General features: G+C 72.5%; 775 protein-coding genes, 8 tRNA genes, 3 rRNA genes, 17 pseudogenes and 6 riboswitches (2 of these 809 running past the window's edge). Of the genes and pseudogenes, 326 read left to right on the plus strand and 477 right to left on the minus strand.

Features of this window, described 5'->3' with window-relative positions:
- Positions 1-300 carry the final stretch of a DUF5914 domain-containing protein gene (locus OG338_RS00240; protein WP_405935351.1) on the plus strand. Its footprint begins 708 nt before the window's first position, so 300 of the gene's 1008 nt are visible here — the last part of the coding sequence; its start codon lies beyond the left edge, outside the window; the stop codon is at positions 298-300.
- A gap of 7 nt (positions 301-307) precedes the next feature.
- Here the strand turns inward: OG338_RS00240 and OG338_RS00245 are convergent, their stop codons facing one another.
- The 4 genes and pseudogenes from OG338_RS00245 to OG338_RS00260 form a co-directional block, all read right to left on the minus strand.
- On the minus strand, positions 308-1861 hold the full coding sequence (locus OG338_RS00245; RefSeq protein WP_405935352.1) for an FAD-dependent oxidoreductase: 1554 nt from the start codon (positions 1859-1861) through the stop codon (positions 308-310).
- Complete coding sequence (locus OG338_RS00250) at positions 1858-3069, minus strand: lycopene cyclase family protein (RefSeq protein ID WP_405935353.1); 1212 nt, start codon at positions 3067-3069, stop codon at positions 1858-1860. Before OG338_RS00250 ends, OG338_RS00245 begins: the two co-directional genes overlap by 4 nt.
- Positions 3070-3212: 143 nt before the next feature.
- Positions 3213-3584: pseudogene (locus tag OG338_RS00255) on the minus strand (FAD-dependent oxidoreductase); the annotation flags it as partial.
- A 137-nt stretch (positions 3585-3721) separates the two neighbouring features.
- Positions 3722-5836: a cellulose binding domain-containing protein gene (locus OG338_RS00260; RefSeq protein WP_405935354.1), complete on the minus strand. Its 2115-nt coding sequence runs from the start codon at positions 5834-5836 to the stop codon at positions 3722-3724.
- A gap of 196 nt (positions 5837-6032) precedes the next feature.
- On the opposite strand from OG338_RS00260, the gene OG338_RS00265 reads away from it, so the two are divergent.
- The 6 genes from OG338_RS00265 to OG338_RS00290 all read left to right on the plus strand — a co-directional run bounded on the left by OG338_RS00265 (position 6033) and on the right by OG338_RS00290 (position 11093).
- Positions 6033-6242 (plus strand): hypothetical protein, encoded by a 210-nt coding sequence (locus OG338_RS00265; RefSeq protein ID WP_405935355.1) that lies wholly within the window; start codon positions 6033-6035, stop codon positions 6240-6242.
- Positions 6243-6294: 52 nt separating this feature from the next.
- The gene (locus OG338_RS00270; protein WP_405935356.1) at positions 6295-6990 is read left to right on the plus strand and encodes a type 1 glutamine amidotransferase; all 696 of its coding nucleotides are present in this window, start codon (positions 6295-6297) and stop codon (positions 6988-6990) included.
- A 121-nt stretch (positions 6991-7111) separates the two neighbouring features.
- Positions 7112-8152: an ABC transporter substrate-binding protein gene (locus tag OG338_RS00275; RefSeq protein WP_405935357.1), complete on the plus strand. Its 1041-nt coding sequence runs from the start codon at positions 7112-7114 to the stop codon at positions 8150-8152.
- A gap of 36 nt (positions 8153-8188) precedes the next feature.
- The gene (locus OG338_RS00280) at positions 8189-9199 is read left to right on the plus strand and encodes a FecCD family ABC transporter permease (RefSeq protein ID WP_405935358.1); all 1011 of its coding nucleotides are present in this window, start codon (positions 8189-8191) and stop codon (positions 9197-9199) included.
- A complete protein-coding gene (locus OG338_RS00285; protein ID WP_405935359.1) occupies positions 9196-10272 on the plus strand; it encodes a FecCD family ABC transporter permease in 1077 nt (358 codons plus the stop codon). Before OG338_RS00280 ends, OG338_RS00285 begins: the two co-directional genes overlap by 4 nt.
- On the plus strand, positions 10269-11093 hold the full coding sequence (locus OG338_RS00290; protein WP_405935360.1) for an ABC transporter ATP-binding protein: 825 nt from the start codon (positions 10269-10271) through the stop codon (positions 11091-11093). Before OG338_RS00285 ends, OG338_RS00290 begins: the two co-directional genes overlap by 4 nt.
- 19 nt (positions 11094-11112) lie before the next feature.
- Here OG338_RS00290 and OG338_RS00295 read toward each other — a convergent pair whose 3' ends face one another.
- Together OG338_RS00295 and OG338_RS00300 are read right to left on the minus strand one after the other, a co-directional pair.
- Complete coding sequence (locus tag OG338_RS00295) at positions 11113-11769, minus strand: DUF6461 domain-containing protein (protein ID WP_405935361.1); 657 nt, start codon at positions 11767-11769, stop codon at positions 11113-11115.
- 68 nt (positions 11770-11837) lie between these two features.
- A pseudogene (locus OG338_RS00300) lies at positions 11838-12302 on the minus strand (hypothetical protein); the annotation flags it as partial.
- Between the two features lie 165 nt (positions 12303-12467).
- Between OG338_RS00300 and OG338_RS00305 the strand changes: the two are divergent.
- Positions 12468-13430, plus strand: a complete 963-nt coding sequence (locus OG338_RS00305) for a LysR family transcriptional regulator (RefSeq protein WP_405935362.1) — start codon at positions 12468-12470, stop codon at positions 13428-13430.
- Here the strand turns inward: OG338_RS00305 and OG338_RS00310 are convergent.
- The 3 genes from OG338_RS00310 to OG338_RS00320 are packed head-to-tail and all read right to left on the minus strand — an operon-like array spanning position 13362 to position 16152.
- Positions 13362-14765: an MFS transporter gene (locus OG338_RS00310; protein ID WP_405935363.1), complete on the minus strand. Its 1404-nt coding sequence runs from the start codon at positions 14763-14765 to the stop codon at positions 13362-13364. The two genes, OG338_RS00305 and OG338_RS00310, sit on opposite strands and share 69 nt — an antisense overlap.
- Positions 14765-15226 carry a nuclear transport factor 2 family protein gene (locus tag OG338_RS00315; protein WP_405935364.1) on the minus strand — a complete coding sequence of 154 codons (462 nt, stop codon included), beginning with the start codon at positions 15224-15226 and terminating at the stop codon, positions 14765-14767. The genes OG338_RS00310 and OG338_RS00315 overlap by 1 nt, the downstream gene beginning before the upstream one ends.
- Positions 15227-15258: 32 nt before the next feature.
- Positions 15259-16152, minus strand: coding sequence for an alpha/beta hydrolase (locus OG338_RS00320; RefSeq protein WP_405935365.1), 894 nt, complete (start codon positions 16150-16152; stop codon positions 15259-15261).
- A 259-nt stretch (positions 16153-16411) separates the two neighbouring features.
- Between OG338_RS00320 and OG338_RS00325 the strand changes: the two genes are divergently transcribed.
- From OG338_RS00325 to OG338_RS00340, 4 genes are all read left to right on the plus strand, one after another.
- The gene (locus OG338_RS00325) at positions 16412-16900 is read left to right on the plus strand and encodes a helix-turn-helix transcriptional regulator (RefSeq protein ID WP_405935366.1); all 489 of its coding nucleotides are present in this window, start codon (positions 16412-16414) and stop codon (positions 16898-16900) included.
- A gap of 5 nt (positions 16901-16905) precedes the next feature.
- Complete coding sequence (locus OG338_RS00330; RefSeq protein ID WP_405935367.1) at positions 16906-17559, plus strand: glyoxalase; 654 nt, start codon at positions 16906-16908, stop codon at positions 17557-17559.
- A gap of 64 nt (positions 17560-17623) precedes the next feature.
- Complete coding sequence (locus OG338_RS00335) at positions 17624-18085, plus strand: iron chaperone (protein WP_405935368.1); 462 nt, start codon at positions 17624-17626, stop codon at positions 18083-18085.
- Between the two features lie 61 nt (positions 18086-18146).
- Complete coding sequence (locus tag OG338_RS00340; protein ID WP_405935369.1) at positions 18147-18401, plus strand: DUF6332 family protein; 255 nt, start codon at positions 18147-18149, stop codon at positions 18399-18401.
- 11 nt (positions 18402-18412) lie between these two features.
- Here OG338_RS00340 and OG338_RS00345 read toward each other — a convergent pair whose 3' ends face one another.
- A complete protein-coding gene (locus OG338_RS00345; RefSeq protein WP_405940274.1) occupies positions 18413-19060 on the minus strand; it encodes a TetR/AcrR family transcriptional regulator in 648 nt (215 codons plus the stop codon).
- Positions 19061-19229: 169 nt separating this feature from the next.
- On the opposite strand from OG338_RS00345, the gene OG338_RS00350 reads away from it, so the two are divergent.
- The gene (locus OG338_RS00350; RefSeq protein ID WP_405935370.1) at positions 19230-20699 is read left to right on the plus strand and encodes an MFS transporter; all 1470 of its coding nucleotides are present in this window, start codon (positions 19230-19232) and stop codon (positions 20697-20699) included.
- An 87-nt stretch (positions 20700-20786) separates the two neighbouring features.
- Here OG338_RS00350 and OG338_RS00355 read toward each other — a convergent pair whose 3' ends face one another.
- Complete coding sequence (locus tag OG338_RS00355) at positions 20787-21335, minus strand: YciI family protein (protein ID WP_405935371.1); 549 nt, start codon at positions 21333-21335, stop codon at positions 20787-20789.
- A gap of 175 nt (positions 21336-21510) precedes the next feature.
- Here OG338_RS00355 and OG338_RS00360 point away from each other — a divergent pair, with 175 nt between their 5' ends.
- The gene (locus OG338_RS00360) at positions 21511-21996 is read left to right on the plus strand and encodes a hypothetical protein (RefSeq protein ID WP_405935372.1); all 486 of its coding nucleotides are present in this window, start codon (positions 21511-21513) and stop codon (positions 21994-21996) included.
- A 197-nt stretch (positions 21997-22193) separates the two neighbouring features.
- Here OG338_RS00360 and OG338_RS00365 read toward each other — a convergent pair whose 3' ends face one another.
- Positions 22194-23048 carry a M23 family metallopeptidase gene (locus OG338_RS00365; protein ID WP_405935373.1) on the minus strand — a complete coding sequence of 285 codons (855 nt, stop codon included), beginning with the start codon at positions 23046-23048 and terminating at the stop codon, positions 22194-22196.
- Between the two features lie 38 nt (positions 23049-23086).
- Complete coding sequence (locus OG338_RS00370; protein ID WP_405935374.1) at positions 23087-23599, minus strand: ArsR/SmtB family transcription factor; 513 nt, start codon at positions 23597-23599, stop codon at positions 23087-23089.
- Positions 23600-23704: 105 nt separating this feature from the next.
- On the opposite strand from OG338_RS00370, the gene OG338_RS00375 reads away from it, so the two are divergent.
- Both OG338_RS00375 and OG338_RS00380 read left to right on the plus strand, forming a co-directional pair.
- Positions 23705-24154: a MarR family winged helix-turn-helix transcriptional regulator gene (locus tag OG338_RS00375; protein WP_405935375.1), complete on the plus strand. Its 450-nt coding sequence runs from the start codon at positions 23705-23707 to the stop codon at positions 24152-24154.
- An 8-nt stretch (positions 24155-24162) separates the two neighbouring features.
- Positions 24163-25593: an MFS transporter gene (locus tag OG338_RS00380; protein ID WP_405940275.1), complete on the plus strand. Its 1431-nt coding sequence runs from the start codon at positions 24163-24165 to the stop codon at positions 25591-25593.
- Positions 25594-25633: 40 nt separating this feature from the next.
- On the opposite strand, the gene OG338_RS00385 is transcribed toward OG338_RS00380, so the two are convergent.
- Positions 25634-25774, minus strand: a complete 141-nt coding sequence (locus OG338_RS00385; RefSeq protein WP_405935376.1) for a hypothetical protein — start codon at positions 25772-25774, stop codon at positions 25634-25636.
- A gap of 144 nt (positions 25775-25918) precedes the next feature.
- Here OG338_RS00385 and OG338_RS00390 point away from each other — a divergent pair, with 144 nt between their 5' ends.
- Both OG338_RS00390 and dhaL read left to right on the plus strand, forming a co-directional pair.
- Positions 25919-26917 carry a dihydroxyacetone kinase subunit DhaK gene (locus tag OG338_RS00390; protein ID WP_405935377.1) on the plus strand — a complete coding sequence of 333 codons (999 nt, stop codon included), beginning with the start codon at positions 25919-25921 and terminating at the stop codon, positions 26915-26917.
- A gap of 41 nt (positions 26918-26958) precedes the next feature.
- Positions 26959-27621 (plus strand): dihydroxyacetone kinase subunit DhaL, encoded by a 663-nt coding sequence (gene dhaL / locus OG338_RS00395; protein WP_405935378.1) that lies wholly within the window; start codon positions 26959-26961, stop codon positions 27619-27621.
- Between the two features lie 14 nt (positions 27622-27635).
- On the opposite strand, the gene OG338_RS00400 is transcribed toward dhaL, so the two are convergent.
- Positions 27636-28316 (minus strand): HAD family hydrolase, encoded by a 681-nt coding sequence (locus OG338_RS00400; protein WP_405935379.1) that lies wholly within the window; start codon positions 28314-28316, stop codon positions 27636-27638.
- Between the two features lie 384 nt (positions 28317-28700).
- Between OG338_RS00400 and OG338_RS00405 the strand changes: the two genes are divergently transcribed.
- The 9 genes from OG338_RS00405 to OG338_RS00445 all read left to right on the plus strand — a co-directional run bounded on the left by OG338_RS00405 (position 28701) and on the right by OG338_RS00445 (position 39031).
- Positions 28701-29423: a ScbR family autoregulator-binding transcription factor gene (locus tag OG338_RS00405; RefSeq protein ID WP_405935380.1), complete on the plus strand. Its 723-nt coding sequence runs from the start codon at positions 28701-28703 to the stop codon at positions 29421-29423.
- 123 nt (positions 29424-29546) lie between these two features.
- Positions 29547-30566, plus strand: a complete 1020-nt coding sequence (locus OG338_RS00410) for a LacI family DNA-binding transcriptional regulator (protein ID WP_405935381.1) — start codon at positions 29547-29549, stop codon at positions 30564-30566.
- 91 nt (positions 30567-30657) lie between these two features.
- Positions 30658-31950, plus strand: a complete 1293-nt coding sequence (locus tag OG338_RS00415; RefSeq protein WP_405935382.1) for an extracellular solute-binding protein — start codon at positions 30658-30660, stop codon at positions 31948-31950.
- Complete coding sequence (locus OG338_RS00420) at positions 31947-32885, plus strand: carbohydrate ABC transporter permease (RefSeq protein ID WP_405935383.1); 939 nt, start codon at positions 31947-31949, stop codon at positions 32883-32885. The genes OG338_RS00415 and OG338_RS00420 overlap by 4 nt, the downstream gene beginning before the upstream one ends.
- Position 32886: 1 nt before the next feature.
- Positions 32887-33744 (plus strand): carbohydrate ABC transporter permease, encoded by an 858-nt coding sequence (locus OG338_RS00425; protein WP_405935384.1) that lies wholly within the window; start codon positions 32887-32889, stop codon positions 33742-33744.
- Positions 33745-33749: 5 nt separating this feature from the next.
- Positions 33750-34829 carry a glycosidase gene (locus OG338_RS00430; protein WP_405935385.1) on the plus strand — a complete coding sequence of 360 codons (1080 nt, stop codon included), beginning with the start codon at positions 33750-33752 and terminating at the stop codon, positions 34827-34829.
- The gene (locus OG338_RS00435) at positions 34826-36046 is read left to right on the plus strand and encodes a Gfo/Idh/MocA family protein (protein ID WP_405935386.1); all 1221 of its coding nucleotides are present in this window, start codon (positions 34826-34828) and stop codon (positions 36044-36046) included. The genes OG338_RS00430 and OG338_RS00435 overlap by 4 nt, the downstream gene beginning before the upstream one ends.
- Complete coding sequence (locus OG338_RS00440) at positions 36043-37659, plus strand: glycoside hydrolase family 13 protein (RefSeq protein ID WP_405935387.1); 1617 nt, start codon at positions 36043-36045, stop codon at positions 37657-37659. The genes OG338_RS00435 and OG338_RS00440 overlap by 4 nt, the downstream gene beginning before the upstream one ends.
- Positions 37640-39031, plus strand: coding sequence for a phosphomannomutase/phosphoglucomutase (locus OG338_RS00445; RefSeq protein WP_405935388.1), 1392 nt, complete (start codon positions 37640-37642; stop codon positions 39029-39031). The genes OG338_RS00440 and OG338_RS00445 overlap by 20 nt, the downstream gene beginning before the upstream one ends.
- A gap of 129 nt (positions 39032-39160) precedes the next feature.
- Here OG338_RS00445 and OG338_RS00450 read toward each other — a convergent pair whose 3' ends face one another.
- The gene (locus tag OG338_RS00450; RefSeq protein ID WP_405935389.1) at positions 39161-39667 is read right to left on the minus strand and encodes a hypothetical protein; all 507 of its coding nucleotides are present in this window, start codon (positions 39665-39667) and stop codon (positions 39161-39163) included.
- Positions 39668-39802: 135 nt separating this feature from the next.
- On the minus strand, positions 39803-40456 hold the full coding sequence (locus tag OG338_RS00455) for a TetR/AcrR family transcriptional regulator (RefSeq protein ID WP_405935390.1): 654 nt from the start codon (positions 40454-40456) through the stop codon (positions 39803-39805).
- Positions 40457-40683: 227 nt separating this feature from the next.
- Between OG338_RS00455 and OG338_RS00460 the strand changes: the two genes are divergently transcribed.
- The gene (locus tag OG338_RS00460) at positions 40684-42579 is read left to right on the plus strand and encodes an RICIN domain-containing protein (protein ID WP_405935391.1); all 1896 of its coding nucleotides are present in this window, start codon (positions 40684-40686) and stop codon (positions 42577-42579) included.
- Between the two features lie 66 nt (positions 42580-42645).
- Here the strand turns inward: OG338_RS00460 and OG338_RS00465 are convergent, their stop codons facing one another.
- On the minus strand, positions 42646-42933 hold the full coding sequence (locus OG338_RS00465; protein ID WP_405935392.1) for a hypothetical protein: 288 nt from the start codon (positions 42931-42933) through the stop codon (positions 42646-42648).
- Positions 42934-43106: 173 nt separating this feature from the next.
- On the opposite strand from OG338_RS00465, the gene OG338_RS00470 reads away from it, so the two are divergent.
- From OG338_RS00470 to OG338_RS00485, 4 genes are read left to right on the plus strand one after another with little or no spacing between them, the layout of a single operon-like run.
- A complete protein-coding gene (locus OG338_RS00470) occupies positions 43107-43862 on the plus strand; it encodes a (5-formylfuran-3-yl)methyl phosphate synthase (protein ID WP_405940276.1) in 756 nt (251 codons plus the stop codon).
- 8 nt (positions 43863-43870) lie between these two features.
- Positions 43871-45256, plus strand: a complete 1386-nt coding sequence (locus OG338_RS00475) for an aldehyde dehydrogenase family protein (RefSeq protein WP_405935393.1) — start codon at positions 43871-43873, stop codon at positions 45254-45256.
- Complete coding sequence (locus OG338_RS00480; protein ID WP_405935394.1) at positions 45253-46365, plus strand: NAD(P)-dependent alcohol dehydrogenase; 1113 nt, start codon at positions 45253-45255, stop codon at positions 46363-46365. Before OG338_RS00475 ends, OG338_RS00480 begins: the two co-directional genes overlap by 4 nt.
- Positions 46362-47276 carry a class I SAM-dependent methyltransferase gene (locus OG338_RS00485; RefSeq protein ID WP_405935395.1) on the plus strand — a complete coding sequence of 305 codons (915 nt, stop codon included), beginning with the start codon at positions 46362-46364 and terminating at the stop codon, positions 47274-47276. Before OG338_RS00480 ends, OG338_RS00485 begins: the two co-directional genes overlap by 4 nt.
- A 3-nt stretch (positions 47277-47279) precedes the next feature.
- Here OG338_RS00485 and OG338_RS00490 read toward each other — a convergent pair whose 3' ends face one another.
- From OG338_RS00490 to OG338_RS00505, 4 genes and pseudogenes are all read right to left on the minus strand, one after another.
- Entirely contained in the window at positions 47280-47783 is a 504-nt protein-coding gene (locus OG338_RS00490; RefSeq protein ID WP_405935396.1) for a GNAT family N-acetyltransferase, read from the minus strand.
- Between the two features lie 38 nt (positions 47784-47821).
- Positions 47822-48061: pseudogene (locus tag OG338_RS00495) on the minus strand (glycosyl hydrolase); the annotation flags it as partial.
- 73 nt (positions 48062-48134) lie between these two features.
- Positions 48135-48245, minus strand: a pseudogene (locus tag OG338_RS00500) (flavodoxin family protein); the annotation flags it as partial.
- Positions 48246-48346: 101 nt separating this feature from the next.
- A complete protein-coding gene (locus tag OG338_RS00505) occupies positions 48347-49285 on the minus strand; it encodes an aldo/keto reductase (protein WP_405940277.1) in 939 nt (312 codons plus the stop codon).
- Positions 49286-49402: 117 nt separating this feature from the next.
- Between OG338_RS00505 and OG338_RS00510 the strand changes: the two genes are divergently transcribed.
- The 3 genes from OG338_RS00510 to OG338_RS00520 all read left to right on the plus strand — a co-directional run bounded on the left by OG338_RS00510 (position 49403) and on the right by OG338_RS00520 (position 52402).
- Positions 49403-50203 carry a GNAT family N-acetyltransferase gene (locus tag OG338_RS00510; protein ID WP_405935397.1) on the plus strand — a complete coding sequence of 267 codons (801 nt, stop codon included), beginning with the start codon at positions 49403-49405 and terminating at the stop codon, positions 50201-50203.
- Positions 50204-50360: 157 nt separating this feature from the next.
- Positions 50361-51551, plus strand: coding sequence for a hypothetical protein (locus tag OG338_RS00515; protein ID WP_405935398.1), 1191 nt, complete (start codon positions 50361-50363; stop codon positions 51549-51551).
- Positions 51552-51655: 104 nt separating this feature from the next.
- A complete protein-coding gene (locus tag OG338_RS00520) occupies positions 51656-52402 on the plus strand; it encodes a DUF1838 family protein (RefSeq protein ID WP_405935399.1) in 747 nt (248 codons plus the stop codon).
- An 88-nt stretch (positions 52403-52490) separates the two neighbouring features.
- On the opposite strand, the gene OG338_RS00525 is transcribed toward OG338_RS00520, so the two are convergent.
- From OG338_RS00525 to OG338_RS00540, 4 genes are all read right to left on the minus strand, one after another.
- The gene (locus OG338_RS00525; RefSeq protein WP_405935400.1) at positions 52491-52940 is read right to left on the minus strand and encodes a spore-associated protein; all 450 of its coding nucleotides are present in this window, start codon (positions 52938-52940) and stop codon (positions 52491-52493) included.
- Positions 52941-53047: 107 nt separating this feature from the next.
- Entirely contained in the window at positions 53048-60586 is a 7539-nt protein-coding gene (locus OG338_RS00530) for an amino acid adenylation domain-containing protein (RefSeq protein WP_405935401.1), read from the minus strand.
- On the minus strand, positions 60583-74931 hold the full coding sequence (locus tag OG338_RS00535) for an amino acid adenylation domain-containing protein (RefSeq protein WP_405935402.1): 14349 nt from the start codon (positions 74929-74931) through the stop codon (positions 60583-60585). The genes OG338_RS00530 and OG338_RS00535 overlap by 4 nt, the downstream gene beginning before the upstream one ends.
- A 399-nt stretch (positions 74932-75330) precedes the next feature.
- Positions 75331-75549 carry an MbtH family protein gene (locus OG338_RS00540; protein ID WP_405935403.1) on the minus strand — a complete coding sequence of 73 codons (219 nt, stop codon included), beginning with the start codon at positions 75547-75549 and terminating at the stop codon, positions 75331-75333.
- A 558-nt stretch (positions 75550-76107) separates the two neighbouring features.
- On the opposite strand from OG338_RS00540, the gene thpR reads away from it, so the two are divergent.
- Both thpR and OG338_RS00550 read left to right on the plus strand, forming a co-directional pair.
- Positions 76108-76737 (plus strand): RNA 2',3'-cyclic phosphodiesterase, encoded by a 630-nt coding sequence (gene thpR, locus OG338_RS00545; RefSeq protein ID WP_405935404.1) that lies wholly within the window; start codon positions 76108-76110, stop codon positions 76735-76737.
- Between the two features lie 139 nt (positions 76738-76876).
- The gene (locus tag OG338_RS00550) at positions 76877-77437 is read left to right on the plus strand and encodes a hemerythrin domain-containing protein (RefSeq protein WP_405935405.1); all 561 of its coding nucleotides are present in this window, start codon (positions 76877-76879) and stop codon (positions 77435-77437) included.
- A 39-nt stretch (positions 77438-77476) separates the two neighbouring features.
- On the opposite strand, the gene OG338_RS00555 is transcribed toward OG338_RS00550, so the two are convergent.
- The 4 genes from OG338_RS00555 to OG338_RS00570 form a co-directional block, all read right to left on the minus strand.
- Positions 77477-78004 (minus strand): hypothetical protein, encoded by a 528-nt coding sequence (locus OG338_RS00555; protein WP_405935406.1) that lies wholly within the window; start codon positions 78002-78004, stop codon positions 77477-77479.
- Positions 78005-78158: 154 nt separating this feature from the next.
- A complete protein-coding gene (locus OG338_RS00560; protein ID WP_405935407.1) occupies positions 78159-79280 on the minus strand; it encodes a lipid II:glycine glycyltransferase FemX in 1122 nt (373 codons plus the stop codon).
- 40 nt (positions 79281-79320) lie between these two features.
- On the minus strand, positions 79321-80748 hold the full coding sequence (locus OG338_RS00565; RefSeq protein ID WP_405935408.1) for an MFS transporter: 1428 nt from the start codon (positions 80746-80748) through the stop codon (positions 79321-79323).
- On the minus strand, positions 80745-81407 hold the full coding sequence (locus OG338_RS00570) for a TetR/AcrR family transcriptional regulator (protein ID WP_405935409.1): 663 nt from the start codon (positions 81405-81407) through the stop codon (positions 80745-80747). Before OG338_RS00570 ends, OG338_RS00565 begins: the two co-directional genes overlap by 4 nt.
- Before the next feature lie 192 nt (positions 81408-81599).
- Between OG338_RS00570 and OG338_RS00575 the strand changes: the two genes are divergently transcribed.
- Complete coding sequence (locus OG338_RS00575) at positions 81600-82043, plus strand: Asp23/Gls24 family envelope stress response protein (protein WP_405935410.1); 444 nt, start codon at positions 81600-81602, stop codon at positions 82041-82043.
- Between the two features lie 30 nt (positions 82044-82073).
- On the opposite strand, the pseudogene OG338_RS00580 reads toward OG338_RS00575, so the two are convergent.
- A pseudogene (locus OG338_RS00580) lies at positions 82074-82502 on the minus strand (sigma-70 family RNA polymerase sigma factor); the annotation flags it as partial.
- A gap of 241 nt (positions 82503-82743) precedes the next feature.
- On the opposite strand from OG338_RS00580, the gene sigJ reads away from it, so the two are divergent.
- Complete coding sequence (gene sigJ, locus OG338_RS00585; protein WP_405935411.1) at positions 82744-83703, plus strand: RNA polymerase sigma factor SigJ; 960 nt, start codon at positions 82744-82746, stop codon at positions 83701-83703.
- Here the strand turns inward: sigJ and OG338_RS00590 are convergent.
- Positions 83685-84209, minus strand: coding sequence for a DUF488 family protein (locus OG338_RS00590; protein WP_405935412.1), 525 nt, complete (start codon positions 84207-84209; stop codon positions 83685-83687). The genes sigJ and OG338_RS00590 overlap by 19 nt on opposite strands.
- A gap of 131 nt (positions 84210-84340) precedes the next feature.
- On the opposite strand from OG338_RS00590, the gene OG338_RS00595 reads away from it, so the two are divergent.
- Both OG338_RS00595 and OG338_RS00600 read left to right on the plus strand, forming a co-directional pair.
- On the plus strand, positions 84341-85111 hold the full coding sequence (locus tag OG338_RS00595; protein WP_405935413.1) for a uracil-DNA glycosylase: 771 nt from the start codon (positions 84341-84343) through the stop codon (positions 85109-85111).
- Positions 85112-85229: 118 nt separating this feature from the next.
- Positions 85230-85901, plus strand: a complete 672-nt coding sequence (locus tag OG338_RS00600) for a DUF4232 domain-containing protein (protein WP_405935414.1) — start codon at positions 85230-85232, stop codon at positions 85899-85901.
- Between the two features lie 21 nt (positions 85902-85922).
- Here the strand turns inward: OG338_RS00600 and OG338_RS00605 are convergent, their stop codons facing one another.
- On the minus strand, positions 85923-86546 hold the full coding sequence (locus tag OG338_RS00605; protein ID WP_405935415.1) for a cysteine hydrolase family protein: 624 nt from the start codon (positions 86544-86546) through the stop codon (positions 85923-85925).
- A 102-nt stretch (positions 86547-86648) separates the two neighbouring features.
- Positions 86649-87641 (minus strand): GlxA family transcriptional regulator, encoded by a 993-nt coding sequence (locus tag OG338_RS00610; RefSeq protein ID WP_405935416.1) that lies wholly within the window; start codon positions 87639-87641, stop codon positions 86649-86651.
- Between the two features lie 154 nt (positions 87642-87795).
- On the opposite strand from OG338_RS00610, the gene OG338_RS00615 reads away from it, so the two are divergent.
- The gene (locus tag OG338_RS00615; protein WP_405935417.1) at positions 87796-87984 is read left to right on the plus strand and encodes a DUF6381 family protein; all 189 of its coding nucleotides are present in this window, start codon (positions 87796-87798) and stop codon (positions 87982-87984) included.
- Positions 87985-88001: 17 nt separating this feature from the next.
- Here OG338_RS00615 and OG338_RS00620 read toward each other — a convergent pair whose 3' ends face one another.
- The 4 genes from OG338_RS00620 to OG338_RS00635 all read right to left on the minus strand — a co-directional run bounded on the left by OG338_RS00620 (position 88002) and on the right by OG338_RS00635 (position 90379).
- Positions 88002-88409: a DUF6221 family protein gene (locus tag OG338_RS00620; protein ID WP_405935418.1), complete on the minus strand. Its 408-nt coding sequence runs from the start codon at positions 88407-88409 to the stop codon at positions 88002-88004.
- 67 nt (positions 88410-88476) lie between these two features.
- Positions 88477-88923, minus strand: coding sequence for a nitroreductase family deazaflavin-dependent oxidoreductase (locus tag OG338_RS00625; protein ID WP_405935419.1), 447 nt, complete (start codon positions 88921-88923; stop codon positions 88477-88479).
- A gap of 115 nt (positions 88924-89038) precedes the next feature.
- Complete coding sequence (locus OG338_RS00630; protein WP_405935420.1) at positions 89039-89554, minus strand: DinB family protein; 516 nt, start codon at positions 89552-89554, stop codon at positions 89039-89041.
- Between the two features lie 42 nt (positions 89555-89596).
- Complete coding sequence (locus tag OG338_RS00635; RefSeq protein WP_405935421.1) at positions 89597-90379, minus strand: DUF4389 domain-containing protein; 783 nt, start codon at positions 90377-90379, stop codon at positions 89597-89599.
- 265 nt (positions 90380-90644) lie between these two features.
- Between OG338_RS00635 and OG338_RS00640 the strand changes: the two genes are divergently transcribed.
- The 4 genes from OG338_RS00640 (at position 90645) to OG338_RS00655 (ending at position 96044) form a co-directional block, all read left to right on the plus strand.
- Entirely contained in the window at positions 90645-92174 is a 1530-nt protein-coding gene (locus OG338_RS00640; RefSeq protein WP_405935422.1) for an SDR family oxidoreductase, read from the plus strand.
- A 66-nt stretch (positions 92175-92240) separates the two neighbouring features.
- A complete protein-coding gene (locus OG338_RS00645) occupies positions 92241-93614 on the plus strand; it encodes a cryptochrome/photolyase family protein (protein ID WP_405935423.1) in 1374 nt (457 codons plus the stop codon).
- A gap of 23 nt (positions 93615-93637) precedes the next feature.
- A complete protein-coding gene (locus tag OG338_RS00650) occupies positions 93638-94267 on the plus strand; it encodes a YoaK family protein (protein WP_405940278.1) in 630 nt (209 codons plus the stop codon).
- A gap of 349 nt (positions 94268-94616) precedes the next feature.
- Positions 94617-96044: a PP2C family protein-serine/threonine phosphatase gene (locus tag OG338_RS00655; RefSeq protein WP_405935424.1), complete on the plus strand. Its 1428-nt coding sequence runs from the start codon at positions 94617-94619 to the stop codon at positions 96042-96044.
- Between the two features lie 54 nt (positions 96045-96098).
- Here the strand turns inward: OG338_RS00655 and OG338_RS00660 are convergent, their stop codons facing one another.
- Entirely contained in the window at positions 96099-97592 is a 1494-nt protein-coding gene (locus OG338_RS00660) for a hypothetical protein (protein ID WP_405935425.1), read from the minus strand.
- 232 nt (positions 97593-97824) lie between these two features.
- Between OG338_RS00660 and OG338_RS00665 the strand changes: the two genes are divergently transcribed.
- Positions 97825-98961, plus strand: coding sequence for an aminoglycoside phosphotransferase family protein (locus OG338_RS00665; RefSeq protein WP_405935426.1), 1137 nt, complete (start codon positions 97825-97827; stop codon positions 98959-98961).
- An 89-nt stretch (positions 98962-99050) separates the two neighbouring features.
- On the opposite strand, the gene OG338_RS00670 is transcribed toward OG338_RS00665, so the two are convergent.
- A complete protein-coding gene (locus OG338_RS00670) occupies positions 99051-100382 on the minus strand; it encodes an N-acetylmuramoyl-L-alanine amidase (RefSeq protein WP_405935427.1) in 1332 nt (443 codons plus the stop codon).
- A 348-nt stretch (positions 100383-100730) separates the two neighbouring features.
- Here OG338_RS00670 and OG338_RS00675 point away from each other — a divergent pair, with 348 nt between their 5' ends.
- On the plus strand, positions 100731-102941 hold the full coding sequence (locus tag OG338_RS00675; RefSeq protein ID WP_405935428.1) for a terpene synthase family protein: 2211 nt from the start codon (positions 100731-100733) through the stop codon (positions 102939-102941).
- 55 nt (positions 102942-102996) lie between these two features.
- On the opposite strand, the gene OG338_RS00680 is transcribed toward OG338_RS00675, so the two are convergent.
- Together OG338_RS00680 and OG338_RS00685 are read right to left on the minus strand one after the other, a co-directional pair.
- A complete protein-coding gene (locus tag OG338_RS00680; RefSeq protein WP_026171499.1) occupies positions 102997-103497 on the minus strand; it encodes a hypothetical protein in 501 nt (166 codons plus the stop codon).
- 113 nt (positions 103498-103610) lie between these two features.
- Entirely contained in the window at positions 103611-104018 is a 408-nt protein-coding gene (locus tag OG338_RS00685) for an ACT domain-containing protein (RefSeq protein WP_405935429.1), read from the minus strand.
- A 108-nt stretch (positions 104019-104126) separates the two neighbouring features.
- Between OG338_RS00685 and OG338_RS00690 the strand changes: the two genes are divergently transcribed.
- A complete protein-coding gene (locus OG338_RS00690) occupies positions 104127-105200 on the plus strand; it encodes a nitrous oxide reductase family maturation protein NosD (RefSeq protein ID WP_405935430.1) in 1074 nt (357 codons plus the stop codon).
- A 35-nt stretch (positions 105201-105235) separates the two neighbouring features.
- Positions 105236-106297, plus strand: a complete 1062-nt coding sequence (locus OG338_RS00695) for a methyltransferase (RefSeq protein WP_405935431.1) — start codon at positions 105236-105238, stop codon at positions 106295-106297.
- A gap of 67 nt (positions 106298-106364) precedes the next feature.
- Here the strand turns inward: OG338_RS00695 and OG338_RS00700 are convergent, their stop codons facing one another.
- The 7 genes from OG338_RS00700 to OG338_RS00730 form a co-directional block, all read right to left on the minus strand.
- On the minus strand, positions 106365-106697 hold the full coding sequence (locus OG338_RS00700) for a TcmI family type II polyketide cyclase (RefSeq protein ID WP_018524503.1): 333 nt from the start codon (positions 106695-106697) through the stop codon (positions 106365-106367).
- A 20-nt stretch (positions 106698-106717) separates the two neighbouring features.
- A complete protein-coding gene (locus tag OG338_RS00705; RefSeq protein WP_405935432.1) occupies positions 106718-107197 on the minus strand; it encodes an SRPBCC family protein in 480 nt (159 codons plus the stop codon).
- 1 nt (position 107198) lies between these two features.
- Positions 107199-107456, minus strand: coding sequence for an acyl carrier protein (locus OG338_RS00710; protein WP_018102926.1), 258 nt, complete (start codon positions 107454-107456; stop codon positions 107199-107201).
- 49 nt (positions 107457-107505) lie between these two features.
- On the minus strand, positions 107506-108744 hold the full coding sequence (locus tag OG338_RS00715) for a beta-ketoacyl synthase N-terminal-like domain-containing protein (protein WP_405935433.1): 1239 nt from the start codon (positions 108742-108744) through the stop codon (positions 107506-107508).
- The gene (locus OG338_RS00720; RefSeq protein WP_405935434.1) at positions 108744-110003 is read right to left on the minus strand and encodes a beta-ketoacyl-[acyl-carrier-protein] synthase family protein; all 1260 of its coding nucleotides are present in this window, start codon (positions 110001-110003) and stop codon (positions 108744-108746) included. The genes OG338_RS00715 and OG338_RS00720 overlap by 1 nt, the downstream gene beginning before the upstream one ends.
- A complete protein-coding gene (locus OG338_RS00725) occupies positions 110000-110434 on the minus strand; it encodes a cupin domain-containing protein (protein WP_361030151.1) in 435 nt (144 codons plus the stop codon). Before OG338_RS00725 ends, OG338_RS00720 begins: the two co-directional genes overlap by 4 nt.
- A 73-nt stretch (positions 110435-110507) precedes the next feature.
- Positions 110508-111629, minus strand: coding sequence for a SchA/CurD-like domain-containing protein (locus OG338_RS00730; protein ID WP_405935435.1), 1122 nt, complete (start codon positions 111627-111629; stop codon positions 110508-110510).
- A 195-nt stretch (positions 111630-111824) separates the two neighbouring features.
- Here OG338_RS00730 and OG338_RS00735 point away from each other — a divergent pair, with 195 nt between their 5' ends.
- Positions 111825-113453 (plus strand): FAD-dependent oxidoreductase, encoded by a 1629-nt coding sequence (locus tag OG338_RS00735; RefSeq protein WP_405935436.1) that lies wholly within the window; start codon positions 111825-111827, stop codon positions 113451-113453.
- A 19-nt stretch (positions 113454-113472) separates the two neighbouring features.
- On the opposite strand, the gene OG338_RS00740 is transcribed toward OG338_RS00735, so the two are convergent.
- Positions 113473-114993, minus strand: coding sequence for an alpha/beta fold hydrolase (locus tag OG338_RS00740; protein WP_405935437.1), 1521 nt, complete (start codon positions 114991-114993; stop codon positions 113473-113475).
- Between the two features lie 183 nt (positions 114994-115176).
- Here OG338_RS00740 and paaK point away from each other — a divergent pair, with 183 nt between their 5' ends.
- Together paaK and OG338_RS00750 are read left to right on the plus strand one after the other, a co-directional pair.
- A complete protein-coding gene (gene paaK / locus OG338_RS00745) occupies positions 115177-116460 on the plus strand; it encodes a phenylacetate--CoA ligase PaaK (RefSeq protein ID WP_405935438.1) in 1284 nt (427 codons plus the stop codon).
- A gap of 102 nt (positions 116461-116562) precedes the next feature.
- On the plus strand, positions 116563-117351 hold the full coding sequence (locus OG338_RS00750) for an SAM-dependent methyltransferase (protein ID WP_405935439.1): 789 nt from the start codon (positions 116563-116565) through the stop codon (positions 117349-117351).
- A gap of 18 nt (positions 117352-117369) precedes the next feature.
- Here the strand turns inward: OG338_RS00750 and OG338_RS00755 are convergent, their stop codons facing one another.
- Complete coding sequence (locus OG338_RS00755; protein ID WP_405935440.1) at positions 117370-118869, minus strand: acyl-CoA synthetase; 1500 nt, start codon at positions 118867-118869, stop codon at positions 117370-117372.
- 176 nt (positions 118870-119045) lie between these two features.
- Here OG338_RS00755 and OG338_RS00760 point away from each other — a divergent pair, with 176 nt between their 5' ends.
- On the plus strand, positions 119046-120875 hold the full coding sequence (locus OG338_RS00760; protein ID WP_405935441.1) for a serine hydrolase: 1830 nt from the start codon (positions 119046-119048) through the stop codon (positions 120873-120875).
- Between the two features lie 66 nt (positions 120876-120941).
- Here OG338_RS00760 and OG338_RS00765 read toward each other — a convergent pair whose 3' ends face one another.
- From OG338_RS00765 to OG338_RS00775, 3 genes are all read right to left on the minus strand, one after another.
- Positions 120942-122993, minus strand: coding sequence for a protein kinase domain-containing protein (locus OG338_RS00765; RefSeq protein ID WP_405935442.1), 2052 nt, complete (start codon positions 122991-122993; stop codon positions 120942-120944).
- Complete coding sequence (locus OG338_RS00770; RefSeq protein ID WP_405935443.1) at positions 122975-123910, minus strand: oxygenase MpaB family protein; 936 nt, start codon at positions 123908-123910, stop codon at positions 122975-122977. Before OG338_RS00770 ends, OG338_RS00765 begins: the two co-directional genes overlap by 19 nt.
- A 313-nt stretch (positions 123911-124223) precedes the next feature.
- Positions 124224-125294 carry an Lrp/AsnC family transcriptional regulator gene (locus tag OG338_RS00775; RefSeq protein ID WP_405935444.1) on the minus strand — a complete coding sequence of 357 codons (1071 nt, stop codon included), beginning with the start codon at positions 125292-125294 and terminating at the stop codon, positions 124224-124226.
- Positions 125295-125418: 124 nt separating this feature from the next.
- Here OG338_RS00775 and OG338_RS00780 point away from each other — a divergent pair, with 124 nt between their 5' ends.
- Genes OG338_RS00780 through OG338_RS00790 form a run of 3 tightly spaced genes read left to right on the plus strand, consistent with a single transcriptional unit; the run spans position 125419 to position 129029 of the window.
- Positions 125419-126636: a M20 family metallopeptidase gene (locus OG338_RS00780; RefSeq protein ID WP_405935445.1), complete on the plus strand. Its 1218-nt coding sequence runs from the start codon at positions 125419-125421 to the stop codon at positions 126634-126636.
- On the plus strand, positions 126633-128072 hold the full coding sequence (locus OG338_RS00785; RefSeq protein ID WP_405935446.1) for an MFS transporter: 1440 nt from the start codon (positions 126633-126635) through the stop codon (positions 128070-128072). Before OG338_RS00780 ends, OG338_RS00785 begins: the two co-directional genes overlap by 4 nt.
- Before the next feature lie 39 nt (positions 128073-128111).
- Positions 128112-129029: an ADP-ribosylglycohydrolase family protein gene (locus OG338_RS00790; protein WP_405935447.1), complete on the plus strand. Its 918-nt coding sequence runs from the start codon at positions 128112-128114 to the stop codon at positions 129027-129029.
- Here OG338_RS00790 and OG338_RS00795 read toward each other — a convergent pair.
- The gene (locus OG338_RS00795; protein WP_405935448.1) at positions 129019-130161 is read right to left on the minus strand and encodes a methyltransferase; all 1143 of its coding nucleotides are present in this window, start codon (positions 130159-130161) and stop codon (positions 129019-129021) included. The genes OG338_RS00790 and OG338_RS00795 overlap by 11 nt on opposite strands.
- Before the next feature lie 83 nt (positions 130162-130244).
- Positions 130245-130445: a hypothetical protein gene (locus OG338_RS00800; protein ID WP_405935449.1), complete on the minus strand. Its 201-nt coding sequence runs from the start codon at positions 130443-130445 to the stop codon at positions 130245-130247.
- A gap of 247 nt (positions 130446-130692) precedes the next feature.
- Between OG338_RS00800 and OG338_RS00805 the strand changes: the two genes are divergently transcribed.
- Positions 130693-131511, plus strand: a complete 819-nt coding sequence (locus tag OG338_RS00805) for an endonuclease I family protein (protein WP_405935450.1) — start codon at positions 130693-130695, stop codon at positions 131509-131511.
- A gap of 36 nt (positions 131512-131547) precedes the next feature.
- Here OG338_RS00805 and OG338_RS00810 read toward each other — a convergent pair whose 3' ends face one another.
- Entirely contained in the window at positions 131548-132114 is a 567-nt protein-coding gene (locus tag OG338_RS00810; RefSeq protein WP_405935451.1) for a hypothetical protein, read from the minus strand.
- 151 nt (positions 132115-132265) lie between these two features.
- Between OG338_RS00810 and OG338_RS00815 the strand changes: the two genes are divergently transcribed.
- Positions 132266-133381, plus strand: a complete 1116-nt coding sequence (locus tag OG338_RS00815; protein WP_405935452.1) for a chemotaxis protein — start codon at positions 132266-132268, stop codon at positions 133379-133381.
- A gap of 86 nt (positions 133382-133467) precedes the next feature.
- On the opposite strand, the gene OG338_RS00820 is transcribed toward OG338_RS00815, so the two are convergent.
- From OG338_RS00820 to OG338_RS00845, 6 genes are all read right to left on the minus strand, one after another.
- Entirely contained in the window at positions 133468-134880 is a 1413-nt protein-coding gene (locus tag OG338_RS00820) for an NADP-dependent succinic semialdehyde dehydrogenase (protein ID WP_405935453.1), read from the minus strand.
- Between the two features lie 122 nt (positions 134881-135002).
- Positions 135003-135524, minus strand: coding sequence for an ATP-binding protein (locus tag OG338_RS00825; protein WP_405935454.1), 522 nt, complete (start codon positions 135522-135524; stop codon positions 135003-135005).
- A 168-nt stretch (positions 135525-135692) separates the two neighbouring features.
- Positions 135693-137792, minus strand: coding sequence for a xanthine dehydrogenase family protein molybdopterin-binding subunit (locus OG338_RS00830; RefSeq protein WP_405935455.1), 2100 nt, complete (start codon positions 137790-137792; stop codon positions 135693-135695).
- Between the two features lie 16 nt (positions 137793-137808).
- The gene (locus OG338_RS00835) at positions 137809-138795 is read right to left on the minus strand and encodes an FAD binding domain-containing protein (RefSeq protein ID WP_405935456.1); all 987 of its coding nucleotides are present in this window, start codon (positions 138793-138795) and stop codon (positions 137809-137811) included.
- Positions 138792-139364: a 2Fe-2S iron-sulfur cluster-binding protein gene (locus OG338_RS00840; RefSeq protein WP_405935457.1), complete on the minus strand. Its 573-nt coding sequence runs from the start codon at positions 139362-139364 to the stop codon at positions 138792-138794. The genes OG338_RS00835 and OG338_RS00840 overlap by 4 nt, the downstream gene beginning before the upstream one ends.
- A gap of 94 nt (positions 139365-139458) precedes the next feature.
- The gene (locus OG338_RS00845; protein WP_405935458.1) at positions 139459-139863 is read right to left on the minus strand and encodes a hypothetical protein; all 405 of its coding nucleotides are present in this window, start codon (positions 139861-139863) and stop codon (positions 139459-139461) included.
- Positions 139864-140069: 206 nt separating this feature from the next.
- Here OG338_RS00845 and OG338_RS00850 point away from each other — a divergent pair, with 206 nt between their 5' ends.
- Both OG338_RS00850 and OG338_RS00855 read left to right on the plus strand, forming a co-directional pair.
- Positions 140070-140402 carry a DUF6479 family protein gene (locus tag OG338_RS00850; RefSeq protein WP_405935459.1) on the plus strand — a complete coding sequence of 111 codons (333 nt, stop codon included), beginning with the start codon at positions 140070-140072 and terminating at the stop codon, positions 140400-140402.
- Positions 140403-140536: 134 nt separating this feature from the next.
- Positions 140537-141355, plus strand: coding sequence for a VOC family protein (locus tag OG338_RS00855; RefSeq protein WP_405935460.1), 819 nt, complete (start codon positions 140537-140539; stop codon positions 141353-141355).
- A gap of 10 nt (positions 141356-141365) precedes the next feature.
- Here OG338_RS00855 and OG338_RS00860 read toward each other — a convergent pair whose 3' ends face one another.
- The 5 genes from OG338_RS00860 to OG338_RS00880 all read right to left on the minus strand — a co-directional run bounded on the left by OG338_RS00860 (position 141366) and on the right by OG338_RS00880 (position 144127).
- Entirely contained in the window at positions 141366-141857 is a 492-nt protein-coding gene (locus OG338_RS00860) for a GNAT family N-acetyltransferase (protein ID WP_405935461.1), read from the minus strand.
- Between the two features lie 45 nt (positions 141858-141902).
- Positions 141903-142307, minus strand: coding sequence for a DUF1992 domain-containing protein (locus OG338_RS00865; protein WP_405935462.1), 405 nt, complete (start codon positions 142305-142307; stop codon positions 141903-141905).
- Positions 142308-142382: 75 nt separating this feature from the next.
- Positions 142383-143186, minus strand: a complete 804-nt coding sequence (locus tag OG338_RS00870) for a tyrosine-protein phosphatase (protein WP_405935463.1) — start codon at positions 143184-143186, stop codon at positions 142383-142385.
- Positions 143187-143366: 180 nt separating this feature from the next.
- A complete protein-coding gene (locus OG338_RS00875; protein ID WP_405935464.1) occupies positions 143367-143648 on the minus strand; it encodes an SHOCT domain-containing protein in 282 nt (93 codons plus the stop codon).
- Between the two features lie 50 nt (positions 143649-143698).
- Positions 143699-144127 (minus strand): DUF6325 family protein, encoded by a 429-nt coding sequence (locus OG338_RS00880; protein WP_405935465.1) that lies wholly within the window; start codon positions 144125-144127, stop codon positions 143699-143701.
- 195 nt (positions 144128-144322) lie between these two features.
- On the opposite strand from OG338_RS00880, the gene mutA reads away from it, so the two are divergent.
- Genes mutA through meaB form a run of 3 tightly spaced genes read left to right on the plus strand, consistent with a single transcriptional unit; the run spans position 144323 to position 149390 of the window.
- Positions 144323-146179, plus strand: coding sequence for a methylmalonyl-CoA mutase small subunit (gene mutA / locus OG338_RS00885; protein WP_405935466.1), 1857 nt, complete (start codon positions 144323-144325; stop codon positions 146177-146179).
- Positions 146179-148380 (plus strand): methylmalonyl-CoA mutase, encoded by a 2202-nt coding sequence (scpA, locus tag OG338_RS00890; protein WP_405935467.1) that lies wholly within the window; start codon positions 146179-146181, stop codon positions 148378-148380. The genes mutA and scpA overlap by 1 nt, the downstream gene beginning before the upstream one ends.
- An 11-nt stretch (positions 148381-148391) precedes the next feature.
- Positions 148392-149390 carry a methylmalonyl Co-A mutase-associated GTPase MeaB gene (meaB, locus tag OG338_RS00895; protein ID WP_405935468.1) on the plus strand — a complete coding sequence of 333 codons (999 nt, stop codon included), beginning with the start codon at positions 148392-148394 and terminating at the stop codon, positions 149388-149390.
- Between the two features lie 24 nt (positions 149391-149414).
- Here the strand turns inward: meaB and OG338_RS00900 are convergent, their stop codons facing one another.
- The 6 genes from OG338_RS00900 to OG338_RS00925 form a co-directional block, all read right to left on the minus strand.
- Positions 149415-150776, minus strand: coding sequence for an NAD(P)/FAD-dependent oxidoreductase (locus OG338_RS00900; RefSeq protein WP_405935469.1), 1362 nt, complete (start codon positions 150774-150776; stop codon positions 149415-149417).
- Positions 150777-150910: 134 nt separating this feature from the next.
- The gene (locus OG338_RS00905; RefSeq protein WP_405935470.1) at positions 150911-151279 is read right to left on the minus strand and encodes a hypothetical protein; all 369 of its coding nucleotides are present in this window, start codon (positions 151277-151279) and stop codon (positions 150911-150913) included.
- Positions 151276-153102, minus strand: coding sequence for a cytochrome c oxidase subunit I (gene ctaD / locus OG338_RS00910; RefSeq protein WP_405935471.1), 1827 nt, complete (start codon positions 153100-153102; stop codon positions 151276-151278). The genes OG338_RS00905 and ctaD overlap by 4 nt, the downstream gene beginning before the upstream one ends.
- A gap of 76 nt (positions 153103-153178) precedes the next feature.
- On the minus strand, positions 153179-155398 hold the full coding sequence (locus OG338_RS00915; RefSeq protein ID WP_405935472.1) for an NADP-dependent isocitrate dehydrogenase: 2220 nt from the start codon (positions 155396-155398) through the stop codon (positions 153179-153181).
- A 100-nt stretch (positions 155399-155498) separates the two neighbouring features.
- Entirely contained in the window at positions 155499-156524 is a 1026-nt protein-coding gene (locus OG338_RS00920; protein WP_405935473.1) for a glutathione S-transferase family protein, read from the minus strand.
- A 10-nt stretch (positions 156525-156534) separates the two neighbouring features.
- A complete protein-coding gene (locus OG338_RS00925) occupies positions 156535-157995 on the minus strand; it encodes an MFS transporter (RefSeq protein ID WP_405935474.1) in 1461 nt (486 codons plus the stop codon).
- Positions 157996-158093: 98 nt separating this feature from the next.
- On the opposite strand from OG338_RS00925, the gene OG338_RS00930 reads away from it, so the two are divergent.
- Positions 158094-158489 carry a molybdopterin-binding protein gene (locus OG338_RS00930; protein ID WP_018102867.1) on the plus strand — a complete coding sequence of 132 codons (396 nt, stop codon included), beginning with the start codon at positions 158094-158096 and terminating at the stop codon, positions 158487-158489.
- Positions 158490-158493: 4 nt separating this feature from the next.
- On the opposite strand, the gene OG338_RS00935 is transcribed toward OG338_RS00930, so the two are convergent.
- The gene (locus tag OG338_RS00935; protein ID WP_405935475.1) at positions 158494-159039 is read right to left on the minus strand and encodes a DUF1697 domain-containing protein; all 546 of its coding nucleotides are present in this window, start codon (positions 159037-159039) and stop codon (positions 158494-158496) included.
- An 81-nt stretch (positions 159040-159120) separates the two neighbouring features.
- Between OG338_RS00935 and OG338_RS00940 the strand changes: the two genes are divergently transcribed.
- Positions 159121-159609 (plus strand): NUDIX domain-containing protein, encoded by a 489-nt coding sequence (locus tag OG338_RS00940; protein WP_405935476.1) that lies wholly within the window; start codon positions 159121-159123, stop codon positions 159607-159609.
- Between the two features lie 33 nt (positions 159610-159642).
- Here the strand turns inward: OG338_RS00940 and OG338_RS00945 are convergent, their stop codons facing one another.
- The 8 genes from OG338_RS00945 to OG338_RS00980 form a co-directional block, all read right to left on the minus strand.
- Complete coding sequence (locus OG338_RS00945; RefSeq protein WP_405935477.1) at positions 159643-160683, minus strand: NAD(P)-dependent alcohol dehydrogenase; 1041 nt, start codon at positions 160681-160683, stop codon at positions 159643-159645.
- Between the two features lie 68 nt (positions 160684-160751).
- The gene (locus OG338_RS00950) at positions 160752-161522 is read right to left on the minus strand and encodes an SDR family NAD(P)-dependent oxidoreductase (protein ID WP_405935478.1); all 771 of its coding nucleotides are present in this window, start codon (positions 161520-161522) and stop codon (positions 160752-160754) included.
- On the minus strand, positions 161519-162187 hold the full coding sequence (locus tag OG338_RS00955) for a TetR family transcriptional regulator (RefSeq protein ID WP_405935479.1): 669 nt from the start codon (positions 162185-162187) through the stop codon (positions 161519-161521). The genes OG338_RS00950 and OG338_RS00955 overlap by 4 nt, the downstream gene beginning before the upstream one ends.
- A 92-nt stretch (positions 162188-162279) precedes the next feature.
- Entirely contained in the window at positions 162280-163497 is a 1218-nt protein-coding gene (locus OG338_RS00960) for a PP2C family protein-serine/threonine phosphatase (RefSeq protein WP_405935480.1), read from the minus strand.
- A gap of 127 nt (positions 163498-163624) precedes the next feature.
- Complete coding sequence (locus OG338_RS00965) at positions 163625-164362, minus strand: GNAT family N-acetyltransferase (RefSeq protein ID WP_405935481.1); 738 nt, start codon at positions 164360-164362, stop codon at positions 163625-163627.
- A complete protein-coding gene (locus OG338_RS00970) occupies positions 164359-164901 on the minus strand; it encodes a zinc-binding dehydrogenase (protein WP_405935482.1) in 543 nt (180 codons plus the stop codon). The genes OG338_RS00965 and OG338_RS00970 overlap by 4 nt, the downstream gene beginning before the upstream one ends.
- Before the next feature lie 242 nt (positions 164902-165143).
- Complete coding sequence (locus tag OG338_RS00975; RefSeq protein ID WP_405935483.1) at positions 165144-166049, minus strand: NAD(P)-dependent oxidoreductase; 906 nt, start codon at positions 166047-166049, stop codon at positions 165144-165146.
- A 56-nt stretch (positions 166050-166105) separates the two neighbouring features.
- Entirely contained in the window at positions 166106-166696 is a 591-nt protein-coding gene (locus OG338_RS00980) for an adenosylcobinamide amidohydrolase (RefSeq protein ID WP_405935484.1), read from the minus strand.
- Between the two features lie 370 nt (positions 166697-167066).
- On the opposite strand from OG338_RS00980, the gene OG338_RS00985 reads away from it, so the two are divergent.
- On the plus strand, positions 167067-168077 hold the full coding sequence (locus OG338_RS00985; RefSeq protein ID WP_405935485.1) for a PRC and DUF2382 domain-containing protein: 1011 nt from the start codon (positions 167067-167069) through the stop codon (positions 168075-168077).
- An 84-nt stretch (positions 168078-168161) separates the two neighbouring features.
- Here the strand turns inward: OG338_RS00985 and OG338_RS00990 are convergent, their stop codons facing one another.
- The 17 genes from OG338_RS00990 to OG338_RS01070 form a co-directional block, all read right to left on the minus strand.
- Positions 168162-168947, minus strand: coding sequence for an ABC transporter ATP-binding protein (locus tag OG338_RS00990; protein WP_405935486.1), 786 nt, complete (start codon positions 168945-168947; stop codon positions 168162-168164).
- On the minus strand, positions 168944-170014 hold the full coding sequence (locus OG338_RS00995; RefSeq protein WP_405940279.1) for a FecCD family ABC transporter permease: 1071 nt from the start codon (positions 170012-170014) through the stop codon (positions 168944-168946). The genes OG338_RS00990 and OG338_RS00995 overlap by 4 nt, the downstream gene beginning before the upstream one ends.
- A 38-nt stretch (positions 170015-170052) precedes the next feature.
- The gene (locus OG338_RS01000; RefSeq protein ID WP_405935487.1) at positions 170053-171120 is read right to left on the minus strand and encodes an ABC transporter substrate-binding protein; all 1068 of its coding nucleotides are present in this window, start codon (positions 171118-171120) and stop codon (positions 170053-170055) included.
- A 47-nt stretch (positions 171121-171167) separates the two neighbouring features.
- Positions 171168-171325, minus strand: a riboswitch (cobalamin riboswitch).
- Between the two features lie 53 nt (positions 171326-171378).
- Positions 171379-172602, minus strand: coding sequence for a beta-ketoacyl-[acyl-carrier-protein] synthase family protein (locus OG338_RS01005; protein WP_405935488.1), 1224 nt, complete (start codon positions 172600-172602; stop codon positions 171379-171381).
- Positions 172599-172838: an acyl carrier protein gene (locus OG338_RS01010; protein ID WP_405935489.1), complete on the minus strand. Its 240-nt coding sequence runs from the start codon at positions 172836-172838 to the stop codon at positions 172599-172601. Before OG338_RS01010 ends, OG338_RS01005 begins: the two co-directional genes overlap by 4 nt.
- 265 nt (positions 172839-173103) lie before the next feature.
- Entirely contained in the window at positions 173104-174948 is a 1845-nt protein-coding gene (locus OG338_RS01015; RefSeq protein ID WP_405935490.1) for an acyl-CoA dehydrogenase, read from the minus strand.
- 51 nt (positions 174949-174999) lie between these two features.
- Positions 175000-176247, minus strand: a complete 1248-nt coding sequence (locus tag OG338_RS01020; RefSeq protein WP_405935491.1) for a beta-ketoacyl-[acyl-carrier-protein] synthase family protein — start codon at positions 176245-176247, stop codon at positions 175000-175002.
- Between the two features lie 94 nt (positions 176248-176341).
- Positions 176342-177280, minus strand: coding sequence for a carbohydrate kinase (locus tag OG338_RS01025; protein WP_405935492.1), 939 nt, complete (start codon positions 177278-177280; stop codon positions 176342-176344).
- Between the two features lie 79 nt (positions 177281-177359).
- Positions 177360-178232, minus strand: a complete 873-nt coding sequence (locus tag OG338_RS01030; protein ID WP_405935493.1) for an ABC transporter substrate-binding protein — start codon at positions 178230-178232, stop codon at positions 177360-177362.
- A 99-nt stretch (positions 178233-178331) separates the two neighbouring features.
- On the minus strand, positions 178332-178958 hold the full coding sequence (locus OG338_RS01035) for a GNAT family N-acetyltransferase (protein WP_405935494.1): 627 nt from the start codon (positions 178956-178958) through the stop codon (positions 178332-178334).
- A gap of 42 nt (positions 178959-179000) precedes the next feature.
- Positions 179001-179327, minus strand: a complete 327-nt coding sequence (locus OG338_RS01040; RefSeq protein WP_405935495.1) for a cupin — start codon at positions 179325-179327, stop codon at positions 179001-179003.
- 108 nt (positions 179328-179435) lie between these two features.
- Positions 179436-181061, minus strand: a complete 1626-nt coding sequence (locus tag OG338_RS01045; protein ID WP_405935496.1) for a glycoside hydrolase family 13 protein — start codon at positions 181059-181061, stop codon at positions 179436-179438.
- Between the two features lie 109 nt (positions 181062-181170).
- Positions 181171-182130: a carbohydrate ABC transporter permease gene (locus tag OG338_RS01050; protein WP_405935497.1), complete on the minus strand. Its 960-nt coding sequence runs from the start codon at positions 182128-182130 to the stop codon at positions 181171-181173.
- A 16-nt stretch (positions 182131-182146) separates the two neighbouring features.
- Positions 182147-183106, minus strand: coding sequence for a carbohydrate ABC transporter permease (locus OG338_RS01055; protein ID WP_405935498.1), 960 nt, complete (start codon positions 183104-183106; stop codon positions 182147-182149).
- Positions 183107-183197: 91 nt separating this feature from the next.
- The gene (locus tag OG338_RS01060) at positions 183198-184622 is read right to left on the minus strand and encodes an extracellular solute-binding protein (RefSeq protein WP_405935499.1); all 1425 of its coding nucleotides are present in this window, start codon (positions 184620-184622) and stop codon (positions 183198-183200) included.
- 214 nt (positions 184623-184836) lie between these two features.
- Positions 184837-189111 (minus strand): discoidin domain-containing protein, encoded by a 4275-nt coding sequence (locus tag OG338_RS01065; protein WP_405935500.1) that lies wholly within the window; start codon positions 189109-189111, stop codon positions 184837-184839.
- Positions 189112-189510: 399 nt separating this feature from the next.
- Positions 189511-189990: a GNAT family N-acetyltransferase gene (locus tag OG338_RS01070; RefSeq protein ID WP_405935501.1), complete on the minus strand. Its 480-nt coding sequence runs from the start codon at positions 189988-189990 to the stop codon at positions 189511-189513.
- 159 nt (positions 189991-190149) lie between these two features.
- Here OG338_RS01070 and OG338_RS01075 point away from each other — a divergent pair, with 159 nt between their 5' ends.
- Together OG338_RS01075 and pgm are read left to right on the plus strand one after the other, a co-directional pair.
- A complete protein-coding gene (locus OG338_RS01075; RefSeq protein WP_405935502.1) occupies positions 190150-190884 on the plus strand; it encodes a 4'-phosphopantetheinyl transferase family protein in 735 nt (244 codons plus the stop codon).
- A 46-nt stretch (positions 190885-190930) separates the two neighbouring features.
- Positions 190931-192571, plus strand: coding sequence for a phosphoglucomutase (alpha-D-glucose-1,6-bisphosphate-dependent) (gene pgm / locus OG338_RS01080; RefSeq protein ID WP_405935503.1), 1641 nt, complete (start codon positions 190931-190933; stop codon positions 192569-192571).
- A 53-nt stretch (positions 192572-192624) separates the two neighbouring features.
- Here pgm and OG338_RS01085 read toward each other — a convergent pair whose 3' ends face one another.
- Positions 192625-194514 (minus strand): rhamnogalacturonan lyase, encoded by a 1890-nt coding sequence (locus tag OG338_RS01085; protein ID WP_405935504.1) that lies wholly within the window; start codon positions 194512-194514, stop codon positions 192625-192627.
- 196 nt (positions 194515-194710) lie between these two features.
- On the opposite strand from OG338_RS01085, the gene OG338_RS01090 reads away from it, so the two are divergent.
- Positions 194711-196783: a SpoIIE family protein phosphatase gene (locus tag OG338_RS01090; RefSeq protein WP_405935505.1), complete on the plus strand. Its 2073-nt coding sequence runs from the start codon at positions 194711-194713 to the stop codon at positions 196781-196783.
- Between the two features lie 86 nt (positions 196784-196869).
- Here the strand turns inward: OG338_RS01090 and OG338_RS01095 are convergent, their stop codons facing one another.
- A complete protein-coding gene (locus tag OG338_RS01095; RefSeq protein ID WP_405935506.1) occupies positions 196870-197169 on the minus strand; it encodes a DUF1876 domain-containing protein in 300 nt (99 codons plus the stop codon).
- Between the two features lie 166 nt (positions 197170-197335).
- Between OG338_RS01095 and OG338_RS01100 the strand changes: the two genes are divergently transcribed.
- The gene (locus OG338_RS01100) at positions 197336-198163 is read left to right on the plus strand and encodes a PP2C family protein-serine/threonine phosphatase (protein WP_405935507.1); all 828 of its coding nucleotides are present in this window, start codon (positions 197336-197338) and stop codon (positions 198161-198163) included.
- A gap of 96 nt (positions 198164-198259) precedes the next feature.
- Positions 198260-199255: an MASE1 domain-containing protein gene (locus OG338_RS01105; protein WP_405935508.1), complete on the plus strand. Its 996-nt coding sequence runs from the start codon at positions 198260-198262 to the stop codon at positions 199253-199255.
- Between the two features lie 9 nt (positions 199256-199264).
- Here the strand turns inward: OG338_RS01105 and OG338_RS01110 are convergent, their stop codons facing one another.
- Positions 199265-200527, minus strand: coding sequence for an FAD-binding protein (locus tag OG338_RS01110; RefSeq protein ID WP_405935509.1), 1263 nt, complete (start codon positions 200525-200527; stop codon positions 199265-199267).
- A 245-nt stretch (positions 200528-200772) separates the two neighbouring features.
- Here OG338_RS01110 and OG338_RS01115 point away from each other — a divergent pair, with 245 nt between their 5' ends.
- On the plus strand, positions 200773-202269 hold the full coding sequence (locus OG338_RS01115; protein WP_405935510.1) for a sugar transferase: 1497 nt from the start codon (positions 200773-200775) through the stop codon (positions 202267-202269).
- 36 nt (positions 202270-202305) lie between these two features.
- Here the strand turns inward: OG338_RS01115 and OG338_RS01120 are convergent, their stop codons facing one another.
- Positions 202306-203283, minus strand: a complete 978-nt coding sequence (locus OG338_RS01120; RefSeq protein ID WP_405935511.1) for a GDP-L-fucose synthase family protein — start codon at positions 203281-203283, stop codon at positions 202306-202308.
- A gap of 112 nt (positions 203284-203395) precedes the next feature.
- Here OG338_RS01120 and gmd point away from each other — a divergent pair, with 112 nt between their 5' ends.
- The 4 genes from gmd (at position 203396) to OG338_RS01140 (ending at position 208310) form a co-directional block, all read left to right on the plus strand.
- Complete coding sequence (gene gmd / locus OG338_RS01125) at positions 203396-204409, plus strand: GDP-mannose 4,6-dehydratase (protein WP_405935512.1); 1014 nt, start codon at positions 203396-203398, stop codon at positions 204407-204409.
- Positions 204410-204535: 126 nt separating this feature from the next.
- Positions 204536-206782: a LamG-like jellyroll fold domain-containing protein gene (locus tag OG338_RS01130; protein WP_405935513.1), complete on the plus strand. Its 2247-nt coding sequence runs from the start codon at positions 204536-204538 to the stop codon at positions 206780-206782.
- On the plus strand, positions 206779-207486 hold the full coding sequence (locus tag OG338_RS01135) for a hypothetical protein (protein WP_405935514.1): 708 nt from the start codon (positions 206779-206781) through the stop codon (positions 207484-207486). Before OG338_RS01130 ends, OG338_RS01135 begins: the two co-directional genes overlap by 4 nt.
- Positions 207483-208310, plus strand: coding sequence for a glycosyltransferase family 2 protein (locus OG338_RS01140; RefSeq protein WP_405935515.1), 828 nt, complete (start codon positions 207483-207485; stop codon positions 208308-208310). The genes OG338_RS01135 and OG338_RS01140 overlap by 4 nt, the downstream gene beginning before the upstream one ends.
- Here OG338_RS01140 and OG338_RS01145 read toward each other — a convergent pair.
- Positions 208282-209472 carry a glycosyltransferase gene (locus OG338_RS01145; RefSeq protein ID WP_405935516.1) on the minus strand — a complete coding sequence of 397 codons (1191 nt, stop codon included), beginning with the start codon at positions 209470-209472 and terminating at the stop codon, positions 208282-208284. The two genes, OG338_RS01140 and OG338_RS01145, sit on opposite strands and share 29 nt — an antisense overlap.
- Before the next feature lie 114 nt (positions 209473-209586).
- Here OG338_RS01145 and OG338_RS01150 point away from each other — a divergent pair, with 114 nt between their 5' ends.
- The gene (locus OG338_RS01150; RefSeq protein ID WP_405935517.1) at positions 209587-211056 is read left to right on the plus strand and encodes a hypothetical protein; all 1470 of its coding nucleotides are present in this window, start codon (positions 209587-209589) and stop codon (positions 211054-211056) included.
- On the opposite strand, the gene OG338_RS01155 is transcribed toward OG338_RS01150, so the two are convergent.
- Genes OG338_RS01155 through OG338_RS01165 form a run of 3 tightly spaced genes read right to left on the minus strand, consistent with a single transcriptional unit; the run spans position 211031 to position 215252 of the window.
- A complete protein-coding gene (locus OG338_RS01155; protein WP_405935518.1) occupies positions 211031-212269 on the minus strand; it encodes a hypothetical protein in 1239 nt (412 codons plus the stop codon). The two genes, OG338_RS01150 and OG338_RS01155, sit on opposite strands and share 26 nt — an antisense overlap.
- Positions 212266-213993: a lipopolysaccharide biosynthesis protein gene (locus OG338_RS01160; RefSeq protein WP_405935519.1), complete on the minus strand. Its 1728-nt coding sequence runs from the start codon at positions 213991-213993 to the stop codon at positions 212266-212268. Before OG338_RS01160 ends, OG338_RS01155 begins: the two co-directional genes overlap by 4 nt.
- Positions 213990-215252 (minus strand): glycosyltransferase, encoded by a 1263-nt coding sequence (locus OG338_RS01165; protein ID WP_405935520.1) that lies wholly within the window; start codon positions 215250-215252, stop codon positions 213990-213992. The genes OG338_RS01160 and OG338_RS01165 overlap by 4 nt, the downstream gene beginning before the upstream one ends.
- 178 nt (positions 215253-215430) lie before the next feature.
- Between OG338_RS01165 and OG338_RS01170 the strand changes: the two genes are divergently transcribed.
- Positions 215431-215877: an adenylyltransferase/cytidyltransferase family protein gene (locus OG338_RS01170; RefSeq protein ID WP_405935521.1), complete on the plus strand. Its 447-nt coding sequence runs from the start codon at positions 215431-215433 to the stop codon at positions 215875-215877.
- Here OG338_RS01170 and OG338_RS01175 read toward each other — a convergent pair.
- Together OG338_RS01175 and OG338_RS01180 are read right to left on the minus strand one after the other, a co-directional pair.
- Positions 215846-216568 carry a CDP-alcohol phosphatidyltransferase family protein gene (locus tag OG338_RS01175; protein ID WP_405935522.1) on the minus strand — a complete coding sequence of 241 codons (723 nt, stop codon included), beginning with the start codon at positions 216566-216568 and terminating at the stop codon, positions 215846-215848. The genes OG338_RS01170 and OG338_RS01175 overlap by 32 nt on opposite strands.
- A gap of 145 nt (positions 216569-216713) precedes the next feature.
- Positions 216714-217400: a ribonuclease H gene (locus tag OG338_RS01180; protein WP_405935523.1), complete on the minus strand. Its 687-nt coding sequence runs from the start codon at positions 217398-217400 to the stop codon at positions 216714-216716.
- Between the two features lie 151 nt (positions 217401-217551).
- Between OG338_RS01180 and OG338_RS01185 the strand changes: the two genes are divergently transcribed.
- The 6 genes from OG338_RS01185 (at position 217552) to ligD (ending at position 221444) form a co-directional block, all read left to right on the plus strand.
- A complete protein-coding gene (locus OG338_RS01185) occupies positions 217552-217719 on the plus strand; it encodes a DUF6381 family protein (RefSeq protein WP_405935524.1) in 168 nt (55 codons plus the stop codon).
- 142 nt (positions 217720-217861) lie between these two features.
- Positions 217862-218596 (plus strand): SDR family NAD(P)-dependent oxidoreductase, encoded by a 735-nt coding sequence (locus tag OG338_RS01190; protein WP_405935525.1) that lies wholly within the window; start codon positions 217862-217864, stop codon positions 218594-218596.
- 325 nt (positions 218597-218921) lie between these two features.
- Entirely contained in the window at positions 218922-219554 is a 633-nt protein-coding gene (locus OG338_RS01195; RefSeq protein ID WP_405935526.1) for a class I SAM-dependent methyltransferase, read from the plus strand.
- A 45-nt stretch (positions 219555-219599) separates the two neighbouring features.
- Positions 219600-219851 carry a hypothetical protein gene (locus OG338_RS01200; protein ID WP_405935527.1) on the plus strand — a complete coding sequence of 84 codons (252 nt, stop codon included), beginning with the start codon at positions 219600-219602 and terminating at the stop codon, positions 219849-219851.
- Between the two features lie 3 nt (positions 219852-219854).
- The gene (locus OG338_RS01205; protein ID WP_405935528.1) at positions 219855-220430 is read left to right on the plus strand and encodes a hypothetical protein; all 576 of its coding nucleotides are present in this window, start codon (positions 219855-219857) and stop codon (positions 220428-220430) included.
- 45 nt (positions 220431-220475) lie between these two features.
- Complete coding sequence (gene ligD / locus OG338_RS01210) at positions 220476-221444, plus strand: non-homologous end-joining DNA ligase (protein ID WP_405935529.1); 969 nt, start codon at positions 220476-220478, stop codon at positions 221442-221444.
- Between the two features lie 9 nt (positions 221445-221453).
- Here the strand turns inward: ligD and OG338_RS01215 are convergent, their stop codons facing one another.
- Positions 221454-222203: an IclR family transcriptional regulator gene (locus OG338_RS01215; protein ID WP_405935530.1), complete on the minus strand. Its 750-nt coding sequence runs from the start codon at positions 222201-222203 to the stop codon at positions 221454-221456.
- 199 nt (positions 222204-222402) lie between these two features.
- On the opposite strand from OG338_RS01215, the gene OG338_RS01220 reads away from it, so the two are divergent.
- Positions 222403-225777, plus strand: a complete 3375-nt coding sequence (locus OG338_RS01220) for a pyruvate carboxylase (protein ID WP_405935531.1) — start codon at positions 222403-222405, stop codon at positions 225775-225777.
- Positions 225778-225873: 96 nt separating this feature from the next.
- Positions 225874-226716, plus strand: a complete 843-nt coding sequence (gene argB / locus OG338_RS01225) for an acetylglutamate kinase (RefSeq protein WP_405935532.1) — start codon at positions 225874-225876, stop codon at positions 226714-226716.
- Positions 226717-226763: 47 nt separating this feature from the next.
- On the opposite strand, the gene OG338_RS01230 is transcribed toward argB (OG338_RS01225), so the two are convergent.
- Positions 226764-227273: a GNAT family N-acetyltransferase gene (locus tag OG338_RS01230; RefSeq protein ID WP_405935533.1), complete on the minus strand. Its 510-nt coding sequence runs from the start codon at positions 227271-227273 to the stop codon at positions 226764-226766.
- Positions 227274-227278: 5 nt separating this feature from the next.
- Positions 227279-227491: an MbtH family protein gene (locus tag OG338_RS01235; RefSeq protein ID WP_405935534.1), complete on the minus strand. Its 213-nt coding sequence runs from the start codon at positions 227489-227491 to the stop codon at positions 227279-227281.
- A 103-nt stretch (positions 227492-227594) separates the two neighbouring features.
- On the opposite strand from OG338_RS01235, the gene OG338_RS01240 reads away from it, so the two are divergent.
- Positions 227595-228716 (plus strand): alpha/beta hydrolase-fold protein, encoded by a 1122-nt coding sequence (locus OG338_RS01240; protein WP_405935535.1) that lies wholly within the window; start codon positions 227595-227597, stop codon positions 228714-228716.
- 34 nt (positions 228717-228750) lie between these two features.
- On the opposite strand, the gene OG338_RS01245 is transcribed toward OG338_RS01240, so the two are convergent.
- The 8 genes from OG338_RS01245 to OG338_RS01280 form a co-directional block, all read right to left on the minus strand.
- Positions 228751-230451: an ABC transporter ATP-binding protein gene (locus tag OG338_RS01245; protein WP_405935536.1), complete on the minus strand. Its 1701-nt coding sequence runs from the start codon at positions 230449-230451 to the stop codon at positions 228751-228753.
- Positions 230438-241315 carry an amino acid adenylation domain-containing protein gene (locus OG338_RS01250; RefSeq protein ID WP_405935537.1) on the minus strand — a complete coding sequence of 3626 codons (10878 nt, stop codon included), beginning with the start codon at positions 241313-241315 and terminating at the stop codon, positions 230438-230440. Before OG338_RS01250 ends, OG338_RS01245 begins: the two co-directional genes overlap by 14 nt.
- Positions 241316-241395: 80 nt before the next feature.
- Positions 241396-243186 carry an ABC transporter ATP-binding protein gene (locus OG338_RS01255; RefSeq protein WP_405935538.1) on the minus strand — a complete coding sequence of 597 codons (1791 nt, stop codon included), beginning with the start codon at positions 243184-243186 and terminating at the stop codon, positions 241396-241398.
- A gap of 7 nt (positions 243187-243193) precedes the next feature.
- Positions 243194-244252 (minus strand): iron-siderophore ABC transporter substrate-binding protein, encoded by a 1059-nt coding sequence (locus OG338_RS01260; protein WP_405935539.1) that lies wholly within the window; start codon positions 244250-244252, stop codon positions 243194-243196.
- 112 nt (positions 244253-244364) lie between these two features.
- Positions 244365-245207, minus strand: a complete 843-nt coding sequence (locus OG338_RS01265; protein WP_405935540.1) for an ABC transporter ATP-binding protein — start codon at positions 245205-245207, stop codon at positions 244365-244367.
- Between the two features lie 39 nt (positions 245208-245246).
- Complete coding sequence (locus tag OG338_RS01270) at positions 245247-246308, minus strand: FecCD family ABC transporter permease (RefSeq protein WP_405935541.1); 1062 nt, start codon at positions 246306-246308, stop codon at positions 245247-245249.
- Entirely contained in the window at positions 246305-247360 is a 1056-nt protein-coding gene (locus OG338_RS01275) for a FecCD family ABC transporter permease (RefSeq protein WP_405935542.1), read from the minus strand. Before OG338_RS01275 ends, OG338_RS01270 begins: the two co-directional genes overlap by 4 nt.
- A gap of 53 nt (positions 247361-247413) precedes the next feature.
- On the minus strand, positions 247414-248760 hold the full coding sequence (locus OG338_RS01280) for a lysine N(6)-hydroxylase/L-ornithine N(5)-oxygenase family protein (RefSeq protein ID WP_405935543.1): 1347 nt from the start codon (positions 248758-248760) through the stop codon (positions 247414-247416).
- Positions 248761-249010: 250 nt separating this feature from the next.
- On the opposite strand from OG338_RS01280, the gene OG338_RS01285 reads away from it, so the two are divergent.
- Positions 249011-249958 carry a methionyl-tRNA formyltransferase gene (locus OG338_RS01285; protein WP_405935544.1) on the plus strand — a complete coding sequence of 316 codons (948 nt, stop codon included), beginning with the start codon at positions 249011-249013 and terminating at the stop codon, positions 249956-249958.
- Between the two features lie 68 nt (positions 249959-250026).
- Here the strand turns inward: OG338_RS01285 and OG338_RS01290 are convergent, their stop codons facing one another.
- The 8 genes from OG338_RS01290 to OG338_RS01325 all read right to left on the minus strand — a co-directional run bounded on the left by OG338_RS01290 (position 250027) and on the right by OG338_RS01325 (position 266429).
- Positions 250027-251427 (minus strand): MDR family MFS transporter, encoded by a 1401-nt coding sequence (locus OG338_RS01290; protein WP_405935545.1) that lies wholly within the window; start codon positions 251425-251427, stop codon positions 250027-250029.
- The gene (locus OG338_RS01295) at positions 251424-261407 is read right to left on the minus strand and encodes an amino acid adenylation domain-containing protein (RefSeq protein ID WP_405935546.1); all 9984 of its coding nucleotides are present in this window, start codon (positions 261405-261407) and stop codon (positions 251424-251426) included. Before OG338_RS01295 ends, OG338_RS01290 begins: the two co-directional genes overlap by 4 nt.
- 1 nt (position 261408) lies before the next feature.
- Positions 261409-262194 carry an ABC transporter ATP-binding protein gene (locus tag OG338_RS01300; protein ID WP_405935547.1) on the minus strand — a complete coding sequence of 262 codons (786 nt, stop codon included), beginning with the start codon at positions 262192-262194 and terminating at the stop codon, positions 261409-261411.
- Entirely contained in the window at positions 262191-263186 is a 996-nt protein-coding gene (locus OG338_RS01305; protein ID WP_405935548.1) for a FecCD family ABC transporter permease, read from the minus strand. The genes OG338_RS01300 and OG338_RS01305 overlap by 4 nt, the downstream gene beginning before the upstream one ends.
- A complete protein-coding gene (locus tag OG338_RS01310; protein ID WP_405935549.1) occupies positions 263183-264208 on the minus strand; it encodes a FecCD family ABC transporter permease in 1026 nt (341 codons plus the stop codon). The genes OG338_RS01305 and OG338_RS01310 overlap by 4 nt, the downstream gene beginning before the upstream one ends.
- Complete coding sequence (locus tag OG338_RS01315) at positions 264205-265206, minus strand: ABC transporter substrate-binding protein (RefSeq protein WP_405935550.1); 1002 nt, start codon at positions 265204-265206, stop codon at positions 264205-264207. Before OG338_RS01315 ends, OG338_RS01310 begins: the two co-directional genes overlap by 4 nt.
- 96 nt (positions 265207-265302) lie before the next feature.
- On the minus strand, positions 265303-266193 hold the full coding sequence (locus tag OG338_RS01320) for a siderophore-interacting protein (RefSeq protein ID WP_405935551.1): 891 nt from the start codon (positions 266191-266193) through the stop codon (positions 265303-265305).
- Entirely contained in the window at positions 266190-266429 is a 240-nt protein-coding gene (locus tag OG338_RS01325; protein WP_405935552.1) for a phosphopantetheine-binding protein, read from the minus strand. Before OG338_RS01325 ends, OG338_RS01320 begins: the two co-directional genes overlap by 4 nt.
- A 518-nt stretch (positions 266430-266947) precedes the next feature.
- Between OG338_RS01325 and dhbC the strand changes: the two genes are divergently transcribed.
- The gene (gene dhbC, locus OG338_RS01330; protein WP_405935553.1) at positions 266948-268144 is read left to right on the plus strand and encodes an isochorismate synthase DhbC; all 1197 of its coding nucleotides are present in this window, start codon (positions 266948-266950) and stop codon (positions 268142-268144) included.
- Positions 268145-268296: 152 nt separating this feature from the next.
- On the opposite strand, the gene OG338_RS01335 is transcribed toward dhbC, so the two are convergent.
- Positions 268297-268890: a TetR/AcrR family transcriptional regulator gene (locus tag OG338_RS01335; RefSeq protein WP_405935554.1), complete on the minus strand. Its 594-nt coding sequence runs from the start codon at positions 268888-268890 to the stop codon at positions 268297-268299.
- A gap of 73 nt (positions 268891-268963) precedes the next feature.
- Between OG338_RS01335 and OG338_RS01340 the strand changes: the two genes are divergently transcribed.
- Entirely contained in the window at positions 268964-269782 is an 819-nt protein-coding gene (locus tag OG338_RS01340) for a class I SAM-dependent methyltransferase (RefSeq protein WP_405935555.1), read from the plus strand.
- A 94-nt stretch (positions 269783-269876) separates the two neighbouring features.
- On the opposite strand, the gene OG338_RS01345 is transcribed toward OG338_RS01340, so the two are convergent.
- On the minus strand, positions 269877-271364 hold the full coding sequence (locus OG338_RS01345) for a DHA2 family efflux MFS transporter permease subunit (protein WP_405935556.1): 1488 nt from the start codon (positions 271362-271364) through the stop codon (positions 269877-269879).
- A 196-nt stretch (positions 271365-271560) separates the two neighbouring features.
- On the opposite strand from OG338_RS01345, the gene OG338_RS01350 reads away from it, so the two are divergent.
- Positions 271561-272169 (plus strand): TetR/AcrR family transcriptional regulator, encoded by a 609-nt coding sequence (locus OG338_RS01350; RefSeq protein WP_405935557.1) that lies wholly within the window; start codon positions 271561-271563, stop codon positions 272167-272169.
- 125 nt (positions 272170-272294) lie between these two features.
- Entirely contained in the window at positions 272295-273686 is a 1392-nt protein-coding gene (locus OG338_RS01355; protein ID WP_405935558.1) for an MFS transporter, read from the plus strand.
- 57 nt (positions 273687-273743) lie between these two features.
- Here OG338_RS01355 and OG338_RS01360 read toward each other — a convergent pair whose 3' ends face one another.
- Together OG338_RS01360 and lnt (OG338_RS01365) are read right to left on the minus strand one after the other, a co-directional pair.
- On the minus strand, positions 273744-274226 hold the full coding sequence (locus tag OG338_RS01360) for an NUDIX hydrolase (RefSeq protein ID WP_405935559.1): 483 nt from the start codon (positions 274224-274226) through the stop codon (positions 273744-273746).
- A gap of 29 nt (positions 274227-274255) precedes the next feature.
- Positions 274256-275851 (minus strand): apolipoprotein N-acyltransferase, encoded by a 1596-nt coding sequence (gene lnt, locus OG338_RS01365; protein ID WP_405935560.1) that lies wholly within the window; start codon positions 275849-275851, stop codon positions 274256-274258.
- A 194-nt stretch (positions 275852-276045) separates the two neighbouring features.
- Here lnt (OG338_RS01365) and OG338_RS01370 point away from each other — a divergent pair, with 194 nt between their 5' ends.
- Positions 276046-277167, plus strand: coding sequence for an O-antigen ligase family protein (locus tag OG338_RS01370; RefSeq protein ID WP_405935561.1), 1122 nt, complete (start codon positions 276046-276048; stop codon positions 277165-277167).
- Here the strand turns inward: OG338_RS01370 and OG338_RS01375 are convergent.
- Together OG338_RS01375 and OG338_RS01380 are read right to left on the minus strand one after the other, a co-directional pair.
- Positions 277115-277678, minus strand: a complete 564-nt coding sequence (locus tag OG338_RS01375) for a hypothetical protein (RefSeq protein WP_405935562.1) — start codon at positions 277676-277678, stop codon at positions 277115-277117. The genes OG338_RS01370 and OG338_RS01375 overlap by 53 nt on opposite strands.
- A 69-nt stretch (positions 277679-277747) precedes the next feature.
- Complete coding sequence (locus tag OG338_RS01380; protein ID WP_405935563.1) at positions 277748-278530, minus strand: glutamate racemase; 783 nt, start codon at positions 278528-278530, stop codon at positions 277748-277750.
- 58 nt (positions 278531-278588) lie between these two features.
- Between OG338_RS01380 and OG338_RS01385 the strand changes: the two genes are divergently transcribed.
- The gene (locus OG338_RS01385) at positions 278589-279761 is read left to right on the plus strand and encodes a glycosyltransferase (RefSeq protein WP_405935564.1); all 1173 of its coding nucleotides are present in this window, start codon (positions 278589-278591) and stop codon (positions 279759-279761) included.
- Between the two features lie 21 nt (positions 279762-279782).
- On the opposite strand, the gene OG338_RS01390 is transcribed toward OG338_RS01385, so the two are convergent.
- Both OG338_RS01390 and OG338_RS01395 read right to left on the minus strand, forming a co-directional pair.
- Positions 279783-281078, minus strand: a complete 1296-nt coding sequence (locus OG338_RS01390) for a TerD family protein (protein WP_405940280.1) — start codon at positions 281076-281078, stop codon at positions 279783-279785.
- A gap of 165 nt (positions 281079-281243) precedes the next feature.
- Positions 281244-282350, minus strand: a complete 1107-nt coding sequence (locus OG338_RS01395; RefSeq protein WP_405935565.1) for a DUF5954 family protein — start codon at positions 282348-282350, stop codon at positions 281244-281246.
- Positions 282351-282715: 365 nt separating this feature from the next.
- Here OG338_RS01395 and OG338_RS01400 point away from each other — a divergent pair, with 365 nt between their 5' ends.
- The 3 genes from OG338_RS01400 to OG338_RS01410 all read left to right on the plus strand — a co-directional run bounded on the left by OG338_RS01400 (position 282716) and on the right by OG338_RS01410 (position 286598).
- Positions 282716-283195 carry a DUF6643 family protein gene (locus tag OG338_RS01400; protein WP_405935566.1) on the plus strand — a complete coding sequence of 160 codons (480 nt, stop codon included), beginning with the start codon at positions 282716-282718 and terminating at the stop codon, positions 283193-283195.
- Between the two features lie 195 nt (positions 283196-283390).
- Positions 283391-283987, plus strand: a complete 597-nt coding sequence (locus tag OG338_RS01405; protein WP_405940281.1) for a hypothetical protein — start codon at positions 283391-283393, stop codon at positions 283985-283987.
- Between the two features lie 187 nt (positions 283988-284174).
- Entirely contained in the window at positions 284175-286598 is a 2424-nt protein-coding gene (locus OG338_RS01410) for a right-handed parallel beta-helix repeat-containing protein (RefSeq protein WP_405935567.1), read from the plus strand.
- Here the strand turns inward: OG338_RS01410 and OG338_RS01415 are convergent.
- A pseudogene (locus OG338_RS01415) lies at positions 286571-288861 on the minus strand (hypothetical protein); the annotation flags it as partial. The gene OG338_RS01410 and the pseudogene OG338_RS01415 overlap by 28 nt on opposite strands.
- Before the next feature lie 241 nt (positions 288862-289102).
- Between OG338_RS01415 and OG338_RS01420 the strand changes: the two are divergent.
- Positions 289103-289936, plus strand: a complete 834-nt coding sequence (locus tag OG338_RS01420; protein WP_405935568.1) for a DeoR/GlpR family DNA-binding transcription regulator — start codon at positions 289103-289105, stop codon at positions 289934-289936.
- A gap of 225 nt (positions 289937-290161) precedes the next feature.
- Complete coding sequence (locus OG338_RS01425) at positions 290162-290614, plus strand: SRPBCC family protein (RefSeq protein ID WP_405935569.1); 453 nt, start codon at positions 290162-290164, stop codon at positions 290612-290614.
- A 4-nt stretch (positions 290615-290618) separates the two neighbouring features.
- On the opposite strand, the gene OG338_RS01430 is transcribed toward OG338_RS01425, so the two are convergent.
- Entirely contained in the window at positions 290619-291755 is a 1137-nt protein-coding gene (locus OG338_RS01430) for a PLP-dependent cysteine synthase family protein (protein ID WP_405935570.1), read from the minus strand.
- 227 nt (positions 291756-291982) lie between these two features.
- On the opposite strand from OG338_RS01430, the gene OG338_RS01435 reads away from it, so the two are divergent.
- The 6 genes from OG338_RS01435 (at position 291983) to OG338_RS01460 (ending at position 295656) form a co-directional block, all read left to right on the plus strand.
- Entirely contained in the window at positions 291983-292324 is a 342-nt protein-coding gene (locus OG338_RS01435) for a hypothetical protein (protein ID WP_405935571.1), read from the plus strand.
- Positions 292325-292510: 186 nt separating this feature from the next.
- Positions 292511-293029 (plus strand): ATP-binding protein, encoded by a 519-nt coding sequence (locus OG338_RS01440; RefSeq protein ID WP_405935572.1) that lies wholly within the window; start codon positions 292511-292513, stop codon positions 293027-293029.
- A gap of 104 nt (positions 293030-293133) precedes the next feature.
- Complete coding sequence (locus OG338_RS01445) at positions 293134-293694, plus strand: TetR/AcrR family transcriptional regulator (protein ID WP_405935573.1); 561 nt, start codon at positions 293134-293136, stop codon at positions 293692-293694.
- Positions 293695-293723: 29 nt separating this feature from the next.
- Positions 293724-294122: a cupin domain-containing protein gene (locus OG338_RS01450; RefSeq protein WP_405935574.1), complete on the plus strand. Its 399-nt coding sequence runs from the start codon at positions 293724-293726 to the stop codon at positions 294120-294122.
- Positions 294123-294133: 11 nt separating this feature from the next.
- Positions 294134-294715 (plus strand): DUF4865 family protein, encoded by a 582-nt coding sequence (locus OG338_RS01455; protein ID WP_405935575.1) that lies wholly within the window; start codon positions 294134-294136, stop codon positions 294713-294715.
- Positions 294709-295656, plus strand: a complete 948-nt coding sequence (locus tag OG338_RS01460) for a phosphotriesterase (protein ID WP_405935576.1) — start codon at positions 294709-294711, stop codon at positions 295654-295656. Before OG338_RS01455 ends, OG338_RS01460 begins: the two co-directional genes overlap by 7 nt.
- Positions 295657-295671: 15 nt before the next feature.
- Here the strand turns inward: OG338_RS01460 and OG338_RS01465 are convergent, their stop codons facing one another.
- Positions 295672-296886: an ROK family protein gene (locus OG338_RS01465; RefSeq protein ID WP_405935577.1), complete on the minus strand. Its 1215-nt coding sequence runs from the start codon at positions 296884-296886 to the stop codon at positions 295672-295674.
- A gap of 211 nt (positions 296887-297097) precedes the next feature.
- Here OG338_RS01465 and OG338_RS01470 point away from each other — a divergent pair, with 211 nt between their 5' ends.
- The 3 genes from OG338_RS01470 (at position 297098) to OG338_RS01480 (ending at position 299585) form a co-directional block, all read left to right on the plus strand.
- Positions 297098-298321, plus strand: coding sequence for an MFS transporter (locus OG338_RS01470; RefSeq protein ID WP_405935578.1), 1224 nt, complete (start codon positions 297098-297100; stop codon positions 298319-298321).
- Positions 298322-298401: 80 nt separating this feature from the next.
- Entirely contained in the window at positions 298402-298773 is a 372-nt protein-coding gene (locus tag OG338_RS01475; RefSeq protein ID WP_405935579.1) for an SCO4225 family membrane protein, read from the plus strand.
- A 56-nt stretch (positions 298774-298829) separates the two neighbouring features.
- Positions 298830-299585 carry a maleylpyruvate isomerase family mycothiol-dependent enzyme gene (locus OG338_RS01480; RefSeq protein WP_405935580.1) on the plus strand — a complete coding sequence of 252 codons (756 nt, stop codon included), beginning with the start codon at positions 298830-298832 and terminating at the stop codon, positions 299583-299585.
- A 14-nt stretch (positions 299586-299599) separates the two neighbouring features.
- Here the strand turns inward: OG338_RS01480 and OG338_RS01485 are convergent, their stop codons facing one another.
- Positions 299600-300313: a TetR/AcrR family transcriptional regulator gene (locus tag OG338_RS01485; protein ID WP_405935581.1), complete on the minus strand. Its 714-nt coding sequence runs from the start codon at positions 300311-300313 to the stop codon at positions 299600-299602.
- Between the two features lie 141 nt (positions 300314-300454).
- On the opposite strand from OG338_RS01485, the gene OG338_RS01490 reads away from it, so the two are divergent.
- The gene (locus OG338_RS01490) at positions 300455-300913 is read left to right on the plus strand and encodes a nitroreductase/quinone reductase family protein (RefSeq protein ID WP_405935582.1); all 459 of its coding nucleotides are present in this window, start codon (positions 300455-300457) and stop codon (positions 300911-300913) included.
- A 72-nt stretch (positions 300914-300985) separates the two neighbouring features.
- Here the strand turns inward: OG338_RS01490 and OG338_RS01495 are convergent, their stop codons facing one another.
- Positions 300986-302200: a geranylgeranyl reductase family protein gene (locus OG338_RS01495; RefSeq protein WP_365685515.1), complete on the minus strand. Its 1215-nt coding sequence runs from the start codon at positions 302198-302200 to the stop codon at positions 300986-300988.
- 185 nt (positions 302201-302385) lie between these two features.
- Here OG338_RS01495 and OG338_RS01500 point away from each other — a divergent pair, with 185 nt between their 5' ends.
- Positions 302386-303750 (plus strand): dipeptidase, encoded by a 1365-nt coding sequence (locus OG338_RS01500; RefSeq protein WP_405935583.1) that lies wholly within the window; start codon positions 302386-302388, stop codon positions 303748-303750.
- Positions 303751-303841: 91 nt separating this feature from the next.
- Positions 303842-304552: an MBL fold metallo-hydrolase gene (locus OG338_RS01505; RefSeq protein WP_405935584.1), complete on the plus strand. Its 711-nt coding sequence runs from the start codon at positions 303842-303844 to the stop codon at positions 304550-304552.
- On the opposite strand, the gene OG338_RS01510 is transcribed toward OG338_RS01505, so the two are convergent.
- Together OG338_RS01510 and OG338_RS01515 are read right to left on the minus strand one after the other, a co-directional pair.
- Positions 304511-305548 carry an NUDIX domain-containing protein gene (locus OG338_RS01510; protein WP_405935585.1) on the minus strand — a complete coding sequence of 346 codons (1038 nt, stop codon included), beginning with the start codon at positions 305546-305548 and terminating at the stop codon, positions 304511-304513. The two genes, OG338_RS01505 and OG338_RS01510, sit on opposite strands and share 42 nt — an antisense overlap.
- 109 nt (positions 305549-305657) lie before the next feature.
- Positions 305658-305924, minus strand: coding sequence for a hypothetical protein (locus OG338_RS01515; RefSeq protein ID WP_405935586.1), 267 nt, complete (start codon positions 305922-305924; stop codon positions 305658-305660).
- A gap of 165 nt (positions 305925-306089) precedes the next feature.
- Here OG338_RS01515 and OG338_RS01520 point away from each other — a divergent pair, with 165 nt between their 5' ends.
- Positions 306090-306644, plus strand: a complete 555-nt coding sequence (locus OG338_RS01520) for an excalibur calcium-binding domain-containing protein (protein WP_405935587.1) — start codon at positions 306090-306092, stop codon at positions 306642-306644.
- Positions 306645-306687: 43 nt separating this feature from the next.
- On the opposite strand, the gene OG338_RS01525 is transcribed toward OG338_RS01520, so the two are convergent.
- The 4 genes from OG338_RS01525 to OG338_RS01540 all read right to left on the minus strand — a co-directional run bounded on the left by OG338_RS01525 (position 306688) and on the right by OG338_RS01540 (position 311032).
- Positions 306688-307605 carry a carbohydrate ABC transporter permease gene (locus tag OG338_RS01525; protein WP_405935588.1) on the minus strand — a complete coding sequence of 306 codons (918 nt, stop codon included), beginning with the start codon at positions 307603-307605 and terminating at the stop codon, positions 306688-306690.
- Complete coding sequence (locus OG338_RS01530; RefSeq protein ID WP_405935589.1) at positions 307602-308516, minus strand: carbohydrate ABC transporter permease; 915 nt, start codon at positions 308514-308516, stop codon at positions 307602-307604. Before OG338_RS01530 ends, OG338_RS01525 begins: the two co-directional genes overlap by 4 nt.
- A 16-nt stretch (positions 308517-308532) precedes the next feature.
- On the minus strand, positions 308533-309822 hold the full coding sequence (locus OG338_RS01535) for an ABC transporter substrate-binding protein (RefSeq protein WP_405940282.1): 1290 nt from the start codon (positions 309820-309822) through the stop codon (positions 308533-308535).
- Positions 309823-310075: 253 nt separating this feature from the next.
- Entirely contained in the window at positions 310076-311032 is a 957-nt protein-coding gene (locus OG338_RS01540) for an ROK family protein (RefSeq protein WP_405935590.1), read from the minus strand.
- A 177-nt stretch (positions 311033-311209) separates the two neighbouring features.
- Between OG338_RS01540 and OG338_RS01545 the strand changes: the two genes are divergently transcribed.
- Positions 311210-312238 (plus strand): LacI family DNA-binding transcriptional regulator, encoded by a 1029-nt coding sequence (locus tag OG338_RS01545; RefSeq protein WP_405935591.1) that lies wholly within the window; start codon positions 311210-311212, stop codon positions 312236-312238.
- A gap of 7 nt (positions 312239-312245) precedes the next feature.
- On the opposite strand, the gene OG338_RS01550 is transcribed toward OG338_RS01545, so the two are convergent.
- The 6 genes and pseudogenes from OG338_RS01550 to OG338_RS01575 form a co-directional block, all read right to left on the minus strand.
- Positions 312246-313544, minus strand: a complete 1299-nt coding sequence (locus OG338_RS01550; protein ID WP_405935592.1) for a DUF6986 family protein — start codon at positions 313542-313544, stop codon at positions 312246-312248.
- A 171-nt stretch (positions 313545-313715) separates the two neighbouring features.
- On the minus strand, positions 313716-314678 hold the full coding sequence (locus tag OG338_RS01555) for an electron transfer flavoprotein subunit alpha/FixB family protein (RefSeq protein ID WP_405935593.1): 963 nt from the start codon (positions 314676-314678) through the stop codon (positions 313716-313718).
- 57 nt (positions 314679-314735) lie between these two features.
- Positions 314736-315521 carry an electron transfer flavoprotein subunit beta/FixA family protein gene (locus OG338_RS01560; RefSeq protein ID WP_405935594.1) on the minus strand — a complete coding sequence of 262 codons (786 nt, stop codon included), beginning with the start codon at positions 315519-315521 and terminating at the stop codon, positions 314736-314738.
- Positions 315522-315724: 203 nt separating this feature from the next.
- A complete protein-coding gene (locus tag OG338_RS01565; protein WP_405935595.1) occupies positions 315725-316231 on the minus strand; it encodes a flavin reductase family protein in 507 nt (168 codons plus the stop codon).
- A 43-nt stretch (positions 316232-316274) separates the two neighbouring features.
- Entirely contained in the window at positions 316275-316418 is a 144-nt protein-coding gene (locus OG338_RS01570; RefSeq protein WP_405935596.1) for a putative leader peptide, read from the minus strand.
- A gap of 9 nt (positions 316419-316427) precedes the next feature.
- A pseudogene (locus OG338_RS01575) lies at positions 316428-316753 on the minus strand (TlpA family protein disulfide reductase).
- Positions 316754-316972: 219 nt separating this feature from the next.
- On the opposite strand from OG338_RS01575, the gene OG338_RS01580 reads away from it, so the two are divergent.
- The gene (locus tag OG338_RS01580; protein WP_161208160.1) at positions 316973-317695 is read left to right on the plus strand and encodes a 1-acyl-sn-glycerol-3-phosphate acyltransferase; all 723 of its coding nucleotides are present in this window, start codon (positions 316973-316975) and stop codon (positions 317693-317695) included.
- Positions 317696-317748: 53 nt separating this feature from the next.
- Here the strand turns inward: OG338_RS01580 and OG338_RS01585 are convergent, their stop codons facing one another.
- From OG338_RS01585 to OG338_RS01595, 3 genes are read right to left on the minus strand one after another with little or no spacing between them, the layout of a single operon-like run.
- Entirely contained in the window at positions 317749-318831 is a 1083-nt protein-coding gene (locus OG338_RS01585) for a threonine aldolase family protein (RefSeq protein WP_405935597.1), read from the minus strand.
- Positions 318810-319577 (minus strand): SDR family NAD(P)-dependent oxidoreductase, encoded by a 768-nt coding sequence (locus OG338_RS01590; protein ID WP_405935598.1) that lies wholly within the window; start codon positions 319575-319577, stop codon positions 318810-318812. Before OG338_RS01590 ends, OG338_RS01585 begins: the two co-directional genes overlap by 22 nt.
- Before the next feature lie 26 nt (positions 319578-319603).
- Complete coding sequence (locus OG338_RS01595) at positions 319604-321001, minus strand: DUF6421 family protein (RefSeq protein ID WP_405935599.1); 1398 nt, start codon at positions 320999-321001, stop codon at positions 319604-319606.
- 253 nt (positions 321002-321254) lie between these two features.
- On the opposite strand from OG338_RS01595, the gene OG338_RS01600 reads away from it, so the two are divergent.
- Entirely contained in the window at positions 321255-321938 is a 684-nt protein-coding gene (locus OG338_RS01600; protein WP_405935600.1) for a glycerophosphodiester phosphodiesterase, read from the plus strand.
- Between the two features lie 3 nt (positions 321939-321941).
- Here OG338_RS01600 and OG338_RS01605 read toward each other — a convergent pair whose 3' ends face one another.
- Positions 321942-322496, minus strand: coding sequence for a GNAT family N-acetyltransferase (locus OG338_RS01605; protein ID WP_405935601.1), 555 nt, complete (start codon positions 322494-322496; stop codon positions 321942-321944).
- A gap of 233 nt (positions 322497-322729) precedes the next feature.
- On the opposite strand from OG338_RS01605, the gene OG338_RS01610 reads away from it, so the two are divergent.
- The 5 genes from OG338_RS01610 (at position 322730) to OG338_RS01630 (ending at position 326187) form a co-directional block, all read left to right on the plus strand.
- Positions 322730-323323 (plus strand): DUF5134 domain-containing protein, encoded by a 594-nt coding sequence (locus OG338_RS01610; RefSeq protein WP_405935602.1) that lies wholly within the window; start codon positions 322730-322732, stop codon positions 323321-323323.
- Positions 323324-323409: 86 nt separating this feature from the next.
- Complete coding sequence (locus tag OG338_RS01615) at positions 323410-324345, plus strand: M56 family metallopeptidase (RefSeq protein ID WP_405935603.1); 936 nt, start codon at positions 323410-323412, stop codon at positions 324343-324345.
- Between the two features lie 125 nt (positions 324346-324470).
- Entirely contained in the window at positions 324471-325163 is a 693-nt protein-coding gene (locus tag OG338_RS01620) for a phosphatase PAP2 family protein (RefSeq protein ID WP_405935604.1), read from the plus strand.
- A 72-nt stretch (positions 325164-325235) separates the two neighbouring features.
- The gene (locus tag OG338_RS01625; protein ID WP_405935605.1) at positions 325236-325937 is read left to right on the plus strand and encodes an HAD family hydrolase; all 702 of its coding nucleotides are present in this window, start codon (positions 325236-325238) and stop codon (positions 325935-325937) included.
- Positions 325938-326007: 70 nt separating this feature from the next.
- Entirely contained in the window at positions 326008-326187 is a 180-nt protein-coding gene (locus tag OG338_RS01630) for a hypothetical protein (protein ID WP_405935606.1), read from the plus strand.
- A gap of 140 nt (positions 326188-326327) precedes the next feature.
- Here the strand turns inward: OG338_RS01630 and OG338_RS01635 are convergent, their stop codons facing one another.
- The 7 genes from OG338_RS01635 to OG338_RS01665 form a co-directional block, all read right to left on the minus strand.
- Entirely contained in the window at positions 326328-326696 is a 369-nt protein-coding gene (locus tag OG338_RS01635; RefSeq protein ID WP_405935607.1) for an ArsR/SmtB family transcription factor, read from the minus strand.
- Between the two features lie 107 nt (positions 326697-326803).
- Positions 326804-327874, minus strand: a complete 1071-nt coding sequence (locus tag OG338_RS01640; protein WP_405935608.1) for an aldose epimerase family protein — start codon at positions 327872-327874, stop codon at positions 326804-326806.
- Complete coding sequence (locus OG338_RS01645) at positions 327874-328908, minus strand: LacI family DNA-binding transcriptional regulator (protein ID WP_405935609.1); 1035 nt, start codon at positions 328906-328908, stop codon at positions 327874-327876. Before OG338_RS01645 ends, OG338_RS01640 begins: the two co-directional genes overlap by 1 nt.
- Before the next feature lie 109 nt (positions 328909-329017).
- Positions 329018-330073 carry an ABC transporter permease gene (locus tag OG338_RS01650; RefSeq protein ID WP_405935610.1) on the minus strand — a complete coding sequence of 352 codons (1056 nt, stop codon included), beginning with the start codon at positions 330071-330073 and terminating at the stop codon, positions 329018-329020.
- The gene (locus tag OG338_RS01655; protein WP_405935611.1) at positions 330070-331044 is read right to left on the minus strand and encodes an ABC transporter permease; all 975 of its coding nucleotides are present in this window, start codon (positions 331042-331044) and stop codon (positions 330070-330072) included. The genes OG338_RS01650 and OG338_RS01655 overlap by 4 nt, the downstream gene beginning before the upstream one ends.
- Entirely contained in the window at positions 331041-332696 is a 1656-nt protein-coding gene (locus OG338_RS01660) for a sugar ABC transporter ATP-binding protein (protein ID WP_405935612.1), read from the minus strand. The genes OG338_RS01655 and OG338_RS01660 overlap by 4 nt, the downstream gene beginning before the upstream one ends.
- Positions 332697-332812: 116 nt before the next feature.
- On the minus strand, positions 332813-333901 hold the full coding sequence (locus OG338_RS01665; RefSeq protein WP_405935613.1) for an ABC transporter substrate-binding protein: 1089 nt from the start codon (positions 333899-333901) through the stop codon (positions 332813-332815).
- 510 nt (positions 333902-334411) lie between these two features.
- On the opposite strand from OG338_RS01665, the pseudogene OG338_RS01670 reads away from it, so the two are divergent.
- Both OG338_RS01670 and OG338_RS01675 read left to right on the plus strand, forming a co-directional pair.
- Positions 334412-336226 (plus strand): annotated as a pseudogene (locus tag OG338_RS01670) (beta-L-arabinofuranosidase domain-containing protein); the annotation flags it as partial.
- 153 nt (positions 336227-336379) lie between these two features.
- On the plus strand, positions 336380-338650 hold the full coding sequence (locus tag OG338_RS01675; protein ID WP_405940283.1) for an AbfB domain-containing protein: 2271 nt from the start codon (positions 336380-336382) through the stop codon (positions 338648-338650).
- A gap of 82 nt (positions 338651-338732) precedes the next feature.
- On the opposite strand, the gene OG338_RS01680 is transcribed toward OG338_RS01675, so the two are convergent.
- The 10 genes from OG338_RS01680 to OG338_RS01725 form a co-directional block, all read right to left on the minus strand.
- Complete coding sequence (locus OG338_RS01680) at positions 338733-342032, minus strand: LamG-like jellyroll fold domain-containing protein (protein WP_405935614.1); 3300 nt, start codon at positions 342030-342032, stop codon at positions 338733-338735.
- Between the two features lie 232 nt (positions 342033-342264).
- Positions 342265-343362 (minus strand): NADH:flavin oxidoreductase/NADH oxidase, encoded by a 1098-nt coding sequence (locus OG338_RS01685; protein ID WP_405935615.1) that lies wholly within the window; start codon positions 343360-343362, stop codon positions 342265-342267.
- A gap of 151 nt (positions 343363-343513) precedes the next feature.
- Entirely contained in the window at positions 343514-343792 is a 279-nt protein-coding gene (locus tag OG338_RS01690) for a DUF1876 domain-containing protein (RefSeq protein WP_018106227.1), read from the minus strand.
- A gap of 5 nt (positions 343793-343797) precedes the next feature.
- Complete coding sequence (locus tag OG338_RS01695; RefSeq protein ID WP_405935616.1) at positions 343798-344190, minus strand: hypothetical protein; 393 nt, start codon at positions 344188-344190, stop codon at positions 343798-343800.
- 39 nt (positions 344191-344229) lie between these two features.
- Positions 344230-347424: a glycosyl hydrolase 115 family protein gene (locus tag OG338_RS01700; protein ID WP_405935617.1), complete on the minus strand. Its 3195-nt coding sequence runs from the start codon at positions 347422-347424 to the stop codon at positions 344230-344232.
- Positions 347425-347444: 20 nt separating this feature from the next.
- Entirely contained in the window at positions 347445-348530 is a 1086-nt protein-coding gene (locus OG338_RS01705) for an endo-1,4-beta-xylanase (protein ID WP_405935618.1), read from the minus strand.
- A 136-nt stretch (positions 348531-348666) separates the two neighbouring features.
- The gene (locus OG338_RS01710; protein ID WP_405935619.1) at positions 348667-351081 is read right to left on the minus strand and encodes a glycoside hydrolase family 3 N-terminal domain-containing protein; all 2415 of its coding nucleotides are present in this window, start codon (positions 351079-351081) and stop codon (positions 348667-348669) included.
- Between the two features lie 52 nt (positions 351082-351133).
- The gene (locus tag OG338_RS01715) at positions 351134-352027 is read right to left on the minus strand and encodes a carbohydrate ABC transporter permease (RefSeq protein ID WP_405935620.1); all 894 of its coding nucleotides are present in this window, start codon (positions 352025-352027) and stop codon (positions 351134-351136) included.
- A 4-nt stretch (positions 352028-352031) separates the two neighbouring features.
- Positions 352032-352961 (minus strand): carbohydrate ABC transporter permease, encoded by a 930-nt coding sequence (locus OG338_RS01720; RefSeq protein ID WP_405935621.1) that lies wholly within the window; start codon positions 352959-352961, stop codon positions 352032-352034.
- A gap of 2 nt (positions 352962-352963) precedes the next feature.
- Positions 352964-354211, minus strand: coding sequence for an extracellular solute-binding protein (locus OG338_RS01725; protein ID WP_405940284.1), 1248 nt, complete (start codon positions 354209-354211; stop codon positions 352964-352966).
- Between the two features lie 214 nt (positions 354212-354425).
- On the opposite strand from OG338_RS01725, the gene OG338_RS01730 reads away from it, so the two are divergent.
- Both OG338_RS01730 and OG338_RS01735 read left to right on the plus strand, forming a co-directional pair.
- Positions 354426-355484: a LacI family DNA-binding transcriptional regulator gene (locus OG338_RS01730; RefSeq protein WP_405935622.1), complete on the plus strand. Its 1059-nt coding sequence runs from the start codon at positions 354426-354428 to the stop codon at positions 355482-355484.
- A gap of 105 nt (positions 355485-355589) precedes the next feature.
- A complete protein-coding gene (locus tag OG338_RS01735; RefSeq protein ID WP_405935623.1) occupies positions 355590-356678 on the plus strand; it encodes a WD40/YVTN/BNR-like repeat-containing protein in 1089 nt (362 codons plus the stop codon).
- A gap of 10 nt (positions 356679-356688) precedes the next feature.
- Here the strand turns inward: OG338_RS01735 and OG338_RS01740 are convergent, their stop codons facing one another.
- Positions 356689-357366 carry a uracil-DNA glycosylase gene (locus OG338_RS01740; protein ID WP_405935624.1) on the minus strand — a complete coding sequence of 226 codons (678 nt, stop codon included), beginning with the start codon at positions 357364-357366 and terminating at the stop codon, positions 356689-356691.
- 85 nt (positions 357367-357451) lie between these two features.
- On the opposite strand from OG338_RS01740, the gene OG338_RS01745 reads away from it, so the two are divergent.
- On the plus strand, positions 357452-358528 hold the full coding sequence (locus OG338_RS01745) for an N-acetylglucosamine kinase (RefSeq protein WP_405935625.1): 1077 nt from the start codon (positions 357452-357454) through the stop codon (positions 358526-358528).
- 72 nt (positions 358529-358600) lie between these two features.
- A complete protein-coding gene (locus OG338_RS01750; RefSeq protein WP_405935626.1) occupies positions 358601-359524 on the plus strand; it encodes a sirohydrochlorin chelatase in 924 nt (307 codons plus the stop codon).
- A gap of 273 nt (positions 359525-359797) precedes the next feature.
- Here the strand turns inward: OG338_RS01750 and OG338_RS01755 are convergent, their stop codons facing one another.
- Together OG338_RS01755 and OG338_RS01760 are read right to left on the minus strand one after the other, a co-directional pair.
- Positions 359798-360844 (minus strand): lactonase family protein, encoded by a 1047-nt coding sequence (locus tag OG338_RS01755; RefSeq protein WP_405935627.1) that lies wholly within the window; start codon positions 360842-360844, stop codon positions 359798-359800.
- A 121-nt stretch (positions 360845-360965) separates the two neighbouring features.
- Positions 360966-362459, minus strand: a complete 1494-nt coding sequence (locus tag OG338_RS01760; RefSeq protein ID WP_405935628.1) for an FUSC family protein — start codon at positions 362457-362459, stop codon at positions 360966-360968.
- Between the two features lie 374 nt (positions 362460-362833).
- Here OG338_RS01760 and OG338_RS01765 point away from each other — a divergent pair, with 374 nt between their 5' ends.
- The 3 genes from OG338_RS01765 to OG338_RS01775 all read left to right on the plus strand — a co-directional run bounded on the left by OG338_RS01765 (position 362834) and on the right by OG338_RS01775 (position 365333).
- A complete protein-coding gene (locus tag OG338_RS01765; protein WP_405935629.1) occupies positions 362834-363424 on the plus strand; it encodes a lytic polysaccharide monooxygenase in 591 nt (196 codons plus the stop codon).
- Positions 363425-363564: 140 nt separating this feature from the next.
- Entirely contained in the window at positions 363565-364038 is a 474-nt protein-coding gene (locus tag OG338_RS01770; RefSeq protein ID WP_164398671.1) for an Lrp/AsnC family transcriptional regulator, read from the plus strand.
- A 203-nt stretch (positions 364039-364241) separates the two neighbouring features.
- Positions 364242-365333, plus strand: a complete 1092-nt coding sequence (locus OG338_RS01775; RefSeq protein WP_405940285.1) for a serine/threonine-protein kinase — start codon at positions 364242-364244, stop codon at positions 365331-365333.
- Here the strand turns inward: OG338_RS01775 and OG338_RS01780 are convergent, their stop codons facing one another.
- The gene (locus OG338_RS01780; protein WP_405935630.1) at positions 365334-366326 is read right to left on the minus strand and encodes an aldo/keto reductase; all 993 of its coding nucleotides are present in this window, start codon (positions 366324-366326) and stop codon (positions 365334-365336) included.
- Positions 366327-366477: 151 nt separating this feature from the next.
- Between OG338_RS01780 and OG338_RS01785 the strand changes: the two genes are divergently transcribed.
- The gene (locus OG338_RS01785; protein WP_405940286.1) at positions 366478-369960 is read left to right on the plus strand and encodes a M28 family peptidase; all 3483 of its coding nucleotides are present in this window, start codon (positions 366478-366480) and stop codon (positions 369958-369960) included.
- A 66-nt stretch (positions 369961-370026) separates the two neighbouring features.
- On the opposite strand, the gene OG338_RS01790 is transcribed toward OG338_RS01785, so the two are convergent.
- Positions 370027-371469 carry a helix-turn-helix domain-containing protein gene (locus OG338_RS01790; RefSeq protein ID WP_405935631.1) on the minus strand — a complete coding sequence of 481 codons (1443 nt, stop codon included), beginning with the start codon at positions 371467-371469 and terminating at the stop codon, positions 370027-370029.
- A gap of 465 nt (positions 371470-371934) precedes the next feature.
- On the opposite strand from OG338_RS01790, the gene OG338_RS01795 reads away from it, so the two are divergent.
- A complete protein-coding gene (locus OG338_RS01795; protein WP_405935632.1) occupies positions 371935-374121 on the plus strand; it encodes a discoidin domain-containing protein in 2187 nt (728 codons plus the stop codon).
- A 94-nt stretch (positions 374122-374215) separates the two neighbouring features.
- Here the strand turns inward: OG338_RS01795 and OG338_RS01800 are convergent, their stop codons facing one another.
- Positions 374216-376816 (minus strand): SpoIIE family protein phosphatase, encoded by a 2601-nt coding sequence (locus OG338_RS01800; RefSeq protein ID WP_405940287.1) that lies wholly within the window; start codon positions 376814-376816, stop codon positions 374216-374218.
- A gap of 343 nt (positions 376817-377159) precedes the next feature.
- On the opposite strand from OG338_RS01800, the gene OG338_RS01805 reads away from it, so the two are divergent.
- From OG338_RS01805 to OG338_RS01815, 3 genes are all read left to right on the plus strand, one after another.
- Positions 377160-377645, plus strand: a complete 486-nt coding sequence (locus OG338_RS01805) for an ion channel (protein WP_405935633.1) — start codon at positions 377160-377162, stop codon at positions 377643-377645.
- A 143-nt stretch (positions 377646-377788) separates the two neighbouring features.
- The gene (locus tag OG338_RS01810; protein WP_405935634.1) at positions 377789-379111 is read left to right on the plus strand and encodes a geranylgeranyl reductase family protein; all 1323 of its coding nucleotides are present in this window, start codon (positions 377789-377791) and stop codon (positions 379109-379111) included.
- Positions 379112-379153: 42 nt separating this feature from the next.
- On the plus strand, positions 379154-379951 hold the full coding sequence (locus OG338_RS01815) for a thioesterase II family protein (RefSeq protein WP_405935635.1): 798 nt from the start codon (positions 379154-379156) through the stop codon (positions 379949-379951).
- Between the two features lie 21 nt (positions 379952-379972).
- On the opposite strand, the gene OG338_RS01820 is transcribed toward OG338_RS01815, so the two are convergent.
- The 3 genes from OG338_RS01820 to OG338_RS01830 form a co-directional block, all read right to left on the minus strand.
- Positions 379973-382477, minus strand: coding sequence for a SpoIIE family protein phosphatase (locus OG338_RS01820; RefSeq protein WP_405935636.1), 2505 nt, complete (start codon positions 382475-382477; stop codon positions 379973-379975).
- Between the two features lie 126 nt (positions 382478-382603).
- Positions 382604-382795, minus strand: a complete 192-nt coding sequence (locus tag OG338_RS01825) for an antitoxin (protein ID WP_405935637.1) — start codon at positions 382793-382795, stop codon at positions 382604-382606.
- Between the two features lie 168 nt (positions 382796-382963).
- Positions 382964-383836 carry a transglycosylase SLT domain-containing protein gene (locus tag OG338_RS01830; RefSeq protein WP_405935638.1) on the minus strand — a complete coding sequence of 291 codons (873 nt, stop codon included), beginning with the start codon at positions 383834-383836 and terminating at the stop codon, positions 382964-382966.
- A 3-nt stretch (positions 383837-383839) separates the two neighbouring features.
- Positions 383840-384024, minus strand: a riboswitch (cyclic di-AMP (ydaO/yuaA leader).
- Between the two features lie 423 nt (positions 384025-384447).
- On the opposite strand from OG338_RS01830, the gene OG338_RS01835 reads away from it, so the two are divergent.
- The 3 genes from OG338_RS01835 to OG338_RS01845 are packed head-to-tail and all read left to right on the plus strand — an operon-like array spanning position 384448 to position 387662.
- A complete protein-coding gene (locus OG338_RS01835; protein ID WP_405935639.1) occupies positions 384448-385284 on the plus strand; it encodes a 2,3-dihydro-2,3-dihydroxybenzoate dehydrogenase in 837 nt (278 codons plus the stop codon).
- Between the two features lie 53 nt (positions 385285-385337).
- On the plus strand, positions 385338-386996 hold the full coding sequence (locus tag OG338_RS01840; protein WP_405935640.1) for a (2,3-dihydroxybenzoyl)adenylate synthase: 1659 nt from the start codon (positions 385338-385340) through the stop codon (positions 386994-386996).
- A gap of 33 nt (positions 386997-387029) precedes the next feature.
- The gene (locus OG338_RS01845; protein WP_405935641.1) at positions 387030-387662 is read left to right on the plus strand and encodes an isochorismatase family protein; all 633 of its coding nucleotides are present in this window, start codon (positions 387030-387032) and stop codon (positions 387660-387662) included.
- A gap of 12 nt (positions 387663-387674) precedes the next feature.
- Here the strand turns inward: OG338_RS01845 and OG338_RS01850 are convergent, their stop codons facing one another.
- Positions 387675-388148 (minus strand): MarR family transcriptional regulator, encoded by a 474-nt coding sequence (locus tag OG338_RS01850; RefSeq protein WP_405935642.1) that lies wholly within the window; start codon positions 388146-388148, stop codon positions 387675-387677.
- Positions 388149-388290: 142 nt separating this feature from the next.
- Here OG338_RS01850 and OG338_RS01855 point away from each other — a divergent pair, with 142 nt between their 5' ends.
- From OG338_RS01855 to OG338_RS01865, 3 genes and pseudogenes are all read left to right on the plus strand, one after another.
- Positions 388291-389100, plus strand: a complete 810-nt coding sequence (locus OG338_RS01855; RefSeq protein WP_405935643.1) for an alpha/beta fold hydrolase — start codon at positions 388291-388293, stop codon at positions 389098-389100.
- Positions 389101-389293: 193 nt separating this feature from the next.
- Complete coding sequence (locus tag OG338_RS01860; RefSeq protein ID WP_405935644.1) at positions 389294-391504, plus strand: HelD family protein; 2211 nt, start codon at positions 389294-389296, stop codon at positions 391502-391504.
- Between the two features lie 48 nt (positions 391505-391552).
- A pseudogene (locus tag OG338_RS01865) lies at positions 391553-393016 on the plus strand (glycoside hydrolase domain-containing protein); the annotation flags it as partial.
- A gap of 66 nt (positions 393017-393082) precedes the next feature.
- Here OG338_RS01865 and katG read toward each other — a convergent pair.
- From katG to OG338_RS01885, 4 genes are all read right to left on the minus strand, one after another.
- On the minus strand, positions 393083-395314 hold the full coding sequence (gene katG, locus OG338_RS01870) for a catalase/peroxidase HPI (RefSeq protein WP_405935645.1): 2232 nt from the start codon (positions 395312-395314) through the stop codon (positions 393083-393085).
- Between the two features lie 244 nt (positions 395315-395558).
- Complete coding sequence (locus tag OG338_RS01875) at positions 395559-396164, minus strand: class I SAM-dependent methyltransferase (protein ID WP_405935646.1); 606 nt, start codon at positions 396162-396164, stop codon at positions 395559-395561.
- Between the two features lie 26 nt (positions 396165-396190).
- Positions 396191-398425, minus strand: coding sequence for a serine/threonine-protein kinase (locus OG338_RS01880; RefSeq protein WP_405935647.1), 2235 nt, complete (start codon positions 398423-398425; stop codon positions 396191-396193).
- A gap of 171 nt (positions 398426-398596) precedes the next feature.
- Positions 398597-399817 carry a chitinase gene (locus OG338_RS01885; RefSeq protein ID WP_405935648.1) on the minus strand — a complete coding sequence of 407 codons (1221 nt, stop codon included), beginning with the start codon at positions 399815-399817 and terminating at the stop codon, positions 398597-398599.
- A gap of 177 nt (positions 399818-399994) precedes the next feature.
- On the opposite strand from OG338_RS01885, the gene OG338_RS01890 reads away from it, so the two are divergent.
- From OG338_RS01890 to OG338_RS01900, 3 genes are read left to right on the plus strand one after another with little or no spacing between them, the layout of a single operon-like run.
- Positions 399995-400840 carry a hypothetical protein gene (locus OG338_RS01890; RefSeq protein ID WP_405935649.1) on the plus strand — a complete coding sequence of 282 codons (846 nt, stop codon included), beginning with the start codon at positions 399995-399997 and terminating at the stop codon, positions 400838-400840.
- Between the two features lie 36 nt (positions 400841-400876).
- A complete protein-coding gene (fahA, locus tag OG338_RS01895) occupies positions 400877-402109 on the plus strand; it encodes a fumarylacetoacetase (protein WP_405935650.1) in 1233 nt (410 codons plus the stop codon).
- On the plus strand, positions 402106-402798 hold the full coding sequence (locus tag OG338_RS01900) for an IclR family transcriptional regulator (protein ID WP_405935651.1): 693 nt from the start codon (positions 402106-402108) through the stop codon (positions 402796-402798). Before fahA ends, OG338_RS01900 begins: the two co-directional genes overlap by 4 nt.
- A gap of 39 nt (positions 402799-402837) precedes the next feature.
- On the opposite strand, the gene OG338_RS01905 is transcribed toward OG338_RS01900, so the two are convergent.
- A complete protein-coding gene (locus OG338_RS01905; RefSeq protein ID WP_405935652.1) occupies positions 402838-404025 on the minus strand; it encodes a cellulose-binding domain-containing protein in 1188 nt (395 codons plus the stop codon).
- Between the two features lie 361 nt (positions 404026-404386).
- Between OG338_RS01905 and OG338_RS01910 the strand changes: the two genes are divergently transcribed.
- The 5 genes from OG338_RS01910 to OG338_RS01930 all read left to right on the plus strand — a co-directional run bounded on the left by OG338_RS01910 (position 404387) and on the right by OG338_RS01930 (position 409431).
- Positions 404387-405379 carry a polysaccharide deacetylase family protein gene (locus tag OG338_RS01910; protein ID WP_405935653.1) on the plus strand — a complete coding sequence of 331 codons (993 nt, stop codon included), beginning with the start codon at positions 404387-404389 and terminating at the stop codon, positions 405377-405379.
- Between the two features lie 53 nt (positions 405380-405432).
- Positions 405433-405690 carry a carboxyltransferase domain-containing protein gene (locus OG338_RS01915; protein ID WP_405935654.1) on the plus strand — a complete coding sequence of 86 codons (258 nt, stop codon included), beginning with the start codon at positions 405433-405435 and terminating at the stop codon, positions 405688-405690.
- 26 nt (positions 405691-405716) lie between these two features.
- Entirely contained in the window at positions 405717-405893 is a 177-nt protein-coding gene (locus tag OG338_RS01920; protein WP_405935655.1) for a biotin/lipoyl-containing protein, read from the plus strand.
- Entirely contained in the window at positions 405890-407599 is a 1710-nt protein-coding gene (atzF, locus tag OG338_RS01925) for an allophanate hydrolase (RefSeq protein WP_405935656.1), read from the plus strand. Before OG338_RS01920 ends, atzF begins: the two co-directional genes overlap by 4 nt.
- A gap of 122 nt (positions 407600-407721) precedes the next feature.
- On the plus strand, positions 407722-409431 hold the full coding sequence (locus OG338_RS01930; protein WP_405935657.1) for a PP2C family protein-serine/threonine phosphatase: 1710 nt from the start codon (positions 407722-407724) through the stop codon (positions 409429-409431).
- 37 nt (positions 409432-409468) lie between these two features.
- On the opposite strand, the gene OG338_RS01935 is transcribed toward OG338_RS01930, so the two are convergent.
- A complete protein-coding gene (locus OG338_RS01935; RefSeq protein WP_405935658.1) occupies positions 409469-410302 on the minus strand; it encodes a PIG-L family deacetylase in 834 nt (277 codons plus the stop codon).
- A 116-nt stretch (positions 410303-410418) separates the two neighbouring features.
- On the opposite strand from OG338_RS01935, the pseudogene OG338_RS01940 reads away from it, so the two are divergent.
- Together OG338_RS01940 and OG338_RS01945 are read left to right on the plus strand one after the other, a co-directional pair.
- A pseudogene (locus tag OG338_RS01940) lies at positions 410419-410529 on the plus strand (alpha/beta hydrolase); the annotation flags it as partial.
- A 63-nt stretch (positions 410530-410592) separates the two neighbouring features.
- Positions 410593-411828: a DUF6357 family protein gene (locus OG338_RS01945; protein WP_405940288.1), complete on the plus strand. Its 1236-nt coding sequence runs from the start codon at positions 410593-410595 to the stop codon at positions 411826-411828.
- Positions 411829-411842: 14 nt separating this feature from the next.
- Here OG338_RS01945 and OG338_RS01950 read toward each other — a convergent pair whose 3' ends face one another.
- The 3 genes from OG338_RS01950 to OG338_RS01960 are packed head-to-tail and all read right to left on the minus strand — an operon-like array spanning position 411843 to position 414111.
- Positions 411843-412247, minus strand: coding sequence for an FKBP-type peptidyl-prolyl cis-trans isomerase (locus OG338_RS01950; RefSeq protein WP_405940289.1), 405 nt, complete (start codon positions 412245-412247; stop codon positions 411843-411845).
- A 26-nt stretch (positions 412248-412273) separates the two neighbouring features.
- A complete protein-coding gene (locus OG338_RS01955) occupies positions 412274-412933 on the minus strand; it encodes a transcriptional regulator (protein ID WP_405935659.1) in 660 nt (219 codons plus the stop codon).
- Complete coding sequence (locus OG338_RS01960) at positions 412930-414111, minus strand: pyridoxal-phosphate dependent enzyme (protein ID WP_405935660.1); 1182 nt, start codon at positions 414109-414111, stop codon at positions 412930-412932. Before OG338_RS01960 ends, OG338_RS01955 begins: the two co-directional genes overlap by 4 nt.
- 170 nt (positions 414112-414281) lie before the next feature.
- A riboswitch (ZMP/ZTP riboswitch) is annotated at positions 414282-414372 on the plus strand.
- A gap of 6 nt (positions 414373-414378) precedes the next feature.
- Between OG338_RS01960 and OG338_RS01965 the strand changes: the two genes are divergently transcribed.
- Positions 414379-415557, plus strand: coding sequence for a phosphoribosylaminoimidazolecarboxamide formyltransferase (locus OG338_RS01965; RefSeq protein WP_405935661.1), 1179 nt, complete (start codon positions 414379-414381; stop codon positions 415555-415557).
- Between the two features lie 6 nt (positions 415558-415563).
- Here the strand turns inward: OG338_RS01965 and OG338_RS01970 are convergent, their stop codons facing one another.
- On the minus strand, positions 415564-415986 hold the full coding sequence (locus OG338_RS01970) for a YjbQ family protein (protein WP_405935662.1): 423 nt from the start codon (positions 415984-415986) through the stop codon (positions 415564-415566).
- A 103-nt stretch (positions 415987-416089) separates the two neighbouring features.
- Between OG338_RS01970 and OG338_RS01975 the strand changes: the two genes are divergently transcribed.
- Entirely contained in the window at positions 416090-417217 is a 1128-nt protein-coding gene (locus OG338_RS01975; RefSeq protein WP_405940290.1) for an NAD(P)-binding domain-containing protein, read from the plus strand.
- Between the two features lie 15 nt (positions 417218-417232).
- Here the strand turns inward: OG338_RS01975 and mltG (OG338_RS01980) are convergent, their stop codons facing one another.
- Positions 417233-418093 (minus strand): endolytic transglycosylase MltG, encoded by an 861-nt coding sequence (mltG, locus tag OG338_RS01980; protein WP_405935663.1) that lies wholly within the window; start codon positions 418091-418093, stop codon positions 417233-417235.
- Positions 418094-418158: 65 nt separating this feature from the next.
- A complete protein-coding gene (locus OG338_RS01985) occupies positions 418159-419964 on the minus strand; it encodes an ABC transporter ATP-binding protein (protein ID WP_405935664.1) in 1806 nt (601 codons plus the stop codon).
- A 145-nt stretch (positions 419965-420109) separates the two neighbouring features.
- Between OG338_RS01985 and OG338_RS01990 the strand changes: the two genes are divergently transcribed.
- The gene (locus OG338_RS01990; protein ID WP_405935665.1) at positions 420110-420553 is read left to right on the plus strand and encodes a MarR family winged helix-turn-helix transcriptional regulator; all 444 of its coding nucleotides are present in this window, start codon (positions 420110-420112) and stop codon (positions 420551-420553) included.
- 58 nt (positions 420554-420611) lie between these two features.
- Complete coding sequence (locus OG338_RS01995; protein WP_405935666.1) at positions 420612-423545, plus strand: FAD-binding and (Fe-S)-binding domain-containing protein; 2934 nt, start codon at positions 420612-420614, stop codon at positions 423543-423545.
- 10 nt (positions 423546-423555) lie between these two features.
- Here OG338_RS01995 and OG338_RS02000 read toward each other — a convergent pair whose 3' ends face one another.
- Positions 423556-424275 (minus strand): L,D-transpeptidase family protein, encoded by a 720-nt coding sequence (locus tag OG338_RS02000; RefSeq protein ID WP_405940291.1) that lies wholly within the window; start codon positions 424273-424275, stop codon positions 423556-423558.
- Positions 424276-424532: 257 nt separating this feature from the next.
- Here OG338_RS02000 and OG338_RS02005 point away from each other — a divergent pair, with 257 nt between their 5' ends.
- Together OG338_RS02005 and OG338_RS02010 are read left to right on the plus strand one after the other, a co-directional pair.
- Positions 424533-426314 carry an ABC transporter transmembrane domain-containing protein gene (locus tag OG338_RS02005; RefSeq protein WP_405935667.1) on the plus strand — a complete coding sequence of 594 codons (1782 nt, stop codon included), beginning with the start codon at positions 424533-424535 and terminating at the stop codon, positions 426312-426314.
- 14 nt (positions 426315-426328) lie between these two features.
- Positions 426329-428125 carry an ABC transporter ATP-binding protein gene (locus OG338_RS02010; protein ID WP_405935668.1) on the plus strand — a complete coding sequence of 599 codons (1797 nt, stop codon included), beginning with the start codon at positions 426329-426331 and terminating at the stop codon, positions 428123-428125.
- Between the two features lie 82 nt (positions 428126-428207).
- Here the strand turns inward: OG338_RS02010 and OG338_RS02015 are convergent, their stop codons facing one another.
- A complete protein-coding gene (locus OG338_RS02015; protein ID WP_405935669.1) occupies positions 428208-428999 on the minus strand; it encodes a metal-dependent hydrolase in 792 nt (263 codons plus the stop codon).
- Between the two features lie 170 nt (positions 429000-429169).
- Between OG338_RS02015 and OG338_RS02020 the strand changes: the two genes are divergently transcribed.
- The 3 genes from OG338_RS02020 to OG338_RS02030 all read left to right on the plus strand — a co-directional run bounded on the left by OG338_RS02020 (position 429170) and on the right by OG338_RS02030 (position 434490).
- Positions 429170-431683 (plus strand): DEAD/DEAH box helicase, encoded by a 2514-nt coding sequence (locus OG338_RS02020; protein ID WP_405935670.1) that lies wholly within the window; start codon positions 429170-429172, stop codon positions 431681-431683.
- A gap of 17 nt (positions 431684-431700) precedes the next feature.
- The gene (locus OG338_RS02025) at positions 431701-432585 is read left to right on the plus strand and encodes an acyl-CoA thioesterase (protein ID WP_405935671.1); all 885 of its coding nucleotides are present in this window, start codon (positions 431701-431703) and stop codon (positions 432583-432585) included.
- 153 nt (positions 432586-432738) lie between these two features.
- Positions 432739-434490: a cation:proton antiporter gene (locus tag OG338_RS02030; protein WP_405935672.1), complete on the plus strand. Its 1752-nt coding sequence runs from the start codon at positions 432739-432741 to the stop codon at positions 434488-434490.
- Between the two features lie 7 nt (positions 434491-434497).
- Here the strand turns inward: OG338_RS02030 and OG338_RS02035 are convergent, their stop codons facing one another.
- Complete coding sequence (locus OG338_RS02035; RefSeq protein WP_405935673.1) at positions 434498-434932, minus strand: hypothetical protein; 435 nt, start codon at positions 434930-434932, stop codon at positions 434498-434500.
- Positions 434933-435144: 212 nt separating this feature from the next.
- Here OG338_RS02035 and OG338_RS02040 point away from each other — a divergent pair, with 212 nt between their 5' ends.
- From OG338_RS02040 to OG338_RS02065, 6 genes are all read left to right on the plus strand, one after another.
- The gene (locus OG338_RS02040; protein WP_405935674.1) at positions 435145-435687 is read left to right on the plus strand and encodes a GNAT family N-acetyltransferase; all 543 of its coding nucleotides are present in this window, start codon (positions 435145-435147) and stop codon (positions 435685-435687) included.
- 35 nt (positions 435688-435722) lie between these two features.
- Entirely contained in the window at positions 435723-436211 is a 489-nt protein-coding gene (locus tag OG338_RS02045) for a glutathione peroxidase (protein ID WP_405935675.1), read from the plus strand.
- Between the two features lie 205 nt (positions 436212-436416).
- Complete coding sequence (locus tag OG338_RS02050; protein WP_405935676.1) at positions 436417-437157, plus strand: SDR family oxidoreductase; 741 nt, start codon at positions 436417-436419, stop codon at positions 437155-437157.
- 32 nt (positions 437158-437189) lie between these two features.
- A complete protein-coding gene (locus OG338_RS02055) occupies positions 437190-438089 on the plus strand; it encodes an SDR family oxidoreductase (RefSeq protein ID WP_405935677.1) in 900 nt (299 codons plus the stop codon).
- Between the two features lie 150 nt (positions 438090-438239).
- Positions 438240-438806, plus strand: a complete 567-nt coding sequence (locus OG338_RS02060) for a TetR/AcrR family transcriptional regulator C-terminal ligand-binding domain-containing protein (RefSeq protein WP_405935678.1) — start codon at positions 438240-438242, stop codon at positions 438804-438806.
- A 189-nt stretch (positions 438807-438995) separates the two neighbouring features.
- Positions 438996-440978 (plus strand): discoidin domain-containing protein, encoded by a 1983-nt coding sequence (locus tag OG338_RS02065; RefSeq protein WP_405935679.1) that lies wholly within the window; start codon positions 438996-438998, stop codon positions 440976-440978.
- 70 nt (positions 440979-441048) lie between these two features.
- Here the strand turns inward: OG338_RS02065 and OG338_RS02070 are convergent, their stop codons facing one another.
- From OG338_RS02070 to OG338_RS02090, 5 genes are all read right to left on the minus strand, one after another.
- Entirely contained in the window at positions 441049-441930 is an 882-nt protein-coding gene (locus tag OG338_RS02070) for a geranyl diphosphate 2-C-methyltransferase (protein WP_405935680.1), read from the minus strand.
- Between the two features lie 17 nt (positions 441931-441947).
- Positions 441948-443270 (minus strand): family 2 encapsulin nanocompartment cargo protein terpene cyclase, encoded by a 1323-nt coding sequence (locus OG338_RS02075; RefSeq protein ID WP_405935681.1) that lies wholly within the window; start codon positions 443268-443270, stop codon positions 441948-441950.
- A gap of 76 nt (positions 443271-443346) precedes the next feature.
- Positions 443347-444759 (minus strand): family 2B encapsulin nanocompartment shell protein, encoded by a 1413-nt coding sequence (locus OG338_RS02080; RefSeq protein WP_405935682.1) that lies wholly within the window; start codon positions 444757-444759, stop codon positions 443347-443349.
- 657 nt (positions 444760-445416) lie between these two features.
- Positions 445417-445815, minus strand: coding sequence for a hypothetical protein (locus OG338_RS02085; RefSeq protein ID WP_405935683.1), 399 nt, complete (start codon positions 445813-445815; stop codon positions 445417-445419).
- Positions 445816-445971: 156 nt separating this feature from the next.
- Entirely contained in the window at positions 445972-447198 is a 1227-nt protein-coding gene (locus OG338_RS02090) for an acyl-CoA dehydrogenase family protein (RefSeq protein ID WP_405935684.1), read from the minus strand.
- Between the two features lie 171 nt (positions 447199-447369).
- Between OG338_RS02090 and OG338_RS02095 the strand changes: the two genes are divergently transcribed.
- A complete protein-coding gene (locus tag OG338_RS02095; protein WP_073865167.1) occupies positions 447370-448020 on the plus strand; it encodes a TetR family transcriptional regulator in 651 nt (216 codons plus the stop codon).
- A gap of 15 nt (positions 448021-448035) precedes the next feature.
- Here OG338_RS02095 and def read toward each other — a convergent pair whose 3' ends face one another.
- Positions 448036-448581: a peptide deformylase gene (gene def / locus OG338_RS02100; protein ID WP_405935685.1), complete on the minus strand. Its 546-nt coding sequence runs from the start codon at positions 448579-448581 to the stop codon at positions 448036-448038.
- A 227-nt stretch (positions 448582-448808) separates the two neighbouring features.
- Between def and OG338_RS02105 the strand changes: the two genes are divergently transcribed.
- Positions 448809-450002 (plus strand): right-handed parallel beta-helix repeat-containing protein, encoded by a 1194-nt coding sequence (locus OG338_RS02105; protein ID WP_405935686.1) that lies wholly within the window; start codon positions 448809-448811, stop codon positions 450000-450002.
- Positions 450003-450051: 49 nt separating this feature from the next.
- On the opposite strand, the gene OG338_RS02110 is transcribed toward OG338_RS02105, so the two are convergent.
- Entirely contained in the window at positions 450052-451218 is a 1167-nt protein-coding gene (locus OG338_RS02110; protein ID WP_405935687.1) for an alanine--tRNA ligase-related protein, read from the minus strand.
- Between the two features lie 398 nt (positions 451219-451616).
- Between OG338_RS02110 and OG338_RS02115 the strand changes: the two genes are divergently transcribed.
- The 11 genes and pseudogenes from OG338_RS02115 (at position 451617) to OG338_RS02165 (ending at position 466859) form a co-directional block, all read left to right on the plus strand.
- Positions 451617-452855: a MurT ligase domain-containing protein gene (locus OG338_RS02115; RefSeq protein WP_405935688.1), complete on the plus strand. Its 1239-nt coding sequence runs from the start codon at positions 451617-451619 to the stop codon at positions 452853-452855.
- A gap of 34 nt (positions 452856-452889) precedes the next feature.
- Entirely contained in the window at positions 452890-453618 is a 729-nt protein-coding gene (locus OG338_RS02120; RefSeq protein WP_405935689.1) for a type 1 glutamine amidotransferase, read from the plus strand.
- 167 nt (positions 453619-453785) lie between these two features.
- A complete protein-coding gene (locus OG338_RS02125) occupies positions 453786-454811 on the plus strand; it encodes a 6-phosphofructokinase (RefSeq protein ID WP_405935690.1) in 1026 nt (341 codons plus the stop codon).
- Positions 454812-454929: 118 nt separating this feature from the next.
- Positions 454930-455880, plus strand: coding sequence for a cytochrome c oxidase assembly protein (locus OG338_RS02130; RefSeq protein WP_405935691.1), 951 nt, complete (start codon positions 454930-454932; stop codon positions 455878-455880).
- A gap of 66 nt (positions 455881-455946) precedes the next feature.
- Positions 455947-456105 carry a hypothetical protein gene (locus OG338_RS02135; RefSeq protein WP_185992839.1) on the plus strand — a complete coding sequence of 53 codons (159 nt, stop codon included), beginning with the start codon at positions 455947-455949 and terminating at the stop codon, positions 456103-456105.
- An 839-nt stretch (positions 456106-456944) separates the two neighbouring features.
- The gene (locus OG338_RS02140; protein WP_405935692.1) at positions 456945-458507 is read left to right on the plus strand and encodes an endo-1,4-beta-xylanase; all 1563 of its coding nucleotides are present in this window, start codon (positions 456945-456947) and stop codon (positions 458505-458507) included.
- 185 nt (positions 458508-458692) lie between these two features.
- Positions 458693-461458, plus strand: a complete 2766-nt coding sequence (locus OG338_RS02145) for a glycoside hydrolase family 48 protein (RefSeq protein ID WP_405940292.1) — start codon at positions 458693-458695, stop codon at positions 461456-461458.
- 62 nt (positions 461459-461520) lie between these two features.
- A pseudogene (locus OG338_RS02150) lies at positions 461521-462165 on the plus strand (GH12 family glycosyl hydrolase domain-containing protein); the annotation flags it as partial.
- 135 nt (positions 462166-462300) lie between these two features.
- Positions 462301-462762 (plus strand): annotated as a pseudogene (locus OG338_RS02155) (cellulose binding domain-containing protein); the annotation flags it as partial.
- A 139-nt stretch (positions 462763-462901) separates the two neighbouring features.
- The gene (locus tag OG338_RS02160) at positions 462902-465040 is read left to right on the plus strand and encodes a glycoside hydrolase family 6 protein (RefSeq protein WP_405935693.1); all 2139 of its coding nucleotides are present in this window, start codon (positions 462902-462904) and stop codon (positions 465038-465040) included.
- 193 nt (positions 465041-465233) lie between these two features.
- Complete coding sequence (locus tag OG338_RS02165) at positions 465234-466859, plus strand: sigma-70 family RNA polymerase sigma factor (RefSeq protein WP_405935694.1); 1626 nt, start codon at positions 465234-465236, stop codon at positions 466857-466859.
- A gap of 40 nt (positions 466860-466899) precedes the next feature.
- Here OG338_RS02165 and OG338_RS02170 read toward each other — a convergent pair whose 3' ends face one another.
- A complete protein-coding gene (locus OG338_RS02170) occupies positions 466900-467529 on the minus strand; it encodes a TetR/AcrR family transcriptional regulator (protein WP_405935695.1) in 630 nt (209 codons plus the stop codon).
- Positions 467530-467639: 110 nt separating this feature from the next.
- Here OG338_RS02170 and OG338_RS02175 point away from each other — a divergent pair, with 110 nt between their 5' ends.
- A complete protein-coding gene (locus tag OG338_RS02175; protein WP_405935696.1) occupies positions 467640-468629 on the plus strand; it encodes an ABC transporter permease in 990 nt (329 codons plus the stop codon).
- Between the two features lie 59 nt (positions 468630-468688).
- On the opposite strand, the gene OG338_RS02180 is transcribed toward OG338_RS02175, so the two are convergent.
- Complete coding sequence (locus tag OG338_RS02180) at positions 468689-468973, minus strand: type II toxin-antitoxin system Phd/YefM family antitoxin (RefSeq protein WP_405935697.1); 285 nt, start codon at positions 468971-468973, stop codon at positions 468689-468691.
- A 96-nt stretch (positions 468974-469069) separates the two neighbouring features.
- Between OG338_RS02180 and OG338_RS02185 the strand changes: the two genes are divergently transcribed.
- The 3 genes from OG338_RS02185 (at position 469070) to OG338_RS02195 (ending at position 470998) form a co-directional block, all read left to right on the plus strand.
- Positions 469070-469702 (plus strand): ATP-dependent Clp protease proteolytic subunit, encoded by a 633-nt coding sequence (locus OG338_RS02185; RefSeq protein WP_405935698.1) that lies wholly within the window; start codon positions 469070-469072, stop codon positions 469700-469702.
- Between the two features lie 7 nt (positions 469703-469709).
- Positions 469710-470018, plus strand: a complete 309-nt coding sequence (locus OG338_RS02190) for a hypothetical protein (RefSeq protein ID WP_405935699.1) — start codon at positions 469710-469712, stop codon at positions 470016-470018.
- Between the two features lie 306 nt (positions 470019-470324).
- A riboswitch (cyclic di-AMP (ydaO/yuaA leader) is annotated at positions 470325-470521 on the plus strand.
- 3 nt (positions 470522-470524) lie between these two features.
- Positions 470525-470998 carry a C40 family peptidase gene (locus OG338_RS02195; protein WP_405935700.1) on the plus strand — a complete coding sequence of 158 codons (474 nt, stop codon included), beginning with the start codon at positions 470525-470527 and terminating at the stop codon, positions 470996-470998.
- A gap of 6 nt (positions 470999-471004) precedes the next feature.
- Here the strand turns inward: OG338_RS02195 and OG338_RS02200 are convergent, their stop codons facing one another.
- Entirely contained in the window at positions 471005-471436 is a 432-nt protein-coding gene (locus tag OG338_RS02200) for an ATP-binding protein (RefSeq protein WP_405935701.1), read from the minus strand.
- 205 nt (positions 471437-471641) lie between these two features.
- Between OG338_RS02200 and OG338_RS02205 the strand changes: the two genes are divergently transcribed.
- Positions 471642-472502: a helix-turn-helix domain-containing protein gene (locus OG338_RS02205; RefSeq protein WP_405935702.1), complete on the plus strand. Its 861-nt coding sequence runs from the start codon at positions 471642-471644 to the stop codon at positions 472500-472502.
- 25 nt (positions 472503-472527) lie between these two features.
- Complete coding sequence (locus OG338_RS02210; protein WP_405935703.1) at positions 472528-472725, plus strand: DUF397 domain-containing protein; 198 nt, start codon at positions 472528-472530, stop codon at positions 472723-472725.
- Between the two features lie 14 nt (positions 472726-472739).
- On the opposite strand, the gene OG338_RS02215 is transcribed toward OG338_RS02210, so the two are convergent.
- Positions 472740-473882, minus strand: coding sequence for an 8-amino-7-oxononanoate synthase (locus OG338_RS02215; protein ID WP_405935704.1), 1143 nt, complete (start codon positions 473880-473882; stop codon positions 472740-472742).
- A 142-nt stretch (positions 473883-474024) separates the two neighbouring features.
- Between OG338_RS02215 and bioB the strand changes: the two genes are divergently transcribed.
- The 11 genes from bioB to OG338_RS02270 all read left to right on the plus strand — a co-directional run bounded on the left by bioB (position 474025) and on the right by OG338_RS02270 (position 486256).
- Positions 474025-475281 carry a biotin synthase BioB gene (gene bioB / locus OG338_RS02220; protein ID WP_405935705.1) on the plus strand — a complete coding sequence of 419 codons (1257 nt, stop codon included), beginning with the start codon at positions 474025-474027 and terminating at the stop codon, positions 475279-475281.
- A complete protein-coding gene (locus OG338_RS02225) occupies positions 475274-476578 on the plus strand; it encodes an adenosylmethionine--8-amino-7-oxononanoate transaminase (protein WP_405935706.1) in 1305 nt (434 codons plus the stop codon). Before bioB ends, OG338_RS02225 begins: the two co-directional genes overlap by 8 nt.
- 3 nt (positions 476579-476581) lie before the next feature.
- Positions 476582-477271, plus strand: coding sequence for a dethiobiotin synthase (gene bioD / locus OG338_RS02230; RefSeq protein WP_405935707.1), 690 nt, complete (start codon positions 476582-476584; stop codon positions 477269-477271).
- Between the two features lie 222 nt (positions 477272-477493).
- On the plus strand, positions 477494-478777 hold the full coding sequence (locus OG338_RS02235; RefSeq protein ID WP_405935708.1) for a cytochrome P450: 1284 nt from the start codon (positions 477494-477496) through the stop codon (positions 478775-478777).
- 64 nt (positions 478778-478841) lie between these two features.
- On the plus strand, positions 478842-479282 hold the full coding sequence (locus tag OG338_RS02240) for a GNAT family N-acetyltransferase (RefSeq protein WP_405935709.1): 441 nt from the start codon (positions 478842-478844) through the stop codon (positions 479280-479282).
- 165 nt (positions 479283-479447) lie between these two features.
- Positions 479448-480785, plus strand: coding sequence for a hemolysin family protein (locus OG338_RS02245; protein ID WP_405935710.1), 1338 nt, complete (start codon positions 479448-479450; stop codon positions 480783-480785).
- A complete protein-coding gene (locus OG338_RS02250) occupies positions 480782-481801 on the plus strand; it encodes a hemolysin family protein (RefSeq protein WP_405935711.1) in 1020 nt (339 codons plus the stop codon). The genes OG338_RS02245 and OG338_RS02250 overlap by 4 nt, the downstream gene beginning before the upstream one ends.
- Before the next feature lie 27 nt (positions 481802-481828).
- The gene (locus tag OG338_RS02255; RefSeq protein ID WP_405935712.1) at positions 481829-482698 is read left to right on the plus strand and encodes an SGNH/GDSL hydrolase family protein; all 870 of its coding nucleotides are present in this window, start codon (positions 481829-481831) and stop codon (positions 482696-482698) included.
- 59 nt (positions 482699-482757) lie between these two features.
- Entirely contained in the window at positions 482758-484200 is a 1443-nt protein-coding gene (gene purB, locus OG338_RS02260) for an adenylosuccinate lyase (protein ID WP_405935713.1), read from the plus strand.
- A gap of 25 nt (positions 484201-484225) precedes the next feature.
- Entirely contained in the window at positions 484226-484828 is a 603-nt protein-coding gene (mug, locus tag OG338_RS02265; RefSeq protein WP_405935714.1) for a G/U mismatch-specific DNA glycosylase, read from the plus strand.
- Positions 484829-485098: 270 nt separating this feature from the next.
- Positions 485099-486256, plus strand: coding sequence for an ROK family protein (locus OG338_RS02270; protein ID WP_405935715.1), 1158 nt, complete (start codon positions 485099-485101; stop codon positions 486254-486256).
- A 50-nt stretch (positions 486257-486306) separates the two neighbouring features.
- Here the strand turns inward: OG338_RS02270 and OG338_RS02275 are convergent, their stop codons facing one another.
- On the minus strand, positions 486307-487074 hold the full coding sequence (locus OG338_RS02275; protein ID WP_265545624.1) for a GntR family transcriptional regulator: 768 nt from the start codon (positions 487072-487074) through the stop codon (positions 486307-486309).
- A gap of 152 nt (positions 487075-487226) precedes the next feature.
- The gene (locus tag OG338_RS02280; RefSeq protein WP_405935716.1) at positions 487227-488198 is read right to left on the minus strand and encodes a DMT family transporter; all 972 of its coding nucleotides are present in this window, start codon (positions 488196-488198) and stop codon (positions 487227-487229) included.
- A 47-nt stretch (positions 488199-488245) separates the two neighbouring features.
- Between OG338_RS02280 and OG338_RS02285 the strand changes: the two genes are divergently transcribed.
- The 4 genes from OG338_RS02285 to OG338_RS02300 all read left to right on the plus strand — a co-directional run bounded on the left by OG338_RS02285 (position 488246) and on the right by OG338_RS02300 (position 495329).
- Positions 488246-489694: a PLP-dependent aminotransferase family protein gene (locus OG338_RS02285; RefSeq protein ID WP_405935717.1), complete on the plus strand. Its 1449-nt coding sequence runs from the start codon at positions 488246-488248 to the stop codon at positions 489692-489694.
- A 56-nt stretch (positions 489695-489750) separates the two neighbouring features.
- Entirely contained in the window at positions 489751-491124 is a 1374-nt protein-coding gene (locus tag OG338_RS02290) for an SWIM zinc finger family protein (protein ID WP_405935718.1), read from the plus strand.
- Entirely contained in the window at positions 491121-493784 is a 2664-nt protein-coding gene (locus OG338_RS02295) for a DUF6493 family protein (RefSeq protein WP_405935719.1), read from the plus strand. Before OG338_RS02290 ends, OG338_RS02295 begins: the two co-directional genes overlap by 4 nt.
- A gap of 150 nt (positions 493785-493934) precedes the next feature.
- Positions 493935-495329 (plus strand): GNAT family N-acetyltransferase, encoded by a 1395-nt coding sequence (locus tag OG338_RS02300; protein ID WP_405940293.1) that lies wholly within the window; start codon positions 493935-493937, stop codon positions 495327-495329.
- Here the strand turns inward: OG338_RS02300 and OG338_RS02305 are convergent.
- On the minus strand, positions 495256-496503 hold the full coding sequence (locus OG338_RS02305) for a trans-sulfuration enzyme family protein (protein ID WP_405935720.1): 1248 nt from the start codon (positions 496501-496503) through the stop codon (positions 495256-495258). The two genes, OG338_RS02300 and OG338_RS02305, sit on opposite strands and share 74 nt — an antisense overlap.
- Before the next feature lie 59 nt (positions 496504-496562).
- On the opposite strand from OG338_RS02305, the gene OG338_RS02310 reads away from it, so the two are divergent.
- Together OG338_RS02310 and OG338_RS02315 are read left to right on the plus strand one after the other, a co-directional pair.
- Entirely contained in the window at positions 496563-497081 is a 519-nt protein-coding gene (locus tag OG338_RS02310) for an Lrp/AsnC family transcriptional regulator (RefSeq protein WP_018105193.1), read from the plus strand.
- A 38-nt stretch (positions 497082-497119) separates the two neighbouring features.
- Positions 497120-498805, plus strand: coding sequence for a DUF885 domain-containing protein (locus OG338_RS02315; protein ID WP_405935721.1), 1686 nt, complete (start codon positions 497120-497122; stop codon positions 498803-498805).
- A 9-nt stretch (positions 498806-498814) separates the two neighbouring features.
- Here OG338_RS02315 and OG338_RS02320 read toward each other — a convergent pair.
- A pseudogene (locus OG338_RS02320) lies at positions 498815-499309 on the minus strand (rhodanese-like domain-containing protein); the annotation flags it as partial.
- A 93-nt stretch (positions 499310-499402) separates the two neighbouring features.
- On the opposite strand from OG338_RS02320, the gene OG338_RS02325 reads away from it, so the two are divergent.
- On the plus strand, positions 499403-499849 hold the full coding sequence (locus OG338_RS02325) for an Lrp/AsnC family transcriptional regulator (protein ID WP_405935722.1): 447 nt from the start codon (positions 499403-499405) through the stop codon (positions 499847-499849).
- On the opposite strand, the gene OG338_RS02330 is transcribed toward OG338_RS02325, so the two are convergent.
- The 3 genes from OG338_RS02330 to OG338_RS02340 all read right to left on the minus strand — a co-directional run bounded on the left by OG338_RS02330 (position 499839) and on the right by OG338_RS02340 (position 504940).
- Positions 499839-503033, minus strand: coding sequence for an AAA family ATPase (locus OG338_RS02330; RefSeq protein ID WP_405935723.1), 3195 nt, complete (start codon positions 503031-503033; stop codon positions 499839-499841). The genes OG338_RS02325 and OG338_RS02330 overlap by 11 nt on opposite strands.
- A complete protein-coding gene (locus OG338_RS02335; RefSeq protein WP_405935724.1) occupies positions 503030-504196 on the minus strand; it encodes an exonuclease SbcCD subunit D in 1167 nt (388 codons plus the stop codon). Before OG338_RS02335 ends, OG338_RS02330 begins: the two co-directional genes overlap by 4 nt.
- Positions 504197-504313: 117 nt before the next feature.
- Positions 504314-504940 (minus strand): YigZ family protein, encoded by a 627-nt coding sequence (locus tag OG338_RS02340; protein ID WP_405935725.1) that lies wholly within the window; start codon positions 504938-504940, stop codon positions 504314-504316.
- A gap of 59 nt (positions 504941-504999) precedes the next feature.
- Between OG338_RS02340 and OG338_RS02345 the strand changes: the two genes are divergently transcribed.
- Positions 505000-505407 (plus strand): CoA-binding protein, encoded by a 408-nt coding sequence (locus tag OG338_RS02345; protein WP_405935726.1) that lies wholly within the window; start codon positions 505000-505002, stop codon positions 505405-505407.
- Here OG338_RS02345 and OG338_RS02350 read toward each other — a convergent pair.
- A pseudogene (locus OG338_RS02350) lies at positions 505404-505830 on the minus strand (hypothetical protein). The gene OG338_RS02345 and the pseudogene OG338_RS02350 sit on opposite strands and share 4 nt — an antisense overlap.
- A 43-nt stretch (positions 505831-505873) precedes the next feature.
- On the minus strand, positions 505874-506446 hold the full coding sequence (locus OG338_RS02355) for a helix-turn-helix domain-containing protein (protein WP_405935727.1): 573 nt from the start codon (positions 506444-506446) through the stop codon (positions 505874-505876).
- Positions 506447-506538: 92 nt separating this feature from the next.
- Between OG338_RS02355 and OG338_RS02360 the strand changes: the two genes are divergently transcribed.
- Entirely contained in the window at positions 506539-507405 is an 867-nt protein-coding gene (locus OG338_RS02360; RefSeq protein ID WP_405935728.1) for an EamA family transporter, read from the plus strand.
- Between the two features lie 5 nt (positions 507406-507410).
- Here OG338_RS02360 and OG338_RS02365 read toward each other — a convergent pair whose 3' ends face one another.
- Complete coding sequence (locus tag OG338_RS02365; RefSeq protein WP_405935729.1) at positions 507411-508148, minus strand: acyltransferase; 738 nt, start codon at positions 508146-508148, stop codon at positions 507411-507413.
- 139 nt (positions 508149-508287) lie between these two features.
- Between OG338_RS02365 and OG338_RS02370 the strand changes: the two genes are divergently transcribed.
- The gene (locus OG338_RS02370) at positions 508288-508818 is read left to right on the plus strand and encodes a gamma carbonic anhydrase family protein (RefSeq protein ID WP_405935730.1); all 531 of its coding nucleotides are present in this window, start codon (positions 508288-508290) and stop codon (positions 508816-508818) included.
- Between the two features lie 7 nt (positions 508819-508825).
- On the opposite strand, the gene OG338_RS02375 is transcribed toward OG338_RS02370, so the two are convergent.
- Together OG338_RS02375 and OG338_RS02380 are read right to left on the minus strand one after the other, a co-directional pair.
- A complete protein-coding gene (locus tag OG338_RS02375) occupies positions 508826-509488 on the minus strand; it encodes a DedA family protein (RefSeq protein WP_405935731.1) in 663 nt (220 codons plus the stop codon).
- A 171-nt stretch (positions 509489-509659) separates the two neighbouring features.
- A complete protein-coding gene (locus OG338_RS02380) occupies positions 509660-510097 on the minus strand; it encodes a DUF4442 domain-containing protein (RefSeq protein WP_405940294.1) in 438 nt (145 codons plus the stop codon).
- 156 nt (positions 510098-510253) lie between these two features.
- Here OG338_RS02380 and OG338_RS02385 point away from each other — a divergent pair, with 156 nt between their 5' ends.
- Both OG338_RS02385 and OG338_RS02390 read left to right on the plus strand, forming a co-directional pair.
- Complete coding sequence (locus tag OG338_RS02385; RefSeq protein ID WP_405935732.1) at positions 510254-511339, plus strand: hypothetical protein; 1086 nt, start codon at positions 510254-510256, stop codon at positions 511337-511339.
- 54 nt (positions 511340-511393) lie between these two features.
- On the plus strand, positions 511394-512698 hold the full coding sequence (locus OG338_RS02390; RefSeq protein WP_405935733.1) for an MFS transporter: 1305 nt from the start codon (positions 511394-511396) through the stop codon (positions 512696-512698).
- On the opposite strand, the gene OG338_RS02395 is transcribed toward OG338_RS02390, so the two are convergent.
- Together OG338_RS02395 and tuf are read right to left on the minus strand one after the other, a co-directional pair.
- The gene (locus OG338_RS02395; protein ID WP_405935734.1) at positions 512660-513505 is read right to left on the minus strand and encodes a spermidine synthase; all 846 of its coding nucleotides are present in this window, start codon (positions 513503-513505) and stop codon (positions 512660-512662) included. The genes OG338_RS02390 and OG338_RS02395 overlap by 39 nt on opposite strands.
- 100 nt (positions 513506-513605) lie before the next feature.
- The gene (gene tuf / locus OG338_RS02400; protein ID WP_405935735.1) at positions 513606-514775 is read right to left on the minus strand and encodes an elongation factor Tu; all 1170 of its coding nucleotides are present in this window, start codon (positions 514773-514775) and stop codon (positions 513606-513608) included.
- Between the two features lie 363 nt (positions 514776-515138).
- On the opposite strand from tuf, the gene OG338_RS02405 reads away from it, so the two are divergent.
- The 3 genes from OG338_RS02405 (at position 515139) to OG338_RS02415 (ending at position 517761) form a co-directional block, all read left to right on the plus strand.
- Positions 515139-515849, plus strand: a complete 711-nt coding sequence (locus OG338_RS02405; protein ID WP_405935736.1) for a TVP38/TMEM64 family protein — start codon at positions 515139-515141, stop codon at positions 515847-515849.
- Between the two features lie 210 nt (positions 515850-516059).
- Complete coding sequence (locus OG338_RS02410; protein WP_405935737.1) at positions 516060-516932, plus strand: undecaprenyl-diphosphate phosphatase; 873 nt, start codon at positions 516060-516062, stop codon at positions 516930-516932.
- Positions 516933-517350: 418 nt separating this feature from the next.
- Positions 517351-517761 (plus strand): hypothetical protein, encoded by a 411-nt coding sequence (locus OG338_RS02415; protein ID WP_405935738.1) that lies wholly within the window; start codon positions 517351-517353, stop codon positions 517759-517761.
- 151 nt (positions 517762-517912) lie between these two features.
- On the opposite strand, the gene OG338_RS02420 is transcribed toward OG338_RS02415, so the two are convergent.
- From OG338_RS02420 to OG338_RS02435, 4 genes are all read right to left on the minus strand, one after another.
- Positions 517913-518161 (minus strand): hypothetical protein, encoded by a 249-nt coding sequence (locus OG338_RS02420; RefSeq protein WP_405935739.1) that lies wholly within the window; start codon positions 518159-518161, stop codon positions 517913-517915.
- Between the two features lie 11 nt (positions 518162-518172).
- A complete protein-coding gene (locus tag OG338_RS02425) occupies positions 518173-518388 on the minus strand; it encodes a hypothetical protein (protein WP_405935740.1) in 216 nt (71 codons plus the stop codon).
- Between the two features lie 264 nt (positions 518389-518652).
- Positions 518653-519840 (minus strand): helix-turn-helix domain-containing protein, encoded by a 1188-nt coding sequence (locus tag OG338_RS02430; RefSeq protein WP_405935741.1) that lies wholly within the window; start codon positions 519838-519840, stop codon positions 518653-518655.
- Between the two features lie 9 nt (positions 519841-519849).
- Positions 519850-520497 (minus strand): HAD family hydrolase, encoded by a 648-nt coding sequence (locus tag OG338_RS02435; protein ID WP_405935742.1) that lies wholly within the window; start codon positions 520495-520497, stop codon positions 519850-519852.
- A 483-nt stretch (positions 520498-520980) separates the two neighbouring features.
- Here OG338_RS02435 and OG338_RS02440 point away from each other — a divergent pair, with 483 nt between their 5' ends.
- The 3 genes from OG338_RS02440 to OG338_RS02450 all read left to right on the plus strand — a co-directional run bounded on the left by OG338_RS02440 (position 520981) and on the right by OG338_RS02450 (position 522673).
- Entirely contained in the window at positions 520981-521289 is a 309-nt protein-coding gene (locus OG338_RS02440; RefSeq protein ID WP_405935743.1) for a hypothetical protein, read from the plus strand.
- A gap of 81 nt (positions 521290-521370) precedes the next feature.
- Positions 521371-521967 carry a hypothetical protein gene (locus OG338_RS02445; RefSeq protein WP_405935744.1) on the plus strand — a complete coding sequence of 199 codons (597 nt, stop codon included), beginning with the start codon at positions 521371-521373 and terminating at the stop codon, positions 521965-521967.
- A gap of 106 nt (positions 521968-522073) precedes the next feature.
- The gene (locus tag OG338_RS02450; RefSeq protein ID WP_405935745.1) at positions 522074-522673 is read left to right on the plus strand and encodes a DUF4352 domain-containing protein; all 600 of its coding nucleotides are present in this window, start codon (positions 522074-522076) and stop codon (positions 522671-522673) included.
- Positions 522674-522826: 153 nt separating this feature from the next.
- Here OG338_RS02450 and OG338_RS02455 read toward each other — a convergent pair whose 3' ends face one another.
- Positions 522827-523204: a hypothetical protein gene (locus OG338_RS02455; RefSeq protein ID WP_405935746.1), complete on the minus strand. Its 378-nt coding sequence runs from the start codon at positions 523202-523204 to the stop codon at positions 522827-522829.
- 152 nt (positions 523205-523356) lie between these two features.
- On the opposite strand from OG338_RS02455, the gene OG338_RS02460 reads away from it, so the two are divergent.
- Positions 523357-524226 carry a universal stress protein gene (locus tag OG338_RS02460; protein WP_405935747.1) on the plus strand — a complete coding sequence of 290 codons (870 nt, stop codon included), beginning with the start codon at positions 523357-523359 and terminating at the stop codon, positions 524224-524226.
- 91 nt (positions 524227-524317) lie between these two features.
- A complete protein-coding gene (lnt, locus tag OG338_RS02465) occupies positions 524318-525910 on the plus strand; it encodes an apolipoprotein N-acyltransferase (RefSeq protein WP_405940295.1) in 1593 nt (530 codons plus the stop codon).
- Here lnt (OG338_RS02465) and OG338_RS02470 read toward each other — a convergent pair.
- Positions 525888-526787 carry a Gfo/Idh/MocA family protein gene (locus OG338_RS02470; protein WP_405935748.1) on the minus strand — a complete coding sequence of 300 codons (900 nt, stop codon included), beginning with the start codon at positions 526785-526787 and terminating at the stop codon, positions 525888-525890. The genes lnt (OG338_RS02465) and OG338_RS02470 overlap by 23 nt on opposite strands.
- 198 nt (positions 526788-526985) lie before the next feature.
- Here OG338_RS02470 and OG338_RS02475 point away from each other — a divergent pair, with 198 nt between their 5' ends.
- Entirely contained in the window at positions 526986-527447 is a 462-nt protein-coding gene (locus OG338_RS02475; RefSeq protein WP_405935749.1) for a hypothetical protein, read from the plus strand.
- Between the two features lie 25 nt (positions 527448-527472).
- Here OG338_RS02475 and OG338_RS02480 read toward each other — a convergent pair whose 3' ends face one another.
- The 7 genes from OG338_RS02480 to OG338_RS02510 form a co-directional block, all read right to left on the minus strand.
- Positions 527473-527958 (minus strand): hypothetical protein, encoded by a 486-nt coding sequence (locus OG338_RS02480; RefSeq protein ID WP_405935750.1) that lies wholly within the window; start codon positions 527956-527958, stop codon positions 527473-527475.
- Between the two features lie 94 nt (positions 527959-528052).
- Positions 528053-528736: a uracil-DNA glycosylase gene (locus OG338_RS02485; RefSeq protein WP_405935751.1), complete on the minus strand. Its 684-nt coding sequence runs from the start codon at positions 528734-528736 to the stop codon at positions 528053-528055.
- 103 nt (positions 528737-528839) lie between these two features.
- The gene (locus tag OG338_RS02490) at positions 528840-530423 is read right to left on the minus strand and encodes an ABC transporter substrate-binding protein (protein WP_405935752.1); all 1584 of its coding nucleotides are present in this window, start codon (positions 530421-530423) and stop codon (positions 528840-528842) included.
- A gap of 116 nt (positions 530424-530539) precedes the next feature.
- Entirely contained in the window at positions 530540-531295 is a 756-nt protein-coding gene (locus OG338_RS02495; RefSeq protein ID WP_405935753.1) for an SDR family oxidoreductase, read from the minus strand.
- 20 nt (positions 531296-531315) lie between these two features.
- On the minus strand, positions 531316-532077 hold the full coding sequence (gene fabG / locus OG338_RS02500; RefSeq protein ID WP_405935754.1) for a 3-oxoacyl-ACP reductase FabG: 762 nt from the start codon (positions 532075-532077) through the stop codon (positions 531316-531318).
- A gap of 175 nt (positions 532078-532252) precedes the next feature.
- Positions 532253-532636, minus strand: a complete 384-nt coding sequence (locus tag OG338_RS02505; RefSeq protein ID WP_405935755.1) for a DUF3037 domain-containing protein — start codon at positions 532634-532636, stop codon at positions 532253-532255.
- Positions 532633-533484 carry a HipA family kinase gene (locus OG338_RS02510; RefSeq protein WP_405935756.1) on the minus strand — a complete coding sequence of 284 codons (852 nt, stop codon included), beginning with the start codon at positions 533482-533484 and terminating at the stop codon, positions 532633-532635. The genes OG338_RS02505 and OG338_RS02510 overlap by 4 nt, the downstream gene beginning before the upstream one ends.
- 172 nt (positions 533485-533656) lie before the next feature.
- On the opposite strand from OG338_RS02510, the gene OG338_RS02515 reads away from it, so the two are divergent.
- The 3 genes from OG338_RS02515 (at position 533657) to OG338_RS02525 (ending at position 537036) form a co-directional block, all read left to right on the plus strand.
- Positions 533657-534397 (plus strand): beta-phosphoglucomutase family hydrolase, encoded by a 741-nt coding sequence (locus tag OG338_RS02515; protein ID WP_405935757.1) that lies wholly within the window; start codon positions 533657-533659, stop codon positions 534395-534397.
- Positions 534394-536772 (plus strand): glycoside hydrolase family 65 protein, encoded by a 2379-nt coding sequence (locus OG338_RS02520; protein WP_405935758.1) that lies wholly within the window; start codon positions 534394-534396, stop codon positions 536770-536772. The genes OG338_RS02515 and OG338_RS02520 overlap by 4 nt, the downstream gene beginning before the upstream one ends.
- Before the next feature lie 117 nt (positions 536773-536889).
- On the plus strand, positions 536890-537036 hold the full coding sequence (locus OG338_RS02525) for a DUF6126 family protein (protein WP_393768549.1): 147 nt from the start codon (positions 536890-536892) through the stop codon (positions 537034-537036).
- 17 nt (positions 537037-537053) lie between these two features.
- On the opposite strand, the gene OG338_RS02530 is transcribed toward OG338_RS02525, so the two are convergent.
- The 7 genes from OG338_RS02530 to OG338_RS02560 all read right to left on the minus strand — a co-directional run bounded on the left by OG338_RS02530 (position 537054) and on the right by OG338_RS02560 (position 544668).
- Positions 537054-537434: a metalloregulator ArsR/SmtB family transcription factor gene (locus tag OG338_RS02530; protein ID WP_051083960.1), complete on the minus strand. Its 381-nt coding sequence runs from the start codon at positions 537432-537434 to the stop codon at positions 537054-537056.
- A 135-nt stretch (positions 537435-537569) separates the two neighbouring features.
- Complete coding sequence (locus OG338_RS02535; RefSeq protein WP_405935759.1) at positions 537570-537995, minus strand: ATP-binding protein; 426 nt, start codon at positions 537993-537995, stop codon at positions 537570-537572.
- Entirely contained in the window at positions 537992-539632 is a 1641-nt protein-coding gene (locus OG338_RS02540; protein WP_405940296.1) for a SulP family inorganic anion transporter, read from the minus strand. The genes OG338_RS02535 and OG338_RS02540 overlap by 4 nt, the downstream gene beginning before the upstream one ends.
- Before the next feature lie 486 nt (positions 539633-540118).
- Positions 540119-541102 carry a galactofuranose ABC transporter, permease protein YjfF gene (gene yjfF, locus OG338_RS02545; protein ID WP_405935760.1) on the minus strand — a complete coding sequence of 328 codons (984 nt, stop codon included), beginning with the start codon at positions 541100-541102 and terminating at the stop codon, positions 540119-540121.
- Positions 541102-542106 carry an ABC transporter permease gene (locus OG338_RS02550; protein ID WP_405935761.1) on the minus strand — a complete coding sequence of 335 codons (1005 nt, stop codon included), beginning with the start codon at positions 542104-542106 and terminating at the stop codon, positions 541102-541104. Before OG338_RS02550 ends, yjfF begins: the two co-directional genes overlap by 1 nt.
- Positions 542103-543650 (minus strand): sugar ABC transporter ATP-binding protein, encoded by a 1548-nt coding sequence (locus OG338_RS02555; protein WP_405935762.1) that lies wholly within the window; start codon positions 543648-543650, stop codon positions 542103-542105. The genes OG338_RS02550 and OG338_RS02555 overlap by 4 nt, the downstream gene beginning before the upstream one ends.
- Before the next feature lie 67 nt (positions 543651-543717).
- Positions 543718-544668 (minus strand): ABC transporter substrate-binding protein, encoded by a 951-nt coding sequence (locus OG338_RS02560; RefSeq protein WP_405940297.1) that lies wholly within the window; start codon positions 544666-544668, stop codon positions 543718-543720.
- A 392-nt stretch (positions 544669-545060) separates the two neighbouring features.
- Between OG338_RS02560 and OG338_RS02565 the strand changes: the two genes are divergently transcribed.
- Positions 545061-546050, plus strand: a complete 990-nt coding sequence (locus tag OG338_RS02565; protein ID WP_405935763.1) for a LacI family DNA-binding transcriptional regulator — start codon at positions 545061-545063, stop codon at positions 546048-546050.
- 190 nt (positions 546051-546240) lie between these two features.
- Here OG338_RS02565 and araD read toward each other — a convergent pair whose 3' ends face one another.
- From araD to araB, 3 genes are read right to left on the minus strand one after another with little or no spacing between them, the layout of a single operon-like run.
- The gene (gene araD, locus OG338_RS02570) at positions 546241-546948 is read right to left on the minus strand and encodes an L-ribulose-5-phosphate 4-epimerase AraD (RefSeq protein ID WP_405935764.1); all 708 of its coding nucleotides are present in this window, start codon (positions 546946-546948) and stop codon (positions 546241-546243) included.
- Between the two features lie 35 nt (positions 546949-546983).
- Positions 546984-548492: an L-arabinose isomerase gene (gene araA, locus OG338_RS02575; RefSeq protein ID WP_405935765.1), complete on the minus strand. Its 1509-nt coding sequence runs from the start codon at positions 548490-548492 to the stop codon at positions 546984-546986.
- Positions 548493-548538: 46 nt separating this feature from the next.
- A complete protein-coding gene (gene araB / locus OG338_RS02580; protein ID WP_405935766.1) occupies positions 548539-550245 on the minus strand; it encodes a ribulokinase in 1707 nt (568 codons plus the stop codon).
- 317 nt (positions 550246-550562) lie between these two features.
- Here araB and chvE point away from each other — a divergent pair, with 317 nt between their 5' ends.
- The 5 genes and pseudogenes from chvE (at position 550563) to OG338_RS02605 (ending at position 557659) form a co-directional block, all read left to right on the plus strand.
- On the plus strand, positions 550563-551672 hold the full coding sequence (chvE, locus tag OG338_RS02585; RefSeq protein ID WP_405935767.1) for a multiple monosaccharide ABC transporter substrate-binding protein: 1110 nt from the start codon (positions 550563-550565) through the stop codon (positions 551670-551672).
- A 35-nt stretch (positions 551673-551707) separates the two neighbouring features.
- A complete protein-coding gene (gene mmsA / locus OG338_RS02590) occupies positions 551708-553255 on the plus strand; it encodes a multiple monosaccharide ABC transporter ATP-binding protein (protein WP_405940298.1) in 1548 nt (515 codons plus the stop codon).
- Complete coding sequence (gene mmsB / locus OG338_RS02595) at positions 553252-554499, plus strand: multiple monosaccharide ABC transporter permease (RefSeq protein WP_405935768.1); 1248 nt, start codon at positions 553252-553254, stop codon at positions 554497-554499. Before mmsA ends, mmsB begins: the two co-directional genes overlap by 4 nt.
- Positions 554500-554557: 58 nt before the next feature.
- A pseudogene (locus OG338_RS02600) lies at positions 554558-555397 on the plus strand (beta-galactosidase); the annotation flags it as partial.
- A gap of 120 nt (positions 555398-555517) precedes the next feature.
- Positions 555518-557659, plus strand: coding sequence for a prolyl oligopeptidase family serine peptidase (locus tag OG338_RS02605; RefSeq protein ID WP_405935769.1), 2142 nt, complete (start codon positions 555518-555520; stop codon positions 557657-557659).
- Between the two features lie 30 nt (positions 557660-557689).
- On the opposite strand, the gene OG338_RS02610 is transcribed toward OG338_RS02605, so the two are convergent.
- Entirely contained in the window at positions 557690-558619 is a 930-nt protein-coding gene (locus OG338_RS02610; protein ID WP_405935770.1) for a LysR family transcriptional regulator, read from the minus strand.
- A gap of 74 nt (positions 558620-558693) precedes the next feature.
- Between OG338_RS02610 and OG338_RS02615 the strand changes: the two genes are divergently transcribed.
- The gene (locus OG338_RS02615) at positions 558694-559692 is read left to right on the plus strand and encodes a DMT family transporter (protein ID WP_405935771.1); all 999 of its coding nucleotides are present in this window, start codon (positions 558694-558696) and stop codon (positions 559690-559692) included.
- 50 nt (positions 559693-559742) lie between these two features.
- Here the strand turns inward: OG338_RS02615 and OG338_RS02620 are convergent, their stop codons facing one another.
- The gene (locus OG338_RS02620; RefSeq protein WP_405935772.1) at positions 559743-561074 is read right to left on the minus strand and encodes an aminotransferase class I/II-fold pyridoxal phosphate-dependent enzyme; all 1332 of its coding nucleotides are present in this window, start codon (positions 561072-561074) and stop codon (positions 559743-559745) included.
- Between the two features lie 35 nt (positions 561075-561109).
- On the opposite strand from OG338_RS02620, the gene OG338_RS02625 reads away from it, so the two are divergent.
- Positions 561110-561799 (plus strand): pyridoxamine 5'-phosphate oxidase family protein, encoded by a 690-nt coding sequence (locus OG338_RS02625; protein WP_405935773.1) that lies wholly within the window; start codon positions 561110-561112, stop codon positions 561797-561799.
- On the opposite strand, the gene OG338_RS02630 is transcribed toward OG338_RS02625, so the two are convergent.
- Positions 561796-562770, minus strand: coding sequence for an EamA family transporter (locus tag OG338_RS02630; protein WP_405935774.1), 975 nt, complete (start codon positions 562768-562770; stop codon positions 561796-561798). The genes OG338_RS02625 and OG338_RS02630 overlap by 4 nt on opposite strands.
- Positions 562771-562916: 146 nt before the next feature.
- On the opposite strand from OG338_RS02630, the gene OG338_RS02635 reads away from it, so the two are divergent.
- On the plus strand, positions 562917-563105 hold the full coding sequence (locus OG338_RS02635; RefSeq protein WP_405935775.1) for a hypothetical protein: 189 nt from the start codon (positions 562917-562919) through the stop codon (positions 563103-563105).
- Between the two features lie 63 nt (positions 563106-563168).
- Here the strand turns inward: OG338_RS02635 and OG338_RS02640 are convergent, their stop codons facing one another.
- From OG338_RS02640 to OG338_RS02650, 3 genes are all read right to left on the minus strand, one after another.
- Entirely contained in the window at positions 563169-563780 is a 612-nt protein-coding gene (locus tag OG338_RS02640) for a PadR family transcriptional regulator (protein ID WP_405935776.1), read from the minus strand.
- A gap of 109 nt (positions 563781-563889) precedes the next feature.
- Entirely contained in the window at positions 563890-564891 is a 1002-nt protein-coding gene (locus tag OG338_RS02645) for a HEAT repeat domain-containing protein (protein WP_405935777.1), read from the minus strand.
- Positions 564892-565569 (minus strand): HEAT repeat domain-containing protein, encoded by a 678-nt coding sequence (locus OG338_RS02650; RefSeq protein WP_405940299.1) that lies wholly within the window; start codon positions 565567-565569, stop codon positions 564892-564894. It lies immediately after the preceding gene.
- A gap of 129 nt (positions 565570-565698) precedes the next feature.
- Here OG338_RS02650 and OG338_RS02655 point away from each other — a divergent pair, with 129 nt between their 5' ends.
- Positions 565699-566517, plus strand: a complete 819-nt coding sequence (locus OG338_RS02655) for a PhzF family phenazine biosynthesis protein (protein WP_405935778.1) — start codon at positions 565699-565701, stop codon at positions 566515-566517.
- Between the two features lie 26 nt (positions 566518-566543).
- Here the strand turns inward: OG338_RS02655 and OG338_RS02660 are convergent, their stop codons facing one another.
- Positions 566544-567323 (minus strand): CPBP family intramembrane glutamic endopeptidase, encoded by a 780-nt coding sequence (locus OG338_RS02660; protein WP_405935779.1) that lies wholly within the window; start codon positions 567321-567323, stop codon positions 566544-566546.
- A gap of 184 nt (positions 567324-567507) precedes the next feature.
- Between OG338_RS02660 and OG338_RS02665 the strand changes: the two genes are divergently transcribed.
- Positions 567508-569292: a substrate-binding domain-containing protein gene (locus OG338_RS02665; RefSeq protein WP_405935780.1), complete on the plus strand. Its 1785-nt coding sequence runs from the start codon at positions 567508-567510 to the stop codon at positions 569290-569292.
- Between the two features lie 37 nt (positions 569293-569329).
- On the opposite strand, the gene OG338_RS02670 is transcribed toward OG338_RS02665, so the two are convergent.
- Positions 569330-570835, minus strand: coding sequence for a glutamate-cysteine ligase family protein (locus tag OG338_RS02670; RefSeq protein WP_405935781.1), 1506 nt, complete (start codon positions 570833-570835; stop codon positions 569330-569332).
- Positions 570836-571315: 480 nt separating this feature from the next.
- Between OG338_RS02670 and OG338_RS02675 the strand changes: the two genes are divergently transcribed.
- The gene (locus tag OG338_RS02675; RefSeq protein ID WP_405935782.1) at positions 571316-571909 is read left to right on the plus strand and encodes a hypothetical protein; all 594 of its coding nucleotides are present in this window, start codon (positions 571316-571318) and stop codon (positions 571907-571909) included.
- Between the two features lie 247 nt (positions 571910-572156).
- On the plus strand, positions 572157-572363 hold the full coding sequence (locus tag OG338_RS02680; RefSeq protein WP_328899152.1) for a DUF5999 family protein: 207 nt from the start codon (positions 572157-572159) through the stop codon (positions 572361-572363).
- Between the two features lie 72 nt (positions 572364-572435).
- On the opposite strand, the gene gcvP is transcribed toward OG338_RS02680, so the two are convergent.
- Entirely contained in the window at positions 572436-575321 is a 2886-nt protein-coding gene (gcvP, locus tag OG338_RS02685; RefSeq protein WP_405935783.1) for an aminomethyl-transferring glycine dehydrogenase, read from the minus strand.
- Positions 575322-575514: 193 nt separating this feature from the next.
- Positions 575515-575612: riboswitch (glycine riboswitch) on the minus strand.
- A gap of 116 nt (positions 575613-575728) precedes the next feature.
- Here gcvP and OG338_RS02690 point away from each other — a divergent pair.
- Positions 575729-576097, plus strand: coding sequence for a PRC-barrel domain-containing protein (locus OG338_RS02690; RefSeq protein WP_405935784.1), 369 nt, complete (start codon positions 575729-575731; stop codon positions 576095-576097).
- Here the strand turns inward: OG338_RS02690 and OG338_RS02695 are convergent.
- From OG338_RS02695 to OG338_RS02755, 13 genes are all read right to left on the minus strand, one after another.
- Positions 576022-577494 carry a DNA polymerase IV gene (locus OG338_RS02695; protein WP_405935785.1) on the minus strand — a complete coding sequence of 491 codons (1473 nt, stop codon included), beginning with the start codon at positions 577492-577494 and terminating at the stop codon, positions 576022-576024. The two genes, OG338_RS02690 and OG338_RS02695, sit on opposite strands and share 76 nt — an antisense overlap.
- A gap of 91 nt (positions 577495-577585) precedes the next feature.
- Complete coding sequence (locus OG338_RS02700; protein ID WP_405935786.1) at positions 577586-578203, minus strand: MerR family transcriptional regulator; 618 nt, start codon at positions 578201-578203, stop codon at positions 577586-577588.
- Between the two features lie 167 nt (positions 578204-578370).
- Positions 578371-578847, minus strand: coding sequence for a bifunctional nuclease family protein (locus OG338_RS02705; RefSeq protein WP_026171779.1), 477 nt, complete (start codon positions 578845-578847; stop codon positions 578371-578373).
- Positions 578848-578900: 53 nt separating this feature from the next.
- Positions 578901-579641 carry a MerR family transcriptional regulator gene (locus tag OG338_RS02710; RefSeq protein ID WP_405935787.1) on the minus strand — a complete coding sequence of 247 codons (741 nt, stop codon included), beginning with the start codon at positions 579639-579641 and terminating at the stop codon, positions 578901-578903.
- A gap of 42 nt (positions 579642-579683) precedes the next feature.
- On the minus strand, positions 579684-580547 hold the full coding sequence (locus OG338_RS02715; RefSeq protein WP_405940300.1) for an FHA domain-containing protein: 864 nt from the start codon (positions 580545-580547) through the stop codon (positions 579684-579686).
- Positions 580548-580629: 82 nt separating this feature from the next.
- On the minus strand, positions 580630-581418 hold the full coding sequence (locus OG338_RS02720; RefSeq protein WP_405935788.1) for a DUF881 domain-containing protein: 789 nt from the start codon (positions 581416-581418) through the stop codon (positions 580630-580632).
- Between the two features lie 5 nt (positions 581419-581423).
- A complete protein-coding gene (locus OG338_RS02725) occupies positions 581424-581756 on the minus strand; it encodes a small basic family protein (RefSeq protein ID WP_003970459.1) in 333 nt (110 codons plus the stop codon).
- The gene (locus OG338_RS02730; RefSeq protein WP_405935789.1) at positions 581753-582655 is read right to left on the minus strand and encodes a DUF881 domain-containing protein; all 903 of its coding nucleotides are present in this window, start codon (positions 582653-582655) and stop codon (positions 581753-581755) included. Before OG338_RS02730 ends, OG338_RS02725 begins: the two co-directional genes overlap by 4 nt.
- Before the next feature lie 105 nt (positions 582656-582760).
- Positions 582761-585256: a sugar phosphate nucleotidyltransferase gene (locus OG338_RS02735; protein WP_405935790.1), complete on the minus strand. Its 2496-nt coding sequence runs from the start codon at positions 585254-585256 to the stop codon at positions 582761-582763.
- A 113-nt stretch (positions 585257-585369) separates the two neighbouring features.
- Positions 585370-585978 carry a CDP-alcohol phosphatidyltransferase family protein gene (locus OG338_RS02740; protein ID WP_018105069.1) on the minus strand — a complete coding sequence of 203 codons (609 nt, stop codon included), beginning with the start codon at positions 585976-585978 and terminating at the stop codon, positions 585370-585372.
- A 147-nt stretch (positions 585979-586125) separates the two neighbouring features.
- Positions 586126-586242: ribosomal RNA gene (gene rrf / locus OG338_RS02745) — 5S ribosomal RNA — on the minus strand.
- Between the two features lie 79 nt (positions 586243-586321).
- Positions 586322-589443 (minus strand): 23S ribosomal RNA (locus OG338_RS02750).
- 307 nt (positions 589444-589750) lie between these two features.
- A 16S ribosomal RNA gene (locus tag OG338_RS02755) occupies positions 589751-591276 on the minus strand.
- Together the 16S, 23S and 5S rRNA genes form the textbook arrangement of a ribosomal RNA operon.
- Before the next feature lie 687 nt (positions 591277-591963).
- On the opposite strand from OG338_RS02755, the gene OG338_RS02760 reads away from it, so the two are divergent.
- Both OG338_RS02760 and ptsP read left to right on the plus strand, forming a co-directional pair.
- Positions 591964-592413: a PTS glucose transporter subunit IIA gene (locus OG338_RS02760; RefSeq protein WP_405935791.1), complete on the plus strand. Its 450-nt coding sequence runs from the start codon at positions 591964-591966 to the stop codon at positions 592411-592413.
- A 79-nt stretch (positions 592414-592492) separates the two neighbouring features.
- Positions 592493-594163: a phosphoenolpyruvate--protein phosphotransferase gene (gene ptsP / locus OG338_RS02765; protein WP_405935792.1), complete on the plus strand. Its 1671-nt coding sequence runs from the start codon at positions 592493-592495 to the stop codon at positions 594161-594163.
- Between the two features lie 67 nt (positions 594164-594230).
- Here the strand turns inward: ptsP and OG338_RS02770 are convergent, their stop codons facing one another.
- Positions 594231-595178: a hypothetical protein gene (locus tag OG338_RS02770; protein ID WP_405935793.1), complete on the minus strand. Its 948-nt coding sequence runs from the start codon at positions 595176-595178 to the stop codon at positions 594231-594233.
- Between the two features lie 40 nt (positions 595179-595218).
- A complete protein-coding gene (locus OG338_RS02775) occupies positions 595219-597195 on the minus strand; it encodes an acetoacetate--CoA ligase (protein WP_405935794.1) in 1977 nt (658 codons plus the stop codon).
- A gap of 231 nt (positions 597196-597426) precedes the next feature.
- Between OG338_RS02775 and OG338_RS02780 the strand changes: the two genes are divergently transcribed.
- Positions 597427-599784 carry a glycoside hydrolase family 31 protein gene (locus tag OG338_RS02780; RefSeq protein WP_405935795.1) on the plus strand — a complete coding sequence of 786 codons (2358 nt, stop codon included), beginning with the start codon at positions 597427-597429 and terminating at the stop codon, positions 599782-599784.
- On the opposite strand, the gene OG338_RS02785 is transcribed toward OG338_RS02780, so the two are convergent.
- Positions 599775-600350, minus strand: a complete 576-nt coding sequence (locus OG338_RS02785; protein WP_405935796.1) for an NUDIX domain-containing protein — start codon at positions 600348-600350, stop codon at positions 599775-599777. The genes OG338_RS02780 and OG338_RS02785 overlap by 10 nt on opposite strands.
- 57 nt (positions 600351-600407) lie before the next feature.
- Between OG338_RS02785 and OG338_RS02790 the strand changes: the two genes are divergently transcribed.
- Both OG338_RS02790 and OG338_RS02795 read left to right on the plus strand, forming a co-directional pair.
- Positions 600408-601214 (plus strand): M15 family metallopeptidase, encoded by an 807-nt coding sequence (locus OG338_RS02790; RefSeq protein WP_405935797.1) that lies wholly within the window; start codon positions 600408-600410, stop codon positions 601212-601214.
- Between the two features lie 117 nt (positions 601215-601331).
- Complete coding sequence (locus OG338_RS02795; protein ID WP_405935798.1) at positions 601332-601682, plus strand: Mpo1-like protein; 351 nt, start codon at positions 601332-601334, stop codon at positions 601680-601682.
- On the opposite strand, the gene OG338_RS02800 is transcribed toward OG338_RS02795, so the two are convergent.
- Genes OG338_RS02800 through OG338_RS02815 form a run of 4 tightly spaced genes read right to left on the minus strand, consistent with a single transcriptional unit; the run spans position 601679 to position 605893 of the window.
- Positions 601679-602284, minus strand: a complete 606-nt coding sequence (locus OG338_RS02800; protein ID WP_073864250.1) for an ATP/GTP-binding protein — start codon at positions 602282-602284, stop codon at positions 601679-601681. The two genes, OG338_RS02795 and OG338_RS02800, sit on opposite strands and share 4 nt — an antisense overlap.
- A complete protein-coding gene (locus tag OG338_RS02805) occupies positions 602265-602687 on the minus strand; it encodes a DUF742 domain-containing protein (protein ID WP_405935799.1) in 423 nt (140 codons plus the stop codon). The genes OG338_RS02800 and OG338_RS02805 overlap by 20 nt, the downstream gene beginning before the upstream one ends.
- Positions 602688-602696: 9 nt before the next feature.
- Complete coding sequence (locus OG338_RS02810; RefSeq protein WP_405935800.1) at positions 602697-603140, minus strand: roadblock/LC7 domain-containing protein; 444 nt, start codon at positions 603138-603140, stop codon at positions 602697-602699.
- A complete protein-coding gene (locus tag OG338_RS02815) occupies positions 603137-605893 on the minus strand; it encodes a nitrate- and nitrite sensing domain-containing protein (RefSeq protein WP_405935801.1) in 2757 nt (918 codons plus the stop codon). The genes OG338_RS02810 and OG338_RS02815 overlap by 4 nt, the downstream gene beginning before the upstream one ends.
- A gap of 400 nt (positions 605894-606293) precedes the next feature.
- On the opposite strand from OG338_RS02815, the gene OG338_RS02820 reads away from it, so the two are divergent.
- The gene (locus OG338_RS02820) at positions 606294-606740 is read left to right on the plus strand and encodes a hypothetical protein (protein ID WP_405935802.1); all 447 of its coding nucleotides are present in this window, start codon (positions 606294-606296) and stop codon (positions 606738-606740) included.
- 51 nt (positions 606741-606791) lie between these two features.
- Here OG338_RS02820 and OG338_RS02825 read toward each other — a convergent pair whose 3' ends face one another.
- The 6 genes from OG338_RS02825 to OG338_RS02850 form a co-directional block, all read right to left on the minus strand.
- Positions 606792-611582, minus strand: coding sequence for a hypothetical protein (locus OG338_RS02825; RefSeq protein ID WP_405935803.1), 4791 nt, complete (start codon positions 611580-611582; stop codon positions 606792-606794).
- 57 nt (positions 611583-611639) lie between these two features.
- Positions 611640-612560 (minus strand): hypothetical protein, encoded by a 921-nt coding sequence (locus OG338_RS02830; RefSeq protein WP_405935804.1) that lies wholly within the window; start codon positions 612558-612560, stop codon positions 611640-611642.
- Between the two features lie 58 nt (positions 612561-612618).
- A complete protein-coding gene (locus tag OG338_RS02835; protein WP_018103966.1) occupies positions 612619-614145 on the minus strand; it encodes a hypothetical protein in 1527 nt (508 codons plus the stop codon).
- A gap of 70 nt (positions 614146-614215) precedes the next feature.
- Positions 614216-617845 (minus strand): hydantoinase B/oxoprolinase family protein, encoded by a 3630-nt coding sequence (locus tag OG338_RS02840; protein WP_405935805.1) that lies wholly within the window; start codon positions 617843-617845, stop codon positions 614216-614218.
- 101 nt (positions 617846-617946) lie between these two features.
- On the minus strand, positions 617947-619368 hold the full coding sequence (locus OG338_RS02845) for a HEAT repeat domain-containing protein (protein ID WP_405935806.1): 1422 nt from the start codon (positions 619366-619368) through the stop codon (positions 617947-617949).
- Positions 619369-619603: 235 nt separating this feature from the next.
- The gene (locus OG338_RS02850; RefSeq protein ID WP_405935807.1) at positions 619604-619996 is read right to left on the minus strand and encodes an ankyrin repeat domain-containing protein; all 393 of its coding nucleotides are present in this window, start codon (positions 619994-619996) and stop codon (positions 619604-619606) included.
- Positions 619997-620240: 244 nt separating this feature from the next.
- Between OG338_RS02850 and OG338_RS02855 the strand changes: the two genes are divergently transcribed.
- Together OG338_RS02855 and OG338_RS02860 are read left to right on the plus strand one after the other, a co-directional pair.
- The gene (locus OG338_RS02855) at positions 620241-620435 is read left to right on the plus strand and encodes a hypothetical protein (protein ID WP_405935808.1); all 195 of its coding nucleotides are present in this window, start codon (positions 620241-620243) and stop codon (positions 620433-620435) included.
- A 37-nt stretch (positions 620436-620472) separates the two neighbouring features.
- On the plus strand, positions 620473-622062 hold the full coding sequence (locus OG338_RS02860) for a hypothetical protein (RefSeq protein ID WP_405935809.1): 1590 nt from the start codon (positions 620473-620475) through the stop codon (positions 622060-622062).
- Positions 622063-622117: 55 nt separating this feature from the next.
- Here the strand turns inward: OG338_RS02860 and OG338_RS02865 are convergent, their stop codons facing one another.
- A complete protein-coding gene (locus tag OG338_RS02865) occupies positions 622118-623617 on the minus strand; it encodes a PLP-dependent aminotransferase family protein (RefSeq protein WP_405935810.1) in 1500 nt (499 codons plus the stop codon).
- A gap of 101 nt (positions 623618-623718) precedes the next feature.
- Here OG338_RS02865 and OG338_RS02870 point away from each other — a divergent pair, with 101 nt between their 5' ends.
- The 4 genes from OG338_RS02870 to OG338_RS02885 all read left to right on the plus strand — a co-directional run bounded on the left by OG338_RS02870 (position 623719) and on the right by OG338_RS02885 (position 627218).
- Positions 623719-624381: a YitT family protein gene (locus OG338_RS02870; RefSeq protein WP_405935811.1), complete on the plus strand. Its 663-nt coding sequence runs from the start codon at positions 623719-623721 to the stop codon at positions 624379-624381.
- Positions 624378-625142 (plus strand): glycerophosphodiester phosphodiesterase family protein, encoded by a 765-nt coding sequence (locus OG338_RS02875; protein ID WP_405935812.1) that lies wholly within the window; start codon positions 624378-624380, stop codon positions 625140-625142. The genes OG338_RS02870 and OG338_RS02875 overlap by 4 nt, the downstream gene beginning before the upstream one ends.
- Positions 625143-625192: 50 nt before the next feature.
- Positions 625193-626569: an MFS transporter gene (locus OG338_RS02880; protein WP_405935813.1), complete on the plus strand. Its 1377-nt coding sequence runs from the start codon at positions 625193-625195 to the stop codon at positions 626567-626569.
- A 274-nt stretch (positions 626570-626843) separates the two neighbouring features.
- Positions 626844-627218, plus strand: coding sequence for an RNA polymerase-binding protein RbpA (locus OG338_RS02885; RefSeq protein WP_003959706.1), 375 nt, complete (start codon positions 626844-626846; stop codon positions 627216-627218).
- A 54-nt stretch (positions 627219-627272) separates the two neighbouring features.
- On the opposite strand, the gene fxsA is transcribed toward OG338_RS02885, so the two are convergent.
- From fxsA to OG338_RS02905, 4 genes are all read right to left on the minus strand, one after another.
- Positions 627273-627863, minus strand: coding sequence for an FxsA family membrane protein (fxsA, locus tag OG338_RS02890; RefSeq protein ID WP_405935814.1), 591 nt, complete (start codon positions 627861-627863; stop codon positions 627273-627275).
- Between the two features lie 55 nt (positions 627864-627918).
- Positions 627919-628686 carry a polyprenol monophosphomannose synthase gene (locus OG338_RS02895; RefSeq protein ID WP_405935815.1) on the minus strand — a complete coding sequence of 256 codons (768 nt, stop codon included), beginning with the start codon at positions 628684-628686 and terminating at the stop codon, positions 627919-627921.
- Positions 628687-629213: 527 nt separating this feature from the next.
- Complete coding sequence (locus tag OG338_RS02900) at positions 629214-630854, minus strand: amidohydrolase (RefSeq protein ID WP_405935816.1); 1641 nt, start codon at positions 630852-630854, stop codon at positions 629214-629216.
- A gap of 47 nt (positions 630855-630901) precedes the next feature.
- Positions 630902-631342 carry an Lrp/AsnC family transcriptional regulator gene (locus tag OG338_RS02905; RefSeq protein WP_383297379.1) on the minus strand — a complete coding sequence of 147 codons (441 nt, stop codon included), beginning with the start codon at positions 631340-631342 and terminating at the stop codon, positions 630902-630904.
- 202 nt (positions 631343-631544) lie between these two features.
- Here OG338_RS02905 and OG338_RS02910 point away from each other — a divergent pair, with 202 nt between their 5' ends.
- On the plus strand, positions 631545-631940 hold the full coding sequence (locus OG338_RS02910) for a hypothetical protein (RefSeq protein ID WP_405935817.1): 396 nt from the start codon (positions 631545-631547) through the stop codon (positions 631938-631940).
- A gap of 397 nt (positions 631941-632337) precedes the next feature.
- Here the strand turns inward: OG338_RS02910 and OG338_RS02915 are convergent, their stop codons facing one another.
- On the minus strand, positions 632338-633510 hold the full coding sequence (locus OG338_RS02915) for an acyl-CoA dehydrogenase family protein (RefSeq protein ID WP_405935818.1): 1173 nt from the start codon (positions 633508-633510) through the stop codon (positions 632338-632340).
- A gap of 392 nt (positions 633511-633902) precedes the next feature.
- Here OG338_RS02915 and OG338_RS02920 point away from each other — a divergent pair, with 392 nt between their 5' ends.
- On the plus strand, positions 633903-635177 hold the full coding sequence (locus OG338_RS02920) for a glycoside hydrolase family 18 protein (RefSeq protein ID WP_405935819.1): 1275 nt from the start codon (positions 633903-633905) through the stop codon (positions 635175-635177).
- A gap of 239 nt (positions 635178-635416) precedes the next feature.
- On the opposite strand, the pseudogene OG338_RS02925 reads toward OG338_RS02920, so the two are convergent.
- Positions 635417-636856, minus strand: a pseudogene (locus OG338_RS02925) (FAD-dependent oxidoreductase); the annotation flags it as partial.
- A gap of 48 nt (positions 636857-636904) precedes the next feature.
- Here OG338_RS02925 and OG338_RS02930 point away from each other — a divergent pair.
- Complete coding sequence (locus tag OG338_RS02930; protein ID WP_405935820.1) at positions 636905-637555, plus strand: TetR/AcrR family transcriptional regulator C-terminal domain-containing protein; 651 nt, start codon at positions 636905-636907, stop codon at positions 637553-637555.
- 30 nt (positions 637556-637585) lie between these two features.
- Here OG338_RS02930 and OG338_RS02935 read toward each other — a convergent pair whose 3' ends face one another.
- Positions 637586-638635: a glucose 1-dehydrogenase gene (locus OG338_RS02935; protein WP_405935821.1), complete on the minus strand. Its 1050-nt coding sequence runs from the start codon at positions 638633-638635 to the stop codon at positions 637586-637588.
- 25 nt (positions 638636-638660) lie between these two features.
- On the minus strand, positions 638661-640013 hold the full coding sequence (locus OG338_RS02940; RefSeq protein WP_405935822.1) for a peptidase C39 family protein: 1353 nt from the start codon (positions 640011-640013) through the stop codon (positions 638661-638663).
- A gap of 192 nt (positions 640014-640205) precedes the next feature.
- Here OG338_RS02940 and OG338_RS02945 point away from each other — a divergent pair, with 192 nt between their 5' ends.
- The gene (locus OG338_RS02945) at positions 640206-640790 is read left to right on the plus strand and encodes a uridine kinase (RefSeq protein WP_405935823.1); all 585 of its coding nucleotides are present in this window, start codon (positions 640206-640208) and stop codon (positions 640788-640790) included.
- 382 nt (positions 640791-641172) lie between these two features.
- Positions 641173-643065 carry an AAA family ATPase gene (locus OG338_RS02950; RefSeq protein WP_405935824.1) on the plus strand — a complete coding sequence of 631 codons (1893 nt, stop codon included), beginning with the start codon at positions 641173-641175 and terminating at the stop codon, positions 643063-643065.
- A gap of 51 nt (positions 643066-643116) precedes the next feature.
- On the opposite strand, the gene OG338_RS02955 is transcribed toward OG338_RS02950, so the two are convergent.
- The 10 genes from OG338_RS02955 to ribD form a co-directional block, all read right to left on the minus strand.
- Positions 643117-644214: a hemolysin family protein gene (locus OG338_RS02955; RefSeq protein ID WP_405935825.1), complete on the minus strand. Its 1098-nt coding sequence runs from the start codon at positions 644212-644214 to the stop codon at positions 643117-643119.
- A complete protein-coding gene (locus OG338_RS02960; RefSeq protein WP_405935826.1) occupies positions 644211-645572 on the minus strand; it encodes a hemolysin family protein in 1362 nt (453 codons plus the stop codon). Before OG338_RS02960 ends, OG338_RS02955 begins: the two co-directional genes overlap by 4 nt.
- Positions 645573-645758: 186 nt before the next feature.
- Positions 645759-646223 carry a PH domain-containing protein gene (locus tag OG338_RS02965; protein ID WP_405935827.1) on the minus strand — a complete coding sequence of 155 codons (465 nt, stop codon included), beginning with the start codon at positions 646221-646223 and terminating at the stop codon, positions 645759-645761.
- A gap of 23 nt (positions 646224-646246) precedes the next feature.
- Positions 646247-647095 (minus strand): ATP phosphoribosyltransferase, encoded by an 849-nt coding sequence (hisG, locus tag OG338_RS02970; RefSeq protein ID WP_405935828.1) that lies wholly within the window; start codon positions 647093-647095, stop codon positions 646247-646249.
- A gap of 63 nt (positions 647096-647158) precedes the next feature.
- On the minus strand, positions 647159-647431 hold the full coding sequence (locus tag OG338_RS02975; RefSeq protein WP_018103937.1) for a phosphoribosyl-ATP diphosphatase: 273 nt from the start codon (positions 647429-647431) through the stop codon (positions 647159-647161).
- A 34-nt stretch (positions 647432-647465) separates the two neighbouring features.
- Entirely contained in the window at positions 647466-647951 is a 486-nt protein-coding gene (gene ribH / locus OG338_RS02980; protein WP_073967749.1) for a 6,7-dimethyl-8-ribityllumazine synthase, read from the minus strand.
- Positions 647952-647982: 31 nt separating this feature from the next.
- Positions 647983-649296, minus strand: coding sequence for a bifunctional 3,4-dihydroxy-2-butanone-4-phosphate synthase/GTP cyclohydrolase II (locus OG338_RS02985; RefSeq protein ID WP_405935829.1), 1314 nt, complete (start codon positions 649294-649296; stop codon positions 647983-647985).
- On the minus strand, positions 649293-649937 hold the full coding sequence (locus OG338_RS02990; protein ID WP_405935830.1) for a nicotinamide riboside transporter PnuC: 645 nt from the start codon (positions 649935-649937) through the stop codon (positions 649293-649295). Before OG338_RS02990 ends, OG338_RS02985 begins: the two co-directional genes overlap by 4 nt.
- Positions 649934-650551, minus strand: coding sequence for a riboflavin synthase (locus OG338_RS02995; RefSeq protein ID WP_161212274.1), 618 nt, complete (start codon positions 650549-650551; stop codon positions 649934-649936). The genes OG338_RS02990 and OG338_RS02995 overlap by 4 nt, the downstream gene beginning before the upstream one ends.
- Positions 650552-651652 (minus strand): bifunctional diaminohydroxyphosphoribosylaminopyrimidine deaminase/5-amino-6-(5-phosphoribosylamino)uracil reductase RibD, encoded by a 1101-nt coding sequence (ribD, locus tag OG338_RS03000; RefSeq protein ID WP_405935831.1) that lies wholly within the window; start codon positions 651650-651652, stop codon positions 650552-650554.
- Positions 651653-651807: 155 nt separating this feature from the next.
- Positions 651808-651938, minus strand: a riboswitch (FMN riboswitch).
- A gap of 288 nt (positions 651939-652226) precedes the next feature.
- Here ribD and OG338_RS03005 point away from each other — a divergent pair.
- Positions 652227-654572, plus strand: a complete 2346-nt coding sequence (locus tag OG338_RS03005; RefSeq protein WP_405935832.1) for a chitinase C-terminal domain-containing protein — start codon at positions 652227-652229, stop codon at positions 654570-654572.
- Between the two features lie 72 nt (positions 654573-654644).
- Here OG338_RS03005 and OG338_RS03010 read toward each other — a convergent pair whose 3' ends face one another.
- Positions 654645-655832, minus strand: coding sequence for an ROK family transcriptional regulator (locus OG338_RS03010; protein ID WP_405935833.1), 1188 nt, complete (start codon positions 655830-655832; stop codon positions 654645-654647).
- 122 nt (positions 655833-655954) lie between these two features.
- Here OG338_RS03010 and OG338_RS03015 point away from each other — a divergent pair, with 122 nt between their 5' ends.
- Together OG338_RS03015 and OG338_RS03020 are read left to right on the plus strand one after the other, a co-directional pair.
- Entirely contained in the window at positions 655955-657181 is a 1227-nt protein-coding gene (locus tag OG338_RS03015; RefSeq protein WP_405935834.1) for an MFS transporter, read from the plus strand.
- Positions 657182-657329: 148 nt separating this feature from the next.
- Positions 657330-658721 carry a uracil-xanthine permease family protein gene (locus OG338_RS03020; protein WP_405935835.1) on the plus strand — a complete coding sequence of 464 codons (1392 nt, stop codon included), beginning with the start codon at positions 657330-657332 and terminating at the stop codon, positions 658719-658721.
- A 16-nt stretch (positions 658722-658737) separates the two neighbouring features.
- Here OG338_RS03020 and OG338_RS03025 read toward each other — a convergent pair whose 3' ends face one another.
- From OG338_RS03025 to OG338_RS03055, 7 genes are all read right to left on the minus strand, one after another.
- Complete coding sequence (locus OG338_RS03025) at positions 658738-659955, minus strand: MFS transporter (protein WP_405935836.1); 1218 nt, start codon at positions 659953-659955, stop codon at positions 658738-658740.
- A gap of 9 nt (positions 659956-659964) precedes the next feature.
- Complete coding sequence (locus OG338_RS03030; RefSeq protein ID WP_405935837.1) at positions 659965-661302, minus strand: hypothetical protein; 1338 nt, start codon at positions 661300-661302, stop codon at positions 659965-659967.
- Entirely contained in the window at positions 661292-661696 is a 405-nt protein-coding gene (locus OG338_RS03035) for a Rieske (2Fe-2S) protein (RefSeq protein ID WP_405935838.1), read from the minus strand. The genes OG338_RS03030 and OG338_RS03035 overlap by 11 nt, the downstream gene beginning before the upstream one ends.
- The gene (locus tag OG338_RS03040) at positions 661693-663000 is read right to left on the minus strand and encodes an acetyl-CoA carboxylase biotin carboxylase subunit family protein (RefSeq protein WP_405935839.1); all 1308 of its coding nucleotides are present in this window, start codon (positions 662998-663000) and stop codon (positions 661693-661695) included. The genes OG338_RS03035 and OG338_RS03040 overlap by 4 nt, the downstream gene beginning before the upstream one ends.
- A complete protein-coding gene (locus OG338_RS03045; protein WP_405935840.1) occupies positions 662997-664148 on the minus strand; it encodes a hypothetical protein in 1152 nt (383 codons plus the stop codon). Before OG338_RS03045 ends, OG338_RS03040 begins: the two co-directional genes overlap by 4 nt.
- Before the next feature lie 10 nt (positions 664149-664158).
- Complete coding sequence (locus tag OG338_RS03050) at positions 664159-665127, minus strand: iron-containing redox enzyme family protein (RefSeq protein ID WP_405935841.1); 969 nt, start codon at positions 665125-665127, stop codon at positions 664159-664161.
- Between the two features lie 69 nt (positions 665128-665196).
- Positions 665197-666531 (minus strand): hypothetical protein, encoded by a 1335-nt coding sequence (locus OG338_RS03055; RefSeq protein WP_405935842.1) that lies wholly within the window; start codon positions 666529-666531, stop codon positions 665197-665199.
- Positions 666532-667031: 500 nt separating this feature from the next.
- Between OG338_RS03055 and OG338_RS03060 the strand changes: the two genes are divergently transcribed.
- Positions 667032-668234, plus strand: a complete 1203-nt coding sequence (locus tag OG338_RS03060) for an ATP-grasp domain-containing protein (RefSeq protein WP_405935843.1) — start codon at positions 667032-667034, stop codon at positions 668232-668234.
- 31 nt (positions 668235-668265) lie between these two features.
- Here OG338_RS03060 and OG338_RS03065 read toward each other — a convergent pair whose 3' ends face one another.
- The 4 genes from OG338_RS03065 to OG338_RS03080 form a co-directional block, all read right to left on the minus strand.
- Positions 668266-669966: a flavin monoamine oxidase family protein gene (locus tag OG338_RS03065; protein WP_405935844.1), complete on the minus strand. Its 1701-nt coding sequence runs from the start codon at positions 669964-669966 to the stop codon at positions 668266-668268.
- A gap of 52 nt (positions 669967-670018) precedes the next feature.
- Positions 670019-670816 carry a carbon-nitrogen hydrolase family protein gene (locus OG338_RS03070; RefSeq protein WP_405935845.1) on the minus strand — a complete coding sequence of 266 codons (798 nt, stop codon included), beginning with the start codon at positions 670814-670816 and terminating at the stop codon, positions 670019-670021.
- 168 nt (positions 670817-670984) lie between these two features.
- Positions 670985-671440: an Lrp/AsnC family transcriptional regulator gene (locus OG338_RS03075; RefSeq protein WP_405935846.1), complete on the minus strand. Its 456-nt coding sequence runs from the start codon at positions 671438-671440 to the stop codon at positions 670985-670987.
- Between the two features lie 94 nt (positions 671441-671534).
- On the minus strand, positions 671535-673001 hold the full coding sequence (locus OG338_RS03080) for a GuaB1 family IMP dehydrogenase-related protein (protein ID WP_405935847.1): 1467 nt from the start codon (positions 672999-673001) through the stop codon (positions 671535-671537).
- A gap of 307 nt (positions 673002-673308) precedes the next feature.
- On the opposite strand from OG338_RS03080, the gene OG338_RS03085 reads away from it, so the two are divergent.
- Positions 673309-674331: a terpene synthase family protein gene (locus OG338_RS03085; protein WP_405935848.1), complete on the plus strand. Its 1023-nt coding sequence runs from the start codon at positions 673309-673311 to the stop codon at positions 674329-674331.
- Between the two features lie 85 nt (positions 674332-674416).
- On the opposite strand, the gene OG338_RS03090 is transcribed toward OG338_RS03085, so the two are convergent.
- From OG338_RS03090 to fmt, 4 genes are all read right to left on the minus strand, one after another.
- The gene (locus tag OG338_RS03090; RefSeq protein ID WP_405940301.1) at positions 674417-675433 is read right to left on the minus strand and encodes a sugar-binding transcriptional regulator; all 1017 of its coding nucleotides are present in this window, start codon (positions 675431-675433) and stop codon (positions 674417-674419) included.
- Between the two features lie 147 nt (positions 675434-675580).
- On the minus strand, positions 675581-676264 hold the full coding sequence (gene rpe / locus OG338_RS03095; protein ID WP_405935849.1) for a ribulose-phosphate 3-epimerase: 684 nt from the start codon (positions 676262-676264) through the stop codon (positions 675581-675583).
- A 114-nt stretch (positions 676265-676378) separates the two neighbouring features.
- Positions 676379-677812: an RsmB/NOP family class I SAM-dependent RNA methyltransferase gene (locus OG338_RS03100; RefSeq protein WP_405935850.1), complete on the minus strand. Its 1434-nt coding sequence runs from the start codon at positions 677810-677812 to the stop codon at positions 676379-676381.
- A 104-nt stretch (positions 677813-677916) separates the two neighbouring features.
- Positions 677917-678849 (minus strand): methionyl-tRNA formyltransferase, encoded by a 933-nt coding sequence (gene fmt / locus OG338_RS03105; RefSeq protein WP_405935851.1) that lies wholly within the window; start codon positions 678847-678849, stop codon positions 677917-677919.
- A 243-nt stretch (positions 678850-679092) separates the two neighbouring features.
- Here fmt and OG338_RS03110 point away from each other — a divergent pair, with 243 nt between their 5' ends.
- Positions 679093-679569, plus strand: a complete 477-nt coding sequence (locus tag OG338_RS03110; RefSeq protein WP_405935852.1) for a hypothetical protein — start codon at positions 679093-679095, stop codon at positions 679567-679569.
- A gap of 90 nt (positions 679570-679659) precedes the next feature.
- Here OG338_RS03110 and OG338_RS03115 read toward each other — a convergent pair whose 3' ends face one another.
- From OG338_RS03115 to pyrR, 14 genes are all read right to left on the minus strand, one after another.
- Positions 679660-681786: a primosomal protein N' gene (locus tag OG338_RS03115; RefSeq protein ID WP_405935853.1), complete on the minus strand. Its 2127-nt coding sequence runs from the start codon at positions 681784-681786 to the stop codon at positions 679660-679662.
- 138 nt (positions 681787-681924) lie between these two features.
- Positions 681925-683133 (minus strand): methionine adenosyltransferase, encoded by a 1209-nt coding sequence (metK, locus tag OG338_RS03120; RefSeq protein ID WP_018103916.1) that lies wholly within the window; start codon positions 683131-683133, stop codon positions 681925-681927.
- Positions 683134-683372: 239 nt separating this feature from the next.
- Positions 683373-684575, minus strand: a complete 1203-nt coding sequence (gene coaBC, locus OG338_RS03125) for a bifunctional phosphopantothenoylcysteine decarboxylase/phosphopantothenate--cysteine ligase CoaBC (protein WP_405935854.1) — start codon at positions 684573-684575, stop codon at positions 683373-683375.
- A 134-nt stretch (positions 684576-684709) separates the two neighbouring features.
- Complete coding sequence (gene rpoZ, locus OG338_RS03130) at positions 684710-684982, minus strand: DNA-directed RNA polymerase subunit omega (protein ID WP_003970369.1); 273 nt, start codon at positions 684980-684982, stop codon at positions 684710-684712.
- An 81-nt stretch (positions 684983-685063) separates the two neighbouring features.
- The gene (gene gmk / locus OG338_RS03135; protein WP_405935855.1) at positions 685064-685681 is read right to left on the minus strand and encodes a guanylate kinase; all 618 of its coding nucleotides are present in this window, start codon (positions 685679-685681) and stop codon (positions 685064-685066) included.
- A gap of 38 nt (positions 685682-685719) precedes the next feature.
- Positions 685720-686043 carry an integration host factor gene (locus tag OG338_RS03140; protein ID WP_018103912.1) on the minus strand — a complete coding sequence of 108 codons (324 nt, stop codon included), beginning with the start codon at positions 686041-686043 and terminating at the stop codon, positions 685720-685722.
- 246 nt (positions 686044-686289) lie between these two features.
- Positions 686290-687129, minus strand: a complete 840-nt coding sequence (gene pyrF / locus OG338_RS03145) for an orotidine-5'-phosphate decarboxylase (RefSeq protein WP_405935856.1) — start codon at positions 687127-687129, stop codon at positions 686290-686292.
- A complete protein-coding gene (locus OG338_RS03150; RefSeq protein ID WP_405940302.1) occupies positions 687126-688235 on the minus strand; it encodes a quinone-dependent dihydroorotate dehydrogenase in 1110 nt (369 codons plus the stop codon). Before OG338_RS03150 ends, pyrF begins: the two co-directional genes overlap by 4 nt.
- Before the next feature lie 54 nt (positions 688236-688289).
- On the minus strand, positions 688290-691598 hold the full coding sequence (gene carB / locus OG338_RS03155) for a carbamoyl-phosphate synthase large subunit (protein ID WP_405935857.1): 3309 nt from the start codon (positions 691596-691598) through the stop codon (positions 688290-688292).
- A complete protein-coding gene (gene carA / locus OG338_RS03160; protein WP_405935858.1) occupies positions 691591-692730 on the minus strand; it encodes a glutamine-hydrolyzing carbamoyl-phosphate synthase small subunit in 1140 nt (379 codons plus the stop codon). The genes carB and carA overlap by 8 nt, the downstream gene beginning before the upstream one ends.
- The gene (locus OG338_RS03165) at positions 692727-693302 is read right to left on the minus strand and encodes a hypothetical protein (RefSeq protein ID WP_405935859.1); all 576 of its coding nucleotides are present in this window, start codon (positions 693300-693302) and stop codon (positions 692727-692729) included. The genes carA and OG338_RS03165 overlap by 4 nt, the downstream gene beginning before the upstream one ends.
- Complete coding sequence (locus OG338_RS03170) at positions 693299-694585, minus strand: dihydroorotase (RefSeq protein ID WP_405935860.1); 1287 nt, start codon at positions 694583-694585, stop codon at positions 693299-693301. The genes OG338_RS03165 and OG338_RS03170 overlap by 4 nt, the downstream gene beginning before the upstream one ends.
- 2 nt (positions 694586-694587) lie before the next feature.
- Positions 694588-695613: an aspartate carbamoyltransferase catalytic subunit gene (locus tag OG338_RS03175; protein ID WP_405940303.1), complete on the minus strand. Its 1026-nt coding sequence runs from the start codon at positions 695611-695613 to the stop codon at positions 694588-694590.
- 85 nt (positions 695614-695698) lie between these two features.
- On the minus strand, positions 695699-696283 hold the full coding sequence (gene pyrR, locus OG338_RS03180) for a bifunctional pyr operon transcriptional regulator/uracil phosphoribosyltransferase PyrR (RefSeq protein WP_405935861.1): 585 nt from the start codon (positions 696281-696283) through the stop codon (positions 695699-695701).
- Between the two features lie 221 nt (positions 696284-696504).
- Here pyrR and bldD point away from each other — a divergent pair, with 221 nt between their 5' ends.
- On the plus strand, positions 696505-697005 hold the full coding sequence (gene bldD / locus OG338_RS03185; RefSeq protein ID WP_018103903.1) for a transcriptional regulator BldD: 501 nt from the start codon (positions 696505-696507) through the stop codon (positions 697003-697005).
- A gap of 161 nt (positions 697006-697166) precedes the next feature.
- On the opposite strand, the gene nusB is transcribed toward bldD, so the two are convergent.
- From nusB to OG338_RS03255, 14 genes are all read right to left on the minus strand, one after another.
- Positions 697167-697598 (minus strand): transcription antitermination factor NusB, encoded by a 432-nt coding sequence (gene nusB, locus OG338_RS03190; protein ID WP_073967776.1) that lies wholly within the window; start codon positions 697596-697598, stop codon positions 697167-697169.
- 2 nt (positions 697599-697600) lie between these two features.
- Positions 697601-698167: an elongation factor P gene (efp, locus tag OG338_RS03195; protein WP_018103901.1), complete on the minus strand. Its 567-nt coding sequence runs from the start codon at positions 698165-698167 to the stop codon at positions 697601-697603.
- 51 nt (positions 698168-698218) lie between these two features.
- Complete coding sequence (locus OG338_RS03200; protein WP_405935862.1) at positions 698219-699325, minus strand: aminopeptidase P family protein; 1107 nt, start codon at positions 699323-699325, stop codon at positions 698219-698221.
- A 70-nt stretch (positions 699326-699395) separates the two neighbouring features.
- Positions 699396-700250 carry a Pro-rich N-terminal domain-containing protein gene (locus tag OG338_RS03205; RefSeq protein ID WP_405935863.1) on the minus strand — a complete coding sequence of 285 codons (855 nt, stop codon included), beginning with the start codon at positions 700248-700250 and terminating at the stop codon, positions 699396-699398.
- Between the two features lie 125 nt (positions 700251-700375).
- The gene (aroQ, locus tag OG338_RS03210; RefSeq protein WP_405935864.1) at positions 700376-700816 is read right to left on the minus strand and encodes a type II 3-dehydroquinate dehydratase; all 441 of its coding nucleotides are present in this window, start codon (positions 700814-700816) and stop codon (positions 700376-700378) included.
- Positions 700813-701907, minus strand: coding sequence for a 3-dehydroquinate synthase (gene aroB / locus OG338_RS03215; protein ID WP_405935865.1), 1095 nt, complete (start codon positions 701905-701907; stop codon positions 700813-700815). Before aroB ends, aroQ begins: the two co-directional genes overlap by 4 nt.
- Positions 701904-702446 (minus strand): shikimate kinase, encoded by a 543-nt coding sequence (locus OG338_RS03220; RefSeq protein ID WP_383297225.1) that lies wholly within the window; start codon positions 702444-702446, stop codon positions 701904-701906. The genes aroB and OG338_RS03220 overlap by 4 nt, the downstream gene beginning before the upstream one ends.
- Complete coding sequence (aroC, locus tag OG338_RS03225; protein ID WP_405935866.1) at positions 702443-703627, minus strand: chorismate synthase; 1185 nt, start codon at positions 703625-703627, stop codon at positions 702443-702445. The genes OG338_RS03220 and aroC overlap by 4 nt, the downstream gene beginning before the upstream one ends.
- 145 nt (positions 703628-703772) lie before the next feature.
- Positions 703773-704600 carry a shikimate dehydrogenase gene (locus OG338_RS03230; RefSeq protein ID WP_405935867.1) on the minus strand — a complete coding sequence of 276 codons (828 nt, stop codon included), beginning with the start codon at positions 704598-704600 and terminating at the stop codon, positions 703773-703775.
- The gene (gene mltG, locus OG338_RS03235) at positions 704597-706366 is read right to left on the minus strand and encodes an endolytic transglycosylase MltG (RefSeq protein ID WP_405935868.1); all 1770 of its coding nucleotides are present in this window, start codon (positions 706364-706366) and stop codon (positions 704597-704599) included. Before mltG (OG338_RS03235) ends, OG338_RS03230 begins: the two co-directional genes overlap by 4 nt.
- Before the next feature lie 95 nt (positions 706367-706461).
- Complete coding sequence (gene ruvX, locus OG338_RS03240; protein WP_405935869.1) at positions 706462-706935, minus strand: Holliday junction resolvase RuvX; 474 nt, start codon at positions 706933-706935, stop codon at positions 706462-706464.
- A gap of 8 nt (positions 706936-706943) precedes the next feature.
- Complete coding sequence (gene alaS, locus OG338_RS03245; protein WP_405935870.1) at positions 706944-709613, minus strand: alanine--tRNA ligase; 2670 nt, start codon at positions 709611-709613, stop codon at positions 706944-706946.
- Positions 709613-709966, minus strand: coding sequence for a DUF6167 family protein (locus OG338_RS03250; RefSeq protein ID WP_405935871.1), 354 nt, complete (start codon positions 709964-709966; stop codon positions 709613-709615). The genes alaS and OG338_RS03250 overlap by 1 nt, the downstream gene beginning before the upstream one ends.
- A gap of 7 nt (positions 709967-709973) precedes the next feature.
- Positions 709974-710414: a DUF948 domain-containing protein gene (locus OG338_RS03255; protein ID WP_405935872.1), complete on the minus strand. Its 441-nt coding sequence runs from the start codon at positions 710412-710414 to the stop codon at positions 709974-709976.
- A gap of 219 nt (positions 710415-710633) precedes the next feature.
- On the opposite strand from OG338_RS03255, the gene OG338_RS03260 reads away from it, so the two are divergent.
- Positions 710634-712778, plus strand: a complete 2145-nt coding sequence (locus tag OG338_RS03260; protein ID WP_405935873.1) for an ATP-binding protein — start codon at positions 710634-710636, stop codon at positions 712776-712778.
- Here the strand turns inward: OG338_RS03260 and rpsD are convergent.
- Complete coding sequence (gene rpsD, locus OG338_RS03265) at positions 712766-713380, minus strand: 30S ribosomal protein S4 (RefSeq protein ID WP_111333917.1); 615 nt, start codon at positions 713378-713380, stop codon at positions 712766-712768. The two genes, OG338_RS03260 and rpsD, sit on opposite strands and share 13 nt — an antisense overlap.
- A gap of 188 nt (positions 713381-713568) precedes the next feature.
- Here rpsD and OG338_RS03270 point away from each other — a divergent pair, with 188 nt between their 5' ends.
- Entirely contained in the window at positions 713569-714270 is a 702-nt protein-coding gene (locus tag OG338_RS03270; RefSeq protein WP_405935874.1) for a DUF2470 domain-containing protein, read from the plus strand.
- Positions 714271-714309: 39 nt separating this feature from the next.
- Here the strand turns inward: OG338_RS03270 and OG338_RS03275 are convergent, their stop codons facing one another.
- The 4 genes from OG338_RS03275 to OG338_RS03290 all read right to left on the minus strand — a co-directional run bounded on the left by OG338_RS03275 (position 714310) and on the right by OG338_RS03290 (position 718646).
- Positions 714310-715689, minus strand: a complete 1380-nt coding sequence (locus tag OG338_RS03275; RefSeq protein WP_405935875.1) for a replication-associated recombination protein A — start codon at positions 715687-715689, stop codon at positions 714310-714312.
- 69 nt (positions 715690-715758) lie between these two features.
- A complete protein-coding gene (locus OG338_RS03280) occupies positions 715759-716394 on the minus strand; it encodes a vitamin K epoxide reductase family protein (RefSeq protein ID WP_405935876.1) in 636 nt (211 codons plus the stop codon).
- Positions 716395-716674: 280 nt separating this feature from the next.
- A complete protein-coding gene (gene hisS, locus OG338_RS03285) occupies positions 716675-717937 on the minus strand; it encodes a histidine--tRNA ligase (RefSeq protein WP_405935877.1) in 1263 nt (420 codons plus the stop codon).
- A gap of 13 nt (positions 717938-717950) precedes the next feature.
- The gene (locus OG338_RS03290) at positions 717951-718646 is read right to left on the minus strand and encodes an MBL fold metallo-hydrolase (protein ID WP_405935878.1); all 696 of its coding nucleotides are present in this window, start codon (positions 718644-718646) and stop codon (positions 717951-717953) included.
- Positions 718647-718794: 148 nt separating this feature from the next.
- Here OG338_RS03290 and OG338_RS03295 point away from each other — a divergent pair, with 148 nt between their 5' ends.
- Entirely contained in the window at positions 718795-719589 is a 795-nt protein-coding gene (locus tag OG338_RS03295; RefSeq protein WP_405935879.1) for a peptidylprolyl isomerase, read from the plus strand.
- Between the two features lie 173 nt (positions 719590-719762).
- The gene (locus OG338_RS03300) at positions 719763-720992 is read left to right on the plus strand and encodes a DUF349 domain-containing protein (protein ID WP_405935880.1); all 1230 of its coding nucleotides are present in this window, start codon (positions 719763-719765) and stop codon (positions 720990-720992) included.
- A gap of 97 nt (positions 720993-721089) precedes the next feature.
- Here the strand turns inward: OG338_RS03300 and OG338_RS03305 are convergent, their stop codons facing one another.
- From OG338_RS03305 to pgsA, 15 genes are all read right to left on the minus strand, one after another.
- Complete coding sequence (locus tag OG338_RS03305; protein WP_405935881.1) at positions 721090-723648, minus strand: RelA/SpoT family protein; 2559 nt, start codon at positions 723646-723648, stop codon at positions 721090-721092.
- A 152-nt stretch (positions 723649-723800) separates the two neighbouring features.
- On the minus strand, positions 723801-724352 hold the full coding sequence (locus OG338_RS03310) for an adenine phosphoribosyltransferase (protein WP_073864348.1): 552 nt from the start codon (positions 724350-724352) through the stop codon (positions 723801-723803).
- Entirely contained in the window at positions 724352-725446 is a 1095-nt protein-coding gene (secF, locus tag OG338_RS03315; RefSeq protein ID WP_405935882.1) for a protein translocase subunit SecF, read from the minus strand. The genes OG338_RS03310 and secF overlap by 1 nt, the downstream gene beginning before the upstream one ends.
- 1 nt (position 725447) lies before the next feature.
- The gene (gene secD / locus OG338_RS03320) at positions 725448-727202 is read right to left on the minus strand and encodes a protein translocase subunit SecD (protein ID WP_405935883.1); all 1755 of its coding nucleotides are present in this window, start codon (positions 727200-727202) and stop codon (positions 725448-725450) included.
- 147 nt (positions 727203-727349) lie between these two features.
- A complete protein-coding gene (gene yajC, locus OG338_RS03325) occupies positions 727350-727820 on the minus strand; it encodes a preprotein translocase subunit YajC (RefSeq protein WP_405935884.1) in 471 nt (156 codons plus the stop codon).
- 165 nt (positions 727821-727985) lie between these two features.
- Positions 727986-729059, minus strand: a complete 1074-nt coding sequence (gene ruvB / locus OG338_RS03330; RefSeq protein ID WP_405935885.1) for a Holliday junction branch migration DNA helicase RuvB — start codon at positions 729057-729059, stop codon at positions 727986-727988.
- Between the two features lie 75 nt (positions 729060-729134).
- Positions 729135-729761, minus strand: coding sequence for a Holliday junction branch migration protein RuvA (ruvA, locus tag OG338_RS03335; protein WP_161212540.1), 627 nt, complete (start codon positions 729759-729761; stop codon positions 729135-729137).
- Entirely contained in the window at positions 729758-730327 is a 570-nt protein-coding gene (gene ruvC, locus OG338_RS03340) for a crossover junction endodeoxyribonuclease RuvC (protein ID WP_405940304.1), read from the minus strand. Before ruvC ends, ruvA begins: the two co-directional genes overlap by 4 nt.
- A 131-nt stretch (positions 730328-730458) precedes the next feature.
- Complete coding sequence (locus OG338_RS03345; protein WP_405935886.1) at positions 730459-731211, minus strand: YebC/PmpR family DNA-binding transcriptional regulator; 753 nt, start codon at positions 731209-731211, stop codon at positions 730459-730461.
- A gap of 61 nt (positions 731212-731272) precedes the next feature.
- Complete coding sequence (gene pdxT, locus OG338_RS03350) at positions 731273-731866, minus strand: pyridoxal 5'-phosphate synthase glutaminase subunit PdxT (protein WP_405935887.1); 594 nt, start codon at positions 731864-731866, stop codon at positions 731273-731275.
- Positions 731867-731872: 6 nt separating this feature from the next.
- Positions 731873-732793, minus strand: a complete 921-nt coding sequence (pdxS, locus tag OG338_RS03355) for a pyridoxal 5'-phosphate synthase lyase subunit PdxS (protein ID WP_405935888.1) — start codon at positions 732791-732793, stop codon at positions 731873-731875.
- A 148-nt stretch (positions 732794-732941) separates the two neighbouring features.
- Positions 732942-733484, minus strand: a complete 543-nt coding sequence (locus tag OG338_RS03360) for a hypothetical protein (protein WP_405935889.1) — start codon at positions 733482-733484, stop codon at positions 732942-732944.
- Between the two features lie 27 nt (positions 733485-733511).
- A complete protein-coding gene (locus OG338_RS03365; protein WP_405935890.1) occupies positions 733512-734672 on the minus strand; it encodes a glycosyltransferase family 4 protein in 1161 nt (386 codons plus the stop codon).
- Positions 734669-735616, minus strand: coding sequence for a phosphatidylinositol mannoside acyltransferase (locus OG338_RS03370; protein ID WP_405935891.1), 948 nt, complete (start codon positions 735614-735616; stop codon positions 734669-734671). Before OG338_RS03370 ends, OG338_RS03365 begins: the two co-directional genes overlap by 4 nt.
- Positions 735613-736263 carry a phosphatidylinositol phosphate synthase gene (gene pgsA, locus OG338_RS03375; RefSeq protein WP_405935892.1) on the minus strand — a complete coding sequence of 217 codons (651 nt, stop codon included), beginning with the start codon at positions 736261-736263 and terminating at the stop codon, positions 735613-735615. Before pgsA ends, OG338_RS03370 begins: the two co-directional genes overlap by 4 nt.
- A 248-nt stretch (positions 736264-736511) precedes the next feature.
- Between pgsA and OG338_RS03380 the strand changes: the two genes are divergently transcribed.
- On the plus strand, positions 736512-738743 hold the full coding sequence (locus OG338_RS03380) for an elongation factor G-like protein EF-G2 (RefSeq protein WP_405935893.1): 2232 nt from the start codon (positions 736512-736514) through the stop codon (positions 738741-738743).
- A 154-nt stretch (positions 738744-738897) separates the two neighbouring features.
- Positions 738898-740568 (plus strand): hypothetical protein, encoded by a 1671-nt coding sequence (locus tag OG338_RS03385; protein WP_405935894.1) that lies wholly within the window; start codon positions 738898-738900, stop codon positions 740566-740568.
- A 64-nt stretch (positions 740569-740632) separates the two neighbouring features.
- Here OG338_RS03385 and OG338_RS03390 read toward each other — a convergent pair whose 3' ends face one another.
- Complete coding sequence (locus OG338_RS03390; RefSeq protein ID WP_405935895.1) at positions 740633-741193, minus strand: HIT family protein; 561 nt, start codon at positions 741191-741193, stop codon at positions 740633-740635.
- Positions 741194-741259: 66 nt separating this feature from the next.
- On the opposite strand from OG338_RS03390, the gene OG338_RS03395 reads away from it, so the two are divergent.
- Positions 741260-741943 carry a potassium channel family protein gene (locus OG338_RS03395; RefSeq protein ID WP_405935896.1) on the plus strand — a complete coding sequence of 228 codons (684 nt, stop codon included), beginning with the start codon at positions 741260-741262 and terminating at the stop codon, positions 741941-741943.
- Between the two features lie 100 nt (positions 741944-742043).
- Here the strand turns inward: OG338_RS03395 and thrS are convergent, their stop codons facing one another.
- The 3 genes from thrS to OG338_RS03410 form a co-directional block, all read right to left on the minus strand.
- Positions 742044-744020: a threonine--tRNA ligase gene (gene thrS / locus OG338_RS03400; protein ID WP_405935897.1), complete on the minus strand. Its 1977-nt coding sequence runs from the start codon at positions 744018-744020 to the stop codon at positions 742044-742046.
- A gap of 92 nt (positions 744021-744112) precedes the next feature.
- Positions 744113-745300, minus strand: coding sequence for a hypothetical protein (locus tag OG338_RS03405; protein ID WP_405935898.1), 1188 nt, complete (start codon positions 745298-745300; stop codon positions 744113-744115).
- A complete protein-coding gene (locus OG338_RS03410) occupies positions 745300-745866 on the minus strand; it encodes a DUF4365 domain-containing protein (protein ID WP_405935899.1) in 567 nt (188 codons plus the stop codon). Before OG338_RS03410 ends, OG338_RS03405 begins: the two co-directional genes overlap by 1 nt.
- A gap of 189 nt (positions 745867-746055) precedes the next feature.
- Between OG338_RS03410 and OG338_RS03415 the strand changes: the two genes are divergently transcribed.
- Positions 746056-746781: a 3'-5' exonuclease gene (locus OG338_RS03415; protein WP_405935900.1), complete on the plus strand. Its 726-nt coding sequence runs from the start codon at positions 746056-746058 to the stop codon at positions 746779-746781.
- 65 nt (positions 746782-746846) lie between these two features.
- Here OG338_RS03415 and OG338_RS03420 read toward each other — a convergent pair.
- Positions 746847-746918, minus strand: a tRNA-Val gene (locus OG338_RS03420).
- Between the two features lie 39 nt (positions 746919-746957).
- Positions 746958-747404 carry an SRPBCC family protein gene (locus tag OG338_RS03425; RefSeq protein ID WP_405935901.1) on the minus strand — a complete coding sequence of 149 codons (447 nt, stop codon included), beginning with the start codon at positions 747402-747404 and terminating at the stop codon, positions 746958-746960.
- An 84-nt stretch (positions 747405-747488) separates the two neighbouring features.
- Between OG338_RS03425 and OG338_RS03430 the strand changes: the two genes are divergently transcribed.
- A complete protein-coding gene (locus OG338_RS03430) occupies positions 747489-749960 on the plus strand; it encodes an SCO7613 C-terminal domain-containing membrane protein (protein WP_405935902.1) in 2472 nt (823 codons plus the stop codon).
- A gap of 62 nt (positions 749961-750022) precedes the next feature.
- On the opposite strand, the gene OG338_RS03435 is transcribed toward OG338_RS03430, so the two are convergent.
- A tRNA-Val gene (locus OG338_RS03435) sits at positions 750023-750094 on the minus strand.
- Positions 750095-750160: 66 nt separating this feature from the next.
- Entirely contained in the window at positions 750161-750607 is a 447-nt protein-coding gene (locus tag OG338_RS03440) for a TIGR02611 family protein (RefSeq protein ID WP_405935903.1), read from the minus strand.
- A 190-nt stretch (positions 750608-750797) separates the two neighbouring features.
- Between OG338_RS03440 and OG338_RS03445 the strand changes: the two genes are divergently transcribed.
- Together OG338_RS03445 and OG338_RS03450 are read left to right on the plus strand one after the other, a co-directional pair.
- A complete protein-coding gene (locus tag OG338_RS03445) occupies positions 750798-751211 on the plus strand; it encodes an SsgA family sporulation/cell division regulator (protein ID WP_003959770.1) in 414 nt (137 codons plus the stop codon).
- Positions 751212-751403: 192 nt separating this feature from the next.
- Positions 751404-751979 (plus strand): CGNR zinc finger domain-containing protein, encoded by a 576-nt coding sequence (locus OG338_RS03450; protein ID WP_405935904.1) that lies wholly within the window; start codon positions 751404-751406, stop codon positions 751977-751979.
- Between the two features lie 4 nt (positions 751980-751983).
- Here OG338_RS03450 and OG338_RS03455 read toward each other — a convergent pair whose 3' ends face one another.
- The 3 genes from OG338_RS03455 to OG338_RS03465 form a co-directional block, all read right to left on the minus strand.
- Positions 751984-752139 carry a hypothetical protein gene (locus OG338_RS03455; protein ID WP_405935905.1) on the minus strand — a complete coding sequence of 52 codons (156 nt, stop codon included), beginning with the start codon at positions 752137-752139 and terminating at the stop codon, positions 751984-751986.
- Between the two features lie 158 nt (positions 752140-752297).
- Complete coding sequence (locus OG338_RS03460) at positions 752298-753269, minus strand: acetylxylan esterase (protein WP_405935906.1); 972 nt, start codon at positions 753267-753269, stop codon at positions 752298-752300.
- A gap of 255 nt (positions 753270-753524) precedes the next feature.
- Entirely contained in the window at positions 753525-753986 is a 462-nt protein-coding gene (locus OG338_RS03465; RefSeq protein ID WP_405935907.1) for a hypothetical protein, read from the minus strand.
- Between the two features lie 158 nt (positions 753987-754144).
- Between OG338_RS03465 and OG338_RS03470 the strand changes: the two genes are divergently transcribed.
- Positions 754145-754660 (plus strand): DsbA family protein, encoded by a 516-nt coding sequence (locus tag OG338_RS03470; RefSeq protein WP_405935908.1) that lies wholly within the window; start codon positions 754145-754147, stop codon positions 754658-754660.
- A gap of 10 nt (positions 754661-754670) precedes the next feature.
- Here the strand turns inward: OG338_RS03470 and OG338_RS03475 are convergent, their stop codons facing one another.
- The 3 genes from OG338_RS03475 to OG338_RS03485 form a co-directional block, all read right to left on the minus strand.
- Positions 754671-755507 (minus strand): GNAT family N-acetyltransferase, encoded by an 837-nt coding sequence (locus OG338_RS03475; protein ID WP_405935909.1) that lies wholly within the window; start codon positions 755505-755507, stop codon positions 754671-754673.
- Positions 755508-755572: 65 nt separating this feature from the next.
- Positions 755573-756394, minus strand: a complete 822-nt coding sequence (locus OG338_RS03480) for an aminotransferase class IV (protein ID WP_405935910.1) — start codon at positions 756392-756394, stop codon at positions 755573-755575.
- Positions 756391-757428, minus strand: a complete 1038-nt coding sequence (locus OG338_RS03485) for a chorismate-binding protein (protein ID WP_405940305.1) — start codon at positions 757426-757428, stop codon at positions 756391-756393. The genes OG338_RS03480 and OG338_RS03485 overlap by 4 nt, the downstream gene beginning before the upstream one ends.
- Positions 757429-757591: 163 nt before the next feature.
- On the opposite strand from OG338_RS03485, the gene OG338_RS03490 reads away from it, so the two are divergent.
- From OG338_RS03490 to OG338_RS03510, 5 genes are all read left to right on the plus strand, one after another.
- Positions 757592-757664, plus strand: a tRNA-Gly gene (locus OG338_RS03490).
- Between the two features lie 37 nt (positions 757665-757701).
- Positions 757702-757775: transfer RNA gene (locus tag OG338_RS03495), tRNA-Cys, on the plus strand.
- 1 nt (position 757776) lies between these two features.
- Positions 757777-757848 (plus strand) — tRNA-Val (locus tag OG338_RS03500).
- A 37-nt stretch (positions 757849-757885) separates the two neighbouring features.
- A tRNA-Val gene (locus OG338_RS03505) sits at positions 757886-757957 on the plus strand.
- 22 nt (positions 757958-757979) lie between these two features.
- Positions 757980-758051 (plus strand) — tRNA-Val (locus OG338_RS03510).
- A 50-nt stretch (positions 758052-758101) separates the two neighbouring features.
- On the opposite strand, the gene OG338_RS03515 is transcribed toward OG338_RS03510, so the two are convergent.
- The 4 genes from OG338_RS03515 to OG338_RS03530 all read right to left on the minus strand — a co-directional run bounded on the left by OG338_RS03515 (position 758102) and on the right by OG338_RS03530 (position 760331).
- Positions 758102-758380, minus strand: coding sequence for a zf-TFIIB domain-containing protein (locus tag OG338_RS03515; protein ID WP_405935911.1), 279 nt, complete (start codon positions 758378-758380; stop codon positions 758102-758104).
- A gap of 68 nt (positions 758381-758448) precedes the next feature.
- Positions 758449-759414 (minus strand): phosphotransferase enzyme family protein, encoded by a 966-nt coding sequence (locus OG338_RS03520; protein WP_405940306.1) that lies wholly within the window; start codon positions 759412-759414, stop codon positions 758449-758451.
- A 278-nt stretch (positions 759415-759692) separates the two neighbouring features.
- Positions 759693-759884 carry a hypothetical protein gene (locus OG338_RS03525; protein ID WP_143626140.1) on the minus strand — a complete coding sequence of 64 codons (192 nt, stop codon included), beginning with the start codon at positions 759882-759884 and terminating at the stop codon, positions 759693-759695.
- A gap of 186 nt (positions 759885-760070) precedes the next feature.
- A complete protein-coding gene (locus OG338_RS03530) occupies positions 760071-760331 on the minus strand; it encodes a hypothetical protein (RefSeq protein ID WP_405935912.1) in 261 nt (86 codons plus the stop codon).
- 205 nt (positions 760332-760536) lie between these two features.
- Here OG338_RS03530 and OG338_RS03535 point away from each other — a divergent pair, with 205 nt between their 5' ends.
- A complete protein-coding gene (locus OG338_RS03535; protein ID WP_405935913.1) occupies positions 760537-761820 on the plus strand; it encodes a protein kinase domain-containing protein in 1284 nt (427 codons plus the stop codon).
- Between the two features lies 1 nt (position 761821).
- Here OG338_RS03535 and OG338_RS03540 read toward each other — a convergent pair whose 3' ends face one another.
- The 8 genes from OG338_RS03540 to OG338_RS03575 form a co-directional block, all read right to left on the minus strand.
- Complete coding sequence (locus tag OG338_RS03540; protein WP_405935914.1) at positions 761822-762640, minus strand: TrmH family RNA methyltransferase; 819 nt, start codon at positions 762638-762640, stop codon at positions 761822-761824.
- Entirely contained in the window at positions 762633-763871 is a 1239-nt protein-coding gene (cobA, locus tag OG338_RS03545; protein ID WP_405935915.1) for a uroporphyrinogen-III C-methyltransferase, read from the minus strand. Before cobA ends, OG338_RS03540 begins: the two co-directional genes overlap by 8 nt.
- 272 nt (positions 763872-764143) lie before the next feature.
- Positions 764144-767317, minus strand: a complete 3174-nt coding sequence (gene cobT, locus OG338_RS03550) for a nicotinate-nucleotide--dimethylbenzimidazole phosphoribosyltransferase (protein ID WP_405935916.1) — start codon at positions 767315-767317, stop codon at positions 764144-764146.
- Positions 767318-767648: 331 nt separating this feature from the next.
- Positions 767649-768887 carry a precorrin-6y C5,15-methyltransferase (decarboxylating) subunit CbiE gene (gene cbiE / locus OG338_RS03555; RefSeq protein ID WP_405935917.1) on the minus strand — a complete coding sequence of 413 codons (1239 nt, stop codon included), beginning with the start codon at positions 768885-768887 and terminating at the stop codon, positions 767649-767651.
- 108 nt (positions 768888-768995) lie between these two features.
- On the minus strand, positions 768996-769673 hold the full coding sequence (locus OG338_RS03560; RefSeq protein WP_405935918.1) for a GNAT family N-acetyltransferase: 678 nt from the start codon (positions 769671-769673) through the stop codon (positions 768996-768998).
- A 102-nt stretch (positions 769674-769775) separates the two neighbouring features.
- Complete coding sequence (locus OG338_RS03565) at positions 769776-770630, minus strand: MetQ/NlpA family ABC transporter substrate-binding protein (protein ID WP_405935919.1); 855 nt, start codon at positions 770628-770630, stop codon at positions 769776-769778.
- 72 nt (positions 770631-770702) lie between these two features.
- Positions 770703-771371, minus strand: a complete 669-nt coding sequence (locus OG338_RS03570) for a methionine ABC transporter permease (RefSeq protein WP_405935920.1) — start codon at positions 771369-771371, stop codon at positions 770703-770705.
- Entirely contained in the window at positions 771368-772417 is a 1050-nt protein-coding gene (locus OG338_RS03575; RefSeq protein ID WP_405935921.1) for a methionine ABC transporter ATP-binding protein, read from the minus strand. The genes OG338_RS03570 and OG338_RS03575 overlap by 4 nt, the downstream gene beginning before the upstream one ends.
- Positions 772418-772968: 551 nt before the next feature.
- Between OG338_RS03575 and OG338_RS03580 the strand changes: the two genes are divergently transcribed.
- Together OG338_RS03580 and OG338_RS03585 are read left to right on the plus strand one after the other, a co-directional pair.
- Complete coding sequence (locus OG338_RS03580; RefSeq protein WP_018103833.1) at positions 772969-773328, plus strand: hypothetical protein; 360 nt, start codon at positions 772969-772971, stop codon at positions 773326-773328.
- Between the two features lie 2 nt (positions 773329-773330).
- On the plus strand, positions 773331-773765 hold the full coding sequence (locus tag OG338_RS03585; RefSeq protein ID WP_073967839.1) for a hypothetical protein: 435 nt from the start codon (positions 773331-773333) through the stop codon (positions 773763-773765).
- A gap of 31 nt (positions 773766-773796) precedes the next feature.
- Here OG338_RS03585 and OG338_RS03590 read toward each other — a convergent pair whose 3' ends face one another.
- Both OG338_RS03590 and OG338_RS03595 read right to left on the minus strand, forming a co-directional pair.
- The gene (locus OG338_RS03590; protein ID WP_405935922.1) at positions 773797-774303 is read right to left on the minus strand and encodes a GNAT family N-acetyltransferase; all 507 of its coding nucleotides are present in this window, start codon (positions 774301-774303) and stop codon (positions 773797-773799) included.
- A gap of 204 nt (positions 774304-774507) precedes the next feature.
- On the minus strand, positions 774508-775701 hold the full coding sequence (locus tag OG338_RS03595) for a glycerophosphodiester phosphodiesterase (protein WP_405935923.1): 1194 nt from the start codon (positions 775699-775701) through the stop codon (positions 774508-774510).
- A gap of 234 nt (positions 775702-775935) precedes the next feature.
- Here OG338_RS03595 and OG338_RS03600 point away from each other — a divergent pair, with 234 nt between their 5' ends.
- Positions 775936-776607, plus strand: a complete 672-nt coding sequence (locus OG338_RS03600) for a 1-acyl-sn-glycerol-3-phosphate acyltransferase (protein ID WP_073967842.1) — start codon at positions 775936-775938, stop codon at positions 776605-776607.
- Positions 776608-776883: 276 nt separating this feature from the next.
- Here the strand turns inward: OG338_RS03600 and OG338_RS03605 are convergent, their stop codons facing one another.
- The 4 genes from OG338_RS03605 to argH form a co-directional block, all read right to left on the minus strand.
- Positions 776884-778428 (minus strand): MFS transporter, encoded by a 1545-nt coding sequence (locus tag OG338_RS03605; protein ID WP_405935924.1) that lies wholly within the window; start codon positions 778426-778428, stop codon positions 776884-776886.
- Complete coding sequence (locus OG338_RS03610; protein ID WP_405935925.1) at positions 778425-778976, minus strand: TetR/AcrR family transcriptional regulator; 552 nt, start codon at positions 778974-778976, stop codon at positions 778425-778427. The genes OG338_RS03605 and OG338_RS03610 overlap by 4 nt, the downstream gene beginning before the upstream one ends.
- 63 nt (positions 778977-779039) lie before the next feature.
- On the minus strand, positions 779040-780011 hold the full coding sequence (locus OG338_RS03615) for an aldo/keto reductase (protein ID WP_405935926.1): 972 nt from the start codon (positions 780009-780011) through the stop codon (positions 779040-779042).
- 225 nt (positions 780012-780236) lie between these two features.
- Positions 780237-781670, minus strand: coding sequence for an argininosuccinate lyase (gene argH / locus OG338_RS03620; protein WP_405935927.1), 1434 nt, complete (start codon positions 781668-781670; stop codon positions 780237-780239).
- Positions 781671-781799: 129 nt separating this feature from the next.
- Between argH and OG338_RS03625 the strand changes: the two genes are divergently transcribed.
- A complete protein-coding gene (locus OG338_RS03625) occupies positions 781800-782990 on the plus strand; it encodes a hypothetical protein (protein WP_405935928.1) in 1191 nt (396 codons plus the stop codon).
- Between the two features lie 64 nt (positions 782991-783054).
- Positions 783055-783762 (plus strand): L,D-transpeptidase family protein, encoded by a 708-nt coding sequence (locus tag OG338_RS03630; protein ID WP_405935929.1) that lies wholly within the window; start codon positions 783055-783057, stop codon positions 783760-783762.
- 4 nt (positions 783763-783766) lie between these two features.
- Here the strand turns inward: OG338_RS03630 and OG338_RS03635 are convergent, their stop codons facing one another.
- The 5 genes from OG338_RS03635 to argC are packed head-to-tail and all read right to left on the minus strand — an operon-like array spanning position 783767 to position 788600.
- Positions 783767-784303 (minus strand): arginine repressor, encoded by a 537-nt coding sequence (locus tag OG338_RS03635; RefSeq protein WP_018103822.1) that lies wholly within the window; start codon positions 784301-784303, stop codon positions 783767-783769.
- Between the two features lie 10 nt (positions 784304-784313).
- Positions 784314-785525: an acetylornithine transaminase gene (locus OG338_RS03640; RefSeq protein ID WP_405935930.1), complete on the minus strand. Its 1212-nt coding sequence runs from the start codon at positions 785523-785525 to the stop codon at positions 784314-784316.
- Positions 785522-786424, minus strand: coding sequence for an acetylglutamate kinase (gene argB, locus OG338_RS03645; RefSeq protein WP_073967851.1), 903 nt, complete (start codon positions 786422-786424; stop codon positions 785522-785524). The genes OG338_RS03640 and argB (OG338_RS03645) overlap by 4 nt, the downstream gene beginning before the upstream one ends.
- Entirely contained in the window at positions 786421-787575 is a 1155-nt protein-coding gene (argJ, locus tag OG338_RS03650; protein WP_405935931.1) for a bifunctional glutamate N-acetyltransferase/amino-acid acetyltransferase ArgJ, read from the minus strand. The genes argB (OG338_RS03645) and argJ overlap by 4 nt, the downstream gene beginning before the upstream one ends.
- Complete coding sequence (gene argC / locus OG338_RS03655; protein WP_405935932.1) at positions 787572-788600, minus strand: N-acetyl-gamma-glutamyl-phosphate reductase; 1029 nt, start codon at positions 788598-788600, stop codon at positions 787572-787574. The genes argJ and argC overlap by 4 nt, the downstream gene beginning before the upstream one ends.
- A 99-nt stretch (positions 788601-788699) precedes the next feature.
- Here argC and OG338_RS03660 point away from each other — a divergent pair, with 99 nt between their 5' ends.
- The 4 genes from OG338_RS03660 to OG338_RS03675 all read left to right on the plus strand — a co-directional run bounded on the left by OG338_RS03660 (position 788700) and on the right by OG338_RS03675 (position 792855).
- Positions 788700-789134, plus strand: a complete 435-nt coding sequence (locus tag OG338_RS03660; RefSeq protein ID WP_405935933.1) for a VOC family protein — start codon at positions 788700-788702, stop codon at positions 789132-789134.
- Positions 789134-790084: a GlxA family transcriptional regulator gene (locus tag OG338_RS03665; protein WP_405935934.1), complete on the plus strand. Its 951-nt coding sequence runs from the start codon at positions 789134-789136 to the stop codon at positions 790082-790084. The genes OG338_RS03660 and OG338_RS03665 overlap by 1 nt, the downstream gene beginning before the upstream one ends.
- A 111-nt stretch (positions 790085-790195) precedes the next feature.
- The gene (gene gap, locus OG338_RS03670) at positions 790196-791194 is read left to right on the plus strand and encodes a type I glyceraldehyde-3-phosphate dehydrogenase (protein WP_405935935.1); all 999 of its coding nucleotides are present in this window, start codon (positions 790196-790198) and stop codon (positions 791192-791194) included.
- Positions 791195-791358: 164 nt separating this feature from the next.
- Positions 791359-792855, plus strand: coding sequence for an FG-GAP repeat protein (locus OG338_RS03675; protein WP_405935936.1), 1497 nt, complete (start codon positions 791359-791361; stop codon positions 792853-792855).
- A 66-nt stretch (positions 792856-792921) separates the two neighbouring features.
- Here OG338_RS03675 and OG338_RS03680 read toward each other — a convergent pair whose 3' ends face one another.
- The gene (locus OG338_RS03680; protein WP_405935937.1) at positions 792922-793326 is read right to left on the minus strand and encodes a DUF5997 family protein; all 405 of its coding nucleotides are present in this window, start codon (positions 793324-793326) and stop codon (positions 792922-792924) included.
- 58 nt (positions 793327-793384) lie between these two features.
- Between OG338_RS03680 and OG338_RS03685 the strand changes: the two genes are divergently transcribed.
- The 4 genes from OG338_RS03685 (at position 793385) to OG338_RS03700 (ending at position 796158) form a co-directional block, all read left to right on the plus strand.
- Positions 793385-794191 (plus strand): LysR family substrate-binding domain-containing protein, encoded by an 807-nt coding sequence (locus tag OG338_RS03685; protein WP_405935938.1) that lies wholly within the window; start codon positions 793385-793387, stop codon positions 794189-794191.
- 39 nt (positions 794192-794230) lie between these two features.
- Entirely contained in the window at positions 794231-794743 is a 513-nt protein-coding gene (locus OG338_RS03690) for a DinB family protein (protein ID WP_405935939.1), read from the plus strand.
- 45 nt (positions 794744-794788) lie between these two features.
- A complete protein-coding gene (locus OG338_RS03695; protein WP_405935940.1) occupies positions 794789-795286 on the plus strand; it encodes a peptidylprolyl isomerase in 498 nt (165 codons plus the stop codon).
- A 128-nt stretch (positions 795287-795414) separates the two neighbouring features.
- Entirely contained in the window at positions 795415-796158 is a 744-nt protein-coding gene (locus tag OG338_RS03700; RefSeq protein WP_405935941.1) for a Clp protease N-terminal domain-containing protein, read from the plus strand.
- 14 nt (positions 796159-796172) lie between these two features.
- Here the strand turns inward: OG338_RS03700 and OG338_RS03705 are convergent, their stop codons facing one another.
- Together OG338_RS03705 and OG338_RS03710 are read right to left on the minus strand one after the other, a co-directional pair.
- The gene (locus OG338_RS03705; RefSeq protein WP_405935942.1) at positions 796173-796736 is read right to left on the minus strand and encodes a histidine phosphatase family protein; all 564 of its coding nucleotides are present in this window, start codon (positions 796734-796736) and stop codon (positions 796173-796175) included.
- A gap of 54 nt (positions 796737-796790) precedes the next feature.
- Complete coding sequence (locus OG338_RS03710; protein ID WP_405935943.1) at positions 796791-798260, minus strand: PLP-dependent aminotransferase family protein; 1470 nt, start codon at positions 798258-798260, stop codon at positions 796791-796793.
- On the opposite strand from OG338_RS03710, the gene OG338_RS03715 reads away from it, so the two are divergent.
- Both OG338_RS03715 and OG338_RS03720 read left to right on the plus strand, forming a co-directional pair.
- Positions 798259-799215, plus strand: coding sequence for a DMT family transporter (locus OG338_RS03715; RefSeq protein ID WP_405935944.1), 957 nt, complete (start codon positions 798259-798261; stop codon positions 799213-799215). The genes OG338_RS03710 and OG338_RS03715 overlap by 2 nt on opposite strands.
- A gap of 50 nt (positions 799216-799265) precedes the next feature.
- Positions 799266-799481 carry a DUF1918 domain-containing protein gene (locus OG338_RS03720; protein WP_018103803.1) on the plus strand — a complete coding sequence of 72 codons (216 nt, stop codon included), beginning with the start codon at positions 799266-799268 and terminating at the stop codon, positions 799479-799481.
- A 3-nt stretch (positions 799482-799484) separates the two neighbouring features.
- Here the strand turns inward: OG338_RS03720 and OG338_RS03725 are convergent, their stop codons facing one another.
- Entirely contained in the window at positions 799485-800753 is a 1269-nt protein-coding gene (locus OG338_RS03725) for a glycoside hydrolase family 10 protein (RefSeq protein WP_405935945.1), read from the minus strand.
- A 217-nt stretch (positions 800754-800970) separates the two neighbouring features.
- Here OG338_RS03725 and OG338_RS03730 point away from each other — a divergent pair, with 217 nt between their 5' ends.
- Positions 800971-801831 (plus strand): 3-hydroxybutyryl-CoA dehydrogenase, encoded by an 861-nt coding sequence (locus tag OG338_RS03730; RefSeq protein ID WP_405935946.1) that lies wholly within the window; start codon positions 800971-800973, stop codon positions 801829-801831.
- A gap of 55 nt (positions 801832-801886) precedes the next feature.
- Here OG338_RS03730 and OG338_RS03735 read toward each other — a convergent pair whose 3' ends face one another.
- From OG338_RS03735 to infC, 9 genes are all read right to left on the minus strand, one after another.
- A complete protein-coding gene (locus tag OG338_RS03735) occupies positions 801887-802417 on the minus strand; it encodes an NUDIX domain-containing protein (RefSeq protein WP_405935947.1) in 531 nt (176 codons plus the stop codon).
- A gap of 50 nt (positions 802418-802467) precedes the next feature.
- The gene (locus OG338_RS03740; RefSeq protein ID WP_405935948.1) at positions 802468-803820 is read right to left on the minus strand and encodes a transcriptional regulator; all 1353 of its coding nucleotides are present in this window, start codon (positions 803818-803820) and stop codon (positions 802468-802470) included.
- Between the two features lie 309 nt (positions 803821-804129).
- A complete protein-coding gene (pheT, locus tag OG338_RS03745; RefSeq protein WP_405935949.1) occupies positions 804130-806640 on the minus strand; it encodes a phenylalanine--tRNA ligase subunit beta in 2511 nt (836 codons plus the stop codon).
- Positions 806640-807767, minus strand: coding sequence for a phenylalanine--tRNA ligase subunit alpha (gene pheS / locus OG338_RS03750; protein ID WP_405935950.1), 1128 nt, complete (start codon positions 807765-807767; stop codon positions 806640-806642). The genes pheT and pheS overlap by 1 nt, the downstream gene beginning before the upstream one ends.
- 153 nt (positions 807768-807920) lie before the next feature.
- Positions 807921-809030, minus strand: a complete 1110-nt coding sequence (locus OG338_RS03755) for an ATP-binding protein (RefSeq protein ID WP_405935951.1) — start codon at positions 809028-809030, stop codon at positions 807921-807923.
- Positions 809031-809148: 118 nt separating this feature from the next.
- A complete protein-coding gene (locus OG338_RS03760) occupies positions 809149-809991 on the minus strand; it encodes a TrmH family RNA methyltransferase (RefSeq protein ID WP_405935952.1) in 843 nt (280 codons plus the stop codon).
- Between the two features lie 121 nt (positions 809992-810112).
- Complete coding sequence (gene rplT / locus OG338_RS03765) at positions 810113-810496, minus strand: 50S ribosomal protein L20 (RefSeq protein WP_018103794.1); 384 nt, start codon at positions 810494-810496, stop codon at positions 810113-810115.
- A 107-nt stretch (positions 810497-810603) separates the two neighbouring features.
- Positions 810604-810798: a 50S ribosomal protein L35 gene (gene rpmI / locus OG338_RS03770; protein WP_405935953.1), complete on the minus strand. Its 195-nt coding sequence runs from the start codon at positions 810796-810798 to the stop codon at positions 810604-810606.
- 120 nt (positions 810799-810918) lie between these two features.
- Positions 810919-811632 carry a translation initiation factor IF-3 gene (gene infC / locus OG338_RS03775; protein ID WP_405935954.1) on the minus strand — a complete coding sequence of 238 codons (714 nt, stop codon included), beginning with the start codon at positions 811630-811632 and terminating at the stop codon, positions 810919-810921.
- A 341-nt stretch (positions 811633-811973) separates the two neighbouring features.
- On the opposite strand from infC, the gene OG338_RS03780 reads away from it, so the two are divergent.
- Positions 811974-812336: a DUF1844 domain-containing protein gene (locus OG338_RS03780; protein WP_328899329.1), complete on the plus strand. Its 363-nt coding sequence runs from the start codon at positions 811974-811976 to the stop codon at positions 812334-812336.
- A gap of 79 nt (positions 812337-812415) precedes the next feature.
- Here OG338_RS03780 and OG338_RS03785 read toward each other — a convergent pair whose 3' ends face one another.
- From OG338_RS03785 to OG338_RS03800, 4 genes are all read right to left on the minus strand, one after another.
- On the minus strand, positions 812416-813123 hold the full coding sequence (locus tag OG338_RS03785; protein ID WP_405935955.1) for an MIP family channel protein: 708 nt from the start codon (positions 813121-813123) through the stop codon (positions 812416-812418).
- 83 nt (positions 813124-813206) lie between these two features.
- Entirely contained in the window at positions 813207-813935 is a 729-nt protein-coding gene (locus tag OG338_RS03790; protein WP_405935956.1) for an SseB family protein, read from the minus strand.
- A 34-nt stretch (positions 813936-813969) separates the two neighbouring features.
- Positions 813970-815142 (minus strand): type VII secretion-associated serine protease mycosin, encoded by a 1173-nt coding sequence (gene mycP / locus OG338_RS03795; protein WP_405935957.1) that lies wholly within the window; start codon positions 815140-815142, stop codon positions 813970-813972.
- Positions 815139-815876 (minus strand): hypothetical protein, encoded by a 738-nt coding sequence (locus OG338_RS03800; RefSeq protein ID WP_405940307.1) that lies wholly within the window; start codon positions 815874-815876, stop codon positions 815139-815141. Before OG338_RS03800 ends, mycP begins: the two co-directional genes overlap by 4 nt.
- A gap of 315 nt (positions 815877-816191) precedes the next feature.
- Between OG338_RS03800 and OG338_RS03805 the strand changes: the two genes are divergently transcribed.
- Positions 816192-817394: an amino acid deaminase/aldolase gene (locus tag OG338_RS03805; RefSeq protein ID WP_405935958.1), complete on the plus strand. Its 1203-nt coding sequence runs from the start codon at positions 816192-816194 to the stop codon at positions 817392-817394.
- Between the two features lie 28 nt (positions 817395-817422).
- Here OG338_RS03805 and OG338_RS03810 read toward each other — a convergent pair whose 3' ends face one another.
- From OG338_RS03810 to OG338_RS03825, 4 genes are read right to left on the minus strand one after another with little or no spacing between them, the layout of a single operon-like run.
- Positions 817423-818340 carry a DUF2510 domain-containing protein gene (locus OG338_RS03810; protein ID WP_405935959.1) on the minus strand — a complete coding sequence of 306 codons (918 nt, stop codon included), beginning with the start codon at positions 818338-818340 and terminating at the stop codon, positions 817423-817425.
- A gap of 43 nt (positions 818341-818383) precedes the next feature.
- The gene (locus OG338_RS03815) at positions 818384-819175 is read right to left on the minus strand and encodes a 3-oxoacyl-ACP reductase (RefSeq protein WP_405935960.1); all 792 of its coding nucleotides are present in this window, start codon (positions 819173-819175) and stop codon (positions 818384-818386) included.
- A 5-nt stretch (positions 819176-819180) separates the two neighbouring features.
- Positions 819181-820545: an aldehyde dehydrogenase family protein gene (locus OG338_RS03820; protein ID WP_405935961.1), complete on the minus strand. Its 1365-nt coding sequence runs from the start codon at positions 820543-820545 to the stop codon at positions 819181-819183.
- A 7-nt stretch (positions 820546-820552) separates the two neighbouring features.
- Positions 820553-821920: a glutamine synthetase family protein gene (locus OG338_RS03825; RefSeq protein WP_405935962.1), complete on the minus strand. Its 1368-nt coding sequence runs from the start codon at positions 821918-821920 to the stop codon at positions 820553-820555.
- Positions 821921-822031: 111 nt separating this feature from the next.
- Between OG338_RS03825 and OG338_RS03830 the strand changes: the two genes are divergently transcribed.
- Positions 822032-822715, plus strand: a complete 684-nt coding sequence (locus OG338_RS03830) for a gamma-glutamyl-gamma-aminobutyrate hydrolase family protein (protein ID WP_405935963.1) — start codon at positions 822032-822034, stop codon at positions 822713-822715.
- Here the strand turns inward: OG338_RS03830 and OG338_RS03835 are convergent.
- The 3 genes from OG338_RS03835 to OG338_RS03845 form a co-directional block, all read right to left on the minus strand.
- A complete protein-coding gene (locus tag OG338_RS03835) occupies positions 822712-823662 on the minus strand; it encodes an aminoglycoside phosphotransferase family protein (protein ID WP_405935964.1) in 951 nt (316 codons plus the stop codon). The genes OG338_RS03830 and OG338_RS03835 overlap by 4 nt on opposite strands.
- Positions 823659-824150, minus strand: coding sequence for a GNAT family N-acetyltransferase (locus OG338_RS03840; protein WP_405935965.1), 492 nt, complete (start codon positions 824148-824150; stop codon positions 823659-823661). Before OG338_RS03840 ends, OG338_RS03835 begins: the two co-directional genes overlap by 4 nt.
- Before the next feature lie 119 nt (positions 824151-824269).
- The gene (locus OG338_RS03845; RefSeq protein ID WP_405935966.1) at positions 824270-825208 is read right to left on the minus strand and encodes a LysR family transcriptional regulator; all 939 of its coding nucleotides are present in this window, start codon (positions 825206-825208) and stop codon (positions 824270-824272) included.
- A gap of 71 nt (positions 825209-825279) precedes the next feature.
- Between OG338_RS03845 and OG338_RS03850 the strand changes: the two genes are divergently transcribed.
- Positions 825280-826428, plus strand: a complete 1149-nt coding sequence (locus OG338_RS03850; RefSeq protein WP_405935967.1) for a TDT family transporter — start codon at positions 825280-825282, stop codon at positions 826426-826428.
- On the opposite strand, the gene OG338_RS03855 is transcribed toward OG338_RS03850, so the two are convergent.
- From OG338_RS03855 to OG338_RS03870, 4 genes are all read right to left on the minus strand, one after another.
- A complete protein-coding gene (locus tag OG338_RS03855) occupies positions 826367-827074 on the minus strand; it encodes a helical backbone metal receptor (RefSeq protein ID WP_405935968.1) in 708 nt (235 codons plus the stop codon). The two genes, OG338_RS03850 and OG338_RS03855, sit on opposite strands and share 62 nt — an antisense overlap.
- A gap of 5 nt (positions 827075-827079) precedes the next feature.
- Positions 827080-827625, minus strand: coding sequence for a helix-turn-helix domain-containing protein (locus OG338_RS03860; protein ID WP_018103775.1), 546 nt, complete (start codon positions 827623-827625; stop codon positions 827080-827082).
- A gap of 172 nt (positions 827626-827797) precedes the next feature.
- A complete protein-coding gene (locus tag OG338_RS03865; protein ID WP_405935969.1) occupies positions 827798-830431 on the minus strand; it encodes an ABC transporter permease/substrate binding protein in 2634 nt (877 codons plus the stop codon).
- The gene (locus tag OG338_RS03870; protein ID WP_405935970.1) at positions 830424-831488 is read right to left on the minus strand and encodes a glycine betaine/L-proline ABC transporter ATP-binding protein; all 1065 of its coding nucleotides are present in this window, start codon (positions 831486-831488) and stop codon (positions 830424-830426) included. The genes OG338_RS03865 and OG338_RS03870 overlap by 8 nt, the downstream gene beginning before the upstream one ends.
- Positions 831489-831808: 320 nt before the next feature.
- Between OG338_RS03870 and OG338_RS03875 the strand changes: the two genes are divergently transcribed.
- The 7 genes from OG338_RS03875 to OG338_RS03905 all read left to right on the plus strand — a co-directional run bounded on the left by OG338_RS03875 (position 831809) and on the right by OG338_RS03905 (position 838358).
- Entirely contained in the window at positions 831809-832717 is a 909-nt protein-coding gene (locus tag OG338_RS03875) for a 5'-3' exonuclease H3TH domain-containing protein (RefSeq protein WP_405940308.1), read from the plus strand.
- Positions 832718-832806: 89 nt separating this feature from the next.
- Positions 832807-833649 carry a siderophore-interacting protein gene (locus OG338_RS03880; protein WP_405935971.1) on the plus strand — a complete coding sequence of 281 codons (843 nt, stop codon included), beginning with the start codon at positions 832807-832809 and terminating at the stop codon, positions 833647-833649.
- Positions 833650-833824: 175 nt separating this feature from the next.
- Complete coding sequence (locus OG338_RS03885) at positions 833825-834409, plus strand: sigma-70 family RNA polymerase sigma factor (RefSeq protein WP_405935972.1); 585 nt, start codon at positions 833825-833827, stop codon at positions 834407-834409.
- Positions 834406-835167: an anti-sigma factor domain-containing protein gene (locus OG338_RS03890; RefSeq protein ID WP_405935973.1), complete on the plus strand. Its 762-nt coding sequence runs from the start codon at positions 834406-834408 to the stop codon at positions 835165-835167. The genes OG338_RS03885 and OG338_RS03890 overlap by 4 nt, the downstream gene beginning before the upstream one ends.
- A gap of 253 nt (positions 835168-835420) precedes the next feature.
- Positions 835421-836971: a molybdopterin-dependent oxidoreductase gene (locus OG338_RS03895; protein WP_405940309.1), complete on the plus strand. Its 1551-nt coding sequence runs from the start codon at positions 835421-835423 to the stop codon at positions 836969-836971.
- Positions 836972-837082: 111 nt separating this feature from the next.
- Entirely contained in the window at positions 837083-837730 is a 648-nt protein-coding gene (locus tag OG338_RS03900; RefSeq protein ID WP_405935974.1) for a fasciclin domain-containing protein, read from the plus strand.
- Between the two features lie 238 nt (positions 837731-837968).
- Positions 837969-838358, plus strand: a complete 390-nt coding sequence (locus OG338_RS03905; RefSeq protein ID WP_405935975.1) for an SPW repeat protein — start codon at positions 837969-837971, stop codon at positions 838356-838358.
- 88 nt (positions 838359-838446) lie between these two features.
- Here OG338_RS03905 and OG338_RS03910 read toward each other — a convergent pair whose 3' ends face one another.
- From OG338_RS03910 to OG338_RS03965, 12 genes are all read right to left on the minus strand, one after another.
- Positions 838447-841281, minus strand: a complete 2835-nt coding sequence (locus tag OG338_RS03910; RefSeq protein WP_405935976.1) for a DEAD/DEAH box helicase — start codon at positions 841279-841281, stop codon at positions 838447-838449.
- 44 nt (positions 841282-841325) lie between these two features.
- A complete protein-coding gene (locus OG338_RS03915; protein WP_405935977.1) occupies positions 841326-842234 on the minus strand; it encodes a diacylglycerol kinase in 909 nt (302 codons plus the stop codon).
- A 17-nt stretch (positions 842235-842251) separates the two neighbouring features.
- A complete protein-coding gene (tatC, locus tag OG338_RS03920; protein WP_405935978.1) occupies positions 842252-843202 on the minus strand; it encodes a twin-arginine translocase subunit TatC in 951 nt (316 codons plus the stop codon).
- 51 nt (positions 843203-843253) lie between these two features.
- On the minus strand, positions 843254-843538 hold the full coding sequence (gene tatA, locus OG338_RS03925; RefSeq protein WP_405935979.1) for a Sec-independent protein translocase subunit TatA: 285 nt from the start codon (positions 843536-843538) through the stop codon (positions 843254-843256).
- Between the two features lie 230 nt (positions 843539-843768).
- A complete protein-coding gene (locus OG338_RS03930) occupies positions 843769-843966 on the minus strand; it encodes a hypothetical protein (protein WP_405935980.1) in 198 nt (65 codons plus the stop codon).
- Between the two features lie 14 nt (positions 843967-843980).
- Positions 843981-844259: a hypothetical protein gene (locus OG338_RS03935; protein ID WP_018103752.1), complete on the minus strand. Its 279-nt coding sequence runs from the start codon at positions 844257-844259 to the stop codon at positions 843981-843983.
- A gap of 16 nt (positions 844260-844275) precedes the next feature.
- Positions 844276-845232 carry a helix-turn-helix transcriptional regulator gene (locus OG338_RS03940; protein WP_405935981.1) on the minus strand — a complete coding sequence of 319 codons (957 nt, stop codon included), beginning with the start codon at positions 845230-845232 and terminating at the stop codon, positions 844276-844278.
- Between the two features lie 14 nt (positions 845233-845246).
- A complete protein-coding gene (locus OG338_RS03945) occupies positions 845247-846200 on the minus strand; it encodes a helix-turn-helix transcriptional regulator (protein ID WP_405935982.1) in 954 nt (317 codons plus the stop codon).
- A 109-nt stretch (positions 846201-846309) separates the two neighbouring features.
- Positions 846310-846681, minus strand: a complete 372-nt coding sequence (locus tag OG338_RS03950) for an FKBP-type peptidyl-prolyl cis-trans isomerase (RefSeq protein WP_405935983.1) — start codon at positions 846679-846681, stop codon at positions 846310-846312.
- 43 nt (positions 846682-846724) lie between these two features.
- A complete protein-coding gene (locus OG338_RS03955) occupies positions 846725-847684 on the minus strand; it encodes an FKBP-type peptidyl-prolyl cis-trans isomerase (protein ID WP_405935984.1) in 960 nt (319 codons plus the stop codon).
- Between the two features lie 143 nt (positions 847685-847827).
- On the minus strand, positions 847828-849189 hold the full coding sequence (gene pafA / locus OG338_RS03960; RefSeq protein WP_026171599.1) for a Pup--protein ligase: 1362 nt from the start codon (positions 849187-849189) through the stop codon (positions 847828-847830).
- Positions 849190-849198: 9 nt separating this feature from the next.
- Positions 849199-850458, minus strand: coding sequence for an MFS transporter (locus OG338_RS03965; protein WP_405935985.1), 1260 nt, complete (start codon positions 850456-850458; stop codon positions 849199-849201).
- A 131-nt stretch (positions 850459-850589) separates the two neighbouring features.
- Here OG338_RS03965 and OG338_RS03970 point away from each other — a divergent pair, with 131 nt between their 5' ends.
- Positions 850590-851615 (plus strand): LacI family DNA-binding transcriptional regulator, encoded by a 1026-nt coding sequence (locus tag OG338_RS03970; RefSeq protein ID WP_405935986.1) that lies wholly within the window; start codon positions 850590-850592, stop codon positions 851613-851615.
- 49 nt (positions 851616-851664) lie between these two features.
- Here the strand turns inward: OG338_RS03970 and prcA are convergent, their stop codons facing one another.
- The 5 genes from prcA to arc form a co-directional block, all read right to left on the minus strand.
- On the minus strand, positions 851665-852501 hold the full coding sequence (prcA, locus tag OG338_RS03975) for a proteasome subunit alpha (protein WP_405935987.1): 837 nt from the start codon (positions 852499-852501) through the stop codon (positions 851665-851667).
- A gap of 63 nt (positions 852502-852564) precedes the next feature.
- A complete protein-coding gene (gene prcB, locus OG338_RS03980) occupies positions 852565-853413 on the minus strand; it encodes a proteasome subunit beta (RefSeq protein WP_405935988.1) in 849 nt (282 codons plus the stop codon).
- A gap of 201 nt (positions 853414-853614) precedes the next feature.
- Positions 853615-853833: a ubiquitin-like protein Pup gene (locus OG338_RS03985; RefSeq protein ID WP_018103742.1), complete on the minus strand. Its 219-nt coding sequence runs from the start codon at positions 853831-853833 to the stop codon at positions 853615-853617.
- 130 nt (positions 853834-853963) lie between these two features.
- The gene (dop, locus tag OG338_RS03990; protein WP_405935989.1) at positions 853964-855475 is read right to left on the minus strand and encodes a depupylase/deamidase Dop; all 1512 of its coding nucleotides are present in this window, start codon (positions 855473-855475) and stop codon (positions 853964-853966) included.
- 240 nt (positions 855476-855715) lie between these two features.
- Positions 855716-857482 carry a proteasome ATPase gene (gene arc, locus OG338_RS03995; protein ID WP_073864561.1) on the minus strand — a complete coding sequence of 589 codons (1767 nt, stop codon included), beginning with the start codon at positions 857480-857482 and terminating at the stop codon, positions 855716-855718.
- A 242-nt stretch (positions 857483-857724) separates the two neighbouring features.
- On the opposite strand from arc, the gene OG338_RS04000 reads away from it, so the two are divergent.
- Positions 857725-858036, plus strand: coding sequence for a ferredoxin (locus OG338_RS04000; RefSeq protein WP_405935990.1), 312 nt, complete (start codon positions 857725-857727; stop codon positions 858034-858036).
- 36 nt (positions 858037-858072) lie between these two features.
- Here the strand turns inward: OG338_RS04000 and OG338_RS04005 are convergent, their stop codons facing one another.
- The 3 genes from OG338_RS04005 to OG338_RS04015 all read right to left on the minus strand — a co-directional run bounded on the left by OG338_RS04005 (position 858073) and on the right by OG338_RS04015 (position 861092).
- A complete protein-coding gene (locus OG338_RS04005) occupies positions 858073-858663 on the minus strand; it encodes a hypothetical protein (protein ID WP_405940310.1) in 591 nt (196 codons plus the stop codon).
- Between the two features lie 199 nt (positions 858664-858862).
- Positions 858863-859768, minus strand: coding sequence for a tRNA (adenine-N1)-methyltransferase (locus OG338_RS04010; protein ID WP_405935991.1), 906 nt, complete (start codon positions 859766-859768; stop codon positions 858863-858865).
- Positions 859769-859841: 73 nt separating this feature from the next.
- Positions 859842-861092 (minus strand): site-2 protease family protein, encoded by a 1251-nt coding sequence (locus OG338_RS04015; RefSeq protein WP_405935992.1) that lies wholly within the window; start codon positions 861090-861092, stop codon positions 859842-859844.
- A gap of 183 nt (positions 861093-861275) precedes the next feature.
- On the opposite strand from OG338_RS04015, the gene OG338_RS04020 reads away from it, so the two are divergent.
- Entirely contained in the window at positions 861276-862121 is an 846-nt protein-coding gene (locus tag OG338_RS04020) for a RecB family exonuclease (RefSeq protein ID WP_405940311.1), read from the plus strand.
- Positions 862122-862130: 9 nt separating this feature from the next.
- The gene (locus OG338_RS04025; protein WP_018103734.1) at positions 862131-862802 is read left to right on the plus strand and encodes a response regulator transcription factor; all 672 of its coding nucleotides are present in this window, start codon (positions 862131-862133) and stop codon (positions 862800-862802) included.
- A 54-nt stretch (positions 862803-862856) separates the two neighbouring features.
- Here OG338_RS04025 and OG338_RS04030 read toward each other — a convergent pair whose 3' ends face one another.
- Together OG338_RS04030 and metH are read right to left on the minus strand one after the other, a co-directional pair.
- Complete coding sequence (locus tag OG338_RS04030) at positions 862857-863558, minus strand: HAD family hydrolase (RefSeq protein WP_405935993.1); 702 nt, start codon at positions 863556-863558, stop codon at positions 862857-862859.
- Between the two features lie 119 nt (positions 863559-863677).
- On the minus strand, positions 863678-867190 hold the full coding sequence (gene metH / locus OG338_RS04035; protein WP_405935994.1) for a methionine synthase: 3513 nt from the start codon (positions 867188-867190) through the stop codon (positions 863678-863680).
- 238 nt (positions 867191-867428) lie between these two features.
- On the opposite strand from metH, the gene OG338_RS04040 reads away from it, so the two are divergent.
- From OG338_RS04040 to OG338_RS04060, 5 genes are all read left to right on the plus strand, one after another.
- On the plus strand, positions 867429-868193 hold the full coding sequence (locus OG338_RS04040; protein ID WP_405940312.1) for an IclR family transcriptional regulator: 765 nt from the start codon (positions 867429-867431) through the stop codon (positions 868191-868193).
- Positions 868194-868433: 240 nt separating this feature from the next.
- Complete coding sequence (locus OG338_RS04045) at positions 868434-869225, plus strand: MIP/aquaporin family protein (RefSeq protein WP_405935995.1); 792 nt, start codon at positions 868434-868436, stop codon at positions 869223-869225.
- Between the two features lie 42 nt (positions 869226-869267).
- Positions 869268-870809, plus strand: a complete 1542-nt coding sequence (gene glpK / locus OG338_RS04050) for a glycerol kinase GlpK (protein WP_405935996.1) — start codon at positions 869268-869270, stop codon at positions 870807-870809.
- Positions 870810-870814: 5 nt separating this feature from the next.
- Entirely contained in the window at positions 870815-872428 is a 1614-nt protein-coding gene (locus tag OG338_RS04055) for an FAD-dependent oxidoreductase (protein WP_405935997.1), read from the plus strand.
- Positions 872429-872550: 122 nt separating this feature from the next.
- The gene (locus tag OG338_RS04060) at positions 872551-873222 is read left to right on the plus strand and encodes a FadR/GntR family transcriptional regulator (protein ID WP_405935998.1); all 672 of its coding nucleotides are present in this window, start codon (positions 872551-872553) and stop codon (positions 873220-873222) included.
- 22 nt (positions 873223-873244) lie between these two features.
- On the opposite strand, the gene OG338_RS04065 is transcribed toward OG338_RS04060, so the two are convergent.
- Positions 873245-874024, minus strand: coding sequence for an SDR family NAD(P)-dependent oxidoreductase (locus tag OG338_RS04065; RefSeq protein WP_405935999.1), 780 nt, complete (start codon positions 874022-874024; stop codon positions 873245-873247).
- Positions 874021-875358 carry an enolase C-terminal domain-like protein gene (locus tag OG338_RS04070; RefSeq protein WP_405936000.1) on the minus strand — a complete coding sequence of 446 codons (1338 nt, stop codon included), beginning with the start codon at positions 875356-875358 and terminating at the stop codon, positions 874021-874023. The genes OG338_RS04065 and OG338_RS04070 overlap by 4 nt, the downstream gene beginning before the upstream one ends.
- 232 nt (positions 875359-875590) lie before the next feature.
- Here OG338_RS04070 and OG338_RS04075 point away from each other — a divergent pair, with 232 nt between their 5' ends.
- On the plus strand, positions 875591-876718 hold the full coding sequence (locus OG338_RS04075) for a PAC2 family protein (RefSeq protein WP_405936001.1): 1128 nt from the start codon (positions 875591-875593) through the stop codon (positions 876716-876718).
- 60 nt (positions 876719-876778) lie between these two features.
- Here OG338_RS04075 and OG338_RS04080 read toward each other — a convergent pair whose 3' ends face one another.
- From OG338_RS04080 to OG338_RS04100, 5 genes are all read right to left on the minus strand, one after another.
- Positions 876779-879829 (minus strand): NPCBM/NEW2 domain-containing protein, encoded by a 3051-nt coding sequence (locus OG338_RS04080; RefSeq protein ID WP_405936002.1) that lies wholly within the window; start codon positions 879827-879829, stop codon positions 876779-876781.
- Between the two features lie 124 nt (positions 879830-879953).
- A complete protein-coding gene (gene mshC / locus OG338_RS04085) occupies positions 879954-881183 on the minus strand; it encodes a cysteine--1-D-myo-inosityl 2-amino-2-deoxy-alpha-D-glucopyranoside ligase (protein ID WP_405936003.1) in 1230 nt (409 codons plus the stop codon).
- Positions 881184-881293: 110 nt separating this feature from the next.
- Positions 881294-882133: an SCO1664 family protein gene (locus tag OG338_RS04090; protein WP_405936004.1), complete on the minus strand. Its 840-nt coding sequence runs from the start codon at positions 882131-882133 to the stop codon at positions 881294-881296.
- On the minus strand, positions 882097-882687 hold the full coding sequence (locus tag OG338_RS04095; RefSeq protein ID WP_405936005.1) for a DUF3090 domain-containing protein: 591 nt from the start codon (positions 882685-882687) through the stop codon (positions 882097-882099). Before OG338_RS04095 ends, OG338_RS04090 begins: the two co-directional genes overlap by 37 nt.
- Positions 882688-882772: 85 nt before the next feature.
- Positions 882773-883471, minus strand: coding sequence for a histidine phosphatase family protein (locus OG338_RS04100; protein ID WP_405936006.1), 699 nt, complete (start codon positions 883469-883471; stop codon positions 882773-882775).
- Positions 883472-883545: 74 nt separating this feature from the next.
- Between OG338_RS04100 and OG338_RS04105 the strand changes: the two genes are divergently transcribed.
- Positions 883546-884541 (plus strand): magnesium and cobalt transport protein CorA, encoded by a 996-nt coding sequence (locus tag OG338_RS04105; RefSeq protein ID WP_405936007.1) that lies wholly within the window; start codon positions 883546-883548, stop codon positions 884539-884541.
- Between the two features lie 15 nt (positions 884542-884556).
- Here OG338_RS04105 and OG338_RS04110 read toward each other — a convergent pair whose 3' ends face one another.
- Together OG338_RS04110 and OG338_RS04115 are read right to left on the minus strand one after the other, a co-directional pair.
- Positions 884557-885345 carry a ferritin-like domain-containing protein gene (locus OG338_RS04110; protein WP_405936008.1) on the minus strand — a complete coding sequence of 263 codons (789 nt, stop codon included), beginning with the start codon at positions 885343-885345 and terminating at the stop codon, positions 884557-884559.
- A 239-nt stretch (positions 885346-885584) separates the two neighbouring features.
- Positions 885585-886634 (minus strand): LLM class F420-dependent oxidoreductase, encoded by a 1050-nt coding sequence (locus OG338_RS04115; protein ID WP_405936009.1) that lies wholly within the window; start codon positions 886632-886634, stop codon positions 885585-885587.
- A 106-nt stretch (positions 886635-886740) separates the two neighbouring features.
- On the opposite strand from OG338_RS04115, the gene OG338_RS04120 reads away from it, so the two are divergent.
- A complete protein-coding gene (locus OG338_RS04120) occupies positions 886741-887724 on the plus strand; it encodes an aldo/keto reductase (protein WP_405936010.1) in 984 nt (327 codons plus the stop codon).
- On the plus strand, positions 887721-890204 hold the full coding sequence (locus OG338_RS04125; RefSeq protein WP_405936011.1) for a helix-hairpin-helix domain-containing protein: 2484 nt from the start codon (positions 887721-887723) through the stop codon (positions 890202-890204). Before OG338_RS04120 ends, OG338_RS04125 begins: the two co-directional genes overlap by 4 nt.
- A 66-nt stretch (positions 890205-890270) precedes the next feature.
- Here the strand turns inward: OG338_RS04125 and OG338_RS04130 are convergent, their stop codons facing one another.
- On the minus strand, positions 890271-890930 hold the full coding sequence (locus OG338_RS04130; protein ID WP_405936012.1) for a hypothetical protein: 660 nt from the start codon (positions 890928-890930) through the stop codon (positions 890271-890273).
- A gap of 47 nt (positions 890931-890977) precedes the next feature.
- Here OG338_RS04130 and OG338_RS04135 point away from each other — a divergent pair, with 47 nt between their 5' ends.
- Positions 890978-891166, plus strand: a complete 189-nt coding sequence (locus OG338_RS04135; RefSeq protein ID WP_018103708.1) for a DUF5703 family protein — start codon at positions 890978-890980, stop codon at positions 891164-891166.
- A gap of 100 nt (positions 891167-891266) precedes the next feature.
- Here the strand turns inward: OG338_RS04135 and OG338_RS04140 are convergent, their stop codons facing one another.
- The 3 genes from OG338_RS04140 to OG338_RS04150 all read right to left on the minus strand — a co-directional run bounded on the left by OG338_RS04140 (position 891267) and on the right by OG338_RS04150 (position 893878).
- Positions 891267-892031: a chaplin gene (locus OG338_RS04140; RefSeq protein WP_405936013.1), complete on the minus strand. Its 765-nt coding sequence runs from the start codon at positions 892029-892031 to the stop codon at positions 891267-891269.
- A gap of 135 nt (positions 892032-892166) precedes the next feature.
- Entirely contained in the window at positions 892167-892400 is a 234-nt protein-coding gene (gene chpH, locus OG338_RS04145; protein WP_405936014.1) for a chaplin ChpH, read from the minus strand.
- A 143-nt stretch (positions 892401-892543) separates the two neighbouring features.
- Entirely contained in the window at positions 892544-893878 is a 1335-nt protein-coding gene (locus OG338_RS04150; RefSeq protein ID WP_405936015.1) for a M20/M25/M40 family metallo-hydrolase, read from the minus strand.
- A gap of 158 nt (positions 893879-894036) precedes the next feature.
- On the opposite strand from OG338_RS04150, the gene OG338_RS04155 reads away from it, so the two are divergent.
- Positions 894037-894124: transfer RNA gene (locus OG338_RS04155), tRNA-Leu, on the plus strand.
- A gap of 561 nt (positions 894125-894685) precedes the next feature.
- On the plus strand, positions 894686-895804 hold the full coding sequence (locus OG338_RS04160; protein WP_405936016.1) for a hypothetical protein: 1119 nt from the start codon (positions 894686-894688) through the stop codon (positions 895802-895804).
- 1 nt (position 895805) lies between these two features.
- On the opposite strand, the gene OG338_RS04165 is transcribed toward OG338_RS04160, so the two are convergent.
- From OG338_RS04165 to OG338_RS04185, 5 genes are all read right to left on the minus strand, one after another.
- Positions 895806-896237, minus strand: coding sequence for a hypothetical protein (locus OG338_RS04165; protein ID WP_405936017.1), 432 nt, complete (start codon positions 896235-896237; stop codon positions 895806-895808).
- Positions 896238-896310: 73 nt separating this feature from the next.
- Positions 896311-896742, minus strand: coding sequence for a hypothetical protein (locus OG338_RS04170; protein WP_405940313.1), 432 nt, complete (start codon positions 896740-896742; stop codon positions 896311-896313).
- A 517-nt stretch (positions 896743-897259) separates the two neighbouring features.
- Complete coding sequence (locus OG338_RS04175; RefSeq protein ID WP_405936018.1) at positions 897260-898111, minus strand: helix-turn-helix domain-containing protein; 852 nt, start codon at positions 898109-898111, stop codon at positions 897260-897262.
- Positions 898112-898137: 26 nt separating this feature from the next.
- Positions 898138-898668 (minus strand): DUF6879 family protein, encoded by a 531-nt coding sequence (locus OG338_RS04180; RefSeq protein ID WP_405936019.1) that lies wholly within the window; start codon positions 898666-898668, stop codon positions 898138-898140.
- On the minus strand, positions 898643-898900 hold the full coding sequence (locus OG338_RS04185; RefSeq protein ID WP_405936020.1) for a hypothetical protein: 258 nt from the start codon (positions 898898-898900) through the stop codon (positions 898643-898645). The genes OG338_RS04180 and OG338_RS04185 overlap by 26 nt, the downstream gene beginning before the upstream one ends.
- Before the next feature lie 651 nt (positions 898901-899551).
- Here OG338_RS04185 and OG338_RS04190 point away from each other — a divergent pair.
- From OG338_RS04190 to OG338_RS04205, 4 genes and pseudogenes are all read left to right on the plus strand, one after another.
- A complete protein-coding gene (locus tag OG338_RS04190) occupies positions 899552-900625 on the plus strand; it encodes a hypothetical protein (protein ID WP_405936021.1) in 1074 nt (357 codons plus the stop codon).
- Positions 900622-901860 carry a hypothetical protein gene (locus OG338_RS04195; RefSeq protein WP_405936022.1) on the plus strand — a complete coding sequence of 413 codons (1239 nt, stop codon included), beginning with the start codon at positions 900622-900624 and terminating at the stop codon, positions 901858-901860. The genes OG338_RS04190 and OG338_RS04195 overlap by 4 nt, the downstream gene beginning before the upstream one ends.
- Before the next feature lie 137 nt (positions 901861-901997).
- Positions 901998-902093, plus strand: a pseudogene (locus OG338_RS04200) (DNA-binding protein); the annotation flags it as partial.
- A gap of 60 nt (positions 902094-902153) precedes the next feature.
- On the plus strand, positions 902154-903092 hold the full coding sequence (locus tag OG338_RS04205) for a pseudouridine synthase (RefSeq protein WP_405936023.1): 939 nt from the start codon (positions 902154-902156) through the stop codon (positions 903090-903092).
- Here OG338_RS04205 and OG338_RS04210 read toward each other — a convergent pair.
- The 3 genes from OG338_RS04210 to OG338_RS04220 all read right to left on the minus strand — a co-directional run bounded on the left by OG338_RS04210 (position 903089) and on the right by OG338_RS04220 (position 905609).
- Complete coding sequence (locus OG338_RS04210) at positions 903089-903718, minus strand: MBL fold metallo-hydrolase (protein ID WP_405936024.1); 630 nt, start codon at positions 903716-903718, stop codon at positions 903089-903091. The two genes, OG338_RS04205 and OG338_RS04210, sit on opposite strands and share 4 nt — an antisense overlap.
- On the minus strand, positions 903718-904803 hold the full coding sequence (locus tag OG338_RS04215) for an S-(hydroxymethyl)mycothiol dehydrogenase (protein WP_405936025.1): 1086 nt from the start codon (positions 904801-904803) through the stop codon (positions 903718-903720). The genes OG338_RS04210 and OG338_RS04215 overlap by 1 nt, the downstream gene beginning before the upstream one ends.
- Positions 904804-904907: 104 nt before the next feature.
- Positions 904908-905609, minus strand: coding sequence for a FadR/GntR family transcriptional regulator (locus OG338_RS04220; RefSeq protein WP_405936026.1), 702 nt, complete (start codon positions 905607-905609; stop codon positions 904908-904910).
- A gap of 143 nt (positions 905610-905752) precedes the next feature.
- Here OG338_RS04220 and OG338_RS04225 point away from each other — a divergent pair, with 143 nt between their 5' ends.
- On the plus strand, positions 905753-906262 hold the full coding sequence (locus OG338_RS04225; RefSeq protein WP_405936027.1) for a gluconokinase: 510 nt from the start codon (positions 905753-905755) through the stop codon (positions 906260-906262).
- An 11-nt stretch (positions 906263-906273) separates the two neighbouring features.
- A complete protein-coding gene (locus OG338_RS04230) occupies positions 906274-907671 on the plus strand; it encodes a GntP family permease (protein ID WP_405936028.1) in 1398 nt (465 codons plus the stop codon).
- Here the strand turns inward: OG338_RS04230 and OG338_RS04235 are convergent.
- Both OG338_RS04235 and OG338_RS04240 read right to left on the minus strand, forming a co-directional pair.
- Positions 907657-908340 carry a cytochrome b/b6 domain-containing protein gene (locus OG338_RS04235; protein WP_405936029.1) on the minus strand — a complete coding sequence of 228 codons (684 nt, stop codon included), beginning with the start codon at positions 908338-908340 and terminating at the stop codon, positions 907657-907659. The genes OG338_RS04230 and OG338_RS04235 overlap by 15 nt on opposite strands.
- Positions 908282-909049, minus strand: a complete 768-nt coding sequence (locus OG338_RS04240; RefSeq protein WP_405936030.1) for a molybdopterin-dependent oxidoreductase — start codon at positions 909047-909049, stop codon at positions 908282-908284. Before OG338_RS04240 ends, OG338_RS04235 begins: the two co-directional genes overlap by 59 nt.
- Before the next feature lie 111 nt (positions 909050-909160).
- Here OG338_RS04240 and OG338_RS04245 point away from each other — a divergent pair, with 111 nt between their 5' ends.
- Positions 909161-909598: an ASCH domain-containing protein gene (locus tag OG338_RS04245; protein ID WP_405936031.1), complete on the plus strand. Its 438-nt coding sequence runs from the start codon at positions 909161-909163 to the stop codon at positions 909596-909598.
- 15 nt (positions 909599-909613) lie between these two features.
- Here OG338_RS04245 and OG338_RS04250 read toward each other — a convergent pair whose 3' ends face one another.
- Positions 909614-910317 carry the 3' portion of an FUSC family protein gene (locus OG338_RS04250; protein ID WP_405936032.1) on the minus strand. The gene runs 538 nt beyond the window's last position, so 704 of the gene's 1242 nt are visible here — the last part of the coding sequence; its start codon lies off the right edge, out of view; the stop codon is at positions 909614-909616.

A 910317-nucleotide genomic window follows, 5' to 3' on the forward strand; every position in this document is an offset into this window, starting at 1 on the left:
GAGTTCACGGCGCCGGGGCCGCGTACCGTCGTCATGCGCATCGCGGACGGCGAGGGCGCGTCCTCCGTCGTGGAGACGCACGCGACGCCCCTGACCCTCCCCGGTCACGGGCGCCCCCGCACCGCCGTCGTCGAGGCGACGGTCGCCGCCTCGGACCGGCCGGGCTTCGCGCTGGCCCGGGCCGTCGCCCCGGTGCTGCGGCCGCTGATGCGCCGTACCGCCGGGCGGTTGTGGGTGGACGACCTGGCGTACGCGGAGCGGCGCTGGGCGTTGCGCAGCACCGGGCGCTTCCCGGGCTGACGCCGTTTCAGGCACGCCCTGCGGCGGCGAGTGCCCGGAGTGCGCGGGAGCGGCCTCTGCGGGGCACCGTCCACAGCACCTGGCCCCGGACGCCCCGGTCGGCGAGCAGGGCGTTCGCCGCGAGGAAGCCGGTGGTGGCGGCGCGTTCCATGAGGGCGACGGGCAGGTCGCAGCGGATCGCGTCCCCGGCGAGGGCCAGCCAGGGGTGCGGGGTGCGCACGGTGGGGCGCAGGGGGTGTGTGCCCATCTCGAAGAGCGGGCAGTCGGAGCGCCATTCGTGCCGGGAGTCGACCACGCGGGCGTCGCGCGTCTCCGGGTACACGCGGTGCAGCCGGTCGATGAGCCGTTCCTGGACCTCCTTGTGTTCGGCGCCGGGGTCGACGGCGTACGCGTGCAGTTCCACGACGGAGCCCCCGGTGCGCGCGGCCCAGCGGGCGGCCTCGCCCTCGTACCGTTCCAGGGTGCTGATGTTGTCGAGCCCGTCGTAGCCGCTGGTGCCGAGGAAGCCGGGCCGGTCCGCGCGGACGGGGCGGTCGAGCCAGAGCCGGGAGACGAGGAAGGGCGGTGCGGTGCGCAGGGCGGCGATGCCGTCGCGCCAGCGTGCGGTGCCGAGGCCGGGTGACGCGGCGACGGTGTGCCGCAGCCCGTCGGTGTCGAGGGCGAGCACCACGGCGTCGTGGTGGTGGATGCCGGTTCCGGTGTGTACGTGGGCCCCGCCGCCGTCACGCGGGGTGATCCGGTGCACGGGCGTGCCGGTCCGGAGGTCCGCGCCGAGGCCCTCGACGTACCCGGCGAGAGGTTCCCAGAGGGCCTGCGGGAAGGGTTCGGCCGGTACGTCGAAGAGCAGGCCCTCGGACGAGCCGAGGAAGTAGATGTGGAACATCAGCAGCAGTTCGGCGGCGGACAGCCGGCGCGGGTCGGCGAAGAAGCTCCGCGAGAACACCTCGAACGCCAGATGGTGGGCGGCCTCCGGGAAGCCCACGCTCTCCAGGAACGCGGTCGCGCCGACTCCGTCGAAGCGCTCGTACACCTCGGGCACGCGGACGTCGAGAAGCGGGAGCGCCGCCCGGGCGTCCATGGCCGCGAGGTCCCGCAGGCCGAAGGTGGGGCTGAGCGCGACGAAGCCGAGCGCGCTGAGCGGCGGCGTCCTCGGGACCCGGGCGAAGCTGTCGGTCAGGCCGCCGCTGTGCCGCAGCGGGTAGTCGGGCAGCGGGACGAGGCGGTCGAGGGCGGGGTCGGTACGCCGGAGCAGGCCGCGCAGGTTGTAGTACTGGCGGAAGAACGCGTGGAACCCGCGGGTCATCGTCACCCGTGAGCCGTCGGCCAGCACGGTCCGGTGTCCGGAGAGGCGGCCGCCGAGCGCGTCGTCCTTCTCGTACAGGGTCACCCGTGCCCCGCGCTCGGCCAGCAGGGTCGCCGCGGAGAGCCCGGCGATGCCGCCTCCGACAACGGCGACGGACGGTTCGTCACCTCGCCGGAAGCGGTCCGCACCGGGTGCGGGCAGCAGGACTTCGGCCTTGCGGTCGCGCCCTCGTCGGGCGGCGGGGGGTCGGGCGTTCACGGGGCGTGCTCCGGGGTCGTGGCCCCGTCTCCGGCGGTGGACCGGGGCCGGCGTGGGAGGAAGGGCAGTTCGGCGGCGGTGGCGAGCATCGGGCGGACGGGGGTGCGCAGGCCGATGCCCCACTCCTCCCGGAGCGAGGCCGTGCCGTCGAGGAACCTCAGCAGGCGCTCGGCCGGGACGCGGCGGAACAGGCCGGTGAAGAAGTCCGGGCCGTCGATGCGGCCGGTGTCCAGCGCGCGGAGCACGATGGCGTCCATGGCGAGCGCCCGCCGGCCGTGCGGGGCGGGGACGGCGCCCCGGCCGTCACGCACGGCGGCGGCGATGGCGCGGGCCTGACGTTGCACGGCGGCGAAGGTGTAGCCGGTGGCGGGGCGGGTGGCGCCGCCCGCGGTGCCGATCCGGAACACGGCGGGCCCGGCCCGGTGCGGGAACCGGGCGTCCGTCATCGGGATCGCCCCCTGCTCCGTGCGCTCCACCGTGAGCGGGCCGAGCCGGAGGACGTCGCGGCAGTAGTGGCCGAGCGCCGCCTCGTACGCCTGAGTGGTCAGCGGGCGGCGGGAGAACTCGGTGTACTCCACGAGCGCCCGGTCCGGGGCCAGCGGCAGCACGTAGCCGAAGGCGAGTCCGTGGGCGGGCTGGGGGACGCGGAAGTCCATCAGGTCGGCGATCCCGGGGTCGAACCGGCCGGTGGCGGTGCGGACGAACCAGCCCCGGAAGTGCTGGAGCAGCCGGGTGCGGGCGGGCGGCAGGGCGGGCAGCGGCCGGGAGTCGAACACCCGGCGGGCGCGCACGCCGGCCGTGGAGCCGTCCGGCAGCGTGCAGCGGACCTCGGCGCCGCCGGGCACCGGGCGCACCGCGTCCGCCGTGGCCCGCAGCACGTGCCCGCCGTCCGCCCGGGCCAGGCGGTCGTGGACCAGGCGTTCGAAGTCGGCGGAGCGCACCATGCGGTAGGTGAAGGGGGCCGGTTCGACGGTGACGGGGCGGCCGTCGGCGCCGTGCACGCGCAGCACGGACCAGGACGCGCTGACGGCCGCGTCGAGGCCGTCCGCCTCCACGTGCCAGTAGCACCAGGTCCGTTCCGCCGGGCGCAGCGGGCCGTCCGGCGGTTCGATGACCGTCACGGTGGCGGCGCCGGTCTCCGTCAGCCGGTGCGCGAGGCTGAGCCCGGCCGCGCCGCCCCCGACCACGGCGACATCGCAGCGGCTCATGTCCGGCGCGCCAGGTCCGCCGCCACCTCCCGGGCGGCCCGGGTGCCCGAGGCGAGGGCGCCCTGGACGGAGCCGGTGGCCCGGTGGTCGCCGCACACGTAACGGCCGGGGCCGATGCGGGTGGTGCGGCTCAGCGGCCGGGGGAGGACGCCCAGATCGCGGGTGGAGAGGACCCGGCCCGGCAGCGGGGCGCCCGCCGCGCCCTGTTCCCACGTCGGGTCGGCGAGGCGGACGGGGCCCGTCCGGGTGCGCGCGACGATGCCCGCGGTGAACGGGCGCAGCCGCAGACTCCGCAGGTCGAGGCGCCGCTTCACCTGCGGATACGAGGTGTTGAACACCTGGAAGCCGCGGTCGAGCAGGAATCCGTCCCGTCGGTCCGTGCGCATCCGGCCGCCCACCGAGTCGGACGCCTCCAGGAGGGCCACCTTCAGTCCCGGGCGGCAGAGGTCCAGCGCGCGGGCCAGCCCGGCTCCGACGACGACGGCGTCCGTGGGGCGGCGGTGCTCGTCGGTCATGCTGCTCCTCGCCCGGGCGGTCATTCGGTCCAGCGGACCACGTTCCCCGGGCCGATGCGAGGAGCCACGCGAGTGCGGACCGGGTGACACGGGGAGCCCCTGTCCGCGGGTGGACCGGGGCTCCCCGTACGCGGGTGTCAGCCGCCCGAGCAGACCGCGCCGTTCAGGCGGAAGACGGTCGGGTCGGGGTTGGGGCCGTCGTTGGCGCCGACGAACCCGAAGGAGGCGGTCGAGCCGCCGTCCGGGGCCAGCGGGCCCGCGTCGTCCGGTGCGGTGACCCGCACATGGGAGCCGGTCTGGTGGAACTCGGCGTTCCAGCCGGAGTCCACCGACTGGCCCGTGGCCGGCCAGTCCCAGTCCACCGTCCAGCCCGTGATCGGCGTGCCCGCCAGATTCCGCACGGTCACGGTGGTCACGAAGCCGTTGCCCCAGCTGGAGTCCCGGTGGTATGTCACCGAGCAGACCGCGTCCGCCGGGGTGCCGGTGGTGAAGGTCAGGGGCGAGGACGGCCCGGAGAGCCGGCCCGCCGCGTCGGCGGCCAGGACGTTGACCGTGTGGGTGCTGCCCGGGGGCAGGTTCCGCAGGGTGACGAAGGTGCCGGTGGTCTCGCCGACCAGGTGGGTGTGGGCGCCGTCGCGCTCCTGGACCAGATAGCGGGTCGCGCCCGTCGCACCGTCCCAGGTGAGGCGCGCGGTGGTGTCGGTGACCGTGCCGAGGCGCGGGGTGCCCGGGGTGCTCGCGGCCGAGGCGGCGGGCCCGGTCCCGGCCTTCGGTTCGAGGGTCACGGTGAGCAGGGCGTACGGGGGCACGGTGACCCGGTCCGCGGACGCGTCGCCGTCGGTGACCTCGGTGATGTCGCTGTCGCCGCGCGCGTAACGGCTGACCGCCGGCGCGGTGGCGGACGGGGTGAAGCCGTCGTAGTCGAGGGCGACGGTCCGTGCGGTGTCCGGGTCCTTGTTGACGAGCATGACGCTCAGCCGTCCGTCGTCGCGGAGCACGGCGTGCGCCGAGACGTCCTGCGCGGAGGACTCGGCGGCGACCATCGTGTCGCCCGCGGTGCCCAGTTCGGCGGTCATCTTCATCCCGTAGTACGGGGCGAAGGGGGTGTTCGGCGCCGGTTCGCAGATGTCGCCGGTGCAGGCGCCGCTGGACAGCATGCCCATGTCGCCGTAGTCGGTCTCCCCGTCGACGGTGGTGATCTCGCCTGCGCCGTTGTGGGTGTTCCACCAGTCGACGTTGAACACGCCGTTCTCCAGCGCCGTCATGAACGCGTCGGCGGCGAACAGGCCGTTGGGGCGGGCGGTGAGCCGGGCGCCGCCGGTGTTGGTGTTGATCTCGGTGAGCGCGATCCCGATGTCGGGTGCGTGCGCGCCCGCGACCCGGTCGATCTGGCTGCGCACCTCCCGGAGTTCGCCGGGCAGTTTGGCCAGCTTCGACAGGGCCGCGTCGGCGGTGGTGTCCGAGCCGCCCGCGTACCAGTGGACGCTGACGAAGTCGATGACGTCGGCCACCGCCGGGAGCACGGTGTGGTTCCAGTCGCCGGAGTCGCCGTCGCCGACGACTCCGTCCGGCCACTCCCCCGGGCTGGTGAGGACCGCGCCGATCCTGACCGTGGGGTCGACGGCCTTCATCGCGGCCGCGTAGGCGCGCACCTCGCGCGCGTACTCCTGCGGGCTCTTGTCCGCGTGTTCGTCGTTCTCCCAGCCGCTGCCGTAGTGGCCGTTGCCGTAGATCTCGTTGCCGATCTCCCAGTACTTCGCGCCGTACTTCTTGGTGACGTTCGCGTACCTGACCCAGCCGGCCGCCTCCTCCGGGGTGCCGGAGCCGTAGTTGGCGATGAGGACCGGCTGCGCGCCGGCGTCGCGGACGGTGCCCATGAAGGCGTCGAAGCCGGTGCCCGGGGCGACGTAGCCGCCGGGTGCCGTGTGCGTCTCCCAGTGGTAGATGTCCGCGTACGAACCTCCCGGGTAGCGCATCACCCCGACGTCGGCCGCCGTCATCAGGTCCGCCACCTCGGGGTCGTTCATGTGCGCGTCCCAGATGGCGGTGTTGACCCCGCGGGCGGCTCCGGTCAGCGTGCCCAGCGCCGCCTGGGCGTTCACCCGCACGGCGACGTCCGCCGTGTCGGCGGACTGCGGTGCGGCGGGGGCCGCGCCGGTGAGCGAGGCCAGCACGGCGAGCGAGGCGGTCAGGACGGCGGCGGCGCGTGCGAGGTGGCGGGGGCCTTGCGGGGGTCTGTGCGTTGACGCCATGGGGGATCTCCTGGGATCTCGGCGGCACGGATGGGGTGGGACAGACGCATGGGAGCGCTCCCATGATGAGGAGGGACATGACGCCCTGTCAACGGCGGCGCCGCGCAAGGGAACTGAGCCGAATGGGGGCTTCCGGAGCGGCCCCGGCCCTCTCTACTGTCGATGACCGGCTCATCCGGAACTTCTGGGAGATCACATGAAGCCTCAGACCTTGTTCTGCTATACGTGCGATTCCGACGAGATGCACCGGCCTCTCACGGACGAGGAGAAGTCCTGGCTGAGGGGTGAGACGGGGCGCGCGAAGGTGGACGAGTTCTTCATGTGCGAGGCGCCGACGTGCCGCAATGTCCGCAGCGGGTACGTCAAGCGCCCGTTCCATCCGGTCATCCGCATTCCGGTGCCCTGATCCCGCCCTGGGCGCTCCGGGCAGCCTGACCGTACAAGGAGGTGGATGCCCTGTGTCCGTGCTGGTCGTGCAGAACACCGCGCGTGGAGGTCCCGGGCGAGTTGGTGACTGGTTGAGCACGGCGGGGCTCGGACTGCGGGTGCTGCGTCCGTACGCCGGTGAGGCGCTGCCCTCCGCGCTCGGCGGCCGCCCGCTCGTCGTGCTCGGCGGCGGCTTCCTCCCGGACGACGACGAACGCGCGCCCTGGCTCGCCGCGACCCGCCGGCTGGTGGGGCAGGCGCTGACGGACGGCACACCGATGCTGGGGATCTGCCTGGGCGGGCAGCTGCTCGCCCAGGTGGCGGGCGGGACGGTGCGCGCCGCGCACGGGGAGCCGGAGTACGGCAGCACGGCCATCCGGTTGCGGCCCGAGGCGGTGGACGATCCGCTGTTCGCGGGGCTGGGTGAGACGGTGCCCGCGATCGAGCGGCACATCGACGCGATCACCCGGCTGCCGGCGGGGGCGGTCTGGCTCGCCTCCAGCGACAGCTGCCCGTACCAGGCGTTCCGGGTGGGCAACCGGGCCTGGGGCGTGCAGTTCCACCCCGAGGCGGAGGCCCGGAACATCGCCACGTGGGACCGGGACCGGCTGGCCGCCCAGGGCGTCGACCGGGACCGGCTGCACGCGCGGGCGGTGGCCGACGAGGAGGCGACCGCGGCCGCGTGGTCCGTCTTCACGGAACGGTTCGCGGCGGTGTGCGGGGCGTGACCCGCGCCTCTGCCCACCGTTGAGCGCAAACGCCGTACCCCGTGTACATCCCATGGATAACGTTGACATAAGGTGAGCCTCGCCTAATTATTTAATGGTGAACTAAATGAGGAGCACGTTCATGTCATATCGGCGCCGTGGTACAGCCGCAGTCGCCCTCGCCGTCGCTGCCGCGCTGTCCCTGGCCGCGTGCGGCGCCGACTCCTCCGGGAAGGACGGCGGCTCGTCCTCCCGGTCCAAGGACTCGAAGTCGGTCGCCAAGGGCGGCAAGGACTTCGGCGACGCGGCAGCGAAGACCGCGGCGCTCGGCACGGACGCGAAGCCCGGTGAGTGGCCCCGTACGGTCAAGCACGCCATGGGCAGCACCGAGATCAAGGCACAGCCCGAGCGTGTCGTCGTGCTCGACGTCGGTGAGCTCGACAACGTCGTGTCGCTCGGTGTGAAGCCGGTCGGTCTCGCGCCGACCGAGGGGTCGCCGGAGCTGCCCTCGTATCTCAAGAAGGACGCGGGCACGCCGAAGAACATCGGCACGATCAACAGCCTCAACCTGGAGGCGATCGCCGCGCTCAAGCCCGATCTGATCCTGGGCAGCCAGCTGCGCGCCGCCAACTCCTACGACGAGCTGTCGAAGATCGCGCCGACGGTCTTCTCCATCCGGCCCGGCTTCACCTGGAAGGAGAACTACCTCCTCAACGCCGCCGCGCTGGACAAGACTGCGCAGGCCGAGGCGAACCTCGCCGCGTACGAGAAAAAGACGAAGGCCCTCGGGGACAAACTGGGGGCGGACAAGCCGACCGTGTCGATGGTCCGCTACCTGCCCGACGGTCTGATCCGGCTCTACGCCAACGACTCCTTCATCGGCACCATCCTCAAGGACGTCGGCATCCCGCGCCCCAAGAACCAGGACATCGCGGATCTGGCGGCCGAGGTGAGCGCCGAGAACATCGACCAGGCCGACGCCGACTTCATCTTCACGGGCGTGTACGGCGATGCCAAGGCGACCGACAAGAGCAAGGCGCAGGCCAACCCGCTCTGGAAGAACCTGAAGGCGGTCAAGGACGGCCACGCCTTCGACGTGCCGGACGAGACCTGGTATCTGGGCCTCGGTGTCACCGCCGCCGACGCGGTGCTCGACGACCTTGAGAAGTACCTGACGGCCTGAGGGCCGCGGACCGAGAAGAGAGAGTGAGCCCGGCGCATGTCGCCACCCAACCTCACCCGCCGGCGAACGGGCCGGCTGCTGGCCGGGGCGGCGATGCTGCTGGTCGCCGTCCTGCTGAGCCTCATGGTCGGCAGCCGCCAGATCTCGCCGGGGGACGCGCTGTCGGCGCTGTTCCACGACGGCGGCAGCGACGACGCCCAGGTGGTACGCGCGCTGCGAGTGCCCCGGACGGTGGTCGGCGTGCTCGCGGGCGCCGCGCTCGCTCTCGCGGGAACGGTCATGCAGGGCATCACCCGCAACCCCATCGCTGAACCGGGCATCCTCGGCGTCAGCCAGGGCGCTTCGGTCGGCGTGGTGACCGCCATCGCGTTCTTCGGGGTGCACTCGCTGAACGGCTATGTGTGGTTCGCGTTCGCCGGAGCGGCGCTGGCCGGCGTGGGGGTGTACGCGGTCGCCAGCGGCGGGCGCGGCGGAGCCTCACCGGTCAAACTCGCCCTGGCGGGGGCCGCGATGAACGCGTTCCTCGCCTCGCTGGTGTCCGGGGTCGCCACCACGAACGCGCGTGCCCTGGACGAGTTCCGGTTCTGGCAGGTCGGCTCTCTCGGTGGGCGCGACGGTGAAGTGATCGGCCAGGTGTGGCCGTTCGTCCTGGCCGGGACGATCCTGGTCGCGATGATCGCCCGGGGTCTGGACGCGCTCGCGCTGGGCGACGACGCCGCACGGAATCTCGGCAACAACGTCGGACGGCTGCGGGCCCTCGGTGCGCTCGGTGCGCTCGTGCTCACCGGGGCGGCCGTGGCGTCGGTGGGTCCGATCGCCTTCACCGGTCTGGCCGTTCCGCACATCGCCCGCGCGCTGGTGGGCACGGCACACCGCTGGGTGCTGCCGCTGGCGGCCCTGCTGGGTCCGGTGATGATCCTCGGCTCCGACGTGCTCGGACGCGTGCTCTTTCCGCCTTCGGAGGTGCCGGTGGCGGTCATGACCGCCCTGATCGGTGTGCCGTTCCTGGTCGCGCTGGTCCGGCGCCGGAAGGTGGTGGCCGCGTGAGCAGCGTCGAAGCCGCCGTTCGCCGTCCGCGCCCCGGCGGGCATGCCGTGCTGCGGCGCGGGCGGGCGAGTTTCCTCGTACACCGCCGGGCGGCCGTGGTCGCCGTGGCGCTCGCGGTGCTGCTGGCGTGTGCGGTGGTGGCGTATCTGTGCGTCGGCGAGTCGTTCGTGGCGCCGTCCGAGGTCGTACGCGTCCTGCTCGGCCGGCCCAGTCCCGACGAACTCGTCGTGGGCACGCTGCGGTTGCCGCGGCTGGTCGTGGGGCTCCTCGCGGGGGTGGCGTTCGGTGTCGCGGGGGCGCTGGTGCAGACCGTCGCCCGCAACCCGCTGGCCAGCCCCGACGTCATCGGCGTCACGCACGGGGCGGGTGCGGCCACGGTGGCGGCGCTGAGTTTCAATGCTGTCGCCGCCGACGCGCTGCCCTATGTCTCCGTGGCCGGCGGCCTGGCGGCGGCCCTGCTCGTGTACGTGTTCGCGTGGCGGGGCGGGCTGCACTCCTCCCGGTTCGTGCTGGTCGGCATCGGTGTGTCGGTCGCGCTCGGCTCGCTGACCCAGCTGCTGCTGACCAAGGGCGATTATCTGGTGGCCCAGCAGGCCAAGGTCTGGCTCACCGGCTCGCTCAACAGCCGGGGTTACGAGGAGGCCGGGCCGCTCGCGCTGGTCCTGCTCATCGGGCTGCCGGCGGCCCTGTGGGCGGCGCGGGCCCAGCGCGGCGCGTCGTTCGACGACGACACCGCGACCGCGCTCGGCATACGCCTCGGCCGGGTCCGGCTCGGGCTGACCGTGCTCGGGGTCGTCCTGGCGTCGGTGGCCACCGGTGCGGTGGGGCCGGTCGACTTCGTGGCGCTGCTCGCCCCGCAGATCGCGCGCCGCCTGACCCGCACGGCGCAGACGCCGCTGCTGTCGTCGGCGTTGACCGGGGCGCTGATCGTCGTGGTCGCCGACCTGCTGGCCCGCCGCCTGTTCTCCCCGGTCGAGCTGCCGACCGGTGTCCTCACCGCCGTGGTGGGCGCGCCGTACCTGATGTGGCTCATCGTCCGTACCCGTAGCCGATCCGGAGGCATCTCGTCATGAGCCGTCCGCACGCCAGCCGCCTCTCGGCGCACGACCTGACCCTCGCCTATGAGGACCGCACCGTCGTCGAGGGCCTGGACCTGGAGATACCCGACGCCAAGGTGACCATCGTCGTCGGGCCCAACGCCTGCGGGAAGTCCACGCTCCTGCGGGCGCTCGGCCGCCTCCTCAAGCCGCGGCGCGGTGCCGTACTGCTGGACGGCGCCGAGCTGGCCGGCCTTCCCGCCAAGGAGATCGCCCGGACCGTCGGCGTGCTCCCGCAGTCCCCCACCCCGCCCGACGGCATCACCGTCGCCGACCTCGTGGCGCGGGGCCGCCAGCCGCACCAGAAGTGGTGGCAGCAGTGGTCGGAGGCCGACGAGCACGCCGTGGGCGAGGCCCTGGAACGTACGAACACGGCGGCCCTCGCCGACCGTCCGGTGGACGAACTCTCCGGCGGTCAGCGCCAGCGCGTGTGGATCGCGATGGCCCTGGCTCAGGACACCGAACTCCTGCTGCTGGACGAGCCCACGACATATCTGGATGTCGCCCATCAGGTGGAGGTCCTGGACCTGGTGCGCCGCCTCAACCTGGAGCGCGGCCGCACCGTCGTCGCCGTGCTGCACGACCTGAACCAGGCCATCCGCTACGCCGATCACCTCGTCGCGATGAAGGACGGGCGCATCGTGGCGCAGGGGGCGCCGGACGAGGTGGTCACCACGGAGATGGTCCAGGAGGTCTTCGGGCTGTCGTCCGTGATCATCCCGGATCCCCTCACGGGCGGCCGCCTCGTCGTCCCCGGGTACAGCTGGCAGCCGTCGGCGGTGGTGGAGAAGGCGTAGCCCGGGCGCCGCAGCCCTCTCAGGGCAGCCAGGCCGCTTCCGACGGCCCGAAGAGATCGGAGACCGGGGTGAGGAGCACGGTGCGGAGAGGGGTGGTCATCAAGGCGGGGTCGACGGCTGCCCCCATGGTGTGCTCCATGAGTGCCATGGACTCCGCGCACAGGGTCTCGGCGTGGAAGCCGATGCCTTCCGCCCATGCGGGGACGTCCGGTTTCGGGTCCATCCAGGCCGCGTCCTCAAGCAGGGAGGGGTCGAACATGCCGTCCACGCTGCCGTCCAGGGCGTGCATCACCTCATAGCGGGCGTTGACGTCCGCATAAACGCTGAAGAACTCTCCCCCGTCCGCCGAGGCCCGGCGGGCGATCTCCGGGATGCAGCCGTAGTAGCCCGATTCGATGGCGACGACGTGCCGCCCGGCGGTCACCACGCCGAGCAGGTGGTGGTCCTCGTACAGGTGGGACGCCTGCTCGGCCGCTGCCTCGTCGAAGGTCATCGGGCGTGACGCCCCGGGGTCGCCGCCGAAGGCTCGTACGACCTCGTCCTCCGTCTTTCCGGCTATGACGGAGAACGTGAACGCGATCGGCTCGTCGGCGTCCGCCCACGCGTGACGGCTGACGAGCTCTTGCCATCTCGCCGGGTCCGGTCGTCGCGCGGTTCGGGGTGCGTCGGGAGTCATGACGCCGCACCCTACAAGGCGACCAGTTGCGGCATCGCGGTCCGTGCCGGCGAAGGGTTGGCGGCCGCCGCCGGGTTCTCGGCGAGGTCCCCTCGTACACCGGGATTGGTGTCCACGGCGAGCCGGGCGCAGCTGTCGGGCGGCAGGCCGGGGCGGGCGGCGAGCGCCCGGCGCAGGAGCAGTGACGGGTGGTCCGCGAAGCCGGTGACGGCTTCGACGGGTGTGGCCGGGTTGCGGAGTGCGAGTTGCCGCGTCGCGTGGACGGTGGATTCGTGGGAGCCGTCGCAGGCGGCTCCCGGCGGCAGATCGCAGTCCGGCCGCGGGCAGTGGGGATCGTGGGTGAAGGGTGTCTCCTCGCGGTCGCAGACCAGGCAGCGTTGCGCGGGAGGCAGGCCCTCGCCCGTGAGCAGCGCCGCCGGTACGGCCGGTGGCGTCGCCTCGTTGGCCGCCACGGCGCGGCGGACCTCGGCATGGGGGTGTCCCGCGAGCCGGGCGGCCGTCCGCGTCGTCGTCCACAGCGCGAGCTCCGTGACGGCGGATTCATGTCGTAGCCGGCGTCGCCGTGCTCCTCGAAACGCACCGTCACCCGGGACAGCCGCAGGACATCGCCACGTGCGAGGGCGCCTCCGGCGCGAAACTACGATGACCGGGCACGGCGCATACGCGTCGCGTCGGTGCCGGACTGGTCGGGGGGCTCGGTGGAGCGGTACGAGATCGAGACGTTCCTGACGCTGGCGGACGAACTGCACTTCGCGCGGACCGCGGAACGGTTGCACGTGTCGCCCGGGCGGGTCAGCCAGACGGTCAAGGCGCTGGAACGGCGCGTCGGCGGCCCGCTGTTCGAACGGACCAGCCGCCGCGTCGCCCTCACCCCGGTCGGCCGTCGGCTCCGGGAGGACCTGCTGCCCGCCTACCGGCAGATCCAGCGTGCCTTCGCCGACGCGACGGCGGCGTACGCCGGTATACGTGGCGCGTTGCGGGTCGGCTTCACCGCACCGTGGAGCGGGGAACTCCTCGTCAAGGCCGGTGACGCCTTCACCACGCGCCACCCGGACTGCACGGTCGAGCTGCTGGACGTGACGTACAACGCCGCCATAGCCGCGCTGCGGAACGAGCAGGTCGATCTGGTGATCGCCGAGCCGCCCGTGGAGGAGGCCGACGTCGTCGTCGGCCCGGTGGTGTTCTCCGAACGCCGTGCACTGGTCGTCCCCGCGGGCCATCCGCTGGCACGGCGGGCCACGGTGTCGCTGGAGGCCCTGGCCGAGCTGCCGCTGGTGACGGCCGCGGGGGTGTCGAAGGCGTTCAGCGAGTGGTTCTTCCCCGCCCGCACACCGGGCGGCCTGCCGATCGAGCACGGTCCGGCGGCGGGCGGCTGGCAGGGCGTCCTGGCGCTGGTCGGGGCCGGGAAGGGGGCCACCGTGGCGGCCGTCGCCGCCGGCAGGTACCACGTCCGGCCCGATGTCGCCTACGTGCCGTTCGATGACGCGGAGCCCGTCGACTACGCGCTGATGTGGCGCACCGGTGACCGGCCGCCGGGCCTGTCGGCCTTCATCCGGACCGTCGTGGAGCTCGCCGCGCCGGCTGGCCGCCCCTCATGCGGCTGCGGGGGCACCGACACCTCCGGCCCTGGGCAGTGTCAGGGTTGCGGCGGCGGTCGCTAGCAGCCCGGCGGCCGCGAGCAGCACGCTCCAGCGCATCCCGGCGAGGAACGAGTCCGCGCCGGCCAGCAGCGCCCCGAAGACGGCGACCGCGATCGCCCCGCCCACCTGGCGCGCCGTGTTGAGCACGGCGCCGGCGGTGCCCGCGCGGTCGGCGGGCACCGCGTCCAGGAGCATCGCGGTCAGGGCCGGCACCGCCAGCGCACCGCCGAGGCCGACCGGCACCATCAGCGTCGCCACCACCCACACCCCGGTGTGCGGGCCGACGACGAGCAGGCTCAGCAGCCCGCCTGCGCCGACGAGCTGCCCCACCGTCATCGGGACGCGCGGCCCGTACCGGGCAGCCAGCCGGGCGGATGCCAGGTTCACCAGCGCGACCAGGGCCGTCATCGGGATGAACATCAGGCCCGCGTGCAGCGCCGTCTGCCCGCGCTCCTGCTGGAGGTAGAGGCTGAAGTCGAACACGCCTCCGTAGTAGGCGGCGTTGAGCATGAAGCCGACCACCAGGGACACCGTCATCACCCGGGTACGGAACAGCGCCATCGGCAGCATCGGGTGGGCGCCCCGCGCCTGCGCGACGAGGAAGCCGGCGGCCGCGACGGCGGCCACCGTCAGGGAGGCGAGGACCGCCGGGCGGCCGAAGCCCTCGGCGCCGCCCTCGATCACGCCGTACGTCAGTCCGCCCATCGCCAGGACCGCCGTCACCTGCCCCGGTACGTCCAGCCGCGCGGGCAGGCGGCGGGAGGCGGGGACCCGGGCCAGGAGGGCCAGCGCCGCCAGGGCCGCGGGGAGATTGACGTAGAAGATCCACCGCCAGCCGGCCGACGCGGTCAGCGCCCCGCCGACCACCGGCCCGGCCGCGACGGCGACGGCGCCGCCGACGGTCCAGACCGCGATCGCACGCGCCCGCTCGGCCTGATCGGGGAAGCCCTGCCGGACCAGTGCCAGCGAGGCCGGCATCATCACCGCGGCCGCCGCACCCTGGACCAGCCGGGCCGTGACGAGGACCGGGAGGCCGGGCGCGAGCCCGCAGGCGGCCGAGGCCGCCGCGAAGAGGACCAGGCCACCTCCGAAGGCCCGCTTCGCGCCGATGCGGTCGGAGAGGGCTCCGGCGGACAGCATCAGGGCGGCGAACATCAGTGTGTAGCCGTCGACCACCCACTGGAGTCCGGACATGCCGACGCCGAGGCCGCGGCCGATGTCGGGCAGGGCGACCGTGACGATCAGTGCGTCCAGGGAGATGAGGAAGAAGCCCAGCAGGGCGGCGCCCAGTACGGCGGGTGAGCCGCGCCGTTCGGTGGCCGGTGCTCCGGTGGCGGAGTCGAGTCCGGCGGCCATCAGCCCGCCGTTCGTAGGGGCAGCGCCTGGTTGCCGTCACCCCAGGTCGCGGTCATGACCACCGTGTCGATCAGCCACCGGCCGCCGTTGCGGGCCAGCTCCCAGCGGTAGTCGCCGCCGAGCGTCCACAGGGACGCGCCGTGGGCCGCGGCCAGGCGGTGGGTGGCCTGGAAGGAGGCGGTGCAGACGGCACGGTCGCCCTCGACGGTGACGAGCTGGTTGGCGATCAGGTGCTGGGTCGCGTCGTAGCCGGAGAGCGTGCCGCGCCAGGCGTCGGTGATCTCCCGCGGTGTCAGGTGGACCGGCTCTCCCCCGTTGAGGCTGGTGTAGTCGAGCACGACCTTGTCGGCGAAGAGCGTGCGCAGCTGCTCCCACTCCCGGCGGTCGGCGTGCACCGCCATGCGGGTGCAGGTCTCGGCAACGGCGTACCGGGAGGCGAGGGTGTGGGCGGATTCGGGCATGGCGGACGACCTGTCTGTGTGGGCGGCGGTGTTCACAGCGTGCGGGCGAAGTGCTCGGCGGCCGCATCGGCGGCCAGGCGGACCTGGGGTGGCTGGTCGTAGAAGTCGAACTGGACACCCTCCGTCCACACGAATTCCGAGGGCCCGGCCAGACCGGCGTGGAAGCGCCGGGCCCCGTCCGGGATCGCGGCGTCCTCGCTGTGCACGAGCAGCGTCGGTGCCGTGATGCGCGGGGCGAGGGCGACGGCGTCGTGGTCGAGCCATTCGGTCCAGGCCATGACGGCGTACCGATTGGGCCACTGGGGTATCCCGCCGCGTTCGGGGTTCAGGTAGAAGTCGATGTCGAAGGGCATGGCGGCGTCCGGGTCGCTGCCGCTGACCACGGGCACGTAGGTGACCTCCCCGGTCTCCGCGTACCGGCCGGCGGCCTCGGCCGCTGCCGCTTTCTTCACCTCGATGCCCTCGGGGCCTCCGTAGTTCTCCTCGCAGATCCGGCGGTCGTGCAGCCAGGGTGCGACGAGGGCGAGCGAGCGTACGCGGGGGTCCTCGGCGGCGAAGGCTCCGGCGTACATCGCGCCCGCGCACACCCCCAGCGCTCCCAGGGCCTCACCGTTCACGGCGGGATGGGCCAGGACGAAGTCGGCCGCCGCGCGCAGGTCGCGGACCTTCTGCGCGGGCGACTCGCAGTCGCGTGGCGCGCCGTCGGACTCGCCGTATCCGGTGAAGTCGAACGACAGCGCCGCGTAGCCGCGTCCGGCCAGCTCCCGTGCGTAGCGGTCGGCCATCTGTTCCTTGACGGACGTCCAGGTTCCGGCGATCAGGACGGCGGGCGGCGGCGGGGTCGTCTCATCGGCGTCGGGCAGGTGGAGGTGACCGGCGAGTTTGCCCATGTCACCGACGAAGCTCACCTGTTCACGTACGGGCATACGCCACTCCTTGCGATCGAGGGGAAGAGGGATGCCTTCACGCTGACATCCGGCGGTGTTCCGGATCAACGGCCGATGTGTAAGGCGAGGTTGAGCTGAGCTAAACGTCACGGCGGTGCGGGTGTTCCAGGTGTGCGGCAGCCGGAACAAGTCCCGCGCCCGCGCCACCCGGAAGCGGCGAGCCGTCTGTGGAGCGTCCCGTCGGGGTCGTCAGGAATCGAGAAGCGGGGGTCGCCGGGGCGTCCCTAGCCTGTTGGACATGGACATCTCACCCGTACAAAACACCCCGGGGAAGCTCCCGGCCGACGTGGTGCGGCTGCGCCGCGTCCGCGATCTGATCGACCGGACCTATGCCGCGCCGCTGGACGTGGTGGCGCTCGCGCGCGGTGCCGGCATGGCCCCCGGCTGCCTCAGCCGGCGGTTCCGGACCGTCTACGGGCATTCCCCGTACGCCTATCTGACGGCCCGTCGCGTGGACCGCGCGACGCTGCTGCTACGGGGCGAGCTCGGCGTCGACGCCGTGTGCGCGGCGGTCGGCTGCGCGACGCCGGGAATATTCGCCGCCCGCTTCACGGAGCTGGTCGGTCTGACGCCGGAGCGCTTCCGCAGCCTGACGGAGGGCGGGGCGAAGACCGCCGGCGCGGCCGTGGCACCCGGGATCGAGGGGCTGCCGGCCTGCCTCGCGCAGCGGGTCGCGAGAGCGGTCAGGAATCAAGAAGCCCCGGCACCGGCCCGGCCCCTAACGTGAAGTTCATGGACACCACCACTGACACCAAGCCCGCCGGCCGGCTCTCCTCCGTCACCCTTGAGGTGGCCGACGTCGAGGAGGCCCGCCGCTTCTACGCCGCCTTCGGTGTGGACACGCGCATCCGGCTGAGGGCCCGCGAGGCCCAGGACACCGGGTTCCGCGGCTTCACCCTGGCGCTCACCGTGTCCGGACCGGCCACCGTCGACGGCTTCGTGGCCGCCGCGGTCGGCGCCGGGGCCACCGTGCTGAAGCCGGCCGCCAAGTCGCTGTGGGGGTACAGCGGCGTCGTCCAGGCCCCGGACGGCACGATCTGGAAGATCGCGACCTCGTCCAAGAAGGACACCGGCCCCGCCACCCGCGAGATCGACGAGTTCATCCTGCTGATCGGCGTGCAGAACGTGAAGGCCACCAAGCAGTTCTACGTGGACCGGGGGCTGGCCGTGGGCAAGAGCTTCGGCGGGAAGTACGCCGAGTTCCTGCCCGGCGACTCCTCCGCCGTCAAGCTGGCGCTGTACAAGCGGCGCGCCCTCGCCAAGGACCTCGGCGTCCCGGACAGCGCGGCCGGCCCGCACCGCATCGTCCTCGGCGGCGCCTCCGGCGCCTTCACCGACCCGGACGGCTTCGCCTGGGAGCCCGCCGAGTCCGCCGGCCGTGCCTGACCCGCACACCCGCTCATCCGCGTCACTTTCCCGTAGCTTCCCCGTACGAAAGGAAACCCCTGCCATGCCGACGTCGAAGTCCTCCGAGAACTACAGCGGATTCACCGCCGAGGAGCGGGCCGCGATGAAGGAGCACGCGCGCGAGGAGAAGAAGGCGGCGTCCCGGCGCGGCGCGTCCCGGGCGGAGAAGGAGGCGGCGGCCGAGCAGGACGTCCTCGCGAAGATCGCCGAGATGCGGGACGCCGACCGGGTCCTCGCCGAGCGCATCCACAAGATCGTCCGGGAGACCGCTCCGGAGCTGGCGCCGAAGCTCTGGTACGGCATGCCGGCGTACGCCAGGGACGGCAAGGTCGTCTGCCACTTCCAGTGCGCGGAGAAGTTCAAGTCGAGGTACGCGACGCTCGGCTTCAGCGACCAGGCCGCGCTGGACGACGGCGTGATGTGGCCGGCCGCGTACGCCCTGACCGAACTGACCGCCGCCGTCGAGGAGCAGATCACCGCGCTCGTCCGGAAGGCGGCGGGCTGAGGGCCCGCACTCCCCCGCGGTCAGCCCCTGCCGGGGTTGACCGCGGTGTGAGACTTGCGCCATGGACATGGGGCGCGAGTCACGGTGGGAGAAGGACGCGATGACGGTGGAGATCGCCTTCGCCCTGGTGACGGCCGCCGCGCTGGGGGCGGCCGTCTTCGCGTTGCTCTTCGCCGCCACCCTGGTGTTCGACGTCACCGGCCCGGCACGTGACCGCACCCTGACCGGAGGTGCGTTGCTCGGAGCGGCGGCCGGGGTGTGGCGCGTGGTGCGGGTGCTGCGCCGGTTCGACGCGGAGCGCCGTAAGGGGCACTGAGCCGCCGGGGCTCACGCTCCGGCCTGGAGGCGCAGCCCTGCCAGGGTCAGGTCCAGCGCGGAGCGGAACTGGTCCACGTCGTCGTGGCCGTCGAACTCGTCCACGATCTCGTGGACGAAGGGGTAGTCCTCCGGGTCGAGCCCCCGCCAGGCGAGGGCGAACCGGCCGAGGTATTCCTCGCGGTTCACGGCGCCGTCGAGGATCTCCTCCGGCGGCTCCTGCCCCATGTCGACGGCGGAGCCGACCACGACCCCGACGACCGCGGATACGGCGTGGAACCGCTGACGCGCGTCGAGCTTCAGGCGGAGCGTCTGCCGGCCCAGCTGTTCGTACACGCGCAGGGAATTGCTCTGCACATCCGTGTTGCGCATGAAGTACGCGCCGAGCCAGGGCCGCTCCGCGACCGCGTCGAACAGCGTCACGGCCATCGCGCGGAGGTCGTCGATGGGGTCGTCGCCCTCCGGAAGCCTCTCGATCTCGGCGAGCACCGTGCCCATCACATGGTCGGTGGCGCGGTCGAGCAGTTCGTCCTTGCTCGCGACATACCAGTAGATGCTGGCGACGCCGCCGCCCAGGCGCTGCGCGAGCGCGCGGAACGTCAGCGCGGGCGCGCCGGCCTCGTCCAGCAGGGCCACCGCCTCGGTGAGCACGGACTCCATCGAGTGCGAGGCCCGGCGGCGTCCCCCGTCGGCCCGGCGCCGCTGCTGTGCCATGGCTTGGTCCTCTCGCTCTTCGCATCGCTCTTTGCATCCTATCGAACGCTGTTCTATCGTAGCTCATCGTACGGCGTTCGATAGCCGAACGATGTTCGATCGAAAGGACCGCGCCATGACTACCGCCCCACCCGGAAACGGGTCCCGCTCCTATCCCTCGCTGCGTGCGGCGTGGATACCCCTGGCCGCCCTGTGCCTGGCCTTCTTCGTCGAGATGGTCGACAACACCCTGCTGTCGATCGCCCTGCCCACGATCGGCCGCGACCTGGGCAGCGGCACGACCGCGTTGCAGTGGGTCACCGGTGCGTACTCGCTGACGTTCGGCGGTCTGCTGCTGACCGCCGGGTCGATGGCGGACCGGCTCGGCCGCCGCCGGGTGCTGCTCATCGGGCTCACCGTGTTCGGGGCGCTCAGCCTGTGCGTCGCGCTCGTGTCCACGGCGGGCGAGCTGATCGCGCTGCGCGCCGCACTCGGCGTGGCCGCCGCCGCGATGGCTCCGATCACGAACTCGCTGGTCTTCCGCCTGTTCGATGACAAGGCCCTGCGGATGCGCGCGATGACCGTCATGATCATCGTGGGCATGTCCGGCTTCGTCCTCGGCCCGCTGCTCGGCGGTACGGCGCTGGCGCACTTCCGGTGGGAGTGGCTGCTGCTCGTCAACGCCCCGATCGCGCTGATCGCGTGCGTCGGCGTCCGGCTCGGTGTCCCGGCCGACCGCCCCGAGGACCTGACCAAGGACAGGCTCGACGTGCCGGGCGCGCTGCTGAGCGTCGCCACGATCGGGCTCGCCTGCTACTCGCTGACCAGCGGGGTGGAGCACGGCTGGCTCTCCGGGGTCACCCTGGCGTCGGTCGTGGGCGCGGTCGCGGCCGCGGTCGCCTTCGTGCGGCACGAGCGGCGCAGCGCGGCGCCCATGCTGGATCTGCGGGTCTTCTCGAACGGCACGGTGCGGGGGGCCGCGCTCGCGCAGATCGGGACGTCGATCGCGATGGCCAGTGTGATGTTCGGCCTGATCCTGCACTTCCAGTACGCGTACGGGTGGAGCCCGGTCCGGGCCGGTCTGGCGAACCTGCCCATCATCGTGACGATGCTCATGGCCACTCCGCTGTCCGAGTGGCTCGCCCGCCGGTTCGGCCACCGCATCGCCTGCCTGGTGGGCGCGGCCTGTCTGGCGGGGTCGCTGGCCGGTCTCGCCTGGGGCGTCGAGCACGGGTACGCCGTCATCGCGGTGTGCATGGTGCTCATGACCGTGGGGCTGCGCACCGTGATGACGATCTGCGCGGTGGCCCTGGTGGACGCGATGCCCAGCAACCGCACGTCGATCGCCGCCGCCCTGAACGACACCGCCCAGGAGGTCGGCTCCAGCGTCGGCACCGCGGTGGTCGGCACGCTGATCGCCGCGCTGGTCACCACGTCGCTCCCCGCCGGGGTCTGGAGCGGCGACCTCGTCGCGTCCTTCTTCCACGGCGAACGGATCACCTACGCGCTGCTCGCCGTAGTCGTCGGGCTGATCGCGGCCGGCGGCGCACTGAGCCTCACCGACTCGCACAGCGTCGAGGAACACCCCGTGGAGGAACCGGCCTGATGCGCACCCCGGCAGCGGAGCCCGTCGGTCCCGGGCTCAGCTGCCGGGGGAACGCCCGGCCTCGTACGCGGCCGGGCGCTCCCGCGTTCACCGGCGTCCGCCGAACTCCCAGTCATGGACCTCGATGTCCGCGTACCGGTCCGCTGTGAGGATGGCGCGTGCCTCGTCCGGGCTCGCGGCCCTGAGCAGGCAGGCCGTGCCGAGCCATGTCCCGCCGTCGTCGGACAGCAGCGGTCCGTACGCGATGAGGTCGTCCTGGGCGGCCGGCGGGCCGGGGTCGGCTGCGGGGCCTTCGCCGAAGCCGATCACCAGGTAGCGGTTGCCGCCTTCCGAACCTCCGGGAAAGTCCCACATGGTGCGGCCCAGCATGTTGCGCCAACGCCGAATCAGCACGTCCCGATAGGCACCCGCCTGGTAGTTGGGCTCATCGAAGGCGAACGCCCGGGCGGTGGCCGCATCGGGGAGGTCGACGATGTGCACGCTTCCGGTGGGTGTCTCACCATCGGCGGCGAAGGTCGGGCCCCGGGCGATCAGCTCCTTCGCGTACCGGTCCATGTAGGACCAGTGCTCCTCCAGCAACTCTTCACGCAGAGCGAGGGAGCCCGGCCGGTCACGGTGGTAGCAGAAGTACTCCATGACCGCATACCCTTCCGCGCCGGCGGCGCACGCTCAACCGGTTTCGGGCCACCACCGGTGCGACCGGCCGTGCTACCGGGGTCTGACGGCCGGATTGGCTCCCCGGTATGACGCCGTCGGCCCGGCCGTACCCCTATCGTCCGGTCATCGCACCGAACCCGAGAAGGGGCTCCCCATGACGCTCGCACCCGACACCCTCCCCGCGCCCCGCCGTCCGCTGCCGCGGCGGGCGGTCCTGCTCCTGGTCCATGCGCTGCTGGCGCTGCCCGCCACGGTCCTCGCGCTGGTGCTGGCCCTGACCGGCAACGCGTCCGCCGCCGGCCGGCTTCAGCGGCGCCTCGCGTCCCTCGGCAGCCCGGCCGCGTCCCCGTCGGCCACGCCTCTTCCACCCGGGCCGGACCGCTTCGGGACCGTCGCCGGCCGGGCCCTGCGCGGCTTCCCGGCAAACGCCCTCGCCTTCGCGCTGGCCGCCCCCTCGGTGACCCTCCTGCTCACCCGCGGCCTGCTGTACCCCCTGGCGACGAAGGGCGAGGACACCGCCAATGCCTGGGGCGGCCCCACCCCGGCAGGCGCCTGGGCAGCCCACTTCGCCATCGCCCTGGCCATGGTCACGGTGGTAGCAGCACTCCTCACCGCCACCCGCCGCCCGCACCGGTGGTAACCGCCGGGGGCCAACCCCACGAGTCGTCGCCCGCGTGCCAGTGCCGCACCCAGTCCTCGAAGCCCCACGCCTGGTCACCGGGCGCGGGAAACGCTCCGACGTCGGCGACCATCCAGACCTCGCCGTGCCGGGCTCCCTCGGACAGGGAGCAGGGGCAACGCCGGCGAGGGCGTTGGGCCGGATGTCGGTGGTGCGGGTCAGGCGTCCTGAGGCCGTGCCCGAGTGGAGGCGTCCGCGTCCACGGTGAACTTCTCGCCGCCCGCCGGTACGCCGACTCCCTGCCAGGTGAACGGGATTCCGTGTGCCGTCTCCGGGTCCGGTCCGTCCATCAGCTGGAAGTGCACATGGGGTTCGGTCGAGTTGCCGGAGTTACCGCATTGGGCCAGCAGCCGGCCGGGCTCGACCTCGTCGCCCGGGCGGACGCGGAGGGAGCCTCGCTGGACGTGTGCGTACATGGCGTGCGTTCCGTCGCCGAGGTCGAGGACTATGTGGTTGCCCACGACGCGGCGGCTGCCGCCTATGGTCCTGCCCACCCCTTCGACCAGCCAGAAGTACAGGATCCCGGCGAGCGAGCTGCGGCTCAGGTGGTCGCGCTGGCCGTCCTCCGCGTGCACGACGGTCGCGCGGGCGACCGCGTACAAGGGCGCGCCGAAGGCGGGGTAGGCCCGGTTGGCCCGGGCGACGGGCCAGAACCAGACGGGGGTGGGGCGGGCGGGTCCGTCCGCCGGCTCGGCCACGATGTCGATGGCGTAGCTCTGCGCCAGGCTGTGCGTCCCGTGGCTCGGGACCTTGTCGGCGGGGCTGTTGACCGCGGACCAGCGACCGGTCACCGGGGGCGCCACCGCGACGGCCGCCGGGGAGCGGGTCGCGATCCGGTGGCGGGCGGAGCGGGCCGCCACCAGGCCGATTCCCATCGCTCCGAGCATCGGGAGCCAGCTCAGCCAGTAGTTGTACGGCAGTTCCGCGAAGAAGTCGTAGACGATCTGGGCGAAGAAGATCACCCACAGCGCGTACTGGGCCTTCGCGGCGATCTTCCGTCGGTCCACGGACATGTTTTCCCCCTTGAACGTAAATCTGCGTACGCGGTCGGTCAGGTCGCCGGGCGTGCGGCGGTGAGCACCACGAGGAGCGGCACGACTCGCCCGGCCGGTATCTCGTAGCGGCCGCGCTCCGGGGAGTGCAGCCAGCCGGCGCCCGTCAGCTGGCGCAGATGGTGGTAGACCTGGCCGGTCGTCCCGACCCCGTCGAGCGCGGCCAGCTCGGCCGCGGTGCGCAGGCCGCCCAGGACCTCGCGCAGCAGCGTCAGCCGTACCGGGTTGCCGAGCGCGGCGAACGACGCGGCGGCCTTTGACCAGTCGTCGTCCAGCACCGTCTCGGTCGGCAGCCCGTACTGCCATTCGTAGCGATGCCCGGTCGGTACGCGCACCGCGCCGGTGAACAGCACGGCGCCGTCCGCCTCCTCCGTCACCGGGTGCCGCGCCTTCAGCGCGTCGAGCGCCCAGAAGTCGGCCTCCGCCACGGCGGGCGCGGACGCGGCGGGGGCCGCCTGCACCAGCTCGGCCAGGCGTCGTTCGAGCTCGGTGACACGCTCCTCCAGGTCCACACATCGAGATTACGTAATTACGGAGTTACGTGCAAGGGCGAATCTGCGCCATCGGTCACGCAGACATAATTGCGCAGCTCAGACTGCGCACCTTAGGCTGTACGTATGAACGAGACCGAGCAGACCGTCTCCGAGACGGCCGCACGCGCGGCGCACGAGATCCGCGTGGTGCACAGCCGGCTGCGGCGGCGCCTGCGGGAGACGTACGACCGCGAGGAGCTCACGCCTTCCCAGACCTCCGTCCTCAGCCGGCTCGACAAGGACGGCGAGGCGTCGGTGGTCGATCTGGCCGCCGCCGAGGGCGTACGGCACCAGTCGGTGACGAGCACCGTCGGCGCCCTGGCCGAACGTGGCCTGGTCGGCCGCCGCCCGGACCCGGAGGACGGCCGCCGGCAGCTGGTGTACGTGACCGACAGCGGGCGCACCTTCCTGGAGGACCGCCGGCGCGCCGGGGAGGGCTGGCTCGCCCGGGCCCTGGAGGAGCACTGCACGGAGCAGGAGCGGCGTGGCCTTCTGGCGGCGATGGCCGTCCTGGAGCGGATCGTCAGGTCGTGAGTACGGGAATGACGCGCGCCCTGAAACGGTGGCGCCCCGCGCGGGACAAGGGTTCGGCGCACGGCTTCGACCGGCGGCTGCTCGCCCCGATGATGACGGGGGCCGCCCTCAACCCGGTCAACTCCTCCATCATCTCGGTCTCGCTGGTCCCCATCGGGGCCGCCTTCGGTGCCCCGCCCGCCCAGACGGCGTGGCTGATCTCCGCCCTGTATCTGGCGACCGCGATAGGCCAGCCGGTGATGGGCCGGCTCATCGACCTGTTCGGGCCCCGGCGGCTGTTCCTCGCCGGGGCCGCGCTGACCGGGATCGCCGGGGTCGTCGGCATGCTGGCGCCCAGCCTCGGCGTGCTCGTCGCCGCGCGGGTGCTGCTCGGATTCGGCACCTGCTCCGGATATCCGGCCGCCATGCATCTGATCCGCAGCGAGGCCCGGCGCACCGGCGAGAAGAGCCCGGCCGGGGTGCTGACCGCGCTCGCGATCACCACGCAGACCATCGCCGTCGTCGGCCCGAGCGTCGGTGGACTGCTCGTCGGCATCGGCGGCTGGCGCGCCACCCTCGCCGTCAACATCCCGCTGGCGCTTCTCGGCCTGTACCTCGGGGCGCGCCGCATCCCGGCGCTTCCCGGGACGGCCCGCGCGGACGGCCGCTCCTGGGTGCGGAGCCTGGACCTGCCGGGGATGGGACTGTTCGCCGCGGCCCTGTCGTGCCTGCTGCTGTTCCTGATGGACATCGGCGGCGGCGACTGGTATCTGCTGGTGCTCACCGTCGCGGCCGGGGCCGGATTCACCTGGCGCGAGCTGCGCGCCGGGGAACCGTTCATCGACGTACGCGTGCTCGGCGGGAATCTGCCGCTGGTTGCCACGTACGGGCGCGCCCTGCTCTGTTACGTCGTCACCTACGCGTTCCTGTACGGATTCACCCAGTGGACCGAGCAGGGGCGCGGGCTGTCCGCCTCACAGGCGGGGCTGGTCCAACTCCCGTTGTTCGCGACGGGGATCGCCGTCTCCGCCCTCACCGGCCGGCGTCAGGCGGTGCGCGGGAAGCTCCTGGTCGGCGCGGCCGGGCAGATCGCGGCGTGCGCGATGCTGCTGCTCCTGCACGGCGACAGCCCTGTGTGGATGCTGCTGGCCGTCGTGGTCGTCCTGGGTGTGCCGCAGGGGCTGAACGGCCTCGCCCTTCAGAACGCGGTCTACCACCAGGCCGACGCCGACCGCATCGGCTCGTCCGCCGGGCTGCTGCGCACCTTCGGGTACCTCGGCGCCATCACCGCGTCGGCCGCCAACGGTGCGTTCTTCGGGCAGCGCGCCGACACCCCGGGTCTGCACCAGCTGGCCTGGTTCATGCTCGCCGCCGGCGTCCTGTTCCTGGCGGCGACCGTCGCCGACCGCTCGCTGCGCCGGATCGGCGCGAGCTCCGAGAACGATGAGGAAAGCCCATGACCCGCCCCGCCCTGCTCGTGATGGACCGCGACCCGGAGGTTCACCGGGTGCTCACCGGGAAGATGTTCCCGGACCAGAGCGAGGTCATCACGGCCGACGCCTGGATCGCGGGCCTGGGCTGCCCCCGGACGGACCGGTGGGCCGGCCCACCCCGCTCCCGCAGCCGCACGGCACGCGCCACGGCGAGCCGGCTCCCGGCGCCCGCCGGACCGGGACACCCGCACGCTGTGCGAGTTGCCGCACGCGGACCGTTACCCGCACTATGGGATTATCGTCCGGGTCGGCTCGTACGGCCTAACCGACAGGGACGGGATGGGTGCGGCTCATGGTCAGGTACTTCGAGAACGGCGCCGGTGAACTGGTGTCCGACGCGTTGGCCGGCTTCGCCCGTGCGCACGCGGATCTGGTGCGGTACGACGCGGCGGACGGGTTCGTCACCGCCCGGCACCCCGCGCCCGGGCGGCGGGTGGGGCTGTTGTCGGGGGGCGGGTCCGGGCACGAGCCGCTGCACGCGGGGTTCGTCGGTGCGGGCATGCTCGATGCGGCCTGCCCGGGAAGGGTGTTCGCCTCGCCGCACAACCGGCAGATCTTCCGGGCCTCACGCGCGGTGGCGGGGCCGGACGGCGTGCTGCACCTCGTGAAGAACTACACCGGCGACCGGATCAACTTCGGCATCGCGGCCGAGCGCCTCGCCGACGCGGGGATCGCCTGTGCGCGGGTCCTCGTGGACGACGACCTGGCCACCGACTCGGCGGACATCGCCGCCGGACGGCGCGGCACGGGCGCCACGGTGCTGCTGGAGAAGGTCCTGGGCGCCGCCGCCGACACGGGGATGGGGCTCGATGAGCTGGTGGAGCTGGGTACGGGCCTCGCGGGCCGGTGCCGTACGCTCGCCGTCGCCTCGGCCGCGCACCACGCGCCGGCCACCGGTGAGCCCGCGTTCGAACTGCCGCCCGGTGAGCTGGAGTACGGCGTCGGGATTCACGGGGAGCGCGCCGCCCGTACCCGCGAACAGGGCCCCGTGAGCGCGCTGGTGGAGGAGATGACGGGGGCGCTGCTGGACGCGTTGCGGCCCGGGCCGGAGGAGTCCGTCGTCGCTCTCGTCAACGGGCTCGGGTCCGTCACCTCGCTCGAACTGTACGCGGTGTTCGGCGAGTTGGGACGGGTGCTCGACGCCCGAGGGGTGCGGCTCGCGCGCCATCTGGTGGGCGAGTACGTGACGGCGCTGGACATGCGGGGGTTCTCCCTCACGCTCATGGTCGCCGGCCCCGCCGCCCTGGAGTTCTACGACGCACCCGTGCACACCCCGGCACTGCGGTGGTGACCGGTCAAGCCCCCTGCGGGACGAACGTACGAGGAGGGCCCATGACGAACGACGCTCTGGACGGCACGCGCACCCGCGAGTGGGTGGGGCGCTTCGCGGACTCGGTGCACGCCACGGAGGCCGAGTTGACGGAGCTGGACCAGCAGGCGGGCGACGGCGACTTCGGCGCCAATCTCGCCGCCGGAATCGAAGCCGCCGCTCCGCTGCTCGACCAGTCGGCGGCGTCGGCCGGCCCCGGCGACCACCTCGGCGCCCTGGCCACCGCCTTCCTGGACGAGGTCGGCGGGACGAGCGGCCCGCTGTTCGGCCTGCTGTTCCAGGCGATGGGCCGGGCCGCCGGCTCCGGACCGGGGCTGACGACGGGCGCGCTCGCCGAGGGCGCCGCCGAGGGTCTGGCCGCGATCCGCCGCGTCGGGGACGCCGCGCCCGGCGACAAGACGCTGGTCGACGCGCTGGCCCCGGCCGCCGACGCCCTGCGGGCGGCCGGGGACGCGCCCCCCGCCGAGGCCCTGGCCGCCGCGGCGGACGAGGCGTGGCGGGGGGTGCGGGAGACGGCGTCCCGGGCGGCGCGCATGGGCCGGGCCAGCTACCTGGGCGAACGCGCCACCGGCGTCCCGGACCCGGGGGCCGTGGGCATGGCGCTGTTCTTCGCGTCCGCGGCGGGCCCGGTGCGAACGCTGGCGCCCCACCTCGCCGGTGACTGAGACCCGGCCGCCGCTCAGGGGCCGAGGCGGCTGCGGGCCCAGCTGAGCAGTCCGGGGTCGGTCAGGCTCGTCACCCACAGGTCGGCCCGCTCGCCGTCCGGGTCCGGCGGGCGCGTCCCGATGCCGATCACCCGCAGGCCCGCCCGGCGCGCCGACTCCATGCCGGTCAGCGAGTCCTCCACGGCCAGGGCCTCCTCGGGCGGTACGCCGCAGAGGCGGGCGGCCGCCCGGTAGACGTCCGGCTCGGGCTTGGGCCGTACCTCCTCGCCGGCGACCACCACATGCTGGAAGCAGCCGAGGAGCCCGGCCCGGCCGAGGCACGACTCCACCGTGGCCCGGGGGCAGTTGCTGGCCACCGCGAGAGGGCGGTGGCGGGCGGCCAGCCGGACCAGCGAGGCGGCGCCGGGCATGGTGACCGGGTCCTCCTCGACCAGCGCCGTGAAGGTGCTCAGGAGGGTGTCGGCGAAGTCGCCCGCCAGGTCCGGTTTTCCGGTCTCACGGGCCATCAGGGCACCGCACTCGGTGTAGTGCACGCCCTTCGCCCGGTCGGCGAACCCGGCGGGCGGGGTGAGCCCGAACAGCCGGAAGGTGAGGGTGCGGGCCTCCTGCCAGTGCCTCTCCGTGTCCATCAGGGTGCCGTCACAGTCGAAGACGAGGGCGGACGGGGACCAGGAAAGGATGCGATGAGCTGTCATGTAACCGCCGTTCTCGGAGGGCTGCGCCGGCCGGTGAGGTACGAGGGCGCAGACATGTGCCGGATGGCACACCTGTGGAAGGGAGGAATCGGACGCGGGTGCCGCTCCATGAGCGCGGCGGCCAGGTCGATTCCGCTGGGCGCCGCGACGGACTCGCGGCCCCGTGGGTCAGCCCGTCCGAAACATCATGACCATTACGTTATTTCGGCGGTTCCGAATTCCGCAATCACCAATTCGAGTGCACCGGAATACATGAAGAAGTATCGGCCGACCGCGCGGACCGGGCGATGAATAATAGGATCGTCGCGCGATGCGACCGGCCCCCTTACAAAGGGGCAGCCTTTCGCGTCGCGACGCTAGTACGTATGAGCGAAGGTGGAACAAGTGCAGGACAGGGCGCGCGCAACCCGCAAAGTGCTGCTGGAATCGGCGGCACATCTATTCGTAGAACGGGGATATGCGGGCACGAGTGTCAATGACATAAGTGATCACTCGGGAAAGACCAGCGGCGCGATCTACTTTCATTACTCCAGCAAGGAAAAGCTCGCGCTCGCCGTGGTCCGCGAGCAGTTCGCCAGCTGGCCGCAGCTCGCCGCCGCCTACGCCGCACCGGGTGTCCCCCCGCTGGAGAAGCTGGTCGCGCTCAGCTTCCGCGTCGCCCGGTCCCTCGGCGAGGACGTCGTGGCGCGGGCCGGCGCGCGGCTGTGGGCGGAGCGCCGCACCATCGGGGCGCCCGTGCCGACGCCGTTCGGCGCCTGGACGTTGGCCTGCGCCCGGCTCCTCGCCCAGGCCAGGACGCGGGGCGAACTCGCGGCCGGGGTCGAGCCGTCGGCGGCGGCCGTGGCGCTGGTGTGCGGGTTCTTCGGGCACTGCACCCTGACCGACGAGATGCCGGACAGGTGGGGCCGGCCGGAGCGGCTTGAGCAGTGGTGGCGGCTGGCCCTCGCCTCGCTCCAGGCGGAGCCCGATCCGGCGGGCCTGCTCGCCCGGGCCCGCGCCCGCATCCCCGCACAGGCGGACGACCCGCACGCCGGGCGGGCGGCCGGTGCCACGCAGGCGGGCACCTCACGGGCCGGGCGGCCGGCCGCCCCCACCCCTCCCCGGTGACGGGCATCACAGGCTCCGGCCTCTTGACGCCCTTCACCCAAACCGGTTTGGTTGTCCTCGTTCGAGCAGTCAAACCGGTTTGAAGGCGCCCGTCTTCGGCCGCCGGCAAGGAAGTCCAGGCCCATGGCACGCAAGCCCACCATCGCGGATGTCGCCCGGCGGGCCGGTGTCTCACGCGCCACGGTCTCCTTCGCCCTGAACGACCGGCCCGGTGTCGCCGAGGAAACGAAGCTGCGCATCCTCGCGGCGAGCCGGGAGCTCGGCTGGACCCCCAGCCGTCAGGCCCGGGCCCTCTCGCTCGGCAAGGCCGGCGCCTTCGGGCTCGTCCTAGCCCGCGAGGCGGAGCAGGTCGGGGCCGACCCCTTCTTCCCGGCGTTCATCGCCGGGGTCGAGGCGGTGATCGGGCAGCGCGGCGACGGGCTGATGATCCACATCACCGCCCCGGAGAACGAACAGGGCGTCTACCGGCGCCTCGCGTCGGAGCAGCAGGTGGACGGGGTCCTCCTCACCGACCTGCGCCGCGACGATCCGCGTCCCGCGCTGCTGCGGGAGCTGGGGCTGCCGGCCGTCGTGGTCGGCCAGCCCGAGTGGGGCGACGGCCTGACGGCGGTGAGCCTGGACGACGAGCCGGCGTACACGGCCGCCGTCCGCCATCTCGCGGAGCTGGGCCACCGGCGGATCGCCCATGTCGAGGGGCCGCAGGAGCTGCTGCACGCCCACCGGCGCCGGACCGCGTGGGAGCAGACCCTGCGCGCGCTCGGCCTGCCCGAAGGGCCCGTGCTGCCCGGCGGGTTCACGCCCGAGGGCGGCGCGCAGGCGACCCGGCGGCTGCTGGCCTCGGCCGAGCCGCCGACCGCGATCGTCTACGGCAACGACCTCGCCGCGATGGCCGGGCTCTCGGTCGCCCAGGAGCTGGGTGTCCGGGTGCCCGAACAGTTGTCGCTGGTCGGCTACGACGACGCGCCCCTGACGCGGTACAGCTTCCCGCCGCTCGCCTCCGCACGGGCGGACGCCCGGGGCTGGGGCGAGGCGGCGGCCCGTGCGCTCGACGCGGTCGTCGCCGAGGGAGCCGCCGACCATGTGCGGCTGCCTCCGGCGCGGTTCGTGCCCCGTGCGTCGATGGGACCGGCGCCCCGCCGGTGACGTAACGGGGGCAATCGACCGGTCGTGCTCGCGCCGGCCGGGAATTCCGTGCGGCGACGAGGCCGCGCGTGAACAGTTCGGAGATCAATTCATGCTGAGGAGAACGGCGTACGCGCTGCTCGTGCTCGCTCTCGCGGGCACGGCGACGGCCTGCGGCCGGTCGGCTCCCGATCCGGCGACCGCCGCCACGGCGCGCGGCCCGATCACGGTCTGGCTTTCCAACAACGCGCAGGAGGTGCAGTGGGGCAGGGCGATGGTCGCGGCGTGGAACAAGGCTCATCCCGACCAGCACGTCACCGCGCAGCAGATCCCGGCCGGCAAGACCTCCGAGGAGGCCATCAGCGCCTCGATCATCGCGGGGACGACGGCCTGTCTCGCCTTCAACACCTCGCCGGCGGCGGTGCCGACCTTCCAGAAGCAGAACGGCCTCGTCCCCCTCAGTGACTTCCCGGACGGTGAAAAGTACATCGCCGGTCGCGGCGGCTCCCTCACCGACCAGTACCGCTCCGCCGACGGCAAGTTCTACCAGCTGCCGTGGAAGAGCAACCCGGTGATGATCCTCTACAACAAGAAGCTGTTCGCGAAGGCCGGTCTCGATCCCGAGCACCCGAAGCTGGCCACGTACAAGGAATTCCTCGAAACCTCCCGGACGCTCGTGCACAGTGGTGCCGCGAAGGCCGCGATATGGCCCTCGCCGAGCAGTGACTTCTTCCAGCCCTGGTACGACTTCTATCCGGCGTTCGCCGCGCAGAGCGGCGGAAAGCAGCTGATCGAGAACGGCACACCGCAGTTCGACTCGGCGGCGGGCCGGCAGGTCGCGGCGTTCTGGCGCACGCTGTACGCGGAGAAGCTGGCGCCCCAGGAGCAGTATCCGGGCGACTCCCTCAACGACGGCAAGGCCGCCATGGCGACCGTGGGCCCGTGGGCGGTGGCCGCGTACAAGGACAGTGTGGACATCGGTGTGGCGCCGGTGCCGACCGCCGACGGCGGGAGCGGGAAGCACTCGTTCAGCGACGAGAAGTCCGTTGCGATGTTCAGCGCCTGCGAGAACCGGGCCACCGCCTGGGACGTGCTGAAGTTCGCGAGCTCCGCAGCGCAGGACGGGAAGTTCCTGGAGGCCACCGGCCAGATGCCGATGCGCGAGAACCTGACGGCGAAGTATCCCGGCTACTTCGCGGAGAACCCGATGTACAAGGCGTTCGCCGACCAGGCGGAGCGCGTGGTCGAGGTGCCGAACGTGCCGGGCTCGATCGACATCTGGCAGACCTTCCGCGACGAGTGGACGAAGTCGGTCGTGTTCGGCCGCGAGTCCACGGACGCGGGGCTGCGCAAGGCGTCGTCCGAGATCACCGGCCTGCTGAACGAGTACGGGGACCCGTCATGAGCGTGAACCTGGACGCGGCGCCCGGCGCCGTACGCACGAGTGGGGCCGTCCCGCGCGGCAGGGCACGGCGTGGCCTGTCGCGGGCCGGCGCGCTGTTCGTGTCGCCGTATGTGCTGTTCGTCGTGGTGGTCTTCGCGGTCCCGCTGGTCTACACGGTGTGGATCTCCTTCCACCGCTTCTACTTCACCGCGCCGGGCACGGACATCGACTCGCCGTGGGTGGGTCTGTCGAACTACCGGGACGTCTTCACGGACCCGGTGGTCGGGCAGGCGTTCCTCAACATCCTGATCTTCCTCGTCATCAACGTGCCGCTGACGGTGGGCCTCTCGCTGGTGCTGGCGGCGGCGCTGAACGCGAAGATCCGGGGGCGGGCGTTCTTCCGCGCCGCGTTCTACGTGCCGTATGTGACGGCGAGCGTGGCCCTGGTCGCCGTATGGCAGTTCCTGTTCGGCTCGGACGGTTTCGTCAACCATCTGCTCGGCTCGCACGCCCCGGATCCGTCGTGGCTGGTCAACTCGCATCTGGCGATGCCGATGATCGCCGTGTTCGTGACCTGGAAGCAGCTCGGCTTCTTCGTGATGCTGTATCTGGCGTCGTTGCAGAACGTCGGCAAGGAGCTGTACGAGGCGTCCGCCATGGACGGTGCGGGCAAGGTGCGGCAGTTCTTCTCGGTGACCGTGCCGGGTGTGCGGCCGGCCACGACGCTCGTCGTGATCTACGCGATCATCACCGGCGCCAACCTGTTCAGCGAGCCGTATCTGCTGACCGGCGGCGGTGGCCCCGACCACGCGTCGACCTCGCCCGTCCTGCTGATGTACCAGAAGGGCATCGAGCAGGGGCATCCCGACTTCGCGGCCGCTCTGGGCGTCGTGCTCGTCGCCTTCGTGATGGTCGTGTCGATCGCCGCCCGCAAGCTCACCGAGAGGGGCGACTGACATGAGCGCCACCGCACCGAGGCCCACCCGCCGGTTCCCCGCCGGCAGCACCGTCCGCTACGTGCTGCTGTCGCTCGGCGCCGTCGCCTTCCTGTTCCCCTTCTACTACATGATCGTCGGCTCGCTGCGCGGGCAGACGGTCGGTGACCTGTCGGCGGCGGTCCCGTCCGGGCTGACCGGTGACAACTACGCGGCGGTCAACAGCGCGATCTCGCTGGGCCGGTCCCTGCTCAACTCGGGGATCATGACCATCGGGGTGCTGATCTGCACGCTGGTGTTCGGGGTGCTCGCCGGGTACGCGCTGGCGCAGCTGCGCTTCCGGGGCAAGGGGGCGGTCTTCGCGGCCCTGCTGCTCGTGCAGATGATCCCGTTCCAGCTGCTGACGCTGCCGCTGTACGTGCTCGTCGTCCGCGACTACGGGCTCGGCGACAACTACCTGGGCATGATCCTGCCGTTCGCGATCAACTCGACGGCCGTGTTCCTGTTCCGCCAGTTCTTCGCGCAGATGCCGCAGTCGCTCTTCGAGGCGGCCCGCATCGACGGCGCGAGCGAGCTGCGCATCCTGTGGCGGATCGCGCTGCCGATGGCCCGACCGGCCGTGCTGACCGCGCTGCTGCTGACGTTCATCGGTCCGTGGAACGAGTTCCTGTGGCCGTTCCTCGTCACCAAGAACGCGGACATGCAGCCGCTGGCCGTCTCGCTCGCGAGCTTCCTCTCCAACCTCCAGGGCACGGTGGCCAACCCGGCCGGTGCCCTGCTGGCCGGCGCCTGTGTGCTGGCCCTCCCCGCGGTGGTCCTGTTCCTCCTGTTCCAGCGCCACTTCACCTCTACCGACATCGATTCCGGAGTAAAGGGCTAATCGCCATGAGCAACACCACCACCGCCACCCGCATCCCCTACCGCATGGTGCGCAAGGGTGTGGTCATGTCCCCGCTGGCCGGTGAGGCGAACGAGGTCGAGGGTGTCCTGAACCCCGCCTCCGGCCGCACCCCGGACGGCACCCTGCACCTGCTGCCGCGCCTGGTCGCCGAGGGCAACGTCTCCCGCGTCGGCCTCGCCGAGGTGACCTTCGACGGGGCGGGCGTGCCGAACGGCGTCGAGCGCCGCGGCACCGTCCTGGCCCCCGACGAGGGCTGGGAGCGCGGCAAGAACAACGCCGGGGTCGAGGACCCGCGGATCACCTGGATCCCGTCGCTCGGCAAGCACGTCATGAGCTACGTGGCCTACGGCCCGCTCGGCCCGAAGCCGGCGCTCGCCGTGTCCGGGAACCTCACCGACTGGACACGCCTCGGCCCGATCCAGTTCGGCTACCAGCCGGACCTGGACACCGATCTCAACCTCTTCCCGAACAAGGACGTCGTCCACTTCCCCGAGCCGGTCCCGGGCCCGGACGGCGAGATGGCGTACGCGATGCTGCACCGCCCGATGTGGGACCTGGGCTGGTTCCGCCCGGGTGAGGGCGTCCACCTGCCCGCCGGGGTCACCGACGAGCGGCCCGGCATCTGGATCAGCTATGTCCCGGCCGCCGAGGTCGAGGCCGACATCACCGCGCTGACCCGGCCGCGCGACCACCGCCTGCTGGCGCTGTCCGCGTTCCCGTGGGAGTCCCTGAAGATCGGCGGCGGCCCCGCCCCGATCCGGGTGCCCGAGGGCTGGCTGCTCATCCACCACGGTGTGTCGGGCTCCATCGAGGACCCGTGGGCGCAGAACCAGGACGTGTCGTACGCGGCCGGCGCGATGATCCTCGACCCGGCCGACCCGTCCCATGTCCTCGCCCGCTCGGACCAGCCGCTGATGGCGCCGGAGACCGAGGAGGAGCGCTCGGGCACCGTCCCGAACGTCGTCTTCCCCACGGCGATCGAGGAGATCGACGGCGAGCTGTACGTGTTCTACGGCATGGCCGACGCGCACATCGGCGTGGCCCTGCTGGAGCGCACGGCATGACGGACGGCGCCCTGGGTATCGGCCTGGCCGGCTGCGGCGGGTTCGCGGAGTTCGTCCTGGACGCGATCGCCGGGCTGCCCGGCCTGCGGCTCGCGGCGGTCGCCGACCCCTCGCGGGAGCGGGCCCGGCTGCTCGGTGAGCGGCACGGCGTCCCGGCGCTGGGTTCGCTGGACGAGCTCCTTCAGCGGGACGACGTGGCGGCCGTGCTGATCGCCACCCCGCCGGCCACCCATGCCGCGATGGCCACGGCCGCGCTGCGCGCGGGGCGCCACGTCTTCTGCGAGAAGCCGCTCGCCACCACGACCGAGGACGCCTCGGCGGTCGCCCACGAGGCGCGGCTCGCCGGGCGCGCCCTGGTCGTGGACCATGTGCTGCGCTACAACCCGCTGCTGCGGGCGGTGGAGCGGCTGACCGGGCGGGGGCTGCTCGCGCCGCCGCGCCGGTTCCTGTTCGAGAACGACGCGTCCGACGAGGACCTGGGCCCCGGCCACTGGTTCTGGGACCCGGCGCACAGCGGCGGCGTCTTCATCGAGCACGGCGTCCACTTCTTCGACGCCGCCCGGGCCCTCCTCGGCACCGATCCGCTGAGCGTGCGGGCCACCGCGGTCCGCCGCCCCGGCGGCCCGGTCGACATGGTCAGCGCGGATGTGGTGCACCCCGGGGGCGTGCTCGCCTCGCACCTGCACTCCTTCACGCACGCCCATCGCGCCGAGCGGCAGCTGATGCGCCTGGACCACGGGTTCGCGGAGACCCGGATCAGCGGCTGGATCCCCGTACACGCGGAGGTCACGGCCTGGGTGGACGAGGAGGGTGCCCGTGCCTGGGAGGAGCTGCCGGGGCTGCGGGACGACCTGCTGGCCGTCGAGGGGTTCCGGCCCGGCGGCGGTGAGCGGATCGCCGTGCGCGTGGCGCGGAACGCCGGGTCCGCCGCGCCGGCCCGGGGCCGGGGCGAGCAGCGGACCGTGCCGCACCGGGTGACCGCGGTCCTGGACCTCGGCGGCGAGCCGCGCAAGCCGTATGTGTACGCGCAGAGCGTGCGCGCCGCGATGGCCGACCTGGTGCGGGCGGCCCGTACGGGAGCGTCCCCGGTGGCCGGGCCGGTCAGCGGGTTCGCGGCGGTCGCGGTCGCCGAGGCGGCCACGGTCGCCGCCACGACGGGCGCCGAGCAGCATGTGCTGTCCCCCGGCCGGGCCCTGTTCGCAGGAGTCCCCGCATGAGCTGGTGGCAGGACATGGTCTGCTACGAGGTGTATCCCCGGGCCTTCGCCGACTCGGACGGGGACGGGACGGGCGACTTGGCGGGCCTGACCGCGCGCCTGGAGCACATCCGGGACCTGGGCGCGGACGCGGTGTGGTGCACCCCGTTCTACCCGTCCCCGCTGGCCGACGGCGGCTACGACATCTCCGACCACACGGGTGTCGCCCCGGACCTGGGGACGGACGCGGACGCCGGGCGGCTGACCGCCCGCGCCCATGAGCTGGGCCTCAAGCTCATCGTGGACCTCGTCCCGAACCACACGTCGGACCGCCACCCGTGGTTCCTGGACGCGCTCGCGGCGGGCCCGGGATCGGCGGAGCGGGAGAGGTACCTGTTCCGGGCGGGCCGGGGCGCGGCGGGTGAACTGCCGCCGAACGACTGGCAGTCGGCGTTCGGCGGACCCGCCTGGACGCGGGTCGCGGACGGCGCGTGGTACTGCCATCTGCACGCCCCCGAGCAGCCCGATCTGAACTGGCGCGACCCGGAGGTGCGCGACGCCTTCATGGACGTCCTGCGGTACTGGCTCGACCGGGGTGTGGACGGCTTCCGGGTGGATGTGGCGCACGCCCTGTTCAAGGCGGAGGGCCTGCCGGACGCGGGGCCCGGACAGCACACCGACCCGCTGCGCAACCATCTGATGCCGTACTACGACCAGGAGGAGCTGCACCCGCTGTACCGCGAGTGGCGGGCGCTCCTCGACACCCGTCCGGCGCCCCCGGGCGCGGTGGCGCCGCGCGACCGGGTGATGGTCGCGGAGTCGGCCGTCTTCGACCCGGTGCGGCTGGGCCGCTACATCCGGCCCGACGAGATGCACCAGGCGTTCAACTTCGCCTTCCTGGAGGCGGCGTGGGACCCGGCGGAGCTGCGCCGCGTCATCGACGGCTCGTTCGGGGTGCCGGGCGCGGCCGTCACCTGGCTGCTCTCCAGCCATGACGCGGTGCGGCCGGTCACCCGGTACGGCTCGCGCGCGCGGGCCCGCGCCGCCGCGCTGCTGATGCTGGCGCTGCCGGGCTCCGCGTACCTCTACCAGGGCGAGGAGCTGGGCCTCCCCCAGGCCGAGGTGCCCGTCGACCGCATCCTCGACCCGCTCTGGGAGCGGTCCGGCCGCACCGAGCGCGGGCGCGACGGGGCGCGGGTGCCGCTGCCGTGGTCCGGCGCGCAGGCCCCGTACGGCTTCAGCACGGCGGATGCCGGGGCCACCTGGCTGCCGCAGCCCGATGACTGGGCCGGTCACACCGTGGCCGCGCAGGAGTCGGACCCCGGCTCGACGCTCGCCCTGTACCGGGCGGCGCTGCGGCTGCGCCGCGCTCATCCGGCCCCGGATCCGGCGGCGCCGCCCGTCTGGCTCTCGGAGCCGGGCGCGCCCGTCCTGGCCTTCCGGCGCGGCGCGTTGGCGTGCGCCGTCAATCTGGGCGCCGAGCCCGTACGTACGCCCGGGCGCCCGCTGCTCAGCAGTGGACCGCTCGACGGGGACGTGCTGCCGCCCGACACCGCCGTGTGGTTCCTCACCCCGCCCTCTTCCCGTACCGCCCGTTCCGCTCATGGAGACACCGATGACGACGCCCGTGACTGACCCGACGCCCCGCACCGACCTGTCGGGGCTCGTGAAGGCGTACGACGTACGCGGTGTGGTGCCGGACCAGTGGGACGAGGCGACGGCGGAGCTGTTCGGGGCGGCGTTCGTCCGGGTCACCGGTGCGGGCGCGATCGTGACGGGGCATGACATGCGGCCCTCCTCCCCCGGGCTTGCCCGGGCGTTCGCGCGGGGCGCCACGGCGCGGGGTGCCGACGTCACGGAGATCGGGCTGTGCTCGACGGACCAGCTGTACTACGCGTCGGGCTCGCTGGGTCTCGCCGGTGCGATGTTCACCGCCTCGCACAACCCGGCCCGCTACAACGGCATCAAGCTGTGCCGGGCCGGTGCGGAGCCGGTCGGTCAGGACACCGGTCTCGCGGAGATCCGGTCGCTCGTGGAGCGGTGGACGGACGAGGGGGCGCCGGCCCCGGCCGCCCGCGCGGGTGCCGTCACCGGGCGGGACACGCTGGCCGGGTACGCCGCGTATCTGCGCTCCCTGGTGGACCTGTCCGCGATCCGCCCGCTGAAGGTGGTGGTGGACGCGGGCAACGGCATGGGCGGCCACACGGTCCCGACGGTGCTCGCGGGGCTGCCGCTGACGGTGGTGGAGATGTACTTCGAGCTGGACGGCACCTTCCCGAACCACGAGGCCAATCCGCTGGAACCGGCCAACATCGTGGACCTCCGGGCGCGGGTGCGCGCCGAGGGCGCCGATCTCGGGCTGGCCTTCGACGGTGACGCGGACCGCTGCTTCGTCGTGGACGAGCGCGGCGACCCGGTCTCCCCGTCGGCGATCACGGCCCTGGTCGCCTCGCGCGAGCTGGCGCGGCACCCGGGCGCGACCGTCATCCACAACCTCATCACCTCGCGCGCGGTGCCCGAGGTGATCCGTGCGGCGGGCGGCACCCCGGTCCGTACCCGGGTCGGCCACTCGTTCATCAAGGCCGAAATGGCCCGTACCGGGGCGGTGTTCGGCGGTGAGCACTCCGCGCACTACTACTTCCGCGACTTCTGGAACGCGGATACGGGCATGCTGGCCGCGCTCCACGTCCTCGCCGCGCTCGGCGGCCGGGCCGGCCCGCTGTCCGCGCTGACCGGCCGCTTCGAGCGGTACGCCGCGTCGGGCGAGATCAACTCCACGGTCACCGACCAGGCCGCCCGCACGGCGGCGGTCCGCGCGGGCTGGGAGTCCCGCCCCGGCGTCATGGCGGACACCCTGGACGGGCTCACCGTCAGCGCCGCGGACTGGTGGTTCAACCTCCGCCCGTCCAACACGGAACCGCTGCTGCGGCTCAACGTGGAGGCGGCCACGGAGGAGTTGATGGCCCGGGTCCGGGACGAGGTGCTGGCGACGGTACGCGAAGCCTGACGGGCACCGCCGGGCACGATGCGGTCCATGAGCCCGCACTTCACGTTCCGGGACGGCACCGGTCGTCGGCACGGCGGCCGGCCGGGTGAGGGCCTGCCCGGGTGGCAGGCCCCGGTCCCGTGCGGGCGGTTACTCGGTGCCGTCCGTCAGGGTGACGGTGAGGGTGTCCTCGTCTCGGGTGAGGTGTTCGACGGTGACCATGCCCTCCGCGCCGTCGTAGTCGCCGGTGCCCCCGGTGACAGCGAACTCGTGTGTCCAGCGGCGTGAGCCGACGGGCAGCTCGGTCACGGCGGGGAGCGGGCGCTGGAAGGCGGTGGAGGCGGTGATCATGCCGTCGGCGAGGGCCAGGACCAGCGTCGCCATGACGAAGGCGCCGTCGGTTCCCACGGTGACGGGCAGGCAGTGCGCGTTCTCGGTGCCCACGGCGCGGCCCTCGGCGTCCGTCAGGTCGTAGCGCACGTAGTACGGGACGCCGACGGTCAGGATGTCCGGAATATTCGCACCGGCGCGCCTGCCGTGCAGGGTGAGCTGCCGGCCGGCCCTCCGTGTCGCGTGGGCGGTTCCGGCCGCGCCGGCCACCAGTCCCCCGGTGATCGTCGCCGCCGAGGTCAGTTGCAGCATGCTTCTGCGGTCCATACGGGTCATCCCGTGCCTCACACCCTTGCTCGTCTCCTGCGCGGTGCGCGCTCGCACCCCGACGGCTAACGGCGCCGGGGCCCGGAACGGATCGCCCGCCGCCGGAAGATCACCGGAACGCAGGAGTGGCGCCGGTCAGCCGTCCGTGCCGAAGCGGTCCGGGGCCAGCGTGCTGAGCAGGGCGTTGACCACCAGGTCCGTAGAGGCGGCCATGTCCACGGCGCCGGGGGCCAGCAGCCACTGGACCTGGAGGCCGTCCATCACGGCGATGACGGCGTTGGCCGCGTGCTCGACCTTGTCCGTCCCGTCGTCGGGGAGGCCGCACGCCTCGCGGAGGGCGTCGGCGACGAGACCCCGCAGGCCGTCGTAGCGGTCCCGGAAGTACTCCTGCGCCGGGTGGTCGTCGGTGACGGACTCCGCCGACAGGACGGCGTACAGGCGCACGATGCCCTCGCGTTCGGCGTTGCGGATCGCCGTGTCGACCAGATGGCGCAGGAACGCCAGCCCCTGCGGGCGGTCCGGGCCCAGCTGCTGGATGTCCGACTGGTCGCGGAGTTCGAGGACGCTGGTGAGCAGGAGCGCCTTGGACCGGAAGTAGTGCAGGACACCGGCCTGGGTGAGGCCGACCCGGTCGGCGATCTCGGCGAGCGAGGCGTTGTTGTAGCCACGGGCGGCGAACGTGTCCATCGCGATGCGCAGGATGTCCCGCTGCCGCTGCTGGGCTTCCGGGCTCCTGGGCGTGCGGGGCTTGGCCGACCGGCCGGACCTGCCTGCTGACTGGTTGCTCACCGGCACAGCTTAGACCGGCCGGAACGGGGGTCAACGGGGGCGTCCGGGCCGCTGACCTGGGGGCGGCGGGCGCTCAAGAACCGCCCGCACCAATGCGCGTACGACTACTTACTAACCACTTAGTGGGTGTGCTTTCATATCGCCGTCGTCCACGGAGCCGCGCCCCGCCGCGGTGCCCGAGGGACGCGCCATGTCCTCCCCCAGGCATGACCGAAGGAGAGCCGCACATGTCCCACGACACTCCCCCGCGCCCACGGGCGCGCGCCGCAGGCGCGGCGCTGGCGATGGCCGTCGCGGCCGTCGGCCTGGCCGGCAGCGGTACGGCCGCGCAGGCCGCCGACCCGACGGCTCAGGTATGGGTCACCACCCCCGACGGCGCGAAGAGGCTGTCCGCCGAGGGCTCCGTCGCCTTCACGGGCTCGCCGCAGGGCGTCGACATCCGCGTCGACGCCAGCAGCAGGGGCCAGAAGTTCACCGGGGCGGGCGCCTCGGTCACCGGGGCCTCGGCCCACCTCATCCAGGGCCTGCCGCAGGACAAGCGGAACGCGCTGATGGCCTCGCTGTTCTCGTCGGCCGGCGACGGCATCGGGCTCAGCTATCTGCGCCAGCCGCTCGGCAGCAGCGACTTCAACGCCGACAACAGCCTCTACACGTACGAGGACACGCCCGGCTCCTTCTCCATCGACCGGGACAAGGCCGAGATCATCCCGGTCCTGAAGCGGGCCACCTCGGTCAACCCGGCCATCCGCTTCATGGGCACGCCCTGGTCGCCGCCCGCCTGGATGAAGACCAACAACGCGCTGAACGGCGGCAGCCTCAAGACGGACAGCTACCAAGCGTACGCCGACTACCTGGTCAAGGCGATCAAGGCGTACGGGCAGCAGGGCATCACGCTGACCGACCTGACCGTGCAGAACGAGCCGGAGTTCGCGGCGAGTTACCCGTCGATGACCATGACGTCGTCCCAGCAGGCGGACTTCTTCAAGGTGCTCGACCGTACGCTGACGGCTGCGGACCTGCCGACGAACCTGCTGGCCTTCGACCACAACTGGGACCACCCGAACTACCCGTTGGAGGTGTTCAACGGGACCCCGGGCATGAGCCGGGTGATCGGCGCCGCGTTCCACTGCTACGGCGGCGCCCCCTCCGCCCAGCAGCAGGTCGTCAACGCCGGGAAGCGGGTGTTCTTCACCGAGTGCTCCGGTACGGAGAGCGCCGACCGGTCCGCCACGTTCGCCGACACCCTGAAGTGGCACGCCGAGAACCTCGTCGTGCAGAACATGCGCAACGGCGGCGAGACGGTCATCGACTGGAACCTGGCCCTGGACCAGAACGGCGGCCCGCACCAGGGCGGTTGCTCGGACCGCTGCAACGGTGTCGTGGAGATCGCGAACGGCGATGTGACGCGCAACGCCGAGTACTACGTGCTGGGTCAGCTCGCCAAGTTCGTCAAGCCCGGCGCCACCCGCATCGGCTCGACCAGCCAGGGCAACGGCGGGGTGGAGAACGTCGCCTTCCAGAACCCGGACGGCACCCGTGCCGCGTACGTCGTCAACTCGGCCGGCAGCGCGCGGAAGTTCTCGCTGACCGACGACGGCAGGTCGCTGGTCTACACGCTGCCCGCGGGCGCGGTCGCCACCTTCGTGTGGAACGGCACCGACGGCGGCACCACGGAGCCGGGTTCCATCGACCAGTCCGCCTGGTACCGGGTGAAGAACGCCGGCAGCGGCGCCTGCCTGGACGCCGCCGACTGGGGCACCGCCGACGGGACCGCGCTCCAGCAGTGGAGCTGCACCACCGGCGCCAACCAGAGCTGGCAGTTCCGGTCCGCCGGTGACGGCACCTACCAGGTCGTCAACCGGCACAACAGCAAGGTGTGGGACGTCGACGGCGGCCCCGGCGCGACCGCACCGGGCACCCAGGTGCACCTGTGGTCGTACGTGGGCGGCACCAACCAGCAGTGGCGGGCGGAGCCCTCCGGCGCGTCCGGGCGCTACCGCTTCGTCGCCCGCAACAGCGGCAAGTGCCTGGCCGTGGACGGCGGGTCCACCGCCAATGGGGCGCACCTCTCGCAGCAGCCGTGCGACGGATCGGCGGCGCAGACGTTCTCCCTGGAGAACTGAGCACCCCCGTCCGTGTGCCCCCGCGAGCGGTCAGCTCGCGGGGGCACCTCGCGTACGCGGCAGGGCTCAGCCGAGGCCGCGGTGGGCGGCCCACATCGTGCCGGCGCGGCTCGCCGCTTCGGCGACCAGGGCCGCCAGTCCGGGCCGGTCGGGCACCGGGAACGAGACGTAAGCGCCCCGGCCGCCCTCCACCGGGCGCCCGTACGCCTTCGCGGCGAGGTGGCCGTCGGGGAGGAGCCGGATGTTGAGGGTGGTGAGCCGGAATTCCGTCCCGCGCCGGGTGTCGGTCCAGCGGAGCTCCGCCGGGATCGTGATGTTGACCGCCAGCGCGCTCACTTCCAGGTCTCCGCTCATCCCCTCATGATCCCATGTGCCTCCACGCGCCGGGGCATGCGGCGCTGTGCGCGGGGGCCGCCGTGCTCCCGGGGGTCCCCGCACGCCCTACCGGGGCCCTCGGGCGACAGAAATGATGAGCACACCGCAGGTCAACCTGGTGATCCGCACCCCTGCGGCGGAAGGAGCCCATGGTGTTGCTTCTCATCTCTCCGGACAGCGTCGAGGAAGCCGTCGACTGCGCGAAGGCGGCGGAGTATCTGGACATCGTCGATGTGAAGAAGCCCGACGAGGGGTCGCTCGGCGCCAACTTCCCCTGGGTCATCAGGGAGATCCGGGAGACGGTCCCGGCCGGCACGCCGGTGTCCGCGACGGTGGGAGACGTTCCGTACAAGCCCGGCACGGTGGCCCAGGCGGCGCTGGGGGCCGTCGTCTCGGGTGCCACGTACATCAAGGTCGGGCTCCACGGGTGCACCACGCCCGAGCAGGGGATCGAGGTGATGCGGGCGGTCGTGCGGGCGGTGAAGGACCACCGTCCCGAGGCGCTGGTCGTCGCCTCGGGCTATGCCGACGCCCACCGCGTCGGCTGCGTCAACCCGCTCGCGCTGCCCGACATCGCGGCCCGGTCCGGCGCCGACGCGGCCATGCTCGACACGGCGATCAAGGACGGCTCGCGGCTGTTCGACCACGTCCCGCCGGACGTCTGCGCCGAGTTCGTCGGTCTCGCCCATGCCTCCGGGCTGCTCGCGGCCCTCGCGGGCAGCGTGAAACAGACGGACCTCGCCACGCTGACCCGTATCGGCACGGACATCGTGGGGGTGCGCGGGGCGGTCTGCGAGGGCGGCGACCGCGACGCGGGAAGGATTCAGCCGCATCTGGTGGCCGCGTTCCGGGCGGAGATGGACCGGCACGCCCGGGAGTTCGCGGCCGGCGCCACCCTCAGGGGCTGACCGCCGGGATGCGGACCTTCGAAGAGGCGGGGCGCGGGATCTCCGTGACCGACCCGGCCACCGGGGAGACCTGCGGCGAGGCTCCCGACATGCGGCCGGACGAGCTGGACGCGGTGATCGGCCGGGCGCACCGGGCCTGGCCCGGCTGGCGGGCCGACGCCGCCGCCCGGACTCACGCGCTGCTCGGCGCGGCCGGTGCCGTGGAGGCGGCCGGTGACGAGCTGGCGCGGCTGCTGACCCGGGAGCAGGGCAAGCCGCTGGCCGAGTCGCACGCCGAGGTCGCCCGCACGGCGGCCCGGCTGCGGTACTTCGCGGACCTGGCCCCCAGGACGCGGCGAATCGGTGACGGGCGGCCCGTGCGCAGCGAGGTCCGCTGGCGGCCCGTCGGGCCGGTCGCGGCGATCGTGCCGTGGAACTTCCCGCTGCAACTGGCGGCGGCGAAGTTCGCGCCCGCGCTGGCGGCGGGCAACACCATGGTCCTCAAACCGTCCCCGTACACCCCGCTCGCCACCCGGCTGCTGGGGTCCGTTCTGGCGACCGCCCTGCCCGAGGACGTGCTGACCGTGGTCACCGGGCGCGAACCGCTCGGGGCCCGGCTGGCGTCGCATCCGGGCATCCGGCATGTCACGTTCACCGGTTCGGTGCCCACCGGGCGGGCGGTCGCCGAGGGGGCGGCGGCCTCCCTCACCCGGGTCACCCTGGAACTGGGCGGGAACGACGCGGCCGTCCTGCTGGACGACGTCGATGTGGAGGGGATCGCGGACCGGCTGTTCTGGGCAGCGTTCCGCAACTGCGGGCAGGTCTGCATGGCCGTGAAGCGGGTGTACGCCCCCGCCCGGCTGCACGCGGAGGTGGTCGAGGCGCTGGCCCGGCGGGCGAAGTCCGTCGCGGTGGGCGGCGGCCTCGACCCGGAGACCCGCATCGGTCCGGTCAACAACGCCCCGCAGCTGGCCCGGGTGGCGGAGCTCACCGGACGGGCCCTGGCCGAAGGCGCCCGGGCCGCGGCCGGCGGGCACCGACTGGAGGGGCCCGGCCATTTCTTCGCCCCGACGATCCTCACCGATGTGCCGCCGGACAGCGCGGTGGTGACGGAGGAGCAGTTCGGGCCGGTCCTGCCGGTGCTGCCGTACGGGAGCGTCGACGAGGCGGTCGACGCGGCCAACGGCACGGGCTTCGGTCTTGGCGGCTCCGTCTGGGGCACCGATCCCGACCGGGCGGAGGCGGTGGCGGACCGGCTGGAATGCGGGACGGCCTGGATCAACCATCACGCGGAGCTGTCGCTCGCCCAGCCGTTCGCCGGGATCAAGGACAGCGGGGTCGGCGTGGCGGGCGGGCCGTGGGGGCTGTACGGAAATCTGCGGCCGTTCGTCGTCCACCGCCCGGAGGGTCCATGACCAGGAGATTCCGGGCGGCGGTGCTGCGTGGGTACGAGGAGCCGTTCGCGGTCGAGGACGTCGTCCTGCACACCGGACCCGCCGCCGGTGAGCTGCTGGTGGAGATCGCGGGCGCCGGGATGTGCCGGACGGACCTCGCGGTGCGCCGGTCCGCCGGCCGCAGCCCGCTCCCGGCGGTCCTCGGCCACGAGGGGGCCGGGGTCGTCGTGGCGTCGGGCGGCGGGCCCGGTACGGAGACGGGCGTCGGGGACCGTGTGGTGCTGAGCTTCGACTCCTGCGGGCACTGCCGGAACTGCCGGGGTGCGGCCCCCGCGTACTGCGACTCCTTCGCCGCGCTCAACCTCTTCGGCGGACGTGCGCAGGAGCCGCCCCGGCTCGGCGACGCGGACGGGAAGGCGCTGGCGCCCCGCTGGTTCGGCCAGTCCTCGTTCGCCGATTACGCGCTCGTGTCCGCCCGCAACGCCGTCCGCGTCGACCCCGCGCTGCCCGTCGAACTGCTCGGGCCGCTCGGCTGCGGATTCCTCACCGGGGCCGGGGCGGTGCTGAACACCTTCCGCGCCGGTCCTGCCGACCCGCTGGTGGTCCTCGGTGCCGGGGCGGTGGGTCTGGCCGCGGTCATGGCCGCGGGGGCGGCCGGTGTGCCGGTCGTGGCCGTGGACCGGCTGCCGGGGCGGCTGGAGCTCGCCGAGCGTTTCGGGGCCGTCCCGCTGTCCGCCGACGCGCCCGGGCTGCCGGAGCGCGTCCGCCGGCTGACGGACGGCGGCGCCCGGTACGCGCTGGACACGACGGCGTCGCCCGCCCTGATCAACGACGCGCTCCGGGCGCTGCGCCCGACCGGGACGCTGGGCCTGGTGGCGCGGCTGCACGGCGCCCTGCCGCTGGAGCCGGGCACCCTGGACCGGGGCCGGAGCGTGCGCCACATCTGCGAGGGGGACGCGGTGCCGGGGCTGCTGATCCCCGTACTGGCGGAGCTGTGGCGGGCCGGGCGGTTCCCCTTCGACCAGCTGATCCGTACCTATCCCCTGGCCGACGTCAACGAGGCCGAACGCGACTGCGAAGCGGGCCGGGTGGTCAAACCCGTCCTGATCCCGGAGGGAAGAAGCCGATGAACGAGGCATGCGGTACGACATCCCAGGACCTGGCGGCGGAGGGCGTGGCCGGGGGTGTGGGGCTGACCGCTCTGCTGGTCGCCGCCGCCCGCGCGATCGAGACCCACCGTCCCGACAGCCTGGCCCGCGACGTCTACGCCGAGCACTTCGTGCGGGCCGCGCCGGCCTGCGCCGAGTGGCCCGTGCGCATCGAGGAGGTGCCCGACGGGGACGCGGACGCGTTGTGGGGCCGGTTCGCCCGTTACTTCGGGCTGCGGACCCGGGTCCTGGACGATTTCGTCGTACGGTCGGTGCTCACCGGCGTCCGGCAGGTGGTGCTGCTGGGCGCCGGGCTGGACACCCGGGCGTTCCGGCTGGACTGGCCGGCGGACTGTGTGTTCTTCGAGGTCGACCGGGCGGGCGTGCTGGCCTTCAAGCACCAGGTGCTGACGGAGCTGCCGGCCGCGCCGAAGGTGAACCGGGTACTCGTTCCGGTCGATCTGCGCGACGACTGGGTCGCCGCGCTGACCGCTTCGGGCTTCGATCCGGCGGCGCCGAGCATCTGGCTGGCGGAGGGGCTGCTGTTCTATCTTCCGGGGCCCGCCGAGACGTATCTCGTGGACACCGTGGACCTGCTGGCCACCGAGGGCAGCGCCCTGGCCTTCGAGGCGAAGCTGGAGGCGGACCTGCTGGTGTACCGGGACAGCGCGATCTACACGGCGACGCGGGAGCGGACCGGCATCGACCTGCTCGGCCTCTTCGACCTGGGGCCGCGCCCCGACTCGGCGGGCCGGCTGTCCGCGCGGGGCTGGTCCGCGTCGACGCACACCCCCTTCGAGTTCACCCGCCGCCACGGGCGCGGCCCGCTGCCGGTGCGGAACGACGCGCTGGAGGGGAACCGGTGGGTGTTCGCGTACCGGCGCCGGATGTAGCACTTACGGCAACTCGCGGGTGAGCCAGACGACTTCGCCGTTGTCCTCCATGGAGAGGTGGTCCCGTACGAATTCGAGCTTCGCCAGGACCCGGAGCGAGGGCGCGTTCCATGGGGCCACGGTCGACCAGAGCCGCCGCCGCCCGGTCGCGGCGGCGGCACCGAGCACGGCGCGGGCGGCCTCGGTGGCGTAACCCCGGTTGTGCGCACGCCGGCAGAGCTCGTAGGCGATCTCGGGCTCCTCCAGGGTGGAGCGGCCGGTGGTCAGGCCGCAGTATCCGATGAAGTCGCCGTCGTCGCGGCGCTGGATGGGCAGGAGCGCGATGCCGCTGTACCGCGTGCCCGCGAGCAGGCCGCCGATGGCCTGCCGGGCGCGGTCGGCCGTGTAGGTCCTCTCGCCGCGTTCGGAGAGCAGTTCGCTGAACGCGGGGGCGTCGGATTCGGCCCAGGGGCGCAGGATCAGCCGCTCGGTCTCCAGGTGGTACGGCATGGTCGCGTAGGTCGGCATGCCCCTACTCTGCCGCACGGCCACGGGCGGCCGGGTCGGCCCGTGGCGGCGTTGAGGAGGTCGAGCGCGCTCTGCCGGCAGCCGTAGTCGGTGGTTCCGCCGCCGTTCCAGTACGGGCCGTACGGGCCGAGGACGTTGCGGTCGCGGTCGTGGGCGCTGTCGGCCCAGCGGGTGAGGGGTGCGGCGTACGGGCGGTCCGCGAGCGCGCGGCCGAGGGTGCCGAGGCCGCGCACATAGGCGCCCTTGAAGCTGGGGCCGTCCCCGGTGCAGCCGTCGCCGATGTCGAACAGGTAGAACCGGCCGTCGACGCTGAGGAGCGCCTGCCGCGTCCAGACGGCCGGGCTCAGCCGCTCACCCGCGCTCCCCGGGGGCGTCAGCCCCCACATGCAGCCCGAAGCCCACCCTTCCCGCCGGTTCCAGGCTCTCCTTGAGGTGCAGGGACGGGATCTCGTAGTCGCCGAAGTACTCGGGGTGGGCGTGCTGGACGCATGGACGATCTCGCGGGATTCCTGCGGATCCGGCGCACCCGGCGGCCGGCCCCGCGTCCGTGCGGAACGCCCCGGCTAGCGTGCCGCCTCGAAGCGGGCCAGGTGGTCCTCGTCGAGCCGGACGTCCCGGGCGGCCAGGGCCTCCTCGACATGCTGTACGCGGCTGACGCCGACGATCGGGGCGATGCCCTGGTGCAGCAGCCAGGCCAGGACGACCTGGTTCTTCGTCGCGGAGACCTCACCGGCCACCTCGTGCAGGACCGCGAGCACCCTGGTGGTGCCGGGGTGGTCGTACGTGTCGGGGAACAGCTTGTCCGGGCGGGTGTAGGCGCCCCAGAGCAGGGAGCTGTACGCCCACACGTCCAGCCCTTCCGCCTGGGCGAGGTCCAGGTCCTCCGGGGTGAGGTGGCGGTGGCCGCCCTCCGCGACGGGGGTGAGCGGGCGGGGCTGGACGAGGGAGTGGCGCAGTTGCAGCGCGGTCCACGGCTCCGCGCCCCGCTCGCGGGCCAGGGACCGGGCGCGCTCGACGCGCCAGGCGGTGTGGTTGGCCGCGCCGACCCGCGACACCACGCCCTTGGTGACCAGTTCACCGAAGGCCCCGACGGTCTCCGCCAGCGGGACGGCGCGGTCCTCGGCGTGTGCCCAGAGCAGGTCGACATGGTCGACGCCGAGGCGTTCCAGGCTCTCCGCCATGCCCGCGTGGACGGCACGGGCGGAGAGACCTTCGGCGCTCTGCGGCCAGGAGTGCGGGACGAGCGGGTTCTGCCGGACCTTGGTCGCGATCCGGACCGCGTCGCGGGCACCGGGGCGGGCCGCCAGCCAGGCGCCTATGACGCGCTCGGCGGCGCCGCCGACGCCGCTGGGATCGGCCCAGAAGGAGTAGCAGTTGGCAGTGTCGAGCCAGTCGCCGCCGCCAGCGACGAAGGCGTCGAGAACGGCGAAGGACGTGTCGGGGTCGACCTGGGTGCCGAAACCCATGGTGCCCAGAACGATCCGGGGGTTCGACTCGTTCATGTGGGTGGCGCGCACGTCGGCGCGGTTCGTGTTCGCGTTCGCGTTCATGTCCGTCATGCTCGGCGTTGAAGTGCGCTCCAGGTCAAGCCGGTCGTTTCGAAACCCTCAGGAGTCGTGGTGGCGGATCTCGCGGAATCGGTCGAGTCGATGGAACAACTCACCGTCGGCTGGCGGACCATGGTGCTCGACCGGGACGCCGGCGCGGATGTACGGGATCTGCCCGGGATCGCCGTGCGCTGGGCCGACTGCGGCTTCGCGTTCTGGAACTGCGTCACCCTGACCGAGGTCGGCGCGGACGCGGCGCTCGCCGCCCGGCGCATGGGCGAGGCGGCGGACATCATGCGGGCGAAGAGCCGGCCCGGCTTCCTCTGGGTCTTCGAAGGGCTGCTCGACGCGGAGGCGCGCGCCTCGCTGGACACCGCGGCCGAGCGCGCCGGTCTCGCGTACGCCTTCCCCGGCACGGGCATGGCGGGCGACCTGTTCCCGCTGCCCGAACCGGCCCACCCCGAGCTGGAGTTCGTACGCGTGAGCGAGGACGCCCACCTGTTGGCGTACGCGGATCTGAACTCGCGCGCATACGGCTTCCCGCTGGACGCGGGCCGCGACGGCCTTGCGGGGTCCGCGCTGTGGAAGAGCGGGGTGCACGCCTATCTGGGGCTGCGGCAGGGTGTGCCGGTGACGTGTGCCGCGACGGTGGAGGCGGCGGGGCGGCTCTTCGTCGTACTGGTCGCCACCGATCCGGCGTGGGAGCGCCGGGGGTACGGGGAGGCGGTGACGCGCAAGGCACTGTACGAGGGGGCCCGCGCCACCGGGCTGACCCGCGCCACCCTGCACGCGACGGCGGCGGGTGCCCCGGTGTATCCCCGGATCGGCTTCACCCCGAATTCGGCCATGCGTTTCTACGGGTTGCAGGGGTGAGCGAGCCCGCCCGCGCTGTCACAGAACCATGACACGCGGGGTCACAACCAGGGGCCGGGGTGGCCTGTCCAACTGGGTGAGACGACGGGCTGATCCACCCGTCGCCGGCGGGAGCGGCAACCGGCCGCGCCGCCCCTACACACCACGGGGGAACACCTTGAACACCGTTGCGCGCAGCCTGCGTTCGTCCGCCGTCGCCTCGGCGGCCGGCCTGCTGCTGACCCTGACCGGAGCCGCCCTGGCCCCGGCCGCCCTGGCCGGCACCGGCCTGCCCGCGCTGACCGTGTCGACCGAGGCGCCCACGGCGATCGGCCTCGGCGGTCTGCCGGTCGCCTTCACCACCACGGCGTCCAACACCGGCACGAACGACACCTCGGCGGCGCGCCTCATCTACCGCATCGACGGCGGTGGCGGCCTGCCGCAGAACGCCTTGAGCCTGGAGTACCGGCTCGCCGGGACGGCCTGGAAGTCCGTGCCGCTGGAGGTCATCGACGACACCGTGTACGGCGGTGAGCTGCCCGAGCGGTTTCCGCTGGCCGCCGGAGAGTCCCGGACCGTCCAGCTGCGGCTCGGCCTGCCCATGGGCACCCCGCACAACGGGGACAGCAACGGCGGCACCGACCGTCTGAAGCTGACGACGATGATCTCCTACGGTGCCTCGGGCGCGGCGAACGACACCGATGTGGACAATGTGGCGGTCGACGGGCTGGGCACCCACCTGTCGGGGGTACCGGCCACCGCGGTCGCCGGCGGGCCGGGGATCACCTTCGAGGCCACGGTCGACAACCCGACGCCGTCCGCGTACGAGAACGTGAGCGATGTGCTCATGACGAACCGTCACGCCACCGTCCAGGTACTGCGCTCGGGGAAGTGGACCACGCTGGAGCCGATCATCGAATCCGCCGAACCGGATGTGTACGGCTTCAACGTCATCGGCCCGGACGTGTCCCTCAAGGCACACGGCAGCACGTCCACCCGGGTCCGGGTGACCTACCTCAAGGACGCGCCGGCCGGGAAGACCGTCTTGAACCCGTGCGCGATCGTCAACGAGGGGCCGGGCACCTTCCGGGGCACGATGAGCTGCGGCGACAGGGCCACGGTGGAAGTGAAGGCGGCGGCCGCCACCGGCACCCCGTCCCCCTCCCCCTCCGTCACCGCGAGCGCGTCGCCCTCCCCCACCGCGACGGGCACCGGCTCCGCCTCCACGTCGTCCGGCATGAACGCGCAGCTGGCCGAGACCGGGAGCGGCGGCCTCTCCGCCGCGGCGGTGGGCGCGGCGGGTCTCGTCGCGGCCGGGGCGGGCGCCCTGGGCTTCACCGCGGTGCGCCGCCGGCGCGGCCGGGCCTGAGCTGACAGGTCCCGGCCGGGGCGGGGCGGTGGTTTTCAGCCGTTCGGGTTCGGGACGCGGTGTTCCGCCCCCGGCGGACGCGGCGCTCGCGCAGAGTGCTGCGTATGACCACACCCGCTGAGCTGCTTCACCTCCTCGCCCGCACCCGGGCCTCCCTCGACGGGGAGGAGGTCACGTACTGGTGGTCGGGCGATGTGTACGCATGGGCGCCCGACCAGCCCTACGAGCGTCTTTTCGGCTTCGAGGGGGTCAATGTGGCCCGCCTCGTCCACGACACCGAGGCCGGGCCGGACGCCTTCCAGCTGCTCACCCGCGAGGCCGCGTTCTACCTCGATCCGCAGACCCGGGAGATCCTGGAGACCTGGCGGGACCTGCCGGTGGTGCATGTCTGGAACGACCCGGCCAACCAGAAGTGGCGGCCCTTCCCGGTGCCCATGACGGAGCTGGGCGGCCAGGTGTGTTTCAGCCTGGAGATCCCGCTGACCTATCCGTCGCCGCTGCCTGTCGCGGAGTATCCCGTGCACTCGTCCGGGGACACCTACCGGGCGCTGGAGCTCTTCCAGTTCTTCGCCGACCGGGCGGACCTGGCCGGTCCGGCGCCGGGGGTGCCCGCCACCATGTCGTGGACGCGGATGTCCCCGTGGCTGCCGTGGATGGCCCGGGGCCAGGCTCCGGGCGGGCTGACGTTCCACTGCCGGGGCCGGAAGCTCGGCTCGTACGCGGAGGTGCCCGGTCGCACCCGCGCCTACATCGCCGACCGGCACCCGGAGTTCGCGCACGCCCCGGAGCGGTGGAACGAGCCGAACGAGACCAGCTGGACGTACTTCCGCAAGCTCAGCCCGCCGGCGTAGAAAGACACAAGGACGCCCTGCGGGTCGGGTGAGCACGCAACGGCCCGCCCCCGGTGGGAGCCGGGGGCGGGCCGTTGCGCCGTGCGGGTCAGCGGATTTCGAGGGTCCGCTGCTCCTTGAGCGAGGCGCAGTTGGAGTTCTCCACACCGACGTACACGTTGGCGATCTGGCCGCCCCAGCTGACGCAGTGGCCCTTGCCGTAGACGTAGGCCGGACCGGCGTACGAGGTGAAGTTCCCGGAGTCCGACGCCGAGGCGTCGGTGACGGGGACGTAGATGTACGCCGTCATGTTCTTCGCGGCGCCGGGCGTGGACCGGATGGTCACGACACAGTTCTTGCCGTTCGACGCGTTGTACGTCAGGTAGACCGTGCCGAGGGAGCCCACGGCGGCGGAGTTGACGGTCTTGTACGCGCTGCCGCAGACCTTCTGCGGGGTGGTGTTGGGCGCGGCCGACGCGATCGGGCCGAAGGCGGCCGTCGCGCCCACCATGAGGGTGGTCAGGGCCCCGGCGGTGGCGAGAGTACGGATGTTTCGCATATTTCCCCCTTGTAGCTCCAGGAGTGTTTTGCTCCCACTTGATGGGACCTCCGGGGAGCACGGATGGTTGTATGCGAATTGCCGGGGACCTGACGGTTGGCGATCTTTTACGCCTCCGGGAGCGTTCCGGGGGCCGGAAGGAAGCCCGTGACCTGGAAGTACGTCAGATAGCGCGTCAGAACCTCGTCGGTGAGAGGGGCTTGGCGCACCCCCGCCTCGGCGGCCGCCCGGGCCGTGCGGCCGGAGTCGAAGCGGCGGTGGTCCGCCTCGTCCTCGCCGGTCCCGCCGTCGTCGCCCAGGAACAACTGCGCCGCGTTGTCCGGGTGTTCGGCCACGCAGTCCCGCCACTCCTCGGGGGTCACGGGGCGCAGCCCGTACCCGAGGCGGGCCGCCGCCTCGAAGACGCGGTCCAGGCCCGGCGCGTCCGGGTTGGTGTAGTGGTACGCCGGCGCCCCGGGCCGTTCGGCGGTGCTGAGGGCGACCACGGCGGCGCTGACGTAGTCCACCGGCACCCAGTCCGTCGTGCCGTGCGCCAGACCGGGCACCGCACCGGCCTGGAGGCAGCCCTTGATGAGCTGCCAGAGCAGGTCCCGGTCCTGGCAGGCCCCTGTGGCGGTGTCGCCGCTGATACGGCCCGGGCGGTGGACGGTCACCGGGAGGCCCCGCTCGCGGGCGAGGCCCACCAGTTGCTCGGCGACCCACTTGCTCTGCGCATACCCGTCGGGCAGACCGTCCGCCGGACCGGCCGGGGACGACTCGGTGAGCGGTGCGGGGTCCGTCCCGCGCGACGGGGCGTACACACCGGTGGTCGAGACATAGTGCAGGCCGGGCGAGCCGGAGTCCGCGAGGAGCCTCAGCAGTTCCTCGGTGCCGCCCACGTTGGGCGCGCGCAGATCACCGTACGGGGCGGCGAAGTTGACGCGTGCCCCGTTGTGCAGCACCGGCCCCAGGCGCCGGGCGAGGGCGGTCCGTTCGCCGGGATCGAGGCCGAGGCCGGGGGTCGCGAGGTCGCCGGGGACGGGGTGGATCAGGTCCGCGTACCGGGCCTGCCACAGGCCGTAGTGCTCCAGGTTGGCCCGGATCCGCTGGGCCGCGCTGTCCGGGCTCGCGGCCCGTACCAGGCAGTCGACCGGGGCGTCCGTGGCCTCGATCAGGTCGCGCAGCAGGAATGCGCCGAGGAAGCCGGAGGCGCCCGTGAGCAGAGGCCGCGCGGACGGGCGCGCGGGACGGCGCTCCCCGGAGCCCCGGCGCTCCCCCGGGTCCCGGCGCCCGGCCGTGATGTCGGACGCGAGCCGCACCTCGGCGGCGAAGTCCGGGGCCGCCGCCTCCTGCTCCTCCTCCCCCGGCGCCCGGCCGAGCAGCCGGTCGACGCCCTCGACGGTGGGCGTCGCGAACAGGGCGCGCAGGGAGGGCCGTACCCCGCAGCGCTCCCCGATCCGGCGGGCCAGGGTGACGGCGAGCAGGGAGTGGCCGCCGAGCGCGAAGAAGTCGTCGGTGACGCCGACCTCGGGCACGCCGAGGGTCTGCGCGAACACCTCGCACAGGGCGCGTTCACGGGCGGTGCGCGGGGCCCGCCCGCCGGCCGCCGCCGGGCTCTCCGGAGCGGGCAGCGCACGCCGGTCGGTCTTGCCGTTGGGCGTCACGGGGAGGGTGTCGAGCCGGACGTGGGCGGCGGGGACCATGTGTTCGGGCAGGGTGGCGGCGAGGTGGGCGCGCAGCTCGGCCCAGCCGGGGGCGGCCTCGCCGGTGGCGGCGACGGTGTAGGCGACGAGGCGCCGGTCGCCGGGGCGGTCCTCGCGGACGGTGACGCAGGCTGCGGAGACTCCGGGGTGCGAGGCGAGCGCGGCCTCGATCTCGCCGAGTTCGATACGGAAGCCGCGCAGCTTGACCTGGTCGTCCACCCGGGAGACGTAGAGCAGGCGGCCGTCGGGCGTCCACCGCACCAGGTCCCCGGTGCGGTACATCCGGCCGCCCGCGCGGTCGAAGGGGTCGGCGACGAAGCGGGTCGCGGTGAGCGCGGCCCGGCCGTGGTAGCCGCGTGCGACGCCCTCCCCGGCAACGTACAGCTCGCCGGTGACACCGGGCGGCACGGGCGCCAGCCGGTCGTCCAGGACATGGATGCGGGTGCCGTCGACGGGAGTGCCGATGGGGACGGTGCGGTCGGGGGCGAGGGGGCCTTCCGCGTGCTGGAAGGCGCTCATGGTGGCGCAGACGGTGGTCTCCGTCGGGCCGTAGGCGTTGACGAGGAAGCGGTCCTCGGCCCAGGCGTGGACGAGGGCGGGCGGGCACGCCTCTCCGGCGAGGGCCATGGTGAGGCCGGTGGGCAGCGAGTCCGGGGGCATCACGGCGAGGGCGGCGGGCGGGATGGTGAGGTGGCTGACGCCCCGGTCGCGGACCAGTCCGGCGAGGGCCGGTCCCGGCAGCAGGGCGTCGCGGGTGTCGATCTCCAGGCAGGCGCCGGTGAGCAGCCCCATGCACAGCTCCCAGAACGCGGCGTCGAAGCTGACGGACGCCATGTGCAGCACCCGGCTGCCCGGTCCGACGCGCAGCCGTTCGCTCTGGGTCCTGGCCATGGCGCGCACGCCCCGGTGTGTGACGACGACGCCCTTGGGGCGGCCGGTGGAGCCCGAGGTGTAGATGACGTACGCCGGGTTGGCCGGGTCGACGCGGCCGGGCGCGGGGGCCGCGCCGCTCGCGCCGAGGCCGTCGGTGTACAGGTGCGGCACCGGGTGTTCGGGCAGGCGGCGGTGGAGTTCCGGGGTGGTGAGGAGCAGGCGGGGGTGTGCGTCGTCCAGCATGTACGCCAGGCGCTGGGCCGGGTAGTCCGGGTCCAGCGGCAGATAGGCGGCGCCCGCCTTGAGGACGGCGAGCAGGGCCACGACGAGTTCGGACGTCCGGGGCAGCGCGACGGCCACCCGGTCCTCCGGGCCCACCCCGAGCGCGGTGATATGGCCGGCCAACGTGTTGGCGCGGGCGTCGAGTTCGCCGTAGGTGAGGGTGGTGTGCGCGTCGCGGACGGCCGGGGCGTCGGGGGTGCGCCGGGCCCACTCGTCGAAGAGCGCGGGGACCGTGGTCGCGGGCAGGTCGTCGGCGGGCCCGGTGCCGAGGGCGGTGAGGCGGTGGTGCTCGTCGGGGGTGAGCAGGTCGTATGCGTGCAGGGGGCGGTCCGGGTCGGCGGTGACGGCGGCCAGCAGCCGGACGAGCCGGTCGGTGAGGCCCTGGACGGTGGGCGCGTCGAAGAGTTCGGTGGCGTAGTCGACGGTGCCCCGCATCCCGTCGAGGGCGCCGGTGTCGTCGTAGGTCTCGGTGAGCGCGAACGACAGGTCGAATTTGCTGACCTCCGCCTCGGCGGGCACCCCGGTGACGGTGAGGCCGGGCAGGTCGATGGCGGCGGCCGCCTGGTTCTGGAGGACCAGCATGGTCTGGAACAACGGGTGGTGGCTCTGGGCGCGTGCGGGGTTGAGGAGTTCGACCAGCCGCTCGAAGGGGACGTCCTGGTGGGCGTAGGCGGCGAGGTCGAATTCCCGGACCCGGGCGAGGAGTTCACGGAACGTGGGGTCGCCGGAGAGGTCGGTGCGCAGGACGAGGGTGTTGACGAAGAAGCCGACGAGACCGTTGGCCGCCTCGTCGGTGCGTCCGGCGACGGCGGTGCCCAGGGGGATGTCCTCGCCGCCGCCGTGCCGGGACAGGACGGTCGCCAGGGCGGCCTGGAGGACCATGAAGGCGCTGGAACCGCAGGAGCGGGCCAGCTCCGTGACATGGCGGGTGGTGGCGCGGTCGACGGAGAAGCCGAGGGTGGCGCCGGTGTGCCGGGAGGTGGCGGGGCGCGGCCGGTCCCAGGGGAGTTCGATCGCCTCGGGCAGCCCGTCCAGCGCGTGCCGCCAGTGGGAGAGCTGCCGGCGGACGAGGCTGTCGGGGTCCTTCTCGTCGCCGAGCAGGTCGCGCTGCCAGAGGGTGTGGTCCGCGTAGTCGACGGGCAGCGGAGCCCAGTTGGGTTCCTCGCCCCGGGCGCGGGCGCGGTAGGCGAGGCCCAGGTCGTGGGCGAGGGGCGGCAGTGAGGTGCCGTCGGCGGCGATGTGGTGGACGACGAGCACCAGGACGTGGGCGTCGGGGGCCAGGCGGAGCAGGGTCGCGCGCAGCGGCAGGCTGCGTTCGATGTCGATGGCCTCGGCGGTGGCGGCGGCAACGCGGTGGCGCAGCTTGGCCTCCTCGGCGCTCTCCATGGCGAACGGGATGACGACGTCGCCGGGTGCGGTGATCTGCTGGCACGGCCCGTTCTCGCCCTCGGGGAAGACGGTGCGCAGGGCGGTGTGCCGGGCGATGACGTCGGCGACGGCGGTGCACAGGGCATCGGGGTCGAGCGGTCCGTCGATGCGTACGGCGAGCGGGATGTTGTACGTGGCGGAGGGCCCGTCGAGCCGGTGCAGGAACCACAGCCGCTGCTGGGCGTACGAGAGCGGGAGTTCGGCGGGGCGCGGCTGCGGGACCAGCGGGGGGCGGGTGCCGCCCTCCGCGCCTTCCAGGACGGTGGCGAGCGCGGCGACGGTGGGGTGCTCGAACAGGGTGCGGATGTCGGTCTCGGTGTGCAGGGCGGTGCGGATGCGGCCGACGAGGCGGGTGGCGAGCAGCGAGTGGCCGCCCAGCGCGAAGAAGCTGTCGTCGGTGCCGACCCGGTCCACGCCGAGCACATCGGCGAACAGCCCGGCCAGGATCTCCTCCATGGCGCTGCGCGGGGCCCGGCCGGCCGCCGTGCGCGGCACGGTGGGCGCGGGCAGGGCGTTGCGGTCGATCTTGCCGTTGGGGGTCAGCGGCAGGACGTCCAGGGGCTGGATGACGGCCGGGACCATGTAGGCGGGCAGCAGCCGGCCGACGTGGGCGGCGAGCAGTCCGGGGTCCGGTGTCTCGCCGGGCGCGAGGACGACGTAGGCGGTGAGGGTGCGGTCGCCGGGCAGGTCCTCGCGTACGAGGACGCAGGCGGCGCGTACCGCGGGGTGGTCGCGCAGGACCGTTTCGATCTCGGCGGGTTCGATGCGGTGGCCGCGCAGCTTGATCTGCTGGTCGGCCCGGGCGACGTAGATCACGGTGCCGTCGGCGTCCTGGCGCACCAGGTCGCCGGTGCGGTACATGCGGGTGCCGTCGGCCGTGAAGGGGTCGGCGGTGAAGCGGGTCGCGGTGAGGGCGGCCCGGCCGAGGTAGCCGCGGGCGACGCCGGGGCCCGCGAGGTACAGCTCGCCCTCGGCACCGGGTGGCACGGGGCTCAGGGCGGCGTCCAGGACGTAGGCGCGCATGCCGTCGAGCGGGTGGCCGATGGGCGGGGCGCCGCCGGGGGTGTGGTCGGGGCCGACGTGGTGGCCGGTGGCGAAGGTGGTGGTCTCGGTGGGGCCGTACACGTGCAGGACGGTCGTGCCGGGGTGGGCGGCGGCGATGCGCTGCATGACCCCGGGCGCGGCCGCCTCGCCGCCGGCGGCGACCAGGCGGAGCAGGCCGAGGGAGCCGAGGTCGGTCTCGGCCAGCACGTTGAAGAGGGCGGTCGTGAGGAAGGCGGCCGTGACACCGTGCCGGGTCACCAGGTCCCGCAGGATGTCGGGCTGGAGCGGGCCGTCCGGGGCGACGACGACACGGCCGCCGCGCAGCAGCGGGGCCCAGAGCTCGAAGGTCGCGGCGTCGAAGACGTACGCGGAGTGCAGCAGGACGGCGTCGGCGGCCTCGTCCCAGCCGTGGTGGGCGGCCAGCGCGGCGATGTCGCCGTGGCTGACGCCGACGCCCTTGGGGAGTCCGGTGGACCCGGAGGTGAACATGACGTACGCGAGCCGGTCGCCGCCCGGTGCGGCGGGGAGCGGGCCGGGGGTGGCGGGGCCGCCGGTGAGGACGCGGCCGGCCCGGTCGACGGTCAGCAGGGCGGTGTCCGGGCCGAGTTGGCGGACCCACGGCAGGTCGGCGGTCGTCTCGTCCACGACGAGGACGCGCAGGGGGACGACGTCGGTGACCCGGTTGAGGCGTTCGGTGGGCCAGCGGGGGTCGAGCGGCACATAGGCGCCGCCCGCGCGCAGGGTGGCCAGCGAGGCGGTGACGGTGGCGGCGGAGCGGGCGACGAGGATGCCGACGCCGTCCTCGGGCCCGGTGCCGAGCCCGGTCAGGGCGGCGGCGAGCCGGTCGGCGAGGCCGGTGAGCTGTGCGTACGTCAGCTGCTCGCCGGCTCCGGAGACGGCCACCGCGTCCGGGTGGCGGGCGGCGCGGGCTGCGACGGTCTCCGGGACGCTGAGGGCGGTGGTGCCGTCGGGGAGTGCGGCGCCGGTGCCCCGGGCGATCAGTTCCTCGCGTTCGCCGTCGAGGAGGAAGGGCGCGGTGTCGGCGCGCCGGCCGAGGTCCTGGGCCATGGCGGTCAGCAGCTGCCGCATGCGTGAGACGGTCTCGGCCACCTCCTGGCGGTCGAGCACGGCGGCCCGGTAGCCGAAGGTGATCCTCAGGGTGTCGCCGGGGGCGACGGTGAGGGTGAGCGGGTAGTGGGCGGCGTCGGTTCCGCTGAAGCCGGTGACGGCAAGGCCGGGCAGTCCGCGCTGGGCGGTGTGCAGGGCCTCGGCGTCCATCGGGTAGTTCTCGAACACGACGAGGGTGTCGAAGAGTTCGTCCAGGCCGGTGACGCCCCGGATGTCGCTGAGGCCCACGTGCTGGCTGTCGAGGAGCCGGCCCTGTTCGGCCTGGAGCCGGGTCAGGTACTCGGCCAGGGTCTCGCCGGGCGCCGCGCCGGTGCGTACGGGCACGGTGTTGATGAACAGGCCGACCATGGACTCGACGCCGGGCAGCTCCGGCGGGCGCCCGGACACGGTGGTGCCGAACACCACGTCGGACCGCCCGGTGAGGTGGCCGAGCAGCAGGCCCCAGGCGCCCTGGACCAGGGTGTTGAGGGTGAGGCGGTGGGCGCGGGCCGTCTCGCGCAGCCGGGACGTCACGGCCGCTTCCAGGTCGAGGACGAGCGTCTCGGGGAGTTCGGCGGCGCCGTCGGGGCCGTCCCGTTCCGCGAGGAGGGTCGGCGCCTCGATGCCGGCGAGGGCGGCGGACCAGGTGTCGAGGGCGGCGGCGCGGTCCTGCTGGGAGAGCCAGACGAGGTAGGCGCGGTAGGGGGTGACGCGCGGCAGTGCGCTGTCGTCGCCGCCCGCCGCGTACAGCTCGAAGAGCTCCCGTACGAGCAGGGGCAGGGACCAGCCGTCGAACAGGATGTGATGGCTCGTCATGACCAGGCGGTGCCGGTCCGGCCCGATCCGTACCAGGGTGAACCGGATCAGGGGCGGGGTGGCCAGGTCGAAGCGGCGGGTGCGGTCGGCGGCGAGGAAGGCGGTGAGCCGGTCGGGCACCTCGTCGGCGCCGGTCAGGTCCAGTTCCTCCAGGGGTACGGGGACCTCGGCGGCGACCGCCTGCACGGGTTCGTCCAGGTCCTCGTGGAGGAAGCCGACGCGCAGGTTGGCGTGGCGGCGGAGCAGTCCGGCGACGGCTGCGCGCAGCGTCGCGACGTCGACGGGGCCTTCGAGGTCGAAGACGAACTGCGCGGTGTAGACGTCCACGGCGTGCGAGTCGTACAGGGCGTGGAAGTACATCCCGGCCTGCAGCGGGGTCAGCGGGAGTACGTCCTCCAGTTGGAACCCGTTCACTTGCGTCCACCCCACTTGTTCTGAAGTCGGTCGATCTGGGCCTGGTTGAGCGAGACCAGGGGAAGGTCGGACGGTGTGTAGCCGCCTGCTCCGGGCTGTTCGGCGTGTTCCGCGACGGCGCGCAGGGCGCGGTGGAACGCGTCGGCGAGTGCGCCCACGTCCTCCTCCTTCAGCAGGTCGCTGGGCCAGGTCCAGCGGGCCACCAGGCGGGGGCCTTCCGGCAGGTCCTCGGTGTGCGCGTTGATGTCGATGACGTGGTGCACGGGCATGTCGGGGTCCTGGCCGCGGGGCCCGCCGGCGTCGAGCAGGACGTCCCAGTCGCCGGCCGCCGTCCGGCCTGGGGCCGCGTACCGTCCCAGGTAGTTGAAGCCGATCTGAGGTGCGGGGGCGGCCAGGCGGGGGCCGGTGACGGGGTTGAGATGGCGCAGCATGCCGTGGCCGACACCGTGGTCGGGGACGGCGCGCAGCTGTTCCTTGACGCGCTTCACTGCACGTTCAACGAGCGAGGCGCCGAAGCGTGCCGGGTCGCGGACGTCCGGCGGGCCGGGATCGACCCGGACGGGGTAGAGGCTGGTGAACCAGCCGACCGTGCGGGACAGGTCGGTGTGGTCGGTGAGCTGTTCCCGGCCGTGGCTCTCCAGGTCGAGCAGGACGGCGGTCTCCGGGCGGCCCCGCCAGGTGCCGACGGCGAGGGCGAGCGCGGTGACCAGGATGTCGTCGACTCCGGCGTGGAAGGCGCCGGGGACGGTGGTGAGGAGGGGTTTCGTCCAGGTGGCGGGCAGCTGGGTGGTGAGGGTGCGGGTGCCGTCGGCGGTGTCCAGGAAGGGGTCGAGCGGCCGGTATCCGAGCTGGGGGTCGGGGGTCCTCAGCGTTTCCTCCCACAGGGGCAGTTCGCCGGTGCGGGCCGGGGTGTGGGCCTGTTCGGTGAGGAGCCGGGACCAGCGCCGGTACGAGGTGGTGGTGGCGGGCAGCGCGGCTGCCGTGCCGGTGACCACCTGCCAGGCGTGGGCGAGGTCGTCGGCGAGGATGCGCCAGGAGACCGCGTCGACGGACAGGTGGTGCACGACGAGGAGCAGCCGGCCGCGCGCCCCGGGTCCGGCGTCGCCCCAGACGGCTTCGAAGACGGCTCCGGCGGTGGGCCGCAGGCGGCTGCGGGCCCGTTCGCCCGCTTCGGTGAGCGCGGCCCGGGTGGCGTCGGCGTCGAGTCCGGCGATGTCGATACGGGTGAAGCGGTGCCGGGCCGTGACGGCGCCGGGCGGCAGCGCTTCGAGTGCGGGGTCGCCCCCGGCGGTGCGGGTGACGCGCAGGCGGAGCATGTCGTGGTGGTCGGCGAGGAGCTGGAGCGCGGCGACGAGGGTGTCCTCGGCGGCCCCGGCGGGGGTGCTCAGCACTCCGGACTGGTTGTAGCCGTCGGTGGTGCCGGGGCGTTCGAGGAACCAGGCGGCGATGGGGGTCGGTGCCATGGTGCCGGTGCCGTGGCCGTCCGGTTCGCGGGTGGCGGCGTCCAGCGGTGCGGCGACGGCCGCGATGGCCTCGGGGGTGCGGTGGACGAAGACGTCCCGGGGGGTGACGGCCAGTCCGGCTTCCCGGACGCGGCTGACGAGCTGGATGGAGAGGATGCTGTCGCCGCCGAGCGCGAAGAAGTCGTCGTCGGTACGGACGGCGGGGGCGCGCAGTACGGCGGCGAACGCCTCGCACAGGACGCGTTCGGGCGCGGTGCGCGGCGCCCGGCCCGGCCGGGCGGTGTCCGGGCGCTCCGGTGCGGGGAGGGCCGCGCGGTCCGTCTTGCCGTTGGGCAGGAGCGGCAGCGCGTCCAGGGCCACGAAGGCGGCGGGCACCATGTACGGCGGCAGTTCGGTGGTGAGCCGGGTGCGCAGGGCGCCGTCGGTGGGGCGGGCGCCCACGGTGTACGCGACCAGGCGGCGTTCGCCGGGCCGGTCCTCGCGGACGAGGGCGCAGGCGGCGGTGATGCCGTCGACGGCGGTGAGGGCGGCCTCGATCTCGCCGGGCTCGACGCGGAAGCCGTTGAGCTTGACCTGGTCGTCGGCGCGGGAGACGTAGTGCAGGAGTCCGTCGGCGTCGCGCCGGACCAGGTCGCCGGTGCGGTACATGCGGCTGCCGGCCGGGCCGAAGGGGTCGGCGACGAAGCGGGTGGCGGTGAGCCCGGGGCGGTGGAGGTAGCCGCGGGCGAGACCGTCGCCGGCGAGGTGGAGTTCGCCGGTGACTCCGGGCGGTACGGGCTGGAGCGCGGTGTCCAGGACGTAGGCGCGGGTGTTGTCGACGGGGCGGCCGAGCGGGACGCCGCCCTCTTCTCCCCCGGCGGTGACGTGGTGGGCGGTGGCGTCGATGGTGGTCTCGGTCGGGCCGTAGAGGTTGTGTATCTCGGCCGCCCAGGCCCGGCCGGCCCGGGCCGCCAGGGCGCGGGTCAGGGGCTCGCCGCCGCAGGCGACGGCCCGCAGCGCCGGGGGTGCCGCGTCGGGCCCGGTCTCGGTGAGCAGGAGTGCGAGGTGGGAGGGCACGAACTGGGCGAGGGTGACGCCCTCGTCGCGCATCCGGGCCAGCAGCCCGGCCGGGTCATGGTTGAGCGCGGCCGGTACGGGGCAGGTGGCGCCGCCGTGCAGCAGAGGAAGCCAGGTCTCCCACACCGAGGCGTCGAAGCTGGGCGAGGTGCGGGCGAGGACGCGGTCGTCGTCGGTGAGGGCGAGGTGGCCGGCCATCCAGGCCATGTGGTTGGTGAGCGCCCCATGGGTGACGACGACGCCCTTGGGCCGGCCGGTGGAGCCGGAGGTGTAGATGACGTACGCGGCGTCGTCCGGGCCCGGTGCCGCGGCGGCCGGTGGGGCTCCGCGTCCGGCCGGCCAGGCGGACCGGTCGCCGAGCGCGAGGCGGGGCACGGCCGCGAACCGGGCGGCCCGCGCCGCGTCGTGGACCAGGAACAGGGCCGGGCGGGCGTCGTCCAGCATGTGGGTGACGCGGGCCTCGGGGTAGTCCAGGTCGACGGGCAGGCAGGCGGCCCCGGCCTTGGCGACGGCCAGCATGGCGACGACCCGGTCGGCGGTGCCTTCGGCGGCGAGCGCGACGAGGTCGCCGCGGCCGACGCCCCGGTCGTGGAGGTGGTGGGCCAGGTCGTCGGAGCGGGCGTCCAGCTCGGCGAAGGTGAGCTGCTGGGAACCGGCCCGGACCGCGATCCGGCCGGGGGTCCGGGCGGCCTGGGCGCGGAACGCCTCGGGGGCGGTCCGGGCGTGGACCGGGCGGACGGGCCCGGGGGCGGCCCGGTCCAGCGCCGCGCGCTCGGCCGGGTCCAGGAAGGCAGCGGTGCGGACGCGTCCGTCGGGGTCGGCGGCGAGCGAGGCGAGCAGCCGGGTCAGGCGGGCGGCCAGGGCGTGTGCGGTGGCGAGGTCGAAGAGGTCGGTGGCGAACTCCAGGTTGCCGTCGAGCCCGGTGGGCCGGCCCGTGGGGTCGCGGGTCTCCGTGAAGGTGAAGGTGAGGTCGAACTTGCTGATCCCGGTCCGCACGGGCTGCTCGGTGACGGTGAGACCGTCCAGGCCGAGCGTGGTGTCCGCCTGGTTCTGGAGGACGACCATGGCCTGGAAAAGCGGGTGGTGGTCCTGTGCCCGGGCCGGGGCGAGGGCGTCCACCAGCCGTTCGAACGGCAGGTCCTGGTGGGCGTAGGCGGCCAGGTCGAACGCCCGCACCCGGTCGAGCACTTCGCCGAAGGTGGGGTCGCCGGTCAGGTCGGTGCGCAGGACGAGGGTGTTGACGAAGAAGCCCACCAGATCGTCCAGGGCCTCGTCGGTGCGTCCGGCGACGGCGGTACCGAGGGGGATGTCCTCGCCGGCCCCGTGCCGGGAGAGCAGGACGGCCAGGGCCGCCTGGAGCACCATGAACAGGCTGCATCCCCGGGCGCGGGCCAGCTCGGCGAGCGCCCGGTGGGTGCCGGCGTCCACGGGGAACGCGAAGGCGTCGCCCCGGTGGGTGAGGGCGGCGGGGCGCGGCCGGTCCAGGGGCAGGGCGAGCAGTCCGGGGCTGCCGGCCAGGGCGGTGCGCCAGAAGTCCAGCTGCCGGGCGGCCCGGCTGCCGGGGTCGTTCTCGTCGCCGAGGAGGGTGCGCTGCCAGAGGGTGTAGTCGGCGTACTGGACGCGGAGTTCCGGCCGTCCGGGCGCCTCGCCGGGGCCCCGGTGGCGGCGGTAGGCGTCGCCGAGGTCGCGGGCGAGCGGGGCGAGCGACCAGCCGTCGCCCGCGATGTGGTGGACGAGCAGGACGAACACATGGGACTCGGCGCCGAGGCCGAGCAGCCTGGCCCGTACGGGCAGGTCCGCGGTGACGTCGAAGGCGTGCGCCACCTCGGCGGCCAGTGTCTCGTCCAGGTCGTCCGGGTGGATCTGCCGGGGGGTCAGGTCCAGGTCGGCGTGGCCGGTGCCCAGGACGAGCTGGCGCGGCACGCCGCCGGTCTCGGGGAAGACGGTGCGCAGGCTCTCGTGCCGGTCCACGACGTCCATCAGGGCGCGTTCCAGCGCCGGGGCGTCGAGCGGCCCGTCCAGGCGCAGCACCAGCGGCACGTTGTAGGTGGGGCCGGGGTCCTCGAACCGGTTGAGGAACCACAGCCGCTGCTGCGCGAAGGACAGCGGCAGCGGGTCCGGCCGGTGCGGTGCGCGGGTCAGCGGCGGGGCGGCGGTCCCGGCCTCGTCGAGGGCGGCGGCGAGCGCGGCGGGCGTGGGGTGCTCGAAGACCGCCTTGACCTGGAGCTCGACGGCAAGCGCGGTCCGGATGCGGGCGACGAGCCGGGTGGCGAGCAGGGAGTGGCCGCCCAGGGCGAAGAAGTCGTCGTCGGCGCCCACGGCCGGGAGGCCGAGGACGTCGGCGACGAGCCCGCAGACGATCTCCTCGCGCGCGGTGCGGGCGGCGCGCCCGCGCGGCGCGGCGTGCTGTTCGGGCGCGGGCAGGGCGCGCCGGTCCACCTTGCCGTTGACGGTCAGCGGCAGGGCGTCCACCAGGACGAACGCGGCGGGCACCATGTAGGCGGGCAGGGACCGGGCGACGGCTTCGGCCAGGTCGGCGGGGTCGGGGCGGACGGCTCCGGCGGGCACCACGTACGCGACGAGCCGCCGGTCTCCGGGGATGTCCTCGCGTACGACGGTGAAGGAGTCGGCGACCCCCTGGCAGCAGGCGAGGACGGATTCGATCTCGCCGGGTTCGATGCGGTAGCCGCGCAGCTTGACCTGGCTGTCGGCGCGGGTGACGTAGGCGATCTGCCCGTCCGGGGTCCACTTCACGAGGTCGCCGGTGCGGTACATGCGCCCGCCGTCCGGGTCGAAGGGGTCGGCGACGAACCGGGTGGCGGTGAGGGCGGGCAGCCCGGTGTAGCCCCGGGCGACGCCGCGCCCGGCGAGATACAGCTCGCCCGTGACACCGGCCGGGACGGAGCCGAGCGAGCCGTCGAGCACGTACAGCCGTATGCCGTCCAGGGGCCGGCCGATGGGCGGCGGGCCCGCCGGCAGATCGGCGGCGACGTCGTAGCGGGTGGCGAAGGTGGTGGTCTCGGTGGGGCCGTACACATGCAGGACGCGGACGCCGGACGCGGCGCCCGCGACGCGTTGCATGGCGTCGGGCGAGGCGAGTTCGCCGCCCGCGCAGACGAGCCGGAGTCCGGCGAAGGCGCCGGGGTCGGTGTCCGCGATGACGTTGAGCAGAGCGGTCGTCAGGAAGACGGCGGTGACGCCCTGTTCGCGTACGGCGTCGCGCAGCGTCCGGGCCTCCAGGACGCCTTCGGGTGCGACGACGACCGTGCCGCCGCGCAGGAGGGGCGCCCACATCTCGAAGGTGGACGCGTCGAAGACGTACGCGGAGTGCATGAGGACGGCGTCGGCCGCGCCGCCGTGCCAGGCGGAGTCCTCGGCCAGCGCCGCCACGTCGGCGTGGCTGACGCCGACGCCCTTGGGCAGCCCGGTCGAGCCGGAGGTGAACATGACGTACGCGAGCGTGTCCGGGCCCGGTACGGGGACCGGCCTGCCGGGTGCCGGGGGCGCGCCGCGCAGGACGCGGCCGGTCCGGTCCACGACGAGGACCGGGATGCGGTGGGCGGCCCCGGTCACCCAGGCGGACGCGGCGGCCGGTTCGTCCACGACGAGGACCCGCACATCCGCGACTTCGGCGACCTGGTCGAGCCGTTCCCGGGGCCAGCGCGCGTCCATCGGGACGTACGCGGCGGCGGCCCGCACCGCGCCGAGGGATGCGGAGACGACGGCCGGTGACCGGGAGAGCAGCACGCCGACGCCGGTCTCCGGGCCCGCGCCGAGTGCGGCGAGGGCGCCGGCCAGGTCCGCCGAGAGGGTGTCGAGTGCGGTGTACGTGAGGGTGGCGCCGTCCCCGGTCACGGCCACGGCGTCCGGGGTGCGGCGGGCCTGCGCGGCGAAGAGCGCGGGCAGGGTGGTGTCCGGTGCGGGGGCGGGCAGTTCGCGGCCGGTGCCCCAGTGCGCGGTGCGGGTCCGCTCGTCCGGTGTCAGCAGGTCGTAGTCCGCGAGGGGCCGGGCGGGGTCGGCCGCGACCTGTTCCAGCAGCCGCAGCAGGCGCGCCGACAGGGCTTCGGCGGTGGCGCGGTCGAAGAGGGCGGTGGCGTATTCGATCCCGGCGGTGAGTCCGCCCCCGGCCCGCTCCTCGCCGAAGGCGAAGGTGAGGTCGAATTTGCTCAGGCCGTTGTGGACGAGCCGGTCCTCGACGTCGAGCCCCGGCAGTCCGGGACGTACGGCGTCCTGGTTCTGGAGGACCAGCATGGTCTGGAACAGGGGGTGGTGGTTGCGGGCCCGCACGGGGTTGACGCTCTCGACCAGCCGCTCGAACGGCACGTCCTGGTGGGCGTACGCGGCGAGGTCGAAGTCCCGCACACGCCCGAGGAGTTCACCGAAGGTGGGGGCGCCGGACAGATCGGTGCGCAGGACGAGGGTGTTGACGAAGAACCCGACCAGGTCCTCCAGCGCCTCGTCGGTGCGGCCGGCGACGGGTGTGCCGAGCGGGATGTCGTCGCCCGCGCCGTGCCGGTGCAGCAGGGTGGCGACGGCCGCCTGGAGCACCATGAACAGCGTGGTGCCCGACTCCCTGGCCACGCGCAGGAGTTCGGCGTGCAGCGCGGGTGGTACGTCGAAGGCGTGCACGGCGCCCGAGGGGTCGGTGGTGACCGGGCGCGGGCGGTCGAGCGGCAGGTCGATGAGCCCGGGCAGGCCGGCGAGCGCGGTGTGCCAGTGGTCCAGCTGCTCGCGCAGGAGACTGCCGGGGGTGTCCGGGTCGCCGAGGACGGTGTGCTGCCACAGGGTGTAGTCCGCGTACTGGATTCCGTTTCCGGTCTCGGGCTCCCGCCCGGCGAGGCGGGCCCGGTAGGCGTCGCCCAGCTGGCGGGCGAGCGGGGCGAGGGACCAGCCGTCGCCCGCGATGTGGTGCAGGACCAGCACCAGGACGTGGTGGCCGGGCGCGGTGCGCAGCAGCCTGGCCCGCAGCGGCGGATCGGCGGCCACGTCGAACGGCTCCCCCACGGCCTCCGTGACGGCCGCCTCCAGCCAGGCCGGTGGTGTGCTCTCCACGGGCAGCCGGGGCGCGACGGCCTCGGCGGGCAGCACCAACTGGTGCGGTACGCCGTCCCGTTCGGGGAAGACCGTGCGCAGCGCCTCGTGCCGCTCCACAACGTCCAGCAGGGCGGCGCGCAGCGCGTCGGTGTCCAGCGGCCCGTCGATGTCGAGCACCAGTGGGATGTGGTACGAGGAGCTGGGCCCGTCGAGCCGGTTCAGGAACCAGAGCCGCTGCTGTGCGTACGACAGGGGCAGCGGGTCGGGCCGCTCGGCCACGGGGCGGACCGGCGGGCGGGACCGCCCCCGGGTGTCCAGGGCCCGGGCGAGCCCGGCGACGGTCGGGTGCTCGAACAGGGTGCGTACGGCGAGGTCGGCGCCGAGGACCGTGCGGACCCGGCTGACGACGCGCATCGCGAGGAGCGAGTGCCCGCCCAGGTCGAAGAAGCCGTCGTGCCGGCCGACGCCGGGGCGGCCCAGCACCTCGGCGAAGATCCCGGCGAGCAGGTCCTCGCGGGGGCCGGGCGCGCCGGGGCCCTCGGCGGTGGGCGCGGCCTGCGCGTCGGGGCGGGGCAGGGCGCGCCGGTCCGTCTTGCCGTTGGGCAGGAGCGGCAGTTCGTCCAGGACGACGACGGCGGCGGGCACCATGTAGTGCGGCAGCGCCTCCGCGAGGGCGTCGCGCAGGGCGGCCGGGCGCGGGCCCTCGTCCGTGGTGACGGCGTAGGCGACGAGCCGGCGGTCCCCCGGCGCGTCCTCCCGGATCACCGCGCAGGCGGCGGTGACCCCGGGGCGGGCGAGCAGGGCGGCCTCGATCTCGCCGGGTTCGATGCGGAAGCCGCGCAGCTTAACCTGGTCGTCGGCGCGGGACACGTAGTCGAGGAGCCCGGCCGCGTTCCACCGGGCCAGGTCGCCGGTGCGGTACATGCGGGCGCCGGTGCCGTTGAAGGGGTCGGCGACGAACCGGGCGGCGGTCAGCGCGGGCCGGTTCAGGTAGCCGCGGGCGAGGTTGGGGCCGGAGAGGTAGAGCTCCCCGGTGACACCGGGCGGGACGGGCCGCAGCCGGTGGTCCAGGACGTAGGCGCGCATGGTGTCGACGGGCCGGCCGATCGGCACCGTCTCGTACGGGGTGTCCGGGGTGGCGGGGACCCGGTGGGCGGTGGCGTCGATGGTGGCCTCGGTCGGGCCGTACAGGTTGTGCACCTCGGTACGCCACAGCGCGGCCGTCTCCTCGGCGAGGGCGCGCGGCAGGGGCTCCCCGCCGCAGAGGACGGCGCGCAGACCGGGCAGGGGTGCGGCGCCGGCCGCCTCGGACAGGACGAGCGCGAGGTGCGAGGGGACGAACTGGGCGACGGTGACACCGAATCGGCTCATCCAGGAGACCAGCGCGTCCGGCTCCGTGTTGGCTCCGGACGGCAGTACGCACACCTCGGCGCCGTACATCAGGGGAAGCCACACCTCCCACACGGAGGCGTCGAAGCTGGTGGACGTCCTCGCGAGGACCCGGTCCTTCCGGGTGACCGTCAGATGTTCCGCCATCCAGGCCATGTGGTTGGCCAGGGCGCCATGGGTGACGACCACACCCTTGGGGCGGCCGGTGGACCCGGAGGTGTGGATGACGTACGCGGGGTCCGCCGGGTGTGGTGTGTGCGGGAGCGGAGCGGCGGGCCGGCGCGGGGCGTCGAGGGCGAGTCGCGGGATGTCGCCGGTGGGTACGCCGCCGTTGGTGAGGACCAGGACGGGGCGCACGTCGTCCAGCATGTGGCGGATGCGGGCCTGCGGGTAGCCGGGGTCGACCGGCAGGTACGCGGCGCCGGACCGCAGCACGGCCAGCATGGCGACGACGGTGTGCACGGAGGGCGGCGCGGCGATGGCGACCCTGGTCTCCGGGCCCGCGCCTCGCTCGCGCAGTGTGTGGGCGAGGGCGTCGGCCCGGGCGTCGAGTTCGGCGTAGGTGAGGTGGGTGTGCGCGTCGCGGACGGCGACGGCTTCCGGCGTACGCAGGGCCTGTTCCCGGACCGCTTCGGGGGCGGTGCGCACCGGCAGGGGCCGGGGTGCGCCGTGTCCCCGGGCGAGGAGGGCGTCCCGCTCGGCCGGGGTCAGGGGGTCCAGGTCGCCGATGGGGCGGCCGGGGTCGGTGACGGCCAGGGTGAGGACGCGGGCGAAGCGGGCGCAGAGGGCGCGGGCGGTGGTGGCGTCGAAGAGGTCGGTGGCGTACTCCAGGTAGCCGCCGATGCCACCGGCGGCCTCCTCGGCCTCCGGGCCGCCGGTGGTCTCGGTGGTCTCGGTCAGCGAGAAGGTGAGGTCGAACTTGCTGCCGCCGTGGTGCCGGGAGCGGTCGCGGACGGTGATGCCGGGCAGTTCCGGTTCGGCCCGGTCCTGGTTCTGGAGGACCAGCATCGTCTGGAACAGGGGGTGGTGGTCGCCGGACCGTTCCGGGTTGACGGCCTCCACGATCCGTTCGAAGGGCAGGTCGCTGTGGCCGAAGGCGGCGATGTCGGACCGCTTGACCCGGTCGAGGAGTTCGCGGAACGCGGGGTCGCCGGAGAGGTCGGTGCGCAGGACGACGGTGTTGACGAAGAAACCGACCAGCTCGTCCAGGACCTCGTCGGTGCGCCCGGCCACCGCGGTGCCCAGCGGGATGTCGCTGCCCGCGCCGTGGGCGCCGAGCGTCACGGCGAGGGCTGCCTGGAGCACCATGAACGGCGTGCACCCGGCGGTGCGGGCGAGCCGGACGAGCGCGGCGTGCGCCGGGGCGGGCAGGTCGAAGGGGACGGAGGCGCCCCGGTGGCTGGGCACGGCGGGGCGCGGCCGGTCGAGGGGCAGGCCGAGCAGTCCGGGGGCGCCGCGCAGCGTCTCCCGCCAGAAGGCGGTCTGCCGGGCGGCGAGGCTGTCCGGATCGCCGTCGTCGCCGAGCAGCCGGTGCTGCCAGAGGGTGTAGTCGGCGTACTGCACGCGCAACGGCGCCCAGTCCGGGGTGCCCGTGCCCTCGGTCCTGGCCAGGTAGGCGGCGGAGAGGTCGCGGCAGAGCGGGGCGAGGGACCAGCCGTCGGCGACGATGTGGTGCAGGACGAGGACCAGGACGTGCCGGGCGGGCCCGTGCCGGAGCAGATGGGCGCGGACGGCGGGGTCCCGGCTCAGGTCGAAGGGTGCGGTGCTCAGACGGCGTACCGTTTCCGCCTCCCAGCCGTCCGCGTCCCCGACCGCCGGGGGTTGTTCGACGGTGAGCGGGACGAGCGTCGCGGCGGCGTCCGGGTCGGTGATCCGCTGGCAGGGGACGCCGTCGTGCTCGGCGAACACGGTGCGCAGGCTCTCGTGCCGGACGGCCACATCGGCCAGGGCGCCGCGCAGCGCCCCGGCGTCGAGGGGTCCGTCGAGTTCCAGGACGAGCGGGACGTTGTAGCTGTCACCGGGCGCCTCGGACCGGTTGAGGAACCAGAGGCGCTGCTGTGCGAAGGACAGCGGCAGCACCTCGGGCCGGGTCTGCGGTACGAGGGCGGGGCGGGTGGCGCCCGCGGTGTCCAGGGCGGCGGCCAGGGCGGCGACCGTGGGGTGGTCGAAGAGGGTGGCGAGGGCGAGTTCGACGCCGAGGGCGGCCCTGACCCGGCCGGTGAGCCGGGTGGCGAGCAGCGAGTGGCCGCCCAGCGCGAAGAAGCTGTCGTCCACCCCGACCGCGCTCACGCCCAGCACGTCCGCGAACAGCCCGGCGAGCACCTCCTCGTACGCGGTGCGCGGCGCCCGGCCGCTGCCGGTGGCGGTCCGGGGCGCGGGCAGGGCGCGGCGGTCGACCTTGCCGTTGGGGTTGAGGGGGAGGGCGTCGAGGACGACGAAGGCGGACGGCACCATGTACGCGGGGAGCGTGCGCCCGACGCGGCGGGCCAGCGCGGCGGTGTCGGCACGGGCTCCGGGGGCGGGCACGACGTAGGCGACGAGCCGGGGGTCGCCGGGGGTGTCCTCGCGGACGAGGACGCAGGCACCGCGCACGTCGGGGTCGGTGAGCAGGGCGTGTTCGGTCTCGGCCGGTTCGATGCGGTAGCCGCGCAGCTTGACCTGGCCGTCGGCGCGCCCGGCGTACTCGATGTCTCCGGCGGCGGTCCAGCGCACGAGGTCGCCGGTGCGGTACATCCGGCTGCCGGGCGGACCGTACGGGTCGGCGACGAAGCGGGCGGCGGTGAGCGCGGGGCGGCCCCGGTAGCCGCGGGCGACGCCGTGCCCGCTCACGTACAGCTCCCCCACCACACCGGGCGGCACCAGGTCCAGGCCGCCGTCGAGGACGTACAGGCCCATCCCGTCCAGCGGGCGGCCGATGGGCGGCACGCCGGGGGTGCCGGCGGTGACGGGGTGCCGGGTGGCGAAGGTGGTGGTCTCGGTGGGGCCGTACACGTGCAGGACGCGGGTGCGGGGCGAGGCGGCGGCGACGCGTTGCATGAGGCCGGGGGTCGCGGCCTCACCGCCGGCGGCGACCAGGCGCAGTCCGGCGAAGACGGCGGGGTCCGCCTCGGCCATCGCGTTGAACAGGGCGGTCGTGAGGAACAGCGCGGTGACGCCGTGCCGTTCCGCCGTCTCGCGGACGGTGCGCGCCTCCAGGACGCCGCCGGGGGCGACGACCACCCGGCCGCCGTTGAGGAGCGGCACCCAGAGCTCGAAGGTGGAGGCGTCGAAGACGTACGCGGAGTGCATGAGGACCGCGTCGGACACCCCTCCGGTCCAGGCGCTGTCGGCGGCGAGGGCCAGCACGTCGGTGTGAGTGACGCCGACGCCCTTGGGCAGCCCGGTGGAGCCGGAGGTGAACATGACGTACGCGAGCCGGTCGGGTCTGCTGATCCCGGGCAGCGGTCCGGGCCGTTCCGGCGCACCGTCGAGCACCCGGCCGCGCGCGTCCACGACGAGGAGCGGCAGTCGGGCGGCGGCCTCGCGGACCCAGGGTTCGCGGGCGGTCCGCTCGTCGGCGATCAGGGCGCGGACGCGGGCCGAATCGGCGACGCGGCCGAGCCGTTCGGCGGGCCAGGCCGCGTCCATCGGGACGTAGGCGGCGCCCGCGGCGACGGTCGCGAGGGTGGCGGCCGGCACGGCGGCCGAGCGCCCCAGGAGCACCCCGACGCCGTCCTCGGCGCCGACGCCCCGGCCGGTCAGCGCACCCGCCAGAGCATCGGCCGCCTGTTCGAGTTGCCGGTACGTGAGGGTGTGCGTCCCGTCCACGACGGCCGGGGCGTCCGGGGTGCGGCGCGCCTGGTCGCGGAACGCCTCCGGCAGGGTCCGTGCGACGGCCCGCTCGGGGAGTTCGGTGCCGAGCCCCTGGGCGCGCAGGGCGGGGGCGGTGGCCTCGTCCACGAGCGGCAGGTCGCGCAGGGGCAGGCCGGGGTCGGCGGCGGCCAGGGCGGAGACGAAGGACACGACGGCCTGCTCGTGCAGCCGGACGTCCTCGGGGCGGTAGAGGTCGGGGCGGGCGTCGAACCCGATCAACGGCCCCTTGCCCTCGGCCCGTTCGGAGACGAAGAGGGACACGTCGTCCACCGGGCCGACCGACAGCACCCGGGAGGGCGCGGGGATTCCGGCGAAGTCCCGGTCGTAGTCGTAGCCCATGATGTTGACGACGATGCCGGTGAGGCGGACCGGGTCGTCGCCCGTGTTCAGTTCGCGGGCGAGCTGTTCGCGCGAGAAGCGGCGGTGCCGCAGGGCGCCGCGCATCTCGGCCGCGGCCTCGCGGACCAGCTCGCCGACGGTCATGCTGCCGGTGGGCGTCAGGCGCAGCGGCAGGATGTTCGCGGTCATGCCGACGATGTGCCGCAGCCCGCCGTGCCGGCCGTTGGAGGCGAGGCCCACGGTGACCTCGCGGGTGCCGGTGACCCGGGCGGTGTACGCGGCGACGGCGGCGACCAGGACGGCGCTCCACGTGGTGCGGTGGGCGGCGGCGAGCCGGCGCAGGTCCGCGAAGACTTCGGCGGACAGGGACTCGCCGTTGTGCAGCCGCAGGCCGGATGGGCCGGGTCCGGTGGGTGCGGCGGCCGTCGGCGGGTTGCCTGCCGGTGCGTCGGCCGCCGGTGCGTCGGCCGCCGGTGTGTCGGCCGCTGCTGCGGGGAGGTCGGTGCGGCGGCGGATGAGCGTCCGGCCGCTGTGTGCGTCGTCGTCCCCGGTGGCTTCGGTGGCCGGGTCCGCGAACCTGGCGGTCCAGTAGGCGCGGTCGGCGTCGTGGCGGCCGGATTCCCGGTAGGCCGTCTCGTCGGCGACGAGTTCGCGCAGCGGCGCGGCGGGCGGCGTGATCTCCGCGAGGTCTTCGCCCCGTACCGCGCGTCCGTAGAGGTCGGCCACGACGCGGGTGAAGACGGCGCCGCCGAGGCCGTCGACGGCTATGTGGTGGAAGCGGACGTACCAGTAGGACAGCCGGTCGCCGGCGCGGAGCAGGGCCATGTGGTGGCGGGGGCGGCGCAGGCTGTCGGGCGTGGCCATGTCCGTCGCCAGATAGCGCTCGACCTCGGCGGCGGGGTCGGCGGCCCCGGACACGTCCACGATCCGGAGCCGGCGGGCGCCGGGTTCGCGGACGACGCGCTGGAGGAGGGTGTCGCCCTCCGTGACGAATTCGAGGTTGAGGCTGTCGCACAGCTCGCAGGCCCGGTCGACGGCGGCGGCGAATAGCGCCTCGTCCAGGTCGCCCCGGATCTCGAAGCATTCGCCGACGTTGTATTTCGGGCTGCCGGGGTCGAGGAGTTGCCCGTACCAGACGCCCTGCTGGGCTGCGGTCGTCCCGAAGAACTCTTCGGGAGCAGATTCCGGGGAGACAGAGCCGTTTTCGCGCATGCCGGGACACACCTTCGGGGAGAGCTTTCGGGGGGACGAAGAGGGCAGGACGAAGCCGGTCGTGCCGGTGCGGCGTCCATGGCCGACAACGGGCGGGTGAAAAGCGGGGAGAACGTCACCGGCCCCTGGCATCGGGCACCACGGGACCGGCTTCCCGATCCGAAAACCGGGAGCGGGCTCGGTTTTCTTCGCTTACCGAGGACAGGCCGACGCGCAGTCCATCGACGCAGTCCATCAATGAGGAAATAAAGCCGCATGACAGCGGCATGAACATTTCTCACCGAAGCATGATCGATCGCTATTCATGACTGATCGATTTTGCCCGGATGAAAACGGCGCCGATCGAATGGATCGCGTGCGGACTGCGGGCCGGGGCCGCTCACAGGCCCGCGCGCCGCGCTACCCGGCGTCGGCCTCCATCGCCCGGACCAGGCCGGCGGGCCGCATGTCCGTCCACGCGGCCTCGATGGCGTCGAGACACTCCTGTCGCGAACCCTCCGGACCGCCGACGTCCCAGCCGCTCGGAACCTCGATGTGCGCCGGCCACAGCGAATACTGCCCCTCGGCGTTCACCAGCGTCACGAACCGGCCCGACTCGTCATCGAAAGGATTGGTCACGACTGTCCCCCCACTTGTTTTCCCACATGCCACCGCATGTTCTTCAGATATATGCGGGCCCGCCGCACGGATTCACCGCTCCCCCGCCACCGGATCACCCCGCCCCCACCGCGCAAGTCCAGCCGCATGGGCCGGAGATACGTTACGCCTCGGGATACCGGCGCGACGCCGATGGCCGGCCGGTCATCCGGCTTCGCCCGTTCACGCCAATCACCATAGAGGACCACCGACAGCCCAAGAGTCGAATTCGGCCCATTACTTATCAGCCCCTACGACCGCGCCGTACGGGAAGGCCGGCCGGAGACATATGCCAAGCCCGCTCCCCCGGAAATTTTCAGCCACCCGGTGTCCCGATTGTTCGCATTTTACTAAATACGACCCGCGCACATTCGGATAAGCGCCGGCGTACACCCCCTCATCCACGGGCACGCGCCGAACACATCGCGCTCCCGTGCGCCGGGTGCGCGCCCCTTTTGAAATCAATGGCCATTCCCCTCACTCTGCGTAATATGCGGACCGTGGTGCGGGCGGCCACCCGGCGGGGGCGGCCGGCCCCGCATGCGATACGAATGCCGGGTGACCGAAGAGACCCCGCCCGCGACCGTGCGCGTGTTCATCGCCCTCGCTCCGCCCGACCCGGCGAAGGACGAGCTGGCCCGGGAGCTGCGCCCCGCCTACGCGACGCATCCGCAGGTGCGGTGGAACCGGGTGGAGGACTGGCACATCACCCTGGCGTTCCTGGGCGCGCTCCCGGTGGACACCGTCCCGCTGCTGCGTCCCCCGCTCGCCGCCCTCGCCGCGGCCCGCCCCGCGCCCCGGCTGGCGCTGCACGGCGGCGGCACGTTCGACGAGCGGGTGGCGTGGAGCGGGATCGCCGGCAACCTCGACGGACTGCACCGGCTCGCCGACAGCGTACGGGCCGTGGTCCGCGACTGCGGGATCGCCCTGGAGGACCGGCCGCTGCGCCCCCATCTGACCCTCGCCCGGGTGCGCCGGGGCGACCACACGTCGGCCGGCGAGATCGCCGCGCTACTCACGGAGTTCCGGGGCCGCCCGTGGCCCGCCGAGCGCCTGCATCTGGTCGGCAGCAACGCGGGGAACGGCCCCGGGCCGATCCGCTACCGCGACATCGAGGCGTGGCCGCTCGGCACGGCTTCCGGCGTCGCCGCGCCGCCGGCGCGTCCCTGAGGACGAGCCCGCCCGGGCCGTTACGCCAGCCTGACCGGAGTGGGGCGCGGCTCCGTGTGTTGGTGAGGTTCGGGGGTACCGCTGTGGAACGGTGAGCTGACTTCGGGCTCGCACCACACAAGCGGAGAGGGTTGCACTCATGGGACACGGCGGGAACGTGATCGCGGAGCTCACCACGGACCACCGCGAGACAGACGAACTGTTCGCGAGGATCGAGGCTCAGCCGGTCGGCGACGAGCAGCGCAGGAAGCTCGCCGACGAGCTGACGGTCGAGCTGGTCCGGCACTCCGTGGCGGAGGAGACGCACCTCTACCCGGTGGTCCGGCGGTATGTGGACGACGGCGACGACATGGCCGACGAGGAGCTGGAGGACCACGCGAGGGTGGAGCAGCACCTCAAGGAGCTGGAGGGGCTGCCCGCGGACGACCCGCGGTTCGACCACCTGGTGGCGCAGCTCAGGCTTGAGGTGACCAAGCATGTGCGCGACGAGGAGAACCGGCTCTTCCCGCTGCTGGCGGCGGCCGTCTCCCCGGAGATCCTGGACCGGCTGGGCGAGAAGGTGCGCGCGGCGAAGCAGACCGCCCCGGCACATCCGCACCCCGCCATGCCCGACACCCCGCCCGGCGACAAGATCCTGGGCCCCGGCGCCGGTCTGGTCGACCGGACCCGCGATCTGCTGAGCGGCCGCGGCAAGGGCTGAAACCCCCCGGCACCCTCAGCGCCCCGGCCTCCCCCGCTCTCAGCGGGCCCGGGCCGGGCCGAGGCGCAGCCGGTCGAGCAGGTCCGCGTGGTGGAGGCGGGCTATCGGCTCCAGCAGGTCGGGGTGGCGCAGCAGCGCGGTGGCGGCCAGGTCGTGCGCGCTGGGCGCGGTCAGGCGGCGGAACTCGGCGGGGCCGGTCACCCCGTGCTCGGTCTCGTCGAGCGCCTTCACCGCCTCCTTCGCCGCGTCGGGCGCGGTGAGCAGATGCGCGGCCCAGCTGGCGACGACCTCGTCCACCCAGCTGCGCCAGGCCAGGTCCGCCGGACCGGCCGCCGCCCGGCCGTGGCCGCCGGTGACCTCGTCCAGGCGGGCTGATCCGCCGGGGCCGGTCAGGACCACGAGGGCGGCGTCCAGGCCGGTCGGGTAGCGGAGCCAGGTGGCGACCGTGACGGCCTGGCGGGCCTGCGCCTCGGCCAGGGCGGCGGTGAGCGGGCCCCCGCCGGCCGGGAACGCGCGCGTCAGCCACTGGGTGGTGGCGGCGATGAGCGGGGCAAGGTCTGCGGGCATCGGGGCGTCCCCTCGGGTCCTGGATCGCCGTGCAGCGTACTGCGCCCCTGGCCGGCCCCCGTATGACGCAGAGCACCTTCCGGCCGTGGTGTGCGTCATGACCGCCGACACCCCGGGCACCGGCGACCCCGGCGAGCGGTTCCGGGGTGACGCGCTACCGCCGGGCCATGTACAGGCTGAACGCCTTGTGCAGGACCCTGTTGAGCGGGTAGTCCCACTCGCCGACGTATTCGGCGGCCTGCCCGCCGGTGCCGGCCTTGAAGCGGAGCAGCCCGAGCAGATGGCTGGACTCGTCCAGGGTGTCGGTGGTGCCCCGGAAGTCGTAGACGTGCGCGCCCATCGCGTGGGCGTCGCGGATCATCTGCCACTGGATGGCGTTGTTGGGCTGGACCTCGCGCCGGCGGCTGGTGGACGCACCGTACGAGTACCAGACGTGTCCGCCGACGGTGAGCATGGTGGCGGCGGCCAGCACCTCGCCGTCGTGCGCGGCGAGGTAGAGCCGCATCCGGTCGGGGTGTTCGGCGGTGAGCGCCTTCCACATGCGCTGGAAGTACGCCAGGGGGCGGGGGATGAACCGGTCGCGTTCGGCGGTCTCGGTGTAGAGCGCGTAGAAGGTGTACAGGTCGGCGTAGTCGCCCTGGACGATCTTGACGCCGGCCTTCTCCGCCTTCTTGACGTTGCGCCGCCACAGCTGGTTGAACCCGGCCAGGAGGTCGTCGGGCGAGCGGCCGGCGAGGGGGAGCTGGAAGACGTAACGCGGCTGGCCGGCGGCGAATCCGTCCTCGCCGTCACCCCCGGAGCGCTGCCAGCCCATGGCCCGCAGACGGTCCGTCAGTACGAGGGCGCGGGGGTCCTGTTCGGTGGGCGCGACCTCGCCGAGGCGGTGCACCCCGGGGTCGGCGATGGCCTCCTTCACGGTGGCCGCGTCCCAGCGGCGGGCGACGACGGGCGGGCCCATCCTCACGCTGAACGCGCCCCGCCCCTTGAGGTGGTCCAGAAGCGGGTTCAGCCACCGGCCGGGGTCGTCGTCGTACCAGTCGATGACGGGGCCCTCGGGGAGGTAGGCGAGGTGGCGATTGATCTTCGGCAGCGGCCGGTACAGGACCAGGGCGGTGCCGGTGATCCTGCCCGAGCCGTCGAACCAGCCCAGGCTCTCCGCCCGCCAGTCGGGCTTCACCTCGCCCCAGGACGGGACCTGCATGTGGCTCGCGGACGGCAGACCGCCGATGTACGCCAGGTGCTCGTCCCGGCTGATCGTCCTCAGGCGGAGGTCCATCGGTCTGCTCCTCGTCCACGGGTCGTGATCCTCCGGCAGCCTACTGGCGGTCGCCGCACCCCACGACGCGGGCGGGCGTTCGGGCGAGACGTCGGCGCCGGGGCAGCCGCGACGCCGGTATCAGGCCCAGCGCGGCGAGCACCGCCACCGCGAGCAGCGCCTGGCCCGGGGCGAAATCCGTTACGGGGAGGGCCTGGTTCCCCGGGTCGGTGACGCCCGACGGGGTGAGCGGCATCAGTCCGGCGGCCACGGCGATCCCGAGGGCGGGGCCCACGTTCATGGCGGTCTGTTTGAGGCCGCCGACCACTCCGGCGTATCCGGGCGGGGCGTCCCCGACGACGGTCCCGGTGGCGGTGACCATGACGGCGGTGAAGCCCGCGCCCAGCACCGCGAGGACGAGGCCGGTCTCCCACGCGGAGCCCGGCCGGGAGAGGCCGAGGACGGCGAGGACGACGCACAGCTGGCCGGCGATCGCGGTGCGGCGCGGCCCGAACCGGCCGAGCGCGGCCGAGGCCGCGGGCGCCCCGGCGATCATCAGCAGGGTCAGCGGCAGGCAGCGCAGCCCGGTGGTGAGCGGATCGAGGCCGAGCCCCTGCTGAAGGAGGAACGTGACGACGAACAGCGCGCCGAACAAGCCGCCGGAGGTGGTGAGGAGCAGCGCCATGGACGCCATCACGGGCACCGAGCGCGTCACCGCCGGCGGCACGACCGGCTGGGCGCTGCGGTGTTCGTACGCGACGAGCGCCGCCCCGAGGAACACGCTCAGCAGCAGCCCGAGCCCGGTCCGGGTGCCGGTCCATCCCGCGTCGGGGACGCCGGCCAGGGTGTGGACGAGGGCGGCGAGCGCGGCGGCCAGAAGGACGCCGGCGGTGAGGTCGAACCGCCGGTGCGCGGCGGGCGGCAGGTCCGGGGTCCGCACGGCGAGGGTGAGCGCGGCGATGGCCAGGGCGGCCGGGATGTTGACCAGGAAGACGGCGCGCCAGCCCCAGTGCGTGACGAGGAGTCCGCCGAGCACCGGACCGGCCGCCGCGGCCACCCCGATCGCGCTGGTCCGGAGGGCGACGGCGCGGCCGAGCCGGTCGGCGGGGTGGACGAGCCGGAGCAGGGCGAGCGTCGCCGGTTGCAGAAGCGCGCCGAACACGCCTTGTGCGGCGCGCAGGGCGATCACGGGGCCGATGCCGTCGGCGAGGGCGATGCCGGCCGACGCGGCGCCGAAGCCGAGGACACCGACGCACAGCAGCCGCCGGTGCCCGTACCGGTCCCCGAGCCGGCCGGCGATCACGAGGAGGGCGGCGACCGCGAGGAGGTAGGCGGTGCTCGTCCACTGGACCTCGGTGACGGTCGCCCCGAGGTCGCTGCGCAGGTCCGGCTGGGCGACGAGCAGCACGGTGCCGTCCAGGGCGACGATCATCGCGCCCGCCACGGAGGCGAGGAGCGCGGCGCGGGGCCGTACGGCGGTGAGGGTCACGCGGCCACCCGGCCGAGGTGGGCGTCGAGCAGCGCCGTGACGAGCGGGTCGGGTGCCTCGCCCGGGCCGGGAAAGGCGAGTTGGAGGCTGCCGCTCGCCCGGAGCACGGCGATGCCGTGCAGATTGGTCCACAGGGCGGCCGCGGTCAGGGCAGGTGGCGGGGCGGAGTCGTACAAGGGTCCGGTGCCGTTCTCCGTGTGGTGGGCGCGGTCCTGGGCGACGAGTTCGACGAGCCGCGCGAACAGCGGCAGGGTCGACTCGCGCAGGCGCGGCGGAGCGGGTGCGTCCGCTTCCGCGTCGTCCGCGTGGGCCTCGCTGTCGAGCAGGTCGTGGCGGAACATCAGCTCGAACATGCCGCCGCACTCCCCCGCGTAGTCCAGGAAGGCGTCGGCGAGGCCCCGCAGCTGCTCGCGCGGTGTCCCGGCCCCCTCGGCCGCCGCCGTGAACCGGGCGGCGAGTTCGGTGAAGCCGCGCCGGGCGATGGCGGAGAGCAGGGCGTGATGGGTCGGGAAGTAGCGGCGCGGGGCGCCGTGGGAGACGCCGGCGCGGCGGGCGATCTCGCGCAGGCCGAGCGACGCGGAGCCCTCGGTCATGACGAGGTCGACACCCGCGTCGATCAGGCGCTCCCGCAGGGAGTTCGGTTGGCTCACTTGATCCATGGACAGTGTCTACCAGGCGCGAGTAGACACTGTCTACTCCTTGGGCGCGGCACGCCGCCGGGGCTCTTCGTCACATGTGGCGATCACCCGAATGGCGGGGGCGCGGGAGCCGGAGGAGAGTGGATCGAGGGGCGGAACGGCTTCCGCCGGGCAGCCCCTCACCCCACCCAGCTCTTTCCGTGTGAGGCACTCATGGCGACCAACGAAAGCAGCGGCACCAAGCTGAACGACGGTGCGGCGGGCGGCACCCGAGGGACCACGACCATCGCGGACGGCGTGGTGTCGGCCATCGCCGGTATCGCGGTACGGGAGACCGACGGGGTCCACAACGTCGGCAAGGGCCCGTCGCGCGCGCTCGGCGCCGTCAAGGACAAGGTCTCCCGCTCCAGCGATCCGGGGCGGGGCGTCAAGGTGGAGGTCGGCGAGAAGCAGACCGCCATCGACGTCGACATCGTCGTGGAGTACGGCGTCCCCATCGCGGACACCGCGCGCAGTCTCCGTACGAACGTCACGGACGCGGTCGAGACGATGACGGGTCTCGAAGTGGTCGAGATCAACATCAACGTCGCCGACGTCCATGTGCCGGGTTCGGACGACGACGAGGACGAGGACGAGTCGTCATCGCGCGTCCGGTGACGGCCCCCGGCGGACCCGGTGGACGGGTTCTCAGTCCTCGGTGAGGATGCCTTCGCGGAGCCGGCCCAGTATGCGGGCGATCAGCCGTGAAACGTGCATCTGGGAGAGACCGAGGCGTTCACCTATCCGGGACTGCGTCATCTCCTCGCCGAAGCGCATCCGGACGATGGCGCGCTCCCGTTCATCCAGCGTCTCCAGCAGGGGCGCCAGGGCGTGCAGATTCTCGACCAGTTCGATCCCCGGGTCGCACTCGCCGGTGATGTCCGCGTGAGTGCGGCTCACCCCGCTGGGGCTGTCGGACTCCGCCCCGTCGAGGGGCACGTCCAGCGAGTGCGCGGTGTAGCCGTTGGAGGCGACCAGGCCCTCGATGACGTCCTCCTCGCCGATGCCGAGGCGTTCCGCGAGTTCGGCGACGGTGGCCTCCCGGCCGAGCGGAGTGGCCAGCTCCTCCTTGGCCTTGCCCCGGTCACGGCCCCCGGCATCTGCGCGGCTACGGATGTCGGCATGGCGGTCATTCCCTTCCGTCGGACGGCGGCTGCTTACGCGTGCGCGAAGCTGCGACTACCCGGAGCCATGCGTTCCACACACCAAGGGGGTGTTCCAGGAATAAGGTTGGCCGGCCGCCTCACATTCCGGCGGGCTGTTCCGTCGGACCGTCGGCAGCGGAAACGCACGACGACAACCAGGGGCGGTCACGTACATGAGCACACCTTCCGAGCCGGAGCTGAGCGCCGTCATCGGTGAGCGGCGGCAGCTGATGAACCTCGCCTACCGGATGCTCGGTTCGGTCGCCGAGGCGGAGGACGCCGTACAGGAGACGTACGCCCGGTGGTACGCGATGTCACCGGAGCAGCGGGGCGCCATCGCGACGCCCGGGGCGTGGCTGACGACGGTGGCCAGCCGGGTCTGCCTCGATGTGCTGGGCTCGGCGCGGGTCAGGCGGGAGCGTTACGTCGGTGAGTGGATACCGGAGCCGTTGCCCGACCGCTCCGAGTGGGCCGGCGGGCGCGCCGACGGGGGCCGCGGCGACCGGGCGGACCCGGCGGACCGGGTCACCCTGGACGAGTCCGTGAGCATGGCCTTCCTGGTGGTGCTGGAGTCCATGACCCCGGCCGAGCGAGTGACGTTCGTCCTGCACGACGTGTTCCGGTACCCCTTCGCGGAGGTGGCGGACATCGTCGGCCGGAGCGCCCCGGCCTGCCGGCAGCTCGCCGCGTCGGCCCGCCGCCGCCTCCGGGACGCCCGCGCCGAGGCGGTCCCGGCGGCCGGACAGGCGGTCCTGGTGCGGGAGTTCAAGGACGCCTGGGAGGCCAAGGACATCAAGGCGCTCATCGGCCTGCTCGACCCGGAGGCGGCGATGATCACCGATGGCGGCGGGCTGGCCGGGGCGGCCCTGCGCCCGGTCGAGGGCGCCGAGCGGGTCGCCCAGTACCTGGTCCACTTCGCGGACAAGGTGCCCGAACTCCTGCTGCTGGAACGGACGGTGAACGGACGGCCCGGCCTGGTCGCCCAGCACTCCGGGGTCATCGTCACCGTGGCCGCGTTCGGCGTCGCCGGGGACCGTGTGCACCGCATCTGGGCGGTACGCAACCCGGAGAAGCTGCGGACCTGGCCCGGGCACGGCGGGTCCGGGCCGGCGCCTCAGTCGTGGGGCGGGTAGGTCAGCCGGCCGTCGCGGACCCGCGCGTCCTCGTTCAGGACCGCGGGCCGCGTCGAGGTGGGCGACAGGATGTCCACGACCTCCGCGCCCGCGACGATCAGCGCGTCGGTGATGAGTCTGCGGTGGCAGCGCCACGGCACGGCCTCGCTGCACATGATCGCCGGCCGGGTGTCCTCGGCGAGTTCCAGGAGTTCGTCCAGCCCTTCCCGGAAGGCGTCCGTCGCCATGTAATCGGCGTAGTCACGGAATGCCTTGACCCGCCAGGCGCCGTTCGCGGTCGGGACGCCCTTCGGGGTGTGCCGGCGGCCGCCCAGCTTCGGGAGCCACCGGTAGCCGATGCCGGGCGGCAGCGAGTCGGCGATGTTCCGCCGGTTCCACTGCGGAACCTTCCGGGACGAGGGGTACGAGCGCACGTCGGCCAGCAGGGTGACGTCGTTGCGGCGCAGCAGTTCCACCAGTTCGCAGAACTCCCTGGTCGAGTGGCCGACCGTGCAGATGCGGTGCATGGCCCGGCTTCCCTTCGTTTCCCGTCGTGCGCGGGCCGTTTCCCCGGCCGTGTTCCTCTCCAGCCCTGGGTACGCTCCTTTCGGTGAGCACGCCACCGGGCGGGAATCCGGAAGACGGAAGCGGGTCGATCATGTGTACCGCCGATGACTACCCCGTACGGGCCGCCGCCCGCTCCCGTACGCTGGCGGAGCTCGACGGGCGACTGGTCATGTGCCGTGCCTGTCCCCGCCTCGTGGAGTGGCGCGAGGAGACCGCCCGTATCAAACGCCCCGCGTTCCGCGACTGGGAGTACTGGGCGCGCCCCGTACCCGGCTTCGGGCCCTCCGACGCCGCCCTGGCCGTCACGGGCCTGGCGCCCGCCGCGCACGGCGCGAACCGGACGGGCAGGATGTTCACCGGCGACCAGGCCGGCGATCTGCTGTACGCCACGCTGTACGAGCTGGGGCTGGCCTCCCGGTCCACGGTGACGGACCCGGCCGACGGGCTGGAACTGTACGGGGTCCGGGTGACGTCCCCCGTGCACTGCGCGCCGCCCGCCAACCGCCCCACGCCGGGTGAGCGGGACACCTGCCGGCCGTGGCTGGCGCGGGAGCTCCGGCTGCTGCGGCCCACGGTGCGGTCGGCCGTCGTGCTCGGCGGCTTCGGCTGGCAGGCGGCCCTGGCCGCCCTGGAACGGGCCGGGTGGCGGGTGCCCCGGCCCCGGCCGGTGTTCGGCCACGGCGCCCGTACGGTGCTGGAACCGGCCGACGGGGCGGGCGGCCCGCTGACGGTGTTCGGCTGCTACCACGTCAGCCGGCGCAATGTGTTCACCGGCCGGCTCACCCCGGCGATGCTCCGCGAGGTGCTGGCGGGGGCGGCGGAGACGGCGGGGCTGCGAGTGGTCCGGCCGGAGCCGGAGTGACCGGGGCGGTGCACGGCACTCTTCGGGGCGGCCCACCGGCCCAACCGGCCCACCGGTCCACGGGATTTTTTGCCGGCTCATCAGATTGGGATGACGGAAAATCGAGCAGGCGCCCGTTATGGGCACACTTTCTCGCACCACCAGCCGTACGCTCCGCCGCCGCCTCCTCGTGCCCGTCGCGATGATGTCGTTCGCCCTCGTCGCGGCGGGCTGCAACGACGACGGCTCCGCATCGGCCTCGCCCTCGCCCGCGGCCCACGCCGGGACGACGGGCCCCGCGCAGACCTCGCCGCAGCCGTCCGGCCCGGCCTCCTCGCCCCCGGCGACCACGCCGTCCTCCCCCGCCGCGCCCAGCGACTCCGGCGCGTCGTCCGGGTCCGACGCCGCAGGTCCCGCCCGGTGCACGGCCGAGGGGCTGGGCATGAGCGTGAAGCAGGGCGACGGGGGCGCCGGGCAGGTCTACTACGAGCTCATGTTCGTGAACAAGTCCGGGCACTCCTGCACCCTGAACGGCTTCCCCGGGGTGTCCCTGATCCAGCGTGACGGCGCCGTCATCGGCGCCCCGGCCGAGCGCGACGGCGCCTCGCACGGGGCGACGGTGCTGGCCGCCGGCGGGACGGCGCACGTCGTGCTGCACACCCTGAACCAGGGCATCGCGGACGGCGGCTGCTGGAAGCGGGGCGACTACCTGCGGGTGTACCCGCCGGGCTCCAAGGAGGCGCTGACCCTGCGGGACCCGCAGATCCGCGTCTGCGGCGACCGCTTCACGACCACGTCGGTCGAGCGCTGACGTCCCCGCCGGGGCCCGCCGTCAGGCGGGCAGGTCGTCCACCGTCGGGGCGACCGGCGCGAACAGGTCGCCGACGGCGGTGAGCGCGGCGGTCTTGAGCGTGCCGGCCGGGACCACCGTGCCGTCGGGCGCGGGCAGGCTGCGGGTCGCCGTGGCCTCGGCGACGACGGCGGGCCGGTAGCCCAGGTTGAACGCGCCCTGCGCGGTGTGCGTGACGCACATATGGGCCATGAACCCGGCGAGCACCAGGTCCTTGCCGCTGCCGGGCTCCGCGCCCAGGGCGGTGAGGGTCTTCGCCAGCTCCGTGCGGTGGAAGGAGTTCGGGAACTGCTTCACGACCACAGCCTCGCCCTCCCGGGGCGCCACCTCGTCACTGAGGGCGCCGATGTGCTCGCGGATGTCGTACGGGGAGCCCTCGCCGCCGTCGTGGATGACATGGACCACCGGCGTGCCGGCGGCCCTGGCCCGGTCCAGGAGGCGGGCGCAGGCCGCGACGGCCTCCTCGGCGCCCTCCAGGGCCATGACGCCGGTGCGGTAGGTGTTCTGGACGTCGATGAGGATCAGCACGGACTCGCTCAGCCGGGGCAGCCGGGCGTCCAGGCCGGAGACCTCACGGAGGGTCGCGGAGGGCTGGTTCGTGGTCATGGTGGTGCCTTTCTCGGGGTGGTGGGCAGGTTGTCGTGGGCAGGCTTCCGGGCACGGCGAAGCCGTACGCCGTGCCAGGTAAGAGGTGTGGGGGCGGAGCCGTCAGGCCGCGTGGGTGCGGAAGCGGCGGCGGTAGGCGGCCGGTGTGGTGGCGATCTGCCGCCGGAACACGCGGTGCAGGGTCTCCGCCGACCCGAGGCCGGCGGCGGCCGCCACCCGGTCCAGCGGGTCGTCGGTGGTCTCCAGGAGCCGGCGGGCCGCCTCGACCCGGGCGGACTCCACATAGGCGGCCGGGGAGACCCCGGTCTCCTGTTTGAAGACCCGGGCGAAATGGCGTTCGCTCAGGCACATGCGTGCCGCGAGCACCGGTGCGGACAGGTCCTGGTCCAGGTGGTCCGCGATCCACAGCCGCAGCGCGTCGATCTCACGCCGGGAGGCGGCCGGTCTGCTCAGCGGCACGGAGAACTGGCTCTGCCCGCCCTGCCGCTTGAGGTACATCACCAGCTGGCGTGCCACGGCGAGCGCGGTGTCCTCGCCCAGGTCCTCGGCCACCAGGGCGAGCGCGAGGTCCAGGCAGGCGCTGATCCCGGCGCCGGTCCACACCCGGCCCCGATCGGCGCGTACGAAGATCGGGTCCGCGTCGACCGTGACCTCCGGGTGCGCGGCGGCGAGCTGGGCGGCGGTCGACCAGTGCGTGGTCGCCGTCCTGCCGTCCAGGAGTCCGGCGGCGGCCAGCAGATGCGCGCCGACGCACACGGACGCCACCCGGCGGGCGTGCGGGGCGGTCTCCCGTACCCAGGTCACGATGTCCGTGTCGACCCGGGCGACGGGCCCGTCGTCGGTCATGTCGACCGCGCCGGGCACCAGCAGGGTGTCGACCTCCCGGCCCACCTCGCCGAAGGTGAGGTCGGTCAGCAGCCGCACCCCCGCCGAGGTCCTGACCTCGCCCGCCCCGGGCCCGGCCAGCCGGACCCGGTAGCGGTCGTGGCCCTCGGACACCCGGTTGGCCAGGGCGAAGACCTCGGCGGGGCCGGAGACGTCGAGGAGGTCGACGCCGGGGAAGACCGCGATGACGACGCGGTGTGCGGTGGGCATGACTCCATCCTGGCCAACCGCGCGGATGGCCGCAATGACGGTTCCCTGTCACATTCGGACACCGGTGCGGCCGGGTCCGGCGTCCGGGATGCGGGCACCCGGGTGCGCTGGTTCGCTGGGAGGGACGGCTCTCCACCGAGAACCTGGAGTGATCATGAGCGTTGCGGACGAGACCGGCGGCCGGGCCGAGCGCATCCGGGCGAAGGCCGAGGAGATGCGGGAGACCGCCGAGCGCACATCGGACCCGCGGGAGCGCCGGCGCCTCCAGGACAAGGCCCGCCGGCTCCAGGAGCGGAGCGACCAGGTGACCACCAAGGGCGACCACGGGACGAACGCGCTCTGAGCCGGCGGGCCGGTCCGCTACTGGGTGAACCGGGGCAGCCACTTCACCAGGTAGTCGGGGTGGCCGGCGTTCTCGGCGGCCAGCTGCCGGACCACGAAGCCCAGGCCGAAGGCCCGGCCGGAGGCGAAGTCGCGCTGCGGGCGGTCCACGTCGAGCGCGGCCACCTCGGCGTACTCGTCCAGGAGGACCCGGTGGGTCTCGATGCGCTGGAGCGTACGGGCCGGGTCCTGGCGGACGATGTGCCGGTCGTAGGCGTGGCCGTGGGTGCGCAGGGTGAAGGCGATCGCGCCGCCCCGGTCGTGGATCTCGCCGGGTGTCCCGGCCGGGCACCGCCATGCCTCGCCGCCGGCCGCCCTGGCGAGGTCTTCCTCCTCGTCCAGGCGCGCCCTGACGAAGGCGACGAGGTCGGAGTTGTCTGTCGTCATCTGGTTTCGCATCCTTCCGCTCGGCCCCACCCCCTGGGGGCCGAGCTGGACACTATCCCGAGGTGCCTCAGTGGGCCCCGTCCACCGGCTCCAGCACGAAGACGGGGATCTGCCGGTCCGTCTTCTTCTGGTAGTCGGCGTAGTCGGGGAACGCGTCGACCGCGCGCTCCCACCACTGGTCCTTCTCCGCGCCGGTGACCTCACGTGCCGTCATATCGCGGCGGACCGGGCCGTCCTGGAGCTCGGCGCGCGGGTCGGCCTTGAGGTTGTGGTACCAGACGGGGTGGGTCGGGGCGCCGCCCTGGGAGGCGACGACCGCGTACCGGCCGTCGTGCTCGACGCGCATCAGGGGCGTCTTGCGGATCTTTCCGCTCTTGGCGCCCACGGTCGTCAGGACGATGACGGGCAGGCCGCGCATCGTCGTCCCTTCCGTGCCGCCCGAGCTCTCGTACTGCTCGACCTGGTCGCGAACCCACTGGGAGGGGCTCGGCTCGTACTCGCCCTGGAGAGGCATGCGTTCTGTCCCGTCGTCGGTCTGTCCGGCCGTGGCTCCTCGCCGGCCGCGGCATCTCATCATGGCTTCAACGCCTGCCGCCACGGGCTAATCAGCCCCGGCCGTCGTGTCGCGGTCAGGCCCCGGTGACCCCGTCCAGCCGCTCGCGCACCAGGTCGGCGTGGCCGATGTGGCGCGCGTACTCCGCGATCATGTGGATGTGCACGAGGCGCAGCGAGTACACCTCGCCGTCGTGGGTGAAGGTGTCGTCCAGCGAGGCTCCGGCGACGATCTCGTCGGCGAGCCGGCACTGCTCGACCAGCCGGGCGTAGTCCTCGGCGGCCGTGGCGGGGTCCAGGTCCTCGAAGTCCGCGTCCTTGCCCCTGGCCGGGTCGTACAGGGGCTCCAGGTCCTCCCCGGCGAACCGCTGCCGGAACCAGGTGCGTTCGACCTTGGCCATATGGCGTACGAGCCCCAGCAGGGACAGGTTCGACGGTTCGACCGTCCGTTCGGCGAGCTGTTCACCGGTGAGTCCGGCGCACTTCTGGAGGAGGGTCGAGCGGAACCAGCCGAGGAAGCCGGTGAGCATCTCCCGTTCGGCGGCGACGAGCGAGCCCGGCGTACGGGTGGCTGCGGGTGCGGTCCAGGTCATCGGGCGATCATGCACCCCGAACAGCTTTTCGTACGAGCCGTTTTACGCGTGCATGCTGTAGCCGTCGCCGTCCGATGCGGAGCGGGTCACGGACGTGGTGGCACCGCCGACGAGCCCGAGGACCAGGAAGAGGACCACCAGGGCCTTGCCCGCGGTGCTCATGACCAGCGGCCGGGTGGCGGACCGGGGCTGCCCCCGCGGTACGGAGAGGTCGTCGTCGCCGAAGAGTCCCTTGGGGTAGGCGGGGCTGAGCAGGGCGAAGTAGGCGGACACCCGCGTCTCGTAGCGCAGGGTGGCCGCCGTGGCCTCGAACAGCGGGCGGGGCATGCGCCCCAGGATCAGCGTGATGAGCCACCACAGGACGGCCAGGGCGGACCAGCCGGACGTGGCGAGGCCCTGCACGATCGCGGCGGGGATGACCAGGATCAGCCGGAAGAAGACGGCGATCCGATTCAGCCGCGTCGGGCGGACGTCGATGCGGACGGGGTGCTCCGGCGGCTGGTACAGGGTGAAGGGCGGATAGCGGTCGACGAGGAGCATGGCGCTCGCGCCGACCCGGGTCCGGTAGGCCAGGACCTGGGCGAGGAAGCGGTAGACGGGCCCGGGCAGCCGGGCGAGCGCCAGGGCGGCGAACCAGCCGAAGATCACGGTGAAGAAGGCGCCGATCTCCAGGAAGAACAGCACGATGAAGTGCGGGATCAGCAGGAGCAGCCGGAAGAACACGGTGAGCCGCCGTTGGCGGACGGGTTCCACGACGTCCAGCACGGGCCGGAACTCGTCGGCGTCCCCGGCGCGTGGCCCCGGGCTCCACTGGGCGTCGCTCATGTCGCTCCTCTCCGGCGTGGCCTTCCACCGTCGGCCCGCCGGACCCGGTCCGCAATCGGCCGCGGGCCGATCGGGTAGCCGTACCGCCGCAGGTCAGCGCTTACGGGGCCGGGGTCCTGCCGCCGCTGCGTCCATGCGCGACGGATGCCCCGCGAGCGCCGGACCACACCCCGCGCGCCGTGCGGGGCGGGCCGCCCGGCGTCAGACTGGTCGCGACGGGCCGGTCCCGCACGGCCCGGCGCATCCGAACCGATGCGGAGGTCTCATGGCGGACGGCCACGCCGGCACACCCCTGAACTGCCTGGTCACCGGCGCCAGCGGCTATATCGGCGGCCGGCTGGTCCCGGAGCTGCTGGCGGCCGGCCACCGGGTGCGGTGTCTGGCCCGCACCCCGGAGAAGCTGCGCGACCACCCCTGGGCCGGCGAGGTGGAGACGGTGCGCGGCGATGTCACGGACCCGGCCACGCTCACCCCGGCGATGGACGGCATCGACGTCGCGTACTACCTGGTGCACGCGCTGACGACCGGGGCCGGTTTCGAGGAGACCGACCGGCGGGCCGCCACGGCCTTCGCGGAGCGGGCGCGGGCCGCCGGGGTCGGCCGCATCGTCTATCTGGGCGGCCTCACCCCCGAAGGCGTGTCCGAGCGGGAGCTGTCGCCGCATCTGCGCTCCCGGGCCGAGGTCGGGCGCATCCTGCTGGACTCCGGCGTGCCGACGACCGCGCTGCGCGCCGCCGTCATCATCGGCTCGGGCTCCGCGTCCTTCGAGATGCTGCGCTATCTCACCGAGCGGCTGCCGGTGATGGTGACCCCGAGCTGGGTGTCGACGCGCATCCAGCCGATCGCCGTCCGCGATGTGCTGCGCTATCTGGTGGGCAGCGCCCGCATGCCCCGGGACGTGAACCGCACCTTCGACATCGGCGGTCCCGACGTCCTCACGTACCGGGACATGATGCAGCGTTACGCGGAGGTGGCGGAGCTGCCGCACCGGCTGATCCTGCCCGTGCCGATGCTGTCCCCGGGCCTTTCCAGCCACTGGGTCGGGCTCATCACACCCGTGCCCGCGTCGATCGCCCGGCCGCTCGCCGAGTCCCTGCGGTACGAGGTGGTGTGCGGGGAGCACGACATCACGGGGTACGTCCCCGACGGCGCGGGGCAGCCGTTCGCCTTCGACACGGCGCTGCGCCTGGCGCTGCAACGCGTCCGGGAGGCCCGGGTCACCACCCGGTGGTCCTCCGCCTCGGTGCCGGGCGTGCCCAGCGACCCGCTGCCCACGGACCCCGACTGGGCGGGCGGCAGCCTGTACACGGATGTGCGGGAGCGCGAGGTGAACGCGTCGGCGGAGGCCCTGTGGCGGGTGGTGGAGGGCATCGGCGGAGAGCACGGCTGGTATTCGTTCCCGCCGGCCTGGGCGGTGCGCGGCCGGCTGGACCGGCTGGTGGGCGGCGTCGGCCTGCGGCGCGGGCGGCGCGACACGGACCGGCTGCGGGCGGGCGACTCGCTGGACTTCTGGCGGGTCGAGGAGATCGAGCCGGGGCGCCTGCTGCGGCTGCGGGCGGAGATGCGGCTGCCGGGCCCGGCCTGGCTGGAGATGTACGTGGAGCGGGCCGGGGAGGGCCGGTCGCGCTACCGGCAGCGGGCCCTGTTCCATCCGCGCGGGCTGCTCGGGCACGCGTACTGGTGGGGTGTCTCGCCGTTCCACGCCCTGGTGTTCGGCGGGATGGCGCGCAACATCGCGCGGGCGGCGGAGAACCGGACGTCACCCGGACGGGCGGTACCCGCGGTGTCGCCCTGAGCGGTGCGGTCCGGGGCGGCGGGGTGACGGCAGCATGGCTGTCCCCGCCTCATCTGGAGTTGCGCCATGTCCGTCGCGGTCGTCCTGTTCACCGCCGACCTCCGTCTGCACGACCATCCGCCGCTGCGCGCCGCGCTCGCCTCGGCCGACGAGATCGTGCCTCTGTTCGTCCGGGACGGCGCGATCGGGGCGGCGGGTTTCGACGCCCCGAACTGGCGCGCGTTCCTCGCGGACTGTCTGCGCGACCTGGACGCCGGGCTGCGCCACCGGGGCGGTCGGCTGGTCGTCCGGTCCGGGGAGGTGGCCGGGGAGGTGTGCGCGGTCGCCTCGGAGACCGGGGCCGATGAGGTGCACCTGGCGGCCGGCGTCAGCGCGTACGCCCGGCGCCGGGAAGAGCGGCTGCGCGCGGCGCTGGAGGCGGACGGGCGCCGGCTGCGCGTCCACGACGGGGTGGTCACGGCGGTGGCGCCCGGCGCGGTGACGCCCGCCTCCTCGGACCACTTCGCCGTGTTCACCCCGTACTTCCGCCGCTGGGCGCGGGAGCGGCCGCGCGAGGTGTTCGGCGCGCCGCGCACGGTCCGGGTGCCGGAGGGGGTGCGCTCCGAGCAGCTGCCTTCGCGCGGCGGCGTCCCCGGTGTGTCGGAAGGGCTCGCGGCGGGCGGCGAGGAGGCGGGGCGCAAGGCGTTCGCGGCCTGGCGGCGGCGGGGCCTCGCCTTGTACGAGGACCGGCACGACGACCTGGCGGCCGACGGCACCTCGCGGCTCTCGCCGCATCTGCACTTCGGCACCCTGTCCCCCGTCGAGCTGGTGCACCGGTGCCGGGACGCGGGCGGCGCGGGCGCCGAGGCGTTCGTACGGCAGCTGTGCTGGCGGGAGTTCCACTACCAGGTCCTCGCGGCCCGGCCCGCCTCCTCGTACGAGAACTACCGCGACAAGCACGACCGGTGGAGGTCCGAGGCGGACGCGGCCGACGAGGTCGAGGCATGGCGGCAGGGGCGCACCGGCTATCCGATGGTCGACGCCGCGATGCGCCAGCTGCGCCACGAGGGCTGGATGCACAACCGGGGCCGGCTGCTCACCGCCTCCTTCCTCACCAAGACGCTGTACGTGGACTGGCGCGTCGGGGCACGCCACTTCCTGGACCTCCTGGTGGACGGCGACATCCCCAACAACCAGATGAACTGGCAGTGGATGGCGGGCACGGGCACCGACAGCCGCCCCAACCGGGTGCTCAACCCCGTCGTGCAGGGCAAGCGCCTCGACCGGGACGGCGCGTACGTCCGCCGCTGGGTGCCGGAGCTGTCCCCGGTGTCCGGGTCCGCCGTCCACGAGCCGTGGAGACTCCCGGCCGAGGAGCGGGAGCGCCTGGACTACCCGGAGCCCGTGGTGCGGCTGGCCGAGGGCCTGACCCGGTTCCGCCGGGCGCGTGGTCTGGAGTGAGGGGCCGGGAGCGCGTCGCGCTGTTGCTGCTGTCGGCGGCGTCCGGGGCGGCGGACGCGTTCGTCTTCATCTGTGTCGGCCAGGTCTTCGCCGGCGTGATGACCGGAAACCTGGTGCTGCTGGGCGCCTCGGCCGCCGGGTCGGACGAGGAGGGCGTCGCGCTGCGGGTGGTCACCGCGCTGGTCTCGTACGGCTGCGGGGTGGCCGGTGCCGCGCTGGCCGGTGAGCGGATGTGGCGGCGGGTGCCGTTGATGCTGCTGGCCGAGGTGGTGCTGCTCGCGGCCGGGGCGGGGCTGTGGGCGGCCCGGCCGGTCACGTCGGACGCGGACCGGCTGGGCCTGCTGGTGCTCATGGGACTCGCGATGGGCGTCCAGGGCCGGGTCCGGGCGACGCCCACGAACTACTTCACCGGCACGCTGACCTCGCTCGTCGGCCGCCTCGCGGTGGGGGCGCGGCGGGGCGACGACGGCTGGGCGGCCGGGCGGCTGGCCGCCGTGGTGGCCGGCGCCGCGCTCGCGGCGCTGACCGTACGGCTGTGGCCGGCGGGCGGTGCGCTGGTGGCCGTGGCACTGGCGGTGGCGGCGCTGCTGGTGGAGGCGGTGGGAAAGGGGAAGCCCCGGCCGGATCGGGGGAATCCAGCCGGGGCGGCTTGAGTGTGGGCGCTCATCGCGTCATCCACATATAGGTGAACGATAAACCACCACGGTCCGTTCCCCGCAATCCCGAACCCGGACTGTGATCCAGCGCACGGAGCCGCGGGCGGCCCCGACGATCGGCGCTCCCGTGCGCTCGCGCCCGCCGCTCGCCTCGCGACTTGCACCAACCGCCGTAAACAGAAAGGCTGTTCGAAGAACAATGGGCTACAGTCAGCCGCTGGCATATGCCGGATGCAAGAACGCATCGAGTGTTGCCAAACCACTTACGGGCCTCTTCCGGCTGTGCGAAAGTCGTATGCGGTCCACCCTTCGTCACTGGTTGTACCGCCCTGTATCGGAGTACGACATGCCGTCCCCCCTCTCCGCGGACCGCTCCGCGCCACAACCGCCCGAGCGCGAGGCCGTCGACGCGTTGATCCACCGCACGCGCCGGCTGCGCGGCGACGTGGACGCGGTGCGGCGCGACGCCGTGCGCGTCGTGGACGAGGACGACCCGCACACCCGGTGGCAGCGGGCGCTGTGCGAGCTGGCGGTGCACCACCTGGACGACCTCGGCACCCATCTCGGACAGCTCCGGGACGGCCTGCCCGCCGAACAGCCCGCGGATACCGCCGACGAGCCCGCCGGCTCCCTGATCGGCCGGGTCGGCAGCGCCGAGTGGAATCTGCTCACCGACGAGGTCAGCTGGTCCGACGAGCTGTTCCGGATCTTCGGCCGGGCCCCGGAGGCGGGCGGGCTCTCGCTGGACGCCCTGCCCTCCCGGCTGCTCCCCGAGGACCAGCCGTTACTCACCGCGCTCGTCACGGACTGCCTGGTGGACGGCAAGCCGATAGACGGCGAGTTCCGCATCCGGCACACCGACGGGCGCGTCCGGACCCTGCACATGATGGGCGAGCCCGTGCTCGACACGGACGGCCGCACCGCCTCCATGTGGGCCGTCCTGCGCGACGTCAGCGCGCTGCGGCGCAGCCAGCAGGTGGTGCGCCGCACCCATGACTCGCTGCGCCGCGAACAGCCCCGCACCGGCCACCGGGCCCCGGCGGAACCGGCGGAACCGGCGGAACCGGTCCTGCCGCCGTGGCAGACCTCCCTCCGGCTCCCCGACCACGACCCCGGCGCCCTGGACATCGCCGCGCACTACCTGCCGTCCGAGACGAGCGCCCTGGTCGGCGGCGGCTGGTACGACGCCATGGAGCTGCCCGACGGCAGGACGATGCTCACCGTCGGCGATCTCACCGGCCACGGCGTCCGGGCCACCTCCGCCCTGGCGGTGGTGATGGGCGCGGTACGCGGCATGGCGACGGCCGGCATCGAGCCCGGCGCCCTTCTCGGGCACCTCGATCAGTTGCTGGAGACCTCCATTCAGCCGGCGCTGGGCAGCGCCGTGTGCGGCAGGTTCGACCCGGCGACCCGCACCCTGGACTGGGCGCAGGCCGGACACCCCGCGCCCCTGCTCTTCCGCGACGGCACCGGACGCCCGCTGCCGCTGCCGGACGGAGTGCTGCTCGGAGCGGCCTCCGGGGCCGCCTATGAGCAGGCCGACGCGCACCTGCTGCCCGGCGACGTGCTGGTGCTGCACACCGACGGACTGGCCCGCGACGACGCCGCCGGGCACGGTGGTGCGCGCCCGGGCACGGAGACGCTGCTGGGGCTTGCCCCGCGCTTCGCCGGGGCCGGCTCGGCGCAGGAGTGCGTACGAATCGTCGTCGAGGCGTTCGGCACGGCCGAGCGGCTGGACGACGCGTGCGTGCTGATCGCCCGCGTCGGGGCGTAAGGAAGCGAAGGACCCCTTCGGCGGAGCCCGGCGTTCATCGCGTCCCGGGGCTGCTCAGATCGCGGCGCTCCCCGGCTTCTTGCGCTGGCTCGGCGGTACCGCGAGCTGGATCTCCTCGCGCAGGTCCTCGATCTTCGCGTACCCGGCGAACTGCCCGGTCAGCCGGTACATCTCGCGCAGCCGGTCCCAGGTCCGGTGGGAGGAGGTCTCCCCCATCGTGACCAGGGCGAGCCGGGCGTAGCGGTCGGCCTGTTCCGGGTCGTCGCCGATGAAGCACGCCGAGGCGAGCGAGATGTAGTCGAAGATCTTCGACCGCTCACGGCCGTTGACCCGCAGCTCCAGGGCCTGCTTCGCGTGCCGCTGGGCGACGATCGCCGCCGAGGGGTCGTGTTCGGCGAGCGTCCGGAAGGCCAGGGCCTGCATGCCGTGCATGTCGGCCTCGTCGAACATCTGCATCCAGCTCGGCGGCGGCACATCGGTCTTGTCCGAGACGAAGAGCTCCTCGGCCAGGCCCAGGGTGCGCCGCATGGCCTGGCCCCGGCCCATGGATGCCTGCGCCCACGCCTCGATGGTGCAGAGCATCGCCCGGGTGCGCGGCAGGACTTCGTCGCCGGAGCCGGACTTGGCGAGCTTCATCAGGTCCAGCGCGTCGTCGGGACGGCCCAGGTGGACCATCTGGCGGGCCGCGCGGGACAGGGCCTCGCCGGCGCGCGGGCGGTCGCCGCCCTCGCGTGCCGCGTGCGCGGCGATGACGAAGTACTTCTGCGCGGTGGGTTCGAGGCCGACGTCGTGCGACATCCACCCCGCCAGGACGGCGAGGTTGGCCGCGACGCCCCACAACCGCTTCTGGAGGTGGGCGGGGTGGTGGTAGGCGAGCATGCCGCCCACCTCGTTGAGCTGGCCCACCACGGCCTTGCGCTGGAGGCCGCCGCCCCGCGACGCGTCCCAGGCGCGGAACACCTCGACGGAGCGCTCCAGCGCCTCGATCTCCTCGGAGCCGATGGGGGCGGCCTCGTACAGGTCGAAGCCGGCCTGATCCGCGTGCGGGGTGTGACCGGCGCGCGGGGCCTCCGCCGCCAGTGCGGGGTCGGTGTGCAGCCAGTCGTACATGGGGCCGGCGATGGCGGAGCCGGCGGTGAGCACGGCGCCCGCGCTCATCAAGCCGCGTCGGTTGAGCATGAGGTCCATTCCCGTGAATTCGGTGAGGACCGCTGCCGTCCGTTCGGGCGCCCACGGAAGTTGCTCGGGATTGTCCTGCGTCCCGGCCTCTCGCCGCTTTCCCGCACGCCCGCGCCGGCCGAACCCGAGGTCCTCGATGGTCACGACACGACCGAGCCGCTCGGTGAACAGAGCCGCCAGCACCTTCGGCACGGGATCGCGGGGGGACTCCCCCATGTCGATCCAGCGCCTCACGCGCGAGGTGTCGGTGGCCAGTTGCGGATGGCCCATGGCCGCCGCCTTCCGGTTCACCATTCTCGCGAGTTCGCCCTTGGACCAGCCGGCAAGGCCGAACAGGTCCGACAGGCGGGTGTTGGGTTCTCCGGTCACGTCAAGCCCCCAGGTTCTCGGCTGTGTTGACAGTAACCCCGCGTCAGATGCCCTGTGACTATTCGCCAGGGTTTCGCCAGGGTGCGCTATGTCGAGAGACACCCGTGCCCCGGTGTCAGGTAGGAAAGCGCAACCCCGCCCGGCAGCCCTAGGTACTCCCCAGGGTGCCGAACGGCCGCCGGCCGGGGCGGCGCACGCAACTTGTCGGCGCACGAAGGGATCTGTAACGCCCATGTACACAGCATCGTCCTCCGTGTCCGCCCCGCCCCGGCCGCTGCGTCCGCTCCAGGCGGGCGGCGGACCGTATCTCGACCCGCGCGCCACCGTCCCGGCCCCCGGCATCGGGCGGCCCCGGCGGCCGGGCGGCCCCGGCGCCCCCTCGCTCGGCGGACGGCTGGACCTGTCGGGCCCCCAGGGCGCCCAGCTGAGGATGGTCATCGCGTCCGTGCACCGGATCTGCCCGGAGTTCAATCCGGTGCAGGTGCTGCGGCGCAGCGGGCGTTCGGTGCTGCTGGTCGGCTCCACGGGGCGGGCGACGGCGGTGGCGAAGTGTTTACTGGACCACTCCCCCGCGTGGTCGGAGCGGTTCCGGCACGAAATAGCGGCATACCGGGCGTTCGTCCGGCACCGCCCGCCGGTCCGGGTGCCCCGGCTCATCGCCGCGGACCCGGAGAACTGCACGCTGGTCATCGAGCGGATGCCGGGCCGGGTGGCCGCCCTGACCCGCCACCCCGCCGAGGCGCCGCCCCGCGCCGACCTGCGCGCCGTGCTGGGGGCGGTGGCCCGGGTGAACGCCTGGCGTCCGCCGGCGGGCCTGTTCGAGGCGCCGCTGGACTACGCGGCGCGGATCGCCCGCTACCACGAGCTGGGCCTGTTCACCGACCGGGACCTGGGCGACCTTCAGAAGCTGCTGCACGGGATCGCCCACTCCGGCGGGCGCGGCGCGACGGGGCAGTTCTGCCACGGGGACGCGCTGCTGTCCAACATCCTGCTGTCGCCCACGGGTCCGGTGCTGGTGGACTGGGAACACGCGGGCTGGTATCTGCCCGGGTACGACCTGGCGACGCTGTGGACGGTGCTGGGTGACGCCCCGGTGGCGCGGCGCGAGATCAGCAAGCTGGCGCAGGTGGCCGGTCCGGCGGCGCGTGACGCGTTCCTGGTCAACCTGATGCTCGTACTCACGCGGGAGATCCGCCGGTACGAGACGGCCGTGCAGCGGGCCATGCGGGAGGCCGGGCCCGCCCGGGCCGTGCAGGACCGGGCGGGTGCGCTCGCCCCGGGCGAGGAGCAGCGGCTGCTGCTGCGCCGGCTGCACGACGACTGCGCGATGGCCCGCAACGCCGTACGGGCGGCGGTCGGCACCCGCTGACCGGCCGGCCCCATGGGGCGCGCCGCGGGTCCGGTGCCGACACACCGGGCCCGCGGCGCGCTGTCGTGTGCGGGCGCCCGCGGCAGGGCTCAGCGGGCGCGGACGATGTCCACGTCGGACGCCTTGACGAAGGCGACGCGGTGGCCGATCTGTACCGTCACATACTTCTCCCCGCCCTTGAAGTACGTGTGGTCCAGCGGGAGGGAGGCGTCGATCGTCGGTGCGTAGAAGAAGCCGGTGGGCGCCTCGCCGCCGCCGGGGTAGGACTGGCCGGCCTTGATCGTGTACTGGAGCGGTGTGCCGACCCGCTGGTCCGCGAAATCCGCCGGGTACTCCGACTTCTCCGGGTAGGCGACCCCGTACACCGGCACCTCCGCCTTGCCGGCCTTCGGACGGACGACGTAGCCGGAGGTGGGGACGGTGGTGCGGGTGTGGGCGGGGGTGCGGAACCACGCCTTCTCGCCGTACCACCAGATGGCCGTCCAGCCGGGGGCGCGGCCGGCGACGACGGCCTGCTGGGTGGCGCTGATCTTGCTGCCCCAGTCGGACGCGCAGTTGGTGCCGGGTGAGCCGTCGGTGTGGATGCCGGGGTCGGAGAAGAGGGGTGCGTCATCGGAGGGCGCGGTGTGCAGCGGGACGGCGCTGGAACCCTGGACAGGCAGGTCGACGTTCTTCTCGCAGTCCCGGAACGCCTGCTTGTTCTTCTTGAAGTCCGGGCTGACGGTGACCAGTTGGCTGCCGGGGCGGGCGGTCGGCAGGGTGGGCCTGCCGAGGAGCGTCATGAAGTGGTTCCAGTCCCAGTAGGTGCCCGGGTCCCAGTGCATGCCCTTGGTGCCGGCGGCGCTGGTGGGCGGGACGCCGTCGTGGCCGATGATGTGCTGGCGGTCGAGCGGGATGTCGTACTCGGCGGCGAGGTAGCGCACCAGCGCGGCGGTGGAGCGGTACATCTCGGGGGTGTACCACTGGGCGCCGTCGACGGCGACGCCTTCCTGTTCGATGCCGATGGAGTGGCTGTTGACGTACCAGTTGCCGGCCTGCCAGGCGACGTCCTTGTTCCTGACCATCTGGGTGACATGGCCGTCGGCGGAGCGTACGACGTAGTGGGCCGAGGTCTGCTTCAGCGGGTTCTGGAAGATCTTCAGCGTGGTGTCGAAGTCCTCCTCGGTGTCGTGCAGCACGATGAACTTGATCTTGTTGGTGTGCGGCCGGTCGGCGGTGTCGTAGTTGCCGTACGTCTCCTTGTCGGCCGGGTCGCCGGTCTGCTGGTAGGCGGCCGGGACCCAGTCGCAGGCGAGAGAGCGCGGGCACTCGGGCCGGACCCCGCCGGCGCCGGCCGGGGCGGCCGGGCCGAGCAGCGCGAGGCTCAGCGCCCCGGCGGTGGTGAAGGCGAGTGCGAGCCTGGTCCGCTGCTTGGACGTCATGACAACCCTTCGTAGAGCCGGGTGGAGCCGTGGCGGGTGTGCGCGCACACTCTGTGACCTGAGGTGAAGTGGCGTCAAGAGTGCTGGGAACGCCGCGCGTTGAGCCACTGGACCAGACCACTGACAGAGCATGTGACCTGCGAAGGGCGGGAATCGGCGGGGGTGTGGCGACGGCCCGTTACCAGGGTTTTACGCGTACGGACCGGCACGGGTGTCCCTCGAACGGGCGCTCTGCGGTGTGACTAATCGCGGCTGTGCGTGCCCCGAACGGACCAAGGGTAGTGCTGGCGCCGACAGGACCGATGCGCGTGGAACTCACGCGATGGCTCTCGGAAAGGCCGGACGCACATGGCTCAGCCGTTCACCCTGCCGGATTTCTATGTTCCGTATCCGGCGCGTCTCAACCCCCATGTGGAGGAGGCCCGGCAGCACACCAAGACGTGGGCGCGGGCCATGGGGATGCTGGAGGGGTCCGGTATCTGGGAGGAGAAGGACCTCGACGCGCACGACTACGCGCTGCTGTGCGCGTACACCCACCCCGACTGCTCGGCGGAGGCGCTGTCGCTGGTCACCGACTGGTATGTGTGGGTCTTCTTCTTCGACGACCACTTCCTGGAGCTGTTCAAGCGGACCCCGGACCGGGAGGGCGGGAAGCGGTATCTGGACCGGCTGCCCGCGTTCATGCCGATGGAGCGCGGGGCGCCGGTGCCGGAGCCGGAGAACCCGGTGGAGGCGGGGCTCGCGGATCTGTGGGCGCGTACGGTGCCCGCGATGTCGGACGCGTGGCGGGTGCGGTTCGCGGAGTCGACGCGCAACCTCCTCAACGAGTCGCTGTGGGAGCTCGCCAACATCAACGAGGGCCGCATCGCGAACCCCGTCGAGTACATCGAGATGCGCCGCAAGGTGGGCGGTGCGCCCTGGTCGGCCGGTCTCGTGGAGTACGCGGCCGGGGCCGAGGTGCCGGAGGCGGTGGCCGGTGAACGGGCGCTGCGGGTGCTGAGCGACGCGTTCTCGGACGGGGTTCATCTGCGCAACGACCTCTTCTCGTACCAGCGCGAGGTGGAGGACGAGGGCGAGAACAGCAATGGGGTGCTGGTCCTGGAGCGGTTCCTCGGCTGCTCGACGCAGGAGGCGGCCGAGGCGGTGAACGACCTGCTGACGTCCAGGCTCCAGCAGTTCGAGAACACGGCGCTGACCGAGGTGGGCCCGCTCTGCGCGGCCAAGGGCCTGGACGCGGCGCAGACGGCCGCGGTCGGGGCCTATGTGAAGGGGTTGCAGGACTGGCAGTCGGGCGGCCATGAGTGGCACATGCGCTCCAGCCGCTACATGAACGACGGCGGGGCGGGTGAGGCCGAGCCGGGCTTCGGGATGTCCGCCGCGTCGGTCCGGTTCACCCGGCGCTCCGAGTCGGCCAGGCTGCGCAGCCACAGCCATGTGCTCTTCCAGCACGTGGGCCCGTCGTTGCTGCCCGACTTCGACCTGCCCTTCGACACGACGCTGAGCCCGCATCTGGAGGGTGCCCGGGAGCGGATGGTGGTCTGGGCCGACCGGATGGGCATCCTGGGGCCGCAGCCGGGGGTGCCGGGTTCACACATCTGGGACGAGCAGCGGTTGCGGGCGATCGACCTGCCGCTCTGCGCCGCCGGTATCCACCCGGACGCGACGCCGGACGGGCTCGACCTGTCCTCGGGGTGGCTGGCGTGGGGGACGTACGGCGACGACTGGTTCCCGGTGGTGCACGGCCGGACCCGCGATCTGGCGGGCGCCCGGCTGGCCAATGAGCGGCTGTCGCTGTTCATGCCGCTGGACGGGAGTCCGGTGCCGGAGCCGGTCAACGCGCTGGAACGGGGGCTCGGCGACCTCTGGGAGCGTACGGCGGGGCCGATGGACGACGCCGGGCGGCGCGCCTTCCGCAAGTCCGTGGAGGACATGACGGCGAGCTGGCTGTGGGAGCTGGCGAACCAGGCGCAGCACCGGATTCCCGATCCGGTGGACTACGTCGAGATGCGGCGCATGACGTTCGGCTCGGATCTGACGATGAGCCTGTGCCGGATCGGGCACGGCCGGAAGGTGCCGCGCGAGATCTACGAGAGCGGCCCGCTGCGCTCCCTGGAGAACGCGGCCGCCGACTACGCGGCGCTGCTCAACGACCTGTTCTCGTACCAGAAGGAGATCGAGTACGAGGGGGAGGTGCACAACGGGGTCCTGGTGGTGCAGAACTTCTTCGGGGTGGACTACCCGACGGGGATGGCGATCCTCTACGACCTGATGAAGTCGCGGCTGCGGCAGTTCCTGCATGTCGCGGAAAACGAACTTCCGGTGCTGTACGACGACTTCGGCCTGGACGCGGAGGCGCGGGAGACCCTTGCGGGCTATGTGCGGGAGCTGAAGCACTGGCTCGCGGGCATCCTGATCTGGCACCGGGGCTGCCGGCGCTATCGCGAGGAGGATCTTCGGCGGGGCGCCGCCCCGTGGCACCTCAACGGCCCCACGGGGCTGGGTACTTCGGCGGCGCAGGTGACGGCGCTGTTCGGTCGGCTGCCGGAGGTGAAGGTGTAGCCCCGGGCGGCACACCAGGTCACCGGGCGGTGCGGCCCGGTGACCTGGTGTGTGCTCAGCCCTGCTGGAAGAGTTCGGCGGGCAGCGGCTTGAGGAGGGCGTACAGATCGTCGGTGATGGGCCGGTCCCAGCTGGCGATGGTGACGAGCACACCGTCGCTGCGGTCGAACTGCACACAGGAGATACGGCTCTCGGAGAGCTTCACCCGGCGCACGATCATGAGGTTGTCGCCCTGCATGACCGGCATGTCCTCGGTGCCGGTGACCTCGACCGGCTCGTCGTTCTCCAGCGCCAGCAGCAACTGGGCCACCTCGAACGGGACCTGCCCCTCCTCGGTCTCGCGCGCGGGCGAGCCCTCCGGCAGGTTGCCGATGATCATCGCGGGGCCGCGCCCGCCGAACAGGTCGTACCGGAGGAACACACCCTGGCAGCTGCCGTCGGGTGCGGGGAGCAGACCGGCGCCGAGGTTGCCGGGCCAGTCACCGGGGTCCATGGCCAGGACGTCGAAGTCGGGGCCCGCGGGTGTGGCGGCGCTGCGGCGGCGGAGGAAGGACATGCACATATGTTACGTGTCCCAGCTCACCCCGCCGAGCCGGGCCCGGACCGGCATATGCCCAGGCCCGGGGGCACGCCTCCGTACACCTCACACCTCCCCCGCGGGCACACCTCTCACCCGGTGCGGGACTCCGCGGCCAGCCGTTCCAGCACGTCGACGGCGTCGTCCAGCCGCTCGTACGGCACGAAGAGGTGGTCGTGGTGAAACCCCGCCACCACGTTGCAGCTGATCCCCGCGTCGGTGAGCGCGAGCGACACCGCGGCGGTCAGCCCGACCGCGTCCAGTGCCGAGTGGACCCGCAGGGTGATCCAGCCGGCGACATAGGTGTACGTCAGCCCGGCCACCGCGGCCTCGGCCTCGGGGAGGACCAGGGTGAGCCCTTCGCTCTCGCGGACCGTGACGACGGGCGCGACGCCGGCGGGCGGAGTGGCGCCGGGCACGGTGGCGTAGACGTACCGGCCGGGGCGGGGCTCGGGGCTCAGGCCGCTCAGCAGGACGCGGAGATCGCTTTCGGCTGTCACGGCGACCACGCTACCGACGGGGTGCGGGCGTGAGCCATTCGGGCACGTCCCGCGTCCAACCGGTCACCGTGCGTGGCACCGAGCCGGGATCGCCCATAGCTTCGGCTCATGAGGAAACGACACATCACACGCCTCGTGAGCATCGCAGCCGCCTCGGCCGCCGGACTGGCCGCGGCGGTGCCGTCCGTACCGGCCGCCGCGGCCGGTGCGCGCGTGGTGTCACCGGGTCAGTCCATCCAGGCGGCGGTGGACGCCGCACGGCCCGGGGACACCATCGTCGTCCGGCCCGGGACCTACCGCGAGAGCGTCCGGATCAGCACGCCGGACCTGACCCTGCGCGGCTCCGGGGACGACACGGTCATCATGCCCGGGGCCGGCCGCGCCGCCGCCGGTGACGACTGCGCGGGTGCGGGCAACGGGATCTGCGTCCTGGGGACGGCGGGCGGCACCGTGGACGGGGTGACCGTCAGGTCCCTGCGCGTCACCGGGTTCGCCCGCAGCGGCCTGTGGGCGTCCTGGACGGACCGGCTGTCCGTCCGCTCGGTGACCGCCGACGCCAACGGTGTCTGGGGCATCGCGCAGCAGCGGTCCACCCGCTCCGACCTCCGGGACAGCACTGCCCGCTCCAACGGGGACGCGGGCATCTTCGTCGCCAACAGCGTCGACGAGGAGGGTGGTGCCACCGACACCGGCGGCACCCTGGTCCGGGGCAACACCCTGACCGGCAACCGGATCGGGTTCACCGCGCGGCGGGTGCGCAACCTGTCGGTGCGCGGCAACACCTTCACCGCGAACTGCAGCGGGGTGTTCGTCGTGGGCGACGAGGGCACTCCGCAGGCCGGTGCCATGTCGGTCCGCTCCAACCGGATCACCGGTAACAACAAGTTCTGCGCCGCCACCGACCGGCTGCCCGCGATCCAGGGTTCCGGGATCGTGCTGACCGGCGCCGAGTCCACCGAGGTACGGAACAACGAGATCCGCGACAACGTGGGCGCGACCCCGCTGTCGGGCGGTGTCGTGCTGTTCAAGAGCTTCGTGGGCGCGAAGAACACCGACAACACCGTCAGCGGCAACGTCGTCCTCGGCAATCAGCCCGCGGACCTGGCGAACCGGGACACCGGCACGGGCAACCGGTTCACCGGCAATGTCTGCACGACCTCCGCACCGGCCGGGATGTGCTGACCGGTGACCCCCCGCACGAGGAGAAGCGAGACGGCATGACCACCGTGAGCACCACCCCCGGCACCACTCCCGTCCAGCCCTTTCCCACCCCGCAGCCGGCGATGCGGCTGCGCGAGCTCGTGTTCGGCGCGGCCCGCTCCGCCGCCGTGCGCGCCGTCGCCCGGCTGGGTGTCCCCGACGCGCTCGGCGACGCCCCGGAGACCCCGGAGCGGCTCGCCGAGGCGGTGGGGGCCGAGCCCGGGCCGCTGCGGCGGCTGCTGCGGGCGCTGGCCTGCTACGGCGTCTTCACGGAGAACGCCGACGGCACCTTCGCGCACACCGACATGTCCCGGCTGCTGCGGGAGGACGCCCCGGACAGTCTGCGGGCGATCTCGCTGTGGTGCACCGAGCCCTGGACCTGGGAGGTGTGGCCCCGGCTCGATGACGCGGTGCGCTCGGGCGGCCATGTCTTCGAGGACGTGTTCGGGAAGGAGTTCTTCGACTACCTCCACCAGGACGCCCACGAGTCGGCGCAGGTGTTCAACGCGGCGATGACCACCTCCAGCGTGCAGTCGGCGCTGGACGTCGCCGCCCTGCTCGACCTCACCGGTGTGTCGTCGGTGGCCGACATCGGCGGCGGCCAGGGGCATGTGCTGGCGAGCCTGCTGGAGAAGCACCCGTCGGTGAGCGGCACCCTGATGGACCTGCCGGGGGTGATCGCCCGGGCCGACGAGCGGCTGCGGGACGGCGGTGCGCTGGCCGGGCGGGCGGCCATCGTGGCCGGGGACTGCCGGGAGGGCATCCCGGTCACCGCCGACCTGTACATCATCAAGAACATCCTGGAGTGGGACGACGAGTCCACCCGCCGGGCGCTCGCCGCCGTCGTCCGGGCGGCCCGCCCCGGTGCCCGGGTCGTCGTCATCGAGAACCTGGTGGACGACACCCCGTCGATGCGGTTCACGACCGCCATGGACCTGCTGCTGCTCCTGAACGTGGGCGGCGCCAAGCACACCCGGCAGAGCCTGGTGGACCGGCTGTCCGGGGCGGGGCTGCGGATCGACGGCGTCCGGCCGGTCAATCCGTATCTGCACGCCTTCGAGTGCGTGGTGCCCGGCTGACCCCCGGGCGTACGCGAAACCGCCCCGGTCCCCGCCGAAGAGGGGGGACCGGGGCGGTCGGCGTCGCTCACGCGGTGGCGCCGCGCTCCCAGCGGTAGAACTCCTGGGCCATCGCGTCCTTGGGCCCGCGCCAGGTCTCGGGGTCGTACGGGCTGACGAAGGCGGTGAGCCGTTCGCTGATGGCCCGGAACTCCGGGTGCTCGGTCACCTTGGCGATCTCGGGGCCGGGCGGGCGCTCGGACTCGATCATGTGCAGGTAGACGTCGCCGAACTGGAAGAGCTTGCGGCGGGTGACGCCGACCAGATGCGGCAGTTCGCTGTTGTCGGACGCGGCGAACAGTTCCGCGATGTCCGGGGCGGATCCCGGCGCCATCCGGGCGACGATCAGTGCGTGGTGCATGGGTGGTGCCTCTCTGCCGGTCAGTTGGCCGGGACGGCGGCGGAGCGGCGCTCGCGGTCGCGCTGCTCGATCCTGTCCCGGATCAGCGCCATCTGGACCTTGGAGTTCCGGTTGATGTTGTCGGTCATCCAGGCGTCGTCCACCGGCGCGTCGGGGCGCATCGCGAAGTCCTGCTGCCAGCGCATGCGGGTGCCGCCGGGGACTTCCGCGTACTCCCACCGGATGTCCATGTGCTGGAACGGTCCGGGTTCGACGCGGCGGGCCCGGACGTTGCGGCCCGGCCGGTCGGTGGTGCGCTCGGAGACCCAGCTCCACACCTTGCCGTTCTCGTCGGGGTGCATGGTCAGGCGGAAGGTGGTGCGCTCGCCGTCCCGTTCCAGGACCTCGACGGCCGCGTACTCACTGAACAGCTGCGGCCAGTTCTCCAGGTCGTTCGTCATGTCCCAGACGAGGTCCAGGGGGGCGGCGATGACGATCTCGTTCTCGGTGTGTCCGGACACGTCAGGCTCCTGTCATGAGGCTGTTGTTGACGAGGTCGAGGAACTCGCGGGGCGTCTTGCACCGGTCCGCGTCGGCCGGCAGCGGCTGCCCGTGCCGGTTCTCCAGTACGCCGACGATGCCGAGCAGGCCGAGGGAGTCGAGGCCGTACTCGTCGAAGGCGGCGTCGGAGCGGTTCTCCATCTCCTTGGGGTCGACGGAGAGGCCGGCGCCCTTCTTCATGAGGGCGGCGAGTTCTGCGTACGTCAGTCGTTCGGTCATGAGGGACTGCTCCTTCTCACGAGGGGTGGACGCGCGGGGGTGGACGGGGTCAGGCGGGGCGCCGGAGCACCAGGGCCGCGTTGGAGCCCATGAGGCCGCGGCTGAGCACGAGCGCGGTGCGCAGTTCGGCGGGGCGGGCCCGCTCGGTGACGACGTCGAGGTCGTGGCAGACCTCGAAGACGTTGGGCGTGGGCGGGACGAGGCCGTTCTCCATGGCCAGGACGGCCGCCGCCGCGTCCAGCACCGGTCCCCCGCAGTAGGCCCGGCCGATGCCGGTCTTGGGGGCGGTCACCGGGACGCGCCGGCTGTGCGGGCCGAGCGCGTCGGCCAGCGCCAGCGCCTCGGCCCGGTCGGCGGCCGGCGAGCCGAGCGCGTCCGCGAAGACGACGTCGACCTCGTCGGGGGCGCAGCCGGCCTCCCGCAGCGCGCCCGCGATGGCGTGGGCGAGGCCCTCGCGGGACTCCTCCCAGTGGGCGGCCGTGGTGAAGGTGGCGGCGTGGCCCGCGATCTCCGCCCGAACCCGGGCACCGCGCTCGCGGGCCGACTCCTCCTCCTCGACCACGAACATCGCGCCGCCCTCGGCGGGCACGAAGCCGCAGGCGTCCGAGGTGAAGGGGCGGTAGGCGCGCGTCGGCTCCTCGACGGCGCTGAGGTCGCGGTAGCCGAGCTGGCAGACCACGGAGTACGGCGCCAGCGGGGCCTCCGCGGCGCCGACCACGACCGCGTCGGTGCCGCGCCGCACGGAGCGGTCGGCGTGCGCGAGCGCGTCGAGGCCGCCCGCCTCGTCGCTGGCCACCACCGCGCAGGGGCCCTTGAAGCCGCCGCGGATGGAGATCTGGCCGGTGCTGGCCGCGTAGAACCAGGCGATCGACTGGTAGGGGCCGACATAGGTGGAGCCCTGGCCCCACAGCCGCTGTAGTTCGCGCTGGCCGAACTCGCCGCCGCCGGAGCCGGCCGCGGTGACCACGCCGACGCCGAACGGCCGGTCCTGGTAGTCGGCGCGGCCGAGCCGGGCGTCGTCCAGGGCCATGTCGGCGGCGGCCATCGCGAAGTGCGTGAACCGGTCGGTCTGGACGAGATAGCGCTCCTCGACGAGCGCGACCGGGTCGAAGCCGCGGACCTCGCCGGCGACGTGCAGCGGCAGGTCCTCGCAGCCTTCGCGGGTGACCCGGTCCAGGACGCTCATGCCCTCCTGGGTGCGTTTCCAGAAGGCTTCGGTGCCGGTGCCGTTGGGGGCGACGACGCCGATGCCGGTGACAACGGTGCGCCGGGCCTTTGGGCTGCTCATCATGTCCTCCCTCGGGTCAGGGCCACCGCGGACTGGAAGCCGCCGAAGCCGCTGCCGACCGAGAGGACGCTGCGCAGCTTCAGGGGGCGGGCGGTGCGCGGCACGTAGTCGAGGTCGCACTCCGGGTCCGGGGACTCGTAGTTGGCCGTCGGCGGCACCGTCTGGTTGACCAGGGCCAGCACACAGGCGGCGATCTCTATCGCCCCGATCGCGCCGAGGGAGTGGCCCACCATCGACTTGATGGAGCTCATCGGCACCTGGCGGGCGTGGGCGCCGAGGGCCCGTTTGACGGCGGCGGTCTCGTGCCGGTCGTTCTGCTTGGTGCCCGAGCCGTGCGCGTTGACGTAGTCGATGTCCTGTGGGGAGATCCGGCCGTGGCCGAGCGCCCGGTCGATGGCCTCGGCCATTTCCAGGCCCTCGGGGGTGAGCCCGGTCATGTGGTACGCGTTGCCGAAGGTGGCGTAGCCGGCGATCTCGCAGTACACCGTCGCCCCGCGGGCCCGGGCGTGTTCCAGTTCCTCCAGGACGAGTACGGCTCCGCCCTCGCCCATGACGAAGCCGTCGCGGCGTGCGTCGAAGGGGCGGGAGGCGTGTTCCGCGTCGTCGTTGTTGGGCGAGGTCGCCTTGATCGCGTCGAAGCAGGCTACGGTGATCGGGGTGATCGGCGAGTCCGACGCCCCGGCTATGCAGACGTCGACCCGGCCCTCCTCGATGGAGTGGAAGGCGTAGCCGATGGCGTCCAGGCCGGAGGTGCAGCCGGTGGAGACGGTCTGCACGGGGCCGTGGGCGCCGACCTGTTCGGCGACGGCGGAGGCCAGCGAGCTGGGCGAGAAGGCGCGTTCCAGGTGGGCGCCGGCCCGCCGGTGGTCGACGTCCCAGCGCGCGCCCTTCTCGCTGACGGCGACGTAGTCGTGCTCCAGGCGGGTGGTGCCGCCGACCGCGGTGCCGAGGGAGACGCCCATCCGCCAGGGGTCGGTGTGCTCCGGGTCCAGACCGGCGTCGGCCAGCGCCTCGCGGGCGGCGACCATGGCGAACTGCACATAGCGGTCCGCGCGTGCGGTGTCCTCGTCGTCCAGGCCGTGGGCGGCCGGGTCGAAGTCGCACTCGGCGGCGATCCGGGAGCGGAAGCCCGCCGGGTCGAAGAGGGTGATGCCCCGGGTCGCGGTGCGGCCGTTGGAGAGCAGGTCCCAGAAGGCCGGGGCCCCGATGCCGCCCGGGGCGACGACGCCGACTCCGGTGACCGCCACGCGCCGGGTCATGAGGCCGCCTCGGTTCGTTCTGGCGGGGCACCCCGCTCGGCGGTCTCGGTCACCTCGGTGTCGACGTGGCCGAGTTCGGGGCGGGGGGCGAGCGGGCCGAGGTGGAAGACCATGCGGGCCTCGGTGTCGCCGACGTTGCGGAAGCGGTGGCGGACGTGCGGGGGGATCAGCAGGCCCTGGTCGGGGCGCATGGTGTGCGTCTCCCCGTCCAGGTCGACCTCCAGGTGCCCCTGCACGACGTACACGAACTCCTCGGAGTACGGGTGGTAGTGCTCGCCGATGCGGTCGCCGGGGTCGACGAGGGCGAGGCCCATGAAGCCGCTGGTGGCGCCCACCGCGGTGGGGGTGAGCATGGCGCGCAGGTCCCCTCCGCGCCTGGTGTTGGGCTGAGTCTCACTGAGGTCCACGATGCGTGGCCGGTGGGTGGTCATCTCTGCTTCTCCTCCTGGGCGCGGGGCGCGTGGGGTGACGGGTCGGGCGAGGGCCCGGGTGCCGGAGCGCGGGTCAGGACTCCGTGGCGCGCCGGTCGGTGATCAGCCGCATCTCGGAGCGGGCGAGGAAGCGCACGGCGTCCTCGTCGGTGGCGGGGACGGTGGTCGCCCCGCCGTCGAGGAGGCGGGCCAGGCGGGCCGCCTTGCCGGGGCCGTGGATGCCGAGGGCCTGGGCGGGCTGCGCGTCGAGCGGGCCGTGCGCTTCCAGGAGGCGTACGACGACGTCGTCGCGCTGAAAGATGGTGCTGCTGTCGACGGGGCTGCCGGTGTCGTCGGCGGCCTCCTCGTCGTGGCCGGCCAGGAGGCGGGCCAGGGCCATCCCGCAGCCCTCCTTGGCCTGGTAGAACACGGCGTGCCGGCGCAGGCTCTCGGGGGCGTGGCGGCCGGCCGAGACGTGGTGCACGGTGGGCAGGGCCGCGCGGGTGAAGAACATCCGGGCGGAGTCGGGGTCGGCGAGGTCCCGGTCCTGTTCGAGGTAGGGGTTGATGGCCTCCTCGACGGCGCGGATCTCGGGCTGGCGGGAGACGTGCCGCAGCGCGGCCATCAGGTCGCCCTCGACCTCGACGGCGCGCACGACGCGGTTGCCGTGCATGAAGAGCGAGGTGCGGCGCAGCCGGGTGTGGTCGTCGACGCGGGAGCGGGGGGACTCGTAGTCGGCGAGGTGCTTCGCGACGATGTCCTCGGTGCCGGGCTTCACGGTGAAGGTGAGCGCGTGGCGCACGACGCCGTCCCCGAGGCGCGGGGAGGTCTGGAGGCTGCCCTTGACCGGGTCGGGGACGGCCTCGAAGCCCTTGCCGGTCTCACGCAGCACGCTGAACCGCAGCGACCTGGTGTCGCGTACGCAGCTGTGCAGGGGCTGCACGGTGGCGACGTGCTCCTCGCTGTTCACCCAGGCGAGGAAGGGCGGGGCGCTCTCCCACTCGCTGGTGATCAGCCACTGCGAGGGGTTCTCGATGGACTGGCACAGCTGGTCGCTGATGTGACCGGGGATGGACGCGACCTGGTTGCGCATGTGCTCGTACGCCTCCAGGAACTGCTTCTGGGCGCCGTCGTGCAGGTCCAGCAGCAGCACGACGCGCAGCCGGGATCCGTCGAAGGCGGACTGTGAGATCCGTTCCGAGAGGGTGGTGGTCATCTGGCGAACTCCTTCGACGGTGGGGGGCGGAAACGCGGGGAGACCCGGCCGTCTCCGTGACCGATCGTGAAACGCTGGTCCGCCCGACGCGAGATTTATGAACCGTTCAGGTGAGCAGGTGTCCGAAGGGCTCCGACGCGGCTTTGGCCCGGGCATGGACAGAGCATCTGTACGGCGTCGGAGCGGGAGCAACTGATGAACGAGAACGTCGACCTGCATGTACCGGTCCTCATCGTGGGCGGTTCGCTGGTGGGTCTGTCCGCGTCCCTTTTCCTCGGCCGGCTCGGCGTCGAGCACCTGCTGGTCGAGAAGCACGCCGCCACGTCGACGCATCCGCGCGGCCGCGGCAACAACGTCCGCACGATGGAGGTGTTCCGCCGTGCGGGTGTCGAGCGGGAGATCCGGGCGGCCGCTTCGGTGCTGGCGGACAACCACGGCATCCTCCAGGCGGGCTCGCTGACCGGCGAGGACCAGGAGTGGCTGTTCAAGGAGATCGACCCGGGCGGGGCGCTGGCCCGGTTCAGCCCGACGGGCTGGTGCCTGTGCAGCCAGAACGACCTGGAGCCGGTCCTGTTGGAGCGGGCCCGGGAGCAGGGCGGTGACCTGCGCTTCTCCACGGAGATGATGTCGTTCGACCCGGATGCCTCGGGGGTGACGGCGACCCTGAAGAACCGGGAGACCGGTGAGCACACGACGGTGCGGGCGGACTATCTGATCGCGGCGGACGGGCCGCGCAGCCCGGTCCGCGAGCAGCTGCGCATCGGCCGGTCGGGGACCGGCGACCTGTTCCACAACGTGAGCGTGACCTTCCGGTCGCGCGGGCTGGCGGAGGTGCTGGGCGAGCGGCGCTTCATCGTGTGCTATCTGACGAACCCGGAGGCGGAGGGCGCGCTGCTGCCGGTGGACAACGAGAGCGAGTGGGTGTTCCACGCCCCGTGGCAGCCGGAGCGGGGCGAGACGCTGGAGGATTTCACGGACGAGCGGTGCGCCCGCCACATCCGTACCGCCGTCGGCGCGCCGGACATCGATGTGGAGATCACCGGCAAGGCGCCGTGGCACGCGGCGGAGCGGGTGGCCGAGCGGTATGCGCGGGGGCGGGTGTTCCTGGCCGGTGACTCGGCGCACGAGATGTCGCCGACCGGGGCCTTCGGCTCGAACACGGGCATCCAGGACGCGCACAACCTGGCGTGGAAGCTGGCGGCGGTGCTGCGGGGCGAGGCGGGCCGGGGGCTGCTGGAGACGTACGGGCAGGAGCGGCTGCCGGTGGCCCGGGCGACGAGTGAGCGCGCGTCGGCGCGGTCCGAGGAGCACAGCCACCCCGGCTACGCTCCCCCGCCCTCGGTGGGCGGCGGGAAGCGGGGCGGGATGCTGAACGTGGCGCTGGGCTACCGGTACACGGCGGGCGCGGTGCTGGGTGTGGCGCCGGACGCGCCGGTGGTCCCGGAGGGGATGCGGCTGACGGGCGAGCCGGGCAGCCGGGCACCCCATCTCTGGGTGCGCCGGGCCGGTGAGCGGATCTCGACCCTGGATCTGTACGAGCGCTCGTTCGTGCTGCTGACGGACGGGGCGGACCCGGTGTGGCGGCGGGCCGCGGCCCGGGTGGCCGGCCGGCTGGGGGTGCGGCTCGACGCGTTCGGTATCGGTGCGGGCGCCGAGCTGGAGCCGGAGGACGGGGCGGACTGGGCCGAGGCGCACGGGACGGGCCGGGACGGCGCGGTCCTGGTGCGCCCGGACGGCTTCGTCGCCTGGCGTACGGAGTCGGGCTCCGAGGACGCCGAGGCGACGCTGCACGATGTCCTGGTGGCGCTTCTGCACCGCGACTGAGGTGATGTCAGCCGGGTGATCAGATGCCGAACGACCGGAGGGCGGTGAGGAATTCCTCCGGTCGTTCGGTGTGTACGAGATGGCCCGCGTCGATGGTGACGAACTCGGCGCCGGGGATGGCACGGGCCGTCCGGGCCAGGTCCTCCTGGGCGATCCGGCTCCTGGGGCCGCCGCCGATGACGAGGGTGGGGGCGGTGATCTCGCCGAGGAGTTCGCGGCCGGCCGGGTCGGGGTCGTTGAGCTGGGCGTCGGTGGCGGGAACGAGCGGCCAGTCGAAGTCCAGCTTCTCCTCGGGGCGTCGGGGCACGGGGCGGGGCGGGTCGAGCGGGATGAGCGGGGGCGCCTCCTCGATGACGAGGCGGCCGATCAGCCCGGGGTGCCGCTCGGCGAGCAGAAAGGCGGCGGCCCCGCCCATGGAGTGTCCGACGACGGTGGCGCCGGCGAGGTTGCGGGCCTCAAGGAAACCGTGCAGGTCGTCGCGGAACAGCTCGAAGCTGTAGCGTCCCGGCCAGTCGCTGAGCCCGTGGCCCCGGAAGTCGAAGGCGTACACCCGGTGGGTGGCGGCCAGCCGGGCGGCGATGTGCGCCCAGTCGCCGCTGTGGCCGCAGCGGCCGTGGGCCAGGACGACCGGCGGCGCGGCCGGGTCGCCCCACACCCGGTACGCGAGCCGTGTCCCGCCGGCCCGGACGCTGTGCACCTCCGGATCGAGGAACGCCTCGACGGTACGGGCGAACGCGCCCGGGTCATCGATCCACGGGAAGTGCGCGGCGCCGCGCTGCACGGCGAACTCCGCGTGCGGGAAGAGCGCGGCCAGTCCGGCGGCCCGGTCGGGCGTCAGGATGGTGTCGTACTCGCCGGCCAGCACGAGGACCGGCGCCTCCAGTGTGCGCAGGACGGGGACCGTCGCGGCGGGGTCGAAGGCGCCTTCGCCGGCGTACCGGGCGGCGGCCTCGGCGTTGATCTGCGCGGGCGAGGCCGCGCCGTGCGCCTGGGCGGCGGCGTCCCAGCGGGCGTACGAGAACGGCCTTGCCCTGGCGCGGAGTTCGTCGGTGAACCGGCCCGCCCAGATCTCTTCCAGGGCGGCGAGCGCGTCCTCGTACCACGGTTCCGACGCGCGCAGGGCGGCCGCCTCGCGGGATTCGCGCACGGAGACGGGGAGGCCGGCGGCCCGGGTGGTGGGGGTGACCAGGACCAGGTTGCGCAGCCGGTGCGGATGGCGGGCGGCGTAGAGCGCGGCGAGTTCGCCGGCCGCGGAGTGGGCGAGGAGGTCGACGCGTTCGAGGCCGAGATGGGCGCGCAGGGCCTCGACGTCCTCGGTCTGCCGGTCGCAGCGGTAGGTGGCGGGGTCGTCGGGGACGGCGGAGTCTCCGGTGCCGCGGAGATCGAGGAGGACCAGCTGCCGGCGCTCCGCGAGCCCGCCGAGGGTGCCGAGGCAGGCGCTCGCCCGCATGGCACCGCCGGGCAGGCAGATCAGCGGTGCCCCCTCCCCCACGAGGTGATAGGCGAGCTCGGTTCCGTCGTGCGTGTGGAAGGTCGGCATGCCTCCATCCAAACAGGGCCGTCCGGGTGACGCAGCCGTGTTCGGTACGGGCGTAGCCGGGTCGGAGGGCGATGTGCGTCACGCCTCTTGCCAGGCGGTGCAAGATCCTGAATTACTGCTCCGGAGGGAAACGACCGAATGATCGGTCGTCCGCACCAGGTGTACGGAACGAGGGAGGCCCGCGTGACGGCTCTGCTGGACACGGCGGAACGGATGAGCCGCGACGAGCTGGCGGCGCTCCAGCTGGAACGGCTGCGGGCCACGTTGCGTCACGCCTACGGGAACGTGGCGCACTACCGGGCCGCGTTCGACCGGGCGGGGCTGAAACCGGAGGACTGCCGCTCGCTCGCGGACCTGGCCCGCTTCCCCTTCACCACCAAGGCGGATCTGCGGGACAACTACCCGTTCGGGATGTTCGCGGTCCCCGAGGACCAGGTGCGCCGGGTGCACGCCTCCAGCGGCACGACGGGCCGCCCGACCGTCGTCGGCTACACCGGGAAGGACCTGGAGACCTGGGCCGATGTGGTCGCCCGGTCCATCAGGGCGGCGGGCGGCCGGCCGGGGCACAAGATCCATGTGGCGTACGGCTACGGGCTGTTCACCGGTGGCCTCGGGGCGCATTACGGGGCGGAGCGGCTGGGCTGCACGGTGATTCCGGCGTCCGGCGGCATGACGGCCCGCCAGGTCCAGCTGATCCAGGACTTCCGGCCCGACCTCATCATGGTGACGCCCTCGTACATGCTGACGATCCTGGACGAGTTCGAGCGGCAGGGCGTCGATCCGCGTACGACCTCGCTGAAGGCCGGGATCTTCGGGGCGGAGCCGTGGACGGAGGAGATGCGGCGGGAGATCGAGGAGCGGTTCGCGATCGACGCGGTCGACATCTACGGCCTGTCCGAGGTGATGGGCCCGGGGGTGGCCCAGGAGTGCGTGGAGACGAAGGACGGGCTGCACATCTGGGAGGACCACTTCTATCCGGAGGTGGTCGACCCGCTCACCGGCGAGGTGCTGCCCGAAGGGGAGCGGGGCGAGCTGGTGTTCACCTCGCTGACCAAGGAGGCCATGCCGGTCGTCCGCTACCGGACGCGTGACCTGACGCGGCTGCTGCCGGGCACGGCCCGGGTGTTCCGGCGGATGGAGAAGGTCACCGGGCGCAGCGACGACCTGGTGATCCTGCGCGGGGTGAACCTCTTCCCGACGCAGATCGAGGAGATCGTGCTCCGCACCCCGGGGGTGTCGCCGCACTTCCAGCTGCGGCTGACCCGGGAGGGCCGGCTGGATGTGCTGACCGTGCGGGCGGAGGCCAGGACCGGGGCGACACCGGAACAGCGGGCGGCGGCCGCCGTGTCGGTCGCGGCGGCGGTCAAGGACGGGATCGGGGTGTCGGTGGGCGTCGAGATCGTGGACCCGGAGACGCTGGAGCGGTCGGTGGGGAAGTTCCGGCGGATCGTGGACGAGCGGCCGTAACTTCCGCGCAGGCCAGTGGGGTTGCTGTGGCAGGATGGACTGGAGTGACCGTCGTCCGCAGGGGGGCTCGTGTTCTCCCGCCGAGGGATTGGGGAGCACACCATGACGGCAGGCCCGGCCGGCACACCGGTCGACACCAGCAGGCCGCACCCGGCCCGTGTCTACGACTACCTCCTCGGCGGCAAGGACCACTACCCGGTCGACCAGGAGCTCGGCGAGCAGATGCCGGAGCTGGCGAAGGTGGGGGTCGCGCAGAACCGGGCCTTCATGCACCGGTCGGCCGGCTGGGCGGCGCGGGCGGGCATCGACCAGTTCCTGGACATCGGGACCGGCATCCCGACCCGGCCGAACCTCCACCAGATCGTCCAGGAGGTGAACCCGGCGGCCCGGATCGTCTACACGGACAACGATCCGATCGTCCTGCGGCACGCGGAGGCGCTGCTCGTCAGCGCCCCGGAGGGCGCCACCGACTATCTCGAAGCCGATGTGCGCGAGCCGGAGAAGATCCTCGCCCATGCCCGTACGGTGCTGGACTTCGACCGGCCGGTGGCGCTGTCGATGATCGCCCTGATGCACTTCATGGCCGCCGGTGACGACCCGTACGGCATCACGCGCACCCTGGTGGACGCGCTGCCCCCGGGCAGCTGCCTGGCACTCTCCCACTTCACGGTGGACTTCCTCGTCGTCGACCAGGAGGCGCTCGACCGCTACCGGTCGAGCGGCATCACGCTGCAACCCCGCGACCGTGCGGAGGTGGCCCGCTTCTTCGACGGGCTCGACATGGTCGACCCGGGCCTGGTGCCCGCGCCGCGGTGGTACAACGGAACGCCCCCGCCGGAGCCCCAGGACGCCACCGACACCATCTACACGGGGGTGGGCCGCGTCCGGTGATACCCGGCCGGGCGGCCGTCAGGCGAGGCGGTCGCGCAGGTCCCGCTTGAGGATCTTGCCGCTGGCGTTGCGCGGGAGGGCGTCGGTGAGGACGACCCGCTTGGGCGCCTTGAAGTGGGCGAGCCGTTCGCGGGCGTGCGCGATCAGCTCGTCCTCGGTGGCCTCGCCCTTCAGGACGACGACGGCGGTGACAGCCTCGATCCAGCGCTCGTCGGGCAGCCCGACGACGGCGGTCTCGGCGACGGCGGGGTGGGTGTAGAGGGCGTCCTCGACCTGCCGGGATGCGACGAGGACGCCACCGGAGTTGATGACGTCCTTCACCCGGTCGACCACCGTGAAGTAGCCGTCCGCGTCCCGGACCGCGAGGTCGCCGGAGTGGAACCAGCCGTCGCGGAACGCCTCCGCGCTCTCCTCCGGCTTGTCCCAGTAGCCGGTGCACAGCTGGGGTGAGCGGTAGACCACTTCGCCCGCGGTGCCGTCGGGGACCTCCTTGCCGTGCTCGTCCACGACGCGGGCCTCCACGAAGAGGACGGGCCGGCCGCAGGAGTCCATCCGGCCCTCGTGCTCGTCGGGGCCGAGCACGGTGGCCAGCGGGCCGATCTCGCTCTGCCCGAAGCAGTTGTAGAAGGCCAGCCCGGGCAGCCGGTCGCGGAGGCGTTCCAGCACGGGGACGGGCATGACCGACGCCCCGTAGTACGCCTTGCGCAGGCCGCCGAGGTCGCGGGTGGCGAAGTCCGGATGGTTGGCGAGGCCGATCCAGACGGTGGGCGGGGCGAAGAGGCTGTCGGCCCGCCCCGATTCGACCAGGTCGAAGATCCGGGCCGGGTCCGGTGCGTCCAGGACCGTGTTCTCGGCGCCCACCGCGAGGTAGGGCAGCAGGAACACGTGCATCTGCGCCGAGTGGTAGAGCGGCAGCGCGTGGACGGGCCGGTCACCGGCGCGCAGGTCGAGCGCGGTGATCGCGCTGACGTACTCGTGGACGAGGGCTCCGTGCGTCATCATCGCGCCCTTGGGGAGCGCGGTGGTCCCGGAGGTGTACAGCAGCTGGACCAGGTCGTCGGCGGCCGGTTCGCGTACGGGCGTGAACGGGCGCGGGGTGCCCAGCTCCGCCAGCAGCGCCCCCTCGTCGTCGCGCAGTGCCCGTACGGCGAAGCCCTCGGGGACACGGTCCGCGAGGGCCGGGTCGGTGAGGACCAGGGAGGCGGCGGACTGGCGCAGGATGTACGCCAGGTCGTCGCCGGTGAGGTTCTGGTTGACGGGCACGTGGACGAGCCCGGCCCGGGCGCAGGCGAGGAAGGCGATCAGATACGCGTCCGAGTTGTGGGCGTAGGCGGCGACCCGGTCGCCCGGGCGCAGCGCGTGGCCCTCGGTGAGGGCGGCGGCCGCGGTGGAGACGGCCTCGTCCAGCTCGCGGTAGGTCCAGGCCCGGTCGGCGTACCGCAGGGCGGTGCGTGCGGGGGTGCGCCGTGCGCTGCGGGTCAGGACGCCGTCGACTGTGCTGCTGCGTACACCGTTCATGGCGTGATCCTGTGCGGCCGGGGCGCCCCGGTCAAGAGGCTGACGCGACATCAGATTCTTTACCGTTCGCACCCCTACGGCACGGCGGGGCCTGACAGTACTCTCTGCTCGGCAGGAAGTTTCATGCTCGGAAGAGATTTAGAAAGTTACTTTCAGGCAGCGAGAAGGGGTTGTGCATGACGGAGGACAGGGCGGCCGGGGAGATCAGCCGGCGGAGGCTCGGTGGTGGGATGCTGGCCCTGGGCGGGGCACTCGCCCTGGCGCCGATCCCGTTCGCGGGCGCGGCGTCCGCCACGGAGCCGGGGACGGGGTCGTCACAGATGCACGCGGGCAGGGGCGCGAAGCCGACGCTGCGGCGCGGATCGGCCGCCCGGGCCGGGCTGTTGCGGGAACCGCTGGACCAGCTGGTCACCGAGGCGGAGCGCTATCTCGGCGCCTCGCCGAAGCACCCGTGGTACGCGGGCGCGGTGCTGCTCGCGGGCCGGGGCGGGACGGTGGCCCTGCACCACCCGATCGGCAGGGCGGTGCGCTACTCGGCGTACGACGAGACGACCGACACCGGTGTGGAGTTCCCCGAGGACCAGCAGATCGCGATGGCCGAGGACACGGTCTTCGACCTGGCGTCGGTCTCCAAGCTGTTCACCTCGATCCTGGCGGTGCAGCAGATCGAGCGCGGCACGCTGGAGCTGGAGGCGACGGTCGCCTCCTATCTGCCGGAGTTCGCGGGCGGCGGCAAGCAGGACATCACGATCCGTCAGCTGCTCACCCACACCTCGGGTTTCACCGCCTGGATCCCGCTCTACAGCGCGCCGACCCGGGAAGGGAAGCTGGAGCTGCTGTGGAAGGAGGTCCCGGCCAACCCGCCGGGCACCGTCTACCTCTACTCCGACCTGAACCTGATCTCGCTCCAGCTCGTCCTGGAGAAGCTGACCGGACGGACCCTGGACGTCCTGCTGCGCGAGCGGATCACCGCCCCGCTCGGGATGCGGCGCACCCGCTACAACCCGCCCGCCTCCTGGAAGCCGAAGATCGCCGCGACCGAGGACGCCCGGCTCCCCTGGTCCGGGCTCGACCGCGGCCTGGTCTGGGGCGAGGTGCACGACGAGAACGCGTTCAGCCTGGACGGGGTCGCCGGGCACGCCGGGGTGTTCTCCTGTGCCTGGGACCTGGCGGTCCTGGCGCGCACCCTGCTCAACGGCGGGGTCTACGGGCGGGCCCGCATCCTCTCGGCGGACTCGGTCGACCTGCTGTTCACCGACTTCAACACGGCGTTCCCCGGCGATGAACACGGTCTGGGCTTCGAGCTCTACCAGCACTGGTACATGGGCGCCATGGCCACGCCCCGGACGGCCGGGCACACCGGCTTCACCGGGACCAGCCTGGTCCTGGACCCGTCCACGGACTCGTTCCTGATCGTGCTGGGCAACTCGGTGCACCCGGTGCGCAACTGGCGGTCCGGCAGCGCGCCGCGGGTGGCCACCGCCAACCAGATGGCCCGGGCGGTCGCGGTCCGCCCGGCCCGGGGCCGTACCGCCTGGTTCTCCGGGATGGCGAGCGCGTCCACGGCCACCCTGGCGCTTCCCGCGCTGTCGCTGGCCTCCTCGCGGGCCCGGCTGAGCTGTGCGCTGTGGTGGGACACCGAGCCGGCGTCGGACTTCCTGTATCTGGAGGCTTCGACGGACGCCGGTGCCAGCTGGCAGCCGGTGCCGTTCACCACCACGCCGACCGGGCAGGGCGGGCGGCCCCGGCCCGAGGCACACCCGGACGGCGCGGTCTCCGGCTGGTCGGGCCGGGTCTGGCACCGACTGGACGCCGGGCTCGCCGGGGTGCGCGGCGCCGGGGTGCTGCTCAGGTGGCGCTACACCACGGATCAGCTGTACGTGGGCCGGGGCGTGTATGTGGACGCCATCAGGGTCGAGGACGGCGGTCGTACGGTCTTCGACGAGAGCCGGCCGTCGGACGCCCGGCGGATCGAGGCGGAGGGCTGGGCCGCCTCGGCCGACTGACCGGCCCCCGAATCGCGGGGCGGGCGGGCCCGGCCGCCCGCCCCGCTCCGGTCTGCGGGGCGTCCGTCAGGCCGGCGCGTGGCCGCGTTGCCGGAGCGCCGCCACCTCGCGGTAGAGGTCGGCGGCCTCGCGGGCGCGGCCCAGCTGTTCGAGGCAGTGCGCCTCGTCGTCACGGCCGGCGAGCGTGTCCGGGTGGGCGGGGCCGAGCAGCCGGGTCCGGGCGTCGGCGACCTGCCGGTACACGGCGAGCGCGTCCGTCCAGCGCCCGAGCCAGCCGAGGGCGACGGCGACCTCGCGGCGGCTGACGAGGGTGTCGGGGTGGTCGGGGCCCAGGACGTGTTCCCGGGTGCCGGACACCGCCTGCGCCTCGGCCAGGGCCTCGTCCCAGCGGGCCAGCCGGCCGAGGTTGACGCCCAGTCCGTGGCGGGCGCGCAGGGTCTCCGGGTCGGTGGGGCCGTTGACCCGGGTGCGGTCGGCGACGAGCGCGCGGTACAGCTCCAGGGCGTCGGCGCTGCGGCCGAGGCGGCCCAGGCTGATGCCGACCTCGTAGCGGGTGGCGAGGGTGTCCGGGTGGGCGGGGCCGAGCAGCCGGGTCCGTGCCTCGGCGACCTGGCGGTAGGTGTGCAGGGCCTCCGTCCAGCGGCCGAGCCGGCCCAGCGTGTAGCCGACCTCGTAAAGCGTGACCAGGGTGTCCGGGTGGTCGGCCCCCAGCACCCGGGCGCGGGCGGCGGCCACGTCGTGGGCCATGCGGTACGCGTCGTCCAGGCGGCCCAGCCGGCTGAGGCTGAAGGCCAGGTTGTGGCGGCAGCGCAGGGTGTCGGGGTGGTCGGGGCCCATCGTGCGCTCCCGCGACGCGAGCACCGCGGTGTGCAGTTCGTGGGCCTCGGTGTGCCGGCCGAGGCGGCCGAGCGCGTACGCCATCTGCTGCCGGGCGGCGAGCGTTTCGCCGTGCTCGGGGCCGAGGGCGCGGGCGCGGTCATCGGCGATGCGGCCGAACTCGCGCAGCGCGTTCTCCGCCCGCTCCCTGCGGGTGGGGCCGGGGTTCGGGACCTGGGGGCCCGGCGGGGCGGTTCCGGTGGTCCAGGCGAGGGTGAGGCCCGCCGAGTGGTCGGGCGGTGCCAGCGGGGTCACCGCGCCCGTCGCCTTGTGGCCGCCGGTCATCGTGTGCGCCCAGGCGGGCAGCGGCGCGGCGGGGGCGGGCGGCGGGCCGGCGAGGGTGACGGGGGCGGGCGGGGCCTCGCCGGCCGGGCCCAGGAAGGGCTGCTCGCCGGTGCGGCCGACGGCGATGCGGCGGCGCAGGTCGTGGGCGTCGGCCGGGCGTTCCTCGGGGGTCTTGGCGAGCAGGTCGAGGACGACCCGGTCGAAGAACCCGGGGAGTTCGGCGCGGTGGGAGCGCAGCGGCTCGGGCGTGGTGTCGCGGTGGCCGACGAGGATGCCCCAGGAGTCCCCCAGGTCGAAGGGCGGGGCCCCGGTGGCGATCTCGTACAGCACACAGCCCAGCGAGTAGAGGTCGCTGCGGTGGTCGACCTGGCCGCCGCTGATCTGCTCCGGCGACATGTAGTGCGGAGTGCCCATGGCGATGCCGACGCCGGTGAGCCGGGAGCTGACCGGGATGCCGTGGCCCGGCCGGGCGATCCCGAAGTCGCAGATCTTCACCGTGCCGTCGGACAGCCGCATGATGTTGGCGGGCTTGAGGTCGCGGTGGACGATGCCCTGCTGGTGGGTGTAGCCGAGGGCGTCCGCGACCTGTTCGGCGATGTCCACGATGTCGTCCACGGGCAGCGGGTGCTGTTCGTTGTCCTCCAGGAGCTGGCTGAGGTTGCGGCCGTCCAGCAGCTCCATCACGAGGTAGAGCACGCCCTCGTACTCGCCGAAGTCGTGGACGACGGTGACGCCCCGGTGCTGGAGGGCGGCGGCGACCCGGGCCTCGCGGCGGAAGCGTTCGCGGACGATGCGGGTGTAGTCCTCGTCGTGCTGGGCGCTCACCGGCTTGAGGCATTTGACGGCGACCTGACGGCCGAGCGCCTCGTCGCGGGCGCGCCACACCTCGCCCATGCCGCCGCGACCGATCAGGTCGAGCAGCCGGTACCGGCTCTGGATCAGCCTGGTTTCCGCCATCCCTGTTGCCGCCCCCGTCGTTCAGCCCGCTGTCGCCGCACCCTCCCAGGTGCGTCCAGTATGGCTGCCTGCCTCTTCAGTGTGTACGGGGTGGGGCGGCTGCCGGGTCCGAGCCGCGCCATCGCGTTCATGATGTGACCGGGCGGAAGCCGCCAGCGCAGCCGTGCGGGGACCGCTCGCAACAGCATCCCGGCGGCGCGCAGCCGGCGGTCCACGGCGGCGGGCGGCGGCGCCTTCCGCCCGTACAGCTCGTGGGCGAACGGCGGCAGCGACTGGTACGCGAGGGTGGCGACGCGCCGCCACAGCAGGGCCCGTACGGGGACGAGGAGCGGGGGCACGGGCGGGCGGCGCAGGAAGCTGTCGACGTCCAGCGCCTCCGGGGTCCGGGCGAGCCGGGGCCGTATGCGGGCGAAGTAGTCGGCCATCTGGGCGGTCGTCGGGGGCACGTCCTCGGGGTCGAGGCCGACGAGCCGGGCGCTGTGCCGGTGCTCGGCGAGGTACTGGTCGGCCTGCCGGGCGGTGAGCGGGTAGCCGGAGCGGCGCAGGACCTGGAGATAGGAGTCGGCTTCGGCGCAGTGCACCCAGAGCAGCAGCTCGGGCTCGTCCACGCCGTGGATGGTCCCGGTCGCCGGGTCGGTGACCTTCAGGCGGGCGTGGATCTTCCGGACCCGGGCGCCCGCCTTCTCGGCGGCCTCGGTGGTGCCGTAGGTGATGGTGCCGACGAAGCCGGCGGTGCGCATGAGCCGGCCCCAGGCGTCCTCGCGGAAGTCGGAGTTCTGCGTCACGCCGCGCACGGCGAGGGGGTGGAGCGCCTGGAGGTAGAGGGCCCGCACCCCGGCGATCCACATCATCGGGTCGCCGTGCAGCTGCCAGGTGACCGATGCGGGTCCGAAGAGCCCGGGGTCGGCTTCCGTCATGTGCGTGTCCCTCCCCCTCGGGGCGCTCCGGCCGGTGCGGACGTCAGCGGGCGCCGGGCGCGGCGGCGACGCGTGCCAGCACGGTATCGAGGTCGGCGCGGGACCACCAGGAGCCCTCCCGCAGCCGCGTGCGGCGTCTCGCGGGTCGTCATGCCCGCCTTGACGAAGTCGGCGCCGTCGCGGTGCTGTTCCCGCACGGCCCGCACCGCGTCGTCGGCGGTGCTCGCGTTGAACGGGGTGAGGAGGTCGCCGGCGGTCGCCTTCGGGTCCGGGACGCCGGTGAGGGCGGACGGCGCGAATGTGGCGACACGCCCTAGCGGGCGGCCGGCGGTGTCCGGAGGCGGTCCAGCAGGGCCGCCTCCGCGGTGTCGGACCGGGTGCCCTCCCAGCTGGCCAGGGGGACGGCCCGCAGATGGCGGCCCTGCGGGTCGAGGAGGTGGCCGGCGAGCTTCATCGGCCAGAGGGTGAGCGCCCGGTCGGCCACCGTCAGCTCGGGGTGGCGGGCGGTCAGCCGGGACTCGAAGGCGCCGATGTCGTCCACCGAGCGCAGCCAGGCGGCCAGGAGCAGGTTGTGCGGGCCGGTCAGCGAGGCGCAGAGCCGGATCTCGCGGATCTGGCTGATGCTCTTCGCGAGCTGGGGCGCCCGGCTCTGCGGCACCGCCGCCCAGTACGAGACGGAGACCGGCCAGCCGGAGAGCGACCGCGCCACCTCGCACCGGTAGGCGAGCGCCCGGTCGGCGTCCAGGCGATCGAGCCTGCGGCGGACGGTCGTCGGGCTGAGCCCGGTGCGTTCTGCGATGTGGGCGACGGGCCGGCGCGGGTCCTCGCCGAGGACCCGGACCAGTTCGAGATCGCGTTCCGGAACGGCGTACGCGGGCTGCCGGTGCGGGGCGGGCGGGGCGAGCTTGCGGCGCTGCTCCTCGGTGAGGCGGTCGAGCCGCCAGCGGCTGCCCTCGGTGTGCAGGGTGGTGGCGACCTGGGTGCGGGAGGCCGCGACGCCGTCGAGGGCGCCGAGGCGGAAGCCGACGTAACGGGCGAGCTGGGCGTGGTCCGTGAAGACGGCGGTGATCACGAGATCCCGGCTGCCGCTGACGTGCTCCAGATTGAACACATGCGGGTCGTCCGCGATCCGGCCGGCCACCTCGTGCAGCCGCCCGGGGACGCAGTCCACCTCGATGAACGCGACCAGCGTCCAGGTGTGCGGGCCGCTCGCCGCGACCGAGGGATGCACGCCGATCCAGGCGTGCCCGGCCTGGGTGAGCCGGGCCCAGCGCCGGGCGACCGTCGAGGCGTCGATGTCGAGCACGTCCCCGATGGTCCGCCAGTCCGCGCGCGGCGCGATCTGGAGCGCGGTGACGAGGAGCAGATCGAGTTCGTCCAGCACGGGGCCGCCCTCCGGGTGGTTGTGACGTCGGACCGGCCGGCGTATTTCGGCAAACGATCTGCGCTTTCCGGAGAATGCTGGCATCAGAAGCGCCCTGAACGGCCGGATCGGCACCATACCAGGCATGTTCGTACGCACTGACGCCCTCGCCTTCGAAGACTCCCTGGTCCAGCTGCGCCACGCCCTGCACCGGCGGCCCGAGCTCGGTCTCGACCTCCCCCGCACCCAGCGGGCCGTCCTGGACGCCCTGTCCGGGCTGCCCCTGGAGATCACGACCGGCAGCCGGCTCACCTCGGTGACCGCCGTCCTGCGCGGCGGCCGCCCCGGCCCCGCCGTGCTGCTGCGCGGTGACATGGACGCGCTGCCCGTCCAGGAGGACAGCGGTGTGCCGTACGCCTCCGAGGTGCCCGGGCGGATGCACGCCTGCGGCCACGACGTGCACACCGCCGGGCTGGTCGGGGCGGCCATGCTGCTGGCCGCGCGGCGCGAGGAGCTGGCGGGTGACGTGGTGTTCATGTTCCAGCCGGGCGAGGAAGGCATGGGCGGCGCCCCGCTGATGATCGAGGAGGGGGTGCTGGACGCGGCCGGGACCCGGGTCGTCGCCGCGTACGCGCTGCACGTCACCTCCGCGGTGCTGCCCGCCGGCACCGCGGCCGTCCGGCCGGGCCCGATGCTCGCCGCCTCCGACGAGGTCACCGTCCGGGTGGTGGGCGCCGGCGGCCACGGGTCGTCGCCGCATCTGGCGAAGGACCCGGTCCCGGCCGTCTGCGAGATGGTCACCGCGCTCCAGACCCTGGTCACGCGCACCGTCGACATCTTCGACCCGGCCGTGATCACCGTGGGCTCGCTGCACGCGGGGTCGGCCGGGAACGTCATTCCCCAGGCCGCCGAGTTCACCGCCACCATCAGGACGTTCTCCGAGGAGACCCGGGCCCGGGTCCGGGCCGCCCTGGAACGGACCGTGCGGGGGATCGCCGGCGCGCACGGCCTGACCGCCGGGACCGAGTACCGCGACGGCTATCCGGTCACCGTCAACGACGCCGCCGAGGCCGCGTTCGCGCTGCGCACCGCGCGCGAAGTGCTCGGCGCCGGGCAGGTCTTCGAGGCGCCGCGCCCGATCGCCGGCTCGGAGGACTTCTCGTATGTGCTGCACGAGGTGCCGGGCGCGTACGTGGGCCTCGGCGCGTGTCCGCCCGGCCGGGACGCCTCGGCCGCTCCCATGAACCACTCCGCGCAGGCGGTCTACGACGACCGGGCGGTGACGGACGCGGCCGCCCTCCTGGCCGGGCTCGCGGCGCGGCGTCTCCAGGCGGCCGGCGACCGCGCGGAGCAGCCGTCATGAGCACGACGGAGGCGGCCGGGGCCGCCGCCCGCACCGGCACCGCGTCCGTCGGCGCGGTCGTCGGGCTCCTCGTCCTCTTCGAGCTGACCAGCGGGTTCCTTCAGGGCGGGATCGTCCCGCTGCTACCGGACATCGGCACCGAGCTGGGGATCGCGGACGCGGATCTCAACTGGGTGGTCGCCGCACAGCTGCTCGCCGCCGCCGTGTCCGTGCCCGCGTTCGGCCGGCTCGGCGATGTGTACGGGCACCGCCGGATGCTGCGGGTCTCGCTGGTGTGCGTCGCCGTCGGGTCGCTGCTCGTGGCCTTCGCCTCTTCGCTGCCCGTGCTGCTGGCCGGCCGGGTGCTGCTGGGCCCGCTCGCCGCGCTGCTGCCGCTGGAGATCGCTCTCGTACGCGACCGGCTCTCCGTCGAACGTGCCCGCGGTGCCATCGCGCGGCTGGTCGGCGCGCTCACCCTCGGCACCCTGCTCGGCGGGGTGGTGATGGGCCTGGCGCACAAGGCGACCGGCGATGTCCGGATCACCCTGCTCCTTCCGGCCGTGCTGGCGCTGCTCTGTGTCCCGGTCTCGTTCCTGGCGATCCCGGAGTCCACCCGGACGCCGGGTGCCCGGCTGGACTGGCCGGGCGTGGGCCTGCTGAGCCTGGCGGTGCTTCTGCTGCTCGCGGGGATCTCCGCGGCGAAGACCGGCCCGCTGCTCTCCGGCGCGGTGCTGGTCCCGGTGCCGCTCGCCCTGCTGACGGGCGCGGTGTGGGCGGTGCGCGAGCTGCGGGTGCCTGATCCGCTGGTGGACCTGCGGGCACTGGCGGACCGCAGTGTCGCCCCGTACTTCCTGTGCGCGGCGGCGTTCGGCGTCGTCTACTTCGGCAGCCTGGCCCCGGACGCGACGTTCCTCGCGGCGGACCCGGAGCGCACCGGCTACGGCTTCGGGCTCTCCGCGCTCGCCATCTCACTGATCGCCCTGCCCGCCGGGGTCGCCGCGGTCGTCTGCTCCTCGCTGACCGCCCGCATCGCGGGGCGCCTGGGCTACCGCCCCGCGCTGATCGCCTCGTTCGCCCTGATCGGCGTGAGCTTCCTGGCCACCGCCGCGTTCCACACGGCGATCTGGCAGCTGGTGGCGGCCAAGGTGCTCGCCGGTGCCGGGATCGGCGTGGCGCTCGGCGCGCTGCCCACGGTGATCGCGGAGGCCGGCGCCCCCTCCCGTACGGGGATCACCACGGCCCTGTACAACAACGTCAAGACCCTGGGCGGGGCGGTCGCCGGAGCGGTCATCGCGGTCGTCCTGGCGACCCCGGCGTCCGAGACCGGGAGCACCGTCGCCGATACCCAGGAGGCGGCGAGCGAGTCCGGGTACGTCATGGTGTGGCTGCTGTGCGCACTGCTCTCCGCGGGCGCGGCCGTGGCGGCGGCCGCCGCGCGGCGCGGGGCGGCGGAATAACCGGGGCGGGCGGAGCACCCCGTTTGTCATACTGCGACGATGATCGACGCACCTCGTCCCGCACTCGACTCCCTGGCCGGGCTCGCCTTCGGTGACGCCTTCGGCGACCGCTGGTTCGGCATCCTGCGCCGCGAGGGCCCCGGGCCCCTGGAGACGCGGACGCCGCCCGAGGAGTCCGTGTGGCGGTGGAGCGACGACACCGCGCAGGCGCTGGTCCTGGTCCGTGAACTCGCCGAGGGCGAAGGCGTCGTGGACCAGGACCGGTTCGCCCGCAGCCTGGCCGAGGAGTACGCCGCCGACACGCACCGCGGCTACGGCGCCTCGATGCACGATGTGCTGCGCCGGATCGGTGCGGGCGAGCCCTGGCAGGAGCTGGTGGCCGCACAGTTCGACGGCATGGGCTCCTGGGGCAACGGGGCCGCGATGCGCGTCGCCCCGCTCGGCGCCTGGCACGCCGGCGATCTGGACACCGCCATGGAGCAGGCGGCCCGCCAGAGCGCGGTGTCGCACCACCATCCGGAGGCGGCCGCCGGGGCGGTGGCGGTCGCCGTCGCCGCGGCACTGGCCGTGCGCGGCCGGGGCGGTCCGGCGCCCGGACGGGCCGCGTTCCTCCAGGAGGTCGCCGCGCGGCTGTCCGACAGCGAGGTGCGCTCGGGCATCCGGATCGCGTCCCGGATGCCCGCCCACACCTCGGTCCGTCACGCGGCGGAGGTACTGGGCTCCGGCTACCGGATGTCCGGGCCGGACACCGTGCCCTTCGCGCTGTGGTGTGCGGCGGGCCACCTGGACGATCTGGCGGAAGGACTGTGGTGCACGGTCGCGGGGCGCGGTGACATCGACACCACCTGCGCCATCGCGGGCGGCGTGATCGCCGCCCGTACCGGCGTCGCCGCCCTCCCGCCGGCCTGGCACACGGCCCGTGAGCCGCTGCCCGGGTGGGCGGCGCTCAGCGCCTGACCGCGCGCAGTACGACGAACTTCGGGTCGCCCGCCACCGTTGCGCAGTTGCCGAAGATCCGGCGCAGGGTGGTGTGGTGGCCCAGATGCCGGTTGGCGACGACCCAGAGTTCGCCGCCCGGGCGCAGTGCGCGCCGGGCCCCGTGGAACATGGTCCGGGCGGTCGCGTCGGTGGTGGCCTGGTGGGAGTGGAACGGCGGGTTGTTGAGGACCAGGTCCGCGCTGCCGGGCTCGGCGCCGGCCAGTCCGTCCCCGACGACGAAGCGTGCCCGGGCGTCCGGCCCGGTGTTGTCGCGGAAGGTCGCCTCGGCCGATGCCACGGCCTGGTACGACTCGTCCACGAAGGTGAGGGTGGCGTCGGGGTTGGCGAGGGCCGCGGCGAGGCCGAGGACGCCGTTGCCGCAGCCGAGGTCCACGACGCGGTCCGGGCCGGCGCGGTCCGGCAGGTGCTTGAGGAAGAAGCGGGTGCCGATGTCGAGCCGGTCGGCGCAGAAGATCCCGGCGTGATTGGTGACGGTGCGCCCGGCGGCCGCCCCGGCATCCGGGGGCAGCGCGTAACGCAGCGGCCAGGGGCTGGGGGTGCGGGGCAGGGCGGGGTCCGGGGTGCAGTGGATGAGCCGGGCCTTGCGGACGGCGAGGGAGGTCCGGGTCGGGCCGATGACGCGCTCGAACAGGCTCAGCGTGGAGGTGTGGATCTCCTTGACCATTCCGGTGCCGACGACGACCGTGCCGGCGTGCACGGCGGGCGCGATCCGGTGCAGCTGGTCCTCCAGGAGCGCGAGGCTCTTCGGTACGCGTACGAGGAGGACGTCGACGCGGTCCGGCGGGGTGTCGCGCGGCGACAGCAGGCGCACCGCACCGGCGGGCAGCCCGTTGCGCTCCAGGTTCGCGGCGGTGGCCCGCTGCCCGAGATGGGAGTCGCTGATCTGTACGGGGTGGTGCGCGGCCAGGACCGTGCTCAGGGCGCCCCAGCGGTCGCCGATCACGACGACGTTCCCCGAGACGTCGACCGCCTCCGCCAGATGCTGGAGCAGATAGGCGTCGGCCGCGTCCCAGGCACGGAACGGGTCGCGGGGGTCCTCGGGGAAGCGGGCGAGGTCGTAACCGGCCTCTGACGTCGTCAAACGGTTCATTGTGCGTTCAGGCTAACCGAGCGGCGCCCCGCGCCCGTACCCGCGGCGGGTGCGACTGCCGTGGCCGCCGCACCCGCCGCCGGCTACGGCAGTCGCTTGTCCATGGCCGCCCGGCCCTCTCTGGCCAGGGTGCGCTCCGCCCACTCAAGGTTCGCCGGGGTCAGGTCCCGCCCGGACGCGAGCACCAGATCCTCGGCGGACGGGTTGTCGGTGGCGCCGGTGTGCAAGAGGTCGTCCGGAGTCGGGCCCCGGGTACTGGATACGGATTCGGACTCGTCGCTCATGCCGCCTCCTTGTCCCTCCCGTCATTCTCGCCCTCCCCCGGCACTCCCGCATCCGAGACCGGGGCGGGGTCCCGGACCGGCTCCCGGCCCTCACTTGACCTGCACATGATAGATACGCAACGTTCACACATCGTGACGGTCCGCATGGAAGGCTCCCGCGTACACATAGCGGACACGACCACCGCGGAGCCGTCCCCCACCCCGTGACGACGCCGCGGTGCGCGTATTCCCGGAGAGGACACCCCACATGTCCCGTCGTCACCTTCCCGCGCGGCACGCACTGCCCGCCGCGCTCGCCGCGCTCGTGGTGTTCAGCGGCACGGCCGCCGCCGCACCCGTCCCGACACCCCCGCCCACCGCCGCCTCCGCGCTCTCCGTGCTGGACGACACGTACTACCAGGACGCGGCCGGCAAGACCGGCACCGCGCTGAAGAGCGCCCTGCACACGATCATCAGCGACCAGAGCAAGCTCACCTACAGCCAGGTCTGGGACGCCCTGAAGGACACCGACGAGGACCCGGCCGACTCCTCGAACATCATCGAGCTGTACACCGGGCGCTCCGAGCCGAAGAGCAACAACGGCGGCAGCGTCGGCCAGTGGAACCGCGAGCACGTCTGGGCCAAGTCGCACGGCGGCTTCGGCACGGCCACCGGCCCCGGCACCGACATCCACCATCTGCGCCCGTCCGACGTCCAGGTCAACTCCACGCGCGGCAACAAGGACTTCGACGACGGCGGTACGGAACTGAACAACGCGCCGGGCAACTACACGGACTCCGACTCCTTCGAACCGCGCGACGCCGTCAAGGGCGACGTGGCGCGGATGATCCTCTACATGGCCGTGCGCTACGAGGGCGACGACGCGTTCCCCGATCTGGAACCCAACGACAGCGTGTCCAACGGCTCCTCACCGCACATCGGCCGGCTCTCCGTACTCAAGGCATGGAGCGAGCAGGACCCGCCGGACGCCTTCGAGAAGCGGCGCAACGACGTCATATACGAGGACTACCAGCACAACCGGAACCCGTTCGTGGACCACCCCGAGTGGGTGGAGGCCATCTGGTGACGGACCCGCGCTGAGCGACCGCGAGGCCGCCGGCCGTCAGCTCCGCTCCGCCTGGGCGATCCGGGGGAACGACTTGACGCCGGCGGCCTTGCGGCTGTTGGCGTGCTCGCTGACGGTCTTGTCGGTCGGCGCGTCCGGGAAGCCGAGCACCACGGAGTCCAGCACCTTGCCCGACGCGTCCACGAACTCGACGCGCACGGCGAAGAACGCCTCCTCGCCGCTGCGGTTGGTCACCCGCACCAGGGCGCTGCGGAACCGCTCCCCGGACTGGACCGCGATGCCGCTGACGGAGACGTCGTCCACCGCGTTGCCCTTGCCGTCGACACTCTTGAGGGTCGCCACGGCCTTCTGCCGGTTGCGCTCGGCGTCGGCGGAGACGGAGGCGGCGAACTCGTCCTGGGTGCGCTCGCCACGGGTCGGGCTCGGGCTCGCCGTCGGTTCGGCGGAGATCGTACGGGTGCTGCTGGCCGTGCCCGCCGAAGAGGTGTCGGAGTCGCCGCAGGCGGCCGCCCCGGCGGCGAGCAGCGCGACGAGCGCGGCGGGGGTCAGGGCGCGGATGACGCGGCCTCGGAAAGGGCGCCGCACGGGGCCGGTCCGGTTCACAAACGCTCCGTCCACTGAAGCGGGCACGGTGAAGCAGCGCTTCCCGCACCCGGGATGACCAACTCGCCCATATTAGGATCAAAAGGTATGAATTGACTCGTTGAATCACCCGCCCCGCACGCAGTGCGCGCCATTCCCCGGGAGGGAACTGATGGACACGGACGCCCTGACCGCCGGCCTGCTCCAGGAGCTCCGCCGGACCAGGCCCTATCCGGCCCTGTCCCTGACCATGCCGACCCACCGTCGCGCCCCGGACAACACCCAGGACGCCGTACGGCTGCGCAACCTGCTGTCGGAGGCCCACAACCGGCTGGAGGCCGATCCGCGGGCCGGCCGGGAGGCGTGCGCCGCGATCAAGCGGCAGCTCGACCGGGCGGCTGGTGAACTCGACCAGCGCCGGGCCCTGGACGCACTCGTGCTCCTGGCCACCGCCGACGAATACCAGATCTGGCGGCTGCCGCGTACCGCACCCGAACGGGTGGTGCTGAGCGACAGCTACCTCACCCGCAACCTGGTCGCCGCGAAGGCACAGGCCCGCCCCTTCTGGGCGCTGACCGTGGCCGCCGACCACGCCGCCCTGTTCAGCGGCACCGCCGAGTCCGCTCAGGAGGCCCACGCCGGCGGCTTCCCGCTGGCCGCCCCGCGCGAGGAGTCCAACCCGCAGCGCATGGAGCGGATCGGGGACACGGCGAGCAACTTCGCCAGCGAGGACACCCGGAACTTCCTGCGCACGGTGGACGAGAAGCTGCGCGCCGTCCTGGCCGCCGACCCCCGCCCGCTGTACCTGGTGGGCATCGCGCCGGCGCTGGCGCTGTTCGACGAGGTCAGCGAGTGCGCGAAGGACGCGGTCGGCCGGGTCACCAAGGGCGCCCCCGCCGACAACGCGCCCCGCGACCTGCTCACCGAGCTGCGCCCGGCCCTGGACGCCCGGCGCGAGCACTTCGCCAAGGAGATCGAGGGGCGGCTCGACGCGGCGCGCGGCCGCAAGGCGTTCGCCGGCGGTCTGGACGAGGTGTGGGCCGCGGTGCGCGAGGGCCGCGCCGGTCTGGTGGCCGTGGAGGAGCACTACCAGCAGACGGTACGGGTCGCCGAGGAGCACCTGAAGCCGGTGACCGACGACGTGGTGGACCCGGCCGACACGAGCGTCCGCGAGGACATCGTGGACGAGCTGGTGGAGGCGGCGCTGGACAGCGGCGCGGAGGTGTTCTTCGTCGCGGACGACTCGCTGAAGGGGCACGGCCGGATCGCGGCCGAACTGCGCTTCTGAGCCGCGCGGTACGCGCCGAGGCCCGGACGGGGGATTCCCGTCCGGGCCTTCTCCGTACGACTTGAGGGGGTGTGCCGTGTGCACGGTCACCGGGGCTCGGAGCCGTACCAGACGGTGGTGGCGTTGCAGAACTCGCGGATGCCGTGCCCGGCGAGTTCGCGCCCGTAGCCCGAGCGCTTCACCCCGCCGAAGGGCAGCGCGGGGTGGGAGGCGGTCATGCCGTTGAAGAAGACGCCGCCGGCCTGGAGGTCGCGGACGCAGCGGTCGGCCTCGTCGGCGTCGCGGGTCCAGACGTTGGAACTGAGCCCGAAGGAGGTGTCGTTGGCCAGCTCGACGGCCTGGTCGAGGCTGTCCACGCGGTAGAGCGTGGCGACCGGGCCGAAGGTCTCCTCGCGGTGGATGCGCATCTCGGGGGTGATGCCGGCGAGGACGGTGGGCGCGTAGAACCAGCCGTTCTCCAGTCCGCCGGCCAGGCCCTCGGGGCGTCCGCCGCCGCACAGCGTCTCGGCGCCCCGGTGCACCGCGTCGTCCACCAGTCCGGCGAGGTCCGTGCGGCCCTGCTCCATGGCGATCGGCCCGATGTCGGTGGACTCCTCCAGCGGGTCGCCCACGGTCAGCCGGCGCATGCCGACGGTGAAGCGCTCGGCGAACTCCTCGTACACCTGGGTGTGCACGATGAACCGCTTGGCGGCGATGCACGACTGGCCGTTGTTCTGGGTGCGGGCGGTGACGGCGGTACGGGCGGCCTTGGCGACGTCCGCCGAGGGCAGGACCAGATAGGGGTCGCTGCCGCCGAGTTCGAGGACGGTGTGCTTGACCTCGTCACCGGCGACGGCGGCGACGGAGCGGCCGGCCGGTTCGCTGCCGGTGAGGGTGGCGGCGACCACCCGGGGGTCGCGCAGGATGCCCTCGACGGCGCCGGAGCCGACCAGCAGGGTCTGGAAGCAGCCGGCCGGGAAGCCGGCGCGGTGGAAGAGGTCGCCGAGGTACAGCGCGGTCTGCGGCACGTTCGACGCGTGCTTCAGCAGGCCCGTGTTGCCGGCCATCAGGGCGGGGGCGGCGAAGCGCACGACCTGCCAGAGCGGGAAGTTCCACGGCATCACGGCGAGGACCGGGCCGAGCGGCCGGTAGCGGACGTACGCGCGCACCGCGCCGGCGTCCCGCACATCGGCGGCGGCGGGGTGCTCGTCGGCGAGCAGTTCCCCGGCGCGGGCGGCGTACCAGCGCATCGCCTTGGCGCACTTCGCGGCCTCGGCGCGGGCGGCCGTGACGGGCTTGCCCATCTCCAGGGTCATGGTGCGCGCGATGTCCTGCCGGTCCTCGTCCAGGAGGTCGGCGGCCCGGTTGAGCAGCCGGGCCCGTTCGGCGAACGTGGTGGTGCGGTAATCGCGGAAGGCGGCGTGGGCCGCGGCGATCCGCCTCTCGATCTCGTCGTCGTTCAGCGCGTCGAACGTCCTGAGCGTCTCGCCGTTCGCGGGATTGACCGTCGCGATGGGCATGGCTGTGGCCTCCTTGCCTCGGTACTCCGACCGTGCCGCGCGGCGGGCCCGCCCGCAACGCGGGCCGTGACACGACGCGGCCCCCGCCACCGCGTACCGGTGCGGGGGCGGGGCCGTATGCCTCAGACGAGCGCCGGGGCGGTGTCGGGGACGGTTTCCTCGATACCGGCCGGGACCGGCTCGGGGATCTCCGCGACCGCGGCCGGCGGACGGCGGAACTCGCGGACGCCGGGCAGCGGCGGCAGCGGCACCAGCTCGATGTGCTGCGGCTCCTGGGCGTACCGGGTGAACCAGACGACCTTGCCTTCGGCGGTCCGGCAGGTGCCCCAGCTGTCGCTGAGGGCCATGACCCGGCTCAGCCCGCCGCCCTCGTGGAGCAGCCGCGGCATCTCGGAGCCGTTGTCGGCGACGGAGACCGTGAGGTGCCGTCCGGACCACCGGAGTTCGACGACGCAGCGGCTGTCGTCACCGACATGCCGGTGGACATTGGTCAGCAGCTCCTCCACGGCACGGCACACGGGCCGTACGTGGAGTTCGAGACTCCAGTGGCGCAGGTGGGCCGCGACTATGCGTCGCAGCTGGTCCACACGCTCTGCGGAAACCTGGAGTTCGACCAGATAGTGCCGGTCGAGTGGAACGGTCATCGTCGAGGCTCCTCACATCGAGGCCCACGACTTCGCCTCGTTGAACCAACGACCCCCGAATACGAAGAGTGAGCAGATGTCTCTTCTGGGTCACTCCACAGGGTGACCCCGCTGGGCCGGTCGCGCAACATATCGGGCCGCGTACCCGGGGTGACCGGCGCTTTCGCGTCAGGCCAGATGGGTGAGCACCCGGTCGGGTGTGAGGGGCAGGGTGCGCAGCCGGACTCCGGTCGCGTGCCGGAAGGCGTTCCCCACCGCCGCGGCGGCGCCGACGATGCCGATCTCGCCGATGCCCTTGCTGCCCATGGGGTTGAGGTGGGGGTCGTCCTCCTCGATCCAGTGCGCGTCGACGGCGGTCACATCGGCGCATACCGGGACGTGGTAGGAGGCGAGGTCGCACGCGGTGAAGTCGCCGTGGACCGGGTCCATGGCGGAGCCCTCGGTGAGCGCCATCCCGATGCCCATGGTCATGCCGCCGATGAACTGGGAGCGCGCGGTGCGGGGGTTGAGGATGCGGCCGGCCGCGAAGACGCCGAGCATCCGGCGCACCCGGACCTCGCCGGTGCGGGTGTCGACGGCGACCTCGGCGAAGTGCGCCCCGAAGGCGTGCCGGGCGTACGGGGATGTCCCGGCGGTCTCCGCGGTGGTGTCGGCGGTGACGGTCACCCCTCCGGCGGGCGGCGGTCCGCCGCGTGCGGCGAGCTCCGCCGCGAGCCCGGCGGCGGCCTTGTGCACGGCCCAGCCCCAGGAGGCGGTACCGGAGGAGCCGCCGGCCACCGGGGCGTCGGGCAGGTCGCTGTCGCCGATGTCGACGGCCACGTCGTCCAGCGGTGCGCCCAGCGCCTCGGCGGCGATCTGCGCGAGGACGGTACGGGCGCCGGTGCCGATGTCCGTGGCGTCGACGGCGATCCGGTAGGTGCCGCCGGGGGCCGCGTGCGCGGTGGCGTGGGCGGCGCCGACGTAGACGGGGTACGTGGCCGAGGCGACGCCCGTGCCGAGCAGCAGGGCGCCCTCGCGGCGGACGCCGGGGGCGGGGTCGCGGTCCTGCCAGCCGAAGCGTGCGGCACCCTCGCGCAGACAGGCGGCCAGGCCCCGGCTGCTGAAGGGCTTGCCGGAGTCGGGTTCGTCGGCCGGGTCGTTGCGCAGCCGCAGTTCGACGGGGTCGACGCCGGTTTCCGCCGCGAGTTCGTCCATGGCGGATTCGAGGGCGTACATGCCGGGGGCCTCGCCCGGGGCGCGCATCCACGACGGGCTGGGCACGTCGAGGGCGGCGACCCGGTGCGTGGTGCGGCTGTGCGGTGAGCCGTACATGACGCGGGCGGGGACGGCGGCCTGCTCCACGAACTCCTTGATCCGGGAGGTGTGGGTGATGATCTCCTGGGCGACCGAGGTGAGGGTGCCGTCGGCGGACGCGCCGAGCCTGACGCGCTGCACGGTGGGCGCCCGGTGTCCGGCGAGCGCGGGCAGCTGCCGCCTGGGCAGGGCGAGTTCGACGGGGTGGCCGGTGTGCAGGGCGGCCATCGCCGCGAGCACCGACTGCGGGCGCGGGGTGCCCTTGGAGCCGAAGCCGCCGCCGACGTGCTCGGAGACGGCGGTGACCCGGCCGGTCCCGATGCCGAAGGCGGCGGCGAGGCTGTCGCGCACCTTGGTGGCGCCCTGGCTGGAGTCGTACACGGTGAGGTGCCCGTCCGGCGACCAGTGGGCGGTCGAGGCGTGCGGCTCCATGGGGTGGTTGTGCAGCGCCTCCAGGGTGTACGTGGCGTCCACGCGTACCGGCGACGCCTCGAAGGCCCGGTCGAAGTCGCCGCGTTCGCGCACGGCCGGGTAGCCGCCGTTGGCCTGTTCCGGGGTGTAGAGGCCCGCGTGGTCCTCGGTGAGCACGACGTCGTGCGGGGCCGTCTCGTAGGTGATGTGCAGGGCGGCGGCGCCGGCCCGGGCGCTCGCGAGGCTGTCGGCGACGACGAGCGCGACGGGCCAGCCGCGGTGGGGCACCCGGTCGTCCTGGAGGACGGCGAGGATCGGGTCGTCCGGTTCGGCCAGGCGCGGCGCGTTGTCGTGGGTGAGGACGCTGTGGACGCCGGGGTGGGCTAGGGCGTCGACGGTGCGGACGGCGGTGACCCGGCCGGCCGGCACGGTGGCGGGCACCGGCCAGGCGTACAGGCAGCCGGGCAGGCCGCGTTCGGCGGCGTAGCGCGCGGCGCCGGTCACCTTGGCGCGGCCCTCGCGGCGGACGGCGGGTGCGCCGAGCGGCTGGCGGGCGTGGCTCATGACGGTCCTCGGCTCTTCAGGTGCGGGCGGTGAGTTCGGCGAGGGCGTCGACGGCCAGATGCCGGGCGAGGCGGACCTTGAACGCGTTGTCGCGCAGCGGGCGGGCCCCGGCCAGCTCGGCGTCGGCGGCGCGGAGGAAGGCCGCGTCGGTGGCGGGTGCGCCGCGCAGGATCTCCTCGGCTGCGCGGGCCCGCCAGGGGCGGTGGGCGAGCCCGCCGAACGCGAGCGCCGCGTGCTCGACGCGCCCGTCGCGCACCCGCAGGACGGCGGCGACGGAAGCCAGCGCGAAGGCGTACGAGGCGCGGTCGCGGGCCTTGCGGTAGAGGCAGACCGTGCCGTCGGCCAGGGGTGGCAGCAGCACGTCGGTGACGAGTTCGCCGGGTCGGACGACCGTGTCGGCGTCGGGGTTGTCGCCGGGCAGCCGGTGGAAGCCGGTGACCGGGACGGTCCGTTCGCCCTCCGGCCCGTGCAGCACGACGTCCGCGTCGAGTGCGGCGAGGGCGACGGCCATGTCGGAGGGGTGGGTGGCGACGCACTCCTCGGAGTGCCCGATGACGGCGAGGTCGCGGTGGGCGCCCTCGCGGGCGGGGCAGCCGGTGCCGGGTTCGCGCTTGTTGCAGGGCTTGGACGTGTCCTGGAAGTAGGGGCAGCGGGTGCGCTGGAGGAGGTTGCCGCCGGTGGTGGCGATGTTGCGGAGCTGCCCGGAGGCGCCGGCCAGCAGGGCCTGTGACAGGGCGGGGTAGCGGGTGCGTACGGCGGGGTGGGCGGCCAGGTCGCTGTTGCGCACGGTGGCGCCGATGCGCAGGCCCCCGTCGGCGGTGTCCGTGATCCGGTCCAGCGGCAGCCGGCTGACGTCGACCAGCATGCCGGGGGTCTCCACACCGAGCTTCATCAGGTCGACCAGGTTGGTGCCGCCGCCGAGGAACTTGGCGCCCGGGTGGGCGGCGCAGGCGCGCACCGCGTCGGTGACGGTCTCGGCGCGCAGATAGGCGAAGGGTTTCACGACGCCACGTCCTCGACGGCCTCGACGATGCGCGGGTAGGCGCCGCACCGGCAGAGGTTGCCGCTCATCCGCTCCCGGATCTCCGCCGGGCCGAGCCGGGCGGGGGCGGCGACGGGTGCGTCGTGCGGGGTGACGTGCGAGGGGTGGCCCTGGGCGGCCTCGGCGAGGACGCCGGCGGCGGAGCAGAGCTGGCCGGGTGTGCAGTAACCGCACTGGAGGGCGTCGCGGTCCAGGAACGCCTCCTGGAGGGGGTGCAGCCGGTCGCCGTCCGCCAGGCCCTCGACCGTGGTGACGCGCGCGCCGTCGTGGGCGACGGCCAGCAGCAGGCAGCTGTTGGCGCGGCGGCCGTCCACGAGGACGGTGCAGGCGCCGCACTGGCCGTGGTCGCAGCCTTTCTTCGCCCCGGTGAGGTCCAGGTGGTGGCGCAGGGCGTCCAGCAGGGTGGTGCGGTGGTCGAGGGTGACGGTGCGCTCGGTGCCGTTGATGTGCAGGGTCAGAGTGGCGGAGGGGAGGTCGCCGGGTGCCGGCGATGCGGCGGCGCCGTCCTCCCAGGAACTGGCCGGGTCCACGCGCGGCACCTTTCCACGAAGTCACTTTGTCCGATTTCTACCAGATGTGGACGGTGACTCGGGTCGCTCACGGGCCCCGCACGGGGCGTTCGGCCTACTTGCTCCCCGGCTTGTTCTCCAGACGCAGCCGCACTTCCTCCTCCTGGTCCCCCGACACCGTGCCCACCACGTGTACGGCGAAGGCGTCGGCCAGCCCGCCCCTGAGCCGGTCCACCGCGTGGTAGCCGCCCTGCACATCGAGCGTGACGGGGACGCCGAGGGCCACGGACCCGGAGACCACCCGGGCCTCGGACACGTCGACGGTCGCGGCCCACGCCGTGGGCCGCCTGCCCGCGGTCTCGTGGGGCACGTCGACGGAGGCGCGGTCGGTGGTGAAGGCGGCCCTCAGCACGTCGAAGACGGTGCGCGCGTCCTCCTCCGGGCACTCGCTGAGGACGACCGAAACCTCCTGGTCGTGATGGTCCTCCGTGGCCTGTCGCTTGTCCTGTGCGCTGTTCACCGCGGCTCCTTCCGAAGGGGCATTGCCGTCACTACCAGGCTGACCCCGTGCGCGACCGGCGGCGACAGGAGCGGCCCGGACTCCCCCGCGTGCCCGGCGTTGCCGGGGCTCACACCCGTGAAACATTTTCGGCACCTATATCCACTTAAAACATGAATTCGATCGCCGTACCGAGTGGCGGCTGTGTCCCGGGGTATCCGGCAAGCATGGACGTTTCGGATGGAGCCCTGAATTCCCTGGCGGTCACCCTCGCGGACGGACGCGGCGCGACGGGCGTCGTGATGGGCGTGATCGGCGTGCTCCTGGTGATCATGCTGATCGGTGCTTTCCTGCTGGGCAAGCGACGGCACGACCAGGAGCTGCCCCCGCCCCGGCCGGACGAGCAGCCGGTCGGCCCCGAGCACCGCAGCCACGAGGAGAAACCGGACATCCACGGCGACGACCGCTTCCCGGCGGACGGCCGGGGCCTGTCCCCGTACGAGCTGGGTGAGCACGGCAACGAGCCGATCCGCCACGAGGACGACGACAAGCGCGACTGAGCGGCCCCGCCCAGGGGGCGCGGAGGCGGGCGGCGGCGTCGCGTTTGCGGGAGCGGCCGTCCCCGGCGAGGCTTGGTGACGGTCCCGAAGCCCGTCGGCACATCTGCCGCACCCCCCATGAAGGCAGTGGCACCATGACCCCAAGCACCTCCGGTACGGCGCCCGCGCGTGCGGCCCTGACCGGGTCCGCCGCGCCCTGCTGGGTCAATCTGATGACCCGCGATCTGGAGTCCGCCCAGAAGTTCTACGGCCCGGTGCTGGGCTGGAGCTTCCGCCCGGGCCGGCTCGGCGACGACTTCTCGGTGGCCCGCCGCGGCGATGTGCCGGTCGCCGGCATCGGGGCCGTGGCCACCGCCTTCCGGGTCGCGGTCGCCTGGACGCCCTACTTCGCCGTGCGGGACGCCGATGTGGCCGCCGCCCGCATCCGGGAGCGCAGCGGCACGGTGGCGGTGGGGCCGCTGACGCTCGGCAAGGGGCGCGGCGCGCTGGCCGCCGACCGGGACGGGGCCGGGTTCGGCATCTGGGAGCGGACCGCGCCGGCCACGTCCCCGCCCGCCCCGGACGGCCACGCGCACGCCTGGCTGCGGCTGCGCACCCGGAGCGCCTTCGACGCCGCGATCTTCTACGGCGAGGTGCTGGACTGGGCGAGCGGGCAGCCGGGGGCCTGCGAGGTGTCGTACGCGAAGGACGAGGTGATCGTCCAGTGCGGGGGCCGTCAGCTGGCCCGGATCAGCTCCGGCGCGGTCGAGGCCGCCCCCGATCCGCTGGTCCGCCCGCACTGGCAGGTCAACTTCCCGGTGGACGACGTGGCCCAAGCCGTGGAGCGGGCCCGCGGGCGCGGGGGCTCCCTGGTGGAGGAGGTGTCGCACCCCGAGGGCCGGGAGGCGACGCTGCTGGACCCGGACGGCGGGCTCTTCACCGTCACGGACGTCCACCGGGCGTCGGTCGCCTGAGCGGCCCGGCTCAGGCGACCGGCAGGAGCAGTTCGGGCCGGTCCCACAGCACCGCCGGCGGTGCGGCGCGCACGGTGCCGGTCCGTTCGGCGCCCATGGTCAGGTAGAAGCCCTCCGCCGGCGGATGCGAGACGACCCGGACGCCGGGCAGCCCCCGCGCCTCCGCCTCCGCCCGCAGGTGGCCGATGAGCAGCCGCCCGGTGCCGGTGCCCTGGGCGTCGTCCGCGACGAAGAGCAGGTCCAGCTCGGGCGGGTCCAGGACGAGCGCGTAGAAGCCGAGCACCCGGTCCGTCGCCTCCTGCACGGCCACGAAGACCTCATGGGCCTCGATGTAGTCGGGACCCACCCGGTATCCGGCGACCATCGGCGCGTAGGGGCCCTCGTAGGCGCGCGAGGACCGGACCAGCCGGGTGAGCCGCCTGGCGTCGCGCGCGGTCGCCCGCCGGACGCGGACCGGGCCGCCGGATGCCCGGCGGCCCGTCGGCGTAACGCTTGATCTCATGGGGCGAGTATTACGCATCCCCCGCGGGGGACGGCCCCGGGCCCTTCAGGAGGCGGCGCGGCCGGTGCGCCACTCCGCCACCAGGGCGTCCACGTCGAACGGGCGCAGGTTGAGCAGCGGGCCCGGCGGCGGCCTGCGGACGGCCGCGCGGATCTTGTCGTTCACCTCGTCCAGCACCCGGCGGACCTCCGCCTCGGTCCGGATCTCCGGCAGCCCGGCGACGACGTCCTCGGCCTCCTTGCGCAGCGCCAGGGCCGGCGGGAGCACCGACACGCCTTCGCGCTGCATCTTCGACTTGATCCACCACGCCTCGTCGTACGGAGCGCTCAGCGCCTCGATCGGCTTCCCGAACCCGGGCAGCCCGGAGACGTCGCCCTTCCGTTCGGACTCCCGGATCTGCTGGTCCACCCATGATTCGAAACTGACACCCGCGGGTTTGCGCTCGGTCACCGTGATCCCCTCTCGGAGTACGCCTGTTGCGGCGCCCTCCACCCTACCGACGGGGCGTTCGGGGCCGGCGGCGAGCTACTGGCCGGTGTAGACGACCAGTTCGCCGCGCAGCCGGCGCAGCGTCGGGCCGGGCACGCGCAGGCAGTCGCGTACATAGCCGTCCAGACCGCCCCAGCGCTCGTCCATCGCGGCCAGGGCCGTTTCGAGGTAGCGGGGCCGGACCTCGATGATCGCCGAGGCGATCGCCGGGTCGCCGCCGGCGTCCAGGAAGCCCTGCACGTAAGGCCGTCCGACGACCCGCAGCACCGGGTTCACGGCAAGGAACTCCTGCCGCACGGCATCGCGCGAGGCGCCGAGGATCAGGAGGAGCAGGGCGGCTCCCCAGCCGGCCCGGTCCTTGCCGGTGGCGCAGTGGAAGAGCACCGGGCGCGCGGCGGGGTCGGCGGCCGTGTCGATGAAGGCGCGGTACGCGGCCGCGGCCCCCGGTGAGAGCACCAGCTGCCGGTACGACCGCGCGACCGCCTCCTCCGCCTTGCCGTCGCCCAGCAGCCGTTCGGCCTCGACGGGGTCGGCGAGCAGCGCGCGGAACCGGGCGGGGGTCACGCCGGGGTGGTCGCCCAGCACATCGGCGACGAAGAGCCTGGCCCCGGGCGGCAGGGAGTCGGGGGCCGAGCCCCGCTCGTCGGCGGTCCGCAGGTCGACGACCGTACGGATGCCGAGCGCGGCGACGGCCGCCGCGTCCACCGGGTCGAGGCCGCCGAGCCGGCCGGAGCGCAGCACCGCGCCCGGCCGGACCTGCCGGCCCGGGCCCAGTGTGATGCCGCCGAGATCGCGCAGATTGAGGGCGGAGAAGGTCGGGACGGCCCTGACGGTTTGCACGATGGATTTCCCCTTTTCCCGGCGCGCATCCGAAATGATTTCGGCCTGGCCGGATCAAAAGTCGCATGATGTCGTCACATCGACAAAGTAAAACGCCGGAGATCATCGAACGGCCACGCGCCGCCGTCCTGCGGGCAGGCGGAAGCGGGGTTACGGGGCAGGCGCCCCGTAACCCCGCACTCACCCGGCCAGCAATCGCGCCTTCTGGGCCTCGAATTCGGCCTCGGTCAGGATGCCCTGCCGCTTCAGCGCGGCGAGCCGTTCCAGCTGCCCGATCAGGTCCTCGCCGGGCGCGGCGGCAGGCTGCGGGGCGGCCGGCGCCGGTTCCTGCCGGGCGGCCTCCTGTTCGGCGAACCTGGCCTGCTGGCGCTGCTGGACCCGCCCGCTGACGGCGGAAGCGGTGCCGGCGACGACGGCGGTGCGCGCGGCGGCCCCGATGAGGCCGGGTCCGCGGCGGTTCATTCCGGGTCCTCGGAAGATCGGCATGGCGTGTTCCCCTTCCGGTGCGGGCGTCAGCCGGTGTGGCCGGCGGCGGACGCGGCGGCTTCCGCGACCTCGGCGGGAATCCGTTCGTGGGCGATGACCTGGCCGCCCGAGGCGCGGACGGCCTCGGCCAGCGGGGCGGCCCACAGGTCCTCCCACACGATCAACGCGGCGGAGCTCCCCGGCGGCACGCGCTCGCCGAGCAGCCGGATGTCCTCGCTGCTCAGCATGCCGCTCACCTCGCCGTCGACCGGCTCGAAGGAGACCAGGTCGTCGGGGTCGAGATCGTCCAGCTCGACGGCCTGGACCGTGCCGTCCTCGGATCGCTGCACGAACGTCAGGTCCAGGATGCGCACCGCCTTCGAGGCGACCGCGTCGGCCAGCGCGGGCGCGATGGCGCCGGTGAACCGGCTGCCGGGAAACGCGACGACGAGGTATTCCACGGGTCCCACGGTCACGGGTGCGTCCTCTCCGCATGAATGGATTGGCAGCAGCATAACTTCGGGCATTACCTACCGCACCGCGACAAAACCCCACGTAACCGAGACTCACGGCTACGCGACCGTACGTAAAGGATCAAGTGCGCTGGGGGAGGGCAAGGTCACAGGCCGACGCACTGCTCCTCCCCCGGGAGCTGCCCTAGCATCTGGGCCATGACGGTCCAGCCTGCTGACGGGCTTCCGCTGGCCGCCGGATTCCCCGACCCCGCCCATGAGCAGTGGCAGAGCCTTGTCGAAGGCGTGCTGCGCAAATCGGGCAAGGACGTGTCGGGACCGGCCGCCGAGGAAGCACTGTCCACCACGGTGGAGGACGGGCTCATCACCCGGCCCCTCTACACCTCGCGCGACGACGCGCCCGATGCCGGTCTCCCGGGCTTCGCCCCGTTCACCCGCGGCAGCAAGCCCGAAGGGTGTACGGCGGGCGGCTGGGGCGTACGTCAGCGGCACGCGTTCACCGACCCCGCCCGGCTCAACGAGGCCGTGCTCGCGGACCTGGAGAACGGCGTCACCTCGCTGTGGCTGGCCGTCGGGGGCAGCGACGGCGTGCCGGTCCCCGGCCTGGACTGGGCCCTCGACGGCGTCCTGCTGGACCTGGCGCCGATCGTCCTGGACGCGGGCGCGGAACTGGACGCGGCGGCCGCCGAGTTGCTGCGGCTGCACGCGGAGCGCGGTGTCCCGGCCGCGGAGGTGCGGGGCAGTCTCGGCGCCGATCCGCTGGGGCGGGCCGCGCGCGAGGGCACCGAGCCGGACCTGACGGAGGCCGTCCGCTGGGCGCGGCGCTGCGCCGAGGAGTACCCGGGGCTGCGCGCGGTCGTCGTGGACGCGATGCCGTATCACGAGGCGGGCGGTTCGGCGGCCGAGGAGCTGGGCGCCTCGCTGGCCACCGGCGTCGCCTATCTGCGGGCGCTGACCGGGGCCGGGCTCGATGTCGAAGCGGCGTGCGGGCAGCTGGAGTTCCGGTACGCGGCGACCGCCGACCAGTTCCTGACGATCGCCAAGCTGCGGGCGGCGCGCCGGCTGTGGGCGCGGGTCGCCGAGGTCTGCGGGGCTCCCGGCGCCGGGGCGCAGCGGCAGCACGCGGTGACGTCGCCGGTCATGATGACGCGGCGCGATCCGTGGGTGAACATGCTGCGGACCACCCTGGCGAGCCTCGGCGCGGGCGTCGGCGGGGCGGACGCGGTGACCGTGCTGCCGTTCGATCACGCGCTGGGCCTGCCCGACGCGTTCGCCCGGCGCATCGCGCGTAACACCTCCACGATCCTGCTTGAGGAGTCGCACCTGGCCCGGGTCATCGACCCGGCGGGCGGTTCCTGGTACGTGGAGCGGCTGACCGGCGAACTCGCGGAGGCCGCCTGGGCGTTCTTCCAGGAGATCGAGCGGGCGGGCGGCCAGGCCGCCGCCCTGGGCTCGGGGCTGGTCGCGGAGCGGATCGCGGCGACCTGGGCGGCGCGCGGCAAGGACCTGGCGCGGCGCAAGGAGCCGGTGACCGGGGTGAGCGAATTCCCGCTGCTGGCCGAGCGCCCGGTGGAGCGCGAGCCGTTCCCGGCGGCCCCGAAGCGCGGCGGCCTTCCGGTCGTCCGGCGCGACGAGGCGTTCGAGGCGCTGCGGGCCCGCTCGGACGCCCGTCTCGCGGCGACCGGGAGCCGGCCGCGCGTGTTCATCGCCGCGCTGGGCCCGGCGGCGGTCCACACCGCGCGGGTCTCCTTCGCCGCGAACCTGTTCCAGGCGGGCGGCGTCGAGCCGGTGCACGAGCCGGTGCGGGTGGACGCGTCGTCGGTGGCGGAGGCGTTCGCCGCCTCGGGGGCGGACGTGGCGTGCCTGTGCTCCAGCGACGCGCTCTACGCCGAACAGGCGGCGGAGGTCGCCGCGGCGCTGGTCGCGGCGGGCGCGCGGCGCGTGTATCTGGCGGGGCGGCCGGGCGCGTACGACGGTGTGGACGAGTACGTCTTCGCCGGCTGCGACGCGGTGGCCGTGCTCTCTTCCCTTCTCGACCGGATGGGTGTGGCGTAATGCGTATCCCCGACTTCTCCGACATCGGGCTCGGGCCGGACGGCTCCCCCGAGGTCACCGAGGACCAGTGGCGCGCCGCGGTCAAGGAGTCCTCCGGCAGCTCGGCGGGCGATCTGCTGTGGGAGACCCCGGAGGGCATCGCGGTCAAGCCGCTGTACACCGGGCGCGACCTGGAGGGCCTGGACTTCCTCGGCACATACCCGGGGATCGCGCCGTATCTGCGCGGCCCGTACCCGACGATGTACGTCAACCAGCCCTGGACGATCCGGCAGTACGCGGGTTTCTCCACCGCCGAGGAGTCCAACGCCTTCTACCGGCGCAACCTGGCGGCCGGGCAGAAGGGTCTGTCGGTCGCCTTCGACCTGCCGACGCACCGCGGTTACGACAGCGACCACCCCCGGGTGACGGGCGACGTCGGCATGGCCGGTGTGGCGATCGACTCGATCTACGACATGCGTCAGCTCTTCGACGGCATCCCGCTGGACCGGATGTCGGTGTCGATGACGATGAACGGCGCGGTGCTGCCGGTCCTCGCGCTGTACATCGTGGCCGCCGAGGAGCAGGGCGTACCGCCGGAAAAGCTGGCCGGGACCATTCAGAACGACATTCTGAAGGAGTTCATGGTCCGCAACACGTACATCTATCCGCCGAAGCCGTCGATGCGGATCATCTCCGACATCTTCTCGTTCACCTCGCGGAAGATGCCGCGCTACAACTCGATCTCCATCTCCGGCTACCACATCCAGGAGGCCGGGGCGACGGCCGATCTGGAGCTGGCGTACACCCTGGCGGACGGGGTGGAGTACCTGCGCGCCGGGCGGGACGCGGGGCTGGACGTCGACGCGTTCGCGCCCCGGCTGTCATTCTTCTGGGCGATCGGCATGAACTTCTTCATGGAGATCGCGAAGCTGCGCGCAGCCCGGCTCCTCTGGGCCAAGCTCGTACAGCAGTTCGAGCCGAAGAACGCCAAGTCGCTGTCGCTGCGCACCCACTCGCAGACCTCCGGCTGGTCGCTGACCGCGCAGGACGTGTTCAACAACGTCACGCGCACCTGCGTGGAGGCGATGGCCGCGACCCAGGGGCACACCCAGTCGCTGCACACCAACGCCCTGGACGAGGCGCTGGCCCTGCCCACCGACTTCTCCGCGCGCATCGCCCGCAACACCCAGCTGCTCCTCCAGCAGGAGTCCGGCACCGGGCGCGTCATCGACCCGTGGGGCGGCAGCGCGTACGTGGAGAAGCTGACGTACGACCTGGCGCGGCGGGCCTGGCAGCACATCGAGGAGGTCGAGGCCGCCGGCGGCATGGCCAAGGCCATCGACGCGGGCATCCCGAAGCTCCGCATCGAGGAGGCCGCCGCCCGCACCCAGGCCCGTATCGACTCCGGCCGCCAGCCGGTGATCGGGGTCAACAAGTACCGGGTCGAGACCGACGAGCAGATCGACGTGCTCAAGGTCGACAACTCCTCCGTGCGCGCCCAGCAGATCGAGAAGCTGCGCCGGCTGCGCGAGGAGCGCGACGAGCAGGCGTGCCAGGCCGCCCTGCGCGCGCTGACCGCGGCCGCCGAACGCGACCCGGGCCCCGGCCTGGACGGCAATCTGCTGGCCCTGGCCGTGGACGCGGCCCGTGCGATGGCGACCGTGGGCGAGATCTCGGACGCCCTGGAGAAGGTCTACGGCCGGCACGCGGGCCAGATCCGTACGATCTCCGGTGTGTACCGCAACGAGGCAGGGGAGTCGCCGTCCGTGGACCGCACCCGCGCACTGGTCGACGCGTTCGAGGAGGCCGAGGGCCGGCGTCCGCGCATCCTGGTCGCCAAGATGGGCCAGGACGGGCACGACCGCGGCCAGAAGGTCATCGCGACCGCCTTCGCCGACCTGGGCTTCGACGTGGACGTCGGCCCGCTGTTCCAGACGCCGGGCGAGGTCGCCCGGCAGGCGGTCGAGGCGGACGTGCACATCGTGGGCGTCTCGTCGCTGGCCGCCGGCCACCTCACGCTCGTCCCGGCGCTCCGCGAGGAGCTGGCCGCCGAGGGGCGCAAGGACATCATGATCGTGGTGGGCGGGGTGATTCCGCCGCAGGACGTGGACGCGCTCCTGGAGGCGGGCGCCGCGGCCGTGTTCCCGCCCGGGACGGTGATCCCGGAGGCGGCCCACGACCTGGTGACGCGGCTCGGGTCCGCGCTCGGCCACGAGCTGTGAGCCGCTGAGCGATGGCCCCGAGGATCGATCTCGACAGTTATGTGAAGGGCGTGCTCGACGGGAAGCGCGCGCACATCGCGCGCGCCATCACCCTGGTCGAGTCCACCCGCCCCGACCACCGGGCACTGGCGCAGGAGCTGCTGCGCCGGCTGCTGCCGCACTCGGGCCACGCCCGGCGCGTCGGCATCAGCGGGGTGCCCGGGGTCGGCAAGTCGACGTTCATCGACGCGCTCGGCACCCTGCTCACCGGGCTCGGGCACCGGGTCGCGGTGCTGGCGGTCGACCCCTCGTCCAGCCGGACGGGCGGTTCCATCCTGGGCGACAAGACCCGGATGGAACGGCTCGCGGTGGACCCGGACGCCTTCGTGCGCCCCTCCCCCACCGCCGGCACGCTGGGCGGAGTGGCGAAGGCGACCCGCGAGTCCATCGTGGTGATGGAGGCGGCGGGCTACGACGTGGTGCTGGTGGAGACCGTCGGGGTCGGCCAGTCGGAGACCGCGGTCGCCAACATGGTCGACACGTTCCTGCTGCTGACCCTGGCGCGCACCGGTGACCAGTTGCAGGGCATCAAGAAGGGCGTCCTGGAACTCGCGGACGCCATCGCCGTCAACAAGGCGGACGGCCCGCACGAGCGCGACGCGCGGGCCGCCGCCCGTGAACTGGCGGGCGCGCTGCGGCTGATGCACCCGGCGGACGCGGCGTGGACCCCGCCGGTCCTGACGTGCAGCGCCCGCGAGTCGACCGGTCTCGACACGCTGTGGGAGCGGCTGGAACAGCACCGGGCGCTCCTGGAGTCGACCGGCCGGCTCGCCGCCAAGCGCAGCGAGCAGCAGGTGGACTGGGCCTGGACGATGGTGCGCGACGAGCTCCTGGACAGCCTGCGCGGCCACCCCGGGGTGCGGGCGGTGGCGCCGGACCTGGAGCGCCGGGTGCGGGAGGGGACGCTCCCGGCGACGCTGGCCGCCGAGGAGATCCTGGCCGCGTTCCGGGGGCCGGGGCCGGCGGTCTGAGCGGCCGCCGCCCGCCGCGCCCGGTCACATCCGGGTGTGCAGGGCGGCGGTGTGCTTCCGGACCTGTTCCGGGGTCAGATAGCTGTCGGTGTATTCAAAGTCCCGCAGCGTCGCCGGCTTGCGCATCTGGAAGCCGGTGCGCACGAAGTCGTCCCCGGCGGCGGCGTTGATCAGCCAGTCCGCCATGACGCGGGCCTTGGCCACATGGGTGCGCAGCGCCGACCAGTGGTAGCCGCGCGCCACGGCCTGGGCGCTGATGCCGTGCATCTCGATGCCGAGCGGCTTGGACACGGCGTCCTTGCCGCCGAGGTCCACGACGAGCCCGAGGTCCTTGTGGACGTACGGCTGAAGCGGCCGGCCGCGCAGTTTCGCGAGGAGGTTGTCGGCGAGCCTGCGGCCCTGGCGCTGCGCGTGCTGCGCGGTGGGCGGGCAGACCGCGCCACCGCCCTTGGCCAGGTCGGGCACGGCGGCCACGTCGCCGAGCGCGAAGATGCCGTCGTGACCGGGCAGCACCATCTCGGGCGTGACGGCGAGCCGGCCCTTCACGGTCTCCGCGTCGAAGGTGCCGACCAGCGGGCTGGCGGCGACCCCGGCGGTCCAGATCAGCGTCCGGCAGGGCAGCACCCGGCCGTCGGTGAACGTCACGGTGTCGGGCCCGGCCTCGGCGACGGACACCCCGAGCGACACCTCGATGCCCCGGTCGCGCAGCACCTTCAGGGCGCTGGCGCCCAGCTTGTCGCCCAGCTCGGGCATGAGCTTCGGGGCGATGTCGATCAGATGCCACTTGACGAGCTTCGGGTCGAGGCGGGGGTAGTGCCGCAGCGCGCTGGTGGTGAGCCGCTGGAGGCAGGCCGCGGTCTCGGTGCCGGCGTACCCGCCGCCGACCACGACGAACTGGAGCCGGGAGGCCCGCTCCTCCTCGTCGTCGCTGGCGTCCGCGAGGTCGAGCTGAGCGATGACGTGGTCGCGTACGTAGGCGGCCTCGGCCAGTGTCTTCATGCCGCGGGCGTGGTCGAGGAGCCCGGGGATGTCGAAGGTCCGGGTGACGCTGCCGGGGCTGAGGACGAGATGGTCGTACCGTTCGTCGACGATCTCGTCGGTGATCTTGCGGACCACGCACACCTTCGCCGCGGGGTCCACGCCGATGGCCCCGCCGGGAATGATCCGGGTGCGGTGGCGGCTGCTGCGGCGCAGCGAGAGCGCGACGGACTGCGGGGTCAGCACCCCGGACGCCACCTGGGGCAGCAGGGGCAGGTAGAGCTGGTACGAGAACGGGGCGACGAGCGCGATGTCCGCTTCCCCCGGCCGCAGCCCCCGCTCCAGACGGCGTACGCACTCGACCCCGGCGAAACCGGCTCCGACTACGAGAATCCTGGGTCGTGCCACAGTGATCGTCCCTTCTGGGGGGTCTGCACGGTCGTCCGTTCGCCTGCCCCGTCACACGCGCCCGTCACCTCTCATCTTCACGACCGGGAGGCGAGTGCGCCTGCTGGGAAGGCAGAACGGACGACCGGGCCGGATCACCTGGCCAGGTAGGTGACCAGCCCGCAGGCGCCGCCCGCCGCGCCCGCGCAGACCACGGCGGCGGCGACACAGCGGGCCCGCAGCCTGCGGTAGCGCTCGGTGTACTCGCCGCGCAGTTGCAGAGCGCGGGCGGAGATGCGCGCCAGCACCGCCCGGGATTCGGCGGTCCGCTCGGCGGTGTAGACCCGCTCCACGTCCTCGCGCTGGGCGGTGGTGAGCCAGGGCAGCTGGTCGGTGAAGCGCCGGGCGAGCCCGTGGGCGCGCTCGACCTCGGCGTTCCACAGCAGGTAGCCCTCCAGCTGGGCCAGTCCCCGGGCGCTCTCGGCGTCCGGATCGGCCGGCGCCCGCCTCTCCTCGCCGCTCACTCGTGCTTGTCCCCCGGCGCCACCGTCACGGAGGTGTGCGGCCGGGTGGCGGCCTCCTCCAGTTCGCGCACGGCGGGGTGGTGGAGGTCGAAGGCCGGGGATTCGGAGCGGATACGGGGCAGGGTGACGAAGTTGTGCCGGGGCGGCGGGCAGGAGGTCGCCCACTCCAGCGAACGGCCGAAGCCCCACGGGTCGTCGGCCGTGACCTGCTTGCCGTACTTGGCGGTCTTCCAGACGTTGTACATGAAGGGCAGCATCGACAGGCCGAGCAGGAACGAGGAGATGGTCGAGATGGTGTTCAGCGCGGTGAAGCCGTCCGACGCGAGGTAGTCCGCGTACCGGCGGGGCATGCCCTCCGCGCCCAGCCAGTGCTGCACCAGGAACGTGCCGTGGAAGCCGGCGAACAGCATCCAGAAGGTCATCTTGCCGAGCCGCTCGTCCAGCATCTTGCCGGTGAACTTCGGCCACCAGAAGTGGAACCCGGCGAACATCGCGAAGACCACGGTGCCGAACACGACGTAATGGAAGTGCGCGACCACGAAGTACGAGTCGGAGACGTGGAAGTCGAGCGGCGGGGACGCCAGGATCACCCCGGTCAGTCCGCCGAAGAGGAATGTGACGAGGAAGCCGACCGACCAGAGCATCGGGGTCTCGAACGACAGCGAGCCCTTCCACATCGTGCCGATCCAGTTGAAGAACTTCACCCCGGTCGGCACCGCGATGAGGAACGTCATGAACGAGAAGAACGGCAGCAGCACCCCGCCGGTGACGTACATGTGGTGCGCCCACACCGTGATCGAGAGCCCGGCGATGGCGGTCGTCGCGGCCACCAGGCCGATGTAGCCGAAGATCGGCTTGCGGCTGAAGACCGGGATGATCTCGGAGACGATGCCGAAGAACGGCAGGGCGATGATGTACACCTCGGGATGGCCGAAGAACCAGAAGAGGTGCTGCCAGAGCAGCGCGCCGCCGTTGGACGCGTCGAAGACATGGGCGCCGAACTTTCGGTCCGCCTCCAGCGCCAGGAGGGCGCCGGCGAGCACCGGGAACGCCAGCAGCACCAGCACGGCGGTCAGCAGGACGTTCCAGACGAAGATCGGCATGCGGAACATCGTCATGCCGGGCGCGCGCATGCAGATGATCGTGGTGACGAAGTTGACCGAACCGAGGATCGTGCCGAAGCCGGAGAAGGCCAGGCCCATGATCCACAGGTCGCCGCCGATCCCGGGCGAGCGGACCACATCGGTCAGCGGCGAGTAGGCGAACCAGCCGAAGTCCGCGGCGCCGTTCGGGGTGAGGAAGCCGGCCACCGCGATGAGCGAGCCGAAGAGGTACAGCCAGTACGCGAACATGTTCAGCCGCGGGAACGCCACATCGGGTGCGCCGATCTGGAGCGGCATGATCCAGTTCGTGAATCCGGCGAACAGCGGCGTCGCGAACATCAGCAGCATGATCGTGCCGTGCATCGTGAACGCCTGGTTGAACTGTTCGTTCGACATGATCTGCATGCCCGGCCGGGCCAGCTCGGCCCGCATGAACAGGGCGAGCAGCCCGCCGCCGAGGAAGAACGCGAACGAGGTGACCAGGTAGAGGCTGCCGATCGTCTTGTGATCGGTGGTGGTCGCCCACCTGACGACGACGTTGCCGGGTTCCCGGCTGCGCACCGGCAGCTCGTTGGAGTACGCCTCCTCGTCCTCGGCCGTACCTGGTGTGCCCGTCGTCGTCACGGGGCCGCTCCTTCGCTTGTGCATGCGTGTTACCGGATGCAGCAAAGCAGCGAAGCGGGCCCGTCGCGCGGCCCGGCACCCGCCGGGCCGCGACATTCACCCGTCAGGGGGGTTACGCAACGCCGACGCCCCGGCGCGGCGGGAGCCGGCCGGGGCGTCGGGTGACCTTCGGTCAGGCGAGGCTCGCGATCGCCTGGTTGAACGTCGCGGACGGGCGCATGACGGCCGCGGCCCTGGCCGGGTCGGGCTGGTAGTAGCCGCCGATGTCGGCCGGCTTGCCCTGGACCGCGATCAGCTCGTCCACGATCGTCCGCTCCTGCTCGGACAGCGTCTTGGCGAGCGGGGCGAACGCGGCGGCCAGCTCGGCGTCGGCGGTCTGCTGCGCCAGCTCCTGGGCCCAGTACAGGGACAGGTAGAAGTGGCTGCCGCGGTTGTCGATGCCGCCGAGGCGACGGGACGGCGACTTGTCCTCGTTGAGGAACGTGGCCGTGGCCCGGTCCAGCGTGTCGGCGAGGACCTGGGCGCGGGCGTTGCCCGTGGTCTGCGCGAGGTGCTCGAAGCTGACGGCGAGGGCCAGGAACTCGCCCAGGCTGTCCCAGCGCAGGTAGTCCTCCTTGACGAGCTGCTGCACGTGCTTGGGCGCGGAGCCGCCGGCGCCCGTCTCGAAGAGGCCGCCGCCGTTCATCAGCGGGACGACGGAGAGCATCTTCGCGCTGGTGCCGAGCTCCAGGATGGGGAAGAGGTCCGTCAGGTAGTCGCGGAGCACGTTGCCGGTGACGGAGATGGTGTCCTCGCCGCGGCGGATGCGCTCCAGGGAGAAGGCGGTGGCCTGCTCCGGGGTCATGATTTCGATCTGGAGGCCCTCGGTGTCGTGCTCGGCGAGGTACGCCTTGACCTTCTCGATGAGCTGCGCGTCGTGCGCGCGGTCCGCGTCGAGCCAGAAGACGGCCGGGTTGCCGGTCGCGCGGGCGCGGGTGACGGCGAGCTTGACCCAGTCCTGGATCGGCAGGTCCTTGGTCTGGCACATGCGGAAGATGTCGCCGGCGCCGACGGCCTGCTCCAGCACGGCGTTGCCGGCGGCGTCCACGACGCGGACGGTGCCGGTGGCGGGGATCTCGAAGGTCTTGTCGTGGCTGCCGTACTCCTCGGCCTTCTGCGCCATGAGGCCGACGTTGGGCACGGAGCCCATCGTGGCCGGGTCGAAGGCGCCGTGGGCGCGGCAGTCGTCGATGACGACCTGGTAGACACCGGCGTAGCTGCTGTCCGGCAGGACGGCGATGGTGTCGGCCTCGTTGCCGTCCGGGCCCCACATGTGGCCGGAGGTGCGGATCATGGCGGGCATGGAGGCGTCCACGATGACGTCGCTGGGGACGTGCAGGTTGGTGATGCCCTTGTCGGAGTCGACCATGGCGAGGGCGGGGCCCTCGGCCAGCTCGGCCTCGAAGGACTCCTTGATCTTCGCGCCCTCGGGCAGGGCCTCCAGGCCCTTGAGGATGCCGCCCAGACCGTCGTTCGGGGTCAGGCCGGCCGCGGCGAGCGCGTCACCGTACTCGGCGAAGGTCTTCGGGAAGAAGGCGCGTACGACATGGCCGAAGATGATCGGGTCGGAGACCTTCATCATCGTGGCCTTGAGGTGCACGGAGAACAGGACGCCCTCGGCCTTGGCGCGGGCGATCTGGGCGGTGATGAACTCGCGCAGGGCGGCGACGCGCATGACGGACGCGTCCACGACCTCGCCCGCGAGGACCGGGACGGACTCGCGCAGGACGGTGGTGGTGCCGTCGTCGTCGGCGAGCTCGATGCGCAGGGTGCCGGGCTCGGCGATGACCGCGGACTTCTCGGTGGACCGGAAGTCGTCCACGCCCATGGTGGCGACGTTGGTCTTCGAGTCGGCGGTCCAGGCGCCCATCCGGTGCGGGTGGGTCTTGGCGTAGTTCTTGACCGACGCGGGGGCGCGGCGGTCGGAGTTGCCCTCGCGCAGGACCGGGTTGACGGCGCTGCCCTTGACCTTGTCGTAACGGGCGCGGACGTCCTTGTCCTCGTCGGTCTTCGGGTCGTCCGGGTAGTCCGGGAGGGCGTAGCCCTGGGCCTGGAGCTCGGCGATCGCGGCCTTCAGCTGCGGGATCGAGGCCGAGATGTTCGGCAGCTTGATGATGTTGGCGCCCGGCGTGGTGGCCAGCTCGCCGAGCTCGGCGAGCGCGTCGTCGATGCGCTGGTCCTCGCGAAGGCGCTCGGGGAAGCCGGCGATGATCCGGCCCGCCAGGGAGATGTCCCGGCTCTCGACGGTGACACCGGCCTTGGAGGCGTACGCCTCGATCACGGGCAGGAACGAATACGTCGCCAGGGCCGGGGCCTCGTCGGTGTGTGTATAGATGATGGTCGAGTCAGTCACCCTGTGCTCCGCTCCACGTCTGCAACATTGCTTGACATCAAGATATCTCGTGAGCGGCGCGGGCTCGACAGGGCCCTGCCCCACACCGGCCGGAACAGCGCTACGGGCGGCCTTCGGACGGAACCTCCTCGCCGGGCGGTACGGGGCCGGGCGGGGTGCCGTCGCCGAAGGGGCGGCCGCCGAGCTGTTCGCGGTGGTGCGGGGTCAGCCAGCCGGAGAGGTCGGGGCCCGCGGGCACGATGCCGGTGGGGTTGATGCCGGTGTGCACCCGGTAGTAGTGCTGCTTGATGTGGTGGAAGTCGACCGTGTCCCCGAATCCGGGGGTCTGGTAGAGGTCCCTGGCGTACGCCCACAGCACCGGGTCCTCGGAGAGTTTCCGGCGGTTGCACTTGAAGTGGCCGTGGTAGACGGGGTCGAAGCGGACCAGGGTGGTGAAGAACCGGATGTCGGCCTCGGTGATCGTGTCGCCGACGAGGTAGCGCCGGTCCGCGAGCCGGTCCGACGTCTGCTCCAGGCGGCGGAAGAGGGCTTCGTACGCCTCCTCGTAGGTGTCCTGGCCGTCCGCGAACCCGGCGCGGTACACCCCGTTGTTGACGTCCTGGTAGATGCCGTCCATGACCTCGTCGATCTCCGGGCGCAGCGGCTCGGGGTAGAGGTCGGGGGCGCCGGGCCGGTGCAGGGCGGTCCACTCGGTGGCGAGGTCCAGGGTGATCTGCTGGTAGTCGTTGGTGACCAGCCTGCCGCTGGGCACGTCCACGATCGCCGGGACGCTGACGCCGCCCGGGTAGTCGCGCTCGCGGGCGTCGTACGCCTCGCTGAGGTAGCGGATGCCGAGCACCGGGTCGCGGCCGTCCGGGTCGAGCGTGAAGCGCCAGCTGCGGTCGTCCTGGAGCGGGTCGGTGATGCCGAGCGAGAGCGCGTCCTCCAGGCCGAGCAGCCGGCGTGAGACCAGGGCGCGGCCGGCCCAGGGGCAGGCCCGGCTGACGACGAGCCGGTAGCGGCCCGCTTCGACGGGCCACCCGTCGCGGCCGTCGGCGGTGATGCGGTCCGCGAAGTGGCTGCGGGAGCGCTTGAAGGGTTTGTGTCCGTACGAGCTGTTGCCGTCGGTGCCGGCGGAGTCGTTCATCGCGTTCTCCTCAGGAGGCGGCTGCGGGTGGGGAGTGCCGGGTGCGTCGTCTGCCCCGCCGGCCGCCGCCCACGTCGGCGACCGCGACGAGCAGAGCGCCGCCGACGAAGGCGACGGAGACGATGAGCCCGTGGTCGTACGCGTCGGACCAACCGTCCCCGGCGACCTGGGCGAAGAACACCGCGCCGACGGCGGCGATCCCGATGGCGGAGCCGACGCGCTGCCCGGTCTGGAGGGTGCCGCCTGCGCTGCCCGCGGTGGCGACCGGCACTTCGGACAGGGTCAGGGTCTGGTTGGGTGCGATGACCAGGCCGCTGCCGAGCCCCGCGAAGAGCAGCGGGGCGGCCATCGCCCAGCCGGCGCCCCTGCCGGGCACCAGGTGGACGGCGAGCGCGGTGGCGCCGAGCCCGATGGCCACGGCGGCCAGGCCGACGACGACGAGGGGGCGGCCGAAGCGGCCGACGAGCCGGCCGCCGGGACTGGCGGCGACGGCGGAGCCCAGGGCGAAGGGGGTGATCGCCAGACCGGCCTGGAGGGCGGTGTAGTGCAGACCGCTCTGGAGATAGAGGGTGGTGATGAAGAAGATCGAGGTGAATCCGGCGAAGTAGAGCAGGATGAGCAGACAGCCGAGCCAGTACGAGCGCACCTTGAAGAGCCGGAGGTCGACGACCGGCTGGGTGCCGCGCCGGCCGCACCGGGACTCCCAGCCGACGAACGCGGCGAGCAGCGCCACGGCCAGGATCAGCAGCAGCCACTTCCCGTCACCGGGCCACTGCCGGGACTGGACGAAGGGCAGCAGCAGGGCCAGCACGCCCGTGCCGAGCAGCAGCACGCCGAGCGGGTCGAGGTCGCGCAGCCGGACCGGGCCCGCGGACGGGGTGTCGGGCAGCAGGCGGTGGGCCAGCAGGAGGCAGACGAGGCCCAGCGGGAGGTTGACGTAGAACACCCAGCGCCAGCCCTCCTCCGCTCCGGCCGCCTGGATCAGCAGGCCGCCGAGCAGCGGGCCGACGGCGGTGGAGATGCCGACCACCGTGCCGAACATGCCGAAGGCGCGGCCGCGTTCCCGGCCCTGGAACATCTGCTGGATGAGGGCGGAGATCTGCGGCGAGACCATGCCGCCGGCCAGTCCCTGGACCAGCCGGGCGACCACCAGCCACAGGCTGGACTGGGCGGCGCCGCAGGCCGCGGAGGACAGGGTGAAGAGCGTGAGCCCCGCCATGAACACGGCGCGCCGGCCGCGGGCGTCGCCGAGCCGCCCGGCCGGGATGAGGAACAGGCCGAAGGCCAGGGCGTAACCGGACAGGACCCATTGCAGGTCGGACTCCGGGGTGTGCAGCCCTTCCTTGATGGCGGGGAGCGCGACGTTGACGATCGAGACGTCCAGGAGGGTCATGAACCCGGCGACCAGGCACACCGTGAGCGCCTGCCACCGTCGCGGATCGGGCGCGTCGTGCCCGTCGCTGTCTGCCATGGTTCGCACCCTAGGACGGGCGCCCGGATTCCTCATCCCGGCTGGTCCACCCGGCCGTGGCGCGTCCGCGCGGTCGCGGGGCGGTTAGGGTACGGCGCATGCAGTCGTACACGATCGGGCAGGCGGCCCGGCTTCTGGGGGTCAGCCCCGACACCGCCCGGCGCTGGGCCGACGCGGGGCGCGTCGCGACCCACCGCGACGAGGGCGGCCGCCGTCTCATCGACGGCCGCGACCTGGCGGCGTTCTCCGTCGAGGTCGCGCAGAACGGGGCGGGCGACGAGGAGGTCTCGTACACCTCCGCGCGCAACGCGTTCGCGGGCATCGTCACCGCGGTGAAGCTGGGCGATGTGGCCGCGCAGGTCGAGATCCAGGCGGGGCCGCACCGGCTGGTGTCCCTGCTGACACGGGAGGCCGTGGAGGAGCTGGGCCTGGAGGTCGGGGTGCAGGCCACCGCCCGGGTGAAGTCGACCAGCGTGCACATCGACCGGGCCTGACCGGTCAGTCCATGCCCTTCCGGGCCGCTGCCAGGATCTTGGCGACGGTGTGGAAGAAGCGAGTGGTGGCGTCATGGCCCAGGACGCCTTCCTGGAAGCCCTTGGCGGCCGGTGCCTTGCCGTTGATCAGGTGCCAGACGACGAAGGCGTCGTAGTCCGTGTGGCCGATGATCTCCATGTCCTTCTTCGGGGAGAGCATCGGCAGTTCCAGCTCCGACGGGATGCGCTCGGTCGTGAACACGACGCAGCAGCGGATGTCGTCGGTGACCGTGACGTCCTGGAACGGGTCGAGCGCGATCAGCGCCTCCAGCTCGGGGACCGTACGCAGGCACACCGCGACGTCGAAGCCGAGCGCCCCGGCGAGGTGGCCGCCGATCCGGGCGGCGAGCGCGGCCCGGTCGGTCTCGTCGGACTCGAAGAAGACGTTGCCGCTCTGGATGTAGCTGCGCACGGAGCCGAGACCCAGCTCCGTGAACAGTCCGCGCAGCCGTTCCATCTTCACGGAGCGGCCCGGCACGTTGAGCCCTCGGAGCAGCGCGATGTACAGCAAGTCCGGTCACCTGTTCCTGCGGGAGGGGCGCGGGGCGCGCCGGTCGCCGCCAGCGTAGCCCCGCCGCGCACACTGGACGGTATGACCGGGAAGACGACCCGCCGCAGCGCGGGGCTCCTGCTGTTCCGTACCGGTGCCGGGCGCGGTCTCGAAGTGCTCATCGGCCATATGGGCGGCCCGTTCTGGGCGGGGCGCGAGGAGGCCGCCTGGTCGGTGCCGAAGGGCGAGTACGGCCCCGGCGAGGAGCCGGGGGCGGCGGCGCGGCGGGAGTTCGCGGAGGAGTTCGGGCATCCGGCGCCGGACGGTGCGTGGGTCGCGCTGGGCGAGGTGCGTCAGGCCGGCGGGAAGACGGTGACCGTGTGGGCGCTGGAGGGCGATGCGGACCCGGCGACGGCGGTGCCCGGCACGTTCTCGATGGAGTGGCCCCGGAGGTCGGGGACGCTGCGGGAGTTCCCGGAGCTGGACCGGTTCGCCTGGTGCACTCCCGAGGAGGCGGCGGAGCGGCTGGTGAAGGGGCAGCGGGTCTTCGTGGACCGGCTGCGCGAGCGTCTGGCGGAGGGCGGGGCCTGAGGCCGGCGCCCGCCCTCCCCGGCACGGGGCCGGTCAGCTCTGCGGGAGGATGACCGCCCGGCCGTTGATCCTGCCGGCGTGCAGGCGCTCGTAGGCGAGCGGTGCCTCGTCCAGCGGGTACGTCTCGACGTGCACGTCCACCGCGCCGGTGCGGGCCAGGTCCAGCACCTCGGCCAGTTCGGAGCGCGATCCCCAGTACGGGGCGGTGACCGTCGTGTTGAACGGGAGGGCGCCGAAGCCCACGGGCAGCGCTCCGCCGCCGATCCCGACGATGGTCACGTCGGAGTCGATGGCGGCCGCCGCGCCGGCGGTGGCGACGGTGGGCGGGGCCCCGACGAAGTCCAGGACGACCTGGGCGCCGGTGCCGCCCGTCAGTTCGCGGATGCGGGCGGCCGCGTGCTCGTCGGACAGCACGGTCTCGTGCGCCCCGACGGTACGGGCGAGGGCGAGCTTGTCCTCGGTGACGTCCAGGGCGATGACCCGGACGGCCGTGAGGGCGCGCAGCAGCTGGATCGCCACGTGGCCGAGGCCGCCGGTGCCGATGACGACGGCGGTGGCCCCGGGCACCAGCTTCGGCAGGGAGCGCTTGATGGCGTGGTACGGGGTGAGGCCGGCGTCGGTGAGCGGCACGGTCCGGACCGGGTCGAGGCCGCCGAGGGGCACGAGGTGGCGCGGGTCGTCCACGATCATGTACTCGGCCATGGCTCCGGGCGAGCCGAGGCCGGGCGGGTTGATGCCGAGCTCGGCGGCGCGCAGGCAGTAGTTCTCCTTGCCCTCGGCGCACTTGACGCAGGTGCCGCAGCCCCAGGGGCCGTAGACGGCGACGGACTGGCCGGTCTCCAGGCCGGTGACGCCGTCGCCGAGCGCGGCGATCGTGCCGACGCCCTCGTGTCCGAGGGTGAGCGGCAGCGGATACGGGAACTGGTCCGCGGTCCAGCTCATCACGGCGATGTCGGAGTGGCAGACGCCCGCCGCCGTGACCTTCAGCAGCACCTGCCCGGGGCCCGGCTCCGGGTCGGGCACGGTGACGACCTCGGGTGCGGCGCCGATCTCGCGGTACTGAACTGCCTTCATGGGGTCCTCCTCGACCTCTGTGGCTTGTGTGCTGACCCCCGAAACCCCCCGCTCCCCCGGAGCCCCGCTCAGGAGGCGGAGTAGCCGCCGTCCACCAGGTGGTAGCTGCCGTGGATGAACGAGGCGCGGTCGGAGAGCAGGAACGCGGTGAGCTCCGCGACCTCCTCGGCCGTGCCGAGACGGCCCGCCGGGTGCAGCGAGATCAGGTGGTCGCGGGCCGGGCCCTCCGTGTTCCGCAGCAGCGGGGTGTCGATGAAGCCGGGGCCCACCGCGTTGATCCGGACGTTCTGGGCGGCGTATTCGAGGGCGGCGGTCTTGGTGAGGCCGACGACGCCGTGCTTGGCGGCGACGTAGGCCGGAGAACCGGCGAAGCCGTTGGTGCCCAGGATCGAGGACATGTTGACGATCGCGCCGCCGCCCGCGGCGACGATGGCGGGCAGTTCGTAGCGCATCGAGTAGAAGACGCCGCTGAGGTTGGTCGCGACGACCCGGTCCCAGTCCGCGACGGCGTACTCACCGGTCGGGTTGCTGGGGCCGCCGATGCCCGCGTTGTTCACGGCGAGGTGCAGGGCGCCGAAGGTGTCGACGGCGAACCGTACGCCCGCCTCGACGGACGCGGGGTCGGTGACGTCCATGGCCACGGCGGCGGCCCGGCCGCCGGCGCTCTCCAGGGCGGCGGCGGCCTCGCGGGCGCTCGCCTCGTCGTAGTCGGCGACGACGACCGCGGCGCCCGCGCCGGCGAGCCGGTGGACGAGGGCCAGGCCGATGCCGGAGGCCCCGCCGGTGACGAGGGCGGTACGGCCGGCGAACTCCTGGTCGGTGGGGGTGGTGGTGCTCATGGTGTGCCGTTTCCTTCCGTGGTGCTGGTGGTGCTGTGCGGCGCGGGGCCGGTGAGCAGTTCGCCGGCCAGGGCGGCGAAGGCCCGGTCCACGAGCCGGGGCAGCTCGTCGGGGCGGTTCCCGCGGACCCAGGCGGCCTGGGCGGCGAGCAGGGCACCGGCTCCGGCGGCGACCGTGACGGCGGGCCGCAGGTCGCTGAGGGGGTCGGTGCCGAGCCGGTCCGCGACGATGACGACCGAGTCCGCCTGGGCGTCCACCCGGATGTGGTGGAAGGCCGCGTAGAGGGTCGGTTCGCGCTCGGCGAGGACCAGCAGCTCGTAGATGCGCGGGCGGCGGTGCCAGGCCGGGACCCCGGGGTCCGCGAGCCAGTCCTGAACGGCCCGGTGGTAGGCGGTGAGCGGGGGCTCATCGGCCGGGCGGGCACGCAGGGCCTCGTTGATGCGGTCGCCGTCGCCCCGGACCGAGTCCAGGACGGCGTCCTCCTTGCTCGCGAAGTACCGGCTGAAGGTACGGCGGTCCAGGTCGGCGCGTTCCGCGATCTCCTCGACCGTGACCTCCCTGAGCCCCCGGTCGAGCACCAGCTCGAACGCGGCTCCGGCCAGCGCGTCCCGGGTCCGGCGGGCCTTGCGGCCCCGCCTCTCCGGAATCTTCTGCTCCGCTTGCATGTCTTTCACCGTACACCCGAAAATGTCCCGACGCGACAGAAGTCTCGCCGGGACATGAAGTGGGTGTGAGCAGCGCCTGTGACAGGCGGGGACTACCGCCCGCTGAGCGCCGCCGCGGGCCGCATCGCCTCGCGCACCGTCGGCTCGGACGGGGCCTGGGCGGGGACCGGCCCGGTGACCCGGCTCAGGGCCAGTACGGCGATGTCGTCGCGCCGCACCCCGCCGGAGAACTCCTCCAGGTCGTGTCCGAGCGCGTCGAGCAGTTCCCGGGGGCCCCGGCGGGCCCAGCGGCTCAGCCGGGCGTCGAGCGGATAGAAGCGGCCCTCGGCGTCACGGGCCTCGGTCACCCCGTCGGTGAACATCAGGAGCGTCGCGCCGGACGGGAAGTCGAGCCGTTCCGCGGAGCGGCCCTCGTCGCTGAGTTCCGCCAGACCCAACGGTACCGACGTCCGGCGCAGCGGCACGGTGGCGGCGACCCCGTCGTGCACCAGGCGGGGCGGCAGGTGGCCGCAGTTGACGGCCTGCGCGCGGCCGTCGCCGTCGAAGCCGAGGACGAGCGCGGTGACGAAGCGTTCCGCGTCACCGGTCTGGGCGGCGAAGGCGTTCTGCCGGGCGACGGCGTCCTCCAGCCGGTCCACGACGCCGATGAGGGAGGGTTCGCGGATGGCCGCCTCGCGGAACGCGCCGAGGACGGCGAAGCCCACGCCGATGGCGGGGAGCCCCTTGCCCTGGACGTCTCCGATGATCACCCGGGTTCCGTAGGGCGACTGCACGACCTCGTAGATGTCCCCGCCGACGAGATGGTCCTCCTCGATCGGCGTGTACGAGCCGTGGGCGGTGATCTGGTCGGTGGGAATGGGCAGCGGGCGCAGGATCTGGCGCTGGAGGGCGACGGCGGCGGAGCGGAGCCTGGCGACCTCGGTGGCGTGCCGGATGCGCAGGACGCAGGCGCCGATGCCGAGGAGACACGCCAGGGCGGTGAAGACGACACTGCTCCCGATGTCCCAGTAGCTCCCCCCGGCCGCCAGGCGCGAGGCGACGGCCACCGCCATGACGAAGGCGGCGACACCGGTGGTCTGGGCGATCGTGCCGAAGACCGAGACGAACGCCGGTACCACCACCAGCAGGGGCACCAGACGCAGATCCTGGCCCGACAGCACGTCCAGGCAGACGATCGCGGCGGTCAGCAGGGCCAGCGCGCCGAACAGCACCCCGTTACCGACCCTGCGGGCGCGCACGGCGTCCTCTCCGAGGTCGGTGCCGGGAAGCGTCACGTGGGGCGCGAGCCGGCTCAGGAGTCCGATCGTCAAGGTCCTCTCCTTCCGGGATCTGCCGGCCGGGTGCCGGCGCGTATCTCCATTCGACCCGGTCGGAGGGCGGCGCACACGAGGCTTACGGCCCCGGAGGCCCGGACGAAGGTCCCGTGCAGCGCTCCGCTCAGCGCGCCGCGGTGGCGGCGGGACGTCCCGGCCCGGGCACTCCGGCCGGGACGAGCGCGGCCAGGAATTCGACCTGCCGGCGGAGCTCGAAGCCCAGCGACTCGTAGAGCCGGACGGCTCCGGTGTTGGCGGCGGCCGCGTGCAGGAACGGGGTCTCGCCGCGCTGCCGGATCTCGTGGGCGACGGCGCGCACGAGTCCGCCGCCGAGCCCCTGGCCGCGTACCGACTCATCGGTGCAGACGGCGCTTATCTCGCTCCAGCCCGGCGGGCGCATGCGCTCCCCGGCCATGGCGACGAGCACCCCGTCCCGGCGCACCCCGAGGTAGCTGCCGAGCTCGATGGTCCGGGGCTCGAAGGGGCCCGGCCGGGTGCGGGCGACCAGGTCGAGCATGTCCGGTACGTCGGCGGGGCCCAGCCGGACCGCTCCGGGGAGGGGCGCCGCGGCCACGCCCGCGTCCACCAGCTGGACGCCGGGGGCGTGGAAGGTGATCTCCCAGCCGGCGGGCGGGGGCTCCCGGAACGCGGTGATGGTGACGGCTCCGCCCGGCCCGGTGAGCGCCGCCGCGTCGGCCCAGTCGGCGGGCCCGGGGTCCGGCGGGAGGGCGACCCAGGAGGCGACCTCGGAGGGGTAGCGCAGCACGCGGCCCCGGCGTTCGGCGAGGTGGGCGTGCGGGCCGCGCAGCGCGGTGCCCACCGGGTCGTCCAGCGGGTGGCCGGGGTCCGGGCGCGTCTTCACGCGGTCACCTCGATCACGGTCTTGCCCAGAGCGTGGCCGTCCTCCACCGCGCGCAGCCCCTCGGCCGCCCGGCCGAGGGGCACGGTCCGGGTCACGTGGGTGCGCAGGACGCCGTCGACGGTGAGCCGGGCCACCTCGTCGAGGACGGCGGCGGTACGGGCCCGCCGGACGGGTGCTCCGCCCAGGGCCTGTCCGGCCATTCGCGTCGTCCGCCCGGAGGGCGGCCCGGGCGGCGTCAGGCGGATCCCCGAGTTCTCGGCGTGCCGGCCGCAATCCCTCGTACTGGACGTACTCGGGATTTCGGCCGGTGCGGCGGGAGTGCGTGCCAGGCGTCGCGGGCCGGACGGGACTTTCCGGACACGGCCTGGGCCGGGCCGGCGCAGTCCGTCGTAGGGGGTGGCGACGCCGGTGAAGGACAGGGCGGCCGGCTTGTGGGCGGCCACGAGCAGTTCGCCGGGGCCGGGTTTCGGCCGTTCCGGATCGGTGAGGACCTCCGCCTCCGGTCCGCCGTTGCGGGTGAACACATACGCCTTCGGCATGAGCTCCTTCTCCCCTGTTCCGTGCGCCGGCGCCCCGCTGACGGGCGCCACAGCTGCGGCAAGGACGCGTGGCGCGCGGGTATTCCCGTACCGTCGATTTCAACTCAATCACGGCCCGGTACGCGCCGGTCCGCCCCTGCGGCGGCCCGTCCTGTGGCACGCTGAGTGCGGCCGTCCCACCGGGCTCCCCCGTACCGGTGGGGCGGTCGCGCGCCGTCACGGGGCCGGGCGCCCCGGTCCGGTCAGTCGCCGTCCCGCCCGGGCGCCCGGCCCGCGTAGTAGGTGGCGACCATGTCCTCCCCGCCGTGTCCGGCGGCCTCGGCGCGCTCGAAGCGGGCGGCCGACGCGGTGGTCAGGTCCAGCCGGACACCGGCCCGGGCGGCCGCGTCGAGGATGAGACGGGTGTCCTTGAGGGCGGTGGACAGGGCGAAGCTGGGCGTCAGGTCGCCGTCCAGCACGGCGGCGGACTTCGCCTGGAGGTAGCCGGAGTCGAGCGGGCCGCCCTTGACCAGGCCGAGGAACGTACGCGGGTCGACGCCGAGCCCTTCGGCGAGGTTCAGGCACTCCGCGACGCCGCCGACCGTGTTGACGACCCAGGCGTTGACCACGAGCTTCAGCCGGGACGCCGTGCCCGGCTCCGCACCGGCCCACACCGTGCGCCGGCCGATCGCGTCCAGCACCGGTGCGACCACCTCGCGGGCGGCCTCCGGGCCGGAGACGAGGACGGTCAGCGCGCCCTGCTCGGCGGGCTGCCGGGTGCCGACGACCGGGGCGTCCAGGTGGACCAGGCCGAGGTCGGCGGCGCGCCGGGCCAGCTCGACGGCGCCGTCCGGGCCGACCGTGGAGGTCTGGACGAGCACCTGGCCCCGGTGCAGCCCCTCGGATGCGGCGGTGAGCGCGGCGGTGACGGCGGTCGTGTCGGGGAGCGCGGTGAGCACGACCTGGGCGCCGCGCACGGCCTCGGCCGCCGTGCCGGTGACGGTGGCGCCGTCGGCGGCGAGCGGGGCGGCCTTGGCCTGCGTGCGGTTCCAGGCCCGGACCTCCAGACCGGCACGGAGCAGGCTGCGGGCCATGGCCGCGCCCATGATCCCGGTGCCGAGCACGGCGACGACCGGCTGCCGGGGGGTGTGGGGGGCTGCTGAAGACATGGGGGTTCCCTTCGTCGGCCGCGCTCCGGGGAGGGGTGCGCGGCGGATTCGGCTTCTCAGGGGTGCCGCAGCGCGCCTTCCAGCACGGCGGCGTGTACGGCTCGGGCGAGCCGGGCGCCCCAGCGGGAGCGCGGGCCCGCGAACGGTTCGGCGGCGCCGGTCTCCGGCCCGGGTTCGGGCGCGGCGAGGCAGACGGCGTCCGTGGGGGTGCCGGAGCAGTCGAGTCCGGCGTCCAGGAGCGCCTGGACCTTGGCCTCCGTGGCGGTGGCGACGGCGTTGACCAGGGCGGCGTCGGACAGGGGTATCGGGAAGGTCACCACGATGTTGACGGTGCCGGGGCTCGGCGGTCCGCCGGTGCCCTCGGCCGGTGCGGCGGCCCAGCCGCGTACGCCCAGACCGCAGGTGGCGGTGGCGTGCACATGCTCGTCGTCGGCGGTGGTGTACGCGGTGACGTCGGCGGCGGTCATCAGTCCGGCGCCGGGGCCGGTGAGGCGGGCGGCGGCGGCGATCTCGGCGAGGTGGCGGTCCGGGTCCATGCGGGGGTAGCCGCCGGGGACCTGCGCGTTGAGGATCCACTCGCGCGGGCCGATGCCGCCGCCCAGCACCGCGCTGCTGCACACCCGCCAGCCGGGGCCCAGCCGCCACACGAGGTGGTGCAGCTCCGCGCCGTCCTCGCGCCGGGCGTGCAGTGCGCCGCGCTGGGCGGGCAGCCGGCTGCGTACGGAACGGATGGGGTACCCCCGGGGTGGCGCGACGGGACGCGATCGGTGTGGACCCGTTGATCATATGTGCCGGTTCCGGCGCATCCCCCGGCCCGTTCACTCGGATGGCGTAACGGGTGCAAGAGCCGCACAGCCGCGTGAGACGGGGGCTGCGACGGTCCGGGGCGGATACCGCGCGCCGCGCCCGGTGGCCGGGCGGTTGCAGCGTCCATCCGGGTGAGGCGCGATGGAATCCGGACGCGCCTTCTCTGCTGGACCCACCCACAGGACGCGCCCGGGCGAGGAGGATTCGGATATGGGAGCCGCTGACGGTTTCACGGATTCCGGAGAGCTCGACGGCCTGACGGTGTACGACACCGAGGGCGAGAAGATCGGCAACGTGGGCCGCGTGTATGTCGACGACAACACCGGCCGCCCGGACTGGATCACGGTGAAGACCGGCCTGTTCGGCATGAAGGAGAGTTTCGTGCCTCTCGCCGGAGCCCGTCGAGTGGGCTCCGACCTGCACATCTCGCACGGCAAGGACCAGGTCAAGGAAGCCCCCCGGGTGGACGCGGACGCGCATCTTTCCGTGTCCGAGGAGGAGGAGCTGTACCGGCACTACGGCCTGACCAGGAACACCCGGGGCAATCTGGGCGACGGTTCCGGGACCGGCGCACCGACCACCACGGGCACCGGCACCATGGGCGCGGCCGGCACCGGCGCGGCGGCCGGGGCCGGAGCAGGGGCCGGGGCCATGGGCGCGGCCGGCACCTCCGGCACGGACCGCACGCAGACGGCCGGCACCGGCAGGCACCGGGACACCGAGGCGGCGGGCACGGGCGCGGGACGTCCGCTGGCCGGCGCCGGCGCGGGCACCCGGTCCGGGGCCGACCTGGGCGGCAAGGAGGAGATGATCCGCTCCGAGGAGCAGCTGCACATCGGCACCGAGGAGTACGAGAGCGGCAGGGCCCGCCTGCACAAGTACGTCGTCACCGAGAACGTCACGCGCAGCGTGCCGGTCTCGCACGAGGAGGTACGGGTGGTCCGTGAGCCGTTGCAGCCGGGCGACAGGACGGCGCGCGCGGGCGACCTCACGGAGCAGGACGTGGAGGTCACCCTGCACGCGGAACGCGCCACGATGCGCAAGGAGACCGTCCCGGTCGAGCGCGTCCGGATGGAAACCCAGAGGGTGACGGAGCAGAAGGAGGTCTCCGCCGAGCTGCGCAAGGAGCAGATCGACTACGCGGACGGCACCACCAAGGGCGGCAAGGAGATGGGCGGCAAGGACACCGGCGGCGACATGGGACGAGGACGCCACCGCTGACCCCCGCCGGCATGACTGCCGCACCGCACCGCAGGCGAAGGGCGGGCCCCGGCCGGGCCCGCCCTCTCGTGTGCCCGGGGCCCGTCAGGGCAGGAAGCGCACCGAGGGCCGCCCCTGCGGGCCGTCCGGGGTGACGACGGACCGCACCCGGTAGACCTCCTCGATCAGCTCCTCGGTGATGACCTGCGCGGGTGTCCCGCCCGCGACCGCCCGGCCGCCGCTCAGCACCACGATCCGGTCGCAGAACATGGCGGCCAGATTGAGGTCGTGCAGGGCGACGACGGCGGTCAGCGGGAGCGAGGCGACCAGCGAGAGCAGTTCCAGCTGGTGCTGGATGTCCAGGTGGTTGGTCGGTTCGTCCAGCAGGAGTTCGCGGGGCCGCTGGGCGAGCGCGCGGGCGATCTGGACGCGCTGGCGCTCCCCGCCGGACAGCGTGTGCCAGGACTGGTCGCGCCGGCCGGTGAGCCCGGTGCGTGCCAGCGCCTCGTCCACCGCCGCCGCGTCCTCGCCCGTGGGGGCGGCCCAGGCGCGACGGTGCGGGATGCGGCCGAGGCGTACGACGTCCAGGACACTCAGCTCGTCCTGGGTGACGGCGTGCTGGTCCACGACCGCGACCCGCCGGGCCACCGCGCGCCGGCCCACGGCGGGCAGCGCTTCGCCATCCAGGGTGACGACGCCCGTGTGCGGGGCGAGGACGCCGGCGAGGATGCGCAGCAGCGTGGACTTGCCGGAGCCGTTGGGGCCGATCAGGCCCACGGTGGTGCCGGGTTCCGGGGCGAGGGTCACGCCGTCCAGGAGGAGGCGGCCGCCGGCTTCCCGGCCGACGCGGGCGGCGCGCAGGCCCTCGGCCGCCGTACCGTTCCCGGTCATGCGGGCCGCCTGGTGCGGTAGAGGACGGCGACGAAGGCGGGCACGCCGATGAGGGCGGTGACGACGCCCACCGGGACCTCCTGGGGGTCGAGAACGGTCCGGGCGAGGGTGTCGACCCAGACGAGGAAGACGGCCCCGGCGAGCGCGGTGACCGGCAGCAGTCTGCGGTGGCCCGAGCCGGTGAGGGCGCGGGCGGCGTGCGGCAGGACCAGGCCGACGAAGCCGATGGCCCCGGCCGAGCTGACGAGCGCGGCGGTCAGCAGTGCGGTCGTGCAGAGCAGGACGGTACGGACGCGGGTGACGTTCACGCCGAGGGCGGCGGCCGCGTCCTGCCCGAAGGCGAAGGCGTCGAGCGTACGGGCATGGCCCAGGCAGACGAGCAGGCTGACGGCGAGGACGGCGGAGCAGACCCAGACATCGGTCCAGCCGACCCCGCCGAGCGAGCCGAGCAGCCAGAACAGCACGCCACGGGTCTGTTCGGCGTCGGCGGCCGTCATGACGACGAACGAGGTCAGCGCCGAGAACAGCTGCATGGCGGCGACCCCGGAGAGCACGACCCGGTCGGTGGAGCCGCCGAGGGTGTGGCTGAGCAGCATCACCAGGGCGAAGGAGCAGAGCGCCCCGATGAACGCCCCGGCCGGCAGCGTCACCGCTCCCCCGCCGACACCGAGCACGACGACCAGGACCGCGCCGGTGGACGCGCCCGAGGAGACGCCGAGGACGAACGGGTCGGCCAGCGGATTGCGCAGCAGGGACTGCATGACGGTCCCGCAGACCGCGAGCCCGGCCCCGCAGACGGCGGCGAGCAGGGTGCGCGGCATGCGCAGGTTCCAGATGATGCCGTCGCGGATCGGGCTGAGCCGGGCCTCGCCGACGCCGAGGTGGGCGGCGACGGCGGACCAGACGTCCACGACGGAGATCCGGGCCGGTCCGATGGTGACGGCGACCGCGACGGAGAGGGCGAGCAGCAGGAGGCCGCCGGTCCACAGGAGGCCGTCGCGCAGGCCGCGCGCGGTTTCGGGGGCCCTTTCGCGCGGGGCCTTGTTGTGCGGGGCCTTTTCGTGCAGGGCCTTTTCGTGCGGGGCGGTGGGCCGGTCGGTGGCCGTCACCCCGCGAGCCCGAAGTCGCGCAGCCCGGCCGCCACCAGCTCGACGCCCTCGACCGTGCGGATGGTCGGGTTCATGGCCTGGCCGCTGAGCAGGACGTAACGCTTGTGGCGTACGGCGTCCATCTTCTTCGTGACGGGGTTGGACTCCAGGAAGGCGATCTTCCCGGCGGCGCTCTCGGCGGTCTGCGACTTGCGGGTGAGGTCGCCGATGACCAGCACGTCCGGGTTGCGGTCGGCGACGGTCTCCCAGTTGATCTGGGGCCATTCGTCGTGCGTGTCGTCGAAGACGTTCTTCAGGTCCAGTTCCCGGGTGATGATGCCCGGCGCCCCGCAGCAGCCCGCCAGGTAGGGCGACTCGGAGTTGGCGAACCAGTACATGACGGAGGTGCCCGAGCCGTCGATGCCGTCGGTGGCCTCGCGGATACGGGTGCGGAGCTCGGCGACCAGCTTCTCGCCGCGCCCGGGCACGCCGAACACACGGGCCAGGTCGGTCACTTCGGCGTAGACGCTGTCCATGGTGAGGGCGCCGGTGCGGACGCCGTCGCCGTCCTTGGTGTTGTCCTTGGCGGTGCAGTCGGCGGGCGCGACATAGGTGGGGACGCCCAGCTTCTCGAACTGCTCGCGCGGGGCGACGCCGCCCTTGGCGAGGGTCGATTCGAAGTCGGCGGCGACGAAGTCGGGCTCCTGGTCGAGGACCTTCTCGGAGGAGGGCCGGTTGTCGGCGATCCGCTTCACACCCGCGTTGGCCTTCTCCAGGCCCTTCATCACCGGGTCGGTCCAGGTGGCGGTGGCCGCGATGCGGTCCTGGAGGCCGAGTGAGAGCAGGATCTCCGTGGTGCCCTGGTCGACGGAGACCGCGCGGCGGGGCGCGGCGCTCACGGTGACGGTGCGCCCGCAGTTCTTGAGCGTGACCGGATAGCCGTCCTCCTTGCCGGACGCGGCGGCCTTTTCGGAGGGCGATCCCCCGCAGGCCGTCAGCAGCAGGAGCGCGGCGGTGAGCAGGGCGGCGGAACGGGCGGGGCCGGATATCGGCGGCACGGGGTACCTCGGCGTCTCTGGGCCCATGCGCGGGGCCCGCTGTGCGGTCCGCCGCCCGGTCCCGGGCGGCGGTCGCCAGCAGGTCTTCGGACTCGGGTTCGCTCGGACGGGACGCCTTCCCGGGAGACGCCGGGTCTCCCAGTGGCCGTGGCCCCGCCCGTCCCCCTCACCGCTGCGCGTCAGTTCCGGATTCGCACCGGATTCCCTGACCCCTACATGGAGTTCGACTGGCTCCGGGGACGCTACCACGGGCATCCGCGCAGCTCAGAGCCGCCCCCCAGGGGCTCATGGGCGTTGCAGGGCCACCACCGCGTTGTGCCCGCCGAAGCCGAAGGAGTGGCTGACGGCCCGGCGGACCGGCCGTACCAGCGGCACCTTGGTGACGCAGTCGATGTCGAACCCGGGCGCGGGCGCGTCCAGGTTGGCGACCGGCGGGACGACCCCGCGCTGGAGGGTGAGGATCGTCAGCCCCGCCTCGATCGCCCCGGCCGCGCCCATGCAGTGCCCGAGCACGCCCTTGGGGGCGGTGACGGGTGGCCGGTGCGGGTACACCCGGCTGATCAGCGCGGCCTCGGCGGCGTCGTTGCGTACGGTCGCCGTGCCGTGCGCGTTGACGTGCTCCACCTCGTCGGCCCGCCAGCCCGCGTCGCGCAGGGCGGCCTCGACGGCGGCCCGGGCGATCCGCCCGTCGGGGTGCGGGCTGGTGGGGTGGTGGGCGTCCGTGGTGGCGCCGGTGCCGGCCAGCAGGGCCCTGGGTTCGGCGCCCCTGGCCTCCGCGTCGGCGGCGCGTTCCAGCACCATGACCGCGGCGCCCTCGCCCATGACGAGTCCGGCCCGGTCGGCGGCGAACGGCCGGCTGAGCCGGGACAGGTCGCCGTCCGCGAGGGCGGCGGCCCCGGACCGGGCGAAGCCGGTCATGGCGATCGGGAAGACCGTCGACTCGGTCGCCCCCGCGATGGCCACGTCGCACTGCCCGGTGGCCAGCAGGTCGCGGGCGACGGACAGCGCGGTGACGCCGGACGAACAGGCCGTGCAGGGGGCCATGCTGGGGCCGGTGGCCCGCATCTCGATGGCGATCTCGGCGGCGGGCATGTTGGGGATGGTCAGCAGGACCCCGGCCGGCGAGGTCGCCTCGGGGCCCCTGCGCTCCAGCACCAGCGCCTGGTCGGTGAGGTGGGCGGATCCCCCGCTGCTGGTGCCGACGACGACCGCGACCCGGCTGCCGTCCCAGCCGGCCGGGTCGAGCCCGGCGTCGGCCACGGCCTCCCGGGCGGCCAGGACCGCGAACTTGACGTACCGGCCCATCCGGAAGGCCGTACGGCGGCCGATCTCGGCGTCCAGGTCGATGCCGTCGACCACGCAGGCGAAGTCGATCGCGCACCCGGCGAGCGCGGGGACGGTGCGGGCCGGGCTCACCGCGGCGCACACCCCGTCCCAGGTCGACTCGGTGTCGTTGCCGACCGGGGTGATCATGCCGAGCCCGGTGACGGCGACGGCCGGTGTCCTCATCGGGCGGCGGCCGACGCGTGGAGGTGCGCCGTGAGCTCGGCGAGGGTGGTCCCCCGGGTGAGGGTGCCGGTGTCCAGCTCGGCCCCGGTGGTCTCGCGCAGGACGACGGCGAACTCGGCGGCCGCGAGGGAGTCCATGTCCAGGCTGTCCATCGTGGAGTCCGGAAGGATCTCGGCCACGGGCACCTCGAAGGTACGGCTGAGTACGTCGGTGATGTGGGGGTGGATCAGGCTCATGGTCTTCCTTTCCTCAGGTCCATCCGGTGTCCGGCCGGCGGGGTGTCCGGTGGGGTGTCCGGCGCCGGCGCGCACGGCCCCGACGCCGGAACAACTGAGCAGCGTCGATCCGGTTACGCCTTGCGGCGAACCGATTCGCCAACGCCCGTCCGGGGCGCCCCGCACCACCGCGCGAACAAGGCGACGGCCGTCCAGTAGGCGAGGAGCACGGCCCCCGCCCCGAGCCCCTGCACGGCCCGCACCGCGCGGCGCGCGCGGCCGCCCCTCACCGGCCCGCCTCCGGGTGCCAGTGGGCGTCCGGATCGTCGTACGCCTCGGCGTAGCCGGCGCCCGCGATCGGCCAGTCGGCGAGCAGCTCGTCGGGGAAGGCGAAGGAGTCGGCGAGCTGCGGGAGGTGCGGGGCCACCGCCTCGATGAGCCGTTCGGTGTGGTCCGTCAGCGCCTCCGCCTGACCGGTGCTCAGATGCCCGGCCGCCAGCAGGTCCCCGCTGTCGCGCGCGACCCGGCCCAGGGCGAACAGCCGGGCGAGCTCGCCGAGCCGGTCCCGGTCCGCCCCGGCGGGCAGCGCCTCGACCGCCTCCGCGTACGCCTCGGCCGCCTGCCGGCAGGCGTGCGCCTCGACGCCGCGCAGCGCGGGGCCCGCCGCCGCGTTCCACCGGCCCAGCGGATCGCCGGGCGCCGTCCGGGCGGCCCGGGCCCCGGCGCGCGCGAACCACAGCTCCTCGGCTCGGCCCAGGAGCCCGACCAGGAACCGGAGGTCGGTGAGGCCGCCGCCGGCCGGGACGGGCGGTTCGCACGGGGGGCGGTCGGCGAGCAGGGCGGCGGCGGCCCGGGCGTGGACGGCGAGGTTGTCGCCCTCGGCGGTGATCGCGCCCTCGACGCCGGTGACGAGCGCGGCCATCCCGTTGTTCTCCAGGAGGCCCTGGGCGCCGCAGCGTTCCCGGGACTCCACGATCACGGCCCTGGCCTGCCAGGTGATCCAGCCCTTGGCGATGTCCACCAGCCGCTCGGCCGCCTCCCGCCCGGCCTCCGGCCCCGTCCGCGCCGCCTCCCAGCGGTCCAGGACGCGGCGGTGCAGCAGGCTCATGGCGAAGACCGTGGCCATGGCTTCGGCGAGCGGCCCGTGATGGGTGCGGTACGCGAGCACCGGCAGCCGCGCCCCGCGTCCGGCGGAGACGTGGCGGTGACCGCCGTACCGCACCGCGACGGCGAGTGTGGCGCGCGCCGAGCCGACGGCGCTGGCGCTCATGGAGATCCTGCCCGTGACGACCCGGGCGATGGAGGCGAGGAAGCGGCGCCTGCGGCCCTCGATGGCACTGCGGAACTCCCCGTCGCCGTCGATCCACCCCTGCGGGCCCGTCAGCAGCGCCTCGCGTCCCACGAAGACCCGGTCGAACGAGGTCAGGCTGTGGTCGACGGGGCTGCCCATCCGGGCGGGCAGCCTGCGCACCCGTACACCGGGCAGCGGCCCGGTGGCGTCGGTGAGCGGCACAAGCAGCAGGAACACCCCCCGGTCGGCCCCGCCGGCCAGCAGCCGCGCGGCGACGAGCCCCGACTTGGGGCCGCCGGGCCGCCCGGTGTTGGGCATGAACTTCTGTGCCCCGCAGTGCGGGGTGTGCAGCACGAATCCGTCGCGTACGGGGTCGTAGGAGGCGGTCGTCTCGACGGCCGCCGCGTCGTTGCCGTGCGCCACCTCCGTACACAGGAAGGTTCCGGTACGCCGCAGGGCCAGGAAGTCCGACAGGTCGCGGGGGCTGTCGGCGATGTGGTCCAGGAGGCTGCCGAGGAACAGGTTGTAGTGGATGCCCGCGATGGTGGCGAGCGCCGGGTCGACCGGGGCCAGCCACTCGTGCAGGGCCGCCAGCGCCCGGAAGTCGGAGGCCGGGCGGGCGGCGCTGTCCAGGGAGTCGTTGAGGGCGCGCAGTCGTGCGTACGCGCGGGCGAGCCGTTCGTCCGGGGTGCCGCCGGCCGCCGGCCCCGGGGGCAGCCGGAACGGTTCGGTGGCGACGAGCCGCCGCCAGAAGCCGTGCTCTCGGCGGGCGTCGGCGCCGAGGAGTACGGAGGTGAGCGGGCGTGCGAGGGGATCGGCGCCGGTGAGCGTGGTGGTCATACAAGGCTGAACGACCGGCGTACGGTCAGGACACCGCGCTCGTGCAGATGTTCACCGGCCGGAGGGGCGAACCCGTTCGAAGCAGAGGGCGACATTGTGCCCGCCGAAGCCGAACGAGTGGCTGACGGCCCGCTCGACGCGCAGCCGGCGCGGCTCCTTGGTGACGCAGTCGATGTCCCAGCCGGCGGGCGGGGCGTCCAGATTGGCGACCGGCGGAACGAGCCCGTGTTCGAGGGTGAGCACGGTGGCGGCGGCCTCGATCGCGCCGGCGGCGGCGAGCGTGTGCCCGAGGACGCCCTTCGGAGCGGTGACCGGGGGCCGGTGCGGGAAGAGGCCGGCGATCAGCTCGGCCTCCATCGCGTCGTTCAGCGGTGTGGAGGTGCCGTGCGCGTTGATGTGGCCGACCTCGTGGGCGGCCCAGCCCGCCGCGTCCAGGGCGGCCTCGACGGCGCGCCGGGCGCCGTGGCCGCCGGGGTCGGGCGCGGTGGGGTGGTGGGCGTCCGTGGCGGCCCCGGTCCCGGCGAGCACGGCCCGGACCCGGGCGCCCCGGGCCGCCGCGTGCGCGCCCCGCTCCAGGACGAGCACGCCGGCGCCCTCGCCGAGGACGAAGCCGTCGCGGTCGGGTGCGAAGGGGCGGGAGGCGGCGGCCGGGTCGCCGGTGCGCGTGGACAGCGCGCCCAGCTGGGCGAAGGCCGCGGCCACCAGGGGCGTCAGGACGGACTCCGCGCCGCCCGCGACGACGAGGTCGCACCGGCCGGTGGCCAGCAGGTCGTGCGCGGTGGCGAGGGCGGTGGCGCCCGAGGCGCAGGCGGTGGCCGGGGCCAGGCTGGGGCCGTGGGCGCCGAGGTCGATGGCGATCTCGCCGGCCGCCGCGTTGGGCATCATCATCGGCGCGAGGAGCGGCGAGACGGCCTGTGCGCCGCCGCCGTCGAACCGGCGGACGTTGTCCACGAGGGCGGCGACCCCGCCGACGCCGACGCCGAGCACGACGCCCACCCGGCCGCCGTCCCAGCGGTCCGGGCGGAGCCCGGCGTCGGCGACGGCCCGGCGGGCGGCGACCAGGGCCATCTTCGCGAACCGCGCCATCCGCCAGCCGGCCCGGCCCCCGACGGCCCGGTCCAGATCGGTCCGGTCGGCCCGGCAGGCGAAGTCGGCGGGCAGCCCGGCCAGTTCCCCGCAGCGGCGGGCCATGGAGCGCCCCGCGCACAGCCCGGCCCAGAAGGCGCGCTCGTCGTCGCCCGCGGGGGTGACCACCCCCAGCCCCGTCACCACGGTCGCCGTCCCCGTGTCCCACGCCATGCCCCGGCCCTCCCCTGCGTCGTCGGTCTTCGGAAGTCGGTCTTCGGAAGGGAAACGCGCCGGGGGCCGTCGAGGGTGCGGGCGGGGCCGGATGTCAGCCCTGCGCCGGCCCCAGCGCCCCGCGCAGCTCCGCCTCGTCCGGCGGGTTCGCGCCGGCCCGGGCGACCGTCACCGCCGCCGAGGCCGCCGCGTGGCGCAGTACGTCGCTCACCACGTCCCGCTCCGGGGAGCGCAGCCGCTTCCGGCCGGACGCGCCGAGCAGGCCGTGGGCGGCGAGCGCGTGCAGGGTGCCGGACATGAAGGCGTCCCCCGCGCCCACCGTGTCCACGACCTCGGCGGGCAGCGCGCCGGTGTCCACCCGGCCGCCGGGCAGGACCGCCGTGGCGCCGTCGCCGCCCCGGGTGACGAGGACGAGGGCCGGGCCGGACGCCAGCCAGCGCCGGGCTGCCTCGGCCGGGTCCTGCCCGGGGTACAGCCAGCCCAGGTCCTCGTCGCTGGCCTTGACGACGTCGCTGAGGCCCACGCACCGCTCGACCCGGCGCACGGCGGTGGCGTGGTCGCCCATCAGCGCGGGCCGCACATTGGGGTCGTAGCTGACGGTGGCGGCCGTCCGCAGCGACTCGACGGCGGCGAGCACGGTGGCCGCCCCGGGTTCGGTCACCGCCGCGATCGACCCGGTGTGGACGTGCCGGGGCTGCCGGTCGAGCGCGACCCGGCCGAGCGTCCAGGCGATGTCGAACGCGTACGCGGCACGGCCCTCGCCGTCCAGGGTGACGACGGCCGACGGGGTGCGGCCGGGGGCCCCGTCCGTCAGCACCTCGACGCCCGCCCCGGTGAGATGCGCGCGGATCAGCCGTCCGTTGTCGTCCCGCCCCAGCTGGGTGAGCAGCGCCGCGTCGTGGCCGAGCCTGGCCAGGCCGTACGCCAGGTTGGCCGGGCTGCCCCCGGCGTGCACCCGGTCGGGGGCGTCCGGGACGCGGACGATGTCGGCGACGCATTCGCCGATGACCAGGAAGTCGGGGCGGTCGGGCATGAGTGCGGGGTCTCCCGGGGTGCGACGGAGGGCTGACGGAACGTCCGGCCCACCGTACGGCCCCGGTCGGGCGGGAGCGTTACGTGGTCAGCGCGTCGGCCACCAGCTCCAGGAACCGGGCGTGGGCATGGGCGCTGCACACCGGTTCCGGGTTCCAGGGGACCACACGGGCGGTATCGGCGACGACCGCCCACTCGGCGTTGTCGCGCAGCTCGGCGAGCGGGGTCGCGTTGACCCGGATGTCGGCGAGGACGACGTCGGGGCGCAGGGCGGCGGCCTCGGTCCAGCCGGCCGTGGACCAGTTGGCGCCGGGTCCTTCGGCGGGTTCGATCAGGCCGACGCCGAGGTCCGCGAGGACCCGGAGTTCGGGCCACATGCGGGGGCGGGCCAGATACGCCTGGTCCTGGTCCGCCGGGGACAGGGCGAGGACCCTCGCTCTGTCCGGGCCGGTGGTGAGGGCGCGCAGGCGGTCCCGGGCGGCGTCCAGTTCGCGGGCCGCCGACGCCGGTTCGCCGGCGCCGAGCGAGCGGGCCAGCTCCGCGAACCGGTCGCCGATCCGGCCGAGGGTGTGCGCCTGGCCGACGTCGATGACGACGACCGGGACGTGGGCCTCCAGACGTTTGGCGGTCTCCGGACCGAGGCCGTAGACCTGGCCGCCGCCGTAGCTGACGGCGACCACGAGGTCCGGGGCGCAGCGCAGTAAGGCGTCCGCATCCAGGGTGGTCCCGGCACCGGCGTACGCGAGCCCGTCGAGTGGAAGCGATCCGGTCTTCGCGGGATCGGGTGCGGCCGGGTCGTCGTGGCCGGAGCCGAAGAGCCCGGCGGGGCGTATCCCGTGGTCCCACAGGGTCGCACCGGCCTGGATGTAGGCGAGCACCCGTTGTGGGCGTTCGCCGGTTGCCGACAACTGCCCCCGGTCGTCGGTGAATTGCCACACGGTCCGCTCGTTCACGTCACACGCCTCCCAGCCGGAAGCCGCCGCCCGGCGACGGCGGTCGACCAGTACCTGCCCAGCGGGAGCGGGCCGCACCCTCCGGCGGGGCGACGGGTCCTACCGGTCCGCCCCCGTGCCGCGTACGAGGTAGCTGACGGGGCCGGGGCCGGGGACGTGGATCTCGGTGAAGCCGAGCCGGTCGTAGAAGGCCCTGGCCGGGGTGTTGGAGGTGAGCATGCACAGATGAACGCCCTCGACCCCCTTGGCGTTCAGGGCCGCGAGGAAGGTGTGCATCAGCTCCTTCCCGTACCCCTTGCGCTGCCAGTCGGGCAGCAGGTCGATGTGCAGGTGGGCGGGGTGGGCGGCGAGTTCGGGCAGGACCATGCGCTCCGGGTCGTGCAGGAGGGCGGTCATCTCGTCGGCGGGGCTCCGCGGCGGGCCCTCGGGCAACGGGTGGCGGTCCGCGACCCGGGGCAGCCAGCTCGCGCGGTACTCCTTCACGAAGCGGGGCGTGTCGGCGGTGCCCAGGATGTAGCCGACCGCGCGGCCCGTGCCGTCGTCCAGGACGAAGGCGAGGTCGGGTTCCAGCTCGGCGTAGGGCATGGCGAAGACGGCCGGGACCAGCTCGTGGTCCGGGTAGATGTCCCGGGCGTCGCGGCCGCCGTCGGCGGTGCGTATGCAGATGTCGGAGAGCGCGGCGCTGTCTTCGGGGCGGTAGGGCCGGAGGCCGGGATGCGAGGTCACCGGCCCATCCTGCCGACTGGGAGAGCGCTCCCACAAGGGGATTCAGGGGTTGACGGCGGTGAGGAGGACGACCGCGTCCTCCAGGGCGAGCAGCCCGTGCCGCTCCTGCGGGATCGGGTGCAGCCGTCCGGGGGTCAGTTCGACGTCGCCGGAGGCGGCGGTGAGCCGGACGGAGCCGCGCAGGACCAGGAGCGAGGCGGCGGGCGGGGCGTTGTGCTCGTCCAGCGCGGAGCCCGAGGTGAGCGCGATGACGGTCTGCCGCAGCGGGTCCTGGTGGAGCAGGAGGTGGGCGCTGCGGCCGTGCGGGGCGTCGCGGGCGGCGGCCAGGTGCTCGGCGGCGAGGGCATTCAGATCGTTCGGAGCGTCCATATGCCCACTGTGCCGCAGCCCCGGCCCGCCCGCGAACGTGCCGCACGGGCCTGGACGCGCTCCCACGCGTCCCGGCCCGTGCGGCCGGCCCGGCCGGTCGTGGCATCGTCAGGCGCGCAGCCACACCGCCGTGTCCTGCGGGAGGCGGCCCGCCTCGTCCAGGGGTCCGCTGGTGAGCAGCACCGCGCTGTGCGGGGGCAGCTGAGCGGCCTCGGCGGCCAGGTTGACGACGCACAGCAGTCCACCGGTCCGGGCGAAGGCGAGCACCCCGGGCGCGGCGTCGAGCCAGGTCAGCCGCTGGATGCCGGGCTCCCCCTCGGTGCCGAAGCCCGCTTCGGAGCGCCGCAGCCGCAGGGCCTCGCGGTAGAGGTTGAGCATGGAGTCCGGGTCGCCGTTCTGGATGTCGGCGGCGTAGCCGGACCAGCCCTCCGGCTGCGGGAGCCAGGGCTCCGTGGTGGCCCCGAATCCGGCGTAGGGTTCGCCCGCCGCCCAGGGCATGGGCACCCGGCAGCCGTCCCGGCCCGGGTCGGCGCCGTTCTTGCGGAAGTGCATCGGGTCCTGAATGCGGTCGAGCGGGATGTCGGCCTCGGGCAGGCCCAGTTCCTCGCCCTGGTAGAGGTAGGCGGCGCCGGGCAGGGCCAGCGAGAGGAGGGCGGCGGCGCGGGCCCGGCGGGTGCCGAGGGCGAGGTCGGTGGGGGTGCCGAAGGTCTTGACGGCGAAGTCGAACCCGGTCTCCTCGCGGCCGTAGCGGGTGACGGTCCGGGTGACGTCGTGGTTGCAGAGCACCCAGGTGGCGGGGGCGCCGACCGAGGCGTGCTCGGAGAGCGTGTCGTCGATGGCGGCCCGCAGCTTCGCCGGCTCCCACGGGCAGGCCAGGAAGTTGAAGTTGAAGGCGGTGTGCAGCTCGTCGGGGCGCAGGTAGCGGGCGAAGCGCTCGGTGTCGGGGAGCCAGACCTCGCCGACGAAGACCCCGCCGTACTCGTCGGCGATGGCACGCCAGGAGCGGTAGATGCCGTGGAGCTCGTCGCGGTCGACGAAGGGGTGCGGGTCGCTGCCGATGACGAAGTCGGGGAGCGCCGGGTCCTTGGCGAGCAGGGCGGCGGAGTCGATGCGTACGCCGGCGACGCCGCGTTCGAACCAGAAGCGCAGGACGTCCTCGTGCTCGCGGCGGACGGCCGGGTGGGCCCAGTTGAGGTCGGGCTGCTGGGTGGCGAAGAGGTGGAGATACCACTCGCCGTCGTCCAGCCTGGTCCAGGGGGTGCCGCCGAATTCGGAGACCCAGTCGTTGGGCGGGATCTCGCCGTTCGCGCCGCGGCCCTTGCGGAAGTGGAAGAGGTCGCGTTCGGGGCTGCCGGAGCCGGCTTCGAGGGCGGCGCGGAACCAGGCGTGCTGGTCGGAGACGTGGTTGGGCACGATATCCACGATGGTGCGGATGCCCAGCTCGGCGGCCTCGGCGATGAGTTTCTCGGCCTCGGCGAGGGTGCCGAACGCGGGGTCGATCGTACGGTAGTCGGCTACGTCGTAGCCGCCGTCGGCCAGCGGCGAGAGGTACCAGGGGGTGAACCAGAGGGCGTCCACGCCCAGCTCCACGAGGTAGGGCAGCCTGGCCCGTACCCCTGCCAGATCGCCGGTGCCGTCGCCGTCGCCGTCGGCGAAGCTGCGTACGTAGATCTGGTAGATGGCGGCGTCGCGCCACCACTGTGCGGTGGCCTCGGACGGACGGTTGGCTGCCACTGACGTTCCTTTCGGGCAGGGTGGGACTCCGCCGCCGGCCCGGTAAGCGGGGCAGGATGGGTGAGCCGGCGGCGGAGCGCTGAGGGGAGAGCGGTGCGGGGAGCGGGCGTCAGCCCTTGAGGCCGCCCGCGGTGAGGCCGCTCATGATGTTGCGCTGGAAGAGCAGGAAGATCAGCAGCGTCGGGATCGACGCGATGGTGAGCGCGGCGATCAGGACGTTCTCGGGGACGCCGCTGGCCAGTGAGTAGATGCCCACGTTGAGGGTCTGCTTGTTCGGGTCGGGCAGCGTGAGCATCGGCCAGAGGAAGTCCTTCCACACGCCGACGACGGCGAAGATGGAGACGACCCCGAGGATCGGCCGGGAGATGGGCAGGATGATCGAGCGCAGGGTGCGCAGGGGTGAGGCGCCGTCCATGGCCGCGGCATCCAGGAGTTCACCGGGGATGGAGTCGAAGAACCGCTTCAGCAGGAAGATGTTGAAGGCGTTGGTGACCGACGGCAGCCAGATCGCCCAGGGCGAGTTGACCAGGTTGCGCTGGAACAGGGGCACGTCCAGGACCGTGAGGTACTGCGGGACGACGAGGACGGTGGCCGGGATCATCAGGGTGGCCAGCATCATGCCGAGGATGACCTTGCCGAAGATCGGCCGCAGCTTGGACAGCGAGTAGGCGGCGGCCACGTCGAAGATCAGCTGGAAGGCGAGTGCGCCGAAGGCGTAGTACAGGGTGTTGAACAGCAGCCTGGACAGGTCCATGACCGTCCATGCCTGGCTGTAGTTCTCGGTGTGGATGGAGCTGGGGAAGGCCGTGGGCGGGCTCTGCACCACTTCCTGGGTGGTCTTCAGACCGCCGGTGACCATCCAGTACAGCGGGCCGAGGAAGACGGCCGTGAACAGGACCATCACCAGGCCGAAGACGATCCAGTAGACGGCCCGGCCGCGCGGCCTGCCGAGCTGGGCCGGCGAGATCAGGGTGCGCTGGCGGGCGCGTTCGGCGCCGCCCTCGGCCCTGCGCCGTGCGGACTTGCGTGAGGTGCTCCCGCGCCGGGAGACAAGCGTGTTCGATGCCATGGTGCCGGCTCCCGTCCTAGTCTTCGCTGTTGCGGCTCAGTCGTACGTACACCGCGGAGAATCCCGCGAGGACGACGAGCAGGACGAGGCCGAGTGCCGCCGCGCTGCCGTAGTTGTTGAAGTTGAAGGCGTACTGGTAGATGAGGTAGACGACGGTGGTGGTGGAGCCCTCGGGTCCGGCGCCGTTGGTGAGCAGGAAGGGCTCGGTGAAGACCTGCATCGTCGCGATGATCTGCATGAGCAGCAGGAGCGAGAGGATGAGGCGGGTCTGCGGGATGGTGACGTGCCAGATCTTGCGCAGCAGCCCGGCGCCGTCGAGCTCGGCCGCCTCGTACAGCTCGCCGGGGATGCCCTGGAGCGCGGCGAGGTAGATGAGGGTGGCGCCGCCCATGTTCATCCAGGTCGCCGCGATGACGACGGAGAGCATCGAGGTGCTGGTGTCCTGGAGCCACTGCTGTTCGGGCAGGTGGAAGATGGCCAGGATGCGGTTGAAGAGCCCGTAGCCGGGGTCGTAGAAGTACTTGAAGAGCAGTACGGAGGCGACCGGCGGCAGCATCACGGGGAGGTAGACGAGCAGCCGCAGATAGCCCTGGCCGTGCCGGAACTCGTTGAGCACGACGGCGACGGCGAACGGGACGACGAAGCCGAGCAGCAGGGCGAGCACCGTGAACAGCAGGGTGTTGCGCCATGCCTGCCAGAAGGCCGGGTCGTTGAAGACGTACGTGAGGTTGGACCAGCCGGCCCAGGTGGTGGTGCCGCCCTCGTTCTTCTGGAAGGCCAGGATGAATTCCCGGACCATCGGATACCAGGAGAAGAGCGAGAAGCAGAGCACCGCTCCGATCAGGAAGCCGTGCGCCGAGATGTTGCGACGCAGGGCGCGCAGGAACTCCTCGCGGGCGGAGTCCGGGCGGGCGGAGCTTCGGTGTCCTGGGCGAGGCCGGGTCGCCTTGCGGGGGGACAGGGTTGGGGCCGACATGGTGTCTCCTCGGTGCCGGTGTACGACGAGCGCGTAGCGGACGGGGTCCGGATGCGGGGCCGGGTCCGCGTGACCCGGCCCCGCACGTCCGTTACTGGTTCGCCAGAACCTGGTTGACCTGCTGCTCGGCGGTGGAGAGCAGCTTGTCGATGTCGGCGTTCTTGTTGGTCAGAACACCGGACATGGCGTTGTCGAGGATCTTGTAGATCTCCTGGGCCTTCGGCGGCTCGGCCTTGCCGGGGACGGGATTGTCCATGAACGCCTTGAAGTTCTCGACGGGCATCGTCGCGTTCTGGGCGCGTGCGGCGTCGTCCGTGGTCTTGCTCTCACCGAGGAAGAAGTTCGGCTGCGGCAGGCCCACGGGGAGCTTGTCGGCCTTGGTGCGGGCCCAGTCGAACTGCCCCTTGCCGGGGGTGAGGTTCTTGAAGTTGAGCCAGGCGATGGCGGCCTTGATCTGGTCGGGCGAACTACCCTTCTTGATCAGGTAGTTGTTGCCGCCGAAGAGCGTGCCCTTGCCGCCGGGGATGGGGCCGAGGCCGAAGGTCTCGTACTCGGCGCCGAGCTGCTGCACCATGTACGCGATGTCGTCGGGGGCGGCGAGGAACATGCCCAGCTTGTCGCTGGCGATCTGCTTCTGGAGGTCGCCCCACTTGAGCAGCTGGGTCTTGCCCATGCTGTCGTCCTCCCAGCGCATGTCGTGCAGCTGCTGGAGGACCTGCCTGCCGGTCTCGTTGTTGAAGGCGGCCTTCTTGCCGGAGGCGTCGACGACGTCCCCGCCGAGGCCGAACTGCGTCGCGGCGAAGTGCCAGCCGCCGTTGTTGCCGGCACTGTACTCGCCGTAGCCGGAGATGCCCTTGCCGAGGCCCGCGATCTTCTTGGCGGCGGCGCGCACCTCGTCCCAGGTGGCGGGCGGGGTGTTCGGGTCGAGACCGGCCTGCTTGAACAGCTTCCGGTTGATCATCAGGCCCATGGTGTAGTTGCTGGTCGGCAGGCCGTAGAGCTTGCCGTCCTTGCGGGCCACGTCGACCACCTGCGGCTGGATGTCCTTCAGCGCGGGCACGGTCTTGTCGTTGACGTACGCGGAGATGTCCTCGGCGCCGTCGTTGTCCAGGACCTGCTGGAGGTCGCTGAAGTAGGCGTAGAAGACGTCGGGCTGCGACTTGCCCTTCAGCATGGCGGTGAAGCGGGGCGGCTCGTTGCACTGGCCCGGGGTGGACTTGCCGTTGATCGTGACGTTCGGGTACTTCTCGTTGAACGTCTTGATGTCCTCCTTCCACTCCCGCAGCTCCGCGGCCTTGGCGGCCGGCGGCATGCAGTCGATGGAGATCGTCACCTTGGTGTTCGGGTCCAGTGGAGCCGAGGGGTCGGACGAACCCTTGGACGAACTGCTCGTGTCGTCGTCCTTGCTGCTGCTCGTGCCGCAGGACGCGAGCGAGGTCAGGGCAAGTGCGGTGACAAGAGCAACCGCGGAGGCACGGCTGATACGGCGTGTGCGGCGCAACCCAGCACTTCTCATCGATGGTCCCCTTCGGGCATGAGCGTGGATGGCCCTCGGCCGACTGACTGCCGGGGCGAGGCACACTCAACCAGCGTCGACATGTGAACGCAATATCTCGCGCAGTTTTCGTAAAAGTTTGACAGTCGCGAGTACGCCGCATGCGGAAAACGGCGTGAGCGCAGCACGGGGCGCCGCCCGGCGGACCGGACGGCGCCCCTGTGTGCGGTGGTTGCTACGGGTTGATGTTGATCTTCATGGTGGACGTCGTGTTCTGCACGTCCTTGGCGTTGTCGCTGAGCCTGAGCCCGTTGAAGGTGACCTCACCGACGGCGGGTCCCTGGCCGGCCTCGGGCATCTCGTTGGCCCACAGTCCGAAGCCGGACTTGGCGTCGAAGGCGTCCCCGCTCTTGTGGGCGCCGGAGATGGAGATGTCGGTCAGGATGGTGTCCTTGATGGGGAACTGCGGCTGGCCTCCCACGTAGTTCGTCTGGAACATGATGCCGCTGTACGTCGGGTCGACGATGTCGACGTGGTTGATCCGGATGCCCTGGAAGACCTTGGAGGCGGAGAACAGCCAGATGCCGGGGAAGGTCTGCGAGCCCCAGAAATGGCCGCCGGAGCGGACCACGGAGACGTTCTCGACCGTCGTCGGGCCGGTCCCGAAGCCGTTCATCGGGTAGCCGAAGTCGAGCGAGCTGACGGTGATCCCCGAGTACACCAGGGTGTCCGCGATGCGGATGTTCCGGAAGGTGTTGTCGTAGCCGCCGTAGACGGCCACACCGGCCGCGCGCCAGGTCAGGAGCGAGGTGAGGTTCTCGTAGACGTTGTTCTTCATGTCCGCGCCGCCGGAGTCGATCGCCGAGAACAGCGCGAAGCTGTCGTCACCGGTGGCCCGCGACTCGTTGTTGACGACGTGGTTGTCCGTCGAGCCGTTGGTCATGTTGATGCCGTCGGCGAAGGTGTCGCGGATACGGGAGTTCTTGATGGTGATGTTGTCGGTGTTGGCGCCCCAGTAGAGGCACACCGTGTGCTCGTTCCAGATGTTGTCGATGACGATGTCCGACACGTTGGAGAAGTCGAACACCTTGCCCGGTCCGTCGATGCGCGAGGTGTAGTTCCCGAAGTACGCGAAGTTCGCGAACGTCGAGCCGTTGGCGCTGGCCTCGGCCCGGAAGCCGATGTCGGTGTTCTCCTGCGTGGAGGGCGCGTGGAACCTGGTGTACCAGGGCCCCGCACCGATCACCTTGACGGCCTTGCCGTACACCTGGAACTTGCCGGCGGTCTGGTAGTCGCCCGCGGGCAGGTAGACGCCCACCAGCTTGCCCGTGGTGTCCATGCGCACCTTGTCCAGGGCGTTCTGGACGTCCTGATGGGTGAAGCCGGCCGGAACGGCGTAGGCGGCCGGGTCCGGGTTGGCGATCTGGGTGGCCTGCTCCAGGCCGATGAAGTCGATCGCGTAGGTGCTGGTGTTCGCCGCGTCCTTCTGGAGCCTGATCCTGCTGCCCGCCGGGACGGTCTTCCCCAGCATCACATTGGCCTCGTCGTAGATGTGCCGGGGTGATCCGGCGCCCGGGGAGTTGCCGGGGCCCGTTTCGGCGCCGTACAGCCAGGCGTACTTCGAGGTGAGGTCGATCGCCTTGAGGAAGGTGCCGTCCACGTAGATGTTGAGCTTGGAGTCGATGCCTCCGCCGCCCGCCGCGTCCGGGATGGAGTAGCGGGTCACCAGGGTGTTGGTGTCGGCGCGGGTGGTGAATTCGACGTAGTTGCCGGTGTCGTTCAGCGTGACCGCCTTACGGCCCGACGCCTCGCCCGCGACGTCGCCGACGGTCCTGTTCGGCCCGACGACCTTCGCGCCGCCGCCGGTGACGCCGTCCTCCGCCTCATAGGTGTCGTACGGCATGTTGGCGCCGCGCCCGACGAAGAAGGAGCCGCTGACGGTGTTGTTCTCGCGCTTGACCGGCAGTTCCTCGGCGTCGTCCGCGACCACGGTCTTCATGGTGTACGAGCCGTTGGCCGCCGTCCAGGAGCCCAGGTTCACCGGGGCGCCGGTGGCGCCCGCGGCGATCGAGCCGTCGTAGCTGCCGGTGAGGGTCTTCACCGTGGCGCCCTTGGAGTCCAGCAGGGTCACGCTGACGTCGTGACCGCCCGGGGCCGAGGCGATGGTGCCCTGGTTCCGGATGGCGACGGAGAAGGTGACCTTGTCGCCCTCGGCCGGGGCGGACGGCGAGGTGGTGACCGCGGGCACCAGGTCGGAGCTGTCGACCGGCTTGACGACCAGGCCGGAGGCGCTGGTGTAGGTGTTGTCGGTCTCGTTCTGCTCGATGATCTGGTTGTCCGGGTCGACGACCGCGCTCAGCGTGTACGTGCCCGCGTCGCGCGCCCCGATGCCGGCGCTGACCTCCGTGGAGGCCCCTGCGGCGAGCGCGCCCACGTTCGCGGTGGCGACCTTGGTGTCACCGAGCCGGAATTCGAGCTTGCCGGCCGGGGCGGCGACGGCGCCGGTGTTGCGCACCGTCGCGGTGAGCGTGACCGGGTCCGACTCGACGGGCGCGGCCGGGCTCGCGGTGACGCCGCTGACCTGGAGGTTCGGGTTGGGGGCCGGGGCGCCCAGCACCTGGAACTCCGCGACCTGCCCGGCGGGCGCGCCGGTGTTGGAGGTGAACTTCAGCTGGACGTCGGCGACCCGGGCGTCGACCGGGATGGTCACCGTGTTGGCGCTGCCCGGGCTGAACGCGTAGTCCTTGGCGGCGACCAGGCCGGTGAAGGACGAGGCGCTCTGCTCGCGGCCGAGGACCTGGATGTTCTGGGTCCTGGCCCCCCAGCTGCTGTCCGGGTTGAGCTTCACGACGACGCTCTGGGTGTCGGCGTTGGCGCCCAGCTTCACCGTGAGGGTGTTGGGGTAGCTGCCGCCGGCGCCCTCCCAGTAGGTGGAGAGCTGGTTGTCGTTGGCGTTCTCCGCGACGAAGGTGTGCACCGTGGAGGAGGCGGTGATGGGCTTGCCGACGGCGAGGTTGGACGCCGCGCCGGTGGAGCCGTTGCGGGTGACGGTGTTGCTGTCGCCGGAGACGTTGCCCGCCGCGTCCTTGGCCCGCACGAAGTACGAGACGGTGGTGCCGGCGGACTGGGTGTCGGTGTAGGTGGTGACATCGCCGGCCACGGTCTTGCGCAGCACGTTGTTGGCGTAGATGTCGTACCCGATGACGCCCTTGTTGTCGCTGGACGCCGTCCAGGCCAGCTTGATCCGGCCGGAGGTGGGTTCGGTGAAGCTCAGGTCCGCCGGTGCGGTGGGCGCCTGGGTGTCACCGGAGTCGCCCTTGCGGGTGACGGTGTTGCTGTTGCCCGAGACGTTGCCCGCCGCGTCCTTGGCCCGTACGTAGTACGAGACGGTGGAGCCGGCCGGCCGGGTGTCGGTGTACGTGGTGACGTCACCGGCGACGCTGGTCAGCAGGGTGTTGTCGGCGTAGACGTCGTACCCGGTGACGGCGGTGTCGTCCGTCGACGCCTTCCAGGTCAGCTTGATCTGCCCGGTGGCCGGTTCGGTGTACGCCAGCTGCGTCGGGGCGGTCGGCGCCTGGGTGTCGCCGGTCTCGGGGCCGTAGATCTCCAGCTCGGAGACCTGGGCGCCGGGCTGGACGCTGTTGGCGGTGACCAGGACCCGGACATAGCGGGTGGTGGCGGCGTCGAAGGTGATCGTCGCCGTCTCGGAGCCGGGGCTGAAGGTGTACGCCTTCGACTGGGTCAGGTCCGTGAAATCGGAGCCGTTGGCGCTGCCCTGGATCTTCAGCGTCTGGCTGCGGGTCTCCCAGCCGTCGGGCAGCCGCAGCACCACGCGGTCGACGCGCACCGAGGAGCCCAGGTCGGCCTGGAGCCACTGCGGGAACTCGTTGTTGCGGCTCTCCCAGTAGCTGGCCCGGTTGCCGTCGTTGGCGTTGGCCGCGATGTACGTCTGGGTGTTGCTGCTCGCCGTGAGCGGGCGCCCGGTGGCGAGGTTCACGGAGGACTCCGCCGCCGCCCGGACCTCAAGTTCGGCGAGCTGGCCGTTGGCGGACGCGGTGTTCGCGGTGATGTCGGCCCGGACGAAGCGGGTCCGGGTGGCCGGGAAGCTGATGGTGACCTTGTTGGAGCTGCCCGGTGCGAAGGAGTAGGAGGCCGAGGTCTTCAGCGTGGAGAAGCTGGTGCCGTCGACGCTGCCCTGGAGGGAGAGCGTCTGGCGGCGGGCCGACCAGTCGGCCGGGAGCTTCAGGGTGACCTGGTCGATGCGGGTGACCTTGCCCAGGTCGCTCTGCACCCACTGGGGCAGGGACTTGCCCGACCCCTCCCAGTAGGTGGACTGCTGTCCGTCGGCTATGTTCCCGGCGGACTTCCCGCTGCTCGCGGCGGCGCGGTGGCCGGCGGCGATGTTCGGGCCGCCGGCGGCCGAGGCGTTCAGCGCCGGCCAGGCGACCATCATCAGGCTGGTGGAGACGGTCGCGGAAAGAATCCGCCATCTCCAGCGTCGCGTTCTCATCTGTCCCCGATCTGCTGCCTCGGCGCAGGGCGGCCGAGGCGCGGCTCAGTCTGCGACCCCGCCGGTACATGAATTTCTGCACCGCCGGGATGACCTTTTGCGTTTTGCGGTCAGAGAGTTGCAGAGAATTGACGCGGAGTCCACCACTCCGGCAGAAGTCGACAGCCCTTCGACTGCCGTCCGTACGGTCCAACTGACCTGACAAGCTAGGCATTTGCTAGCAGGCCGACCCAGGCGGCCGGCCGCCGCAGAGCCCGCAAGGAATTTGCGTAAATACGCAAGCCGATGAAAGGTGCCAGCTCGGGGGGTGTTCGCCGCCGGTGCCCGGATACGACGAAGGGCGGGGTCCGCCGGCCACGGACCCCGCCCTCGTTCCTTCCGTCTCTCAGCCGGGGCGGTTCACCCGCCGGGCACCCACCGGTACCGGACGTCCGGCTCGTTCTCCTCGTTGCGGCCGCCGTCGTCGAAGGCGACCGCGGTGAACCCGTGACGCTCGTAGAAGGACCGGGCCGCGGTGTTGCGCTGGAAGGTGTACAGGGTGAGCCCTTCGGGGCCGGCCTCCTTGGCCGCCGCCAGCAGGAGCGAGCCGATGCCCCGGCGGCGCAGCCCGGGGTCGAGATAGAGCTGTTCCAGCTCGGAGCCGTCCCGCGAGGAGAAGCCGGCGATCCGCGCCTCTCCGCCCTCGCGGATCTCGGCCACCCGGACATCGGTGCCGGGCAGCACCACATGGGTCAGCCAGGCCAGCGTCGCCTCGTCGCTGTGCACCCGCGCCAGATACGGCAGGGCGGCGGCGCGGGAGGCGAGGAAGAGCCGGGTGAGGGGCCCGGCGTCGTCCGCCCGGGCCTCCCGGAGCACGGCGGGGCGGCTGTCCAACGGCATACGCGATCTCCTGTTCCGGGTGGCCGCCGCCCCGGGCGCGGGGCGCACGGTGATCGAACATACGTCGGACGCGTTCCGGATCTCCATAGGATAAGAGGGCCCCTGCTCAGCCGGTGCCCGCCCGAGGCGCCCCGTCCCCGCCGAGGAAACGACGTAACGGTGTATCAGCCCCATGTGTTCACGCTGACCGAGGACGGCTACCGGGGTCCCGCGCCCTCCTGGAGCGCCGGCGCCCCCTCCCTGTGGCTGGTGGACACGGAGCCCGCGGCCGAGGCCGCCCGGCTGCTGGCGCCGAAGATCCTCGACGCATCGGAGCTCGCCCGGGCGGAGCGGCTGGCCTTCCCCGCGGACCGGGCGTGCTACACCGCCGCCCATCTGGCCCTGCGCCTGCTGCTCGGCGCCCGCCAGGGCGTCGCCCCGGAGGCCGTACGACTGACCCGGGAGCGCTGCCCCGCCTGCGACGGCCCGCACGGCCGGCCCGCGACGGGGGGCGGCACGCACTTCTCGCTCTCCCACACCCGGGGCGTCGCGCTGCTGGCGTTCGCGGGCGCCCCGGTCGGGGTGGACGTGGAGCGGGTCCCGGCGGCGCGGGTGGTGGCGGAGATCTCCGGGCAGCTGCACCCGGCCGAGGCGGCCGAGCTGGCCGCGCTGCCGCCGGAGGACCGGCCCGCCGCCTTCGCCCGGGTGTGGACCCGCAAGGAGGCGTACCTCAAGGGTGAGGGCACCGGCCTCGCGGGCGGTCTGCACCGCGAGCACGTCGGCACCGGCCCGCGCCCGGTCGGCCCGCCGGGCTGGGCCGTCACCGATGTCGCCGCCCCCGCCGGGTACGCGGCGGCGGTGGCCGTACGAGCGGCGGGGCGGGCGCCCGGCGAGGGCGATGACCGGCGAAAATGACGGCACGGGCACATCGCACCGACCGACCGATACGGAGGAGTGGCAGATGCCGCACGCACGAGCCGGACAGCAGGCGCGCCCCGAGGATCTGACCGATGTGGCACGGCTGGTGACGGCGTACTACGCGCTGCACCCCGATCCGGCCGAGCCCGGCCAGCGGGTGGCGTTCGGCACCTCCGGGCACCGCGGTTCCTCGACGGCCACCGCGTTCAACGAGGACCACATCGCGGCGACCAGCCAGGCCATCAGCGAGTACCGGGCCCGGCAGGGCACCGACGGGCCGCTGTTCCTGGGCGCTGACACCCACGCCCTGTCGGAGCCGGCCCGGGTCACCGCCCTTGAGGTGTTCGCCGCCAACGACGTGCGCGTGCTGATCGACTCCGAGGACGGGTACACCCCGACGCCCGCGGTCTCGCACGCCATCCTCACGTACAACCGCGGCCGCGCCTCCGGCCTCGCGGACGGGGTCGTGGTCACCCCGTCGCACAATCCGCCGGGCGACGGCGGGTTCAAGTACAACCCGCCGAACGGCGGTCCGGCGGGGTCGGACGCGACCGGCTGGATCCAGGACCGGGCCAACGAGATCATCACGGGCGGCCTCAAGGAGGTCCGCCGGGTGCCGTACGCCCGGGCGCTCGCCGCCGCCACGACCGGCAGATACGACTTCCTCGGTACGTACGTGGCGGATCTGCCCTCCGTCCTGGACCTGGACGCGGTGCGCGCGGCGGGCGTCCGGATCGGCGCCGACCCGCTGGGCGGGGCTTCGGTCGCGTACTGGGGGCGGATCGCCGAGCAGCACCGGCTGGACCTGACCGTGGTCAACCCGCTGACCGATCCCACCTGGCGGTTCATGACGCTGGACTGGGACGGGAAGATCCGGATGGACTGCTCGTCGCCGCACGCGATGGCCTCGCTGATCGGCCGGCGCGACCGCTACCAGATCGCCACCGGCAACGACGCCGACGCCGACCGGCACGGCATCGTCACCCCGGACGCCGGGCTGATGAACCCGAACCACTACCTCGCCGTGGCCATCAACTACCTGTACGCGCACCGGGAGAACTGGCCGGCCGGGGTGGGCGTCGGCAAGACGCTGGTGTCGTCCGGGATGATCGACCGGGTCGCCGCCGGCCTCGGCCGGGAGCTGGTCGAGGTGCCGGTGGGCTTCAAGTGGTTCGTGGACGGGCTGTCCGACGGTTCGCTGGGCTTCGGCGGCGAGGAGTCGGCCGGGGCGTCGTTCCTGCGCCGGGACGGCTCGGTGTGGACGACCGACAAGGACGGCATCCTGCTCGCCCTGCTGGCCTCCGAGATCCAGGCGGTCACCGGCGAGTCCCCGTCCCAGCACTACGCCGCGCTGACCGCCCGCTTCGGCGAGCCCGCCTACGCGCGGATCGACGCCCCCGCCGACCGCGAGCAGAAGGCGGTGCTGGCCCGCCTCTCCCCCGATCAGGTCGCCGCGGACACCCTCGCCGGTGAGCCGGTGACCGCCGTGCTGACCACGGCACCGGGCAACGGGGCCGCGATCGGCGGGATCAAGGTGACCACGGAGAACGCCTGGTTCGCGGCCCGGCCCTCCGGCACGGAGGACGTGTACAAGATCTACGCGGAGTCGTTCCGGGGCGCCGAACACCTGACGCGGGTCCAGGAAGAGGCCAAGGCCGTGGTCTCGGCGGCGCTGGAAGCCTGACCCGGCGGGGCGCCCGTCCTCCCGGTACCGGTACCGGGAGGACGGGCCTCAGCTCACGGCGTCCACACCATGGGCCTCGGGGCGGTCGCCATGCCGTCGCCGAGGAAGAAGCCGGGGTGCGGGGGCTGGTTGTACGCGGTGTTCTGCCAGGCCAGTGCGGTGCGGTAGGTGGTGTCGTGGAGCAGGGTGGTGATCCTGGTGGTGGTCTCGTACGGCGTGGAGTAGATCCGTAGCGCGGTGTTGTTGGTGGTCGCCCAGACCACCTCCTCGCGCCAGTCGCCGAGGAGGTCGCCGGAGATGACCGGGGTGGCCTTGGTGCCGTTGTTGGAGTGGACCGAGGCGCCGGTCAGCAGGCGGGTGTCGCCGGAGGTGCCGTACTTGTCGATGTGGGTACCGTCCAGCAGTTCCCGGGTGGTGTCCCCGTCCCACCAGGCCAGGAAGTTGGTGCTGGAGGGCTTACGGCTCGCGACCACCGTGCCGTGCGGGTCGCGCAGCCCGGAGGCGGCGGACGACCAGGACTCGGCGCCCGGACTGCCCGCCCAGATGTCGTCGCTGACACCGCGTCCGTTGTCGCCGCCGGCGGGCGTCGACCAGATGATCTGCCCCGTCTTCGCGTCGGCCATCCAGGACGAGGGCTTCGAGCCGTCCTCGTCCACCTTGAACTCCTCCAGGCCCGGGCGCGCCGGGTCCAGGTCGCCGACGTGCATGGCGTCGCCGTGGCCGTTCCTCGTCGTCCACAGGGAGCGGCCGTCGTCGTCCACGGCCATGGCGCCGTAGACGATCTCGTCCCTGCCGTCGCCGTCGACATCGGCCACCGACAGCTGGTGGTTGCCCTGGCCGTCGTAGCCCCGGCCGGTGTTGGTGGAGCTGTTGGTGTCGAAGGTCCAGCGCCGGGTGAAGGCCCCGCCGCGCCAGTCCCAGGCGGCGATCACCGTACGTGTGTAGTAGCCGCGCGCCATGATCAGCGAGGGCCTGCCGCCGTCCAGGTAGGCGGTGCCGGCGAGGAAGCGGTCGACGCGGTTGCCGTAGTTGTCGCCCCAGGAGGAGACGGTGCCTCGCGCGGGGACGTAGTCGACGGTGCCCATGGCGGCGCCGGTCAGGCCGTTGAACATGGTGAGGTATTCGGGGCCCGACAGGACGTAGCCGGCGGAGTTGCGGTGGTCGGCCGACGCACTGCCGATCACGGTGCCCCGGCCGTCGGTGCTGCCGTCGGCGGTCTTCATCGCCACCTCGGCCCGGCCGTCGCCGTCGTAGTCGTACACCTGGAACTGGGTGTAGTGCGCGCCGGAGCGGATGTTGCGGCCCAGGTCGATCCGCCACAGCCGGGTGCCGTCGAGCCTGATGCCGTCCACGACGGTGTTGCCGGTGTAGCCGGACTGGGAGTTGTCCTTGGCGTTGGTGGGCTGCCACTTCAGTACGAAGTCGAGCGCGCCGTCGCCGTCGAGGTCGCCGACGGAGGCGTCGTTGGCCTCGTAGGTGTAGGCGACGCCGTCCGGGGTGGTGCCGCCCGGGGGCGGGCTGATGGGCACGTCCTTGTAGCCGGCCCGGAACTGCACCGCGTGCACGGAGTCGCCCTGTTCGACGCCGTCGACCACCGCGCGCACGGTGTAGTCGGCGGAGTTCGGGGCGCCGGTGTGGAAGTAGTTGGTGGAGCCGGTGACGGGCGAGGAGTTGACCTTCGTACCGGCGCGGTAGACGTTGAAGGCGACGGAGTCGGGGTCGGTGGCGAGCCAGCGCCAGCTGATGAGGTTGCCGGAGCCGGTGTGCACACTGACGACGCCCCGGTCCAGCGCCTCCACCTGGCGTGCGGTCGCGGCGTGCGAGGTATGGCCGGTGACGGCCAGTCCGGCGGCGGCGAGGATTCCGGCGGTGACGGCGCCGAGCAGGGTGCGGGTCCGGGTGGTACGGCGTCTGCGGAGGGTGCGGGCATGCGCGAGAGCCACGGTACGTGCCTTCCCGTGTGGGGGTGGGTGGGGTACTCCTCAGTGGCCGCCGGGCGCGGAAAGGTTGCCGCCCCGGGGAATCCCGTACGGGCTCACCCGTTCGGCTCCGCGCGGTGGCGGGTGCGGCGCGGGGGCGCGCAGGCTGTCCGGAGAGCTGCCGATCGCCAGGGGCGGCGGAGCCCGTTGGGGGTGCGACGTGTCGGACACCGGTGCCACGGCCCCTGGTGCGGACCGGGGCGACGAGATGGCGGGGGCGCTGCTCGACACACTGTTCAGCCAGTCCGCGGTCGGTCTGCACGTCCTGGACCTGGATCTCCGGGTGGTCCGCGTCAACGCCCTGACCGAGGCGGTGGACCCGGCGGAGATCCTCGGCCTGCACTTCACCGACGCCTACCGGCTGGACGACCCGGACCAGGCGGAACGCATCCTGCGCCAGGTCCTGAAGACGGGCGCGCCGGTGGCCAACCACGCGGTGCGCGGGCGCGTCGCCCGGGCCCCCGGCCCCGACCGCAGCCTGAACGTCACCCTGCACCGGCTGGACGCCCCGGGCGGCCGCCCGCTCGGGCTGCTGGCGGCCGTGGTCGACGTCGACGAGCGGGAGAAGGCGCACGTCCGGGCCGATGTGCTGGCCGCGGTGCGCCGGGGGGCGGGTCACTCCCTCGATGTGGCGGCGACCTGCGAGGGGCTGGTGTCGGCGCTGGTGCCGCCGTTCGCCGATCTGGCCGTGGTCGAGGTGGTGGACGAGGTACTGCGCGGGGCCGACCCGCCGCTGGGCCCACTGGGCCGGGACGTCCCGCTGCGGCGTGCGGCGGTACGGGGCACGGGGACGGCGCCGGACAGTCTGGTCGGCGAGCTGCGCCGGCTGCCGGAGGCGACCCCGTTCGCCCTCGCCGTCACGGATCTGCGGCCCCGGCTGGTGCAGCTGGGCCCGGACACGCCCTGGCTGGACGCCGACCCGGCGACCCGGCGGATGATCGAGGCGACCGGGGCGCACTCGATGATCGTGGCGCCGCTGAAGCTGCACGGCTCCGTCCTCGGCCTGGTCAGCCTGTTCCGGCACCGGGGCGATCCGTACAACGAACGGGATCTCGCCCTCGCGCTGAACGCCGCCGCGCACGCGGCGCTGAGCATCGAGAACGCGCTGCGCTTCGCCCGCGAACACGTCATCGCCTCGACCGTCCAGCGCCGGCTGCTCCCCCAGCACGAGGGCGACCGGATCGCGATCGAGACCGCACACGTGCTGCTGCCGGGGCGCAACAGCGGCTGCTGGTTCGACACGATCGGGCTCTCCGGCGCCCGGACGGCCCTCATCATCGGCAATGTCGCCGGGCACGGGTTGCAGACGGCCATCACGATGGGGCAGCTGCGCACCGTCATCCACGCGCTGGCCGGGCTCGACCTGGAGCCCGACGAGGTGCTGGCCCGGCTCAACGACACGGCGGACCGGCTGGTCGAGGAGCGGCGGTCGCTGCCGCCCGGGGACTCGCTGCACCGCCAGCCGCTGACCGCGAGCTGCCTGTACGCGGTCTACGACCCGTTCACACAGGTGTGCACGGTGGCCCGGGCCGGACATCCCGCGCCGGTGGCCGTCGGCCCGGACGGGCGTCCGCTGGTGCTGGACGTGCCGGAGGGGCCCGCGCTGTTCTCGGCGGACAGCGCGCCCTTCGCGACGGGTTCGGTGCGGCTGGAGGAGGGCAGCGTGCTGGCGTTCCTCACCGGTTCGCTGCTGCCGGAGGAGCGGTCGGTGGAGCGGGTGCGGGAGGCCCTGGCCTTTCCGGAGCGCCGGCTGCGGGACCTGTGCGACGCGATCGTCTACAACCTGCCGGCCGAGGCCGATCCGGACGGGGCCGCGCTGCTGCTCGCCCGGACGGGCGTGGTGCCGCCGGACCGGGTGGCGACCTGGGAGCTGGCCCACGACCGGACCACGCCGGCGGTCGCCCGCACCCTGGTCCGGGACCGGCTGGAGGGCTGGGAGCTCGACGAGGACACCATCGAGGCGACCGAGCTGATCGTCAGCGAGCTGATCACGAACGCGGTCCGCTACGGGACGCCGCCGCTGCAACTGCGGCTGCTGCTGGACCGCTCGCTGACCGTCGAGGTGCACGACACCAGCCCGGTGGCCCCGCATCTGCGGCATGCGCGGACGGTGGACGAGGGCGGACGCGGCCTGTTCATCGTGTCGCAGCTCGCCAGCCACTGGGGCACCCGCTACAGCACGAACGGCAAGGCGCTGTGGACGGAGCAGGAAATCCGGGCCGAGGACTCCTGACGGGCCGCCGACACCCCGGACTCCTGCCGCCCGGTCGCTTGCCGCCCGGTCGCTCAGGCCATGGCGTCCGACCGGGCGGCAGGTGCTCAGGCCGTGGCGTCCGACCAGGCGTACGGCGGTGGTACCGGGCCGTCCGGCCGTCCGGCGCCGGCTTCGCCGATGGCGCGGTCGGCCACGCTCATCAGCTGCCCGGCGACATCGTGCATCGCCCGGCTCGCCGCGACCTCGTCGCCGATCGTGGGGACTTCGGGGTCCTGGGGGCTCAGCCGGGCGATCCCCTGGCCGGTGAGCCTCGCGGTGCCGGTGTCCAGCACCGCTTCCGCCTTGGTCGTCCCGCCCTCCTCGGAGAGCTCGACGCGCACCGTCCATTCCAGCGTGCGGTTCATCGCATACCTCCCGGCCCGCACCGGCCGGCGGGCGCGGGCCGACGCACGGGTCCACCTCCAGCATCCACCCGACCGGCCGCCGCCGCCCGCCCGGCCTGCGCCCGGACCCCCGCCGAAATAGGATGCAGGGGCCCGGCCCGCCAACCCCCGTCCCGCGGAGCGACCCATGAACCGGCGTCGTCCTTCCCGGTCGGCCAGCTCCGACGAACTGCTCACCACCCTCCACGACCTCACCTCCCGGGCCCGCCGCGAGGTGGAGCTGCACCAGGCCCGGGTGGAGCTGGCCGAGGCGCTTCAGCGGGAGATGCTGCCGCCCGGTCTGCCCTCGCCGCCGGGTCTGCGGACCGCCGCCCGGTACGCCCCCGCGCGCAGCGGTCTGGACATCGGCGGCGACTGGTACGACGGCTTCGAGCTGCCCGACGGGGCGCTGGCGTTCGCCATCGGGGACGCCCAGGGGCACGATGTGGAGGCCGCCGCCTTCATGGGCCGGATCAGGATCGCGATGCGCGCCCTCGCGCTCACGGCGGATGACCCGGGTGAGGTCATGAGCCGTACCAACGACCTGTTGCTCGCCGCCGACACCGGGCTGCTCGCCACCTGCACCTTCGTACGTCTCGACCCGGCCACCCGGGAGCTGCGCAGTGCCCGGGCCGGTCATGTGGCCGCCGTCTGGGCCACCGCGGACGGCCGGGCCGGCACCACGGAGGACGAGGGCGGGCTGCCGCTCGGGGTGCAGTCGGGCGAGGAGTACCCGGTCACCACGCGCTCGCTCGACGGCGAGGGGGCGTTCGTGCTGCTGACCGACGGGGTGGTCGAGGGTCCTTCGTACTCCCTGGACGAGGGGCTGGACGAGGTGGTGCGGCTCGTACGCGCCCGGGTGACCGGGGACGCGGACGCGCTGGCCGACGCGGTCATGGGCTCCGCCGAGCGGACCGGGCACCGGGACGACGCGGCGGTGCTCGTCCTGCGCCACGGGTGCCCCGCCTCGGGCTGAGGGTGAAGGTGAGGCTGAGGGTGAGGGTGAGGCGGACCCGGCCGCCCGTGCGTGTCAGACCGCCGTCCGCCCCGGGGCCGGTGTCTGATGAGAGGCGTGATCCACAGCGAGCGGAACCGCCGGTACCTGCTGGCGGTGCTGCGTGTCGTGGGCGTCGCCGCCGCCTACTACGGGGCGGCCCGCCTGGGCCTGCTGCGGGAGGTGGCCGTGCACGGCGCGGTGGTGACGCCGCTGTGGCCGCCGACCGGGATCGCGCTGGGCTGCCTGCTGTATTTCGGGTTACGCGTGTGGCCCGGGATCGCCGTCGGCTCGCTGGCCGTCGTCGGCATGCTGGGCGGTACGGTGACGCCGTCCACGCTCGTGGTCGCGGCGGGCAACACGCTCGCACCGCTGTGCGCGTACGCGCTGCTGCGGCGGACCGGTTTCCGCCGGGAGCTGGACCGGCTGCGCGACGGCGTCGTCCTGGTGTTCCTCGGGGCGATGGCCGCCATGACGATCAGCGCGACCGCCGGGACGGCGATGCTCGTGGTGGACGGCAAGCTGCCCGCCGAGAACTTCTGGTCCGTCTGGGCGGCGTGGTGGGCCGGTGACGCCATGGGGGTCCTGGTGGTCACGCCGGTCGTGCTGGTGCTCGACCGGCTGCGGCCGCCCCGGCTCACGGACCGCTGGGCGGAGGCCGTGGCGCTGCTGGCGGTCGCGGTCGCCGGGACGCTGATCGCCACCCGCAGCTCGCTGTCGATGCTCTATCTGGTGTTCCCGATCGTCATCTGGGCCGCCCTGCGCTTCCGGCTCGCGGGCAGCGCGCCGTGCGCCCTGCTGGTGTCCGTCCTGGCGATCGTGGCGGGGACGGACCGGGACGGGTCGTTCGCCGGACACTCCCTGGTGGAGGTGATGATCAACCTCACGGTGCTGAACGGGGCCGTCGCCCTCACCTCGCTCCTGCTGGCCGCCATCGTCACCGAGCAGCAGAACGTCCGGCACCGCATCGAGCACGCCTGCGAGGAGCTGGCCGAGGTGGTCGACCAGCTCGCCCCGGGCCACTCGGCCGCCGCCTGGCCGTCCCGGGCCGAGCACGAACGCGGCGGCCGCTGAGCCCCCGGATCAGCGGCGGAAGTGCCGGTCCAGGAACGCGTTGCGGAAGGTGCCCGCCGGGTCGTGGCGGCGCATCAGCGCCTCGAAGTCCGGGTAGCGCGGGTACAGCGTGCGCAGCACCCCGGGGTCCGTGGAGAAGACCTTGCCCCAGTGCGGGCGGGCGCCGAACGGGGCCAGCGCCTCCTCGATCGCGGCGGCCACCGGTGCGACGGCCGCCGCGTCCGGGACCCAGGTGAAGTGGAAGGCCACCGAGTCCCGGCCGTGGGCGGGGCTCAGCCACAGGTCGTCGGCGGCGACGGTGCGCAGCTCGGAGATCTGGAGCACCGGGGCGATCCGGTCCCGCAGCCGGGCCAGGGCCTCGTAGGCGGCGACGGCGTCCGCGCGGGCCACGAAGTACTCCGACTGGAGCTCGTCGCCGTTGCTCGGGGTGAACGCCATCCGGAAGTGCGGCAGCCGCTCGTGCCAGGGGCCGGGCACGCCCTGCTGCGCGGTGCAGTTCCCGGCGGGCACCCCGGGGACCGGGTGCCGGGGGCCGTCGGCGAGCCGGGCGCCCAGCCATGCGGCGGGCATCGCGGCCCGGGTGCCCTCGTCGCCCACCCGCTGCTTCAGCCAGACCTGGCCGACCGGGCCGGGGCGCCAGTCCGTGAAGACGCTGACGCTGTAGGCGGCGGACATCACCTCGTCGAAGCGCGCGGTCAGCGTCGCCTCGGGCAGCTCCTCGTACACCCACTGGCGCACCTCGAAGGCGGGCACGAGGCCGAGTTCCAGCGAGGTCACCACGCCGAGGGCGCCGAGGGAGACGACCGCGCCCGCGAAGTCCTCGTCGCCGCGCCGCAGGGTGCGCGTCCCGCCGTCGGCGGTCACCAGGGTCAGGGCGCGCACGGCGCCCGCCAGGGAGCGGTTGTCCACGCCCGAGCCGTGGGTGCCGGTCGCGACGGCGCCGGCGACGGAGATGTGCGGGAGCGAGCCCAGGTTGGCCAGGGCGAGACCGTGCGCGTGCAGTTCGGCGGCGAACTCGCCGAAGCGGAGTCCGGCGGTCAGTGTGACGGTCCGGCCCGGGACGTCGATGTCCACGACGCGCGGGAGGCCGGCGAGCGACACCTGGTCGCCGGTGGTGTCCGCGACGGTGTTGAAGGAGTGCCGGGTGCCCAGGGGGCGGACCGCGTCGGATGCGGCGACCGTCTCGCGCAGTTCACGGACGGATCGCGGCACACACAGCCGCTGCGCGCCGAAGGTGATGTTGCCGGCCCAGTTCTTCTCCGCGGGGGTCACCGTGCGTCCCTCTTCCACTCATGGCCGGGCACGTGCTCCCGGCACCGCATTCTCCCAGACCGCCCGGTCGCCGCCGGAGCCGAGCAACCCGAATACCACCCGCGCAACCGCGCGAGCACGTACGGTAGTTGGCAGACCAACGCACATATCCGCACACCGACCGTTTGGCGCATGTCACACACCAACAGGTGACTGGGGGGTTCATGGGGCATGTCGGGCTACCCGAATCCGATATACCGAGGCCCGTGGGACCGGCGGGAACGCCACGCCCACGGACCTCTTCACGACTGCCGCACGGCCGGGACACCGGCCGGCCGCGACAGCTCCCGCACTTATCGCGCGAACGCGGCGCCCGGTCGCCCGGCGCGCACCCCGGCCCGCTGCCCCTGGTGGTGTGCGCCGAAGCCGCCGGACTGGGGTTACCGGCCTGGCTCGTGCTCCGCGCCGACGGGCAGCCCGGGGCCCTGGCCGGGGCGCTCGCGGCCACCCTGGTGTGGTGCGGGGTCCGGGCCGTTCGCGGCCGGTACGCGTTACGTGTGCCGGGCCGCCCGCCCGGGGCGCTGACCACGCCCGGGGACTGGCTGCTGCTCATCGGTGTGCTGGCGGTGCTGTGGACCCTCCTCGACGCACCGATCGACCCGGCGGCGGCCGTCGTCGCCCTGATCCCCGGCCTCCTGGCGGGGGCGGCCGTCTCCTGGGCGCGCCGGCTGGCCCGGTCCGGGAGGCTCCGGACGGCACGCCGGGTGCTGGTGGTCGGCGAGGCCGCGGGGGTGGACCGGGCGACACGGCTGCTCACCTCGCGGGAGGACCACGGCTATCGCGTGGTGGCCGCGCTGCCGGTGGGCGCGGCGGCGCTGAGCTGCGAGGTCCCGGTGCCGGGGCGGCTGGCTCCGGCGCCCGCGGGGGACGACGCGTCGACGGTGCTGGGCGCGGCCTTCGCGCACGAGGCGGACCTGGCGCTGGTGGTCCCGGGGCCGGGGCTGGCCGAGGAGCGGCTGCGGCGGCTGACCTGGGGCCTGCACGACGGCAATCTCGACGTGTCGGTGCTCTCGCACCTCTCGGAGACCGCGGCGGACCGCGTCCGGCCCTCGTCGGCGGCCGGGCTCACCCTGCTGCACATCGCGCCGCCGCTGCGCCGGGGGCTTCAGCCGGTACTGAAGGCGGTGGTGGACCGGGCGGGTGCCGCCTGCGGGCTGGTCGCCCTGGCCCCGCTGCTGCTGTTGATCGCGGTGGCGGTCCGGCTCACCTCGGCGGGCCCGGTCTTCCACCGGCAGGTCCGCCAGGGGCAGCACAACCGCCCGTTCGTCATGTGGAAGTTCCGCTCGATGGTGGTGGACGCCGAGCGGCACAAGGCGCGGCTCGCCGAGGCCAACGACCACGACGGCCCGATGTTCAAGATGCGCCGGGACCCCCGGGTGACCCGGCTCGGCCGGCTGCTGCGCCGCTCCTCGCTGGACGAACTGCCCCAGCTCATCAACGTACTCAAGGGTGACATGTCCCTGGTCGGTCCGCGGCCGCCGCTGCCGGAGGAGGTGTCCCGGTACGACGAGCGGGAGTTGCGGCGGCTCGCGGTGAAGCCGGGGCTGACGGGTCTGTGGCAGGTGAGCGGCCGGTCGGACCTCTCGTGGCAGGAGGCGGTGTCGCTGGACCTCTGGTACGTCGACAACTGGTCGGTGGCCACGGACATGGGGCTCATGGCCCGGACGCTGCGTGCCGTCACCGACGGCCGCGGGGCCTACTGAGGGCGGGGGCGGATGAGCACCGGGAAGAGGGACCGGCTACGCGGCCCGCTGCCGGAGCCACCAGGCGTACGTATCCGCGATGCCCTCCTTCAGCGGGATGCGCGGTGCGAAGCCGAGGGAGGCCAGCCGGGAGACGTCGAGGAGTTTGCGCGGGGTTCCGTCGGGTTTGCCGGTGTCCCAGCGGATTTCGCCCTGATAGCCCGTCACCTCACCGATCATCGAGGCGAGTTCGCGGATGGCGAGGTCGTCGCCGCAGCCGATGTTGACCGGGGCGTCGTCGTCGTAGCGCTCCAGCAGGAGTACGCAGGCGGCGGCGAGGTCGTCCACGTGCAGGAACTCGCGCCGGGGGTTTCCGGACCCCCAGAGCGTGAGGGCCGGTGCGCCGGACTCGCGGGCCTCGTGGAAGCGGCGGATCAGGGCGGGCAGGACGTGGGAGGTCTCCAGGTCGAAGCTGTCGCCGGGGCCGTAGAGATTGGTCGGCATGGCGCTGATGTAGGAGGCGCCGTACTGGCGTCGGTAGGACTGCGTCTGCACGATGCCGGCGATCTTCGCCAGCGCGTACGCCTCGTTGGTGGGTTCCAGTGGCCCGGTGAGCAGGGCGCTCTCGGGGATCGGCTGCGGGGCGTGCTTCGGGTAGATGCAGGACGAGCCGAGGAAGAGCAGCCGTCCGGTGCCCGCCGCGTGCGCGCCCGCGATGACGCTCAGCTGGATGCGCAGGTTGTCCTCGATGAACTGCACGGGGTACGTGCTGTTGGCCATGATCCCGCCGACCCGGGCGGCGGCCAGCACCACGGCGTCCGGGCGTATGCCGCGCAGGAAGGCGGCGGTGCGGTCGGCGTCCCGGAGATCGAGGCGGTCGCGGCCGCGGGTGATCACCTCGTGGCCGTCGGCGGTGAGGCGGCGGACCACCGCCGAGCCGACCAGGCCCCGGTGACCGGCGACGAACACCCGGGCGCCGGGGCGTAGCAGAGAGGGGGCTCGTTCCCGGGGAGGGCCGGGGAGATCAGTCGTCATGTTCTCGGATTGTGCCAGCAGCCGGGCGAAACGGGGATGTTTTGCACTGGATACCTCATATCCAGATATTCCATGACCAACTGCTTTGCGGGCGACCGCAGAAGGGGGAAACGTGGCGAAGACCGCGCTCATCACCGGGGTGACCGGACAGGACGGTTCGTATCTGTCGGAGCTGCTGCTCCGGAAGGGGTACACGGTCCACGGCCTGATCCGCCGCTCGTCCAGTTTCAACACGGAGCGGATCGACCACATCTACCAGGGGCCGGAGCAGGAGGACCGGTCCTTCGTGCTGCATCACGCGGATCTGGCCGACGGGGTCGCGCTGGTGAACCTGTTGCGGGACATCCGGCCCGACGAGGTGTACAACCTGGGCGCGCAGTCGCATGTGCGGGTTTCCTTCGACGCGCCGCTGTACACGGGTGATGTGACCGGTCTGGGCACGATCCGGCTGCTTGAGGCAGTACGGGCCAGTGGCATCGACACCCGGATCTACCAGGCGTCCTCCTCGGAGATGTTCGGCGCGAGCCCGCCGCCGCAGAACGAGCGGACGCCGTTCCACCCGCGCAGCCCGTACAGCGTCGCCAAGGTGTACTCGTACTGGGCGACGGTCAACTACCGCGAGGCGTACGGGATGTTCGCGGTGAACGGCATCCTGTTCAACCATGAGTCGCCCCGGCGCGGGGAGACCTTCGTGACCCGGAAGATCACCCGTGGGGTGGCCCGGATCAAGGCGGGGCTCCAGTCCCGGCTGCATCTGGGCAACCTGGACGCGGTGCGCGACTGGGGTTACGCCCCCGAGTACGTGGACGCGATGTGGCGCATGCTCCAGTGCGACACCCCGGACGACTATGTGGTGGCCACCGGGGAGGGGGTCAGCGTCCGGCAGTTCCTGGAGTACGCCTTCGACCACGCCGGCCTGGACTGGCGCGATTACGTCCGCCACGACGCGAAGTACGAGCGGCCCAGCGAGGTCGACGCGCTGATCGGGGACGCCTCGAAGGCCGGACAGCTGCTGGGCTGGAAACCGGCCGTACGCGCCCGGGAGCTGGCCCGGATCATGGTCGACGCCGATGTGCGCCGGCTCTCCGACGAACTCGCGGGGGCCGCCGTGCGCGTGGACAGATAGGGAACGCCCCAGAACTCCGGCGCACCCCCACCGGGGCCGTACGCGCCGGTTCGGGCGGGGCCCCGGCTCCGCCTCCTCGACCGCGGCCAGCGGGCCGCAGCCCGTTCTCACCTTCGGAGCTGAATGATGAACCGAACCACGGGGCGCCGACGCGGCCGGACGCGGGCCGCGTTCGCGGCGCTCGGCCTGTTCGCGGGCGCCCTGACCGCAGCCGCCTCGGGCACTCCCCCGGCCGCCGCCCTCACCGCGCCCGTCTCGATCACCGCGGACAACCTGTCCACCTGGCAGACCAACGGCATCGTCTGGTCGATGGCCGCGTCCGACGACGGTGTGGTCTACGCGGGCGGCACCTTCTCCACCGTACGGCCGCCGGGCGCGGCCGCCGGGACCTCGGAGCAGCCCGCGGTGAACTTCGCCGCGTTCGACACCGCGACCGGGGCGCCCACCGGCTGCTCGCTGTCGTTCACGCTCTCCTCGGGGACCGCGACGGTGCGCGCGCTGGCCCTGTCCCCGGACGGTGAAACCCTGTACGCGGGCGGCCGGTTCGGGGCGGTGAACGGGGTGGGCGTCAGCAACATCGCGGCCATCGACACCGCCACCTGCACCCCGCGCCAGAACTTCAAGGTCGCCGTGTCCGCCACCGTGCGGGCGCTCGCGGTCACCGACGACACGGTGTACCTCGGCGGCGACTTCAAGAGTGTGGCGGGGCAGGCCCGCCGCTTCTTCGCCGCTGTCACCACCGGTGCGGCGCTGAAGCCGTGGACGGCGGACGCGGACGAGGTGGGCCGGGCGGTGGAGGTCACACCGGACGGGCAGCACGTGGTGCTCGGCGGTGACTTCTTCACCGTGAACGGCACCGGCTCGCACGCGCTGGCCGTGGTGAACGCCACCACCGGGGCGCTGACCAGGAGCTACCCGGGCTTCATCCCGAACACCTCCACGGTGCAGGACCTCACCAGCGACGCCAAGCAGTTCTACACCGCCAACGAGGGCACCGGGGGCGGGGTGTTCGACGGCCGGATCGCCCTCGACCTCACCACGTTCGACCAGGTGTGGCGCGATACCTGTCTGGGTGCCACGCAGGCGCTGCTGGTACACAACGGGGTGCTCTACAGCGGGAGTCACGCGCACGACTGCGCGTCCATGGGCGAGTTCCCCGACCAGCCGCGCAAGCATCTGCTGGCCCAGTCGGTGGACGACCCGAAGCTGCTGCCGTGGTTCCCGGACACCAACGACGGGATCGGTGAGCCGGTCGGCCCGCGCGTGATGGCGCAGACCGACAAGGGCGGCCACCACTACCTGTGGGTGGGCGGCGAGTTCACCACGGTCAACAGCAAGGCTCAGCAGGGGCTCACCCGCTTCGCCGACGGCCCGGACACGGGAGCGCCCTGGGTGCCCAACGTCAGCGTCTCCACGGTCGCCCCGGACAAGGTGGACGTGAACTGGCAGACCAGTTTCGACACCGACGACGGGGTGCTCACGTACCGGATCTACAAGGACGGGGCGGCCACCCCGGTCCACACGACGACCGGGTACTCCGTGTTCTGGGACCGTCCGCAGCTGCGGTGGACGGACACCGATGTGGCGCCCGGTGAGACCCACACGTACCGGATCAGCGCGAGCGACGGCACCAACACCAGCGCGAAGTCGCCCGCGGTGAGCGCGACCGTGGCGTCCAAGGCGGCGAGCTATCCGGCGAAGGTGCTCGCCGACGGGGCGACCCTGTACTGGCGCTACGACGAGGGCACGTCGACGTTCGCCGCCGACACCGGCCCGGGGCTGGACAACGGCTTCCTGCGCAACGCGCCCTCGTACCGGCAGACCCCGGCGGCCGTGGCCGGGCCGTCGACCGCCATCGGGTTCAACGGGTCCACCCAGTACGCGTACAGCAATCGCGGCCGGCCCCAGCCGACGACGTTCTCCGTGGAGACCTGGATCAAGACCACGACGACCCGGGGAGGGAAGATCATCGGCTTCGGCAGCAACACCATGGAGCTGAGCGGCAAGTACGACAAGCATGTGTACATGCTGAACAACGGGCGGCTGACCTTCGGCACCTCCCACAACGGCGGCCAGACCGTCAGCACGACCGGGGCCTACAACGACGGTGCCTGGCACCATGTCGTCGCCACCCAGGGCTCCGGCGGTATGGCCCTGTACGTGGACGGGCAGCTGCGTGCCTCGGACGCGCGGTACACCCTGAGCCAGAACTACACCGGGTACTGGCGGGTGGGCGGGGACAACCTCGCGACCTGGCCGAACCGGCCGACGAGCAACTACTTCGCCGGCCAGATCGACGAGACCGCCGTGTATCCGAAGGTGCTGACCGCCGCCCAGGTCAGCGCCCACTACGCGCTGAGGAACAGCGCATGAGGAACGCCCTCCTGGCCGGCGCCGCCGTCGTGTTCGCGACGGCGGCGCTGGCCGCCTGCGGCGCGTCCCCGGATGCCGGGGGCGGGAGCGGCGAAGTGGCGGGCCCCGCGGTTTCGAGCAGCGCGGCGCCGTCCGTGCCCGCGGCCGGAGCGGAGGCCGGCCCCTCCGCGCCCGCCGGCCCGGAGGCCACCCGGAGCAGCGAGCCGCCCAGGATCCCCACCGACCGGCTGACGCCCGCCACCGGCACGTTCACCGAGAAGCAGAAGGAGTACCTGACCGACCGGGTGCCCGTGGGCATGGACCCGGCCGCGGTGCTCCAGACCGGGCAGGAGACCTGCGACCGGCTCGACTACCTGGTCAAGGCGGACCGGGACACCGCGGTGGGCGCCCTCGTGACGGGCGAGATCACCGGCGCGGAGCCCGCCGTCGCCCATCTGTGCCCCGGCCACAAGGACCTGGTGGAGCGGGCCTCGCACGGATACGCGGACGGGGTGCACCGGGGCGTGGGGCTGCGGCCCGGCCGCTACCGGGACGTCTCCCCCACCCCGGACTGCACCTGGGAGGTGACGGGCCCGGGCGGGAAGGTGCTGCTCTCGGGCTCCTCGCAGGGCGGGAAGCGGACCACGATCACGATTCCGGAGGCGGCGCTCGCCTTCACCTCCACAGGCTGCTGGGCCTGGCTGCCCGAAGGGGACGACGGATGACGAAGCTGCCGATAGCCGTGGCGATCCCCACGAAGAACGAGGGGCTGAACATCGCGGAGGCGGTGCGGTCGGTGATCGACCATTTCGAGGCGGTGGTCGTCGTGGACTCGCACAGCTCCGACGACACGGCGAAGATCGCCGCCGAGTGCGGTGCCGAGGTCGTCCTGTACACCTGGGACGGCGGGCATCCGCGGAAGAAGCAGTGGTGCCTGGACCGGGTGCGCACGGATCTGGACTGGATTCTGCTGCTCGACGGGGACGAGCGGCTGAGCCCCGGGCTGCTGGCCGAGCTTCGGGGGATCTTCGCCCGTCCGGACGCGCCGAAGCCCGCCGCGTACGACATCCCGCTCGGCTACTGGTTCTCCGGGAAGCGGCTGCGGCACGGCTACACCATCCGCAAACGCTCGCTGACCGACCGGACCCGCTGCCACTACCCGGAGGTCGGCGATCTGGACGCGCCCGGCATCGGCGAGGTGGAGGGGCACTACCAGCCGGTCGCGCAGAGCACGGCGGCGCTGCGCCATCCGATCGAGCACCAGGACCGGGACCCGGTGACCGCCTGGTTCGAGCGGCACAACCGCTACTCGGACTGGGAGGCGTGGCTCAACCACCATCCAGAGGTGAAGGAGCAGGTGCGCCGCGCCAAGTCACGGCAGGGGCAGCTGTTCCACAGGGCGCCGTTCAAGCCGCTGATGTCCTTCGCCTATATGTACGTCTACCGGCGGGGGTTCCTCGACGGGCGCGCCGGGTTCGACTTCGCCCTGGCGATGAGCTTCTACCGCTGGCAGATCGCCCTCAAGTCGCGGGATACGTCTGCTTCCTGACGCCTTCGCTCCTCCGGCGGACCACGTCCTGGTAGGTCCGCCGGAGGGTGCGGGTGACGGCCTCGATGGTGAAGTGCTCGTTGACCAGCTCCCAGGCGGCCTTCCCGGCAACGGCGTTGGCGTCCGGCTCAAGCAGCTCCAGGACCGCCCGCGCGACCTTGTCCGCGTTGGCCGCGTCCTCCCCGGCCCGGCTGTCGATGACCCGGCCCGCCCCGGCCCGCGCCACATCTGGCCCGAGTCCGCAGGTGCGGGTGATGACGGCCGGGGTCCCGACGGACATCGCCTCCAGGACCGAGACGCCCAGGGGCTCCTCGATGGACGGGAGGACATACACATCGGCATCCCGGCCGGCCGCCAGCACCTCCTCGTGGCCGAGTGGCCCCACGTGGTCCAGCGAGTCCGTGACGCCGAGCCGGCGCGCCAGTGCGAGGGTGCCGGGCAGGGCCCCGGTGTCCGGTCCGGCGAGGACGAAGCGGGCGTCGGGGTGCGCGGCCAGGACAGCGGGCATCGCGGCGACGAAGTCCTCGGGGCGCTTGCGCTCCTGGATGCGGGCGAGGAACAGCACGGTCGGCGGGCGGCCGGGCGGGCGGGCCGGTTTGAACGGCTGCGGGCGCACCCCGTTGACCAGGCGCACGGTCCGGGTGAGCGGGACGGGCGCGGCGACCGCGTCGACGTCGACGCGCTCGGCCTCGGTGAGGTGGAGCACCGCGTCGGCGCCGCGCAGCACCCGGCGGACGCCCAGGAGGTCGGTGAGCTGTGCGACGCGGTTCTCGGTGGGGTCGACCATGCCGTGGGTCTGGACGACCAGGGGGGTGCCGGAGGCCAGGGCGAGGAGGGCGGCGGGCAGGGTGACCAGGTCGCGCATCAGGTGGACGTGGACGAGGTCGGCGCCGCGCATCATGCGGTGGGCGGTGCGCAGCAGGGCGGCGGAGGTGATCCCGCTGACCTCGAACACCGGCAGCGGGTGGCGGGCTCGGAAGAGGTGGACGGGGACGCCCTCCACCTGGCGCGGCAGGGGCCCGTCGAAGCCGTCGCCGAGCGCCATGATCCGTGCGTCGTCGCCCTCGGCACGCTGGGCCTTGGAGAGGTTCAGGGCCACCCGGGTCGGACCGCCGAAGGCGTGGTCCGGGGTGTGCAGCGTGACGATGTGCAGGATCTTCACCCGGGTCCCCTCACCCTCGTCCGGCGCCCCGGCCAGACTAGTCGGCACATCTACTCAGGTGTGGCGATTCGTTAATGTGGAGCCTCGCAACCACGCTTCGGGGACGGGGAGTTGATGGCATCGGTGCACGAGGGAGCGTCCTCCGCGCCCGCCCGTCCGCTGTCCTGGGCGATGCTGTCGCGGGCGCTGGCCGTGCCGATCGTCCTCGGCCTGGTGTGCTTCCTGCCCGCGCTGGTCGCCGCCCAGCCCGGGACCGGGGTGCGGGACACCGCGTACTGGTTGCAGCTTGTCCTGACCTGTTACGCGGGGGCGCGGCTCGCGACGATGATCCTGTCGACGCGGCGGCGGCTCCTCCAGGGCGTGTTCTGGATGTTCGTGTACATCGCGATGGGGGTGGCGCCGTTCGCGCAGCTGGTGATCGGCCGGACGCCGACGCCCGCGGTCGGGCCGCGCGCCGATCTGGTGACCGCCGTCGCGCTGGTGCTCGTGGGGTGTGCGGCCTTCGACCTGGGGGCGCTGCTGGCGTCGCGGCGGCCGTTGCGCCGCCGCCGTACCGCGCGCGGGGACGGGCACGGCGCCACCGCGCACCCGGTGCGGCTGCGGCTGCTGGTGCTGGTGGCGTTCGCGGCGAGCGGGTATTACGTGCTGCGGCTGGGCGGGCCCGGGGTGTTCTTCTCCAGCAGGCAGGAGATCAGCGCCTCGGTCGCCGCGAGCGGGGTGGCGTCGGCCGGGTCCCATGTGGGCTCGGCCTTTCTGAAGGGCTTCGGCACGGTCCCGGCGCTGCTGGCGCTGCTGTTCTGCACGCGCGGGCTGGTGACCTCGCGCCGGGCCCGGCGCACGCCGTCGGCCGTGCTGGTCTGGTGCGGTCTGGCGGCCGTCAACCTGGTCGTGAACAACCCCGTCTCCAACGCCCGTTACTGGTTCCTGACGGTGCTGGTCTCGCTGCTGTTCACGGCGTTCCCGCGCAGTGCGGCGATGTACCGGTCGGTGCTGGCGCTCGGGGTGGTCGGGGCGCTGGTGCTGTTCCCGTACGCGGACCGGTTCCGGTACGACGACGAGGGGTACCGGCCGGTCGAGTCGTCGTCGGTGTTCGAGCCGCTGGCCACCAAGGACTACGACCAGACGGTGATGTTCGCCAACACCGTCACCTGGGCCGGCACCCAGGGGCACACCTATGGGCGGCAGTTGGCGGGGTCCGCGTTGTTCTTCGTGCCGAGGGCGGTGTGGAGCGGGAAGCCGGAGGACACCGGGGTGCGCGTCGGGGAGTGGATGGGGATGGACATGACCAACCTGTCCGCGCCGCTGTGGGCGGAGCTGTGGGTCGACTTCGGGGTGGTGGGCCTGGCCGGCGGTCTCGCGCTGACGGGGTACGGGGCCGCGCGCACCGACCGGCGTTATGCGCGGGCGGTCTCGCGGGACGGGCCGGGTCCGGGCAGTGTGCTCGCCATCGCGGCGCCGCTGATCGCCGGGTACACGTTCATCCTGTTGCGCGGCCCGTTGTTGCAGGCGGCGGGGAAGTTGGCCATCGCGGCCCTGTGTCTGGCGCTGGTCACCAGCTTCAGGTCCGGGCGGCGTCCGCGCTGACCGGTGCCGGGGCCCGCGCGCCCGCCCGGGTCAGCCGGGCCACCCGGGTCCAGGTCGCGACGGCCTTGCAGCCGGAGCCCAGGCACAGGCCCCAGGCGGCCCCGGTCACCCCGCCGAGCGCGTAACCCGTGGCGAGGAAGGCGACCGCGGCGAGCGAGAACACCACCTGGACCGGGAGCGTGCTGCGCGGGTCGAGGAGCCGGAGCGCCAGCAGTCCGCAGGTGCCGGCGGCCATCGCCGCGTACTGGCTGCCGGTGGCCGGGAGGAGCGCCGCCGCCGTGGGCCAGGTCGCGCCGAGCAGACGGCGGCCCACCGAGCCGGGCAGCAGGGCGAGGACGGTGGCCCAGGCGGCGGCCGTCAGGGCCAGGACGGCGGCCAGCGCGGCGGTCGCGCGCACCCGGAGCCGGTCGGTGGCGAGCCGTCCGAGGAGCGGGGGGCCGAAGCCGGTGGCGGAGGTGAACAGCACGTTGAGCGGGCCGAAGAGCGTGGTGGCGCCGCGCAGGGCGCCCACGACGAGGGGGTTGCCGACGGCGCCGAGCCCGAGCACGGAGAGCTGGGAGGTGGCGTTGCCCACGCCGAACTCGACCACGAACCTCCGGCCGAGGTGCCCTTTCGCGAGCATCGGCCGCAGCGCTACCGGGGCCCCCGCGGTCCTGCGGTGCAGGGCGGCCGCCGAGAACAGCAGCGCGGGGAGCGCCGAGAGGCCCCAGACGGCGATCAGCCGGGCGGCCGGCGCCCCGTGCGGCTGTACGGACAGGGCGCCGATGACGCAGACCAGCCGGAGGGTGTCGGCGGTCAGGGCCGACTGCTGGGCGTGCAGTGTGGCGAAGGCGTAACGGGCGATGTCCTGCCCCAGCACCAGCGGCAGCACCAGGCCCAGCGTCAGCAGGGCCCGTGCCGTGGAGCCGGGCAGCAGGGCGCAGACGGCGGCGAGCGGACCGCCGAGGGCGGTGGCGGCGAGCAGGGTGAAGCAGACGGCGGACCGGCAGGCGCCCCGGGTGTCCTCGCCGCCGCCCCCGCGCAGCACCAGGGGCTGCCCCGTGAAGGCGCCGGAGACGCCGAGCAGGACGGTGAAGACGAGGTAGACGGCGGAGAAGCGGGCGAAGCCGGACACGGTGGAGAGCCGGGCGGCGGCCACCAGCACCAGGATGTTGGTGAGGGCGGCCACCCCCTGGTCCGCGACCGAGCAGACGATCGCGGTCCGGGCTCTCATCGGTGTCCGGCGGCGCTGTTGTAACCGTCGCGTCCGTGACCGCCGTCCAGGGTGCGCAGGCCCAGGGTGTCGGCGGGGTCGCCGGTGCGGCCGGTCACTTCGGGGTCGCCGTACCGGCCGCCCGGGGCGGCGGGCCCCTGTCCGGTGGGGCGCTGTCCCGGCGCCCGGCCGTTGCCGCCGGACTTCCCGCGGGCCCTCCGGTCCAGCCGGCCGGAGCCGGGGTGGAGCAGGGTGCCGAGGACCGAGCCGCCCGCCGCGCCGATGATCTCGCGGATGCGTTCGAGGTCGCTGCGGTGCACCTCGCGGGGCCGGCAGACGATGACGACGCCTTCGACGCGGTCCACGAGGGCGACGGCGTCCGCGTACGCCAGGACGGGCGGGGCGAGCACGATGACGACCGCGCCGGGTCTGCCGCCCTCGGCGATGAGGCGGCTGACGGGGGCGGAGGTCAGGGCGCGCGGCACATTGTCGGTGCGGCGGCCCGCGACCAGGGTGAAGGCGCCCGACCCCGGCACGTCGACGTCGGCCCGGCCGCCGAACGGCCAGCCGCGGTCCTGGCCGCCCGTCGCCCAGCGGGAGTTGCGGCCCGGGCGGGCGGCGCCGAGGGCGCCGGCCAGCGACGGGGTCCTCAGGTCGGCCTCGACCAACAGGACGTCGCGGCCCATCTCGGCGAAGGCGGCGGCCAGGTTGGCGGCGGCGGCCCGCGCCATGTCGTTGTCGCCCCGGGGCGCGGTGACCAGGAGGCGGCGGCGTTCGGCGAAGGACGGGTCGTAGGCGAGCCGGAAGGCGACCGCCCGGTATTCCTCGGCGAGCCGGCTGCCGGGGCGGCCGATCGCGAGCAGGGGGCCGCGCTCCCCGGGCAGGGTGCCGAGCAGCGGGGCGCCCAGGGAGCGGACGAGTTCCCGGGTGGAGCGGACGGCCGGGTCGAAGACGAGGCGCACCCAGGACAGCAGCAGCCCGAGGGCGAGGCCGACGACGCCGCCGAGTCCGAGGAGGAGCGGCAGGCCCGCCCCGGTGGGGTGCCGCGGGGCGACGGGCTTCTTGTTGAGGTAGCCGGGTGTGGTATCCAGGGCGCGGAGCTCGGAGATCTTCTGGTTGAGCGCGGAGATGGCGACGATGAGGTTGGCGCGGGCGCTGGAGACGTCGTCGCCGGTGCCGGTCTCCTGCTCGGCGAGCCGGTCGCGCTGCTCGGTGAGGGGTTTGAGCTGGGCGCGGTAGCCGTCGATCATGTTGTCGATGCTGTCCTCGGTGCGCTCCCGGCGTATCTCCAGGTATGCCTCGGCGAGGGCTTCGGCCCGGGCCCTGGCCCGCTCGGGGGTGCGGCCGGTGTAGGCGAATCTGAGGACGAGGGTGTTGGGCGGGTTGGTGACCTGGAGCCCGGCGAGCAGGGCGCCGACCTCGACGGTGTCGCCCTGTTTGGCGAGGGTGCCGGCCGCGATGGTGCCCACCGCGTCGCTGACGGCGGTCTGGCGTTCGGAGCCGATGTTGATGCCCTTGTCGGCGGAGGCCCCGGCGGCGAAGGGGTCGGAGGTGGCGGACCGTACGGACACCTCGCCGGTGGCCGCGTAGGTGTCCCCGCCGCTGAGGGCGAGCCAGCCGCTGCCGAGGAGGCCGAGGAGCACCCCGGTGACGAGGAGGGTCCGGTAGCGCAGCAGCTGGCGGAACTGGTCCCGGAGCAGGGCGGGTTCGTCCTGCTCGTCCGGGGCGTGGTTCGGTTCGGTCATCGGCGTGGGCCTTCCCGGCCGTCCCGCAGGGCCTCGGTGAGCAGGGCGTCGAAGCGGGCCAGTGCCGCCTCCCGGCCCAGATGTCCGGCCACATAGCGCGGCCCGTGGGCGCCGAGCGCTTCCGCCTCGGCGGGTGACTCGACCAGTTTGCGTACGGCTCCGAGCACGGCGGCCGGGTCCTCGGGCGCGACGAGGAGCCCGGCCCCGGAGCGCCGCATCTCCTCGGCGGTGCCGCCCTCCTCGGCCACGGAGGCGACGACGGGCCGCCCGGACACGAAGTACGAGGTGAGCTTCGAGGGCACGCTCATGTCGAGCACCGAGGCGCGCTGGGTGACGGCGAGGACGTCGGCGGCGGCCAGGACGTCGGTGAACTCGGCCGCGCCGGCCGGGGGCAGGAAGTCGAGGTTGGGCAGCCCGGCGGCGCGGGCGCGCAGGGATTCGCGCTGGTTGCCGTCGCCCATCAGGACGACCCGGATCTCGGGGGCGAGCCGGGCCGCGTCGACCAGGACCTCCAGGCCCTGTTTGAGTCCCATGTTGCCGGAGTGCAGGACGACCGGGGTGCCCTCGCCCCAGCCGAGCCGGGCCCTGGTCGCGGCACGGTCGGCCGAAGGGGCCTGCACGTGGCTCCAGTTGGGCACGACGCGGATGCGGTCCGGGTCCACCCCGTAGGCGGTGACCCGGGGCACGAAGCTCTCGTGGATGACGCCGACGAGCGTCGCGGCGCGCAGGGCGAACCGTTCCGCCTTCGACGCGAGGGCCGCCGCCCCGCCGCCGCCCCGAATGCCGCTCTGGGTCGCGGCGGCGCCCATCAGGTCCTGGACGACGGGCAGGTACGGCACCCGGTGGCGGCGGGCGAGGCGGGCGCCGATGACCCCGCCGGCGAGGCTGGGGATCTGGGCGGCCACCGCGTCGGGGCGGACGCCGGGCGGGGCGAGGAGCCCGTGCGCCAGCACGCTGCCCTCGAAGGCGGCTCTGCGTAACGCGCTCTGCCGGGCCGGCACGTAGTGGCGCCTGCGGTGCACGGTGACACCGGCGCGCCGCTCCTCGGTGCGCCACACTCCCCGGTAGGCCGGGGCGGTCCGCCAGGCCGGGTAGTGCGGCATGCCGGTGAGGACGTGGGTGTCGGCGCCGGACGCGGCCCAGTGCTCGGCGAGCTGGGCGGCGTACGGGCCGATGCCGGTCAGCTCCGGCGCGTAGTTCGTGGAGACCACCAGCAGGCGGCGCTGCGCGAACGGTCTGCGGTGCTCTTCGTCCGCCATCGGGCGATCACCTTCCCCCCGGAGCCACCGGTGTCCTATCTGCCGTACCCATCGGCCGCACCCGCCGAGGAACAGCCCCAAAAGCGAGCTTATCCGTTCATGACATAAGCAAGTGGTCTTCACAGTAAGGTCGTTGGACTATCGCGGACGCCGCGTTCACCGTGGGGGGAGAGAACGGATGGTGCACAGGGTCGGTTACGCGCCGGGGGTTTACGACCTGTTCCACGTGGGACACCTCAACATCCTTCGCCATGCGCGCAGCCAGTGCGACTACCTGGTGGCGGGGGTCGTCTCCGACGAGATGGCCACGCTCGCCAAGGGACACCGGCCGGTGATCCCGCTCCCGGAACGGCTGGAAATCGTGCGGAGCGTGCGGTACGTGGACGCCGCCTTCGTGGAGACCGTGCCGGAGAAGGTGGAAACCTGGCAGCAGGTCAGGTTCGACGTCATCTTCAAGGGGGACGACTGGCGGGACACGGACAAGGGCAGAAAGCTCGAACGCGACTTCGCCGAGGTGGGCGTGGAGGTCGTCTACTTCCCGTACACCGTGCACACCTCCAGCACCCAGTTACGCCGGGCGCTGGACACACTCGTCAACGCGCCCGGAGCGCTTTCAGCTCCCTGAACCACTTGCCCAGGAACAGCACGAGGAACAGCGCGTGCACAGCGGCGAGTACGGCGTAACCCACGCGGAACGCGGTCGCGTCGCCGAGCAGCAGGAAGACCAGGCAGAACACCCCGTAGTCGGCGGGCAGCAGCGCCACGGCCCGCAGCCGGGACGGCGGCGCGGCGGGCCCGGGCGCGCCGCGCGCCGCCGCCTTGCCGAGCTGTTCGCGCAGCAGCCCCGCGCAGAAGGTCAGCACGGCGACGAACAGGAAGCCGAGCGGCAGCAGCAGCCAGCCGTCGCCGGGCAGGGCGAACCAGCGGTGGAAGGCGATCAGTACGGCAGCGTGGACCAGGATCATCTTGGCGCAGTCGACCACATGGTCCAGCCACTCGCCGTCGGGCCCGCCGCGCCCGGTCAGCCGGGCCAGCTGCCCGTCGGCCGAGTCGAGCGCGAACCCCACGGCGAGCCCCAGATACACCAGGACGGCCGGCCAGGCGCCCGGCCGCACCAGCGCCACACAGGCGAGGGCGCCGAAGGTGAACGCCGCGCTGACCAGGGTGACCTGATTGGGCGTCAGCCCGAGCCGGTATGCGGCGGCGGCCAGGACCCGGCCGGCCGGACGGTTCACGTACCGCGAGTAGAGCGAGACCCCCTTGGCGGTCTTCTGCGCCCCGCGCAGCCGGCCGAGCACCGTCGTCGTGGTGTCCATCCGTCCCCCAGCGTCCCGGTGCCGTCACCGGCGGCGCTCCCCGCGCCCCGCCGGAGCCGCATCATGGCACGGGGGTGTCCGCCGGTGCGGGCGGATCACCCCATCCGGTGGGCGTACGGGGGCAGTTGGCCGGAAACAGCGGAACTCAGGCGGAGGCGGTGCGGCACTCCGGGTGGCCCCAGCCGTGGTCGTTCTTCGCGATCATGTCCTTGGCCGCGTACGGCCGTCCGCAGTGGCAGCGGCCGGCGAACTTGGCCCGGATGGTGGCCCCGCCGCCCGTCTTCCGCGGCGCGGCCTTCTTCGCCGTGGCGCCGGTCCGGCGGCCCTCGGTGGCGCGGGAGGGCGCCGGGACGGGGGTGGCCGAGCCGTGCGCGGTGCCGGCGGCGGTCTGGGAGACGGCGGCCTCGCTGGCGGCCTGGTCGGCGAGCGCGTTGAGCGGGTCGCCGTCCACCTGGTGGGCGGGCACGTAGACGAAGCTCACGGCGCGCCCGGTCAGGAGCTCGTCGATGCGGGTGACCAGCTCGCGGTTGGCGATGGGCTTGCCGGCCGAGGTCTTCCAGCCGTTGCGCTTCCAGCCGGGCAGCCATTTGGTGACCGCGTTCATCGCGTACTGCGAGTCCATCCGGACTTCGAGCGCCACGGCGGGGTCCACGGACTCCAGCAGCTCCTGGAGGGCGGTCAGCTCGGCGACGTTGTTGGTGGCGGTGCCGAGCGGCCCCGCCTCCCACCGCTGGGGACGGCCCTCCGCGTCGGCCACCACATAGGCCCAGGCGGCCCGCCCCGGATTACCCTTCGACGCCCCGTCACACGCGGCGATCATGCGCTCGTTCATACCCTCGATCATGCCAGCGCGCGGGACCGTTTCCGTCCCCCAGCCCCTCACCTGCACCCTTCACGGTATGTGATGCTTCGGCGTGCATCGGTGACGGGGCGCTGCTTCCCTGAAGGGGCCCGCTCTCCCCTACCGTCCCCGAGGAGTGACGATGAGCGTTGCACGAGAGGTGAACCGAGCCCAGCAGATGCGTGAGAAGGCGCGGCACCTGACCGAGGCCGCGGAGCGCACCGGCGACCCGGAGCAGCGCCGCCGGCTCCAGGAGAAGGCCCGCAAGCTCCAGGAGCAGAGCGAGCGGCAGGACGGCCTGCCCGTGTGACGCGGGGCGCCCGGACCGGTGGACTGTCACTCTTCCATGAGTGGGTGACAGTCCACTGCCGCGTTCCGGCCCCCTCCGGGGTGGTTGATCACCCGCGCCTACGATGACTCCGCAAGCGTGTGCGAGGAAAGTGGGGCCTGCCATGAACAGCCGACCGGTCACGGTGGTCACCGGAGGCAGCCGGGGCATCGGTGCGGCGGTCTGCGTACGTCTGGCGGCCGAGGGCCATGACATCGCGCTGGCCTACCGCTCGGACGCCGAGGCGGCGGAGCAGGTCGCCGATGCGGTACGGGGAACGGGCCGGCGCTGTGTGACGGTCCGGGTGGACACGGCGGACGAGACGGACGTGGACCGCCTCTTCGACACCGCCGCCGCCGAGCTGGGCCCGGTCACCGGCCTGGTCAACAACGCGGGCATGAGCGGCCCGGTCGGCCCCCTGGCCGACGCGGACGCGGCGGGCATGCGGCGCGCCCTGGAGGTCAACGTCCTCGGCTATCTGCTCTGCGCGCGCCGCGCGGTGCGGGACATGACGGCCTCGGGCGGCGGGGCGATCGTCAATGTGTCCTCGGCCGCCGCCACGATCGGCAGCCCCGGCGAGTACGTGCACTACGCCGCCGCCAAGGGGGCCGTCGACACGATGACCGTCGGCCTGTCCAAGGAGGTCGGCCCGTCCGGCATCCGCGTCAACGCGGTCGCCCCCGGTGTCATCCGCACCGGCTTCCACGCGGACCCGGCCCGCCCCGACAAGCTGGGCCCCGGCACCCCGCTCGGCCGCCCCGGCGAACCGGAGGAGATCGCGGGCGCCGTCGCCTGGCTGCTCTCGCCGGACGCCTCGTACGCGACGGGGACGGTGCTGCGGGTGGCGGGCGGGCGCTAGGTCCTGTCGTCAAATTCCCGTCGTCCGCCCGGAGGGCGGGCCGGGCGGCGTCAGGTGCATCCCCAAGTTCTCGGCTCCGCTCGAACAGGGGAGACCCCACTTCTCGGTGTGCCGGCCCCAGACCCCTGTACTGGACGTACTGGGGTCTGGGGCCGGTGCGGCGAGAGTGCGTGCATGGCGCCGCCCGGCAGACGGGAATTTGACGACAGGGCCTAGGCGGCGTCCGACCACGCCCGGCACACCGGTTCCGGCGGTTTCGCGACGGGGCCGCGCCCGTTGCAGTAGAAGTGGTGGTGCACCGGAACAGGACAGGAAGGGGCCTGCCATGTCAGCGGGACGAGGTCGCACCGCCGCAGCCGTGTTCGACGCTCTCGGCACCGATTACGAGGCGGCGTTCGCCGCTTCGGCCACGCACCGCGCCTCGCTGGAGCGGCTTCTCGGGGTGCTCCCGCCGCACGCGCGGGTGCTGGACGTGGGCAGCGGGACGGGCCGGCCGACGGCGCAGACCCTGGTGGACGCCGGGCACGAGGTGCTGGGGGTCGATATCTCGCCGGTGATGGTGGACATCGCCGCCCGCCAGGTGCCGGGGGCGGAGTTCCGCTGCGCCGACATCCGCACGCTTCCGCTGGCGGACGGCTCCTTCGACGGGGTGTGCCTGTACTTCGCGCTGTTGCAGATGTCGCGGGAGGACCAGGGCGAGGTGCTGCGCCTGATCGCGCGGGCGCTGCGGCCGGGGGGCCATCTGGCAGTGGCGACGGTGCCGTTCGACGTGGAGGGGGTGAGCGGCACGTTCATGGGCCAGCCGGTCGAGGTGACCAGCTTCGGCGAGGACGCGTTCGCGGCGCTGGTGGAGGACGCCGGGTTCACCGTCCTGTCCCGGGAGAGCACGATGTTCGTGCCCGCCCTCCCGGCGGCCGTGCCCGAACCGCAGATGTTCCTGCTGGCCCGGCGGCGCTGAGCGGGCGGACATGCCGTGCGGTCCTCCCCGGCCCACAATGAGTCCATGAACGACCGCAGACCAGAGGGCCCCGTCCACGAGGGCGCGTCCCCGAGTCCCCCTCCGGTGCCCGCGGACATGCCCGACCAGCAGGTCCAGGAGGGCGAGGACCCGATGGACGTACAGGCTCCGCCGCGCGCCGGGCGGGACGCCGACGACGAACTGCCCGACCCCGACGAGTCCGGGTCGGGACGCCGCTCCGCCCGTAACGCCGGGGTGCACCCGGAGCATCCGGTGCCGGACGAGTCCCCGGGCTGAGCGGTGCGCCGTGAGCGCCGGGCCGCCCGGCGCGTCCTGGCGCTCGCGGTGGCCCCGTGCCTGGCCCTGGCGCTCGCCGCCCCGGCGGCCCGCGCGGAGCCCGGGACCGGGCGCGCGGCCGCGTGCGACCAGGACCGCGAGCGCTGCCTCGACGGCAGGCGCCTGCTGTACTGGTACGGCTACGGGCTCGGCGTACACCCGTTCACGACGCCGGAGGCCGTACGCCGGCAGCTCACCGACAACTTCCGGCTGTTCCCGGTGAGCGGGAGCTGCCCGGGCCGCGTCCGTACGGGCGACCGCTGCGATCTGCTGGGCGGCAATCCGGTGCGCGTGGAGTCCGCCGCCGGGGACCACCTCCAGATCGCCACGCTCCCCGGCCACGACCTGGGAAAGGGCCTGCACATCCGGTTCACGTTCACCCGCTCCCTCGGCTTCCACTACCTGGACGTCGCGGCGTGGCAGGACCGGGAGACGGACTGCGCCAGGCAGGTGCTGTGCGGCGCGGCGAGCCGTGCGGGCGCCTGGGCGCTGTGGCAGGTCCTGGCCCACACGCTGACGGTGTCCGCCTGGGCGGCCTAGGCCCTCGGACTGCGGGGAGCCGTCCGCCGTTCGATCATGGAGGCTATGGCCCCCATCCCCGCCGACGCCTCCGGGGCACCCCCGTGGATCGCACCGATGCTGGCCGTGCCCGGCCCGCTCCCCGTACCGGACACGGAGTGGGCCTTCGAGGCCAAGTGGGACGGTGCCCGGTGTGTCGTCGCGACACCGGGTGACGGCACCCTGCGGCTGACCTCACGGGCGCGCAACGACGTGACCCCGACCTATCCGGAGCTGCACGCGCTCGGTGACGTGCTGCGCGGCCGCGGTGTGGTCCTGGACGGCGAGATCGTGGCCCTGGACGCGGCGGGGCGGTCCGACTTCGGGCTGCTCCAGCGCCGGATGGGCATCCTGAACGCGCGCCGCGCCGCCCGACTGGCGCTGGACGTCCCCGCGCACCTGGTGGTCTTCGACGTGCTGTACCTGGACGGCCGGAGGCTGTCGGCGCTGGGTTACGAGGAGCGGCGCGCGATCCTGTCCGGGCTGCTGTCCGCGGGACCGCACTGGTCGGTGCCGTCCTATGTGCGCGGCCAGGGCGCGAAGGCGTGGGACACCGTGGTGCGCGGGGGCCTGGAGGGGGTGGTCGCCAAGCGGCTGTCCTCTCCGTACACACCGGGTCTCCGTTCACCCGACTGGCGCAAGACCAAGCGGGTCGAGACGCTGGACGTGGTCATCGGCGGCTGGACCCAGCGCAACGGCGCGCCCACCGGTGTGCCCGGGGCGGTGCTGGTCGGGCTGGACGAGCCGGCGGGACTGCGGTACGCGGGGTCCGTGGGGTCGGGGATGTCGGACCGGGAGCTGGGCGAGCTGCGGGACTGCCTGAGGGTGATCGCGCGTCCGGGGTCCCCGTTCACCGGGCCGGTCGATGTGGCCGGGGCGCACTGGGTGGAGCCGAGGCTGGTGGCGGAGGTCAGCGCGTCGCAGTGGACGGCGGCGGGGCGGCTGCGGCATCCGGTGTGGCAGCGGCTGCGGCCGGACCTGACCCGGCTCGACTAGGCCCTCCGCTCAGCCGGGCAGCGTGAGCCTGCGGGACACGCTGACGGCGGCCGAGAGGAGTTCCGCGCGGACCCGGGAGGTGCGGTACATCCGGTCGGACCGGAAGGAGATGCCGAGGGAACCGATCTGCTCGCCGCTGTAGACCGGGACGGCGACGCAGGTCGTGCCGCGTACGTACTCCTCGCGGTCCATGACCACCGGCGCGGGCGAGCCGTCGAGCTGCTGGACCAGCTCGTCGCGGTGGGTGATGGTCCGGGGGGTGAGCCCGGTCAGGTCGTGCCGGGAGAAGTAGTCGTCCCGCGCCTCGTCGTCGAGCTCCCGCAGCACGCTCTTGCCGAGCGCCGTGGCGTGTCCGGCCTCGTCCAGCCCCACCCACAGGTCCACCCGCGGGGTGCGCGCGCTGTCCACGATCTCCATGACCCGGACCTCGCCGTCCACGTAGAGCGTCAGATAGGCGGCGGCCCCCAGGTCGTTGCGCAGAGCGGTGAGGGCGGGCCGTACCCGGGCGGGCACCGGCTGGGTACGGGGGCCGCCGCCCGGGGCGTCGTCGGCGAGGACGTAGGTGTGGTCCTCCAGCTCCCTGAGGTAGCCGTCGCCGATGAGCATGGGCAGCAGTTCGTGCACGGTGGCCGGGGGAAGCCCCGCCTCCCGGGCCAGCTGCTGCGCGGTGGCCTCGCCCCCGTGGGCGCCCGCGGCCTCCAGCAGGCGGAGGGCGCGCCGGACGGTGGCGACGGGTTCGGGGCCGGCATGGTCGGCCATGCCCACCAGCATGGCCCCGCTGCCAAGAACCGGCAAAAGATCGCGGTGGCGGGGGTGCGTCCGGGGGACGTTTTGGGGCGTGACGCAAGCCATCTTTTGCGCTCGCGATCTCGGGGCAGGTCTCCGGTACGGTGACGAACGCTCCGTACCCGGCGGGTCACGGAGCACCTCGCCACCGCCGTCACGACTGGGGAGTCCGATGTTCGACAAGGTATTGGTCGCCAACCGCGGGGAGATCGCGATCCGCGCGTTCCGCGCGGCCTTCGAGCTGGGCATCTCCACGGTGGCCGTGTATCCGCACGAGGACCGCAACTCACTGCACCGGGCCAAGGCGGACGAGGCGTACCGGATCGGTGAGCCGGGGCATCCGGTGCGGGCGTATCTGTCGGTGGACGAGGTGGTGAGGGCGGCCCGGAAGGCGGGGGCGGACGCGATCTACCCCGGTTACGGCTTCCTGTCGGAGAATCCGGACCTGGCGGCGGCGTGCGCGGAGGCCGGCATCACCTTCGTCGGGCCCCCGGCGTCGGTGCTGAACCTGACGGGCAACAAGTCGCGTGCGGTGGCCGCTGCCCGGGCGGCCGGGGTGCCGGTGCTGAAGTCGTCGGAGCCGTCCGAGGACGTGGACGCCCTGGTCGCGGCCTCGGAGGAGATCGGCTTCCCGGTGTTCGTGAAGGCGGTCGCCGGGGGCGGCGGGCGCGGCATGCGGCGGGTGGCCGAGGCGGGTGAGCTGCGCGAGGCGATCGACGCGGCGATGCGCGAGGCGCGGTCCGCGTTCGGCGACGCGACGGTGTTCCTGGAGCAGGCGGTGATCAACCCCCGCCATATCGAGGTGCAGATCCTGGCCGACGCCGAGGGCAATGTGGTGCACCTCTACGAGCGGGACTGCTCGCTCCAGCGCCGCCACCAGAAGGTGGTCGAGATCGCGCCGGCCCCGAATCTGGACCCGGAGCTGCGGGCGCGGATCTGCGCCGACGCGGTCTCCTTCGCCCGGCACATCGGGTACGTGAACGCGGGCACCGTCGAATTCCTGGTGGACGAGCGCGGCAACCACGTCTTCATCGAGATGAACCCGCGCATCCAGGTCGAGCACACGGTGACGGAGCAGGTCACCGGCCGCGACCTGGTGATCGCGCAGCTGCGCATCGCGGCCGGCATGACCCTGCCCGAGCTGCGGCTTTCGCAGGACTCCATCGCGCTGACCGGCACCGCGATGCAGTGCCGGATCACGACGGAGGACCCGGTCAACGGCTTCCGTCCGGACACCGGCACCATCTCCGCGTACCGCTCCCCCGGCGGTCCGGGTGTGCGGCTCGACGGCGGGACCGTGCACACGGGTGCGGAGGTGTCGGCGCACTTCGACTCGATGCTGGTCAAGCTCACGTGCCACGGCCACGACTTCGCCAACGCGGCCCGCCGGGCACGCCGGGCGATCGCCGAGTTCCGCATCCGCGGGGTGGCGACCAACCTGCCGTTCCTGGGCGCGGTCCTCGACCACCCGGAGTTCCGGGCGGGGCGCGTCACCACCTCGTTCATCGACGAGCACCCGGAGCTGATCCGGGCCCGCCCGTCGGCCGACCGGGGCAGCCGGATGCTCAGCTATCTGGCGGAGACCACCGTCAACCGGCCTTACGGGCCCCGGCCTTCGGTGATCGACCCGGCGGACAAGCTGCCCGCGCTGCCGCCGGGCACACCGCCGCCCGGTTCGCGGCAGCGCCTGGCGAAGCTGGGTCCGGAGCGGTTCGCCGCCGAGCTGCGGGCGCGGTCGGCGGTCGCGGTCACCGACACCACGTTCCGCGACGCGCATCAGTCGCTGCTGGCGACCCGGGTGCGCACCCGGGACCTGCTGGCGGTCGCGCCGCAGGTGGCGCACACCGTGCCGCAGTTGCTGAGCCTGGAGTGCTGGGGCGGCGCGACCTACGACGTGGCGCTGCGGTTCCTGGCGGAGGACCCGTGGGAGCGGCTGGTCAAGCTGCGTGCGGCGGTGCCCAACATCTGTACGCAGATGCTGCTGCGCGGCCGCAACACGGTGGGCTACACGCCGTATCCGACGGAGGTCACCGAGGCGTTCGTCTCGGAGGCGGCCTCGGCCGGGATGGACATCTTCCGGATCTTCGACGCCCTCAACGACGTGTCGCAGATGCGTCCGGCGATCGACGCGGTACGTGCCACGGGGACCTCGCTGGCGGAGGTGGCGCTGTGCTACACCGCCGACCTGTCGGACCCGGGCGAGACGCTGTACACGCTGGACTACTACCTGCGGCTGGCCGAGGAGATCGTGACGGCGGGCGCCCATGTGCTGGCCATCAAGGACATGGCGGGGCTGCTGCGTCCGCCGGCCGCGCGCACCCTGGTCACGGCGTTGCGCGAGCGGTTCGACCTGCCGGTGCATCTGCACACCCATGACACGGCGGGCGGCCAGCTGGGCACGCTGATCGCCGCGATCGACGCCGGGGTGGACGCGGTGGACGCGGCCGTCGCCTCGATGGCCGGGACGACCAGCCAGCCGCCGCTGTCGGCGCTGGTGGCGGCCACGGACCACACCGAGCGCGCGACGGGCCTGTCGCTCCAGGCGGTCGGCGATCTGGAACCGTACTGGGAGGCGACCCGCAAGGTGTACGCCCCGTTCGAGTCGGGGCTGGCCTCGCCGACGGGCCGGATCTACCACCACGAGATCCCGGGCGGTCAGCTGTCCAACCTGCGGCAGCAGGCCATCGCGCTGGGCCTCGGCGACCGCTTCGAGCTGATCGAGGACTGCTACGCGGCGGCCGACCGGATGCTGGGCCGGCTGGTGAAGGTGACCCCGTCCTCGAAGGTGGTCGGTGACCTGGCGCTGCATCTGGTGGGCGCGGGCGTGAGTGCCGCGGACTTCGAGTCGGACCCGGGCAAGTTCGACGTACCGGACTCGGTGATCGGGTTCCTGCGCGGTGAGCTGGGCGACCCGCCCGGCGGCTGGCCCGAGCCGTTCCGCACCCGGGCGCTGAAGGGCCGGCCGGACAAGGCGCAGACCCCGCGGCTGTCGGACGAGGACCGCGAGGCGCTGCGCGATTCGCCGCGCGCGACGCTGAACCGGCTGCTGTTCCCCGGCCCGACGAAGGAGTTCACCGCGCACCGGGAGGCGTACGGCGACACCTCGGTGCTGCCGACGCCGGACTTCCTGTACGGGCTGGAGCCGGAGACGGAGCACCCGGTCGAGCTGGAGCCCGGGGTCACCCTGCTGTTCGAGCTGGAGGCCATCTCGGAGGCGGACGAGCGCGGCTTCCGGAGCGTACTGGCCACGCTCAACGGGCAGTTGCGGCCGGTGTCGGTGCGGGACAGGTCCGTGGCGACCGAGGTGAAGGCGGCGGAGAAGGCGGACCGGTCGAACGCGGGCCATGTGGCGGCGCCGTTCGCCGGGGTGGTGACGCTCCAGGTGGCGGAGGGCGCGTCGGTGTCGGCCGGTCAGACGGTCGCGACGATCGAGGCGATGAAGATGGAGGCGTCGATCACCGCCCAGTCGGCCGGTGTGGTGCGCCGTCTGGCCATCGGCCGGGTCCAGCAGGTGGAGGCGGGCGACCTCCTCATCGAGATCGGCTGACGACGCGCGGGGCCGCCCGCCGGCGGAGGGGAGCTTCCTCCGCCGGCGGGCCTCTTCTTGACCACCACCGAGCCAATTAAGGTTAGGCTAAGCTAAATGGAAGAGGATTCGGGACCGGTCGTCGTCATCAAGTTCGGCGGCAACGCCATGGTCGACGCACAGCTGCAACAGACCTTCGCCCAGGACGTCGTGGAGCTGCGGCGCACGGGGCTGCGCCCGGTCGTCGTGCACGGCGGCGGCCCGCAGATCAGCGCCATGCTCGACCGCCTCGGGCTGGAGAGCCGCTTCGAGGCGGGTCTGCGGGTGACCACGGCGGAGACCATGGAAGTGGTCCGCATGGCGCTGTCCGGCCGCGTCCAGCGCGAACTGGTGGGCCACATCAACAGCCATGGACCGTACGCCGTGGGCATGACCGGCGAGGACGCGCACACCATGACGGCCGTGCGCCGGCCCGCCTGGGTGGACGGCACACCGGTGGACATCGGCCAGGTCGGTGACGTCGTGGAGGTGAACCCGTCCATGGTGCGCGCCCTCCTGACGCAGGGTCACATACCGGTGGTCTCGCCGGTGGCCCGGGGCGCGGACGGCCAGGTGTACAACGTGAACGCGGATCTCGCCGCGTCCGCCCTGGCCGTGGCGCTCGGTGCGCGGCGACTGGTGGTCCTGACGGATGTGGCGGGGCTGTACGCGGACTGGCCGGCGAGCACCGAGGTGATCGGGCGCCTGACGGCGGACGCCCTGGACGGGCTGCTGCCGGGCCTGGCGAGCGGGATGCTGCCGAAGATGGAGGGCTGCCTGCGGGCGGTACGGGGCGGGGTCGGCCGGGCGGACGTGCTGGACGGCCGGGTGCCGCACGCGGTGCTGCGGAGCGTCCTCGGCGGGGACGGCGCGGGAACCACGGTGGTGCCGGACGAGGACCACGCGGTGAGCCCGGTCTGACGCGTAGGGGGCGCCGGGCCGGGCTCACGTGCGGCCCGGCGCCCGGTTCACAGGGTGCGGGCGAGGATCAGCGCGTTGCGCCGGGGGTCCAGGGATCCGGCCCAGGCACGCGGCGCCTGACGGGCCGCCACGGGTGCGAAGCCGTACCGGCGGAACAGCCGGCCGTCCCCGGTGGTCGCGGTGAAAAGGCCGCCGAGCCCCTGGGTGCGCCCCAGGGCCAGCGCGGTCCGCAGCAGGGCGCCCCCGGCCCCGCGCCCCTGCCGGTGCTCCGCCACGCAGAAGTTGTACAGGACGCCCGTGTGGGCCCCCTCCCCCTCGTACACCCGCAGGCCCACACAGCCCTCGATCCCGCCGTCGGGCCCGACGGCCACCAGGAATTCGGCGGCGCGGGCCGCGTAGAGGGAGTCGGGCCGTTCGCGCAGGGCGCCCGAGCGGGCGAACGGCCGGGACAGCTCCGCGAGTCCGGCGGCGTCGCCGGACCCGGCGGTCCGGACGCGCGGCGCCCGCGGGCGGGGCGGGGCAGGCAGGGGCACGGGGCGCGGCGCGGCCGTGGTCACGGACGTCAGGCGTCCATCGACGCGGCGAGCGAACGGGGCCGCAGATCGGTCCAGTTGGCCTCGACGTACTCCAGGCACGCGTCGCGCGTGTTCTCCTCGAAGGCGACCGTCCACCCGCCGGGCACCTCGGCGAACGACGGCCACAGGGAGTGCTGGCCCTCGTCGTTCACCAGGACCAGGAAACGGCCTTCGGGGTCGTCGAACGGGTTGGTGCTCATGCGGGCAGTGCCTCCTCATCAAGGAAAAACAAGCTTAGGTTAGGCTCGCCTAACAATTCGTGAGCTTAGCCTTTTCCGTTCCCCCCGCACAAGGAGACCCCTCATGCCCTCCGGTGATCGCACGGATCAGCTCCCGGCCGCCACCGGCAGCCCCTTCGCCGATTTCGGGCTGCCCGGCGAACCGGGCACCGAGGCGTTCTGGGCGGCGGCCCGGACGCCCGTGTCGCGGCCCGGTGGGGGCGGCGGCTGGACGACCCTCTTCCTCCGGCGCGGCGGCCCGGCCGACCTGGTCTTCGAGAGCTGGACGCGGGAGCCGCTGCCGCTGCGCCGGTGGGGCGGCACGGACTGCTGGTACGCGAAGGTGGATATGCCCGCGCGGCTGCGGGTCACCTACCGGTTCCTCACGGACGAGGGGGCGCACGCGGACCCGTTCAATCCGTCCGCCGCCGGTGGCGACCGCTCGATCGCGGCCACGCCGGACGCCCCGGCGCAGCCGTACTGGCCGCTCGTCGGAGCGGACGACGTCCTGCCGGTGCCCCGGACCCGGCTGCGCTGGGCGTCCGCGCGGCTCGGCGGGCGCCGCACGGTGCGCGTGCACCCGGTGGCGGGGGGCGGGCCCGTGGTGCTGCTGCTCGACGGGGACGACTGGCTGTATCTGCACCCGGCCATGACCGCGTTCGAGGCGGCCGTGGCGGACGGGGCGCTGCCGCCGGTCACCCTGGTGTTCCTGCCCGCCAAGGACCGGGTGGGCGAGTTCGCGTGCCGGCCGGAGCTGTGGGAGGCGGTCCGGGACGAACTGCTGCCGCTGGTCGCGGAGTCCGGGGTGCCCGCCGACCCGGGCACGCTGGTGGTCGCGGGGCAGAGCCTGGGCGGGCTCGGCGCGCTGTACGCCGCCGTGGAGTTCCCGGAGCTGGTGTCGCGGGTCGCCTGCCAGTCGGGGTCGTTCTGGTGGGCGCCCGACTGCGCGAGCCGCACGGATCTGCTGGACGGGCCGCCCGGCGGCGCCCTCGCGGACCTGCTCCGGAAGCGGCCGGACCTGTCCGGCCTGCGTATCGCGTTCGACGTCGGGGAGCACGAGACGCGGATGCTCGCCCACTGCACGGCGGTCGAGGCCCTGACCGAGCGGGCCGGGGCGGCCGTACGGGTGTCGCGGTCGCCCTCGGATCACGACCGCGCGGGGTGGCGGCACGCGATGCTCCGGGACGTCGCCTGGGCGCTCGGCTGAGCCGTCGCCGGGTCACCCATGCTCCGGCGCCGGGTCACCGCGCGACGGCCAGGCAGTACGCCTCGTCCGTGGAGAGCAGGTTGCGGTGGGTGTCCTCGGCGGTGATGAGGCCGTCGTCCAGGACGAGGACCCGGTCGGCGGCGTCCAGGACGGCCGGGCTGCTGGTGATGACCACGGTGGTCCGGCCCCGGCGCAGCTTCGCGATGTTGCGGGCGATGAGCTGTTCGGTCACCGCGTCGACGGCCGTGGTCGGGTTGTGGAGCACCAGGATCTCCGCGTCGGCGGCCAGCGCGCGGGCCAGCGAGAGCCGCTGGCGCTGGCCGCCTGAGAGGTTGGCGCCCCGGTCGCGGATGGCGTAGTCCAGGCCCTCGCGGTGGAGGGCGACCACATCGGTCAGCATGGACGCCTCGACGGCCTCGGGGAGCAGCGCGCTGGTGCCCGAGGGGTCGATGTTCGTCCGGAGGGTGCCCGCGAAGATCTCCCCGTCGTACGGGTTCACCAGCAGGTGTTCCCGGACCGCCTCGGCCGACAGGTCCGCGAGCGCCCGCCCGCCGACCCGTACCACTCCCCCGTACTCCTCCGGGGGCACGGACAGCGCGAGGACGGCCGCGAAGTCGGCGGCGGCGCGCGGCTGGTAGGCGGCGACGGCCACGAACTCCCCGGCGGCCACCTCGAATCCGACGCCGCGCAGCACCCCGTGGCGCAGGCCCTCGATCTCCAGCGTCCCGCCCGGCGCCGGGCTCCCGGTCCCCGGTGTGGTGACCGGGGGCGCGACGAGCACCAGCGCCATGCGCTCGGCCGAGGCGCGGGCCATCATCACGTACTTGGGCATCTCCGAGAACAGCTTGAGCGGTTCCATGATGAACTGCGCCAGGCCCACCGCCATGACGAGTTCCCCGATGTTGATGTGCCCGGCGAAGGCCAGGTATCCGGCCGTGAGGGTGACGGCGGTGGCGAGGGCCGCGTTGAGGGCCAGTGCGGTGCCCGCGTACACCCCGTTGACCCGGGCGACGGTGATCGACTGCTCCTTGGCCTCGGTGCTGACCCGGCGGTAGGAGCCGAAGGCGGCGTGGTTGCCGCCGAAGCCGTGCAGCGGGCGCAGACCGGTGATCAGGTCGGCGACCTTGGCTCCGGCGCGCGCGACCCGGGCCTGCTGCTCCTGCGTACTGGCGCCGATCCGGCGGGACATCACGCTCAGCACGGACAGGATCGCCACCGTGCCGACGATCACGAGCAGCCCGAGCCGCAGGTCGGCGAGCCCGAGGGCGGCGGCGGCGACCAGGACCGCGACCACCGAGCTGATCAGCAGCGGCACCACCTCGATGATGTCCGCGGTCTGGTCGGCGTCCTCGGTGGCGATGGTCAGCACCTCGCCGGACTTCAGGTCCATGTCCCGGGCGACCGGCTGGAGTCCGCAGGCCGCGACCCGGACCCGCCACCGGTGCGCCTCGGTCGTGTTGGCCTTCTGGAGGATGCGCATCCCGAACCGCCAGGACAGTGAGACGGTCGTGATGATCACGGCCAGCGCGCCGATCGACAGGCCGAGCGCGCCGGCGCTGCGGTGTTGCAGCGTGTGTTCGACGATCAGGCCGAGCGCGATCGGGAAGGCGGTCTCCCCGGCCTGGTAGAGGCCCATCAGGACGGTGCCCCAGGCCATGGCGCCGATGTTGCGCCGCAGAGCGGTGCGCAGGATGGCGGCGCCCTGGCGGGGCCGGGCGGTGTCAGGAGTGTTCATCGAGGTGGCCGGCAATCGCTTCGGGGGTTCGCAGGGTGAGCAGGTCGCGGATGGTGATCACTGGACCGTACTCCCGCCGGAGCAGCCCGGTCAGCCGGACCGCCAGCATGGAGTGTCCGCCGAGCGAGACGAAGTCGCTGACCGCGCTCACCTCGTCGTCGTCCAGGTCGAGTGCTTCGGCGAAGAACTCGCACACCGTGATCTCGGTGCCGGTCTCCGGGGCGCGCTCCCCCGCCCCGGCGAGGACGCCGAGCGGTTTGGGTTCGGGGAGCGCCTTGGTGTCGGCCTTGCCGTTCACGGTGAGCGGGATGCGGTCCACCTCGGCGTAGTGGGACGGGCGCAGGAAGTCCGGGAGCGCGGCGCCCACTTCGGCGGCGACGGCGGCGAGATCGCCGTGGTCGAGGACGAGGTAGGCGGCGAGCCGGTGGGCCCCGTCCACCTGGGGGTCCGGCTGGGCGACGGCCGCGGCAAAGCGTACCGCCGGGTGCGCGGCGAAGGCGGCCTCCACCTCGCCGGGTTCGACGCGGTGGCCGCGGACCTTGATCTGCTGGTCGGTGCGGCCGAGGTAGGCGAGGTTGCCGTCGGGCCGCCGGACCACCAGGTCGCCGGTGCGGTACATGCGCTCGCCGGGCGCCCCGAACGGGCAGGCGACGAAGCGGTGGGAGGTCTGGGCGGGCTGCCCGAGGTAGCCGCGCGCGATGCCGATGCCGGAGACGTACAGCTCGCCCGGGACGCCGTCGGGCAGCGGTCGCAGCCACGGGTCCAGGACGTACACCTCGGTGTTGTCGATGGCCACGCCCACCACCGGGTCCTGGCACTCGAAGGTGCCGACGCCGAGGGTGTTGATGGTGTACTCGGTGGGCCCGTAGAGGTTGTAGCCGGCCGTGCCCCCGGTGTCGGCGAGCCGCTGCCAGAGGCCCGGGGTGACGGCCTCGCCGCCGAGCAGCACCAGAGCGGGCCGCCGCTCCGGGTTGTCGAGCAGGCCCTCGGCGACCAGTTGCTGTGCGTAGGTCGGGGTCACGTTGATGACGTCGATGCCGTGGTCGAGGCAGTACGTGACGAGCCGGGGCGCGTCGCGGCGCAGTTCCTCGTCGCAGATGTGCACCTCGTGCCCGTCGGCGAGCCAGAGCAGCTCCTCCCACGACATGTCGAAGGCGAACGACACGGTGTGCGCGATCCGGAAGGTGCGATGGCCGTGCTCGGCGAGGACGGGTTCGAAGATCCGGCGCTGATGGTTGATCAGCATGTTGGTGAGCCCCGCGTACTCGGTGACCACTCCCTTGGGCCGGCCGGTGGAGCCGGAGGTGTAGATCGTGTACGCGGGGTGCCGCAGCCGGTCCGGGTCGCCGGGCGCGAAGGTGGTGTACGGCTCGGCGGCGGGCAACGGGCGGTCCAGCTCGATCAGTTCGCCGGTGAGGCGGGGTGCGACGGCGCTCACGGTGAGGGTCACTTCGGGCCGGGCGTCGGCGACGATCGCCGCGATCCGCTCGTCGGGGTGGTCGAGTTCCAGCGGGACGTACGCGGCACCGGTGCGCAGCACGGCGAACAGCGCCACGATCGAGTCCAGGGAGCGCGGCACGGCGATACCCACCGCCCGCTCCGGTCCGATGCCCCGTGCGGCGAGCGCCCCGGCCACCTCGCGGCTGCGGTCCCGGAGCTGCCCGAAGGTCATGGCCGCTCCGCCGGCGACGAGTGCGACGCGGTCCGGGTGGCGGTCGGCCGCCCGGTCGAAGCGGTCCACGACGGTGTCCGTGCCGACGTCCCTGCGCACGGCGGGTTCGGGTGCCTGCCCCGGTCCCGGCAGGGTGCCGAGCGGGCCGGTGGCCCGGGCCAGGTCCTCAAGCAGGCGTACGTAGCCGTCCAGGAGGCGGCGGGCGGCGGCGAGGTCGTCGTCGCGGTGCTCCAGCTTGACGGTGAGCCGGTCGCCGGGGGTGACGACCCAGGTGTACGGGTAGTGCGTGGAGTCGTCGGCCCGCACCGAGGTGATGCCGTGCCGGGCGTTGATCCCGGCCAGGGCGTCCAGGTCCAGGAAGTTCTGGAGGACGAAGAGGTTGTCGAACAGGGTGTCGTGGCCGCTGGCGCGCTGGATCTCGCCGAGTCCCAGGTGCTCGTGCTCCATGGCCTCGACCCGGGCGGCCTGCACACCCGCCAGGTACTCCCCGACGGTGTCGCCGGGCCGGGCCCGGGTCCACATGGGCACGGTGTTGAGCAGGACGCCGACGATGCCGGCCAGGCCCTCGCCCTCGCGCCCGGAGACGGTCACGCCGAACACCGCGTCACCGCGCCCGGTGTGCGCGCCCAGCAGCAGTCCGAAGGCGCCGGTGAGCACGGTGTTGAGGGTGACCCCGTGCGCCTTGGCCGCCCCGCGCAGCCGCTCGGAGAGTTCGGCGGACAGGGTGTGCTGGAGCGCCCGCGGCAGCTCGTTTGTGCGGGGCGGCTGCGCCCCGGCGAGCAGCGTCGGGCCGGTGAGGCCGGTCAGGTGCCCGGCCCAGAAGCGCTCCGACGCGGCGGGGTCCTTGGCGGCGAGCGCGCGGGCGTGGTCCTCGAAGCCGGGTGTACGGGGTGTGGCGTCGGTGAGGGGTTCGCCCGCGACGAGGGTGGCGTAGGCGTCGAAGAGGTCCCGCAGCAGGATCTCCCGGGACCAGCCGTCCCACAGCAGCAGGTGGTAGCTGAGCAGCAGCCCGTCGCGACCGTCCGGCAGGCGGTGCACGGTGAGCCGGATCAGCGGCGGTTCCCCGGGGTCGAACCCGGTGTCGCGGTCGCGGGCGCGCAGGGCGTCGGACTCCGCCTCGGACGCGACGTCGACCGTGCGGACGGCGACGCGGGTCCCGGCCCTCAGGATCTGGACCGGGTTGCCGTCGTCGTCGGTGGTGAAGCCGGCGCCGGCCACCGGGTGCCGGGCGATGACGTACGCCATCGCGTCGGCCAGGGCTCCGGTGTCGAGGCGCCGGTCGAAGGTGAAGTGGCTCTGGGCGACGTAGTGCCCGGTCGCGCCGGTCAGCTGGGCCTGGAAGTACAGGCCGCGCTGGAGCGGGGTGACCGGTGCGGTGCGCTCGGCGGTCGCGGCGGTGTCCGCGAGGCGTTCCAGGGCCGCGCGCCAGTGGCCGGTGAGCGCGTCGGGGACGCCTTCGGCGAGCAGGAACTCGGCGTGCAGGCTGCCGGTGGCGGCGTCGGTCCAGGCGTTGACCTCGACGGCGTACGGGCTGTCGCCCTCGCCGCCGGTGATGCGCGGGACGTCGGACTCGCCGCCCCGGCCGAGGTAGTTGAAGAGCACCTGCGGACGGGCGGTGAGCAGCGGCGCGGTCTGCGGGTTGAGGTACCGGAGCCGGCCGTAGGCGGCGTGCCCCTGCTCGTCGGGCTGGCGCGCCACGACCTCCCGGGCGGCGGCGACGGGGTCGGTGTGCGGGGTGAGGCGTACGGGTGCGATGGAGGTGAACCAGCCGACGGTACGGGTGTAGTCGTGGTGGTCCAGGGCGGGGACCCGGCCGTGGCGTTCCAGGTCGACCGCGAGGTCGGTGGGCTCGGGCTGGACGCGGGTCAGGGCGGTGCGCAGGGCGCCGCAGAGCAGTTCGGTGAGGCCGATGCCCAGGGCGGCGGGCGCGGTGCGGGTGACCCGGTCGCTGGCCTCGGGGCCGAGGACCACGGTCGTCTCGCGCAGCTCCCCGTCGCCGGGCAGCGCGGCGGGGGCGTCAAGCGCTGTGAGCCAGTCGCCCAGCTCCTCGGTGGTGTGCGCGGCCCGGGCGGTGAGCGCGTCGGCGTATTCGGCGTAGGAGGTGGTCGCGGGCGGCAGGGCCTCGCCGCGCAGGGCGGTGGCCAGGTCGTCCAGGACGATCAGCCAGGACACGGTGTCGACGGCGAGGTGGTGCGCGGTGACGACCAGGGTCCGGGTGGCGGCCAGCCAGGTGAACGCGACGACCTCGCCGGTCTCCGGGTTCAGCCGGGCGGCGGCCGCCCGGGCGGCGAGCGTGGGGTCACCGAAGTCCGCGTGGACGAGGGGGACTTCGCGGGCGGGCTCGATGCGCGGGGTCCAGACGCCGTGCCTGGTGTCCAGGCTCATCCGCAGGGCCGGGTGGGCGGCCACGACGGCGTTCGCGGCGCGCTCGACGGCGGCCGGGGTGACCCCCTCGGCCGTGACCATCGTGCGGGCCTGGGCGAATCCGTCGAGCGGGCCGTCGAGTTCGCGCCTGCGCAGCATGACGGGTGTCGGGGCGAAGGGCCCGTCGTCGCGGCGCCTGTGCTCGGGCGCGGCGGTCCGCGGGGCGCGCGAGCGCAGCTCCTCGGCGAGGGCGCGCGGGGTCTTGCGCAGGAACACGTCGCGGGGCGCGATGGCGAGGCCGTGCGCCCGGGCCCGGTTGATGACGGTGATCGCGACGATGCTGTCGCCGCCCGCCATGAAGAAATCGGTGTCCTCGTCGACGGCGGCGCCGGGCAGTACCTCCGCGAAGATCGCGGTCAGCGCGGCGAGCGCGGAGCCGTCCGCCGGGGCGGGGGCCGTGTCCGCCCGCGTGGCGGCCCGGGCGGTCAGCGCCTTGCGGTCGAGCTTGCCGTTGACCGTGAGCGGCAGCGCGTCGGCCGTCAGCACCCGGCCGGGCACCATGTGCACGGGCAGCTTCGCCGCGAGCAGGGCGCCGAGGTCGCCAGGGACCCGGCCCACGACGTGCGCGATCAGCTGGTCACCGTCGGCCGAGGGGGTGACGGCGACGTCGACCACGCCGTCCAGTTCGCGGACCGCCGCCTCGACCTCGCCCAGCTCGATCCGGAAGCCCTTGAGCTGCACCTGGTCGTCGGCGCGCCCGGCGAACTCCAGCTCGCCGTCGAGCGTGCGGCGGGCCAGGTCGCCCGTGTGGTACATCCGGGAGCCGTCGCCCGCGAACGGGTCGGCGACGAAGCGCCCGGCGGTGAGGCCGGGGCGGCCCAGGTAGCCGAGGGAGACCTGGTCGCCGGCCACGTAGATCGCACCGACCCTGCCGGGCGGCACCGGGCGGAGCCGGTCGTCCAGCAGATGGGTCGTCAGGCCGGGGACCGGGCCGCCGATCGGGCTGGCGCCGGCGTCGAAGTCCGCGTCGGTGAGGACCCGGTGGGTGACGTGGACGGTGGTCTCGGTGATGCCGTACATGTTGACCAGCTCGGGCGAGCCGGTGCCGTACCGCTCCACCCAGCCGCGCAGCCGTACGGGGTCCAGCGCCTCGCCGCCGAAGATGATCCGGCGCAGGGCGGTGGCGCGTTCCCCGGCGTACCGGTCGGCCTCGATGAACTGGTAGAAGGCCGAGGGGGTCTGGTTGAGGACGGTGACCCCGCGTTCGCGGACCAGGCGGTGGAAGTCGACCGGGGAGCGGGTCAGCCCGTAGTCCGGGACCAGCAGCTCGCCGCCGTGCGCCAGCGCGCCCCACAGCTCCCAGACGGCGAAGTCGAAGGAGTACGAGTGGAACTGCACCCACACGTCGTCGGGGCCGAATCCCATGTCGGCGCGGGTGTGGGCGAGCAGCGCGGCCACGCTGAGGTGCGGGACGACGACGCCCTTGGGGCGGCCGGTCGATCCCGAGGTGTAGATGACGTAGGCGGGGTCGTGCGGGGCGGGGCCCGTCGGGGCCGCCGGGTCCTCACCGGTCCCGGCCGGTTCGTCGCCGAGGACGAGCACCCGGGCGGGGACGCCCGCCCGCTCCAGGAGTCCGGTGAAGCGCTCGCGCTCGTCCGGGCCGGCCAGGACGGCCTGCGGGGCGGCGTCGCCGAGGATGTACTCCAGCCGCTCGTCGGGGTACGCCAGGTCGAGCGGTACGTAGGCGCCGCCCGCCGAGACGATGGCGATGAGCGCGGTGACCTGTTCCAGGGAGCGCGGTACGGCGACGGCGACGCGCAGCCCCGGCCGGACCCCGGCGGCGCGCAGGGTCGCGGCCAGCCGGTCCTTGGCGGCGGCGAGTTCGCCGTATGTCAGGGATTCGGTGGTGCCGTCGAGGCCGCACCGGGTGACGGCGGTGGCGGCCGGGTCGCGCCGGGCGGCGGCGTCGAACAGGGCGTCCAGGGTGGTGGGCGTGAGCGGCGCGAGGGGCGCGGCGTCCTCGGCCGCCGGCTCACCGACCGGGGTGCCGGGCCGGGTGAGGAGGCCGGTGAGGGTGCGGGTGAAGGTGTCCAGGATGCGCCGGGCACCCGGTTCCCGGAGGAGGGCGGTGTCGTAGATCAGGTTGAAGCGGGGGCGGCCGTCGGGGGTGCGCTCCACCACCAGGGTGAGCGGGTAGTGCGGGGCGCCCTCGTTGACGATGCCGGAGACGACCAGCTCGTCACCGGGGCTGCGCAGCGCGGTCACATCGGTGGCGACGTCGAACACCACCAGGGTGTCGAAGCGGGCGGCGGCACCCGCGAGGCGGCCGATCCGCGCCAGGGAGACGTGCTGGTGTGCCAGGACCGCGCTCTGGTGATCGCGTACGGAGGCGAGCAGGTCCCCCGCGGTGGTGGACGCGGTCCAACGGGCGCGTACCGGAATGGTGTTGATGAGGAGGCCCACCATGTCCGCGATGCCGGGCACATCGGCGTCACGCCCCGAGACGGTGGAGCCGAACACCACGTCCTCGCGGTGCAGCAGCCCGCCCAGCGTCACCGCCCAGGCACTGTGCACGGCCACGCTGAGCGGCACCCCGGCCTCGCGGGCGGCGGTGTCGATGTCGTGGGCGGGCTCCACGGCGGTGTCGGCGAATGTGCCGGACGGGGTGTGCCCCTCGGCGACCAGGGAGGGGCCCGGCAGTCCGGCCAGCCGCTCGCCCCAGGCCCGGTCGCTCTCCTCGTCGTCACGGCCGGCCAGCCGGCGTACGTAGTCGGCGAAGCCGCCCGCCCGGTAGGCCGCGCCGGGGCGGTGGTACTCGGCGAGCAGCGCGCGGAGCATCGGCGGCACGGACCAGCCGTCGGCGACGATGTGGTGCACGGTCTGCACGAGCACCGTACGGCCGGGCCCGCCCCGGACCAGCGTGTACCGCATGAGGGGTCCGGTGGCCAGGTCGAATCCGGCGCGGCGGTCCCGCTCGGCGAGGTCGCGGATCTCCTCGTCGGTGATGCCGGGCCGGTCCAGGACGGTGAAGGGGGCCTCGGTGCCGCTCTCCAGGACGGAGACGACCCGGCCGTCCGCGAGGGCCGTGAAGCGTGCGGCCAGGTTCGGGTACAGGGTGAGCAGCCGGGTGGCGGCCGCCGCGAGGCGTCCGGGGTCCACCTCGCCGTCCAGGGTGAGGAGTTGCTGTTCGACGTAGCTGCCGGCCGAGTCGTCGTCGTAGACCGAGTGGAAGTACAGGCCCTCCTGGAGCGGGGTCAGCGGCAGGATGTCGCGCAGGGCGGGTCCGTCGAGCGCGTCGACGTCGGCCTGGGTGAGCGGGACGGGCGCGAAGTCGCTGGGCGAGTGCCCGCCGCCGTCGAGCGCGGCCAGGGCGGTCAGGGCGTCCTGGAAGTAGCCGCCGAGGGTGTCGATGTCCTCGTCGGTGAACAGGCCCTCGGGCCAGGAGACGGTGGTGGCGAGGCCGTGGGCGCCGCTCGCGCCGGGTTCGGCGATGGCGTTGAACTCCAGGGCGCGCGGCAGCCGCATCCGCGGGTCGCGCTTCTCGCCCAGCTGCCCGGTGGTGCCGGCGAGCTGCCAGTCCCCGCCGGTGCCCGCGTCGAACCGGCCCAGGTAGTTGAAGAGCACCTGGGGCGCGGGCGACGGTTCGAGGGCGCCGTGCAGATGGCGCAGGGCGCCGTAGGACAGGCCGTTGTGCGGTACGAGGGCGAGGTCTTCCTTCACCGCTTTGAGGGCGGCGGCGAGGTCGTCCGCCGGGCCGGGGTCCACGGTCACGGGGAAGAGGGTGGTGAACCAGCCCACGGTCCGCGACAGGTCGGGCTCGAAGCCGGCGGTGTCCGCGACCGCCCGGCCCTCGCGGCCGTGGCCTTCGAGTTCGATGTGCGCGAAGGTCTGGTCCTGGCCGAGGTCGCGCCGCCATCGGGCGAGGGCGACGGCGAGCCCGGTGAGCAGGACGTCGTTGACACCCGCGTGGAACCTGGCGGGGATCTCGCCCAGCAGGGCGGAGGTGGTGGCGGGGCCGAGTGTGAAGGTCCGCTGCCGCTCCCGGGCGACCGTGTCGTCCTCGGACAGGGGGCGGCGGCCCAGCGGCGCGTCCGGGCCGGGCAGGGGACGGGTGCAGGGGGTGCGGTCGTCGTCGAAGCCGGTGCGGCCGAGGAGTTCGGCCCAGCGGCGGAACGAGGTGCCCTCGCGGGCCAGTTCGACCGGGGCGCCCGCGACGGACTGCTGCCAGGCGGTGGCCAGGTCCTCGGTGAGGACGCGCCAGGAGACGCCGTCGACCACCACATGGTGGGCGGCCAGGACGAGTTGGCGGGCGGTGCGGCGCCAGACGGCGCGCAGCATGACGCCGTGGTCCGGATCGAGTCCGGCGGTGGCGCGGGCGACGCAGGCGTCGAGCGGTTCGCCGCTCTCCTCCCAGCCGGCGACGGCTCCGTCCGCCCCGGGTATGTGGAAGCTCCACCGCTCACCGCGTATCAGCCGGGCGCGCAGCATGTCGTGCCGGCGGACGAGGGCGGTGAGGACGTCGTCCAGGGCTCCGGCGGTCAGGTCCGCCGGGGTGTTCACCACCACGGACTGCACGAATCCGTCGATCGCGTCGGTGGTCTCGCCGAGCCACCGCACGATGGGCGTGCCGGCGACGGGTCCGGTCGGCTCGTCGTCGTCCCGGGCGGTGGCGATGTCCTCGCGGCCCGCCACCGCCGCGAGTTCGCCGATGACGCCGTGGGTGAAGATCTGGCGCGCGGTGACATGGAGACCGGCCCTGCGCAGCGCGCTCAGCAGGGAGATCGCCAGGATGCTGTCGCCGCCGAGGCGGAAGAAGTCCTGGTCGGTGCCGACCGCGTCCAGCCGCAGCACCTCGGCCACCGCCGCGCACACGGTGCGCTCGTCGTCGGTGGCGGGCGCGGTGACCGGGCCGCTGGTGAGCACCGGTTCGGGCAGTGCGGCCCGGTCGGTCTTGCCGTTCGGGGTGAGCGGGAAGGCGTCGAGCACGACGGTGTGGGCGGGCACCATGTACTCCACGAGGTGCGCCTCGGCCCAGGCCCGTACGTCCTCCGGGGTCAGCTCCTCGTGTCCGGCGGCGGGAATCACGTACGCCACGAGATAGGTGCCGCCCACGGTGTTCTTCCGGGCGACGACGCAGGTGTGCCGGACGCGGGGGTGCTCGGCGAGACCGGCCTCCACGTCCTCGATCTCCAGCCGCATGCCGCGGATCTTGATCTGGTTGTCGGCGCGGCCGAGGAAGTCCAGCGAGCCGTCCGGGGCGAACCGGGCGAGGTCTCCGGTGCGGTAGAGCCGGGAACCGTCCCCGGCGAAGGGGTTCGCCACGAAGCGGGCGGCGGTGAGTCCGGGGGCGTTGGCGTAGCCGCGGCCCAGCAGGAGTCCGCCCGCGTAGAGTTCGCCGCCGACGCCGACGGGGACCGGGCGCAGCTCGTCGTCCAGCACATAGAGCTGGGTGTTGGGGTTGGCGGTGCCGATGGAGGTGGACAGCCGCTCGGCCTCGCCCCGGTAGACGACGAGTGAGACGCCGATCGTCGTCTCGGCGGGGCCGTAGCCGTGGTACAGCGGGATGCCGAGGCGGGCGCGGAACCGCTCGTACAGCTCGGGGGTCAGCAGCTCGCCGCCGCACCACACATGGCGCAGGGTGTCGAGCCGGCCGGAGTCGCCGGTCATCTCCAGCAGGACGTCGAGCATGGAGGAGACCAGGTAGGTGAAGGTGACCCGGTGCCCGGCGATGACGTCCAGCAGGTGGTTCGGGTCGCGTTCGCCGCCCGGCCGGAGGACCACCAGCCGGGCGCCGGTGACCAGCGGCAGGAAGATCTCGTTGACGGAGATGTCGAAGGCGAGCGGCGCCTTGAACAGCGAGGCGTCCTCGTGGCCGAAGTCCAGGATCTCGCGGGACTGCCACAGCAGGCGTTCGCTGATGGCCTCGTGGCGGATCATCGCGCCCTTGGGCCGGCCGGTCGAGCCGGAGGTGAAGATCACATAGGCGAGGGATTCGCCCGTGACGGCCACGGCGGGCGGTTCGACGGGGTGGGCGGCGAAGGCCCAGTCGTCGAGGTCGACGCCCACGGTCTCCGGTTCGCCCGGGGTCTGCTCGCCCGAGCCGTTGAGCTGGAGCGCGATGTGAGCGTCCGCCGCGACGACGGCACGCCGGGCGGCGGGCCACAGCGGGTCGAACGGGACGAAGGCGCACCCGGCCTGGAGGACCCCGAGCAGGCCGATGACCAGCTCGGCGGAGCGGCCCAGCGATATCCCGACGACCTGCTCGGCGGTGAGGCCGCGCCCGATGAGGTGGTGGGCCAGCTGGGCGCTGAGCCGCGCCGTCTGGCGGTACGTCAGGGTGCGGTGCTCGTCCACGATCGCGACGGCGTCCGGCCGCAGGCGCGCCTGCTCGCGGAACAGCTCCACGACCGTGGGGCGGTCCCGGTCCGCGCCGGTGTCGTTCCAGCGGGCCAGCTCCGCGATGCGGGTGGCGGGCCCGGCGGGGGCGATGGTGCCGAGCGGCCGGTCGGGGAATTCGGCGAGGTCGTCCAGGGCGAGCTGCGCGTCCTCGCGCGCCACACCCTCGGGGAGGCCGATGGTGCGACCGTCCGTGCCGGTCGCCCAGCCGGCCGGAGCCGTGCCGCCGTTGTCGGCCCAGGCGAGCACATCGGCGAAGAGGGTGGCGGGTGTCAGGTCGATGCCCTCCGGGCTCCGGCCGTTCGCCCAGTACGCCAGGCCGATGGCGCACGCTTCGGTCAGGGTCCGGTCGTCGCGGTCGCCGGTCCGCCGGCGCAGCTCGGCCAGTCCCCGGGGAGAAAGCCGTATGTGGTGACCGCTCGGTTCCGACATCGAGGACTCCGCTTCTCTCCGAGATAATTAGCCGAGCCTAACCTAACTAAGTGTGTCCTTACTTTCCTTCGGCGCATGGCCTAACTTCCTTCCCGCCACGCTCGCCACAGACGTGCGTAGCGGCCGCCGAGGGCGACCAGCTCCTGGTGGGAGCCCTGTTCCACCACCCGCCCGGCGTCCAGCACGGCGATGCGGTCCGCCGCCATCGCCTGGGTCAGCCGGTGCGCCACGAACAGCGTCGTGCGTCCCGCGCAGGCGGCCAGCACGGCGCGTTCCAGCTCCGCGGCGCCCTCGCTGCCCGCCTCGGCGGTGGACTCGTCCAGCACCACGACGGGCGAGCGGGCCAGCACCAGGCGGGCCAGGGCGATCTGGGCCACCTTGGTGACGTCCAGCCGCTCGCCGCCCTCGCCGACCGCGGTGCGCAGCCCTTCGGGAAGCGCCGCCACCCAGTCGGCGGCGCCCACCGTCCGCAGGGCGTCCAGCAGTCCGGCCTCGCTCGCGCCGGGCGCCGACAGCCGCAGATCGTCGGCGAGGGGGCCGGAGAACACATGGGTCTCCTGGGTCAGGATGCTCACCAGGGCCCGCGCGCCCGCCTCGTCCACGTCCGCCAGATCGGTCGTCCCGATGCGCACCGACCCCGACTCCGGGGTGCCGATGCCGGCGATCAGCGCGGCCAGGGTCGACTTGCCGGCGCCGGTCGCGCCCACCAGGGCGAGGGAGCCGCCGGCCGGAATGGTCAGGCTCACGTCGCGCAGGACCGGTTCACCGGAGCCCGGGTAGCGATAGGTCAGGCCCTCCACCGCCACCTGGTACGGCACGTCCTGAGCGGGCGTCACCCCGGGGTCGCCCACCAGTCGCTCCTCGGCGTCCTCCCCCAGGACCCCGACCAGACGGGTGAGACTGGCGCCCGACTTCTGCGCCTCGTCGAAGGTGAACATGATCGCGCCGAGCGGGGTGAACAGCCGGTGGAACATCAGCGGGGCGGCCGCGACCTCGCCGAGGGTGGCCGCGTCGCCCTCCAGCAGGGCGTACCCGACCAGCAGGATGAGGACGAGCCCGATGAACTCGGCGCGGTTCTCCCGGCCGACGAACCGGCCGAAGAACCGGAACACCTCGACGCCCAGATCGCGTACCCGCCAGGACTCGGTGGTGACCTTCTCGCGGAACGCGCCCTCCAGGCGGTACGCCCGGACCGTGCCGATCCCGTTGAGGCCGCTGATCAACGCCTGGGCACGGTCGGCCTGGGCCGCGCGCTGCTTGCGGTAGAGCGGGGCGGAGCGCGGCAGATACCAGCGCAGGGCCAGCGCGTACGCGGGCAGCGCACCGGCGCCCGCGAGCCCGAGCCGCCAGTCCAGGCCGAACATGCCGACGGTGGCGATGGCGACGAGCACCCCCGCCGAGAACACGGTGGGGATCGCGCTCCGGATGCCCCGGGAGAGCACGGCGACGTCGTCGCCGACCCGGGAGAGCACATCGCCGCGGCCGACCTGTTCCAGCCGGGCGCTCGGCATGCCGAGGACCGCGCGGACGGCACCTTCCCGCAGCGTGGCGAGCAGGTCGGCGCCGAGCCGTCCGATCAGATACGTCGATGCCGCGGTGGCCGCCGCGCCGAGCAGCGCGGCGGCCACCATGAGTGCGCCGACCCGGACCAGCACCGTGCGCGACCCGCCGTCCACGACCCCGTCGACCACCTGGCCGAGCAGCAGCACGGGGAGCACCTGGAGGGCCGCCCCCGCCACGGTCGTGAGGAGGGTCGCCGCGGTCAGCCACGGCACCGCGCGGCAGTGGGCGGCGAGCCAGCGGGTGGCCTCGCCCCCCGTCGCCGTACGCAGGGCCGACGGGGAGGCGGCACGGATGCCGGTCGTACTCACTGGGACGTCACCCGGCGGCCGCCGTCTTCACGAGTTCGTCCACCGCGTACGGCATGGACAGCAGCGTGCCCTGCGAGATGGCGGCGCCGACCGCCGGGCCCTCGCTGTCGAGGAGGTAGGACACCCGGCCCTCCTTGAACGCCTTCAGGTTGCTGAAGAGTTCGGACTTCTTCAGGGCGTCCGTGTCGGCCTTGTCGTTGATGACGAAGACGCGGTCGACGTCGACGAGGTCCATGCGTTCCGGGGAGAGCTTGGTGTAGAACTTGCCGCCGGCGATCTTGTCGATCTCGGTGTCACCCTGGTAGCCGATGCCGGTCAGCAGCCGGCCGCGCACGTCGGTGGTGGTGAACGGCGCCACCGAGTTGTCGTACCAGGACAGCGCGACGGCGGTCTGCTCGGCGAACTCGGGGTGCGCCTTCTTGGCGGCGTCCAGCTGCTCCTGGATGCCGGCCACCATCTCCTTGCCCTCCTCCTCCTTGCCGAGGGCCTTGGCGATGTGCAGCGCGTTGTCCTGCCACGGGGCGCTGAAGGGCTCCTTCTCGCCCTTGGTGCGGGCGACCGTGGGGGCGATCTTCGACAGCTTGTCGTAGGCGGCCTGGTCGATCTCGGAGTAGACGGCGACGATCAGGTCGGGGCGCAGGCCCGCGATCTTCTCGTAGTTGGGGCCGGAGTCACCGTTCTTCATGATGACCTCGGGGCGGGTGTCCCCCCACTTGTCCTTGGTCCAGGGCCACTGGGTGTTGATGTCGGGGGTCTTGCCCTCGGGGTTCGGGTACTGGTCGACCATGCCGACCGGCTTGATGCCGAACGCCAGGATGTCCTGGTCGTCCGTGTAGCCGACGGATACCACCCGCTTCGGGGCCTTGGTGATCTCCGTGGACCCGAAGGCGTGCTCCACGGTGACAGGGAAGACGCCGTCGGCCGAGGCGGCGGGGGCCTTGTCGGCCGCCTTGTCCTCGGAGTCGGAGCCGCAGCCCGCGAGGAGGCCGACGCCGAGGGCCGCCGCGGTGACGACCGCCGCGAGCCGCCGTCGCGGCCGGGTGGGCGTGGTTCTGTCGAGGAGCATCCGAATCCCTTGCTTTCACACGGTCACTTGGGCCCTTCATGAGGGCAGCCAAACCTTATCCCGGCTGGTGAGGCAAGCCTAGCCTTACTTGGGGACTTCCTTGATTCCGAAACTACTTCAGGCGTACGTGGGTACGGCCGATGGGCACGATGAGCGGCCGGTCGCCGACCGGGTCCTCGATCACCATGGCCCGCAGCCCGAACGCCTCCTCCAGCAGCCCGGCGGTGATCACATCGCGCGGGTGGCCCTGCGCCAGCACCGAACCGTCCCGCATCACCACGAGGTTGTCGCTGTAACGGGTGGCCAGATTGAGGTCGTGCAGGACCATCACCACCGTGCACCCGGACTCGTGCAGGTCGTCCACCAGGTCGAGCACGTCGATCGCGTGGGCCAGGTCCAGATAGGTGGTCGGTTCGTCCAGCAGCAGCAGATCGGTGCCCTGAGCAAGGGTCATCGATATCCACACCCGCTGGCGCTGACCGCCCGACAGCGAGTCCACGGGCCAGTCCGCGAGGTCGGCGACCCCGGTCAGCGCGAGCGCCCGCCGTACGATGTCGGCGTCGTCCGACGACCACTGCCGCAGCCAGCTCTGGTGCGGGTGGCGCCCCCGGGCGACCAGGTCCGAGACCGTCAGCCCCTCGGGCGCGACGGGCGCCTGGGGCAGCAGGCCGAGTTTCTTCGCCACGTCCCTGGTCCGGAGCGAGGCGATGTCCTCGCCGTCCAGCACGACGGCGCCGCCGGCCGGTTTCAGCAGCCGGGTCAGGGTGCGCAGCAGCGTCGACTTGCCGCAGCCGTTGGGGCCGATGATGGTGGTGACCACGCCGGTCGGGATCTCGACGTCGAGGCCGTCGATGACGGTGCGGCCGCCGTAGCCGACCCTGATGTCCCGGGCGGCGAGCCGTGCGGCGCCACCGCCCGGCGCCTCGGTTTCCGTGGTGGTGAGATGCGCGGCCACTGGCCCCCCTCTGCTCGGGTTGTCCGACTCGTCTGTCATTTACCTGAGGTTCGCCCGGACCAGCAGATACACCAGGAAGGGGCCGCCGATCGCGGCGGTGACCACACCGACCGGCAGACCGACGGGCAGGGCCGTCCGCGCGATCAGGTCGGCCCCGGTCAGCAGCAGCGCGCCGACCAGCCCCGAGGCGGCCATCGGCGGCGTCGGATGCCGCGCCAGACGCATCGCCACCTGCGGTGCGACGAGCGCGACGAAGGGCACGGGGCCCGCCGCGCTCACCGCGGCCGCGGCCAGCAGGACCGCGCACAGCAGCATGACGGCCCGCACCCGGTTGAACCGGACGCCGAGCCCCGCGGCGACCTCGTCCCCGAGGTGCAGCGGCTTGAACTGGAAGGCGAGGCAGACCACCACCGCCAGCAGGGCGAGGGTGCACCAGAGCGCCGTCCGGACCTCGCCCCACGACCGGTTGTCCAGGGACCCGACCAGCCATGCCTGGGCCCGGGCCACGTCCCGGATGTCGGCCGACGTGAGGAGCCAGGTCGTGACCGCCTCCATCGCCGCGCTCACCGAGATGCCGATGAGGATGAGCCGGAAGCCGTCGATCCCGCGCCGCCAGGCCAGGAAGTACACCAGCAGCCCCGTGCCGAGACCGCCCAGGAGCGCCGCCGCCGACAGGCCCACGGTGTGCGTGACCGCCGTGGCGGCCCCGCCGGACACCGTCACCAGGAACACCGCGACCGCGCTCGCGCCCCCGGTGATACCGAGGACGTCGGGGCTGGCCAGCGGATTGCGCGCGACGGACTGGGTGATCGCGCCGGACACCCCGAGCGCGACGCCGACGACGACGCCGGCCAGGGCGCGCGGCATCCGCAGATCCATGATGACGAAACGGTCGACCTGCTCGCCGCCCCCGAGGACCGTGGCGATCACCCGCGACAGGCCGATCGGGAAGTCGCCGACGCCGATGGACAGGCAGAACACCAGGAAGGTGGCCGCCGCCAGCAGCAGGGTGACCAGGACGAGCCAGGGCCGCCAGACGAACGAGACGCCGCCGGCGCGGACGCCCGCCGTGACCGATGCCTTCGACTCCGTGCCGTTCATGCGCTCCTGAACTTTCCACGCCACACCAGGACCGCGAAGAACGGCGCGCCGAGCAGTGAGACGACGACCCCGGCGTCCAGCTCCCCCGGCCGGACCACCAGGCGCCCGACGATGTCGCACACCAGCAGCACGACCGCGCCGAGCAGACCCGCGTACGGCACCAGCCAGCGGTAGTCGGGCCCGGTCAGATACCGGGCGACGTGGGCCACCATGAGCCCGAGGAACGCGATGGGGCCGCAGGCCGCGGTGGCGGCGCCGGCCAGCAGGGTGATCGCGGCGATGCCGATGGTCCGGCTCAGCGCGATGTTGACACCCAGTCCGCGCGCCACGTCGTCACCGAGGTTGAGCAGATTCAGGGAGGGCAGCATGACCGCGGCCAGGACCAGCCCGACCGCGACGCACGCGGTGACCGGCCGGATGACGTCGAAGCCGACGCCCGTCATCGAGCCCGCGTTCCAGAACCGCAGCACGTTCAGGGACTTCACGTCGGACAGGGCGACGGCCGTGGTCATCGCCGCGAGGAACACCGTGACGCCCTGCCCGGCCAGCGCCAGGGTCAGCGGATTGCCCGCGCCCCTGCCGATGCTGGCCAGGCCGAACACGACGACGCCGGCGACCGCCGATCCGAGGAACCCGAACCAGACGTACTGGAGCGGGTCGGTGAGCCCGAACACGGCGATCACCGACACCACGGCGAACGAGGCGCCGGCGTTGACACCCACCAGCCCGGTGTCGGCGATCGGGTTGCGCGTGTACCCCTGGATCAGCGCGCCGCCGACCCCGAGCGCCAGACCCGCCACGATGCCGAGCACCGTGCGGGGCACGCGCACGGTCTGCACGATGAGCCGGATCTCGGAGAGCCGCTGATCGGACTCCGGGGCCGCGAACAGGCCGTGCCACACCTCGGCGGGTGTCAGCGCGCGCGCCCCGACGGCCAGGGAGAGCGCGGCCACGGCCAGAACGGCCACCGCGAGGGCGGCCAGCCCGGTGACCCGTCGGCGACGGATCACCGTAACGCCCCTGATGACGGGACGTTCCACAGTTGTGCTCATGTCCGCGTACGTTATCTCTCCGGCCCACCGGGCCCGGACGGCGGTCGGGCCTTCTAGCGGGTGCCGTCCCCTGCGACCGGACGGGCGGCGTCGGGGGCGTCCTTGACGCTCCGGTCCAGCAGCGAGTCCAGGATCTCGCCGACCCTGATCGCGGTGTTGGACAGCAGGGCCGAGGTGATGCCGTGGGTGTGCTCCGTACCGCCCTGGAGGTAGATCCCGCAGTTCAGCGCGGCGTCGGTGGCGATGCGGTAGTCGCGCTCGACGCTGACCCGGCCCTCCTCGTCGCGCAGGCAGTGTTCGGCGGCCTCGCCCAGAAGGCCCAGCGGGTCGGCCGGGCTGTAGCCGGTGGCGAACACCACGACGTCGGCGTCGAGCACGGTCTCCTCGCCGGTGACGAGGGAGGTCACGGTGGCGCGCACCGTGTCCGGGGTCTCCTCGGCCGCGGTGAGCCGCGACACGTTGAGGAAGCGCAGCCGCTCGGTGCCGAGCACCTTCTCCTGGTACATCTGCCGGTACAGGTCGTCGATCAGATCGATGTCGACCACGGAGTAGTTGGTGTTGCCGTGGTAGTCCATCAGCCGGCGCTTGACGTTCTCCGGCGCCGCGTAGAACTCGTCCACCGCCTCCGGGTCGAAGATCTTGTTGGCGAAGCTGCTGTCGTCGGCCGGGCTGTAGCCGTAGCGGGAGAAGACCGCGCATATCTCGGCCTCGGGGAACCGGCGGTGCAGATAGGCGACGTTCTCGGCGGCGCTCTGCCCGGCGCCCACGACGACGAAGCGGGAGGGCGAGGTGCCGTCCAGTTCTCCGACCCGGGCGAGGAGTTCGGAGTTGTGCCAGACGCGGTCGCCGCGCTCCACACCCTCCGGGACGCGGGGGCGCAGCCCGGTGCCGATGACGAGGTTGCGGGCGCGGTGGACGGTGAGCCCCTCCCCCGACCGGACGGTGACGTCCAGATACTCCACGACCCCGTCCTCGACCACCTGGGTCACTCCGACGACCTCGTGGTCGTAGGAGACGAGGTCGTCCACCTGGGCGGCGGCCCACTCGAAGTAGTCGTGGAACTCGACCCGCAGCGGGAACAGGTTCTTGTGGTTGATGAAGTCGATCAGGCGTCCCTTGCTCTTGAGGTAGCAGAGGAAGCTGAACTCACTGGCCGGATTGCGGAGTGTCACCAGGTCCTTGAGGAACGAGACCTGCATGGTGGCGTCGTCGATGAGCATGCCCCGGTGCCAGCCGAAGGCCGGTTGCTGCTCGAAGAACTGGGCGGTCACCGCTTCCCGCGTCCCGGAGCGCGCGTTGTGCTCGCTGATCGCGATCGCCATGGCCACATTGGACGGGCCGAAGCCGATACCAATGAGGTCGTGGACCGGTGCTGCGTCGCCAGGACGAGCCTGTGACATGTCACTCCCATCGTGCGGGGAAGCCGCCTGTCGGATGTGGGGAACGGGCGTTGGACGGGCACGCCGAAACAGCGGCCCGATGAACTTAGGTGAGCCTAAGCTAATTCGTCAACGCTTGTCGACAGGCGCGATTCGGACACCCCCGGCACAGGACCCCCTCAACTGGGGCACTCCACGCCTCCGTTGCAAGATAAGGTAAGCCTTGCTTTACTAGCCAGGTTGTTCTGTTTCCACGTCAAGGAGGAACCCCATGCGGGTCGTCATGTTCGGTTACCAGACCTGGGGGCACCGCACCCTGCAAGCCCTCCTGGACTCCGAGCACGACGTGGTGCTGGTCGTCACCCACCCCAGGAGCGAGCACGCCTACGAGAAGATCTGGAGCGACTCCGTCGCCGATCTCGCCGAGGAGCACGGCGTCCCGGTCCTGATCCGCAACCGCCCGGACGACGACGAGCTGTACGAGGCCCTGAAGGCCGCCGAGCCCGATGTCATCGTGGCCAACAACTGGCGTACGTGGATCCCGCCGCGCATCTTCGCGCTCCCCCGCCGGGGCACCCTGAACGTCCACGACTCGCTGCTGCCGAAGTACGCGGGCTTCTCGCCGCTCATCTGGGCCCTCATCAACGGCGAGAGCGAGGTGGGCGTCACCGCGCACATGATGAACGACGAGCTGGACGCCGGCGACATCGTCCGGCAGGAGTCCGTCCCGGTCGGCCCGAGGGACACCACCACCGACCTCTTCCACAAGACCGTCGACCTGATCGCCCCCGTCACCACCAAGGCGCTGGCCCTGATCGCGGACGGGCAGACGGAGTTCACCCCGCAGGACCGCTCGCAGGCCACCTTCTTCCACAAGCGCGCCGAGGAGGACATCCGGATCGACTGGAACTGGCCGGCCGAGGACCTGGAGCGTCTGGTGCGCGCCCAGTCGGCCCCGTACCCCAGCGCCTTCACCTTCCACCGGGGCAAGCGGATCGAGGTCCTGGCCAGTGTGGTCTCCGAGGGGCGTTACGGCGGGACGCCCGGCCGGATCTTCTACCGCGAGGGCGAGGGCGTGGTCATCGTCGCCGGCGCCGACGCCCGCACCGGCCGCAACCACGGCCTGGCCATCACCCGGGTCCGCACCGAGGACGGCCGCGAGCTGCCCGCGACGGAGTACTTCACCGCCATGGGCGGCTATCTGACCAGCCGCCCCTGACCCCCCGGCAGGACATATGGGTGTGCCCCCGGCCGCGCGGCCGGGGGCACACCCATATGTCCTGCCGGTCAGCCCTTGCGGGGCTGGGTACGGGGCAGCCGCGTCGCCGCCGCCGCGGCGAACAGGCAGAAGCCGAGCACCCACCAGAAGGTGTCGCCGAAGGCCGCGGGGATGTCCGCGCCCGTGGCGGCGAGCCGGTTCTCCAGGATGACGGCCACCGCCGCCGTACCGACCGAACCGCCCACGGTGTTCAGGAGGTTGAGCGCTCCGGCCGCCCGGGGCAGCTGGTCCGGCTCGATCCGGCTGTAGACGATGTTCATCACGGGCGCGCCGACCATCGACATCCCGAAGCCCCGCACCACCAGCGCCGAGGCGACCACCGCGTCCGGCACCCCGTGCCCCAGCAGGGTGAACGGGGCGGTCCCGGCGACGATCAGCACGATGCCGGCCACCACCAGGGTCCTCGGCGCGACCTTGCTGATGGTCCGGTTGACGAGCACCGAACCGGCGGCCGCGCCCAGCCCCTGGGGGGCCAGCAGCAGCCCGGCCTCCCAGGCGGTCATCCCCCGCCCCGACTGGAAGTACAGCGGCAGCAGGAACGTCGTGCCGAACACCGAGGCCCCGAGCACCACCAGCGCCAGGGCGGCGGCCCCGAAGGGCGGCCGGGCGAACAGCCGGGGGTCCACCAGCGGCGTACCCCGGGTGCGCAGCCCGTGCACGGTGAACGCGGCCAGCATGGCCACCCCGGCCACCACGCCGATCGTGGCCGGGACGGCGCGGTCGTGGGCGACCTCGGTCAGCCCGTACACCAGCACCGCGAGGCCCGGTGAGAGCAGCAGCGCCCCGCGCAGGTCGAACGCGGTCCGCTGCGGGGCCGGGGGCACCACGGGCACGTAGCGGCGGGCCAGCAGGACCGCCGCCGCGCCGATCGGCAGGTTGACCAGGAACAGCCAGGGCCATGGCGCGACCGCGAGCACGGAGCCCCCGGCGAGCGGCCCGAACACCGGGGAGAGCAGCGGGACCACGGCGACCACACTGATCACCTTGCCGGTACGCCCGGGGCCCGCGATCCGGGCCAGCAGCGCCTGCCCGGTCGCGGGGAGCAGGCCGCCGCCGAGGCCCTGGATCACGCGGAACACGATGAGGCTGGTCGCCGACCAGGCCGAGGCGCAGAGCACCGAGCCGATCAGGAACACGCCGATGGCCGCGAGCCAGACCCGCCGGCCGCCGAACCGCCCGGCCAGCCAGCCGGACGCGGGGACGGCGGCGACGACGGCGAGCAGATAGGCGCTGGACACCCACTGGATCTCGGCGACGGAGGCGTCGAACTCCTCGGTGAGCCGGTCGAGTCCGACGCTGACGATGGTCGCGTCGAGCGTCGCCATGAACGTGCCGAGGACCAGGATGAACGCGATCCGCAGCAGCTCCCGGTCCACGCGTTCGGCGGGCGGGGCGGACGCCTCGGTCATCGGTCCTCCAGAAGGGTGCGCACATCCGCGTCCAGGTGCCGCTCCATGTTCCGCAGCAGGTCCGTCAGTTGGCCGGCCAGCCCGTCGGTGTCCGTGCCGGCCCGGTGGGCGAGCACTCCGGTCCAGCCGTCGCCGTCGGGCATGACGGTCAGTGTGGCGGGGTGGTGGGTGGACTCCCGGAAGCGCGTGGAGAGCACGGTGAGCCCGGGCGCGGGTTCGCGCAGCCGGTCCGGGTCGACCGGGTAGTTCTCGAAGACGACCATGCTGTCGAAGAGCCTGCGCCGGCCCGTGCGCCGTTCCAGGTCGGACAGGGCCACGTGGTGGTGCTCGACCAGGTCGCGCTGGCGGGCCTGGAGACCGGTGAGCGCGGCGGCCAGGGTGCCGGTGAGCCTGGCCCGTACCGGCACGGTGTTGGCGAGCAGGCCGATGATCTCCTCCACGCCCTCCAGGGCCGGCGGCCGGCTCGACACCATGGCGCCGAAGCAGACGTCCCGCCGCCCGGAGCGCCGGGCCAGCAGGACCGACCAGGCGCCCTGCACCAGGGTGTTCGGGGTCAGCCCGCGCCGTGCGGCGAGCCGGGTGAGCCCGGCCACGAGCGCCGCGTCGAACGTGATGACCTCGGGCTCCTGCCAGGCCGGGCCGCTCCCGTCGCCGCCCAGGTAGTCGCCCTCGGGCAGCCCGTCCAGCTCGGCCGCCCAGGCGTCCAGGTCCGGCTCGTGCTCGGCGCACCAGTCGAGGTAGTCCGCGAACGGGACGGGGTCGGGCAGTCCGTGCGCGCGGTTCTCGGTGCGCGCGGTGTACAGGGCGAACAGCTCGCCCAGGATGCGCGGCGCGGACCAGCCGTCGGACAGGGCGTGATGGCTGGTCAGGACGAGGTCGGCGCGCTCCGGTCCGAGCCGGATCACGGTGATCCGGTAGAGCGGGCCGCGCGCCAGGTCGAAGGGTTCGGCGAGGTCGGCGGCCAGCACCTCGTCGGCCGGTGCGTCGGTGACCCGGAACTCCGGCCGGGGCGCTTCCGGGATGACGGCGAGCGAGGCGGGGAACACCGCGCCCAGGTTGGGGTGCCGGGCCAGCAGGTCGTCACCGGCGCCGCGCAGCGCCCCGGTGTCGAGCGGACCCGCGAGCGAGAACACCGACTGCACGGTGTACGGATCGGGGCGCTCGGTCCGCGAGTGCCGCAGCATCACCTCCTGCAACGGGCTGAGCGGCTGTACGGCGGCGGCCGGCCGGTCCCCGAGCGCGACGGTCTCCGGCGCAGCGGCGACCCGCAGCAGCGCGGCCCTCAGGTGGTCCGCCAGCTCCTCGATCTCGGCGCCGGTGAACAGCGCCCGGGGCCAGGTGATCCGCACCCCGAGCGCGTCGTCGCGCACCAGCGCGTTGACCATCAGGCTGTACGGGAGGGGCATCGGCCCTGAGCCGTCGGAGCCGAGCGGGTCGGTGTCCGGGGCGGGCTGCCAGGGCGTCTCGGTCTCCGGGGCGCCGGGGTACTGGCCGAGGTAGTTCCAGGCCAGCTCCGGGCGGACCGGGTCGAGCAGCCCCGCCGTGGTGAGGATGCCGTGGCCGAGGCCGTCGCCCTGGGCGCGCAGCCGGTCCCGGACCGCCCGCACATCATCTTCGGCGTCGAGCCGGACGGGGTGGATCGCGGTGAACCAGCCGACGGTCTGGGAGAGGTCGACCTCGCGCGGCCGGCCGTGGCTCTCCAGCGCGACCAGCAGTTCCGGGGTGCCGCGCCAGTCGCGTACCGCCTGGGCGAGCGCGGTCAGGAGGACGGCGTCCGGGGTGGTGCGGTGGGCGGCGGGCAGGGTGGTGACCAGGGCGCGGGTGGTGTCCGCGTCGAGCCGGATCTCGTGGTGCGCGGCGGTCGCCACGGTGTCCCGGGCGGGGTCGAGCGGCCGGGTGAGGGGCGTGGTCGCCGTCATCCGCCGCCAGTGCGGGAGTTCGGCGCGCCGGTCGGCCTCGCGCAGGGTGCGGGCCCAGCCGAGGAAGGACTGCCCGTGCGGGGTCAGCTCTCCGCCGTCGTGGGCGTGCCGGAGGTCGTCCAGGAGGATGCGCCAGGAGACGCCGTCGGCCACCAGGTGGTGGGCGATCAGGACGAGCCGGCCGGGGCGGTCGGGCCCGGCGTCCACCCAGACCGCGCGCAGCATCGGTCCGGTGCGCGGGTCCATGGCCGCGCGTGCGGTGGCGGTCGCGGCGTCGGCGGCGGCGCGCGGGTCGCCATCGGCCGGGACCCGGGTCAGGACGTCGGCGCCGGTGAGTTCGCCGGCCGGCGGGATGTGCAGGACGTCGTCGCCGAGGCGGGCGCGCAGCACGTCGTGGCGGGCGAGGAGGGCGTCCAGCACGGCCTGCCAGCTCTTCTCGTCGCCGCCGGCCGGGACGCAGACCTCCACCCACTGGCAGAAGCCGTCTGCGGCCTTCCCCGCGCGGTGCAGCAGGTCGCGCATGACCGGGGTCAGCGGGGCGTCGCCCACGGCCGGGGCGGCCTCGACGTCCAGGGCGCGGGCCCGGGCGGCGATGCCGGCGACGGTCTCGCCGTCGAACACGTCCTTCGGGCTGAGTCCGAGGCCCTGGCGGCGGACCCGGGAGACCAGCTGGAGGGAGACGATGCTGTCGCCGCCGACGTCGAAGAAGTTGTCGTCGGGGCCGATGTCGTCGCGGCCGAGGACGTCCCGGAACACGGCGAGCAGCAGCGCTTCCGCCTCGGTGGCCGGTTCGCGCCGGGCGGCGGACACGGTGGCGGGGGCGGGCAGGGCCGAGGCGTCGAGCTTGCCGCTGGGGCTCAGCGGGAGGCGGTCGAGCGGCACGAGCGCGGTCGGCACCATGTGGTCGGGCAGCCGCTCGGCGAGGTACGCGCGCACCCCGGCGGTGTCCAGGTCGGCGTCGTCGGTCGGGATGACGTAGCCGACGAGCCGGCCCTCGCGCATGACGACGGCGCTGGCGCGGACGTCGGGGTGCCCGGTGAGCGCGGTCTCGATCTCGCCGAGTTCGACGCGGAAGCCGCGCACCTTGATCTGGTGGTCGGCGCGGCCGAGGAAGACCAGCTGCCCGTCGTGGCGCCAGCGCACCAGGTCGCCGGTGCGGTACATGCGGGTGCCGGGCGGCCCGTACGGGTCGGCGACGAACGCGCCGGAGGTCAGTCCCGGCCGGCCGAGGTAGCCGCGGGCCACGCTCGGGCCGCCGAGATACAGCTCGCCGGTGACGCCGACGCCGACCGGCTGGAGTCCGCCGTCGAGCACATAGGCGCGGACGTTCGGGTCGGGGCGGCCGATGGGCAGCGGTCCGGCGTCGTCCGGGTCGTAGTGCCAGGTGGTGGAGTTGATGGTGACCTCGGTGGGCCCGTAGGCGTTGAACAGCGCCCGGCGGCCCCGGCCCCAGCGGTGGGCCAGCTCCGGGTCGAGCCGTTCGGCGCCGACGACGAAGAACACCTCGGGGTCGACGGTGCGGTCGTCGGGCATCGCGGCGAGGAACGACGGCAGCAGGTTGACGCCGGTGACCCGGTGCTCCGTGATGTAGTCGAGGAGTTCGTCGCCGGGTACCCGCACCTCCTCGGGCGCGATGACGGACGTACCGCCGGACAGCAGCGGCACCATGGTCTGCCAGAAGGCCACGTCGAAGCTGGTCGACGCGAAGTGCAGATAGCGGTCGTGCTCGGTGACCCCGACGACCTCTTCCTGGAGGGCGATCAGATCGGGCACGCCCCGGTGGGTGACGCCGACGCCCTTGGGGCGGCCGGTGGTGCCCGAGGTGTAGATGACGTACGCGAGCGCGTCGTCGGTGAGTTGGGCGCGGGCCACGGCCGGATCGGTGTCCGGTACGGAGGCGAGGGTGGCCGGGTCGTCCAGGCGCAGGACGGGGATCTCGCGGTCGACGGGCAGTTCGGCGCCGGTCGTCACGACGGCCGCCGGCAGGATGTCGTCGAACATGTACGCGAGCCGTTCGCGCGGGTAGGCCGCGTCCATCGGCACGTACACCGCACCGGCCTTGGCGACGCCGAACAGGGCGACGGTCATCTCGACGTCCCGGCCGATGAGCACCGCGACGGGGTCCTGGGGCCGGACGCCGCGCGCGATGAGCGCGTGCGCGAGGCGGTTGGCCCGCCGGTCCAGTTCCTCGTACGAGAGGCTGCGGTCGCGGCAGACCAGCGCCTCGCCGGCGGGCTTGCGCCGGACCCAGCCGGCGAACTCGTCCAGCCAGTGGCCGCGTTCCTTCGCGGCGACGATCTCGGTGCCGGTGCGCAGCATGCGGGCGCGCTCGGCGGCGTCGAGGGCGGGCAGCGCGACGGCGGCCCGGTCCGGGTCCTCGGCGATCTCGTGGAGCAGGTTGCGCAGCCAGCGGCCGTAGTCGCGCACGGTGTCCCGGTCGAAGGCGCCGGGCTGGTAGCCGAGGCCGACGGTGATCTCGTCGCCCGGGATCACGATGACGGTGAGGGCGTAGTGCGTGGCGTCCGTGATGTCGACACCGGTGAGGTCGAGCCCGGGGGCGAGGGGGGTGCGGGTGCGGCTGGAGAGCGGGAAGTTCTCCATGACGAGCATGGTGTCGAAGAGTTCGCCGATGCCCACGGCCCGCTGGATGCCGGGCAGTCCGACGTGGTGGTGCTCGGCGAGGGCGACGCTCTCCGCGTGCACCTGGGTCATGAGGTCCGTCGTCGTGCGGTCCGGGGTGTAGCGGACGCGGACCGGGACGGTGGTGCCGAGCTGGCCGATCATCGATTCGACGCCGTCGACCTCGGCGGGCCGGCCGGAGACCGGGCAGCCGAACACGACGTCGCGGCGGCCGGTGAGCCTGCCGAGGAGCAGGCCCCACGCCGTCTGGAGGACGGTGGTCAGGGTGATGCCCCGCTCGCGGGCGAAGGCGCGCAGCCGGTCGCTGAACTCGCGGCCCAGCTCGACGGTCTCCCGGCCGGGCCGCTCCACCGCGTTCCCGGTGCCGGCGGGGGCCAGCCGGGTCGCGTCGTCCACGCCCGCGAGGGCTTCCCGCCAGGCGGCGACGGACGCCTCCCGGTCCCGGCCCGCCAGCCAGTGGAAGTACTCGGACAGGGGCGGGGAGACGGGCGCGGCGGGGCCGCCGCCGAGTTCCGCGTAGATCGCGAGGAGAGTGCGGCCGACGATGGGCATCGACCAGCCGTCGAGCAGGGCGTGGTGGTTGGTGATCACCAGCTTGTGCTCGGCGGGGCCCACCCGGGAGAGCAGGAAGCGGATGAGCGGCGGCCGCGCCGGGTCGAAGGGGCGCGCCAGCTCGGCGCGTGCCGCTTCGGCGAAGTCGTCGTCCTGCCGCCAGTCCAGCGCGACGTCGGCCGGGATGACCTGCACCACGTCGTCCCCGACGGTGCCCAGGTGGACGCGGAGCGCGGGGTGGCGGCGCAGCAGCTCATGGGCGGCGCGGGCCATCCGGTCCGGGTCCAGCTCCCCGGACAGGGTGGTGACGGCCTGGACGACGTAGACGTCGGTGTCCGTGGCGTCGCGGACCAGGGTGTGGAAGGACAGACCGAGCTGGAGCGGGGTGGCGGGCAGCACGTCGCTGACCCGGCCGGTGCTCTCCAGGGCGTCGATCGCCTCCTGGCCGAGGGCCACCAGCGGCAGGTCGGAGGGGGTGAGCCCGCCCGTGGTGTGCAGGGCGTGCGCGGCCAGCGCGTCGAGCGCGGCGGCCCAGCAGTCCTGGAGGGCGGCCACGGCCTCGGGGCCCACGACCGCGCTCGCGGCGGTCCACTCGACGGCGAGCCGGGGGGTGTCGCCCTCGTGCACGAAGCAGTTGAGGGCCAGCACCTGTTCGAGGGCCTTGGCCTCGGGCTCGGTCACCGAGAACGCGTCGTGCTCGGGGAGCCGCCAGCCGTCGGCGGTCAGCGGGGCGAACCGGCCGAGGTAGTTGAGCAGCACGTCCGGCGGCGGTGTCGCGCCCAGCTCCGGGCCCGCCTCCGGGTCGAGATGGCGCAGCACCCCGTAGCCGATGCCGTTGTCGGGGACGGCACGGCGGGCCTCCTTGGCGGCGCGCAGCGTGGCCCGGACGTCGTCGTGGGCGGGCACCCGGACCGGGTACTCGCTGGTGAACCAGCCCACCGTGCGGGCCAGGTCGAGGTGTTCGCGCCCGTGGCCCTCCATGGTCACGGTGACGGCGTCGTCGCGCAGGCCCCAGCCGCGCAGGGCGAGGACGAGGGCGGCGAGCAGGATCTCGTCCACGCCGGCCCGGTAGGCGGCGGGCAGTGTGGTGAGCAGGGCCTCGGTGGCCTCGGGCGAGGCGGTCGTGACGGTGCGGTGGGCGGTGGCCACGGTGTCGCGTGCGGGGTCCAGGGGGCGGGCGCCGAGCCGGGACGCGGAGCCCAGTGCCGTACGCCAGTGGGCGAGTTCACCGCGCCGGGCGCCGGTCCTGCCCTGTTCGGCGAGGACCTGGGCGTGACGGCGCCAGGAGGTGCCGGCGGGTTCGAGGGCGCCGCCGGCGCAGGCGGTGTGCAGGTCGGGCAGGAGGACGCGCCAGGACACGCCGTCCATGGCGAGGTGGTGCACGACGAGGACGAGGCGGTCCGCCGTGCCGTCCCCCGTGCGGACCAGGGCGGCGCGCACCAGGTCGCCGGTGCGCGGGTCGAGCTGTCCGGCGAGCTGTCGGGCCAGGGCGGTCACGTCGTCGCCGGTGGCCTCCTCGGCCGTGACCTCTTCGACGGCTGCGCGGACCGTGCCCCGGGGCAGGATCTCCGGCTCGCCGGCCACCCGCAGCCGCAGCGCGTCGTGGTGGTCGATGAGCGCCTGCACGCCCCGGGTCAGCCGGTCCGGGGTGAGCGCGTCGACGTGCAGGGCGGTCCACTGGGCGTATCCGGCGACCGTGTCGATGTCCGGGTGCGGGTCGAGCAGGGCGCGCACGATGGGCGGGGCGGGCACCGGGCCGACCGGCTCGTCCGCCGGGCCGGCCGCGCCGTCGAGCAGTTCGGCGGAGGCGGCGAGCGCGGCGAAGGTGCGGCGGGCCAGCAGGTCCTTGGGGCGCAGCCCGAGGCCGAGGGCGCGCAGCCTGCTGCTGACGGTGATCGCGGTGATGCTGTCGCCGCCGAGGGCGAAGAAGTCGTCGTCCACGCCGACCCGTTCGACGTCGAGCGCGTCGGCGAGGACGGTGCACAGCAGCCGTTCGCGTTCGGTGCCCGGTTCCCGGCCGCCGCCGGGCAGGGCGGGCGCGGGCAGCGCGGCGCGGTCGAGCTTGCCGTTGGGCGTGACGGGCAGGGAGCCGAGGACCACGACGGCGGCGGGCACCATGTGTTCGGGCAGCCGCTCGGCGAGCCGGGCGCGTGCCTCGTCGCCGGTGACGGACGCGGACACGATGTAGCCGACGAGCCGGGAGGAGAGGACCCGGGCGGCGGCCGCGGTGACGCCGGGCAGGGCGGCAAGGGCCTCCTCGACCTCGCCGGTCTCCACCCGGTGGCCGCGGATCTTGACCTGTCCGTCGCCCCGGCCGCCGTACTCCAGGCCGCGGCCGGGCACCCAGCGGGCCCGGTCGCCGGTGCGGTACATGCGGTCGCCGGGGGCGCCGAAGGGGTCGGCGACGAAGCGTTCGGCGGTGGCGCCGGGGCGGCCGAGGTAGCCCCGGGCCAGGTGCGGTCCGGCCAGGTAGAGTTCGCCGGCCGTGCCGGGCGGGACGGGCTGGAGGGCGTTGTCCAGGACGTAGACCCGGGTGCCGGCGAGCGGGTGGCCGATGACCGGGTCGCCGCCGTCGATGCGGGCGGTGGTGGCGTCCACGGTGGCCTCGGTCGGCCCGTACATGTTGCGCGCGGTGATCCCGGAGGCGGCGACGCGGCGCCACAGGGCGGGCGGGGTCGCCTCGCCGCCGAGGAGCAGCAGCGCCGGGGGCAGGTCGAGCAGGCCGGCGTCGATGAGCGGGGCGGCCATCGAGGGCGTGGTGTCGATGACGTCGATGACGTCGCGGGCGTACGAGGCGAGCAGGGCGTCCGCGTCGCGGGCCGTCTCGGCGTCGTACACATGGAGTTCGTGCCCGCAGAGCAGCCAGATGAGATGTTCGAAGGCGGAGTCGAAGGCGAAGGAGTAGGTGTGCGCGGCGCGCAGCCGGCGGCCGGTGGCCCGTTCGGCCTCCGCGACGACCGTGGACCGCTGGTGGTGCAGCAGTGCGGCGAGCCCGCCGGCGCGGCCGAGCACACCCTTGGGGCGGCCGGTCGATCCCGAGGTGTGGATGACGTAGGCCAGGTGCCCGGGGTGGCGGGGCCGGGAGAGTTCGGCGGGGGTCAGCGGGGCGCCGGACAGGCCGGCGGCCTCGTCCAGGAGGGTCTTCCAGGGCAGTCCTTCGACGGTGCCGTCGGTGAGGACGAGGACGGGGCCGGTGTCGGCGATGAGTTCGCGCAGCCGTTCGGCGGGGTGCGCGGCGTCCAGCGGCTGGAAGGCGGCGCCCGCGTCGAGCACGGCGAGCAGGGCGACGACGGCGTCGGCCGAGCGGGGCAGGGCGAGCGCGACGACGTCCTCGGCGCCGACGCCCCGGGCGCGCAGGGCGCGGGCCACCCGGTGCACCCGGTCGGCGAGTCCGGCGGCGGTCAGCCGTTCGCCGCCGCAGACCAGGGCGGTGTTCCCGGGTCCGGCGGCGGCCATCGCGTCGAAGGCGGCGGGCACGTCGAGGGGGGTGCCGGGCAGGGCGGGCGGGCTCCACTCGGCGAGCTGGGCGCCGGGGTCGCCAGTGAGCGCGACGCGGGCGACGGGCCGGCCCTCGATGAGGCCGGTGAGCAGGGCGCGCAGCCCGGTCATCAGGCTGTCGACGGCGGCCTGGTCCTTGGCGCGGGCGTCCACCTCGAAGCCGAGCAGGAGCCCGCCGTCACGGGTGGGCAGGACGCTGAGGCCCATGTCCTCGGGCGGTCCGCCCGCGACGTTGCGCATGATGCCGGCAGCGCCGGCGAAGTCGAGGGTGAGGTCGAACGCCTTGAGGTTGATGCCGCGTCCGTGCAGCAGCGCGCCGGCGCCGGGCACGCCGAGGTCGCGGGGCAGGTCCTCGCCCCGGTAGCGCTGGTGGTCGCGCATCTCGCGCATGGCGGTGGCGACGCGCCGGCTGAGGTCGCCGAGCCGGTCGGCGCCGCGCACGGTGACCCGCATCGGCAGCACGTTGACCGCCATGGCGGGGGTGCGCAGCGCGACGGAGCCGGTCCGGCACATCAGGGGCAGGGCGAAGACGACGTCGGTGCGGCCGAGCATGCGGTGCAGGAAGGCGGCGTAGCAGGCGATCAGGGCCTCGCCCCAGGCGACGCCCTCCGCGTCCGCGAAGGCGCGCAGGGCGGCGGTCTCACCGGCGCTCAGTTCGGCCCGTGCGGTGAGCGTGCGAGCGGGCGCGCCGTCGGTGCCGGGCCCGTCGTGGGGCTCGACGTCGGGCAGCGGCGTGAACCGCTCGACCCAGTAGGCGCGGTCCTCGGCGGCCCGGTCGCTCGCCCGGTAGGCGGTGTCATCGGCGACGAGCGCCGCGAACGCGCCGAAGGTCGAGCGGGGCGGTTCGGTGCCGCGGACCAGGGCGGTGTAGTGGGCGGCGGTGCGGCGGGCGAGCTGGGCGGCGGTGTAGCCGTCGAAGACGAGGTGGTGACCGAGCTGGGTGTACCAGACCTCGCGGTCGGAGAGCCTGATGACGGTACGGGAGTACAGCGGGCGGTCCGTCATGCCCCGGCATGCCTCGGCGAGCCGGGCGCGTTCGGCGTCGACCAGCGCCTGGGCGGCGGCGGCCGGGTCGGCCTCGGCACTGACGTCGACGAGCGGCGGCAGGGCGACGGGGCCGGCGCCGACCTCCTGGCGGGGGCCCTCGGGCGTCTCGTACACCCGGAGCCGCAGGCTCTCGGCCTCCTCGGTGGTGGCCCGGACGGCCTGCGCGAGCGCGTCCGTGTCGACGGGTCCTTCGCCGGATATCTCGATCACGTCGCCGACCACGTAGTACGGCGAGTCGGGTTCGATGCGCTGGGCGTTCCAGATGCCGAGTTGGGCGCCGGTCAGGGGAAGGAGGCCGTCCGGGGACACGCTCGCGGTGGTCAACTTACTCTCCTTGCAGTGTGGGTACGACCATCGGAGTGCCGGTCACGGGGTCCGGGACGACGACGCTGGGCAGGTCGAACACGTCCTTGATCAGCGTGGCGTCCACGATGTCCCCGGGGTCGCCCTCGGCGACCACCTCGCCGGCCTTCATGGCCACCAGGTGATCGGCGAACCGGCATGCCTGGTTGATGTCGTGCAGGACCGCGACGACGGTGCGGCCCTCGTTGCGCAGCTTGGCGAGCAGGCCGAGCAGTTGGTACTGGTGGGTGATGTCGAGGAACGAGGTGGGTTCGTCCAGCAGCATGTAGGGCGTCTCCTGGGCGAGCACCATCGCCATCCAGACGCGTTGCCGCTGCCCGCCGGAGAGTTCCTGCACGGGCCGGTCCGCCAGGTCCGCGACGCCGGCGGCGGCCATCGCCCCGTCGACGGCCGCCTGGTCGCCGTCCGACCACAGGGCCAGCATCGACTGGTGCGGGAAGCGGCCCCGGGCGACGAGCTGGCGGACCTTGATGTCCTCGGGCGCCGTGGGGTCCTGCGGCAGGAAGCCGAGCTGCTTGGCCAGCGCCTTGGTGCCGAACGCGCCGACCTCGCGGCCGTCGAACTCCACCTGTCCGGAGTGCGGTTTGAGCAGCCGTACGAGCGCGCTCAACAGGGTTGATTTGCCGCAGGCGTTGGGGCCGACGATGGCGGTGAACGCGCCGTCGGGTATGTCGAGGGTGAGCCGTGTGGACACGACGCGTTCTCCGTAGCGCAGGGTGATCTCCCGCGCCGTCAGGCGTGCGGTCACGCGCGCCTCACCTCCTTGGTCAGCAGCCAGATCAGATAGCAACCGCCGATCGCGGTGCTCACGACGCCCACGGGCAGCGCCACCGGGGCCAGCAGCACCTGTGCCAGCAGGTCCGCGCCCTGGAGCAGGACCGCCCCGGTGAGCGCGGCCGGGAGCAGCGGGATGCCGGCGGCGCCCGCGAGCCGGCGGCCGATCTGCGGCGCGGCCAGCGCGATGAAGGCGATGGGCCCGGCCACGGCGGTCACCGTGGCGGTGCAGCCGACGCCGACCAGGATCATCAGCAGCCGCAGCCGGTCGAGTCCGACTCCGGTCGTGACGGCGATCGGGTCGCCGAGCGCCGCCTGGTGCATGGCGTGGGCCCGGGTGGTCATGACGGCCAGCAGGACGCCGATCACGGTGAACGGGATGCCGAGGTCTTCCCAGCCCACGCCGTTGAGCGAGCCGGCGCTCCAGCCGACGGCGGCGATCGCCACCTCCAGGTCGGCGCGGAGCACGATCCACGAGTTGATCGCGGTGACCATCGCGTTGATGGCGATACCGATGACGACCAGCCGGAGGCCGGAGAAGCCGGTTTCGAGCGACAGCAGGTAGATGGCGGCCGCGACGACGAGTCCGCCGATCACGGAGCCGACGGCGAGCTGTGCGGAGGTGCCGGACAGCACGGTGAGGGCGACCAGGGCGCCGGTATAGGCGCCGGCGTCGAGACCGATGACGTCGGGGCTGCCCATGGGGTTGCGGGTGAGGTTCTGGAAGAGGGCGCCGGCGACGCCGAGCGCGGCGCCGAAGACCAGGCCGGCCAGCACCCGCGGCAGCCGCCAGTCCCGGATCACCACGGAGTGCTCGGAGCCGGTGAGGACGGCGAACACCTTGCCGGGCGGCGCCCATTGCGCCCCGTAGCAGAGCCCGAGCAGGCCGAGCCCCAGCATCAGGGCGGCCAGTACGGCGACGAGTATCGCCGTACGCCGTTCGAAGTGGAATTTCAGCACGTTCACAGGGACCCCGCCCCGTAGCGGCGGACCGCCCAGATCAGCATGGGGCCGCCGAGGAAGGCGGTCACGATGGCCACCGGCACCTCGCCGGTGGGCAACAGGACCCGCGCGGCCATGTCGGCGGCGAGGAGCAGGACGGGGCCGAGGACCATGGTGTAGGCGATGAGCCAGGGCACCGATCCGGCGGCCGGTTTGCGCACCAGGTGCGGCACGATCAGCCCGACGAACAGGATGGGCCCGGCCACCGCCGTCGCCGCGCCGCTGAGCACGGTGATGAGGACGAGGGTGGTGACGCGGACCCGGCCGACGTTGGCGCCCAGGGTCTGCGCCACGTTCTCGCCGAGCGTCAGGGCGTTGAGCGCCCTGCTGAGCAGCAGCGCACCGGCGAGGGAGACCGCGATGGCGGTCAACGGCCAGGACAGGGACGCCTGTTCGCGCCCGGCGAGGGTGCCCACCGACCAGAACCGGTAGAGGTCGAAGGTGTCGGGGAGCATGAGGCGCAGCCCGAGGGCGACGCCGTTGAGCACCGCGGTCACCGCCACGCCGGTGAGCACCAGGCGCAGCGGTGAGGTGCGGCCGACCGCGGCGACCAGGAGCGCCGCGGCCACCGAACCCGCGATGGCGAAGCCGAGTTCGCCGGCCTGGCCGCTGGCCAGGCCCGCCGCCGACCCGAGGGTGACGGCGAACCCGGCGCCCGCCGTGACCCCGAGGATGCCGGGCTCGGCGAGCGGGTTGCGGGCGAGCGTCTGGATGAGCGCGCCCGCCACGGCGAGCGCGGCCCCGACGGCGACGGCGAGCAGCGCACGCGGTGCCCGCACGTCGCGTACGACGACGTGGTCGTCGGTGCCCTGGTAGTCGAAGAGTGCGCGCACGACTTCGCCGGGGGCTACGTGGCGGGCCCCGACGCCCATGCTGAGTACGGCGAGAACGGCCAGCAGGATCAGTCCGCCGACGAGCAGGGCGGTCTGCGGGACGGCCCGCCGGTTCTTTTCCGCCGTCTCGGACGCGCGGCCCGCGACGGTCACCGCTTCAGCAGCGGAGCGAGCGACTCGTCGATCGCGTCCAGGGTCAACAGGGCCTCACCGTAGGTGGCGGCCTCGGTGTAGCGGTACGGGAACGCCTTGCCGGCCTTGACGGCGGGCAGGTTCTTCCAGAGCTTGGAGTCCAGGACGTACTTGACGGAGGGCGGGACGCTGCCGTCGGCGTTGACCGAGTACGTCAGAACGTCGGCCTCGTGGAAGGCGGCGGGCAGTTCCTCGATGGAGGGGTACTCGCTGACGGCCGCGGACCCCGGACCGGCCTTCTTGACCTTGCCGTAGTAGGTGGCGCCCAGGTCCTCGGCGATGTTGGTGCCCCAGGAGCCGTTGAACTCGCGCTGGAAGGTGCCCTTGGCGGCGTCGCCGTAGGCGCCGACATGACCGAGCTTCAGCTTCGGCAGGACGTCCTTGTACTTGGCGGCCAGCTCGGCGGCCTTGGCGTCGTACGTCTTCTTCCGGGCGTCGAACTGCTTGACCGCACCGGCCGCGTCGGCCTGCTTGCGGGAGAGGTCGCGCCAGGCGGACGGCAGGCTCGGGCCGATCGCGACGACGGGGGCGATCGACTTCAGCCGCTTCATGTCGATGTCGCCGAGCACGGGCGCGGGGACACCGATGACGATCAGGTCGGGCTCGGCCTCGGCGATGGCCTCGTAGTTGGTCTCGGACGCCTGCTCGCCGGCGATCTTCTTGAGCTTCTTGTACGTGGCGAGGTCGTCCTTGTTCATCATCGGCTCGCCGCGCTTCCACGACGAGATACCGACCAGCGGTGCGTCGGCCTCGATCAGCGCGGGCACGGCATAGCCGGTGGCCACCACACGCTTCGGGTTCGCCGGGATCGTGATCTTGCCGTTGTCCGCGGTGAACACCCGGGTCTTGGTCTTCTCCGAGGCGGAGTCCGACCCGCCGTCCGAGGACGACCCGCATCCGGTCAGCACGAGGGCCAGCGCGAGGGCGCCGACCAGACCGGACGATCTGCGTATGGACATTTCCGAGCTCCTTGCTACTTAGGTAAGGCTCACCTTACTTGATGGCCTTTCGGGGGGACAACTCGCGGGTTGTGCGCCACCCGTTCCTGCGATGGATCAGTGGTCGTGGTCGTGACCACGGCTGTGGTCGTGGCCGTGCTCGTGGTCCTCGTCGAAGTCCGCGACGCCGCGCTTCCAGTAGCCGGTGATGTCGTAGTCGGCCTTGTCCAGGCGCAGTTCGTCCCGGACCCAGCGGCGCAGCGGTTTGATCTGCCCGGCCTCACCGGCCACCCAAACGTACGCCCGCTCACCCTCGGGCACGGTGACGGACATCGCGGCCCGGGTCAGCGCGTCACCGGAGCCGGCGGGCGCGCCGTCGCGGTGCAGCCAGCGCACCTCGACGCCCTCGGGCGCGGCGAGCTCGATCTCCTCGGTGGCGTCGGCGACTTCGACGAACGCCCAGCCCCTGGCGGTCCTCGGCAGCTCCTCCAGCCACCGCGCGACGGCGGGCAGCGCGGTGAGGTCGCCGACGAGCAGATAGCGGTCGTAGCTGTGCGGGACGATGAGCCCGCCGGGCGGCCCGGCGATGTGGATGGTGTCGCCGGGCTGCGCCTTGCCGGCCCAGTCGGAGGCGAGCCCGCCCTCGTGGACGGCGATGTCGATGTCGAGTTCACCCGTGAGCGAGTCGTAGCGCCGCACGGTGTACTCGCGGGAGGTGGGCAGGGGCCTCGGCCAGCGCAGCATCGCGCCGTTGCGCTCCGGGAGACGCAGGGTGCCGTCAGCCTCCCGGAAGATCAGCTTGACGTGCTCGTCGGGCGAGTGGGCCTCGAACCCCTCGGTGCCGGGTCCGCCCAGCGTCACGCGCAGGAGACCCGCGCCGACGTTGACCGTACGGACGACCTCGGCCTCGCGGATGCCGATCGGGTAGCCGACCTTCTCGGCGTGCAGCCCGGCGCGCACCTCGGCGATCCGGTCCAGATGGCGTTCGCGGTGGTCGGTGCGGGTCATGCGGACTCACCCGCCAGCAGCGTCTGCCAGTGGCCGAGTTCGGGCAGCTCGAAGAGGTCGGGGAACTCCAGCGTGGTCGCCCCCGCCGCGCGCCAGCGCTCCACCAGGGTCATGATCCGCATCGAGTCCAGACCGAGGTCGACCAGGTTCTCGTCGGGCGCGATCTCACCGGGCTCGCAGCCCAGCAGTTCGGCGATGTCGGCCCTGACACGGTCGGGCGACAAGGTCTGACTCATCGGATTCTCCTCAGTGGGTGAGCGCCGACGGCGGGTCGGAGCGGGAGTGACGGTGCTTACGGGGGCGGGCGCGCCGGCGCACGCGTGAACACGCGCCCGGGGCGGGGCCGTTCACGGGGCGCGCCGGGGCCTGTCCGGCCCTGATCCACCGGACAGGCGTCAGGGCACGGCGCGGCCCGCCGGCGGGCACGGCGGCCCGCGGCGCAGATGGATGGAATCGGCCACAGTCCCCCCTCAGGCCGAGGCAAGGCTAACCTAACATCGACATCCGCGACACAAGCCCCCACCTCATCAACCGAGCTACCGAGAAACGCAGTTCAGGCGGCGGATCCATGACCCGACCCGCGCCGCCCTCCTGCGCGAACACCTAAACTTAGGTTACCCTCACCTAACCTACCGTAGGTGCTGCTCCGGGTGAAGACCCGCCGCAGGCGTGCCGCCGCGCCGAACCCGGCGCAGCTCCTCAGCGCATCCTCATCCCTGGCCCCGCCCACGGGGCCATCGAGAACGGAGTCCCCGTGTCGACGGCATCCCGAGTCGCCACGCCCATACCCACGGCCCATCCGGCCACCGGGGCGGCCACCTCTCTGCTGGACGCCTACGCGCCCGGCGCCCGCTTCCTCGCCACCCCCAGGCGCACCCTGCTGGCCCGGGGCGCCGCGCTCCAAGTGCCGCACGGCGCGCAGCCGGTGGACCGGCGCGTGGCGGACACCCTGGCGGCGGCCGCCGACGCCGGACAGCAAGCACCGGTGGTGATGGGCGCGATCCCGTTCGACCACACGGAGCCGGCCGCCCTGAGCGTGCCCACCGTGCTGCGCACCGCGCCGCCGCTCACCTCCGACCCCCTCATCGCCCTGCCGTCGCCGGGGGTGGACTCCCCCGGCTGGAAAATCCGGCCGGTCCCGGAGCCGGAGGTGTACGCGAAGGGCGTGGCCTCGGCCGTGGAGCGGATGTGGCGCGGCGAGTTCAGCAAGGTCGTCCTCGCGCGCACCCTCGAACTCACCTCGCCCGCGCCGCTGGACGTGCCCGCCATGCTCCAGCGCCTGGCCCGCCGCGACCCGTCCGGCTACACCTTCGCGCTCCCCACCGGCCCCGGCCGCACCCTGATCGGCGCCAGCCCCGAACTCCTGGTCTCCCGCCAGGGCCGCCGGCTGGTCGCCAACCCGCTCGCCGGCTCCGCCCCGCGCAGCGACGATCTCGCCGAGGACGTCCGCCGGGCGGCCGCGCTCCTGGAGTCCGCGAAGGACCTCCACGAGCACGCCGTCGTCGTGGACGCCGTGCACCAGGCGCTCGCCCCGTACTGCTCGGCGATGACCGTGCCGCCCCGGCCGACGCTGATCCGCACCGCCACCATGTGGCACCTGTCCACCACGGTCACGGGCACGCTCGGCGACCCGGACACCTCCGCGCTCACCCTGGCCTGCGCCCTGCACCCGACCCCGGCGGTGTGCGGTACGCCGACGGCGACGGCCCGCCAGGTGCTGAAGGAGACCGAGCCGTTCGACCGGGGCTACTTCACGGGCATGGTCGGCTGGGGCGACGAGAGCGGCGACGGGGAATGGGTCGTCACCATCCGCTGCGCCGAGGCGGAGGAACGCACGCTGCGCCTCTACGCCGGCGCGGGCGTCGTCGCGGCGTCCGAACCCGAGGCGGAGACCGCCGAAACGGCCGCGAAGTTCCGCACCTTCCTGAGCGCGGTGGGCGCCGAACTCTGAGCCACCGCGTTACGCGGTCGGGCCCGGCCGGTGGCCACCGAACCGGAGGCGATCCGGCGGGCCCCGGCCCGGCTTCGGCCGCGGCTTCGCGGGCCAGGGCGCGGTGATGACGCCGGCCGGAGTTCCGGCGTCCCGCACCGAACGCCCGCGCCTCAGCGCCGTACGACGTCCGCGAGCACCGAGGTCACCAGCTTGCCGACCGCCGCCGCGTCCGGCGGCCCGGGGTCGCGGTCCGCGAAGAGCAGGTGCCCGCCCCCGACCAGGGAGAGGGTGAGCGAGTCGATGTCGGCACCGGCAGACACCCGGCCCAGCGCGCGTTCCTCGGTGAGGTAGCCGGAGACGGCGGTCGTGATCTGGGCGAGCACCGCGATGCCGCCCCCGGGCGTCGCCTCGCGCAGGCGGGCCCGCAGCTCGTCCCGGAAGGTGATCAGGGGGATGATCGCCACCGGCACCGGCCCGAAGAGGCCGGTCAGCGCGTCGGTGAGATTGCCGGCCACGGTCCCGGTGCCGGCACTCCCGCCCAGCGTCCGCGCCCGCGCGTCGAGTCCGGCGGCCCGGTCGAGCACCAGCTCGGCGAGGAAGGCGTCGAAGTCGGCGAAGTGCCGGTGCAGGACGCCCTTGGCGCAGCCCGCCTCGTCGGTGACGGCCCTGCTGGTCAGCCCGCCCGCGCCGTCCCGCAGCAGAACGCGTTCGGCGGCGTCGAACAGCTGCTGCCGGGCGTCGCGAAGGTGCACTCCGGTCGGCACGTACCCACTCCTCACGTCGTCCACGTCCCTGCCACACCTTGGCGTGTGGGCGCTTGCCCACTAAAGTGAACGCATGCCCACTCTATCGCGCGAGCAGCCCGGTCCCCAGCCCCATCACGCCCGGCGGACCGCCGAGTCCTTCGGCACGGACGCACGGCGCTACGACGAGGCCCGCCCCGCCTACCCCGACGCTCTGGTGGCCCGGATCGTCGCCGGGAGCCCCGGGCCCGGCCTGCTCGACGTCGGCTGCGGTACCGGAATCGCGGCCCGCCAGTTCCGGGCGGCCGGCTGCGCGGTGCTCGGGGTCGAACCGGATGTCCGCATGGCGGACCTGGCACGCGCGCACGGCGTCGGGGTCGAGGTGGCGACCTTCGAGGCGTGGGACCCGGCGGACCGGCTGTTCGACGCGGTGACCGCCGCCCAGTCGTGGCACTGGGTGGACCCTGCGGTGGGCGCCGCGAAGGCGGCCCGGGTACTGCGGCCGGGCGGGCGCCTGGCGGTCTTCGGGCATGTCTTCGAGCCGCCCGCCGAGGTGGCGGAGCCGTTCGCGGCGGCCTTCCGCCGGGTGGCGCCGGACTCACCGTTCAGCGGCGGACCGGCCCGGCGCCCGCTGGACGCGTACCGGGCGGGGTATGCGCAGACCGCCGAACAGATCCGCGCGACCGGGCACTTCCACGAACCGGAGCAGTGGCGGTTCGACTGGGAGCGCCCCTACACCCGGGACCAGTGGCTCAACCTGCTCCCGACTACGGGCGGCCTCACCCGGCTGGGCCCCGAGCGGCTGACGGAGATCCTGACGGCGGTGGGCGAGGCCATCGACGCGCTCGGCGGCGGCTTCACCATGCAGTACGTGACGCTGGCGACGACCGCCGTACGCGACGAAGCGCCCTGAAGGGTGTTGTCCGGTGCACACGAGAACGCCGCCGGGCCGGAGGCGGCGCGAGGCCGTTCCGGCCCGGCGGCGTCCGCCGGGCAGTGCCGTGTGCTCAGTGGCCGACCATCGCGGTCGGGTCCGCCGCCTTGATCTTCCTGCGGGGCAGCAGCAGGGCGGGGACGAGGCAGACCGCGATGAGGACGGCCGCCACCAGGAAGACCGAGGCGAACGCGTCGCCCATCTGGTCCTTGATGCCGTCCGGCGTCCTCGCGGTGATGTCCTTCAGGCCGTTGGTGAGAAGCACCGAGAACAGGGCGGTGCCGATCGAGGCGGCGACCTGCTGGACGATGTTCATCAGGGTCGAGCCACGGGCGACCGTGTGCTCCCGCAGCGTGGCCAGGGCCGACGCCATGATCGGCATCATGGAGGCGCCCATGCCGAGGCCCATGATGAAGAGCGCGGTGATGATGTACGCGTAGGACGTGTCGGCGGTGAGCTGCGTGAACATGCCCATGCCGGCGGTGATGACCACGATGCCGGTGATCACGATCTTGCCGGGGCCGATGCGGTCGGCGAGCATGCCGGCGATCGGCATGGTGATCATCGCGCCGATGCCCTGCGGGGCGAGCAGCACGCCCGAGTCGAGCGCCGACTCCCCGCGCACCTGCTGGAAGTAGAGCGGGAACAGCAGGCTGGCGCCGAAGAACGCCATGGCGAACAGCGACATGGCGATCACGGAGACGCTCAGGTCACGGTTCTGGAAGAGCCGCAGATCGATGAGCGGGTGGATGTTGGCGGGCCGCAGCGCCCACGGTACGAACGCGGCGACGAGTGCCAGACCGATGATCGCGGGTATGAGCACCTTGGCGGCCCAGACGGTGCCGGTCTCCGGGATGGAGGAGACGCCGTACAGGAAGGACGCGAGGCCGGGCGAGAGCAGCAGCACGCCCACCCAGTCGAACGTCTCGGACGGCTCCACGTTGTCCTTGGGCAGCACCACCACCGCGTACACGAGCGCGATCGCACCGATCGGCAGGTTGATCAGGAAGATCCAGTGCCAGGAGGCGATGTCGATCAGCCAACCGCCCAGAATGGGGCCGAAGATGGGGCCGAGGAGCATGGGAATGCCGAGCACGGCCATCACCCGGCCGACCCGCTCGGGGCCGGCCGCACGCGTCAGGATCGTCATGCCGAGCGGCATCAGCATGCCGCCGCCCAGGCCCTGGATCACGCGGAACGCGACCAGCATCTCCAGGGAGTTGGCCGCGGCGCACAGCGCCGATCCGGCCGCGAACAACGCGACCGCGAGCAGATAGAGACGTTTTGTCCCGAACCTGTCGGCGGCCCAGCCGGTGAGCGGGATGACGCTCGCCAGGGCCAGCGTGTAGCCGGTCATCGTCCAGGCGACCTGGGCCGAGGTCGCCTGGAACTCCTTCTGGAACGTCTGCAGTCCGACGGAGACCACGGTGATGTCCAGGATCGACATGATCCCGCCGAGCACGACCACGCCGGCTACGAGGAGGACCTTGCTGTCCAGCTTGTCGCCAGAGGCGCCCCCTCCCCCGGGAGGGCTCGACTCGATTTTTTGCGACGTGGTCATGACTCACCTTTCGGAGAAACTGCGGGGCCGCCCGGGGCCCCGCTCGATCTGTCCACCCCCCGCGGCCTCCGGCTGGTGGCAACGGCGCGCTCCACCGGGGCACGGTCCACGACGGACGACTCACCGGGCGGGATTCATGCGATCCGTTGTGGAACATGAATGTACCAGCGCCGGTGGGCCAGTATCGTTTTGATTGATGACAAGAAACGTGCACCTGCGTGATCGCGCTGCGGTCGCGATCCTCGACGCCGCGGCGATGCTCCTCGCCCGGCGCGGCGAGAGCATCAGCATGGCGGAGGTCGCGGCGGCCGCAGGCGTGGGCCGCACCACTCTGTACCGCCACTTCCCCAGCCGCGAGACCCTGCTGGACGCCCTGTCCCAGGAAGCGTGCGCCGAACTCATCGGCAAACTGGCGGACGCCGGCCTGGACCACGTCGCCGTGCCCGAGGGCGTGGCGCGGGTGAGCCGGATCGCGATGGGCCAGGCCGCCAAGTACCAGGCCCTGATGCACATACACGGCAAGCCCGCTGTCCCCGACGAGACCGCCCGCCAGCTCATGGCACCCCTCACCGCCCTGTTCATCCGCGGCTCGGCCGACGGCACCTGGCGTACGGACCTCGGCCCCGACACCCTCCTCGACCTCTACAGCGCACTTCTCCAGGGCGCCCTGAGCCAGGCCCTGCACGCCAAACTGGGCGTGGAACCGGCAGCCGCCGCCGTCACCTCGGTCTTCATACACGGCGCGGGCACACCACACCCGGCCGACGAGCACCTGGTGAACAGCCCTTCGCCGGCGGGGTTCTGAGACATGGTGCCCCCGCGCACACCCCCGCCAAGAACTGTGGTGTCCCGCCACATACGCCCCTGACCTGCCCCTTCCTACGGTGTGGCGACACGTTCCCGTCCCCCGACCGTCCGGAAGTGGTACCCATGGCCGACGCAGTGTCCGCTCCTCCACCGCCCTCGCACCTGCGGCGCATCGTCGCCGCCAGTCTCATCGGCACGACCATCGAGTGGTACGACTTCTTCCTGTACGGGTCGGCGGCCGCGCTGGTCTTCAACAAGCTGTTCTTTCCGGACTCCGAACCGCTCGTCGGCACGCTGCTGTCCTTCCTGACGTACGCGGTCGGCTTCGCGGCACGGCCCATCGGGGCGATGGTGTTCGGGCATTACGGGGACCGGCTCGGGCGCAAGAAGCTGCTGGTGCTGAGCCTGTTGATGATGGGCGGGGCGACCTTCGCGATCGGGCTGCTGCCGACGCATGCGACCGTCGGCGTGGCCGCGCCCGTGCTGCTCACCCTGCTCCGGCTGGTGCAGGGGTTCGCGCTCGGCGGTGAGTGGGGCGGGGCCGTGCTGCTGGTGTCGGAGCACGGGGACGCGGAGCGGCGCGGGTTCTGGGCGTCGTGGCCGCAGACCGGGGCGCCGGCCGGTCAGTTGCTGGCGACCGGGGTGCTGTCCGCGCTCACCGCGCTGACCTCGGACGCGGCGTTCGAGTCGTGGGGGTGGCGCATTCCGTTCCTGCTGTCCGGGGTGCTCGTGATCATCGGTCTGTGGATTCGTCTCTCTGTCGATGAATCGCCTCTGTTCAAGGAGGCCCTGGCCCGCGCCGACGAGCGGAAGGCCGCTTCGGGGGCCGCCGAGAAGATGCCGGTCGTGGCGGTGCTGCGGCACCACTGGCGCGATGTGCTGGTCGCCATGGGCGCGCGGATGGCGGAGAACATCAGCTACTACGTGATCACCGCGTTCATCCTCGTCTACGCGACGACCGCGGCGGACCTGAGCAAGCAGACGGCGCTCAACGCCGTGCTCATCGCGTCGGCCTTCCACTTCGCCGTGATCCCGCTGTGGGGCGCGCTCTCCGACCGGGTGGGGCGCAAGCCCGTCTATCTGGTGGGCGCGGTCGGCGTGGGCCTGTGGATGTTCCCGTTCTTCGCGCTGATCGACACCCGGAGCTTCGGGAACCTGCTGCTGGCCGTCACGGTCGGGCTGTTCTTCCACGGGGCGATGTACGCGCCGCAGGCGGCGTTCTTCTCGGAGCTGTTCGCGACCCGGATGCGCTACTCGGGCGCGTCGATCGGCGCGCAGTTCTCGTCCGTCGCGGCGGGCGCGCCCGCACCGCTCATCGCCACGGCCCTGCTCGCCGACTACGACAGCTCGACGCCCATCGCCCTGTACGTGATAGCCGCCGCGCTCCTCACGGTGCTGGCCCTGCTCTGCGCGAAGGAGACCCGGCACCGGGACCTCGCCGAGGTCGGACCGGAGGCCGGGTCCGCGTCGGGGCCGGAGGCCGAGGCGCCCCGGGACGCCGCGCGCACCGTCTGATCCGGGGTCCGGGAAACGCGAGGGAGCCGGGCCGTCCGCCCGGCTCCCTCGTCGTGCCTACTCCTGCGGCGCGGTGGCCTCGAACCAGGTGGGCCCGTCGGTCAGCGCCTGCTTGATCCGCAGCAGCGCGAACTCGGCCAGGTCGGGCAGCGCGTCCACCGGGAACCAGCCCACGTCCAGCGACTCGTCGTCGTTGACCCGGGCGGTACCGCCGGTGGCGCGGCAGCGGAAGGTGACGTCGAGGAACTGGCAGCGGTCGCCGTTCTCGTACTGGACGGGCGGCAGCGCCTGGGTGAGGACGACCCGCTCCGCCACGCAGCGCACGGCCGTCTCCTCGTACACCTCGCGCTCCGCCGTCGTCGCGGGCTGTTCGCCCGGCTCGGAGATGCCGCCGATCACGGACCACTCGCCGGTGTCGGCGCGCCGGCCGAGGAGCACTCTGCCCTCGTCGTCGAAGACGACGGCGGTGACACCGGGCAGCAGAAGCAGCTGCTGCCCGGCGGTGGCACGGATCTCGCGGATGAAGTCAGGAATGGCCATATGCCGACCCTACGCGGCACGCCATTCGTTCAGCCGGCCCGTCGTGCGCGCACCGCCCGGGCGCCCGCCCAGCCGAGCGCGCCGAGCGCGAGCAGGACCAGAATGCCCTCGGGCAGCGGTCCCATCCGGGTCGCGGGGGTGAGCGAGGAGCGCAGCGGCACCTCGTCCACCAGGGCGTCCGGGGTGAACATCTTCGTCTTCTCGGCCACCGTGCCGTCCGGGCGGATGATGGCGCTGACCCCGCTGGTGACGGGGACGACGACGGCCCGGCTGTGCTCGACGGCGCGCACCCGGGACATCGCGAGCTGCTGGTAGGTCATCTCGCTGCGGCCGAAGGTGGCGTTGTTGCTGGGGACGGCGATCAGCTGGGCGCCGTGCTCGACCGTGTCGCGTACGGCTCCGTCGAACGCGGCCTCGTAGCAGGTGACAAGACCGGTGTAGGTGCCCGCGAGGTCGAAGACGCCGACCTTCTTGCCGGGGCTGAAGTCCTGCCTCACCCGGTCGACGTCCGAGCTGAACAGACGCGCGAAGGAGCGCATCGGGATGTACTCGCCGAACGGCTGGATGCGCCGCTTGTCGTACGTGGCCAGGGGGCCCTTGTCCGGGTCCCACTGGATGAGGGTGTTGCGCAGGGCGCCCGCATCGGTTTCGACCACCGTGCCGACGACGGTCGGGACTCCGATCGCCTTCACGGCGTCGTCGATGACGATCCGCGCGTCCGCGTTGCGGTACGGGTCGAGGTCGGAGGAGTTCTCCGGCCACAGGACGAAGTCCGGCTGCGGGACCTTGCCGGCCTTCACGTCCCGGGCCAGCTGCTCCGTACGCTTGGCGTGGTTGTCCAGGACCGCGCGGCGCTGGGCGTTGAAGTCGAGGCCGAGGCGGGGGACGTTGCCCTGGATCGCGGCGACGGTCGCGGTGCCGTCCTCGGCGGAGTCGTCCACGAGCGGCAGTGACGCGAAGGCCGCCGCCACGGGGACGAGGACGGCCGCGGCGGCCACGGCGGCCGCTCCCCGGCGGAGCTCACCGGCGGAGCGGTAGTGGGTGAAGCGGCGCACCGCCTCGAAGAGGCCGAAGCCGCAGAGCACCACGGCGAAGGAGAGCAGCGGGGTGCCGCCGAGCGCGGCGAGCGGCAGGAAGACGCTGTCCGCCTGGCCGAAGGCGATCTTGCCCCAGGGGAAGCCGCCGAACGGCACCCGGGCGCGGACCGCCTCGTCCAGTGTCCAGACCGCGGCCGCCCACAGCGGTCCGCCGGGGAGCCGGGAGACGGCGGAGATGCCGATGCAGCCGACCGCGACGAACAGCGCCTCGGCGGCGGCGAGGGCCAGCCACGGCACCGGGCCGACCTCCTCGCCGGTCCAGTGCAGCAGCGGCAGCATGAAGCCGAGCCCGGCGAGCAGCCCGAGTCCGAAGGCGGCGCGGGCCCGGCGCTCGAACAGCACCCAGCCGAGCAGGGCGAAGCCGGGCAGAACCAGCCACCACAGGGGACGGGGCGGGAAGCTGAGGTACAGCATCGCGCCGGAGAGGACGGCGGCCCCGGGCCGCACGAGGCGCTTCGGCAGCCCGCCGGTGCGAGAGGCGGGGGCGGGGCTCTGCGGTTCGCCGACCTGGGCGATGGTGGTGCTCACCCGGCGGAGTCTACGGTGACGGCCGGGCCACGCGGGAGCCCTGTCCCGATGGCGGAATCCCGGCCACCGCATCATTTCTCCGTATCTTCCGCCCATCGAGCGGATGGGGCCGTTAACCTGTGCGCCAGTCCCCCGCCGACGGGCCGGCTCCGGCCCTCGCGTACGGGACGGTCACAGGCCGGGGGACGGACGTGATGGCTGAATCAGTGGGGCGGGGGCCCGAGCGGGGGAACACCTCCGACGCCGTCGGCGCGCTGATCCTCGCCGCTTGCGCGGTCTGGTCGCTGATCAGCGCGGCGGGGCGGGAGACCCGGCCGGAAGGGGTGCTGCTCGCTCTGCTCGCCGTCGCGGCGGGCTTCGCCTGCGGGCGCATCTGCGGCACGCTGCTGCCGGTGGGGACCGCCGCGGGCGCCGCGCTGGCGGCCCTGCTCCTGGCCCTCGTCTGGCGGCACGGCATGCCCGGTGCGACGGCCACCGCGGACCAGGCGCCGGGGCAGACCGGGGGCGCCGCCGCGCTGCTGGTCCTCGCCGCCGGGGCGGCCTGCTGCGCGGCGGCCGGGACCGGGCGGCGCGGGTCGCGTACGGTATTGCGGCTGCTGGCGCTGGGCACCGCGGGCGCCTCGTTCGCGCTGGGCTCGGTGGCCGGGTTCGCGGCGGCGCTCGGGGTGCTGGTGTGTGCGCTGGCCGCCGCCCGGACGCGGCGCCGACTGCTCGGGCTCGGCGGTCTCGCACTGGTGGCCGGGCTGGTCGTCGGCACCTCGTGGGCCATGGCCGAGGAGGTGCTGCCCGAGGGGCTCACGGTCTCGCTGGAGGGTCAGCTCACCCGGAACCGGGTCGAGCTGTGGCAGGACGCGGCCCGGCTGGCGGAGGAGCATCCGGTGCTCGGGACCGGGCCCGGCCGGTTCGCCGAACTGAGCCCGACCGCACAGCAGAGCCTCGGTTCGGACGGGAAACCGCACTCGGCGCCGTGGCAGCAGGCCGCCGAGCAGGGGGTCGTGGGGGTGGTGCTGCTGGGCGCCGCGTTCGGCTGGCTGCTGTACGCGCTGTGGCGCTCTCCCCGGTCCACGGCGGTGGTCCTGGCGGCGGGGGCCACGCTCACGGCACTGGCCGTGCTGGCGAGCGTGGGCAACGCGCTGAGCTTCACCCCGGTGACGGCGGGCGCGGGGCTGCTGGCCGGGCTGGCGTCGGCCCGGCGGCCGATCGGCGCGGGCGAGCCCGGCGGGCCGGACGGGGCGGAGGCCGGCGAGGGGGACGAGGGCGGGGTCAGGCCCCGGCCGGGAAGCCCGAGGACGGCAGGTGCAGCCGGGCCCGGATGAACCGTACGCCCGCCTCGGCGTCGTCCACCGTGATGGTGAACGTGCGTCCGTCGCCGAGCCGCAGTACCAGGCCCTCGCCCCGGCGCACCACCACGGCCGTGCCCTTCTCGGGGCGCCATCGGTAGCCCCAGCCGCCCCACTGCCGGGGGTTCACCTGGGGCGCGAAGTCGGCGGCCACCACATGGGTGAGCAGGATGCGGCGGCGCGGGAGGCCCATGTGGCCGCAGCGGACCTCCAGGGCGTCGCCGTCGACGCGGACGGCGACGTTCACGAAGGCGAGGGTGCCGAACAGCATGAGCAGACCGGCGGCCACACAGCCGATCACCGACATCAGCAGCGGGGCGATGCCGGAGGCCCAGTCGGAGCTGACGGCGAGCTGGATGCCCAGGGCCAGACAGGCGGCGCCCAGGGCCGCGAGGACCCACTGGGTGCGGTTGGTGGCCCGGCCGACCCAGACCTGCGAGTGGCTGCCGGTTCCGGTGCGCTTCGGTTCTCCGGGGTGCTCCCTCATGCCGAGCAGCGTACTGAAGAACGGACGTCCGGGAAGGGCTCCGGAGGCTCCGGCCGGGCCGTCGGGAGGTCAGCGGACGGAGCCGACGGCGGCCAGTCCGCGCCCTTCCGGGTAGGCCAGGGCGGCCGGCGGCAGCTCCGAGACGCGTCCGCTGAGGATGACCGCGATGGACGAGGAGGGTTCGGCCGACGGAGCGGGTTCGGCACCGATCCGGCGCAGCGCCTGGGCGGCGACGGCCCGGGCCGACCCGTGCAGGACGATGTGACGCCCGGCCGGGCCGCCGACGGCCTCGCGGATGCGCTCGGCGACGAGCTCGTAGTGGGTGCAGCCGAGGACCACGGCCCGGACGTCGGGCGGGGTGAGCGCGGCGGCGGCGCCGATCGCCTTCCCGATGGCGTCCTCGTCCGCGTACTGCACGGCGTCGGCGAGGCCGGGGCAGGGCACCTCGGTGACGGCGGCGGTCCCGGCGAACGCGCCGATCAGTCCGCGCTGGTACGGGCTGCCGGTGGTGGCCGGGGTCGCCCAGATCGCGACGGAGCCGCCGGCCGCCGCGGCGGGCTTGACGGCGGGGACGGTGCCGATGACGGGCAGGCCCGGTTCGAGCTCGGCCCGCAGCAGTTCCAGCGCGTGCACGGAGGCTGTGTTGCAGGCGACGATCAGCGCGTCGGGCCGGTGCGCGGCGGCGGCCCGGGCCACCGCGAGCGCGCGGGCCCGCACCCCCTCGGGGGCGCGGCCCCAGGGCATGTTGTCCGGGTCGGACGAGAGGACCAGATCGGCGTCCGGCCTCAGCCGGCGTACTGCGGCGGCGGCGGCGAGCAGTCCGATTCCGGAGTCCATGAGCGCGATCTTCACCCGGTCACCATAGTCGACCGCCCTTGCGGTCCCCGCTGAGTGGTGCAGACTTCCGCCAATGAGCGCCGTTGCCTGGATCGCCGTGGGTTCGCTTGTCGCATGGGGGTGGCTGCTGCTGGGCCAGGGGTTCTTCTGGCGCACCGATCAGCGGCTGCCGAGCCGGGCGGCCCCGGAGCGCTGGCCCTCGGTCGCCGTGGTCGTGCCGGCGCGCGACGAGGCCGCGATGCTGCCGGTGAGCCTGCCGTCGCTGCTGGCGCAGGACTATCCGGGGAGCGCCGAGATCTTCCTCGTGGACGACTCCAGCAAGGACGGCACGGGCGATGTCGCCCGCGCCCTGTCCGTGCGGTACGGGGGCCCGCCGGTGACCGTGGTGTCGCCGGGCGAGCCCGAGCCGGGCTGGACGGGCAAGCTCTGGGCCGTACGCCATGGGATCGCGCTGGCCCGGGCCCGGGAGCCGGAGTATCTGCTGCTGACGGACGCCGATATCGCGCATGAGCCGGACAGCCTGCGGGAGCTGGTGGCGGCGGCGGAGACGGGCGACTTCGATCTGGTCTCGCAGATGGCGCGGCTGCGGGTGGCGAGTGTCTGGGAGCGGCTGGTCGTGCCGGCCTTCGTCTACTTCTTCTCGCAGCTCTATCCGTTCCGGTGGATCAACCGGAAGCGGGGGCGGACGGCCGCGGCGGCGGGCGGCTGTGTGCTGCTGCGGACGGACGCGGCGGTGCGGGCGGGGGTGCCGGACTCGATCCGGCAGGCGGTGATCGACGACGTGTCGCTGGCCCGGGCGGTGCGGCGCTCGGGAGGCCGGATCTGGCTGGGGCTCGCGGACCGGGTGGACAGTGTGCGGCCGTATCCGCGCCTGGCCGATCTGTGGCGGATGGTCTCGCGGAGCGCGTACGCGCAGCTGCGGCACAATCCGCTGGTGCTGCTCGGCACGGTGCTCGGGCTGGCGCTGGTCTATCTCGCGCCGCCGGTGGCGCTGGTCGCCGGGGTGCTCGGCGGGAGTGCGGTCGCGGCGTGGGCCGGGGGCGTCGCCTGGGCGGTCATGGCGGGGACGTACATGCCGATGCTGGGCTACTACCGGCAGTCGCTGTGGCTGGCCCCGCTGCTGCCGTGCACCGCGCTGCTGTATCTGCTGATGACCGTCGACTCGGCGGTGCAGCACTACCGGGGGCGCGGTGCGGCCTGGAAGGGGCGTACGTACGCCCGCCCCGAGGCCGCACCGGATCAGTGACTCAGCACCGCCCGGACCGGGTCACTTGCGGCCCGGGGTCCAGTTCATGCCCCAGCCGTAGGCGTGGTCTATGGTGCGCTGCGGGCTGACCCCGCGCTGCGGCACCAGATAGCGGGCCTCACGCTGCACGGTGAGGTCGTTCCCCGTGTTGGTGATGAGCGCGAGGGCGCAGACGGTCGACGGGACCGTGCACTCGTCCAGCGAGAAGTCGATCGGCGCGCCGTGCTGCGGCTGGAGGGTGACGGTGGCGTGCAGGTCGGCGAAGCTGCGGGCGCCCTCGTAGATGGTGACGAAGATCAGGACCCGGCGGAGCTGCGCCTTGTGGTCGAGATTGATCGTCAGGTTCTCACCGGTGGCGACGGCGCCGGTGCGGTCGTCGCCGTCGAGCTGCATGAACGGCGGCTGGTGGAGCGCGCCGAAGGCGTTCCCCAGGGCCTGGACGACTCCCTTGCGGCCGTCGGTCAGCTCGTACAGGGCGCAGAGGTCGAGGTCGAGGTCCGAGTGGTTCGCCACGGCGCGGCCCAGCTTGCTGCCCCAGCCCTTGAACTGCTTGCGCACCTCCCAGTTGAGGTTGACGCGCATGGCGCCGGAGGTACCGCCCTGCTTGGTGAGGGAGACGGACGGCGCCTCCTTGGTGAGCGTCACCTTGGTCAGCCGTACGGGCTGGGTGACGGGCGGTGCCGGCGGGGCCGGGGGGACCGGCGGGGCCATCGGGGAGGGCATCGGCGCCGCGAGCGTCGGCTGCTGCGGCTGCGGGTACCGCGGAGGCGGCGGAGTGGCGGTGACCCGGGGGGCCTGGGGCCGGGGAGCCGGCTGCTGGGGTTCGTCCACGGAGATCCCGAAGTCCGTGGCGAGCCCTTCGAGCCCGGAGCCGTAGCCCTGGCCGACCGCCCGGAACTTCCAGGCGCCCTGACGCCGGTAGAGCTCGCCGAGGATGAAGGCCGTCTCCACGGTGGCGTCGGAGCTGTCGAAGCGGGCCAGTTCGGCACCGTTCGCGGCGTCCAGGACGCGTACGTACAGTCCGCTCACCCGGCCGAACGTGCCGCCGTCGGCCGAGGCGGCCAGCACCACGCGGTCGATGGCGGGCTCCACTCGTGCGAGGTCGACCGCGAGGGTGTCGGTCGCGGCGCCGCCGGCGTTGCGCTTGCCCTCATGGCGCACCGCGCCGGAGGAGTGAGCCGGCTGGTTGTAGAAGACGAAGTCGCCGTCGTTGCGCACCTTGCCCGTGGCGAGGAGGAGAAGCGCGGAGGCGTCCACATCGGGTGTCCCCGGGGCGGTGTGCCACCCCGTTTCGACACGCACGGCCTGCGCCGCCACTGGGACATTGGTTCCCTTTTGCATGGTCATGCTCGCCCCCATCACGAGTCCGCTTCCGAGACCTTTCCGGGTCAACCTACTGCCGGTCCCGCCGCGGGACCCACCGAGGTACGGGTACGGGCGCCCGGACCCGTGGCCGCGACGCCCGCCCGCCTCTTCGCCGGATCAGGCGTCGGTGTCCTCCGGCCGGGTGCCCTCCTCGCCGTTGTGGACGACGCCGTACGCGTCCAGGCGGGGGTGCATGGCCATCGGCTCCATCATGGTGACGTCGGACGGGCGTTGGCTCTCCGGGCCGTCGGGCCCCCAGCGCAGCAGGCGCCGTGAGCGGGCGATCCGGCAGACGGTGTCACCCGCCTCGACCTCGTTGAGCCGGCCCGCGCGCAGCCGGTCGGCCGCGTCGGCCAGGATCTTCATCTCGGCGAGGTCGGGGTGGGTGCCCTCGGCGACGACGCTGCGCGCGGTCACGTCCGGCCCGGCGGTGACCTCGATGGCGCCCGCCTGCCGGGGCCTGAACCAGGTCAGCGAGAAGTCGAGAGCGCGCCGGGCGTCCTGCGGGGTGGCGTGCAGACCGCCGCCGACGCCCCACCGCTCGTGGCCGGTCCGTTCCACGACGAGGAAGCAGGTCGGCAGGAGCAGGATGTCGGGATGGGTGTCCACGGCGCGCACGGAGTCGCGCAGGACGTTGGCGGGGTAGCGGCCGCCCTTGTACGCGAAGGGGCGCATCGTCAGCATCTCCGCCGCCTGGAGGGGCGTCACGGGCGCGTCCGGGTCCAGCACCAGCCCGTTGTCGACCAGGGCGCTCTCGGTGGTGCGGTCCCACTCGGGCAGGGCGGGCTCGGGGTCGGTGGGGCGCGGCAGCTCGATGCCTCCGTCGGGGGCCAGGCCCGCGTACTCCTCGGCGCGCACCACACGGTAGCGCGTGCCGCGGACGCTGACCTCGGACGGCTTCCCGGTCTCCAGCCGGGCGACCGCGCCGAGCAGGGCCCGCCGCTCCGCCTCGGTGTCCGTCTCGTCCTTGGCCCGGAACCACAGCTTGGACTGCAACTCGTCCCGGGCCTGCTGGGGGCAGCCGTTCGTGATGGAGGTGATCACCCTCCACCGCTGTCCGTCGGCCTCGGACTGTGCGGCCACTCCGAACAGCGGACCTCGGACGGCAAGTTTGTTGCGCGACGCCGCGTCGAAGGCGTCGGCCTCGATCGCGGCCTCGACGGGCTCCACCGGAATCCTCACCAGCACCGGCCGGGCGGCGGGGCGCACACCGTGTTTCTTCATGGCGTCATCCTGGCGTCAACGGACGGCGTGTACGTGGCTTTCGCCGGATCATCCACCGTAAGTGCCTTCCCGGATCGATGTGTTGCCGTGATCGGTCGACAGCCGGTAAGGCTCGGGGCCGAGCCCCGGCCCTCTCCGCGTCCCATTGCCGCCCGGTGGGGCACTCCCCGGAATTGCGCCCGGGAAATCGGCGAGGTGCGCGAACCGTGCAAGATCGGCAGTGAAACAAGGGGGGATTCCCCCCGATACGGACCCCGGGATGACAACGATGTTTCGGCAGGTCAGGCAGGTAAGGAGAAAGTAAATCCGATGACCACAAAATTGGGACTCCCCAATCAGCACATCGTGGGCTTAACTTAGGTGTCATGACCTCCCCCCGCTCCACCTACGGTGGCGGCTACTACGCCGCGCCGTCGTTTGCCGACACCCCGATCTACGACTCTCTCGTCGCGGAGCGGGGCACCCCTCAGATCGCACCGATCCGAGTGCCCGCCGCCTACGACACCGGCAGCAGCTATCTGCCGGCGCTCCCGTCGGCCCTGCCGGCGCTTCCCGCGGCCCCGTCCCAGCCCCAGCAGTCCTACGGCTATCCCCAGCCGCCGGCGCAGCAGCAGGGCTACACACCGATGCAGCACGCGCAGCTCCAGCACGCGCCGGCGCCGTACATCCCGCAGCAGCCCGCCGGCGGCCGCGGCATGTACCAGGCGCCCCCGCCGCAGCAGCAGCGCCCGGCGCCGGCCTCGGGCTACGAGTCGATGCGCCCCGCCGCGGCCCGTCCCGCCCCGGCCCAGTCCCCGTACGAGGACCCGTACGGCCGGCCCTACCAGGGCGGCCGGGGCTACTAGACCCTTCGGATCAGGCGGCGCACGGCCCGGGGCGGGGTGCCCGGCAACACGGGTCCGTGCGCCGTTCCGCGTGACCGGCTCGGGCGGGCCGTGCGTTGAGCACGGTGGGCCGCCCGTTCCGCGCGGCCCCGGCGCGTGGACGGCACCGCACCGGGCGGGGACCGGTGCGGAAGGGGGTGCGGGGACTTGCGAGCGATGGCGGGCGTCTGGCGTTGGCGCCGCAATCCGCTGCGCCGGGCGACGGACCGGCGCGAGGCGTGGCTGGCCCTGGCCGCGTTCCTGATGCTGGTGCTGGCGGTCCCGGCGGTCGGCTGGATCTGCGGGGCCCGGACGGACGGGGCGCTCCAGGCGGCGGTTCGCGCCCAGCGGGCGGACCGTCATCTCACCACGGCCGTCGTGGTGCGGCGGGTGGCCGGCGCCCGTCATGTGTCCGATCCCGAGATATCCGGCGGCTCCATGCGGCGGACCGAGGTGGTGGCCCGGTGGCACACCCCGGCCGGCGCGGCCCGCACGGCGACGGTGACGACCGCCTCGCGCAACGCCTCGCCGGGGGCCCGGGTCCGGATCTGGACCGACCGCGAAGGGGCCCCGGCGCTCCGGCCGATGGACCTGCCGACGGCGCACACGCATGCCGCGCTCGCCGGCTTCGGAGCCGCGATGCTGTCCGCCCTGCTGATCGAGTGCGTCCGGCGCCTGATCCTCCGCCGCATGACCCGGCGGCGGTACGACCGGCTGGACCGGGCCTGGGCGGCGGTCGGCCCGGACTGGGGCAGGACGGGCACCGGCAGCTAGGGCGTGTCCGGGGGTACGGTCCGGGCAGGCGGCGGGACCTGCGCATCGGGTCAACTCCCGGCGTCCGCGCGCGCTACGGTGGACCGGCCCGCCCGTCGCTCTCCGGCAGGCGGACCCCGGCTGGTCGCTGCCGCGAGGCCGGTGACCCGGGCATCACACACGCACGAGGCGGGGGCACGACAGCGCCATGGCACAGGGCACGGTCCAGGTGACGCACACCGGCACATCGCGGTGGCGGCGCCGCACGGGCGAATACGCCTCCCTCACCGCGGCGCTCGAAGCGGCGGCGGACGGTGATGTGCTCACCGTCGCGCCCGGCACCTACCGGGAGAACCTGGTCATCGCCCGCGCGGTCACGCTGCGCGGCCCCGAGGGCTCCGTCGGCTCCGTGCGCATCGCCCCCGCCGACGGGGTGCCGCTGACGCTGCGCGCCTCCGCCGTCGTCCAGGACCTCCATGTGGAGGGGCAGGACTCGGCAGCCCCGGCGGTGCTGGTCGAGGACGGCGCACCGGAGATAGCGGACGTACGGATCGTGACCCGCTCGGCGGCCGGTGTCGAGGTGCGCGGCGCGGCCCGGCCCACCGTGCGCCGGTGCACCGTCGACAATCCGGCCGGCGTCGGCATCGCCGTGCTCGACGGCGCGGGCGGGGTGTTCGAGGAGTGCGAGATCGTCTCGGCCGGGCAGTCCGGGGTCGCCGTGCGCGACGGCGGGCATCCCCGGCTCGAACGCTGCCGGGTGCACCACGCGTCGGGCGCGGGCCTGTCGGTCACCGGCGAGGGCAGCGGCCTGGAGGCACTGGGCTGCGAGGTGTACGAGATCAAGGGCGCCGGAATCCAGGTGACCGCCCGTGCCTCCGCCCATCTCACCGACTGCACGGTGCACCGCACCTCGGCGGACGGTGTCACGCTGGACACCGACGCGGTGCTCACCCTCGCCGACTGCGACATCCACGACATCCCGGAGAACGCGGTGGATCTGCGTTCGCGGGCGGTGCTGACGCTGACCCGTTCGACGGTGCGCCGCTTCGGCCGCAACGGGCTCTCGGTGTGGGACCCGGGCACCCGGGTGGACGCCAACCAGTGCGAGATCCACGACAGCACGGGCGACTACCCGGCGGTCTGGGTCAGCGACGGGGCGACGGTGATACTGGATTCCTGCCGGGTCCACGACGTGCCGGACGCCCTGTTCGTCCTGGACCGGGGCTCCCGGGCCGATGTGGTGGACAGCGATCTCTCCCAGGTCCGCAACACCGCGGTCTCGGTCAGCGACGGGGCGACCGCGCAGCTGGACGACTGCCGCATCCGGGAGGCGTCGACCGGCGCCTGGTTCCGGGACCACGGCAGCGGGGGCACGCTGAACAACTGCACCGTCGACGCCGCGCAGACGGGCGTGATCGTCACCAAGGGCGCCGACCCGGTGATCGAGCGGTGCACGGTGACCTCGCCCGCCGAGGCCGGGTTCTATGTGTCCGCCGAGGGCCGGGGGACGTTCAACGGCTGCCGGGTCACGGGCAGCGAGGGCTACGGCTTCCATGTGATGGAGGGCTGCCGGACGACGCTCACCCGGTGCCGCACCGAGCGGTGCGCGCGCGGCGGTTACGAGTTCCCGGAGGGCACCGGCGCCGGGAGCGGTACGGGAAGCGGGCCGGTCGTGGAGGACTGCACGAGCGACGAGAGCGGGCTGCGCACCGCCACTCCCCCGCCGGCCCCGGTCCTGACGGCCACCCAGACCTCGCCCGGGCTGCTCGGTTCGGTCCCCGCGCCGCGCCCCGTGGAGCCGGAGCCGCCCGCCGAGCCCGCGCGCACCTCCGGGGAGGTGCTGGGCGAGCTCGACGCGCTGGTCGGCCTGGACAGCGTCAAGCGGGAGGTGCGGGCGCTCACGGACATGATCGAGGTGGGGCGCAGGCGCCGGGCGGCGGGCCTCAAGGCCGCTTCGGTCCGCCGCCATCTCGTCTTCACCGGCTCCCCGGGCACCGGCAAGACGACGGTGGCCCGGCTGTACGGGGAGATCCTGGCCGCGCTCGGGGTGCTGGAACGGGGTCATCTGGTCGAGGTGTCCCGGGTCGACCTGGTCGGTGAGCACATCGGCTCGACCGCGATCCGTACGCAGGAGGCGTTCGACCGGGCGCGCGGCGGGGTGCTGTTCGTGGACGAGGCGTACGCGCTGTCGCCCGAGGACTCCGGGCGGGACTTCGGCCGGGAGGCGATCGACACGCTGGTGAAGCTGATGGAGGACCACCGGGACGCGGTGGTGGTCATCGTCGCCGGGTACACGCAGGAGATGGAGCGGTTCCTGACCGTCAACCCCGGGGTCGCGTCCCGGTTCTCGCGGACCATCACCTTCAGCGACTACGAGCCGGCCGAGCTGCTGCGGATCGTGGAGCAGCAGTCGCGGGAGCACGAGTACAGCCTGGCGTCGGGCACCGGTGAGGCGCTGCTGAAATACTTCACGGAGCTGCCCAAGGGGCCCGCCTTCGGCAATGGGCGCACCGCTCGCCAGACCTTCGAGTCGATGGTCGAGCGGCACGCCGGCCGGGTCGCCCAGCTCGCCGATCCGAGCACGGACGACCTCACCCTGCTGTATCCGGAGGACCTCCCGGAACTGCCCTGACGTCCTCGCCGACGGGCTCCGCCTGCTGGGGCAGGACGGGGTCGAGCCGTTCCAGGAGGGCGGCGCGCTCCTCCGCGAAGACGGGGTCGGCCTGGTAGTCGGAGTGGCCGAGCACCGGCTCGGGCAGCGGGTGTTCGGGCGTCCGTCCGTAGAACAGCGGGTCCTTGAGCGGGCCCCGGTCGACCTCGGGACCGGATTCCTCACCGAGCCGGATCGCGCCGCCGATGGGGTCGGTGGCCCGCCACAGATTGCGCCAACAGTGCACGGAGCGGTGCAGCCCGTGCAGCTGCCCGGCCCCGAAGTAGGCCGGGAACCAGCGGGCGTAGAGCCGTTCGATCGGCGATCCATAGGTGAGCAGGGCGACCCGGGAGCGGGTGCGGGCGGGCAGCTGCCAGACCGCGGAGGCCGCGAGGACGCTGCCCTGGGAGTGGCCGGAGATGACGAGCCGGCCCCGGGTGCGGCCGGTCCAGCCGGACATCCGGGAGGTCAGGTCGGGCACGGCGCGCTCCGCGTAGCAGGGCGGGGCGAAGGGGTGGGCGGCGCGCGGCCAGAACGTACCGACGTCCCAGAGGATGCCGATCGTGCGCCGGGCGGACGCGTCCCGGTAGGCGCGCCTGCCGCAGGCGACGAAGACGAGGAAGCCGAAGCCGATCAGCCAGGAGCCGGTGGACTGCGCCGCCTCGGCCACCGATTCGAGGAACGGGCCGCTGTCGTCGAGCGCGAGTCCGGGGACCTCGCCGGTGGCCCAGGACCCGGCGACCGCCCCCGCGCCCAGGAACAGGGTGGCGCCGGAGACGATCCCCACCATGCGGGGCGCCGAGTCGGTGAGCGCGGCCGTGGCCCGGATGCGGGCGATCCGCTTGGTCCGCGACGGATCGGGGAAGCGTTCGCCGTACTCCGCGTCGACCACGGGTTCCAGCCGCCGGGCCGCCAGCCAGGTCCGCAGGCCGAGGACGGCGCCCGGGACCAGGAGCAGCGCGAGGAGGACGGGGATGACCGAAGCCTGCCAGCTGAGCAGCACCGGGGGTCCCGCTATCAGCGCGCTACGCCCCATGCCGGGGCTGCCGGGTCCGTCGAGCCAGTCGGCGACGCGCTGGGCGACGCCGCCGGTCATCACGCCGCCGAGGGCGCACGCGAGCATCGCGACGACCGGTCCGCCGAGGCCGCGCAGGACGGTGCGCGGCTCCGGGCAGCGCCGGTACAGAGAGAGGGAGATCGCCGCGAGGAGGACCACCAGGATGCCCTCGGCGACGCTGACCGCCCGGAACAGCGTGGTGTCGCCGGGGAGCCTTCCGGAGGAGGTCCAGCCGGGGCGCGACCAGGCGGCGTGGACGGCGGCGAGGACGAGGAGGGCCAGCGTGGCGCCGGGCAGCCAGGTGATGACGGCCCGGTCGAGCCGGTTGTCGAGGCGCCGTTCGCTGCGGCCCCGGCGGCAGACCACCCAGAGCACGACGAGGAGCCCGAGGGCGAGGGCCGCTTCGATGAGCCGGCCCAGGAGCGGGGCGACCGGTCCGGTGCCGGCGCGGTCGTGGCGGGCAGCGGCCTCGGTGACGGCGGCGGCGACGGTGAGGAAGCCGGCCGCGGTGTGGGCGGCGCGCAGCCGGGCGACGAGGCGGCGCCCGTACCAGAATCCGGGCCGTCCCAGGGCCTGCCCGGGCGCGGGGCGGACGGGTTCGGCGGCGGGGGCGCGGCCGTCCCCGTCGTCGTCCGGGACCGCCTCGGTCAGCGGGCGCTGGGACTCGTAGGCGCTCCAGGTGCGGTTGGACAGGAACCAGAGCAGTCCGACCAGCGCGGCCGGGACCAGTGCGGCCAGGGCCAGGCGGCGGCCGGGCTGGGACCACCAGCCGCCCTGCTCGGCGGAGAGGAAGCCGAGCCAGGTGCGCTTGTCGGAGCACGCGGCGACGCCCGCGCACTGCCAGGCGGTGAGGTCGAGGGCGACCTCGCAGGCGGCGGCGGTCAGCAGCACGGTGAGGCTGAGCGCGATCAGCCGCACGAGGACGCCGTACAGCCGGATCGCGCGGGGGCGGCGCCGGGCGGTGGGGCGCATCCAGTGGGCGAGGTTGATCACCATGAAGGGGAGCAGCAGCAGCCACAGCGCGCGGGAGCCGTTGCCGGAGGTGAGGTTGGACCAGCAGTACGCCTCGGCGATGGGTTTCTCGCGGTACCGCTCGGGGTGCTGTTCGGCGTCGACGTCGGCGGAGCGCCGGTAGATGGCGGCGGTGGCGTCGCCGGTGACCCGGACCGTGCGCGGGTCGCTCAGCATGTCCTGGGGGGTGGTCCCGCCCACCCCGTGGACCAGTAATTCCAGCGCGGGGCCGTGGCTGCGCGGGGCAGGGGTGGGAGGGGGCACGTGCGTCTCGCTCTCGCAGGGGGGAAGGCGGCTGATGGCCGGTCACCGTTACTGACGAATCTCCCCCGGGCGGGGGTCCGCGACACCGGGCGTGGCAGGATGACTCCGTCGATACGGACTCCGGTACGGCCAGAGGGAAGGGCGAGGCCCGGCGTTGAGCGAGAATCAGAACCTGCTCGCGGAGCAGCGGCGCGCGCTGATCCTTGACGAGGTGCGCCGGCGCGGCGGGGTGCGGGTCAACGAGCTGACCCGGAAGCTGAACGTCTCGGACATGACCGTCCGCCGGGATCTGGACGCGCTGGCCCGGCAGGGCGTGATCGAGAAGGTGCACGGCGGTGCCGTGCCGGTGGTCGAGGCGAGCACGCACGAGCCCGGTTTCGAGGCGAAGTCGACGCTGGAGCTGACCGCCAAGGAGGACATCGCCCGGGCCGCCGCCGCGATGGCGGTGCCCGGCAGTGCGATCGCCCTGTCCGGGGGCACCACGACGTATGCGCTGGCCCAGCATCTGCTGGAGGTGCCGGACCTGACGGTCGTGACGAATTCGGTGCGGGTCGCGGACGTGTTCCACGCGGCGCAGCGGCCCGGCGCTCCGGGCGGCCGGCCGGGTGCGGCGACGGTCGTCCTCACCGGCGGGGTGCGTACGCCCTCCGATTCGCTGGTCGGCCCGGTCGCGGACCGGGCGATCGCGGCGCTGCACTTCGATGTGCTGTTCCTCGGGGTCCACGGGATCTCGGTGGAGGCGGGGCTGTCCACGCCGAATCTGGCGGAGGCGGAGACCAACCGCCGGTTCGTGCGGTCGGCGCGCCGGGTGGTGGTGGTCGCCGACCACACCAAGTGGGGCACGGTCGGTCTCAGCTCGTTCGCCTCGCTGGACGAGGTGAGCACGTTCGTCACGGACGCGGGGCTGCCGGCGGAAGCCCGGGCTCGGATCGAGGAGCATCTGCCGGGGCTGCTGGTGGCGGGCGACGCCGGTCCGGCCGAGAGCTGAGCATTCCGCTCCTCTCGCGGCAGGGCCTCCACGCCCTAGGGCGTGTCCGCAAAGTCCCGTCTGGCCCGCGACGCCTGGCACGCACTCTCGCCGCACCGGCCGAAATCCCAAGTACATCCAGTACGAGGGATTGCGGCCGGCACGCCGAGAGCACGCACCAGACGCCGCGGGCCACGCCCTTCGGGCGTACGACGGGACTTTGCGGACACGCCCTAGGATCTCGGTGTGGCCGTGTTCCGGATCGAGCGTTTCACCTCCTTGCCCGCAGCCGAGTCCTGGCGCCGGGTGACGGACTGGGAGCGGCATGCCGCGCAGGTGCCGTTGACCGTGATCACGGTGCCGACGGGGCTGCCGACCCGGGTCGGGACGGTGTTCGTGGCGCGCACCGGGGTGGGTCCGCTGGCGTTCGACGATCCGATGGAAGTGGTCCGCTGGTCGCCGCCGGCCGGGAGCCGGGCGGGGATGTGCCGGCTGGAGAAGCGCGGCCGGGTGGTGCGGGGCCGCGCGTCGATCGATGTGTATCCGAACCGGGCGGGCTCCCATGTGGTGTGGGTCGAGGAGCTGAGCGTACGGTTGCTGCCGCGCTGGGCGGACCCGGTGCTGGCCGGGGCCGGGAAGCGGGTGTTCGGGCGGGTGCTCGACGCCATGCTGGACCTCCCGGCAGGCCGCTACGGCTGAGGTGTCACGCCTCCGGCCAGTCGCCGGTGGCCAGGAACCGGTCGATGGTCCGGGTGTACGGGGTGATGTCGAGGCCCTGCGCGGTCAGCCAGGTGTCGGAGTAGTACTTGTCGAGGTAGCGGTCGCCTGGGTCGCAGATCAGGGTGACGACGCTGCCCCGCTCGCCCCGGGCGACCATCTCGGCGATCAGTTTGAAGGCGCTCCACAGGCCGGTTCCGGTGGAGCCGCCCGCCTTGCGCCCGATGGCGCGTTCCAGGGCGCGCACGGCGGCGACGCTCGCCGCGTCCGGGACCTTCATCATGCGGTCGATGGCGCCGGGGACGAAGCTGGGCTCCATCCGGGGCCGGCCGATGCCCTCGATGCGGGAGCCGCAGTCGCTGGTGGCGTGCGGGTCGTGGTGGGTCCAGCCGTCGAAGAAGCAGGAGTTCTCCGGGTCGGGCACGCAGATCCGGGTGTCGTGCTGCATGTAGTGCACGTAGCGCGCGATGGTCGCGGAGGTGCCGCCGGTGCCGGCGGTGGCGACGATCCAGGTGGGCTCGGGATAGCGTTCGAGCCGCAGTTGCTGGTAGACCGACTCCGCGATGTTGTTGTTGCCCCGCCAGTCGGTGGCCCGCTCGGCGTAGGTGAACTGGTCCATGTAGTGGCCGCCGGTCTCGGTGGCGAGCCGCGCCGATTCCTCGTACATCCGGCGCGAGTCGTCCACGAAGTGGCAGCGCCCGCCGTGGAATTCGATGAGCCGGCACTTCTCCGGGCTGGTGGTGCGGGGCATCACGGCGATGAACGGAACACCGATCAGTTTGGCGAAGTACGCCTCCGAGACGGCGGTCGAGCCGCTGGACGCCTCGATGACCGGTTTGCCCGGCCTGATCCAGCCGTTGCAGAGCCCGTAGAGGAAGAGCGAACGCGCGAGCCGGTGTTTCAGGCTGCCGGTGGGGTGGGTCGACTCGTCCTTGAGGTAGAGGTCGATGCCCCAGCTCTCCGGCAGCGGGAAGAGCAGCAGATGGGTGTCGGCAGAGCGGTTGGCGTCGGCCTGGACCTTGCGGACGGCCTCCTTGAGCCAGGCTCGGTAGGCCGGGTCGGAGCGGTCGATATCGACGGTCGGCGCGGCTGCGCCGCCGTGCCCGTGCTCGGTGCTGTCCATCTGCGCGCGTCTCCTCGTACGACCGGTCTCGGCGGGGCCCACGATATGCCCCCCACCTGCACAAACGTTGACTTTGATGGTCCATAGCAGTGCCTTGGTGTCGCGGCCGGGCCACCGTGCCCCCGCACGGCCCGAATGCGCCGTTTACGTACCGTCCCGCTCTGGTGCACACGCCCCGGGATGGGCACACTTCGTCTCAGAGGCATGATGAAGGGGGCGAAGGGGCCATGTCGGAAACGGAGTTCGGCGCGACGGGTGTGACGGAGTTCAGTGCGACCGGTGTGCGCATCGACCGGTGGGCGCGCTCGGTCACCAGGGCGGGACAGGTGACCGTGAAGGACGGGCGGGTGGCGCTCCTGACGAGTTACGGGCGGGAGATCGACAGCGCGCCGGTGGGCACGGTGAGCGCGGGCAGACCGTGGTTCGCGGGGGCGGACGCCACGGTGGCGCGGGTCAACGGGACGCGGTACCGGCTGACGATGCGGCGGCCGGACGGCAAACCCGGTGACACGGCGCCTTCACACCGGTTCCTGGAGGCGCTGTACAGCGCGGGCGGGCGCCGCTCCTGAGGCGGGTGGGGCGCGGGACACCGCGAGTTGCGGAGCCGTATGCCCTGAGCGACATTGGAGTCACGTCACTCATGGTGTACCGGCGGTGACACTTCGATCGAGGCCGCCGGCCCGGACTCAGCAGCGAGCCATGTGCTGAATCCGTTCCTTCGTCTTCTTCCGGACCTATTTCGGGGAGTCGCAGCCGTGATCAGCGAGCCAAGCAGGCACTGCACGGTGGAGCTCCAGGCCCTGCCGTCGCGGATCGGTCAGGTCCGCAGAATCATCTCGGCGCAACTGCGCTACTGGCATCTCGATTCTCTGATCGACCAGACAGCGCTGGGCGTCACCGAGCTCCTCACCAACGTCCACCGGCACGCGCAGCCGGACAAGTCATGCACCGTCGAGATCGAGTTGCTGCTCGAACGGCTCACGGTGTCCGTCCACGACCACGATCCACGGCTGCCGACCGTGCGCGAGGCCGACGACTCCAGTACGTCGGGGCGCGGGCTCGCACTGATCGCCGCGGTCAGCGAGAGCTGGGGGGTGCGCCCCCGGGGCGGCGCGGGGAAGGTCGTGTGGTTCACGCTTCACGCTCCGGCACCGCCCGCCCCGCCGTCGCGCATGGTGTACGGAGCGACGACCGACGGGCCGTTCGACCTGAGCGTGCTGAAGCATCTGGAGGGCTCACCGCCTTCGGCGTCGCGGTCGGCCGTGGTGGGCTGACCGGGGCCGGCACGACAGGAGCGGGGCATCCCCTTGGCGGGGTGCCCCGTTCACGTATGCGCGGCGGCCCCGTTTCTGTACCTACTAGTATGTACACTGTCCGCATGAGCACTCCGGACCGTCTGATCGAAGCCACCCGGGAGCTCCTGTGGGAGCGCGGTTACGTGGGCATGAGCCCCAAGGCCATCCAGCAGCACGCCCGGGTGGGCCAGGGCAGCATGTACCACCACTTCACCGGCAAACCGGATCTGGCCCTCACCGCCATCCGCCGCACGGCCGACGAGCTGCGGGACGCCGCGGACCTGGTGCTCGGCGCGCCCGGGTCGGCGTACGAGCGGATCTCGGCCTATCTGCTGCGCGAGCGCGATGTGCTGCGCGGCTGCCCGGTGGGGCGGCTGACCATGGACCCGGACATCATCGCGAGCGACGAGCTGCGGGAGCCGGTGGACGAAACCATCGGCTGGCTGCGCGACAGGCTCGCCGGCATCGTCCGCGAGGGCGTCGACCGGGGCGAGTTCGCCCCCGGCGTGGTGCCCGACGACATCGCCGCCTCGATCGTCGCGACGGTGCAGGGCGGCTATGTGCTGGCCCGCGCCTCGGGTTCGGCGGACGCCTTCGACGCGGGCGTACGTGGACTGCTCAGCCTGCTCGCCCCGCCCGCCTGACCCGTCGACCGCTTCAGGAGCAGCCGCACATGCGCATCACCAGGAACCGCCCCGGCACCGAGCCGGGTCCCTCCGCACACTTCAACGGCACGGTGTGGCTCGATGTGATCGCCACCCCCGGACCGCCCTCCCGGCTGCGGATGTTCAGCGTGCACTTCGCGCCGGGCGGCCACACCTCGTGGCACACCCACCCGCACGGCCAGGTCCTGCACGTCACCGAGGGCGAGGGCCTGGTGCAGCGCAGGGGCGGCCCGGTCGAGACGATCCGGGCCGGCGACACCGTATGGATCGAGCCGGACGAATGGCACTGGCACGGGGCGTCACCGCGCACGTTCATGACCCACCTCGCCGTGGTCGAGGCCGCCGAGGACGGCAGCACCATCCACTGGCACACCGACGCACACGTCGCCGGCTACCCGGCGTCCTGAGGAGCCCTTCGATGCATGCCATGCAGTACGAGATCACCCTGCCCGCCGATTACGACATGGGCGTCATCCGCCACCGGGTGGCGACCCGGGGTCATCTCCTGGACGACTTCCCGGGGCTCGGGCTCAAGGCGTATCTGATGCGGGAGCGGGGCGAGGACTCCCCGGTCAACCAGTACGCGCCGTTCTATCTGTGGACCCGGCCCGAGGGCATGAACTCCTTCCTCTGGGGCCCCGGATTCCAGGGCATAGTCCAGGACTTCGGCCGCCCCGTGGTGCAGCACTGGGCCGGGCTCGCTTACGAGGAGGGGCCCGCGTCGTCCGCACTCCCCCGGACGGCGACCCGCCACCGCTCGTCCGTACCGTCGTCGGTCTCCCCCGCGGACGCGGTGGAAGCGGCGCTGGAGGAGAACCGCCGGCTCGCGAAGACACCGGGCGCCGTCGCCTCGGCGCTGGCGGCCGATCCGCGGCACTGGGAGCTCCTGCACTTCACGCTCTGGGACCACGGGACCCCGGCCGCGCCCGGCGAGCGCTACCAGGTGCTCCACCTCAGCCGCCCCGAGCAGGACCGGATCACGCGGGGTCGCCAGTGGTAGCCGCCGTCCGTACCGTCCTCGGGGACATCGCCCCCGGGGAGCTGGGGGTCTGCGACGCACACGACCACCTCTTCCTACGCAGCCCGGTGCTGCCCGGCCAGGAGCTGGACGACCCGGAACCGGCGGCCGCCCGGCTGCGCGCCTTCCACGCGCTGGGCGGCCGGGCCGTGGTGCAGTGGACCCCGCACGGCATGGGACGCGAGGCCGGTGCGCTGGCCGCGCTGTCCCGGGCGACGGGCACGCATGTGGTCGCCGCGACGGGGCTGCACCAGGCGGCGCACTACCCGCCGGAACTGCTGGACCGGATCAGGGACGACCTCGCCGCGCTGTTCGTCGCCGAGGTGACCGAGGGCATCGGCGACACCGGGGTGCGGGCGGGCCTGATCAAGGTGGCCGGCGCCTTCCACACACTCGACGCGCACGCCCGGCTCACCATGACCGCGGCGGCCGGGGCGCATCACCGCACGGGTGCGCCGATCGCCGTCCACCTGGAGCTGGGCACGGCCGCGCTCGACGTCCTGGAGCTGCTGTGCGGGGAGTTGGGCGTGCCGCCGCACCGGGTGGTCCTCGGCCACCTCGGCCGCTCCCCGGACGGGGCGGTGCAGCGGGAGGCGGCTCGGGCAGGCGCCTTCCTGGCGTTCGACGGGCCGTCGCGGGCCAACCACGCGACGGACTGGCGGCTTCCGGAGGAGCTGGCGGAGCTGGCCGGGGCGGGGTTCACCGGGCAGTTGATGCTGGGCGGTGACACGACGGTCCCGGAGACCCCCGGCATGCCGTACCTGCTGCGCCGGCTGCGGCCCCGGCTTGAGGAGGTACTGGGGGCCGAGGCGATGGAGACGGTGCTGGTGGCGAACCCGGCACGGGCGTTCGCGTTCGAGGCGCCGGTGGAGAGCGGGTCCGCGCGGGGCGGGCCCTCGCCGGACGGGCCCCCGGGCGCCTGACCGCGCCGGGAGCCCTCAGGCCAGCGCCCCCAGCGGGTCGTCCAGGACCGGCTGCCAGGCCAGTTCCGCCGCACCGACCAGGCTGTTGTGGTCGAGGGTGCACGGCAGGATCGGGACGCTTCCGCTGCGGCCCCACAGGCTGCGGTCGGTCACCACCGCCCGCAGCCGCTCGGGGTCGGCGTCGAGCAGGGCGCGGTGCAGTCCGCCGAGGACGATGCGGTCCGGATTGAGGATGTTGACGAGACCGGCGAGCCCCAGGCCGAGCCGGTCGATCAGCTCCTCGGCGGCGGTACGCACGGCCGGGTCCCCGTACTCGTTGCGCAGCAGGTCCCCGGACTGCTTGAGCAGCGACTCCTCGGGGCCCGGGGCGCGCCCGGCGGCGGTGAGGAAGGCGAGCGGGTCGGTCTCGACGTCCAGGCAGCCGCGCCCGCCGCAGTGGCAGGGGCGGCCCTCGGGGTTGACGGTGAGGTGGCCGACCTCCAGGGCGAGGCCCGAACTCCCGGTGTGCAGGCGGCCGTCGAGGACGAGCGCGCCGCCGACGCCCCGGTGTCCGGTGGCGACGCACAGCAGGTGCTGGGCCTCGCGCCCGGCGCCGTGCCGGTGTTCGGCGAGCGCGGCGAGGTTGACGTCGTTGCCGGTGAACGCCGGTCCCCCGATGCCCGCTTCGCGTACACAGGTGGCGAAGATCTCACGGACCGGGGCGCCGGCGGGCCAGGCGATGTGGAGCGGGTTGAGGGCGGTGCCCTCCGGCTCTGCGACCGCCGACGGCACGGCGAGCCCGGCGCCGACGCACCGCAGTCCGCTGTCCCGGAGCAGCCGTGCGCAGTGGTCCACGACCTCTCCGATGACCTGGGCCGGGTCGGCGGTGATGGTGACGCAGCCGGGTGCGGTCGCGACGAGCCGGCCGCCGAGCCCGACGAGCGCGGCGCGGAAGCCGTCCGCGTGCACCTGGGCGGCGACGGCGACCGGGCCGGATTCCCGTACGGCCAGCCGGTGCGAGGGCCGGCCCTGCGAGCCCGCCGCCGAACCGGGGCTGGAGTCGACCCGGATGAGGCCGAGGGCCTCCAGCTCGGCGGCGACCGCGCCGGCCGTGGCGCGGGTGACCCCCAGCTCGGAGGTGAGGACGGCGCGCGTGGGCGCGCGTCCGGTGTGGACCAGTTCCAGGGCGGGTCCGAGCGCGCTGCGGCCCCTCTCCAACTTCGTCCGGGTGGTGGTCGCCTTGCCGTTCATGGGGGCGAGTCTCCCATGATCCGGAGGTGCCCCTGACGCCGTGGTGGCCGACATCCCTCGTACTGGATGTACTTGGGATGTCGGCCGGTGCGGCGAGAGTGCGTGCCAGGCGTCGCGGGCCAGACGGGACTTTGCGGACACGCCCTAGCGCTTCGGGCCGGGCGGGACATCCGTCTTGCACCGGCCGCCGGGCCACCCCTATGCTGAGTTTGTGCCGCAACTAAACAAACTGCGGACGGCACTCCCGGGGGACATCGGCGGCAACACCGCCGCGCTCGCCTCGGCCCGTCTCCGTACCGCGCTGACCGTGTTCTTCGCCCTCGACGGCTTCCTCTTCGCCGGCTGGGTGGTCCGTATCCCGGCCATCAAGCACCAGACCGGTGCCTCGGCCGCCACCCTCGGCCTCGCGCTCCTCGGCGTCTCCGCCGGTGCCGTGATCACCATGACGCTGACCGGCCGGCTCTGCCGCCGCTTCGGCAGCCACGCGGTGACCGTGGCCTGCGGTGTTCTCCTCTCGCTCAGCATCGCGCTGCCCGCGCAGACGCACTCGGCCCTCTCGCTGGGGCTCGTGCTGCTGGTCTTCGGTGCCGCGTACGGCGGGATGAACGTGGCGATGAACAGCGCGGCGGTGGATCTGGTCGCCGCCCTGCGCCGGCCCGTGATGCCCAGCTTCCACGCCGCGTTCAGCCTCGGCGGGATGCTCGGCGCGGGGCTCGGCGGGCTCGTCGCGGCCGGCCTCTCGCCCGCCGTGCACCTCTCCCTCCTGACCGGAATCGGACTGCTCGTCACCGCGCTCGCCGGCCCGGTCCTGCTGCGGCACCCGGCGCCCGTGGTCCCGGAGCGGGCGGACACCGCGCCCGCCGGCCGGTCCGGGCAGCGGCTGTCCGGGCGGGCGCGCAAGGTGGTGCTGCTGTTCGGCCTGATCGCGCTCTGCACCGCGTACGGGGAAGGCGCGCTGGCCGACTGGGGCGCCCTGCACCTGGAACAGGACCTGCACGCCCGGCCCGGGATCGCCGCCGCCGGATACTCGCTGTTCGCCCTGGCCATGACGGCGGGCCGGCTCAGCGGCACCGCCCTCCTCGAACGCCTCGGGCAGACCCGCACTCTGGTGGCGGGCGGGGCCACGGCGGCCGCCGGGATGCTCCTGGGCTCGCTCGCCCCGACCGCCTGGCTGGCCCTGCTCGGCTTCGCGGTCACCGGGATCGGCCTCGCCAACATCTTCCCGGTGGCGGTCGGCCGGGCCGGCGAGCTGGCCGGACCCGGCGGGGTCGCGGCGGCCTCGACGCTCGGTTACGGCGGGATGCTGCTCGGGCCGCCCGCGATCGGTTTCCTGGCCGACTGGTTCTCGCTGCCGGTGGCCCTGACCACGGTGGCGGTGCTGGCGGGTGCGGCGGCGGCCCTGGGCTACGGGGCCCGCAAGGCGGCCCACACCTGACCGAATGAGTAGCGGTACTCAGGCAGGAACGATTCCCCGCACGCACGATGGAGGAACAGCCATCCAAGGGGGATCCCGCCATGAACAAGCCGGCCATCGACCAGCGGACGGTCCGCGCGCTCGCACGGCTCACCTTCGGGAACGCCGCGTCCCTGGTCTATCTGGGCGCGGTCGCCGCGGCCGCCGTGTTCGTCACCGTGGACACCCTGCTGGTCTCGCACGAGGACGCCTCGTTCGCCGGTGTCTGGCTGTTCCTGCTGGCGGCGCCGACCGTGTTCCTGTTCCTGCTCGGCGGCTCGCTGGCGGGGGCGGAGTCCTTCGGCCCGGCCTGGTTCATGTACCTGGCGCTGACGGTGTCCGTGCTGGTGCAGTCGCTGGCGCTGGGCTGGTTCGTCCGGCTGGTACGCGGCGGCGCTCCCCGGAGCCGTACGGTCCGGGCCCGGGAAGCCTGACCGGGAAGCCTGACCGGGCCGCCCTCCGGGGCCCGCCCGGCTGGCACAATCCGTCCATGAAGATCACGGAACACATTGCGGTCCTGGCCGCCGAGGGGCGCCTGCTGGCGGACGCGGCCGGCGAGGCGGGCTCCGGGACCCCCGTACCGACCTGCCCCGGCTGGCGGGTGCGTGACCTGCTCCGGCACACCGCGATGGTGCACGCCTGGGCCGCCGCCTTCGTCCGCGAGGGCCACACCTCGTACGTCCCGGACGGCGGTGAACCGGAGCTGGACGGACCGGAGTTGGTGGCACACTTCCGCGAGGGACACCGGCGCCTGGTGGAGACGCTGGAGAACGCGCCGCAGGACGTGGCGTGCTGGTCGTTCCTGCCCGCGCCCTCGCCGCTCGCCTTCTGGGCCCGCCGCCAGGCCCATGAGACGACGATCCACCGGGTGGACGCCGAGTCCGCGCGGGGCGGCGAGCTCTCCCCCGTCGCGCCCGCCCATGCGCTGGACGGCATCGACGAACTGCTGCGGGGGATGCACTCCCGCCCGAAGAGCCGGGTGCGCACCGAGGCCCCGCGCACGCTGCGGATCCGGGCGACGGACACGGACGCCGTGTGGACCGTACGACTGTCCGCCGAGCCGCCGGTGGCGGTGCGCGAGGAGGCGCCGGACCCGTCGTCCACCGTGGACTGCGAGCTGAGCGGCCCGGCCCGGGCGCTCTACCTCGCCCTGTGGAACCGCCTCCCGCTCACGGCCCTCACGGTGACGGGCGACGAGGAGCCGGCCCGGCTGTGGCGCGACAACTCCTCGATCACCTGGTCGTGACCCGGTAGCCGGGCTCAGCCGCGCCGGCCCAGGAGGCCCACGGTGCGGGCCAGTTCCGTGACGGCCTGCCGGAAGAAGATCTCGCGCGCCTCCACCACCCGGTTGAACTGGCCGAACACCTCGAAGGAGATCAGCCCGAACAGCTGGGACCAGGCCGCGACCAGCGGGGCGGCCACCGCCGGAGCCAGCCCGGGGGCCACATCGGCGGCGAGCCGTTCGGCCTCCGGGCGCAGCTCGTCCGGGAGGGGCGGAAGCGCCAGGCCCTCGTCGCGGCGGGCCTCCTCCACGATGGCGATGAGCACCATGCCGACCCGTGCGGCGGGGCCCACGGTGTCCTGCGGCGCCGAATAGCCGGGCACGGGCGAGCCGTAGATGAGCGCGTACTCGTGCGGATGGGCCAGCGCCCAGTCGCGTACGGCGCAGGCGACCGCGACCCAGCGGGCGAGACCGGTGACGGGGGCGGCGGGTGCCGCGGCGGCGGCGCGATGGGCGCGCTCGGCGGCCTCGCCGACCGCGTCGTAGGCGTCGACGATGAGCGCGGTCAGCAGGTCGTCCCGGCTGGGGAAGTAGCGGTAGAGGGCCGAGGAGACCATGCCCAGCTCGCGCGCGACGGCACGCAGCGACAGCTTCGCGGCGCCCTCGGCGGCGAGCTGTTTCCTCGCCTCGTCCTTGATGGCGGCGGTGACCTCGATACGGGCCCGTTCCCTGGCTCCCCGGATGGTGCTCATGGGGCTCAGTCTGCCATGCGTGCAGAGCAGCGACCAATAACGAGAGCAGTGCTCTTGCTTTTGAGCGCCGCTTCCGTGCACACTGATCTCAAGCGAGAGCACTGCTCTCGGAAATATTCTCTCCACCGCGGGGGTCACACCATGTCGCAGACGCAGCCGTACTACCTTCAGGGCAGCCCGCTCAACGTCCGCTTCAACAGCCTGGTCGGCTGGCTCGCACGGCACGGGATCAGCCTGCTCGGCTCGCAGGAGCTGTCGGTGCGGGGCCGCAAGAGCGGCAAGATGCAGCGCGTCCCGGTCAACCCGCACACCTACGAGGGCGTGCGCTACCTGGTCTCCGCGCGCGGGCACTCGCAGTGGGTGCGCAACATGCGGGCGGCGGGCGGTGGCGAGCTGCGGCGCGGGCGCAGGACGCGGCCCTTCTCGGCCGTGGAGATCGCCGACGACGCGTACAAGGCGGCCGTCATCCGCGCCTATCTGGAGCGGTGGGGCTGGGAGGTCAACCAGTACTTCCAGGGCGTCACGGCGAAGTCCACGGACGCCGAGATCCTGGCGGCCTGCCCGGACCACCCGGTGTTCCGGATCGGCGAGCGGGGCTGACGCACCGGACGGCGCGTCAGCCCTCGTGGAACCGGACCCCGGAAACGGGCCCGACGAACCCCGGGAACGGCCTCAGCGGTCCATCGCCGAGAGCGCCCGCTGCGCCAGCGGGTGCGAACGGACCAGCTCGGCCAGCGAGGTCGTGCCGCGCGTGATGCCCGCGAACGCGTTCCACGCCGGGCGGAAGCCCGTCAGGACGGCGTGCAGCAGGCCCGGGCGCCGCTCGAACAGCTTCAGCATGCGCCGGCCCACGCTCATCTCGACGCCGAGTCCCGCCTTGATGGCGAAGGCGTAGTTGAGCGCCTGGCGGCGGGCGTCCACCGCGTCGTGGGCCTCCGCGACGCGCACCGCCCACTCACCGGCGAGCCGGCCCGAGCGCAGCGCGAAGGAAATGCCCTCGCGGGTCCACGGCTCCAGCAGGCCGGCCGCGTCACCGCACACCAGCACCCGGCCGCGCGAGAGCGGGGAGTCCTCGCTGCGGCAGCGCGTGAGGTGGCCGGAGGAGATCTTCGGCTCGAAGCCGGCCAGGCCGAGCCGCGCGACGAAGTCCTCCAGATACCGCTTGGTGCCGGCGCCGTCGCCGCGCGCGGAGATCACGCCGACCGTCAGGGTGTCGCCCTTGGGGAACACCCAGCCGTAACTGCCGGGCATCGGGCCCCAGTCGATGAGGACCCGGCCCGCCCAGTCCTCCGCCACGGTGGGCGGCACCGGGATCTCCGCCTCCAGGCCGAGGTCGACCTGGTCGAGCTTGACCCCGACATGGGCTCCTATCCGCCCGGCACTGCCGTCCGCGCCGACCACCGCGCGGGCCAGGACGGTCTCGCCGCCGGCCAGCACGACCGCGACCGTGCGCCGGTCGGGCACCGCGGCACCGTGCTGCTCCACCCGCGAGACGGTCGCCCCGGTGCGCAGTTCGGCACCGGCCTTCTGCGCCTGCTCGACCAGCCCCGCGTCGAACTCGGGGCGGTTGATGAGGCCGAAGAGCATCCGCTTGGAGCGGCGGGTGCGCGCCAGCCTGCCGTTGAGCGAGAAGGTGACCGCGTGGATGCGGTCCTTCAGGGGCAGTTCGAATCCGGGCGGCAGCGCGTCGCGCGAAAATCCGATGATGCCGCCGCCGCACGTCTTGTAACGGGGCAGCTCCGCCTTCTCCAGGAGCAGTACCTTGCGGCCGGCGACCGCCGCCGCGTATGCCGCGGAGGCTCCCGCCGGTCCGGCGCCGACTACGACGACGTCCCACACGGACGACTCTTCGTGCTCATGTCCGGCGTCTGCGTTCTCGCTGCTCACGATGTGCTTATGCTCCCGATCCGACCAGTGGCCCAAGCTGCTCACGGCATCCTAACGGCGCGTTGTGGCCGAGATCCGCTGTGGGAGGATCGGCCGAGCCTCCGACGTACCCGCGACGCCACACTCCAGGCGGGCGAGTAGCCGGAAACGTACACATAACGTCGCACCTACCAGGAGCGTGCCCCATGACCGGCCACCCGATTCCCGAGACCATCGCCTCGCTGATGCCCCGCGCCAAGGCGGAGCTGACCGAGCTGGTGGCCTTCCAGTCGGTGGCGGACCCCGCGGTCTATCCGAAGAGCGAGTGCGAGGGCGCCGCCGAGTGGGTCGCCGCCGCGCTGCGCGCCGAGGGCCTCCAGGACGTGGCCCTGCTCGACACCCCGGACGGCAGCCGGTCCGTCTACGGCTTCCTGCCCGGGCCCGAGGGCGCCCCGACCGTGCTGCTCTACGCGCACTACGACGTGCAGCCGCCGCTGGACGAGGCCGCCTGGATCTCCCCGCCGTTCGAGCTGACGGAGCGTGACGGGCGCTGGTTCGGCCGGGGCACGGCCGACTGCAAGGGCGGCTTCATCATGCACCTGCTCGCGCTGCGCGCCCTGAAGGCGGACGGCGGGGTCCCGGTCTCGGTCAAGGTGATCGTGGAGGGTTCGGAGGAGCAGGGCACCGGCGGTCTGGAGCGGTACGCGGAGGCGCACCCCGGGCTGCTGGCGGCCGACACCATAGTCATCGGCGACACCGGCAACTTCCGGGCGGGGCTGCCGACCGTGACCTCGACGCTGCGCGGCATGACGATGCTGCGGGTCCAGCTGGACACGCTGGAGGGCAACCTCCACTCCGGCCAGTTCGGCGGGGCCGCGCCCGACGCGCTCGCCGCGATGATCCAGCTGCTCGCCTCGCTGCGCGCCGAGGACGGCTCGACCACGGTCGACGGGCTGACCGCGGACGAGAAGTGGGACGGACTTCAGTACCCGGAGGAGGAGTTCCGCGCGGACGCCAAGGTCCTCGACGGGGTCGGGCTCATCGGCACCGGCACGGTCGCCGACCGGATCTGGGGGCGGCCCGCCGTCACCGTGATCGGCATCGACTGCCCGCCCGTGGTCGGCGCGACGCCCTCCGTGCAGGCGAGCGCCCGGGCCCAGATCAGCCTGCGGGTGCCGCCGGGGCACGACGCGGACGAGGCGACGAAGCTGCTCACCGCGCACCTGCTCGGGCGCGCCCCGTGGGGTGCGCGGGTCTCGGTCGAGCAGATCGGCCAGGGCCAGCCGTTCCGCGCGGACATCGCGAGCCCCGCGTACACCGCGATGGCCGACGCGATGCGGGTCGCGTACCCGGGCCAGGAGATGCAGTCCTCCGGCATGGGCGGCTCGATCCCGCTGTGCAACACGCTGGCCGGGCTGTACCCGGAGGCGGAGATCCTGCTGATCGGGCTCAGCGAGCCGGAGGCGCAGATCCACGCGGTGAACGAGAGCGTGTCGCCCGAGGAGCTGGAGCGGATGTCGGTGGCCGAGGCGCTTTTCCTGCGCAACTACGCGGCGTCGAAGGCGGTCTGAGCCTCGTCGGGTCCGGGGCTACGCGTTGAGCGAAGCTCGCCGAGAGCGTAGATCCATGCGACGGCCGGCCGCGGCCGCCTAGGTTCGCCGCATGGATCTCGTAGAGGTGCTTCCGCGGTTGCACATGTTCCGTTTCCCGGTCGGCCAGGCGTATCTCTGGCGCGACGGGACGGAGCTGACCCTGATCGACGCGGGCGACGTGCACGCCGCGCCCGCCATCGAGGAGGCGGTGCGCGGCCTCGGTCACGACCCCGCCGGCCTCGCCCGGATCGTCGTCACCCACGGCCACCGGGACCACTACGGTGCCGCCCGGGAGCTGGCCGCCCGGCACGGTGCCGAGATTCTGGCGCACCGGCTGGACGCGCCGGTGATCCGGGGCGAGGAGGAGGTCGGGGAGCCGGACCTCCTGGACTGGGAGCGCCCGCTGTACGAGCATGCGCTGACCGTTCCGCCGGCTCCCCCGACCCGGGTCGACACCGAGCTGTCCGACGGGGTGGTGCTGCCGTTCGGGGGCGGGGCGCGGGTGGTCCACTCCCCCGGGCACACGCCCGGGTCCATCGGAGTGCATCTGCCCCGGCACGGCGTGCTGTTCACCGGCGACTGCGTGGCCGGGGTGGGGCGGGTGATGCTGGGCGTCTTCAACATCGACCGGGAGCAGGCCGCGGCCTCGTTCCGGCGGCTGGCCGCGCTGGAACCGGCCACGGTCTGCTTCGGTCACGGCGATCCCCTCACCGAGGACGCCGCCGCGGTCCTGCGGGCCTCAGCCGACGGGGACGCCGGCCTCCAGATTGAGCACGGCTGAGCGTTCCCTGGCCCGGAGCGCCCAGCACAGCCGTTCGTAGCGGGTGGGCGGGAGCAGGGTGGCCGCCTCCGCCTCGGTGACGAACCGCCAGCCGCGCAGCTCGGAGCCGGGGAGGAGGAGCCGTTCCGCGTCCGCCCGGGGCAGCAGCCCGCCGTCGAAGAGGAGGCGCAGACCGCCGTACCCGGGCGGATCGGGTGCCTCCCAGTCGATGACGAGCAGTTTGGGCACCCGGTCGAGGTGGATGCCGATCTCCTCGGCGACCTCCCGGATGCCGGCCTGTGCCGGGGCCTCGCCCGCCTCCACGACGCCGCCGGGGAACTCCCAGCCGGGTTTGTACGTGGGGTCGACGAGCAGGAACCGGTCGTGTTCGTCGAAGAGGAGCACCCCGGAGGCGACGGTCTCCGCGGTCGGGTCGGGGGTCTGGACGATCTCGCAGGCGGGGGCGGCGTCGGTGCGTACGGCCTCCGCGATGCGCTCCGCCGTCTCGCGCGGGGTGAGCGCGCCGTTGTCGATGGTGTGGGCGTCCCCGGTGATCCAGCCGAGGGCCGACCGGTACGGTTCGATGCGGTCGTACGCCCAGCGGCCGGTCGGGTCCACGTCCGCCGCGTCACCGGGGAGCTCGGCCCGGTGCGCGATGCGCTCGCGCAGGATCGTTTCCTCAGGTGAGAGCAGTACATGACGCACCGGTATGCGCCGGGCGGCGAGGCCGCCGAATATCTCGTCGCGGTACTCCTGCCGCAGGAGCGTCATCGGCACCACGAGGACCCCGCCCAGCTCGGCGAGGAGCGCGGCGGCGGTGTCCACCACCAGGCGCCGCCAGATCGGCAGGTCCTGGAAGTCGGTCACCTCGGCCAGTTTCTTCTGGGGCAGCAGGCTTCTGAGCCCCATCCCGGTGAGTTCCGGGTCGTACAAGGTGCTGTTCGGGATCAGATCGATCAGTTCACGCGCGGCGCTGGTCTTTCCGGCGCCGAACGCACCGTTGATCCAGACGATCACGGTTCCCCCTCTTCCGTAGCAGCCCCCTGTGGCTTGCCCGCAACACCCTGCCGCGAAAACCCGACCGGGGCGACGCGTTGCACGGAGGGGGCGGCGGGCCCTCCCCTTACTACGGCGTATCGCCCCGCCAGTCCCACTTGTCCGGCTCGTCCGGGCGCGGCCCGTACTCGGCGCGGCCGCCCGGGCCGTAGGCACCGATCTCGGTGACCAGGGCGGAGCCGTCCGCGAGGGCCACCGCCGTCCACCCCGTCACGTCCAGGAGCAGTCCGTCGAGCGGTCCGCCGACCAGTTCCCGGTACGCGCGGCCCGGCCGGGGGCCCGGGTCGGGGTCCTCGTGGTCGGCGCCGTACACCCGCCGTCGCATGATCTCGTCCATGCATGCAGGATCGCACCCGCCACTGACAACGGCAGGCCCGCGCGGACCGCGGCGGACCTCCCGCTCCACGTAATGGTCACAACTCCATCACTTACGGAGGATTGCCCTCCCAGGCATTCGGCGCCCTGGTTACGGTCGTCCCTCCACGCAACCTTGGGGGGTCCCATGTCGCACAATCCGTCGCCGCAGCCACCGCCTTGGGGGCCGCCGCCGCAGCCCTCCCCGTTCGGCCCGCAGGGTCCGGGCGGCGCCGGGGGCGGCGCGCCCCGCTGGGCGAGGAAACGCATCGTCATCCCGGCGGCGGGCGTGCTCTTCCTCATCGGCCTGGGCATGGGCGCCGCCGGCGGGGATTCGGGGGCGGACAGGACCGAGGCCGCGGCGAAGTCCTCGCCGGCGCCGGCCGTCACCGCCACGGTGTCGGTCACGCCCGCGCCGGAGCCCGCCGTGACCGAGACGGTCACCGCGAGCCCCACGGCGGTGCCGACGGTCACGAAGACGAAGACCGTCAAGGTCACCGTCGCGCCGGAGGCCCCCGCCGGCACCTCGGACGACTCCGGTTCGAGTGGCGGGAGCCCGGGCGGCGGGACCTCGGGCGGCGGCTCGGCGTACTACGCGAACTGCACCGCCGTCCGCGCGGCCGGTGCGGACCCGATCCGCCGGGGCGACCCGGGGTACGGCCGGCATCTCGACCGCGACGGAGACGGCGTGGCCTGCGAGTAGGACGTGGTGACGGGGTGCCCGGCCGTTCCCCACGGGCACCCCGTCACCCCTTGCCGGACCCCAGCGTGAGTCCGGCGATGAAGTGCCGTTGCAGCAGCAGGAAGACGATGAGCGTCGGCAGCGCGACGATCACCGAACCGGCGGCGAGCAGGTTGTAGTCGGTGAAGAACTGCCCGCGCAGGTTGTTCAGCGCGGAGGTGATGGGCAGTTTGTCGCCGTCGGAGATGAAGACCAGCGCCCACAGGAAGTCGTTGTACATCCAGGTGAACTGGAGCGTGCCGAGCGCGGCGAGCGCCGGGCGGCACAGCGGCAGGGTGATCCGCCAGAACCGCGTCCACACCCCGGCCCCGTCCACCACCGCCGCCTCCAGGATCTCCGGCGGGAGGGTGCGCATGAAGTTGGCCAGGACGAATACGCAGAAGCCGATCTGGAAGCCGATCTGCACCAGGACGACGGCCCAGTAGGAGTCGAACATCGTCATCGAGTCGGACATCCAGTACGGCAGCGGAATCCGGTTGAAGACGACGTACAGCGGGGTGACGATCACCTGCTGCGGGAGCAGGTTGCCCGCCGTGAAGAGCATCAGCAGGACCAGTCCGCCGCGTATTTTCAGCCGGGCGAGCGCGAAGGCGACGAACGAGGCGAGGAACAGGGTGATCAGGACGCCCGGCACCGCGATGATCAAGGTGTTGACGAAGTATTTCGTCATGCCGGAGTCGGTGAACGCCTGCCGGTAGTAGTCCAGCGAGAGATGGCGCGGCAGCGAGAAGTAGCCGTACTCGGAGGTCTCGTCGTACGGCCGCAGCGAGGCGTAGACCGCGAGCAGCAGCGGGGCGAGGAAGGCCAGCGAGACCGTCATCAGGAAGGCGTGCACCCCGAGCCGGCCGGGGCGGAGCCGGCGGCGGGCCGCGACGGGGGCTGCGGAGGCGGGGCGTACGGGGGTGGCCCGCGTGGTGGTCATCGGTCTTTCTCCCCTCGGAGCTCCTGGACCAGGTACGTCACCACGAATCCGAGGGAGACGGTCAGCAGGACGACGGCGATCGCGGAGCCGAAGCCGATCCGGCTGGCCTCGCCGATGATGTTGTCGGTGACGAGCACGGAGAGCAGTTCGAGGCCGTTGCGCCCGTGGTTGACCGCGTACACGATGTCGAAGGCGCGCAGCGACTCGATGACGGTGATGACGCCGACGATGACGTTGACCGGCCGCAGGGTCGGGAAGACGACGCGGAAGAAGGTCTGCGCCTCGCTCGCCCCGTCGATCGCCGCCGCCTCCTTGAGGGACTGGTCGACGGCCTTGAGCCCGGCGAGGTAGAGGATCATCACATAGCCGGTGTGCCGCCAGGCTGCGGCCAGCAGGATCATCCAGATGTTGAGGTCCGGATCGCCGAGCCAGTCCGTCGGGGTCTCCGTGTCGCCGATGACCGCGTTGAGCGCGCCCTGGTCGCGCGAGAACACGAGCTGGGCGATGAAGCCGACCACCGCGAGCGAGAGCACGACGGGCATGTACAGCGTGGACTGGTAGAAACGGCTGAACCGCACGCCCCGGTCGATCAGTACGGCCAGCAGCAGCCCGAACGGGGTGGCGACGAGGCCGAGGAAGGCGAGCCAGAGCAGGTTGTGCCGGGCGGCGGGCCAGAACTGCGGGTAGTTCGTGAAGAGGTTCGCGTAATTGCGGGTGCCGACCCACTCGATGTCGCCGATCCCGTCCCAGCTGGTGAACGAGAGGGCGACGGAGGCCAGGGTCGGGCCCCAGACGATGGCGAGGTCGAGCAGGACGGGCAGGCCGAGCAGCACACCGAGCACGACGAGGTCGCGGCGGGTGTACCGCCGCGTGCCCCGTCGTCCGGTGCGCCGCCCCGAGATGAACGGCACGGTGCGTACTCCCGGTTCAGTCCGAGGCGAAGATGGTCTTCTTCTGCCGTTCGATGTCGTTGACCAGGCCGTCCACGTCGTCGGGGCTGCTGATGAACTTCTGGATCGCGGGGATCATGACCGTGGACGCGAAGTCCGGCCGGGTGTCCCGGTCCAGGAACTGGGAGATCTGCTTGGCGCCCGAGACGAGTTCGACGGCCTTCTTCTGGATCGCGGAGTATCCGGAGGTGTCCGCCTCCTCGCTGACCGCGATGTTGTTGGGGTCGCTCTTGAGGTAGATGTCCTCCGCCTTGCCGGTGGCCAGCCACTTCACCAGGTCCTTGGCGCTCTCCAGCGTCTTCCCGTTCTTCAGGTTCTTGGACTTCTTGGCCAGCAGGAACCCGTCGATGGGCGCCTCCACGGCGTCCCGGCCGTGCTCGGGGCTGATCTCGGGGAACGGGAAGAAGTCCAGGTCGCCCTGCTCGTCCTTGGGGAACTGCGCGCCGGGGTGCGGCAGGCCGAGGACGGTCATGCCCGCGTCACGCTTCTGGAGGCTGGTGGCGGCCTCCTGCCAGGTACGGCCGTTGGCTCCGGGCTGGCAGTACGGAAGGAGGCGCCGCCAGGTGTCGAAGACGTCCCGGACGCGCTTGTCCGTCCAGGCTTCCTCACCGGCCATGAGGCTCTTGTGGAATTCGTATCCGTTGGTGCGCATGTTGATGTAGTCGAAGGTGCCCATGGCCGGCCAGCCGTCCTTGTCGCAGAACGCGATGGGGTCCAGCTTGTCCTTCTTCATCTGCCTGGCGAGCGCCACGTACTCGTCGAGCGTTCCGGGCACCTGATAGCCGCGCTCGGCGAACAGGCTCTTCCGGTGGAAGACGGCCCATGGATAGTAGTAGTACGGGGTGAGGTACTGCTTGCCGTCCTCGCCGCTGGACTGGTCCTTCAGGGCGTCGGAGAATCCCGTGTAGTGCTGCCAGTTGTCGCTGATGTCGTACAGCAGGCCCTTCTTCGCGAAGAACTGCATGCGGTACCCGGCGAACCACATGAAGACGTCGTCGGGCTTGCCCTGCAGATAGCGGTTGATGTTCTCCTGGAAGGTGTTGTGGTCGACGGTGTTGACCTTCACCTTCCTGCCGTCCGACTGCGCGGCGTACGCGTCGAACGCGTCGGAGAACGCCTTCTTGGGAACGGGGTCGGACGCATTCGATCCCAGGGTGATGGTCTTGCCGTCCCCGCCGGGTCCGCCGCCGCAGGCGGTGAGCAGGGCGGGCAGCGTGACCGCGCCGGCACCGAGCGCCGCGCCGCGCAGCAGGCTCCGCCGGGACATCCGGTGTCCCACGACACTGCCGGGCAGATCCGATCTGTTGTACGAGTGTGCCATGACCCCGTCCTCCGGAAGGCAACCGAACACAACCGAACGTGCGCTTGGATCTCACCCCCCAACACGGGGCACCGTCAAGGGTTTTGACGAGACGCGACCGACCGGACCGACCCTCTTCCAACAGACTTCAACACGCTCACACGCATTCGCTCGCCCGCGCGTATGCGCTCGTCCCGGCGTACGGTCGGCCGGGCGTCGGTCACCTGCTGAGCGGGTCCGCGAGCGGCCGGGCGGCGATCAGCGCGGCCGCCGCCGCACCGACCAGGCCCGCGTCGTTGCCCATGACCGCGGGCACCACCGTCAGATGCTGGACGAAGGAGAGCGTGGCGTACCGGCGCAGGGCCGAGCGCAGCGGCGCGAACAGCAGCTCGCCGGCACCGGCCACCCCGCCGCCGATCACCGCGATGTCGATCTCGACCAGGGTCGCCGTCGCGGCGATCCCCGCCGCGAGGGCCTGCCCGGCGCGTTCGAAGGAGGCCAGGGCGACCGGGTCGCCGGCCCGCGCGGCGGCCGCGACGCCGACCGCGGTGGCGTCGCCGCCCGGGCCGGGCCGCCAGCCGGCGTCCAGCGCGCGGCGCGCGATGTTGGGGCCGCTCGCGATGCGCTCGACGCAGCCGCGTGCCCCGCACGGGCAGAGGTCGCCGTCGAGGTCCACGCTGATGTGGCCGATGTGGCCGGCGTTCCCGCTGGGGCCGGGGTGCAGGGCGCCGCCGAGGACGAGCCCGCCGCCGACGCCGGTCGAGACGACCATGCACAGCGCGTTGTCATGGCCGCGCGCCGCGCCGAGCCAGTGTTCCGCGGCCGTGATCGCGACGCCGTCGCCGACCAGCGTGACCGGAAGGCCGCCGGTGGCGTCGGCGACCCGCTCGACCAGGGGGAAGCCCCGCCAGCCGGGCACGTTGACCGGGCTGACCGTCCCCGAGGCCGCGTCCACCGGGCCCGCGCTGCCGATGCCGACGGCCGTCGCGTCGCCCCAGTACGGGGACGCTGCCAGATCGGCCAGGACGCCGCCGACCGCCGCCATGACGCGTTCGCCGCTCTCCCGCGCGGGCGTCGGCCGCTGGGCGCGCGCCACGAGCCCGCCGTCCCGGTCCACCAACGCGCCGGCGATCTTGGTGCCCCCGATGTCCAGGGCGGCGACGAGGTGGGTCTGCATCGGTGTGGCTCCGGGTGGTGTGGGCGGGACCTGCGGCTCAGGTGCACAGTCTGCCCAGTCTCCATTCCCTTGACAACGTTGTCCAGGGCCTATGCTCGACGCCACACCCTCCGGGAGCTCCCACGGCGGCCGCCGTGGCCCGCCGGGACCGCCCGACCTACGACAGGACAGCGCACCGTGGCCGAGACCGCCCGTCATCCCGAGCCCCGTTACGGCAACCGGCCGACCATGAAGGATGTGGCCGCCCGGGCCGGGGTGGGCCTGAAGACGGTCTCGCGCGTGGTCAACAGCGAGCCGGGGGTCACCCCGGACACCGAGCGCCGAGTGCAGGAGGCCATCGAGGCGCTGGGCTTCCGCCGCAACGACAGCGCACGGGTGCTCCGCAAGGGCCGGACCGCCTCCATCGGCCTGGTCCTGGAGGATCTGGCGGACCCCTTCTACGGGCCGCTGAGCCGCGCGGTCGAGGAGGTGGCCCGGGCGCACGGCGCGCTGCTCATCAACGGTTCCAGCGCCGAGGACCCGGAGCGCGAGCAGGAGCTGGTCCTGGCCCTGTGCGCGCGCCGGGTCGACGGGCTGATCGTGATCCCGGCCGCCGACGACCACCGCTATCTGGAGCCGGAGATCAAGGCCGGCGTCGCGACGGTCTTCGTGGACCGCCCGGCCGGGCAGATCCAGGCGGACATGGTGCTCTCGGACAGCTTCGGCGGGGCTCGCGAGGGCGTCGCCCATCTGATCGCGCACGGTCACCGCCGTATCGGCTTCATCGGCGACCAGCCGCGTATCCACACCGCGACCGAGCGCCTGCGCGGCTACCACGCGGCGATGGCGGAGGCCGGGATAACCGTGGCGGACTCCTGGGTCTCACTGGGCTCCACGGACCCCGGCCGGGTGCGCGCCGCCGCCGAGGCGATGCTCGCGGGTCCGGAGCCGGTGACGGCGCTGTTCTCCGGCAACAACCGGGTGACGGTGACGGTGGTGCGGGTCCTCGCGGACCGGGAGCGGCCGGTCGCCCTGGTCGGCTTCGACGACATCGAGCTGGCGGACCTGCTCGGTATCACCGTCATCTCCCAGGACGCGGCGACGGTGGGCCGCACCGCCGCCGAGCACCTGTTCCGGCGCCTGGACGGGTCCGGTCACCCGCCGGCGCGCGTGGAGCTCCCGACCCGGCTGATCGCCCGCGGCTCGGGGGAGATCCCCCCGGCCTGACCGAACCCTAGGGCGCGGTGACCGTGAGGGTGCCGCGCCGGGGCGAGGCGAAGGCGTCGAGGTCGGCTCGGGTGAGCCCGGTCAGCTTCGCCACCTCGTCGGTGTCCAGGGCGCCGCAGTCGATGCCGCGCAGCAGATAGCCGCTGAGCGCCTTGGCGGTGGCCGGTTCGTCCATCACGTCGCCGCCGGCCTTGGAGACGTACGCGGCGAGCCGGGCGGCGGCCTGCTCCAGGCCCTCGCGGTAGAAGGTGTAGACGGCCGCGTAACGGGTCGGCAGGTGGCCCGGGTGCATGTCCCAGCCCTGGTAGTAGGCGCGGGCCAGGGCGCGCCGGGTGAGGCCGTAGTGCAGCCGCCACGCCTCGTGGACCTGCGGGGTGGGCCCGACGGGCAGGACGTTGGTGGAGCCGTCGGAGACGCGGACGCCGGTGCCCGCGGCGGCGACCTGCATGACGGCCTTGGCGTGGTCGGCGGCCGGGTGGTCGCTCGCCTGGTACGCGGCGCTGACGCCGACGCAGGCGCTGTAGTCGAACGTGCCGTAGTGCAGCCCGGTGGCCCGGCCCCGCGCCGCGTCGATCATGCGGGCCACGGCGGCGGTGCCGTCGGCGGCCAGGATGGACTGGCTGGTCTCGATCTGGATCTCGAAGCCGATCCGCCCCTCGGGCAGCCCGTGCGCCCGCTCGAAGGCTTCGAGGAGCTGGACGAAGGCGGTGACCTGCTCGGGGTACGTCACCTTCGGCAGGGTGAGGACGAGCCCGTCGGGGAGCCCGCCCGCCGCCATGAGCCCGGTCAGGAAGACGTCCGTGGTGCGGATGCCCCGGTCGCGGACGGCGGCTTCCATGCACTTCATCCGGATGCCCATGTAGGGGGCGGCCGTGCCGTCGGCGTAAGCCGCCGAGACGAGCCGGGCCGCGCGGGCGGCGGCCTCGTCCTCCTCGGCGTCGGACCGGGGCCCGTAGCCGTCCTCGAAGTCGATCCTGAGGTCTTCGACCGGCTCGCGCTCCAGCTTGGCGCGGACCCGGTCGTGGACGGGCCCGGCCAGCTCGTCCGGGATGCCGAGGACACCGGCGAGGGCCGATGCGTCCGGGGCATGCTCGTCCAGCGCCTTCAGCGCCTCGTCGCCCCAGGCGCGCAGGGTGCCGGCCGTGAAGGTGTCGCCCGGTACGTAGACCGTGTGCACGGGCTGGCGGGTGCCGGGGTCGCCCGGGTAGCGGCGGGCGAGTTCGGCGTCCACCGGTGCGAGGGACGCGCTGATCCCGTCGCTGACCGCACCGGCGAGGCTCGTCGCCACCTTCTCCTGCTGACCCATCGTCCGCACCCTCCACGCTCCGGCTGTTTCCGCTTCCCGGAAACAACAATCCGTATAGTGAAGTTATAAGGCGCTCGCATCCGAGTCAACGGTGACCGGGAACGCCACGGGGCCGCACGGTGCGTTCACCGTGCGGCCCCGGGCCGTTGCTCGTACCGAACCGTGCGGCGATCAGCCCTTGCGGGTGTTGATCTCCTCGGTGAGCTGGGGGACGACGTCGAAGAGGTCGCCGACGACGCCGTAGTCCACGAGGTCGAAGATCGGGGCTTCGGCGTCCTTGTTGACCGCGACGATGGTCTTCGAGGTCTGCATGCCGGCCCGGTGCTGGATCGCGCCGGAGATCCCGTTGGCGATGTACAGCTGCGGGGAGACGGACTTGCCGGTCTGGCCGACCTGGTTGGTGTGCGGGTACCAGCCCGCGTCCACCGCCGCACGCGAGGCGCCCACCGCGGCACCCAGCGAGTCCGCCAGGGCCTCGATGACCGCGAAGTTCTCCGCGCCGTTGACACCACGGCCACCGGAGACCACGATCGCGGCCTCCGTCAGCTCCGGACGGCCCGTCGACTCACGCGGCGTACGCGACAGCACCTTCGTACCCGTGGCCTGCGCCGAGAAGGAGACCGCCAGCTCCTCCACCGCACCCGCACCGGCAACCGCCTCGACCGGAGCCGAGTTCGGCTTCACCGTGATGACCGGGGTACCGTGCGTGATCCGGGACTTCGTGGTGAACGACGCGGCGAACGCCGACTGCGTCGCCACCGGACCCTGGTCACCGGCCTCCAGGTCGACCGCGTCCGTGATGATGCCCGACCCGATACGCACCGCGAGACGCGCCGCGATCTCCTTGCCCTCCGCCGACGAGGACACCAGCACCGCCGCCGGGGACACCACCGCGAAGGCGGCCTGGAGCGCATCCACCTTCGGCACGACAAGGTAATCACCGAACTCGGCGGCGTCGGCGGTCAGCACGCGCACCGCACCGTGCTCGGCGAGCACGGCGGCGGTGTCCGCGGCACCGGCACCCAACGCGACGGCAACCGGGTCACCGATACGGCGGGCGAGCGTCAGCAGCTCCAGGGTGGGCTTGCGGACGGCACCGTCCAGGTGGTCGACATAGACGAGAACTTCAGCCATGGAACTTCAATCTCCTGCGTGTACGAAGTAGGCGGGGGTGATGGGGGAACGCCGGGATCAGATGAACTTCTGGCCGGCCAGGAACTCGGCCAGCTGCCTGCCGCCCTCGCCCTCGTCCTTCACGACCGTCCCCGCGGTACGGGCCGGACGCTCCGCCGCGGAATCCACCGCACTCCACGCACCCGCCAGACCCACCTCGTCCGCGTCAACCCCCAGATCATCCAGATCCAGGGACTTCACCGGCTTCTTCTTCGCCGCCATGATCCCCTTGAACGACGGATAACGCGCCTCACCCGACTGGTCGGTCACCGACACCACCGCCGGCAACGACGCCTCCAGCTCCTCCGACGCACTGTCCCCGTCACGACGCCCCCGCACCACACCACCCTCGACCGACACCTGCGACAGCAACGTCACCTGCGGCACCCCCAGCCGCTCCGCGAGCAGCGCCGGAACCACACCCATCGCCCCGTCCGTCGACGCCATCCCCGAGACCACCAGGTCGTACCCGGTCTCCTCCACCGCCTTCGCCAGCACCAACGACGTACCCAGCACGTCCGTACCGTGCAGACCGTCGTCCTCGACGTGAACCGCCTTGTCCGCACCCATCGACAACGCCTTGCGCAACGCGTCCTTGGCATCCTCCGGACCCACCGTCAACACAGTGACCTCCGCATCACCAGCCGCCTCCGCGATCTGCAACGCCTGCTCGACCGCATACTCGTCCAGCTCCGACAACAGACCGTCGACATCCTCACGATCCAACGTCAGATCATCGGCAAAACGCCGGTCACCCGTCGCATCGGGCACATACTTCACACAGACAACGATCCTCAAGCTCACGCCGGGCTCTCCTACTGCATCGTCATTTCCGGGCTGCCTTGTTGCACGCAGCATAGGCGCCTGATGGGGCGTTTTCCGGTCGGGGCGACCGACGCTCCGACCTTCATATTACTCGCCAGTACACCCAGCGTATGCCCCATGGGCAAGCGCTCCGCACTGTGATCTGCCCTACGCGATCCGCCCGGGAACCCCCGGGCCTCCGGTCAGTCGCGCAGAGCCGTGAACCGGCCCTGGTGATAGACGAGCGGCCGGCCCTCGCCGGCCGGGTCGCCCTCGATCACCTGCGCGATCACGATGTGGTGGTCGCCCGCCGGGACCCGGGCCACGACGCGGCAGACCAGCCACGCGAGCACGTCGTCCAGCAGCGGAACACCCTCCGGGCCGCTGCGCCAAAAGGTGGAAGGACCGAACCGGTCGGCGCCGCTCCTCGCGAAGGTGGCGGCCAGTTCCCGCTGGTGTTCGCCGAGTATGTGCACGCCCACGTGCTCGGCCTCGGCCAGCACCGGCCAGCTGGAGGACGCGGTGCCGACGCCGAAGGAGACGAGGGGCGGCTCGGCGGCCACGGAGTTGAGCGAGGTGGCGGTGAAGCCGGCCGGGCGTTCCCCGGCGGCGGTGATCACGGCGACTCCGGCGGCATGCCGGCGGAACACGGAGCGCAGGAGTTCCGGGGAGGCCGTGCGCGTCTCGCCGAGCCCGGGTGATGCCGTCATGGAGATGTCCTTGTGCGCGTCGGATGTGCGGGGTCGTGGGTGCTCAGGCACCCGGACAGCACGCGCCGGCGGTGCGGGCGAGGTCGATGTACGCCCGGCCATGGAGAAGCGGATCTGACGGCATAACGTCAGACTGACGATGGGCGGCCGGTGCAGTCAAGGGCGTCCCATCAGGTGGGAGAAGCATCACGGTCCGTCATATCGCCCGGCCGAGCGCGGCGACGACGTCGACGGTGCGGGGCTGCCCCTCGGCACGGCGGACGATCCGGCCGTCGGCGTCGAGGACCAGGACGGTCGGGGTCCGGCTGATGCCGAGGTCGCTACGAGCGCGAGACGCGCCTCCGCGTCGATCTCCACATGGGCGACCCCCTCGACCATTCCGGCCACCTCCGCGAGGGTGCGCCGGGTGGCCCGGCAGGGCTGGCAGAAGGCGGTGGAGAACTGGACGCGGGTGGCCCGCTCCCCCAGTTCCGCGCCGAGTCGTGCCGCGTCCAGCCTCTCGGCGCCTGCCTGCCCGTCCACCTTCGGCCTCCTGTCAGAGCTTTACGCAAGGGATCAGCGTCCGTGACGCCGCGGGCATTCCCGGGCGCCCCACGTGACGAGAATCTCGCGCCCCGGCGCCGCCGGGACTGGCCACCACGTCGCCGTATGGGGCACGATCGCCCCAATGCCGAAAACCTACGGCTGCGTAACTTCCGCCGGGAGAACCTCCGCGGGCGCTGAAGAAAGGGTCTTCCCCAGATGGCAGAACTCGTCTATCGGCCGGTCATCGGCGCCGCTCGCACGTTTTTCAAGGCGCTCGACCTGAAGATCGACACTCAGGGTTCGGAGCACATCCCGAAGACCGGTGGCGCTGTTCTGGTCAGCAACCACATCAGTTATCTGGACTTCATCTTCAGTGGCCTCGCCGCGCTTCCGCAGAAGCGGCTGGTGCGTTTCATGGCCAAGGAATCGGTATTCCGGCACAAGGTCTCCGGGCCGCTGATGCGCGGCATGAAGCACATTCCCGTCGACCGCAAGCAGGGCGAGGACGCGTACGCGCACGCGCTGGAATCGCTGCGGTCCGGTGAGATCGTCGGGGTGTTCCCGGAGGCGACGATCTCGGAGTCGTTCACGCTCAAGAGCTTCAAGTCCGGTGCCGCGCGCCTGGCGCAGGAGGCCGGGGTGCCGCTGATCCCGATGGCGCTGTGGGGCACGCAGCGGCTGTGGACCAAGGGCCGGCCGCGCAGCTTCAAGCGCAACCACATCCCGGTCACCATCCGCGTCGGCGAGCCCGTGGAGGCCCCCACCGACCAGTACGCGGGCGCCATCACGCGGCGGCTGCGCGAGCGGGTGCAGGAGCTGCTGGAAGCGGCGCAGCGGGCCTATCCGGTCCGGCCGAAGGACGCGAGTGACACCTGGTGGGTGCCCGCGCACCTGGGCGGTACGGCTCCGACGCCGGCCGAGGTCCGCGAGCGCGGCTGAGACGTCACGCCGGGGTACGGACGCATCCGCACCCCGGCAACGGCCGGTCCGCCCTAGGCGGCGGCCATTTCCTCCTTGATCGCGAGGAGGAACGCGTCGACGTCCTCCTCCGTGGTGTCGAAGGCGCACATCCAGCGCACGTCCCCGGCCTGCTCGTCCCAGAAGTAGAAGCGGAAGCGCTTCTGGAGCCGTTCGGTCACCGCGTGCGGCAGCCGGGCGAAGACGGCGTTGGCCTGGACCGGGTAGAGAATCTGTACGCCGTCGATCCCGCGCACGCCCTCGGCGAGCCGCTGGGCCATCGCGTTGGCGTGCCGGGCGTTGCGCAGCCACAGGTCGCCCGCGAGCAGCGCCTCCAGCTGTACGGAGACGAAGCGCATCTTGGACGCGAGCTGCATGGACAGCTTGCGCAGGTGCTTCATGGCGCGGACCGCGTCGGGGTTCAGGACGACGACGGCCTCGCCGAAGATGGCCCCGTTCTTCGTGCCGCCGAAGGAGAGCACGTCGACGCCGACCGTGTTGGTGAACGTACGCATGGGCACGTCCAGGGACGCCGACGCGTTGGCTATGCGGGCGCCGTCGAGGTGCACCGTCATGCCGTGCCCGTGGGCGTGTTCGCAGATGGCGCGGATCTCGTCGGGGGTGTAGACGGTGCCCAGCTCGGTGTTCTGGGTGATCGAGACGACCTGCGGCATGGCGCGGTGCTCGTCGTCCCAGCCGTACGCCTGCCGGTCGATGAGCTCCGGGGTGAGCTTGCCGTCCTCGGTGGGGACGGTGAGCAGCTTGAGGCCGCCGACCCGCTCGGGCGCCCCGCCCTCGTCCACGTTGATGTGTGCGGACTCGGCGCAGATGACCGCGCCCCAGCGGTCGGTCATGGCCTGGAGCGCCACCACGTTGGCGCCGGTCCCGTTGAAGACCGGGAACGTCTCGGCGGTGGGGCCGAAGTGGCTGTGCATGACGCGCTGAAGATGGCCCGTGTAGTCGTCCTCGCCGTAGGAGACCTGGTGGCCGCCGTTGGCGAGGGCGAGGGCCGCGAGGATCTCGGGGTGCGTCCCCGCGTAGTTGTCACTGGCGAAACCGCGGACCTGCGGGTCGTGATGGCGACGCGCGTCGGTCCTTACGGTTGCGGGGTCAGCCACAGGCGCTTTCCGTTCACTTCAGGGGCGGGCCGGTCCCAGGCGCCGGCGATGGCATCGGCCAGTTCCCTGACGTCGGTGAAGCCCGCGAACTTCGCATTCGGGCGCTCGGCGCGCATCGCGTCGTGCACCAGTGCCTTCACGACCAGGATCGCAGCCGCGCTGCGGGGGCCGTCCTCGCCCCCCGCCTTGCGGAAGGAGTCGGCGAGGGCGAGGGTCCATGCCTCGGCGGCGGCCTTGGCGGCGGAGTAGGCGGCGTTGCCCGCGGTGGGCTTGCTCGCGCCCGCGGCGCTGGTCAGCAGGAAGCGTCCCCGGTCGCTGCGCAGCAGGCCGTCGTGGAAGGCGAGCGAGGTGTTCTGCACCGTGCGGATCAGCAGCTTCTCCAGCAGCGTCCAGTCGGCGGGGTCGGTCTCGCCGAAGGTCGCGCTGCCTCGCCAGCCGCCGACGAGGTGGACGACGCCGTCGACGCGGCCGAACTCCTTCTCGGTCTTGGCCGCCCATTCCCGGGTGGCGGCGAGGTCGAGCAGGTCGACGGTGTCGCCGGTGACGGTGGCGCCGCCGTGGGCGTAGCGCGCCGCGTCGACGGCTTCGGCGAGCCGGGCGGGGTGGGAGTCCGAGGCGACGACGACCGCGCCCGCCTCGGCGAGCCGCAGCAGCGTGGCCCGGCCGGCCGGGCCGGCGGCTCCGGCGACGGCGATCACGGCGCCTTCGAGCGCGCCGTCCGCGTCGCCCGTGCTTGTTCCGTTCATGGCCTCCGCCTCCTTGGGACCTGTGCTCACGCGGCAGCCTTCCCCGTGTCCGAGCCGGTGATGCCCTTGGCCGAGGCGATCACGCTCTTCAGCTTCTTGGAGAGGGCCTCATAGAACATGCTCAGGGGAAACTCGTCCGGAAGCACGTCGTCCACGAGTTTCCGCGGCGGCTGGGAGAGGTCCAGGGCGTCGGGGCCCTTGGCCCAGCGGGAGCCGGGGTGCGGGGCGAGGTAGCCGGAGACGAGGTCGTACGCGGCGAACCAGTGGACGAGCTTGGGGCGGTCGATGCCGTCCCGGTACAGCTTCTCGATCTCGGCGCAGAGCTGGTTGGTGACCCGCGGGGCGCGCTCCCAGTCGATCCGGAGCGTGTTGTCGGTCCAGCGGACCACGTCGTGCTTGTGGAGGTACGCGAAGAGCAGCTGGCCGCCGAGGCCGTCGTAGTTGCGGACGCGCTCGCCGGTGACCGGGAAGCGGAACATCCGGTCGAAGAGCACGGCGTACTGCACGTCGCGGCCGTGCGGGTTGCCCTCGGCCTCCAGTTTCACGGCCTCCTTGAAGGCGGTGAGGTCGCAGCGCAGCTCCTCCAGGCCGTACATCCAGAACGGCTGGCGCTGCTTGATCATGAAGGGGTCGAACGGCAGGTCGCCGTGGCTGTGGGTGCGGTCGTGGACCATGTCCCAGAGCACGAACGCCTGCTCGCAGCGCCGCTGGTCGCCGATCATCGCGCGGATGTCGTCGGGCAGCTCGACGCCGAGGAGGTCGACGGCCGCCTCGGTGACGCGGCGGAAGCGGGCGGCCTCGCGGTCGCAGAAGATGCCGCCCCAGCTGAAGCGCTCGGGGGCCTCGCGGACGGCGATGGTCTCCGGGAAGAGCACCGCGGAGTTGGTGTCGTAGCCGGAGGTGAAGTCCTCGAAGGTGATGCCGCAGAACATCGGGTTGTCGTAGCGGCGGGCCTCCAGCTCGGCGAGCCAGTCGGGCCAGACCATCCGCAGCACGACCGCTTCGAGATTGCGGTCGGGGTTGCCGTTCTGGGTGTACATGGCGAAGACGACCAGGTGCTGGAGGCCGTCGGCGCGCCCCTTGGCCGGCTGGAAGGCCAGCAGGGAGTCCAGGAAGTCGGGGACGCCGAATCCGCCGCCCGCCCAGTCGCGCAGGTCCTTCACGAGGGCGCGGTGGTACGCGGCGTCGTGCGGCAGCAGCGGGGACAGCTCCTCGACGGCGCCGATGACCCGCTCGACGGCGGCCCCGGCGAGCGCCGGGGTGGGCGCGCCCTCGGCGTCGAAGTCGATGGAACCGTCCTTGGACTGCCAGGGGCGGATCTCCTCCACGGCGCTCTTGAGCACGGGCCAGGCCGGGTGCTCGATCACCCGTGGGGCGGCAGCTATGTCGCCGGACGCGGCATCGTGCACAAGAATTTCCGTCATCACACTTCCTCCACGGGAGAACCTCGCGTCTGTCCACCGTATCCGCGTGCGAGTCCCCGGGACAAGTGGGATTGTGGAAATTATCCTGCTGACCCCCATGGTCACCGCTGTTTTTCCTGTGATACGCCGCTGCGGCGGCTTCTTCGGGGGTTTCGCGGGGGCCTCGCACAGTCGGGCCCGCCCCTTCCCCGTACGGCGTTCCGAGGCCACTAGGCTGCCGGGGGAACAGAGCGTCGACGGAAGCGAGCGGGCCTTGTCTCTTCTCACGATCGGTCATCGCGGAGCGCCGGGATTCGAGCCGGAGAACACGCTGCGCTCGTTCGTCCGCGCCGAGAAGGAGGGCGTCGACCTCATCGAGCTGGACCTGCATCTGAGCAAGGACGGCGCGCTGGCCGTCATGCACGACGCGGAAGTGGACCGTACGACCGACGGCGAAGGCCCGATCGCGGAGAAGACGCTCGCCGAGCTGCGCGCGCTCGACGCGGGCCTGGGCGAGCGGGTGCCGGTCTTCGAGGAGGTCCTGGACGCCGTGCGGTCCCCGCTCCAGGCGGAGATCAAGGACGTGGCCGCGGCCCGCACCCTGGCCCGGGTCATGCACGAGCGGGATCTGGTGGAGCGGGTCGAGGTGATCTCGTTCCACGACGAGGCGATCGCCGAGATCGCGCAGCTGGTCCCGGGCGTGCGGACGGCGCTGGTGGCCGGCCGCTGGGGCGGGGACCTGCTGGACCGCGCGAAGGCGGTGGGCGCGACCCGGCTCATCCTGAACATCCGGCGCATCACGCTGGAGCTGGTCGAGAAGGCCCACGCCGAGGGGCTGACGGTCTTCGGCTGGACGGTCAACACCCGGAAGCAGCTGCGGCTGGCCGAGGGGCTTGGGCTCGACGGTGTGACCACCGACCACCCCGACATCCAGCGCGGGGGCGGCGCCCCCGCGTAGGGGTCAGCCGGCCAGCTCCTTGACCAGCAGTTCGAAGGCCAGGTCGTCGCGCTGGGGGATGCCGAAGCGCTCGTCGCCGTACGGGAACGGGGACAGCTTGCCCGTGCGGCGGTAGCCGCGGCGCTCGTACCAGGCGATGAGCTCGTCGCGGACGGAGATCACGGTCATGTGCATCTCCCGCACGCCCCAGCTCTCCCGGACCGTGCGCTCGGCCTCGGCGATGATCACCTTGCCGAGACCGGCACCCTGGAGCGCGGGGCGGACCGCGAACATCCCGAAGTACGCGGCCTCGCCGCGGTGCTCCAGCTGACAGCAGGCGACGGGTGCGCCGTCGCGTTCCACCACGAGCAGCCGGCTGCCCGGGCTCTCGACCACCGCGCGCACGCCCTGCGGGTCGGTGCGCTGTCCCTGGAGGATGTCCGCCTCGGTGGTCCAGCCGGCCCGGCTGCTGTCGCCCCGGTACGCCGACTCGATCAGCTCGACGAGCGCGGGGACGTCCGCTTCGGTGGCGTCGCGGAACGTCAGCTCTCCCGTGTCCCGGGGCGGGGCGGTGTCCATGGCGGGGGTCTCCGGCTTCTGTGCGGGGGCGGTGCCGGAGCAGCGTAACTCCGCGGGCGGTGCCCGGGCTGCGGGCGGGGCGCCCGGGGGCGCACAGGGCGCGTGGGGGCGTGCCCCGGAAGCACTTCCAGCGTGCGGACTTCCGGCCGCACCTCCGTGCGCCGCGTACGGGTGTCCGGCCCCGGGCATCTACTGGTCGACGGTGATGTCGTTCGCCCGGGGGGAGGGCCGCTGTGCACGGACCGGCGATGTCCGGATGGCTGCTGATGGCGTTGTGCGCGGTGACGGGCTCGTACTGCCTGCTGCGCACCCGTACGGGGAGCGCCGAGGAGCGCAGAGCCGCGCGGGCCGAGGCGCTGATGGGCTTCGGCATGGCCGCGATGGCGGTCCCGGCGGCCGCCGTCGCCCCGCCCGCGTGGGGATGGAGCGTGTACGCGGTGTTCTTCGGGGGTGCGGCGGTGCGGGCGCTGTGGTTCTCGCGGCTCAGCGGACACCATCTGCACCATCTGGTCGGCTCGTCCGCGATGGTCTACATGGCGGTGGTGATGGCCCGGGCCGGGGCGGGCGGGCACGGCGGCGGCCACGCCTCGCACGCGATGGGTGCGCACAGCATGGCCGGGGCGGGCGGCATACCCGTGCTCACGGGGCTGCTCCTCGTCTACTACGCGGTGTACGTGCTGCGCTCGGGCGCCCGGCTGGTGCCGGTGGCCGCGGCGGCCACCGGCGGCGGGTCCCCGGCCGGGGGCTGGGGCGCGCGCCCCGAGCTGGCGCTGGCGTGCCGGCTGACCATGGGCATAGCCATGTTCGCGATGCTGCTCACCCTGTGAGACGGAACGGGCCGCGTTTCGTGGTGTGCGTCACTTGGCGCGCGGAGCCGTATCCGTGTGTGGCGCGGCCCTCATAGGCTGGCGCCATGTGGGTCTCCCTAGCGCTGCTGCTGCTCGGTGCGGTGGCCGCCGTCGTGACCCCGCGCCTGATGGCGCGGGCCGAGTGGCCCGAGCGCGAGCCGGTGGTGGCGCTGTGGGTCTGGCAGTGCGTGGTGGCAGCGGTGCTGCTCTCGTTCGCCCTCTCCATGACGTTCAGCGCGGCCGCCGCCTGGCAGGCGGTACGGGGCCATGTCTTCGCGCCCGCGCCGCACGCCGTCGTCGACGCCTACGCGCTCGCGGGCCACGGCGCGTGGTCGGCCGTGATGGCGGTGCTGCTGGCCCTCGGTGGGGTGTGGACGGCCGCCATGCTGGCCCGGGAGATCCACCGGGCGCATCTGCGGCGCAGGCGGCGGCGGACGGAACTCCTGGTGCGCGCCCCGCTGATGCCGGGCGAGGAGCCGGGGTCCGGGCGTCTTGTGGTGCTGGAGGGCGAGCGGCCCGATGCCTGGTGGCTGCCGGGGTCGGCGCCCCAACTCGTCATCACCACGGCCGCGCTGGGGCGCCTGAAGGGCCGGCAGCTCGATGCGGTGCTGGCCCATGAGCAGGGCCACGCGCAGGCCCGGCACGACTGGCTGCTCAACTGCTCGGAGGCGCTGGCCACCGGTTTCCCGCAGGTGCCGGTGTTCGCGGCCTTCCGCAACGAGATGCACCGGCTGGTCGAGCTGGCGGCCGACGATGTGGCGTCAAAGCGCTTCGGCCGGCTGACGATCGCCCTGGCCCTGGTCGAACTGAACGAGGACCGGGGCGTGTTCGGCCCGTCCTCGGCCGCGGACGCGGAGCTGCCGCTGCGGGTGAACCGGCTGCTGGCCCCGGCGGGCAGGCTCACGGCCGGACGGCGGCTGCGGCTGACCGCGGCGGCCGCCCTGGTGCCCGTGGTCCCGCTGCTGGTGGCGTTCGTGCCGGGGCTCAGCGCGCTGAAATAGAAGTCGTCCCGGGGCTCGGTGCCCTGAAGCACGACGTGCCGGGGCTCGTCGCCCCGAAGCAGCGGACGCGCTCTTCGGGCGCGCTGAGATGGCCGGAGGGGGCGCCCGTCGGCGAGGATCGGGCCATGCACATTCCGCTGCTCTCCCCCAACGGCCGGGTCCGCTCCGTCTCGCGGCTCTCGCGGGCGGGCACGGTCTGCGCGGTGCTCGGCGGCGCGGTGACGGCTCTGGTCGTCGCCCGGTGGCGGCCGCTCGTGGAGCTGGACGAGCGGATCGCGGAAGCGCTGCACCGGCGGGCGGTGACCGAGCCCGGCCTCGTCCACGTCAACCGGCTGCTGACGGACTGGCTGTGGGACCCCTGGACCTTCCGTGCCCTGATCGCCGTCGCGGTGGTGGGGCTGTGGTGGCGCGGGGTCCGGCCGCTCGCAGTCTGGGTGGCGGCCACGACGCTGCTCTCGGCGCTCATCCAGCAGGGTGTCAAGGCGGTCGTCGGACGGGACCGGCCGCAGTGGCCGGACCCGGTGGATTCCGCGCACTACGCGGCCTACCCCTCGGGGCACGCGATGACGGCGACCGTGAGCTGCGGGCTGCTGCTGTGGCTGCTGCACCGGGCCGGTGCGGGGCGCGGGGCGTGGCGGGCGGCGGTGGGCGCGGCGGCGGTCTCGGTGCTCGGGGTCGGGCTCACCCGGCTGTATCTGGGTGTGCACTGGCCGTCCGACGTGCTGGGCGGGTGGCTCCTCGGGGCCGCCCTGGCCGCCTTCGCGATCCGGGGCTTCGACCGCTGGAGCGCCGCTTCCCCGGCGCGCCGGGGGCGCTGACCAGGCGGGACGCCGGGGGTGCCGGACAGGCGCCCTTGCCCGGGGCCCGCCGGTTCGGCGAGGATCGGTGCCATGCCGATCAAGGGTGCCCTCTTCGACTTCTCCGGGACGCTGTTCCGGATCGAGCCGGTCCGTTCCTGGCTCGCCGCGACCCTCGCCGAGCGGGGGGTGCGCGTGGACGAGGCCGCCTTCGAGCGGTACGCGACGGAGCTGGAGGCGTTCGGCGCGCTGCCGGGCGGGGCCAACCCGAAGCGGATGCCCGAGGAGCTGGCGGCCGGCTGGGCGCACCGCGACGAGAACGCGGAGCTGCACCGCGCGGTGTACACCGGTCTGGCCCGCCAGGTCGCCCTGCCCGACCCCGGTCTGTACGACGCGCTGTACGAACGCCATCGGAGCCCGGCCGCCTGGCACCCCTACCCGGACGCGGCGGAGGTGCTGGAGGGGCTGCGCGCGGCCGGGGTCCGGATCGGGGTCGTCAGCAACATCGGCTGGGACCTGCGCCCCGTCTTCCGCGCGCACGGCCTGGACCGCTACGTGGACGCGTACGTCCTCTCGTACGAGCACGGCGTCCAGAAGCCGGACGCACACCTCTTCCACACGGCGTGCACACTTCTCGGACAGGATCCGGCGAATGTGGTGATGGTGGGCGATGACCGGCACGCCGACGGCGGGGCCGCGGTGCTGGGCTGCGAGGTGCGTTTCGTACGCCACCTGCCGGTGGACGAACGGCCCGACGGACTGCGGGAGCTCGGACTGACCGAGAAGGTTGCCTGAGACACATGTGAGAGATGTCCCTGACGCGCAATGGGTCGGATTGTCACATCGTGGCCTTAGCCTGGAGAACATGTCCCCGACTCCGTGCCCGCCCGATTCCGTACGCCCGGCAGCAGTGGTGAATGAAGACATTCGCGACCTGTGGCGGCGTTCGGGCGGTCACCTGTCCCCGGAGGACGAGGAGCAGTACCAGCGTCTGCTGGTCGAGTGGGCCGCCGCGACCGGGGGCAGCGAGCGGCCGGCGTTCTGAGACGTCCCGGCTCCGGCGATCCCCTGCGTCGCCGGAACCGGTTCGTGGCGGGGGTACAGCATGTCCCGTCACGGCTGATCGGTCAATGAAGTATCACGGCCCGCGAGAGGTCCGGGTCGTACGGTGACGGGGCGGACCGCTCAGCTCGCGCCGAGGCGCACCGCCTGGCGGGCCGCCGCTTCGAGAACGCGGTCGAGCAGCCCGGGGAACAGCGCGTCGAGGTCGTCCCGGCGCAGCCCGTTCATCTTGGCGGTGCCCCGGTAGGTCTGCCGGACGATGCCGCTCTCGCGCAGCACCCGGAAGTGGTGCGTGGTGGTGGACTTGGTGACCGGCAGGTCGAAGCAGGAGCAGCTCAGCTCGTCCTCGGCGGCGGCCAGTTCGCGTACGACACACAGCCGCACCGGGTCCGCGAGGGCGTGCAGGACCGCTTCGAGCCGGATCTCCGCGCGGGCGGGGTGGGGCAGGGTGCGCGCGCCCGCTGCCGGGGCGGTGGTGCTGGCGGGGGCCACGGCCGCTCTCCTTGTCGTCGCTCCGTCCGGGGCTCCCATACTACGAGGCTCATCGTAATTCGCCATAGAGCATGGGAGCCGTCCTCGGCCGGGGCGGCCGGGAGCCCTCACACCGCCAGGTGCGGGAAGCGGTATTCGGTGCGGCTGCGGAAGTGTTCGCCGGGGCGCAGGACGGTGTCCGGCTGGTCCGGGCGGTTGGGCGAGTCGGGGAGGTGCTGGGTCTCCAGGCAGACGGCGCTGTGGCGCTCGTGGTGGCCGCCGTCGGGGTCGGCGAGGGTGCCGTCCAGCTGGTTGGCGGTGTAGACCTGGATGCCCGGTTCGGTCGTCCACACCTCCATGACGCGGCCGCCGTCCGGGGCCGTGAGGCGGGCGGCGCGGCGGGGCGCGGCCGGTGCGGCCGTGCCGCCGAGGACCCAGCAGTGGTCGAACCCGCCCGCCCGGCGCAGCTGTTCGTGCGGCAGGGCGATCCGGTCCGCGAGGGTCCGCGGCCCGGTCAGGTCGAACGGGGTGCCGGCGACGGGCGCGGCGGGGCCCTCGGGGATGCCCTCCTCGTCCACGGGGAGGTAGTGCCCGGCGTCCACCTGGAGGGTGTGGCCGAGGATGTCGCCCCGGGCGGTGAGGTCGAAGTACGCGTGGTTGGTGAGGTTGACGACGGTGGCGCGGTCGGTGGTGGCCGCGTAGTCGAGCGCGAGGGTGCCGGCCGTGTCGAGGGTGTACGTCACGGTGACGTCCAGCGCGCCGGGGAAGCCCATGTCGCCGTCCGGGCTGTGCAGCGTGAGCCGCAGGACGGCCGCCTCGTCCGTGGTGGTGGCCTCGGCCCGCCAGATCCGGGTGTGGAAGCCGTCGGGCCCGCCGTGCAGGGCGTGGCCCCGGTCGGTGGCGGGGACTTGGTGCGCCGCGCCGTCGAGGGTGAATCTGCCGTGTGCGATGCGGTTGGCGTAACGGCCGACGAGGGCGCCGAAGAACGGGTTCTTGCCCGTGTAGTGGTCGAGGGCGGGCAGCGAGCGGACGACGGAGGCCGGGGTGCCCGCGGTGTCGGGCACGGTGAGCCGGTGCAGGATGCCGCCGTAGGTGAGGATCTCGGCCCGGACTCCGGTGCCGGGGTCGAGGGTCCAGACCTCGACGTCCGCGGGTCCGTGGGCGCCGAACGGTTTGCTGTGCGCGGTGGGGCGAGGCATCAATGGTCCTTGGGGCGGTCGGAAGGCCGGGGAACGGTGGATTCGCGGACGACGAGCCGGTAGCCGGGCCGGGGCCGCCTGGGCTCCGCCACCGGCTCGCCGGACAGGCGCTCGACCAGGCTGTCGACGGCGAGCCGGGCAATGGCCTCCTTGTCGGGCGCCACGGTGGTGAGCGTGGTCGCGCCGTAGAGGCTCTCCTCGATGTCGTCGAAGCCGACGACGGCGACGTCCTCGGGGATACGCAGACCGCGTGCGGTCAGGGTGCGCATGGCGCCGATGGCGATGAGGTCGTTGTACGCGAAGACGGCGTCGGGCCGCTCGCCGCGGTCGAGGAGCGCGGCCATGGCGGCGGCGCCGTCCTCGCGGCCGTAGCCGTCGGTGACGACGACCAGCGCCTCGTCGGGCTCGATGCCGGCGGCGGCCAGCTCCTCGCGCCAGCCGCGCAGCCGGAGGTGGGCGGGCTGGCGTTCGCGGCCGGTACGGGAGCCGAGGAAGGCGATCCGGCGGTGGCCGAGCCCGATGAGGTGGCGTACCGCCTCGCGCGCCGCGGCGACGTTGTCGATGGCGATGTGGTCGTACGGGGCCTCGTACTCGCGCTCGCCGAGCAGGACCAGGGGCGCGGTCTCGGTGCGCGCCATCAGGTCCTCGGTCTCCAGGTGGATCGGGCTGAGGATGAGCCCGTCGATGACGTGGGACCGGAATCCCTGGCTGACGAGGAGTTCCTTCTCGCGCAGTCCGCCGGTGTGGTCGACCAGCACGGTGTAGTCGTGCCGGGCGGCGGCGTCGACCACCGCACCGGCCAGCTCCGCGAAGTACGGGTTGCCGAACTCGGGGACGGCGAGCGCGATGATCCCGGTGCGGCCCTTGCGCAGATGACGGGCGGTGAGGTTCGGCCGGTAGCCGAGCTCGTCGATGGCCTGCTGCACCTTGGCGCGCATCTTCGGTGTGACGTGCTGATAGTTGTTCACCACGTTCGACACGGTCTTGATGGACACGCCCGCCCGTTGTGCAACGTCCTTGAGGCTGACGCCCACGGCACTCCCTGAATCGACTTGTCGCGCGGTGACGCGCGGTGGCCCGGCTCCCGCCGGTTCGGCTCGAACGGCTCGACCGGTGCCGGGGCTGTGGGGCCCCGGCACCGGTTCAGGTGGTTCTGCGGCTGCGCGCCAGATAGCGCTGCGCCACGACGACAACGATAAGGAAGCCGCCGCTGACGACCGACTGGTACGAGGAGTTCAGCGAGCCGATCTGGTTGATCAGGTTCTGGATGACCTGGAGGAGCAGGACGCCCCAGAGCGTGCCGCTGATGGAGCCGGCGCCGCCGATGAGGAGGGTGCCGCCGATGACGACGGCGGAGATCGCGTCGAGCTCCATGCCCACGCCGATGATGGTGACACCGGAGGAGAGCCGGGCGGCGTTGAGCGCACCGGCCAGCCCGGCCAGCAGTCCGCTGAGCGTGTAGACGAGCATCTTCGTACGGGCGACGGGCAGGCCCATCAGAGTGGCGGCGTCACTGCTGCCGCCGACGGCGAAGATCGACTGCCCGAACGAGGTGCGCTGGAGGAGGAGTCCGCCGAGGCCGAACAGCGCGAGGGCGATGAAGACCGGGTAGCCGAAGCCCCGGATCGCGCCCTGGCCGAGTTCCGCGAAGGCCGAGTCCTTGGGCACCAGATAGGTGGTGGCGCCCTCGTCCGTGATCGCGAGGAGCAGCCCGCGCGCCCCGAGAAGGGTGGCGAGCGTGACGATGAACGGGGCCATTCCGGCCCGGGCCACGAGGAAGCCGTTGAGCAGGCCGATCGCGCCGCACACCACGAGCGGGACCAGCAGGGCGGGCAGGATGCCCCATTGCGAGGCCCAGGCGGCGAGCACCCCGCCCAGGGCGAAGACGGACCCGACGGAGAGGTCGATGCCGCCGGTGATGATGACCATGGTCATCCCGAGCGCGACGACGGCCAGGAACGATGCCTGGACGGTCACTCCGCGGGCGTTGTCCAGGGTGGAGAACGTCGTCGGGTAGATGCAGGACGCGACGATCACGACGGTCAGGAGGACGACCAGGACGCCCTGGCGTTGCAGGAGTCCGGCGATCAGCCGGCCGGTCCCGCGCGATGGTCCGGCACCGGGCGCCGGTGTGGAGGCGGCGGGCGTCTTGCGCGGGGCCTGGGCGGGGGCCGCCGGGGCGGGTGAGGTTTCGTTCATCGGGACCGACGCTCCCGGGCGACGTAGACGGCGGCGATGATGATGGCCGCCTGGGCGATCTGTGCGGTGGAGTCGGGCAGGTCGTGCTTGATGAGGGTGGCCCGCAGCAGCTGCATCAGCAGGGCGCCGGCGACGGTGCCGAGGACCCGGATGGAGCCGCCGTTGAGCGGGGTGCCGCCCACCACGACCGCCGTGATGGCGGAGAGTTCCATGAGGGTGCCGAGCGAGGACGGGTCACTGGCGGTGAGCCGGGCGGTGGCCAGGACTCCGGCGAGGGCGGCGAGCACCCCGCAGAGCACGTACACCCCGATGAGCACCCGCCGCACGGGCAGTCCGGCCAGGGCGGCCGCGGAGCGGTTGCCGCCGATGGCGACGACCTGGCGGCCGAAGGTGGTCCGGGTGACGAGGAAGGCGACGGCGACGGCGAGGATTCCGGCGATCAGGACGACCAGCGGGATGCCGAGGAAGGAGCCGGTGCCCAGGGACAGCAGGTCCGGGTTGACGATCTGCTTGAGCCGGCTGTCCGCCATGACCAGGGCGAGGCCCCGGCCGCCGACAAACAGGGCGAGTGTGGCGACGATCGGCTGAAGCCCGACGAGGGAGACCAGGGTGCCGTTGACCGCTCCGACGAGGGCGCCGGCGAGCAGCGCCATGACGAGTGCGGGGACCAGTCCGTAGCCGAGGTAGAGCGGCAGCAGCGCGGCGGCCACGGCCATGGTCGAGCCTACGGAGAGGTCGACGCCCTCGGTGCCGATGACGAGCGCCATGCCGAGGGCGACGATGACGATCGGGGCGACCTGGACGAGCTGGGTGCGCAGGTTGTCCACCGTCATGAAGTGCTCGGTGAACAGGGCGTTGAAGACGAGGACGACCGCGACGGCGAGGTAGACGCCGTACTCCTGGTACCAGGCGGGGTCGCGCAGCCGGGCGAACGGCCGGGCTGCCGGGGTGGTGACTGCGGCCTGGGTCATCGGGGGTCCTCCTTGGCGGCCGGCGCCTTGTCCGCGGCAGCCGGTGAGTGGTCGGCGAGCACTTCGAGCAGATGACTCTCCGCCACCTCGTCGCCCGCCAGTTCGCCCGCGACCGCTCCGCCGCGCAGGACGACGATCCGGTCGGCGCCCTCGATCAGTTCCTCGATGTCGGAGGAGATGAGCAGGACGGCCAGGCCCTCCCGGGCGAGGTCGTCGATGAGGCTCTGGACCTCGGCCTTGGCACCGACGTCGATGCCCCGGGTGGGTTCGTCCAGGAGCAGGACCTTGGGTTCCAGGCAGAGCCAGCGGGCCAGCAGCACCTTCTGCTGGTTGCCGCCGGAGAGCTCGCCGACCTTCTGCTCGGGGCTCGCCGCCTTGATCCGCAGTCGTTTCATGAAGATGTCGACAATGCGGTCCTGCTTGGCGCGGGAGACGATGCCGGCGCGGGAGAGCCTGGGCATCGCGGCCAGCACGATGTTCTCGCGGACCGAGAGGCCGGGCACGATGCCCTCGGCCTTGCGGTCCTCGGGCAGCAGGCTGATGCCGGCCCGGATGGCACCGGCCGAGGTGAGGCGGCGCAGGGTGCGGCCGGCGATGCTCACCTCGCCGGAGTCCAGGGAGAGCGCTCCGGCGATGGCCTTCGCGGTCTCGCTGCGCCCGGAGCCGAGGAGTCCGCCGAGACCCATGACCTCACCCGCGTACAGGTCGAGGGAGATGTCGTGCAGCTGGTGGTCGCGGGAGAGGCCGGTGGCGGTGAGGACGGGGGTGCGGGCGGCCTCGTGGCCCTCGGAGCCGAAGCTGGTGAGTCCTTCGCGGCGCACCTCGGCCATGTCGCGGCCGAGCATCATCGAGACGAGCCGCATCCGGTCGAGGCCGGCGAGGTCGCCGGTGTGGATGTGCTTGCCGTCGCGCAGGACGGTGACCCGGTCGCAGATCCGGTACAGCTCGTCCATGCGGTGGCTGACGTAGAGGACGGCGATGCCGCGTCCGCGCAGGTCCTCGATGACCCGGAAGAGGGTCTCGACCTCGCGGGGCTCCAGCGAGGAGGTGGGTTCGTCCATGATGACGACCTGGGCGTTCACGGAGACCGCGCGGGCCATGGCGACCATCTGCTGGGTGCCGATGCCCAGGGTGTGCAGGGGGCGCTTCGGGTCGACGCGGACGCCGAAGCCGTCGAGCAGTTCGCTCGTCTCGCGGTACATCCGGGGGAAGTCGATCAGGCCGAAGCGGTTCTTGGGTTCGCGGCCGAGGAAGATGTTGCGCGCCACGCTCATCAGCGGGACGAGGTTCACCTCCTGGTAGATCGTGGAGATCCCGGCCTCCTGCGCCTCGAACGGCCGGGCGAAGACGACCTGCTCGCCGGCCAGCCGCAGTTCGCCCTCGTCGGGGCGGTAGACGCCGGTCAGCACCTTGATGAGGGTGGACTTGCCGGCTCCGTTCTCCCCTACCAGGGCGTGGGTCTCGCCGGCGCGCAGGGAGAAGGAGACGCCGTCGAGGGCGACGACGCCCGGGAACCGCTTGCTGACCGAGCGCGCTTCCAGGACGGCGGGGGCCGCGCCGGGCTCGTCCGCGAGGGCCGTTCCGGTCGCGCTGCTCTCCTTCGGGTCGGCGGCCGGCTCCGGCGGCTGCGGTACTGCTTCGGGTGGTGCCATGGCTGGTCTTGGCCTTCCGCTCTTCCAAGGATGGGGCCCGGTGGCCGCCGTGGCGGGGAAGCGCCACGGCGGCGGTGAACCGACGGAGCCGGTACGGGCGATGGGGCCGGCCGGGATCAGAAAGCGTTGCCGACCGTGGACTTGGCGTTGGACTCGTCGTACGAGCGGTCGCTGATGATGACGTTCTCGGGGATCTCCTCGCCGCCGTAGAACTTCTGGGCGGTCGCGAAGGCCAGCGGGCCGAAGCGCGGGTTGGACTCGATGACGGCGTTGTACTCGCCGTTGACGATGGCCTGGACGGCGTTGCGGGTGCCGTCGACGGAGACGATCTTGATGTCCTTGCCGGGCTTCTTGCCGGCGGCCTTCACTGCGGTGACGGCGCCGAGGCCCATCTCGTCGTTCTCCGCGTAGATGGCGGTGATGCCGGGCTTGGACTGGATCAGCTGCTCGGTGACCTGCTGGCCCTTGTCGCGGGCGAACTCACCGGTCTGCTGGGCGACGATCTCCATGTCGGGGGCCTCGGCCTTGAGCTGGTCCACGAAGCCCTTGGTGCGGTCGGTGGTGACGTTGTTGCCCGACGAGCCGAGGAGGATGGCGACCTTGCCCTTGCCGCCGGTCGACTTGATCATGGCGTCGGCGGCGCGCTTGCCCTGCTCCACGAAGTCGGAGCCCAGGAAGGCCACGTAGTCCTTGCAGGCGGTGGCGTTGAGCTTGCGGTCGACGGTGAGGACCGGGACCTTCTTGGCGGCGGCGGCCTTGAGGGCCGGCTCCAGGCCGTCCGAGTTCAGCGGGGCGACGATGAGGAACTGGGCGCCCTGGGCAAGCATGTCCTGGATGTCGCTGATCTGCTTGGACAGCTGCGACTGGGCGTTGGTGGTGAGCAGCTTCTTGACGCCGATCTTCTTCGCCTCGTCCTTGATGGACTGGGTCTCGGCGATACGGAAGGGGTTGGCCTCCTTCTCCGACTGGGAGAAGCCGACCACCGCGTTCTTCAGGTCGAGCTTCGGCGCGCCGTAGCTCTGCAACGAGCAGCCGGAGCCGGACGAGGACTCGGGGGTCTCGGCCGCCTGCGCTGCCTGGCTGCCGTCGCTGCTCGCGTTGTCGTCCGAGCCCTCCGACTTGGAGCAGCCGGAAACGGCCAGCGTGGCGGTGGCGGCGAGGACGCAGGCCACGGCGAGGGTACGGGATCGACGCTGGATCATCATGCGCGGGAGCTCCTTGGCGGGATGACGGCACGCCGGGGCGTGCGGTCGGTCATGGCTGGACGATGCATCGGCCGCGGCACGGCGGCTGATGTCACTGCACTCACGGCCCCGCTAGGAGACGGCCCCTAGCTGCACAAACTGCGGTCGTGAGAGCCTGCGCGGCCTCTCGGCGGCTCGGTTTACAACGTTATATAGGCGGTGCGGCACGGGCGGCAAGAGCGCTGTCGATGCGTTTCCAAAATGTGTCGCGGCCACTTCGTCCGGCTCCGGAGCCCGGACCCGGACATTGCCGCCGCCCCTCTGGACAGCCGCCCGACGGCGTGCTGTCATACCGCCGGAACGCCATTTTCCAACGTTGCAGAAAAGTGCCGCGCCCTCTGCACGGATCGCGAAGGCGCCCTTCGCCATGCGCACGGCCGGTCCGTGCGGCCGGGCCGTGGCGACACTCTCGCTTGTCATGCGCATTCCCATGCCGGAGTTGCGTGTCCGGCAGAGCAGGAGCCCTCCCCCATGCCCCTGAACCGCAGACAGCTCATGACCGCCGCGCTCGCCACCGTCGCCGCCACCACGGCGGCCGGCCGCTGGCCGGCCACCGCGACCGCAGCCGAGCACCGGGTGCGGCCCACGCGCGGCGGCCACTACTCCCCCAACGCCGCGCCCCTGCACCCCACCGCCTTCCTGCGGCTGCCGCCCGGCCGGGTCACCGCACGCGGCTGGCTCGCCGTCCAGCTGAAGCTCCAGCTGGACGGGTTGTGCGGCCGGTACGAGGAGTTCTCGCACTTCCTCGACTTCTCGGCCACCGGCTGGGTCCGCCCCGAACTCGGCGGCTGGGAGGAGGTCCCGTACTGGCTGCGCGGCCACACCGACCTGGCGATCGTCACCGGCGACGCGAAGGCGCTCGCGGCGGTGCGCCGCTGGTTCGACGCGATCCTGGCCACCCAGCAGTCCGACGGCTTCTTCGGCCCGGGGGCACTGCGCATCTCGCTGAACGGCGGCCCGGACTTCTGGCCGTTCCTGCCGCTGGTGCAGGCCCTGCGCTCCTGGCAGGAGTACACCGGGGACGCCCGGATCATCCCCTTCCTGAGCCGGTTCTTCCGGTACATGAACGCCCAGGGCCCCGGCGCCTTCAACACCAGCTGGATCGCGCTGCGCCGGGGCGACGGCCTGGACAGCGTCTTCTGGCTGTACAACCGGACCGGCGACGTCTTCCTGCTCGACCTCGCCGACAAGATCCACACGTACGGTGCCGACTGGGGCGACAACCTGGTCGACCCGCACAACGTGAACATCGCCCAGGGCTTCCGCGAGCCCGCCCAGTACGCGCTGCGCAGCGGCTCGGCGCAGGACACCCGGGACACGTACGGGACGTACGGCAAGGCCATGGACCTGTACGGGCAGTTCCCCGGCGGCGGGTTCGCCGGGGACGAGAACGCGCGGCCCGGGCACGGCGACCCGCTGTGGGCCGACCGCTGCGAGGAGCTGGCGTTCAACTCGCTGCCCGCCTCGCTCGACCCCTCGGGCAGGGCGGTCCACTACATCACGAGCGCCAACAGCGTGGACCTGGACAACGTGCCCAAGTCGGAGCGCCAGTTCCAGAACGGGTTCGCCATGCAGGCGTTCCTGCCGGGCGTCGACCAGTACCGCTGCTGCCCACACAACTACGGCATGGGCCGGCCCTACTTCACCGAGGAGACGGACTACCCCTTCACGGACGCGGTCACCCTCACCCTGAAGGCCCCGAAGCGGCTCGCCTTCCCGCTGGTGCTGCGCGTCCCGGCCTGGTGCGACGCCCCCGGGATCGCGGTGAACGGGCGGCGCGTCGACGCCCCCGCAGGCCCCGCCTTCACCCGCGTCGACCGCACCTGGTCCGACGGGGACCGGGTCACCCTGCGCTTCCCGCAGCGCATCGGCGGCAGCGACCGGTTTCCCGAGTACGCGGTCCACGCGACCGGTCCCTGGAACTACGGGCTCGTCCTGGACGCGGAGAAGCCCGCCGCGTCCCTGCGCCACCACAGCGCGCGCCGTATCCCGGAGTGGACGGCCGACGACGAGCACGTGGTGGCCCCGCTCCAGGACTCGCCGGCCCACAGCACCGAGCCGGTGGAGGAGGTGACCCTCGTCCCGATGGGGGCGGCCCGGCCGCGGATCACCTCGTTCCCGGGCGCGGAACCGGGCGCGGAACCGTGGCTCGCGGACCGCTGGTACCGCATCCGCAACCATCACTCCGGCAAGGTCCTCGGCGTCGACAGCATGTCCCTGGACGACAGCGCGCACGTCGTCCAGTTCGACGACAACGGCACCGACGACCACCTCTGGCAGCTCGTCTGACTGCCCGGCGCTCCGCGCCCTCCCCCTGTACCGCTCCCGTCCCCGGGGGCCGCACCGAATCAAGGAGACGAACCTGTGAGCCGTTTACGAGTACCCGGCCGAAGGCCGTGGTGGAGACGGGCGATCGCGACGACCGGCCTGCTGGCGCTGGTGTCCTCCGGCCTCGTCGGGGCCGGCGCCTCGCCCGCCGGCGCCGCTTCCTGGTCGCCCAAGACCCCGCCGATGACGACGCCCTGGACCGATCAGGTCCCGGTCGACAAGCCGCTGCCGGAATATCCGCGCCCGCAGCTGACCCGGCCCGACTGGGCCAACCTCAACGGCATCTGGGACTTCGCGGTCACCGGCCGGGACGCCGGGCAGCCTTCGTCGTGGCCGGACCGGATCCGGGTGCCGTTCGTCGCCGAGTCCGCGCTGTCGGGCATCCAGCGCCGGATCACCGAGAACGACAAGCTCTGGTACAAGCGCGCCTTCACCGTCCCGTCCGACTGGAACGGCCGCCGGACCGTGCTCAACTTCGGCGCGTCCGACTGGCAGACCACGGTCTGGGTCAACGGCACCCAGGTGGGTGCGCACAAGGGCGGCTACGACTCGTTCTCGTACGACATCACGCCGCAGCTGAACGGCGGTACGAACACGGTCGTGGTGTCCGTCTACGACCCGACGCAGACCGGCGGCCAGGCGGTCGGCAAGCAGCGCATCAATGATGTGCAGCCGCACAGCGGGGGCGGGATCTTCTACACCGCCGCCTCCGGCATCTGGCAGACGGTGTGGCTGGAACCGGTCGCCGCCGCGCACATCACCCGGCTGGACATGACGCCGGACCTGGGCGACGGCACCCTGCGGGTGAAGGTGCAGGCCGACTCGGCGTCCGGGCGTACCGCCAGGGTCACCGTGTCCAGCGGCGGCACCGTGGTCGGCTCGGCCACCGGTACGGTCGGCTCGACGGTCTCCGTACCGGTGCCGAACACGCATCTGTGGACCCCGGACGATCCGTTCCTGTACGACGTCAAGGCGGAGCTGCTCGACGGTTCGGCTGTGACGGACTCGGTCGGCAGCTACACCGGGATGCGCTCGATCGCGATCGCGAAGGTCGACAACGTGCTGCGGCCGGTCCTGAACGGCAGGTTCGTCTTCCAGACGGGCACCCTGGACCAGGGCTACTGGCCGGACGGCATCTACACCGCGCCGACCGACGCCGCGCTGAAGTCGGACCTCCAGGCCCACAAGGACCTCGGGTTCAACATGGTCCGCAAGCACATCAAGGTCGAACCACAGCGCTGGTTCTACTGGGCGGACAAGCTGGGGCTCCTGGTCTGGCAGGACATGCCGGCCATGGACACCGGCAAGTCCCCGAGTGCGGCGGCCCGCACCCAGTGGGAGGCCGAGTTCCACGCGATCATCGACCAGCACCGCAGCTCGCCGTCGCTGGTCATGTGGGTCGACCAGAACGAGGGCTGGGGGCAGTACGACCAGGCCAGGATCGCGAACGAGGTCAAGGCGTACGACCCGACCCGGCTGGTCGACAACATGAGCGGGGTCAACTGCTGCGGCTCGGTGGACGGCGGCAACGGTGACGTGGTCGACAACCACATCTACGTCGGCCCCGGCAACACCGCGCCGACCGCGACCCGGGCGGCCGTCCTCGGCGAGTTCGGCGGCCTCGGCTACAAGGTCCCGGGGCACGAGTGGTTCCCCGGCGGCGGCTTCAGTTACGAGGACCAGCCGGGCATCGCCGCGCTGAACGACCGGTTCGTGGGGCTCATCGACGGCATCCGGATCGGCCAGCTCCCGGCGGGGCTCTCCGCCTCGGTCTACACCGAGATCACCGATGTGGAGAACGAGGCCAACGGGCTCCTCACCTACGACCGCCAGGTCGTCAAGGTGGACACGGCGCGGGTGCGGGCGGCGAACCAGGCCCTGATCAACGCCTCGAAGAACCCGGCCCCGCCGGTGACCCTGCCCACCGGGGGCTACAAGTCCCTGCGGGTCACCACGCCCGGCTACACCGACAAGTACCTGCGACACCAGGACTCGCTGGCCTTCACCGAGGTGGTCGACGGCAACAGTGGCGCGCTGCTGAAGAACGACGCCACCTGGAAGGTCGTGCCGGGCCTGGCGAACGGCAACTGCTACTCGTTCGAGTCGCGCAACTACCCGGGCGAGTATCTGCGCCACCGGGACTTCCGGGTCCGCCGCGAGGCGAACGACGGTTCCGCGCTGTACCGGTCCGACGCCACGTGGTGCGCGGTCGCCGGCACCGGCGGTGTGCGGCTGACCAGCGCGAACCTGCCGGGCAGCTATCTGCGGCACATCAGGTCGGAGGTATGGCTGGCCACCCCGGGCGGCGGGCACGACTGGGACAACCCGGCCACCTTCACCGAGGACACCACCTGGGCGGTGGAGGCGCCCTGGGCACCCTGACCTGACCCCCGGCAGCCGGAAGCTCCCGGCGGTGCGGGCTCGTGCCGCGCACCGCCGGGAGCGGTCCTGGAGCGAGGAGGGGTTACGCCTTCCCGCCGGCGTACAGCGCGGTCACCTCCTGGTCGGTGAGCGCCTTGTCGTACACCTGGACCTGGTCCACGGAGCCGTTCCAGAAGTCGGTGTTGTCGCCCGACCACTTGGCGCGGCCCACGGACAGGGCGCCGCTGCTGACGTCGGCCGGTCCGGCCGGGGCGGTGGAGGCGAGCTCGCCGTCCACGTACAGCTTGATCTCGTCACCGCTGCGCACACCGACCAGGTGGTACCAGCGGCCGAGCTCCGGGGTCAGTTCCGCCCGGGCCCGGTGGGCGCCGGGGGTGGAGAAGGCGAACGCGCCCTGACCGTACTGGAGGTAGAACGGGTTCTCCTGGCGCCGGCCGTCCTGGCTGACGACAGTGGCGTAGTTGCCCGGGAGGGCGTCCAGGGAGGCCCAGGCGGAGACGGTGTAGTCGCCGGTGGTGTCGACCACCGGGCCGTCGGTCTCCGCGTACTGGCCCTCGCCGTCGAACTTCAGCGCCGAGCCGTGCACGCCGGTGGTCCAGGACGTGCCCTCGGAGAGGGTGAGGTCCTTGTGGTTCGGGCCGCTGTCGGCGGCCTTGGTGCCCTTGTTCTCGTCCAGCGACCAGGAGCCGCCGCCCTTGACGGGGGTGCGGGTGCCCGCGGCGGCGCCGGCGGCGATGACCTCGCGGTTGATCTCACGGACCTGGGCGGCGTCGACCTTGATCTCGCGGCGGTCGTACGTCCAGAGGCCGTTGAGCTCGTTCTCCAGGTCGGTCACCTGGGTGTAGATGGAGCCGGAGAGTTCGGCGCCGGCCGCCTCCAGGTAGTACTTGCGGGTGTTCTCGACGTACTTGGCGGTCAGCGCGGCCTTGTCGGCGACACCGCTGTAGATCACGGTCGGGGCGCCGGGCCACATGTGACCGGGCATCCGCAGGGTGAAGCCGCCGTGCTCGCCGTCCATCGCGGCGCGGTCGGCGTCCGGGAAGGCCGGGTCGGTGTTGTTGTAGTCGTGGTGGTCGATGATGTCGCCCTTGCCCGAGTCACCCTTGGAGTTGCAGCAGTTGACACCGCTGTGGGCGTTGACGATGCGGGAGGGGTCGGCGGCCTGGACCTGCTCGGTGATCCTGCCGGTCTCGGTACGGTCCCACTCGCCCCAGCCTTCGTTGAAGACGATCCAGGCACCGATCGAGGGGTAGTTGTGCAGCTGGGTCATCATCTCGGCGCCCTGGTCGACGAATGCCTGGTGGCCCTTGTCGTTGGTGAGGTTGCCGGAGACGAAGTCCTGCCACACCAGCAGACCGAGCTGGTCGGCGTGGTAGTACCAGCGGGCGGGCTCGACCTTGATGTGCTTGCGCACGGAGTTGAAGCCGAGGTCCTTCTGCGCCTTGAGGTCGAAGACCAGCGCGTCGTCGCTGGGCGCGGTGTTCAGGCCGTCCGGGTAGAAGCCCTGGTCGAGCTGGGCGAGCGAGAAGAACGGCTTCCCGTTGAGGACGATCTTCCGGTAGCCGCCGACGTCGGCGATGCCGATGGAGCGCATGCCGAAGTAGCTGTCGACGGTGTCCTTGTACCGGCCGTCCTTGAGGGTGACCTCCAGGTCGTACAGATACGGGTCGTCCGGGGTCCACAGGTGCTGCTTGGCGACGGGCAGGCTCAGGTCGCTGTTGGCGGGTCCGGTGACCCGGCCGACGACCTTGCCCCTCTTGTCGCGGGCGACGGCGGTGATCCGGGCGGACTTCGAGGCGTCCTCGGAGTTGACCTTCAGGGCGAGGCGGCCCTTGTCGATGTCCGGGGTGGTCGTCAGCGAGTCGACGGCCGCCGGGGCGACGGGCTCCATCCAGACGGTCTGCCAGATGCCGGACGAGGCGGTGTAGAAGATGCCGCCCGGGTTGGCCGACTGCTTGCCGGTGGGCTGGTCGGGGCCGGTGGTGTCGGTGACCGCGACGACGATCTCCTGCGGGCCGCTGCCCTTGATCGCGTCGGTGATGTCGGCGCTGAAGGCGGTGTAGCCGCCGGTGTGCTCGGCGACCTGCTTGCCGTTGACCCAGACGGTGGCCTGGTAGTCGACGGCGCCGAAGTTGAGCTTCAGCCGGTTGTTCCTGCCCTTGTTCTTGCCGTGGTTCTTGCCGTGCTTGTCACCCTTGACGGCCCAGTTCTTCGGGACGGTGACGAGCTTGCGGTAGAACATGTGGTCTTCGTGGCGCTCCAGGCCGGAGAGCTGCGACTCGACCGGGTACGGCACGGTGATGCGCTCACCGAGCTTCTTGCCGAAGACCGGCTTCTCGCCCGCCTCGGCCCCGGCGAACTCCCACTGGCCGTTGAGGTTCTGCCACTTGTCGCGCACCTGCTGCGGCCGGGGGTACTCGGGCAGCGGGTGGTTGCGGTCGACCTTGTCGCCCCACTTGGTGGTGAGGCGGTGCGCGGAGCCGTTGGTGGCGGTGCGGTTGATGTCGGGGACGGTCTCGCCGCCCGCCTTCAGGCCGCCCTTGCCGTCGTACGCGATCCTGACGCGCTGGTCCTTGAGGACGGCGGCGTCCAGCTTGACGACGAGTTCCTTGCCGCCGCGGGCCCGGGTGACGGACTTGACCGGCATCGGGGTGGTGTCGGCCTCGATGGTGAGGTGGTTCTTCAGGTCCGCGTAGTCGCTGACCTTGTCGTCGAAGACCGCGTGCAGCTCGGTGCCGTTGGCCGCGACGCTCAGCCCGACCGGGTAGACCTCGAAGTCGGCGGGCGGGGTGAAGGCGGACTCCGGGACGAACTGCCGGTCCAGATCGGCGCTGGACCAGCGCAGGAACATGTTGGCGCCGCCGGTGTCCTGGAACATCTCCAGCCTGAACTCGTGCGGCTCGCCGGCCTTGAGCGATACCGGCGCGCTGGTCTGCTCGTTGTCCCAGTCGGGCTCCCAGTGGTCGATGACGGCCTTGCCGTCGATGAACAGCCGGAAGCCGTTGTCGCCGCTGGCGGCGAAGGTGTAGTCGCCGTCCTCGGGAGCGGTGAGGAAGCCGGTCCAGCGGGCGGTGGTGTTCTCCGTCCGGCCGGTGGCCGACTCGAACGTGCCCGTGAGCCCGGGGAAGTTGATGTTCGGTTCGAGGGCGACCCCGCCGAGCTTGTCGAAGTCCCGCGCGCCGGGCGCGGACATGCTGAAGTACTCGCCCTTCAGCCCGTGGACGGTGGTGGCCGGGTCGCCGGCCCTGAAGGTGGTCGAGGCGGCGCTCGCGGGAGCGGCCGCGGCGGCCGGGACGAGTGTGGCACCGAGGGGTATGAGCAGCGCGGCGGCGCAGGCCGCTGTCCTGAACAGAGCGCGGGGGTGGGGCGTTTGTGGTCTCAAGGCGTCGTCCTGTCGAGAGAGCTGAAGTGCCTCGAACCTGTGAGGCACAGCACACAATCGAACATTGAGCCACAGCACCAAACGCAAAACAACACTCGTGCGCGAGGATTTTTCAACGATAGAAAATGTGGTCGGTACGAGCCGTGCGGCGGGTCCACGCAGACCGCCCCCTTCGCACACCTTGGGTGCGAAGGGGGCGGCCGGGGGCGAAAGGGGACGCCCCGGGGGTGGTTCAGATGGCGTAGCCGTACGGGGCCGGGGCGTGCACCGTGCCGTTCAGCGCGCGGGCGGCGTCCCGGGCCCAGGAGGGGTTGCGCAGCAGTTCGCGCCCGAGGAGCACGGCGTCCGCGCGGCCCTCGCCGAGGATCTTCTCGGCATGCTGCGGGTCCGTGATGAGGCCGACGGCCGCCACGGGCAGCGAGGTCTCCCGCTTCACGCGCTCGGCGAAGGGCACCTGATAGCCGGGGCCGGTGGCGATCCGGGCGCGGGGCGCGTTGCCGCCGGTGGAGACGTCGAGCAGGTCCACCCCGTGGTCCCGCAGGAGCGCCGCAAGCCGCACGGTCTCGTCGGCCGTCCAGCCCTCGCGCTCGTCCTCGGGATTCTCGGTGAGCCAGTCCGTCGCGGAGACGCGGAAGAACACCGGCAGCTCCTCGGGCCACACCTCGCGGACGGCGTCGACCACCTCAAGGGCGAGGCGGACGCGGTTCTCGAAGCTGCCGCCGTACGCGTCGGTGCGGTGGTTGGTGTGCGGGGACAGGAACTCGCCGATGAGGTAGCCGTGCGCACCGTGCACCTCGACCACCTGGAAGCCCGCGTCGACGGCGCGGCGGGCGGCCCGGCGGAAGTCGTCCACGACGCCCGCGATCTCGTCGGTGGTCAGCTCGTGCGGGACCGGGTACCCCTTGTCGAAGGGCAGCGGGCTGGGGCCGACCGGGGTCCAGCCGTGCGCCTCGGGGCCGACGGGGCCGCCGCCGGTCCAGGGCGCGGCGGTCGACGCCTTGCGCCCGGCGTGCGCGAGCTGGATGCCGATCACGGAGCCGTGCGCCTTGACGAACTCGGTGATCCGGCGGAACGCCTCGGCCTGGGTGTCGTTCCAGATGCCGAGGTCGGCCGGGCTGATGCGGCCCTCGGGGCTGACGGCGGTCGCCTCGGTGAGGATCAGGCCGGTGCCGCCGGTGGCGCGGGCGGCGAGATGGGCGAAGTGCCAGTCGTTCGGCACCCCCGTCTCCGGCCCCTCCACCGCGGCGCTGTACTGGCACATGGGCGCCATCCACACCCGGTTGGGCACCACAAGCGACCTGAGGGTGCAGGGCTCGAAGAGGGCACTCACGACGGACTCCGTTTCGCCGGGTACGGAAGGATCGCTAGTACGATACATCCCGTAGTACGACGCCCGTCAAATTACGACCACTCTCGTACAAGGACCCCGCGGCTTCGCGGGGTCCGGATCAGTGGGTTCAACGGGGTCCGGGTCAGCGGGTTCAACGGGGTTTCAGCGGGTACGAGCTGCGGCCGGCCGCGTCGTCTATCTCGTCGTGCGCCTTGGTCAGGAGCTTCATCGCCAGTTCGTTGAGCGCGCGGGCTCCGGCGATCTCCTCGCCCACCCGGGGCTGCTCGGCGTCGGAGGGGTGGCGGCTGGCGTAGCCGTGGGCGCGCACCTCCTGTCCGTCGGAGAGCCGCACCAGGGCGGCCGCGCGGGTGCGGTGGGTGTCCTCCTCGAATTCGAGCTCGATGTGCCATCCGACAGCGGTTCGGGTCATGGCGTTCACCTCCGGAAGGTCTCCCTTCCAGGATGCACCCGGCGCCGGAGCGGGATGGAGGCGTCGGCGTCGTACATCTGGTTCCAGCTGCGGCCGGCGCCGGACTTCCAGGTGACATGGGCGGTGCCGCCCTCGACGCGGACGGCGTCCACGGTCATGGGGCGGTCACCGTCACGTACATCGCCCCGGTGCAGTTCGTCCGCCCGGACGGCGATGTGGTGGGCCGGTCCGCTCTCGGCCTCGTCCGCCGCGAAGCCGAGAGCGGCCGCCAGTTCCCGGGCCCGGGCCGGGGTGCACAGGAAGGTGTGCTCGCCGGACGGGGTGGCGACGGTGATCCCGACCTCCGCCCCGGCGGGGGCGATCTCCAGGATTCCGCCGTTCCCGTGTTCGTCCGTCATCGCCGCGCACCTTCCCGTGTACGTTCCGTGCCGCCGGGCTCAGTCCAGCCGGAGGCTTTCCGGCGGGCCCAGGTAGCTGGGTTCGAGGCCGCCGGTGTCGATCACCAGGTTCTGGAGGACCACTGTCGGGTCGACCATCCAGAATTTCAGCACATGTACCCCGGGTCCGGTGATGCGGTGGACCGTGCCGGTGATGTTGACGTTGTCGGAGGTGTGCCGGGCCCACTGGGCGTTCATGGTCCCGTCGTCGGCCCCCGTCGCCTCCGTGACGTTCACCCGTTGCGGGGTGGCGCCGTCGAAGGAGACCGCGTAGGTCAGCCCGTCGGTCGGCAGCGCGTTGTTACGGGGCGAGAGGTACGCGTACACGGTGACCGGCCCGGTCGTGAACAGGCTGACCCGGTACTCCAGGCGCGGGCTCCGGCCGCCGGGAGTCTGGCGTCCGGCGGTGACCGGGAAGGGCTCCATGCCGGCCCCGGTGCGGCCGATGTCCGGGATGCGCCGCCAGGTGACGCCCCGGCCGCCGACCGCCCGGTGGTGGTGGTCCGCCGCGATGGACACGTATCCCCCGGCCTCGACGAAGCCGCCGAGCCGGGACCGGGAGAGCGCCGGGCGGTCGGTCACCGCCGTGACGGTCACCCGCGCCCCGTCGGGTCCGCTGATGGTGACCGGGACGCGGGTGACGCCCCTGGGCGCCCGGTCCCAGTCGACGCGCAGGGTGATCCGGTCCTGCGTGGTGACGCGGCCGCGCACCCGGTCGGCGGTCAGCCAGGACGCCCCGGTCCGCACCCGGTAGTCGAAGGGGGCGCGGCCCCGGTTGAACACCTCGATGTACTGGGCGGGCCGGGTCTGGTACGGGCTGAAGACCGGCAGCACGGCGGGTGCGGTCTCGTGTGGCCACCACGACGTGGAACCGTCCACGGCGACGCCCATCGCGGCCCGTGCGGGCAGGTCGATGCGCCGGACGGCCGGGAAGAGCACGTCCTTGATGGCCACGTTGTCGATCTCGGGCTGCTGCCAGGGGGCGTTGGGCCCGTAGCGTTCGACGTCGCCGTAGTCGATGTGCGGCTGGGTCTGGAAGCCCTGCCACTTGCCGCCCGCGATCTTCGTGTTGAAGCGGTCGGCCAGGGCGAAGTCGTCGGCGAGCCGCGCCTCGGCGGTGGCCGCCAGCTCGTTGGTGAGGGCCCGGCCCTGGGCCGCGTAATGGATATTGGTGAACTCCGCCTCGCGCAGCGCGTACAGGTTGGCGGTGGCCGCGACCTCGTAGCCGACGAGTTCGTACCAGGCGTCCTGCGCGGAGGCGGGCAGCCGGCGCCCGATCCGCGCGGCGCGCTCGCCGAGCAGCCGCCATTCCTCGGTGACGCGCTCCAGCTCGCGGTAGTGGACGAGGCCGAAGGGGGACGCCTGGTCGTCGTAGACCACGGCCGAGCTGTCGGTCGCGGGGTCCTTGGCGGGGTCCAGGGTGATCCGGCGGTTGAGCAGCTCGGGCTTGCGGCGGGCCTGGAGCCGGGCGTACGCGCGCAGGACGGCGGCGATCTCGGTGGCCTGCTTCTCGCCGAAGTTCTGCCGGGCGTACGTCTCCTCCCACTCGGGCAGCCGGTCCAGGGTCCAGCGGTCCGGGTTCCAGGCGTACTCCAGGAAGAACTGCGTGGGCAGTTCGTTGCCCTTGAGGTCGCCGACGTTGGTGACCCACAGTCCGTGGTTGCCGTAGGCGTCGCACTGGTGGAGCTGGTCCCACATGTTGGGCAGCGAGGCGGTGTCGACCCACTTGTAGTTGCGGCCGACGCCGACGTAGTCGAAGTGGTAGTAGAGCCCGTAGCCGCCGTCCCGGGGGGCCTCGGCGGGGTCGGGGAGCTTGCGGAGGTTGGCCCAGTTGTCGTCGGTGAGGACCACGGTGACGTCGTCGGGGACGCGCAGACCCCGGTCCCAGTAGTGCTGGACCTCCTTGTAGAGGGTCCAGACCTGCGGGATCGTGGTGACGTCCCGGCCGGAGACCTCGGCGAGGATCTGCCGCTGGGTGGCGATGATCTCGGTCATCAGCTCGATGCCGTCGCCGTCCGGGAGGCTGACGTCGCCGTTGCCGCGCATGCCGAGGGTGACGACGCCCTCGAAGTCCTCGTCCTTCATCCGGCGGATGCCGTCCGCCCAGTACGCCTTGAGCGCTTCGGCGTTGCGGCGGAAGGACCACTCGCCGGTGCCGCCGTAGGGGTCGTGGCCGGGGGTGGTGATGTTCCCGTCGCCGTCGCGTACGGCGGCGACGGCGTGCCGGTTCCACTCCTCGATACCGCGCATCATGGGTGCCTCGTGCGAGGTGCCCATGACGACGCCGTACGCCTTGGCTGTGGCGTGGTTGAGCGGGTCGTCCTCCGCGAAGGCGCGGCCCCAGACGGCCGGCCACAGGTAGTTGGCCTTGAGCCGGAGCATGACCTCGAAGACGCGGGCGTAGAAGTCGGCGTTGAAGCCGCCCTCGAAGCCGGGCGCCTTGCCGGGGCCGAAGTGGGCGGGGGCCCAGGTGCCGAGTGCCGGGTTCTCGTCGTTGATGAAGAAGCCGCGGTACTTCACGGCCGGGGTGCCCTGGGTGTGGCGTCCGGGCCGTACGTGGATCTCGTCGCGGTGTACGGGGGTGACGTCGTCCCACCAGTACCAGGGCGAGACGCCGATGCCGCGCGAGACGTCGTACGCGCCGAAGATCGTCCCGCGCTGGTCGCTGCCGGCGATGACGAAGGCCCGGTCGACGCCGGGCAGCGGATGGTCGACGACGCTCTGGAGGCTGGTCTCCCACGTGCCCCGGACCGAGGAGACGTCGAGCCGTCCGTCGGCGATCAGCCGGTCGATCAGGGGGCTGCGGCCCACGGTGCCGACGATGGTGATCTCGCGGGCGGCCTTGGGCACCGCCCCGTGCGAGAGGGCGGGGCGGACTCCGGTGACGCGTTCGATGTCGTCGCGGAGGTCGCCGGCGACCCTGACGACGCCCGGCCAGTCGCGGTCGCTGACCAGCACCGGTGTCGCCCGTCCGTGCCTGACCAGCGGGAAGCTGCCGCGCTGTGCGGTGAACGAGATGTACGCGCCGGGGTCGGTGGGCCGGGGCGCGGGGCCATGTCCGGTGGCGGACGCCTCGCCGGTCAGTCCGACGAGGGAGCCGAGCGGGGTGGCGGTGAGTGCGGTGAGCCCGAGGCCGAGGCCCAGGACCGATCTGCGGCTGGTGTGCCGGAAGGTGTCGGGGGTGTCGCTGTCCATGCTGCGCTCCTTCTCGGTGCTCAGTCGCGGCCGGCGGCGAGCAGCAGGTCGTCGCGCAGGGCGCTGTAGGCGGGCTTGGCCCGGTAGTTCTCGTCGTAGAGGTTGGCCGCGCCCTCGCCCTCGAAGGTGTCGGGCACCCAGGAGTACTTGTCGGTGAAGCCCCAGACCGTGAAGTCGGTGCACTTGCGGGTGAGCAGGCAGCCGCGCAGCAGTACGTCGTAGCCCTCGGCCTGTGCTTCCTGCTTGGTGCTGTCCGAGGGCATCGGGATGCGGACGTCGGCCTCGGTGATCGCGGTCTCCAGGCCGAGGGCGTCGAACCGCTTCATGTTCTCGGCGATGTCGTGGGGGGCGTTGTACTGGACCGACAGGTGGCCCTGGATGCCGACGCCGTCGATGGGTACGTGCTGCCGGCGCAGCTCGACGACCAGGTCGTAGAGGGCGGTGCTCTTCGCGTTGACGCCCTCGATGTTGTAGTCGTTGATGAACAGCTCGGCCTTGGGGTCGGCCGCGTGGGCCCAGCGGAAGGCGTCCGCGATGTAGCCGGGGCCCAGCTCCCGGAGCCAGAGGGAGTCGCGCAGGGTGCCGTCGTCGTTGAACGCCTCGTTGACGACGTCCCACTGCCAGATGCGGCCCTTGAAGTGGCGGGCCTCGTCGGTGATGTGCTTACGCAGGAGGGCGCGCAGCTCGTCCGCGGTGAAGTCGCCGGTGGTGAGCCAGGCGGGCAGCTGGTTGTGCCAGAGCAGGGTGTGGCCGCGCACCAGCTGGCCGTTGGCGCGGGCGAAGTCGACCAGCTTGTCGGCGGCCGCCCAGTCGTACTCACCGCGTGTGGGCTCGACGGACTCCCACTTCATGACGTTCTCCGGGGTGACCGAGCTGAACTCGCTCGCGGCCTTCGCGCGGTAGGGCGCGTCGTCCGCCAGGGCCGTCATGTCGACGGCGGTGCCGATGCGCACACCGGACCGCTTGCCGAGCGCGCCGAGCGTGGCGGCCCGGGTGTTCCCCTTTCCGCCGCCGTGGTCGGAGTGGGCGAAGGCGTTGATGGTGCAGGGGGCGAGCAGGGCCGCGGCGGCGGCGCCGATCAGCACGGCCTTGATTGGCTTGCGCATGACAGAAACCCTTCGAGAGGCGCACGGCCGGGTTCCCGGTGACCGGGGGCCTGCGCGGGTGTGGGTGTTTCGAAAGTTTCGTGGTGCTGTGGACCGGGCGGGGGCGCGCTGCCCCCGCCCGGTGGTGCGGAGCCGGTCAGCCCCGTACGGGGGCGGCCGCCGGCACGGGTTCGACCACCGCGTCGCACACCAGCCGGCGCCGGTGGTCGAGGGTGCGCTCGGGACCGGTGAGGCGCAGGTGCACCGTGTGCCGGATGTCCTCGGCACCGCTGGACGCCGCGAGCCGCAGTTCCAGCGCGCCCGGCTCCACGACGCGCCGCCCGCCGATGCCGGTGAAGGACACCAGGTCGGCGTGGAACCGGAAGCGCACCCGCGCCTCCTGGCCCGCGTCGAGCGGGACCCGGGCGTAGCCGATGAGCCGGTTGTCGGGCCGGGTCGTCTGGGCGACCGGGTCGTGGACGTAGAGCTGCACGACCTCCGCGCCCGCCCGGTCCCCGGTGTTGCGGACGGTCAGCTCGATGTCGGCGGAGCCGTCGGTGGGGATCTCCGCCGGGGCGGGGGCGCCGGGCTGCCAGGCGAAGGAGGTGTACGTGAGGCCGTGGCCGAAGGGGTACAGCGGTGTCGGGTCCAGGTTGCTGACCCCGTTGGCGAGCCCCAGGGGCGGCTGGAGGTAGGTCCAGGGCTGGCCGCCCGGGTGGCGCGGGACGGAGACCGGCAGCCGGCCGGACGGGCCGACCCGGCCGGAGAGCACCGAGGCCAGGGCCGGGCCGCCCTCCTCACCGGGGAAGAACGCCTGGACCACGGCGGCGGTGCGGTCCGCCCAGCGGCCGAGCGCGTACGGGCGGCCGGTCAGCAGGACCAGGACGACCGGGGTTCCGCTGTCCAGCAGCGCGTCGAGCAGTTCGCCCTGGACACCGGGCAGCGAGAGGTCGTCGGCGTCGCAGCCCTCGCCGGAGGTGCCGCGCCCGAAGAGCCCGGCCCGGTCGCCGAGCACGGCGACGCACACGTCCGCGTCCCGGGCCAGGTCCACCGCTTCCGCGATGCCCGAGGTGTCGGTGGTGTCGACCTCGCAGCCGGGGGCGCCGGTGACCGTGGCGGCGGGGAACTCGCCGCGCACCGCGTCGAGCACGGTGGGGATGTCGATGCCCATGGCGGTCTCGGGGTGCAGGACGCCGACATGGCTGGGGAAGGAGTAGCAGCCGAGCATGGCGAGGGCGTCGTCGGCGCGGGGGCCGATCACCGCGATCCGCCCGGTCCCGGCGAGCGGCAGCGCCCCCCGCGAGTTGGCGAGCAGGACCACGGCCTGTTCGGCGAGTTCGCGGGCGAGGGCGCGGTTGCGCGGCGGGTCCAGGTCGACGGTCTCGCGGGCCCGCTCCGGGTCGGTGTCGCGCAGCAGCGCGGGGAGCGGGGTCCAGTCGGGGTCGAGCAGCCCGAGTTCGCACTTCTGGAGGAGGACCCGGTGCAGCGCGCGGTCGACCAGGGCCTCGGGGACCGTACCGGCCAGGACGGCGGCGGCGAGTTCGTCGCCGTAGCTGCGGACGGTGGGCAGTTCCACGTCGATGCCGGCGTTGAGGGCGAGCCGGGCGGCGTCCGCGCGGCCCTCGGCGACCTTGTGCAGGGTCTCCAGGAAGCCGATGGCGAAGTAGTCGGCGACGACGGTGCCCTCGAAGCCCCAGGTGTCGCGGAGCAGCCCGGTGAGCAGGGCCGGGTCGGCCGCCGAGGGGACGCCGTCGATCTCCGCGTACGACTGCATGACGGAGCGGGCGCCGCCGTCGGTGAGGGCCATCTCGAAGGGCGGCAGGATGACGTCGGCGAGCTCCCTGGCCCCGGCCCGGACCGGTGAGAGGTTGCGGGCGCCGGCCGATGCCGCGTACCCGGCGAAGTGCTTGAGGGTGGCGACGATGCCGGCGGACTCCAGGCCCTTCACGTACGCGGTGCCGATGGTGGCGACGAGATAGGGGTCCTCGCCGATGGTCTCCTCGACGCGGCCCCAGCGCAGGTCGCGCACGACGTCCAGGACCGGGGCGAGGCCCTGGTGGATGCCCACGGACCGCATGTCGCTGCCGATCCGGTGGGCCATCTCGGTGACCAGGTCCGGATTCCAGGCGGCGCCCCAGGAGAGCGGGACGGGGTAGGCGGTGGCGCCCCAGGCGGTGAAGCCGGCCAGGCACTCCTCGTGGGCGAGGGCCGGGATGCCGAAGCGGCCGGCGCCCGCGATGGCCTGCTGGGCGCGGGCGAGCGCGATCGCGCCGACGGCCGGGTCGACGGGGGCGGTGCCGAAGGGGCGGGTCAGCTGGCCGAGGCCGCGCGGGATCAGCGCGTCCCAGTCGATGGTGTCGACCATCTCGTTCTGGTGCGGGGCGACCCCGTCCCCGTCGGCGTCGGCGCCCACCCAGATTCCGTACAGCTGGGCGGTCTTCTCCTGGAGGGTCATCCGGGAGACGAGGTCGGCCACACGCTCCTCGGGGGCGAGCGCGGGGTCCTGCCAGGGGCCGTCGACGGCGGTGGCCGCTTCGGTCCTGCGGGCATGCGGAACAGGGGGGTTTGCCATGGCGGCGGGGATTCCTCTCAAGAGTGCGGTGGTACGCGGCGGCATGGGTGCGCTACTTGCCGCCCACCCCCATCAGTCCGTTGACCAGTGCCTTCCGTGCCACGAGGTACACGGCGAAGATCGGTACGACGGAGAGCACGATCGCGGCCAGCACGGCCGGGATGTTCACCCCGAACTGGGACATGAAGTTGAAGAGACCGAGGGTCAGCACCCGGTTCTCCTCCGACTGGGTCAGGATCAGCGGGAACAGGAAGCCGTTCCACGCCTGGAGCGCGGTGTAGATCGCGACCGTGCTGATGCCCGCCTTGGACATCGGGATCGCCAGCTGCCACAGCATCCGCAGCGGCGAGGCGCCGTCGAGCGCCATGGCCTCGTACATCTCCTCGGAGACGTCGCGCATGGTGCCGCTGAGGATCAGCACCGCCACGGGCATCGCGAACGCCGCGGTCGGCAGGATGATCGCCGGCAGGCTGTCGTACAGGCCCATCTTGCTGATGAGCAGGTAGAGCGGCACGATCACGGCCTGGGCGGGGATGGCGACGCCGAGCAGGAAGGTGCGGAAGGCGAGTCCGGAGAGCCTGCTGCGGGTGCGTACCGCGACGTACGCGACGGGGATGGAGAGGAGCAGCACGATCGCCGTGGTGGCCACGGCGACGATCGCCGTGTTGGAGAGCATCGTGGAGAAGCCGCTGTCCAGCACCGTGCGGTAGTTGTCGAGCGTGGGGTGCGTCGGGACGGCCAGCGGGTCACCGTTCAGCGCCTCGTCCTGGTGCATCAGCGAGGACGAGACCAGCGTGTACAGCGGGACGATCACGAGCACGAGCCAGACCAGCGAGCCGAGGCCGGCCAGCGGGTTGCCCCAGCTGCGGCGGCGCCGCGCGGTGGCCGGGCGGGTGCGGGTCAGGGGCTGTGCGGGGCGCGTCGCGGGGCGGGTGTCGGTCGACATCGCGTCACATACCTTCCCGGGTGGAGCGCATGTTCCCGAAGCCGCTGAAGCGGACGAGGATCAGCGAGATCGCGGTGGCCACGACGACGAGGGCGGTCGCGATGGCGGCGGCGTACCCGAGGTCGTAGGTCTGGAAACCGGTGCGGTACATCAGGTACGGCAGGATGGTGGTGTCCGTGCCCGGGCCGCCCTTGGTCATGATGAGCACGGTGTCGAAGTAGGTCAGCGAGCCGACGATCATCAGGACCGAGGAGGTCGTGATGGTGTTGCGGAGCTGCGGCAGGGTGATGTGGAAGAACTGCCGGAACATGCCGGCGCCGTCGATCTCGGCGGCCTGGTAGAGGACCTGCGGGATCTGCCGGGTGCCGCCCTGGTAGATCAGGGTGTGGAAGGGCATGAACTGCCAGCCGCCGACGAACGCCACGGTGAGCAGGGCGCCGGTGGACGAGCCCATGATGTTCGGGTCGATGCCGAACCAGGGCCCGATCTCCTTGATGACGCCGAAGTTGGGGTCGAGGAGTGCGTGGAACAGCATCGCGATGGCCGTGGTGGACAGCAGCAACGGGATGAAGAAGACCGCGGAGAGCACGGCGCGGCTGCGCTGCCGGCCGGCCGCCCAGACGCCGAGGAGCAGGGCCACCGGGGTCTGGAAGGCCCAGCTGACGGTGGTCAGGAGCAGGCTGAGCCAGGCGGCCTGACGGAACTCCGGGTCCTTGAAGAGCCGGGTCCAGTTGGCCGCGCCGACGGGGGTCGGGGAGTTCAGCCCGTCCCAGTGGCAGAAGGAGAGGTACACGGCGATCGCCAGCGGGACGATCGCGAAGAGGGCGAAGAAGAGGATGCCGGGCAGCGCCCAGGCGACCGGGGGGCGGCCGACGTTTCCGGCGGCCGCCTTCCGTCCTCCGCGCACCTTCGGTGACGAGGAGACGTGGGACATCGTTACTTGACGGCCTTCATCGCGGCGACGAACTGCTCGGGCGTGGACTTGCCGGCGAACAGCTTGCTGATCTCGGTGAGCAGCGGGGTGGCGGTCTGGGATTCGAGCGCCTGGTCCCAGGACAGGGTGAAGTCGGGGGCCTTCTGGACCATCTCGTACTGGTCGGTGGCGAACTTCGGGTTCGGCGAGCCGCTGAGCATGTCGGCGGCGTTGGACGTGGTGGGCACGTCGCCGTTGTCCACGAGGGCCTGCGCGTACGACTTGGACGCCATGGTCTTCAGGAAGGCTATGGCCGCGTCCTTGTGCTTGGTGCGGGCGTTCACGGACCAGTAGTTGGTGGGGTTGCCGACCACGTCGGCCGGGTCGCCGACGCCGCCCGCGACGGTCGGGAAGTTCGTCCAGCCGAGGTCCTTCTTGGCGAAGTCGGGCGCCTTGCCGAGCTGTGTGGAGTATTCCCAGGAGCCCATCAGGTGCATGGCCGCCTTGCCCTTGTTGAGCAGGGTGGGCGCGCCGCCGTTGCCGTAGTCGACGGAGTTGAAGTTCTTGCCGAAGGCGCCGTCGTCCACCAGCTGCTTCACGGTCTGGGCGGTCTTCAGGACGGCCGGGTCGCCCCAGGCGGAGCTGTCACCGTTCTGGATCTTGCGGAAGACGTCGGGGCCGCCGATCCGGTCGAGCAGGTACTCCATCCACATCAGCTCGGGCCACTTGTCGGAGCCGCCGAGGGCGAACGGGGTGATGCCCTTGCCCTTGAAGGTCTTGATGGCCTGCTGGAGGCCCTCCCAGGTCTTGGGGACCTGGACGTTGTTCTCGGCGAAGAGGGTCTTGTTGTAGAAGAGCATCACGGGCTGCATACCGCGCATCGGGACGCCGTAGACCTTCCCGTCGAGGCTGCCGGCGGTGACGATCGACGGCAGGAAGCCGTCCTTCAGGGTGGCGTCGTCCTTGAACGTCGAGGTGAGGTCGACCAGCTGGTTCGCGTCGACGTACGGCTTGATGGAGCCGCCGCCCCAGTTGAAGAAGATGTCGGGGGCGCTCGGGGAGCCCATGGCGCTGCGGAGCTTGTTCACGTAGTCGATGCCGGGGACGGAGACGAGCTTGACCTTCACGTCGGAGGTCTTGTTGAACTCCTTGACCGCGGCCTGCTGCACCTTCACGGCGTCGTCGCCGTAGACGTACGCGGTCAGCGTGGCGCCGCCACCGCCGCTGTCGCCGTCCGATCCGCAGCCCGCCAGGACCCCCGCCATGACCATGGCCGCACCGGCCGCGGTCCATCTCGCCGCACGCTTGCCCTGAGTGAAAATTCCCGACCGCATGACCGCACCTCTGTCGAATCTTTCGGAGTTGCTTGCGAATGTTGCCGGAACCGTACGGTTGGGTTTCCGGCCAGTCAAGAGGTCGCGGGCCGCGAATTTTTCGTCCGGGCTCCCGCGTCCGTTCGGCCGCCGGGCGGTTACGATTCGCTGTATGAGCCCCGCAAACGTCCAGTCACATCAGGAGAATGCGCCTGCCGCAGTGCCGTCGGACGGCACTGCCACGCTGGCGGAAATCGCCCGAGCGGCCGGAGTCTCGGCTCCGACAGTTTCGAAGGTGCTGAACGGGCGCGCCGATGTCGCGCCCGGTACGCGCACCAAGGTCGAGGAGCTGCTGCTCCAGCACGGCTACCGCCGCAGACGCGGTTCGACCACGCAGTCGCAACTCATCGACCTGGTCTTCCACGAGCTGGACAGCGCCTGGGCGATGGAGGTCGTACGCGGGGTGGAGAACGTCGCGCGCGAGGAGGGGCTGAGCCTGGTCCTCTCGGAGAGCGCCGGCCGCCTCAGCCCCGGGCAGACCTGGGTCGACGGGGTGCTGGCCCGCCGCCCGGTCGGGGTCATCCTGGTGCTGTCCGACCTCACCGCCGCCCAGCGCGCGCAGCTCACCAGCCGCAGCATCCCGTACGCGGTGGTGGACCCGGCCGGCGACCCGGGCGACGACATCCCGTCGGTCGGCACGACGAACTGGCAGGGCGGTCTCGCCGCGACCCGCCATCTCACCGGCCTCGGCCACCGCAGGATCGGCGTGGTCGGCGGCCCGACCCGGATGATGTGCAGCCGGGCCCGGGTGGACGGCTACCGGGCCGCCCTGGAGACGGCGGGCATCCCGATCGACCCGTCACTGATCCGCGAGGCCGAGTTCTCGCACGAGGCGGGGTACGCGGCCGGGATGGAGCTGCTGCGCTCGGCGGACCGGCCGACCGCCGTCTTCGCCGGCAACGACCTCCAGGCACTCGGTGTGTACGAGGCGGCGCGCGAACTCGGTCTGCGCATCCCGGAGGACCTGAGCGTCGTGGGCTTCGACGACCTGCCGCTCACCCGGTGGATCGGGCCGCCGCTGACCACGGTGCGCCAGCCGCTGATCGAGATGGCCGAGACGGCGGCCCGGCTGGTCCTGGACCTGGGCCGGGGCCGGCAGCCCGCGACGACCCGGGTGGACCTGGCGACGAATCTGGTGGTCCGCAGCAGTACGGCCCCGCCCTGTCGCTGAGACGCGGTCCGCCCGGGACACCCCGGGGCGTGGTCCGGGCCGCTGTCAGTGCCGGGGTGCAGACTGGCCGATATCCGGCACAACGGCGTTTCGGGAGGTTCGGTCATGACCGATGTACTGCTCACCGTGGGCACCCGCAAGGGGCTCTTCATCGGCCGCAGGCGCGGCGGTGCGTGGGAGTTCGAGGGGCCGCATTTCAACGCCCAGGCGATCTATTCGACCGCCATCGACACCCGGGGCGGCCGGACCCGGCTGCTGGTCGGCGGGGACAGCGCCCACTGGGGCCCGTCCGTCTTCCACTCCGACGACCTGGGCGCGAGCTGGGTCGAGCCGAAGAGCCCGGCGGTGAAGTTCCCGGAGTTCACCGGGACCTCGCTGGAGCGGGTGTGGCAGTTGCAGCCGGCGGGGCCCGAGGCGCCGGGCGTCGTCTACGCGGGCACGGAGCCGGCCGCGCTCTTCCGGTCCGGGGACGCCGGCGAGTCGTTCGAGCTGGTGCGCCCGCTGTGGGAGCATCCGACGCGTTCGCGGTGGGTGCCCGGCGGGGGCGGTGAGGGGCTGCACACGATCCTGACCGATGAGCGGGACGCCCGCGCCGTGACGGTCGCGGTCTCCACCGCCGGGGTGTTCCGGACCGCCGACGGCGGGGCGAGCTGGGCCCCGGCCAACAAGGGGGTCTCGGCCGTCTTCCTGCCCGACCCGGACCCGGAGTTCGGCCAGTGCGTGCACAAGGTCAGCCGGGACGCGGCCGATCCGGACCGCCTCTATCTCCAGAACCACTGGGGCGTCTTCCGCAGCGACAACGCCGGGAGCACCTGGACGGACATCGGCGCGGGCCTGCCCTCGGACTTCGGCTTCGCCGTGGCCGCCCACCCGCACCGCGCGGACACGGCGTACGTCTTCCCCATCAACGCCGACGCCGACCGGGTGCCCGCCGAGCACCGCTGCCGGGTCTTCCGGACGACCGACGCGGGCGCCCACTGGGAGCCCCTGTCGGCGGGCCTGCCGGAGAGCGCCCACTACGGCACGGTGCTGCGCGACGCGCTCTGCACCGACGACGCGGACCCGGCCGGGGTCTACTTCGGCAACCGCAACGGCGAGTTGTACGCGAGCGCGGACGACGGGGACAGCTGGGAGCAGCTGGCCTCGCATCTGCCGGACGTGCTGTGCGTGCGGGCGGCGGCGGTCGAGATGTGAGACGTGCCTTCTACGGGAGCCGCCAGTCGACGGGCTGGGCGCCCTGGGCGGCGAGCAGTTCGTTGACCCGGCTGAACGGCCGGGACCCGAAGAAGCCGCGGTCCGCGGACATCGGGGACGGGTGCGCGGACTCGATGGCCGGCAGGTCGCCGAGCAGCGGCCGCAGATTGCGGGCGTCGCGGCCCCAGAGCACGGACACCAGCGGCTTGCCCCGGGCGGCCAGGGCGCGGATGGCCTGTTCGGTGACCTCTTCCCAGCCCTTGCCGCGGTGCGCGCCGGGCGAGCGGGGCGCGGTGGTCAGCGCCCTGTTCAGCAGCAGCACGCCCTGGCGGGTCCACGGGGTCAGGTCGCCGTTCGACGGCCGGGGCAGCCCGAGGTCGGCGTTGAGCTCACGGTAGATGTTCTCCAGGCTGCCGGGCAGCCTGCGCACGTCCGGGGAGACCGCGAAGCTCAGGCCGATCGCCATCCCCGGTGTGGGGTAGGGGTCCTGACCGACGATCAGGACCCGTACGTCATCGAAGGGCTGCTGGAACGCGCGCAGCACGTTCGCCCCGGAGGGGAGGTAGGTGCGGCCGGCCGCGACCTCCGCACGCAGGAAATCGCCCATCTCGGCGATGCGGCCCGCCACGGGGGCCAGGGCGTCGGCCCAGCCGGGCTCGACTACTTCTTTCAACGGTCGCGCTGTCACGGAAGATCACCCTACCGGCGCAACGCGGTGCCCCGGGGATAGGGTGCTGCCCGTCCCTCACCTCTTCGCCCCCGGGAGCCGGTCCATGACGTCAGACGGACAGCCGGGCACGTATGTACTCGGGGTGGATTCGGGCGGCTCGGGGCTCCGGGTGGCGCTCGGCACGGCCGACGCGGAAGCGCCGTTGGCGAGCGTCGCGTGCGGCGGTCCGGTGCGCACCGGACCGCGCGGCATCGACGCCGGCCACCTCCTGGACCAGGTGCTGCCCGCTGTACGCGGCCTGCTCGACGCGCACGGACCCGGCGGGCGGATCACCGCCGCGGCGGTCGGCGCCGCGGGGATGGCCACGCTGGGCGACGCGTTGCGCGCCGAACTGCCGGGCGCCCTGGCGGACGCGCTGGGGGTGCGCCGGATCGCGCTCGCGGCGGACGCGGTGACCGGGTATGCCGGGGCGGTCGGGCAGCGGCCCGGCGCGGTGGTGGCCGCCGGCACCGGGCTGATCGCGCTCGGCACGGACCTGACGACATGGCGGCGGGCGGACGGCTGGGGGCACCTGCTGGGCGACAGCGGAGGCGGCGCCTGGATCGGGCGGGCCGGGCTCGACGCCGCGATGCGCGCGTACGACGGGCGGCGCGGCGGTTCGTCCGCGCTGCTGGCCCGCCTGGAAGCGGTGTTCGGGCCGCCGCGGGAGCTGCCCGGTCTGCTCTACCCGCGCGCCGACCGGCCCGCGCTGCTGGCCTCGTTCGCGCCGGAGGTGGCCGCGTGCGCGGACGACGACCCGGTCGCGGCGGGCATCCTGCGGGGAGCGGCCGCGCATATCGCGGAGGCGGCCGCGGCGGTGTGCCCGGAGGCGAAGGCGGACGAGGACGCCTGCGAAGTCGCGCTGACGGGCGGGCTGTTCCGGATGGGCGAGCCGTTGCTCGTACCACTGCGCGAGGAGTTGGGGCGGCTGCTGCCCGGGGCACGGGCGGTCCCCGGTTCGGGTGATCCCCTGATCGGTGCGCTGCGCATCGCCCAGGCCCTGGACACCGGGGGGCTGCGGCTGCCGCACCATCCGACGCTGCTCCGTGTTCCGGCGCCCGGGCCCCGCGTGCAGGGCGACGGGCGCGCGCACGCTGACGACAGATCAGGGCAGTCGCCCGGTAAGCCGCTGATCGGATAAAAGCGGACAGAGGCCGCTCGACCGGACCCTCCCCGAGCAGGGAGCCGTCCGAAACCAGTAGCATGCGGCGCCATGAGCACCCCCACTGGGCCCGCTTCCGGCCTGCCTGTACGAATGCCGCGACCTCGCCAGTCCGGACGGCACCGCCGCCCGGAGCCCGTGGCCGCACCCGAGGGCGCTGCCGCGCTCGTTCTCGCCGTCCCCGGCACCCCCTCCGCTTCGAGCCGCGGTCTGGCCGAAGAGGTCATCAGCATCGCCCGTTCCGAGCTGCCCGGTCTGAACGCCCTGATCGGTTACGTGGACGGGGACGACGCCGAGTTCCCGGCGCTGGCCTCCGTGATCGCACATTCCGCCGCCGAGCGCACCGCGCGCTACGAGCAGGCGCTGGCCGTGGGCCGTGAGGTCGCCGAGCCCGAGGGCCCGGCCGCCGTGGTGGTCCCGCTGCTCGCGGGTCCGGACAGCGCGCTGGTGCAGCGGATACGTCAGGCGATCGCCGACAGCGAGGCCCCGGCGGAGCTGACCGATGTGCTCGGCCCGCACCCGCTGCTGGCCGAGGCGCTGCACGTCCGGCTGTCGGAGGCCGGGCTGGCCCGCGCGGACCGGGCCAGGCTCTTCACGGTGGCGACGGCCGCCGACGGCATCGTGCTCGCCACGGTGGGCGGCGAGGAGGCCGTGCAGGCGGCGGGGATCACGGGCATGCTGCTCGCGGCCCGGCTCGCGGTGCCGGTGATGGCCGCCGCGCTCGACGTGGAGGGTTCGGTCGCCGCGATCGCGGACCAGCTGAAGGGCTCCGGCTCGCTCCAGCTGGCCGTGGCCCCGTATCTGGTGGGCCCCGAGGTGGCGGAGGGGCTGCTGGACGCCGCGGCGAAGGAGGCCGGCTGCGCGAGCGCCGAGCCGCTGGGCGCGTACCCGGCGATCGGCAAGCTGGTCCTCTCGATGTACACCTCGGCCCTCGGGATCGCTCCCCAGGTGGCCCAGGGGGCGCAGGCCCGCTAGGGCCTTTCCTTTGGGTCAGGCTGGATCAGGGAGCGGGGCGTGGTGCGTGCGGCTGCAAGGCGGAGGAGGGCGTCAACGCGGAGCGTTGGCAACCGACGACAACGCGGGAGGGGGTCCCTCCCTGGTCGAGCGAAGCCGAGAGCTTGGGGGAGTGCGTGCCACGCCCCGCGAGCCCAGCCTGACCCAAAGGAAAGGCCCTGACCCTTCCGGCAGGTGTGGGCCCCGGCCCGGACGGCAGTCCGGCACCGGGGCCTCGGGCTTTCCGCCGGGGTTCTAGCCGAAGACCACGCAGGACGCCGCCGGGGCGTCCAGGGTGCCCCCGTGGGCCGGGACACCGGTCTCCGGGTCCACGGTGAACCAGGCGATGTTCCCGCTGCGCTCATTGGCCGCGTACAGCCGGCGGCCGGCCGGGTCCAGCGCGAGGTCGCGGGGCCAGTGCCCGCCGCAGTCCACGGTCGTGACCAGGGACGGGTGCTCGCCGGCCGCGTCGAGCGCGAGGACGGAGATGCTGTCGTGACCCCGGTTGGCCGCCCACAGGAACCGGCCGTCGTGGGCGACGACGACCTCGGAGGCGTAGCTCTCGACGGTCACGCCCTCGGGCAGCACGGGGACCTCGCCGACCGGTTCCAGGACGCCTGTGGCGGCGTCCCAGCGGCACACGGTGAGGGTGGGCTCCAGCTCGTTGAGCACATAGGCGTGGCGGCCGGAGGGGTGGAACGCCAGGTGGCGGGGGCCGGTGCCGGGGCGCAGGGCCGTCTCGCCGTGCGTGCGCAGCTCGCCGGTGGCCGGGTCGACCGCGCAGACCCGGACCGAGTCGGTGCCGAGGTCGACGCTGAGCACCCAGGCCCCGGAGGGGTCGGGCAGGACCTGGTGGGCGTGCGGGCCCTCCTGGCGGTCCGCGACCGGTCCGCCGCCCTCGTGCGCGAGGACCGCGGCGACCGGGCCGAGGGCGCCGTCCCCGGCGACCGGCAGCACGCTGACGCTGCCCGAGCCGTAGTTCGCGGTGACCAGGTGGCCGGCGGCGAGGGCGAGGTGGGTGGGGCCGTCGCCGTCCACCGCCCGGACCTCGCCGAGCGGACGGGGTTCGTCGGTGCGGACGTCGAGAGCCGCCGCCCCGCCCGGCTCGGTCTCGCTGACCGCGTAGAGGACCGTGCCGCCGGGGCCGAGGGCCAGGTAGGAGGGGTCGGGGACGGCGTCCGTGGCCCCCAGGACCGTGAGCGCGCCGGTCTCCGCGTCCACGGCGGCGACGGTGACGCCCCGCCCGCCCGCCGAGGTGAACGACCCGATGAATGCCCGTACCGCTCCGTTGCTGCTGTCCACCGCTGCTCCTCCCCGCCCCGGCTGTGCGCGGCGGACGTGCCGTCGTGATCTTTTGCGGCGACGGTAGCAGTGCGGCGGCGCGGTCTGGACCAAGGGTGCCGGATCGGGCCGGCCGCGGGGGTCAGGCCGCGACCAGGGGTGCGCCCGGCGGGCTGTGCAGCGGTGCGGCGAGTTCGGTGAGGGCGCGTTCCAGGCTGTGCAGGTGGGCGAGGGCGGGTTCGGTGGCGGCCGGGTGCGCCGGGACGGCGGAGGCGACGACGGTACGGCCGGTCAGGGCCTCGACCGCGTTCTCGACGCGCCAGCAGGCCGCGGCGAGCCGGGCGTCGTGGGACGCCTCCGGGTCGGCGGCCACCGAGGCGAGGCCCCGCACCTCGCGGGCGCACTCGTCGAGGAGGGCCAGCACGTGTCCGGCCCGGGCGCGGCGGGCGCGGAGCGGGCTCAGCGGGTGGACGAGCGGGGCGAGCGAGAGGCGGACGCGGCCGAGGAGCGCTTCCAGCTCGGCGATGCGCGGGGCCGGGTCGGCGGTGGCGGAGCCGGAGAGGCGGGCGGCGGCCTCCTCGGTGCAGGCGTGCACGCAGCGCAGGGCGCGCTGGATCCAGGCGTCGGTCGTGGCGTGCGTGGTGACGGGCAGGACGCACAGCACGGCGAGCATCGCGCCGAGCGCGCCGACGGCGGTCTCGCCGAGCCGCAGGGCGAGCAGCCCGGGGTCGAGCACGCCCAGCGAACCGTAGAGCGCACCGGCCATGACCGTCACCGAGAGCATCATCCAGGTGTACGACACCGAGGCGGTGTAGAAGATCCCGAACGCCCCGACGGCGACGACGAGGGCGGTCGGCACGGGCGCCCCGTGCAGCGGGACGACGACGGCGAGGCCGACCGGGATGCCGATGAGGGTGCCGAGGATCCGGCGGAAGCCGCGTACCAGGGTCTCGCCGCGCGAGGCGGTGTTCACGAAGACCCACCAGGTGGCGCCGACGGCCCAGTACCAGCGCTGGTCGGACATCAGCTGCCCGGCCATGAGCGCGACGGCTCCGCCGGTGACGGCCTGGACGGCCTGGCGGGTGGTGACCCTGGCCAGGCCGGTGCCGGCGGGCGGGGCGGGCACGGCGGGGGCGGGCAGCCGGCGTTCGTAGCACCAGAGGCCGAAGCGGACGGCCGACGCGGCGAGCAGGGAGAGGGCGACGGCGGAGTACAGCTCGGGGAGCTGCCCGGGCAGGGTGTGGAGGAACTGCGTGATGAAGAAGGCCATGAAGGCGAAGACGCCGAGGGAGTGCCCGCGCGGCCCCCACCGCCTGGCGTAAACCCCCGCCCCCATGACCGCGAGGAACGCGGTGTCGCGGGCGAGCGGGTGGTCGTGGAGCAGGGCGGCGAGCGCGAGGACCGGGAAGCCGACGGCGGGCAGCAGCGCGGTGGTGACCGCCTGGCCCCGGACCGTGGGGTCGGTCACGGTGAACAGGGCGAGCAGCGCGGCCAGGCCGCCGGTGATGGCCGCCACCAGCGAGTGGCCGACGAGCCCGCACACCACGACGGCGAGCCCGATGCCGAGCACCGCGCGGCACGCGAAACGCAGCCGCATCCGGCCGGGGTCCCGGGCGACGAACGCTTTCCTCAGCACTGCGGCTCCCCCACTCCGGTCCACCGGCTCTCCGTTTCGGTCACAGGCCCGGTCACGTCCAGGCACGAGTTCAGGCATGCAGGCACGAGTTCAGGCATGAAAAAGGCGCCGCGGAGGTCCGCAGCGCCATCGACGGATACATCAGACCACCTGAAGGGCGGTTGGCTCAAATTGAACTCGATTCACTAGGCCATTGGTCCGGTTGAAAGCATTTCCGGGCTACCAGCTGGCGACCAACGGACCAGCATCGGCGGGAAGGCCCCCAACGAGACCCCTTTCCTTGGTCTAGACATGTCAAATTGCCATCGCTACGCTCACCCTTGGTCTAGACCGCAGCACTCTCCGGACACCACCCCACATCTCCAGGAGCACGTATGCGCAGGAAGATCACTTCATTACTGGCCGGGCTGGCGATCGCCGGCGCCGGCCTGCTGGCCACCTCGGCGCCCGCCCAGAGCCACGGCTACACCGACTCGCCGATCAGCCGGCAGCAGCTCTGCGGCATCGGCACCGTCAAGCACTGCGGGCAGATCCAGTGGGAGCCGCCGAGCGTCGAGGGTCCCAAGGGCTTCCCCACCCGCGGCCCGGCCGACGGCCACATCTGCTCGGGCGGCATCGGCCGCTTCTCCGAGCTGGACGACCCGCGCGGCGGCACCTGGCCCGCCACCAACGTCACCGCGGGCCAGAACTACACGTTCAACTGGCGGATCGAGGCGCGGCACGCCACGACCGACTTCCGCTACTACATCACCAAGGACGGCTACGACCCCACCAAGCCGCTCACCCGGGCCGACCTGGAGACGCAGCCGTTCCTCACGGTGCCCTTCGGCGGACGGCTGCCCGGCTCGACGGTCAGCCACTCCGGCGTACTGCCGCAGAAGTCCGGCAAGCACCTGATTCTCGGCGTGTGGACGATCGCCGACACCGGTAACGCGTTCTACGCCTGCTCCGACGTGCAGTTCTGACCGCCCGGTCCGTGCCCCGCGCCACCCGCCCGTGCGCGGGGCACATCCGGCCGCGACGGCGACGCGCGGCCCGCCGCGCACGGAGGCCGTTGATACAGTCGCTGGCCCCCGGAGGACGCACCGAAAGAGGCCGGCGAAGCATGGCGGTGGACGCGCTCGACACCCGTATCCTGCGGCTGCTCATCGAGCAGCCGCAGACGAGCGTGCGCGAGTACGCACGCATCCTGTCCATCGCCCGGGGCACCCTCCAGGCGCGCATCGACCGGCTGGAGCGCGACGGTGTGATCACCGGCAGCGGCCCCTTCCTCTCGCCCGCCGCACTCGGCCACCCCGTCCTCGCCTTCGTGCACCTGGAGGTCACCCAGGGCCATCTGGACGAGGTCGGCGACGCGCTCGCCGCGGTGCCCGAGATCATCGAGGCGTTCTCGACCACGGGCGGCGGCGACCTGCTGACCCGGGTGGTCGCCCGGGACAACGGGCATCTGGAGGACGTCATCCAGCGGCTCATCCGGCTGCCCGGCGTGGTCAGGACCCGGACCGAGGTCGCGTTGCGCGAACGTGTGCCGCACCGGCTGCTTCCGCTGGTCGAATCGCTGGGCGGCGCCGCCCGTTGAGGAGGGCCGGTCGTACGGGCTCCGCGCGGCGGATATCCTGATCTTGCCGCGCTCCCCCACCCCGCTCTCGCCCCGGCGAGGCCGTCGCCGCGGCAGTCGAAACGGTCCTCGGCCAGGCCCTCGGCCCGAGCCATCGAGATTGGTGTGCACAGGTGCTGGTTGCTGGTCGGTACCGGCTGATATCCGCCATCGGCCGGGGCGGAATGGGTGAGGTCTGGCGGGCCACCGACGAAGTCCTCGGCCGCGCCGTCGCCGTGAAGCTGCTCCTCGGGGAACACGCCGACGAGTCGGCCACCGCCCGGTTCCGCCTGGAGGCCCAGACCGCGGCCCGCCTGAGCCACCCCCATATGGTGGCCGTCTTCGACTTCGGGGCCTGGGAGAACCGGCTCTTCCTCGTGATGGAGCTGGTCGAGGGCCGGAGCCTGGCGGATCTGCTGCTGGCCCAGGAACGGCTGGGCCCCGAACAGGCCGCCCGTATCGCGGGACAGGCCGCCGCCGGACTGGCCGCCGCGCACCGGCAGGGCATCGTCCACCGCGACATCAAGCCCGGGAACCTCATGCTGGACGGCGAAGGCACCGTCAAGATCGGGGACTTCGGCATCGCGCAGTTCGTGGACGACCCGTCCGCCGCGCTGACGACGACGGGCCACATCGTCGGGACGAGCCTCTACCTCGCCCCGGAACGGGCGCTCGGCCGCACCGCCGACGCCGCGTCCGACATGTACTCGCTCGGCTGTGTCGTCTACCAACTGCTGCTCGGTGAGCCGCCGTTCCGTTCGGACACCGCGACGGCCACCCTGTACCAGCACGTGGACACGCCGCCGGTGCCGCTGCGCCGGCGCGGCGTGGACGTCCCCGCCGCCTTCGACACGTATCTGCTCAGCCTGCTCGCCAAGCAGCCGGAGGACCGGCCCACCGCCCAGCAGGTCGCCGACTGGTTCCACGGCGACGCCTGGCGGGGCCGCCCGGAACCGCTGCCGCAGCACCACCCGGCACCCGCCCCCGCGCCCTTCCCCGCCGTACCCCCCGCTCCCGCCACGCCGCCCGGAGCGGACCCCGGTGCGCCGACCACGTACCGGCTCCCGCAGGCCCCGGCAGGGCACACGCCGGCGCCCGGCCCCGCGCAGGGGCAGCAGGGACACGGGCGGCGTGCGGCGGCCAGGACCGCGAAGGGCCGGCGGCGGACCGCCGGTGAGGCGATCCGGCGCCGGCCCCGGGTGGCCAGTGCCATCGCGGGTGCGATCGCCTTTCTGGCCGCCGTGTTCCTGGGGATGAGCCTGTTCTCCGGGCGGTGACTACCAGCGGCCGTGGACCGTCGCGCGGAACCGGCGGTCGTAGAGGTCGCGCACCGCGTCCAGCGTGCTCTGCGGGAGCGGGGCGAGCGCGGCGGCGGCCGCGTTGGCCCGGGCCTGCTCCGTCGAGCGCGCGCCGGGGATGACGCTGGTGACGCCCGGCTGCTGGATGATCCAGCGCAGCGCCGTCTGCGCCGGGGTGGCGCCCTCGGGGGCGAGCGCGGCGAACTCGGCGGCGGCCGCCACACCGGTCGCGTAGTCGACGCCCGAGAAGGTCTCGCCCTGGTCGAACGCCTCACCGTGCCGGTTGTACGTGCGGTGGTCGCCGGGCGCGAAGACGGTGTCCGCGGTGTACTTGCCGGACAGCAGCCCGGAGGCCAGCGGCACCCTGGCGATGATGCCGACCCCGGCCTCCCGCGCCGCCGGCAGCACCTCGTCCAGCGGCTTCAGGCGGAACGGGTTGAGGATGATCTGGACGCTCGCCACACCCGGCCGGGCGATGGCCGTCAGCGCCTCGGCGCACGTCTCGACGCTGACCGCGTAGGCCGCGATCCGCCGCTCGGAGACGAGCGTGTCCAGCGCGTCGTACACCTCGTCGGAGGAGTAGACGGCGGTGGGCGGACAGTGCAGCTGTACGAGGTCGAGGGTGTCGACGCCCAGGTTGGCGCGGGAACGGTCGTTCCAGGCGCGGAAGCTGTCCAGGGTGTAGTTCTCCGGCACCTGGTCGGCGCGGCGGCCCATCTTCGTCGCGACGAAGACCCCGGCGTCGGGCCGCTCCTTCAGATAGCGGCCGATGAGCTGTTCGCTGCGGCCGTCCCCGTAGACGTCCGCCGTGTCGAAGAAGGTCACCCCCGCCTCGACGGCCGCGTCGAGCACCCCGAAGGCGTCCTCCTCGCGGACCTCGCCCCAGTCCCCGCCGAGTTGCCAGGTGCCCTGCCCGACGACCGACACACTGCGTCCGGTCCTGCCCAGTTCGCGCTGTTCCATGGGAATCATGCTACGTCCGCCCCGGTGTCCTGCCCGACTTGACGAGACTTGCCAACTCCCTCGCGGGCGCCCGTAGTTCGTTGACGGGGTCATGACCACATGTGAGTGTTCGGTCGCTCGATCACGGACCCCATGAGGAGCCTCGATGAAACGCAGACCGATGACGGCCGGGACGACCCTGGCCGTCCTCGCCGGAATGCTGGTCGCCGTCAGCGGCCCGTCCGCCTCGGCGGACCCCACCCCGCCGCCCGCCCCCAAGGCACTCACCACCGCCGTCTCGGCCGCCGACAAGGCCGCGGCCAGCGGGCTCGACACCCTGGCCAAGGGGCCGGAGGAGCGCTACGAGCGCCGGATGGTCACCCCGTGGATCAACGGCCTCTACTCCGTCGCGTACGAGCGCACCTACCGCGGGCTGCCCGTGGTCGGCGGGGACGCGGTCGTGGTGACCGACTCCAAGGGCAGGGTGCGAGGTTCGCAGTCGGCGGTCTCGCGGCGCATCAACGTGCCCACCACCGCGACCGTCTCCGCGAAGGCGGCCGAGACCACCTCGCGCAAGCAGCTGCGCACGGTGGACAAGGTCGAGAGCCACCGGCTCGTCGTACGGGCCACCGACAAGCGCTCCCGGCTGGCCTGGGAGACCGTGCTCACGGGCCGGACCGCGAAGGCGCCCAGCCGGCTGCACGTGTTCGTGGACGCGGGCACCGGCGCGGTCATCGACAGCTACGACGACGTCCGGGCCGGCACCGGCAACAGCCAGTGGAACGGGCCCAATCCGCTCAGCATCGACACCACCTCGTCCGGCAGCGGCTATTCGCTCCGCGACCCGAACCGCCCCGGGCTGAGCTGCGCCGACTACAGCACCGGCGGCGTGTTCACCAAATCCACCGACTCCTGGGGCACCGGCAGCGCGTCCAGCAAGGAGACCGGCTGCGTCGACGTGATGTGGGCGGCCCAGCACGAGTGGGACATGCTCCGCGACTGGCTCGGCCGCAACGGCCACGACGGCAACGGCCGCAGCTGGCCGGTGCGGGTCGGGCTCAACGACGTCAACGCGTACTGGGACGGCTCCACGGTCTCCATCGGCCACAACCAGGCCAACCAGTGGATCGGCGCCATGGACGTCGTGGGCCACGAGTTCGGCCACGGCATCGACCAGTACACCCCGGGCGGCGCCAACCACGAGTCCGGGCTCGGCGAGGCCACCGGCGACATCATGGGCGCGCTGACCGAGGCGTACGCCAATGAGCCGGCCCCGTACGACGATCCGGACTACACCGTCGGCGAGAAGATCAACCTCGTCGGCCAGGGGCCGATCCGGATCATGTACAACCCCGGCCAGATCGGCGACCCGAGCTGCTACAGCTCCTCCATACCCAACACCGAGGAGCACGCGGCGGCCGGGCCCCTCAACCACTGGTTCTATCTGCTCGCCGAGGGCTCGAACCCCGGGGGCGGCAAGCCCTCCAGCCCCACCTGCAACAACTCCTCGGTGACCGGTGTGGGCATCCAGAGCGCCGGCAAGGTGTTCTACGGCGGCATGCTCCTGAAGACCAGCGGCATGACGTACAAGCGCTACCGCACGGCCACCCTCACCGCGGCCAAGAACCTCGACACCACCTGCACGCTCTACAACCGCGCCAAGGCGGCGTGGGACGCGGTCAGCGTGCCCGCCCAGAGCGGTGACCCGACCTGCTCGCCGAGCGGCAACAACGACTTCTCGCTGTCCCTGGACCCGGCCTCCGGCTCGGTGAAGCCCGGCAGCTCGGTGACGTCCACCGTCCGTACGACGATCTCCTCCGGCAGCGCCCAGACGGTGAACCTGTCCGCGAGCGGCCTGCCCGGCGGGGTGAGCGTCTCCTTCAGCCCGTCCTCGGTGCAGTCCGGCGCCACGTCCACGATGACCGTGTCGACCACGTCGGCCGCGGCCCCCGGCTCGTACACCTTCACCGTGAAGGGCGCGGGCACCCAGGAGCACACCGCCCAGTACACGCTGACCGTCAACGACGGCGGCGGCAACCCCGGCGGCACCGCACCCGACATCAGCGTCGCCAACGTGCAGGCCCACCTCACGCAGTTCCAGACCATCGCCTCGCAGAACGGCGGCAACCGGCGGGCCGGCAGCAGCGGCTACAACGCCTCGCTCGCCTATGTGAAGGGCAAGCTCCAGGCGGCCGGCTACACCGTCACCGAGCAGACCTGCGCCACCTGCACCTACACCGGCAAGAACCTCATCGCGGACTGGCCGGGCGGCCCGGCCGACAGCACCGTGATGTTCGGCGCCCACCTGGACAGCGTCTCCGCCGGGCCCGGCATCAACGACAACGGCTCCGGCTCGGCGACCCTGCTGGAGAACGCGCTCGCCCTCGCCCAGCAGAACCCCACCATGACCAAGCACGTCCGGTTCGCCTGGTGGAACGGCGAGGAGCAGGGCCTCCAGGGCTCCAACTACTACGTCAGCCAGCTGAGTTCGGCCCAGCGCAACGCCATCACCGCGTACTACAACTTCGACATGGTCGCCTCGGTCAACGGCGGCTACTTCATCAACAACCTCAACTCGGCGGCCTCGGCCCCGATGAAGGAGTACTGGGCCTCCCTCGGGCTCGCCCCGGAGGAGAACGTCGAGGGCCAGGGCCGCTCCGACGACTACTCCTTCCAGCGAGGCGGGATCGCCACCTCCGGCTACGCCACCGGCGCCAGTGACACCAAGACCTCGGCGCAGGCCGCCAAGTGGGGTGGCACGGCGGGCCGTTCGTACGACCCCTGCTACCACCAGTCCTGCGACACCACCTCCAACATCAACGCCACCGCGCTCGACCGCAGCGCCGACGGGGTCGCGTACACGCTGTGGAAGACGGCGGTCGGCTCCACCGCGCCCGCCGACGACTTCTCGGTCTCGGTGAACCCGGTCTCGGGCAGCGTCCAGCCCGGCGACTCGGTCACCGCGACCGTGTCCACGGCCACCACCAGCGGCTCGGCGCAGAGCGTGCGGCTGACGGCGTCCGGTGCGCCGAGCGGCGTCACCGTCTCCTTCTCGCCCACCTCCGTGCAGTCCGGTTCCTCGGCCACGATGACGGTCTCCGCGAGCGCCCAGGCCGCGACGGGTACGTACACGCTCACGGTGACCGGCACCGGCACGGCCGCCCACACCACCACGTACTCGCTGGTGATCGGGGACGGCGGGAACTGCCAGCCCCGGCAGGTGGTGGCCAACGGCGGGTTCGAGAACGGGACTTCGCCCTGGACGACGACGAGCGGCGTCATCAACAACCGGACCTCCGAGAAGCCCGCGCACAGCGGCTCGTACCAGGCGTGGCTCGGCGGCTGGGGCAGCACCCACAGCGACACCGCCACCCAGTCGCTGACGGTTCCGGCCGGCTGCTCGACGTACCGGCTGTCGTTCTATCTGCGGACCGACACCGCCGAGTCGCCGTACGGGAGCGCGTACGACACGTTCACCGTGAAGCTGGGGTCGCGGACCCTGGCGACGTACTCGAATCTCGACGCCACCAACGGCTATGTGCTGAAGACCTTCGACGTCTCGTCGGCGGCCGGGCAGACGGTGACGCTGGGCTTCACCAGTAAGGAGGACGCCTATCTCCAGACCAGCTTCGTCGTGGACGATGTGGCCCTCGATGTGAGCTGATCCCACCGGGCAGATGTACGGGGGCGGGGCGTGGTTCACACGCCCCGCCCCTGCCGTCGTCCGCCCTCAGCGGACGACGGCGGCCAGTCTGCGGACGAAGTCCTCGGTCTCCGTACGCCCTTCGGCGCGGCCGGCCAGTCGTCCGTAGAGGCCGCGCAGCTCCTGGCCGAGCAGGGTCGCGGGGTGCACCTCGGTGCTGTCCAGGACCGGGCCGGCCACCGCCGACGCGGCGGCCGGTTCGCCCGCGCAGACGTACGCGTCCGCCGTGCGGGCCAGGAACAGCCTGCGGGCCGAGTGCAGGCCCGGCGGCAGCAGCCGGATCGCGCTGCCGGCCGCGTCCAGGGCGCGCAGCGCGTAGCGGCGCTCCCCCGTCGCGACGGCCAGGTCGCGCAGCGCGCCCGCCGCGCCGGACTCCACCCGCAGGCGCACCGAGGCGACGGAGAGCCAGGGCGCCTCCGCCTCGTCCCGCTCGTCGGCCAGGTCCATCTGCGCCCAGGCCCGGGCGATGTGGTGCAGGGTGCGGCCGGCGTCGCCGCGCACCGCGTGACCGCGCGCCTGGTACAGATCGCTCATCGCCTCCGCCCAGTGACGGCCCGCCGCGGCCGGGCGGATGGCCTCGCCGTACGCGAGGGCCGAGGGGCCGTCACCCTCCAGGCGGGCCAGGGTGCTCATGTCGCTGAGCGCCGCGACCCGGACGCCGACATGGCCGGACATGGCCGCCCACACCAGGGACCGGTCGAGCCAGGCCATCGCCGTGCCGTTGCGCCCCCACAGGAGCCTGAGGCAGCCGGCCGACTGCGCGTACTCGGCGGCCAGCGGGGCGAGCTGGCGCTGGTACGGGGCGGCCGGGAGCGCCATCCAGCGGAGCATCGCGTGCAGGGTGCGTTCGACCACGGCGGTCGCCCCGGGCCAGGCGCGCTCCTCGTCGGCGCGCAGGCAGACGGCGAGCAGCGCGGTCAGGGCGTGCACCGTATCGGTGTCCAGGGCGGGGCGGCCCGCGGTGTCGGGCCCGAGGGCGCAGAACCGCGCGTGCAGGGCGACGACGTCGGCGAGCGCCGGGACCGTGCAGCCGTCGCGGCCGTGCAGCGGGCAGACCAGGCCGTACGCCGGCAGCCGCCCGGGCAGGACGGTCCCCGGCGGGAGCATCGCCGGAAGTGCGCCGCCGGCGGGCTCGCCGGGCAGCGGGCCCTGCCGGACCGGGTCGGGCAGCGGTCCCGGGGCGACGGGCCGCGCCGCCGCGCGCTCCCGCTCCTCGGCCTCCTCGCAGGCGGCGACGAGGTCCCCGCCGGCTCCCAGCAGCTGGTCCAGGCGGCGGGCCAGCGGGAGCGGGGTGCGGCGGCTGCCGTGTTCGAGTTTGCTGATGGCGGTGTGGTCGTAGCCGACCCGGGCGGCCACCTGGGCCTGAGTGAGACCGGTCCGCCTGCGCCACAGCCGCAGCCGGGCGCCGAACGCCCGCCATGCCTCGGCACTCCGGGCGTCCGCGGGTGCGGGGCCCGTCGTCTCGGTCACTCCGGGCCTCGTCGTGCCTGGTCAGCGGTGCTTCTCGCGCCTCGCTCACGGCTCATGTCCCGGAGGATAGCGAGGGGCAGGGCCCGCTGTCCCCGGGGCGGGAACAACATGTCCGGTAACAGGCACGGGCGTTCGCGGCGCGGCGGCCCGGGTGCCCTCGGTGCGCGCCCGGTGATTGCGGTGGCAACGATCAGCGGCACCTCATTCACTCCTCGTACACACCCCGTCATCAACTGAACCGACGCTGCGTCAGTTTTGTGGGACCGGGCGCTGTCAAGATGGCCGCAACACGGACACTCGTGAGCTTTCTGTCGTCAACTGTTGTTCTCAACACCACCGGAACAAGCTGTTGTTGCACACCTATTGACGCATCGCGAGCCAGGGTGAAGTATCCCCATCGGCCGGAGAGAGCGCTCTCCGGCTTCGTGTCGTGCACCCGTTCCGCGACTCAGGAGACAAGCCCCCATGTATGGACCCCCCTCGCTCCACAGACCCGCACCTTCGACCGGAAGAAGACGCACCGGCGTACTGGCCGCCGTCGCCGGTCTCGTCGTCTCGCTTCTCGCCTTCGTGCCCTCCACCTCGGCCAGCGCGGCTCCTTCCCTGCTCTCGCAGGGCAAGACGGTGACCACATCCAGCCAGGAGAGCGCCGGCACCCCGGCCACCGCCGCCGTCGACGGCGACAACGGCACCCGCTGGTCGAGCGCGTTCTCCGACCCGCAGTGGATCGAGGTCGACCTGGGCACTGCCGCCTCGGTCAGCCAGATCGCGCTGAAGTGGGAGGCCGCCTACGCCAAGAGCTACAAGATCGAGTTCTCCACGGACGACAACACGTGGAGCACCGCCTACTCGACCACCACGGGCCCCGGCGGCGACGAGACGCTGAACGTCTCGGGCACCGCCCGCTACGTGCGGCTGACCGGTACCGCCCGCGCCACCGGATACGGCTACTCGCTGTGGGAGTTCCAGGTGTTCGGCACCACCGGCGGCGACGACGGCGGCCCGCAGATCCCGGGCGGTGGCGATCTCGGGCCGAACGTCCTGGTGTTCGATCCGTCGACGCCGGGCATTCAGGCCAAGGTCGACGAGGTCTTCGAGAAGCAGGAGTCGGCGCAGTTCGGTGACGGCCGCTACGCGCTGCTGTTCAAGCCGGGCACGTACGACAACATCAACGCGCAGATCGGCTTCTACACCTCGATCGCCGGTCTCGGCCTCAAGCCCGACGACACCACGTTCAACGGTGATGTCACCGTGGACGCGGGCTGGTTCAACGGGAACGCCACGCAGAACTTCTGGCGTTCGGCGGAGAACCTGGCGCTGAACCCGGTGAGCGGCACCGACCGCTGGGCCGTGTCGCAGGCCGCGCCGTTCCGGCGGATGCACGTCAAGGGCGGGCTCAACCTCGCCCCGAACGGCTACGGCTGGGCGAGCGGCGGGTACATCGCCGACAGCAAGATCGACGGGCAGGTCGGCCCGTACTCGCAGCAGCAGTGGTACACCCGTGACAGCTCCATCGGCAGCTGGGGCAACGGCGTCTGGAACATGACGTTCTCCGGCGTCGAGGGCGCACCGGCGCAGAGCTTCCCCGAACCGCCCTACACCACACTCGAAAACACCCCCGTCTCCCGGGAGAAGCCGTTCCTCTACCTGGACGGCAACGACTACAAGGTGTTCGTCCCCGCCAAGCGCACCAACGCGCGCGGTGTCTCCTGGAACGGCACCCCGCAGGGCGACTCCATCCCGCTGAGCCAGTTCTACGTCGTCAAGCCGGGCGCGAGCGCGGAGACGATCAACGCGGCCGTCCAGCAGGGCCTGCACCTGCTGTTCACACCCGGCATCTACCACGTGAACCAGACGATCAACATCGACCGCGCCGACACCGTCGTGCTGGGCCTCGGCCTGGCGACGATCATCCCGGACAACGGAGTCACCGCCCTCAAGGTCGGCGACGTGGACGGCGTGAAGCTGGCCGGCCTCCTCATCGACGCCGGTCCGCAGAACTCCCAGGTCCTCGTGCAGGTCGGCCCCGACGGCGCCTCCGCGAACCACTCCGCCAACCCGACCAGCGTCCAGGACGTGTTCGTCCGGGTCGGCGGCGCGGGCGCCGGCAAAGCGACCACGGGCATGGTGATCAACAGCAACGACACGATCATCGACCACACCTGGCTGTGGCGCGCCGACCACGGCGAGGGCATCGGCTGGGACACCAACCGCTCCGACTACGGCCTCCAGGTCAACGGCGACAACGTCCTGGCCACCGGACTCTTCGTCGAACACTTCAACAAGTACGACGTCCGCTGGTCCGGCGAGAACGGCAAGACCATCTTCTTCCAGAACGAGAAGGCATACGACGCCCCCAACCAGGCCGCCGTGCAGAACGGCAACATCAAGGGCTACGCCGCCTACAAGGTGGACGACTCGGTCAACACCCACGAAGGCTGGGGACTCGGCAGCTACTGCTACTTCAACGTCGACCCGAGCATCCGCCAGGACCACGGCTTCGAAGCCCCGGTCAAGACGGGCGTGAAATTCCACGACCTGATCGTCGTCTCACTCGGCGGCCAGGGCCAGTACAACCACGTCATCAACGACACAGGTGCACCGACCTCCGGGACCTCGACCGTGCCGTCGCAGGTGGTGTCCTACCCCTGACGGGGACGCACAGGACATCCGGCATCTGAGGTGATACGGCGCGGGGCCCGGCAGACTGCCGGGCCCCGCGTCCGTCGGCTTCGTCCGGCTTCGTCTAGAACAGGCCGGACGGCGGCGGGCCGCCGAGTGTCTGTTCGGACCAGATGACCTTGCCCCGGTCGGTGTATCTGGCCCCCCAGCGCTCCGCGAACTGGGCGACGAGGAAGAGGCCCCGGCCGCCCTCGTCCGTCGTGGTGGCGTAGCGCAGGTGCGGGGAGGTGCTGCTGCAGTCCGACACCTCGCAGGTCAGGGCCCGGTCGTAGAGCAGCCGGACCGTGATGGGCTCGGAGCCGTAGCGGATGGCGTTGGTGACGAGTTCGCTCAGGATGAGCTCGGTGACGAACCCCTCCTCGTCCAGGCCCCGGTCGGCGAGCCAGCGCATGGCCTGTTTACGGATTCCGGCGACCGCGGCCGGGTCCGGGGGCACATCCCACTGAACGCGCCGGGACGGGTCCAGGGTGCGGGTCCGGGCGACCAACAGGGCCACGTCGTCGCCGGGGCGGCTGGGCAGCATGGCCTCCAGCACGTCGTCGCAGGTCTCCTCGGGGGTGCGGTCGCGGTCGGCGAGCGAGCGGCGCAGCAGCTCCAGGCCGTCGTCGATGTCCCGGCCGCGGCGCTCCACCAGTCCGTCCGTGTAGAGGACGAGGCGGCTGCCCTCGGGGACGTCCAGCTCGGTCATCTCGAAGGGCATCCCACCGATGCCGAGGGGCAGTCCGGCGGGGATCTCCGGGAAGCTGACCGTGCCGTCGGGCAGCACAAGGGCGGGTCCGGGGTGGCCGGCCCGGGCGATCGTGCAGCGGCCGGACACCGCGTCGTAGATCGCGTACAGGCAGGTGGCGCCGGTGATCGCACGGCCGCCCGACTCCTCGTCCTGGTCCATCCTGACCACCAGTTCGTCCAGGTGACCGAGGAGTTCGTCGGGCGCCAGGTCGAGCGTGGAGAAGTTGAGGACCGTCGTGCGCAGCCGGCCCATGGTGGCCGCCGCGTGCAGTCCGTGCCCGACGACGTCGCCGACGACGAGGGCGACCCGGGCGCCGGAGAGCGGGATGACGTCGAACCAGTCGCCGCCCACGCCCGCCTGCGCCGGGAGGTAGCGGTGGGCGACGTCCAGGGCGTTCTGCTCGGGCAGCCCGCGCGGGAGGAGGCTGCGCTGAAGGGTGACGGCCATCTCGTGCTCGCGGGTGTAGCGGCGGGCGTTGTCGACGCTGACCGCGGCGCGGGCCACCAGTTCCTCGGCGAAGGAGAGGTCGTCCAGGTCGAAGGGGTCCTCGTTCTGCGCGCGCCAGAAGTTGGCGATGCCCAGGATGACGCCGCGGGCCCGCAGCGGGACGGAGAGCAGGGAGTGGAAGCCGTGCTCCAGGACGCGGTCGGCCTGTTCCGGCTCGGACTCGCGCCACTGCCGGGAAGTGGCCAGGTCGGAGACGATCCAGGTGTGCCCGACGCCGGTGCCGAGGCCCCCGGCGGTGGTCGGGTGGTAGCCGATGACCCGGCCGGCCGGGAGGAGCGGGTGGTCCTCGGCGGCGGCCCGGACGGCGGTGCGGCGGAGGTCCAGGGTGTCGCCGGCGGGCGGTCTCGGCTCCGCGCCGCGCAGGACGGCGTCGGCCAGGTCGACGGTGACGCAGTCGGCGAATCCGGGGACGGCGACGTCGGCGAGTTCCTGGGCGGTGGTGGTGACGTCGAGGGTGGTCCCGATGACGGCGCCGGCCCGGTAGAGGAGCGTCAGCCGTTCGCGTACGGTCTCCGCGCGGCCGGTGAGGGCCCGCAGTTCGGTGGTGTCGCGGAGGGTGGCGACCATGCCGGGCTGGCCGCCGCGTTCCTCGGTGGGGCGGAGGTTGACGGCGAGCAGCCGGTCCCCGGCGGGCCGCAGCTCGTCCGTGGCGACCTGCCCGGAGGCCAGCAGCTCCGCGGTGCCGGACGTGAGTCCGAGGTCGGTCACCGCGCGGCCCTCGGCGTCCGCGGGGAGGTTGAGCAGCCGCCGGGCCTCGTCGTTGGCGAGCAGCAGCCGGTGGTCGGCGCCGATGATGAGGACGCCTTCGCGCACGGCGTGCAGGACGGCGTCGTGGTGTTCGTACATCCGGGTCATCTCGGCCGGGCCGAGGCCGCGCGTCTGGCGGCGGAGCCGGCGGCTGACCAGGGCTGCGCCGGCCGTGGTGAGGACGAGGGCGGTGATCCCGGCGCCGATGGTCAGCGGAATGCTCGGATAGGCGAGCCGGTTGACGGCCTCGACCCTGATGCCGACCGCCACCAGCCCGGCCACCGAACCGTCCCTGCGCTCGACGGGCACCGCGGAGGCGACCGATCTGCCCCGGCTCGACGTGACGGTGCGGGTGACGGCCTTGCCTTCGAGGGCCTCCTTGTAGGGGCCGGGGATCTTCTTGCCGATGAGGGAGAGGTCGCGGTGGGTGTAGCGGATGCCGTCGGCGCCGGCCACGACGACGTACTCGACGCCGGTGCTCTGCCGGATGGCCTCGGCGCGTGGCTGGAGGACGGCCGTGGGGTCCTTGCTGTCGAGCGCCGCCGCCACGCCCGGGGCGTGCGCGAAGGTCTGTGCGACGCTCAGCGACTGGGCCCGTGCCGCGCTCATGCTGTCGCGCCGGCCCTGCACGACGAGGGCGACGACGGCGGCGGCGTCGAGCAGGACGACGATGCCGAGCATGAGGACGAAGAACTGTCCGGCGACGGTACGGACGCTGAACAGCGAGAGCAGCCCGCGTCCCGGAAAGCTCCGCCGGTGCGGCGGCTCGGAGGGCGCGAATGCGTCGCCGCCCGGGCGGCCGCCCTCGTGTCGCTGCGGACGCCGGGCGGAGCGGTGAAATATCGCCCGGAATCGACCTGTGCCACCCACATATCCAGGTTTAACACGGATCGTCGCGGCGCGATCGGTGTGCGGGACCGGTCCGCGTTCCCCGGCGGGCCGGGCCGGGCGCGATCGGGTGACGCGCGGGCGGCGGGCGCGTGCCCGGACGCCGGGGCCGCCGCCCGGGCCCGATGATCCGGAAATGGTGCCTGTATTCCTGACCAAGGCGGTCGAGCTGCTGCTCGGCCGGGAGAACCGCTCGCTCCATCTGAAGGCGGCGGGCTGGGCGACGGTGCTGCTCGCCGTGACGATGCTGGCCGGCTCCGGCCTGGTGGTCCTGGCCGAGCGGCACGCGCCGGACGCCACGATCACGTCCTATCCGCGGGCACTGTGGTGGTCGGTGGAGACCGCGACGACCGTCGGTTACGGGGATCTCTTCCCGGTGACGCTGTGGGGGCGGGTCGTGGCCGCCGTCGTGATGGGCGTCGGCATCACGACGTACGGGATGGTCACGGCGGCGCTCGCGACCTGGTTCGTCGGGCACGAGCAGCGCCGCCGGCACCGGCCGGCCGCCGCGGCCGGGCATGCCGCGCGCGAGATGCGGGACGAGACGGAGCGGCTGCTGCACGAGCGCTTCGACCGCATCGAAAGGCTGCTCGCCGACGCGGGGCGCAGGCCGCCGGGCTGAGCGGCGGGGCGCTCCGGGTGTGAACGGCCCGGGGCCGGGCAGCCCTTTTTCGATCACCCGCCCCGGGGGCCCCGGAAACCGGCAGGATGTCGGTGTACAGGGCCGTCGTCCCGGCGGCGGTGCCGAGCGAGCAGAGGAGCCCCATGCGGGAGACGCGTGCAGAGCAGTCGCCGTCGGACGAGGAGACCGCTTCCGGCGCGGCCGAGGAGGCGCAGGTCATCGTGGTCGGCGCGGGCCCGGCCGGTTCGTCCGCCGCCTACCACCTCGCTCGGGCCGGGGTCGATGTGCTGCTCCTGGAGAAGTCCCGGTTCCCCCGCGAGAAGGTGTGCGGGGACGGGCTGACCCCGCGCGCGGTGCACCAGCTGATCCGCATGGGCGTCGACATCCAGGCCCCGGGCTGGACCCGGTCGCGGGGGATGCGCTGGGTGGCCGGTCCCCGGCAGGTGGAGATCGACTGGCCGGCGCTGGGCGGCTTTCCGGACTTCGGGCTCACCCGCAGCCGCCACGACTTCGACGACATCCTGGCCCGGCACGCCGTCGCGGCCGGTGCCAGGCTGCGGACCGGGGTGAAGGTCAGGGAGCCGGTGACGGACCGGGCCGGGCGGATCACCGGGGTGTCGGCGGTGTCCGGCGGGGACACGGCGGTGTACCGGGCTCCAATCGTGATCGCCGCCGACGGCGCCTCGGCCCGGATCGCGCTGGCCATGGGTCTTGAGCGGGACGCCAAACGGCAGATCGCCACCGCCGCCCGGCGCTACTACCGCAGCCCGGAGCGCTCGCGGGAGGACTTCCTGGAGCTGTGGGCGGACCTGCGCTTCCCGAGGAGCGACGCTTATCTGCCGGGGTACGGCTGGATCTTCCCGATGGGCGACGGCCGGGTCAACGTCGGGCTGGGCACGCTCCCCCACCGCCGGCACGGCAGCGCGGACCTGCGGGCCACGCTGGACCGGTGGCTCGCCCGTACGCCCGAGGAATGGGGGCTGCGGGAGGAGAACGCGGAGGGGCCCGTGCGCAGCGCCGCCCTGCCGCTGGGCTTCAACCGCCACCCGCTGTACACCCGGGGGCTCCTGCTCGTCGGGGACTCCGGGGGCATGGTGAGCCCGTGGAACGGGGAGGGCATCGGGCAGGCGATGGAGGCGGGCGAGGTCGCCGCGGAGACGACGGCGCTCGCGCTGGCGCTGCCGCCGGGGCCGAGGCGGGAACGGGCCCTGCGCCACTACCCGGCCGAGATGAACCGGCGCTGGGGCCGCTACTACCGGCTCGGCAACACGGCGGCCGGTCTGGTCTTCAGCCGGTCGGGCTTCCAGCCGGTACTGAACCGGTACGTGATGGGCTCGCCGGCGCTGCTCAACACCCTGGCCCGGCTGCTCACCAACCTCACGGAGCACCCTTCGCGCGACGCGATCGACCATGTCCTGAACACGGCGGTCCGGCTGGTGCCCACGCCGGGCGCCCGGCGACGCTGATCCCGAACGTGTCCGCCCCGATGTGAGAACCGAAGGCGATCCATGCACAAGCAAGAGACCGAAGAGGCCGGCCGGGGAGCGGGTGCGCGCCCGGAGACCTGGCTGCGCCGCTACCACCCCACGGACGCCCGGGCCGAGCTGGTGTGCTTCCCGCACGCGGGCGGCGCGGCGGGGTTCTGGCGCCCGCTGTCCGAAGCCGTGGGGCACGCGCTGGACGTCCGCGCCGTGCAGTACCCGGGCCGGCAGGACCGCTACCGCGAGGAACCCCTCGACGACCTGCACCGGCTGGCCGACCTGATCGCCGAGGCGCTTTCGACGGGCCCGGCTCCGGCGGGGCCGCGCGTCCTGCTCGGGCACAGCATGGGCGCCTCGCTCGCCCATGAGGTGGCGCTCCGGCTGTCCGGTGTGCCGGGGCGGGAGGCGGCGGCGCTGATCGTGTCCGGCCGGCGGGCGCCCTCGTGCCGGAGGTCGGGCCGGCCGGAGACGGACGAGGCGCTGCTCGCCCGGGTCCGGGAGCTCGGCGGTACGGACCCGGCCGTGCTGGCCCATCCGGAACTGCTCGACGTGATCCTGCCGGCGTTGCGCGCCGACTACGCGGCCGTCGCGGGGTATGTGCCGGGCGGCGGTCTGCTGTCGTGCCCGGTCGTCGCCCTCACCGGGGACGGTGACCCGGAGGTGCCGCCGGAGGACGTGGGCCCGTGGCGCGAGACGACCACGGGGCCGTTCGCGATGCGGGTCCTGACGGGCGGGCACTTCTTCCTGAACGACCATCTGCCGGCCGTCGCCGAGCTGGCCGTGTCCCTGTCCGCCGCGCCGGGGCAGGACCGGCCCGGCCGCTGACCCCGCCGGAAGCCCGTCGGGTCAGAGGCCGTCCCCGGCCCACCGGGCCGCGAGGAGCAGGGCGATGTCGTCGGGCCGGTCCGCGGCCTGGCGGGCCCGGCGGATGACGTGGTCGGCCGTGTCGGCGAGCGGGGCGGCGTCCAGGCCGGCGAGGGTGGAGCGCAGCCGCTCGACCCCGACGTCGATGTCGGTGCCCGCCTGCTCGACCAGGCCGTCGGTGTACAGGGCGAGTGTGGCGCCCGGGTCGAGGTGCAGTTCGGTGACGGGGTAGCCGGCCTCGGCGTCGATGCCCAGGACGATGCCGCCGGGGATGTCCATGACCTCGGCGGTGCCGTCGGGCCGGCGCAGGACGGGCTGCGGGTGCCCGGCGCGCACGGCGTGCGTCCGGCCGGTGGCCGGGTCGGTGACGACGTAGCAGCAGCTCGCGAACTGGCCGGTGTCCAGGTCGATGAGCAGCCGGTTGGTGCCGCTCATGACCTCCTGGGGGTCGTGGCCACTGAGTGCGAAGGCCCGTACGGCGCTGCGGACCTGGCCCATGGTCGCGGCGGCGGCCACGCCGTGCCCCTGTACGTCCCCGATGACGAGGGCGAGGCGGCCGTGGGTCTCGATCACGTCGTACCAGTCGCCGCCGACGTCCATGCCCTGGGTGCCGGCGAGGTAGCGGCCCTGGGTGTCGATGCCGCGGACGGCGGGCAGCCGGTGCGGCAGCAGGGCGTCCTGGAGGCCGCGGGCCAGGGCGGCCTCGGTGTCGTAGCGCTGGGCCCGCTGGAGCGCCTGCGCGATGAGGCCGGCCAGGGCGGTCAGGACCGTACGCTCCTCCGGGCTGAAGCCGCGCGGCTGGTCGAAGCCGAGGATGCAGGAGCCGACGCGCCGCCCGGAGGCGATGAGCGGGAGGAAGGCGCGGGCGCCGACGTCGGCGTCCATGGGGATGCCCGGGTAGGCGGCGGCCAGGCGCTGCATCGACTCGAAGAAGATGGGGCGCCCGGTGGTGAGCGTTTCCACGCCGGGGATGCGGGCGTCCAGGCCGACCGCGTCGAACCGGTCGAGGAAGCCCTGTGGGAAGCCGGTCTCCCACTCCAGGTAGAGGTGGCCCTCCTTGAGCAGGTAGATCGCCAGCTGCCGGCCGCCGAAGGCGGGCAGCAGCTCCTCGGTGACCACGCGGGAGACCTGCCGGGCGGTGACGGCCTCGGTGAGCGCGATGGCGAGGGCGACCGGCCGGTAGAGGGCGGCGGACCGGTCGGCGGGTGAGCCGAGCCCCAGTCCGGGCGAGACGACGGAGTCCGGGGTGTAGGCGGGTGTCTCGGAGGGCGTGAGGACCGCGGTCAGGCCGTCGTGCCCGGGGTACAGGGAGACCGAGAGCCAGGGGGGCGGGTCGCGGCGGGCGAGGAAGTGGACCGGGGCGTCGGAGATCATCGCGGCCCGGTAGTGGTCCTCGTACGCCGGGTTCGCGAACCAGGGCAGCGCCTCCCAGAACACCCGGCCGACCAGGGCGGCCCGGGGCCGGCCGAGCATGTCCTCGGCGAGCGGGTTGACGTAGGTGATCCGGCCGAAGCGGTCGAGCGAGAAGATGCCGCGCGGCAGCCGGTCCGCGGCCTCGGCGACGACCGGGCCGATGCCCAGGTCCACCAGGAAGCCGGCCAGGTGCCCGCCGGGCCCCTCGTCGTCCCTCCGGCGCCCGGACACCTCCAGCAGGTGGGAGCGCCCGTCCGGGCCGCGCAGCCGCATCCGGCGGACGACGGGGCCGCCGGAGCCCGCCGCCTGCCGGGCCAGCGCCCAGAGGCCGTAGACGTCCTCGGGGGCGAGCCGGGCGGCCAGGGCCTCGATGGTGCCGGGGAAGCGGCCGGCCCGGGTGCCGAGGATCGCGGCGAGCTCGTCGTCCGCGTCGACGGCGCCGGTGGCGAGGTTCCAGTCGAAGCGGCCGATGCGCACGGGCGGCGAGGTCCTGGCGGGCAGCTGTACGGGAAGCGGCTCGCCCTCCCACTCGGGCCGGATGCCGGCGTCCGCGAGGCCGGCCAGTTCGGTGCCCAGGCCGTCGGCGATGCGCTGGAGGCGTTCCCGGTCGGCGGCGGGCACCGGCTCGTCGCCCGTCGCGCCGCGCAGGACGACGAGGACGCCGACCGGTTCGCGGCGTCGCAGCACCGGCACGTACAGGGAGCCGAAGGGGAACGGCAGTCCGGCCATCAGCTGCGGGAAGCGCCGCATGGCGTCCTCGGCGTCGGAGAGATACACCGGGCTGCCGGTGCGGAACGCCTCGGCGACCGGGAACGGCCGGTTCACGTGCATCCGCCACCAGGGGCGGAACAGGGGGCCGGGGAGCCCGGCGAGGACGGCGAGCCGGAGCAGGCCGGGGGTGTGCGAGGGGAGGTAGACCCCGCCGGCCCGGCCGCCGACCGACTCGATCGCGTTCACGACGGACTGGGCGAGCACCAGGGACAGATCGTCCGGCGCCCGGCTGTCCTCCGGTCCTCGGGGCGGGCGGTCGCTCGGACCGAACGACAGCCGCCCGGCCGCGCCGTGCCAGGTCACACAGCCAGGATGCTCCCGGGCGGCCGGTGCGGCATGTCGGAGCCGCACCGGGCCGGGCCCGGAGGCATGGGAGCGGTGGACACCACGGCCTGTGGTGTCCACCGCTCCCACGGTCCGTGCAAGCGCCTACCGGCCGCCCTCGTCCGACTGGCGGCGGTCGCCGAGCTGGTCGTTCATCTTCTGCTGAGCCGAGTCGACCTGGCTCTCGTACTTGCCGCCGGTCTTCTTGTCGACGAAGTCGCCGCCCTTCTCGACTCCCTGGCGGGCCTGGTCCGGATGCCCCTTGATCATGTCCTTGATCTTGTCGAGCATGCCCATGACTGACCTCCTTGAGACGCTGACCGTTCCAGCATCCACGCCCGGTCCGCCCGACGCATTCCGGGGCGGACCCCTTCGCGTGCACACGCCAAAGGGGCGGAAGAAGCGCATCCGCTTCTTCCGCCCCTTCTCACGGCCCTGCCCCGAGCACGGGGCCGCCGGTCCGGATCAGTACGCGCCGAAGACGTTGTCCATCGAGCCGTACGTGGCGGCGGCGTAGTTGCACGCGGCCGTGATGTTGGCGACCGGGTCGTAGATGTCCGTCGACGTACCGGCCACGTGGTAGGCGTCGAAGGTGGGCTGGATCACCTGGAGCAGGCCCTTGGAGGGGGTGCCGTTGACGGCGTTGATGTCCCAGTTGTTGATCGCGAACGGGTTGCCGGACGACTCGCGCATGATGTTGCGGTAGATGCCGTCGTAGCTGCCGGGGATGCCGTGCTCGGCCATGACGGCCAGCGATTCCTTGATCCAGCCGTCGAGGTCGTCGGTGTACGCGACCGTCTGGGCCTCGGCGGGCGCGGCGGCGGTCTTCTCGGCGACCGGGACGGCGGTGCGCTCGGAACGGTCGGCGCGGTCGGCGCTCTCGGTCCGGGGGGCGGTGTCGCCGTTCTTCTCGGCGGACTCCGCCTTGAATGCGCTCTTCTTCGCGGGCTTCGGGGCGGCGGCCTCGGACTTGGCGCCGATGGTGAGCTTCAGGCCCGGGTGAATGAGGTCGGGGTTGCTGCCGACGGCACCGCGGTTGTCCTTGTACAGCCGCTCCCAGCCACCGCTGAGGGAATACCCCTGGGCGATCTTGTAAAGCGAATCGCCGGACACCACGGAATAGGTGGTGTGCGCGGCCTTGCGCACGGCAATTTCCTTGCCGGCGACGGAAGTCGGGGCCGCGGCCTTTTCGGCGACGACGGTCTTGGCGGGGGCGGCGGAGGCCGATCCGGCCGTGATCAGGGGGAGCGCGAGAACGGCTCCGCCCGCGCTGACGGCGATGAAACCGCGGGTCAGGGACGCAGACTTGGCACGACGGTGCTTACCCGTGATGGGCATGGGGTATTTCCTCTCCGTCGCCTGCGAGGTGAGCTGTCGGGTTCGGACTGGAGATGTCCGGTCGCACATGGCGACTTCACCCCTAGCCGCTCCGGATTCCGGACCGGCGGCAAACCTGGGTCCCCCGCTCCTGCCGTACGTGAGTGGTCGGGTTCCCGGACGGCGGCAGGATTCGGCGTTCCATCCGGATTGATGACGGGACCGTAAGCGAGAAACGACGGCCGGAACAAGCCCGGAATTGCTGATCACAATTGTTTTGCAAGATCAATCAAAGGAAATGTTCATGATCGCCCGTTCCGGGGGAAGTCAAATTTCTTGGCACGACTGGGAACCGGGAGATCGGATTACGCGTCAGAAACGGCCGACGTGACGCTGCCCACTGAGAACGGAATGGCAATATTCGTCCGTTTTGGATGTGTATGACAGCACCAAAACAGCCCCGATCACCCGTAATTGACCTTTTCCCTATATAGGCACAAAAGGGACATCGGGCGGCTTGCGAGCGGCCCGGATCGCCGGTTCCGGCCCCCTCGATCGCGTGATCACTCTATGGTTAGGCTTACCTAAGTGTTGCCGCCCTCTGTTCACCGTCCTAGGGAGACCCCAGAACCATGGCGCCGCGTTCCGCCCCTTCGTCCGCTCGTCCCGTCGCCCCCGCCGACGAGGAACTCACCGGCCGGCTGGCCCTCGTGACGGGAGCCGGACGCGGCATAGGCGAGGCGGTCGTGCGGGCCCTCGTCGCGCGCGGCTGCCGGGTCCTGGCGACCGACGCGGCCCCGGAGGGCGTCGACGCGCTCGCCCGGGAGTACGGGGAGGGCGTCGTGGCCCGGGCGCTGGACGTCACGGACGCGGCGGCCGTCGAGGCCCTGGTCGCCGAAGCGGAGGACACCCTGGGTGCCCTCGACATCGCGGTCAACGTCGCCGGGATACTGCGCTGTTCGCCCGTCACCGAGCTGACCGACGAGGACTGGCGGGCCACGTTCGCGGTCAACACCGACGGGGTGTTCCACGTCTCGCGGTCCGTCGCGCGCCGGATGGCGGACCGGGGCGCGGGCAGCATCGTCACCGTCGCGTCCAACGCCGCCGGCATCCCCCGTACGACCATGGCGGCGTACGCCGCGTCCAAGGCCGCCTCCGTCATGTTCACCAAGTGCCTCGGCCTGGAACTGGCCCCCCGGGGCGTCCGCTGCAACACCGTCTCGCCCGGCTCCACGCTCACCGACATGCAGCGCGGGATGTGGCCGGCCGGTGAGGCGCACGACGACGGGCCCGCCGCGCGGCGCGTCATAGCCGGGGACCTGGCGAGCTACCGCACGGGCATCCCGCTGGGCCGGATCGCCGAGCCGTCCGACATCGCCGAGGCGGTCGCCTTCCTGGTGTCCGACCGGGCCCGCCACATCACCCTGCACGACCTGTACGTCGACGGCGGCGCCACCCTGCGCGCCTGACCCGTCCGCCCGGCGCCCCCGAAACACGGCCCTCCCCCTGGAGACCTGGAACGATGACTGCCTCACCGTACGAAGACGCCCCCACCTGGCCCGCAGAGTTCGCCGCCCGCTACCGCGCGGCCGGGCACTGGCGCGGCGAGACCTTCACAAGCATGCTGCGCGAACGGGCCGAGGCCCACGGCGACCGCGTCGCGCTGATCGACCCCGCGCCCGAGCGCCGCGCCTGGACGTACCGGGAGCTGGACGAGCGCGCGGCCCGGCTGGCGGCCGGCTTCCGGGCGCGCGGGATAGCCAAGGGCGACCGGGTCGTCGTCCAGCTGCCCAACATCGCCGAGTTCGCCGAGGTCGTCTTCGCCCTCTTCCGGATCGGCGCACTCCCCGTGTACGCGCTGCCCGCCCACCGCGAGACGGAGATCGGCTACTTCTGCTCCTTCGCCGAGGCCGTCGCCTATGTCATCCCGGACCGGCACGCCGGATTCGACCACCGCGCGCTGGCCACCGCCGTACGGGAGCAGGCGCCCACCCTGAAGCACGTGTTCGTCGTCGGCGACCCGGGCGAGCACACCGCCCTGTCCGATGTGCCGTGTGACGCGGCCGGGGAGCCCGAGGACGGGCCCGAGCCGCACGACCTCGCCTTCCTCCAGCTGTCCGGCGGCACCACGGGGGTGCCCAAGCTCATCCCCCGTACGCACGACGACTACATCTACTCGCTGCGCGGCTCCAACGAGATCTGCGGGGTCGACGCGGACACCCGCTTCCTCGTGATCCTGCCCGCCGCGCACAACTTCCCGATGAGCTCGCCCGGCTGGCTCGGCACGCTGTACGCGGGCGGCACCGTCGTCCTGTGCCCGCGCCCCGACCCGGCCACCGCGTTCCCGGTCATCGAGCGGGAGCGCGTCACCATGACCGGCATGGTGCCGCCGCTTGCCCTGGTGTGGACGGACGCGGCCGCTTCGGCGGAGCAGGACCTGTCGAGCCTCGAACTGATCCTCGTCGGCGGCGCCAAATACAGCGAGACGGCCGCCCGGCGCCTCGAACCGGCGCTCGGCTGCCGGCTGATGCAGGTCTTCGGCATGGCCGAGGGCCTCGTCAACTACACCCGGCTGGACGACGACCACGAGACCGTCGTCTCCACCCAGGGCCGGCCGATCTCCGAGGACGACGAGATCCGCATCGTGGACGACGCCGGACAGGACGTCCCCGACGGGGAGTTCGGGCATCTGCTGACCCGGGGCCCGTACACGATCCGGGGTTACTGGCGCGCGCCCGAGCACAACAGGACCGCGTTCACCGAGGACGGGTTCTACCGCACGGGCGACATCGTGCGCCGCGTCCCGAGCGGCCATCTCGTGGTGGAGGGGCGGGCGAAGGACCAGATCAACCGGGGCGGCGAGAAGGTCGCACCGGAGGAGATCGAGAACATCATCCTCGCCCACCCCTCGGTGCACGACGTGTCGGTGGTCGGTGTGGCCGACCCGTATCTCGGTGAACGCACCCTGGCGTACGTGATTCTGCGCGAGGGCGCCGAACCGCCGGGCGCGCTCGCCGTCAAGCGGCATGTACGCGAACGCGGGATCGCCGCGTACAAGGTGCCCGATCTCGTGGAATTCGTGGACGCCTTCCCGCAGACCGGGATCGGCAAGGTCAGCAAGAAGGGCCTGCGCACCGACGCGGCCCCCGTCTCCGCGTCAACTCCCCCCGCACAGAACTGAGTCCGCCCCGCGCGGCACCGAAAGGCTTCCCTCATGGCACTTCCCGCCATCGCCCCCTATCCCCTGCCGAGCCCGGGCGAACTCCCGGCGAACCGGGTCGGCTGGACCGTCGACCCGGCGCGCGCCGTACTGCTCGTGCACGACCTCCAGAACCACTTCCTGAGCGCGTACCGCCCCGGCGAGGAGCCGCTGACCGGCATGCTCGCGAACACCGCCCGGGTGATCGGGGCCGCCCGGCGCGCCGGAATCCCGGTGGTGCACTCGGCGCAGCGCGGCGGCCAGAGCGCCGAGGAGCGCGGTCTCCAGCTGGACTTCTGGGGGCCGGGGATGGCGGACGACCCGGCGGCGCTGGCCTCGCCGGACGAGGTGGCGCCCGCGCCGGGTGACACGGTGCTCACCAAGTGGAAGTACAGCGCGTTCGTCCGCACCGAGCTGGAATCGCTCATCCGGGACGGCGGCCGCGACCAGCTGGTGATCACCGGGGTGTACGCGCACATCGGTGTGCTGATGAGCGCCGCCGACGCGTGGATGCGCGACATCCAGGCGTTCGTGGTGGCCGACGCGGTCGCGGACTTCTCGCGCGAGGAGCACGACATGGCGCTGCGCTGGGCGGCGGGCCGCTGCGCGGTCGTGACGACGACGGACGCGCTGCTGAAGGAGATCTGAGGCCCCGCACCCTCACGGCCGGAGGCGCCCCGCGGCCTCCGGCGTGAGGTGCCGGGCGAGCACGTCCAGCGCCTCGCCGACCGCGCGCAGCGTCTCCGGGTCCGCCGTGCCCAGTGCGGCGGCGAGCGCGCCGTCGATCCGGGCGGCCCGCACCTCGGTCACCCGCTCCGACGCCTCGGCGGCGGTACGGATCAACTGCCGTCTGCCGTCCGCCGGATCGGGCGCGGACACGAACGACCCGGTCTCCTTCAGCCGGGCCACGGCGCCCGACACCTGACTCTGCGGCAGACCGGTACGGGCGGCGATCTCGCTCACGGAGGTGCCCTGGTGGCCCAGGACGTCGCTCAGCACGACCAGGGCCGCCCGGGTGCCGCCGCGCTGCGTGGCTCCGGCCGGGGCCACCGGCTCCGGCAGCGCCTCCTCGCCGACCTTCATCAGGGTCCGGCCGAGCAGGAAGAGCTGAACGGGGGTGATCGATGCGCTCATGAGCCGCGACTCTACGGCAACCCATCACCACGCGATACATCTCTATCAATGCATCTCTATTGATGCATCTAAAGAGATGTACTACGGTGGGGGCACCCGCCGGCGCCCTCCGCGCCGGACACCTCACCGCCCGGGAGACCCGATGTTCCTCGCCACCGACGGCGCCACCCTGTACTACGAGGTCCGGGGCACCGGCCCCCTGCTGCTCATCGCGCAGAGCGGTGAGGGGGACGCCGGCCGGAGCACCGACCTGGTGGACCGCCTCGCCGACCGGTACACCGTGGTGACGTACGACCGCCGGGGCCTGTCCCGCAGCACCCTCGCCGGTCCGGCGCGGGGCGTAACCATGGAGCAGCACGCCGACGACGTGCACCGGCTGCTGGCCGAACTCACCGACGAGCCCGCCCTGATGCTCGGATGCAGCATGGGCGCCGCGATCGGGCTCCACCTCGCGGTGGCCCACCCCGGGCAGCTGCGGACCCTCGTGGCGCACGACCCCGTCTCCCCCTCCCTCCTGCCCGCCGGGCCGCGCGCCGGGCACGCGGCGGAGCTCGCCCATCTCCAGGAGGTGCACCGGGAAAGCGGGCTGCGGGCCGCCCTCCCGGAGATCGCCCGGGTGCTCGGCATCGACCCGGCCCGCCAGGAGACCGAGCCGGACCTGACGCCCATGCCCCTGACCCCGGGCCGGGCCGCCAACTTCGGGTTCTTCATCGCGCACGACTTCACGGCCGTCATCGCGGCCGAACTCGACCGGGAGGCGCTGCGGAGGTCCCCGGTGCGGATCGTGCCGGCCGGCGGTGCCACCACCGCACCGGACGTCTTCGTCGGGCAGTGCGCACAGCGGCTGGCCGGCCTGGTGGGACGGGAGGTCGCCGCGTTCCCCGGCGGGCACAACGGCAACACCACCCATCCCCGGGCGTACGCGGCGCGGCTGCGCGAGGTCCTGGCCTAGGCGCGGCCCAGGGGCTTCCGGGGCAAGGGGGCTTCCGGGCAAAAAGAAAACCCGGCCCAAAATTGCGGACCAGGGATTTTCCCAGGTATATTGAGTGGTTCTGTGCGCCCACAGAAAAGGCCCCTCACCGGGGGCCAACAAGAATCACCATATCCGTCAGGGAGCTGTTTTGTCAACTCGGGAAACTGCCGAATTGCAGAAGGAACAGGAATACATCGACCGGCTCCACCACCGTGTCGACGTGCTGCGCGGTGACGCCGCCGAGCAGGTCCAGGACGCCCTGACGCCGGTCGGCACCGGCCGGCAGGCCCGGCTCGAACGCGATGTCCTGGTCGCCGAGCGCTCCGGTCTGCTCGCCGCACTGAACGCGGTGGACGGCTCGCTCTGTTTCGGCCGTATCGATCTCACGGACGGTGTCGCGCACCATATCGGCCGTATCGGAATCCGCGAGGACGACACCGAACTCACGCCTTTGCTGATCGACTGGCGCGCCCCGGTCGCCCGCCCCTTCTATCTCGCGACGAATCACACCCCGATGGGTCTGCGCAGGCGCCGCCACCTCACGGCCGAGGGCCGCACGGTCACCGAGCTGCACGACGAGATCCTGGACGTCGGGGACCGGGAGCGCACCGGTTTCGAGGACCCGAGCGGCGACACGGTCCTGCTCGCCGCGGTGAACTCGGCGCGGACCGGACGCATGGCGGACATCGTGCGGACCATCCAGGCCGAGCAGGACCGCATCATCCGCGCGCCGCACCGGGGCGTCCTGGTGGTCGAGGGCGGGCCCGGCACCGGCAAGACGGCCGTCGCCCTGCACCGGGCGGCGTTCCTGCTGTACGAGCAGCGCGAGCTGCTGGCCAAGCGGGCGGTCCTCATCGTGGGCCCGAACCCGGCCTTCCTCAGCTATATCGGCGAGGTGCTGCCCTCGCTCGGTGAGACCGGCGTCCTGCTCGCCACCCAGGCCGAGCTGTTCCCCGGCGTCCACGCCCGGGGTACGGACACGCCCCGGGCGGCGGCCGTGAAGGGTGGCGCGGCCATGGCCGAGGCGCTGGAGCTCGCGGTGCGGGACCGGCAGCTGCTGCCCGAGCCGGGCGCCCCGCTGATCGTCCCGCACGACGACGGCGACCTGGTCCTGGACTGGGAGATCGCCTACGAGGCCCGGCAGGCGGCCCGGGACACCCGGCTGCCGCACAACCTCGCCCGGCCGCACTTCGCGTTCCGGATCATCGACGCGCTGACCGCCCAGCTCACCGAGCGCATCGGCGCCGACCCGTACGGCGGGCCGAACTTCCTGGGCCCGGACGACATCGCCCAGCTGGGCAAGGCGGTCGCGGTCAGCCAGGAGGTGCACGCCGCGATCGAGGAGCTGTGGCCGGAGCTCACCCCGCAAGACTTCCTCGCCGGCTATCTGGCCGAGCCGGTCCATCTGCCGGACGCGGACGCGGAGGCCATCCGGCGGGTGCCCGGCGAGGACGCGTGGACCCCGGCCGACGTGCCGCTGCTGGACGAGGCCGCGGAACTCCTCGGCATCGACGACAGCGCCGAGCGGGCGGCGGCCGAGGCGGAGCGCCAGGAGCGGATCGCGTACGCCCAGGGTGTCCTGGCGCTGTCCCGGGGCTCGGAGTCCTTCGAGTTCGAGGACGAGGAGTCGGAGTTGCTGGCCGCGCACGACATCATCGACGCGGAGCGGATGGCGGAGCGCCAGGAGGAGGCCGACCACCGCTCCGCGGCCGAGCGGGCCGCCGCCGACCGGACGTGGGCGTTCGGACACATCATCGTGGACGAGGCGCAGGAGCTGTCGCCGATGGCGTGGCGGCTGCTGATGCGGCGGTCGCCGACCCGGTCGATGACACTGGTGGGCGACCCGGCGCAGACCTCGGAGGAGGCGGGCGTCGGCTCCTGGCAGGACATCCTGAAGCCGTATGTCGGCGACCGGTACGAGCATGTGCGGCTGGCGGTCAACTACCGTACGCCCGCCGAGGTGATGGAGGTCGCGGCGAAGGTGCTGCGGGCCGAGGACCCGTCGTTCGAGCCGCCGGGCTCGGTGCGCTCCACGGGCGAGGTGCCGTGGGTGCGGGAGACCGGGGCAGATCTGGCGGGCGCGGTGGCGCGGGCGGTCGAGGAGCTGACGCCCGGCGAGGGGCGCCTCGCGGTGATCGCGCCGCGCGAGCTGCACGAGGAGATCGCGGCACCCCTGGCCGGGATCGTGCCCGGCGGCGAGCCGGATCTGACCCGCACGGTGGTGCTGCTGGGGCCCCGGCAGGCCAAGGGCCTCGAATTCGACCACGTCCTGGTGGTGGAGCCGGGCCGGTTCGGCACGAGTGACCTGTACGTGGCGCTGACCCGGGCCACGCAGCGGCTGGGCATCCTGCACCGGGAGGCGCTTCCGGCGTCCCTGCGCTGACGATCCGGGGCAACCGGGGGCGCGGGCCGGGCTGTTGTGCGAGGGCAGCCCGGCCGGACGGAGCGGCAGGCCGCCGCGAACTGGAACAAGGCGCTGAAGGCCGTCGAGATCGGCGCCGACCGCGAGCCGCACCGGCTGGCCAAGGGGCAGAAGGCCCAGTACGGGACCTTCTCCGGCTGGGACCAGTACCGGGCGCAGGTGCAGCTGATGGCGCTGCTCAACCAACGTCGAGTGCGTGGGCCGGCGACCCGCGCTCGACAAGTACCTGGAGCTGGGTTACGTACCGGCGGACAACTGCCACTGCTGGGGCGGGGCGGCCGAGACGCTGGAGGACGCGGCGGCCGACTACGGTCTGTCGGAGCTGTCCCGGCGGCTGGGCAGCAAGGGCGACGCCAAGAAGTTCCTGGACCGGTCGGGCAACTGGACGAACGTCTTCGACGCCAACGCCACCGAGCACGGCGGGTACATCCGCGACCGGAAGTCCGACGGCAGCTGGGCGGGCACCTTCACACCGGGCACCGGCGCCGGGTTCGTGGAGGGCTCCAGCGCCCGGTACACCTGGATGGTCTACGCGGACGTGGCCGGTCTCGCCGGTGCGATGGGCGGGAACGAGCGCGCCACGGAGCGGCTGGACGCGTTCTTCCGTACGCCGGGCGGAGCTGGACCAGCTGTGGACCGATGGTCCCGGCGGAATTCCGGGCAACGACGACGCGGGGACCATGTCGTCCTGGTACGTCTTCTCGGCGCGGCGCCGGCCGCCTCGGCCGACCACACGTACATCCACGGGCTGAAGGTCAACGGCCGTACATCCACGAAGCCGTGGGTCGGTGACTCGCTGGTGGAGCACGGCGGGCGGCTGGACTTCACCCTGGGCACGACGCCCGACACCACCTGGGGCAGCGCACCGGCCGACGCCCCGCCCCGGTGACGCTGACGTCGGCGGCGGGCACGGAGCTGCCGAAGACCTCAGCGGATGACGAGAATCCGCGGGCCGACTTCGACGGTGAGGGCTGGAGTTATTCGGCCGAGGCGCTGGCGGCGGCCGGTGCGGAGCCGGGCGGCACGGTCTCCTCGGGCGGCTTCGACTTCGGCTGGCCGGAGGTGGAGGCCGGTGACCCGGACAACATCGAGGTCGTCGGTGCGGGCCCCCAGATGCTGAACGCCGCCTCCGGCGAGGGTGACACGAAGCTGGCGTTCCTCGGGAGCGCCGCCGAGGGCAAGGCATCGGGCACGGTGACACTCACGTACACCGACGGCACCACGCAGCAGGCCGGGATCGGCTTCAGCGACTGGACGCTGGGCGGCGGCTCGCAGCAGCCGTCGTACGGGAACACCGTGGCGGTGCACACCGAGTACCGCGATGTGCGGGGCGGCGGAAAGGACCCGGTGGGCACCGAGGTCTTCGCCACCGCGCCGATCTCGCTCCAGGCCGGGAAGCGGCTGGCGTCCATGACGCTGCCGGCCACCACGGACGGCGGGATCATCCACGTCTTCGCGGTGGCCGCCGCCTGACGGAATCCGGGCAACGGAAAGGGCCGGTCCCCCGCGCGGGGGACCGGCCCTTTCGGTGTCGTCGGATCAGACGAGGTCGAACCGGTCCAGGTTCATGACCTTGTCCCAGGCGGCGACGAAGTCGCGGACGAACTTCTCCTTGGCGTCGTCGCTCGCGTAGACCTCGGCGACGGCGCGCAGTTCGGAGTTGGAGCCGAAGACCAGGTCGGCGCGGGTGCCGGTCCAGCGGACCGCACCGGTGACGGCGTCACGGCCCTCGAAGGCGCTCTGGTCGTCGGCCGTGGACTTCCACGTCGTGCCCATGTCGAGCAGGTTGACGAAGAAGTCGTTGGTCAGCGTGCCGGGCGCGTCGGTGAGCACACCGTGCGCGGTCTGCTGGTGGTTGGCGCCCAGGACGCGCAGACCGCCGACGAGGACCGTCATCTCGGGCGCGCTCAGGTTGAGCAGGTTCGCCCGGTCGAGCAGCAGGTATTCGGCGGGGAGCCGGCTGCCCTTGCCGAGGTAGTTGCGGAAGCCGTCGGCGACGGGCTCCAGCTCCACGAAGGACTCGACGTCGGTCTGGTCCTGCGAGGCGTCGACCCGGCCCGGGGTGAAGGGGACCTCGATGTCCGTACCGGCGTCCTTGGCCGCCTTCTCGACCGCGGCGGCGCCCGCGAGGACGATCAGGTCGGCCAGCGAGACCTGCTTGCCGCCCTGCCGCTCGGCGTTGAAGGACTCCTGGACGGACCGGAGGGTGCGCAGGACACCGGCGAGCCGGTCCGGGTCGTTGACCTCCCAGCCGTTCTGCGGTTCGAGGCGGATGCGCGCGCCGTTGGCTCCGCCGCGCTTGTCGCTGCCCCGGAAGGAGGAGGCGGAGGCCCAGGCGGTGGAGACCAGCTCGGAGACGGACAGGCCGGAGGCGAGGACCTTCTCCTTGAGCGCCGCGACGTCGGCGGCGTCGATCAGGTCGTACGTGCGCGCCGGCAGCGGGTCCTGCCAGACCAGCGTTTCCTGCGGGACCTCGGGGCCGAGGTAGCGGACGACGGGGCCCATGTCGCGGTGGGTCAGCTTGAACCAGGCGCGGGCGAAGGCGTCGGCGAACACCTGCGGGTCCTCGTGGAAGCGCCGCGAGATCTGCTCGTACGCCGGGTCGAAGCGCAGCGAGAGGTCGGTGGTGAGCATGGTCGGGGCGTGGCTCTTCGACGGGTCGTGCGCGTCGGGCACGGTGCCCGCGCCGCCGCCGTCCTTCGGCCGCCACTGGTGGGCGCCCGCGGGGCTCTTGAACAGCTCCCACTCGTAGCCGAAGAGGATGTCGAAGAAGCTGTTGTCCCAGGTGGTGGGGGTGTCCGTCCAGATGCCTTCGAGGCCGCTGGTGATGGTGTCGCCGCCCTTGCCGGTGCCGTACGAGCTCTCCCAGCCGAGGCCCTGGCGCTCCATCGGGGCCGCCTCGGGGTCGGGTCCGACGGCGTCCGCGGGACCGGCTCCGTGGGTCTTGCCGAAGGTGTGGCCGCCGGCGATCAGGGCGACGGTCTCCTCGTCGTTCATCGCCATGCGGCGGAACGTCTCGCGGATGTCGCGGGCCGCGGCGATCGGGTCCGGGTTGCCGTTGGGGCCCTCCGGGTTGACGTAGATGAGGCCCATCTGCACGGCGCCGAGCGGGTTCTCCAGCTCGCGGTCGCCGGTGTAGCGCTCGTCGCCGAGCCAGGTGGTCTCGGGGCCCCAGTACACGTCCTCGTCGGGCTCCCAGGCGTCCACCCGGCCACCGCCGAAGCCGAAGGTCGTGAAGCCCATGGTCTCCAGGGCGACGTTCCCGGTGAGGACGAGCAGGTCGGCCCAGGAGAGGTTCTTGCCGTACTTCTTCTTGACCGGCCAGAGCAGGCGCCGCGCCTTGTCGAGGCTCGCGTTGTCCGGCCAGCTGTTGAGCGGGGCGAAGCGCTGCTGGCCGGAGCCGGCGCCGCCGCGGCCGTCGCTGATGCGGTAGGTGCCGGCGCTGTGCCAGGCCATCCGGACCATGAAGGGGCCGTAGTTGCCGAAGTCGGCGGGCCACCAGTCCTGCGAGGTCGTCAGCACCTCGGCGATGTCCCGCTTGACGGCGGGCAGATCCAGGGCGCTGAAGGCCGCGGCGTAGTCGAAGTCCTCGCCGAGCGGGTTGGCCACGGCGGGGTTCTTGGTGAGAATCCGCACGTTGAGCCGCTCCGGCCACCACTGGCGGTTGCCGCCGCCCTGGGTGGGGTGCGGCGCGCGACCGTGCGCGACGGGGCAGCCGCCGGCCTCCTCCGACTTGGGGTCGGTGACGATCGCGTCGTGGTTCTCAGTCATGGAATTCCTTCCGGACGGCGGATCTCGGTGCTCTGAGAATGCGGGGACTGGCCTGACCGGTCTCGCCCGGAGGACGTCCTGCCCTGGCTTCGGCCGGAACCGATCCTACGATGGACCTAGTCCAAGTCAATACGAACACGCGATGGGATGGATCAGCTGCCGCCGCGTATTGCCCCCTGCGGAACAATGGTCCGGACCAGGGGGATGGGGTGCTCGTACGATCAGATGACAGGCTGCTGTCCGGCTAGTCCTGGCCCTCGTCCCGCCGGTGCACGCTCACCGCGTAGCCGCCGCCGTCGTACGGGGCCGCGTCCCAGGTGGCGAAGCGATCGACCGGGGTGAGCCCTGCGGCCGCGCAGTGGGCGTCGTACTCGGCGAGTGTGAGGACGGGCGGTACGGGGAGGTGGGCCGCGTCCAGGCCGAAGCCGGCGACCAGCAGGCCGCCCGGGCGCAGGGCTCCGGCGAGGCAGGCGACGACGGTGGCCTCGGTGCCGGGGGTGACCAGCGCCATCACGTTGCCCGCGGCGACGACGAGGTCGAACTCCGGTCCGGCGGTGAGCTCGGCCAGGTCCGCCCGGTGCCAGGGCAGCCCGGGCGCCTGCTCGCGCGCGACGGCCAGCATCGAGGCGTCGACGTCCACCCCGGTGCAGTCGTACCCGAGCTCCGCGAGCCGGATCGCGACCCGACCGGTGCCGCAGCCGGCGTCCAGCACCCGCGCCCCGGCGGGCACCAGGGCGGCGCAGAACCGCGCCTCGCCGTGCATGTCCTTGCCGCTGCGGGCCAGGGCCGCGAAGCGGGCGGCGTAGTCCTCGCCCGAGGAGTCTCCGGTCAGTTCGGTCCAGCGGTTCATGGGGGCCACTGTAGACGCGGCCCTGGTCAGCCGGACTTCGGCGGCCGGCCGGCGTCGAAGGCGAAAACGGTGTTCCGGGCGGCCGTCACGATCACCGCGCGCCCGGCGACGGTCACGCGCGGGCTCGCGCCCACCTCGCCGGTCAGGCCGTCGGCCCTCGGGTCCGTCGCCCACAGCACCGTGCCGTCGGACGGGGAGAGGGCGACCACCCGGCCGGTGGCGGAGCTGAAGAGCAGGGCGCCGTCGCCGGCCACGGGGCCCGACGCGCCCTCCACGCTGGTCTGCCGGGACCACTTCTTGCGGCCGGTGGCGGGGTCGAACGCGGTGACGCGGCCGGTCTGCCCGCTCAGGTAGACGGTGGAGCCCGCCATGCCGGGCGTGCCCTCGTACGTGGTGTCCAGCGGGGTGTTCGTCACCTTGCCGGAGACCGGGTCGACCCGGGTCACCGCGTCGTAGCCGGTGAGCGCCGTGCCCTCGGTGTGCTCCCGGAGCAGGACGAGCCGGCCGCCGGCGGCGCCCACGGGGACGCCGGGCCCGTCCAGCGCGATGGCCCGGCCCCAGCCGCCCTCGGCCGGGTCCAGGGTGTGGACGACCGGACGGCGCACCGTCTGGCCCTGGATCTCCGCGTCCGTCGCGCACATGGCGAGCAGCGTGTCGCCCGCCGGGACGGGGGCGCACCGGGAGCCGCCGGGGAAGGGCGCCTTCCAGATCAGCTCGCCGCTGTGCGCGTCCCGGGCCTCGAAGGCGTCGTCCGAGGCGTTGACGGTGATCACGGTGGAGCCGGTCACGACGGCGTCCCGGGTCCGGCCCGTGACGGCCGTGGACTGGGCGCCGGAGACCGTGGACCACAGCTCCTCGCCGCTGTCGGCGTCGACGGCCACCACCTCGTCGCCCCGCGCCTCGGGGTCGTCCTGGGCGGCGAACCGGTAGCCGATCACGGTGTCGTCGGTGGCGCCCACCAGGTGCAGGCCCTGGACGGGGACGCCGGGGCTCTCGACCGTCCAGGCGCGGGAGCCGTCCCGGATGTCGATCCGGGTGGCGACGACTCCGCCGCCGCCGCAGAACGCCGCCTCGCCGCGCGCGACGCACCGCAGCTCGTCGGGGATGTCCTCCTGCCCGCCGGGCACGGTCACCCGCCAGGGCGTGAAGCCGTCGGGCAGGGTGCCGGCGGGCGCGGCGACCGTGCGGCCCTTGCCGTCGTCCGGCTCGTCGCCGTGGCGGCCTGCCTGGAGGGCGGCCACTCCCCCGCCGATCGCGGCCACGGCGACCGCCGCCGCGAGCACGGGCCGCCAGCGGCCGCGCAGCCCGCGTCCGCCGGGGGCGCCGGTCTCCTCCGGGGCGGGTGCGGGGGCGGGCGCGCCCGGCGCCGCGGTGTCGCGGGTGGCCAGGTGGTGCTGGGTGGCCACGTCCCGGGTGCGGCCGGCGGCGCGCCCGGCCGCCGCCGCGCCGCCGAGGTCGGCGGGCAGGTCCCGTAGCAGCTCCAGCAGCTCGTCGGCGGAGGGCCGGCCCTCGGGCTCCTTGACGAGGCACGGTTCCACGACGGTGCGCAGCGCCTCCGGCACGGCGTCCAGTGAGGGCTCCTCGTGCACCACCTGGTAGGCCGTGAGGTAGGGGCTGTCCGCGTCGAAGGGGCCGTGGCCGGTGGCCGCGTACACCAGGAGGGTGGCCAGCGAGAAGACGTCGGAGCGGGGTCCGACGCCGCGCGGTGCCTGGAGCTGTTCCGGCGACATGAAGGGCGGGGTGCCGATGACGCGTCCGGTCATCGTCAGGGTCTGCTGGTCGGCGGCGCGCGAGATGCCGAAGTCGATGACGCGCGGTCCTTCCGGGGACAGCACGACGTTCGACGGCTTCAGGTCGCGGTGGACGACCCCGACACGGTGGATGTCGCGCAGCGCCTCGGCGAGCCCGATGGCCAGATTGCGCAGTCCGGCCCCGTTCAGCGGGCCCTCGGCGGCGATGCGCTCGGCGAGGGTGGGGCCCTCGATGTAGGTGGTCGCCATCCAGGGCTGTTCGGCCTCGGGCGCGGCGTCGACCACGGCGGCGGTGAAGGCGCCGCTGACCCGGCGGGCGGCAGCGACCTCCTGGCGGAAGCGGATGCGGAATTCGCTGTCGCCCGCGAACTGCTGGTGGATCAGCTTGACCGCGACCGGCCGGCCGGAGCTCGTACGGGCCAGGAAGACGGTGCCCATGCCCCCTGAGCCGAGCCGCGCCTCCAGCGGATAACCGCCGATCTCGGCTGGATCGCCTGCGCGCAGCGACACTCTTCCCGACCTCTCGTCCCCGTGCGCCTCTGCCGTCACGGACCCCGTCTGTGCTGGACACAAACTAGCCGCAGGGTGGTGGGTCGGAGCAACGCGGGTGACAGGTGCGCGCGGGTACGTGGTACGGGCCCGCCCCGGCCGGGACCGGGGCGGGCCTCGGGGCCGGCGGGGTCAGCAGGCGCCGAGATCCTGCCAGACGCCCCATTCACCGGTGGAGCCGGGCGTCTCGTTCTGGGTCCACCACTTGGCCTGCCAGGTGTGTCCCCCGTACGAGACGGTGTCGCCGCCGGTGTAGACGGCGCCGGCGCTCCACGCGGCGGCGGTGCAGCTGCCGGTCGGGGGCGGCGTGGTCGGCGGGGTGGTGGTGGGCGGGGTGACGCCCGCGAACTTCACCGAGAACTTCGCGAAGTCCCAGTCCGACTGCGTCACGCTGCTGCATGTGCCGGAGGTCTTGCCGTTGTTGTCGGGCGGGGTGCACTGGCGGTCGCGGTTGAGGGACCAGAAGGTGAAGCGGTCCATGTGGTGGCCGGTGGCGAAGTCCAGGACGGTCTGGAAGTCGGCCTGGGTGAAGTACTCGCCGGTGTCGCTGCGGCCGTTCATGCCGGAGAAGCCCTCGTGGGCGTACGCGGTGGCCTCGTCCCAGCCGAAGGTGGTGCGCAGGATCGAGTTGAAGTTCGTCAGGGCGCTGGTCTGGGCGGCCGCCCCGTTGAAGCCGCCGTCGAACGGCATGATGGAGAAGTTGTTCGGCGTGAAGCCCTGCGCCTTGGCCTCGTTGAGCATCTGCTTGCCGAACCAGCCGGTGCCGTCGGCGGTCCCCGCCGTGGTGACGGAGACGTAGAGGCCGGGGTTGTTCTGCTGGAGGATCTTGGCGGCGCCGATCTCGCGGGCGATGGCGGCCGTGTTCTCGTACTCCGGTTCCTCCAGGTCGAAGTCGATGGCCTTCAGCTGGTACTTGGTGATGACCTGCTGGTACGCGGCGGCGGTGGAGGCCGCGTCGGAGCAGGTCTGGCCGAGTTTCGTGCCGCCGTAGCCGCCGATGGACACCGACACGTCGCCGCCCTTGGCGCGGATCGCGCTGATGACGGAGGCGACCGCGGTGTCCGAGGAGACCGGCGACGTACCGTCCCAGGTGGGGCTGCATCCGCCGCCGTTGGGGGCCAGGATGAAGGCGAGCTGGAACGCCTTGAGGCCGGAGGCGTCCATGATGGCGCCCGCGTCCGGCGGATTGTTGTCGTGCGGCATCAGATAGGGCGCGGCGGCGTACCACCGGTCGGAGAGCGCGGTGGCGTCGGCGGACGCACCCGATGCCTGCTGTGCGGCGAAGGCCGCGAGTCCTGCGGTGGCCAGGGCGGCGGTGGCCACGCCGGAGAGCAGAGCGCGAAGACGTCTCATGGGGGCTCCTGTCGGGAGAAGGTGCCGCCAAGAATCGGAGGGTGACGCATTCACGTCAACGTGTTGGCCTAGACCATTGCCCACTTTTGAAGCTCCCGCCGGGCCTCCGTGAATCGTATGACCGATATCAGAACACGCTCCGTCCGTATTACGGGTCTCTCGGCTAGGGTGTCGCGCGTGTCCTTCCCTCTCGCCTTCCGTCATCTCGTGGACGACGCCGCGGTCTTCCCGCCGGGCCTGGCTCCGCTGCCGCGCGCCGTGACCGAGCACGCCGGGCATCTCGCGTCCGGTCACGCCGAGCTCGTCGGCCCCTTCGTGATCGGCGCCGACCGGCTCACCGAACTGGCCGGACTCGCCGAGCCCCGCCTCTTCCCCGGCGGCCTGCGGGTGAGCGTGGTGGCCGGGCCGGCCGCGCTCCCCGCGGTCCTGGCCGCCTTCGCGGCGAGCGACCGGCTCGTGCCGGCGGCCATCGAGTTCAAGCCGGACCCCGCCCGGCCGCTCGGCCCCCAGATCGGGGAGCCGGCCGCACTCGGCTTCCCCGGCACGGTGTACGTGGAGGTGCCCCGTCCCGGTACGCGGACCTGGGAGCAGGCTCTCGCCCTGGTGGTACGCCACGGCTTCCGGCTGAAGTTCCGCACCGGCGGGACCGAGGCGGCGGCGTTCCCGGCCGAGGAGGAGGTGGCGGCGTGGATCCACGGGGCCGTCGCCGCCGGAGCCGCCTTCAAGTGCACGGCCGGGCTGCACCACGCGGTCCGGCACACCGCGGCCGCCACCGGTTTCGAGCACCACGGCTATCTCAATGTGCTCCTGGCGACGGCCCGGGCCCGCGCCGGAGCACCCCTGTCCGGTGTCCGCGCGGCCCTCGCGGAGCGCGACCCGGAGGCGCTGGCCCGGGCCGTGGCCGCGCTCCCGGCCGCCGAGGCCGCCGCCGCGCGGGAGGCGTTCGTCTCGTACGGGTCGTGCAGCGTGCTCGAACCGCTGGAAGACCTGACCGCGCTCGGCCTGCTCGGCCCCGCCGCCTGACTCCACCCGACCACCCGTCACCGAAGGGCCCCACGCATGACCACCCACCCCGTCACCTGGGCCGAGGCCGCGGCCGGCAGCGCGTACGACGTCGACAACCTCCCGTACGCCGTCTTCTCGACCACGGACGGCGCCCCGCGCGTCGGCGTCCGCATCGGCGACCACGTCCTGGACCTGGGCGCCGCCGCCACCGGTCTGCGCCCCGAATGGGCGCCGCTGCTCGACGCACCCGCGCTCAACCCGCTGATGGCGGCGGGTGCGCCGGTGTGGGCGGAGGTCCGGGCCTGGGCGACCGGGCTGCTCACCGACACCGCCTACCGCGACCGCGTCCGCCTGGTGCCGCTGGCCGATGTCACGCTGCGTCTGCCGTTCGAGGTCGGGGACTACGTCGACTACTACGCGTCCGTGGACCACGCCACGAACGTCGGGCGGATCTTCCGGCCCGACGGGGACGCCCTGCTGCCCAACTGGCGCCATCTGCCGGTCGCCTACCACGGCCGGGCGGGCTCCATCATCGTTTCGGGCACCCCCGTGCACCGCCCCGCCGGACAGCGCAAGGCCCCTGCCGACCCGGCGCCCGCCTTCGGCCCGTCGCTGCGCCTGGACATCGAGGCGGAACTGGGCTTCGTCGTCGGCCGCACCGTCCCGCTCGGGCAGCGCGTCGCGACCTCCGAGTTCACCGAGACCGTGTTCGGCGTGACCGGCGTCAACGACTGGTCCTCGCGCGACATCCAGGCGTGGGAGTACGTCCCGCTGGGCCCCAACCTCGGCAAGTCCTTCGCCACCAGCATCAGCGCCTGGGTCACCCCGCTCGCCGCGCTGGAGCACGCCCGCACCGAACTGCCCGGCCAGGAACCGGCCGTGCTGCCGTATCTGCGCGAAGAGGGCCCGTCGGGCTACGACATCGATGTGGAGGTCGAGGTCAACGGCACGGTGGTGGCGCGCCCGCCGTACGCGTCCATGTACTGGTCACCCGCGCAGATGCTGGCCCACCTCACGGTCAACGGCGCCTCGCTGCGGGTCGGCGACTTCTACGCGTCGGGCACCATCTCGGGTCCGGAGAAGCACCAGCGCGGCTCGTTCCTCGAACTGTCCTGGGGCGGCCGGGAGACCTGGACGGCGGGCGGCGAGGAACGCACGTTCCTCCAGGACGGCGACGAGGTCGTGCTGCGCTACTCGGCGCCGGGCGCGCGGGGGCGCATCGGCCTGGGCGAGGTCCGTGGCAGGATCCTCCCCACCATCCGGCCGATCCCCGAAGAGGTGGAATGACCCCGCCGAACGACTCCGAGGGCGGCGGCTCGCAGACCCTGGAGCGCGGACTCGCCCTCCTGGTCGAACTGAGCCGCCACCCCGACGGCCTGACGACAAGTCAGGTGTCGGCCGCGACGGGGTTCCACCGCTCCATCGCGCACCGCCTGCTCGTCTCGCTGCACCGGACGGGCTTCGCCGCGCGCGACGACGGCGGCCGCTACACCGTGGGCCCGGCCGTGACCGGGCTGCTCGGCGGCACCGGCCCCAGCCTGCGGACCGTCGCCGAGCCCGTCCTGCACCGCCTCGCCCGCCGTCTGGACGCCACCGCGAGCCTGGTCGAGGCCGTGGGCACCGCGGCCGTCACCACGGTGGTGGCCGAACCGCCTACGGACGGGCCCCTGTTCTGGTACCGCAAGGGCAGCCGCGACCCCCTGGACCACGGCTCCGGCGGCCTGGCCGCGCTGGCCTCCGGCCCGCCGCGCACCACCGAGCCGGCCCGCGTCCAGGCGATCCGCGAGACCGGTTACGTCATCACCCACAGCGAGGTCAACATCGGCGCCCACGGCATCGCGGCCCCGCTGCCGGGCTGGCCGGTCCGGGCCGCGATCAACGTGGTCACCTCCGACCCCGAACTCGCCGACCGGGCCGTCCCGCACGTCCTGGAGGCCGCCGCCGCGATCGGCGCACTCGGCGACCACCTGGGGTGAACGGCGTACCGGCCACCGCGGCCGGTACGCCTTCGCACGTCAGCAGCCGATCGGCGCGGAGCCCACGGCCACGTCGTCGAACCACAGGGTGTCGTCGCCGACCCCGTAGCTCTCCCAGCCCAGCCGCAGGGCGGTGGGCCGGGGCGGGGTGGTCCGCGAGAGCCACTGGTCGTCCACGTCGGGCGTGGGAACGCCGTCGGCGTGCAGACCGGGCACCTGCTCGTCGCCCAGCCAGGTGTCGAGCCCCGGGGCCGAGGTGTCGACCGCGAACCGCAGGCACTGCCAGCTGTCCGTGGGCAGGGGCCTGCTCAGCCCCACCCCGGCCGGGCTCTGCGCCGGGAGCGTCGCGTCGTCGGTCTCCCGGTTCCACTGGAGCGCCCCGTTCTGCCCGCCGATCCGCAGCGCCTTGCCGCCCTGGGAGCTGTCGGGCATCGACACGAAGGCGACGTGCGCCGCCGGGAGCGCCGTGGTGTGCCGCACCCACATGCGTACGTACATCACGGGACCCACCGCCGACAGGTCCGCGGTGGAGGCCACGAAGGCGTGGTTGCAGTACCCCGCCTTCCCGTCCAGCCGCAGCGACCGGGTGCCGCTGTGCGCGGTCCCGGTGTCCACGGCGGCCGTCCCGGTGCCCTGGCAGTCGGGGGCGGTGAACCGCCAGTTCCCGGCGGGGGCCGGACCGGCCTGGTCCTCGAAGTCGTCGCAGACGACCGCGTCACCGCAGTCGGCGGAGGGCGGTGTGGTGGGCGGTGGTGTCGTGGGCGGCGGCGTGGTCGGGGGCGTGGTGACGTCGCCGCCGCAGGAGACTCCGTTGAGGGCGAAGCCGGTGGGTGCGGGGCCGCCCGACCGCGAGGTCCCCTGCACACCGAAGGAGACGGTGCCGCCCTCGGCCACCGCGCCGTTCCAGGCCGTGCTGACGGCGGTCACGGTGTGGCCGGTCTGTGTGACGGTGGCGTTCCAGCCGGAGGTGACCTGCTGGTCCCCTTCGTACGTCCAGGTCAGCCGCCAGTCGCTGAGCGCCGGGCCCTCGTTGGTGACATGCACGTCGGCGGTGAATCCGCCGGTCCACTCGTTGGCCGTGTAGTCGACCTCGCACCCGGACGCGGACTCCGCCGCGGCGGCCGGCCCCCCGGCGGGCATGGCGACGAACAGCGAGAGGGCCAGCGCCACGACGGAGCCGGCCGCCGTCCAGGGTCTGCGCGGTAAGCGGCGGGGGTGGATGGTCATGTGCGCCTCCTCGGGGCGTGGGGAAGTGTATGGGAGCGCTCCCATGTATGACAGCGAGTTGACGGCGCACTGTCAATACGATGGCGGGCGGAGAGTTACGAGGGGCCGAAAGTTTCGACGTATGATCCCCTGCGGTTCCTCAACCTCAGCCCCGACCCTCTCCGTGACATCCCGGCGCAAGACACCTCGCACCCGCTGACGTGCGTCGTTACCGTCCAGGTTCGCCACTTCACCGGTCCGACGCTTTCGAAACTCTTGCCGAAACTATTGACAGTCATCCGAGGGCACCAAAAACTCCGTGCTCAGGCCCGGCCGTGCCGCCCGTGCGGCCGGAACTCCCCCTCACCTGGAGGACCTTCCGATGCGTCTTCGATTTCACCGCCGTCCGGCCGCCCTGGCGGCGGGGCTCGTGCTCGCCGCGGCGAGTTCCGTGGGTCTGACCACCACGGCCGCCACGGCCGCCGCCCCGGCCCAGGCCGCCGCCTGCACCGGTTATGTGGGCCTGACGTTCGACGACGGCCCGTCCAACGACCACACCCCCGCCCTGCTCAACGCCCTCAGGCAGAACGGCCTGCGGGCCACCATGTTCAACGAGGGCCAGTTCGCCGCCTCGTATCCGGCGCAGGTGAAGGCCCAGGTCGACGCGGGCATGTGGGTCGGCAACCACAGCTACACCCACCCCCACCTCACCCAGCAGAGCCGGGCGCAGATCGAATCGGAGCTCTCCCGCACCCAGCAGGCCATCGCGGCCGCGGGCGGCGGCACCCCGAAGCTGTTCCGGCCGCCGTACGGGGAGACCAACGCCACGCTCAAGGCCGTCGAGGCCGAGTACGGGCTCACGGAGGTGATCTGGGACGTCGACTCGCAGGACTGGAACGGGGCGAGCACCGACGCGATCGTCCAGGCCGTGTCGCGCCTCTCCGACGGCCAGGTCATCCTGATGCACGAGTGGCCCGCCAACACCCTGGCCGCCATCCCGCGCATCGCCCAGTCGCTCGCCTCCCGGGGCCTGTGCTCCGGCATGATCTCGCCGCAGACCGGGCGCGCCGTCGCCCCCGACGGCAGCAGCGGAGGCGGCGGGAACACCGGCGGCTGCACGGCGACCCTGTCCGCGGGCCAGAGCTGGGGCGACCGCTACAACCTCAACGTCGCGGTGTCGGGCTCCAGCGACTGGACCGTGACGATGAACCTGCCGTCTCCTGCGAGGGTCCTCTCCACCTGGAACATCAGCGCCGGTTACCCCAGCGCCCAGGTGCTGACCGCGAGGCCCAACGGCAACGGCAACAACTTCGGCGTCACCATCCAGTCCAACGGCAACTGGACCTGGCCGACGGTCTCCTGCGCCACCGGCTGACCCCCTCGCCCCCAACCCGGCTCGCCGTACGCTTCCGCGTCTCGCGGACCCCGGTGCGCGGGGACGCGCCGTGGAATCCGTCCGACATCGAGTTCATCCGCCGGATCAACGGCCTGGCCGGCGTAGGCATCGGGGGCTCGTACCTGTGCGTCTACGGGATGGAGAGCCCCGGCGGCTACCAGCTCATCGGCCGGACGGTCCCGGTGCGGGGCGGTCTGCGCCCGCCCCGCGCGCCGAGCCGGAGCCGGCCGCCGGAGGCGCCGTCCCGCTCACCCTGCCGCCCGGATCGGGCCTGGCCGAGGCCCCACTGAGCTCCACCGTACGGAAGGTGGAGGCGGTGCCCGGCACCCGAGTTGAGCCGGAACAACCACTTCTGGTCCTGGAAGCGATGAAGATGGAGGTCGTGGTGCGCGCCCCCGCGCACGGCGTCGTCACCGACGTCCTCGTCACCCCCGGACAGCAGATCGACGCCGGCACCCCGCCGGCCGTCGTCGCACGAGAGGAAGCAGCGTGACCCAGAGCTGTGCCGCCCGCGTCACCGCCGCCTACCACCGCATCGCCGAGACCGACCGGCCGGAGGTGTGGATCCTCCTGCGCGAGGAGGAGGAAGTCCTGGCGGAGGCCGCCGCCCTGGACGCCCGGCTGGCCGCCGGGGAGCAACTTCCCCTGGCGGGCGTCGTGTTCGCGGTGAAGGACAACATCGACGTGGCGGACCTGCCCACGACGGGCGGCTGCCCCGACTTCACGTACTACCCGGACTCCTCCGCGACGGCCGTGCGGCGGCTGCTGGACGCGGGTGCGCTCCTGCTGGGCAAGACCAATCTGGACCAGTTCGCCACCGGCCTGGTCGGGACGCGGAGCCCGTACGGTGCCGTGCGCAACGCCCTGCGCCCCGAGAAGATCTCCGGCGGATCCAGTTCCGGTTCGGCGGTCGCCGTGGCCCTCGGCATCGTGGACATCGCGCTCGGCACCGACACGGCGGGCTCCGGCCGCGTCCCCGCCGCCCTCAACGACATCGTCGGGATCAAGCCCACGCTGGGGCTGGTGCCCACCACCGGAGTGCTGCCCGCCGTCCGCCCCTACGACGCGGTCACGGTGTTCGCCCGCACCCTGACCGAGGCCCAGACGGCCGTGGGCGTCATGGCGGGACCGGACAGGGGCGACCCGCGCGGCCGGGCCTGGCCCGACGACGTCCGGCTCGCCGCCCCGGCCCGGCCCCGGGTCGCGGTTCCCCGGGACCAGGACCTCCTCCCGCTGTCGCCCGAGGGGCGCGCCGCGTTCGCGGCGGCCGTCAAGCAGCTGGAGGCCGCCGGCGCCACGACCACCGTGGTGGACGTTTCACCGCTGCTGACGGCGGCCCGGCTGCTCTACGAAGGGGCGCTGGTCGCCGAACGCTACGCGTCCGTCGGCGAGTTCATCGTGGACCACCCGGGGGCGGCGGTGGACCGCACGGTCGCCAGGATCATCCGCGCCGCCGCCAAGGCGCCCGCCCATGCGCTGGCCGCCGACCAGGAACGGGTGGAACGCTACCGGATGTTCGTGTACAACAACCTTCTCGCGGAGTACGACGCGCTGCTGCTGCCGACGACCACCGGGCACCCGGACATCGCCCAGGTGCAGGCCGATCCGGTGGGGATCAGCTCCCGGATGGGCACGTACACCAACTTCGTGAACCTCCTGGACATGGCGGCGGTCGCGGTCCCGGCCGGGGAGGCCGACGGCAGCCCGTTCGGCGTCAGTGTCATCACCCGCGCCTTCGAGGACCAGCCGGCCATCGACATCGCCGCCCTGCTCACCGGGGAACAGGCACCGCACCCCCTGCCGGACGGGGGCGTCGCCCTCGCCGTGTTCGGCGCCCACCTGACCGGGCAGCCGCTCAACCACCAGCTCACCGATTCCGGGGCACGGTACGCCGGTGAGGTGACCACCGCCGCGGCCTACCGGCTCACGGCGCTCGCGACGACCCCGCCCGAGCCGGGCCTCGTCCGCGTGGAGCCGGAGGCCGGTGCGGCGATCCCGGGCGAGCGCTGGATTCTGGCGCCCGGCGCCCTCGGGCGCTTCCTCGCGGCGCTGCCGGCGCCCCTGTCGCTGGGCCGGGTCGAACTCGATGACGGCAGCTGGGTCCTCGGCTTCCAGTGCGACCCGCACGCGGCGGCGGGCGGCACCGACATCACGGAGCACGGCGGCTGGCGCGCCTATCTGGAGGCGACGAGCGCCTGAGACCGCGGGCCGTCGCGGACCGGGGGCGCCACCCGGCGTACACCGAGTGGCGCCCCCGGTCCCCCGCCCCGATGCTGTTCCGGCGCCGCCCGTACGCCCGCAGTGAGAGGCCCGACATGCCCATGGACGAACCCCCTCCTGCGGGCAGCACACGCGCATGGCTGGAACTCCAGGCGATCCGGGCGCTGCTGGACGCCCAGCGGCGGCGCGTCACCCGGTACGCCGAGCGGTACGGTGCCCCCGCGCCCGACACCGTGCCCCGGGCCCCGGAGGCCGTCGCCGCTCCCCCGCCCTCCGGTCAGGAGGTGCTCTACGCCCTCCCGGTGGCGGCCCTGCTGCTGACCCCGGTGTTCGGCGAGGACGGCGAGATCCGGGACGTCGTCCTCCTCGCCCGCAACGCCACGGCCCGCGCCCACGCGGCCACCCGGTTCCCCGGCGGGGCCCTGCCCCCGTGGACCGGGCCGGTGTCGCTGTTCGAACGGGTCCCCTCGCTGGCCGCCACGGCGATCCCGCGCATGCTGGCCGACGCGCACCGCAGGGGTGCGCCGCAGCAGAGCGACACGGTGGAATGGCTGCTGAACACGCGCACCGGGCCGGTGCGGGTCAGCGCGGAGGTCCGGATCGCGCCCTGCGGCGACCACTTCCTGCTCACCTGGGAACCGGGCGGCCGGCTCAGCATGGCCGCGGCGGCCCAGCAGCTGGTGCGCACATGCTGGGCGGAGTGGAATCTCGCCGACGACGGCATCCAGCCGTCCCGGGGATTCCGCCAGGTGCTGGGCCTGGCGGAGAACGTCCCGGTGCCCAGCCTGTCCGACCTGGCGGACGCCACCACACCGGACTGCCTGACCACCCTGTACCAGGCGCTGTACGACGTCCTGCTGCGCAAGCGCGTCACCCGGTGCGAGCTGCGCTTCCGTGGCAGCGAGCGCATCTTCCGCATGGTCGCCGAGCCCGTGCGCATCGCGCCCGGCGGCCTGGTGTGGGCCCTGCGGGCGGTCCTGACCGACGTCACCACGGACCGGCGCAGACGGGAGGCGGCCCGGCGGGCCGAGCACGACGCGCGCCGCGAGCACGAGCGGGCCGAGGCGGTGGCGGAGATCGCCGAGGTCCTGCGTGCCGCGGTGCTGCCGCACTTCCAGGACGAGCTGGACACCTACGGCCTGGAGGCGGCGGCCGTCTACCGCCCCGACGCGCCCGGGGCCGGGGTCGGCGGCGACTGGTACAAGGCCCGCGGGCTGCCCGACGGGCGGCTGCTGCTCGCGCTGGGCGATGCCCGGGGCCACGGCCTGGAGGCGGTCACCCTGATGGCCAAACTCCGTTACGCGCTCGCGGGGCTCGCGTACACCTCGGAGTCCGTGGAGCGGCTGACCCAATGGCTCAACGAGGTGGCCTGCGCGGACGCCCGGGAGTCCACCGCCACCGCGATCATCGCCCGCTACCACCCCGAGCGCACCCTGCTCCGCTGGACCTGCGCCGGACATCCGCGCCCGGTGCTGCTGCGGGACGGCCGCGCCGCCCAGCTGCCGGCCCCCGCCGGAGGGCCCGGGCTCACGCTGGGCGTGCTGCCGGGGGCCGCGTACAACGCCACCGAGACGAAGCTGGAGACCGGCGACATCGTCCTGATGTACTCGGACGGGCTGACCGAACGCCGCCCGGCCGACCCCGACCAGGACACCCTCCGCTTCCTCGGCGCGGCCGAGACCTGCTTCCGCGAGTCCGCCCCGGGCCCGGGCCACACCGGGCTCCAGGACTACGTCGAACGCCTCGTGGCCCGCCTGGACGGCCCGCACTGCACGGACGACGCGACGCTCCTGGCGCTGCGCCGGCCGTAACCGGTGGCCGGGCCACGACCTGGGTACGCCCCGGCGGTCAGCGCAGTCCGGCGAAGAGGTCGTTCTCCGGGACGGGGGCGTCGGTGGTGTCCCTGACGCGCACGAAGGGTTCCACGCCCATCAGCTCGCCGAACCGCTCCTTGCCCATCTTGAGGAAGAAGATGTTCTCGCCCTGGCTGGCGTGCGCGGCCAGCGAGTCGAACTTCTGCCCGCTGAACGCGGTGGTGTCGACCCAGGTGGTGATCTCGTCGTCGGGCAGGCCGATCTCCGCCATGGCGGCGGCCTCCTCCGGGTCGGGCTCCGGCAGGTCCTCGCCGAACTCGCGCATCATCTCCCCAAAGCGCTGCATCATCGAGCGCGGTGCCGTCGTCCAGTAGACCTTCGGCGTGAGCCCGGTCATCTCCAGCGCGGCCATCGTGATGCGGTTGGCCTGGATGTGGTCCGGGTGGCCGTAGAAGCCGTTCTCGTCATAGGTGACGACCACATCGGGCCGGTAGTGGAGCATCAGTTCCGCGAGCCGGGCGGCGCCCTCCTCCACGGGCGTCCCCCAGAACGCCCCGGGCGCGTCGTTGGCCGGCCACCCCATCATCCCGGAGTCGGCGTAGTCGAGCGTTTCCAGGTCACTGATCTTCAGGACCTCGCAACTGGCCTCCAGCTCCCGGCGTCGCATCACGGCGACGGCCGCCGGGTCGTGCCCGGGATCGCCCGGCTTCACGCCTCCCGGTCCGTCACCGCAACCGCCGTCGGTACAGGTCACCAGCACCGTGCGGATGCCTTCCGCCGCGTAGCGGGCGAGCACACCCCCGGTCCCGGTGGCCTCGTCGTCGGGGTGGGCGTGCACTGCCATCAGGGTCAGCGGCCGGTCCGTCATCACACAATCCTCCAGCGGAAACGAGCATGCGGTACGGGGCGCGGCCGACGCCGCCCCCGGTCATGCAACCGCCCGGACCTGACCCGGTGTTCCCGGTGGGGCCGACCGGCCTGGCCGATTTCCGCTGTGTGGTGCCGACGCTGCCGCTGGGGGGACACCGCCGGCCGATGCGCCCCGGCGCGGACCTGTCGGTCGCGGGCGTGGCCCGGCTGGTCGCCGAGTTCCTCCCTTCCTGCTGGACGGCGGGGGTGCCTTCGCCCAGGGCCCGGACCGTGGGGAAGACTGAGGGCATGAGCGAGGTCGTTTTCACGCGTGGGAGTGGCTGGATTCCGAGCGTGGTCCGCGAGGGCGGGATGCTGAAGCTGACGCTCGGGGCCGGGGCGGATGCCAATCATGAGCCCCGGACGTTCACGTTCCCGGTCGGGGAGGAGCATCTCGCGGTGCTCCGGGCGGATCTGGGCCGGCACCTGCTGCTGTGGAGTGCGGTCCTGCCGCTGTGCGATGCCGCCGGGACGCGGGGCCCGCTCGATGAGGGCGCCGCCGTCGCCCTCCTGGACCCGGTCCTGCTCGCCGCGCCCGCCGACGTCGACGCGTACTTCCGGCGCATCCCCTGGGACAAGGGCCGCCTCATCGCCCACGGGGCCGGCATCGACCTGCTCGAACGGGGCCAGGTCTGTGCGGCGGTGCGCACCGCGACGGAGGCGTCCGACACGAAACGGGCCCAGGAGTACCAGGCACAGCGCCGTCGCGCCGAGCGCGGCACCGTACTCGGTGCGCTCGACGCGGCGGTGCTGAAATACACGGGGCAGTACGTGCACGGCGCGACGATCCCGAGGCGGCTGCCCGGCGCCGTCGACGCCGCGCTGCTGCCCGGGGTCATGCGGGTGATCGCCACGGCGGAACACGCGTGCGACGGTCTGCGGATCGACCGCGATCCGCGACGGGGCAGGCGCGGCACGGAAAAGCGGGGCTGGGAGCGGATGGCGGCGACGGTCGAGGCGGCCGTACGCCGGGCACACCCGGAACTCGCCGACGAAGCGGTGCGCACCGTGAGCTTCCTGATGTGCTCGGAGGCAGTCGACCGCGCCAGGAGCACGCCCCTGGAGGCTTACGAGGAAGCCGCGGGCGGCCACGCGGTTCTGTCGTTCACCGACGACAAGGGCGCCGAGAAGACGTGGCGCCCGGGCAGCCCCCGTACCGCCGCCGTCGAGTTCTGGGAGTTCGTCGAGGAGCGTGTCGCATCGGACAACGAGGTCTTCACCATCGAGGACGAGGAGCGGGGCGAGGGGGTCCAGGTCCACTTCTACGCGGACTCCGTCGCCCGGATCACGACCGTGCGCGCGGGCGGGGGCGGGGCCGATCCGGAGTACCGGGTCGAGTACGGCCTGGTCGACGGGATCAGCGGGTACCGGAGCCTGGTGAGCGCCTTCGTCCGGGGCGGCTGCGGCGCGCTCGACGGGCTGGGTACGTGGATCGCGGACCACGCCGAGTTCGAGCGCGCACGCCGGCGGCGGGGCGGCCGGTAGCCGGCGCGCCGGGGTCAGGCCGGTCCCGTCGAGCCGCCCGGGCCCACCACCGTAAGCAGGTCCACGACGAAGACCAGGGTCGAGTGCGGCGGGATGAAGGCGGAGGGTGACTGCTTGCCGTAGCCGAGGCGCGGGGGGACGATGATCTCGCGCCGGCCGCCGGCCCTCATGCCCCGCAGGCCCCGGTCCAGGCCCTTGATGGCCTTGCCGCCGCCTACGGCGAACTTGAACGGCCGGTCCTGCCCCCAGGAGGAGTCGAACTCCCTTCCGGACGCGAACGCGACGCCGACGTAGTGGATCTGCACCACCCGGCCGGGCAGCGCCTCCGGCCCCTCCCCCACCACCAGGTCCCGGGTCGTCAGCTCGGTGGGCGCGGCGCCCGCCGGCACCTGGACCTCGGGCTTGGCCGGTTCGCTCATCGTGGACCCCTCGTCTGTCGGCACGGCTACTTCGTGTAGTTGTAGACGGTCGCCCGCGAAACGCCCAACTGGCCGGCGATGAGCCGGGCGGAGCCGCGGGTCTCGAAGAACCCGTCGCGATGCAGCCGCCGGACCAGCTCGCGCTTCTGCTCGCGGTTGAGGCCGCGCGGTGTGCTGGAGCGTTCCGCCGCGAACGCGTCGATGGCCGCCCGGAGTTCGCGGCCGCCGCGGTCGCGCGGTGTCTCCAGGGTCTCGCCCTGATGCCGGACGTCGGTGGCGACGAGGTTGGCCAGGGTGAGGGCGAGCGGCGAGAGCGTGCTGACGTCCAGGTTGAGGCAGAGGGCCGCGACATAGTGCCCCCGCGCGTTCCTGATGCCGATCGATGTGCTCTTCGCGGGGCGCCCGTCCGGGAACCGGTTGCCGTAGTTCTGGACGACACCGGGGTAGTCGGGGTCCGCGATGCGGCGCAGGCCCAGTTCGGTGGCGGGGTCGCCGGCCTGCCGTCCGGACAGGTTGTTCTCGATCACGCGGATGGCGTGGTCGGGCCTCCGCAGATCGTGCAGGACGACCTCGCACAGGCCGGGGAACATGCGCCCGACGGCGACGGCGATGCGCTCGGCTTCGCGTACGAGGTGCTCGTCGTCCGGATCGCCAGTGGGGCCGGTGGGGCTGGTGGGGTCGGTCATCGTGTGCCGCCCGTTTCCCGGGCGTCGTCGTGGCCGCCGAAGACCGCGGCCATCCTCTCGGCGGACTTGAGCCCCGCGCCGGTGAGCACGACGACGGTCGTCTCGTCCGGGGCGATCTCACCGGACGCGATGAAGTGGTCGAGGGTCGCCGCGGCGACGCTGCTGGTCGGCTCGGCGTACAGGCCGCGGGCGCTCAGGGCGCGGACGGCGGCGTGGATCTCCGCCTCGGGTACGGCGTACGCGGCTCCGCCGGAGCGCCGGACGGCCTCCACCGCCTCGGGCAGCCGGACCGGGCGGGCGATGGACGCGCCCTCGGCGATCGTCGGCACCCGCGCGCCGCGCGAGCCCGGGTCGATGCCGTTGAACGTGTCGGCGATGGTCGCCCAGTGCTCGGGCTGCCCGACGAAGAGCCGCGGTCGCCGGCCGATCTGCCCGGCGTCGAGCAGTTCGCCGAACGCGAGGTCGCACCCGATGACATTGCTGCCGGCCCCGGCCACGAGGACCACGTTGTCGGGTGCGGTGAAGCCCAGGGACTCCCACATCTCGTACGCGACGGTCTTGGTGCCCTGGATGAACATGGGGTGCCAGTTGTGGCTGGCGTACGGAATCCGCTCCGACTGCCGGACCGCCTCCTCCGCGACCTCGTCCCGGCTGCCCGCCACGAGCTCGATCTCGGCCCCGTACGCCCGGGCCTGGAGGATCTTGGCCGCCGAGGTCGCGGCGGGGACGATGATCTTCGCACGGATCCCGGCAGCGGCGGCGTAGGCGGCCACCGCGGAACCCCCGTTCCCCGAGCTGTCCTCCAGCACACGGTCGGCCCCGTGCGCCACGAGGTGCGAGACCATCACCGATACGCCCCGGTCCTTGAAACTGGACGTCGGATTGAACCACTCCAGCTTGAAGTGAACCCGCCGCCCGCCCCAGTCGACCGGGATCATCGGCGTACAGCCCTCCCCCAGACTCACCCGGCGCCCGGCCGGAACGGGAAGAGCGGCCCGATAACGCCAGAGCGACCGCTCGGCGCCATCGATCTGCTCCGGCCGCAGCCCCGGCAGCGCACTGACAGCAAGGGGACCCCCGTCATCGCCCCGCCAGCGCGGATCACCCAGGGGGTAGCGCCCGCCGGACCGGTCGACGAGGACGGGGCCCGCGCCACCTGAAGGCTGTCCATCGATCATGAGTGCTCCCGGCTTCGCGTCGTCTGGCGTACGCCTCAGGTTAGACGCACAGTCCAGATATGAACACAGCGTCCAAGACATGCTTACGTGAGCCACCGCGACGGAGACACGTCCCACCCGTCTCACCGGCTGTCGTCCCATTGATCGACTCGTGCCTCCCCGGTACCTTTGCGGACGGCCGCGACTGGCGAAGGTGGACAACCACCGGGAAACGGCCGCCGTGCAGTGCACATGTGAACGCCGTCCGCCTGGGTGTTCCCGTCAACGATGTCCTTACGAGGGAGTCATGACGTGGAGCTTCGCTATGGGATCAATCCGCAGCAGCGTCTCGCCGAGGTGGCACCGACCCGGCCCGGGCAGTGGCCCGTACGGCTCCTGAACGGCGAGCCGTCCTACATCAACCTGCTGGACGCGCTGAACTCCTGGCGGCTCGTCAGTGAGGCGAGCACGGCTCTGGGCAGGCCGGCCGCGGCCTCGTTCAAGCACGTCTCACCGGCGGGCGCCGCCGTGAGCGGTCCGCTGGACGAGGCCGTCAGAGAGCTGTACCAGCTGGGCGACGCGCCGGTCGGCGCGCTCACGGGCGCCTACCTCCGCGCCCGTGACGCCGACCCCAAGTCCTCGTACGGAGACTTCGCCGCCGTCTCCCACCCCGTCGACGACGAACTGGCCGAGCTGCTGGGCCGGGTGATCTGCGACGGCGTCATCGCGCCCGGCTACGCGCCCGGCACGGTCGGGAAGCTGCGCGGGAAGAAGAACGGCCGCTTCCTGGTCCTGGAGGCCGACGGCGCCGCCGTACCGCCACAGCGGGAGACCCGCGAGGTGTCCGGGCTCCGCCTGACCCAGGACCGCGACCTGACCCCGCTCACCCGGGACCTGTTCACGCCCCGGTACGGGGAGATCACCCCCAAGGTGGCCGACGACCTGCTCCTGGGCCTCGCGGTGCTGCGCTACACCCAGTCAAACTCGGTCTGCTATCTGCGGGACGGGATGACCCTGGGCATCGGCGCCGGCCAGCAGTCCCGGGTGGACTGCACCAGGCTGGCAGGCGCGAAGGCGGACACCTGGTGGCTGCGTCGCCACCCGGCCGTCAGGGCGCTGGACTTCGCTCCCGGCGTGCGCCGCCAGGACCGGATCAACTGGCAGGTCCGGTTCGTCGAGGGCGATCTGACACCGGACGAGGAAGGCAGGCTGGCCCAGGTGCTCCGCACACCGGCGACCCCTCTGGCCGCGGAGGAGCGCGCGCGCTGGCTGGACACCCTGTCCGGGGTGTCCTTCGTCTCCGACGGCGCCCTGCCCTTCCGCGACAACGTCGACCACGCGCGGCGGCACGGCGTCACCGCCATCGCCGAGCCGGGCGGCTCCATCCGGTCCGACGACGTCGAGACGGCATGCCGCGAGCACGGCATCGCACTCGCGCACACCGGTCTGCGGCTCTTCCACCACTGATCCCGGTCAGCCCAGGAAGCTCAACCGCACCTGCCGCTCCGCGTTGTCGACATTCGTGTCGACCAGGCACACCGACTGCCACGTGCCCAGTTCCAGGCGGCCCGCGATGACCGGCAGGGTGGCGTGCGGGGGGACCAGGGCCGGGACCACGTGGTCGCGGCCGTGGCCGGGGTGGCCGTGGCGGTGTTGCCAGCGGTCGTCGGCCGGGAGCAGGGTGTGGAGGGCGGAGAGGAGGTCGTCGTCGCTGCCGGCGCCGGTCTCCAGGACTGCGATGCCGGCGGTGGCGTGCGGGACGAAGAGGTTGAGCAGGCCGTCGCGGCCGGAGGCCGACCGGGCGAGGAACTGTTCGCAGTCCGCCGTCAGGTCGGTGACGGTCTCCGTGGAGCCGGTCGTGAGGCGCAGGACCGTGGTGGTGAAGGCAGCAGGCATGGGTCCCATCCTGCCGTGGCGCCGGGCCGGAATCGTTGAGCGACCGGCGCGCGGGAAGTTCCGTGGGGCCGTCGTAGTTGGTAGAAGCGTGAACGATTTGGTGATGCGGTCGGTGGACGTCGTGGTGATAGGCGCCGGGCAGGCGGGGCTGTCCGCCGCCTATCACTTGCGGCGGAGCGGTCTGGAGCCGGACCGCGACTTCGTGGTCCTCGACCACGCACCGGAACCGGGCGGCGCCTGGCAGTTCCGGTGGCCTTCGCTGACGTACGGCAAGGTGCACGGCATGCACGCGCTGCCGGGGATGGAGCTGACCGGTGCGGACGAGGAGCGGCCCTCGTCCGAGGTCATCGGGGACTACTTCGACCGGTACGAGCGCGCCTTCGGGCTGCGCGTGCACCGGCCGGTCGACGTCTCCGCCGTGCGCGAGGGCGACGGCGGCCGGCTGCTGGTCGAGACCTCCGAGGGTGCGTACGCGACGCGCGCGCTGATCAACGCGACCGGGACCTGGGACCGGCCCTTCTGGCCGCGCTACCCGGGGCAGGAGACGTTCCGGGGGCGGCAGCTGCACACGGCGGGCTATCCGGGCCCGGCCGAGTTCGCCGGACAGCGGGTGGTCGTCGTGGGCGGGGGTGCCTCCGGTACGCAGCATCTGATGGAGATCGCCGAGGTGGCGGCGGAGACGCACTGGGTGACGCGCCGGCCGCCGGTCTTCCGGGAAGGGCCCTTCGGGGCTGACCAGGGGCGGGCCGCCGTCGCCATGGTGGAGGAGCGGGTGCGGCGCGGGCTGCCGCCGCAGAGCGTGGTGAGCGTGACCGGGCTGCCCGTCAACGACGCCGTCCGGCGCGCCCGCGAGTCCGGGGTGCTGGACCGGCTCCCCATGTTCGACCGGATCACGCCCACCGGTGTCGCCTGGGACGACGGCCGCCGCGTCGAGGCCGACGTCATCCTCTGGGCCACCGGCTTCCGCGCGGCCATCGACCATCTCGCCCCGCTGCGGCTGCGGGAGCGCGGCGGCGGCATCCGGGTCGAGGGGACCAGGGCCGTACGCGACCCGCGCGTCCACCTCGTCGGCTACGGTCCCTCCGCCAGCACGATCGGTGCGAATCGCGCGGGGCGCGCCGCCGTGCGGGAGATCACGGCGCTGCTGCGGGACGGGGTGCGGGCGATGCCGGGGGCGTCTGCGGAGCCCGCGGGACCTGCGGAGCCCGTAGAGGTGCCGGCCTTCGCCTGAAGGGCGCCCGCCCCCTCACCCCCCGCCCCGCTTCCGGTTGAACTCCGCCACGTTCCGCTGCTGTTCCGCGTAGTCGTCCGTGAAGCGGGTGTCGCCCGGGGCCACCGTCACGAAGTACAGCCAGGGGCCCGGGGTGGGGGTGATCGCGGCGGTCGTCGCCTGTTCGCCCGGGTTGCCGATGGGCGTGGGCGGGAGGCCCTTGTGGGCGTAGCTGTTGTAGGGGCTGTCGAGCCTGGTGTCGCCCGTGGTGGTGTCCAGGGTGCTGCGGTTCAACGCGTAGTTGAGGGTGGAGTCCATCTGGAGCGGCATGCCCCGGTCCAGGCGGTTATGGATGACGCGGGCGACCTTGCCCATGTCCGTCTCGGTGTCCGCCTCGGCCTGGACGATGCTGGCGATGGTCACCGTCTGGTACACGGTCACGTCGTTGCGGCGGGCGCCCGCCGTGATGTGGTCGGCACCGAAGTGCCGGTCCGCCGTGTCGGTCATATAGCGCAGCAGGCTCTTCGGGGTGGTCGCGGAGGTGACCGGGTACGTCGCCGGGTACAGATAGCCCTCGGGGTTCCCCTTCGCCGCGGCGGGGAGCGGCAGGTCCGCCGTCGGCGCGGCCGAGGCGGTCGTGCCGGCGGGTACGCCGAGCGCCTGGTCGACGGCCTCATAGACCTGGGTGGCCCGGCGACCCTCGGGGATGACCAGTGTGCGGGCCGTCTCCTCGGTCTTCGTCTCCCGGGTGAGCAGCGGGACGAGGACCGCCGCTGCCGCGGCGAGGACGAGCAGGGCACCGGTGAACAGCGTCAGGCGGCCTCGCCTGGTCAGGCGCGGGCGGCGACGGCGGGGCGGGGTGACCGGGGGCGGAAAATCCGGGGGCTCGTGCGCCATGCGGGCACGCTAACCCGCTCCGGTCCCGGGCCCGGGGACGCCATGCCCGGCGGCACGCCTCCCGGTCAGCCCGCCACCGGGGCCATCTCCGTGTCCCGGCGGACCAGGGCCGCGTACCGTCCGTCGAGCCGGAGCAGTTCTTCGTGGGTGCCGCGCTCCGCCGTTCGGCCGCCGTCGAGGACGACGATCTGGTCGGCGTCGCGGACGGTGGAGAGCCGGTGGGCGATGGTGATCGTGGTGCGTCCGGCGGAGAGTGCGTCGATGGCCTCCTGCACGGCGAATTCGGTACGGGTATCGAGCGCGCTGGTCGCCTCGTCCAGGATCAGCACCGGCGGGTCGCGCAGGATGGTCCGCGCGATGGCGAGGCGCTGCTTCTCACCGCCGGAGAAGCGGTAGCCGCGCTCCCCCACAAGGGTGTCGTAGCCGTCGGGGAGCGAGGCGATGTGGTCGTGGATCTGCGCGGCGCGGGCGGCCGCCTCGATCTCCTCGTCGGTGGCGTCCGGCTTCGCGAAGCGCAGGTTCTCGGCGACCGAGGCGTGGAAGAGGTACGTCTCCTGCGAGACGACGCCGACCGCACGGGCGAGGGTGTCGAAGTCGAGGTCCCGCACATCGACCCCGTCGAGGGTGACGCGGCCGCCGGTCACGTCGTACAGCCGGGGCACCAGGTAGCTGAGGGTGGACTTGCCGGACCCCGTGGGGCCGACGACGGCCAGTGCGGCTCCGGCGGGCACGGTGACATCGACGCCGCTGAGGGTCGGGCCGCTCTTCTCGTCGTAGCTGAAGTCGACGTTCTCGAAGCGGACCTCGCCGCGCACCTTCTCCAGGCGCACCGGGTTCTCCGGCTCCGTGATGTCCACGGTGAGGTCGAGGTATTCGAAGATCCGCTGGAAGAGCGCGAGGGACGTCTGCATCTGCACCCCGGTGGAGAGCAGGCTCACTGCGGGGCGGAACAGGCCCTGCTGGAGCGAGACGAAGGCGACCAGGGTGCCGATCGAGACGGCGGGCCCGCCGGACTGGAGGGCCATGCCTGCGGCCCAGTAGATGACGGCCGGCATGGCGGCCATGACGATGCCGATGGTGGACATCCGCCACCGTCCGGCCATGCTGGCGCGCACTTCGAGGTCGACCAGCCGCTCGGACTCCTCGGCGAAGCCTCGGGTCAGCGAGTCGGAGCGGCCCATCGTGCGGCCGAGCAGGATGCCGCTGACGGACAGCGACTCGGTGACGGTGGCGGCCATGGCGGCCATCTGCTTCTGGCGCTGGGTGGTGATCTTCTTGCGCTCGCGGCCGACCCGGCGGCTGATCCAGACGAAGACGGGCAGCAGGAGCAGCGAGACGACGGTGAGCCGCCAGTCGAGCGCGAGCATGGCGACGACGGTGGCGATGACCGCGGTGAGGTTGGAGACGAGGGAGGTCGCCGTCGAGGTGACGGTGGCCTGCATGCCCCCGATGTCGTTGGCGATCCGGGACTGGACCTCACCCGTGCGGGTCCGGGTGAAGAAGGCGAGCGGCATCCGCTGGAGCTGGGTGTAGACGGCGGTGCGCAGATCGTGCATGACGCGCTGGCCGACGGTGGTGGAGATGAGGGTCTGAAGCACGCCGAAGACGCTGTTCATCACGGCGGTGAGGATCATGCCGAGGGCAAGCAGCGTGAGCAGCCCGGTCCGGCCCTGCGGGAGGGCGGTGTCCAGGATCTCGCGCAGCAGGAACGGCGAGGCGACCGACACCAGCGACGAGGCGCCGACGAGCAGGCCGACCACCGCGAGGCGGCCGCGGTACGGGCGGAAGAGGCGGAGGATGCGGCGCAGCTCGGCGGGCGGCTGCGCGGCGTCCTTGGGCGGGGGTGTCCACGTGGGTTCGTCGGGTTTCATGAGCTCCTTCGTCGGGCGTGCGGCAATGAGACGGGCGGGGCCGCCCGGGCGCGGGGATTCGCGACCGTGACAGTCGAGCCGAATGAGAGCATAGCTCATTGTTACCCCTACTCACAATGAACCAGGTCCTGATATCGTTCTTCCCATGGACTCCCCCGACCCCGACGGCATGCTCGCCGAACAGCTGCTGCGGCTGACGCGCAGGCTTCAGCGCATCCAGGGCCGCCAGCTGGAGCCGATCGGCATCACACCGGCGCAGTTCCGGCTGCTGCGCACCGTCGCCCATTACGACGGACCGCCCCGGATGGCGGATCTCGCGCAGCGCCTCGACGTGGTCCCCCGTGCCGTGACCACGCTGGTCGACGCCCTGGAGGCGAGCGGCAGGGTGCGCCGGGTCCCCGATCCGGACAGCCGTAGGGTGGTCCGGATCGAGATCACGGACCAGGGCGTCGCCACACTCCGCTCGCTGCGCGACGCGCGCCGGGCGGCCGCAGAGGAGATCCTGGCTCCATTGACCGCCGACCAGCGCGAGGTGCTCGGCGGCCTGCTGACCGCCCTGGTCAACGGAATGCCGGAGCGTCGCTGCTGACCGTTCACGGGGCGCGGAACCGAGCCGCCGGACCGACGAACCGCCGAGGAGAACCACCATGCCGCTGCTGGAGCCGGACCCCGACACGCTGCGCCCCACGGCGGTGCGCCCGCCCTTCCACGACCGTGTCCCCGACGCGCGGGCGCAGGGCACCCCGGAGACGCTGCGCACCGAGCTGACCGCGCTGCTCGGCGCGGAAAAGGTGCTCTGGAAGGTCTCCGACCTGGTGAAGTACGCCTCGGACGCCAGCCCGTACCGCTTCGTGCCCCAGGTGGTCGTCGTCCCGGAGGACCTGGACGACATCTCGGCGATCCTGTCGTACGCGCACGGCAAGGGCCGCAACGTGGTCTTCCGTGCCGCCGGCACCAGCCTCAACGGCCAGGCCCAGGGCGAGGACATCCTGGTCGACGTCCGGCGGAACTGGGCGGGCGTCGAGGTCCTGGACGACGGCGCCCGCGCCCGTATCCGCCCGGGCACGACGGTCGTCCGGGCCAACGCCGCCCTCGCCCGGTACGGCAGGCTGCTGGGCCCGGACCCGGCCAGCGCCATCGCGTGCACGATCGGCGGGGTCGTCGCCAACAACGCCTCGGGGATGACCGCGGGCACCACCCGCAATTCGTACCGGACCGTCTCCTCGCTCACCTTCGTGCTGCCGAGCGGCACCGTCGTGGACACCGCCGACCCGGCGGCCGACGAGGATCTGGCCCGGGCCGAGCCGCGCCTGTGCGAAGGGCTGCTGGCGCTGAAGGCGGAGATCGGGGCGGACCCGGCGCTCACCGCCCGTATCCGCGCCAAGTACGAGATCAAGAACACCAACGGCTACCGGCTGGACGCGTTCCTGGACGGCTCGACCCCGGTGCAGATCCTGCGCGGCCTCATGGTCGGCTCCGAGGGGACGTTCGGCTTCATCTCCGAGGTCGTCTTCGACACCCTGCCGCTGGACCGCCGGATCTCCACGGCGCTGCTGTTCTTCCCCTCGCTGACCGCAGCGGCCGCCGCCGTCCCGCTGTTCAACGAGGCGGGGGCCATCGCGGTCGAGCTGATGGACGGCAACACCCTGCGCGCCTCGGTCAGCGTGCGGGGGGTCCCCGCCGACTGGGCCGGGCTGCCGAAGGAGACCACCGCGCTGCTGGTGGAGTTCCGGGCCCCGGACGAGCCGGGCCAAGAGGCTTACGAGCGGGCTGCGGCCGATGTGGTGCGCGGCCTTGAGCTGGTCCGGCCCGTCACCTCGGTGACCAACGAGTTCACCCGGGACGCCCGCACCATCTCCGGCTACTGGAAGGCCCGCAAGGCGTTCGTCACCGCGGTCGGCGGCTCCCGCCCCTCGGGTACGACACTGATCACCGAGGACTTCGCGGTCCCGCCGTCGCGGCTGGCCGACGCCTGCGAGGCGCTGCTCGCGCTCCAGGCCGAGCACGGCTTCGACGCCGCCGTCGCCGGTCACGCCGCCCACGGCAACCTGCACTTCCTGCTGGCGTTCGACGCGGCCCGGCCGTCCGACGTCGACCGGTACGCCGCCTTCATGGCGGACTTCTGCAAGCTGACGGTCGAGCGGTTCGACGGATCACTCAAGGCGGAGCACGCGACGGGCCGCAACATCGCCCCCTTCCTCGAACTGGAATGGGGCCCGCGGGCCACCGAACTGATGTGGCGTACGAAGCAGGTCATCGACCCCGACGGGGTGCTGGCGCCGCGGATCGTCCTCGACCGCGACCCGAAGGCCCATCTGCGCGGGCTGAAGACCATCCCGAAGGTCGAGGCCATCGCCGACCCCTGCATCGAGTGCGGCTTCTGCGAACCGACCTGCCCCAGCCACGACCTGACGACCTCACCACGCCAGCGGATCGTGCTGCGCCGCGAGATGATGCGCCAGCCCGACGGTTCGCCCGTCGAGACGGGCCTGGTCGACGCCTACGGCTACGACGCCGTGGACACCTGCGCCGGCGACTCCACCTGCAAGCTGGCCTGCCCCGTCGGCATCGACACGGGCGCCATGATGAAGAACTTCCGCCACCAGCGGCACTCCCCGCGCGAGGAGCGAATCGCCGCGCTCGCCGCCCGCCACTTCCGTACGGCGGAGACGGCGGCGCGGCTCGCGGTCGCCGCGGCGAGCCGGATCGACGACCGGCTGCTGCAAGGCGTCACCCGGCTCGCCCGCCGGGCGGTCAGCCCCGATCTGGTCCCCGAGTGGCTTCCGGAGATCCCCGGCGCCGCATCCCGCAAGCTGCCGCGCACCTCCAGGACCGGGGCGAGCGCCGTCTACTACCCGGCCTGTGTCAACCGCATCTTCGGCAGCCCGGACAGCCATCGCGGCCCGTCGCTGCCGCAGGCCATGGTCGCCGTGTCGGCCCGGGCGGGAAAACCCGTCTGGATCCCGGACGACGTCAACGGCACCTGCTGCGCCACCATCTGGCACTCCAAGGGCTACGACTCCGGCAACGCCGTGATGGCCAACCGGATCGTGGAAGCGGCCTGGGGCTGGACGGCCGGGGGAAAGCTGCCGCTGGTGGTCGACGCCTCCTCGTGCACGCTGGGCATCGCCCATGAGGTGGTCCCGTATCTCACCGAGGACAACCGGGCGCTGCACCGCGAGCTGACCGTGGTCGACTCCCTGGTCTGGGCGGCGGACGAGCTGCTGCCGGAGCTGACGGTGCTGCGGAAGGCCCGTTCGGCCGTGCTGCACCCGACCTGTTCCATGGAGCATCTGGACGATGTGGACCGGCTCCGCGCGGTCGCCGACGCCTGCGCGGACGAGGCCGTGGTCCCCGACGACGCCGCGTGCTGCGGTTTCGCGGGCGACCGCGGGATGCTGCACCAGGAGCTGACGGCGTCCGCGACCGCCAAGGAGGCCACCGCGGTGCGGTCCCGGGATTACGAGGCGTATCTCTCGGCCAACCGGATGTGCGAGATCGGCATGGACCGGGCGACGGGCCGCTCGTACCACTCCGCCCTGATGGAGCTGGAGTGGGCGACCCGCCCGGGTCCCGCCTGAGCGGTGCGCGTCAGGCGCGGAGGCCGGCCCGGTCGCCCATGACGATGACCGGGTGCTGCTTGGGGTCCAGGGTGCGCAGCAGCTGCTCCATGGCCTCCTTGGACACGCTCACGCATGCCGAGGTGCCGCTGCCGTGGTCCATGTGCAGCCAGATGCTGCCGCCCTTGGTCTGGCCCTGCGGGCGCGTCGGGTCGTTGGGCGGGGTGCCCTTGACCCGGTTGTAGTCGATGGCGATGACGTAGTCGAAGTCGTGCCAGTGCGACTTGGCCCAGTAGTGCGGGGCCTGGATCGAGGCGGTCTGCGTGTACGGGAGGCGGGCGCCCGGGTCGGGCAGGACACCGGCCGCGTCGCTGAGGGTGTAGACGCCGACGGGGCTGCGGTTGTCGTTCTCGTGGTGGTCGGGCGTCCAGCCCTTCTTGCCGTTGTGGCCCTTCCAGGAGGCGGCCTTGTCCCAGGTGGAGCCGGACTTGGTGTAGAGCACGACGGTGGAGTCCGCCGAGTCCTTGCCCTGGCCGTAGACGGCGACGACCTGGCGGGATTCGGCCGGGATCTGCGACTGGAGCCGGTCACCCACATCGGGGATGCGCTTCAGATCCTTGACGGGCGCCTTCGTGCTGCTCTTCCCGGCGGCCGGCCGCTCGGTGGCGGCGCCCTTCTTCGAGTCCCCTCCGTCACCGCAGGACGTCAGGGTCGTGAGCAGGACACCACAGGCGGCCGCCGAGGCCACCATCCGAACCGCACCGGCTATACGCATCCGTCCATGCTCGCACCTGGCGATGTACGCCGTTGTCCACCCCGGGCGGCCCCGGCGAAAGCGTGCCGAATCTTTACCCGCACCCCATAAAACCGTTTGCCGCGATCCCGGTGACAGGCGAGGCTTGCGCGGTCCGGTTCCCCGTCTGCGCATCCCGCAGGCGACTCGGCGCTGCCCCGACGCGCTTCCGCGGCGCATCGCGGGCCCGGTTTCTTCCGATCCCTTGGGATGTCATGCACATTCGCGATCTTCCGTACTCGGACCCCGGCGATCCCGACGTCCGTTCAGGCCCCCGCCTTCTGCTGTGGCTCGGCCGCAATCAGATCCGCGGACAGCTCAAGTCCTTGTTCTGGGGGCTGGTGCACCAGTGCTCGATCGCGGGATACCCGCTGACCGTGGGGCTCGCCGTCCAGGCGGTCGTGGACCGGTCCGGCGGCAGGCTCGCGCTGGCCGGTGCGCTGACCGCGCTGCTGGGCGTGCTGACCGCGGTGGGCGACGCGATGCTCCACCGGTCCGCCGTCACCAACTGGATCACCGCCGCCGCCCGCATCCAGCAGCTGCTGTCCCGTAAGACCGCCGAGCTGGGCTCGCTGCTGACGCGCCGGGTCGCGGCGGGCGAAGTGGTGGCCGTATCAACCGGTGACGTCGAAAAGATCGGCTGGTTCGTGGAAGCGCTCTCACGCTTCCTGGCCGCCGCCACGGTCCTCGTCGTCATCAGCGTGGGACTCGCCCTCTACCTCCCGTCGCTGGGCGTGCTGGTGGCCATCGCCATGCCGTTCCTGGCCCTGTCCGTCCTGCCGTTGCTGCCGCGCGCCACCCGGCGGGCGGATGTGCAGCGCGAGAAGGGCGGCCGGGCCACCGAACTCGCCTCGGACACCGTGGCCGGGCTGCGCGTGCTGCGCGGCATCGGCGGCGAGGAGCTGTTCCTGGACCGCTACCGGCGCGCCTCGCAGGAGGTCCGCGAGGCCGCCGTGCACAGCGCCCGGATGTGGTCGCTGATCTCGGCGGTCCAGGTCCTGCTGCCCGGCCTCCTGCTGCTCGCCCTGGTGGTGTACGGGGCCTCGCTGGCCCGGGACGGCAGGATCGAGGTGGGCCAGCTGGTGACGGTGTACAGCGCGGCGACCCTGACCCTGTTCCCGCTGCGGCACTTCGAGGAGATCGCCATGGCGTACTCCTTCTCCCGCCCCTCCGCGCAGCGCGCCGTACGTGTGCTGTCGCTGAGCCGGAACACCCGCCCGGCCACCGTCGGCACCGTCCCGTCCGGCGACCTGTACGACCCGCTCACCGGGCTGCTGGCCCCGCAGGGCCGGTTCACCGCGGTCGTCTGCGGCGACCCCGACGAGGCGGGCCGGCTGGCGGAACGGCTCGGCGGCCACGCCCAGCCCGAGGCACCGGACACCGACGCCCCCGAACCGCCCTCCGTCCTGCTGGGCGGGGTGCCGCTGGACGAGCTGGAACCGGACGCGGCACGGACCGCCGTGCTCGTCCAGGACAAGGACCCGGTGCTGCTCTCGGGCACCCTGCGCGAACTGCTGGACGTGCCGTCGTCCGGGCAGGTGGCGGCCGCGGCCGCGCTGTCCGCCGCGCAGTGCGACGACGTGCTGGCCGCGCTGGCGCAGGCGTCCCCCGAGCCGGACCGCGAGCCGCTGGACACCCGGATCACCGAACGCGGCCGGTCCCTGTCCGGCGGCCAGCGCCAGCGGCTCGCCCTGGCCCGGTCGCTGCTCACCGACCCGGACACGCTCGTCCTGGACGAGCCCACATCGGCGGTCGACTCGCACACCGAGGCCCGTGTCGCGGCGGGCGTCAAGGCGCTGCGTACGGACCGTACGACCGTCGTGTTCTCCTCGTCGCCCCTGCTCCTGGACCTGGCCGACCGGGTGGCGCTGGTGCACGGCGGCACGGTGGTGGCGGTCGGCACGCACCGCGAGCTGATGCGGACCGAGGACCGCTACCGCGCCGTAGTCACCCGCGAGCCGGAAGCCGCGCACCAGGAAGTAGAGGAACGGGCATGAAAGGACAGGCAGCAATGACCGGCGTCGCCCCACCGGCCCACGTACCCCCCGCCTACGACCCGGCGGCCCCCGAGAGCGCCACCACCCTGCCGGTCGGCCGGCCCGCGACCGTACGGGCCTATGTCCTGGAGCTGATGCGGCGCCACCGCAGGCCGTTCCTCGTGGTGACCCTGCTCAACACGTTCGCGGTGATCTCCTCCATCGTGGGCCCGTATCTGCTGGGCGGGCTCGTGGAGGACCTGTCCGGCGGGGTCCGCGACCTGCATCTGGAGCGCACCGCCGCGGTGTTCGCGTGCGCGCTCGTGGTGCAGACGGTGGCCACCCGGATGATGCGGCTGCGCAGCGCCATGCTGGGCGAGGAGATGCTCGCCGACCTCCGCGAGGACTTCCTCGTCCGCTCGGTGCGGCTGCCTCCGGGGGTGCTGGAGCGGGCCGGTACGGGTGATCTGCTGTCCCGGATCACCACGGACATCGACCGGCTGGCCAACGCCATGCGCGAGGCCGTCCCGCAGCTGACGATCGGCGTGGTGTGGGTGGGCCTGCTGGTCGCCGCCCTCACCGTCACCGCTCCCCCGCTGGCCCTCGCGGTGGTCGTGGCGCTTCCCGTGCTGCTCATCGGCTGCCGCTGGTACTTCCGCCGGGCCCCGGCGGCGTACCGCTCGGAGGCCGCCGGTTACGCGGCGGTCGCCGCGGCCCTGGCGGAGACCGTGGACGCGGGGCGGACCGTGGAGGTGCACCGGCTGGGGGCGCGCCGGGTCGCGCTGTCGGACCTTCGCGTCAAGCAGTGGACGGCGTGGGAGCGGTACACGCTGTTCCTGCGGACGGTGCTGTTCCCGGTCGTCAACATGACGTACGCGACGATCCTCGGCGCGGTCCTGCTGCTGGGCGGCTGGTTCGTCATCGAGGGGTGGATGAGCGTCGGTCAGCTCACCACGGGGGCGCTGCTCGCGCAGATGATGGTGGACCCGATCGGTCTGATCCTGCGCTGGTACGACGAGTTGCAGGTGGCGCAGGTGTCGCTGGCGCGGCTGGTGGGCGTCCGGGAGATCGAGCCGGACGCCGGCGACACCGCGGTCGCCCCGGACGGCCGGGACGTGCGGGCCGACGAGGTGCGCTTCGGGTACGTGGACGGGGTCGATGTGCTGCACCGGGTGTCGCTGGACGTCGCGCCGGGTACACGGCTGGCGCTGGTCGGCCCGTCGGGGGCGGGCAAGTCGACGCTGGGGCGGCTGCTGGCTGGAATCTACGCGCCCCGGACCGGTGACATCACCCTGGGCGGGGCCGAGCTGTCGCGGATGGCGACGGAGCGGGTGCGGTCGCACGTGGCGCTGGTCAACCAGGAGCACCATGTGTTCGTCGGCTCGCTGCGGGACAACCTGCGGCTGGCCCGTACGGACGCCGAGGACGCGGAGCTGTGGGCGTCGCTCGCCGCGGTCGACGCCGACGGCTGGGCGCGGGCGCTGGACCAGGGGCTCGACGCGGAGGTCGGTTCGGGGGGTCTGGTGATCACCCCGGCGCAGGCCCAGCAGATCGCGCTCGCCCGGCTGGTGCTGGCCGATCCGCACACGCTGGTCCTGGACGAGGCGACGTCGCTGCTCGATCCCCGGGCGGCCCGCAACCTGGAGCGGTCGCTCGCCCGGGTGCTGGAGGGCCGCACGGTGGTGGCGATCGCGCACCGGCTGCACACCGCGCACGACGCGGACGTGATCGCCGTGGTCGAGGAGGGCCGGATCACGGAGCTGGGCAGCCATGACGAGCTGGTGGCGGCGGATGGGGCGTATGCGGCGCTCTGGCGCTCCTGGCACGGGTGACATGGCCCGGGGGCCGACATGGCGTCCGGGGGCCGGTGCGCCGGCCCCCGGATCCGGTGCCCGGACTCGGCCCCCGGACGGCTCAGATGACGTTCATCGCCGCCGCCGCGCCCACGCCTCCGAGGATCATGAAGACCGGCATCAGCACCTTGATCTCCACCCAGCTGCCGGCCTTGAAGCGCATGGCCTTGGGCGGGCCGATCGGGTACCAGCGCTTGCGGCCCAGCGGGATCGGCCACAGGATCGGGCAGCCCGAGACGGTCAGCGCGTCGCCGATGTCGTGGACGAGGGCGCCGAGCACGATCGGCAGGCCGAGCCAGAGGTATTCCTGACCGGGGTCCGTGAACAGCCAGTCGGCGCCATTGCCCGGCTTGTCGAGGACACCGGCCAGAATCCAGGCGCTGGTCGCGCCGAGCAGCCACACCAGGACGTCGCTGGAGACGCGGGCGGCCCGCCACAGCAGTCCTTCGACGGCGAGGACCAGGTGGACGAAGAGGATCGCGAGGACGCCCCAGCGCCCGCCGGTGTACGCGACGGCGGAGGCGCCCGCGCCGATCAGGACGGCCCAGGCCCAGGTGTGGGTGAGGGTGCGGTGGCCGCCGTTGCGGTTGGAGTCGCCGCGCAGCTTGGTGGCCTTGTAGACGGCGTGCGAGAGCTTGTCGACGATCTCGCACACCCCGCGTGAGAGGGGCCCGAAGGCGCGCGAGATGGTCGCGGACTTGTGGTCGAGGTCGGGGGCGAGCGCGGCGCCCGCGCTGATCAGCGCCCCGACGGCGAGGACGGGCCACGGCATGGTGTGGCCGGCGGCCGCCGCCGCGGCGCCCACCCCCAGCCAGGCCGCCGCCCCCGACAGAGAGTGTGCCGGTCCCATCATGACTGCCGAGCCCCCGTAGGTGTCGCCGAGTGCGCCGGGCGGTGGCCGGGCGCGGGATTCCGGCCACCGCCGTTGCGGTGTGGCCGAGTTGAGAGGGAAGCGTATCGTCCGTGATCTTCGGGCCGTCGTCCGGTTCCCTCATCGGGGTGGAAGACAGGCAAGATGGGGGCGTGACCCTTATCGATCAGCTGCCACCGACCGACGATCCCGACGCTCTCTTCGAGGCTTTCTCGTCCTGGACCGAGACGCAGGGGATCACCCTCTACCCGGCTCAGGAGGAGGCGCTGATCGAGGTGGTGTCGGGGGCCAACGTGATCCTCTCGACGCCGACCGGGTCCGGGAAGAGCCTGGTCGCGGCGGGTGCGCACTTCACGGCGCTGGCCCAGGACAAGGTCACCTTCTACACCGCGCCGATCAAGGCGCTGGTCTCGGAGAAGTTCTTCGACCTGTGCAAGCTGTTCGGCACGGAGAACGTCGGCATGCTCACCGGGGACGCCTCGGTCAACGCCGACGCCCCGGTGATCTGCTGCACCGCCGAGGTGCTGGCCTCGATCGCGCTGCGGGACGGGAAGTACGCGGACATCGGCCAGGTCGTGATGGACGAGTTCCACTTCTACGCGGAGCAGGACCGGGGCTGGGCGTGGCAGATCCCGATCCTGGAGCTGCCGCAGGCGCAGTTCGTCCTGATGTCGGCGACGCTCGGCGACGTCCGGATGTTCGAGGAGGACCTGACGCGGCGCACCGGCCGCCCGACCTCCGTGGTCCGTTCGGCGACCCGTCCGGTCCCGCTGAGTTACGAGTACCGGCTGACGCCGATCACCGAGACGCTGACGGAGCTGCTGGAGACCCGGCAGTCGCCGGTGTACATCGTGCACTTCACGCAGGCGGCGGCGGTGGAGCGGGCGCAGTCGCTGATGAGCATCAACATGTGCACCAAGGAGGAGAAGGAGAAGATCGCCGATCTCATCGGCAACTTCCGCTTCACCACCAAGTTCGGCCAGAACCTCTCGCGGTACGTGCGCCACGGGATCGGGGTGCACCACGCGGGCATGCTGCCCAAGTACCGCAGGCTGGTGGAGAAGCTGGCGCAGGCGGGTCTGCTGAAGGTGATCTGCGGTACGGACACGCTGGGCGTCGGCGTCAACGTACCGATCCGCACGGTGCTGTTCACCGCGCTCACCAAGTACGACGGCACCCGGGTGCGGACGCTGCGGGCGCGGGAGTTCCACCAGATCGCCGGCCGGGCCGGGCGGGCGGGCTTCGACACGGCGGGGTTCGTCGTGGCCCAGGCCCCGGAGCACGTCATCGAGAACGAGAAGGCGGTCAAGAAGGCGGGTGACGACCCGAAGAAGAAGCGGAAGGTCGTCCGCAAGAAGGCCCCCGAGGGCTTCGTGGCCTGGTCGGAGACCACCTTCGACAAGCTGATCCAGTCCGATCCGGAGCCGCTGACCTCGCGTTTCCGGGTGACGCACACGATGCTGCTCTCGGTGATCGCGCGGCCGGGCAACGCCTTCGAGGCGATGCGGCATCTGCTGGAGGACAACCACGAGCCGCGCCGGGCGCAGCTGCGGCACATCCGCCGGGCCATCGCGATCTACCGTTCGCTGCTGGACGGCGGTGTGGTGGAGCAGCTGGACGTGCCGGACGCGGAGGGCCGCATCGTGCGGCTGACCGTCGACCTCCAGCAGGACTTCGCGCTGAACCAGCCGCTGTCCACGTTCGCGCTGGCCGCGTTCGACCTGCTGGACCAGGAGTCGCCTTCGTACGCCCTGGACATGGTCTCGGTGGTGGAATCGACGCTGGACGATCCGCGTCAGATCCTGGCCGCGCAGCAGAACAAGGCGCGCGGTGAGGCGGTCGGGCAGATGAAGGCCGACGGCATCGAGTACGAGGAGCGGATGGAGCTGCTCCAGGAGGTGACGTACCCGAAGCCGCTGAGCGAGCTGCTGTGGCACGCGTACGACGTCTACCGGCGCAGCCACCCGTGGGTGGGCGACCATCCGGTGTCGCCGAAGTCGGTGATCCGTGACATGTACGAACGGGCCATGACGTTCACGGAGTTCACGTCGAACTACGAGCTGGCGCGGACCGAGGGCATCGTGCTGCGGTATCTGGCGAGTGCGTACAAGGCGCTGGAGCACACCATTCCGGACGATCTGAAGTCCGAGGACCTGGAGGATCTGATCGCCTGGCTGGGCGAGATGGTCCGGCAGGTCGACTCCAGTCTGCTGGACGAGTGGGAGCAGCTGGCCAACCCCGAGGTGGAGACCGCCGAGCAGGCGCAGGAGCGGGCGGACGAGGTCAAGCCGGTCACGGCGAACGCCCGCGCGTTCCGGGTGCTGGTGCGCAACGCGATGTTCCGCCGGGTGGAGCTGGCCGCGCTGGACCGGGTCCGTGATCTGGGCGAGCTGGACGCGGCCGCGGGCTGGGACGAGGACGCGTGGGGCGAGGCGATGGACGCGTACTGGGACGAGTACGAGGAGCTGGGCACCGGTCCGGACGCGCGCGGTCCGAAGCTGCTGAGGATCGAGGAGGACGCGGCGCACGGGGTGTGGCGGGTCCGTCAGACGTTCGCCGATCCGAACGGCGACCACGACTGGGGCATCAGCGCGGAGGTCGATCTCGCCGCGTCGGACGAGGAGGGCCGGGCGGTCGTGCGGGTCACGTCCGTGGGCCAGTTGTGAGAGCGGAGAAGAACGGCATGACGAACCCCGCCGAGCGCCTGGTCGACCTGCTCGACCTGGAGCGGATCGAGGTCAACATCTTCCGGGGCCGGAGCCCGGACGAGTCCCTTCAGCGGGTCTTCGGCGGCCAGGTCGCGGGGCAGGCGCTGGTGGCGGCGGGCCGCACCACGGACGGGGACCGGCCGGTGCACTCGCTGCACGCGTACTTCCTGCGGCCGGGGCGGCCCGGGGTGCCGATCGTGTACGACGTGGAGCGCGTCCGGGACGGCAGGTCGTTCACCACCCGCCGGGTGACGGCCGTCCAGCAGGGCCGGACGATCTTCAACCTGACGGCGTCGTTCCACCGCCCGGAGGAGGCCGGCTTCGAGCACCAGCTGCCGCCGGCCCGGGTGGTGCCGGACCCGGAGGAGCTGCCGACGGTCGCCGAGGAGGTGCGCGAGCACCTGGGCGCTCTGCCGGAGGCCCTGGAACGGATGGCGCGGCGCCAGCCGTTCGACATCCGTTACGTGGACCGGCTGCGCTGGACACGCGAGGAGGTCGAGGACGCGGACCCGCGCAGCGCGGTGTGGATGCGCGCGGTGGGCCCGCTGGGCGACGACCCGCTGGTGCACACCTGCGCGTTGACGTACGCGAGCGACATGACGTTGCTGGACGCGGTCCGTATCCCGGTGGAGCCGCTGTGGGGGCCGCGCGGCTTCGACATGGCGTCGCTGGACCACGCGATGTGGTTCCACCGGCCGTTCCGGGCGGACGAGTGGTTCCTGTACGACCAGGAGTCGCCGGTCGCGACGGGCGGCCGGGGCCTGGCACGCGGCCGGATCTACGACCGGGCGGGGAATCTGCTGGTGTCGGTGGTCCAGGAGGGCCTGTTCCGGCGGCTGGGCGACGCGCCGTCCGCGTAACGGCTCAGCGACAGGCGGACACGCCCTAGCCCTTCCGGGCGATACCGGCCGTTGAGTACGCCGCCCCAGCGCGAGCCCTCGTGGTCGCCGTGTGCGGGGGCGCGGAAGGTGGTCTCGCGCGCTGCCGTGCGGGGGCGCCGGAGGAGGCGGCGGATGTCGGCGGATCAGGTGTACACGGGGCTCGGGCTGATCGTGGTGCTCGCGGTCGGCGCGCAGTTGCTGGCGAGCAGGTTGCGGGTGCCGGCGCTGCTCGTGCTGCTGCCGGCCGGGTTCACCGCCGGGGCGCTCACCGACGACGTCGATCCGCAGCGGCTGCTCGGGAGCGCCTTCTCGCCGCTGGTGTCGCTGGCGGTGGCGGTGATCCTGTACGACGCCGGCCTGGGGCTGGATCTGAGGCGGCTGAAGGGGCACAACCGGCGGGTGGTGATCCGGCTGCTGTGGCTGGGGGCGCTGCTGACGATGGTGTCCGCCGCGCTGTTCGCCGTACCGGTGCTGGACATGTCGGCGCAGGCGGCGGTCATGCTGGCGGCGATCCTCGTGGTGTCCGGGCCGACGGTGGTGGGGCCGCTGCTCGCCTTCGTACGGCCCACCGAGCGGTTGCAGCGGATTCTGGTCTGGGAGGGTTCGCTGATCGATCCGGTCGGCGGGATTCTGGGGGCGCTGGTCTTCCATGGGGTCCTGGCGGGCAGCCGGCCCGGGTTCGGCGCCGGTTTCGGGCACTTCCTGGCCAGTGCGGCGCTGGGCCTGGGGGCGGGCGCGGCCGGTGCGGGGGTGCTGTGGCTGGTGCTGGGGCGGGTGCGGCTGAGCGAGGAGCTGGCGACCTCGGTGCAGCTGGCGGCCGTGATCGGGGTGGCGGCCGCCTGCGACGCACTGCGCGACGACACGGGGCTGATCTCCGCCGTGGTGATGGGGATGGCCCTGGCGAACCTGCCGGGACTGGAGCTGCCCACGCGCCGGCCGTTCTTCGAGACGCTGGTCTCCCTGATCATCGGGCTGCTGTTCGTCTCCATCTCGGCGACGGTCACCCCGGAGTCGCTGCGGCATGTGGTGCTGCCGGCGCTGGCACTGACCGCGCTCCTGGTCCTGGTGACCCGGCCGCTGATCGCGCATCTCGCGGCGGCGGGCACCGACGTACCCGGGCGGGAGCGGTGGTTCATCGGCTGGATGGCGCCCCGGGGCATCGTCGCCGCGGCCACCGCCTCCACGTTCTCGGCCGAACTCGCCGCGCACCACATCGCCGGTGCCGAGCGCATCCTGCCCGCCACCTTCGTGGTGATCGTGGCGACCGTCATGCTCTACGGCCTGACGGCGTTTCCGGTGGCCCGGCGGCTCAGGGTGCTGCGCCCGGCCCGGTCCAGGCCGCTGCTGGTGGGCGGGGCGCCCTGGGCGGTCGATCTGGCGCGCGCCCTGGGTGCGGCGGGGCTCGACGTGCTGATGTGGGCGGGCGCGGCCGAGGAGCGGGCGCGGATCGAGGCGGCCGGGCTCGAACTGGCGCCGGGCGAGCTGATGGCCTCGGCGGAGGGGTTCGGCGCGGTGCTCGAAGGGATCACCGATGTGCTGCTGCTCACCGGTGAGGACGACTTCAACGCGCTGGCCTCGCTGACGCTCCGGGAGAGCGTCGAGGGGACGGTGCACCGCCTGGCGCCGTCCGCGGCGAGCGAGGGTGTGGTGGCTCCGTACGCCGGGGGCGAGTCGCTGTTCGACGCGGGCCTCACCCAGCCCGAGATCGTCCGGCGCCACGCGGCCGGGGCGCGGGTGGTGACGCGGGCGGCGGACGGCCCGCCGGCGGCCGGGGAGCAGGTGCTCTTCGTGGTGCGTCCGGAGGGCCGGCTGGTGCCGGTCACGGACGGCGTGCGCCCGGAGCCGGTGCCGGGCGACACGCTCGTACTGCTGACGGAGGCGTGAGGCGCGCTCACGTCTTCGCGCGGCCGGTCCCGTCCGTGCAGAGTGCCCAGATGATGAAGACGTCGATGGCGATGAGCACGAGGGACCACAGCGGATAGTGCGGCAGCCAGGCGAAGTTGGCGAGTGCTCCGAGTCCGGCGAGGATCACGCCGACGACGCGGGCCCAGAGGGCTCCGGTGAACAGGGCGCAGCCCGCGAGCACGATGACGATGCCGAGGATGAGGTGGATCCAGCCCCAGCCGGTCAGGTTGAACTGGAAGACATAGTTGCGTGTGGTGACGAAGACGTCGTCCTTGGCGATGGCGGAGATCCCCTGGAAGACCGCCATGATCCCGCCGAAGATCATCAGGACCGCGGCGAACGCGGTCCAGCCCGTTCTGAAGGGGTGGTGTGATCCGCCGGTGCCTTGTGGAGCCGCCGGTGCGCTGCCGGTGCCGGCCATCTCGGGCCTCCTTTGCTCGCACGGTCGCCCGACACGGACCGGATCCGAACCGGGCGTTCCGCTTCCAGCGTGGCACGGGTGCGCGTGTCCGGCAGAACGGCGGGCGGCGGGCGCGGACCGGGCGGCCGCGGCCGGCGCACCGCCCGCTTAGGATCACGTCGCAGCCGGTCCGCGCGGGGATGCGGCCCGGCGTTCGTGGAAGGACCTGCCCCATGACCGAGATCGTCCCGGTGTCCGGCCCCGAGCTGGTCACCTATGCCGACGAGCTGGCCGCCCTGCTGGTGGAGACCGTCGAGAACGGCTCGTCCGTCGGCTTCCTCGCGCCCCTGGACCGGGGCGCCGCCGCCGAGTGGTGGCGCGCCCGGGCCGCGTCCGTGGAGGCGGCCGGGCTCCAGGTGTGGATCGCCCGGGACGGGGAACGCATCGCGGGCACCATCGGCCTGGTCCGGGCTCCGCTGCCCAACGCCCGCCACCGCGCGGAGGTGACCAAGCTGATGGTCCGCCCCTCGGCGCGCGGGCGCGGGCTCGGCCGTGAGCTGCTGGCCGCGGCCGAGGGCACGGCGGCCGAGGACGGCGTCACGCTGCTGGTCCTGGACACCGAGAGCGGCAGCCAGGCGGAGCGGCTGTACCGGGCGGCGGGCTGGACGGAGTGCGGTTCCGTTCCGGACTACGCGGCCGGGCCGGACGGGGTCCTGAAGCCGACGACCTTCTACTACAAGGCGGTCGGCCGCGTGACGGACGTACCCCTGGGGTGAGAATGGGCCGGGAAGACACGGACGAGGAGACATCCATGACGCTGTACGACATTCCGCTGCGCACCCTCACCGGCGAGCCGACGTCGCTGGGCGACTACCGCGGCCGGGCGGTGCTGCTGGTGAACGTGGCATCCAAGTGCGGGCTGACGCCGCAGTACGCGGGTCTGGAACGGCTCCAGAAGGAGTACAAGGACCGGGGCCTCACCGTGCTGGGTGTGCCGTGCAACCAGTTCGGCGGCCAGGAGCCGGGGACCGCCGAGGAGATCGAGACCTTCTGCTCGACCACGTACGGGGTGAGTTTCCCGCTGCTGGAGAAGACCGAGGTGAACGGTGCGAACCGGCACCCGCTGTACGTGGAGCTGACCCGGTTCGCGGACGCGGAGGGCGAGGCAGGGGACATCCAGTGGAACTTCGAGAAGTTCCTGATCTCGCCGGCGGGCGAGCCGGTGGCCCGCATCCGCCCCCGCACCGAGCCGGACGCGCCCGAGCTGGTCGCCGCGATCGAGGCGCAGCTGCCGGGCTGATCCTCTTCCGTTCGCAGCGGGCGACGGGCAGTCCTGCGGTGGCCCCTCCGGGTTCGCGGTCCGAGTGTGCCCTTGATGCCGGCCCGGGCATACGCCCGGGCCGGCACTCCTCATAACCGGCACTCCTCATAAATGGACGCGACGTTCATTTCATGGTTATATGGACTTGCGTTCATAAGGCGCCATCGACCGACGAGGAGATCCCATGAACACATCCACGCCCGGCCGCGTCGCTCTCGTCACCGGCGGCTCCGGCGGCATCGGCCGCGCCACGGCGGAAAGGCTGGCCAAGGACGGCGTCTCGGTCGCCGTCCACTACTCCGGCAACCGGGCCAGGGCGGAGGAGACCGTCGCAGCCATCACCGCGGCCGGCGGCCGTGCGATCTCCGTGGGCGGCGACATCGCCGACGAGAACGCGATGCGTACCGCCTTCGAGACCGTGGATTCCGCGTTCGGCGGCATCGACGTCGTGGTGAACACGGCCGGCATCATGGTCCTCGGCCCGGTCGCGACCTTCGACCTCGACGACCTGGACCGCATGCACCGCACCAACATCCGCGGCACGTTCGTCGTCAGCCGGCAGGCCGCGCGCAGCCTGCGCCCGGGCGGCGCGATCATCAACTTCTCCACGTCCGTGGTCCGCACGCAGTTCCCCCAGTACGGCGCCTACGTCGCCAGCAAGGCCGCCGTGGAGGCCATGACCCTCGTCCTCGCCAGGGAACTCCGCGGCCGCGACATCACGGTCAACGCCGTGGCCCCCGGCCCCACCGCCACCCCGCTCTTCCTCCAGGGCAAGGACGAGGAGACCATCGACAAGCTCGCCAAGGCGGCCCCGCTGGAGCGCCTCGGCAAGCCGGAGGACATCGCCGAGACCGTCGCCTTCCTCGCCGGCCCCGCCCGCTGGGTCAACGGCCAGGTCATCTACACCAACGGCGGCCTCGCCTGACCGGGCTCGGCCACACCCTCTGAAAGGTCCCCATGCCCTCCACTGGCAACATCGTCGTCATCACGGGCGCCTCCAGTGGCTTCGGCGCCCTCACCGCCCGGGCCCTGGCAGACGCCGGCCACACCGTGTACGCGGGCATGCGCAACACCACGAGCCGCAACGCGCCGCAGGTCCAGGCCGCGGCCGACTACGCCCGCGAGTACGGCGTCGATCTGCGCGCCATCGAGCTCGACGTGAACGCGCAGGACTCCGTCTACGCGGCCGTCGCCCAGGTCGAGGCCGAGTCCGGCCGGATCGACGTGCTCATCCACAACGCCGGCCACATGGCCACCGGCCCCTCCGAGGCATTCACCCCGGAACAGCTCGCGGAGCTGTACGACGTCAACGTCCTCTCCACCCAGCGCGTCAACCGCGCCGCGCTGCCCGGCATGCGCCGCCGGGGCCGGGGACTCGTGCTCTGGGTGTCCAGCAGCAGCGTCAAGGGCGGTACTCCCCCGTACCTCGCCCCCTACTTCGCGGCCAAGGCCGCCATGGACTCCCTCGCCGTGTCCTACGCGGCCGAGCTGGCCCGCTGGGGCATCGAGACCACGATCGTCGTACCCGGATCGTTCACCAGCGGCACCAACCACTTCGCCCACTCCGGCCGCCCCGCGGACACCTCCGTCGAGGCCGAGTACGCAACGAAGTACCCCGGGCTCATGGATCAGGTCGCGGAGAAGCTGGCGGCCCTCGCCCCCGAGAACGCGAACGCGTCCATGGTCTCCGACGAGATCGCGCGCATCGTCGCCCTGCCGGAGGGCGACCGGCCCTTCCGCGTACACGTCGACCCCGCGGACGACGGGTCGGAGGAGGTCTCGGACACCGCCGACCGCGTCCGTGCCACGTTCCTGGAGCGAATCGGCCTCGCTGACCTGCTGAGCGGCGGACACTGACCTTGCACGGATGGCGTACGGGCCTCGGCCCGCACGCCTCCGGCACGGACCGCAGCGCCACCAACCCCTCACCCCGATCAGGAGCATCCCGTGTCAGAGGCCGCGAAAACCCCGGCGAGCAGAGGCCGTGGACGGCGACCCGCAGAGGAGGTGCGGGCGGAGGTCCTGCACGCCGTCGGCGAACTGCTCCTGACGGAGGGGACGAGTCGCCTCACCTTCGAACGGATCGCGAAGGCGTCGGGCGCCAGCAAGACCACTCTGTACAAGTGGTGGCCGTCCATCGGCGCGCTCGCACTCGACGGCTATTTCCATGCCGTCGAGGACACTCTCGCCTTCCCCGACACAGGGGACATCCGAGCGGATCTGCTCACGCAGCTGCATGCCTTCGCCGAGGTGATGACCCGGACACCCGGCGGGCGCGTCCTCACCGAGCTCATCGGCGCCTCCCAGACCGATGCGCAACTGGCCGCCTCCTACCGGGACCTGTACTCCGCCCAACGCCGCAGGCTCGCGGGCGAGCGGCTGCGGCAGGCCCAGGCACAGGCTCAGATCCGCCCCGACGTCGACGTGCAGGTCATGGTGGACCAGCTCTGGGGAGCCGTGTACCACCGGCTCCTGATACCCGATGAACCGGTCACCGCGGCCTTCGTCACCGCCCTGGTGGACAACCTCCTCCTCGGGGTCGCCACCCGCCCGGAGCCCGGCCCGGCCGGCTGAGCCGGAGGATCATCGAGCGGCATGACCAGCCCGCACCCACGAAAGCTCTGTTTTTTCACCCTCCTGACGACCTCTTGCGGCTGTGTGTTCACGTCAATACAGTTCCCCGCGTAAAGTTGCAGCGCTGCCGGTGGTCCGTTCGCGGCCCCACGGGGCGCCGCAGTGGAGAACTGATCGAAGGAGCTCTCGGTGGGATTCACGCGGCGCACGTTCCTGCAAGCGGCGACGGCGGCGGGGCTGACAGGAGTCGTCGCGGGCGGGGAGGCCACGCTCGCCCACGCGGCGCCCGCGGCCGGCGGCCCGGGCGACGTGGTCGGCAAGGTGACCGTGGGGTATCAGGGCTGGTTCGCCTGCAAGGGCGACGGCGCCCCGATCGACGGCTGGTGGCACTGGGCGCGGAACTGGGGAGAGACCCCCTCCCCGTCCAACCACGCCATCGTCGCCTGGCCGGATGTCCGTGAGTACCCGGCCACGTACCGGACCGCCTTCGGCAACCTCGGCAACGGGCAGCCGGCCTCGCTGTTCTCGTCCTACGACCAGTCCACCGTCGACACCCACTTCCGGTGGATGAAGCAGTACGGCATCGACGCCGCGGCCCTCCAGCGGTTCAACCCCACCGGCGGCGAAGGGCCGACGCGCGACGCGATGGCGAGCAAGGTACGCGCCGCGGCGGAGGCCGAGGGCGTCAAGTTCTACATCATGTACGACGTGTCCGACTGGACATCCATGCAGACGGGCATCAAGGCCGACTGGACCGCCAAGATGCGTGCGCACACCGATTCCTCCGCCTACGCCCGGCAGAACGGCAAACCGGTGGTGTGCATATGGGGGTTCGGCTTCAACGACGCCCAGCGGCCGTTCACCCCGGAAGCCTGTCTGGACGTGCTGAACTGGTTCAAGGACCAGGGCTGCTACGTCATCGGCGGGGTTCCGACCTGGTGGCGGACGGGCGACCGGGACTCCCGGCCGGGCTTCAGCGACGTCTACCACGCCTTCGACATGCTCTCGCCGTGGCTGGTCGGCCGGATCGGCAACGCCGGTGACGCCGACAACTTCTACAACGCCGCCACCGTGCCCGACCTCGCCGAGTGCACCGCGCACGGCATCGACTACCAGCCGTGCGTCCTGCCCGGCGGGGTCACCGAACGCCAGCGTGCCCACGGCGACTTCATGTGGCGGCAGTTCTACAACATGGGCCGGGCAGGGGTGCCCAGCGTCTACATCTCCATGTTCGACGAGTACAACGAGGGCAACCAGATCGCCAAGACCGCGGAGTCCCGGGACTGGGTGCCCACCGGGTCGGGCTTCCTCGCGCTCGACGAGGACGGCACCGCCTGCTCGTCCGACTACTACCTCCGGCTGACCGGCGACGGCGGCCGCATGCTCAAGGGCCGGCTCCCCGTCACCGCCACCCGGCCCACCCCACCGCTCGTCGGCGGCAACGGCAACCAGCCGCCGACCGCCCCCGGCAATCCGCACGCCACCACCGTCACCGACACCACCGTCGCGCTGGCCTGGACCGCCTCGACGGACGACTCCGGTGTGACGGGGTACCGCGTGCGCCGGATCACCGGTGACACGGCCACCCCCGTGGGCACCGCTCCGGGGAACACCACCACGTACACGGTGAGCGGCCTCTCCCCCTCGACCTCGTACACCTTCGACGTCCAGGCGCTCGACTCCGCGGGCTCCGTGTCCGCGGCCTCGGCCCGGGTCACCGTCACCACTGCGGCCGGCGGCGTCACCCCCACCGGCGACCTGGCGCTGCGCCGGCCGGTCTCGGAGAGCAGTCACACCCAGACGTACGGCGCGAGCAACGCCGTGGACGGCGATCCGGGCACGTACTGGGAGAGCGCCAACCACGCCTTCCCGCAGTGGCTCCAGGTCGACCTGGGCGCCACCACGGGCGTCGGTCGCGTCGTTCTCGCCCTGCCGCCGTCCACCAGCTGGGGCGCGCGCACGCAGACCGTCACCGTCCAGGGCAGCACCGACGGCGTCTCCTTCTCCGTGCTGCGCGGCAGCACGGACTGCTCCTTCGACCCGCTCACCGGGAACACCGCCACTCTGGCCCTCCCCGCCTCCACGACCACCCGCCATCTGCGGCTCGTCTTCACCGCCAACACGGGCTGGCCCGCGGGCCAGATCGCGCAGCTCCAGGTGTACGGCGCCTGACCCCGGCAGCGGCTGTCGGCCCCGGGACCTTCATGGGTCCCGGGGCCGACCGGCCATGGGCAGGGCACCGTCAGACGCGGTCGGCCGCGATGAGGACGTACTGGAAGGATCCGTCCTGGTAGGAATTGATGAACGCATCCTCGATCCCCGTGACCAGTGAGGATGTGGCCCGCAGTTCCCAGTAGGGCAGGGTCTCAGGGGTAAGGTCGATCACGGCCTGCGGCACGAGGCGGTTGTCGGCCATGGCGCGCAGGTACTCTCGGCGCGAGTGGATGTTGCACTCGAAGTGCGCGTTGATCTGCGAGACCCACTTCGACGGCTGGCCATAGCGGGGGTTCCAGCAGCCGGTGATGGTCACGTAGCGGCCGCCGACCTGCAGGACGCGGGCGTGCTCGGCGAAGAGGTCGCCCAGGTCCACGTACATGCTCGACTCGTTGTTCCACGAGGCCGCGGCGGAGCCGGTCTCGAAGGGTGTGGAAAGCATGTTGCAGACGGTGGCGCGGACGTGGTTGTCGATGCCCAGCTCCGCGGCGCGTCCGTTGGCGAAGTCGGCCTGCTTGGCGGACAGGGTCACGCCTTCCACCGAACAGCCGAAGCGCTGGTGCGCCATCACCATCGTGCCGCCACGGCCGCAGCCCGCGTCCACGAGGGTGTCGTCGCGGCCGATGTTACCGAGGTGCCCCAGGAGGACATCGGCCTGTGCTGACTCCAGCCGGTGGAGTTCGGCGATCAGCTTGCTCTCGCTCTCCTTGTCCTCCGGGCCACCGAGTGCGGCGGAGTCGACCTCACCGATGCCGTAGTGGTGGTGGTAGAGGCCGTCGACATCGCCGAGGCGCAGGTTCACGGGTCGGGCCTCGCCGTCCCAGTAGCGGGCGATGTCTCCCTGGTAGGGAGTCGCCGGGCCGGGAATGCGCAGTGCGGAGGGGGCGGTGGCGAATTCGGTGCTGGTCACAGATGGTTCCTTTTCTCTTACCAGAAGTCGGGCAGGCTGTAGCGGTAGGTGTTGGACTGATGCCAGTGGTGGTTGCCGTCGACCCAGGCGGCGACGCCCCGCAGGAAGCGCCCCACGCTCGGGACGGGACAGGCGGCGGCCAGCGCCGCGGCCTCGGTCTCGAATTCGTGCATCAGCTCGTTGTGGATTTCGACCGACTTGAGGTAGGCGTCCTTGTCGGACACGCCTTCGCGTTCGGCGATCACGACGGGCAGGTTCAGATGCCGTCCCGGGGCGTCGAGTTCCTTGGTGTACGAGTAGAGGTCGTTCACGATCGTCGTGGCGTTGGAGGCCAGGGCGATGACCTTCTGCAGATCGGCCTGGGCGTGCAGGTCGGCCGGGAGTTCGTAGCCGCCGACGGTGTCGGTGATGGTGGGACAGGGCCGGAAGTTGTTGAACTGGCGCATCGCCAGGTACTCCCAGACTTCCGGAACGTGATCCTGCTGGGCCCAGGCCGCTTCGGCGAGGTACCCCAGATGCAGTCGCGCCATGTCGTGGCGGAGCCGGTCGGCCTGGGAGGGCCCGGCGGCGCGGACGAAGTAGTCCATGGCGGAGCGGTAGGCGCGCCGAGGGGCGTCCGCGTGGAGGGAGGCCGCCCATTCCGGCTGGTACTCCCGCGCGGTGTACAGGGGGTCGAGTGCGGTGTGCGCGAGCAGAAGCCGTTCGCCGAGGCCGATGGGTGATCCGCCGTGGTCCTCGCAGTAGCAGTCGTCCACGGCGTTTTCGGCGACCATGAGGCGGGTGGCGAGCATCAGGTGGTCGACGGTGGGTGCGTCCGGGTGGCACCCGACCATGTAGCGGCCCACGGAGAAGCCGTCGAACTGCTCTTCCCATTCCTCGGGATACAGGGAGACCTCGTCCAGTGCCCATGCCTTGATCCTGCGGCTGACCTCGTCGACGCGGTCCGGGTCGGGCTCGGGGATCGGGTGTTGGTAGAGGCCCGGGATGGGCCGGCCGTTCTCCGCGGCCACCCGTGCTGGAGGTTCCTCGCGGGGAGTCAGCCGCAGACCGGCCGTGCCCAGGCCATGTGGCCCGCGCAGCAGTCGCTCCAGTTGCAGGCTCGGCCCGGTTGCCCCGATTGCCCCGGTGGCCGGTGGGGCGGTCGGCGGCAGAGAGGTCGGTGACGGGCCGAAGGGGAGGTGGGCCGGCAGGGGCGGCGGTGTGTGCGCGCCGGGCGATGTGCCGACGGCGGCGCCGGTCTCCTGGGCGCGAGCCGCGACCGGGCCGATTACGGTCGCCCCGAAGCGGATGACGGCTTCCGGCGTGCTCGGCCACGGAGGCGGCAGCTCGGGCACGGGCATGCGTGACTCCTTGGTGAGGTGGGGTGTTCGACGGCGTCCGGCACACGGTCCGGTTCACGGTGTTGCGCCGCGACCATTACCTGGGCCAGTGGGCGATCTGTACGTTCTCCAGCACGCCGACCGCGTCGGGCACGAGGATGGCGGCGGAGTAGTAGGTGCTGACGAGGTAGGAGATGATTGCCTTCTCGTCGATGCCCATGAAGCGGACCGAGAGGCCCGGTTCGTACTCGTCCGGCAGGCCGGTCTGCCGCAGGCCGATGACGCCCTGGTTCTCCTCACCGGTACGCATGGCGAGGATAGAACTGGTCTTCTCCGGAGTGATGGGGATCTTGCCGCAGGGCAGGATCGGCACACCGCGCCAGGCGGGGACCTGCTGGCCGCCGAGGTCGGTGTGGTCCGGGTAGAGGCCGCGCGCGTTGAACTCCCGCCCCATCGCCGCGATGGTCCGGGGGTGCGCGAGGAAGAACTTGGTGCCCCGGCGGCGGCAGAGCAGCTCGTCCAGGTCGTCCGGGGTCGGCCGGCCGGAGTGCGGCTGGATCCGCTGCTTGAAGTCGGCGTTGTGGAGGAGACCGAACTCCCGGTTGTTGATCAGTTCGTGCTCCTGGCGCTCGCGCAGCGCCTCGATGGTGAGCCTGAGCTGTTCCTCGGTCTGGTTCATCGGACCGTTGTAGAGGTCGGCGACCCTGGTGTGGACCCGGAGAATGGTCTGGGCGACCGAGAGCTCGTACTCGCGCGGCTTCAGCTCGTAGTCGGCGAATGCTCCGGGCAGTTCTTGCTCGCCGACGTGGCCGGCCGACATCGCGATCTCGGCTTCACCTCGGTGGTTCTGCCGCTGCCGCGAGCGTGCGGTGAACTCAGCGAGGTGGGCCCGGAGCTCTGGCGAGGCCGACACGATGCCCGCGAAGTCGCCTCGGGACAGGGTGAGCACCGTCCCGGCGGTCTCGGCGGTGGCGGTCTGCGTCCACCGGGCGTCGTCGTCCTGCAGGACGTGCTCCCCGAAGTGGTCTCCGTCCGCCAGGACGTCCAGGGTGACTTCGTCGCCGTAGTTGCCGACGGAGGTCTGACCGATTCGGCCGTGCGCGACCAGGTGGAGCCGGTCCGCGGCCTCGCCCTGCTCGACCAGTGTCTCCCCTGCCCGGAAGTCACGCTGTACGCACCGGTCAGCGATGGCGGCCAGCACCTCGACGTCGTCGAAGTCCCGCAACAGGGCCAGTTCGCCAAGCTCCTGGGGGATGACCCGGACCGTGGCCCCTTCCTGGACGAACTCCACCCGTCCGTCGCCCACCGTGAAGGACAGCCGCCGGTTGACCCGGTAGGCACCGCCCTTGGTCTCGACCCAGGGAAGCATTCGCAGCAGCCACCGGGAGGTGATCTCCTGCATCTGCGGGGCGGACTTCGTCGTGCTGGCGAGGTTGCGGGCGGCGGCCGTCCCCAGACTGGACTGCCGGGGCACTTCCAGCCGTGCTTCCGAGTTCGAGTCGACAGTCATCGGGCAAGCTCCTTATCGATGTGGCGAGGACGTGCATCAGCGGACGCGACCGTTCGTATGGACAAACACGCGAGGAAGGGCGCTGATAAGGAGAAGAGATCCCCTCCAGGTCCACAGGCACGCTAAGGGCCCTTTCACTCACCGGACCAAGGGAATCCGCCGGCATTCGCTCGATACGGTGATCACACCCAAAGGGTGTTTGCCCATGCGCCGATGAATTTGAGCCGTGCTCGGGAGCGTGCCCTCCGACGGGTCTGCGGGTCGCGATGCCCGGCGCCGCGGAAGCACTACGAGATTCGGCCTGCCGGGGCAGGCCGACGGCAGCAGTTACGCGCGAGACGAAGTATGGCGTTTCACAAAGCGAAAGCTCCGCACGCCCGCGCCTCGGCCCGGCAGTAGATCCCCGCCGGTGCGGGGCGAGCTTCTAGCTCAATGCCGAGCCGGTCCGACACCGGGACGCCGGGCTGTCTCGCGCAGGCCCTCGGCGAGGGCTGTGGCCAGGCGGTCAGGGAGAAAGGGCCGCCTGGGCGGTGGCCTGGCGCTCGACTCCCTCGGGTGAGCGGGAGCGAAGGACCTCGACCTGTCCAGGGTGTGGCATCCAGACACCTCCTGAACGCCACGCCACCAGCAGCAAGCCTTGAGCCACTGGTATCGGGTCTAGGCGTGGCTGAGCAGTACGGAGCCCTTGGGGTAGGTGGCACTGCCGCCCACGTTCGCCACCTGGATGAGGACGGGGGTGCCCTCCTTGATGTTGCCGGTCTTCCACGATGTGCAGTACGGCGAGGTGTGGCCGCGGGTGGTGGCCGTGCGGTCCCAGGTGCCGTCCCGGCCGATGTCCAGCTTCACCTCGACGCTCCAGCCGTCCGCGGTGGTGTCGCAGGCGCGAATGGAGTCGCCGGGGGCGGAGCCGTACGGGTCCGCGTTCCACTCCCCGTAGCCGCCGAAGACCGCGTCGACGGTCCGTGGCGCGGCGTGTGCCGTCGTCTGCACGGTGACCACGAGCCCGAAGGCCATCGCCGCGGTCACCACGATCCGTCCCGCACCGGATCTCGCCATGCCTGCTCCCTCCATCACCCGGTCACGGTCTCCACCGGGAATCTACAGGTACATGGCAGGTGCACACCATCATGAGCGCCCCATGACCACGGCCCCCGTTCCCCGGTGTGTACCGGGTACGGGGGCCGTGGTCGTATTGCGGACGTCGCGCCGCGGTCAGCGGATGGGCATGCCCGACAGGGTGCGGGCGATGACCAGACGCTGGATCTCGCTGGTGCCCTCGAAGATCGTGTAGATCGCGGCGTCCCGGTGCATGCGCTCCACCGGGTACTCCCGCGTGAAGCCGTTGCCGCCGAGGATCTGGATGGCCTGGGCGGTGACCTTCTTGGCCGTCTCGCTCGCGTACAGCTTGGACATGGAGCCCTCGGCCGACTCGAACGGCTTGCCGGCGGTGGCCATCCAGGAGGCGCGCCAGACCAGCAGCCGGGCCGCGTCGATCTGGGTCCGCATGTCGGCGAGCTGGAAGGCGACGCCCTGGTTGTCGATGATCGGGCGGCCGAACTGGGTGCGCGTCTTCGCGTAGTCGAGCGCCACTTCGTACGCGGCCCGGGCGGTGCCGACCGCCATCGCGCCGACGGCCGGGCGGGACGCCTCGAAGGTGGCCATCGCGGCGTTCTTCACGCGCTCGCCACCGGTGGCGGCGCGCTCGCGGGCGCGGGCGAGGCGCTGGTCCAGCTTCTCCTTGCCGCCGAGCAGGCAGTGGCCCGGGACCCGCACGTCCTCCAGGACGACCTCGGCGGTGTGCGAGGCGCGGATGCCGTGCTTCTTGAACTTCTGGCCCTGGGAGAGGCCGGGGGTGTCCGGCGGCACGATGAAGGAGGCGTGCCCCTTGGAGCCGAGCTCGGGGTCGACGACCGCGACCACCACGTGGACGTTGGCGATGCCGCCGTTGGTCGCCCAGGTCTTGGTGCCGTTGAGCACCCACTCGTCCTTGGCCTGGTCGTAGACCGCGCGGGTGCGCATCGAGGCGACGTCGGAACCGGCGTCGGGCTCGGAGGAGCAGAAGGCCGCGACCTTCACGTCGTCGGCGTCCCCGTACATCTGCGGGATCCAGGTGCCGATCTGCTCCTCGGTGCCGTTGGCGAGGACACCGACGGCCGCCAGGCCCGTACCGACGATCGACAGGGCGATGCCGGCGTCGCCCCAGAACAGCTCCTCCATGGCCATCGGGATGCCGAGCCCCGTAGGATCGAAGAACTGCTGGGCGTAGAAGTCGAGGGAGTAGATCCCGACCTTGGCCGCCTCCTGGATGACGGGCCAGGGCGTCTCCTCACGCTCGTCCCACTCCGAGGCGGCCGGACGGATCACGTCCGCGGCGAAGCCGTGGAGCCAGTCACGGACCTGCTTCTGGTCATCGTTGAGCTCAAGCGTGAACTCGGCCATGTTCCCCTCCACGTGCTGCCGTCGAAACGCCTTGTTACTTGCGGTAACAACAGTCTGTTACTGGCAAGTAGCCTGTGTCAACCGCGTGAGACGCCATCCGCACCCCGCCGGACAGGGTGTTACGTTGCGCAGGCACGACGGACAGGCACGGCCAGGGGTGGGAGAGACGACATGGAGACCACACGACAGGCCGAGCGCCAGCGGACCACGGCCGAGCGCCGCCGCCGAGAGCTGCTCGACGCCGCCGACCGCGTGGTGCTCAGGGACGGCCCCGGGGCCTCGATGAACGCCATCGCGGCGGAGGCGGGCATCACGAAGCCGATCCTCTACCGGCATTTCGGCGACAAGGGCGGGCTCTACCGGGCCCTCGCCAAACGGCACACCGACGCCCTTCTGAGCGCCCTGCGTGCCGCGCTCGACGCCCCGGCCGAGCGGCGTGCCCGGGTCGAGTCGACGCTCGACACCTACCTCGCGGCGATCGAGGCCCGCCCGCAGGTGTACCGCTTCCTGATGCACCCGTCCGACGACGCGACCCCTTCCCCCGAGCAGGGCTTCGACGTGGGCCGGCACTCCGCACCGCTGCTGCGCCGGCTCGGCGAGGAGCTGGCGATGGTGATCGCGGAGCGGGTGGACCTCGGCCCGGACAGCGAGGCGATGGCCCGGATCTGGGGGCACGGCATCGTCGGCATGATGCACGCGGCCGGCGACTGGTGGCTCGGCGAACGCCCTTGCTCGCGCGAGCAGTTGGTCCGCAGCCTGGCCGATCTGCTCTGGGGCAGACTGGCCGAGGCGGGCGACCGCGCGGACGGGCCCGGCTTCTGACGGACCGCCGGCCGGTCAGCCGTTACGCGCCCACGGCGCCCGGCGGGCCGCACGCAGCACCCGGGCCCGGCGCAGCCCGGTCAGCCGGTCGGTGTAGACCCGGCCCTCCAGGTGGTCGCACTCGTGCTGGAGGCAGCGGGCGAAGAATCCGGTGCCGGCGACGCGGACCGGCTCGCCGGTCATCGTGACGCCCTCGACCACCGCATGGTCGAAGCGCGGGGTGCCGGCCTCAAGCCCGGGGAGCGAGAGGCAGCCCTCGGAGCCGCGCACCGTGATCCCGTCCGCCTCCACCAGGACCGGGTTCACCACATGGCCGAGGTGGCGCACGTCCTCGTCGTCGGGGCAGTCGAAGACGAACACCTGTGACGGCACACCGATCTGGTTGGCGGCGAGCCCGACGCCCCGCGCCTCGTACATCGTGGCGAACATGTCCTCGACCAGCCGGGCGAGCGAGGGGCCGAACTCCGTGACCGGTTCGCACGGCGCGTGCAGGACGGGATCGCCGAGCAGGCTCATGGTGCGGACGATTCCGGAGCTGCCGGGGATCGGGCGGTTGCGCATGGCGGTCATCGTACGTTCCACGGGGTGGCGCCGGGACGCCGGACGGGACACCCGGGGCCGCGTCAACCCCTTGGCGGCGCTCACATAAATGGCGTTCACATATCCGATCACGGAACATATGCCTGACCATTGACGTGCCCATGGCGTCACTCTACGGTCGACGGAAAGCGCTTGCACCACACCGGGCGGCAGTCCGTCCGGTGCACTCCCCCCACCTGGAGTCGAAGATGCAGCTCAAGCCCGTCCTCGCATGTGCCGGCCTGCTGGCCGGTTCGCTCGCCGTCCTGGGCACCGCCGCACAGGCCGCCCCTGGCCAAGAAAACGCTTCCCCCAAAGCCGCCGCGCTCTACGTGGCGCCGGGCGGTACCGCCGACGCCGCCGGTACCGCGTCGGACCCCACCACACTCGCCTCGGCGGTCAGCCGGGTGAACTCCGGCGGCACGATCTACCTGCGCGGCGGCACGTACCACTACGGGCAGACCGTCACCATCCCGCCGGGCAACGACGGCACATCGGGTGCCCGCACCACCATGGCCGCCTACCCGGGCGAGCAACCGGTGCTGAACTTCTCGGAGATGAGCGAGAACTCCGCCAACCGCGGGCTCGCGGTGAACGGCGACTACTGGCACATCGACGGTCTCACCGTCGAGTACGCCGGCGACAACGGCATCTTCGTCGGCGGCAGCGACAACGTCATCGAGCACGTCGTGACCCGCTTCAACCACGACTCGGGGCTCCAGATCTCCCGGATCTCCTCCGACACCCCCGACGACGAGTGGCCCGCGAACAACCTCGTCCTCAGCTCCGAGTCCCACGACAACGCGGACTCCGACGGCGAGGACGCGGACGGGTTCGCCGCCAAGCTCACCGCGGGCCCGGGCAACGTCTTCCGCTACACCGTCTCGCACAACAACATCGATGACGGCTGGGACCTCTACACCAAGACGGCGACCGGCCCCATCGGCCCCGTGACCATCGAGGACTCCCTGAGCTACGACAACGGCACCCTGTCCGACGGGACCGTGAACAAGAACGGCGACCGCAACGGCTTCAAGCTGGGCGGTGACAAGATCGAGGTCGACCACATCGTGCGGCGGAACATCGCCTACCACAACGGCCACCACGGCTTCACGTACAACAGCAACCCCGGCTCGATGACCGTGTCCGACAATGTGGGCATCGACAACGAGGAGCGCAACTTCTCCTTCGACAAGGGCACTTCGGTGTTCCGGGGCAACACCTCCTGCCGCAGCGGTGACGGCTCCAACGACAAGACCGTCGGCGACGCGGACGGCTCCAACCAGTTCTGGACCGGCTCGAACGGCTCGCGTTGCTCCGCGTACGACGGGGCCCTGGACTGGTCGTTCGCCTCCGACGGCCGCCTGGTCGTCTCCTTCGGCGGGACCGTGGTCACTCCGTAACCGCGGCCGGCGGTGCCGGGGGCGGGCGGCCCCCGGCACCGCTGTCGTCTCACTCCTCCCGCAAGCTCGTCACCAGGTCGCGCGGCAGCCCGTGGGTGTCGTGGAGGTAGTGCAGGTCCTCCTCCGTCAGCGTCCCCCGGAACCGGGGCCGGGCCAGCACCCGCCGGCCGCGCTCCAGGAGCCGGACGAACCGGCGCTCCTCGTCGGCCAGCACCCGCGGCACCTCGCCGGGGTCCACGTCCTGCCGGAAGTGGTCCAGGGTGTGCCGGACCAGCTCGGGCGGCAGATCGCCGAGCGTGCGCGAGGGGTCGCCCTGCCGGAGCACGGTCAGGGCGCGTCGCAGCAGGCGGCGCAGCACGTAACCGCGTCCGGTGGCGGCCGGGCGGACCCCGTCGCCGATGACGACGACGGCGGAGCGCAGATGATCGCAGACCAGCCGCAACGAAGCCTCGTCCAGCGGCCAAAGGGCCGGTACGAGCCGGCGCCAGGGGTCGAAGACATCGCACTCGAACACCGAGGGTCTGCCCTGGAGCAGCGAGGCCAGCCGCTCCAGACCGAGCCCGGTGTCGACATTGCGCTGCGGCAGCGGCACCAGCGAGCCGTCGTCCAGCCTGCGGTGGCTCATCGTGACGTGGTTCCACACCTCCACCCAGCGGTCGTCCCCGGTGGGCGTGGACACGGGCGGCCCCTCGCCGCTCCACAGGAAGACCTCCGAGTCCGGGCCGCACGGCCCGGCCGGCCCGTTGGACCACCAGTTGTCCTCGACGGTCTGCTCCACGGGCACACCGAGCTCCTGCCAGCTGCGCAGCGAGGCGGTGTCGCGCCCGGTGTGCTCGTCCCCGGCGTACACCGTGGCGTACAGCCGGCCGGGGTCGATGCCCAGGCCCTCGGTGAGCAGCCCGTATCCCCACTCCAGGCTGCGCGGGCCCTCGTAGTCGCCCAGCGACCAGCTGCCGAGCATCTCGAAGACGGTGAGATGAGTGGCGTCGCCGACCTCGTCCAGGTCAGTGGTGCGCAGACAGCGCTGCCGGTTGACCAGCCGGCTGCCCAGCGGATGCGGACGGCCCTCCAGATACGGGGTGAGGGGATGCATCCCCGAGGTGGTGAAGAGCACCGGGTCGCCGGGCGGCGGCAGCAGGGTCGAGCCGGTGATGCGGCGGTGGCCGCGCTCCTCGAAGTATTCCAGGAAGGTACGGGCGAGCTGTTCGGTGTCCATGGGGACGGCTCCTTCGCGGGTGGCGGGGAGGCGCCGGAGAACGGGCCGTTCGGTCACCCGGCCGGGGAGGAATCACCACGGCGACCACCGACGGACCGTTTCCGGTCGCCGGGGGAGGGGAAAGTCAGACGGCGGCAACCGGCGAGCTGGTCGCTCGCGCGGTCGCGGTGGTGGTGATGCCGTTGACGTCCATACGCCGAAGGTAACGCGCCCCCGGCCGCCCGTGCACCCGGATTCCGTCGCCGGCGGCCCCCGGAGAACGCGACGGCCCGCTCACGCGTCCTCCATTCCACGGGAAGTCCACGGGAAGTCCACGTGCCGGACGGTGCCGCCGTACGGTCATAGTGCCGGACATCGATAGGCTGGGCGGCGGACCGATGCAAGGAGGATCTAGGACGATGGCAGGCAACACGGAGCCGTTGTCGCCGCGGGCCAAGCTGGCCGTGACGGCGGGCAAGGCCGCTGCGGCGGTGTCGCGGGCGGCCGGGCGGGGCAGCGGATCGGTGATCGGCGGCCGGGTGGCGCTCAAGCTCGACCCCGACCTGCTCGGGCGGCTGGCGCAGCATCTGGACGTGATCCTCGTCTCGGCGACGAACGGCAAGACGACCACCACCCGGCTGATCGCCGAGGCGCTGCGCGCCGCGGGCCCGGTCGTATCGAACGCGCTCGGCGCCAACATGCCCGCGGGCATCACGTCGGCGCTGGCCGGCGGGTCCGACGCGCAGTACGGCGTGATCGAGGTCGATGAGAAGTACCTCGCCGGGGTGGCCCGGGACACGACGCCCAAGGTGATCGCGCTCCTCAACCTCTCGCGCGACCAGCTGGACCGGGCCGCGGAGACGCGGATGCTGGCCGAGAAGTGGCGCGAGGGTCTTTCCGGCTCCAAGGCCGTGATCGTCGCCAACGCCGACGACCCGCTGATCGTCTGGGCGGCCTCCTCCTCCCCCAACGTGGTGTGGGTCGCGGCCGGCCAGGCGTGGAAGGACGACGCCTGGTCCTGCCCGTCCTGCGGCGGGGTCATGCAGCGCCCCGGCGACGACTGGTTCTGCGGCGAGTGCGGTTTCCGGCGGCCGCCGCCGAGCTGGGTGCTGCACGGCGACTACGTACTCGACCCGCACGGTTCGGCGTGGCCGATCCACCTCCAGCTCCCCGGCCGCGCCAACAAGGCCAACGCCACCAGCTCGGCGGCCGTCGCCGCGGTCTTCGGGGTGCCGCCGCAGGTGGCCCTGGAGCGCATGTACCAGGTGCAGGCCATCGCCGGCCGCTACGACGTGGTGAACTTCCTCGGCCGTGAGCTGCGGCTGCTGCTGGCGAAGAACCCGGCGGGCTGGCTGGAGACGTTCTCGCTGATCGACCCGCCGCCGACCCCGGTGATCCTCTCCGTGAACGCGCGCGGCGCGGACGGCACGGACACCTCGTGGCTGTGGGACGTCGACTACACCCAGCTCGCGGGCCACCCGATCTTCGTGCTCGGCGACCGCAAGCTGGACCTCGCGGTCCGCCTCGAAGTGGCCGGGCTCGACTTCCGGGTCTGCGAGAACCTGGACGAGGCCGTCCAGCAGGCTCCGCCCGGGCGCATCGAGGTCATCGCCAACTACACCGCCTTCCAGGACCTGCGCCGCCGTGTCGGCAACTGACCCCGGCCCCGGGCCCCTCCGGAGAGGACGAAGCATGAGCAACAACAGCCTGCGGCTGGTGTGGGTGTACCCGGACCTGCTGAGCACCTACGGCGACCAGGGCAACGCCCTCGTGGTCGAGCGCCGGGCCCGGCAGCGCGGCCTGGACGTGGCGCGCGTCGACGTGCGCAGCGACCAGCCGGTGCCCACGTCGGGCGACATCTATCTGATCGGCGGCGGCGAGGACCGGCCGCAGCGGCTCGCGGCGGAGCGGCTGCGCCGCGACGGCGGGCTCAGCCGGGCGGCGGCCAACGGCGCGATCATCTTCTCGGTCTGCGCCGGCTACCAGATCCTCGGCCACGAGTTCATCAACGACCTCGGGGAGCGCGAGCAGGGTCTCGGTCTGCTGGACGTGGTGTCGACGCGCGGCGAGGGCGCGCGGTGCGTCGGCGACGTGCTGGCGGACATCGATCCGCAGCTGGGGCTTCCGCCGCTGACCGGGTTCGAGAACCACCAGGGCGTCACGCATCTCGGGCCGGCGGCGCGGCCGTTCGCCCGGGTGCGGTTCGGCCGGGGCAACGGCACGGGGGACGGCACCGAGGGCGCGTACAACGACACCGTCTTCGGCACGTACATGCACGGTCCGGTGATGGCGCGGAACCCCATGATCGCGGACCTGCTGCTGAAGCTGGCCCTCGATGTGAACGCGCTCCCGCCGACCGACGACCGGTGGTACGAGGCGCTGCGCGCGGAGCGCATCGCGGCTGCGACACAGCCCGCCTGACCAGGCGTTTTACCGGTGGTCCGATGAGTGGTGCGGGGCTCGGATGAGCAGCGTCCAGCAGGCGGACGCCCGGTTCGGTCCCGCCACTCCGCGCCGGTAGGGTGGCGGGGATCCAACCGGACGACGTGGTCCGGTCGTCGGCCCACGTTGCAAAGGTTTCCCGGGCAATGCGAATTGGTGTGCTCACCTCCGGCGGCGACTGCCCCGGCCTCAATGCCGTCATCCGGTCCGTCGTCCACCGCGCTGTGGTCGACCACGGCGACGAGGTCATCGGCTTCCACGACGGGTGGCGGGGCCTCCTGGAGTGCGACTACCGCAAGCTCGACCTGGACGCCGTGGGCGGCATCCTCGCCCGTGGCGGTACGATCCTCGGCTCCTCCCGGGTCCAGCCGGCGCATCTGCGCGGGGGCGTCGAGACGGCCCGGGGCCATGTCAAGGATCTCGGGCTCGACGCGATCATCCCGATCGGCGGCGAGGGCACCCTGAAGGCGGCGAACCTGCTCTCCGAGGCGGGGCTGCCGATCGTCGGTGTGCCGAAGACCATCGACAACGACATCGCGTCGACCGACGTCACCTTCGGCTTCGACACCGCCGTCGGTGTCGCGACCGAGGCGCTGGACCGGCTGAAGACCACCGCCGAGTCGCACCAGCGCGTCATGATCGTCGAGGTCATGGGCCGCCACACCGGCTGGATCGCCCTGCACTCCGGCATGGCGGCCGGTGCGCACGCCGTCGTCGTCCCGGAGCGCCCGTTCGACATCGACGAGCTGACCGAGGTCGTGGGCCGGCGCTTCTCGGCCGGCAAGAAGTTCGCGATCGTCGTCGTCGCGGAGGGCGCGAAGCCGCGCGAGGGCACCATGGACTTCCATGCGGGCGCCAAGGACGTCTACGGCCACGAACGCTTCACGGGCGTGGCGACCCAGCTCTCCGTCGAGCTGGAGCAGCGCCTCGGCAAGGAGGCCCGCCCGGTGATCCTGGGCCACGTCCAGCGGGGCGGCACGCCGACCGCGTACGACCGCGTCCTCGCAACCCGGTTCGGCTGGCACGCGGTGGAGGCGGCGCACCGGGGCGAGTTCGGCATGATGACGGCGCTGCGCGGCACGGACATCACGCTGGTGCCCCTCGCGCACGCGGTGGAGACCCTGAAGACGGTTCCGGCCGCCCGGTACGCCGAGGCGGAGTGCGTGCTCTGAGCCGACACCCGACACGAGACCGCCCCCGGCCGCATCCTCGGCCGGGGGCGGTTCTAGTCTAGTCGGGACAACCAGCACGAAACGGGGACGTCCCGGCGTTCCCATCGGGAGTGAACAGATGGATCACAGCGGGCACGGCATGAACATGGACCTGCCGCCGTTCACTCTGGGACGCGGGCTCCATTTCTCCGCGGACCCGTTCTTCCTGATCGGCTGCGTGCTCGCGGTGCTGCTGTACGGGTACGGGGTGCTGCGGCTGCGGCGGCGCGGGGACGAGTGGCCGGTGGGGCGCACGGTCGTGTTCGTGGCCGGTGTGCTGACGATCGCGCTGGTGATGTGCACCCGGCTCAACGACTACGGCATGGTCATGTTCAGCGTGCACATGGTGCAGCACATGGTGATCAGCATGCTGTCGCCCATCCTGCTGCTCCTCGGCGCACCGGTGACGCTCGCACTGCGCGCGCTGCCGGTCGCGCCGCGTGGCACGAAGGGGCCGCGTGAGCTGCTGCTGATGCTGTTGCACAGCCGGTACATGAAGATCGTCACGCATCCGGCGTTCACGATCCCGCTGTTCATCGCCAGCCTGTACGGCCTGTACTTCACACCGCTCTTCGACCATCTGATGGGCTCCACGACCGGGCACCTCGTGATGATGGTGCACTTCCTGGCGGTCGGCCTGTTCTTCTTCTGGCCGATCATGGGCGTCGATCCGGGACCGCACCGCCCCGGCTATGTGATGCGGATGCTGGAGCTGTTCGCCGGGATGCCGTTCCACGCGTTCTTCGGGATTGCTCTCATGATGGCCTCCACGCCGATGGTGGAGGTCTACAAGAACCCGCCGTCCTCGCTCGGCATCGAGGCGCTGTCCGACCAGAGCGCGGCGGGCGGCATCGCGTGGGCCTTCAGCGAGATCCCCTCGGTGGTGGTCCTGGTGGCGCTGGTGTTCCAGTGGTACCGCTCGGAACAGCGGACGGCGAAGCGCTCGGACCGGGCCGCGGACCGCGACGGGGACCAGGAGCTCCAGGCGTACAACGCGTATCTCGCGTCGTTGCAGGCGCGCGGACAGTAGCGGCAGACCCTCCTTTCGGGTGACGATGGTCCTGACGGCCGCGCGGCCGACGAGGAGGGTGCGCGCATGTCCGGATCCACCAAGACGATGGGAATGCTCACCGCCGGCGCCCTGGTGGCGGTGACCGCCTACACGGTCGCCCTGGGGAGCAACGGCTGGCTCTGGTTCGGCTGGGTGATCCTGGGCCTGATCACGATCGGGATGGCGGCTACGCGGGAGACATGAGTGGGCGGCCGACGGCCGCCCTTCGTCCGTTACGGGGCCGGGTCGCCGGGGCGGTCCTGCCGCCAGTCGTCCGTCATGTCCGGCAACTGCACCGGCGGCCAGGGCCGGGTGGTGGAGCGCTCCCATGCGGTGTTCCCGGTTGTCCGGGCGGGCGGTTCCGGCTTCGTTGCGCGGAGGTGAACCGGTGCATACGGTGACCGGCCGCAACCGGTTCCATCCCGCCCGCGCGGTCGGCCCGGCGACACCGGGGCACACCTGCCGTTGCGGCGTACACCTACCGGCCCGGGTGCGCGATGCGAACGCCGCAAACACTCCGGGCGGCAGTCGCCTCCCCCGTCACTCCCCGTCGGTTTCGACGCACAGGCGGCGTTGCCGCAGGGGGCGGTGCGCACCTCGTGGAGGCGCCACTCACTCACGCCGGGCACGCCGTTGCCCTGGTGGTTCACCGCCGCCCCAGGCGCCGTGGACCCTGTCACCGCAGCGGAGGCATACCTCACCCCGAGTCACCGGCCGGGCGCCGCCGCACGGAGGAATCCGGCCGCTCGCGCGGCCGCGCGCATGCGATTGCGAACGTCTCCACGAGCGCGGCGAGGCGCCCGGCCCGGACCAGTCACGGGTGGTTACCCGGGCGTCAACTCCGTTGCACGAAGGGTCCGTTCGACGTGTGTCCCCGTTCACACGCCCGTAAGGCAGTTGCGCTTTAACTCTTGACAGGTGCCTGTCGCCACGCCACCTTGGGAGCGCTCCCACAATCAAGACTTGCACACTCCACCCCCTCCCCTTCTCCCCCAACGCCGTTGAGCCGCAAGGGCATCACCCGGCAGAGGAAGGCGTTTGTCATGAGCTTGGTGAAGCGTTGTAGGCCCCGCCGCTCCCCGGGGCTGCCGGCCCTCGTGGTCGGCGCACTCGCCCTGGCCACCGGCCTGGCGGGCGGGCCGGCGTCGGCCGCGTCGCAGGACACACTGCACGACCTCGCCGCGGCCCAGGGCAAGTACTTCGGCTCCGCCACCGACAACCCCGAGCTCCCCGACGCGGCCTACGCGGCGAAACTCGGCTCCGAGTTCGGGCAGATCACGCCCGGCAACTCCATGAAGTGGGACACCACCGAGCCCGCCCGCGGCCAGTTCGACTTCACCAAGGGCGATGTGATCACCGGCTTCGCCGAGGAGCACGGCCAGACCGTGCGCGGCCACACCCTGGTCTGGCACAGCCAGCTGCCCGGCTGGGTGGGCTCGCTGCCCGCCACCGAGGTGGAGACGGCCATGACCGACCACATCACCGCGGAGGCCACCCACTACCGCGGCGAGGTGGCCGCGTGGGACGTGGTGAACGAGCCGTTCAACGAGGACGGCACCTTCCGGACCAGCCCGTTCTACAACGCGATGGGCAAGGACTACATCGCCAAGGCCCTGCGCGCGGCGCACGCCGCCGACCCGGACGCCAGGCTCTACATCAACGACTACAACGTCGAGGGCAAGGGCGCGAAGAGCGACGCGATGTACGACCTGGTGAGCGACCTGCTCGCCGAGGGCGTGCCGCTCGACGGGGTCGGGATGCAGGCCCACCTGGCCATCCAGTACGGCTTCCCGTACCAGATGCAGGCGAACATGCAGCGGTTCGCCGATCTGGGCCTGGACGTCGCCGTCACCGAGCTTGACGTGCGCATGCAGCTTCCGGCGGACGCCACCAAGCTCGCCACCCAGTCCTCGTACTACGCGCAGGTGGTCGACGCCTGCCTCGCCGTGGAGCGCTGCGTCGGCATCACGGTCTGGGACTACACGGACAAGTATTCCTGGGTGCCGAACACCTTCCCGGGCGAGGGCGCGGCCAATCTGTACGACGACGACCTGGCCCCGAAGCCCGCCTACGCCGCCGTGCGCACTGCCCTGGGCGACGAGAGCGACGGGGGCGGGGACGACGGGGGTGACGACGGCGGCGACGGTGGTACGCCCGGCACGCTGAAGGCCCAGTACCGCGCCAACGACACCTCGGCCGGCGACAACCAGATCAAGCCCGGCCTCCAACTCGTGAACACCGGCAGCGCCCCGGTCAACCTCCCCTCGGTGACCGTGCGCTACTGGTTCTCCGGCGACAACGGCGCGACCACGTACGGCAGTTGGTGCGACTGGTCCCCGATCGGCTGCTCCACCATCACGCACCGGGTGGTGGCCGCGAGCACCCCGAAGGCCGGTGCCGACCACTACCTGGAAGTCGGCTTCGCGAGCGGCACCCTCGCCGCGGGCGCGTCGACCGGCGAAATGCAGCTGCGCCTGAGCAAGACGGACTGGTCGGACTTCGACGAGTCCGACGACTACAGCCACGGCACCGGCGCCTCGTACGCGGATGCCTCGAAGGTCACCGTCTACGTCGGCGGCGAACTCGTCTGGGGCATCGAGCCCTGATCCCGGGGGCCCCGCTCAGGCCCCCGTTCCCCTCGCGTACACCTTTGCGCACCCCCGTAACCCCTCCCCCGCGTTCCGCCGCACCCCGTCCCCTTCCCCTCCTCCCCTCCCCCTCGACGACACCCGCCACTGGAGGATTTGTGTCGATATCACGTAGAACGTTCAGCAGCGCCCTCGGCGGCAGCGTGCTGGCCGTCGGTCTGGCCCAGGGCACCGCGATCGCCCGGCCCGCCTCCGCACCGGCCGCCACCGGGGCGGCCCGCGCGGCCGCCGCCGGCGACGACCCGTACACGCAGGCGTTCCTGACCCAGTACGGCAAGCTCAAGGACGCCGCGAACGGCTACTTCAGCCCGGACGGTCTCCCGTACCACTCGGTCGAGACCCTGATGGTCGAGGCTCCGGACCACGGCCACCAGACGACGTCGGAGGCCGTCAGCTTCTGGATGTGGCTGGAGGCGGCGTACGGCAGGGTGACCGGTGACTGGGCGCCGTTCAACGCGGCCTGGGCGGTGGCGGAGAAGACGATCATCCCGCAGCACGCCGACCAGTCCACCAGCGACTCGTACAACCCCTCGGCGCCCGCCACCTACGCCCCCGAGCACCCGCTGCCGAGCGGCTACCCCTCCGCGCTGGACGGCACGGTGCCGGTGGGCACCGACCCGCTGTCGGCCGAACTCGCCTCGTCCTACGGGACGATGGACGTCTACGGCATGCACTGGCTGATGGACCTGGACAACGTCTACGGCTACGGCAACAAGCCGGGCACCGGCGGCGAGTCCGGGCCGGGGGCCGGCGCCTCCTTCATCAACACCTACCAGCGCGGTGCGCAGGAATCGGTGTGGGAGACCGTCCCGCAGCCGACCACCGACCTCTTCGAGTACGGCGGTCCCAACGGGTATCTCGACCTGTTCGTCGGGGACTCCAGCTACGCCAAGCAGTGGAAGTACACCAACGCGCCGGACGCCGACGCCCGCGCGGTGCAGGCTGCCTACTGGGCGTACCGCTGGGCCTCGGAGCAGGGCAAGGAGAGCCAGGTCGCGGACTCGGTGGCGAAGGCCGCCAAGATGGGCGACTACCTCCGCTATGCCATGTTCGACAAGTACTTCAAGCGCGTCGGCGACTGCACCGACCCCAACTCCTGCCCGGCCGCCTCCGGCCGCGACTCCCAGCACTACCTGCTGTCCTGGTACTACGCCTGGGGCGGGGCCGCCGCGGGCAGCGGCGGCGGCTGGGCCTGGCGCATCGGTGACGGCGCCTCCCACCAGGGCTACCAGAACCCGCTGGCCGCCTGGGCGCTGTCCAACGTGCCCTCGCTCACCCCCAAGTCCGCGACGGCCAGGGCGGACTGGTCCAAGAGCCTGACCCGGCAGCTGGAGTTCCTGACCTGGCTCCAGTCCAGCGAGGGCGCCCTCGCCGGCGGCTGCACCAACAGCTGGGAGGGCAGTTACAGCACGCCCCCGGCCGGCACGCCCACCTTCTACGGGATGGCGTACGACTGGCAGCCGGTGTACCACGACCCGGCGAGCAACAACTGGTTCGGCTTCCAGGCGTGGGGCATGGAGCGCGTCGCCGCCTACTACTACGTGACCGGCAACGCGGCCGCCGAGGCCGTGCTGTCGAAGTGGGTCGCCTGGGCGTCGAGCGAGACGACCATCGGCTCCGACGGCAGCTTCCGCTTCCCGTCGACCCTCAACTGGACCGGGGAGCCCGACACCTGGAACGCCTCCTCGCCCGGTGACAACGCGGGCCTGCACGTGACGGTGGTGGACTACGCCAACGACGTCGGCGTGGGCGCCGCGTACGTCAAGACGCTCACCTACTACGCCGCCAAGTCGGGCGACGAGGACGCGGCGGCGCTCGCCAAGGCCCTGCTGGACGCGATGGCGCTGAACACCACGGACAAGGGCATCTCGGTGCCGGAGACCCGGCTGGACTACAACCGGTTCGACGACGAGGTGTACATCCCGTCCGGCTGGTCGGGCACCATGCCCAACGGCGACCCGGTCCAGCCCGGTTCGACCTTCATCTCCATCCGCAGCTGGTACAAGGACGACCCGGACTGGCCGAAGGTGCAGGCGTACCTGGACGGCGGGGACGCGCCCGTCTTCACGTACCACCGCTTCTGGGCGCAGGCCGCGCTCGCCCTGGCCTTCGCGATCTACGCGGAGCTGCTGGTGGAGGGCGGCGGCGGTGAGCCGGGCGGCGACACCGAGCCGCCGACCGCGCCGGGCGGCCTCACCGTGACCGGGACCACCAAGGACAGCGTCTCGCTCTCCTGGTCCGCGTCCACCGACAACACCGCGGTGACCGGCTACGACGTGTACCGCAACGGTGTGCTGGCGGGCAACGCGACCGGGCTGACGTTCACCGACTCCGGGCTCGCCGCCAACACCGAGTACACCTACGCGGTGGCGGCGCGGGACGCGGGCGGCAACACCTCGGCGCTGTCGGACGCGGTCCTCGCCAAGACGAAGACCGGCGGCTCGACCGGCACCGGCGCGGTGAAGGTGCAGTACAAGAGCACCGACTCCTCCGCGACGGACAACCAGATCCGGATGGGCCTGCAAGTGGTGAACACGGGCAGCGCGCCCGTCGACCTGTCGACGGTGAAGGTCCGGTACTGGTTCACCGCGGACGGCGGACCGAGCACCTTCGGGACCTACTGCGACTACGCGGCGCTCGGCTCGTCCACCATCACGCACACGGTGGTCGCCGTCGCCGGCCCGAAGACCGGAGCCGACCGCTACCTGGAGGTCGGGTTCACCGGCGGCGCGGGCACGCTGGCCGCGGGCGCCTCCACCGGGGAGATCCAGCTGCGGCTCAACAAGAGCGACTGGTCGAACTTCAACGAGGCGGACGACTACAGCCGGGCCACCAACACCGCCTACGCGGACTCCTCGAAGGTCGGCGCGTATGTCGCCGGCACCCTCGCCTGGGGTGTCGAGCCGTGACGGGCCGACCGCTGCCGGCACTGGCCGGGGCGGCCGCCGCCCTGGTCCTGGCCGCGGCGTCGATGCTGACCGGCGCCTCCTCGGCCTCGGCGTCGCCGGTCACCGACTGCACGCCCTGGGGCACCACCGAACTGCGCGGCGGGGAATACCTCTACCAGCAGAACGAGTGGAACTCCGACACCGAGCAGTGTGTCGGCGTCGACCCGGACACCGGCGCCTGGTCCGTCACCACGTCCTCGTTCAACCTGCCGACGAACGGCGCCCCGGCCACGTACCCCTCCAGTTACAAGGGCTGCCACTGGGGTGCGTGCACGTCGGACAGCGGGCTGCCGCTGCGCGTGGACGAGCTGGGCAGCGTACGCACCGACTGGTCGACCACACAGGTCGGCTCCGGCGCGTACAACGTCTCGATGGACGTCTGGTTCAACTCGGCGCCGGTCACCGACGACCAGCCGGACGGCACCGAGCTGATGATCTGGATGAACCACCGGGGCGGCGTCCAGCCCATCGGTTCCCGCACGGCGACGGTCCAGCTCGACGGCCGGACCTGGGACGTGTGGACCGGTCCCGGCGCGTCGGGCTGGAAGGTGATCTCGTACGTCCTCCAGGGCGGCGCGACCGAGCTGACCGGCTTCGACGTGAAGAGTCTGATCGACGACGGGGTCGGCCGGGGACAGATCGATCCGGCGCACTATCTGATCGACGCCGAGGCCGGGTTCGAGATCTGGCAGGGCGGTCAGGGGCTCGGCATGAAGGACTTCTCCTTCGAGGCGAGCGCCGGGGCCGACGGCGGCGACGACGGTGGTGACGGCGGCGGCGACGACGGCGACGGCGATCCGGGCGGGGGCGGCAAGACCGGCGCCCTCAAGGCGCAGTACAAGAACAACGACTCGTCCGCGACCGACAACCAGATCCGGCCCGGCCTCCAGCTGGTCAACACCGGCAGCACGGCGGTGGACCTGTCCACGGTGAAGCTGCGCTACTGGTTCACCCCCGAGTCCGGCGCCGCCGGCTTCGGCACCGCGTGCGACTACGCGGTCATCGGCTGCGGAAACGTGACGCACACGGTGCGGCAGGCCGGCACCGCCGTCGGTGCGAGCCACTACCTGGAGGTCGGCTTCACCGGGGGCACCCTCGCCCCCGGGGCCGCCACCGGAGAGATCCAGCTCCGGTTCAACAAGTCCGACTGGTCGGACTTCGACGAGACGGACGACTACAGCCGGGCCGCCAACACGGCCTTCACCGACACCTCGAAGGTCGGGGTGTACGTCAACGGCGCCCTGTCCTCGGGCACCGCACCCTGACCGGCCGCACCGCCGGTCACCCACCACTCCCGATGGCGGGCCGAACACTCACCCCGCTGAACCCGCCATCGGGCAGCACCCCCCATGAACCCGTCTGCGGGGAGTTTCCGCAGGCGTACGAGAGGAGCACGGAGCCGCAATGAGTACCAGAGGCACCATCAAGCAAGGTCTGCGCCGGAGGCTGGCCGCAGCCTCCGCCCTGGCCATGGGCGCGGCGCTGGCGGTGGCGATCCCCACCACCGCCGACGCGGCGGCGGCCCGGGTCGACAACCCCTACGTGGGCGCCAAGGCATATGTGAACCCGGACTGGTCCGCCAAGGCGGCGGCCGAGCCGGGCGGCGCGGCCATCGCCGACACTCCGGCCTTCGTCTGGATGGACCGCATCGCGGCCATCGGCGGCACCCCCGGGGCGATGAGCCTGCGCGAGCACCTGGACACCGCCCTCGACCAGGGCGCGAACCTCTTCCAGGTGGTCATCTACGACCTGCCGGGGCGCGACTGTGCGGCGCTGGCCTCCAACGGTGAGCTCGGCCCCACGGAGCTCGACCGGTACAAGAGCGAATACATCGACCCGATCTCCGAGATCCTCGCCGACCCGGCGTACGCGGACCTGCGGATCGTCACCATCATCGAGCCGGACTCGCTGCCCAACCTCGTCACCAACGCGGGCGGCACGGCCGGTTCGACCGACGCCTGCGCGACGATGAAGGCGAACGGCAACTACGAGAAGGGTGTCGGCTACGCCCTGCACACCCTGGGTGCCATCCCGAACGTCTACAACTACGTGGACGCGGCGCACCACGGCTGGCTGGGCTGGGACAGCAACATGGTCCCGGCGGGCGTCGAGTTCAAGAAGGCCGCGACCTCCGAGGGCGCAACCGTGGACGACGTCTCCGGCTTCATCGTGAACACGGCCAACTACTCGGCCCTCAAGGAGCCGAACTTCAAGGTCACCGACTCGGTCAACGGCACCACCGTGCGCCAGTCCAAGTGGGTCGACTGGAACTACTACGTCGATGAGCTGTCGTTCGCCCAGGCGCTCCGCACCCAGCTGGTGGGCCAGGGCTTCAACTCCGACATCGGCATGCTGATCGACACCGCCCGCAACGGCTGGGGCGGCGCCGACCGGCCCACCTCGGCGGGCCCGCTGACCAGCGTGGACGACTACGTCAACGGTGGCCGTGTGGACCGGCGCATCCACGCCGGCAACTGGTGCAACCAGAGCGGTGCCGGTATCGGTGAGCGTCCCACCACCGCTCCCGAGGCCGGGATCGACGCCTACGTGTGGGCGAAGCCCCCGGGGGAGTCGGACGGCAGCAGCCAGCCCGAGGACAACGACGAGGGCAAGGGCTTCGACCGGATGTGCGACCCGACCTATGAGGGCAACGGGCGCAACGGCAACAGCATGACGGGCGCGCTGCCGAACTCCCCGGTCGCGGGTCACTGGTTCTCCGCGCAGTTCCAGGAGCTGGTACGCAACGCCTACCCGCCGATCGACGGCAGCGGCGAGAACCCCGGCGGTGGCGACGACGGCGACGACGACACCCAGGCGCCGACCGCGCCGACGGGTCTGACGTCCACCGCGAAGACCAGCGGCAGCGTCTCGCTGTCCTGGTCGGCGTCGAGCGACGACACCGCGGTGACCGGCTACGACGTGTACCGGGACGGCACCAAGGTGGGCTCGGCCACCGGCACCTCGTACACCGACTCGGGTCTGTCGGCCTCGACGGCCTACAGCTACACCGTGAAGGCGAAGGACGCGGCCGGTAACGTCTCGGCGGCCTCCTCGGCCCTCTCCGTCACCACCTCCGCCGGGGGCGGCACCGGAACGGGCGCGCTGAAGGTCCAGTACAAGAACAACGACAGCTCCGCGACCGACAACCAGATCCGGTTCGGTCTCCAGCTGGTGAACACCGGCAGCACGGCGGTGGACCTGTCCACGGTGAAGCTGCGCTACTGGTTCACCCCCGAGTCCGGCTCCTCCACCTTCGGTACCGCGTGCGACTACGCGGTCATCGGCTGCGGGAACCTGAGCCTGTCGGTGAAGTCGGACGGTTCGGCGGCCGGGGCCAGCCACTACCTGGAGGTCTCCTTCGGCAGCGGCAGCCTCGCGGCCGGCGCCTCCACCGGTGAGATGCAGCTGCGGCTGAACAAGAGCGACTGGTCCAACTTCAACGAGGCGGACGACTACAGCCACGGCACGGGCACCTCGTTCGCCGACGCTTCGAAGGTCGGCGTGTACACGGCCGGTGCGCTCTCCTGGGGCACCGCGCCCTGATCAGTGACCGGATGACCCGGTGAATCCCGTCCGGCCCCGCCACGTGTGTGGTGGGGCCGGACTTCTCCGCGTGCGCGAGGCCGGGCATCTTTACGTACAAGTGAGCGACGGGTTTTTGTTATGGTCTCCGGCCGGGCCGCATCTCCCAGGTGTGCGTGAAGCCAGAACAGGACTCCGGAAGAGTGAGCACAGCATGGGCCAGGACCGCGAACGGGCGTTGATCAAGGCGGCACGGGCCGGTGACGCCGACGCCAAGGACCAACTCGTCGCGTCCTGTCTTCCGCTGCTCTACAACATCGTCGGACGCGCGCTGAACGGCCACGCGGACGTGGACGACGTCGTGCAGGAGACGGTCCTGCGCATGCTGCGCGCCCTGCCCGGCCTGCGGAGTCCGGAGAGCTTCCGCTCCTGGCTGGTGGCCATCGCGATGAACGAGATACGCGGGCACTGGCGCGACCGGCAGTCCGCCGCGATCCCGGTGGAGCCGCTGGCCACCGGCCAGGACCGGGTCGATCCGGCGGCGGACTTCGTGGACGTGACGATCCTGCGGCTCGGCCTGTCCGGGCAGCGCCGCCAGGTCGCCGAGGCGACCCGATGGGTGGACGAGGACGACCGGGCGCTGCTGTCGCTGTGGTGGCTGGAGGCCGCGGGTGAGCTGACCCGGGCCGAGGTGGCCGCCGCGATCAATCTGTCGCCCGAGCACACCGCCGTACGCGTACAGCGGATGAAGGCGCAGCTGGACACCGCCCGGGTGGTGGTGGGCGCGCTGGCCGCGCAGCCCCGGTGCATCCTGCTGGACGACATCCTGACCGGCTGGGGCGGGGCGCCCTCGTCGCTGTGGCGCAAGCGCATCGCACGGCACGCGCGCGGCTGCACGGTCTGCTCGGGCTTCGGCTCGGGCCTGGTGCCTGCCGAGGGCCTGCTGGTGGGCCTCGCGCTGGTCCCGCTCGCGGTGGCCGGGGCGGGCCGGGCCCCCCGGCTGACCGAGGCCGCGGCCGGCACGCCCATCGACGCGCCCATCGGCTCGCCCCTCGGCGCCCCCGCGCGGCCGGGCCGGGCGGCATTGCGGCGGACCACCCAGACGCGCCGCCGCCGGCGCAACGCCATGGTGGCGTCCGTCCTCGCGGTGGGCGTGCTGGGGGCCGGGGGCGCCGCCGTCCATCTGTCGACCGATGACGACGGCGGCGACGAGGTCTCCGTCGCGACCGCCCCCGACACCGACGGCTCCGTCACCGCGACCGCCTCGGCCGGGGAGTCCGCCTCCGCGCCCCCGTCCGCCTCACCCTCGCACTCCGCCGGGAGCCCGAGCCCGAGCGCCACGAAGAAGAAGGACCGGGCGAAGCCGAAGAAGACGACTCCCGCGACCAAGCGCCCCCCGGCCACGAAGTCCCCCTCCGCGCCCCGCCCGGCCCCGGCCGAGCCCGCGCCGAGCCCGCCCTCGGACGCGGAGCAGGTCCTCGCCCTGGTGAACACCGAGCGCGCGAAGGAGGGCTGCTCACCGGTGACCGGCAACGACGAGCTGGCGACCGCCGCGCAGCGGCACTCCGAGGACATGGCCGCGCACGACTACTTCTCCCACACCTCGCAGGACGGCTCGGGCCCCGGCGAGCGGATCACCTCGGCCGGCTACCGCTGGAGCACGTACGGGGAGAACATCGCGAAGGGCCAGCGGACGCCGGCGGACGTGATGAGCTCCTGGATGAACAGCCCGGGCCACCGGGCGAACATACTCAACTGCTCGTTCAAGGAACTGGGCGTGGGCATCCAGGACAGCCCCGGCGGCATCGTCTGGACGCAGGACTTCGGCGCGCAGATGTGAGGCCGCGGCGCCGCGCGGCGGGCACGGGGGCGCGGGCCCGTCAGCCCGTCCGCGTCACGTCCATCGACATCAGCCCGCGCAGCCCGTTCTCCAGGATCTCCGGGCCGGTGTCGCCGAACATGGCGAGCTGGGCGATGAACCCCTGGGCGGTCGCGATGAGGGCCCGGGCGACGTGTTCGTCCGGCACGTCCGCCCGGAGCACGCCCGCCTCGCGGTACAGCCCGACCAGGTCGGTCCAGGCCCCGCGCAGCCCGTCGAACGCCTCGGCGAGGGTGGCCGCCAGCCGCTCGCTGCGCAGGGTCTCCGACCACACCTGGATGATCAGCCCCGCGTATGCCCGGGGTTCGAGCCCCCGCCCCGATTCGAGGCCGTCCGCGAACAGGCTCCGCGAGACCCGGCCGATCAGGATGTCCGGGGTGGGGACGGGGGTGTCCCGGGCCGCGCCCTCGAAGGCGCGGCGCACCCCGGTCACGGCCTCGGTCGCGATGGCCGCGATCAGGTCCTCCTTGCCACTGAAGTAGCGGTAGACCGCCCCCGCCGACAGGCCGACCTCCTTCAGCACGTCCTGCATCGAGGTGCCGTGGAAGCCGTCGCGGGCGAAGCAGCGCGCGGCGCCGTCGAGAATCTGCCGACGGCGGGCGTCCAGATGCTCCTGGGATACACGGGCCATGCGCCCAACTTAAAACGAACATTCATTCTTGACAAGGAAACGAGAGCGGGGCGACAGTGTCGGAGCCATATAAAACGAACAATCATTCTCTTTGAATCGAGGCATGGCCCATGTCCCTCACCCCGAACCGCCGCCTGGGCGTGGTGGTCCTGCTGGTTCCGCTGGTGGTGACCCTCGCCCTGTGGGCCTTCGCCTGGCCCGCCGCCCGGACCGCGCCGCGCGACCTGCCGGTCGGGATCGCCGGTACCGCGCCGGCCGCCGACCAGCTCCAGCAGCGGTTCGAGGAGCGCGACGGGGCCTTCGACGTGCACCGCTACGACTCCGAGGCCGCGGCCCGGGACGCGATCGAGGACCGGACCGTCTACGGCGCGGTCGTCGTGACCGCCAAGGGTCCCGAGCTGCTGACCGCGAGCGCGGGCAGCACGGTGGTCGCCCAGCTGCTGCGCGAGGCGGTGACCGCCGGAGCACCGGCCGGCACGGCCGTACCGGTCACCGACGTGGTGGCCGCGCCCGCCGCCGACCCCCGGGGCGCCGTACTCGGCTCCAGCATCCTGCCGCTGGCCATCGCGGGGGTCGCCGCCGGTGCGGCCGTGACCGTGCTGAGGCTGCGCGGGGCGCGGGCCTCGCTCGCGCTGCTCGGCGTGGCCGTCGCGGTGGGGCTCCTGGCCACCGCGGTGACGGACAGCTGGCTCGGCGCCCTCACCGGCGACTGGTGGAGCGAGGCCGGAACCATCGCCCTGACCGTGCTCGCCATCGGCGCACCGGTCGCGGGCTTCGCCGCCCTGATCGGGACCCCGGGCATCGGCATCGGCGCCCTGCTCATGGTGCTACTGGGCAACCCCTTCTCGGGCGTGACCAGCGCCCCCGAACTGCTCCCCCGCCCGATCGCCGCGATCGGCCGGCTGCTGCCACCCGGGGCAGGCGGTTCCGCGCTGCGCTCGGTGGCGTTCTTCGACGGCGCGGCGGCGGCCGCCCCCGCCCTGACACTCGGCGTGTGGGCGGTGCTGGGGCTGGGCGCGGTGCTCGTCGGCGGGCGTCGCCGGACGGCCGCGGACACCATGGCGCCGACCTCGGCGCGGGAGCCCGCACTGGCCGGCTGACCATGCTCAGGAGTGCGCCCCCGTCCGGCCGGACGGGGGCGCTTCGCCGTGTACGGGGGTCAGTCGTCCCGGCCGTGGTGGCCGCGGTGCTCCGCCGCGATGCCGAAGCGCTGCCGTTCGCCGGGAGCGGACGGGGTGGAGCCGATCGAGGAGACCGAGCTGATCACGTGCTCCTGCTCCACCGCCTCCTCCTTCTCAAGTCGTTCGAGGTCAGCGGCCGATACGAGGGCGACAATCGGCTTGCCGTGCCGCGTGACGACGACGCGCTCGCCGCCGTAGACGACGCGGTTGATCAGTTCGGCGAGTTCAGCCCGGGCTTGCGTCACCGGAATCTCGTAGGCCATGCTCCCATCATAACCTTCTGTACATCCTGTACATTTTTTACGGAAGCGCGCGCGGGCACCCCGCTGTGCCCGCGCGACCGGAGGAGAGGCACAGCCGTGTACCGTCCCGTCGCCCGCCACGTTCTGCCCGAGTTCACCGAGCGCACCTCGCAGGGGTCCCGGACCCTCGACCCGTACTCCAAGCTGCTCGCGGAGCGCGTCGTCTTCCTCGGCACGGCTCTGGACGAGACGGCCGCCAACGATCTGGTGGCCCAGCTGATGTATCTGGAGCACGACGCGCCGGACCGGCCCGTCTCGCTGTACATCAACTCGCCGGGCGGCTCGTTCGGCGCGATGACGGCCCTGTACGACACGATGAACTTCCTCAGCTGCGAGGTGGAGACCTACTGCCTGGGCCGGGCGGGCGCCGGCGCGGCCGTGTTGCTTGCCGCGGGTGCCCCGGGCCGGCGGCACATGCTGCCCGGCGCCAAGGTGGTCGTCGGCCAGCCCGCGCTGGACGAGCCGCTTCAGGGGCAGCCGTCCGACCTGGAGATCGAGGCGCGGGAACTGGCCCGGATGCGCGAGACGATGACCGGCATGCTGGCCCGGCACACCGGGCGCTCCGTCGAACAGGTCACCGAGGACACCGAGCGCGACCTCGCCCTCGACGCGGAGGGCGCCCTGGCGTACGGGCTGGTCGACCACATCGTGCGGAACCGGGTCCCGGTGCCGCCGCGCTCCGGGTGGTGAACCGGGGATGCAGCCACCGGACTTCCCGCCGCTGCCCGCCCTGACCCGGGCCGAGTCCGCGTTCATCGACGGCTATCTGCGGGTGGTCGACCAGGTGGGCCGGATCAACCCGGCGCACGGGGACGACACCTACACAGCCCTGCGCGCCGCCCAGGCCCTCGCCTCGCACGCGGCGGCCTTACGGGACGCGCTCGCACTGATGCACCGGCGCGGCGAAACCCGTATCCACAGCAGCACGTTGACCCGCGCGCTGCGGGAGCTGGACGGCGAGCGGCGGGCGGCCCGGGTCGCCCTGCCGCCCGTCCCGCCGGACTGACACCCCGGCAGGTCACCGACACGCCCGGCGGGCGCGCGGGATTTCCTCGCTCGTTCGGCGTAGGTGTTCCCTCGCGCGAGCGACGGTCCGATTTGCCTTTTCCTGATGCGCGTGGGGCGCGTTCCTTCGCGACACCGCTGGTACGGCCGTGGCGACGGGCGGCCGGCGGACCGCCGTCCGGGTTTCCGTCCACCTGAACGGGCCATCCGTGACGGTCTTCACCGATGGCTGTTCCGGCGCGGAAATCCGGCCCGAGGTGCGTCAAGATCCCTGGGACGACAAGCCCCCGCCACCGCGGCGGGGCGGTCCGGGCGGACGCCGAGTCCTGCCGCCGCCCGGATGACTGGTCGACAGGAGTGGATCGGCAGGAGTGGAGGACCCGAGCACTACGGGACCGCCGGATCTCCGGCCGTCCCTCGGGGTGAAGCCGCCGCGCGCGGCCGGGCAACTTCGCCAGCCCGAACCCGACAGGTCATCCTTCACAGGCGGCTGACGAAGGGTTGCGCATGACTGCGCAGGTACATGTCCCGTCTCTGCTCGCCCGGGCCACCACGGCCTCGGTCATGACTCTCGCCGCCGTCGGCGGCACGCTGTGCGTCCCAGGAGCCGCGCCCGAGGCGCAGGCGGCCGGCCATGCGATGAAGGCCCTGAAGGTCGCCGCGTCGAAGAAGGGGGCGCCCTACCGCTGGGGCGCCACCGGCCCCGGCAGCTTCGACTGTTCCGGGCTGACGCTCTACTCGTTCAAGAAGGCCGGCAGGAAACTCCCCCGTACCGCCCAGCAGCAGTACAACAGGACCAGGCACGTGTCGGCGTCCAAGCGCCAACGGGGTGACCTGGTCTTCTTCCATTCGGGGCGCGGTGTCTACCACGTGGGCATCTACGCCGGCAGCGGGAAGATCTGGCACTCGCCGAAGACCGGGGCCGTGGTGCGCCTGGAGAAGATCTGGACCCGGAGCGTCTACTACGGCCGGGTCGCCTGAGGCGCCTCAGGGCTGGACGGGGACCTGCCACGGGAGGGCCACCCAGACGGTCTTGCCGCCGTCGGCGGTGGGGGTGACGGCCAGCCGGCCACCGTACTCCTTGGCCAGCGAGCGGATGATGACCATGCCGCGTCCGTTGTCCTGCTGGACGGCGGCGGGCAGCCGCTGGGGCCGGCGGGGGTGGCTGTCCGTCACGCCGAGGCGCAGTTCCTCGTCCCGCTCAAGGCGCAGCTCGACGGTGAAGGTGGGTGACTGCCCGAAGGTGTGCAGGACGGCGTTGGTGGCCAACTCCGAGAGGATGAGGCGGACGGTGTCGGCCATCTCCGCGTCCTCGGGCAGGCCCCACTCCGTCAGTACCCGGGCGACGAACCCGCGGGCCGCGGAGACCGAGACCGGCTCGCTCGGCAGGGTGACACGTGCTTCCTGATGGTCTGCCATGGCGAGCCGTCCCTTTCCCACCCGATACCGGCCCAGCGAGCGGGACCGGTTGTGCTTCGCGCCAGAGTGCCACCGATGGTGCCCTCCGGGGCGACGATCCGCCAAGATATGCATATATCTGTCGCTCAATCCGGTGAACTCTCCCCACGCGGACCCCCTCCGGCGTCACACTGTCTGCTCGTCGGACAGCGGAGGGAGCCATCGGATGCAGCACGGCCCTGCGGTACGGCGCCGCAAGCTGGGAGAGGAGCTGCGGAGCCTGCGTCACGCGTCAGGTCTCACGAGCCGGGAGGCGGCGGCGCTCCTCGGCTGGCACCAGTCGAAGGTGAGCCGGATCGAGACAGGTGTCAGCGGGGTGCGGCCGGAGGATGTGAACCGGCTCCTCGACGCGTACCGCATGGACGATCCGAAGCTCCGCGAGGTCCTGGGCGCGCTCGCCGGTTCGGCGGGCGGGGGCGGCGCCGGCTGGTGGCACGCCTACCGGGGGCTCATCCCGCCCCAGTACCGTGACTTCATCAGTCTGGAGTCGCAGGCGCGCACCGCCCGCACGCTGGAGACCACGGTGGTGCCGGGCCTGTTGCAGACGGCCGACTACGCCCGCGCGGTGACCCGGGCCTCGTTGGACGGGCTGCCGTCCGGTCAGCTGGACTCGCTGGTGGAGGTGCGGCTGACCCGGCAGGGGGTGCTGCGGAGCGATCCGCCGCTGCGGCTGAGCGCGGTCCTGGACGAGGCGGTGCTGCGCCGGGAGGTCGGCGGCCGGCGGGTGATGCGGGAGCAGCTGCGCCATCTCGCCCGGGTGGCACGACTTCCCCATGTGCGACTCCAGTTACTTCCGTTCTCGGTCGGCGGCTATGTCAGCCTGACAAGCCCTTTCGTTATCTTCTCCTTTCCGACCGCTTCCGACCTTGACGTGGTCGTTCTTGACCACTTGACGAGTAGCCTCTATCTGGAACGGAAAGAAGACCTTGCGGCGTACAGCACGGCCTTCGAGACCCTTCAGACGCACGCGCTGTCGCCGGAGCACACGCTGGACCTGATCGCCGCGATCGACCGCGGCGACCGGTGACCCCCCACCGCCCGGAGGAAGCGTCATGTCCGATCACCTCACCCGGAACGCGTCGCGCTGGCGACGCAGCAGCTACAGCACGGGAATGAACAACTGCGTGGAGACCGCGCCGTCCGGAACCGGGCGGCCGCTGGCCGTCCGCGACTCGAAGGACGTGGGCCGCACGCCCCTGGAGTTCTCCCCGACGGCCTGGACGTCCTTCGTCTCCGGCCTGAAACGCTGAGGCGGACCACCGCCTCAGCTCGACGGTGCGGTCCGCCGCACCGTCTCCACCGCCCGCGCGATCCGGTCATCCGTCAGGTCCGCGCGGGCGGTCAGCCGGAGCCGCGAGATGCCGTCGGGCACGGACGGCGGCCGGAAGCAGCCCACCGCCATCCCGGCCGTCCGGCAGTCGGCGGCCCAGCGCACGGCGGCGTCGGCCGAGGGCGCCCGGACCGAGACGACCGCCGCGTCGGGCCGTACCGCGGTCAGACCGGCCGCCGTCAGCCCCTCGTACAGCGCGGTCGCGACCGTACGCGCCCTGAGCGCGCGCCCCGGTTCGCGGCGCAGCAGCCGCAGTCCGCCGAGGGCGGCGCCGGCGGCGGCCGGGGCGAGTCCGGTGTCGAAGATGAACGTCCGGGCGGTGTTGACCAGGTGGTCGATGACCCGGGCCGGCCCGAGGACCGCCCCGCCCTGGCTGCCCAGGGACTTGGACAGGGTGAGCGTGGCGACCACGCCCGGGTCGCCCGCGAGCCCCGCCGCGTCGAGCGCGCCCCGTCCGCCCGCGCCGAGCACCCCGAGTCCGTGCGCGTCGTCCACCAGGAGCGCGGCGCCCTCCGCCCGGCAGACGGCGGCCAGTGCGGCCAGCGGCGCGGCGTCGCCGTCCACGGAGAACACCGAGTCGGTGACGGCCAGCTTCCGGCCCGCGTGCCCGCGCAGCGTCTTGCGGACGGCCTCCGGGTCGGCGTGCGGGACGACGGCGGTCTCGGCCCGGGAGAGCCGGCAGCCGTCCACGATGGAGGCGTGGTTGCCCGCGTCCGACGCGATCAGCGCGCCGCGTCCGGTGAGCGCGGTGAGGGCCGCGAGGTTGGCGGCGTAACCGGAGGAGAGGACCAGCGCGGCCTCGAAGCCGCAGAACGCGGCGAGTTCGTCTTCCAGCTCGGCGTGGAGCGCGGTCGAGCCGGTGACCAGGCGGGAGCCGGTCGCCCCGCCGCCCCAGCGGCGCGCCGCGTCCGCCGCCGCGGCGGTCACCTCCGGGTGCCGGGTGAGGCCCAGGTAGTCGTTGCTCGCGAGGTCCAGGAGCTCCGCGTCGGCCTCGCGGGGCCGCAGCCGGCGGACCAGGCCCGCGTCCGCGCGCCGGCGCGCCTCGGCTTCGATCCAGTCGAACGGGGTGGCGGGCATGGGCGGTCCCTTTTGTAGGCAGCTCACAGACCCTAACCGGGCCCGCGCCGAGACACGGTGTGGCAATACACACACCCCGTGTGAGCTCTGTTGTCCGGTTCCTCCTTGGCTCCGGGCGGTGCGGTGCGTCAGGATCATCGCCATGGACCTCCTGAACACGCTGGTGGACAAGGGGCTGCGGCGCGAGCTGCCGACCCGTGAAGAAGCGCTCGCCGTACTGGCGACCCCGGACGACGAACTGCTCGACGTGGTGGCCGCGGCCGGCAAGGTGCGCCGGCAGTGGTTCGGGCGGCGGGTGAAACTGAACTATCTGGTCAATCTGAAGTCCGGGCTCTGCCCCGAGGACTGCTCGTACTGTTCGCAGCGGCTCGGTTCCAAGGCGGAGATCCTCAAGTACACCTGGCTGAAGCCGGACGAGGCGTCGAAGGCGGCGGCGGCCGGGGTGGCCGGCGGCGCCAAGCGCGTCTGCCTGGTGGCCAGCGGCCGGGGCCCGACGGACCGGGACGTCGACCGGGTCTCGCAGACCATCGAGGCCATCAAGGACCAGAACGAGGGCGTCGAGGTGTGCGCCTGCCTCGGTCTGCTCTCCGAGGGCCAGGCCGACCGGCTGCGTTCGGCGGGCGCCGACGCGTACAACCACAACCTCAACACGTCCGAGGGGACGTACGGGGAGATCACGACCACCCACACCTACGCCGACCGTGTCGACACGGTGCACCAGGCGCAGGCCGCCGGGCTCTCCGCGTGCTCCGGGCTGATCGCGGGCATGGGCGAGAGCGACGCCGATCTGGTCGACGTGGTCTTCGCGCTGCGCGAGCTGGACCCGGACTCGGTGCCGGTCAACTTCCTGATCCCGTTCGAGGGGACCCCGCTCGCCAAGGAGTGGAACCTGACGCCGCAGCGGTGTCTGCGCATCCTGGCGATGGTGCGGTTCGTCTGCCCGGATGTGGAGGTGCGGCTCGCGGGCGGGCGCGAGGTCCATCTGCGCTCGATGCAGCCGCTCGCCCTGCATCTGGTGAACTCCATCTTCCTGGGCGACTATCTGACCAGTGAGGGCCAGGCCGGGCAGGCGGATCTGGACATGATCGCGGACGCCGGTTTCGAGGTGGAGGGCGCGGGTACGACGACGCTCCCCCGGCACCGCGCGGACGCGGCGGCGGGCGGCTGCGGCTCGCATGCGGGCAGTTGTGCCACGGAGCCGGAGGGCTGCGGCTCGCACGCGGGCGGCGGCTGCGGGCCGTGCGGCGGGGGTGCGGAGGCGGAAGCGGACGCCGGAACGGCGGCGGAGCCCGTACCCGCCGCGAAGGCGCCGGAAACGCAGGTGCCCGGGGCGGCCCGGACGGATCTGGTGGCGGTCCGCCGCCGTGGCGCGGGCACGGACCTCGCTCCCAATGCCTGAGCCGCTCTCCCCCGCCGTACTCCGGGACCTGGACCGGGCGCACGTCTGGCATCCGTACGGCCCCATGCCGGGCCGGCAGGAACCGCTGGTCGTGGAGTCCGCGTCCGGGGTCCGGCTGCGGCTCGCCGAACCCGCCCACGGACAGCACGAATTGGTCGACGGGATGTCGTCCTGGTGGTCGGCCGTGCACGGCTACAACCACCCCGTGCTGAACGAGGCGGCGCGCGGCCAGCTGGACCGGATGAGCCATGTGATGTTCGGCGGGCTCACGCACGAGCCCGCCGTCCGGCTGGCGGCCCGGCTGGTGGAGATCACCCCGGAGCCGCTGCGCCATGTCTTCCTCGCCGACTCGGGCTCCGTGTCGGTCGAGGTCGCCGTGAAGATGTGCCTCCAGTACTGGCGGTCGGCCGGGCGGCCGGCCAAGAAGCGGCTGCTGACCTGGCGCGGCGGCTACCACGGCGACACCTGGCAGCCGATGTCGGTGTGCGACCCCGAGGGCGGGATGCACGAGCTGTGGTCCGGCGCCCTGCCCCGCCAGGTCTTCGCCGACGAGCCGCCCGCCGGTTACGGCTCCGAGCCCGATCCGGCGTACGCGGCGCACCTGCGCGAGCTGATCGGGCGCCACGCGGACGAGCTGGCGGCCGTGATCGTCGAGCCGGTGGTCCAGGGGGCGAGCGGCATGCGCTTCCACTCCCCCGGCTATCTGCGCGTGCTGCGCGAGGCGTGCGACGCGTACGGCGTGCTGCTCGTGTTCGACGAGATCGCGACGGGCTTCGGGCGTACGGGGAAGCTGTTCGCGGCCGGGCACGCGGGGGTCTCCCCCGATGTGATGTGCGTGGGCAAGGCTCTGACCGGCGGCTATCTGACGATGGCGGCGACGCTGTGCACGAGCGAGGTGGCCGACGGCATCTCGCGCGGCGAGGTGCCGGTGCTCGCCCACGGCCCGACGTTCATGGGCAACCCGCTGGCCGCGTCGGTGGCCTGCGCCTCCATCGACCTGCTGCTCGGCCAGGACTGGCAGCAGGAGGTCAAGCGGATCGAGGCCGGGCTCAACGAGGGCCTGGCGGCGGCCCGGGAGCTGCCCGGGGTGCGCGAGGTGCGGGTGCTCGGCGCCATCGGGGTCGTCCAGCTGGACCACGAGGTGGACATGGCGGCGGCGACCGCGGCCGCGGTGCGCGAGGGGGTGTGGCTGCGGCCGTTCCGGGACCTCGTCTACACCATGCCGCCGTATGTGACCGGTGACGACGACGTGGCACGGATCTGCCGCGCGGTGTGCGCTGCGGCGCGGGAGGGCTGAGCCATGAGCGTGCTGGTGGTGACCGGTACCGGTACGGAGATCGGCAAGACGATCGTGACCGCGGCCGTGGCGGCGGCCGCCGCGCACCGCCGCGTCGCCGTCCTCAAGCCCGCCCAGACCGGCCTGGCGCCGGGCGAACCCGGTGATGCGGCCGAGGTGGCTCGACTGGCGGGCGCCCACGTCACGGCGGTCGAACTCGCCCGCTTCCCCGAGCCGCTGGCGCCCGCGACGGCCGCCCGCCGGGCCGGGATGGCCCCGGTGCGCCCGTACGAGGTCGCCGAGGCCGCCGAGAAGCTGGCCGCCGACCACGACCTGGTCCTGGTCGAGGGCGCCGGCGGGCTGCTCGTGCGGTTCGACGACGAGGGCGCGACGCTGGCGGACGCGGCCCGGCTGCTCGCGGCCCCGGTCCTGGTGGTCGCCCCGGCCGGGCTGGGCACGCTGAACTCCACGGCCCTGACGGCGGAGGCGCTGCGAGCACGGGGGCTGGGCTGCCCGGGGGTGGTCATCGGCAGCATGCCTGCCGCGCCCGGTCTGGCGGAGCGCTGCAATGTGGCGGACCTCCCGGTGGCCGCCGGCGCTCCGCTGCTGGGCGTCGTCCCGGCGGGCGCCGGCGCGCTCGCCCCGGCGGAGTTCCGGGCGCGGGCGGCGGGTTGGCTGGCCGCACCGCTGGGCGGCGACCGGCCGCTGGACTGAGACGCGCGGGCGGCACCGGCGGGCCGGGGGCCTTCCGGGGCCGCCCGCGCGCCCGTTCACCGTCGTATCCGGACGGATTCCGCACCCCGGCCCCTCATAGGTCGAACACCTGGTCATAATTCCTGCTCAGGGCTGAGGTAGCCGAAGTCACCGCGGTCGGCCACGTCCTGGCGCCGCAGGCGCGCCAACCGACCAGTTCTCGCGACGACTCATGGAGTGACATTGAGTACGACGACGTTCCGTTCCCGCATCACGGCCCGGCTCGGGCGCGGCTACCTGGCCAGGATCCAGAAGCACGGATTCGGCTCGACCACGATGAAACTGCTCCCGGAACAGCTCCTGATGCCGCTGCGCAGGGACGGGCTCGACCCGGTGCGGCGGCTCGCCGAGACCCGGGCGGTCGCGCCCGTCTCCAGAGTGGCGCTGCCGTTCGGGATGGACGCCTGGGTGGTCACCGGCTACGAGGAGTCGAAGGCCGTGCTCGGCTCCGCCGAGGGCTTCAGCACGGACTTCGCCCATCTGGCGGGCAACGCGGGCATAGCCGCCGAGCACAGCCCCGGCGGCCTGGGGTTCAGCGATCCGCCGGTGCACACGCGGCTGCGCCGCATCCTGACCCCGGAGTTCACGATGCGCCGGCTGCGCCGGCTGACGCCCAGGATCGACGCGATCGTCGCGGAGCGGCTGGACGCGATGGCGGCCGCGCCGGGGCCGGTCGATCTGGTGCACGCGTTCGCGCTGCCGGTGCCGTCGCTGACCATCTGCGAACTGCTCGGGGTGCCCTACGAGGACCGCGACGACTTCCAGAAGCTGGCCATGGACCGCTTCGACCTGTTCCAGGGGGCCACCGCGCCGTTCGGCGCCATGTCCGAGTCGCTCGACTACTTCCGGGGCGTCGTCCGGGACCAGCGGCGCGCGCCCGGCGACGGCCTGCTCGGGATGATCGTGCGGGAGCACGGGGACAGCGTGGACGACGAGGAACTGGCGGGCCTGGCGGACGGGGTGCTGACCGGGGGCTTCGAGACGACCGCCAGCACGATCGCGCTCGGCTCCCTCGTACTGCTGCGCAACCCCGAGGTGGCGGACCGGCTGCGTGCGGACGACGCCGTGGCGGCGCCCTTCGTGGAGGAGGTGCTGCGCTATCTGTCGGCCGTGCAGATGGCCTTCCCCCGGTTCGCCCGTGAGGACATCGAGATCGCGGGGGTGGTGATCCCGCGCGGTGACATGGTGCTCTGCTCGCTGAGCGGCGCCAACCGCGATCCGGCGTACGTCGCGGACGACGGGCGGTTCGATGTGGACCGGGTCACTCCGGCCGGCCACCTCGCCTTCGGGTACGGCATCCACCGCTGCATCGGCGCGGAGCTCGCCCGGATGGAACTGCGCTCCGCCTTCCCGGCCCTGGTCCGGCGCTTTCCCGCGATGCGGCTCGCCGTACCGCCGCAGGACCTGGCCTTCCGCAAGCTGTCGATCGTGTACGGCGTCGAGTCGCTGCCCGCGCGACTGGGCTGAGCCGTCCCCGTACCGGCGGGGAAAGCACTCGCCCTGCCGCGCGCACCTCTGATTGGCTCGCGCCATGAGTGATCTCTCGATACGCCCGGCCGCCCCTTCGGACATCGACGCCGTGCTGCGGTTCTGGCGGACGGCGGCGGAGGGCACCAGCATCAGCGACGACCACGACGGGGTGGCCCGGCTCATCGACCGCGACCCGGGGGCGCTGCTCCTCACGGAGCGGGACGGTGTGCTCGTGGGGACCGTGATCGCGGGCTTCGACGGCTGGCGGTGCTCGGCCTACCGGCTGGCCGTCCACCCGGACCACCGCCGGCAGGGCGTCGCGACCGCGCTGCTGGAGGCGGCGGAGCAGCGCTTCGCGGAGCTCGGCGGGCGGCGGGTGGACGCCATGGTCCTGGAGGAGAACGAGCGCGCCCACCACACTTGGCAGGCGGCCGGCTACCACCGCGAGAACCACTGGCGGCGGTGGGTGAAGCCGCTGGGGCCGGGCGCAGGGGGCAGGTGACCAGCCACCTCGCGACTTTGCCGATCCTTTACTATGGGGAGGCAGTCCTGCCCCTTCCGACGAAAGGTGTGAGCGTCCGCCCATGGGCGAGCCTCCCAGTATCAGAAGCCACCGACATCGCGCGGTCCGCCGGTCCCTGTCCGATCATGGGACGGAGGTGAACCGATGACCGAAGTGCTTCTGCTGCTCGTTGCGGTCCTGCTCTCGCTCGCCTGCGGCGCCTTCGTCGCGGCGGAGTTCTCCCTGACCACGGTGGAGCGCGGTCAGCTGGAGCGGGCCGTCGAGCGGGGCGAGCGCGGCGCCGCGAGCGCCATGAAGGCGGTGCGCAGCCTCACCTTCCAGCTGTCCGGGGCGCAGCTCGGCATCACGGTCACCAATCTGGTGGTCGGCATGCTCTCCGAGCCGTCGATCGCCAAGATGATCCGGGGTCCGGTGGAGGCCGTCGGGCTGCCGGCCGGAGTGGCCTCGTCCGTGGCACTCGTCATCGGCACGGCCCTGTCCACGGTGTTCCTGATGGTCGTCGGTGAACTGGTCCCGAAGAACTGGGCCATCTCCTCGCCGCTCGCGGTGGCCAAGGCGGTCGCCACCCCGCAGCGCGCCTTCACGGCCGTCTTCCGGCCCTTCATCAGCCACCTCAACAACACCGCCAACCGGATCGTGCGCCGCTTCGGGCTCGAACCGGCCGAGGAGCTGGCCACCGCGCGCAGCCCGCAGGAGCTGGTGGCGCTGGCCCGGCACTCCGCCAAGGCGGGCGCGCTGGAGGCGGACACCGCCGAGCTGTTCGTCCGCACCCTCAGCCTCCCGGAGCTCACCGCGGAGAACGTGATGACCCCGCGCGTGCAGGTCACCGCCCTGGAGGTCAGCGCGACCGCCGAGGACGTCGCCAACGCGACCCGGGCCACCGGCCTCTCCCGCTTCCCCGTCTACCGGGGCAGCCTCGACACCGTCGTCGGCGTCGCCCACATCAAGGACGTGCTGGCGGTCCCGGCCGGGGAACGGCCCCGCAAGCGGGTCTCCGAGATGCTGCGCGAGCCGGTCCTCGTCCCCGAGACGCTGACCGTGGACCGGCTGCTCGACCGGCTGTCCGGCAAGCTCGCCATGGCGGTCGTGATCGACGAGTACGGCGGCACGGCGGGCGTCGTGACGCTGGAGGACATCGTGGAGGAGGTCGTCGGCGAGGTCCGCGACGAGCACGACCCGCACGAGACGCCGGACCTGGCCCCGGCCGGTGAGGACGCCGACGGGCGCGTCCTGTGGTCGGCGGACGGCGCCGCCCGCACGGACCAGCTGGCGACGATCGGGCTGCGGGTGCCGGACGGCCCGTACGAGACCCTGGCGGGCCTGATCGCCACGGAGATCGGCCGCATCCCGGCCGTGGGCGACTCGATCGAGCTGGCCGGCTGGCGGCTCGACGTGGTGGACGCCTCCGGGCGCCGTGCCGCCCGGGCCCTGCTGCACGCACCGCTGACCGGTGCCCACCTGCCGTCGGAGGACGAGCGATGACCGCCGTACAGCTTTTCATCGGTCTGCTGACGCTGGTCGTGAACGCCTTCTTCGTCGGCGCGGAGTTCGCGCTCATCTCGGTGCGCCGCAGCCAGATCGAGCCGCAGGCCGAGCAGGGGAACCGGCGGGCGCGCAGCGTCATCTGGGGCCTCGAACACGTCTCGGCGCTGCTCGCGGCGGCGCAGCTGGGCATCACGCTGTGCACCCTGGTGCTCGGTATCGTCGCCGAGCCCGCGATCGCGCATCTGCTGGAGCCCGTCTTCGACGCGGTGGGCGTGCCGCACGGCCTGGTCCACCCGGCCTCGTTCGTGATCGCGCTGACGGTGGCGACGTATCTGCACATGCTGCTGGGCGAGATGGTCCCGAAGAACATCGCGCTGGCCGAGCCGGTGCGGTCCGCGCTGCTGCTCGGTCCGCCGCTGGTGACGCTGGCCCGGGCGCTGCGCCCGGTGATCTTCGCGATCAACGCCTTCGCCAACGCCCTGCTGAAGCTGTTGCGGGTGGAGACGAAGGACGAGGTCGCGGCGACGTTCTCGAACGACGAACTGGCGCGCCTGGTGAAGGACGCCGGTGACGCCGGGCTTGTGGACGACCGGGCGGCCGAGCGGCTGCGCCACGCGCTGGAGCTGGGCCGCCGGCCGGTACGGGACGTGGTGCTGCCGGTCGACCGGGTGATGTACATCCGGGTCGGGGCGACGCCGGAGGAGCTGGAGCGGCTGTCGTACGAGACGGGCTTCTCGCGCTTCCCGGTGATGGACGCGGAGCAGCGCATCCTCGGGTATCTCCATGTGAAGGACGCTCTGGACGTCACCCCGCGCGACATGCCGTTCCCGGTGTCCTCGATGCGGCCGATCGCCCGGGTCCGGGCGGCGACCCCGCTGGACGACGCGCTGACGGCGCTGCGGCGCAGCCGTACGCACCTGGCGGCGGTCCTGGACGAGGACGACAGACTGGCGGGCATGGTGACGATGGAGGACGTGCTCCGGGAGCTGGTGGGGCGGCCGCAGAGCCGCTGAACGGCACCGCGATACGATCGCTTCGCCATGGAGATCAATGCCTCATACACCAGTCTGGTCGCGGTCGGCGACTCGTTCACCGAGGGCATGTCGGACCTGCTGCCCGACGGTTCGTACCGGGGCTGGGCCGATGTGCTCGCCTCCCGGCTCGCCGCCCGCACGCCGGGCTTCCGGTACGCGAATCTCGCGGTACGCGGGAAGCTCATCGCGCAGATCGTGGACGAGCAGGTGGACGCGGCGGCGGCCATGCGGGCGGACGTGGTGACGCTGGTCGGCGGCCTCAACGACACCCTGCGCCCCAAGTGCGACATGGGCATGGTGCGCGGGCGCCTTGAGGAGGCGGTCGAGCGGCTCGCTCCGTCGTGCGGGCAGCTGGTGCTGATGCGCAGCCCCGGCCGCGACGGGCCCGTGCTCGACCGGTTCCGGCCGCGCATGGAGGAGCTGTTCGCGCTGGTGGACGAGCTGGCAGCGCGGCACGGCGCGCTGGTGGTCGACCTGTACGGCGCTCCGGCGCTGGGCGACCCGCGCATGTGGGACGTGGACCGGCTGCATCTGACGGCCGAGGGGCACCGCCGGGTGGCCGAGGCGGTCTGGCAGAAGCTGGGGCTGCCGCCGGAGAGCGACTGGCGGACCCCGCTGCCCGCCTCGGCCCCGGCGCGCTGGGGCGCCCGGCGGGTGGCGGACGTGCGGTTCGCCCGGCAGCACCTGCTGCCCTGGATCGGCCGGCGGCTCACGGGGCGCTCGTCGGGCGACGGGCGGGCCGGGGCGCAGTTCGACGCCGAGCTGGGGCGGGCCTTCTGGGTGACCCCGGAGGCGGACGGCCGGGCGGCCCCGGTGGCGACGTGGCGTCAGGTGGAGTCCGGTGAGCGGGGGGCGCGGGACGCCTCCGGTTCGTAGCAACGCACAAACCGGACCGCGGCGCTGAGCTGCACAAACCGCCAGTAGAATCCGTACACGTGACTGCTGTGTCTGCGAAGCCTCGCATCCCCAATGTCCTGGCCGGCCGCTACGCCTCCACGGAGCTGGCCGTCCTCTGGTCCCCCGAGCAGAAGGTGAAGCTGGAACGCCGGCTGTGGCTGGCGGTGCTGCGTGCCCAGAAGGACCTCGGGATCGAGGTGCCCGACGCCGCTCTCGCCGATTACGAGCGCGTCCTCGACCAGGTCGACCTGGCCTCGATCGCCGAGCGCGAGAAGGTCACCCGGCACGATGTGAAGGCCCGGATCGAGGAGTTCAACGCCCTCGCCGGCCATGAGCACGTCCACAAGGGCATGACCTCGCGCGACCTCACCGAGAACGTCGAGCAGCTTCAGGTCCGGCTCTCCCTGGAGCTGATGCGCGACCGCACCGTCGCCGTCCTGGCCCGCCTGGGCAAGCTGGCCGCCGAATACCGCGAGCTGGTCGTCGCCGGGCGCTCCCACAACGTGGCCGCGCAGGCCACCACCCTCGGCAAGCGCTTCGCGACCGCGGCCGACGAGCTGCTGGTGGCGTACGGCCGCCTCGACGACCTGCTCGGCCGCTACCCGCTGCGCGGCATCAAGGGCCCGGTCGGCACCGCGCAGGACATGCTGGACCTGCTCGGCGGCGACGCCGGGAAGCTCGCCGAGCTCGAAGAGCGCATCGCCGCGCACCTCGGCTTCGCGCACGCCTTCACCTCGGTCGGCCAGGTCTACCCCCGCTCGCTCGACTACGACGTGGTGACCGCGCTCGTGCAGCTGGCGGCGGCGCCCTCCTCGGTGGCGAAGACCATCCGGCTGATGGCCGGCCACGAGCTGGTCACCGAGGGCTTCAAGCCCGGCCAGGTCGGCTCGTCCGCGATGCCGCACAAGATGAACACCCGCTCCTGCGAGCGCGTCAACGGCCTGATGGTCATCCTGCGCGGCTACGCGTCGATGACCGGCGAGCTGGCGGGCGACCAGTGGAACGAGGGCGACGTCTCCTGCTCGGTGGTACGCCGGGTGGCGCTGCCGGACGCGTTCTTCGCGTTCGACGGGCTGGTCGAGACGTTCCTTACGGTGCTGGACGAGTTCGGCGCGTTCCCTGCCGTCGTGGCCCGCGAGCTGGACCGCTACCTGCCGTTCCTCGCCACCACCAAGGTCCTGATGGGTGCGGTGCGCGCGGGCGTCGGCCGCGAGGTCGCCCACGAGGCGATCAAGGAGAACGCCGTCGCCTCCGCCCTGGCCATGCGCGAGCAGGGCACCGAGCGCAACGAGCTGCTGGACAAGCTCGCCGCCGACGAGCGCATCCCGCTGGACCGTGCCCGGCTGGACGAGCTGATGGCGGACAAGCTGTCCTTCACCGGCGCGGCCGGCGACCAGGTCACCGCGCTCGTCGCACGGATCGAGGAGATCACCAAGCAGCACCCCGAGGCCGCCGGCTACACACCCGGCTCCATCCTCTGACGGCGCCGGCCACCGCCTCCCGCAGATGACGCCCGAAGAGCTCCGGGCCGCCCGCGACCGCGTCGTTCCCGACGTGGTCGCGGGCGGCCTGCGTGTCCTGTTCTGCGGGATCAACCCGAGCCTGACGACGGCGGCGACGGGGCACCACTTCGCCTTCCCCGGCAACCGCTTCTGGCCGGTGCTCCATCTGTCGGGCTTCACCCCGCGCCGGCTGGCCCCCGCCGAGCAGGCGGAACTGCTCGACCACGGGCTCGGCATCACCAACGTCGTCGCCAGGGCCACCGCCCGCGCCGACGAGCTGTCCGCCGAGGAATACCGGGAGGGCGGGCGCATCCTCACCGCCAAGGTCGAGCGGCTGCGGCCGCGCTGGCTGGCCGTCGTGGGCATCACGGCCTACCGCACGGCGTTCGGCGAGCGCCGGGCCGGGATCGGGCCGCAGGAACGGACGGTCGGCGGGGCCCGCGTCTGGGCACTGCCCAACCCCAGCGGCCTCAACGCACACTGGACGGCCGCCACGATGGCCGAGGAGTACGCCCGGCTGCGCGCGGCGGTGGAGGGCTCAGGTCAGGGCGGGTCGGGCTCCGTGACGACCACGCCCTTCTCCTCACCGGCGAGCGTCCGTCAGTAAACCTTCCCCCACTGACAATCGGGACTCCGCTCCGCACTTTGAGATGATTTCAGCCACCTCGTTCCGGGCGCCGCGCCCCCGGTCGGTACCGCCCCGGCACCAACTGGGCGGTACCCCGCAGAAGATGGCACCAGTCCTCGCACCCGGGTCCGCGGCAGCCGCGCCCGGTGTGCCGAACGCCTTCCTAACGGCTTCGCATCCCTCGGTCGCCTACCCCCTGAGCAGCGAGTACGATCCGCCTGACATGCGCACGAGCTGGGAGGACACACCGTGGGCCGGCTGACCGGCGGGGATCCCTCGCTGCTGCGGCGGATCAATTCCGCGGTGGTACTCCATGCCCTCAGGGGCGCGTCCTCCTCGACCCTGACGGACCTGACCCGGATCACGGGCCTGTCCCGTCCGACGGTCGAGGGCGTCGTGGAAGGGCTCTTCGAGGCGGGCCTGGTCGTGGAGTGCGCTCCGGAAGGGGCCGAAACCCGCCGTCAGGGCCGTCCGGCCCGCCGCTTCCGCTTCCGCGCCGAGGCCGGGCACCTGCTGGGCATCGAGATCGGCCCGCACCGCGTCTCAGCCCTGCTGTCGGGGCTGGACGGCCGGATCATCGGCGCCGGCTCCCGCGAGGTGTCGGAGACCGCCGGTGCCGACGACCGCCTGGACCGGGTACGGGCCGTGGTCGCCGAGGTCCTGCGCCGCACCGGAGTGGCCCGCAGCAGCCTGCGCGCGGTCGGCGTGGGCAGCCCGGGCATCGTGGAGGCCGACGGGACCGTGCGGCTGGGCACCGCGCTGCCGGACTGGACGGGCCTGCCCCTGGGCGAACGGCTGCGGCGCTCCTTCCGCTGCCCGGTCCTCGTGGAGAACGACGCCAACGCCGCCGCCGTGGCGGAGCACTGGAAGGGCGCGGCGACGGAGTCCGACGACATCGTGTTCGTGCTGGCGGGGCTGAGCCCGGGCGCCGGTTCGCTGATCGGCGGGCGGCTGCACCGCGGGTTCGGCGGCGCGGCCGGGGAGATCGGCGCACTGCATCTGCTCGGCCGGGACGTGACACCGGAGCATCTGCTGTCCACGACGGACACCCCGCTGGACCCGCTGGACGAGCACGCGGTGGCTGCGGTGTTCGCGAAGGCGCGGCACGGGGACGCGCAGGCGCAGGCCGCCGTGGAGCGGTTCATTCAGCGCCTGGTGCACGATGTGGCGGCGCTGGTGCTGGCGCTCGACCCCGAGCTGGTGGTGGTCGGGGGCTGGGCCGCCGGTCTGGACGGGGTGCTGGACCCGCTGCGGAGCGAGCTGGCCCGCTACTGCCTGCGCCCGCCCCGGGTGTGCCTGTCGCTCCTCGGGGAGGCGGCGGTGGCGACCGGTGCGCTGCGGCTCGCGCTCGACCATGTGGAGGAGCAGCTGTTCGCGGTCGAGGGAACGGTGACGGCCCGCCGCTGAACGCGACGGGCCGTGGGGTGCCGGATGCTCGACGCTCGACGCGCCGCGCGTCAGGACGCCTGGCGCTCCTCGGCCGGGTGGCTGATCTCCAGGTCGCCCGAATCGCCGAAGGTGAGCCGGCAGGTGTCGGCCCGGTACGTGGCGACCGAGACCGCCGCCGTACCGCCCGCGGCGAGGTAGCGGGTGGTGACGACGAGGACGGGGGCGCCGGGGAGCCGGTCCAGCTCCTTGGCGTCGTCGGCGCGGGCGGAGCCCAGCTCGACGGAGCGGTCCTGGCCGTCGAGGCCGAGCCGGTGCAGTTCGCGGACGACGTTGCGGGCGCGGGCCGCGCCGGACGGGGCGTCTATCCCGGACAGCTCCGGCACCGAGGAGGACGGCACGTAGAGCAGCTCGGCGGCGACCACCTGGCCGTGGCTCGTGCGGATACGGCGCACGATGTGCACGGGCTCCTCGGCGCCGGCGTTCAGCGTGGCGGCGACGGCGGCCGGGGCGGGGGCGCTCTCGCAGTCCACCGGCTGCCAGGCGGTGTCGGCCCCGCCGTCCGTCCAGTCGTTGCGGGCGGTGGAGACGGCCACGCCGACGCGGGGCGGGGCGACCGTGGTCCCGACGCCCCGGCGGCGGTGCAGCCTGCCTTCGAGTTCGAGCTGCTCCAGGGCCTGCCGGAGCGTGGCCCGGGCGACGCCGAACCGGGCGGCGAGCTCGCGCTCGTTGGGAAGGATCTCCCCCACCGCAAAGTCCGAGTCGAGTGCCTCACTGAGCACGGTCTTGAGGTGCCAGTACTTCGGCTCCTGCACCGTTTCCAGCTGCGTGGTCCCCACCCTGTCCTCCGCAATCGCCCAGCGGCTTATTCCGCGACGTTATTTATTAAAGGTTCCTGTCTTAACGTTGAGACCATAGGACGGCGCAACCCCTTGGTCAAGACCAATCCTGCGCCGGAGATCCTGTGAATGGACGGCGAGCCGCGCAGCGTTCACAGGACGTTCGCGGACCGGCGCCCCGCACGCGGCCCGACGGCCGCCTTCCGAGCGGGAGCTTCCACCTGCGGGACGGTCGCGCCGCGCCGCCCCAGCACCCCCGAGCCGATCGCCACGCCGAGGCCGACGAGGCAGGACCCGGCCGCCTGGGCGAGGCCGTACGAACCGGTGCCGACGAGCGGGGCGGTGAGCGCGGCCGAGACGGGGATCAGGCCGGAGAAGAGGGTGGCGCGCTCGGCGCCGATGCGCTGCATGCCCATGTACCAGCAGACGAAGCCGATGACCGTCACGACGGCCGCCTGCCAGATCAGCGCCAGCGCCTCGGCCCCGGTCGGCACCCGCAGAAAGCCGCCGCCGTCCAGCACCAGGCCCAGGACCGTCGACTCGGCCGCCGCGATCGCGCACACGGTCGCGGACAGCAGTTTCGGGCCCAGCGGGCGCAGCACCGGCACCGCGATCACGGCGAAGCCGACCTCGCCGGCCAGCGCGCCGACGGAGCACAGGATGCCGCTCAGGTCGGTGCGCCCCCAGCCCTGGACCGTGAACGCCCCGGCGACGACCAGCCCCGCCGCGTACAGCACGGGCCGTGCGGGCCTGCGCCCTTCCAGCAGCGGTACGAGGACGGCGACGAGGATCGGGGCGCAGCCGACGAAGACGCCCGGAACAGCGGGTTCCGCGGAGCGCTCGGCGGCCAGGACGGCGAGGTTGAAGCCGACCATGCCGACGGCGGCGAGCAGGGCGAGCCGCCCCCACTGGCGCCCGGTGAGCAGGCGGAGGGTGGCGGCGGGGCGGCGTTCGCCGGGGCGGTGGATCAGGGGCAGCAGGAGCAGTGCCGCGAGGCCGTAGCGAAGCGCCTGGCCGCCCGCGTAGGGGTAGTCGCCGAGGACGCTGTTGGCGGTGAAGGAGGCGCCGACGAGGACGCAGGCGACGGTGGCCGGCAGGGCCCCTCGCAGTGAGGTCGTGTTCATGGGACCGACGCTAGGGAGCGCGGTGGTCCGGTTTAAGGTCCACTTCCATGACAGCTTCGGGGACCAATCCGCCTTCCGGCAACACCGGTCCGGACCGTGCATCCGTCTCGGCGGCCTGGGAGTTGCTGCTTCCGGTGGCGTCGGCCCCGGCGCGTGGCCGCGGCCGGGCGCTCCAGTCGGCGCTGCGCGAGGCGGTCCGCTCCGGCCGTCTGGCGCCGGGGACACGACTGCCGTCCAGCCGGGAGCTGGCCGCCGATCTGGGCGTTTCACGCGGTCTGGTGACCGAGGCGTACGAGCAGCTGACGGCGGAGAGCTATCTGCGCAGCGGGCGCGGTGCGGGGACGTGGGTGAGCGGGTCGGCGCGGGCGGCGGCGGGCGGTGCGCGGGATCTGGCGCCGCGCGCCCTCGGGGTGCGGGTGGACTTCCGGCCCGGGACGCCCGATCTGTCCCTCTTCCCGCGCAGTGCCTGGGCCGCCGCCCATCGCTCGGTGCTCGGGCGGCTGCCGCACGGGGCGCTCGGCTATCCGGATCCGCGCGGTCTGCCGGAGCTGCGCGTGGCCCTGGCCGCGCTGCTGACGCGGCGGCGCGGGGTGGTGGCCGATCCGGAACGGCTGCTGGTGTGTTCCGGGGTCGCGCAGGCGACGACGCTGCTGGGGTTCGTCCTGCACGGGCGCGGGGTGCGCACGGTCGGTGTGGAGGACCCGGGGAGCCCGGAGCACACGGCGCTCTTCGCCTCGGCCGGGGTGGCGACCGCCATGGTTCCGCTGGATGCGGAGGGGCTGGCCGTGGGGTCGCTGAAACGTTCCGGGGTGCGGGCCGTCGTGACGACTCCGGCCCACCAGTTCCCGACCGGAGTGGCGTACTCCGCGGCCCGTCGCAGCCGGCTCCTGGAGTGGGCGCGGGAGACGGACGGGCTGCTGGTCGAGGACGACTACGACGGTGACTTCCGGTACGACCGCGCCCCGGTCGGTGCCCTCCAGGGCCTCGATCCGGAACGTGTCGCGTACACCGGTTCGGTCAGCAAGTCGCTGGCTCCCGGGCTGCGTCTTGGCTGGCTGATCGCGCCCGCTTCGATGACCGCCGAGCTCGTGGAGCGGAAGCGGATGATGGACCTCGGCAACCCGTCCCTGGATCAGGCGGTGCTGGCCGACTTCGTGACCGGCGGGGGCTACGACCGTCAGCTGAGGCGCTGTCAGCGGGCGTACCGGGAGCGCCGGGACGTGCTCACCCGGGCCCTGGCCGAGCACATCCCGGGCACGGAGGTGAGCGGGGTCGCGGCGGGGCTGCACGCCATCGCACGGCTTCCCGGGCTCCGGGGTCCGGAGGAGGAGTTCGCGGAGCGCGCGGCGGCTGCCGGGGTGGCTGTGCGGCTGCTGCGCGAGTACGGGACGGAGCGGCCGGAGGACGACTGCGTACGCCTCGTCCTCGGGTACGCCCATCTGGCACCGGCCGACATCGTGCGCGGGGTGCGGGCACTGGCCGGTCTGCTCCAATAGCCCTGTTGACCTGTGGTGATGACCGATTGTCAGTGGTGGGTTCTACGGTTTTTTCCATGACCCGAACGTTGCAGGCGCTGGCCTACTCACGTCCCTCCGCCCTGGCCTCCTCGCAGGCCGGGCGGTCGCTCGGCCTGGAGACGGCCGGCGGTTCCACACCGCGGGGCGCCGAGGCGCACCCCCGGTTCTTCTCGGGGTTCCTGGCCTCGCCGCAGATAGCGGCGCGGGGGCTGCTCGCCGTCGCGGACGTCGCCGCCGCGCGCTACTACCAGCGGACCCTGCTGTCGTCCCTGGACCCGGTGGTGACGGGCAACGGCGACCGGCTGCGCTTCGAGTCGTTCTCCGGCTGCTGCGGGGTGTACGCGCGGCTCGACGTGCTCAGCGAGGGCCTGGAGGGGGTGGAGACGGGTCACGGCACCACCAATGTGGACGTGAACCATCCGCTGCGGGAGGCGCTTTCGCGGCTGGGCGGTGACGAGCCGCTGCATCTGCGGGTGGGCCCGCAGGAGCTGGCGGTGACCACGACGGCCGGCGCCGTCGTGGAGAAGAAGGTGCCGCTGCCGGACCGCTGGCTGCGGGGCTTCGCGGAGGCGCAGGTGGCTTCCGCCGCCTTCGATCTGCGGGCGGAGCTCCCGGCGGCGGACGCCGTACGGTTCCTGAGGTCGCTGCCCACGTCCTCGGGGGCGGCCGCGCGCGGCGCGCGGTGGGTGGTGCCGGCCGGGCGGACGCTGCGGCCCACGACCCGGCCGGTGCCCGGTGCCGTCTGTCTTCCCGGCCCCCAGCGGCTGACCGCCCTCCAGCGGGTCCTGCGGTACGCGTCGGCGCTCCGCGTGTACGGGCCGGTGGCCGACGGCGTGGCCGCCGCGAGCGCCTGGGAGGTCGTGCTGCCCGGAATGCGGCTCACGCTGACGCTGTCGCCGGACGCCTCGCGCGGCTTCTCCGGCGAGGGCGGGGTCCTGGAGGCGCTGGCCACGGACGACGCCGCGGCCGACGCGGAGCTGGTGTCGGTGCTGCTGGCGTGGGAGCCCCGGATCGAGCCGGACCGGCTGGCGGAGCAGGCGGGCCTGCCGGTGGAGCGGGTCCGGGCGGCGCTGGTCCGGCTGGGCACGGCCGGCCGGGTGGGCTACGACCTCGCGGACGCCGCGTACTTCCACCGCGAGCTGCCGTACGACGTGGACCGGGCCGAGCGCCACAACCCCCGGCTGGTCGCGGCGCGGCAGCTGGCCCGGGAGGGGGCGGTGGTCCTGGACGGCGAGCTGGCGGCGGTGCGCTCGGGCGACCGGAGCTACCAGGTCCGTGAGCAGTCGGGGGCGCTGAGCTGCACCTGTCAGTGGTGGGCGGACTACCGGGGCCGCCGGGGCCCGTGCAAGCACGCCCTCGCGGTCCGGCTGGTCCGCCGTGGCGCGGCGGTCGCCGGGGGTGCCCGGTGACCACACTGCTGGACGCGGTCCGCGAGGGCCGCGTGGACGACATCCGGCCCCTGCTGGCCCGGCTCGACCGGGGCGGGCGCAAGGCCGCCCTCGAAGAGCTGAAGGCCCTGCGCAAGGAGGCCAGGGGCTGGCGCTGGGGCGAGCGCACCCGGGTCCGCAAGGCGATCCTGGTGGCCGGTGCGGGCTGCCACACCGGGGCGGCGGGCTGCGCGGCGTGGCTGGGCGCCCGGGATCTGCGGGACTGGGCGCACTCGCCGTACCCATGGGTCCTTGAGGTGCTGGGCGACCGCGAGCCGGACTGGCTGGCCGATCTCGCCCGCCGGCTGGCCGCCCGCGCCGTGGAGTCCGACGCGGAGTTCCGGCTGGTCGAGGAGCTGGCCCGGCGGGCGGGCTGTCCGCTGCCCGTCTCGGACGGCATGGCCCGGGCGTGGACGGATCGGGTCAACAGGTCGCGATGGCAGGACAAGCCGGAGAAGCCCCTGGCCGACGTGTTGCGGGCGGACGCCCGGCTCGACGTCCTGGTGCCGCATCTCCTGGCGATGCCGGAGCTGCCTCCGGCGGTGGCCTGGGTCGACGGCCACTCCCCCGACGCGTTCTGGCCGGCCGCGCTGACCGCCCTGGCGGCGGAGGGCCTGCTCGACCGCGCGGCCCTGCTCGACAGCTGTACCGCGCGGCTGCTGCGCGGCGGGAAGCCGATCGATCTCCGCTTCTGCCTGCTCGTCGTACGGGGACTCGATCCCACCTCCGAGGAGGAGGCGGCGCGGGTCGCCGACTGGATGGCGATGGCGGCCGACGGGCCTTCGCCCGTGGCCGGCCACGCCCAGGAGGTGCTGGCCCGGCTCGACGGGCAGGGCGCGCTGTCGGTCCGGCAGCTGGCCGAGGTGTCCGGCGCGGTGCTCTTCCGCACCGAGAAGAAGCTGGTGCGCGCCCAGTTGATCCACCTGGGGAAGGTGCTGCGCCGGGACCCTTCGGCGGCCGGGGAGCTGCTGCCGGTGATCGCGGACGCCTTCGGGCATCCGGACACCGACGCGCAGGAGCGTGCGCTCAAGCTGGCCGCCCGCGCGCTGCCCGCCGTACCGCCGGAGGCCCGCGAGGAGGCCGCCCGGGCGGCGTCGCTGCTGGCGCCGGTGCACCGGGCGGCGGCGCGCGCGGTGTTCGGGGAGCTGCTGGAGGACGCGCCGGGGATCGCCGGCTACGAGGAGATCCTGCCGCCGCCTCCGGCCCCGCGCCCGCTCGGCCCGCCGGCCGCCTCCGTGGCCGAGCTCGCCGAGGAGGTGACGGCCGCCCTGCTCCAGCGCGACCAGGAGGACGTCACCGCGTTCGAACGGGCACTGGACGGGCTGGTCCGGCATGCCCGCACCGGCCGGGAGGAGCTGATCGCGGCTCTGGAGTCCGCGCTCACCGGGCAGTGGTGGACCAGGGTCGCCCGGGACGACGCCGACCGGCGGATGCTCCTCAACCGCGACGGCCTGCACATCGTCGCGGCCGCGCTGCTCGGGCGGATCTCGCGGCGCGCCGTCCGCGCCGGACAGGTCCGTGGCACGGTCCCGGCCGCGTGCTCCCACGCCGCCCTCGACACCGTCCTGTACGCCCGCCTGTGGGAGGCGGCCCACGCGATACAGACGGGCAGGCTGCCCTATCTGCTGGCCACGCCGACCTGGCACACGGGGGCCATCGACGCGGCGGAGCTGGTCGAGCGGCTGCGCGGATACCGGGCACTGGGCGTCAGAGCCGGGGCCGTGGACTTCGCGCAGGCCCTGCTGCGGGTGCGGCGCACCGGCGAGGAGGAGGCCGCGGGGCAGGCCGCCGCGCTCGGCACCGGGGAGGGCGACCGGCTGGCGGCGTGGCTCCGGGCGGAGCAGCCGGTGGCCACCGTGCTGCCCCGGCATGTGGAGACGGATGTGCCGGTCGCCCGGGACTGGCTGCGGCAGACGGTGACGACGGTGCGCCGGGTGCTGTTGTCGACCGACGGGAACCGCCTCGTCCAGCAGAAGTTCCCCCGCTCCTTCCACTGGCTCGGCGACCCGCACACGCCGCTCAGCCACCGCTGCCACCACTGGGTCGTGGAGTCGCCGCACTGGACCGCCGTCCTCCCCGAGGACGGCGAGACCCTCGCGGCGTGGCTGCTGCCCACCGTCGCGTCGTGCGTGGAGGAGCGGCGGGGCACCGCCTGGCTGCTGCCCGCGCTCGCCGAGACCGGCGGGCCCGCCGCCGGGGCGGTCCATCTCGCCCTGGCCTACGGGCTCGGCGCCCGGGACCCGGAGGACCGGCTGGCGGCGGTGGACGCCCTGCTGGTGCTGGCGGCCCGGGGCCGGCTGGACGGGGGGCTGCTCGGCGGCGAGCTGGTCACGCTGGTCCAGCGGGAGTCGGTCAAGCCGAACCGGCTGGCGGACGCGGCACGGACGGCGGCGGACACCGGGGCGTACGGGACGGTCCTGTCCTTCCTGGCACCGGTGCTGCCCACGCTGCTGGCCCGGGAGAAGGCGCCCCGGGGGCTGAGCGATCTGCTCACCGTGGCGGCGGAGTGCGCGGAGCGCAGCGGCCCGCCGAAGAGCGGGGCGGTCCCGGGGCTCGCGGAGACTGCCGCGCGCGGCGGGACGAGCCGGCTGGTGCGGCAGGCGATACGCCTGGAGACCGCCTGCCGGGCGGCGACCGGCTGAGCCCGGCGCCCGCGCCCGGGGCGCCCTTCGAAACACACCTCCAACGCCTTCGAAACCGATGGCAGAAAGGCCGATCACCCTTTAACCCATCGGTCACAAAGCGTTCGTGATCAGGCAACACGGTACGGTCACAGTGGATTCATGACTGATATGACATCCGCGAAGAGTGCCCGCCGCCCCCACCACTGGCGGCGGGACGTGATCGAACTCGCCGCGCTGTTCACGGCGGTGGCGGTCGCCGACGCGATCGCCAACCTGATCGGGCATCAGCCGGACGGCCCGTATCTGCTCGTGGCCTCGGCCGTGGCGCTGACCGCGACGGCCGCGTTCCACACCTGGTGGGCCCGGCGCCACAGCCACGCCCCTCCTCCCGCACCGGCCACCGATACCGCCGCGCCCGCCGCCGACGACTCCGACGCCCCCGCCACCTCCGACGCCCCCGGCGAAACCGTGCTGTGGCGGATGCGGACCACCGTGCGGGATGTGCCGGGGAGCCTGGCCGCGCTGTGCACCGTGCTGGCCCGGCACCGTATCGACATCCTCACGCTCCAGACGCACCCGCTGGCGCGGGGCACCGTGGACGAGTTCCTGCTGAGGGTGCCCGCGTCGCTGCCGGCCCGGGAGCTGTCCCGTGCGGTGGCCGCCGCCGGGGGCGGTTCCACCTGGACGGAGCGGGCCGACGCCCACGATCTGGTGGACGCCCCGACCCGGGTGCTCGGCCTCGCCACCCGTACCGCGCTCGACGCGGCCGAACTCCCGCTCGCCCTGCGGCAGCTGCTCGGCCGGTGCACGATCCGCTCGCTGCCCGCCGTCCCGGTCACCGGGCGCGCCACCGGCGAGACCGCCCCGGTCGAAGGGGTGCTGGAGGAGACCGTGATGCGGCTGCGCGACCCGTCGGGCGGGGTCATCACCGTGGAGCGGCCCCATCTGCCGTTCACGCCCACGGAGTTCGCGCGGGCCCGCGCCCTGGTGGAGCTCGACGCCCGGCTCGGCCCCCGGGTCCCGCGCGGCGAGCAGGTGCTCACGCTGCCCGAGGGCAACGCGATCACCGTGCGCCGGGCGGACCGGGCCGACCTCGAAGCGGCCGTGGCGATGCACGGGCGGTGCTCCGAGCAGACCCTGCGGCGGCGCTACCACGGCCCGGTCCGGGACGCCGACCGTTATCTGGGCCACCTGCTGAGCCCGCGCTTCGGCCGGACCCTCGCCGTGCAGACGGCCTCCGGTCGGATGGTAGCCCTCGGCCATCTGCTCTGGGACGGCGACGAGACCGAGGTGGCCCTCCTGGTCGAGGACGGCTGGCAGCGGCGCGGCATCGGCTCCGAGCTGCTGGCCCGCCTGGTGGCGCTGGCCGGCGAGGCCGGCTGCGAGAACGTCTACGCCGTCACCCAGGCGTCCAACACCGGCATGGTCGCCGCCATGCGCGCGCTCTCGCTGCCGCTCGACTACCAGATCGAGGAAGGCACCCTGGTGATCACCGCGCGCCTCGCGGCGACCCCGGCGCGCCCCCTGCCGCAGCTGCCGCCGCACGAGCAGGCCGAGCGCTGACCCCTTCGCGTACGGGCTCCCCGCCGTCCAGCGCCCGGCACAGGTCGGCCCACAGGTCCTCGACGTCCTCCAGGCCCACCGACATGCGCAGCAGCCGGTCGCCGACGCCGGAGGCGTGCCGGTCCCCCTCGTCCACGATGCGGTGGCTGATGGAGGCCGGGTGCTGGATGAGGGTGTCGACGCTGCCGAGGCTGACGGCGGGGGTGATCAGCCGTACCCCCGCGATCACCCGGTGCGGGTCCCCGTACACCTCGAACGAGACCATGGCGCCGCCGATCTCCGGGTAGTGCACCCGGGCCACCCGGGGGTCGGCGGAGAGCCGGCGGGCGAGTTCGGCGGCGCTCGCGGAGGCGGCCCGGACCCGCACCGGCAGGGTGGACAGGCCGCGCAGCAGCAGATAGCCGGCCATCGGGTGCAGGACCCCGCCGGTGGCGAAGCGGACCTGTCGCAGCACGGCGGCGAACTCCTCGTCGCACGCGACGACTCCGCCCATCACATCGCCGTGCCCGCCCAGGTACTTCGTCGCGCTGTGCAGCACGATCCGGGCCCCCAGTTCGACGGGGCGCTGGAGGACGGGTGTCGCGAAGGTGTTGTCGACCAGGAGCGGCACCGAGCCGCAGGAGTGGGCGACGGCCCGGATGTCCACCTCGGCCAGGGTCGGGTTGGCCGGACTCTCCACGATCACCAGGCCCGTGTCGGGCCGGATCGCCTCCGCGATGCCCGCCGGGTCCGTCCAGGTCACCTCGGTGCCCAGCAGCCCGGCGCCCAGCAGGTGGTCGCTGCATCCGTACAGCGGCCGCACCGCCACCACATGGCGCAGGCCGACGCTCGCGCGGGCCAGCAGGACGGCGGTCAGCGCGGCCATGCCGCTGGCGAACGCCACCGCGCTCGCGGTCCCTTCGAGCCGGGCCAGCGCCGTTTCGAAGCGGCCGGTGGTGGGGTTGTCGAGCCGTGCGTAGACCGGCGGGCCGTCCGGGCGGGCCCCGGTGGTGGCGAAGGCGTCGATCCGTTCGGCCTCGGCGCGGGAGTCGTACGAGGGGTAGGTGGTCGACAGGTCGATCGGTGCGGCGTGCAGGCCGAGGGCCGCGAGGTCGTCGCGTCCGGCGTGCACGGCTTCGGTGGCGAGTGCCCGGGACGGGGTGGTCGAGGGCGGCAGCACGGATTCGTTGTCCATGCGCGCACTCTGAACGCTCCCCGGAAGGAGTGGCCTGACGGCCGTGCTACGTTCGACGGATGACTGATTCCGTCGCTCTCGACACGGTGGATCTGCACATTCTGCGGCTGTTGCAGAACGACGCCCGGACCACGTACCGGGAGCTGGCCGCCGAGGTCGGTGTGGCTCCCTCGACATGTCTGGACCGGGTGGCCCGGCTGCGCCGCACCGGGGTCATCCTCGGGCACCAGCTGCGGCTGGATCCGGCCAGACTGGGCCGGGGTCTGGAGGCGCTGCTCTCCGTACAGGTGCGGCCGCACCGGCGGGAGCTGATCGGGCCGTTCGTGGAGCGGATCAGGTCGCTGCCGGAGTCCCGGGCCCTGTTCCATCTGACCGGCCCCGACGACTATCTGGTGCATGTGGCCGTGGCGGACACGGCGGATCTGCAACGGCTGGTGCTGGACGAGTTCACCTCGCGGCGCGAAGTGGCCCGGGTGGAGACGCGGCTGATCTTCCAGCAGTGGGAGTGCGGGCCGCTGCTTCCGCCGGTGCCGGGGGCGGCGGGACCGGTCCCCGGTCAGGTCCGTCCTGCCGATTGATGGTGACGCGGGGGCCCTCTCCGTACGAGGATGTCCACATGTCAGACTCTTCCAGCAGCGCGCTGCCGCGCCAGATCGCCGACGCCTACGTCGACGCCTTCATCGAACTCGACCCGATCTCCGGCACCTATCTCGGTGTCGCGGCAAGCTCGCGCCGCCTTCCCGACTTCTCCCCCGCCGGCCAGGAGCAGCTGGCCGCGCTGGCCCGGGACACGCTCGCCCGGCTGGACCGCGCGGAGCAGCTGCCCGGGGCCGCCGATGACGCCGAGCGCCGCTGCGGCCGGCTGCTGCGGGAGCGGCTGACGGCCGAACTCGCCGTCCACGAGGCGGACGAGGCGCTGCGGGCCGTTTCCAATCTGCACTCCCCGGCGCACTCGATCCGTGAGGTGTTCACGGTGACGCCGACCGAGACCGATGAGGACTGGGCGGCCGTGGTGGAGCGGCTGCGGGCCGTCCCGGCGGCGCTCGGCGGCTACCAGGAGTCCCTGGCGCTCGGTCTGGAGCGCAAGCTGTACGGCGGTCCGCGCGCCACCGCCACGTTCATCGGCCAGCTCGACGAGTGGGTCGGGGACGGGGCGAAGGGTTTCTTCCAGGACTTCGCGGCCGCCGGCCCGGACAGCCTGCGCACGGAGCTGGACGAGGCCGCCGCGCAGGCCGCCGGCGCGCTGGACGGGCTGCGCCGCTGGATGCGCGAGGTGTACGCCCCCGGGATCGAGGGCGAGCCCGACACGGTGGGCCGTGAGCGCTACGCCCGCTGGTCGCGCTACTTCAACGGCACCGACCTGGACCTGGACGAGGCGTACGCGTACGGCTGGTCCGAATACCACCGGCTGCTCGCCGAGATGAAGACCGAGGCGGAGAAGGTGCTGCCGGGCGCGGGCCCCTGGGAGGCGCTGGCCCATCTCGATGTGCACGGCAAGCACATCGAGGGCGTGGACGAGGTCCGGACGTGGCTCCAGAGCCTGATGGACGAGGCCATCGACGCGCTGGACGGGACGCACTTCGAGCTGGCCGAGCGGGTGCGCCGGGTGGAGTCGCGGATCGCCCCGCCCGGCGGCGCCGCCGCCCCGTACTACACGGGCCCCTCCGAGGACTTCTCGCGGCCCGGCCGCACCTGGCTGCCGACCATGGGCGAGACCCGCTTCCCGGTGTACGACCTGGTGTCCACCTGGTACCACGAGGGCGTTCCCGGCCACCATCTCCAGCTCGCCCAGTGGGTGCATGTGGCGGACAGCCTGTCGCGCTACCAGGCGTCGATCGGCATCGTCAGCGCCAACGCCGAGGGCTGGGCGCTGTACGCGGAGCGGCTGATGGACGAGCTGGGCTTCCTGCCCGACGCGGAGCGCCGGCTCGGTTATCTGGACGCGCAGATGATGCGCGCCTGCCGGGTGATCGTGGACATCGGCATGCACGTGGGCCTGACGATCCCGGCCGACTCGCCGTTCCACCCGGGCGAGCGGTGGACGCCGGAGCTGGCGCAGGAGTTCTTCGGCAACCACAGCGGGCGGCCCGCCGACTTCGTGGAGAGCGAGCTGACCCGCTATCTCTCGATGCCGGGCCAGGCCATCGGCTACAAGCTGGGCGAGCGCGCCTGGCTGCTGGGCCGGGAGAACGCCCGGGCGGCGCACGGTGACGCCTTCGACCTCAAGGCGTGGCACATGGCGGCCCTGTCCCAGGGTCCGCTGGGCCTGGACGACCTGGTGGACGAGCTGTCGAAGCTCTGACCGGGTGCGGCCGCAGTCGTCCGTCCCGGCCGGTGCGGTCAGCGGGTCGGCCGCGCGCTTCCCTTCGCCCTCCCAGGTCTCGTACGGGAATCCCTCCCGCGCCCAGTACTCGAAGCCGCCGAGCATCTCCTTCACCCGGTAGCCGAGGCGGGCCAGGGCGAGGGCGGCGCGGGTGGCGCCGTTGCAGCCGGGGCCCCAGCAGTACGTGACGACCGGCACGGCCGGGTCGAGGAGCCGGGGCGCCTGCTCGGCGATGAGCGCCGTCGGCAGGTGCAGGGCGCCCGGGATGTGCCCCTGGTCCCAGGACTCGGCGGACCGGGAGTCGAGCAGCACGAAGCCGGGGTCGCCGCCGGCTGCCAGGGCGGTGGCGACGTCCGATACGTCGGCGTGGAAGGCGAGCGAGGCGCCGAAGTAGGCGACCGCGCCGGCCGGTTCGGCGGGCGGGACGCTCAGGACGGGGTGGGCGGCCCGGACAGGACCTGGGGCGACGGGCTGGGGAGTCATGCCTGAAAATCTATGAGCGGCGACCCCGGTCCGGAAGGCGGGATTCCCGGCAGCTGGTTTGATCTGCCGGGGATTCCACGGTTGTCTGTCCGGATGAGCGACTATTCCCCGGACGCCACCGACTGGCGCATTCTGGATGTGCTGCAACGCGAGGGCCGCGCCTCGTTCGCGGAGCTGGCGCGGGCGGTGGCCATGTCGCCGAGCGCCGTGACCGAGCGGGTCCGGCGCCTTGAGGAGGCCGGGATCATCAGCGGTTACGCGGCCGTGGTCGATCCGGAACGGCTCGGGCTGCCGATCCTCGCCTTCGTACGGCTGCGGTATCCGAACGGCAACTACAAGCCGTTCCACGACCTGTTGGCGACCACGCCGGAGATCGTGGAGGCGCATCACGTCACCGGTGACGACTGCTTCGTGCTCAAGGTGACGGCCCGCTCGATGAGCCATCTGGAAACCGTGTCCGGGAAGATCGGCGCGCTCGGCTCCGTCACCACCAGCGTCGTCTACTCCTCGCCGCTGCCGGGGCGCCCGATCAGTCGCTGAGCCCGTCCGCCCCGGACCGGAGCCGCACGGCCGACCCGTGCCGCTCCTTCACCACCTCCAGCTGGGCGGGGATGCGACGGCGCAGGTCCGCGACATGGCTGACGATGCCGACGCTGCGGTCCCGTTCGCGCAACGAGTCCAGTACGTCGAGCACTTCGTCCAGCGTCTGGTCGTCCAGGCTGCCGAACCCCTCGTCGATGAACAGGGTGTCGAGCCGTACGCCTCCGGCCTCGTCGGTCACGACGTCGGCGAGGCCGAGCGCCAGGGCGAGCGAGGCGAAGAACGTCTCGCCGCCGGAGAGCGTGGCGGTGTCGCGCTCGCGGCCGGTCCAGGCGTCGATGACGTGCAGGCCGAGCCCCGCCCGGCGGCCGCCGGTGCGGGCGTCGGAGTGGACGAGCTGGTAGCGGCCCGAGGACATCCGCTGCAACCGGGCGGTGGCCGCGGCCGCGACCTGTTCGAGCCGGGCCGCGAGCACATACGACTCCAGGCGCATCTTGCGCGCGTTGTCCGCCGAGGTGCCGGCGGTGAGCCCGGCGAGCCGGGCGACGCGTTCATGCTCCTCGCGCACCGGACCGAGGCCGCGCACCTCGTCCGCCACGCGGCGGGAGAGCCTGGCGAGTTCGGTACGGCGCTCCCGCGCGGCGCCGAGCCCGGCGGCTGCCTCGCGCAGCGCGCGCTCGGCCCGGTCGAAGCGCTCCCGGGCGGCTTCCGGGGCGGCGGGCGGGCGGTTCGCGGCGTCCCGGGCGGCGGTCTCGGCGAGCCGGTCGGCGACGGCCGCGGCCTCGGCCTGCCAGGCGTCGACGCGGTGCTGGAGCGTACGCTGCGCCGCTTCGTCCAGCAGCGTCGCGGCGGCGGCCTCCGGCGTGTCGAACCCGGCCCGGAACGCGGCGTCCGCGAGCCGGTCGTCGGCGTCCTTCAGCCGGGCCGCCGCGCTCTCCTCCTCGCGCACCGCCGCGCCCGCCCCGGCGAGCAGGGCGACCCGCCGCTGAAGCACGGCGGCGTGCTCGGCGACGCTCGGGTGCCCGCCGCGCGCCCGCTCCAGCACCGCGTCGATGTCCGCCTGCTCCCGGTCCAGCGACTCACGCCGCGAGGTCCGCGCGGCCCCCCGCTGCCCGGCCCCCTGCCGCTCCTCGGCCCGCCGCCGCTGCTCCCGCTCGGCCCCCGCCAACGCCTCCCGCGCGGAATGTGCCCCGGCGGCAAGCCGGTACGCCTCGTCGTGCTCGACGGCGAGCCCGTCCACGAGCGCACGGAGTGCGGCGACGGTGGGGACACCGTCGTCCACCGCGCCCACGGGCCACCCGGAGCCGCCCGGTCCGGTGCGGGCGCCCTGGCCGGGGGCCGACGCCGCGTCGGCGGCCGGAGCGGAGGCGGCGGAGGTGGCCGGGCCGCCGGCGGTTGCGGCCTCCGGGGCGCCTGCGCCCGGAGGTGTCTCCGCGTCGGTCGCGGCGGACCCCGCCGCTTCCGCGCGCGCCGTCGCGTGGCGTTCGCGCAGCAGTGCCAGGGACTGTTCTGCCGTGGCGCGGGTCCGTTCCGCCTCGCGGTGGGCGCGTTCGGCGGCTTCCTCCGCCGCGCGGTCGACGTGCCCGTCGCCCGGGCGGGCCGGGGACGGGTGGGCCGTCGCGCCGCAGACCGTGCAGGGGGTGCCGTCGGCCAGCTGGGCGGCGAGTTCGGCCGCGATGCCGCGCAGGCGGCGTTCGCGCAGGTCGAGCCAGAGTTCATGGGCGGCGAGGGCCTGATCGCGGGCGGCCGCGAGCTGCTGATCGGCGGTCCTCGCCTCGGCGGCCAGCCCGTCGCGGCGGCGGGCCGCGTCCAGGCGGCGGCGGGCCGGGTCGAGGCGGCGGGCCAGGAGTTCGGTGCGGGTGGCGGCTTCGAGGGCGGCGTCCAGGCGGGCCTGGAGGTGCTGCCGGGTGGTCTCCCAGCCGGCGAGCCAGTCGTCGGCGTCGCGGACCAGTTCCTCGTCGGCCCGGGCCTGCCGGTCCAGGGCGGCGCGCTCCTCGGCGATCCCGGCGGCCCGCTGCTCCGCGCGCCGGGCCGATTCGAGGCCGCCCAGGTCCTCGCGGAGCCGGTGCTCCAGGGCGGCCAGCTGTTCGGCGCCCGCCTCGGCCAGGGTCTCGGGCAACCGGGCCAGGGCGCGGTCCCGCTCCTCGCGCGCCCGCCGGTGGGCCCGCTCGGCCGCCTCGCGCAGTTCGAGGGCCGGGGCGACGAGGTCCGCCTTGCGGGCGCGGGCGAGGCGGTCGCGCGCCTCCTCGTGGGCGGTGCGGCCGGTCTCCACGGCGTCGGCGCGGTGCCGGGTCTCGGCGTACCGCTGCTGGAGCGCGGCGAGTTCGCGTTCGGCGTCCAGGGCGATGCGGGCGGCGGCCTGCCGGCGTTCCGCCGTGGCCAGGACGGACGCGGCGATGTCATGGCGTTCGGCGGCGCCGCTGCGGGCGGTCGCGGCCCAGCCGAGGACCGCGTCCGCGAGGCCGGGGTCGCCGGGCCGGAGGTCCGGCAGCGGGTATTCGCGGGCGGCGGGCCCGGCGGCCTGGGCGATGCGCTGGGCGAGCGCGAGGATCTGGTCGTCACCGGCCTTGACCTGCGCCTCGGCCACCCGGCGCAGCTCGGCGAGGCGGTCTTCGACGGCCGCGAAGCGGCGGGTGTCGAAGAGCCGTCCGAGGAGCCTGCCGCGCGCCTCGGCGTCGGCGCGCAGGAAGCGGGCGAAGTCGCCCTGGGGCAGCAGGACCACCTGGCAGAACTGCTCGCGGCTCATGCCGACGAGCTGGGTGATCTCCTCCCCGATCTCCTGGTGCGACCGGCTGAGCGCCCGCCAGCCGTCCTCGGGGTCGTACGCGCGCAGCCGGCTCTGCGCCTTCTCCGTGGTGTGGCCGCCGCCCCGCTTCCTGGGGCGGGGCTGGGCCGGGCGCCGGGTGATCTCCAGGCGGCGCCCGCCGACGGTGAGGTCGAGCAGGACCTCGGTCGGCAGGTCCGCCGGGGCGTGGTCGCTGCGCAGCGAGGTGCCGGGGCTCTGCCGGGCGCCGGGCACCGCCCCGTAAAGGGCGTAGCAGACGGCGTCCAGGACGGAGGTCTTGCCGGCCCCGGTCGGCCCGTGGAGCAGGAAGAGGCCGGCGGCGGAGAGCGCGTCGAAGTCGATCTCCTGGGTGGCGCCGAAGGGGCCGAACGCGGTGACGCGGAGGGTGTGGAGCCTCACCGGTTCACCTCGCGTACGCCGTCGTCCACCCGGACGTGGTCGAAGGCGCCCCGCAGCACCGCCCGCTCCTGCTCGTCGGTCCCCCAGCCGCCGCGCACATGGGCCACGAAGTCCTCCGCGATGGTCTGGTCGTCGCGGCCGCGCAGCCGGCGGGCGTAGGAGAGGTCCGGGTCGTCGGGTGCCCGGTCCGGTTCGAAGACGAGGGCGAGGGTGTGCGGGAAGCGCTCGGTGAGGCGGGCCATCGGGTCGGCGGGGCGGACCGGGTCGGTGAGCGTGGCCTCCACCCAGGCGTCCTCGTGGCGGTCGAGCGCGGGATCGTCCAGAAGGTCGTCGATGCGGCCGCGCAGCCGGGCGAGGCGGCGGGGCACCGGACAGTCGATCCGTTCGCCGGTGACCGCCCCGGCGGCGTCCAGGTCGATGAGCCACATGGTCTTGCGGTGGGTGGCCTCGGAGAACGAGTAGGCGAGCGGGGAGCCGGAGTACCGGACCCGGTCGGTGACGGCCTGGCAGCCGTGGAGGTGGCCGAGGGCCGCGTAGTCGACGCCGTCGAAGACCCCGGCCGGGACCGCGGCGACCCCGCCCACGGTGATGTCGCGCTCGCTGTCGCTGGGCTCGCCGCCGGCGACGAAGGCGTGGGCGAGGACGACGGAGCGGGTGGCGTCGGGGCGTGCGGCGAGGTCGGCGCGGACGCGGTCCATGGCGGCGGTCAGCACCGCCTCGTGCCCGGCGCGCTCGGCCTTGAAGACGTCCCTGACCAGGGCGGGTTCCAGGTACGGCAGCCCGTAGAACGCCACGTCGCCGTGCGCGTCGGGGATGACGACGGGCGTGCCGCAGTGCGCGGGGTCGGTGCGCAGGTGGATGCCGGCCCGGCCGATGAGCCCGGCGCCGACGCCGAGGCGGCGGGCGGAGTCGTGGTTGCCGGAGATCATGACCGTGGGCACCCCGGCGGCGGCGAGCCGGTGCAGGGCGTCGTCGAAGAGCTCCACCGCGCTGAGCGGGGGCACCGCCCTGTCGTACACGTCACCCGCCACCACGACGACGTCGACGTCGTGCTCGGCGACGGTGGCGACCAGGTGGTCGAGATAAGCGGCCTGGGCGTCGAGCAGGGGGACCCGGTGGAAGGACCGGCCGAGGTGCCAGTCCGATGTGTGCAAAATCCTCAAGACCCGGCTCCGGTCCGCATGCGCATCCTCCGCCCCTGTGCCCTCACGTCCCCCAGTGTCCCATCCCGCCGGGACGCCGCGGCCGCGTCCGGGAAGTCCCTCCCGGCCCCGGCCGCGTCACGCGTCGTCGTACGCCTCGCCGCCCAGTTCCACCGACGCCTCGCCCGCCGTCGCGTCGGCCAGCCAGCGGCGGAACGCCTCGACGTCGGCGTCCGGCAGCGCGATGTCGATGGTCACGTCGGCCGCGTAACGCACCTCGCGCACGGTCCGTCCGGTGGCGCGCAGTTCGTTCTCCAGCCTGCCCGCCCGCTGGTGCCCGACGGTGACGGTGGCGAGCCGGAAACGGCGGCGGGTGCGGGTGCCGACCGCGTCCAGGGCCTCGCCGACCACTCCCCCGTACGCCCTGATCAGCCCGCCGGCGCCGAGCTTCACACCGCCGTAGTAGCGGGTGACGACGGCGACGGCGTAGCAGACCTCGCGGCGGGTGAGCATCTGGAGCATGGGGACTCCGGCGGTGCCGCCGGGCTCGCCGTCGTCGCTCGCCTTCTGTACGGAGGCGTCGGCGCCGATCACGTACGCGTAGCAGTTGTGCGTGGCGGTCGGGTGCTCCCTGCGGACGCGGGCGATGAACTCCTGCGCCTCCTCCTCGGTGGCCGCGGGGGCGAGCGCGCAGATGAAGCGGGACCGGTTGATCTCGCTCTCGTGCACGCCCGCGCGGGCGACGGTCCGGTACTCCTCCTGCATCCCGCCACCCTATGCGCACCTGCGGGAATGGCCGGGGCGGGCCGCCGGTTGTGCGGTGCATGTACGCAGACACGGAGACGATCCGCAGGATTCTGGAAGACAGCGGCGACACCTGGGCGGTGGTGGGCCTGTCCAACAACCGTTCGCGGGCCGCCCACGGGGTCGCCGAGGTGCTTCAGCGCTTCGGCAAGCGTGTGGTCCCGGTGCATCCGAAGGCCGAGCGGGTGCACGGCGAGGAGGGGTACGCCTCACTGGCGGACATCCCGTTCCCGGTGGACGTGGTCGACGTCTTCGTCAACAGCGACCTGGCGGGCGCGGTGGCCGACGAGGCGGTCGCCAAGGGGGCCCGGGCCGTCTGGTTCCAGCTCGGCGTGGTGGACGAGCAAGCGTACGCACGTACCCGGGCGGCCGGCCTGGACATGGTGATGGACCGCTGCCCCGCGATCGAGATCCCGAGGCTCGGCTAGGAGGACGCTTCGGGGAAGCGCACGCCCAAGCCTTCCAGGGTCACCGCGCCCGGCAGGGCGCCCAGCGCCTTGCCGGTCACGATCAGCTTGCCCCGGCGCGAGCCGCTGCCGATGAGAACCCACTCCTCGTCCACGACGGCGGAGTCGATCAGCAGCGGCCAGGCAGGCGGCGAGGGTGACGTCGGCGCCGCGTTTGCCGGAGAGGACGACGCAGTTCGCCGAGTGGTCGAGCAGGTCGGCCCCGTGGTGGGCGACGAAGGCCGCCGTGTCGGCGATCTCCGGGTCGGTGTCGACGTGCAGGACCTGGTCGGGGTCGATGCCGCCCCAGCCGGTGCGCATCGCCTCGGCCACCGGGGCGGTGAGCAGGTCCTGACGGTCGACGGCGGGGCCGGCGTTCTCGAAGGAGCCGATGGGTGCGCGCATGCGCGTCACGCTAACAGCGCCGCAGGCGGGGGTGTGCGCCGTCTCATCCGACGGGCGGAACGCTGACGGTCATGGTGAGTTCGACCGGTTCGGTGCCCTCGTTGCGGTAGGCGTGCGGGTGGTGCGCCTCGAAGATGGCTGAGGTGCCGGCGCTCATCTCGTAGGGGGTGTCGGCGACGACGAGCGTGAGCGTTCCGGCGGTGACGTGGAGGAGTTCGACCGTGCCCTCGGGGTGCGGGTCGGAGCGGCTGCCGTCACCGGGCATCAGCCGCCAGGAACAGAGTTCGAGCGGGCCCCGGGCGTCCGTGCCGACCAGGAGCGTGGTCGAGCTGCCCGCGTCGGTGGACCAGAGGCGGACGGTCTGGTCGGCGGGGACCAGGCGCACCGGGGAGCCCTGTTCGTAGTCGAGGAGGGTGGTGATGCTGATGCCGAGCGCGTCGGCCAGTTTGACGGTGGTGCCGACGCTCGGATTGGTGCGGGCCTGCTCGATCTGGATGATCATGCCGCGGCTGACCCCGGCGCGTGCGGCCAACTGGTCCAGGGTGAAGCCGCGTTCACCCCGCCAGCGCTTGAGATTGCGCGCGAGGGACTGGGTCAGCTGATCGAGGTCAGTCACATTCCGTCCAATATTCTGTATGACATGGTCCAGCATCCTGCACTACGGTGCGGTGTACCCACTCGTTCACCGCACTGTACTGCGAGGCCCCCATGACCGCGTTGTTCGCCCTGGCCGCCAGCCTGCTGTGGGGGCTGGCCGACTTCGGGGGCGGCCTGCTGACCCGGCGTACGCCCGCGCTGACCGTGGTCGTGGTCTCGCAGATCATCACGGCAGCGGTGCTGGGCGTGATCGTGACGGCCACCGGCGGCTGGAGCGAGGCGGGGCCCAGGCTCTGGTTCGCGGTCGCGGCCGGCGTCGTCGGACCGGTGGCGATGCTCTGCTTCTACCAGGCGCTCGCGCTCGGCCCGATGGGCGTGGTCTCCCCGCTCGGCTCGCTCGGCGTGGCCGTGCCGGTGGGCGTCGGGCTGATCGCCGGGGAGCGCCCGGGCCTCCTCCAGGGCGCCGGGGTCGCGGTGGCCGTCGTGGGTGTCGTGCTGGCGGGCGGCCCGCAGCTGCGCGGGGCGCCGGTGCAGCGGCGGGCGGTCCTGCTGACCCTGGTGGCGGCCTTCGGCTTCGGAGGCGTGATGTCGCTGATCGCCCATGCGTCGACCACGGTGACCGGGCTGTTCCTCGCCCTGTTCGTGCAGCGCGTCACCAATGTGGCGGTGGGCGGCGGTGCGCTGTACGTCTCCGTGCGGCGCGGCGGCCGGGCGCTGCCCGAGGACGGGGGCGCGGCGGCGGTCCGGGCGGCGCTGCCGGCGCTGGCGTTCGTCGGCCTGGCGGACGTCGCGGCCAACGGCACCTACGCCACGGCCGCCCAGCACGGCCCGGTCACCGTCGCGGCCGTGCTGGCCTCGCTGTACCCGGTGGTGACGGCCCTGGCCGCGCGCGGGTTCCTGAAGGAGCGGCTGCGGGGCGTGCAGGCGGCGGGCGCGGGGCTGGCCCTGGTCGGCACGGTGCTGCTCGCGACGGGGTAGAGCCTTCAGCCCTCTTCGAGCCGGGCCACGGCGAGGAGTTGTTCCGGGGTGACGCCCTCGGGAATCGGGACCGGGGCCGGTGTCCGCAGGGGCGGCTGCCAGCCCTTCTCCGGGTCCCAGCCGCGTACGACACGGGCGGGCGCTCCGGCCACCACCGCCCGGTCGGGCACCTCGCCGCGGACCACCGCGCCGGCGGCCACCACGACGTTGCGGCCGAGGCGGGCGCCGGGCAGGATCACCGCGCCGGTGCCGATCCAGCAGCCCGGACCGATGGAGACGGGCTCCATCCGGGGCCACTGCTTGCCGACCGGCTGGTGCGGGTCGTCGTAGCTGTGGTTGGTCGAGGTGATGTAGACGTACGGACCGCAGTACGTGTCCGGGCCGATGGTCACCGTCGTGTCGGCGACGACATGGCTGCCCCGGCCCAGTACGACCCCGTCGCCCAGGGTGAGGATGGGGTCGGGCCCGAGGTCCAGGCCGGGCATCAGGCCCGCGGTGAGCGTGACCTGTTCGCCGATGACGCAGTGGTTACCGAGCCGGATCCACGGCTCCCCGAAGACCGTGCCCTGCGGGAACGCCAGCCGGGTGCCCTCGCCGATCCGGCCGAACCGCAGCCCGCCGGGGTGCTCGGCGGTGACCGCGCCCGCCTCGCGCGCCCAGCGCCAGCAGCGGTGGACGGCGCCGGACAGGGCGCGCCGCCGCCAGGCGGTCAGGGGGGCGAGCGGATTCCGGTTCTTCGGCACGCGCTCACCGTAAGCCGTGCCCACCAGGCGGGTGGCGGGACCGGCCTGTGATCTTCACCCCAGCAGCGGGCCGCGCCGTCGCGTCGCATACGGTTTCCCCGCCGGCGACCGACGTCACTGGAGCACGGAGGAACGGGCGATGGCCGAGCAGGCGATGATCATGGGCATCGGCGGCAAGGAGCCCGTCATCGACGCGGAGGCGTTCACCGCCCCGACGTCGGTGGCGATCGGCGACATCACCATGGCCGCGGGCTCCAGCCTCTGGTATCAGGCGGTACTGCGCGCGGACTGCGGGCCCATCGTGATCGGCGCGGACTCCAACATCCAGGACAATTGCAGCGTCCACGTCGACCCCGGCTTCACGGTGACGGTCGGCGAGCGGGTCTCGGTCGGGCACAACGCGGTCCTGCACGGCTGCACCATCGAGGACGACGTCCTCATCGGCATGGGGGCCACCGTCCTCAACGGCGCGCACATCGGCGCGGGCTCGCTGGTCGCGGCGCAGGCGCTCGTACCGCAGGGCATGCGCGTGCCGCCGGGGTCGCTGGTCGCGGGCGTCCCGGCGAAGGTGAAGCGGGAGCTGACCGAGGAGGAGCTGGCGGGCGTCCGCTTCAACGCGGTGGGTTACGTGGAGCTGGCCAAGGCCCACCGCGCGGCCTGCGAGGGCTGAGGCCCGCTCAGTCGGTGACCGGCACGTTCCCCGGCTCCGCCTCGGCGGCCGCGGCGGAGTGCGCGGCGGCGGCCTTCTTGGCGCGGTTCTTGAGGACCAGCATGGAGGCGAGGCCGATCAGGACCGCGATGGCCAGGCCCAGGTAGGAGAACCGCTTGAGCCATGCCTCGGCGACGACGCCCACCGAGTAGATGACGGCCGTGGTGCCGCCCGCCCAGGCGATCCCGCCGAGCACGTTGGCGATGAGGAACTTCCAGTACGGCATGTGCAGCACCCCGGCCAGCGGACCGGCGAAGATGCGCAGCAGGGCGACGAAGCGGCCGAAGAACACGGCCCACATGCCCCACTTCTGGAAGGAGCGCTCGGCCATGCCGATCTGGCTCTCGCCGAAGTGCTTGGGGAACTTCCCGCCGAGCCAGGCCAGCAGCGGCCGGCCGCCCTTGCGGCCGATCGCGTAACCGATGGAGTCCCCGATCACGGCTCCGGCGGTGGCGCAGGCGCCGAGAATCCAGGGGTTGATCCCGTCGTGGCTCGCGGCCAGCAGCGCGGCGCTGATCAGGACGATCTCGCCGGGCAGCGGAATGCCCAGGCTCTCCAGCCCGATGACGGCGGCCACCAGGATGTAGACGCTGATCGCGGGGACGTTCTCCAGCCACTCCTGGATGTGCAACGCCGGTTCCTCCGTAGTGATGTCCTGTCGCCCGCCGGACACTCATCGGCGCACCGCGGGAAGCCTACCCTCAGCTTCACGGAGGCGGACAGCGAGAAGGGCCGCCGGTGCGGGGCGGCCCTTCCGGTACGGATGCGGAGTTACGGCTTCCTGCGGATGCGGGGCTGCGGGTCAGGAGTTCGGGCGCAGCGTCCAGATCACGGTCATCTCACCGGTCACGGCGCCGTCGCCGCGCTTGATCTCCACGGTGACCGGGAATTCGGGACGCTCGCCCGCGTCGAGTTCGGCGACGACCTCGGCGGCGGGGCGGCCGAGGACGGCGGTCGCGGTGACCTCCCCCATGGCCAGCTTCCGGTAGCCGATCTCGGCGCTGACCGCGAGCGGCACGGCCCGGGAGAGCTGGTCACCGAAGGCGGCGATGACGATGGCGCCGCTCGCCGACTCGGCCAGCGTGAACATCGCTCCGGCGTGCGGTCCGCCGACGTGGTTGTGGTAGTCGGCCTGATCCGGCATGCGGACCACCGCGCGCTCGGCGGTGGACTCCAGGAATTCGAGGTTGAGGGTCCGGACCATGGGAACCGTCGCGGCGAGCATCTCGCCCGCGGTCATCTGTTCAGCGCTCATGGACGGGATGTTACTCATGGGTAGACACCTTTGGCCATGCCTCTCCGGACCCGCTCCGGGCGGGCCGCCGCCGCGCCTTCACCGTTCGCACACGGGGGCGGACGTAGCACGCGGGGCGGGGCCCCTCTATCGTTACTCGCCATGTGGCCAGGACAGCAGCCGCCCGGGGGCGAGCAGAACCCGCAGGACCAGAACCAGAACCCGTACCAGCAGCCGGGGTACCAGCAGCCGAATCCCTATCAGCAGCCGGGACATCAGCAGCAGGGCCAGCAGCCGGGCCAGCAGCCCGGTTACGGCTATCCGCAGCAGGGCGGGCAGGGGGGCTACGGACAGCCCAACCCGTACCAGCAGCCGACCGTTCCGCAGTACGCGGTGCCCGGCGCCCCGCAGCCGGGCAACGACAAGAAGAAGACGACGATCGTCGCCATCGTCGCCGCGACCGCGGTCGTGGTGGCCGCCGCGGTCACCGGTGTCATCGTGCTGAACAAGGACGACGACAAGGACGGCAAGAACGTCGCCGACGACAAGAAGTCGTCCGCGCCCGCCAAGCCGTCCGGCTCCCCTTCCTCTTCCTCCTCGCCGGAGGCCAACCCGCGCGGCGGCGAGGACGCCAAGCCGCAGATCGCGGGCTGGAAGGTCGTGACGAACCCCAAGTGGGGCACCCAGTTCGACGTGCCCGGCGACTGGGAGGTGTCCGCGCCCGGCGTGCTGTCCTTCTTCGAGGACGAGAAGAAGAACGACGGCATGCCGCTCATCGGGTTCACCGGGCCTGCCGACCTCAAGCAGGAGTGGTGCACCGACGACGCCGACAAGGACGGCACCAAGGACAAGTACAGCCTGGCCGGCACCGGCACCAAGGGCGCGCAGGGCGCCACGGACGCCGATGTGAACGCCCGTAACGAGGCGGGCACCTGGGTGTGGGCCGCGTTCGCGCAGCACATGCCGAAGAAGAGCATCAAGATCAGCAAGGCCAAGCAGTACACCACCAAGTCGGGGCTGTCCGGGAGCCTGGTCACCGCGAGCGCGCCCAATGTCACCAAGCGCTCCAAGTGCAGCAGCGACGGCAAGTCGTACGCCTTCACGTTCAAGAACAGCAAGGGCGAGTTCGCCTCGTGGGTGCTGTACGCCGCCGCGGGCGTGGACGACGAGCTGCCGAACACGACGATCGAGAAGATCCTCAGCACCGTGCGTCTGGTGCCGGTCGTCGACCCCGAGGGCGACTCCTGACCCCGGTCCGGGAACTTATTTGCACAACCGGGCGGCGGCCGCGATAGTCCCTGAGTGACCGACGCAGCCGCCCCCGCCCCCCGCACCACCCGGCCCGTCCCGGCGGGCCGCAACTACCGGCTGCTGACCGCCGCCTCGATCATCACCGCCCTGGGCACCCACGGCGCGCTGATCGCGGCGGCGTTCGCGGTTCTCCAGTCGGGCGGCGACGCCGGTGACGTGGGGCTCGTCGCCGCCGCCAAGACCGTGCCGCTGGTGCTGTTCCTGCTCATCGGCGGGGCGGTCGCCGACCGGATACCGCGCCACCGGGTGATGGTCGCGGCCAACACCCTCAACTGCGTCTCGCAGGCACTCTTCGCCCTGCTGGTCCTGGCCGGCGACCCGAAGCTGTGGCAGATGATGCTGCTCACCGCGCTCTGCGGCACCGGGCAGGCGTTCTTCGGGCCGGCGGCCGAGGGCATGCTGATGTCGAGCGTCAGCGGCGAGCAGGCGAGCCGCGCCTTCGCGCTGTTCCGGATGTCCACGCAGGGCGCCGCGATCGGCGGCGCGGCCCTCGGCGGCGCCATGATCGCGGCCATGGACCCCGGCTGGGTACTCGCCGTGGACGCGGCCGCCTTCGCGGTCGCCGGGGCCCTGCGCGCCTTCCTCGACGTCAGCCACATCCCGGCCCGTGAGCCCGGGGGCGGGCTGCTCGCGGACCTGCGGGACGGCTGGCGGGAGTTCATCGGCCGTCCGTGGCTGTGGGCCATCGTCGCCCAGTTCTCCGTGGTGGTCGCCGCCGTCGGAGCGGCCGAGGCGGTCTACGGTCCGCTGGTCGCCCGCGACTCGCTCGGCGGCGCCCGGCCCTGGGGCTTCGCGCTCGCCGCGTTCGGCGTCGGCAATCTGGCCGGGGCGCTGCTGATGATGCGGTGGAAGCCGCGCCGGCTGCTGCTGGCCGGAACGCTCTGCGTCTTCCCGCTGGCCCTGCCGTCCGCCGGGCTGGCGGTGCCGCTGTCGGCGTACTGGCTCTGTCTGGTGATGTTCGTCACCGGTACGGCGATCGAGGTGTTCGGCGTCTCCTGGATGACGGCCATGCACCAGGAGATCCCTGAGGAGAAGCTGTCGCGCCTCTCGGCCTACGACTGGTTCGGCTCGGTGGCCATGGTGCCGGTCGCCACCGCCCTCGCCGGACCGGTCGAGTCGCTGGTGGGGCGCTCCCAGGCACTGTGGGGGTGCGCGGGCCTGATCGTGCTCGTCACGGGTCTGGTGCTGCTGGTTCCGGACGTACGCAATCTGACCCGGCGCACCGAAACGGTCGAGGTGGCAGCCGCCCCGCCCGCCTCAGCCGATGCTGAAGGCGCCGTCGGGCGGCTCGGGTGACGCCACCGCGTCCGCGTCCCCGACCGGCCGCGCCCCGTTGACGAACGCGGCCAGCGACGCGCCGTGCTCCACCCGCGCCGCGAACGCGTCCGCCGCGCACCTGCGGGCCAGCGCCGGTACGTCGAACGGGGCGCGGGAGGCGACCAGGACGACGTTGCCGAAGCGGCGGCCGCGCAGCACGCCCGGCTCCGCGATCAGCGCCAGCTCGTCGAAGACCGCGGCGAAGGTGGCCAGCTGCGAGCGCAGGAAGCCGAACGGCGGCCCGTCGGCCAGGTTCGCGGCGTAGATCCCGTCCGGGCGCAGCGCCCGCGCCGCCGCCCTGGCGTACGGCACCGAGGTGAGGTGGGCGGGGACCCGGGAGCCGCCGAAGACGTCCGCGATCAGCAGGTCCACCGAGCCGGGAGCGGTCTCCTCAAGCCGGGCGCGGGCGTCCGCCGCGTGCACGGTGATGCCGCAGTCCGCGGGCAGCGGCAGATGCTCCGCGACGAGGCCGACGAGCCCGCGGTCGGCGTCCGCCACCTCCTGCCGGGAGCCGGGCCGGGTGGCCGCGACATAGCGGGGCAGGGTGAGGCCGCCGCCGCCCAGGTGCAGGACGTCCAATGGCTCGCCCGGGTCCGCCGCGCAGTCCACGACATGGCCGAGCCGGCGGGCGTACTCGAACTCCAGGTGCTCGGGCGCGTCGAGGTCGACGTAGGACTGCGGGGCGCCGTCGACCGTGAGCAGCCAGGCCCGTTCCCGGTCCACGTCCGGGAGGAGGCGTGCGGTGCCGTGGTCCACGTCCCGGATGACGGGTATCGACTCGTTCACTCCCCCATTGTGCGGGCTGCCGGCGGACGGGCCGGACCGGGCTTCCGGTGGACGGCCCGCCTCCCCGGGGGCGGGGAGGCGGGCCCGGGGCCCGTACGGCTCAGAGCAGCTCCGTGACGGTGCCCGCGCCGACCGTGCGGCCGCCCTCGCGGATCGCGAAGCCGAGGCCCGGCTCCAGCGGGACGTCCCGGCCCAGCTCGACGGCCATGGTGACCGTGTCGCCGGGGCGCGCGACCGCCGCCTCGCCGAGGTCCACGTCGCCGGCCACGTCGGCCGTGCGGATGTAGAACTGCGGCCGGTATCCGGTGGTGACCGGGGTGGTGCGGCCGCCCTCGCGCCCCGACAGGACGTACACCCGCGCGGTGAAGCGCCGGCTCGGGGTGACGCTGCCCGGCGCCGCGACGACATGGCCGCGGCGCACCCGGTCGCGCTCGACGCCGCGCAGGAGCAGCGCGACGTTGTCGCCGGCCTCGGCGGACTCCATCGGCTTGCCGAAGGTCTCCAGGCCGGTGACGACCGTCTCGGTGTCCGGGCCGAGCACCGACACCCGGTCGCCGACGCGGACCGTGCCGCGCTCCACGGCGCCGGTGACGACCGTGCCCCGCCCGGTGATGGTCAGGACGTTCTCCACCGGCAGCAGGAACGGCGCGTCGGTGTAGCGCACCGGCATCGGCACATAGGTGTCGACGGCGTCGAGCAGCGCCTCCACGGCCGCCGTCCAGCGCGGGTCGCCCTCCAGTGCCCGCAGCCCCGACACCCGTACGACGGGCACCGTGTCGCCGCCGTAGCCGTGCGCGGACAGCAGCTCGCGGACCTCCAGCTCCACGAGGTCGGTCAGTTCGGGGTCACCCGCGTCCGCCTTGTTGAGCGCGACCACGATGTGGTCGACGCCCACCTGACGGGCGAGCAGGACGTGCTCGGCGGTCTGCGGCATGATCCCGTCGACCGCGGAGACGACGAGGATCGCCCCGTCGAGCTGGGCGGCCCCGGTGACCATGTTCTTGATGTAGTCGGCGTGGCCGGGCATGTCGATGTGCGCGTAGTGCCGGGTGCCGGTCTCGTACTCGACGTGCGCGATGTTGATGGTGATGCCGCGCTGCGCCTCCTCGGGCGCGCGGTCGATGCGGTCGAAGGGGACGAAGGTGCCGGTGCCGCGATCGCTGAGCACCTTGGTGATGGCGGCGGTCAGGGTCGTCTTGCCGTGGTCGACGTGGCCCATGGTGCCGATGTTGAGGTGCGGCTTGGTACGCACGTATGCCGTCTTGGGCATGGGTTCATTCCTTGGGATGCGAAGCGTGACATGAGGACCCCGGGGCCGGCCGACCCTCCCCTCGCGGGGTCCGCCGGACGGCCGGGGGAGGGTCAGCTTCGGGCGCCGCCGAGGGGCGCTGCGGCAGCGGCGACCGCTGCGGCGCCACCTGCTGCGAGGGTGCACACGGCAGCCTTCGGCGCGTCCGCGACTGCGGACGGCGCTGCGGGGAAGGCGTACCGGGACATGCGCCGATCATCTCCGAGGGGCCGCCCGGCCGTCGAGCGAATTACGGCGGGCGGTACGGGGATTGGGTGCGGGCGGGCGTGGTCCGGCGGGGGCGCATTACGGCGATCACACACGTTTGTCGGTTAGTCTCCCCGAATGCTCGACGCCGTCCCCGCCACCCGGCCCTCCCCCGGCCTCGCCGTGCGCTGCACGCGGGTGCTGCTGTCGCCGTGGTCCCGGCTCTCGCTGCTCGTCGCCGTGCTGGTGGCGGCCGCGACGGCCATGCTGCTGCTCGATCCGCAGCGGCTGCTGGCCTCGGGCCGGCTCGGGGAGCTGAGCGGCGGTGCCACGGCGGTGGTGCTCTTCGGGCTCGCGTACGGCGTCTGCACTGTGGCGTTCGTGCCGCGTCCGCTGCTGAACCTCGCGGCGGGCGCCCTGTTCGGGGCGCAGGCGGGGCTCGCGGCGGCGATCGGCGGCACGGTGCTGGGCGCGGGGGTGTCGTTCATGCTCGGCCGGGTGCTGGGCCAGGACGCGCTGCGCACCCTGGTGCGGGGGCGCTGGCTGCGGGCGGCGGACGGGCAGCTGAGCCGGCACGGCTTCCGCTCGATGCTGGCGCTGCGGCTGTTCCCCGGGGTGCCGTTCGCCGCCGCCAACTACTGCGCGGCCGTCTCGCGCATGGGCTGTCCGCCGTTCCTGGTGGCGACGGGCCTGGGCTCGATCCCGAACACCGCCGCCTATGTGGTGGCGGGCAGCGAGGCGTCGTCGCCGACCTCGCCCGCGTTCCTGGCGGCGATGGGCTTCATCGTGCTGACGGGGGCGGGTGCGGCGGTGATCGCCTGGCGGCGCCGGCACCGGCTGGGCGGGTAGGGCCTTTCGTTCGGATCGCGCCCCGGGCACGACGGGGCGGGGTGCGCGGGGGGTGTCGCCGGGTGTTCACCCGGGGGCGATACGCTGCCCGCGACCGACAGACGAGACAGGGCCCGGCCGGGCCCTTTCCTCGTACGACCGCACACCGCACGACGCCTGCGCGCGACGCCGGCGGCCGGTGCACGAGTACCCCGGGATGGCCCAAGCCCCATGAGCTGGTTCGAATCGTTCGTCCTCGGCCTCGTCCAGGGACTGACCGAGTTCCTGCCGATCTCCTCCAGCGCGCACCTGCGGCTCACCGCGGCGTTCGCCGACTGGCAGGACCCGGGCGCGGCCTTCACCGCGATCACCCAGATCGGCACGGAGGCCGCGGTCCTCATCTACTTCCGCAAGGACATCGCGCGGATCGTCTCGGCGTGGTTCAGGTCGCTGACGGACCGTTCGATGCGCGGTGACCACGACGCCAAGATGGGCTGGCTGGTCATCGTCGGCTCCATCCCGATCGGTGTGCTGGGCCTGGCGTTCCAGGACCAGATCGAGGGCCCGTTCCGCGATCTGCGGCTGATCGCCACCACCCTGATCGTGATGGGCATCGTGCTCGGCGTCGCGGACCGGCTGGCCGCGCGCGACGAGTCGGGCGGCCGGCACCGGGCCGGCAAGCAGCGCAAGACCCTGCGCGAACTGGGCGTCAAGGACGGCCTGATCTACGGCGTCTGCCAGGCGATGGCCCTCGTGCCCGGTGTCTCGCGGTCCGGCGCCACGATCAGCGGCGGTCTGCTGATGGGCTACACCCGGGAGGCGGCGGCTCGTTACTCGTTCCTGCTGGCGGTCCCGGCGGTGCTCGCCTCGGGTGTCTTCGAACTGAAGGACGCGGGCGAGGGGCATGTCTCCTGGGGCCCGACGCTCTTCGCGACGGTCATCGCGTTCGGGGTGGGGTACGCGGTCATCGCGTGGTTCATGAAGTTCATCACGACGAAGAGCTTCATGCCGTTCGTGATCTACCGGATCGTCCTGGGCGTGCTGCTGTTTGCGCTGGTGGGGGCGGGCGCGTTGAATCCCCACGCCGGGGAATCGGCGGGCTGACCGGCATCGAAACAGGGGCGTTTCTCTAACTTCCTAGTGGAGATTTCTAGAGGCTTTAACGGGTGTTTCGAGGCCGCTGGAGCTGATCATCTCCCAGTCGACGCCCAGGAACGCGAAGCGCCGGGGCAGGGCCACCACCTGGAGGGGTGGAATGTGGCCTCGCACCGGCTATCTTGCACATCGAACGGGCCCTGCCTCAGCTACAAGATCGCAGTTACCCATTCGATGGAGTTTGAGCGGTTTCCCCGCGAGGGACGAACCCCTCTCCGACCGCTGAAGGGGTTCGCGGCAGGAGAGGGGCCTCCCCGGCACTCGGCGCCTTACGACTACCGCCCGCCTGGCCTATGTTCTCCTCCGAAAGGCGCGACCTCTTGACGGAGGAGAACGCAAGCACGTCACCGTGGCGCATCCTCCAGCCATGCGCACCCTGACGAACGTCGACGCCGAGTGGCCCTACGGCCTCGAGACCACAAGCACTCGCCCGCAGCTGGCCACGGAGGAAATCGCATCGCGCCTCGGCATCGAAGCCGGCGTGGCCCTGCAGCACAGCACTATCAAGTGTCTGGAACCCGGTGGGAGGTCGGCGATGCTGGTGCTGTCCTGGTGGAAGGGTCGCCGCCGGCCGCATGCTCGGCCGCATGCCTCGTTCGTTGCCGAGCTTGGGGTGGTAAGGCTCCCCGAGGAGCAGGCGCACGCCCTTGGGCTTCTCATGGACACGGTGGCCTACCGCGTGATGCGCACTCGCCTGGATGTGCATAGCACCCCCGTGGAAACTGCCGATCTGATCTTGCCGATGGATCACTGGACCATCCGTTTGCAACTTTCCTGACCCGGGAGTCAGGAGCGGCTTCGAGCTTTGCTCACTTTCAGCCAAAACGCCAGGGTTGCAACAAGGTTGCATCACGGCAATATTTGGTGACGGCAAAGACCCTCCCCCTCTGTATGAGCCCTGGCCAGAGCGGCGGATGGCACCGTTCCCCTCAATCCTCCTTCAGGTAAAGCGGGTTGCCCGGTGCCGGCTCGACGCGGACGAACGCCGTGATGATGGCGCGAAACCCACGATGGTCGGTGTTCCGCCCGGTGTGGCGGAGCGCCCAGTCCTCCGGCGGGGTGCGCTCCTCGCCCGCATCCGACGCCTCGCCGCACGTCGTGCACTTCATCTCGTAGATCGGCCCGCTCGCGCCAGGGGTTCGGTCGGGGCCGATCGTCCAGTCCGCGTGGCGGATCACTGCACGTACCGTCACTGCTCCCCCGCCTCTCGCTTGGCGCAGGCTGCGCCGTCGGCGCAGGCCCGCGGGAACCAGCTGTAAGCGGCACCACTAGCCGGCCTGGCGCGTTGCTCGCCGAGGTTGATGTCGTCGCCGAAGCGGAGCCGTTCCTGGCACCAGATGCAGTGCCATCCGCGCTGCTGCTGCTCGGTGAGTTCGGCGACCGGGGGAAGCTCTCTAGTCGTCACAGCGGCCTCCCCTCGTGGGCTGGGCAGGCGGCGACCGTCCATGCGGGACCGGCATCGATGATTACTTGCCCTGCCGGGATGAGCGACACGGTGACTGCACCGCAGTGCCAGCACACCTCACCGTGTAATCGGGCGAAGCTCAACTGGTCGACGCCGGCCGGTGCGGAGCTCGGTGCACTCATACCCTGTCCTATCTGCACGTTTCCGGCTGACAGGGGGATCATGACCTCCAACAACAGGCACAAGTACCCCAGCAAGGGGTAGCTAGTCGGCGTGGCACCACTCAGCGAAGCTCGTCAGGGACTCCGCATCGGCCCGCTTCAGACGGCGCAAGGTAGCCACGTCTCCTCGAACCCACGGGTGCTCGCGGGTGTGCTGCGGGGCAATGCGGCGAGCGACCTTCAGGGACTCGAAGGCGTCATCGACCAGGCCGCCCCACAGCTGGGCGCGGGCGAGCTCGATCCAGAACCCAGACCTTCGCTCAGCCGGCAGGTAAGCCGGGGGCGTCCACTCACGGGCCACGTCGAACGCCCGCTGGACGTGGGCGTCGCCGAGGCTGACAGCGACGGACACCTCGTGGATACGGACCGAGTCAGGTCCGAACGCCGTGCCCTGGTACACCCCTTCGCGCACCCGGTCCCCCAGCCCGCGAGCCTCGGTGAGATGCGCCTCGGCAGCCTCCCCTTGCCCGGCACGCCCAGCGATGACCGCGGCCCGCATGTGCAGGGCCCCGCAGGCCGCTACGGCCTCAGCGTCGACGGGCGACGGGCAGGCGTCGATGGCCTGCTCAAGGGCACGAAGCCCAGCCGAGTGGGCGCGGGCGGCGAAGAAGGTCTCCGTTCGGACGTAGCCGACCATGGCCGCGAGCAGCGGGTCCTGTGCGCTAGGGGCGGCCCACCGCATCAGTTCGATGAGCCTGGCGGACAGGTCGCGGGCCCCATGCTTGTATGCGACGGCGTCGGCGGCCCGGTACGCGGTGACAAGGAGCTCAGCGATCTGCGGGGCGTTCGCCGGCGGCGCCGAAGCGGAAGCGCGGGCGAGCTCAGCCAGCAGGTCGGGGATCCTGCGGGCGATCTGGAGGTACTGAGCGGACAGCCGCCACGCAGTTGCCTGCGCGACCGAGGCATGCAGCTCAGGCAGCGGGCGAATGGGGCCGTCGTCGGGCATGTCGTAGGTGGCGATTGCCGCGGACAGGGCGGGGAGGGCGTCCCGGATTCGGGTGGAGACGTGCTCACGGTCGGCGACCAGGCGGGACGGGTCGACGCCGAGCGCGGAGGCGATGGCGTCGAGGGTGCTGTCGGTGACGCCGCGTTCCCCACGTTCGATCTTGCGGATGGTTCCAAGGGCGACCCCGGCCCGGGCGGCGAGTTGCTCCTGGGTGAGGCGAGGGCGGGCGACGTTGCGGTAGTAGGCGATGCGTCTGCCTACCAGGCCCGGCGAATTGGCTGGCACACTCCGAACTTACCTGCCCGTTCGCACCAGTTCGGCTAGTTCGGTCAGTGAGTCGATCGACCAGTCCGCGGCAGCCCGCACCTTGGGGCCGTCGGCCCACCAGTACCCCCACGGACCGCGGCGAAGATGCGCGGTTCGGAGCCCAGCAGCCTTCGCCGGGTAGATGTCGTTGGCGGGGTGGTCCCCGACGTACAGCGTTGACCCCGGTGCGGCGCCGGAGACGTCGAGGACGCGGGAGAAGAACTCCGGGGCCGGTTTCGCGACGCCCCACTCAGCGGACACGACCACGAGGTCTGCGGGCAGTTCGAGGGCGCGCAGCATCTCGCCCGCCTTCTCCGTCTGGTTGCCGGCCACGATCACGCGGACGCCCTGCTCGCGCAGCGCGGCCAGGGCGGGGCGAACGTCGGGGTACAGGTCCTGCTCGTCCAAGTGCTCACCGCGGCCGGCGGCTTCCCGGGCCGCGTACTCGGCAGCGAGGTCGATGCCCGGCCGGACTAGTCGGACGGCGTCCGCATTGTCCCGGCCCTGGACGACGACGGCTCCGACGAGGGCGCTGAGCGTGTGCGTGGGTACGTTGAGCCAGTCCGCCCATGAGACCCAGTAGCGGTCGTCACGGACTAGGGTCTCGCCGACGTCGAAGACGATGGTCTCAATCACAGGGCCGACCCTACGTGGGGGGTCTGCTACAAGACAGAATGTCAGACTGGACAGTTAGCGTCCGGCCATGACCTATCTGAGATCCCTCGACGCCAGCGACTGGATCGCCGCTGGTGCGGTCCTCGTGGCCGTCATTGCGGCAGTCATCAGTGCGTGGCAGGCCCGCATCGCCCGAACCTCGGCGGACAAACAGCTGGATCTCGCGGAACGCGTACACCGAGAAGCCAATGAACCCTACGTCATCGTGGACGTGCAACCACGCGAGCCCTGGTCGTTCGTCTTTGTCGTCGTGGTTGAGAACGTGGGCCCGACTGTGGCGCGGAACGTGCGTATCAGCGTGACCCCTGAACTTGAGTCCTCGCAGGGGGCAGACGTGGGCGCGGAGCTGCGCGAGGCCCTCGCCAGAACTATCCCGGTCATCCCCCGGGCAGACGCCTCGTCTACTTCTTCGACACCAACGGCCGGTGGGGGTCAGGGCTTCCGATGGTCTTTGAGTTCGCCGTCGCCGCGACGGGGCCATACGGCCCCATGGAGACGACCCGGTACCTCGTCGACCTGAACGTTCTCGGGGCCAACGTCATTCAGGAGCGCCCATCCAAGAAGCTGGAGGACGAAATTGAGAAGGTGAGGTCCCTACTCAAAACCTTCGGAGACAACTACAAGGCCGCAAACAGCCTTGCCATCCGCCAAGCTCAGGAGCGGCGACGCGAGGAAGTGACAAGGAGGCGCGAGGAGATGGGGCGGCAACTCAGGCAGAGCGGAGCCGGGGAGAACGATCCTGCCAGCACATAGCTGAACGTGACCCTTGCTTCCGTGCGGATCGCCTGCAGTCGCTGGGCCGCCTGTCAGTGGCCACCGCTAGAGTCCCGGCGCATGAGCATCCCCTGGGGCGACATCGCCACCTTCGGCACAGCCGGCCTAAGCGCGGTTGCCGCCGCTGGCGCCTGGTTCGCCGCCCACCGCGCCAACGGAACAGCCAACACCGTCGCACGCATCGAACGCGAGCGCTGGCACGAAGACCGCACGCCTGACATCAGGCTGTCGTTCACCGGGCAGTTCGGTACTCGCGGCAGCATCACAGCTCACCTGGCCGGCCCGGACAGTCTTGGCGACCTGACCTCGGTGCAGTTGGAGATGGTGAACGACGACATGGACCACAGGGTCCTCAATCCGACGCCGGAGTACACCCAAGCGGACGCAGACGCCTACGTCTGGGGCCCGTTTCGTTTCGCTCCCGGTATCGACGGGGCTGACGAAAATGGGCGACGGACCGGGGCGGTGCCACTGGAAATGGGTCGGGGTCGCCCCTTCGCTGTCGAACGCACCCGCCCCGGTCACTGGATGACAGGTATGGCGGCCGAGCAGTGGCAGGACCGCTACACGCATCTCCCGATCCGCGTCCGGGTGACGTGCAGGCGAGGCGAGGAGACGTGGATCCTGGCGCGAGAGCTGGAGAACCCTCCCCGCTAGTTCCCCACTATTTGGTCACAACTCCGTCACCACCGGAACGTCTACCTCCCCTACCGCGTCCGGCGTCGTTACGGTCGTGCCTCCACGAACCACCTTTGGGGGGCACATGTCGAATCAGCAGCCTGGCTGGGGCCAGCAGCCAACACAGCCGGGATGGGGCTCCCAGCCGCCGGCGCCGAAGAAGAACACGGGCAAGATCATCGGGTTTGGGTGCCTGGGCATCATCGTGCTCTTCGTCCTGATCGGCATCATCGCCGCCATCGCAACGAGCGGCGACGAAGGCAAGAAGGACTCGCCGCCCGCCAAGGAGCCGGCCGCCAGCGCTCCCGCTGAGAGCAAGAAGCCTGAGGAACCGACGAAGGAAGAGCCGGCGAAGAAGGAGCCCGTGACCGTCGCGGCGAAGAAGGTCGCCTTCAAGAAGAGCGTCCTCGCTCAGAACGACAACTACACCAGCGTCCAGGTCACCATCACGAACAACGGCACGGACGAGATCGACGTCAACCCGCTGTACGTGACGATCACCGACACCGACGGCCGCAAGCACACCGCCGAACTGGGGATGGACGAAGACCAGCTCGACACGGTGAAGCTCGCCCCTGGCGAGAACGTCACGGGAACCATCACCGGCAAGGGCAAGTTCGACGCCAAATACGTGACCTACACGGACGGGCTGATCGGCGACAGCATCCGCGGGAACGTGTCCTGACACCGTAGGCAAACAGCGATGCCCCTCCCACCGAAGCGGGAGGGGCATCGCTATGCAAGTCTCCAGTACATCTCGGTCGCAGCCAGGGCGCCGAGCCCGAGCAGGCTGCGTGGCTGGGCGGACGACGGCCGTGACCGGGGGCGGCGCACCGCGTCAGATCTCCGTGTCGTCGGGGCCCTCGGCGCCGAACTGCTCGGCGCGCAGCGCGAGATCCTGGAGCACGTCCGCCGAGGTGACGTCCGTCTGCCCGGAGTCGTGGATCTGGGCCAGCATGGCGAACGCCAGGGTGAACGCCCCGACGAGCTGTTCGACCGCTCCCCCGACCTCGCGTCCGACGACCACCACCACGTCCTCGACCGTGGCGTCCTCCGGGATGGCGATCCGGGGCATGGTCTCGTTGAGTAGGGCGGTCACCACGGTCGAGTCGGTGTCGGCGTCGTCGCGGTCCGGGTTCTCCTCCAGCAGCCGGCGCATCTCCCCCGCCTCGGTGAGGATGCCGACCACACGCTTCACCACTTCGCTCTGCTCCATACCGCGAGCATAGGCGCAGCCGGACCGGCCCAGAGGGACAAACGACGAGCGGGGTGACGCCGGGCCGGGGCCCGGACGGCGGCCTCCGCCTCGGCACCGGCGCCCGTGCCGCCGTAGCGTACGAAGCAGATCCGGACGGCGGAGAGGAACCCATGAGCGGCACCGAGCTTCCCGTGATCGCGGCGGTCGACGGCTCCTCGCACGGCTTCGACGCGCTGGACTGGGCGGCCCGTGAGGCGGTCGTACGGGGCTGGCCCCTGCTCATCGTGCATGTGCGGCAGCTGGCCCGGCGCACCGACCAGGAGGCGCAGGAGCGGGAGGCGGGCGAGCTGCTGGCGTCGGCCGTGCGCCGGGTGGCGCGGGTCGCTCCGGGGCTGCGGCCCACGACGCTCGCACCGCTCGACTTCCCGTCGGCGGCGCTGGTCTCGCTGAGCCGGGACGCCTCGCTGCTGGTGCTCGGCTCGCGGGGGCTCGGCGGCTTCCGGTCCCTGATGCTGGGGTCCAACAGCCTGGCGACGGCGTCCATGGCGAAGTGTCCCGTGGTGATCGTGCACGGCGGCCGGGACGACGAGGAGCCGGCCGGTGCGGGCGCGGGCGGGGTTTTCCCGGACATCGTCGCCGGGGTGGCCGCCGACGAGAGCAGCGAAGGGGTGCTGGACTTCGCCTTCGCGACGGCGGCGGCGCACCCGGGCGCCCGGCTGCGGATCGTGCACGGCTGGACGATGTTCTCGTCGATGCTGTCGGGCGGGCCGGTCTTCGACCGGGACGCGGCGGCGGACGCGGCCGAGCGGTCGCTGGCCGAGCTGACCGCCGGCCGGCGGGCCCGGTTTCCGCAGGTCGAGGTCATGAAGGAGCCGGTCAACGGTTCCGCGACACGCACGCTGGTCACCGCGTCCGCGACGGCCTCGCTGACCGTCGTCGGGCGGCGGCGGGGCGGTGAGTCGCTGGGCCTCGGGCTTTCGCCGGTGGCGCACACGACCCTCACACACGCGATGGGCCCGGTGGCCGTCGTCCCCTGCTGAGAGCCGGGCCGCGTCCGCTGCCGCACACTGGGCGGAGGACCGGGACCGGATGGCGGACGGACCTGTCGGCGGGCGGGGCGAGGAGGCGGACATGGGGTCGTGGGCCGGGTGGCGCGAGCGGGGCGCACGGGTGCTGGGCCGGACTCCGGGGCGGGTGGCCGCGGCGCTGGTGGCCGGTGCGCTGCCGGCCCTGGCCTTCCCCGCCCCCTCGCTGTGGTGGTTCGGCTATGTCTGCCTGGTGCCGCTGCTGTTGCTGATCCGGTCCGCCGGGACGGGGCGCGGGGCGGCGCGCGACGCGTGGCTGGGCGGCACGGGTTACATGATCGCCGTGCACCACTGGCTGATGCCGAGCCTGCATGTGTTCATCGTGCTCCTCGCGGCGCTGCTCGGTCTGCTGTGGGCGCCGTGGGGGCTGCTGGCGCACCGGCTGCTGCGGGGGCCGCTGAGCGGGTGGGCGGCGGTCGCGGCGGTGGTCGTGGTGCCGTGCGGCTGGCTGATGATCGAGCTGGTGCGGTCGTGGGAGGCGCTGGGCGGCCCGTGGGGGCTGCTGGGGGCGAGCCAGTGGCAGGTGGAACCGGCGCTCCGGCTGGCCTCGGTGGGCGGGGTGTGGCTGGTGAGCCTGCTGGTGGTGGCGGTGAACACGGCGGTGACCGTGCTGCTGGTGCACTCCGCCGCCCGGGCCGTCGCCGTCGTGTCACTCCTGGTGGGGGCGCTGGTGGCCGGTGCGGCCTGGATGTGGGCGCCGCAGCCCGAGCGGACGGGTACGGCCCGGGTGGCCGTCGTGCAGCCGGGGATCGTGAAGGGTCCGGGGAGCATTCAGCGCAGGTTCGCCCTCGGCGAGGAGCTGACGCGGCCGCTCGCCGGCAAGGGCGTCGACCTGGTGGTGTGGGGCGAGAGCAGCGTCGGTGTCGATCCGGTCCGGCGGCCGGACATCGCGGCCCGGCTGGCGGCGCTGTCGCGGGCGGTGGGCGCGGACGTCCTGGTCAATGTGGACGCCCGGCAGACCGATGCGGCGGGGCGCACCGGGATCTTCAAGAGCGCCGTGCTGGTCGGGCCGGACGGGCTCACCGGGGACCGGTACGACAAGATGCGGCTGGTGCCGTTCGGCGAGTACATCCCGGCCCGGTCGGCGCTCGGCTGGGCGACCTCGATGGGCCGGGCGGCGGGCGAGGACCGGCTGCGCGGCACGGGCCCGGTCACGATGCGGGTGCCCGGCGCGGACGGACTGCGCCTAGGCCCGCTGGTCTGCTTCGAGTCCGCGTTCCCGGACATGAGTCGGCGTCTGGTCCGGGACGGGGCGGGGCTGCTGATCGCCCAGTCGTCCACCTCGTCCTTCCAGCACGGCTGGGCCCCGGCCCAGCACGCCTCGCTGGGCGCGCTGCGGGCGGCGGAGAGCGGCCGCCCGATGGTGCACGCCACCCTCACGGGCGTGAGCGCGGTGTACGGCCCCGAGGGCGAGCCGGTCGGCCCCCGCCTCGGCACGGAGACCAGCGGCACCGCGGTCTACGGGGTGCCGCTGGCCCGGGGCGCGACGCTGTACGTACGGCTCGGCGACTGGGCGTTGTACGGGGCGCTGGGGGTGCTGGCCGTGTACTGCGCGTTCGAGGGCGTACGAGCGCTGCGCGGCCGGGGCCGTACGCGACCGGTGAAGGCGGCGGGGCCTAGGCCGCGTCCAGCTCCCTGAGGACGCGTTCGCACAGGTCGTGGGTTGCCAGGGCGTCGCGGGCGCTCAGGGGGTGGCCCTCGCGGACGGCGTCCAGGAAGGCCAGGACGGCCTGCTCGATGCCGCGCTGGCGGGCCACCGGGACCCAGTCGCCGCGCCGGCGCAGGCTCGGCTGGCCCTTGTGGTCGATGACCTCCGCGAGGTTGAGGACCTCGCGCTTGGAGTCCTGGCCGGAGACCTCCAGCCGCTCCTCGGCCGAGCCGCTGAGCCGGTTCATCGCGCCGATCGCGGTGAAGCCGTCACCGGAGAGCTGGAGGACCACGTGGTGCAGCAGGCCGTCCACGAGGCGGCCGCTCACCACGGTGCGCTCGACGGGTCCCGGGGCCAGGAAGCGCAGGGTGTCCACGACGTGGATGAAGTCGTCGTAGACCATGGTGCGGGGCTCCTCGGGGAGCCCGACCCGGTTCTTCTGCAAGAGGATCAGCTCACGCGGGTGCTCCGCGCACTGGGCGTAGCCCGGGGCCAGCCGGCGGTTGAAGCCGACGGCGAGGCCGGTCCCGCGCGCCTCGGCGAGCTCGACCAGGCGGGTGGACTCCTCCAGCGTGTACGCGAGCGGCTTGTCGACGTACGTGGCGACGCCCGCGTCGAGCAGCCGGCTCACGATCTCGGGGTGGGCGGCGGTCGCGGCGTGCACGAACGCGGCGTCGAGCCCCTGGGCGAGCAGCGCGTCCAGGTCCCGGTGGCACCGGTCCGCCGGGATGCGGTGGGCGGCGGCGACCTCAGCCAGGGTGGCCGGGGTGCGGGTCTGGAGGTGGAGTTCGATGCCCGGCAGGCTGCCGAGCACCGGCAGGTACGCCTTCCGTGCGATGTCCCCGAGCCCGATGCAGCCGACCTTCACAGGGTGTTCCTCTCGCTGGTCAGCGCCGTGTGCCGGGCGCCTCCTTCGTCGTCCCGGCAGCATACGTGGCGCCCTGGGGCCGCCGGCCGGCGATCCCGGCGGCCGGCGGGGCACGGCGCGCTGACCGGTGTCACTCGTGCGGGCGGATCGGGGGCGACGGGGGCGTGGACCGGTCACCGGCCCCGCAGAGTTGATCACGTGCAACGAACGAGAACCGCCGTCGAGCTCCTGGTCTGCCTCGCGGTCGCGGCCCTGTCCGGGTGCGTGTCCGTCCAGCCGCATCCGGTCGCCCCGCCGCGCCCCGGGGTCAGCCGGCCGGCCCACGACCTGGCCCCGCAGACCGCCGGGCCGCCGGTCCACGACACGCTGGAGGCCGTACCGAAGGCGAAGCCGTCCCGCGCGGCCTCGCCGTCCGCCGCGCACGCGCCGTCGCCGGGGCGGACGGCCGCGCCCCTCGGTGCACCGCGCCTCGCGCTGCCGCGGCGGCCCGCGCCCGCCCCGGACCTGCCGCTGCCGCGCCGGATCGCCCCGCCCCCTCCCGCGCCCGTCCTGCCGGCGCCCGGCGGCGGGTCCGGGGTGTGCGATCTGGGCAGGGGGTACGGCCACTGGCCGGCGGGCAGCCCGCAGTCCCGGATCTGTGACCGCGCCTACGGGCGGTGAGGCGGCGGCGCTCCGGAGCCGCCTGTCACCACTCGCGCAGCCGCCGTTCCAGCCGGCCGATCGCCGCCCGGACGCCGCCCCCGTATCCGTCGTCCGTGGCGTCGTCGGCCAGCACGGCCGAAGCCGCCCGGGCCCGGTCCAGGTGGTCCCGGGCGGCGCCCGGGCGCTGGAGCTTCAGATAGTCCGCGGCGAGGTTGAGGTGCAGCGACGGGTAGAAGGCGCGCATCGCCGGCGCGTCCCGGTCCTCGGCCGCCGCTTCGTCGGCCAGGGCGCGGGCGGCGGTCAGTGCGCGCAGGTCCCAGGCCAGTTCGTCGGCCGGGTCGTCCTGCGTATCGGCCATGTAGTGCGCCAGGGTGCACCGGTGCAGGGCGTCGCCCTCGTCGCCGATCTCGGACCAGAGCGCGGCGAAGCGGTTGCGGGCCTCCTCCCGGTCGCCCCCGTGCAGCAGCATGACCGCCTGGCCGATCCTGGTCATGAAGACGTCCTCCGACGCCTCCCGCTGCTCCGTCACCACGGCCTCCTCGCGCCCGTCCGCCCGGACCCGGCGGTCCGGCTTCCGACGCTAGCCGCCGGGACGGGCGGACGCGTGGAGGCTCGGGGAGGGCTCAGCCCAGGTCGGGGATGCGCCAGTCGATGGGCTGGTGGCCCTGCTGGGCGATGGCCTCGTTTATCCGGGTGAACGGACGGGAGCCGAAGAACTTCTTCGCCGACAGCGGCGAGGGGTGGGCGCCCTTCACCACCACATGGCGCTCGGTGTCGATCAGGGGGAGCTTCTTCTGCGCGTAATTGCCCCAGAGGACGAAGACCGCCGGGTCGGGGCGGGCGGCGACGGCCCGGATGACGGCGTCGGTGACCTTCTCCCAGCCCTTGCCCTTGTGCGAGTTGGCCTCGCCGGCGCGGACGGTGAGCACGGCGTTGAGCAGCAGGACGCCCTGCTCGGCCCACGGCATCAGATAGCCGTTGTCCGGGACGGGCAGGCCCAGCTCCTCCTTCATCTCCTTGTAGATGTTGCGCAGCGAGGGCGGGGTCTTCACGCCGGGCCGCACCGAGAAGCACAGGCCGTGGCCCTGGCCCTCGCCGTGGTACGGGTCCTGGCCGAGGACGAGGACCTTCACCTGGTCGTACGGGGTCGCTTCCAGGGCCGCGAACACCTGATCCCGGGGCGGGTAGACCGGTCCGGCGGAGCGCTGCTCCTCGACGAACTCGGTGAGCTCCTTGTAATACGGCTTCTGCAGCTCTTCGCCGAGGACGCCGCGCCAGGACTCGGGCAGCAGGTCGGTGTCGGTCACGTGAACAACCTCCGGTAAGCAATCCGTTCTTGCTCCCAGAACCTACCGGGCGCCACTGACAACGCGGCCCGGGCGGGCCACCGGGGCCCGCCCGCGCGCGGTGCTACCAGCTGGCCTTGCGGTACAGCTCCCACATCTGCATGACGGTCTGCGGGTCCAGGGCGCGCTCGCCGCCGCCGATGTCCTCGCCTGCCGCCACGTACAGCTTGCCCTGCCACAGCGGCAGCAGCCGCACGTCCTCCACCAGGATCTTCTGGGCCCGCTCGAACTCCCTGCCGACCGCGCCGCGGTCGCTCTGCTTGCGGGACTGGGGCAGCAGCTGCTTGGTGATCTCGTCCTGCGTGTACGGCATGCCCGTGACGCTGTTCTTGCCCACGAAGGGGGCGATGAAGTTGTCCGGGTCCGGGAAGTCCGGGAACCAGCCTCGGCCGAACACCGGGTACTCGCCCTTGGTGAAGCCCTCCTGGAAGGTCTTCCACGGCCGGTGCTTCAGGGTGATGCGGAAGAGCCCGGACGACTCCAGCTGGCGCTTGAGCTCATCGAACTCGGGCGCGGTCGAGGAGCCGTAGCGGTCGGTGGTGTACCAGAAGGTCATCGGGACGGGCGTGGTGATGTGCGCGTCGGCCAGGATCTGGCGGGCCTTGTCCTTGCTGGGGTTGCCGAAGGTGTCGAAGAAGGTGGTGGTGTGCGCGGCGATGCCCTTCGGGACCATCGAGTAGAGCGGTTCGGCCGTGCCCCGGTAGACCTTGGCGACGAGCGCGTCCCGGTCGACCAGCTGGGCGATCGCCCGCCGGACGGCCGGCTTCCCGGCGGCGGGGTCGTCCGGGTTGAAGACCAGGAAGCGGATGTCGGCGCCGGTGGACTCCACGATCTGGAGGTCGCCCTCGCCGTTGACGCTGCTGTCCTGGATGCTGACGACGTCCTCGGCGGACAGGCCGCGGTAGGTGGCGTCGATCTCGTTCTTCCGGAGCGCCTTCACCATGGCGCCGGAGTCCTTGAAGTACCGGATGGTCACGGCGTCGTTCTTGCGGTCGGCGAAGCCCTTGTAGTCGGGGTTCTTCACCAGTTCCGAGCGGTCGCCCTGCTTGTAGGAGTCCAGCAGGTAGGGGCCGGAGCCGGTGACCTTGCCGTCGTCGCGGATCTTGTGCTTCGAGTACGCGCTCGGCGCGACCAGGGACATGGCGGGGGTGGCCAGCACGAACGGGAAGGTGGCGTCGGGCTTCTTCAGGTTGAAGATGACGACGTCGTCGCCCTTGGTCTCGACCCGGTCGAGGGAGCCGAGCATGCCGACCGGGCCGCCCTTGACGGCGATCTCCGAGATCCGGTCGATCGAGTACTTCACAGCCGCCGCGTCCAGCTTGTCGCCGTTGGAGAACCTCAGCCCCTTGCGGAGCGTGCAGCGGTAGGCGGTGCTGGTGCGGTCGGTGAACCTGCACTCCTCGGCCGCGTCCGGCTCGGGCTTCGTACTGCCGGTGGGGAAGCTCACCAGGGTCTGGAACACGTTCCGCATCAGCTCCCAGGAGCCGTCCCACGCCGCCGCCGGGTCCAGGGTCGAAGGCTCACTGGTCGTCCCGACGGCGAGCTTCTGGTCCACGTCCGAGCCGCCGCCGGGCAACAGCCCGCAGCCGGCCAGCAAGGACAGGGACGCAAGGGCTGCAGCGGCTTGCAGACTGGCCCGGTAGAACACGTGCACGCTCCTCGATCAGCCATGGGTCGGCAGACGATACCGCAGCGCCCCACCGGGTCAATCCGCAGGCCCGGCGGGGCACTTGAGGCAATCGGGCCATATCGGCGCAGGCCGGATCAGCCGACTCCGGCATTAAGGAAAATGCCGCCGTCGACCACCAGGGTCTGACCCGTGATCCAGGCGGACTGGTCGGAGGTGAGGAAGGCTGCCGCGCCCCCGATGTCCTCCGGCACGCCGAGCCTGCCGAGCGGGTAGGCGGCGGCCGCCTCCTCCTCGCGGCCCTCGTACAGCGCCTGGGCGAACCGGGTCTTGACGACCGCCGGGGCGATCGTGTTGACCCGGACCACCGGCGCGAACTCGTGCGCCAGCTGGAGGGTCAGGTTGACCATGGCCGCCTTGCTCATCCCGTACGCGCCGATGAAGGGCGAGGCGGAGACACCGGCGACCGAGGCGATGTTGACGATCGCCCCGCCGTTCTCCTTCTGCCATGCCTTCCAGGTCTGCTGGGCGAAGCCGAGCGCCGAGACCACGTTGGTCTCGAAGACCTTGCGGGCGACGTTCAGGTCGAGCTCAGCGATCGACCCGAAGACCGGGTTGGTGCCGGCGTTGTTGACCAGGAAGTCGACCCTGCCGAACGCCTCCATGGTGCGCGCGACGGCCACCGCCTGGTGCGCCTCGTCGTGCGCCTTGCCGGCGACGCCGATGGCCCGGTCGGCGCCGAGCGTCTCGACGGCCTCCTTCAGGGCGTCCTCGTTGCGCCCGGTGATGCACACCCGGTCGCCACGCGCCACGAGCGCCTGCGCGATGCCGTAGCCGATGCCCCGGCTCGCACCGGTGATCAGTGCGACCTTGCCGCTGTCCTGCACAGTCATGATGTCCGCAGCCCTTCGGGTCAGTTGAGCGGTCCGCCGGCCACGTACATGACCTGGCCGGAGACGAAGCCGGCGGCGTCGCCCGCGAAGAAGGCGATGGCGTTGGCGATGTCGTCGGGGACGCCGACGCGCTGGACCGGGATCTGGGTGGCGGCGGCCGCCTGGAACTCCTCGAAGCCCATGCCGACGCGGGCCGCGGTCTGCGCGGTCATCTCGGTGACGATGAAGCCGGGCGCGACGGCGTTGGCGGTGATGCCGAACTTGCCGAGCTCCTTGGCGAGGGTCTTGGTGAAGCCCTGGAGGCCCGCCTTGACCGCCGCGTAGTTGGCCTGGCCGCGGTTGCCGAGCGCCGAGGAGGAGGACAGCGACACGATACGGCCGAACTTGGCGTCCACCATGTACTTCTGGACGGCCTTGGCCATCAGGAACGCGCCCTTGAGGTGCACGTTCATCACGGTGTCCCAGTCGGACTCGCTCATCTTGAAGAGGAGGTTGTCGCGGAGCACGCCCGCGTTGTTGACGAGGATCGTGGGGGCGCCGAGCTCGGCGGCGACCCGCGCGACGGCGGCCTCCACCTGGGCGCCGTCCGACACGTCGCAGCCGACGGCGAGGGCCTTGCCCCCGGCAGCGGTGATCTTCTCGACGGTGTCCTTGCAGGCCGCCTCGTCGAGGTCGAGTACGGCGACGGCGCGCCCCTCGGCCGCCAGACGTACCGCGGTGGCGGCACCGATGCCCCGGGCCGCTCCCGTCACGATGGCTACGCGCTGCTCGCTGGTCGACATGCTTGGCTCTCCTCGCCCTTGGATAGCGGCTCAGCGGACGTCGGGGGCTCCGGAGAGAAACCGCCCGATGACTGAGCAACCGCTTAGTACCTTCAGCAGACGAGACGCTAGAAGCCCTGGCACCCGGTGTCAACGGGCCACGGGCGCAGCGGCGCATGTCACACCCCGGCGGGGATCACCGCACCAGCAGGTCGAGCAGCCGCTCCACCTCGGCCTCGGGATCGGTGGTGAGGCCGCTGTGCACGGGCCCGGGCTGTACGACGGTGGAGCGTGGCGCGATCAGCCAGCGGAAGCGCCTGCCCGCGTCGTCGCCGGCGGCCTGGCCCGCGTCCGTACCGCCCCGGCAGACGCCTTCTACGGCGTGCAGCGCGGCCCGGACCCCGGTCACATCGGCGCCGGGGTCGAGCGCCTTCAGCTTGATCTCGTCCAGCTCGGTGCGGGCGGCCACGAAGCCCTTGGCGCGGCAGTAGACGACCACCCCGGCGTTGAAGCACTCCCCGCGCTGGACGCGGGGGACGACGCGCAGCAGCGCGTACTCGAAGACATCGCGCCCGCTCATGCCCGGCCGCCCTTCTCGCCGTCCACGGCGTGGCCGCGCGGGGCGAGCCGTTCGGTAATCCAGCCCGGGGCCTGGGACGGCCTGTCGGGGGTGGGCGCGTCCAGGACGATGCGCTCGTGGATGGTGGCCGCGCGGGCGGCCAGCGTGTCCACGTACGCCTGCCGCAGCTCGTCCGTCGAGCCGAAGCCCGGCTCGTCCACCAGCCACTCGTCGGGGACGTCGGCGGCGGCCTCGGCGAGCAGCTCGGGCGTCACCAGCGGGGCGAGCTCGGCGGCGGCCGACGCGAGGTCGGGACCGAAGGGGGCGAGGGCGTGGTCGGAGGCGTTGTACGGCTTGGCGGCGGACGCCGGGGCGCCGGGCCAGTTGTGGTGCCAGATCATGGTGGCGCCGTGGTCGATGAGCCAGAGGTCGCCGTGCCAGACGAGCATGTTGGGGTTGCGCCAGGACCGGTCGACGTTGTTGATCAGCGCGTCGAACCAGACGACGCGCCCGGCCTCGCGCGGGTCGACCTCGTAGGCGAGCGCGTCGAAGCCGAGCGAGCCGGGCAGGAAGTCCATCCCGAGGTTCAGACCGCCGCTGGCCTTCAGCAGCTCCTGCACCTCCTGATCGGGCTCGGCGAGCCCGATGACCGGGTCGAGCTGGATCCGCACGAGCTCGGGCACGCGCAGCCCGAGCCGCCGCCCGAGCTGCCCGCAGATCACCTCCGCGACGAGGGTCTTGCGGCCCTGCCCGGCTCCGGTGAACTTCGTGACGTACGTGCCGAGGTCGTCGGCCTCGACGATCCCGGGGAGCGAGCCACCTTCACGCAGGGGCGTGACATAGCGGGTCGCTACAACCTCTTGCAACACTTTCCCAGGCCACCCATCTCTTCAACCTCGCAATCCACGGACGGCTCCTCCGTGGCTGAAGAGAGCATAGTAACCGAGGGTGATCGAGGGGTGGGTGTACCGAAAAGGGCGGCTCCTCCCCCCTACAGCGTGTCATCCGATCGGACCCGCCCCGGCGGGGAACTGTGGGGGCATGACGACACAGCTCGGACTTCCGGAAGACATCCAGGCATGTCTGTTCGATCTCGACGGGGTGGTCACCAGGACGGCGGTGGTGCACGCCGCCGCCTGGAAGGCGACCTTCGACGCGTTCCTGCGCGAGCGTGACGGAGCGGACTTCCGCCCCTTCTCCGATTCCGACTACGACGAGTACGTCGACGGCCGCCCCCGGGCCGACGGCGTCCGCTCCTTCCTCGCCTCCCGCGGCATCGAACTGCCCGAGGGCGCCCCCGACGATCCACCGGACACACGGAGTGTGAACGGGGTCGGCAACCGCAAGAACGAGCTCCTCCTGGAGAAGATCCGTACCGACGGGGTGGAGCCGTACGAGGGCACGCTGCGCTACATCGACGCGGTCCGTGCCGCCGGGCTCGCCACCGCGATCGTCTCCTCCAGCGCCAACACCCGCGACGTGCTGCACTCCATCGCGGCCGAGCGGCTGTTCGACGTACGGATCGACGGCGTGGTGGCCCGGGAACGGAAACTGCCGGGCAAACCGCACCCCGACACCTTCCTGGCCGCCGCCCGGGACCTCGGCGTCGAGCCGTCCCGGGCCGCCGTCTTCGAGGACGCGCTGGCCGGCATGGACGCGGGCAGGTCCGGGCACTTCGGCTTCGTCGTCGGCGTCGACCGCGTCGGGCAGACCGACGCGCTGTACGCCCACGGCGCCGACCGCGTCGTCAAGGACCTCGCCGAACTCGGAGGCTGCGCGTGATCACCAACCGTACGTACACCGTGGAGCCCTGGCGCGTACGCGAGACGGCTCTCGACCTCGGTCTCCTGGCGCAGAGCGAATCCGTCTTCGCCCTGTCCAACGGGCATGTCGGCTGGCGCGGCAACCTCGACGAGGGCGAACCGCACGGCCTGCCCGGCAGCTACCTCAACGGGGTGTACGAACTGCACCCGCTGCCCTACGCCGAGGCGGGCTACGGCTACCCCGAGTCGGGCCAGACCGTCATCAACGTCACCAACGGCAAGCTGCTGCGGCTGCTCGTCGACGACGAACCCTTCGACCTGCGTTACGGGCGGCTCCGCAAACACGAGCGCACCCTGGACTTCAAGCGCGGGGTGCTGGAGCGGAGCTGCGAGTGGACCTCCCCAGCCGGTACGACCGTCCGGGTGCGTTCCACCCGCCTCGTCTCCCTCACCCAGCGCGCCATCGCCGCCGTGCAGTACGAGGTGGAGCCCGTCGACAGCCGGACCAGGGTGGTCATCCAGTCGGAGCTGGTCACCAACGAGAGCCTGCCCTCGTCCGACGGCGACCCCCGGACGGCCAAGGCGTTGCAGTCCCCGCTGGAGCCGGAGGAGGACCAGGCCGCCGGGTCGCGGCTGCGTCTGGTCCACCGCACCCGGCGCAGCGGCCTCAGGGTCGCCGTGGCCGCCGACCATGTCGTGGAAGCGCCCGGGGAGATCACCACCAGCAGCGAGAGCAACCCGGATGTCGCCCGCCTGACCATCACCTCCGTCCTGGACCCGGGACAGCGGCTGCGGGTGCAGAAGACCGTCGCCCACGGCTGGTCGGGGGCCCGTTCCCGGCCCGCGATGAGCGATCAGGTCGAGGCCGCGCTGGCTGCCGCCGCGCATGGCGGCTGGGACGAACTGGTGGCCCAGCAGCGGGCCTACCTCGACGACTTCTGGGCCCGTGCCGACGTCGAGGTGCACGGCGACGAGGAGATCCAGCAGGCCGTCCGCTTCGCCCTCTTCCATGTGCTCCAGGCCGGTGCCCGCGCGGAACAGCGGGCGATCCCGGCGAAGGGGCTGACCGGTTCCGGGTACGACGGCCACGCCTTCTGGGACACCGAGATGTTCGTGCTGCCCCTCCTCTCCTACACCGAGCCCAAGGCGGTCGCCGAGGCGCTGCGCTGGCGCCAGGCCACCCTGCCCGCCGCCCGGGACCGGGCCACCCAGCTCGGACTGCGCGGTGCCGCGTTCCCGTGGCGGACCATCGACGGCTCGGAGGGCTCCGCGTACTGGCCGGCCGGCACCGCCGCCTTCCACGTGGCCGCCGACATCGCGCACGCCGCGGTGCGCCACGCGGCGGTGACCGGCGACACCGACTTCGAACGCGAGACCGCCCTGGAGCTCCTGGTGGAAACGGCGCGGTTGTGGCGCTCGCTGGGCCATCACGACCCGCACGGCGTGTTCCACATCGACGGCGTCACGGGACCGGACGAGTACAGCGCCGTCGTGGACGACAACACGTACACCAACCTCATGGCCCGCTCCAATCTCCTCGCCGCGGCCGACGTGTGCGAACGCCACCCGGAGGAGGCGGCCCGGCTGGGTGTGAACGAGGAGGAGAGCGCCGCCTGGAGGGACGCCGCCGAGGCGGTGCACATCCCCTACAACGAGGAGATCGGCGTCCACGAGCAGCACGCCGGCTTCACCCACCACCAGCGCTGGGACTTCGCGAACACCCGCGCCGACCAGTACCCGCTGATGCTGCACTTCCCCTACTTCGACATCTACCGCAAGCAGGTGATCAAGCAGTCCGACCTCGTGCTCGCCATGTACACCTGCGGCACCTGGTTCGACGCCCACTGCGACGACGAGCAACTGGCCGCGAACTTCGCCTACTACGAGCCGCTGACCGTACGGGACTCGTCCCTGTCGGCGTGCTGCCAGGCCGTCGTCGCCGCCCGGACCGGGCATCTGCGGCTGGCCTACGACTACACCGCCGAGGCCGCGCTGATGGACCTGGCCGACCTGGAGCACAACACCCGCGACGGACTGCACATCGCCTCGCTGGCCGGTACGTGGATGGCGCTGGTCGCCGGATTCGGCGGCACCCGCCGGGACGGCGACAGCCTGCGCTTCGCGCCCCGGCTGCCCGAGAAGTTCAGCCGCCTGGCCTTCCGGCTCCAGTTCCGCGGCCGGTGCCTCCAGGTGGAGATCGGGCCCGGCAAGGCGACGTACTCGCTGCTGATCGGCGATCCCCTGACGATCCACCACCACGGCACGGAGGCGCACGTGAACGGTGAGGAGCCCGTCACCCTCCCGATCTCCCCGCCGGAGCGGCGGCCCACGCCCGAACAGCCACTGCACCGCCGTCCGGGCGACGCCGACCGGCCGGGCCCCGAGCAGGGGTGAGACGGGGGTGGACCGGACTCGACGTCGCGGCGCCGCCGTCGGTCGCTATACTTGCAATATTATGCAATTGGCTAGATTCGCATATGTGGCAGCGGGTGGAGCGGAGACGGGCGGCCCATGACGGAGAAATCGGCGGCGGACGAGCACGAGCGCTGGCTGGAGAAGGGCGTCGCGCTGCGGGCCTTCTTCTACATCTTCGGCACCCACCTGTTCGCGGGCTTCGTGTGGGTGCTCTTCTACGTGGGTCAGCACGCCCAGAAGTAGCGGCCTCGCGGCGGTGGTCACCGGGGGCGGGTGGCGTGCAGGTCGGCCAGCAGCTGGGCCTGGCCCTGGAGGACGCCGGAGAGGATGCCCCGGGCGACACGCAGAAGTTCGGCGAGGTCGGGGCTGGCCAGCCGGTAGTACACGTTGGAGCCCTCGCGGCGGGTGAGGACGAGATTGGCCTTGCGGAGCACGGCGAGCTGCTGGGACAGGCTGGCCGCCTCGATGCCCACCTCGGCGAGCATTTCCGCGACCGCGTGCTCGCGCTCGCTCAGCAGCTCCAGAACGCGGATGCGGGTCGGGTGGCCGAGGGTTTTGAAGAACTCCGCCTTGAGCTGGTAGAGGGGTGCCTGCGTACCGCCGGGTTCGCCCGCGTTGCCCGTCGCGCCCGTACCGCGCACCTCGTCCACCCCACGCTTCTCGTGCCGGGCGGCGTCTCCGCCCCGGTTCTGCACAGTGTTCGACCTCCACAATTGCAGATTCCTGCAACTTCCGGAGATCTCGGCCGCCTGCCGGGACACCGGTCCCGGGGCCCTTCACAGCGGAAGGGTGATCCAGATGCACTTGCCTCCCGCGTCCGCGTCGCCGCGTGTGACCGCGGTGCCGCCGAGTTCCGCCGTCGTCTCGACCACCGTGGCGAGTCCGCTGCCGGGCGCGACGGCCTCACCGGCGAGCGGGGGCCGGTACGGGTGCCGGTCGTGGACGCCGAACGCGAAGACGCCGGGTCCGTGCGCGTAGGTCACCGTGATCGCGGGGGTCAGCGCGGCGGCGTGCCGGACCGCGTTGGTGACGAGCTCCGAGAGGATCAGCAGGACCCTCCCGGTGCTCGGGTGGCGCAGGCCGACCCCGCACTCGACCAGCACCTCTTCGGCCGTCTCCCGGGCCACCCGCACCGCCGAACCCATCGCGGGCAGGGTGAGGACGTGCCGGAAGGGCATCGCCTGCGGTGGTACGCCCGTCATCGCAGCGCCTTCCCGGGGTGGTCCGCGGCCGGCAGCAGCCCGGCCCGTACAAGATGGTGGCGCGCCCCGGCGATCGCCTCCGGGGTGGTCGCGTAGGCGCGGCCCTCGTGGCTGAGGAGGTCGAGGGCCCCCACGGACCGCAGGGCCTGGCGCTGGCCGGGGCGGATGCCGGAGGCCATGACGACGATGCCGCGCCGGTTCAGCTTCTCCACCGCGTCCTTCAGCACAAGGGCGCCGGTCGCGTCCATCGTCGTCACGCGCGACATGCGCAGGATGACGACCCGGACGTCCGACACCTCGGAGAGTTCGAGGAGGAAGCGGTGGGCGGCCGCGAAGAACAGCGGTCCGTCGATCCGGTACGCGACGATGTGCTCGGCGAGCAGCGCGTGCTCCTCGTCGCCGTGCTCGCCAGGCAGGTCCGCGCGGAGGTCGACCCGCTCAAGACCGGCCTGGAGCGCGACGGCGCGCAGGGCGAGGGCGCCCGCGACGAGGAGCCCGATGATCACCGCGTACACGAGGTCGAGCACCAGGGTCGCCGTCGCGGTCAGCACCAGGACGACGGCGTCGGAGCGGGTGGCCCGGGCCATGGCGCGCAGCGCGCCGACCTCGACCATGCGGACCGCGGTCGCGAGCAGGACGCCCGCGAGCGCGGCGAGGGGGATCTTCGACACCAGCGGGGACGCGGCGAACACGATGACCGCGAGGACGGCGGCATGGCTGAGGGCGGCGAGCCGCGAGGAGGCCCCGGTGCGGACGTTGACCGCGGTACGGGCGATGGCGGCCGTCGCCGGGACGCCGCCGAAGAGCGGGGCGGCCAGGTTGGCCACGCCCTGGCCGAACAGTTCCTTGTCGGGGTCGTGCCGCTGACCCACCGTCATGCCGTCGGCCACCGTCGCCGACAGCAGGGACTCCAGCGCGGCCAGTGCGGCGACCGCCACGGCCGGGGCGATCAGCGCGCCGAGGGACGACGGGTCCAGGAAGGCGAGGGAGGGCGCGGGGAGCCCGGCCGGCAGTTCGCCGATGGGGGCCGCGCCCAGGTGGCCGAGCTGTGCGACCAGGGTGGCGGCGACGACCGCGACGATCGAGAACGGGATCGCGGGCCGCCACCGGGCACCCGCCAGCATCAGCGCGGCGACGCCCAGGGAGAGCCCGGCCGCGGTCCAGTCCGGCGCCCCGGCGAACGACTCCACGGCCCGCCAGGCCACCAGGAGCACCTTCTCCCCTTCGGGGGCGGGGACGCCGAGGGCGTTGGGCACCTGTTGCAGGCCGATCACACAGGCGATCCCGAGCGTGAAACCCTCGACCACCGGGGCCGGCACATAGCGCATGTAGCGCCCGGCCCGGAGCAGCGCCAGCGCGATCAGCAGGACGCCGGCCATCAGTCCGACGGTCAGGACGCCGCCGGGCCCGTACCGCGCCACGATCGGCACCAGGACCACGGTCATCGCGCCGGTGGGCCCGGACACCTGGAGGTTGGAGCCCCCGAACACGGCGGCCATGGCTCCGGCGACCACCGCCGTGGCCAGTCCGGCTTCCGCGCCGAGTCCCGAGGACACCCCGAAGCCCAGGGCGAGCGGAAGGGCGACGATCGCCACGGTCAGCCCGGCGAGCAGATCCCTGCGCGGATTCCGGGCCATCAGCCGGAAGTCGGCGCGGGCGGGCAGGACGGCGCGCACCCGGCGGGCCGCGCCGAGGAGAGCGGGATACAGCGGAACGAGCACGTCCCCTCCTCGGGCCTGATCCCCCGGTGGCCCGCGCACGCCAGGGCTGTGCGGACGGTCGCCCGCCCGCACAGCGCCTAAGGATGTATGTAATTGCAGATTATTGCAATTCGTTGATTGCCTCTCCGGCCCGTGTGTCCCCTCCGGCCTGTGTGTCCGTGGCGCCCTCAGTGCATGTACGTGGGGCGTTCCGCGCCGTGGTCAGCGCCTTCTCGAGCGCGCTCGTAGTAGAAGGTAGCGGTCCTGGCCGGTGGCGTCGTACAGCCGGGTGCAGCCGGTGAAGAGAAGACCTGGAGCGGCCGGTTCACGTCGTAGCCGCGGGCGTGGTCGAGCATCAACCGCCGCTTCTCGGCGAAGAGTCCGGGCTCATGGTGTGCGCTCCTCGACTCGTTGTCGGGCCGGTTATCGGGGCTGTCGCACGATGAGGCGCTGGAGGACGATGAAGGCCAGCAGGAGGACACCGATGACGATCTTGGTCCACCAGGAGCTGAGGGTGCCCTCGAAGGAGATCAGCGCCTGTACGGTGCCGAGGACCAGGACGCCCGCCGTGGAACCGGCGACATAGCCGGCCCCGCCGGCCAGCAGGGTGCCGCCGATGACCACGGCGGCGATGGCGTCCAGCTCCATGCCGACCGCGTGCAGCCCGTAGCCGGAGAGCATGTACAGCGCGAACAGCAGGCCGCCCAGGGCGGAGCAGAAGCCGCTCACCGCGTAGACGCCGACCTTGGCCCGTGTGGTGGGCAGGCCCATCAGCCGCGCCGAGGTCTCGCTGCCGCCGACCGCGTACACCGTGCGGCCGAAGCGGGTGAGGTGGAGGACGTACACCGCCGCCGCGACCACGGCCAGTGCGACGAACACGCTGTAGGTGACCGTGACATCGCCGGGGAGCACGACCGTACCGGTGGCGAAGTCGCGGAAGGACGTGTCGGTGATGGACACCGACTCGACGCTGATCAGGAAGCACAGACCCCGGGCCAGGAACATCCCCGCCAGCGTGACGATGAACGGCTGCACGTCGAAGTAGTGGATGACCAGGCCCATCAGCAGGCCGAGGACGGTCCCGGAGACCAGGACGGCGAGGACGGAGAGCAGCACCGGCCAGCCCGCCCGGAGGGTGGCCGCGGCGATCATGGTGGACAGCGCGGCGACGGCACCCACGGAGAGGTCGATGCCGCCGGTGAGGATGACGAAGGTCATGCCGACGGCCAGCACGATGAGGAAGGCGTTGTCGATGAAGAGGTTCGCGACGACCTGGCCGGAGGCGAAGTCCTGGTAGCGCACCGAGCCGATGCCGAAGGTCACCGCGAACACCACGACGGTGGCGACGACGGGCAGGAAGCGCTGGGGCAGGCGCGGTCGTACGGACGCGAGGGCGGAAGTGCTCATCAGGCGGCCACCTTCCGGGATCGGGGTGCGGTGGCGGGCGGCTTGCGCCGGCCGCCGATGATCCGCGCCGTGCGCGGGGACTGGAGCAGGCATACGGTGATCACCACGACCGCCTTGAACAGCAGGGTGACGTTGGTGGGCACACCGATGGAGTAGACGGTCGTCGTCAGCGTCTGGATGACGAGCGCTCCGACGAGGGTGCCGCCCAGGGAGTAGCGGCCGCCGGCGAGCGAGGTGCCGCCGATGACGACCGCGAGGATGGCGTCCATCTCGATCCACAGACCGGCGTTGTTGGCGTCGGCGGCGCTGACGTTTGAGCTGATCATCAGCCCGGCCACACCGGCGCAGAACGCGGCGAAGACGTACACGGTCCAGGTGATCGTTCGCGAGCGGACCCCGGCGAGCTTGCTGGCCTCGGGGTTGGCGCCCACCGCTTCGATCAGCATGCCGAGCGCGGTGCGCCGGGTCAGCAGGGCGACGCCGCCGAGGACCGCGAGGCTGATCAGGATCGCGATCGGCAGGACGAGGAAGCCCGCGCCGATCTGCCGGTACGCGGAGCTTTCGACGGTGACGATCTGGCCCTCCGTGAGCAGCATCGCGCCGCCGCGGCCGGCCGTCATCAGGACGAGGGTCGCGATGATCGGCTGGATGCCGAGGACGGAGACCAGGAAGCCGTTCCACAGGCCGAGCAGCACGCACACGGCCAGGGCGAGGAGGAGGGCGGTCGGCATGTCCCCTCCGTCGGCGATCCAGGTGCAGCCGATCGCGCCGGCGATCGCGGCGACCGCGCCCACGGAGAGGTCGATGCCCCGGGTGGCGATGACCAGGGTCATGCCCACGGCGATGAGCATGGTCGGGGCGCCGTTGCGGAGGATGTCCACCAGGCTGCCGTACAAGTGGCCGTCCTGGATGCGCAGTTCGAGGAAGGAATGGGTGAAGACGACATTGAGCAGGAGCAGGCCGGCCAGGGCGGCGAGCGGCCAGAGCAGACGTCCGCGGATCACGAGGCCACCGCCGCAGCCGTGTGGGCGCCGGCCGCGATGGCCGACATGACGGCGTCCACTGAGACGTCACCGCCGGACAGCTCGGCCACCTTGTGCCGGTCCCGCAGGACCACGACCCGGTCGGACACCCGTACCACCTCCTCCAGTTCGGCGGAGATGAACAGCACCGCCATGCCCTCGGCCGCGAGTTCCGCGACCACCTTCTGAATCTGCGCCTTGGCGCCGACGTCGATGCCCCGGGTGGGCTCGTCCAGGATGAGGAGCCGGGGCCGGGTCACCAGCCACCGGGCCAGCAGCACCTTCTGCTGGTTGCCGCCCGACAGATTGCCCATCACCGCCTCGGGGTCGGCCGGCCGGATGTCCAGCCGCTCGATGTACTCGGCGACCATCGCCTCGGCGGTGCGCCGGGGCACCGGCCGCGCCCAGCCCCGGGCCGCCTGGGTGGCGAGGATCAGGTTGTCGCGCACGCTCAGATCGGCGACGACGCCCTCGGCCTTGCGGTCCTCGGAGCAGAAGGCGACCCCCTTGGCGATGAGGGAGCGCGGGCCCCGGGCCCGGACCGGCTCGCCGCCGACCGAGAGAGTGCCCTTGTCGGCGCGGTCGGCGCCGCACAGCAGCCGCGCGAGTTCGGTCCGGCCGGACCCCAGCAGCCCGGCGAGGCCGACGACCTCGCCCTCGTGGATGTCCAGGTCGAACGGCTCGACCGCACCGGCCCGGCCGAGGCCGCGGGCGGCCAGGACCGGGGCGCTGCCCGGGGCCCGTGCCTCCGAGCGGCGCTCGACCTCGGACAGCACACCGAGCTCACGGCCGAGCATCGCCGACACCAGCGCCATGCGGTCGAGGTCCTTCGGCAGGTACTCCCCCACCAGCGTGCCGTTGCGCAGCACGGTCATCCGGTCCGACAGCTCGTAGACCTGGTCCAGGAAGTGCGAGACGAACAGGATCGCGACGCCCTCGTCCCGCAGTACGCGGACGATGCGGAACAGCTCCTCGACCTCGTCGCTGTCGAGACTGGAGGTCGGCTCGTCCAGGACCAGCACCCTGGCGTCCACCACCAGCGCGCGGGCGATGGCCACCAGCTGCTGTACGGCGATGGAATGGCTGCTCAGTACGGAGCCGGGGTCGATGGTCAGACCGATCCGGGCCAGGAGTCCGGTGGCACGGGCCCGCATGGCCCGGCCGTCGATGGCGCCCAGTCTGCGCGGTTCGTGGCCGAGCAGAATGTTCTCGGCCACCGACAGATTGGGGCAGAGGTTGACCTCCTGGTAGACGGTGCTGATCCCGGCGTCCTGCGCCTGGCCGGGGGTGGTGAACTCGACCGGCTCGCCGTGCAGCCGGATGGTGCCGGCCACCGGCCGGTGGACCCCGGTGAGGGCCTTGATCAGGGTGGACTTGCCCGCCCCGTTCTCACCCATGAGTGCGTGCACCTCACCGGGGAACAGGCGGAAGTCGACGCCCGCGAGCGCCTTGACGCCGGCGAACTCGACGGTGATACCGCGCATGTCGACGACCGGGCTGGCGCCGGCCGCTGGGGAATCGGTCATGACCCGTGCTTTCGTCAAGGGGGGAGCGGCCCCGCCACCCGTGCCGGTGGCGGGGCCGCGGCGCCTGTCAGTACTTCCGGTCCTTGAGGACCTCGGCCGCCTGCTCCGAGGTGAAGGCGGTCTCCTCGGTGACCACGCGCTCCGGGACCTTCTCGCCCTTGACGACCTTCCTCGCCAGGTCCATCAGCTGGTCGCCGAGGAGTGGGTTGCACTCCACGATGTAGTTGATCTCGCCGTCCGCGAGGGCCTGCATCCCGGCCTTGACCGCGTCCACGGTGATGATCCTGATGTCGGTGCCGGGCTTCTTGCCGGCCGCCTTGATCGCCTCGATGGCGCCGAGGCCCATGTCGTCGTTGTGGGAGTACACGACGTTGATGTCCGGGTGCGACTTCAGCAGCGCCTCCATGACCTGCTTGCCGCCCGCCCGGGTGAAGTCACCGCTCTGCGAGGCCACGATCTTGATGCCGGGTTTCCCGGCGATGGCCTCCTTGAAGCCCTTCTGCCGGTCGATGGCGGGTGCGGCGCCCGTGGTGCCCTGGATCTCCGCCACGTTGACCGGGCCGTCCGCGTTCTCGGTGAGCCACTTGCCGGCCTTGCGGCCCTCCTCCACGAAGTCGGAGCCGAGGAAGGTCTTGTACAGCGAGGTGTCCTCGGAGTCGACGGCCCGGTCGGTCAGGATCACCGGGATGTTCGCGCGCTTGGCCTCCAGCAGGACCGCGTCCCAGCCCGTCTCCACAACCGGGCTGAAGGCGATCACGTCGACCTTCTGCTGGATGTAGGAGCGGATGGCCTTGATCTGGTTCTCCTGCTTCTGCTGAGCGTCGGAGAACTTCAGCTCGATGCCGGCGCTCTTCGCCGACTCCCGTACCGACTTGGTGTTGGCGGTACGCCAGCCGCTCTCGGCGCCCACCTGGGCGAAGCCCATCACCAGCTTGTCGCCGCCGGAGCCCTTGGAGCCGCCGCCGTCGCCGCTCCCGCAGGCCGTCAGTGCGGCCAGTGCCAGCACGCAGCCGGCCATGGCAATTCTCTTGAACACAGCGTCGCCCTCCATCGTGAACCGTGCGTCCCTGCCGCCGACCCGTTTCGATCGGGGGTCACGGGCGTCAACAGTGAGCGCTAACATTTACCGCGTCAACCCCTGAGGGAACCACAATTCGGCATTGCGTCGGACTCGTTGCGAACAAGACTGTTAGCGCTCACTATGAGTCCGCGGGCCCGACCGGGACCGGTCTCGGCGGGGGCGGCGGGAGCCCGCCGCGAGGGGGCCGTACCTTGGCCGGGCGTAGATTGAACGTTCAATGCGGATCACCCGCGGCCACCGGCGGACAGCCGGGGCGGGGCGGTCACCGTCAGGAGGAGATGGGTGTGGAGGACGCCACGGTGACGAGCCCAGTGGTGCGGGAACCGGCGATGACCGATGTCGCACGGCTCGCGGGCGTGTCGCATCAGACGGTGTCCCGGGTACTCAACAGCCACCCCAACGTCCGCGAGCAGACCCGGCTGAGGGTGCTCGCGGCGGTGAAGGAGCTGGGCTACCGGCCCAACCGCGCGGCGCGCGCCCTGGTGACGGGCCGCTCCCAGCTCATCGGTGTGATCGCGCAGAACTCCACGCTGTACGGACCCTCCTCGCTCCTCGCCGCGTTCGAGATCGCCGCCGCCCGCCAGGGCTTCGCGGTCAGCGTGCACCGGGTGCCCGAGCTGGGGCAGTCCTCCATCACCGCCGCCGTCGAGCGCCACCGCGACGAGCGCGTGGCCGGGATCGTGGTCATCGCGCCCACCGCCTCGGCCGACGCCGCGCTGGCCGGGGTGCCCGCCGAGGTCCCCCTGGTCACCATCGACGGCGACCCGGAGCGCGGCGCGCCGATGGTGGCCGTCGACCAGGAGCAGGGCGCCTACGAGGCCACGAAGCACCTGCTGGAGGCGGGACACGAGACGGTGTGGCACATCTCGGGCCCGCCGGACTGGTTCGACGCGGCGGGCCGCATCCGCGGGTGGCGCCGGGCGCTCCAGGAGGCCGGGGCGGAGGTGCCCCCGGTCAGCACGGGCGACTGGTCCGCCGCCTCCGGATACCGGGCGGGGCAGATGCTGGCCCGGATGCCGGAGGTCACCGCGGTGTTCGCGGCCAACGACCATCAGGCCCTGGGCGCCCTGCGCGCCATGACCGAGCGAGGGCGTTCGGTCCCGGACCAGGTGAGCATCGTCGGGTTCGACGATGTGCCCGAGTCGGCGTTCTACTCGCCGCCGCTGACCACGGTGCGCCAGGACTTCGGCGCGGTCGCGACCACGACGCTGGACCTGCTGCTCGGGCTGATCAACGGTGCCGAGACGCAGGGCGCGCAGCCCGTCATCACCCCGGAGCTCGTCCGCCGGGAGAGCGTGCGGACGCCCGCCGGGCGCTGAAGGCTCACGCGGCCCCGGGGTGGTGAGCCGTTTATCGCGATCGGGCGACGCGCCCTCGGACGCCCGATCCGGCGTCGGACGGCACCGCCCCGTGCGCACCAGAGCGATGCGCACGGGCAAGCGCATCCAAAACCGTTCGGGATGCGCCCAGAACACATCAGTGGGTCCAGGACTCACTCATGCACACTGGCTAGGAACGGTTGCCGTAGTACGCGTCCGGGCCGTGTTTGCGGGTGAAGTGGCGGTCCAGCAGGTGTTGCGGGGGTGCCACCGTGCCCAGGGCGATGGTGTGCAGGGCCATCTCCGCGACCGCCTCGCAGATGATGGCGTGCTCCAGGGACTTGGTGGCGTCGGCGCCCCAGGTGAACGGGCCGTGATGGGCGACCAGGGCGCCGGGCACCTCCCCGGCCCGGGTGTCGTCGCGCGCCAGGAGGTCCACGATGACCTGGCCGGTGTTGTACTCGTAGTCCTTGGCGCACTGTTCGGGCGTGAGCGCGGCGGTGACCGGGACGGGCCCGTTGAAGGTGTCGGCGTGGGTGGTGCCGAGCACCGGGATCGGGCGCCCGGCCTGGGCGAAGGCGACCGCGTGGGTGGAGTGGGTGTGGGTCACCCCGCCGATCGAGGGGAAGGCCAGATAGAGGCTGCGGTGCGTCTCGGTGTCGGTGGACGGGCGCAGCCGGCCCTCCACGACGCTGCCGTCGGCCAGCGAGACGACGACGAGGTCGTCGGCGCCCAGCGCCTCGTAGGAGACCCCGGACGGTTTGATGACGAAGACGCCGGCCTCCCGGTCGACGCCGCTCACATTGCCCCAGGTGAGGGTGGCGAGCCCGGCGCGGGGGATGCGGAGGTTGGCTTCGAGCACTTCTCGGCGCAGCTCGTTCGATACGGTCCCGGCCACGGTGGGCTCCGTCCTGGTGGAGGTGTCGGCGGCGGTCACAGGCTCTGTGCCAGCCGGTGGTACGCCTGGTTCCAGCGCAGTTCTCGGGTGAAGCGCCGGATGGTGGTGTCCCGGTGGATGACGGCGAGTTCGGTGCGCAGCATCTCGGCGAGGTCTTCCAGCTCCTCGCCGCCGAGCGCGGTGGTGAGGACGGTGTGGTGCGGTGCTCCGGCGGTCAGCCATGCCTCGGTGGAGGTACGCAGATCGGGGCTGGGCCGCCACACGGCGCGGGCGACCGGCAGCTTCGGCAGCGGCTCGGGCGGGGTGACGACATCGATGTGGTTGGCGACGAGCCGGAAGCGGTCGCCCATGTCCGCGAGCCCGACGACCACGGCGGGCCCGGGGGCCGCGTCGAAGACCAGCCGGACCGGGTCCTCCCGGCCGCCGATGGAGAGCGGGTGGATCTCGCAGCTGGGGGTCGCCGTGGTGAGCGAGGGGCAGACCTCCAGCATGTGGGCGCCCAGGATCAGCTCCTGGCCGGGTGTGAGGTCGTAGGTGTAGTCCTCCATGAACGACGTGCCGCCGGGCAGCCCGTGCGCCATGGCCTTGAGGGTGCGCAGCAGGACGGAGGTCTTCCAGTCGCCCTCGCCGCCGAAGCCGTAGCCGTCGGCCATCAGGCGCTGGACGGCGAGCCCGGGCAGCTGGCGCAGGCCGCCGAGGTCCTCGAAGTTGGTGGTGAAGGCGTGGAAGCCGCCCTCGGTGAGGAAGGCGCGCAGTCCGGCCTCGATGCGGGCGGCGTAGCGCAGCGAGTCGTGGCGCTCGCCGCCCGGCCGCAGCTCGGGGGCGAGGGTGTAGAGGTCCCGGTACTCCTCGACGAGCGCGGTGACGGTGTCCTCGTCGGCGGCGTCGACGGCGGTGACCAGGTCGTTGACGCCGTAGGTGTTGACCGAGACGCCGAACCTCAGCTGGGCCTCCACCTTGTCGCCCTCGGTGACGGCGACGTCGCGCATGTTGTCGCCGAACCGGGCGAGTCTGAGCCCCGCGAGTTCGGCGCGGCCGACGGCGGCGCGCGCCCAGCCGGCGATGCGGTCGACCACCTCGGGGGTGGTGACATGGCCGGCGACGGTCTTGCGGGGGACGCCGAGGCGGGTCTGCACGAAGCCGAACTCGCGGTCGCCGTGGGCGGCCTGGTTCAGATTCATGAAGTCCATGTCGATGGTGGACCAGGGCAGTTGCCGGTTGGCCTGGGTGTGCAGGTGGAGCAGTGGTTTGCTGAGCGCGTCGAGGCCGGCGATCCACATCTTGGCCGGGGAGAAGGTGTGCATCCAGGCGATGAGGCCGATGCACCGGTCGTCGGCGTTCGCGTCGAGACAGACCCGGCGGATGGCGGCCGCGTCGGTGAGGACGGGCTTCCAGACCACGCGCACCGTCATCTGCGGCTGGTCCGCGAGGGTGTCGCGGATGACCCGTGACTGGTCGGCGACCTGGGCCAGGGTCTCTTCGCCGTAGAGGGCCTGGCTGCCGGTGAGAAACCAGATCTCGCGGTCGGGCTGGGCGAGCGTCATATCGGGTGTGCTCCTCGTTGTGCTGGAAGAAAAGGGTCCTTGCCGGTCAGCCGGCGGTCGTGGTGCGCGCGGCGTTGCGGATGCGGCGCAGGCGGTGCAGGAGGAGGTCGGCGCCGGTGCCGAAGTGGTCGTGCAGGGCGCGGTATTCGCGGAACAGCGCGTCGTAGGCGTCCGCCCGGGCGGGGTCCGGGGTGTACGCGTGCCGCTGGACGCCGCCCATCGCGGCGGCGGCGGTCCGGACGTCCGGGTGGGCGCCCGCGGCGACGGCGGCGTGGATGGCGGAGCCGAGGGCGGGCCCCTGCTCGGAGGTGCCGAGGGAGACGGGGCGCCGCAGGACGTCGGCGTAGATCCGCATGAGGAGGGCGTTCTTCCTCAGGCCGCCGGTGACGATGAACTCCTCGACCGGAATCCCGCCGGCCTCGAACGCCTCCACGATCACCCGGGTGCCGTACGCGGTGGATTCGAGGAGGGCGAGATAGACGTCCTCGGGGCGGGTGTCGAGGGTGAGCCCCGCGACGACCCCGGAGAGGTGGTGGTCGACCAGGGTGGAGCGGTTGCCGTTCATCCAGTCCAGGGCGACCAGGCCGTGCGCCCCGACCGGCTGCCCGGCGGCCTTGCGGGTCAGGAGCTGGTGCAGGTCCTCGCCCGCGTCCCTGGCCTCGGTGCGGTAGTCGTCCGGTACGCCCTGCCGGAGCCACCAGGCGAAGATGTCGCCGACCGCGCTCTGCCCGGCCTCGTAGCCGTAGGCGCCGGCCACGATGCCGCCCTCGACCACTCCGCAGATGCCGGGGACGTCGGCGAGGGTGGCGCCGTTGAGCACGTGGCAGGTGGAGGTGCCCATGATGGCGAGCAGCCGCCCGTTCTCGACAGCTCCGGCGGCGGGGGCCGCCACATGCGCGTCGACGTTGCCCGCGGCGACGGCGATGCCCTCGGGCAGCCCGGTCCAGGCGGCGGCGCGGCCGCTGAGCCCGCCGACGCGGGAGCCCAGGGGTGCGAGCGGGTGGTCCAGGCGGGTGGCGGGGAAGTCCGCGAAGTCCGGGTGCAGCCCGCCGAGGAAACCGGGCGAGGGGTAGACCCCGTCCTGGTGGATGCCCTTGTAGCCGGCGGTGCAGGTGTTACGTGATTCGGCGCCGGTGAGCTGCCAGACGATCCAGTCGGCCGCCTCGATCCAGCGGGCGCAGGCGGCGTAGACCTCGGGGTCCTCCTCCAGCACCTGGAGGGCCTTGGCGAACTGCCACTCGGAGGAGATCCGGCCCCCGTACCGGCTGATCCACTTCTCGCCCCGGGCGTGTGCGAGGGCGTTGATGCGGTCGGCCTGCTCCTGCGCGGCGTGGTGCTTCCAGAGCTTCGGCCAGGCGTGCGGGCGGTCGGACCAGTCGGGGAGCAGGGCGAGCGGGATGCCCTCCGCGGTGGCGGGCAGGACCGTGCAGGCGGTGAAGTCGGTGGCGATGCCGATGACGCGGGCGGGGTCGGTCCCGGCGGCCGCGACCGCCGCCGGGACCGCGGTGCGCAGCACGTCGCGCCAGTCCTCGGGGTGCTGCAACGCCCAGTCGGGGGGCAGCGGTACGCCGGTGCGCGGGAGGCGGTCCTCGATGACGGCGTGGCGGTAGTCGTGGACCGCCGAGCCGAGTTCGGCGCCGTCGCGGACCCTGACCACCACGGCGCGCCCGGACAGGGTGCCGAAGTCCACCCCGACCGTGCAGGCGTCGGGATGGTGACGTTCGGCGGGGCCGGCGGAGGCGTGTGGCGTCACGATGCGGTCTCTCTCGTCAGGGGTGGGCGGGGCGGCAACGGCCCCCGATGATTGTTAGCGTTCACAATCCCTTGGGGCAAGAGTTGCGTGCACTTTTGTCGTTCCGGACCGGTCCGGCGACGGCACCCGGCTCCGCGCGTAGCGCGGTCAACGGGTTGAACCTGCGGGATGCGCCACGATTACTTCCCTTTCCTCCGGTTACGGCCGCGCGGCGGCGCAAGAAAAGACGTCGAGGCCCCTTGCGAGGCGCCGATGCGAGCGCTAACAATCGAGCTCCACCAAGGCCGCCGCCACGACGGGATTGTCAGGTAATGCCCATGAAGAACTTCCGAGCCGCGTCCGCCCTCGTGGCGGTGACCACCGGCTGCGCCCTGCTCCTCACCGCCTGCGGACAGAACAGTGCGGGAGGCAGCCAGGAGGAGAAGGACAAGAAGGACCTCACCATCGGCATCGCCATGCCCACCAAGTCCTCCGAGAGGTGGATCGCCGATGGCAAGAACATGACCGCGAGCCTGAAGAAGGCCGGATTCGCGACCACCCTCCAGTACGGGGAGGACGACCCGGACCAGCAGGTCGCCCAGATCGAGAACATGATCACGCAGGGCGTGGACGCGCTGGTCGTGGCCGCCATCAACGGCGAGGCCCTGTCCAACGTCCTCCAGCAGGCCGCGGACGCCGACATCCCCGTGATCTCGTACGACCGGCTCATCCTGGGCTCCCCGCACGTCGACTACTACGCCTCCTTCGACAACGAGAAGGTCGGCGAGCTCCAGGCCACGTACATCGTGGACAAGCTGGGGCTGAAGAGCGGCGCGAAGAAGGGGCCGTTCAACATCGAGCTGTTCGCCGGGTCCAACGACGACAACAACACCAAGTACTTCTTCGACGGCGCCATGAAGGTGCTGAAGCCCTACTTCGACAAGAAGCAGCTGGTCGTGCGCTCCAAGCAGACCCGGCTCAACCAGGTCACCACGCTGCGCTGGGACGGCGGCACCGCGCAGAAGCGCATGGACGACCTGCTCACCTCCGCGTACTCCACCGCACACGTCGACGCGGTGCTCTCCCCGTACGACGGCATCTCCATCGGCATCCTGTCCGCCCTGAAGTCCGACGACTACGGGAGCAAGACCAAGCCGCTCCCGGTCGTCACCGGTCAGGACGCGGAGGTCGCCTCGGTGAAGTCGATCATCGCGGGCGGGCAGACCCAGACCGTGTACAAGGACACCCGCGCCCTGGCGCAGGTCGCGGCGGACATGGTGACCGCGGTCCTCAACGGCAAGGAGCCCGAGGTCAACGACGAGACGACGTACGACAACGGCAAGAAGGTCGTGCCCGCCTTCCTGCTCGACCCGGTCAGCGTCGACAAGTCGAACTACCGGAAGGTCCTGGTCGACTCCGGCTACATCGACGCCGGGGAGCTGGGGTGACCGCCGCGCCCGAATCCCCCGCGCCGGTCCTCGAAATGCGCTCCATCGTCAAGACGTTCCCCGGAGTCCGGGCGCTCTCCGAGGTGACCCTGTCCGTGCGGCGCGGCGAGGTGCACGCCCTGTGCGGGGAGAACGGCGCCGGCAAGTCGACGCTCATGAAGGTGCTCTCCGGCGTCCACCCGCACGGCTCGTACGAGGGCGAGATCCGCTTCGACGGCGAGCCGTGCCGCTTCAAGGACATCCGGGCCAGCGAGCAGCGCGGGATCGTCATCATCCACCAGGAACTCGCGCTCGTCCCGCATCTGTCGATCGCCGAGAACGTCTTCCTGGGCAACGAGCCGGCCCGGCGCGGGATCATCGACTGGCGCGAGTCGCTGCGCCGGGCGTCCGCGCTGCTCAAACGGGTCGGTCTGGACGACCATCCGGAGACCCGGGTCGCCGACATCGGTGTCGGCAAGCAGCAGTTGGTGGAGATCGCGAAGGCGCTGGCGAAGGACGTCCGGCTGCTGATCCTGGACGAGCCCACCGCCGCACTCAACGACGAGGACAGCGCGAAGCTGCTGCGGCTGATGCGGGAGCTGAAGGACCAGGGCATCACCTCGATCATCATCTCGCACAAGCTGAACGAGATCGCCCGGATCGCCGACTCGGTCACCATCCTGCGCGACGGGCGGTCCATCGAGACCCTGGACGTCAACGACCCGGCCACCACCGAGGAACGCATCATCCGGGGCATGGTGGGCCGGGACCTCGACAGCCGCTTCCCCGACCGCACCCCGTACACCGGCGAGACCGACGCCCGCCCGGCCCTGGAGGTCCGGGACTGGACGGTGCGCCATCCGCTGGACCGCGGCCGCAAGGTGGTCGACGGGGTCTCGCTCCAGGTCCGGCGCGGCGAGATCGTGGGCATCGCCGGGCTCATGGGCGCGGGCAGGACCGAGCTGGCGATGAGCGTCTTCGGGCGCTCGTACGGGCATTACGAACGGGGCTCCGTCCTCAGGGACGGCCGCGAGGTGCGCACCCGTACGGTGCCCGAGGCGGTCGCCCACGGCATCGCGTACGTCACCGAGGACCGCAAGCACTACGGTCTCGACCTCGGGGACTCGGTGGGCCGCAACATCTCGCTCGCCTCGCTGGGCACCCTGGCCCGGCGCGGGGTGGTGGACGGCCACGAGGAGCGCAAGGTGGCCGAGCGGTTCCGGCGGAGCATGAACATCAAGACGCCGGACGTCCTCGAACCGGTGGGCCGGCTCTCCGGCGGCAACCAGCAGAAGGTCGTCCTCAGCAAGTGGATCCTCACCGGCCCGGACGTCCTCGTCCTGGACGAGCCCACGCGCGGTGTGGACGTGGGCGCCAAGTTCGAGATCTACACCGTGATCGACCGGCTCGCCGCCGAGGGCAAGGCGGTCCTCCTCATCTCCTCCGAGCTGCCCGAACTGCTCGGCATGTGCGACCGCGTGTACACCATGGCCGCCGGCCGGCTGACCGGTGAGGTCGCCCGCGCGGACGCCACCCAGGAAGTGCTGATGCGGCACATGACCCAGGACACCACCCCCGTACCACCCGAAGGACACCAGTCATGAGCACCGACATCAGCACCCCCACGAAGGCCACCCCGCCCTCGGGCCAGGGCGGTTCACCACCGGCGGGCATCCCGGTCGTCCGGCTGCTCCTGGACGGTGTACGGCGGAACATGCGCCAGTACGGCATGCTCTTCGCGCTCGGTCTGATCGTGCTCCTGTTCCAGGTGTGGACGGGCGGCGACCTGCTGCTGCCGCGCAACGTCTCCAATCTGGTGCTCCAGAACAGCTACATCCTGATCCTGGCCATCGGCATGATGATCGTCATCATCTCGGGGCACATCGATCTGTCGGTGGGCTCCCTGATGGCGCTGGTCGGCGGCGTCGGGGCGGTGCTCATGGTGGAGCACCACGTGGCCTGGCCGGTCGCGGTGGTGCTCACCCTGCTGCTGGGGGCCGTCGCGGGGGCGCTCCAGGGCTTCTTCATCGCGTACGTCGGCATCCCGTCGTTCATCGTGACGCTCGCGGGCATGCTGCTGTTCCGGGGGCTGACGGAGATCTTCCTCAAGGGCCAGACGCTCGGCCCGTTCCCGGAGGGCATGCAACGCGTCGCCAACGGCTTCCTGCCCGAGGCGGGCCCGGAGACGAACTACCACAACATCACGCTGCTGCTGGGTCTCGGTCTTGCGGCATACCTGGTGTTCCAGGAGCTGCGGGACCGGCGGCGGCAGCGCGAGTTCACGCTGGAGACCCTGCCGGCGGGCCTTTTCGTCCTGAAGGTGACGGCGCTGGTCGCCGCCGTGCTGGTCACGACCCTGCTGCTGGCGAGCTACAAGGGCGCGCCGGTGGTGCTGCTGATCCTGGCCGTGCTGCTGGTGGGCTTCGGTTACGTCATGCGGAACGCGGTGATCGGCCGCCATGTGTACGCGATCGGCGGCAACCTGCCCGCCGCGAAGCTGTCCGGGGTCAAGGACCGGAAGGTGACCTTCGCGGTCTTCCTCAACATGGGGATGCTGGCCGCGCTGGCCGGTCTGGTCTTCGCGGCGCGCTTCAACGCGGCCTCGCCGAAGGCGGGGGTGAACTTCGAACTGGAGGCCATCGCCGCCGCGTTCATCGGTGGTGCGTCGATGAGCGGCGGGGTGGGCACCGTGCTGGGGGCGATCATCGGCGGCCTGGTCCTCGGTGTGCTGAACAACGGGATGAATCTGGTGGGGGTCGGCACCGACTGGCAGCAGGTCATCAAGGGCCTGGTGCTGCTCGCGGCGGTCGGCTTCGACGTGTGGAACAAGCGGAGGGCGGGCGCCTGACGACCCGCTCCTGGCCTGGCTGTGCCCGCCGGTTCACCCGAACCGGCGGGCACAGCCGTCCTTCCGGTCAGCCGAGAAGTACCACTCCGCGATGGTCCCGCACGCCGGCGCGGACAGCGAACTGTTCCAGTCGGTGTGCGAGCTGGGCGGCACCCTGCGGAAGCTGGCCCCGGTGGCCGGCAGCGTCCGCGAACCGGCCCCGGTAGGCATCCTGTACGACTGGGAGTCGTGGTGGGCCGCCGAGCAGGACTCCCACCCCAGCGCCCTGCTGGACTACCGGCAGGAGGCGGTCGACCGGTACACCGCCCTTCTGGACGCCGGAATCCGCGCCGACCCGCACCGCCACCGGATGCTGGTCGCGCCCGTCCTCCACCTGGTCCCGGCCGACCTGGGCAAGGCGCTCGCGCACTACGCGGAACAGGGCGGGCATCTCATCACCACGTACTTCTCCGGCGTCGTGGACGAGAACGACCATGTGTGGCTCGGCGGCTACCCGGGCGCCCTGCGCGACCTGCTCGGCCTCCGCATCGAGGAATTCGGCCCGCTGCTCCCCGGCGAGACGGCGGAGCTGGACGACGGGACGACGGGCACCCTGTGGACCGACCGGATCACGGTCACCGCCCCGGAGACCGAAGTGCTGGCCGCGTACCGCACCGGCGTGCACACCGGACGCCCCGCCGTCACCCGGCGCACGACCGGCAAGGGCTCCGCCGCGTACGTCTCCACCCGGCTCGGCACCACCGGCCTGGCACGGCTGCTCCCCCGGCTGCTCGACGCGGCCGGCGTGGAGTCCGAACTCCCGCCCGCAGTACGCGGACTGGTCGAGACGACCGTACGCAGAGGACCGGACGCCACCTTCCGGTTCCTGGTCGACCGGACCGACCGGCCGGTCGCCGTACTGCGCCGGGCGGCCGGCTGATCCGGCGGGAGGCGGGGGGCCACGCGCTGATGCGCGGCCGTCCGGGCCCCCTCGGGCCCCGGACGGCCCGCGCGTCGCACCACCTGTCATGGTGTCGAGATGACAGACCCCTCCCGCTCTTCCGCCGACCCGTTCCCCGACCAGTTCGCCCGCACCCGGCGCTTCTCACTGGGTGTGCCCCGGCAGTTCACCGTCTCCCCGGACGGCGAGCGCGTCCTGTTCGTCCGGGGCACCTCCGGCACCGACCCGGTGAGCCGGCTCTGGCTGTACGAGAACGGCGCGGAGCGGCTGCTCGCCGACCCGCTCGGACCGGACTTCGCGGACGAGGACCCGGGCGAGGTCCCGCCGGCGGAGCGGGCCCGGCGCGAACGCGCCCGCGAGACCTCGTCCGGGGTCGTCTCGTACGCCACCGACGCCTCGGGGCGCCTGGCGGTCTTCGCCCTCGCGGGCGCCCTCTGGCTCGTCCCCGTCGACGGCTCCGCGCCCCGCCGCCTGCCGACGGCCGGCCCCGCCGTGGACCCCCGCCCGTCCCCGGACGGCTCGCTGATCGCGTACGTCTCCGGCGGCGCGCTGCGTACGGTACGCGCGGACGGCACCGGCGACCGCGCGCTCGCCGGACCGGACGGGGAGCACATCACGTACGGCCTGTCCGACTACGTGTCGCAGGAGTCCATCGGCCGTACGCGCGGCTACTGGTGGTCCCCGCGCGGCGACGCCCTCCTGGTCGCCCGCACCGACACCTCCGGCGTCCGCCGCCGCTTTCTCACCGACCCCGCGCACCCCGAGCGCCCGCCCCGCGAGCTGGCGTACCCGGCCGCCGGGACCCCGAACGCGAAGGTCTCGCTGCACCTCGTGCGGCTCTCCGGCGAGCGCACCGCCGTCCGGCTTCCCGGAGCGGCGGGTGACGGGCACCCCGAAGCCGTCTGGACGGACCCGGCGTTCGAGTACGTGGTGACGGCGGGCTGGGACGGCCGGGGTCCCCTGGTCTCCGTACAGACCCGGGACCAGCGCTCCGTGCACGTCCTGGCGGTGGACGAGGCGACCGGGGACACGGCGACCGTGCACCGCGCCCATGACCCGGCCTGGGTGGCGCTGCGCCCGGGCACCCCGCTGCGCCTGCCGTCCGGGGCGCTCGTCGTACCCGCGCAGCCCGGCGGCGACACCCAGGGCCTGAACATCGGCGGCGCTCCGACGCCCCCGGGCCTGGAGGTGCGCGAGGTGCTCGGGGCGGTGGACGGGCGGGTGTACTTCACGGGCGGCGACGAGCCCACGGAGGTCCATGTCTGGTCGTACGACGCGGCGGCCGGGGGCGGCCCGGTCCGGGTGTCCGGCGCGCCCGGTGTGCACACCGCCGCGGCCGGCGGCCCGGTGGTGGTCCTCGACAGCCGGACGCCGGACGGCCATACGGTGACCGTGCTGCGCGACGGCGCTGAGGCGGGCCGGATCGCGGTCCTGGCCGAGGAACCGCTCGTCATCCCGCGTCCCCTCGCCCTGAGCCCCGGCGCGCGGGAGCTGCGCAGCCGCCTCTATCTGCCGTCCTGGCACGCGCCGGGCGACGGACCGCTGCCGGTGCTGCTGAGCCCGTACGCCGGTCACGGCATGCAGGTCGTGCTGAAGGTGCGGACGTGGTGGACGGCGGTCGCCCAGTGGTTCGCGGAGCAGGGGTTCGCGGTCCTCGTCACGGACGGGCGGGGGACGCCGGGGCGCGGCGAGGCATGGGAGAAGTCGGTGCACGGCGACCGGCTGACGGCCGTCCTTGAGGACCAGATCGACGCCCTGCACGCGGTGGCCGCCGGCCGCCCCGAGCTGGACCTGACCCGGGTCGCGATGCGCGGCTGGTCGTTCAGCGGGTATCTGGCGGCAGCGGCGGTGCTCCGGCACCCGGAGGTCTTCCACGCGGCGGTGGCGGGCGCGGCCCCGGCGGACCGGCGGCTCTACGACACCCACTGGGAGGAGCGCTTCCTGGGCCACCCGGACGTGCTGCCGGACAACTACGACCGCAATTCGCTGCTGGACGAGGCCGCGTCGCTGACCCGGCCGCTGATGCTGGTGCACGGACTCGGCGACGACAACGTCACCGTGGCCCACACACTGCGCCTCTCCGCCGCCCTGCTCGCCGCGGGCCGCCCGCACACGGTGCTGCCCCTGTCCGGTGCTGGCCACCTGGTGGGCCGGGACCGCACGGCGAGCGGGCTGCTGCGGCTGGAACGGGACTTCCTGCGGAGGTCGTTGGGGGCCTGACGGCTGTACGGGGCGGGGGCGGCGGCCTGGTCAGCGCCGGGGCGTATCCCCCATGGGGTCGTCCAGCTCCCGCCCCACCGCGCGCAGTGCCGCGACCGCCGCGCGGACCGAGGGCCGCCGGTCCGCGTCCGTCCGCCACACCGCGTGGACATGGCGGCGCATCCGCTGGCGCACCGGCACCAGCCGCACCCCGTCGGGCACCGGCCCCCGCCCCAGCCGGGGCGCCACGCACACGCCCATCCCGGCGGCGATCAGCGCGAGTTGCGTGTGGTGCTCGCCCGCGAGGTGGGCGATGCGCGGTTCGATGCCCTTGGAGCGGAGCGTGAACATCAGCCAGTCGTAGCAGAATTCGCCCTCCGGCCAGGACACCCAGTCGTCGTCCGCGAAGTCCTCCAGGTCCACTTCGGACCGGCCGGCGAGCGGGTGGTCCGCCGGCATGGCGATGTCCGGGGCGTCGTCCAGCAGCTCCGCCCGGGTCAGCCCGCCGGGCACCGGGAGCCGCTTGTTGCTCCAGTCCAGGACGACCGCGAGATCGATGTCACCCCGGAGCACCGCCCGGATGCCGTCCTCCGGCTCCAGTTCCAGGGTGCGCACCCGCAGTTCGGGGTGGTCGGCGCGCAGCGCGAGCAGCGTGGCGGGGAAGAGGCCGCGCGCGGCCGTGGGAAACGCGCCGAGCCGGATCTCCCCCACGACCTCGCCGCGCTGGGCCTCGATGTCGGACTGGGCCAGCTCGACCTGCGAGAGGATGCGGGCCGCGTGGTCGGCGAGCAGCCGGCCCGCGTCGGTGAGCCGCACCCCGCGCCCGTTCCTGGCGAGGAGCTGCTGGCCGACCTCCCGCTCCAGCTTCGCCATCTGCTGCGAGACGGCGGACGTCGTGACGTGCAGCCCTTCGGCGGCGCCGCTGACCGAACCGAGCCTGGCCAGGGCGTCCAGGGTGCGCAGGCGCTCCAGATTCAACATGTAAGCGATGCTACGTGAAGCGGCATACGAAATCTCACTTGTGCTACGAGGTGGAGGCGGCGATCGTTGTCATCATGAGCGCCCCGACCGCCCCGAGAGCCACCCCCGAGCCATGCCCGACCCCGGCCGCACCGCCGCCCGTGGCACCGGCCGCCACCACCTCCGCCCCCATCCCCGCCCCCGCCCCCGCCCGGCGGCCGGCCCTGGACTGGCGGCTGCGGTTCGCGGCGCTCTCGCTGATCTGGGGCTTCAGCTTCCTCCTGATCAAGGTGGGGACCGACGCGTACGCCCCGTTCCAGGTGACCCTGGGCCGGCTGATCGCGGGCACGGCGGTCCTCGCGGTGGTCATGGCGGTGAAGCGGGAACGGCTGCCGCGCTCCGCCCGGACCTGGGGCCATCTGGCGGTGGCGGCGTTCTTCCTCAACGCCCTCCCGTTCTCCCTGTTCGCGTACGCCGAGCTGTCCATCCCGTCCACGCTGGCGGGCATCTGCAACGCGACCTCGCCGCTCTGGGGCATGGCCCTGTCGCTCGTCGCCCTTTCGGAAGACCGGCCGACCCGCCGCCGCGTCGCCGGTCTCGGCCTCGGCTTCCTCGGCGTGCTGACGGTGCTCGGCGCCTGGCAGGGCTTCTCCGGGCTGGACTTCAGCGGCACCGCCATGGCTCTCCTGGCCTCGCTGAGCTACCCGGTCGGCTGGATCTACGTGCGCCGGACGCTGGCCGGCAGCGGCGCGTCGACCCTCGCACTCACCGGCAGCCAGCTCTTCCTGGGCACCGTGCAACTCGCGGTCGTCACCCCACTGTTCACCTCCGTCCCCGGTAACTTCCCGATCGTGCCCACCCTGGCCGTCGTCGCGCTCGGGGCGCTGGGCACGGGCCTTGCGGTGCTGCTCCAGTACGGCCTGGTCAACGAGGTCGGGCCGACGACCGCGCAGATGGTCACCTACTTCATCCCGGTCATCGCCACGGCGGCCGGCGTGGCCGTGCTCGGCGAACGGCTGAGCTGGAACACCCCCGTCGGCGCACTCGTCGTCCTGGCCGGGGCCGCGCTCACCCAGAACAGACGCCGCGCCTGAGGAGACCGGGCCGCTACCCGTAACCGCACCTCACCCGCGCCCCCGCCGCCTCACCCATAACTCATCGGTCTCGCCGGTCCCGCCGCCCGCGCCACCGCGTCGGCCAGCGGCTCGATGTCGGCGTCGGCGAGCGGGGAGACGGTGATGCGGACGGCCTGGGGTGCGGCGATACGGAACCGGGCCCCGGGCGCCACCGCCCAGCCCGCCTGCAACAGCCGGGCCACCGCGCCCGTCTCGTCGCTCACCGGCACCCACACGTTCATCCCGGTGCGGCCGTGCGCCGGCACACCGCGCTCCGCCAGGGCCAGGACGAGGGCGTCCCGGCGGCGGGCGTAGGAGCGGGCCACCTCGCGCGGGTCCACGGCGCCGGTGCTCCACAGATGCACCACGGTCCGTTGCAGCAGCCGGCTGACCCAGCCGGGCCCGAGCCGCTGGCGGCCGGCCACCCGGTCGACCGTGACCGCGTCCCCGGTCAGCACCGCGACCCGCAGGTCCGGCCCGTACGCCTTGGCCACCGAGCGGACGAGCACCCACCGGCCCGTGGACCCGGCCAGCGGATACAGCGGCTCGTCCACGATGGCGTGGCCGTGGTCGTCCTCGATGAGCAGGACGTCCGGATGCCGGGCGAGGACCGCCCGCAGCCGCGCCGCCCGGCCCCCGGAGACCGTGGCCCCGGTCGGATTCTGCGCCCGGTCCGTGATCACGACGGCCCGCGCGCCCGCCTGGAGCGCCGCTTCGAGCGCGTCCGGCAACGGCCCTTCGTCGTCCAGCTCCATCGGCACGGGCCGCATGCCGAGCGCGGGCACCAGGTCCAGGAGCCCGCCCCAGCCGGGGTCCTCGACCGCGACCCGGTCACCGGGTCTGAGGTGCGCGGCGAGCACCCGTTCGATCGCGTCCAGCGAGCCGGAGGCGGCGGCCACCGGTCCGGCCGGCACCCCGTCCGCGTCCATCGCGGCGCGCGCGAGCGCGGCGAACTCCGGGTCCACGGCCGCCTGCCCGTACAGCCCGGGCGCGCGGTCATACGCCTCGGCGACCGATGCGAACGCCTCACCCAGACGCGGCAGCAGCGCCGGATCGGGGCTGCCGTCGCCCAGATCCCGCACCCCGGGCGGCGCCTCGACCCGCATCGAACCGCGCGCGGTGCTCGCGGGGCGCGGCCTGATCCGACTGCCCCGGCGCCCGGCGGTCTCGATCACCCCACGCTCACGCAGGGTGCGGTAGGCCGCCGCGACGGTGTTCGGATTCACCTCCAATTGAGCCGCCAGCTCCCGCATGGGGGGCAGCACATGTCCGGGCGGCAGCTCGCCCGAACCGACCCCTCGCTCGACGCTGGCGGCGATTTCCTGTGCGCGCCGCCCACTGATCCGATACTCTCCTAGCACAAACAACAGTATGCACTAGCGCAATGGAGAAGGCAATGCCGGAGACCGCTTCCCAGCAGACCACGTCCCCGGACAGCTCATCCGGCTACGAGCCGACGGACCGGACCGTTCCCACCCGGTCGCGGGACCGCGCCGCGTACGACCGGGAGACGGTCCACTCGATACTCGACGGCGCCTGCCTCTGCCACCTCGGCTTCATCCGCGACGGCGCGCCGGTCGTGCTGCCGACGCTGTTCGGCCGGGTCGGCGAGCGGCTGTACGTGCACGGCTCGACCGGCTCGCGGCCGCTGCGGGCGGCCGGGGGCGGTGACGAGGGGCTGCCCGTGTGCCTGACGGTGACCCATGTCGACGGCCTGGTGCTGGCCCGTTCGGCCTTCCACCACTCGCTCAACTACCGCTCGGTGGTCGTCCACGGCACCGCGTACACCGTGACCGACCCGGAGGAGCGGCGCATCGCCCTGGACGCGATCGTGGACCAGGTGGTGCCGGGGCGCTCCGAGGACTCGCGACCCGCCGACGCCAAGGAGCTGGCCGCCACCGCCGTCGTCCGGCTGGATCTTCGGGAGGTCTCCGCCAAGATCCGCACGGGCGGCCCGAACGACGACCCCCGGGACCTCGCCCTGCCGCACTGGTCCGGCGTCGTCCCCGTCGCCCCGGCCTACGGCACCCCCGTCCCGGCGAACGGCCTCGACCCGTCGATCGCCGTACCGGCGTACCTGCCCTAGAGCCGCGCGCCGGCGCGGTCCGCGACGACCGGCGCTCCCGCCCCCGAGGCCACCGGCCCGGACGGCGGCCGGGGCGTGGACGACTGCGCGATGAACGCGCCGGCCAGGACGAGCGCGCCGCCGATGAGCTGCGGCGCGGCCAGGTGTTCGCCCAGGAGGACCCAGGCGAGGACGGTCGCGATGACCGCTTCCAGGCAGGCGACGACGCCCGCGACGGCCGGTGAGAGCAGGCGTACGGAGATCACCCCGGTGACGTACGCGATGACGGTCGCCAGCAGCACGATCCAGATGAGCAGCAGCCAGGCGGGCACCGCGGTGCCGTCCATCACCGTGCCGCCGCCGAGCACCGACCAGTCCATGCCCCAGGGGCGAGCGATCACTGTGAGCACGAGGGCGCCGATCAGCAGTCCGTACGCGATGACGCCGACCGGGTGCGGAGGTTCGGCGCCGCCGCCCTGGTCGGAGAGGACGAAGTAGCCGACCTGGCAGCAGGCCGCACCCAGCGCGAGAGCCAGGCCGACCACGTCGAAGCCGAGCCCGGCCCAGACCTCGACCACACAGGCGAGTCCGCCGGCCGCGAGGACGACCCCGAGGGCCGCCGCCCGGGTGACCGGGCGCCGCTGCACGAAGCGCACCCAGCCGAGGACGAGCGCCGGGGCGAGGTATTCCACCAGGAGCGCGACGCCCACCGGGATACGGGAGATGGCTGCGAAGTAGCAGGCTTGCACGCCCGCGACGGCGAGCAGCCCGAAGCCGAGCAGGAGCACGGGCCGGCTGCGCACCAGCGCCCGGTGGCGCCAGGCCACCGGGAGCATGACGAGCGCGGCGCCCGCCACCCGTAGCCAGACGACGTGGAGCGGGTCGAGCCCCGCTTCGATCAGCGGCTTGGCCGCCACTCCGGAACCACCGAATGCGAAGGCCGAGGCGAGGGCGAGTCCCAGGCCGGCGCTTCTCCCCTGAGACGCGTGCATCGGCACATCATGACAGCTGCGGTCAGGAGCGTCACCCCGGTGACACCTGACTCGTACCGGCTCGGCGGACGGGGCAACCGAGCCCCCGTTCGTACACGTCCCACAGGGCGGAGCGGTTGTTCGCGGCGCGGCGGGAGGGGACCGGGGTGAGCTGGCTGGTGTCCCTGCCGGCGCTCGACGGGCGCGAGTACGTCTACCGGGTCCACGCACCCCTGGACGCCCTGCCTGCGGATCTGTTCTGGTGCGCGTTCCACTGCCACGACGACGGACCGCACCCCCGCGCGTCCGACCGCTTCGACGCGGCACGGATCTGGCCCATCACGACGGACACGTGAACGACGAGGAGCCCGGCGGCCCAGGCCGCCGGGCTCCTCCCGCACACCGGCCCACGGCGGGGCTCAGTGCTCGTCGGCGAGAATGAGATACAGCTTCTTGCGGGCCTCGTTGATGACGGCGACCGCCTTGTCGCGCTGGTCGGCCGAGCCGGTCTTCCAGACCTGGCCGAACGCCTCCATCAGACCGAACCCGGCCTGCCGGACCTCGTTCATGCTCTCCCAGTCAACCCCGCGCCCGGCCTCTTCCCAGGGCGCCTCGGGACCGGTCTCGGCCTCGGTGCGGCCGGTCTCGGTGAGCGTGAACAGCTTCTTGCCGCCCTCGCTCGCGCTGGTGATCAGCCCCTCGTCCTCCAGCAGCTGAAGCGTCGGGTACACCGAGCCGGGACTGGGCCGCCAGGCCCCACCGCTGCGCTCGCCGATCTCCTGGATCATCTCGTACCCGTGCATCGGCCGGTCCTTGAGCAACGCCAGGATCGAAGCGCGCACGTCACCACGCCGCGCCCTCCCCCGGCCGCCGCCCCGGCCCCGTCCGCCCCCGAACGGCCCACCGCCGAACGGCGGCCCGAACGGCCCGAACGCCGCCCGCTGCCCCTCGGCACCACGTCGCCCCTCGGGCCCGTACGGGCCACGCCCGCGACCATGTGCATGTCCATGCTCGAATCCATGTGAACGCATGACGTACTCCTCTGATTACGTTGATCTTCCACCTATCGCTGTACTGTCGCGATGCCTCAACGATATATCGGAACCGATCACCTGACAACCCTGCCGGACACCGCCGGGCTCACCCCTCCCCCCGCAGCCCCAGCAGATACACCGCCGTGACCGCCACTCCCCGGTCCCCGTCCTCCGTCAGCTCCCCGAGCGCCCGGGTCGCCGTCGGGCCCGGGATGTCCGCCAGGGCCTGGGTGAGGCGGCGGCGGGCGGGCGCGTCGAGGGCGGGGTCGGCGAGGCGGCCGACGAGCGCGGAGGCGATCCGCTCGGCGGTCTCCGGATCCGCGGCCAGCACCCCCAGCGCGTCGGCCGCGTCCACGTCCCGCACCGCATCCGCGACCATGCCGATGAGCGTCGGGACCGCCTCGGCCACCCCGCGCGCACCGAGCGCGGGCGCGGCGTGCTGGCGTACCGCGGCATCGGGATGGCCGAGGGCGTCCCGCAGCAGCGCGCTCGCGGCCTCGCCCGGAATCCCGGCGACCGCCCGCACCGCACGGGCGCGTACCGCCGCGTCGGGCGAGTCCAGGCCCTCCGCGAGAAGGGTGAGCCCGCCGCCCGCCCGCGCCAGGGCCCACCGCAGCGCACCGGCCACGCTCGGGTCCGGCTCGCTCAGCACCGCCTCGGCCAGGGCCTCCACCGGCACGGGCGCCTCGCCCGCCGAGGACAGCGCCGCCCGCTGCCGGGTGCCCGGGCTGGCCGAGCCCAGGGCCTGGAGGAGGGCGACGGTGCGCAGGACGCCCTCCCAGTCCCCGGGTTCGGCGGCGCCGATCCGGCTCAGCCGGTTCAGCAGCTCCGTCTCGCTCGCGATCCGCTCCCGGGTCCGCCGGACCAGGTCGTCCACGAGCCCGGCCGGGCTGAAGCCGGGATCGTCCAGGGCACGCCCCACCTCGCGCAGCGAGAGGCCGAGGGACCGCAGGCTCTCGATGTGGAAGATGCGCCGGACGTCCTCGCCGGAGTACTCCCGGTAGCCGACGTCGTTGCGCCCCGTGGGCCGCACCAGCCCCAGCGACTCGTAATGCCGGAGCATGCGCGCGCTGACCCCGGACCGCCGCGCCACCTCACCGATCAACACCTAGGGCCTTCCGTTCGGATCACCGTAAGCCCCGAGGGCCACCCTCCGCTTCGCCTCCTCGATCGCGAAGTCGAACCCGGCGTCCGGGTCGCGCCGCAGCTCCTCCGTGGCAAGGGTGTGCTCGCGGACCCGGGGTTCGGGGTGCGCGGCGGCGGCATACAGCGCCGGACCGGCCGCCGCGCCGAGGGCGATCAGCGCCCGGCTGAGGCTCAGCCGCGTTTCACGGCCGCCGCGCCCGAGCTGCCCGGCCAGCACCGCGGCGAGCGCCGGCGCCTCGTCCTCCGGCACCAGGACGACCGCGGTCCGCCAGGCGGCGCGCGCCACCTCGTCGTCTGGGTCGGTGAGCAGGGCCGGGGTGATCGCCGGCCAGGCCCGCCGGTCCCCGGTCTTGGACAGCGTGTGCAGGGCCTGGCTGCGGGCCCGCGGGCGCTCCGAGCGGAGCTCGCCGACGAGCCGGGGCACCGTCAGGTCCCGAGGGTGCCGGGTGAGCGCCCAGGTCAGCATTTCCCGTACGGAGAAGTCCGGCTCGGCCGCACACCGCTCCACGAGCCGGTCGACCAGCCGCGCGTCCGGCGCCGATCCGACCGCCAGCGCGGTCCGCAGCCGCACCGACGCGTCCGTGTGTGCCAGCCCGCGCAGCGCACGCGTGACGGCCGGGTCCTCGTTCGCCGTGGTCATCGGGACCACCTCCTCGCGGCCGAGTGAAGCGGTTGTCACCGTGACAAGGTCAAGCCCGGCGCGGTTCCGGGGCCACCGGTCCGCGATTGGCCTTGGTCCCGGGCCGGGACGGAGACCTACGGTCGGCGCATGAGGATTCGCACCGTGGACGCGTTCACCGACCGCCCGTTCTCCGGCAACCCGGCAGGCGTCCTGCTCTTCGGCCCCGAGGGCTTTCCCGAGGACGCCTTCCTCCAGCGGGTCGCCGCCGAGCTGAATCTCTCCGAGACCGCGTTCGCCCATCCGCTGCCGCCGGGCGGCGACGCCGACTGGGCGCTGCGGTGGTTCACGCCGGTCACCGAGGTGGACATGTGCGGCCACGCCACCCTCGCCGCGGCCCACGTCCTGCACACCACGGGCGCCGCCACGGGCACGGTCCGCTTCGCCGCCCGGTGCGGCACACTGACGTCGACCGCGCACCCGGACGGTTCGCTCACGCTCGACTTCCCGACCGCCCCGCTGACCCCCGAGCCCGCGCCGGACGGCCTCGCGGCGGCCCTGGGGGCGGAGCCGCTGTCCGTACACGACACGGGTGCGCGCGTCGGGGATCTGCTGGTGGAGCTGGAGGACGAGACGGCGGTACGGGGGCTGGCCCCGGACTTCGCGGCGCTGGCCGCCCTCTCGCGGCGCGGCGTCATCGCCACGGCCGCCGCGGCGCCGAGGCGTGCGTACGACTACGTCTCGCGCGGTTTCTTCCCGGCCGTGGGCATCGACGAGGACCCGGTGACCGGGAGCGCGCACACCGCCCTGGCCCCGTTCTGGTCGGCCCGGCTCGGCCGCGACGAGCTGACCGGGCTCCAGGCGTCCGCGCGCTCGGGTCTCGTACGGACCTCGCTGCGCGGCGCACGCACCCTGCTGACCGGCCGCGCGGTCACGGTGCTGGACGGCGACCTGCGCGTCGGCCCGTAAGGAGCGTCCGCGAAGCCCCCCGGGCCTCACGGCGTGGGCAGCCACCCCACCTTGCCGGCGAGCAGCGCGTAACCGACGAACGCGCCGATGTCCAGGAGCGCGTGTGCCGCGATGAGCGGGCCCACCCGCTGCCAGCGCCGGTAGAGCAGTACGAAGACGACGCCCATCACCATGTTGCCGATGAAGCCGCCGATGCCCTGGTAGAGGTGGTACGAGCCGCGCAGCACCGAGCTCGCCAGCAGCGCCGCCATCGGCGTCCAGCCCAGCTGCCCCAGCCGGCGCAGCAGATAGCCGACGACGATCACCTCCTCCAGTACGGCGTTCTGGAGGGCCGACAGGATGAGCACGGGGAACTTCCACCACACGTCGGGCAGCGACTCGGGCACGACGGTGAGGTTGAAGCCGGTGGCCCTGGCCGCCAGATAGAAGGCCAGTCCGGCGCTGCCGATGCCCGCCGCGACGACCGCGCCCCGTGCCGCGTCCAGGCCCTGCTGGGTGCGGTCGAAGCCGAGGGCCCACAGCCCGGTCCGTTCCCGGATGAGCAGATGCGCGACGAGCGCGACCGGCACCAGCGCGGACGTGATGCCGAAGAGCTGCCAGGCGAGATCCAGCCAAGGGCGGCCGGGGGCGGCCGAGCTGTTGAGGGTCGCCGCCTGATCCTTCAAACCCCCTGGTTTCGTCAGCGATCCGATAAAGCTGATAAGGGCGGATACGCCGCTCGCCCCCAGCGAGAGCGCCAGTACCAGCACCGTCTCGGACCGGAGAATCCGTTGTGACACGGCCTCCTGGGGATAAGAATCAGCCACGTGCCCCGCCTCCACCTGTACACCTGCCCTCAGTTGTGCATTCGCGTCCCACGTGCCTCGCCGCCCCGCTAGGGTCTCGAATGCAGGTACGAAGATCATGCGCGACTGGCCGGGGGACGAGCGCCATTGCCGATGGTGTGGTCCCCCTTTTCCTTGTACATCCTCAAGGAGGGGCACCACCGACATGGGACGTCACAGCTTGCCCGATGACCGCGCGGCGGCCGGAGGCGGGGACCGTCCACCGCGCCGCCGCCGGACCGTGGCCATCGCCACCGTGCTCGTTCTCGCCGTGGCGGGGGGAGCGGCGGTCGCGGCGCAGGGCGGCCTGCTCTCGTTCTCGAAGCCGTGCGAGGAGAGCGCCGTCCATCTGTCGATGATGGCCTCCCCGGACATCGCCCCCGCCGTACGTGCCATCGCCGACCGGGCGCGTACGGACGAGGTGCGCTCGGACGGGCGCTGCGTCGACGTGAACGTGGTGGCCCGCGACTCGTACAAGGTGGCGGACGCGCTCGCGAGCGGCACCAGCCCCGACTATCAGATGTGGCTCCCCGACTCGGACCTGTGGCTGACCCGGGCCAAGGGCGCCGGCGACGGCACCTCCATCACCCCCGGCGGCTCGGTCGCCACCTCACCGGTCGTCCTCGCCGCGGTCCCCGCGGCCGCCAAGCGCCTCGGCTGGCCGAAGAAGTCGTACACCTGGGCGGAGTTGACGGGCGCGGCCATGGAGTCCGACCGGGTACGCCTCGGCTCCGCCGACCCCGCGCGCTCGGCGACCGGCCTGCTGGCCCTCAACAGCATCGGCGCCTCCGCCGGGAAGCAGGGCGGCGACAGCGACACCCGGGTCGCGGCCACCGCGAAGCTGCTCGCGCAGCGGATGTCCGACGGGGACACCCAGGTCGTGGCGACCCTGCCGCAGGACGGCTCGGGCGCCGAGGAGGGCAACCCGGCCCGCAATCAGGCGGTGCTCCTCTCCGAACAGGCCGCCTTCGCCCACAACGCCGAGTCGGCTGCCGACGGCAAGCTGGACCTGTTCTATCCCGAGGACGGCACCCCGCTGCTCAACTACCCGCTCACGATGGTGGACGCGCGCCACCAGTCCACGGACGAGAGCCGGGCCGCGCTGCGGTTCATGATCCTGCTCTCCGAGGAGAGCTCGCTGAGCACCCTCCGGGAGCACGGCTTCCGGACCACGTACGGCACGGCGGACGAGAAGCTGGTCGCGGCGGCGGGCGGCCGGTCGCCCCAGCCGTACGACGCGACGCAGCCGCCCGCCCCGACGGACGAGGCGCTTCAGGAGACGCTCGGCATGTGGACGGTCACCGTGCAGAGCGCCCGGCTCACTACCGTGGTCGACGCCTCCGGCTCCATGGCCGCGGTGGTGCCGGGCCGCGGCCAGTCCCGGATGGACGTCACCAAGGATTCGCTGATCCAGGCGCTCGACCAGTTCACCCCGAACGACGAGATCGGGCTCTGGGAGTTCGCGACCACGCTCGACGGCGGCAAGGACTACCGCCGGCTGGTGCCGACCGCCAGGCTCGGCGACCCCGCGAAGGGCGGCGGCACTCACCGGGAGAAGCTCGCCGCCGCGTTCGCCGCGCTGCAACCGGTGCCGGACGGCGCCACCGGTCTGTACGACACCGCGCTGGCCGCGTACAAGGAGGCGCAGCGCACGTATGTGAAGGGCAAGTTCAACGCGGTGGTGATCCTCACGGACGGCTCGAACCAGGACGAGCGGTCCATCTCGCGCTCCGCCCTGGTGGACGAGCTGAAGTCCATCGCCGACCCGACGCGCCCGGTCCCGCTGCTGGCCATCGCCGTCGGGCCCGAGGCGGACCGCGCGGAGCTGGACGAGATCGCCAAGGTCACCGGGGGCGGCGGCTACCAGGTGTCCGACCCGGCCGAGATCCAGGCGGTGATCCTCCAGGCGGTGATGACGGCGGGCCAGGGCGCCCGCGCGGCCGGCGAGTAGCGGAGGGCCGGTCCGGGGCCCGGACCGGACCCGCCCGTCACGGTGCCGGGATGCCCGCCGGCCAGGTGTGCACGGGGTCGCCGCCCTGCATCAGCTCGCCGTAGCGCCGGGTCATCGCGGCGAGCGCGGCGCCCCGGCCGAGGCCCGCCTCGCGCGCCCGGTGGTAGGTGTCCGCCTGCCAGGACGCCCCGTTCGTCCGCCGCTTGCAGCGTTCCTCGATGATGCCGAGGTAGTGGTCCCGGTCCGCCGGCTCGATGTTCCAGCCGTCGAGCCCGGCGGCGGCGAGCGGCAGCAGCTCGTCGCGCACCAGCTTGGTCACCGGCACCCGGGTCAGCCCGCCGGAGCGGCCGGGCCTGGGCCACAGCAGCTCGGCCTCGATGCCGTGGCGGCACGCGGTCTCGAAGTTCTCCGCCGCGGCGGAGAACGGCATCCGGGTCCACACCGGACGCGACTCCTCCGCGAGCGCCCGGACCAGGCCGTAGTAGAGCGCGGTGTTGGCGATGACGTCGGCGACGGTCGGGCCCGCGGGCAGCACCCGGTTCTCGACGCGCAGGTGCGGGACGCCGTCGGCGATCCCGTACACCGGGCGGTTCCAGCGGTAGACCGTGCCGTTGTGCAGGACCAGTTCCTTCAGCTGGGGCACCCCGCCGTCGGCGAGGACGCGCAGGGGCTCCTCCTCGTCGCAGATGGGCAGCAGCGGCGGGAAGTACCTCAGGTTCTCCTCGAAGAGCTCCTCGACCGAGCCGATCCACTTCTCCCCGAACCAGGTCCTGGGCCGCACGCCCTGGTTGCGCAGCTCGGGCGGCCGGGTGTCCGTGGCCTGCTCGAACAGCGGCGGCCTCGACTCGCGCCACACCTCCCGGCCGAAGAGGAACGGCGAGTTGGCCCCCAGGGCGACCTGGACGGCGGCGACGGCCTGCGCCGCGTTCCACACGTCGGCGAAGCGTTCCGGAGTGACCTGGAGATGCAGTTGCAGCGAGGTGCAGGCCGCCTCCGGGGTGATCGATCCGGCGGTGGCGACCAACCGCTCGACGCCTTCGATATCGAGCGAGAAACTCTCGCCGCGCGCTGCCACCATTTGATCGTTGAGGAGGGCGTAGCGGTCGACGTCGGAGAGATTGGACCGGACCATGTCGTCATGGCCGAGCGTCGGCAGGATTCCGATCATCATGATCCCGGCATCGACTTCACCGGCCTTCCGGTCGGCATATCCGAGCCCGGTCCGCAGCTCTTCGGCCAACTGATCCAGAACGCGCCCCGACAGATGATGGGGGACTATGTTCACCTCAAGATTGAACATCCCCAGTTCCGTCTGGAAATCGTGACTCGCGATGCGCTCCAGTACCTGCCCATTCAACATCTTCGGCATGGCGTCGGCGCCCGTGAGATTCAGTTCGATCTCCATGCCCATGAGGTTGCGCGGCCGGTCGAACCGGCGCTCGGCCAGGAGCCCGGACAGTGCCGCCACGCACTGGTGCAGCTTCCTCCGGTACCTCTGCCGGTCGGACAGGTCAAAGGCGCCCGCGACGACCTTCTTCCCCATCGAATGGTCCTCCTCAAGTGGCCGGCACGCGGCCCGGGCCGCCCGCATCACGATCGATAATGCCCGCAGGACGTGATCCGTAACGCCCCGCGGACGGCGCACACACGCTAATCTGAGCGTCGGGGCCCCGGGCACATTCACTCGGCATGACGCACCGGACCGTTTCCCCGTACGGCGGGTCCGTAAAGCGCCGATGGGTTTCGGCCGACCGCGGTGCGGGAAAAACCCGAGGCGGCGGCTGCGCCGCTCGCGCCGAAACAGCATGATCTCCGCATAATAAAGTCCGGATACCGCCTTGCCGGCAATAGCCGTGGCGGCTAGTGGAATCACCGCGTGAACACGTGTCGTATAAACTCCGCGGACGAGGCAGAGAGTTGACGCACCGGCTCAGTCACCGGCCTCCTCTGGCCCCGCACGCCGACAACGCCGTCCGCACCCGCCCGCGCACCACCGTGTCTCCGAAGTGAGAGGCGACCCACTATGCCGCTGCATGTTCCCCCGGCCCCCGCGCCCGCACTGCGCAGCGTCCTCGCGGCGCTCGGTTCACCCGCGGTCCGCGAGGCCCGCACGCCCGCCCTGCGGTCCGCACCGGGACCTCTGAGCCCCGAACACCCGCTGCCCGTCCATGTGCTGGGCGTCGCCCCGGGCGGCCTCGCACCCGCCACCCGGCTCGCCGCCTGGCGCTTCCAGATCCGCAGCTCGGAGCGGGCGGTCGCGGCGGCGGACACCATGCTCACCGCGGACGGCTGGGCCTTCTCGCACTTCTTCGAGGGCCCGTACATCGCCTCGACGGAGCTGGCGCTGCGCCAGGCGGACGGGATGACCGGCCCCTACCAGCCGAGGCTGCTGTCCATCCCCGACCTGTACATGCTGGCCCTGTGGCTGCACGGCGACCCCGCGGCGGACGCCTCCTGCGGCGCACCGGACCCGGACGACATGCTCGTGCCGCTGTCCCCGGCGCCGCCCGGCTTCGCCGCCCACCGGCCGCACCGGGCCGCCGACCTGCTGCCGGTCATCACCACCCGCATCACGCGAGGCCCCGGCCCGCTGCTGGGCTCCCCCGCCCCGGCCTGAGGCCGGCGGCCGCCCATCCGGACTAGTCCCATCCGGCCACCCCGAACCACCCGAAGGGACAGTGCAGTTGAGTTGAGCCCTCCGGGCGGGTGACGCGTCATGTGAGGAGTGGAAGCGCTGCGGCGAAATCCCTGCGGATTGTCGCCCGTGGGGCAACACTGGGATGCGACCGATCGATACGGGGGCGGTCGTGAACACCTCTTCACAGCGCAGGTCACTCAACTCGACGCAGCGAAAGAACCCATCCATGTGCCAGCATCAGCCACCCTGCCCGACAGCCGACTCAGCCGACCGGGAGGCCGCCCGCCAGGTGGCCCACCACCCGGAGCAGGGCTGGAGCCTGCTGTGCAACGGCGTCCTGCTCTTCGAGGACACCGGTGAGCTGCTTCCGGACGGGCAGATCATCGCCCCGCACCGGCCCCTGGCCGCGAACCGGGTGGTCAAGGCCGCCTGAGCGGCCCGTACGGAAAGAAGAAGGGGCCGGCCCGGAGAAAAATCTCCGCACCGGCCCCGACGCATGTCCGCGTCAGTTGTCGTACTCGTCCAGCGGCGGGCACGAGCAGACGAGGTTACGGTCACCGAACGCACCGTCGATCCGGCGCACCGGCGGCCAGTACTTGTCGGCGGCCGAGACACCGGCCGGGAAGACCGCGACCTCGCGGCTGTACGCGTGCTCCCACTCCCCGCCGAGCGCGGCGGCGGTGTGCGGGGCGTTGGCGAGCGGGTTGTCGTCGCCGCTCCACTCCCCTGACGCGACCTTCTCGATCTCGGCGCGGATCGCGATCATCGTGTCGCAGAAACGGTCCAGCTCCGCGAGGTCCTCGCTCTCGGTCGGCTCGATCATCAGCGTCCCGGCGACCGGGAACGACATGGTCGGCGAGTGGAAGCCGTAGTCGATGAGCCGCTTGGCGACGTCGTCGATGCTGACACCGGTCGCCTTGGAGATCGGTCGCAGGTCCACGATGCACTCGTGCGCCACCAGCCCGGCCGGACCGTTGTACAGGATCGGGTAGTGCGGTTCCAGCCGCTTGGCGATGTAGTTGGCCGCGAGTACGGCGACCTGCGTCGCACGCTTCAGACCCTCGCCGCCCATCAGGCGTACATACGCCCACGAGATCGGCAGGATGCCGGCGGAGCCCCACGGGGCCGCCGAGATCGGACCGACGCCCGTCTCCGGGCCCGCCGCGGGCTGGAGCGGGTGGTTGGGCAGGTACGGAGCCAGGTGCGCGCGCACCCCGACCGGGCCGACGCCGGGGCCGCCGCCGCCGTGCGGGATGCAGAAGGTCTTGTGCAGGTTGAGGTGCGAGACGTCGCCGCCGAACCGGCCGGGCTTGGCGAGGCCCACCAGCGCGTTGAGGTTGGCGCCGTCGACGTAGACCTGGCCGCCGGCGTCGTGCACCTCGGCGCAGATGTCGGCGACGTGCTCCTCGAAGACGCCGTGCGTCGACGGGTAGGTGATCATGAGCACGGCCAGCTCGTCGCGGTACTGCGCGATCTTGGCGCGCAGGTCCTCGATGTCGACCTCGCCGTCGTCGGCGGTCTTGACGACGACCACCTTCATGCCGGCCATCACGGCGCTCGCGGCGTTGGTGCCGTGCGCGGAGGACGGGATCAGACACACGGTCCGGTTCTCGTCGCCGTTGGCGCGGTGGTACGCGCGGACGGCCAGCAGCCCCGCGAACTCGCCCTGCGACCCGGCGTTCGGCTGGATGGACACCGCGTCATATCCGGTGACCTCGGCCAGCCGCTCCTCCAGCTCGCGGATCAGCGTCAGGAAGCCCTGCGCCTGCTCGGCGGGCGCGAACGGGTGCAGCGCACCGAACTCGGGCCAGGTGATGGACTCCATCTCGGCGGTCGCGTTCAGCTTCATCGTGCAGGAGCCGAGCGGGATCATGCCGCGGTCCAGCGCGTAGTCGCGGTCGGCGAGCTTGCGCAGATAGCGCAGCATCGCGGTCTCGGACCGGTGCTGGTGGAAGACCGGGTGGGTGAGGATCGTGTCGGTGCGCAGCAGCGCCCCGGGCAGCGCGTCCTCGGTGGTGGCGTCCAGCGCCTCGACGTCCCCGTCGGCACCGAAGGCGGCCCAGACGGCGGCGACCTGGGTACGGGTCGTCGTCTCGTCGCAGGCCAGCGAGACGGTGTCGGCGTCGACCAGGCGCAGGTTGACCCCGCGCTCCCGGGCGTCGGCGACGACCTCGCCCGCCCGGCCGGGGACGCGGACGGTGAGCGTGTCGAAGTGGGCGCCGGTCACCACGTCGATCCCGGCGGCGCGCAGGCCCTCGGCGAGGATCGCGGCGTAGCGGTGGGTGCGCCGGGCGATCGTGCGCAGGCCCTCGGGGCCGTGGTAGACGGCGTACATGCCGGCCATGACGGCGAGCAGCACCTGGGCGGTGCAGATGTTGCTGGTGGCCTTCTCGCGGCGGATGTGCTGCTCGCGGGTCTGGAGGGCCAGGCGGTACGCCTTGTTGCCGTCGGCGTCCACGGAGACGCCGACCAGGCGGCCGGGGAGGCTGCGGGCGAACTTGTCGCGGACCGCCATGTAGCCGGCGTGCGGGCCGCCGAAGCCCATCGGGACGCCGAAGCGCTGCGTGGTGCCGACGGCGATGTCGGCGCCCAGCTCGCCGGGCGAGGTGAGCAGCGTGAGGGCCAGCAGGTCGGCGGCGACGGTGACGATCGCGCCCAGCTCGTGCGCCCGGTCGATCACGGGCTTGAGGTCCCGGACGGCCCCGGAGGCGCCGGGGTACTGGAGGAGCACGCCGAAGACGCCGCGCTCGGCGAACTCGGCCGGGATGCCGTCGGTGAGGTCGGCGACGACGACCTCGACGCCGGTCGGCTCGGCGCGGGTCTCGATGACGGCGACGGTCTGCGGCAGGGTGTCGGCATCGACCAGGAAGACGCCGTTCTTGACCTTGCCGACGCGCCGGGCGAGCGCCATGGCCTCGGCGGCGGCGGTGCCCTCGTCCAGCAGCGAGGCGCCGGAGGTGGGCAGGCCGGTGAGCTCGGCGACCATCGTCTGGAAGTTCAGGAGGGCTTCGAGCCGGCCTTGCGAGATCTCGGGCTGATAGGGCGTGTACGCCGTGTACCAGGCGGGGTTCTCCATGACGTTGCGCAGGATCACCGGCGGGGTGAACGTGCCGTAGTAGCCGAGCCCGATCATCGGGGCGAGGACCTGGTTGCGGTCGGCGAGCCGGCGGAGCTCGGCCAGCACCTCGGCCTCGGTCCGGGCCTCCGGCAGGGCCAGCGCCTCGGCGCTCTTGATCACGTCGGGCACGGCGGCCGCGGTCAGCTCGTCCAGCGAGCCGTAACCGACCTGGGCAAGCATCTTCGCCTGCGCCTCGGCGTCGGGGCCGATGTGGCGCTGCTCGAACGGAATGCCCTGTTCCAGCTGCGTGAGCGGGGTGCGACGGGGGGTCATGGTGGAGGCCTCCTGGTCTGTCACGACCTGCGAAGGGCACCGCGGCGCCGGGTGCCCTGACGGCCTCCCCCTCTGTCATCTCAACCTGAGAGCTTCACCGGCACCACACGGGCGCCGGCTTTCACCGTCGGTGAGGGAGAGGCTCCGTACGGCCCATCGGCCGCGCGCAACCCGCCCTGCTTTCCAGAGTGACCTCGTCCGTGCGGTACGGGGGCCTGAGAGATTCCGGGGAGGATTTGCTCCTTCGGCGTCCTCCGGATGGGCTCCGGACGACTCTCCCGCACGGGGTCAGCAGCCATCACCAGCCTACCAGCGGGGTACCCGACGGAAATTCTCGAGTGGCCAAGACCACGGAACTGCATTTCTGTAGTCCCTGTGGACCAGCCGCGACCCGTGTGGGAGGGACCGTGCAGACCGACATCGACCCGCGCAGCCTGATCGGCCGCAAGGCTTTCGACCGCAAGGGCACCAAGATCGGGACCGTGGACGAGGTGTATCTCGATGACGCGACCGGGGTCCCCGAATGGGCGGCCGTGCGCACAGGGCTCTTCAGCCGTGACGCCTTCGTGCCGCTGGAACCCAGCGAGTTCGTGGACGACACCCTGCGCATCCCCTTCGACCGGGCGCTGATCAAGGACGCGCCCGACTTCGGCGTGGGCCGCCATCTCTCGCCCGAGCAGGAGCTCCAGCTCTACCGGCACTACGGCCTCGACGCCGCCCCCGGCGCCCCGGCTCCGGACCGCGACTTCGGCCGGCTGGCGGGCCAGGAGGAGTAGTCCGGCGGGTCCGGGACGAGCGGCAGCGGGTCGGCGGCCCGCAGCGCGGGGTCGTCCACGCGGAACGTACGCACCCGGCCGGGTGCCGTCGCCCCCGGCTCCTCGAACCGCACGGTCACCCGCCCCACCCCGCTCCCCTGCACCCACCCGTGTCCATGGACCTCGTGGTGCACGTCGTGCCCGGCCGGCCAGCGCCGCGCCGCGAGCTGCTCGGCGGACTCCTCCGGCTCGGGCCCGTCGTCCGCCGTCCCCGCGCGGGCACCGGCGTCCTCCGGCGGCCGCGCCCCTTCGTCGTCCGCAGGCGCCCGGGCCGCCGCCCGCTCCCCGGCGGCCTGCGCGAACAGGTCCTCCTGGGTGTAGTCGGCGAGCCCCGTGACGCCGACGCCCAGCAGCCGCACCCCGCCCGTGGTGTCCACGGCCTCCAGGAGCCGGGCGGCGGCCTCCCGGACGACCGCGGGGTCGTCCGTGGGGCCGCGCAGCGTCTCGGAGCGGGTCAGCGTGGAGAAGTCGTACCGGCGCACCTTGAGCACCACCGTGCGCCCCGAGCGCCCCGCGCCCCTCAGCCGCTGCACGCACCGGTCGGCCAGCCGCTCCACCTCGGTGCGCACCCGGACCCGGTCGTGCAGGTCCACCTCGAAGGTGTCCTCGACGGAGACGGACTTCGCGTCGCGCTCCGCGACCACGGGCCGGTCGTCGTGGCCGGAGGCCATCCGGTGCAGCGCGGTGCCGTGCGCCTTGCCCAGCAGCCGCACCAGCTCCGCCTCGCCCGCCTCGGCGAGGTCGTTGACCGTCGTCATGCCGGCGCGGCGCAGATGGTCCGCCGTGGCGGGGCCGACGCCGGGCAGGGTGCGCACCGGCATGGGCGCGAGGTGCGCCCGCTCGGTGCCGGGCTCGATCAGGCGCATCCCGTCGGGCTTGGCCTCCTCGGACGCGATCTTGGCGAGCATCTTGGAGCCGGCGAGCCCGACGGAGCCACTCAGTCCGGTGACCGCCTGGATGGCCTCGCGCAGTTCCCGGCCGATCGCGAGGGCGGAGGCGGTGTCGTCGGCGGTGCCGCCCGCTTCGAGGTCCACGAACGCCTCGTCCAGGCTGAGCGGTTCCACCAGCGGCGAGAGCCGGCCCAGCAGTTCCATGACCTGGTCGCTCACCGAGCGGTACAGCGTGAACCGCGGGACCAGATAGGCGGCGTTCGGCGCGAGCCGCCTGGCCTGGGCCATCGGCATCGCCGAGTGCACCCCGAAGCGCCGTGCCTCGTACGAGGCGGTCGCAACGACCCCGCGCGGCCCGAGCCCGCCCACCACGACCGGTTTGCCGCGCAGGCTGGGCTTCGCCGCCTGCTCCGCGGAGGCGTAGAAGGCATCCATGTCCAGATGCAGGATGGTGGGCGCGGCTCTCACACCAGCCGATGCTGCCCTACGGCACTGACAATCGCCGCGTCATTGCGGCCCCGGGCCCCGCGATTCCCGTCCCGGGCACGCTCGCGGGGGCTCAGACGGCCCGGTTGCGGCGCCGCGCGAGCTCGTCGGCCGGGTTGTGCCCGATCAGTGTCTCGCCGGTGTCCACCCGCTCCCCGTGCAGCTGCGACAGGGCGGCGTCCACATCCCGCCAGACGACTCCGACGGCGATGCCGAAGACGCCCTGGCCGCCCTGGAGCAGATCGACCACCTCGGCGGGCGAGGAGCACTCGTAGACCGTGGCCCCGTCGCTCATCAGCGTCATCCGCTCCAGGTCCTGGAAGCCGCGGGCCCGCAGATGCTGGACAGTGGTGCGGATGTTCTGGAGCGCCACACCGGTGTCGAGGAAGCGCTTCACGATCTTCAGCAGGACGACGTCCCGGAAGCTGTAGAGCCGCTGGGTGCCCGATCCGTACGCCGGACGGACGCTCGGCTCCACGAGGCCGGTGCGCGCCCAGTAGTCCAGTTGCCGGTACGTGATCCCGGCCGCCGCGCAGGCCGTGGGCCCGCGGTAACCGATGTCGTCGGCCGATGTCACGCCGTCCCCCGCCACCGCGGCCGGCGCCGCCGACTGCCTGATGGTCCGGCCGGCCGTACTCCCCTGCTGCGGATACGGCGCATCCGCTGCCGTACCGTCGCCGCTGCTTCTCACGCCGACCTCCGTCCTTGACCTGCCCACTCGAAGGTAGGCAGTCACCCGGGGTGCGTCAACGATCGCCACACTCGGCACGCCGAGTGATAATCACCCTGAGGGTGGTTTCGCGTGACCGTTGACGGGGAATGGCTCACCGGTTGTGCCGGTGGCCGACGCCGAAGACGTCACTGGCTGTTGTTCGTCCCGAAGTCCTCCGGAGAGATCTGGTCGAGGAACTCGCGGAACTTCTCCACCTCGTCCTCCTGCTCGTCGGGGATCGCGATCCCCGCGTCGTCCAGCACCCCGTCACTGCCGTAGATCGGCGTGCCGGTGCGCAGGGCGAGGGCTATGGCGTCGGAGGGCCGCGCGCTCACCTCGACACCGCCGGCGAAGACCAGCTCCGCGTAGAAAACCCCTTCGCGGAGGTCCGTGATCCGGACCTCGGTGAGCTCCTGGCCGACGGCCTCAAGCACATCCTTGAAGAGATCATGGGTCAGCGGCCTGGCCGGAGCCATGCCCTGCTGGGCGAAGGCGATCGCGGTCGCCTCGCCAGGACCGATCCAAATGGGGAGGTACCGGTCGCCTCCCACTTCACGCAGGAGCACGATCGGCTGGTTGGAGGGCATTTCCACCCGGACACCCACAACGTCGAGCTCGTTCACACAGCAACCCTAGGACGTGCTCGGCAGGTTTGGGTAGTCGGGCTGGTCCGCCTTCAGCGCAGCCGTACCTGGAGAGCGGTCTGTACGAGCGCGGAGTGCAGCCGTACGGACAGCTCCGCCAGCTCCTTCGCGGTCGCTTCCGCATGCGCTCTGGTCTGCGGATTCCGGTGCCGGCGCAGCGGCGCGACCATCTGCTCGATGAGCCCGGCCTCCCGGTCCGCGGCGGCCCGTACGGCCCTGAGGTGACGAGGTTCCAGACCGAATCGCCCCAGTTCCGCCACAAGCCTGGCGACGGTCACCATGTCGGCGTCGTACCCGCCGTCCGCCGCGGGGACGACCAGGCCGTACGACTCCCAGTCGTCCAGGTCGCTCTCGGTGACCTCGGCGGCGACCAGGAGCTCGGCGCGGCCGATGCGGGCGGCCGTGGCCCGGCCCGGCAGTCCGGCCGGCTCACCGTCCGCCTGCCGGGGCTCCCCGTCGGGGGACGGCAGGGCCACCTGCTCGCCGCGGGCGAGGGCGTCCAGATGTTCGCGGATGACCTTCAGCGGCAGATAGTGGTCCCGCTGCATCCGGAGCACCTGGGCGAGCCGCTCGACGTCCGCGGCGACGAACTTCCGGTAGCCGGAAGGGGTCCGCTGCGGTTCGACCAGCCCCTCGGCCTCCAGGAAGCGGATCTTGGAGATGGTGACCTCGGGGAACTCCTCCCGCAACTGGAGGAGCACGGTGCCGATGCTCATCGGCCGGCCGTCGGCGGCGGTGCCGTGTCGGGCACCGCCGCTCGGTGTTCTCAGCATGGACCTTCCTGGGGTTCCCCCCGGACGGTGTCCGGGGGCGGGTCAGATGCCCCGCTGGCTCGCGTAGAAGACCAGCCGGTACTTGCCGATCTGCACTTCGTCCCCGTTGGACAGGGCGACGGAGTCGATCCGCTCACGGTTGACATAGGTGCCGTTGAGGCTGCCGACGTCCCCGACCGTGAAGCTGCCGTCGGCGCCCCGGCGGAACTCCACATGACGGCGGGAGACCGTCACGTCGTCCAGGAAGATGTCGCTCTGCGGGTGACGGCCGGCCGTGGTCAGCTCGCCGTCCAGCAGGAAGCGGCTGCCGCTGTTCGGGCCGCGGCGCACCACCAGGAGCGCCGAGCCGAGCGGCAGGGCGTCGACGGCGGCCTGCGCCTCGGGCGACAGCGACGGCACGGCGGTCTGGCCGGTGGCCTCCGCCTCGTACGCCTCAAGGCCCGAGATCGAGATGGTCGACGTCGTCTCCGAGGCGCGCTCCGGGACCCCGCCCCGCAGCGGCGCACCGCAGTTGGAGCAGAAACGGCTGGCCTCGGCGTTGCGGTGGCCGCACCTCGTACACACCGGCATGGACGAAGCCTCCTGGCTCGGGGCTCCGAAACCTATGCGGCCGGGACCGGCAGGGTCAACGGACGACGCGCCGGGACCGCCCGGGTGGTCACCCCCCTGGCCTGTCACCTGGTCACGGAAGAGCGGGCGCTCCGCGCCCTGCTCGTCGGGCTGACCATGGCGCGGCGCGCGATGACGTGCGTCCTCATCGCGGGCGCTCTTGCCGAACAACTTCCCAAACAACTTCACGGGCGATTCCCCTTGACCGAAACAGACCCGCCCGTGGGGCAGGACAAACCCTGAATGAACACACCTGCCGACCCGGACATCTTCACAACGTCCGTATCCACTCGACAGTTTCCACCACGCGCCACGATTACGATGCGGCGACCCCCCGCAACCGTCCGCTCGTGTTCCCCGACGCCCGGGCGCCCGGGAATCACTGGCCCGACGACCGAGCGTAGTCAGGCCGCTCCGCCGGTCGCAAGGCGTCCACGACAATGTCGTCGGCCCGCAGCACATGCACGGTGGCCTGCTCCTTCTCCAGCGTCTGCACCACACCCCCGGGGATGTTGAGCGCCGGTTCCAGATCCTGCGGCTTGCCGATGACCTTGAAGACGTACGGAGCGGTGATCTTGCGCCCGTCGACCTTGACGGCGCCCGCGTCACCGGAGAAGTACGTATTGGCCACCACACGGATGCCGTTGACCTCGACGGCCTCGGCGCCAGCCGCTCTGAGCTCCTGGAGGGCGTCGAGCAGCATGTCGGGCCGTACGGCGCCGGCGGGGTCGTTGACCGTCATGGTGATCCCGGGGCCGTGGGCCGCCACGGTCCCGGCGAGCACGCCGAGTTGCCGCTCCTTCTCGACCGTCTGCTTCCGGGCCTCCTCGGCCTGGTCGGAGCTGTTCTCCAGCTCCGTGCGCTGGGCGTCGAGGCGCTGCTTCTCGTCCTCCAGCCGCTGCGTGCGGTCGTCCACCTCGTCCAGGATGCGCACCAGGTCCTCCTGGCGCGCGCCGCGCAGGGCGTTGCCGTCACTGTTGGACCGCACCTGGATGGCGAGCCCGAGGCCGAGGCCGAACAGCAGGACGGCGACGATGAGTTGGGCGCGGGTCACCCGGGGCGGCCAGAGACCGGCGATCAGCCGGCGGCGCCCGGTGAGCTCCTGCGGGGCGTCGGCCCGGGCCTCCCCGCCGTCGTCGGGGTTCTCGTTGAAGTCGTCGTTGCTCATCGGCATCAGGCCCGGAAGACGTGCCGGCGGATCGCCGCGGCGTTGGAGAAGATCCGGATGCCGAGCACGACCACCACACCCGTGGAGAGCTGGGCGCCGACGCCCAGTTTGTCGCCCAGGAAGACGATGAGGGCCGCCACGACCACGTTCGAGAGGAACGAGACCACGAAGACCTTGTCGACGAAGATGCCGTCGAGCATGGCCCTCAGCCCGCCGAACACCGCGTCGAGCGCGGCGACGACGGCGATGGGGAGATAGGGCTCGACCACCGCCGGAACTTCGGGCCGGACCAACAGTCCGACCACGACTCCCACGACGAGGCCCAGTACGGCGATCACGATGTGCCCTTCCCTGTGTCTGCGGCCTTGTATGGCTCTGCTGTCCGTACGATCAGGCTCGGCGCGGCCGGAAGGCTCAGTTTCTGCTGGACGGAGATGCTGGTCCGGATGTCGAAAGTGTCCTTCAGCGCCTGGAGGTACTGGCCGTCGGCACTGTCCCGGAAGGCCGCACCCAGCTTCTTGCCGTCCCCCACCGCGAGCACCGAGTACGGGGGCACGAGCGGTTTGTTGTCGACCAGTATGGCGTCGCCCGCGGCCCGGATCGCCGACAGGGCCGTCAGCCGCTGTCCGTTGATGGCGATGGCCTCCGCGCCGGACTCCCACAGCCCGTTCACGACGCGCTGCATGTCCCGGTCCCTGACCCGTCCGGTGTCGGAGAAGCCACTGGTCTCGCGGGGTCCGCCGCCGCCCTGGTCGGCGTCCTCGGCGTCGTCCACGACGACCTTGAGCCCCGGCCCGTGCACGGGCGTGGCCCCGGAGAGTAGCGCCACCAGCTCGGCCTGGTCTCCCCCGTGTTCCTGGAGGGCCTTGCGCTGCCGGCTGCTGACGTCGTCGCGGACTTCCTCCACCTGGGATTCCAGGGTGTCGGCGGCCGCCGTCTCGGCGTCGATGCGGTCGATCAGCTCCTGCTTCTCCTTGGCCAGGACCGGCGCGGTCACCCGCGCCTGGGCGGCGCCGAGCGTGACCACCAGGGCGGCGAGCACCAGGCAGGCGGCGAGCCCGAGTTTGGCCTTGAGCGTACGGGGCATGCCCGCGCGTCCCTCGGCCGCCCGCCGCGCCGCCGCTTCGGCGTAGCCGTCGTCCAGGCTGTGCTCCATCACGTTGGTCAGCAGCAGCATGGACGCGTCGGGGCGCTTGGGCGGCGGGGCCGTGCTCCGACCGGGGGGCTGCTGCGACATGCCGCACATCGTCGCATGTCGCGGCGGCTTACGCCGAATGGCCCCACCGGTGGAAGGACGGCTGCGGGGACGGGCGGTGCGTCCGCCCGTCCCCGCAGCCCCGTCTCAGTCGCCCGCGCTGTCCACGACCGCCGCCCACTCGTCGAGCAGTGCCTCGGCGGAGGCGTCGTCGGGCCCCTCCGCCCACAGGTGAGTGACGGCTTCCGCCGGGTCCGGCAGCACCATGACCCAGCGCCCGTCCGCCTCCACGACCCGTACGCCGTCCGTCGTGTCGACGTCCCGGTCACCGGCCGCCTCCACGACCCGGCGCATGACGAGGCCCTTCACGGCCCACGGTGTCGCCAGGTCGCGGCGCAGGACGTGGGCGCGCGGGATGCGGGCGTCGATCTGGCTCAGCGTGAGCTGGGTCCTGGCGACGAGCCCGATGAGCCGCACGAATGCGGCCGTGCCGTCGAAGACACTGGCGAATTCGGGAACGATGAAGCCGCCGCGCCCGTCTCCTCCGAAGATGGTGCCTTCCTCACGCCCCACCCGGGTCAGGTCGTCCGGCGACGTGGTCGTCCACTCGACCTGCGTGCCGTGGTACGCGGCGACCTGCTCGGCGACCCGCGTCGTGGTGACCGGGAGCGCCACCCGCCCGCTGCGCCGCTCGGCGGCGACGAGGTCGAGCATGACGAGCAGTGCCCGGTCGTCCTCCACGATCCGGCCGCGTTCGTCGACCAGGGACAGCCGCTCGCCGACGGGGTCGAAGCGCACGCCGAAGGCCGCCCGTGCCGAGGAGACGATCTCGCCGAGGCGCACGAGACCCTTGCGCCGGGCTTCGGCCGTCTCGGTCGGCCGGGATTCGTCCAGGCCGGGGTTGATGGTGAGCGCGTCCACGCCCAGCCGCCCAAGGAGGCTCGGCAGCACGAGCCCCGCGCTGCCGTTGGAGGCGTCGACCACGACCTTCAGCTGGGCGTCGGCGATCCCGGTGGTGTCGACGTTGCGCAGCAGGGAGCCGGTGTACGAGTCGAAGACGCTGGACGGGAAGTAGATGTCGCCGATCTCGCCGGGGAAGGCCCGCCGGTACTCCTGCCTGGCGTAGACGCGGTCCAGTTTCCGCTGCCGTGCCTGGGAGAGGTCCGCTCCGCGTTCGTCGAAGAACATGATGTCGACGGAGTCGGGCACACCCTGCGACGTACGGATCATGATCCCGCCGGCACTGCCGCGCGCGGTCTGCTGACGCGCGACGGGCAGCGGTACATTTTCCAGGTCCCGTACGTCGATGGCGCTGGCCTGGAGCGCGGAGATCACGGCCCGTTTGAGCGCTCGGGCGCCTCGGGAGTGGTCCCGGGCGGTGGTGACGGTGGAGCCCTTCTTGAGCGTCGTCGCGTAGGCCCCGGCGAGCCTGACGGCCAGCTCGGGGGTGATCTCGACGTTCAGGATTCCGGAGACGCCGCGCGCCCCGAAGAGATGGGCCTGACCGCGGGACTCCCAGATCACCGAGGTGTTGACGAAGGCGCCGGCCTCGATGGTTTTGAAGGGGTAGACGCGGACGTTCCCCTGGATGATGGATTCCTCGCCGACGAGGCATTCGTCGCCGATGACGGCGCCGTCCTCGATCCGGGAGGCGCGCATGATGTCGGTGTTCTTGCCGACGACGCAGCCGCGCAGGTTGCTGTGGTCGCCGACGTACACGTTGTCGTGGACCACGGCCTTGTGCAGGAAGGCGCCGCTCTTGACGACGACGTTCGAGCCGATGACCGTGTGCTCGCGGATCTCCACGCCGGCTTCGACCTTGGCGTAGTCCCCGATGTAGAGCGGACCGCGCAGCACGGCGTCGGGGTGCACGTCGGCGCCTTCGGCCACCCAGACTCCGGGCGAGATCTCGAAGCCGTCGATCTCGACGTCGACCTTGCGCTCCAGCACATCGGCCTGGGCCTTCACATAGCTCTCGTGGGTGCCCACGTCCTCCCAGTAGCCCTCGGCGACATAGCCGTAGATGGGCTTTCCTTCCTTCATGAGCTGCGGGAAGACATCCCCGGACCAGTCCACGGAGGCATCGGCCTCGACGTAGTTGAAGACCTCGGGCTCCATGACGTAAATGCCCGTGTTCACGGTGTCCGAGAAGACCTGGCCCCAGGTCGGCTTTTCCAGGAAGCGTTCGACCTGGCCCTGCTCGTCCACGATCGTGATCCCGAATTCCAGGGGATTGGGAACACGGGTGAGGCAAACGGTGACCAGGCCGCCCTTCTCCTTGTGGAAGGCAATGAGGTCCGTGAGGTCGAAGTCGGTGAGCGCGTCACCGGAAATGACGAGGAAGGTGTCGTCCTTCAGCGCCTCTTCGGCGTTCTTCACGCTGCCGGCGGTGCCGAGCGGCTTCTCCTCGTTGGCATAGCTCAGCTCCATGCCGAGCTCTTCGCCGTCCCCGAAGTAATTCTTGACCAGGGAGGCGAGGAACTGGACGGTCACGACCGTCTCATTGAGCCCGTGCCGTTTCAGCAGCCGGAGCACATGCTCCATGATCGGCCGGTTGGCCACAGGCAGGAGCGGTTTGGGCATGCTCGAGGTCATGGGACGAAGACGAGTGCCTTCGCCGCCAGCCATCACGACGGCCTTCATGTCGGAAACGTCCTCCTTGAAGAGACGACGGTCGAGCCGACTTCACCCGTCAGGGCAGCTTCTGTGTCATCAGCTGAGGGCCGGCGACGTTGCACGGCACCACATCAGCGAGCTCAATCGGCTACTGCATCCGCCTTGACCAGGCGGCGGACCTGAACCACGTACAAGATTCCTGCCCACCAATAGAGGGTTGTACCCCACCCTGCGAACGCCCATCCGAAAACGGTGGCCACCTCTGCCAGCCAACCATGCCCGTCGCTGAGCAGCAACAAGGGGAATGCGTACATGAGGTTGAACGTGGCGGCCTTGCCCAGGAAGTTCACCTGAGGCGGCGGATAGCCGTGCCGGCGCAGGATTCCCACCATCACGAGGAGCATGAGCTCGCGGGCGAGCAGAGCGATGGTGAGCCAGAGCGGCAGGATCTCGCGCCAGGTGAGTCCGACGAGGGTGGAAAGAATGTAGAGCCGGTCGGCGGCGGGGTCGAGAAGCCGTCCGAGGCTGCTGATCTGGTTCCATCGGCGTGCGAGCTTGCCGTCGAGGTAGTCACTGACCCCGCTGAACATCAGGACCAGCAAAGCCCAGCCGTCACTCTGGGGCCCGCCGAACTCGGGGCGGAGAATCAGCCACAGGAAGACCGGTACGCCGACCAGGCGCAACATGCTGAGGATGTTGGGGATGGTGAGTACCCGGTCCGTCTGAACGCGGGTCTCCTGGACCTCCACCCGGGGGCCTCCTGTGTCAAGAACGTGCCAATGATGCCCCCTGACCCTACCCTCAGCCCGGGCCGGCGGGTGCAGAGGGGTACCGGGCACCCCCGGAAACACGAAAAAGCCCCGTGCCACAAGGGCACGGGGCTCTTCCTAAAAGGAGTTCGGCGGCGTCCTACTCTCCCACAGGGTCCCCCCTGCAGTACCATCGGCGCTGAAAGGCTTAGCTTCCGGGTTCGGAATGTAACCGGGCGTTTCCCTAACGCAATGACCACCGAAACACTATGAAATTAACCAACACCGGACAACAACACAGCCGTTCGTTATTTCAGAACAAACACAGTGGACGCGAGCAACTGAGGACAAGCCCTCGGCCTATTAGTACCAGTCAGCTCCACCCGTTACCAGGCTTCCACATCTGGCCTATCAACCCAGTCGTCTACTGGGAGCCTTAACCCCTCAAGAGGGTGGGAATACTCATCTCGAAGCAGGCTTCCCGCTTAGATGCTTTCAGCGGTTATCCTTTCCGAACGTAGCCAACCAGCCATGCCCTTGGCAGAACAACTGGCACACCAGAGGTTCGTCCGTCCCGGTCCTCTCGTACTAGGGACAGCCCTTCTCAATATTCCTACGCGCACAGCGGATAGGGACCGAACTGTCTCACGACGTTCTAAACCCAGCTCGCGTACCGCTTTAATGGGCGAACAGCCCAACCCTTGGGACCGACTCCAGCCCCAGGATGCGACGAGCCGACATCGAGGTGCCAAACCATCCCGTCGATATGGACTCTTGGGGAAGATCAGCCTGTTATCCCCGGGGTACCTTTTATCCGTTGAGCGACAGCGCTTCCACAAGCCACTGCCGGATCACTAGTCCCGACTTTCGTCCCTGCTCGACCCGTCGGTCTCACAGTCAAGCTCCCTTGTGCACTTACACTCAACACCTGATTGCCAACCAGGCTGAGGGAACCTTTGGGCGCCTCCGTTACCCTTTAGGAGGCAACCGCCCCAGTTAAACTACCCATCAGACACTGTCCCTGATCCGGATCACGGACCCAGGTTAGACATCCAGCACGACCAGAGTGGTATTTCAACGACGACTCCACAACCACTGGCGTGGCCGCTTCAAAGTCTCCCACCTATCCTACACAAGCCGAACCGAACACCAATATCAAACTATAGTAAAGGTCCCGGGGTCTTTCCGTCCTGCTGCGCGAAACGAGCATCTTTACTCGTAGTGCAATTTCACCGGGCCTATGGTTGAGACAGTCGAGAAGTCGTTACGCCATTCGTGCAGGTCGGAACTTACCCGACAAGGAATTTCGCTACCTTAGGATGGTTATAGTTACCACCGCCGTTTACTGGCGCTTAAGTTCTCAGCTTCGCCACCCCGAAGAGCAGCTAACCGGTCCCCTTAACGTTCCAGCACCGGGCAGGCGTCAGTCCGTATACATCGCCTTACGGCTTCGCACGGACCTGTGTTTTTAGTAAACAGTCGCTTCTCGCTGGTCTCTGCGGCCACCCCCAGCTCACCGAGTAAATCGGATCACCAAAGATGGCCCCCTTCTCCCGAAGTTACGGGGGCATTTTGCCGAGTTCCTTAACCATAGTTCACCCGAACGCCTCGGTATTCTCTACCTGACCACCTGAGTCGGTTTAGGGTACGGGCCGCCATGAAACTCGCTAGAGGCTTTTCTCGACAGCATAGGATCATCCACTTCACCACAATCGGCTCGGCATCAGGTCTCAGCCTTAACGTGTGACGGATTTGCCTACCACACGGCCTACACCCTTACCCCGGGACAACCACCGCCCGGGCTGGACTACCTTCCTGCGTCACCCCATCGCTTACCTACTACCACCTTGGTTCATCGGCTCCACCACTACCCTCAACTCCGAAGAGATCAGGCCGGCTTCACGGACTTAGCATTAATGGGCTCAGTACTGGGCGTTTCAAAGCGGGTACCGGAATATCAACCGGTTGTCCATCGACTACGCCTGTCGGCCTCGCCTTAGGTCCCGACTTACCCTGGGCAGATCAGCTTGACCCAGGAACCCTTAGTCAATCGGCGCACACGTTTCTCACGTGTGTATCGCTACTCATGCCTGCATTCTCACTCGTGAACCGTCCACAACTACCTTCCAGTGCTGCTTCACCCGGCACACGACGCTCCCCTACCCATCCATACAGGCGTTAACCCTATGTGTATGAATGACACGACTTCGGCGGTACGCTTGAGCCCCGCTACATTGTCGGCGCGGAATCACTTGACCAGTGAGCTATTACGCACTCTTTCAAGGGTGGCTGCTTCTAAGCCAACCTCCTGGTTGTCTCTGCGACTCCACATCCTTTCCCACTTAGCGTACGCTTAGGGGCCTTAGTCGATGCTCTGGGCTGTTTCCCTCTCGACCATGGAGCTTATCCCCCACAGTCTCACTGCCGCGCTCTCACTTACCGGCATTCGGAGTTTGGCTAAGGTCAGTAACCCGGTAGGGCCCATCGCCTATCCAGTGCTCTACCTCCGGCAAGAAACACACGACGCTGCACCTAAATGCATTTCGGGGAGAACCAGCTATCACGGAGTTTGATTGGCCTTTCACCCCTAACCACAGGTCATCCCCCAGGTTTTCAACCCTGGTGGGTTCGGTCCTCCACGAAGTCTTACCTCCGCTTCAACCTGCCCATGGCTAGATCACTCCGCTTCGGGTCTAGAGCGTGCAACTCAAACGCCCTATTCGGACTCGCTTTCGCTACGGCTTCCCCACACGGGTTAACCTCGCTACACACCGCTAACTCGCAGGCTCATTCTTCAAAAGGCACGCAGTCACGACATGCAAGCAAGCTTGCATGCGACGCTCCCACGGCTTGTAGGCACACGGTTTCAGGTACTATTTCACTCCGCTCCCGCGGTACTTTTCACCATTCCCTCACGGTACTATCCGCTATCGGTCACCAGGGAATATTTAGGCTTAACGGGTGGTCCCGCCAGATTCACACGGGATTTCTCGGGCCCCGTGCTACTTGGGTGTCTCTCAAACGAGCCGTCAATGTTTCAGCTACGGGGGTCTTACCCTCTACGCCGGACCTTTCGCATGTCCTTCGCCTACATCAACGGTTTCTGACTCGTCTCACGGCCGGCAGACCATGAAAGAGAGATCCCACAACCCCGCATACGCAACCCCTGCCGGGTATCACACGCATACGGTTTGGCCTCATCCAGTTTCGCTCGCCACTACTCCCGGAATCACGGTTGTTTTCTCTTCCTGAGGGTACTGAGATGTTTCACTTCCCCTCGTTCCCTCCACACTGCCTATGTGTTCAGCAGCGGGTGACAGCCCATGACGACTGCCGGGTTTCCCCATTCGGACACCCCCGGATCAAAGCTCGGTTGACAGCTCCCCGGGGCCTATCGTGGCCTCCCACGTCCTTCATCGGTTCCTGGTGCCAAGGCATCCACCGTGCGCCCTTAAAAACTTGGCCACAGATGCTCGCGTCCACTGTGCAGTTCTCAAACAACGACCAGCCACCCACCACCCCACCCGAAACCGGGCGAGTTCACTGGGGCCAGCAACCGAAGGACGACCATCACGGCCGTACCTTCAGATACCCAACAGCGTGCCCGACCCGACCCATTCGCCTCCACGTTCCACGCCCCGAAGAGCAGTACTGGTGAACACTCATGTGCCGTGCCGAGTAGTCAACGTTCCACCCATGAGCTACCAGCACCGGACACTCGCCGGTGTTCTGGCCTCTGACCAAGCAAAGCTTGGTAAGAAGTGCTCCTTAGAAAGGAGGTGATCCAGCCGCACCTTCCGGTACGGCTACCTTGTTACGACTTCGTCCCAATCGCCAGTCCCACCTTCGACAGCTCCCTCCCACAAGGGGTTGGGCCACCGGCTTCGGGTGTTACCGACTTTCGTGACGTGACGGGCGGTGTGTACAAGGCCCGGGAACGTATTCACCGCAGCAATGCTGATCTGCGATTACTAGCAACTCCGACTTCATGGGGTCGAGTTGCAGACCCCAATCCGAACTGAGACCGGCTTTTTGAGATTCGCTCCGCCTCACGGCATCGCAGCTCATTGTATCGGCCATTGTAGCACGTGTGCAGCCCAAGACATAAAGGGCATGATGACTTGACGTCGTCCCCACCTTCCTCCGAGTTGACCCCGGCAGTCTCCTGTGAGTCCCCATCACCCCGAAGGGCATGCTGGCAACACAGAACAAGGGTTGCGCTCGTTGCGGGACTTAACCCAACATCTCACGACACGAGCTGACGACAGCCATGCACCACCTGTACACCGACCACAAGGGGGGCACCATCTCTGATGCTTTCCGGTGTATGTCAAGCCTTGGTAAGGTTCTTCGCGTTGCGTCGAATTAAGCCACATGCTCCGCTGCTTGTGCGGGCCCCCGTCAATTCCTTTGAGTTTTAGCCTTGCGGCCGTACTCCCCAGGCGGGGAACTTAATGCGTTAGCTGCGGCACCGACGACGTGGAATGTCGCCAACACCTAGTTCCCAACGTTTACGGCGTGGACTACCAGGGTATCTAATCCTGTTCGCTCCCCACGCTTTCGCTCCTCAGCGTCAGTAATGGCCCAGAGATCCGCCTTCGCCACCGGTGTTCCTCCTGATATCTGCGCATTTCACCGCTACACCAGGAATTCCGATCTCCCCTACCACACTCTAGCCTGCCCGTATCGACTGCAGACCCGGGGTTAAGCCCCGGGCTTTCACAACCGACGTGACAAGCCGCCTACGAGCTCTTTACGCCCAATAATTCCGGACAACGCTTGCGCCCTACGTATTACCGCGGCTGCTGGCACGTAGTTAGCCGGCGCTTCTTCTGCAGGTACCGTCACTTTCGCTTCTTCCCTGCTGAAAGAGGTTTACAACCCGAAGGCCGTCATCCCTCACGCGGCGTCGCTGCATCAGGCTTTCGCCCATTGTGCAATATTCCCCACTGCTGCCTCCCGTAGGAGTCTGGGCCGTGTCTCAGTCCCAGTGTGGCCGGTCGCCCTCTCAGGCCGGCTACCCGTCGTCGCCTTGGTAGGCCATTACCCCACCAACTAGCTGATAGGCCGCGGGCTCATCCTTCACCGCCGGAGCTTTCAACCTTCTCCCAGGAGGGAGAAAGTATTATCCGGTATTAGACCCCGTTTCCAGGGCTTGTCCCAGAGTGAAGGGCAGATTGCCCACGTGTTACTCACCCGTTCGCCACTAATCCACCCCGAAGGGCTTCATCGTTCGACTTGCATGTGTTAAGCACGCCGCCAGCGTTCGTCCTGAGCCAGGATCAAACTCTCCGTGAATGTTTTCCCGTAATCGGGTAACACATCACGAGAGCGGAACAAAAAGGTCGGAATATGACCTGTTGTCCACTGCGTCCTCGCTGTGTTTTGCCTACCCGGACCCGAAGGGCCGTGTAGGGCTTTCAAAGGAACCTCCAACCTGCCGAAGCAGGCCGGGGTATCAACATATCTGGCGTTGACTTTTGGCACGCTGTTGAGTTCTCAAGGAACGGACGCTTCCTTTGTACTCACCCTCTCGGGCTTTCCTCCGGGCGCTTCCCTTCGTTCTTGCGTTTCCGACTCTATCAGACTCTTTCGTGTCCGATTCCCGGCCGAAGCGGGTCAAACGATTTTCGCTTTCCAGTTCTTCGCTTTCGCGTTTCCCTTTCCGGCGGCTCAGACACTATCAAACCTTTCCGGTCCCCCTGACCGGCCCCCCGCAGACATGCGGGTGCCCGATTTCGGGTTAGGGTTTGGGCTCAATAGCCGCTGCCGACCCCCGACTCAAAGTCGCGTTGGGGCCAGGCAGGAGTACGACAGTACAGGCAGCCGGGAGTCGAGGCAAATCGTTTCCGGTGCGCCCCTAGGTCCCCGAACCGTCAGGACTCGGGCGGAACCGGGACTTCTTATGACTTACGCTGCTGAGCAGTACGCCGTCCTCCTGTCCAGCCGCGGCGGCACCTTCGAAAGCTCCACTGGGAGGCCCCCATGACCACTGTGACGTCCCCTCTTGCCGGACGTGCCGTTGGGCTCGCTGCCGTACCCGACCCCGTCTTCGCCGGCGCGATGGTCGGTCCCGGTACCGCCATCGACCCCGTCCGTGAGCCCTCCGAGGCAGTCTCCCCCGTCGACGGAGTCATCGTCTCCCTCCACCCGCACGCCTTCGTGGTGGTCGACAGCGAGGGGCACGGTGTGCTCACGCACCTGGGTATCGACACGGTCCAGCTCAACGGCGAGGGCTTCGAGCTGCTCGTGAGCAAGGGCGACACCGTCACCCGCGGTCAGGCCGTCGTCCGGTGGGACCCCTCCGCCGTCGAGAAGGCCGGCAAGTCCCCGGTGTGCCCGATCGTCGCGCTGGAAGCGACGGCCGAGGCACTCTCCGGTCTCGTGGAGTCCGGCGATGTCGCGGCCGGCGACGCGCTGTTCGGCTGGCAGTAACGCGATCGGCGCAGTGACAGCCGACTGGATATCCACCACCGCGGAGGCAACGGCCACCGCACGACCGGAGACGGGTGAAATGGAGACAACGCTGCGAGGCGTAGGCGTGAGCCACGGTGTGGCGATCGGCGAGGTACGGCACATGGGCACCGCGGTGCTCGAACCGCCGGCCAAGCAGATCCCGGCCGAGGAGGCGGAGCGTGAGCAGGGGCGGGCCCGGCAGGCAGTGGAGGCCGTGGCCGCCGACCTCATCGCGCGCGGCAACCTGGCCGGTGGCGAGGCCCAGCATGTGCTGGAGGCCCAGGCCATGATGGCCCAGGACCCCGAGCTCATGGCCGATGTGGAACGCCGCATCGCCGTCGGGAGCACCGCCGAGCGCGGCGTGTACGACGCATTCGCCTCGTACCGGGCGCTGCTGGCGGGTGCCGGCGAATATCTGGCGGGCCGGGTCGCCGACCTCGACGACGTCCGCAACCGCATCGTGGCGCGGCTGCTCGGTGTGCCGATGCCCGGTGTGCCGGACAGCGACGAGCCCTACGTTCTGATCGCCCGGGACCTCGCCCCCGCCGACACGGCGCTGCTGGACCCCGCGCTGGTCCTCGGCTTCGTCACCGAGGAGGGCGGGCCGACCAGCCACAGCGCCATCCTGGCCCGGGCGCTCGGTGTCCCCGCCGTGGTGGCCCTGCCCGGGGCCGGTGAGCTGGCCGAGGGCACGCTCATCGCCGTGGACGGCAGCACCGGCGAGATCTTCGTGGACCCGAGCGACGCGAAGCGGGCGGAGCTGGAGAGCGCCGCCGCCGCGCGCAAGGCCGCGCTGTCCGCCGCGACGGGCCCCGGTGCCACGTCGGACGGTCACAAGGTGCCGCTGCTCGCCAATGTCGGCGGTCCCGCCGACGTGCCGGCGGCCGTGGAGGCGGGTGCGGAGGGCGTCGGGCTGTTCCGTACCGAGTTCCTGTTCCTGGACGACAGCAAGCAGGCGCCGTCCGAGGAGAAGCAGATCGCCGCCTACCGCGCGGTGCTCGAAGCCTTCCCCGAGGGCCGTGTCGTGGTGCGTGTGCTGGACGCGGGCGCGGACAAGCCGCTCGACTTCCTGACCCCGGCGGACGAGCCGAACCCGGCGCTGGGCGTGCGCGGGCTGCGGAGCCTGCTGGACCACCCGGACGTGCTGCGTACCCAGCTGACCGCGCTGTCGAAGGCTGCCGAGGGGCTGCCCGTCCACCTTGAGGTCATGGCGCCCATGGTGGCCGACCGCGCGGACGCCAAGGCTTTCGCCGACGCCTGCCGCGAGGCCGGGCTGAACGCGAAGTTCGGCGCGATGGTCGAGATCCCGTCCGCCGCGCTGCGGGCGCGCTCGGTGCTCCAGGAGGTGGAGTTCCTGTCGCTGGGCACCAACGACCTGGCGCAGTACACCTTCGCGGCCGACCGCCAGGTGGGGGCCGTCTCCCGGCTCCAGGACCCGTGGCAGCCGGCGCTGCTGGATCTGGTCGCGCTGTCCGCCGAGGCCGCGAAGACCGAGGGCAAGAGCTGTGGTGTCTGTGGTGAGGCGGCCTCCGATCCGCTGCTCGCCTGTGTGCTGACGGGTCTGGGTGTGACGTCGCTGTCGATGGGTGCGGCGTCCATTCCCTACGTCCGCGCCACGCTGGCCAAGTACACGCTGGCGCAGTGCGAGCGGGCGGCTTCGGCCGCGCGTGCGGCGGACTCCGCCGAGGATGCGCGCCGGGCGGCGCAGGCGGTGCTGTCGGGCGAGTAGTCCGGGACCGTACGACGCGAGGTGAAGGGGCTTTCCGCCGGGAACGGCGGGAAGCCCCTTCGTCGTGTCAGCGGTGCTCCTCCGGTTCGTCGGCGCCGATGTCGAAGCCCGCGCAATATTCCACACCGGACTCGGGGGCGACGGGCTCGCCCGTGTCCGCGTCGGTGCAGTAGGCACTGAAGACCTCGCCGGCGGTGAGCGGGTCCATGGTGCCCCGGCTCAGCCGCCAGCCGTGCACGCGGTCCGGGGCGCCGGGTTTGCTCGTACGCAGGACGACTCCGCCGTGACTCTCCAGGGCGATGGCGACGGCGAGGACGCTCACGAACTCGGCGCCCTCCGAGGTGTCGAGCAGGACCGACCCGGCGGTGGGGCGGTCGGTGTGCAGGGCGGCGAGCAGCTGGTCGTTCTCCGTGGGGGTGCTGCACACCAGGTGGTGGGTGCCGGGGCCGGCCGCCTCCAGGGTGCGTTCCAGGAGGTGGGAGGCGCGGTCGAAGGCGGCTTGACCGATGTCGCGGCCGCAGTCCGCGCAGTCGCCGAGGCCGGCCAGGAGCATGGTGGCGTACTCCCAGGTGGCCCGGCGGACGGCCCGGCCGACGAGGACCTGGATCAGGGCGTCCAGGGGCTGTCCCTCGTAGGTGACGGTGGCTCCGCAGGCGGCGATCTCCGCGGTGAAGCGGCTGCGGCCGGCCGGGGTGTCGGGGGCGATGCCGGCCTCCGCGCAGTAGTGCACGTACTCCAGGGGGTCGAAGAGGGCGACCGTCGTGTGCACGCCCTGTGCGGTGAGGGCCTTGAGCAGGGCCTCGACCTGTTTCAGGTAGACGCCGTGGTCGTCGAAGGTGAAGGTGCGGAAGCGGCGCATCGCCGCGAAGTCCTCCTCATCGGTCAGCAGGCCGATGGTGGTGGGTGCTTCGCGGCGCAGCGTGCGTCGCATGGTGGTGGTCGCGGTCCGTCCGTGGACGGTGGTCCGCTTGTTCCTTGTCTGCGCCATGATGTCCCCCAGTGCGCTGTCGATCATTGCTCACTCAGCGTAACCATGGGGACTGACAATGGGTCGGTCAGCGGCGTTCGCGGGCCAGCTTCTCGTAGAAGTGGAGGAGTTCCAGGTTGTCGATCGAGCCGGGGTTGACGGCCTTTTCCAGGGCCGTTCCCTGGAGCAGGCGCTTGACCGGAACCTCGATGCGTTTGCCGGTGAGGGTGTGCGGGATGCCGGGGACCTCGATGACCTCGTCGGGGACGTGGCGGGGTGAGAGGTTCTCGCGGATGGTGCGCTTGATGCTGTCGCGGAGGGTGTCGTCCAGGGTGGCGCCCTCGGCGAGGTGGACGAAGAGCGGCATCCAGTAGCCGCCGTCCGGTTCCTCCAGGCCGATGACGAGGGATTCACGGATCTCGGGGAGGCGTTCGACGGCCTCGTAGATGTCGGCGGAGCCCATGCGGACGCCCTGCCGGTTGAGGGTGGAGTCGGAGCGGCCGTGGATGACGACGGAGCCGCGGTCGGTGATCGTGATCCAGTCGCCGTGGCGCCAGACTCCGGGGTACACGTCGAAGTAGCTGTCGTGGTAGCGGCTGCCGTCCGGGTCGTTCCAGAAGCGGACCGGCATGGAGGGCATGGGCTGGGTGACGACGAGTTCGCCGACCTCGCCGGTCAGCGGTTCGCCCGCCGGGTCCCAGGACTGGAGGTCGGTGCCGAGGCAGGCGGCCTGGAGTTCGCCGATGTGGACGGGGAGGGTGGGCACCGCGCCGGCGAAGCAGCTGCACACGTCGGTGCCGCCGCTGACGGAGGCGATCCAGAGGTCGTCGGCGACCTCGTCGTGGAGCCAGCGGAAGCCGTCCGGCGGGAGCGGGGAGCCGGTGGTGGCGACGCACTGGACGCGGGAGAGGTCGAGGTCGCGTCCCGGGTGGATGCCGGCCTTGCGGCAGGCCATGACGTAGGCGGCGGAGGTGCCGAAGAGGGTGGCGCCGGTCTGTTCGGCGACGCGCCACTGGGCGCTGATGTCCGGGTGGCCCGGGCTTCCGTCGTACAGCACGAGGGTGGTGCCGGTGAGGAGGCCGGAGACGAGGAAGTTCCACATCATCCAGCCGGTGGAGGTGTACCAGAAGAAGCGGTCCTCGGGGCCGAGGTCGCAGTGCAGGCCGATCTGCTTGAAGTGTTCGAGCAGGATGCCGCCCTGGGACTGGACGATGGCCTTGGGCAGGCCGGTGGTGCCCGAGGAGTAGAGGACCCAGAGCGGGTGGTCGAAGGGGACCTGTTCGAAGACCGGTTCGGTGTCGGCGGCGGTGAGGCCGGCCCAGTCGAGGGCGCCCTCGGGGGCCTCGGTGCCCAGCAGCGGGATGTGCACGACGGCGCGCAGGGTGGGCAGTTCGCGGCGGAGTTCGGCGACGGTGTCGGTGCGGTGGTGTTCCTTGCCGCCGTAGCGGTAGCCGTCGACGGTGAACAGGACGACGGGTTCGACCTGCTGGAAGCGGTCGAGGACGCTGCGGGCGCCGAAGTCGGGGGCGCAGGAGGTCCAGACGCCGCCGACCGCGGCGGTGGCGAGGAAGGCGACGACGGCCTGCGGGATGTTCGGCAGGTAGCCGCTGACGCGGTCGCCGGGGGTGACGCCGAGTGCGCGGAGTTCGGCGGCGAGCGAGCCGACCTGGCGGCGGAGCCCGGACCAGGAGGTCGGGACCTGGGTGTGGCTCTCGTCCACATGGAGCAGGGCGGGTGCGTCGGCGCGCTGGGGGTCCTCGGCGGCGCGCAGCGCGTGTTCGGCGTAGTTGAGGGTGGCGCCGGGGAACCAGCCGGCGCCGGGCATCGAGCGGTCGCCGATGATCTGCTCGTACGGGGTGGAGAAGCGCACGTCGAACCATTCGGCGACGGCTTTCCAGAAGGTGTCGAGCTCGTCGACGGACCAGCGGTGCAGACTGGCGTAGCCGCCCTCGGCGGGGGCGCCGTGGTGTTCGGCGGCCCAGCTCTGGAACCGGGTGACGGCGGCGGCCGCGATGCGGTCGGGGCCGGGCTGCCACAGGGGGGCTTCGTCGGCTGCTGAGGTCATGGGGGCGGCTCCCTGGCTGTAGCGGGTACGCGGTGTGTGCGCAGGTCGCGCGCACGTGCGGGGTGTGCGCGTGAGGCGACGTCACGGACGATGCCATGTGATCGTCCTTCGCACCAGGGTTGCCCGTACATGGTTCCGTGTCCCGGTATGTGCTCCCGCCACGTCCGGTGCGGGGTGAACGGAAGTTGAACGGCGCTTGTTCTCGGCCGGGCGGGTGGCAGGGTGAGCGGCATGAACGGTCGTGACCTGGTGCGCTCGGTGAAGCTGGTGGGTTCGAAGCGGGGGCTGCGCACGGTGCGCTCGGCGTGGCGCCGGGCGCGTGCGGACGCGCGGGCGCTGCCGGGGCGTGGGGCGGAGCGGGCGCGGGTGCCGGGTCCGGTGACGGGGGCGGAGCCGGGGCCCGGGGGCGGTGTGGTGCGGTTCGCCCGTTCGGAGCTGCGGATTCGGGTGGCGGTGGGCGGGGCGGTGTTCTGGGGGTGGGACGGGGCGGAGCCGGGGCCGTCGTACGGGGTGGCCGGGGAGGCGCCGGCCGCTGATCCGCGGGCGGTGCTGGAGCCGGGTACGGACGGCGGCTGGCAGGTGGTGGCGGAGCGGCTGACGGTCGCGGTGTCGCGGCTGGGGGCGGTGGAGCTGCGGACGCCGGGCGGGGTGGTGCTGCGCCGGGAGCTGCCGCCGCGCTGGTGGGAGCCGGTGGCGGGCGGGGAGGCGCGGTGGGTGCAGCGTTCGGAGGTGGCGGCGGACGCGCGGTTCTTCGGTCTTGGCGGGCGGGCTGCGGGGCCCCGGCTGCGGGACGGGTCGTACGCGCTGTGGAACACGGACCCGGGCGGGCGGTTCGGGCCGGGGGACGATCCGCTGTATCTGACGATGCCGGTGCAGCTGGTGGTGGCGGACGCGGGGACGCACCTGGTGTTCTACGACAACTCCTGGTCGGGGCGGGTGTCGTTGCGGGAGGGGAGGGAGGGTGCGGGGTCCGGGCACGACCGGCCGGGTGCTTCGGAGGTGCGGGTGGACGGCGGGCCGCTGCGCTGCTGGGCGGTGGCGGGTACGCCGGCCCGGGTGCTGGCGGGGTGGTCGGCGCTGACGGGGGCGGCCGCGGTGCCGCCGTCCTGGGCGCTGGGGCCGCAGCACGCCCGGTGGGGGTTCGGGTCGGAGCGGGAGGTCCGGCGGGTGGTGGCGGGGTACCGGGGGCGGGGGCTGCCGTTGTCGGTGCTGCATCTGGACATCGACCACTACGACGCGCACCGGGTGTTCACCGTGGACCGCGGGCGGTTCCCGGATCTGCCGGGGCTCGCCGGGGAGTTGCGGGATGCCGGGGTGCGGCTGGTGTCGATCGTGGACCCGGCGGTCGCCGCGGTCGGGGGGAACGCGGTGTACGACTCCGGCCGGGCGGTGGGGGCTTCGGGGGCTTTTGTGCGGGATGCCCGGGGGCGGGAGGTGCGCGGGGAGGTGTGGCCGGGTGCGTGTGTGTATCCGGACTTCACGGATCCGGGGGTACGGGAGTGGTGGGGCGGGCTGTACGCGGAGCGGCTGGCGCAGGGGTTCTCCGGGGTGTGGCACGACATGAACGAGCCGGTGTCCTTCGCGGCGTTCGGTGATCCGTCGTTGCCGCGTTCGGCACGGCACGCGCTGGAGGGGCGCGGCGGTGACCACCGGGAGGCGCACAACGTGTACGGGCTGGCGATGGCGCGGGCCGGGTACGAGGGGCTGGCCCGGCTGCGTCCCGGGGAGCGGCCGTTCCTGTTCTCGCGTTCGGGCTGGGCGGGGATGCAGCGGTACGGGGGCACCTGGTCCGGTGATGTGGCGACGGGTTGGCCGGGGCTGCGGGCTTCGTTGGCGCTGGTTCTGGGGCTCGGGCTGTGCGGGGTGCCGTATTCGGGTCCGGATGTGGGCGGGTTCGACGGGTCGCCGTCGCCGGAGCTGTATCTGCGGTGGTTCCAGCTGGGCGCGTATCTGCCGCTGTTCCGTACGCACGCGGCGATCGACGCGGGGCGCCGGGAGCCGTGGGAGTTCGGGCCGGAGGTGCTGGCCGGGGCGCGGGAGGTGCTGGTGGAGCGGGAGCGGTTGCGGCCGTACTGGGTGACGCTGGCGCGGCTGGCGGCGCTGACGGGTGCGCCGTACGTGCGCCCGTTGTGGTGGTCGGCGCCCGGGGACCGGGGGCTGCGGGACTGCGAGGACGCGTTCCTGCTGGGTGACGCCCTGCTGGTGGCGCCGGTGCTGGAGCCGGGGGTGGTGCGCCGGTCGGTGCCGCTGCCGCCGGGGCGCTGGTACGACACGGTGAGCGGGGCGGTGTACGAGGGGCCGGGGCGGGTGGTGGTGGAGGCGCCGCTGTCCCGGGTGCCGGTGCTGGCCCGGGCGGGGGCGGTGATTCCGGTGCGGGGTGCGGACGGCGGCCTGGAGCTGGAGGTGTGGGCGCCGGTGGCGGGGCGCCCGGGTGGCGGGACGGTGGTCCGGAACGCGGGTGACGGCTGGGAGCCGGTGGAGGTCGAGCGGTACACCTCCCGGCTGGCGGGCGGGCGGGTCGTGGTGGAGCGGGAGGGCGGGTCGGTGGACCGCCCGGTGCGGGTGCGGGGCGCGGGGGCTCAGCGGTAGCGGCCGGCGAACCAGCGGCGGACGGCCTCGGTGTGGAGGGGGAAGGCGAGCGGGGCGGGGGCGGTGAGCAGGGTGTGGCCGGCTGTCTCGTCGGTGGGGGCGGACGGCGGGAGCGCGGCGGCGGGCCGTTCGGGGAGGAGTCCGAAGAGGAGCAGGTGTCCGGCGGGTGAGCTGAGGGCGTCGGCGAGGCGGACGTCCTCGGGGCGTGCCTCGATGCGGGTCTCCTCGCGCAGTTCGCGTACGACGGCGCGCTGCCAGTCCTCGGCGTGGTCGATGAAGCCGCCGGGCAGGGCGAGGCCGCCGCGTGCGGGTTCGATGGTGCGGGTGATGACGACGAGGCCGGTGGTGTCGTCGTCGGTGACGGGGAGCAGGGCGACGGCGACCGGGAGCGGGTTGCGGTAGGCGGTCTCGCCGCAGGCGGCGCAGGTGCGGGGCCAGGCGTCGGGGGCCGGGAGGCCGGTGTACGCGGCTCCGCAGGCGGGGCAGTGGGAGTACGTCACGGGCTGCTCCGTTTCCTCGTGGGGGCGGCTCTCGTGGTGACCGGGCGTGGGACCGGTGGCGGACACGCGCGGACTGTACCGGATCGCCCTTTCCGGCGGCCCCGGACCGTGGAGGATGTGCTCATGACAGCCATAGCGACCGCTTTCCGTGCCCTGGCGGCCACCGCCGCCGCCCTGCTCGCCGTGACCGTCACCGCGCCGGTGGCGCAGGCGAGGCCCGAGCCGAAGGCGCCCCGGGAGTTCGTCTCGCTGCGTTCGGTGGACCCCACGATCATCCAGGAGATGCGCTATCCGACCGCGCACGACTTCATGGGCGAGCCCGTGGACGGCTACCGGCAGCCGCTCTGCATCCTGACCCGGCCGGCCGCCGAGGCCCTGCACCGCGCGCAGCTCCGGCTGCTGCGGCAGGGCTATTCGCTGAAGGTGTACGACTGTTACCGCCCGCAGCGGGCCGTCGACCACTTCGTGCGGTGGGCGAAGGACCTGGACGACGAGACGATGAAGGGGGAGTTCTATCCCCGGGTCGACAAGTCCCGGCTCTTCGCGGACGGTTACATCGCGGAGAAGTCGGGGCGCAGCCGGGGCAGCACCGTGGACCTGACGCTCGTACGGCTTCCTGCCGCGCCGGCCAGGCCGTACCGGCCGGGCGAGAAGCTGGTGCCGTGCTACGCGCCGCGGGCGGACCGTTTCCCCGACAACTCGGTGGACATGGGCACCGGTTTCGACTGCTTCGACACGCTCTCGCACACCGATGATCCCCGGATCCAGGGGGTGCGGCGCGCCAACCGGCAGTTCCTGAAGAAGACGCTCACCGAGGCCGGTTTCGTGAATCTGGCCGAGGAATGGTGGCACTACACCTTCCAGCCCGAGACGTTCCCCGACACCTATTTCGACTTCCCGGTGGCCCGCAGCTCGGTCTCCGGGCACTGAGCCCGCCGCGCGGGAACGGGCGCCCGGGACCACCCCCGTGGGTTCCGGCCGCCCGTTCTCCCTTTCGGACGCGGCACAGCCGTTTCCGGTTGCCGGATCAGGGATTACGGTTCCCGTATGTCACCGCAGACGTTCGATTCGTACGAAGAGTTCTGGCCGTACTACGTCGCCATGCACTCGCGGGCCGCGACCCGCTGGGTGCATCTCACCGGCACGCTGACCGGGCTCGCCCTCAGCGTGTACGGGCTGGCGCGCGGCCGGAAGCGGTATCTGGCCGCGCTGCCGCTCATCGGCTACGGCACGGCCTGGCCCGCGCACTTCCTGATCGAGAAGAACAACCCGGCCACCTTCGGCCACCCGGCCTGGTCGCTGCGCGGTGACGCGCAGATGATCCGGATGATGCTGGCCGGGCGCGACCACGAGCTGGCGCAGACCGCCGGGAAGTGGCTGGCGGAGAACGGCCGCTAGGTGGTGACGGGCTCGCGCGGGCGGTCCGCGCGGGCCAGGGCGTGTTCGACCACGGCCACCAGCACGTCCCGGGCCGAGGCCCGGTCCCGCGCGTCGCACATCAGAAGCGGCACCTGCGGGTCCAGGTCGAGCGCGGCCCGTACCGTCGCCTCCGGGAACAGGTCCGCGCCCTCGAAGCAGTTGACGGCGACGGCGAACGGGATCTCGCGGCGCTCGAAGTAGTCGACGGCCGCAAAGCAGTCGGCCAGGCGCCGGGTGTCCGCGAGCACGACCGCTCCCAGTGCGCCCTGCGCCAGCTCGTCCCAGAGGAACCAGAACCGGTCCTGCCCCGGCGTGCCGAAGAGGTACAGCACCAGGTCCTCGCGGAGCGTGATCCGCCCGAAGTCCATGGCCACGGTCGTCGTGGTCTTCCCCTCGACGCCGTCCAGATCGTCCACCGGACGGCCCGCCTCGGTCAGCCGTTCCTCCGTGCGCAGCGGCCTGATCTCGCTGACCGCGCCCACCAGCGTCGTCTTGCCCACGCCGAAGCCGCCCGCCACCAGGATCTTGAGGGTGACGGGCTCCACGGGCCGCCTGCTGCGGCTAGAGCGCCCGAAGGCCATTGATCACCTCACGGAGAATGTTCACGTCCGGCAGTTCGGCCGGCGGAACGGGACGGGTCACGTGTACCAGCTCGTCGTCCACGAGATCGCCGACCAGGACCCGTACCACGCCCACGGGCAGGTCCAGGGACGAGGCGAGCTCGGCGATCGACTGGGGCAGCTCACCGCAGAGTCCGAGGATCTCGACGTGTTCCGGGGTGAGCAGCTGGTCGCTGTCCGGGTCGTCGGCCGCGGGTTCGGGCACAACGATCGCGATCAGGTCGAGGCGGTGGCGGGACGCACTGCTGGTGCGCCCGCGGGTCATCGCGTAGGGGCGGACGACGGGCCCCGCGTCGTCGTCGTACCAGCGCGGGGTCCGCGGCCTTTCCGGGGTCTCCGGGGAGCCGGGCGATGCGGCGCTCATGGCGTCCGCTCACCCCCCGGAGGGCTGACCGGCCGTCCGGGGCGCGCTGGCCAGGTGGCTGCCCACGCGCTTGACCATGAGCGTCATCTCGTACGCCACCTGCCCCACGTCCGACTCGGATTCGGCCAGTACGGCGAGGCAGCTGCCGTCGCCGGCCGCCGTGACGAAGAGGAACGCCTCGTCCAGCTCCACGACGGTCTGGCGGACCCTGCCCGCGTCGAAGTGGCGGCCGACGCCCTTGGCCAGGCTGTGGAAGCCGGAGGCGACGGCGGCCAGATGCTCGCTGTCCTCCCGCGTCAGGTCCTTCGACCCGCCGGTGGGCAGCCCGTCGCTGGAGAGCACCAGCGCCTTGCGGATGCTGGCGACGCGCGCGACGAGTTCGTCGAGGAGCCAGTTGAGTTCGCCGGACCCCTCGCGTGCGGTGTCGGCTTCGGCGGCGTTCGGTGCGGTCATGGACCGTCCCCTCCCGGTGTGGTTCCTGGTGCGGTGTCGCCGGGGCCCGTCGGGTCCTCGGCGTTCTCCTTGCGGCCGCGCTGCCAGCCACGCTGGAGCGAAGCCATACGGCTGCGTACCTCGTCGGCGTCCCGCTCGATGTCCTCGGCGCTCTCCACCGGACCGGGCCCCGCCGGGCGGGCGTCAGGCCCCTCGCGCAGCTGCGGGGCGAGGCTGGCCTGCCGGACGCGGCGGGGAAGGCCGCCGACGGTGTCGGGGGCGGGTTCGGGCGTACGGGGTGCGGGCACGGTGGGACGGCGGTCCACCGGGCGGGCGGGCTCACGGTCCTCGGAGGCGGGGTGGGCACGGCCTCCCACGCGGTCGCCCGCGCGGCCCCCCGTGCGGTCTCCCCCGTCGACGCGGCGGCCCCGGTCGGTGACCAGGGTCGGCGGGCGGCGCCGGCGGGGCAGCGGCCGGGTGCCCTCGGGGTGCAGGGCGCGTACCCCGTCGTCGGGGGCCTGCTGGTGCTGCTCGCGCTCGCCGTCGCGGCGCAGGGCGCGGGCGCGGAAGATGCCGCCGCGTTCGCTCTCGGTGTCCTCCAGGTCGGCGACCCCGTCGAGCACGGAGTCGAGCCCGGGGCCGGCCACCGCTTCGAGGACCGGGTCGCGGGTGAAGTCCAGCGGTTCGTCGCCCTCCAGCTCGACGGGGCCGTTGAGCAGGGCCGGGTCGACCAGGCCGGTGGGGACCGGCGAGAGGCCGGCCGGCCGGCCCGGCACCGGGTCGTCGGCCGCGAGGCGCCGGGGGTCGCCGTCCGGTGTGCCGCCGGCGATGGCCTTCTCGGCCCGGCGGTCGAGGCGGAAGCCGGTGCCGTGCGATTCGGGGGCGTCGGTGAGGAGGGCGGCCGGGATGAACACGACGGCGGTGGTGCCGCCGTACGGGGAGGTCTGGAGGGAGACCCGGACGTTCTGCCGCTGGGCGAGCCGGCTGACCACGAAGAGGCCGAGGCGGTCGGTGTCGGACAGCTCGAACTCGGGGGTCTCGGCGAGCCGGAGGTTGGCGTCGAGCAGGACATCGGGGGGCATGCCGAGGCCCCGGTCGTGGATCTCCAGGGTGAAACCGTTGGCGACGCGCTCGCCGTGCACCTGGACCGCGGTGTGCGGGGGCGAGAACACCGTGGCGTTCTCCAGGAGTTCGGCGATCAGGTGGGTGAGGTCGGCGACGGCCGGGCCGCCGACGCCGATCCGGGGCAGCCGGCGGACCTCGATGCGTTCGTAGTCCTCGACCTCGGCGACGGCGGCCCGGACCACGTCCATCAGCTGGATGGGCTTGCGCCACTGCCGGGAGGGGGCGGCGCCGGAGAGGATCACCAGGCCCTCGGCGTGCCGGCGCATGCGGGTGGTGAGGTGGTCGAGGCGGAAGAGATCGGCGAGTTCGTCGGTGTTCTCGGTGCGGCGCTCCATGGTGTCCAGGAGCGTGAGCTGGCGGTGCAGCAGGACCTGGTTGCGGCGGGCCAGGTTGACGAAGACCTCGGAGACGCCGCGGCGCATGTCGGCCTGTTTGACGGCGGCCTCGACGGCGGCGCGTTGCAGGGTGTTGAGTGCCTGGCCGACCTGGCCGATCTCGTCGCGTTCGTACTGGAGGTGCGGGGACTCGGTCTCCACGTCGACCTGTTCGCCGGAGGCGAGGCGGCGCATCACGCTCGGCAGCCGGACGCCGGCGACCTCATGGGCGTCCTTGCGGAGCCGGGTGAGGTCGCGGACGAGCTCGCGGCCGATGCGTACGGAGACGAAGACGGAGACGACGAGGGCGAGGAAGCCGAGGACGCCGGCGATGCCCGCCTTGATCAGGATGCCGTAGCCGGCGGGCTTGCCGCGGTCCTTGAAGCGGTTGTTCATCTCCGTCGAGTCGTTGGCCAGCCGTTGCAGGGCGGCCGGGGCGACCTCCTGCCAGCGGGCGGCGTCGGCGGTGCGCGGGCTGGTGGTGGGGCCCCGCGAGATGATCCCGTCCTCGGCGGAGCGCAGCGGTTCGCTGTCCGGGCCCTGCCAGTATTCCTGGACGCGGCGGCGTTCGGAGGCGGGGAGGAGGTCGAGGTTGGTCTCGTAGAGCAGGCCGCGCTGGGCGACGAGGTCGGATATCTGGCGGAGTTCGGGGGCGGTGAGGCGGCCGGCCAGGAGTCCGGAGGCGACCAGGGCGTCTTCCCGGGAGAGCATTTCGCGGGCGCGGGACAGTCCGGTCAGTGCGCGGACCTGCCGGTCCATGGAGACGTTCTCCATGGTGTGCAGGCCGGTCAGGAATCGGTAGCAGGGGTCGATCAGGCGGTTGTAGTAGGCCATCGCCTTGAGCCGGCCGATGGTGCGTTCGTCAACGGATTCACGCAGGGCGTCGAGTCCTTCGACGGCGCCGAGTATCGAGCCGAGCTGCGATTCCGCGGTCGCCCCGAGCGCGTCGCGGATGTCCTTCCGCCCGGCGCTCGCGCGGACCTCGGCCACGACCCGGTCGGTGGCGGCGCGTTGGCGGCGCAGTACGGGCAGGGCGTCGGATGCGCGCGGGTCGGCGAGGAACACCAGGGTCTGGCGGCGTTCGCTCTGGATGACCCGGACGGTGTCCTCCAGGGGGTGGCCGACCTTCTCCACGACGGTGCTCGCGCCGAGCAGTTTCCCGGCCTCGCGCCCGGTGAGATAGGTGGCGAATCCCCAGAGGGCGGTGAGCGATACGAGGGGCACCACGAGCAACGCCACGATCTTCCTGCGGATGGACTTTCCGCGAAAGCGCATGGCCTCCCCCAGGTCATCCCCGCGGGACCGGGGACGGGTTTCGTCAACAAACGGCGCGAGCCTACTACCGACACACAGACAACTCGAAGGCGTGTCCGGACGATTTTCGGCCGCCTTACCGGGAGTTGACCATGGCTTGTCCCGGTATTCCGGGAGATGAAATTCACGAAAGCGACAGAAGAGCCCCCGGGGCATGGCAGGTTCCGTCACGTCCCGGTTGGCTGGAATTCTTCGTTTCGTGACGCCTGGGAGGAATCTTCACCGCTGACCACTCGTCTGTCTGTACGGGGGCAGGGGGACCAACGGGGCACGCTCGGGCGGACGGGACGGACCGTCGGCGTAGAAAGGGTGTATGCCGGGCAGCAACCCTGAAGTCGGACAGTGGTGGGAGTGAACGGCCTTGGACACACAGGAGCGTGAGGGCGCGGTGGAGCCTGCGGGGGATGTGCGCGAGCCGGGGCGGCCGCCCCTGTGGGTGGAGGAGCCGGCGACGCGCAGGCGCATGCCCGATCCGGTGCGGACGGCGGCGGTGCGGGCGGTGCTCGTCCTGTCGGTGACGATGATCCTAGCGATGGTGGCGTTCCTGACCGCGCTGGCCGGGTCCTGGCTCTCCTTCCCCATGGTGCTGAGCGGGGTGGCGAGCACGGTGGTCGCGACCTGGGCGGTGCTGGACGTCTGGGTCACCCGCCAGGTGTGGAATCAGCGCAACGGCGTGGTCTCCGAGCCCAGCAGCTCGGCCCGGCGGCTGCGCCGGGAGCGGCGCAGGGCCCGGCGGGAGGCCCGCGCCGCGCGGCGGGACGCGGCGCGGACAGGCCACCGGGGCACGGACCGCCTGTCGCGGGCCTGACCGCTGTCGCGGGCCTGACCGCGCCCGGCCGCCGGTCCTTGACGACAGGGTCTACGGGGTCCGGGTCTCCTCGATCGTCTCGGAGGCGTCCGGGGTCCGGGGCGCCGGGGCGCCGCGCTTGAACATGCGGGTCGCGGTGATCTCCCCGTGCACCGTCTCGCTGCCGGGGTCCTGCTGCGGCAGCCCGGGGCGCAGGTGCTCCTCGACGCTGATGTACTTCAGCCCGGCGCGCAGGTCCGCGTCGTTGCGCAGCCGGATGACGAGCGGGAATTCCGCCAGCGCCGTCGTGTCGAACAGGCCGGTGGTGTACAGCAGCTGTACGCCGAGCGCGTCGGCCACCGCGCGCTGGAGCTCCAGCAGATAGGTGGCGTTGGCCCGGCCGATCGGGTTGTCCAGGAACAGCGTGCCCGCGTGCCGGTGCTCCGCGCGGTCGCGCCCCCGGTCGTTGCTGCGCAGGGCGGCCATCGTGCAGTACAGGGCGATGGCGGCGGTGAGCAGCTGGCCGCCGGAGAAGACGTCGCCCATCTGCCCGACCGGCACCCGCTCGGCGCGCAGCACGGCGTCCGGCTTCAGGATCTCGACGGCGACGCCCTTGGGTTCCAGGGCCGCCCGGACCCCGCGCAGGAGCAGCGACATGCCGTCGCGGCGCAGGTCGGAGTTCTTCCGGAGGGCCGCGCGCGTCGCCTCGTCCACGACCTCGCCGAGCCGTTCGGTGAGGGTGGCCTGGTCGGGCTCCTCGAAGCGGATACGGAGGAATTCCTGCCCGGACCACTCCCCCAGGCCCTCGGGGAGCCGGGAGAGCCGCTGGGCGGAGCGCAGCGTGGTGAGCGCGGACTCCACCAGGCCGCGCAGCCGGTCCACGATGGAGTCGCGGTTGCGCTCCAGCTGGGCCAGCTCGTCGGTGAGGACGCGGAGCCGGGGCGCGAAGGCGGCGGCCCACTTCTCGGCGTGCTCGGGGAGCGCGGCGGCGGGCAGTTCGCGGATCTGCTGCCGGGCCGGGGTGCGGACCTGCTCGTAGCGGGTGGAGTTGGCGTGCCGTACGAGGACGTCGCTCGCCTCCCGGACGGCCGCTTCGGCGGCGGAGAGGTCGGCGGCGCAGCCGCGCAGCGAGCGGCGGGCCTCGGCGGCGGACTGCCGGGCCTCCTCCAGGCTGCCCGGATACGGCTCGGGCTCCTCGGGGTCGTCCTCGGCGCCGTGGTCCCTGAGCAGGTCGCGGAGCAGGGCGGCGGTCTCGTCGAAGCCGCCCGCCGCGTCCTCGGCCGCGCGGTGGGCGTGCAGCAGCTCGGCGTGGGCGGCCCGGGCGGTGTCCAGCGCGGCGGTGGCGGCGGCCAGCTCGGCGGTGGCGGTCCGCAGGAGGGCCTGGGCCTGTTCGGCGTCGGCGGGCACCCGGTCGTCGGGCAGCTCGGTGTGCAGGCTCTCGCCGTCGGCGGGCGCCAGGCGTTCGGCCTCGCCGCGCAGCCGGCCCAGCTGCTCGCTGGCGGCGGAGGCCCGGGTCTCCAGGAGCTGGACGAGGGATTCGGCGCGGGCGGCGGCGGCCTGCCGGGACGGGCCGTCCGCGCCGTCGGTGCCCTCCAGAAGCTGGGCGGCCCGGGTGCGGACCTTGTTGGTGAGGCGGTCCAGCTCGGCGAGGGCGGCGCTCTCGTCGCTCTCGGCTCGGGCCTGCTCGGCGCGCAGGTCGGCGCCGACGCCCACCTTCTCGTACAGCTGCGACGCCGCCCGGTACGCCTCGCGCAGGGCGGGCAGGGCCTGGCGCGGGGCGTCCTCGCCGAGGTCGGGGAGGTGTTCGGGGGCGCCGGCGATCTCGGCGCGTTCGGCGCGCAGGGCGCGGGCGGTGCGGCGGGCGTCGTCGGCGGCGCGCTGGGCGGCGCGGCGGTCCTCGTCGGCGGCCCGGGCGCGCTCCAGGAAGACGGTGGCGCGGGCCTCGCTCTCCGCGGCCTCGTCGGTCAGCTCGCGCAGCTTGGCCTGCCAGCCGGCCCGTTCGCGCAGCCGGAAGGCGAGTCCGGCGAGCGCGTCGGCGGCCCGGCGGGCGCGCTGGGCGGCCTCCTGGCGCTCCTCGCGGACCCGGGCGGTGTCGGCGGCGGCCTCGTCGGCCTCGGCGCGGACCGTGCGGGCCTCGGCGAGGACGGCCTCGGCGGTCCCGGCGGCGGTGCGGGCGGTGCCGGCGGCTTCGGCGAGCTCGGCGAGCATGCCGGGCGGGCAGTCGGCGCGCCAGGAACCGATGCGGGCGGCGAGGGCGCGGTCGGCGCCGAGGCGGGCGGCGAGCACCCGGATGTCCTCGTCGCGGGCGGCGGCCCGGCTGCGCAGCGCCTGGCGCTCCTCGTCGGCGGCGTGCTCGTCGTGCATGGCCGGGTTCGGCGGTACGAGGAAGACGCCTTCGCCGGTGCCGGGCGCGCCGGTGCCGGGGCCGGGCACGGGGGCGAGGAGGGCGGCGGCGGTGCCGACGGCGACGGCGGACCGGGGCAGCAGGGCGGCGGCGCCGAGGACGTCGCGGGCGCGGGCGTGCGCGCCGGGGTCGGTGATGACGACGCCGTCCACGAGCTCGGGCCGGGCGGCGAGGACGGCGGCGTGGTCGGCGGGGTCGACGGCCTGGGCGAGGTAGCGCCAGCCGGGGAGGGCGGGGATGCCCTGTTCGCCGAGGTATTCCACGGTGGCCAGGACGTCGGGGCTGGGCGGGAGGAGGCCGCCGTCGCCGAGCGCGCCCAGGATGCGGGCGTCGTCGGCGGCCGCGGTGCGCAGTTCGAACAGGCGCCGTTCGGCGGTGGTGACGCTCTGGTCGAGCAGGTCGCGCAGCTCGTCGGCGGCGCGGTCGAACTCGTCGGCGGTGAGTGCCTGTCCGGCGGGCCCGGGAAGGGCTGCGGTGGCGGCGGGCGCGCTGTGCGGGGCGGGTTCGGCTCCGTCCGGGGTGGCCGGTGCGGGGGCCTGCCCCTCGTCGTGCCCGTGCTGGGCGTCAGCGGTCCGGCCGGTCCCGGCGGCGGCCTGCCGGGGGCGGGGGACGGCGCCGGGCAGGCCGAGGAGTTCGGCGAGGCGGGGTTCGGCGGCGAGGGAGTCGGCGGCCCTCAGCTCCGCCTCGTACGCCTGCTCGGCGGCGCGGGCGGCGTCGGCGGCGCGGGCGGCGGCCAGTTCGGCGCGGGACTCGTCGGCGGTGGCCCGGCGGGCCCGGTCGGCGGCGGCTCCGGCGGCCTCGCGGGCGGTGTCCCAGGCGGCCACGGCGGCCTGTTCGGCGTCGTTGGCGGCGAGGGCGGCCCTGGCCGGGTCGGCGTGCGGCGCGGTGTCGTCCAGCCAGCCGGCCCGGACGGCTTCGGCGGTCTCCTGCTCGACCTCGGCCAGGCGCTGGCGCAGATGGCCGGCCTCGCTGCGGGCGCGCTGGGCCTCGGTGGCGGCGGTGGTGGCGTCGCGGTGGGCGGCCTCGCCGGCGCTCTGGAGGGTGTCGGAGCGCTCCTCCTCCTCGTTGGCCCGGCTCTCGCCCGCCTCGGCGGCGGTGTGCAGGGCCCGTACGAGGTCGGCGGCGGCGCCCGCGCGGGCGGCGAGGGCGGGAGCGGCGTCGCGCTCGGCCTCCCGGATCGCGGCGGCGACGCGGGCGGAGCGGTCGCCGGCGGCGCGGTGGCGCAGGACGGCTTCGGCGGCCTGCCAGGCGGCGTGCAGGGTGCGTGCGTCGCCCAGTTCGCGGCGCTGGGCGGCGGCGCTCTTCTCGGCGGCGGTGAGCGCCAGCGAGGCGTGCCGGTAGGCGAGTTCGGCGGCGATCAGGGCGCTGCGCCCGCGGGTGTTCTCGGCGCCGGTGACGGTGTGGGCGGCGGCGGTGACCTGCTGGGCGAGCTCGGCGGCCCGGCCGCGCTCCTCGCCGGCGCGGGCGGAGAGGCGGCGGGCGAGGGTGCGGGTGCGGCGCTCGGATCCGGCGTGGATGTCGCGGGCGCGGGCGCGGGTGCCGGCGGCCTCGACGATGCGGCCGAGGAGGTCGGCGGAGCCTGCGGTGAAGTCGCGTTCGGCGGTGAGCTCGGCGCGGCGGCCGAGTTTGTTGCCGAAGCCGCTGACGAGGTCGGCGAGGCCGTCCGTGTCGCGGGTGTCGGTGACGGCGCGCAGCAGCAGGTCGGTGAAGTCGGAGTCCTTCTTGACCGCGAAGAGGCCGGCCGCCTCGCCCTCGTCGGCGTTCATCTCGCGCTGGTAGCGGAAGAGTTCGGGGTCGAGGCCCAGGTCGCCGAGGTGTTCGTTCCAGCGGTCGTGGATCTCCTCCCAGTGCACGTCGAGGTGCTGGTAGAACTTCCCGGCCTCGGTGAGCGCGTCGCGGAAGCCCTTCATGGTGCGGCGGCGGCCGCGGGCGCCGGAGACGCCTTCGGCGGGGCGGCCGACGGCAGTGGACTCGGCGACGGGCAGCGAGTCGAGCCCGAGTCCGGGGCCGGGCCGGAACGAGTACCACGCCTCGGCGAACTTCCGGGGGTCGTTGGAGACCTGGCGGCCGCGCCACTCGCTGACCTTGCCGACGACCACGCACTCGCCGGTCAGGGTGTGCTGCCATTCCAGGGCGACATGGCCGCAGTCGTCGGCGAGCAGGAACTTGCGGAGCACGCCGGAGCTGGCGCCGCCGAGGGTGTTGCGGTGGCCGGGGAGCATCACCGAGAAGATCAGCTTCAGCAGGACGGACTTGCCGCCGCCGTTCTCCAGGAAGAGGACGCCCGCGGGGGCGGGCCGGCGCGGCGGGCCGACCGGCTCGTCCTCGAAGAACTCCGCCTGCGCCGGGGCCGGGCGGGGCACGGGCTCGCCGACTCCGCGCAGGTCGAGCACGGTGTCGGCGTAGCGTGCGCCGGCCGGTCCGATGGAGTAGAGGCGGACCCGGGACAGCTCGTACATGGCGGCGGACTCTCGTCGTTCTGGGAGCGGGGGGAGGGCGTCGGTGACGGGCGGCGGTCAGCCGTGGAACGGCAGGCCCGCGTCGGCCACCAGTTCCAGGTCGTCGGGGTCCGGGGGCGGCAGCAGCGTGGCGCTTCCGTCGGTGACGGGGACGACGCCCAGATCGAGGAGTTCGGCCATGGCGGCGGTGCCGGCCATGTCGCGGACCTGGAGCTGGTAGCGGGCGGTGGTGCGGTACGTGCCTCCGGCGTCGTCACCGGTGCGCTGGAGGAAGCCGGAGTCGGTGAGGAAGGCGACGGCCTTGCCGATGATGCCGGTGGTGGAGCCGGCGAGCCGGCGGGCGTCCTTGGTGGCGCCGGTGGCGCTGCGCCGGGCGTAGACCCGCCAGCCGGCTTCCAGGCCCGGGGCGTCGCTGGCCGGGTCGGTGTTGTCGCCCTGTTCCTCGGCGCGCTGTTCCAGGCGGTCGCACGCCTGGCGTACGAAGGCATCCACGCCGTTGACCGTGATCCGGCCGATGTAGGCGTCGTCGGCCAGGTCCTCGGGGCGCGGGAAGGCCATCGCGGCGACGACGAGGTGGGCGAGGCCGTGCAGGAAGCGGTCGGCGCTGTCCGAGGAGGCGCGGCGCGCGTAGTCGCCCATGCGGACGGCGAAGACGGAGTCCTCGCCCGCCGTGACGGCCATGCCGGCCCGGGGCGAGACCTCCAGGACGATGAGGCCGAGGCCGGTGGCGACGGCGTCGGCGAGCCGGGCGAAGGCGGGGTCGTCCCGGTAGCGGCGCAGCAGTTCGGCGTATTCCGCGTCGCGGGCGGGGAGCAGCTTGGGCTGGAGGCCGAAGGCGACGAGCCGGGCGGCGTCGGCCGCGTCCGCCGGGGTGACGGCGGCGGGTGCGGGCGCCGGGCGGTCGGGTTCGTAGCCGGGGGCGGGCCGGTCGGCGTGCTCGTGCCACGCGTCGGCGTGCTCTGCGCGGTGGTCGCTCACGACACTGGCTCCTCGGTGCGGAATGTATTGCGGAAGGCGGTACGGGGGCCGGGGGCCGTCATGGCGCCTCCGTACGGTCGGCGGCCATGCCGGCGGCGTCGAGCAGGGCCGTGCCGACGATCAGGTCGGCGCCGCCGAACTCCTCGTCGTCCAGCGGGGTGCCGTCGTCCACGGAGAACAGCAGGCGGCGCTCGCCCTGGCGGTAGGCGGTGCCGACCGGGGGGCTCGCGGCGTGCACCGCGAGCAGGGCGACCAGGTAGGGCAGGTCCGGGTCGCGGCGGCGGGCGTCGGCCAGGAGGCCGGAGAGCCGGCGCGGCGCGTCGTGCTCCAGGTCGAGCAGCTCCATCGCGGCGGCCAGCTGCTCCTCGCTGAAGCGGCTGTCGTCCGGGGTGGCGATCAGGTCCGGCTCGGGCATCTCCGCGCCGAGGTGTTCGCGGGCCGGGGGCGGGCTGAGGAGCAGGTCGACCAGGTCTCCGACCCGGACGGAGACCGGGGTGCGCAGGCCCGTGCCGTGGGCGAAGAAGGCGTCGGTGGCGCGGCTCGCCCGCTCGACCGGGAGCGGCAGCAGCGGGGCGAGGAGCTGCCCGTAGAGGTCGAGTCCGGTGCGGGCGGCGGGGGCGGCGAACGCCTGGCGGTCCTGCTCGGCGCGGAACAGCGGTCCGGCCTCCAGCAGCCGGGACTGGAGCTGGGTGTGGCGGCGGATGCAGTCCTTGACGATGTCGACCAGCTCGGCGGCACGGCGCTTGTGCTCGGGGTCCTCGGCCTCGTCGCGGGCCTTGCGGATGTTGGTCAGGATCGCGTTCTCGTGGCGGTAGCGGTCGGCGACATGGTCCAGGGCCTCGGCGATCATGTCGGGCACGGCGTTGAGCCAGTCGACCGCGCGGACGTTGCGCCGGGTGGCGTCGAGCGTCTTGCGCAGGGTCTCCGCGTACTGCACGGTCCGGTAGCGGGCCTGTTCGGCGGCGAGCTGGGCGTCGGCGAGGCGGCCCCGGCTGATCAGGACCTCCAGCTTGACCTCGGCGGCGATCTGGGCGCTGGTGACATCGGTGTCGAGGGCGCCGACCAGGACGTTGACCGCCTCGTCGGTGGCCCTGAGGTAGACGCTGCCGCCGTGCCCGGGGACCTCTTCGATGAGCTTGAAGTCGTAGTCCCGGCGGACGTAGACGCCGTCGGGCCCGAAGGTGCCGTAGACCGCGCGGAAGCCTCGGTCGACGCTGCCGACGTTGATCAGGTTCTCCAGGACCCAGCGGGCGACCCGTTCGTGCTCGGCGGCGGGGCGGGCGGGGGCCTGGGCGGCGACACGCGGGAGGAGCCTGGTCACTATCTGGTCGTGGTCCGCGCCGGTGTCGAAGTCCATGTTGAGCGTGACGTGGTCGATCGCGGCGAGGGCGACCTCGGCCATCGCGTAGCCGCTGTACTCACCGGCGAGGTTCGCCTTGCGCACATCCAGGTCGTGCAGCGGCGCGGTGCAGGCGAGCGCGCGCAGCCGCCGGGACAGCCCCTCGTCGGCGGCCGGGCCCGGTGCGGGCCGCGGCCCCGCGCTGAGCTGGGGCGCAGCGTTGTCCGTGTAGGCAGGCGAAGTCACGGTGCACAGATTAGGTCCTCGCACCGACAACGGTCGAAACGGCGCAGAAGGGCCGCTCCCGGCGGACCGGTCAGGCCCCCGCGCGTTCCCCGTCCCGCTCCCCGTAACCCCCGCCCCCGGGGGTACGCAGCACCAGTACGTCGTCCGGGCCGGCGTCCGCGCTGTCGCAGGCGGCCAGCTCGGTGCGGCCGCCGTCGGCGCGTTCGATGTGCTGGCTGCCGAGGGCGCCGGGTCCGCCGCCCGCCATGCCGTACGGGGGCACCCGGCGGTGTCCGGTGAGCAGGGCGAGGGTGACCGGTTCGAGGAAGCGGATGCGGCGCTCGACGCCGCAGCCGCCCCGGTGGCGGCCCGCTCCCCCACTGCCCTCGCGCACCTGGAAGCTCTCCAGCAGGACCGGGTAGCGCCATTCCAGGATCTCGGGGTCGGTGAGCCGGGAGTTGGTCATATGGGTCTGGACGGCGTCGGTGCCGTCGAAGTCCTCGCCGGCGCCGGAGCCGCTGGCGACGGTCTCGTAGTACTGGACGCGGTCGTTGCCGAAGGTCAGGTTGTTCATGGTGCCGGAGCCCTCGGCCTGGACGCCGAGGGCCGCGTACAGCGCGCCGGTCACCGCCTGCGAGGTCTCGACGTTGCCGGCGACGGTGGCGGCGGGTGGGACGGGCGCCAGCATGGAGCCCTCCGGGACGCGGATCTCCAGCGGGTTCAGGCAGCCGCTGTTGAGCGGGATGTCGTCGGCGACCAGGGTGCGGAAGACGTACAGCACGGCGGCCGTGACCACGGATTTCGGGGCGTTGAGGTTGCCCGGCTGCTGCGGGGACGTACCAGTGAAGTCGATGACGGCGGCGCGGGCCTCGCGGTCGACGGTGACGGTCACCTCGATGACGGCGCCGTTGTCCGTCTCGTACCGGTAGTGGCCGTCGTCGAGCCCGGCGACGATGCGGCGCACCGACTCCTCGGCGTTGTCCTGCACATGGCCCATGTAGGCGTCCACCACCTCGGCGCCGAACTGGTCGGTCACGGCGCGCAGTTCGGCGATGCCCTTCTCGTTGGCGGCGATCTGGGCGCGCAGGTCGGCGAGGTTGGTGGCGGGATCGCGGGAGGGGTACGGGGCGGTGGTGAGGTGGTCGCGGGTGGCGTCCTCGCGGAAGGTGCCGTCGCGGACCAGGAGCCAGTTGTCGAAGAGGACGCCCTCCTCGTCCACGGTCCGGCTGAAGGCGGGCATGGAGCCGGGGGTGATGCCGCCGATCTCGGCGTGGTGGCCGCGCGAGGCCACCAGGAAGCGCAGCACGGGCCCGTCGCCGGTGGTGTCGAACACGGGCGTCACGACGGTGACGTCGGGGAGGTGGGTGCCGCCGTGGTACGGGTCGTTGATGGCGTAGACGTCGCCGGGGCGCAGGGTGTCCGCGTTGCGCCGGAGCACTTCCTTGATCGACTCGCCCATGGAGCCGAGGTGGACGGGGATGTGGGGCGCGTTGGCGATCAGGTTGCCTTCGGCGTCGAACAGGGCGCAGGAGAAGTCGAGGCGTTCCTTGATGTTGACGGAGCGGGCGGTGTTCTCCAGGGTCACGCCCATCTGCTCGGCGATGGACATGAAGAGGTTGTTGAAGACCTCCAGCATCACCGGGTCGACCTGGGTGCCGACGGCCTGCCGGGCGGGGCGCGGGCGGGCGCGGGTGAGGACGAGGTGGCCGGTGGCGGCGAGTTCGGCCTGCCAGCCGGGGTCCACGACGGTGGTGGCGTCGGCCTCCGCGATGACGGCGGGGCCGGTAACGACGTCGGTGGCCCTGAGGTCGTCCCGGCGGTGCAGCGGGGCCTCCCGCCAGTGGCCCTCCGCGAACATGCGGGCGGTGTCGTGGGGGCGGGGTGTGGTGGGGGCGCCCTCGTCGCGTGCGGCCGGCCGGAGCTCGGCGTGGCCGCCGGCGGTCCCGGTGGCCTCGACGGAGACCGTCTCCACGACGAGCCGCCGGTCGGCCGTGAAGCCGTAGCGGGCACGGTGCTCGCGGGTGAAGGCGTCGGTCATGGCGGCGGCCGTGTCCAGGGCGACGGGCAGGCTCGCGTCGGTGCCCTCGTAGCGCAGCAGGACCCGGGCGCGGGTGCTGATGGCGTCGGCGGGCACGCCGTCGGCGCGCAGGTCGGCGCTCGTACGGGCGGCGAGCTCGTCGCACAGCGCGCGCACCCGGCTCTCGGAGTCCGCGTCCAGGGCGGCCTCGAAGGACTGCTCGCGCATGGCGGTGGCGTCGGCGAGCCCGATGCCGTACGCGGACAGCACCCCGGCCAGCGGCGGGACGAGGACGGTGTCGATGCCGAGGGCGTCGGCGACGGCGCAGACGGCCTGGCCGCCGGCGCCGCCGAAGCCGGTGAGGGCGTAGCGGGTGATGTCGTGGCCGCGCTGTACGGAGATCTTCTTGACGGCGTTGGCCATGGCGAGGACCGCGATCTCCAGGAAGCCGGCCGCGGTCTCGGCCGCCGTCCGCTTGGTGCCGGTGGCCCGGGCGACCTCCTCGGCCAGCTCCTCGAAGCGTTCGCGCACGAGGTCCGCGTCCAGGGGCTGGTCGCCGTCCGGCCCGAAGACGGCGGGGAAGTGGGCGGGGCGGATGCGGCCCAGCATGACCTGGGCGTCGGTGACGGTCAGCGGCCCGCCCCGGCGGTAGCAGGCGGGGCCGGGGACCGCGCCTGCGGAGTCGGGGCCGACCCGGTAGCGCCGGCCGTCGAAGTGGAGGACGGAGCCGCCGCCGGCCGCGACGGTGTGGATGTTCATCATGGGGACGCGCATCCGGGCGCCGGCAACCTCCGTGCCCAGTTCGCGTTCGAACTCGCCCGCGTAGTGCGAGACGTCGGTGGAGGTGCCGCCCATGTCGAAGCCGATGACCCGGTCGTGGCCGGCCCGGGCGGAGGTGCGGACCATGCCGACGACGCCGCCGGCCGGTCCGGAGAGCACCGCGTCCTTGCCGCGGAAGTGGGCGGCCTCGCGCAGGCCGCCGTTGGACTGCATGAACATGAGCCGGATGCCGGGGAGTTCGGCGGCGACCGAGTCGACGTACCGGCGCAGGATCGGTGAGAGGTAGGCGTCCACGACGGTGGTGTCGCCGCGCGGGACGAGCTTGATCAGCGGGCTGACCTCGTGCGAGCAGCTGATCTGGGTGAAGCCGGCGGCCCTGGCCTCGGCGGCGACCGCCTGCTCGTGGGCGGGGTGCCGGTAGCCGTGCATCAGGACGACGGCCGCGCTGCTCAGCCCGTCGGCGCGGGCCTCGCGCAGCCGGGCGGCGACGGCCTCGCGGTCGAGCGGGGTGACGGTGCGGCCCTGGGCGTCGATGCGCTCGGGGACTTCGACGACCCGGTCGTACACGGCTTCCGGGAGCAGGATGCGGCGGTCGAAGAGGCGGGGGCGGTTCTGGTACGCGATGCGCAGGGCGTCCCGGAAGCCTTCGGTGATGACCAGGACGGTCGGTTCGCCGCGCCGTTCCAGCAGGGCGTTGGTGGCGACGGTGGTGCCCATCTTCACGGCGGCGACGCGGTCGGCGGGGACCGGCTCACCGGGTCCGAGGCCGAGCATCAGCCGGATGCCGGCGACGGCGGCGTCGCGGTAGCGGTCCGGGTCGTGGGAGAGGAGTTTGCGGGTGACGAGCTCTCCGTCGGGGCGCCTCCCCACCACGTCGGTGAAGGTGCCGCCACGGTCGATCCAGAACTCCCAGCGCCCGGTCATGCCCCCATACTGGCCCGCCGTCCGGTGATCGCGGAACAGGCAGGGAGCGGCGCGCCCCCGACGCGCTGCGCTCCTGGGGTGTTACGGGGTGTTTGCGCCGGTCAGACCGCCGGGGCGTCCGGGCCGATCCTGCTGCGTACCGCCGACTGGACCTCGGCCTCCTCAGCGGGGTCGGCGGCCAGGCGGCGCAGCCGCTCGGCGACGCGCAGGTCGCCGGTCTCGGCATGCCGGGCGGCGACCTCGCGGGTCGTCTCCTCGCAGTCCCACAGGCATTCGACGGCGAACCCGGTGGCGAAGGACGGGTCGGTGGCGGCGAGGGCCCGGGCGGTCCGGCCGCGCAGCTGCGAGGAGGACGTCTCCCGGTAGATGTGGCGCAGTACGGGTGCGGCGCAGGCGATGCCGAGGCGGCCGGCGCCGTCCACGAGCGCCCACAGCCGTGGTGCGTCGGGGCCGTCGCCGCGTACGGCGTCGCGCAGCGCGCCGAGCACCGCCGGGGCGTCCTGCGGGCCGCCGCGGCCGGCCAGCACGCCGGCGGCGGACGCTCCGAGCGCGTCGGGCCTGCGGGCCCAGCGGCGGGCGCGCTCCACGGCGTCCTCGCCGCACATGCGCTCGAAGGCGGCGACGGCGGCGTCGGCGACGGCGCCCCGGGGTTCGGCGGCGGCGGTCTCGATGAGGTCGAGCACGGCGGGGTCGCGGACCTCGGCGGCCAGGTAGTGGAGGGCGGCGCAGCGGGCGGCGTCGGGTCCACTGCGGGCGGCGGCGACGATGCCGGACCGGTCATCGGGGCCCGCGACGGCGGCGAGGCAGCGGGCGGCGGGCACGTGCAGCGGGCTGCCGCGGTCCAGACCCTGCTGGGCCCAGTCGAAGACCGCCTGGACGCTCCAGCCGGGCCGGGGGCCGCCGGGGCGCATCTGGCGCTGCCAGCGGTCGAAGGACCCCTGCTCGGACGCGGCCCGGACGCGGGCGCCGACGGCCTGGCGCGGGTCGTCGGCCCAGAGGCGCCAGGGGCGGGGCTCGTAGGCGTCCCGCACGGTCGCGGCCAGCTCGGCGCGGCCCTCGGGGTCGTCGGGGAAGCGGGCGAGCACGGGCTCGGCGAGGGAGCGGAGTCCGGCGTCGTCGTCGCGCAGGGCCAGTTCGTCCAGGGCCCAGGCCCAGTTGGAGCCGGTCGCGGCGTAGCGCCGCAGCAGGGCGAGGGCGTCGCCGCGCCCGTAGGAGGCGAGGTGGCCGAGGACGGACAGGGCGAGGCCGGTCCGCGCGTCGTCGGTGTCGAGGTGGTCCTCGGGGTCGGTCAGGTGCCGCTCGATCTCCTCGACACCGCCGTCGAGGTCGAGGTGGAGCCGCGCGTAGTACAGGGAGCGGTTCTCCACCTGCCAGTCGTGGCGCGGGTCGCTCAGGACGCAGTGGTGGAGAGCCGCCAGGGCCTCGGGGCGCGGTGCGGCGAGCGCGTGGAGCGTGCCGTCGCCGCGACCTCTCTGGAGCAGGCCGAGCAGGGTGCCGCTCGGCGCTATGAACGGATCGAACATGGGGAAAGCCTCACATCAAGCTGTCGACACAACCGGGACTGTGCAGATCCACGTGCTCCGGGACGAGCACTGGGGCAGGCTCTAGGCCCCGCAGCAACATGATTCGCCGACCGCCGTCTTCCGCCTGGTGTAGAGCATCTTCCTCTGCCTCTCGTCGGGTGGCCCGGACCGGGCCCGCGACGTCATGATGACCCATGCCATTTCGCCACCGCGACCACATTTACGGCGTACCCGGTCAGCGGGCGCCGAAGAGTTCCAGCAGGTCGTCCTTGCCGAACATGCGCGCGGTGTCGACCGCGGAGGGGGTTCCGGCGGCCGGATCGGCGCCCGCGTCGAGGAGGGCGCGGATCACCGCTTCCTCGCCCTTGAAGACGGCTCCGGCGAGGGGGGTCTGGCCCCGGTCGTTGGCCCGGCCCGGGTCGGCGCCGCGGGCGGCGAGGGCGGTGACCGCGGGGGCGTGCCCGTGGTAGGCGGCGAGCATCAGCAGCGAGTCGCCCCGGTCGTTGGTGAGGTTGGCGGGCACTCCGGCGTCCACGTAGGCGGCGAGGGCGTCGGCGTCGCCGGCGCGTGCCAGGTCGAACACCTTGGAGGCCAGCTCCACGACCTCGGGATCGGGGGCGTCGCTCATCGGGGTACCGCCTTCCTTGACCGTTCGGGCCGCCGTCGGCGGCCGGGACGTGCACGGCGGGGGCCGTGCGAGTGAACCGACAGGGTACTGCCCGGGCGGGTACATGATCAGGCCCGGGCTTCCCCTCCGCCGATCGAGTGGATAATCACCCTTTTCACCCGGTTGCGCCTTTTATCCTACTGATACTTGGGGTGAGCCTGGAAGGACTCATGGTGACCGTTCCCTCCAACCAGGAGAAACACTCATGATCCTTTCCATGTCCGGCGTCGTCATCCTCGGCATCATCGTCTTCCTGTTCTTCAGGAAGGACGGCCTCAAGGCTTCGCACGCCCTCGTCACCGCCCTGTTCGGCTTCTACCTGGCCGGGACCGCCATCGCACCGAGCATCACCGCGGGCGGAGCGAGCCTGGCCGGACTCCTGGGCGGGATCAACTTCTGACCCCCCGCTTCCGCACCGACCCCTTCAGGAGACAGACGTGGCCAGGCGACCACTCCCCCGCATTCTGAGCAGCGGCAGCGCTTCGATCACTCGCAGTCGAGAGTTCGCGCGCACGGCCGCCGACAGCGCCACCGATGTGCTCCATCCGCTGATCACGCTCACGCGCGGTCTGCGGCTGCTGGCCGGCGCAGGACGGCAGAAGTGGGCCGCGACGCCCAAGGACCGGCGTGGCCCCACGCTGTTCCTCGTCGCGGCCTGCGTACTCGTGGTCGCGCTCATCCCGTACGGGCCGGTACTGGCCCTCGTCACGGTGATGGGCGCAGCCGCATGGAAGGGGCGCGACCGCACCCCCGTCAGGACCGGCCCCGACGAGGCGGAGACCGCCCGGCTGCGCTCCCTGTACGAAGCCCTCGTGCCGTACTTCTCGACGGCCGACGACCCCGGCCCGCTGTTCAGCCACGGCGGCGACTGGGAGCAGGTCTTCAGCGGTTACGCGTTCGACGGCGACGGCCGCGTCTCGCGCCTCCAGGTCGCGTATCCCGCGTACTTCACCGACAGCGAGCCCGAGTCCCGGGCCCGGATCGAACAGCTGCTGCACGCCAAGTCGGGCCGCGGCCGGGAATACCGCTTCAGCTGGGACGAGGAGGGCAACCGGCTCGTGATGAGCGTCCTGGACGCCCTGCCGACCTCGCTCACCGCCCAGCGCTTCGTCACCGCCCCCGGCGAAACCGTCCTCGGCTTCACGGACGAGGACGCCGTGCAACGCACCCTCCCGGTGAGCGACGGCACCGGTACCCGGGACGCGCCCGGCGTCGTCTGGCGCACCGGCCCCCGCTCCACCGAACCGCACCTGCTCGTCGCCGGGCAGCCCGGCAGCGGCACCACCAGCCTGCTGCGGTCCATCGCCCTCCAGGCGCTCCAGCAGGGCGACATCCTCATCGTGGAGGGCAGCGGCACCGGCGAGTACGCCTGCTTCACCGGGCGCGAGGGCGTCCTGGCCGTCGAGTGCGGGCCCGCCGGCGCGCTCTCCACGCTGGAGTGGGCAGCCAACGAGACGGAACGCCGGCTGATCGAGGCGAACCGCGCCCGGCAGGCCGGGGACCCGGTCCCCGAGGACCTGACACGGCCGCTCTGGATTCTGCTGGACCGGCCGAGCACGCTCGCCCGGCCGGCCGGCGACGGGGCGCCCGACGTGCGGGAACTGCTCCAGATCCCGCTGCGGCACGGCCGGGCCGCCAACGTCGTCGTGGTCGTCGCCGAGGCGTTCGACCAGCTCGACGGCCTCGGCGAGACCGTCCGGACGCACACCAGGGCCCGGGTGGTGCTCGGCGAGTGCACCGCCGGACAGGTCACGTCGGTGCTCGGCACCGGACCGCACACCACCCCGCCGCCGGACGCCCCGGCCGGCCGCGGCTACGCCCGCTTCGGCACCGGTCCGGTGCTGCGCATCCAGGTCCCGGCCACGCCCGACCCGTACGACGACGCCACGAGCGAGGCGCAGCGCGCGGCGGTGCTCAGCCTGCTGCCGGAGCGGCGCACGGCGGTCGAGGCGGGGGCGCCGGAACCGGCGCCGGCCGAGGCCGTGGAGGCGCCGGCCGCGCTGGAGGCCGTCGCCGTCGGCGACTGAACGCATGACGACGACGGAGGAGGGCCCGGCGGCTTACCGGGCCCTCCTCCGTCGTTCACGCCACGAACGTACGCGGTGCCTCCACACCCGCCCCGCCGCCCGCGCCGACCAGCCGGGCCGCCTGGGCGAGGCGCTGGGCCGCCTCGTCCGCGACCGGGCCGCCGACCGTGAACGGCAGCCGTACGTAGCCCTCGAAGGCGCCGTCGACCCCGAACCGGGGCCCGGACGGCACCCGCACCCCGACCCCCTCGCCGGCCACCGCGAGCCGGGAGCCGGAGAGGCCGCCGGTGCGCACCCAGAGCGTGAGCCCGCCGTCGGGCACGGAGAACTCCCAGTCCGGCAGTTCCCGGCGCACGGCGGTGACGAGCGCGTCGCGGTTCTCCCGGGCCTGTTCCCGGCGCAGCCGCACGGCCTCCTGCCAGCCGCCGGTGCGCATCAGCCAGTTCAGCGCGAGCTGTTCGAGGACGGGGGTGCCCATGTCGGCGTAGGCGCGGGCGGCGACCAGGCTGCGGATCACATCGGGCGCGGCCCGTACCCAGCCGATCCGCATGCCCGCCCAGAACGCCTTGCTGGCCGAGCCCACGGTCAGGACCGTGCTGCCCGCCGGGTCGAACGCGCAGACCGGGCGCGGCATCTCCACGTCCTCGCCCAGACGCAGCTCCCGCATCGTCTCGTCCACGACGAGCACCGTGCCGGCCGAGCGGGCGGCGTCCACCAGCGCGCGGCGGCGCTCCTCGTCGGCCAGCGCCCCGGTCGGGTTGTGGAAGTCCGCGACGACGTAGCCGAGCCGGGGCGCGGCGTCCCGCAGGACCTGGCGCCACCGGTTCAGGTCCCAGCCGCCGAGCCCCTCCTCCATGGCCACCGGCACCAGCCGGGCGCCCGCCTCGCGCATCAGCTGGAGGATGTTGGCGTAGCTCGGGGACTCCACCGCGATGCGTTCGCCGCGGCCGGCGAAGAGGTGGCAGATGGCGTCGATGGCGCCCATCGCGCCGGTGGTGACCATGATCTGCTCGGGCATGGTCGGGATGCCGTCGGCGGTGTAGCGGTCGGCGATCATCTGACGCAGGGCGGGCAGCCCGGCGGGGTAGTCGCCGTGGGTGTGGGCGTACGGGGGCAGCTCCTCCAGGGCGCCCTGGACGGCCCGGGTCAGCCAGGGCTCGGGGGCCGGCAGCGAGGCGCAGCCCAGGTCGATCATGGCGCCCAGGGCCTCGGGCGGCAGGGGTTCCAGGCCGCGGGCGGGCAGCGGATTGCCCGCCGGGACCGCCGTCCAGCTGCCCGCGCCGCGCCGGGACTCCAGGAAGCCCTCGGCCCGCAGCGCCTCGTAGGCGGCGGCGACCGTGGTGCGGCTGACGGCGAGGGCGAGGGCGAGTTCGCGTTCGGCGGGGAGCCGGGCGGCGACCGCGACCCGGCCCTCCAGGACGAGCAGCCGGATGCCGTCGGCGAGGGCACGGTAGGTGGGCGGGCGGCGGCTGCCGGGTGCGGCCGGCCGCTGCTGCTGGGCCTGGAGCTGCCGGGCCAGCTGGGCCGCGCCGACCGCCGAAGTCCACTGAGCCATGAGAATCAGTCCACCTTCCTCGGATTGGCCATGGTTGGCGGCCAATCCCCTGCCACAGAGTGACACGGAGCGGTCCAACACCACCAACCAGGGGGCACCTCTTGTCCAACACCCTCGTCCCGCAGGGGGCGCACCTCACCCGTCGGCTGGTGCAGCTGTACGCGGGGCTCGCGCTGTACGGGGCGAGCTCGGCCCTTCTGGTCGTCGCCGGTCTCGGCCTGGAGCCGTGGGGCGTGCTGCACCAGGGCCTCGCCGAGCGCACCGGGATCAGCATCGGGGTGGTCTCGATCATCATCGGGGCGATCGTGCTGCTGCTGTGGATTCCGCTGCGGCAGCGGCCGGGCCTGGGCACGGTGTCCAATGTGTTCGCCGTGGGCCTCGCGATGGACGGCACGCTCGCCCTGGTCCCCGAGGTGCACGGCCCGGTGGCGCGGGCCGGGGTGATGGCGGCGGGGATCGTGCTGAACGGCGCGGCGACGGGGCTGTACATCAGCGCCCGCTTCGGCCCCGGCCCCCGGGACGGCCTGATGACCGGGCTGCATCAGCGGACCGGCCGGTCGATCCGGCTGGTGCGCACCGCGATCGAGATCGCCGTCGTGGTCACCGGATTCCTGCTCGGCGGCTCCCTCGGCGCCGGCACGGTGCTGTACGCCCTGGCCATCGGCCCGCTCGCCCAGCTCTTCCTGCGGGTCTTCGCGATCCCCGGGGGAAGCGCCCCCTCGGCCGGGACGCCCGCGGCCCGGCGGTCCATACTGCGGCGGTGACCTCCGAACGCCACCCCTATCTGGACCACCCCGCTCCGCTCGCCTTCGCCCACCGGGGCGGGGCGGCGGACGGTATCGAGAACACGGCCGCCGCCTTCCGCCGGGCCGCCGACGCCGGGTACCGCTACTTCGAGACCGATGTGCACGCGTCGGCGGACGGCCGGCTCGTCGCCTTCCACGACGCCACGCTGGACCGGGTGACGGACGCCCGGGGCCGCCTGGCGGAGCTGCCGTGGAGCGAGATAGGCCGGGCCCGGGTCGCCGGGCGCGAGCCGCTGCCGCTGTTCGAGGAGCTGCTGGAGACCTTCCCCGAGGCCCGGTGGAACGTGGACGTGAAGGCGGAGGCCGCCCTGCTGCCGCTCCTGGAGCTGATCCGGGCGGCGGACGCCTGGGACCGGGTGTGTGTCGGCTCGTTCTCCGAGGCCCGGGTGGCCAGGGCGCACCGGCTGGGCGGACCGCGCCTGGCCACCTCGTACGGCGTGCGCGGGGTGCTCGGCCTGCGGCTGCGCTCGTACGGCATCCCGGCCGCGCTGCGCGCCGGAGCGGTGTGCGCGCAGGTGCCGGAGCGCCAGAACGGCGTCCGGGTGGTCGACCGCCGCTTCGTGCGCGAGGCCCATGCGCGCGGGCTCCAGGTGCATGTGTGGACGGTGAACGAACCGGAGCGGATGGCCGCTCTCCTGGACCTGGGGGTGGATGGCATCATGACCGATCACATCGAGACGCTGCGCACGGTGCTGAGCGAGCGGGGGGCCTGGGCCTGACCCGCCGCCGCCCGGCCGGTGTCTTCACGGGGAGATTCCAGGGGGGCGCCATGACGGCCGAGACCGCAGACACCGCCGGGCCGGCCGACGGCGCGGCAGGCCCGGACGGCCCGGCCGCGCGGCGCAGGGAACAGCGCGGCTGGTACTTCTACGACTTCGCGTGCTCCGTCTACTCCACGAGCGTCGTCACGGTCTTCCTCGGCCCGTATCTGACCTCGGTCGCCAAGGCCGCCGCGGACCCGGACGGCTTCGTGCACCCGCTCGGCATCCCGGTGCGCGCCGGGTCGCTGTTCGCGTACGCGGTGTCGGCCTCGCTCGTCCTGGCGATCGTCCTGATGCCCGTGGTGGGCGCGGCCGCCGACCGTACGGGCCGCAAGAAGCCGCTGCTCGCGGCGACGGCGTACACCGGGGCCGCGGCGACGACCGCCATGTTCTTCCTGGCCGGGGACCGCTATCTGCTCGGCGCCTTCCTGCTCATCGTGGCGAACGCCGCGACGGCGGTGGCGATGATGGTCTACAACTCCTACCTGCCGCAGATCGCGGAGCCCGGGGAGCGCGACGACGTCTCCTCGCGGGGGTGGGCCTTCGGCTACACCTCCGGGGCGCTCGTCCTCGTACTGAATCTGATCCTGTATTCGGGTCACGACTCCTTCGGCCTCTCCGAGTCCGAGGCGGTGCGGATCTGCCTGGCGTCGGCGGGGCTCTGGTGGGGTGTCTTCACCGTCATCCCGCTGCGCCGGCTGCGCGACCGCCGGGTGGCGCCGGGCGGCCGGGGCGCGGCGGCGGGCTCGGGGTGGCGGCAGCTGAGGGCCACGCTGGCGGACATGCGGCGCCACCCGCTGACGCTGTCCTTCCTGCTCGCCTACCTGGTCTACAACGACGGCGTGCAGACCGTGATCTCGCAGGCTTCGGTGTACGGCTCCGAGGAGCTGGAGCTGGGCCAGTCGACGCTGATCACGGCGGTGCTGCTGGTGCAGGTGCTCGCGGTGGCGGGGGCGCTGGCGATGGGCCGGATGGCCCGGGTGTACGGCGCGAAGCGCACGATCCTGGGTTCGCTGGTGGTGTGGACGCTGATCCTGGTCGCCGGGTACTTCCTGCCGGCCGGGTCGCCCGTCTTCTTCTATGTGCTGGCGGCGGCGATCGGCCTGGTGCTGGGCGGCAGCCAGGCGCTGTCGCGCTCGCTGTTCTCGCATCTGGTGCCGCGCGGCAAGGAGGCCGAGTACTTCTCGGCGTACGAGATGAGCGACCGCGGTCTGAGCTGGCTGGGGCCCCTGGTCTTCGGTCTGGCCTACCAGCTGACCGGCAGCTACCGGGACGCGATCATCTCGCTGGTGGTCTTCTTCGTGGTGGGTTCGGTGCTGCTCGCGCGGGTCCCGCTGAGGGAGGCGGTGGCGGCGGCGGGAAACCCCGTACCGGAGCGGATTTAGACGTTGAAGTAAAAGGCCGGTAGTGTACGCCTTTGGCCTGCCCCGGGTGACCGTTACGGCGAGTGGAACTTCGCGAACCGTTGGGTGACAACTTCCGTCAAAGGTGACAAACCGGGTATGGGCGGGTACTTGAACCCTGGGAAACCTGAAAATCAGCGGTTCGACGGGCGACGCATGACCGGCAACGGGAATCTTTGCCACCGACCGGACGTTGACCGATTGACGACGACAGCGACACCTGTCCTGTGGGCGACCAGCCCGGGAGGCACGATTCATGAGTGAGCGAGCTCTCCGCGGCACGCGACTCGTGGTTACCAGCTACGAGACGGACCGCGGCATCGATCTGGCCCCGCGCCAGGCGGTGGAGTACGCATGCCAGAACGGACATCGATTCGAGATGCCGTTCTCGGTAGAGGCGGAAATTCCGCCGGAGTGGGAGTGCAAGGCGTGTGGCGCCCAGGCACTCCTGGTGGACGGGGATGGCCCCGAGGAGAAGAAGGGCAAGCCCGCGCGTACGCACTGGGACATGCTCATGGAGCGGCGCACGCGCGAGGAGCTGGAGGAGGTGCTGGCCGAGCGGCTGGCCGTCCTGCGCTCCGGGGCGATGAATATTGCTGTGCATCCTCGGGACAGCAGGAAGTCTGCTTGACCGAGCAAAACCGCGGGGCCCCGACACGTTCTGTGTCGGGGCCCCGCGGTTTTGTCACGGTGTGAGCGGCGGACGGGGCTCGTCGTCCGGGCCCGGGTGGTCGCGGGGCGGTTCGTCGCGGATGACCTCGCCCTGGACCACCTTGCCGTCCGGGCGGTGGATGCGGGCCTGCTGGAAGGCGTCCGAGAAGCCGCCGGGGGCGGCCGTCCGCATACGGCGGTCCAGCGAGCGCTCCGCGTAACGGCTGAGGGCCGTGCGCACCGGCGGGATCAGGAGCAGCAGCCCGGCCACGTCCGAGAGCGGGCCGGGGATCATGATCAGCAGCCCGCCGAGCATCAGGAAGCCGTTGCCCCGGCCGCTCTCGGGGTCGGCGGGCGAGGAGCCGTCCGCGCCCGGCTGCCCGGGCATCCGCTGAAGCGTCTCGGTGAGATTGCGGAAGGCCCGGCGGCCCGCGCCCTTGATCACCGCGGCGCCGAGCACGATCCCGGCGGCCAGCAGGATCACGACGGTCAGCCCGCCCGCGATGTCGGCCACCAGGATCAGCAGCCAGATCTCCAGCACCGCCCAGGCGGCGACGGCGAGAGGTACGAAGGTCCGGGCGCGCGAGCGCCTGCGGGCGGTCGGGGGCGGTGTGCCGGTCGTCATGCCCCCAGTGTGCCTGGCCACGCGTCCGTACGCCGTAAGGGGGTGACGGGCGGACTCAGGGGGTACGGCGGCCGAGGACCTTGTTCGTCCGGCTGGTGACGCCCCAGGCGGTCACCCGCCACAGCGCCTCGACCAGGATGTCCTTGCTCATCTTGGAGTCGCCGGCCTCGCGGTCCACGAAGGTGATCGGCACCTCCACCACATGGAAGCCGGCCTCGATCGCGCGGCGGGCCAGGTCGACCTGGAAGCAGTAGCCCTGCGAGGCGACCGCGTCCAGGCCGATGCCCTTCAGGGTCTCGGTGCGGAAGGCCCGGTAGCCGCCGGTGACGTCCCGGGTCCGCAGGCCCAGCATCAGCCGGGAGTACGTGCTGCCGCCGCGTGAGATGAACTCGCGGGACTTGGGCCAGTTCACCACCCGGCCGCCGGGCACCCAGCGGGAGCCGAGGACCAGGTCCGCGCCCTTGAGCGCGGTGAGCAGCCGGGGCAGCTCCTCGGGCTGGTGGGAGCCGTCGGCGTCCATCTCGACCAGGACGCCGTAGTCGTGGTCCATGCCCCAGCGGAAGCCGGCGAGGTAGGCCGCGCCGAGCCCCTCCTTGCCCTTGCGGTGCAGGACGTGGACGTGGTCGTCGTCCGCGGCCAGCTCGTCGGCCAGCTTGCCGGTCCCGTCGGGGCTGTTGTCGTCGGCGACGAGGATGTGGGCCTCCGGCACGGCGGCGCGCACCCGGCTCACGATCGGCTTGATGTTCTCGGCCTCGTTGTAGGTCGGGATGATCACCAAGACACTGCCGAGCGGGCCGAATTGCCGCTGACCGCCGTCGTTCACTTACTGCCCCTCACGTCCGTACACAGGTACACACCATATCGAGCGCGGCGGGGCCGGACGCCGACCCGGTCGGGGTGGCGCGGGAGCCGCGGCGGACAGAAGAGCGGAATCGGGGACAGAAGTGCGGATCGGGGCCCGGTGTCCTTCGGGCCGACCTGGGACCCGCTGGCTGCGGGTCGACCTAGAGCCGTTGTCTACTGAACGTCCGGGCCCCACCCGGGTCGCACCCTCCGTCCGGCTGAAACCTTCCCTCGCCCCCGAGGCGCGGGCGCTGAACCTGGCTGTCAGTGGCGGTGCGCCGGTGCGGCACACCACCCCGTGACCCAGCGGCGTTCGACGACTGCGTGGAGGTTTCACCGGTCGGACGTCCTGTGGTGGACTCGGCCGAACCTACCGGCCGATGGCCGCATTCTGTCAATACTTGCCTGACCTGCATCGATTACCGAAATTGCCTGGTCAGTCCCGAAGATCCCCAGGTCGCGGAAGAGCGAAGCCGCCTTCGATCGGCGGACCGGAATGTCCGCACGTCACTCGTTCGGCCTTACGTAGACAGTTTGTCCGAGGACCACGGTGCGCAGGCAGACCGGCAGGTCGGCGCCGGGGCCGAGGTCGGGCAGCCCCGGCGTCCCGGACCGGGGATCGGTCGACCAGCGCGCCACCCGGTCGTCCGGTGCCTGGACCACCAGCTCGTCGGTGCGCCAGACCGCGTAGTCGGCCGGGGCGCCGGGCACCAGGGTCCCCGCGTCGTCCCGCCCCAGGGCCCGCCAGCCGCCCCGGGTGTGCGCGGTGAAGGCGGCCCGGACCGAGACGCGGTGTTCCAGCGTCCGGTGGAAGGCGGCGGCCCGTACGGTCCCCCACGGGTCCAGCGGGGTCACCGGGCTGTCCGAGCCGAAGGCGAGCGGCACACCGGCCCGCAGCAGCGCCGCGTACGGGTTGAGGGCGGCGGCCCGTCCGGCGCCGAGGCGCTGGGCGTACATGCCCTCCTCGCCACCCCACGCGGCGTCGAAGGCGGGCTGGACGGAGGCGGTGAGGCCCAGCTCCGCGAAGGCGGCGACGGTCTCGGGGGTGAGCATCTCGGCGTGTTCGACGCGGTGCCGGGCGGCCCGCACCCGGGCGAGGCCGACCTTCTCGGCAGCGGCCCTGACGCCCTGGACGACCGACGAGAGCGCCGCGTCCCCGATGGCGTGGAAGCCGGCCTGGAGCCCGGCCTCGGTGCAGGCGGCGACATGGGCGGCGATCCGGCCGGCGTCCAGGTGGGCGGTGCCGGTGTGCGGGGCGTCGGCGTACGGCTCGTGCAGGCAGGCGGTGTGCGAGCCGAGGGAGCCGTCCACGAAGAGGTCGCCGGCCGCGCCGACGGCGCCGAGCTCGCGGATGCGCCGGGCGTCCTTCTCGTCGGCCACCTCCTGGGCCCAGTAGCCGAAGACCCGGGGGCCGGGCCGCTCGGCGGCCACCTTCAGCAGCCCGGTGAAGTCGTCCTCGTCGGAGATGCCGGGGCCGCCGCACTCGTGGAGCGAGCCGATGCCCAGGGAGGCGGCGTGGCGCAGTGCGGCGCGCTGGGCTTCGGCGCGCTGGGCGGGCGCGACGGCGTCGTGGGCGGCCGCGCGCACGGCATGGTGGGCGGCGGCGGTCAGCGGGCCCTCGGGGTGGTATCCGGGCATCGTGGTGACGCCGGGGACCAGGTCGAGCAGGGCGGTGCTGACGGCCGCGGAGTGCACGTCGACCCGGGGCAGGTAGACCGGCCGGCCGGCCGCCGCCTCGTCCAGCTCGGCGCGGGAGGGCGGGCGCCGCTCCGGCCAGCGGGTGGCGTCCCAGCCGTGGCCGAGGACGGCCCGGTCCGCGGGGTGGGCGGTGATGTGGGCGCGGACCCGGGCGAGGGCGTCGCCGAGGGTGCGGGTGCCGGAGAGGTCGAGTCCGGTGAGGGCCAGGCCGGTCGACGTGGTGTGGACGTGGGCGTCGGTGAACGCGGGGGTGACCAGGGCCCCGTCGAGGTCGATCACCTCGTCGACGCCGCTCGCGAAGGCGTCGGCGGCGCCTTCGGAGCCCACCCAGGCGACATGGCCCCGTTCGACCACCATGGCGGTGGCGAAGGGGTCGGCGGGGCTGTGGACGTCTCCACCGCGCAGCAGCACGGTGCGGTGGTCGCTCTGGGGGGCGGTGCTCTCGGTCATGAGCACCAGTCTCCCGCTTACCGGCACCGCACCCGTGCGCGACCCCCTCAGATCTGCGGCGGGCGCGCCTCGTACGGGGTGGACAGGACGACCGTGGTGCGGGTGGAGACGCCCGCCAGCGAGCGGATGCGGGTGAGCAGGTTCTCCAGCTCCAGCGGGGTCGCCACGCGGACCTTGAGGATGTAGTTCTCGTCGCCGGCGACGCTGTGGCACGCCTCCAGCTCCGGGATGCCGGCGAGCCGTTCGGCGATGTCGTCCGGGGCGCTCGGGTCGAAGGGCTTGACCGAGATGAACGCGGTCAGGGGCAGGCCGACCGCCTCGGGGTCGACGACCGCGGCGTAGCCCCGGATCACCCCGCGCTGCTCCAGCCTGCGGACGCGCTGATGAACCGCCGAGGTGGACAGGCCGGTGGCCTTGCCCAGGTCGGTGTAGCTCATCCGCCCGTCCTTGACGAGCAACTCCACGATGTGACGGTCCAGCTCCTCCATATGGATCAATCTATGGCCATGAGTCGTTCCCGGCACAGCTGCCCAGCCCTTGGGACGGCACCTGCGCCGGGCATGTGACCAACGCCACAGGTTTACGCGGCAGTAGTGGGACACGGAACGGTTACGGCCGATCGGTGGCGGGAAGTGCTTGCTGTGGCCGGGGCCACAGTGTCCTGCCGGCCCATCCGAGGGGGGATTTCCCATGGCACACCTGAAGCTCACCGGACGTACCGAACCGGAGCCCGTTGATCCGTTCGAGGACTCCGCTCCCGACGCGTACGACACCTTCGAGATGTACCGGGTCGTCTGCCCGGACTGCGCGCAGCCCATCGCGCTCCTGGCGGACGAGGACGTGCTGCCGGAGCACGCGCTGTGCCCGTCCCCGTGGAACCCGTTCGTGCTCACCGTGTGCCCCGGTACGGGGCGTGTAGCCGGTGACCGGCCCACCGAGGCGGACGGGGCGCAGGAGCAGGAGACGGCGCTGCTGCTGACGCTCCCGCAGGGGCTCGACTGGCGGACGCAGCCCTTCTCGCACGCCGGCGGTGCCGCTTCCCGTCCGATCCGGGTGGACCACCCGCTCCGGCGCGCGGCCGCCTGAGCCGCCCCTTCCGAACGCGCGGCCGGGGTGCGGGAGCAACCCGGCGGCCGGGGAGAACCGGGTGAACATTCGCCCGAATCGAACAGCCAGTGACCCCGCCGCGTCCCATGGCGTTGCCCCGGTATGACCCCGCTGCATTCCACGGCCGGCCCCGGGCGCCGCCGTCTCGCCGCTCCCCCTCCCGAAGAATCGGTTCCGCAGTCCGGTTCCGTACCGGCCTCCCGGTCCGAACCGCCCCGGTCGGCGCCGCGCGCGGTGCCCCAGTCGAGCGATCCGCCGATCTACCGGGCGCTGTTGCGGCACTGGGAGAGCACCGGCCGGACCCTGCCGGGCCGTCATGACCAGGACTGGAACCGGATCATGACGACGCCCGTGTGGTCCGAACGGCCGCTGCGGGTCAGCGGGACTCAGGGCCCGCGAGGTGGCGGGCGATGACCATCCGCTGAATCTGGTTGGTGCCCTCCACGATCTGGAGCACCTTGGCCTCGCGCATGAGGCGTTCGACGGGGAAGTCCTGCGTGTAGCCGTAGCCGCCGAGCACCTGGACGGCGTCGGTGGTCACCTGCATCGCGGCGTCCGTGCAGAAGAGCTTGGCCATGGCTGCCTGGCGCGAGAAGGGGCGGCCGGCGTCCCTCAGCCGGGCGGCCTCCAGATAGAGCGCGCGGCCGGCCTCGATGCGGGTCGCCATGTCGGCGAGCATGAAGCGCAGGCCCTGGAAGTCCGCGATGGGGCGGCCGAACTGCTTGCGGCCGGTGGCGTAGCCGAGGGCCTCGTTCAGTGCGGCCTGGGCGACGCCGATGGCGCAGGCGGCGATGCCGAGGCGGCCGGAGTCGAGGGCGGACAGGGCGATCGCGAAGCCCTGGCCCTCCTCGCCGATCCGGCGGGCGTCGGGGATGCGGACACCGTCGAAGTGGAGCTGAGCGGTGGGCGAGCCCTTCATGCCCATCTTCTTCTCGGGGACGGCCGCGCTCAGCCCGGCGGCGTCACCGGGGACGAGGAAGGCGGTGATGCCCCGGGCGCCCTCGGCGCCGGTGCGGGCCAGCACGGTGCAGAAGTCGGCGATGCCGCCGTGCGTGATCCATGCCTTGGTACCGGTGATCACCCAGTCGTCGCCGTCCCGCACGGCCTTGGTGCGCAGCGAGGCGGCGTCGGAGCCGGAGGCCGGTTCGGAGAGGCAGTAGGCGCCGAGCAGGCCGCCGGAGAGCATCGACGGAAGGTGTTCGGCGCGCTGCTCCTTGGTGCCGTAGCCGGCGAGTCCGTGGCAGGCGAGGGAGTGGACGCTGACGCCGAGGCCGACGGTGAGCCGGGCGGCGCTGAGCTCTTCGAGGACCTGGAGGTAGACCTCGTACGGCTGGTCGCCGCCGCCGTGTTCGGAGTCGTAGGGCAGGCCGAGCAGGCCGGACTCGGAGAGCAGGGTGAAGACCTCGCGGGGGAAGCGGCCCGCTTCCTCCTCCTCGGCCGCCCCCGGGACGATCTCCCGCTGGGCGATGTCCCGTACGAGGTCGATCAGCTGGCTGGCTTCCTCGGTGGGCAGACGGCGTTCGACCCACTGCGGGGCACGGTCGGACATGACGGCGCTCTCCTCCCTGTCGGGCGTTGCGGCGGTCGCGCGCGCGGGGTGTGTGCGGCGCCGCCGGGGGGATCTCCGGGCGATGCCCGAAATCACTGCTGCCCAGCCGATGTTGCCCTCCCGGATTACGAGAGGCGCAGGCAGGCGGCTGTGGCGGGTCGAGTATGCCCGATCGGATGGCATCCGTCACCGGTTGACCGAACATACGGATGACCGGGTGTCCGGAACCCGGCTCCGGACACCCGGAGATCATCGATATTGGTCCGAACCATTGACCAACTGGTCTAGTCCATCTACCGTTCCCGGCGAACCGGCTTTCCGCGTTCATGCCAAATTTGAGCGCCGGAAGCCGGTAGTCCACTGGCACGCCCCCTCCCCCACGAGGAGCAACCATGACCGGACCGCATCGCCCGGGAGCCCGTCTGCGGGCCCTCGCCGCTGCCGCGTGTACCGCCGCTCTGGGCGCAGCCCTGCTCGGCGTCGCCGGCACCGGCTCCGCCGGCGCGGCCCCCGCCGCGCCCCGGGCCGCCGCACCGGAAACAGCACCCGCCGCCCCCACAGCGGCCGGTGACAAGGTGGTCGGATACTTCACCGAATGGGGTGTCTACGACCGTAATTACCACGTCAAGAACATCGAGACCTCGGGCTCGGCCGACAAGCTCACGCACATCAACTACGCCTTCGGCAACGTCCAGGGCGGCAAGTGCACCATCGGCGACTCGTACGCGGACTACGAGAAGGCGTACACCGCCGACCAGTCCGTCGACGGCGTCGCGGACACCTGGGACCAGGAGCTGCGGGGCAACTTCAACCAGCTGCGCAAGCTGAAGAAGCTGCACCCGGATCTGAAGGTGCTCTGGTCGTTCGGCGGCTGGACCTGGTCCGGCGGCTTCGGTGAGGCCGCGCAGAACCCGGCCGCGTTCGCCGAGTCCTGCTACAACCTGGTCGAGGACCCCCGGTGGGCCGATGTCTTCGACGGCATCGACATCGACTGGGAGTACCCGAACGCCTGCGGTCTGAGCTGTGACACCAGCGGCCGGGAAGCCTATGGCAACCTGCTGTCGGCGCTGCGTACGAAGTTCGGCGGCGACAGCCTGGTCACTTCGGCGATCAGCGCGGACGGCTCCGACGGCGGCAAGCTGGACGCCGTCGACTACGGCGGCGCGGCGCAGTACGTCGACTGGTACAACCCGATGACGTACGACTTCTTCGGCGCCTGGGACGCGAAGGGGCCGACCGCCCCGCACTCCCCGCTGACCTCCTACGAGGGCATCCCGCAGGACGGCTTCAACAGCGAGGCGGCCATCGAGAAACTGAAGGCGCAGGGTGTCCCGGCCTCGAAGCTGCTGCTCGGCATCGGCTTCTACGGGCGTGGCTGGACCGGCGTCACGCAGGACGAGCCGGGCGGAACGGCGACCGGCGCGGCCGCGGGCACGTACGAGGCGGGCATCGAGGACTACAAGGTCCTCAAGAACACCTGCCCCGCCACGGGCACCGTCGCGGGCACGGCGTACGCGCACTGCGGCAACGACTGGTGGAGCTACGACACGCCGGCGACCATCGGCACCAAGATGGCGTACAAGAACCAGCAGGGCCTGGGCGGCACCTTCTTCTGGGAGCTGAGCGGTGACACCACCGACGGCGAACTGATCAAGGCGATCGACTGACCCGGTAGCGCGGTGGACGTCAGGGGCGGGGAGCCTTTCGGACTCCCCGCCCCTGACGTGCTCCAGCAGCTCGGGGCCGTCGTCGGGGCCGCCGGTGCGGGCGCGGCGGCGGGCGGCGGGCGGCGGTGAGGGAGGCGGCAGTCGCGGTCATGGCATCTCGTTCGGTCGGCCGGCAGGGGCGGGGGCGGGGGCGATGCCGGAGCGCACACCGTGCGGTCGGCGCGAAGCCGGGCACCCGCTCAGCCGGACGTGCCGAACCGGCGCAGGTAGGCGGCGAGGCCGTCCGGTGTGGTGCCGGTCCAGCCGATGTAGCCGTCCGGGCGTACGAGGAAGAGGCCGGTGCCGTACGCGCCGGGCGCGCTCCCGCTCACCACGCGGGCGACGGGGCCGCCCGGGGCGCCGGGTGCTTCGGTGCCGAGCGCGAGGAGCGTCCAGTGCGGTCCCCGGAAGGCGTCGAAGAGCCGTATGCCGTCCACGGTCGCGTCGGGGGCGCGGTCGCCGGCGTGGAGCGCGCCGTCCGGGACCGCGTCGCGGGTCTCCTCGGTGAGCGGCGAATCGCGGTAGCCGAGGCCCAGCTGGCGGGTGGCGTCGCCGCGGCGGACCTCGCCGCGGTGGACGCCGGTGGACAGGTCGAGCATCTGGGCGGCGACCGGGCGCCGCTCCTCCTCGTAGCTGTCCAGGAGCGCGGCCGGGGCGCCGCCCGTCAGGACCGCGCCGAGCTTCCAGCCCAGGTTGTAGGCGTCCTGGACGCTGGTGTTCAGGCCCTGGCCGCCCGCCGGGGAGTGCACATGCGCGGCGTCCCCGGCGAGGAAGACCCGGTCCTGCCGGAAGCGGTCGGCCAGGGCGGCGCGGGGGCGGAAGTCCGAGGCCCAGCGCACCTCGGTCACGGCCTCGGCGGGGAGGTGCGAGCGCGCGGCGACGAGCGCGCGGATGCCGTCCGGGGTGAGGTCGGCCTCGGTGCCCTCCGCGAACCGGGCGGTCACCTGGAAGTCCTCCGTGCCGGCCAGCGGCCAGATCGCGAGGAGGTCGTCGTCGCCTTCGCGGGGCGGGAAGATGTGCCAGTTGTCGCGGTCCAGGCCGGTGATCCGGACGTCCGCGACCAGCATCGGGTTCGGGTCGACGGTCTCTCCGGTCATCCCGATGCCCAGCGCGCGGCGCACCGCCGACCGGCCCCCGTCCGCGGCGACCAGATAGCGGCCGCGCACCGCACCGCCGTCGGAGAGCAGTGCGGTGACGCCCTCCGCGTCCTGCGTGAGGCCGACGGCCTCCCGGCCGAAGGCGACCGCGCCGCCCAGCTCCGCCAGCCGCGCGGCCAGGATCTCCTGGGTGCGCCACTGCGGCACCATCCACGGCGTGTTGTACGGCGAGTCCTCGGTCGGCTCGACCGGGTCGAACAGGTGGTGCTCGCCGACCCGCTCGCCGTCGCGCCAGACCATGCCGACCGGGTAGGTGCCGCCCGCCGCGTGGATCGCGTCGATGACCCCGAGGTCGTCGAAGACCTCCATGGTGCGGGGCTGGAGGCCCTTGCCCCGGGAGCCGGGGAACAGCTCGTCCGCGCGTTCCAGGACGAGCGCGTGCACCCCGCGCCGGGCCAGGTCCGCTCCGAGGGCGAGACCGGTGGGGCCCGCGCCGACGATCACTACATCCGCGTCCATGACTCTTCTCCTTAACGTTGTTAAGTGCTCGGTGGTTCCGAGGGTGCCCTTAACGGCGTTAAGCTGTCAAGCGTGAGTACCGAACGACGCGCCCCCCTCGACCGCCGACGGGTCGCGGACACGGCGTTGAGCCTGCTGAACGAGGTGGGCCTGGACGGGCTGACCCTGCGCGCCATCGCGAAGGAGCTGGACGTCAAGGCACCCGCCCTGTACTGGCACTTCAAGGACAAGCAGGCGCTGCTGGACGAGATGGCGACGGAGATGTACCGCCGCATGCTCGCCGGCACCCCGCTCGACCCGGCCGACACCTGGCGGGAGCGGCTGCGGAAGACCAACCACGCGCTGCGCACGTCGCTGCTCGGCTACCGGGACGGCGCCCGGGTGTTCAGCGGCTCGCGCTTCACGGGCGCGGTGCACGCCGAGCATATGGAGGAGAGCCTGCGGCTGCTCACCGCCGCCGGGTTCACCCTGGCCCAGGCGGTGCGGGCGGCGACGACGACGTACATGTTCACGCTCGGCTTCGTCATCGAGCAGCAGGGCGTCGAGCCCCTGCCGGGCCTGCGCCGGGAGGGCTTCGACGTGGCCGAGCGGGCGCGGATGCTGGCCGCCTACCCGCTGACCGCCGCGGCGGGTGCGGAGATCTTCGCGGACTACGAGCGGCATTACGGGGAAGCGCTCGACCTGGTGATCGCGGGTGTCGCGGCGGCCTACGGCGTCGGCTGACGGCGGGCACGGCGCACGGCACCCGGGGCGTCAGTCCAGGTCGATGACGACCTTGATGTCCCCGTCCCGCGCGGTGAACGCGTCGGCGGCGTCCCGCAGCGGCACCCGCCGGGTGATCATCCGCTCCAGCCAGGCCGGCTCGGCGCGGCGGAGGGCTTCGGCGCCCGCGCGGTAGTGGCGCGGATTGGCGTTGACCGAGCCCACCACGGCGACGTTGCCCCGCACCAGCTCGTTGTTGAGCGCGCCCACCGCCACCGGCAGCCGCCGGGCCTCGGGCGCCACACCGATCAGGCAGACGATCCCGTAGCTCGCGGTCCCCCGCATCGCGCCCAGGACCACGTCCCCGGCGCCCGTCGCCTCGATCACCACGTCGGGCCGGAGGGCGGCGGCCACGTCATCGATGGAGCCGCTGTGGTACGTGGCGCCCAGCCCGGCCACCAGACCGGGCTTCGGCCCCGAGGTCACCCGGTCCAGGACATGGACGTCGAGCCCGCGTTGCCGGCCCAGCAGCGCGGCGAGCAGGCCGATCGGCCCGGCGCCGGTGACCAGGACCCGCTCCGGCGCGAACCAGGAGCGCGCGCCGATCCGTTCGACCTGCTCCCACGCCTTGGCGAGCACGGTGGCCGGCTCCAGCAGGACGCCGACGCGCTCCAGGGACGGGTCGAGCCGGACCGCGTAATCGCTCTCGACGGTCCAGAACCGGCTGGCGTACCCGTGCCGTTCCCTGATCCCGCGCTCCGTGTAGCGCCCGTTGCGGCACATGTCGAACTCGCCCCGGGCGCAGGCGCCGCACGGTTCCGGATCGGGGCGCCGCACGACGCCCACGACCAGGTCCCCGGCGGCGAAACCGCTCCCCGCGGGCGCCTGCCGCACCCGGCCCAGCGACTCATGGCCGATGATCAGCCGGTCCTCGCCGCGCGGCGCCCGCCCGAGTCCGCCGGCCACGATCTCCCGGTCCGTGCCGCAGACGCCCACGGAGATCCCGTCGACCAGGAGCTCCCCCGCACCCGGCACCGGATCGGGGACCTCGCTGACCTCAAGGCTCTGGCCGGCCGAGGGCCGGACGGTCACGGCACGCATGGGTCCCCTTCCCGGAGCACCGGGCTCAGATCAGCCCGAACGACCGCAGCGCCCACCGCTGCGCCGGGGCCGGGTGCGCGGGCCAGTAGACGTAACAGACCCCGCCGGTCCCGCTCTTGACGTCGCCGTTCGCGTCGTACCGCTTGGTGCGCAGCCAGATGGTCTCCCACTCGTGGCGCTTGTAGACGTGGCGGACCGCGTCGTCGTCCGGGGACGCGGGGTCGTTGGCGATGACGTCGCCCTCGGCGGTGAAGCCGATGACCGTCATCAGGTGGCCCGAGGTGCCGTAGCCCGCGCCGGTCAGCTCCTCCTTGAGGAAGGACTGGGAGGTGATGACGGGGATGCCCGCGCGGACCAGGGTCTCCACGTCGTCGAGGGAGCCGAGCCGGGTCACGGCGGCGCTCATGTCGTGGTACGTGGCCGCGTAGGCGGCGTTGAACGGCCAGTTGCCGCAGCCCTCGTACTGGTTGTCGTACGTGAAGCGGGCGGCGTGGCAGACCGAGGGGTCCTGTATGCCGGGCTCCACCCAGGCCAGGTCGGCGGCGGAGGGCCTGCGGCCCCAGTACTCGACGATCATCTGCGAGGAAGTGGGGCTGCACCACGCCTCGCCGCCGTTGTCGTACTCCGGGTACTGGCCGACGTGGACGTTCTGCGAGTAGCGCGGCACCGGCAGCTCGCGGACCAGGCCCGGGGTGCTCGCGGGCACCGTGAAGCGGTCCGGGATGTCCGAGGCCATCGCGCCCACCCGCCACACGGTCGGGGTGCGGCGGGTGCCCGGGGTGCGGTACAGGGTCAGCCGGAGGCGGTAGGTGAGCAGGCGCAGGCCGCTCGCCGCGTCGTCCACCGAGAAGGTGTCCGTCCAGATGGAGCTCTTGCCGTCGCTCTGGCCGTCCACCGAGGTGCGGCGGATGTCCGCGTCACCGGCGGCCCAGCGGCCCATCACGTACCACGGGGTCTCGGTGCCGTCCGAGTAGCGGCCGCACAGCTCGACCTGGATCCAGGTGCCGGCCGGGGTCTTTGCGTTCCAGGAGGCGATCACCTCGGTCGCGGGGACACGGGAGCGGTGGACGGGCGAGGTCCAGGTCGCGTACTCCCAGGCGGCGGTGGTGCCGGTGTGCGGGTCGGTGTAGTCCGTACGGCCCAGCGGGTGGGCGATGACCAGACCGGCCCGGCGGCCGGCGACCGCGCGGGTCCCGGCGCGGTCGCCGCAGCGCCAGTCGGTGTACGTGGTCCAGGCGTGGTGGTCCACCGAGGGCGGCGCGGGCCGGGCGCGGCGCGGAGCGGCCGCGGCCGCGGCGGCGGACGACAGCGTTCCGGCACCGGCGGCCGCCACGACGGCGGCGGCGAGCACGGTGCGGCGTGAGGTGGGACTGGGCATGGGCGAGACCCCCGGTCGTCGTCTGAGGAATGGGGCTGCGGTGCACGACAGTGGGCCAACTATCGCGGGTCGCGTCCCGGTTCGGCCAGCGATTCGACCCGCGCCGATCGACCAATATTGGTCTCTACCACTGGCGTGACCTGCGGCTGGACCGAACGGGCTACCGCGCGCCCCGGCTCGTACGCTGGGCGCATGAACGATCTCGCGCTCCGCGCCGCGCGGCTCTCCGCCCTCCCGCCGTCCTGCGGGCCGGTGCGGCTGGTGGCCGTGGACGGGCACGCGGGGTCGGGCAAGAGCACCTTCGCCGGGCGGCTCGCGGCGGCGCTCGGCGGGGCTCCCGTGCTGCATCTGGACGATCTGGCCACGCACGAGGAGCTGTTCGCCTGGACCGGCCGGCTGCGCGAGCAGGTGACGGGGCCGCTGTCGCGCGGCGAACCCGCGCGCTACGCGCCGTACGACTGGACGGCACGGGCCTTCGGGCCGGTCAGGACCCTGGAGCCCGCGCCGGTCGTCCTGATCGAGGGTGTCGGCGCGGGCCGGCGCGCCCTGCGGCCGCTGCTCGCGCGGCTGTTGTGGATGGACCTGCCCGCCGACGCGTCCTGGGCGCGCGGCCGGCGGCGCGACGGGCCGGCGCTGCGCTCCTTCTGGGACGGCTGGACGGCGGCCGAGACCGCGCACTTCGCGGCGGACCCGTCGCGCCCCTGGGCGGATGCTCTGGTGCAGCAGTCGCCCGAGGGGTACACGTGGCTGGAGGGACCCTTGCGGCAGCGGCGCTGAACCGTTCCGTCACCCGGTGTGACCGGCTCGCGCCGCCCTCTCGGGTCGCCGGAAAACCGCTCGGAAGTACCTCAACTCCGCTTGACCCGGGGGCGGTACAGGTCTTACGTTCTCAATGTGCGGCTTTTCGGAGCCCCCACAGACGCGAAGCCCCCGGTTGTTCCCCCGTGACCGGGGGCTTCGTCCTGTGCTCCCGGCGCCGTTCCGGTGCCCTCTTTCTCACCCTGGGTCACGGCGCCTCTTCGGCCTGCGGCACCCTTCGTCGGATACGCACCGCACAGGTACGATGCCTCTCGGTGCGGTCAATTCCCGTCCACGGCACAGTGATTCGGCGCGCTTTCGAGCGGCGGGACATCCTGGGGGCACGTTTGTGGGGGACCTGATGGACTTCGGTACGCAGGGCGCGCAGGCCCCGGCCGACCTCGCCTGGCTGCGGGGCGTGGACGCCTACACGATGGGCGCGTATCCGCAGGCCGAGGAGGAGTTCCGGGCGGCCGTGGGCCAGGACCCCGGCATGGCGGACGCCTGGCTCGGGCTGCACGCGCTGCGCGTCGACACCGCGTCGGCGCTGCTGCACATGCACCGCCACCGCGACCGCTTCGGCGAACAGCGCACCCGCTACCGGCGCACGCTCAACTCCTGGTACTGGCTGGGCTGGTGGGTGCAGCCGGTCCTGGAGAGCCCGCGCGACCTGCTGCTCGCGCACGCCTCGCACTGGCTGGACGGCCGCCATGTCGCCGAGCTGGACCGGGCCCTTGCCGCGCTGCCGCCCGTGGAGACCGACGCCCAGGTCCGTTTCCTGCACGCCTGCCGCTCCTACCTGGTCAAGGACTGGGATCAGCTCGTACGCCACACCGAGCAGCTGATCGACGACCCGCTGCTCGGCATCGAGGCGGGGCTGTTCGGCGGGATGGCCCGGGTGCGCCTGGAGATGTACGGGCAGGCGGAGCCGATGCTGGCGACGGCCCTGATGCGGTGCCGCAGCGAGCAGCCGCAGCGCAAGGAGCTGCGCTACTGGCTCGCCCGCGCCCACGAGGGCACCGGCCGCAGCGCCGCCGCCCTCCCCCTCTACCGCGCCGTGCACCGCATCGACCCGGCCTTCATGGACACCTCCGCGCGCCTCGCGGCCATCGCGGACTACGACGGACTCGACGGCCCCGAGGACATGCCCGGCCTCGCGTCCGTGTCCCTGACCGGCGCGGAGGCGGACGCGTTCTACGCGGAGGGCGCCCCGGCGCCGGGCGACGGCCAGGCGGACGGGCGGGAGCTGCCGCCCGGCGGCGAACCGCAGGACATGCCCGGTGCCGGGGGCGCCCCGCTGCCCGGCGGGGCGCGCGCGAAGGCCCCGGCGCCGCAGCCGTTCCCGGCCGGGCCCAGCGACCCGGCGCTGCTGGCCGAGGCGCTGGCCGAGCTGGAGCGGATGGTCGGCCTGGAACCGGTGAAACGCCAGGTCAAGGCCCTCTCGGCGCAGCTCAACATGGCGCGCCTCCGGGCGGGCCAGGGGCTGCCCGTACAGCCGCCCAAGCGGCACTTCGTGTTCTCCGGCCCCTCCGGCACCGGCAAGACGACCGTGGCCCGCATCCTGGGCCGGGTCTTCTACGCGCTGGGCCTGCTCGGCGGGGACCACCTCGTGGAGGCGCAACGGGCGGACCTGGTCGGTGAGTTCCTGGGCCAGACCGCCGTGAAGGCGAACGAGCTGATCGATTCGGCGCTGGGCGGGGTGCTGTTCGTGGACGAGGCGTACAGCCTGTCCAACACCGGGTACAGCAAGGGCGACGCGTACGGCGACGAGGCGCTTCAGGTGCTGCTCAAGCGGGCGGAGGACAACCGGGACCATCTGGTCGTGATCCTGGCCGGCTATCCGGAGGGCATGGACCGGCTGCTGTCCACCAACCCCGGGCTGTCCTCGCGCTTCACCACCCGGGTGGACTTCCCCAGCTACCGGCCGCTCGAACTCACCGCGATCGGTGAGGTGCTGGCCGCTGAGAACGGCGACGTCTGGGACGAGGAGTCGCTGGACGAGCTGCGCTCGATCAGCGGCCATGTGGTGGACCAGGGCTGGCTGGACGAGCTGGGCAACGGCCGCTTCCTGCGGACGCTGTACGAGAAGAGCTGCGCCTACCGCGACCTGCGGCTCTCCGGCTGTACGACGCTGCCCACCCGGGACGACCTGGCCACGCTGCGGCTGCCCGACCTGATGCAGGCGTACGGCGAGGTCCTTTCGGGGCGCGGGCCGGTGGGCGGCCGGGGGCAGCAGGAGCCGCCGGGCCTGTGAGCCGTGCGGCCGGCCACCGGGGCGTTCCGGTGGCCGGCTCCCGCGTACGGCTCAGCCCACCAGGGCCGTCGCCCCGTCCGGGTCCGTCGTCCGCTCCTCCGTGCGGCGCGGCTCCGCCACCCGGTGCGCCGGGTCGCGTACCTCGCCGACCAGCGTCTCCAGGACGTCCTCCATCGCGACCAGGCCGAGCACCCGGCCGGAGGCGTCCGCGACCTGGGCGAGGTGCGTGGCGGCGCGGCGCATCACGGTGAGGGCGTCGTCCAGCGGGAGTTCGGCCCGTACGGTGGCCATCGGGCGCCACAGCTGCTGCGGCACCGCGCGCTCCCCGTCCTCCAGGTCGAGGACGTCCTTGACGTGCAGATAGCCCATGAAGGGGCCGCCGCCCTCGGCGCAGACCGGGAAGCGCGAGAAGCCCGTGCGGACGGTCAGCTCCTCGATGCGGCGCGGGGTGACCGAGGGGTCCACCGTGACCAGGGACGCCCGGCGCAGCAGGACGTCGGTGACGGGGCGGCTGCCCAGCTCCAGGGCGTCCTCCAGGCGTTCCCGCGCCTCGGGCTCGATGAGGCCGGCCTGCCCGGAGTCCTCCACCAGGCGGTTGAGCTGCTCGCTGGTGAAGACGGCCTCCACCTCGTCCTTCGGTTCGACGCCGAAGAGGCGGAGCACCAGCCGGGCGCAGGCGCCGAGCGCGGCGGTGACCGGGCGGCAGAGCCGGGCGAAGCCGACGAGGCCGGGGCTCAGCCAGAGCGCGGTCCTCTCGGGCGCGGCCATCGCCAGGTTCTTCGGGACCATCTCGCCGATGACGAGGTGGAGGAAGACGACGAGGACGAGCGCGAGGACGTAACCGAGCGGGTGGATCAGCCCCTCCGGCAGGTGCACGGCGGTGAACACCGGCTCCAGGAGGTGGGCGACGGTGGGTTCGGCGACGGCTCCGAGGGTCAGGGAGCAGACGGTGATGCCGAACTGGGCCGCCGCCATCATCTGCGGCAGGTTCTCCAGGCCGTACAACACCTGGCGGGCGCGGCCGGAACCGGCGGCGGCGAGGGGGTCGATCTGGCTGCGGCGCACGGAGACGAGCGAGAACTCCGCGCCGACGAAGAAGCCGTTCGCGAGGACCAGGAGCCCGGCGAAGACCAGCTGGACGAGGCTCATCGCGCCGCCTCCAGGACCGCCGGCTCCGAGGCGTCCGCACCGGCGGCGGCCGCCGCCCGGACGAAGCGGACCTTCTCGGCCCGGTAGTGGCCGACCTGGCGGACCGCGATCCGCCAGCCGGGGAGTTCGGCCCGGTCGCCGGGGGCGGGAATGCGGCCCAGCAGATCGGCGACGAGCCCGGCGACCGTCTCGTACGGGCCGTCCGGCACGTCGAGTCCTATGCGGCGCAGGGTGAGGACCCGGCAGCTGCCCTCGGCGTCCCAGGCGGGGCGGCCGTCCTCGGGCGGGGCGGGGGCCAGCTCGGGGCGGTCGGCGCCCTCCGCGTCGTGCTCGTCGCGGACCTCGCCGACCAGCTCCTCGATGATGTCCTCCAGGGTGACGACCCCGGCGGTGCCGCCGTACTCGTCGACCACGACGGCGATCGGCTGCTCCTTGCGGAGCCGCTGGAGGAGCTGTTCGACGGGCAGCGTCTCGGGCACCAGGAGCGGCGGCACGGCGATCCGGCCGGCCGTGGTGCGCAGCCGGTCGGGGGCCGGGACGGCCAGGGCGTCCTTGAGGTGGATCATGCCGACGACCTCGTCGATGCGTTCCCGGTAGACGGGGAAGCGGGACAGGCCGGTGGCGCGGGTGAGGTTGAGGACGTCCTCCGCGGTGGCGGAGGTCTGGAGGGCGCTGACCTTCACGCGCGGGGTCATGACGTGCTGGGCGGTGAGCCCGGCGAGCGACAGGGTCCGTACGAAGAGGTCGGCGGTGTCCTGTTCGAGGGTGCCCGCCTCGGCGGAGTGCCGGGCGAGGGAGACCAGCTCGCCCGGGGTGCGGGCGGAGGCCAGCTCCTCGGTGGGCTCGACGCCGAGGAGGCGTACGAGCCGGTTGGCCGCGGTGTTCAGGGCGCCGATGACCGGCCGGAAGAGACGGGTGAAGCGGGCCTGCGGTCCGGCGACGAACCGGGCGACGGTCAGCGGGCGGGAGACCGCCCAGTTCTTCGGGACGAGTTCGCCGATGACCATCTGGACGGCGGCGGCGAGCAGCATGCCGGTCACCACGCTGACGGTGGGCACGGCGCCGGCGGGCAGCCCGGTCAGGGCGAGGGGTCCGTCCAGCAGCTGGGCGAGCGCCGGTTCGGCGAGCATGCCGACCACCAGCGAGGTGATGGTGATGCCGAGCTGGGTGCCGGACAGCTGGAAGGACAGTTCGCGCAGGGCGTCGGTGACGGTGCGGGCCCGCCGGTCGCCCTCGGCGGCGGCGCGTTCGGCGTCCGCGCGTTCCACGGTGACGAGACCGAATTCGGCCGCCACGAAGAAGCCGTTGGCGAGGATGAGAAGGAATGCCGCGCTGAGCAGCAAGAGGGGGGTTGTCATGCCGCCGCCTCCACGGAGGGGGCGGCGCAGGTACTACCGGACGATCCGTCCATTGCTGGAGGGAGTCACTCCTCGGGTCGCAGGAAAATCCCCGCCGGCCGCGTGGGCCTTCGGGCGGGGCGGGGCGCGCACGGGGCGCCACCGCCCTCCAGAGTAATCAACGAGAGGCGGTACGGGGCAGGGGGCTCAGCTCTCGTCCGCGCCCGTGCCCCGGCTCTCGGCGAGGGCACGCAGGGCGCGGGCGTCCTGGATGGCGCGCTGTCTGGCGATGCCGGGCTGGATGCCGAGGGCGGGCATGCTGGTGCCGTCGCTGAGGTCGAGGAAGACCCACGGATCGCCCACCCGCAGGTTGACGCGGACGATCTCGGCCCAGGAGAGCCGGCGGCTGCGCGTGAGGTTGACCACCGTCACACCCTCCTCGTCCGCGACGATCTTGGGGCGGCTGAGCAGCGCCAGGACGCCGAAGAAGAGCAGCGCGGTGAAGACGAAGCTGACCCGCTCGCCCCCGCTGAGCTGTTCGAGGGTGAAGGCGACGACGGTGATGACGGCGAACATCACCGCGCCGACGGTCAGCAGGACCACCCGGGTGCGGGTCGGCCGGAAGGTGACCGGCAGGGCCGGCCGGCCGGGCGGGGGTGTGGGCGCGGACATCGTGCTCTTCTTCCGTCCCGCCGTCAGAGCCGGCAGGCGTGGATCGCGGTGGTGAGGATGGCGCGGGCGCCGAGGTCGTACAGGTCGTCCATGATCCGCTGTGCCTCGGCGGCGGCGACCATGGAGCGGACGGCGACCCAGCCCTCGTGGTGCAGCGGGGAGATGGTCGGCGACTCCAGGCCCGGGGTGAGGGCGACGGCGCGCTCCAGGTGCTCGACACGGCAGTCGTAGTCCATCATCACGTAGCTGCGGGCCACCAGGACGCCCTGGAGGCGGCGCAGGAACTGCTGGACCTTGGGCTCGTCGGCGGGGGCGCCGGTGCGCCTGATGACGACGGCCTCGGAGGTCATGATGGGTTCGCCGATGACTTCGAGGCCGGCGTTGCGCAGGCTGGTGCCGGTCTCGACGACGTCCGCGATGACCTGGGCGACGCCGAGTTCGATGGCGGTCTCGACGGCGCCGTCGAGGTGGACGACGGAGGCGTCGACACCGGACTCGGCGAGGTGCTTGGCGACGATGCCCTCGTAGGAGGTGGCGATCGTGAGGCCGCCGAAGTCCGCGGGGTCCGTGACGGTGCCCGGCTTGGTGGCGTAGCGGAAGGTGGAGCGGGCGAAGCCGAGCTGGAGGATCTCCTCGGCCTCGGCACCGGAGTCCAGCAGCAGGTCGCGGCCGGTGATGCCGATGTCGAGGCGGCCCGAGCTGACGTAGATCGCGATGTCGCGGGGGCGCAGGTAGAAGAACTCGACCTCGTTGGCGGGGTCCACCAGGACGAGTTCCTTCGACTCCTTGCGCTGCTTGTAGCCCGCCTCATGGAGCATCGCCATCGCAGGCCCGGAGATAGCACCCTTGTTGGGGACGGCGATGCGCAGCATGAGGTCGGGTTTCCTTTGCGAAAGGGGTGGCGGGATGACGTACGGGAGGGTGCGGGGCCTGGCTCAGAGGTGGGCGTAGACGTCGTCCAGGGAGATCCCGCGCGCGACCATCATCACCTGGACGTGGTACAGCAGCTGCGAGATCTCCTCGGCGGCGGCGTCCTTGCTCTCGTGCTCGGCGGCCATCCAGACTTCGGCGGCCTCCTCCACGACCTTCTTGCCGATGGCATGGACCCCCTTCTCCACCAGTTCGGCGGTGCGGGAGGTGGAGGGGTCGCCGTTGGCGGCCTTGAGCTGTAGCTCGGCGAAGAGCTCTTCGAAGGTTTTGTTCGCCATGATGTGCTCAGAATACGGGGTGCCGCGCCCGCACTCAGCGCCAGGGTTCGCTGACCGAGCGCAGTGTGGCGGCGGTGGCGACCGCGGCGGTGACCGCTTCGTGCCCCTTGTCCTCGTTGGACCCTTCGAGACCGGCCCGGTCGAGCGCCTGCTCCTCGTTGTCGCACGTGAGTACGCCGAAGCCGACCGGGACGCCGGTGTCGACGGCGACCTGGGTCAGGCCGTTGGTGACGCCGTGGGACACGTACTCGAAGTGCGGGGTGCCGCCGCGGATGATCACGCCGAGGGCGACGATCGCGTCGTACCCGCGCCCGGCCAGCACCTTCGCGACGACGGGGAGCTCGAAGCTGCCCGGGACCCGCAGCAGGGTCGGCTCGTCGATGCCCAGCTCGTGCAGGGCACGCAGGGCGCCGTCGACCAGGCCGTCCATGACCTTCTCGTGCCACTGCGCGGCGACGACCGCCACACGCAGGTCACCGCAGTTGCGTACGGACAGTTCGGGTGCGCCCTTGCCGCTCATGTCTCTCCTGGGTTCGCTGTACGGGGTTGTGCTACTGGTTGCCGCAGGCGGACGCGGGGACCGCGTCGAGCCAGGGCAGGTCGTGTCCCATGCGGTCGCGCTTGGTGCGCAGGTACCGCAGATTGTGCTCACCGGCCTGGACGGGCATCGGCTCGCGCCCGGTGACGGTCAGGCCGTGCCGGGTGAGCGCGGCGGTCTTATCCGGGTTGTTGGTCAGCAGGCGCAGGCTGCGTACGCCGAGGTCCGCGAGGATCTGCGCGCCCGCCGCGTAGTCCCGGGCGTCGGCGGGCAGGCCGAGTTCCAGGTTGGCGTCGAGCGTGTCGACGCCGCGCTCCTGGAGCTCGTACGCGCGCAGCTTGGAGAGCAGGCCGATGCCCCGGCCCTCGTGGCCCCGGAGGTAGACGACGACACCGCGTCCCTCGTCCGTGATCCGCTCCATGGAGGCGTGCAGCTGGGGGCCGCAGTCGCAGCGCTCGGAAGCGAAGATGTCGCCGGTCAGGCACTCGGAGTGGACCCGGACCAGGACGTCGTCGCCGTCCTCGATGTCGCCGTCCCCGATGTCGCCGTGCACCAGCGCGACGTGTTCCACGCCGTCCACGGTGGAGCGGTAGCCGTACGCGGTGAAGGCGCCGAAGCGGGTGGGGAGCCGGACCTCGGCCTCGCGGCGGACGGTGGGCTCGTTGCTGCGGCGGTACGCGATCAGGTCCTCGATGGAGATGATCGTGAGGCCGTGCTTGCGGGCGAACGGCACCAGCTGGGGCAGCCGCAGCATGACGCCGTCCTCGCCGGCGATCTCGACGATGGCCCCGGCGGGCCGGAGTCCGGCGAGCCGGGCGAGGTCGACGGCGGCCTCGGTGTGGCCGTTGCGCACGAGGACCCCGCCGGAGCGGGCGCGCAGCGGGAAGACATGGCCGGGGCGCACGAAGTCGCCGGGGCCGGCCACACCGTCGGCGAGCAGCCGGAGCGTGGTGGCGCGGTCGGCGGCGGAGATGCCGGTGGAGACGCCGTGGGCGGCCGTGGCGTCGACGGAGACGGTGAAGGCGGTCTGCATCGACTCGGTGTTGTGGTCCACCATCTGGGGCAGTTCGAGCCGTTCCAGCTCGTCGCTCTCCATGGGCGCGCAGATCAGTCCGCGGCACTCGCTCATCATGAACGCGACGATCTCGGGCGTGGCCTTCTCGGCGGCGATGACGAGGTCGCCCTCGTTCTCGCGGTCCTCGTCGTCCACGACCACGACGGGCCGGCCGGCCGCGATGTCGCGGATGGCCTGCTCGACGGGGTCGAGGGCCAGGTCCTCGACGGGCGCTTCGTGCTCCCGGTGCAACCAGGTGGGCTGGGCAGTCATGCCGTGGCTCCTTCCAGAGCGGGTGTCCGCGTACGCAGCCACCAGTCGCGCATGCCCCACAGGACGAGGGCGCCGTAGACGACGTAGATGAGACCGGAGAAGGCGAGCCCGCTGTGGAAGTTCAGCGGGACGCCGACGAGGTCGACCAGGAGCCAGGCGAACCAGAACTCGACCATGCCGCGCGCCTGGGCGAGCATCGCGACCAGCGTGCCCGCGAAGATGTAGGCGTCCGCCCAGGGGCTCCAGGAGAGCGAGGGGAAGGCGGTGAAGAGGCCGCCGACCGCGAGGGTGCCGAGGGCCGCCCCGCCGGCCAGGAGGCCGCGTTCGCGCCAGGTGGCGAACCGGACCGCGATCGAGCCGTCCTGCGCCTGCTGCCGGCCCCGGGTCCACTGCTGCCAGCCCCAGACGGCGACCGCGATGACGATGACCTGCTTGCCGACGCTGCCCGCCTGCTGGACGGAGACGTTGGCGGCGACCAGCACGACGCCGGACAGGAGCTGGGCGGGCCAGGTCCAGATCGAGCGCAGCCAGCCGAGCGCGAGGGCGATCAGGCCGACGGTGTTGCCGATCATGTCGGACCAGATGATGTGCTGGTCGAGGACGGTGAACGCCTCGGAGTTCAGCCAGTGCAGGGCGCTCACTTCGCGTCCTCCCCGGTCTCCGGCGCCTCGTGGCCGAGCAGCCGCTCGACGTACTTCGCGATGACGTCGACTTCGAGGTTGACCGGGTCGCCGGGCCCCTTGATGCCGAGGGTAGTCAGCGCCAGGGTGGTGGGGATGAGGCTGATGGTGAAGTAGTCGGGTGCGGCGTCCACCACGGTCAGGCTGACGCCGTCGACGGTGATCGAGCCCTTCTCGACCACGTACCGGGTGAGGGCGGCCGGGAGCGAGATCTTGACGATCTCCCAGTTCTCGGAGGGCCGGCGCTCCAGGATGCGGCCGGTGCCGTCGACGTGGCCCTGGACGATGTGGCCGCCGAGCCGGCCGCCGAGCGCCATCGGGCGTTCGAGGTTGACGCGGGAGCCGGTCGTCAGGGCGCCGAGGCTGGAGCGGTTCAGCGTCTCGGCCATCACATCGGCGGTGAACTCGTGCTCGCCGAGGTCCACGACGGTCAGGCAGACGCCGTTCACGGCGATGGAGTCCCCGTGCTTGGCGCCCTCGGTGACGACGGGTCCGCGCAGGCGGAAGCGGGAGGCGTCGTCCAGTTGCTCGACGGCGGTGACCTCGCCCAGTTCTTCGACGATTCCGGTGAACATTCAGTTCTCCTTCCGGGCAGGGCCGGGGACGGCGGTGACGCGCAGATCGGGGCCGATGCGGACGGTCTCCGTCACGTCGAGGCGCAACGCCTCGGTCAGCGTGGAGATTCCGGCGTCGGCGAGGGCGGCGGGGCCCGCGCCGATGAGGACGGGGGCGAGATAGCCGACGACCTTGTCGACCAGTCCCGCGGCGACGAAGGAGCCGGCCAGGACCGGGCCGCCTTCGAGGAGTACGGAGCGGACGCCGCGCCCGTGGAGGGCGGCGAGCAGGGCGGCCGGGTCGAGCCCGGGCCGGCCGGCCGCGCGGGGCAGGCGCAGGACCGCCTCGCCGGGCAGGTGGCCGGTGTCCGCGTCCTCGGCGACCGCGACCAGGGTGGGCGCGGTGGTGTCGAGGACCCGGGCTCCGGGCCGTACGGCGGTGGCGCGGGTGTCCATGACGACGCGCAGGGGCTGGACCGCGCCGTCGACGCCGCGCACCCCGAGCTGGGGGTCGTCGGCGCGGGCGGTGCCGGAGCCGACGAGGACCGCGTCGGCCTCGGCGCGCAGCCGGTGCACGTCGGCGCGGGACTCGGCGGAGCTGATCCAGCGGCTGCTGCCGTCGGCGGCGGCGACCCGGCCGTCCAGGCTCGCCGCGTACTTCCAGGTGACGTGCGGGCGGCCGCGGCGGACGGAGGTGAGCCAGGCGGTGTTGCCCGCCTCGGCCTCGTCGGCGAGGAGGCCCGCCTCGGCGCGGACGCCGGCGGCGCGGAGCGTTTCGGCACCGCCGGTGGCCTGCGGGGTGGGGTCGCCGACCGCGTACACGACACGGGCGATGCCGGCCTCGATGAGCGCCTGGGCGCAGGGGCCGGTGCGGCCGGTGTGGTTGCAGGGTTCGAGGGTGACGTAGGCGGTGCCGCCCCGGGCCCCGTCGCCGGCCGCGCGCAGGGCGTGGATCTCGGCGTGCGGGCCGCCGGCGCGCTGGTGGAAGCCCTCGCCCGCGGTCTGGCCCGCGGCGTCGAGGACGACGCATCCCACGACCGGGTTGGGGCTGGTGGAGCCGAGGCCGCGGGCGGCGAGCGTGACGGCTCGGCGCATGGCGGTCGTGTCGGCTGCGGTGTCCACCGGGTCCTCCTGCCTCTTCGGGCACGGACTCCGGGGCCTGTCGTTGACGACAGATGAAGCGGAACGCACGACAGGGACGCCTGATGCCGGAAACCATGGAGGAATCCGGTGATCCGGAACCTCCGCCGACGGCGGCGTACCCGCGAAACGGCCCGCCGCGCACTGCCTCCCATCCGGACTTTAACCGTCGGTCCAGGAATTTCACCTGGTCAACCGGCCGCTGGATGCGGACGGGTCGCGGACTGTAACCGCCGGTTCGGAATTACACCGACCCCGGAGTGCGCTGCTGCTGGTACCCGATCAGTGTGCCACGACCCGGCGGGGGCCAACCGGGTGAACGCTGTGGAGTGGCTCACAGACAGCACGTGACAAGAACACTTTCGGACATCCGTACAGGAATACACCCGGAATTGCCGTGAATGGTCCAGACCTATTGACGCACTGGTCTAGTCCTCTTAATCTCTGCGTCACCTCCGAGGAGCGGTTCCGCGGTGTGCGCACGCCCGGGACCAGGCACGACCCACCCCCCGCTTGTTCAGTTGTGTTCTGCCGACCTCCCCAGGAGGAACCGAACGTGCTGTCCCCCACCCGTGCGAGAGCCTCGCTCCTCGCCGCCGGCGCAGGCATCGCCGCGCTGCTGATCGGCTCGCTCGCCGCGACCCCGTCGCAAGCCGCCGACCAGGAGTCCTGTCGCCCCGACGGGCTCTACGAGACGCCGGGCGTCTCCGTCCCCTACTGCTCCGTGTACGACTCCGAGGGCCGCGAGAAGATGGGCGCCGACCATCCCCGGCGCGTCATCGGCTACTTCACCAACTGGCGGACCGGCAAGGACGGCAAGCCCGCCTACCTGGCCTCCGACATCCCCTGGGACAAGGTCACCCACCTCAACTACGCCTTCGCGCACGTCGACGGGGCCAACAAGCTCTCCGTGGGCGCGGATGGGCCGGAAAACGCCTCCACCGGGATGACCTGGCCGGGCGTCGCGGGCGCCGAGATGGACCCGGACCTCCCCTACAAGGGCCATTTCAACCTGCTCACCAAGTTCAAGAAGCAGTACCCGAACGTGAAGACGATGGTCTCCGTCGGCGGCTGGGCCGAGACCGGCGGCTACTTCGGCGACGACGGCGAGCGGGTCGACTCGGGCGGCTTCTACTCGATGGCCACCAACGCCGACGGCTCGGTCAACCAGGCCGGCATCGACACCTTCGCCGACTCGGCGGTCGACTTCATCCGGAAGTACGGCTTCAACGGCGTCGACATCGACTACGAGTACCCGACGACCATGAAGGACGCGGGCAACCCGCTGGACTGGACGCTGTCCAACGCCCGGCGCGGCGGTCTGGTCAAGGGCTACGCCGCGCTGATGAAGACCCTGCGCGAGAAGCTGGACCGGGCGTCCGCCGAGGACGGCCACCACTACCTGCTCAGCGTCGCCGCCCCCTCGTCGGGCTATCTGCTGCGCGGCATGGAGACGTTCCAGGTCCAGAAGTACCTGGACTACGTCAACATCATGTCGTACGACCTGCACGGCGCCTGGAACGAGTACGTCGGCCCCAACGCCGCGCTCTTCGACGACGGCAAGGACGCGGAGCTCGCCCAGGCGAGCGTCTACTCGACCTCGCAGTACGGCGGCACCGGCTACCTCAACACGGACTGGGCCTACCACTACTTCCGCGGTTCGATGCCGTCCGGCCGTATCAACATCGGCCTGCCGTACTACACCCGTGGCTTCAAGAACGTGCAGGGCGGCACCAACGGCCTGTGGGGCAAGGCGGCTTCGACCGACTGCCCGGCCGGTGCGGGGCTGACCAAGTGCGGTGACGGTGCCGTCGGCATCGACAACCTCTGGCACGACCTGGACGCCAACGGCGACGAGGCGCCCGCCGGGTCCAACCCGATGTGGCACGCCAAGAACCTGGAGAAGGGCATCGTCGGCGACTACGTCACGGACTACGGGTTCCCCGCGGACACCAAGCTGACCGGCACCTACGTCCGCAACTACGACTCGACGCTGGTCGCGCCGTGGCTGTGGAACGCCGAGAAGAAGGTCTTCCTCTCCACCGAGGACGAGCAGTCCGTGCAGGCCAAGGCGGACTACGTGGCCGACAAGGGCATCGGCGGCACGATGATCTGGGAGCTGGCCGGGGACTACGGCTGGAACGCGGACAAGGGGCAGTACGAGCCCGGCTCCACGCTCACCTCGACCATGTACGACACGTTCAAGACGGCCGCGCCGTACGGGGCGAAGCGCTCCACGATCGACCTGCCGACCCAGGCGCTGGACATCGACGTGTCGTTCGGCCAGTTCCCGCTGGGCGACTCCAACTACCCGATCAGCCCCAAGCTGACGATCACCAACAACACGCAGGCGACGCTGCCCGGCGGTACGGAGTTCCAGTTCGACTACTCCACCTCGGCGCCCGCCAACGCCAAGGACCAGTCGGGCTTCGGCACCACGATCGTGCGCAGTGACCACACCGCCGCGAACAACGTCGGCGGGCTGAAGGGCGACTACAACCGGGTCTCGCTGAAGCTGCCGTCCTGGCAGAGCCTGGCACCCGGCGCGTCGGTCCAGGTCGACTTCGTGTACTACCTGCCGACGTCCACCCCGTCCAACTGGACGGTGACCTTCGACGGCAAGTCCTACGCGCTGGCGGCGGACCTGGCCCGGGGCACGACGGTGGTCGAGCCGGGCACCGGCTCGACCCCGACGCCCGACCCGTCCGGCTCCACCGAACCGAGCCCCGACCCGTCGGGCGGCACCTGCACCGCCGACGCGTGGAACGCGAGCGCGGAATACGGCGCCGGTACGACGGTGAGCCAGGACGGCCACCAGTGGAAGGCGAAGTGGTGGACGAAGGGCGAGCAGCCCGGCTCCACCGGTGAGTGGGGCGTCTGGCAGGACCTGGGCACCTGCTGAGCCCTGCCTTTTAGAGCCCGTCCGGCGTTTGAGGACGGAACCCCGGCCCCGGGCGGGCCGGCCGGTTCCCCGTCAGACGCCGGACGGGCTCCCCTGTGGGGCGAACAGCACATCCTGCGCCGCGTCCCGCGCCGCGAGCAACGCCCCCCGGCGGACCGCCGTGCCGCCCAGCAGCCCCGCCCGCACCCCGGTGCGCAGCGGGGACATCGCGGCCAGCCGCTCCTCGACAAGGGCGGCCAGCGCGCCGCCCCCCGCATGGCCCACCTCCCCGGAGAGCAGGACGAGCCCCGGGTCGAGGACCGAGGCCACCGCCGCGGCGCCCAGCGCGATCCGGTCGGCCAGGGCGCCGAGGAAGCCCTCGCCGTCGCCCTCCCCCGCGAGCGCCGCCCGGACGGCCGCCGCCGCACCGGGCTCCTGGCCCTGCTGCGTGACCGCGATCCCGTACCGCGCGGCCAGCTCGCAGAGCGGCGCCGAGCCGGCCAGTGAGTGGAAGCCCCCGTCGCAGTTGACGGCCGAGGGCGTGCCGACCGTGCCGGGGACCGGCAGGAAGCCGAGTTCGCCCGCGCCGCCCGAGGCCCCCCGGCGCACCTTCCCGTCGAGCATGACCGCCGCGCCCACCCCGTGGCCGAGCCAGAGCAGGACGAACGTGTCCTGGTCGCGGGCCGCGCCGGCCCGGTGCTCGGCGACGGCCGCGAGGTTCGTCTCGTTCTCGACCAGCACCGCCGCCGGCAGCCGCTCCTGGAGCGCCCGGACCAGGCTGCGGTGCCAGGACGGCAGCCCGCTGCTGTCCCGCAGCTCGCCCGTGACCGGGTCGATGAGCCCGGGCGCGCCGATGCCGACGCTGTGCAGGGGCGCGCTCCCCGCGCTGCGGACGGTGGCCGCGAGCAGGGCGACGGCCCGCTCCACGGCGTCCTCCGCCATCTCGCCGACCGGCAGCGTCGCCTCGGCCAGCGTCGCGCCCAGCAGATCGGCGACCACGACGGCGACGCTGTCGGTGCGCACGTCGAGCCCGGCCAGCAGCGCGCGGTCCGCGACGATGCCGTAGAGCCGGGCGTTGGGCCCCCGGCGGTCGGCCCCGGTCTCGCCGACGACGTGGATCAGACCCGCGTCCTGGAGGCGGTCGACCAGGTCGGCGACGGTGGGCCGGGAGAGCCCGGTCAGGGTCTTCAACTGGGTGGCCGTCAGAGGGCCGTCCTGCTGGAGGAGCCGCAGGGCGAGCCGGTCGTTGATGGCCCGGGCGGTGCTCGGTGATGCGGGCATGCCGGAATCCTTCCAGATCACCGCCGAACCGGGGACGTACGGACGGTCTATTTATCAGGCAGGGTTCCTGATAGTTTATCGCCCGCATCGTGGCACAGGACTTCAGGGGAGGGCACGGCGGTATGACAACCACATCCACGGCTACGGTCTTCGGCATCCAGGAGGTGCGGCGGGCCAGGTATGCCATCGCCGCGGTCTTCACCGTGCACGGGGCGGTGACCGGCAGTTTCGCCACCCGGGTGCCCTGGATCCAGGACCATGCGGGCGTGAGCGCGGGACAGCTGGGGCTCGCGCTGGCCTTCCCCGCGATCGGCGCCTCGGTCGCGATGCCGCTGGCCGGCGCGGTGAGCCACCGCTTCGGCGCGCGGACCGCCCTGCGCGGGCTGCTGTCCCTGTGGACGCTGGCGCTGATCCTGCCCGCCCTGGCCCCCAACCTGCTCACCCTGTGCGCGGCGCTGTTCGTGTACGGGGCTGCGGCCGGCGTGTCCGATGTGGCGATGAACGCGCTCGGGGTCGAGGTGGAGAACCGGCTCGACAAGTCGATCATGTCCGGGCTGCACGGCATGTGGAGCGTGGGTGCCCTGCTGGGCTCGGCGGCGGGCACGGTGGCCGCCCACGCGGGCGCGGACGCCCGGCTGCACCACGTGATGGCCTCCGTGGTGCTGACCCTGCTCGGCCTGATCGCCTGTCAGTGGGTGTTCGACCTGCGCAGCGAGCCGGACGAGGAGCCGCCGCCGCGCTTCGCGCTGCCGCCCAGGTCGGCCCTGATCATCGGTGCGGTGGGCTTCTGCGCGGTCTTCGCCGAGGGGGCCAGCCTCGACTGGTCGGCGGTCTATCTGCGCGACACGCTGGACAGCTCGGCCGGTCTCGCGGCGGTGGCCACCACCGCGTTCGCGCTGACGATGGCGGTCGCCCGGATCGCCGGGGACCGGGTGGTCGACCGCTTCGGCGCGGTGCGCACCGTACGGGCCGGGGGCGTCCTGGCCACGGTCGGCGGGGTGCTGGTGGTCACCGCCCCGCATGCGGCCCTCGCCATGTGCGGGTTCGGGCTGATGGGGCTCGGCATCGCCGTGGTGGTCCCGCTCGCCTTCGCGGCGGCCGGGCGCAGCGGGCCCAAGCCGGCCCAGGCCATCGCGGGCGTCGCGACGATCACGTACACCTCGGGTCTGATCGCCCCGTCGGCGATCGGCTCACTGGCCGAGGCGACCTCGCTGGTGGTGTCGTTCGGCCTGGTGTCGGTGCTGGCGTTCGGCCTGGTCCTGGGGGCGGGGGTGCTGCGGGCCGGTGACCGCAAGCCGGGGTCCCGGGGGGCGGCGGTACGGGACGCCGCGGCGGAGTCCGGCGCCTGACCGCTCCCCGGGGCGCCGCGACACCGGCGAACCGGAAGGGGTGGGTCCGGTCGGGGCGCGCGGGCCGGGCAGCACTACCATGGCGCTGATCTTTTCCGCGACGAGCGCCGTGCACACGGGCTCATGCGCCTACACACAGGGAGCGACCATGGGCCTCGGCGTGCGCTGGACCTTGCACGGCGACGGGAAGACACCCGCACCGGGAGCGGTGGTCCGCCCCGACGAGCGGCTCTCCTGGCCCCGCACCTTCGGGCTCGGCGCGCAGCACGTGGTCGCCATGTTCGGCGCCTCGTTCGTGTCGCCGGTCCTGATGGGCCTCGACCCGAACCTGGCGATCATGATGTCGGGTGTCGCGACGGCCATCTTCCTGCTGGCCACGCGCGGCCAGGTGCCGAGCTATCTGGGCTGTTCGCTCTCGTTCGTCGGGGTGGCCGCGACGATCCGGGCGAGCGGCGGCGACAGCGCGGTGGTCACCGGCGCGGTCTTCGTGGTCGGCGTGGTGCTGTTCCTGGCCGGTCTCGCGGTGCAGCGGTTCGGGGCGCGGATCATTCACGCGGCGATGCCGCCGGTGGTGACGGGCGCGGTGGTCATGCTCATCGGGTTCAACCTGGCGCCGGTGACCGCGTCGACGTACTGGCCGCAGGACCAGTGGACGGCGCTTCTGGTGATGCTGTTCACCGGTCTGGCCGTGGTGTGCCTGCGCGGCTTCTTCTCGCGGATCGCGATCTTCCTGGGGCTGGTCTTCGGTTACGTCCTGTCCTGGCTGCTCGACCTGGTCTTCGGCAGGATCCACTCCCCCGCCGGGGGCGCCGAGCCGGTGGACCACTGGCGGCTGGACCTGTCCGGCGTCGGGAAGGCCGACTGGATCGGGCTGCCGTCCTTCCACGCGCCGAGCTTCGAGTGGTCGGCGGTCCTGGTCGCCCTGCCCGTCGTCATCGCCCTGATCGCGGAGAACGCCGGGCATGTGAAGGCGGTCGGCGAGATGACCGGCCGCTCGCTGGACGGCAAGCTGGGCACGGCCATCGCGGCGGACGGCGCCGCCTCGATGCTGTCGACGGCGGTGGGCGGCCCGCCGAACACCACGTACTCCGAGAACATCGGCGTGATGGCCGCGACCCGGGTGTACTCCACCGCCGCCTACTGGGCCGCCGCCTGCTTCGCCCTGCTCTTCGGCCTGTGCCCCAAGTTCGGCGCGGTCGTGGCGGCGATCCCGGGCGGGGTGCTCGGCGGCATCACGGTCATCCTGTACGGCATGATCGGCCTGCTCGGCGCCCAGATCTGGCTGAACGCCAAGGTGGACCTACGCAATCCGCTGAACCTGGTGCCGGCCGCCGCGGGCATCATCATCGGCGTCGGCGGGGTCAGCCTGAAGATCACGGACAACTTCGAGCTGAGCGGGATCGCGCTCGGCACCATCGTCGTGATCACCGGCTACCACGTGCTGCGCGCCTTCGCCCCGGCGCACCTGAAGACGCAGGAGCCGCTGCTCGACTCGGGCACGTCGGCGTACGACGAGGAGCCCCCGGCCGCCGCCTCCTGACCGGGGCGGCCCGCCGTCAGGCGCCCTGGGCCGCCGGCTCCGGCTCGGTGTCCAGGGTGATCGGGCGGGCGGCGGTGACGACGGCCGCGAGCGCCGGCATGGCGACGGCGGTGACGAAGACCCCGCGCATGTCGATCAGCGGACTGAGCGAGCCGGCGATCAGCGCGCCGAGCGCGGGCGCGCCCATGGAAAACCAGCGGAAGGCCGCGTTCACCCGGCCGAACTCGCCCTGTGGGATGGCCGCCTGACGGAACGACACGATCCGCACGTTCCAGATCATGATGGTGAAGCCGTACACGGCGAGGCCCACGACGAGCACCGGCAGCCGGGCCGGCAGCACGGCCGCGAAGCCGATGGCGATGAACGTGAAGCTCCACCGGGTGACACGGCCGTTGGTCAGCACCGTACGCAGCCGTGAGCCGAAGTACCCGCCGGCCAGGCTGCCGACCGCCATCCCGGCCACCACCCACCCGTAGGTGCTCGGCGACGCACCGATCGGCCCCGGATCGATCACCCAGGCGGGCAGGAAGGTGAAGATCATCGCGTAGCTGAGGTTGTTCAGGGCGGCGAGCAGCGCCAGGCCGAGCAGGGCCGGATGTGCCGCGAGATAGCGGAAGCCGTAGAGGAACCCCGGCCGGGTGGACTGTTTGCGCTCGGCGGTGCGTCCGGTCGAGGCCAGGACCAGCGAGGCGAACACCGCCGCCGCCAGTGCGAAGAACGCCGCGATGATGCCGAGGGCGACCGCCGAACTCGCCCGGCCCAGCATGACGCCGATCGCGCCAGGACCGACCATCTGGACGAGGAGGATCTGCGCGGAGTAGATCCATGAGTTCGCGGCCGGGAGCTGGTCCTTCGTGACGTACTCGGGCAGGCTCGACTGGACCGCGAGATCGTTGACGTTCGAGGCGGCGATCGCCACGAACGCCAGCGCGCACAGGGCGGGGATCGACTCCAGGCCGGCCGCCATCATGGCGCACAGCCCGGCCGTGCAGACCATCCGGATCACCGACGATCCGAGCGAGAACAGCGGCTGCCGTCCGGTGCGGTCGAGCAGATAGCCGGTCGGAACCGCGATGATCACGCCGGGCAGGCGTACCGCGAGGCTGACCAGGGTGATGGCGAGCGCGCTGCGGTCGATGGCCAGGCCGAGGATGGGTATCAGCACCCGGAACATGCCGTCGGAGAGGTCGGCGGTGCCGACGGCGAGTTGCAGCAGGCGGAACAGACGGCTCATGCGCACGGCTCAGCCCACCGTCAGGACGGTGTTCCAGCACGCGCCGCGCTGGATGTTGACGACCCCCGGCCCGGGCTCGCTGCCATGGCGCACCAGCACCCCGCCGGCGTTCTGCCCGAACACGAACGGTCCGTACACCACGGGCACCCGCAGGGTCACCGGCCGCGACGACCCGTCCGTGAACGTCATCGTCAGACCGTCGTCGGTCACCCGGCGCTGCAGGACGGCGCTCTGCCCGCCGTCCGGTACGAGGCAGGCGTCGAGGGCCCGCCGCCAGGTGCCGGGGTCGGTGTCGGCGCCGACGACCACGCCCTGGCCGCCGTAGCCGCCGGCCGGCTTGAGCACCCAGGAGTCCTGCTCGCCGCAGGCCCGGGCGAGCAGGGCGGCGGCGTCACCGGCCGCCGGATCGAGGTCGACCGACTCGGGGACATGCCGTCTGACCACCTCGCCCCAGGACGGGTCGTCCTTCCGCACGGCGTCCCACATCCAGGCCAGCAACCGCTTGTTGCTCACCAGCTCACCGATCTCGCTGGTGTGCAGCAGGACCCGGCGTCCGAGGACCGCCGTCTTCAGCGCCTCCAGGCCCGGGCCGGCCGGCTGGTCCGCCGTCGTGAACAGCCGGACCACGGCGTCCACTTCGCGGCCGCCCGCGAGGAGCCGGCCGGTGTCGCCGAGCGTGAGGCCGGACAGCGGGAAGGGGGCGCAGCTGAGGCCCAGCTCCTCGGCCTGCGGGCTCATGGCCTCGGTCCAGGACGCGAAGCCCTCCCAGGGCCGCATGTGCGGCACGATGCCCTCGGGGAAGTGCGGGAAGACGATGTGCCGGCCGGCCGCGCCGGACGCCTTGAGGCCGTCGCCGATGAGGGCGAACCGCGCCGGCACATTGCCGGGGTCCTCGCGCAGCACGACGCCCGACCGGGCGGCGGCCGCGCTGAATTCGGCGCCGAGCTGGTCGACCTGGCGTGTCCCGCCGACCGACCCGTCGACGTTCAGCTCCAGCAGCCGGGCCGTGCCCCGCTCCAGGATGACGTCGGGGCGCAGCACCTCGAACGCGGCGGCGGTGATCGGCTCGTCCGGGTCGGTGAGCGGCAGGTCGCCGACATCGGTGCCGAGGGCGGCCGCCAGCTGTCCGGCGGTGGTCCAGCGGTCCATGACGAAGGTGCGGACGGCCTCGCGGATGTCGAGCGCGACGCGGGTCAGCTCCTGCCGGCCCTGCTCCGTGAAGACGACCGGCCGGGCCGGGACTGCCGCGGCGTCCGGCATCAGGTGGCGGTAGACGTCGACGGGCTTTCGGCAGTAGGCCGCGCGCCATTCCGCGTCCGCCACGGATTCCCATTGATCAACGATCACAGCTGACTCCGGACGTCGTCGCGGGCGCGGAGGTGGGGGCGGACGCGGGGTCCGTGGGGCGGCGTACCTCGATGCGTCCGTCCCGGGTCCGCATCTCCAGGGTCATCAGGCCCCGGGGCGGGTAGGAGAGCCGGCCCAGGTCGACGTGTTCGCCGGTGGCCAGGTCGTAGCGGACCCCGTGGCGCCGGCAGGCCACCTCGCCGGCGCACACGTCCTCCGCGGCGAGCGGGGCCAGCTTGTGCGGGCACACGGCGATGATCGCGCCCTTGGGTTCGGCCGCCGTGCCCCAGACCAGGACGGGCCCGAGCGGTGAGGTCGCGGCCAGCCTGCCGTCGGCGTCCGCCCAGCCCTCCGTGGTGCCGACCTCGGTCCAGGTGTCGTCGCCCGCGGTCACCGGGCGCGCTCCTGAGCCGCGGTGCCGGGAAGCCACAGCGGAGCCCCGAGCAGGGCGGCGAGCGCGGTGACGGCCGCGTCGCAGCGGGCCTCCGCGTCCGCCACGCTCCGGTCGGCGAAACGCACCACGCCGAACGCGGCGTAGTTGCCGTCCATCGCGCCGACGTGCTGGCCGGGGACCACCGTGCAGTGGCCGGAGTGCAGGTCCGGCACGGCCTGTTCGAACCAGTCGCCGGAGAGCCCGGCGGGCGCGGTGAAGGCGGCCTCCGCCGCCAGGAACGAATGGCTCATCGCCGTCACCTCCGCATCGGCCGGCGGCTTCGCGACGGCACCGCCGAGCGCGACGTCGGCCAGCAGCGCCCACAGGTCGATGCCCGTCGCGTTCGCGACCAGGTCGGGGATGGCACCGCCGGAGACCCGCGGGTTGATCTCCACGAGGCAGGGTCCGTCCGCGCTCGCGATGATCTCGACGTGGCACAGGCAGTTGCGCAGGCCCAGGGCGTTCACCACGTCCTCGGCGTACGAGGTGAGCTGGGCGGAGAGCTGTGCGTCCTGCGTCCCGGGCACGCTCGATCCGAGCTCCAGGAGCGGGCTGCGCGCATTGGTCTTGCGGCGTACGGCCAGCAGGCCCACCACCCCGTCGCCGTCCGCCGCGCACTCGACGCTGAACAGCGGGCCCTCGATGAACTCCTCGATGACCAGGGCCGTTCCGACCAGGGACTTCATCCCGGTGTCCGCGTGCCGGCCGACCTGTTCGGCCAGGAAGGCGCCGGTGCGTTCGTCCAGCTCGGCCCGGCTGCCCACGAGGGCGGCACCGATCTTCGCGAACCCGTTCGTCGGCTTGACGACGGCGGGGTACGACAGCCGCGCCGCCTCCTCCTCGGGCAGCCTGCCTTCGGTCACCTCCAGGAACCCGACCGTGTTCAGCCCGGCGTCCGCCAGGATGCGGCGCACGCTCGCCTTGTCCAGCGCGGTGCCGATCGCTTCGGGGCGCGGTCCGGGCAGCCCGAAGTGGTCGGCCAGCTCGGCCGCGAGGAGCGCCATGATGTGCAGGGTCGGCGCGATGCCGCGCAGCTCGCCGTCGGCCGTCAGCTCGGTGACGCGGCGGGCGTAGCCGGGGGCGTCCAGGTCCTCCGTCACGACGGCGGCGCTCTTCTTCTCGATCGTCGCGTAGGTCTCCGCGTCGAGCAGGGAGCGGTTGGCCCGGTTGATCAGGGCGATGACGGTCAGACCGCGCTCGGTCAGCCGGTCGATGAACTTCAGGGCCGGTGCCGAGACTCCGGCCAGTACAAAGTACGTCGTCACAGGTTTGCATGCCTTCCGGCCTCCAGGGCGGCCAGTACGGCGGCGCCCCGGTCGGCGTATTGGACGGTTGGATCGGTGAAACGGCTCTTGTACGGGTAGGGGTCGCACCCCATGAGGTGGATGCCGGGGACGCGCAGGCCGTCCGCGTCGAGCAGCACCCCGTCGCTGTCGCACAGCGCCACCGGCCGCGTCGCGACCGGCTCCCCGGCCCGCACGATCCCGGGAAGGTCGCTGACGTAGCCGGTGGCCTGGATGACGACGTCGGCGGCGTCGGCCTCGCGCCGCGTCACCCGGCCGCCCCGGTCGATCACCAGCCGGACCGGGAGCCGGCCCCGCGCGACCTCGCCGAAGAGGGCGCGGGACCGGTTCCGCAGCCCGTGGTACCGGAAGACCTGCCCGGTCCGCGGGCAGACGTCCCGCACAGGGTCGGGGACCGCCTCGCCGGCCGGATGCTCCGCGCTGCGGTAGGCGTCGTAGCTCGGGTAGTGCAGGCGTACGGGGGAACGCCCCGTCATCGTGACGGCCCGCGCGTCCACGCCGAGGGCGGTGAGCTTGGCCAGCGCCGAGAACGCGCTGTGCGCCGTGCCGACGATGGTGAAACGGCGGGCCCCGGGGAAGACCTCCTGGGCGCGCGCCTCGTCGGGGACGGCCAGCAGCGTGGACGAGAGCACGGCTTCCCGCGCCAGCGCCTGCCGCTCCCGGACCCCGCAGGCGAGGACGGCCTTCCTGGCCCGCGCCGTCCGGCCGCCGCCGAACCGGAGGAGCGGGCCCCCGTCCGCCAGCTCGACCGCGGCCACCGCCTCGCGCACGACCGACCAGTGCGGCGGCGCCGTGGCGCGTACGAACTCCGCCGCTTCGCCCAGCGCCCGCGCGAGCAGCTGGAGGTCGAAGCAGTCGGTGCGGGCACGCAGCTCCCGTACCGGGGCCAGGGCGCGGATCGGGCCGTACGGGCCGTCGGGGTCCACCCAGTTGAAGAAGTCCGAACCGTGCGAGTTGGACTCCGACAGGATGCGGGCGAACGCGCCGGCGCCGAGTCTGGTTCCCGCGTCCGCGATGAGCACCCGGTGGGCGCGCAGCTCTGGGTTCGCCGTGATCAGCCCGAGACCGCGAATCCCGAAGCCGATCACGGCGAGGTCGAAGTTGTCCACTGTCGAGGGCTCAGGCGGCCGACGAGAGCTTCCGCAGCGCGACATCGCACACGCGCAGCGATCCGGCGAGGCGCCGCTCGACGCCCGCGACGATGTCCGGAAGGCATTCCGGGTGTGCGGCCAGGACGGGCTGGACGACCTCGTTCAGCCAGCCGGCCGCGTGCGCCACGTCGACGGTGACGTGCTCGGTGAGGTATTCCAGCTGGTCGAGGCCGTAGCCGACGCGCAGCCAGCCCTTGATCTGGCGGTCGATCCGGCCGGGTACGACATGCTCGGTCGCCAGCAGCATGCCGAGTGCCTGGGCCATGAGCGTACGGTCGGTGCTGGAGCCGAGGTACATGTTGGCCAGCTCCAGCTCCTCCACCCAGAACGTGTCGAGGCCGTCGATATGGGCGCCGGCGTCGATGCCGACCTCGCTCATCATGTTCAGCCGGAGCTGTCGGTGCGTCCGCTTGAGGTCGCCGTTGCCCATCTCGTCCCAGAAGTTGTGGGAGAGCTCAAGCTTCGCAGCCCCGTAGACGCCGGGGATCAGCGCGGCGACCAGGTCACCGAAGTGGATGTCGAACGGGGTCTCCTGGAACACGAACTCGCGCAGCTGCGCCTCGGTGGCGCGGTTCTCCAGGAAGTCGAACAGCTGGTGCTGAGGCCCGGAGGCGTGCGCGCGACATCGGTCGTCCAGCCAGTCGCCGAACTCGGGGATGCCGGGCAGCTCCATCCCGCCGAGGACCCGGTCGGTGTCGGCCCGGTGCCAGGCGCGGCTCAGGCGCAGCGCCGCCAGGACGACGTCGGTGTGGTCGGCGGCGGGGACTATCGACTCCCAGGACGGCTGCCACCGCGCGACCGAGAGGAGGTAGAGGGCGCGCTGTGCGTCGAGGTAGCCGCCGGCTCCGGGGTCACCGGTGGCGGACTCGGTGAACTCGTCGAGTCGGGCGGCCAGTTCGCCGGGGGCGAGGTCACGGAGCTGATCGAGAAAGGTCATGTCGTCCTCACGGGTGCGGGGGGGTGGGGTTCGGCGGTTGCGGTGACGGGGCGGCGGGGCGGCGGGCCGCTACGGCTTCGCGTGGACGCCGCGGACCCAGTCGATGACGGCCTCTTCGGTGAACACGGCCTTGAACAGGGCCTCGCGGTAGCCGGCGATGGCTTCGAGGAGTTCGGCGCCGGCGCGTTCGCTGCGCTCCTCCCACTCCGCGACGAGCTTGTCGTACAGCCGGGCCGCGCCCTCCTCGGTGATGTCCACCCCGGTGCCGGCCAGCGCCTCCCGGTGTTCGCGCAGGATGCGCAGCAGGCCGTCCTGTCCGCTGCGGACGCCGAACATGCGGATCTCCCGCGAGCCGACCTCGGCCGGGTCGACGTCGTCGAAGATGCGGGGGGACTTGTTCAGCAGCTCGGTGCGGATGCCGCTCTGCACCGCGTACGTGACGACGCCGGTGAGCGGGGCGGCGGGGTTCTCGACCAGACCGTAGGTGCGCTCGATGAGCCGGCTGAGCTCGTACAGACCTTCGAAGTCGAAGCCGGGCAGCTCGATGTGGTGCAGATGCCGCAGCGCCATGACGACCTCGGCCATCGCGGGGTGCCCCGCCCGGTTGGCGAACCCGCCGACCGACACGTCCGCGCCGCGCAGCCCGGCGCTCAGGCCCACCACGGCGTTGGCGGTGGCCTGGCCGAAGTCGTCGTGGAAGTGGCCGAAGAAGTCGATGCCGGGGAAGCGTCCGACGAGGTCGCCGATGAACGTCTGCGCCTGCTGCGGCAGGCAGGTGCCCGCGGTGTCCACCAGGCGTATCTGGCTGATGCCACGGCGCTTGACGACGTCCACCGCGTCGCCCACGTGCAGCGGGTCGGCGCGGAAGGCGTCCAGGAGGCCGGCGATGAAGCCGCCCAGGCCGTTCACCTTCTCCAGCGCGGCGAGCTGGTCGGCGTACCAGACGAGATTGCCGGCCCGGCGTTCGCCGTCGGTGAGGGACTGCCACTTCTCCTGGTCGAAGGCGTCGCCGTCCTTCTCCCGGATGGTCGGGTAGAGGTGCCGGATCTGCTCGTCCGACACCGAGTGGATGGCCAGCACCCAGACCCGGGACAGGTCGCGGTCCAGGCCCTCCAGGGACTTCAGGGTCTGCGTCATCCGGTTGCCCAGGTGGGAGATGACCACGAAGCGCACCGACTCCGGGATCGCGCCCTTCTCCTGCTCGTCCAGCAGCGCGCCCAGCAGGGCGACGTTGTGCGGCACGTCCGGGAACATGCCGACGACCAGGGTCCGGAGACCGGTGCGCGCGATGGCCCTCGCCATCTCGCACTTCTGTTCCAGCGACGCCGAAACCGGAGCTCGCTCCGAGCCCTCTCGCAGGGTCTCGTCGAAGAGGTCGATCGAAGGATGGAACGCGGAACTCACTGCACCTCCCAGGGGATGGCCTCGGGGCACGGGCATGGCGGATACGCCCGTGGTCCGAGATGAATTCGGGCATTGCGCGACTGCGGTGGCCGGGCGAAGAGGCGCCCGGAGGGGATCTGAATTCGGCGGTTTCTCAGTGACGGTGGTGCCGGCCGGGCTGTAGCACAGAGCTCTCCCTCGGAATGGGAACTTCCACGAAACCCCGGCCGGGTGACGGCAACGACACCCGGCAAACACTCGTAACACGCTTTGAAATCAACTGAGTTGGCCGCCCGTCCACGGACGCTACCACTCACGCGCTCCGGAGGTCGATACCTTCCCCGACACGCCCCCCGCACCCGCCCTGACCAGCCCACTCCGGCCCGCACACGTCAACTCGCCGGTAATAAAGCGGCCTTGACTGTCGCCCCGCAGTCCGGAATCTTCACCCTCGCACGGTTCATCGGGCCCGGACGCCCGATGGGCGGTCAGGACCCCGGGCGCGACAGAAGGAAGTGAACGTGTCGGAACTGCTGCTGGTGGGCGTGGGCCAGATGGGCCGTCCCTATCTCGACGCCGCACTGCGGATCGGCTGCACCGTCCGGGCGGTGGAGAGCCGGGCGGGCTTCCCCGGTCTGCCGGCCGGCACCGGGGCGGACTTCTACGAGGTCGGCAACGCACTGGACGAGACCTGGTTGCTCGGTGCCCTGGAGGCGTCCGGGAAGGGCCCGCTGGACGGCGTGGTCGCCTTCGCGGAAGCACATGTCACGGCGGCCGCCCTGGTCCAGGACCGCCTGCGCCTGCCCGGCCCCTCGCTGCACGCCGCGACCATCTCCCGGAACAAGGGGCTCCAGCGGATGAGCTGCGCGGCCCGTGGCGTGGCGCAGCCCGAATTCCGGCTGGTGCCCTCGCTCGCCGACGCCCGCGAGTGGATGGCCGAGCGGCTGCCCGTGGTGGTCAAGCCGCTCACCTTCGGCGGCAGCGTCGGCGTCGAGCAGGTGTCCACCCCCGTGGAGCTGGACTCCGCGGTCGAGCGCCGCAACGAGGGCAAACTGCTGGTCGAACGGGCGGTGTCCGGCCCCGAGTTCAGCTGGGAGGCGCTGGTCGGGGACGGCTCGGTGCTCTTCGAGAACGTCACCGCGAAGGAGACCACGGAGGCGCCCTACTTCGTGGAGCTGACCCACCGCTGCGGTCACCGTTTCGAGGACCCGGAGGCGGCGCGGCAGGTCCGGGACTTCACCCGGCTGGTGCTCGACACCATCGGCATGCGGACCGGGCTCGTCCATCTGGAGTTCCGGATGAGCGCGGACGGGCCGGTCCTGATGGAGGTGGCCGTACGGACCCCCGGCGACCACATCGCGGAGGCGATCGGCCTGACCTACGGCTTCGACCTGTACGAGGGTGTCGTACGGCTGGCGCTCGGTCTTCCCCTGGACGACCTGGTCCGCTCCGGCCCGGAGCGGTTCGCGGCCGTGCACTTCCCGGACTGCCCGCCGGGCCGGATCACCGGGATCGACGGGCTCCCGGAGGTCGCGGAGCACCCCTTCGTCCGGCGGATCGCCCTCACCCGGGGCGTCGGCGACGTGGTACCGCCGTTGCGCTCGTCCTCCGCGCGGGTGGGCCATGCCCTGATCGTCGCCCCCTCCCCCGAGGAGCGCGAGGAGACGCTGGAGTTCGTCCGCACCCGCCTGCGCATCGCCACGGTGCCGGTCACGGACTCCTGACCACGGACTCCCGTCGGGGCCCCGGCGGGGCTCAGTCCTCCGGGAGTTCGACCGGTGCCAGCTCGTCGAACCGGTCGCCGGGTCCGGGGTTGGTCGCGTCGGTCGCGCCGCCGAAGTGGGTCATCACGCCCCACACGGCGTTCAGCGCGGTCTGCACGGCCCCCTCGGCCCAGCCGGCGGTCCAGGAGATGTCGTCACCGGCGAGGAACAGGCCCCGCTTGTCGGCGGGCAGCCGGTCCTGCATGAAGTGGGTGAACAGCCGCCGCTGGTAGCGGTAGTGGCCGGGCAGGTTGGCCTTGAACGCGCCCATGAACCAGGGCTCGTTCTCCCAGGAGACGGTGACCGGGTTGCCGGTGATGTGGCTGCGGATGTCGACGTTCGGGTAGATCTCGCCGAGCGACTTCAGCATGACGTCCATGCGCTCGGTCGCCGAGAGCGGCAGCCACTTCAGGCTGTCGTCGCACCAGGTGTACGAGAGGCAGATGCTGGCCGGCCGGTCCGGCCCGTCGTCCAGCAGATACGTGCCCCGGGTCATCCGGTCGGTCAGCGTCATCGACATCGTGTCGCGCCCGGTGACCTCGTCCTTGTCCAGCCAGAACGGCCGGTCCACGGGCACGAACAGCTTGGACGACTCCATGTAGTGGGTGCGCTCCATCGCCGTCCAGTGGTCGATCGGGAACAGCGCGTCGTCGCAGGCGATCTTGGAGAGCAGCAGCCAGGACTGCCCGGTGAAGACGGCGGCCCGGAAGGTGCGGATGTCGCCGGAGGCGTCGGTGACGGTGATCCGGTTGCCGGCCGTGCGGTTGAGCCGGGTCACGGCCCCGCGCGGCTCGCCGCCGTGCAGCGAGGACAGCGAGGTGCCGAGCGGCCAGTGCGTGACCTTCCGCGGCTCGCGTTCCCACAGGCGCAGCGGGAGCTGCTGGCTGCCGCCGACGATGGAGCGGTGGTGGTCGTCCGCCTCGGTGTAGACGACGCGCAGGATCTCCAGGATGGAGTTGGGGAAGTCGGTGTCCCAGCCGCCGGTGCCGAAGCCGACCTGGCCGAAGATCTCGCGGTGCCGGAAGGACTTGAAGGCGTCGGAGTCGCAGAGGAAGCCGTAGAAGGTCTGGTTGTCCAGCTTCTCGACCAGCCGGGACCAGATCTCCCTGATCCGGGGCACATCGCGCTCGCGCATCGCCCGGTTCATGCCGGAGAAGTCGGCGCCCTCCTCCAGGCAGCGGTTCCAGGCGTCCATCACATCCCGGTAGACCTGCGGGAGTTCGTCGATGGTCGTGGCGTAGTGCGACTCGCCCTTGAGGTCGACCACGGTCGAAGGGGTGGCCGGGCAGAGCGGGTTGGGGAACGCCTTCGTCTCCAGGCCGACGAGGTCGATGTAGTGCTGGAGGGCGGTCGAGGAGGGCGGGAAGCGCATCGCGCCCATCTCGGCGGTGAGCGGTTCGCCGTCGGTGGCGCAGCCCTCGAACTCGACGGTGCGCAGCCGTCCGCCGATGCGGTCGGCCTCGTAGACGACCGGCTTGAGGCCCATCTTCATCAGTTCGTACGCGGTGATGACGCCGGAGAGCCCGCCGCCGATGACGGCCACCTCGGTGCCGTGCTCGGTCGCCGGTATCTGGCCGAGGCCCGCCGGGTGGGCGAGGAAGTCGTCGTACGCGTACGGGAAGTCCGGCCCGAACATCGTGATCGGCGGGGCCGCTTCCTCGGTGTGCTGGACGGCGGGGGGCACGGCGGTCATGGCGTACGGGCTCCTTGCGGGACGGGCGAAGACGTGAAGGGGGCGGGCGGGCTCAGACGAGGGAGCCGTACAGGCCGGGGCGGCGGTCGCGGAGATACGGGTTGGCGGCCCGGGACTCCGCGAGCAGGGCGGGGTCGACGTCGGCGGTGACCAGCTCCTCGCCGCGCCCCGCCCGGGCACGGACCGTGCCGTCCGGACCGGCCAGGCAGCTCAGCCCGGTGAAGTCGAACGCGCCTTCCGGGCCGGTGCGGTTGACGTACGCGATGTACAGCTGGCTCTCGAAGGCGCGGACCGGGACGAGGGATTCGGCGACGAACGAGAAGGGGTGCATCAGCGCGGTCGGGACCAGCAGGAGATCGGTGCCGGCCAGGGCGTGCGCCCGTACGTTCTCCGGAAACTCGACGTCGTAGCAGGTCAGCATGCCGATCCGGATGCCGTCCAGGTCGGCCTGGACCACGGGCTGCCCGCCGGGGGTGAACCAGCGCTGCTCGAAGTCCCCGAAGAGGTGGGTCTTGCGGTAGTTGGCGAGGGTGGTGCCGTCGGGGCCGATGAGCTGCGCGGAGTTGTACAGGGTGTCGCCCTCGCGCTCCGGGTAGCCGTAGTGGACGGCGATCCCGTGCCGTACGGCGATCTCGGCGACGGCGCGGGCGGCGGGCCCGTCGGCGGCCTCGGCAAGCCGGGGGACGTCGTCACCGATGGCGTACCCGGTCAGATACAGCTCGGGGCAGACCAGGAGCCGGGCGCCGGTGGCGGCGGCGCGGCGCGCGGCGTCCGCCAGCAGCTCGACGGACCCGGCGACCGAGCCGGGACGCCCGGAGCTCTGGAGCAGGGCGGTGCGCAACGGCGGCATGGCTGACCTCGGACGATGCGGGCGGGGCGGGGACGTGGAAAACGGTACGTTCCACGCTTCGGCCCGAACAAGACGCGACCGTTGCGCACCCATGGCCGATCCGTTGCGCGGTTCGCGCGGGGCGCGAAGATTCGTTGCGCGGGACCCGGCCCGCCCCACGGGCGACGGCTACCCCGGGGACCCCGGCGCATACCGCCGCAGCAGCGGTGAAAGGACCAGCACGGACTTCGTCCGTTCGACGTACGGCTCCCCCGCGATCCGTTCAAGCACCTGCTCGAAGTGCCGCATGTCCGCCGCGAAGACCTGGACCAGGGCGTCCGCGTCTCCGGTCACCGTGGACGCCGAGGCGACCTCGGGATAGCGGGCGAGCCCCTGCTTGATGGACTCCGGGGACGTGTTGCGGCTGCAATAGATCTCGATGTACCCCTCGGTCTCCCAGCCGAGCGCCGCCGGGTCCACCCGCACGGTGAACCCGGTGATCGCCCCCTCGGCGCGCAGCCGGTCGACGCGGCGTTTCACGGCGGGCGCGGACAGGCCGATGATCGAGCCGATGTCGGCGTAGGAGCGGCGGGCGTCCTCGGCCAGGGCGTGGACGATGCGTTCGTCGAGGTCGTTCAGTCGCACGTCGTACGGGTCACTTCTCTACGGGGCACGGACGGAGCCGGGCATGACTGTGCCGGGGGACGGCGCGTGCCGTCCCCCGGCAGTAGACCACGGGTCAGCTCCAGCTGGCGTGCAGCGGCTTGCCCTCCGCGTAACCGGCGGCGCTCTGCACCCCGACGACGGCCTTCTCGGCGAACTCCGCGAGGGAGGCCGCGCCCGCGTACGTGCAGGAGGAGCGGACGCCCGCGATGATCGAGTCGATCAGGTCCTCGACGCCCGGGCGCGCCGGGTCCAGGAACATCCGCGAGGTGGAGATGCCCTCCTCGAAGAGCGCCTTGCGGGCGCGGTCGTACGAGGACTCGTCGGAGGTCCGGTTCTTCACGGCGCGCGCGGACGCCATGCCGAAGGACTCCTTGTAGAAGCGGCCGTCGGCGCTCTGCTGGAGGTCGCCCGGGGACTCGTAGGTCCCGGCGAACCAGGAGCCGATCATCACGTTGGACGCACCGGCGGCGAGCGCCATGGCGACGTCGCGCGGGTGGCGGACCCCGCCGTCGGCCCAGACGTGCTTGCCGTACTTCTTCGCCTCGGCGGCGCACTCCAGCACGGCCGAGAACTGGGGGCGGCCCACGCCGGTCATCATGCGGGTGGTGCACATGGCGCCGGGTCCGACGCCGACCTTGATGATGTCCGCGCCGGCCTCGATGAGGTCGCGCACGCCCTCGGCGGCGACGATGTTGCCCGCCACGATCGGCACCTGCGGGTCCAGCGCCCGGACCGCGCGCACCGCGCTGATCATGGACTCTTGGTGACCGTGCGCGGTGTCCACGACGAGGGTGTCCACACCGGCGTCGAGCAGCTGCTTCGCCTTGCCGGCCACGTCGCCGTTGATGCCGACGGCGGCGGCGATCCGCAGCTTGCCGGCCGCGTCGGTGGCCGGGGTGTAGAGCGTGGCGCGCAGGGCGCCCTTGCGGGTGAGGATGCCGACGAGGCGGCCGTCCGCGTCGACGGCGGGGGCGAGCTTGCGGTTGGCGCCGTCCAGCTTGTTGAAGGCGTCGCGCGGGTCGATGTCCGCGTCCAGGACGACCAGGTCCTTGGACATGACCTCGGAGAGCTGGGTGAAGCGGTCCACGCCGGACAGGTCGTGGTCGGTGACCACGCCGATGGGCCGGCGGTCGGCGTCCACGACGACCCCGGCGCCGTGCGCACGCTTGTGCAGCAGGGACAGCGCGTCGGCGACGGTCTGGCCGGGCGACAGCTCGATGGGCGTGTCGAGCACCAGGTGGCGCGTCTTCACCCAGGCGATGACCTCGGTGACGACCTCGATCGGGATGTCCTGCGGGATGACGACGAGGCCGCCGCGGCGGGCGATGGTCTCGGCCATCCGGCGGCCCGCGATCGCGGTCATGTTCGCGACGACGAGGGGGATGGTGGTGCCGCTGCCGTCGGGCGAGGACAGGTCGACGCCCTGGCGCGATCCGACCGCCGACCGGCCCGGGACCATGAAGACGTCGTCGTACGTGAGGTCGTACGGAACCGAGGGGGACTCTGTATAGCGACCGGTGCCGGGCTCAAGAAAACGCATAACACTCATTTTTTCATACGAAATGGCGCAGGTCGCTTCCACGAAGACACAGCAAATGACTCCCACGCTCGTATGTTCCTACGAAGGAACCGCTGCGGGAGTCCCGGGCAAGTGCCACCTGCCTTGCCCCCAGACCTTACCCGAACAGCTTTCAACCATTCCCGACCATCTGCCCTGGACCTGGTGACAGGGGGTCAGGTAGCTTCAAACCCGCAGGTCCCGCGGGTCACCACAACGCCCCGGAGGAACGGACGGATCATGCTCAACTTCCGTCACCCGTACGACCGGAGAGGATCACGACCCGCCCGTGGAGAACGAACTGCCGGACATCTACTGCCCGTTCCCCCAGCGGACGAACCCGCATGTCACCCACGTACGGGAGCATCTGGACACCTGGACCCGCAACACCGGTCTGGTGCACCGGGATTCGGCCAGGGAGCGCTTCGAGCAGGCGGACTTCGGCGCGTTCGTCGGCATGGTCTACCCGACTGCCGACAGTGAGAATCTGGACCTGGTCGCGGACTGGTTCGTCTGGCTCTTCCTGGTGGACGACCAGCTGGACGACGGCCATCTCGGCCGGAGCCCGGAGCGGGTGCGGGACGTCGTCGCCCTGATGCTGGCCGTGGTCGAGGGCACCCGCACCGGGGTCCTGGAGCACGAGGAGCTGCCCGCCGCCGTGGTGGCCCTCATCGACCTGTGGCAACGTACGACGCCGACCGCGGCGGTGCACTGGCGGCGCAGGTTCGCCTGGCACCTGAAGAAGTACCTCACCACCGCCACCACCTGGGAGGCCGGGAACCGGGCGGCGGGCGTGGTGCCGTCGGAGGAGCTGTACATAGAGAAGCGCCGCCACACCGGCGCGATCATCGTCTGCATGGACCTGATAGAGATCGTCGCGGGCATCGAGGCGCCGTCCTCGATCCACAACGACCCCCGGTTCATCACCGCGCTCGAAGCGTCCTGCAACCACGTCTGCTGGGCCAATGACGTGTATTCGTACGAGAAGGAACAGGTGCTCGGCGAGATCCACAACCTCGTCCACCTGGTCCGCCACCACCGCGGCTACGGAAAGCAGGAGGCGCTGGAGCACGTCTGCGCGGAGATCGCGGTCGAGACGGAGCGCTTCCTGACGGCGGAGACCGAGCTGCTGGAGGCGTATCCGCAGCTGACGCCGATGCTGGAGCCGTATCTCGACGGTATGCGCAGCTGGATGCGCGGCAATCTCGACTGGTCCCGGCAGACGCCCCGCTACAACCCGGCCGACGTCAGCCAGTACGAGCAGCCGGAGCAGTATCTGGAGTCCACGGTCCTGGGCGTCTGCCAGGACTGAGCACCGGCGGTATGGGAGAGGGGCGAGCGGTCACGGACCGCTCGCCCCTCTCCCATACGACCGTGAGGCCGTACGCCCGTACGTCTCAGTCGCCGTCCGGGTCCGCGCGGTCCAGGGCCGGCCGGCGCGGCGCGGCCGACTCGGTGAGGAGGTAGTCCGCGGCGGCCGTGTCCGTGACCAGGCTGGTGACCAGGCCGGACCGCAGCACCGCACCGATCGCGGCGGCCTTGCGCTGCCCGCCCGCGATGGCCACCACCTCGGGAATCCGGCGCAGCCGGTCCGCCTCGACGGTGATGCACCGCTCGCCGAGGTCCCGGCCGACCCGGCGGCCCTCCGCGTCGAAGAGGTGGGCCGACATCTCGGCGGCGACGCCGAGCGAGGCGTAGTGCCGGCGCTCCTCGTCGGAGAGCATGTCGTGCACGGTCGAGATGCCCGGCTCCCAGGAACCGATGGAGACGGCCGCGACCGTCACCTTGTCGAAGTACTCGAAGGCGCGGGCGATCCCCGTCTGGTGGCGCAGCGCGGCGGCCGTCGCCGGGTCGGGCAGCAGCATCGGCGCGTAGATCGGGTGCGCCTCGCCCCCGGAGACCTGGGCGGCGCGCCGCACGGCCTCCACCGAACCGCGCTCGGCGGTGCCCGCGTCGTACACCCCGGTGAGCTGCACGACCGTGCACGGGGGCAGCCGGTCGAGGGCAGCGGCCATGTGGATGGTGGAGCGGCCCCAGGCGAGCCCGAGCACATCGCCCTCGGTCACCAGTTCGCCGAGCAGGTCGGCCGCGACCTCGCCCAGGTTCTCCGGGTCCGCCGCGTCGTCCTGCTCCTCCGCCGGGGACTCCACGACGACCGCGTGCCGCAGCCCGTAGCGGGCCCGGAGCGCGTCGGAGCGCTCGGCGTCCAGCTCGGCGGGGACCCGGATCTCGATGCGTACCAGATCGCGTTCCAGGGCGGTCTCCAGGACCCGGGCGACCTTGAAGCGGCTGACGCCGAACTCCTCGGCGATCTGGATCTTGGACTTGCCCTCAAGGTAGAAGCGGCGGGCCATGGCCGCCGCCTGCACCAGCTCCGCGGGCCCCATCCGCAGGGCGGACCGGCCCGCCGACATTGCAGACACCGCGTTCTCCTCACTGCTGTTCACGCTCTTGATACGCCGTTCATCCTGTCAGATCCGGCGATCCTTGCCGGGGCCCGTCGGACCCCGTTCATCTGCCTTTGGCCGGGGCGACGCCCGCCCGCCCCGGCCGCCCCGGACTCAGTGCGCGCAGGCCCAGCCGGCCGCGCCGATGGCCCCGTCGGCCTTGGCGCGCAGCGCCCGCACCGCGGCGGCGGGGTCGCCCGCCCCGTACACCGCCGAACCGGCGACGAAGACATCGGCGCCGGCCTCGGCGCACCGCTCGATGGTGGACTCGGAGACACCGCCGTCGACCTGGAGCCACAGATCGAGCCCGTGCTTGGAGATCAGCTCACGGGTGCGGCGGATCTTCGGCAGCATGATGTCCAGGAACGCCTGGCCGCCGAAGCCCGGCTCCACGGTCATGATCAGCAGCATGTCGAGCTCGGGGAGCAGGTCCTCGTACGGTTCGATGGGCGTCGCCGGCTTGAGCGCCATGGAGGCGCGGGCGCCCTTGGCACGGATCTCCCGGGCCAGCCGCACGGGGGCGGCGGCGGCCTCGGCGTGGAAGGTGACCGACCCGGCCCCCGCCTCGACGTACTGCGGGGCCCAGCGGTCCGCGTCCTCGATCATCAGATGGCAGTCCAGCGGCGTGTCCGTGGCCCTGCTGAGCGATTCCACGATCGGAACGCCGAGGGTCAGATTGGGCACGAAGTGGTTGTCCATGACATCGACATGGAGCCAGTCGGCACCTTCGACGGCCTTCGCCTCATTGGCGAGGCGCGCGAAATCGGCGGAGAGAATACTCGGGTTGATCTGGGCCATGGGCCAAGCCTGCCATGTTCTGCGTCACTTCCCGGCCTCAGTGCGCTCCAAAGGCTCACGGGATCATTACGGTTCGCACATTCCCGGCGTTTCACCCCGGTGAGGGGCGTGCGGTCAGGCGGTACGGCGGAGCAGCGCCAGATACATCGCGTCGGTGCCGTGCAGATGGGGCCAGAGCTGGACGTCGGGTCCGTCGCCCAGCGCGGGCACGCCCGGCAGCAGCGGACGGGCGTCGATCCACTCCGCCTCGACGGGCGCCCCGCCGCGTCCCTTGAGCACGTCCTCCACGACGACCCGGGTCTCCGCGAGGTGCGGCGAGCAGGTCGCGTACCCGACGACACCGCCGACGCGGACGGCCTTCAGCGCCTCGCGCAGCAGCCCGCGCTGGAGCGGCGCGAAGCCCTCCAGGTCCTCCGGTCGGCGGCGCCAGCGGGCCTCGGGGCGGCGGCGGAGCGCGCCGAGCCCGGAGCACGGCACGTCCATCAGGACCCGGTCGAAGCCGCCGGGGCGCCACGGCGGGCGGGTGCCGTCGGCGGTGATCACCTGATACGGGCCGGGGTTGCCGGCCAGCGCGCGTTCCACCAGGCGGGCGCGGTGCGGCTGCTTCTCGGCGGCCAGCAGGGCGGCGCCGCGGCCGGCGGCGAGAGCGGCGAGCAGGGCGGCCTTGCCGCCGGGGCCCGCGCAGCCGTCCAGCCAGCGGGCGTCGGGGCCCTCCAGCGGGGCGGCCGCCAGGGCGGCGGCGACGAGCTGGCTGCCCTCGTCCTGGACCCCGGCCCGGCCCTCGCGCACGGCGGTCAGGGCGCCGGGCTCGCCGCCCTCGGCCATCCGCACGGCGTACGGCGACCAGCGCCCGGGCAGCGCGTTGTCCGCGCCCAGCTCCCCGGTGAGCTCGTCCGTGGTGGAGCGGCCGGGGCGGGCGACGAGGGTGACCTCGGGGCGCTCGTTGTCCGCGTCGAGCAGGTCCTCGATCCCGGCCCGGCCGCCGCCGAGCGCGTCCCAGAGCGCGGAGACGACCCAGCGCGGGTGCGAGTGGACGACCGCGAGGTGGTCCTCCGCGTCGTCCTCGTAGGAGGGGGCCACCTTCGCGATCCAGCCGTCGAGGTCGTCGGCGGACACCTTGCGCAGAACGGCGTTGACGAACTTGGCGCGCCCCTCCCCCAGCACCACCCGGGCCAGCTCCACGCTCGCGGAGACCGCCGCGTGCGTCGGGATACGGGTGCCGAGGAGCTGGTGCACGCCCATGTTCAGCACGTCCAGGACCGGTGGGTCGACCTCGCGCAGCGGCCGGTCGATGCAAGCGGCGACGATCGCGTCGTACGTCCCCTGGCGGCGCAGCGTCCCGTAGACCAGCTCGGTGGCCAGGGCGGCGTCGCGGTGGTCGAAGCCGCCCTTGGCCCGGGCCTTCTTCAGCAGCGGGGGCAGGACGAGATTCGCGTACGCGTCGCGCTCGTCGACGGCCCGCAGGACCTCGAAGGCGAGGAAGCGGACCGGGTCCTTCTGGGGACGGCGGTGCGGCTTGGCGGGACGGCGACGCGGCTGGTCGTTCACGTGAAAGGTGCTCCGCTGAAGGTGAGAGGACGAACCCTCCCAGCCTACGTCCCCGTCCCGGGGCGACCGGTCCCCGCGCCCCCGCCCCGGGGCGGTCCCGGGGATCAGCTCCCGACCAGCTCGCCCGCGGCGATGCGCACTCCGCGCGCCCAGTCGGCGGCGCGCATCGGCTTCTTGCCCTGCGGCTGCACCCACAGCAGCTCGACCGCGTGCGACCCGGTGCCGACGAACACGTTGTTCTTGCCGGCCGACAGCTCACCGGGCGCCAGCTCGGACCGGTCCACGGCGGGGGTGGCCTGGACGAGCTTCAGGCGCTCGCCCCGGAACAGCGTCCAGGCGCCCGGGGCCGGGGTGCAGGCGCGGATGACGCGGTCGACGCGGAGGGCGGGCGCGGACCACTGGACCTGGGCGTCCTCGACGGTGATCTTCGGCGCGAGGGTGACCCCGTCGGCGGGCTGCGGGACGGCGTGCAGGGTGCCGTCCTCGATGCCGTCCATGGTGGCGGCGAGCAGCCCGGACCCGGCGAAGGCCAGCCGGGTCAGCAGATCGCCGCTGGTGTCGGTGGGGCGGACCTCCTCGGTCAGGACGCCGTAGACCGGCCCGGAGTCCAGGCCCTCCTCGATCAGGAAGGTGGAGGCGCCGGTGACCTCGTCGCCGGACATCACGGCGTGCTGCACGGGGGCCGCGCCGCGCCAGGCGGGCAGCAGCGAGAAGTGCAGGTTGACCCAGCCCCTCGCCGGGATGGCCAGCGCCGCCTTGGGCAGCAGTGCGCCGTACGCGACGACCGGGCAGCAGTCCGGCGCGATCTCCCGCAGCCGCGCGAGGAAGTCCTCGTCCCGGGGCCTGGCGGGCTTCAGCACCTCGATCCCGGCCTCCTCTGCGCGCTCGGCGACCGGGCTGGCCACCAGCCGCCGGCCACGCCCCGCGGGCGCGTCGGGCCGGGTCACGACGGCGGCCACCTCGTGCCGGCCGGAGGCGATCAGGGCGTCGAGTGCGGGAACGGCTACCTCGGGGGTGCCTGCGAAGACGAGCTTCATGGGTGGCTGACTGCCTCTCAGGCCGGACTCTCAGGCCGAAACGTTACGGTGACGAGCAACGCACAAGTCTATGGGGCGGCGGACCGGGGGGCGTACGCACAGTCGCGCGCCCCTCGCAGGTGCGCATACGCCCCCCGAGCGTGACCAGATCCCCCGGTGCGGCGTTGGTCAAGAGAGATTGACCGAAGCGAGCCGCCCTGGTGCGGCCCGATCCCTTTCAACGCCGGTTCGAGAGGCTTCTTCATGGCCGACCACGCAACCCACGACGCCCAAGCGCGGGCCAGCCTGCATCTCCTGGTGCGGGACATCGAGCGGGTCCGGCGGCAGGTGGACGCACTGCGCACGCTCACCGCACAGCTGGGCAACGTCTACCGTCCGCGCCGCACCGGCCCGTCCGCGGGCTTCGTCGTCTACGGCAGGGCCCCGGCCCCGACGGTCAGACTGGCCCAGGAACTGCGGGACAGCGTCGAGACGCTGGTCACGGCGGCCGTGGACTTCGACCGCTCGCTGGGCTTCTCCTGGGACGCGGTGGGCTCCGCGCTCGGGGTCACCAAGCAGGCCGTACACCGCCGTTACGGATCACGGCGCACGACCCCGCAGCCCACGGCCCCCGAGTCCACGGAGGTCATCCCCCAACGCGCCCCCACGGTCCCCGCCGCCCGGGCCCCCCAACCCCCCACAGACCGCCCCAACCCTTTCCCGAGCCCCCGCAACGGCTGACCCGGGGGTGAGCCGGGCCGCCCCCGCGCACACGCGAGGGGGCGGCCCACCCGCGGAATCCAGCCCGTCCGGCGCCCGAGGACAACGACCTCAGCCGATGTCCACCGGATCCACCCGCACCCGCACCGCCGCCCCACCCCGCGCCACGCGCGCAGCGCGCAACGCCGCCGCCAGCGCCGCCCCGCTCCCGGGCGGCACCCGCACCAGCGCCCGCTCCCAGACCTCCCCCGCCGGCGCCTCGAACGCCCGCCGGGCCCGCCCCGGCCCCGCGGCCGGCACCGGCACGGGCCCCAGCACCTCCGCGTCCCCGGGCAGCCGCGCCCCCGCGAAGAACGCGGCCAGCGCCTCCGGCTCCCCCGTCACCGACGCCATCCGGGACACCGGCGGAAAGCCCAGCTCGGCCCGCTCCGCCAGCTCCCGCCGGGCGTGCCCGACCGGGTCCCAGCGGACCAGCGCCTGCACGGGCCGCAACGTCGGCTCGGCGACGACCACCACCGTGCCGCCCTCCGGCCGCCCCCGGACCAGCGCGGCGGCGGCCGTCCACCGGCGCAGCGCCTCCTCACCGGCCCGCAGATCCGGCCGGCCGACCATCGCCCAGCCGTCGAGCAGGAGCGCCGCCGCGTACCCGCCCTCGGCGACCGGCTCGGCGCCCGGCGTGCTGACGACCAGCGCGGGCTGGTCCGGCACCGAGTCGAGGACATGGTCGCGCCCGGACGTCCGCACCGGCACCGCCGGGAACGCCCGGCCCAGCTCCTCCGCCGTGCGCCGGGCTCCCACGATCTGGGCGCGCAACCGCCGCCCCCCGCAGGCCACGCAGTGCCAGGACGTCTCGGCCCGCCCGCACCACGCGCAGTTCAGGTCCCGCTGGTCCGGCGCCTCCAGCGGCCCCGCGCACTGCCGGCACCGGGCCGGCTCCCGGCAGCGCTCGCAGGCGAGCCGGGGGGCGTAACCCCGCCGGGGCACCTGGACCAGCACCGGACCGGTCCGCAGCCCGTCCCGGACGGTCTGCCAGGCGAGGCTGGGCAGCCGGGCGGCCCGGGCGGCCCCGTCCCGCGCCAGCTCGCCGTCGCCCACGGTGCGGATGACGGGCGCCGCCGCCCGTACCTGGTCCCGGTCGGCGCGCAGCGGCAGCGCCCACCCGCTCTCCACGAGCTGCGCGGCCTCCACCGTGCAGCTGACGGCGCCGAGCAGAAAGGCGCACCGGCCGTGCGTGGCCCGCAGCTCCAGGACCTCGCGGACATGCGGGAAGGGGGCGCGGTCGTCGCTGTGGCTGGAGTCCCCGTCGTCCCAGACGACGACGAGTCCGAGGCCGGCGACGGGCGCGAACATCGCCGCCCTGGTCCCCACCACCGCCCGGACGGCGCCGCGCCGCACGGCGAGCCATTCCCGGTACCGCTTCCCGGGCCCGGAGCCGGCGGTGAGCAGCGCGTGCCGCCCCTCGCCGAGCAGGGCGGTGAGCGCGGCGTCGACCCGGGCGGCGGTCCGCCCGTCGGGGACGACGACGAGCGCGCCGCGCCCGGCGGACAGGGCCGCGGCGACGGCGGTGGCGATCTCGGCGGGCCAGTGCGGTCCGGGCAGCGCGGTCCACACGGCCCGGGGTGCGCCGCCGCCGGCCAGCGCGGCGAGGAACGCGGGCCCCTGCGCGTACCGCTCCCAGCTCCCGGGGGCGGGCGGCGGAGGGGCGGGCAGGGGCGCGGGCGACGGCTTGGCCTCGGCCTGCGCGTTGCGCGGGGGGACGGCGAGCTGGAGGACGTCCGCGAGGCTGCCCGCGTACCGGTCGGCGACGGCGCGGGCGAGGGAGAGGAGGCCGGGGCCGAGGACCGGCTCGGGCGAGACGACGGAGGCGAGCGCGGCGAGCGCCCCGGTGTAGTCGGACTCGGCCAGCCGCTCGATGAGGAAGCCGTCCACGAGCCCGCCGCCCTCGCGCCGGCCGCCGCGCACCTGGCGGCCCCCGGCGCCGAAGCGGACCCGGACGCGCACCCCGGGCTGTGCGTCGGCGTCCAGCTCCTCGGGGACGGCGTAGTCGAAGTACTGGTCGAGCTGGAGCGCGCCCTTGTTGACGAGGACGCGGGCGACGGGCAGCTCCTTGGCGAGGGCGGCACCGCGCCAGGTGCGCGGCTTGGCGCGCGGCACGTCCGCCCGGCGGACCGCCTCCCGGATCAGCGCCAGCTGCTCCGGCGCCCCCGGCTCGTCGGACCGCTCGTTCTCGCTGCTCACAGCTCCATCCCTACCAGACGCCTCGGACAACGGCGCCGCCGTCCCCGTAACCCCTCGACGCAACCCCCGGCAGGAAACGCCGGAGCCCGGACACCGTGACGGCGTCCGGGCTCCGGCGGAAGACCGCCTGGGCGGTGCTTACAGACCGGCGGCGGCGCGCAGCGCGTCGACGCGGTCGGTGCGCTCCCAGGTGAAGTCGGGCAGTTCGCGGCCGAAGTGGCCGTACGCGGCGGTCTGGGCGTAGATCGGGCGCAGCAGGTCGAGGTCGCGGATGATCGCGGCCGGGCGGAGGTCGAAGACCTCGCCGATGGCGTGCTCGATCTTCTCGGTCTCGATCGCGGCGGTGCCGAAGGTCTCCACGAAGAGGCCCACCGGCTCGGCCTTGCCGATCGCGTAGGCGACCTGGACCTCGCAGCGGGCGGCGAGGCCGGCGGCGACGACGTTCTTGGCGACCCAGCGCATGGCGTAGGCGGCCGAGCGGTCCACCTTCGACGGGTCCTTGCCGGAGAAGGCGCCGCCGCCGTGGCGGGCCATGCCGCCGTAGGTGTCGATGATGATCTTGCGGCCGGTGAGGCCGGCGTCGCCCATCGGGCCGCCGATCTCGAAGCGCCCGGTCGGGTTGACCAGCAGGCGGTAGCCCTCGGTGTCGAGCTTGATGCCGTCCTCGATGAGCTGGTTCAGCACGTGCTCGACCACGAACTCGCGGATGTCGGGCGCGAGCAGCGAGTCGAGGTCGATGTCGCTGGCGTGCTGCGAGGAGACGACGACGGTGTCGAGCCGGACGGCCTTGTCGCCGTCGTACTCGATGGTGACCTGGGTCTTGCCGTCGGGGCGCAGGTACGGGATGGTCCCGTTCTTACGGACCTCGGACAGCCGGCGGGAGAGCCGGTGCGCGAGGAAGATCGGCAGCGGCATGAGCTCGGGGGTCTCGTCGCAGGCGTAGCCGAACATCAGGCCCTGGTCGCCCGCGCCCTGCTTGTCGAGCTCGTCCTCATCGCCCTCGACCCGCTTCTCGTACGCGGTGTCGACGCCCTGGGCGATGTCCGGGGACTGGGCGCCGATGGACACCGAGACGCCGCAGGAGGCGCCGTCGAAGCCCTTCTTGGAGGAGTCGTAGCCGATCTCCAGGACCTTGTTGCGGACCAGCGTCGGAATGTCGGCGTACGCCTTGGTCGTGACCTCACCCGCGACGTGCACCAGACCGGTGGTGATCAGGGTCTCGACGGCGACGCGCGAGGACGGGTCCTCGCGCAGGAGCGCGTCGAGAATGGTGTCGCTGATCTGGTCGGCGATCTTGTCGGGGTGACCCTCGGTCACGGACTCCGAGGTGAAGAGACGGCGGGACACATCGCTCCCTGGGGTTGCAGCGGCTGCTGGCTGATCATTGGCCGGACCGTCCGGGAGCTGCGCCCGGCATGGTCCAGGGAGCAGTTTATCGGTCGGCTCCGCCCGGTGGACAACATGTCTCGCCCTTTGGCCTTCCTGTGATGTGTCGCACCACGGCCGGAAGACCCCGGAAGCCCGCTGCCGCAAGGTCCGGGACCGGGTCGCGGGGATGCCGCCGGCCCCGGCGTGTCATCCGAAATTCATCCCAGGCGCGCCGCGACGAGGTCCCACACCGTGTCGGCCAGGGCCTCCTTGGGCCCGTACGGGACGGGGGTCTCGGTGCCGTCGGCGGCGAGCACCACGGCCTCGTTCTCCTCGGAGCCGAAGGTCTTGCGCTCCCCGACCTCGTTGACCACCAGCAGGTCGCAGCCCTTGCGGCGGAGCTTCTGGCGGCCGTTGGCCAGGACGTCGTCGGTCTCGGCGGCGAAGCCGACGACGATCTGCCCGGGCGCGGCGCGCTCGGCGGAGACCTCGGCGAGGATGTCCGGGTTGCGGACGAGTACGACCGGGGCGGGCTCCTGGCCGTCCTTCTTCTTGATCTTGCCGGTGGCGTACTCGGCGGGCCGGAAGTCGGCGACGGCGGCCGCCATGACCACGACGTCGGCGTCCCGGGCCGCCTTCAGCACGGCCTCGCGCAGCTGGGTCGCGGTGCCGGCGCGGACGACGTCGGCGCCGGACGGGTCGGGCAGCCCGGTGTTGGCCTCGACCAGGGTGACCCGGGCGCCGCGCGCGACGGCGGTGCGGGCCAGCGCGTAGCCCTGCTTGCCGGAGGAGCGGTTGCCGAGGTAGCGGACCGGGTCGAGGGGTTCCCTCGTACCGCCGGCGCTGATCACCACGTGCCGGCCGGCGAGGTCGGGGGCGGCCGTGCCCCGGGCGAGGACCCGGCGGCAGACCTCGTGGATCTCGCTCGGGTCGGGCAGCCGGCCCTTGCCGGTGTCGACGCCGGTGAGGCGGCCGACGGCGGGCTCGATGACGACGGCGCCCCGGCGTCGCAGCGTCGCCACGTTCTCCCGGGTGGCGGGGTGCTCCCACATCTCGGTGTGCATGGCCGGGGCGAAGACGACCGGACAGCGGGCGGTGAGCAGGGTGTTGGTGAGCAGGTCGTCGGCGAGGCCGTGGGCGGCCTTGGCCAGCATGTCGGCGGTGGCGGGGGCGACGACGACGAGGTCGGCGTGCTGCCCGATCCGGACGTGCGGCACCTCGTGGACGTCGTTCCAGACCTCGGTGGAGACGGGGTGGCCGGAGAGCGCCGACCAGGTGGCGGCGCCGACGAAGTGGAGGGCGGACGCGGTGGGGACGACCTGTACGTCGTGGCCGGACTCGGTCAGCCGGCGCAGCAGCTCGCACGCCTTGTACGCGGCGATGCCGCCGCTGACCCCCAGAACGACCTTCGGCTTGTCCACTGCGTCTCCCCGCACTCGGTTGCGTACGCCTCCATGCTGCCTCACGGGTACCCGCACCGGACGGTCGGCCCGGACACACACCTGGGGCCCGGCGGATGTCCGCCGGGCCCCGGGTGAAGGTGCGTCGTCGCCGCTTACTGCGCGGGGCCCTCGATGGCCTCGGACGTGAGCAGGCCCGCGTTGATCTCGCGGAGCGCGATCGAGAGCGGCTTCTCGTGCACGTGGGTGTCGACGAGCGGACCGACGTACTCAAGGAGGCCCTCACCGAGCTGCGAGTAGTACGCGTTGATCTGGCGCGCGCGCTTGGCGGCGTAGATCACGAGGCTGTACTTCGAGTCGGTTGCTTCGAGGAGCTCATCAATCGGCGGGTTGATGATGCCCTCGGGCGTGGTGATGGAAGAGGACACGCTCTGCCTTCCGAAGGGGATGAAGATCAAAGAATTCTTTGACAGTCAGGGGCTTGGGTGCCGGGCCCCGCTGCCGGTGTTTCACTCGCCGGCGGCGCGGTGGCCGGAAGCCTCCAGCATCAAGGCTAGCAGCTCACGTGCCACGTCCTCGACGGAGGTGTTGACGAGCGTCGTGTCGAACTCCGCTTCGGCGGCCAGTTCCACCTTGGCGGCGCCGAGCCGGCGTTCGATCACCTCGGGCGCCTCGGTCCCCCGGCCGGTGAGCCGGCGGACCAGCTCCTCCCAGCTCGGCGGGGCGAGGAAGACGAGCTGGGCCTCGGCCATCGACTGGCGGACCAGCCGGGCACCCTGGAGGTCGATCTCCAGGAGCACCGGCTCCCCCGCCTCCAGCCGCTCCTGCACGGCGCGGCGCGGCGTGCCGTAGCGGTTGCCGGCGAACTCGGCCCACTCCAGCAGCTCACCGTTGGCGATCAGCTTGTCGAACTCCTCGTCGTCCACGAAGAAGTAGTGGACGCCGTTGCGTTCGCCGGGGCGGGGCTTGCGGGTCGTCGCCGACACCGAGAGCCACACCTCGGGGTGGACCTTGCGCATATGCGCGACGACCGTGCTCTTGCCGACCCCCGAGGGGCCGGAGAGCACGGTCAGCCGCGGACGTGCGTCCGGGGGTACGGGGGACGTCCCCCGGGATGTTGCAGCCATGGAGCGATTATCCAGGTTCTCAGGGGTGCCTGAGAACGTCAGGCGGCGGTGCCGCCGAACTCGCGCTCCAGGGATGCGATCTGGTTGGAGCCAAGACCCCGCACACGACGGCTCTCGGAGATGCCGAGCCGCTCCATGATCTGCTTGGCACGGACCTTGCCCACGCCGGGCAGGGACTCCAGCAGGGCGGAGACCTTCATCTTGCCGATGACGTCGTTCTCCTGGCCCGACTTGATGACCTCGTGGAGGGAGGCGCCGGAGTGCTTGAGTCGATTCTTGACCTCGGCCCGCTCCCGGCGAGCCGCGGCGGCCTTTTCGAGCGCGGCTGCGCGCTGTTCAGGGGTAAGGGGCGGAAGAGCCACGCCTACGTCACCTCGGATGTCGATCTGTCGGATACGGACCGGTGAGGCGGCGGAATCGCCCCTCACCTGCTGAGCCGCGAACACCCCGTGCGCGTCGGCTCTCGACGGAGACTAGCGGCCAAGGCCGCCGGAGTCAGCGAGAACAGACGAAAAGTCCTGGTCAGCCTCTGCCGACCAGGACTTTTCAGGCATAACCACCGAGTTTTTTCGTCAGGATTCCGTCAACACACGGTGAACGTGGCAGGGTCAGCGGTCCGAGACGGCCGCGCGGACCTCGTCGGCGAACCGTTCGGCGGCCCCGCGCAGCCCCGCCACGTCCGGGCCGTGGCGCAGCACGCCCCGGCTGACGCTGGGCACCACATTGCGGACCGCGTCGCCGAAAACGCCCGGCAGATCGGCCGGGGTCGCCCCCTGCGCGCCGATGCCCGGGGCGAGCAGCGGCCCGTTGATGGCGAGGTCCACGCCCGCGTCGCCGAGCGTGGCGCCGACGACCGCGCCGACCGAGCCGAGCGGGGCGGCGCCCGCGTTCTCGGCGGCCATGTGGTCGAGCATCAGCTGCGCCAGCGGACGGCCGTCGGCGGCGGTGGCGCGCTGCACCTCGGCGCCCTCCGGGTTGGAGGTCAGCGCGAGGACGAAGACGCCGGCGCCGGAGACCGCCGCCGCGTCGAGCGCCGGCCGCAGCGAGCCGAAGCCGAGGTACGGCGAGACCGTGACCGCGTCCGAGAACAGCGGCGAGTCCTTGTCCAGGTAGGTCGCCGCGTAGGCGGCCATGGTGGAGCCGATGTCGCCGCGCTTGGCGTCCATCAGGACCAGGGCGCCGGCCGCGCGCGCCTCCTCGACGGCCTTCTCCAAAACGGCGACACCGCGTGAGCCGAACCGCTCGAAGAACGCGGACTGCGGCTTGAGCACCGCGACCCGGTCGGCCAGTGCCTCGACGACCGTACGGGTGAAGCGCTCCAGGCCCGCCACGTCGTCGGGGAGCCCCCAGGCGCTGAGCAGGGAGGCGTGCGGGTCGATGCCGACGCAGAGCGGGCCACGGGTGTCCATGGCGTGGCGCAGCCGGGCGCCGAAGGGTTCCAGGGTCATTTCGCGGCCTTCCGGGTTTCCGCGCCGACGGCGTCGGCGAGCGTGGCGTACGGGGAGGCGGCCAGGCGCGCGGCCAGGCCCTTGTGGATCGCGCGGGCGTAGAACGGGCCCTCGTAGATGAAGGCGCTGTAGCCCTGGACGAGGGTGGCGCCGGCCAGGATGCGCTGCCAGGCGTCCTCGGCGTTCTCGACGCCGCCGACGCCCACCAGGGTGATCCGGTCCCCCACGCGCCGGTAGAGGCGGCTCAGGACCTCCAGGGAGCGTTCCTTGAGGGGGGCGCCGGACAGACCGCCGGTCTCCTTCACCAGGGCCGCCGGGGACTTCAGGCCCAGGCTCTCGCGGGCGATGGTGGTGTTGGTGGCGATGATGCCGTCCAGGCCCAGCTCGACGGCCAGGTCGGCGACCGCGTCCACGTCCTCGTCCGCGAGGTCCGGGGCGATCTTGACGAGCAGCGGGACGCGGCGGTGGGTGACGGTGCGGTCGGCCGCCTCGCGCACGGCGGTGAGCAGCGGGCGCAGCGACTCGGTGGCCTGGAGGTTGCGCAGGCCGGGGGTGTTGGGCGAGGAGACGTTGACGACGAGGTAGTCGGCGTGGGCGGCCAGGCGCTCGGTGGACTTCACGTAGTCGGCGGCGGCGTCGGCCTCGGGGACCACCTTGGTCTTGCCGATGTTGACGCCGAGGGTGGTGCGGAAGACCGGGGTGCGGGCGGCCAGGCGCTCGGCGACGGCGGCCGAGCCCTCGTTGTTGAAGCCCATGCGGTTGATCAGCGCGCGGTCCGCGACCAGGCGGAACAGCCGCTGCTTGGGGTTGCCGGGCTGCGGCTCGCCGGTGACGGTGCCGATCTCGACGTGGTCGAAGCCGAGCATCGCCATGCCGTCGATCGCGACGGCGTTCTTGTCGAACCCGGCGGCGAGCCCGAAGGGGCCGTGCATCCGCAGGCCCAGGGCCTCGGTGCGCAGCTCCTTGTACCGGGGGGCGAGGGCGGCGGCCAGGAAGGTGCGCAGCACGGGGACGCGGGCGGCCAGGCGGATCCAGCGGAAGGCCAGGTAGTGGGCCTGCTCCGGGTCCATGCGTTTGAAGACCAGCTGGAAGAAGAACTTGTACATCGGTGTCCTCATGAAGAGGGGGACACCGTTTCCGGTGTCCCCCTTGTGGGCTTCCTAGTCGCGGGCCGCGGTGAGATGTTCCGCGTGTTCCTGGAGGGAACGGACGCCGACGTCCCCGTTGTTGAGGGCGTCGATGCCCTGGACGGCCGCGGCGAGTGCCTGGACCGTGGTCAGGCAGGGCACCGAACGGGAGACGGCCGCGGTGCGGATCTCGTAGCCGTCGAGCCGGCCGCCGGTCCCATACGGGGTGTTGACGATGAGGTCGACACCGCCGTCATGGATCAGCTGGACGATGGTCGGCTCGCCGTTCGGACCGGCGCCCTCGGACTGCTTGCGCACGACCGTGGCGTTGATGCCGTTGCGCTTCAGGACCTCGGCGGTGCCGGAGGTGGCCAGCAGCTCGAAGCCGTGGGCAACCAGCTCACGGGCCGGGAAGATCATCGAGCGCTTGTCGCGGTTGGCGACCGAGATGAAGGCGCGGCCCTTGGTGGGCAGCGGCCCGTAGGCGCCGGCCTGCGACTTGGCGTACGCGGTGCCGAAGACCGAGTCGATGCCCATGACCTCGCCGGTGGAGCGCATCTCCGGGCCGAGGATGGTGTCGACGCCGCGGCCGTGGATGTCGCGGAAGCGCGACCACGGCATGACGGCCTCCTTGACGGAGATCGGCGCGTCCAGCGGCAGCGTGCCGCCGTCGCCGGTCTTCGGCAGCAGGCCCTCCTCGCGCAGCTCGGCGACGGTCGCGCCCAGCGAGATCCGGGCGGCGGCCTTGGCGAGCGGGACCGCGGTCGCCTTCGAGGTGAAGGGCACGGTCCGGGAGGCGCGCGGGTTGGCCTCCAGGACGTAGAGGATGTCGCCGGACAGCGCGAACTGGATGTTGATCAGACCACGGACGCCGACGCCCTTGGCGATGGCCTCCGTGGAGGCGCGCAGCCGCTTGACGTCGTGGCCGCCGAGGGTGATCGGGGGCAGCGCGCAGGCGGAGTCGCCGGAGTGGATGCCGGCCTCCTCGATGTGCTCCATGACGCCGCCGAGGTAGAGCTCGGTGCCGTCGTAGAGGGCGTCGACGTCGATCTCGATGGCGTCGTCCAGGAAGCGGTCGACCAGGACCGGCCGGGTGGGGCTGATCTCGGTGGACTCGGAGATGTACGCGGAGAGCCGGGCCTCGTCGTACACGATCTCCATGCCGCGCCCGCCGAGCACGTACGACGGGCGTACGAGGACGGGGTAGCCGATCTCGTCGGCGATCTCCTTGGCCTCGGCGAAGGTAGTGGCGGTGCCGTGCTTGGGGGCGGGCAGGCCGGCCTCGGCCAGGACGCGGCCGAAGGCGCCGCGGTCCTCGGCAGCGTGGATCGCCTCCGGGGAGGTGCCGACGACGGGCACGCCGTTGTCCTTGAGCGCCTGCGACAGGCCCAGCGGGGTCTGGCCGCCGAGCTGGACGACGACGCCCGCGATCGGGCCCGCCAGGGACTCGGCGTGCACGATCTCCAGCACGTCCTCGAGCGTCAGCGGCTCGAAGTACAGGCGGTCGGAGGTGTCGTAGTCGGTGGAGACCGTCTCCGGGTTGCAGTTGACCATCACGGTCTCGTAGCCGGCGTCGCTGAGCGCGAAGGAGGCGTGGACGCAGGAGTAGTCGAACTCGATGCCCTGGCCGATGCGGTTGGGGCCGGAGCCCAGGATGATCACCGCGGGCTTGGTGCGGGACGCGACCTCGGTCTCCTCGTCGTAGGAGGAGTAGAAGTACGGGGTCTTCGCGGCGAACTCGGCGGCGCAGGTGTCGACCGTCTTGTAGACCGGGCGGATGCCGAGCGCGTGGCGGACCTCGCGGACGACGTCCTCGCGCAGATCGCGGATCTCGGCGATCTGGACGTCCGAGAAGCCGTGCCGCTTGGCCTCGGCCAGCAGCTCGGGGCCGAGCTTGTCGGCGGCGGCCAGCTCGTCGGCGATCTCCTTGATCAGGAAGAGCTGGTCCACGAACCAGGGGTCGATCTTCGTGGCGTCGAAGACCTCCTCCTGCGTGGCGCCGGCCCGGATCGCCTGCATGACGGCGTTGATCCGGCCGTCGGTCGGGCGGACCGCCTCGGCCAGCAGCTCGGCCTTGTCGCCCGGGTCGCCGGTGAAGGTGAACTGCGAGCCCTTCTTCTCCAGCGAGCGCAGGGCCTTCTGAAGGGCCTCGGTGAAGTTCCGGCCGATCGCCATGGCCTCGCCCACCGACTTCATGGTGGTGGTGAGGGTGGAGTCGGCGGAGGGGAACTTCTCGAAGGCGAACCGAGGGGCCTTCACGACGACGTAGTCGAGGGTCGGCTCGAAGGAGGCCGGGGTCTTCTCGGTGATGTCGTTGGGGATCTCGTCCAGCGTGTAGCCGACGGCCAGCTTGGCGGCGATCTTGGCGATCGGGAAGCCGGTGGCCTTGGAGGCGAGCGCCGAGGAGCGGGAGACGCGCGGGTTCATCTCGATGACGATGACGCGGCCGTCGGTGGGGTCGATCGCGAACTGGATGTTGCAGCCGCCGGTGTCGACGCCGACCTCGCGGATGATCGCGATGCCGATGTCGCGCAGCCGCTGGTACTCGCGGTCGGTGAGGGTCATCGCCGGGGCGACGGTGATCGAGTCGCCGGTGTGGACGCCCATCGGGTCGAAGTTCTCGATGGAGCAGACGACCACGACGTTGTCGTTGCGGTCGCGCATCAGCTCCAGCTCGTACTCCTTCCAGCCGAGGATGGACTCTTCGAGCAGCACCTCGGTGGTCGGCGAGAGCGTGAGGCCCTGGCCGGCGATGCGGCGCAGCTCCTCCTCGTCGTGGGCGAAGCCGGAGCCGGCGCCGCCCATGGTGAAGGAGGGGCGGACGACGACGGGGTAGCCGCCGAGCGTGTCGACGCCGGCGAGGATGTCGTCCATGGAGTGGCAGATGACCGAGCGGGCGGACTCGCCGTAGCCGATCTTCTCCTTGACGGCCTCCACGACGCCCTTGAAGAGGTCGCGGTCCTCGCCCTTGTTGATGGCCTCGACGTTGGCGCCGATCAGCTCGACGCCGTACTTCTCCAGGACACCGTTCTCGTGCATGGAGATCGCGGTGTTCAGCGCGGTCTGGCCGCCGAGGGTCGGGAGCAGCGCGTCGGGGCGCTCCTTGGCGATGATCTTCTCGACGAACTCGGGGGTGATCGGCTCGACGTACGTGGCGTCGGCGATCTCCGGGTCGGTCATGATCGTCGCCGGGTTGGAGTTCACCAGGATGACGCGCAGGCCCTCGGCCTTGAGCACGCGGCACGCCTGGGTGCCGGAGTAGTCGAATTCGGCGGCCTGCCCGATGACGATCGGGCCGGAGCCGATGACCAGGACGGACTGGATATCGGAGCGCTTAGGCACGCTGGCCCTCCATCAGGGAAACGAAGCGGTCGAAGAGGTACGCGGCGTCGTGCGGGCCGGCGGCCGCCTCGGGGTGGTACTGGACGCTGAAGGCCGGCCGGTCGAGCAGCTGAAGGCCCTCGACCACCTGGTCGTTCAGGCATACGTGGGAGACCTCGGCACGCCCATAGGCGGTGTCGGAGACCTGGTCGAGGGGGGCGTCGACGGCGAAGCCGTGGTTGTGCGCGGTGACCTCGACCTTGCCGGTCGAGCGGTCCTGCACGGGCTGGTTGATGCCGCGGTGGCCGTACTTCAGCTTGTACGTGCCGAAGCCGAGCGCGCGGCCCAGGATCTGGTTGCCGAAGCAGATGCCGAAGAGCGGGGTCTTCCGTTCCAGGACGCCCCGCATCAGCGCGACCGGGTGGTCGGCGGTGGACGGGTCGCCGGGGCCGTTGGAGAAGAAGACGCCGTCCGGGGCGACCGCGTAGACCTCCTCCAGGGTGGCGGTGGCGGGCAGCACATGGACCTCGATGCCGCGCTCGGCCATCCGGTGCGGGGTCATGCCCTTGATGCCGAGGTCGACCGCGGCGACCGTGAACTTCTTGGTGCCGATCGCGGGGACGACGTACGCCTCCTTGGTGGCGACCTCGGCGGACAGGTCGGCGCCCTTCATCTCGGGGGCCTCCTGGACGCGGGCCAGCATCGCCGCCTCGTCGGTGACCGCGTCGCCGGAGAAGATGCCGACGCGCATGGCGCCGCGCTCGCGCAGGTGGCGGGTGAGGGCGCGGGTGTCGACGCCGCTGATGCCGACGACGCCCTGGTTCGCCAGCTCCTCGTCCAGGGTGCGGCGGGAGCGCCAGTTGGAGGGGGTGCGGGCGGGGTCGCGGACGACGTAGCCGGAGACCCAGATCTGCTGGGACTCGGGGTCCTCGTCGTTGACGCCGGTGTTGCCGACGTGCGGGGCGGTCATCACGACGACCTGACGGTGGTACGAGGGGTCGGTCAGCGTCTCCTGGTAGCCGGTCATGCCGGTGGAGAAGACCGCCTCGCCGAAGGTCTCCCCCACAGCCCCGTAGGCGCGGCCGCGGAAGCTGCGGCCGTCCTCCAGGACGAGTACGGCGGGAACCTGGGCTCCCCGGGTGGAGGTCGTCATCGCGCGATGCCTTCCGTAGTGCTGGTGAGGTGGTTGACGGCGTCGACCCAGGCGGGGTGTTCGGCCGAGTGGTCGGAGCGGAATCCGGAGTCGATCAGCCGGTCGCCGAGCGCCCAGGTGATGACGAGGAGTCCGCCCTCGGGCAGGACCTTGCCCGCCAGTGCCTTCTCGGTGCGGGCGCCGCGCAGGTCGGCGGCCGGGACGAAGAAGTCCGCGGCGCCGGGCCGTACGACGTCGAGGCCCTCGGTGGTGAGGGTGAGCTCGACGCGGCTGCGGGTGCCGAGGCCGTGCGCGACGATCCGGTCGAGCCACTGCCCGGCCGTGGTCGACGCGTGGTAGCGGCCGGAGAGGGTGAGCAGCTTCTCGCCGTCCGCGAAGCCCGCCGGCGCGGTGGCCGGGGCGGGCAGGTCGGACTGGAGGTTTCCGCGCCACTTCCAGCCCTGGCGCATCAGCCAGTAGACGAACACGACGAGGACGACGAGTCCGATCACCCAGCTGATCCGTGCGGACCAGTCGGTCACTTCCGCCGACTTCTGCTCGGCGGCGAGTTGGTACAGGGTCTGTGTTGTCACGCGAGCTTCCCGTCGACGACCGTGGCACGGCCCCGCAGGAAGGTGTGGGTCACTCGGCCCGGCAGCTCGCGCCCCTCGTACGGGGTGTTGCGGCTGCGGGAGGCGAAGCCCGCGGGGTCCACCTCACCACGGTATGCCGGATCGACCAGCGTGAGGTTGGCGGGCTCACCCGCCGAGACGGGACGGCCGTGTCCTTCGAGCCGCCCGATGGCCGCGGGGCGGGCCGACATGCGGTCGGCGACGCCGGCCCAGTCGAGCAGCCCGGTCTCGACCATCGTCTGCTGGACGACGGAGAGCGCGGTCTCCAGGCCCACCATGCCCATGGCGGCCGCGGCCCACTCGCAGTCCTTGTCCTCGTGCGGGTGCGGGGCGTGGTCGGTGGCGACGCAGTCGATGGTGCCGTCGGCCAGCGCCTCGCGCAGCGCCAGCACATCGGCCTCGGTGCGCAGCGGCGGGTTCACCTTGTAGACCGGGTTGTAGCTCCGGACGAGCTCGTCGGTGAGGAGGAGGTGGTGCGGGGTGACCTCGGCGGTGACGTTCCAGCCCTTGGACTTGGCCCAGCGCACGATTTCCACGGAGCCCGCGGTCGACAGGTGGCAGATGTGGACCCGGGAGCCGACGTGCGCGGCGAGCAGGACGTCGCGGGCGATGATCGACTCCTCGGCGACGGCGGGCCAGCCGCCGAGGCCCAGTTCGGCCGAGACGACGCCCTCGTTCATCTGGGCGCCCTCGGTGAGGCGGGGCTCCTGGGCGTGCTGGGCGACGACGCCGTCGAACGCCTTCACGTACTCCAGGGCGCGGCGCATGATGACCGCGTCGTCCACGCACTTGCCGTCGTCGGAGAAGACCTTCACACCGGCGGCGGAGTCGTGCATGGCGCCGAGCTCGGCGAGCTGCTTGCCCTCCAGGCCGACGGTGACGGCGCCGACGGGCTGGACGTCGCAGTAGCCGGACTCCTTGCCGAGGCGCCAGACCTGCTCGACCACACCGGCGGTGTCGGCGACCGGGAAGGTGTTGGCCATGGCGTGGACGGCGGTGAAGCCGCCGGCCGCGGCGGCCTTGGTGCCGGTGAGGACGGTCTCGGAGTCCTCGCGGCCGGGCTCGCGCAGATGGGTGTGGAGGTCGACCAGGCCGGGCAGCAGGACCTGTCCGGCCGCCTCGATCACGGTGGCGTCGCCGGCGTCGAGGCCGGTGCCGACGGCGGCGATGGTCTCGCCGTCGATGAGGACGTCCTGCGGGTCGCCGCCGAGCACCTTCGCACCGCGGATAAGGATCTTGCTCATGGTTACTTGTTCTCCTCGGTACGGGCGGCGGAAGGGGTGCGCGTAGCGCTTCGATCAAGGGTGGCGGCGGGCGACGGGTGGGCGGACTCGTAGCCGCCGAGCAGCAGGTAGAGCACGGCCATCCGGATGGAGACGCCGTTGGCGACCTGCTCCACGACCGTGCAGCGGTCGGAGTCGGCGACCTCGGCGGTGATCTCCATGCCGCGGACCATGGGCCCGGGGTGCATGACGACGGCGTGCTCGGGCATGCGCGCCATCCGCTCCGCGTCCAGGCCGTAGCGGCGCGAGTACTCGCGCTCGGTCGGGAAGTAGGCGGCGTTCATCCGCTCGCGCTGCACACGGAGCATCATCACAGCGTCGGACCGGTGCAGCACGTCGTCCAGGCTGTAGCTGACGTCGCAGGGCCACTGCTCGACGCCGACCGGGACCAGGGTGGGCGGGGCGACGAGGGTGACATGGGCGCCGAGCGTGTTCAGCAGGTGCACGTTGGAGCGGGCGACCCGGCTGTGCAGGATGTCGCCGACGATGGTGATCCGGCGGCCGTCGAGGTCCTTGCCGAGTCCGGTGTCGGCGCCGACGAGCCTGCGGCGCATCGTGAAGGCGTCCAGGAGGGCCTGGGTGGGGTGCTCATGGGTGCCGTCGCCCGCGTTGACGACGGCGCCGTCGATCCAGCCGGAGGTGGCCAGCCGGTACGGGGCTCCGGAGGCGCCGTGGCGGATGACGACGGCGTCGGCGCCCATCGCCTCCAGGGTCAGGGCGGTGTCCTTGAGGGATTCGCCCTTGGAGACGGACGAGCCCTTGGCGGAGAAGTTGATGACGTCGGCGGACAGCCGCTTGGCGGCCGCCTCGAAGGAGATGCGGGTACGCGTCGAGTCCTCGAAGAAGAGGTTGACGACGGTCCGGCCGCGCAGGGTCGGGAGCTTCTTGATCGGCCGGTCCGCGACCCTGGCCATCTCCTCGGCGGTGTCGAGGATCAGGACGGCGTCGTCGCGGGTGAGGTCGGCGGCCGAGATGAGGTGGCGCTTCATCTGGGTGTTCTCCGGGTTGCTGGAGGTTTCAGGCATGCGGGCGCGCGGAAGCCGCCGCACGGCGGGCGGCCGTACGAACGGAAAGCTAACGCTCGACCGCGGGGGCGGCCTGCTCGACACCGAGCAGCACGGCGTCGCGGCCGTCCTCCTCGGCGAGCTGGACCTTGACCGTCTCCCGCAGCGACGTGGGGAGGTTCTTGCCGACGTAGTCGGCGCGGATCGGCAGTTCGCGGTGGCCGCGGTCCACGAGGACCGCGAGCTGCACCGCACGGGGCCGGCCGATGTCGCCGAGCGCGTCGAGGGCGGCGCGGATCGTGCGGCCGGAGAAGAGGACGTCGTCCACGAGGACGACCAGCCGGCCCTCGATGCCCTCGCCGGGGATCTCGGTGCGGGCCAGGGCGCGCGCGGGGCGCAGCCTCAGGTCGTCGCGGTACATGGTGATGTCGAGGGAGCCGACCGGGATCGTGCGGCCGGTGATCTCTTCGAGCTTGGCGGCGAGCCGGCCGGCGAGGAAGACCCCACGGGTCGGGATGCCGAGGAGCACCACGTCGTCGGCGCCCTTGGCGCGCTCGACGATCTCGTGGGCGATGCGGGTCAGGACCCGGGCGATGTCGGGGGCCTCCAGAACGGGGCGTGCCGCATTGCCGGTGGCGTCGTACTGTGTGTCCATAAGAAACGGACCTCCTTCTCCGCCTCACGGGACGGACCTTAAAGGACGTCGAAATTGCGTCATCCACGTTACCAGGGCCCGTACCGGGGCTCTCCCGCACCCCCGGGAAAAGCCGGTACGGACCATCTCAGCTTGACGCGGCCAAGTAACGCTGCGTAACCTCACAGTGAGTTACCAGCCACGCGGCCCAGCCGCGTACGTTCCAGCGTCCGGGGAGCCTTATGTCCAGCGAATACGCAAAACAGCTCGGGGCCAAGCTCCGTGCCATCCGCACCCAGCAGGGCCTCTCTCTCCACGGTGTGGAGGAGAAGTCCCAGGGCCGCTGGAAGGCCGTCGTGGTCGGTTCGTACGAGCGCGGCGACCGTGCCGTGACCGTGCAGCGCCTTGCCGAGCTGGCGGACTTCTACGGCGTTCCGGTCCAGGAGCTCCTGCCGGGCACGACGCCCGGCGGCGCCGCCGAGCCGCCGCCGAAGCTGGTCCTCCAGCTGGAGCGCCTGGCGCACGTGCCGCCGGAGAAGGCCGGCCCCCTCCAGCGCTACGCGGCGACGATCCAGAGCCAGCGCGGCGACTACAACGGCAAGGTGCTGTCGATCCGCCAGGACGACCTGCGCACGCTGGCCGTGATCTACGACCAGTCGCCTTCGGTGCTGACCGAGCAGCTGATCAGCTGGGGCGTGCTCGACGCGGACGCGCGCCGCGCCGTCGCCCACGACGAGGGCTGAGCAGCCCCCGGAGAAACGTGCCGCCGGGTTCGGCGGGGCCCCGCACGGGTGCCCCGCCGGCCCGGCTTTTCTCGTACCCGTACGCGCGAAGGACGCGCGCGGGCATGCCGAAGGGCCCACGGCTTCAGCCATGGGCCCTTCGGCGGCGGAACGCCGCCGGGTCACTGCTCCCGGCGGAGGTTCGGCTTGAGGTCCTTGAAACGGGCCAGCAGGCCGTTCACGAAGGATGGGGAGTCGTCGGTGGAGAACTCCTTGGCGATCTGCACCGCCTCGTCGATGACCACCGCGTCCGGGGTCGCGTCGACCCAGATCAGCTCGTACGCACCGAGCCGCAGGATGTTCCGGTCGGCGACCGGCATGCGGTCGAGCTCCCAGTCCACGGCGTAGGTGACGATGAGGTCGTCGATGCGGTCCGCGTACTGCGCGTACCCCTCCACGAGCTCCATCGTGTATTCGGTGACCGGCGGCTGGCGGGTGTCGGACCGCGAGTGCCGCACCCAGTCCGCGAGGACCGTCAGCACGGACTCGTCGCGCTGGTCGGCCTCGAAGAGGATCTGGAAGGCGCGCTTGCGCGCCGTGTTACGAGCAGCCACGACTACTTGTTCACCCGGCTGATGTACTCGCCGGAGCGGGTGTCGACCTTGATCGTCTCACCCGTGGTGATGAACAGCGGGACGCCGATCTCGTAACCGGTCTCCAGGGTGGCCGGCTTGGTGCCGCCGGTGGAGCGGTCGCCCTGGACGCCCGGGTCCGTGTGCTGGATCTTCAGCTCGACGGCGGCCGGCAGCTCGACGTACAGCACCTCGCCGTCGTGCTGGGCGACGGAGGCGGTGAAGCCCTCGATCAGGAAGTTGGCGGTGTCGCCGACGGCCTTGCGGTCGACCATCAGCTGGTCGTACGTGTCCATGTCCATGAAGACGAAGTAGTCGCCGTCCATGTACGAGAACTGCATGTCGCGCCGGTCGACGGTGGCCGTCTCGACCTTGATGCCTGCGTTGAAGGTCTTGTCCACGACCTTGCCGGAGAGCACGTTCTTGAGCTTGGTACGCACGAAGGCCGGGCCCTTGCCGGGCTTGACGTGCTGGAACTCGACTACGGACCAGAGCTGGCCCCCGTCGAGCTTGAGCACCATGCCGTTCTTGAGGTCGTTCGTGGAAGCCACGGTTGCGGAATCTCCTGGGCTGAAGCTGGTGGAACGACCGAGGGACGCGCGCTAGAGCGCGAGCAGCTCCTTGGTCGTAATGGTGAGTAGCTCGGGTCCGCCGTCCGCCTCGGGGCGCACGACGAGCGTGTCATCGATCCGGACCCCGCCCCGGCCCGGGAGGTGGACCCCCGGTTCGACGGTGACCGGCACACAAGCGTCCAGTTTACCCATGGCGGCGGGTGCCAGCTGCGGGTCCTCATCGATTTCGAGCCCCACCCCGTGGCCCGTGGAGGGCGCCAGGCCCTCACCGTGGCCCGCGGAGTCCAGGAGATGGCGGGCGGCCCGGTCCACGTCGCGGTACTCGGCGCCGGGCAGCAGGGCCTCGCGGCCGGCCCGCTGAGCGGCGAAAACCAGCTCGTACAGCTCGATCTGCCAGTCGGCGGGAGCCGTTCCGATGACGAAGGTCCGGCCGACCTCGCAGCGGTAGCCGCGGTAGTTGGCGCCCAGGCAGACCGAGAGGAAATCTCCCTCCTCGACCCGCCGGTCCGAGGGCCGGTGGCGGCCCCGGCCGGAGTTGGGACCGGTGGCCACGGAGGTCGCGAAGGCGGGGCCGTCGGCGCCGTGGTCGACCAGCCGGCGCTCCAGCTCCAGCGCCAGGTGGCGTTCGGTGCGGCCGACGAGGATCGATTCGAGGAGTTCGCCCAGGGCCTGGTCGGTGATCTCGGCCGCGATCCGCAGACAGCCGATCTCCTCCTCGTCCTTGACGATGCGCAGCTGCTCGACCGTCGCGCCCAGATCGGCCAGCCGCAGCTTCGGGGCGACCGAGGCCATGGCCCGGTGCCGGGCGACCGTCAGATCGTGCTCCTCGACGGCCAGCGACTCCGCACCGGCCGCCGCGGCCAGGTCGGCGGCGGCGACCACCGGGTCCCCGCCCGCCACCGGCAGCAGGTCGACCCGCACGTACTCGTCGGTGCGCCCGTCGGCCGGATCACCGGTCGGCGGGCGGGGGCAGAGCAGGACGTCCTCGCCGGGGCCGAGCAGCAGCACGGCACCCGGGGGCGCTCCCCCGGCCAGGTAGCGGACGTTGGCGGGGCGGGAGACCAGGGCGGCCGCGGATCCGACTGCGGCGCACCGGTCGCGGAGCAGCCCGCGTCGGACGGCGTACACCTCTGACATGCGTCGAGCGTACGAGCGCGGCGCCGGGCCCGCCCGGCGGGCGCATCCGACCGGGGGGCGGGCCTCGGTCCTACCAGGCCGGGGGGCTGGCCAGGGACCGGGCGAGTATGTCGTCGAGGACCCGGGCGGTGGTCTCCACGTCGTACGTCGAGTTGTCGATGATCGGCAGCCCGGAGCCGTACCAGCCGGCCATCCGGCCGTGGATGCGGGCGACCTCCTCGTCGGAGAGGCGGCGGTTGCCGCTGCGCTGCGCGTTGCGCTCCAGGACGATCTCCAGGCCGGGCAGCAGCACGACGGGCAGGAGCCCGGGGCCGACGTGCCGCTTCCAGCCGCCGAGGCCGACGACCGGCCGGTCCGGGAAGACGGCGTCGTCCAGGATGCAGGAGATCCCGTTGGCCAGGAAGTTGCGGGCGGCGAAGCCGCAGGTGCGGCGGGCCAGCCGGTACTGGGCCTCCGACTGGTCGTTCCACCCGGCCTGCGGGTCCGCGAAGCCGGAGCAGACCCACTCCCGGACGTCGTCCAGGCTGACATGGGCGGTGGGCACCCGGCGGCGGGCAGCCCAGAGCCGGGCCACGGTGGTCTTGCCGGCGCCCGCCGGGCCGATGAGAAGCACCGCGAGGGTGGCGTTGCCCGTGCCGGGCCCGGCGGGCGGCGCGGGCAGCGGGACGGGTCTGCCGGGCGGCAGCTGGATGTGCCCGGTGGTCTCGCGGGCGACCGGGGCCGGGGCCTGCTGCGGCGCCGGTCCGCTCCAGCCGTGGCCCTGCGGCGCGGGCGGGCCCGCGGGCGGCGGCCCCGGGTGCCCGGCGGGCGGACCGGCCGGGGGCTGGTGCGGCGGGCCGGGGTGCTGGGCCGGGTGCGGCCGGCCGACGGGGCCGTTTCCGGGACCCTGGGGCGGAGGCAGCGGGGCCCCCACTGCGTGCTGCATCCGGTGCAACTCCGTCTCGTACAGGCAACTGGCGCTGGTGCAACGGCAACCGTACCTTCCCCGGCCGCCACACGGACAACGGCCGGGGAGGGACTGAGGTGCCCAGTGCCTGGAAACGCGCCTGTTCAGTCGGTGAGTTCGTCCGCCAGGGCGCGCAGGGCGAGACGGTAGGAGCCGATGCCGAATCCGGCCACGGTGCCGGTGGCGACCGGGGCGATCACCGAGGTGTGGCGGAATTCCTCCCGTGCGTACGGGTTCGAGATGTGGACCTCGATCAGCGGGGCGGTGCGCTGGGCGGCCGCGTCCCGCATCCCGTACGAGTAGTGCGTGAAGGCACCCGGGTTGATCACGACCGGAATCGATCCGTCGGCGGCCTCGTGGAGCCAGCGGATCAGCTCGCCCTCGTCGTTGGTCTCGCGCACGTCGGCGTCGAGGCCGAGCTCCTTGCCGAGGGTGCGGCACGCCTCCACGAGCCCGGCGTACGACGTGGAGCCGTAGACGTCGGGCTCGCGGGAGCCGAGCCGGCCGAGGTTGGGGCCGTTGAGCACGAGGACCCGGCGGGTCATGCCGAGACCTCCCCGTAGGCGGCGAGCAGGACGGCCGGGTCGGGGCCCTCCAGGACGGCGGGCTTGCCGAGGCCGTCCAGGACGACGAAGCGCAGCAGGTCCCCGCGCGACTTCTTGTCGACCTTCATGTTCTCAAGGAGCTTGGGCCACTGGTCGCCCCGGTAGGTGAGCGGCAGCCCGACGGACTCCAGGATCGCGCGGTGCCGGTCGGCGGTGGCGTCGTCCAGGCGGCCGGCCAGCCGGCCGAGTTCGGCGGCGAAGACCATGCCGACGGAGACGGCGGCGCCGTGCCGCCACTTGTAGCGCTCGTTCTTCTCGATCGCGTGGCCCAGGGTGTGGCCGTAGTTCAGGATCTCGCGGAGACCGGACTCCTTGAGGTCGCTGGAGACGACGTCGGCCTTGACCCGGATCGAGCGCTCGATGAGCTCGGCGGTGTGCGGTCCTTCGGGCGTACGGGCGGCCTGCGGGTCCTGTTCGATCAGGTCGAGGATCGCCGGGTCGGCGATGAAGCCGGCCTTGATGATCTCGGCCATGCCCGATACGTAGTCGTGGACGGGCAGCGAGTCCAGGGCGGCCAGGTCGCAGAGGACCCCGGCCGGCGGGTGGAAGGCGCCGACGAGGTTCTTGCCCTCGGCGGTGTTGATGCCGGTCTTGCCGCCGACGGCCGCGTCGACCATGCCGAGCACGGTCGTCGGCACGGCGATCCAGCGCACCCCGCGCAGCCAGGACGCGGCGACGAAGCCCGCCACGTCGGTGGTGGCGCCGCCACCGACGCCGACGATGACGTCGGTGCGGGTGAAGCCGGTCTGGCCGAGCGCCTTCCAGCAGTAGGCGGCGACCTCGACGGTCTTGGCCTCCTCGGCGTTGGGCAGCTGGATCGCGATGGCCTCGTAGCCCTGGCCGGCGAGGTCCTGGCGGACCGCCTCGCCGGTCTCGGCGAGCGCCTCGGGGTGGAGGACCGCGACGCGCTTGGCCCGGTCGCCGATGAGCCCGGGCAGCTCGCCGAGGAGCTGCCGGCCGATCAGTACCTCGTACGCGTCGGTGCCCGCGCTGCCGGCGATGCGGACGCGGATGGGTGCCTGCTGGGTCATGGTGTGTTCTCCCGGCCGGACGGGGCCCCGTCCGGCAGCTCCAGTGCGTCGAGGACCGCCTGGGCGACCTCTTCGGGTGTGCGCTCGTCGGTGGCGACGACCGTGCGGGCGACCTCGGTGTAGAGGTGCCGGCGGGCCTCCATCAGCTCGCGCCACTGCCGGCGCGGGTTGACCGCGAGCAGCGGGCGGGCGGTGTTGAGCCCGACCCGCTTGACCGCCTCGTCCACGTCCATCGAGAGGTAGACGACCGGGTGGCCGGCGAGCAGCGCGCGGGTCGACTCGTCCAGGACGGCCCCGCCGCCGAGCGAGAGGACACCGGTGTGCTCGGCGACGGCGGCGCGGACGGCGTCCCGCTCCAGCGCGCGGAAGTGGTCCTCGCCCTCGTCGTAGAAGATCTCCGCGATGGGCTTGCCGGCCGTCGCGACGACGTCCGCGTCGGTGTCCCGGTAGCCGGTGCCCAGCCGGCCGGCGAGCAGTTCGCCGACCGTGGACTTGCCGACGCCCATGGGGCCGACCAGGACGACCAGGGGACCGGTCACCGGATCTGGAGGTGGTCGAGGTACGACGTCACGTTGCGACGGGTCTCGGTGACACTGTCGCCGCCGAACTTCTCCGCGACGGCATCGGCCAGGACCAGGGCGACCATCGCCTCGGCGACGATACCGGCGGCCGGGACGGCGCAGACATCGGAGCGCTGGTGGTGGGCCTTGGCGGGCTCACCGGTCACCACGTCGACGGTGGCCAGGGCGCGCGGCACGGTGGCGATCGGCTTCATCGCGGCGCGGACACGCAGCAGCTCGCCGGTGGTGAGGCCGCCCTCGGTGCCGCCGGCCCGGCCGGAGGCGCGCTTGATGCCGTCCTCGGTCACCAGGATCTCGTCGTGCGCCTTGGACCCGGGCACCCGGGCGAGGTCGAAGCCGTCGCCGACCTCGACGCCCTTGATGGCCTGGATGCCCATGAGCGCGCCGGCGAGGCGGGCGTCGAGCCGGCGGTCCCAGTGCACGTGCGAGCCGAGTCCGACGGGCACGCCGTACGCCAGCACCTCGACCACACCGCCGAGGGTGTCACCGTCCTTGTGGGCCTGGTCGATCTCGGCGACCATCGCCTTGCTCGTGTCGGCGTCGAGGCAGCGCACCGGGTCGGCGTCGAGCCGCTCCACGTCGGAGGGGACCGGGTAGACCCCGTACGGCGCCTTGGCGGCGGCCAGCTCCACGACATGGCTGACGATCTCGATGCCCGCGGTCTCCTTGAGGTAGGACCGGGCGACGGCGCCGAGGGCGACCCGGGCCGCGGTCTCCCGGGCGCTGGCGCGCTCCAGGACCGGGCGGGCCTCGTCGAAACCGTACTTCTGCATGCCGGCGAGGTCGGCGTGGCCGGGGCGGGGCCGGGTCAGCGGGGCGTTACGGGCCTGCTCGGCCAGCACCTGGGGGTCGACCGGGTCGGCCGACATGACCTGCTCCCACTTGGGCCACTCGGTGTTGCCGACCATCACGGCGACCGGGGAGCCCATGGTGAGGCCGTGCCGGACACCGCCGAGGAAGGTGACCTCGTCCTGCTCGAACTTCATCCGCGCACCGCGGCCGTAACCGAGCCGTCGCCGGGCGAGCGCGTCCGCCACCATCTCCGTGGTGACCGGGACGCCGGCGGGAAGGCCCTCCAGCGTCGCCACCAGTGCGGGGCCGTGCGACTCCCCCGCGGTCAGCCAGCGCAACCTGCTCAACGGTGCTCCTCATGCTCGCGCCTGAAATCCAGCGGCGCGACCGGGTGCGCGGCCCTGGCCCGCCGTCCCCGATCCTCCCACGGACGGGGCTCCGGCCCCGCCGCCGGTCCAGCAGACGGACGGCGCGGCCGGGGCCGGGCGGGCGTCAGCGGGCGGCCAGCGCCTCTTCCCCGGCCTTGCGCATGGCTGCGAGCGGGGCGGGCGAGCGGCCCGTCATCTGCTCGACCTGGAGGACCGCCTGGTGCACGAGGAGGTCGAGACCTCCGACGACTGCGCCGCCGTGGTCCGCCCAGGCGGAGGCGAGCCGGGTCGGCCACGGCTCGTACAGCACGTCGAAGAGGGTGCCGGGCCGCTCCGGCACTGCCCCGGCCAGGGCGTCGGCCGCGCCGGCGGGGGTGGTGGCGATGACGAGGGGCTCGGTCAGTGCCCGGTCTGCCTCGGCCCAGTCGGCGATGCGGATGTCGACGCCGAGCCGTTCGCCCCAGCCGCGCATTTCGTCGGCGCGGGCCGCGCTGCGGACGTACGCGGTGACGGGTCCGGCGCAGATGCCGGAGAGGGCGGCCAGGGCGGAGGAGGCGGTGGCGCCCGCGCCGAGGATCGCGGCGGACTCCACCTTCTCGACGCCGCGTTCGCGCAGGGCGGCGACCATGCCGGGGATGTCGGTGTTGTCGCCGGTGCGGCGGCCGTCCTCGCCGAGGACCACGGTGTTCACGGCCTCGACGGAGGCGGCGGTGTCGGTGATCCCGTCGAGCAGCGGGATCACCGCGCGCTTGAGCGGCATGGTGAGCGAGAGCCCGGCCCAGCTCCCGTCCAGCTCCTCGATGAACCCGGGCAACGCCTGTTCGTCGACCTCGAACCGGCCGTACGACCAGTCGTCGAGGCCGAGTTCGGCGTACGCGGCCCGGTGCAGGACCGGGGAGAGCGAGTGGGCGATGGGCGAGCCGAGGACGGCGGCGCGGTGCTGGGTGCTCACTGACCCGACTGCTCCTTCTTGTACTTCGCGCGGTTCCGCTCGTGCTCCTCATTGGTCACGGCGAAAAGCGTCTTGTCCTCGGTCACCGAGACGAAGTAGTACCAGGGGCCGGGGGTGGGCTTTATGGCGGACTGGAGGGCCGCGTCGCCGGGGTTGTTGATGGGACCCGGCGGCAGGCCGTGGATGTAGTACGTGTTGTACGGGTGCTTGAAGTTCCGGAGGTCCGAGACGGCACCGGTATCCAGCGTGCTCTGCTTCTTGGCGTAATTCACCGTGGAGTCGAAGTCGAGCAGCCCGTTGGTCTCGACGTTGTTGGGCTTGAGCCGGTTGTAGACGACCCGCGAGACCTTGTCGAAGTCGTGCTTGTACTTGCCCTCGGCCTGGACGAGGCTGGCGACGGTGATCAGCTGCCAGGGGCTCTTGAGTTTCAGCTTCTTGGCGTTGGCCGCCAGATCCGACTTCTTGTACTCCTCGTTGGCGCGGGAGACCATCGCCTTGAGGACGGCCTCCGGCTTCATCCCCTTCGTGACCGGGTACGCGGCCGGGTAGAGGAAGCCCTCCAGAGGGTCCAGGACGCCCTCGTGGTTCTTCGCCCAGTCCGGCAGGCCGAGGCCGGCCGACTCCTTCTTGGCCACCTTTGCGGTCGTCCCCTTGGCGACGCCCAGCTTCGTGTCGATCGAGGCGTACACCAGCCGGTTCGGCGTGCCCTCCGGGATGATCAGAAGATTCTGGCTCTTCGGGTCCACCATCATCTTCACGGCCTCGGAAGCCGACATCTCCGAGTGCAGGAGGTAGACCCCCGCCTGGATCCCCTTGCCCTTCGGGTTCTTGTTCTGGGCCGAGACGAAGGCGTCGACGCTCTTCACGACGCCGGCCTTCTTCAGGATGTTGCCGATGTCGTAGCCGTACGCGCCCTTCGGGATCTCCACCTCGACCGAACCCGAGCCGCTGCCCGAGTAGTCCGGGGCGGGGCCGAAGCGGTCCTGGTAGAAGGAGTAGCCGAAGTAGCCCGCGCCGCCGACGCCGGCGACCAGGACGAGGGAGAGGACCAGGCACGCGCAGCCGCTGCGGCTCTTCTTCTTGCCCTTGCCCCGGCGCTCGCCGTCCCCGCCCCCGTCGCGGTCGTCGTCCTCGTCGTAGTCGTCGTCCCGGGGTTTCTTGCGGTCGTCCTTCTCGTCCACGCCCGTGAAGAAGGGGTGGGTCTCCTCCGGCGGCTCCTCCGGGTCCCAGTCCGGGGCCGCCTCGGGCACCTCGGCGGGAGCGGTCTCGCGGCGGCCGGGGGGCTGCGGGGGCGGGTACGCCTCAGGGGTGCCGTAGTAGTCGTTCGTCTCGCCGTAGCCGTACGTGGTTACGGGCTGGCCCTCGTACGGCGGCACCGCCTGCCGGCCCGTGTCCCAGCCGGTGTCGTAGCCGGGCTGCGGCTGCTGGGGCTGGGGCTGCTGCCCGTACGGGTCCTGCGGGTGCTGGTCCCCGTACGCCTGCTGCTGGTACTGCTGCTGGGCGTACGGGTCCTGCTGCTGGTACTGCTGCCCGTACGGGTCCTGCTGCTGCGCGTACGGGTCGTGCGGCTGCTGCTGGTACGGGTCGTACTGGCCCTGCGGGTACTGCTGCTGGGCGCCGTACTGGTTCGTGCCGTCGTACTGGCTCTGGCCGTCGTACTGGGCCTGGCCGTGGGCAGGCTGCTGGCCGCCCCACCCCTGGTCCCCGTACAAGGGGTCCTCGGGATGCCACGGTTCGGAGCCGGGGCCCCGGCCATACTCAGTCATCGATCCCCTTGAGCCGCGAGACGATGTTCCGTCTCTTTGCTGTGCGGTGTTTATTCGAACACCGCCGCATCGCGCGGAACGTTACCGTATTGCGATCAGACCACTACTTCGACGGCCTCGCCCGGTGGATTGCCCGAAGAACGCTCCGACTCCAGAGCGTTCTGGAGGATCACCACAGCGGCAGCCTGGTCGATCACGGAACGGCCCTTTTTGGACTTCACGCCCGAGGCGCGCAGCCCCTGGCTCGCCGTCACTGTGGTCATCCTCTCGTCAAGCAGGCGCACCGGAATGGGTGCGACCGCTCGGGCGAGCACATCGGCGAAGGCGCGGACCTTGGCGGCGGCCGGGCCCTCGCCGCCACCCAGGGAGCGCGGCAGCCCGACGACGACCTCGATCGGTTCGTACTCCGCGACGATCTGTCCCAGCCGCCGGTGGGCGGCCGGGACATCGCGTCCCGGCACGGTCTCCACCGGCGTCGCGAGGATCCCGTCGGGGTCGCACGAGGCGACCCCGATCCGGGCGTCACCGACGTCGATCGCCAGCCGGCGACCGCGGCGCATCTGCGTCATGCCCGGCGTCACGCCGTCTCGGTGACGAGGCGTTCGACGGCGGCGACGGCGTCACCGATCGCCGCCGGGTTCTGGCCGCCGCCCTGGGCGACGTCCGGCTTGCCGCCGCCCCCGCCACCGAGGGTCTTGGCGGCGGTACGGACGAGGTCGCCGGCCTTGAGGCCGCGCTCGCGGGCCGCCTCGTTGGTCGCGATGACGGTCAGCGGGCGCCCGTTGGCCGTCGTGAACAGCGCGACGACGGCCGGGCGGCCGCCCTGGATGCGGCCGCGCACGTCGAGGACGAGCTTGCGCAGGTCGTCGGCGGAGGTGCCGTCCGGCACCTGGCCGGTGACCAGGGCGATGCCCCGGACGTCCTTCGCGGAGTCCACGAGCCCGGCGGCGGCCGCGAGGACCTTCTCCGCGCGGAACTTCTCGATCTCCTTCTCGGCGTCCTTCAGCTTGCCGAGCATGCCCGCGATCTTCTCGGGCAGCTCCTCGGGACGGCCCTTGACCAGCTCCTGGAGCTGGGCGACGACCGTGTGCTCCCGGGCCAGGAAGTTGTACGCGTCGACGCCGACCAGGGCCTCGATGCGGCGCACGCCGGACCCGATGGAGGACTCGCCGAGCAGCTTGACCAGGCCGAGCTGGGCGGTGTTGTGGACGTGCGTACCGCCGCAGAGCTCCTTGGAGAAGTCCCCGATGGTGACGACGCGGACGCGCTCGCCGTACTTCTCGCCGAACTCCGCGATGGCGCCCTGCTTCTTCGCCTCGTCGATCGACATGACCTCGGCCTGCACGTCGAGCTCGCGGGCCAGGACCTCGTTGATCTTCTGCTCGACGTCGGTGAGGACCGTGCCGGGAACGGCGGCGGGCGAACCGAAGTCGAAGCGGAAGCGGCCCGGGGAGTTCTCCGAACCGGCCTGGGCGGCCGTCGGACCGAGCGCGTCGCGCAGCGCCTGGTGAGTGAGGTGCGTGGCGCTGTGGGCGCGGGCGATGGCGCGGCGGCGGGTGGAGTCGATGGCGGCGTACGCGGACGCGCCGACCGTGACCTCGCCGACCTGGACGGAGCCCTTGTGCACGGAGACGCCCGGGACCGGCTGCTGGACGTCGCGGACGACGATGACGGCGCCGCTGTCGAGCCGGATACGGCCCTGGTCGGCGAGCTGGCCGCCGCCCTCGGCGTAGAACGGGGTGCGGTCGAGGACGATCTCGACCTCGTCGCCCTCGGTGGCGGCGGGCGAGGGGACACCGTCCACGAGGAGGCCGACGACGGTCGACTCACCCTCGGTCATGGTGTAGCCGGTGAACTCGGTGACGCCGGAGTTGTCGGCGACCTCGCGGTAGGCGGAGAGGTCGGCGTGACCGGTCTTCTTGGCCTTGGCGTCGGCCTTGGCCTTGGCGCGCTGCTCCTGCATGAGGCGGCGGAACCCGTCCTCGTCCACGGAGAGCCCCTGCTCGGCGGCCATCTCCAGGGTGAGGTCGATCGGGAAGCCCCAGGTGTCGTGGAGCAGGAACGCCTTGTCGCCGGCGAGGACCGTGCCGCCGGCGGCCCTGGTCTCGGTGACGGCGGTCTCCAGGATGTTGGTGCCGCCCTTGAGGGCCTTGAGGAAGGCGGCCTCCTCCGCGAGCGCGACGGTCTCGATGCGCTTGCGGTCGGTGATCAGCTCGGGGTACTGCTGCCCCATCGTGTCGACCACGACATCGACCAGCTCGCGGACGACGGAGCCGGTGGCGCCCATCAGGCGCATGTTGCGGATAGCGCGGCGCATGATGCGGCGCAGCACATAGCCGCGGCCCTCGTTGCCGGGGGTGACGCCGTCGCCGATGAGCATGACGGAGGTGCGGATGTGGTCGGCGACCACGCGCAGCGAGACGTCGGTGCCCTCGGCCGCGCCGTACCGCACCCCGGTCAGCTCGGTGGCGCGGTCCATGACGACGCGCAGGGTGTCGGTCTCGTACATGTTCCGCACGCCTTGCAGGATCATCGCGAGGCGTTCGAGGCCGAGACCGGTGTCGATGTTCTTGGAGGGCAGGTCGCCGAGGATCGGGAAGTCGTCCTTGCCCTCGCCGGCGCCGCGCTCGTACTGCATGAAGACCAGGTTCCAGATCTCCACGTACCGCTCGTCGTTGACGGCCGGGCCGCCCTCGACGCCGAACTCCGGACCGCGGTCGTAGTTGATCTCGGAGCACGGGCCGCAGGGGCCGGGGACGCCCATGGACCAGAAGTTGTCCTTCTTGCCCAGGCGCTGGATGCGCTCGGCGGGGACGCCGATCCTGTCGCGCCAGATGGCCTCGGCCTCGTCGTCGTCCAGGTAGACGGTGATCCACAGGCGCTCGGGGTCGAGCCCGAAGCCGCCGTCCGCCACGGAGCCGGTCAGCAGCTCCCAGGCGTACTCGATGGCGCCTTCCTTGAAGTAGTCGCCGAACGAGAAGTTGCCGCACATCTGGAAGAAGGTGCCGTGCCGGGTGGTCTTGCCGACCTCCTCGATGTCCGGCGTGCGCACGCACTTCTGCACGCTGGTGACGCGCGGGGCGGGCGGCTTGACCTCACCGAGGAAGTAGGGCTTGAAGGGCACCATGCCGGCGGGGACCAGCAGCAGAGTCGGGTCGTCCGCGATGAGCGACGCCGAAGGGACAACGGTGTGACCGCGCTCCTCGTAGAAGCTCAGCCAGCGGCGGCGAATTTCTGCCGACTCCATCAGTGGTCCTCATTCCGGTTGTACGAGTGGTAGGGGAGCTTGCGGTAGGCGGCGGGGGCCCGGTGCGGGTCCGCGGTGGCGGCCTCGACGGCCGGGCGGCCCGCCGGCGGCAGTTCGCGGGGGTCCGCCGCTTCGAGGCCCAGCGCCTCGCCGAGTTCGGCCTCGCGCCTGACCATGCCCTCGCGGACGTCCAGCGCGAAGTCCTTGAGCTTGTGACCGGCCACGATCGCCTTGTCGGCGGCCTGCGCCGCGAGGCTTTCGGGGGTCAGCTGCTTGATCTTCCGGTTGACCTTGGTGGTGGCCCATACCCCGGCGGCTGCGCCGGCGGTGAACCAGAACGTACGGCGGAACATCGCTGCGTCAGTCCTTAGATCCGCGGGAATTTCGGCCGCCGCGCTTCCTGCCGCGCGCGGACGGGACGGTCCGGCCGACGATCACCGAGCGCCGGGACCGCGCCTCCGGTTCGGGGGCGGACCGGCGGCCGATGGCCTGCCGTACCCCGTAGCCGAACGCGGCGACCTTGACCAGCGGCCCGCCGAAGGCGGAGGCGACGGTGGTGGACAGCGCCGAGGCGTTGGAGGTGACTTCCTGCACGTCCGTCGCGATGGCGTCGACCTTGTCCAGCTGGGTCTGCGCGGAGCGTACGGTCGCGGAGGCGTCCGCGAGCAGGGGGACGGCCTGTTCGGTCACGTCCGCCACGAGTCGGGTGGTCGCCCTGAGCGTCTGGGCGAGCCTCACCAGCACGACGGCGAGGAACGAAACCAGGATCGCCCAGAAGACGGCCACCAGGATCCCGGCCACCTCACCACCGGACACAGTGCACCCGCGCTCTCTGGCTTGTCGTCTGTCTCTGTCTTGTTTCTCTTGCTCCGCGGCGAGGGCCGTCGTGGCGGCCCGTCACCTTCCCCCGAGCCTATCGCGCCGGGGCTCACGCCCCGCACCGCATTGCCCGGGCGTGCGGCGGGGATGAGCGAGACGAGATTGTACGGAGCGCTTTCAAGCCAGTACTCTGCGTGTCTCATGCGACGCCCTCAGAATCCGCACCCGGGCAATCTGCCCGCCGAGCTGAACGACTTCGTGGGCCGGGAGACCGAGCTGGCCGCGCTCGCCCGCTCGCTGGAAGAATCCCGGCTCGTCACCGTGACCGGGGTGGGCGGGGTCGGCAAGACCCGCCTGGTCACCAGAGCCGCGGCACTGTTGGAGAAACGGTACTGCGACGGGGTGTGGCTGGTGGAGCTGTCCTCCGTCCATGACGCCGGGCTGCTGGAACACGCCGTGGCCGAGGCGCTGGGGCTCACCGACCACACCGTCCGGCCGCCCCGTACGGCGATCGTGGAGCACTGCGCGGAGCGCGGCCTTCTGCTGGTGATCGACGGCTTCGAACACCTGGTGGACGACTGCGCCACGCTGGTACGGGAGCTGCTGCGCCGCGCCCCGCGGCTGCGGGTCCTCGCGGCCGGCCGGCTGCCGCTGGAGCTGGCGGGCGAGGCCGTCCACCCGCTCGCGACCATGACCGACGAGGACGCGCTCCGGCTGTTCGCCGAGCGGGCCGCCGGAGTGCGCCCCGACTTCCGGCTGACCGAGCGCGGCCGTGCCCACGCCCGGGAGCTGTGCCGCCGGCTCGACGGGATTCCGCTGGCTCTGGAGCTGGCGGCGGGGCGGCTGCGGGCCCTGTCGACCGAGCAGGTGCTGCAACGCCTCGACGACCGCTTCCGGCTGCTGACCGGGGGCAGCCGGGGCGCGCTGGAGCGGCACCAGACGCTGCGGACGGCCATCGGCTGGAGCCATGAGCTGTGCGCGCCGCCGCAGCGGCTGCTGTGGGCCCGGCTCTCGGTCTTCGCCGGGCAGTTCGACCTGGAGGCCGTCGAGTACATCTGCAGCGGGCCGGACCTGCCCGCCGACTCGGTGCTGGACGTACTGTCCGGGCTGCTGGCCCAGTCCGTGGTGCTGCGCGAGGACTCCCCCGCCGGCACCCGCTACCGGATGCTGGACACCGTGCGCGAGTACGGGGCCGAGTGGCTGGCCGCAACCGGGGACACCGACCGGCTGCGCCGGCGGCACCGCGACTGGTTCCTGGGGCTCGCGACCTGGTGCGAGCTGGACTGGTTCAGCCCCCGGCAGGCGGAGGTGGCGGCCCGGGCCGAGAGCGAGCTGCCGAACCTGCGCCGGGCGATGGAGTGCTCGCTGGAGAGCCCGCAGGAGGCGCATCTGGCGCAGTATCTGGCGGGCACGCTGTGGTTCCTGTGGGTCGGCTGCGGGCGCCTCTCGGAGGGCCGGCACTGGCTGGAGCACGTGCTGGAGGAGGAGACCCCGTACGACTCCTCCAGGCTGAAGGCCCTGTGGGTACTGGGATACGTGGCCGTCCTCCAGGGGGACCCGGTGGGGGCGATCTCCGCACTGACGGAGTGCCGGGAGGAGGCCGAGGCCACGGGTGACGCCACCGCGGCCGCGTACGCCGTGCACCGCACCGGGTGCCTGGCCCTGGTCACCGACGACATGGAGCGCGCCCGGGATCTCCTGGACGACGCGCTCGTCCGCTACCGGGAGCTGGGCGAGCTGAACAGCAACGTCCTGATGGCCCAGGTCGAACTGGCCATGGCCACCGGCTTCCTGGGGGACGCGGAGCGGGCCGTCGCAATCTGCGAGGAGGTCCGGGACATCTGCGAGGACCACGGCGAGCGGTGGACCCTGAGCTACGCGCTGTACGTCCTGGCCTACGCCGCCCTGGAGCGGGGCGGCCCGGAACGGGCCCGGGGGCTGCTCCTCGAATCGCTGGCCATCAGCCACGGCTTCCACGATCTGCTCGGCACGGTCCTCGCCCTCGAACTGCTGGCCCTGGTCACGGTCACCGAGGGGGACGCGGCCGAGGCGGCGCTGCTCCAGGGGGCCGCCGACCGGATCTGGCCGTCGGTGGGACTGCCGCTGTTCGGCTCGGCGTACTACGGGGCGCCGAGGGCCCGCTGCGAGGAGCTGGCGCTGCGGGAGCTGGGCGGGGCGCGGTACGCGGCGGCGCTCGGCGCGGGCGGTGAGCTGGCGGCGGACGCGGCGGTCGCCCGGGCGCTGCTGACGCGGGAGAACGCGAAAGCCCGCCGCCTCCCCGGGGACCGGGAAGGGGCGGGCCAGAGCGCCGGTGAAGAGCGGCTACGCCTGGATCAGCGGGCGTAGTACTCGACGACGAGCTGCTCGTCGCAGATCACGGGGATTTCCTTGCGGTTCGGGTCCCGGTCAAGGCGGAAGGCCAGGGCCTTCAGGTTCACCTGGAGGTAGCGGGGGGTCTCGCCGTCCGTGGCGTAACCACCCTCGCGGGCCACCTGGAAGGGGTGCTTCTCGCGGCTGCGCTCGCGGACCATCACGATGTCGTCCGGGCGGACGCGGAACGACGGCTTGTCGACCTTGCCGCCGTTGACCTCGATGTGGCCGTGGACGACCATCTGACGGGCCTGGTAGATGGTCCGGGCGATGCCCGAACGCAGGACCAGCGCGTCGAGACGGCGCTCCAGCTCGACGACCAGCGCCTCGCCCGTCTTGCCCTCGGCCTTCTTGGCGCGGTCGTAGGCACGCGCCATCTGGCGCTCGCTGATGTCGTACTGCGCGCGCAGACGCTGCTTCTCCAGCAGACGGACCTTGTAGTCCGAGTTCTGCTTGCGGCCGCGGCCGTGCTCGCCCGGCGGGTAGGGGCGGGCCTCGAAGTACTTGACCGCCTTCGGCGTCAGCGCGATGCCGAGCGCGCGGCTCTTCTTGACCTTGGGACGCGACTGATTAGGCACGTTCTCCAGACCTCCGTTGTAGGTTAGGTTAGGCTCACCTTACTCAAGGAGATCGCATGTCTCGCCCTGGGAACACCACACACGTCACGGACAGCACAGACAGCATCGACGCGCCTGATGGCGTCGAGATGACGGAGGACCGATCAGATCGTGGTCAGCCGCGTCCCAGCGGGCTTGAAATCACACGGATGCCGTCAGCAGCCGAGCGCACACGAACTCTCGTACAGAGTACCTGCTCCGCGGTACTGCTCGTTCCCGGGCTCGAAACCGCGGGCTCGGACCAGCTCATGCCGCTGTCCCGGGGCGTGGGACCGGACGGCGATCTGTTCCTGGAATTCCCCGCGGACTCCCCGGCCGTACGGGCCGCGACGCACGCCCAGGACGACGAGCTGCCGGCCGTGCTGGAGATCACGGACGTCGCTCCGGTCTCGGTGCCCCACCGTATCCGGGGCCGGGCCCGGGTCAGCGGCTGGCTGACCGCCGTGCCCGGGATGGCGGGCGCCGGCCGGATGATGCTGCGCCTGGAGACGGACGAGGCGCACATCGACGACCTGTGGGGGGTGGAGGACGTCGAGGCCGAGAGCTTCCGCGACGCCGCGCCCGATCCGCTCGCCCTGCACGAGGCCGAGCTGCTCCAGCACCTCTACTCGTCGCACACGGAGGAGCTGGCGTCGCTGTGCGAGCTGCTCGGCGAGCGGGCCGTGTGCTCCTGCCCCGACCACCGGCCGGCCGTGGTGCCGCTGGTGCTGGACCGGTTCGGGCTGCGGGTGCGCTTCTGCGAGCGGGAGGGCGGCTGCTTCGACGCCCGCTTCGAGTTCCCCGAGCCGGTGCGGGACGTGGTGGAGCTCAGCCACGCCATGCACACGCTCTTCGCGGCCGCCGGTCACTGAGGGAGGGGCGCGCGCCCCGGACGCCCGCCGGGCACGGACTCAGGCCGTGCCCGTCCCGTCGTCCTCGCCGGCCGTCCGGCCCAGCCGCTCCCTGACCCGGTCCACCACGTCCGCGTACCGCGCCTCGGCACCGTAGCGGGTGGGGCGGTAGTACTGCTTGTCGCTCACCGCGTCCGGGGCGTACTGCTGGGCGGCGATGGCACCGGGCACGTCGTGCGGGTAGACGTAGCCCTGGGCGTGGCCCAGCTTGGCCGCGCCCTTGTAGTGGCCGTCGCGCAGATGGGCCGGAACCGGGCCGGCCAGCCCCTTGCGGATGTCCTCGCGGGCGGCGGAGATCGCCAGCGTCGCCGCGTTGGACTTGGGGGCGAGGGCCAGGGCGATGGTGGCGTGGCTGAGGGTGAGCGCCGCTTCGGGGAAGCCGATCAGGGCCACCGCCTGGGCGGCCGCGACCGCGGTGGGCAGTGCCGTGGGGTCGGCGAGGCCGATGTCCTCACTGGCCGAGATCATCAGCCGCCGGGCGATGAACCGCGGGTCCTCCCCCGCCTCGATCATGCGGGCCAGATAATGCAGGGCCGCGTCGACGTCGGAGCCCCGGATCGACTTGATCAGGGCGCTGGCCACGTCGTAGTGCTGGTCGCCGTCCCGGTCGTACTTCACGGCCGCCCGGTCGACGGTCTCCTCCAGGGTGAGGAGCGTGATCTCCTCCTCCCGCTTGGACAGCGCGGCCCCGGCGGCGGCCTCCAGGGCGGTCAGCGCGCGTCGGGCGTCGCCGCCGGCGATGCGCAGCAGATGCTCCTCGGCGTCCTCCGACAGGCCCACCGCTCCGCCGAGCCCGCGCTCGTCGGTGAGGGCGCGGCGCAGCAGGCCGCGCAGGTCGTCGTCGGTCAGCGGCTCCAGTGTGAGCAGCAGCGAGCGGGAGAGGAGCGGGGAGATGACGGAGAAGTACGGGTTCTCCGTGGTCGCGGCGATCAGGGTGACCCAGCGGTTCTCGACGGCGGGGAGCAGGGAGTCCTGCTGGGCCTTGGAGAAGCGGTGGATCTCGTCCAGGAAGAGGACGGTCTCCTTGCCGTAGCCCCCGGTGGCGCGGCGGGCGCCCTCGATCACGGCGCGGACTTCCTTGACGCCGGCGGTGATCGCGGAGAGCTCCACGAAGCGCTTGTTCGTCGCCTTGCTGACCACGTACGCGAGGGTGGTCTTGCCGGTCCCGGGCGGGCCCCAAAGGATGACCGACGAGGGGCCGGCCGGTCCGCCGCCGCTCTCACCGACCAGGCGGCGCAGGGGCGAGCCCGGCTTGAGCAGATGCTGCTGGCCAACGACCTCGTCCAGGGTGCGAGGACGCATCCGGACGGCCAGCGGGCTGCTGGACGGATCCTTCTCCTGGCGGTCTTCGGCAGCGGCGGTAAAGAGGTCGGGCTCCACGTCTCGAAGCCTATGTCACCCCACTGACAACGCCGCCGGGCCGGTGGTCCGGCCCGGCGGTACGGGGGGTCAGCTGGTCCAGAAGTCCCACCAGCGGGTCAGGATCAGCATGCCGATGATGCCGACCCAGAGCACCGGGGGCACCCAGTGGAATTCGGTGAGGCCGTTGCGCAGCCAGGAGGGCGCGGGGATGATCCGGTGCCGGATGTTGTGCGTGGTGACGTAGCAGAACATGAGGATGGTGGCGACCCAGGCCAGGCAGCACCACAGGCACAGCGAGTTGATGTTGTACAGCGACTGGTACTGGAGCCAGGTGCAGAAGCCGACGCCGAACAGCGTGCCCGCGTTCATACCGAGCCAGTACCAGGGACGGAAGCGGGCTCCGGCGAGGATGGCCAGGCCGATGGCGATGATCACCGGGTAGGTGACCATGCCGAGCCAGGGGTTGGGGAAGCCGAAGGCGGACGCCTGCTCGCTCTTCATGATGTTGCCGCAGGCGACCACGGGGTTGAGGCTGCACCCGGGGATGAAGGAGGGGTCCTCCATCATCTTGAGCTTGTCGAGCGTGATGACCCATGCGGCGAGCGTTCCGGCGGCACCCGTGATCATGAGCAGGATGGCCAGCGCGCGGCTGCCGCCGATGGTCCGCTTCCCGCCCCTCTCGTCCTGGTCGGAGGAGGGATGGTCAACCGCTGCAGTCGTCATATCGCCGTTTCCGTCACTGAGTAGCCTGCTGGGGCAGGGTCATTGTGCCGCACGGCACGGCCGCAGTTCCGTTCGATGCACATAAAGACGTACGCACCCGAGCGGGCCCGTCCCGCAGCGGATCCCGGGCCCCGCCGCCGCGACGAGGCGGATCGCGTCCCGCTCACGCCTCCCCGGCCGTCACATCCCGTATGGACGGAATCACCGTGCGGGATGAATCCACACCCACCACGTTGACGCTGGAGGGGGCGGGCACGCGGCCCGCCCCCTCCAGCACGTCTCAGGCGAGGCGCGCGCGGACCGTCTCGGCCACGTCGGAGACGGGGACCGGTGTCTGCTCGCCGGACTCCATGTCCTTGAGCTGGACGTGGCCCTCGGCCAGGTCGCGCTCGCCGGCCACGATCGTGAACCGGGCGCCCGAGCGGTTGGCGCTCTTCATCGCGCCCTTCAGCCCCCGGCCGCCGAACGCGAAGTCCGCCGCCACGCCCTCCCGGCGCAGCCGGGTGACGACGCCGAACAGGACCCGGCGCGCCTCCTCGCCGAGCGGGACCGCGAAGACGCTGGTGGCGGAGGGCAGGTCCAGCTCGATGCCCTCGGCCTCCAGCGCGAGGACCGTGCGGTCCACGCCGAGCGCCCAGCCGACCGACGGGAGCGCCGGGCCGCCGATCATCTCGGAGAGCCCGTCGTAGCGGCCGCCGCCGCCCACCGCGGACTGCGAGCCCAGACCGTCGTGGACGAACTCGAAGGTGGTGCGGGTGTAGTAGTCGAGGCCGCGGACCAGCTTCTCGTCGTCCTCGTAGATCACCCCGGCCTCGTTGAGCAGGTCGCGGACCTGCTCGTGGTACGCCTTGCACGCGTCGCAGAGGAAGTCGCGCAGCACCGGGGCGCCGGTCAGCTGCTTCTGGACCTCGGGGCGCTTGTCGTCCAGGACGCGCAGCGGGTTGATCTCGATGCGCCGGCGGGTCTCCTCGTCCAGGTCCAGCTCGCGCAGGAAGCCCTGGAGCGCGTCCCGGTAGACGGGGCGGCACTCCTTGTCGCCCAGCGAGTTCAGCAGGATGCGGAACTCGCGCAGGCCCAACGCGCGGTACGCCTGGTCGGCGAGGATGATCAGCTCGGCGTCGAGCGCCGGGTCCTCGGCGCCGATGGCCTCCGCGCCGACCTGCGAGAAGTGGCGGTAGCGGCCCTTCTGCGGGCGCTCGTAGCGGTAGTACGAGCCGGAGTACCAGAGCTTGACCGGCAGGTTGCCCAGCTTGTGGAGGTTGGCCTCCAGCGCCGCGCGGAGCACCGACGCGGTGCCCTCGGGGCGCAGGGCGAGCTGGGAACCGCCCTTGGTGGTGAGGGTGTACATCTCCTTGGTCACGATGTCGGTGGACTCGCCGACGCCGCGCGAGAAGAGGGCCACGTCCTCGAAGCCGGGGGTCTCGATGTAGCCGTAGCCGGAGTTCTTCAGCGGGGCGGCGATCGCCTCGCGCACCGCCAGGTACTTCGCGGAGTCCGGCGGGGTCAGGTCGTACGTGCCCTTGGGGGCCTTGAAGGTGCTCACGATGTCGCTCTCGTCACATTCCTCGTCGGGGCGCGTCCGCACCGGTCAGCCCGGTCAGAAACGGGTTGGTGGCGCGCTCGCGGCCGATGGTCGTCTGGGGGCCGTGGCCGGACAGCACCACGGTCGAGTCGTCGAGCGGCAGGCACACACGGGCCAGCGACTCAAGGAGCTCGGCGTGGTCGCCGCCGGGCAGGTCGGTGCGTCCGACGGAGCCGGCGAAGAGCAGGTCGCCCGAGAAGAGGACCGGGGGGATCTCCGGGTTCTCGGGCATCCTGAACGTCACCGACCCCTTGGTATGGCCGGGCGCGTGCGCGACGCCGAACTCCATGCCCGCGAGGCTCAGCCGGGCGCCGTCGGTCAGCTCCTGGACGTCGTCCGGCTCCCCCACCGTCAGCTCGCCCATGAGCGGCATCCCGATGGCGCGGCCGAGCGCCTTCTCCGGGTCGCTCATCATGTAGCGGTCCTCGGGGTGGATCCAGGCGGGGACGTCGTGCGCGCCGCAGACCGGGACGACCGAGGCGACGTGGTCGATGTGGCCGTGGGTGAGGACGACGGCGACGGGCTTGAGCCGATGCTTCTTCAGCGTCTCCTCGACTCCGGCGGCGGCCCGGTGGCCCGGGTCGATGATCACGCACTCCTCACCCGCGGCGGGGGCGACCAGGTAACAGTTGGTCCCCCAGGCCCCGGCGGGGAAACCGGCAATCAGCACGATCGTCCTTAATCGGTAGTCCTGCGCGGAAGAGCGACCGCGAGGTCACAGCAGTTCAGAGCCTACCGGCGCTCCTCATTCCACAGCTAACCCATATACCGTACGGGGCGACCCAGGCCCGAACACACGACGTACAAGGAGACACCCGGTGGTCACCAGCGATCAGCGGCGGCGGCAGCTCGCCCGGGAGAAGTACGAGCGGCAGCAGCAGCGCCGGGAGGAGGCCCGGCGGCGTACGAGGCGGCTGACGCTCGCCATCACCTCGGCGGTCGCCGTGGTGGCGGTCATCGGCGGCGCGACGTACCTCGCCACCAGCGGGAACGACGACAAGGACAAGACGGACGCGGCGGCGAGCCAGAGCCCGTCCGCCGAGGCGTCGCCCTCCCCCACGGAGGAGGCGAAGCCCGAGCCGGCGATGAAGATCGACAAGAAGGCCGAGTACACGATGTCGCTCACGACGAGCCAGGGCGACATCGCGTTCACCATGGACGCGTCGAAGACCCCGCACACGACGAACTCCTTCAAGTCGCTGGCCGACAAGAAGTTCTTCGACGGCACCAAGTGCCACCGGCTGACCACGGAGAACATCTACGTCCTCCAGTGCGGCGACCCCAAGGGCGACGGCACCGGCGGTCCGGGCTACACCATCCCCGACGAGAATCTGACCGCGCTGGGCAAGGCGGGCGCGGACGGCTCGGTGACGTACCCGGCGGGCACGGTGGCGATGGCCAACACCGGCCAGGAGCACACCGGCGGCAGCCAGTTCTTCCTGGTCTACAAGGACAGCAAGCTGCCGCCCACGTACACGCCGTTCGGCACGATGGACGCGAAGTCGCTGAAGGCCGTCGAGGCCATCGGCAAGGCCGGAGTGGACGGCGGCGGCCCCGACGGGGCGCCGAAGAAGGCCGTGAACATCTCGAAGCTGACCGTCGACAAGGTGTGATTCCGGTGGCGGGCCCGCCGGGCTGCGAATAAATCCAGCCGTGCTGAGTGCGGACAGCCGGGCGGCCCGTCGCCTAGATTGGCGTCGTGCAGGGCGGGCGGTGCCCGCCCCAGGAAACTGTGGACGATGCCAGGGGGGTGATCCCCTCGCGGGCATCAGGTGGAGGAGGCGCTGTGAGCAGCGACCCGTGGGGCCGTGTCGATGAGACGGGCACCGTGTACGTGCGTACAGCCGATGGCGAGCAGGTCGTCGGATCGTGGCAGGCCGGTTCACCGGCGGAGGCCCTGGCCTACTTCGAGCGCAAGTACGAGGGCATTGTGGTCGAGATCGGCCTCCTCGAACGGCGGGTGAAGACCACCGATCTGTCCGCGAAGGACGCGACGGCCGCCATCGAGCACCTGCGCACCCAGGTCGACGAGCACCATGCCGTCGGCGACCTGGACGCGCTGCGCAAGCGGCTGGACGCGCTCGTCGCGACGGTCGATTCGCGGCGCGAGGAGCGCAAGGCCCAGAAGGCGAAGCAGGCCGACGAGGCGAAGCACGCCAAGGAGGCCCTGGTCGCCGAGGCCGAGGAGCTGGCGCAGAGCGAGCAGTGGCGCTCCGCGGGCGAGCGGCTGCGCGCCCTCGTGGACACGTGGAAGGGCCTGCCCAGGCTCGACCGCAAGTCCGACGACGAGCTGTGGCACCGCTTCTCGCACGCCCGCTCGGCGTTCTCCAAGCGCCGCAAGGCCCACTTCGCCTCGCTGGACGCCCAGCGCGAGGAGGCCCGCAAGGTCAAGGAGAAGCTGGTCACGGAGGCCGAGGCGCTCTCCGGGTCCACGGACTGGGGGGCCACGGCCGCCCGCTACCGCGACCTGATGACCCAGTGGAAGGCGGCGGGCCGTGCCCAGCGCGAGGCCGAGGACGAGCTGTGGAACCGTTTCCGCGGTGCGCAGGACGTCTTCTTCGCCGCCCGTGGCGAGGTCTTCGCGGAGCGCGACGCGGAGCAGGGCGAGAACCTCAAGCTGAAGGAGGAGCTCGCCGACGAGGCCGAGAAGCTGGTGCCGGTGACGGACCTGAAGGCGGCCCGGGCCGCGTTCCGGGGCGTCAACGAGCGCTGGGAGGCCATCGGCCACGTACCGCGTGACGCCCGTCCGAAGGTCGAGGGGCGGATGCAGGCCGTGGAGCGGGCGCTCCAGGAGGCCGAGGAGGCCGAGTGGCGCCGGACGAACCCGGAGGCGCGGGCCCGCGCCGCGGGTCTGACCGGTCAGCTCCAGGCGGCCGTGGACAAGCTGCGCGGCCAGATCGACGCGGCCCGTGCCTCGGGCAACAACGCCCGCGCGGACAAGCTGGCCCGTGAGCTGGAGGGCCGGCAGGCCCTGCTCGACCAGGCGCTCAAGGGCCTGGAGGAGTTCGGCGGCTGATCCGGCTTCCGTACTACAAGAAGGTCCGTACTACAAGAAGAGGGGCCCTTCCGCACCACGCGGAAGGGCCCTCTCACGTACGTCCGGAAACGCCCGGCTACGGCCGGCGGGCCGAGGTCACCCGGTAGACGTCGTAGACGCCCTCCACGCCCCGTACCGCCTTCAGGACGTGGCCGAGGTGCTTCGGGTCGCCCATCTCGAAGGTGAAGCGCGAGGTGGCCACCCGGTCCCGGGACGTCTGGACGGCGGCGGACAGGATGTTCACGTGCTGGTCCGAGAGGACCCGGGTGACGTCCGACAGGAGCCGGGAGCGGTCCAGCGCCTCGACCTGGATGGCGACCAGGAACACCGAGGACTGGGTGGGCGCCCACTCGACTTCCAGAATCCGTTCCGGCTGCTGGGAGAGCGAGTCGACGTTCACGCAGTCCGCGCGGTGCACGGAGACGCCGCTGCCCCGGGTGACGAAGCCGATGATGGGGTCGCCGGGCACGGGCGTACAGCAGCGGGCGAGCTTGACCCAGACGTCGTCCACGCCCTTGACGACGACCCCGGGGTCGGCGTTGGAGCGGCGCTTGGTGCGGCTGCGGGAGGGCGGGGTGCTCTCCTCCAGGTCCTCGTTGGCCGCGTCCTCGCCGCCGAGGGCCTGGACCAGCTTCTGCACGACGCCCGCGGCGGCGACATGGCCCTCGCCGATCGCGGCGTACAGGGACGAGATGTCGGGGTAGCGCATCTCGTGGGCCAGGGTGACCAGCGAGTCGCCGGTCAGGATGCGCTGGATCGGCAGGTTCTGCTTGCGCATGGCCCGCGCGATGGCGTCCTTGCCCTGCTCGATCGCCTCGTCGCGGCGCTCCTTGGAGAACCAGGCGCGGATTTTGTTGCGGGCCCGGGGCGACTTGACGAAGCCCAGCCAGTCGCGGGAGGGCCCGGCACCGGCCGCCTTGGAGGTGAAGACCTCGACCAGGTCGCCGTTGTCGAGCGTGGACTCCAGCGGCACCAGCCGGCCGTTGACCCGTGCTCCTATCGTGCGGTGGCCGACCTCCGTGTGGACGGCGTACGCGAAGTCGACGGGGGTGGCCCCGGCCGGCAGCGCTATGACGTCGCCCTTGGGCGTGAAGACGAAGACCTCGTTGCGCGAGAGGTCGAAGCGCAGGGACTCCAGGAACTCGCTGGGGTCCTCGGTCTCCTTCTGCCAGTCCAGGAGCTGGCGGAGCCACGCCATGTCGTTGACGGTGTCCTGGCCGCGCCCGGTGTTCTTGGGGACGTCGGTGCGGACCTTGGAGGCGCCCGCGACGGCCTCCTGCTTGTACTTCCAGTGCGCGGCGATGCCGTACTCGGCGCGGCGGTGCATGTCGAACGTACGGATCTGGAGCTCGACGGGCTTGCCGCTGGGACCGATCACCGTGGTGTGCAGTGACTGGTACATGTTGAACTTGGGCATCGCGATGTAGTCCTTGAACCGGCCGGGGACCGGATTCCATCGCGCGTGTACGGTGCCGAGCGCCGCGTAGCAGTCGCGGACGGTGTCCACGAGGACGCGGATGCCCACCAGGTCGTAGATCTCGGCGAAGTCGCGGCCCCGCACGATCATCTTCTGGTAGACGCTGTAGTAGTGCTTGGGCCGTCCGGTGACGGTGGCCTTGATACGGGCGGCGCGCAGGTCGGCCTGGACCTCGTCGGTGACGACGGCGAGGTATTCGTCGCGCTTGGGCGCGCGCTCGGCGACCAGCCGCACGATCTCGTCGTACATCTTGGGGTAGAGGATCGCGAAGGCGAGGTCCTCCAGCTCCCACTTGATGGTGTTCATGCCCAGGCGGTGGGCGAGCGGGGCGTAGATCTCCAGCGTCTCGCGGGCCTTCTTCTCCTGCTTCTCCCGCTTGAGATACCGCATGGTGCGCATGTTGTGCAGCCGGTCGGCGAGCTTGATGACCAGGACGCGCGGGTCCTTGGCCATGGCGACGACCATCTTGCGCACGGTCTCGGCCTGGGCGGCCTCGCCGAATTTGACCTTGTCCAGCTTGGTGACGCCGTCCACGAGCAGGGCGACCTGGTCGCCGAAGTCGCGGCGCAGGGTGTCCAGGCCGTATTCGGTGTCCTCGACCGTGTCGTGCAGCAGCCCGGCCATCAGCGTTGCCGGGTCCATGCCCAGCTCGGCGAGGATCGTGGTGACGGCGAGCGGGTGCGTGATGTACGGGTCGCCGCTCTTGCGCTTCTGGCCGCGGTGCCAGCGCTCGGCGACCTGGTAGGCCCGTTCGATCTGGCGCAGCGTGGCGGTCTCGGTCTTGGCGTCGTTGCCGCGGACGATCCGCAGCAGCGGTTCGAGGACCGGGTTGTACGGGCTGGAGCGCTGGACGCCGAGCCGGGCGAGGCGGGCCCGGACTCGGTTGGAGGAGCCGCCGGAGCGGGAGGCCGGGCCGGTGGGCGAGGTGGACCCGGCGGCGGGCTTCGCGGGGGGCTTGGGCGCGGTCGGGGCGGGTGCGGCCGGCTGGGCGGGGGAAGCGGGCGCGGGGCCGTTGGCCTCGGCGGGCGCCGGGCCCGTGCCGGGCTGGGGCGCCGGCGGCTTGGGCTTCTCCGCGGGCGGCTGCTTCGCGGGCGTGGCGGCGGCGCCCCCGGGCTTGTCGGGCTGCGGGGCGGCGACTGGCTGGGCCTCGTCTGGCAAGAGCGCTCCTCGTGCGGATCCGGACACTCCCGGAAGGGCCATCGTAACGACCCGGCGGCCGGTCCTCCCCCGGGGACCGTGAGAGCCCGCACGAACGCCGACGGGCACCCGGGGTGTTCCCGGGTGCCCGTCGGCGTTCGTGCGGCAGGTCCTCAGACCGTGATCAGGGCCTCCAGCGGGGCTCCGCGCAGGCTGTCGGCCAGGCGGGCCCGGCCGGCCAGGAAGCCGAGCTCCATGAGGACGGCGACCCCGGCGACCTGGGCGCCGGCCCGGCGGATGAGCTCCAGGGACGCGTCGGCGGTGCCGCCGGTGGCGAGCACGTCGTCGATGACCATGATCCGGTCGTCGGCGGACAGGTCCTCCGCGTGGATCTCGATCTCGGCGGTGCCGTACTCCAGCTCGTACGCCTGGCTGAGCGTGGCCCCCGGCAGCTTCCCGGCCTTGCGGACCGGTACGAAGCCGAGGCCGGCCCGGACCGCGACGGGCGCGGCCAGGATGAAGCCGCGGGCCTCCAGGCCGACGATCTTCGTGGCGCCGTGCCGCAGGCACAGCTCCGCGAGGGCGTCGGTGAGGGCCGTGAAGGCGACCGGGTCCGCGAGCAGCGGGGTGATGTCCTTGAACATCACGCCCGGCTTGGGGTAGTCCGCCACGTCACGGATGCGGCTGAGCAGCAGCTCCCTGGTGCTCTCGGTGGTGCTGGTCATCAGCGCTTCCCCGGGGTCCGGCCGTGGCCCCTCGGCTGCTGGCGCTGTCCGACGACGGCACCGGCGGGGGCGGCGTCCTCGTAGTCGCCCTCGCCTCGGTCGTCCTCCTCGGTCTCACCCTTGGCGGCGGCGGCCGCGCGCTTGGCGAGGACCCGCTTCTTCAGGGCCTTCATCTGCGGCTCGCGTTCCTTGAGGTCGGCGACCAGCGGGGTGGCGATGAAGATCGAGGAGTACGCGCCGGCCGCGAGGCCGACGAAGAGGGCGAGCGAGATGTCGTTCAGCATGCCGGCGCCGAGGACGCCGCCGCCGATGAACAGCAGACCGGCGACCGGCAGCAGCGCGACGACGGTGGTGTTGATCGAGCGGACCAGGGTGCTGTTGATGGAGCGGTTGGCGACATCGCTGTACGTCCACCGGGTCTGCTTGGTGATCCCCTTCGTACCCTCCTTGAGGCTGTCGAAGACGACGACCGTGTCGTAGAGGGAGTAACCGAGGATGGTCAGCAGACCGATCACGGTGCCCGGGGTGACCTCGAAGCCGACCAGGGCGTAGACACCGACCGTGATGGTGATGTCGTGGATCAGGGCGACGAGGGCCGCCACGGCCATCCGCCACTCGAAGGCGATGGCCAGGTAGATCACGACCAGGATCATGAAGACGCCGAGGCCGGTCCACGCCTTGTTGGCGATCTGCTCGCCCCAGCTGGGACCGACGAGGTCGGCGGCGATCTTCTCGCGCGGGACGCCGAGGTCCTTGGCGAGCTTGTCCTGGATCTGGTCGGACTTCGCGGTGTCGACCTCGGTGATCTGGACGCGCAGACCGCCGTTGCCGAGCTTCTGGACGATGGCCTGGTGGCCCGAGGCATCGGACGCCAGGTCCTCCGCCTCGGCGACGGACACGCTCGTCTTCGGGGTGGTGAAGACGGCACCGCCCTTGAACTCGATGCCCATGTTCAGGCCGCTGACCACCAGCCCGAGGATGGCCGTGATGGTGATCAGGACGGAGACGCCGTACCAGATCTTGCGCTTGCCGATGAAGTCGTAGCCGACCTCGCCTCGGTAGAGACGGGCGCCGAGATTCCCGAGTCGCGACATCTCACGCCTCCTTCGGTTCGGTGGGGGCGTTGACACGGCGGGAGCGGCGCAGCGGCGGCTTGGCGCCGAGGCGCTTCGGGTCCAGACCGGACCACGGGTGGCCGCTGGCGAAGAACTTCTTGCGGGCCATGAGCGTCAGGAGCGGCTTGGTGAAGAGGAACACCACGACGACGTCGAGCAGGGTGGTGAGGCCCAGCGTGAACGCGAAGCCCTGGACCTTGCCGACGGTGACCACGAAGAGCACGGCGGCGGCCAGGAACGACACGAAGTCGGAGACCAGGATGGTGCGCCGGGCGCGCGGCCAGCCGCGTTCCACGGCGGGGCGCAGCGTACGGCCCTCGCGGATCTCGTCCCGTACGCGTTCGAAGTACACGATGAACGAGTCGGCGGTGATACCGATGGCCACGATGGCACCGCAGACGGCCGGCAGGTTCAGCGCGAAGCCGATGGCCGGGCCGAGCAGCGACATGATCGTGTAGCTGAGGATGCCGGAGACCAGGAGGCTGAGCAGGGCGATGAACGCCAGACCGCGGTAGTAGGCCACCAGGTAGATGACGACGAGGGCGAGGCCGATGGCGCCGGCGATGAGACCGGCCTTCAGCTGCTCGCCGCCGAGCGCGGCGGTGACGGTGGTGACGCTCTGCTCCTTGAAGGAGAGCGGGAGCGCGCCGTAGGAGAGCTGGTTGGCCAGGGCCTCGGCGGACTCCTGGTTGAAGCTGCCGGAGATCTCGGCGCTGCCGCTCAGCTGCTCGCTGACGCGGGGGGCGGAGACGACCTCGCCGTCCAGGGCGATGGCGAACTGGTTCTGCGGCTCCTGCTGCGCGGAGAGCTTCTTGGTGATCGCCTGGAACTGCTTGGAGCCCTTGCCGGTGAACTCCATCTGGACGATCCACATGCCGCGCTGCTGGTCGAAGGCGGCCTTGGCGCTGTCGACCTCGGTGCCGGAGACCTCGGCCGGGCCGAGCACGTACTTGGCGTCGCCCTCCTGGCTGCACGCCACGACGGTGTCGCCGGCCTTGCTGCCCTGGGCGGCCTTGGAGCGGGACGCCTTGCTGGAGCAGTCGAGCGAGGCGAACTGCTCCTGGAGCTTGGCGGCGGCGGCCTGGTCCTCGGCGGACGCGGACTCACTGGCCTTCGGCGTGGCGCTGGCCTTCGGCGACGGCGAGGAGTCGGCCTTCAGGGCGCCGGTGACCGCGCGGCCCTGAGTGGTGGCGGACGCGGACGGCTTGTCCGAGGGGCTGGCGGCCTTGTCGCCGTCCGTCGCCTTCTCGGAGGCGGACGCCTTCGGGGAGGGCGAGGTGCTGGCCTTGCCGGAGGGCGAGGCGCTGGGCTCCGGGGTGGGCGTGCCCTGGGCGACGGTCAGCACCGGCCGGAAGTACAGCTTGGCGGTGGTGCCGACCTGCTCCCTGGCCTGGGCGGAGTTCGTGCCCTTGGGGATGTTGACGATGATGTTGCTGTTGCCCTGGGTCTGGACCTCGGCCTCGCTGACCCCCAGGCCGTTGACACGGCGGTTCATGATCTCGACCGCGGTGTCCATGTTGGTCTTGTTGATCGCCTGTTCCTGGCCGGGCTCGGCCTTGGCCTCCAGCGTGATGGAGGTGCCGCCCGCCAGGTCGATGCCGAGTCGCGGCGTCGGCTGGTGGGCCAGGAACATCCCGCCCGTGAGGGCGACCATGGCGATCAGGATCAGCGCCAGGGAACGCACTGGGTTCCCCTGACCGCCGGCCGCGCCTCGGCCCTTCTTCGGTGCTGCCACCTTGTTGATTCTCCCTGTCCAACCGCCCCGCGCCGGGTATGCGCCCAAGCGGCCACGAAGTTAAGTGGGGACCCGCCCCCGCGAAGGCACGCACGCTCCGGGGCGCCGGACGCCTGTGGGCTCACGGCATCCCCGGTTCGCGGTGTGCTACTTCGCGTCGGCCTCGCCGTCGGCCTTGCCCTCGGACTTCTTGTCGTCCGCGGCCTCGGCGTCGGTGTCGACGTCCTCGTCGTCCGACTCGGTCTTCTTGACCAGGTCGGTCTTGGCGTCGTCGGCCTCGGTCAGCGAGGAGGCGTCGTCGGGCACGACCGCGCCGTCGACGTCGAGCTCCGGGTCGTCGCCGTGAACGATGCGGTTGTACTCCGCGTCGTCCAGGACGGCACCGATCGCGTTCTTCGCGTACACGGCGTGGACGCCGGGGGCGACCTCAAGAAGGACCGTGTCGTCGTGCAGCTCCTTGACGGTGGCGTACATGCCCCCGATCGTGCGGACGCCGGTGCCGGGCTGCATGTCGTTGCGCATGGCCGCAGCCGCCGCCTGCTTCTTCTTGGCGGACCGCGTCATCAGGAACATGGCCCCGATGAGCACGATGAAGGGGAGGAGAGTCACGGGATTCACGGGACGAGTTTCCTTCGCACGACCGCACTGGAGAACGGCCTGATCTACGGGGGTGGGTACACCGACCCGTTACGGGCGGCATCGGCGGAGTCTAAGCGAGTCCGCATCGATGGAACAACGCCCAGCATGGCACCGTGGTTCCGCTTCCGGTCAACCTGTGACGCATCACGCCCCGAACAGGCCCTGTTGTCCCGTTACGCCGTGCTGTGGCGGGACCAGTCCCAGATGGGCCCAGGCGGCCGGGGTGGCGACCCGTCCGCGCGGCGTCCTGGCCAGCAGTCCTTCCCGTACGAGGAAGGGCTCGGCGACCTCCTCGACGGTCTCGCGCTCCTCCCCCACGGCGACCGCGAGCGTGGACAGGCCCACCGGACCGCCGCCGAACAGCTTCAGCAGCGCCCCGAGCACCGCCCGGTCCAGCCGGTCCAGCCCCCGGGCGTCGACCTCGTACACCCCGAGGGCCGCCGACGCGACCTCCCGGTCGATCCGGCCGTCGGCCTTGACCTGGGCGTAGTCCCGCACGCGGCGCAGCAGCCGGTTGGCGATACGGGGTGTGCCCCGGGAACGTCCGGCGATCTCGGCGGCGCCCTCGGCGTCCAGCTCGACGTCGAGCAGCCGGGCGGAGCGGTGGATCACCCGTTCCAGCTCGGCGGGGGCGTAGAACTCCATGTGCCCGGTGAAGCCGAAGCGGTCGCGCAGCGGGGGCGGCAGCAGGCCGGCCCGGGTGGTGGCGCCGACCAGTGTGAAGGGGGGCAGCTCCAGCGGGATCGCGGTGGCGCCGGGGCCCTTGCCGACGATGACGTCGACCCGGAAGTCCTCCATGGCCATGTACAGCATCTCCTCGGCGGGCCGGGACATGCGGTGGATCTCGTCCAGGAACAGCACCTCGCCCTCCTGGAGCGAGGAGAGGATCGCCGCGAGGTCGCCGGCGTGCTGGATGGCGGGGCCGGAGGTGATCCGGATCGGGGCGTTCATCTCCGCCGCGATGATCATGGAGAGGGTGGTCTTGCCGAGGCCGGGGGCGCCGGAGAGCAGGACGTGATCGGCGGTGGCGCCGCGGGCGCGGGCGGCCTTGAGGACGAGGTCGAGCTGTTCGCGGACCTTCTCCTGGCCGACGAACTCGTCGAGGTCCTTGGGGCGCAGCGCGGCCTCGACCGCGGTGTCGTCGCCGTCCGCGCCTGCGTCGACCAGCCGCTCGTCGAGCCGGTCTTCCATGCCGGCTCCGGTGTCGTCCCAGTTCATCTCGTCTGTCCGCCTCGGATGTATCGGTGCCCGGTCCGGGGTGGCCGGCCGGGCGGAGAAGGGGGGCCGTGCCGCTCAGCGCGCCCGGTTGAGGGTCTGGAGGGCGGCGCGCAGCAGCTGCGGCACGGGTGCCTGGCCTCCGGCGGCGAGGGCTTCCTCGGCCTGGGGCGCGACGGCGGCGACCGCTTCGTCGGCCTCGCGGGTGGCGTAGCCGAGGCCGATCAGGGCGGCCTGGAGCTGGTCGCGCCAGGAGGCGGAGACGGCGGTGCCGATGCCCTGGCCGGGGGCGTGGGCGCCGATCGGTTCGCCGAGCCGGTCCTTCAGTTCCAGCAGGAGCTTCTGGGCGCCCTTCTTGCCGATGCCGGAGACGGCGGTGAGCGCCTTCTCGTCGCCGGTGGCCACGGCGAGCCGCAGGGCGTCCGGGGTGTGCGTGGCCAGCATGGCCTGGGCGAGCCGGGGGCCGACGCCGCTGGCGGTCTGGAGCAGTTCGAAGACCTGCCGCTCGTCGTCGTCGGCGAAGCCGTAGAGGGTCAGCGAGTCCTCGCGGACGACGAGTGAGGTGGCGAGCCTGGCCTCCTGGCCGATGCGCAGGGCGGCCAGGGTGTTGGGGGCGCACTGGACGGCCATGCCGATGCCGCCGACCTCGATGACGGCCGTGGTCGGGGCGAGCGCGGCGACGGGGCCGGTGACGAAGGCGATCATCGGGGGACCTTCCGGACGGGTGCGGCTGCGGTGCGCGGGACGCGCGGGGTGCGGGCGGCGGCCGCCGCGTGCGCCTGCTGGAGGCGGTTGAGGGCGGGGGCGCGCCAGATGTGGCAGATGGCGAGCGCCAGGGCGTCCGCGGCGTCGGCCGGCTTGGGCGGGGCGTCCAGCCGCAGGAGCCGGGTCACCATGGCTCCCACCTGGGCCTTGTCGGCGCGTCCGCTGCCGGAGACGGCGGCCTTGACCTCGCTGGGGGTGTGCAGGGCCACGGGGAGGCCGCGCCGGGCCGCGCAGAGCATGGCGATGGCGCTGGCCTGGGCGGTGCCCATCACCGTACGCACGTTGTGCTGGGCGAAGACCCGTTCCACGGCGACGCAGTCGGGGCGGTGCTCGTCCAGCCATTCCTCGATGCCGCGCTCGATCGCCACGAGCCGGTGGCTGGGCTCCGCGTCGGCGGGGGTACGCACGACGCCCACGCCGAGCATGGTGAGCGGGCGGCCCGCCACGCCCTCGACCACGCCGACCCCGCACCTGGTCAGTCCCGGGTCCACGCCGAGCACGCGCACGGTCGCCCCTCCCTGCCGATCGGTCAACTGTTCCAGTGTTTCTGCAGGCTATCGGTCGGCACCGACAATGTGACGGGCCGGCGGGGGTGTGTCCCCCGCCGGCCCGTCACGACAGCCGTGTCAGACGCGGCTCAGGCGTCGACCTTCGCCATGACCTCGTCGCTGACGTCGAAGTTGGCGAAGACGTTCTGCACGTCGTCGCTGTCCTCCAGCGCGTCGATCAGCTTGAAGATCTTGCGGGCGCCCTCTTCGTCCAGGTCGACCTGCATGGTGGGCAGGAAGTTGGCCTCGGCCGAGTCGTAGTCGATGCCCGCCTCCTGGAGCGCGGTGCGGACCGCGACCATGTCGGTGGCCTCGCTGACGACCTCGAAGGTGTCGCCGAGATCGTTGACCTCCTCGGCGCCCGCCTCGAGAACGGCACCGAGCACATCGTCCTCGGACAGCTCGCCCTTGGGGACGATGACGACGCCCTTGCGGTTGAACAGGTACGAGACGGAACCCGGGTCGGCCATCGAGCCGCCGTTACGGGTCATGGCGACCCGGACGTCGGACGCGGCACGGTTGCGGTTGTCGGTGAGGCACTCGATGAGCACCGCGACACCGTTGGGACCGTAACCCTCGTACATGATCGTCTGGTAGTCGACGCCGCCCGCCTCAAGACCGCCACCGCGCTTGACCGCGGAGTCGATGTTCTTGTTCGGGACCGAACTCTTCTTCGCCTTCTGGATCGCGTCCACGAGGGTCGGGTTGCCCTCGGGGTCCACACCACCGGTGCGGGCCGCGACCTCGATGTTCTTGATCAGCTTCGCGAAGAGCTTGCCGCGCTTGGCGTCAATCACGGCCTTCTTGTGCTTCGTCGTAGCCCATTTAGAGTGGCCGGACATCTGCCTTCTCCTTCGCGTCACCAAATTCCGTACGAACCCGAGAGATCCTACCGGGATCGAGTCACCCGGCCGCGCGCACCATCTCGGTGAAGTACGCGTGGAGCCGGTGGTCCCCGGTCAGTTCCGGGTGGAACGAGGTGGCGAGGGCGTTGTTCTGCCGTACCGCCACGATGTGACCGCCGTGCTCCGCGATCACCTTGGCCCCGGCGCCCACCGACTCGACCCAGGGGGCCCGGATGAAGACGCCCTCGACCGGCCCGCCGTCGATCCCGGCGACCTCGACGGCCGCCTCGAAGGACTCGTTCTGCCGCCCGAAAGCGTTACGGCGCACGATCATGTCGATGCCGCCCAGCGTCTCCTGCCCGGACCGGGGGTCGAGGATCTTGTCGGCGAGCAGGATCATCCCGGCGCAGGTGCCGTACACCGGCATCCCGGCCGCGATCCGCTCGCGCAGGGGGTCCAGCAGGCCGAAGAGGGCGGCCAGCTTGGACATGGTGGTGGACTCGCCGCCGGGCAGGACCAGGCCGTCCACCTCCGCCAGCTCCTCGGGACGCCGGACCGGCCTGGCCAGGGCGTCCGCCGAGGCCAGGGCGATCAGGTGTTCCCGTACGTCGCCCTGGAGGGCCAGGACTCCGATCACAGGGGTGTCGTTCATCGGTGACTACCAGCCGCGGTTGGCGTAGCGCTCGGTCTCGGGCAGCGTGTCGCAGTTGATGCCGACCATGGCCTCGCCCAGGTTCCGGGAGGCGTCCGCGATGATCTTCGGGTCGTCGTAGAAGGTGGTGGCCTTCACGATGGCGGCGGCGCGCTTGGCCGGGTCGCCGGACTTGAAGATGCCGGAGCCGACGAAGACGCCCTCGGCACCGAGCTGGCGCATCAGCGCCGCGTCGGCCGGAGTCGCCACGCCGCCCGCGGAGAACAGCACGACGGGCAGCTTGCCCAGCTCGGCGACCTCCTTGACCAGCTCGTAGGGGGCGCGCAGGTCCTTGGCGGCGGCGTACAGCTCGTTGTTGTCGTAGCCGCGCAGCCGGGCGATCTCGTTCTTGATCTGGCGCAGGTGGCGGACGGCCTCCACCACGTTGCCCGTGCCGGCCTCGCCCTTGGAGCGGATCATGGCCGCGCCCTCGGCGATACGGCGCAGCGCCTCGCCCAGATTGGTGGCGCCGCAGACGAACGGGGTGGTGAAGGCGAACTTGTCGCTGTGGTTGACCTCGTCGGCCGGGGTCAGCACCTCGGACTCGTCGATGTAGTCGACGCCGAGGGACTGGAGGACCTGCGCCTCCACGAAGTGGCCGATGCGGGACTTGGCCATCACCGGGATGGACACCGACTCGATGATCTCCTCGATCATGTTCGGGTCCGACATCCGGGCCACGCCGCCGTCCTTGCGGATGTCGGCCGGGACCCGCTCCAGGGCCATGACCGCCACGGCGCCCGCGTCCTCGGCGATCTTCGCCTGCTCGGCGTTGACGACGTCCATGATCACGCCGCCCTTGAGCTGCTCGGCCATGCCGCGCTTGACGCGGGCGGTGCCGGTGGCCGGGGCGTCGGCGGACTGCGGGGTGCTGGGAAGCGTGGACACGGATGACCTCACTGGGGGGAGCGGATGCGGACGCGCCGAAGGGCGCAGTTCCGAGCAAACTCCCCCGGACCAGTCCACAGCAAGGGCCAATAGGAGGCCGGTGGATCGTTTTCGCCCGGAGGGTGTCCTGCCGGTCAGGGCCGGTCCGTCAGGGCCGGTCCGCCAAGGCCACCGGCGGCTCGTCGTCCATCTCGAAGGCCAGCGGGAACGGCGCGTGCCCGGCCAGCCGGAACCACCGCACCGTGCGGTGCCGGCGCAGCGCCCGCGCCGCCCGGACCGCGTCGTTGTGGAAGCGGCGCGCCATCGGCACCCGCCGCACCGCGGCCGCCAGCTCGGACGCCGCCTCCTGGCCACCGGGGATCTCCCGTACCGCCTCCACCTGCACACTCTCGCCGAACACCGCGCGCAGGGCGGTGCTCAGCTCACTCTCGGCGACCTCACGGTGGTCCTGGGGCGACTGCCTGGCGGCGTGCGCCGCCTCGTACAGCACGATCGAAGCGGCCGGGTCGAGGACGCCGGAGGTGGCGAGCTCCTGGGTGACCGAGGCCCGGCGCAGCAGTTGCGCGTCGAGGGCGGCCCGGGCCGCGTCGATCCGGGTGTGCAGCCGGTCGAGGCGGCCGGCGGTCCAGCTGAGGTACAGGCCGATCGCGACGAGCACCACGACGGCCCAGATGATGAAGGTTACGGTCACGGGCGGCAAGGCTACCGGGGCGGAGCCCTACTCCCGGGCCGGCCCGAACCGGGCGCGCAGCCCGGTGCGTTCGTCGGCCGCCACCGAGGCGGCGCCGTCCGTCACCGTCTCGTACACCGCGAGGATGTCCGCCCCGACCGTCGACCAGTCGAAGCGCCGCACATGGGCGCTCCCCCGCTCGCGCAGCCCGGCGCGCCGCTCCGGGTCGCCCAGCAGCCGGACCGCCGCCCCGGCCAGCGCGTCCGCGTTCTCGTTGGCGAACAGCTCGCCCGCCGCGCCCTGGTCCAGGACCTGTGCGAAGGCGTCCAGATCGCTGGCGAGCACCGGCGCGCCCGCCGACATGGCCTCGACCAGGATGATCCCGAAGCTCTCGCCCCCGGTGTTGGGCGCCACGTACAGATCGACGCTGCGCAGCAGCCGCGCCTTGTCCTCGTCGCTCACCATGCCCAGGAACTCCACTCGGGAGCGCATCTCCTTCGGCAGCGAGGCGACGGCCTCCTCCTCGTCGCCCCGGCCGGCCACCAGGAGCCGGGTCTCCGGGCGGGCGGCGAGGATCGCGGGCAGCGCGCGCATCAGCACGGGCAGGCCCTTGCGGGGCTCGTCGATGCGGCCGATGAAGCCGATCGTGCCGCCCTGCCACTCGGGCCGGGGCTCGGCCCGCGCGAAGAAGTCGACATCCACCCCGTTCGGGATGACCACGGCGTCGCCGCCCAGGTGCTCGACCAGGGTCCGGCGGGCGTATTCGCTGACCGCGATCCGCGCGCTGATCTTCTCCAGCGCCGCCTGAAGGATGGCGTACGCGGCGATCATCGCCCGGGAGCGCGGGTTGGACGTGTGGAACGTGGCGACGATCGGCCCCTGCGCCGCCCAGCAGGTCAGCAGCCCCAGCGACGGCGAGGTCGGCTCGTGGATGTGGATAACGTCGAACGTGCCCTCGTGCAGCCAGCGCCGCACCCGCGCCGCGGACAGGAACCCGAAGTTCAGCCGGGCCACCGAGCCGTTGTACGGGACCGGCACGGCCCGGCCCGCGGAGACCACGTACGGCGGCAGCGGCGTCTCGTCGTCGGCCGGGGCCAGCACGGACACCTCGTGGCCGAGCCGGATCAGATGCTCGGCCAGGTCGCGGATGTGGAACTGCACACCGCCCGGGACGTCCCAGGAGTACGGGCAGACGATGCCGATCTTCACGCCGGGCCTCCGCTCCGGTCCGCACGGGGTTCCAGGTCGGCGAGCCAGAGCCGTTGCAGCATGTGCCAGTCCTCCGGGTGCTCGGCGATGCCCACGGCGAACGCGTCGGCCAGGGCCTGTGTCATCACAGACGTCCTGCCGTCCCGGTCGGCTGACTCCGGCACCTCGACGGGCGGATGGATGCGCGCCTTCATCACCGGCGTGTCGTCGTACGAGAGCGTCACCGGCAGCAGCAGCGCGCCGGTCTGCTGGGCGAGCAGCGCGGGCCCGGCCGGCATCCGGGCCGTATCGCCGAAGAACGACACCTCGATGCCCGACGCGGACAGATCGCGGTCGGCGACCAGGCAGACCAGACCGCCCGACCGCAGCCGCCGGGCCAGCGTCCCGAACGCGGCACCGCCGGTGTGCGGCAGCACCTCCATGCCCAGGCCCTCGCGGTAGGCGACGAACCGGTCGTACAGCGATTCCGGCTTCAGCCGCTCGGCGACCGTGGTGAACGGCACCTTCAGATCCGTGGTCACCCACGCCCCGGCCAGGTCCCAGTTCCCCAGGTGCGGCAGGGCGAGGATCACCCCGCGCCCCGAGTCGAGCCCGTCCGTCAGCCGGTGCGCGTCCGTGACGTCGATCGACGCCTTGATCCGCGCCGGGCTCCAGGTGGGCAGCCGGAACGACTCCATCCAGTACCGCATGTACGAGCGCATGCCGGCCCGCGACAGGGCGGCCAGCCGGGCCGGGTCGGCGTCCGGCACGACCCGCTTGAGGTTGGCCTCCAGGCGCAGCACGCTCTTGCCGCGCCGCTTCCACACCTGGTCGGCGAGGGTACGGAAGAGGGCCCGGGCGGCCGGTTCGGGCAGCGTCTTGACCGCCGCCCAGCCCAGCCCGTACAGCGCGTCGCTCAGCCGCTCCTTCGCGCCGGGCCGCGCGTCGGCGCCGGCCACGCTCACTCCCCGGCCGCGTCCGCCGCGTCCGCCTCGGCGGACTCACGGCGCACGGTGACGACCCGCTGGACCAGCGTCACGAGGCTGCCGGCGGCGACGATCCACAGCGCGATCGGCAGCAGCACCTGGATGCCCGGCACCCCGAACTTGTGCAGACCCGCGAAACCGGCCGCCACCAGCGAGATCACCAGGCGCTCGGCACGCTCCACGAGCCCGTTGACCGCCACCGGCAGCCCGATCGCCTCACCGCGCGCCTTGGTGTACGAGACCACCTGGCCGCTCGCCAGGCAGAAGATCGCCACCGCGCACAGGACGTTGTCGTCGCCGCTGCCCGCGTACCAGAGGGCGAAGCCGCCGAAGATCGCACCGTCGGCGACCCGGTCGAGCGTGGAGTCCAGGAACGCGCCCCACCGGCTGGAGATGCCCGCCTGGCGTGCCATGTTCCCGTCGACGAGGTCCGAGAACACGAAGATCGTGATGACGATCGTGCCCCAGAAGAACTCCCCCATCGGGAAGAAGACCAGCGCACCGGCCATCACCCCGGCCGTACCGATCAGGGTGACCGCGTCCGGGCTCACGCCGAGACGGAGGAGCAGTGCGGCGAACGGCGTGAGGACACGCGTGAAAAAGGCACGCGCGTACTTGTTCAGCATGGCCTTCCCGAGGGGTAGCTGGGCCTGGCGACCCCGTCGGCCACCGGCTGGAGGGAGCCTTCAGCACCCTCCAGGCCATCGTAGTCACGCTCTGCGGCGTCCACCGTCCGGGCACCCCGGGCCGGTGCCGGCGCGAGATATGGACGCGGTGCCGAGGCAGTGCCAAGCTCGGAATACCGCGGGCGTCGCCGCTGCCGCCGCGTCGGCCCTGAGCGCGTGCCCGTGCGCCACCGACGGGAGGCATGACCATGGGCGACAAGGCACACGCACGCACCGGAGCCGCCGGAGGGACACCGGCGGCCGGCCACCGCCCCAGCGCCCTGCGCAACGTGGCGCTGGTCGGCCACAGCGGCTCCGGCAAGACCACCCTGGTCGAGGCGCTCGCGCAGACCGCGGGCGCCCTCGGCCGGGCGGGCCGGGTCGAGGACGGCACGACCGTCTCCGACCACGAGGAGATCGAGCACCGCCAGAACCGGTCCGTGCAGCTCTCCCTGGTCCCCGTGGACTGGGACGGGCACCGGATCAACCTGCTGGACACCCCCGGGTACGCCGACTTCGTCGGGGAGGTCAGGGCCGGGCTGCGGGCGGCGGACGCGGCCCTCTTCGTCGTCTCGGCCGCCCAGGAGCCCGAGGCCGTCGCCGCGACCACCCGGGCGCTGTGGGAGGAGTGCGCCGCCGTCGCCATGCCCCGCGCCCTCGTGGTCACCCACCTCGACACCGCCCGCACCCCGTTCGACGCGATGACCCGGATCTGCGGGGAGCTGTTCGGCGGCGACGACCCCGACGCCGTACTCCCGCTCTACCTGCCCGTGCTCGGCCCCGAGGCCGCCGACGGGCACGCCCCGCTCACCGGCCTCACCGGCCTGCTCACCCAGCGCGTCTTCGACTACTCCGACGGCGAGCGCGCCGAACACCCCCCGTCCGGCGACGAGCGGGCACCCCTGGCCGAGGCCCGCGCCCGCCTCATCGAGGGCATCATCGCGGAGAGCGAGGACGAGACCCTGATGGACCGCTACCTCGGCGGCGAGACCATCGACACCGGCACCCTGATCACCGACCTCGAACGCGCCGTGGCCCGCGGCTCCTTCCACCCCGTCCTCGCCGCGGCCCCCGCCGCCGAGGGCGCCCGCCAGGGCATCGGCACCGTAGAACTCCTCGACCTGATCACCGGCGGCTTCCCGACCCCCCTGGGGCGTGTCCGGAAAGTCCCAGAACACCCGCTGCCCGCCGTCACCGCCCCGGACGGCTCCCCGCTCCCCGCCCTCGACGGCGACCCCGACGGCCCCTTGGTCGCCGAGGTCGTCAAGACGTCCTCCGACCCCTACGTCGGCCGGCTCTCCCTCGTCCGCGTCTTCTCCGGCACCCTGCGCCCCGACGACACCGTGCACGTCCACGGCCACGGCCTCGACTCCCCCGCACACGAGGACCGGCCCGACCACGAGGCACGCACCCGCGTCGGCGCCCTCACCTCACCCTTCGGGAAGCAGCAGCGGCCCCTCGACGCGTGCGTCGCCGGAGACCTGGCCTGCGTCGCCCGGCTGGAGACCGCCGAGACCGGTGACACCCTCTCCGGCACCGGCCACCCCCTCCTCCTCGCCCCCTGGACCACCCCCGACCCGCTGCTCCCGCTCGCCGTCCAGGCCCACAGCAAGGCCGACGAGGACAAGCTCTCCCACAGCCTGGCCCGCCTCGTCGCCGAGGACCCGGCCATACGCCTCGAACAGAACCCGGACACCGGACAGCTCGTCCTGTGGTGCCTGGGCGAAGCCCACCTGGACGTCGCCCTGGACCGGCTGCGCGACCACTACGGCGTCCGGGTCGACACCGTCCCGCACCGCGTCGCCCTCCGCGAGACCTTCGCCGGACCGGCCACCGGGCGCGGCCGCCACGTCAAGCAGTCCGGCGGCCACGGCCAGTACGCGGTCTGCGAGATCGACGTCGAACCCCTGCCCGCCGGCTCCGGCGTCGAATTCGTGGACCGGGTCGTCGGCGGCGCCGTGCCCCGCCCGTTCATCGCCTCCGTCGAGAAGGGCGTCCGCGCCCAGGCCGCCCGGGGCGTCGCCGCCGGACACCCCCTGGTCGACATCCGGGTCGTCCTGCGCGACGGCAAGGCGCACTCCGTCGACTCGTCGGACGCCGCCTTCCAGACCGCCGGCGCCCTGGCCCTGCGCGAGGCCGCCGCCGAGGCGCACATCCGGTTCCTGGAACCCGTCGCCGAGGTCGGCGTCCTGGTGCCCGACGACTACGTGGGCCCGGTCATGAGCGACCTCTCCGGCCGCCGGGGCCGGGTCACCGGCACCGAACAGACCGGCTCCGGACGCACCCTCGTCCGCGCCGACGTCCCCGAACTGGAGATCGGCCGGTACGCGGTGGACCTGCGCGCCCTCACCCACGGCACCGGCCGCTTCGACCGCGCGTACGCCCGCCACGAACCCATGCCCCCACAGCTCGCCGACCGCGTCCACGCCCCCCGGGGCTGACACGGAACGGGCCGCTCCCCCGAACGTTGTCCACAGGACCGGACGCCGGACGTATCCGGACGATACGCTGAGACCCCAGCTCAGAAAGTGTGCCGGGCACGGCAGTTGGGAAACAGCCGCAGGAGCGGTTCCTCGGTGGCGAGTGGGGGCGACAGTGGCCAGCAACGGATTCGATTTCTCACCCGGAGCGCAGATTCCGCTCCAGGGGTCGGCAGGCGCGGCGGTGGCGACCAACGCCCTCGCCTCCGCCGCGTACCGCGACAGCCCGGTGGAGGAGATCCTCAAAGCCAACAGCGAGTGGCACAAGTCCGAGGTGAAGGCGGGCCGTTCCAGCCTCCTCAAGTCCGACTACTTCAAGCCCAACCTCGGCGAGGCGTTCGCCCGCGCCGTACAGGAACGCATGCTCGGCGGCGCCCGCAAGGACATCATCCAGTCCTTCGGCACCGACCCGCAGACCGTGGTCGAGCACTGCCTCTCCGCCAACAGCCTCCGCAAGCAGCGCGACACCCGGCTCACCGCCGTCACCGTGCTGTTCGGCTTCCTGTTCCTGCCCGGCATGCTGCTCTGGGTCATCGCCTTCCGGCTCCGCGACGGCTTCGCCAAGAGCAAGGACCGGCTCCTCACCACCCTCGGCAACAGCCTGCTGCCCCTCGTCGGCATCGGCGTCGTCGTCCTGATGATCCGACTGCCCCTGACCGGGCTGCTCGCGCTCTATCTGCGCGCCATGTTCGTCGCCCCGGTCATCGGCTGGTACATCGCCAGACGGATCGCCGAAGGCTCCGCCCGGGACATGCGCACCCGCTGGGAGGGCCTGCTCTCCGGCGGCGGCGTCGCCGCCAAGATCCCCGAATCCGTCCCGAAGAACCCCAGCGAGACCGCCCGCGAGGCCCTGCGCCAGGGCCTGGAGAAGCTCTCCGCCGAACAGCAGTCCAACTCCGTCTTCTACGCCGGCCCCAAGGGCATCCTCGGCATGGGCACCCGCTGGGGCAGCTGGCAGCTCGCCGAGGACCTCGTCCCCAAGGAGCCCGGCAAGGAGATCCACCAGTTCCGCAGCTGGGACGTCATCCGCGTCATCCACGACCAGCTCAAACTGCTGGAACGCGGCCCGCTGAACACCGGCGGGTTCCCCACCCCCTCCGTCAACCACTGGATCGTCACCCCCATCGGGGAGAACGCCGACTCCGTCACCCGCCCCCAGGGCGAGGACGTCGCCACCTTCCAGATCAAGCCCCACGAAATACAGCGGATCTGCAACCACCAGCAGTTCGGCGGCGGCAACCGGCACTACCTCGGCGTCCAGTTCACTCTCTGGGACGGCCAGCTCGTCATCACCATGATGATCACCGTCACCGTCCTCTACGAGACCCTGCGCATCGAAGTCACCGGACACGCCCTCGGCCCCGTCCACTCCCTCTTCACCAGCAAGCCCGCCGCGAAGACCCGGACCGTCAACAAGACCGTCCGGTTCTGGGAGACCCGCGACATCACCCTCGCCCTGGTCGACGCCCACGAGGTCACCCGCCTCGCCCTGCGCGCCCCCTTCACCTGGTATCCGCCGCTCCTCGACTACCTCGGCGGCAAGATCGCCCTGCCCGAACCCTTCGGCCTCCGCCACGCCTGGGCCGAGAAGCCCTGGCGCCACCGCTTCATGGCCGACGACGCCATGCGCGCCGCAACCCCCGTCCTGCGCGTCGTGCACAACGCCGCCATCAAGGTCCTGGAGGAGCACGGCGTGGACACCGAGCGCTTCAACAGCCGCTCGTCGGTCCTCAGCGGCCTCGTCCAGCAGCCCAGCCCCGGCAAGGCCGACCTCTACGACGCCTGACCCGCGTACGCGAACGGGGCGCCCCGGAAGAAATCCGGAGCGCCCCGCACGGCGAGCAGGAGAATCAGGCGGCCGGCCAGGCGTCCGCCAGCATCTTCCGCGTGTCCGCCAGCAGCTGCGGCAGCACCCGGGTGTGCCCCACCACCGGCATGAAGTTCGCGTCCCCGCCCCACCGGGGCACCAGATGCTGATGCAGATGCGCGGCGATCCCCGCCCCCGCCACCTCACCCTGGTTCATCCCGATGTTGAACCCGTGCGCGCCCGAGGCCGCCCGCAGCGCCCGCATCGCCCGCTTCGTGAAATCGGCCAGCTCCGCCGTCTCCGGACCGTCCAGCTCCGTGTAGTCCGCGACATGCCGGTACGGCACCACCATCAGGTGCCCCCCGTTGTACGGATACAGATTCAGCACGGCGTACACCTTCGCACCGCGCGCGACGACGAGCCCGTCCTCGTCCGACTTCTCCGGAATCCCGCAGAACGGACAGCCGTCCCCCGCCTCCGGGCCGGTCGGCTTGTTCTCCCCCTGGATGTACGCCATCCGGTGGGGCGTCCACAGGCGCTGGAACGCGTCGGGCGTCCCCACTCCGATCTGCTGCTCCGGCTCACTCGTCATGCCGGCCAGCATATTGCTTCACCTGTGCGGAGCGTGTCGCCGGGGCCGATCCCGTATCCGCCCCGCGATGCTGGGCCGATGAGCGCGCGCACCCCGGACCGGCCCCCTCCCGCTCTCACCCGCTGGGAGCGGCGCACCGAGGTCCCGCTCCTCGCCGCCTCCCTGGTCTTCCTCGCCGGCTACGCGTTCCGCGTCCTCGCCCCGCACGACGCCCAGCCCTGGCACGACATCTCCCTCGCCTTCGTCGGCGCGACCTGGCTGCTCTTCGTGCTCGACTACGCGGTACGCGTGCGGCTCAGCGGCCTCGGCCCGGGCCTCCGCTTCGTCCGCGTCCACTGGCTCGACACCCTGGTCCTGATCCTTCCGCTGCTGCGCCCGCTGCGCATGGTGCAGGTCTACACGGCGGTCCAGGAGAAGCGGGACCGCCCGCGCCTCGGCCTGTACGCGCGGGTGATCTCGTACGCCGGAATGACCGCCGTCCTGCTGGGCTTCTCGGCGGCCCTCAGCGTGTACCACTGGGAGCACGACGCCCCGGGCGCCTCGATCCGCACGTTCGGAGACGCGGTCTGGTGGGCATGCGAGACGCTGACGACGGTGGGTTACGGGGATGCCGTGCCGGTGACGACGGGGGGCCGGATCATCGCGGCGGGCCTGATGGCCTGCGGCCTGGGGCTGCTGGGGGCGGTCACGGGCTCGTTCTCGTCATGGCTGATCCAGGTGTTCCGGCGGGAGGACGAGAAGGAGCCCCCGGCGAGCGGGTAGCTCGGCCGGGGGCTCATCCCCGCTCGCGCGGGGAGCAGGTGGACATATGCCAAGTCCGACCGATCGCGTCCGGATCACCCCCGCTTGCGCGGGGAGCACCTCACACCTGCACGCGACGCTCCACCACGTCAACGAGCTTGGCGATCGCTTCGTCACGGGCGATGCCGTTCTCCTGCGAACCGTCGCGGTACCGGAACGACACCGTGCCCGCGTTCATGTCGTCGTCACCGACGATGATCATGAACGGCACCTTGGCCTTCTGGTGGTTGCGGATTTTCTTCTGCATCCGGTCCGACGACGCGTCCACCTCGACGCGCAGGCCCTTCTTCCGGGCCTCCGCCGCGAACTCCTGGAGGTACGGGATGTGGGTGTCGCCGATCGGGATGCCGACCGCCTGGACCGGGGCCAGCCAGACCGGGAACGCACCCGCGTAGTGCTCAAGCAGCACCGCGAAGAAGCGCTCGATGGAGCCGAACAGCGCGCGGTGGATCATGACCGGGCGCTGCTTGGAGCCGTCCGGACCGGTGTACTCCAGGTCGAACCGCTCGGGCAGGTTGAAGTCGAGCTGGATGGTCGACATCTGCCAGGTCCGGCCGATGGCGTCCCGCGCCTGCACCGAGATCTTCGGGCCGTAGAACGCGGCCCCGCCCGGGTCCGGGACCAGCGGAAGCCCCTGCTTCTCGGCGACCTGGCGCAGCGTCTCCGTGGCCTCTTCCCAGGTCTCGTCCGACCCGACGAACTTGGTCTCGTCCTTGGTGGACAGCTCCAGGTAGAAGTCGGTGAGCCCGTAGTCGCGAAGCAGGTTCAGGACGAAGGTGAGCGTCCGGTCCAGCTCCTCGGCCATCTGCTCACGGGTGCAGTAGATGTGCGCGTCGTCCTGCGTGAAGCCGCGCGAGCGGGTCAGGCCGTGCACGACGCCCGACTTCTCGTACCGGTACACGGTACCGAACTCAAAGAGCCTCAAGGGGAGTTCACGGTACGAGCGGCCGCGCGCGTCGAAGATCAGGTTGTGCATCGGGCAGTTCATCGGCTTGAGGTAGTAGTCCACCCCGTCGTCGAGCTGCATGGGCGGGTACATGCCGTCGGCGTACCAGTCCAGGTGCCCGGACTTCTCGAAGAGCTTGCCCTTGGTGGCGTGCGGCGAGTAGACGAACTCGTAGCCCTCCTCCTCGTGCCGGCGGCGCGAGTAGTCCTCCATGGCCCGGCGGATGACGCCGCCCTTGGGGTGGAAGACGGCGAGACCGGGGCCGATCTCGTCCGGGAACGAGAAAAGGTCCAGTTCGGCACCCAGGCGGCGGTGGTCGCGCTTGGCGGCCTCCTCCAGGAACTCCAGGTGCGCCTTCAGCTCGTCCTTGGTGGGCCAGGCGGTGCCGTAGATGCGCTGGAGCATCGGATTTTTCTCGCTGCCCCGCCAGTACGCGGCAGCGTTCCGCATCAGCTTGAAGGCCGGGATGAACCGGGTGGTCGGCAGGTGCGGACCCCGGCAGAGGTCCCGCCAGCACAGCTCGCCGGTCTTCGGGTCGAGGTTGTCGTAGATGGTCAGCTCGCCGCCGCCCACCTCGACGTCCGCGCCGTCGTCCGAGGAGGCGGAGCCCTTGATGCCGATGAGCTCCAGCTTGTACGGCTCGTCGGCCAGCTCCTCGCGGGCGGCCTCGTCCGTCACGACCCGACGGGAGAACTTCTGGCCCCGCTTCTGGATCTCCTGCATCCGCTTCTCGATGGCCTTGAGGTCCTCGGGCGTGAACGGCTTCTCGACGTCGAAGTCGTAGTAGAAGCCGTCCTTGACCGGCGGGCCGATGCCGAGCTTGGCCTCGGGGTGCAGCTCCTGCACGGCCTGGGCCATGACGTGCGCGGTGGAGTGGCGCAGGATGTTGAGGCCGTCCTCGGAGGAGATCTCGACGGGCTCGACGGTCTCGCCGTCCTTGAGCTCGTACGCGAGGTCCTTCAGCTCGCCGCCGACGCGGGCGGCGACGATGGTGCGCTCACCGGGGAAGAGCTCGGCAGCCGTAGTGCCCGTCGTCACCACGCGCTCTTCCCGCTCGGAATCGCGTTGGATGGTCACACGGACGTCTGACACCGGTCTCTCCTGACTCAGGGGGATGCGCCCGCCTTCCTGTTGCGCGCGCAACAGGAATCGTACCGAGCCGAGGGCCCCCATTGCGAAAGGCCCTACTCCCCCGTGCACGCCTCCTCGAAGAAGTCCACGTTCTCCTGGAGCGACTTCATCAGCCGGTCCCGCTCCTCGTCGTCCACCTGTACGGGGACGACCTGCGAGGCCCCGGTCAGCCGCCGGAAGCCGCCCCGGCTCTCCAGCCGCCCCTCCACCCGGACCGGCAGCCCGACCAGATGGGCCTGGCCGGCGATCCGGTACGCCTCCTCGTCCAGCTCGATCCGGACGTGCGGCACCTCGGCCCCGGCGAGCACCCGCAGCCGTACGATCCCGGCCCCGCGCGGCCCGGACCGCCGCAGCCGGACGACGGCCCCGGTGATCCGTACGGTGACGGCGGGCTCGTCGCGCAGGTAGCGCGCCCCGGCCCGGCGCAGGGCGGGCAGGTCGCCCGGGGAGAACTCGACGGGTTCGGGGCGGGCGGGGCAGCCGGCGGGAGTGCCGGCGGCGGGGGCCCAGTCCAGCGCGATGGCGGCGCCCTCCGAGCCGCGGACGAGGGCGACGACGGCCTCGGTGAGCTCCCGGCTGACGCCCGCCGCGACGGCGTTGTCGAAGGCTTCCATGCCGCCGGTGGCCCGTTGGTAGTCCACCGCCTCGCGGGTGGCGTGCAGGGCGTGGTGGAGCCGGACGGCGACGGGTCGGCCCGGGTCGACCGGGATGAAGGCGGTGAGGGAGCGGCCGCCGGGTCCGGGGCCGGTGAGCACGGGGCCGAGGGCGGCCAGGGCGCGGCCGCGGCGGCGGGCGCCGTGGTAGCCGGCCGGGCCCCGGACGGCGAGCGCGCCGGCCAGCAGGATCTGGCGGGCGGCGCCGTGCAGTCGCTCCGCGCCGAGCCAGTCGGCGGCCCCGGCGGCGGGTTCGGGGACCTCGCGGTGCCAGCGGATCTCGTCGCTGGGGACGGCGAGGGCGACCAGGATCTCGCGGGCGGAGGGGGCGGCACTGCGGGCGAGCGCGGTCAGGGCCTCGCCGAGCAGATCCTCGCTGTCGGGGAAGGTCCTGGTGCGGGGCACGAGGAGGCTGGTGGTGCCGTCGGGCGGGGTCCAGCGGCTGTAGGGGCCGGCGTCGGTGCCGCGCCGCCGCCAGCCGTGCCGGGCGAGCAGGGTGCCGAGGACGGCGGGGTCGACGCGGGCCGGGTCGGGCAGGGCCCAGGTGGCTGGGGCGGCCTCACCGTGGCCGCGTACGGACTCGTGCATCAGGGTCTCCCTCCCGCCCCGACGCGGGTCATGATCTCGCAGAGCGCCCGGTCGTCGAAGACGCGCGAGGTCAGGAGCCGCACGGTGGTCCGGTGGCGGCCGGTCACGGGGTGGCCGGCCAGATTGGTCCAGTAACAGCAGTGCCGCAGGTCGAGGCTGTCCGGGCCGGCCCGCAGCCAGTCGTCCTGGCTGCGCGGCACGAGCATCACGACCAGGATCTTGTGCACCGAGACCGGCGTCCGGGCGAGCTTCACCAGATGGGCGTTGTCCAGCGTGAAGGCGAAGGTCGGGCCGGGCGGCCGGGGCGGTATCTGGTAGGTGCACTTCAGCTGGACCTTGATGGTCACCTCGTCGTCCACGAGATGGCCGGGGGAACCGTGGCTGACGTGCCAGTCGATGCCGTTGTCGGGGAAGGGCTGCGACAGCGAGCAGCCCGCCGCCGCGGCGACGGCGTGGAGGTAGCCCACCTGGAGGGTCTCCATGCAGGCGGTGGTGGCGAGTCCGCCGCGCAGCGGTGCCGTCCGCTGGGGCAGCAGCCCGCTCGGTTCGGGCTGCGCGAGCGCCATGGCTCCGTAAGCCTTCCGGGCCGTACCGATGGGGATGAGAAGTGCCGGGCGGTCAACTTCCGCTGCCGGTACTTGTGTTGTCACCGCACGGGACCGTGCGCAAACGGCGTATCAGGCAAAGGGTGCGGGTATCACCGAACCGGGCAGAGGAATCCCGCCATCTGCCGTGCGTGCGCGAGGAGTTCGGGGATGACTCATTGGTACGAAGGGCCATTGGCCGCTTTCGACACGGAGACGACGGGTGTGGACGTCGAGGAGGACCGGATCGTCTCGGCCGCCCTGGTGATCCAGGACCGGGCGGACGGCCCGGTGCGCGTCACCCGCTGGCTGGTGAATCCGGGGGTGCCGGTCCCCCCGGGCGCGACGGAGATCCACGGGCTGACCGACGACCATCTCCAGCGCAACGGCCGCTGGCCGGCGCCGGTGGTGGAGGAGATGGCGCGGGCGCTGGCCGAGCAGTGCGCGGCGGGCCGGCCGCTCGTCGTGATGAACGCGCCGTTCGATCTGACGCTGCTGGACCGGGAGTTGAAGCGGCACCGGGCGTCGTCGCTGGGCGTGTACCTGGAGCGGGCACCGCTGTGCGTGCTGGACCCCCGGGTGCTGGACAAGCATCTGGACCGCTACCGCAAGGGCCGGCGCACGCTCACGGATCTCTGCGAGCTGTACGGCGTACTGCTGGACGGTGCGCATGACGCGGCGGCGGACGCGGCCGCGTCGCTGGAGCTGGTCCGGGCGGTGGGGCGCCGCTTCTCGGCACGGCTCGAACGGCTGACCCCGGCGGAGCTGCACACGCTCCAGGCGGTGTGGCACGCCGCGCAGGCGCGGGGGCTCCAGGCGTGGTTCGCGCGGAGCGGGACGCCGGAGACGGTGGACCCGGCCTGGCCGCTGCGCCCGGAGCTGCGCACCGCCGCGTAGGAGAAAGCGGCCGGACACGCGGAAGCCGGTCCGTCGATGACGCTGACGGACCGGCTTCTCCGGGGTGGGCGATACTGGGTTCGAACCAGTGACCTCTTCGGTGTGAACGAAGCGCTCTCCCACTGAGCTAATCGCCCGGGAACGGGTTGAACCATACAGGGCCGGACGGCCGTCGTTCAAACCGCTTCCAGCCGGGCCGCGAGTCCGCGCCGCCCGGCCCGCATCATCAGGGCGTGGTTGGCGCGGAACACCGGCCGGCCGGGCACCGCGAGGACCCGCAGCAGTCTCCGGCGCACCTCGACCTCCTGCTCGTAGACGACCCGGGTGCCGGAGCCGTGGGGGGCGACCGTCCAGCGGACCCAGCCGTCGAGATCGCCGCCGAGCGCGGCTTCGAGGACGCCGTGCGCCGGGTCGTGGCGCCGTTCGCGCACGGTCGTGACGAGGTCGTACGGGAGGACGGAGCGGATGCGGGTGGTGCCGTGGTCGCTGCCGGACCGGGTGACCTCGCGGACCTGCGGCCACCACCGCGGATAGCACTCGATGTGTTCGAGCTCGGCGTACACGGCCTCGGGCGGCGCCCGGAACTCCCATACGCTGACGAATCGGTAGTGGTTCCAGTTCATTTCCCCAGGATGCGGGTACTCAGGCGGGTATCTGAGTACGTGGACGCATGTTCGGTCACGTGGCGTGCGAGCACACTCGCGTGCATGGAACATGTGCCGCCGCCCGCCGAGGAATTGGCGCTCCTCGATCGTGAACTGGCCCGGCTGGACGCCCACCGCGCCCAACTGCTGACCCGCCGCGCCTGGCTGCTGCGGGCGCTGGAGACCACCGGACCCGCCCCCTGGGGGCCGCCCCGGAACCCTGTCGCGCCCTGGGGCCCCGGCGGGTCCGGCCCGGCGCGTCCGGCCCCCGAGCGCAGTGCGCAGAACGTGCTGCTGGTCCTCGGCGGGCTGCTGCTCGCGGTCGCCGCCCTCGCGTTCACCCTGGTCAGCTGGGGCGAGATGGGCATCGGTGGGCGCAGCGCGGTGCTGACCGCGGTGACGGCCGGGGCGCTGGCCGCTCCGGCGACGCTGCTGCGCCGCGGTCTGGCCGCGACGGCGGAGGCGCTGGCGGCGGTGGCCTCGGTGCTGATGGTGCTGGACGCGTACGCGGTGTACGCGGTGGCGGTGCCGGACGCGGACGGTGCGGCGTACACGGGGACGGCGTCGGCGGTGCTCGCGCTGCTGTGGACGGTCTACGGGCTGCTCCTGGGCAGGCTGCGGCTGCCGCTGCCGCTGGCGGTCGTCTCGGCGCAGCTGCCGCTGGTGCTGTGGGTGTGGGCGGCGGACGGCGGGCCGCTGTGGTTCTCGGGGGCACTGCTGGTGACGGCCGCGCTGGACGGCACGGTGGCGCTGACCGTCACACGGGCGTCGGTACGGGTCGTGGCGTGCGTCGCCCTGTGCGCGACGGGCGGAGTGGGGCTGCTGGTGGCGCTGGTGGAGTCGCCGGCGGCGGCCGGGCCCGCCGGTGCGGTGGCTCCGGGGGCGCTGCTGCTGGCCGGTGCGGCGCTCGCCCTGGCGGGGGCGCGCCGGGCCCCGGTGGCGTTCGCGACGGCCGGTGGTGTGGTGGCCGGTCTCGCGGCCGTGGCGGCGGTGGGCGGGGTGGCCGCGGCCGGGGTGCCGGACGGCTGGCGGGTCCTGGCGTATCTGCTGTGCGCCGGGGCGCTGCTGTGCTCGGTACGCGCTCCGCTGGGCGTCGCGGCGGCGCGGGGGCTCGGGTGGGCGTCGGCGGGCGTGGCGGCCGGTGCGGTGCTGGTGTCGCTGGTGCCGGTGACGGTGGTCGCGGCGGGCCCGGTGACGCGGCTGGGCGCGGTGTGGTCCGGTGCGCCGCGCGGCGGGGCCCGGGGCGCGGTGGGTGCGGCGGACCTGCCGTGGGACGGGATGGCGTCCGCCCCGGTGGCGCTGCTGCTGGTGGCCGTGGCGCTGGGCGCCGCGTTCCGCTGGTGGGACGGTCTACTCCGGTGGGCCGGGCCGGTGCTGCTGCCCGGGCCCGCGTGGCGGGGTGCGGCGGGGTCGGCCGGGGTGGTGCTGGGCTGGGCGGGGCTGATGGTGCTGCCGGCCGCGCTGGACCTGTCCTTCGCGGCGGCCCAGGCGGGGCAGCTGGTCCTGGCCGTGGCGGCGTTCGGCCTGGCGGTGGCGGGGCTGCGGGCCGGGGCGCGGGCGGTGGCGGTGACGGCGGGTGCGGTCGGGGTTGCCGGTGCGGTGGGCGCGGGTCTGCTGTCGCTGGCGACGGAGGCGGCCACGTACACGGCGTTCGGCCTGCTGGTGATGGTGTTCGTGGCGCTGGCGGTGGCCCTGGACCGGGCGGCGGGCGCCCCGCCGGTGGTGGTGTCGGCGGCGGCCGGTGCGGCGGTGGTGTGCGCCGTGGTGCCGATGGCCGCGCTGGGGTCCTCGCTGGGCCTCGCGGTGTACGAGGCTGCGCTGCCGGTGCTGGCGGTGCCCGCGGTGACGGCGTTGGCGGGGGCGTGGCTGAAGGGTCATCCGGTGGCGGTGCCGGTCGAGGTGACCGGTGCGGCGGCGGGTGTGGTGGCGGTCGCCATGGCGGTGGGCGACGCGCGGTTCCTGGCGCTGGTGCTGGCGCTGTGCGGGGTGCTCGCGGCGGGCACGGCGCTGCGCCCGGAGCGGCGGCCGCTCGCGGGGTACCTGACGACGGTGCTGTTCGTGCTGGCCGCGTGGGTGCGGCTCGCGGTGTCGGGGGTGTCGGCGCCCGAGGCGTACACCCTGCCGGTGACCGTGCCGGCGCTGGTGGTCGGGGTGCTGCGCCGGCGCCGCGACCCGTCGGCCTCGTCGTGGGCGGCTTACGGGGCGGGGCTCGCGGTGACGCTGGTGCCGTCGCTGGGCGCGGCCTGGACGGACCCGCACTGGACGCGCCCGCTGCCGCTGGGGGTGGCGGCGCTGGGGGTCACGCTGGCGGGGGCGCGGCTGCGGCTCCAGGCGCTGCTGGTGCTGGGCGGCGCGGTGCTGGCGCTGGACGCGCTGCACGAGCTGGCGCCGTACGTGGTGCAGGTGGCGGGGGCGCTGCCGCGGTGGGTGGCGCCGGCGCTGGCCGGGGTGCTGCTGCTGGTGGTGGGGGCGACGTACGAGAAGCGGCTGCGGGACGCCCGGCGGCTGAAGGAGGCGCTGGGGCGGATGCGGTGAGGTGAGGGCGGGAACGCCGATGGCCCGGAAGCTCTTGGAGCTTCCGGGCCATCGGTCCGGGGTGGGCGATACTGGGTTCGAACCAGTGACCTCTTCGGTGTGAACGAAGCGCTCTCCCACTGAGCTAATCGCCCGGGCGCACCGCAAACATTACCCCATGTCAGCGGCGTCCCCCGACCATCCCGGGGAGTGCCCGAGGGTCACTCGTGGATCTTCCAGGGCATGACGATCCCGAACTTCCACACGTAGATCCCGACGAGCACCGCGATGATCACGAGTCCGATCACCGTGAGGATGATGTTGCGCCGGCGGACCTTGGGGTCGAGGGCCCGCTGGGCGGCCTCGGTGACCTTGCGCCGGGTCCAGCGCAGCACCAGCTGGGCCCAGACGAATTCGGTGGCCCAGATCGCCATGCCGCCGAAGATCACGAGCCAGCCGGGGCCCGGCAGCGGAAGCATGATGATGCCGGCCACGACGACGGCGAGGCCGACGATGAAGACTCCGACCTGCCAGCTGATGTGCAGGGCCCGGGACGCCTTGATGAAGCCGGGCGCTCTGGAACCGAGCGCCGGGTCCCCTTCGCCCGCTCCCGGTATGACGTCCCCCGTCGCAGCGGCACCGTCCCGCTCGTCACTCTCCGCGTTCATGAGTCCAACTTACCGGACCCGCTCGCGTTCACTTGAATGGCCGCATGACGCAAAGTTACACACCGCTGTACGAGCTACCCGAAGCATCTCAAAACGGTCAGAGGGGTTTACAACGCCACCGTAGGTGGCATGTCGATTTCGCCGACGTGCGAATCCCCGAGCGCACACTGAGCGAAAGGCCCTGGCGCTTATGAACACCACGGTCAGCTGCGAGCTGCACCTGCGCCTCGTTGTGTCGAGCGAGTCCTCACTGCCTGTACCCGCGGGCCTGCGGTATGACACGGCCGATCCGTATGCCGTGCACGCCACCTTCCACACCGGAGCGGAGGAGACGGTCGAGTGGGTTTTCGCCCGCGACCTCCTTGCCGAGGGGCTGCACCGGCCCACCGGCACCGGAGACGTACGAGTCTGGCCATCCCGTAGTCACGGCCAGGGCGTCGTCTGCATCGCGCTGAGCTCCCCAGAGGGCGAAGCACTGCTCGAGGCCCCGGCACGGGCCCTGGAGTCGTTCCTGAAGCGGACCGACGCAGCGGTTCCACCGGGCACCGAACACCGTCACTTCGACCTCGATACGGAGCTCTCACACATCCTGGCCGAGAGCTGAGCCAGGCCGGGAGCCGCACGACGCCGTCCGACTCGGGGAGACGGCGTCGCGCGGACAACCTCATACGGCTGACACCGGCGCCGGTGCCGCGGATCCACCGCGGCGACCGGCGCCGGTCCGCGTCCGGCCCGAGACAGTAGAGTCGTCCGGCATCGGCGGGCGCCCGCACGCCGGAGGCCAGGGAGCGGAAGCGTGCTGATCCCCCACGACACCCGGATCGCCCTCGACCTAGTGGTCGATCTGATGAACACCGCACCGGACGGCGAGCCGGAAGGGGGCGGGACGCCGGCCGACGGGCTCGCCGACATCGCGGCACTCCACGCGTTCGCCGGACGCCACCGTGTGAGCGGCATCGGAGTGCTCGACCAGCGGGATCTAAAGGCCGTGCACGACGTGCGCGCCCGGTTCGCCGAGATCTTCGCCGCCGCGGACGCGCGCACCGCCGCCGAGCTGGTCAACGCCCTGGTGGCCGCCGCGGGCACCACGCCGCAGCTCACCGCCCACGACGGCTACGACTGGCATGTGCACTACTTCTCGCCGGACGCCTCGCTCGCCGACCACCTGGCGGCCGACTGCGGCATGGCCCTCGCCTTCATCATCGTGGCGGGCGAGACGGAGCGGCTGCGCCGGTGCGAGGCTCCGGACTGCCGGAACGCCTTCGTGGACCTCTCGCGCAACCGCTCCCGCCGCTACTGCTCCAGCCGCACCTGCGGTAACCGCCTGCACGTGGCCGCGTACCGGGCACGCCGCCGGGAGGCGGCCGGCTGACGGCTCACAGCAGGAAGAGATCGTGCAACGCGGCCATCAGCAGCAGAGTGCCGATGACCGTGAGGAAGATCATCAGAGGGGGCTGGGAAAGCGCGAAGAGGCAGCCGCGCGGCTCTTCGTCAGGGGGTGCGGGGGCGTCGCCCCGAGAGGTGTCCACCATTTCGGGACGATCATGACGCAGTCCCGGGGGTGCTCCGTACCAACATGGCTCTTCACGACGGGAGTTCACTCGTCATGGGGGCCTCGTTAATCGCTCCGGCGTGCGAGCGCCCAGCGTATTTCCTAGCCCCCGCCGCCCCCCCTTGCGGGCCCGGCGGCTCAGCGCAGTTCGCGCAGCGCCCGCAGCTGGACCTGGCGCTGGACGCCGGTGCCGCCCTCGTGGCCGTTCCAGGGGTAGACCTCGATCTCCTTGGGCCCGGCCCAGCGGTTGTAGGCGGCGAAGACCGTGGAGGGCGGGCAGATCTCGTCCATCAGGGCGACCGAGTAGAGCGCGGGCACGGTCGCGCGGGCGGCGAAGCTGACGCCGTCGAAGTACGACAGGGTGCGGAACACCTGGGCGTCCGCGCCGTGCCGGGTGGCCAGGAACCGGACGATCTCCTGGTACGGGTCCTCGTCGGTGATCTCGACGGCCCGCCGGAAGTGCGTCAGGAACGGCACGTCCACGAACGCGGCCTTCACCCGCGGGCTGAGCGCCGCCACGGCCTGGGCGATGCCGCCGCCCTGGCTGGCGCCGTTCACGACGATGCGGGCGGGGTCGACGGCCGGGTGGCTGCGGGCGACCTCGACGGCGCGCACCGCGTCGGTGAAGACCCGGCGGTAGTAGTACGTCTCCGGGTCGAGGATGCCGTTGGTCATGAAGCCGGGCGCCTGCGGGTTGGCGGCGCCGTACGGGTCCGGCGTCGCGCCCGCCGAGTGGTGGTTGACCGCGCCCTGGCCCCGAGTGTCCACGATCAGCGCGGCCCAGCCTGCCGAGGGCCACACCAGGTGGTCGTGGGGCAGCCCGCGCCCGCCGCTGTAGCCGAGGTAGTGCACGACGGTCGGCAGGGGGCCCTCGGCGCCCGCGGGGACGTTCAGCCAGGCGCGTATCCGGTGCCCGCCCCAGCCGGCGAACGACACGTCGTACGAGTCCACGGCGGCCAGCGCGCCGTCGTAGGGCGCGAACTCGGCGTCCAGCGGGTGGGCGGCGGCCTCGTCCAGGGTGAGCTGCCAGAAGGCGTCGAAGTCCTCCGGCTCGTCGGGGTCGGGCCGGTAGCCGCGCAGCTGGTCCAGGGGCAGGTCGAACAGGGCCATCGCTTCTCCGTTTCGGGCACGCGGAAGGGGGGCGGCGTCCGCCGCACAGGTCCACGTGTCCCGCCCCCGGTGTCATGTCATGGGGCCTTGAACGCATACGTTCACAGCCCAGCGGGACGCTATGCGGCGCCGCCGGGCAGGGTCAAGGAGTCCCGGGCGACCCGGGCGAAACGATTCACCTGATGAGACGCGACGAGCCCCGCCGCGTGCTGCGGCGGGGCTCGTGGGGTCCGTGGGGCCGGACGGCTCCCGGTGTCAGATGCCGTGCTTCTTCAGGATGGCCTCGATGTCGCTGAAGTCCTCGCCGGTCCCCGCCGAGGCGGGCTTCTTGCCCTGCTTGCCCCGCGCACGCGTGGGCTCCGGCGAGGAACCCGCGCCGAGCGAGGGGGCCGAGGCGGCCGGCTCCACGGCCTCGCCCCGGGCGGCCCGGGCGGCGGCCCGACGCTCCTTGCGGCCGCCGCCGCCCCGGCGTTCGACCGCGCGCGTGAGCATGAAGAGCAGCCAGGCCACGCCCAGCAGCCCGAAGCCCAGCCAGACGCTCGGCTTGAAGGCGATGTCCGACACCCACTTCACGACGCCCGTCAGCACCAGGCCGACCGGCACCAGCGAATAGGCGGCGATCCTCGTCGCGGTGAGGAACCGCTTGCGGTACGCGGTGACGGCCGCGATGCCCAGGCCCGCCGCGGACACCGCGGAACAAATGGTCTCGGCAAGCATCGGTGCCTCCTGGCGCAGGGGGATACGTCCCTTCCATCCTGCACCGGCCACCGGGCGGGCGGCCATGCCCCGGGCCCGTATCAGGGAGATCTCAGGGGCCGGGCTCCTCCCCAGGTGCCGGGCGGCCGCCCCGCCGTGCACCCTGCGAGACTGGTCCCATGAGCGATTCCACCCCCGCCGCACCGGTCGTCCTCGACGTCTGGTGCGAGCTCCAGTGCCCCGACTGCCGGCACTCCCTCACCGATGTGCACGCCCTGCGGGCCCGGTACGGCGACCGGCTGGAGGTCCGGCTGCGCCACTTCCCCCTGGAGAAGCACAAGCACGCCTACGCCGCCGCGCAGGCCGCCGAGGAGGCCGTGGTCCAGGGCAGCGGCTGGCCGTACATCGAGGCGGTCCTCGCGCGCACCGACGCCCTCGGGGCGCGCGGCGAGAAGCTGCTGGTCGAGGTGGCCGGGGAGCTGGGGCTGGACGCGGAGGAGTTCGACACCGCGCTCATCGACGGCCGGCACATGCTGATCGTGGACGCGGACCAGGCCGAGGGCAAGGCCATCGGGGTCACCGGCACGCCGACGTATGTGATCGGCGGGGAGCGCCTGGACGGCGGCAGGAGCCAGGACGGGCTGCGCGAGCGGATCGAGGAGATCGCGGACCGGCTCCTGGCCGGACAGGGCTGAGGGGCAGGGCCTACAGCGGCTTGGCCAGATTGTGCTGGGTCGGCTCGTAACCGAGCGATTCGTACAGCCGCAGCGCCGGGGTGTTGGCCGTCAGGACGTGCAGCCCGATCCGCGTCTCGCCCGCCGCCAGCGCGATCCGCTCGGCCTGGAGCATCAGGGCCCGCCCGTAGCCGCGCCCCCGGTACGGCTCCGCCACCTCCACGTCGAACACATAGCCGATGCGCATGCCGGGGTGCATCTCGAACGGCGCCTCCCAGACCTGGCCGACCGTCTCGCCTTCGCGCCGCAGGTACTCCAGCCGCGCGCCCTCGGTGGCGAGGCCGTCCGGGAGGTGGCGGGCGTGCGAGGCGCGGGCCGCGGCCGGCGCCGCCTCGCGCGGGACGCCCCGGCTGACCAGATTCTCCGCGTACGCGGCGATGGCCTCGCGCTCCCAGACGGCGAACTCCTCGGGCGTCATCGGGTGTGCGGTGAGCCCGGCGGGGAGGGCCGGGGGCTTCGCCGGCAGCGTCTTGACCATGTTGCGGCCGCGCTCGGTGTAGCCGAGCGCGGCGGCCAGCCGCTGCCCCGCGACGTCCCCGGCGGCCACCTCCGTACAGACCCGGGAGCAGCCCCAGCCGCGCAGGATCTCCTCGGAGGCCAGCGCGGCGATGGTGCCCCGGCCGCGCCTGCGGACGGCCTCGTCGATCCGCAGGGCTCTGATCAGGCCCGTAGCCCCGCCGGCGCCCGGCTCGACGGCGAGCGCGACGGAGCCGACGGGGCGCCCGTTGTCGCACACGTCGTACGCGCGCCGCTGTGCGCCGTCGGCGCCTGACTGGATCGGCCCGGCCGGCCGCAGTGTCGTCGTCATCAGGTGGTTTCTACCCCCTGCCCTGGGGCCCGTCACCCGTATTTACGCGGACGGGCCGTCGCCGGTCACGGGTCGAGGTCGTCGGCCGCGCGCTCCTCGAAGATCCGCATCGCCTTGGCGGTCACCGGTCCGGGCACGCCCGGCAGCTCCCGGCCGTCGATCCGCCGGACGGCCTGCACATCACGGAGGGTGGAGGTCAGGAAGACCTCGTCGGCCCGGTCCAGGACGTCGAACGGCAGGTCGGTCTCCTGCGCGCCGGTCCACTCCACCGCGAGCGCCCGGGTGATGCCGGCCAGGCAGCCGGAGGCGACGGGCGGGGTGTGGAGCTGCCCGTCCAGGACGACGAAGACGTTGGACCCGGTGCCCTCGCAGAGCCGGCCGGCGGTGTTGGCGAACAGCGCCTCGGACGCGCCGTGCTCGTGGGCGCGGGCGAGGGCGACGACGTTCTCCGCGTACGAGGTGGTCTTGAGGCCGGTGAGCGCGGAGCGCTCGTTGCGGGTCCAGGGCACGGTGACGACGGCCGTGGTGTCGGGGCGGCGGCTCACCTCGCCGAGGGCGACGACGAGGCCGGGGCCCGCGTCGCCCCGGTCGGAGCCGAGCGGCGAGATGCCGCCGGTGTATGTGATCCGCAGCCGGCCCAGGGGGACCGGGTTGGCGTCCACGACGGCGGCGCAGGCGCGGCGCACCTCGTCCAGGTCGGGGGCGGGCAGGCCGAGGCCCTGGGCGGAGCGGGTCAGCCGGTCCAGGTGGCGGGTGACGGCGAAGGGGCGGCCGTGGGAGACCCGGAGCGTCTCGAAGACGCCGTCGCCGACGGTGAGCCCGTGGTCGAGCACGGACACCCGGGCGTCGTCGGCGGGGCGCAGCTCGCCGTTGACCCAGATCCTCATGGTGCGGTCCTTCCGGTTGCTTCGTATGCGCCCGACGCTACAGCGAGCAGCCTGGACGCCTTGAGTTCGGTCTCGTCCCATTCGCGTTCCGGATCGGAGCCCCAGGTGATGCCGGCCCCGGTGCCGAAGCGCAGGAGGGGGGCGGGTCCGGTGCGGTCGGTCCAGAAGGTCCTGATGCCGACGGCGAGCGAGGCGGTCCCGCGGTCGGCGTCCACCCAGCCGATGCCGCCGCAGTACGGGCCGCGCGGGGCGGTCTCCAGTTCGCCGATGATCCGCAGCGCGCTGGACTTGGGGGCGCCGGTGACCGAGCCGGGCGGGAAGGCGGCGGCCAGGATCTCCGGCCAGTCGGCGCCCTCGGCGAGGCGGCCGCGCACGGTGGAGACGAGGTGGACGAGGCCGGGGTGCTTCTCGACGGCGCAGAGGTCGGGGACGGTGACCGATCCGGTGGCGCAGACCCGGCCCAGGTCGTTGCGGACCAGGTCCACGATCATCACGTTCTCGGCGTGGTCCTTCTCCAGCAGGTCCGCCTCGGTGCGGCCGGTGCCCTTGATGGGCCCGGACTCGACCGTGCGGCCGTCCCGGCGCAGGAAGAGCTCGGGGGACGCGGTGGCGATCTCGACGCCGTGCGCGGGGAGCCGAATCGTTCCTGCGTACGGGGCCGGGTTGCCGCGCGCGAGGAGCGCGGTGAGGGCGTCCACGTCCGCCCCCGCCGGGTCGGGCAGCGGTGCGGTCAGCACCCGGCAGAGGTTGGCCTGGTAGACCTCGCCGGTCGCGATGTACGCGCGGATGCGCCGTACGCCCTCGGTGTACGCCTCCCGGTCGAGCGAGGAGGTCCAGGCGCCGGCGCCCGGGCCGTGCCAGGCGCCGGGGACCGGGGCGGGCACCGGCGCGGGGCGCACGGTGTCGAAGCGGGCGCAGGTCAGGGAGCCTTCGAAGCCCGCGCAGACGGCCCAGAAGCCGGACGAGTCGAGGGCGGCGGGATCACTGGTCACATCCCGCAGACCGGAGGCGACGAGGCCGCCGAAGCGGGCCATGGGAGCGAGGTGGTGCACGTCCGTGAGTGTAGGACGGCGCACGGTGACCCGCGCCGGGGCGAGCGCACCTCAGCACGCTGCACAAACGCGTTTTTGTACTGGCCCGGGAATCCGCTAGAGTTCAACACGTCGCCGGGACGCGCAAGCGGACCGGGAAAGACAAGCGGACGTAGCTCAGTTGGTAGAGCGCAACCTTGCCAAGGTTGAGGTCGCCAGTTCGAACCTGGTCGTCCGCTCGCAGAAGGTGGGGATCTTCACCGGTCTCCCGCCCCTGGTGGAGTGGCCGAGAGGCGAGGCAACGGCCTGCAAAGCCGTCTACACGGGTTCAAATCCCGTCTCCACCTCCAAGGACGATTAGCTCAGCGGGAGAGCGCTTCCCTGACACGGAAGAGGTCACTGGTTCAATCCCAGTATCGTCCACTGATCCGCAAGGATCTCCGGTCCGCAAGGATCACCCGCGCGATTAGCTCAGCGGGAGAGCGCTTCCCTGACACGGAAGAGGTCACTGGTTCAATCCCAGTATCGCGCACGCAGTACACGCGGGTTCGCTCGCGCGATTAGCTCAGCGGGAGAGCGCTTCCCTGACACGGAAGAGGTCACTGGTTCAATCCCAGTATCGCGCACTGTCACGAAGCCCCGGTCGTCTCGGCGACCGGGGCTTCGTCGTGCTCGGTCAGGAGGAGAAGAGCATCCGACCGAAGCTCTTCTGCCGGTAGTGACCGTGGTGACCGCCGTGGTGCGGGGCGCCCCAGGCGGGCGCGGGGGCGGCGGGGTAAGCCTGCGGCGGGGCGGCCGGCGGCGGGGCCTGCTGCGTCCACTGGGACTCGATGCGGGTCAGCGTCTCCAGCTCGCCGTAGTCCAGGAATATCCCGCGGCAGCCGCTGCACTGCTCGATCTGAATGCCGTTGCGGTTGTACGTGTGCATCTGTGCGTGGCACTTGGGACACTGCATGTTCGGGCTCACTCCTCGCCGTCGGTTCGCCGTCGCCGGAATGCATGCCCGCCGACGGTCGGTTCACCCTACGACGTGGGTGCGGCCGCCAACTCGGGCGGGAGCGAAGCAATTCGGGCACATGCGTCGATCATGACCTGTTCCACCTCATCCGGAGCCCGGCCCTCCGCCGCCGACTTGGCCTGGGCGAGGGCGGCGGTCTGTACGGTCAGCGCGCGGGCCGGCACGTCCAGGGCGGGCCAGGGGTCGCCGTCGGCGGGTACGGCGGGGCCGCCGCCCGCCCGGTAGGCGTCCAGGAAGCGGAGCCAGACGTCCGGCGGGAGCAGCCCGGCCGCGTACCAGGCGGCGGGGCGCGCGAGGTCCCAGGCGGGGTCGCCGAGGCCCGCGTCGTCCACGTCGATGAGCAGCCAGGGGCCGTGCGGGGCCGGGTGGCGTACGAGCTGGCCCAGGTGGAGGTCGCCGTGGCAGAGGTGCGTGCCCCGGCCGGCCGGCGGCGCCGCCTCGCCCCGTGCCCAGCCCGGCAGCCCGTGCCAGGCGGCGAGCACGGGCGCGGTGGCCCCGTCGCCGGGGCGGGCGGCGCTCATCCGGTCGACGGCGAGCGCGGCCTTCACGGGCCCGCGCATGGCGGGGAGCGGCCCCCGCACCCGGGTCCGGTGCAGCCGGGCCAGGAGCGCCCCGGCCTCCTCCCAGGGCGCCGCGTCCGGGTCGCCGGGGTCGACGGGCTCGCCATGGGGCCACAGGGTGACGGGGCGGCCGTCCAGCTTGGTGAGGTGGGCCCCGGGTGCTACGGGCAGGGGCGCCAGCAGGATGCCGTCCTGCCCCGGTCCGGCCGCAAGGCGCAGCCGCGCGGCCAGAGCGGCCGTATCCGTGTCGGCGGCGTGCGCCTTGGCGACGACGGGGCCGCTGCGGACGACGATCCCGTCCTCGCGTTCGGCGAGCACGGACGGGGGCGGGCAGGCGCGGGGGCCGCAGCCGGCCGGGTGGACCGCCCGGTGGGCGAGATCCCCCAGCGCGCGTACGAGTGCGGTGGTCACGGTCTCCCCCGGTGGCGCGGAACGGGCCGTGGCGGTCACGCCCCGGCAGAGGGTACGCGGAGGGAGGGCGCCGGGGGGGCTGGGCCGTGCCGGCGGGCGGCTCCGGAGCGGACGCATCCCGGCAAAGCGCACGCGGGTGTTCCGGGTCCGGGCAGCGCGATGCCCGGTCAGCTCCCCAGCTGACCGGACAAACGCTGCCGTCCGCCGCACCCCCGTCCCCACGGGGTTGTTGGCCGGATGTCCCGGTCCGGACCGCTCTTCCGGACCCGGGGCGCCGCTCAGCGCCCCAGCATCACGCCCACGGACGACGCCTGTGTGACCACTGCTTCCCAGCCGCCGAAGACGACGACGAGCAGGGCCGCCAGGGGAAGGACCATGGCGGTCGCCACCAGCGGGTGGCGGCGGCCGGACGCGGCGTACGAGCCGCGTGTCCGCGTGCGGACCACCGTCCGTGCTGCCGTGTCAGCCATGGTTCCTCTCCTGACCTGATGTGGGGCGGCGGGCGTTTTACCTCGGGGGACGAGTGTGGCGCCCGCCGCTTGGACTCAACATTAGGGATTCGGGGGGCGGGCGGCGTCATGCCCGCGTACCGAATCCCGGGCCTCCCGGAGGATGAGCCGTGCCCGGTCGGCGTACTCCCCTGGGTGGAGACCGGGCTACGCGGGGTTGGGGTCTTCCCGGAGGGGACGCTCGGAGGTGTCCTCCCTGGGTACCGGTTGTTCGACCAGGGCGAGAACCCTGGTCGCCATGAAGCGGGCCGTGCGGACCACGGACCCGTTCCTGGTGACTTCACTCACTTCGACCACGCCCCGGCGGACCGCGGTCTCCACCCGGCGGCCGGCCCGGGAGGCCATCACCTCGTAGGTCCGGGTGCTGTCCCCGGCATCCACGACTATCTCGACTCGATCGCCCTTCATTGATCCAATCCCCCTTCTGCGACGGACCTTTGAGATCTCGCACGGGCCGGGGCGCCTGGATCCGCGGCTCCCTGACCACTCCTCAAGTCTCCCATCCGCCACTGACAATCGAATCTCCCTTGAGGGCGCGGCCTCTGAGCACCCCGGGCGGCGGGTACGTAAGCTGTGCCTCGTCAGGCGTACCAGGCAGCGGGGATGGGCAGACATGGCGATGATGCGGCTCCGGCGCGAGGACCCGCGTGTCGTCGGCTCGTTCAGGCTGCACCGGCGGCTCGGGGCCGGCGGAATGGGCGTCGTCTATCTCGGTTCGGACCGGCGGGGCCAGCGCGTCGCGCTGAAGGTGATCCGCCCGGACCTGGCGGAGGATCAGGAGTTCCGGTCGCGGTTCGCGCGCGAGGTGTCCGCCGCCCGGCGGATCCGCGGCGGCTGTACGGCCCGGCTGGTCGCCGCCGATCTGGAGGCGGACCGCCCCTGGTTCGCCACGCAGTACGTGCCGGGGCCTTCGCTGCACGACAAGGTGGCCGAGGAGGGCCCGCTGTCGGCCGCCGAGGTGGCCTCGATCGGGGCGGCGCTCTCCGAGGGCCTGGTCGCGGTGCACGAGGCCGGGGTGGTCCACCGGGACCTGAAGCCGTCGAACATCCTCCTCTCCCCCAAGGGCCCCCGGATCATCGACTTCGGGATCGCCTGGGCGACGGGCGCGTCCACGCTGACGCACGTCGGTACGGCGGTGGGATCGCCCGGCTTCCTCGCGCCCGAGCAGGTGCGCGGCGCGGCGGTGACGCCGGCGACGGACGTGTTCTCGCTCGGGGCGACGCTGGCGTACGCGGCGATGGCCGACTCGCCCTTCGGGCACGGCAGTTCCGAGGTGATGCTGTACCGCGTGGTGCACGAGGAGCCCCAGCTCTTCGATGTGCACGACGCGCTGGCGCCGCTGGTGAGCGCCTGCCTGGCGAAGGACCCGGAGGAGCGGCCGAGCACCCTTCAGCTGTCGATGCGGCTCAAGGAGATCGCGGCGCGCGAGGCGCAGGGGCTGCACGAGAGCCGGCCGCCGGTGCAGCGTACGGCCCAGGAGGCGGACCGCCCGACCGGCCGGCTGGACGGGCCGTACACCGAGCAGCAGACCCGCCGGGCGGCCGGTCCGGCGCCGGGGTCGCGCCCGCAGAACCGGCCGTCGGCGGCGCGTTCCGCCCCCGCCCGCACCGGTGGCGGCCGGCCGGTGCAGCAGCCGCGCGGGACGGCGCGTCCGGCGCGGCGTCCGCAGGGCACCAACGGGACGAACGGCAGGCCGGGCACCCGGCCCGGGACCAGGACGACGTCGACGGGGCGGCGGCCGGCCAATCCGAGGCTGCTGCGGCAGCGGCTCGTCGTCTTCGTGGTGGTGACGCTGCTGGTGGCGTTGGGGATCGCGGCGGCACAGGGCTGCCAGGGGCCGGCCCGGGGGCTGGGCGTGGACCTCGGGCACGGCCGGAGCCAGAGCCAGGGCCGGTAGTTCAGCTCTCCGGACGGCCCGTGGCCACCGCGTAGAAGGCGACGGCGGCCGCCGCGCCGACGTTCAGCGAGTCCACGCCGTGGGCCATCGGGATGCGCACCCACCGGTCGGCGGCGGCGAGCGCCCGGGCGGAGAGGCCGTCGCCCTCGGCGCCGAGCATCAGGGCGGCCCGGTCCATCCGGTGCGGCGCCGCCTCCTCGATGCTGACGGCCTGCTCGGCGGGCGTCAGCGCGAGCACCGTGAACCCGGCCTCGCGTACCGTCTCAAGACCCTGCGGCCAGGTGTCGAGACGTGCGTACGGTACGGAGAAGACCGCGCCCATCGAGACCTTGACGGAGCGCCGGTAGAGCGGGTCGGCGCAGTCCGGGGAGAGCAGGACGGCGTCCATGCCGAGGGCGGCGGCGCTGCGGAAGATCGCACCGATGTTCGTATGGTCGTTGACGGCCTCCATGACGGCCACGCGGCGGGCCGTGCGGAGGAGTTCGGCGGCGGCCGGGAGGGGCTTGCGCCGCATGGAGGCGAGGGCGCCGCGGTGCACGTGGTAGCCGGTGACGCGTTCGGCGAGGTCCGGGGCGACCATGTAGACGGGGGCGGGGCTGTCCTCGATGACGTCCCGCATCTGGTCGGCCCACTTCGCCGAGAGCAGCATGGAGCGCATCTCGTACCCGGCGTGCAGGGCGCGGCGGATCACCTTCTCGCCCTCGGCGATGAACAGGCCCTCCGCGGGCTCCTTCCGGCGCCGGAGTTCCACGTCGGTGAGGCCGACGTAGTCGCTGAGGCGGGGGTCGTCGGGGGTGTCGACGGTGAGTGTTTCAGCCACGGTCCGCGCCGACCTCCACGACCGGGCCGATCACGATGACGGCGGGCGGGCGGACGTCCTCGGCGACCACCCGCTCGGCCACCGTGGCGAGGGTCGCGTCGACACGGCGCTGGGCGGCCGTCGTGCCCTCCTGGACGAGGGCGACCGGGGTCTCGGGCGAGCGGCCGTGCTCCACGAGCGTACGGGCGATGGCGCCGATCTTGTCGACGGCCATCAGGAGCACCAGGGTGCCGCGCAGCCGGGCGAGGGCGGCCCAGTCGACCAGGGAGCGTTCGTCGTCGGGGGCGACGTGCCCGCTGACCACGGTGAACTCATGGGCGACGCCCCGGTGGGTGACGGGGATGCCGGCCGCGCCGGGGACCGAGATGGAGCTGGAGATGCCGGGCACGACGGTGCACGGGATGCCCTCGGCGGCGAGTGCCTGGGCCTCCTCCATGCCCCGCCCGAAGACGAACGGGTCGCCGCCCTTGAGCCGGACGACCGCCTTGCCGGCCTTGGCGTGCTCGATCAGCGCATTGTTGATGGCCTCCTGGGCCATGTAGCGGCCGTACGGGATCTTCGCGGCGTCGATCACCTCGACGTGCGGCGGGAGCTCGTCCAGCAGGTCGCGGGGGCCGAGGCGGTCGGCGATGACGACGTCCGCCTCGGCGAGGAGGCGGCGGCCCCGGACGGTGATGAGGTCCGGGTCGCCGGGGCCGCCGCCGACCAGGGCGACGCCGGCGGTCCGGGTGCGGTGGTGCGGGGCGGCGATGCTGCCGTCGCGCAGGCCCTCCACGATCGCGTCGCGGACGGCGGCGGAGTGGCGCGGATCGCGGCCGTGGGCGCCGGCGGTGAGCACGGCGACGGTGACGCCCTCGCTGCGGCCGGTGGCCGGGGTCCAGGCGGTGGCCGCGTCGGCGTCGTCGCTGCGGACGCACCAGGTGCGGGTGCGTTCCGCCTCGGCGGAGGCGGCCTCGTTGGCGGCTTCGTCGTCCGTGGCGATGAGCGCGTACCAGGTGTCGGCGAGGTCGCCTTCGGCGTATCCGCGGCGCTCCCAGCGGATCTCGCCGGCGTCCGCCATCGCCTCGACGGAGGGGGTGGCGGACGGCGACACGAGGACGATGTCGGCGCCGGCCGCGATGAGGGCGGGTAGGCGGCGCTGTGCCACCTGGCCGCCGCCGACGACGACTACGCGGCGCCCGGTGAGGCGCAGTCCGACGGGGTAGGCGGGGCGATCGGCGTGCTCGGCCATGGTGGTGCGGGCTCCTCGGGGCGGTGCGGAAGCGCGGGCCGCTGCGGCGGTGGAGCGGCGTGGTGGGTGGTGTTCACGATACGGGGTGGCCCGGAGGCCACGGTGTGCGGTGGGCGGGGGCGCCTGCGGCGGGCCTTGCCCCTCCCCGCCCCTTCCCGAAACCGGGGCGCTGCCCCGGACCCCGCGCCTCAAACGCCGGCGAGGCTACCGGTAAGCCCCTCCGGCGATTGAGGAGCGGGGGTACGGGGGCAGCGCCCCCGTACCGAGCCGCGTTACTTCTCCGTCACGCCCGCCGAGTCGAACGTCGCCACCTCGTGCATCGCACGCGCGGCGCTCTGCACGATCGGCAGTGCCAGCAGCGCGCCCGTGCCCTCGCCGAGGCGGAGGTCCAGGTCGACCAGCGGGCGCAGGCCCAGCTTGTTGAGCGCGGCGACGTGGCCGGGCTCGGCGCTGCGGTGGCCGGCGATGCAGGCGGCCAGGGCCTCGGGGGCGATCGCGCGGGCCACCAGGGCCGCGGCGCCCGCGCTGACGCCGTCCAGGATGACCGGTGTACGGAGCGACGCGCCGCCGAGCAGGAAGCCGGCCATCGCGGCGTGCTCCAGGCCGCCGACGGCCGCCAGGACGCCGATCGGGTCCGCCGGGTCCGGCTGGTGGAGTTCCAGGGCGCGCCGGACCACGTCGATCTTGCGGGCGTGCATCTCGTCGTTGATGCCGGTGCCCCGGCCCGTCACCTCGGCCGGGTCCATGCCGGTGTACACGCAGATCAGGGCGGCCGAAGCCGTCGTGTTCGCGATGCCCATCTCGCCGGTCAGCAGGCCCTTGTTGCCCGCCGCCACCAGGTCGCGGGCGGTCTCGATGCCGACCTCGATCGCCGCGTGGACCTCCTCGCGGGTGAGCGCCGGGCCCGTGGTGAAGTCCGCCGTGCCCGCCCGTACCTTCCGGGGCAGCAGGCCCGGCATCGGGGGCAGTTCCGCGACCGCGCCGACGTCGACCACGCACACCTCGGCGCCCACCTGCGAGGCGAACGCGTTGCACACCGCGCCGCCGCCGAGCATGTTGGCGATCATCTGGCCGGTGACCTCCTGGGGCCACGCCGTGACGCCCTGCGCGTGCACCCCGTGGTCGCCCGCGAACACCGCGACGGCGGCGGGCTCGGGGATCGGCGGCGGGCACATCCGGGAGAGCCCGGCCAGCTGCGCCGAGATGATCTCCAGCATGCCGAGCGCACCGGCCGGCTTCGTCATCCGCTTCTGGCGTTCCCACGCCTCGCCGAGCGCCTTGGCGTCCAGCGGGCGGATGTTGGAGATCGTCTCCTGAAGCAGATCGTGCGGCGCCTCGCCGGGCAGGGCGCGGCGGCCGTACGTCTCCTCGTGGACGACCCAGGACAGCGGGCGCCGCTTCGACCAGCCCGCCTGCATCAGCTCCGGGTCCTCGGGGAACTCGTCCACGTACCCCACACAGAGGTACGCCACGATCTCCAGGTGCTCCGGCAGTCCCAGCGCGCGTACCATCTCGCGCTCGTCGAAGAAGCTCACCCAGCCCACGCCCAGGCCCTCGGCCCGGGCCGCCAGCCACAGGTTCTCCACGGCGAGCGCCGAGGAGTACGGGGCCATCTGGGGCTGTGTGTGCCGGCCGAGCGTGTGGCGGCCGCCCCGTGTCGGGTCGGCGGTCACGACGATGTTGACCGGGGTGTCGAGGATCGCCTCGATCTTCAATTCCTTGAACTGCTTCGCCCGCGCCTTCGGCAGCGACTTCGCGTACGCCTCCCGCTGCTGCTGCGCCAGCTCGTGCATCGAGCGGCGCGTCTCGGCGGACCGGATGACCACGAAGTCCCACGGCTGCGAGTGGCCGACGCTGGGCGCCGTGTGCGCGGCCTCCAGGACACGCAGCAGCACCTCGTGCGGGATGGGGTCGCTGCGGAAGCCGTTGCGGATGTCGCGGCGCTCCCGCATCACCCGCAGGACCGCCTCGCGCTCGGCGTCGTCGTAACCCGGCGCGGGCGGCGCGGTGGGCGCCGTGGGTGCCGCTTCGGGGGCCTCCTGCTGTGCGGGCTCCGCCTCGTCGCTCAGATCCGGGGTCTCGATGACCTCGGGACCGGCCTCGGGCTCGGGGGCGGGGGCCTCGGGCTGTATCGGCTGGTCGGCTACCGGAGCGGTGGCCTCCGGCTCGGGTGCGGTTTCCGGCTCGGGGGTCGGGGCGGGCTCGGCTGCGGCCTCGGGCTGCGGCTCGGGATGCGGTTCCGGGGCCGGTACGGGCTCCGCCACGGCCACCGGCTGCGGCTCAGGGGCCTGTACGGGCTCCGCGACCGGCTCCGGTGTTATGACCTGGGCGGGCTCCGGCTCGACGGCCGGGACCGGCTCGGCGGCCGGAACAGGCTGCGCCACGGCGACGGGCTCCGGTTCGGCGGCCGGTACGGGCTGCGGCTCGGGGGCCGCTACGGGCTGCGCCACCACTGCCACCGGCTCCGGTTCGACGGTCGGTGCGGGCTCCGCGACCGCGACCGGCTCCGGCGCCACGGCCTGGGCGGGCTCCGGCTCAGGGGCCTGCACGGGCTCCGCCACGGCCACCGGCTCCGGCTCCGGCTCCGCAGCCGGAACAGGCTCCGCGACCGCTGCGACCTGGACCTGCTCGGGCTCCGCCACGGCCACCGGCGCCACCGCCACCGGTTCGGGCTCCGGCAACGTCTCGTCCGCGGCCGGCACCTCCATGGCCGCTTCCGCCGCCGCCTCGGCGGCCACGGGCCCGGCCTGCTCCGGGGCGGCCGGGGCGGCCGTCCACTGGGGGGCCGTCTGTGGCGGGATCTCGCCCAGCTGGGGGCCCGGGAGGGGCTGGTCCGCCGGCTGGGGGTCGAAGTATTCGGGTTCGGCCGTGGCCGGGCCCGCGTGGCGGGCCGGGGGCGCGGCGGCCGGGCCGCGGTCGGCGAGGGAGCGGACCACGCCGGCCCCCGACGTACCGCCGTAGGACGGCTCGGGCGAGGCCGGGCCGCGGTGCAGCGGGCGACGCACGGGGGGCTGCGCGGCGGGGGCGGGGACGCGGACGGCGCCGAGGTCGACGGAGCCGGAGTCGCGGCCTCCGGACTCGTGCGCGCCGGGGCCGGTCTCGGGCAGCGGTGCGGCGGCGGCCTGCTGCATCGCGTACGCGGGGGCCTGTTCCTGGAGCTGGACGGGGCCCTGGGCTTGCGCCGGGTCGGCCGGCTGGGGGTGGAAGTGCGGCTGGTACGCGCCCTGGGCCGCGGGGTCCGCGTAGGGGTCCGCGGGCTGAGCCGCCGGCTGGGGTTCGCCCCAGGCGCCCTGGGCGCTCGGCATCAGGAGGAGGTCGTCGTCCTCGGGGGTGTGCGCGGAGGGTTCGAGGTAGGTGTAGGAGTCAGCCGCGGGAACGCCCGGCTGCTCCACCGTGCCCGCGTCCTCCGGCAGTCCCTCGCCCGGGATCCGGCCGGTGTCACTCATGCGTTCCCCTCGCCCATCGTCAGTGCTCCTTCGGCCCTTCGCCCGGGACGCCCGGACACGGCACGCGGTGCTCGTCCGGTGGAACGAGCGGGCGCGCCGCGCGGCACGAATCGGTCGCGGACATCCTGCATTCTCGCGGTCGTTCGCCGCCGCGGCAGCTCATTTCGCCACGGCCCGCTGTGGACTGCGCCACGTTGCGCGTCCCAGGGTGTTGCCGTACCACAACGGGGACCAAAACGGTCCCCTTTTCCGGACATTGACGAACGAAGCGACGAACGTCCGGGAGCGGTGCGACGATCGGCCAGCCTACCCCGCACCGCTTGCCGACGGGTCAGGGGGCAAGGTCCGAACGAAGTGCGGAAAGCAGGAAGACGACTGTGCGTTCGCGCTCCGACCAGGCGGTCGTGTCGAGTTCGACGGACTGGAGGAGCGAGCAGTCGACCGTGTAGCCGTTTCCGGCCAGTGCGGCCCCCAGGGCCTCGGCCTCGTCGCGGGTGGAGGCGTGCGTGACGATGCGCTCCGGGCGGCGGTCCGCGACGGCGGTGGCGACGGGAACACCGCCGCCTCCGATCCGTACGACATCGGGTTCGGGCAGCCGTTCCAGTACGTGCGGGGCGCGGCCCTCGACGACCTGGAGCTGGACGCCGAAGGCGCGGGCGGCGGCCGTGGTGCGGGCGCAGGCGCCGGGATCGCTGTCCACGGCGAGGACCGCAGCGCCGAAGCGGGCCGCCTCGACGGCCAGCGCGCCGCCCCCGGAGCCGATGTCCCAGACGAGGTCGCCGGTGCGGGGGCCGAGGTGGGCGAGCTGGGCGGCGCGCAGGACGGGGCCCTCGCCCTCGCCGCTCTCCCCCGCCGGGCGGGCGCCGGGGTCCGGGTAGGCGCCGGCGGGCAGGGCCCATCCCCGTACGCCCTGTGGGTAGGCGGGGTGGCGGCCGGCGATCCAGGCGCCGTCGGCCTGCTGTTCGGGGCCGCCGCCGATGACGATGACGACGTTGGGGTCGCGCCAGACGTGGTCGGCGGCGGTGTCCGAGGTGACGACGGTGACCTGTTCGCGGTCGGTGCCCAGCTCCTCGCAGATGACGAACGTACGGTGCACGCCGTCGAGGAGCAGGGCCAGTTCGGCGGGTCCGGCGCCGGGCGAGGTGAGGACGGCGACCTTGTGGTGGGCGCGGCAGACGTTCACGGCGCGGCGCAGGGTGCGGGGGTGGGCGACGACCGTCTGGGCGTCCTCCCAGGGCATGCCGGCGCGGGCGAAGGCGGTGGCGACGGAGGAGACGGCCGGGACGACCTCGACCTCCAGGCCGTGCTGCGGGGCGCGCAGGGTGCGGACGACGCCGAAGAAGCCGGGGTCGCCGTCGGCGAGGACGACGGCGCTGCCGCGGTGGCCCGCGATGCGGCGGGCGGCGAGGTCGACGGAGCCGAGGCGGATGCGTTCGGCGCTCCGCGGGACTTCCGGCAGCGCGAGGTGGTGGGCGGCTCCGGCGACCAGGGTCGCGGCCGAGAGCGCTGCGGTGGCCGCTCTGGTCAGCGGCGAGCCGTCCCAGCCGATCACTGTGACCCGGTCGGCCATCTTGGTGTCATTCTCCTGGAGTCGTCGCAGGCGGGGCGGGTTGCCCGGGGGCGGGCAGGGTGAGGTTACCGGGTCGCCGCCGAGGTGGCGCCGGAGCCCCGGCGCCGGTCAGTTCCAGTCGTTGTACGTGCCGTAGCCGCCGGCGTCGGCGAGCTGTTCGGCGACACCTTCGAGGTCTTCGGGGAGCAGGCCCCAGACGATGAGGTCGGTGCGGATGTCGGTCCATCCGCCGTCCTCCGTCTGCGAGCGCGCTATGCGGGCGTTGCGCAGGACGCCTTCGCTGATGCAGCCGAGTTTCTGGGCGACCTGCTGGGAGGCGGTGTTGTCGGCGGCGGTGCGCAGTTCGATGCGCTCGAAGCCCTGGTCGCGGAAGAGCCACTGGGCGACGGCGAGCACGGATTCGGTGGCGTAGCCCTCGCCGCGGGCCCAGGGTGCGGTGATGTAGGCGGCCTCGGTGGACAGGGTGCGCCAGTCGGTGTTGCGGAGCCGTACGGAGCCGACGAGGCGCTGGGTGAGGAACTCGGTGACGGCCAGGGCGATCCCGTCGCCCTTGGTGCGGTGCGCCGGAGCGATTCTGCGCACCCAGCGTTCGGCGTCGACCTGGGTGTAGGGGTGGGGGGCGCCGGTCCAGGCGGTGACCAGTTCGTCGTTCATCATCTCGATGTACGCGGGGATGTCCGCCATGTCGAATGGGCGCAGCACCAGCCGGTCCGTGCTGATGGAGATGTCCGGGAAGGTGGAAGTCATGCGCAGCTCCATGCCGAAGACCGTGTAAATGCACAGCATGCAGCATCGCGGGGGCCGCGCGCATGACCGGGTCGGCACGGCGGAGCCCCGCACCCCCCGGTCGGGGTGTGCGGGGCTCTTTGGGCAAGTGCCGTGTACGGGTCAGGACTTGGCGTCACCGAAGGCGGGGATGACCGAGCCCTGGTAGGTGTCCTCGATGAACTTCTTGACCTCGTCGGAGTGGAGGAGCTTGACGAGCTTCAGGACGCGGGGGTCCTTCTCGTCGCCCTTCTTGACGGCGATGATGTTGGCGTACGGGTTGCCGTCGGCCTTCTCCAGGACGAGGGCGTCCTTGGCGGGCTTGAGCTCGGCCTCGATGGCGTAGTTGCCGTTGATGACGGCGGCGTCCACGTCGTTGAGGGCGCGCGGGACCGTGGCGGCCTCCAGCTCCTTGAACTCCAGGCCCTTCTTGTCGGTGATGTCGCTCAGCTTGGCGCTGGTGCCGACGCCGTCCTTGAGGGTGATGAGGCCGTTCTCGGCGAGCAGCTGGAGGGCGCGGCCCTCGTTGGTGGTGTCGTTGGGGACGGCGATGGTCTGGCCGGCCTTGATGGCGTCGAGGCTCTTGACCTTCTTGGAGTAGAGGCCGAGGGGTTCGAGGTGGACGGTGCCGACGGAGACCAGGTGGGTGTCGTTCTTCTGGTTGAAGTCGTCCAGGTAGGGCTGGTGCTGGAAGAAGTTGGCGTCGACCTGGCCGGTCTCGGTGGCGGTGTTCGGCAGGACGTAGTCCGTGAACTCCTTGACCTCCAGCTTCAGCCCGGCCTTGTCGGCGAGGTTCTTCTTGACGAAGCCGAGGATGTCGGCGTGCGGCGTCGGGGACGCGGCGACGACGAGGGCCTTGGAGACGTCGGTGCCGCCGGTCTTGGCGGACGGGTCGGAGTCCGTGCCGCAGGCGGTGAGGCCGAGGGCGAGGGCGGTGGTGGCCGCGGCGGCGGCGGTGATCTTGATGCTGGTACGCACGAAAAGTGCCTCTTTCAGGTGGTGATGGTGGAGCGCCCGGACAAGGAGTGCGGGCTTGGTGGGGAAGGGAAGTCAGGTGGTGCGGCCGCGGCGGGCCAGCAGGCGGACGGCGAGGTCGCCGATCAGCTGGACGAGGGTCACGATGACGATCAGCAGCACGACCGTGATCAGCATGAACCGGTTGTCGAAGCGCTGGAATCCGTAGGTGACGGCCTTGGAGCCGAGCCCTTCGCCGCCGACCGCGCCGGCCATCGCGGAGTAGCCGATGAGCACGATGACGGTGGTGGTGATCCCGGAGGCCAGGGACGGCAGGGCCTGCGGGAGCAGCACCTTGCGGACGATCGTCGGGATGGAGCCGCCCATCGACTGGACGGCCTCCACCAGCCCGTGGTCGACCTCGCGCACCGCCGTCTCGACCAGCCGGGCGAAGAACGGGATGGCGCCGACGGCGAGCGGCACGATCATCGCGGTGGGGCCGATGAAGGTGCCGACGACCCAGGTGGTGAACGGGATCAGGGCGATCAGCAGGATGATGAACGGCAGCGAGCGGCCGATGTTCACGATCACGCCGACGACCTTGTTCACCGGGGTGTTCTGGAGCAGTCCGCCCTTGTCGGTGAGGACGAGCAGGACGCCGAGGGGCAGTCCGACGAGGACGGTGACGACGGCGGACCACAGCACCATGTAGAGGGTGTCGACGGTGCCCTGCGTCAGCAGCGGCTGCATTTCGGACCAGGTCACTTCGCCACCTCCTTGGTGAGCGGTGCGGGTACGGGCACGGGGTCGGCGTCCACGAGTTCGGCTTGGAGGCCCTGTTCGCGGAGGAAGCCGATCGGGACGACGTTCTCCTCGAACCGGCCGGGCAGTTCGATGCGCATGCGGCCGATCTGCCTGCCGCCCACGGTGTCCATGGCGGCGCCGAGGATCGAGATGTCGATGTTGTACGTACGGGAGAGCTGTGAGATCACCGGGCGGGCGGCGGCCTCGCCGTGGAAGGTGACGTCCACGACGGTGCGGTCGGGCGCGGAGGCGGTGCCGCCGACGGGGAACAGCTCGTGGGCCAGCTCGGAGCCGGGGGTGGCGAGCAGTTCGCCCACGGTGCCGGACTCGACGACCCTGCCTCCCCGCATCAGCGCGGCGGAGTCACAGATGGTCTTGACGACGTCCATCTCGTGCGTGATGAGCAGGACGGTGAGCCCGAGCTGCTGGTTGAGGTCGCGCAGCAGCTGGAGGATGGAGCGGGTGGTCTCGGGGTCCAGGGCGGAGGTGGCCTCGTCGGACAGGAGCACCTTGGGGTCGCCGGCGAGGGCACGGGCGATGCCGACGCGCTGCTTCTGGCCGCCGGAGAGCTGGCCCGGGTAGGACCTGGCCTTGTCGGCGAGGCCGACCAGGTCGAGGAGTTCGAGGGCCTTGCGGGAGCGCTCGCGGCCGGTGACGCCGAGGATCTCCAGCGGGAGTTCGACGTTGCGCTGCACGGTGCGGGAGGCCAGCAGGTTGAAGTGCTGGAAGACCATGCCGATGCGGCTGCGTGCCTCGCGCAGCTCCTTGCCGGCCCGGCTGCCCCGGCCCGCGAGGGCGGTGAGGTCCTGGCCGGCCACGGCCACGGTGCCGGAGGTGGGGCGTTCCAGGAGGTTGACGCAGCGGATCAGGGAGGACTTGCCGGCGCCGCTGCGGCCGATGACACCGTACACCTCACCCTCGCGTACGTGCAGGTCGACGCCGTCCAGGGCGGTGACCTCGCGGTCGCGCGAACGGTAGACCTTCGTGAGGCCCGTCGTGGTGATCACAGGGGTTTCCGTCACTGTCGAGTGCGCGGCGCGGTGTCCGCCGGGCACGGGGCATGCGTCCAGGGGTGATCCGGACGTTTTCGATCGGACGTTCCGAGCGGATTCCCGGGGCGTCCGGGCGCGGCGGTCACCGCGGGCCGGGGCCCGTACGGGCAGCCGGGAAGGATCTCGCTTCGGGGCGCGAGGCTCGGTCGTGGGCCCTCAGAAGGCGCGCATTCGACACATACAACGAGCACCGGGCGTCGTGATCGCCTCGGTCGCAAGGATGCGGCTGCTCGTCGTGGTCATGGGCACAAGTAAAACAGACGTGAGTTCGCCGCCGGACCGGCTGTCCGGATAGCGGACAGTCGTGGATGGGTCGCTGTGACGGTCCCGTATCGGCCGATCCTTTCCAGCCATACGGCTCTGACCTGCGGTGATGCACCCGTAACGACCCCGGCTGTGCCACTCCCCCGGCACCCGGAAGCAGCGCACCCTGTGGTCAAGGCCACGATCCCCGGCGAACCGGGGGCGCACGCGGGGAGCGCGGCGCGCCGTAATACCCTCGGCTCATGCTCGACGCCCTGACGGTCGCGGTCGCCGTGGCCGCCCTCGCCCTCGCCGCCTGGTGCGGATACGCCGCCTACCGGGACCAGCCCACCAAGGACTGGCACTTCATCGGCATGGCCGTCGTCTCGCTGCTGGCCCTGGCGCAGCTGGTGACGGGCATCGTGCAGCTGGCCCGGGGCGAGCGGCCCGAGCAGGGCATGACCATTTTCATCGCGTACCTCGCCGGGGCGTTCCTCGCCGTGCCGGCGGCGGGGTTCCTGTCGCTGAGCGAGCGGACCCGCTGGGGCTCGGTGACGGTGGCGGCGGGCGCGGTCGTCCTGGCCGTCCTCGAAGTACGGCTCTACGACATCTGGGGAAGCTGACCGTGACCGACACCGACACCACGCAGGCGGCGGCCGGCGAGAAGCGGCCCTTCGACCTCGGCACCGGTCCCGGCCGGGTCCTCGTCTGGTTCTACGGCGTGTTCACCGTGGCGGCGGCGTCCCGGTCGATCGTCCAGATGATCCTGGACTTCGGCCGCGCACCCCTCGCCTATGTGCTGTCGGCGGTCGCCGCGCTGGTCTACGGCTTCATCACGTACTCGCTGGTGCGGGGCGGCGAGCGGGCGCGCCGGACGGCGCTGGTGTGCTGCGCCGCCGAGCTGGCCGGGGTGCTGATCGTGGGGACGTGGACGCTGGTGGAGCCGTCCGCGTTCGCCGACGCGACCGTGTGGTCGTACTGCGGCCGGGACTATCTGTTCATCCCGGTGATCCTGCCGGTGACCGGAATGATGTGGCTGCGCCGCGCCCGGACCGCGTAGGGGCCCGCGCGCGGCGCTCGTGCCGTTACGGCTAGGCGCTGGCCACGTACGCGGTGGGGGCCTGGGCCTCCTTCTCCAGCAGGATCATCATGACCCCGTCGTCGCCCGGGGCGTTGCCCACGGCGGCGTAGCCCGCGCGCTGGTAGAGCCTCAGATTGCCCTCGCTGCGGTGGCCGGTGTGCAGCCGGAAGCGGGTGGCGGCGCGCTCGTCGGCGAGGCCCGACTCGGCCGCGCGCAGCAGCCGGGCGCCGAGGCCGTGGCCGCGCAGCCGGGGGTGGACGCAGAGCCTGCCGATCCGGCCGGTGCCCTCCTCGTCGGTCGAGCCGCGCACCGAGCCGACGACCTCGTCGCCGAGGCGTGCCACGTAGACCAGGTTCTCCGCGATCTCGGCGCGTACCGAGTCGAGGGTCTGGACGAGCGGGTCGATGCGGTAATTGCCGTACAGCTCCGCCTCGCTCTGGAAACAGAGGTACCGCAGCTTCAGAATCTCTTCGGCGTCCCGCACGTCCGCCGCCGAGATGGTCACGCTCATGCCCATGTGCGCATGCCTCCCGCTCACCTGATCCGCCGGTTGTCTCCCGCTCCTTTCCCACGGTTCAGGAGCGACAACCTCCGCCGCGAGCATTCTGCGCAGACATCCAAGGCATCGGGAACGGATGGGGCCCAAACTCCCCTGTGACATAGCCAACTCCCCTGCGATGTGACGGGAGCGGGGTGCTGACGGGGAGTCGGGCCCGCCGTGTTACCTCTTCGCCTTCCTCGCCGTGAAGTCCGCCGCCGCGAGCAGCGCGGTGTCCGGGTTGTCGGAGAAGATGCCGTCGATCCCGGTCGCGAAGTACGCGGCGAACGCGCCGAACGCGTCCCCGTACGCGTTGGGGTCGCTGCCGCGCCGGAAGTCGGCGGGCAGGAAGGTGTTCTCGTTGCGCATCGTGTACGGGTGGAGGACCAGGCCCTGCGCGTGGGCGTCGCGGACCAGCGTGGTGGGCTCGGTGAGCCGGCCGGCGGCGTCCTTGGGGATGATCAGGTCCAGGGTGGGGCCGATGCCCTGCGCGAAGGAGGCCATCCACTTCAGCCCGGCCGGCTTCACCAGGTCGTCCGTGGTGCGCGGGTCGCCGGAGACCTCGAAGTCCCAGGGCTTGGTGCCGGTGCCGGAGAGCAGGACGATGCGCGGGCTCGCGACGAGCCGGGCCAGGTGCTGGATGCTGCCGGGCTCGAAGGACTGGAGGATCACCGGGGACTGGGCGCGGTGGCGTCCGTAGCGGCGCAGCAGCTTGGCCAGCGGCTCCTCCAGGCCCAGCCCGAGGCCCCGGAAGTACGTGGGGTGCTTGGTCTCGACGTACAGCCAGACGGGCTTGCCGCGGCGGCGGCCCTCGCGGTCGGCCCAGCGCAGGACCTCTTCGAAGGTGGGGATCTCCCAGCGGCCGTCGTACAGCGTGTTCTTCTGGCGATTGGCCGGGATGCGCTCCTTGGCGCGGAGCGTCTTGAGCTCGGCGAGCGTGAAGTCCTCGGTGAACCAGCCGGTGAGGGAGACTCCGTCGACGGTCTTGGTGGTCCGGCGGTTCGCGAACTCGGGGTGCGCGGAGACGTCGGTGGTGGCGGTGATGTCGTTCTCGTGGCGGCAGACGAGGTGGCCGTCGCGGGTGGGGACGAGGTCCTGCTCGATGATGTGGGCGCCCAGGTCCAGGGCGAGCTGGTAGGAGCCCAGCGTGTGTTCGGGGCGGTAGCCGCTGGTGCCCCGGTGGCCGATGACGGTGGGGACGGGCAGGTCGAGGCGGTGACCGCCGTGGTCCCCGTGTCCGCCGTGGCCCCCGCGTCCGCTGTCACGGCCGGCCGCCTGCGCCGTTGTGGTGACGCCCAGGGCGGCGGTGCCGAGGACGGCTGCCCCCGCTCCGATGACGGTCCGGCGTCCCGGCGCGGCCTGCGCACGCTCTGTCATGAATGCTCCTCGCATGTGATGTACGGCACCTGTCGAGCGAGGATCGAGCGTAGGCAGGGGTACGGTCGTGGGGGCGGCACCTGGACGAACATGGCGCGAACACACGTCAACACGGTGTATCCGGTGTGTGAACCCGATGTGCGAGCGGCCGGTACCCGCGAGTATCGTCCTCACCTGCATGGACCTCTACAATCCGTCACCCCGGCCGGCCCGGCCACTACACCGGAGGAAGCGTTGTCCCGTCTCGCACTCATCAAGGCAGTGCTCGGACCGATCCTGCGCCTGATGTTCCGTCCCCGGATGGAGGGCATCGAGAACATTCCGGGCAGCGGGCCGGTGATTCTGGCGGGCAACCATCTGACGTTCATCGACTCGATGATCATGCCGATCTGCTGCGACCGTCCGGTGTTCTTCATCGGCAAGGACGAGTACGTGACGGGCAAGGGGCTCAAGGGCCGGCTGATGGCCTGGTTCTTCACGGGCGTCGGCATGATCCCGGTGGACCGGGACGGCGGGCGCGGCGGTGTCGCGGCGCTGATGACGGGGCGCCGGATCCTGGAGGAGGGCAAGGCGTTCGCGATCTACCCGGAGGGCACCCGCTCCCCCGACGGCCGGCTCTACCGGGGCCGTACGGGCATCGCGCGGCTGACGCTGATGACGGGTGCGCCGGTGGTGCCGTTCGCGATGATCGGCACGGACAAGCTCCAGCCGGGCGGCTCGGGTCTGCCCCGTCCGGGCAAGGTCACGGTGCGCTTCGGTGAGCCGATGGAGTTCTCCCGCTACGAGGGCATGGACCGCGACCGCTATGTACTGCGCGCGGTGACCGACTCCGTGATGGCCGAGGTGATGCGACTGTCCGGCCAGGAGTACGTGGACATGTACGCGACCAAGGCGAAGGCCGCCTGACCGGCTGACGTACGTGAGAGGGCCCGCCCCGGTCTTGGGGCGGGCCCTCTCACGTATGCCCTAGGTCCTGTCGTCAAATTCCCGTCGTCCGCCCGGAGGGCGGGCCGGGCGGCGTTAGGTGCATCCCCAAGTTCTCGGCTCCGCTCGAACAGGGGAGACCCCACTTCTCGGCGTGCCGGCCCCAGACCCCTGTACTGGATGTACTGGGGTCTGGGGCCGGTGCGGCGAGAGTGCGTGCATGGCGTCGCCCGGCAGACGGGAATTTGACGACAGGGCCTAGTCGTGCACGATGCCCTCCTCCAGTTCCTGGCCGCGCAGCAGGAACCAGGCGGCGGCCGCCGTGGCCAGCAGGACGACGGCGCCGACGACCGAGGCGAGGTGCAGCCCGTCCACGAACGCGTCCTGGGCGGCGGAGACCATTTCGACGGCCTCGTGCGGCGGCAGCAGGTGGGAGGACTCCACGGCGCCGCCCAGCGATTCGTGCGCGGCGTCCGAGACCGCGGCCGGGGTGCCGGGCGGGGCGGTGAAGTTCTGGTAGGCGCCGGTCACGATGGAGCCGAGCAGCGCGATGCCGAGCGCCGCGCCCAGCTCGTACGCCGTCTCGGAGACCGCGGAGGCGGCGCCCGCGTGCTCCTTGGGGACGCTGGAGAGGATGACGTCGGACGTCACGGTGAACGCGAAGCCCGCGCCCACGCCGACGATCAGGAGCAGCGCGCCGATCAGCGGGTAGGCGGTGTCCCGGTGGACGGCGGCGACCGAGGCCAGCGCCAGGCCGATCGCGCCGAGCCCGCCGGCCACCACCACGCGCACGGTGAACCGCCGGGCGACCGTGCCCGCCAGCAGGCCGGCGGTGACCGCGCCCACGGCCGCGGGCAGTTCGGCGAGCCCGGCCTCCAGGGGGCCCCGGCCCTGGACCAGCTGGAGGAACTGGGAGAGGAAGAAGACCAGCCCGGACAGGCCGAGGATGGTCAGCAGGTCGGCCAGGACCGCCCCGGAGAAGCCCCGGTGATGGAAGAGCCGCATGTCCAGCAGCGGCGCGGGGAGCCGGAACTGACGGCGTACGAACCAGATCAGCGCCAGCAGCCCGGCGACGCCCACCAGGGCGGGGGGCCAGCTCGTGCCGTGCGCGGCCATCTCCTTGATGGCGTACACGACCCCGATCATGCCGACCAGCGAGAGGCCCACGCTCGGCAGGTCCCACGGCCCGGGCGCCGGGTTCTTCGACTCGGGGATCATCTTGACGCCGACCGCCACGAGCACCGCCATGACGGGCAGGTTGATCAGGAAGACCGAGCCCCACCAGAAGTGTTCGAGGAGGAAGCCGCCGACGACCGGCCCGACGGCGGCGCCGGCCGAGGCCATCGCGCCCCAGATGCCGATGGCCAGGCTGCGTTCGCGCGGGTCGTGGAAGAGGTTGCGGATCAGGGCCAGGGTGGACGGCATCAGGGTGGCGCCGGCGACACCGAGCAGGGCGCGCGCCACGATCATCATCTCGGGCGTGTGCGCGTAGGCGTTGAGCACCGAGACCGCGCCGAAGGCGGTGGCGCCGCAGAGCAGCAGCTTCTTGCGGCCGATGCGGTCGCCGAGGCTGCCCATGGAGACCAGGAGCCCGGCGATGACGAAGGAGTAGACGTCACCGATCCAGAGCAGCTGGGTGCCGGTCGGCTCCAGGTCCTCGCTGAGGAAGGGGGTCGCCAGGCCGAGCACGGTCGCGTCGACGGCCACCAGGAGCACGGCGAGGACGAGGACGGCCAGCGCGATCCACCGCCCGGGGCGGTACGGATCGACGGGGGGCTCCGGCTGCTCTTCGACGCTGCTCATTGCTCCACGCTCCGGCGTGCGCCGCCGAGCAGCAACTCGGCGATCATGTACGGGAAGTCCCGGGCGGCCACCCGGCCCGCCTGAACGGCCCACGCCCCGCTGCCGATGAGCCCGTACAGCGCCTCGGTCAGCCAGGCCGGGGTCAGGTCGATGCGGAATTCGCCGCGCTCCTGGCCGCGCCGGAAGAAGGCGGCGACGCGGGCGTCCAGCCGGTCCCAGCCGGCGTTCTGGTCACCGTCCTCCCAGAGCTGGTTCTCCGTCACGAGGAACGAGAGCAGTCCGGCGCCCGGCTCGACGGCGCGCACGAACCGGCGCAGCGCCTCCTCGCTCGTGCCCTCGTCCATCGCGGCGGCGTCGAGCGCGGCCTCGAACTCCTGGATGCCCAGCTCCTCCAGCGCCCTGACCAGGGCGTCCCGCCCGGCGAAGTGCCGGTGCAGGGTGGCGCGCCCGATGCCGGCCGCCTTGGCGACCTCGTCCATGGTGGCGGTGGATTTACGGGTCAGCAGGGCAGCGGCACTGCGCAGCACCTGCTCACGATCAAGAGTCATGGGACGACACTAACCCGAATGAGACGTCAATGTCTCATTCGGGTTAGTGTCGTATCGTCGGTGTCAGCTCCAGGGCAGCGAGGCGCGGTGCCGCCAGTACGCCTCCGGCTCCTCGACCAGGGCCTCCAGCCTGGTCCGCCGTTCCTCGTCGAGGACGGGGACGGCCGCGTGGAGGTTGCCGGCGAGCTGGGCGACGGTGGCCGCGCCGGAGAGCACGACGCCGGCCCAGGGCTGGTGGAGCACCAGGGCCAGGGCGACCGCGTCGCTCCCCAAGCCTTCCTCGTCCGCGATCTCCCGCACGACGGCGGGCGCCTGGTCGCCGGCGAGCCGGCCGTTGGCCATGCCCTCCTTGACGATGACGGTGAGCCCGGCCGTGTGCGCCTCGGCGAGCGCGGGGCCCGCCGAGGTCTCCAGCGCGTTGTAGGTGGCCTGGACCGTACGGAAGAGGGGGGCGCCGTCGACCGTGACGGCGAGGGCGGCGAGGATCGCCTCGGCCTGGGCGGGGCCGCTGGTGGAGATGCCGACGCTGACGCCCTGCGCGGCCAGCTCGGCGAGCCGGGCGTGCAGCTCCTTGTCGGCGAGCGCCGGGCTGTCCGGGGTCACCGAGTGGATCTGGTAGAGGTCGAGCCGGTCGCCGAGCAGCGCTGCGGTCTCGGCGCGCTGGCGTTCGAACGCGGCGAGGCCGTGGTCCTTGACCTCGTGCACCTCCGCGTCGAGGCCCCAGTCGGCGGTGTAGGTGTAGCCCCATTTGCTGCCGACGACGACATCGTCCGCCTCGGGGTGCGCGGCCAGCCAGCCGGCCAGGAACTCCTCGGCGCGCCCGTAGGAGCGGGCTGCGTCGAAATAGCGGACGCCCTGCGCGTAGGCGGCGTCGAGGAGTTCGTGCGTACGGTCGCGCAGGGCGTCGGGCGAGCGGTCGCCAGGCAGATCGCGGTCGCGGTGGAGGTTGATGTAGCCGGGCCGGCCGACGGCGGCCAGGCCGAGCCCGATGTGGGCGGTGGGGGTGGTCGCTTCGGACAGTCGGGCGAACGGCATCGCGGACTCCTCGTCGTCGGGCAGGACGCGGAGGGGTGTCCCGTAGTGCCCGGCGGATCAGCGCGCGGTGTCAGATGCGGTGCATCGCAAGGCGGAGGGACGCCCGAATACTGGGTGTATTCGGGCGTTCCGACAACGCGGCGAGGTGCCGTAGCCGGCGCCGCGCGCCCGCCGGGGACTACGGGACACCCCTCACCCTCAACGTAGCCCGCGATGCGTTTTCGACTACTTGTGCGCGTCCGCCCAGGCGTGCTGGACGGCGAGGTCGGCCTTGACTTCGGCCAGCTGGGTGGCGACGGCCGAGGGGGCCGTGCCACCGCGCCCGCTGCGGGAGGCGAGGGCGCCGGCCACGTTGAGGACGGTGCGGACCTCCGGGGTCAGGTGCTCGGAGATCTTCGCGAACTGCTCGTCCGTCAGCTCGTCCAGCTCGATGCCGTGGTGCTCGCACTCCTTGACGCACTCACCGGCGACCTCGTGGGCCACGCGGAACGGCACGCCCTTCTTGACCAGCCACTCCGCGATGTCGGTGGCGAGCGAGAAGCCGGCCGGGGCCAGCTCCTCCATGCGCTCCCGGTTGACGGTGAGCGTCGCCATCATGCCGGTGAAGGCGGGGAGCAGGACCTCCAGCTGGTCGCAGGAGTCGAAGACCGGCTCCTTGTCCTCCTGGAGGTCGCGGTTGTACGCGAGCGGCAGCGCCTTCAGCGTGGCCATCAGGCCCGTGAGGTTGCCGATGAGCCGGCCCGACTTGCCCCGGGCGAGCTCGGCGATGTCCGGGTTCTTCTTCTGCGGCATGATCGAGGAGCCGGTCGAGAAGGCGTCGTGCAGGGTGACGAAGGAGAACTCCTTCGTGTTCCAGATGATGACCTCCTCGGCGATCCGGGAGAGGTTGACGCCGATCATCGCGGTGACGAACGCGAACTCGGCGACGAAGTCCCGGGACGCCGTGCCGTCGATCGAGTTGCCCACCGAGCCCCGCTCGAAGCCGAGGTCGGCCGCGACCGCCTCCGGGTCGAGGCCCAGCGAGGACCCGGCCAGCGCGCCGGAGCCGTACGGCGAGACGGCGGTCCGCTCGTCCCACTGCCGCAGCCGCTCCGCGTCCCGGGACAGGGACTGGACGTGGGCCAGGACGTGGTGGGCGAAGAGCACCGGCTGAGCGTGCTGGAGGTGCGTACGGCCGGGCATGGCGACGTCCGGGTGCGCCTCGGCGAGGCCGACCAGGGCGTCCTGGAGGTCGGCGACCAGGGAGCCGATGACGCGGGCGTGGTCGCGCAGGTACATCCGGAAGAGCGTGGCGATCTGGTCGTTCCGGGACCGGCCGGCGCGGAGCTTGCCGCCGAGGTCGGGGCCCAGCCGCTCCAGCAGGCCGCGTTCCAGGGCGGTGTGGACGTCCTCGTCGGCGATGGTGCCGGTGAAGGAGCCGTCGGCCACGTCCGCTTCGAGCTGGTCGAGCCCGGCGATCATCCGGTTCAGCTCGTCCTCGGTGAGCAGACCGGCCTTGTTGAGGACGCGGGCGTGGGCACGGGAGCCGGCGATGTCGTACGGCGCGAGGCGCCAGTCGAAGTGGACGGACGCGGACAGCCGGGCCAGCGCCTCGGCCGGTCCGTCGGCGAAGCGGGCGCCCCAGAGACGTACGTCGCCGTTGCCGTTGCCGTTGCTCACTACGTGCTCCTCGGAAGTGCCACGATCAGTAATAGGCATAACTATGCAGTCGACTGCATGATTTGTCAAAGCAGGTGCCGGGCCTGCCGGGGGCCGGTACGGTCGGCGCCCGGAACACCTGGGGGGATCATGGACGAAGCCTGGACGACGGTGCGGCAGCTGGCCGGCGGCGTGCCGCTGCGCGAAGCGCTCGGCGGCCGGGACTCGGCGGAGTGCTGGGTGGCCCTCGACCTGGAGGTGCGGTACCCGCCCTGGCACGCCCCGGACGGCTGGGACGCGCCGCACCCGGCCCCGGACCCGGACGCCGAACCCGCGACCGCCCTCGCCCTGTGCCACCGCGACGGCCGCATCCGGGAAGCGGCGCTCGACCGGGTGGCCCGCTACCCCGGCCTGCTGCCCCTCCTCGTCGTGCGCTGCACGGACTGGGCGGCCCCGGTACGCGACCGCGCCCGGGCCCTGCTCGCCGAGGCACCCGCCGCCGGGCTCGTCGCGCAGGCGGAGCTGATCCTGCTCCTCGGCCGGCGCGGGCAGGGCGGGTTCGCCGTGGAGCTGCTGGGCCGGGTGCTGCACGAGGGCCCCGCCGAGGCCGTGCACCCGCTGCTGGCGAGCGCCGACCGGGCGACGCGCCGGTTCGCCCACCGCATCGCCGTCGGGCGCGGACTGCTGCCGCCGCACCGGCTGGCCCGCATCGCCGCGCGCTCGGGGGACGCCGTCATCCAGGACCTGTGCGCGGAGGCGGCCGTCGCCGCGGTGCGCGGGACCGGCCGCGACGACGGCGTCCTCGGCATCCTGCTGACGGGCCGCTCGGGCCGCGTCCGGGCCGCCGGAGTCACCGCGCTGCGGCGCGCCGGACGGTACGAGGAGGCGGGGGCCCATCTGACGGACCGTTCGGGCGTGGTGCGGGCCTGCGCCCGGTACGTGGTGCGCCAGGGCGGGACCGATCCGCTGCCGCTGTACCGGGCGCTGTGCACCCGCGAGGCCGTCGCGCCGGGCGCCGCCGCCGGGCTCGGCGAGTGCGGGGACCTGAAGGAGGACGCGGGCACGCTGTGGGCCCTGGTCCGCCACCCGGACCCGGCCGTGCGCGCCCAGGCGGTGAACGGGCTGCGGGCGCTGGACGCGGTGCGGCGGGAGGGGCTGACGCCGTTGCTGGACGACCCGTCGTCCGCCGTCGTCCGGGCGGCGACCCGGGCGCTGCTCCCCCACGCGGCCGAGTTCCCGGTGGAGTGGCTGCGCGAGCGCGACAGCCCGGAGTCGCGCCGGGCGGTGCGGGTGGGGGCGCAGCGGCTGCTGCGGGCGGCGGGCCGGCCCCGCGTCGGCTGACGGAACGTTTCGGGGGCGGCCGAACGGTGAGCGGCCTAGGTCCTGTCGGCCTAAAGTCCGTGGCATGCGAAGACTTATGACCACCGCCGCCGTCCTGCTCGCCCTCGGCGCCGTCGTCGGGGCCGGCCGGCCCCCGCTGGCCACCGCCCCGTTGCCGACCCGGATCGCCGACACGGGCGGCGGCACCCAGCTGATCACCGCCATGGCGGACGCCACCTCGTCCACCGTGGGCACCCTCACCTGGTGGGACCTGCGGGACGGGAAGTGGGTCGCCGCCGGGACCGCGGCCGCCCGGTTCGGCTCGAAGGGGCTCACCGAGGGCAGCACCCGCCGGCAGAGCACGTACACGACGCCGACGGGTCTCTACGACCTGCCGTACGCCTTCGGGGTCGAGGCCGCGCCCGCCGGCACGCGCTACTCGTACCGGCAGGCCACCACCAAGTCCTGGTGGTGCGAGGACAACGAGGCCGCCGCCTACAACCGCTGGGTGGAGCCGCTGCCCTCGGACTGCCGGGCATCGGAGTCCGAGCAGATCACCGCGTACCCCACGCAGTACGCCCGCGCGCTCGTCATCGGTTTCAACTACGACAAGCCGGTACGCGGCCGGGGCGCCGGGATCTTCCTGCACGTCAACGGGTCCGGCGCGACCGCCGGCTGCGTCTCCGTACCGGCGGACGCGATGGACCGCATCCTGGCCTGGGCCGACCCGGCCCGCAGCCCGCACATCGCGATCGGCACCGTCTCCGGCGCGACCGCGATCACCAACTACTGACGCCCTAACGCTCGTTCTGCGCGAGCCGCAGCAGATGGTCGGCGAGCGCCTGCCCGCCGGCCGGGTCGCGGCTGATCAGCATGAGCGTGTCGTCGCCCGCGATGGTGCCGAGGATGTCGTGCAGTTCGGCCTGGTCGATGGCCGAGGCGAGGAACTGCGCGGCGCCCGGCGGCGTACGCAGCACCACCAGGTTGGCCGAAGCCTCCGCCGAGATCAGCAGCTCGGCGGAGAGCCTGCGCATCCGCTCCTCCTTGGCGGAGCCGCCCAGCGGCGCCTGCGGGGTGCGGAAACCGCCCTCGCTCGGCACCGCGTAGATCAGCTCGCCGCCGGTGTTGCGGATCTTCACCGCGCCCAGCTCGTCCAGGTCCCGGGAGAGCGTCGCCTGAGTGACGCTCAGCCCGTCGTCGCTGAGGAGCTTGGCCAGCTGGCTCTGCGAGCGCACCGGCTGCCGGTTGAGGATGTCCACGATCCGGCGGTGGCGCGCCGTGCGGGTCTGCGGCACCGAAGGCCCGCCGAACTCGGATTCCTGCGCCTCGGTCATCGTCGTCGCCTCATTCTCCGGAGCGCTTCTCTCCGGATCGTCCGTCCCCGTATGCCGCGTCGAGGGCATCCGGCAGCGCCCGGAGGAACACGTCCACCTCCGCGTCGCCGATCGTCAGCGGCGGCATCAGCCGCAGGACGTCGGGCGCGGGCGCGTTCACCAGGAGACCGGCCCCCTGAGCCGCCTGTTGCACCTGGGGCGCAAGGGGCTCGGTGAGCACGATACCCAGCAGCAGCCCGGAGCCCCGGACATGGGAGACCAGGGGGTGCCCCAGCCCCTCCACGCCCTCCCGGATGCGCTCGCCGAGCCGCTTCACCTGGTCGAGGGCGCCGTCGGCGGCGAGGGTGTCCAGGACCGCGAGGCCGGCGGCGCAGGCGACCGGGTTGCCGCCGAACGTCGTGCCGTGGTGGCCGGGTGCGAGAAGGCCGGCCGCCGCGCCGAAGGCGACCGTGGCGCCGATCGGGAGGCCGCCGCCGAGCCCCTTGGCGAGGGTGACGACATCGGGCTCGACGCCCTGGTGGGCCTGGTACTCGAACCACGTACCGCACCGGCCGATGCCGGTCTGGACCTCGTCCAGGACGAGCAGGGTGCCGGTGGCCCGGGTGATCTCCCGGGCGGCCTCCAGATAGCCCTTCGGCGGGACGACGACGCCGTTCTCGCCCTGCATCGGCTCGATGATCACCAGCGCGGTGTCGGTGGTCACGGCGGACCGCAGCGCCGCCACGTCCCCGTACGGCACATGGGTGACATCGCCGGGCAGCGGGGTGAACGCCTCGCGCTTCCTGGGCTGGCCGGTGAGGGCGAGCGCGCCCATGGTCCGGCCGTGGAAGCCTCCGTCGGTGGCGACCATGTGGGTGCGCCCGGTCAGCCGGCCGATCTTGAACGCGGCCTCGTTGGCCTCGGCACCCGAGTTGCAGAAGTAGACCTTGCCGGTGCGGCCGAAGAGCGAGAGGAGCCGTTCGGCGAGCGCGACGGGCGGTTCGGCGATGTACAGGTTGGACACGTGCCCGAGGGTGGAGATCTGGGCGGTGACCGCCGCCACGACGGCCGGGTGGGCGTGGCCCAGGGCGTTGACCGCGATGCCGCCGACGAAGTCGAGGTACTCGGTGCCGTCCGCGTCCCACACACGGGCGCCCTCGCCGCGCACGAGGGACAGCTTCGGGGTGCCGTAGTTGTCCATCAGTGCGTGCTGCCAGCGCTGTGAAAGCTCGGCGTTGCTCATGACTCCCCCTGTGCGTCGGGCACGACCATCGTGCCGATTCCCTCGTCGGTGAAGATTTCCAGCAGGATCGAGTGCTGGACCCGGCCGTCGATGACACGGGCGGTCTCCACGCCGTTGCGTACGGCGTGCAGGCAGCCCTGCATCTTGGGCACCATGCCGCTGGACAGCTCGGGCAGCAGCTTCTCCAGCTCGGTGGCGGTGAGCCGGCTGATCACGTCGTCGCTGTTCGGCCAGTCCTCGTACAGGCCCTCGACGTCGGTGAGGACCATCAGCGTCTCGGCGTTCAGCGCGGCGGCGAGCGCGGCGGCCGCGGTGTCGGCGTTGACGTTGTAGACGTGGTTGTCGTCGGCGGACCGGGCGATGGAGGAGATGACCGGGATGCGGCCGTCGTCCAGCAGGGCCTGGATGGCGCCGGTGTCGATGGCGGTGATCTCGCCGACCCGGCCGATGTCGACCAGCTCGCCGTCGATGGTGGGCCGGTGCTGTATGGCGGTGATGGTGTGGGCGTCCTCGCCGGTCATGCCGACGGCGAGCGGCCCGTGCTGGTTGAGCAGGCCGACCAGCTCGCGCTGGACCTGTCCGGCGAGCACCATGCGGACGACGTCCATCGCCTCGGGCGTGGTGACGCGCAGACCCGCCTTGAACTCGCTGACCAGGCCCTGCTTGTCGAGCTGGGCGCTGATCTGGGGGCCGCCGCCGTGCACGACGACGGGCTTGAGACCGGCGTGGCGCAGGAAGACGACGTCCTGGGCGAAGGCCGCCTTCAGCTCCTCGTCGATCATGGCGTTGCCGCCGAACTTGATGACGACGGTCTTGCCGTTGTGCCGGGTCAGCCAGGGCAGCGCCTCGATGAGGATCTGCGCCTTCGGGAGTGCGGTGTGCTTCCGCGCCGTCGTCATGAGCTGTACGCGCTGTTCTCGTGGACGTAGTCCGCGGTGAGGTCGTTGGCCCAGATGACGGCGGACTCGGTGCCCGCGGCGAGGTCGGCGGTGATCCGGACCTCCCGGAAGCGCATGTCGACCAGGTCGCGGTCCTCGCCGACCGAGCCGCCGCGGCAGACCCAGACGTCGTTGATGGCGACGTTCAGCGCGTCCGGCTCGAAGACGGCCTTCGTGGTGCCGATGGCGGAGAGCACCCGGCCCCAGTTGGGGTCCTCGCCGTGGATGGCGCACTTGAGGAGGTTGTTACGGGCGATGGAGCGGCCCACCTCGACGGCGTCGTCCTCGGTCGCGGCGTTGACGACCTCGATCCGGATGTCCTTGGAGGCGCCCTCGGCGTCCCCGATGAGCTGCCGGGCCAGGTCGTCGCAGACGGTACGGACGGCCTCGGCGAACTCCTTCTGCTCCGGGGCGATCCCGCTGGCGCCGGAGGCGAGGAGCAGCACGGTGTCGTTGGTGGACATGCAGCCGTCGGAGTCGACCCGGTCGAAGGTGGTGCGGGTCGCGTCGCGCAGGGCGGCGTCCAGACCGGCGGCGTCCACGTCGGCGTCGGTGGTGAGCACGACGAGCATGGTGGCCAGGCCCGGGGCGAGCATTCCGGCGCCCTTGGCCATGCCGCCGACGGTCCAGCCCTGGCCGCCCGCGACGGCCGTCTTGTGCACGGTGTCGGTGGTCTTGATGGCGATGGCGGCCTTCTCGCCGCCGTGCTCGCTGAGGGCCGCCGCGGCCTTCTCGATGCCGGGGAGCAGCTTGTCCATGGGGAGCAGGATGCCGATGAGCCCGGTGGAGGCGACGGCGATCTCGCCCGCGCTGTGGCCGTCCAGTACCTCGGCGGCCTTCTCGGCGGTGGCGTGGGTGTCCTGGAAACCCTTGGGGCCCGTACAGGCGTTGGCGCCACCGGAGTTGAGGACGACGGCGGTGATCTCGCCGCCCTTGACGACCTGCTCCGACCAGAGGACGGGCGCGGCCTTGACGCGGTTGGAGGTGAAGACGCCCGCGGCGGCGCGGCGCGGACCGTTGTTGACCACGAGGGCCAGGTCCGGGTTGCCGTTCTCCTTGATTCCGGCGGCGATGCCCGCCGCCGAGAATCCTTGTGCTGCCGTGACGCTCACGGTGCGACTCCGATCGTGGAAAGACCTGTGTCCTCGGGCAGTCCGAGGGCCAGGTTCATGGACTGGACGGCCCCGCCCGCGGTGCCCTTGGCGAGGTTGTCGATGGCGCTGATCACGATGATCCGGCCGGCCGTCTCGTCGTACGCGACCTGGACCTGCACCGCGTTGGAGCCGTACACGGCGGCGGTGGCGGGCCACTGCCCCTCGGGCAGCAGGTCCACGAACGGCTCGTCCGCGTACGCCTTCTGGTAGGCGGCGCGTACGCTCTCGGCGCTCGTCCCGGGCTTCGCCTTCGCGCTGCACGTGGCGAGGATGCCGCGCGGCATGGGCGCGAGGGTCGGCGTGAACGAGACGGTGACCGGCTCACCGGCGGCGGCGCTGAGGTTCTGGATCATCTCCGGCGTGTGGCGGTGGACGCCGCCGACGCCGTACGGGGACATGTTGCCCATCACCTCGGAGCCGAGCAGGTGCGGCTTGGCCGCCTTGCCGGCGCCGGAGGTCCCGGAAGCGGCGACGATCACGGCCTCGGGCTCGGCGAGCTGTGCCGCGTACGCCGGGTAGAGCGCGAGCGACACGGCGGTCGGGTAGCAGCCGGGCACCGCGATCCGCTTGGTGCCGGCGAGGGCGGCGCGGCCGCCGGGCAGCTCGGGCAGGCCGTAGGGCCAGGTGCCGGCGTGCGGCGAGCCGTAGAATTTCTCCCAGTCGCCGGCGTCCCGGAGGCGGAAGTCGGCGCCCATGTCGACCACCAGGACGTCGTCGCCGAGCTGTTCGGCCACGGCGGCGGACTGGCCGTGCGGCAGGGCCAGGAAGACGACGTCGTGCCCGGCGAGCACGTCGGCGGTGGTGGGCTGGAGGATGCGGCCGGCCAGGGGGCGCAGGTGCGGTTGGAGCGCGCCGAGGGGCTGGCCCGCGTTGGAGTTGGCGGTGAGTGCGCCGATCTCCACCCCGGGGTGGGCGAGCAGCAGGCGGAGCAGTTCCCCGCCCGCGTATCCGCTCGCTCCTGCCACTGCTGCGCGTACCGCCATCGAAAACCTCCTAGTCGATGGCATGACTATACGCAGTGATGCACTTTTATGCAAAGAATTCCGCTGGAGGGGTGCCGGACGCGCCTCTAGGGTGACTCCATGGCAACGATCAAGCATTTCCAGGTGACCTTCGACTGTGCCGACCCCGAGCGCGTGGGGCGGTTCTGGTGCGAGGTGCTGGGTTATGTCGCGCCGGAGCCGCCGGAGGGCTTCGGCTCCTGGGACGCGTACAACGCATCGCTGCCGGCCGAGGAGCGGAACACCTGGTTCGCGGCCTCCGACCCCACCGGGGCCGGTCCGCGCATGTACTTCCAGAAGGTCCCCGAGGGCAAGGCCGCCAAGAACCGGGTGCACCTCGACGTCCGGGTGGGCGTCGGGCTCAAGGGCGAGGAGCGGCTTGCCGTGCTTGAGGCCGAGTGCGCGCGGCTCCTCCCGCTCGGCGCGGTGCGCGGGCGGCTGCTGCCGGCCGACGAGGAGAACGAGTCCTGCCTCAACATGCGGGATGTCGAGGGCAACGAGTTCTGCCTCGACTGATGGACCGGCTGCACCGCGTCGCCGTCCTCGTGCTCGACGGGGCGAAGCCGCTCGACGTGGGCATCCCGGCCCAGGTGTTCACGACCCGGGCGAGCATGCCGTACGAGGTACGGGTGTGCGGGGCGGCCCCGGGGCCGGTGACCGGGGGCGACGGTCTCGCGTACCACGTGACGCACGGGCTCGAAGCGCTGGCCTGGGCGGACATCGTCTTCGTACCGGGGTACCGGCAGCCGGACCGGGAGGACCCGCCCCGGGCCGTGATCGACGCCCTGGTCGCCGCGCACGAGCGCGGGGCGCGGCTCGCCGCCATCTCGACCGGGGCGTTCGCGCTCGCCGCGACCGGTCTGCTCGACGGCCGCCGGGCCACCACGCACTGGCACTACACGCGGGCGCTCGCCGCGAAGTACCCGCTGGTCCGGGTGGACGAGAACGTGCTGTTCGTGGACGAGGGCAGCGTCCTCACCTCGGCGGGCGCCGCGTCCGGGATCGACCTGTGCCTGCACGTCCTGCGGGGCGATCTGGGCATCGCCGCTTCCAATCACGCGGCCCGCCGGCTCGTCGCCGCCCCGTACCGCAGCGGCGGGCAGGCGCAGTACGTGCCGCGCAGCGTCCCGGAGCCGCTGGGCGAGCGGTTCGCGGCGACCCGGGAATGGGCGCTGCACCGGCTCGGCGAACCCCTCACGCTCGACGCGCTGGCCCGGCACGCGGCGGTGTCGCCCCGCACGTTCTCGCGGCGGTTCGCCGAGGACACCGGGTACACCCCGATGCAGTGGGTGATGCGGGCCCGCATCGACCTGGCCCGCGAACTCCTCGAACGCTCGGAGCGGGCCGTCGAGCAGATCGCCGCCGATGTGGGGCTCGGGACCGGCGCGAATCTGCGGCTGCACTTCCAGCGCATCCTGGGCACCACCCCGAGCGAGTACCGGCGCACCTTCGCCCGGGGCGAGTGAAAAGCCCCCGGGACGGCTGGCGTGATCCTTGCGGACCGTGGCGATCACGCCGCTGTCCGGGGCGTGCGGCGCGCGCGATCGTGGAGGGCGAAGAGAGAAGGGACATCTCACGTGACTCGCATCGCCATCAACGGATTCGGCCGCATCGGACGCAACGTGCTGCGCGCGCTGCTCGAACGCGACAGCGACCTCGACCTGGTCGCCGTCAACGACCTCTCGGAGCCCGCAACGCTCGCCCGGCTGCTGGCGTTCGACACCACCGCGGGCCGCCTCGGCCGCCCGGTCTCCGTGGACGGGGACACCCTCGTCGTGGACGGCCGCCGCATCAAGGTGCTCGCCGAGCGGGAGCCCGGGCGGCTGCCCTGGGCGGAGCTGGGCGTCGACATCGCCGTGGAGGCCACCGGCCGCTTCACCTCGGCGAAGGCCGCCCGCGCCCACCTCGACGCCGGCGCGAAGCGGGTGCTGGTCGCCGCGCCCTCGGACGGGGCGGACGTGACGCTCGCGTACGGCGTCAACAGCGAGGCGTACGACCCCGAGCTGCACACGATCGTGTCGAACGCCTCCTGCACCACCAACGCGCTCGCCCCGCTGGCCAAGGTGCTGGACGACCTCGCCGGCATCGAGCACGGCTTCATGACGACCGTGCACGCCTACACCCAGGAGCAGAACCTCCAGGACGGCCCGCACCGCGACGCCCGCCGCGCCCGCGCCGCCGGCGTCAACATCGTGCCGACCACGACCGGCGCCGCGAAGGCGATCGGGCTGGTGCTGCCCCGGTTGGACGGCAGGCTGTCGGGCGACTCCATCCGGGTGCCGGTCCCGGTCGGCTCGATCGTGGAGCTGAACACCACCGTGGCCCGGGACGTGACGCGCGATCAGGTGCTCGACGCGTACCGGACGGCCGCCGCCGGCCCGCTCGCGGGCGTACTCGAATACTCCGAGGACCCGCTCGTGTCGGCCGACATCACCGGCAATCCGGCGTCCTCCATCTTCGACTCGGAGCTGACCCGGGTCGACGGACGCCACATCAAGGTGTCCGCCTGGTACGACAACGAGTGGGGCTTCTCCAACCGGGTGATCGACACGCTCACCCTGCTGGCCGGACGCTAGGAACGGGCGCGGGGGCGGTCACCGGCCGCCCCCGACTCCCCTGCCCGCGCGCCGGGTTCACCTTCCGTTCGCCGTGCAACCTTCTCCGCGTCGTATGTGTCTCCTATGTGAGCCCTCACACCTCGTACGCCATTGGCTCCACGTACGCGACCAAGGAGAATTTTGTGGGCATACGCACCATGCTGACCGTGGCCGTGTGTGCCGCCACGGCGCTGACCGGCGGCGTGGCCGTCGCGGCGCCGGGGGGCGCGCACGCGGGCACGGCCGGGGGAACGGCGGCCACCACCGTCCGCGAGGACTTCAACGGGGACGGGTATCAGGACGTCGTCGTCGGCGCGCCCAACGCCCCGGTCGACGGACAGCTCTACGCCGGTTACATCACCGTCGCCTACGGCTCCGCCCAGGGCCTGGGCCCCGCGCACACGACGACCATCGACCAGAGCACGCCGGGGGTGCCGGGCGACCCCGGCGAGGGCCACGGCTTCGGCTTCCGGATGATCCCCGCCGACCTGGACCACGACGGCCTGACGGACCTCGCGCTCTACACCAGCGAACCGGTCCCGGAGCAGAACAACTTCGGCTCCGTCATCATCCTGTGGGGCCGCGAGAGCGGTCTGTCGGGCGAGGGCGCGGTACGGATTCCGGGCCCCGCGAACAACGACATCGGGAACAACGTCATCGCCGGCGACTTCGACGGCGACGGCGACACGGACCTGATGATGGCGCACGGCTGGGGCGACGGGGACCTCGAACAACGAAGCGTGCTGTACGGGCCGTTCAGCCGGGCCGGGGAGCCGGTGCGCGAGCAGCGGGTGACCATGTTCACCTCGGACAACTTCATGTCCGATCCCGCTGTCGGCGACTTCAACGGCGACGGCATCGACGACCTGTGCACCTTCTTCAGCTACGAGGAGCACGCCGAGGGGGGAAGTTTCTGGGCGGGCACCCCCGAGGGCCTGTCCACGGCCTCCACCCCGCTGCCCTCCGGCTCGTCCCCGGCGGTCGGTGACTTCGACGGGGACGGCAAGGACGATCTCGCCGTACGGGTGGTGCCGAACGGCATCTACGAGGACTTCCCCACGGACCCGGGCACCGTCAAGATCTACTACGGCTCCGCATCCGGTCCGAGCACCACCCGGACCAAGGTCATCACCCAGGACACCGCGGGCGTCCCGGGGGTGAGCGAGAAGGGCGACCAGTTCGGCGCCCGGCTCGGCGCGGGCGACGTGGACGGCGACGGGTACGCCGACCTGGCGGTGGGCGTACCGTTCGAGGCCCTGGAGGCCAAGGCGGGCGCGGGCGCGGTGGTCCTGCTGAAGGGCGGGCCCGGCGGGCTGACCGGCACCGGCGCCAAGTCGTTCCACCAGGACACGGCGGGCATGCCCGGGGTGGCGGAGAAGGGCGATCACTTCGGGGCCGCGGTGCGGCTGCTGGACGTCACCGGGGACGGCAGGGCGGAGCTGACGGCCGGTGCGCCGGACGAGGACCTGGAGGCGGTCGCGGACGGCGGCGCGGTGTGGTCGCTGCGCGGCACCCCGACGGGGCTGACGACGACCGGCGCCCTCGCCTTCAACCCGGTGGACCTGGGCATCCTGGTGAAGAAGGCCCGCTTCGGCCTGAATCTGTCGGGTGACAACGGGGCCGGGCTCTACAGCTACTGAGCCACGGCCGAGGGGCCCGTTCCGCAGGCGCGGAACGGGCCCCTCACACGTTTCGCCCTCCGGGCGTCAGGCGCGCTCGTCGCGGCCCTTGGCCTCGCGCTCGGCGTTCCGCTCCTTGATGCGGATGTTCTCCTTGCGGACGTCCGCCTGGGTGGCGCGCTCCTTCCGGAGCCACTCGGGGTTGTCCTGCTTCAGGGCGTCGATCTGCTCGGTGGTCAGCGCCTCGGTGACCCCGCCGCGGGCCAGGCCCGAGATGGAGACACCCAGCTTGGACGCGACGACCGGGCGGGGGTGCGGGCCGTTGTTCCGCAGGTCGCGCAGCCACTGGGGCGGATCGGCCTGGAGGGCCGCCAGCTCGGCGCGCGAGACGACACCCTCCTGGAATGCGGCGGGGGTGGCGTCGAGATACACACCCAGCTTCTTCGCCGCGGTCGCGGGCTTCATCGTCTGGGCGGTCTGGTGGGACTTCATGGGGTCCAGGGTATCCAGCGCGTGCGGCGCCCTCGACCACGGCCGGTAACCTGGCGGGGTGACAGGCCCCGAAGCAACCCCCTCGTTCCGGCTGGCGTACGTCCCCGGAGTGACCCCCGCCAAATGGGTGCGGATATGGAACGAGCGCCTGCCCGACATCCCCCTCACCCTCGTCCAGGTCCCCGCGCACGGCGCCCAGGAGCTGCTGCGCGCCGGTGAGGCCGACGCGGCGTTCCTCCGGCTGCCGGTGGCGGGCACGGATCTCAGCGCGATCCCGCTGTACACGGAGACCACGGTCGTCGTGGTCCCCAAGGACCACCTGATCGCGGCGGTGGACGAGCTGTCGGTCGCGGAGCTGGCCGACGAGACCGTGCTCCACCCGATGGACGACGCCCTGCCCTGGGAGCGGCTGCCCGGCCGCCCCGCGCTGGAGCGGCCGGCGACCACGGGGGACGCGATCGAACTGGTCGCGGCGGGAATCGGGGTCCTCGTGGTCCCCCAGTCGCTGGCCCGGCTGCATCACCGCAAGGACCTGACGTACCGGACGCTGACGGACGCGCCGGAGTCGCGCGTCGCGCTGTCCTGGCCGCAGGAGAAGACCACCGACCAGGTGGAGGACTTCATCGGCATCGTCCGCGGCCGTACGGTGAACAGCTCGCGCGGCCGGGCGGGCGCGGCACCCGCGGCTCAGCCGAAGGCGAAGACCAAGGACCGGGCCAAGGACGGGGCCAAGGGCAGGCGCGCTTCCGGTACGGGGTCGGGGAAGGGCTCCCGGGGCGGCGCGGGTGGCTCCGGTGGCTCCAGGACCGCCAAGGGCGCTCGCGGCGCCGCCGCCAAGCGCGGGAAGCCTCGCCGGAGGCCGTGACCGGGCCTTTGTCGGACCCGCCTGGCAGCATCGGGGAGCATGACGCACACCGAACGCCCGATGCCGCCGCTCGACGCCGACGAGCGCACCGGCCTGGAGAGCTGGCTCGACTTCTACCGGGCCACCCTGGCCCAGAAGTGCGCGGACCTCACCGAGGAGCAGGCGCGCGGTGCCTCCGTACCGCCGTCGTCGCTGACGCCGATGGGGCTGGTCCAGCATCTCGCGGAGGTCGAGCGGAACTGGTTCCGGCGCATCCTGACCGGTGCGGACGTGCCGCAGCTGTACGGCCCGCCGGCCGGTCCGGGGGTCCACACCGGAGGATTCGGCCTGGCCGGGGACGCCACGTTCGCCGATGCGCTGGCGGTCTGGCGGGCGGAGGTCGCCGTGTGCCGCGCGGTCTGCGCCGAGCGGTCGCCGGAGGACTCGGCGCCCTTCATGGGCGGCGAGGTGAAGCTCCGCTGGATCTACCACCACATGATCGGCGAGTACGCCCGCCACTGCGGTCACGCCGATCTGCTCCGGGAGCGGATCGACGGGAGCACCGGTGTCTGACGGGCCGGGCGTCGGGGCGGTCCGGGCGGATGTCAGGATGGTCGTATGACGAGTCAGGTTTTCTTCGACATCACCATCGACGACGCGCCCGCCGGGCGGATCGTCTTCAATCTGTTCGACGACATCGTTCCCAAGACCGCCGAGAACTTCCGCCAGCTGGCGACCGGCCAGAACGGCTTCGGTTACAAGGGCTCCTCCTTCCACCGGGTCATCCCGCAGTTCATGCTCCAGGGCGGCGACTTCACGCGCGGCGACGGCACGGGCGGCAAGAGCATCTACGGCGAGAAGTTCGCCGACGAGAACTTCAAGCTGGCGCACACCAAGCCGGGCCTGCTCTCCATGGCCAACGCCGGTCCGAACACGAACGGTTCGCAGTTCTTCGTCACCACGATCGTGACGTCCTGGCTGGACGGCAAGCACGTCGTCTTCGGCGAGGTCGCCGACGAGGACAGCATGGCCCTGGTCAAGCGCATCGAGGGCCTCGGCTCGCAGAGCGGCCGCACCCAGGCGAAGGTCACCATCGCGGACTCCGGCACCCTCTGATCCCGGTTCCCGGCTGACCGAACGCGCCGTCCGACGTCTCCCGTCGGGCGGCGCGTTTCCGCATTCGGAAACACGTTCACTGTCAACCATCGGTTGACACCTGGCGGCTGTCAACTTACGGTTGACACATGACGAATCCCGTAACGCCGTCGCAGCCCGTCCGTCTGGACGACCTGATCGCGGCCATCAAGAAGGTGCACTCCGACGCCCTGGACCAGCTCCAGGACGCCGTCATCGCCGCCGACCACCTCGGCGACGTCGCCGACCATCTGATCGGCCACTTCGTGGACCAGGCGCGCCGCTCCGGCGCCTCCTGGACCGACATCGGCAAGAGCATGGGCGTGACCCGGCAGGCCGCCCAGAAGCGCTTCGTCGCCAAGGACCCCGGCGAGGGCACCGCCCTCGACCCGAGCCAGGGCTTCGGCCGCTTCACGCAGCGCGCCAAGAACGTGGTGATGGCCGCCCAGAACGAGGCCCGGGCCGCCGGCAACCCCGAGATCGGCACCGAACACCTCGTCCTCGGCCTGCTCAGCGAGCCCGAAGCCCTCGCGGCCGCGTTCATCAAGGCCCAGGGCGTGGTCCTGGACTCCGTCCGGCAGGCGGCCACCGAGGCGCTGCCCCCGGCCGCCGAGGGCGAGCTCCCCGAACTGATCCCGTACAACGGAGACGCGCGCAAGGCGCTGGAGCTCACCTTCCGCGAGGCCCTGCGGATGGGGCACAACTACATCGGCACCGAGCACATCCTGCTCGCCCTGCTGGAGCACGAGGACGGCTCCGGCGTGCTCAGCGGCCTCGGCATCGACAAGGCGGCCGCCGAGCGGGCCATCGCCGAGGCGCTGTCGATCCTCACGGCGGGAAAGCAGGCGCCGTAGCGGGGCGGCCCCCGCTACTCCAGGCGCAGGCTCCAGCGGCGGGAGCGGCCGGTGAGAGTGACGGTGGAGAGCGGGCCGACGTCGACGTTCCAGTACGTGGACGGCGGGGCCTTCAGCGCATAGACGAGGGCCGCCCGGACGACGGCGGGTTCTGCGACGGCGACGATCGCGCCGTCGCAGGCGGGGCGGGTGTCCAGCCAGCCGCCTATCCGTGAGATGAACGCCAGCAGCGGTTCGCCGCCGTGCGGCGCGGAGCGCGGGTCGGCCAGCCAGGCGTCCACGGCCGCCGGTTCCCGGGCGGTGACCTCGGCGAGCGTACGGCCCCGCCAGCGTCCCATGTCGCAGTCGCGCAGTGCGGGCTGGACGAGCGGGTGGAAGCCCAGCGCCTCACCGGTGGCGCGGCTGCGCGGAGTCGGTGAGCAGTAGCGCAGCTCGGCGGCGGCCAGCGGTGCCAGGGCCGGGGCGGCGAACTGCACCGCGTACCAGCCGGCCTCGTCGAGCGGCCGTTCGTCGTCGAAGCGCTCGCCGAGCAGGGCGGAGCCGCGCGCCGCGGCGAGGAGCGTGACCCGAACACTCATGGCCGCGATCGTGAGGCGGATCGCGACGCGGGTCAAGGGGTCGTTCGCGCACTCCTACGCCCGAGTAGGGATCAGGGCGGCGGGCGTACCCTCCCAGGCCGTACGCAGCCGGCGTACGCCCTCCGTGATCTCCGGCGGTCCGGCGACCGAGGCGAAGCTCAGGCGGATGTGCGGGGCCGGGGGCTCGGCGGAGAAGTACGGGCGCCCCGGCGCGACGGCCACGCCCGCGCGCAGGGCCTCCTGGACCATCGCGGACTCGCCCGTGCCCGCATCGGAGCCGGGCAGGGTCAGCCAGAGATAGCCGCCGCCGGACGGGATGTGCGGGAGGCCGAGGCCCGGCAGGGCCGTCCGCAGCGCCGCCGTCATCGCCGTGCGGCGGGCGCCCAGCCCGGCGGACACGGCGCGCAGGTGGCGGGCCCAGGCGGGCGAGCCGACCAGTTCGAGCGCGGCCTCCTGGAGCGGCCGGGGCACGAAGAAGCTGTCCACCACCTGGATGGAGCGCAGCCGCTCCAGGGCCGGGCCCCGGGCGGCCAGCGCGCCGACCCGCAGGCTGGGCGAGGCGGCCTTGGTGAGCGAGCGGATGTGGACGACGACGCCGTCCGGGTCGTCGGCGGCCAGCGGCGCCGGGAGCGGGCCCGCGTCGTCGTGCGCGAGGAGGCGGGCGAAGTCGTCCTCGATGACGAAGGCCCCCGCCTCCCGGGCGATCCGGACGACCTCGGGGCGCCGGGCCGGCGAGAGCACCGTGCCCGTCGGGTTCTGGAACAGCGGCTGGCAGACGAAGACCCGGGCCCCGGTCGCCCGGAAGGCGGCCGCCAGCAGATCGGGCCGGACGCCCTCGGAGTCCACCGGGACCGGCACCGGCCGCAGCCCGGCCGCGCGGGCGGCCGCCAGCATGCCGGGGTAGGTCGGCGACTCGACCAGCACGGGCGCGCCGGGCGGGGCGAGGGCGCGCAGCGCGGTCGCCAGGGCGCTCTGCCCGCCCGCGGTGATCAGCACATCGGCGGCGCCGAGCGCGGGGCCGATGTCGCGGGCGAACCAGGCGCGCAGCTCGGTGAGCCCGTCGACCGGCGGGCGGCTCCACGCGCCCGGGCGGCGGCCGGCCCGGGCCAGGGCGGCGGCCAGGGCCCGTTCGGGCTGGAGCGAGGCGTGCAGATAGCCGCCGTTGAGCTCGATGACGCCGGTGGGCGGGGGGACGAGGCTGACCAGGAGGCCGGACGCGTCGACGCTGCGGGGCACCGCCTCCGGGGAGCCGTCGCCGCTGAGCGAGACCTCCTGCCAGGAGGTGTCACCGGCCGGGGGCGCCGGACGGGCGGCCGGCTGCGCCCGGTAGGCGCCGGAGCCCGGGCGGGTCACCACGAGCCCTTCGGCGGCGAGCTGGGCGACGGCCCGCGACACGGTCACGGGGCTCGCCCGGAAGCGCTCGACCAGGGCCCGGCTGGACGGCAGCTTCTCACCCGGGGAGTAGCGGTCCAGCTCGGACCGCAGAGCTGTGACCAGTTCTGTCACACTGCTACGCTCATACATGAGAGCAGAGAGTAGCGCTACTGCGCCGAACACGATAGCGGTCGCCCCCGTCGAGGACAGCCCGCACCCGTCCGCTCCGGCCGCCGCCCCGGCCCGCCGGGGCACGCTGCTCGCGCTGCTGGGCGTGGTGACGTTCTCGCTGACCTTCCCCTCCACCGCCTGGGGCCTGGAGAGCTTCGGCCCCTGGTCCCTGGTCGCGCTGCGCGGCCTGCTCGCGGCGGTGCTGTCCGGCGGTTTCCTGCTCGCGGCCCGGGTGCGGGTGCCGGCCCGGGAGCACTGGGCGGGGCTCGCCGTCGTGGCCGGCGGGGTGGTCGTCGGCTTCCCGCTGCTGACGACGCTGGCGCTGCGGACGTCCACGACCTCGCACGCCGCGGTGGTCGTGGGGCTGCTCCCGCTGACCACGGCGGTCTTCTCCTCGCTGCGGACCGGGGCGCGCCCGCCCCGCGCCTTCTGGGCGGCGGCGGTGGCCGGGGCGGCCGTGGTGATCGCCTTCACCGTGGCGCAGAGCGGCGGGGCGCTGTCGGCCGGGGACCTCTTCCTGTTCGGCGCGCTCCTGGTGTGCGCGGCCGGGTACACGGAGGGCGGCAGGCTGGCGAAGGTGCTGCCGGGCTGGCAGGTGACCGGCTGGGCGCTGATCCTCACCCTGCCGCTCAACCTGGCGGGCGCCGCCGTCGCGCTGGCGTACGAGCCGGTGCGGCTCGGCGCGCACGGGGTCGCCGGTCTTGTCTGGGTGGCGGCCGGCTCCACGTTCCTCGGGCTGTACGTCTGGTACCGGGGCATGGCCGAGATCGGGGTCGCCCGGGCCAGCCAGCTCCAGCTCGCACAGCCGCTGCTGACGCTGTGCTGGTCGTTCTTCCTGCTCGGCGAGGAGGTCGCGGCGGCGGCCCCGGCGGCGGCCGTCGCGGTCCTGGTCTGCATCGCGCTCACCCAGCGCGCGACGCGCACCCGGTCCTAGACTGGTCAGCAGCACGGCACGCAACGCCACCCCGAGGAGGTCACTCCCCCATGGAGGCACACAAGGGCGACCGGCTGCTGACGCACGGCAGGACCGTGGGGCAGCACGACCGGGTCGCGGAGATCGTGGAAGTGCTCGGAGACCGGGGCACTCCCCCGTACCGCGTCCGCTTCGACGACGGACACGAACATCTGCTCGCACCGGGCCCCGACACCGTCGTCCAGCACACGGGCTGCGCGGCGGGCCGGGACGCGGACATCACGTAACCCTCAGCGCGGCGGCCGCGCGCGTGACCGGTAGTGGTCGGCGACCAGCCGGTCCATCGCGCCGATCCGGTCCGCCGCCACGCTCTTCGCCGAGAAGTACGCGTGCCCGCGGACCTGGTCGTGGCGGGCCGCGAGGTCGATGTGGCGGGACAGCTCCGCCGGGTCCTGCCAGGCGGCGGGCTGGGCCGGGTCGCCGCACTTGTACAGCGCCTCGCCGATGAACAGGTCGACGCCCGTCCCGCGTACCGTGTCGGACCACCACGGCACGAGCTCGGCGTAGTCGGCGGCGGCGTTGCCGATGTGCCAGTACAGCTGCGGGACGATGTAGTCCAGCCAGCCCTTCCTGATCCAGCCGCGGGTGTCCGCGTACAGATCGTCGTACGTCTGCACCCCCGCCCGCGTCCGCGAGCCCGTCGGGTCCGTGTCCGCGTTGCGCCAGACGCCGAAGGGGCTGATACCGAAGCGGACGCCGGGCTTCAGCGCCTTGACGCGCTCGGACATCTCGCGCACCAGCCGGTCCGTGTTGTCGCGGCGCCAGGCCGCCCGGTCCGGGAAGCCGGCGCCGTACTTCTCGTAGGCGGCGCCGTCCGCGAAGCTCTGGCCGGCCACCGGATACGGGTAGAAGTAGTCGTCCCAGTGCACCGCGTCGATGTCGTAGCGGCGGACCGCGTCGAGCATCGCGTCCAGGACGAAGGCCCGGACCTCCGGCAGGCCCGGGTTGTAGTAGAGCTTGCCGCCGTACGGGAGCACCCAGCCGGGATTGCGGCGCGCGGGGTGGGCGGCGGTCAGCCGGGACGGGTCGGTGTGATTGGCGACCCGGTACGGGTTGAACCAGGCGTGCAGCTCCAGGCCCCGGTCGTGCGCCTCCCGGACGGCGGTGTCCAGCGGGTCCCAGCCGGGGTCCTTGCCCTGCGTCCCGGTCAGGCACTCGGCCCACGGCTCGTACGCCGAGGGCCACAGCGCGTCGGCGGTCGGGCGGACCTGGAGGATCACCGCGTTCAGCTTCCGCGCCACCGCCCGGTCGAGCAGGGCGGTCAGCTCGTCCCGCTGCGCGGCGGCGGACAGGCCCGGCCTCGACGGCCAGTCCGTGTTGGCGACGGTCGCCACCCACACGCCGCGCAGCTCGCGCCGCACCACATCGCGCCCGGCAGGGGCCCCCGGCCACCCCCGCGCCCGCCGGGGCCGCGCGGCCGCGTCACCGGCCACCGTCGCCGCGCCCACCACCCCGGCGACCGTCCCGGCCGCACCCGTGACGAACCCTCTCCGGGCCATACCTCGCATCGCGTCGCACCCGCTCTCTCTCCGTACACGTCGAAGCCCTGCCGTATCCCCGCATTCCGGGCACAGGGGGTGTCCAGAGCCGAGCATGCCCGCCCCGGCCTGCTATCCCCGGTAAGGCGCGGAGTAACGTCGGGGAGTCGTGGTGGACCCCGGAACCAGACGGAAGCCGCCGAACGGGAACAGCGAAAGGCACGAGGTGACGGACTCTATGGCCGACATTGCACGCGTCGGAGTGGTGGGCTGCGGCCAGATGGGCGCCGGCATCGCGGAGGTCTGCGCGCGCAGCGGCCTCGACGTCAAGGTGGCCGAGACGACCGGCGAGGCGCTGGAGATCGGCCGGACCCGGCTCCACAACTCCCTGTCGAAGGCCGCCGAGCGCGGCAAGATCACGGCGGCGGAGCGCGACGAGACCCTGGCCCGGCTCACCTTCACCACGGACCTCGGCGAATTCGCCGACCGCGACCTCGTCATCGAGGCCGTCGTGGAGAACGAGCAGGTCAAGACCGAGATCTTCCAGGTGCTCGACCAGGTGGTGACCCGCCCGGACGCGATCCTGGCCTCCAACACCTCCTCGATCCCGCTGGTGAAGCTGGCCGTCGCGACCTCCCGCCCGGACCAGGTCATCGGCATCCACTTCTTCAACCCGGCGCCGGTGCAGAAGCTGGTGGAGCTGATCCCCGCGCTGACCACCTCGGACGAGACGATCAAACGCTCGGAGGCCATGGTCCAGGACATACTGGGCAAGCACCCCATCCGCGCCCAGGACCGCTCCGGCTTCGTCGTCAACGCGCTGCTGATCCCGTACCTCCTCTCGGCGATCCGGATGTTCGAGTCGGGCATCGCCAGCCGCGAGGACATCGACAACGGCATGGAGATGGGCTGCGCCCACCCGATGGGCCCGCTCAAGCTCGCGGACCTCATCGGCCTGGACACGGTCGCCTCGGTCGCCGACTCGATGTACGCCGAGTACAAGGAGCCGCTGTACGCCGCTCCCCCGCTGCTCCAGCGGATGGTGGACGCGGGCCGGCTGGGCCGGAAGTCGGGGTCGGGGTTCTACCCGTACGGCTGACGGTCCGGGGCCGTACGCGCGGGGGCCGCGGCGCCCTCGCGCGTACGGGTCCGGCTCAGCCCTGTCGTAAGTGGTGCAGCATCAGCAGGGCGGCCGCCATGCCCGCCGCCGGGATCTCGCCGGCGGCCATCAGGTCCGGGACCAGCTTCAGGGGGACCCACTCGCGGCGTGAGGACTCGAAGGCGTCGCGCGGCTCGCCGGTCCAGTGCGCCTCCTCGGACCAGTAGAAGTGGTGCCGGGCGTCGGTGAGGCCGTTGGACGGTTCCACGGTCAGGAGCGGGTGGAGGGGGCCGGGGCGCCAGCCGGTCTCCTCCTCCATCTCGCGGGCGGCCGCCGCCGGCAGGGACTCGCCGTCCTCCACCACGCCCGCCGCCAGCTCCCAGCCCCAGCTGTCGGTGATGAAGCGGTGCCGCCACAGCAGCAGCACCTCGTTCGCCGCGTTGACGACGGTGGCCGCCGCCACCGGGCGCAGCCGGATCACGAAGTGGTCGAGCCGGCCGCCGTCGGGCAGCTCGACATCGGCCAGATTGACCCGGAACCACGGGTTCTCATACACGGGTTGTTCGTTCAGGTTCGTCCACTGCACGGTTCTGCCGCCTTTCGATCGTTGGTGGCGGTATCGCAGCAGACTTCGGCTCACAGCGGTACGCGCAGCGCCCCCTCCACGCGCTCGGCGGCCCGTTCCGCGTCGGCGCTCCCGCTGGCGGCCAGCTCCGCGCGGACCGCGCGCAGCCGGTCGCGCAGCCGCTGCGACTCCATGCCCCGGGCCCGGTCCGCCATCTCGACCGCCGTGGCCGCGGCCCGGTCCGCCTCGCCCAGGCGCAGCTCGACCGTGGTGAGCATGGCGAGGCGGTGGACCCGGCCCCGGTCGTGCGCGGGGGTCCGGACCGCGGCGACCGCGTGCTCCCGGGCCGCCGGCAGGTCCCCGAGGCTCAGCAGCGCCTCCGCCACCTGCACATCGACAAGGCCCGGCTGCACATAGCCGGTCTCGTCCGGCTCCCGGCCCGGCCGGATGCGGGCGGCCTCCGACTCGGCGCGGCCGATGCACGCCAGCGCGCCCGCCCGGTCGCCGAGCCGCGCGTACGCCTTGGCCTGCATCGCGTGCAGGTCGGCGGCGAGCGCGGGCGTGATATCGCGGCCGGCCGCGCGCAGGGCCGCTTCCGCGAAGGCGACGGACTGGCGGAACTCGGCGAGGAACAGCGACTGGTTGACCAGCAGCGCGATCACATAGCCGCCGAGCGCCCGGTCCCCGCTCGCCTTGGCCAGCCGCAGCGCCTGGTGGAAGTAGCGCTGCGCCAGGCCGTGCGCGTCGGAGTCGTAGGCGCAGATGCCCGCGACGGCCACCAGCGCGCCCGTCGCGCGGTGCAGCTGACGGCCCGTCGCATCGCTGTAGCCGCCGCGCAGCAGCGGGGCGGCCCCGGCGTTGAGGAAGCCGACGACACGTGCCCGCGTGGCGATCCCGCCCGCCCTTCGGTACATCAGTTCGTAGTGGTCACGGGCGGCCCGCAGTGTTGCCAGGTCGGCCGCGCCGACCCGGGGCGGCCCGGCCCGCGACACATCGGCGTCCTCCGGCGGGTTCTCCCACTCCCAGACGGGCATCACGGCACCGGTCCCGGTGACGGCCGGGGCGGCGACGACGTGCGGGCGCTGCCGGGCGTCGCAGCGCCACACCGCGGTGGCCCGGTCCACGAAGCCGGTGAGCGAGGAGCCCTGGACGGGCGGGCGGCCGGCGTCAGGGGCCGCCATGCCGATGTCGTCCAGCGAAACGGCCCGGCGCAGGCGGTTTCCCAGCACCTCGCAGATCAGGTCGGGCACCTGGCCGCGCGGGCGCTGGCCCTTCAGCCAGCGGGCGACGGCGGTGTGTTCGTAACGCAGTCCGAGACCGCGCGCACGGCCGGCCCGGTTCACATGGGCGGCCAGTCCCGCCCGGGAGACGCCGGCCTCCTCGATCAGGGCCTCCAGCGCGGTGTTGGGCTCCCTTGGCCCCATGTCCCCCTCCGGTGGTTCGGCACGCCAGGACGTGTCGCCCCAGTGGAGCACGATTCACACGGGGTGTGAACGGAATGCCCGAACCGTCCCGCCGCGCACGCTGCCGGAGCGGCCCCGGGCTCGCTTGAATGATTCCCCTCGCAGGGCGCGGACGGGCCGTCTGCTCCCCCTCGTACAGCAGGACGGCCCGCATCCGCGCAGTCCACCCGCCGGCCTGCCCGACACTCCACGGCGGGGGCGGACGGCGAGCACACAGGAGGGGCGCATCCGGTGGCCGGATGCGCCCCTCCTCCGTACAGCGGGGTGGTCCTACGCTCCGCGCAGCACCGCGCCCGTACGTTCGGCGGCCAGGGCCACCGCCGCGTCACGGGCGGCGCTCGCCTCGTCGACCGTCAGGGTGCGGTCGGCGGCGCGGAAGCGCAGCGCGTACGCCAGGGACTTGTTGCCCGCGCCGATCTGCTCGCCCGTGAAGACGTCGAACAGCCGCAGCGACTCCAGGAGTTCGCCCGCGCCCTCGCGGAGCGCGCGCTCCACGTCGGCGGCGGGCACGTCCTGGCCGACGACCAGCGCGACGTCCTGGGTCGCCACCGGGAAGGCGGAGATCCGCGGGGCCCGCAGCACGCCGTCGACGGCCTGCTCCAGGATGTCGAGGTCGACCTCCATGGCGCAGGTGCGCTCGGGCAGGTGGAGCTCCTTGATGACGCGCGGGTGCAGCTCGCCCGCGTGCCCGAACAGGGTCTCCTCGCCGGCCACGGTCACATACAGCGCGGCGCAGCGGCCCGGGTGCCAGGGGGCGTGCCGGTCGGCGCGGACGGTGACCTCGACCCCGGCCTCGCGGGCGATGGTACGCGCGGCCTCGACGGAGTCCGCCCAGTCGGCCGGGCGGCCCTTGCCCCACCAGCCGGCCTGCTCGCGGGCGCCGGCCAGCACGACGGCGGCGCAGCGCGGCTGGCGCGGCAGCGCGGCGTCGAGCGAGGCGATGTCCTGCTCCGAGGGGCGCCGGTCGACGGGCAGCCGGACGGGCTTGGTCTCGTCGCCCGTCGGCCTGAAGACGAGGCCGGTCTCGAAGAGTGCGAGGTCGTGGCTGCCGCGGCCGTCGTTGCGCCGCAGTGCGCCGAGGAGGCCCGGCAGCAGCGTGGTTCGCAGCGAGGGCTCCTCGTCGGAGAGCGGGTTGACGAGCTTGACCGTGCGGCGGCGGGCGTCGTCCGCCTCCAGGCCGAGCTGGTCGAGGACCGCCTCGCCGATGAACGGGTAGTTCAGCGCCTCGACGTAGCCCGCGCCCACGAGGGCCCGGCCGACGCGGCGGTGCAGCCGCTGACGGTCGGTGAGGCCGCGGCCGGAGGGCGGCGTCGGGAGGGTGGAGGGCAGGTTCTCGTAGCCCTCCAGGCGGATGACCTCTTCGGCCAGGTCGTTGGGCTCGGTGAGGTCGGGGCGCCAGGACGGCGTGGTGACCAGGAGCTCGTCCTGCCCGTAGACGTCGCAGCCGACCTCCTGGAGGCGGCGGACCACGGTCTCGCGGCCGTAGGCGACACCGGCGACCTTGTCGGGGTGGTCGGCCGGCATCGTGATGGTGCGGGGCGCGGACGGGGCGGTGACCTCGGTGACGCCCGCCTCGGCGGTGCCGCCGGCCAGGAGGACCAGCAGGTCGACGGTGCGCTGCGCGGCAGCGGCGGCGGCCTGCGGGTCGACGCCGCGCTCGAAGCGCTTGGACGCCTCGGAGGGCAGCTTGTGGCGGCGCGCGGTGCGGGCGATCGAGATCGCGTCGAAGTGCGCGGCCTCGATGACGACCTCGGCGGTGTGCGCGCCCTCGGCCGCGTCGGCGATCTCCGTGTCGGCTCCGCCCATGACGCCCGCGAGGCCGATGGGGCCGCGGTTGTCGGTGATGACGAGGTCGCCGGAGTCCAGGACCCGGACCGCGCCGTCGAGCGTGGTGAGCTTCTCGCCCTGCTCGGCACGGCGGACGCCGATCGGGCCGTCGATGCGGGACCGGTCGTAGGCGTGCAGCGGCTGGCCCAGTTCGAGCATCACGTAGTTGGTGACGTCGACGGCGAGCGAGATCGGCCGCATGCCCGCCTTCTGGAGCCGGCGCTGCATCCAGATCGGGGTACGGGCCTCGGGCTGGAGTCCGGTGACGGTGCGCGCGGTGAAGCGGGAGCAGCCGGCCGGGTCGGAGACCTTGACCGGGTAGCCGTACGCGTTGGGCGCGGGCACGTCCAGGAGCGCCGGGTCGCGCAGCGGCAGGCCGTAGGCGGTGGCGGTCTCGCGGGCGACGCCGCGCATGGACAGGCAGTAGCCGCGGTCGGGCGTGACGGCGATGTCCAGGATCTCGTCGCGGAGCTCCAGGAGCTCGATCGCGTCGGTGCCGACCTCGTACTCGGGCGGGAGCACGATGATGCCGTGGGTGCCGTCGTCGCCCATGCCGAGTTCGTCGGCGGAGCAGATCATGCCGTGCGAGGTCTTGCCGTACGTCTTGCGGGCGGCGATCGCGAAGTCGCCGGGGAGCACGGCGCCGGGCAGGACCACGACGACCTTGTCGCCGACGGCGAAGTTACGGGCGCCGCAGACGATCTCCTGCGGCGCGCCGGTGCCGTTGGCCGAGCCGACGTCGACCGTGCAGAAGCGGATCGGCTTCTTGAAGCCCTCCAGCTCCTCGATGGTCAGCACCTGTCCGACGACCAGCGGGCCGGTGAGGCCGGCGCCGGTCTGCTCGACCGTCTCGACCTCCAGGCCGACGGCGACCAGCTTGGCCTGCACATCGCGGCCGGTCTCGGTGGCCGGCAGGTCGACGTATTCCCGCAGCCAGGAAAGCGGGACGCGCATCAGATCTCCATCCCGAAGGGCCGGGTGAACCGGACGTCACCTTCGACCATGTCTCGCATGTCTTCGACGTTGTGGCGGAACATCAGCATCCGTTCGATGCCGAACCCGAAGGCGAATCCGCTGTACTTCTGGGGGTCGACGCCGCAGGCGGTGAGCACCTTGGGGTTGACCATGCCGCAGCCGCCGAGCTCGATCCAGCCCTCGCTGCCGCAGGTGCGGCAGGGGCGGTCCGGGTTGCCGACGGAGGCGCCGCGGCAGACGTAGCAGACCATGTCCATCTCGGCGGACGGCTCGGTGAACGGGAAGAAGTTCGGCCGCAGCCGGGTCTTCATGTCCGGGCCGAAGAGCGCCTGGACCATGTGGTCGAGGGTGCCCTTCAGATCGGCCATGGTCAGGCCCTCGTCCACGGCGAGCAGCTCGATCTGGTGGAAGACCGGGGTGTGCGTGGCGTCGAGCTCGTCGGTGCGGTAGACGCGGCCGGGGCAGACGACGTAGACCGGGGGCTCGCGGTCGAGCAGGGTGCGGGCCTGGACCGGGGAGGTGTGCGTACGCAGCACGACACCGGACTCGTCGTTCTTCGCGCCGTCGGGGCCCTGGACGAAGAAGGTGTCCTGCATCTGCCGGGCCGGGTGGTCGGGCACGAAGTTGAGGGCGTCGAAGTTGAACCACTCGGCCTCGGCCTCGGGGCCCTCGGCGATCTCGTAGCCCATGGCCACGAAGACGTCGGCGACGCGCTCCATGAAGGTCGTCAGCGGGTGGCGTGCGCCGGCCGGGGTGCGGTCGTAGGGCAGGGTGACGTCCACCGCCTCCTCGACCAGCACGCGGGCGTCACGCTCAGCCTCCAGCTCCGTCTGGCGGGCCGCGAGGGCGCGGCCGACGGCGGCGCGGGCCTGGCCGACGCGCTTGCCGGCCTCGGCCTTGGCCTGCGGGGGCAGTGCGCCGATCTCGCGGTTGGCGAGCGACAGCGGCGAGGTGCCGCCGGTGTGCGCCGTCTTCGCGTGGGCGAGCGCTTCGAGGTCACCCGCGGCGGCGAAGGCGGCGAGCGCCTCGTCCCGGATGCGCTCGATCTCTTCCGGTTTCAGTGCCTCGACCTCGACTGGGTCGTACGACTTGTTCGGTGCCGACATCTCTTCCCGTACTTCCGATTGGCTGAGTGCTGCGCTTGCCGGGGGATACTCCCGGACCCCCGTGACCTCGCTCGAAGACCGGAGGACGCAAAGGTGCCAAGGGTCGAGTCTAAGGGGCGCGGGGCGGGTGGGGCGCCCGTGGGCCGGTCGGCCTCAACTGAGATAGGCCGGCGTGCTCACGGGCAGCATAAATCGGAACTCCGCGCCGCCTCCGGGGCCGCGGCCGACCGTGATGGTGCCGCCGTGGGCCTCGACGATGCCCTTGACGATGTAGAGGCCCAGGCCCGTGCCGCCGCGCTTGCTGCCCCGCCAGAAGCGGGTGAAGACACGGCTCATCGACTCCTCGGGGATGCCGGGACCTTCGTCGCTCACGGTGACGGCCGCTCCCCTCTCGTCGCTCTTCGCCGGTGCGGGTGCCACGTCGATGGTGACAGTTCCCTCACCGTGCCGCACCGCGTTTTCCAGCAGGTTGCCCAGCACCTGGTCGACCTTGTCCGGGTCGGCCCACACCGCGGGCAGCGGTTGCAGGGTGCGGACGAGGAAGCGGCCGGGGTCCTGGCCGGCCGCGGTGTGCGCCTGGACGTGGCGCTCGACGGCGGCGGACAGGTCGACGGGCTGGCGGCGCAGCTCCAGGCGGCCGGAGTCGATCCGGGAGATGTCCAGGAGCTCGGTGATGAGCCGGGTGACCCGGTTGGCGTCGGCGTACACCGTCTCCAGCATCAGGCGCTTCTGGTCGTCGGTGAACCGCTCCCATTTGGCCAGGAGCGTCGCCGTGAAGCCCTTGACCGAGGTGAGCGGCGAGCGCAGTTCGTGGGCGACGGTCGCGATGAGCTCGGCATTGCTGCGCTCGGTGCGGCGGCGGGCCTCGGTGCCGCGCAGGCTGACGACCAGGCGGCGGACCGGTCCGGTGGGGGTCTCGCGCACATAGCGGGCGGAGACCAGCACCTCACGCCCGCCGGGCAGCAGCAGATTGCGTTCGGGCTGACCGGTCCGGGTGGCGAGGCCGCCGTAGGGGTCGGTCAGCTCCCACCAGCGGCGGCCCTTGAGGTCCTCCAGCGGCAGCACCTGCTCGACGGGGCGGCCGAGGGCGGCGGCCTCCGGCACTGCGGTGATGCGGACGGCGGCGGCGTTGAAGCAGATGATCCGGCCGGTCCCGTCCGCGACGACGAGCCCGTCCGGCAGATCGTCGGGGTCCAGCCCGAGGCCGCCCACGTCCGCGACGCCCGCCCGTGCCGCACGCGGTCCGCTCATGCCGACAGCCATTCCGTACCCCACTCTCGAACCGGTGCAGTGGGCCCCCGAGTTGGCCACCCTACTAGGGGTCGGTGACGGAGCGACACCCTGTGGCGGCTCTCCGTCGAAGTGGGGGCGTCCGCCGGGGTCAGGTGGTGGTGCGGCGGGGGCGCTGGGCGCGTGCGGAGGCGTACAGGCAGACGGCGGCGGCGGTGGCGAGGTTCAGGCTCTCCGCCTTGCCGTGGATCGGTACCCGCACCACGGCGTCGGCCAGGGCGCGGGTCTCCGCCGGCAGGCCCCACGCCTCGTTGCCGAAGACCCAGGCGGTGGGCCCGCCCATCGTGCCGGCGTCCAGCTCGTCGTCCAGGTCGTCCGCGCCCGCGCCGTCGGCGGCCAGGATGCGGACGCCCGCCTCGCGCAGCCCGTGTACGGCCTGTTCGACGGGGACGCCCACGGCGACCGGCAGGTGGAACAGCGAACCGACCGACGCGCGCACCGACTTGGGGTTGTACAGGTCGACGGAGGCGTCGGTCAGGACGACCGCGTCGGCGCCCGCCGCGTCGGCACAGCGCAGCACCGTGCCGGCGTTGCCGGGGTCGCGGACGTGGGCCAGGACGGCGACCAGCCTCGGCCGGGCGGCGAGGATCGCGTCGAAGGGCGAGTCGAGGAAGCGGCAGACGCCGATGAGGCCCTGCGGGGTGACGGTCTGGGAGACGTCGGCCAGGACGTCGGCGCCGGCCAGGTGGACGCGGGCGCCGGCCGCGTGGGCGGCGTCGATGATGGCGGTGTAGCGGTCGGCGGCCTCGACGGTGGCGAAGAGCTCGACCAGGGTCGGTTCGCCGTCGTCGCCCCGGTGCTCGGCGGCCTCGCGCACGGCCTGCGGCCCCTCGGCGATGAACCTGCGCTCCTTGCCGCGGAAGTTGCGCCTGGCCAGCCGCCGGGCGGCGGCGACCCGAGGCGAACGCGGGGAGATCAGTTCAGGGATGCCCATGGTCGGCGGCGAGCCTCTCTGCGTACGAAGGTGCGGGTCGTGACAGGTGGTGCAACGCACCGGACCCGCAGACGGCGAGCGCCTGCGGGTCCGGCTCGGAAACCGAGAAGTGCGGCCTGGGTCAGGCGGCCTTCGGGGCGTTGACGTCGCTCGGGAGGGCCTTCTGGGCGACCTCGACGAGGGCGGCGAACGCGTTGGCGTCGTTGACCGCGAGCTCGGCCAGGATCTTGCGGTCCACCTCGATGTTGGCGGCCTTCAGACCCTGGATGAGGCGGTTGTACGTCATGCCGTTCTGGCGGGCAGCCGCGTTGATGCGCTGGATCCAGAGCTGACGGAAGTCGCCCTTGCGCTTCTTGCGGTCGTTGTAGTTGTAGACCAGGGAGTGGGTGACCTGCTCCTTGGCCTTGCGGTACAGGCGCGAACGCTGACCGCGGTAACCGCTGGCCTGCTCGAGGATCGCCCGGCGCTTCTTGTGGGCGTTGACTGCCCGCTTGACGCGTGCCACTTGTTAACTCCTTGTAGCGGGGCCGTGGTCGTACTCACACGGCCCGGAAACGAATTGGTCCCGGTCGGATCGAGGGCGCGTCCCCGGGCTCACCGGGGACTGCGGCCTCACTTGCCGAGAAGCTTCTTAACCTTCTTGGCGTCGGCCGGAGCCGCGACGACCGTGCCGGTCAGCGAACGCGTCTTCTTGGACGACTTGTGCTCCAGGTAGTGGCGCTTGCCGGCCTTCTCCCGAAGCACCTTGCCGGAGCCGGTGATCTTGAAGCGCTTGCTGGCACCGCTGTGCGTCTTGTTCTTCGGCATCGCGCCGTTCTCTCCTCGTCGGTGGCGCCCCTCTCGGTGCGGGCACCGGACTGCGGGGGCGTCAGATCTTGATGGGGGTTCCGGGGGGACCCGGGGGTGCCTGGGTGGCACCCCCCGCGGTCACGCCTCGGAAGGTGTCTCGGCCTCGGCCTCGGGCGCCGCCTCGGCCGGAGCCTCGGGGGCCTTCGCCTCGGGCGCGGCGTCCGGGGTGTTGTTCCCCTGGCGCTCCGCCTTGCGGGCGGCCTGGGCCTCGCGGGCCTCGGCCATGGCTTCGGTCTTCTTCTTGTGCGGGCCCAGAACCATGATCATGTTCCGGCCGTCCTGCTTCGGGTTGGACTCGATGAAGCCGAGTTCCTCCACGTCCGAAGCGAGCCGCTGGAGCAGTCGGAAGCCCAGCTCGGGGCGGGACTGCTCACGACCGCGGAACATGATCGTGATCTTGACCTTGTCGCCCTGCTTGAGGAACCGGACGACGTGACCCTTCTTGGTGTCATAGTCGTGCGGGTCGATCTTCGGCCGGAGCTTCATCTCCTTGATGACCGTGTGCGCCTGGTTCTTGCGCGCCTCACGGGCCTTCATGGCCGACTCGTACTTGAACTTCCCGTAGTCCATGAGCTTGCACACGGGCGGACGGGCGGTTGCCGCCACCTCGACCAGGTCGAGGTCGTACTCCTGTGCGAGTTCCAGGGCCTTGGCAAGCGGCACAATCCCGACCTGCTCGCCGCTGGGACCGACAAGTCGCACCTCGGGCACGCGAATCCGGTCGTTGATGCGGGGCTCGGCGCTGATGGATCCTCCTCGGTAGCACCACGCGACCGCCTGGCGGACAGCCACGTAACGTCTGTTTCAGACAGACCAACCGCATCGGAGCAAGAAAAATGCCCCGGACGGGACACAGGCGGGGCTCCTGGAAAACCGGAACACCGCCACGGTGAACCGCGGGGCGCATCGGGCGGTTCCATCGTCCGTACGGAACGATGGGGACCGCCTGACCGGTGACCCGCCGCCCTGAGGGCGGTCAGGTGGGAGAACGGAGCCTCCACTTGTGGGCCGGGCACATAGCTGTCCGGCCGGTCGTTACACAAGGTTAGCAGCTCGGCCGAGCGGGCACCAACCGGCCTCCCGACCGGCTCCCGCAGACGGCGGGCCGTCGCCGTGGGCCTATCGTAAGGCGCATGAGTGACGCGACCCCCAGCAGTGATTCCCCCGGCTTCGACGAGATGACCCGCGACATCGCGGAGGTGCCCGCCGTCGAGGTGATCGTGACGGTCGCCGTCAATCTGATGAGCGCCGCCGCCGTGAAGCTCGGCCTGACCGAGGACGGCGACGCACACAAGGACCTGGACGAGGCCCGCAAGCTGGTCCACGCGCTGGCCGGCCTGCTGGACGCGAGCACCACCGAGATCAGCTCCTTCCACGCGGCTCCGCTGCGCGACGGCCTGAAGTCCCTCCAGCTGGCCTTCCGCGAGGCGTCGGTCGTCCCGGACGAGCCGGGCAAGGGTCCGGGCGAGAAGTACACCGGCCCGGTCTTCGGCTGAGCCCGCCGCCCCTTTTCCCGTACGAGAAAGAGCCCCCGCCGGTCCGCCCGGCGGGGGCTCTTCGCTTCGCGGGCGCGGGTCAGACCTCCGCGGTCGTCTCGCCGCCGCGCATGGAGGGGTGGGTCAGCCGGTGGGCGAGCGCCGCGAGGATGCCGCCGACCAGGGGGGCCACGATGAACAGCCACAGCTGGGAGAGGGCCGCACCGCCGGCGAACAGGGCCGGGCCGAGGCTCCGGGCCGGGTTGACCGAGGTGCCGGTGAGCGGGATGCCGACCAGGTGGATCACCGCGAGGGAGATGCCGATCGGCAGTCCGTCGAAGCCGACGACCGCCACCTTGTGGGTGACCGCGAGGACCACGAAGACCAGCAGGAAGGTGAGCACCACCTCGGCCAGGAAGGCGCCGCCGAGGTTGATGTGCACGTCCGAGCGGCTGCCGTAGCCGTTGCTGCCGAACTTGCCGCTGGTCTTCAGCCCGGGGACCTGCTTGGCGAGCAGAAACAGCAGCGCGGCGCCGGCGATGCCGCCGAGGAACTGCGCGATCCAGTACGTCACGGCCGTGCGCACGTCGATCCGCCGGGCGGCCAGCATGCCGAGGGTGACCGCCGGGTTGATGTGGCAGCCGGAGATCGGGCCGAGGGCGTAGGCGAGTGCGAGGAGCACGAAACCGAAGGCCAGGGCGATGCCCAGGGTTCCGATGTAATCGACGCACAGCACCGCCGCTCCCACGGCGAAGAAAACCAGCAGCAGGGTGCCGAGGAACTCCGACACGGCTGTCCGCGTCTGCATACAACCACCTCGCGAAGATCGTTCCTTTTCTTCGCAATTCTCCGGCCGCTCGCGGCTCCGCGCGCGGCGAGCCGTACGGGTGATCAGCGCGTGAACAGGGGATCACCCGGTGTGTGCGCCCCGGCCGGGAGCAGCGCGAGGTCCAGGCCCCGGACCAGCCGGGCGCGCAGCACCTCGTCGGCCGCCAGCGCGCGGGCGACGCGCTGAGCCGCCTGGGCCGGGTCGGCGTCGGGGGCGAGGACCAGGGCGAGGGTGCCGTCGGCGCTGCCGGGCCCGAGGTGGGCGCGGAGCACGGCGGGCTCGGCGGCGACCGCCGCGCGGACGGCGGCGGTGACCGCGGGGTCGTCCAGCGGGTCCGCGCTGGTACGGCCCTCGGCGAGGGCGCGCAGGGCGGCCCCGGTCAGCTCGAAGGCCACCGGGCCCGCGAGGTCGAGCACCACCGTGTCGGCCTTCTCGTGCGCGGCGGCCTGGAGCGCCTGGTGCAGGGGTACGGCGACGGGGCGGGCCTGTGGGTCCCAGCGGGCCAGGGAAGCGGTGGAGGTGAAGGCGGGCAGGGCGCGGCGGTCCCCGGCCTGGAGGGTGGGCACCGCCATGTCGCTCGTCTTCTCGCGCCGCAGCCCGTTCTCGTCCTCTTCCACCTCGCCGAGGACTGCCACAACGGGGACGAGCAACCGGGCGCTCTTCAGCGCTTCGAGCACCGGTGCGACGGCGGTGCGGTCCTCGGCCCAGGCGGCGAGCGCCGAGGCCAGAGCGGGGTCGGCGGTGCCGTCGTCGTCGGAGAAACCGGGGTCCGGAATGTTCTTCTGCTCCACGGGGCGAGCGTAGTGCCTGGCCGGAGGGGCCCGGTCAGCGGTTCCGGGTGAACGGGGAGCGGCCGCGCCACAGCAGTACGCCCGCCGCCAGCAGGAGCACGCCGAGGCCCCCGGCCGCCGGGGCGAGCCATCCGGCCGGCCCGTCGTCCTCGGGTTCGGGGGTGGGTCCGGCGCCGAAGTACCGCTTGCGGTAGCCCGCCGGGGCGGAGTCGCCGCGCGCGTCGGCGGAGCGCGGGGCGCCGCCCGCCTCGATGGCCGCGGCCGGGTCCACGATCCCGTAGCCGCGTGCGTCGTCGCGGCCGGACGCGGGGGCGTCGCGCGCGGTGTCGGTGAGGAGCTTCTTGATCTGCGCGGGCGTGAGCCCGGGGTGCGCGGACTTCACCAGGGCGACCGCGCCGGAGACGAACGCGGCGGCGGCGGACGTGCCCCACTCCACGTAGTACTTGTGGTCGGGCGCCGGTACGACGATGTCGTCGCCGGGGGCGCTCACGGTGGCGTACCAGCGGCGGGTGGAGAACGAGGCGTGCGTGCCGTACCGGTCGACGGCCGCGGCGGCGATGACCCCGGGGTAGGCGGCGGGGTACGAGATGTGGTCGCCCTTCTCGCCTCCGTTGCCGGCCGAGGCGACGACGACGGCGCCCTTCTTCAGCGCGTACTGGACGGCGGCGTCCTCGCCGGGCTCGGGGTGGGCGGACTCGCTGTCGTCGCCCAGGGAGAGGTTGATGACGTCGGCGCCGTGGTCGGCGGCCCAGCGGATGCCGTCGGCCAGCGCGGTGCCCCGGGTCCTGCGGGCCTCGGCGCGGTCCGGGTCGCTCGCTTCGAGGATGACGCGGACCGGGAGAATCCTGGCCTCGGGCGCGATGCCGAGGACGCCGTCGGCGCGGCCGCTGCCGTGGCCCCGGCCCGCGATGATCCCGGCCATGGCGGTGCCGTGCCTGGCCCACGCCTTGTCGCCGCGTCCGGCGCCGAAGCCGATGAGGTCCTTGCCGGGCAGGACCTGGCCCGCGAGGTCGGGCAGGCTGCCGTCGACCCCGGTGTCGACCACGGCGACGGTGACGCCCTTGCCGCGCGTGGTCTCCCAGGCCCGGTCGGTGTGCATCGCGGCCAGGCCCCACTGCTGGGCCCGGATGGTGTCGGCCCCGGCGGGGCTCGCGGGGAGCAGGGCGAGGGCGGTGGCCGCGCAGAGGACGCCCAGGGCGTGTTTCATCGTGGCTGCTCCGCGAGGTCGGCCACATGGGTGCGCAGCGCGCGTTCGACGCCGTCGGACAGGCCCTTGGCCTCGTGGCCGAGTCCGGCCTGGGCGGCGGGGGTCGTGGCACCGTCGGCCAGGGCCCGGTCGGCGGGCTGGGGCGGGGTGCTCACGCGGCCGTCGGCGAACCCGGTGACGGCGAAGGCGACGACCGGGATCTCGGTCAGGACGTGGACGGACCAGCTGGCGCGCTGCCGGGCACCGAAGGAGGCGGCCGGGCCGTCCTTCACGGGGTAGGTGCGGGGCAGCAGGTCGGTGCGGCGGTCGAGGTGCCGGTCGGCGAACCGGGCGCCGAGGGCCCGCATCGCGTCGGTGTCGCCCTCGGTGAAGGCGAGCCCGACGGTGGTGACGCTGCTGGCGGTCGCGTCGGTGTACGTGGCGCGCAGGACGTGGGCGCAGCCGGCCGTACGCAGGGTCTTGGCGAGCAGCGGGTCGAACGCGTCGGCGCAGCGGCCCTCGGGGGCGACGGCGAGCCTGGTCCAGACCCGGTCGGCGCCGCCGGGCCCGGTGCCGTCGCCCTTCAGGGTGCGCGGGAAGAGGGTGCCCACGGGGATGCTGTGCCAGGCTTCGCGGCCCACGGTGTACGCGCTGCGGGCGGCGGGGTCGTCGTCGGAGGCTCCGGTGAGCCAGGTGCCGGCGGCGGCTCCGGCGATCAGCCCGAGCCCGAGGACGCCGCAGACGCCGGCGGCCACGGTTCGGCGGGGGCGGGCGGGGGGCTCGGGGGGCGGCCGGTCGGCGGGGGCCGGTGCCGGCCCGTACGGCGGCGGGCCCGCGGGGTGGGGCGGGGGCGGGACGGGGGCGCGCCGTGCTTCGGTGCTCATCCGCCCCCCCCCTGGTCCGTTCCGTACCGCGCGTCGCTCCCGCCCGTGTGGGCGGACCCCGTGCGCCGCGTGGGCGTCACTCTACGGGCTGCGGCGACCCGGGTGGGAGCGGGCGGGCCGGGCGCCGGCGGATCTGCACGGATCATCCCCCTACCCAGCGGTAGAACCGTCTGGCAAGCTGCGGCCATGACTGCCCGAGCCACTGACCGGGCCCGTTACGACCGGGCCACCGCCCATCTCGACGCTCCCGTAGCCGTCGTGGACCTGGAGGCGTTCGACGCCAACGCGGACGATCTCGTGCGCCGGGCGGCGGGCAAGCCGGTCCGGGTGGCGAGCAAGTCGGTGCGCTGCCGGGCCCTGCTGGAGCGGGTGCTGGCCCGGCCCGGGTTCGCCGGGATCATGTCGTTCACGCTCGCGGAGTCACTGTGGCTGGCCCGGGCCGGCTTCGACGACGTGCTGCTGGCTTATCCCTCCGCCGACCGCCCGGCGTACGCGGAGCTGGCCGCCGATCCGAAGCTCGCCGCCGCCGTGACGGTGATGGTGGACGACCACGCCCAGCTGGACCTGATCGACGCGGCGCGGGCGGGCGGCAGCCAGGAGATCCGGGTCTGCCTGGAGCTGGACACCTCGCTGCGGATGCTCGGCGGCCGGGTCCGGATCGGGGCCCTGCGCTCGCCGCTGCGCTCCCCCGCCCAGCTGGCCGACCTGGCCAGGTCCGTGGTCCGGCGCCCCGGTTTCCGGCTGGTCGGGCTGATGGCGTACGAGGGGCACATCGCGGGCGTCGGGGACGCGGTGGCGGGGCGTCCGCTGCGGTCCCGGGCGATCCGGCTGATGCAGGCCACGGCCCGTAAGGAGCTGGCGGCCCGGCGGGCCGAGGTGGTGCGGGCGGTCCGGGCGGTGGCGCCGGACCTGGAGTTCGTGAACGGCGGCGGCACGGGCAGCGTGCAGCACACGGCGGCGGAGGACGCGGTGACGGAGATCGCCGCCGGTTCGGGGCTGTATGTGCCGCGCCTGTTCGACAACTACACCTCGTTCACGGCCCGCCCGGCGGCCCTGTTCGCGCAGCCCGTGGTGCGGCGGCCGGGCGTGGGCGTGGTGACGGTGCTCGGGGGCGGCTATCCGGCGTCGGGCGCGGCCGGGGCGGACCGGCTGCCGGTCCCGTATCTCCCGGAGGGGCTGCGCTACGACCCGCAGGAGGGCCCCGGCGAGGTGCAGACCCCGCTGCTCGGCGCCCCGGCGGACGATCTGCTGATCGGTGACAAGGTGTGGTTCCGGCACGCGAAGGCCGGTGAGCTGTGCGAGCGGTTCGACGCGCTGCACCTGATCGAGGGCGACCGGGTGACGGCGACGGTTCCGACGTACCGGGGCGAGGGCCGTACGTTCCTCTAGCCGTACGTTCCTCCAGCCGTACGTTTCCTCAGCCGCCCGGGTGCTCGACCGCGCTGCCGACGCCGCCGTCCGTGGCCTTCGCGCCGATGGGGCGGATGCCCTTCGTGAGGGTGTCCATGAGGGCCAGGGGCGGTCCGTCGGGGCCGGCGTCGAAGGCGTACCGGACGATGACGGGCGACTCGCTGCCGACGGGGGACGGGAAGGCGAGCGACTGCACATAGCCGCCGGGGCCCTTGGCGGTGGTGACCTTCCAGCGGATGTAGTAGCCGGTGCGGCCGGCGACGGTGATCTCGCCCGCGGCGGTCTGCCGGTGCGCGGTGATGCCGCCGTGGATGCGCCGGCCGATGAGGTCCTCCTCGTAGGCGCGGTCGGCGGCGTCGGCGATGTCCTCCTTGGCGAGGGCTTCGGGCGTGGTGGCGTCGGTGCCGCCGGGGGTCCGGGTGGTGACGGTGCCGGGGTAGCAGTACGAGGAGGAGGCGCCGGGGCACTCGTACGAGTCCTTGGTGCGCATCGTGAGGAGCTGCCCGGAGGTCCGGTCCGGCCGCTCCCAGCCGTCCGGGATGGGCAGCGTGATGCCGTTGAGCTGGTCGGTGAGCATGTTCGCGTCCTCGTGCGCGGGGGTGCCGTCCGGGGAGGGGTCGTCGTCGCCGGGGACCTCGTCGGTGCCGGTCCGGGTGGGCGACGCCGAGGCGTGGGCGGCCGGGGCCTCCGGGTCGTCGTTCCGGGTCAGGAGCACGGCCCCGGTCACGACGGCGCCGACGACGACCGCCCCGGCCACCACGAGCGCGACGGCCCGGGCGCTGCCGCCGCCCTGCGGGGCCGGGGCGGGAACGGGCACGGTGGCGGGTGCCCGGGTGTGGGCGGTCCACGCCGTGCCGTCCCACCAGCGCTCGGTGCCGGGCGCTGCGGTGTCCGGATACCAGCCGGGCGGCGTCGGATAGCTCATCGCCCCACTCTAGGAGAGAAGTCCACAGCTCCAGGAGAGAGGTCTACAGCGGTGTGACGTAGGCACCGGAGATGCCGCCGTCCACCAGGAAGTCGGTGGCGTTGACGAACGAGGCGTCGTCGCTCGCCAGGAACGCGACGGCGGCGGCGATCTCGGTGGCCTCGGCGAACCGGCCGAGCGGGATGTGCACCAGCCGGCGGGCCGCCCGCTCCGGGTCCTTGGCGAACAGCTCCTGGAGCAGCGGGGTGTTGACCGGGCCGGGGCAGAGCGCGTTGACGCGGATGCCCTCGCGGGCGAACTGGACGCCCAGTTCGCGGGTCATCGCCAGCACCCCGCCCTTGGACGCGGTGTACGAGATCTGCGAGGTGGCCGCGCCCATCCGGGCCACGAAGGAGGCGGTGTTGATGATGGAGCCGCGGCCCTGGCGGCGCATATAGGGCAGGGCGGCCTTGCAGCAGAGGTAGACGGAGGTGAGGTTGACGTCCTGGACGCGTTTCCACGCCTCCAGTTCCGTGGTGAGGATGGAGTCGTCCTCGGGCGGGGAGATGCCCGCGTTGTTGAAGGCGATGTCGACGGAGCCGTAGGTGTCGTCGGCGGTACGGAACAGCTCGGCGACCTGTCCGGGGTCGGTCACGTCGACGCGTACGAAGGTGCCGCCGACCGCTTCGGCCGCCGCCTCGCCGGCCTTCGCGTCGATGTCGCCGCAGACGACGTGCGCCCCTTCGGAGGCGAGCCGGTGGGCGGTGGCCAGGCCGATGCCGCTGCCCGCGCCGGTGATGACGGCGGTGCGGCCGACGAGGCGGCGGCAGATGGTCTCGTGGTCCGTGGTCGTCATTCCGGTCAGACCTCCGTGCTCAGGAAGACGTTCTTGGTCTCGGTGAAGGCGGTGAGGGCGTCGGGCCCCAGCTCGCGCCCGACGCCGGACTGCTTGAACCCGCCGAAGGGGGTCCAGTAGCGCACCGCCGAGTGCGAGTTGACGGAGAGATTGCCCGCCCGGACGGCCCGGGACACCCGCAGGGCGCGCCCCACGTCACGGGTCCAGAGCGAGCCGGCGAGCCCGTAGTCGGTGGCGTTGGCGAGCCGCACGGCGTCCGCCTCGTCCTCGAAGGGCAGCACGACGGCGACGGGCCCGAACACCTCCTCGGTGGCGACGGGCGCGTCCGCCGGGACGCCGGTGAGGACGGTCGGCGGGAACCAGAAGCCGGGCCCCTCGGGCGCGCTCCCCCGGATCGCGGCGGCGCCCTCGGGGACGTAACCACGTACGCGTTCGAGCTGGGTACGGGAGATGAGCGGGCCCATCCGGGTCTTCTCGTCGGCGGGGTCGCCGACGGTGTACGCGGCGACGGCCGGGGCGAGGTGTTCCAGGAAGCGGTCGTACGCGGAGCGCTGGACGAGGATGCGGGTGCGGGCGCAGCAGTCCTGGCCGGCGTTGTCCAGGAAGGAGTCGGGGGCGGCGGCCGCGGCGGCCTCGATGTCGGCGTCGGCGAAGACGATGCTGGGGCTCTTGCCGCCGAGTTCGAGGGTGACCCGCTTGAGGCGGTCCGCGCACTTGGCCATGATCCGCTTGCCGGTGCGGGTGGAGCCGGTGAACACGATCTTGGCGACGCCCGGGTGTTCGACCAGGGCGTTGCCCGCCTCGTCGCCCGCGCCGGGCAGGACCTGGAAGAGGTGTTCGGGCAGGCCCGCCTCCAGGGCGATCTCCGCGAGGCGGAGGGCGGTGAGCGGGGTGGTCTCGGCGGGTTTCAGGATCACCGCGTTGCCGGCGGCGAGGGCGGGGGCGGTGCCCCAGGCGGCGATGGGCATCGGGAAGTTCCAGGGGGCGATGACGCCGACGACGCCCAGGGGTTCGAGGATCGTGAGGTCGAGGCCGCCGGGGACGGGGATCTGCCGGCCGTTGAGGCGTTCCACTCCCCCGGCCGCGTAGTCGAGCAGGTCGCGGACGTTGCCGGCCTCCCAGCGGGCGTTGCCGAGGGTGTGGCCGGCCTCCCGGACCTCCAGTCGGGCCAGTTCCTCGGTGTGGGCGTCGACGGCGGCGGCGAACCGGCGCAGCAGCCGGGCCCGGTCGGCGGGGGCGAGCGCTGCCCAGGTGCGCTGGGCGGCGGTGGCGCGGACGACGGCGGTGTGGACGGCCGGGGCGGGGGTGGCGGGGACGGTGGCGACGACCTCTTCGGTCGCCGGGTTCAGGACGTGGTGCTCATGGATCACGTGGTCCTCACAGGCGTTCGAAGGAGCGGCGCAGTTCCCAGTCGGTGACGGCCGCGTCGAAGGCGTCGAGTTCGACGCGGGCCATGGTGCGGTAGTGCGCGACGACGTCCTCGCCGAATGCCTCGCGGGCGATTCCGCTGTCCTCCCAGAGCGCGGCGGCCTCGCGCAGGGTGGCCGGGACGTGGTCGTACGCGGCGGTGTAGGCGTTGCCCTCGCAGGGTTCGGGGAGTTCGAGCTTGTGCTCGATGCCGTGGAGTCCGGCGGCGACGAGTCCGGCGACGGCCAGGTACGGGTTGACGTCGCCGCCGGGGAGCCGGTTCTCGAAGCGCAGCGAGGCGCCGTGGCCGACGACGCGCAGCGCGCAGGTGCGGTTGTCGTGGCCCCAGGCGACGGCGGTCGGGGCGAAGGAGCCGGGGCGCAGCCGCTTGTACGAGTTGATGTTCGGCGCGAAGAGGAGGGCGAGGTCGCGCAGGGCGGCGAGCTGGCCGGCCAGGAAGTGCCGCATCACGGGTGACATGGCCCCGTCCGTACCGGCCATGACGGACCGTCCGGGGTCGGTGGTGGAGCGCAGCGAGAGGTGGATGTGACAGGAGTTGCCCTCGCGTTCGTTGAACTTGGCCATGAAGGTGAGCGCCATGCCCTCCTGGGCGGCGATCTCCTTGGCGCCGGTCTTGTAGACGGCGTGCTGGTCGCAGGTGACCAGGGCCTCGTCGTAGCGGAACACGATCTCGTGCTGGCCCGGGTTGCACTCGCCCTTGGCGGACTCGACGGCGAGGCCCGCGCCCGCCATCTCGTTGCGGATGCGGCGCAGCAGGGGTTCGACGCGGCCGGTTCCGAGGACGGAGTAGTCGACGTTGTACTGGTTGACGGGGGTCAGCTCTCGGTAGCCCCGGTCCCACGCCTGTTCGTAGGTGTCCTTGAAGACGATGAACTCCAGTTCGGTGCCGACGTGCGCGGTGTACCCGTGTTCGGCGAGGCGTGCGAGCTGGCGGCGCAGGATCTGCCGGGGCGCGGCGGTGACGGGCGTGCCGTCGGCCCAGGCGAGGTCGGCGAGGGCCAGCGCGGTGCCCTCGTGCCAGGGCACCCGGCGCAGGGTCGTGAGGTCGGGGCGCATGGCGAGGTCGCCGTAGCCGTTGTCCCAGGAGGACATGGCGTAGCCGTCGACGGTGTTCATGTCGGTGTCCACGGCGAGGAGGTAGGCGCAGCCCTCGGTGCCGTGCGGGACGACCTCGTCGAGGAAGAAGGGGGCGGCGAAGCGTTTGCCCTGGAGCCGTCCCTGCATGTCGGGGAAGGCCAGGACGACGGTGTCGATCTCCCCGCTGTGCACGAGGCGGCGCAGGTCTTCGAGGGCGAGCGGGGCGGTGCGGTCGGACACGGACGGGTCCTCTCCTCGCGGGCCGGGCAGGCGCGTACAAATCTATGGGCAGGGTGGGTGTTGTGGGTACGGTGCCCGGGTGTTCCGCGCGCCGTACGAGGGAGGGCACCGGTGAATCGTCCGCTGGTCGGGATCAGCACTTATCTGGTCGCTTCGGCGCGCTGGGAGGTATGGGATCTGCCGGCGGCGCTGCTGCCCGCCGGGTACGCCCGGATGGTGCGGGAGGCGGGCGGGCTGGCCGTGCTGCTGCCGCCGGACGCGCCCGGGATCGCGGCGGAGACCGTGGCCCGGCTGGACGCGGTGGTGGTGGCGGGCGGCCCCGATGTGGACCCGGCACGGTACGGGGCCGGGCGCGATCCGCGTACCGGGCCGCCGGCGGCGGAGCGGGACTCCTGGGAGGCGGCGCTGATCGGCGCGGCGCTGGAGTCGGGGACGCCGTTGCTCGGGGTGTGCCGGGGGATGCAGCTGCTGAACGTGGTGTGCGGGGGCACCCTGACCCAGCATCTGGACGGCCACGGCGGGGCGCCGGGCGTGTTCGGTTCACACCCGGTGACACCGGTCCCGGGCACCCGTTACGCGTCGCTGGCGCCGGAGGTGTGCGCCGTGCCCACGTACCACCACCAGGCCGTGGACCGGATCGGCAGCGGCCTGGTGGCGTCGGCGCACGCGGCGGACGGCACCGTGGAGGCGGTCGAACTCCCCGGCGACCACTGGGTCCTGGGGGTGCAGTGGCATCCGGAGATGGGCGAGGACTTCCGCGTGGTGCGGGGGTTGGTGGCGGCGGCAGGAGCCTAGAGCCGCCGCCGGAGCCAGGTCAGGGCGGCGGCGCCCTGGGCCGCCTGGAAGGCCCGGAGCGTCGGGAGGCCGGGCGGGGCGGGGCGCAGTGCGTGCTCCGCGAAGTACCCGGCGACGGCGGCGAGTACGGCGGTGACGGCGTCGGGGTCCGCGTCCCGGCCGAGCGGGTGGGCGGTGAACAGGGCCTCCGGGTCGGGGCGGCCCGTTCCGGAGGCGTAGCCCTGGGCGGCCACGCACGGGAGCATCGCCAGGAGGTCGAACCAGGGCGCGGCGCGCACCGCGTGCGGCCAGTCCACGAAGACGGTCCGGTCCCCGGTGAGCAGGATGTTGTCGGCGCGCAGGTCGCTGTGGGCGAGGGTGTCCCCGGCGACGGCCTCGGTCCAGCCGGATTCCAGTTCCGCGAGTTCGGCGAGGCGGCCGGCGGCCCAGGGGTGCAGGCGGGGGTCGCCGCCGGCGGCGTGCAGGGTGCGCCAGCCGTCCAGATGCGCGTCGTCCGGGACCGGTGCGCCGGCCGGGGCCGGGGTGAGGAGCCGGGCGAGGTCCCCGACCGCTGTCAGGACCCGGTCCAGCTCCGCCCGGTCCCAGGGCACCCGGGGCTGGCGGCCGTCGATGTCCTCCAGTACGAGGGCGACGCAGGTGCCGTCGTCGTACGAGCCGAGCAGCCGGGGCACCGGGGCGTGCGCCGGGAGCAGCGCGGTGTGCCGGATCTCGTCGCGGTGCATGCGGGGGCTGTCCGCGTTCACCTCGGCGCTCACCGCCTTGACGAAGGCCCGGCCGCCGTTGGCGAGGCGGACCCGGGCGGCGACGCCGGGTGAGAAGCCGCCGTTCTGGGTGCGGGCCTCGGTGACCGGTGCGCCGAGGATGTCCTCGACGGCCGCGCGTACGGCGGCGGGCAGGCCGGACCAGGGGTGGCGGACGCCCCGCGCGGGCGGTGCGGTGGCGGTCATCGGTCCGTGCCCTCCGGTGCGGTGGCGGCCGTCCAGGTCAGCGGGGTGGGGCCGGTGGGGTCTCCGTAACCCAGCGAGCGGTACAGGCCCTCGCCCTCGGGCGTCGCGGTCAGGTTGATCCGGGAGCACCCGGCCTCGACCAGGTGGTCGTGGACGGCCCGGAAGGTCAGGCGGGCGTATCCCCGCCGCCGGTGGGCGGGGTCGGTGGCGACGGAGGCGATGTGCCCAACGTACGGGGCCCTGCCCGGGCGGGGCAGGGCCCACATGTACTGGCCGACCGTGCCGGCCAGCAGCCGGTCCCCGGCGTCGATCACATAGGCGACGAAGTGCGGGTCGGTGGCGAGCCGTTCGCGGAAGTACGCCTCGCACACCGGGGTCCAGTCGGCTTCCGGGACGGTTCCCATCGAGGCGAGCATGATCCGGCGCAACCGGGTGACCTCGGCGGCGTCGTCCGCGCCGGCCCGTCTCAGGTGCGGCGAAGTGCTCATGGATCGTCCTTTCGCTGGGTGCCGTGCCCTGCAAGGGTGTCGTGCCCGGCCCGGCACGTCGCGCGGTTTTCCACGGGCTCCGCCTAGGGCGTGTCCGGCTCTGATCCGCCGGACACGCCCTAGACCGTCCCCCCGGACGGCTCCGACCGGGTCAGCGCGAGCAGATCACGCGCCGGGCCCGTCGGGCGGTGGCCCGAGGGCCAGACCGCGCGCAGCTGGCGGCGCAGCCGGGCCCCGGCGATCGGGACCTTGACCAGGCGGCGGGCGGACAGCTCCTCGCCGAGCGCGAGTTCGCTCAGGACGCAAGGGCCGGCGCCGCTCTCCGCCGCGCCCTTGACCGCGGTGGTCGAGGAGAGTTCCAGGAGCGGCGGGGCCAGCGGGCCGTGGACGGCGAGCGCGGCGTCCAGGACCTGGCGGGTGCCGGAGCCGTGCTCGCGCAGGATCAGCGGGGTCGCGGCCAGTTCGCCCGGGGTCAGCGGGGTGCGGCGGCGGGCCCACGGGTGGGCGGGGGCGACCACGACGACCAGGCGGTCGTGGGCGATGACCGTGCCGTCGAGCCCGGCCGGGACGGACAGCCCCTCCACGAAGCCCAGGTCCGCCTCGCCGGTCAGCAGCCGCTCGGCGACCACCGCGGAGTTCCCGGCGAGCAGCGAGACGGCGGTGCCGGGGCGTTCGGCGCGCAGGGCGATGAGCCAGCCGGGGAGCAGGTATTCGGCGATGGTCATGGAGGCGGCGACCCGCAGCCGGGAGTCGCGGCGGTCGCGCAGCGCCTGGGCGCCCGCGTCGAACGCCTCGGCCGCCTCCACGACCCGGCGCGCCCAGTCGGTGACCAGGGCGCCCGCGTCGGTGAGCCGGGAGCCCCGGGGCGAGCGGTCGAGGAGGGCGAGGCCGAGCTGACGTTCCATCGAGCGGACCCGGCTGCTGGCGGCGGGCTGGGTGATGCCGACGTCCCGGGCGGCCCGGCCGAGGCTGCCGTGCCGGGCGACGGCGAGGAGCAGTTCCAGCGCGCCCAGGTCGGGCACCCGGTGGGACAGGGGAGTGGGCGGTTCGCTGGGCATAAGCCCACTTTATGACCTCATAGGGCGGTGCTCCCTGGTGGGGTCCCGCCGCGGCCGGAAAGAATCGTGGCATGGCCATCTATCTGCGGACCCGCACCTCTCCCCCGTACCCCGGCACCCTCCGGCGGCCCACCCTGCGGCACTTCGGGCCCAACTGGTACGCCACGGTGATGGGCACCGCGATCGTCGCGAGCGCCGGTGTCGCGCTGCCGGTGCGTGTGCCGGGGCTGCGCGGCGCGTGCACCGCGGTGTGGCTGTTCTCGGCGCTGCTGCTCGCCGCCGTGCTGGCCGCCCGCGCCGGGCACTGGGCGGCCCACCGCGACCAGGCGCGCGCCCATCTCGCGGACCAGGCCGTCGCGCCGTTCTACGGCTGCCTGTCGATGGCGCTGCTGGCCGTCGGGGGCTCCGGCCTGACCGCGGGCGTCGGCCTCATCGGGCACCGGGCGGCGCTCGCCCTCGACGTGGTGCTGTACACGGCGGGCACGGTAACCGGTCTGGTGGCGGCCGTGGCGGTCCCGTATCTCATGATCACGCGCCACCGGCCGGAGCCGGGCACCGCGTCCCCCGTGTGGCTGCTGCCGGTGGTGGCGCCGATGGTGTCGGCCGCGCTCGGCCCGCTGCTCGTGGCGGAGCTGCCCCCGGGCCAGGGGCGCGAGGCGCTGCTCCTCGGCTGCTACGCGATGTTCGGGCTGAGCCTGCTGGCGACGCTGGTCATGCTCCCGCTGGTCTTCGGCCGGCTGGTGCACGGGGGCCCGCTGCCGCTCGCCCTGACGCCCGCCCTGTTCCTGGTGCTCGGCCCGCTGGGCCAGTCGACCACCGCGGTCAACGCGCTGGCCGATGTGGCGCCGGGCGCGATCGGGGGCCCGTACGCCTCGGCGCTGCGGGCCTTCGCGGTGCTGTACGGGGTGCCGGTGATGGGCTTCGCGCTGATGTGGCTGGCGCTGGCCGTGGCGCTGGTGGTGCGGGCGGTACGGGGCGGGATGACGTTCTCGATGACCTGGTGGGGCTTCACCTTCCCCGTCGGCACCTGTGTGACGGGCGCGGCGGGCCTGGCCCGGCACACCGGGCTGACCGCGTTCACCTGGCTGGCCGTCGCGCTGTACGTGCTGCTGGTGTCGGCGTGGGCGGTGGCGGGCGTACGCACGGTGCGCGGGCTGCTCAGCGGAGTGCTGCTCGCAGCGCCGCGGGGGCCCGTACCAGCGACGGCCCGTACCAGGTGAGATACCGCCCGTCGACCAGAGCGGCGGGCAGGCCCGGGAAGGCTTCCGGTCCGTCGTCCCGGGTGAAGCGGTAGGGCTCGTCGGGCAGGACCACCAGCTCGGCGCCGGCCGCGTTCAGCTCGTCGAGCGGGACGCGCGGGTAGCGCTCGGCGTGGTCCGCGTACGCGTTGGCCACGCCGAGCCGGGCCAGCAGATCACCGGCGAAGGTGTCGCGGCCGAGCACCATCCACGGCCGGCGCCAGACCGGGACGATCGCGCGGCGCGGCGGTCCGGGCGGCGGGAGGGCCGCCCAGGCGGCCTCGGCCTCGTCCAGCCAGCGCGGGCGGGCCAGCCCGCAGGCGCCGGTCAGCAGCCGGTCCAGCTCACCGAAGGCGTCGTCCAGGGTACGGACGGTGGTGACGAGAACGGCCACGCCGGCGTCCTCCAGGGCGGCGAGGTCGGGGGCCCGGTTCTCCTCCTCGTTGGCCACCACCAGGTCGGGGCGCAGGGACAGGATCGCGTCGATGCCGGGGTTCTTGGTGCCGCCGACGCGGGCGGTATCGAGTCCGGCCGGGTGGGTGCACCAGTCGGTGGCGCCGACGAGCAGCCCGGGGGCCGTTTCGGCGACGGCCTCGGTGAGCGAGGGGACCAGGGAGACGACGCGCACGACGGTCAGCGCCTGGGGTCGGACGTGGCGTCGATGTGTTCGGCGACCGCGACGCACAGCAGCCGGGTGCCGGGGAGGGTGGCCCGCCAGCGGTGGCGGACCCCGCCGGACAGGAACAGCGTGTCGCCCTGGACCAGCCGGTAGGCCCGGCCCTCGGCCTCCACTTCGGCGGCGCCCTCGGCGACGTACAGGAGCTCGTCGTTGCGGTGCTGGAACTCGCGCCCGAGGTCGAGTTCCCCGGTGAATTCCAGGGCGCTGAGCTGGTGGCGTCCGCGGACCACCCGGTGGACCCCGTCCTCCTGGGCGGCGCGCACGACGTCGACCGCGCGTGCCGAGTCCGCGGCGGCGCGCAGCCGGGCCGTGGTGGTCTCCAGCGCCTCGGCGACCCGGTCGAGCGACCGGGCGCTGGGTCTGGCGCGCTCGTTCTCGATCTGGCTGAGGAACGGCACGGAAAGGCCGCTGCGCGAGGCGACGGCGGCCAGGGTCAGTCCCAGGGATCTGCGCTGTCGGCGGACCGCGGCGCCCACCCGGAGTGTTTCCTTCTCGTCCATGTCCGGCTCCCTCCCGAATCGCCATCCTTCCGGTTGTGGGCCCGTCGCGCACACCGTTACGCGAGGACGGCCCGGAAAGTGAGCGGACCGGAACGCCGGAAGGGGTGGGCCGCGCCTCGGCGCGACCCACCCCTGCACGGGCTGCGGCCCTGGTGGGGGCCGGTGACGGCTCCTACTGAGGGGCCATCTTGTCCGCGATGCCCGGGTTCTTCTTCATCCAGGCGCTCACGGCTTCCTCCTCGTGCCCGGTGCCGAGCTTCTGGATCTGGTTCTCCAGGCCGGCCAGCTGCTCCTCGCTCAGCTTGAAGTTCTTGAACCACTTCGTCAGCTGCGGGTAGTTCGCCGGGAACTCCTTGGAGGCGATGGTGTGCAGCCGGTCGCCCTCACCGAACGCCTTCTTCGGGTCCTGGAGCTTGGTCATCGCGTACTCGCTGTACGCCCAGTGCGGGGTCCACAGCAGGACGGCGACGGGCTCCTTCTTGGCGTACGCGCGCTTCAGCTCGGCGAGCATGCCGGGCGTCGAGGAGTCGACCACCTTGTACTCGTCGTCCAGGCCGTAGGCCGGGAGCACGTTCTTCTTCAGGTTCTCCATGGTGGCGGTGCCGGGCTCGATGCCGATGATCCGGCCCTTGAACTTCGAGCTCTTGCCCTTGAGGTCGGCCAGGGACTTCACGTCCTTGACGTAGTCGGGCACCGCGACCTCGATGGAGGTCGGGCCGTACCAGGAGCCGACGTCCGTCAGCTTGGAGCCGTACTTGTCCCAGTAGTTCTTCTGGGTGAAGGGGAGCCAGCCGTCGAACTGCACGTCGATCTGGCCGCGCGACATCGCGGTGTACATCGGACCGACCTCGAACTGCTTGAGGTTGATCTTGTAGCCGCGCTCCTCCAGGACGGCCTTCCACAGGTACGTGGCGGCGATGTCCTCCTCCCAGGGGAACCAGGCCATCTCGACCGGGCGGTCGCGCTCGTCCTTGCCGTTCGCGCCCTTGGCCGGGGCGGACTCCTTGACCGGGGTCCACTGGCCGGCGACGTCCGGGTTGGCCTTCAGCCAGATGCGGACGGCCTCCTGCTCCTTGCCGGAGCCGCTCTTCTGGATCTGGGCCTCAAGACTGGTGAGCTGGTCCTCGCTCATCTCGAAGTCCTTGAGCCACTGGGCGACCTCGGGGTTGTCCCCGGTGAAGCCCTTGCGGGTCAGGGTGTGGATGCCGTCGCCCTTGCCCCAGAGGTTCTTGGGGTCCTTGAGCTTGGTCAGCTCGAACTGGTTGTACGCCCAGTGCGGCGACCACAGCGGGACGACGATCGGTTCCTTCTTGGCGTACGCGCGCTTCAGCTCGGCCAGCATGGACGGCGTGGAGCCGTCGATGACCTTGTACTCCTTGTCCAGGCCGTAGCCCGGCAGGATCTTGTCCTTGAGCAGGCCCATCTCACCGGCGCTGGGCTCGATGCCGACGACCCGGCCCTTGAACTTCGAAGCCTTGCCCTTGAGGTCGGCCAGGGACTTGACGTCCTTGACGTAGCTGGGGACGGCCAGCTCCAGCGAGGTGGGGCCGTACCAGGAGCCCATGTCCTCCAGGCGGTCCTTGTACTTCTTCCAGTACGAGGCATGGGTGACCGGCAGCCAGGAATCGGTCTCGAAGTCGATCTGGCCGCTCGCCATGCCGGTGTACAGCGCGCCGGCCTCGTACTGCTTGACGTCGACCTCGAAGCCGCGCTGCTCCAGCAGCTCCTTCCACAGGAAGGTGGAGGCGATGCCCTCGTCCCACGGGATGTAACCCATGCTGATCTTCTTGCCGGCGCCGATGTTCTTCGGGTCGGACGCGGTCGTGGACTCGTCGTCCGAGGAGCCGAAGATCCCGATGCCGCCGGCGACGAGCGCCAGGGCGACGACGCCCGCGACGGCGACGACGGGCTGCGGGCGGTGGTGCCAGATCTTCAGGCCGCCGGCCATCGACTGCGCCTTGGCGAGCGCGCGGCGGGCGAGCGGGGAGACCTCGCGGCCCAGGGCGCTGGTCATCCGGTCCAGGTACATGGCCAGGATGACGATGGAGACACCGGCCTCGAAGCCCAGGCCGACGTCGACGTTGCCGATGGCCCGGTAGACGGAGCCGCCGAGGCCGCCGCCGCCGACCATGCCGGCGATGACCACCATGGACAGGCCCAGCATGATGACCTGGTTGATGCCCGCCATGATGGTGGGCAGCGCCAGCGGCAGCTGGACCCGCAGCAGGGTGTTGCGGGAGGTGGTGCCGAACGCCTCGGCCGCCTCGACCAGCTCGCCGTCGACCTGGCGGATGCCGAGTTCGGTCATCCGGACGCCCGGGGGCAGCGCGAAGATGATGGTGGCGATGATGCCGGGAACGACACCGACACCGAAGAAGATCACGCCGGGGATCAGGTAGACCATGGCGGGCATGGTCTGCATGAAGTCCAGGACCGGCCGGGTCACCGCGCTCACCGTCTTGGAGCGGGAGGCCCAGATGCCGAGCGGCACGGCGAGCACCAGCGTCACGATCGTCGCGACGAGCACCAGGGTGAGTGTGTCCATCGCCTCGTCCCACAGCTCGACCGAGTCGATGAGGGCGAAGCCGACGAACGCGAGGACACCGGCGAGCAGACCGCGCAGCCACCAGGCGATGACGGCGACGATGCCCGCGAAGAGCAGGGGCGCGGGGGCGGAGAGCACGGCGGCGATGCCGTCGAACATGCCGCTCACGACGGAGCTGATGAAGTCGAACAGCCAGGACAGGTGGTTCTGGAGCCAGTCGACCGCGGAGTCGACCCAGTCGCCGAGATGGAGCCTAAACACCGGCCACCTTCTTCAGCGAGGTCGCGGCGTCCTGGGGAGCCCGGGCGGGGGTCATCGGCTCGCCGAGCACGGCGAGCAGCCGCTCCCGGGGCACGACGCCGAGGAGCTTGCCCTTGTCGTCGGTCACGGCGACCGCGACCCGGCTCTGCGAGCAGGGCGTGAACAGCTCGATGATCGGCGTGGACTCGGTGACGGTGGCCGGGGTGGACCGCAGCACGTCGTCGGCGGTCCGGATCTCGGTGCCCTTGTCGCAGAGCGTGCCCATGACGGTGTCCGTCTCGGCCATGATCGCGCCGGCGGTCAGCACCCGGGCGCGGTCCACGTCCTGGGTGAAGGAGGCGACGTAGTCGTTGGCCGGGGTGACGAGTATGTCCTCGGCGGTGCCGAGCTGGACTATCTCGCCGTCGCGCATCACGGCGATGCGGTCGCCGAGGCGCATGGCCTCGTTGAGGTCGTGGGTGATGAAGACGATGGTCTTCTTCAGCCGCTTCTGGAGCTCCAGGAGCTGGTCCTGCATGTCGCGGCGGATCAGCGGGTCGAGCGCGCTGAAGGACTCGTCCATCAGGAGCAGGTCGGCGTCGGTGGCGAGCGCGCGGGCCAGGCCCACGCGCTGCTGCATGCCGCCGGACAGCTCGTCGGGCCAGGACTTCTCCCAGCCGGCCAGGCCGGTCAGCTCCAGGGCCTCGGTGGCGCGGCGGTTGCGCTCGGCACGCGGGACGCCCTGCACCTCAAGGCCGTACGCGGCGTTCTCCAGGACGCTCCGGTGGGGGAAGAGCGCGAAGTGCTGGAACACCATGCTGATCTTGGTGGAGCGGACGCGGCGGAGCTCGGCGGGGCTCAGGGCGGTCAGGTCCTGGCCGTCGAAGAGCACCTGGCCGGAGGTGGGCTCCAGCAGGCCGTTGAGCATCCGCAGCAGCGTGGACTTGCCCGAGCCGGACAGACCCATCACGACGAAGATCTGGCCCGGTTCGACGGTGAACGAAGCGTCGATCACCGCTGCGGTGGTTCCGTCGGCGCGCAGCGCGTCGCGGCCGGTGCCGCTCTGCAGTTTCTGCACGGCTTGATCGGGTCGTCTGCCGAACACTTTGTACAAGTGCTCGGCTTGCAGCCTGGACACATACACCTCACGCGTTGAACCGAGAACGGTCTGCCACCCCCGCCGGCAGACCGTGGAGCGGCACGGATTCCGTCCGCATGGCACGTGCACTAGTTGAAAATGTGACGTGGTCCGCTCCGATGGCGCGCCTGCCCCGACTTATCCCGAGCAAACACAAGAGTGACCTGGATCACATAAACCGGACCGGTTTTCCGGGAACCGCGTTCGTGGCAGCCCCTGTCGGTGCCGTGCGGCATCATCGGCGTGTGACGCGACGCCTGATGCTCCTCGACACCGCTTCCCTCTATTTCCGCGCCTACTTCGGCGTGCCCGACTCGGTGCGCGCACCGGACGGCACCCCGGTCAACGCCGTGCGCGGCCTGCTGGACTTCATCGGCCGCCTGGTGCAGGACCACCGGCCGGACGACCTCGTCGCCTGCTGGGACGCGGACTGGCGGCCGCAGTGGCGGGTCGACCTCATCCCGACGTACAAAGCGCACCGGGTGGCCGTCGAGACCGGCGCCGGCGTGCCCGACGAGGAGGAGACCCCGGACACGCTGGCCCCGCAGGTCCCGGTCATCGCGGACGTGCTGGACGCGCTGGGCATCGCCCGGGTCGGCGCCGAGGGGTACGAGGCGGACGACGTGATCGGCACGCTGACCGGCCGGGCGGCCGGCCCGGTCGACATCGTCACCGGCGACCGGGACCTGTACCAGCTGGTGGACGACGCCCGCGGGGTGCGGGTGCTCTACCCGCTGAAGGGCGTCGGCACCCTCCAGCTGACGGACGAGGCGTGGCTGCGTGAGAAGTACGGGGTGGACGGCGCCGGGTACGTGGACCTGGCGCTGCTGCGCGGCGACCCGAGCGACGGGCTGCCGGGCGTGCCCGGGATCGGCGAGAAGACGGCGGCGAAGCTGCTGGACGCCTTCGGCGACCTGGCCGGGATCATGGCGGCGGTGGACGATCCGGCGGCCAAGCTGACGCCCTCGCAGCGCAAGCGGCTGGACGAGGCCCGCGGCTATGTGGCCGTCGCGCCGAAGGTGGTGCGGGTCGCCGGTGACGTACCGCTGCCGGACTTCGACCCGGCGCTGCCCGCCGCGCCGCGCGATCCGGCCGCGCTCGACGCGCTCGCGACCCGGTGGGGTCTGGGCGGGGCCCTTCAGCGCCTCCACTCCGCACTGCGACCCTGAGGTGTTAAGTTAGGTAACCCTAAGGCCGATGTCGGCATCGGGGGCATCGGTTGGCGGTTTTCCAATTCCGGCAGCAGGGAGCAGACCTCGTGGCAGAACGACCGGAACGGCGGGCACCGAAGGCTCGGGGGGCGCAGGTCCTGCGCACCGAGCAGATCACCCCGCACATGATCCGGGTGGTGCTCGGCGGCGACGGTCTCGCCGAGTTCGCGCTCGCGGGCTTCACCGACCATTACGTCAAGCTGTGCTTCGCCCCCGAGGGCGCGGACTACACCCACCCCTTCGACATGGCCCGCATCCGCGAGGAGTACCCCCGCGAGCTGTGGCCCACCACCCGTACCTACACGGTGCGTTCCTGGGACCCGGCCGCCCGGGAGCTGGCGATCGACTTCGTGGTGCACGGCGACGAGGGCCTCGCCGGGCCCTGGGCGGCGGGCGCGAAGCCGGGCGACCAGGTGACCTTCCTGGGCCCCGGCGGGGGTTACGCCCCCGACGCCTCGGCGGACTGGCACCTGCTGGCGGGCGACGAGAGCGCGCTGCCGGCCGTCGCCGCCGCGCTGGAGCAGATGCCGGCGGGCGCGGTGGTGCACGCGTACGTCGAGGTGGCGGACGCGACGGAGGAGCAGAAGATCGTCACGCCGGACGGCGTGGAGATCACCTGGCTGCACCGGGCGGGCCGGCCGGTCGGCGAGGCGCTGACCGAGGCGGTGACGGGGCTGGAGTTCCCGGCCGGCCGGGTGCAGGCGTTCGTGCACGGCGAGGCGGGCTTCGTCAAGGAGATCCGCCGCCACCTGCGCCTTGAGCGCGAGATCCCGGCCGCTCAGCTGTCGATCTCCGGCTACTGGCGGCTCGGCCACGACGACGACGCGTGGCGCTCCGTCAAGCGCCAGTGGAACGAGCAGGTGGAGCGCGAGCAGGAGAGCGCTGCCTGACCTTCGTACGCCCATGGCTGTGCCCCGGTCCGCGGACCGGGGCACAGCCATGTCGTGAGGCGTTGCGGCGCCGGCCGCCGGGAAGCCGTGGAAGGATCTCCCGCTTCCGGCCAATCCGCCCGGGCACCGGCTCCGAATCACCCCGGAGAGCGATGGCCACCGAAGGGAACCCCGCGTGAAGGAAGCCGTGTACATCAGCGGAACGGCCTCGGCGGGGCCCGATCTCCAGGAGCTGATGGGGCAGGTCGCCCGGGGCGACCAGGACGCGTTCGCCCAGGTCTACGACGCGGTGAGCGGCCCGGTGCTCGGGCTCGTCCGCAGTGTGCTGCGCGATCCCGCCCAGTCGGAGGAGGTCGCCCAGGAGGTCCTGGTGGAGGTGTGGCGCACCGCGTCCCGCTTCCAGGCGGCCCGGGGCAGCGCGATGAACTGGGTGCTGACCCTGGCCCACCGCCGCGCCGTCGACCGGGTCCGCTCGGCGCAGGCGTCGGCGGCGCGCGAGCACAAGGCCGCCCTGCTCGACCGGACGCCCGCCTTCGACGAGGTCACCGAGCAGGTGGAGACCCGGCTGGAGCGCGAGCAGGTGCGCCGCTGCATGCGGACGCTGTCCGAGCTCCAGCGGGAGTCCGTCACCCTGGCGTACTACCGGGGGCTGACCTATCGCGAGGTGGCCGAACTGCTCGCGGTGCCGCTCGGCACGATCAAGACTCGACTGCGCGACGGGCTGATCCGGATGCGCGACTGCCTCGGGGTGACCTCATGACCGACGCCGGACTGCACACGCTGACGGGCGCCTACGCCCTGCACGCCCTCCCCGACACCGAACGCCGGGACTTCGAACGGCACCTGGGCGCCTGCGAAGCCTGCTCCACCGAGGTGCGCGAGCTCTCCGAGACCGCGACCCGCCTCGGTCTCGCCGTCGCCGCGCCGGCCCCCCGCGGGCTGCGGGAGCGGGTGCTCCGGGAGATCACGACCGTACGCCAGGAGCCGCCCGCCGTCTCCCGCCGCGAACGTACGCCGGACCGGCGGTCCGGGGCCGCGAGATGGTCCCGGTTCGCGCTCGCCGCCTGCCTGGCCGGAGCGGTGGGCCTCGGCGGGATCGCCGTGTGGCAGCACCAGGAGGCGCGGGACGCCCGGGCGCAGGCGGACGCGGCCCGGCTCCGGGCCGAGCAGGTGGCCCGGGTCCTCGCGGCGCCCGACGCGAAGACCGCGTCCGGCGCGCTGGACGACGGGGCGCGGGGCACGGTGGTGGTGTCCCGGAGCGAGGACCGGGCGGTGTTCCTGGCCACGGGGCTGGCCGAGGCGCCCAGCGGCAAGGTCTACCAGCTGTGGTTCGCGGACGGCGGCACGATGCGCCCGGCGGGCCTGATGCACGCCTCGGGCCCGTCCTCGACCACGTACACGACCCTGCTCGACGGCCCGGTGGACGGGGCCACGGGCATGGGCGTCACCGTGGAACCGGCGGGCGGTTCGGCGCGGCCGACCTCGGAGCCGGTGGCGCTGATGGAGCTGCCCGCGTGAGCCGCGCGTTCAGCCCCCGCGCGGCGGGCGCGGGAAGAAGCCGCTGGTGCGCGCGGTGTACGCGACGAAGCCGGGGCGGCCGGCCCTTCACCGCCGATTCGCTGCCGGCTGCTCGGCGGATTGGCCCCATCCGGTATTCATCCGATCGGGTGACCGACCAATCCGCCCGGGCACCCGGCACCGAATCCCCGTCGTGAGTGAAGAGCGGAACGATCCGGAGACCGGGGCCACCGAGCCCCGGCGGTCCCGCTGGGTGCGTGCGGCCTGCGCCGCGCTCGGCGGTGTCATCGCCGGGTTCTGCGCCCTGGCGGTCGCCGAGCCGGTGGCGGCGCTGGTGCGCCCCGAGGCGGGGCCGGTCACGGCGGTGGGCGGTGCGGTGATCGACCGCACTCCCCCGGCGCTGAAGGACTTCGCCGTACGCAACTTCGGGACCGACGACAAGCTGGTCCTGGAGCTCGGCATCCTCGCCGTCCTGGCGCTGTTCGCCGTGGCGGTCGGGCTGCTGACACTCCGCCACCGGCTCACCGGGTCGGCGGCCGTGCTGATCTTCGGCGCGCTCGGGGCCACGGCGGCGGTCGGCCGCCCGGAGGGCCGGGTGCCGGACGCGCTGCCGTCGGTGGCGGGCGCGCTGGTGGGGGCGGGGGTGCTGTACTTCCTGGCCGGACGGCTGTCCCCGGCCGCGGCCCCCTCCTCGGGGGAGAGGGCCGCAGCCGGCTTCGACCGGCGCGGGTTCGTCCTCGCCGCGGGCATCGCCGCCGCGGCCTCCGCCGGGGCGGGGCTGCTGGGGCGGTGGCTCACCTCGGCCGTGCAGGCCGGGGCGGAGGCGTCCCGGCGCGATCTGAAGCTTCCCGCGCCCGCCTCGCCCGCCCCCGCCGTGCCGGCAGGAGCGGAGCTGGGAATCCGGGGGCTGAGCCCCTTCGTCACGCCCAACAAGGACTTCTACCGCGTCGACACGGCCCTGGTCGTGCCGAGGGTGGACGCCGGGGCATGGCGGCTGCGCATCCACGGGAAGGGCGTGACCCGCCCAGTGACGCTCACCTTCGATGACCTGGCGGGCCGGCGGGCGGTGGAGCGCGACATCACGCTGACCTGCGTCTCGAACGAGGTGGGCGGGCCGTACGTCGGCAACGCCCGCTGGCTCGGCGTGCGCCTGGCCGACCTGCTGCGCGAGGCCGGGGTGCGGCCCCCGTCCGAGGGCGGGCGCGCCGACCAGCTCGTGGCACGTTCGGTGGACGGCATGACGATCGGCACCCCGGTGGAGGACGTCATGGACGGCCGCGACGCCCTGCTCGCCTTCGGCATGAACGGGGAGCCGCTGCCCTTCGCGCACGGCTTCCCGGTCCGGATGGTCGTCCCCGGGCTGTACGGATATGTGTCGGCCTGCAAGTGGGTCAAGGACATCGAGCTGACCACCTTCGACGCGTACGACGCGTACTGGGTGAGGCGGTCCTGGTCCAGGCGGGCGCCCATCAAGACCCAGGCCCGCATCGACACCCCGCGCCCCTTCGCCTCCCCGAAGGCCGGCACGGTGGCGGTCGCCGGGGTCGCCTGGGCCCAGCACCGCGGGATCACCCGGGTCGAGGTCCGGGTGGACGGCGGCCCCTGGCACCCGGCGCGGCTCGCGGCCGGGGCCGGCCGGGACATCTGGCGCCAGTGGGTGTGGGAGTGGCCGGCCACCCCGGGCAACCACACCCTGGAGGTCCGCGCGACCGACGGGACCGGCGCCACCCAGACCGCCCGGCGCGCCGGCACCGTGCCGGACGGGGCGACGGGCCGGCACTCGGTGGTGGTCGACGTGACCTGATCCCAGCGGGCCCGCCGCCTCCCCCACCTCCGTGCGCAGGTCCGCCCGGGCTTCGCGCACCCCCAGTCAACTACCGTACGCAATCAACCGGTTACTCAACAGGAGAACAGCATGAAGGTCATCCACGCCCGCCGCGCCGCCCTCGCCCTCACCGCGGCGGCGATCCTGCCGCTGGCCCTGACGGCCTGCTCCGGCGACTCCAAGGACAGCGCGTCCGGATCGAGCGCCGGCTCCGCGAAGACCCCCGCCTCACCGTCCGCCGAGAAGTCCATGGACCCGGACAAGCCCTTCGGCCCGGCCTGCGCCTCGGTCCCGAAGAGCGGCGCGGGCTCCTTCGACGGCATGGCACAGGACCCGGTGGCCACGGCGGCCTCGCACAATCCGGCCCTGTCCACCCTGGTCACCGCGGTCAAGAAGGCCGGCCTGGTCGACACCCTCAACAACGCCCAGAACATCACGGTGTTCGCCCCGACCAATGACGCCTTCGCCAAGGTCCCGAAGGCCGACCTCGACAAGCTCCTCGCCGACAAGGCCGCGCTCACCAAGGTCCTCACGTACCACGTGGTGGGGCAGAAGCTGACGCCGGAACAGCTGAAGAAGGGCACCTTCGAGACCCTGGAGAAGGACGAGCTGAAGACATCCGGCTCGGACATGACGTACACCGTGAACGACACGTCGAAGGTCGTCTGCGGCAACGTCCCCACCGCCAACGCCACGGTCTACATCGTGGACACGGTCCTGATGCCGCCCGCCGCCTGACCGCATCCTCGCGGTGGGCCACCGGGCTCACCGCGGGGCCCCGGGCGGGCCGGTGCGGATCCTGCGGAATCCAGTCGCCTTGAACCTACACATAAGCGACGGATAAGAGCAGAATGGACAGTGCGGGCCACTTCCCGCGTGGCGGTGACCGGGTCCGCATGATCCGAAGGGGACGAAACTCATGTCAAACGTCTCGCACGTCGGCCACGATATGGCCGGACACCCCGATGTATCGGAAATGAGCGACCGCTACGCCCGTGTGATGGGCGGCCGCGACGTCGCGCTCGTGGACGCGCCGGTCTTCCTGGTCGGCCTCTACTGCGCCGTCTCTCCGTGGGTGCTGCACTTCACCACCTCGCAGTCCGCCCTGGTGACGCACAACCTGGTCATGGGCATCGCGATCGCCGTGCTCGGCCTCGGGTTCACGGCGATGCCGCAGCGGATGTACGGCCTGAGCTGGGCCATCTGCGCCATGGGTGCGTGGATGATCATCTCGCCCTGGGTGGTCGGCAGCAGCCCGGACACCGGCGTCATCCTCAACAACGTGATCATCGGCGGAATCACCGCCCTGCTCGGACTGGTCTGCGCGGGCGCGTCGATGAAAATGAGCCGAGGCGGCAGGTCCTAGCCCCTGTCGCAGAAAGGGAGCCGCACAGAAGCCGACCGGACCTCGCGCCCGGCCGGCTTCCACGTGTCCCGGCCGATGGCCGCGTGTCTCAGCCCAGCGAGCTGTACGCCACCACGCCTCGCAGCACCTCTTCGACCGCCTTGCGGGCGCTCCGGGCCACCGTGCTGTTCTCGCGCGGCGCGGCGGCGGCCACCTGACCCAGCACGTCGATGACCTGCTTGCACCAGCGCACGAAGTCGCCCGCCGGCATGTCCGCCTCGCGCAGCACCTCGTCCAGCGAGCGGCCGGACGCCCACATGTACACCGCCCAGGCGAAGCCGAGATCGGGCTCGCGCTGGCCGACCCCCTCCGCCTGGTTGATCTTGAAGTCCTCCTCCAGGGAGTCCAGCCGCCCCCAGATGCGGACCATCTCGCCGAGCGCGGTCCTCGCGGGCCCCGACGGCAGCTTCGGCGCCACCGCGTCGTCGGCCTGCCGCGCCTCGTACACCAGGGCGGAGACGCAGGCGGCGAGCTCCGCCGCGTTCAGCCCCTCCCAGACGCCGGCGCGCAGGCACTCGCTCGCCAGCAGGTCCAGCTCGCCGTAGAGCCGGGCCAGCCGCTTCCCGTGCTCGGTGACCTCGCTGCCGCGCAGGTAGTCCAGCTCGGTGAGCAGGGCGACGATCCGGTCGAAGGTGCGGGCGATGGTGTTGGTGCGCCCCTCGATGCGGCGCTCCAGCTGCCGGGTGTCGCGCTGGAGCCGGTGGTAGCGCTCGGCCCAGCGGGCGTGGTCCTCGCGCTCGTCGCACCCGTGGCAGGGGTGTGCGCGCAGCTCGGCCCGCAGGCGCGCGATCTCGCGGTCGTCGGCGGCGGGAGCACGCCCCTTGCGGTGCCGGTCCGGGACGATGTGCCCGGCCTTGGTCCGCAGCGCGGAGGCCAGGTCGCGGCGCGACTGCGGCGAGCGCGCGTTGAACGACTTCGGCACCCGCATCCGCTCCACGGCCTCCACCGGCACCGGGAAGTCGATCGAGGCGAGCCGCTTCACCTGCCGCTCGGCGGTCAGCACCAGCGGGCGGGGCCCGTCGTGGTATTCCATGCCGCGGTGGCCGTGCCCGTTGGTGCGCCCGGCCGGAAGCCCGGGGTCGAGGACGAGCGCGAGGCCGGCGAACTTGCCGGTCGGCACATGGATGACATCGCCGGGCTTCAGCTTCTCCAGGGACGCGGCGGCGGCGGCCCGCCGCTGCGAGGCGCCCTGCTTGGCCAGCTCCGTCTCCCGGTCCTTGAGGTCGCGGCGCAGCCGCGCGTACTCCTCGAAGTCACCGAGATGGCAGGTCATGCCCTCGCGATAGCCCTCAAGGCCCTCCTCGTTGCGCTGGACCTGGCGGGAGATCCCGACGACCGACCGGTCCGCCTGGAACTGCGCGAAGGAGGTCTCCAGGAGCTCGCGCGAGCGGTGCCGCCCGAACTGCTGGACCAGATTCACGGCCATGTTGTACGAGGGGCGGAAGCTGGAGCGCAGTGGATATGTGCGGGTGCCGGCGAGTCCGGCGAGGGCGCCCGGGTCCATGCCGCGCTGCCAGAGCACCACGGCGTGGCCCTCGACGTCGATCCCGCGCCGGCCGGCCCGGCCGGTGAGCTGGGTGTACTCGCCGGGGGTGATGTCGGCGTGCTGCTCGCCGTTCCACTTGACGAGCTTCTCCAGGACCACCGAGCGGGCGGGCATGTTGATGCCGAGCGCCAGCGTCTCCGTCGCGAAGACGGCCTTGACGAGGCCCCGGACGAACAGCTCCTCGACGATCTCCTTGAACCTCGGGAGCATCCCGGCGTGGTGCGCGGCGATGCCCCGCTCCAGGCCCTCCAGCCACTCGTAATAGCCGAGGACGTGCAGGTCCTCGGACGGGATGGACGCCGTCCGCTCCTCCACGATCTCCCGGACCAGCCGGCGCTTGTCGTCGTCGTTGAGCCGGAGCCCGGCGTGCAGGCACTGCTGGACGGCGGCCTCGCAGGCGGCCCGGCTGAAGATGAACGTGATCGCGGGGAGCAGCCCCTCGGCGTCCAGCCGGTCGATGACCTCGGGACGCGAGGGCGTCCAGATCCGGCTGCGCTGACGCCGCTCGCGCTCGCGGTCGGCCTCGCGGATCATCTTGCCGCGGCGGCGGTCGCGGGGGTTGTATCCGCGCTGATTCTCCATGCGGGCCAGGCGGACGAGGTCGGGGTTGACCTCGCGGCGGCCGGTGCCGCGGCCGCCGTGGTCGGTCTCCTCCTCGAAGAGGTCGTACATCCGGCGCCCGGCCAGCACGTGCTGCCACAGCGGGACGGGCCGCTGCTCGGAGACGATCACCTCGGTGTCGCCGCGCACGGTGTCCAGCCAGTCGCCGAACTCCTCCGCGTTGGACACGGTCGCCGACAGGGAGACCAGGGTGACCGATTCGGGGAGGTGGATGATCACCTCTTCCCAGACGGCGCCCCGGAAGCGGTCGGAGAGGTAGTGCACCTCGTCCATGACCACGTGTCCGAGGCCGTTCAGCGCCTGGGAGCCCGCGTACAGCATGTTCCGCAGGACCTCGGTGGTCATGACGACGACCGGGGCGTCCGCGTTGACGCTGTTGTCACCGGTGAGCAGGCCGACCTTGTCGGAGCCGTAGCGGCGGACCAGGTCGGCGAACTTCTGGTTCGACAGGGCCTTGATCGGCGTGGTGTAGAAGCACTTGCGGCCCTGCTCCAGGGCGAGGTGGACGGCGAATTCGCCGACGATCGTCTTGCCCGAGCCGGTCGGGGCGGCGACGAGCACGCCCTTCCCGGCCTCCAGCGCCTTGCACGCCTCGATCTGATACGGGTCGAGATCGAAGTCGTACATCTCGCGGAACGGCCCGAGAGCGGTCGCCTGATCGGCCGCCCGGAGCCGGGAAGCCTGGTAGCGCTCAGCTGGTGAGAGGTCCTCTGTCATCTTGCTGTCGAGCCTACCCGCCGCCTCTGACAGTGACGCGATCTTTAATCGCCCATGGGCCGGGCCCCCAGTATCCGTACGGCCTTCGGCACGCAGGTGGCGGTCAGCGGGAGCGCGCCGAGCGGTTCGCCGTCCGCGTACGCGGTGACGCCGACGGCTTCGAGGGTGACCGAGGCGGCCCGGTGCACGGTGACGACGGGGTGGCTGAGGTGGGTCCCCTTGTACACCTGGGGGAAGACCTTGAGCAGGGTCGTACGGCTGCACTCGCCGACCACCGTGATGTCGAACAGGCCGTCGCTCATGTCCGCGTCCGCGCAGATGCGCATGCCGCCGCCGTACGAGGTGCCGTTGCCGACCGCGACGAGCGTCGCCGCGATCTCACGCGCCGGTCCCCCGTCGAGCGTCATCCGGTACGTGACCGGCTTGAAGGCGGCCAGCTCGGCGAGGATCGCCAGGTCGTACTTGAAGCGGCCGCCCACCCAGCGCATCCGGTTGCCCCGGTCGTTGACCCGGGAGTCGAAGCCGGAGGCGAGCACGGAGCCGAACCAGCGCTCCCCGGCCCGCCCGAGGTCGGTCTCGCGCACCGGCGCCCGGCCCTTGAGCGCGTCGGCGGCGAGCCGGCCCGCCGCCTCCGGGTCGCGTATCGGCAGGCCCAGGGCGCGCGCGAAGTCGTTGCCGGTCCCCACCGCCACCACGCCGAGCGGGGTGAGCGTCCCGGCGACCGCCTGGAGCGCCAGCGACATCAGCCCGTCCCCGCCGACGGCTATGAGCGCGCCCGTCCCCTCAGCGACCGCGTCCCGCGCCCGGCGCAGCGCGTCACCGGCGTCCTCGCCGAGGATCGTGCGTACGGAGAAGCCGGCCTCCCGCAACGCGGAAGCGGCCGGCTGCGCGGCTCGCGCGCCCCGGCCGCGTCCCGCGGTGGGATTGACGAAGAGGGTGATCTCGCTGGTCACCCGGGGACCCTACAAGGTCAGGTGATGTCGTCGTAACCGTCGCGTGCCGAGGACCGCCCGCCGTCGGACTGGCCGGGCAACGTCGGAGACGACGAGACGTGTTCCATGTCGCCGATGTCCTCGGGGGTGAGGTCGAGCTGCGACGCCTCGTCGTCATCGAGGTCGGCGTCCGGGTTGTTCCGCCTCCGGCGCCGGTCGTTGGCCAGGCAGATGCCGAGGGCGAGGAAGTACAGCAGCACGATGGGCGCGGCCAGCGTGATCATCGTGAGCGGGTCCCCGGTCGGGGTCGCCACGGCGGCGAAGATCGTGATGCCCATGACCATCCAGCGCCACCAGGAGCCGAGCCGCTTGGCCGTGAGCACTCCGGTGAAGTTCAGCAGGATGAGCAGCAGCGGCAGCTCGAAGGCGAGCCCGAACACGACCACCATGCGCGTGATGATGTTGAGGTAGTCGTCGATGGGCAGCAGCGGCTTCGTGTTGTCCGGGGTGAATTCCTGCAGCACGGACACGGTCTGCGGCATCAGGATGTAGGCGAGTGCGGCGCCCACCAGGAAGAGCGGGACACCGACGCCGACGAAGCCGAGCGCGTACCGCTTCTCGTGCTTGTGCAGACCGGGGGCGAGGAAGGCCCACAGCTGGTATAGCCAGACCGGGGTGGAGAACACCACGCCCGCCATGAGGGAGACCTTGAGGGCGATGGAGAAGGGCGCGACGATACCCTGCACCGTCATCTCGGCACACGGGTTGCCGTTGGCCTGCCTGCTCTCACCGTGGGCGCAGCCGACCGACTCCAGGACCGGGCGGATCAGGAAGTTGATCAGGTCGTTGTAGAAGAAGGCCGTGACCACCGTGATCACGAGAATCCCCACAACCGCGATCAGCAGTCGGTTACGCAACTCTCGCAGGTGATCAGCGAGAGGCATCCGCCCCTCGCTGTCCTTCTCCTGCTTGCGGGCAGACTTGAGCAACCCACTTCCCTCGTCTCGTGCGGCGGCCGGCGGAAGAGTCCGTCGGCGCGGTCAGCTCTGGGTGGTGGGCTTCGCTTCGCTCACCGGGCGGGAGCTCGTGACGTCACCGGGCGCGGCCTGGATCGTACGGGCTGCGGCCTGCGGGGCGTCGGCGGCGGCGTCCGTGGTGGCGGCGGCCGTCGGCTCGTCGTCCTTCTTCATGGCCTTGGCCTCGCTCTTGAGGATGCGGGCCGACTTGCCCAGCGAACGGGCCATGTCGGGAAGCTTCTTGGCGCCGAACAACAGCAGGATGACAGCGATGATCAGTACGATCTCGAGAGGCTTCAGATTGCCCATGGTGTGCTTCCTTCTGGCTGAGGCGGCTGGAGGTGGGCTCGCTGCCCTTGAGTGGCGGATACACATCCGACGGTTCGCCGGCAGCGATCGTAACCCGCGGGAGTAAACGCGAGGCAATGCCCGTGCATACTTTCGATAGCGGCCCGCACCTCCCTGCCTGGGCCGTCTTGCAGCAGCGTACCTCCCGGGCCTTCGAAACAGGAGGCCGCGTCCAGGGAGCCTCCAGGACCTCAGGGCAGGGTCTTGCCCGTGGCGGCGAGCCGTCCGGCCGCGCGCTCCAGGTCGTCGGCGGCGCGGTTGATGCGCTCCGTGGTGCGGGTCACCTGGTGGCCGAGGCGCTGGGCCTCGATGAACACCCTGATGGCCAGCGTGCCGAGCACGGCGATTCCGAGGAATCCCAGGGCGATGGCGAGCATGGGCCAGAACATGCGCGAGGAGCCTTTCAGGAGCCGGTGTGCAGACGCAGCGTGCGGACGCCGCCGTCGGTGAGGAGCTCCACTATCCGCTCCCCCGCCGGCTTACGGACGCACGCGGCGCAGTCGGGGCAGGTGAAGGAGTAGAACGTGGTGCGGCTGGTCGCGCCGATCACCAGCCGGAACTCCGCCGCCGCCAGCTCGAACCGCGCACGGCAGTCCGGGCAGGCCGCCTTGAAGCGCGCCGACTCCGGCACCGCCACGGTGGGTACGGCGGCGCGGCCCGGCAGTGCGGACAGGTGGCCCATGGGTGCAGCCGTCCCTTCAGACCGTGCCGTCGTACGCGGCGAGCGCCGCCCGCGCCGCACTCCGCGCGCTGCCGGCCAGCTCCGGGGGCGAGACGATGCGCCCCTCCCGGCCGAGCCGCAGCGCGAGCCGGCGCAGCGAGGCCGGGTCCGGGGTGCGCAGGGTGATCCGCAGACCGCCGTCGGGCCGCTCCTCCGCCCGGTCGTGCGGGTAGTACTCGGCGACCCAGCGCCCGCCCGGGCCGACCTCGACCACGACTTCCGGGTCCTCGGCGGCCGGCTGGACCAGCCCCTCGGACAGGTCCCTCAGCTCCAGCTCGGGCGGGGCGGCGGGCTCGTCCAGGAGCCGGATCTCGGCGACCCGGTCGAGGCGGAAGGTGCGCCGGTCCTCGGAGGAGCGGCACCACGCCTCCATATAGGTGTGTCCGACGGCGAAGAGCCGGATCGGGTCCACCTCGCGCTCGGTGAGCTCGTCGCGGGCGGGCGAGTAGTAGCGCAGCCAGAGCCGGCGGCGCTCCGAGATCGCCCGGTCCACCTCGGCGAAGACGCCGCCCTCGGACTCGAAGGTGACCGAGAGCCGGGAGCTGGCGGCGCCCACCTCGCCGGCGGCGGTCTCCAGCTTGGCGGTGGCCCGCAGCAGCGCCTGCCGGTCGCTCTCGCGCAGCCCGGGCAGGGTCGCCACGGCGCGGGCGGCGACCAGCAGGGCCGTCGCCTCGTCGGCGGCGAGCCGCAGCGGTTCGGCGACGTCGTCCGCGTTGTGCCACCAGATGCGGTCGCCGTCGGTGTCGATGTCGAGCAGGTCGCCGCCCCGGAAGCTGGTGCCGCACATGGGCAGCACGTCCAGGTCGGAGATCAGCTCGTCCTCGGTGATCCCGAAGGCCCGGGCGACGTCCTGGACGTGGGCGCCGGGGCGCTCACGCAGATACGTCACCAGGGAGAGCATCCGGCGCGTCTGGTCGATGGCGTTCGTGGCCATGGAATACGGTCCCCTCAGTCCTTGGCCACGGCGCGCAGCCGGTCCACCACGTCGGCCCGCAGGTCCTCGGGTCCGGTGACGACGACGTCCGGCCCGAACTCCACGAGCCAGGCGTCCAGCCCGTGTCCGTACGGGATCTCCAACTCGTCCCACCCGTTCCCGAGTTCCCGGACCGACAGGGCCCGGGCGCGCAGCGGGTAGCCGGAGTCGGTGCGGAGCCTGATCAGGGCGGTCCGGGTGGCCGTCTCGCCGGCCCAGCTCTCCACGGTCTCGCGGACGGTGACCACGTCGGGCACCTCGGCGGTGAAGGCGCCGGCCCGGGAGCGCACCCTGCCGGTGATCCGGGAGAGCCGGAAGACGCGCTCGGCGCCCCGGTCGCGGTCCCAGCCGGCGAGATACCAGTGGCCGCGCCAGCATTCCAGGGTCCACGGCTCGACCTGGCGCTGCTCGGGCTGGGCGGCGTTGGCCTTGCGGTAGTCGAAGGTCACCGGGCGGCGGTCGCGGCAGGCCAGCATCAGGGGTTCGAACGCGGCCTCGTGGACGGGGATGCGGGGTTCGAGGGCGCTGTGCACCTCGTAGGTCTCCCCGGTCTCGGGCATCCCGGCCGCCCGCAGCTTCTGGAGCGCCCCGCTGGCCGCGCCGGCGAGGCGGGCCTGCTGCCAGACCTTGGCGGCCAGGCCGAGTGCGGCGGCCTCCTCGGCGTCCAGCGTGATGGGCGGCAGCCGGTTGCTGTCGCGGCGGGCGAGGTAGCCGGTGTCGCCGTCCAGATTCTCCACGGTCTCGATGACCAGGCCGAGTTCGCGCAGGTCGTCCTTGTCGCGCTCGAACATCCGGTTGAAGGCGTCGTCGGAGGCCGCTTCGAGGTATGCCTCGATGGAGCCGCGCAGCTCGCGCTTGCTGAGCGGGCGCCGGGTCCCCAGCAGACACAGCGCCAGGTTCATCAGCCGCTCGGCCTTGGCAATCGCCATCGACGCCCTTTCCCTCGTGCTCTACGACGCTCGACCGTACCGCCCCGGGGTGTCCGGACAAAAGCGAGGGCCCGTGCCTGGTGGCACGGGCCCTGCTGCTACGCGCGGATCAGACGGCGACCAGGTCGCAGACGAAGATCAGCGTCTCGCCCGGGGCGATCGCGTTGCCGGCGCCGCGGTCGCCGTAGGCGAGGTGCGCGGGGATGATCAGCTGGCGGCGGCCGCCGACCTTCATGCCCTGCACGCCCTTGTCCCAGCCCGCGATGACCTGGCCGGCACCGAGCTGGAACTGAAGCGGCCTGCCGCGGTTCCACGAGGCGTCGAATTCCTCGCCGGTGGAGAAGGCGACCCCCACGTAGTGGACGGAGACCGTCTGGCCGGGCTTGGCCTCGGCGCCCTCGCCCTCCCAGATGTCCTTGATCTCCAGATCGGCCGGCGGCTCGCCACCCGGGAAGTCGACCTCGGGCTTGTCGATGCTCACTGACTTGCTCCTCTTACAGATGAACTGGGCAACCGGGACAGTCTTACATCTTCGCCAGGAGGTCCACGGCGAACACCAGCGTGGAGTTGGCGGGCACGCCCGACTGCTCCTTGTCACCGAGGCCCTGGTCCGGCGGCACGACCAGCAGCACCCGGCTGCCGATCTTCTTGCCGACCAGGCCGTCCTTCAGGCCCTTGAGGGTGACCTGCGCCAGCGGGAAGGTCTGCGTCTTGCCCGTGGTGTAGGTGTTGTCGAACTCCTTGCCGTCCTTCCAGAGCTTGGCCACGTAGTTCACGACGACCGAGTCGGACTCCTTGACCACGTCGCCCTTGGACTCCAGCACGTAGTTGGAGACCAGCTTCTTCGGCGGGTCGACCTTGCCCGGGATGGTCAGGCTGGGCGCCTTGCCGTCGGTGTTGGTGCCCACCTTCGGCAGGTCCGTGTTGTCCTGGGCGACGGCGGTGCCCTTGGCCGAGGCCGGGATCTGCTTCGCCTTCAGGACGTCCACGACGAAGACCAGGGTGGCGTTCGGCTTGATGTCACCCTGTCCCTGGGCCCCGTAACCGAGGTCCGGCGGGATGACCAGCTGGACCCTGCTGCCGACCTTCTGGCCGACCAGGCCCTTCTCCCAGCCCTGGATGACCATGCCCGCGCCGAGCGTCAGGTCGAACGGCTGCTTGCGGTCGAAGCTGTTGTCGAACGGCTCGGTGGAGTCGTACGCCTGGCCGAGGTAGTTGACCTGGGTCACGTCGCCGTTCTTCAGCTTCGCGCCGTCGCCCTCGCTGATGACCTTGGTCTTCAGCTCCTTGGGCGGCGTACCCGTGCCCTTGGCCAGGGTGGGCTTCTCGCCGAACTTCGCGCCCGCGGTGATGGCGGGGAAACCGCCCTTGGAGGGGGCGGACGCGGAGGTGGAAGCGGAGTCGGAGCCCTTGTCGTCGCTGCCGCAGGCCGCTGACGACAACAGCAGCAGGGGGACGACGAGAAGGCCGGCAAGTCGGCGCACTGGTTCCTCAGATCTCAGACGGCATATGTGGGGGACACGCCCCAGGGGGTTCCGGGACCCCGCCACTCTAGGCCGTGCGAAGGGCCCCGTACGCGGAACGTACGGGGCCCGGGTCGCACCGGCGCCGGAGCGTGTCCCGCGCCTCACATACCCGCGATCAGCTTCTCCACCCGGTCGTCCACCGACCGGAACGGGTCCTTGCACAGCACCGTGCGCTGCGCCTGGTCGTTGAGCTTGAGGTGGACCCAGTCGACGGTGAAGTCCCGCCGCTGCTCCTGGGCCCGCCGGATGAAGTCCCCGCGCAGCCGCGCCCTGGTGGTCTGCGGGGGCACCGACTTGCCCTCGAAGATCTTCAGGTCGTTGCAGATGCGGGCGGCCTGCCCCTTGCGCTCCAGCAGGTAGTACAGCCCCCGCCGGCGGTGGATGTCGTGGTAGGCGAGGTCTATCTGGGCGACCCGCGGATTCGACATGGTCATATTGTGCTTGGCCCGGTACCGCTCGATGAGCTTGTACTTCATGACCCAGTCGATCTCGGTGTCGATCCGGTCGAGGTCCTCGGCCTCGATCGCGTCGAGCGTGCGGCCCCACAGTTCGAGGACGCGCTCCACGTTGCCGGTGCGGATGCCGCGGCGGTCCACGAAGTCCACGGCCTTCTCGTAGTACTCGCGCTGCACCTCTATGGCCGACGCCTCCCGGCCACTGGCGAGGCGGACCTTGCGCTGCCCGGTGGTGTCGTGGCTGACCTCGCGGATCGCCCGGATCGGGTTCTCCAGGGTCAGGTCGCGCATCACCGTGCCCGCCTCGATCATGCGGAGCACCAGGTCGGTCGCGCCGACCTTGAGCAGCATGGTCGTCTCGGACATGTTGGAGTCCCCGACGATGACGTGGAGGCGGCGGTAGCGCTCCGCGTCCGCGTGCGGCTCGTCGCGGGTGTTGATGATCGGGCGGGAGCGCGTCGTCGCGGAGCTGACGCCCTCCCAGATGTGCTCGGCACGCTGGCTGACGCAGTAGACCGCGCCCCGGGGGGTCTGGAGCACCTTGCCGGCGCCGCAGATCAGCTGCCTGGTGACGAGGAAGGGAATGAGGATGTCCGCGAGGCGGGAGAATTCCCCGTGCCGGGCCACGAGGTAGTTCTCGTGACAGCCGTAGGAGTTTCCCGCGGAGTCGGTGTTGTTCTTGAAGAGATAGACGTCGCCGGCGATTCCCTCCTCGTGCAGGCGGCGTTCGGCGTCGACGAGCAGGCCCTCCAGAATGCGCTCGCCGGCCTTGTCGTGGGTGACCAGCTCGGTCAGGTTGTCGCATTCGGGGGTTGCATATTCCGGATGCGATCCCACGTCGAGGTAGAGGCGGGCGCCGTTCCGCAGAAAGACATTGCTGCTGCGGCCCCATGACACAACACGGCGGAAGAGGTAGCGCGCCACTTCATCAGGAGACAGTCGGCGCTGTCCCCTGAACGTGCACGTGACGCCGTACTCGTTCTCCAGCCCGAAAATGCGGCGGTCCATGACTGAACATTACGCCTGATGGCCCGAGCTGAAACCGGGTTCGACGGCACCGTTTCGATCATTTTCCGACCCGCGCACCGCTACGGCGGTACGGGGCGGAGCCACAAGGACCTTCCCGGTGGCCAGCAGAACGAACAGCGCCGCCACTCCACCGGCCCCCGCGACCGCGAAGCTCCACGCCGTCCCGCCCAGCTCGACGGCCGGGCCGGCCACCGCGGTCCCCACGGCCGCGCCCACCCCGAAGGTCGTCACGAGCCACGAGAACGCCTCCGTCACGGTCCCCCGGGGCGCATGCCGGTCGACCACGATGAACGAGCACGCGACGGCCGGTGCGAGGAACACCCCGGAGACGGCCGCCAGCGCGGTCATCGCGACCGGTCCCGGCGTCAGCACCAGCGGCAGATAGCCCACCGCGAGCAGCCCCACGATGACCCGCAGCCGCCGTTCCGGCGCCCCCGCCCACTGCCGCGCCCCGTACACCACCCCGCCGATCAGGGCGCCGAGGCCGAGCGCGGCCATCAGCCAGCCGTACACCGACTCCCGGCCCAGGTCGTCCGCGTACGCCATCGCGGCCACGGTGATCGAGCCCAGCGCCAGGCCCACGAAGAAGAACGAGCCGAGCAGCGCCAGCAGCCCGGGTGAGCGCAGCGCGCCCAGCCAGTGCGCCTCGCGCGGGGCGGAGCGCCAGGCCCGCGAGGGCTCCGAGAGCACCACCGAAAGCGCGCCGAGCACCCCGATCGCGTTGATGACCAGCAGCGCCGTGGCGGGCGACCAGAGGGCGACCAGGAGCGTCACGAGCAGCGGTCCCGCGGTGAACATGACCTCCTGCGCGACGGCGTCCATGGCGTAGGCCCGGTGCACCCGGTCCTCACCGCCCAGCACGCTCGGCCACAGCGCCCGCAGCCCGCCCTCCAGCGGAGGCGTGAAGAGACCGGCCACGGCCACCGCCGCGTAGGCGAGCGCCGGCGAGCCGGTGCCGGCCACGGCGAGGACGGCCATGCCGAGCGCGGAGACGACGGCGGCGGGCAGCTGGACGCGCGGCTGTCCGTACAGGTCCACCGCCCGGCCGAGCAGCGGCTGTCCGACCGCCGTGGCCAGCCCGTACACCGCCGCGAGCGCGCCCGCGACGCTGTAGCTGCCGCCCTCGGCCCGGACGAACAGCACGATCGCGATGCTCGCCGTGCCGTTCGGCAGCCGTCCCACCAGGGTGCCCGCCAGCAGCCGGGCGGCGTGCCGCGCCCGGAGGATGTCCAGATATCCCGCGGCCATGTCCCGCCCCTCTCCCCCGGGTGCCTGTGCGGGCCTGCGAGGTTTTACGTATAACTTCCGGGTTCATACGTACCATGAGCCCGTCCGCAGGTCCACCTCAGGGGCCTGAACCGAACGGCCCGGAGGCCCGCGTGACCAGCCCCGCACGACCCGGCCCGCCCCGGCCCACCAGCCGTGACGTGGCCCGGGCCGCCGGCGTCTCCCAGGCCACGGTGTCGCTGGTGCTCGGCGACAAATGGCGGGGCCGGGTCTCCGAGTCCACCGCGGACCGGGTCCGGGACGCCGCCCGGGGCCTCGGATACCGGCCGAATCTCGCCGCCCGCAATCTGCGCCTGGGCCGCACCCGGACGGCGCTCCTGGTCGTCCCGGCCCTCACCAACGAGTTCTTCGCCCGGGTGTACACCGGGGCCGCCGCGGTCGCCGCCGAGCACGGCTTCGGGGTCGTCCTCTACCCCTCCCCCGACGGCACCGGCCCGGCACGCGACCCGTTCCCGTCGGCCCGGGCCGCGCTGGACGGGGTCATCGCCTCCTCCATGGCCGCCGACGCGCTCGACGCCCTGCACGGCGCGGACGTGCCCCTCGTGATGCTGGACAGCGACCCCTCGGCGCCCGGGCCCGCCGCCCGGGTCAACCTGGAGATCGGCGACGGGATGCGCCAGGTGGTCCGTCATCTGCTCGCCCTCGGCCACCGGCGCTTCCTCCACCTCGCCTCGGCCGTCGACACCTGGACCTTCGCCTGCCGGGCGGACGCCCTGCGCGAGGAGCTGCGCCGGACCCCCGGCACCGAGGTCCGCACGGTGACCGCCGCACTGGACGTACGGGCGGGGCGGGACGCGGCGGAACGCGCGCTCGGGGAGCCCGGACCCCGGCCGACCGCGATCGTCTGCGACGACGACATCCTGGCGGCGGGCGCGTGCAAGGCGGCCCGCCGGTCCGGCCTCCGGGTGCCGGACGACGTCTCGGTCACCGGCTTCGACGACCTGGCCCTGGCCACCGCGGTGGAGCCGGAGCTGACCACGGTCCGGCTGCCCGCCGTGCAGGTCGGCGAGCGCGGGATGGCCGCCCTGCTGGCGGTCCTGGACGGGCGGCCCGCCGAGCCGGGCAGCCTGCCGGTGCGGCTGGTGGTCCGGGGCTCGACCGCCCCGCCGCCGGCATGACGGAGCCCCGGCCCGCCTGGAGCGGGCCGGGGCTCGGCGGCGGGAGCGGTTACTCCACGTCGCCGCCGGAATCCGTCGTGTCGGTCGTGTCGGTCGTACCCTTCGGGTTTGTCGTGGTCGTCGGGCTGTCCGTGGACTCGCCGTCCTCCGCGTCGGACGGGGCGTCGGTCGGGGTCGAGGCGGCGGCCTCCGCTTCGAGGAGCCGGGCCAGCTGCCGGCCGACGATCCGCTTGAACTTGCGCTGCTGCGGCCGCGTGCGGTCCAGGACCGCGACCTCAAGGCGATCGGCGGGGATCTCCCGCTCGTTGCCGTTGGCCTCGCGGGACAGCGCCTGCACCGCCAGCTTCAGCGCCTCGGCGAGGGACATCCCGTCGCGGTGGCGCTGGTCCAGGAAGGTGCTGATCTGCTCCGCGTTGCCGCCGACCGCGACCGAACCGTGCTCGTCCACGATCGAGCCGTCGTGCGGCAGCCGGTAGATCTGGTCGCCCTCGGGCTCGGTGCCCACCTCGGCGACCACGAGCTCCACCTCGTACGGCTTCTCGGCCGCACTGGAGAAAATCGTGCCGAGCGTCTGCGCGTAGACGTTCGCCAGTCCACGGGCCGTCACATCGTCGCGGTCATAGGTGTAACCGCGCAGATCGGCATAACGGACTCCGCCGATGCGGAGGTTCTCGTACTCGTTGTACTTACCGGCGGCGGCGAAACCGATCCGGTCGTAGATCTCGCTGAACTTGTGCAGCGCACGGGACGGGTTCTCGCCGACGAACACAATTCCGTCGGCGTACTGCAGCACAACCAGGCTGCGACCGCGGGCGATACCCTTCCGGGCGTATTCCGCCCGGTCGGCCATGGCCTGCTGAGGTGAGACATAGAACGGCGTCGACACCGGCTATCCGTCCCTTTCTGTCAGTGGCGGGAGCATCGAAGAAGGCTGGATACGAACGCGTGCTCAGAGCAGCGCGGCGCGCGGGCCGTCGGGCTGCTCCAGGCGGCGTTCCAGAATCGAGCGGGCGATCCCGGCGGATTCCGCGTCGGTCAGCTTCCGGAAACCCTCGTCCGTGATGACGGTGACGATCGGATAGATACGCCGGCCCACGTCCGGGCCGCCCGTCGCCGAGTCGTCGTCCGCCGCGTCGTACAGCGCCTGCACGACCAGCGTGAGCGTCTCCTCCTCCGTGAGGTCCGCGCGGTAGAGCTTCTTCATGGAGCCCCGGGCGAAGATCGAGCCGGAGCCGGTGGACGCGTAGCCGACGTGCTCCTCGGAGCGGCCGCCGGTGACGTCGTAGCTGAAGATGCGTCCGCGCTCGCGGTCGATGTCGTAACCGGCGAAGAGCGGGACGACGGCGAGGCCCTGCATGGCCATCGCCAGATTGCTCCGGATCATCGTGGAGAGCCGGTTGGCCTTGCCCTCCAGGGAGAGCTGGGCGCCCTCCACCTTCTCGAAGTGCTCCAGCTCCAGCTGGAAGAGCTTCACCATCTCCACGGCGAGACCCGCCGTACCGGCGATGCCCACCGCCGAGTACTCGTCGGCCGGGAAGACCTTCTCGATGTCGCGCTGCGCGATCATGTTGCCCATGGTCGCCCGCCGGTCACCGGCCAGGACGACACCGCCGGGGAAGGCGGCGGCCACGATCGTCGTGCCGTGCGGCGCCTCGACGGCGCCCTTCAGGGGCGGCGCCTGACGGTGGCCCGGCAGCATCTCCGGCGCCTGGTCGGACAGGAAGTCCATGAAGGAGGACGATCCCGGCGTCAGGAAGGCAGCCGGCAGACGCCCGGTGCTACGAGTGTTGGCTTCCACGCGTTTCCCTCCAGGTATGCGATGACCCTGCGCCGCATTGCGGTTGAAGCACTTACGCCCCGGACCCTACCCGCCCCGCGGCAGTGATCCACATAGAAGACGCAGGCAATCGGACGGGGGGCGCGAACCGTGCCCGCGGTGTGCGGCACGGGCGGTCCGCCCGTGCCGCACACCCGCCGCCGGCCTCCGGCGCGGGGCCGGTTACTCGCCGCCCTTTTGTACGAATGACCTGACGAAGTCCTCGGCGTTCGACTCAAGTACGTCGTCGATCTCGTCCAGGACGTCGTCCACGTCGTCGCTCAGCTTCTCCTGGCGCTCCTTGAGGTCCTCGGAAGCCTGCGCGTCCTGCGCCTGCTCCTCGACCTCCTCCGTGGAACGCGTCGCCTTCTGCTGTCCGCCGCCGGTGTCCTTGGTCGCCATCTAGCTCACCCCGCTCGGTTCGAAGCACTTGATCAGACCCTACCCATGGGGTCCGACATTGGCCCGGTACTTGTCTCAACGTCCGGAGGTCATCGGAATGATTCCCAGCCGGGAGCCCTTTCAGGCGCTTTCAGCGGCCCGAGAGGACGTCGACCAGCTCCTGCGCCGTACGACACCGGTCCAGGAGCGACTTCACGTGCTCCCGGGTGCCCCGCAGCGGCTCCATCGTGGGCACCCGCTGAAGGGAGTCCTGGCCCGGCAGATCGAAGATCACCGAGTCCCAGGAGGCCGCGGCGACATCGTCCGCGTACTGTTCGAGGCAGCGGCCGCGGAAGTACGCCCTGGTGTCCTCGGGCGGCGCCGTACGGGCCTCCTCGACCTCGCGCTCGTCCAGCAGCCGTTTCATCCGGCCGCGGGCCACCAGACGGTTGTACAGCCCCTTGTCCTGGCGTACGTCCGCGTACTGGAGGTCCACCAGATGCAGCCGGGCGGCGTCCCAGTCCAGCCCGTCGCGGCGCCGGTAGCCCTCCATGAGCTGCCGCTTCGCCACCCAGTCCAGCTCACCGGCCAGGCTCATCGGGTCGTTCTCCAGCCGGTTCAGGGTGTCCTCCCACCGGCTGAGGATGTCCTTGGTCTGCTCGTCGGCGTCCGCCCCGTACCGTTCCTCGACGTATTTGCGGCCCAGCTCGAAGTACTCCATCTGGAGCTGCACCGCGGTGAGTGTCCGGCCGCTGCGCAGCGTGATCAGCTGCCGGAGCCCGGGGTCGTGGGAGACCTGGTGCAGGGTGCGCACCGGCTGGTCGACGGCCAGGTCGACGTTGATGAAGCCGTCCTCGATCATGGACAGGACGAGCGAGGTGGTGCCGAGCTTGAGATACGTCGAGATCTCGGAGAGGTTCGCGTCGCCGATGATCACATGGAGCCGGCGGTACTTCTCGGCGTCCGAGTGCGGCTCGTCGCGGGTGTTGATGATGGGGCGCTTGAGCGTGGTCTCCAGGCCGACCTCGACCTCGAAGTAGTCGGCGCGCTGGCTGATCTGGAAGCCGTGCTCACCGCCGTCCTGGCCGATCCCGACCCGTCCGGCGCCGGTGACCACCTGCCGCGAGACGAAGAACGGCGTCAGATGGCGCACGATGTCCGAGAACGGGGTCTCCCGCTTCATCAGGTAGTTCTCGTGCGTCCCGTAGGAGGCGCCCTTGTTGTCGGTGTTGTTCTTGTAGAGGTGGATCGGCTGGGCGCCGGGGAGCCGCGCCGCGCGCTCGGCCGCCTCGGCCATGATCCGCTCGCCGGCCTTGTCCCACAGGACCGCGTCCCTGGGGTTGGTGATCTCCGGCGAGCTGTACTCGGGGTGCGCGTGGTCGACGTAGAGCCGGGCCCCGTTGGTGAGGATGACATTGGCCAGGCCGATGTCCTCGTCCGTGAGCTGGCTGGAGTCGGCGGTCTCGCGGGCGAGGTCGAAGCCTCGCGCGTCCCGTAGCGGATTCTCCTCCTCGAAGTCCCAGCGGGCGCGGCGCGCCCGGTGCATCGCCGCCGCGTAGGCGTTGACGATCTGGGACGAGGTGAGCATGGCATTGGCGTTGGGGTGTCCGGGGACGGAGATCCCGTACTCCGTCTCGATGCCCATTACTCGCCGTACGGTCATGCGGCCCTCCTTGCCCGGCGGCGCTCCCTTCCGGGGGCGGCGCTCAAGTACCGCTGCTTGTTCGGTGCGTGCGCGGTCTGCCCGTCCTGCGCTGCGCGAACGGGCGGTACGCCTGAGCCTAGAACGCCCGCGTGCCGGTGGGGAGATCAATTGCGCCGTGATTGCCGCGGTGTCGCCGCGGCTGGCCGGAAAGCAACCGGCTGCGGATGCCCGGCCGGGCATCCGCAGCCGGTACGCCTTCTACAGGTACTGACCGGTGTTGGCCACCGTGTCGATGGAACGGCCGGTGTCCGCGCCCTGCTTTCCGGTGACGAGCGTGCGGATGAAGACGATCCGCTCGCCCTTCTTGCCGGAGATACGGGCCCAGTCGTCCGGGTTGGTGGTGTTCGGCAGGTCCTCGTTCTCCTTGAACTCGTCCACGCATGCCTGGAGGAGGTGGGAGACGCGAAGGCCCTTCTGACCGTGGTCGAGGAAAGCCTTGATGGCCATCTTCTTGGCCCGGTCCACGATGTTCTGGATCATCGCGCCGGAGTTGAAGTCCTTGAAGTACAGGACTTCCTTGTCGCCGTTGGCGTACGTGACTTCGAGGAAGCGGTTCTCCTCGGACTCGGTGTACATCCGCTCGACGACCGACTGGATCATGGCGTGCGCGGCGGCTTCCTTCGAGCCGGTGTGCTCGGCCAGGTCGTCCGCGTGCAGCGGCAGCGAAGGCGTGAGGTACTTCGCGAAGATGTCCTTCGCGGCCTCCGCGTCGGGGCGCTCGATCTTGATCTTGACGTCGAGCCGGCCCGGGCGCAGGATCGCCGGGTCGATCATGTCCTCGCGGTTGGAGGCGCCGATGACGATGACGTTCTCCAGGCCCTCCACGCCGTCGATCTCGGCGAGCAGCTGCGGGACGATGGTGTTCTCCACGTCCGAGCTGACGCCCGATCCACGGGTGCGGAAGAGCGACTCCATCTCGTCGAAGAAGACGATGACGGGGGTGCCCTCGCTCGCCTTCTCGCGGGCACGCTGGAAGACCAGGCGGATGTGGCGCTCGGTCTCGCCGACGTACTTGTTGAGGAGCTCGGGGCCCTTGATGTTGAGGAAGTAGCTCTTGCCGGCGGGCTGTCCGGTGACTTCGGCGACCTTCTTCGCCAGGGAGTTGGCGACGGCCTTGGCGATGAGCGTCTTGCCGCAGCCGGGCGGGCCGTAGAGCAGGATGCCCTTCGGCGGGCGGAGCTCGTGCTCCTTGAAGAGGTCGGGGTGAAGATAGGGAAGCTCGACCGCGTCGCGGATCAGCTCGATCTGGTCGCCCAGGCCGCCGATCTTGTCGTAGTCGATGTCGGGCACTTCTTCGAGGACGAGTTCTTCGACCTCGCTCTTGGGCACGACCTCGTAGACGTAGCCGGACCGGGGTTCGAGCAGCAGGGCGTCGCCGGGACGGATGGTGATGTCCAGCAGCGGCTCGGCGAGCCTCACCACCCTTTCCTCGTCGGTGTGCCCGATGACCAGGGCGCGTTCGCCGTCCTCAAGGATCTCCTTGAGGGTGACGATGTCCCCGGCACGCTCGAATTCCATGGCGTCGACCACGTTGAGCGCTTCGTTGAGCATGACCTCCTGGCCGCGCCTGAGGTCTTCGAGTTCGACGCTGGGGCTGACGTTCACCCGGAGCTTGCGGCCCCCGGTGAAGATGTCGCAGGTGCCGTCCTCGTTCGCCTGCAGGAACACCCCGAAGCCGGCCGGTGGCTGTGCGAGCCGGTCGACCTCCTCCTTGAGGGCCACGATCTGGTCGCGGGCCTCGCGGAGTGTGCCGGCGAGCCGCTCGTTCTGGGCGGACACGCCTGCGAGGTTGGTCTGCAGTTCGACGATCCGCTCTTCGAGAATCCTCGTATGACGCGGAGAGTCGGCGAGCTTACGTCGCAGGACGGCGATTTCCTGCTCAAGATAGGCGACCTGGCCGGCTGGGTCGTCGGACCCCCGCCCGGGCCGGATGCCGCGGTTGATGTCGTCGTCGTGGGCTGCCACGGTCCTCACCTCCTCCAAGGGGAGCTGGACGCTTCCTGACCCTACCTGCGTGGGTGGTGATTGAAACCCCTAGATCACAAAGACTGTGAGGTGTGTCCGATCTTCACCCTTGCGCTCTCCCCCGTCCCAGAGGGATACCCACCGTTCAACATCGGAAAGCGGCCGGTTGTATCGTCAAAGCGTTCAACACCCGTCAGGGCTGGCTCTTTCCCGGTCCGGCTACGCAGGAAACGGCAGGCGACATGACCGTGCGGCAGGACGCTCCCACCGGTGGCGAGGCGCAGGACCTGGAGGTGTGGATCGACCAGGACCTGTGCACGGGGGACGGCATCTGCGTGCAGTACGCGCCCGAGGTGTTCGAGCTGGACATCGACGGTCTGGCGTATGTGAAGAGCGACGACGACGAGCTGCTCCAGGACAAGGGCGCGACCACGCCGGTGCCACTGCCGCTGCTCCAGGACGTGGTGGATTCGGCCAAGGAGTGCCCGGGCGACTGCATTCATGTGCGGCGCGTTTCGGACCGGGTCGAGGTCTACGGGCCCGAGGCGGCCTGACCGTACGGGGTGCCGGGCGGCGGTGCCGGGCCGGGGTCAGGCGCCGGCGCTCCTGGCCGTATCGCTGTCGCTGTCGCGCGTGAAGGCGCCGTTCTGCCACTTCCAGGTGACTTTTTCCTGCTGGTCGGGGCAGCACGAGGGCACCGACGACGAGGAGTAGCCGAGGAGCGTGGCGGAGATGACGCCGTCACGGACGGTGAAGTCGCCGATGGTCAGCTGCTGGGCGGGGTCCACCAGGGTCGCGACGATCCGGGGTGCGGCCCCGTCCGCCTGTGTGAGGACGTAGACGCCGCTGGGCGGGGTGCCCGATCCGGCCGCGCAGTGGACCACCGCGACGGTCTCCGGCTTGCCGTCGTCGTCGAGGTCGCCGGGGGCCTGCTTGGCGACGGTGGTGCCGACGTTGCCGCACTCCAGGGGGAAGTCCGCCTCGGCCGGGTCGGGTGCGACGGCCGCTTCCTCGTGCTGCTGCTGGGCCGGGGTGCGGTGCCGGGTGGAGGCCGAGGCGCTGCTGTCGGGCTGGAGCAGACCGGCTGCCGCGATGACGGCGGCCATGGCCGCGGCGGTGGCGAGCCAGTGCATGGGCCTGGTGTCGGTGTGCGCGAGGTCCGGGAGCGCGGAGGTCTGCACGCGGGCTGTCTCCTGTGGTTCCTGTGGTGCGGCCGTCGGCGTCGGCGGTACGGGGGTGGCCAGCATCGTGCCACACCTCACACGGCAGCGGAACGGTGGGGTGCGCGAAGAGCACGCCCCGTACACGGAGAAGGCGCCACCGCCGGGTCCCCGGGTCGGTCCGGGAACTCGGCGGCGGCGCCGGTGCGTTGCCGCGGGGTCAGTCGCGGGAGGCGCCGCCGCGGCCGCCCGGGCCGTCGTAGTCCTCGCCGTAGGCGCCCTTGGAGGGGCGGCGGCGACGGGCCGGGGCCTCGACGCCGTCGGCGAGCCGGCGGGCGGTGACCAGGAAGCCGGTGTGACCGATCATGCGGTGGTCCGGACGCACGGCCAGGCCCTCCACGTGCCAGTTGCGGATCATCGACTCCCAGGGCTGCGGCTCGGCGAAGCAGCCGATCTCCCGGATGGACTCGACCGTCCGGGAGAGCTGGGTGGTGGTGGCGACGTACGCGCAGAGGATGCCGCCGGGGACGAGCGCCTTGGAGACGACGTCCAGGCACTCCCAGGGCGCCAGCATGTCCAGCACGACGCGGTCCACGTCGGTGTCCGTGAGGTTGTCCTGGAGGTCGCCGACCGTGAGCTGCCAGGCGGGGTGCGGGCTGCCGAAATAGCGCTCGACGTTCTGCTGGGCGATCTCGGCGAAGTCCTCGCGGCGCTCGTACGAGTGCAGCATGCCCTGTTCGCCGATGGCGCGGAGCAGGAAGGTGGAGAGCGCGCCCGAGCCGACGCCCGCTTCCACGACGCGCGCGCCGGGGAAGATGTCGCCGAAGGCGAGGATCTGGCCCGCGTCCTTCGGGTAGACCACGGCGGCGCCGCGGGGCATGGACAGGACGTAGTCGGGGAGCAGGGGGCGCAGCGCGAGGTAGGCGACGTTTCCCGTGGTACGGACCACACTGCCCTCGGGGGCACCGATCAGCTCGTCGTGCGGGAAAGAACCCTTGTGGGTGTGGAAGTTCTTTCCGGCTTCGAGCGTGAAGGTGTGGTGGCGTCCCTTGGGATCGGTGAGCTGGACCTGGTCCCCGACCTTGAAGGGCCCGCGTCGGCGGGCGGCACCGGTCGGTTCAGACATGTGACCAGCGTACCGGTGTTTCGCGGGCCGCCGACCGCCGCCCGTACGGATGTACGGGGACGGGGAGCGGGTGTCAGGCGGCGGGGCGGGCCATGGCGGCGACGAAGGCGCGCTCCACGTCGGCGGTGGAGAGGACGCCGTAGATCTCGCCGGTCTCCTCGACCACGAGGTATTCGGTGGCGGGGGTGGCCTTGAGACGGTCCAGGAGGGCTTCGCCGGCGAGTTCGGCGGGGACCTTCATACCGTCGGTGAGGTCCTGGGCGAGGCCGCTGACGGCGACCCAGGGGCGGCGGTGCTCGGGGACGGCGACGATGGACGTCTCCCGGACGAGGGCCTTGGGCTCGCCGGTGCCGTCCACGACGACGAGGGCACGGGCGCCGGCCTCGTTGGCCCGGCGCAGCGCTTCGGAGAGCGGGGTGGCGGCCTCGACGGGGACGGCGCGGCGGGTGAGGCTGCGGGCGCGCAGGCCGGGCAGGTGCTCGCGGAGCCGGGCCATGCGCAGGCTGTTGCCGGCGCCGGTCCAGATGATGGCGGCGAGGATCGCGGCGAGCAGGGCGTCGGTGACGGTGTCCATGCCGCTGATCTCGCCGGCGTCGTTGCCCAGGGAGCCGCTGCGGGTGAGGAGCGGGAGGCCGACGAGGGTGCCGACGGCGAGCGCGCGGCCGACCCAGGCGGCGGCGACGGTGCCGCTCATCGGCTTGCCGGTGATCTTCCAGACGACGGCCCTGAGCATGCGGCCGCCGTCCAGCGGCAGGCCGGGCAGCAGGTTGAAGGCGGCGACGATGAGGTTGGAGATCATCAGCCCGCCGAGCAGGACGGCCGGGACGGTGCCGCGTTCCACGAAGCGCAGGGGCACGTAGAAGAGCCCGCCGAGGACGAGCGAGAGCAGCGGGCCGACGAAGGCGAGGACGAATTCGCGGCCGGGGGTCTCGGACTCCTTCTCGATCTCCGAGACGCCGCCGAAGAACTGGAGCTGGATACGCCGGACGGGGAGCTTGTAGCGCAGGGCGGCGATCGTGTGGGCGAGCTCGTGGACGAGGACGGAGGCGTAGAAGGCGATCGCGAAGAAGAGCGCGACGAGGTAGCGGGCGGCGCCGAGGTCGGGCAGCACCCGGTCGAGCTGGCCGCCGAAGACCCAGGTGATCAGGGCCGCCACCAGGAACCAGCTGGGGGCGACGTAGACGGGCACGCCGAAGGGGCGGCCCATGAGGATGCCGCCGCCGGGTTCGTCCCGGCGCGGGGGCGCGTCCTTGCCGGGGCCGTCTCCGGGGCCGGGGGCCGCCGGGCCGGGCTGCGGTCGCCGGCCGTCGCCGCTCTCGTCCACGAGGTCCCTTCGGTTCGGTGCCGTTCGGCACGATGATGCGGTGTTCGAGGGTCTGTGGTCGATGGTATGCCGGTTGGTGTCAGTGGCGGGTCGTAGGGTCTTCGCATGACCTCCGTTCCGCCGCCGTCCCGGCCGGTGCCGCAGCCGCCTTCCTCGCTCTCCCCGTCGCGGGCGAGCGATTTCATGCAGTGCCCCCTGCTGTACCGCTTCCGTGTCATCGACAAGCTGCCGCAGAAGCCCAGCGAGGCGGCTACCCGCGGGACGCTGGTCCATGCGGTGCTTGAGCGGCTGTTCGACAATCCTGCGGCGGAGCGCACCCCGGGCAGGGCGACGGCGCTGATCCCGGGGCAGTGGGACCGGCTGCTGGAGTCGAAGCCGGAGCTGGGGGAGCTCTTCGCGGAGGACGCGGGGGGCGAGCGGCTGGCGCGGTGGCTGGGGCAGGCGGAGCAGCTGGTGGAGCGCTGGTTCTCGCTGGAGGACCCGACACGGCTGGAGCCGGCGGAGCGCGAGCTGTTCGTGGAGACGGAGCTGGATTCGGGGCTGCGGCTGCGCGGGGTGATCGACCGGATCGACGTGGCGCCGACGGGCGACGTCCGGATCGTGGACTACAAGACGGGGAAGGCGCCGCGTCCGGAGTACGCGGAAGGGGCGCTGTTCCAGATGAAGTTCTACGCCCTGGTGATCTGGCGGCTGAAGGGTGTGGTGCCGCGCCGGCTCCAGCTGGTCTATCTGGGCAGCGGTGACGTGCTGACGTACGACCCGGTGGTGGCGGACCTGGAGCGGGTGGAACGCAAGCTGCTGGCGCTGTGGGAGGCGATCTCGCTGGCGACGCGGACGGGCGAGTGGCGGCCGCGTCCGACGAAGCTGTGCGGCTGGTGCGACCACCAGGCGCTCTGTCCGGAATTCGGCGGGACTCCCCCGGTCTATCCGCTGACGGTCCGCCCTGCCGGTCCGGCGGAGGATGACCAGGGCAGAATGGAGCCGGTCCGGGCCGAGGCCGCCCGGCCTGTGGCCCTCGACGGGCATTGAGGAGATCTGGTGGCTATCCGCGTCCTTCTGGTCGATGACCAACCGCTGCTGCGCACGGGATTCCGGATGATTCTGGAGGCCGAGGGCGATCTGGCGGTGGTGGGTGAGGCCGGTGACGGTCTCCAGGCGCTCGACCAGGTGCGCGCGCTCCAGCCCGATGTGGTGCTGATGGACATCCGGATGCCGCGGATGGACGGGGTCGAGGCGACCCGGCAGATCACCGGTCCGGGCCGGGACGGTCCGGCGAAGGTGCTGGTACTGACCACGTTCGACCTGGACGAGTACGTGGTGGAGGCGCTGCGGGCCGGGGCGAGCGGCTTCCTCCTGAAGGACGCGCCGGCCGATGAGCTGGTGCAGGCGATCCGGGTGGTGGCGGGCGGTGAGGCGATGCTCGCGCCGAGCGTGACGCGCCGGCTGCTCGACAAGTACGCGGACCATCTGCCGTCGGGCGAGGAGCCCGTGCCGGACACGCTGCACACGCTGACGGACCGCGAGGTCGAGGTGCTGAAGCTGGTGGCGCGCGGCCTGTCGAATGCGGAGATCGCCGCCGACCTGTTCGTCAGCGAGACGACGGTGAAGACCCATGTGGGCCATGTGCTGACGAAGCTGGGCCTGCGCGACCGGGTCCAGGCCGCGGTGTACGCGTACGAGAGCGGCCTGGTGCGCCCCGGCGCGCAGTGAGACGGGGGCTGGGGAGCCGGCTGGGGAGCCCGGCCGGCGCCCCGGCCCGGCGTTTCACGGCCGGCCGTTGACGAGGCTCCGGAGGAAGGTGAGGTTCACTTCTTCCAGCGATCGGACGACCACCCGGCCCTCGGCGGGTGCGATCGGGGAGACCGAGGGCACGGCGACGACCCGGCAGCCGGCGGCCTCGGCGGCGGCCACTCCGGTCGCGGTGTCCTCGATGACGGCGCACAGCCGGGGGTCGGCGCCGAAGCCGCGCGCGGCGGTGAGGTAGGGCTCGGGGTGCGGCTTGGTGCGGGTGACCTCGTCGCCGGCGACGGTGAGCGCGAAGTGGTGGTGGCCCACCGACTCCAGGACCCGGTCGATGATGCGGCGGTGCGAGGCGGAGACGAGGGCGGTGGGGATCTCGTGCCGGCGCAGTTCGGCGAGGAGGCGGGCGGCGCCGGGCATCAGCGGGACCCCGTTGCCGATGCGCTTCTCGAACCGGTCGTTGAGCAGTACGGCGGCCTCTTCGAGGGTGATGTCGGCGCCGGTCGCCTCGATGAGGTATCCGGTGCTGCGGGACATGGGCCCGCCGACGACCACGTCCCGCCACGCCTCGTCCAGCCGGTGGCCGAGGCCGGCGAAGACCTCGACCTCGACGTCCCACCAGAAGCCCTCGGTGTCGACCAGGGTGCCGTCCATGTCGAGAAAGACTGCCTGGAGGGCAGCGCCCTCCGCCGTGCGGGTCAGGGACGCGGGAACCGTACTGGTCATCCGGCACACCTTCCATGAGGGACGAGAAGGCCGGCCACCCGTCCCGAAGGATGGGCGACCGGCCTGCGCTGGACCGACCAGTGTACGACGTGATCGGCTACGACGCGTCGAACGGAGTCTTACCGCGCGTTGAAGTACTTCGCCTCCGGGTGGTGGATGACGATCGCGTCGGTGGACTGCTCGGGGTGGAGCTGGAACTCCTCGGAGAGGTGGACGCCGATCCGTTCGGGCTGGAGCAGGTCCGCGATCTTGGCGCGGTCCTCCAGGTCCGGGCAGGCGCCGTAACCGAGTGAGAAGCGGGCGCCCCGGTACTTCAGGGCGAACATGTCCTCGACCTCCGCCGGGTCCTCCCCCGCGAAGCCGAGCTCGGAGCGGACCCGGGCGTGCCAGTACTCGGCCAGGGCCTCGGCGAGCTGGACGGAGAGGCCGTGCAGTTCCAGGTAGTCGCGGTAGGCGTTGGCCTCGAAGAGCTTGGCGGTCTCGCCGCCGATCTTGGAGCCGACGGTGACGACCTGGAGGCCGATGACGTCCGTCTCGCCGGACTCCTCGGGGCGGAAGAAGTCCGCCAGGCACAGGCGGCGGCCGCGGCGCTGGCGCGGGAAGGTGAAGCGGGTGCGCTCGGAGCCGTCCTCGTGGAGCAGGATCAGGTCGTCGCCCTTGGAGACGCAGGGGTAGTAGCCGTAGACGACGGCCGCTTCGAGCAGGTTGTCCGTCTGGAGCCGGTCGAGGAGGCCGCGCAGCCGGGGGCGTCCCTCGCGCTCGGCGAGCTCCTCGTACGTGGGTCCGTCACCGGCCCTGGCCTGCTTGAGGCCCCACTGGCCCTTGAACAGGGCGCCCTCGTCCAGCCAGGAGGCGTACTCCTTGAGCTGGATGCCCTTGACGACCCGGCTGCCCCAGAACGGCGGGGTGGGGACCGGGTTGGTGACGGAGACGTCGGAGCGGACGCCCTCCTCCGGCTCGGTCACCTCCAGGACGGCGGTGTCGCGCTTGGGGACGCGGCGCTGCTTCAGCTCGGGCAGGGTGGCGCCGGGGACGCCGCGCTTGACGGCGATCAGCGCGTCCATGAGGCGCAGGCCCTCGAAGGCGTCGCGCGCGTAGCGCACCTCGCCCTCGTAGATCTCGTGGAGGTCCTGTTCGACGTAGGCGCGGGTGAGGGCGGCGCCGCCGAGGATCACCGGGTAGTCGGCGGCCAGCTTGCGCTGGTTCAGCTCCTCCAGGTTCTCCTTCATGATCACCGTGGACTTGACGAGGAGCCCCGACATCCCGATGACGTCCGCCTTGTGTTCCTCGGCGGCCTCCAGGATCGCGGAGACGGGCTGCTTGATGCCGATGTTGACGACGTTGAACCCGTTGTTGGACAGGATGATGTCGACCAGGTTCTTGCCGATGTCGTGGACGTCGCCCCGGACGGTGGCCAGCACGATCGTGCCCTTGCCCTCGGCGTCCGACTTCTCCATGTGCGGTTCGAGGTAGGCGACCGCGCTCTTCATGACCTCGGCGGACTGGAGGACGAACGGCAGCTGCATCTGGCCGGAGCCGAACAGCTCGCCGACGACCTTCATGCCCTCCAGGAGGGTGTTGTTGACGATGTCGAGCGCCGGCGTGTCCTTGAGCGCCTCGGCGAGGTCGTCCTCCAGGCCGTTCTTCTCGCCGTCGATGATGCGGCGCTTGAGGCGCTCGTCCAGCGGCAGGGCGGCCAGCTCCTCGGCCTTGCCCTCCTTGAGCGACTTCATGTTGACGCCCTCGAACAGCTCCATGAGCCGCTGGAGGGGGTCGTAACCCTCGGCACGCCGGTCGTAGACCAGGTCGAGCGCGACCTTGACCTGCTCCTCCTCCAGACGGGCGATCGGCAGGATCTTCGACGCATGCACGATCGCCGAGTCCAGACCCGCCTTCACACACTCGTCCAGAAAGACCGAGTTCAGCACGACACGGGCGGCCGGGTTCAGACCGAAGGAGATGTTGGAGAGGCCCAGGGTCGTCTGCACATCCGGGTGGCGCTTCTTCAGCTCACGGATCGCCTCGATGGTGGCGATGCCGTCCTTGCGGGACTCCTCCTGACCGGTGCAGATGGTGAACGTCAGGGTGTCGATGAGGATGTCCGACTCGCGGATGCCCCAGTTGCCCGTCAGGTCCGCGATCAGCCGCTCGGCGATGGCCACCTTGTGCTCGACGGTGCGGGCCTGGCCCTCCTCGTCGATCGTCAGCGCGATCAGCGCGGCACCGTGCTCCGCGGCCAGCTCGGTGACCTTGACGAAGCGCGACTCGGGCCCGTCCCCGTCCTCGTAGTTGACGGAGTTGAGGACCGCGCGGCCGCCCAGCTTCTCCAGGCCCGCCCGGAGCACGGGCAGCTCCGTGGAGTCCAGCACGATCGGCAGCGTGGAGGCGGTGGCGAACCGGCCGGCCAGCTCCTCCATGTCGGCGACGCCGTCGCGGCCCACGTAGTCGACGCACAGGTCGAGCATGTGGGCACCCTCGCGGATCTGGTCGCGGGCCATCTCCACGCAGTCGTCCCAGCGGCCTTCGAGCATGGCCTCGCGGAACTTCTTCGACCCGTTGGCGTTCGTACGCTCACCGATCGCCAGATACGCCGTGTCCTGACGGAACGGGATGGTCTGGTAGAGCGACGCGGCGCCCGGCTCCGGGCGTGGGTCGCGGGTGCCCGGGACCGTGCCCCGTACCCGCTCGACCACCTGGCGCATGTGCTCCGGGGTCGTACCGCAGCAGCCGCCCACCAGCGACAGGCCGTACTCCTGGACGAAGGTCTCCTGCGCGTCGGCCAGACCCTCGGCGTCGAGCGGGAAGTGCGCGCCGTCCTTGGTGAGGACCGGCAGGCCGGCGTTGGGCATGCAGAGCAGCGGGATGCGGGAGTGCCGGGTGAGGTAGCGCAGGTGCTCGCTCATCTCGGCCGGACCGGTCGAGCAGTTCAGGCCGATCATGTCGATGCCGAGGGGTTCCAGGGCGGTCAGCGCCGCGCCGATCTCGGAGCCCAGGAGCATGGTGCCGGTCGTCTCGAAGGCCAGGGAGCACAGCAGCGGGAGGTCGCTGCCCAGCGCGTCGAGGGCGCGGCGGGCGCCGAGGACGGCGGCCTTGGTCTGGAGGAGGTCCTGGGTCGTCTCCACGATCAGCGCGTCGGCGCCACCCGCGATCAGGCCCTCGGCGTTCGCCTGGAAGCCGTCCCGGACGGTGGCGTACGCGATGTGGCCGAGGGTCGGCAGCTTGGTGCCCGGGCCCATGGAGCCGAGGACCCACCGCTGCTCGCCGGTGGACGCGGTGTACGCGTCGGCGACCTCGCGGGCGATGCGCGCACCGGACTCGGACAGCTCGTGGACCCGCTCGGGAATGTCGTACTCGCCGAGCGCCGCCGTGTTGGCCCCGAAGGTGTTCGTCTCGACGCAGTCCACGCCGACGGCGAAATACGCCTCGTGGACCGAGCGCACGATGTCCGGCCGGGTGAGGTTCAGGATCTCGTTGCAGCCTTCGAGGTTCTTGAAGTCCGCGAGCGTGGGGTCCTGGGCCTGGAGCATGGTGCCCATGGCACCGTCGGCCACCACCACCCGGGTGGCGAGCGCCTCACGAAGGGCTGCGGATCGGTTCCGGCTGTCGGCGGAAGGGGTTGGCGACGAGGCCATGGATGTACTCCCTGGGATGCGACGGCTGTCGGCTTTGCGTCTTCGGCGGAAGGCGCACCCGGCCAGGGTAGCCGGGCCGCGACCTGGGCCGTCACTCTGTCCCACGAGCCGGACGGCATCCTGATGACGGGGGGGTCCGGTGGCGCGGGGTGCTGCGGAATTCCCCTGCGGTCGAGCACGGGTCGGCATCGGCCGATAGTGTTCAGCATTGTCGAACAAGGTGGAGGAGTACGGCGCGATGGCCAAGAACATCCAGTCGCTGGAGCGGGCGGCCGCGATGCTGCGTCTGCTGGCAGGCGGGGAGCGGCGGCTGGGGCTGTCCGACATCGCCTCCTCACTGGGCCTGGCCAAGGGCACCGCACACGGCATCCTGCGCACCCTCCAGCACGAGGGCTTCGTGGAGCAGGACGATGCCTCGGGCCGCTACCAGCTGGGCGCGGAGCTGCTGCGCCTGGGCAACAGCTATCTCGACGTGCACGAGCTGCGGGCCAGGGCCCTGGTCTGGACGGACGACCTGGCCCGGTCCAGCGGCGAGAGCGTCCATCTGGGCGTGTTGCACCAGCAGGGCGTCCTCATCGTCCACCACGTCTTCCGGCCCGACGACAGCCGCCAGGTGCTCGAAGTGGGCGCCATGCAGCCGCTGCACTCCACGGCGCTGGGCAAGGTGCTGGCCGCGTACGACCCGGTGGCGCACACCGAGGCCATGGAGGCCGAGCGGCGGCCGTTCACACCCCGGACGGTGACCGGCGCCGAGGAGTTCGAGGCGGTGCTCGACGCCGTACGGGCCCGGGGCTGGGGGTCCGACGTGGAGGAGACCTGGGAGGGCGTGGCCGCGGTGGCCGCGCCGATCCACGACCGGCGCCGGATGCCGGTGGGGGCCATAGCCGTCACGGGCGCGGTGGAGCGGGTCTGCAAGGGCGGCGAGCTGCGCCCGGAGCTGGTCGCGGCGGTCCGCGACTGCGCCCGTGCGGTCTCCCGGGACCTGGGCGCCCGCCGCTTCTGAGCCGGCCGCGGACCCGGCCGGCTTCCCTCGTAACGATCGATTCGTACGTCACATCCCTCTTGACGCTGCCTTCACCCGGGAGAAACACTGCCGTTCATCGGTCGGCATTGTCGAACACCTAACGGATATTCGCGTTAGGGTGTGACGGTGCCAAGGGCCGGCCAAGCCCTCACACGAGGGCGCGGACCACCGGAGGGACCCGGGGTTCGGCTTCCTGGACGAAGGACAAAGGAGTCGCGGGTGTCCAGCTCCGACATCTTCATCGGCGAGACCATCGGTACCGCCGTACTCATCCTGCTCGGCGGCGGTGTCTGTGCCGCCGTCACGCTCAAACACTCGAAGGCGCGGAACGCCGGCTGGGTCGCCATCACCTTCGGGTGGGGCTTCGCGGTACTGACCGGCGCGTATCTCGCCGGCGGCGTGTCGGGGGCGCATCTCAACCCGGCCGTCACCATCGGCCTGGCCATCGAGGGCGGCACGAAGTGGAGCGACGTACCGCTCTACCTCGCCTCCGAACTCTTCGGCGCGATGATCGGCGCGGTGCTGGTCTGGCTGACCTACTACGGGCAGTTCCGGGCACATCTGACCGATCCGGAGGTCCTGCGCGCCCATTCGGGTGAGGAGGGCATGGTCGACCCGGCCGCGGCCCCCGAGGCGGGCCCGGTCCTCGGTGTCTTCTCGACGGGCCCCGAGATCCGCAACGCCGTGCAGAACGTCCTCACCGAGGTCATCGCCACGGTCGTGCTGGTCCTCGCCATCCTCACCCAGGGCCTCAACGACGACGGCAACGGGCTCGGCACGCTGGGCGCGCTGATCACCTCCCTGGTCGTCGTCGGCATCGGCCTGTCGCTCGGCGGGCCGACGGGCTACGCGATCAACCCGGTCCGCGACCTCGGTCCGCGTATCGTGCACGCGCTGCTTCCGCTGCCGAACAAGGGCGGCTCCGACTGGGGCTACGCATGGGTCCCCGTCGTCGGCCCGCTGATCGGCGGCGCACTCGCGGGCGGGCTCTACAACCTCGCCTTCGCCTGATCCGCCTTCACACCACACCGCACAGACCTCCGGGAGCACACCGTGACCGACGCACACACCACCGGCAGCCACGGCGCCGGGCCGTTCATCGCGGCCATCGACCAGGGCACGACCTCCAGCCGCTGCATCGTCTTCGACAAGGACGGGCGGATCGTCTCCGTCGACCAGAAGGAGCACGAGCAGATCTTTCCCAAGCCCGGCTGGGTCGAACACGACGCGGCCGAGATCTGGGCGAACGTCCAGGAAGTCGTCGCCGGGGCGATCTCCAAGGCGGGCATCACCGCCGCCGACGTCAAGGCGATCGGCATCACCAACCAGCGCGAGACCACCCTGCTGTGGGACCGGCACACGGGTGAGCCCGTCCACAACGCGCTGGTCTGGCAGGACACCCGCACCGACGCGCTCTGCAAGGAGCTCGGCCGCAACGTGGGCCAGGACCGCTTCCGCCGCGAGACCGGGCTGCCGCTCGCCTCGTACTTCGCCGGCCCGAAGGTCCGCTGGCTGCTCGACAACGTCGAGGGGCTGCGCGAGCGCGCCGAGCGCGGCGACATCCTCTTCGGCACCATGGACTCCTGGGTCATCTGGAATCTGACCGGCGGCACCGACGGCGGCGTCCACGTCACCGACGTCACCAACGCCTCGCGCACGCTCCTGATGAACCTGCACTCCATGGCGTGGGACGACAAGATCCTCACCTCCATGGACATCCCGGCGGCCGTGCTGCCCGAGATCCGGTCCTCGGCCGAGGTGTACGGCAACGCCAGGGGCGGTGTGCTGGACGGCGTGCCGGTCGCCTCCGCGCTCGGTGACCAGCAGGCCGCGCTGTTCGGCCAGACGTGTTTCGCCGAGGGCGAGGCCAAGTCGACGTACGGCACCGGCACCTTCATGCTGATGAACACCGGCGAGACGCCCGTCAACTCCTACAACGGGCTGCTGACGACGGTCGGCTACCGGATCGGCGACCAGAAGGCGGTGTACGCCCTGGAGGGGTCGATCGCCGTCACCGGTTCGCTGGTGCAGTGGATGCGCGACCAGATGGGGCTGATCCAGTCCGCCGCCGAGATCGAGACCCTGGCCTCCTCGGTGGAGGACAACGGCGGCGCGTACTTCGTGCCCGCGTTCTCCGGTCTGTTCGCCCCGTACTGGCGCCCCGACGCCCGCGGGGTGATCGCCGGCCTCACCCGCTACGTCACCAAGGCGCACATCGCCCGCGCCGTGCTTGAGGCCACCGCCTGGCAGACGCGTGAGATCAGCGACGCCATGACCAAGGACTCCGGCGTCGAGCTGACCGCGCTCAAGGTCGACGGCGGAATGACCTCCAACAACCTGCTGATGCAGACGCTCGCCGACTTCCTGGACGCGCCCGTGGTGCGGCCGATGGTCGCCGAGACCACCTGCCTCGGCGCCGCCTACGCCGCCGGCCTGGCCGTCGGCTTCTGGCCGGACACCGACGCGCTGCGCGCCAACTGGCGCCGGGCCGCCGAGTGGACCCCCCGCATGGACGCGGAGACCCGCGCCCGCGAGTACAAGAGCTGGCTCAAGGCCGTGGAACGCACCATGGGCTGGCTGGACGACGAGGAGTAGAGAACATGACCACCCTGCAGAGCGTCCCCGCACTCGGGACGCATCCGGCCTCCGGCTCCCTCCCGAGCCGCGCCGAGACCCGGGAGCAGCTCTCCAAGGCGACGTACGACCTCCTGGTGATCGGCGGCGGCATCCTGGGCATCTCCACCGCCTGGCACGCCGCGCAGTCCGGGCTGCGGGTGGCCCTGGTGGACGCCGGTGACTTCGCCGGCGCCACCTCCTCCGCCTCCTCCAAGCTGCTGCACGGCGGGCTGCGCTACCTCCAGACCGGCGCGGTGAAGCTGGTGGCGGAGAACCACTTCGAGCGCCGTGCGGTCTCCCGCCAGGTCGCCCCGCACCTGGCCAATCCGCTCACCTTCTACCTGCCGGTCTACAAGGGCGGGCCGCACGGCGCGGCGAAGCTCGGCGCGGGCGTGTTCGCGTACTCGGCGCTGTCCGCCTTCGGCGACGGTGTCGGCCATGTGATCAGCCCGGCGCGGGCGGCGCGCGATGTGCCGGAGCTGCGTACGGAGAATCTCAAGGCCGTCGCGGTCTACGGCGACGACCAGATGAACGACGCGCGGATGGCGCTGATGACGGTCCGCGCGGCCGTCGACGCGGGCGCGGTGGTGCTGAACCACGCGGCGGTGACCGGGCTGCGGTTCACCCGGGGCCGGGTGACGGGCGCGGAGCTGCGGGACTCCATGGACGGTACGGAGTTCGGGGTGACCGCCCGGCTGGTGCTGAACGCGACCGGACCGTGGGTGGACCACCTGCGGAAGATGGAGGACCCGGACGCGGCGCCTTCCATACGCCTGTCCAAGGGCGCCCACCTGGTGCTGAAGCGGACCCGGCCGTGGAAGGCCGCGCTGGCCACGCCGATCGACAAGTACCGCATCACGTTCGCGCTGCCGTGGGAGGACATGCTGCTGCTCGGCACGACGGACGAGGAGTACGAGGGCGACCCGGCGGATGTCGCGGTGACCGAGCAGGACACCGCGCAGATCCTGGACGAGGCCGCGTTCTCGGTACGGGACCAGCAGCTCTCCCGGGACCTGATCACATACTCCTTCGCCGGTCTCCGGGTGCTGCCGGGCGGGCCGGGCGACACCTCGAAGGCGAAGCGCGAGACGGTCGTCACGGAGGGCCGGGGCGGGATGCTGTCGGTGGCCGGCGGCAAGTGGACGACCTTCCGCCACATCGGCCGTACGGTGATGAACAAGCTGGCCGCGCTGCCCGGGCACCCGTTGGCGGAGGACATGGAGCCGATGTCCCGGCTGCCCAGGAAGCTGCCGCTGCCCGGGATCGCCAGCCCGAACGCGGTGGCGCACCGGCTGCTGGTGGACGGCGGGACGCCCGGGCCCCGGATGGCCGCCGACACCGCGCGCCATCTGGCCACGCACTACGGTTCGCTCGCGTTCGACATCGCCCGGCTGGCCAACGAGAACCCGGCGCTGGCCGAGCGGATCCACCCGGACGCGCCGGAGGTCTGGGCGCAGGTCGCCTACGCCCGGGACCACGAGTGGGCGGAGACCGTGGACGACGTGCTGCGGCGGCGAACGACGCTGACGATCCGGGGCCTGGCGACGGACGAGGTCCGGGCCGGGGTGGAGAAGGTGCTCGGCGAGCGGCGCGGCTGAGCGGGGAAGGGCCGGTACGGCCGCGGACCGGGAGTCGGTCCGCGGCCGTGCCGGCCCTTTGTCGTGGCCGTACCGGCGTGGCCGCATAATGGGGCGATACATCGGATGTCTGGAGGTCGCCCATGGCTGTCACCGACGAGGCCATCGAGAAGATCAAGGGGATGATCGTCTCGGGTGCGCTACGGCCCGGCGATCGGCTCCCCAAGGAGAGCGAACTCGCCTCGGAGCTGGGGCTTTCCCGCAACTCGCTGCGGGAGGCGGTGCGCGCCCTGTCGCTGATCCGCATTCTCGACGTCCGCCAGGGCGACGGCACGTATGTGACGAGCCTGGACCCTCAGCTGCTGCTCGAAGCGCTGAGCTTCGTCGTGGACTTCCACCGGGACGACACCGTGCTGGAGTTCCTGGCGGTGCGCCGGATTCTGGAGCCCGCCGCGACGGCGATGGCGGCGGGCCGGATCGGCGCGGAGCAGCTGGACGCGCTGGGCGCGCAGCTCGACGCGCTGGGCGAGCGGCCTTCGGTGGAGGAGCTGGTGGCCTGCGATCTGGACTTCCACCGGGGCATCGTCCAGGCGTCCGGCAACTCGGTGCTGTGCTCGCTGCTGGACGGGCTGTCAGGGCCGACGACGCGGGCGCGGGTGTGGCGGGGGCTGACGCAGGAGGACGCGGTGAGCCGGACGTTGCATGAGCATCGGGCGATTCTGTCGGCGTTGCGGGACGGGGACGCGGAGGCGGCGCGGGCGTGGGCGACGGTGCATGTGGCGAGCGTGGAGCAGTGGTTGCGGTCCACGTTGTAGCGGCGGGCGCGTGAGGGCGGGTTCAGCTGCCGGCGGGGCGCGGGCGCAGGCCCTGCATTCCGCCGTCGACGGCCAGGGCGGTGCCGGTCACGGAGGCCGCGGCGGGACCGGCGAGGTAGACGATCGCGGCGGCCACCTCGTCGGCGGAGACCAGCCGGCCCAGCGGCTGGCGGGCATTGAGCGCGGCGCGTTCGGCGGCCGGGTCGTCCGCCCGGTCGAGCAGCCGGCCGATCCACGGGGTGTCGGCGGTACCCGGGTTGACGCAGTTGACGCGGACGCCCTCGCGGACGTGGTCGGCGGCCATGGCGAGGGTGAGCGCGAGGACGGCGCCCTTGCTCGCGCTGTACAGGGCGCGCTGGGGCAGCCCGGCGGTGGCGGCGATGGAGCAGGTGTGCGTGATGGATACGGCTCCGGGGCGCTCGGCGGCCGCGCGGCGCAGGTGTGGCAGGGCGTGCCGGGCGGCGCGGACCATGCCGAGGACGTTGATGTCGAGCACCCGGGCCCATTCGGCGTCGTCGTTGTCCGCGACGGTGCCGATGGCGCCGATGCCCGCGTTGGAGACGAGGGTGTGCAGGGAGCCCATGGCCGCGGCGGCCCGGTCCACCCCGGCGCGCACGGCGGCGTCGTCGGTGACGTCGGCCTCGACGGCGAGGGCGCCGGCGGGGGTGCCGGAGGTGTCCCGGTCGAGGACGGCGACCCGGGCGCCGCGTTCCAGGAGCAGGGTGGTGACGGCGGCGCCGATGCCGGATGCGCCGCCGGTCACCAGGGCGTTCATCCCCTCGAAGTCGCGTGTGCCGGTCATCGGCTCTCCTCCTTCTCGTGGCGCCGGGCCTGCCAGACGGGGCCCTGCGGGTAGCGGTGTGCGGCAAGGGACTCGGGGCGCATCCCGGCCGAGAAGCCGGGGGCGGCCGGGGCGGCGTAGCGGCCGTTGACGACGACGGCCGGGTCGGTGAAGTGCTCGTGGAGGTGGTCGACGTACTCGATGACCCGGTCCTCGCGGGTGCCGGAGACGGCGACGTAGTCGAACATCGAGAGGTGCTGGACGAGTTCGCAGAGCCCGACGCCGCCCGCGTGCGGGCAGACCGGGATGCCGTACTTGGCGGCGAGCAGCAGGATCGCCAGGTTCTCGTTGACGCCGGCGACGCGTGCGGCGTCGATCTGGACGAAGTCGACGGCCCCGGCCTGGAGGAGCTGCTTGAACACGACCCGGTTGGCGACGTGTTCGCCGGTGGCCACCTTGACCGGCTGTCCGGCGCGGACGGCGGCGTGGCCGAGTACGTCGTCGGGGCTGGTGGGCTCCTCGATCCAGTACGGGTCGTACGGGGCGAGCGCGGCCATCCGTGCGAGGGCGTCGGGGACGTCCCAGCGCTGGTTGGCGTCGACGGCGATCCGGACCCCGGGTCCCACGGCCGCGCGGGCGAGCGCCATGCGGCGGACGTCGTCCTCGACCCGGCCGCCGACCTTGAGCTTGATCTGGGTGAAGCCGTCGGCGACGGCCTGCTCGGCGAGCCGGACCAGCTTCTCGTCGGAGTGGCCGAGCCAGCCGGGCGAGGTGGTGTACGCGGGGTAGCCCTCGGCGCGCAGCCGGGCGGCGCGTTCGGCGCGTCCCGGTTCGGCGGCGCACAGGATGGCCAGCGCCTCGTCGGGGGTGAGGGCGTCGGTGAGGTAGCGGAAGTCCACGAGGGAGACCAGCTCCTCCGGGGTCATCCCGGCCAGGAACTCCCAGACGGGTCTGCCCGCCAGCTTGGCCGCCAGGTCCCAGGCGGCGTTGACCACCGCACCGGCCGCCATGTGCATCACGCCCTTCTCGGGGCCCAGCCAGCGGAGTTGCGAGTCGTGCGTGAGGTCCCGGTACAGGGCGCCGAGGCCGGCGGCCGTACGGGGCACGGGGCGCCCGGTCAGACAGGGGCGCAGGGCCTCGATCGCGGCGGCCATGACCTCGTTGCCGCGGCCGATGGTGAAGCAGAAGCCATGGCCCTCGGCGGGCGCGCCGGCCGGGCCGGTGGCGTCGGTGCGCAGGACGACATAGGCGGCCGAGTAGTCGGGGTCGGGGTTCATGGCGTCCGAGCCGTCCAGTTCTTCCGAGGTCGGAAAACGGATGTCGTGGACCTCGAAATCCGTGACGGTCTGACTCATGCGCGCCCCCAGGGGAAATAACATCGGACCTCTGCTGCGGTCATCCGATGTATAGCCGCCTCCGCGTGGGCAAGTCCAGAGAGGAGTCCGAGTTTTCCGCCGACAGCTCGGATGTATCGGGGGCGCGTTTCCGTACCAGAGGATCATCCAGCCGTGCACGGGGGCTGCGTTCCGGGAGGGCGCAGGCCGTAAGGTTGGTCCGTACGCAAGGGAACTTCGGAAGGAGGCTGGGGTGATCGAGCTCGAGGGCGTGCCCGAGCTGATCGACCCGGTCATGGTGGCCGCGTTCGAGGGGTGGAACGACGCCGGTGACGCCGCCTCCACAGCGGTCGCGCATCTGGACCGGGAGTGGAAGGGCGAGGTGTTCGCGGCGCTGGACGCCGAGGACTACTACGACTTCCAGGTCAACCGCCCGACGGTGTGGCTGGAGAACGGGGTACGCAAGATCACCTGGCCGACGACCCGGCTCTCCGTGGTCCGCGTCGGCGGGGACAAGCCCCGCGATCTCGTCCTGGTCCGGGGCATCGAACCGTCCATGCGCTGGCGCTCGTTCTGCAACGAACTCCTGGGCTTCGCACATGAACTGGGCGTCGAGATGGTGGTGGTGCTCGGTGCGCTGCTGGGCGACACCCCGCACACCCGCCCGGTCCCGGTCAGCGGGGTGACGTCCGATCCGGACCTGGCCCGCACCATGGACCTGGAGGAGACCAGATACGAGGGCCCGACCGGCATCGTCGGCATCCTCCAGGAGGCGTGCACGCATGCCGGGGTGCCCGCGGTGAGCCTGTGGGCGGCGGTGCCGCACTATGTGTCGCAGCCGCCCAACCCCAAGGCGACGCTGGCCCTGCTGAACCGGCTTGAGGATCTGCTCGGGCTGCGCATCCCGCTCGGCGAGCTGCCGGAGGACGCGCGCGCCTGGCAGGTCGGCGTCGACCAACTGGCCTCCGAGGACAGCGAGGTGGCCGAGTACGTGCAGACCCTGGAGGAGGCGCGGGACACCGCCGAGCTGCCCGAGGCGAGCGGCGAGGCGATCGCCCGCGAGTTCGAGCGCTATCTGCGGCGCCGCGAACCGGGCTCCGCGCCGCCGCCCGGCGGTCATGCCACGGAAAGCGGCGACGCGACGTACCTCCGGGACACGTCGAGCGGCCGGATGAAACCGCCGAAGCCGGGGTCCGGCCAGCCGGGCGGTCCGGCCCAATCGGAGGGTCCCGGCCGTCCGGCGACCGGCCGACCACCGGCCGGCGGCACCGGCGACCGGGCCACGGACGCGGACGGCGGCCCGGCCGGGGCGCCCGACGACGAGCCGGACACCGGCCCGGCGGACGGTGACGGGGCCGAAGGCCCCCACTCGCAGGACTGAGCGCGGCGCGGAGCCGGGCGGGTGCGAACCCGCCCGGCTCCTCTGTGATGTGACGGTCATTCAGGAGCAGACGAAGCGCGCCGCGCCCCAGTCGCCGTGGTCACCGGTCTTGGACCCGTTCGTGTCCGTGACCTTCAGGCGCACGTGCCGCGCCCCGTCCAGCGCCACATCGACCGGCACGGTCTCCGACGCGCCGGTCACCTTCGGCGAGGTCCACAGCACCTTGCCGTCCGCCTCCACGGAGAACGCGACCTCGCCGTACCCGTCGATCTCGTCGTCGATGCCGGCGTCCGCGGTGAACCGGGAGCACTGGCCGCCGAGGTAGACCTCGATGTCGGAGTCGGCGTGGGTGCCGATCCCCTTCTCGTACGTCTTCCCGGCCAGCGTGAGCGGGTGCCCGTCGGCCGCGCCCGACTCGCCGTTGCTGCGGTCGCGTTCGGCGGGGCCGTAGCCGTTGGTCTCGGTCAGCCACTCCATGTCGCTCGCCCAGGTCTCCCCGGTGGGCGGGGCCGGCATGACGGAGACCGCCAGCCGCTCGGCGGCGGTGCGGGACTCGCCCGCCGACCGGTAGCGGGCGAGCGCGGTCAGCCGCGCCTCCCCCGCCGCCGCGCCCTTCGCCGGGGTGACCCGGACCTCGACGCGGCGGGTGGTGCCCGCCGGTATCCGCTTCACGGGCGCGGCGGGGGTGGCCTGCCAGCCCTCGGGGACGTCGAGCGTGACGGACGCGTCCATGACGTCCGCCGTGCCCGCCGTCACGTCGACGGCGACGGTGCTCGGGGCGCCCGCGCCGGTCTCCTGGCCGCGCGGGGCGGTGACGGCGGCCGTGGCGGCGGCGTGCCGGCCGCCGACCGCGCTGGTGTGCTTGAGCTTCACGGAGAACTTCCGGTCCGTGGGCAGCGGTGCGGTCTTGACCTTGACCACGCCTCCCCGGTCGTCCCGGTCGTAGAACCAGCCCTGCTTCGCCTTGGCGTACGCGGCGGCCGAGGTGAGCCGGGGCAGCTTGCCCCTGAGCCGGACCGCGCTCGGCTCGGAGCCGGTGTGCACGGTGAACTCGTACGGGCGGCTGCTCTGCTTGCCCTGGAACGTGCCCTTGCTCGCGCCGATGTCCACGGTCACGTCCCCGGAGCCCCGGGCGGGTGCGCGGACGTCGGCGGTCTGGGTGGCGTACGCGCCGTCGCGGTGCTCGCGGGTCACTCCGTCGTCCTCGTACAGCGTGAACGAGGAGCGGCCCTGCGGGTAGATGTCCCAGGCCAGCGGGGAGTCGGCGGTGCGGTCGGTGTACGAGCGGATGCCCGGCCACATCGGCACGCTCGCCCCGGCCTTCACGAACAGCGGCAGGGTGTCGAGCGGGGCGCTGTAGTTGTCGAGGGTGACGGGGCCCTGGTAGGTGCGCCCGGTCCAGTAGTCGGTCCAGGTGCCCTTCGGCAGGTAGATGCCGTCGCGCTCGGTGCTGTCCTCGTAGACCGGGGCGACCAGGAAGTCCTCGCCCGACATGAACTCGTACTTCGCGGCGTCGGTCGCGGCCTTCGGGTCGTCCGGGTACTCCAGGACCAGCGGGCGGACCATGCCGACACCGGTCTTGGTCGCCTCGTGGGCGTAGGAGTACTGGTAGGGCAGCAGCGACTCCTTGAGCTTGAGGTAGTCGCGGTTGATGGAGGTGTACGGCTCGCCGTAGCGGAAGGGCTGCTTGTCGCTGGCCGCCCAGCCGTCCATGGTCATCGTGGTTCCCAGGAACATCTTCCACTGGAGGTCACGGGTGTACGTCTTGGCGCTGCCGCCGAAGATGCCGTCGACGTCGCCCGTGGTGTAGGCGAGGCCGGACATCGTGGCGCCCGCGTAGGTCGGGATCTGCCAGCGGATGTAGTCCCAGGTGCCGTACTGGTCGCCGGACCACTGGACGCCGCAGCGCTGCGCGCCGGCCCAGCTCTCGGGGGCGTACGTGAAGCCGCGCGCGTCGCTGTTGGCCTCGATGCCCGCGTAGGCGTCCTTGCAGCCGTCGAGGGCGAACTTGTAGCCCGCGCCGACCCAGGCGACGTCCAGCTTGGCCACGCGCTGCCCGGCCTTCACCTGGTCGCCGAGCTTGTCGATGCCGTCCTCGGTCCACAGACCGGCCTGCATGCCCCGGTCCTGGAGGCCCTTCGCGGTCTCGGCGAGATTCTCGTAACCGCAGCCGTAGCCGTCGTTGACGAGCATCCAGCCGTTGGGCATGTCGTTGTCGAGGTAGCCGTCGGCGACCTTCAGCGCGTCCAGGGTGTGGCGCTCGCCCCGGTTGGCGTTGTGCAGATAGCAGTCGGCGTCGCCGATCTCCATGCCGTAGACGGGCGGCAGGAACGGCTTGCCGGTGAGCTGCGTGTACTGGCCGATGACGTCCTTGGCGCTGTCACCGGCGAAGTAGTACGCGTCGAAGCGCCGCTCCTGCTCGCTGGTGGTCACCGGGTCGTTGAAGGCGTAGGTGCCCGGCGCGAAGGTGTTGCGGAAGACGCCGTAGCCGGCCGAGGAGAGGTAGAACGGCACCGAGTTGGGGTGGCCGCCGTCGTCCCAGTCGTAGTCGACGCCCACCTCGACGGTCTTGTCCCGGTGCGAGGTGTTGCCCCGGCCGTTCTGCATCCCGGCGCCGTAGAACTGCTCGTTCGCGCCGCGCGCCAGGGTCTGGGTGGTCTGCTCGGCGTCCCAGCTCAGCCCCTTCGCCTCGGACCAGACCCGGCTGCCGTCGGCCCGGTACAGGGCGAACCGCAAAGGCGACTTGTAGACACGGAGGGTGATGCTCCGGGTGGACAGCTCGTAGCGGTCGCCGCGCTCCTTCCAGCGGGTGCGCGGCGGGGTGCCCTGCGGGAGCACGATGGCGTCGCCGGCCGGGTCCTCGAAGGTGCCGTCGGGGGCGAGTTCGATACGGAAGGTCTCCTCGGAGACGAAGCTGACCCGGGCCTTCGCCGCCCCCGCCGCCAGGCGGTACACGGCCCCGTCGGCCGAGAAGCCGGTGAGGTCGCCGACCGTCGTACCGGCCGGCTCCGCCAGGCCGTCGGCGCGGGCCGCGCCCGGTGCGGTGAGTACGGCGAGCAGTCCCAGCAGCGCTGCAACTACCGCCGATCTGATGCGTGTTGATGATTGCATAGAGCGCTTTTAGCGCAGTACCGAGCAATTGACCATGGACAAAACGGAACCGGCCCCGAACTTCATGAAGAAGTCCGGGGCCGGTGAAGTCGGCTGCTACGACGGAGAGTTACGAAAAAAGCGGTTAGAGGGCCACCCCGAGCAGGGCGTCCACGGTGCGGGAGACGAGGCCGGGTGCCCCCTCGTCCGTACCGCCCTCGGCGGTCTGCCGCTCCGCCCAGCGGTCCACCGCGGCCAGCGCGGCCGGGGCGTCCAGGTCGTCGGCGAGGGCCGCGCGGACCTCCTCGACCAGGACGTCGGCGGACAGCCCGTCCGGGCGGGAGACGGCGGCGCGCCAGCGGCCGAGCCGGGCCACCGCGTCGGCGAGCACCTGGCCGGTCCACTCCCAGTCGGAGCGGTAGTGGTGGGCGAGCAGGGCCAGCCGGATCGCGGCCGGGTCCACACCGTCGCGGCGGAGCGCGGAGACGAAGACGAGGTTGCCCTTGGACTTGGACATCTTCTCGCCGTCCAGCGCGACCATCCCGGCGTGCACATACGCCTGGGCGAAGGGGTGCTCGCCGGTGAGCACCTGGGCGTGCGAGGCGCCCATCTCGTGGTGCGGGAAGGCGAGGTCGGAGCCGCCGCCCTGGACGTCGAAGCCCATGCCCAGGTGGTCCAGGGCGATGGCCACGCACTCGATGTGCCAGCCGGGGCGTCCGGCGCCGAGGGAGCCGCCGTCCCAGCTGGGCTCGCCCGCGCGGGCGGCCATCCAGAGCATGGGGTCGAGCGGGTTCTTCTTGCCGGGGCGCTCCGGATCGCCGCCGCGTTCGGCGGAGAGCAGCCGCATGGCCTCGGCGTCGAGGTTCGACACCTCGCCGAAGTGCGGGTCGGTGTCGACCGAGAAGTAGATGTCGCCGTCGAGCTCGTAGGCGGCGCCCGCGTCGCGGAGCCGTTCCACGAGCGGCACGATGCCGGGTATCGCCTCGACGGCACCGATGTAGTGGCGCGGCGGGAGCATGCGGAGCGCGGTCATGTCCTCGCGGAACAGGGCCGTCTCGCGCTCCGCGAGCTCGGTCCAGTCCTGTCCGTCGCGCACGGCCCGCTCCAGCAGCGGGTCGTCCACGTCCGTCACGTTCTGGACGTAGTGAACCTGCCGCTTGGTGTCGAGCCACACGCGCTGCACGAGGTCGAACGCGTTGTAGGTCGCCGCATGACCCATGTGGGTCGCGTCGTACGGCGTGATGCCGCAGACGTAGATGCGGGCGACGGGACCGGGGTCAAGGGTGATCCGTCCGCCGGTCGCGGTGTCGTGGATCCGAAGGTCGCGGCCCTTGCCGGGCAGGGCGGGGACCTCAGAAGCGGGCCAGGCATGCATGCCACGAGCGTAACCGGATGCGGCTTCCGGATACGAACCGGAGGGGTGATCCTGACCGAAGAGGCGCTCTTGCGCCGCCGCGCCCGGCATGCATCGGGGCGGACCGGCCGTCAGACGGGCGGCCAGGGGATAGCGGGCCATTCGCCGCTGGGTTTCCGGTGCAGCCCGGTCGTCCGCAGCCCGGCCACCCGGGCCCGCAGGGCCTCGATCTCGGCCGCCGTGATGAGTTCGGCCAGCCGGGTGACCAGGGCGGCACCGGGCTCCAGGGCGGCGGCCAGCCGGTCCAGGACCTCGACGGCCTCGGGGGTCAGCGGCTCGCCCGCCCAGCCCCAGAGCAGGGTGCGCAGCTTGTCGTCGGCGTTGAAGGTGACCCCGTGGTCGATGCCGTAGAGCCGGCCGCCGGGCGCGGGCAGCAGATGGCCGCCCTTGCGGTCGCCGTTGTTGATGACGGCGTCCAGGACGGCGAGCCGCCGCAGCCGGGGGTCGTCCGCGTGCACCAGCAGGGCGGTCTTCCCCTCCGCCACCTCGGCGAGGGCGACGGCCTTCCAGCCCTCGCCGGGCTCCTCCTCCTCGACCAGCGCGAGCAGCCCCGGCTCGTCCTCGCCCGGCGCCTCGGCCTCGATCCAGAGCTGGCACATGCCCTGCCCGTACGGCCCGTCCCGCAGCACGGTCGGCGGGATCAGCCCCCAGCCCATGGCCTCGGAGACCTCGTAGGCGGCCACCTCGCGCTGGGCGAGGGTGCCGTCGGGGAAGTCCCAGAGCGGCTGTTCGCCGGCCACGGGCTTGTACACACAAGTCGCCTCCTCGCCCTCGTGGGCGACGGAGCAGTACAGCACCGCGTTGGACGCGCCGCGGACCTGCCCGAGGACGGTCAGCGTGCCCTCGGCCAGCAGGGCGACCCGCCCCGCGTCGGTCAGGCGCCCCGGCGGTACCCGTTCTGGCGCGGGCATACGTGTCCTTCCGGGTCGAGCGGCAGGCTGCACAGCGGGCAGGCCGGCCGGCCGGCGTTCACCACGTCCAGGGCGCGCTTGGCAAAGGCGCGGGCCTGGGCGCCGGAGAGCCGGACGCGGAGCATCGGCGGGCCGTTCTCCTCGTCCTGGAGCAGCCGCTCCTCGGCCTCGGCCAGGTCCTCGACGGAGTCGGCGTCCAGCTCGACCAGGGCCTGCGCCTCCACGATCATGCGCTGCTCCTCGCCGTCCCAGGCGAGCGCCATGGTGCCGACGCGGAACTCCTCCTCGACGGGGACGTCGAGCGGCGCGGTGTCCGTGACGTCCATCGGGGCGACGGCGGGCACCGGGGAGTTCCCGCCGGTGCGGCGTACGACCTCGTCCAGCAGTTCGTCCACGCGCTCGGCGAGCGCGGCGACCTGGGTCTTCTCCAGGGCCACGCTGGTGACACGGCCGCCGGAGGACGCCTGCAAGAAGAACGTACGGCGTCCAGGCAGCCCGACCGTGCCGGCCACGAAGCGGTCCGGGGGGTCGTAGAGGAACACCTGACGGGACACGTCCTGTCTCCCTTGAGAGTCGACGGGCGGATGGGGATGGGCCGGAAAGCGTTCTACGGCGCGTCCACCCTACTGCGCGCGGCGATCACGGCGCCCCAGCGCCGCCCCCTACCGCCGCGTCCCCGGCGGCAGCGGCGTCCGGGCCCGGGTCGCGGGGCGCGAGTCCGGCGAGGTCGCCCGTGTCGCCGAGGCGCAGCAGATAGGGGCGGAGCCGGGTGTAGCGGATCGCGGTGACCGAGCACGGGTCGGCGTGGACGCGCTGGAAGAGGTCCAGATGCATGCCGAGCGCGTCGGCGACGAGGGACTTGATGATGTCGCCGTGCGAGCACATGACGTACACGGCGTGCTCGCCGTGCTCCGCCTCGATCCGGGTGTTCCACTCGCGTACGGCGTCGACGGCGCGGGCCTGCATCGCGCGCATCGACTCGCCGCCGGGGAAGGCGGCGGCGGAGGGGTGCCGCTGGACCACGGTCATCAGCGGTTCGTCACTGAGCTCGGCGAGTTTGCGGCCCGACCAGTCGCCGTAGTCGCACTCGCTGATCCGGTCCTCGATGTGCAGTGGCAGGTCCGGGCGGGCGGCCAGCAGGGGTTCCAGCGTCTCCCGGCAGCGTTGCAGGGGGCTGCTGACGGCGGCGGCGAGCGGCAGCGCGGCCAGCCGTCCGGGGAGCGCGGCGGCCTGCGCGGCGCCGCGCTCGTCCAGGGCGACGCCGGGGGTCCGGCCCGCGAGCACCCCGGCCGTGTTGGCGGTCGAGCGTCCGTGGCGTACGAGGATCAGGGTGGGCATGCGGTCCAGCGTACGGGCGCGGCACGGTTTCCCGGCGGGGCCAAAGGTGCATACCGGGCCGGAAGCAGGGAAGAATGCGCGCCGTGATTGTCGACTGCGCCATTTACCGCGACGGCCGCCGGACCGACGGCCCCGCCGACTTCTCGGAAGCGCTCGCCCGGGCGCGGGAGTCCGGCGACGCGTTCCTCTGGATCGGCCTGCACGAGCCGACGGAGAAGGAGTTCGACCTCGTCAGCCAGGAGTTCGGGCTGCATCCGCTGGCCGTGGAGGACGCCCTCTCCGCCCATCAGCGGCCGAAGCTTGAGGTGTACGACGACTCGCTGTTCGCGGTGATCAAGCCGGTCCTGTACGACCACGACAGCGACGCGGTGACCACGCACGAGCTGATGGTGTTCATGGGCGACTCGTTCGTCGTGACCGTGCGGCACGGCGAGGGCGCGCCGCTGGCCGCCGTACGCCGGCGTCTCGAAGCGGACCCGGAGGTGCTGAAGCACGGGCCGACGGCGGTGCTGTACGCGGTGAGCGACGCGATCGTGGACCACTACATAGACGTGGCGGGCGAGCTCCAGGTCGACCTGGAGGAGCTGGAGACGCAGGTCTTCGCGCCGAGCGGTACGGACGACTCCAAGAACACCGCGGCGCGCATCTACACCTTCAAGCGCCAGGTGCTGGAATTCCGCCGGGCGACGGTCCCGCTGGCGGGGCCGATGGCCCGGCTGGCGGGCGCCGGGGTGCCGTTCGTCCAGGAGCACGCGCAGCCGTTCTTCCGGGACGTGCAGGACCATCTGACCCGGGCCAACGAGCAGGTGGAGGGTCTTGACCGGCTGCTGTCCGACATCCTGTCCGCGCATCTCGCGCAGATGGGGGTGCGGCAGAACGACGACATGCGCAAAATCTCCGCCTGGGCGGCGATGGCGGCGGTGCCGACGATGGTCGCGGGTATCTACGGGATGAACTTCGAGCACATGCCGGAGCTGCGGTGGGTCGGCTCGTACCCGCTGGTGCTGCTGCTGATGGCGGGGGCGGTCGTGGGCCTGTACCGCCAGTTCAAACGGCGTGGCTGGCTCTGACGCCCCGGCCGCCCGTCAGGCGTACTCGGGCGCGGGCGTCGCGGGTCCGCCGAGGGCGTCGCGCCGGACGGGCGGGGCCAGGCTGACCATGCGCCGCCAGCCGCCGAGGCGTTCGTACGCGTACATGGCGTGGATGCCCGCGGCGAGCACGCCGGCCTTCGCGCGGGACCAGCCGAGCACCCGGCCCATGTGGTCCATGACGGCGAGGCTGACGTCGCGGTAGACCCGGATCTCGGCGAGCGCGCACTCGCGCAGGATGTGCTGGATCGTGCGGCCGTGCCCGGCCCGCGCGAAGCGCAGCAGCTCCTCGTGGCAGTACGCGAGGTGGTTGTCCTCGTCGTTCGAGATCATCCGGACCGCGCGGCCCAGCTCGGGGTGGTCCGCGAAGTGCTTGTTCAGCAGCCGCATCTGCTCGGACGCGCGCTGCTCGGTGACCCGGCTGTGGGCCAGATACGTGATGATGTCGCGCTCGGTCAGGGGCTCGTCGCGGCCCAGCTGCTCGTGCGCGAGTCCGATGCCGTGGCGCTCCAGGAGCATCGTGTAGTCGGTGTCCGGCGGGACCGGGCCGGGGGCCAGGCCGCGCTTCTTGAGCAGCGCGTTGAAGATCCGGCCGTGCTTGTCCTCGTCGGCGCCGTGCCGGGCGATCTTGGGGGCCAGCGGGCGCTGGCTCGCGGGGACGAGGGCCGCGATCCGGCCGTTCTCCCAGCCGCCCTGCGACTCGCCGCTGGCCGCGATGGAGCAGAACAGCCGGAACGAGTCGTCGTTGTCGAGGATCTCCTGGAACAGGTTCTTTGCCGAGAGCATCACTGCCACCTCCGTGCCGGCGTCGCCGAGCGCCAGTCAAATGCGCCGGGCCGGGGCGGGCAACAGGAGCGGGCGGCGGCTGGGCCGACCGGGTGGCGCCGCCGGGAGGCTCCGGCGGGGCGGGCGAACCGTTTTTGCGTGCACCCGTAACCCCGCCGGGCCGCCCGCGTTGTTCCCCGTGACGGCCGTGGCGGGGAGGACCCCCCGAGCCCCCACCACGGCCGCAGAACCCCTTCGCGTCACCCGAGCCCGGCCCGCTCCAGCGCGTCCGTGCCGGCCCGGAGCGCGGCGATCCGCTCGTCGAGCGTGAAGCCGGCCGGCGCCAGGGTCAGGGTCGTGACCCCCACCTCCGCGTACGCCTGCATGCGCTCGGCGATCCGGTCCACGGACCCGAGCAGCGTGGTCTGGTCGATCAGCTGGTGCGGTACGGCGGCCGCCGCGCCGCTCTTGTCTCCGGAGAGGTACTTCTCCTGGATCTCGGCGGCCTCCTTCTCGTACCCCATGCGCTGCGCGAGCCGGTTGTAGAAGTTCTGCCTGGCGCTGCCCATGCCGCCGACGTACAGCGCGGTGTAGGGGCGGAACATGTCCGCGAGGCCGGGGATGTCGTCGCCGACGGCGAGCGGGACGGTCGGGCAGACGTCGAAGCCCTCCATCGTCTTCCCGGCCTTCTCCCGGCCGGCCCGCAGATGGCTGACCGCGGTCTCCTCCAGGTGCTCGGCCGAGGGGAAGATCAGCAGGGCGCCGTCGGCGATCTCGCCGGTCTGCTCCAGGTTCTTCGGGCCGATCGCGGCGATGTAGAGCGGGATGTGCTCGCGCTGCGGGTGCACGGTCAGCTTGAGCGGCTTGCCCGGGCCGTCCGGCAGCGGGAGCGTCCAGTGCTCACCCTCGTACGAAAGGCGCTCGCGGGTCATCGCCTTGCGGACGATGTCCACGTACTCGCGGGTGCGGGCCAGCGGCTTGTCGAACTTGACGCCGTACCAGCCCTCGGAGACCTGCGGGCCCGACACGCCGAGGCCGAGCCGGAACCGGCCGCCGGACAGGGAGTCGAGCGTGGCCGCCGTCATGGCGGCCATCGCGGGCTGGCGCGCCGGGATCTGGAGGATGGCGGAGCCGACGTCGATGGACTCCGTCTGCGCGGCCACCCAGGCCAGCACGGTCGGCGCGTCGGAGCCGTACGCCTCGGCCGCCCAGCAGACGTCGTAGCCGAGCCGGTCGGCCTCCTGTGCGACGGCGAGGTTGTCGCCGTCCATCCCCGCGCCCCAGTAGCCGAGATTGATGCCGAGCCGCATAGCCGAACCCCTTACCGATCAGTAACGTCCCTGAGTTCCGGACTCTAGCGCGCGGGAAGTCGATCCGGCAGGGGGCCGCCCCACGCCGGTTGTAATCTCAGCGCCCATGGAGCAGAGGCATCTGGGCCGCACCGGCCTTCGTGTGTCCAGGATCGGGCTCGGCACCCTCACCTGGGGCCGGGACACCGACGAGCACGACGCTGCCGAGCAGCTGAAGGTGTTCTGGGAGGCGGGCGGCACACTGGTCGACACGGCCGATGTGTACGGGGGCGGTGAGGCCGAGTATCTGCTCGGGCGGCTCGTGGACGGCCTGGTGCCCAGGCGCGACCTGGTCATCGCGACCAAGGCGGGCAGTGTCGCCGACCCGTACCGCAGGGTCGACGCCTCGCGCGGACACCTGCTGGCGGCCCTCGACGCCTCGCTGAGCCGGCTCGGCACGGATTACGTGGACCTGTGGCAGCTCCACGCGTTCGACCCGGAGACCCCGCTGGAGGAGACCCTCCAGGCGCTGGACCTCGCGGTGTCCTCCGGGCGCGCCCGCTATGCCGGGGTGTCCGGCTTCTGCGGCTGGCAGCTGGCGAAGGCGGCGGCCTGGCAGCTCGCCGCGTCCGGGGCGCGGACCCGGCTGGCCGCGACGCAGATGGAGTACTCGCTGCTCCAGCGCGGTGTGGAACGCGAGGTGCTGCCCGCCGCGCTCGACCTCGGCGTCGGGCTGCTGCCCTCGTCGCCGCTGGGCCGGGGCGTGCTGACCGGCAAGTACCGCACCGGGACCCCGGTCGGCTCGCGCGGCGCGTCCGAGCTGCTGGCCCCCTTCGTGGAGCCGTATCTGGACGAGCCGGCGGGCCGCATCGTGGACGCGGTGTCGACCGCCGCCGACGGGCTGGCCACCACGCCCGTCCAGGTCGCCCTGGCCTGGGTCCGGGACCGGCCCGGGGTCACGGCCCCGATCGTCGGCGCGCGCAACGCGCAGCAGCTGACGGAGGCGTTGTCAGTGGAGACGCTTAGTCTTCCTGACGAGATCTGCCAGGCGCTGGACGATGTGTCGGCGCCCGTGCACCGCTATCCCGACCAGGACTGGAGCACGCTGTGACCGCGCTACCCCGGGGCGAATCCCCCGGCCCCTCGGCCACCGGCGACGACACCGTCGCCAACCCGGACGAGCCGTCGGCGGCCGCGGCCGCCGGGGCGGCGGGCGAGCCGGAAGCACCGGGCGACGCCGGTGCGGCGGGCGGCCGCGACGCGGCCCGGGACGGCTCCGGCGCGGAGGCGGGCGGCGCGGAGGCACCGGATGCTTTCGCCGGTCCGGCGGCCGGTGGCGACGACGCGCACGACGGCCCCGGCGCGGGCGGCCTGAGCGGCGAGGCAGGCGAGGGCGCCCCGGCCGGTGCGGACGGTCCGGGCCCCGTCGGTGCCGCTGACGCGGCGGGCGAGGCGGGGCCCGGCCCGGCGGCCGATGGAGGCGCGGAGGGCGATGCCCTGGCCGCCGGGGGCGCTGACGCGGCGGGCGAAGCGCTGGATGGCGGCGACGCGGAGGGCGGTGGCGAAGGTGCCGGTGGGTTGTCCGAGGCCGAGGCCGAGATCGCCGCTCAGCGGGAGTTGCGGGAGCGGATCGAGCGGCGGAAGGCCGAGAAGGACGGGCCCATCGATGCCGGGGGGAAGTTGAGCGGGACCGCGGCCGATCTGCTGGCGGCCGTCCGGGCTGTGGAGAGCGGGCAGCGGCCCGCCACCGCGTTCTACGACTCGCCCGCGCCTGCTCCCGCCCGGCGGACGGCTCCGGCTCCGGCTCCGGTACGGGAACGGGTCCCCGAGCCCGCCCCCGCGCCCCGGGCCGCCTCACCGGAGAGCGTCGCCGCCGTGGCGGCCGTGCTGTCCGCCGGCGGGGCCCCCGCCGCGCTGGGCCGGTCCGCCGCCGCGCTGCTCGGGGACCGGGCTGCCGAGCTGCTGCGCGAGGACCCCTGGCAGCTGCTGGCGCTGCCCGGCGTCGGGCCCGAGCAGGCGGACGGCTTCGCCCGGGCGCTGCTCGGCGCGGGCTGCGGGCCCGACGACGAGCGCCGCACCGCCGCGCTGACCGGCTGGGTCCTGGAGCAGGCCGCGCTCCGGGGCCACACCGCGCTGGACGCGGACCGGGTGCGCGAGGCCCTGTCCGGCCGGGGCGTGAGCGACCCCGCGGCGGCCGTGCGGCACGCCGTCGCGGAGGGCGTCGTGCTGGTCTTCCAGGACGGCCCGGAGGAGGCGGAGGACACCGAGGACACCGAGGACGCCGAGGCCCCCGCGCCGGGCCCCGTGCTCCTCGGCCTCGACCGGTACGCGCTGGCGGAGGAGAGCCTGGCCGAGGGGCTGGCCCGGCTGGTCGACGGCGGCGACAAGGACGCGGACTGGTCGGAGGCGGCCGCCGCCGCGCCCTCCCCGTCGGCCGCCGAGCTGATCCGCGCGGCCGCCGCCCACGGCCTCGTCGCGCACACGGGCGGCGAGGCGGCCCGGGCCGAGCCGGCCGCCCTGATCGCCGCCGCCCGGGGGCTCGGCCTGCGCGCCCTGGGCGCCGCGCACGGCGTGGACGGCCGCCGGCGGCTCGCCCGGGACACCGGCGCCCCGGAGTCGGCCGTCACGCTCGCCGGGCTGCTGTCGGGCGCCGAGGGGCCGGGACGGGACGAGGAGGGGGCGCTCGCGCTCGACCTGCTCGTCGTGCTGGACGCGCCCCAGCTGGACGTGGAGACCGGCGCGATGCTGGTGGAGTCCCTGGGCGACGGCGTCCGCCTGGTCCTCAGCGGCGACCCGGGCGTGCTGGGCTCGGCGGGCGCCGGACAGGTGTTCGCCGATGTGCTGGCCGCCCGCGCCTGCCCCCGCGTCTCCTCCCGCACCCCGGACCCGGGCCCGGTCGGCGAGCTGGTCTCGGGCATCGGCGTCGGAGAACTGAATCAGGTGGCGGCGCCGGGCAAGGAGGTCGTCATCGTCCCGGTCCGGGACGCGGGCGAGGCGGTGCACCGCACCGTGCAGCTCGTCGCCGACTCGGTGCCGCGCGCCCTCGGGGTGCCGTCCGAGGACACCCAGGTCATCACGGTGGGCCACGGCGGCGCCGCGGGCACCCGGGTGCTGAACGAGGCCCTGAAGCAGCGGCTCAACCCGGGCCCCGGCCGCTTCGGCGGGTTCGACCCGGGCGACCGGGTCGCCCATGTCCCGGCGCCGGGGCGGACGGTGCCCGGCGTGGTCGTCTCGGCCGACGCGGAGGGGCTGCACCTGGACTGTACGGGGACCCCCGTCGTCGTACCGCAGGAGCGGGTGGCCGATTCCGTACGCCACGCGTGGGCGCTCAGTGCCCATCAGGCGGCCGGGATGCGGTGGCCGGCGGCCGTCGTGGTGCTGCCGGGCGACGCGGCGCGCGGGCTGAGCCGGCCGTGGGTCTACACCGCGTTCGGCCGGGGCGAGCGCCATCTGTCCGTGGTGCACGGCGTCGACCAGGCCCTGCCGCGCGCGGTGGCCGAGGTGCCCGCCCAGGAGCGCAGCACACGCCTGCGGACCCTGCTGGAGGCATCCCAGGCACCCCAGGAGGCCCAGGAGTCCGCAGCGCAGTGAGACGGCCGAGAGCCCCGCGTACGCCTGGCGCGTCCGCAGGGGCCCTCGGCCGTGACGGCAGAGCGGTCAGCCGGCGGGGTGCCCCGGGCCCTCCGCTTCGTCGTCGAGGTCGTCGTCGTCGAAGACCGCGCTGACGTCGAAGCGGCAGACCACCAGCTCGGGGTCGGCGTCCTCGAAGGGCGCGGCCAGCCACTCCCCCGGTTCGGGGAGTTCGTCCGCCGCCGCGACCCAGAGCGTGGAGTCGCCCTCCTCCAGGCCGAACTCCGTGTGCCGGGAGGCGATCTCGTCCGCCTCGTACTCCCCGAAGAGCACCCCGAGGGCCGCGTGCACGCTGGTGCCGACGACCGCTGCCCCGGCGTCCTCCCGCTCGTCCGGGTCGGCGTCGGCGAGGCGCTGGGCCTGGGCCAGCAGCCGCTGGGGTTCCACCACCGCGTAGTCGCGGCGGATCAGCACGCTCAGCGCGTGCGGCTCGTCGGGTCCGTGGTAGGGCGGCAGGGCGTCCTGCTCCCCCGGGATCTCGAACGGGGTGACCTCGTCGTGGCGGTCGTAGAGGAGTTCGTCGTAGACCTCGGCGGCGGCGGCCAGTGCGTTGAACGCGTCGTAGACAGCGGGATCATCGTCCCCCGACCGGCGTTCGACCGCCGCGAGGTGGTGGTCGATCGCGGCTTTGACCGCATCGGCGGCGGCGCGTACCTCGGCAGCGGTGGGCTGCGCAGCATCAGACATGGGGCAGACGCTATCCGTACCGGGGCCTTGCCCGCACAATGGATTCGATGCCGGAATACGAATTTGTCGATGTGTACGTGCCACGCGGGGTGTCCCGGAAGGACACGGCCCGCCTGTTGACCGACCATGCCGAGTACGGGCACTGGGAGCTGGACCGTCTGACGCTGCGCCGGGACGGCAGCCGCCGCGTGCGGCTGCGCCGCCGGATCATCCGTCAGCTACGGGCCACATGGTGAGCCGGAAGGCCCGGCAGCACACCGTCCGACCACACGAAACGGGCCCCGCGATCGCGGGGCCCGTTTCCTGCGCTGGTTGCTCGCCGGTGCGGCGCTGCCGTCAGGCGGCGGCCTTCGCGCGGCGGTAGAGCACCGTGCCCGCGCCGGCCAGCAGCATGCCCGCGCTCGCCGGAATGAGCAGGTCGAGCCCACCCGCTCCGGTGTGGGCGAGCTGCGGCGCCTCCGGCACGGTCTGCGGCTCCGGCGTGTTCGGAGTGGGCTTCTCCGGCGTCGGCGGGGTGATGTGGCGGACCGGGGGCTCCGGGACGTCGACCGGCGGCGTGCTCTCGTTCTCGCACGTGTTGCCGATCGCCGGGTTCAGCAGGCCGACGACGTCGATGCTGTTGCCGCAGACGTTCACCGGAATGTCGATGGGGGCCTGGATCTGGTTGCCCGAGAGCAGACCGGGCGATCCGTGCGCAGTCCCCTCCGCGGTGGCCCCGCCGCCGTTGCCGCCGCGGTCGGCCCGGTGCTTGCCAGTGCCCGACTTCATCCCCCGGGTGTGGTCGTCGGCGGCCCGGTTGCCGGCGTGGTTGCCGAAGGTTCCCGAGGCGGCGCCGGAGCGGCCGGCGGACGCGCCGTCCGAACCGTTTCCGCAGGCGTTGCCGACGGCCGGGTTGAGCAGTCCGACGACGCTCACGGAGTTTCCGCAGACGTTCACCGGCACGCTGACCGGAATCTGCACCGAATTCCCTGAAATCACCCCCGGGGAATTCGAAGCGCCGCCGACCGCTCCCGCGTCGGCGTGCGCGTAGCCGCCGCCGAGGGCGAGAACGCCACCCGCGGCCGCCATGGTGATCAGGCCGTTTCGCGTGACCTGTCGCATAGGTGTTTCCTGCCTTCTACCTTCCGGAGTACCCCCGGACTACCGTGCGGAGGCAAAGGACCCGACGGCCCCGGAGCGCGTGGAGTGCGGTCCGGGGCCGAGCGGGCACAAACCCTTACGGGTTGACGCGCAACGTCAGTTGTTGACGCAGACGTTGCCGAAGGCCGGGTTCAGCAGCCCGATCACGTTGATCGTGTTGCCGCACACGTTCACGGGAACGTGGACGGGAACCTGGATGACGTTGCCCGAGATGACGCCGGGGCTGCCGATGGCGGCACCCTGGGCACCCGAGTCGGCGACGGCCATGCCGGCGCCGGCGAGCACCAGGCCACCGGTGGCAGCCGCAGCGGCGACGATCTTCTTGATCATGATTCCTCCTAGTTGGCAAACACGGTCCCAGCCGCGGACCGCACCCCCTGTAACGAGGAGGAAGTAACGGGGCTACGAGGCAAACGCCCCATTCACTCGTTCCGGTTAGAGGCGTACACCCTGGCGATTTACCCGCTCACGGGTCAGCTGTGGTCGATGAACCGGTCCAGGACCCGGGCGCCGAACTTCAGCCCCTCGACCGGAACGCGCTCGTCCACGCCGTGGAACATGCCCGCGAAGTCGAGCTCCGGCGGGAGCTTCAGCGGGGCGAAGCCGAAGCAGCGGATGCCCAGGTCGTCGAAGGACTTGGCGTCCGTGCCGCCGGAGAGCATGTACGGCACGGCGCGGGCGATCGGGTCCTCGGCCTTGAGCGCCGTCTGCATGGCGTCCACGAGGGCGCCGTCGAAGTCGGTCTCCAGCGCCTTGTCGCCGTGCACGTCCTCGCGCCGGACGCGCGGGCCGAGGATGCGGTCGAGGTCGGCCAGGAACTCGTCCTCGTAACCCGGCAGGAAGCGTCCGTCGACGTGGGCGGTGGCCTGTCCGGGGATCACGTTCACCTTGTAGCCGGCGCCGAGCATGGTGGGGGCGGCGGAGTTGCGCAGGGTGGCGCCGACCATCTTGGCGATGCCGCCCAGCTTGGCGAGGGTGGCCTCCATGTCCTCCGGGTCCAGCGGGGTGCCGAGCGCGTCCGACAGCTCGTCCAGGAAGGACCGCACGGTCTTGGTGACCCGGACCGGCCAGGTGTGCCGGCCGAGCCGGCCGACCGCCTCGCACAGCTCGGTGATCGCGTTGTCGTCGTTGGTCATGGAGCCGTGGCCCGCCGTGCCGTCCACGGTCAGCCGCATCCAGTGCATGCCCTTCTGCGCCGTCTCCACGAGATACAGCCGCAGATTCTCGTTGACGGTGAACGAGAAGCCGCCGACCTCGCCGATCGCCTCGCTGACGCCGTCGAACAGGCCGGGGTGCTTGTCCACGAGGTAGCGGGCGCCGTACGTGCCGCCCGCCTCCTCGTCCGCGAGGAAGGCGAGCACGATGTCGCGCGGGGGCTTGCGGCCGCTGCGCATGCGCTCGCGCACCACCGCCAGCGTCATCGCGTCCATGTCCTTCATGTCGACCGCGCCCCGGCCCCACACACAGCCGTCCGCGATCTCGCCGGAGAACGGGTGGTGCGTCCAGTCGTGCGCGTTGGCCGGGACGACGTCGGTGTGGCCGTGGATCAGCAGCGCCGGGCGGGACGGGTCCTCGCCCTCGATCCGCGCCACGGTGGACGCACGGCCCTTGTGGGACTCGAAGATCTTCGGTTCGAGACCGACCTCGGCCAGCTTCTCGGCCACGTACTCGGCGGCCGCCCGCTCGCCGGGCCCGGAGTGGTCGCCGTAGTTGCTGGTGTCGATCCGGATCAGGTCACGACAGAGATCCACCACCTCGTTCTCGGCGGTCTCGCCGGAGCCGCTCCGGGCCGCATTGCTCTCGCTCACGCTGGTTCCTTCCCTGTCGCCGTGGTGCTCCCTCCCATCCTCCCGCGCCGGGCCCGCGCACCCAAGGCCCACACGGGACCGGGCGTGATCGAGCACCCTCCAATGTTTGCTATGGTTTTCCACGTCGGAACGGGCGAGGCCCGCGAGACAGACACCTTGTCCGGGTGGCGGAATGGCAGACGCGCTAGCTTGAGGTGCTAGTGCCCTTTATCGGGCGTGGGGGTTCAAGTCCCCCCTCGGACACCAGCTGAGACCCCACTTCATGTGGGGTTTTCTGCTTTTCTGGGCAGTGGCGTGACCAACCACGTGACCAACGGCCCAAGGTTCTGCGCGACGCCCACATAGCGCGTGACGGTTCCGAGGTAGAGGCGACGGACACCCTGACACCGGGGGCGGCATTCCTGGGACCTGTGCCTGGAACACAACGTCACCTTCGGCCGCTACCTCTGTGATGCGCTGGGGGCACCCCCCGAGGGTGAATCCGTGCCCACTGAACCTGAGCCCGTGGCCATGGGTGAACAATCGCCCGTTGTGGCGGAGTGCGAAGCGGAGGACGTGAGAGAGGAACCAAGCTGCGGGACGCGTCCGAACGTGGCATGCCGTGCATGGATGTGCGTGCTTCGGGCCGATTCAAGGACGCAGTGCAGGCAGGTGAGTTGGTCGGTGGTGACCCGCTTCCTGAGCCTGCCAAGATGGACCGTTCCGGGATAAGCACTCGGGAACAGAACCGTGTGATCCGGGTGTGGGCGAGGCAGAACGGTTGGCCGAACCTCCCCGCCCAGGGACGTTTCCCGATGAGCGTCCGCCATGCGTACGAGCCTGCCCGCCGGGAGCGGCCGTGCCGTCCGCAAGATTGCCCCGTTCTCGGAAACCGATCCGCTCGGTATCTACGTCGCCGTTCTGTCGATGTGGTCGGCCGCGATCGGTGGCACGGTCAAGGTGTCATCCCGTGGCAGTGCCGGCCCGTACTCCTGTGGTCGGCCCTGGTGGCCGGAACGGGACGCGGTAAGGGAACCGCGCTCCGGGCCGCTCATCACGTCCGGGGCCAGTCTCGTAAACCACCTGTGGAACCAACAGGAAGCGACCGCCGAAACCGAGCATGGGCGGGATGTCCGAGCCCTGGTGGTCGAAGAGGAGTGGACCGAGGTCTTGAAGCGCGTCAAGCGTGATCCCCCGTTCACGACCAAGCTCCGGGCTGCCTGGGACGGGGCGACGCTGCGCAACACCACCAAGGAGGAGGCGCAGGAAGTCCGCGATCCCGCAATGGTCCTGCACTCCCACATCACCCTGTCCGACTGGGCCAAGTACGTGGGCGAGTCGGAAGCGTCCGGAGGCTCGTACAACCGCATCCTGCCCTTCCTTCCCGGATCGGTCCCGATGCTGGACGACGACCGGGTAAGCCTGCCGAAGCTGGACGGCTCCGAACTGTCCGACGCTTATGGACGGGCCACCGCCCGCCCCCGCGTGATCCCCTCTCCGAGGATGCCCGCCCGCTGTGGCGGATCGTACGGCGCTACGCCGAAGGTGAAGCGGCAGCCGCTCAGCCTGGCGGACAAGGTCCGGGCCCGAACCGAGATGAACGGCAGCCGGGCCACGTCGTCCCAGGTGCTCCCGTTCGTCGGGGCCACGGCCGAAGAGGTCAAGGCACTGCCCGGAATCGTCGTCACCGCGGAACGGTCGGGGAAGACCGGGCGCCCGGCGACCGTTTTTACGCTCCGCGGTGACAGTTCCCGTCACCCTGAGCGCCAGCCGGCCAGCGCGGAGCGAGGAGAACCGCGCCATGGTCCCCATGAAGCGGTCGCCCGCTTCCGTTCCCGTTCTGGCCGACAACCCGTTCCGCGCTCTGCTCTGGACCTCCCAACAAACCAAGCAATCCCCGGCCGATCGGCCGGGGCTTCTTTCGTTGGTTCGACTACTCCCACCTGAACTACGCTCGGTAGAGCGAAGGGCGCTCAGCTACCTGATCCGGGCTGAGACCGTCCACGGTCAGGTTGCCGGTCCACAGATGATCTCGGTTGGCGTAGGTGGCTTCGAAGCTGACGCGCTTCCCACCGGGCTCCAGCTTCCAGCCCTGGTCGGGAAACTGCGCGATGCGGTCGCTTCCGCAGACGAATGCTCGGGTCGCCTGGATCAGAATCCACTGTGCGAGTTCGGTTTCCTTGGCTGCGGGCCTGCCACAGGAACGGGCCATCTGCCACAGCCGTGGCCACTCGACACCGGGGGTCAGGGGGCCGATCACGGCCACGTCCCCGATCCACCGTTCGTCAAGATGGTGGGTGGCGTAGCCGAAGACCGTGCCGAACATCGCGAACACTGTGACCCGACCTCGTTCGGTCAGACCCTCGTCATCGCTGCTCATCTTTGGAACCCTTGGCTGTGGCGGTCCGGGCGCCTTAGCCACGCCCGGACCGCTTCCGTGCAGTGAGAGTGGATCAGCAGCCGTCGCCGTCACCGCAGCACGCGGGCGGGTTGCAGTCCTTCGCCGCGCCCCACAGGCGGTCATCGACATGGAACCCGGCGGCCCTGACGCGGCCCACCACGGAACCGATCAGCGGGGGCGTGCGAACGGTGGCCTTGGGCTCGTGCCCGAGGAAGAACCCGAACTGCTCATCGCACCAGGCGGCGTATGCCTGGGTGTGGAGCAGGAACGAGTGCCATCCGGGGTCCACGGCGTCGGACGGGGTCATGTCGAACGCGCCGGTGTCGCCCATGACCTTCAGGAAGGCAAGGGCCTGGTCCACGATCCTGCGAGCGGTGGACAGCTCGTGTCCGTACTCCTCCGCGCAGAACTCCGACACCTTCTCGAACAGCTCGGGACTGACGAGGTCCCGCCCGTGCCGTAAGGCGACGGGGGATTCCAGCATGGTCGTCACTGATGGTTCCCTTCTGTGGTTGAGGACTGGTCGGTCAGGCGGCGGGCAGGGGCGGGAACTGCCGGCCGCCCTCCTTCTCTCCGGGGTCAGTCATCTCTGCACCTGCTCTCGGTGCGTGTGCCGGCCGAGGCCCTGCCTCCACAAGGGGGCGGAAGCCAGGGGGAGTTGCGGGCAAGCGAAGAGCTTCGGCGATCTGCTCAACCACATCGGCCGGGATCTTGCCGAAGTCCACGTAGGCCCCTCCGTTGTGGGTCACCGTGGGCCGAAGGCTGTTGGTCGCTCTCCAGCTCTGCGGCCTTACGGAGCTGTGCCAACCGCGCGCACTCCGGGCAACCCGGAACCGGCCGGGGGCGGGGGCGCAAGGGGACGGTCCCCGGGTCTTCATGCCTCTGAGTGGGTTCCGTCTTCATCGCGCCGCGCCCCTCCCGATCGCTTCCAAAGTCGATGGAACGACCCTAGGAAGTGGCGAATCCAGGCGGCTACGCTCTTGCACAAGCTTGCACAGGAACTACCCGAGAGACGTAATCGCCTCTGAGATCAGAGCCCGAGCGGCAGCACCGTGTACCGCGATCTTGGACAGCTGTGAGAACGCCTTCGCGTAGGTGGCAACCTCGCTGGGGGCAGTCACGTTCACGGCGGCTGTGAGCAGCTCGACGCTCGCTTGGCGGCTGTCGAACAGGTAGAAGGCTTCCAGGGGCCAGACACGGCGCTGAGTCGTGAACGGGATGACTCCAAGGCTCACGTTCGGCAAGGCCATGACTGCCAGGAGATACCCGAGCTGGCCGGCCATGGTGGCCTCGTCGCCGATCCGGTAGCGGAGCACCGTTTCTTCCAGGAGCAGAGCGAACCGGTGGTCACCCTCGCGGAGAACGCATGAGCGTTCGATCCGGGAGGCGGCGGCCGTCTCCGAATCGTCTGGGGTTCCCTGGAAGGCCGCGATGGTCGAGAGCAGGGCAGCTGCGTACGCCTCGGTTTGAAGCATCCCAGGGACCACGTTCGAGCAATACACGCGGAAATAGCGCGTTTGCTCGTACAGGGGAACGACTTCTTCTTGTGCCCGGCGCATGCCGTGCCGGTGGAGCTTCTGCCAGTGCACGTACATCTGATCGGCTTGCCGATTCGCCGCGATCAGGTCCTCTACCTGCTGGCCCTCGGCTCCGCACGCCTTGCACCAGGCGCGGATGTCGGCGTCAGACGCGGGTGTCTTGGCCCGCTCGATGCGTGACGACTTGGCCGGACTCCAGCCACAGCGAAGAGCCAGCTCATGCCCGGTCAGCTCCGCCTCTCTGCGCAGGCCCCCGAGACGGGCGGCGATGGCTTCACGGGCAGCCTGGGCACTGGACGAAGGGGATGCAGACATGAGTGGGCTCTTCGCGATTCGTCAGGTCAGACCGAGTACTTTTCGTGTGGGATACCGCGCTCCCACACTGTCTCGAACGCTGCGGAGGCCAGTGCTGCAACGGCTGGTTCGGACCGTACCTCCCAACCGGGCTCGGACCAGCTCCCCTCCCCGGTGAAGTGGTTGAAGAGCACGATCTCCCCGTCGAACACCCAGCAGTCGTTCCCGGGGAGTGCGATGTCGGAAGCCTGACGGCGGGGGAGCCAGCGAACCTGTTCCCCGGCGTGGAGGTTCACCACGGTGCCAGCATGCTCGTACCGGATGTACTCCGCGACCGGCTCCGACACCACACGGGCCCGGCGGACGACGACTCCCCGGGCCACGGTGCCGCGAATCAAATCAACCCAGGGTGCCCAGTAAGCAGAGGCAGGGTCCACGTCGCGTTGGCCCGTGCGCTGCCAGTTCTCGAAGTCCTCGGCCTCGTCGCCCACCCCGTACGAGTCGCGCATCTCCAGGTGCACCGCCGAGTACCGGGCCGCCGTCAGCAGCTCGTTAAAGCCCGGTTCCTTCTGCGACATCGCACGCCTTCCTCAGCATCGGCACCATGCGGGCCGGAATCCGGATCACTGCCTCGTGTGGCGGAATGCCCGGCGCATGGCCGGGAACCTCGAACACGGCGCACTCCGCCTCTAGTTTCTCGTCTGGCTTCCAGCCTTGAAGCACCAGCTCCCCCTTCTCCTCGTCCACCCATACGGTGGGGGAACCCTGCTGCCCCGTGTCTGGATCAATCCCGATGAACCGCAGTGCCATGACTGCCTCCGGTGTCGAGTGGCTTACGCCAACTTGCACGAGCTTCGTTGCGGCGGCGTCTCAGCGTCAAGGCTGGTGGTCGTTCACAGGGCCCTTGTAGGGCGGTTCTCGGCCACCTGTAAGGCTCGGGCCCGAGGGTTGGCTACGTGACCAATGCATGACCAACAGCGGGCGGGAACAGAAAAAAAGGGCTGGTGCCCGAGTGGAGAGTTCAAGTCCCCCCTCGGACACCAAGGTCAACCGACCAAACAAAGCCGGTCGAAGCGACAGTTTGCCGCTTCGGTCGGCTTTGTTGTTCTGCTGGACGTGATCTGGCCCGTAGCCGGTGGTGACGCTGGGTTGCGGCCCTGGTTGAGGTAGCGGTTCGGGCATGCGGGCGTAGCCGGCAGTGCCGCCATGCGTGCCGCCGCCCGGCCGTACAACTCCCGTGCCACCCGCGATATCCGGCCCGCCAGCCGCACTGCGCGGCGCTGATGACGCTTCAGCAACCCGGCAAATCCGCTCACGGAAGGTCTGCTGTCGGCAGGCCAGCACCGGACACGGCACCGCGTCCTGCCGGGTGCGAGCCGCGGCCCCCTTGCACCGGGCGGCCGGCCGCGTCGTAGCATCGGCACTTTGCGCGATCTTTACTGCTTCACAAGGGGGAATGTGATGGGCATCGGCAGGCGACGGCCCTCGGTCATCGCCGGGGTGGTGGCCGGGGCGGTACTGGCGACGGGCACCACCCTGTGGGCGACGGACAGTTGGCCGTTCCGGAACAGTTACTGCTGGGGCGCGTGGGAGCAGAACAGCGGCCCCTCCTTCCTGGGCGACGAGGCCCTGGCGAAGTCCGGCTCCGAGCGCCGCGCCACCGAGTCCGCGGTGTCCGCGGCGTCGTCGGCCGGCGGCCCGCACGGCACCTGCACGGTGGCCGTGACCTCCGTGGTCGAGGACGACGACTCCGACGAGCCGCTGACCTTCAAGGAGTCGGTGACCCTGGAGTTCGGGCCCGTACCGGCGGGGGTCAAGGAGCACCGGGACTGGCTGGCCCGGTACTTCCACGGCTCGGCCTCGCCGCTGCCGGACGGGCTGGACGGGCTGGTCGCCGGGGACCGGGGCATGCTGGTGCTGCCGTCGGCCTGCGACCGGGACGGCGGGCCGACCGTGGTGACGATCCGCAGCGAGAGCACGGGCGACGGCCATCTCGGCAAGGTCGCCATGCCGTTCACGATCGGCACCCGCACGGATGTCCTGCGGATGCTGCTCGACGCCGCCGGCACCGTCATGAACAAGTCCGGATGTGCACCCGCACACCCTCTGCGCAGCAGCTCCCCAATGGTGACGGTGGCCGAGGACGAGGAGTCCGCCTCCTCCCCGCTGTGCCGGATACCGGGGATGAGCTTCGACTACGGAGACGGCTCCCGCTTCAGGCAGCAGGTGGGCCCGGTCACCGACCGCTTGCAGACCTGCTCGGTGGTGTGGAAGACCCTGCGGATGCCCGACGAGCCGTCCGCGCAGTACGTGATGGCGAACGGAAGCCGTCTGGCAGACCTGTTCGAGGGCATGCCGGAGGGTGCGGATCAGGGGCTGGTACGCCGCAGCTGCGACGGGCGGAAGACGGTGTTCTACGGGCATGTGGAGGCGGGCCTCCAGGACCGGGGCCGCCCCTCCGACCAGCGGGTGTTCGACCGGTTCGTGGAGTCCGTGGGGAAGCGCATCGGATGCGGAAGCGGTGAGGACGCGTGAGCGAGCAGCAGCCTGTCGAGGAGAACCCGGCCGAGGAGAACGCCGTGACGGACACCGAGGCCACGGCCGGATCGGCCGGCCCGGAGACCCCGGAGGCCCCCGCCGAGCCGGAGACCCCGGCGACCCCCGAGGTCCCCCGGCCCACACTCGTACGCCGTCTGCTGCGCAGCCGTACGGTGCGGGCCGCGACCGCCGCCGCGCTGGCCGGGGTCCTGCTGGGCGCGGGCACGGTCGCCTGGCGCACGGACACGCTGCCGCTGCTCGGCCCCTCCCCCTGCTGGGACTCGCTGGGTTCCGGTTCCATGAAGTCCCTGTTCGGGGACCGCCGGACCGAGGTCGAGGAGCAGTCGCTGCACGGCGACCCGATGAGCCAGGGCGGTTCGTACGGGCAGTGCCGCATCACCGGCTACGAGGGCGACCGGGCCCGCCGCCAGGTGACGGTGGACGTGCGCCGGCTGGACGGACTCCGGGGCACCGACTCCCAGGACTGGCCGAGCGAGTTCCTGTCCTCGGGGATGGTGCCGCTGGGCGAGGGGCTGCCCGGCATGACCTCGGCATCGCGCGCCTGGATCGCCCTGCCGCAGGCGTGCACCGGCCGCCACGACTTCACCGGGCCCACGGTGGTGGACATCGGCATGGGCCGCGCGGACTTCGAGGTGTCCTCCGAATACACCCTGCGCGACCGCGCGGCCCTGACCGGGGCTCTGATCGACGCGGTCAACGGCGTCATCAAGGACTTCGGCTGCTCCGGCACGTACCGCGAACCGCGCGATCTGCCCGCCCCCGTCGAGTGGGACACCACCGGCACATCCGACTTCTGTGGCATCAAGGGCCTCACCCTGCCGGCCGCGTACCGGAAGGACCTCCGGGAAACCCGCGTCAGCGGCGAGGGCGGCCCGGCCCGGATCTGCGAGGCGGGAACCGACCTCGACGAGAAGGCCATACGCCTGACGACGGTCACCGACCCGGTGCTGGCCTCGATCTACTCCTCGGACGCGCTGCACTCAGGCACCCCCGTCAAGGGGACCCGCGGCTACGGAAAGGCGGGCGGCAACCGAGCGGTGTACCGGGCGGTCTGCCAGACGGGCCAGGTGATGTTCGTACTGGAGCAGCTGCGCCCGGCGGGTCCCGGCACCCGCTTCACCTTCACTCACGACCTGCTCCCGGCATACGCGGCGGCGGAGGCCGACCGCATCGGCTGCGGCCCGCAGGAGGTGACGTTCCCGACGTCCTGAGCTTCCCGATGAAAGCCCCCGGTCAGTCTTGAGTTCCAGTGGTCGTCGCAACACCCGGCTCAGGGGATGCGACGGAGTCCGAGATCCGGAAGAACCGGGGGCCCGGCGGCGGGCGCGACACGGCCCTCCGAGCCTTTGCGAAAGCGGCAGCGGAACTTCTCAAGGATGCCGGACTGCACGGGCACAGGTACGCCATCGACGCCACGGTCGCCGAGGTCGCCCCGCGCCGGCCGTGAAAGGATGCCCGGCACCATGAGGACGATCAGTGTTTTGGTGCCGGGCCGGGGCCCTCGGTGAGGGGCCGGGCCAAGCCGCCGGCGTCGCCGTTGCCGCAGCGCGACGGTGTCGATCCGGTTCGGGTCCGGCTGCCTGCCGATCCGGATGGGCGGTGGGCGACGGTCCGGGAGCATCTGGTGGAGCGGTTCGCCGGGGCGATCGGGGTGGAGAGGGTGGAGGCGCTGATCGCCGGTGGGCGGTTCGTGTCGACGGAGGGGCCGGTCCTCGGTGATGAGCCGTACACGGCGGGGCGCTACCTCTGGTTTCACCGGGACTTCGCGCCGGAGGAGCCGGTGCCGTTTCCGGTGGGGGTGGTGTATCGCGACGCGCATCTGGTCGTCGCGGACAAGCCGCACTTCCTGGCGACGATGCCGCGTGGCCGGCACATCACGGAGACTGCGGTGGCCCGGCTCCGCCGGGACCTGGAGCTGCCGCAGCTCCAGCCCGCGCACCGGCTGGACCGGCTGACGGCGGGGCTTGTGCTGTTCGTGGTGCGGCCCGGGGAGCGCGGGGCGTACCAGACGCTGTTCCGGGACCGGCTGGTGCGCAAGGAGTACGAGGCGGTGGCCCCGTACGATCCCGGGCTTCACCTGCCGCGTACGGTGCGCAGCCGGATCGTGAAGGAGCGCGGGGTGCTCGCGGCGCGCGAGGAGCCGGGCGAGCCGAACAGCGAGAGCCGGATCGAGCTGCTGGCGCACCGGGGCGGGCTCGGCCGTTACCGGCTGCTGCCCGCCACCGGGCGTACGCACCAGCTGCGGGTACACATGAACAGCCTGGGCCTGCCGTTGGTCGACGACCCGGTCTACCCGGTGACCGAGCCGGACGCCGCGCCCGGTGACTTCTCGCGGCCGCTGCAACTGCTCGCCCGAGTGCTGGAGTTCACCGATCCGGTCACGGGAGAGCCGCGCCGCTTCGAGAGCGGGCTACGGCTCTCCGCGTGGCCGGATGACGACTAGTGACCCCGGGCGATCCACTCGTCCAGGTGCGGGGCCTCCGCGCCGATCGTGGTGGGGTCGCCGTGGCCGGTGCGCACCTCGGTGGCCGGGTCCAGGGTGAGCAGTCGGTCCCGGATGGAGTCCACGATCACGGGGAAGGACGAGAAGGACCGGCCGGTGGCGCCGGGGCCGCCCTGGAAGAGCGTGTCGCCGGTGAAGACCGTGGCCAGCTCGGGGGCGTACAGGCAGACCGCGCCGGGGGCGTGGCCCGGGGTGTGCAGGACGGTCAGCGTGGTGCCGGCGACCGTGATCTCCTGGCCGTCGGTCAGTTCGCCGTCGGGGGCCCGGTCCGGGTGGGTCTGCTTCCACAGCGGCAGGTCGTCCGGGTGGAGCAGGACCGGTGCGCCGGTGGCGTCCGCGAGCGCGGGGGCCGCGTCGATGTGGTCGTTGTGCGCATGGGTGCAGATGATGGCGCGCAGGGTGCGGCCGCCGAGGGCTTCCTCGATGGCGGCGGCGTCGTGCGCGGCGTCGATGACGACGGCCTCGGAGTCGTCGCCGACGATCCAGACGTTGTTGTCGACGTCCCACTCACCGCCGTCGAGCGCGAAGGTGCCGGAGGTGACGAGGTGGTCGATGCGGGCGGCCATCAGAACACCACCACCGAGCGCAGCACGTCACCGTCGTGCATCCGGCCGAACGCCTGCTCGATGTCACCGAGGCCGATGGTCTCCGTGACGAACGCGGCGAGGTCCAGGCGGCCCTGCTGGTGGAGGTCGACCAGCATCGGGAAGTCCCGGGACGGCAGGCAGTCCCCGTACCAGGAGGACTTGAGCGAGCCGCCGCGGCCGAAGACGTCGAGCAGCGGGAGTTCGAGCTGCATCTCGGGGGTGGGGACGCCGACGAGGACGACGGTGCCGGCGAGGTCGCGGGCGTAGAACGCCTGCTTGTACGTCTCGGGGCGGCCGACGGCCTCGATGACGACGTCGGCGCCGTTGCCGCCGGTCAGCTCGCGGATGGCCTCGACGGGGTCGGTGGAGCGGGAGTTGACGGTGTGTGTGGCGCCCATCGACTTCGCCGTCTCCAGCTTGCGGTCATCGATGTCCACGGCGATGATCCGGGCCGCGCCGGCCAGCCGGGCGCCCGCGATCGCGGCGTCGCCGACGCCGCCGCAGCCGATGACGGCGACCGAGTCGCCGCGGCCGACCTGGCCGGTGTTGATGGCGGCGCCGATGCCCGCCATGACACCGCAGCCGAGGAGGCCGGCGACGGCCGGCGAGACCTCGGGGTCGACCTTGGTGCACTGCCCGGCGGCGACGAGGGTCTTCTCGGCGAAGGCACCGATGCCCAGGGCCGGGGACAGCTCGGTGCCGTCGAGCAGGGTCATCTTCTGCTTCGCGTTGTGCGTGTCGAAGCAGTACCAGGGGCGGCCTCGCAGACAGGCGCGGCACTGGCCGCACACCGCACGCCAGTTGAGGATCACGAAGTCGCCGGGCGCGACGTCGGTGACGCCCTCGCCGACGGACTCCACGACGCCCGCGGCCTCGTGGCCGAGGAGGAAGGGGAACTCGTCGTTGATGCCGCCCTGCTTGTAGTGCAGGTCGGTGTGGCAGACGCCGCACGCCTGGACCTTGACCACGGCCTCACCGGGGCCGGGGTCCGGAATGACGATCGTCTCGACGCGGACCGGTTCGTTCTTGCCCGGCGCGATGACCCCTTGTACGTGCTGCGGCATTCCCGTGGACTCCCTTTCCCGACTCTTCGCTGAGACCGGTGCTCCCGGTTTTCGGCCGGGATCGATCACGGGCCACGGTACGCCGTGCGGGGCGGCGGGCGGTCTCAGGGCGCGAGGACGTCCAGCTCGTGCAGGGCGCCGACGGCGATCTCCTTCGTCAGGCGCTCGGCCTCGGCCGCGTCCCCGGCGCGTACGGCCTCGGCGAGGCGTACGTGCAGGGTGACCGCCGCCGGGTCGGGGTCCTCGAACATCACCTGGTGGTGCGTGCGGCCGGCCAGGACCTCGGCGACCACATCGCCCAGGCGCGCGAACATCTCGTTGCCGGAGGCGTTGAGGACGATGCGGTGGAAGGCGATGTCGTGTTCCAGGTAGCCCTCCAGCTGCTGGCCGCGCGAGGTGGCGACCATGCCGAGGGCGCGCTCGGTCAGCTCGGCGCACTGCTCCGGGGTGGCGTGGCGGGCGGCGAGCGAGGCGGCGACCGGCTCGATCGCGGACCGCAGGACGGTGAGGGAGCGCAGCTGGCGGGGGCGGTCGGCGCCGGCCAGCCGCCACCGGATGACCTGGGGGTCGTACACGTTCCACGCCTCGGCGGGCCGTACGGTCACGCCGACGCGGCGGCGGGACTCGACCAGGTGCATGGACTCCAGGACCCGGATCACCTCGCGGACCACCGTGCGCGAGACGTCGAAGCGCTGGGCCAGCTCGTCGGTGCGCAGCACCTGGCCGGGCGGGTGCTCCCCGGCGGCGATCTCCAGGCCCAGGGTGTCCAGGACATGCGTGTGGAGGCCCTGGGCAGGTGTCGTCATGCGATCCAGGGTACGGGGCCACCCCCAGGGCCATTAAGTACGACGTTTACGTCACACCCTCTTGAATAAGTCGTACGTATAGGTTTCAGTGGCGCGACGGACCGATGTCGAGGAAGACATCGCAGAGACAGCGAGGCACCGCAATGAGCACCCCCCACGTCGTCGTGGTGATGGGCGTGGCAGGGACCGGCAAGACCACGATCGGCCCCCTGCTCGCCGCCGCACTGGGCGTTCCGTACGCCGAGGGCGACGACTTCCATCCCCCCGCGAACATCGCCAAGATGTCGGCCGGCACCCCGCTGGACGACGCGGACCGGTGGCCCTGGCTCGACGCGATCGGGCAGTGGGCGCACGGCCGGGCGGGGCTCGGCGGGGTCGTCAGCAGCTCCGCGCTCAAGCGCGCCTACCGGGACCGGCTGCGCGCCGAGGCCCCGGGCGCGGTCTTCCTCCACCTGACCGGTGACCGGTCCCTGATCGAGGAGCGGATGGCGGGCCGCAAGGGCCACTTCATGCCGACCGCGCTCCTCGACTCGCAGTTCGCCACCCTCCAGCCGCTGGAGGACGACGAGGCCGGCGTCTTTGTGGACGTCTCCGGCACCCCCGAAGAAATCACCCAGCGAGCCGTCGCCGCGTTGCGCCGGCTCGACAGCTAAGGACCACCACCGTGACCAGTCTCAGCGTCGAGACGCTGGCAGCGGACGCCGTCGAACCGATCACCTCGGCCGGCAACGCGCAGTTGGGCATCGCCGTCCTGGCGGGCATCGCCGTCATCGTCCTGCTCATCACCAAGTTCAAGATGCACGCGTTCCTCGCGCTCACCATCGGCTCGCTGGCGCTCGGCTCCTTCGCCGGGGCCGCGCCGGCGAAGACGATAGCGAGCTTCACCGCGGGCCTCGGCTCGACCGTCGCGGGCGTCGGCGTCCTGATCGCGCTCGGCGCGATCCTGGGCAAGCTGCTCGCGGACTCCGGCGGCGCCGACCAGATCGTGGACACGATCCTGGCGCGGACGAGCAAGCGGGCCATGCCGTGGGCGATGGTCCTCATCGCCTCGATCATCGGCCTGCCGCTGTTCTTCGAGGTCGGGATCGTCCTGCTGATCCCGGTCGTGCTGCTCGTCGCCAAGCGCGGCAACTACTCCCTGATGCGCATCGGCATCCCGGCCCTGGCCGGCCTGTCCGTGATGCACGGGCTCATCCCGCCGCACCCCGGCCCGCTCGTCGCGATCGACGCGCTGGACGCCAACCTCGGCGTCACGCTGGCCCTCGGGGTGGTCGTCGCGATCCCGACGGTGATCCTGGCCGGACCGGTCTTCTCGCGTTACGCGGCCCGCTGGGTGGACATCAAGGCGCCGGAGAAGATGATCCCGCAGCGCCCCTCCGAGGATCTGGAGCGCCGGCCCGGCTTCGGCGCCACCCTCGCCACGATCCTGCTGCCCGTCGTGCTGATGCTGGTCAAGGCGCTGGTGGACATCGTGGTGGACGACCCGGAGCAGGGACTCCAGAAGGTCACCGATGTGATCGGCTCGCCGCTGATCGCGCTGCTCGCGGCCGTGCTCGTCGGCATGTTCACGCTGGGCCGGGCGGCCGGCTTCACCAAGGGGCGGCTCTCCACCACCGTGGAGAAGTCCCTCGCCCCGATCGCCGGGGTGCTGCTCATCGTGGGCGCGGGCGGCGGCTTCAAGCAGACCCTGATCGACGCGGGTGTGGGCCAGATGATCCTGGACTTCTCCGAGGACTGGTCGATCCCCGCGCTGCTGCTCGGCTGGCTGATCGCGGTCGCGATCCGGCTGGCGACCGGCTCGGCGACCGTGGCGACGATCTCGGCGGCCGGTCTGGTCGCCCCGCTGGCGGCCGACATGTCGACCTCGCACGCGGCCCTGCTGGTCCTCGCCGTCGGCGCGGGCTCGCTCTTCTTCAGCCACGTCAACGACGCCGGCTTCTGGCTGGTGAAGGAGTACTTCGGCATGGACGTGGGCCAGACGGTGAAGACCTGGTCGGTGATGGAGACCATCATCTCCGTGGCCTCGCTGGTCTTCATCCTGCTGCTGTCACTGGTCCTCTAGCCGGTCCTCCGCCCCGGGTGCCCACAGCGGGTGCTCGCGGCGGGCCCACTCCCGGCCCACCGACCCGGAGCGCATGCCGCGGCGTGCCTCCGGGTCGGCGTATGCCTTGGCGATGTGACCGGCCAGCACCAGGCCGGCCGCGAGGGCCAGCCAGTCGTGGACGAAGGTCGCGGCGGTGCGCCACACCAGCGGGGCGAAGCCGGTGAACCACATCAGGAGCCCGGTGCCGGCCATGACCAGCACCGCCCCGGCGATCCACGCCGCGTACAGCTTCTGCCCGGCGTTGAACTTCCCGGCCGGCCGCGCACCGGGCCGCCGGTCGCGCCGCAGAGCGGCCCGCAGCCAGGTCCGGTCGTGCGGCCCGAAGCGGTTGAGCCGCCGCAGATCCGCCCGCAGCGACCGCGCCGCGAGACCCGCGAGCAGCGGTACGGGGATGAGCAGCCCGGACCACTCGTGCACGGTGACCACGAGGTGGCGGCGCCCGACGAGTTCGGCGAGCTGCGGCACGTACAGGCAGGCGGCCGAGGCCACGCACAGCAGCATCAGCGCGGCGGTGGCCCGGTGCACCAGGCGCACCGGGCGGGCGAACCGGTGGACCCGGCCGGCCGGTTCAGACGGTGGGGGCGTCCTCGCGGCCGTTGGACCGGCCGACCCAGGCGTCGACGTCATAACCGAGCTTCTCCCAGTAACCGGGGCGTACGGAGTCCGTGACGGTGATCCCGGAGAGCCATTTCGCCGACTTGTAGAAGTACATCGGGGCCACGTAGAGCCGTACCGGGCCGCCGTGCGCGTGGGACACCGGCGCGTCGTTCATCCGCAGCGCCACGAGCACATCGGCGCGGCGGGCCTGGGCGAGGGTCAGGCTCTCGCTGTAGGTCCCGTCGAAGCAGGTGAAGCGGACGGCCTTCGCCCCGGGCCGCACCCCGGCCGCGTCGAGCAGGGCGGAGAGCCGCACGCCCTCGAAGGGGGTCTGCGGCACCCGCCAGCCGGTGACGCACTGGACGTCCCGGACGGTCCGGGTCTGCTCCATGCCGCGCAGGGCGTCCAGCGTGTACGTGGCCGGGCGGTCGACCAGCCCGTCGATCCCGAGCCGGTAGTCGGCGGCGCCCCTGGCCGGTACGGAGGAGGCCACGGAGTAGTAGCGGAAGCCACCGCCGTTGGGCAGCAGCCCGGTGAGCCCCGTGGGGTCCTTGCCCGCGACCGCGCCCAGGCCCGATTCCAGGGTCCGTTGCAGCACGGGCGCGGCGACGAGTCCGGCGGCGCCGAGGCCCAGCATGGCCAGGACCACGCGGCGCCCGACGGGGGCGCCGACGCCGTCCGGGCCGTCGTCGGGTGGGCCGTCGTCGGGTGGGCCGTCGTCGGGTGGGGAACTGTTCACCCGACGATTCGAGCACCCGGGGCGCCGGGACGCCAGGGGCGGCGGCGGGCCGTCACCGTCCCGTCAGATTTACCCGGGCGCCGGTCCGGGGCCGGCTGCCAGACTGGCGCCATGGAGAACCGTGAAGCGCTCAAGCCCTTCCTGCTCGCCTTCCCCGGCCCGCTGCGCGACCAGCTGGTCGCCGCGGTCCTGGACGGGCGGAAGGTGTCGACCTCCGGACTGCTCGTGGAGTACGAGATCGAGCAGGAGGAGCTGCCGCCGGTCGGTGAGCGGTCGGCCCTGATCGACTCGGACGGCCGGGAGATCGCCGTACTCGAAGTGACCGAGGTACGGGTGCTGCCGCTGGCAGACGTGGATCTCCAGCACGCGCTGGACGAGGGCGAGGGCTATGCGTCGGTCGCCGAGTGGCGGGCGGGCCACGAGCGGTTCTGGCACAGCGAGGAGATGCGCGACGCGCTCGGCGACCCGGAGTTCACGGTGGACGACGGGACGATGATCGTCGCCGAACGGTTCCGGGTGGTCGAGCGCATCGGGGCGGACTCGACCTGATCCGGAGGCGGGGCCCTACGACTCCGACCGCTTCCCCCGGTCCGCGCCCTTCACCAGCCCCAGACGGCGGCGGAACGCGAGCACCCGGGGATGGCGTTCGTGCAGCACGGCCGAGCGGCGGTCGAGTTCCTGGCCCAGGCGTTCGGCGCGTTTCTCGATGTCCAGCTCGTCCAGGATGCGGTCCACCTCGGCGAGCAGCGCCCCGTGCAGCTGCCACTTCCGGGGGTGCTCCTGGACGGCGGCCAGCAGCATGTCCGCCACCAGGTCACGGGTCCTGCGGCTGGTGTCGAGCGCGTCGGTCAGCCGGTCCTCGGCCTCCTCGGCGTTGGCGGCGACCGGGGTCGTGATGAGCAGCGAGAAGCTCTCGATGGCACCCGCCATCTGCTCGAACAGCTCCGTCATATGGGCGGCGACCTCGGCGGGGAACTGGGGCGCGTCGCCCCGGTCCTTGGCGAGGTCGGTCAGGGTCCTGGACAGCACCCGGACGACGACCGCGCAGATCTCCAGCGTGTCCAGACCGGTCCGCAGCACCACCCGGTGCAGCAGTCCCTGCCGCACCCTCGGGTTGTACATCAGGCTCTCCTCGGCCTGCCGCAGGGAGGCATCCACCTCCACGATGTCGTGGTCGAGCCGACGGGCCCGGTGCAGCCGGTCGGCCGCCTCCGCGACGGTGACCGGGCGGGCGAGGTCGCTGCCCAGATCGCGGAACATCTGGCCCA

The sequence above is a fragment of the Streptomyces sp. NBC_00726 genome (assembly GCF_045161735.1).
In the GTDB taxonomy this organism is placed as follows: domain Bacteria; phylum Actinomycetota; class Actinomycetes; order Streptomycetales; family Streptomycetaceae; genus Streptomyces.

What these genes read in the sequence shown, in the direction of transcription:
- OG338_RS00250 (WP_405935353.1), bottom strand. Translation starts at nt 3,069, where the DNA reads ATGAGCCGCTGCGATGTCGCCGTGGTCGGGGGCGGCGCGGCCGGGCTC.
- OG338_RS00260 (WP_405935354.1), bottom strand. Translation starts at nt 5,836, where the DNA reads ATGGCGTCAACGCACAGACCCCCGCAAGGCCCCCGCCACCTCGCACGC.
- OG338_RS00265 (WP_405935355.1), top strand. Translation starts at nt 6,033, where the DNA reads ATGAAGCCTCAGACCTTGTTCTGCTATACGTGCGATTCCGACGAGATG.
- OG338_RS00275 (WP_405935357.1), top strand. Translation starts at nt 7,112, where the DNA reads ATGTCATATCGGCGCCGTGGTACAGCCGCAGTCGCCCTCGCCGTCGCT.
- OG338_RS00280 (WP_405935358.1), top strand. Translation starts at nt 8,189, where the DNA reads ATGTCGCCACCCAACCTCACCCGCCGGCGAACGGGCCGGCTGCTGGCC.
- OG338_RS00290 (WP_405935360.1), top strand. Translation starts at nt 10,269, where the DNA reads ATGAGCCGTCCGCACGCCAGCCGCCTCTCGGCGCACGACCTGACCCTC.
- OG338_RS00295 (WP_405935361.1), bottom strand. Translation starts at nt 11,769, where the DNA reads ATGACTCCCGACGCACCCCGAACCGCGCGACGACCGGACCCGGCGAGA.
- OG338_RS00310 (WP_405935363.1), bottom strand. Translation starts at nt 14,765, where the DNA reads ATGGCCGCCGGACTCGACTCCGCCACCGGAGCACCGGCCACCGAACGG.
- OG338_RS00315 (WP_405935364.1), bottom strand. Translation starts at nt 15,226, where the DNA reads ATGCCCGAATCCGCCCACACCCTCGCCTCCCGGTACGCCGTTGCCGAG.
- OG338_RS00320 (WP_405935365.1), bottom strand. Translation starts at nt 16,152, where the DNA reads ATGCCCGTACGTGAACAGGTGAGCTTCGTCGGTGACATGGGCAAACTC.
- OG338_RS00325 (WP_405935366.1), top strand. Translation starts at nt 16,412, where the DNA reads ATGGACATCTCACCCGTACAAAACACCCCGGGGAAGCTCCCGGCCGAC.
- OG338_RS00330 (WP_405935367.1), top strand. Translation starts at nt 16,906, where the DNA reads ATGGACACCACCACTGACACCAAGCCCGCCGGCCGGCTCTCCTCCGTC.
- OG338_RS00335 (WP_405935368.1), top strand. Translation starts at nt 17,624, where the DNA reads ATGCCGACGTCGAAGTCCTCCGAGAACTACAGCGGATTCACCGCCGAG.
- OG338_RS00340 (WP_405935369.1), top strand. Translation starts at nt 18,147, where the DNA reads ATGGACATGGGGCGCGAGTCACGGTGGGAGAAGGACGCGATGACGGTG.
- OG338_RS00345 (WP_405940274.1), bottom strand. Translation starts at nt 19,060, where the DNA reads ATGGAGTCCGTGCTCACCGAGGCGGTGGCCCTGCTGGACGAGGCCGGC.
- OG338_RS00350 (WP_405935370.1), top strand. Translation starts at nt 19,230, where the DNA reads ATGACTACCGCCCCACCCGGAAACGGGTCCCGCTCCTATCCCTCGCTG.
- OG338_RS00355 (WP_405935371.1), bottom strand. Translation starts at nt 21,335, where the DNA reads ATGGAGTACTTCTGCTACCACCGTGACCGGCCGGGCTCCCTCGCTCTG.
- OG338_RS00360 (WP_405935372.1), top strand. Translation starts at nt 21,511, where the DNA reads ATGACGCTCGCACCCGACACCCTCCCCGCGCCCCGCCGTCCGCTGCCG.
- OG338_RS00365 (WP_405935373.1), bottom strand. Translation starts at nt 23,048, where the DNA reads ATGTCCGTGGACCGACGGAAGATCGCCGCGAAGGCCCAGTACGCGCTG.
- OG338_RS00375 (WP_405935375.1), top strand. Translation starts at nt 23,705, where the DNA reads ATGAACGAGACCGAGCAGACCGTCTCCGAGACGGCCGCACGCGCGGCG.
- OG338_RS00380 (WP_405940275.1), top strand. Translation starts at nt 24,163, where the DNA reads ATGACGCGCGCCCTGAAACGGTGGCGCCCCGCGCGGGACAAGGGTTCG.
- OG338_RS00390 (WP_405935377.1), top strand. Translation starts at nt 25,919, where the DNA reads ATGGTCAGGTACTTCGAGAACGGCGCCGGTGAACTGGTGTCCGACGCG.
- dhaL (WP_405935378.1), top strand. Translation starts at nt 26,959, where the DNA reads ATGACGAACGACGCTCTGGACGGCACGCGCACCCGCGAGTGGGTGGGG.
- OG338_RS00400 (WP_405935379.1), bottom strand. Translation starts at nt 28,316, where the DNA reads ATGACAGCTCATCGCATCCTTTCCTGGTCCCCGTCCGCCCTCGTCTTC.
- OG338_RS00410 (WP_405935381.1), top strand. Translation starts at nt 29,547, where the DNA reads ATGGCACGCAAGCCCACCATCGCGGATGTCGCCCGGCGGGCCGGTGTC.
- OG338_RS00415 (WP_405935382.1), top strand. Translation starts at nt 30,658, where the DNA reads ATGCTGAGGAGAACGGCGTACGCGCTGCTCGTGCTCGCTCTCGCGGGC.
- OG338_RS00420 (WP_405935383.1), top strand. Translation starts at nt 31,947, where the DNA reads ATGAGCGTGAACCTGGACGCGGCGCCCGGCGCCGTACGCACGAGTGGG.
- OG338_RS00425 (WP_405935384.1), top strand. Translation starts at nt 32,887, where the DNA reads ATGAGCGCCACCGCACCGAGGCCCACCCGCCGGTTCCCCGCCGGCAGC.
- OG338_RS00430 (WP_405935385.1), top strand. Translation starts at nt 33,750, where the DNA reads ATGAGCAACACCACCACCGCCACCCGCATCCCCTACCGCATGGTGCGC.
- OG338_RS00435 (WP_405935386.1), top strand. Translation starts at nt 34,826, where the DNA reads ATGACGGACGGCGCCCTGGGTATCGGCCTGGCCGGCTGCGGCGGGTTC.
- OG338_RS00440 (WP_405935387.1), top strand. Translation starts at nt 36,043, where the DNA reads ATGAGCTGGTGGCAGGACATGGTCTGCTACGAGGTGTATCCCCGGGCC.
- OG338_RS00445 (WP_405935388.1), top strand. Translation starts at nt 37,640, where the DNA reads ATGACGACGCCCGTGACTGACCCGACGCCCCGCACCGACCTGTCGGGG.
- OG338_RS00450 (WP_405935389.1), bottom strand. Translation starts at nt 39,667, where the DNA reads ATGGACCGCAGAAGCATGCTGCAACTGACCTCGGCGGCGACGATCACC.
- OG338_RS00460 (WP_405935391.1), top strand. Translation starts at nt 40,684, where the DNA reads ATGTCCCACGACACTCCCCCGCGCCCACGGGCGCGCGCCGCAGGCGCG.
- OG338_RS00465 (WP_405935392.1), bottom strand. Translation starts at nt 42,933, where the DNA reads ATGAGCGGAGACCTGGAAGTGAGCGCGCTGGCGGTCAACATCACGATC.
- OG338_RS00475 (WP_405935393.1), top strand. Translation starts at nt 43,871, where the DNA reads ATGCGGACCTTCGAAGAGGCGGGGCGCGGGATCTCCGTGACCGACCCG.
- OG338_RS00480 (WP_405935394.1), top strand. Translation starts at nt 45,253, where the DNA reads ATGACCAGGAGATTCCGGGCGGCGGTGCTGCGTGGGTACGAGGAGCCG.
- OG338_RS00485 (WP_405935395.1), top strand. Translation starts at nt 46,362, where the DNA reads ATGAACGAGGCATGCGGTACGACATCCCAGGACCTGGCGGCGGAGGGC.
- OG338_RS00490 (WP_405935396.1), bottom strand. Translation starts at nt 47,783, where the DNA reads ATGCCGACCTACGCGACCATGCCGTACCACCTGGAGACCGAGCGGCTG.
- OG338_RS00505 (WP_405940277.1), bottom strand. Translation starts at nt 49,285, where the DNA reads ATGAACGAGTCGAACCCCCGGATCGTTCTGGGCACCATGGGTTTCGGC.
- OG338_RS00520 (WP_405935399.1), top strand. Translation starts at nt 51,656, where the DNA reads ATGACCACACCCGCTGAGCTGCTTCACCTCCTCGCCCGCACCCGGGCC.
- OG338_RS00525 (WP_405935400.1), bottom strand. Translation starts at nt 52,940, where the DNA reads ATGCGAAACATCCGTACTCTCGCCACCGCCGGGGCCCTGACCACCCTC.
- OG338_RS00535 (WP_405935402.1), bottom strand. Translation starts at nt 74,931, where the DNA reads ATGCGCGAAAACGGCTCTGTCTCCCCGGAATCTGCTCCCGAAGAGTTC.
- thpR (WP_405935404.1), top strand. Translation starts at nt 76,108, where the DNA reads ATGCGATACGAATGCCGGGTGACCGAAGAGACCCCGCCCGCGACCGTG.
- OG338_RS00550 (WP_405935405.1), top strand. Translation starts at nt 76,877, where the DNA reads ATGGGACACGGCGGGAACGTGATCGCGGAGCTCACCACGGACCACCGC.
- OG338_RS00555 (WP_405935406.1), bottom strand. Translation starts at nt 78,004, where the DNA reads ATGCCCGCAGACCTTGCCCCGCTCATCGCCGCCACCACCCAGTGGCTG.
- OG338_RS00560 (WP_405935407.1), bottom strand. Translation starts at nt 79,280, where the DNA reads ATGGACCTCCGCCTGAGGACGATCAGCCGGGACGAGCACCTGGCGTAC.
- OG338_RS00570 (WP_405935409.1), bottom strand. Translation starts at nt 81,407, where the DNA reads ATGGATCAAGTGAGCCAACCGAACTCCCTGCGGGAGCGCCTGATCGAC.
- OG338_RS00575 (WP_405935410.1), top strand. Translation starts at nt 81,600, where the DNA reads ATGGCGACCAACGAAAGCAGCGGCACCAAGCTGAACGACGGTGCGGCG.
- sigJ (WP_405935411.1), top strand. Translation starts at nt 82,744, where the DNA reads ATGAGCACACCTTCCGAGCCGGAGCTGAGCGCCGTCATCGGTGAGCGG.
- OG338_RS00590 (WP_405935412.1), bottom strand. Translation starts at nt 84,209, where the DNA reads ATGCACCGCATCTGCACGGTCGGCCACTCGACCAGGGAGTTCTGCGAA.
- OG338_RS00595 (WP_405935413.1), top strand. Translation starts at nt 84,341, where the DNA reads ATGTGTACCGCCGATGACTACCCCGTACGGGCCGCCGCCCGCTCCCGT.
- OG338_RS00600 (WP_405935414.1), top strand. Translation starts at nt 85,230, where the DNA reads ATGGGCACACTTTCTCGCACCACCAGCCGTACGCTCCGCCGCCGCCTC.
- OG338_RS00605 (WP_405935415.1), bottom strand. Translation starts at nt 86,546, where the DNA reads ATGACCACGAACCAGCCCTCCGCGACCCTCCGTGAGGTCTCCGGCCTG.
- OG338_RS00610 (WP_405935416.1), bottom strand. Translation starts at nt 87,641, where the DNA reads ATGCCCACCGCACACCGCGTCGTCATCGCGGTCTTCCCCGGCGTCGAC.
- OG338_RS00615 (WP_405935417.1), top strand. Translation starts at nt 87,796, where the DNA reads ATGAGCGTTGCGGACGAGACCGGCGGCCGGGCCGAGCGCATCCGGGCG.
- OG338_RS00620 (WP_405935418.1), bottom strand. Translation starts at nt 88,409, where the DNA reads ATGACGACAGACAACTCCGACCTCGTCGCCTTCGTCAGGGCGCGCCTG.
- OG338_RS00625 (WP_405935419.1), bottom strand. Translation starts at nt 88,923, where the DNA reads ATGCCTCTCCAGGGCGAGTACGAGCCGAGCCCCTCCCAGTGGGTTCGC.
- OG338_RS00630 (WP_405935420.1), bottom strand. Translation starts at nt 89,554, where the DNA reads ATGACCTGGACCGCACCCGCAGCCACCCGTACGCCGGGCTCGCTCGTC.
- OG338_RS00635 (WP_405935421.1), bottom strand. Translation starts at nt 90,379, where the DNA reads ATGAGCGACGCCCAGTGGAGCCCGGGGCCACGCGCCGGGGACGCCGAC.
- OG338_RS00640 (WP_405935422.1), top strand. Translation starts at nt 90,645, where the DNA reads ATGGCGGACGGCCACGCCGGCACACCCCTGAACTGCCTGGTCACCGGC.
- OG338_RS00645 (WP_405935423.1), top strand. Translation starts at nt 92,241, where the DNA reads ATGTCCGTCGCGGTCGTCCTGTTCACCGCCGACCTCCGTCTGCACGAC.
- OG338_RS00655 (WP_405935424.1), top strand. Translation starts at nt 94,617, where the DNA reads ATGCCGTCCCCCCTCTCCGCGGACCGCTCCGCGCCACAACCGCCCGAG.
- OG338_RS00665 (WP_405935426.1), top strand. Translation starts at nt 97,825, where the DNA reads ATGTACACAGCATCGTCCTCCGTGTCCGCCCCGCCCCGGCCGCTGCGT.
- OG338_RS00670 (WP_405935427.1), bottom strand. Translation starts at nt 100,382, where the DNA reads ATGACGTCCAAGCAGCGGACCAGGCTCGCACTCGCCTTCACCACCGCC.
- OG338_RS00675 (WP_405935428.1), top strand. Translation starts at nt 100,731, where the DNA reads ATGGCTCAGCCGTTCACCCTGCCGGATTTCTATGTTCCGTATCCGGCG.
- OG338_RS00680 (WP_026171499.1), bottom strand. Translation starts at nt 103,497, where the DNA reads ATGTCCTTCCTCCGCCGCCGCAGCGCCGCCACACCCGCGGGCCCCGAC.
- OG338_RS00690 (WP_405935430.1), top strand. Translation starts at nt 104,127, where the DNA reads ATGAGGAAACGACACATCACACGCCTCGTGAGCATCGCAGCCGCCTCG.
- OG338_RS00695 (WP_405935431.1), top strand. Translation starts at nt 105,236, where the DNA reads ATGACCACCGTGAGCACCACCCCCGGCACCACTCCCGTCCAGCCCTTT.
- OG338_RS00700 (WP_018524503.1), bottom strand. Translation starts at nt 106,697, where the DNA reads ATGCACCACGCACTGATCGTCGCCCGGATGGCGCCGGGATCCGCCCCG.
- OG338_RS00710 (WP_018102926.1), bottom strand. Translation starts at nt 107,456, where the DNA reads ATGACCGAACGACTGACGTACGCAGAACTCGCCGCCCTCATGAAGAAG.
- OG338_RS00715 (WP_405935433.1), bottom strand. Translation starts at nt 108,744, where the DNA reads ATGAGCAGCCCAAAGGCCCGGCGCACCGTTGTCACCGGCATCGGCGTC.
- OG338_RS00720 (WP_405935434.1), bottom strand. Translation starts at nt 110,003, where the DNA reads ATGACCCGGCGCGTGGCGGTCACCGGAGTCGGCGTCGTCGCCCCGGGC.
- OG338_RS00725 (WP_361030151.1), bottom strand. Translation starts at nt 110,434, where the DNA reads ATGACCACCCACCGGCCACGCATCGTGGACCTCAGTGAGACTCAGCCC.
- OG338_RS00730 (WP_405935435.1), bottom strand. Translation starts at nt 111,629, where the DNA reads ATGACCACCACCCTCTCGGAACGGATCTCACAGTCCGCCTTCGACGGA.
- OG338_RS00735 (WP_405935436.1), top strand. Translation starts at nt 111,825, where the DNA reads ATGAACGAGAACGTCGACCTGCATGTACCGGTCCTCATCGTGGGCGGT.
- OG338_RS00740 (WP_405935437.1), bottom strand. Translation starts at nt 114,993, where the DNA reads ATGCCGACCTTCCACACGCACGACGGAACCGAGCTCGCCTATCACCTC.
- OG338_RS00750 (WP_405935439.1), top strand. Translation starts at nt 116,563, where the DNA reads ATGACGGCAGGCCCGGCCGGCACACCGGTCGACACCAGCAGGCCGCAC.
- OG338_RS00755 (WP_405935440.1), bottom strand. Translation starts at nt 118,869, where the DNA reads ATGAACGGTGTACGCAGCAGCACAGTCGACGGCGTCCTGACCCGCAGC.
- OG338_RS00760 (WP_405935441.1), top strand. Translation starts at nt 119,046, where the DNA reads ATGACGGAGGACAGGGCGGCCGGGGAGATCAGCCGGCGGAGGCTCGGT.
- OG338_RS00765 (WP_405935442.1), bottom strand. Translation starts at nt 122,993, where the DNA reads ATGGCGGAAACCAGGCTGATCCAGAGCCGGTACCGGCTGCTCGACCTG.
- OG338_RS00770 (WP_405935443.1), bottom strand. Translation starts at nt 123,910, where the DNA reads ATGACGGAAGCCGACCCCGGGCTCTTCGGACCCGCATCGGTCACCTGG.
- OG338_RS00780 (WP_405935445.1), top strand. Translation starts at nt 125,419, where the DNA reads ATGTTCGTACGCACTGACGCCCTCGCCTTCGAAGACTCCCTGGTCCAG.
- OG338_RS00785 (WP_405935446.1), top strand. Translation starts at nt 126,633, where the DNA reads ATGAGCACGACGGAGGCGGCCGGGGCCGCCGCCCGCACCGGCACCGCG.
- OG338_RS00790 (WP_405935447.1), top strand. Translation starts at nt 128,112, where the DNA reads ATGATCGACGCACCTCGTCCCGCACTCGACTCCCTGGCCGGGCTCGCC.
- OG338_RS00795 (WP_405935448.1), bottom strand. Translation starts at nt 130,161, where the DNA reads ATGAACCGTTTGACGACGTCAGAGGCCGGTTACGACCTCGCCCGCTTC.
- OG338_RS00800 (WP_405935449.1), bottom strand. Translation starts at nt 130,445, where the DNA reads ATGAGCGACGAGTCCGAATCCGTATCCAGTACCCGGGGCCCGACTCCG.
- OG338_RS00805 (WP_405935450.1), top strand. Translation starts at nt 130,693, where the DNA reads ATGTCCCGTCGTCACCTTCCCGCGCGGCACGCACTGCCCGCCGCGCTC.
- OG338_RS00815 (WP_405935452.1), top strand. Translation starts at nt 132,266, where the DNA reads ATGGACACGGACGCCCTGACCGCCGGCCTGCTCCAGGAGCTCCGCCGG.
- OG338_RS00820 (WP_405935453.1), bottom strand. Translation starts at nt 134,880, where the DNA reads ATGCCCATCGCGACGGTCAATCCCGCGAACGGCGAGACGCTCAGGACG.
- OG338_RS00825 (WP_405935454.1), bottom strand. Translation starts at nt 135,524, where the DNA reads ATGACCGTTCCACTCGACCGGCACTATCTGGTCGAACTCCAGGTTTCC.
- OG338_RS00830 (WP_405935455.1), bottom strand. Translation starts at nt 137,792, where the DNA reads ATGAGCCACGCCCGCCAGCCGCTCGGCGCACCCGCCGTCCGCCGCGAG.
- OG338_RS00850 (WP_405935459.1), top strand. Translation starts at nt 140,070, where the DNA reads ATGGACGTTTCGGATGGAGCCCTGAATTCCCTGGCGGTCACCCTCGCG.
- OG338_RS00855 (WP_405935460.1), top strand. Translation starts at nt 140,537, where the DNA reads ATGACCCCAAGCACCTCCGGTACGGCGCCCGCGCGTGCGGCCCTGACC.
- OG338_RS00860 (WP_405935461.1), bottom strand. Translation starts at nt 141,857, where the DNA reads ATGAGATCAAGCGTTACGCCGACGGGCCGCCGGGCATCCGGCGGCCCG.
- OG338_RS00875 (WP_405935464.1), bottom strand. Translation starts at nt 143,648, where the DNA reads ATGAACCGCCGCGGACCCGGCCTCATCGGGGCCGCCGCGCGCACCGCC.
- mutA (WP_405935466.1), top strand. Translation starts at nt 144,323, where the DNA reads ATGACGGTCCAGCCTGCTGACGGGCTTCCGCTGGCCGCCGGATTCCCC.
- scpA (WP_405935467.1), top strand. Translation starts at nt 146,179, where the DNA reads ATGCGTATCCCCGACTTCTCCGACATCGGGCTCGGGCCGGACGGCTCC.
- meaB (WP_405935468.1), top strand. Translation starts at nt 148,392, where the DNA reads ATGGCCCCGAGGATCGATCTCGACAGTTATGTGAAGGGCGTGCTCGAC.
- ctaD (WP_405935471.1), bottom strand. Translation starts at nt 153,102, where the DNA reads ATGTCGCGGCCCGGCGGGTGCCGGGCCGCGCGACGGGCCCGCTTCGCT.
- OG338_RS00920 (WP_405935473.1), bottom strand. Translation starts at nt 156,524, where the DNA reads ATGAACGACTCCGCCGGCACCGACGGCAACAGCTCGTACGGACACAAA.
- OG338_RS00925 (WP_405935474.1), bottom strand. Translation starts at nt 157,995, where the DNA reads ATGGCAGACAGCGACGGGCACGACGCGCCCGATCCGCGACGGTGGCAG.
- OG338_RS00930 (WP_018102867.1), top strand. Translation starts at nt 158,094, where the DNA reads ATGCAGTCGTACACGATCGGGCAGGCGGCCCGGCTTCTGGGGGTCAGC.
- OG338_RS00940 (WP_405935476.1), top strand. Translation starts at nt 159,121, where the DNA reads ATGACCGGGAAGACGACCCGCCGCAGCGCGGGGCTCCTGCTGTTCCGT.
- OG338_RS00945 (WP_405935477.1), bottom strand. Translation starts at nt 160,683, where the DNA reads ATGAAGGCAGTTCAGTACCGCGAGATCGGCGCCGCACCCGAGGTCGTC.
- OG338_RS00950 (WP_405935478.1), bottom strand. Translation starts at nt 161,522, where the DNA reads ATGAGCACCACCACCCCCACCGACCAGGAGTTCGCCGGCCGTACCGCC.
- OG338_RS00955 (WP_405935479.1), bottom strand. Translation starts at nt 162,187, where the DNA reads ATGCAAGCGGAGCAGAAGATTCCGGAGAGGCGGGGCCGCAAGGCCCGC.
- OG338_RS00970 (WP_405935482.1), bottom strand. Translation starts at nt 164,901, where the DNA reads ATGCCGAAGGCGTATGTGTTCACCCGCAACGGCGGACCGGAGGCGGAG.
- OG338_RS00975 (WP_405935483.1), bottom strand. Translation starts at nt 166,049, where the DNA reads ATGTCTTCAGCAGCCCCCCACACCCCCCGGCAGCCGGTCGTCGCCGTG.
- OG338_RS00985 (WP_405935485.1), top strand. Translation starts at nt 167,067, where the DNA reads ATGGGAGCCGCTGACGGTTTCACGGATTCCGGAGAGCTCGACGGCCTG.
- OG338_RS00990 (WP_405935486.1), bottom strand. Translation starts at nt 168,947, where the DNA reads ATGACCGGGAACGGTACGGCGGCCGAGGGCCTGCGCGCCGCCCGCGTC.
- OG338_RS01000 (WP_405935487.1), bottom strand. Translation starts at nt 171,120, where the DNA reads ATGGGCCCAGAGACGCCGAGGTACCCCGTGCCGCCGATATCCGGCCCC.
- OG338_RS01005 (WP_405935488.1), bottom strand. Translation starts at nt 172,602, where the DNA reads ATGAGGACACCGGCCGTCGCCGTCACCGGGCTCGGCATGATCACCCCG.
- OG338_RS01010 (WP_405935489.1), bottom strand. Translation starts at nt 172,838, where the DNA reads ATGAGCCTGATCCACCCCCACATCACCGACGTACTCAGCCGTACCTTC.
- OG338_RS01015 (WP_405935490.1), bottom strand. Translation starts at nt 174,948, where the DNA reads ATGACCACCACGCTCACCGGCGCCGATCCCCTCGCACGCCCGCTCACC.
- OG338_RS01020 (WP_405935491.1), bottom strand. Translation starts at nt 176,247, where the DNA reads ATGGCGTGGGACACGGGGACGGCGACCGTGGTGACGGGGCTGGGGGTG.
- OG338_RS01025 (WP_405935492.1), bottom strand. Translation starts at nt 177,280, where the DNA reads ATGCCCGACCGCCCCGACTTCCTGGTCATCGGCGAATGCGTCGCCGAC.
- OG338_RS01040 (WP_405935495.1), bottom strand. Translation starts at nt 179,327, where the DNA reads ATGGACGCTCCGAACGATCTGAATGCCCTCGCCGCCGAGCACCTGGCC.
- OG338_RS01050 (WP_405935497.1), bottom strand. Translation starts at nt 182,130, where the DNA reads ATGGCATCGAACACGCTTGTCTCCCGGCGCGGGAGCACCTCACGCAAG.
- OG338_RS01055 (WP_405935498.1), bottom strand. Translation starts at nt 183,106, where the DNA reads ATGTCGGCCCCAACCCTGTCCCCCCGCAAGGCGACCCGGCCTCGCCCA.
- OG338_RS01060 (WP_405935499.1), bottom strand. Translation starts at nt 184,622, where the DNA reads ATGAGAAGTGCTGGGTTGCGCCGCACACGCCGTATCAGCCGTGCCTCC.
- OG338_RS01065 (WP_405935500.1), bottom strand. Translation starts at nt 189,111, where the DNA reads ATGAGAACGCGACGCTGGAGATGGCGGATTCTTTCCGCGACCGTCTCC.
- OG338_RS01070 (WP_405935501.1), bottom strand. Translation starts at nt 189,990, where the DNA reads ATGCCGTTGGACAGCCGCCCCGCCGTGCTCCGGGAGGCCCGGGCGGAC.
- pgm (WP_405935503.1), top strand. Translation starts at nt 190,931, where the DNA reads ATGCCGCACGCACGAGCCGGACAGCAGGCGCGCCCCGAGGATCTGACC.
- OG338_RS01095 (WP_405935506.1), bottom strand. Translation starts at nt 197,169, where the DNA reads ATGAACCGCACGCTGGAATGGACGGTGCGCGTCGAGCTCTCCGAGGAG.
- OG338_RS01100 (WP_405935507.1), top strand. Translation starts at nt 197,336, where the DNA reads ATGAACCGGCGTCGTCCTTCCCGGTCGGCCAGCTCCGACGAACTGCTC.
- OG338_RS01120 (WP_405935511.1), bottom strand. Translation starts at nt 203,283, where the DNA reads ATGACGACTGATCTCCCCGGCCCTCCCCGGGAACGAGCCCCCTCTCTG.
- OG338_RS01130 (WP_405935513.1), top strand. Translation starts at nt 204,536, where the DNA reads ATGAACCGAACCACGGGGCGCCGACGCGGCCGGACGCGGGCCGCGTTC.
- OG338_RS01135 (WP_405935514.1), top strand. Translation starts at nt 206,779, where the DNA reads ATGAGGAACGCCCTCCTGGCCGGCGCCGCCGTCGTGTTCGCGACGGCG.
- OG338_RS01140 (WP_405935515.1), top strand. Translation starts at nt 207,483, where the DNA reads ATGACGAAGCTGCCGATAGCCGTGGCGATCCCCACGAAGAACGAGGGG.
- OG338_RS01150 (WP_405935517.1), top strand. Translation starts at nt 209,587, where the DNA reads ATGGCATCGGTGCACGAGGGAGCGTCCTCCGCGCCCGCCCGTCCGCTG.
- OG338_RS01155 (WP_405935518.1), bottom strand. Translation starts at nt 212,269, where the DNA reads ATGAGAGCCCGGACCGCGATCGTCTGCTCGGTCGCGGACCAGGGGGTG.
- OG338_RS01160 (WP_405935519.1), bottom strand. Translation starts at nt 213,993, where the DNA reads ATGACCGAACCGAACCACGCCCCGGACGAGCAGGACGAACCCGCCCTG.
- OG338_RS01165 (WP_405935520.1), bottom strand. Translation starts at nt 215,252, where the DNA reads ATGGCGGACGAAGAGCACCGCAGACCGTTCGCGCAGCGCCGCCTGCTG.
- OG338_RS01170 (WP_405935521.1), top strand. Translation starts at nt 215,431, where the DNA reads ATGGTGCACAGGGTCGGTTACGCGCCGGGGGTTTACGACCTGTTCCAC.
- OG338_RS01175 (WP_405935522.1), bottom strand. Translation starts at nt 216,568, where the DNA reads ATGGACACCACGACGACGGTGCTCGGCCGGCTGCGCGGGGCGCAGAAG.
- OG338_RS01180 (WP_405935523.1), bottom strand. Translation starts at nt 217,400, where the DNA reads ATGAACGAGCGCATGATCGCCGCGTGTGACGGGGCGTCGAAGGGTAAT.
- OG338_RS01185 (WP_405935524.1), top strand. Translation starts at nt 217,552, where the DNA reads ATGAGCGTTGCACGAGAGGTGAACCGAGCCCAGCAGATGCGTGAGAAG.
- OG338_RS01190 (WP_405935525.1), top strand. Translation starts at nt 217,862, where the DNA reads ATGAACAGCCGACCGGTCACGGTGGTCACCGGAGGCAGCCGGGGCATC.
- OG338_RS01195 (WP_405935526.1), top strand. Translation starts at nt 218,922, where the DNA reads ATGTCAGCGGGACGAGGTCGCACCGCCGCAGCCGTGTTCGACGCTCTC.
- OG338_RS01200 (WP_405935527.1), top strand. Translation starts at nt 219,600, where the DNA reads ATGAACGACCGCAGACCAGAGGGCCCCGTCCACGAGGGCGCGTCCCCG.
- ligD (WP_405935529.1), top strand. Translation starts at nt 220,476, where the DNA reads ATGGCCCCCATCCCCGCCGACGCCTCCGGGGCACCCCCGTGGATCGCA.
- OG338_RS01215 (WP_405935530.1), bottom strand. Translation starts at nt 222,203, where the DNA reads ATGGCCGACCATGCCGGCCCCGAACCCGTCGCCACCGTCCGGCGCGCC.
- OG338_RS01220 (WP_405935531.1), top strand. Translation starts at nt 222,403, where the DNA reads ATGTTCGACAAGGTATTGGTCGCCAACCGCGGGGAGATCGCGATCCGC.
- argB (WP_405935532.1), top strand. Translation starts at nt 225,874, where the DNA reads ATGGAAGAGGATTCGGGACCGGTCGTCGTCATCAAGTTCGGCGGCAAC.
- OG338_RS01235 (WP_405935534.1), bottom strand. Translation starts at nt 227,491, where the DNA reads ATGAGCACCAACCCGTTCGACGACCCCGAAGGCCGTTTCCTGGTCCTG.
- OG338_RS01240 (WP_405935535.1), top strand. Translation starts at nt 227,595, where the DNA reads ATGCCCTCCGGTGATCGCACGGATCAGCTCCCGGCCGCCACCGGCAGC.
- OG338_RS01245 (WP_405935536.1), bottom strand. Translation starts at nt 230,451, where the DNA reads ATGAACACTCCTGACACCGCCCGGCCCCGCCAGGGCGCCGCCATCCTG.
- OG338_RS01250 (WP_405935537.1), bottom strand. Translation starts at nt 241,315, where the DNA reads ATGTCGGAACCGAGCGGTCACCACATACGGCTTTCTCCCCGGGGACTG.
- OG338_RS01260 (WP_405935539.1), bottom strand. Translation starts at nt 244,252, where the DNA reads ATGCTCCTCGACAGAACCACGCCCACCCGGCCGCGACGGCGGCTCGCG.
- OG338_RS01270 (WP_405935541.1), bottom strand. Translation starts at nt 246,308, where the DNA reads ATGAACGGCACGGAGTCGAAGGCATCGGTCACGGCGGGCGTCCGCGCC.
- OG338_RS01275 (WP_405935542.1), bottom strand. Translation starts at nt 247,360, where the DNA reads ATGAGCACAACTGTGGAACGTCCCGTCATCAGGGGCGTTACGGTGATC.
- OG338_RS01280 (WP_405935543.1), bottom strand. Translation starts at nt 248,760, where the DNA reads ATGTCACAGGCTCGTCCTGGCGACGCAGCACCGGTCCACGACCTCATT.
- OG338_RS01285 (WP_405935544.1), top strand. Translation starts at nt 249,011, where the DNA reads ATGCGGGTCGTCATGTTCGGTTACCAGACCTGGGGGCACCGCACCCTG.
- OG338_RS01290 (WP_405935545.1), bottom strand. Translation starts at nt 251,427, where the DNA reads ATGACCGAGGCGTCCGCCCCGCCCGCCGAACGCGTGGACCGGGAGCTG.
- OG338_RS01315 (WP_405935550.1), bottom strand. Translation starts at nt 265,206, where the DNA reads ATGTCCATACGCAGATCGTCCGGTCTGGTCGGCGCCCTCGCGCTGGCC.
- OG338_RS01320 (WP_405935551.1), bottom strand. Translation starts at nt 266,193, where the DNA reads ATGACCCGCACCGACCACCGCGAACGCCATCTGGACCGGATCGCCGAG.
- OG338_RS01325 (WP_405935552.1), bottom strand. Translation starts at nt 266,429, where the DNA reads ATGAGTCAGACCTTGTCGCCCGACCGTGTCAGGGCCGACATCGCCGAA.
- OG338_RS01340 (WP_405935555.1), top strand. Translation starts at nt 268,964, where the DNA reads ATGCCCACTCTATCGCGCGAGCAGCCCGGTCCCCAGCCCCATCACGCC.
- OG338_RS01345 (WP_405935556.1), bottom strand. Translation starts at nt 271,364, where the DNA reads ATGACCACGTCGCAAAAAATCGAGTCGAGCCCTCCCGGGGGAGGGGGC.
- OG338_RS01350 (WP_405935557.1), top strand. Translation starts at nt 271,561, where the DNA reads ATGACAAGAAACGTGCACCTGCGTGATCGCGCTGCGGTCGCGATCCTC.
- OG338_RS01355 (WP_405935558.1), top strand. Translation starts at nt 272,295, where the DNA reads ATGGCCGACGCAGTGTCCGCTCCTCCACCGCCCTCGCACCTGCGGCGC.
- OG338_RS01360 (WP_405935559.1), bottom strand. Translation starts at nt 274,226, where the DNA reads ATGGCCATTCCTGACTTCATCCGCGAGATCCGTGCCACCGCCGGGCAG.
- OG338_RS01370 (WP_405935561.1), top strand. Translation starts at nt 276,046, where the DNA reads ATGGCTGAATCAGTGGGGCGGGGGCCCGAGCGGGGGAACACCTCCGAC.
- OG338_RS01375 (WP_405935562.1), bottom strand. Translation starts at nt 277,678, where the DNA reads ATGAGGGAGCACCCCGGAGAACCGAAGCGCACCGGAACCGGCAGCCAC.
- OG338_RS01385 (WP_405935564.1), top strand. Translation starts at nt 278,589, where the DNA reads ATGAGCGCCGTTGCCTGGATCGCCGTGGGTTCGCTTGTCGCATGGGGG.
- OG338_RS01395 (WP_405935565.1), bottom strand. Translation starts at nt 282,350, where the DNA reads ATGAAGAAACACGGTGTGCGCCCCGCCGCCCGGCCGGTGCTGGTGAGG.
- OG338_RS01400 (WP_405935566.1), top strand. Translation starts at nt 282,716, where the DNA reads ATGACCTCCCCCCGCTCCACCTACGGTGGCGGCTACTACGCCGCGCCG.
- OG338_RS01405 (WP_405940281.1), top strand. Translation starts at nt 283,391, where the DNA reads ATGGCGGGCGTCTGGCGTTGGCGCCGCAATCCGCTGCGCCGGGCGACG.
- OG338_RS01410 (WP_405935567.1), top strand. Translation starts at nt 284,175, where the DNA reads ATGGCACAGGGCACGGTCCAGGTGACGCACACCGGCACATCGCGGTGG.
- OG338_RS01430 (WP_405935570.1), bottom strand. Translation starts at nt 291,755, where the DNA reads ATGGACAGCACCGAGCACGGGCACGGCGGCGCAGCCGCGCCGACCGTC.
- OG338_RS01435 (WP_405935571.1), top strand. Translation starts at nt 291,983, where the DNA reads ATGTCGGAAACGGAGTTCGGCGCGACGGGTGTGACGGAGTTCAGTGCG.
- OG338_RS01445 (WP_405935573.1), top strand. Translation starts at nt 293,134, where the DNA reads ATGAGCACTCCGGACCGTCTGATCGAAGCCACCCGGGAGCTCCTGTGG.
- OG338_RS01450 (WP_405935574.1), top strand. Translation starts at nt 293,724, where the DNA reads ATGCGCATCACCAGGAACCGCCCCGGCACCGAGCCGGGTCCCTCCGCA.
- OG338_RS01455 (WP_405935575.1), top strand. Translation starts at nt 294,134, where the DNA reads ATGCATGCCATGCAGTACGAGATCACCCTGCCCGCCGATTACGACATG.
- OG338_RS01465 (WP_405935577.1), bottom strand. Translation starts at nt 296,886, where the DNA reads ATGAACGGCAAGGCGACCACCACCCGGACGAAGTTGGAGAGGGGCCGC.
- OG338_RS01475 (WP_405935579.1), top strand. Translation starts at nt 298,402, where the DNA reads ATGAACAAGCCGGCCATCGACCAGCGGACGGTCCGCGCGCTCGCACGG.
- OG338_RS01480 (WP_405935580.1), top strand. Translation starts at nt 298,830, where the DNA reads ATGAAGATCACGGAACACATTGCGGTCCTGGCCGCCGAGGGGCGCCTG.
- OG338_RS01485 (WP_405935581.1), bottom strand. Translation starts at nt 300,313, where the DNA reads ATGAGCACCATCCGGGGAGCCAGGGAACGGGCCCGTATCGAGGTCACC.
- OG338_RS01490 (WP_405935582.1), top strand. Translation starts at nt 300,455, where the DNA reads ATGTCGCAGACGCAGCCGTACTACCTTCAGGGCAGCCCGCTCAACGTC.
- OG338_RS01500 (WP_405935583.1), top strand. Translation starts at nt 302,386, where the DNA reads ATGACCGGCCACCCGATTCCCGAGACCATCGCCTCGCTGATGCCCCGC.
- OG338_RS01505 (WP_405935584.1), top strand. Translation starts at nt 303,842, where the DNA reads ATGGATCTCGTAGAGGTGCTTCCGCGGTTGCACATGTTCCGTTTCCCG.
- OG338_RS01515 (WP_405935586.1), bottom strand. Translation starts at nt 305,924, where the DNA reads ATGGACGAGATCATGCGACGGCGGGTGTACGGCGCCGACCACGAGGAC.
- OG338_RS01520 (WP_405935587.1), top strand. Translation starts at nt 306,090, where the DNA reads ATGTCGCACAATCCGTCGCCGCAGCCACCGCCTTGGGGGCCGCCGCCG.
- OG338_RS01525 (WP_405935588.1), bottom strand. Translation starts at nt 307,605, where the DNA reads ATGACCACCACGCGGGCCACCCCCGTACGCCCCGCCTCCGCAGCCCCC.
- OG338_RS01535 (WP_405940282.1), bottom strand. Translation starts at nt 309,822, where the DNA reads ATGTCCCGGCGGAGCCTGCTGCGCGGCGCGGCGCTCGGTGCCGGCGCG.
- OG338_RS01540 (WP_405935590.1), bottom strand. Translation starts at nt 311,032, where the DNA reads ATGCAGACCCACCTCGTCGCCGCCCTGGACATCGGGGGCACCAAGATC.
- OG338_RS01550 (WP_405935592.1), bottom strand. Translation starts at nt 313,544, where the DNA reads ATGGGTCAGCAGGAGAAGGTGGCGACGAGCCTCGCCGGTGCGGTCAGC.
- OG338_RS01555 (WP_405935593.1), bottom strand. Translation starts at nt 314,678, where the DNA reads ATGGCTGAAGTTCTCGTCTATGTCGACCACCTGGACGGTGCCGTCCGC.
- OG338_RS01565 (WP_405935595.1), bottom strand. Translation starts at nt 316,231, where the DNA reads ATGACGGCATCACCCGGGCTCGGCGAGACGCGCACGGCCTCCCCGGAA.
- OG338_RS01570 (WP_405935596.1), bottom strand. Translation starts at nt 316,418, where the DNA reads ATGCTTCTCCCACCTGATGGGACGCCCTTGACTGCACCGGCCGCCCAT.
- OG338_RS01580 (WP_161208160.1), top strand. Translation starts at nt 316,973, where the DNA reads ATGGCAGAACTCGTCTATCGGCCGGTCATCGGCGCCGCTCGCACGTTT.
- OG338_RS01590 (WP_405935598.1), bottom strand. Translation starts at nt 319,577, where the DNA reads ATGAACGGAACAAGCACGGGCGACGCGGACGGCGCGCTCGAAGGCGCC.
- OG338_RS01595 (WP_405935599.1), bottom strand. Translation starts at nt 321,001, where the DNA reads ATGACGGAAATTCTTGTGCACGATGCCGCGTCCGGCGACATAGCTGCC.
- OG338_RS01605 (WP_405935601.1), bottom strand. Translation starts at nt 322,496, where the DNA reads ATGGACACCGCCCCGCCCCGGGACACGGGAGAGCTGACGTTCCGCGAC.
- OG338_RS01615 (WP_405935603.1), top strand. Translation starts at nt 323,410, where the DNA reads ATGTGGGTCTCCCTAGCGCTGCTGCTGCTCGGTGCGGTGGCCGCCGTC.
- OG338_RS01620 (WP_405935604.1), top strand. Translation starts at nt 324,471, where the DNA reads ATGCACATTCCGCTGCTCTCCCCCAACGGCCGGGTCCGCTCCGTCTCG.
- OG338_RS01625 (WP_405935605.1), top strand. Translation starts at nt 325,236, where the DNA reads ATGCCGATCAAGGGTGCCCTCTTCGACTTCTCCGGGACGCTGTTCCGG.
- OG338_RS01630 (WP_405935606.1), top strand. Translation starts at nt 326,008, where the DNA reads ATGTCCCCGACTCCGTGCCCGCCCGATTCCGTACGCCCGGCAGCAGTG.
- OG338_RS01640 (WP_405935608.1), bottom strand. Translation starts at nt 327,874, where the DNA reads ATGCCTCGCCCCACCGCGCACAGCAAACCGTTCGGCGCCCACGGACCC.
- OG338_RS01650 (WP_405935610.1), bottom strand. Translation starts at nt 330,073, where the DNA reads ATGAACGAAACCTCACCCGCCCCGGCGGCCCCCGCCCAGGCCCCGCGC.
- OG338_RS01655 (WP_405935611.1), bottom strand. Translation starts at nt 331,044, where the DNA reads ATGACCCAGGCCGCAGTCACCACCCCGGCAGCCCGGCCGTTCGCCCGG.
- OG338_RS01660 (WP_405935612.1), bottom strand. Translation starts at nt 332,696, where the DNA reads ATGGCACCACCCGAAGCAGTACCGCAGCCGCCGGAGCCGGCCGCCGAC.
- OG338_RS01665 (WP_405935613.1), bottom strand. Translation starts at nt 333,901, where the DNA reads ATGATGATCCAGCGTCGATCCCGTACCCTCGCCGTGGCCTGCGTCCTC.
- OG338_RS01690 (WP_018106227.1), bottom strand. Translation starts at nt 343,792, where the DNA reads ATGACCCGAACCGCTGTCGGATGGCACATCGAGCTCGAATTCGAGGAG.
- OG338_RS01695 (WP_405935616.1), bottom strand. Translation starts at nt 344,190, where the DNA reads ATGACGGACGAACACGGGAACGGCGGAATCCTGGAGATCGCCCCCGCC.
- OG338_RS01700 (WP_405935617.1), bottom strand. Translation starts at nt 347,424, where the DNA reads ATGGACAGCGACACCCCCGACACCTTCCGGCACACCAGCCGCAGATCG.
- OG338_RS01705 (WP_405935618.1), bottom strand. Translation starts at nt 348,530, where the DNA reads ATGCGCAAGCCAATCAAGGCCGTGCTGATCGGCGCCGCCGCCGCGGCC.
- OG338_RS01710 (WP_405935619.1), bottom strand. Translation starts at nt 351,081, where the DNA reads ATGGCAAACCCCCCTGTTCCGCATGCCCGCAGGACCGAAGCGGCCACC.
- OG338_RS01715 (WP_405935620.1), bottom strand. Translation starts at nt 352,027, where the DNA reads ATGTCGACCGACACCCGCCCCGCGACGCGCCCCGCACAGCCCCTGACC.
- OG338_RS01720 (WP_405935621.1), bottom strand. Translation starts at nt 352,961, where the DNA reads ATGTCCCACGTCTCCTCGTCACCGAAGGTGCGCGGAGGACGGAAGGCG.
- OG338_RS01725 (WP_405940284.1), bottom strand. Translation starts at nt 354,211, where the DNA reads ATGGTCATGGCGGGGGTCCTGGCGGGCTGCGGATCGGACGGCGACAGC.
- OG338_RS01730 (WP_405935622.1), top strand. Translation starts at nt 354,426, where the DNA reads ATGAGCCCCGCAAACGTCCAGTCACATCAGGAGAATGCGCCTGCCGCA.
- OG338_RS01735 (WP_405935623.1), top strand. Translation starts at nt 355,590, where the DNA reads ATGACCGATGTACTGCTCACCGTGGGCACCCGCAAGGGGCTCTTCATC.
- OG338_RS01745 (WP_405935625.1), top strand. Translation starts at nt 357,452, where the DNA reads ATGACGTCAGACGGACAGCCGGGCACGTATGTACTCGGGGTGGATTCG.
- OG338_RS01750 (WP_405935626.1), top strand. Translation starts at nt 358,601, where the DNA reads ATGAGCACCCCCACTGGGCCCGCTTCCGGCCTGCCTGTACGAATGCCG.
- OG338_RS01765 (WP_405935629.1), top strand. Translation starts at nt 362,834, where the DNA reads ATGCGCAGGAAGATCACTTCATTACTGGCCGGGCTGGCGATCGCCGGC.
- OG338_RS01770 (WP_164398671.1), top strand. Translation starts at nt 363,565, where the DNA reads ATGGCGGTGGACGCGCTCGACACCCGTATCCTGCGGCTGCTCATCGAG.
- OG338_RS01775 (WP_405940285.1), top strand. Translation starts at nt 364,242, where the DNA reads ATGGGTGAGGTCTGGCGGGCCACCGACGAAGTCCTCGGCCGCGCCGTC.
- OG338_RS01780 (WP_405935630.1), bottom strand. Translation starts at nt 366,326, where the DNA reads ATGATTCCCATGGAACAGCGCGAACTGGGCAGGACCGGACGCAGTGTG.
- OG338_RS01785 (WP_405940286.1), top strand. Translation starts at nt 366,478, where the DNA reads ATGACGGCCGGGACGACCCTGGCCGTCCTCGCCGGAATGCTGGTCGCC.
- OG338_RS01795 (WP_405935632.1), top strand. Translation starts at nt 371,935, where the DNA reads ATGTATGGACCCCCCTCGCTCCACAGACCCGCACCTTCGACCGGAAGA.
- OG338_RS01800 (WP_405940287.1), bottom strand. Translation starts at nt 376,816, where the DNA reads ATGCTCGGCATCGTCGTCCTGCTCGACGCCGCCGCCGTCGTCGCCCTC.
- OG338_RS01805 (WP_405935633.1), top strand. Translation starts at nt 377,160, where the DNA reads ATGGTGCCTGTATTCCTGACCAAGGCGGTCGAGCTGCTGCTCGGCCGG.
- OG338_RS01810 (WP_405935634.1), top strand. Translation starts at nt 377,789, where the DNA reads ATGCGGGAGACGCGTGCAGAGCAGTCGCCGTCGGACGAGGAGACCGCT.
- OG338_RS01815 (WP_405935635.1), top strand. Translation starts at nt 379,154, where the DNA reads ATGCACAAGCAAGAGACCGAAGAGGCCGGCCGGGGAGCGGGTGCGCGC.
- OG338_RS01825 (WP_405935637.1), bottom strand. Translation starts at nt 382,795, where the DNA reads ATGGGCATGCTCGACAAGATCAAGGACATGATCAAGGGGCATCCGGAC.
- OG338_RS01830 (WP_405935638.1), bottom strand. Translation starts at nt 383,836, where the DNA reads ATGCCCATCACGGGTAAGCACCGTCGTGCCAAGTCTGCGTCCCTGACC.
- OG338_RS01835 (WP_405935639.1), top strand. Translation starts at nt 384,448, where the DNA reads ATGGCGCCGCGTTCCGCCCCTTCGTCCGCTCGTCCCGTCGCCCCCGCC.
- OG338_RS01840 (WP_405935640.1), top strand. Translation starts at nt 385,338, where the DNA reads ATGACTGCCTCACCGTACGAAGACGCCCCCACCTGGCCCGCAGAGTTC.
- OG338_RS01845 (WP_405935641.1), top strand. Translation starts at nt 387,030, where the DNA reads ATGGCACTTCCCGCCATCGCCCCCTATCCCCTGCCGAGCCCGGGCGAA.
- OG338_RS01850 (WP_405935642.1), bottom strand. Translation starts at nt 388,148, where the DNA reads ATGAGCGCATCGATCACCCCCGTTCAGCTCTTCCTGCTCGGCCGGACC.
- OG338_RS01855 (WP_405935643.1), top strand. Translation starts at nt 388,291, where the DNA reads ATGTTCCTCGCCACCGACGGCGCCACCCTGTACTACGAGGTCCGGGGC.
- katG (WP_405935645.1), bottom strand. Translation starts at nt 395,314, where the DNA reads ATGACTGAGAACCACGACGCGATCGTCACCGACCCCAAGTCGGAGGAG.
- OG338_RS01875 (WP_405935646.1), bottom strand. Translation starts at nt 396,164, where the DNA reads ATGAACCGCTGGACCGAACTGACCGGAGACTCCTCGGGCGAGGACTAC.
- OG338_RS01885 (WP_405935648.1), bottom strand. Translation starts at nt 399,817, where the DNA reads ATGAGACGTCTTCGCGCTCTGCTCTCCGGCGTGGCCACCGCCGCCCTG.
- fahA (WP_405935650.1), top strand. Translation starts at nt 400,877, where the DNA reads ATGACCACCCACCCCGTCACCTGGGCCGAGGCCGCGGCCGGCAGCGCG.
- OG338_RS01900 (WP_405935651.1), top strand. Translation starts at nt 402,106, where the DNA reads ATGACCCCGCCGAACGACTCCGAGGGCGGCGGCTCGCAGACCCTGGAG.
- OG338_RS01905 (WP_405935652.1), bottom strand. Translation starts at nt 404,025, where the DNA reads ATGACCATCCACCCCCGCCGCTTACCGCGCAGACCCTGGACGGCGGCC.
- OG338_RS01910 (WP_405935653.1), top strand. Translation starts at nt 404,387, where the DNA reads ATGCGTCTTCGATTTCACCGCCGTCCGGCCGCCCTGGCGGCGGGGCTC.
- OG338_RS01930 (WP_405935657.1), top strand. Translation starts at nt 407,722, where the DNA reads ATGGACGAACCCCCTCCTGCGGGCAGCACACGCGCATGGCTGGAACTC.
- OG338_RS01935 (WP_405935658.1), bottom strand. Translation starts at nt 410,302, where the DNA reads ATGACGGACCGGCCGCTGACCCTGATGGCAGTGCACGCCCACCCCGAC.
- OG338_RS01945 (WP_405940288.1), top strand. Translation starts at nt 410,593, where the DNA reads ATGAGCGAGGTCGTTTTCACGCGTGGGAGTGGCTGGATTCCGAGCGTG.
- OG338_RS01950 (WP_405940289.1), bottom strand. Translation starts at nt 412,247, where the DNA reads ATGAGCGAACCGGCCAAGCCCGAGGTCCAGGTGCCGGCGGGCGCCGCG.
- OG338_RS01955 (WP_405935659.1), bottom strand. Translation starts at nt 412,933, where the DNA reads ATGACCGACCCCACCAGCCCCACCGGCCCCACTGGCGATCCGGACGAC.
- OG338_RS01960 (WP_405935660.1), bottom strand. Translation starts at nt 414,111, where the DNA reads ATGATCGATGGACAGCCTTCAGGTGGCGCGGGCCCCGTCCTCGTCGAC.
- OG338_RS01965 (WP_405935661.1), top strand. Translation starts at nt 414,379, where the DNA reads ATGTCCTTACGAGGGAGTCATGACGTGGAGCTTCGCTATGGGATCAAT.
- OG338_RS01970 (WP_405935662.1), bottom strand. Translation starts at nt 415,986, where the DNA reads ATGCCTGCTGCCTTCACCACCACGGTCCTGCGCCTCACGACCGGCTCC.
- OG338_RS01975 (WP_405940290.1), top strand. Translation starts at nt 416,090, where the DNA reads ATGCGGTCGGTGGACGTCGTGGTGATAGGCGCCGGGCAGGCGGGGCTG.
- mltG (WP_405935663.1), bottom strand. Translation starts at nt 418,093, where the DNA reads ATGGCGCACGAGCCCCCGGATTTTCCGCCCCCGGTCACCCCGCCCCGC.
- OG338_RS01985 (WP_405935664.1), bottom strand. Translation starts at nt 419,964, where the DNA reads ATGAAACCCGACGAACCCACGTGGACACCCCCGCCCAAGGACGCCGCG.
- OG338_RS01990 (WP_405935665.1), top strand. Translation starts at nt 420,110, where the DNA reads ATGGACTCCCCCGACCCCGACGGCATGCTCGCCGAACAGCTGCTGCGG.
- OG338_RS01995 (WP_405935666.1), top strand. Translation starts at nt 420,612, where the DNA reads ATGCCGCTGCTGGAGCCGGACCCCGACACGCTGCGCCCCACGGCGGTG.
- OG338_RS02000 (WP_405940291.1), bottom strand. Translation starts at nt 424,275, where the DNA reads ATGGTGGCCTCGGCGGCCGCCTGTGGTGTCCTGCTCACGACCCTGACG.
- OG338_RS02005 (WP_405935667.1), top strand. Translation starts at nt 424,533, where the DNA reads ATGCACATTCGCGATCTTCCGTACTCGGACCCCGGCGATCCCGACGTC.
- OG338_RS02010 (WP_405935668.1), top strand. Translation starts at nt 426,329, where the DNA reads ATGACCGGCGTCGCCCCACCGGCCCACGTACCCCCCGCCTACGACCCG.
- OG338_RS02015 (WP_405935669.1), bottom strand. Translation starts at nt 428,999, where the DNA reads ATGATGGGACCGGCACACTCTCTGTCGGGGGCGGCGGCCTGGCTGGGG.
- OG338_RS02025 (WP_405935671.1), top strand. Translation starts at nt 431,701, where the DNA reads ATGACGAACCCCGCCGAGCGCCTGGTCGACCTGCTCGACCTGGAGCGG.
- OG338_RS02030 (WP_405935672.1), top strand. Translation starts at nt 432,739, where the DNA reads ATGTCGGCGGATCAGGTGTACACGGGGCTCGGGCTGATCGTGGTGCTC.
- OG338_RS02035 (WP_405935673.1), bottom strand. Translation starts at nt 434,932, where the DNA reads ATGGCCGGCACCGGCAGCGCACCGGCGGCTCCACAAGGCACCGGCGGA.
- OG338_RS02040 (WP_405935674.1), top strand. Translation starts at nt 435,145, where the DNA reads ATGACCGAGATCGTCCCGGTGTCCGGCCCCGAGCTGGTCACCTATGCC.
- OG338_RS02045 (WP_405935675.1), top strand. Translation starts at nt 435,723, where the DNA reads ATGACGCTGTACGACATTCCGCTGCGCACCCTCACCGGCGAGCCGACG.
- OG338_RS02050 (WP_405935676.1), top strand. Translation starts at nt 436,417, where the DNA reads ATGAACACATCCACGCCCGGCCGCGTCGCTCTCGTCACCGGCGGCTCC.
- OG338_RS02055 (WP_405935677.1), top strand. Translation starts at nt 437,190, where the DNA reads ATGCCCTCCACTGGCAACATCGTCGTCATCACGGGCGCCTCCAGTGGC.
- OG338_RS02075 (WP_405935681.1), bottom strand. Translation starts at nt 443,270, where the DNA reads ATGCCCGTGCCCGAGCTGCCGCCTCCGTGGCCGAGCACGCCGGAAGCC.
- OG338_RS02080 (WP_405935682.1), bottom strand. Translation starts at nt 444,759, where the DNA reads ATGACTGTCGACTCGAACTCGGAAGCACGGCTGGAAGTGCCCCGGCAG.
- OG338_RS02085 (WP_405935683.1), bottom strand. Translation starts at nt 445,815, where the DNA reads ATGGCGAGATCCGGTGCGGGACGGATCGTGGTGACCGCGGCGATGGCC.
- OG338_RS02090 (WP_405935684.1), bottom strand. Translation starts at nt 447,198, where the DNA reads ATGGCCGAGTTCACGCTTGAGCTCAACGATGACCAGAAGCAGGTCCGT.
- OG338_RS02095 (WP_073865167.1), top strand. Translation starts at nt 447,370, where the DNA reads ATGGAGACCACACGACAGGCCGAGCGCCAGCGGACCACGGCCGAGCGC.
- def (WP_405935685.1), bottom strand. Translation starts at nt 448,581, where the DNA reads ATGCGCAACCGCCCGATCCCCGGCAGCTCCGGAATCGTCCGCACCATG.
- OG338_RS02105 (WP_405935686.1), top strand. Translation starts at nt 448,809, where the DNA reads ATGCAGCTCAAGCCCGTCCTCGCATGTGCCGGCCTGCTGGCCGGTTCG.
- OG338_RS02110 (WP_405935687.1), bottom strand. Translation starts at nt 451,218, where the DNA reads ATGGACACCGAACAGCTCGCCCGTACCTTCCTGGAATACTTCGAGGAG.
- OG338_RS02115 (WP_405935688.1), top strand. Translation starts at nt 451,617, where the DNA reads ATGGCAGGCAACACGGAGCCGTTGTCGCCGCGGGCCAAGCTGGCCGTG.
- OG338_RS02120 (WP_405935689.1), top strand. Translation starts at nt 452,890, where the DNA reads ATGAGCAACAACAGCCTGCGGCTGGTGTGGGTGTACCCGGACCTGCTG.
- OG338_RS02125 (WP_405935690.1), top strand. Translation starts at nt 453,786, where the DNA reads ATGCGAATTGGTGTGCTCACCTCCGGCGGCGACTGCCCCGGCCTCAAT.
- OG338_RS02130 (WP_405935691.1), top strand. Translation starts at nt 454,930, where the DNA reads ATGGATCACAGCGGGCACGGCATGAACATGGACCTGCCGCCGTTCACT.
- OG338_RS02135 (WP_185992839.1), top strand. Translation starts at nt 455,947, where the DNA reads ATGTCCGGATCCACCAAGACGATGGGAATGCTCACCGCCGGCGCCCTG.
- OG338_RS02140 (WP_405935692.1), top strand. Translation starts at nt 456,945, where the DNA reads ATGAGCTTGGTGAAGCGTTGTAGGCCCCGCCGCTCCCCGGGGCTGCCG.
- OG338_RS02160 (WP_405935693.1), top strand. Translation starts at nt 462,902, where the DNA reads ATGAGTACCAGAGGCACCATCAAGCAAGGTCTGCGCCGGAGGCTGGCC.
- OG338_RS02165 (WP_405935694.1), top strand. Translation starts at nt 465,234, where the DNA reads ATGGGCCAGGACCGCGAACGGGCGTTGATCAAGGCGGCACGGGCCGGT.
- OG338_RS02170 (WP_405935695.1), bottom strand. Translation starts at nt 467,529, where the DNA reads ATGGCCCGTGTATCCCAGGAGCATCTGGACGCCCGCCGTCGGCAGATT.
- OG338_RS02175 (WP_405935696.1), top strand. Translation starts at nt 467,640, where the DNA reads ATGTCCCTCACCCCGAACCGCCGCCTGGGCGTGGTGGTCCTGCTGGTT.
- OG338_RS02180 (WP_405935697.1), bottom strand. Translation starts at nt 468,973, where the DNA reads ATGGCCTACGAGATTCCGGTGACGCAAGCCCGGGCTGAACTCGCCGAA.
- OG338_RS02190 (WP_405935699.1), top strand. Translation starts at nt 469,710, where the DNA reads ATGCAGCCACCGGACTTCCCGCCGCTGCCCGCCCTGACCCGGGCCGAG.
- OG338_RS02195 (WP_405935700.1), top strand. Translation starts at nt 470,525, where the DNA reads ATGACTGCGCAGGTACATGTCCCGTCTCTGCTCGCCCGGGCCACCACG.
- OG338_RS02200 (WP_405935701.1), bottom strand. Translation starts at nt 471,436, where the DNA reads ATGGCAGACCATCAGGAAGCACGTGTCACCCTGCCGAGCGAGCCGGTC.
- OG338_RS02205 (WP_405935702.1), top strand. Translation starts at nt 471,642, where the DNA reads ATGCAGCACGGCCCTGCGGTACGGCGCCGCAAGCTGGGAGAGGAGCTG.
- OG338_RS02210 (WP_405935703.1), top strand. Translation starts at nt 472,528, where the DNA reads ATGTCCGATCACCTCACCCGGAACGCGTCGCGCTGGCGACGCAGCAGC.
- OG338_RS02215 (WP_405935704.1), bottom strand. Translation starts at nt 473,882, where the DNA reads ATGCCCGCCACCCCGTTCGACTGGATCGAAGCCGAGGCGCGCCGGCGC.
- bioB (WP_405935705.1), top strand. Translation starts at nt 474,025, where the DNA reads ATGGACCTCCTGAACACGCTGGTGGACAAGGGGCTGCGGCGCGAGCTG.
- OG338_RS02225 (WP_405935706.1), top strand. Translation starts at nt 475,274, where the DNA reads ATGCCTGAGCCGCTCTCCCCCGCCGTACTCCGGGACCTGGACCGGGCG.
- bioD (WP_405935707.1), top strand. Translation starts at nt 476,582, where the DNA reads ATGAGCGTGCTGGTGGTGACCGGTACCGGTACGGAGATCGGCAAGACG.
- OG338_RS02240 (WP_405935709.1), top strand. Translation starts at nt 478,842, where the DNA reads ATGAGTGATCTCTCGATACGCCCGGCCGCCCCTTCGGACATCGACGCC.
- OG338_RS02245 (WP_405935710.1), top strand. Translation starts at nt 479,448, where the DNA reads ATGACCGAAGTGCTTCTGCTGCTCGTTGCGGTCCTGCTCTCGCTCGCC.
- OG338_RS02250 (WP_405935711.1), top strand. Translation starts at nt 480,782, where the DNA reads ATGACCGCCGTACAGCTTTTCATCGGTCTGCTGACGCTGGTCGTGAAC.
- OG338_RS02255 (WP_405935712.1), top strand. Translation starts at nt 481,829, where the DNA reads ATGGAGATCAATGCCTCATACACCAGTCTGGTCGCGGTCGGCGACTCG.
- mug (WP_405935714.1), top strand. Translation starts at nt 484,226, where the DNA reads ATGACGCCCGAAGAGCTCCGGGCCGCCCGCGACCGCGTCGTTCCCGAC.
- OG338_RS02280 (WP_405935716.1), bottom strand. Translation starts at nt 488,198, where the DNA reads ATGAACACGACCTCACTGCGAGGGGCCCTGCCGGCCACCGTCGCCTGC.
- OG338_RS02285 (WP_405935717.1), top strand. Translation starts at nt 488,246, where the DNA reads ATGACAGCTTCGGGGACCAATCCGCCTTCCGGCAACACCGGTCCGGAC.
- OG338_RS02290 (WP_405935718.1), top strand. Translation starts at nt 489,751, where the DNA reads ATGACCCGAACGTTGCAGGCGCTGGCCTACTCACGTCCCTCCGCCCTG.
- OG338_RS02300 (WP_405940293.1), top strand. Translation starts at nt 493,935, where the DNA reads ATGACATCCGCGAAGAGTGCCCGCCGCCCCCACCACTGGCGGCGGGAC.
- OG338_RS02305 (WP_405935720.1), bottom strand. Translation starts at nt 496,503, where the DNA reads ATGGACAACGAATCCGTGCTGCCGCCCTCGACCACCCCGTCCCGGGCA.
- OG338_RS02310 (WP_018105193.1), top strand. Translation starts at nt 496,563, where the DNA reads ATGACTGATTCCGTCGCTCTCGACACGGTGGATCTGCACATTCTGCGG.
- OG338_RS02315 (WP_405935721.1), top strand. Translation starts at nt 497,120, where the DNA reads ATGTCAGACTCTTCCAGCAGCGCGCTGCCGCGCCAGATCGCCGACGCC.
- OG338_RS02325 (WP_405935722.1), top strand. Translation starts at nt 499,403, where the DNA reads ATGAGCGACTATTCCCCGGACGCCACCGACTGGCGCATTCTGGATGTG.
- OG338_RS02340 (WP_405935725.1), bottom strand. Translation starts at nt 504,940, where the DNA reads ATGCAGGAGGAGTACCGGACCGTCGCCCGCGCGGGCGTGCACGAGAGC.
- OG338_RS02345 (WP_405935726.1), top strand. Translation starts at nt 505,000, where the DNA reads ATGTACGCAGACACGGAGACGATCCGCAGGATTCTGGAAGACAGCGGC.
- OG338_RS02360 (WP_405935728.1), top strand. Translation starts at nt 506,539, where the DNA reads ATGACCGCGTTGTTCGCCCTGGCCGCCAGCCTGCTGTGGGGGCTGGCC.
- OG338_RS02370 (WP_405935730.1), top strand. Translation starts at nt 508,288, where the DNA reads ATGGCCGAGCAGGCGATGATCATGGGCATCGGCGGCAAGGAGCCCGTC.
- OG338_RS02380 (WP_405940294.1), bottom strand. Translation starts at nt 510,097, where the DNA reads ATGACCGCGGGCGAGATGCTCGCCGCGACGGTTCCCATGGTCCGGACC.
- OG338_RS02385 (WP_405935732.1), top strand. Translation starts at nt 510,254, where the DNA reads ATGTGGCCAGGACAGCAGCCGCCCGGGGGCGAGCAGAACCCGCAGGAC.
- tuf (WP_405935735.1), bottom strand. Translation starts at nt 514,775, where the DNA reads ATGCCCAAGACGGCATACGTGCGTACCAAGCCGCACCTCAACATCGGC.
- OG338_RS02405 (WP_405935736.1), top strand. Translation starts at nt 515,139, where the DNA reads ATGCTCGACGCCGTCCCCGCCACCCGGCCCTCCCCCGGCCTCGCCGTG.
- OG338_RS02410 (WP_405935737.1), top strand. Translation starts at nt 516,060, where the DNA reads ATGAGCTGGTTCGAATCGTTCGTCCTCGGCCTCGTCCAGGGACTGACC.
- OG338_RS02415 (WP_405935738.1), top strand. Translation starts at nt 517,351, where the DNA reads ATGCGCACCCTGACGAACGTCGACGCCGAGTGGCCCTACGGCCTCGAG.
- OG338_RS02440 (WP_405935743.1), top strand. Translation starts at nt 520,981, where the DNA reads ATGGTCTTTGAGTTCGCCGTCGCCGCGACGGGGCCATACGGCCCCATG.
- OG338_RS02445 (WP_405935744.1), top strand. Translation starts at nt 521,371, where the DNA reads ATGAGCATCCCCTGGGGCGACATCGCCACCTTCGGCACAGCCGGCCTA.
- OG338_RS02450 (WP_405935745.1), top strand. Translation starts at nt 522,074, where the DNA reads ATGTCGAATCAGCAGCCTGGCTGGGGCCAGCAGCCAACACAGCCGGGA.
- OG338_RS02455 (WP_405935746.1), bottom strand. Translation starts at nt 523,204, where the DNA reads ATGGAGCAGAGCGAAGTGGTGAAGCGTGTGGTCGGCATCCTCACCGAG.
- OG338_RS02460 (WP_405935747.1), top strand. Translation starts at nt 523,357, where the DNA reads ATGAGCGGCACCGAGCTTCCCGTGATCGCGGCGGTCGACGGCTCCTCG.
- lnt (WP_405940295.1), top strand. Translation starts at nt 524,318, where the DNA reads ATGGGGTCGTGGGCCGGGTGGCGCGAGCGGGGCGCACGGGTGCTGGGC.
- OG338_RS02495 (WP_405935753.1), bottom strand. Translation starts at nt 531,295, where the DNA reads ATGACTGTGCAGGACAGCGGCAAGGTCGCACTGATCACCGGTGCGAGC.
- fabG (WP_405935754.1), bottom strand. Translation starts at nt 532,077, where the DNA reads ATGTCGACCAGCGAGCAGCGCGTAGCCATCGTGACGGGAGCGGCCCGG.
- OG338_RS02505 (WP_405935755.1), bottom strand. Translation starts at nt 532,636, where the DNA reads ATGAGCGGGCGCGATGTCTTCGAGTACGCGCTGCTGCGCGTCGTCCCC.
- OG338_RS02515 (WP_405935757.1), top strand. Translation starts at nt 533,657, where the DNA reads ATGACGACACAGCTCGGACTTCCGGAAGACATCCAGGCATGTCTGTTC.
- OG338_RS02525 (WP_393768549.1), top strand. Translation starts at nt 536,890, where the DNA reads ATGACGGAGAAATCGGCGGCGGACGAGCACGAGCGCTGGCTGGAGAAG.
- OG338_RS02535 (WP_405935759.1), bottom strand. Translation starts at nt 537,995, where the DNA reads ATGACGGGCGTACCACCGCAGGCGATGCCCTTCCGGCACGTCCTCACC.
- OG338_RS02540 (WP_405940296.1), bottom strand. Translation starts at nt 539,632, where the DNA reads ATGGCCCGGAATCCGCGCAGGGATCTGCTCGCCGGGCTGACCGTGGCG.
- yjfF (WP_405935760.1), bottom strand. Translation starts at nt 541,102, where the DNA reads ATGAGCACTTCCGCCCTCGCGTCCGTACGACCGCGCCTGCCCCAGCGC.
- OG338_RS02555 (WP_405935762.1), bottom strand. Translation starts at nt 543,650, where the DNA reads ATGACCGATTCCCCAGCGGCCGGCGCCAGCCCGGTCGTCGACATGCGC.
- OG338_RS02560 (WP_405940297.1), bottom strand. Translation starts at nt 544,668, where the DNA reads ATGGCCGGCTGCGTGCTGGCACTGGCCGCACTGACGGCCTGCGGGAGC.
- OG338_RS02565 (WP_405935763.1), top strand. Translation starts at nt 545,061, where the DNA reads ATGACCGATGTCGCACGGCTCGCGGGCGTGTCGCATCAGACGGTGTCC.
- araA (WP_405935765.1), bottom strand. Translation starts at nt 548,492, where the DNA reads ATGACGCTCGCCCAGCCCGACCGCGAGATCTGGTTTCTCACCGGCAGC.
- chvE (WP_405935767.1), top strand. Translation starts at nt 550,563, where the DNA reads ATGAAGAACTTCCGAGCCGCGTCCGCCCTCGTGGCGGTGACCACCGGC.
- mmsA (WP_405940298.1), top strand. Translation starts at nt 551,708, where the DNA reads ATGCGCTCCATCGTCAAGACGTTCCCCGGAGTCCGGGCGCTCTCCGAG.
- mmsB (WP_405935768.1), top strand. Translation starts at nt 553,252, where the DNA reads ATGAGCACCGACATCAGCACCCCCACGAAGGCCACCCCGCCCTCGGGC.
- OG338_RS02605 (WP_405935769.1), top strand. Translation starts at nt 555,518, where the DNA reads ATGACAGACCCCTCCCGCTCTTCCGCCGACCCGTTCCCCGACCAGTTC.
- OG338_RS02610 (WP_405935770.1), bottom strand. Translation starts at nt 558,619, where the DNA reads ATGTTGAATCTGGAGCGCCTGCGCACCCTGGACGCCCTGGCCAGGCTC.
- OG338_RS02615 (WP_405935771.1), top strand. Translation starts at nt 558,694, where the DNA reads ATGAGCGCCCCGACCGCCCCGAGAGCCACCCCCGAGCCATGCCCGACC.
- OG338_RS02625 (WP_405935773.1), top strand. Translation starts at nt 561,110, where the DNA reads ATGCCGGAGACCGCTTCCCAGCAGACCACGTCCCCGGACAGCTCATCC.
- OG338_RS02630 (WP_405935774.1), bottom strand. Translation starts at nt 562,770, where the DNA reads ATGCACGCGTCTCAGGGGAGAAGCGCCGGCCTGGGACTCGCCCTCGCC.
- OG338_RS02640 (WP_405935776.1), bottom strand. Translation starts at nt 563,780, where the DNA reads ATGCGTTCACATGGATTCGAGCATGGACATGCACATGGTCGCGGGCGT.
- OG338_RS02650 (WP_405940299.1), bottom strand. Translation starts at nt 565,569, where the DNA reads ATGACCACGGCGAACGAGGACCCGGCCGTCACGCGTGCGCTGCGCGGG.
- OG338_RS02655 (WP_405935778.1), top strand. Translation starts at nt 565,699, where the DNA reads ATGAGGATTCGCACCGTGGACGCGTTCACCGACCGCCCGTTCTCCGGC.
- OG338_RS02665 (WP_405935780.1), top strand. Translation starts at nt 567,508, where the DNA reads ATGGGACGTCACAGCTTGCCCGATGACCGCGCGGCGGCCGGAGGCGGG.
- OG338_RS02670 (WP_405935781.1), bottom strand. Translation starts at nt 570,835, where the DNA reads ATGGGGAAGAAGGTCGTCGCGGGCGCCTTTGACCTGTCCGACCGGCAG.
- OG338_RS02675 (WP_405935782.1), top strand. Translation starts at nt 571,316, where the DNA reads ATGCCGCTGCATGTTCCCCCGGCCCCCGCGCCCGCACTGCGCAGCGTC.
- OG338_RS02680 (WP_328899152.1), top strand. Translation starts at nt 572,157, where the DNA reads ATGTGCCAGCATCAGCCACCCTGCCCGACAGCCGACTCAGCCGACCGG.
- gcvP (WP_405935783.1), bottom strand. Translation starts at nt 575,321, where the DNA reads ATGACCCCCCGTCGCACCCCGCTCACGCAGCTGGAACAGGGCATTCCG.
- OG338_RS02710 (WP_405935787.1), bottom strand. Translation starts at nt 579,641, where the DNA reads ATGCTGAGAACACCGAGCGGCGGTGCCCGACACGGCACCGCCGCCGAC.
- OG338_RS02720 (WP_405935788.1), bottom strand. Translation starts at nt 581,418, where the DNA reads ATGAGCAACGACGACTTCAACGAGAACCCCGACGACGGCGGGGAGGCC.
- OG338_RS02730 (WP_405935789.1), bottom strand. Translation starts at nt 582,655, where the DNA reads ATGTCGCAGCAGCCCCCCGGTCGGAGCACGGCCCCGCCGCCCAAGCGC.
- OG338_RS02735 (WP_405935790.1), bottom strand. Translation starts at nt 585,256, where the DNA reads ATGAAGGCCGTCGTGATGGCTGGCGGCGAAGGCACTCGTCTTCGTCCC.
- OG338_RS02760 (WP_405935791.1), top strand. Translation starts at nt 591,964, where the DNA reads ATGACCACTGTGACGTCCCCTCTTGCCGGACGTGCCGTTGGGCTCGCT.
- ptsP (WP_405935792.1), top strand. Translation starts at nt 592,493, where the DNA reads ATGGAGACAACGCTGCGAGGCGTAGGCGTGAGCCACGGTGTGGCGATC.
- OG338_RS02770 (WP_405935793.1), bottom strand. Translation starts at nt 595,178, where the DNA reads ATGATCGACAGCGCACTGGGGGACATCATGGCGCAGACAAGGAACAAG.
- OG338_RS02775 (WP_405935794.1), bottom strand. Translation starts at nt 597,195, where the DNA reads ATGACCTCAGCAGCCGACGAAGCCCCCCTGTGGCAGCCCGGCCCCGAC.
- OG338_RS02780 (WP_405935795.1), top strand. Translation starts at nt 597,427, where the DNA reads ATGAACGGTCGTGACCTGGTGCGCTCGGTGAAGCTGGTGGGTTCGAAG.
- OG338_RS02790 (WP_405935797.1), top strand. Translation starts at nt 600,408, where the DNA reads ATGACAGCCATAGCGACCGCTTTCCGTGCCCTGGCGGCCACCGCCGCC.
- OG338_RS02795 (WP_405935798.1), top strand. Translation starts at nt 601,332, where the DNA reads ATGTCACCGCAGACGTTCGATTCGTACGAAGAGTTCTGGCCGTACTAC.
- OG338_RS02800 (WP_073864250.1), bottom strand. Translation starts at nt 602,284, where the DNA reads ATGGCCTTCGGGCGCTCTAGCCGCAGCAGGCGGCCCGTGGAGCCCGTC.
- OG338_RS02805 (WP_405935799.1), bottom strand. Translation starts at nt 602,687, where the DNA reads ATGAGCGCCGCATCGCCCGGCTCCCCGGAGACCCCGGAAAGGCCGCGG.
- OG338_RS02810 (WP_405935800.1), bottom strand. Translation starts at nt 603,140, where the DNA reads ATGACCGCACCGAACGCCGCCGAAGCCGACACCGCACGCGAGGGGTCC.
- OG338_RS02815 (WP_405935801.1), bottom strand. Translation starts at nt 605,893, where the DNA reads ATGCGCTTTCGCGGAAAGTCCATCCGCAGGAAGATCGTGGCGTTGCTC.
- OG338_RS02825 (WP_405935803.1), bottom strand. Translation starts at nt 611,582, where the DNA reads ATGTACGAGCTGTCCCGGGTCCGCCTCTACTCCATCGGACCGGCCGGC.
- OG338_RS02840 (WP_405935805.1), bottom strand. Translation starts at nt 617,845, where the DNA reads ATGACCGGGCGCTGGGAGTTCTGGATCGACCGTGGCGGCACCTTCACC.
- OG338_RS02845 (WP_405935806.1), bottom strand. Translation starts at nt 619,368, where the DNA reads ATGTTCGATCCGTTCATAGCGCCGAGCGGCACCCTGCTCGGCCTGCTC.
- OG338_RS02850 (WP_405935807.1), bottom strand. Translation starts at nt 619,996, where the DNA reads ATGAGCGACGCCCCCGATCCCGAGGTCGTGGAGCTGGCCTCCAAGGTG.
- OG338_RS02855 (WP_405935808.1), top strand. Translation starts at nt 620,241, where the DNA reads ATGATCCTTTCCATGTCCGGCGTCGTCATCCTCGGCATCATCGTCTTC.
- OG338_RS02865 (WP_405935810.1), bottom strand. Translation starts at nt 623,617, where the DNA reads ATGGCTCAGTGGACTTCGGCGGTCGGCGCGGCCCAGCTGGCCCGGCAG.
- OG338_RS02880 (WP_405935813.1), top strand. Translation starts at nt 625,193, where the DNA reads ATGACGGCCGAGACCGCAGACACCGCCGGGCCGGCCGACGGCGCGGCA.
- OG338_RS02885 (WP_003959706.1), top strand. Translation starts at nt 626,844, where the DNA reads ATGAGTGAGCGAGCTCTCCGCGGCACGCGACTCGTGGTTACCAGCTAC.
- fxsA (WP_405935814.1), bottom strand. Translation starts at nt 627,863, where the DNA reads ATGACGACCGGCACACCGCCCCCGACCGCCCGCAGGCGCTCGCGCGCC.
- OG338_RS02900 (WP_405935816.1), bottom strand. Translation starts at nt 630,854, where the DNA reads ATGACCGAGAGCACCGCCCCCCAGAGCGACCACCGCACCGTGCTGCTG.
- OG338_RS02905 (WP_383297379.1), bottom strand. Translation starts at nt 631,342, where the DNA reads ATGGAGGAGCTGGACCGTCACATCGTGGAGTTGCTCGTCAAGGACGGG.
- OG338_RS02910 (WP_405935817.1), top strand. Translation starts at nt 631,545, where the DNA reads ATGGCACACCTGAAGCTCACCGGACGTACCGAACCGGAGCCCGTTGAT.
- OG338_RS02915 (WP_405935818.1), bottom strand. Translation starts at nt 633,510, where the DNA reads ATGTCCGACCGTGCCCCGCAGTGGGTCGAACGCCGTCTGCCCACCGAG.
- OG338_RS02920 (WP_405935819.1), top strand. Translation starts at nt 633,903, where the DNA reads ATGACCGGACCGCATCGCCCGGGAGCCCGTCTGCGGGCCCTCGCCGCT.
- OG338_RS02935 (WP_405935821.1), bottom strand. Translation starts at nt 638,635, where the DNA reads ATGCGTGCCGTGACCGTCCGGCCCTCGGCCGGCCAGAGCCTTGAGGTC.
- OG338_RS02940 (WP_405935822.1), bottom strand. Translation starts at nt 640,013, where the DNA reads ATGCCCAGTCCCACCTCACGCCGCACCGTGCTCGCCGCCGCCGTCGTG.
- OG338_RS02945 (WP_405935823.1), top strand. Translation starts at nt 640,206, where the DNA reads ATGAACGATCTCGCGCTCCGCGCCGCGCGGCTCTCCGCCCTCCCGCCG.
- OG338_RS02950 (WP_405935824.1), top strand. Translation starts at nt 641,173, where the DNA reads ATGGACTTCGGTACGCAGGGCGCGCAGGCCCCGGCCGACCTCGCCTGG.
- OG338_RS02955 (WP_405935825.1), bottom strand. Translation starts at nt 644,214, where the DNA reads ATGAGCCTCGTCCAGCTGGTCTTCGCCGGGCTCCTGGTCCTCGCGAAC.
- OG338_RS02960 (WP_405935826.1), bottom strand. Translation starts at nt 645,572, where the DNA reads ATGACAACCCCCCTCTTGCTGCTCAGCGCGGCATTCCTTCTCATCCTC.
- OG338_RS02965 (WP_405935827.1), bottom strand. Translation starts at nt 646,223, where the DNA reads ATGTCCGCGCCCACACCCCCGCCCGGCCGGCCGGCCCTGCCGGTCACC.
- hisG (WP_405935828.1), bottom strand. Translation starts at nt 647,095, where the DNA reads ATGCTGCGCATCGCCGTCCCCAACAAGGGTGCTATCTCCGGGCCTGCG.
- OG338_RS02975 (WP_018103937.1), bottom strand. Translation starts at nt 647,431, where the DNA reads ATGGCGAACAAAACCTTCGAAGAGCTCTTCGCCGAGCTACAGCTCAAG.
- ribH (WP_073967749.1), bottom strand. Translation starts at nt 647,951, where the DNA reads ATGAGCGGCAAGGGCGCACCCGAACTGTCCGTACGCAACTGCGGTGAC.
- OG338_RS02985 (WP_405935829.1), bottom strand. Translation starts at nt 649,296, where the DNA reads ATGACTGCCCAGCCCACCTGGTTGCACCGGGAGCACGAAGCGCCCGTC.
- OG338_RS02995 (WP_161212274.1), bottom strand. Translation starts at nt 650,551, where the DNA reads ATGTTCACCGGAATCGTCGAAGAACTGGGCGAGGTCACCGCCGTCGAG.
- OG338_RS03010 (WP_405935833.1), bottom strand. Translation starts at nt 655,832, where the DNA reads ATGCCCGCATCACCGAGCACCGCCCGGGCCATCAACGACCGGCTCGCC.
- OG338_RS03015 (WP_405935834.1), top strand. Translation starts at nt 655,955, where the DNA reads ATGACAACCACATCCACGGCTACGGTCTTCGGCATCCAGGAGGTGCGG.
- OG338_RS03020 (WP_405935835.1), top strand. Translation starts at nt 657,330, where the DNA reads ATGGGCCTCGGCGTGCGCTGGACCTTGCACGGCGACGGGAAGACACCC.
- OG338_RS03025 (WP_405935836.1), bottom strand. Translation starts at nt 659,955, where the DNA reads ATGAGCCGTCTGTTCCGCCTGCTGCAACTCGCCGTCGGCACCGCCGAC.
- OG338_RS03050 (WP_405935841.1), bottom strand. Translation starts at nt 665,127, where the DNA reads ATGACCTTTCTCGATCAGCTCCGTGACCTCGCCCCCGGCGAACTGGCC.
- OG338_RS03065 (WP_405935844.1), bottom strand. Translation starts at nt 669,966, where the DNA reads ATGACCGCCGTGCCCCCCGCCGTCCAGCACACCGAGGAAGCGGCCCCG.
- OG338_RS03070 (WP_405935845.1), bottom strand. Translation starts at nt 670,816, where the DNA reads ATGCCGCCGTTGCGCACCGCCCTGCTCCAGAGCTCCGGGCGTCCCGGC.
- OG338_RS03080 (WP_405935847.1), bottom strand. Translation starts at nt 673,001, where the DNA reads ATGCGTTTTCTTGAGCCCGGCACCGGTCGCTATACAGAGTCCCCCTCG.
- OG338_RS03090 (WP_405940301.1), bottom strand. Translation starts at nt 675,433, where the DNA reads ATGTCGGCGGGCCGGTCCGCCCTGCGGATGGGGCCCGCGGAGCTGGTG.
- rpe (WP_405935849.1), bottom strand. Translation starts at nt 676,264, where the DNA reads ATGGCCCAGATCAACCCGAGTATTCTCTCCGCCGATTTCGCGCGCCTC.
- fmt (WP_405935851.1), bottom strand. Translation starts at nt 678,849, where the DNA reads ATGAAGCTCGTCTTCGCAGGCACCCCCGAGGTAGCCGTTCCCGCACTC.
- OG338_RS03110 (WP_405935852.1), top strand. Translation starts at nt 679,093, where the DNA reads ATGGCCGACCACGCAACCCACGACGCCCAAGCGCGGGCCAGCCTGCAT.
- gmk (WP_405935855.1), bottom strand. Translation starts at nt 685,681, where the DNA reads ATGGCTGCAACATCCCGGGGGACGTCCCCCGTACCCCCGGACGCACGT.
- pyrF (WP_405935856.1), bottom strand. Translation starts at nt 687,129, where the DNA reads ATGACCCTGGAACCCTTCGGCGCCCGGCTGCGCCACGCCATGGACACC.
- OG338_RS03150 (WP_405940302.1), bottom strand. Translation starts at nt 688,235, where the DNA reads ATGTACAAGTTCTTCTTCCAGCTGGTCTTCAAACGCATGGACCCGGAG.
- carA (WP_405935858.1), bottom strand. Translation starts at nt 692,730, where the DNA reads ATGACGACCTCCACCCGGGGAGCCCAGGTTCCCGCCGTACTCGTCCTG.
- OG338_RS03170 (WP_405935860.1), bottom strand. Translation starts at nt 694,585, where the DNA reads ATGAGCAAGATCCTTATCCGCGGTGCGAAGGTGCTCGGCGGCGACCCG.
- OG338_RS03175 (WP_405940303.1), bottom strand. Translation starts at nt 695,613, where the DNA reads ATGAAGCGCCACCTCATCTCGGCCGCCGACCTCACCCGCGACGACGCC.
- pyrR (WP_405935861.1), bottom strand. Translation starts at nt 696,283, where the DNA reads ATGGACACACAGTACGACGCCACCGGCAATGCGGCACGCCCCGTTCTG.
- bldD (WP_018103903.1), top strand. Translation starts at nt 696,505, where the DNA reads ATGTCCAGCGAATACGCAAAACAGCTCGGGGCCAAGCTCCGTGCCATC.
- OG338_RS03200 (WP_405935862.1), bottom strand. Translation starts at nt 699,325, where the DNA reads ATGTCAGAGGTGTACGCCGTCCGACGCGGGCTGCTCCGCGACCGGTGC.
- OG338_RS03205 (WP_405935863.1), bottom strand. Translation starts at nt 700,250, where the DNA reads ATGCAGCACGCAGTGGGGGCCCCGCTGCCTCCGCCCCAGGGTCCCGGA.
- aroQ (WP_405935864.1), bottom strand. Translation starts at nt 700,816, where the DNA reads ATGACCCGCCGGGTCCTCGTGCTCAACGGCCCCAACCTCGGCCGGCTC.
- aroB (WP_405935865.1), bottom strand. Translation starts at nt 701,907, where the DNA reads ATGACCCAGCAGGCACCCATCCGCGTCCGCATCGCCGGCAGCGCGGGC.
- mltG (WP_405935868.1), bottom strand. Translation starts at nt 706,366, where the DNA reads ATGACTGAGTATGGCCGGGGCCCCGGCTCCGAACCGTGGCATCCCGAG.
- ruvX (WP_405935869.1), bottom strand. Translation starts at nt 706,935, where the DNA reads ATGACGCAGATGCGCCGCGGTCGCCGGCTGGCGATCGACGTCGGTGAC.
- alaS (WP_405935870.1), bottom strand. Translation starts at nt 709,613, where the DNA reads ATGGAGTCGGCAGAAATTCGCCGCCGCTGGCTGAGCTTCTACGAGGAG.
- OG338_RS03250 (WP_405935871.1), bottom strand. Translation starts at nt 709,966, where the DNA reads ATGTTCCGCCGTACGTTCTGGTTCACCGCCGGCGCAGCCGCCGGGGTA.
- OG338_RS03260 (WP_405935873.1), top strand. Translation starts at nt 710,634, where the DNA reads ATGCGACGCCCTCAGAATCCGCACCCGGGCAATCTGCCCGCCGAGCTG.
- OG338_RS03270 (WP_405935874.1), top strand. Translation starts at nt 713,569, where the DNA reads ATGCCGTCAGCAGCCGAGCGCACACGAACTCTCGTACAGAGTACCTGC.
- OG338_RS03280 (WP_405935876.1), bottom strand. Translation starts at nt 716,394, where the DNA reads ATGACGACTGCAGCGGTTGACCATCCCTCCTCCGACCAGGACGAGAGG.
- OG338_RS03310 (WP_073864348.1), bottom strand. Translation starts at nt 724,352, where the DNA reads ATGACCAGCACCACCGAGAGCACCAGGGAGCTGCTGCTCAGCCGCATC.
- secF (WP_405935882.1), bottom strand. Translation starts at nt 725,446, where the DNA reads ATGTCGCGACTCGGGAATCTCGGCGCCCGTCTCTACCGAGGCGAGGTC.
- ruvB (WP_405935885.1), bottom strand. Translation starts at nt 729,059, where the DNA reads ATGAACTGGGACGACACCGGAGCCGGCATGGAAGACCGGCTCGACGAG.
- ruvA (WP_161212540.1), bottom strand. Translation starts at nt 729,761, where the DNA reads ATGATCGCCTTCGTCACCGGCCCCGTCGCCGCGCTCGCCCCGACCACG.
- OG338_RS03345 (WP_405935886.1), bottom strand. Translation starts at nt 731,211, where the DNA reads ATGTCCGGCCACTCTAAATGGGCTACGACGAAGCACAAGAAGGCCGTG.
- pdxT (WP_405935887.1), bottom strand. Translation starts at nt 731,866, where the DNA reads ATGAACGACACCCCTGTGATCGGAGTCCTGGCCCTCCAGGGCGACGTA.
- pgsA (WP_405935892.1), bottom strand. Translation starts at nt 736,263, where the DNA reads ATGCTGAACAAGTACGCGCGTGCCTTTTTCACGCGTGTCCTCACGCCG.
- OG338_RS03380 (WP_405935893.1), top strand. Translation starts at nt 736,512, where the DNA reads ATGGGCGACAAGGCACACGCACGCACCGGAGCCGCCGGAGGGACACCG.
- OG338_RS03390 (WP_405935895.1), bottom strand. Translation starts at nt 741,193, where the DNA reads ATGCTGGCCGGCATGACGAGTGAGCCGGAGCAGCAGATCGGAGTGGGG.
- OG338_RS03395 (WP_405935896.1), top strand. Translation starts at nt 741,260, where the DNA reads ATGAGCGCGCGCACCCCGGACCGGCCCCCTCCCGCTCTCACCCGCTGG.
- OG338_RS03405 (WP_405935898.1), bottom strand. Translation starts at nt 745,300, where the DNA reads ATGCACGAGTCCGTACGCGGCCACGGTGAGGCCGCCCCAGCCACCTGG.
- OG338_RS03410 (WP_405935899.1), bottom strand. Translation starts at nt 745,866, where the DNA reads ATGGCGCTCGCGCAGCCCGAACCGAGCGGGCTGCTGCCCCAGCGGACG.
- OG338_RS03415 (WP_405935900.1), top strand. Translation starts at nt 746,056, where the DNA reads ATGACTCATTGGTACGAAGGGCCATTGGCCGCTTTCGACACGGAGACG.
- OG338_RS03425 (WP_405935901.1), bottom strand. Translation starts at nt 747,404, where the DNA reads ATGAACTGGAACCACTACCGATTCGTCAGCGTATGGGAGTTCCGGGCG.
- OG338_RS03430 (WP_405935902.1), top strand. Translation starts at nt 747,489, where the DNA reads ATGGAACATGTGCCGCCGCCCGCCGAGGAATTGGCGCTCCTCGATCGT.
- OG338_RS03440 (WP_405935903.1), bottom strand. Translation starts at nt 750,607, where the DNA reads ATGAACGCGGAGAGTGACGAGCGGGACGGTGCCGCTGCGACGGGGGAC.
- OG338_RS03445 (WP_003959770.1), top strand. Translation starts at nt 750,798, where the DNA reads ATGAACACCACGGTCAGCTGCGAGCTGCACCTGCGCCTCGTTGTGTCG.
- OG338_RS03455 (WP_405935905.1), bottom strand. Translation starts at nt 752,139, where the DNA reads ATGGTGGACACCTCTCGGGGCGACGCCCCCGCACCCCCTGACGAAGAG.
- OG338_RS03460 (WP_405935906.1), bottom strand. Translation starts at nt 753,269, where the DNA reads ATGGCCCTGTTCGACCTGCCCCTGGACCAGCTGCGCGGCTACCGGCCC.
- OG338_RS03465 (WP_405935907.1), bottom strand. Translation starts at nt 753,986, where the DNA reads ATGCTTGCCGAGACCATTTGTTCCGCGGTGTCCGCGGCGGGCCTGGGC.
- OG338_RS03470 (WP_405935908.1), top strand. Translation starts at nt 754,145, where the DNA reads ATGAGCGATTCCACCCCCGCCGCACCGGTCGTCCTCGACGTCTGGTGC.
- OG338_RS03475 (WP_405935909.1), bottom strand. Translation starts at nt 755,507, where the DNA reads ATGACGACGACACTGCGGCCGGCCGGGCCGATCCAGTCAGGCGCCGAC.
- OG338_RS03480 (WP_405935910.1), bottom strand. Translation starts at nt 756,394, where the DNA reads ATGAGGATCTGGGTCAACGGCGAGCTGCGCCCCGCCGACGACGCCCGG.
- OG338_RS03485 (WP_405940305.1), bottom strand. Translation starts at nt 757,428, where the DNA reads ATGGCCCGCTTCGGCGGCCTCGTCGCCTCCGGTCTGCGGGATGTGACC.
- OG338_RS03515 (WP_405935911.1), bottom strand. Translation starts at nt 758,380, where the DNA reads ATGCAGTGTCCCAAGTGCCACGCACAGATGCACACGTACAACCGCAAC.
- OG338_RS03525 (WP_143626140.1), bottom strand. Translation starts at nt 759,884, where the DNA reads ATGGCTGACACGGCAGCACGGACGGTGGTCCGCACGCGGACACGCGGC.
- OG338_RS03530 (WP_405935912.1), bottom strand. Translation starts at nt 760,331, where the DNA reads ATGAAGGGCGATCGAGTCGAGATAGTCGTGGATGCCGGGGACAGCACC.
- OG338_RS03535 (WP_405935913.1), top strand. Translation starts at nt 760,537, where the DNA reads ATGGCGATGATGCGGCTCCGGCGCGAGGACCCGCGTGTCGTCGGCTCG.
- cobA (WP_405935915.1), bottom strand. Translation starts at nt 763,871, where the DNA reads ATGGCCGAGCACGCCGATCGCCCCGCCTACCCCGTCGGACTGCGCCTC.
- cobT (WP_405935916.1), bottom strand. Translation starts at nt 767,317, where the DNA reads ATGAGTGACACCGGCCGGATCCCGGGCGAGGGACTGCCGGAGGACGCG.
- cbiE (WP_405935917.1), bottom strand. Translation starts at nt 768,887, where the DNA reads ATGGCCGACCGGGTCACAGTGATCGGCTGGGACGGCTCGCCGCTGACC.
- OG338_RS03560 (WP_405935918.1), bottom strand. Translation starts at nt 769,673, where the DNA reads ATGCTGTGCATTTACACGGTCTTCGGCATGGAGCTGCGCATGACTTCC.
- OG338_RS03580 (WP_018103833.1), top strand. Translation starts at nt 772,969, where the DNA reads ATGCTCGACGCCCTGACGGTCGCGGTCGCCGTGGCCGCCCTCGCCCTC.
- OG338_RS03590 (WP_405935922.1), bottom strand. Translation starts at nt 774,303, where the DNA reads ATGGGCATGAGCGTGACCATCTCGGCGGCGGACGTGCGGGACGCCGAA.
- OG338_RS03595 (WP_405935923.1), bottom strand. Translation starts at nt 775,701, where the DNA reads ATGACAGAGCGTGCGCAGGCCGCGCCGGGACGCCGGACCGTCATCGGA.
- OG338_RS03605 (WP_405935924.1), bottom strand. Translation starts at nt 778,428, where the DNA reads ATGAGCAGCGTCGAAGAGCAGCCGGAGCCCCCCGTCGATCCGTACCGC.
- OG338_RS03610 (WP_405935925.1), bottom strand. Translation starts at nt 778,976, where the DNA reads ATGACTCTTGATCGTGAGCAGGTGCTGCGCAGTGCCGCTGCCCTGCTG.
- OG338_RS03615 (WP_405935926.1), bottom strand. Translation starts at nt 780,011, where the DNA reads ATGCCGTTCGCCCGACTGTCCGAAGCGACCACCCCCACCGCCCACATC.
- OG338_RS03625 (WP_405935928.1), top strand. Translation starts at nt 781,800, where the DNA reads ATGGACGAAGCCTGGACGACGGTGCGGCAGCTGGCCGGCGGCGTGCCG.
- OG338_RS03630 (WP_405935929.1), top strand. Translation starts at nt 783,055, where the DNA reads ATGCGAAGACTTATGACCACCGCCGCCGTCCTGCTCGCCCTCGGCGCC.
- OG338_RS03635 (WP_018103822.1), bottom strand. Translation starts at nt 784,303, where the DNA reads ATGACCGAGGCGCAGGAATCCGAGTTCGGCGGGCCTTCGGTGCCGCAG.
- OG338_RS03640 (WP_405935930.1), bottom strand. Translation starts at nt 785,525, where the DNA reads ATGAGCAACGCCGAGCTTTCACAGCGCTGGCAGCACGCACTGATGGAC.
- argB (WP_073967851.1), bottom strand. Translation starts at nt 786,424, where the DNA reads ATGACGACGGCGCGGAAGCACACCGCACTCCCGAAGGCGCAGATCCTC.
- argC (WP_405935932.1), bottom strand. Translation starts at nt 788,600, where the DNA reads ATGGCGGTACGCGCAGCAGTGGCAGGAGCGAGCGGATACGCGGGCGGG.
- OG338_RS03660 (WP_405935933.1), top strand. Translation starts at nt 788,700, where the DNA reads ATGGCAACGATCAAGCATTTCCAGGTGACCTTCGACTGTGCCGACCCC.
- OG338_RS03665 (WP_405935934.1), top strand. Translation starts at nt 789,134, where the DNA reads ATGGACCGGCTGCACCGCGTCGCCGTCCTCGTGCTCGACGGGGCGAAG.
- OG338_RS03680 (WP_405935937.1), bottom strand. Translation starts at nt 793,326, where the DNA reads ATGAAGTCCCACCAGACCGCCCAGACGATGAAGCCCGCGACCGCGGCG.
- OG338_RS03690 (WP_405935939.1), top strand. Translation starts at nt 794,231, where the DNA reads ATGACGCACACCGAACGCCCGATGCCGCCGCTCGACGCCGACGAGCGC.
- OG338_RS03695 (WP_405935940.1), top strand. Translation starts at nt 794,789, where the DNA reads ATGACGAGTCAGGTTTTCTTCGACATCACCATCGACGACGCGCCCGCC.
- OG338_RS03700 (WP_405935941.1), top strand. Translation starts at nt 795,415, where the DNA reads ATGACGAATCCCGTAACGCCGTCGCAGCCCGTCCGTCTGGACGACCTG.
- OG338_RS03705 (WP_405935942.1), bottom strand. Translation starts at nt 796,736, where the DNA reads ATGAGTGTTCGGGTCACGCTCCTCGCCGCGGCGCGCGGCTCCGCCCTG.
- OG338_RS03715 (WP_405935944.1), top strand. Translation starts at nt 798,259, where the DNA reads ATGAGAGCAGAGAGTAGCGCTACTGCGCCGAACACGATAGCGGTCGCC.
- OG338_RS03710 (WP_405935943.1), bottom strand. Translation starts at nt 798,260, where the DNA reads ATGTATGAGCGTAGCAGTGTGACAGAACTGGTCACAGCTCTGCGGTCC.
- OG338_RS03720 (WP_018103803.1), top strand. Translation starts at nt 799,266, where the DNA reads ATGGAGGCACACAAGGGCGACCGGCTGCTGACGCACGGCAGGACCGTG.
- OG338_RS03725 (WP_405935945.1), bottom strand. Translation starts at nt 800,753, where the DNA reads ATGGCCCGGAGAGGGTTCGTCACGGGTGCGGCCGGGACGGTCGCCGGG.
- OG338_RS03730 (WP_405935946.1), top strand. Translation starts at nt 800,971, where the DNA reads ATGGCCGACATTGCACGCGTCGGAGTGGTGGGCTGCGGCCAGATGGGC.
- OG338_RS03740 (WP_405935948.1), bottom strand. Translation starts at nt 803,820, where the DNA reads ATGGGGCCAAGGGAGCCCAACACCGCGCTGGAGGCCCTGATCGAGGAG.
- pheT (WP_405935949.1), bottom strand. Translation starts at nt 806,640, where the DNA reads ATGCGCGTCCCGCTTTCCTGGCTGCGGGAATACGTCGACCTGCCGGCC.
- pheS (WP_405935950.1), bottom strand. Translation starts at nt 807,767, where the DNA reads ATGTCGGCACCGAACAAGTCGTACGACCCAGTCGAGGTCGAGGCACTG.
- OG338_RS03755 (WP_405935951.1), bottom strand. Translation starts at nt 809,030, where the DNA reads ATGGCTGTCGGCATGAGCGGACCGCGTGCGGCACGGGCGGGCGTCGCG.
- OG338_RS03760 (WP_405935952.1), bottom strand. Translation starts at nt 809,991, where the DNA reads ATGGGCATCCCTGAACTGATCTCCCCGCGTTCGCCTCGGGTCGCCGCC.
- rpmI (WP_405935953.1), bottom strand. Translation starts at nt 810,798, where the DNA reads ATGCCGAAGAACAAGACGCACAGCGGTGCCAGCAAGCGCTTCAAGATC.
- OG338_RS03780 (WP_328899329.1), top strand. Translation starts at nt 811,974, where the DNA reads ATGAGTGACGCGACCCCCAGCAGTGATTCCCCCGGCTTCGACGAGATG.
- OG338_RS03785 (WP_405935955.1), bottom strand. Translation starts at nt 813,123, where the DNA reads ATGCAGACGCGGACAGCCGTGTCGGAGTTCCTCGGCACCCTGCTGCTG.
- mycP (WP_405935957.1), bottom strand. Translation starts at nt 815,142, where the DNA reads ATGAAACACGCCCTGGGCGTCCTCTGCGCGGCCACCGCCCTCGCCCTG.
- OG338_RS03805 (WP_405935958.1), top strand. Translation starts at nt 816,192, where the DNA reads ATGACTGCCCGAGCCACTGACCGGGCCCGTTACGACCGGGCCACCGCC.
- OG338_RS03810 (WP_405935959.1), bottom strand. Translation starts at nt 818,340, where the DNA reads ATGAGCTATCCGACGCCGCCCGGCTGGTATCCGGACACCGCAGCGCCC.
- OG338_RS03815 (WP_405935960.1), bottom strand. Translation starts at nt 819,175, where the DNA reads ATGACGACCACGGACCACGAGACCATCTGCCGCCGCCTCGTCGGCCGC.
- OG338_RS03835 (WP_405935964.1), bottom strand. Translation starts at nt 823,662, where the DNA reads ATGACCGCCACCGCACCGCCCGCGCGGGGCGTCCGCCACCCCTGGTCC.
- OG338_RS03840 (WP_405935965.1), bottom strand. Translation starts at nt 824,150, where the DNA reads ATGAGCACTTCGCCGCACCTGAGACGGGCCGGCGCGGACGACGCCGCC.
- OG338_RS03845 (WP_405935966.1), bottom strand. Translation starts at nt 825,208, where the DNA reads ATGCCCAGCGAACCGCCCACTCCCCTGTCCCACCGGGTGCCCGACCTG.
- OG338_RS03850 (WP_405935967.1), top strand. Translation starts at nt 825,280, where the DNA reads ATGGCCATCTATCTGCGGACCCGCACCTCTCCCCCGTACCCCGGCACC.
- OG338_RS03860 (WP_018103775.1), bottom strand. Translation starts at nt 827,625, where the DNA reads ATGGACGAGAAGGAAACACTCCGGGTGGGCGCCGCGGTCCGCCGACAG.
- OG338_RS03875 (WP_405940308.1), top strand. Translation starts at nt 831,809, where the DNA reads ATGCTCCTCGACACCGCTTCCCTCTATTTCCGCGCCTACTTCGGCGTG.
- OG338_RS03890 (WP_405935973.1), top strand. Translation starts at nt 834,406, where the DNA reads ATGACCGACGCCGGACTGCACACGCTGACGGGCGCCTACGCCCTGCAC.
- OG338_RS03900 (WP_405935974.1), top strand. Translation starts at nt 837,083, where the DNA reads ATGAAGGTCATCCACGCCCGCCGCGCCGCCCTCGCCCTCACCGCGGCG.
- OG338_RS03905 (WP_405935975.1), top strand. Translation starts at nt 837,969, where the DNA reads ATGAGCGACCGCTACGCCCGTGTGATGGGCGGCCGCGACGTCGCGCTC.
- OG338_RS03910 (WP_405935976.1), bottom strand. Translation starts at nt 841,281, where the DNA reads ATGACAGAGGACCTCTCACCAGCTGAGCGCTACCAGGCTTCCCGGCTC.
- tatA (WP_405935979.1), bottom strand. Translation starts at nt 843,538, where the DNA reads ATGGGCAATCTGAAGCCTCTCGAGATCGTACTGATCATCGCTGTCATC.
- OG338_RS03930 (WP_405935980.1), bottom strand. Translation starts at nt 843,966, where the DNA reads ATGTTCTGGCCCATGCTCGCCATCGCCCTGGGATTCCTCGGAATCGCC.
- OG338_RS03935 (WP_018103752.1), bottom strand. Translation starts at nt 844,259, where the DNA reads ATGGGCCACCTGTCCGCACTGCCGGGCCGCGCCGCCGTACCCACCGTG.
- OG338_RS03940 (WP_405935981.1), bottom strand. Translation starts at nt 845,232, where the DNA reads ATGGCCACGAACGCCATCGACCAGACGCGCCGGATGCTCTCCCTGGTG.
- OG338_RS03945 (WP_405935982.1), bottom strand. Translation starts at nt 846,200, where the DNA reads ATGGCGATTGCCAAGGCCGAGCGGCTGATGAACCTGGCGCTGTGTCTG.
- pafA (WP_026171599.1), bottom strand. Translation starts at nt 849,189, where the DNA reads ATGGACCGCCGCATTTTCGGGCTGGAGAACGAGTACGGCGTCACGTGC.
- OG338_RS03965 (WP_405935985.1), bottom strand. Translation starts at nt 850,458, where the DNA reads ATGGCCGCGGGATATCTGGACATCCTCCGGGCGCGGCACGCCGCCCGG.
- OG338_RS03985 (WP_018103742.1), bottom strand. Translation starts at nt 853,833, where the DNA reads ATGGCGACCAAGGACACCGGCGGCGGACAGCAGAAGGCGACGCGTTCC.
- dop (WP_405935989.1), bottom strand. Translation starts at nt 855,475, where the DNA reads ATGACCGTACGGCGAGTAATGGGCATCGAGACGGAGTACGGGATCTCC.
- OG338_RS04000 (WP_405935990.1), top strand. Translation starts at nt 857,725, where the DNA reads ATGACCGTGCGGCAGGACGCTCCCACCGGTGGCGAGGCGCAGGACCTG.
- OG338_RS04010 (WP_405935991.1), bottom strand. Translation starts at nt 859,768, where the DNA reads ATGTCTGAACCGACCGGTGCCGCCCGCCGACGCGGGCCCTTCAAGGTC.
- OG338_RS04020 (WP_405940311.1), top strand. Translation starts at nt 861,276, where the DNA reads ATGCAGTGCCCCCTGCTGTACCGCTTCCGTGTCATCGACAAGCTGCCG.
- OG338_RS04030 (WP_405935993.1), bottom strand. Translation starts at nt 863,558, where the DNA reads ATGACCAGTACGGTTCCCGCGTCCCTGACCCGCACGGCGGAGGGCGCT.
- metH (WP_405935994.1), bottom strand. Translation starts at nt 867,190, where the DNA reads ATGGCCTCGTCGCCAACCCCTTCCGCCGACAGCCGGAACCGATCCGCA.
- OG338_RS04040 (WP_405940312.1), top strand. Translation starts at nt 867,429, where the DNA reads ATGGCCAAGAACATCCAGTCGCTGGAGCGGGCGGCCGCGATGCTGCGT.
- OG338_RS04055 (WP_405935997.1), top strand. Translation starts at nt 870,815, where the DNA reads ATGACCACCCTGCAGAGCGTCCCCGCACTCGGGACGCATCCGGCCTCC.
- OG338_RS04060 (WP_405935998.1), top strand. Translation starts at nt 872,551, where the DNA reads ATGGCTGTCACCGACGAGGCCATCGAGAAGATCAAGGGGATGATCGTC.
- OG338_RS04065 (WP_405935999.1), bottom strand. Translation starts at nt 874,024, where the DNA reads ATGACCGGCACACGCGACTTCGAGGGGATGAACGCCCTGGTGACCGGC.
- OG338_RS04070 (WP_405936000.1), bottom strand. Translation starts at nt 875,358, where the DNA reads ATGAGTCAGACCGTCACGGATTTCGAGGTCCACGACATCCGTTTTCCG.
- OG338_RS04080 (WP_405936002.1), bottom strand. Translation starts at nt 879,829, where the DNA reads ATGCAATCATCAACACGCATCAGATCGGCGGTAGTTGCAGCGCTGCTG.
- mshC (WP_405936003.1), bottom strand. Translation starts at nt 881,183, where the DNA reads ATGCATGCCTGGCCCGCTTCTGAGGTCCCCGCCCTGCCCGGCAAGGGC.
- OG338_RS04090 (WP_405936004.1), bottom strand. Translation starts at nt 882,133, where the DNA reads ATGCCCGCGCCAGAACGGGTACCGCCGGGGCGCCTGACCGACGCGGGG.
- OG338_RS04100 (WP_405936006.1), bottom strand. Translation starts at nt 883,471, where the DNA reads ATGCCCACCCTGATCCTCGTACGCCACGGACGCTCGACCGCCAACACG.
- OG338_RS04105 (WP_405936007.1), top strand. Translation starts at nt 883,546, where the DNA reads ATGCGCGCCGTGATTGTCGACTGCGCCATTTACCGCGACGGCCGCCGG.
- OG338_RS04110 (WP_405936008.1), bottom strand. Translation starts at nt 885,345, where the DNA reads ATGCTCTCGGCAAAGAACCTGTTCCAGGAGATCCTCGACAACGACGAC.
- OG338_RS04115 (WP_405936009.1), bottom strand. Translation starts at nt 886,634, where the DNA reads ATGCGGCTCGGCATCAATCTCGGCTACTGGGGCGCGGGGATGGACGGC.
- OG338_RS04120 (WP_405936010.1), top strand. Translation starts at nt 886,741, where the DNA reads ATGGAGCAGAGGCATCTGGGCCGCACCGGCCTTCGTGTGTCCAGGATC.
- OG338_RS04130 (WP_405936012.1), bottom strand. Translation starts at nt 890,930, where the DNA reads ATGTCTGATGCTGCGCAGCCCACCGCTGCCGAGGTACGCGCCGCCGCC.
- OG338_RS04135 (WP_018103708.1), top strand. Translation starts at nt 890,978, where the DNA reads ATGCCGGAATACGAATTTGTCGATGTGTACGTGCCACGCGGGGTGTCC.
- OG338_RS04140 (WP_405936013.1), bottom strand. Translation starts at nt 892,031, where the DNA reads ATGCGACAGGTCACGCGAAACGGCCTGATCACCATGGCGGCCGCGGGT.
- chpH (WP_405936014.1), bottom strand. Translation starts at nt 892,400, where the DNA reads ATGATCAAGAAGATCGTCGCCGCTGCGGCTGCCACCGGTGGCCTGGTG.
- OG338_RS04160 (WP_405936016.1), top strand. Translation starts at nt 894,686, where the DNA reads ATGCGTACGAGCCTGCCCGCCGGGAGCGGCCGTGCCGTCCGCAAGATT.
- OG338_RS04165 (WP_405936017.1), bottom strand. Translation starts at nt 896,237, where the DNA reads ATGAGCAGCGATGACGAGGGTCTGACCGAACGAGGTCGGGTCACAGTG.
- OG338_RS04170 (WP_405940313.1), bottom strand. Translation starts at nt 896,742, where the DNA reads ATGCTGGAATCCCCCGTCGCCTTACGGCACGGGCGGGACCTCGTCAGT.
- OG338_RS04175 (WP_405936018.1), bottom strand. Translation starts at nt 898,111, where the DNA reads ATGTCTGCATCCCCTTCGTCCAGTGCCCAGGCTGCCCGTGAAGCCATC.
- OG338_RS04180 (WP_405936019.1), bottom strand. Translation starts at nt 898,668, where the DNA reads ATGTCGCAGAAGGAACCGGGCTTTAACGAGCTGCTGACGGCGGCCCGG.
- OG338_RS04185 (WP_405936020.1), bottom strand. Translation starts at nt 898,900, where the DNA reads ATGGCACTGCGGTTCATCGGGATTGATCCAGACACGGGGCAGCAGGGT.
- OG338_RS04190 (WP_405936021.1), top strand. Translation starts at nt 899,552, where the DNA reads ATGGGCATCGGCAGGCGACGGCCCTCGGTCATCGCCGGGGTGGTGGCC.
- OG338_RS04210 (WP_405936024.1), bottom strand. Translation starts at nt 903,718, where the DNA reads ATGGCCGCCCGCATCGACCACCTCGTCACCTCCGGCACCTTCGCGCTC.
- OG338_RS04215 (WP_405936025.1), bottom strand. Translation starts at nt 904,803, where the DNA reads ATGCCGCAGCACGTACAAGGGGTCATCGCGCCGGGCAAGAACGAACCG.
- OG338_RS04220 (WP_405936026.1), bottom strand. Translation starts at nt 905,609, where the DNA reads ATGACGACACCTGCCCAGGGCCTCCACACGCATGTCCTGGACACCCTG.
- OG338_RS04225 (WP_405936027.1), top strand. Translation starts at nt 905,753, where the DNA reads ATGAGCACCCCCCACGTCGTCGTGGTGATGGGCGTGGCAGGGACCGGC.
- OG338_RS04235 (WP_405936029.1), bottom strand. Translation starts at nt 908,340, where the DNA reads ATGACGTCGACGCCTGGGTCGGCCGGTCCAACGGCCGCGAGGACGCCC.
- OG338_RS04245 (WP_405936031.1), top strand. Translation starts at nt 909,161, where the DNA reads ATGGAGAACCGTGAAGCGCTCAAGCCCTTCCTGCTCGCCTTCCCCGGC.